Source organism: Salipiger abyssi (assembly GCF_001975705.1).
Taxonomy (GTDB): Bacteria; Pseudomonadota; Alphaproteobacteria; order Rhodobacterales; family Rhodobacteraceae; genus Salipiger; species Salipiger abyssi.
Window position 1 is genome coordinate 834,231 of sequence record NZ_CP015093.1, and the last position, 893,939, is coordinate 1,728,169.

At 65.4% G+C, this 893,939-nt stretch carries 855 protein-coding genes, 8 tRNA genes, 3 rRNA genes, 9 pseudogenes and 2 riboswitches (2 of these 877 cut by a window edge); of the genes and pseudogenes, 383 read left to right on the forward strand and 492 right to left on the reverse strand.

Going from position 1 to position 893,939, the window contains the following annotated elements:
- A protein-coding gene (lgt, locus tag Ga0080574_RS07605; protein ID WP_076696673.1) for a prolipoprotein diacylglyceryl transferase crosses the window boundary here: on the reverse strand, positions 1-829 show its 5' portion. It extends 59 nt beyond the left edge of the window; only the first 829 of its 888 coding nucleotides appear in the window; its start codon is at positions 827-829; its stop codon lies beyond the left edge, outside the window.
- 97 nt (positions 830-926) lie between these two features.
- Here lgt and Ga0080574_RS07610 point away from each other — a divergent pair, with 97 nt between their 5' ends.
- The 5 genes from Ga0080574_RS07610 (at position 927) to Ga0080574_RS07630 (ending at position 4,623) form a co-directional block, all read left to right on the forward strand.
- Positions 927-1,172, forward strand: a complete 246-nt coding sequence (locus Ga0080574_RS07610) for an accessory factor UbiK family protein (RefSeq protein ID WP_076696675.1) — start codon at positions 927-929, stop codon at positions 1,170-1,172.
- A 418-nt stretch (positions 1,173-1,590) separates the two neighbouring features.
- On the forward strand, positions 1,591-2,061 hold the full coding sequence (gene rplO, locus Ga0080574_RS07615) for a 50S ribosomal protein L15 (protein WP_076696677.1): 471 nt from the start codon (positions 1,591-1,593) through the stop codon (positions 2,059-2,061).
- Between the two features lie 111 nt (positions 2,062-2,172).
- Positions 2,173-3,537 (forward strand): preprotein translocase subunit SecY, encoded by a 1,365-nt coding sequence (secY, locus tag Ga0080574_RS07620; protein WP_076696679.1) that lies wholly within the window; start codon positions 2,173-2,175, stop codon positions 3,535-3,537.
- Positions 3,534-4,175, forward strand: coding sequence for an adenylate kinase (locus Ga0080574_RS07625; protein ID WP_076696681.1), 642 nt, complete (start codon positions 3,534-3,536; stop codon positions 4,173-4,175). The genes secY and Ga0080574_RS07625 overlap by 4 nt, the downstream gene beginning before the upstream one ends.
- 115 nt (positions 4,176-4,290) lie before the next feature.
- Positions 4,291-4,623 (forward strand): DUF6693 family protein, encoded by a 333-nt coding sequence (locus Ga0080574_RS07630; protein ID WP_076696683.1) that lies wholly within the window; start codon positions 4,291-4,293, stop codon positions 4,621-4,623.
- 17 nt (positions 4,624-4,640) lie between these two features.
- Here the strand turns inward: Ga0080574_RS07630 and Ga0080574_RS07635 are convergent, their stop codons facing one another.
- The gene (locus Ga0080574_RS07635; protein WP_076696685.1) at positions 4,641-5,039 is read right to left on the reverse strand and encodes a BLUF domain-containing protein; all 399 of its coding nucleotides are present in this window, start codon (positions 5,037-5,039) and stop codon (positions 4,641-4,643) included.
- 291 nt (positions 5,040-5,330) lie between these two features.
- Between Ga0080574_RS07635 and rpsM the strand changes: the two genes are divergently transcribed.
- From rpsM to rplQ, 4 genes are all read left to right on the forward strand, one after another.
- A complete protein-coding gene (gene rpsM / locus Ga0080574_RS07640) occupies positions 5,331-5,699 on the forward strand; it encodes a 30S ribosomal protein S13 (protein ID WP_076696687.1) in 369 nt (122 codons plus the stop codon).
- A gap of 15 nt (positions 5,700-5,714) precedes the next feature.
- Entirely contained in the window at positions 5,715-6,107 is a 393-nt protein-coding gene (gene rpsK, locus Ga0080574_RS07645) for a 30S ribosomal protein S11 (RefSeq protein ID WP_076696689.1), read from the forward strand.
- Between the two features lie 115 nt (positions 6,108-6,222).
- Positions 6,223-7,239, forward strand: a complete 1,017-nt coding sequence (locus Ga0080574_RS07650) for a DNA-directed RNA polymerase subunit alpha (protein ID WP_076696692.1) — start codon at positions 6,223-6,225, stop codon at positions 7,237-7,239.
- A 171-nt stretch (positions 7,240-7,410) separates the two neighbouring features.
- Complete coding sequence (rplQ, locus tag Ga0080574_RS07655; RefSeq protein WP_076696694.1) at positions 7,411-7,830, forward strand: 50S ribosomal protein L17; 420 nt, start codon at positions 7,411-7,413, stop codon at positions 7,828-7,830.
- An 82-nt stretch (positions 7,831-7,912) separates the two neighbouring features.
- On the opposite strand, the gene Ga0080574_RS07660 is transcribed toward rplQ, so the two are convergent.
- Positions 7,913-8,368, reverse strand: coding sequence for a host attachment family protein (locus Ga0080574_RS07660; protein WP_076696696.1), 456 nt, complete (start codon positions 8,366-8,368; stop codon positions 7,913-7,915).
- A gap of 11 nt (positions 8,369-8,379) precedes the next feature.
- A complete protein-coding gene (locus Ga0080574_RS07665; protein WP_076696698.1) occupies positions 8,380-8,580 on the reverse strand; it encodes a hypothetical protein in 201 nt (66 codons plus the stop codon).
- Positions 8,581-8,694: 114 nt separating this feature from the next.
- Between Ga0080574_RS07665 and Ga0080574_RS07670 the strand changes: the two genes are divergently transcribed.
- From Ga0080574_RS07670 to Ga0080574_RS07715, 10 genes and pseudogenes are all read left to right on the forward strand, one after another.
- The gene (locus Ga0080574_RS07670; RefSeq protein WP_076696699.1) at positions 8,695-10,077 is read left to right on the forward strand and encodes a trypsin-like peptidase domain-containing protein; all 1,383 of its coding nucleotides are present in this window, start codon (positions 8,695-8,697) and stop codon (positions 10,075-10,077) included.
- A 4-nt stretch (positions 10,078-10,081) separates the two neighbouring features.
- Positions 10,082-11,395, forward strand: coding sequence for a replication-associated recombination protein A (locus tag Ga0080574_RS07675; RefSeq protein WP_076696701.1), 1,314 nt, complete (start codon positions 10,082-10,084; stop codon positions 11,393-11,395).
- A 235-nt stretch (positions 11,396-11,630) separates the two neighbouring features.
- Positions 11,631-12,007, forward strand: a pseudogene (gene crcB, locus Ga0080574_RS07680) (fluoride efflux transporter CrcB).
- Complete coding sequence (locus Ga0080574_RS07685) at positions 12,004-13,050, forward strand: RluA family pseudouridine synthase (protein ID WP_076696703.1); 1,047 nt, start codon at positions 12,004-12,006, stop codon at positions 13,048-13,050. The pseudogene crcB and the gene Ga0080574_RS07685 overlap by 4 nt, the downstream one beginning before the upstream one ends.
- Before the next feature lies 1 nt (position 13,051).
- The gene (locus Ga0080574_RS07690; RefSeq protein WP_076696706.1) at positions 13,052-13,726 is read left to right on the forward strand and encodes an HAD-IA family hydrolase; all 675 of its coding nucleotides are present in this window, start codon (positions 13,052-13,054) and stop codon (positions 13,724-13,726) included.
- Positions 13,723-14,436, forward strand: coding sequence for an ATP12 family chaperone protein (locus tag Ga0080574_RS07695; RefSeq protein ID WP_076696708.1), 714 nt, complete (start codon positions 13,723-13,725; stop codon positions 14,434-14,436). Before Ga0080574_RS07690 ends, Ga0080574_RS07695 begins: the two co-directional genes overlap by 4 nt.
- A gap of 198 nt (positions 14,437-14,634) precedes the next feature.
- A complete protein-coding gene (locus Ga0080574_RS07700; RefSeq protein ID WP_076696710.1) occupies positions 14,635-15,654 on the forward strand; it encodes an amino acid ABC transporter substrate-binding protein in 1,020 nt (339 codons plus the stop codon).
- 166 nt (positions 15,655-15,820) lie between these two features.
- A complete protein-coding gene (locus Ga0080574_RS07705) occupies positions 15,821-17,053 on the forward strand; it encodes an amino acid ABC transporter permease (RefSeq protein WP_076696712.1) in 1,233 nt (410 codons plus the stop codon).
- A gap of 1 nt (position 17,054) precedes the next feature.
- Complete coding sequence (locus Ga0080574_RS07710) at positions 17,055-18,371, forward strand: amino acid ABC transporter permease (RefSeq protein WP_076696714.1); 1,317 nt, start codon at positions 17,055-17,057, stop codon at positions 18,369-18,371.
- An 11-nt stretch (positions 18,372-18,382) separates the two neighbouring features.
- Positions 18,383-19,171 carry an amino acid ABC transporter ATP-binding protein gene (locus Ga0080574_RS07715; protein WP_076696716.1) on the forward strand — a complete coding sequence of 263 codons (789 nt, stop codon included), beginning with the start codon at positions 18,383-18,385 and terminating at the stop codon, positions 19,169-19,171.
- 181 nt (positions 19,172-19,352) lie between these two features.
- Here Ga0080574_RS07715 and rpmD read toward each other — a convergent pair whose 3' ends face one another.
- The 11 genes from rpmD to rpmC form a co-directional block, all read right to left on the reverse strand.
- On the reverse strand, positions 19,353-19,541 hold the full coding sequence (gene rpmD, locus Ga0080574_RS07720) for a 50S ribosomal protein L30 (protein WP_007255202.1): 189 nt from the start codon (positions 19,539-19,541) through the stop codon (positions 19,353-19,355).
- Between the two features lie 5 nt (positions 19,542-19,546).
- Positions 19,547-20,125, reverse strand: a complete 579-nt coding sequence (gene rpsE / locus Ga0080574_RS07725; RefSeq protein ID WP_076696718.1) for a 30S ribosomal protein S5 — start codon at positions 20,123-20,125, stop codon at positions 19,547-19,549.
- A gap of 187 nt (positions 20,126-20,312) precedes the next feature.
- Positions 20,313-20,672, reverse strand: coding sequence for a 50S ribosomal protein L18 (gene rplR / locus Ga0080574_RS07730; protein ID WP_076696720.1), 360 nt, complete (start codon positions 20,670-20,672; stop codon positions 20,313-20,315).
- Between the two features lie 11 nt (positions 20,673-20,683).
- On the reverse strand, positions 20,684-21,217 hold the full coding sequence (gene rplF, locus Ga0080574_RS07735; protein ID WP_076696722.1) for a 50S ribosomal protein L6: 534 nt from the start codon (positions 21,215-21,217) through the stop codon (positions 20,684-20,686).
- 10 nt (positions 21,218-21,227) lie between these two features.
- Positions 21,228-21,620 (reverse strand): 30S ribosomal protein S8, encoded by a 393-nt coding sequence (gene rpsH / locus Ga0080574_RS07740; RefSeq protein WP_076696724.1) that lies wholly within the window; start codon positions 21,618-21,620, stop codon positions 21,228-21,230.
- A 12-nt stretch (positions 21,621-21,632) separates the two neighbouring features.
- Positions 21,633-21,938 (reverse strand): 30S ribosomal protein S14, encoded by a 306-nt coding sequence (gene rpsN / locus Ga0080574_RS07745; protein WP_076696726.1) that lies wholly within the window; start codon positions 21,936-21,938, stop codon positions 21,633-21,635.
- A gap of 12 nt (positions 21,939-21,950) precedes the next feature.
- Complete coding sequence (rplE, locus tag Ga0080574_RS07750) at positions 21,951-22,511, reverse strand: 50S ribosomal protein L5 (RefSeq protein ID WP_076696728.1); 561 nt, start codon at positions 22,509-22,511, stop codon at positions 21,951-21,953.
- A complete protein-coding gene (gene rplX / locus Ga0080574_RS07755) occupies positions 22,504-22,815 on the reverse strand; it encodes a 50S ribosomal protein L24 (protein ID WP_076696730.1) in 312 nt (103 codons plus the stop codon). Before rplX ends, rplE begins: the two co-directional genes overlap by 8 nt.
- 2 nt (positions 22,816-22,817) lie before the next feature.
- Positions 22,818-23,186 carry a 50S ribosomal protein L14 gene (rplN, locus tag Ga0080574_RS07760; RefSeq protein ID WP_076696732.1) on the reverse strand — a complete coding sequence of 123 codons (369 nt, stop codon included), beginning with the start codon at positions 23,184-23,186 and terminating at the stop codon, positions 22,818-22,820.
- 77 nt (positions 23,187-23,263) lie between these two features.
- Positions 23,264-23,494, reverse strand: coding sequence for a 30S ribosomal protein S17 (gene rpsQ, locus Ga0080574_RS07765; RefSeq protein WP_008885289.1), 231 nt, complete (start codon positions 23,492-23,494; stop codon positions 23,264-23,266).
- A gap of 12 nt (positions 23,495-23,506) precedes the next feature.
- Complete coding sequence (gene rpmC, locus Ga0080574_RS07770) at positions 23,507-23,713, reverse strand: 50S ribosomal protein L29 (RefSeq protein WP_076696734.1); 207 nt, start codon at positions 23,711-23,713, stop codon at positions 23,507-23,509.
- 146 nt (positions 23,714-23,859) lie between these two features.
- On the opposite strand from rpmC, the gene Ga0080574_RS26910 reads away from it, so the two are divergent.
- Positions 23,860-24,348, forward strand: coding sequence for a GIY-YIG nuclease family protein (locus tag Ga0080574_RS26910; RefSeq protein ID WP_076696736.1), 489 nt, complete (start codon positions 23,860-23,862; stop codon positions 24,346-24,348).
- Positions 24,349-24,472: 124 nt separating this feature from the next.
- Here Ga0080574_RS26910 and Ga0080574_RS07780 read toward each other — a convergent pair whose 3' ends face one another.
- The gene (locus Ga0080574_RS07780; RefSeq protein WP_076696738.1) at positions 24,473-25,093 is read right to left on the reverse strand and encodes a TIGR02466 family protein; all 621 of its coding nucleotides are present in this window, start codon (positions 25,091-25,093) and stop codon (positions 24,473-24,475) included.
- 49 nt (positions 25,094-25,142) lie between these two features.
- Between Ga0080574_RS07780 and Ga0080574_RS07785 the strand changes: the two genes are divergently transcribed.
- Positions 25,143-25,742 (forward strand): hypothetical protein, encoded by a 600-nt coding sequence (locus Ga0080574_RS07785; protein WP_076696741.1) that lies wholly within the window; start codon positions 25,143-25,145, stop codon positions 25,740-25,742.
- A gap of 288 nt (positions 25,743-26,030) precedes the next feature.
- Here the strand turns inward: Ga0080574_RS07785 and rplP are convergent, their stop codons facing one another.
- The 14 genes from rplP to rpsL form a co-directional block, all read right to left on the reverse strand.
- Entirely contained in the window at positions 26,031-26,444 is a 414-nt protein-coding gene (gene rplP / locus Ga0080574_RS07790) for a 50S ribosomal protein L16 (protein WP_076696743.1), read from the reverse strand.
- A 13-nt stretch (positions 26,445-26,457) separates the two neighbouring features.
- Entirely contained in the window at positions 26,458-27,168 is a 711-nt protein-coding gene (gene rpsC, locus Ga0080574_RS07795) for a 30S ribosomal protein S3 (RefSeq protein WP_076696745.1), read from the reverse strand.
- The gene (gene rplV, locus Ga0080574_RS07800) at positions 27,168-27,548 is read right to left on the reverse strand and encodes a 50S ribosomal protein L22 (RefSeq protein ID WP_007792768.1); all 381 of its coding nucleotides are present in this window, start codon (positions 27,546-27,548) and stop codon (positions 27,168-27,170) included. Before rplV ends, rpsC begins: the two co-directional genes overlap by 1 nt.
- Positions 27,549-27,551: 3 nt before the next feature.
- Positions 27,552-27,830 (reverse strand): 30S ribosomal protein S19, encoded by a 279-nt coding sequence (rpsS, locus tag Ga0080574_RS07805; protein WP_076696747.1) that lies wholly within the window; start codon positions 27,828-27,830, stop codon positions 27,552-27,554.
- A gap of 3 nt (positions 27,831-27,833) precedes the next feature.
- Positions 27,834-28,676 carry a 50S ribosomal protein L2 gene (gene rplB / locus Ga0080574_RS07810; protein WP_076696749.1) on the reverse strand — a complete coding sequence of 281 codons (843 nt, stop codon included), beginning with the start codon at positions 28,674-28,676 and terminating at the stop codon, positions 27,834-27,836.
- A 291-nt stretch (positions 28,677-28,967) separates the two neighbouring features.
- Entirely contained in the window at positions 28,968-30,131 is a 1,164-nt protein-coding gene (locus tag Ga0080574_RS07815; protein ID WP_076696751.1) for a DUF4236 domain-containing protein, read from the reverse strand.
- Between the two features lie 144 nt (positions 30,132-30,275).
- Entirely contained in the window at positions 30,276-30,572 is a 297-nt protein-coding gene (locus tag Ga0080574_RS07820; protein ID WP_076696753.1) for a 50S ribosomal protein L23, read from the reverse strand.
- Positions 30,569-31,186 (reverse strand): 50S ribosomal protein L4, encoded by a 618-nt coding sequence (rplD, locus tag Ga0080574_RS07825; protein WP_076696755.1) that lies wholly within the window; start codon positions 31,184-31,186, stop codon positions 30,569-30,571. The genes Ga0080574_RS07820 and rplD overlap by 4 nt, the downstream gene beginning before the upstream one ends.
- Positions 31,183-32,022 carry a 50S ribosomal protein L3 gene (gene rplC / locus Ga0080574_RS07830; RefSeq protein ID WP_198039834.1) on the reverse strand — a complete coding sequence of 280 codons (840 nt, stop codon included), beginning with the start codon at positions 32,020-32,022 and terminating at the stop codon, positions 31,183-31,185. The genes rplD and rplC overlap by 4 nt, the downstream gene beginning before the upstream one ends.
- Positions 32,023-32,037: 15 nt before the next feature.
- A complete protein-coding gene (gene rpsJ / locus Ga0080574_RS07835; RefSeq protein ID WP_007792792.1) occupies positions 32,038-32,346 on the reverse strand; it encodes a 30S ribosomal protein S10 in 309 nt (102 codons plus the stop codon).
- 181 nt (positions 32,347-32,527) lie between these two features.
- Entirely contained in the window at positions 32,528-33,703 is a 1,176-nt protein-coding gene (gene tuf / locus Ga0080574_RS07840; protein ID WP_076696759.1) for an elongation factor Tu, read from the reverse strand.
- A gap of 94 nt (positions 33,704-33,797) precedes the next feature.
- Positions 33,798-35,921, reverse strand: a complete 2,124-nt coding sequence (gene fusA / locus Ga0080574_RS07845; RefSeq protein WP_076696761.1) for an elongation factor G — start codon at positions 35,919-35,921, stop codon at positions 33,798-33,800.
- 21 nt (positions 35,922-35,942) lie between these two features.
- The gene (gene rpsG, locus Ga0080574_RS07850) at positions 35,943-36,413 is read right to left on the reverse strand and encodes a 30S ribosomal protein S7 (protein ID WP_076696763.1); all 471 of its coding nucleotides are present in this window, start codon (positions 36,411-36,413) and stop codon (positions 35,943-35,945) included.
- A 12-nt stretch (positions 36,414-36,425) separates the two neighbouring features.
- A complete protein-coding gene (rpsL, locus tag Ga0080574_RS07855) occupies positions 36,426-36,797 on the reverse strand; it encodes a 30S ribosomal protein S12 (protein ID WP_009828243.1) in 372 nt (123 codons plus the stop codon).
- Between the two features lie 369 nt (positions 36,798-37,166).
- Between rpsL and Ga0080574_RS07860 the strand changes: the two genes are divergently transcribed.
- Positions 37,167-37,967 (forward strand): glycosyltransferase, encoded by an 801-nt coding sequence (locus tag Ga0080574_RS07860; protein ID WP_076696766.1) that lies wholly within the window; start codon positions 37,167-37,169, stop codon positions 37,965-37,967.
- A 96-nt stretch (positions 37,968-38,063) separates the two neighbouring features.
- Here the strand turns inward: Ga0080574_RS07860 and Ga0080574_RS07865 are convergent, their stop codons facing one another.
- Positions 38,064-38,939, reverse strand: coding sequence for an AraC family transcriptional regulator (locus Ga0080574_RS07865; RefSeq protein ID WP_237219337.1), 876 nt, complete (start codon positions 38,937-38,939; stop codon positions 38,064-38,066).
- Between the two features lie 87 nt (positions 38,940-39,026).
- On the opposite strand from Ga0080574_RS07865, the gene Ga0080574_RS07870 reads away from it, so the two are divergent.
- The gene (locus tag Ga0080574_RS07870) at positions 39,027-39,383 is read left to right on the forward strand and encodes a cupin domain-containing protein (RefSeq protein ID WP_076696771.1); all 357 of its coding nucleotides are present in this window, start codon (positions 39,027-39,029) and stop codon (positions 39,381-39,383) included.
- A 185-nt stretch (positions 39,384-39,568) separates the two neighbouring features.
- On the opposite strand, the gene rpoC is transcribed toward Ga0080574_RS07870, so the two are convergent.
- The 9 genes from rpoC to secE all read right to left on the reverse strand — a co-directional run bounded on the left by rpoC (position 39,569) and on the right by secE (position 53,220).
- Positions 39,569-43,825 carry a DNA-directed RNA polymerase subunit beta' gene (rpoC, locus tag Ga0080574_RS07875; protein WP_076696773.1) on the reverse strand — a complete coding sequence of 1,419 codons (4,257 nt, stop codon included), beginning with the start codon at positions 43,823-43,825 and terminating at the stop codon, positions 39,569-39,571.
- A gap of 95 nt (positions 43,826-43,920) precedes the next feature.
- Positions 43,921-48,057: a DNA-directed RNA polymerase subunit beta gene (gene rpoB, locus Ga0080574_RS07880; RefSeq protein ID WP_076696774.1), complete on the reverse strand. Its 4,137-nt coding sequence runs from the start codon at positions 48,055-48,057 to the stop codon at positions 43,921-43,923.
- 269 nt (positions 48,058-48,326) lie between these two features.
- A complete protein-coding gene (gene rplL, locus Ga0080574_RS07885) occupies positions 48,327-48,707 on the reverse strand; it encodes a 50S ribosomal protein L7/L12 (RefSeq protein WP_076696776.1) in 381 nt (126 codons plus the stop codon).
- A gap of 74 nt (positions 48,708-48,781) precedes the next feature.
- A complete protein-coding gene (rplJ, locus tag Ga0080574_RS07890; RefSeq protein WP_076696777.1) occupies positions 48,782-49,300 on the reverse strand; it encodes a 50S ribosomal protein L10 in 519 nt (172 codons plus the stop codon).
- Positions 49,301-49,759: 459 nt separating this feature from the next.
- Positions 49,760-50,458: a 50S ribosomal protein L1 gene (gene rplA / locus Ga0080574_RS07895; RefSeq protein ID WP_076696779.1), complete on the reverse strand. Its 699-nt coding sequence runs from the start codon at positions 50,456-50,458 to the stop codon at positions 49,760-49,762.
- A 1-nt stretch (position 50,459) separates the two neighbouring features.
- The gene (gene rplK / locus Ga0080574_RS07900; protein ID WP_076696781.1) at positions 50,460-50,909 is read right to left on the reverse strand and encodes a 50S ribosomal protein L11; all 450 of its coding nucleotides are present in this window, start codon (positions 50,907-50,909) and stop codon (positions 50,460-50,462) included.
- 174 nt (positions 50,910-51,083) lie between these two features.
- Positions 51,084-52,229, reverse strand: a complete 1,146-nt coding sequence (locus tag Ga0080574_RS07905) for a winged helix-turn-helix domain-containing protein (RefSeq protein WP_076696783.1) — start codon at positions 52,227-52,229, stop codon at positions 51,084-51,086.
- Between the two features lie 99 nt (positions 52,230-52,328).
- On the reverse strand, positions 52,329-52,859 hold the full coding sequence (gene nusG, locus Ga0080574_RS07910; protein ID WP_076696785.1) for a transcription termination/antitermination protein NusG: 531 nt from the start codon (positions 52,857-52,859) through the stop codon (positions 52,329-52,331).
- Positions 52,860-53,028: 169 nt separating this feature from the next.
- Positions 53,029-53,220 carry a preprotein translocase subunit SecE gene (secE, locus tag Ga0080574_RS07915; protein WP_076696787.1) on the reverse strand — a complete coding sequence of 64 codons (192 nt, stop codon included), beginning with the start codon at positions 53,218-53,220 and terminating at the stop codon, positions 53,029-53,031.
- Between the two features lie 370 nt (positions 53,221-53,590).
- Here secE and Ga0080574_RS07920 point away from each other — a divergent pair, with 370 nt between their 5' ends.
- Positions 53,591-54,142, forward strand: a complete 552-nt coding sequence (locus Ga0080574_RS07920; RefSeq protein WP_076696789.1) for a hypothetical protein — start codon at positions 53,591-53,593, stop codon at positions 54,140-54,142.
- Positions 54,143-54,227: 85 nt separating this feature from the next.
- Here Ga0080574_RS07920 and Ga0080574_RS07925 read toward each other — a convergent pair.
- A tRNA-Trp gene (locus Ga0080574_RS07925) sits at positions 54,228-54,303 on the reverse strand.
- Positions 54,304-54,359: 56 nt separating this feature from the next.
- Entirely contained in the window at positions 54,360-55,352 is a 993-nt protein-coding gene (locus Ga0080574_RS07930; protein ID WP_076696791.1) for a zinc transporter ZntB, read from the reverse strand.
- A 388-nt stretch (positions 55,353-55,740) separates the two neighbouring features.
- Here Ga0080574_RS07930 and Ga0080574_RS07935 point away from each other — a divergent pair, with 388 nt between their 5' ends.
- Both Ga0080574_RS07935 and Ga0080574_RS07940 read left to right on the forward strand, forming a co-directional pair.
- Positions 55,741-55,989, forward strand: a complete 249-nt coding sequence (locus Ga0080574_RS07935) for a hypothetical protein (RefSeq protein WP_076696793.1) — start codon at positions 55,741-55,743, stop codon at positions 55,987-55,989.
- Positions 55,990-56,634: 645 nt separating this feature from the next.
- Positions 56,635-56,883 carry a hypothetical protein gene (locus Ga0080574_RS07940; RefSeq protein WP_076696796.1) on the forward strand — a complete coding sequence of 83 codons (249 nt, stop codon included), beginning with the start codon at positions 56,635-56,637 and terminating at the stop codon, positions 56,881-56,883.
- A gap of 250 nt (positions 56,884-57,133) precedes the next feature.
- Here the strand turns inward: Ga0080574_RS07940 and tuf (Ga0080574_RS07945) are convergent, their stop codons facing one another.
- Together tuf (Ga0080574_RS07945) and Ga0080574_RS07950 are read right to left on the reverse strand one after the other, a co-directional pair.
- The gene (gene tuf / locus Ga0080574_RS07945; RefSeq protein WP_076696798.1) at positions 57,134-58,309 is read right to left on the reverse strand and encodes an elongation factor Tu; all 1,176 of its coding nucleotides are present in this window, start codon (positions 58,307-58,309) and stop codon (positions 57,134-57,136) included.
- 232 nt (positions 58,310-58,541) lie between these two features.
- Positions 58,542-59,186 (reverse strand): hypothetical protein, encoded by a 645-nt coding sequence (locus Ga0080574_RS07950; RefSeq protein WP_076696800.1) that lies wholly within the window; start codon positions 59,184-59,186, stop codon positions 58,542-58,544.
- A gap of 170 nt (positions 59,187-59,356) precedes the next feature.
- On the opposite strand from Ga0080574_RS07950, the gene Ga0080574_RS07955 reads away from it, so the two are divergent.
- Positions 59,357-59,935 carry a hypothetical protein gene (locus Ga0080574_RS07955; protein WP_076696802.1) on the forward strand — a complete coding sequence of 193 codons (579 nt, stop codon included), beginning with the start codon at positions 59,357-59,359 and terminating at the stop codon, positions 59,933-59,935.
- 19 nt (positions 59,936-59,954) lie between these two features.
- Here Ga0080574_RS07955 and Ga0080574_RS07960 read toward each other — a convergent pair whose 3' ends face one another.
- Positions 59,955-60,362, reverse strand: a complete 408-nt coding sequence (locus tag Ga0080574_RS07960) for a universal stress protein (RefSeq protein ID WP_076696804.1) — start codon at positions 60,360-60,362, stop codon at positions 59,955-59,957.
- A gap of 270 nt (positions 60,363-60,632) precedes the next feature.
- Here Ga0080574_RS07960 and Ga0080574_RS07965 point away from each other — a divergent pair, with 270 nt between their 5' ends.
- Complete coding sequence (locus Ga0080574_RS07965) at positions 60,633-61,328, forward strand: winged helix-turn-helix domain-containing protein (RefSeq protein ID WP_076696806.1); 696 nt, start codon at positions 60,633-60,635, stop codon at positions 61,326-61,328.
- 52 nt (positions 61,329-61,380) lie between these two features.
- Here Ga0080574_RS07965 and Ga0080574_RS07970 read toward each other — a convergent pair whose 3' ends face one another.
- On the reverse strand, positions 61,381-61,701 hold the full coding sequence (locus Ga0080574_RS07970) for an antibiotic biosynthesis monooxygenase family protein (protein ID WP_076696808.1): 321 nt from the start codon (positions 61,699-61,701) through the stop codon (positions 61,381-61,383).
- A gap of 214 nt (positions 61,702-61,915) precedes the next feature.
- Between Ga0080574_RS07970 and Ga0080574_RS07975 the strand changes: the two genes are divergently transcribed.
- The 6 genes from Ga0080574_RS07975 (at position 61,916) to Ga0080574_RS08000 (ending at position 66,084) form a co-directional block, all read left to right on the forward strand.
- Complete coding sequence (locus Ga0080574_RS07975; RefSeq protein WP_076696809.1) at positions 61,916-62,626, forward strand: DUF484 family protein; 711 nt, start codon at positions 61,916-61,918, stop codon at positions 62,624-62,626.
- Positions 62,623-63,549 carry a tyrosine recombinase XerC gene (locus Ga0080574_RS07980; protein ID WP_076696811.1) on the forward strand — a complete coding sequence of 309 codons (927 nt, stop codon included), beginning with the start codon at positions 62,623-62,625 and terminating at the stop codon, positions 63,547-63,549. Before Ga0080574_RS07975 ends, Ga0080574_RS07980 begins: the two co-directional genes overlap by 4 nt.
- Before the next feature lie 102 nt (positions 63,550-63,651).
- Positions 63,652-64,257 carry a glutathione S-transferase gene (locus Ga0080574_RS07985; protein WP_076696813.1) on the forward strand — a complete coding sequence of 202 codons (606 nt, stop codon included), beginning with the start codon at positions 63,652-63,654 and terminating at the stop codon, positions 64,255-64,257.
- 76 nt (positions 64,258-64,333) lie between these two features.
- Positions 64,334-65,014: a phosphatidylserine decarboxylase gene (locus tag Ga0080574_RS07990; protein WP_076696816.1), complete on the forward strand. Its 681-nt coding sequence runs from the start codon at positions 64,334-64,336 to the stop codon at positions 65,012-65,014.
- Complete coding sequence (gene pssA, locus Ga0080574_RS07995) at positions 65,004-65,759, forward strand: CDP-diacylglycerol--serine O-phosphatidyltransferase (RefSeq protein ID WP_076696818.1); 756 nt, start codon at positions 65,004-65,006, stop codon at positions 65,757-65,759. Before Ga0080574_RS07990 ends, pssA begins: the two co-directional genes overlap by 11 nt.
- Before the next feature lie 28 nt (positions 65,760-65,787).
- Complete coding sequence (locus Ga0080574_RS08000) at positions 65,788-66,084, forward strand: alkylphosphonate utilization protein (RefSeq protein WP_076696820.1); 297 nt, start codon at positions 65,788-65,790, stop codon at positions 66,082-66,084.
- Between the two features lie 117 nt (positions 66,085-66,201).
- Here the strand turns inward: Ga0080574_RS08000 and Ga0080574_RS08005 are convergent, their stop codons facing one another.
- The gene (locus Ga0080574_RS08005; RefSeq protein WP_076696822.1) at positions 66,202-66,864 is read right to left on the reverse strand and encodes an outer membrane beta-barrel protein; all 663 of its coding nucleotides are present in this window, start codon (positions 66,862-66,864) and stop codon (positions 66,202-66,204) included.
- Between the two features lie 222 nt (positions 66,865-67,086).
- On the opposite strand from Ga0080574_RS08005, the gene petA reads away from it, so the two are divergent.
- The 3 genes from petA to Ga0080574_RS08020 are packed head-to-tail and all read left to right on the forward strand — an operon-like array spanning position 67,087 to position 69,826.
- Positions 67,087-67,662: a ubiquinol-cytochrome c reductase iron-sulfur subunit gene (petA, locus tag Ga0080574_RS08010; protein ID WP_076696825.1), complete on the forward strand. Its 576-nt coding sequence runs from the start codon at positions 67,087-67,089 to the stop codon at positions 67,660-67,662.
- 11 nt (positions 67,663-67,673) lie between these two features.
- Entirely contained in the window at positions 67,674-69,017 is a 1,344-nt protein-coding gene (gene petB, locus Ga0080574_RS08015) for a cytochrome b (protein WP_076696827.1), read from the forward strand.
- Between the two features lie 20 nt (positions 69,018-69,037).
- On the forward strand, positions 69,038-69,826 hold the full coding sequence (locus Ga0080574_RS08020; protein WP_076705776.1) for a cytochrome c1: 789 nt from the start codon (positions 69,038-69,040) through the stop codon (positions 69,824-69,826).
- A 96-nt stretch (positions 69,827-69,922) separates the two neighbouring features.
- Here Ga0080574_RS08020 and Ga0080574_RS08025 read toward each other — a convergent pair whose 3' ends face one another.
- From Ga0080574_RS08025 to Ga0080574_RS08035, 3 genes and pseudogenes are all read right to left on the reverse strand, one after another.
- Positions 69,923-70,621 (reverse strand): thiamine ABC transporter ATP-binding protein, encoded by a 699-nt coding sequence (locus tag Ga0080574_RS08025; RefSeq protein WP_076696829.1) that lies wholly within the window; start codon positions 70,619-70,621, stop codon positions 69,923-69,925.
- A pseudogene (locus tag Ga0080574_RS08030) lies at positions 70,608-72,148 on the reverse strand (ABC transporter permease family protein). Before Ga0080574_RS08030 ends, Ga0080574_RS08025 begins: the two are co-directional and overlap by 14 nt.
- Positions 72,124-73,107, reverse strand: coding sequence for a thiamine ABC transporter substrate-binding protein (locus Ga0080574_RS08035; protein WP_076696831.1), 984 nt, complete (start codon positions 73,105-73,107; stop codon positions 72,124-72,126). Before Ga0080574_RS08035 ends, Ga0080574_RS08030 begins: the two are co-directional and overlap by 25 nt.
- Before the next feature lie 49 nt (positions 73,108-73,156).
- Positions 73,157-73,256, reverse strand: a riboswitch (TPP riboswitch).
- A gap of 94 nt (positions 73,257-73,350) precedes the next feature.
- Between Ga0080574_RS08035 and aroC the strand changes: the two genes are divergently transcribed.
- Positions 73,351-74,451 carry a chorismate synthase gene (gene aroC / locus Ga0080574_RS08040; RefSeq protein ID WP_076696833.1) on the forward strand — a complete coding sequence of 367 codons (1,101 nt, stop codon included), beginning with the start codon at positions 73,351-73,353 and terminating at the stop codon, positions 74,449-74,451.
- 43 nt (positions 74,452-74,494) lie between these two features.
- Here the strand turns inward: aroC and Ga0080574_RS08045 are convergent, their stop codons facing one another.
- Positions 74,495-76,363, reverse strand: a complete 1,869-nt coding sequence (locus tag Ga0080574_RS08045; protein ID WP_076696835.1) for a methyl-accepting chemotaxis protein — start codon at positions 76,361-76,363, stop codon at positions 74,495-74,497.
- Positions 76,364-76,636: 273 nt separating this feature from the next.
- On the opposite strand from Ga0080574_RS08045, the gene Ga0080574_RS08050 reads away from it, so the two are divergent.
- On the forward strand, positions 76,637-78,415 hold the full coding sequence (locus Ga0080574_RS08050) for a vanadium-dependent haloperoxidase (protein ID WP_076696837.1): 1,779 nt from the start codon (positions 76,637-76,639) through the stop codon (positions 78,413-78,415).
- 288 nt (positions 78,416-78,703) lie between these two features.
- Here the strand turns inward: Ga0080574_RS08050 and Ga0080574_RS08055 are convergent, their stop codons facing one another.
- The 4 genes from Ga0080574_RS08055 to Ga0080574_RS08070 form a co-directional block, all read right to left on the reverse strand.
- On the reverse strand, positions 78,704-79,816 hold the full coding sequence (locus Ga0080574_RS08055; protein ID WP_076696839.1) for a site-specific DNA-methyltransferase: 1,113 nt from the start codon (positions 79,814-79,816) through the stop codon (positions 78,704-78,706).
- Positions 79,817-79,906: 90 nt separating this feature from the next.
- The gene (rnhB, locus tag Ga0080574_RS08060) at positions 79,907-80,518 is read right to left on the reverse strand and encodes a ribonuclease HII (RefSeq protein ID WP_237219338.1); all 612 of its coding nucleotides are present in this window, start codon (positions 80,516-80,518) and stop codon (positions 79,907-79,909) included.
- Positions 80,519-80,757: 239 nt separating this feature from the next.
- Positions 80,758-82,401: a chaperonin GroEL gene (gene groL, locus Ga0080574_RS08065; protein ID WP_076696843.1), complete on the reverse strand. Its 1,644-nt coding sequence runs from the start codon at positions 82,399-82,401 to the stop codon at positions 80,758-80,760.
- A gap of 48 nt (positions 82,402-82,449) precedes the next feature.
- Positions 82,450-82,743 carry a co-chaperone GroES gene (locus Ga0080574_RS08070; RefSeq protein WP_076696845.1) on the reverse strand — a complete coding sequence of 98 codons (294 nt, stop codon included), beginning with the start codon at positions 82,741-82,743 and terminating at the stop codon, positions 82,450-82,452.
- 349 nt (positions 82,744-83,092) lie between these two features.
- Between Ga0080574_RS08070 and Ga0080574_RS08075 the strand changes: the two genes are divergently transcribed.
- On the forward strand, positions 83,093-83,995 hold the full coding sequence (locus Ga0080574_RS08075; RefSeq protein WP_335743520.1) for a DMT family transporter: 903 nt from the start codon (positions 83,093-83,095) through the stop codon (positions 83,993-83,995).
- Position 83,996: 1 nt separating this feature from the next.
- Here the strand turns inward: Ga0080574_RS08075 and Ga0080574_RS08080 are convergent, their stop codons facing one another.
- Positions 83,997-84,656 carry a DUF2161 domain-containing phosphodiesterase gene (locus tag Ga0080574_RS08080; RefSeq protein ID WP_076705780.1) on the reverse strand — a complete coding sequence of 220 codons (660 nt, stop codon included), beginning with the start codon at positions 84,654-84,656 and terminating at the stop codon, positions 83,997-83,999.
- Between the two features lie 83 nt (positions 84,657-84,739).
- On the opposite strand from Ga0080574_RS08080, the gene Ga0080574_RS08085 reads away from it, so the two are divergent.
- Complete coding sequence (locus Ga0080574_RS08085; RefSeq protein ID WP_076696848.1) at positions 84,740-85,732, forward strand: TraB/GumN family protein; 993 nt, start codon at positions 84,740-84,742, stop codon at positions 85,730-85,732.
- Positions 85,733-85,777: 45 nt separating this feature from the next.
- Here Ga0080574_RS08085 and Ga0080574_RS08090 read toward each other — a convergent pair whose 3' ends face one another.
- From Ga0080574_RS08090 to Ga0080574_RS08115, 6 genes are all read right to left on the reverse strand, one after another.
- A complete protein-coding gene (locus Ga0080574_RS08090) occupies positions 85,778-87,799 on the reverse strand; it encodes a M3 family metallopeptidase (protein ID WP_076696850.1) in 2,022 nt (673 codons plus the stop codon).
- Positions 87,800-87,898: 99 nt separating this feature from the next.
- On the reverse strand, positions 87,899-88,936 hold the full coding sequence (locus tag Ga0080574_RS08095) for a HesA/MoeB/ThiF family protein (RefSeq protein WP_076696852.1): 1,038 nt from the start codon (positions 88,934-88,936) through the stop codon (positions 87,899-87,901).
- Positions 88,936-89,373 (reverse strand): dUTP diphosphatase, encoded by a 438-nt coding sequence (dut, locus tag Ga0080574_RS08100; protein WP_076696854.1) that lies wholly within the window; start codon positions 89,371-89,373, stop codon positions 88,936-88,938. The genes Ga0080574_RS08095 and dut overlap by 1 nt, the downstream gene beginning before the upstream one ends.
- A 62-nt stretch (positions 89,374-89,435) precedes the next feature.
- Positions 89,436-90,635 (reverse strand): bifunctional phosphopantothenoylcysteine decarboxylase/phosphopantothenate--cysteine ligase CoaBC, encoded by a 1,200-nt coding sequence (coaBC, locus tag Ga0080574_RS08105; RefSeq protein ID WP_076696856.1) that lies wholly within the window; start codon positions 90,633-90,635, stop codon positions 89,436-89,438.
- A gap of 58 nt (positions 90,636-90,693) precedes the next feature.
- A complete protein-coding gene (locus tag Ga0080574_RS08110) occupies positions 90,694-91,512 on the reverse strand; it encodes a ChaN family lipoprotein (protein WP_076696858.1) in 819 nt (272 codons plus the stop codon).
- The gene (locus Ga0080574_RS08115) at positions 91,509-92,387 is read right to left on the reverse strand and encodes an RNA polymerase factor sigma-32 (RefSeq protein WP_076696860.1); all 879 of its coding nucleotides are present in this window, start codon (positions 92,385-92,387) and stop codon (positions 91,509-91,511) included. The genes Ga0080574_RS08110 and Ga0080574_RS08115 overlap by 4 nt, the downstream gene beginning before the upstream one ends.
- 228 nt (positions 92,388-92,615) lie before the next feature.
- Between Ga0080574_RS08115 and Ga0080574_RS08120 the strand changes: the two genes are divergently transcribed.
- Positions 92,616-93,482, forward strand: coding sequence for a glutathione S-transferase family protein (locus Ga0080574_RS08120; protein ID WP_076696862.1), 867 nt, complete (start codon positions 92,616-92,618; stop codon positions 93,480-93,482).
- A 205-nt stretch (positions 93,483-93,687) separates the two neighbouring features.
- On the forward strand, positions 93,688-95,202 hold the full coding sequence (locus tag Ga0080574_RS08125; RefSeq protein ID WP_076696864.1) for a YifB family Mg chelatase-like AAA ATPase: 1,515 nt from the start codon (positions 93,688-93,690) through the stop codon (positions 95,200-95,202).
- On the opposite strand, the gene Ga0080574_RS08130 is transcribed toward Ga0080574_RS08125, so the two are convergent.
- From Ga0080574_RS08130 to rsmI, 4 genes are all read right to left on the reverse strand, one after another.
- Positions 95,172-96,071: an alpha/beta hydrolase fold domain-containing protein gene (locus Ga0080574_RS08130; protein ID WP_076696866.1), complete on the reverse strand. Its 900-nt coding sequence runs from the start codon at positions 96,069-96,071 to the stop codon at positions 95,172-95,174. The two genes, Ga0080574_RS08125 and Ga0080574_RS08130, sit on opposite strands and share 31 nt — an antisense overlap.
- Positions 96,068-97,003 (reverse strand): glutathione synthase, encoded by a 936-nt coding sequence (gene gshB / locus Ga0080574_RS08135; RefSeq protein ID WP_076696868.1) that lies wholly within the window; start codon positions 97,001-97,003, stop codon positions 96,068-96,070. The genes Ga0080574_RS08130 and gshB overlap by 4 nt, the downstream gene beginning before the upstream one ends.
- A 62-nt stretch (positions 97,004-97,065) precedes the next feature.
- Entirely contained in the window at positions 97,066-97,503 is a 438-nt protein-coding gene (locus Ga0080574_RS08140) for a YraN family protein (protein ID WP_083716791.1), read from the reverse strand.
- A 2-nt stretch (positions 97,504-97,505) separates the two neighbouring features.
- A complete protein-coding gene (gene rsmI, locus Ga0080574_RS08145; protein WP_076696870.1) occupies positions 97,506-98,381 on the reverse strand; it encodes a 16S rRNA (cytidine(1402)-2'-O)-methyltransferase in 876 nt (291 codons plus the stop codon).
- Positions 98,382-98,469: 88 nt separating this feature from the next.
- On the opposite strand from rsmI, the gene Ga0080574_RS08150 reads away from it, so the two are divergent.
- Both Ga0080574_RS08150 and Ga0080574_RS08155 read left to right on the forward strand, forming a co-directional pair.
- Positions 98,470-99,666, forward strand: coding sequence for a penicillin-binding protein activator (locus Ga0080574_RS08150; RefSeq protein ID WP_076696872.1), 1,197 nt, complete (start codon positions 98,470-98,472; stop codon positions 99,664-99,666).
- A gap of 19 nt (positions 99,667-99,685) precedes the next feature.
- Positions 99,686-102,433 (forward strand): [protein-PII] uridylyltransferase, encoded by a 2,748-nt coding sequence (locus tag Ga0080574_RS08155; RefSeq protein WP_198039785.1) that lies wholly within the window; start codon positions 99,686-99,688, stop codon positions 102,431-102,433.
- A gap of 135 nt (positions 102,434-102,568) precedes the next feature.
- Here the strand turns inward: Ga0080574_RS08155 and Ga0080574_RS08160 are convergent, their stop codons facing one another.
- On the reverse strand, positions 102,569-104,377 hold the full coding sequence (locus tag Ga0080574_RS08160; protein ID WP_076696876.1) for a calcium-binding protein: 1,809 nt from the start codon (positions 104,375-104,377) through the stop codon (positions 102,569-102,571).
- A gap of 252 nt (positions 104,378-104,629) precedes the next feature.
- Between Ga0080574_RS08160 and murJ the strand changes: the two genes are divergently transcribed.
- Entirely contained in the window at positions 104,630-106,177 is a 1,548-nt protein-coding gene (gene murJ, locus Ga0080574_RS08165; protein WP_076696878.1) for a murein biosynthesis integral membrane protein MurJ, read from the forward strand.
- Between the two features lie 8 nt (positions 106,178-106,185).
- The gene (locus Ga0080574_RS08170) at positions 106,186-107,673 is read left to right on the forward strand and encodes a phospholipase D family protein (RefSeq protein ID WP_076696879.1); all 1,488 of its coding nucleotides are present in this window, start codon (positions 106,186-106,188) and stop codon (positions 107,671-107,673) included.
- A gap of 249 nt (positions 107,674-107,922) precedes the next feature.
- On the opposite strand, the gene Ga0080574_RS08175 is transcribed toward Ga0080574_RS08170, so the two are convergent.
- Positions 107,923-108,609 carry a rhomboid family intramembrane serine protease gene (locus Ga0080574_RS08175; RefSeq protein ID WP_076696881.1) on the reverse strand — a complete coding sequence of 229 codons (687 nt, stop codon included), beginning with the start codon at positions 108,607-108,609 and terminating at the stop codon, positions 107,923-107,925.
- Between the two features lie 76 nt (positions 108,610-108,685).
- Here Ga0080574_RS08175 and trpS point away from each other — a divergent pair, with 76 nt between their 5' ends.
- Positions 108,686-109,726 carry a tryptophan--tRNA ligase gene (gene trpS / locus Ga0080574_RS08180; RefSeq protein WP_076696883.1) on the forward strand — a complete coding sequence of 347 codons (1,041 nt, stop codon included), beginning with the start codon at positions 108,686-108,688 and terminating at the stop codon, positions 109,724-109,726.
- Between the two features lie 10 nt (positions 109,727-109,736).
- Here trpS and Ga0080574_RS08185 read toward each other — a convergent pair whose 3' ends face one another.
- From Ga0080574_RS08185 to Ga0080574_RS08200, 4 genes are all read right to left on the reverse strand, one after another.
- The gene (locus Ga0080574_RS08185) at positions 109,737-110,717 is read right to left on the reverse strand and encodes a D-alanyl-D-alanine carboxypeptidase family protein (RefSeq protein WP_237219339.1); all 981 of its coding nucleotides are present in this window, start codon (positions 110,715-110,717) and stop codon (positions 109,737-109,739) included.
- Between the two features lie 51 nt (positions 110,718-110,768).
- Positions 110,769-111,395, reverse strand: coding sequence for a hypothetical protein (locus tag Ga0080574_RS08190; protein ID WP_076696888.1), 627 nt, complete (start codon positions 111,393-111,395; stop codon positions 110,769-110,771).
- Between the two features lie 76 nt (positions 111,396-111,471).
- A complete protein-coding gene (locus Ga0080574_RS08195) occupies positions 111,472-112,446 on the reverse strand; it encodes a DMT family transporter (protein WP_076696890.1) in 975 nt (324 codons plus the stop codon).
- 47 nt (positions 112,447-112,493) lie between these two features.
- Positions 112,494-113,555 (reverse strand): YeeE/YedE family protein, encoded by a 1,062-nt coding sequence (locus tag Ga0080574_RS08200; protein WP_076696893.1) that lies wholly within the window; start codon positions 113,553-113,555, stop codon positions 112,494-112,496.
- Positions 113,556-113,718: 163 nt separating this feature from the next.
- Here Ga0080574_RS08200 and Ga0080574_RS08205 point away from each other — a divergent pair, with 163 nt between their 5' ends.
- From Ga0080574_RS08205 to Ga0080574_RS08220, 4 genes are all read left to right on the forward strand, one after another.
- Complete coding sequence (locus Ga0080574_RS08205) at positions 113,719-114,153, forward strand: cupin domain-containing protein (RefSeq protein WP_083716792.1); 435 nt, start codon at positions 113,719-113,721, stop codon at positions 114,151-114,153.
- 72 nt (positions 114,154-114,225) lie between these two features.
- A complete protein-coding gene (locus tag Ga0080574_RS08210) occupies positions 114,226-115,461 on the forward strand; it encodes an MFS transporter (protein ID WP_076696895.1) in 1,236 nt (411 codons plus the stop codon).
- Between the two features lie 122 nt (positions 115,462-115,583).
- On the forward strand, positions 115,584-116,459 hold the full coding sequence (locus tag Ga0080574_RS08215) for a 50S ribosomal protein L11 methyltransferase (RefSeq protein ID WP_076696897.1): 876 nt from the start codon (positions 115,584-115,586) through the stop codon (positions 116,457-116,459).
- A 105-nt stretch (positions 116,460-116,564) separates the two neighbouring features.
- On the forward strand, positions 116,565-116,915 hold the full coding sequence (locus tag Ga0080574_RS08220) for a hypothetical protein (protein ID WP_076705786.1): 351 nt from the start codon (positions 116,565-116,567) through the stop codon (positions 116,913-116,915).
- A gap of 160 nt (positions 116,916-117,075) precedes the next feature.
- Here the strand turns inward: Ga0080574_RS08220 and Ga0080574_RS08225 are convergent, their stop codons facing one another.
- The gene (locus Ga0080574_RS08225) at positions 117,076-117,363 is read right to left on the reverse strand and encodes a DUF1127 domain-containing protein (RefSeq protein ID WP_076696900.1); all 288 of its coding nucleotides are present in this window, start codon (positions 117,361-117,363) and stop codon (positions 117,076-117,078) included.
- 322 nt (positions 117,364-117,685) lie between these two features.
- On the opposite strand from Ga0080574_RS08225, the gene ruvC reads away from it, so the two are divergent.
- From ruvC to ruvB, 3 genes are read left to right on the forward strand one after another with little or no spacing between them, the layout of a single operon-like run.
- A complete protein-coding gene (ruvC, locus tag Ga0080574_RS08230) occupies positions 117,686-118,174 on the forward strand; it encodes a crossover junction endodeoxyribonuclease RuvC (protein ID WP_076696902.1) in 489 nt (162 codons plus the stop codon).
- A complete protein-coding gene (gene ruvA, locus Ga0080574_RS08235; RefSeq protein WP_076696904.1) occupies positions 118,171-118,836 on the forward strand; it encodes a Holliday junction branch migration protein RuvA in 666 nt (221 codons plus the stop codon). Before ruvC ends, ruvA begins: the two co-directional genes overlap by 4 nt.
- Positions 118,837-118,853: 17 nt before the next feature.
- Positions 118,854-119,879 carry a Holliday junction branch migration DNA helicase RuvB gene (gene ruvB / locus Ga0080574_RS08240; RefSeq protein WP_076696907.1) on the forward strand — a complete coding sequence of 342 codons (1,026 nt, stop codon included), beginning with the start codon at positions 118,854-118,856 and terminating at the stop codon, positions 119,877-119,879.
- Between the two features lie 95 nt (positions 119,880-119,974).
- On the opposite strand, the gene Ga0080574_RS08245 is transcribed toward ruvB, so the two are convergent.
- Positions 119,975-121,417: a D-alanyl-D-alanine carboxypeptidase family protein gene (locus tag Ga0080574_RS08245; protein WP_076696909.1), complete on the reverse strand. Its 1,443-nt coding sequence runs from the start codon at positions 121,415-121,417 to the stop codon at positions 119,975-119,977.
- Positions 121,418-121,698: 281 nt separating this feature from the next.
- A complete protein-coding gene (locus tag Ga0080574_RS08250) occupies positions 121,699-122,397 on the reverse strand; it encodes an HAD family hydrolase (protein WP_076696911.1) in 699 nt (232 codons plus the stop codon).
- Positions 122,398-122,493: 96 nt separating this feature from the next.
- Here Ga0080574_RS08250 and clpS point away from each other — a divergent pair, with 96 nt between their 5' ends.
- From clpS to hemF, 4 genes are read left to right on the forward strand one after another with little or no spacing between them, the layout of a single operon-like run.
- Complete coding sequence (clpS, locus tag Ga0080574_RS08255) at positions 122,494-122,856, forward strand: ATP-dependent Clp protease adapter ClpS (protein ID WP_076696913.1); 363 nt, start codon at positions 122,494-122,496, stop codon at positions 122,854-122,856.
- 25 nt (positions 122,857-122,881) lie between these two features.
- Entirely contained in the window at positions 122,882-123,859 is a 978-nt protein-coding gene (locus Ga0080574_RS08260) for a class I SAM-dependent methyltransferase (RefSeq protein WP_076696915.1), read from the forward strand.
- A gap of 46 nt (positions 123,860-123,905) precedes the next feature.
- Positions 123,906-124,706, forward strand: coding sequence for an SDR family NAD(P)-dependent oxidoreductase (locus Ga0080574_RS08265; RefSeq protein ID WP_076696917.1), 801 nt, complete (start codon positions 123,906-123,908; stop codon positions 124,704-124,706).
- A 55-nt stretch (positions 124,707-124,761) separates the two neighbouring features.
- The gene (gene hemF, locus Ga0080574_RS08270; RefSeq protein ID WP_076696919.1) at positions 124,762-125,658 is read left to right on the forward strand and encodes an oxygen-dependent coproporphyrinogen oxidase; all 897 of its coding nucleotides are present in this window, start codon (positions 124,762-124,764) and stop codon (positions 125,656-125,658) included.
- A gap of 80 nt (positions 125,659-125,738) precedes the next feature.
- On the opposite strand, the gene Ga0080574_RS08275 is transcribed toward hemF, so the two are convergent.
- Positions 125,739-126,350 carry a LuxR C-terminal-related transcriptional regulator gene (locus Ga0080574_RS08275; protein ID WP_076705788.1) on the reverse strand — a complete coding sequence of 204 codons (612 nt, stop codon included), beginning with the start codon at positions 126,348-126,350 and terminating at the stop codon, positions 125,739-125,741.
- A 274-nt stretch (positions 126,351-126,624) separates the two neighbouring features.
- On the opposite strand from Ga0080574_RS08275, the gene Ga0080574_RS08280 reads away from it, so the two are divergent.
- Together Ga0080574_RS08280 and Ga0080574_RS08285 are read left to right on the forward strand one after the other, a co-directional pair.
- Positions 126,625-127,137 carry a putative pterin-binding protein gene (locus tag Ga0080574_RS08280; protein WP_076696923.1) on the forward strand — a complete coding sequence of 171 codons (513 nt, stop codon included), beginning with the start codon at positions 126,625-126,627 and terminating at the stop codon, positions 127,135-127,137.
- A 10-nt stretch (positions 127,138-127,147) separates the two neighbouring features.
- Positions 127,148-129,709, forward strand: a complete 2,562-nt coding sequence (locus Ga0080574_RS08285; protein WP_083716793.1) for a hybrid sensor histidine kinase/response regulator — start codon at positions 127,148-127,150, stop codon at positions 129,707-129,709.
- Here the strand turns inward: Ga0080574_RS08285 and choV are convergent.
- The 4 genes from choV to choX all read right to left on the reverse strand — a co-directional run bounded on the left by choV (position 129,690) and on the right by choX (position 134,761).
- Positions 129,690-130,697, reverse strand: a complete 1,008-nt coding sequence (choV, locus tag Ga0080574_RS08290; RefSeq protein ID WP_076696927.1) for a choline ABC transporter ATP-binding protein — start codon at positions 130,695-130,697, stop codon at positions 129,690-129,692. The two genes, Ga0080574_RS08285 and choV, sit on opposite strands and share 20 nt — an antisense overlap.
- On the reverse strand, positions 130,694-131,524 hold the full coding sequence (choW, locus tag Ga0080574_RS08295; RefSeq protein WP_076696931.1) for a choline ABC transporter permease subunit: 831 nt from the start codon (positions 131,522-131,524) through the stop codon (positions 130,694-130,696). Before choW ends, choV begins: the two co-directional genes overlap by 4 nt.
- Before the next feature lie 53 nt (positions 131,525-131,577).
- Positions 131,578-133,689, reverse strand: a complete 2,112-nt coding sequence (locus tag Ga0080574_RS08300) for a methyl-accepting chemotaxis protein (protein WP_076696935.1) — start codon at positions 133,687-133,689, stop codon at positions 131,578-131,580.
- Between the two features lie 151 nt (positions 133,690-133,840).
- The gene (gene choX, locus Ga0080574_RS08305) at positions 133,841-134,761 is read right to left on the reverse strand and encodes a choline ABC transporter substrate-binding protein (protein ID WP_076696939.1); all 921 of its coding nucleotides are present in this window, start codon (positions 134,759-134,761) and stop codon (positions 133,841-133,843) included.
- A 143-nt stretch (positions 134,762-134,904) separates the two neighbouring features.
- On the opposite strand from choX, the gene ade reads away from it, so the two are divergent.
- The gene (gene ade, locus Ga0080574_RS08310) at positions 134,905-136,602 is read left to right on the forward strand and encodes an adenine deaminase (protein WP_076696943.1); all 1,698 of its coding nucleotides are present in this window, start codon (positions 134,905-134,907) and stop codon (positions 136,600-136,602) included.
- A 51-nt stretch (positions 136,603-136,653) separates the two neighbouring features.
- Positions 136,654-137,301 carry a hypothetical protein gene (locus Ga0080574_RS25850; RefSeq protein WP_156876325.1) on the forward strand — a complete coding sequence of 216 codons (648 nt, stop codon included), beginning with the start codon at positions 136,654-136,656 and terminating at the stop codon, positions 137,299-137,301.
- A 120-nt stretch (positions 137,302-137,421) separates the two neighbouring features.
- Here the strand turns inward: Ga0080574_RS25850 and Ga0080574_RS08315 are convergent, their stop codons facing one another.
- Positions 137,422-138,597, reverse strand: coding sequence for a lytic murein transglycosylase (locus Ga0080574_RS08315; protein ID WP_076696948.1), 1,176 nt, complete (start codon positions 138,595-138,597; stop codon positions 137,422-137,424).
- 182 nt (positions 138,598-138,779) lie between these two features.
- Between Ga0080574_RS08315 and Ga0080574_RS08320 the strand changes: the two genes are divergently transcribed.
- A complete protein-coding gene (locus Ga0080574_RS08320; protein ID WP_076696952.1) occupies positions 138,780-139,151 on the forward strand; it encodes a response regulator in 372 nt (123 codons plus the stop codon).
- A 6-nt stretch (positions 139,152-139,157) separates the two neighbouring features.
- Here Ga0080574_RS08320 and Ga0080574_RS08325 read toward each other — a convergent pair whose 3' ends face one another.
- From Ga0080574_RS08325 to Ga0080574_RS08425, 21 genes are all read right to left on the reverse strand, one after another.
- On the reverse strand, positions 139,158-140,144 hold the full coding sequence (locus tag Ga0080574_RS08325) for a glutathione S-transferase family protein (RefSeq protein ID WP_076696956.1): 987 nt from the start codon (positions 140,142-140,144) through the stop codon (positions 139,158-139,160).
- Positions 140,145-140,400: 256 nt separating this feature from the next.
- The gene (locus tag Ga0080574_RS08330) at positions 140,401-140,637 is read right to left on the reverse strand and encodes a GlsB/YeaQ/YmgE family stress response membrane protein (protein ID WP_076696960.1); all 237 of its coding nucleotides are present in this window, start codon (positions 140,635-140,637) and stop codon (positions 140,401-140,403) included.
- 2 nt (positions 140,638-140,639) lie between these two features.
- Positions 140,640-140,882, reverse strand: a complete 243-nt coding sequence (locus Ga0080574_RS08335) for a hypothetical protein (protein ID WP_076696964.1) — start codon at positions 140,880-140,882, stop codon at positions 140,640-140,642.
- Complete coding sequence (fmt, locus tag Ga0080574_RS08340) at positions 140,882-141,796, reverse strand: methionyl-tRNA formyltransferase (protein ID WP_076696967.1); 915 nt, start codon at positions 141,794-141,796, stop codon at positions 140,882-140,884. The genes Ga0080574_RS08335 and fmt overlap by 1 nt, the downstream gene beginning before the upstream one ends.
- A 63-nt stretch (positions 141,797-141,859) precedes the next feature.
- The gene (locus tag Ga0080574_RS08345) at positions 141,860-142,825 is read right to left on the reverse strand and encodes an ABC transporter permease (RefSeq protein WP_076696971.1); all 966 of its coding nucleotides are present in this window, start codon (positions 142,823-142,825) and stop codon (positions 141,860-141,862) included.
- Positions 142,826-142,828: 3 nt separating this feature from the next.
- Positions 142,829-143,464, reverse strand: coding sequence for a LysE family translocator (locus Ga0080574_RS08350; RefSeq protein WP_076696975.1), 636 nt, complete (start codon positions 143,462-143,464; stop codon positions 142,829-142,831).
- Between the two features lie 4 nt (positions 143,465-143,468).
- Complete coding sequence (locus tag Ga0080574_RS08355) at positions 143,469-144,569, reverse strand: ABC transporter permease (protein WP_076696979.1); 1,101 nt, start codon at positions 144,567-144,569, stop codon at positions 143,469-143,471.
- Between the two features lie 83 nt (positions 144,570-144,652).
- A complete protein-coding gene (locus Ga0080574_RS08360) occupies positions 144,653-146,257 on the reverse strand; it encodes an ABC transporter ATP-binding protein (RefSeq protein WP_076696984.1) in 1,605 nt (534 codons plus the stop codon).
- Positions 146,258-146,351: 94 nt separating this feature from the next.
- Complete coding sequence (locus Ga0080574_RS08365) at positions 146,352-147,356, reverse strand: BMP family lipoprotein (protein WP_076696989.1); 1,005 nt, start codon at positions 147,354-147,356, stop codon at positions 146,352-146,354.
- A 148-nt stretch (positions 147,357-147,504) separates the two neighbouring features.
- Complete coding sequence (locus tag Ga0080574_RS08370; protein ID WP_076696993.1) at positions 147,505-147,924, reverse strand: GNAT family N-acetyltransferase; 420 nt, start codon at positions 147,922-147,924, stop codon at positions 147,505-147,507.
- Positions 147,921-148,655, reverse strand: a complete 735-nt coding sequence (tsaB, locus tag Ga0080574_RS08375) for a tRNA (adenosine(37)-N6)-threonylcarbamoyltransferase complex dimerization subunit type 1 TsaB (RefSeq protein WP_076696996.1) — start codon at positions 148,653-148,655, stop codon at positions 147,921-147,923. Before tsaB ends, Ga0080574_RS08370 begins: the two co-directional genes overlap by 4 nt.
- Before the next feature lie 14 nt (positions 148,656-148,669).
- The gene (locus tag Ga0080574_RS08380) at positions 148,670-149,227 is read right to left on the reverse strand and encodes a NifU family protein (RefSeq protein WP_076697000.1); all 558 of its coding nucleotides are present in this window, start codon (positions 149,225-149,227) and stop codon (positions 148,670-148,672) included.
- A gap of 85 nt (positions 149,228-149,312) precedes the next feature.
- Entirely contained in the window at positions 149,313-149,768 is a 456-nt protein-coding gene (locus tag Ga0080574_RS08385; protein ID WP_076697004.1) for a DUF2267 domain-containing protein, read from the reverse strand.
- 61 nt (positions 149,769-149,829) lie between these two features.
- A complete protein-coding gene (locus Ga0080574_RS08390) occupies positions 149,830-150,285 on the reverse strand; it encodes a universal stress protein (protein ID WP_076697008.1) in 456 nt (151 codons plus the stop codon).
- A 67-nt stretch (positions 150,286-150,352) separates the two neighbouring features.
- A complete protein-coding gene (locus Ga0080574_RS08395; RefSeq protein ID WP_076697013.1) occupies positions 150,353-151,216 on the reverse strand; it encodes a branched-chain amino acid aminotransferase in 864 nt (287 codons plus the stop codon).
- 137 nt (positions 151,217-151,353) lie between these two features.
- Complete coding sequence (uvrC, locus tag Ga0080574_RS08400) at positions 151,354-153,231, reverse strand: excinuclease ABC subunit UvrC (RefSeq protein ID WP_076705792.1); 1,878 nt, start codon at positions 153,229-153,231, stop codon at positions 151,354-151,356.
- A gap of 309 nt (positions 153,232-153,540) precedes the next feature.
- The gene (locus Ga0080574_RS08405) at positions 153,541-154,332 is read right to left on the reverse strand and encodes an SDR family oxidoreductase (RefSeq protein WP_076697017.1); all 792 of its coding nucleotides are present in this window, start codon (positions 154,330-154,332) and stop codon (positions 153,541-153,543) included.
- 11 nt (positions 154,333-154,343) lie between these two features.
- Positions 154,344-155,300, reverse strand: coding sequence for a calcium/sodium antiporter (locus Ga0080574_RS08410; RefSeq protein ID WP_076697020.1), 957 nt, complete (start codon positions 155,298-155,300; stop codon positions 154,344-154,346).
- 2 nt (positions 155,301-155,302) lie between these two features.
- Complete coding sequence (locus Ga0080574_RS26200) at positions 155,303-155,470, reverse strand: hypothetical protein (RefSeq protein ID WP_237219340.1); 168 nt, start codon at positions 155,468-155,470, stop codon at positions 155,303-155,305.
- Position 155,471: 1 nt separating this feature from the next.
- Entirely contained in the window at positions 155,472-156,269 is a 798-nt protein-coding gene (locus Ga0080574_RS08420; RefSeq protein ID WP_076697028.1) for a S49 family peptidase, read from the reverse strand.
- 126 nt (positions 156,270-156,395) lie between these two features.
- A complete protein-coding gene (locus Ga0080574_RS08425; RefSeq protein ID WP_076697032.1) occupies positions 156,396-158,585 on the reverse strand; it encodes a primosomal protein N' in 2,190 nt (729 codons plus the stop codon).
- A gap of 105 nt (positions 158,586-158,690) precedes the next feature.
- Between Ga0080574_RS08425 and fsa the strand changes: the two genes are divergently transcribed.
- Both fsa and Ga0080574_RS08435 read left to right on the forward strand, forming a co-directional pair.
- Positions 158,691-159,344 (forward strand): fructose-6-phosphate aldolase, encoded by a 654-nt coding sequence (fsa, locus tag Ga0080574_RS08430; RefSeq protein ID WP_076697036.1) that lies wholly within the window; start codon positions 158,691-158,693, stop codon positions 159,342-159,344.
- 2 nt (positions 159,345-159,346) lie between these two features.
- A complete protein-coding gene (locus tag Ga0080574_RS08435; protein WP_076697040.1) occupies positions 159,347-159,685 on the forward strand; it encodes a hypothetical protein in 339 nt (112 codons plus the stop codon).
- A gap of 45 nt (positions 159,686-159,730) precedes the next feature.
- On the opposite strand, the gene Ga0080574_RS08440 is transcribed toward Ga0080574_RS08435, so the two are convergent.
- Positions 159,731-160,573, reverse strand: a complete 843-nt coding sequence (locus Ga0080574_RS08440) for a DUF6206 family protein (RefSeq protein ID WP_076697044.1) — start codon at positions 160,571-160,573, stop codon at positions 159,731-159,733.
- A gap of 38 nt (positions 160,574-160,611) precedes the next feature.
- Positions 160,612-161,253 carry a ParA family partition ATPase gene (gene parA / locus Ga0080574_RS08445; RefSeq protein WP_076697048.1) on the reverse strand — a complete coding sequence of 214 codons (642 nt, stop codon included), beginning with the start codon at positions 161,251-161,253 and terminating at the stop codon, positions 160,612-160,614.
- 137 nt (positions 161,254-161,390) lie between these two features.
- Here parA (Ga0080574_RS08445) and Ga0080574_RS08450 point away from each other — a divergent pair, with 137 nt between their 5' ends.
- A complete protein-coding gene (locus Ga0080574_RS08450) occupies positions 161,391-162,062 on the forward strand; it encodes a hypothetical protein (protein WP_076697052.1) in 672 nt (223 codons plus the stop codon).
- A gap of 39 nt (positions 162,063-162,101) precedes the next feature.
- Positions 162,102-162,584, forward strand: coding sequence for a HugZ family pyridoxamine 5'-phosphate oxidase (locus tag Ga0080574_RS08455; RefSeq protein ID WP_076697056.1), 483 nt, complete (start codon positions 162,102-162,104; stop codon positions 162,582-162,584).
- A 39-nt stretch (positions 162,585-162,623) separates the two neighbouring features.
- Here the strand turns inward: Ga0080574_RS08455 and Ga0080574_RS08460 are convergent, their stop codons facing one another.
- Positions 162,624-164,912 (reverse strand): right-handed parallel beta-helix repeat-containing protein, encoded by a 2,289-nt coding sequence (locus tag Ga0080574_RS08460; protein WP_076697060.1) that lies wholly within the window; start codon positions 164,910-164,912, stop codon positions 162,624-162,626.
- Positions 164,913-165,065: 153 nt separating this feature from the next.
- Between Ga0080574_RS08460 and Ga0080574_RS08465 the strand changes: the two genes are divergently transcribed.
- On the forward strand, positions 165,066-165,944 hold the full coding sequence (locus Ga0080574_RS08465) for a CHAD domain-containing protein (RefSeq protein ID WP_076697064.1): 879 nt from the start codon (positions 165,066-165,068) through the stop codon (positions 165,942-165,944).
- Here Ga0080574_RS08465 and Ga0080574_RS08470 read toward each other — a convergent pair.
- On the reverse strand, positions 165,941-166,348 hold the full coding sequence (locus Ga0080574_RS08470) for a DUF4864 domain-containing protein (RefSeq protein WP_076697067.1): 408 nt from the start codon (positions 166,346-166,348) through the stop codon (positions 165,941-165,943). The two genes, Ga0080574_RS08465 and Ga0080574_RS08470, sit on opposite strands and share 4 nt — an antisense overlap.
- Before the next feature lie 60 nt (positions 166,349-166,408).
- Entirely contained in the window at positions 166,409-167,986 is a 1,578-nt protein-coding gene (locus tag Ga0080574_RS08475) for a lysine--tRNA ligase (protein ID WP_076697071.1), read from the reverse strand.
- 121 nt (positions 167,987-168,107) lie between these two features.
- On the opposite strand from Ga0080574_RS08475, the gene Ga0080574_RS08480 reads away from it, so the two are divergent.
- Entirely contained in the window at positions 168,108-168,533 is a 426-nt protein-coding gene (locus Ga0080574_RS08480; RefSeq protein ID WP_076697075.1) for a tellurite resistance TerB family protein, read from the forward strand.
- A 7-nt stretch (positions 168,534-168,540) separates the two neighbouring features.
- Here the strand turns inward: Ga0080574_RS08480 and dacB are convergent, their stop codons facing one another.
- The 3 genes from dacB to Ga0080574_RS08495 all read right to left on the reverse strand — a co-directional run bounded on the left by dacB (position 168,541) and on the right by Ga0080574_RS08495 (position 173,254).
- A complete protein-coding gene (gene dacB / locus Ga0080574_RS08485) occupies positions 168,541-170,040 on the reverse strand; it encodes a D-alanyl-D-alanine carboxypeptidase/D-alanyl-D-alanine endopeptidase (protein ID WP_076697079.1) in 1,500 nt (499 codons plus the stop codon).
- A gap of 65 nt (positions 170,041-170,105) precedes the next feature.
- On the reverse strand, positions 170,106-170,720 hold the full coding sequence (locus Ga0080574_RS08490; RefSeq protein ID WP_076697083.1) for a nicotinate-nucleotide adenylyltransferase: 615 nt from the start codon (positions 170,718-170,720) through the stop codon (positions 170,106-170,108).
- A gap of 155 nt (positions 170,721-170,875) precedes the next feature.
- On the reverse strand, positions 170,876-173,254 hold the full coding sequence (locus Ga0080574_RS08495; protein WP_198039786.1) for a methyl-accepting chemotaxis protein: 2,379 nt from the start codon (positions 173,252-173,254) through the stop codon (positions 170,876-170,878).
- Between the two features lie 179 nt (positions 173,255-173,433).
- On the opposite strand from Ga0080574_RS08495, the gene ettA reads away from it, so the two are divergent.
- On the forward strand, positions 173,434-175,089 hold the full coding sequence (gene ettA, locus Ga0080574_RS08500; protein ID WP_076697086.1) for an energy-dependent translational throttle protein EttA: 1,656 nt from the start codon (positions 173,434-173,436) through the stop codon (positions 175,087-175,089).
- A 692-nt stretch (positions 175,090-175,781) separates the two neighbouring features.
- On the forward strand, positions 175,782-175,988 hold the full coding sequence (locus Ga0080574_RS08505; RefSeq protein WP_076697089.1) for a cold-shock protein: 207 nt from the start codon (positions 175,782-175,784) through the stop codon (positions 175,986-175,988).
- A 60-nt stretch (positions 175,989-176,048) separates the two neighbouring features.
- Here the strand turns inward: Ga0080574_RS08505 and Ga0080574_RS08510 are convergent, their stop codons facing one another.
- Entirely contained in the window at positions 176,049-176,252 is a 204-nt protein-coding gene (locus Ga0080574_RS08510) for a YgaP family membrane protein (protein WP_076697093.1), read from the reverse strand.
- Positions 176,253-176,418: 166 nt separating this feature from the next.
- Between Ga0080574_RS08510 and Ga0080574_RS08515 the strand changes: the two genes are divergently transcribed.
- The gene (locus Ga0080574_RS08515; protein WP_076697097.1) at positions 176,419-177,597 is read left to right on the forward strand and encodes a geranylgeranyl reductase family protein; all 1,179 of its coding nucleotides are present in this window, start codon (positions 176,419-176,421) and stop codon (positions 177,595-177,597) included.
- Here Ga0080574_RS08515 and Ga0080574_RS08520 read toward each other — a convergent pair.
- Positions 177,551-178,156, reverse strand: a complete 606-nt coding sequence (locus Ga0080574_RS08520; protein WP_076697101.1) for a CDP-alcohol phosphatidyltransferase family protein — start codon at positions 178,154-178,156, stop codon at positions 177,551-177,553. The two genes, Ga0080574_RS08515 and Ga0080574_RS08520, sit on opposite strands and share 47 nt — an antisense overlap.
- Before the next feature lie 84 nt (positions 178,157-178,240).
- On the opposite strand from Ga0080574_RS08520, the gene Ga0080574_RS08525 reads away from it, so the two are divergent.
- The 8 genes from Ga0080574_RS08525 to Ga0080574_RS08560 all read left to right on the forward strand — a co-directional run bounded on the left by Ga0080574_RS08525 (position 178,241) and on the right by Ga0080574_RS08560 (position 184,645).
- Positions 178,241-178,615, forward strand: a complete 375-nt coding sequence (locus Ga0080574_RS08525; RefSeq protein WP_380658976.1) for a winged helix-turn-helix domain-containing protein — start codon at positions 178,241-178,243, stop codon at positions 178,613-178,615.
- Positions 178,616-178,680: 65 nt separating this feature from the next.
- Positions 178,681-179,466 carry a molybdate ABC transporter substrate-binding protein gene (modA, locus tag Ga0080574_RS08530; protein ID WP_076697109.1) on the forward strand — a complete coding sequence of 262 codons (786 nt, stop codon included), beginning with the start codon at positions 178,681-178,683 and terminating at the stop codon, positions 179,464-179,466.
- Positions 179,467-179,475: 9 nt separating this feature from the next.
- Positions 179,476-180,168 carry a molybdate ABC transporter permease subunit gene (gene modB / locus Ga0080574_RS08535; protein ID WP_076697113.1) on the forward strand — a complete coding sequence of 231 codons (693 nt, stop codon included), beginning with the start codon at positions 179,476-179,478 and terminating at the stop codon, positions 180,166-180,168.
- The gene (gene modC, locus Ga0080574_RS08540) at positions 180,165-181,259 is read left to right on the forward strand and encodes a molybdenum ABC transporter ATP-binding protein (protein WP_076697117.1); all 1,095 of its coding nucleotides are present in this window, start codon (positions 180,165-180,167) and stop codon (positions 181,257-181,259) included. The genes modB and modC overlap by 4 nt, the downstream gene beginning before the upstream one ends.
- Positions 181,260-181,413: 154 nt before the next feature.
- Positions 181,414-182,247, forward strand: coding sequence for a UDP-2,3-diacylglucosamine diphosphatase (locus tag Ga0080574_RS08545; protein ID WP_076697121.1), 834 nt, complete (start codon positions 181,414-181,416; stop codon positions 182,245-182,247).
- Positions 182,244-183,371, forward strand: coding sequence for a ceramide glucosyltransferase (locus tag Ga0080574_RS08550; protein ID WP_076697126.1), 1,128 nt, complete (start codon positions 182,244-182,246; stop codon positions 183,369-183,371). The genes Ga0080574_RS08545 and Ga0080574_RS08550 overlap by 4 nt, the downstream gene beginning before the upstream one ends.
- Before the next feature lie 3 nt (positions 183,372-183,374).
- Positions 183,375-183,947 (forward strand): DedA family protein, encoded by a 573-nt coding sequence (locus Ga0080574_RS08555; RefSeq protein ID WP_076697131.1) that lies wholly within the window; start codon positions 183,375-183,377, stop codon positions 183,945-183,947.
- Positions 183,944-184,645, forward strand: a complete 702-nt coding sequence (locus Ga0080574_RS08560; RefSeq protein WP_076697136.1) for a glycosyltransferase family 2 protein — start codon at positions 183,944-183,946, stop codon at positions 184,643-184,645. Before Ga0080574_RS08555 ends, Ga0080574_RS08560 begins: the two co-directional genes overlap by 4 nt.
- Here the strand turns inward: Ga0080574_RS08560 and Ga0080574_RS08565 are convergent.
- Entirely contained in the window at positions 184,625-185,245 is a 621-nt protein-coding gene (locus Ga0080574_RS08565; RefSeq protein WP_076697141.1) for a TetR/AcrR family transcriptional regulator, read from the reverse strand. The genes Ga0080574_RS08560 and Ga0080574_RS08565 overlap by 21 nt on opposite strands.
- A gap of 104 nt (positions 185,246-185,349) precedes the next feature.
- On the opposite strand from Ga0080574_RS08565, the gene Ga0080574_RS08570 reads away from it, so the two are divergent.
- Genes Ga0080574_RS08570 through Ga0080574_RS08580 form a run of 3 tightly spaced genes read left to right on the forward strand, consistent with a single transcriptional unit; the run spans position 185,350 to position 187,378 of the window.
- Entirely contained in the window at positions 185,350-186,027 is a 678-nt protein-coding gene (locus Ga0080574_RS08570) for a PspA/IM30 family protein (protein WP_076697146.1), read from the forward strand.
- A gap of 40 nt (positions 186,028-186,067) precedes the next feature.
- Positions 186,068-186,346 (forward strand): YiaA/YiaB family inner membrane protein, encoded by a 279-nt coding sequence (locus Ga0080574_RS08575; protein WP_076697151.1) that lies wholly within the window; start codon positions 186,068-186,070, stop codon positions 186,344-186,346.
- Positions 186,347-186,400: 54 nt separating this feature from the next.
- A complete protein-coding gene (locus tag Ga0080574_RS08580) occupies positions 186,401-187,378 on the forward strand; it encodes an Lnb N-terminal periplasmic domain-containing protein (RefSeq protein WP_076697156.1) in 978 nt (325 codons plus the stop codon).
- A 6-nt stretch (positions 187,379-187,384) separates the two neighbouring features.
- On the opposite strand, the gene Ga0080574_RS08585 is transcribed toward Ga0080574_RS08580, so the two are convergent.
- From Ga0080574_RS08585 to Ga0080574_RS08600, 4 genes are read right to left on the reverse strand one after another with little or no spacing between them, the layout of a single operon-like run.
- Positions 187,385-188,509, reverse strand: a complete 1,125-nt coding sequence (locus Ga0080574_RS08585; RefSeq protein ID WP_076697160.1) for an ABC transporter permease — start codon at positions 188,507-188,509, stop codon at positions 187,385-187,387.
- Positions 188,506-189,429 (reverse strand): ABC transporter ATP-binding protein, encoded by a 924-nt coding sequence (locus Ga0080574_RS08590; RefSeq protein ID WP_076697164.1) that lies wholly within the window; start codon positions 189,427-189,429, stop codon positions 188,506-188,508. Before Ga0080574_RS08590 ends, Ga0080574_RS08585 begins: the two co-directional genes overlap by 4 nt.
- A complete protein-coding gene (locus tag Ga0080574_RS08595; protein ID WP_076697169.1) occupies positions 189,426-190,379 on the reverse strand; it encodes an HlyD family secretion protein in 954 nt (317 codons plus the stop codon). The genes Ga0080574_RS08590 and Ga0080574_RS08595 overlap by 4 nt, the downstream gene beginning before the upstream one ends.
- Positions 190,376-191,035, reverse strand: coding sequence for a DUF1956 domain-containing protein (locus Ga0080574_RS08600; protein ID WP_076697174.1), 660 nt, complete (start codon positions 191,033-191,035; stop codon positions 190,376-190,378). Before Ga0080574_RS08600 ends, Ga0080574_RS08595 begins: the two co-directional genes overlap by 4 nt.
- 193 nt (positions 191,036-191,228) lie before the next feature.
- Between Ga0080574_RS08600 and Ga0080574_RS08605 the strand changes: the two genes are divergently transcribed.
- Positions 191,229-192,971 carry a PHA/PHB synthase family protein gene (locus Ga0080574_RS08605; RefSeq protein WP_076697180.1) on the forward strand — a complete coding sequence of 581 codons (1,743 nt, stop codon included), beginning with the start codon at positions 191,229-191,231 and terminating at the stop codon, positions 192,969-192,971.
- On the opposite strand, the gene Ga0080574_RS08610 is transcribed toward Ga0080574_RS08605, so the two are convergent.
- Entirely contained in the window at positions 192,956-193,297 is a 342-nt protein-coding gene (locus tag Ga0080574_RS08610; RefSeq protein WP_076697183.1) for a phasin family protein, read from the reverse strand. The two genes, Ga0080574_RS08605 and Ga0080574_RS08610, sit on opposite strands and share 16 nt — an antisense overlap.
- Positions 193,298-193,416: 119 nt before the next feature.
- Here Ga0080574_RS08610 and Ga0080574_RS08615 point away from each other — a divergent pair, with 119 nt between their 5' ends.
- Entirely contained in the window at positions 193,417-194,937 is a 1,521-nt protein-coding gene (locus tag Ga0080574_RS08615) for a bifunctional aminoglycoside phosphotransferase/ATP-binding protein (protein WP_076697188.1), read from the forward strand.
- 59 nt (positions 194,938-194,996) lie between these two features.
- Here Ga0080574_RS08615 and Ga0080574_RS08620 read toward each other — a convergent pair whose 3' ends face one another.
- Entirely contained in the window at positions 194,997-195,281 is a 285-nt protein-coding gene (locus Ga0080574_RS08620) for a YrhK family protein (RefSeq protein ID WP_076697193.1), read from the reverse strand.
- Positions 195,282-195,395: 114 nt separating this feature from the next.
- On the reverse strand, positions 195,396-196,466 hold the full coding sequence (gene pheS, locus Ga0080574_RS08625) for a phenylalanine--tRNA ligase subunit alpha (protein WP_076697198.1): 1,071 nt from the start codon (positions 196,464-196,466) through the stop codon (positions 195,396-195,398).
- Positions 196,467-196,598: 132 nt separating this feature from the next.
- On the opposite strand from pheS, the gene Ga0080574_RS08630 reads away from it, so the two are divergent.
- A tRNA-Arg gene (locus Ga0080574_RS08630) sits at positions 196,599-196,675 on the forward strand.
- An 86-nt stretch (positions 196,676-196,761) separates the two neighbouring features.
- Here Ga0080574_RS08630 and rplT read toward each other — a convergent pair.
- The 4 genes from rplT to pyk all read right to left on the reverse strand — a co-directional run bounded on the left by rplT (position 196,762) and on the right by pyk (position 199,232).
- A complete protein-coding gene (gene rplT, locus Ga0080574_RS08635) occupies positions 196,762-197,127 on the reverse strand; it encodes a 50S ribosomal protein L20 (RefSeq protein ID WP_076697202.1) in 366 nt (121 codons plus the stop codon).
- A gap of 17 nt (positions 197,128-197,144) precedes the next feature.
- Positions 197,145-197,345, reverse strand: a complete 201-nt coding sequence (gene rpmI, locus Ga0080574_RS08640; protein ID WP_009504408.1) for a 50S ribosomal protein L35 — start codon at positions 197,343-197,345, stop codon at positions 197,145-197,147.
- Positions 197,346-197,480: 135 nt separating this feature from the next.
- Entirely contained in the window at positions 197,481-197,705 is a 225-nt protein-coding gene (locus tag Ga0080574_RS08645) for a hypothetical protein (protein ID WP_076697206.1), read from the reverse strand.
- Between the two features lie 81 nt (positions 197,706-197,786).
- Positions 197,787-199,232 carry a pyruvate kinase gene (gene pyk, locus Ga0080574_RS08650; protein WP_076697211.1) on the reverse strand — a complete coding sequence of 482 codons (1,446 nt, stop codon included), beginning with the start codon at positions 199,230-199,232 and terminating at the stop codon, positions 197,787-197,789.
- A 152-nt stretch (positions 199,233-199,384) separates the two neighbouring features.
- Between pyk and Ga0080574_RS08655 the strand changes: the two genes are divergently transcribed.
- Together Ga0080574_RS08655 and Ga0080574_RS08660 are read left to right on the forward strand one after the other, a co-directional pair.
- Positions 199,385-200,122: an N-formylglutamate amidohydrolase gene (locus Ga0080574_RS08655; RefSeq protein WP_076697216.1), complete on the forward strand. Its 738-nt coding sequence runs from the start codon at positions 199,385-199,387 to the stop codon at positions 200,120-200,122.
- A 14-nt stretch (positions 200,123-200,136) separates the two neighbouring features.
- Positions 200,137-200,451 (forward strand): DUF1244 domain-containing protein, encoded by a 315-nt coding sequence (locus Ga0080574_RS08660; RefSeq protein ID WP_076697219.1) that lies wholly within the window; start codon positions 200,137-200,139, stop codon positions 200,449-200,451.
- 77 nt (positions 200,452-200,528) lie between these two features.
- Here the strand turns inward: Ga0080574_RS08660 and Ga0080574_RS08665 are convergent, their stop codons facing one another.
- Complete coding sequence (locus Ga0080574_RS08665) at positions 200,529-201,050, reverse strand: DUF3576 domain-containing protein (protein ID WP_076705796.1); 522 nt, start codon at positions 201,048-201,050, stop codon at positions 200,529-200,531.
- Between the two features lie 282 nt (positions 201,051-201,332).
- On the opposite strand from Ga0080574_RS08665, the gene Ga0080574_RS08670 reads away from it, so the two are divergent.
- The 6 genes from Ga0080574_RS08670 (at position 201,333) to Ga0080574_RS08695 (ending at position 207,134) form a co-directional block, all read left to right on the forward strand.
- Entirely contained in the window at positions 201,333-202,331 is a 999-nt protein-coding gene (locus Ga0080574_RS08670) for a porin (protein ID WP_076697224.1), read from the forward strand.
- 81 nt (positions 202,332-202,412) lie between these two features.
- Positions 202,413-203,885, forward strand: a complete 1,473-nt coding sequence (locus Ga0080574_RS08675; RefSeq protein ID WP_076697229.1) for a tetratricopeptide repeat-containing sulfotransferase family protein — start codon at positions 202,413-202,415, stop codon at positions 203,883-203,885.
- On the forward strand, positions 203,876-204,529 hold the full coding sequence (locus Ga0080574_RS08680) for a YggS family pyridoxal phosphate-dependent enzyme (RefSeq protein ID WP_076697234.1): 654 nt from the start codon (positions 203,876-203,878) through the stop codon (positions 204,527-204,529). The genes Ga0080574_RS08675 and Ga0080574_RS08680 overlap by 10 nt, the downstream gene beginning before the upstream one ends.
- Before the next feature lie 126 nt (positions 204,530-204,655).
- Positions 204,656-205,588: a bifunctional riboflavin kinase/FAD synthetase gene (locus Ga0080574_RS08685; protein ID WP_076697239.1), complete on the forward strand. Its 933-nt coding sequence runs from the start codon at positions 204,656-204,658 to the stop codon at positions 205,586-205,588.
- Entirely contained in the window at positions 205,585-206,055 is a 471-nt protein-coding gene (locus tag Ga0080574_RS08690) for a YcgN family cysteine cluster protein (protein ID WP_076697242.1), read from the forward strand. The genes Ga0080574_RS08685 and Ga0080574_RS08690 overlap by 4 nt, the downstream gene beginning before the upstream one ends.
- Entirely contained in the window at positions 206,055-207,134 is a 1,080-nt protein-coding gene (locus tag Ga0080574_RS08695) for a threonine aldolase family protein (protein ID WP_076697244.1), read from the forward strand. Before Ga0080574_RS08690 ends, Ga0080574_RS08695 begins: the two co-directional genes overlap by 1 nt.
- Before the next feature lie 2 nt (positions 207,135-207,136).
- Here Ga0080574_RS08695 and Ga0080574_RS08700 read toward each other — a convergent pair whose 3' ends face one another.
- Together Ga0080574_RS08700 and hspQ are read right to left on the reverse strand one after the other, a co-directional pair.
- Positions 207,137-207,742, reverse strand: a complete 606-nt coding sequence (locus Ga0080574_RS08700) for a LysE family translocator (RefSeq protein WP_217621193.1) — start codon at positions 207,740-207,742, stop codon at positions 207,137-207,139.
- A gap of 34 nt (positions 207,743-207,776) precedes the next feature.
- Positions 207,777-208,103, reverse strand: a complete 327-nt coding sequence (gene hspQ / locus Ga0080574_RS08705) for a heat shock protein HspQ (RefSeq protein ID WP_076697253.1) — start codon at positions 208,101-208,103, stop codon at positions 207,777-207,779.
- Between the two features lie 252 nt (positions 208,104-208,355).
- Here hspQ and Ga0080574_RS08710 point away from each other — a divergent pair, with 252 nt between their 5' ends.
- Entirely contained in the window at positions 208,356-208,949 is a 594-nt protein-coding gene (locus Ga0080574_RS08710) for a transglycosylase SLT domain-containing protein (RefSeq protein WP_076705798.1), read from the forward strand.
- A 28-nt stretch (positions 208,950-208,977) separates the two neighbouring features.
- Here the strand turns inward: Ga0080574_RS08710 and Ga0080574_RS08715 are convergent, their stop codons facing one another.
- From Ga0080574_RS08715 to Ga0080574_RS08735, 5 genes are all read right to left on the reverse strand, one after another.
- Entirely contained in the window at positions 208,978-209,562 is a 585-nt protein-coding gene (locus Ga0080574_RS08715) for a LolA family protein (protein WP_076697257.1), read from the reverse strand.
- Between the two features lie 129 nt (positions 209,563-209,691).
- Positions 209,692-210,693 (reverse strand): alpha/beta hydrolase family protein, encoded by a 1,002-nt coding sequence (locus tag Ga0080574_RS08720; RefSeq protein WP_198039787.1) that lies wholly within the window; start codon positions 210,691-210,693, stop codon positions 209,692-209,694.
- Between the two features lie 179 nt (positions 210,694-210,872).
- Complete coding sequence (locus Ga0080574_RS08725) at positions 210,873-214,109, reverse strand: DNA translocase FtsK (RefSeq protein WP_076697262.1); 3,237 nt, start codon at positions 214,107-214,109, stop codon at positions 210,873-210,875.
- A 19-nt stretch (positions 214,110-214,128) separates the two neighbouring features.
- Positions 214,129-215,310: an aminotransferase class I/II-fold pyridoxal phosphate-dependent enzyme gene (locus Ga0080574_RS08730; protein WP_076697267.1), complete on the reverse strand. Its 1,182-nt coding sequence runs from the start codon at positions 215,308-215,310 to the stop codon at positions 214,129-214,131.
- Between the two features lie 272 nt (positions 215,311-215,582).
- Positions 215,583-216,911, reverse strand: a complete 1,329-nt coding sequence (locus Ga0080574_RS08735; protein ID WP_076697271.1) for an amidase — start codon at positions 216,909-216,911, stop codon at positions 215,583-215,585.
- Positions 216,912-216,958: 47 nt separating this feature from the next.
- On the opposite strand from Ga0080574_RS08735, the gene Ga0080574_RS08740 reads away from it, so the two are divergent.
- From Ga0080574_RS08740 to Ga0080574_RS08755, 4 genes are all read left to right on the forward strand, one after another.
- Positions 216,959-218,212, forward strand: coding sequence for a UbiH/UbiF/VisC/COQ6 family ubiquinone biosynthesis hydroxylase (locus tag Ga0080574_RS08740; protein WP_198039788.1), 1,254 nt, complete (start codon positions 216,959-216,961; stop codon positions 218,210-218,212).
- 193 nt (positions 218,213-218,405) lie between these two features.
- Positions 218,406-219,008, forward strand: a complete 603-nt coding sequence (locus Ga0080574_RS08745) for an ester cyclase (RefSeq protein WP_076697276.1) — start codon at positions 218,406-218,408, stop codon at positions 219,006-219,008.
- A gap of 139 nt (positions 219,009-219,147) precedes the next feature.
- Positions 219,148-220,167, forward strand: coding sequence for an LLM class flavin-dependent oxidoreductase (locus Ga0080574_RS08750; RefSeq protein WP_076697280.1), 1,020 nt, complete (start codon positions 219,148-219,150; stop codon positions 220,165-220,167).
- A gap of 173 nt (positions 220,168-220,340) precedes the next feature.
- Positions 220,341-220,715 (forward strand): cupredoxin domain-containing protein, encoded by a 375-nt coding sequence (locus tag Ga0080574_RS08755; protein WP_076697285.1) that lies wholly within the window; start codon positions 220,341-220,343, stop codon positions 220,713-220,715.
- Between the two features lie 7 nt (positions 220,716-220,722).
- Here Ga0080574_RS08755 and Ga0080574_RS08760 read toward each other — a convergent pair whose 3' ends face one another.
- Genes Ga0080574_RS08760 through Ga0080574_RS08770 form a run of 3 tightly spaced genes read right to left on the reverse strand, consistent with a single transcriptional unit; the run spans position 220,723 to position 222,750 of the window.
- Positions 220,723-221,382, reverse strand: coding sequence for an SOS response-associated peptidase (locus tag Ga0080574_RS08760; RefSeq protein ID WP_076697290.1), 660 nt, complete (start codon positions 221,380-221,382; stop codon positions 220,723-220,725).
- Between the two features lie 13 nt (positions 221,383-221,395).
- Positions 221,396-222,004: an enoyl-CoA hydratase/isomerase family protein gene (locus tag Ga0080574_RS08765; RefSeq protein WP_076697293.1), complete on the reverse strand. Its 609-nt coding sequence runs from the start codon at positions 222,002-222,004 to the stop codon at positions 221,396-221,398.
- Positions 222,001-222,750 carry an SDR family oxidoreductase gene (locus tag Ga0080574_RS08770; RefSeq protein ID WP_076697298.1) on the reverse strand — a complete coding sequence of 250 codons (750 nt, stop codon included), beginning with the start codon at positions 222,748-222,750 and terminating at the stop codon, positions 222,001-222,003. The genes Ga0080574_RS08765 and Ga0080574_RS08770 overlap by 4 nt, the downstream gene beginning before the upstream one ends.
- Positions 222,751-222,890: 140 nt before the next feature.
- Here Ga0080574_RS08770 and Ga0080574_RS08775 point away from each other — a divergent pair, with 140 nt between their 5' ends.
- The gene (locus tag Ga0080574_RS08775; RefSeq protein WP_076705804.1) at positions 222,891-224,417 is read left to right on the forward strand and encodes a DUF2125 domain-containing protein; all 1,527 of its coding nucleotides are present in this window, start codon (positions 222,891-222,893) and stop codon (positions 224,415-224,417) included.
- Between the two features lie 57 nt (positions 224,418-224,474).
- Here Ga0080574_RS08775 and Ga0080574_RS08780 read toward each other — a convergent pair whose 3' ends face one another.
- On the reverse strand, positions 224,475-225,518 hold the full coding sequence (locus Ga0080574_RS08780; protein WP_076697302.1) for an aldo/keto reductase: 1,044 nt from the start codon (positions 225,516-225,518) through the stop codon (positions 224,475-224,477).
- A 138-nt stretch (positions 225,519-225,656) separates the two neighbouring features.
- Between Ga0080574_RS08780 and metG the strand changes: the two genes are divergently transcribed.
- The 3 genes from metG to truB all read left to right on the forward strand — a co-directional run bounded on the left by metG (position 225,657) and on the right by truB (position 229,412).
- On the forward strand, positions 225,657-227,369 hold the full coding sequence (metG, locus tag Ga0080574_RS08785) for a methionine--tRNA ligase (protein ID WP_076697307.1): 1,713 nt from the start codon (positions 225,657-225,659) through the stop codon (positions 227,367-227,369).
- A 244-nt stretch (positions 227,370-227,613) separates the two neighbouring features.
- Positions 227,614-228,444: a LysR family transcriptional regulator gene (locus Ga0080574_RS08790; RefSeq protein WP_076697312.1), complete on the forward strand. Its 831-nt coding sequence runs from the start codon at positions 227,614-227,616 to the stop codon at positions 228,442-228,444.
- A 53-nt stretch (positions 228,445-228,497) separates the two neighbouring features.
- Positions 228,498-229,412 carry a tRNA pseudouridine(55) synthase TruB gene (gene truB / locus Ga0080574_RS08795; RefSeq protein ID WP_076697316.1) on the forward strand — a complete coding sequence of 305 codons (915 nt, stop codon included), beginning with the start codon at positions 228,498-228,500 and terminating at the stop codon, positions 229,410-229,412.
- Between the two features lie 63 nt (positions 229,413-229,475).
- Here truB and Ga0080574_RS08800 read toward each other — a convergent pair whose 3' ends face one another.
- Positions 229,476-230,297, reverse strand: coding sequence for an alpha/beta fold hydrolase (locus Ga0080574_RS08800; RefSeq protein WP_076697321.1), 822 nt, complete (start codon positions 230,295-230,297; stop codon positions 229,476-229,478).
- Complete coding sequence (locus Ga0080574_RS08805; protein ID WP_076697326.1) at positions 230,297-230,974, reverse strand: haloacid dehalogenase type II; 678 nt, start codon at positions 230,972-230,974, stop codon at positions 230,297-230,299. The genes Ga0080574_RS08800 and Ga0080574_RS08805 overlap by 1 nt, the downstream gene beginning before the upstream one ends.
- 176 nt (positions 230,975-231,150) lie before the next feature.
- On the opposite strand from Ga0080574_RS08805, the gene Ga0080574_RS08810 reads away from it, so the two are divergent.
- From Ga0080574_RS08810 to Ga0080574_RS08825, 4 genes are all read left to right on the forward strand, one after another.
- Positions 231,151-231,579 carry an FKBP-type peptidyl-prolyl cis-trans isomerase gene (locus Ga0080574_RS08810; protein WP_076697331.1) on the forward strand — a complete coding sequence of 143 codons (429 nt, stop codon included), beginning with the start codon at positions 231,151-231,153 and terminating at the stop codon, positions 231,577-231,579.
- Between the two features lie 149 nt (positions 231,580-231,728).
- Positions 231,729-232,520, forward strand: a complete 792-nt coding sequence (pcaD, locus tag Ga0080574_RS08815) for a 3-oxoadipate enol-lactonase (RefSeq protein ID WP_076697336.1) — start codon at positions 231,729-231,731, stop codon at positions 232,518-232,520.
- Positions 232,520-233,233 carry an alpha/beta fold hydrolase gene (locus tag Ga0080574_RS08820; RefSeq protein WP_076697341.1) on the forward strand — a complete coding sequence of 238 codons (714 nt, stop codon included), beginning with the start codon at positions 232,520-232,522 and terminating at the stop codon, positions 233,231-233,233. Before pcaD (Ga0080574_RS08815) ends, Ga0080574_RS08820 begins: the two co-directional genes overlap by 1 nt.
- A gap of 212 nt (positions 233,234-233,445) precedes the next feature.
- Positions 233,446-233,736 (forward strand): ArsR/SmtB family transcription factor, encoded by a 291-nt coding sequence (locus Ga0080574_RS08825; RefSeq protein ID WP_076705807.1) that lies wholly within the window; start codon positions 233,446-233,448, stop codon positions 233,734-233,736.
- Positions 233,737-233,757: 21 nt separating this feature from the next.
- On the opposite strand, the gene Ga0080574_RS08830 is transcribed toward Ga0080574_RS08825, so the two are convergent.
- The 5 genes from Ga0080574_RS08830 to Ga0080574_RS08850 form a co-directional block, all read right to left on the reverse strand.
- Positions 233,758-235,656, reverse strand: a complete 1,899-nt coding sequence (locus Ga0080574_RS08830; RefSeq protein WP_076697346.1) for an acyl-CoA synthetase — start codon at positions 235,654-235,656, stop codon at positions 233,758-233,760.
- A gap of 112 nt (positions 235,657-235,768) precedes the next feature.
- On the reverse strand, positions 235,769-236,986 hold the full coding sequence (locus tag Ga0080574_RS08835; protein WP_076697351.1) for a class I SAM-dependent methyltransferase: 1,218 nt from the start codon (positions 236,984-236,986) through the stop codon (positions 235,769-235,771).
- 60 nt (positions 236,987-237,046) lie between these two features.
- Positions 237,047-237,349: a DnaJ family domain-containing protein gene (locus Ga0080574_RS08840; RefSeq protein ID WP_076697356.1), complete on the reverse strand. Its 303-nt coding sequence runs from the start codon at positions 237,347-237,349 to the stop codon at positions 237,047-237,049.
- Positions 237,350-237,359: 10 nt separating this feature from the next.
- Positions 237,360-237,845, reverse strand: coding sequence for a GFA family protein (locus Ga0080574_RS08845; RefSeq protein ID WP_076697361.1), 486 nt, complete (start codon positions 237,843-237,845; stop codon positions 237,360-237,362).
- Positions 237,846-237,909: 64 nt separating this feature from the next.
- Positions 237,910-238,341, reverse strand: a complete 432-nt coding sequence (locus Ga0080574_RS08850; protein ID WP_076697366.1) for a MarR family winged helix-turn-helix transcriptional regulator — start codon at positions 238,339-238,341, stop codon at positions 237,910-237,912.
- Between the two features lie 76 nt (positions 238,342-238,417).
- On the opposite strand from Ga0080574_RS08850, the gene Ga0080574_RS08855 reads away from it, so the two are divergent.
- A complete protein-coding gene (locus Ga0080574_RS08855) occupies positions 238,418-238,876 on the forward strand; it encodes a hypothetical protein (protein WP_076697371.1) in 459 nt (152 codons plus the stop codon).
- 103 nt (positions 238,877-238,979) lie between these two features.
- Here the strand turns inward: Ga0080574_RS08855 and Ga0080574_RS08860 are convergent, their stop codons facing one another.
- Positions 238,980-240,539: a bifunctional metallophosphatase/5'-nucleotidase gene (locus Ga0080574_RS08860; RefSeq protein ID WP_076697381.1), complete on the reverse strand. Its 1,560-nt coding sequence runs from the start codon at positions 240,537-240,539 to the stop codon at positions 238,980-238,982.
- Between the two features lie 95 nt (positions 240,540-240,634).
- Positions 240,635-241,291 (reverse strand): TetR/AcrR family transcriptional regulator, encoded by a 657-nt coding sequence (locus Ga0080574_RS08865; protein ID WP_076697386.1) that lies wholly within the window; start codon positions 241,289-241,291, stop codon positions 240,635-240,637.
- 99 nt (positions 241,292-241,390) lie between these two features.
- Here Ga0080574_RS08865 and Ga0080574_RS08870 point away from each other — a divergent pair, with 99 nt between their 5' ends.
- Positions 241,391-242,110 carry a DUF4336 domain-containing protein gene (locus Ga0080574_RS08870; RefSeq protein ID WP_076697391.1) on the forward strand — a complete coding sequence of 240 codons (720 nt, stop codon included), beginning with the start codon at positions 241,391-241,393 and terminating at the stop codon, positions 242,108-242,110.
- A gap of 12 nt (positions 242,111-242,122) precedes the next feature.
- On the opposite strand, the gene Ga0080574_RS08875 is transcribed toward Ga0080574_RS08870, so the two are convergent.
- Entirely contained in the window at positions 242,123-242,698 is a 576-nt protein-coding gene (locus tag Ga0080574_RS08875; RefSeq protein WP_076697394.1) for a TetR/AcrR family transcriptional regulator, read from the reverse strand.
- A gap of 99 nt (positions 242,699-242,797) precedes the next feature.
- Between Ga0080574_RS08875 and Ga0080574_RS08880 the strand changes: the two genes are divergently transcribed.
- Genes Ga0080574_RS08880 through arsC form a run of 4 tightly spaced genes read left to right on the forward strand, consistent with a single transcriptional unit; the run spans position 242,798 to position 244,802 of the window.
- Entirely contained in the window at positions 242,798-243,016 is a 219-nt protein-coding gene (locus Ga0080574_RS08880; RefSeq protein WP_076697397.1) for a putative antibiotic biosynthesis monooxygenase, read from the forward strand.
- 57 nt (positions 243,017-243,073) lie between these two features.
- The gene (locus Ga0080574_RS08885; RefSeq protein WP_076697400.1) at positions 243,074-243,412 is read left to right on the forward strand and encodes a DUF952 domain-containing protein; all 339 of its coding nucleotides are present in this window, start codon (positions 243,074-243,076) and stop codon (positions 243,410-243,412) included.
- Complete coding sequence (locus Ga0080574_RS08890) at positions 243,409-244,467, forward strand: quinone-dependent dihydroorotate dehydrogenase (RefSeq protein ID WP_076697403.1); 1,059 nt, start codon at positions 243,409-243,411, stop codon at positions 244,465-244,467. The genes Ga0080574_RS08885 and Ga0080574_RS08890 overlap by 4 nt, the downstream gene beginning before the upstream one ends.
- Positions 244,464-244,802, forward strand: coding sequence for an arsenate reductase (glutaredoxin) (gene arsC / locus Ga0080574_RS08895; RefSeq protein ID WP_076697406.1), 339 nt, complete (start codon positions 244,464-244,466; stop codon positions 244,800-244,802). The genes Ga0080574_RS08890 and arsC overlap by 4 nt, the downstream gene beginning before the upstream one ends.
- A gap of 118 nt (positions 244,803-244,920) precedes the next feature.
- Here arsC and Ga0080574_RS08900 read toward each other — a convergent pair whose 3' ends face one another.
- The 9 genes from Ga0080574_RS08900 to Ga0080574_RS08940 all read right to left on the reverse strand — a co-directional run bounded on the left by Ga0080574_RS08900 (position 244,921) and on the right by Ga0080574_RS08940 (position 254,473).
- Positions 244,921-246,141: a phenylacetate--CoA ligase family protein gene (locus Ga0080574_RS08900; protein ID WP_076697409.1), complete on the reverse strand. Its 1,221-nt coding sequence runs from the start codon at positions 246,139-246,141 to the stop codon at positions 244,921-244,923.
- Positions 246,142-246,166: 25 nt separating this feature from the next.
- On the reverse strand, positions 246,167-246,712 hold the full coding sequence (gene thpR / locus Ga0080574_RS08905; RefSeq protein ID WP_076697412.1) for an RNA 2',3'-cyclic phosphodiesterase: 546 nt from the start codon (positions 246,710-246,712) through the stop codon (positions 246,167-246,169).
- Between the two features lie 9 nt (positions 246,713-246,721).
- Positions 246,722-247,543 (reverse strand): ABC transporter ATP-binding protein, encoded by an 822-nt coding sequence (locus Ga0080574_RS08910; RefSeq protein WP_076697415.1) that lies wholly within the window; start codon positions 247,541-247,543, stop codon positions 246,722-246,724.
- Positions 247,544-247,610: 67 nt separating this feature from the next.
- Positions 247,611-248,903: an ABC transporter substrate-binding protein gene (locus tag Ga0080574_RS08915; RefSeq protein WP_076697418.1), complete on the reverse strand. Its 1,293-nt coding sequence runs from the start codon at positions 248,901-248,903 to the stop codon at positions 247,611-247,613.
- 50 nt (positions 248,904-248,953) lie between these two features.
- On the reverse strand, positions 248,954-250,030 hold the full coding sequence (locus Ga0080574_RS08920; protein WP_076697421.1) for a branched-chain amino acid ABC transporter permease: 1,077 nt from the start codon (positions 250,028-250,030) through the stop codon (positions 248,954-248,956).
- Positions 250,031-250,128: 98 nt separating this feature from the next.
- Complete coding sequence (locus Ga0080574_RS08925; RefSeq protein ID WP_076697424.1) at positions 250,129-250,380, reverse strand: hypothetical protein; 252 nt, start codon at positions 250,378-250,380, stop codon at positions 250,129-250,131.
- Positions 250,381-250,475: 95 nt separating this feature from the next.
- Complete coding sequence (locus Ga0080574_RS08930; protein WP_076697427.1) at positions 250,476-251,429, reverse strand: branched-chain amino acid ABC transporter permease; 954 nt, start codon at positions 251,427-251,429, stop codon at positions 250,476-250,478.
- A 127-nt stretch (positions 251,430-251,556) separates the two neighbouring features.
- Positions 251,557-252,348, reverse strand: a complete 792-nt coding sequence (locus tag Ga0080574_RS08935) for an ABC transporter ATP-binding protein (RefSeq protein WP_076697430.1) — start codon at positions 252,346-252,348, stop codon at positions 251,557-251,559.
- Positions 252,349-252,499: 151 nt separating this feature from the next.
- Positions 252,500-254,473 (reverse strand): AMP-binding protein, encoded by a 1,974-nt coding sequence (locus Ga0080574_RS08940; RefSeq protein WP_076697433.1) that lies wholly within the window; start codon positions 254,471-254,473, stop codon positions 252,500-252,502.
- 261 nt (positions 254,474-254,734) lie between these two features.
- On the opposite strand from Ga0080574_RS08940, the gene Ga0080574_RS08945 reads away from it, so the two are divergent.
- The gene (locus Ga0080574_RS08945) at positions 254,735-256,618 is read left to right on the forward strand and encodes a PAS-domain containing protein (protein WP_076697436.1); all 1,884 of its coding nucleotides are present in this window, start codon (positions 254,735-254,737) and stop codon (positions 256,616-256,618) included.
- Positions 256,615-257,316, forward strand: coding sequence for a response regulator transcription factor (locus Ga0080574_RS08950; protein ID WP_076697439.1), 702 nt, complete (start codon positions 256,615-256,617; stop codon positions 257,314-257,316). The genes Ga0080574_RS08945 and Ga0080574_RS08950 overlap by 4 nt, the downstream gene beginning before the upstream one ends.
- Before the next feature lie 219 nt (positions 257,317-257,535).
- Here Ga0080574_RS08950 and Ga0080574_RS08955 read toward each other — a convergent pair whose 3' ends face one another.
- The 6 genes from Ga0080574_RS08955 to Ga0080574_RS08980 all read right to left on the reverse strand — a co-directional run bounded on the left by Ga0080574_RS08955 (position 257,536) and on the right by Ga0080574_RS08980 (position 262,352).
- Positions 257,536-258,735: a hydantoinase/carbamoylase family amidase gene (locus tag Ga0080574_RS08955; RefSeq protein WP_076697443.1), complete on the reverse strand. Its 1,200-nt coding sequence runs from the start codon at positions 258,733-258,735 to the stop codon at positions 257,536-257,538.
- Positions 258,736-258,811: 76 nt separating this feature from the next.
- Entirely contained in the window at positions 258,812-259,243 is a 432-nt protein-coding gene (locus Ga0080574_RS08960) for an acyl-CoA thioesterase (RefSeq protein WP_076697446.1), read from the reverse strand.
- Entirely contained in the window at positions 259,240-260,001 is a 762-nt protein-coding gene (locus Ga0080574_RS08965; RefSeq protein ID WP_076697450.1) for a TIGR02186 family protein, read from the reverse strand. The genes Ga0080574_RS08960 and Ga0080574_RS08965 overlap by 4 nt, the downstream gene beginning before the upstream one ends.
- A complete protein-coding gene (locus tag Ga0080574_RS08970; RefSeq protein ID WP_076697453.1) occupies positions 259,998-260,903 on the reverse strand; it encodes a sulfite exporter TauE/SafE family protein in 906 nt (301 codons plus the stop codon). Before Ga0080574_RS08970 ends, Ga0080574_RS08965 begins: the two co-directional genes overlap by 4 nt.
- A gap of 108 nt (positions 260,904-261,011) precedes the next feature.
- Positions 261,012-261,692: a DUF4386 domain-containing protein gene (locus tag Ga0080574_RS08975; RefSeq protein ID WP_076697456.1), complete on the reverse strand. Its 681-nt coding sequence runs from the start codon at positions 261,690-261,692 to the stop codon at positions 261,012-261,014.
- An 81-nt stretch (positions 261,693-261,773) separates the two neighbouring features.
- Positions 261,774-262,352: a TetR/AcrR family transcriptional regulator gene (locus Ga0080574_RS08980; protein ID WP_237219342.1), complete on the reverse strand. Its 579-nt coding sequence runs from the start codon at positions 262,350-262,352 to the stop codon at positions 261,774-261,776.
- A gap of 228 nt (positions 262,353-262,580) precedes the next feature.
- Between Ga0080574_RS08980 and Ga0080574_RS08985 the strand changes: the two genes are divergently transcribed.
- Entirely contained in the window at positions 262,581-263,741 is a 1,161-nt protein-coding gene (locus Ga0080574_RS08985; protein ID WP_076697462.1) for an efflux RND transporter periplasmic adaptor subunit, read from the forward strand.
- Positions 263,742-263,769: 28 nt separating this feature from the next.
- Positions 263,770-266,907 carry an efflux RND transporter permease subunit gene (locus Ga0080574_RS08990; protein ID WP_076697466.1) on the forward strand — a complete coding sequence of 1,046 codons (3,138 nt, stop codon included), beginning with the start codon at positions 263,770-263,772 and terminating at the stop codon, positions 266,905-266,907.
- A gap of 73 nt (positions 266,908-266,980) precedes the next feature.
- Here Ga0080574_RS08990 and Ga0080574_RS08995 read toward each other — a convergent pair whose 3' ends face one another.
- Entirely contained in the window at positions 266,981-267,901 is a 921-nt protein-coding gene (locus Ga0080574_RS08995) for a hydrogen peroxide-inducible genes activator (protein WP_076697470.1), read from the reverse strand.
- A gap of 120 nt (positions 267,902-268,021) precedes the next feature.
- Here Ga0080574_RS08995 and Ga0080574_RS09000 point away from each other — a divergent pair, with 120 nt between their 5' ends.
- From Ga0080574_RS09000 to Ga0080574_RS09010, 3 genes are all read left to right on the forward strand, one after another.
- Positions 268,022-268,666: a peroxiredoxin gene (locus Ga0080574_RS09000; protein WP_076697473.1), complete on the forward strand. Its 645-nt coding sequence runs from the start codon at positions 268,022-268,024 to the stop codon at positions 268,664-268,666.
- 77 nt (positions 268,667-268,743) lie between these two features.
- Positions 268,744-269,181: a Dps family protein gene (locus Ga0080574_RS09005; protein WP_076697476.1), complete on the forward strand. Its 438-nt coding sequence runs from the start codon at positions 268,744-268,746 to the stop codon at positions 269,179-269,181.
- Between the two features lie 124 nt (positions 269,182-269,305).
- Complete coding sequence (locus Ga0080574_RS09010) at positions 269,306-270,181, forward strand: MBL fold metallo-hydrolase (RefSeq protein WP_076697479.1); 876 nt, start codon at positions 269,306-269,308, stop codon at positions 270,179-270,181.
- Between the two features lie 210 nt (positions 270,182-270,391).
- On the opposite strand, the gene Ga0080574_RS09015 is transcribed toward Ga0080574_RS09010, so the two are convergent.
- Genes Ga0080574_RS09015 through Ga0080574_RS09025 form a run of 3 tightly spaced genes read right to left on the reverse strand, consistent with a single transcriptional unit; the run spans position 270,392 to position 273,021 of the window.
- Positions 270,392-271,282, reverse strand: a complete 891-nt coding sequence (locus Ga0080574_RS09015) for an amino acid ABC transporter permease (protein ID WP_076697482.1) — start codon at positions 271,280-271,282, stop codon at positions 270,392-270,394.
- Between the two features lie 37 nt (positions 271,283-271,319).
- Complete coding sequence (locus tag Ga0080574_RS09020; RefSeq protein ID WP_076697485.1) at positions 271,320-272,147, reverse strand: transporter substrate-binding domain-containing protein; 828 nt, start codon at positions 272,145-272,147, stop codon at positions 271,320-271,322.
- A gap of 25 nt (positions 272,148-272,172) precedes the next feature.
- Positions 272,173-273,021: an amino acid ABC transporter permease gene (locus Ga0080574_RS09025; RefSeq protein WP_076697488.1), complete on the reverse strand. Its 849-nt coding sequence runs from the start codon at positions 273,019-273,021 to the stop codon at positions 272,173-272,175.
- Between the two features lie 206 nt (positions 273,022-273,227).
- Here Ga0080574_RS09025 and pheT point away from each other — a divergent pair, with 206 nt between their 5' ends.
- Positions 273,228-275,624: a phenylalanine--tRNA ligase subunit beta gene (gene pheT / locus Ga0080574_RS09030; RefSeq protein WP_076697491.1), complete on the forward strand. Its 2,397-nt coding sequence runs from the start codon at positions 273,228-273,230 to the stop codon at positions 275,622-275,624.
- A 78-nt stretch (positions 275,625-275,702) separates the two neighbouring features.
- Here pheT and Ga0080574_RS09035 read toward each other — a convergent pair whose 3' ends face one another.
- The gene (locus tag Ga0080574_RS09035) at positions 275,703-276,041 is read right to left on the reverse strand and encodes a carboxymuconolactone decarboxylase family protein (protein ID WP_076697495.1); all 339 of its coding nucleotides are present in this window, start codon (positions 276,039-276,041) and stop codon (positions 275,703-275,705) included.
- A 206-nt stretch (positions 276,042-276,247) separates the two neighbouring features.
- Positions 276,248-277,936: an acyl-CoA dehydrogenase family protein gene (locus Ga0080574_RS09040; RefSeq protein ID WP_076697498.1), complete on the reverse strand. Its 1,689-nt coding sequence runs from the start codon at positions 277,934-277,936 to the stop codon at positions 276,248-276,250.
- A gap of 147 nt (positions 277,937-278,083) precedes the next feature.
- Between Ga0080574_RS09040 and Ga0080574_RS09045 the strand changes: the two genes are divergently transcribed.
- Entirely contained in the window at positions 278,084-278,854 is a 771-nt protein-coding gene (locus tag Ga0080574_RS09045) for a sulfite exporter TauE/SafE family protein (protein ID WP_076697501.1), read from the forward strand.
- Between the two features lie 52 nt (positions 278,855-278,906).
- Here the strand turns inward: Ga0080574_RS09045 and glpK are convergent, their stop codons facing one another.
- Both glpK and glpD read right to left on the reverse strand, forming a co-directional pair.
- Positions 278,907-280,391 (reverse strand): glycerol kinase GlpK, encoded by a 1,485-nt coding sequence (gene glpK / locus Ga0080574_RS09050; protein WP_076697504.1) that lies wholly within the window; start codon positions 280,389-280,391, stop codon positions 278,907-278,909.
- Positions 280,392-280,485: 94 nt separating this feature from the next.
- A complete protein-coding gene (glpD, locus tag Ga0080574_RS09055; RefSeq protein WP_076697507.1) occupies positions 280,486-282,090 on the reverse strand; it encodes a glycerol-3-phosphate dehydrogenase in 1,605 nt (534 codons plus the stop codon).
- Between the two features lie 200 nt (positions 282,091-282,290).
- On the opposite strand from glpD, the gene lepB reads away from it, so the two are divergent.
- The 5 genes from lepB to Ga0080574_RS09080 are packed head-to-tail and all read left to right on the forward strand — an operon-like array spanning position 282,291 to position 285,980.
- The gene (gene lepB, locus Ga0080574_RS09060; protein ID WP_076697510.1) at positions 282,291-283,124 is read left to right on the forward strand and encodes a signal peptidase I; all 834 of its coding nucleotides are present in this window, start codon (positions 282,291-282,293) and stop codon (positions 283,122-283,124) included.
- On the forward strand, positions 283,121-283,807 hold the full coding sequence (gene rnc, locus Ga0080574_RS09065; protein WP_076697513.1) for a ribonuclease III: 687 nt from the start codon (positions 283,121-283,123) through the stop codon (positions 283,805-283,807). Before lepB ends, rnc begins: the two co-directional genes overlap by 4 nt.
- Positions 283,800-284,744, forward strand: a complete 945-nt coding sequence (locus tag Ga0080574_RS09070; protein ID WP_380658936.1) for a DMT family transporter — start codon at positions 283,800-283,802, stop codon at positions 284,742-284,744. Before rnc ends, Ga0080574_RS09070 begins: the two co-directional genes overlap by 8 nt.
- Entirely contained in the window at positions 284,741-285,646 is a 906-nt protein-coding gene (gene era / locus Ga0080574_RS09075) for a GTPase Era (RefSeq protein WP_076697516.1), read from the forward strand. The genes Ga0080574_RS09070 and era overlap by 4 nt, the downstream gene beginning before the upstream one ends.
- 4 nt (positions 285,647-285,650) lie before the next feature.
- Positions 285,651-285,980 carry a DUF1491 family protein gene (locus Ga0080574_RS09080; RefSeq protein WP_076697524.1) on the forward strand — a complete coding sequence of 110 codons (330 nt, stop codon included), beginning with the start codon at positions 285,651-285,653 and terminating at the stop codon, positions 285,978-285,980.
- Here Ga0080574_RS09080 and Ga0080574_RS09085 read toward each other — a convergent pair.
- From Ga0080574_RS09085 to ybgC, 11 genes are all read right to left on the reverse strand, one after another.
- Positions 285,977-286,573, reverse strand: a complete 597-nt coding sequence (locus tag Ga0080574_RS09085; protein WP_076705811.1) for an MOSC domain-containing protein — start codon at positions 286,571-286,573, stop codon at positions 285,977-285,979. The genes Ga0080574_RS09080 and Ga0080574_RS09085 overlap by 4 nt on opposite strands.
- Before the next feature lie 118 nt (positions 286,574-286,691).
- Complete coding sequence (locus tag Ga0080574_RS09090; RefSeq protein WP_083716797.1) at positions 286,692-287,468, reverse strand: methyltransferase domain-containing protein; 777 nt, start codon at positions 287,466-287,468, stop codon at positions 286,692-286,694.
- Positions 287,465-289,381 carry an ATP-dependent zinc metalloprotease FtsH gene (gene ftsH, locus Ga0080574_RS09095; protein WP_076697530.1) on the reverse strand — a complete coding sequence of 639 codons (1,917 nt, stop codon included), beginning with the start codon at positions 289,379-289,381 and terminating at the stop codon, positions 287,465-287,467. Before ftsH ends, Ga0080574_RS09090 begins: the two co-directional genes overlap by 4 nt.
- Before the next feature lie 75 nt (positions 289,382-289,456).
- Positions 289,457-290,800: a tRNA lysidine(34) synthetase TilS gene (gene tilS, locus Ga0080574_RS09100; RefSeq protein WP_076697533.1), complete on the reverse strand. Its 1,344-nt coding sequence runs from the start codon at positions 290,798-290,800 to the stop codon at positions 289,457-289,459.
- Positions 290,797-291,627, reverse strand: coding sequence for a tol-pal system protein YbgF (gene ybgF, locus Ga0080574_RS09105; protein ID WP_076697536.1), 831 nt, complete (start codon positions 291,625-291,627; stop codon positions 290,797-290,799). The genes tilS and ybgF overlap by 4 nt, the downstream gene beginning before the upstream one ends.
- A 5-nt stretch (positions 291,628-291,632) precedes the next feature.
- Positions 291,633-292,154 carry a peptidoglycan-associated lipoprotein Pal gene (pal, locus tag Ga0080574_RS09110; RefSeq protein ID WP_076697539.1) on the reverse strand — a complete coding sequence of 174 codons (522 nt, stop codon included), beginning with the start codon at positions 292,152-292,154 and terminating at the stop codon, positions 291,633-291,635.
- A 157-nt stretch (positions 292,155-292,311) separates the two neighbouring features.
- On the reverse strand, positions 292,312-293,634 hold the full coding sequence (gene tolB / locus Ga0080574_RS09115; RefSeq protein WP_156876329.1) for a Tol-Pal system beta propeller repeat protein TolB: 1,323 nt from the start codon (positions 293,632-293,634) through the stop codon (positions 292,312-292,314).
- Positions 293,635-293,759: 125 nt separating this feature from the next.
- Positions 293,760-294,548 (reverse strand): cell envelope integrity protein TolA, encoded by a 789-nt coding sequence (gene tolA / locus Ga0080574_RS09120; protein WP_237219343.1) that lies wholly within the window; start codon positions 294,546-294,548, stop codon positions 293,760-293,762.
- Between the two features lie 429 nt (positions 294,549-294,977).
- The gene (gene tolR / locus Ga0080574_RS09125) at positions 294,978-295,460 is read right to left on the reverse strand and encodes a protein TolR (protein WP_076697542.1); all 483 of its coding nucleotides are present in this window, start codon (positions 295,458-295,460) and stop codon (positions 294,978-294,980) included.
- 3 nt (positions 295,461-295,463) lie between these two features.
- On the reverse strand, positions 295,464-296,159 hold the full coding sequence (gene tolQ / locus Ga0080574_RS09130) for a protein TolQ (RefSeq protein ID WP_076697561.1): 696 nt from the start codon (positions 296,157-296,159) through the stop codon (positions 295,464-295,466).
- Between the two features lie 150 nt (positions 296,160-296,309).
- On the reverse strand, positions 296,310-296,699 hold the full coding sequence (ybgC, locus tag Ga0080574_RS09135) for a tol-pal system-associated acyl-CoA thioesterase (protein ID WP_076697572.1): 390 nt from the start codon (positions 296,697-296,699) through the stop codon (positions 296,310-296,312).
- A gap of 111 nt (positions 296,700-296,810) precedes the next feature.
- Between ybgC and Ga0080574_RS09140 the strand changes: the two genes are divergently transcribed.
- The 6 genes from Ga0080574_RS09140 (at position 296,811) to Ga0080574_RS09165 (ending at position 306,111) form a co-directional block, all read left to right on the forward strand.
- The gene (locus Ga0080574_RS09140; RefSeq protein WP_076697578.1) at positions 296,811-298,001 is read left to right on the forward strand and encodes an Aq_097 family APC-type transporter; all 1,191 of its coding nucleotides are present in this window, start codon (positions 296,811-296,813) and stop codon (positions 297,999-298,001) included.
- A 207-nt stretch (positions 298,002-298,208) separates the two neighbouring features.
- Positions 298,209-300,779, forward strand: a complete 2,571-nt coding sequence (gene leuS, locus Ga0080574_RS09145) for a leucine--tRNA ligase (protein WP_076697587.1) — start codon at positions 298,209-298,211, stop codon at positions 300,777-300,779.
- A complete protein-coding gene (lptE, locus tag Ga0080574_RS09150; RefSeq protein ID WP_076697594.1) occupies positions 300,766-301,251 on the forward strand; it encodes an LPS assembly lipoprotein LptE in 486 nt (161 codons plus the stop codon). The genes leuS and lptE overlap by 14 nt, the downstream gene beginning before the upstream one ends.
- Positions 301,248-302,276, forward strand: coding sequence for a DNA polymerase III subunit delta (gene holA, locus Ga0080574_RS09155; RefSeq protein WP_076697598.1), 1,029 nt, complete (start codon positions 301,248-301,250; stop codon positions 302,274-302,276). Before lptE ends, holA begins: the two co-directional genes overlap by 4 nt.
- Positions 302,277-302,445: 169 nt before the next feature.
- A complete protein-coding gene (locus Ga0080574_RS09160; protein ID WP_076697608.1) occupies positions 302,446-304,119 on the forward strand; it encodes a bifunctional protein tyrosine phosphatase family protein/NAD(P)/FAD-dependent oxidoreductase in 1,674 nt (557 codons plus the stop codon).
- Positions 304,120-304,338: 219 nt separating this feature from the next.
- The gene (locus tag Ga0080574_RS09165) at positions 304,339-306,111 is read left to right on the forward strand and encodes a SulP family inorganic anion transporter (RefSeq protein WP_076697611.1); all 1,773 of its coding nucleotides are present in this window, start codon (positions 304,339-304,341) and stop codon (positions 306,109-306,111) included.
- On the opposite strand, the gene Ga0080574_RS09170 is transcribed toward Ga0080574_RS09165, so the two are convergent.
- The gene (locus tag Ga0080574_RS09170) at positions 306,058-306,777 is read right to left on the reverse strand and encodes a metallophosphoesterase (protein ID WP_076697613.1); all 720 of its coding nucleotides are present in this window, start codon (positions 306,775-306,777) and stop codon (positions 306,058-306,060) included. The genes Ga0080574_RS09165 and Ga0080574_RS09170 overlap by 54 nt on opposite strands.
- Positions 306,778-306,970: 193 nt before the next feature.
- Positions 306,971-308,002, reverse strand: a complete 1,032-nt coding sequence (gene hemE, locus Ga0080574_RS09175; protein ID WP_076697615.1) for a uroporphyrinogen decarboxylase — start codon at positions 308,000-308,002, stop codon at positions 306,971-306,973.
- 89 nt (positions 308,003-308,091) lie between these two features.
- Here hemE and hemC point away from each other — a divergent pair, with 89 nt between their 5' ends.
- Positions 308,092-309,054, forward strand: a complete 963-nt coding sequence (hemC, locus tag Ga0080574_RS09180) for a hydroxymethylbilane synthase (protein WP_076697617.1) — start codon at positions 308,092-308,094, stop codon at positions 309,052-309,054.
- Positions 309,055-309,211: 157 nt separating this feature from the next.
- On the opposite strand, the gene Ga0080574_RS09185 is transcribed toward hemC, so the two are convergent.
- Positions 309,212-310,198, reverse strand: coding sequence for a quinone oxidoreductase family protein (locus Ga0080574_RS09185; protein ID WP_076697619.1), 987 nt, complete (start codon positions 310,196-310,198; stop codon positions 309,212-309,214).
- Between the two features lie 203 nt (positions 310,199-310,401).
- On the opposite strand from Ga0080574_RS09185, the gene Ga0080574_RS09190 reads away from it, so the two are divergent.
- A complete protein-coding gene (locus Ga0080574_RS09190; protein WP_076697621.1) occupies positions 310,402-311,256 on the forward strand; it encodes a DUF2189 domain-containing protein in 855 nt (284 codons plus the stop codon).
- Between the two features lie 32 nt (positions 311,257-311,288).
- Here the strand turns inward: Ga0080574_RS09190 and Ga0080574_RS09195 are convergent, their stop codons facing one another.
- Positions 311,289-312,272: an NAD(P)H-quinone oxidoreductase gene (locus Ga0080574_RS09195; RefSeq protein WP_076697623.1), complete on the reverse strand. Its 984-nt coding sequence runs from the start codon at positions 312,270-312,272 to the stop codon at positions 311,289-311,291.
- A gap of 19 nt (positions 312,273-312,291) precedes the next feature.
- On the reverse strand, positions 312,292-312,978 hold the full coding sequence (locus tag Ga0080574_RS09200) for a COQ9 family protein (RefSeq protein ID WP_076697625.1): 687 nt from the start codon (positions 312,976-312,978) through the stop codon (positions 312,292-312,294).
- A 115-nt stretch (positions 312,979-313,093) separates the two neighbouring features.
- Here Ga0080574_RS09200 and rpsU point away from each other — a divergent pair, with 115 nt between their 5' ends.
- Both rpsU and Ga0080574_RS09210 read left to right on the forward strand, forming a co-directional pair.
- Positions 313,094-313,300: a 30S ribosomal protein S21 gene (gene rpsU / locus Ga0080574_RS09205; protein WP_007818122.1), complete on the forward strand. Its 207-nt coding sequence runs from the start codon at positions 313,094-313,096 to the stop codon at positions 313,298-313,300.
- 215 nt (positions 313,301-313,515) lie between these two features.
- Positions 313,516-314,859: an alpha/beta hydrolase gene (locus Ga0080574_RS09210; protein ID WP_076697627.1), complete on the forward strand. Its 1,344-nt coding sequence runs from the start codon at positions 313,516-313,518 to the stop codon at positions 314,857-314,859.
- 68 nt (positions 314,860-314,927) lie between these two features.
- On the opposite strand, the gene serA is transcribed toward Ga0080574_RS09210, so the two are convergent.
- Positions 314,928-316,523, reverse strand: coding sequence for a phosphoglycerate dehydrogenase (gene serA, locus Ga0080574_RS09215; RefSeq protein ID WP_076697629.1), 1,596 nt, complete (start codon positions 316,521-316,523; stop codon positions 314,928-314,930).
- Between the two features lie 105 nt (positions 316,524-316,628).
- Entirely contained in the window at positions 316,629-317,783 is a 1,155-nt protein-coding gene (locus Ga0080574_RS09220) for a phosphoserine transaminase (RefSeq protein WP_076697631.1), read from the reverse strand.
- A 308-nt stretch (positions 317,784-318,091) separates the two neighbouring features.
- Between Ga0080574_RS09220 and Ga0080574_RS09225 the strand changes: the two genes are divergently transcribed.
- From Ga0080574_RS09225 to Ga0080574_RS09240, 5 genes are all read left to right on the forward strand, one after another.
- The gene (locus Ga0080574_RS09225; protein ID WP_076697633.1) at positions 318,092-318,328 is read left to right on the forward strand and encodes a hypothetical protein; all 237 of its coding nucleotides are present in this window, start codon (positions 318,092-318,094) and stop codon (positions 318,326-318,328) included.
- Positions 318,325-318,555: a hypothetical protein gene (locus Ga0080574_RS09230; protein WP_076697635.1), complete on the forward strand. Its 231-nt coding sequence runs from the start codon at positions 318,325-318,327 to the stop codon at positions 318,553-318,555. Before Ga0080574_RS09225 ends, Ga0080574_RS09230 begins: the two co-directional genes overlap by 4 nt.
- A gap of 363 nt (positions 318,556-318,918) precedes the next feature.
- Positions 318,919-319,131, forward strand: coding sequence for a hypothetical protein (locus Ga0080574_RS25855; RefSeq protein WP_156876331.1), 213 nt, complete (start codon positions 318,919-318,921; stop codon positions 319,129-319,131).
- A gap of 14 nt (positions 319,132-319,145) precedes the next feature.
- Positions 319,146-319,643: a terminase small subunit gene (locus tag Ga0080574_RS09235; protein WP_237219344.1), complete on the forward strand. Its 498-nt coding sequence runs from the start codon at positions 319,146-319,148 to the stop codon at positions 319,641-319,643.
- Positions 319,630-321,408 carry a phage terminase large subunit family protein gene (locus Ga0080574_RS09240; RefSeq protein ID WP_076697637.1) on the forward strand — a complete coding sequence of 593 codons (1,779 nt, stop codon included), beginning with the start codon at positions 319,630-319,632 and terminating at the stop codon, positions 321,406-321,408. The genes Ga0080574_RS09235 and Ga0080574_RS09240 overlap by 14 nt, the downstream gene beginning before the upstream one ends.
- A gap of 107 nt (positions 321,409-321,515) precedes the next feature.
- Here the strand turns inward: Ga0080574_RS09240 and Ga0080574_RS09245 are convergent, their stop codons facing one another.
- Both Ga0080574_RS09245 and Ga0080574_RS26915 read right to left on the reverse strand, forming a co-directional pair.
- On the reverse strand, positions 321,516-322,007 hold the full coding sequence (locus tag Ga0080574_RS09245; protein ID WP_156876333.1) for a hypothetical protein: 492 nt from the start codon (positions 322,005-322,007) through the stop codon (positions 321,516-321,518).
- Positions 322,004-322,234 carry a helix-turn-helix transcriptional regulator gene (locus Ga0080574_RS26915; RefSeq protein ID WP_076697641.1) on the reverse strand — a complete coding sequence of 77 codons (231 nt, stop codon included), beginning with the start codon at positions 322,232-322,234 and terminating at the stop codon, positions 322,004-322,006. Before Ga0080574_RS26915 ends, Ga0080574_RS09245 begins: the two co-directional genes overlap by 4 nt.
- A gap of 92 nt (positions 322,235-322,326) precedes the next feature.
- Between Ga0080574_RS26915 and Ga0080574_RS09255 the strand changes: the two genes are divergently transcribed.
- The 9 genes and pseudogenes from Ga0080574_RS09255 to Ga0080574_RS09290 all read left to right on the forward strand — a co-directional run bounded on the left by Ga0080574_RS09255 (position 322,327) and on the right by Ga0080574_RS09290 (position 328,228).
- A complete protein-coding gene (locus tag Ga0080574_RS09255) occupies positions 322,327-322,515 on the forward strand; it encodes a hypothetical protein (RefSeq protein WP_076697644.1) in 189 nt (62 codons plus the stop codon).
- A 27-nt stretch (positions 322,516-322,542) separates the two neighbouring features.
- Positions 322,543-322,863 carry a hypothetical protein gene (locus Ga0080574_RS09260; RefSeq protein WP_076697651.1) on the forward strand — a complete coding sequence of 107 codons (321 nt, stop codon included), beginning with the start codon at positions 322,543-322,545 and terminating at the stop codon, positions 322,861-322,863.
- Between the two features lie 72 nt (positions 322,864-322,935).
- Positions 322,936-323,370 (forward strand): helix-turn-helix domain-containing protein, encoded by a 435-nt coding sequence (locus Ga0080574_RS09265; RefSeq protein ID WP_076697660.1) that lies wholly within the window; start codon positions 322,936-322,938, stop codon positions 323,368-323,370.
- Positions 323,367-324,710: a phage portal protein gene (locus tag Ga0080574_RS09270; protein WP_076697673.1), complete on the forward strand. Its 1,344-nt coding sequence runs from the start codon at positions 323,367-323,369 to the stop codon at positions 324,708-324,710. The genes Ga0080574_RS09265 and Ga0080574_RS09270 overlap by 4 nt, the downstream gene beginning before the upstream one ends.
- The gene (locus Ga0080574_RS09275) at positions 324,707-326,473 is read left to right on the forward strand and encodes a prohead protease/major capsid protein fusion protein (RefSeq protein ID WP_076697681.1); all 1,767 of its coding nucleotides are present in this window, start codon (positions 324,707-324,709) and stop codon (positions 326,471-326,473) included. Before Ga0080574_RS09270 ends, Ga0080574_RS09275 begins: the two co-directional genes overlap by 4 nt.
- On the forward strand, positions 326,473-326,688 hold the full coding sequence (locus Ga0080574_RS09280; RefSeq protein WP_076697689.1) for a phage head-tail joining protein: 216 nt from the start codon (positions 326,473-326,475) through the stop codon (positions 326,686-326,688). The genes Ga0080574_RS09275 and Ga0080574_RS09280 overlap by 1 nt, the downstream gene beginning before the upstream one ends.
- Before the next feature lies 1 nt (position 326,689).
- Positions 326,690-327,016, forward strand: a complete 327-nt coding sequence (locus Ga0080574_RS09285; protein ID WP_076697702.1) for a DUF2190 family protein — start codon at positions 326,690-326,692, stop codon at positions 327,014-327,016.
- Between the two features lie 183 nt (positions 327,017-327,199).
- Positions 327,200-327,286: pseudogene (locus tag Ga0080574_RS27010) on the forward strand (hypothetical protein); the annotation flags it as partial.
- A 90-nt stretch (positions 327,287-327,376) separates the two neighbouring features.
- Positions 327,377-328,228: a tyrosine-type recombinase/integrase gene (locus Ga0080574_RS09290; protein WP_198039790.1), complete on the forward strand. Its 852-nt coding sequence runs from the start codon at positions 327,377-327,379 to the stop codon at positions 328,226-328,228.
- Between the two features lie 253 nt (positions 328,229-328,481).
- Here Ga0080574_RS09290 and Ga0080574_RS09295 read toward each other — a convergent pair whose 3' ends face one another.
- The 3 genes from Ga0080574_RS09295 to Ga0080574_RS09305 all read right to left on the reverse strand — a co-directional run bounded on the left by Ga0080574_RS09295 (position 328,482) and on the right by Ga0080574_RS09305 (position 331,967).
- A complete protein-coding gene (locus Ga0080574_RS09295) occupies positions 328,482-329,801 on the reverse strand; it encodes an O-antigen ligase family protein (RefSeq protein WP_076697716.1) in 1,320 nt (439 codons plus the stop codon).
- Complete coding sequence (locus Ga0080574_RS09300; protein ID WP_076697717.1) at positions 329,798-331,240, reverse strand: GumC family protein; 1,443 nt, start codon at positions 331,238-331,240, stop codon at positions 329,798-329,800. The genes Ga0080574_RS09295 and Ga0080574_RS09300 overlap by 4 nt, the downstream gene beginning before the upstream one ends.
- Before the next feature lie 112 nt (positions 331,241-331,352).
- Positions 331,353-331,967: a response regulator transcription factor gene (locus Ga0080574_RS09305; RefSeq protein WP_076697718.1), complete on the reverse strand. Its 615-nt coding sequence runs from the start codon at positions 331,965-331,967 to the stop codon at positions 331,353-331,355.
- A 284-nt stretch (positions 331,968-332,251) separates the two neighbouring features.
- Between Ga0080574_RS09305 and Ga0080574_RS09310 the strand changes: the two genes are divergently transcribed.
- The 3 genes from Ga0080574_RS09310 (at position 332,252) to Ga0080574_RS09320 (ending at position 336,756) form a co-directional block, all read left to right on the forward strand.
- Positions 332,252-333,628 (forward strand): WecB/TagA/CpsF family glycosyltransferase, encoded by a 1,377-nt coding sequence (locus Ga0080574_RS09310; RefSeq protein WP_076697719.1) that lies wholly within the window; start codon positions 332,252-332,254, stop codon positions 333,626-333,628.
- A 111-nt stretch (positions 333,629-333,739) separates the two neighbouring features.
- The gene (locus Ga0080574_RS09315) at positions 333,740-334,249 is read left to right on the forward strand and encodes a putative pterin-binding protein (protein ID WP_076697720.1); all 510 of its coding nucleotides are present in this window, start codon (positions 333,740-333,742) and stop codon (positions 334,247-334,249) included.
- Between the two features lie 59 nt (positions 334,250-334,308).
- Positions 334,309-336,756: a PAS domain-containing hybrid sensor histidine kinase/response regulator gene (locus Ga0080574_RS09320; RefSeq protein ID WP_237219345.1), complete on the forward strand. Its 2,448-nt coding sequence runs from the start codon at positions 334,309-334,311 to the stop codon at positions 336,754-336,756.
- Here Ga0080574_RS09320 and Ga0080574_RS09325 read toward each other — a convergent pair whose 3' ends face one another.
- Positions 336,757-337,974 (reverse strand): polysaccharide biosynthesis/export family protein, encoded by a 1,218-nt coding sequence (locus Ga0080574_RS09325; RefSeq protein ID WP_076697721.1) that lies wholly within the window; start codon positions 337,972-337,974, stop codon positions 336,757-336,759.
- A gap of 214 nt (positions 337,975-338,188) precedes the next feature.
- On the opposite strand from Ga0080574_RS09325, the gene Ga0080574_RS09330 reads away from it, so the two are divergent.
- Genes Ga0080574_RS09330 through Ga0080574_RS09345 form a run of 4 tightly spaced genes read left to right on the forward strand, consistent with a single transcriptional unit; the run spans position 338,189 to position 342,393 of the window.
- Positions 338,189-339,397 carry an oligosaccharide flippase family protein gene (locus tag Ga0080574_RS09330; RefSeq protein WP_076697722.1) on the forward strand — a complete coding sequence of 403 codons (1,209 nt, stop codon included), beginning with the start codon at positions 338,189-338,191 and terminating at the stop codon, positions 339,395-339,397.
- A 3-nt stretch (positions 339,398-339,400) separates the two neighbouring features.
- Positions 339,401-340,324: a glycosyltransferase family 2 protein gene (locus Ga0080574_RS09335; RefSeq protein ID WP_076697728.1), complete on the forward strand. Its 924-nt coding sequence runs from the start codon at positions 339,401-339,403 to the stop codon at positions 340,322-340,324.
- An 11-nt stretch (positions 340,325-340,335) separates the two neighbouring features.
- Positions 340,336-341,322, forward strand: coding sequence for a glycosyltransferase family 2 protein (locus Ga0080574_RS09340; RefSeq protein WP_076697736.1), 987 nt, complete (start codon positions 340,336-340,338; stop codon positions 341,320-341,322).
- Positions 341,323-341,346: 24 nt separating this feature from the next.
- Complete coding sequence (locus tag Ga0080574_RS09345) at positions 341,347-342,393, forward strand: glycosyltransferase (protein ID WP_076697746.1); 1,047 nt, start codon at positions 341,347-341,349, stop codon at positions 342,391-342,393.
- 25 nt (positions 342,394-342,418) lie between these two features.
- On the opposite strand, the gene Ga0080574_RS09350 is transcribed toward Ga0080574_RS09345, so the two are convergent.
- Positions 342,419-343,243, reverse strand: coding sequence for a sulfite exporter TauE/SafE family protein (locus Ga0080574_RS09350; RefSeq protein ID WP_076697752.1), 825 nt, complete (start codon positions 343,241-343,243; stop codon positions 342,419-342,421).
- Positions 343,244-343,283: 40 nt separating this feature from the next.
- The gene (locus tag Ga0080574_RS09355; RefSeq protein WP_076697760.1) at positions 343,284-343,925 is read right to left on the reverse strand and encodes a GntR family transcriptional regulator; all 642 of its coding nucleotides are present in this window, start codon (positions 343,923-343,925) and stop codon (positions 343,284-343,286) included.
- 222 nt (positions 343,926-344,147) lie between these two features.
- On the opposite strand from Ga0080574_RS09355, the gene Ga0080574_RS09360 reads away from it, so the two are divergent.
- From Ga0080574_RS09360 to Ga0080574_RS09405, 10 genes are all read left to right on the forward strand, one after another.
- Complete coding sequence (locus Ga0080574_RS09360) at positions 344,148-345,755, forward strand: ABC transporter substrate-binding protein (protein WP_076697768.1); 1,608 nt, start codon at positions 344,148-344,150, stop codon at positions 345,753-345,755.
- A complete protein-coding gene (locus Ga0080574_RS09365; protein WP_076697774.1) occupies positions 345,755-346,705 on the forward strand; it encodes an ABC transporter permease in 951 nt (316 codons plus the stop codon). The genes Ga0080574_RS09360 and Ga0080574_RS09365 overlap by 1 nt, the downstream gene beginning before the upstream one ends.
- A complete protein-coding gene (locus Ga0080574_RS09370; RefSeq protein WP_076697784.1) occupies positions 346,702-347,580 on the forward strand; it encodes an ABC transporter permease in 879 nt (292 codons plus the stop codon). Before Ga0080574_RS09365 ends, Ga0080574_RS09370 begins: the two co-directional genes overlap by 4 nt.
- Complete coding sequence (locus tag Ga0080574_RS09375; protein ID WP_076697793.1) at positions 347,577-348,551, forward strand: ABC transporter ATP-binding protein; 975 nt, start codon at positions 347,577-347,579, stop codon at positions 348,549-348,551. Before Ga0080574_RS09370 ends, Ga0080574_RS09375 begins: the two co-directional genes overlap by 4 nt.
- 2 nt (positions 348,552-348,553) lie before the next feature.
- Positions 348,554-349,579 carry an oligopeptide/dipeptide ABC transporter ATP-binding protein gene (locus Ga0080574_RS09380; RefSeq protein ID WP_076697798.1) on the forward strand — a complete coding sequence of 342 codons (1,026 nt, stop codon included), beginning with the start codon at positions 348,554-348,556 and terminating at the stop codon, positions 349,577-349,579.
- 59 nt (positions 349,580-349,638) lie between these two features.
- Positions 349,639-351,228 carry a gamma-glutamyltransferase family protein gene (locus tag Ga0080574_RS09385; protein ID WP_076697800.1) on the forward strand — a complete coding sequence of 530 codons (1,590 nt, stop codon included), beginning with the start codon at positions 349,639-349,641 and terminating at the stop codon, positions 351,226-351,228.
- Positions 351,229-351,678: 450 nt separating this feature from the next.
- On the forward strand, positions 351,679-353,280 hold the full coding sequence (locus Ga0080574_RS09390; protein ID WP_076697802.1) for an OpgD/OpgG family glucan biosynthesis protein: 1,602 nt from the start codon (positions 351,679-351,681) through the stop codon (positions 353,278-353,280).
- On the forward strand, positions 353,280-353,486 hold the full coding sequence (locus Ga0080574_RS09395) for a hypothetical protein (RefSeq protein WP_198039791.1): 207 nt from the start codon (positions 353,280-353,282) through the stop codon (positions 353,484-353,486). Before Ga0080574_RS09390 ends, Ga0080574_RS09395 begins: the two co-directional genes overlap by 1 nt.
- A gap of 3 nt (positions 353,487-353,489) precedes the next feature.
- Entirely contained in the window at positions 353,490-355,292 is a 1,803-nt protein-coding gene (mdoH, locus tag Ga0080574_RS09400; protein WP_076697807.1) for a glucans biosynthesis glucosyltransferase MdoH, read from the forward strand.
- Between the two features lie 31 nt (positions 355,293-355,323).
- Complete coding sequence (locus Ga0080574_RS09405; RefSeq protein ID WP_076705826.1) at positions 355,324-356,526, forward strand: OpgC family protein; 1,203 nt, start codon at positions 355,324-355,326, stop codon at positions 356,524-356,526.
- On the opposite strand, the gene Ga0080574_RS09410 is transcribed toward Ga0080574_RS09405, so the two are convergent.
- From Ga0080574_RS09410 to Ga0080574_RS09430, 5 genes are all read right to left on the reverse strand, one after another.
- Positions 356,511-357,839 (reverse strand): NAD(P)/FAD-dependent oxidoreductase, encoded by a 1,329-nt coding sequence (locus Ga0080574_RS09410; RefSeq protein ID WP_076697809.1) that lies wholly within the window; start codon positions 357,837-357,839, stop codon positions 356,511-356,513. The genes Ga0080574_RS09405 and Ga0080574_RS09410 overlap by 16 nt on opposite strands.
- A 28-nt stretch (positions 357,840-357,867) precedes the next feature.
- On the reverse strand, positions 357,868-358,746 hold the full coding sequence (locus Ga0080574_RS09415; protein ID WP_076697811.1) for an ABC transporter permease: 879 nt from the start codon (positions 358,744-358,746) through the stop codon (positions 357,868-357,870).
- Positions 358,743-359,747 carry an ABC transporter permease gene (locus Ga0080574_RS09420; RefSeq protein ID WP_083716800.1) on the reverse strand — a complete coding sequence of 335 codons (1,005 nt, stop codon included), beginning with the start codon at positions 359,745-359,747 and terminating at the stop codon, positions 358,743-358,745. The genes Ga0080574_RS09415 and Ga0080574_RS09420 overlap by 4 nt, the downstream gene beginning before the upstream one ends.
- On the reverse strand, positions 359,744-360,820 hold the full coding sequence (locus Ga0080574_RS09425) for an ABC transporter ATP-binding protein (RefSeq protein WP_076697819.1): 1,077 nt from the start codon (positions 360,818-360,820) through the stop codon (positions 359,744-359,746). Before Ga0080574_RS09425 ends, Ga0080574_RS09420 begins: the two co-directional genes overlap by 4 nt.
- 99 nt (positions 360,821-360,919) lie before the next feature.
- A complete protein-coding gene (locus tag Ga0080574_RS09430) occupies positions 360,920-362,068 on the reverse strand; it encodes an extracellular solute-binding protein (protein WP_076697822.1) in 1,149 nt (382 codons plus the stop codon).
- Between the two features lie 195 nt (positions 362,069-362,263).
- On the opposite strand from Ga0080574_RS09430, the gene Ga0080574_RS09435 reads away from it, so the two are divergent.
- The gene (locus Ga0080574_RS09435; protein WP_076697828.1) at positions 362,264-363,004 is read left to right on the forward strand and encodes an IclR family transcriptional regulator; all 741 of its coding nucleotides are present in this window, start codon (positions 362,264-362,266) and stop codon (positions 363,002-363,004) included.
- Here the strand turns inward: Ga0080574_RS09435 and Ga0080574_RS09440 are convergent.
- From Ga0080574_RS09440 to Ga0080574_RS09485, 10 genes are all read right to left on the reverse strand, one after another.
- Complete coding sequence (locus Ga0080574_RS09440) at positions 362,998-363,942, reverse strand: NAD(P)-dependent oxidoreductase (RefSeq protein ID WP_076697839.1); 945 nt, start codon at positions 363,940-363,942, stop codon at positions 362,998-363,000. The two genes, Ga0080574_RS09435 and Ga0080574_RS09440, sit on opposite strands and share 7 nt — an antisense overlap.
- Positions 363,943-363,952: 10 nt before the next feature.
- Positions 363,953-365,434 (reverse strand): aldehyde dehydrogenase, encoded by a 1,482-nt coding sequence (locus Ga0080574_RS09445; protein WP_076697850.1) that lies wholly within the window; start codon positions 365,432-365,434, stop codon positions 363,953-363,955.
- A 15-nt stretch (positions 365,435-365,449) separates the two neighbouring features.
- Entirely contained in the window at positions 365,450-366,577 is a 1,128-nt protein-coding gene (locus Ga0080574_RS09450; RefSeq protein WP_076697856.1) for an AbrB family transcriptional regulator, read from the reverse strand.
- Positions 366,574-367,947, reverse strand: coding sequence for an aminotransferase (locus Ga0080574_RS09455; RefSeq protein WP_076697861.1), 1,374 nt, complete (start codon positions 367,945-367,947; stop codon positions 366,574-366,576). Before Ga0080574_RS09455 ends, Ga0080574_RS09450 begins: the two co-directional genes overlap by 4 nt.
- 223 nt (positions 367,948-368,170) lie before the next feature.
- The gene (locus Ga0080574_RS09460) at positions 368,171-369,256 is read right to left on the reverse strand and encodes a methylglyoxal synthase (protein WP_076697865.1); all 1,086 of its coding nucleotides are present in this window, start codon (positions 369,254-369,256) and stop codon (positions 368,171-368,173) included.
- Between the two features lie 131 nt (positions 369,257-369,387).
- A complete protein-coding gene (locus Ga0080574_RS09465; protein ID WP_076697872.1) occupies positions 369,388-370,671 on the reverse strand; it encodes an NAD(P)/FAD-dependent oxidoreductase in 1,284 nt (427 codons plus the stop codon).
- A gap of 133 nt (positions 370,672-370,804) precedes the next feature.
- Positions 370,805-371,635 carry a metal ABC transporter permease gene (locus tag Ga0080574_RS09470; RefSeq protein ID WP_076697879.1) on the reverse strand — a complete coding sequence of 277 codons (831 nt, stop codon included), beginning with the start codon at positions 371,633-371,635 and terminating at the stop codon, positions 370,805-370,807.
- The gene (locus tag Ga0080574_RS09475) at positions 371,632-372,456 is read right to left on the reverse strand and encodes a metal ABC transporter permease (protein ID WP_269466630.1); all 825 of its coding nucleotides are present in this window, start codon (positions 372,454-372,456) and stop codon (positions 371,632-371,634) included. Before Ga0080574_RS09475 ends, Ga0080574_RS09470 begins: the two co-directional genes overlap by 4 nt.
- Before the next feature lie 32 nt (positions 372,457-372,488).
- Positions 372,489-373,379, reverse strand: coding sequence for a manganese/iron ABC transporter ATP-binding protein (locus tag Ga0080574_RS09480; protein WP_076697891.1), 891 nt, complete (start codon positions 373,377-373,379; stop codon positions 372,489-372,491).
- Positions 373,380-373,413: 34 nt separating this feature from the next.
- Entirely contained in the window at positions 373,414-374,316 is a 903-nt protein-coding gene (locus Ga0080574_RS09485) for a metal ABC transporter substrate-binding protein (protein WP_076697901.1), read from the reverse strand.
- Positions 374,317-374,463: 147 nt separating this feature from the next.
- On the opposite strand from Ga0080574_RS09485, the gene Ga0080574_RS09490 reads away from it, so the two are divergent.
- Together Ga0080574_RS09490 and Ga0080574_RS09495 are read left to right on the forward strand one after the other, a co-directional pair.
- Positions 374,464-374,886, forward strand: a complete 423-nt coding sequence (locus Ga0080574_RS09490) for a Fur family transcriptional regulator (RefSeq protein ID WP_076697903.1) — start codon at positions 374,464-374,466, stop codon at positions 374,884-374,886.
- Positions 374,887-374,906: 20 nt separating this feature from the next.
- Positions 374,907-376,349 carry a cobyric acid synthase gene (locus Ga0080574_RS09495; protein ID WP_076697914.1) on the forward strand — a complete coding sequence of 481 codons (1,443 nt, stop codon included), beginning with the start codon at positions 374,907-374,909 and terminating at the stop codon, positions 376,347-376,349.
- 60 nt (positions 376,350-376,409) lie between these two features.
- On the opposite strand, the gene Ga0080574_RS09500 is transcribed toward Ga0080574_RS09495, so the two are convergent.
- Positions 376,410-376,700, reverse strand: coding sequence for a DUF2218 domain-containing protein (locus Ga0080574_RS09500; protein WP_076697919.1), 291 nt, complete (start codon positions 376,698-376,700; stop codon positions 376,410-376,412).
- A 137-nt stretch (positions 376,701-376,837) separates the two neighbouring features.
- On the opposite strand from Ga0080574_RS09500, the gene Ga0080574_RS09505 reads away from it, so the two are divergent.
- The 6 genes and pseudogenes from Ga0080574_RS09505 (at position 376,838) to Ga0080574_RS09530 (ending at position 383,872) form a co-directional block, all read left to right on the forward strand.
- A complete protein-coding gene (locus tag Ga0080574_RS09505) occupies positions 376,838-377,737 on the forward strand; it encodes a siderophore ABC transporter substrate-binding protein (protein WP_076697922.1) in 900 nt (299 codons plus the stop codon).
- A gap of 6 nt (positions 377,738-377,743) precedes the next feature.
- On the forward strand, positions 377,744-378,679 hold the full coding sequence (locus Ga0080574_RS09510) for an iron chelate uptake ABC transporter family permease subunit (RefSeq protein WP_076697925.1): 936 nt from the start codon (positions 377,744-377,746) through the stop codon (positions 378,677-378,679).
- Positions 378,672-379,616: an iron chelate uptake ABC transporter family permease subunit gene (locus Ga0080574_RS09515; RefSeq protein ID WP_076705830.1), complete on the forward strand. Its 945-nt coding sequence runs from the start codon at positions 378,672-378,674 to the stop codon at positions 379,614-379,616. The genes Ga0080574_RS09510 and Ga0080574_RS09515 overlap by 8 nt, the downstream gene beginning before the upstream one ends.
- A complete protein-coding gene (locus Ga0080574_RS09520; protein WP_076697928.1) occupies positions 379,613-380,368 on the forward strand; it encodes an iron ABC transporter ATP-binding protein in 756 nt (251 codons plus the stop codon). Before Ga0080574_RS09515 ends, Ga0080574_RS09520 begins: the two co-directional genes overlap by 4 nt.
- Positions 380,369-380,429: 61 nt before the next feature.
- A complete protein-coding gene (locus Ga0080574_RS09525) occupies positions 380,430-381,704 on the forward strand; it encodes an acetylornithine deacetylase/succinyl-diaminopimelate desuccinylase family protein (protein WP_076697931.1) in 1,275 nt (424 codons plus the stop codon).
- Between the two features lie 1,058 nt (positions 381,705-382,762).
- Positions 382,763-383,872, forward strand: a pseudogene (locus Ga0080574_RS09530) (IS5 family transposase).
- A gap of 226 nt (positions 383,873-384,098) precedes the next feature.
- On the opposite strand, the gene Ga0080574_RS09535 reads toward Ga0080574_RS09530, so the two are convergent.
- Positions 384,099-384,836 carry an SDR family oxidoreductase gene (locus Ga0080574_RS09535; protein ID WP_076697934.1) on the reverse strand — a complete coding sequence of 246 codons (738 nt, stop codon included), beginning with the start codon at positions 384,834-384,836 and terminating at the stop codon, positions 384,099-384,101.
- A gap of 112 nt (positions 384,837-384,948) precedes the next feature.
- Here Ga0080574_RS09535 and Ga0080574_RS09540 point away from each other — a divergent pair, with 112 nt between their 5' ends.
- Positions 384,949-385,851, forward strand: a complete 903-nt coding sequence (locus tag Ga0080574_RS09540; RefSeq protein WP_076697937.1) for a LysR family transcriptional regulator — start codon at positions 384,949-384,951, stop codon at positions 385,849-385,851.
- A gap of 110 nt (positions 385,852-385,961) precedes the next feature.
- On the opposite strand, the gene Ga0080574_RS09545 is transcribed toward Ga0080574_RS09540, so the two are convergent.
- Positions 385,962-387,047 carry an SDR family oxidoreductase gene (locus Ga0080574_RS09545; protein ID WP_083716801.1) on the reverse strand — a complete coding sequence of 362 codons (1,086 nt, stop codon included), beginning with the start codon at positions 387,045-387,047 and terminating at the stop codon, positions 385,962-385,964.
- A gap of 71 nt (positions 387,048-387,118) precedes the next feature.
- The gene (locus tag Ga0080574_RS09550; protein WP_076697939.1) at positions 387,119-387,913 is read right to left on the reverse strand and encodes a MipA/OmpV family protein; all 795 of its coding nucleotides are present in this window, start codon (positions 387,911-387,913) and stop codon (positions 387,119-387,121) included.
- A 417-nt stretch (positions 387,914-388,330) separates the two neighbouring features.
- Here Ga0080574_RS09550 and tnpA (Ga0080574_RS09555) point away from each other — a divergent pair, with 417 nt between their 5' ends.
- Genes tnpA (Ga0080574_RS09555) through istB form a run of 4 tightly spaced genes read left to right on the forward strand, consistent with a single transcriptional unit; the run spans position 388,331 to position 391,434 of the window.
- The gene (gene tnpA, locus Ga0080574_RS09555) at positions 388,331-388,741 is read left to right on the forward strand and encodes an IS66-like element accessory protein TnpA (RefSeq protein ID WP_156876337.1); all 411 of its coding nucleotides are present in this window, start codon (positions 388,331-388,333) and stop codon (positions 388,739-388,741) included.
- Entirely contained in the window at positions 388,735-389,088 is a 354-nt protein-coding gene (gene tnpB, locus Ga0080574_RS09560; protein ID WP_076697942.1) for an IS66 family insertion sequence element accessory protein TnpB, read from the forward strand. The genes tnpA (Ga0080574_RS09555) and tnpB (Ga0080574_RS09560) overlap by 7 nt, the downstream gene beginning before the upstream one ends.
- Before the next feature lie 54 nt (positions 389,089-389,142).
- Entirely contained in the window at positions 389,143-390,693 is a 1,551-nt protein-coding gene (gene tnpC / locus Ga0080574_RS09565) for an IS66 family transposase (RefSeq protein ID WP_076697945.1), read from the forward strand.
- A 6-nt stretch (positions 390,694-390,699) separates the two neighbouring features.
- Positions 390,700-391,434 carry an IS21-like element helper ATPase IstB gene (istB, locus tag Ga0080574_RS09570; protein ID WP_076697948.1) on the forward strand — a complete coding sequence of 245 codons (735 nt, stop codon included), beginning with the start codon at positions 390,700-390,702 and terminating at the stop codon, positions 391,432-391,434.
- 571 nt (positions 391,435-392,005) lie between these two features.
- On the opposite strand, the gene Ga0080574_RS09575 is transcribed toward istB, so the two are convergent.
- Together Ga0080574_RS09575 and Ga0080574_RS09580 are read right to left on the reverse strand one after the other, a co-directional pair.
- Entirely contained in the window at positions 392,006-392,716 is a 711-nt protein-coding gene (locus Ga0080574_RS09575) for a response regulator transcription factor (protein ID WP_076697951.1), read from the reverse strand.
- Positions 392,713-394,695, reverse strand: a complete 1,983-nt coding sequence (locus tag Ga0080574_RS09580; protein ID WP_076697954.1) for a hybrid sensor histidine kinase/response regulator — start codon at positions 394,693-394,695, stop codon at positions 392,713-392,715. The genes Ga0080574_RS09575 and Ga0080574_RS09580 overlap by 4 nt, the downstream gene beginning before the upstream one ends.
- Positions 394,696-394,866: 171 nt before the next feature.
- Between Ga0080574_RS09580 and Ga0080574_RS09585 the strand changes: the two genes are divergently transcribed.
- The 14 genes and pseudogenes from Ga0080574_RS09585 (at position 394,867) to Ga0080574_RS09650 (ending at position 411,314) form a co-directional block, all read left to right on the forward strand.
- Positions 394,867-396,510, forward strand: a complete 1,644-nt coding sequence (locus Ga0080574_RS09585; protein WP_076697957.1) for an acyl-CoA synthetase — start codon at positions 394,867-394,869, stop codon at positions 396,508-396,510.
- A complete protein-coding gene (locus Ga0080574_RS09590; RefSeq protein WP_076697960.1) occupies positions 396,507-397,262 on the forward strand; it encodes an ABC transporter ATP-binding protein in 756 nt (251 codons plus the stop codon). Before Ga0080574_RS09585 ends, Ga0080574_RS09590 begins: the two co-directional genes overlap by 4 nt.
- A gap of 53 nt (positions 397,263-397,315) precedes the next feature.
- Positions 397,316-398,014 carry an ABC transporter ATP-binding protein gene (locus tag Ga0080574_RS09595; protein ID WP_370342041.1) on the forward strand — a complete coding sequence of 233 codons (699 nt, stop codon included), beginning with the start codon at positions 397,316-397,318 and terminating at the stop codon, positions 398,012-398,014.
- A 19-nt stretch (positions 398,015-398,033) separates the two neighbouring features.
- On the forward strand, positions 398,034-399,239 hold the full coding sequence (locus Ga0080574_RS09600) for an ABC transporter substrate-binding protein (RefSeq protein ID WP_076697966.1): 1,206 nt from the start codon (positions 398,034-398,036) through the stop codon (positions 399,237-399,239).
- A gap of 57 nt (positions 399,240-399,296) precedes the next feature.
- A pseudogene (locus Ga0080574_RS09605) lies at positions 399,297-400,186 on the forward strand (branched-chain amino acid ABC transporter permease).
- Positions 400,187-400,243: 57 nt separating this feature from the next.
- Entirely contained in the window at positions 400,244-401,122 is an 879-nt protein-coding gene (locus Ga0080574_RS09610) for a branched-chain amino acid ABC transporter permease (protein WP_335743521.1), read from the forward strand.
- 10 nt (positions 401,123-401,132) lie between these two features.
- A pseudogene (locus tag Ga0080574_RS09615) lies at positions 401,133-402,016 on the forward strand (3-hydroxybutyryl-CoA dehydrogenase).
- Between the two features lie 22 nt (positions 402,017-402,038).
- A complete protein-coding gene (locus tag Ga0080574_RS09620) occupies positions 402,039-402,791 on the forward strand; it encodes an electron transfer flavoprotein subunit beta/FixA family protein (RefSeq protein ID WP_076697972.1) in 753 nt (250 codons plus the stop codon).
- A complete protein-coding gene (locus tag Ga0080574_RS09625) occupies positions 402,791-403,711 on the forward strand; it encodes an electron transfer flavoprotein subunit alpha/FixB family protein (protein ID WP_076697975.1) in 921 nt (306 codons plus the stop codon). The genes Ga0080574_RS09620 and Ga0080574_RS09625 overlap by 1 nt, the downstream gene beginning before the upstream one ends.
- Positions 403,712-403,729: 18 nt before the next feature.
- Positions 403,730-405,517 carry an acyl-CoA dehydrogenase gene (locus Ga0080574_RS09630; RefSeq protein ID WP_076697978.1) on the forward strand — a complete coding sequence of 596 codons (1,788 nt, stop codon included), beginning with the start codon at positions 403,730-403,732 and terminating at the stop codon, positions 405,515-405,517.
- Positions 405,518-405,574: 57 nt separating this feature from the next.
- Positions 405,575-407,827 (forward strand): 3-hydroxyacyl-CoA dehydrogenase/enoyl-CoA hydratase family protein, encoded by a 2,253-nt coding sequence (locus tag Ga0080574_RS09635; protein ID WP_076697981.1) that lies wholly within the window; start codon positions 405,575-405,577, stop codon positions 407,825-407,827.
- A 57-nt stretch (positions 407,828-407,884) separates the two neighbouring features.
- Complete coding sequence (locus Ga0080574_RS09640; RefSeq protein ID WP_076697983.1) at positions 407,885-409,525, forward strand: acyl-CoA synthetase; 1,641 nt, start codon at positions 407,885-407,887, stop codon at positions 409,523-409,525.
- A gap of 52 nt (positions 409,526-409,577) precedes the next feature.
- Entirely contained in the window at positions 409,578-410,753 is a 1,176-nt protein-coding gene (locus Ga0080574_RS09645; RefSeq protein ID WP_076705842.1) for an acetyl-CoA C-acyltransferase family protein, read from the forward strand.
- An 84-nt stretch (positions 410,754-410,837) separates the two neighbouring features.
- On the forward strand, positions 410,838-411,314 hold the full coding sequence (locus tag Ga0080574_RS09650; RefSeq protein ID WP_076697988.1) for a PaaI family thioesterase: 477 nt from the start codon (positions 410,838-410,840) through the stop codon (positions 411,312-411,314).
- Between the two features lie 194 nt (positions 411,315-411,508).
- Here the strand turns inward: Ga0080574_RS09650 and Ga0080574_RS25860 are convergent, their stop codons facing one another.
- Positions 411,509-411,748, reverse strand: a complete 240-nt coding sequence (locus Ga0080574_RS25860; RefSeq protein ID WP_198039794.1) for a helix-turn-helix domain-containing protein — start codon at positions 411,746-411,748, stop codon at positions 411,509-411,511.
- Positions 411,749-411,882: 134 nt separating this feature from the next.
- Between Ga0080574_RS25860 and tnpA (Ga0080574_RS09660) the strand changes: the two genes are divergently transcribed.
- From tnpA (Ga0080574_RS09660) to Ga0080574_RS09680, 5 genes and pseudogenes are all read left to right on the forward strand, one after another.
- A complete protein-coding gene (gene tnpA / locus Ga0080574_RS09660; RefSeq protein WP_076697993.1) occupies positions 411,883-412,296 on the forward strand; it encodes an IS66-like element accessory protein TnpA in 414 nt (137 codons plus the stop codon).
- A complete protein-coding gene (gene tnpB, locus Ga0080574_RS09665) occupies positions 412,293-412,643 on the forward strand; it encodes an IS66 family insertion sequence element accessory protein TnpB (RefSeq protein WP_009803441.1) in 351 nt (116 codons plus the stop codon). The genes tnpA (Ga0080574_RS09660) and tnpB (Ga0080574_RS09665) overlap by 4 nt, the downstream gene beginning before the upstream one ends.
- Before the next feature lie 60 nt (positions 412,644-412,703).
- Positions 412,704-414,329: an IS66 family transposase gene (gene tnpC, locus Ga0080574_RS09670; RefSeq protein ID WP_076698001.1), complete on the forward strand. Its 1,626-nt coding sequence runs from the start codon at positions 412,704-412,706 to the stop codon at positions 414,327-414,329.
- On the forward strand, positions 414,326-414,919 hold the full coding sequence (locus Ga0080574_RS09675) for a plasmid pRiA4b ORF-3 family protein (protein WP_076698006.1): 594 nt from the start codon (positions 414,326-414,328) through the stop codon (positions 414,917-414,919). The genes tnpC (Ga0080574_RS09670) and Ga0080574_RS09675 overlap by 4 nt, the downstream gene beginning before the upstream one ends.
- 36 nt (positions 414,920-414,955) lie before the next feature.
- Positions 414,956-415,141: pseudogene (locus tag Ga0080574_RS09680) on the forward strand (IS5/IS1182 family transposase); the annotation flags it as partial.
- A 103-nt stretch (positions 415,142-415,244) separates the two neighbouring features.
- Here the strand turns inward: Ga0080574_RS09680 and tnpC (Ga0080574_RS09685) are convergent.
- From tnpC (Ga0080574_RS09685) to Ga0080574_RS09755, 16 genes are all read right to left on the reverse strand, one after another.
- Positions 415,245-416,795, reverse strand: coding sequence for an IS66 family transposase (gene tnpC, locus Ga0080574_RS09685; protein ID WP_076697945.1), 1,551 nt, complete (start codon positions 416,793-416,795; stop codon positions 415,245-415,247).
- A 54-nt stretch (positions 416,796-416,849) separates the two neighbouring features.
- Positions 416,850-417,203, reverse strand: a complete 354-nt coding sequence (tnpB, locus tag Ga0080574_RS09690; RefSeq protein ID WP_076697942.1) for an IS66 family insertion sequence element accessory protein TnpB — start codon at positions 417,201-417,203, stop codon at positions 416,850-416,852.
- A complete protein-coding gene (gene tnpA, locus Ga0080574_RS09695; protein WP_156876337.1) occupies positions 417,197-417,607 on the reverse strand; it encodes an IS66-like element accessory protein TnpA in 411 nt (136 codons plus the stop codon). The genes tnpB (Ga0080574_RS09690) and tnpA (Ga0080574_RS09695) overlap by 7 nt, the downstream gene beginning before the upstream one ends.
- Before the next feature lie 1,122 nt (positions 417,608-418,729).
- Positions 418,730-420,910, reverse strand: coding sequence for a xanthine dehydrogenase family protein molybdopterin-binding subunit (locus Ga0080574_RS09700; protein ID WP_083716804.1), 2,181 nt, complete (start codon positions 420,908-420,910; stop codon positions 418,730-418,732).
- 3 nt (positions 420,911-420,913) lie between these two features.
- Positions 420,914-421,366 (reverse strand): (2Fe-2S)-binding protein, encoded by a 453-nt coding sequence (locus tag Ga0080574_RS09705; protein ID WP_076698016.1) that lies wholly within the window; start codon positions 421,364-421,366, stop codon positions 420,914-420,916.
- Between the two features lie 52 nt (positions 421,367-421,418).
- Entirely contained in the window at positions 421,419-421,982 is a 564-nt protein-coding gene (locus Ga0080574_RS26920) for a c-type cytochrome (RefSeq protein ID WP_380659028.1), read from the reverse strand.
- Between the two features lie 261 nt (positions 421,983-422,243).
- Positions 422,244-422,870 (reverse strand): class I SAM-dependent methyltransferase, encoded by a 627-nt coding sequence (locus Ga0080574_RS09715; RefSeq protein ID WP_076698019.1) that lies wholly within the window; start codon positions 422,868-422,870, stop codon positions 422,244-422,246.
- Positions 422,867-423,556, reverse strand: a complete 690-nt coding sequence (locus Ga0080574_RS09720) for a DedA family protein (RefSeq protein ID WP_076698021.1) — start codon at positions 423,554-423,556, stop codon at positions 422,867-422,869. The genes Ga0080574_RS09715 and Ga0080574_RS09720 overlap by 4 nt, the downstream gene beginning before the upstream one ends.
- A 254-nt stretch (positions 423,557-423,810) precedes the next feature.
- Positions 423,811-424,287 carry a DUF2147 domain-containing protein gene (locus Ga0080574_RS09725; protein ID WP_076698023.1) on the reverse strand — a complete coding sequence of 159 codons (477 nt, stop codon included), beginning with the start codon at positions 424,285-424,287 and terminating at the stop codon, positions 423,811-423,813.
- A 56-nt stretch (positions 424,288-424,343) separates the two neighbouring features.
- Positions 424,344-426,662, reverse strand: coding sequence for a xanthine dehydrogenase family protein molybdopterin-binding subunit (locus Ga0080574_RS09730; protein ID WP_076698026.1), 2,319 nt, complete (start codon positions 426,660-426,662; stop codon positions 424,344-424,346).
- A 10-nt stretch (positions 426,663-426,672) separates the two neighbouring features.
- The gene (locus tag Ga0080574_RS09735) at positions 426,673-427,137 is read right to left on the reverse strand and encodes a (2Fe-2S)-binding protein (RefSeq protein ID WP_076698029.1); all 465 of its coding nucleotides are present in this window, start codon (positions 427,135-427,137) and stop codon (positions 426,673-426,675) included.
- A 284-nt stretch (positions 427,138-427,421) separates the two neighbouring features.
- Positions 427,422-428,144, reverse strand: a complete 723-nt coding sequence (locus Ga0080574_RS26845; RefSeq protein WP_335743522.1) for an efflux RND transporter permease subunit — start codon at positions 428,142-428,144, stop codon at positions 427,422-427,424.
- Positions 428,066-430,471, reverse strand: coding sequence for an efflux RND transporter permease subunit (locus Ga0080574_RS09740; RefSeq protein ID WP_335743523.1), 2,406 nt, complete (start codon positions 430,469-430,471; stop codon positions 428,066-428,068). Before Ga0080574_RS09740 ends, Ga0080574_RS26845 begins: the two co-directional genes overlap by 79 nt.
- Positions 430,468-431,553: an efflux RND transporter periplasmic adaptor subunit gene (locus Ga0080574_RS09745; protein ID WP_076698032.1), complete on the reverse strand. Its 1,086-nt coding sequence runs from the start codon at positions 431,551-431,553 to the stop codon at positions 430,468-430,470. The genes Ga0080574_RS09740 and Ga0080574_RS09745 overlap by 4 nt, the downstream gene beginning before the upstream one ends.
- Positions 431,554-431,819: 266 nt before the next feature.
- Positions 431,820-432,698 (reverse strand): SDR family oxidoreductase, encoded by an 879-nt coding sequence (locus Ga0080574_RS09750; protein WP_076698035.1) that lies wholly within the window; start codon positions 432,696-432,698, stop codon positions 431,820-431,822.
- 70 nt (positions 432,699-432,768) lie between these two features.
- Positions 432,769-434,085: an MFS transporter gene (locus Ga0080574_RS09755; RefSeq protein WP_076698037.1), complete on the reverse strand. Its 1,317-nt coding sequence runs from the start codon at positions 434,083-434,085 to the stop codon at positions 432,769-432,771.
- Between the two features lie 57 nt (positions 434,086-434,142).
- Here Ga0080574_RS09755 and Ga0080574_RS09760 point away from each other — a divergent pair, with 57 nt between their 5' ends.
- From Ga0080574_RS09760 to Ga0080574_RS09775, 4 genes are all read left to right on the forward strand, one after another.
- Positions 434,143-435,177, forward strand: coding sequence for an AraC family transcriptional regulator (locus Ga0080574_RS09760; RefSeq protein ID WP_217621194.1), 1,035 nt, complete (start codon positions 434,143-434,145; stop codon positions 435,175-435,177).
- Positions 435,178-435,585: 408 nt separating this feature from the next.
- Positions 435,586-436,464, forward strand: coding sequence for a DUF2306 domain-containing protein (locus Ga0080574_RS09765; RefSeq protein WP_198039795.1), 879 nt, complete (start codon positions 435,586-435,588; stop codon positions 436,462-436,464).
- A 196-nt stretch (positions 436,465-436,660) separates the two neighbouring features.
- Entirely contained in the window at positions 436,661-437,044 is a 384-nt protein-coding gene (locus Ga0080574_RS26925) for a c-type cytochrome (RefSeq protein ID WP_076705846.1), read from the forward strand.
- Between the two features lie 205 nt (positions 437,045-437,249).
- Positions 437,250-438,230, forward strand: a complete 981-nt coding sequence (locus Ga0080574_RS09775) for an oxidoreductase (RefSeq protein WP_083716806.1) — start codon at positions 437,250-437,252, stop codon at positions 438,228-438,230.
- A 56-nt stretch (positions 438,231-438,286) separates the two neighbouring features.
- Here the strand turns inward: Ga0080574_RS09775 and Ga0080574_RS09780 are convergent, their stop codons facing one another.
- The 3 genes from Ga0080574_RS09780 to Ga0080574_RS09790 form a co-directional block, all read right to left on the reverse strand.
- A complete protein-coding gene (locus tag Ga0080574_RS09780) occupies positions 438,287-438,604 on the reverse strand; it encodes an Atu4866 domain-containing protein (protein ID WP_076698046.1) in 318 nt (105 codons plus the stop codon).
- Positions 438,605-438,672: 68 nt separating this feature from the next.
- The gene (locus Ga0080574_RS09785) at positions 438,673-439,179 is read right to left on the reverse strand and encodes a nuclear transport factor 2 family protein (RefSeq protein ID WP_076698049.1); all 507 of its coding nucleotides are present in this window, start codon (positions 439,177-439,179) and stop codon (positions 438,673-438,675) included.
- A 50-nt stretch (positions 439,180-439,229) separates the two neighbouring features.
- On the reverse strand, positions 439,230-439,952 hold the full coding sequence (locus Ga0080574_RS09790; RefSeq protein WP_076698052.1) for an SDR family oxidoreductase: 723 nt from the start codon (positions 439,950-439,952) through the stop codon (positions 439,230-439,232).
- Positions 439,953-440,066: 114 nt separating this feature from the next.
- Between Ga0080574_RS09790 and Ga0080574_RS09795 the strand changes: the two genes are divergently transcribed.
- Positions 440,067-440,957: a LysR family transcriptional regulator gene (locus Ga0080574_RS09795; protein WP_198039796.1), complete on the forward strand. Its 891-nt coding sequence runs from the start codon at positions 440,067-440,069 to the stop codon at positions 440,955-440,957.
- A 121-nt stretch (positions 440,958-441,078) separates the two neighbouring features.
- Here Ga0080574_RS09795 and Ga0080574_RS09800 read toward each other — a convergent pair whose 3' ends face one another.
- Positions 441,079-442,035 (reverse strand): AraC family transcriptional regulator, encoded by a 957-nt coding sequence (locus Ga0080574_RS09800; protein WP_237219346.1) that lies wholly within the window; start codon positions 442,033-442,035, stop codon positions 441,079-441,081.
- A 57-nt stretch (positions 442,036-442,092) separates the two neighbouring features.
- Between Ga0080574_RS09800 and Ga0080574_RS09805 the strand changes: the two genes are divergently transcribed.
- Positions 442,093-442,983 carry an NAD(P)H-binding protein gene (locus Ga0080574_RS09805; RefSeq protein WP_076698058.1) on the forward strand — a complete coding sequence of 297 codons (891 nt, stop codon included), beginning with the start codon at positions 442,093-442,095 and terminating at the stop codon, positions 442,981-442,983.
- Positions 442,984-443,503: 520 nt separating this feature from the next.
- Here Ga0080574_RS09805 and Ga0080574_RS09810 read toward each other — a convergent pair.
- Entirely contained in the window at positions 443,504-444,082 is a 579-nt protein-coding gene (locus Ga0080574_RS09810; RefSeq protein WP_076698060.1) for a TetR/AcrR family transcriptional regulator, read from the reverse strand.
- An 80-nt stretch (positions 444,083-444,162) separates the two neighbouring features.
- Here Ga0080574_RS09810 and Ga0080574_RS09815 point away from each other — a divergent pair, with 80 nt between their 5' ends.
- Entirely contained in the window at positions 444,163-445,083 is a 921-nt protein-coding gene (locus Ga0080574_RS09815) for an SDR family NAD(P)-dependent oxidoreductase (RefSeq protein ID WP_076698063.1), read from the forward strand.
- Positions 445,084-445,264: 181 nt separating this feature from the next.
- Here Ga0080574_RS09815 and Ga0080574_RS09820 read toward each other — a convergent pair whose 3' ends face one another.
- Positions 445,265-446,461 carry an IS256 family transposase gene (locus Ga0080574_RS09820; protein ID WP_076695235.1) on the reverse strand — a complete coding sequence of 399 codons (1,197 nt, stop codon included), beginning with the start codon at positions 446,459-446,461 and terminating at the stop codon, positions 445,265-445,267.
- Positions 446,462-446,933: 472 nt separating this feature from the next.
- On the opposite strand from Ga0080574_RS09820, the gene Ga0080574_RS09825 reads away from it, so the two are divergent.
- A complete protein-coding gene (locus Ga0080574_RS09825) occupies positions 446,934-447,674 on the forward strand; it encodes a molybdopterin-dependent oxidoreductase (RefSeq protein WP_076698066.1) in 741 nt (246 codons plus the stop codon).
- A gap of 202 nt (positions 447,675-447,876) precedes the next feature.
- Positions 447,877-448,857 (forward strand): LysR family transcriptional regulator, encoded by a 981-nt coding sequence (locus Ga0080574_RS09830; protein WP_198039797.1) that lies wholly within the window; start codon positions 447,877-447,879, stop codon positions 448,855-448,857.
- On the opposite strand, the gene Ga0080574_RS09835 is transcribed toward Ga0080574_RS09830, so the two are convergent.
- From Ga0080574_RS09835 to Ga0080574_RS09900, 14 genes and pseudogenes are all read right to left on the reverse strand, one after another.
- Positions 448,790-449,029 (reverse strand): DUF2274 domain-containing protein, encoded by a 240-nt coding sequence (locus Ga0080574_RS09835; RefSeq protein ID WP_076698072.1) that lies wholly within the window; start codon positions 449,027-449,029, stop codon positions 448,790-448,792. The two genes, Ga0080574_RS09830 and Ga0080574_RS09835, sit on opposite strands and share 68 nt — an antisense overlap.
- Positions 449,030-449,031: 2 nt before the next feature.
- The gene (locus Ga0080574_RS09840; protein ID WP_076698075.1) at positions 449,032-450,153 is read right to left on the reverse strand and encodes a TraB/TrbI/VirB10 family type IV secretion system protein; all 1,122 of its coding nucleotides are present in this window, start codon (positions 450,151-450,153) and stop codon (positions 449,032-449,034) included.
- Positions 450,146-451,177: a P-type conjugative transfer protein TrbG gene (trbG, locus tag Ga0080574_RS09845; protein ID WP_076698078.1), complete on the reverse strand. Its 1,032-nt coding sequence runs from the start codon at positions 451,175-451,177 to the stop codon at positions 450,146-450,148. Before trbG ends, Ga0080574_RS09840 begins: the two co-directional genes overlap by 8 nt.
- Positions 451,174-451,863 (reverse strand): conjugal transfer protein TrbF, encoded by a 690-nt coding sequence (trbF, locus tag Ga0080574_RS09850; protein ID WP_076698081.1) that lies wholly within the window; start codon positions 451,861-451,863, stop codon positions 451,174-451,176. The genes trbG and trbF overlap by 4 nt, the downstream gene beginning before the upstream one ends.
- Positions 451,860-453,209, reverse strand: a complete 1,350-nt coding sequence (gene trbL / locus Ga0080574_RS09855) for a P-type conjugative transfer protein TrbL (RefSeq protein ID WP_076698084.1) — start codon at positions 453,207-453,209, stop codon at positions 451,860-451,862. The genes trbF and trbL overlap by 4 nt, the downstream gene beginning before the upstream one ends.
- 3 nt (positions 453,210-453,212) lie before the next feature.
- Entirely contained in the window at positions 453,213-453,500 is a 288-nt protein-coding gene (gene trbK-alt / locus Ga0080574_RS09860) for a putative entry exclusion protein TrbK-alt (protein WP_076698087.1), read from the reverse strand.
- Positions 453,501-453,518: 18 nt separating this feature from the next.
- Positions 453,519-454,301: a P-type conjugative transfer protein TrbJ gene (gene trbJ, locus Ga0080574_RS09865; RefSeq protein ID WP_076698090.1), complete on the reverse strand. Its 783-nt coding sequence runs from the start codon at positions 454,299-454,301 to the stop codon at positions 453,519-453,521.
- Positions 454,298-456,807, reverse strand: a pseudogene (trbE, locus tag Ga0080574_RS09870) (conjugal transfer protein TrbE). Before trbE ends, trbJ begins: the two are co-directional and overlap by 4 nt.
- Positions 456,808-456,813: 6 nt before the next feature.
- Positions 456,814-457,095: a VirB3 family type IV secretion system protein gene (locus tag Ga0080574_RS09875; RefSeq protein ID WP_076698093.1), complete on the reverse strand. Its 282-nt coding sequence runs from the start codon at positions 457,093-457,095 to the stop codon at positions 456,814-456,816.
- Positions 457,095-457,427 carry a TrbC/VirB2 family type IV secretion system protein gene (locus tag Ga0080574_RS09880; protein WP_076698096.1) on the reverse strand — a complete coding sequence of 111 codons (333 nt, stop codon included), beginning with the start codon at positions 457,425-457,427 and terminating at the stop codon, positions 457,095-457,097. The genes Ga0080574_RS09875 and Ga0080574_RS09880 overlap by 1 nt, the downstream gene beginning before the upstream one ends.
- A complete protein-coding gene (trbB, locus tag Ga0080574_RS09885; RefSeq protein WP_442975576.1) occupies positions 457,424-458,374 on the reverse strand; it encodes a P-type conjugative transfer ATPase TrbB in 951 nt (316 codons plus the stop codon). The genes Ga0080574_RS09880 and trbB overlap by 4 nt, the downstream gene beginning before the upstream one ends.
- Before the next feature lie 609 nt (positions 458,375-458,983).
- Positions 458,984-460,756 carry a hypothetical protein gene (locus Ga0080574_RS09890; RefSeq protein WP_076698100.1) on the reverse strand — a complete coding sequence of 591 codons (1,773 nt, stop codon included), beginning with the start codon at positions 460,754-460,756 and terminating at the stop codon, positions 458,984-458,986.
- 613 nt (positions 460,757-461,369) lie between these two features.
- Positions 461,370-462,377: an HD domain-containing protein gene (locus Ga0080574_RS09895; RefSeq protein ID WP_076698103.1), complete on the reverse strand. Its 1,008-nt coding sequence runs from the start codon at positions 462,375-462,377 to the stop codon at positions 461,370-461,372.
- 129 nt (positions 462,378-462,506) lie between these two features.
- Positions 462,507-463,175: a hypothetical protein gene (locus Ga0080574_RS09900; protein ID WP_156876341.1), complete on the reverse strand. Its 669-nt coding sequence runs from the start codon at positions 463,173-463,175 to the stop codon at positions 462,507-462,509.
- A 410-nt stretch (positions 463,176-463,585) separates the two neighbouring features.
- Between Ga0080574_RS09900 and Ga0080574_RS09905 the strand changes: the two genes are divergently transcribed.
- Entirely contained in the window at positions 463,586-465,718 is a 2,133-nt protein-coding gene (locus Ga0080574_RS09905; protein WP_076698109.1) for a hypothetical protein, read from the forward strand.
- A 225-nt stretch (positions 465,719-465,943) separates the two neighbouring features.
- Here Ga0080574_RS09905 and Ga0080574_RS09910 read toward each other — a convergent pair whose 3' ends face one another.
- The 18 genes from Ga0080574_RS09910 to Ga0080574_RS09995 form a co-directional block, all read right to left on the reverse strand.
- Positions 465,944-466,375, reverse strand: coding sequence for a CopG family transcriptional regulator (locus Ga0080574_RS09910; RefSeq protein WP_076698112.1), 432 nt, complete (start codon positions 466,373-466,375; stop codon positions 465,944-465,946).
- Positions 466,376-466,377: 2 nt separating this feature from the next.
- On the reverse strand, positions 466,378-468,363 hold the full coding sequence (locus Ga0080574_RS09915) for a conjugal transfer protein TraG (RefSeq protein ID WP_076698115.1): 1,986 nt from the start codon (positions 468,361-468,363) through the stop codon (positions 466,378-466,380).
- Between the two features lie 27 nt (positions 468,364-468,390).
- On the reverse strand, positions 468,391-470,145 hold the full coding sequence (locus tag Ga0080574_RS09920; protein WP_076698118.1) for a relaxase/mobilization nuclease domain-containing protein: 1,755 nt from the start codon (positions 470,143-470,145) through the stop codon (positions 468,391-468,393).
- Between the two features lie 243 nt (positions 470,146-470,388).
- Entirely contained in the window at positions 470,389-471,153 is a 765-nt protein-coding gene (locus Ga0080574_RS09925) for a lytic transglycosylase domain-containing protein (protein WP_076698121.1), read from the reverse strand.
- Positions 471,154-471,155: 2 nt separating this feature from the next.
- Complete coding sequence (locus Ga0080574_RS09930; RefSeq protein ID WP_442975566.1) at positions 471,156-471,593, reverse strand: DUF736 domain-containing protein; 438 nt, start codon at positions 471,591-471,593, stop codon at positions 471,156-471,158.
- Positions 471,559-472,101, reverse strand: a complete 543-nt coding sequence (locus Ga0080574_RS09935; RefSeq protein WP_076698126.1) for a S26 family signal peptidase — start codon at positions 472,099-472,101, stop codon at positions 471,559-471,561. Before Ga0080574_RS09935 ends, Ga0080574_RS09930 begins: the two co-directional genes overlap by 35 nt.
- Positions 472,098-472,619: a DUF2840 domain-containing protein gene (locus Ga0080574_RS09940; protein WP_076695264.1), complete on the reverse strand. Its 522-nt coding sequence runs from the start codon at positions 472,617-472,619 to the stop codon at positions 472,098-472,100. Before Ga0080574_RS09940 ends, Ga0080574_RS09935 begins: the two co-directional genes overlap by 4 nt.
- Positions 472,616-472,870 carry a ribbon-helix-helix protein gene (locus tag Ga0080574_RS09945; RefSeq protein WP_076695266.1) on the reverse strand — a complete coding sequence of 85 codons (255 nt, stop codon included), beginning with the start codon at positions 472,868-472,870 and terminating at the stop codon, positions 472,616-472,618. The genes Ga0080574_RS09940 and Ga0080574_RS09945 overlap by 4 nt, the downstream gene beginning before the upstream one ends.
- A complete protein-coding gene (gene parA, locus Ga0080574_RS09950; RefSeq protein WP_076695268.1) occupies positions 472,867-473,520 on the reverse strand; it encodes a ParA family partition ATPase in 654 nt (217 codons plus the stop codon). The genes Ga0080574_RS09945 and parA (Ga0080574_RS09950) overlap by 4 nt, the downstream gene beginning before the upstream one ends.
- Positions 473,517-474,692 carry a replication initiator protein A gene (locus tag Ga0080574_RS09955; protein WP_076695270.1) on the reverse strand — a complete coding sequence of 392 codons (1,176 nt, stop codon included), beginning with the start codon at positions 474,690-474,692 and terminating at the stop codon, positions 473,517-473,519. The genes parA (Ga0080574_RS09950) and Ga0080574_RS09955 overlap by 4 nt, the downstream gene beginning before the upstream one ends.
- 17 nt (positions 474,693-474,709) lie before the next feature.
- Complete coding sequence (locus tag Ga0080574_RS09960) at positions 474,710-474,991, reverse strand: helix-turn-helix transcriptional regulator (RefSeq protein WP_009573772.1); 282 nt, start codon at positions 474,989-474,991, stop codon at positions 474,710-474,712.
- 137 nt (positions 474,992-475,128) lie between these two features.
- A complete protein-coding gene (locus Ga0080574_RS09965; RefSeq protein ID WP_335743524.1) occupies positions 475,129-475,671 on the reverse strand; it encodes a DUF2285 domain-containing protein in 543 nt (180 codons plus the stop codon).
- On the reverse strand, positions 475,583-475,903 hold the full coding sequence (locus Ga0080574_RS26930; RefSeq protein ID WP_076698131.1) for a transcriptional regulator domain-containing protein: 321 nt from the start codon (positions 475,901-475,903) through the stop codon (positions 475,583-475,585). The genes Ga0080574_RS09965 and Ga0080574_RS26930 overlap by 89 nt, the downstream gene beginning before the upstream one ends.
- A 106-nt stretch (positions 475,904-476,009) precedes the next feature.
- Entirely contained in the window at positions 476,010-476,279 is a 270-nt protein-coding gene (locus tag Ga0080574_RS09975; protein WP_076698134.1) for a DNA -binding domain-containing protein, read from the reverse strand.
- 99 nt (positions 476,280-476,378) lie between these two features.
- Positions 476,379-476,627 (reverse strand): helix-turn-helix domain-containing protein, encoded by a 249-nt coding sequence (locus tag Ga0080574_RS09980; RefSeq protein ID WP_009573769.1) that lies wholly within the window; start codon positions 476,625-476,627, stop codon positions 476,379-476,381.
- Positions 476,628-476,822: 195 nt separating this feature from the next.
- On the reverse strand, positions 476,823-477,146 hold the full coding sequence (locus Ga0080574_RS09985) for a DUF736 domain-containing protein (RefSeq protein ID WP_076698137.1): 324 nt from the start codon (positions 477,144-477,146) through the stop codon (positions 476,823-476,825).
- Positions 477,147-477,704: 558 nt separating this feature from the next.
- Positions 477,705-478,142 (reverse strand): hypothetical protein, encoded by a 438-nt coding sequence (locus Ga0080574_RS09990; RefSeq protein ID WP_076698140.1) that lies wholly within the window; start codon positions 478,140-478,142, stop codon positions 477,705-477,707.
- Positions 478,143-478,296: 154 nt separating this feature from the next.
- Positions 478,297-479,496 carry an MFS transporter gene (locus tag Ga0080574_RS09995; protein ID WP_198039798.1) on the reverse strand — a complete coding sequence of 400 codons (1,200 nt, stop codon included), beginning with the start codon at positions 479,494-479,496 and terminating at the stop codon, positions 478,297-478,299.
- 185 nt (positions 479,497-479,681) lie between these two features.
- Here Ga0080574_RS09995 and Ga0080574_RS10000 point away from each other — a divergent pair, with 185 nt between their 5' ends.
- Positions 479,682-480,557, forward strand: coding sequence for a LysR family transcriptional regulator (locus Ga0080574_RS10000; RefSeq protein WP_076698146.1), 876 nt, complete (start codon positions 479,682-479,684; stop codon positions 480,555-480,557).
- 199 nt (positions 480,558-480,756) lie between these two features.
- Here the strand turns inward: Ga0080574_RS10000 and Ga0080574_RS10005 are convergent, their stop codons facing one another.
- Positions 480,757-481,665, reverse strand: a complete 909-nt coding sequence (locus Ga0080574_RS10005) for a LysR family transcriptional regulator (protein WP_076698149.1) — start codon at positions 481,663-481,665, stop codon at positions 480,757-480,759.
- A 98-nt stretch (positions 481,666-481,763) separates the two neighbouring features.
- Here Ga0080574_RS10005 and Ga0080574_RS10010 point away from each other — a divergent pair, with 98 nt between their 5' ends.
- Positions 481,764-482,582 (forward strand): SDR family NAD(P)-dependent oxidoreductase, encoded by an 819-nt coding sequence (locus Ga0080574_RS10010; RefSeq protein WP_076698152.1) that lies wholly within the window; start codon positions 481,764-481,766, stop codon positions 482,580-482,582.
- A gap of 470 nt (positions 482,583-483,052) precedes the next feature.
- Here the strand turns inward: Ga0080574_RS10010 and Ga0080574_RS10015 are convergent, their stop codons facing one another.
- From Ga0080574_RS10015 to Ga0080574_RS10070, 13 genes are all read right to left on the reverse strand, one after another.
- Positions 483,053-483,319, reverse strand: a complete 267-nt coding sequence (locus Ga0080574_RS10015; RefSeq protein WP_076698155.1) for a hypothetical protein — start codon at positions 483,317-483,319, stop codon at positions 483,053-483,055.
- Between the two features lie 203 nt (positions 483,320-483,522).
- Positions 483,523-484,449 (reverse strand): DUF2493 domain-containing protein, encoded by a 927-nt coding sequence (locus Ga0080574_RS10020; protein ID WP_076698158.1) that lies wholly within the window; start codon positions 484,447-484,449, stop codon positions 483,523-483,525.
- A gap of 344 nt (positions 484,450-484,793) precedes the next feature.
- The gene (locus Ga0080574_RS10025) at positions 484,794-485,840 is read right to left on the reverse strand and encodes a DUF7146 domain-containing protein (RefSeq protein WP_076698161.1); all 1,047 of its coding nucleotides are present in this window, start codon (positions 485,838-485,840) and stop codon (positions 484,794-484,796) included.
- Complete coding sequence (locus tag Ga0080574_RS10030; protein ID WP_076698164.1) at positions 485,840-490,162, reverse strand: strawberry notch family protein; 4,323 nt, start codon at positions 490,160-490,162, stop codon at positions 485,840-485,842. The genes Ga0080574_RS10025 and Ga0080574_RS10030 overlap by 1 nt, the downstream gene beginning before the upstream one ends.
- A 149-nt stretch (positions 490,163-490,311) precedes the next feature.
- A complete protein-coding gene (locus Ga0080574_RS10035; RefSeq protein WP_076698167.1) occupies positions 490,312-490,956 on the reverse strand; it encodes a DUF8835 domain-containing pootine in 645 nt (214 codons plus the stop codon).
- Entirely contained in the window at positions 490,949-491,365 is a 417-nt protein-coding gene (locus tag Ga0080574_RS10040; RefSeq protein ID WP_076698170.1) for a hypothetical protein, read from the reverse strand. The genes Ga0080574_RS10035 and Ga0080574_RS10040 overlap by 8 nt, the downstream gene beginning before the upstream one ends.
- Positions 491,366-491,430: 65 nt before the next feature.
- The gene (locus Ga0080574_RS10045; RefSeq protein WP_076698172.1) at positions 491,431-491,979 is read right to left on the reverse strand and encodes a hypothetical protein; all 549 of its coding nucleotides are present in this window, start codon (positions 491,977-491,979) and stop codon (positions 491,431-491,433) included.
- Positions 491,980-492,179: 200 nt separating this feature from the next.
- Positions 492,180-492,344: a hypothetical protein gene (locus Ga0080574_RS25865; protein WP_020042524.1), complete on the reverse strand. Its 165-nt coding sequence runs from the start codon at positions 492,342-492,344 to the stop codon at positions 492,180-492,182.
- Positions 492,345-492,760: 416 nt separating this feature from the next.
- Positions 492,761-493,066, reverse strand: coding sequence for a hypothetical protein (locus tag Ga0080574_RS10050; protein WP_076698174.1), 306 nt, complete (start codon positions 493,064-493,066; stop codon positions 492,761-492,763).
- A gap of 97 nt (positions 493,067-493,163) precedes the next feature.
- Positions 493,164-495,290, reverse strand: coding sequence for a ParB/RepB/Spo0J family partition protein (locus Ga0080574_RS10055; protein WP_076698177.1), 2,127 nt, complete (start codon positions 495,288-495,290; stop codon positions 493,164-493,166).
- Positions 495,291-495,406: 116 nt separating this feature from the next.
- Complete coding sequence (locus Ga0080574_RS10060; RefSeq protein ID WP_076698180.1) at positions 495,407-495,895, reverse strand: JAB domain-containing protein; 489 nt, start codon at positions 495,893-495,895, stop codon at positions 495,407-495,409.
- 114 nt (positions 495,896-496,009) lie between these two features.
- A complete protein-coding gene (locus Ga0080574_RS10065) occupies positions 496,010-496,405 on the reverse strand; it encodes a DUF2958 domain-containing protein (protein ID WP_076698183.1) in 396 nt (131 codons plus the stop codon).
- Positions 496,402-497,364, reverse strand: coding sequence for an ArdC family protein (locus Ga0080574_RS10070; RefSeq protein ID WP_076698186.1), 963 nt, complete (start codon positions 497,362-497,364; stop codon positions 496,402-496,404). Before Ga0080574_RS10070 ends, Ga0080574_RS10065 begins: the two co-directional genes overlap by 4 nt.
- A gap of 266 nt (positions 497,365-497,630) precedes the next feature.
- Between Ga0080574_RS10070 and Ga0080574_RS10075 the strand changes: the two genes are divergently transcribed.
- The 3 genes from Ga0080574_RS10075 to Ga0080574_RS10085 all read left to right on the forward strand — a co-directional run bounded on the left by Ga0080574_RS10075 (position 497,631) and on the right by Ga0080574_RS10085 (position 503,183).
- On the forward strand, positions 497,631-498,851 hold the full coding sequence (locus Ga0080574_RS10075) for an ATP-binding protein (protein ID WP_076698189.1): 1,221 nt from the start codon (positions 497,631-497,633) through the stop codon (positions 498,849-498,851).
- Between the two features lie 62 nt (positions 498,852-498,913).
- Complete coding sequence (locus Ga0080574_RS10080) at positions 498,914-499,696, forward strand: HamA C-terminal domain-containing protein (protein WP_076698191.1); 783 nt, start codon at positions 498,914-498,916, stop codon at positions 499,694-499,696.
- Positions 499,683-503,183, forward strand: coding sequence for a DEAD/DEAH box helicase (locus Ga0080574_RS10085; protein ID WP_076698194.1), 3,501 nt, complete (start codon positions 499,683-499,685; stop codon positions 503,181-503,183). Before Ga0080574_RS10080 ends, Ga0080574_RS10085 begins: the two co-directional genes overlap by 14 nt.
- Before the next feature lie 25 nt (positions 503,184-503,208).
- Here the strand turns inward: Ga0080574_RS10085 and Ga0080574_RS10090 are convergent, their stop codons facing one another.
- From Ga0080574_RS10090 to Ga0080574_RS26455, 6 genes are all read right to left on the reverse strand, one after another.
- The gene (locus Ga0080574_RS10090; protein ID WP_076698197.1) at positions 503,209-504,162 is read right to left on the reverse strand and encodes a restriction endonuclease; all 954 of its coding nucleotides are present in this window, start codon (positions 504,160-504,162) and stop codon (positions 503,209-503,211) included.
- A complete protein-coding gene (locus Ga0080574_RS10095) occupies positions 504,159-505,427 on the reverse strand; it encodes a three-Cys-motif partner protein TcmP (protein WP_076698200.1) in 1,269 nt (422 codons plus the stop codon). Before Ga0080574_RS10095 ends, Ga0080574_RS10090 begins: the two co-directional genes overlap by 4 nt.
- Positions 505,428-505,454: 27 nt before the next feature.
- A complete protein-coding gene (locus tag Ga0080574_RS10100; protein WP_009573744.1) occupies positions 505,455-506,237 on the reverse strand; it encodes a DUF5131 family protein in 783 nt (260 codons plus the stop codon).
- A 36-nt stretch (positions 506,238-506,273) separates the two neighbouring features.
- Positions 506,274-506,705 carry a PIN domain-containing protein gene (locus Ga0080574_RS10105; RefSeq protein WP_076698203.1) on the reverse strand — a complete coding sequence of 144 codons (432 nt, stop codon included), beginning with the start codon at positions 506,703-506,705 and terminating at the stop codon, positions 506,274-506,276.
- Positions 506,702-507,004 (reverse strand): hypothetical protein, encoded by a 303-nt coding sequence (locus Ga0080574_RS10110; RefSeq protein ID WP_076698206.1) that lies wholly within the window; start codon positions 507,002-507,004, stop codon positions 506,702-506,704. Before Ga0080574_RS10110 ends, Ga0080574_RS10105 begins: the two co-directional genes overlap by 4 nt.
- A 290-nt stretch (positions 507,005-507,294) precedes the next feature.
- Complete coding sequence (locus Ga0080574_RS26455) at positions 507,295-507,699, reverse strand: hypothetical protein (protein ID WP_237219347.1); 405 nt, start codon at positions 507,697-507,699, stop codon at positions 507,295-507,297.
- Here Ga0080574_RS26455 and Ga0080574_RS26935 point away from each other — a divergent pair.
- Entirely contained in the window at positions 507,622-509,313 is a 1,692-nt protein-coding gene (locus tag Ga0080574_RS26935) for a recombinase family protein (RefSeq protein ID WP_237219387.1), read from the forward strand. The two genes, Ga0080574_RS26455 and Ga0080574_RS26935, sit on opposite strands and share 78 nt — an antisense overlap.
- Here Ga0080574_RS26935 and Ga0080574_RS10125 read toward each other — a convergent pair.
- Positions 509,270-509,346 (reverse strand) — tRNA-Met (locus tag Ga0080574_RS10125). The genes Ga0080574_RS26935 and Ga0080574_RS10125 overlap by 44 nt on opposite strands.
- A gap of 342 nt (positions 509,347-509,688) precedes the next feature.
- Between Ga0080574_RS10125 and Ga0080574_RS10130 the strand changes: the two genes are divergently transcribed.
- The 3 genes from Ga0080574_RS10130 to Ga0080574_RS25870 are packed head-to-tail and all read left to right on the forward strand — an operon-like array spanning position 509,689 to position 511,858.
- Positions 509,689-510,297 carry a DUF2589 domain-containing protein gene (locus Ga0080574_RS10130; protein ID WP_076698211.1) on the forward strand — a complete coding sequence of 203 codons (609 nt, stop codon included), beginning with the start codon at positions 509,689-509,691 and terminating at the stop codon, positions 510,295-510,297.
- An 11-nt stretch (positions 510,298-510,308) separates the two neighbouring features.
- On the forward strand, positions 510,309-510,953 hold the full coding sequence (locus Ga0080574_RS10135) for a DUF2589 domain-containing protein (protein ID WP_083716812.1): 645 nt from the start codon (positions 510,309-510,311) through the stop codon (positions 510,951-510,953).
- An 8-nt stretch (positions 510,954-510,961) separates the two neighbouring features.
- Complete coding sequence (locus Ga0080574_RS25870) at positions 510,962-511,858, forward strand: hypothetical protein (protein ID WP_156876343.1); 897 nt, start codon at positions 510,962-510,964, stop codon at positions 511,856-511,858.
- A 79-nt stretch (positions 511,859-511,937) separates the two neighbouring features.
- Here Ga0080574_RS25870 and rrf read toward each other — a convergent pair.
- The 8 genes from rrf to Ga0080574_RS10180 all read right to left on the reverse strand — a co-directional run bounded on the left by rrf (position 511,938) and on the right by Ga0080574_RS10180 (position 522,063).
- A 5S ribosomal RNA gene (rrf, locus tag Ga0080574_RS10145) occupies positions 511,938-512,052 on the reverse strand.
- Between the two features lie 190 nt (positions 512,053-512,242).
- A 23S ribosomal RNA gene (locus tag Ga0080574_RS10150) occupies positions 512,243-515,793 on the reverse strand.
- 371 nt (positions 515,794-516,164) lie between these two features.
- Positions 516,165-516,240, reverse strand: a tRNA-Ala gene (locus Ga0080574_RS10155).
- A 21-nt stretch (positions 516,241-516,261) separates the two neighbouring features.
- Positions 516,262-516,338: transfer RNA gene (locus tag Ga0080574_RS10160), tRNA-Ile, on the reverse strand.
- A 238-nt stretch (positions 516,339-516,576) separates the two neighbouring features.
- Positions 516,577-518,040, reverse strand: a 16S ribosomal RNA gene (locus tag Ga0080574_RS10165).
- Together the 16S, 23S and 5S rRNA genes with 2 tRNA genes alongside form the textbook arrangement of a ribosomal RNA operon.
- 951 nt (positions 518,041-518,991) lie before the next feature.
- The gene (msrQ, locus tag Ga0080574_RS10170; protein ID WP_076698217.1) at positions 518,992-519,609 is read right to left on the reverse strand and encodes a protein-methionine-sulfoxide reductase heme-binding subunit MsrQ; all 618 of its coding nucleotides are present in this window, start codon (positions 519,607-519,609) and stop codon (positions 518,992-518,994) included.
- A complete protein-coding gene (gene msrP, locus Ga0080574_RS10175) occupies positions 519,609-520,511 on the reverse strand; it encodes a protein-methionine-sulfoxide reductase catalytic subunit MsrP (RefSeq protein ID WP_076698220.1) in 903 nt (300 codons plus the stop codon). The genes msrQ and msrP overlap by 1 nt, the downstream gene beginning before the upstream one ends.
- 70 nt (positions 520,512-520,581) lie before the next feature.
- Positions 520,582-522,063 (reverse strand): FMN-binding glutamate synthase family protein, encoded by a 1,482-nt coding sequence (locus Ga0080574_RS10180; protein WP_237219348.1) that lies wholly within the window; start codon positions 522,061-522,063, stop codon positions 520,582-520,584.
- A 117-nt stretch (positions 522,064-522,180) separates the two neighbouring features.
- Between Ga0080574_RS10180 and Ga0080574_RS10185 the strand changes: the two genes are divergently transcribed.
- The gene (locus Ga0080574_RS10185) at positions 522,181-522,618 is read left to right on the forward strand and encodes a DUF302 domain-containing protein (RefSeq protein WP_076698226.1); all 438 of its coding nucleotides are present in this window, start codon (positions 522,181-522,183) and stop codon (positions 522,616-522,618) included.
- Positions 522,619-522,764: 146 nt separating this feature from the next.
- Here Ga0080574_RS10185 and clpB read toward each other — a convergent pair whose 3' ends face one another.
- Positions 522,765-525,380, reverse strand: coding sequence for an ATP-dependent chaperone ClpB (gene clpB / locus Ga0080574_RS10190; RefSeq protein WP_076698229.1), 2,616 nt, complete (start codon positions 525,378-525,380; stop codon positions 522,765-522,767).
- A gap of 265 nt (positions 525,381-525,645) precedes the next feature.
- Here clpB and pyrF point away from each other — a divergent pair, with 265 nt between their 5' ends.
- On the forward strand, positions 525,646-526,365 hold the full coding sequence (pyrF, locus tag Ga0080574_RS10195; protein ID WP_076698232.1) for an orotidine-5'-phosphate decarboxylase: 720 nt from the start codon (positions 525,646-525,648) through the stop codon (positions 526,363-526,365).
- A gap of 84 nt (positions 526,366-526,449) precedes the next feature.
- On the forward strand, positions 526,450-526,767 hold the full coding sequence (locus Ga0080574_RS10200) for a hypothetical protein (RefSeq protein WP_076698235.1): 318 nt from the start codon (positions 526,450-526,452) through the stop codon (positions 526,765-526,767).
- Positions 526,768-526,771: 4 nt separating this feature from the next.
- Here the strand turns inward: Ga0080574_RS10200 and Ga0080574_RS10205 are convergent, their stop codons facing one another.
- On the reverse strand, positions 526,772-527,140 hold the full coding sequence (locus Ga0080574_RS10205; protein WP_237219349.1) for an NUDIX domain-containing protein: 369 nt from the start codon (positions 527,138-527,140) through the stop codon (positions 526,772-526,774).
- 91 nt (positions 527,141-527,231) lie between these two features.
- Between Ga0080574_RS10205 and Ga0080574_RS10210 the strand changes: the two genes are divergently transcribed.
- Positions 527,232-528,485 carry a DNA polymerase IV gene (locus Ga0080574_RS10210; protein ID WP_076698241.1) on the forward strand — a complete coding sequence of 418 codons (1,254 nt, stop codon included), beginning with the start codon at positions 527,232-527,234 and terminating at the stop codon, positions 528,483-528,485.
- A gap of 6 nt (positions 528,486-528,491) precedes the next feature.
- On the opposite strand, the gene Ga0080574_RS10215 is transcribed toward Ga0080574_RS10210, so the two are convergent.
- The 4 genes from Ga0080574_RS10215 to Ga0080574_RS10230 all read right to left on the reverse strand — a co-directional run bounded on the left by Ga0080574_RS10215 (position 528,492) and on the right by Ga0080574_RS10230 (position 533,473).
- Positions 528,492-528,821 (reverse strand): DUF3775 domain-containing protein, encoded by a 330-nt coding sequence (locus Ga0080574_RS10215; protein ID WP_076698243.1) that lies wholly within the window; start codon positions 528,819-528,821, stop codon positions 528,492-528,494.
- Between the two features lie 152 nt (positions 528,822-528,973).
- A complete protein-coding gene (locus Ga0080574_RS10220) occupies positions 528,974-530,104 on the reverse strand; it encodes a DNA recombination protein RmuC (protein ID WP_076698247.1) in 1,131 nt (376 codons plus the stop codon).
- Entirely contained in the window at positions 530,101-531,954 is a 1,854-nt protein-coding gene (gene mutL, locus Ga0080574_RS10225; protein ID WP_076698251.1) for a DNA mismatch repair endonuclease MutL, read from the reverse strand. Before mutL ends, Ga0080574_RS10220 begins: the two co-directional genes overlap by 4 nt.
- Positions 531,955-532,246: 292 nt before the next feature.
- Positions 532,247-533,473 (reverse strand): urate hydroxylase PuuD, encoded by a 1,227-nt coding sequence (locus tag Ga0080574_RS10230; RefSeq protein ID WP_076698253.1) that lies wholly within the window; start codon positions 533,471-533,473, stop codon positions 532,247-532,249.
- A gap of 278 nt (positions 533,474-533,751) precedes the next feature.
- Here Ga0080574_RS10230 and Ga0080574_RS10235 point away from each other — a divergent pair, with 278 nt between their 5' ends.
- Positions 533,752-534,126, forward strand: coding sequence for a rhodanese-like domain-containing protein (locus Ga0080574_RS10235; protein ID WP_076698256.1), 375 nt, complete (start codon positions 533,752-533,754; stop codon positions 534,124-534,126).
- Positions 534,127-534,171: 45 nt separating this feature from the next.
- Here Ga0080574_RS10235 and Ga0080574_RS10240 read toward each other — a convergent pair whose 3' ends face one another.
- Together Ga0080574_RS10240 and Ga0080574_RS10245 are read right to left on the reverse strand one after the other, a co-directional pair.
- Positions 534,172-535,572, reverse strand: coding sequence for an aspartate aminotransferase family protein (locus Ga0080574_RS10240; protein WP_076698260.1), 1,401 nt, complete (start codon positions 535,570-535,572; stop codon positions 534,172-534,174).
- Between the two features lie 48 nt (positions 535,573-535,620).
- Entirely contained in the window at positions 535,621-536,295 is a 675-nt protein-coding gene (locus Ga0080574_RS10245) for a GntR family transcriptional regulator (protein WP_076698268.1), read from the reverse strand.
- A 150-nt stretch (positions 536,296-536,445) separates the two neighbouring features.
- Between Ga0080574_RS10245 and Ga0080574_RS10250 the strand changes: the two genes are divergently transcribed.
- The 5 genes from Ga0080574_RS10250 to Ga0080574_RS10270 all read left to right on the forward strand — a co-directional run bounded on the left by Ga0080574_RS10250 (position 536,446) and on the right by Ga0080574_RS10270 (position 541,995).
- Entirely contained in the window at positions 536,446-537,531 is a 1,086-nt protein-coding gene (locus Ga0080574_RS10250; protein WP_076705854.1) for a polyamine ABC transporter substrate-binding protein, read from the forward strand.
- A 70-nt stretch (positions 537,532-537,601) separates the two neighbouring features.
- Complete coding sequence (locus Ga0080574_RS10255; RefSeq protein ID WP_076698273.1) at positions 537,602-538,723, forward strand: ABC transporter ATP-binding protein; 1,122 nt, start codon at positions 537,602-537,604, stop codon at positions 538,721-538,723.
- Positions 538,724-538,864: 141 nt separating this feature from the next.
- On the forward strand, positions 538,865-539,755 hold the full coding sequence (locus Ga0080574_RS10260; protein WP_076698276.1) for an ABC transporter permease subunit: 891 nt from the start codon (positions 538,865-538,867) through the stop codon (positions 539,753-539,755).
- Positions 539,756-539,852: 97 nt separating this feature from the next.
- Positions 539,853-540,674 (forward strand): ABC transporter permease, encoded by an 822-nt coding sequence (locus Ga0080574_RS10265; protein WP_076698279.1) that lies wholly within the window; start codon positions 539,853-539,855, stop codon positions 540,672-540,674.
- A gap of 1 nt (position 540,675) precedes the next feature.
- Positions 540,676-541,995 carry an NAD(P)/FAD-dependent oxidoreductase gene (locus tag Ga0080574_RS10270; RefSeq protein ID WP_076698282.1) on the forward strand — a complete coding sequence of 440 codons (1,320 nt, stop codon included), beginning with the start codon at positions 540,676-540,678 and terminating at the stop codon, positions 541,993-541,995.
- Positions 541,996-541,998: 3 nt separating this feature from the next.
- On the opposite strand, the gene Ga0080574_RS10275 is transcribed toward Ga0080574_RS10270, so the two are convergent.
- On the reverse strand, positions 541,999-543,561 hold the full coding sequence (locus tag Ga0080574_RS10275) for a cryptochrome/photolyase family protein (RefSeq protein WP_076698285.1): 1,563 nt from the start codon (positions 543,559-543,561) through the stop codon (positions 541,999-542,001).
- Between the two features lie 65 nt (positions 543,562-543,626).
- On the opposite strand from Ga0080574_RS10275, the gene Ga0080574_RS10280 reads away from it, so the two are divergent.
- Positions 543,627-544,031 carry a DUF2177 family protein gene (locus tag Ga0080574_RS10280; RefSeq protein WP_076698288.1) on the forward strand — a complete coding sequence of 135 codons (405 nt, stop codon included), beginning with the start codon at positions 543,627-543,629 and terminating at the stop codon, positions 544,029-544,031.
- A gap of 17 nt (positions 544,032-544,048) precedes the next feature.
- On the opposite strand, the gene Ga0080574_RS10285 is transcribed toward Ga0080574_RS10280, so the two are convergent.
- Genes Ga0080574_RS10285 through Ga0080574_RS10305 form a run of 5 tightly spaced genes read right to left on the reverse strand, consistent with a single transcriptional unit; the run spans position 544,049 to position 548,740 of the window.
- On the reverse strand, positions 544,049-544,747 hold the full coding sequence (locus Ga0080574_RS10285; RefSeq protein WP_076698291.1) for a TspO-related membrane protein: 699 nt from the start codon (positions 544,745-544,747) through the stop codon (positions 544,049-544,051).
- Positions 544,744-545,481 (reverse strand): SDR family NAD(P)-dependent oxidoreductase, encoded by a 738-nt coding sequence (locus tag Ga0080574_RS10290; protein ID WP_076698294.1) that lies wholly within the window; start codon positions 545,479-545,481, stop codon positions 544,744-544,746. The genes Ga0080574_RS10285 and Ga0080574_RS10290 overlap by 4 nt, the downstream gene beginning before the upstream one ends.
- Complete coding sequence (locus Ga0080574_RS10295; protein ID WP_076698300.1) at positions 545,474-546,646, reverse strand: SAM-dependent methyltransferase; 1,173 nt, start codon at positions 546,644-546,646, stop codon at positions 545,474-545,476. Before Ga0080574_RS10295 ends, Ga0080574_RS10290 begins: the two co-directional genes overlap by 8 nt.
- Positions 546,639-547,427: a DUF1365 domain-containing protein gene (locus tag Ga0080574_RS10300; RefSeq protein WP_076698306.1), complete on the reverse strand. Its 789-nt coding sequence runs from the start codon at positions 547,425-547,427 to the stop codon at positions 546,639-546,641. Before Ga0080574_RS10300 ends, Ga0080574_RS10295 begins: the two co-directional genes overlap by 8 nt.
- Positions 547,424-548,740: an NAD(P)/FAD-dependent oxidoreductase gene (locus Ga0080574_RS10305; protein ID WP_076698317.1), complete on the reverse strand. Its 1,317-nt coding sequence runs from the start codon at positions 548,738-548,740 to the stop codon at positions 547,424-547,426. Before Ga0080574_RS10305 ends, Ga0080574_RS10300 begins: the two co-directional genes overlap by 4 nt.
- A 102-nt stretch (positions 548,741-548,842) precedes the next feature.
- Between Ga0080574_RS10305 and Ga0080574_RS10310 the strand changes: the two genes are divergently transcribed.
- The gene (locus Ga0080574_RS10310) at positions 548,843-549,385 is read left to right on the forward strand and encodes a sigma-70 family RNA polymerase sigma factor (RefSeq protein ID WP_076698319.1); all 543 of its coding nucleotides are present in this window, start codon (positions 548,843-548,845) and stop codon (positions 549,383-549,385) included.
- A gap of 316 nt (positions 549,386-549,701) precedes the next feature.
- Complete coding sequence (locus Ga0080574_RS25610) at positions 549,702-550,061, forward strand: anti-sigma factor domain-containing protein (protein ID WP_418314525.1); 360 nt, start codon at positions 549,702-549,704, stop codon at positions 550,059-550,061.
- Between the two features lie 3 nt (positions 550,062-550,064).
- On the opposite strand, the gene Ga0080574_RS10320 is transcribed toward Ga0080574_RS25610, so the two are convergent.
- The 5 genes from Ga0080574_RS10320 to Ga0080574_RS10340 all read right to left on the reverse strand — a co-directional run bounded on the left by Ga0080574_RS10320 (position 550,065) and on the right by Ga0080574_RS10340 (position 558,286).
- A complete protein-coding gene (locus tag Ga0080574_RS10320; protein ID WP_076698335.1) occupies positions 550,065-552,773 on the reverse strand; it encodes an HAD-IC family P-type ATPase in 2,709 nt (902 codons plus the stop codon).
- 198 nt (positions 552,774-552,971) lie between these two features.
- Complete coding sequence (locus Ga0080574_RS10325; RefSeq protein WP_076698340.1) at positions 552,972-554,291, reverse strand: hemolysin family protein; 1,320 nt, start codon at positions 554,289-554,291, stop codon at positions 552,972-552,974.
- Between the two features lie 120 nt (positions 554,292-554,411).
- Complete coding sequence (locus tag Ga0080574_RS10330; RefSeq protein ID WP_076698349.1) at positions 554,412-556,463, reverse strand: glycosyltransferase; 2,052 nt, start codon at positions 556,461-556,463, stop codon at positions 554,412-554,414.
- A 1-nt stretch (position 556,464) separates the two neighbouring features.
- On the reverse strand, positions 556,465-557,772 hold the full coding sequence (locus tag Ga0080574_RS10335; RefSeq protein WP_076698357.1) for an HlyD family secretion protein: 1,308 nt from the start codon (positions 557,770-557,772) through the stop codon (positions 556,465-556,467).
- Positions 557,773-558,201: 429 nt separating this feature from the next.
- Positions 558,202-558,286 (reverse strand) — tRNA-Leu (locus tag Ga0080574_RS10340).
- A gap of 136 nt (positions 558,287-558,422) precedes the next feature.
- Here Ga0080574_RS10340 and Ga0080574_RS10345 point away from each other — a divergent pair.
- Positions 558,423-558,926, forward strand: a complete 504-nt coding sequence (locus Ga0080574_RS10345) for a Hint domain-containing protein (protein WP_076698363.1) — start codon at positions 558,423-558,425, stop codon at positions 558,924-558,926.
- 10 nt (positions 558,927-558,936) lie between these two features.
- Here the strand turns inward: Ga0080574_RS10345 and Ga0080574_RS10350 are convergent, their stop codons facing one another.
- The 4 genes from Ga0080574_RS10350 to Ga0080574_RS10365 form a co-directional block, all read right to left on the reverse strand.
- Positions 558,937-559,848: a DMT family transporter gene (locus Ga0080574_RS10350; protein ID WP_076698367.1), complete on the reverse strand. Its 912-nt coding sequence runs from the start codon at positions 559,846-559,848 to the stop codon at positions 558,937-558,939.
- Positions 559,849-559,952: 104 nt separating this feature from the next.
- A complete protein-coding gene (locus tag Ga0080574_RS10355) occupies positions 559,953-560,330 on the reverse strand; it encodes a hypothetical protein (protein ID WP_076698373.1) in 378 nt (125 codons plus the stop codon).
- Positions 560,331-560,342: 12 nt separating this feature from the next.
- Positions 560,343-561,116, reverse strand: a complete 774-nt coding sequence (locus Ga0080574_RS10360) for a DUF6478 family protein (protein ID WP_198039799.1) — start codon at positions 561,114-561,116, stop codon at positions 560,343-560,345.
- 133 nt (positions 561,117-561,249) lie between these two features.
- A complete protein-coding gene (locus Ga0080574_RS10365) occupies positions 561,250-561,936 on the reverse strand; it encodes a dihydroxy-acid dehydratase (RefSeq protein ID WP_237219351.1) in 687 nt (228 codons plus the stop codon).
- 159 nt (positions 561,937-562,095) lie between these two features.
- Between Ga0080574_RS10365 and Ga0080574_RS10370 the strand changes: the two genes are divergently transcribed.
- The 5 genes from Ga0080574_RS10370 (at position 562,096) to Ga0080574_RS26750 (ending at position 566,541) form a co-directional block, all read left to right on the forward strand.
- A complete protein-coding gene (locus tag Ga0080574_RS10370; RefSeq protein WP_076698376.1) occupies positions 562,096-562,983 on the forward strand; it encodes a CPBP family intramembrane glutamic endopeptidase in 888 nt (295 codons plus the stop codon).
- 71 nt (positions 562,984-563,054) lie between these two features.
- Positions 563,055-563,960 carry an acetyl-CoA carboxylase, carboxyltransferase subunit beta gene (accD, locus tag Ga0080574_RS10375; protein WP_076698379.1) on the forward strand — a complete coding sequence of 302 codons (906 nt, stop codon included), beginning with the start codon at positions 563,055-563,057 and terminating at the stop codon, positions 563,958-563,960.
- On the forward strand, positions 563,957-565,231 hold the full coding sequence (locus Ga0080574_RS10380; protein ID WP_076698382.1) for a bifunctional folylpolyglutamate synthase/dihydrofolate synthase: 1,275 nt from the start codon (positions 563,957-563,959) through the stop codon (positions 565,229-565,231). The genes accD and Ga0080574_RS10380 overlap by 4 nt, the downstream gene beginning before the upstream one ends.
- 133 nt (positions 565,232-565,364) lie before the next feature.
- Positions 565,365-565,937 carry a rhodanese-like domain-containing protein gene (locus Ga0080574_RS10385; protein ID WP_076698385.1) on the forward strand — a complete coding sequence of 191 codons (573 nt, stop codon included), beginning with the start codon at positions 565,365-565,367 and terminating at the stop codon, positions 565,935-565,937.
- 22 nt (positions 565,938-565,959) lie between these two features.
- On the forward strand, positions 565,960-566,541 hold the full coding sequence (locus Ga0080574_RS26750; RefSeq protein ID WP_076698388.1) for a LysM peptidoglycan-binding domain-containing protein: 582 nt from the start codon (positions 565,960-565,962) through the stop codon (positions 566,539-566,541).
- A 404-nt stretch (positions 566,542-566,945) separates the two neighbouring features.
- Here Ga0080574_RS26750 and zapE read toward each other — a convergent pair whose 3' ends face one another.
- The gene (zapE, locus tag Ga0080574_RS10395; RefSeq protein ID WP_076698391.1) at positions 566,946-568,010 is read right to left on the reverse strand and encodes a cell division protein ZapE; all 1,065 of its coding nucleotides are present in this window, start codon (positions 568,008-568,010) and stop codon (positions 566,946-566,948) included.
- Positions 568,011-568,145: 135 nt separating this feature from the next.
- Between zapE and Ga0080574_RS10400 the strand changes: the two genes are divergently transcribed.
- Entirely contained in the window at positions 568,146-569,390 is a 1,245-nt protein-coding gene (locus Ga0080574_RS10400) for an MFS transporter (RefSeq protein ID WP_076698399.1), read from the forward strand.
- Positions 569,391-569,433: 43 nt separating this feature from the next.
- Here the strand turns inward: Ga0080574_RS10400 and Ga0080574_RS10405 are convergent, their stop codons facing one another.
- The 5 genes from Ga0080574_RS10405 to Ga0080574_RS10425 are packed head-to-tail and all read right to left on the reverse strand — an operon-like array spanning position 569,434 to position 572,572.
- The gene (locus Ga0080574_RS10405; RefSeq protein ID WP_076698402.1) at positions 569,434-570,345 is read right to left on the reverse strand and encodes an ornithine cyclodeaminase family protein; all 912 of its coding nucleotides are present in this window, start codon (positions 570,343-570,345) and stop codon (positions 569,434-569,436) included.
- Positions 570,342-570,962, reverse strand: a complete 621-nt coding sequence (locus Ga0080574_RS10410; protein WP_076698405.1) for an HAD family hydrolase — start codon at positions 570,960-570,962, stop codon at positions 570,342-570,344. Before Ga0080574_RS10410 ends, Ga0080574_RS10405 begins: the two co-directional genes overlap by 4 nt.
- 3 nt (positions 570,963-570,965) lie before the next feature.
- Positions 570,966-571,418 (reverse strand): YaiI/YqxD family protein, encoded by a 453-nt coding sequence (locus Ga0080574_RS10415; protein WP_076698408.1) that lies wholly within the window; start codon positions 571,416-571,418, stop codon positions 570,966-570,968.
- Positions 571,415-572,341, reverse strand: a complete 927-nt coding sequence (locus tag Ga0080574_RS10420) for an AEC family transporter (RefSeq protein ID WP_076698411.1) — start codon at positions 572,339-572,341, stop codon at positions 571,415-571,417. The genes Ga0080574_RS10415 and Ga0080574_RS10420 overlap by 4 nt, the downstream gene beginning before the upstream one ends.
- Positions 572,342-572,392: 51 nt before the next feature.
- A complete protein-coding gene (locus Ga0080574_RS10425; protein WP_076698413.1) occupies positions 572,393-572,572 on the reverse strand; it encodes a zinc-finger domain-containing protein in 180 nt (59 codons plus the stop codon).
- 75 nt (positions 572,573-572,647) lie between these two features.
- Here Ga0080574_RS10425 and Ga0080574_RS10430 point away from each other — a divergent pair, with 75 nt between their 5' ends.
- Entirely contained in the window at positions 572,648-573,574 is a 927-nt protein-coding gene (locus Ga0080574_RS10430) for an ABC transporter ATP-binding protein (RefSeq protein WP_076698416.1), read from the forward strand.
- Between the two features lie 163 nt (positions 573,575-573,737).
- Here Ga0080574_RS10430 and Ga0080574_RS10435 read toward each other — a convergent pair whose 3' ends face one another.
- Positions 573,738-574,106 (reverse strand): histidine triad nucleotide-binding protein, encoded by a 369-nt coding sequence (locus tag Ga0080574_RS10435; protein ID WP_076698419.1) that lies wholly within the window; start codon positions 574,104-574,106, stop codon positions 573,738-573,740.
- A 7-nt stretch (positions 574,107-574,113) separates the two neighbouring features.
- Positions 574,114-575,691, reverse strand: a complete 1,578-nt coding sequence (locus Ga0080574_RS10440; RefSeq protein WP_076698422.1) for a DUF5928 domain-containing protein — start codon at positions 575,689-575,691, stop codon at positions 574,114-574,116.
- A gap of 141 nt (positions 575,692-575,832) precedes the next feature.
- On the opposite strand from Ga0080574_RS10440, the gene Ga0080574_RS10445 reads away from it, so the two are divergent.
- Positions 575,833-576,651 (forward strand): sulfotransferase family protein, encoded by an 819-nt coding sequence (locus Ga0080574_RS10445; protein ID WP_076698425.1) that lies wholly within the window; start codon positions 575,833-575,835, stop codon positions 576,649-576,651.
- A 132-nt stretch (positions 576,652-576,783) separates the two neighbouring features.
- Here Ga0080574_RS10445 and Ga0080574_RS10450 read toward each other — a convergent pair whose 3' ends face one another.
- Entirely contained in the window at positions 576,784-577,413 is a 630-nt protein-coding gene (locus tag Ga0080574_RS10450) for a TetR/AcrR family transcriptional regulator (RefSeq protein WP_076698428.1), read from the reverse strand.
- 78 nt (positions 577,414-577,491) lie between these two features.
- Here Ga0080574_RS10450 and Ga0080574_RS10455 point away from each other — a divergent pair, with 78 nt between their 5' ends.
- Positions 577,492-578,244 carry an SDR family oxidoreductase gene (locus tag Ga0080574_RS10455; RefSeq protein WP_076698431.1) on the forward strand — a complete coding sequence of 251 codons (753 nt, stop codon included), beginning with the start codon at positions 577,492-577,494 and terminating at the stop codon, positions 578,242-578,244.
- 26 nt (positions 578,245-578,270) lie between these two features.
- Here the strand turns inward: Ga0080574_RS10455 and Ga0080574_RS10460 are convergent, their stop codons facing one another.
- Positions 578,271-578,858 (reverse strand): DUF1285 domain-containing protein, encoded by a 588-nt coding sequence (locus Ga0080574_RS10460; RefSeq protein WP_076698434.1) that lies wholly within the window; start codon positions 578,856-578,858, stop codon positions 578,271-578,273.
- A gap of 68 nt (positions 578,859-578,926) precedes the next feature.
- Between Ga0080574_RS10460 and Ga0080574_RS10465 the strand changes: the two genes are divergently transcribed.
- The 4 genes from Ga0080574_RS10465 to Ga0080574_RS10480 are packed head-to-tail and all read left to right on the forward strand — an operon-like array spanning position 578,927 to position 585,613.
- Positions 578,927-579,928 (forward strand): AAA family ATPase, encoded by a 1,002-nt coding sequence (locus Ga0080574_RS10465; RefSeq protein ID WP_076698437.1) that lies wholly within the window; start codon positions 578,927-578,929, stop codon positions 579,926-579,928.
- Entirely contained in the window at positions 579,925-580,803 is an 879-nt protein-coding gene (locus Ga0080574_RS10470; protein ID WP_076698440.1) for a DUF58 domain-containing protein, read from the forward strand. Before Ga0080574_RS10465 ends, Ga0080574_RS10470 begins: the two co-directional genes overlap by 4 nt.
- The gene (locus Ga0080574_RS10475; RefSeq protein WP_076698442.1) at positions 580,800-583,577 is read left to right on the forward strand and encodes a DUF4159 domain-containing protein; all 2,778 of its coding nucleotides are present in this window, start codon (positions 580,800-580,802) and stop codon (positions 583,575-583,577) included. The genes Ga0080574_RS10470 and Ga0080574_RS10475 overlap by 4 nt, the downstream gene beginning before the upstream one ends.
- The gene (locus Ga0080574_RS10480) at positions 583,574-585,613 is read left to right on the forward strand and encodes a glutamine amidotransferase (RefSeq protein ID WP_076698445.1); all 2,040 of its coding nucleotides are present in this window, start codon (positions 583,574-583,576) and stop codon (positions 585,611-585,613) included. The genes Ga0080574_RS10475 and Ga0080574_RS10480 overlap by 4 nt, the downstream gene beginning before the upstream one ends.
- A 78-nt stretch (positions 585,614-585,691) precedes the next feature.
- Here the strand turns inward: Ga0080574_RS10480 and Ga0080574_RS10485 are convergent, their stop codons facing one another.
- From Ga0080574_RS10485 to Ga0080574_RS10495, 3 genes are all read right to left on the reverse strand, one after another.
- Positions 585,692-586,522 (reverse strand): C40 family peptidase, encoded by an 831-nt coding sequence (locus Ga0080574_RS10485; RefSeq protein ID WP_076698448.1) that lies wholly within the window; start codon positions 586,520-586,522, stop codon positions 585,692-585,694.
- Entirely contained in the window at positions 586,519-587,901 is a 1,383-nt protein-coding gene (locus Ga0080574_RS10490) for a leucyl aminopeptidase family protein (protein ID WP_076698451.1), read from the reverse strand. Before Ga0080574_RS10490 ends, Ga0080574_RS10485 begins: the two co-directional genes overlap by 4 nt.
- A gap of 78 nt (positions 587,902-587,979) precedes the next feature.
- Positions 587,980-588,372: a hypothetical protein gene (locus tag Ga0080574_RS10495; RefSeq protein ID WP_076698453.1), complete on the reverse strand. Its 393-nt coding sequence runs from the start codon at positions 588,370-588,372 to the stop codon at positions 587,980-587,982.
- 139 nt (positions 588,373-588,511) lie between these two features.
- Here Ga0080574_RS10495 and Ga0080574_RS10500 point away from each other — a divergent pair, with 139 nt between their 5' ends.
- Positions 588,512-589,159, forward strand: coding sequence for a carbonic anhydrase (locus Ga0080574_RS10500; RefSeq protein ID WP_076698467.1), 648 nt, complete (start codon positions 588,512-588,514; stop codon positions 589,157-589,159).
- A 10-nt stretch (positions 589,160-589,169) separates the two neighbouring features.
- Here Ga0080574_RS10500 and Ga0080574_RS10505 read toward each other — a convergent pair whose 3' ends face one another.
- Entirely contained in the window at positions 589,170-589,502 is a 333-nt protein-coding gene (locus tag Ga0080574_RS10505) for a hypothetical protein (RefSeq protein WP_076698470.1), read from the reverse strand.
- Between the two features lie 124 nt (positions 589,503-589,626).
- Here Ga0080574_RS10505 and Ga0080574_RS10510 point away from each other — a divergent pair, with 124 nt between their 5' ends.
- Positions 589,627-590,118 (forward strand): relaxase family protein, encoded by a 492-nt coding sequence (locus Ga0080574_RS10510; protein WP_198039800.1) that lies wholly within the window; start codon positions 589,627-589,629, stop codon positions 590,116-590,118.
- 157 nt (positions 590,119-590,275) lie between these two features.
- Here Ga0080574_RS10510 and Ga0080574_RS25875 read toward each other — a convergent pair whose 3' ends face one another.
- Positions 590,276-590,413, reverse strand: coding sequence for a hypothetical protein (locus tag Ga0080574_RS25875; RefSeq protein ID WP_156876344.1), 138 nt, complete (start codon positions 590,411-590,413; stop codon positions 590,276-590,278).
- Positions 590,414-590,653: 240 nt separating this feature from the next.
- Positions 590,654-591,676, reverse strand: a complete 1,023-nt coding sequence (locus Ga0080574_RS10515; RefSeq protein WP_076705860.1) for an aspartate-semialdehyde dehydrogenase — start codon at positions 591,674-591,676, stop codon at positions 590,654-590,656.
- Between the two features lie 440 nt (positions 591,677-592,116).
- Between Ga0080574_RS10515 and Ga0080574_RS10520 the strand changes: the two genes are divergently transcribed.
- Complete coding sequence (locus Ga0080574_RS10520) at positions 592,117-593,994, forward strand: polysaccharide biosynthesis protein (protein ID WP_076698479.1); 1,878 nt, start codon at positions 592,117-592,119, stop codon at positions 593,992-593,994.
- A gap of 70 nt (positions 593,995-594,064) precedes the next feature.
- On the opposite strand, the gene Ga0080574_RS10525 is transcribed toward Ga0080574_RS10520, so the two are convergent.
- Positions 594,065-594,907 (reverse strand): LOG family protein, encoded by an 843-nt coding sequence (locus Ga0080574_RS10525; RefSeq protein ID WP_076698482.1) that lies wholly within the window; start codon positions 594,905-594,907, stop codon positions 594,065-594,067.
- 78 nt (positions 594,908-594,985) lie between these two features.
- Between Ga0080574_RS10525 and Ga0080574_RS10530 the strand changes: the two genes are divergently transcribed.
- Positions 594,986-595,903 carry a threonine/serine dehydratase gene (locus Ga0080574_RS10530; RefSeq protein ID WP_076698485.1) on the forward strand — a complete coding sequence of 306 codons (918 nt, stop codon included), beginning with the start codon at positions 594,986-594,988 and terminating at the stop codon, positions 595,901-595,903.
- Positions 595,904-595,927: 24 nt separating this feature from the next.
- Here Ga0080574_RS10530 and Ga0080574_RS26795 read toward each other — a convergent pair whose 3' ends face one another.
- From Ga0080574_RS26795 to cobU, 6 genes are all read right to left on the reverse strand, one after another.
- Positions 595,928-597,805, reverse strand: coding sequence for a sialate O-acetylesterase (locus Ga0080574_RS26795; RefSeq protein ID WP_076698487.1), 1,878 nt, complete (start codon positions 597,803-597,805; stop codon positions 595,928-595,930).
- A 100-nt stretch (positions 597,806-597,905) separates the two neighbouring features.
- Entirely contained in the window at positions 597,906-598,685 is a 780-nt protein-coding gene (locus tag Ga0080574_RS10540; RefSeq protein WP_198039801.1) for a hypothetical protein, read from the reverse strand.
- A 26-nt stretch (positions 598,686-598,711) separates the two neighbouring features.
- Positions 598,712-599,764 carry a GSCFA domain-containing protein gene (locus Ga0080574_RS10545; protein WP_076698494.1) on the reverse strand — a complete coding sequence of 351 codons (1,053 nt, stop codon included), beginning with the start codon at positions 599,762-599,764 and terminating at the stop codon, positions 598,712-598,714.
- 72 nt (positions 599,765-599,836) lie between these two features.
- Complete coding sequence (gene cobS / locus Ga0080574_RS10550; protein WP_237219352.1) at positions 599,837-600,586, reverse strand: adenosylcobinamide-GDP ribazoletransferase; 750 nt, start codon at positions 600,584-600,586, stop codon at positions 599,837-599,839.
- Entirely contained in the window at positions 600,583-601,593 is a 1,011-nt protein-coding gene (gene cobT / locus Ga0080574_RS10555) for a nicotinate-nucleotide--dimethylbenzimidazole phosphoribosyltransferase (protein ID WP_076698497.1), read from the reverse strand. The genes cobS and cobT overlap by 4 nt, the downstream gene beginning before the upstream one ends.
- A gap of 1 nt (position 601,594) precedes the next feature.
- A complete protein-coding gene (gene cobU, locus Ga0080574_RS10560; RefSeq protein WP_076698500.1) occupies positions 601,595-602,101 on the reverse strand; it encodes a bifunctional adenosylcobinamide kinase/adenosylcobinamide-phosphate guanylyltransferase in 507 nt (168 codons plus the stop codon).
- Between the two features lie 43 nt (positions 602,102-602,144).
- On the opposite strand from cobU, the gene Ga0080574_RS10565 reads away from it, so the two are divergent.
- Positions 602,145-602,735 (forward strand): histidine phosphatase family protein, encoded by a 591-nt coding sequence (locus Ga0080574_RS10565; protein WP_076698503.1) that lies wholly within the window; start codon positions 602,145-602,147, stop codon positions 602,733-602,735.
- Positions 602,732-603,667 (forward strand): adenosylcobinamide-phosphate synthase CbiB, encoded by a 936-nt coding sequence (gene cbiB, locus Ga0080574_RS10570; RefSeq protein ID WP_076698506.1) that lies wholly within the window; start codon positions 602,732-602,734, stop codon positions 603,665-603,667. The genes Ga0080574_RS10565 and cbiB overlap by 4 nt, the downstream gene beginning before the upstream one ends.
- 7 nt (positions 603,668-603,674) lie before the next feature.
- On the opposite strand, the gene Ga0080574_RS10575 is transcribed toward cbiB, so the two are convergent.
- The gene (locus Ga0080574_RS10575) at positions 603,675-604,391 is read right to left on the reverse strand and encodes a response regulator (protein ID WP_076698509.1); all 717 of its coding nucleotides are present in this window, start codon (positions 604,389-604,391) and stop codon (positions 603,675-603,677) included.
- Between the two features lie 129 nt (positions 604,392-604,520).
- On the opposite strand from Ga0080574_RS10575, the gene mce reads away from it, so the two are divergent.
- Positions 604,521-604,925: a methylmalonyl-CoA epimerase gene (gene mce / locus Ga0080574_RS10580; RefSeq protein ID WP_076698512.1), complete on the forward strand. Its 405-nt coding sequence runs from the start codon at positions 604,521-604,523 to the stop codon at positions 604,923-604,925.
- Positions 604,926-604,955: 30 nt separating this feature from the next.
- The gene (locus Ga0080574_RS10585; protein WP_076698515.1) at positions 604,956-605,243 is read left to right on the forward strand and encodes a DUF1467 family protein; all 288 of its coding nucleotides are present in this window, start codon (positions 604,956-604,958) and stop codon (positions 605,241-605,243) included.
- 104 nt (positions 605,244-605,347) lie between these two features.
- Here the strand turns inward: Ga0080574_RS10585 and Ga0080574_RS10590 are convergent.
- Positions 605,348-606,048, reverse strand: a pseudogene (locus Ga0080574_RS10590) (EI24 domain-containing protein).
- Positions 606,045-606,623 (reverse strand): nitroreductase family protein, encoded by a 579-nt coding sequence (locus Ga0080574_RS10595; protein WP_076698518.1) that lies wholly within the window; start codon positions 606,621-606,623, stop codon positions 606,045-606,047. Before Ga0080574_RS10595 ends, Ga0080574_RS10590 begins: the two are co-directional and overlap by 4 nt.
- Positions 606,624-606,897: 274 nt before the next feature.
- Here Ga0080574_RS10595 and Ga0080574_RS10600 point away from each other — a divergent pair, with 274 nt between their 5' ends.
- Entirely contained in the window at positions 606,898-607,248 is a 351-nt protein-coding gene (locus tag Ga0080574_RS10600; RefSeq protein ID WP_156876346.1) for a hypothetical protein, read from the forward strand.
- Between the two features lie 120 nt (positions 607,249-607,368).
- Positions 607,369-607,626, forward strand: coding sequence for a DUF167 domain-containing protein (locus tag Ga0080574_RS10605; RefSeq protein ID WP_076698524.1), 258 nt, complete (start codon positions 607,369-607,371; stop codon positions 607,624-607,626).
- A 17-nt stretch (positions 607,627-607,643) separates the two neighbouring features.
- Here Ga0080574_RS10605 and Ga0080574_RS10610 read toward each other — a convergent pair whose 3' ends face one another.
- Positions 607,644-607,874, reverse strand: coding sequence for a DUF8831 family protein (locus tag Ga0080574_RS10610; protein ID WP_076698527.1), 231 nt, complete (start codon positions 607,872-607,874; stop codon positions 607,644-607,646).
- Positions 607,875-608,018: 144 nt separating this feature from the next.
- On the opposite strand from Ga0080574_RS10610, the gene Ga0080574_RS10615 reads away from it, so the two are divergent.
- The 5 genes from Ga0080574_RS10615 to Ga0080574_RS25615 all read left to right on the forward strand — a co-directional run bounded on the left by Ga0080574_RS10615 (position 608,019) and on the right by Ga0080574_RS25615 (position 610,366).
- Positions 608,019-608,723 (forward strand): M48 family metallopeptidase, encoded by a 705-nt coding sequence (locus Ga0080574_RS10615; RefSeq protein WP_076698530.1) that lies wholly within the window; start codon positions 608,019-608,021, stop codon positions 608,721-608,723.
- 86 nt (positions 608,724-608,809) lie between these two features.
- Entirely contained in the window at positions 608,810-609,067 is a 258-nt protein-coding gene (locus Ga0080574_RS10620; RefSeq protein WP_076705864.1) for a DUF6455 family protein, read from the forward strand.
- Positions 609,068-609,091: 24 nt separating this feature from the next.
- Positions 609,092-609,376, forward strand: a complete 285-nt coding sequence (locus tag Ga0080574_RS10625) for a DUF6455 family protein (RefSeq protein ID WP_076705866.1) — start codon at positions 609,092-609,094, stop codon at positions 609,374-609,376.
- Between the two features lie 5 nt (positions 609,377-609,381).
- On the forward strand, positions 609,382-609,645 hold the full coding sequence (locus tag Ga0080574_RS10630; RefSeq protein WP_076698533.1) for a DUF6455 family protein: 264 nt from the start codon (positions 609,382-609,384) through the stop codon (positions 609,643-609,645).
- A gap of 226 nt (positions 609,646-609,871) precedes the next feature.
- Positions 609,872-610,366: a phosphotransferase gene (locus Ga0080574_RS25615; RefSeq protein ID WP_237219390.1), complete on the forward strand. Its 495-nt coding sequence runs from the start codon at positions 609,872-609,874 to the stop codon at positions 610,364-610,366.
- Here the strand turns inward: Ga0080574_RS25615 and Ga0080574_RS10640 are convergent.
- On the reverse strand, positions 610,332-611,315 hold the full coding sequence (locus tag Ga0080574_RS10640; RefSeq protein ID WP_076698539.1) for a complex I NDUFA9 subunit family protein: 984 nt from the start codon (positions 611,313-611,315) through the stop codon (positions 610,332-610,334). The genes Ga0080574_RS25615 and Ga0080574_RS10640 overlap by 35 nt on opposite strands.
- 153 nt (positions 611,316-611,468) lie before the next feature.
- On the opposite strand from Ga0080574_RS10640, the gene Ga0080574_RS10645 reads away from it, so the two are divergent.
- Positions 611,469-611,555: transfer RNA gene (locus Ga0080574_RS10645), tRNA-Leu, on the forward strand.
- A 299-nt stretch (positions 611,556-611,854) separates the two neighbouring features.
- Here Ga0080574_RS10645 and Ga0080574_RS10650 read toward each other — a convergent pair.
- From Ga0080574_RS10650 to Ga0080574_RS10660, 3 genes are read right to left on the reverse strand one after another with little or no spacing between them, the layout of a single operon-like run.
- A complete protein-coding gene (locus Ga0080574_RS10650) occupies positions 611,855-613,093 on the reverse strand; it encodes an amidohydrolase family protein (protein ID WP_076698542.1) in 1,239 nt (412 codons plus the stop codon).
- Positions 613,094-613,113: 20 nt separating this feature from the next.
- A complete protein-coding gene (locus Ga0080574_RS10655; protein ID WP_237219353.1) occupies positions 613,114-613,395 on the reverse strand; it encodes a hypothetical protein in 282 nt (93 codons plus the stop codon).
- Between the two features lie 4 nt (positions 613,396-613,399).
- Entirely contained in the window at positions 613,400-613,765 is a 366-nt protein-coding gene (locus Ga0080574_RS10660; protein WP_076698548.1) for a Rieske (2Fe-2S) protein, read from the reverse strand.
- A gap of 232 nt (positions 613,766-613,997) precedes the next feature.
- On the opposite strand from Ga0080574_RS10660, the gene Ga0080574_RS10665 reads away from it, so the two are divergent.
- On the forward strand, positions 613,998-614,330 hold the full coding sequence (locus tag Ga0080574_RS10665; RefSeq protein WP_076705868.1) for a MarR family winged helix-turn-helix transcriptional regulator: 333 nt from the start codon (positions 613,998-614,000) through the stop codon (positions 614,328-614,330).
- A gap of 3 nt (positions 614,331-614,333) precedes the next feature.
- Here Ga0080574_RS10665 and Ga0080574_RS10670 read toward each other — a convergent pair whose 3' ends face one another.
- From Ga0080574_RS10670 to Ga0080574_RS10700, 7 genes are all read right to left on the reverse strand, one after another.
- Entirely contained in the window at positions 614,334-615,266 is a 933-nt protein-coding gene (locus Ga0080574_RS10670; protein WP_076698551.1) for an EamA family transporter, read from the reverse strand.
- Between the two features lie 27 nt (positions 615,267-615,293).
- Entirely contained in the window at positions 615,294-615,746 is a 453-nt protein-coding gene (locus Ga0080574_RS10675; RefSeq protein ID WP_076698554.1) for a hypothetical protein, read from the reverse strand.
- Positions 615,747-615,760: 14 nt separating this feature from the next.
- Positions 615,761-616,753, reverse strand: coding sequence for an ABC transporter substrate-binding protein (locus tag Ga0080574_RS10680; protein WP_237219354.1), 993 nt, complete (start codon positions 616,751-616,753; stop codon positions 615,761-615,763).
- A complete protein-coding gene (locus Ga0080574_RS10685; protein ID WP_076698557.1) occupies positions 616,750-617,937 on the reverse strand; it encodes a Gfo/Idh/MocA family protein in 1,188 nt (395 codons plus the stop codon). The genes Ga0080574_RS10680 and Ga0080574_RS10685 overlap by 4 nt, the downstream gene beginning before the upstream one ends.
- On the reverse strand, positions 617,927-618,865 hold the full coding sequence (locus tag Ga0080574_RS10690) for a PDR/VanB family oxidoreductase (protein ID WP_076698560.1): 939 nt from the start codon (positions 618,863-618,865) through the stop codon (positions 617,927-617,929). The genes Ga0080574_RS10685 and Ga0080574_RS10690 overlap by 11 nt, the downstream gene beginning before the upstream one ends.
- Before the next feature lie 107 nt (positions 618,866-618,972).
- Entirely contained in the window at positions 618,973-620,142 is a 1,170-nt protein-coding gene (locus Ga0080574_RS10695; RefSeq protein ID WP_076698563.1) for an alpha-hydroxy acid oxidase, read from the reverse strand.
- Positions 620,143-620,248: 106 nt separating this feature from the next.
- Positions 620,249-621,529 carry a Rieske 2Fe-2S domain-containing protein gene (locus tag Ga0080574_RS10700; protein ID WP_076698566.1) on the reverse strand — a complete coding sequence of 427 codons (1,281 nt, stop codon included), beginning with the start codon at positions 621,527-621,529 and terminating at the stop codon, positions 620,249-620,251.
- Between the two features lie 508 nt (positions 621,530-622,037).
- Here Ga0080574_RS10700 and Ga0080574_RS10705 point away from each other — a divergent pair.
- Together Ga0080574_RS10705 and Ga0080574_RS10710 are read left to right on the forward strand one after the other, a co-directional pair.
- Complete coding sequence (locus tag Ga0080574_RS10705; protein WP_237219355.1) at positions 622,038-623,939, forward strand: TRAP transporter permease; 1,902 nt, start codon at positions 622,038-622,040, stop codon at positions 623,937-623,939.
- Positions 623,940-624,062: 123 nt separating this feature from the next.
- The gene (locus tag Ga0080574_RS10710) at positions 624,063-624,617 is read left to right on the forward strand and encodes a putative antibiotic biosynthesis monooxygenase (RefSeq protein WP_076698572.1); all 555 of its coding nucleotides are present in this window, start codon (positions 624,063-624,065) and stop codon (positions 624,615-624,617) included.
- 64 nt (positions 624,618-624,681) lie between these two features.
- Here Ga0080574_RS10710 and Ga0080574_RS10715 read toward each other — a convergent pair whose 3' ends face one another.
- The 10 genes from Ga0080574_RS10715 to Ga0080574_RS10760 form a co-directional block, all read right to left on the reverse strand.
- Positions 624,682-625,713, reverse strand: a complete 1,032-nt coding sequence (locus tag Ga0080574_RS10715) for a 2-hydroxyacid dehydrogenase (protein ID WP_076698577.1) — start codon at positions 625,711-625,713, stop codon at positions 624,682-624,684.
- A 2-nt stretch (positions 625,714-625,715) separates the two neighbouring features.
- Positions 625,716-627,485, reverse strand: a complete 1,770-nt coding sequence (locus Ga0080574_RS10720) for a thiamine pyrophosphate-binding protein (protein WP_076698580.1) — start codon at positions 627,483-627,485, stop codon at positions 625,716-625,718.
- A gap of 34 nt (positions 627,486-627,519) precedes the next feature.
- On the reverse strand, positions 627,520-628,284 hold the full coding sequence (locus Ga0080574_RS10725) for a maleate cis-trans isomerase family protein (protein ID WP_076698583.1): 765 nt from the start codon (positions 628,282-628,284) through the stop codon (positions 627,520-627,522).
- Positions 628,285-628,424: 140 nt separating this feature from the next.
- Positions 628,425-629,540 (reverse strand): TRAP transporter substrate-binding protein DctP, encoded by a 1,116-nt coding sequence (gene dctP, locus Ga0080574_RS10730; protein ID WP_076698586.1) that lies wholly within the window; start codon positions 629,538-629,540, stop codon positions 628,425-628,427.
- A 44-nt stretch (positions 629,541-629,584) separates the two neighbouring features.
- Positions 629,585-630,895 carry a TRAP transporter large permease gene (locus Ga0080574_RS10735; protein ID WP_076698590.1) on the reverse strand — a complete coding sequence of 437 codons (1,311 nt, stop codon included), beginning with the start codon at positions 630,893-630,895 and terminating at the stop codon, positions 629,585-629,587.
- On the reverse strand, positions 630,892-631,455 hold the full coding sequence (locus Ga0080574_RS10740) for a TRAP transporter small permease (RefSeq protein WP_076698593.1): 564 nt from the start codon (positions 631,453-631,455) through the stop codon (positions 630,892-630,894). Before Ga0080574_RS10740 ends, Ga0080574_RS10735 begins: the two co-directional genes overlap by 4 nt.
- Positions 631,455-633,509, reverse strand: a complete 2,055-nt coding sequence (locus tag Ga0080574_RS10745; protein ID WP_076698596.1) for a hydantoinase B/oxoprolinase family protein — start codon at positions 633,507-633,509, stop codon at positions 631,455-631,457. The genes Ga0080574_RS10740 and Ga0080574_RS10745 overlap by 1 nt, the downstream gene beginning before the upstream one ends.
- The gene (locus Ga0080574_RS10750) at positions 633,506-635,569 is read right to left on the reverse strand and encodes a hydantoinase/oxoprolinase family protein (RefSeq protein WP_198039802.1); all 2,064 of its coding nucleotides are present in this window, start codon (positions 635,567-635,569) and stop codon (positions 633,506-633,508) included. The genes Ga0080574_RS10745 and Ga0080574_RS10750 overlap by 4 nt, the downstream gene beginning before the upstream one ends.
- A 355-nt stretch (positions 635,570-635,924) precedes the next feature.
- Entirely contained in the window at positions 635,925-636,776 is an 852-nt protein-coding gene (gene nadC / locus Ga0080574_RS10755) for a carboxylating nicotinate-nucleotide diphosphorylase (protein ID WP_380658490.1), read from the reverse strand.
- 196 nt (positions 636,777-636,972) lie between these two features.
- Positions 636,973-638,454, reverse strand: a complete 1,482-nt coding sequence (locus Ga0080574_RS10760) for an aldehyde dehydrogenase family protein (RefSeq protein WP_076698602.1) — start codon at positions 638,452-638,454, stop codon at positions 636,973-636,975.
- 264 nt (positions 638,455-638,718) lie between these two features.
- On the opposite strand from Ga0080574_RS10760, the gene Ga0080574_RS10765 reads away from it, so the two are divergent.
- Both Ga0080574_RS10765 and Ga0080574_RS10770 read left to right on the forward strand, forming a co-directional pair.
- Positions 638,719-639,510, forward strand: coding sequence for an IclR family transcriptional regulator (locus Ga0080574_RS10765; RefSeq protein WP_076698605.1), 792 nt, complete (start codon positions 638,719-638,721; stop codon positions 639,508-639,510).
- Between the two features lie 121 nt (positions 639,511-639,631).
- Complete coding sequence (locus Ga0080574_RS10770) at positions 639,632-640,162, forward strand: MarR family winged helix-turn-helix transcriptional regulator (protein ID WP_237219356.1); 531 nt, start codon at positions 639,632-639,634, stop codon at positions 640,160-640,162.
- 66 nt (positions 640,163-640,228) lie between these two features.
- Here Ga0080574_RS10770 and Ga0080574_RS10775 read toward each other — a convergent pair whose 3' ends face one another.
- The 3 genes from Ga0080574_RS10775 to Ga0080574_RS10785 all read right to left on the reverse strand — a co-directional run bounded on the left by Ga0080574_RS10775 (position 640,229) and on the right by Ga0080574_RS10785 (position 643,152).
- Positions 640,229-641,218: a TAXI family TRAP transporter solute-binding subunit gene (locus tag Ga0080574_RS10775; RefSeq protein WP_076698609.1), complete on the reverse strand. Its 990-nt coding sequence runs from the start codon at positions 641,216-641,218 to the stop codon at positions 640,229-640,231.
- A gap of 260 nt (positions 641,219-641,478) precedes the next feature.
- Positions 641,479-642,303 carry a universal stress protein gene (locus Ga0080574_RS26480; protein ID WP_237219357.1) on the reverse strand — a complete coding sequence of 275 codons (825 nt, stop codon included), beginning with the start codon at positions 642,301-642,303 and terminating at the stop codon, positions 641,479-641,481.
- 90 nt (positions 642,304-642,393) lie between these two features.
- On the reverse strand, positions 642,394-643,152 hold the full coding sequence (locus Ga0080574_RS10785; RefSeq protein WP_076698612.1) for an IclR family transcriptional regulator domain-containing protein: 759 nt from the start codon (positions 643,150-643,152) through the stop codon (positions 642,394-642,396).
- Positions 643,153-643,259: 107 nt separating this feature from the next.
- Here Ga0080574_RS10785 and Ga0080574_RS10790 point away from each other — a divergent pair, with 107 nt between their 5' ends.
- From Ga0080574_RS10790 to pcaF, 3 genes are read left to right on the forward strand one after another with little or no spacing between them, the layout of a single operon-like run.
- Entirely contained in the window at positions 643,260-643,979 is a 720-nt protein-coding gene (locus tag Ga0080574_RS10790) for a 3-oxoacid CoA-transferase subunit A (RefSeq protein WP_076698615.1), read from the forward strand.
- Between the two features lie 17 nt (positions 643,980-643,996).
- The gene (locus Ga0080574_RS10795) at positions 643,997-644,671 is read left to right on the forward strand and encodes a 3-oxoacid CoA-transferase subunit B (RefSeq protein ID WP_156876450.1); all 675 of its coding nucleotides are present in this window, start codon (positions 643,997-643,999) and stop codon (positions 644,669-644,671) included.
- Positions 644,671-645,870, forward strand: a complete 1,200-nt coding sequence (gene pcaF, locus Ga0080574_RS10800) for a 3-oxoadipyl-CoA thiolase (RefSeq protein WP_076698621.1) — start codon at positions 644,671-644,673, stop codon at positions 645,868-645,870. Before Ga0080574_RS10795 ends, pcaF begins: the two co-directional genes overlap by 1 nt.
- 5 nt (positions 645,871-645,875) lie before the next feature.
- Here pcaF and Ga0080574_RS10805 read toward each other — a convergent pair whose 3' ends face one another.
- The gene (locus tag Ga0080574_RS10805) at positions 645,876-646,790 is read right to left on the reverse strand and encodes a LysR substrate-binding domain-containing protein (protein WP_076698624.1); all 915 of its coding nucleotides are present in this window, start codon (positions 646,788-646,790) and stop codon (positions 645,876-645,878) included.
- 75 nt (positions 646,791-646,865) lie between these two features.
- Here Ga0080574_RS10805 and pcaD (Ga0080574_RS10810) point away from each other — a divergent pair, with 75 nt between their 5' ends.
- From pcaD (Ga0080574_RS10810) to Ga0080574_RS10830, 5 genes are all read left to right on the forward strand, one after another.
- Positions 646,866-647,648 (forward strand): 3-oxoadipate enol-lactonase, encoded by a 783-nt coding sequence (gene pcaD / locus Ga0080574_RS10810; protein WP_076698627.1) that lies wholly within the window; start codon positions 646,866-646,868, stop codon positions 647,646-647,648.
- The gene (gene pcaC / locus Ga0080574_RS10815; RefSeq protein ID WP_076698630.1) at positions 647,645-648,028 is read left to right on the forward strand and encodes a 4-carboxymuconolactone decarboxylase; all 384 of its coding nucleotides are present in this window, start codon (positions 647,645-647,647) and stop codon (positions 648,026-648,028) included. Before pcaD (Ga0080574_RS10810) ends, pcaC begins: the two co-directional genes overlap by 4 nt.
- Positions 648,025-648,753, forward strand: a complete 729-nt coding sequence (gene pcaH / locus Ga0080574_RS10820; RefSeq protein ID WP_076698633.1) for a protocatechuate 3,4-dioxygenase subunit beta — start codon at positions 648,025-648,027, stop codon at positions 648,751-648,753. Before pcaC ends, pcaH begins: the two co-directional genes overlap by 4 nt.
- 1 nt (position 648,754) lies before the next feature.
- Positions 648,755-649,360, forward strand: coding sequence for a protocatechuate 3,4-dioxygenase subunit alpha (gene pcaG / locus Ga0080574_RS10825; RefSeq protein WP_076698637.1), 606 nt, complete (start codon positions 648,755-648,757; stop codon positions 649,358-649,360).
- A gap of 69 nt (positions 649,361-649,429) precedes the next feature.
- On the forward strand, positions 649,430-650,482 hold the full coding sequence (locus Ga0080574_RS10830) for a 3-carboxy-cis,cis-muconate cycloisomerase (protein ID WP_076698640.1): 1,053 nt from the start codon (positions 649,430-649,432) through the stop codon (positions 650,480-650,482).
- 128 nt (positions 650,483-650,610) lie between these two features.
- On the opposite strand, the gene Ga0080574_RS10835 is transcribed toward Ga0080574_RS10830, so the two are convergent.
- Complete coding sequence (locus Ga0080574_RS10835) at positions 650,611-655,224, reverse strand: choice-of-anchor I family protein (RefSeq protein ID WP_076698643.1); 4,614 nt, start codon at positions 655,222-655,224, stop codon at positions 650,611-650,613.
- A gap of 268 nt (positions 655,225-655,492) precedes the next feature.
- Between Ga0080574_RS10835 and Ga0080574_RS10840 the strand changes: the two genes are divergently transcribed.
- Positions 655,493-655,834, forward strand: a complete 342-nt coding sequence (locus Ga0080574_RS10840) for a DUF2794 domain-containing protein (protein ID WP_076698646.1) — start codon at positions 655,493-655,495, stop codon at positions 655,832-655,834.
- A gap of 15 nt (positions 655,835-655,849) precedes the next feature.
- On the opposite strand, the gene speB is transcribed toward Ga0080574_RS10840, so the two are convergent.
- From speB to Ga0080574_RS10855, 3 genes are all read right to left on the reverse strand, one after another.
- Complete coding sequence (gene speB, locus Ga0080574_RS10845) at positions 655,850-656,818, reverse strand: agmatinase (RefSeq protein ID WP_076698649.1); 969 nt, start codon at positions 656,816-656,818, stop codon at positions 655,850-655,852.
- Between the two features lie 77 nt (positions 656,819-656,895).
- The gene (locus Ga0080574_RS10850; RefSeq protein ID WP_076698652.1) at positions 656,896-657,597 is read right to left on the reverse strand and encodes a DUF599 domain-containing protein; all 702 of its coding nucleotides are present in this window, start codon (positions 657,595-657,597) and stop codon (positions 656,896-656,898) included.
- Positions 657,598-657,601: 4 nt separating this feature from the next.
- Complete coding sequence (locus Ga0080574_RS10855; RefSeq protein ID WP_076698655.1) at positions 657,602-658,012, reverse strand: CopD family protein; 411 nt, start codon at positions 658,010-658,012, stop codon at positions 657,602-657,604.
- Between the two features lie 123 nt (positions 658,013-658,135).
- Here Ga0080574_RS10855 and Ga0080574_RS10860 point away from each other — a divergent pair, with 123 nt between their 5' ends.
- The 7 genes from Ga0080574_RS10860 (at position 658,136) to Ga0080574_RS10890 (ending at position 664,698) form a co-directional block, all read left to right on the forward strand.
- Complete coding sequence (locus tag Ga0080574_RS10860; protein ID WP_076698658.1) at positions 658,136-659,578, forward strand: FAD-linked oxidase C-terminal domain-containing protein; 1,443 nt, start codon at positions 658,136-658,138, stop codon at positions 659,576-659,578.
- A gap of 70 nt (positions 659,579-659,648) precedes the next feature.
- Positions 659,649-660,758, forward strand: a complete 1,110-nt coding sequence (locus Ga0080574_RS10865) for an FAD-binding protein (protein ID WP_076698661.1) — start codon at positions 659,649-659,651, stop codon at positions 660,756-660,758.
- Positions 660,755-661,093 (forward strand): hypothetical protein, encoded by a 339-nt coding sequence (locus tag Ga0080574_RS10870; protein WP_076698664.1) that lies wholly within the window; start codon positions 660,755-660,757, stop codon positions 661,091-661,093. Before Ga0080574_RS10865 ends, Ga0080574_RS10870 begins: the two co-directional genes overlap by 4 nt.
- Positions 661,094-661,101: 8 nt before the next feature.
- The gene (gene glcF, locus Ga0080574_RS10875) at positions 661,102-662,394 is read left to right on the forward strand and encodes a glycolate oxidase subunit GlcF (protein ID WP_076698667.1); all 1,293 of its coding nucleotides are present in this window, start codon (positions 661,102-661,104) and stop codon (positions 662,392-662,394) included.
- An 86-nt stretch (positions 662,395-662,480) separates the two neighbouring features.
- Entirely contained in the window at positions 662,481-663,260 is a 780-nt protein-coding gene (locus tag Ga0080574_RS10880; protein WP_076698670.1) for a trypsin-like serine peptidase, read from the forward strand.
- Positions 663,261-663,340: 80 nt separating this feature from the next.
- Complete coding sequence (locus tag Ga0080574_RS10885) at positions 663,341-664,081, forward strand: trypsin-like serine peptidase (protein WP_076698673.1); 741 nt, start codon at positions 663,341-663,343, stop codon at positions 664,079-664,081.
- A gap of 143 nt (positions 664,082-664,224) precedes the next feature.
- Positions 664,225-664,698: an Hsp20 family protein gene (locus Ga0080574_RS10890; protein WP_076698676.1), complete on the forward strand. Its 474-nt coding sequence runs from the start codon at positions 664,225-664,227 to the stop codon at positions 664,696-664,698.
- Positions 664,699-664,908: 210 nt separating this feature from the next.
- On the opposite strand, the gene Ga0080574_RS10895 is transcribed toward Ga0080574_RS10890, so the two are convergent.
- Both Ga0080574_RS10895 and Ga0080574_RS10900 read right to left on the reverse strand, forming a co-directional pair.
- Positions 664,909-667,068 (reverse strand): esterase-like activity of phytase family protein, encoded by a 2,160-nt coding sequence (locus Ga0080574_RS10895; protein WP_076698683.1) that lies wholly within the window; start codon positions 667,066-667,068, stop codon positions 664,909-664,911.
- Between the two features lie 92 nt (positions 667,069-667,160).
- Complete coding sequence (locus tag Ga0080574_RS10900; protein WP_076698688.1) at positions 667,161-667,949, reverse strand: hormone-sensitive lipase; 789 nt, start codon at positions 667,947-667,949, stop codon at positions 667,161-667,163.
- An 81-nt stretch (positions 667,950-668,030) separates the two neighbouring features.
- Here Ga0080574_RS10900 and Ga0080574_RS10905 point away from each other — a divergent pair, with 81 nt between their 5' ends.
- The 3 genes from Ga0080574_RS10905 (at position 668,031) to Ga0080574_RS10915 (ending at position 671,328) form a co-directional block, all read left to right on the forward strand.
- Entirely contained in the window at positions 668,031-669,512 is a 1,482-nt protein-coding gene (locus Ga0080574_RS10905; RefSeq protein WP_076698691.1) for an NAD-dependent succinate-semialdehyde dehydrogenase, read from the forward strand.
- A complete protein-coding gene (locus Ga0080574_RS10910) occupies positions 669,509-669,877 on the forward strand; it encodes a hypothetical protein (protein ID WP_076698694.1) in 369 nt (122 codons plus the stop codon). Before Ga0080574_RS10905 ends, Ga0080574_RS10910 begins: the two co-directional genes overlap by 4 nt.
- Before the next feature lie 248 nt (positions 669,878-670,125).
- Positions 670,126-671,328, forward strand: coding sequence for an aminopeptidase P family protein (locus tag Ga0080574_RS10915; RefSeq protein ID WP_076698697.1), 1,203 nt, complete (start codon positions 670,126-670,128; stop codon positions 671,326-671,328).
- A gap of 38 nt (positions 671,329-671,366) precedes the next feature.
- On the opposite strand, the gene Ga0080574_RS10920 is transcribed toward Ga0080574_RS10915, so the two are convergent.
- Both Ga0080574_RS10920 and Ga0080574_RS10925 read right to left on the reverse strand, forming a co-directional pair.
- A complete protein-coding gene (locus Ga0080574_RS10920; protein ID WP_076698700.1) occupies positions 671,367-671,984 on the reverse strand; it encodes a DUF1523 family protein in 618 nt (205 codons plus the stop codon).
- Between the two features lie 9 nt (positions 671,985-671,993).
- Positions 671,994-672,260, reverse strand: a complete 267-nt coding sequence (locus Ga0080574_RS10925; protein WP_076698703.1) for a hypothetical protein — start codon at positions 672,258-672,260, stop codon at positions 671,994-671,996.
- 145 nt (positions 672,261-672,405) lie between these two features.
- Between Ga0080574_RS10925 and Ga0080574_RS10930 the strand changes: the two genes are divergently transcribed.
- Complete coding sequence (locus Ga0080574_RS10930) at positions 672,406-672,966, forward strand: hypothetical protein (protein WP_076698706.1); 561 nt, start codon at positions 672,406-672,408, stop codon at positions 672,964-672,966.
- A gap of 18 nt (positions 672,967-672,984) precedes the next feature.
- Here Ga0080574_RS10930 and Ga0080574_RS10935 read toward each other — a convergent pair whose 3' ends face one another.
- From Ga0080574_RS10935 to Ga0080574_RS10955, 5 genes are all read right to left on the reverse strand, one after another.
- Positions 672,985-673,935 carry a nuclear transport factor 2 family protein gene (locus Ga0080574_RS10935; RefSeq protein WP_076698709.1) on the reverse strand — a complete coding sequence of 317 codons (951 nt, stop codon included), beginning with the start codon at positions 673,933-673,935 and terminating at the stop codon, positions 672,985-672,987.
- The gene (locus Ga0080574_RS10940; protein WP_076698712.1) at positions 673,936-674,805 is read right to left on the reverse strand and encodes a dimethyl sulfoxide reductase anchor subunit family protein; all 870 of its coding nucleotides are present in this window, start codon (positions 674,803-674,805) and stop codon (positions 673,936-673,938) included. It lies immediately after the preceding gene.
- Positions 674,806-675,555 (reverse strand): 4Fe-4S dicluster domain-containing protein, encoded by a 750-nt coding sequence (locus tag Ga0080574_RS10945; RefSeq protein WP_076698715.1) that lies wholly within the window; start codon positions 675,553-675,555, stop codon positions 674,806-674,808.
- Positions 675,552-678,404 carry a molybdopterin oxidoreductase family protein gene (locus tag Ga0080574_RS10950; RefSeq protein ID WP_083716819.1) on the reverse strand — a complete coding sequence of 951 codons (2,853 nt, stop codon included), beginning with the start codon at positions 678,402-678,404 and terminating at the stop codon, positions 675,552-675,554. Before Ga0080574_RS10950 ends, Ga0080574_RS10945 begins: the two co-directional genes overlap by 4 nt.
- 111 nt (positions 678,405-678,515) lie before the next feature.
- Positions 678,516-679,709: a glycosyltransferase family 4 protein gene (locus Ga0080574_RS10955; RefSeq protein ID WP_076705878.1), complete on the reverse strand. Its 1,194-nt coding sequence runs from the start codon at positions 679,707-679,709 to the stop codon at positions 678,516-678,518.
- Positions 679,710-679,949: 240 nt separating this feature from the next.
- On the opposite strand from Ga0080574_RS10955, the gene Ga0080574_RS10960 reads away from it, so the two are divergent.
- The 5 genes from Ga0080574_RS10960 to Ga0080574_RS10980 all read left to right on the forward strand — a co-directional run bounded on the left by Ga0080574_RS10960 (position 679,950) and on the right by Ga0080574_RS10980 (position 687,240).
- Positions 679,950-681,350 (forward strand): hypothetical protein, encoded by a 1,401-nt coding sequence (locus Ga0080574_RS10960; RefSeq protein ID WP_076698718.1) that lies wholly within the window; start codon positions 679,950-679,952, stop codon positions 681,348-681,350.
- A 9-nt stretch (positions 681,351-681,359) separates the two neighbouring features.
- Positions 681,360-682,655, forward strand: coding sequence for a glycosyltransferase family 4 protein (locus Ga0080574_RS10965; protein WP_198039803.1), 1,296 nt, complete (start codon positions 681,360-681,362; stop codon positions 682,653-682,655).
- Between the two features lie 189 nt (positions 682,656-682,844).
- Positions 682,845-684,914 carry an acyltransferase family protein gene (locus tag Ga0080574_RS10970; RefSeq protein WP_076698721.1) on the forward strand — a complete coding sequence of 690 codons (2,070 nt, stop codon included), beginning with the start codon at positions 682,845-682,847 and terminating at the stop codon, positions 684,912-684,914.
- A complete protein-coding gene (locus Ga0080574_RS10975; RefSeq protein ID WP_076698724.1) occupies positions 684,911-686,476 on the forward strand; it encodes a GMC oxidoreductase in 1,566 nt (521 codons plus the stop codon). The genes Ga0080574_RS10970 and Ga0080574_RS10975 overlap by 4 nt, the downstream gene beginning before the upstream one ends.
- Positions 686,473-687,240 carry an SDR family oxidoreductase gene (locus Ga0080574_RS10980; RefSeq protein WP_076698727.1) on the forward strand — a complete coding sequence of 256 codons (768 nt, stop codon included), beginning with the start codon at positions 686,473-686,475 and terminating at the stop codon, positions 687,238-687,240. The genes Ga0080574_RS10975 and Ga0080574_RS10980 overlap by 4 nt, the downstream gene beginning before the upstream one ends.
- Positions 687,241-687,251: 11 nt before the next feature.
- Here the strand turns inward: Ga0080574_RS10980 and Ga0080574_RS10985 are convergent, their stop codons facing one another.
- The gene (locus Ga0080574_RS10985) at positions 687,252-688,016 is read right to left on the reverse strand and encodes a WecB/TagA/CpsF family glycosyltransferase (RefSeq protein WP_076698730.1); all 765 of its coding nucleotides are present in this window, start codon (positions 688,014-688,016) and stop codon (positions 687,252-687,254) included.
- 306 nt (positions 688,017-688,322) lie between these two features.
- Here Ga0080574_RS10985 and Ga0080574_RS10990 point away from each other — a divergent pair, with 306 nt between their 5' ends.
- The 6 genes from Ga0080574_RS10990 (at position 688,323) to Ga0080574_RS11015 (ending at position 696,228) form a co-directional block, all read left to right on the forward strand.
- A complete protein-coding gene (locus Ga0080574_RS10990) occupies positions 688,323-689,447 on the forward strand; it encodes a Gfo/Idh/MocA family protein (protein ID WP_076698733.1) in 1,125 nt (374 codons plus the stop codon).
- The gene (locus Ga0080574_RS10995; protein ID WP_076698736.1) at positions 689,435-690,403 is read left to right on the forward strand and encodes an NAD-dependent epimerase/dehydratase family protein; all 969 of its coding nucleotides are present in this window, start codon (positions 689,435-689,437) and stop codon (positions 690,401-690,403) included. The genes Ga0080574_RS10990 and Ga0080574_RS10995 overlap by 13 nt, the downstream gene beginning before the upstream one ends.
- Positions 690,400-691,635 (forward strand): glycosyltransferase family 4 protein, encoded by a 1,236-nt coding sequence (locus Ga0080574_RS11000; protein WP_076698739.1) that lies wholly within the window; start codon positions 690,400-690,402, stop codon positions 691,633-691,635. The genes Ga0080574_RS10995 and Ga0080574_RS11000 overlap by 4 nt, the downstream gene beginning before the upstream one ends.
- Positions 691,632-692,591, forward strand: a complete 960-nt coding sequence (locus Ga0080574_RS11005) for a glycosyltransferase family 2 protein (protein WP_076698742.1) — start codon at positions 691,632-691,634, stop codon at positions 692,589-692,591. The genes Ga0080574_RS11000 and Ga0080574_RS11005 overlap by 4 nt, the downstream gene beginning before the upstream one ends.
- Positions 692,592-692,602: 11 nt before the next feature.
- Entirely contained in the window at positions 692,603-694,702 is a 2,100-nt protein-coding gene (locus Ga0080574_RS11010; protein ID WP_076698745.1) for an NAD-dependent epimerase/dehydratase family protein, read from the forward strand.
- A 233-nt stretch (positions 694,703-694,935) separates the two neighbouring features.
- Entirely contained in the window at positions 694,936-696,228 is a 1,293-nt protein-coding gene (locus tag Ga0080574_RS11015; RefSeq protein ID WP_156876347.1) for a CpsD/CapB family tyrosine-protein kinase, read from the forward strand.
- Positions 696,229-696,285: 57 nt separating this feature from the next.
- Here Ga0080574_RS11015 and Ga0080574_RS11020 read toward each other — a convergent pair whose 3' ends face one another.
- From Ga0080574_RS11020 to Ga0080574_RS11050, 7 genes are all read right to left on the reverse strand, one after another.
- Positions 696,286-697,611 carry a GumC family protein gene (locus Ga0080574_RS11020; RefSeq protein WP_076698748.1) on the reverse strand — a complete coding sequence of 442 codons (1,326 nt, stop codon included), beginning with the start codon at positions 697,609-697,611 and terminating at the stop codon, positions 696,286-696,288.
- Positions 697,612-697,820: 209 nt separating this feature from the next.
- The gene (locus Ga0080574_RS11025) at positions 697,821-698,474 is read right to left on the reverse strand and encodes a 4'-phosphopantetheinyl transferase family protein (protein ID WP_237219358.1); all 654 of its coding nucleotides are present in this window, start codon (positions 698,472-698,474) and stop codon (positions 697,821-697,823) included.
- 7 nt (positions 698,475-698,481) lie between these two features.
- Complete coding sequence (locus Ga0080574_RS11030) at positions 698,482-703,182, reverse strand: MupA/Atu3671 family FMN-dependent luciferase-like monooxygenase (protein WP_076698754.1); 4,701 nt, start codon at positions 703,180-703,182, stop codon at positions 698,482-698,484.
- Positions 703,183-703,187: 5 nt separating this feature from the next.
- Positions 703,188-704,210: a glycosyltransferase family 2 protein gene (locus tag Ga0080574_RS11035; RefSeq protein ID WP_076698757.1), complete on the reverse strand. Its 1,023-nt coding sequence runs from the start codon at positions 704,208-704,210 to the stop codon at positions 703,188-703,190.
- Between the two features lie 5 nt (positions 704,211-704,215).
- Positions 704,216-710,674 (reverse strand): type I polyketide synthase, encoded by a 6,459-nt coding sequence (locus Ga0080574_RS11040; protein ID WP_076698760.1) that lies wholly within the window; start codon positions 710,672-710,674, stop codon positions 704,216-704,218.
- Positions 710,675-710,859: 185 nt separating this feature from the next.
- Positions 710,860-712,227: an oligosaccharide flippase family protein gene (locus tag Ga0080574_RS11045; RefSeq protein ID WP_076698764.1), complete on the reverse strand. Its 1,368-nt coding sequence runs from the start codon at positions 712,225-712,227 to the stop codon at positions 710,860-710,862.
- Positions 712,224-713,081 carry a glycosyltransferase gene (locus Ga0080574_RS11050; RefSeq protein WP_198039804.1) on the reverse strand — a complete coding sequence of 286 codons (858 nt, stop codon included), beginning with the start codon at positions 713,079-713,081 and terminating at the stop codon, positions 712,224-712,226. Before Ga0080574_RS11050 ends, Ga0080574_RS11045 begins: the two co-directional genes overlap by 4 nt.
- Positions 713,082-713,239: 158 nt before the next feature.
- On the opposite strand from Ga0080574_RS11050, the gene epsE reads away from it, so the two are divergent.
- The gene (gene epsE / locus Ga0080574_RS11055; RefSeq protein ID WP_076698767.1) at positions 713,240-714,442 is read left to right on the forward strand and encodes an exopolysaccharide biosynthesis GT4 family glycosyltransferase EpsE; all 1,203 of its coding nucleotides are present in this window, start codon (positions 713,240-713,242) and stop codon (positions 714,440-714,442) included.
- 22 nt (positions 714,443-714,464) lie between these two features.
- Here the strand turns inward: epsE and Ga0080574_RS11060 are convergent, their stop codons facing one another.
- From Ga0080574_RS11060 to Ga0080574_RS11075, 4 genes are all read right to left on the reverse strand, one after another.
- Positions 714,465-715,415 carry an ABC transporter ATP-binding protein gene (locus Ga0080574_RS11060; protein WP_076698770.1) on the reverse strand — a complete coding sequence of 317 codons (951 nt, stop codon included), beginning with the start codon at positions 715,413-715,415 and terminating at the stop codon, positions 714,465-714,467.
- The gene (locus Ga0080574_RS11065; protein WP_076698773.1) at positions 715,412-717,289 is read right to left on the reverse strand and encodes a dipeptide/oligopeptide/nickel ABC transporter permease/ATP-binding protein; all 1,878 of its coding nucleotides are present in this window, start codon (positions 717,287-717,289) and stop codon (positions 715,412-715,414) included. The genes Ga0080574_RS11060 and Ga0080574_RS11065 overlap by 4 nt, the downstream gene beginning before the upstream one ends.
- Positions 717,286-718,233 carry an ABC transporter permease gene (locus Ga0080574_RS11070; protein ID WP_076698776.1) on the reverse strand — a complete coding sequence of 316 codons (948 nt, stop codon included), beginning with the start codon at positions 718,231-718,233 and terminating at the stop codon, positions 717,286-717,288. Before Ga0080574_RS11070 ends, Ga0080574_RS11065 begins: the two co-directional genes overlap by 4 nt.
- A gap of 147 nt (positions 718,234-718,380) precedes the next feature.
- Positions 718,381-719,952: an ABC transporter substrate-binding protein gene (locus Ga0080574_RS11075; RefSeq protein WP_076698779.1), complete on the reverse strand. Its 1,572-nt coding sequence runs from the start codon at positions 719,950-719,952 to the stop codon at positions 718,381-718,383.
- A gap of 105 nt (positions 719,953-720,057) precedes the next feature.
- On the opposite strand from Ga0080574_RS11075, the gene Ga0080574_RS11080 reads away from it, so the two are divergent.
- Positions 720,058-720,735: a DUF1028 domain-containing protein gene (locus tag Ga0080574_RS11080; RefSeq protein ID WP_076705886.1), complete on the forward strand. Its 678-nt coding sequence runs from the start codon at positions 720,058-720,060 to the stop codon at positions 720,733-720,735.
- Positions 720,736-720,748: 13 nt separating this feature from the next.
- Here Ga0080574_RS11080 and Ga0080574_RS26800 read toward each other — a convergent pair whose 3' ends face one another.
- Positions 720,749-723,676: a calcium-binding protein gene (locus tag Ga0080574_RS26800; RefSeq protein ID WP_237219359.1), complete on the reverse strand. Its 2,928-nt coding sequence runs from the start codon at positions 723,674-723,676 to the stop codon at positions 720,749-720,751.
- Between the two features lie 352 nt (positions 723,677-724,028).
- Between Ga0080574_RS26800 and Ga0080574_RS11090 the strand changes: the two genes are divergently transcribed.
- On the forward strand, positions 724,029-725,597 hold the full coding sequence (locus Ga0080574_RS11090) for a 2-isopropylmalate synthase (RefSeq protein ID WP_076698782.1): 1,569 nt from the start codon (positions 724,029-724,031) through the stop codon (positions 725,595-725,597).
- A gap of 50 nt (positions 725,598-725,647) precedes the next feature.
- On the opposite strand, the gene Ga0080574_RS11095 is transcribed toward Ga0080574_RS11090, so the two are convergent.
- Positions 725,648-726,730, reverse strand: coding sequence for a hypothetical protein (locus Ga0080574_RS11095; RefSeq protein WP_076698785.1), 1,083 nt, complete (start codon positions 726,728-726,730; stop codon positions 725,648-725,650).
- Positions 726,731-727,101: 371 nt separating this feature from the next.
- Here Ga0080574_RS11095 and Ga0080574_RS11100 point away from each other — a divergent pair, with 371 nt between their 5' ends.
- Complete coding sequence (locus Ga0080574_RS11100; protein ID WP_076698788.1) at positions 727,102-728,016, forward strand: glycosyltransferase; 915 nt, start codon at positions 727,102-727,104, stop codon at positions 728,014-728,016.
- Positions 728,017-728,028: 12 nt separating this feature from the next.
- Here the strand turns inward: Ga0080574_RS11100 and Ga0080574_RS11105 are convergent, their stop codons facing one another.
- Positions 728,029-729,015 (reverse strand): 2-hydroxyacid dehydrogenase, encoded by a 987-nt coding sequence (locus Ga0080574_RS11105; protein WP_076698791.1) that lies wholly within the window; start codon positions 729,013-729,015, stop codon positions 728,029-728,031.
- Between the two features lie 105 nt (positions 729,016-729,120).
- Here Ga0080574_RS11105 and Ga0080574_RS11110 point away from each other — a divergent pair, with 105 nt between their 5' ends.
- Positions 729,121-729,621 carry an SH3 domain-containing protein gene (locus tag Ga0080574_RS11110; protein WP_076698796.1) on the forward strand — a complete coding sequence of 167 codons (501 nt, stop codon included), beginning with the start codon at positions 729,121-729,123 and terminating at the stop codon, positions 729,619-729,621.
- 64 nt (positions 729,622-729,685) lie between these two features.
- Here the strand turns inward: Ga0080574_RS11110 and Ga0080574_RS11115 are convergent, their stop codons facing one another.
- The gene (locus Ga0080574_RS11115) at positions 729,686-730,750 is read right to left on the reverse strand and encodes a Hint domain-containing protein (RefSeq protein ID WP_076698800.1); all 1,065 of its coding nucleotides are present in this window, start codon (positions 730,748-730,750) and stop codon (positions 729,686-729,688) included.
- 338 nt (positions 730,751-731,088) lie between these two features.
- Here Ga0080574_RS11115 and Ga0080574_RS11120 point away from each other — a divergent pair, with 338 nt between their 5' ends.
- The 3 genes from Ga0080574_RS11120 to kdsA are packed head-to-tail and all read left to right on the forward strand — an operon-like array spanning position 731,089 to position 733,672.
- Entirely contained in the window at positions 731,089-732,042 is a 954-nt protein-coding gene (locus Ga0080574_RS11120; protein ID WP_076698803.1) for a KpsF/GutQ family sugar-phosphate isomerase, read from the forward strand.
- Positions 732,039-732,827: a 3-deoxy-manno-octulosonate cytidylyltransferase gene (locus Ga0080574_RS11125; RefSeq protein ID WP_076698806.1), complete on the forward strand. Its 789-nt coding sequence runs from the start codon at positions 732,039-732,041 to the stop codon at positions 732,825-732,827. The genes Ga0080574_RS11120 and Ga0080574_RS11125 overlap by 4 nt, the downstream gene beginning before the upstream one ends.
- Complete coding sequence (kdsA, locus tag Ga0080574_RS11130) at positions 732,824-733,672, forward strand: 3-deoxy-8-phosphooctulonate synthase (RefSeq protein WP_076698809.1); 849 nt, start codon at positions 732,824-732,826, stop codon at positions 733,670-733,672. Before Ga0080574_RS11125 ends, kdsA begins: the two co-directional genes overlap by 4 nt.
- Here kdsA and Ga0080574_RS11135 read toward each other — a convergent pair.
- The 7 genes from Ga0080574_RS11135 to Ga0080574_RS11165 all read right to left on the reverse strand — a co-directional run bounded on the left by Ga0080574_RS11135 (position 733,649) and on the right by Ga0080574_RS11165 (position 741,247).
- Complete coding sequence (locus tag Ga0080574_RS11135; RefSeq protein ID WP_076698812.1) at positions 733,649-735,040, reverse strand: phosphomannomutase; 1,392 nt, start codon at positions 735,038-735,040, stop codon at positions 733,649-733,651. The genes kdsA and Ga0080574_RS11135 overlap by 24 nt on opposite strands.
- A 163-nt stretch (positions 735,041-735,203) precedes the next feature.
- The gene (locus Ga0080574_RS11140; protein WP_076698815.1) at positions 735,204-736,022 is read right to left on the reverse strand and encodes a sulfotransferase family 2 domain-containing protein; all 819 of its coding nucleotides are present in this window, start codon (positions 736,020-736,022) and stop codon (positions 735,204-735,206) included.
- A gap of 339 nt (positions 736,023-736,361) precedes the next feature.
- Complete coding sequence (locus tag Ga0080574_RS26805) at positions 736,362-736,964, reverse strand: acyltransferase (protein ID WP_076698818.1); 603 nt, start codon at positions 736,962-736,964, stop codon at positions 736,362-736,364.
- A gap of 403 nt (positions 736,965-737,367) precedes the next feature.
- Positions 737,368-737,443, reverse strand: a tRNA-Thr gene (locus Ga0080574_RS11150).
- A gap of 45 nt (positions 737,444-737,488) precedes the next feature.
- Positions 737,489-739,033: a heme biosynthesis protein HemY gene (locus Ga0080574_RS11155; protein WP_076698821.1), complete on the reverse strand. Its 1,545-nt coding sequence runs from the start codon at positions 739,031-739,033 to the stop codon at positions 737,489-737,491.
- Between the two features lie 10 nt (positions 739,034-739,043).
- Entirely contained in the window at positions 739,044-740,456 is a 1,413-nt protein-coding gene (locus Ga0080574_RS11160; RefSeq protein ID WP_076698824.1) for a hypothetical protein, read from the reverse strand.
- A 44-nt stretch (positions 740,457-740,500) separates the two neighbouring features.
- Positions 740,501-741,247, reverse strand: coding sequence for a uroporphyrinogen-III synthase (locus Ga0080574_RS11165; protein WP_076698827.1), 747 nt, complete (start codon positions 741,245-741,247; stop codon positions 740,501-740,503).
- Between the two features lie 72 nt (positions 741,248-741,319).
- Here Ga0080574_RS11165 and tsaD point away from each other — a divergent pair, with 72 nt between their 5' ends.
- Genes tsaD through Ga0080574_RS11185 form a run of 4 tightly spaced genes read left to right on the forward strand, consistent with a single transcriptional unit; the run spans position 741,320 to position 744,049 of the window.
- Complete coding sequence (gene tsaD / locus Ga0080574_RS11170) at positions 741,320-742,399, forward strand: tRNA (adenosine(37)-N6)-threonylcarbamoyltransferase complex transferase subunit TsaD (RefSeq protein ID WP_076698830.1); 1,080 nt, start codon at positions 741,320-741,322, stop codon at positions 742,397-742,399.
- Positions 742,396-743,358 carry an NAD(P)H-dependent glycerol-3-phosphate dehydrogenase gene (locus Ga0080574_RS11175; protein WP_076698833.1) on the forward strand — a complete coding sequence of 321 codons (963 nt, stop codon included), beginning with the start codon at positions 742,396-742,398 and terminating at the stop codon, positions 743,356-743,358. The genes tsaD and Ga0080574_RS11175 overlap by 4 nt, the downstream gene beginning before the upstream one ends.
- Positions 743,359-743,360: 2 nt before the next feature.
- The gene (locus Ga0080574_RS11180; RefSeq protein WP_076698836.1) at positions 743,361-743,630 is read left to right on the forward strand and encodes a YciI family protein; all 270 of its coding nucleotides are present in this window, start codon (positions 743,361-743,363) and stop codon (positions 743,628-743,630) included.
- Positions 743,630-744,049, forward strand: a complete 420-nt coding sequence (locus Ga0080574_RS11185; protein ID WP_076698839.1) for an EVE domain-containing protein — start codon at positions 743,630-743,632, stop codon at positions 744,047-744,049. Before Ga0080574_RS11180 ends, Ga0080574_RS11185 begins: the two co-directional genes overlap by 1 nt.
- A 249-nt stretch (positions 744,050-744,298) precedes the next feature.
- Here the strand turns inward: Ga0080574_RS11185 and Ga0080574_RS11190 are convergent, their stop codons facing one another.
- On the reverse strand, positions 744,299-744,640 hold the full coding sequence (locus tag Ga0080574_RS11190; protein WP_076698842.1) for a DUF2853 family protein: 342 nt from the start codon (positions 744,638-744,640) through the stop codon (positions 744,299-744,301).
- A gap of 288 nt (positions 744,641-744,928) precedes the next feature.
- On the opposite strand from Ga0080574_RS11190, the gene Ga0080574_RS11195 reads away from it, so the two are divergent.
- Positions 744,929-745,366 carry a universal stress protein gene (locus Ga0080574_RS11195; RefSeq protein ID WP_076698845.1) on the forward strand — a complete coding sequence of 146 codons (438 nt, stop codon included), beginning with the start codon at positions 744,929-744,931 and terminating at the stop codon, positions 745,364-745,366.
- 18 nt (positions 745,367-745,384) lie between these two features.
- A complete protein-coding gene (locus tag Ga0080574_RS11200; protein ID WP_076698848.1) occupies positions 745,385-746,926 on the forward strand; it encodes an alanine/glycine:cation symporter family protein in 1,542 nt (513 codons plus the stop codon).
- Positions 746,927-747,026: 100 nt separating this feature from the next.
- Here the strand turns inward: Ga0080574_RS11200 and Ga0080574_RS11205 are convergent, their stop codons facing one another.
- From Ga0080574_RS11205 to ahcY, 3 genes are all read right to left on the reverse strand, one after another.
- Positions 747,027-748,376 carry an esterase-like activity of phytase family protein gene (locus Ga0080574_RS11205; protein ID WP_076698851.1) on the reverse strand — a complete coding sequence of 450 codons (1,350 nt, stop codon included), beginning with the start codon at positions 748,374-748,376 and terminating at the stop codon, positions 747,027-747,029.
- A 184-nt stretch (positions 748,377-748,560) separates the two neighbouring features.
- Positions 748,561-749,529 (reverse strand): ketopantoate reductase family protein, encoded by a 969-nt coding sequence (locus Ga0080574_RS11210; protein ID WP_076705890.1) that lies wholly within the window; start codon positions 749,527-749,529, stop codon positions 748,561-748,563.
- A 147-nt stretch (positions 749,530-749,676) separates the two neighbouring features.
- Positions 749,677-751,065: an adenosylhomocysteinase gene (gene ahcY, locus Ga0080574_RS11215; protein ID WP_076698854.1), complete on the reverse strand. Its 1,389-nt coding sequence runs from the start codon at positions 751,063-751,065 to the stop codon at positions 749,677-749,679.
- 248 nt (positions 751,066-751,313) lie between these two features.
- On the opposite strand from ahcY, the gene Ga0080574_RS11220 reads away from it, so the two are divergent.
- The 4 genes from Ga0080574_RS11220 to Ga0080574_RS11235 all read left to right on the forward strand — a co-directional run bounded on the left by Ga0080574_RS11220 (position 751,314) and on the right by Ga0080574_RS11235 (position 753,525).
- Complete coding sequence (locus Ga0080574_RS11220; RefSeq protein WP_156876349.1) at positions 751,314-751,871, forward strand: FkbM family methyltransferase; 558 nt, start codon at positions 751,314-751,316, stop codon at positions 751,869-751,871.
- 106 nt (positions 751,872-751,977) lie between these two features.
- Complete coding sequence (locus tag Ga0080574_RS11225) at positions 751,978-752,574, forward strand: HD domain-containing protein (protein WP_076698861.1); 597 nt, start codon at positions 751,978-751,980, stop codon at positions 752,572-752,574.
- Positions 752,571-753,056 (forward strand): GNAT family N-acetyltransferase, encoded by a 486-nt coding sequence (locus Ga0080574_RS11230; protein WP_076698864.1) that lies wholly within the window; start codon positions 752,571-752,573, stop codon positions 753,054-753,056. Before Ga0080574_RS11225 ends, Ga0080574_RS11230 begins: the two co-directional genes overlap by 4 nt.
- Positions 753,057-753,105: 49 nt before the next feature.
- Complete coding sequence (locus Ga0080574_RS11235; protein ID WP_237219360.1) at positions 753,106-753,525, forward strand: GNAT family N-acetyltransferase; 420 nt, start codon at positions 753,106-753,108, stop codon at positions 753,523-753,525.
- A gap of 65 nt (positions 753,526-753,590) precedes the next feature.
- Here the strand turns inward: Ga0080574_RS11235 and Ga0080574_RS11240 are convergent, their stop codons facing one another.
- Both Ga0080574_RS11240 and Ga0080574_RS11245 read right to left on the reverse strand, forming a co-directional pair.
- The gene (locus Ga0080574_RS11240) at positions 753,591-754,133 is read right to left on the reverse strand and encodes an ActR/PrrA/RegA family redox response regulator transcription factor (protein WP_198039841.1); all 543 of its coding nucleotides are present in this window, start codon (positions 754,131-754,133) and stop codon (positions 753,591-753,593) included.
- A gap of 91 nt (positions 754,134-754,224) precedes the next feature.
- A complete protein-coding gene (locus Ga0080574_RS11245) occupies positions 754,225-754,848 on the reverse strand; it encodes an SCO family protein (RefSeq protein WP_076698873.1) in 624 nt (207 codons plus the stop codon).
- An 86-nt stretch (positions 754,849-754,934) separates the two neighbouring features.
- Here Ga0080574_RS11245 and regB point away from each other — a divergent pair, with 86 nt between their 5' ends.
- The 8 genes from regB to trxA all read left to right on the forward strand — a co-directional run bounded on the left by regB (position 754,935) and on the right by trxA (position 766,777).
- A complete protein-coding gene (regB, locus tag Ga0080574_RS11250; protein ID WP_076698876.1) occupies positions 754,935-756,329 on the forward strand; it encodes a sensor histidine kinase RegB in 1,395 nt (464 codons plus the stop codon).
- Between the two features lie 211 nt (positions 756,330-756,540).
- Complete coding sequence (locus tag Ga0080574_RS11255; RefSeq protein WP_237219361.1) at positions 756,541-757,923, forward strand: PAS-domain containing protein; 1,383 nt, start codon at positions 756,541-756,543, stop codon at positions 757,921-757,923.
- A 55-nt stretch (positions 757,924-757,978) separates the two neighbouring features.
- The gene (gene tsaE / locus Ga0080574_RS11260; protein WP_076698882.1) at positions 757,979-758,452 is read left to right on the forward strand and encodes a tRNA (adenosine(37)-N6)-threonylcarbamoyltransferase complex ATPase subunit type 1 TsaE; all 474 of its coding nucleotides are present in this window, start codon (positions 757,979-757,981) and stop codon (positions 758,450-758,452) included.
- Positions 758,449-759,426, forward strand: a complete 978-nt coding sequence (locus tag Ga0080574_RS11265; RefSeq protein WP_076698885.1) for an aminoglycoside phosphotransferase family protein — start codon at positions 758,449-758,451, stop codon at positions 759,424-759,426. Before tsaE ends, Ga0080574_RS11265 begins: the two co-directional genes overlap by 4 nt.
- Entirely contained in the window at positions 759,411-760,091 is a 681-nt protein-coding gene (locus Ga0080574_RS11270; RefSeq protein WP_076698888.1) for a nucleotidyltransferase family protein, read from the forward strand. Before Ga0080574_RS11265 ends, Ga0080574_RS11270 begins: the two co-directional genes overlap by 16 nt.
- Complete coding sequence (gene addB / locus Ga0080574_RS11275; protein WP_076698891.1) at positions 760,084-763,014, forward strand: double-strand break repair protein AddB; 2,931 nt, start codon at positions 760,084-760,086, stop codon at positions 763,012-763,014. Before Ga0080574_RS11270 ends, addB begins: the two co-directional genes overlap by 8 nt.
- A complete protein-coding gene (gene addA / locus Ga0080574_RS11280) occupies positions 763,011-766,388 on the forward strand; it encodes a double-strand break repair helicase AddA (RefSeq protein ID WP_076698894.1) in 3,378 nt (1,125 codons plus the stop codon). The genes addB and addA overlap by 4 nt, the downstream gene beginning before the upstream one ends.
- Before the next feature lie 68 nt (positions 766,389-766,456).
- A complete protein-coding gene (gene trxA / locus Ga0080574_RS11285) occupies positions 766,457-766,777 on the forward strand; it encodes a thioredoxin (RefSeq protein WP_076698897.1) in 321 nt (106 codons plus the stop codon).
- A 115-nt stretch (positions 766,778-766,892) separates the two neighbouring features.
- Here trxA and gcvP read toward each other — a convergent pair whose 3' ends face one another.
- The 4 genes from gcvP to Ga0080574_RS11305 form a co-directional block, all read right to left on the reverse strand.
- Positions 766,893-769,742: an aminomethyl-transferring glycine dehydrogenase gene (gene gcvP, locus Ga0080574_RS11290; RefSeq protein WP_076698900.1), complete on the reverse strand. Its 2,850-nt coding sequence runs from the start codon at positions 769,740-769,742 to the stop codon at positions 766,893-766,895.
- Positions 769,743-769,897: 155 nt separating this feature from the next.
- Positions 769,898-770,257 carry a glycine cleavage system protein GcvH gene (gene gcvH / locus Ga0080574_RS11295; protein WP_076698903.1) on the reverse strand — a complete coding sequence of 120 codons (360 nt, stop codon included), beginning with the start codon at positions 770,255-770,257 and terminating at the stop codon, positions 769,898-769,900.
- 19 nt (positions 770,258-770,276) lie between these two features.
- A complete protein-coding gene (gcvT, locus tag Ga0080574_RS11300; RefSeq protein WP_076698906.1) occupies positions 770,277-771,395 on the reverse strand; it encodes a glycine cleavage system aminomethyltransferase GcvT in 1,119 nt (372 codons plus the stop codon).
- Positions 771,396-771,554: 159 nt separating this feature from the next.
- Positions 771,555-771,641: riboswitch (glycine riboswitch) on the reverse strand.
- 6 nt (positions 771,642-771,647) lie between these two features.
- Complete coding sequence (locus Ga0080574_RS11305; RefSeq protein ID WP_076705892.1) at positions 771,648-772,139, reverse strand: RrF2 family transcriptional regulator; 492 nt, start codon at positions 772,137-772,139, stop codon at positions 771,648-771,650.
- 93 nt (positions 772,140-772,232) lie between these two features.
- Between Ga0080574_RS11305 and Ga0080574_RS11310 the strand changes: the two genes are divergently transcribed.
- Together Ga0080574_RS11310 and Ga0080574_RS11315 are read left to right on the forward strand one after the other, a co-directional pair.
- Positions 772,233-772,799, forward strand: coding sequence for a gamma-glutamylcyclotransferase family protein (locus Ga0080574_RS11310; RefSeq protein ID WP_076698910.1), 567 nt, complete (start codon positions 772,233-772,235; stop codon positions 772,797-772,799).
- On the forward strand, positions 772,796-774,031 hold the full coding sequence (locus Ga0080574_RS11315) for a DUF2254 domain-containing protein (RefSeq protein WP_076698913.1): 1,236 nt from the start codon (positions 772,796-772,798) through the stop codon (positions 774,029-774,031). Before Ga0080574_RS11310 ends, Ga0080574_RS11315 begins: the two co-directional genes overlap by 4 nt.
- Before the next feature lie 6 nt (positions 774,032-774,037).
- Here the strand turns inward: Ga0080574_RS11315 and gltX are convergent, their stop codons facing one another.
- Positions 774,038-775,375, reverse strand: coding sequence for a glutamate--tRNA ligase (gene gltX / locus Ga0080574_RS11320; RefSeq protein WP_076698916.1), 1,338 nt, complete (start codon positions 775,373-775,375; stop codon positions 774,038-774,040).
- A 101-nt stretch (positions 775,376-775,476) separates the two neighbouring features.
- Between gltX and Ga0080574_RS11325 the strand changes: the two genes are divergently transcribed.
- Positions 775,477-776,430, forward strand: coding sequence for a 1-phosphofructokinase family hexose kinase (locus Ga0080574_RS11325; RefSeq protein ID WP_076705894.1), 954 nt, complete (start codon positions 775,477-775,479; stop codon positions 776,428-776,430).
- Positions 776,431-776,581: 151 nt separating this feature from the next.
- Positions 776,582-777,511: an MBL fold metallo-hydrolase gene (locus tag Ga0080574_RS11330; protein ID WP_076698919.1), complete on the forward strand. Its 930-nt coding sequence runs from the start codon at positions 776,582-776,584 to the stop codon at positions 777,509-777,511.
- Positions 777,512-777,673: 162 nt separating this feature from the next.
- Here the strand turns inward: Ga0080574_RS11330 and Ga0080574_RS11335 are convergent, their stop codons facing one another.
- Positions 777,674-778,225, reverse strand: coding sequence for a 2OG-Fe(II) oxygenase (locus Ga0080574_RS11335; protein ID WP_076698923.1), 552 nt, complete (start codon positions 778,223-778,225; stop codon positions 777,674-777,676).
- Positions 778,226-778,349: 124 nt separating this feature from the next.
- Between Ga0080574_RS11335 and Ga0080574_RS11340 the strand changes: the two genes are divergently transcribed.
- A complete protein-coding gene (locus Ga0080574_RS11340) occupies positions 778,350-778,739 on the forward strand; it encodes a metallopeptidase family protein (protein WP_076698926.1) in 390 nt (129 codons plus the stop codon).
- Between the two features lie 223 nt (positions 778,740-778,962).
- Here Ga0080574_RS11340 and Ga0080574_RS11345 read toward each other — a convergent pair whose 3' ends face one another.
- Positions 778,963-779,187, reverse strand: a complete 225-nt coding sequence (locus Ga0080574_RS11345) for a DUF1413 domain-containing protein (RefSeq protein ID WP_076698929.1) — start codon at positions 779,185-779,187, stop codon at positions 778,963-778,965.
- A 12-nt stretch (positions 779,188-779,199) separates the two neighbouring features.
- Entirely contained in the window at positions 779,200-780,165 is a 966-nt protein-coding gene (locus Ga0080574_RS11350; protein ID WP_076698932.1) for a phosphotransferase, read from the reverse strand.
- Between the two features lie 96 nt (positions 780,166-780,261).
- Here Ga0080574_RS11350 and hslV point away from each other — a divergent pair, with 96 nt between their 5' ends.
- The gene (gene hslV, locus Ga0080574_RS11355) at positions 780,262-780,822 is read left to right on the forward strand and encodes an ATP-dependent protease subunit HslV (protein ID WP_076698935.1); all 561 of its coding nucleotides are present in this window, start codon (positions 780,262-780,264) and stop codon (positions 780,820-780,822) included.
- Here hslV and Ga0080574_RS11360 read toward each other — a convergent pair.
- Both Ga0080574_RS11360 and Ga0080574_RS11365 read right to left on the reverse strand, forming a co-directional pair.
- Positions 780,777-781,619 (reverse strand): metallophosphoesterase family protein, encoded by an 843-nt coding sequence (locus Ga0080574_RS11360; RefSeq protein ID WP_076698938.1) that lies wholly within the window; start codon positions 781,617-781,619, stop codon positions 780,777-780,779. The two genes, hslV and Ga0080574_RS11360, sit on opposite strands and share 46 nt — an antisense overlap.
- A complete protein-coding gene (locus tag Ga0080574_RS11365; protein WP_083716823.1) occupies positions 781,616-782,566 on the reverse strand; it encodes a diacylglycerol/lipid kinase family protein in 951 nt (316 codons plus the stop codon). The genes Ga0080574_RS11360 and Ga0080574_RS11365 overlap by 4 nt, the downstream gene beginning before the upstream one ends.
- Positions 782,567-782,686: 120 nt before the next feature.
- On the opposite strand from Ga0080574_RS11365, the gene hslU reads away from it, so the two are divergent.
- Positions 782,687-783,994 carry an ATP-dependent protease ATPase subunit HslU gene (gene hslU / locus Ga0080574_RS11370; RefSeq protein ID WP_076698941.1) on the forward strand — a complete coding sequence of 436 codons (1,308 nt, stop codon included), beginning with the start codon at positions 782,687-782,689 and terminating at the stop codon, positions 783,992-783,994.
- A gap of 659 nt (positions 783,995-784,653) precedes the next feature.
- Positions 784,654-785,331 (forward strand): D-lyxose/D-mannose family sugar isomerase, encoded by a 678-nt coding sequence (locus Ga0080574_RS11375; RefSeq protein ID WP_076698944.1) that lies wholly within the window; start codon positions 784,654-784,656, stop codon positions 785,329-785,331.
- A gap of 13 nt (positions 785,332-785,344) precedes the next feature.
- On the opposite strand, the gene Ga0080574_RS11380 is transcribed toward Ga0080574_RS11375, so the two are convergent.
- From Ga0080574_RS11380 to pip, 4 genes are all read right to left on the reverse strand, one after another.
- Positions 785,345-786,721, reverse strand: coding sequence for an ABC transporter substrate-binding protein (locus Ga0080574_RS11380; RefSeq protein WP_237219362.1), 1,377 nt, complete (start codon positions 786,719-786,721; stop codon positions 785,345-785,347).
- Between the two features lie 251 nt (positions 786,722-786,972).
- Positions 786,973-787,350 (reverse strand): hypothetical protein, encoded by a 378-nt coding sequence (locus Ga0080574_RS11385; protein WP_076698947.1) that lies wholly within the window; start codon positions 787,348-787,350, stop codon positions 786,973-786,975.
- Positions 787,351-788,643, reverse strand: a complete 1,293-nt coding sequence (locus tag Ga0080574_RS11390) for a hypothetical protein (RefSeq protein WP_076698953.1) — start codon at positions 788,641-788,643, stop codon at positions 787,351-787,353.
- Positions 788,644-788,684: 41 nt separating this feature from the next.
- Positions 788,685-789,683, reverse strand: a complete 999-nt coding sequence (gene pip / locus Ga0080574_RS11395) for a prolyl aminopeptidase (RefSeq protein ID WP_076698956.1) — start codon at positions 789,681-789,683, stop codon at positions 788,685-788,687.
- 52 nt (positions 789,684-789,735) lie between these two features.
- Here pip and ubiG point away from each other — a divergent pair, with 52 nt between their 5' ends.
- From ubiG to Ga0080574_RS11410, 3 genes are all read left to right on the forward strand, one after another.
- Positions 789,736-790,482, forward strand: coding sequence for a bifunctional 2-polyprenyl-6-hydroxyphenol methylase/3-demethylubiquinol 3-O-methyltransferase UbiG (gene ubiG / locus Ga0080574_RS11400; RefSeq protein WP_076698961.1), 747 nt, complete (start codon positions 789,736-789,738; stop codon positions 790,480-790,482).
- Positions 790,479-790,778: a YciI family protein gene (locus Ga0080574_RS11405; protein ID WP_076698964.1), complete on the forward strand. Its 300-nt coding sequence runs from the start codon at positions 790,479-790,481 to the stop codon at positions 790,776-790,778. Before ubiG ends, Ga0080574_RS11405 begins: the two co-directional genes overlap by 4 nt.
- Positions 790,779-790,979: 201 nt before the next feature.
- Positions 790,980-792,563 (forward strand): ABC-F family ATP-binding cassette domain-containing protein, encoded by a 1,584-nt coding sequence (locus tag Ga0080574_RS11410; protein WP_076698967.1) that lies wholly within the window; start codon positions 790,980-790,982, stop codon positions 792,561-792,563.
- Between the two features lie 79 nt (positions 792,564-792,642).
- Here the strand turns inward: Ga0080574_RS11410 and Ga0080574_RS26210 are convergent, their stop codons facing one another.
- The 5 genes from Ga0080574_RS26210 to Ga0080574_RS11430 all read right to left on the reverse strand — a co-directional run bounded on the left by Ga0080574_RS26210 (position 792,643) and on the right by Ga0080574_RS11430 (position 794,983).
- On the reverse strand, positions 792,643-792,792 hold the full coding sequence (locus Ga0080574_RS26210) for a hypothetical protein (RefSeq protein WP_198039805.1): 150 nt from the start codon (positions 792,790-792,792) through the stop codon (positions 792,643-792,645).
- A 231-nt stretch (positions 792,793-793,023) separates the two neighbouring features.
- On the reverse strand, positions 793,024-793,230 hold the full coding sequence (locus tag Ga0080574_RS11415; RefSeq protein WP_076698970.1) for a cold-shock protein: 207 nt from the start codon (positions 793,228-793,230) through the stop codon (positions 793,024-793,026).
- 174 nt (positions 793,231-793,404) lie between these two features.
- The gene (locus Ga0080574_RS11420; RefSeq protein WP_076698975.1) at positions 793,405-793,845 is read right to left on the reverse strand and encodes a MarR family winged helix-turn-helix transcriptional regulator; all 441 of its coding nucleotides are present in this window, start codon (positions 793,843-793,845) and stop codon (positions 793,405-793,407) included.
- 112 nt (positions 793,846-793,957) lie between these two features.
- Complete coding sequence (gene grxC, locus Ga0080574_RS11425; protein WP_076698978.1) at positions 793,958-794,215, reverse strand: glutaredoxin 3; 258 nt, start codon at positions 794,213-794,215, stop codon at positions 793,958-793,960.
- Between the two features lie 39 nt (positions 794,216-794,254).
- Positions 794,255-794,983, reverse strand: a complete 729-nt coding sequence (locus tag Ga0080574_RS11430; protein ID WP_076698981.1) for a ComF family protein — start codon at positions 794,981-794,983, stop codon at positions 794,255-794,257.
- Between the two features lie 14 nt (positions 794,984-794,997).
- On the opposite strand from Ga0080574_RS11430, the gene Ga0080574_RS11435 reads away from it, so the two are divergent.
- Positions 794,998-795,819, forward strand: a complete 822-nt coding sequence (locus tag Ga0080574_RS11435) for a methyltransferase domain-containing protein (RefSeq protein ID WP_076698984.1) — start codon at positions 794,998-795,000, stop codon at positions 795,817-795,819.
- 60 nt (positions 795,820-795,879) lie between these two features.
- Entirely contained in the window at positions 795,880-796,941 is a 1,062-nt protein-coding gene (gene hemH / locus Ga0080574_RS11440; RefSeq protein ID WP_076698987.1) for a ferrochelatase, read from the forward strand.
- A gap of 121 nt (positions 796,942-797,062) precedes the next feature.
- Here the strand turns inward: hemH and Ga0080574_RS11445 are convergent, their stop codons facing one another.
- Both Ga0080574_RS11445 and Ga0080574_RS11450 read right to left on the reverse strand, forming a co-directional pair.
- Complete coding sequence (locus tag Ga0080574_RS11445) at positions 797,063-797,257, reverse strand: ferrochelatase (protein ID WP_076698990.1); 195 nt, start codon at positions 797,255-797,257, stop codon at positions 797,063-797,065.
- 144 nt (positions 797,258-797,401) lie between these two features.
- Positions 797,402-797,992 (reverse strand): L,D-transpeptidase, encoded by a 591-nt coding sequence (locus Ga0080574_RS11450; RefSeq protein WP_076698993.1) that lies wholly within the window; start codon positions 797,990-797,992, stop codon positions 797,402-797,404.
- 198 nt (positions 797,993-798,190) lie between these two features.
- On the opposite strand from Ga0080574_RS11450, the gene dalA reads away from it, so the two are divergent.
- The gene (gene dalA / locus Ga0080574_RS11455; RefSeq protein ID WP_076698996.1) at positions 798,191-798,745 is read left to right on the forward strand and encodes a divisome-associated lipoprotein DalA; all 555 of its coding nucleotides are present in this window, start codon (positions 798,191-798,193) and stop codon (positions 798,743-798,745) included.
- A gap of 18 nt (positions 798,746-798,763) precedes the next feature.
- Here the strand turns inward: dalA and Ga0080574_RS11460 are convergent, their stop codons facing one another.
- From Ga0080574_RS11460 to hslO, 9 genes are all read right to left on the reverse strand, one after another.
- The gene (locus Ga0080574_RS11460; RefSeq protein WP_076698999.1) at positions 798,764-799,258 is read right to left on the reverse strand and encodes a L,D-transpeptidase family protein; all 495 of its coding nucleotides are present in this window, start codon (positions 799,256-799,258) and stop codon (positions 798,764-798,766) included.
- 81 nt (positions 799,259-799,339) lie between these two features.
- Positions 799,340-800,563, reverse strand: coding sequence for a class I SAM-dependent RNA methyltransferase (locus tag Ga0080574_RS11465; RefSeq protein WP_076699002.1), 1,224 nt, complete (start codon positions 800,561-800,563; stop codon positions 799,340-799,342).
- On the reverse strand, positions 800,523-801,101 hold the full coding sequence (locus Ga0080574_RS11470) for a P-loop NTPase family protein (RefSeq protein ID WP_083716824.1): 579 nt from the start codon (positions 801,099-801,101) through the stop codon (positions 800,523-800,525). The genes Ga0080574_RS11465 and Ga0080574_RS11470 overlap by 41 nt, the downstream gene beginning before the upstream one ends.
- A complete protein-coding gene (locus Ga0080574_RS11475; RefSeq protein ID WP_076699005.1) occupies positions 801,098-802,936 on the reverse strand; it encodes an ABC transporter ATP-binding protein in 1,839 nt (612 codons plus the stop codon). The genes Ga0080574_RS11470 and Ga0080574_RS11475 overlap by 4 nt, the downstream gene beginning before the upstream one ends.
- A 29-nt stretch (positions 802,937-802,965) precedes the next feature.
- Positions 802,966-804,819: an ABC transporter ATP-binding protein gene (locus tag Ga0080574_RS11480; protein WP_076699008.1), complete on the reverse strand. Its 1,854-nt coding sequence runs from the start codon at positions 804,817-804,819 to the stop codon at positions 802,966-802,968.
- Positions 804,820-804,861: 42 nt separating this feature from the next.
- On the reverse strand, positions 804,862-805,446 hold the full coding sequence (locus tag Ga0080574_RS11485) for a LysE family translocator (RefSeq protein ID WP_076699011.1): 585 nt from the start codon (positions 805,444-805,446) through the stop codon (positions 804,862-804,864).
- On the reverse strand, positions 805,443-806,591 hold the full coding sequence (locus Ga0080574_RS11490; protein ID WP_076699014.1) for a CCA tRNA nucleotidyltransferase: 1,149 nt from the start codon (positions 806,589-806,591) through the stop codon (positions 805,443-805,445). Before Ga0080574_RS11490 ends, Ga0080574_RS11485 begins: the two co-directional genes overlap by 4 nt.
- A complete protein-coding gene (locus Ga0080574_RS11495; protein WP_076705901.1) occupies positions 806,588-807,151 on the reverse strand; it encodes a CoA pyrophosphatase in 564 nt (187 codons plus the stop codon). The genes Ga0080574_RS11490 and Ga0080574_RS11495 overlap by 4 nt, the downstream gene beginning before the upstream one ends.
- 38 nt (positions 807,152-807,189) lie before the next feature.
- The gene (gene hslO, locus Ga0080574_RS11500) at positions 807,190-808,167 is read right to left on the reverse strand and encodes an Hsp33 family molecular chaperone HslO (protein WP_076699017.1); all 978 of its coding nucleotides are present in this window, start codon (positions 808,165-808,167) and stop codon (positions 807,190-807,192) included.
- 76 nt (positions 808,168-808,243) lie between these two features.
- Here hslO and Ga0080574_RS11505 point away from each other — a divergent pair, with 76 nt between their 5' ends.
- Positions 808,244-808,681, forward strand: a complete 438-nt coding sequence (locus Ga0080574_RS11505; RefSeq protein ID WP_076699020.1) for an NUDIX hydrolase — start codon at positions 808,244-808,246, stop codon at positions 808,679-808,681.
- 1 nt (position 808,682) lies between these two features.
- On the opposite strand, the gene Ga0080574_RS11510 is transcribed toward Ga0080574_RS11505, so the two are convergent.
- Positions 808,683-809,933: a PP2C family protein-serine/threonine phosphatase gene (locus Ga0080574_RS11510; RefSeq protein WP_076699023.1), complete on the reverse strand. Its 1,251-nt coding sequence runs from the start codon at positions 809,931-809,933 to the stop codon at positions 808,683-808,685.
- Between the two features lie 144 nt (positions 809,934-810,077).
- On the opposite strand from Ga0080574_RS11510, the gene Ga0080574_RS11515 reads away from it, so the two are divergent.
- The gene (locus Ga0080574_RS11515; RefSeq protein ID WP_076699026.1) at positions 810,078-810,413 is read left to right on the forward strand and encodes an Hpt domain-containing protein; all 336 of its coding nucleotides are present in this window, start codon (positions 810,078-810,080) and stop codon (positions 810,411-810,413) included.
- Between the two features lies 1 nt (position 810,414).
- Here Ga0080574_RS11515 and ilvA read toward each other — a convergent pair whose 3' ends face one another.
- Together ilvA and Ga0080574_RS11525 are read right to left on the reverse strand one after the other, a co-directional pair.
- Positions 810,415-811,641, reverse strand: coding sequence for a threonine ammonia-lyase IlvA (ilvA, locus tag Ga0080574_RS11520; protein ID WP_076699029.1), 1,227 nt, complete (start codon positions 811,639-811,641; stop codon positions 810,415-810,417).
- A 37-nt stretch (positions 811,642-811,678) separates the two neighbouring features.
- The gene (locus Ga0080574_RS11525) at positions 811,679-812,419 is read right to left on the reverse strand and encodes a hypothetical protein (protein WP_076699032.1); all 741 of its coding nucleotides are present in this window, start codon (positions 812,417-812,419) and stop codon (positions 811,679-811,681) included.
- Positions 812,420-812,551: 132 nt separating this feature from the next.
- Here Ga0080574_RS11525 and Ga0080574_RS11530 point away from each other — a divergent pair, with 132 nt between their 5' ends.
- Together Ga0080574_RS11530 and Ga0080574_RS11535 are read left to right on the forward strand one after the other, a co-directional pair.
- A complete protein-coding gene (locus Ga0080574_RS11530) occupies positions 812,552-813,772 on the forward strand; it encodes an argininosuccinate synthase (RefSeq protein ID WP_076699035.1) in 1,221 nt (406 codons plus the stop codon).
- 165 nt (positions 813,773-813,937) lie between these two features.
- On the forward strand, positions 813,938-814,351 hold the full coding sequence (locus tag Ga0080574_RS11535) for a DUF1810 domain-containing protein (RefSeq protein ID WP_076699038.1): 414 nt from the start codon (positions 813,938-813,940) through the stop codon (positions 814,349-814,351).
- Positions 814,352-814,463: 112 nt separating this feature from the next.
- Here Ga0080574_RS11535 and Ga0080574_RS11540 read toward each other — a convergent pair whose 3' ends face one another.
- The 3 genes from Ga0080574_RS11540 to Ga0080574_RS11550 form a co-directional block, all read right to left on the reverse strand.
- Positions 814,464-814,874: a DUF7282 domain-containing protein gene (locus Ga0080574_RS11540; RefSeq protein WP_076699041.1), complete on the reverse strand. Its 411-nt coding sequence runs from the start codon at positions 814,872-814,874 to the stop codon at positions 814,464-814,466.
- Positions 814,875-814,978: 104 nt separating this feature from the next.
- On the reverse strand, positions 814,979-815,695 hold the full coding sequence (locus Ga0080574_RS11545) for a sulfotransferase-like domain-containing protein (protein WP_076699044.1): 717 nt from the start codon (positions 815,693-815,695) through the stop codon (positions 814,979-814,981).
- Positions 815,692-816,588 (reverse strand): D-amino acid aminotransferase, encoded by an 897-nt coding sequence (locus Ga0080574_RS11550; protein ID WP_076699047.1) that lies wholly within the window; start codon positions 816,586-816,588, stop codon positions 815,692-815,694. Before Ga0080574_RS11550 ends, Ga0080574_RS11545 begins: the two co-directional genes overlap by 4 nt.
- Positions 816,589-816,719: 131 nt before the next feature.
- Here Ga0080574_RS11550 and msrA point away from each other — a divergent pair, with 131 nt between their 5' ends.
- Positions 816,720-817,367: a peptide-methionine (S)-S-oxide reductase MsrA gene (msrA, locus tag Ga0080574_RS11555; RefSeq protein WP_076699050.1), complete on the forward strand. Its 648-nt coding sequence runs from the start codon at positions 816,720-816,722 to the stop codon at positions 817,365-817,367.
- Between the two features lie 9 nt (positions 817,368-817,376).
- Here the strand turns inward: msrA and Ga0080574_RS11560 are convergent, their stop codons facing one another.
- A complete protein-coding gene (locus tag Ga0080574_RS11560) occupies positions 817,377-818,255 on the reverse strand; it encodes a ribokinase (protein ID WP_076699057.1) in 879 nt (292 codons plus the stop codon).
- Positions 818,256-818,327: 72 nt separating this feature from the next.
- Positions 818,328-820,583, reverse strand: coding sequence for an NADP-dependent malic enzyme (locus Ga0080574_RS11565; RefSeq protein ID WP_076699063.1), 2,256 nt, complete (start codon positions 820,581-820,583; stop codon positions 818,328-818,330).
- 134 nt (positions 820,584-820,717) lie between these two features.
- Between Ga0080574_RS11565 and mutS the strand changes: the two genes are divergently transcribed.
- The gene (mutS, locus tag Ga0080574_RS11570; RefSeq protein WP_076699066.1) at positions 820,718-823,366 is read left to right on the forward strand and encodes a DNA mismatch repair protein MutS; all 2,649 of its coding nucleotides are present in this window, start codon (positions 820,718-820,720) and stop codon (positions 823,364-823,366) included.
- Positions 823,367-823,452: 86 nt separating this feature from the next.
- Here mutS and Ga0080574_RS11575 read toward each other — a convergent pair whose 3' ends face one another.
- Both Ga0080574_RS11575 and hrcA read right to left on the reverse strand, forming a co-directional pair.
- Positions 823,453-824,010: a nucleotide exchange factor GrpE gene (locus Ga0080574_RS11575; protein ID WP_076699068.1), complete on the reverse strand. Its 558-nt coding sequence runs from the start codon at positions 824,008-824,010 to the stop codon at positions 823,453-823,455.
- Between the two features lie 9 nt (positions 824,011-824,019).
- A complete protein-coding gene (gene hrcA / locus Ga0080574_RS11580; protein WP_076699071.1) occupies positions 824,020-825,084 on the reverse strand; it encodes a heat-inducible transcriptional repressor HrcA in 1,065 nt (354 codons plus the stop codon).
- 114 nt (positions 825,085-825,198) lie between these two features.
- On the opposite strand from hrcA, the gene rph reads away from it, so the two are divergent.
- The 3 genes from rph to hemW are packed head-to-tail and all read left to right on the forward strand — an operon-like array spanning position 825,199 to position 827,670.
- On the forward strand, positions 825,199-825,912 hold the full coding sequence (gene rph / locus Ga0080574_RS11585; RefSeq protein WP_076699074.1) for a ribonuclease PH: 714 nt from the start codon (positions 825,199-825,201) through the stop codon (positions 825,910-825,912).
- Positions 825,909-826,520, forward strand: coding sequence for an RdgB/HAM1 family non-canonical purine NTP pyrophosphatase (gene rdgB / locus Ga0080574_RS11590; RefSeq protein WP_076699077.1), 612 nt, complete (start codon positions 825,909-825,911; stop codon positions 826,518-826,520). Before rph ends, rdgB begins: the two co-directional genes overlap by 4 nt.
- On the forward strand, positions 826,513-827,670 hold the full coding sequence (gene hemW, locus Ga0080574_RS11595) for a radical SAM family heme chaperone HemW (protein ID WP_237219364.1): 1,158 nt from the start codon (positions 826,513-826,515) through the stop codon (positions 827,668-827,670). The genes rdgB and hemW overlap by 8 nt, the downstream gene beginning before the upstream one ends.
- 90 nt (positions 827,671-827,760) lie before the next feature.
- Here hemW and Ga0080574_RS11600 read toward each other — a convergent pair whose 3' ends face one another.
- Genes Ga0080574_RS11600 through rho form a run of 6 tightly spaced genes read right to left on the reverse strand, consistent with a single transcriptional unit; the run spans position 827,761 to position 834,567 of the window.
- Complete coding sequence (locus tag Ga0080574_RS11600; protein WP_076699082.1) at positions 827,761-828,666, reverse strand: ParB/RepB/Spo0J family partition protein; 906 nt, start codon at positions 828,664-828,666, stop codon at positions 827,761-827,763.
- A gap of 23 nt (positions 828,667-828,689) precedes the next feature.
- On the reverse strand, positions 828,690-829,499 hold the full coding sequence (locus tag Ga0080574_RS11605) for a ParA family protein (protein ID WP_076699085.1): 810 nt from the start codon (positions 829,497-829,499) through the stop codon (positions 828,690-828,692).
- On the reverse strand, positions 829,492-830,115 hold the full coding sequence (gene rsmG, locus Ga0080574_RS11610) for a 16S rRNA (guanine(527)-N(7))-methyltransferase RsmG (protein ID WP_076699088.1): 624 nt from the start codon (positions 830,113-830,115) through the stop codon (positions 829,492-829,494). Before rsmG ends, Ga0080574_RS11605 begins: the two co-directional genes overlap by 8 nt.
- The gene (gene mnmG / locus Ga0080574_RS11615; RefSeq protein WP_076699090.1) at positions 830,112-831,980 is read right to left on the reverse strand and encodes a tRNA uridine-5-carboxymethylaminomethyl(34) synthesis enzyme MnmG; all 1,869 of its coding nucleotides are present in this window, start codon (positions 831,978-831,980) and stop codon (positions 830,112-830,114) included. Before mnmG ends, rsmG begins: the two co-directional genes overlap by 4 nt.
- A gap of 12 nt (positions 831,981-831,992) precedes the next feature.
- A complete protein-coding gene (gene mnmE, locus Ga0080574_RS11620) occupies positions 831,993-833,276 on the reverse strand; it encodes a tRNA uridine-5-carboxymethylaminomethyl(34) synthesis GTPase MnmE (RefSeq protein ID WP_076699093.1) in 1,284 nt (427 codons plus the stop codon).
- A 19-nt stretch (positions 833,277-833,295) separates the two neighbouring features.
- On the reverse strand, positions 833,296-834,567 hold the full coding sequence (rho, locus tag Ga0080574_RS11625; RefSeq protein WP_076699096.1) for a transcription termination factor Rho: 1,272 nt from the start codon (positions 834,565-834,567) through the stop codon (positions 833,296-833,298).
- 530 nt (positions 834,568-835,097) lie between these two features.
- On the opposite strand from rho, the gene Ga0080574_RS11630 reads away from it, so the two are divergent.
- Genes Ga0080574_RS11630 through dnaQ form a run of 4 tightly spaced genes read left to right on the forward strand, consistent with a single transcriptional unit; the run spans position 835,098 to position 837,796 of the window.
- Positions 835,098-835,697, forward strand: a complete 600-nt coding sequence (locus Ga0080574_RS11630; protein ID WP_076699099.1) for a Maf family protein — start codon at positions 835,098-835,100, stop codon at positions 835,695-835,697.
- Positions 835,694-836,527, forward strand: a complete 834-nt coding sequence (locus Ga0080574_RS11635; RefSeq protein ID WP_076699101.1) for a shikimate dehydrogenase — start codon at positions 835,694-835,696, stop codon at positions 836,525-836,527. Before Ga0080574_RS11630 ends, Ga0080574_RS11635 begins: the two co-directional genes overlap by 4 nt.
- Positions 836,524-837,114 carry a dephospho-CoA kinase gene (coaE, locus tag Ga0080574_RS11640; RefSeq protein ID WP_076699104.1) on the forward strand — a complete coding sequence of 197 codons (591 nt, stop codon included), beginning with the start codon at positions 836,524-836,526 and terminating at the stop codon, positions 837,112-837,114. The genes Ga0080574_RS11635 and coaE overlap by 4 nt, the downstream gene beginning before the upstream one ends.
- Positions 837,107-837,796: a DNA polymerase III subunit epsilon gene (gene dnaQ, locus Ga0080574_RS11645; protein ID WP_076699106.1), complete on the forward strand. Its 690-nt coding sequence runs from the start codon at positions 837,107-837,109 to the stop codon at positions 837,794-837,796. The genes coaE and dnaQ overlap by 8 nt, the downstream gene beginning before the upstream one ends.
- Positions 837,797-837,800: 4 nt before the next feature.
- Here the strand turns inward: dnaQ and secB are convergent, their stop codons facing one another.
- Both secB and Ga0080574_RS11655 read right to left on the reverse strand, forming a co-directional pair.
- On the reverse strand, positions 837,801-838,304 hold the full coding sequence (gene secB / locus Ga0080574_RS11650) for a protein-export chaperone SecB (protein ID WP_076699109.1): 504 nt from the start codon (positions 838,302-838,304) through the stop codon (positions 837,801-837,803).
- Between the two features lie 54 nt (positions 838,305-838,358).
- Positions 838,359-838,868, reverse strand: coding sequence for an FxsA family protein (locus Ga0080574_RS11655; RefSeq protein ID WP_076699112.1), 510 nt, complete (start codon positions 838,866-838,868; stop codon positions 838,359-838,361).
- Between the two features lie 103 nt (positions 838,869-838,971).
- Between Ga0080574_RS11655 and Ga0080574_RS11660 the strand changes: the two genes are divergently transcribed.
- The 3 genes from Ga0080574_RS11660 to Ga0080574_RS11670 are packed head-to-tail and all read left to right on the forward strand — an operon-like array spanning position 838,972 to position 841,273.
- On the forward strand, positions 838,972-839,631 hold the full coding sequence (locus tag Ga0080574_RS11660) for a Tim44/TimA family putative adaptor protein (RefSeq protein ID WP_076699115.1): 660 nt from the start codon (positions 838,972-838,974) through the stop codon (positions 839,629-839,631).
- A complete protein-coding gene (gene mltA / locus Ga0080574_RS11665) occupies positions 839,631-840,674 on the forward strand; it encodes a murein transglycosylase A (RefSeq protein ID WP_076699118.1) in 1,044 nt (347 codons plus the stop codon). Before Ga0080574_RS11660 ends, mltA begins: the two co-directional genes overlap by 1 nt.
- A complete protein-coding gene (locus Ga0080574_RS11670; RefSeq protein WP_076699120.1) occupies positions 840,671-841,273 on the forward strand; it encodes a Smr/MutS family protein in 603 nt (200 codons plus the stop codon). Before mltA ends, Ga0080574_RS11670 begins: the two co-directional genes overlap by 4 nt.
- Positions 841,274-841,314: 41 nt before the next feature.
- On the opposite strand, the gene idi is transcribed toward Ga0080574_RS11670, so the two are convergent.
- Positions 841,315-841,833 carry an isopentenyl-diphosphate Delta-isomerase gene (gene idi, locus Ga0080574_RS11675; RefSeq protein WP_076699123.1) on the reverse strand — a complete coding sequence of 173 codons (519 nt, stop codon included), beginning with the start codon at positions 841,831-841,833 and terminating at the stop codon, positions 841,315-841,317.
- A gap of 137 nt (positions 841,834-841,970) precedes the next feature.
- On the opposite strand from idi, the gene Ga0080574_RS11680 reads away from it, so the two are divergent.
- Positions 841,971-842,393, forward strand: coding sequence for a c-type cytochrome (locus Ga0080574_RS11680; protein ID WP_076699125.1), 423 nt, complete (start codon positions 841,971-841,973; stop codon positions 842,391-842,393).
- Between the two features lie 105 nt (positions 842,394-842,498).
- Here Ga0080574_RS11680 and Ga0080574_RS11685 read toward each other — a convergent pair whose 3' ends face one another.
- A complete protein-coding gene (locus Ga0080574_RS11685) occupies positions 842,499-843,620 on the reverse strand; it encodes a polysaccharide biosynthesis/export family protein (RefSeq protein ID WP_076699128.1) in 1,122 nt (373 codons plus the stop codon).
- Between the two features lie 209 nt (positions 843,621-843,829).
- Here Ga0080574_RS11685 and Ga0080574_RS11690 point away from each other — a divergent pair, with 209 nt between their 5' ends.
- Positions 843,830-844,441 carry a sugar transferase gene (locus tag Ga0080574_RS11690; protein WP_076699131.1) on the forward strand — a complete coding sequence of 204 codons (612 nt, stop codon included), beginning with the start codon at positions 843,830-843,832 and terminating at the stop codon, positions 844,439-844,441.
- A 6-nt stretch (positions 844,442-844,447) separates the two neighbouring features.
- Here Ga0080574_RS11690 and Ga0080574_RS11695 read toward each other — a convergent pair whose 3' ends face one another.
- Positions 844,448-845,164: a YjbF family lipoprotein gene (locus Ga0080574_RS11695; protein ID WP_237219365.1), complete on the reverse strand. Its 717-nt coding sequence runs from the start codon at positions 845,162-845,164 to the stop codon at positions 844,448-844,450.
- Positions 845,116-847,263 (reverse strand): YjbH domain-containing protein, encoded by a 2,148-nt coding sequence (locus Ga0080574_RS11700; RefSeq protein ID WP_076699137.1) that lies wholly within the window; start codon positions 847,261-847,263, stop codon positions 845,116-845,118. Before Ga0080574_RS11700 ends, Ga0080574_RS11695 begins: the two co-directional genes overlap by 49 nt.
- A 208-nt stretch (positions 847,264-847,471) precedes the next feature.
- On the opposite strand from Ga0080574_RS11700, the gene Ga0080574_RS11705 reads away from it, so the two are divergent.
- The 12 genes from Ga0080574_RS11705 (at position 847,472) to Ga0080574_RS11760 (ending at position 861,675) form a co-directional block, all read left to right on the forward strand.
- Entirely contained in the window at positions 847,472-848,299 is an 828-nt protein-coding gene (locus tag Ga0080574_RS11705; RefSeq protein WP_076699140.1) for a flagellar motor protein MotB, read from the forward strand.
- Between the two features lie 100 nt (positions 848,300-848,399).
- Positions 848,400-849,695, forward strand: coding sequence for a flagellar hook protein FlgE (locus Ga0080574_RS11710; protein ID WP_076699143.1), 1,296 nt, complete (start codon positions 848,400-848,402; stop codon positions 849,693-849,695).
- A 37-nt stretch (positions 849,696-849,732) separates the two neighbouring features.
- Positions 849,733-851,193, forward strand: a complete 1,461-nt coding sequence (gene flgK / locus Ga0080574_RS11715; RefSeq protein ID WP_076699145.1) for a flagellar hook-associated protein FlgK — start codon at positions 849,733-849,735, stop codon at positions 851,191-851,193.
- A gap of 10 nt (positions 851,194-851,203) precedes the next feature.
- Positions 851,204-852,208: a flagellin gene (locus Ga0080574_RS11720; RefSeq protein WP_076699148.1), complete on the forward strand. Its 1,005-nt coding sequence runs from the start codon at positions 851,204-851,206 to the stop codon at positions 852,206-852,208.
- The gene (locus Ga0080574_RS11725; RefSeq protein ID WP_076699151.1) at positions 852,205-853,308 is read left to right on the forward strand and encodes a flagellar basal body P-ring protein FlgI; all 1,104 of its coding nucleotides are present in this window, start codon (positions 852,205-852,207) and stop codon (positions 853,306-853,308) included. The genes Ga0080574_RS11720 and Ga0080574_RS11725 overlap by 4 nt, the downstream gene beginning before the upstream one ends.
- A gap of 81 nt (positions 853,309-853,389) precedes the next feature.
- Positions 853,390-854,259 (forward strand): flagellar motor stator protein MotA, encoded by an 870-nt coding sequence (gene motA, locus Ga0080574_RS11730; protein ID WP_076699154.1) that lies wholly within the window; start codon positions 853,390-853,392, stop codon positions 854,257-854,259.
- Positions 854,256-856,478 (forward strand): hypothetical protein, encoded by a 2,223-nt coding sequence (locus Ga0080574_RS11735; protein WP_237219366.1) that lies wholly within the window; start codon positions 854,256-854,258, stop codon positions 856,476-856,478. The genes motA and Ga0080574_RS11735 overlap by 4 nt, the downstream gene beginning before the upstream one ends.
- 76 nt (positions 856,479-856,554) lie before the next feature.
- Positions 856,555-857,304: a lytic transglycosylase domain-containing protein gene (locus Ga0080574_RS11740; RefSeq protein ID WP_237219367.1), complete on the forward strand. Its 750-nt coding sequence runs from the start codon at positions 856,555-856,557 to the stop codon at positions 857,302-857,304.
- Positions 857,305-857,306: 2 nt separating this feature from the next.
- The gene (gene flhA / locus Ga0080574_RS11745) at positions 857,307-859,388 is read left to right on the forward strand and encodes a flagellar biosynthesis protein FlhA (RefSeq protein WP_076699164.1); all 2,082 of its coding nucleotides are present in this window, start codon (positions 857,307-857,309) and stop codon (positions 859,386-859,388) included.
- Positions 859,385-860,152: a flagellar biosynthetic protein FliR gene (locus tag Ga0080574_RS11750; protein ID WP_076699171.1), complete on the forward strand. Its 768-nt coding sequence runs from the start codon at positions 859,385-859,387 to the stop codon at positions 860,150-860,152. Before flhA ends, Ga0080574_RS11750 begins: the two co-directional genes overlap by 4 nt.
- Positions 860,153-860,158: 6 nt before the next feature.
- Positions 860,159-861,253 (forward strand): EscU/YscU/HrcU family type III secretion system export apparatus switch protein, encoded by a 1,095-nt coding sequence (locus Ga0080574_RS11755; protein ID WP_076699173.1) that lies wholly within the window; start codon positions 860,159-860,161, stop codon positions 861,251-861,253.
- Positions 861,250-861,675 carry a hypothetical protein gene (locus Ga0080574_RS11760; protein ID WP_076699176.1) on the forward strand — a complete coding sequence of 142 codons (426 nt, stop codon included), beginning with the start codon at positions 861,250-861,252 and terminating at the stop codon, positions 861,673-861,675. Before Ga0080574_RS11755 ends, Ga0080574_RS11760 begins: the two co-directional genes overlap by 4 nt.
- A gap of 14 nt (positions 861,676-861,689) precedes the next feature.
- On the opposite strand, the gene Ga0080574_RS11765 is transcribed toward Ga0080574_RS11760, so the two are convergent.
- From Ga0080574_RS11765 to Ga0080574_RS11800, 9 genes are read right to left on the reverse strand one after another with little or no spacing between them, the layout of a single operon-like run.
- Complete coding sequence (locus Ga0080574_RS11765) at positions 861,690-862,211, reverse strand: flagellar basal body-associated FliL family protein (protein WP_076699179.1); 522 nt, start codon at positions 862,209-862,211, stop codon at positions 861,690-861,692.
- A gap of 10 nt (positions 862,212-862,221) precedes the next feature.
- Positions 862,222-862,950: a flagellar basal body L-ring protein FlgH gene (flgH, locus tag Ga0080574_RS25885; protein ID WP_156876350.1), complete on the reverse strand. Its 729-nt coding sequence runs from the start codon at positions 862,948-862,950 to the stop codon at positions 862,222-862,224.
- Between the two features lie 3 nt (positions 862,951-862,953).
- Positions 862,954-863,379, reverse strand: a complete 426-nt coding sequence (gene flgA / locus Ga0080574_RS25890; RefSeq protein WP_156876351.1) for a flagellar basal body P-ring formation chaperone FlgA — start codon at positions 863,377-863,379, stop codon at positions 862,954-862,956.
- Positions 863,379-864,164: a flagellar basal-body rod protein FlgG gene (gene flgG / locus Ga0080574_RS11775; protein WP_076699181.1), complete on the reverse strand. Its 786-nt coding sequence runs from the start codon at positions 864,162-864,164 to the stop codon at positions 863,379-863,381. Before flgG ends, flgA begins: the two co-directional genes overlap by 1 nt.
- A gap of 12 nt (positions 864,165-864,176) precedes the next feature.
- Positions 864,177-864,890 carry a flagellar hook-basal body complex protein gene (locus Ga0080574_RS11780; RefSeq protein ID WP_076699184.1) on the reverse strand — a complete coding sequence of 238 codons (714 nt, stop codon included), beginning with the start codon at positions 864,888-864,890 and terminating at the stop codon, positions 864,177-864,179.
- Positions 864,891-864,893: 3 nt separating this feature from the next.
- The gene (locus Ga0080574_RS11785) at positions 864,894-865,163 is read right to left on the reverse strand and encodes a flagellar biosynthetic protein FliQ (protein ID WP_076699186.1); all 270 of its coding nucleotides are present in this window, start codon (positions 865,161-865,163) and stop codon (positions 864,894-864,896) included.
- A 4-nt stretch (positions 865,164-865,167) separates the two neighbouring features.
- The gene (gene fliE / locus Ga0080574_RS11790; protein WP_076699189.1) at positions 865,168-865,458 is read right to left on the reverse strand and encodes a flagellar hook-basal body complex protein FliE; all 291 of its coding nucleotides are present in this window, start codon (positions 865,456-865,458) and stop codon (positions 865,168-865,170) included.
- A 31-nt stretch (positions 865,459-865,489) separates the two neighbouring features.
- On the reverse strand, positions 865,490-865,882 hold the full coding sequence (gene flgC / locus Ga0080574_RS11795) for a flagellar basal body rod protein FlgC (RefSeq protein WP_076699192.1): 393 nt from the start codon (positions 865,880-865,882) through the stop codon (positions 865,490-865,492).
- Between the two features lie 17 nt (positions 865,883-865,899).
- Positions 865,900-866,277, reverse strand: coding sequence for a FlgB family protein (locus tag Ga0080574_RS11800; protein WP_076699195.1), 378 nt, complete (start codon positions 866,275-866,277; stop codon positions 865,900-865,902).
- An 86-nt stretch (positions 866,278-866,363) separates the two neighbouring features.
- On the opposite strand from Ga0080574_RS11800, the gene Ga0080574_RS11805 reads away from it, so the two are divergent.
- Positions 866,364-867,728 (forward strand): FliI/YscN family ATPase, encoded by a 1,365-nt coding sequence (locus Ga0080574_RS11805; RefSeq protein WP_076699198.1) that lies wholly within the window; start codon positions 866,364-866,366, stop codon positions 867,726-867,728.
- A 25-nt stretch (positions 867,729-867,753) separates the two neighbouring features.
- On the opposite strand, the gene Ga0080574_RS11810 is transcribed toward Ga0080574_RS11805, so the two are convergent.
- The 7 genes from Ga0080574_RS11810 to Ga0080574_RS26215 form a co-directional block, all read right to left on the reverse strand.
- The gene (locus Ga0080574_RS11810) at positions 867,754-868,965 is read right to left on the reverse strand and encodes a DUF1217 domain-containing protein (protein WP_237219368.1); all 1,212 of its coding nucleotides are present in this window, start codon (positions 868,963-868,965) and stop codon (positions 867,754-867,756) included.
- Complete coding sequence (gene flbT, locus Ga0080574_RS11815; protein WP_076699201.1) at positions 868,962-869,366, reverse strand: flagellar biosynthesis repressor FlbT; 405 nt, start codon at positions 869,364-869,366, stop codon at positions 868,962-868,964. The genes Ga0080574_RS11810 and flbT overlap by 4 nt, the downstream gene beginning before the upstream one ends.
- Entirely contained in the window at positions 869,363-869,740 is a 378-nt protein-coding gene (flaF, locus tag Ga0080574_RS11820; RefSeq protein WP_076699204.1) for a flagellar biosynthesis regulator FlaF, read from the reverse strand. The genes flbT and flaF overlap by 4 nt, the downstream gene beginning before the upstream one ends.
- A gap of 83 nt (positions 869,741-869,823) precedes the next feature.
- The gene (locus tag Ga0080574_RS11825) at positions 869,824-871,113 is read right to left on the reverse strand and encodes a flagellin N-terminal helical domain-containing protein (RefSeq protein ID WP_076699207.1); all 1,290 of its coding nucleotides are present in this window, start codon (positions 871,111-871,113) and stop codon (positions 869,824-869,826) included.
- Positions 871,114-871,325: 212 nt separating this feature from the next.
- A complete protein-coding gene (locus Ga0080574_RS11830) occupies positions 871,326-871,691 on the reverse strand; it encodes a flagellar protein FlgN (RefSeq protein ID WP_076699210.1) in 366 nt (121 codons plus the stop codon).
- Positions 871,684-871,944: a rod-binding protein gene (locus Ga0080574_RS11835; protein ID WP_076699213.1), complete on the reverse strand. Its 261-nt coding sequence runs from the start codon at positions 871,942-871,944 to the stop codon at positions 871,684-871,686. Before Ga0080574_RS11835 ends, Ga0080574_RS11830 begins: the two co-directional genes overlap by 8 nt.
- Positions 871,945-872,581: 637 nt before the next feature.
- Positions 872,582-872,863: a hypothetical protein gene (locus Ga0080574_RS26215; protein WP_198039806.1), complete on the reverse strand. Its 282-nt coding sequence runs from the start codon at positions 872,861-872,863 to the stop codon at positions 872,582-872,584.
- Between the two features lie 1,714 nt (positions 872,864-874,577).
- Here Ga0080574_RS26215 and Ga0080574_RS26220 point away from each other — a divergent pair.
- Both Ga0080574_RS26220 and Ga0080574_RS11845 read left to right on the forward strand, forming a co-directional pair.
- Positions 874,578-874,970 (forward strand): flagellar hook-length control protein FliK, encoded by a 393-nt coding sequence (locus tag Ga0080574_RS26220; protein WP_076699216.1) that lies wholly within the window; start codon positions 874,578-874,580, stop codon positions 874,968-874,970.
- Between the two features lie 11 nt (positions 874,971-874,981).
- The gene (locus tag Ga0080574_RS11845; protein WP_076699219.1) at positions 874,982-875,662 is read left to right on the forward strand and encodes a flagellar hook capping FlgD N-terminal domain-containing protein; all 681 of its coding nucleotides are present in this window, start codon (positions 874,982-874,984) and stop codon (positions 875,660-875,662) included.
- Positions 875,663-875,671: 9 nt separating this feature from the next.
- On the opposite strand, the gene Ga0080574_RS11850 is transcribed toward Ga0080574_RS11845, so the two are convergent.
- The 3 genes from Ga0080574_RS11850 to ubiE are packed head-to-tail and all read right to left on the reverse strand — an operon-like array spanning position 875,672 to position 879,014.
- A complete protein-coding gene (locus tag Ga0080574_RS11850; RefSeq protein WP_076699222.1) occupies positions 875,672-876,691 on the reverse strand; it encodes an NAD-dependent epimerase/dehydratase family protein in 1,020 nt (339 codons plus the stop codon).
- A 37-nt stretch (positions 876,692-876,728) separates the two neighbouring features.
- Positions 876,729-878,261, reverse strand: coding sequence for a 2-polyprenylphenol 6-hydroxylase (ubiB, locus tag Ga0080574_RS11855; protein WP_076699225.1), 1,533 nt, complete (start codon positions 878,259-878,261; stop codon positions 876,729-876,731).
- The gene (gene ubiE, locus Ga0080574_RS11860; protein WP_076699228.1) at positions 878,262-879,014 is read right to left on the reverse strand and encodes a bifunctional demethylmenaquinone methyltransferase/2-methoxy-6-polyprenyl-1,4-benzoquinol methylase UbiE; all 753 of its coding nucleotides are present in this window, start codon (positions 879,012-879,014) and stop codon (positions 878,262-878,264) included.
- An 80-nt stretch (positions 879,015-879,094) separates the two neighbouring features.
- Between ubiE and mutM the strand changes: the two genes are divergently transcribed.
- Together mutM and Ga0080574_RS11870 are read left to right on the forward strand one after the other, a co-directional pair.
- Positions 879,095-879,946, forward strand: coding sequence for a bifunctional DNA-formamidopyrimidine glycosylase/DNA-(apurinic or apyrimidinic site) lyase (gene mutM, locus Ga0080574_RS11865; RefSeq protein ID WP_076699231.1), 852 nt, complete (start codon positions 879,095-879,097; stop codon positions 879,944-879,946).
- Positions 879,947-880,010: 64 nt separating this feature from the next.
- A complete protein-coding gene (locus tag Ga0080574_RS11870) occupies positions 880,011-880,787 on the forward strand; it encodes an enoyl-CoA hydratase (protein WP_076699234.1) in 777 nt (258 codons plus the stop codon).
- An 81-nt stretch (positions 880,788-880,868) separates the two neighbouring features.
- Here Ga0080574_RS11870 and Ga0080574_RS11875 read toward each other — a convergent pair whose 3' ends face one another.
- Positions 880,869-881,051 carry a hypothetical protein gene (locus Ga0080574_RS11875; RefSeq protein ID WP_076699236.1) on the reverse strand — a complete coding sequence of 61 codons (183 nt, stop codon included), beginning with the start codon at positions 881,049-881,051 and terminating at the stop codon, positions 880,869-880,871.
- A 258-nt stretch (positions 881,052-881,309) separates the two neighbouring features.
- Between Ga0080574_RS11875 and rpsT the strand changes: the two genes are divergently transcribed.
- The 5 genes from rpsT (at position 881,310) to gyrB (ending at position 888,498) form a co-directional block, all read left to right on the forward strand.
- A complete protein-coding gene (gene rpsT / locus Ga0080574_RS11880; protein ID WP_076699239.1) occupies positions 881,310-881,573 on the forward strand; it encodes a 30S ribosomal protein S20 in 264 nt (87 codons plus the stop codon).
- Between the two features lie 538 nt (positions 881,574-882,111).
- Entirely contained in the window at positions 882,112-883,464 is a 1,353-nt protein-coding gene (gene dnaA / locus Ga0080574_RS11885; protein ID WP_076699242.1) for a chromosomal replication initiator protein DnaA, read from the forward strand.
- Positions 883,465-883,618: 154 nt separating this feature from the next.
- Positions 883,619-884,737, forward strand: coding sequence for a DNA polymerase III subunit beta (gene dnaN / locus Ga0080574_RS11890; protein WP_076699244.1), 1,119 nt, complete (start codon positions 883,619-883,621; stop codon positions 884,735-884,737).
- Between the two features lie 157 nt (positions 884,738-884,894).
- The gene (recF, locus tag Ga0080574_RS11895; RefSeq protein ID WP_076699246.1) at positions 884,895-886,001 is read left to right on the forward strand and encodes a DNA replication/repair protein RecF; all 1,107 of its coding nucleotides are present in this window, start codon (positions 884,895-884,897) and stop codon (positions 885,999-886,001) included.
- Positions 886,002-886,080: 79 nt separating this feature from the next.
- Positions 886,081-888,498, forward strand: a complete 2,418-nt coding sequence (gyrB, locus tag Ga0080574_RS11900; RefSeq protein WP_076699249.1) for a DNA topoisomerase (ATP-hydrolyzing) subunit B — start codon at positions 886,081-886,083, stop codon at positions 888,496-888,498.
- A 44-nt stretch (positions 888,499-888,542) separates the two neighbouring features.
- Here gyrB and Ga0080574_RS11905 read toward each other — a convergent pair whose 3' ends face one another.
- The gene (locus tag Ga0080574_RS11905; protein ID WP_076699252.1) at positions 888,543-889,271 is read right to left on the reverse strand and encodes a CbiX/SirB N-terminal domain-containing protein; all 729 of its coding nucleotides are present in this window, start codon (positions 889,269-889,271) and stop codon (positions 888,543-888,545) included.
- Positions 889,272-889,435: 164 nt separating this feature from the next.
- Here Ga0080574_RS11905 and Ga0080574_RS11910 point away from each other — a divergent pair, with 164 nt between their 5' ends.
- Positions 889,436-889,711: a hypothetical protein gene (locus Ga0080574_RS11910; RefSeq protein WP_237219369.1), complete on the forward strand. Its 276-nt coding sequence runs from the start codon at positions 889,436-889,438 to the stop codon at positions 889,709-889,711.
- A gap of 14 nt (positions 889,712-889,725) precedes the next feature.
- On the opposite strand, the gene Ga0080574_RS11915 is transcribed toward Ga0080574_RS11910, so the two are convergent.
- Positions 889,726-890,319 carry an exopolysaccharide biosynthesis protein gene (locus Ga0080574_RS11915; RefSeq protein ID WP_076699257.1) on the reverse strand — a complete coding sequence of 198 codons (594 nt, stop codon included), beginning with the start codon at positions 890,317-890,319 and terminating at the stop codon, positions 889,726-889,728.
- A 217-nt stretch (positions 890,320-890,536) separates the two neighbouring features.
- Between Ga0080574_RS11915 and Ga0080574_RS11920 the strand changes: the two genes are divergently transcribed.
- Both Ga0080574_RS11920 and Ga0080574_RS11925 read left to right on the forward strand, forming a co-directional pair.
- Positions 890,537-891,937, forward strand: coding sequence for a TrkH family potassium uptake protein (locus tag Ga0080574_RS11920; protein WP_083716829.1), 1,401 nt, complete (start codon positions 890,537-890,539; stop codon positions 891,935-891,937).
- Between the two features lie 3 nt (positions 891,938-891,940).
- A complete protein-coding gene (locus tag Ga0080574_RS11925; protein ID WP_076699263.1) occupies positions 891,941-892,627 on the forward strand; it encodes a potassium channel family protein in 687 nt (228 codons plus the stop codon).
- Positions 892,628-892,639: 12 nt separating this feature from the next.
- Here Ga0080574_RS11925 and Ga0080574_RS11930 read toward each other — a convergent pair whose 3' ends face one another.
- Positions 892,640-893,939 carry the 3' portion of a hypothetical protein gene (locus Ga0080574_RS11930; protein WP_076699266.1) on the reverse strand. The gene runs 605 nt beyond the window's last position, so 1,300 of the gene's 1,905 nt are visible here — the last part of the coding sequence; the start codon falls outside the window, past its right edge; it ends in the stop codon at positions 892,640-892,642.

Consider the following 893,939-nt stretch of genomic DNA (forward strand, 5'->3'; position numbering starts at 1 on the left):
ACAGGATCTGCCCCATGGTGAGCCCGTAGCCGTTCACATGCCAGGCCAGCCCCAGCGGGTTGCCCGGCGAGACGAATTGCGCATCGGGCTGGCGCACCAGCTCGACCAGCACCCGGGCGATGCCATAGCCGGCAAAGAAGATGCCGGCGATCCTGCCCGGACGCTTCAGCGTACCACGGAAGAAGGCCAGCCAGATCAGCAGCCCGCCCAGCAGCAGCCCCTCGAGCCCCGCCTCGTAAAGCTGCGAGGGGTGGCGGGCGCATTCCGCGACCAGCGCCTGACCACACTCCTGCGCCGCCGCGCCGGGAAAGATCACCCCCCAGGGCAGATCGGTGGGCCGGCCCCAGAGCTCGGCATTGACGAAATTGGCGATCCGCCCCAGCAGCAGACCGGGCGGCACCGCGAGCGCCATCATGTCGGCGGTGGGCATCAGCGGAATGCGATTCCTGAGGCAGAAGCCCAGCACCGCGAGGATCACGCCCAAGAGCCCGCCATGGAAGGACATGCCGCCATGCCAGACCATCAGGATCTCGGCCGGGTGGGCGAGGTAATAGGCCGGCTGGTAGAACAGCACGAAACCGAGCCGCCCGCCGAGGATGATGCCGAGAATCACCCAGGTCATGAGCTGCTCGACCTGCGCCGCGCTCATCGGCGGGGTGTCGTTGCGCCAGAGCGCGCTGCGCTTCACCGCCGCCGCCGCCAGCTGCCAGCCGATCAGGATGCCGGCGATATAGGCCAGCGCGTACCAGCGCAGGGCAAATTCGAAGCCTCCGATTGAGATCGAGAACAGCTCGGAGGAGAGCGGCGGAAAGGGAATGGCGGCTTTCATGGGCGCATCAGTGCCGTGGCTTTCGCGGGGAAGTCAACCTTGAGGCCGGAGCAGTTGCGGCCCATATAGGAAGGGAGTTCAGGATCAGGAGTCTCCCATGCAGACGCGCAACAAGGTATTCGACGACATCTCGCAGCTGATGACCAACGCGATGGGCGTGGCTCAGGGTGCCAAGGACGAGGCGGAGACGGCGATGAAGTCGATGATCGACCGCTGGCTGGCCGATCGCGATTTCGTCACCCGCGAAGAGTTCGACGCGGTGCGCGCCATGGCGCAGAAGGCCCGCGAGGAAAACGAGGCGCTGAAAGCGCGGCTCGACGCGCTGGAGAAGGGCGCGGAGTAAACGGGCATAAGGGCTCCGGGGGCGGTGGGCAAATTGCCCACCCTACGTCCGAGCGACGCCCTGGCGCGGAATCAAGGCGCGCAGCGCCGCCGCGCCATCGCCGGCCCGCCCCCCGGGCTGGCGATTTGGTGACATTGACACCGCGTGTCGAGGTCTTTCGGACTTGGCCGGGATAAATCGAGAGGTTCGGCCCTCCGGATCGCCATCCCGCGGGCCGGCGATGGCGCGGCTACTCCAAACGTTGCGACCAGAGTGGGCACTCTGCCCACCGCTCCTCCTCACCCCACACCGCCCTTGCGTGACAGGCCCCTCAGCGCTATACGCCCCCGGTGGCTTTGCGCCACCGATTCAAAACACCAAGAAACGCCGTGTTTGGCCCAGTCGCTTCGGGGGCCATATCCGGCAATGGAGAAGCGACATGAAACTCAACGAACTTCGCGACAACGCGGGCGCAACCCGCTCGAAGAAACGCATCGGCCGTGGCCCGGGCTCGGGCAAGGGCAAGATGGGTGGCCGTGGTATCAAAGGTCAGAAATCCCGCTCGGGTGTGGCCATCAACGGCTACGAAGGCGGCCAGATGCCGCTCTACCAGCGTCTGCCCAAGCGCGGCTTCACCAAGCCGAACCGCAAGAGCTACGCTGTGGTCAACCTCGGCCTGATCCAGAAATTCGTCGATGCGGGCAAGCTCGACGCCGGCAGCATCACCGAAGAGACCCTGATCTCCTCGGGTCTCGTGCGCCGCAAGCTCGACGGCATCCGCGTGCTGGCCAAGGGCGAAGTGACCTCGGCCCTGACCATCGAAACCACCGGCGCGTCGAAATCGGCGGTCGAGGCGGTCGAGAAAGCCGGCGGCGCTCTGAAAGTCACGGCAGCGGCAGCCGCCGAATAAGCGGGTTGTGAGCGGCAAGCGTGCCGCTTACATAAGGCCCCACGTTTTCCACGAACGCCGCCGGAGCCGGAAAGCGCTTCCGGCGGCGTTTTCGCCTCAGAGAGGACCCGCATGGCATCCGCTGTGGAACAAATGGCCGCCAACACCAGCTGGGCGGCACTGGGCAAGGCTACCGACCTTCGCAACCGCATTCTCTTTACCCTCGGCCTGCTGATCGTCTACCGGCTGGGAACCTATATTCCCGTCCCCGGCATCGACGGCGCCGCGCTGCGTCAGTTCATGGAACAGGCCGGGCAAGGCATCGGCGGCATGGTCTCGATGTTCACCGGCGGCGCGCTGGGACGGATGGGGATCTTTGCCCTCGGCATCATGCCCTATATCTCCGCCTCGATCATCGTGCAGCTCCTGACGGCCATGGTGCCGTCGCTGGAGCAGCTCAAGAAAGAGGGCGAGCAGGGCCGCAAGAAGATCAACCAGTACACCCGCTACGGCACGGTGGCGCTGGCGCTGTTCCAGGCCTATGGCCTCGCGGTGAGCCTTGAGGCGGGCGATCTTGCCCACGATCCGGGCTGGTATTTCCGCGCCGCCGTGGTGATCACCCTCGTCGGCGGCACCATGTTCCTGATGTGGCTGGGCGAGCAGATCACCGCCCGCGGCATCGGCAACGGCATCTCGCTGATCATCTTTGTCGGCATCGTCGCCGAGATCCCGGCAGCGCTGGCGCAGTTCTTTGCCTCGGGCCGCTCCGGCGCCATCAGCCCGGCGGTGATCCTCGGGGCGATCCTCATGGTGATCGCGGTGATCATGTTCGTGGTCTTCATGGAGCGCGCCCTGCGCAAGATCACCATCCAGTATCCGCGCCGCCAGGTCGGCATGAAGATGACCGAGGCGCAGCAGTCGCACCTGCCGGTCAAGGTGAACCCGGCGGGCGTGATCCCGGCGATCTTCGCCTCCTCGCTGCTGCTGCTGCCCACCACCATCGCGACCTTCAGCCAGGCCGGCTCCACCGGTCCGATCATGTCGACGGTGCTGGCCTATTTCGGGCCTGGGCAGCCGCTCTACCTGCTGTTCTTCGCCTCGATGATCGTGTTCTTCGCCTATTTCTACACGTTCAACGTGTCGTTCAAACCCGATGACGTGGCGGACAACCTGAAGAACCAGAACGGCTTTATCCCCGGCATCCGTCCGGGCAAAAAAACCGCCGATCATCTGGAATACGTGGTCAACCGGGTGCTGGTGCTGGGCTCGGCCTATCTCGCGGCGGTCTGTCTGCTGCCCGAGATCCTGCGCTCGCAATACGCGATCCCGTTCTATTTCGGCGGGACATCGGTGCTGATTGTGGTATCGGTCACCATGGACACCATCCAGCAGGTCCAGAGCCATCTGCTGGCACACCAATACGAAGGTCTTATTCAGAAGTCGCAGCTCCGCGGCAAGAGTAAGACGCGCAAGCGGAGGGGGCCTGCACGGCGATGAACATTATACTTCTTGGACCGCCCGGCGCGGGCAAAGGCACACAGGCACGCATTCTCGTCGACGAGCGGGGGATGACCCAGCTCTCCACCGGCGACATGCTGCGTGAGGCCAAGGACAGCGGCACCGAGATGGGCAAGAAGGTCGCAGAGGTCATGGCCCGCGGCGAGCTCGTCACCGACGAGATCGTCATCGGCCTGATCCGCGAAAAGCTCGAAGCCGGCGGCTCCGGCTTCATCTTCGACGGCTTCCCGCGCACGCTGAAACAGGCCGACGCGCTGGCGGATCTGCTCGACGAGATGGGCCAGACGCTCGACAAGGTGGTCGAGCTGCGGGTCAATGACGAGGCGCTGGTGGAGCGCATCACCGCGCGCTCGACCTGCGGCAATTGCGGTGAGGTCTATAACGACATCACCAAGCCGATCCCGGCGGATGGCAAATGCTCCAACTGCGGCGGCACCGAGTTCAAGCGCCGGGCCGACGACAATGCCGACAGCCTCAAGAAGCGTCTGATGGAATATTACAAGCAGACCTCGCCGCTGATCGGCTATTACTACGCCAAGGGCCAGCATTGCCGTGTCGACGGGCTGGGCGAGATCGGCGACGTCAAGGCGGCAATTGCCGGCAAGCTCGACGGCTGAGAAACCCCGGATTTGATTTCTTCGAAAGGCAATCGTCTTATGACGGTTGCCTTTTTTATTTGCAGAATGTCAGATTATAAAATCGCGTGTTTTTATGAGTTCTGGAGTGCAAAAGATGTTGGGTTCGAAATTCAAATGCGAGTTTTCCGTCGGAGAGGCGATTGGCCAACTGGTCATCTGGATCCTCTTGTCCATTGTCACCCTGGGCCTCGCCCTGTTCGTACTCCCCTATTACTTTGTAAGGGCGCCGCTGAACCGCACCTACCTGCTCGACCGTGACGGCGCAAAGATCGGTCGCGTTTCGGTCGACGTGGACTTCATGGATATTCTTGGCCACGCTCTGGTGTGGCTGCTTTTGTCCATCATCACGTTCGGTCTTGCCTATCTCATCTACTGGCCCGCCGTGATCAAGCGCCTGCTCAATGCGGCGACCATCACCGAGATCTGATCCGGTCCTGCGCGGCCTCATCCCCGTCCGGCGGAGGCCACCTGCCCGATCCGGTTGAAGGCGAGCAGCACCCCGCCCTCCCCTTCCGCGAACTGCGTCGCGAGAAAGGCGCTGTCTTCGGGCGACAGGCTGGCATAGCCCATCGACCAGCCCAGAAAGCCGCGCTCGGCAACGGTGCGGCGCATGCGCAGCACCACATCGAAATGGCGCAGATCCTGCGCGATCCGCAGGAACAGGCGTTCGACGATCTCTCGCGGCCCTTCGAGCACCTGACAGAATCCGTCCTCGTCGCGCAGCAGATACCCCGTCACCCCCTCCCGGGCGTTGTGGGTCATCGCTTCCCGCAGGACGTCGATATCCGAGGTATGCCCGCGCGGATGGCGCGAAGCGCTTGTATATAGAAGCTGAGTGATCATATTGGCCTTACGACGCGCGCGGCGTCCGGGTCGTGTGTCGGTCTGGATACTTGCTGTTCATGAGGGACCAAACGCCAGGGCATTGCAAGCGGTTCCCATAAAGCCCTTGACCCGCGTTCCGAATCCTCATACCCACCCGCATCTCTAACCGAGAATCAGACATGCGGAGCGGGTCGCTCCCCCTCCGCAGACCACCTCATCAGCGGACAGCCCGAAGGCGGAACGGCTTTCGGGCTCATGTTGTGAAAAAAGGTTCTGGCGCTACGGAACCGCAACGAAAGGAACAGAGACTTGGCACGTATTGCCGGCGTCAACATCCCGACCAACAAACGGGTGCCCATCGCCCTCACCTACATCACCGGTATCGGCCACACCTCGGCCAAATCCATCTGTGAAGCCGTGAACATCGAGCCCTCGCGCCGTGTGAACGAGCTGTCCGATGCCGAAGTGCTCGCCATCCGCGAACATATCGACGCCAACTTCACCGTCGAAGGCGACCTGCGCCGTGAGACGCAGATGAACATCAAGCGTCTGATGGACCTCGGCTGCTACCGCGGCCTGCGTCACCGTCGCAACCTCCCCGTGCGCGGTCAGCGCACCCACACCAACGCCCGTACCCGCAAGGGCCCGGCGAAGCCGATTGCCGGCAAGAAGAAGTAAGGGAGGCACTCAGATATGGCACGTGATACCCGTCGCGGAGGCAAGAAGAAGGTCTCCAAGAACATCGCCGCCGGTGTGGCGCATGTGAACTCGTCCTTCAACAACACCAAGATCCTGATCTCGGATGTGCAGGGCAACGCGATCTCCTGGTCGTCCGCCGGCACCATGGGCTTCAAGGGCTCGCGGAAATCGACCCCCTACGCCGCTCAGCTGGCCGCGGAAGACGCGGGCAAGAAGGCGCAGGAACACGGCGTGAAAACGCTGGAAGTCGAAGTTCAGGGCCCCGGCTCGGGCCGTGAATCGGCCCTGCGCGCGCTGGCCGCCGTCGGCTTCAACATCACGTCGATCCGTGACGTGACGCCGATCGCCCATAACGGCTGCCGCCCGCCGAAGCGCCGCCGCGTCTGATCGCATCACTTTTCAAGGTGGGGCCCTGCCATTGCGCGGGGCCCTGCCTTCGTCATTTCAACCTCGGGCGTCTGCGCCTTTTGGACATGGGGCACGGACAGGAATGGAGGGACGTATGATCCACAAGAATTGGGCTGAACTGATCAAGCCGACCCAGCTGGAGGTTCGCCCCGGCGCAGACCCGACCCGCGTGGCCACGGTCGTTGCCGAACCGCTGGAGCGCGGCTTTGGCCTGACGCTGGGCAACGCCCTGCGCCGGGTGCTGCTGTCGAGCCTTCAGGGCGCGGCCATCACCAGCGTGCAGATCGACAACGTGCTGCACGAGTTTTCGTCCGTCGCCGGTGTGCGCGAAGATGTGACGGATATCGTCCTGAACCTCAAGGGCGTTTCGCTGCGTATGGAAGTCGAGGGGCCCAAGCGCCTGTCGATCAACGCAAAAGGCCCCGGCGTCGTGACCGCTGCCGACATCGCGGAAACCGCCGGCATCGATGTTCTGAACAAGGACCACGTGATCTGCCACCTCGACGACGGTGCGGATTTCTACGTGGAACTGACCGTCAACACCGGCAAGGGCTATGTCTCGGCAGACAAGAACAAGCCGGAAGACGCGCCCATCGGCCTGATGCCGATCGACGCGATCTATTCGCCGGTCAAGAAGGTCGCCTATGAGGTGCAGCCGACCCGTGAGGGCCAGGTGCTGGACTATGACAAGCTGACCATGAAGATCGAAACCGACGGCTCGGTCACTCCCGAGGACGCGATCGCCTACGCGGCACGCATCCTTCAGGACCAGCTGTCGATCTTCGTCAACTTCGAAGAGCCCGAAAGCGCCTCGCGTCAGGACGACGACGACGGTCTGGAATTCAACCCGCTCCTCCTCAAGAAGGTGGACGAGCTGGAGCTTTCCGTGCGTTCGGCCAACTGCCTGAAGAACGACAATATCGTTTATATCGGCGACCTGATCCAGAAGACCGAAGCCGAGATGCTCCGCACCCCGAACTTCGGCCGCAAGTCGCTGAACGAGATCAAGGAAGTGCTGTCCTCCATGGGTCTGCACCTCGGCATGGATGTCGAGGACTGGCCGCCGGACAACATCGAGGATCTCGCCAAGAAACTGGAAGACCAGTTTTAAGCCGAATTCCCGTCCCGGGCCTGGCCCGGGACCTCTCGCCCGGAGGCCCCGGATCACGTCCGGGGCGGGTTGGGCAAAAGACAGGGCACCCTGCCCCAAGGAGAGCGGCCCGCACGCATGGGCTGCCGGACAAAGCAAAACCGCCCGTAGAGGGCAAAAGGAGTAAGAAACATGCGTCACGCAAAAGGTTACCGCCGCCTGAACCGTACCCACGAGCACCGCAAGGCGCTGTGGGCGAACATGGCCGGCTCGCTCATCGAGCATGAGCAGATCAAGACCACCCTGCCGAAAGCCAAGGAACTCAAGCGCGTCATCGACAAGCTGATCACCCTCGGCAAGCGCGGCGATGTGCACGCGCGCCGTCAGGCCGCCGCCCAGCTCAAGCAGGACATCCACGTCGCCAAGCTCTTCGACATCCTCGGCCCGCGCTACGCCGAGCGTTCGGGCGGCTATTGCCGCGTGCTGAAAGCCGGCTTCCGCTATGGCGACATGGCGCCGATGGCGATCATCGAGCTGGTCGACCGCGATGTCGACGCCAAGGGCTCCGCCGACAAGGCCCGCCTGGCCGCTCTGGAAGCCGCCGAAGACTGATCTTCGCCCGGTTCGGAACAAGAAAGGCGCCGCAGGGATCGCTCCCGCGGCGCCTTTTTCTTTGCGCAGCCGGCCCGCGCGGTCAGGCGGTTTCCAGTTCCTTCTTCACCAGCGCCTCGATCTTGTCGACCGGATGGTTGGTGAGCGTCTTCGGCACCTCGGCGATCACCCGGTCGGAGACCTCCTTGTGCAGCGCCTCGCGCAGATCGCCCAGCACCTTGGGCGCGGCGACCAGCACCAGCCGTTCGAACGCGCCCTTGTGGGCCTCGTCATAGAGATGCTCCGCCAGATCTGCCGCAAAGCGCTCCTTTTGCAGCTCGTGCCAGTCGGTATCGGCCATGGCGGAGCGCTGCTGCACGCCGCCATCCTGCATCCGGCCCGGGCGGTTGGCGCCCTGCTCTCGATCCGAGGGGTTTTCCTGCACCTCCTCCCCGAACAGGTCCAGATTGGGGTTCTCGTGATCGGTCAGATTGCGCAGGAAAAGCGCCTTTTCGCTGTCGGTCACGACGACCCAGGTGCCTTGCTTCAGTTCGATCATCCTCACTCTCCTTACGATTCGGACTTCTCGTCGGATTTGCGGACCCGCGTCGCACCGGGCCGGTCCTGCTCCGCGCGCTTGAGCAGGTCGCGGGTGCCGACCTTGCGCTCCACCTGGCCGCCGTCGCGGCCCTGCTGCGGGGGCGTGTCCGCCTTGTCGAGATACTCTTCGGTCTCGCGGCGGCCGTCTTCGGATCTGTGTCGCTCTGCCATGGGGTCCTCCTGTTCTGCTCAGGCACAACGCCCCGGATACGATCCGCGTTCCTGCGCCCCGGCTTGAATCCGCCGGGACAGGCGGGCATATGCGAAGGATCAGGAGGTCCAACCATGCTCCGCATCTGCCTTGTCGCCCTCAGCCTCGCCGCCGCGCCGCTCGCCGCCCAGACGCCCGAGCCGCGCGTGCCGGAAAGCCAGGCCGAGATCTCCCTCAGCTTCGCCCCGCTGGTGAAAGAGGCCACCCCGGCGGTGGTCAATATCTACGCCCGCCGCGTCGTGCAGTCGCGCAGCCCGTTCGCCGGCGATCCGCTCTTCGGCAATCTCTTCCGCGATTTCGGCGGGCGCCCCCGGGTGCAGAACTCGCTGGGCTCCGGCGTGATCCTGTCGGAAGACGGGATCGTCGTGTCGAATTACCACGTCGTCGGCCAGGCCACCGATATCCGCGTGGTGCTCAACAACGGTGCAGAATACGAGGCCAGCGTGCTGATCGGCGACGAGGAGGCGGATCTCGCCATCCTCAAGCTGGAGGATGCGGGCGAGATGCCCTTCCTGCCGCTGCGCGACAGCGACACGGTGGAGGTGGGCGAGCTGGTGCTGGCCATCGGCAACCCGTTCGGGGTCGGTCAGACCGTCTCCTCCGGCATCGTCTCGGGGCTGGCGCGCTCGGGCACCGCCACGGGCAATGCGCGCGGCTATTTCATCCAGACCGATGCGCCGATCAACCCGGGCAATTCCGGCGGTGCGCTGATCGACGTCAAGGGCCGGCTGATCGGGGTGAACACCTCGATCCTCACCCGCTCCGGCGGCTCGAACGGCATCGGCTTCGCCATCCCCTCGGCGCTGGTGGCGCAGTTCGTCGATCAGGCCCGCGCCGGCAATGATGATTTCGAGCGGCCCTGGGCCGGGATGACCGGCCAGCCGGTGAACGCCGATATCTCCGAAAGCCTCGGGCTCGGCCTGCCGAACGGCGTGCTGATCGCCGATCTGCACCCTCAAAGCCCCTTTGCCGAGGCCGGGCTGGAGGTGGGCGACGTGGTGCTGGATGTGGACGGCCAGCCGGTCAACACCCCGCCCGAGATGCTGTTCCGCATGTCGGTGCGCGGGCTGGGTCATGTGGCGCGCATACGCTACCTGCATGACGGTGCGCCGCAGGAGGCGAAGGTCGAGATGATCGCCGCCCCCGAGACGCCCCCGCGCGAGGCGGTGACGCTGGATGAGGATGCGGTCCTGCCCGGGCTGGCGCTGGCGCGGATCAACCCGGCGGTCGGCGCGGAGCTGAACCTGCCCCTGCCCGATGACGGTGTGGTGGTGACCGATCCCGGCCCCTATGGCACGCGCATCGGGTTGCGGCCCGGAGACGTGCTGCGCGCCATCAATGGCCGCGCGGTGGAAAAGACCGGCGATGTGGGCCGGCTGCTGAAGCGCGCCGCCCCGCGCGTGCGGATCGACGCGCTGCGCGGCGGCGGTCGGGTCTCGCTGCGGTTCCGGACCTGAGCCTGTGGCCGATCTCTTCGACAAGGATCCCGGCGCAACGCCCGAAAGCACCGCGCCCCGCCCGCTGGCCGACCGCCTGCGCCCCAGGACGCTGGGCGAGGTGATCGGACAGGAGCAGGTACTGGGCCCCGACGCGCCGCTCGGCGTGATGCTGGCCTCGGGCTCGCTGTCGAGCCTGGTGTTCTGGGGACCGCCGGGCGTAGGCAAGACCACCATCGCGCGGCTGCTGGCGGATGCGACCGAGCTGCATTTCGTGCAGATCAGCGCGATCTTCACCGGCGTGCCGGAGCTGCGCAAGGTCTTCGAGGCGGCCAAGCATCGCCGCGCCAACGGTCAGGGCACGCTGCTGTTCGTCGACGAGATCCACCGTTTCAACAAGGCGCAGCAGGACGGCTTTCTGCCGCATATGGAGGACGGCACCATCCTGCTCGTCGGCGCCACCACCGAGAACCCCAGCTTCGAGCTGAACGCGGCGCTTTTGTCGCGGGCACAGGTGCTGGTGCTGGAACGGCTGGCGCTCGCCGATCTGGAACGGCTGGCGCAGCGCGCCGAGAAGGAGCTCGACCGCCCCCTGCCCCTCGACGGCGCGGCGCGCGAGGCGCTGCTGGAGATGGCCGATGGCGACGGGCGCGCGCTTTTGAACCTCATCGAGCAGGTGATGGCCTGGCGGGTGACGGGCAAGCTCGACACCGATGCGCTGACCCACCGGCTGATGCGGCGCGCGGCGCAATACGACAAATCCGGCGACGGCCATTACAACCTGATCTCGGCGCTGCACAAATCCATCCGCGGCTCCGACCCGGATGCGGCGCTCTACTGGTTCTCGCGGATGCTGGAGGCGGGGGAGGATCCGCGCTTTCTCGCCCGCCGGCTGACCCGCATGGCGGTGGAGGATATCGGCCTCGCCGATCCGCAGGCGCAGGTCGCCTGCATCGATAGCTGGCAGACCTACGAGCGGCTGGGCTCGCCCGAGGGCGAGCTGGCGCTGGCCAATGCGGTAATCTATCTGGCGCTGGCGCCGAAATCCAACGCCGCTTATGCCGCCTACAAGGGCGCCCGGGCGGCGGCGAAAAAGACCGGCTCGCTGATGCCGCCGAAACATATCCTCAACGCCCCCACCAGGCTGATGAAGGATCAGGGCTATGGCAGCGGCTATGCCTACGATCACGACGCCGAGGATGCGTTTTCCGGGCAGGATTACTTCCCCGAGGATATGGGCCGAACGCAGTTCTATGCCCCGGTGGAGCGCGGCTTCGAGCGCGACCTGAAAAAGCGGGTGGAGTATTTCGCCCGGCTGCGACGGGAGCGGAACGGGTAGGATCAGCGGTCGGAACAAGGGGCTCTGTCGCAGGGCTGGACACCGCCGCCTTGGTTCCGTGCCGGGACAACCTCCCCCTGTCCTCCCTGAAGGATCCCCGAGAGCATTCGGGGCGGCAATGCCATGACCACTCGACGCCCGAGAACGCCGCCTTCCTCCACGACCGCCTGCTCCTCGCCCCCTTCCCGCGCTGCGCAAGCTTGACAACAGACGCCCCGCAAGACACATCGCCCGCATGAGCTTCACCCTTCTTCAGGTCGCCCTCGGGGCGCATTGGGCGCGTCGTCGCGCTATCTCACCGGCGTCGGCATGACCGCGCTGATGGGGCGGAGCTTTCCCTGGGGCACGCTGACGGTGAACGTCCTCGGATCCTTTGTCATGGGGGTGCTGGTCGTGGTGCTGGCGAATTTCTCCGCCACGCGGTTCGCCCCCTTCCTCACCATCGGTTTTCTCGGCGGCTTCACCACTTTCTCCTCCTTCTCGCTGGATTTCGCCACGCTCTACGAGCGCGGCGAGGTGGCGCTGGCGCTGGGATATGTGGCCGCCTCTGTGCTGGTCTCGCTGGCGGCGCTCTTCGCCGGGCTTCTGGCCGCAAGGAGCGTCTTCGCATGAGCGGCGTACAGACCATCACCGTCGGTCCCGGCGACGGCGACCAGCGCCTCGACCGCTGGCTCAAGCGGCTCTTCCCGCATCTCCAGCAGGGGCGCATCGAAAAGATGTGCCGCAAGGGCGAGCTGCGCATCGACGGCGCCCGCGCCAAGGCCTCGACCCGGCTCGCGACCGGCCAGCAGGTGCGCATCCCGCCGCTGCCGGAGCCCGATGAGAAACCCGCTGCCGCGCCGAAGCCCAGGGTCTCGGAGGCCGACGCCAAACTCATCCAGTCCTGCGTACTGTGGAAGGACGACCACATCATTGCGCTGAACAAGCCGCCGGGCCTGCCGAGCCAGGGCGGCAGCAAGCAGACGCGCCATGTGGACGGGCTCGCCGAGGCGCTGAGATTCGGCTTCGACGAAAAGCCGCGCCTCGTGCACCGGCTCGACAAGGACACCTCGGGCGTGCTGCTGCTGGCGCGCACCCGCGAGATGGCACAGGCGCTCACCGCCGCGATCCGCCACCGCCGCACGCGCAAGATCTACTGGGCGCTGGTCGCCGGCGTGCCGACCCCTTATCTGGGCGAGATCCGTTACGGGCTGGTCAAGGCCGCCGGGCACGGGCGCCATGGCGAGGGCGAAAAGATGATCTGCGTGCATCCGCGCGACATGAACGCGACCCCCGGCGCGCAGCGGGCGCATACGCTCTACGCCACGCTCTACCGCGTCGCCGGGCGCGCTTCCTGGGTGGCGCTGGAACCGATCACCGGGCGCACCCACCAGCTGCGCGCGCATATGGCCGAGATCGGCCACCCGATCATCGGCGACGGCAAATACGGCGGCTCGGGGCAGGAAAATCTCGGCGACGGCTGGGGCGCGCAGCTTGGCGGGATCATCTCGAAAAAGCTGCACCTGCACGCACGCTCGATCAGCTTCGAGCATCCGGTGACAAGGAAGCCCGTCACGATCACCGCCCCCCTGCCCGAGCATATGGCCCATAGCTGGGAAACGCTGGGCTGGGCCGAGGATATCGCCGCCGACGACCCGTTCGAGGAGCTGCACTGACATGGATCTGCGCCTTGTGATCTTCGATGTCGACGGCACGCTGGTGGACAGCCAGGCCGATATCATGGCCTCGATGACTGCCGCCTTCGAAAGCGCCGGCCTGCCGGTGCCCGACCGCGAGGCGGTGCTGTCGCAGGTCGGGCTGGCGCTGCCCATCGCGCTGATGGAGCTGGCGCCCGCCGCCAAGGCGCAGCACGAGAGCATGATCGACGCCTACAAGCAGCGCTATTTCGGTCTGCGCAGCGAGAAGGGCACGCCGCAGAGCTCGCCGCTCTTCCCGCATGTGCGCAGCGTGCTCGATCAGCTCCATGCGGAGAACGAGACGCTGCTTGGCATCGCCACCGGCAAATCGCGTCGCGGGCTCGACGGGCTGCTCGACGGGCACGACATGCGCCCGCTCTTTGTCACCCAGCAATGCGGCGACGATCACCCGTCGAAACCGCACCCGGCGATGCTCGAGGCGGCGCTGTCGGAAACCGGCGTGCCGGCAAAGCGCGCGGTGATGATCGGCGACACCAGTTTCGACATGCAGATGGCGCGCGCGGCGGGGATGCTCGCGGTGGGCGTCAGCTGGGGATATCACGACGCCGCACGGCTGAAGGACGCGCATCTGGTGATCGACGACATCCGCACCCTGCCCGGCCTGCTGGCACAGATCTGGGAGCAGAGCGCATGAGCGAATGGGCCCCCCGCAGGTTCTACAAGGACGCAACCGCCGCGCCCGCCGAGGGCGGCTATGGCGTGTTTCTCGACGGGCGCCGGGTGATGACCCCGGGAAAATCGCCGCTGGTGGTGCCGACCAGGGCGCTGGCCGAGGAGATCGCGGCGGAATGGCAGGCGCAGGAGGAAAAGATCGACCCCGGCGCGATGCCCTTCACCCGCACCGCCAACAGCGCCATCGAAAAGGTCGCGCCGCAGCGGGAGGCGGTGGCGCAGATGCTGGCGGAATACGGCGACGCCGATCTGCTGTGCTACCGCGCCGAAGAACCCGAGGCGCTGGTGCAGCGCCAGGCCGAGCGCTGGGACCCGATGCTCGACTGGGCCGAGACGGCGCTGGGAGCGCGGCTGGAGCCCCGCACCGGGCTGATGCACGCGGCGCAGGAGCCGGGCGCGCTGGAAGTTCTTGCCGCCCGCGCCCACAGGCTCGACCCGTTCGAACTGGCAGCATTTCACGACCTGGTGTCGCTGAGCGGCTCGCTGATCCTGGGATTCGCCGCGACCGGCACCGAGCATGACCCCGAAGATCTCTGGGCGCTCTCGCGGCTCGACGAGAGCTGGCAGGAAGAGCTCTGGGGCGTCGATGAGGAGGCCCGGGAAATGGCATCGCACAAACGTGCGGCATTTCTTCACGCACATCGCTTTTTTGCCCTGTGTCGAGCCGCTTAATCGGGTCTCGCACCGAATTTCATTGCACAATATGCCGGCATCGCGGGATGTTTTTACCGGACGGGTGGCTTGACCTCCCAGAACGTTTCCGAACAAACTCGCGGGCACCAGAGGGGGGGAGCACCCACTCATCGGTATTCACGGCCTTCGGGCCACGGAACCGGCTCATGAGGGGCCGGACAACAGGAAGAGGTTAACATGAAGAAAACCGTAATCCTTGGCGCACTCACGGTTGCCGGCCTGGCAGCGGGTGCCGCCAGTGCGGCGACTCTCGACGACGTCAAGGCGCGTGGCAACCTGAACTGCGGCGTGTCGACCGGCCTGACCGGCTTCTCGGCCCCCGACGCAAACGGTGTCTGGCAGGGCTTTGACGTGGCGGTCTGCCGTGCCGTTGCCGCCGCCGTTCTCGGCGATCCGATGGCTGTCGAGTTCGTCCCGACCACCGGCCAGACCCGCTTTACCGCGCTCGCCTCCGGCGAGATCGACATGCTGGCCCGCAACACCACCTGGACCTTCTCGCGCGACAACGACCTCAAATTCGAGTTCGTCGGCGTGAACTACTATGACGGCCAGGGCTTCATGATTCCGAAAGAGCTGGGCGTGAGCTCCGCCAAGGAACTCGACGGCGCAACCGTCTGCATCCAGACCGGCACCACCACCGAGCTGAACCTCGCGGATTTCTTCCGCGTGAACAACATCAGCTATGAGCCGGTGCCGATCGAGACCAACGCCGAAGCGCAGCAGCAGTATCTGGCCGGCGCCTGCGACGTCTACACCACCGACGCCTCGGGCCTCGCCGCGACCCGCGCCTCCTTCGAAGCGCCGGGCGATCATGTCATCCTGCCGGAAATCATCTCGAAAGAGCCGCTGGGCCCGCTGGTCCGTCACGGCGACAACGAGTGGGGCGACATCGTCCGCTGGACCCTGAACGCGCTGATCGCCGCCGAAGAATACGGCGTGACCTCGGCCAATATCGGCGAGCTGGCGTCGGCTCCGGGCAACAACCCGGAAATCAACCGTCTGCTGGGCACCGAAGGCGAGCTGGGCGCAATGATCGGTCTCGAGGCCGACTGGGCGCAGAAAGCCATCATGGCCAACGGCAACTACGGCGAGATCTTTGAGAAGAATATCGGCGAAAACACCCCGATCGGCCTGTCGCGCGGCCTGAACGCGCAGTGGACCGACGGCGGCCTGATGTACAGCCCGCCGTTCCGCTGATCGGAACCGGGAACAGGGGCGCGGGGGTAACAGCCCGCGCCCTTTTCACCTGAAGACCCAACAACAAAGACAAATCGAAGACCAATACGAGTTTCCGACGAGAGGCAGGAGGCCGGACCAACCGGCACGACGCCCAGGAAGAACGGAAGCCGCCGGGGAGAAGACAATGACGACCATGACAGACCCGCCGGGGCGTGGCTTCCGGCTGTCGCAGCTTATCTACGACACGCGCTACCGATCCATGACCATCCAGGTGGTCGCGATGATCCTGCTGATGCTGTTGTTCTCCTGGCTCGTCTCGAACACGATCCACAACCTTCAGAATCTGGGCAAGGATTTCGATTTCGGCTTTCTGAGCCAGCCATCGGGTTATGACATCAACCAACGCCTGATCGACTATAACAGCCAGAGCACGCACGGGCGCGCGGCGCTTGTCGGCATCATCAACACGGTGCTGGTGGCGTTCCTGGGCTGTGCCCTCGCCACCATCCTGGGCGTGATCGCCGGCGTGCTGCGCCTGTCGAACAACTGGCTCGTCTCACGGCTCATGGCGGTCTATGTCGAGGGCTTCCGCAACGTGCCGCTGCTGCTCTGGATCGTGCTGATCTTTGCGCTGATGACCGAGAGCACCCCTGCACCGAGCGCCTTCCGCGGCGAAAACCCCGATTCCACGATGCTCTTCGACGTGTTCGCGATCACCAACCGGGGGGTCTATATCCCGGCGATCCATTTCGGCACGCCCTTCTTCGACAACGGATTCTTCAACTGGTTGCTGGTGCTGATCGTGCTGGGCGCGTCGATCTTCGGCATCCAGCGCCTGCGCCACTGGGCCACCGAAAAGCAGGAGGCCACCGGCGCCCGCCCCACCACCTGGTATTTCATTCTCGGCCTGCTGGTGATCCCGACCGCGATCCTCATGGTGCTGATGGGCGCGTTCTGGGACATCCCCTCGCTTCAGGGCTTCAATTTCGGCGGCGGCATCCATCTGCGCAACTCGCTGATCGCGCTCTGGCTGGCGCTGTCGCTCTATACCGGTGCCTTCATCGCCGAGATCGTGCGCGGCGGCATTCTCGCCGTCTCCAAGGGCCAGACAGAGGCCGCCTATGCGCTGGGGCTGCGCCCGGGCACCACGATGAACCTGGTGATCCTGCCGCAGGCAATGCGGGTGATCATCCCGCCGCTGATCTCGCAGTTTCTCAACCTGACCAAGAACAGCTCTCTCGCCATCGCGGTGGGCTATATGGACGTCCGCTCGACCCTGGGCGGCATCACCATCAACCAGACCGGCCGCGAACTCGAAGGCATGCTGCTGCTGGGCCTGTTCTACCTGGTGCTGAGCCTGCTGATTTCGGGTGCGATGAACATCTACAACGCCTCCGTGAAGCTGAAGGAGCGCTGACATGAGCGAAGTACACGCACAGACCGTCGCCTATGTCCGCGACAGCATGGTCGAGCAGCGCGAGCCGCCGCTGTCGCAATCCGGCGCCTACAAGTGGATCCACGAGAACCTGCTGTCCTCCTGGGTCAATGTCCTGCTCACCATCGTTTCGCTCTGGGTGATCTGGGTCGCTCTCAGCCACGTCATCCCCTGGGCGGCGCTGGGGATCTGGAGCGCCGACAGCCTGGCGCAATGCCGCGAGATCCGCGACGAGATCTATGGCGCCGGTGCCTCGGTGGCCTGCTGGGCGGTGATCAGCGAGCGCTGGAACCAGCTGCTCTTCGGCTTCTACCCGCCAGAGCTCTACTGGCGCCCGGTGCTGGCCTTTGTGGTCTTCCTCGCAGCCATCGCACCGGTGCTCTTTGCATCGCTGCCGCGCAAGATGCTCTGGGGCTCGGTTGTGGCACCTTTCGCACTGTTCTGGCTGATCTGGGGCGGTTCGATCTGGATGCCCGTCGCGGTCGCTCTGGGCTTTGTGCTGGGCTGGGCGGTGCTGCGCTTTGCCGGGCCGGCCATCGGCGCGCTCGGCGGGGTTGTCCTCGCCATTGTGGTGCCGGTGCTCTACTGGCTGTTCCTCGCCGGACCGCTGGCCGGCGGGCTCGCGGCGGCTCTCCCCATCGGGCTGGAGCCGGTCGGCTCCAACGATATCGGCGGCTTCATGCTGGCCACGATCATCGGCGTCTCCGGCATCATCCTGTCACTGCCGCTGGGCATCGTGCTGGCGCTGGGGCGGCAGTCGGATCTCTTTATCATCAACAAATGCTCGGTGATCTTTATCGAGGTCATCCGTGGCGTGCCGCTGATCGTGTGGCTCTTCACCGCGTCGCTCCTGCTCAACTACTTCCTGCCGCCGGGAACGAATTTCGACCTCATGCTGCGGGTGATCATCATGGTGACGCTGTTCTCCTCGGCCTATATCGCCGAGGTGGTGCGTGGCGGGCTCGCGGCGCTGCCCAAGGGCCAGTACGAGGCCGCCGACGCGCTGGGGCTCGATTACTGGAAGAGCATGCGGCTGATCATCCTGCCGCAGGCGCTGAAGATCTCGATCCCCGGCATCGTCAACACCTTCATCGGGCTCTTCAAGGACACCACGCTGGTGGTCTTCATCGGCTTGCTCGACCCGATCGGCCTGTCGAATGCGATCCGCGCCAGTACCGAGTGGAACGGCATCTACTGGGAGCTCTTCGTCTTCATCGGCCTGTGCTTCTTCGTGTTCTGCTTCAGCATGGGCCGCTATTCCCTGTTTCTCGAGAAAAAGCTCCGCCGTGAGCACCGTTAAGGAGACCTGACATGCAACAACAAGCGACCGAGACCGTCGACCGCAGCCAGATGCAGGTGTCCGACGAGGTGGCGATCCAGATCACCAAGATGAACAAGTGGTACGGCAGCTTCCACGTGCTGCGCGACATCGACCTGACGGTCCATCGCGGCGAGCGGATCGTCGTCGCAGGCCCGTCGGGCTCGGGGAAATCCACGATGATCCGCTGCATCAACCGGCTGGAAGAGCATCAGGCCGGGCAGATCATCGTCGACGGCACCGAACTGGGATCGGATCTCAAGAATATCGACAAGATCCGCTCCGAAGTCGGCATGGTGTTCCAGCATTTCAACCTCTTCCCGCATCTGACCATCCTGGAGAACTGCACGCTGGCGCCGATCTGGGTGCGCAAGATCCCCAAGAAAGAGGCCGAGGCGACGGCCATGCATTTTCTGGAGAAGGTGAAGATCCCCGAGCAGGCCAACAAATATCCCGGCCAGCTCTCGGGCGGTCAGCAGCAGCGCGTGGCCATCGCCCGTTCGCTCTGCATGAAGCCGCGGATCATGCTCTTCGACGAGCCGACCTCGGCGCTCGACCCGGAGATGATCAAGGAGGTGCTCGACACCATGGTTTCGCTCGCCGAAGAAGGCATGACCATGATCTGCGTGACACATGAGATGGGCTTTGCGCAGGCGGTGGCGAACCGGGTGATCTTTATGGATGCGGGCCAGATCGTGGAGCAGAACGAACCGAACGCGTTCTTCAACAACCCGCAGCACGAGCGCACCAAGCTCTTCCTGAGCCAGATCCTCGGCCACTGAGGCTCCTGCCCCGCAAGCAGACAAAGGCCCGCCCTATCCGGGGCGGGTCTTTTTTTTTGCCGTCCCGCGACGGGCAGAATTTTCGTACGAAGAATCTTAGGGCCCTCCATACACCGCTTCAAACGAGAAGGGCCCGGAAGCATATGCTCCCGGGCCCGATCTCTTACCGTATCAAGAGCGCTCAGCCGCGCTCTTCGACGATCTCCACAAGATGCGGGATCTTGGCGACCATGCCGCGCACGGCGGGCGTGTCTTCCAGTTCGCGCGTCTTGTTCATCTTGTTCAGGCCCAGGCCCACCAGCGTCTGGCGCTGGATGGCGGGGCGGCGGATCGGCGAGCCGATCTGCTTCACGACGATTGTCTTAGCCATGGATCTCAGACCTCCTCGGCCACGAGGGTTGCATCAGCCGACGCTTCTTCGCGCTTCGGCAGGATATCGGCGACCTTCTTGCCGCGACGCTGCGCGACGTTGCGCGGCGACTGCTCGCGGGTCAGGCCGTTCAGCGTGGCACGGATCATGTTGTAGGGGTTCTGCGACCCGGTCGATTTGGCGACCACGTCGTGAATACCCAGCATTTCGAACACGGCACGCATCGGACCACCGGCGATGATCCCGGTCCCGGTCGGTGCGGTGCGCATGACGACCTTGCCGGCGCCGTGGCGGCCTTCGATGTCGTGATGCAGCGTGCGGCCTTCTTTCAGCGGCACGCGGATCATCTTGCGCTTGGCCTGCTCGGTGGCCTTGCGGATGGCCTCGGGGACCTCCTTGGCCTTGCCCTTACCAAAGCCGACGCGGCCCTTCTGGTCGCCCACGACAACAAGCGCGGCGAAGCCGAAGCGCTTACCGCCCTTCACGGTCTTGGACACGCGGTTGATCGCAACCAGGCGATCGGCGAATTCCGGGGTCTCGTCGCGGTCGCGACGGTTGCCACGGCGGTTATCACGTTCTGCCATCAGGCATTCCTCTGTTCAGGGTCGGCGCGCATCGGCCAAGGCCGTCTTGCACCGGTTTTCTCCAATCCAGGTGCCGCGCATGTCGCGCTGGCCCGGATCATCGAGGCGTCTCCGCCTACAGGAAACGGGGCGACGACGCCGCCCCGAGGAACGATGCGCAGGGTGGGCAATTTGCCCACCGCCACGATCAGAGTTTCAGGCCCGCCTCACGCGCGGCGTCGGCCAGAGCCTTGACGCGACCGTGATACAGAAAGCCGCCGCGGTCGAAATAGGCTTCTTCCACGCCGGCTGCCTTTGCGCGCTCGGCCAGCAGAGCACCGACCTTCTGGGCCGCCTCCACATTGCCTTTGCCGACGACGCCCAGATCCTTCTCCATCGAGGAGGCGGATGCGAGCGTCACGCCGCGCACGTCGTCGATCAGCTGCACGCTGATATTCTTGTTCGAGCGGTGAACCGACAGCCGCACACGGCCGGCGTTCACCTTGCGAAGCTTGTTCCGGACGCGCAGGCGGCGCTTGAGGAACAGATCCCGTTTGCTGTTTGCCATTTTTCGCGTCCTTACTTCTTCTTGCCTTCCTTGGCAAAGATGTACTCACCCTTGTAGCGAATACCCTTGCCTTTGTACGGCTCCGGACGGCGCCAGTCGCGGATATTGGCCGCGACCTGACCGACCACCTGTGCGTCATGCCCCTCGACGACGATTTCCGTCGGCTTCGGCGTGGTGACCGTGATGCCCTGCGGAATGTCGAAGTTCACATCGTGGCTGTAGCCGAGGTTCAGCTTCAGAGTGGAGCCCTGAACCTGCGCGCGGTAACCCACGCCCTGGATCTCGAGCTCTTTCTTGAAGGTGTTCGAGACACCGTGGACCATGTTGGCCACGATGGTCCGCGACATGCCCCACTGCTGACGGGCGCGCTTGGAATTGCCGCGCGGCGTCACGGTGACGGCGTTGTCCTCGACCGCGATGGTGACATCGTCGGTGGCGTTGAAGATCTGGCTGCCTTTCGGCCCCTTCACTTCCACGGTCTGGCCGCTGACGGATGCGGAAACACCCGAGGGCAGCTCAACCGGCTTTTTCCCAATACGAGACATGCGTCCCTCCTTAGAATACCGTGCAGAGCACCTCGCCGCCGACATTGGCAGCGCGGGCGTTTGCGTCCGACATCACGCCCTTCGGCGTGCTGACAATCGACACACCCAGGCCCTGACGGACCGAGGGGATGTCCTTGACACCCATATAGACGCGGCGACCGGGCTTGGAGACCCGCTGAAGCTCGCGAATGACGGGGGTGCCGTCGAAATATTTCAGGCTGATTTCCAGGGTCGGGTGACCGTTGGAATCGGTGCCGGACTCGTAGCCGCGGATGTAGCCTTCGTCTGCCAGCACGTCGAGCACCCAGGCACGCAGCTTGGAGGCCGGCGTGGTGACGGTGGACTTGCCGCGCATCTGCGAGTTGCGGATCCGGGTGAGCATATCGCCGATAGGATCGTTCATATCATACCCTCCTTACCAGCTCGACTTGACCACACCGGGAAGCTGACCGTTCGAGCCGAGGTCGCGCAGGGCGATCCGGCTGATCTTGAGCTTGCGGTAGTAAGCATGGGGACGACCCGTCAGCTGGCAGCGGTTGTGCAGCCGGGTGGGCGAGGAATTGCGCGGCAGTTTCGCCAGCTTCAGGCGGGCCTTGAAGCGCTCTTCCATAGGTTTGGATTCGTCGGTCGCGATCTCTTTGAGCTCAGCGCGCTTGGCGGCGTATTTCTCCACCAGCGCCTGGCGCTTCTTCTCGCGTTCGATCATGGATTTCTTGGCCATGTGTCTCGCTCCTCAGGCGTTGAAGGGCATGTTGAAATGCTTCAACAGCGCCTTGGCTTCCGCGTCGGTCGCGGCGGTGGTGGTGATGATGATGTCCATGCCCCAGACCTCGTCGACCTTGTCGAACTCGATCTCGGGGAAGACGATGTGTTCCTTGACGCCCATGGCGAAGTTGCCGCGCCCGTCGAAGGACGGCTTCACGCCACGGAAGTCGCGGATGCGGGGCATCGCGATACCGATCAGGCGGTCGAGGAAATCATACATCCGGTCACCGCGGAGCGTGACCTTGGCACCGAGCGGCATCTCTTCACGAACGCGGAAGCCGGCGATCGACTTCTTGGCTTTCGTGGTGACGGCTTTCTGACCGGCGATGGTGGTCAGATCCTCGACGGCCGATTTGGCCTTCTTGGAATCGCGCACCGCCTCGGCACCGCAGCCGATGTTCAGAACGATCTTGTCCAGACGCGGGATCTGCATGTCGTTCTTGTAGCCGAACTCTTCCTTCATCGCGGCCTTGATGCTGTCGCGGAACAGCGTCTTCAGGCGCGGGGTATAGGTCGCGGTATCAAGCATCGATCACGTCCCCCGTGGTCTTGGCAAAACGGACCTTCTTGTCGCCTTCCATGCGGAAGCCCACGCGGGTCGGTTTGCCGTTGGCATCGACGATGGCGAGGTTGCTGAGGTCGATGGGCATCGCCTGCGGCAGACGGCCGCCTTGCGACGTCTGGCTCTGGCGGGTGTGGCGGACGGCCATGTTGACGCCGCCGACAACGGCCTTGCCGGTTTTCGGGCTGACGGACTCGATGGTCCCGGTCTTGCCCTTGTCCTTGCCGGCGAGAACGATGACGTTGTCGCCCTTTTTCAGTTTGGCAGCCATGGTCAGAGCACCTCCGGAGCCAGCGAGATGATCTTCATGAAGTTCTTCGCACGCAGCTCGCGCACCACCGGCCCGAAGATACGGGTGCCGACGGGCTCATTCGAGTTGTTCAGAATGACGGCGGCGTTGCGGTCGAAGCGGATGGTGGTGCCGTCTTCACGGCGGACTTCCTTGGCGGTGCGCACGACGACGGCCTTGCGGACGTCACCCTTCTTCACGCGACCGCGCGGAATGGCCTCTTTCACCGATACGACGATGATGTCGCCGACCGATGCATAGCGGCGATGCGAGCCGCCGAGGACCTTGATGCACTGAACTTTCCGGGCACCGGAATTGTCAGCGACATCCAGATTGGTCTGCATCTGGATCATGTGGTTTCTCCCGACCTTTGGGGGTTGTTCTTGGTCTACCCCCCAGGGTTTCGATCAAACCGGAATGTGGTCGTGGATTACTCCGCGATCACCTCCCAGCGTTTCGTTTTCGACTTGGGCGCGCATTCGATGATGCGGACCATATCGCCGACAGCGAATTTTTCCGCCTCGTCATGAGCGCGGTATTTCTTCGACTTCTTGATGGTCTTCTGCAGCACGGGGTGCTTGAAGCGGCGGACCACCTGAACCGTGACGGTCTGGGCGTTGGCGGTGGAGGTCACGGTGCCTTGCAGGATACGCTTGGGCATGATTGGAACTCCTTATTCCGCAGACGCCGCAGCAGCGGCTTTCTGGTTGAGCACGGTGTTGACCCGCGCCACGTCGCGGCGCACCTGACGGATGCGTGCGGTGTTTTCGATCTGGCCGGTGGCTTTCTGGAAGCGGAGGTTGAAGGCCTCCTTCTTCAGCGCCACAAGCTCGTCCCGGAGCTGGTCCGGGGTCTTCGAGCTGAGCTCTTTGGCGTCCATGTCGGTCGCTCCTTCGTTGCAACATCACCGGAGGGCCCCGTCGTTACGCGGGTCACCCTGATTCCCGGTGGAGGTGGATGAGCGGGCTCTATAGGCTGGTTAGGGGACGTTGGCAAGGGTATTGAAGCTGCTTCGCAACGCAGCGAATGTTCGTTAACTTTCCATTCGGGAAACCAGAGGATCAACCACTGACAAATTTTCATCCTAGCGCCAGTCTTAAGATCTTTGGTGTTACACCAAGAGACCCAGGCTACGTCTATCTTTGTGAAGATCGAGGAAGATACAAAATCGGCAGATCTAGGAATCCTTGGAAGCGTCTCCGGGAGGCTTTCACTTGGTCGCCTTCAATTCAAATTCTCGCGCAAAAGCCGTTCTGGAACCATTGTGAAGTCGAAGATGCCCTACACACAGGGCTCGCAGCTTTTTGGTCCGTCCGCGAATGGTTCGATTTTCAAGCCGATCCGTTTTGTGAATGCTTTGTGGAGGGTTTCTGTGCTTTTGACAATCAAGACATCAACAAAAACTCCATTGATTTCATATACTTCATGAATGGAAATGGCATGTCAGAGTTCACTCTAGAGCGTTCGAGGACGAGAATCTCAAAGGCAGCATTTCTCAAGAACCCATACAAATAGTCCTATCATCTTACCGTCGGAGTCCGGCAGCGTTGGGAACTTGCACTCGAAGCTTCCGCGCTCCGCCCGTTCACGCCTCAAACGCTCCCCCGGAGCGTTTGCCGGGCAAAGCCCGGACCGGCACTCACTCCCACTTATAGTTGAAGCTCACCGAAATCCGCTCTTCTGCGGCCGGGTTCGGCGGCACCTCGTGGCGTAGCCAGCTTTCCCAGAGCAGGATGTCCCCGACCTCGGGCGTCTCATACACAAACGCCTTCAGCTCCTCGCGGCATCCCTTCCGGCGCGCAGGCGCGGCCATCATGAAGCCCAGGCGCGGGTCTTCCAGCTTCAGCGCCGAGGTGCCGCCGGGCATCGCCACATAGGTCGTGCCCGAGATCACCGAATGCGGGTGGATATGCGAGGCGTGGGTGCCACCCTCGGGCAGAATGTTGATCCAGATGTCCTCGAGCACCAGCGCCTTGTCGCCCAGATCGAATTCCAGATCCTCGGCGAAGGCCGCCACATGCTTGTCGAGCGCCGCGACCAGATCGGCGAAGACCGGGAAGCGCCAGGGCAGATCGGTCAGCGAGGCATAAGAGGTGTAGCCGGGATAGTTGTTCTCGTCGCACCATGCCTGCCCCGCCTCGTCGTCCTCGGCGATGGACCAGCAGGAGGCTTCCAGCTCGGCGGTGTCGATGGCGGGCGCATGCTCGGAGAGAGGGGCGCGGTAGAGGCGGGTCGCGAAGAGGGATCGGATCTGGGTCATGCCGCCTCATAGCGCGAGTCGCGGGGGCTGGCGAGGGGATTGAAGAGCGGTGGAAGCACCCGCCCCGGACCTGATCCGGGGCCTCGTGGTTTCCGGTGAGGCCATCACGATCCGCCAACGCATCACGTACAAAGACCGATCTTTGTCCATCAGAGGAATGTGTCGCCGCACCTTTCCAAATGTCATAAAAAACCTTTGTTGGCAGGTCTTCAATGGGCATACAGAGATTATGAAACACCGTTTTCTCGATGCAGTCTACATTGGCTCTCTTGCAGCCATGAGCTTGGTTGGACTGGGCTACGATTCTCTTTCACTTGACTTAGCAGCGCCCGGTCCGGATGGACCGTTCTTTTGTCGGGAGTTGCAGAGCTCCGGCGGAGACGACAGTTTAATGGTATTGGTGTTCGGGACCTTCACCATTCCGCTTTTACTCAGGGTGATCAGGTTCGGTCGCCAATTCTCTTCTATTGAAACCGCGACATTCTCTATTTGTCTTGGCCTCACATTGGTGTCGCTCTGGATTGCCAGCCTGGACTGCGCATCGCTCCTATATACGGCAATTTTTGTCCCGGATCCGCTGCTGGCCATCGCATTGATTGCGATACCGGTCGCAACAACTACGCTCTTAGCGCTACGCGTAGTGCGCTGATCGCAATCGCCACCGTTGCCGGTATGTCACCCTTTCACAATTCGACGGCATCGCGCTGTATCCGAGAGGTGCCCGCGAAATGACGCCATTCGAACGAGCTTTCTCACGAGCGCGAAAGGCTCCAAGCCCCGAAAACCTCGAATCAGGCGCGGGACTGAGACGCCAACGGGAGACCCACAAAGAAGAACCCCCGCCGGTCTCCCGGCGGGGGTCAAAATTTTCAGCGGTGCGCGACCCGGACGGTTTCTGTGAAACCGCCTCCATCGCGCCCGGCGGCAAAGCCGCCGGTTACCAGTCCTCGCGGACCACCACGCGGGTCTTGATCGGCAGCTTCATCGCGGCCAGACGCAGCGCCTCGCGGGCGATGTCTTCGGCGACGCCGTCGATCTCGAACATCACGCGGCCCGGCTTGACCTTGCAGGCCCAGTAATCGACCGAGCCCTTACCCTTACCCATCCGAACCTCGGTGGGTTTCGAGGTCACCGGGGTATCCGGGAAGATCCGGATCCAGACGCGGCCCTGACGCTTCATGTGACGCGTCATGGCACGACGAGCGGCCTCGATCTGGCGCGCGGTGACGCGCTCGGGTTGCAGAGCCTTCAGGCCGTAATGGCCGAAGTTCAGGTCGGAACCGCCCTTGGCCTCACCTTTGATGCGGCCCTTGAACATCTTCCGGAACTTGGTGCGTTTCGGTTGCAGCATGTCTCAAACTCCCTCAGCGACGGCCGCCCATGGCGCCGCGCGGAGCCGGACCGTCCTGGATTTCCTGCGACTTGCGGTCGCGGGCAGCCGGGTCGTGCTCCATGATTTCGCCTTTGAAGATCCAGACCTTGATCCCGATGATACCATAGGGGGTCGTGGCTTCGACGTGCGCGTAGTCGATATCCGCGCGCAGGGTGTGCAGGGGCACACGGCCTTCGCGATACCATTCGGTCCGTGCGATCTCGGCACCGCCGAGACGGCCCGCGACGTTCACCCGGATCCCCAGCGCGCCCATGCGCATGGCGTTCTGCACCGCGCGCTTCATGGCACGGCGGAACGACACACGGCGCTCGAGCTGCTGCGCGATGCTCTCACCCACAAGACGGGCATCGAGCTCGGGCTTGCGGACCTCGACGATGTTGAGGTGCAGCTCGCTGTCGGTCATCTTCGCCAGCTTCTTGCGCAGGGTTTCGATGTCTGCGCCTTTCTTGCCGATGATGACGCCCGGACGGGCGGTGTGAATGGTCACGCGGCACTTCTTGTGCGGACGCTCGATGATGACGCGCGCCACACCGGCCTGCTTGCACTCTTCGTGGATGAACTCGCGGATGGCGATGTCTTCCAGAAGCAGGTCACCATAGTCCTTGGTGTCGGCGTACCAGCGGCTGTCCCAGGTGCGGTTGACCTGAAGGCGCATGCCGATCGGATTGGTCTTGTTACCCATTAGGCTTGCTCCTCGATCTGACGCACCTTGATGGTGAGTTCCGAGAACGGCTTGTTGATGCGGCCGAAACGGCCACGCGCCCGGGGACGGCCACGCTTCATCACAAGGTTCTTGCCCACATAGGCCTCGGCGACGACGAGCTCGTCAACGTCCAGACCGTGGTTGTTCTCGGCATTCGCGATAGCGGACTGAAGGCATTTCTTCACGTCCACGGCGATCCGCTTTTTCGAGAAGGTCAGGTCCGTGAGGGCCTTTTCCACCTTCTTGCCGCGGATCAGCGCGGCCACCAGGTTCAGCTTCTGCGGCGAGGTGCGCAGCATGCGGAGCTTTGCCATCGCCTCGTTGTCCGCCACGCGGCGGGGATTCTTATCCTTGCCCATGGCTTACTTCCTCTTGGCTTTCTTGTCGGCCGCATGCCCGTAGTAGGTACGGGTCGGTGCGTATTCGCCGAATTTCTGGCCGATCATGTCTTCGGAGACGTTCACGGGAACATGCTTGTGGCCGTTATAGACGCCAAACGTCAGACCCACGAACTGGGGCAGGATCGTCGAGCGGCGCGACCAGATCTTGATGACTTCGTTCTTGCCGCTTTCGCGTACCTTCTCGGCCTTCTTCAGGACGTAGGCATCGACGAAAGGGCCTTTCCAAACAGAGCGCGACATATGTTAGCGACCCTTCTTCTTGGCGTGACGCGAGCGGATGATAAGCTTCTGCGACGCCTTGTTGGTGTCGCGGGTCCGCTTGCCCTTGGTCGGCTTGCCCCAGGGCGTGACCGGGTGACGGCCACCGGAGGTCCGGCCTTCACCACCGCCATGGGGGTGGTCGATCGGGTTCATCACGACGCCGCGGACGCTCGGACGTTTGCCCATGTGGCGGGTACGACCGGCTTTACCGAGGTTCTGGTTGCTGTTGTCGGGGTTCGACACGGCACCGACAGTGGCCATGCATTCCTGACGCACCATGCGCAGCTCGCCCGAGCTCAGACGGATCTGGGCGTAGCCGCCGTCGCGACCGACGAACTGGGCATAGGTGCCCGCGGCGCGTGCGATCTGGCCGCCCTTGCCGGGCTTCAGCTCGATATTGTGAACGATCGTGCCGATCGGCATGCCGGAGAAGGGCATTGCGTTGCCGGGCTTGATGTCGGCCTTGGCGCTGGCGACGATCTTGTCGCCGATGGCCAGACGCTGGGGCGCGAGGATATAGGCCTGCTCGCCATCGTCATACTGGACGAGCGCGATGAAGGCGGTGCGGTTGGGATCGTATTCGATGCGAACGACGATGCCGTTGATATCGAACTTGTTCCGCTTGAAATCGACGATCCGGTAGAGACGCTTTGCGCCACCGCCGCGGCGGCGTGCAGTGATCCGTCCGGTGTTGTTCCGGCCGCCCGATTTCGTCAGGCCCTCGGTGAGGGATTTGACGGGACGTCCTTTATACAGCTCCGAACGGTCGATCAGCACCAGCCCGCGCTGGCCCGGCGTCGTCGGCTTGTACGACTTGAGTGCCATGCTTTCTGTCTTCCGTTTACAGACGGGCGGAAGGCTCCGCCCTATGTGATAGCCCCCTCGACTGGTGGTCCGCAGGTGGCCGGTTTGTAGGCCCCCGAAGGTGCCCGGTTCGTGGGTCTCTCGATCCCCTGCCCCGGACATGTTCCGGGGCCTCTACGGTGGAGGTCCCGGGTCAGGCCCGGGACGGGTGTCGCAAGACAAACGCGAAGCCCCGGACGAATCCGGGGCTGTTGCGGATGGGGTCGTATAGTAGCCCACATTGATCCCGTCAAGGTATCGAGCGGAGCCGTCTCATCTATCCTCAAAAAGCAGTGTTTGCCCAACCGGCTTAACCTCCTTCGAGGTTTTGATGAGGGCTCCTAAAGCCGTTTCGGTCTCACTCACAGCACTCCTTGCCGAAGCCATGATCAGAGCCTTTAGCCCGGACACGCTGATCATTCCCAACTCCTCAAAAAGACAAATCGGAAGCTGCCTATTATCCCTAAAGCGCCGATCTGGCCCCCCGTTTTTATTTGGATGTTTCCAAGTTGAACCAACAACTTTGCAGTCGCTAGGGACCGCGTCCTCTACGATGAAACGGCTTGGGCGCGTCGCCAAACGAAGATCGGGGTACGCGACCGCTCCGTACTGCCTTCCTTCGCGAACGAGCACGCAATCCGGTAAGAAGTAGAGAACCTTGCCGTCGATAGCAATTGACGGCGGCGTAATGTTCGACTGCACGCCGGGAGGCGCCTCGTACTTCACCGCCGTCGGGTGTTTACTTACAAGTTGGCTAGCGCCAGCATTCCGCTTCCACGCAGTTAAATTCGTCACATCACCGGCAGCATCGACATACCAAAGGCCGCGCGCAGCTCCGAGGTGATCAAAAGCCTTAGTGGTTGCCTCATAGGCACTTTTCGAAAACTCATCCAATTCATAGGCCAACACAACATTGCGCCGAGACAGGTCGGCTCTTGACGCAAAGAAGGTTAGAACAGCGATCATCGCGCCGACTGCGAATAGTAGTTCGCCTCTTGCGTCACTCAACACAATGAGCAGAAGCAGCAATCCGCCGAATAGGAGCGATAGCATTACGAAGCTGGCCCGCGCGCGCGCTTCGTTGAGGCTATCAACCGCAGCCTTCATGCTGCTATCAACCATTCGCTCCACGCCCGACGATAGCACTCGGCGTATTGTGACACCGTCAGGCGTCAGGTATGTCGGAGCAAGATCAGCACGGGCCTCCGGTAGTGTTGGCTCCGGCGTCTCTGCTTCAAGGCTCTGTGCCTTCTTTCGACCAATTCCACCGAGGCTCTGTCGATAGTAAATGCCATTCATTCCTGCATGAATAAAGTGGCCTCTGGGGCCTGTGCCGAAGCGAAAACCCTTCATACCAGCAGAAACGCCGACCCCGGACTTTGAAAGAGTCACCCGAAACGGGCCAAAAGATATAGAATTACGATAGTAAAATGGCATGAGACAGCGTCCGGATTTCTTCCAGCTCCACCCGCGTCAACTCGATGAAGCATACTCGGCAAGCGGGTTCTCCGCAAAGCGATAAAATAGAAATGCCCGGCCTACTCATAGGCCGGGCATTCGCATTAGTAGTTTGTGCTCAGATCAAAGACCGGTCGACACGTCGATCGTGTTGCCCTCTTCGAGGGTCACATAGGCCTTCTTGACGTCGTTCCGGCGACCGATCTGGCCGCGGAAGCGCTTGACCTTGCCCTTGGTGATGGTGGTGTTCACGGCCTTGACCTTGACACCGAAGAGCGCCTCGATGGCCTCTTTCACCTGGGGTTTCGTCGCGTCGATTGCCACCTCGAACACCACTGCGCCGTTCTCGGACGCCATGGTGGATTTCTCGGTGATGATCGGCTTGCGGATCACGTCGTAATGTTCGGGCTTCGCACTCATTTCAGTCGAGCCTCCAGAGCTTCGACACCCGCTTTCGTGAGCACCAGGGTGTCACGCTTGAGGATGTCATACACGTTGGCACCAACGCTCGGCAGCACGTCCAGACCGTCGATATTGGCCGCGGCACGAGCGAAGTTCTCGTTCACTGCGGCACCGTCGATGATCAGCGCGCGCTTCCAGCCCAGGCTCTTGACCTGTGCTGCCAGCGTCTTGGTCTTGCCGTCGGAATCCGCCGTGTCGATGATCACGAGCGCACCGGTCTTGGCTTTGGCGGAGAGCGCCAGCTTCAGACCGAGGGCACGGACCTTTTTCGGCAGCTCGTGGGCGTGCGACCGCGGGGTCGGGCCCTTGTAGATGCCACCCTTGCGGAAGATCGGCGCCTTGCGGGAGCCGTGGCGTGCGCCGCCGGTACCCTTCTGGCGATAGATCTTCTTGGTCGAGTAAGACACTTCCGAGCGGGTCTTGACCTTGTGCGTACCGGCCTGCGCCTTGTTGCGCTGCCAGCGGACGACCCGGTGCAGGATGTCGGCGCGCGGCTCGAGATCGAAGATCTCGTCCGTCAGCTCGACTTCGCCCGCGGCGGAGCCGTCCAGGTTGATCACGTCGAGTTTCATTCGTCGCCTTCCTTCTTCTCGGCCTGAATTTCAGCTTCCGCTGCTTTCAGGGCCTCTGCTTCGGCGGCTGCCTGTTCCTTGGCGGCGGCTTCAGCGGCTGCGGCTTCCTCGGCGGCGGCTTGAGCGGCGGCTTCCTCGGCGGCTTTCGCGGCTTCCTCGGCGGCGGACTTCAGAGCGGCGGGCAGGATCGCGTTCTCGGGGAACGGTTTCTTGACCGCGTCCTTGATCGTCACCCAGCCACCTTTCGAGCCCGGAACCGCGCCCTTGATCATGATCAGGCCACGGTCGGCATCGGTCTTGACGACCTGAAGGTTCTGCGTGGTGACACGGACGGCGCCCATGTGACCGGCCATCTTCTTGCCTTTGAAGACCTTGCCCGGATCCTGACACTGACCGGTCGAGCCGTGCGAACGGTGCGAGATCGAGACGCCGTGGGACGCGCGCAGACCGCCGAAATTGTGCCGCTTCATGGCACCGGCAAAGCCCTTACCGATGGTGGTGCCGGCAACGTCGACGAACTGGCCTTCGAAATAATGGTCGGCGGTGATTTCCTCACCCACGCCGATCAGGTTTTCCGGGGCCACGCGGAATTCCGCGATCTTCCGTTTCGGTTCCACCTTGGCAACGGCGAAATGGCCGCGCATGGCTTTGGTCACGTTCTTGGCCTTCACCGAACCGGAACCGAGCTGAACGGCGGTGTAGCCGTCTTTCTCGGCGGTCCGCTGCGCGACCACCTGGCAACCTTCGAGCTGGAGAACGGTCACAGGGATCTGCTTGCCGTCTTCCATGAACAGCCGGGTCATGCCGACTTTTTTTGCGATGACTCCAGAGCGCATAAGCATCTGCCCTCCTTACACCTTGATCTCGACATCCACGCCGGCGGCGAGGTCGAGCTTCATCAGCGCGTCCACCGTCTGCGGGGTCGGGTCCACGATGTCGAGCAGCCGCTTGTGGGTGCGGATCTCGAACTGGTCGCGGGATTTCTTGTTCACGTGGGGGCCACGCAGAACGGTGAATTTCTCGATCTTGTTCGGCAGCGGAATCGGCCCGCGCACCTGCGCGCCCGTCCGTTTGGCGGTGTTCACGATCTCCTGCGTCGATGCATCGAGGACGCGGTAATCGAACGCCTTGAGCCGGATGCGAATGTTCTGGCTTTGCATGTTCGGTATGCCTTTTCATAGGCGTGAGAGTTGAGAGGAGGAAGCAGGACCACCCTGCCCCCTCATCGAACCCGTTCAGGCATGGCCGAAGCCCCTGCCCTAAGAGACGATGGGTGCCGAAGCACCCATCACAATATCAGGCTGGCGGGCCGGATAGGGCCCGCCGCGCCATCTGTCAAGATCACTCGAGGATCTTGGAGACGACGCCGGAGCCGACGGTGCGGCCACCTTCGCGGATGGCGAAGCGCAGGCCGTCTTCCATGGCGATCGGCGCGATCAGCTCAACCGTGAACTTCAGGTTGTCGCCCGGCATCACCATCTCGGTGCCCTCGGGCAGCGTCACGGTGCCGGTCACGTCCGTCGTGCGGAAGTAGAACTGCGGACGGTAGTTCGCAAAGAACGGCGTGTGACGGCCACCCTCGTCCTTGGTCAGGATGTAGACCTCGCACTCGAACTTGGTGTGCGGTTTCACCGAGCCCGGCTTGCAGAGAACCTGGCCACGCTCGACGCCGTCACGGTCGATGCCGCGCAGCAGCGCGCCGATGTTGTCGCCGGCTTCACCGCGGTCGAGCAGCTTGCGGAACATTTCCACACCGGTGCAGGTGGTCTTGCGGGTGTCGCGGATGCCGACGATTTCCAGTTCGTCGCCGACGTTCACAACGCCACGCTCCACACGGCCGGTGACCACGGTGCCGCGGCCCGAGATCGAGAACACGTCTTCGATCGGCATCAGGAACGGCTGGTCGACAGCGCGCTCGGGCTGCGGGATGTACTCGTCCACAGCGGCCATCAGTTCGCGGATCTTGTTCTCGCCGATTTCCGGATCGCGGCCTTCCATCGCCGCAAGCGCCGAGCCCGCGATGATCGGAACGTCGTCGCCCGGGAAGTCGTATTCGGAGAGCAGCTCGCGCACTTCCATCTCGACCAGCTCGAGCAGTTCCTCATCGTCCACCTGGTCGACCTTGTTGAGGAACACCACCATCGCGGGGATGCCCACCTGACGGCCGAGCAGGATGTGCTCGCGGGTCTGCGGCATCGGGCCGTCGGCGGCGTTCACCACCAGGATCGCGCCGTCCATCTGCGCGGCGCCGGTGATCATGTTCTTCACATAGTCGGCGTGGCCGGGGCAGTCGACGTGGGCGTAGTGACGGTTCTCGGTCTCGTATTCCACGTGAGCGGTCGAGATCGTGATGCCGCGGGCTTTCTCTTCCGGCGCGCCGTCGATCTGGTCGTAGGCGCGGAAGTCACCGAAATACTTCGTGATCGCCGCCGTCAGCGTCGTCTTGCCGTGGTCAACGTGACCGATCGTGCCGATGTTGCAGTGCGGTTTGCCGCGCTCAAACTTTTCCTTTGCCATGGTATTGGCTCCTCTTTTTGTCGGATGGTGGGGCGAGGCCCCAGCCTACGGTGGTGGGTAGGGCCCCCGGATCGGGTCCGGGGCGCCACCCGGCTTATGCGTATTTCGCCTGGATCTCGTCGGAGATGTTCTGCGGCACCGGATCGTAATGGTCGAACTGCATCGTGAACTGCGCGCGGCCCGAGGACATGGAGCGCAGGGTGTTGATGTAGCCGAACATGTTGGCCAGCGGCACGAAGGCGGCGATTGCCACGGCGTTGCCGCGCGGCTCCTGCCCCGACACCTGCCCGCGACGGGAGGTGAGATCGCCGATGATCGAACCGGTATATTCTTCCGGCGTGATCACCTCGACCTTCATCATCGGCTCGAGCAGCTTGGCGCCGGCCTTGCGCAGACCTTCGCGCATGCACATCCGCGAGGCGATCTCGAAGGCCAGGACCGAGGAGTCCACGTCGTGGAACTTGCCGTCGATCAGCGCGACTTTGAAGTCGATCACCGGGAAGCCCGCGAGCGGACCGGAATCCATCACCGACTTGATGCCTTTTTCCACGCCCGGGATGTATTCCTTGGGCACGGCACCGCCGACGATCTTGCTCTCGAACGAGTAGCCTTCGCCCGGCTCTGTGGGGCTGATGACCAGCTTGACCTCGGCGAACTGACCCGAGCCACCCGACTGTTTCTTGTGGGTGTAGGTGTGCTCGATCTCGTGACCGATGGTCTCGCGATAGGCCACCTGCGGCGCACCGATGTTCGCCTCGACCTTGAACTCGCGCTTCAGGCGGTCGACCAGAATGTCGAGGTGAAGTTCGCCCATGCCCTTCATGATGGTCTGACCGGACTCGAGGTCGGTCTCGACGCGGAAGGACGGGTCTTCGGCGGCCAGACGGGCCAGACCCTGGGACATCTTCTCCTGGTCGTTCTTGGTCTTCGGCTCGACCGCGATCTCGATCACCGGATCCGGGAAGGTCATGGTTTCCAGAACCACCGGCGAGTTGGCCGCGCAGAGCGTGTCACCGGTGGTGGTCTCTTTCAGACCGGCCAGCGCGATGATGTCGCCTGCAAAGGCTTCTTCGATCTCTTCGCGGTTGTTCGAGTGCATCATCATCATACGACCGATGCGCTCTTTCTTGCCCTTGGTCGAGTTCAGGATCGAGTCGCCCTTGTTCATCTTGCCCGAATAGATCCGGGTGAAGGTGAGCGAGCCCACGAACGGGTCGTTCATGATCTTGAAGGCGAGGCCCGAGAACGGCTCGTCGTCATTCGCATGACGCTCGATGTTCCGGGTTTCGGTCTCGTCGTCCGGCGAGAAGCCCATATAGGGCGGCACGTCGAGCGGACCGGGCAGGAAGTCGACCACGGCGTTGAGCAGCGGCTGGACGCCCTTGTTCTTGAAGGCGGAGCCACCCAGAACCGGAACGAAGGACAGCGACAGCGTGCCCTTGCGGATCAGGTTCCGCAGGGTGGGGATGTCGGGCTCTTCGCCTTCCAGATAGGCTTCCATCGCGTCGTCGTCTTGCTCGACGGCGTGCTCGATCAGGTGCGAACGCCATTCGTCGGCGGTGGCCTTGAGGTCGTCACGGATCGGACCGCGCACCCAGGAGGCGCCCAGATCTTCGCCCTTCCAGACCCATTCTTCCATGGTCACGAGGTCGACGATGCCTTCGAGCTGGTCTTCGGCGCCGATCGGGAAGTTGACCGGAACCGGGATCGCGCCGGTGCGGTCCTTGATCATCTTCACGCAGTTGAAGAAGTCGGCACCGATCTTGTCCATCTTGTTGACGAACACCAGACGCGGAACCTTGTAGCGGTCGGCCTGACGCCACACGGTCTCGGTCTGCGGCTCGACGCCGGCGTTACCGTCCAGCAGCGCGATGGCACCGTCGAGCACGGCCAGCGAACGCTCGACTTCGATGGTGAAGTCAACGTGGCCGGGAGTGTCGATGATGTTGTAGCGGAACTTGGTGTCCGAGGTGCCCTCGGCGGTCGGATCTTCCTGCCACTGCCAGAAGGTGGTGGTGGCGGCCGAGGTGATGGTGATCCCGCGTTCCTGCTCCTGCTCCATCCAGTCCATGGTGGCGGCGCCATCGTGAACTTCACCGATCTTGTGGGACCGGCCGGTGTAGAAGAGGATGCGCTCGGTCGTCGTGGTCTTGCCCGCGTCGATGTGGGCCATGATCCCGAAGTTGCGGTAGCGCTCCAGCGGATATTCGCGTGCCATGATGGACTGCCTTTCCCGGGTTTACCAGCGGTAGTGGCTGAACGCTTTGTTGGCGTCGGCCATCTTGTGAGTGTCTTCGCGCTTCTTCACGGCGGAGCCGCGGGATTGCACAGCGTCCAGAAGCTCGCCCGCCAGGCGCTCTTCCATGGTGTTCTCGTTGCGCGAGCGCGATGCGGTGATCAGCCAGCGGATGGCGAGAGCTTCGCGGCGCTCGGGGCGCACTTCGACGGGCACCTGATAGGTGGCACCGCCCACACGGCGCGAGCGAACCTCGACGGCCGGCTTGATGTTGTCCAGCGCCTCGTGGAACACTTCCACCGGCGCGCGCTTGACCTTGGTTTCGACCCGGTCGAGCGCGTTGTAGACGATTTTCTCCGCGACCGACTTTTTGCCGTCGATCATCAGGTTGTTCATGAACTTGGTCAGCACGACATCGCCATACTTGGCGTCGGGCAGGACTTCGCGCTTCTCTGCGGCGTGACGACGAGACATCTGTTTTTCCTCTTATTTCGGACGCTTCGCGCCGTACTTGGAGCGACGCTGCTTCCGGTCTTTGACGCCCTGGGTATCCAGCACACCGCGCAGGATGTGGTAACGCACACCGGGAAGGTCTTTCACACGGCCGCCACGGATGAGCACAACCGAGTGCTCTTGCAGGTTGTGGCTTTCGCCCGGGATGTAGCTGATCACCTCGAAGCCGTTGGTCAGGCGCACCTTGGCGACCTTCCGCATTGCGGAGTTCGGCTTTTTCGGCGTCGTGGTGTAGACGCGGGTGCAGACGCCGCGCTTCTGCGGGCATTGCTCCAGGTGCTGCGACTTCGAGCGTTTGATTTTCGGCTGCCGCGGCTTGCGGATCAGCTGCTGGATCGTGGGCATATGGGTCTCTTCCCCGTGTTTCTCACATATGTGCTGCACGGGGCGTCCCGTGCGGGTTCATCATTCAAGGCGCCCTGCGCGTCCGCAGGTCACCAGCGACGCGCCCTCCCCGGATAGTCAGGGACGACGCAAAGCACCGCATGCGTTCCCGGCAAGGAACGACGCGGTGGGTGTCCAGAGGATCGGGGCATCTTTCGGCCCGGATCGTGACCGCTTCAGTGCTGTAAAATGCGCCGGAGACACAAAGCCCCCTGCGAATTGAGGCGCGTATAGGGGGAGTCGCGGGGCTTGTCAACATAAGCCGCGTCTTGTCAGGGCAAAGCGGCAATGCGATGCAGATACTGTGCTTGTTTCAGAGGAGACGCGGCAATGCAAGTGATCGGGTTCTGCCGGTTTTCCTATCCCGCCGAGGGCGGCTTCCAGGTCGAACATGACGATACCGGCAGCCGCGAGGCCTATCTCTACGCGCCGGCACGCATGGAAGAGCGGTTCCGGCATTTCGAGGCGATCTGCCTGCCGGGGCTGAAAGCGCAGACCGATCCGGACTTCACCTTTCTCATCCTGGTCGGGACCTCCCTGCCCGACGACTACCGCGCCCGGCTGGAGGCGCTGATTGCCGATTTCCCGCAGGCCCGCATCGTCGCACGCCCCCCCGGCCCGCATCGCGCCGTCTGTCAGGAGGCGATCAACGCCGCCCGCGACATGGCGCAGCCCTGCCTGCAATTCCGCCATGACGACGACGACGCGGTGGCGGTGGATTTCGTCGACACGCTGCGCGAGGCGGCGCTGGATGTCTCTGCCCTGCGCGCCAAGCACCGGCTGGTGGGGCTCGACTGGAACCGCGGCTATGTCGCGCGCCCGGATGCGGAGGGCATTTGCGGCGAGGAGACCGTGACGCCGTTCTGGGGGGTGGCGCAGGCCATGGCGGTGAAACCGGGCGTGAAACAGAGCATCATGAATTTCGGCCACAACAAGATTCTGCGCTTCATGCCGACGGTGAGCTTCACCGACAGCCTCATGTATGTGCGCGGCCATAACGACCACAACGACTCGCGCCAGAAGAAACATGTAAAGCCGGTCGCCCTGCCCCGGCTCGATGCCGCGGGCGAGGCACTGTTCCGCGACCGCTTTGCCATCGACGCGGATCGGGTGCGCGAGGTCTTTGACTGAGAGGCCGTTCTCTACGGCATGGCCTGACGTCCCCTTCAGCAACGGCCGCTGTGCGGGACAAAGCAGATGCTGGAAGCAAACAAGCCGAGGTCAGCTTTAGGCGCTTTCTAGCATACGTCGCCAGCGCCCGGGCGCGATGCCAAAAGTTGCCTTGAAGCGACGTGTCATATGGGCTTGATCACTGAAACCGGCATTGAGTGCTGCTTCGGCCAAGCCCGAGCCAGCCGAGATTTCTGCGCGGACACGATCAAGGCGGCGCATTGTCAGATAGCGATACGGACTCGTTCCATAGGCTTTGCGAAACTGGCGAGTAAGCGTGTATCGGTCCAGGTCGGTCACGGCTTCCAGTTCATCCGATCCCACCGTAAGAGCGAAATTCGCATCGAGATATTCGCGCGCTGAGCGAACAGCTGGAAGGTCGGGCAAGAATTTCACAGGCCGGCTAATTGAGGCGTCATTGGACGTCAGGCCATCTGCCAAAAGCGTCACGATTTCGGCGAGGGCAACCGGCTCCAGCACTGAATCCATAAATGAAAATGCAGTGTGGATGGCGTGCAGCAGGCTCGGGTCACTGAGCACAGCGTCCTTTACGAAAGGCAGCGCTCTTACTGCCGGATCGAGGGCCTCTCGCAGTAGAGACGGCTCGATATAGAGCATCTGGTAGTGAAAGCCCTCGCTTGTACCAGCTTCTCCGTCATGAACCTCGTCAGGATGCAAGACAATGATTTGCCCCGACACGCTGTCCGATCGAACACCGCGATAATCGAAGCTCTGAACCCCGTGGATCGTATGGCCTATCGAGTAGGTGTCATGCCGATGTGGCGCATATGCTTCGCCGGAGAAGAAGGCTTCGATGCGTTGGATGCCCGTCTGCCACGGGGCAGTCCGCACCCAGTCGGACGCGCACGAACGTTCAAGACCGGGCGTCAGGTTTCGTGCTCTGTCAGCTGAGGCTCCGGGTTTAGCTGACACGAACATCTCCTTTCAGCTCGCTCGCGCCCGAACTGAAACGCGAACCAGTCACTCGGCTGGCTTCCATACACAACAGGCCATCGCAAAATGAAATCGGTAAACCTCGACGAAAAACTCGGTCAGTTCACCAGCCACTGGGACCCTCATGTGGTCGCAGAGTACAACAATAACGAGATCATGGTTGTCAAGTTCGTGGGTGAATACCCATTCCACAAGCACGATACGACGGACGACTTTTTCTATGTGCTGGAAGGTGAACTGAAGATGGACATCGAGGGCGAGACAGCGCGCACCGTGAGAGCCGGCGAGCTATTTGTCGTCCCTAAGGGGGTGGTGCATCGGCCGCGGGCCGAGAAAGAGGTGAAGGTTCTTCTTATCGAACCCAAAGGAGAACCGAACTCTGGCGATTCTGATCGGGAGCCGTCCCCGAAACCACGAATTTGATGGGCGGCTGCCGGCAATGAGCGGACGTCGGACGTTGCCGCAGCATCCAACAAAATGGGCTCGGAGCGGTCGTTCAGGAACAAACCGGATAGCCGCAGTCCACCGCACACCGCTGATCAAATGCCTCACACGAAAAAACCCCCGCATTTCTGCGGGGGTTTTCTGTTTTCGCTTGCCGGAAACGCTTATTCGCGGCTTTCCGGCGTATCCACCACGAGGTTGTCGAACTCGTCGCCCCCGATCACGTCGTTGCCCGACGTGTCCGCATCGGGCGCGGCCAGCGCTGCTGCGGCTTCCGCCTCGGCGCGCTTGACCTCGATCACCTTGCCGTCGCGCTCGGTGGCGATGCGGCGCACCCGCTGGGTCGCGCCACCGGTGCCCGCCGGGATCAGGCGGCCCACGATGACGTTCTCCTTGAGGCCGACCAGCTTGTCCTTCTTGCCCTGCACCGAGGCTTCGGTGAGCACCCGCGTGGTCTCCTGGAAGGAGGCCGCCGAGATGAAGGAGCGGGTCTGGAGCGACGCCTTGGTGATGCCGAGCAGGATCGGCTCACCTTCGGCGGGACGACCGTTCTTGGAGATCGCCTTGGCATTCGCCGCGTCGAACTCGGCCTTGTCCACATGCTCGCCCTTGAGCAGGGTCGTGTCGCCGCTGTCGGTGATTTCCCACTTCTGCAGCATCTGCCGGACGATGACCTCAACGTGCTTGTCGTTGATCTTCACGCCTTGCAGACGGTACACGTCCTGCACCTCGTCGATCATGTAGTTGGCCAGCGCCTCGATCCCCATAATGGCGAGGATGTCGTGCGGCGCCGGGTTGCCGTCCATGATGTAGTCGCCCTTCTGGACATAATCGCCTTCGACGACCGGAATGTGTTTCCCTTTCGGGATCATGTATTCCTTGGTCTCCAGCGTGTCGTCGGCAGGCTCGATGGCGATGCGGCGCTTGTTCTTGTAGTCCTTGCCAAAGCGCACATAACCGTCGATCTCGGCGATGATGGCGTGGTCCTTGGGACGGCGCGCCTCGAAGAGTTCGGCCACACGCGGCAGACCGCCGGTGATGTCCTTGGTCTTCGCACCTTCGCGCGGGATCCGCGCCACGACGTCACCGGCCTTGATCTCCTGCCCGTCTTCACAGGAGAGGATCGCGTCCACCGACATCGGGTAGGTGATCGGGTTGCCCGCCGCGTTGCGCACCGGCTCGCCATCGGCATCCATCAGGATGATCTCCGGCTTGAGCTCGTTGCCCTTGGGCGCCGCCCGCCAGTCGACCACGATCTTCTGGGTCATGCCGGTGGCTTCGTCGGTCTCGTCGCGCACGGCAAGCCCGTTCACCAGGTCGACATGCCGGGCGATACCATCCGCCTCGGCGATGATCGGCAGCGTGTAGGGATCCCACTCGAAGAGCTTGCCGCCGCGCTGGACGGTCTCGCCCTCCTTGACGAAGAGCTTGGTGCCGTAGCCCAGCTTGTGGCTGGCGCGCTCGGCCCCGTCCTCGCCCATGATCCGCAGCTTCATGTTGCGGCCCATGACCAGGGTCTCGCCGATGGCGTTCTCGAGCGTCGAGGCGTTCTCGAACTCGATGATGCCCTCTTGCGAGGCTTCGAGGAAGGACTGCTGACCACCCTGCGCCACGCCGCCGATGTGGAAGGTCCGCATCGTCAGCTGTGTGCCGGGCTCGCCGATGGACTGCGCCGCGATGATGCCGACCGCCTCGCCGGTGTTGACCATCGTGCCGCGCGCCAGGTCGCGACCGTAGCACATGGCGCAGACGCCCTCTTCGGCCTCACAGGTCAGCGGCGAGCGGATGCGCGCGGTCTGCACCGCGGCCTCCTCGATGGCGTCGGACATGCGCTCGTCGATGAGCTGACCCTCGCGGATCAGCACCTCGTCGGTGCCCGGGCGCATGATGTCCTCGGCCGCGACACGGCCCAGAACGCGCTCGCCGAGGCTCGCCACCACTTCGCCGTCGTTGACCGCTGCTTCGGCGGTGATCGCGCGGTCGGTGCCGCAGTCGCGCATGCGCACGATGCAGTCCTGCGCCACGTCCACCAGACGGCGGGTCAGGTAACCCGAGTTCGCCGTCTTCAGAGCGGTGTCCGACAGACCTTTCCGCGCGCCGTGGGTCGAGTTGAAGTATTCAAGAACGGTCAGGCCTTCCTTGAAGTTCGAGATGATCGGCGTCTCGATGATGTCGCCGTTCGGCTTCGCCATCAGGCCGCGCATCCCGCCCAGCTGCTTCATCTGCGTGACCGAGCCACGGGCACCGGAGTGCGCCATCATGTAGACCGAGTTGGGTTCCATCTCGGAGCCATCCTCGGCGCGCTTGTTCGCCGAGATGGTGTTCATCATGGCGTCGGTGACCTTGTCGTTACATTTCGACCAGGCGTCCACGACCTTGTTGTACTTTTCGCCCTGGGTGATCAGGCCGTCCATGTACTGCTGTTCGAAGTCCTTGACCTGCTCGCGCGTCTCTTCGACCAGATCCCACTTGGTTTCGGGAATGACCATGTCGTCCTTGCCGAAGGAGATGCCCGCCTTGAACGCCTCCTTGAAGCCCATGGACATGATCTGGTCACAGAAGATGACCGACTCCTTCTGACCGCAATAGCGGTAGACGGTGTCGATGACCCGCTGCACGTCCTTCTTACGCAGCAGCGTGTTGACCAGCTCGAACGGCGCCTTGGCGTTCATCGGCAGCAGCGCGCCCAGACGCACGCGGCCCGGCGTGGTCTCGTAACGCTTGACGATCTCCTGGCCGGTCTCGTCGATCTGCTTGACCCGGCAGGTGATCTTGGCGTGCAGATGCACCTCGCCCGCGGTCAGCGCGTGCTCGACCTCCTCGATGGAGGAGAAGGCCATGCCCTCGCCCTTCATGCCTTCGCGCATGATGGTGGTGTAGTACAGGCCCAGGATCATATCCTGCGACGGCACGATGATCGGCGCACCGTTGGCCGGCGACAGCACGTTGTTCGTGGACATCATCAGGACGCGCGCTTCGAGCTGCGCTTCCAGCGAAAGCGGCACGTGCACGGCCATCTGGTCGCCGTCGAAGTCGGCGTTGAACGCCGAACAGACGAGCGGGTGCAGCTGGATCGCCTTGCCCTCGATGAGCTGAGGCTCGAAGGCCTGGATGCCGAGACGGTGCAGCGTGGGCGCGCGGTTCAGCAGAACCGGGTGCTCGCGGATGACCTCGTCAAGGATATCCCAGACCTCGGGACGCTCTTTCTCCACCAGCTTCTTCGCCTGTTTCACGGTGCTGGAAAGGCCCTTGGCCTCAAGCCGCGAATAGATGAAGGGCTTGAAGAGTTCGAGCGCCATCTTCTTCGGCAGGCCGCACTGGTGCAGCTTCAGTTCCGGGCCCGTCACGATGACCGACCGGCCCGAGAAGTCGACCCGCTTGCCGAGAAGGTTCTGACGGAAACGGCCCTGCTTGCCTTTCAGCATGTCGCTGAGCGATTTCAGCGGACGCTTGTTGGCACCGGTGATCACGCGGCCACGACGACCGTTGTCGAAGAGCGCGTCGACGGCTTCCTGAAGCATCCGCTTTTCGTTGCGGACGATGATGTCCGGCGCGCGCAGCTCGATCAGCCGCTTGAGGCGGTTGTTCCGGTTGATCACCCGGCGGTACAGGTCGTTGAGGTCGGAGGTCGCGAAGCGGCCACCGTCCAGCGGCACCAGCGGGCGCAGCTCCGGCGGAATGACCGGGATCACGGTGAGGATCATCCATTCCGGACGGTTGCCCGACTCGAGGAAGCTCTCCACCACTTTCAGGCGCTTGATGATCTTCTTGGGCTTCAGCTCGCCGGTGGCCTCCTTGAGGTCCATGCGCAGCTGCTCGGCCTCGGCTTCGAGGTCGATGGCCGCCAGCATTTCACGGATCGCCTCGGCGCCGATATTGGCGGTGAAGGCATCCATGCCGTACTGGTCCTGCGCGTCGAGGAACTCGTCCTCGGTGAGCATCTGGCCATAGGTCAGGTCGGTCAGGCCCGGCTCGATCACCACGTAGTTTTCGAAATAGAGCACACGCTCCAGATCGCGCAGCGTCATGTCCAGCATCAGACCGATGCGCGAGGGCAGCGACTTGAGGAACCAGATATGGGCGCAGGGCGCGGCCAGCTCGATATGGCCCATGCGCTCGCGGCGGACCTTTTGCAGCGTGACTTCCACGCCGCATTTCTCGCAGACGACGCCGCGATATTTCATGCGCTTGTACTTGCCGCAGAGGCATTCGTAATCCTTGATCGGGCCAAAGATCCGCGCGCAGAAGAGGCCGTCACGCTCGGGTTTGAACGTGCGGTAGTTGATCGTCTCGGGCTTTTTGATCTCGCCGTAGGACCAGCTGAGGATCCGCTCGGGCGAGGCCAGCGAGACCTTGATCTCGTCGAACACCTTGGGCGGGGTCAGCGGGTTGAACGGGTTGTTCGTCAGTTCCTGGTTCATGTCAAAACCTTTGCGTCATGGCTGCGTTGGGGGGAGCGCCCAGGATTTTTCGTACGAAAATCCTGGGCCGAAGAATTTTCGACGAAAATTCTTCGTTACTCGTCCTCCTCCGCGTCCAGGAGTTCCATGTTCAGGCCGAGGCCGCGGACTTCCTTCACGAGCACGTTGAAGCTCTCGGGAACGCCCGCCTCGTAATTGTCCTCGCCCTTGACGATGCTTTCATAGACCTTGGTCCGGCCCGCCACGTCATCCGACTTCACGGTCAGCATTTCCTGCAGGGTATAGGCGGCGCCATAGGCTTCCAGAGCCCAGACCTCCATCTCCCCGAACCGCTGACCGCCGAACTGCGCCTTGCCGCCCAGCGGCTGCTGGGTGACGAGCGAGTACGGGCCGGTGGAGCGTGCGTGGATCTTGTCGTCGACCAGGTGGTGCAGCTTCAGCAGGTATTTCACACCCACCGTCACCTTCCGTGCGAATTCCTCGCCGGTGCGCCCATCGAAGAGGCGCGACTGGGCCGAGGAGTCGAACCCTGCCCGCGTCAGTGCGTCGTCGATATCGGCTTCCTTGGCACCATCGAAGACCGGCGTGGCGATCGGCACGCCGCGCACCACGTTGCCCGCGGCTTCCACCAACTGGCCTTCGTCCATCTCGGCGATGCCTTCTTCATAGACCTCGTCGCCATAGGCGATGCGCATGGCTTCGCGTACCGGCGTCAGATCGCCGGAGCGGCGATAGTCCTGAAGCGCCTCGTCGATCTTGATGCCCAGGCCGCGCGACGCCCAGCCCATGTGGGTTTCAAGGATCTGACCGACATTCATCCGCGAGGGCACACCCAGCGGGTTGAGGCAGAAGTCGACCGGCGTGCCGTCCTCGAGGAAGGGCATGTCCTCCATCGGAACGACGCGGGAGATCACCCCCTTGTTGCCGTGGCGACCGGCCATCTTGTCGCCCGGCTGAAGCTTGCGCTTCACCGCGACAAAGACCTTGACCATCTTCATCACGCCCGGCGGCAGGTCGTCGCCGCGGCGGACCTTCTCGACCTTGTCCTCGAACCGCGCGTCGAGCTGGCGCTTCTGCGCCTCGTACTGCTCGTGCAGCGCCTCGATGATCTGCGCGTCGGACTCTTCCTCCAGCGCCAGCTGCCACCACTGGCCGCGCGACAGCGTGCCGAGCAGCTCTTCGGTGATCTCGCTGTTCGGGCGCACGCCCTTCGGCCCCTTCACCGCGGTCTTGCCGAGGATCAGGTCGTGCAGGCGGGCATAGATGTTGCGGTCGAGGATCGCCAGCTCGTCGTCCCGGTCACGGGCCAGACGTTCGACTTCCTCGCGCTCGATCTGCAACGCACGCTCGTCTTTCTCGACGCCGTGCCGGTTGAAGACCCGCACTTCCACAACGGTGCCGTAATCGCCCGGCTTGACCCGCAGCGAGGTGTCGCGCACGTCGGAGGCTTTCTCGCCGAAGATGGCGCGCAGAAGCTTTTCTTCCGGCGTCATCGGGCTTTCGCCCTTCGGCGTGATCTTGCCCACAAGAATGTCGCCCGGCTCCACATCGGCACCGATATAGACGATGCCCGCCTCGTCGAGGTTGCGCAGCGCTTCCTCGCCGACGTTCGGGATGTCGCGGGTGATCTCTTCCGGCCCGAGCTTGGTGTCGCGAGCGGCAACTTCGAATTCCTCGATATGGATCGAGGTGAACACGTCGTCACGCGCGATGCGCTCGGAGATCAGGATCGAGTCCTCGTAGTTGTAACCGTTCCAGGGCATGAAGGCGACGATGACGTTCTTACCGAGCGCCAGTTCCCCCATATCCGTCGACGGGCCGTCCGCGATGACCTCGCCCTTGCCGACCGTGTCGCCCACCTTCACCAGCGGACGCTGGTTGATACAGGTGTTCTGGTTCGAGCGCTGGAACTTGCGCATCCGGTAGATATCCACACCGGCATCGCCCAGTTCCAGATCGGCGGTGGCGCGGATCACGATCCGCTGCGCATCGACCTGGTCGACGATGCCCGCGCGATGCGCCTGGATCGCGGCGCCGGAGTCGATGGCGACCTTGCCCTCGATCCCGGTGCCCACCAGCGGCGCCTCGGAGCGCAGCGTCGGCACGGCCTGACGTTGCATGTTGGCGCCCATCAGCGCGCGGTTGGCGTCGTCGTTTTCGAGGAACGGAATCAGCGAGGCCCCGACCGAGACCAGCTGTTTCGGCGACACGTCGATCAGGTCCACCGACTCGCGCGGGGCGAGGGTGTAATCGCCCGACTGGCGGGTGTTGACCATCTCGTTGATGAATTCGCCGTTCTCGTCCAGCGTCGCGTTTGCCTGGGCGACCGTGTGGCGCATCTCCTCGGTGGCGGACATGTAATGCACTTCGTCCGTCACCTGGCTTTCCTTGACCACGCGATACGGGGTTTCGATGAACCCGTATTTGTTCACGCGCGCAAAGGTCGCCAGCGAGTTGATGAGACCGATGTTCGGGCCTTCCGGCGTCTCGATCGGGCACATGCGGCCATAGTGGGTCGGGTGCACGTCGCGCACCTCGAAGCCGGCACGCTCGCGGGTCAGACCGCCCGGCCCAAGCGCCGAGAGGCGGCGCTTGTGGGTCACTTCCGACAGCGGGTTGGTCTGGTCCATGAACTGCGACAGCTGCGAGGAACCGAAGAACTCACGCACGGCGGCAGCCGCGGGCTTGGCGTTGATCAGATCCTGCGGCATCACCGTGTCGATCTCGACCGAGGACATACGCTCCTTGATCGCGCGCTCCATGCGCAGCAGGCCGACGCGGTACTGGTTTTCCATCAGCTCGCCGACGGAACGGACACGACGGTTGCCGAGGTGGTCGATGTCGTCCACCTCACCCTTGCCGTCGCGCAGCTCCACCAGCGCCTTGATGCAGGCCACGATATCCTCGCGGTCCAGCGTGCGCTGGGTGTCGGGCTTTTCGAGCGCCAGACGCATGTTCATCTTCACCCGGCCCACGGCCGAGAGGTCGTAACGCTCGCTGTCGAAGAACAGCGTGTCGAAGAGCGACGAGGCGGCCTCGACGGTGGGCGGCTCGCCCGGACGCATGACGCGGTAGATATCCATGAGCGCGCTGTTGCGGTCCATGTTCTTGTCCTGCGCCATGGTGTTCCGCATGTACGGGCCCACGGTGATGTTGTCGATGTCGAGCACCGGGATATCGGTGATGCCCGCGTCCAGCAGCTCTTTCAGCGAACCGCCGGTCACCTCACCATCCTTGTCAACGGTCCAGGTCAGCTCGTCACCGGCTTCCACATAGATGGCGCCGGTCTCTTCGTTGATGATGTCCTTGGCGACGAACTTGCCGACGATCTGGTCGAAGGGCACCAGCAGGTTCTCGACCTTGCCCTCGTCGATCAGCTTCTTGACCGCGCGCGGGGTGACCTTCTTGGTGGCCTCGGCGATGATCTCGCCGGTATCCGCATCCACGAGATCGTGGGTCGGACGCGTGCCGCGCACCCGCTCGGGGAAGAACTTGGTGACCCAGCCCTCGCCGCGGCGCAGGGTGTAATCGACCGTCTTGTAATAGGCGTCCATGATCGCTTCCTGGTCGAGACCAAGAGCGTAGAGCAGCGTCGTCACCGGCAGCTTGCGGCGGCGGTCGATGCGCGCGAAGACGATATCCTTGGCGTCGAATTCGAAATCGAGCCACGAGCCGCGATAGGGAATGATGCGGCAGGCGAAGAGCAGCTTGCCCGAGCTGTGCGTCTTGCCCTTGTCATGGTCGAAAAACACGCCCGGCGAACGGTGCATCTGGGAAACGATGACCCGCTCGGTGCCGTTCACGATGAACGTGCCGTTCGGCGTCATGAGCGGCATGTCGCCCATGAACACGTCCTGTTCCTTGATGTCCTTCACCGATTTGGCGCCGGTATCCTCGTCGATATCGAACACGATGAGGCGCAGGGTGACCTTCAGCGGGGCGCTGTAGGTCATGTCGCGCTGCATGCATTCCTCGACGTCGTATTTCGGCTTTTCAAGCTCGTAATCGACGAATTCCAGAACAGCGGTCTCGTTGAAATCCTTGATCGGAAAGACCGACTGGAACACGCCCTTGATGCCCTCGCCATCCATGGGCTCGAGCTGGTCGCCGGATTTCAGGAAGAGTTCGTAGGAGGATTTCTGAACCTCGATGAGGTTCGGCATCTCCAGAACCTCACGAATTTTGCCGTAATATTTGCGAAGACGTTTCTGGCCAAGGAAACTTTGCGCCATAGGTCTGTTCACCTTTTCAGCTTCTCACCGGACGCGCATGCTGTCGGGCACCAGCGGCACATCCATCCGAGACGACAATTGTTCCGATCCATTCCTGGCCCCTGTCCCACCAAGGGCCTCCCGATCCTGGAACCTGCCTTAGAAAAGCCCTTGCGCGAAGGGCCTCTCTGAGACGGGTTCGGCTGGGCCCGGGAGAGCCCGGACCCAGCCTTGTAAGGTCAGCGCGCCGGGGCGATCCCGGCGCCGTGACAGTTCCGGGGGAACCGCACTTACTTGAGCTCGATTTCCGCGCCTGCTTCTTCGAGCTTTTTCTTGATCTCTTCGGCTTCGTCCTTGGAGACGCCTTCTTTGACAGCCTTGCCGCCGGCTTCCACCAGCTCTTTGGCTTCTTTCAGGCCCAGGCCGGTGATGCCGCGGACTTCCTTGATCACGTTGATCTTCTTGTCGCCAGCCGACTTGAGGATCACGTCGAATTCGGTTTTTTCCTCTTCAGCGGCGGCTTCGCCACCGGCTGCCGGGCCAGCCATCATGACCGCGCCGCCAGCGGCGGGCTCGATGCCGTACTCGTCTTTGAGGATGGTTTTCAGTTCCTGGGCTTCGAGCAGCGTCAGACCGACGATTTGCTCTGCAAGTGCTTTAAGATCAGCCATTTTGCGTTTTCCGTTTCTCTAGATGTGTTCCAACGTGCGGGTTTGCAACCCCACGAGTGTCTCTTGACTGCGCGTTACGCCGCCTCGGCCTTTTCCTCGATGGTGGAAAGGATGGAGGCGATGTTCGAAGCAGGGGCGCCAATCGCACCGGCGATGTTCGAAGCGGGTGCGCCGATACAGCCGGCGATGGAAGCGATGAGCTCCTCGCGCGACGGCATTTTCGACACGGCCTCGACACCGGCCCGGTCCAGAGCCGCACCACCCATCGTCCCGCCAAGGATTTCGAACTTCTTGTTGTCCTTGGCGAAATCCTCGACCACCTTGGCGGCTGCCACGGGGTCTTCGGAGAAGGTGAGAACGGTCATGCCCTCGAGATATTGCGCGATGCTCTCGCTCGGCGTTCCCTCAAGGGCGATCTTGGCGAGCCTGTTCTTGGCGACGCGAACCGAAGTCTCGGCCGCGCTCGCGCGCGCCCGCAGGTCCGTCATCTCGGCAACCGTGAGACCCTCGTAGCGGGATACCACCACGACGCCAGAGCTTTCGAAGATCTGGCCGAGTTCCTCGACCACTTTCTCTTTCTGGGCTCTATCCACAGTTTCACTCCAGTTGTGGAGGGGCGACCCCTCCGGCTCGGTTCTGTCCGGGCAAGCCCGGACGACAAGGTCCGATCGGGTCGTCGCATCGCGTCGCCGGAACACATAGGTCCGGAACGTATGTCTCTTCCCGTCTCGGGCAGGAATTACAGGATTGCTCCAACCCACCGTCTCGGACGAATGAGAGGGTCGCCACGAATCACGCGGAAACCCTCAGGGGGTCCGGATACCGGCTTTTGGGCGCTGTGCCAAGCCCGGATACGATCACGGGCGCGGGCACCGGCTGGAAATACCTCGCACGAGTGTCGCAGATCGCGGCGAGTCCGTCCACTTGCATCGCCAGGGCTGTCACAAAACCGCTCATACCGGCGAGGCAAACACGCCGCTCAATGCAAAAAGCCAATGCAAAAAGGGCGGACCCGCAGGCCCGCCCTTCCCAAAATCACTGATCGCAGAGGATCACTCGGTCGCGGCGTTGGCCACGTCGACAGTCACGCCCGGGCCCATGGTGGAGCTGAGCGAGATCTTCTGCATATAGGTGCCCTTGGCGCCAGCCGGCTTGGCCTTGGCAACCGCGCTGACGAAGGCGCGGACGTTCTCGACCAGCTTGGCTTCGTCGAAGGAGGCTTTGCCGACGCCGGCATGGACCACACCGCCCTTTTCAGCGCGGAACTGGACCTGACCGCCCTTGGCGTCCTTGACGGCCTGAGCGACATCCATGGTCACCGTGCCGACCTTGGGGTTCGGCATCAGGTTGCGCGGGCCGAGCACTTTGCCCAGACGACCGACGATCGGCATCATGTCCGGGGTCGCGATGCAGCGGTCGAACTCGATGGTGCCGCCCTGGATGGTTTCCATCAGGTCTTCGGCGCCCACGATGTCGGCCCCTGCGGCCTGAGCTTCCTCGGCCTTCGGGCCACGGGCGAACACGGCGACGCGCATGGTCTTGCCGGTGCCGTTCGGCAGGCCGATCACGCCACGGACCATCTGGTCGGCGTGACGGGTGTCGACACCCAGGTTCATCGCGATCTCTACGGTTTCGTCGAACTTGGCGCTGGCCGACGACTTGACGAGCGCAACGGCTTCCTCGACGGTCAGGTTTTCCTTGCCGACAAAGGCTTCGCGGACGGCGCGGGTACGTTTTCCGAGCTTTGCCATCTTACTTCACCTCGATGCCCATGGACTTGGCGGAGCCAAGGATGATCTGCATTGCCGCTTCGACGTCGTTCGCGCTGAGGTCCTTCATCTTGGCCTCGGCGATCTCGCGCACCTGCTTGGTGGTCACGGTGGCAACGGTCTCGCGACCGGGGTTCTCAGCACCGCGCGGGCGGTTCCGCTTGCCCACGGGCTTCAGACCGGCAGCCTTCTTCAGGTAGTAAGACGCGGGCGGCGTCTTGATGTCCATGGTGAAGGACTTGTCCTGATAGTAGGTGATCACGGTCGGGCACGGCGCGCCGGGCTCCATTTCCTGCGTCTTGGCGTTGAACGCCTTGCAGAATTCCATGATGTTGATGCCGCGCTGACCCAGGGCGGGGCCCACGGGCGGCGAGGGGTTGGCTTTGCCTGCAGGGATCTGCAGCTTCATCTTGCCGGCGAGCTTCTTGGCCATCGGCGAATCTCCTGTTCCATCTTCCCTGACGACGCGTCGCCGGGATGTTCATGTGGCGTGGTCTGGTCCGGACATCGCGATGCCCTCGCCTCCCACGAACGCGACACCCCCGACTCGCATCGGAAGGCCACGAGCGCGCCCTTTACCGCGCATGGCGCAACTTGGCAAGGCGCGTCAGCCCCGGCGCACCTCTGCCAGACAGGCAAGCCTTGCGAACCGCGCCAGCTCGGCATCGAGCCGCGCCTCGCGCGCCTTGGAGGGGCGCACCCCCGCCTCCCACCAGAGATTGGTCACGCTCAGCAGCCCGGTCTTGCGGTCGCCCTTGGCCTCGATCCGCCCGACGAAACGATCCCCTTCGAGCAGCGGATAGATGTAATAGCCCCATTGCCGCTTCGCCTCCGGCACGAACATCTCGACCGTGTAGTCGAAGCCGAACAGGCGTTTCAAACGCACCCGATCGCGGATCGCCGGATCGAACGGGTTCAGCAGGCGCAGCCGCCCGCCGGGCGCGGGCGCAGCCTCCAGACGCTCTTCGATGTCGGGGCAGGCCACAGCCTTGGTCCAGCGGCCATCGGCGCCCTCGATCTCGACCGGCAGCGGCTGGCGGCGCTCAGACCAGGCCGCCACCTCGGCAACCTCGGTGGCATCCCAGAACTTGCGCAGCTCGCCCAGCGTGCCAAAGCCCAGGCGATCCAGCGCCGCGTCGCACAGCCCGTCGATCTGCGCCTCGTCGGACAGCAGCTCGACCTCGGGAAAGATCCGCTCCGCAAGGTCGTAATACTTGACGACCCCCTCGCGATGACAGGTCGCAAGCACCCCGGCATACCAGAGATAGTCGAGCGCCTTCTTGTGCGGCGGGCGCTGCCACATGGCGCGCTTTTCCACCACCGTGTCGAAATCGCGGGTGCAGAGCGGCCCCTCCTCGCGGATGCGGGTCAGGATCTCCTGCGTCAGCTCCTCCGAGGCGATGCCCACATACCACGACCCGCCGACCTTTTGCTTCATCCGGTCGAATTGCCGGCGCCAGAGCGGCAGCATCTCCATCGGCAGGACGGAGGCATCATGGGTGAAATGCTCGAAGACCTGCCGCTTGCGCAGCAGCCTGTCGAGCATCGGCTCGCGATAGGACTGCGCCCGCGACCACAGGATATGATGATGCGCGCGCGAGACCACCTGGATCGTGTCGAGCTGCACGAAGCCCAGATCGCGAATGACCCGCAGCGCATCGGCGCCGGAGGGCGCGGCGCTCAGCCCGTGAGAGGCGAGCCAGAGCCGGCGGGCATCAACATTGGCGATACGGAGGGGAGCGGGGGCAGCCATGCCGCAGCTTTCGCCAATCGCGGCGGAATTGGCAACCGGCCAAACAAAAGCCCCGCCGGATGGCTCCGACGGGGCACGTTCGCGCACACGGCAGGTCTCTTACTCTTTCGAGACCTGTGTGTATTCCAGCTCGACCGGGGTTTCCCGGCCGAAGATCGACACCGCCACACGCAGGCGCTGATTGTCGTCGTCGACGCTCTCGATCATGCCGTCGAAGCCCTCGAACGGGCCGTCGTTGACCTTGACCTTCTCGCCCACCTCGAAATGGATGAGCGTGCGCGGCGCCTCGTCGCTTTCCTGCACACGGCCCAGAATCGCCTCGACCTCGGCATCGCGCATCGGCATCGGGCGCCCCTGCGGACCGAGGAACCCGGTCACCCGGTTGATCGAGTTGACCAGGTGATAGCCCTGATCCGACATCTCCATATGGACCAGCACATAACCGGGCATGAAGCGGCGCTCGGTGGCGACCTTCTTGCCACGGCGCACCTCGATCACTTCCTCGGTGGGCACCAGAACCTCGTCGATCTGGTCTTCCAGCCCCTGCTCTTCGACAGACTGCCGGATCTGTTCCGCGATCTTCTTCTCGAAGTTCGACAGAACGCTGACCGAGTACCACCGCTTTGCCATCTGGCCCCTCTTCCAATCTCTCAGCCGGTCTCTGCCGGCATCGTCCTGCCCCAAACGAAAACCGGCGTGCAACTCGAATCGCTGCACGCCCGTCTGAGGAAAGTGTGTCGCTCACTACCCCCCTGCCCCTGCGATTTCAAGAGGCAGACCGGGCTTCAGGCCGTTACGCCTAGCCGAACATCGACAGCAGCCCCTGAAGGCCGCCGCGGATCAGGATATCGACCAGCGCAAAGAAGGCCGCGGTGAGCGCCGCCATGATAAAGACGGTGACCGTGGTGAGCATCACTTCGCGGCGCGTGGGCCAGACGATCTTGCCGATCTCGGCCCGGGTCTGCTGGATGAACTGGATGGGATTGGCCATTGCCGCCTGCTTTCCGTTTCCGTGCGGGTTTCGGGCGATATACGCAGAGAGCCCTCCGCTGGCAAGTCTTGCACCCGGCTTGCGTCCCTCCCGCGCGCGCGATCACCGCAACGTCACGCGCGCCTCACCCTGCTGCGAGCGGATTTCACGAAACTCTGACGCCAGGGCGCAATTTTCCCGGCAACCTTTCGCGGCCTTCGGCGTTTGCGGGCGCGTTGGAGGAAAACTCATCCATGGCAATGGGTTAAAACATCGAAATTGGCCGTTTTCGGGTCGGAACCAAGCCGCCGCGATCGCTGTTGTGTCGCCAGGAAGCACGAGGCACCCGACGCCTCGGCGAGAGGAACCGAAGAAAGAAAGGAACGTCATTATGAAACGCCTTCTGACCGCAACCGCCCTGAGCACCATCGTCGCAACCAGCGCCTTCGCCGCAAGCGAAGCCGAAATGAATGCGATCACCACCTATTATCCGGATGCCAATTTCGAAGCGCTGACCGACGATCAGGTCACCGAGATGTTCGCCGTCGCCAACAGCGGCGTGAGCGACACCGAGAAGCGTTCGCAGATCGAGGACATCGCACAGGCGGACAACCCGTCGGCATCCGTTGCCGTCGAGGAAGAGCTTCAGGTCTACATCCCGGAGTGGCGCCTGGACGAGATGTCGAGCGCAGAGCGTGAGCGCGTCGTGGCCCTGGTAAGCGAAAGCGAAGATCCGGCCGAGACCCGCGTGCAGATCGTCGACTCGATGAAGGACGCAGCTCCGAACCTGACCACCGGCGAGGTGAGCGCACTTGAAGAGCTCGTCCCGGAAGCCGACTACAGCGTGCTGACGACCGGTCAGGTCGATGACCTCCGCGCCGCGCTCTACGGCGACTCGAGCGACAGCGAGAAGAAGAGCGACATCGAGCGGATCATGTCGTAAATCTTGACCATTCAAGGCAAGGGCCGCGGTTCGCCGCGGCCCTTTTGCGTGCCTTATCGCCGCATTTTTGCTTATGGCAGGATGATGGCAGGGGCAGCAGGGTTCGAACCCGCGACCTACGGTTTTGGAGACCGTCGCTCTACCAGCTGAGCTATACCCCTAAGGCCGGGCTCCCGTGTACGAAAGGGCGCGCGCCATTGCAAGCGGGAAAACGGCCTCAAATCCAGCGCAATCGCCGCAGGATCGCGAGTTGCAGTGTGACCACCACCGCAAGACCGCCAACAAAGATCCAGAACGCCCCGGGATGCGCCGCGCCGGGCATGCCGGCCAGGTTGATTCCGAACAAACCAGTGAGGAAGCCCAGCGGCAGAAACAGCGCCGAGAGAATCGAGATCATGTACATATTGCGGTTCAGCCGCTCCGATTGCTGGCCCGTCAGCTCGTCGCGTACCAGCGCCATGCGCTCGCGCATCGCGTCGGCATCCTCCACCACCCGTTCCAGCGCATCCAGCTCCTCGGCGAGATGGCGCAGGTCGTCCGGCTCCAGCCAGCCCGGGTGCGCCGCCTGAAGACCGCGCAGCGCATCGCGCTGGGGTTGCAGATAGCGCCGCAGGATGATCGCCCGGCGGCGGAGTTCGACAAGCTGGCCGCGCAGCTCTTTCTCCGCACCGTCAAGAACCGCCTCCTCCAGGTCGTCGGCCTCGTCGTCGATGCCCGTCCAGAAAGACTCGATCCGATAGGTCAGCCGCTCCACCAGCGCGACCAGGAAGCCCGCGCAATCGTCCGGCCCATGGCCCGCCGCCAGTTCCGCCGCGATATCCTCGATCGCGCGCACCGGGCGGCGCGACAGGCTGACGATGCGGCGCGGGTCGATCCAGAGCCGCACCGAGACCATGTCCTCGGGATCCTCGCCCGCCACCGTGTTGATGCCGCGCAGGATCACGATCAGCCCTTCGCCCACCCGGGTGACGCGCGGGCGGGTTTCCTCGGCAACCAGAGCGTCGATGATCGTGGGATCGAGATAGGACAGGTTTTCCACGATCCAGGCCGGCGTGTCCGGATGGTGGGCGCGCAGATGCACCCAACCCAGCTCTTCGCCGCGCAGCAGCGCCGGCGCCTCACCCGGGCTCAGCGCCTTGCCGCGCCCGTCGCCGTTCAGCGCGAAACCGGTCTGAATCACATCGTCGAAACGGGGGGCCAGCTCCTGCATAGCCGGAGAATATCCGCACCCCGCCGGCGCGCAAGCGGCTTTCGCACGGTCCATACCCAGCCTTTATTGGCTTGTGCATCACTGCACACTCAATCTGCACTAAACAGTTTAGGGTGATTAGATACCTCTCGCTCACGCGGAATACGCTCATCCCTGCGACACGCGGCCCCGGCAGTCTGTCATTTTTCTGTTATTTTCGACGTTTCCGACGGCCCATAGGAAGTCTTCCGATCACAGTCAAATACACGTTTTCGCGATCCGCTGTGAGCGCCCGCGTGATTTGCTAATCCCCTGATCCGAAACGATATCACGGGTGTCCCGCCACGAAACGGACGGGATGGACACGCACCGCAAAGGTGCTTTGATCAGTTTAAGGAAGGAAAGAAACATGAAACGCTTTATCGCACTCACCGCCGCTGCCGTGACCGCAGCCTCCGCCGTTGCAGGCGCTGCCTCCGCTCAGACCTACAGCACCGGCGACGCAGCCCGTGCCGCTCTGTCGCGCATCGTTCCCGAGGCCAATGTCTCGGCCCTCAGCAATGCCGAAGCCGTTGCCGTGTACCAGGTGGTGCAGGAAGAAACCGGCGCAGGTAATGCCAAAGCCACTGCCGAAGCCATGATCCGCAACTACCAATGAGTGCGGAACCCCGCAGGGAGCCCGGCCAGCGCCAGCTCCCTGCGGATAGGCCCGACAGCCTGACACGATAAGGGGCGCCGACGAGGCGCCCCTTGAATTTTGTCCGCAGCCGTTTTCGTTCAGCGGTGCTGCCGCCCTTGCGCCGCCCAATCTTGGCCGAAGCTGCACAATGCCCCCCCCAAGCCCTTGTCAGTCCTTCTCACGCCCGGCGTCTCCGGGCGCATGTCTGCGTGCGCCAACGGCGTCGGCGCGCCTGTAGCCGCCTGCCAAACGCACCGGCGCTCCGCTCTCGAGGGGCGTCGCTGGGGCGTTTCCGGCGAAAACCGCCATGTTCAAAACTGCACAACAGGCCTGCGACACCCCTCATAGCGTTCGGAAACGCCCTGATCTCACATCCTCCTCGCGCCAGTGCGCCCGACCGGCCCTCGCTGAAACCCTTTATTTCGTGGGGTTTCGGCAGCGGCCAGCAGGCTTTGGGCAGGTCTCACTCACGTTCCAGTGCACAAAGTCGCGACCCGCCGTGACCGCTCGCGTGATTTGCTAATCGCCTGATGCATAACGATATCTCTGTCATCCCGAGACGAAACGGACGGGACACAAAGCGCTCCGAAACGGAGCTTCAGACATGTAATGGAAGGAAAGAAAATGAACCGCTTTATCGCACTCACCGCCGCCGCTGTCACCGCCGCCTCCGCCTTTGCCGGCGCCGCTTCGGCCCAGACCTACAGCACCGGCGACGCAGCCCGTGCCGCTCTGACGCGCATCGCACCCGAGGCCAATGTCTCGGCCCTCAGCAACGCCGAAGCCGTTGCCGTGTACCAGGCGGTGCAGGAAGAAAACGGCGCAGGCAACACGAAGGCCGCTGCCGAAGCTCTGATCCACAACTACCAATGAGCGCAGTGCGCCGCAGGGAGCCCGGCCAAGGCCAGCTCCCTGCGGACAGGCCCGACAGCCTGACACGATAAGGGGCGCCGACGAGGCGCCCCTTATCTTTTGTCCAACGCCCCGGCAGCGTCCCCCGCCCCGGGCACGGTCCGGGGCCTCAGCGCGCCCCGACAGTGCAAAAGAAAAGGCCGGGTGGAACGGATCCACCCGGCCTTTCGATGTCTCTGGAACCGCGCCCCAAAAGGGCGGGAGACCCGCCTTACTCGAGGATCTTGGAGACGACGCCGGAGCCGACGGTGCGGCCGCCTTCGCGGATGGCGAAGCGCAGGCCGTCTTCCATGGCGATCGGCGCGATCAGCTCAACCGTGAACTTAAGGTTGTCGCCCGGCATCACCATCTCGGTGCCCTCGGGCAGCGTCACGGTGCCGGTCACGTCCGTCGTGCGGAAGTAGAACTGCGGACGGTAGTTCGCAAAGAACGGCGTGTGACGGCCACCCTCGTCCTTGGTCAGGATGTAGACCTCGCACTCGAACTTGGTGTGCGGCTTCACCGAGCCCGGCTTGCAGAGAACCTGGCCACGCTCGACGCCGTCACGGTCGATGCCGCGCAGCAGCGCGCCAATGTTGTCGCCGGCTTCACCGCGGTCGAGCAGCTTGCGGAACATTTCCACACCGGTGCAGGTGGTCTTCCGGGTGTCGCGGATGCCGACGATTTCCAGTTCGTCGCCGACGTTCACAACGCCACGCTCCACACGGCCGGTGACCACGGTGCCGCGGCCCGAGATCGAGAACACGTCTTCGATCGGCATCAGGAACGGCTGGTCGACAGCGCGCTCGGGCTGCGGGATGTACTCATCCACAGCGGCCATCAGTTCCTTGATCTTGTTCTCGCCGATTTCCGGATCGCGGCCTTCCATCGCCGCAAGCGCCGAGCCCGCGATGATCGGAACGTCGTCGCCCGGGAAGTCGTATTCGGAGAGCAGCTCGCGCACTTCCATCTCGACCAGCTCGAGCAGTTCCTCGTCGTCCACCTGGTCGACCTTGTTGAGGAACACCACCATGGCGGGGATGCCCACCTGACGGCCGAGCAGGATGTGCTCGCGGGTCTGCGGCATCGGGCCGTCGGCGGCGTTCACCACCAGGATCGCGCCGTCCATCTGCGCGGCGCCGGTGATCATGTTCTTCACATAGTCGGCGTGGCCGGGGCAGTCGACGTGGGCGTAGTGACGGTTTTCGGTCTCGTACTCCACGTGAGCGGTCGAGATCGTGATGCCGCGGGCTTTCTCTTCCGGCGCGCCGTCGATCTGGTCGTAGGCGCGGAAGTCACCGAAATACTTCGTGATCGCCGCCGTCAGCGTCGTCTTGCCGTGGTCAACGTGACCGATCGTGCCGATGTTGCAGTGCGGTTTGCCGCGCTCAAACTTTTCCTTTGCCATCTTGTAAAGACGCCTCGCCTTTTCAGGGGCCCCAACTGACCCGGTTTCGCATCGCGGGCCGTTTAGTGTCTTGCAACGGGAAAATCAAGCGATTGATGCGCCTGACGGCGCGAGAGGCCGGGCGTGGCGACCGGCACACAACAGAGGCCCGGCAAGAAAGGCAAAACCCTGATGACAGGGGCTTATTGCCGTATTGCCGCCCGAATCCCCGGCGCGGGCCGGGGCGCCGATATCAGGCCGCGTCTTCGGCCTCTGCCTCTGGGGGCGAATCCTCTACCGCGTCCCCGGCGGGCGTTTCCGCAGCAGCCTCCGGCGCGGCGGGCGGATTGGCCTCGAGCCCGCCGAACCAGCCTTCTTCCTTCTGCATGCGGCGCATCCATTTCTCGATCTGCAACGCCACATTGGCCGAGAGATTGCGCATCTGCTCCGCCTTCGACTGGGTCACACCCGAGCCCACCACGGTCTCGGCGGAGAAGCTTTCAAGCGCGGTGATCTGCTCGGGTTCGGCGTTGAGCTTCTTGCCCGCCGCGTCGTCCCAGACCGTGACCCGCACGATCAGCGCCGATTTCGGGCTGAAGACCAGCGGGATGCCCGGCTGCGCCAGGACATAGCCCTCGACGCTCACGCCCAGATGATAATATTTGTCGCCCTCATGCCGGCGAAAGCGCTCTTCCAGCGCCTTGTCGACCTCGGCGATCCATTCCTCGGCACTCGCCTCGCGCGAGACCGGCCCCTTGACGATATTCGGCGCCACCACCTCGGCATGGCCGAGCTTGAAATTCCCCAGCGGCTCGACAGGCTTTTGCAGGTTGGTCTGGCCATTGGCGCAGGCGGCAAGGCCCAGGACAAGGCCGAGCGCGGGGATCAGACGGGGCATGGGGCCTCTCTCGGGTCGTGGCGGATCCGCACCGGGATAGCCCAGCATGGGCGCCGGCGCAATCGCACGCCCTCGCTCACGGTGGCGCGAGCGGCCCGCTGCCCGGGCTTGCCATCCCCCGCCGCTTTGCGGAAAGTCCGGCGACAGACCGAAACAGAGCGCAACCGCCCGTGACCCTTCCGAGATTTTTCGCAGCCCTCCTCCTGCTTGTCGCCACGCTGGCCGTCGGCGGCTGCGCCGGCACCCCGGCGCATGAGCTGCAACCGCCCAGCGAGACAGAGATCGCCGCGCTGGCGCAGGAGATCCGCTCGCTCGGCCCGGAGATCGCCCCCGAAGAGGCCAGCCGCGCCGCGCGCGTGTCGCTGGAATACCCGCTCCGGCTGGCGCAGGCCTACGAGATCGAGGACGCGCCCTATATTCACAATATCAAGGTGAATCAGGGGCTCAAGCCGCGCGGGCTCTGCTATCAATGGGCCGACGATCTGGAGGCGCGGCTGCGGCAGGAAGGCTTTACGACGCTGAAGCTGCACCGTGCCATCGCCAATTCCGAGAGCGCGCTGCGCATCGAACACAGCACCGTCATCGTCAGCGCACCCGGCGACGGCATGTATGAGGGGATCGTGCTCGACCCCTGGCGCAATGGCGGCAAGCTTTACTGGGGGCCGGTGCGGGAGGATACGCGCTATCCCTGGCTGCCGCGACAGGAGGTCTTTGCCCGCAAGCGGCTGCAACGGCAGGCGGCGCGCTGACGCGCCGCCCGGCGGTTTGTCATCTCAGCACATGCACCGCGCATTTGGCGTGACGGACCACCTGCGTGGCGGTCGAGCCCATGAGCAGGTCGCCCATCCCCGGACGATGCGAGGCGATGACGATCAGGTCGGTGCCGTTATCCTCGGCGTAATCTAGAATCGTGCGACCGGAATGGCCTTCGACCACGATCCCGGTGGCATGGCCCAGCTTGGATGCCATGGCATCGAGTTCCGACTGCACAGCGGCGCGCGACTGCGCCAGGTAATCCGGCGGCATGTAGCTGATCGCGTATCCGGGGATATGCTCCATCACATGCAGCAAGGTGATGGTCGCATCGTCATCCGCCAATTCGCGGGCAACGGCCACAGCCGCCTCCGCCTTGGCGTCGCTGTCGAATGCAATGGGCACCAGTATCTTTTTGTACATGGGCGGCCTCCTTTCCTCTCCTTCCGGCAGTTTGCGCTATCCGAACGGGTCGCGCTTTGATTCATATCACCCGGCACGCGCCCGGTTTCCATCACAATTCAGGCACAATCCGCCACTAATTTCGAACTCAGGCCGCAGAACGCGCCGCATCCGCCCCGACACGCCCCTGCGGCGCAACGTCTCTCACGGATGCCGAGGCAAGGCGGCCCGCATTCCCGGCCGCGCCCCGTCCCGAACCATACCGGAACAACAAGAGCGAGGAGCGAGCCCATGCGCTATCTGATTGCCGAAACGAGCTGGAAACTGGTGAGCCTGTCGAAGGCCGTGGCCGACAGCGGCACCCTGAAAACCCGCTGCGAGAGCGGCGAGGAGATCGAGGATTTCCACAGCACCGGCGCACAGGATCTGACGGTGATCGACGCCGGGCTGCTGCAACGGCACAGTTCGCTGAGCCGCCTGCGCGAGCTTCAGCCCGCCATCCCCATCTGCGTGATCGCGCGCAAGCCCCGCCCCGAGCAGATCGCCGCCTGGCTGACCTCCGGCGCCGATATGGTGATCGACGAGGCCACGCCGCTGCCCGAGATGGTGGCGCGGCTCGCCTCGGTCGCCCGCCGCGCGCACGGCATCGCACATCCGCTGCTGGAATGCGGCCCGCTCAGCCTCGATCTGGAGGCACGGCGCGTGCATATGGGCACGGTGACGCTGTCGCTCTCGCCGAAGCTTTACGAGATCCTCGAATTCCTCGCGCTGCGCTCGGGCCGGCTGGCCTCGCGCGAGGCGCTGCTCAACCATGTCTACGGGTTCGAGAACGAGCCGGCGCCCCGGGTCTTCGACGTCTATATGTGCAACCTGCGCACCCATCTGAACGGCGTCGCCGAGGCGCTGCGCATCGACACGGTGCGCGGCTCGGGCTACCGGCTCGAAGTCACCGAGCGGCGCAAGGCGCTTCGGGCGCTGGCCGCGTAAGGCTCAGACAGGAGTGGTGGGCAGGATTGCCCACCCTACAGGCGGTTCGGTTCTAACCGAAGACCGCCTCCACATCATACATCACCGGCTCGAAGCTGCGGCACAGCTCGTTGATGTCGCGGTTGCGCTTGCGCATCTCGGCGCTGCGCAGCATCGCCTGGAAATCCTCGCGCCGGGTCCATTGCGAATAATTGGCGATGCGCGTCTGCGCATCGTTCACATGCAGCCCCGCGGCGATGAAACCGGGCTGTTTCGAGATAAAGCTCTCATAGGCGTCGTGCAGCGCATCGAGCAGGTCCTGGCAGGTGCCGGGCGTGGTCTCGAATGTGGTGATGACGGTCTGACAGGCGCTCGGGCTGGTGATCTCTGGCATGGCTCTCCTCCGTTCCCGCAAACACTCTGGCACGGAACGCCGGCTCCGCCAAACCTTTCCAAATATGCGGGAAATCCGCGCCTTTCCGCCGCGCGCCGGCGGCGCGCTTGACACAAGCGCAACAGCCCGGCGAAACAGGCCGGCAAACGGAAAAAACCGGCGCATTCGCGCCCGCGACCTGCTAGGATCGCGCAAAAGAACAGACGAGACAGGCATGAGCAGCACACCTGAGACGATCACCGATACCCTGCGCGAGGAGATCATCTCGCGCCCGGACATGATCCTGGACGACCGCGACCTGATGCAGGCGCTCATTGCCGCGAACGAGCGGTCAATGGGCGGCAATATCGTCGATCTGCGCGGCATCGCGATGGAGCGGCTGGAATCCCGGCTCGACCGGCTGGAGGACACCCACCGCAGCGTCATCGCCGCCGCCTACGAGAACCTCGCCGGCACCAACCAGATCCACCGCGCCATCCTGCGCATGCTCGATCCCATCGCCTTCGAGCCTTTCCTCCACGATCTCGGCGGGGAAGTGGCCGATATCCTGAGGGTCGACATGGTGCGGCTGGTGCTGGAATCGGCGCAGAACGACAGCGACCCGGCGATCCGGCGGCTGGGCGATGTGCTCTCGGTGGCCGAGCCCGGCTTTATCGAGGAGTATCTCTCGGGCGGCAGCGGCGCGCCGCAGCGCCAGGTCACGCTGCGCCAGCTTCACGAGGGCGACGCGCGGATCTATGGCGACAAAGCCGGCTGGATGCGCTCGGAGGCCTGCCTGAAGCTCGATTTCGGCGCCGGTCGCCTGCCCGGCCTGCTGGTCATGGGCTCGGAGGATCCGCATATGTTCACGCCGCAACAGGGCACCGACCTGCTGGCCTTCTTCGCCGGGGTGTTCGAGCGCGCCATGCGGCGCTGGCTGTCATGAGCCTGGAGATCTCGCCCGCCGCGCGCGACGCGCTGGAGGGCTGGATCGCTGCCGCGCGGGCGCTGAAGGGCGCCGCCGAGAACACCGTCACCGCCTATCGCGCCGATGTGGCGGAGTTCATCGCCTTCCTCACCGCGCATCACGCCGAGCCGCAGGGGCTGGCGCCGCTGGCGCGGGTGACCACCTCCGACATGCGCGCCTTCATGGCGCATCTGCGCGGCAGCGGCGCCGCGCCGCGCTCGATGGCGCGCAAGCTTTCGGCGGTGAAGAGCTTCTACCGCTGGCTGGCCGAGCGCGAGGGGTTCGAGCCCACCGCCGTGCTTTCCGCCCGCGCCCCCAAGTTCCAGAAGAAACTGCCCCGCCCGCTGGCCGAGGATGCCGCCCGCGCGATGATCGACAGCGTGAGCATGCAGGCCACAGACGGCTGGATCGGCGCCCGCGACGCGGCGGTGGTGACGCTGCTCTATGGCTGCGGGCTGCGGATCTCCGAGGCGCTGGGGCTCATGGGGCGCGACTGGCCCATGGGCGACACGCTGCGCATTGTCGGCAAGGGCGGCAAGGAGCGCATCGTGCCGGTACTGCCGGTGGCGCGCGCGGCCGTCGCGACCTATCTCCAGCTCTGCCCCCATGAGATGGCGCCCGACGCGCCGCTCTTTCGCGGCAAGCGCGGCGGCGCGCTGAACCCGCGCCTCATCCAGAAAGTGACCGAGAAGGCCCGGATGCAGCTCGGCCTGCCCGCCACCGCCACGCCGCATGCGATGCGCCACAGCTTTGCCACCCATTTGCTGGCGGCGGGCGGCGATCTGCGGGCGATTCAGGAGCTTCTGGGCCATGCCTCGCTGTCGACGACCCAGGCCTATACCTCGGTCGACACGGTGCATCTGATGAAGGTCTACGAGGCCACGCACCCCAAGGCAGGCTGAGGCGGACAACGCCCTTCCAAGGGCGTTGCAAATCTTTTCGAAAAGATTTGCCGACCCCGACCGCCGCGCCTAGGTTGGCGCCGAATTGAAAGGACAGGTGCCATGAAACTCCTGACATCCGCGGCCTCCCCCTTCGTCCGCAAGGTGCTCGTCACGCTGCACGAAACCGGCCAGATCGACGAGGTCGAGACCATCGACGTGCACAACACGCCGCTCGCACCGCATCCGGCTGTCGCCGCGGCCAATCCGACCGGCAAGATCCCGGCGCTGATCCGCTCCGACGCGCCGGCGCTCTATGACAGCCGCGTCATCTGCCGCTATCTCGATCACCGCGCCGAGGCCGGGCTCTATCCCGAAAACCGCATCTGGGACACGCTGACGCTGGAGGCCACCGCCGACGGTATCCTCGACGCCGCCGTACTCATCATCTACGAAGAGCGTTTCCGCCCGACGGAAAAGGTCTCGATGGAGTGGATCGAAGGCCAATGGACCAAGGTCTCCCGCGCCCTCGACGCGCTCAACACCCGCTGGATGAGCCACCTGAACGGTCGCATGGATATGGGTCATATCGCCATCGGCTGCGCGCTCGGCTATCTCGACTTCCGCCACGACGCCCGCCAGTGGCGCACCGGGCGCGACGCGCTGGCCGGCTGGTACGCAGGCTTTGCCGAGCGTCCCTCGATGCTGGCCACCGCGCCCAAGGCCTGAGCCGGCGGGGCTTGCAAGACAGGGCCCTGCGCCTGTAAGCCCCGGCCACCCGCCCCAATGAAAAAGGACGCCGCCCATGCGGATGCGCGACACCTTCCTCAAACCGATGCACCCCGAGGGGCGCAAATTCGTCGGCGCCTTCGCCGTGGCCACGCTGGTGCTGTTCCTGATCTGGGAACCGCTGGGCTGGATCGGCACCGGGCTCACGATCTGGTGCTATTATTTCTTCCGCGATCCCGAGCGCGTCACCCCCAACCGCCAGGGTCTTGTCATCAGCCCCGCCGACGGGGTGGTGTCGCTGATCGAGCCCGCCGTGCCGCCGGCCGAGCTGGGCATGGGGCCCGAGCCGCTGACCCGGGTCTCGGTCTTCATGTCGGTCTTCAACTGCCATGTGAACCGCGCGCCCGTCGCCGGCGAGCTCATCCGCCTCGCCTATCGCCCCGGCAAGTTCCTCAACGCCTCGCTCGACAAGGCGTCGGAAGACAATGAGCGCAACGCGCTGCGCATCCGCATGCAGGACGGGCGCGAGATCGCCGTGGTGCAGATCGCCGGGCTCGTGGCGCGCCGCATCATGTGGTGGAAGAAGGAAGGCGACTGGCTCGACCGGGGCGAACGCTTTGGCCTCATCCGCTTCGGTTCGCGGCTCGATGTCTACCTGCCGCGCGGTGTGGCCCCGCAGGTCTCGCTGGGGCAGACCATGGTCGCCGGCGAGACGGTGATCGCCGATCTGACGGAAGGCGACGGCCATGGCGGATGAGCCGAAACCGGATCGCGGCACGGAAAAGCTGACCCTGATCCAGCTGCTGCCCAATATGCTGACGGTGATCGCGATCTGCGCCGGGCTGACCGCGATCCGGCTGGGGCTTCAGGGCTCCTACGAATATGCGGTGCAGCTCATCCTGCTGGCGGCGGTGCTCGACGGCATGGACGGAAGGCTCGCCCGCGCGCTGAAATCGGAAAGCGGCATGGGCGCGGAGCTCGACAGCCTCGCGGATTTCCTGAATTTCGGCGTGGCGCCGGGCTTTCTGCTCTATACCTGGGCGCTGGAGGACAGCCGCAGCTTTGGCTGGCTGGCAGTGCTGACCTTTGCGGTCTGCGCGGTGGTGCGTCTGGCGCGGTTCAACGTGCAGCGCAAATCCGAGGACAAGGCGCATGACAACGCCTATTTCACCGGCGTGCCCTCCCCCGCCGGCGCGCTGCTGGTGATGCTGCCGATGTTCCTCAGCTTCGCTTTCGCCTCGGGGCCGTTCCTGCCGGATATGGTGCTGGCGCTGTGGATGGTGGCGATCGGCCTGTCGATGATCAGCCGCATCCCCACCTGGTCGTTCAAGACCACCCGCATCCCGCGCAAGAACGCCAAGTTTTTCCTCGTCGCCGTGGCCTTTGCCCTGGCCGCCGCCGTGACCTATGCCTGGATCACGCTGGTGCTCTTCTGCCTGGCCTATGTGGCCACGGTGATCGTGATGCTGCCGCGCCGGCGGCGAGCGAAGACGGACGACTGACAGCGGCGCAAATCGAAAGGAGGCCGTCATGGCCGATCAGGACGAAGACTGGGTCTATGACGAGGCCAGCGGCGAATGGCGCCCCGCCTCGGAGATCGCGGCAGAGCAGAGCGTCGAGGTGCGCGACGCGGCGGGCAACCTGCTTGCCGACGGCGATTCCGTGGTGCTGACCAAGGATCTCAAGGTCAAGGGCGCGGGGCAGACGCTGAAACAAGGCACGGTGATCCGCTCGATCCGGCTCACGGACAACCCCGAAGAGGTCGATTGCCGGCACGACACGATCAAGGGCCTGGTGCTGCGCACCGAGTTCGTCAAGAAACGCTGAGCCGTACTGAGTGGATTGGTCGGCTGCCCCCCACCACCCAACAAGCCACCACACAACCGGACAACGAAAAAGCGCCCGCAAAGCGGGCGCTTTTCACGACGGACACTCCGCCGATTTTCAGAACTTCATCGAAATGCCGAAATTCAGCGCATTGGTCTTGATGTCGGTCTCCAGCGAGCCGCCGCCGTCGAGATCGGCCTCGTTGCTGGAATAGGTGAACTGGTATTCGCCAAAGACCGAGAACCGGTCGCTCACCGGATAGCTGATCCCCGCCAGCAGCTTCGCCGCCGGGCCGGTCAGCTGGTAGCCATAGGTCTTGTCGCCCGCAGTGGTCTTGACGTCCACATGCGGCACCGCGATGCCGAGGCCGGCGCCGACATAGGGCGTGGCACTGCCCCACTGGTCGGGCCAGCGTTTCATCGCGTTCACCGTCAGGATGTTGTGGCCGTCGGTGAATTCCATCCGGTCGAAGCCCAGATCCTTGCGCTCGTCATCGGGCGCATAGACCTTCGAGTGGGTCATCTCGACGGCCAGACCGAAGGTTTCGGTCCGCCACCAGGTGCCACGGATGCCGTAATAAGGCGGCATCTCAAAGCTCTTGCCGTCCCAGCCGATGAGCGCATCGTAATCGGCGCCGGTCCCGGGATACTCTCCCGAGACACGGCTGTGCGGCGCGGTCTGCCAGCCGGTATAGACCGAGATTTCGAAATCCTGCGCCGCCACCTGCGATGCGGCGAGGGTTGCGACCGTGACGGTCGCTGAGAGAATCAGTGTTTTCATAGGGTCGCTCCAAGCGCCTTCGGGGCTTTTGGACGCTACATAAGCACTCCACCAACCGGGTTTCAATTGCGACAGATCCGCACTTCTTGCGCTAGCGCCGCTTTTGATTGCTTTACGGGCAGATGACAGACCGCTAAATACCCGAACGGAAACGCCGTGCCGGGCCGCGGCTTTTTATTGCCATCGGCCCCCTCAACGGCCCCGAGGAATGGAGTACACCCCGTGACACAAGCAGAAGATCACGAAGGCACCCGGAGGGATTTCCTCTACTACGCCACCGCCGGTGCCGGCGTCGTCACCGCCGGCGCTGCCATCTGGCCGCTGGTAAACCAAATGAACCCCTCGGCGGATGTGCGCGCACTCAGCACAATCCGCGTTGACGTCTCCGGCGTTTCGACCGGCACGCAGCTCACCGTGAAGTGGCTGGGCAAGCCGGTCTTCATCCGCCGCCGCACCGAGGCCGAGATCGAGAATGCCCGTGAGGTCACGGTCGATCAGCTCGTCGACCCGATGGCGCGCAACGCCAATGTCGACGGCGCTGCCGATGCCTCGGACACGAACCGCACGCTGGACGAAGCCGGCGAGTGGCTGGTGATGATGGGCGTCTGCACCCATCTCGGCTGCGTGCCGCTGGGCAACGCGGGCGAATTCACCGCCGGCGGCGTCGGCGGCTGGTTCTGCCCCTGCCACGGCTCGCATTACGACACGGCCGGCCGCATCCGCAAAGGCCCCGCACCCGAGAACCTGCCGGTTCCCACAGCGGAATTCGTCGAAGAAACCACGATCCTGCTGGGATAAGGAACGCACACATGGCCGGAATTCCGCACGACCATTACGAACCCAAGACCGCACCCGAGACCTGGCTGCACAAGCGCCTGCCGATCGTCGGTCTTCTCTATGACACCATCATGATCCCCACACCCAAGAACCTGAACTGGATGTGGATCTGGGGCATCGTGCTCACCTTCTGCCTGGCGCTGCAAATCGTCACCGGCATCGTGCTGGTGATGCATTACACGCCGCATGTGGACCAGGCCTTCGCCTCGGTCGAGCACATCATGCGCGACGTGAACGGCGGCTTCATGCTGCGCTATCTGCACGCAAACGGCGCCTCGCTGTTCTTCGTCGCGGTCTACCTGCACATCTTCCGCGGCCTCTATTACGGCTCCTACAAAGCCCCGCGCGAGGTGACCTGGATCATCGGCATGCTGATCTACCTGTGCATGATGGGCACCGCCTTCATGGGCTACGTGCTGCCCTGGGGTCAGATGTCGTTCTGGGGCGCCACGGTGATCACCGGCCTCTTCGGCGCGATCCCCTTCATCGGCGAGCCGATCCAGACCTGGCTGCTGGGCGGACCGGCGGTGGACAACGCCACGCTGAACCGCTTCTTCTCGCTGCACTACCTGCTGCCCTTCGTGATCGCCGCCCTCGTGGCCGTGCACATCTGGGCCTTCCACACCACGGGCAACAACAACCCCACCGGTGTCGAAGTGCGCCGCACCTCCAAGGCGGAGGCCGAGAAGGACACCCTGCCCTTCTGGCCGTATTTCGTGATCAAGGACATCTTCGCCCTGGCGGTTGTCCTGGCGGTGTTCTGGGCGATCGTCGGCTTCATGCCGAACTATCTCGGCCACCCCGACAACTATGTCGAAGCCAACCCGCTCTCGACGCCCGCGCATATCGTTCCGGAATGGTACTTCCTGCCCTTCTACGCGATCCTGCGCGCCTTCACCTCCGAGGTCTGGGTGGTGCAGATCGCATCGTTCCTCACGGGCGGCATCGTCGACGCCAAGTTCTTCGGCGTGCTGGCCATGTTCGGCGCCATCATCGCCATGGCCCTGGCGCCCTGGCTCGACACTTCCTCGGTGCGCTCGGGCAAGTACCGCCCGCAGTTCAAGTGGTGGTTCTGGCTGCTGGTGATCGACTTCATCGCGCTGATGTGGCTCGGCGCCATGCCGGCCGAAGAGCCCTATGCCAGCTTCTCGCTGATCGGGGCGGCCTACTGGTTCGGCTATTTCTTCGTGATCCTGCCGCTGCTGGGCGTGTTCGAAAAGCCGCTGCCGCAGCCCGCGACCATCGAGGAAGACTTCGACGCCCATTACGGCAAGTCCTCGGAAACCGGCGCCACCTCGGCGACCCCGGCCGAGTGACAGAGAAAGGACAAATGAAAATGTTCAAGAAACTTGCCCTTTCGACCGCGATGGCCCTCGGCCTGGCCACCGGCGGCGCCTATGCCGCCGGCGAGGGTGGCCATGTGGAGGATTTCAGCTTCTCCTTCGAGGGGCCCTTCGGCACCTATGACCAGGCGCAGCTGCAACGCGGGCTCCAGATCTACACCGAGGTCTGCTCGGCCTGCCACGGCATGAAATTCGTCCCGCTGCGCACGCTGGGGGATGAGGGCGGCCCGCACCTCCCCGAGGATCAGGTCCGCGCCTATGCCGAGCAGAATTTCGAGGTCTTCGATGAAGAGCTCGACGATTTCCGCCCGGCCCGTCCGACCGACCATTTCCCGGCGAACACCTCGATGGGCGCGCCCGACCTGTCGCTGATGGCCAAGGCGCGCGCGGGCTTTCACGGCCCCTACGGCACCGGCCTGAGCCAGCTCTTCAACGGCATGGGCGGCGCGGAATACATCGCCTCGATCCTCACCGGCTATACCGGCGAGGAGAAAGAAGAGGCCGGCACGCTGTTCTACGAGAACCACGCCTTCTCCACCGGCTGGATCTCGATGGCGCCGCCGCTGATGGGCGAGGACGTGGAATATGCCGACGGCCACCCGAACTCGCTGGAGCACGAGGCGCAGGACGTCGCCGCCTTCCTGATGTGGGCAGCCGAGCCGAAGATGATGGCGCGCAAGCATGCGGGCTTTGTCGGAGTGATCTTCCTCACCGTGCTCTCGGTGCTGCTCTACCTCACCAACAAGCGCATCTGGCGCCCGGTCAAGCACAAGGAAAGCTGACCCGGCCCCTGCCGCGAAACGAAAAGCCCCGCCAATCGGCGGGGCTTTTTGCTTAGGGGCGAAGAAAGCCCGCAAGGGCTTGATGAGCGCGCCCGCCTAACCACCCAGATAGGCCCGCAGCGCCTCCGGCGGATCGGCAAAGAGCACCCCCGTCTCCACCGGCGCCTGCGCCACCCCCTCCGACACCAGCACCACCTCCTCGGCAAAGCGCCGCGCGTCCTGCGGATCGTGCGTCACCAGCAGCACAAGCGCGCCCAGCTCCTCGGCCACCTCGCGCAAGAGTTCCAGCATCTCGGTCTTGAGCGCCGGCCCCAGCGCCGCAAAGGGCTCGTCCAGCGCCAGCACCGGGCGCCGCTGCAACAGCACCCGCGCCAGCGCCGCGCGGCTCTGCTGCCCACCCGAAAGCGCCCCGGGCCGGCGCCCGCCAAGCCCCTCCAGCCCGACCCGCGCCAGCACCGCCTCGACCGCCGCCCTGTCCGACGCCCGCAGCCGCCCGCCATCCGGGCGCAGCGCCAGCCCGAGATTGCGCAGCAGGTCGAGATGCGGAAAGAGGTTGTTCTCCTGAAACAGCATCGCCACCGGGCGCCGGTCGGGCGGCACATCGGTGATGTCCCGCCCCTGCCAGAGCACCCTTCCCCGCCCCGGCCTGCGGAACCCGGCGATGAGGTCGAGCAGCGTGGATTTGCCCGCACCAGACGGCCCGATCACCGCCACGCGCTGTCCCGGCGCCAGCGCCAGATCCGCGGAGAGCGCAAAGGCGCCCTGGCCAAACCCCACATCCTCAAGTCTCAGCATGGATCCGCCCTCCCCGGTCGAACAGCCAGAACGCGCCAAAGCTCAGGCACAGCAGGAGCAATGCAGCCCCCGCCGCCGCCTCCATCTGGTAAGACCCCATCAGCCGGTAGACCTGCAAGGGCAGCGTCGCCCGGTCGGGATCGGCAAAGAGCGCGATCACCCCCAGATCGCCGATCGACAGCGCCGCCGTCAGCCCGGCGGCAAAGCCCAGCGGCCGGCGCAGGCGCGGCAGCAGCACCAGCCGCAGCCAGGCCAGCGGCGTCAGCCCCAAAGCCTGCGCCAGCCGCCGATAATCGGCGCGCACCGCCTCGGCCTCGGGGCGCAGGATGCGCAGCGCGAAGGGCAGCGAGACCAGCGCATTGATCAGCGTCGTCACCGGCAGCGCCAGCACGAACGGGTTCACATAGGGGCGCAGGATCAGGAACAGCCCGGTACCCAGCACCAGCGGCGACAGCGCGATCCCCGCCAGCCCCACCAGTTCGCCGCCCCGCGTCGAGAGCGGCAGCGCCCAGAGCAGGCAGAGCGCCGTCGAGGCCAGTGCCACGCTCACCGAATGCCCCGCCGCCTCCCAGGTGCCCGGCCCGAGCAGCGCCAGACCGCCAAGCCCGCGCAGCACCACCATCATGAGCGGCGCCAGCAGAAATAGCGCCGCCAGTCCGATCCAGAGCATATCCGTGATCCGCGCCGCCAGCCCCTGCCCGTCCCAGCGCGGCAGCGCCCGGTCGAGCCCGGCGCCAAACCCCGCGCCAGCGCCCAGCCACAGCGCCACCAGCCCCGCCGTCAGCGCCAGCCCGAGCTGGATCACCGAAAGCAGCGCCGCGCGGCCCAGATCGAACTCGAAACGCACCGCCTGATAGATCGCCAGCTCCACCGTCGTGGCGCGCGGCCCCCGCCCAGCGTCAGCGCCACCGCAAAGCTCGACAGGCAGATGACAAAGATCACCGCAAAGGCCCCCGGCGCGATGCGCAGCAGCATCGGCGCCTCCAGCACCCGGAACAGCGCCCAGGGCCGCAGCCCCAGCGACGCGGCAAGGCGGAAGCGCTCGGCGGGGATCGCCAGCCATCCCTGAAGCAATAGCCGCACCGCCAGCGGCAGGTTGAAGAACACATGCGCCAGCACGACGCCATGGATGCCGTAGATCGTCATGCCGGGCAGGCCGAGCACGCGCAGCGCCGCATTCACCAGCCCGTTCTGCCCGAAGACCGCAATGAGCCCCAGCACCGCCACGATCACCGGCAGGATGAAAGGCGCCCCCATCAGCGCCACCAGCACCCCGCGCCCGGGAAAGCGCCGCCGCGCCAGCGCGCGCGCCACCGGCACCGCCAGCGCCACGCTCAGCCCCGCCGAAAGCAGCGCCTGCACCAGCGTAAAGCGCAGCGCCTGGACCTCGCCGGGGCCAAGCGCGCCCCAGCCGCCGGCGCGGACCAGCACCGCCGCGACAGGGCCCAGGGTGAGCCCCGCCACCGCCAGTGCGGCAAGCAGCGCGGAGAAACGCCCCACGCTCAGCGCGACAGCGCCCGGCGCCAGGCCTCGATGGCCGGCTCACGCAGCGCGGCGGCCTCGTCCTCGGAATAGAACAGCACCTTTTCCGGCAGCTCCAGCTCCCGGAACCCCTCGGGCCATTTTTCGCGTGGCAGCGCCGCCGGGATCGACCAGTTGCCGGTCGCGATCATCTCCTGAAATGGCTCGCTCAGCAGGAAGGCCATGAACTGATCCGCCAGTTCCGGCTGATCGGTGCCCGCCACCTTGGCGGCCAGCTCGACCATGAAATAATGCCCCTCGGGGAAGATCGCCGCCTTCTTGGTGCGGTCCTCCTCGGCGATGATGTGATAGGCGGGCGAGGTGGTGTAGCTCATCACCATATCCGCTTCGCCATCGGTGAAGAGCCCATAGCTCTCCGACCAACCCTTGGTCACCGTCAGGATCTTGGGCGCGAGCTTTTCCCAGGCCGCTTCGGCCCCGTCGCCATAGACCGCCTGCACCCAGAGCACCGTCGCCAGCCCCGAGATCGAGCTGCGCGGATCCTGAATGACGATCTTGAGATCGTCCGGCGCGTCGAGCAGCGCCTCGAAGCTTGCGGGCGGCTCGGCCAGCCGCTCGGTGTTGTAGACAAAGGCGGTGTGGCCGTAATTATAGGGCAGGAAAATCTCGTCCGTCCACTCGATGGGCAGGGTCAGCGGCGCGAGATCCACATTATGCGGCGCAAAGAGCCCGCTTTCGCGCGCTTTCTTGGTCACATCGGTGTTGAGGCCGAAAACGATATCGGCCTCGGTGCGGTCGCCTTCCAGCAGCAGCCGGGGCAGCAGATCGCCGGGCTTGAATTGCAGATCGCAGTCGCATTCCGCCTCGAACATCGCTTCGATCTTCGGGCCGGGGCCCCATTCCGAGGCGACGTAATCGCCCGCATAAACGGTCAGGACGGGGGTCTCCGCCAGCGCGGCGCCGGCCGTGAACAGTCCCGCTGCAAATATCGTGGTGGCCTTCATGGCATCCTCCAGACTTGCGGCGAGAGGGCAAGACTGGGCAGATCGCTCGGTGCGGTGCCGTCACCTTCCCTCCGCCGGTGTTAACCGGGTCAGGTTCAACGGGTTCGCATCGTGCATCTCAGCCCTGCCGGGCACCCCGAGGTGGGGCGAGTCGTAGCGGGCGCGCAGGCCTCTGGCAAGGCGAAATCCCTTGAGACGCCGCCCGCCCTGCCCTAGGAGAAACCCGGACAAGGAGACCCGCGCATGAGCATGAACACTTTCGGCCATTTGTTCCGCGTCACCACCTGGGGCGAAAGCCACGGCCCCGCGCTCGGGGCCACGGTCGACGGCTGCCCGCCGGGCGTGCCGGTGGACGAGGCGACGCTTCAGAGCTGGCTCGACAAGCGCAAGCCGGGGCAGAACAAGTTCACCACGCAGCGGCGCGAGCCCGACGCGGTGCGAATCCTGTCGGGTGTGTTCGAGGGCCAGACCACCGGCACGCCGGTGCAGCTGATGATCGAGAACACCGACCAGCGGTCGAAGGATTACGGCGAGATTGCCGAGAAATTCCGCCCCGGCCATGCGGATATCACCTATTGGCAGAAATACGGCATCCGTGATTATCGCGGCGGCGGGCGCTCCTCGGCGCGGGAGACGGCGGCGCGGGTCGCCGCCGGTGGGCTGGCGCGGGCGGCGCTGGCGGAGCTGGCGCCGGGGATCGAGATCACCGGCTACATGGTGCAGATGGGGCCGCACGGCATCGACCGCGCGCGGGTGGATCTGGCGGAGGTTGGGCGCAACCCGTTCTGGTGCCCCGATGCCGAGGCTGCGGAGAGCTGGGCGGATTATCTCGACGGGCTGCGCAAATCCGGCGACAGCGTCGGCGCGGTGATCGAGGTGACGGCGCGCGGCGTGCCCGCAGGCCTTGGCGCGCCGATCTATGGCAAGCTCGACACCGATCTGGCGGCGGCGGCGATGTCGATCAACGCGGTCAAGGCGGTGGAGATCGGCGAGGGCATGGCGGCGGCGGCGCTGCGCGGCTCGGAGAATGCCGACGAGATCCGCATGGGTCCGGACGGGCCGGTCTACAGCTCGAACCATGCCGGCGGCATTCTCGGCGGGATCTCCACCGGGCAGGAGATCGTGTTGCGCTTCGCGGTCAAGCCGACCTCCTCGATTCTGACGCCCCGGCATACGATCACCAAAACCGGAGAAGACACCGAGATCGTCACCAAGGGACGCCACGACCCCTGTGTCGGTATCCGCGCGGTGCCGGTCGGCGAGGCGATGGTGGCCTGCGTGCTGCTCGACCACCTGCTGCTGCATCGCGGGCAGACCGGCGGCAATCGCGGCGTGATCGGCTAAGGCCTCAGTGTCCCGCGCGGAGAGCGGTGCGCCACAAACCCGGTCAGAAATCCTCCCAGAGTGTGGTATTCTCACCCACGGCCCGTTTCATCGGCGCCGGCTCGGGCGCGGGCGCCACGGCCAGCTCCTCGATGGGTGCGGAGACCGGTGTGACCTCGTCCAGCTCGGCGCCATCGGCGGACATGAAACGATTGAGCTGGGCGGTCAGCCGGTCGGCCTCGCTGCTGAGCTGCTGACTGGCAGAGCTTGTCTCGCCCACCATGGCGGCGTTCTGCTGAGTGACCTTGTCGAGTTCGGCCACACCGACATTGATCTCCTGCAAGCCGGCGGCCTGCTCCTTGGCGGCAGAGGCGATCTCGGCCACCATGTCGGAGACCTCGGTAACATGGCGCACGATGTCCGACAGCGTTTCGCCGGTCTGCTCCACGAGCTGGCCGCCATCCTTGACCTGCTGCGAGCTGTTGGAGACCAGCGCCTTGATCTCGCGCGCCGATTCCGAGGCCCGCTGCGCCAGCGAGCGCACCTCCGAAGCGACCACCGAGAAGCCCTTGCCGCTTTCGCCGGCCCGCGCCGCCTCGACCCCGGCATTGAGCGCCAGAAGGTTGGTCTGAAAGGCGATGTCGTCGATCACGCCGATGATCTGGGTGATCTGATCCGACGACGCGGCAATGGAGCTCATCGCCGCCAGCGCCCGGTCCATCACCGCGCCGCCCTCTTCGGCACGGCGCCGGCCGTCGCCCACGCGCTTGTCGGCTTCGTCCGCCCGCGCTGCGGCGGCCTGGACACTGCCCGACATCTGTTCGAGCGCGGCGGCGGATTCCTCCAGCGTCGCTGCCTGCACTTCGGAGCGCCGCGACATTTCCGTCGACATATTGGACAGCTCCTGCGAGTTGCGCTGCACCATCTGGGCGGAGTCGCGCAGCGAGGAGATCAGATCGCCGATCTGCTCTGACAGGTCGTTGAAATCCTGGCAGATTTCCTCATAGCTTGCGCCCAGCTCATGCCATTCGGAAGGATCGAGCCGTTCGTCCACGCGGCCCTGTGCCAGTGCGCCCATGGCGCTTCCCAGCGCCTCGAACAGCGCGATTCGACGGTCGTTGGCGATGCGTTCCTTGCCCTCCGCCTGTTCGGCGCGCAGGAGCTTCGCACTCAGATCCTGGAGGCTCTGAGAGATGATCCCAGCCTCGTCGCCGTATTCCGTCCCGGGAATCTCACTCTCGTAATCGGCACTTGCGATACGCTGCACAACCTGGGCCACTGTCTGGAACGGACGCGACAGAACACGCCCGAAGACCAGCACCAACCCAAAAGAGATGGCCGTCACCACACCAAGCGACACGGTAAGCATCGTCATGCTATCCGTTACCGAGGTTTCCGCGATGGCTTCGATCTTCACCGTCTCGCTGCGCAGGCTTTCCTGCATGATGTCGATACGCCCGATTTGCGCATTCAATTGCTCGTAGAGAGCGGAAAGCGCGATGTGCATCTGGAACGGCGTCACGCTATCCGCCTCTGGCAGCGCCCGCGTGTCGTCTTTCACCAGATCGACGAAGGCAGAAATATCCTGCAACTCCTCGTGAAACTCGGGCCGGTAGGCCCGGGGGCTTTCGGTTTCGATAAAGAGCTGCGCCCGCTCGGCGACATCGCGGGTCACCTCATCGAGATTGCCCAGCAAACTGTCGCGCGCGTCTTTGTCACCGTCGCCGATGCGCAGCAGATCGACCCTCGCCTGCTCCAGATCCTCCCGGATCATTGAGATCAGCTGGTTCTGCTTGAACATGTCGAAAGCATAACGAACATCGCGCGCCAGCCCGTTCTGTACGTTCCAGGACAACACGCCGCTGACCAGCAGCAATGAGACGAACACCATTCCCAGGGCCAGAACCTGAATCCTGATCGAAAACCTTCGCATTTCTGACACGCGCTCCTAATTTCCCCGGGAAGCTGCCCGGCTCGCTGGATCGCTATCAGAGAGATGTAAACAAACTCTTCGAACCGGACGACGACCGCCGCCGTCTCAGCCCGCAAACGCCATAGCGCCAAGAGCCCCCAGCCGGTGCGGCGGCTTCATGTCTGCACGCCGCGACGACAAGGGGATTGACAATCTATAGGCGAGTCGCGGATGATTTTTTCGCCGACTTATTTCCGGCGCCAAGACGTTTTTTGTCACAAAAGGAATTGAAGCATGACCCAGGATCGCGCCGAAAGCGCGTTGCGTATTCGTATCGAAGCCGCAAAGCAGGCCCACAACCATACGCATCCCCGACACAAGGCCAATGGCGACGAAGAGCGCTACTCTGCCGCCAATTACGCCATGAGCTTTACCAAGGGGCTCGATCACGACCCAAATCTCGGGGTGGTCGCCAAAAAGCACCATTTCGAAGCCTTCCGCGACGCGATCGACGAAGGCCGGATCGAGCGCTTTACCGCACGGGTTCCGGTGCCGCTCGCGCCGGAGGCTTGCAAGCGCCGGCAATGGGAAGCTCCCACGGCAGGCACCGCCTTCGATCTTCAGGGCCCCGATGCCCAGGCCGTGACCATGCCGCCGGCACCGGCGCTGTGCAGCGACGAGCTCGCCTTCGAGATGGCCGAGGTCTATGAACTGGCGCTGCTGCGCGACGTGCCGCTGCTGAGTTTCGACCAGGATGGCGGACCCGGTTCGGCGGCGCTGAACGCGGCGATCTCACGGCTGAACGGGCTCGGCTATGCCCAGTCGGGCTTTCCGGGCCGGCCACGCAAGACCGACAGCGCCGGCGCCCTGACCCGGCAGACCGCGTTTCGCGGCTCCAGCCCCGGTGTCGAGACCGGCCCCTACCTGTCGCAATTCATGTGGATCGGCAATGACGACCCGGCCAGCATCCATTCGGTCGCCGACGGCTATGTCAGATACGGCGCCCAGTTCATCGACCAGCGCGTCTTTTACCCCGAAGACGGCAAAGACTACATGCAGCTCTGGGAGGACTGGCTGACCGTACAGCAAGGCGTCGATGTGAACGAATGCGGGCAATGCAGCGAGGGTCAGTCTTTTACCGGCCAGCAGCGCTTTATCTGCACGCCGCGCGATTTGGCCACCTATGTGCATTTCGACGCGCTCTATCAGGCCTATCTGAATGCCTGCGTGATCCTGCTGGGCATGAAGACACCGTTCGACGCGGGCATCGCCAAGCTCTCGGGCATGCGCGACATGTACGATCTGCATGCGCCGGGCACTCGGCTCAACACCGGCGGTTTCGCGCTTTACGGCGGGCCGCATATCCTCACGCTGGTGACCGAGGTAGCGACCCGCGCGCTCAAGGCCGTGCGCTATCAGAAGTTCAACACCCATCTGCGGCTGCGTCCCGAGGCGCTGGCCGCGCGCATCGAAAAGGCGGAGGATCTGGACAAGGCCTTTCCGGTGCTCTGCGGCGCCTTCGGAAAGACCAGCAAGCAGCTCGCCGACACCGTCAAGGCGGTGCGCGATTTCAACCAGGCGCGCGCCGGCGATGCGACGGCACTGCTGCCGATGGCCTTTGCCGAGGGCTCGCCCATGCACCCGTCTTACGGCGCGGGACATGCCACGGTCGCCGGCGCCTGCGTGACCATCCTCAAGGCGTTCTTCGACACCGGCACCGTGCTCGGGATCAGCGATGAGGACGATTGCACCAGGGGCAAACCCGGCTTCTACCACAAGATCAGCGAGCCGCTCTATTTCATGCCGGTTGAAAAGGGTGAAAAGCTCGACACCCGCAGGCCGGAATGCCCGCTGACGCTGGAGGGTGAGCTGAACAAGCTGGCGGCAAATATCTCGATCGGGCGCAACATGGCCGGGGTGCACTATTTCTCGGATTACTACGACAGCCTGAGGATGGGCGAACAGGTCGCCATCGGCATGCTCGAGGAACAGGCCCTGTGCTATCCGACCGACAAGGCGGTGTTCTCGCTGCCCACCTTCGACGGCGATCTGATCCGGATCGGCGCAAGATAGACCGACCGCCGCGGCGCATGGGGTGTGCCGCGGCCTTTGCCGGGTCCGCGGGCGACCGGCGAGCGGCAAGGCCCGTTAGCGGCACCGTTGCCCGCCGAGATCGCCTCCTCCGGCGGAAACGGACCATGCAATTGGTCCGGAAAGCCATAGGCACCAAGGATCCTGCGCGTATGCACCGTCTCGCCCCTGACGAAACGAAAATGCCCCGCCTGCACAGGGCAGACGGGGCCAGTTTGTGCCTGTTATAAAACAGGCACCGGCGGTGTCGTTAACATCGGGATCCCAGGATCAGTGCGGGCGCGCGGCCATCTCGGAGCGGATCTGCTGGCGCAGCACGTCGATGGGCACGGTCTTGCCATCCTTGCGGAACTGCCAGTAGGTCCAGCCGTTGCAGGAGGGCGCGCCCTCGAGATGCGCGCCAACCTGGTGGATCGAGCCCTTCACCCCGTCGCCGACCAGCGTACCGTCGGCCCGCACCTTGGCGACCTTGCCCGAGGGCGAGACCAGCATTTCGCCCGGGCGCAGCAGCCCGCGCTCGACCAGCTGGCCGAAGGGGATGCGCGGCTCCGCGCGTTTCGCGCGGGTCACTTCCAGCGCCGAACGGTCGAAGGGGCGGATATCGGCGATGCGGCGCTCGGCCACCTCGCGATAGGCCGCCTCGCGCTCGATCCCGATCCAGTCGCGGCCCAGCATCTTGGCCACGGCGCCGGTGGTGCCGGTGCCGAAGAACGGGTCGAGCACCACATCGCCCGGGTTGGTCGAACCGACCAGCACCCGGTGCAGCAGGCTCATGGGTTTCTGCGTCGGATGCGCCTTGTCGCCATTGGCATCCTTCAGCCGCTCGCCGCCATTGCAGATCGGCAGCACCCAGTCCGAACGCATCTGCACCCCCTCGTTCAGCGCTTTCAGCGCCTCGTAATTGAAGGTGTATTTGGCGCCCTCGCCCTTCGAGGCCCAGATCATCGTCTCATGGGCATTGGTGAAGCGCTTGCCGCGGAAATTCGGCATCGGGTTCGACTTGCGCCAGACGACGTCGTTCAGGATCCAGTAGCCTTCGTCCTGAAGCGCCGCGCCAACGCGGAAAATGTTGTGGTAGGAGCCAATGACCCAGATTGCACCGTTGGGCTTGAGCAGCCGGCGCGCGGCCTTGAGCCAGGCGCGGGTGAACTGGTCGTAGACCGAAAAGGAAGAAAACTGGTCCCAGTGATCGTCGACCGCATCGACGCGGGAATTGTCGGGGCGGTGCAGCTCGCCCTTGAGCTGGAGGTTATAGGGCGGATCGGCAAAGATCAGATCGACGGACTCCGCCGGAAGACTGTTCATCATCTCGATGCAGTCGCCGGACAGGATCGTGTTGAGAGGGAGCGCTTGCGCGCTCGTCGTCTTGGTCATCGCGTTCATTCTCTGCCTCTGTCCCTGGTGCGTTTTCGCACTCGCTGGTTGACGACAAAGATGAGTCAAAGGCGATTCGCGGTCAATTTCTTTTTTGAATCAGTGACTTGCGGATTTCTCTTGCCACAAGATATTGTGTACAGGCTTGAAGGATCGCCTATGGTGAGGGGTTACACCGAGATTTCGAAGCGCCTCTCTGTGGCTTTTCGATCCGTAGCCTGCATTGGTCTCCCAGCCGTATCCGGGATGGTGTTGCGCCAAATCCCGCATGTGTCTGTCGCGCCACGTTTTGGCGACGATAGAGGCCGCCGCGATGCTCACCGAGCGGCCATCGCCGCCGATCAGCGGGGTGGCGGGACAGGTGAGCTGCGGCGGCAAAAAGCGCCCGTCGACCAGCACATGGCCGGGCGGGCGTGGCAGGTCTGTGAGCGCCCGGTGCATGGCGAGCAGGCTGGCCTGGAGGATGTTGATCTCGTCGATCTCCTCGACGCTGGCCCAGCCGAGACCCACCTCGGCGCATTCCCAGAGCCAGCCCGCCAGCCGCGCCCGGCGCTTGGCCGAGAGCTTCTTGGAATCGTTCAGCCCCGGCGGGATGCACTCCGGGTCCAGCACCACGGCCGCCGCCACCACGGGGCCGGCCAGCGGGCCGCGCCCGACCTCGTCGACCCCGGCGACCAGTCGGCCATGCTGCCAGTGCTCTGTCTCATGCATTGTGTCCGGCCCGTCCATGTCGTCTTTGAAAGCGCAAAGCCTTCATGCCTGCAAGCACCCGGCCCGCCGCCACAACGAATTTGTTGTCTCAAGCCGGCAAACGGCAGGCGCCGCAAGATTTTTCGTACGAAAAATCTTGCGGCCGGGCGGGGAAACGCCGGCGAAAAAGACAAAGGCGCCCGAAGGCGCCTTTGCTTTATCAGCTGTGACAGCATCACATGTCGCGGTGCGACAGGTGATTACATCATGCCGCCCATGCCGCCCATGTCGGGCATGCCGCCGGCCGGCGCTGCGCCTTCTTTCTGCGGCTTGTCGGCCACCATCGCTTCGGTGGTGATCAGCAGGCCCGCGATCGAAGCGGCGTCTTCCAGTGCGGTCCGCACGACTTTCGCCGGGTCGATCACGCCGAACTTGAACATGTCGCCATATTCGTCGGTCTGAGCGTTGTAGCCGAACTTCAGATCGTCGGATTCGCGGATCTTGCCTGCGACGACGGAGCCGTCGACACCGGCGTTCTCGGCGATCTGACGCAGCGGGGATTCCAGTGCCTTGCGCACGATGGTGATCCCGGCGTTCTGGTCGCTGTTGACACCCGTCAGGCCCTCGAGCGCCTTGGCGCCCTGCACCAGCGCGACGCCGCCGCCGACCACGATGCCTTCCTGAACGGCCGCGCGGGTCGCGTTCAGCGCGTCATCGACACGGTCCTTGCGCTCTTTCACTTCCACTTCGGTCATGCCGCCGACGCGGATCACGGCAACACCGCCGGCCAGCTTGGCCACGCGCTCTTGCAGCTTCTCACGGTCGTAATCGGAGGTGGTTTCCTCGATCTGCGTGCGGATCTGCGAAACGCGCGCTTCGATCTCGGCTTTCTCGCCATGGCCGTCGACGATGGTGGTCTCGTCCTTGGTCAGGGTGACGGTCTTGGCGGTGCCCAGCATGTCCATGGTGACATTCTCGAGCTTCATGCCCAGATCTTCCGAGATCACCTGGCCGCCGGTCAGGATCGCGATGTCCTGCAGCATGGCCTTGCGGCGGTCGCCGAAGCCCGGTGCTTTCACGGCTGCGATCTTCAGGCCGCCGCGCAGCTTGTTGACCACGAGGGTCGCCAGCGCTTCGCCTTCGACGTCTTCCGCGATGATCAGCAGCGGTTTCTGCGACTGGATCACCTGCTCGAGCAGCGGCACCAGCGGTTGCAGCGAGGAGAGTTTCTTCTCGTGCAGCAGGATCATGCAGTCGTCGAGCTCTGCAATCATCTTGTCGGCGTTGGTCACGAAGTAGGGCGACAGGTAGCCGCGGTCGAACTGCATGCCTTCGACAACGTCGGTCTCGGTTTCGAGGCCCTTGTTCTCTTCGACGGTGATCACACCCTCGTTGCCGACCTTCTGCATCGCGTCGGCGATCTGCTTGCCGATCTCGGCTTCGCCGTTGGCGGAGATGGTGCCGACCTGAGCGACTTCGTTGGAGTCGTTCACCGGGCGGGCAGCGGCCTTGATGGCTTCGACGACCTTGGCGGTGGCCAGGTCGATGCCGCGCTTGAGGTCCATCGGGTTCATGCCCGCTGCGACCGACTTCATGCCTTCCTTGACGATGGCCTGGGCCAGAACCGTCGCGGTGGTGGTGCCGTCGCCGGCCTCGTCATTGGTGCGGGAAGCGACTTCCTTCACCATCTGCGCGCCCATGTTCTCGAACTTGTCTTCCAGTTCGATCTCCTTGGCCACCGACACACCGTCCTTGGTGATGCGGGGGGCGCCGAAGGATTTGTCGAGCACCACGTTGCGGCCTTTCGGGCCGAGGGTCACCTTCACCGCGTCGGCGAGGATGTTCACGCCCTTGAGCATGCGCGAGCGGGCGTCGGTATCGAACTTCACATCTTTAGCAGCCATGTGCGTTCTCCTGATTCTGAATTACGGTTGAGGACGTCGGAGCGGCGCTTACGCGGCCTCGGTCACGCCGAGGATGTCCGATTCCTTCATGATGAGCAGCTCTTCGCCGTCGATGCTGACTTCGGTGCCCGACCACTTGCCGAACAGAACCTTGTCGCCTTCCTTGACGGCCATCGCGATCAGCTCACCGCTGTCCTTGCGCGCGCCTTCGCCACATGCGACCACGAGGCCCTCGGCGGGCTTTTCCTTGGCGCTGTCGGGGATGATCAGACCGCCTTTGGTCTTTTCGTCGCTTTCCACGCGGCGAACCAGCACGCGGTCATGAAGCGGTTTGAATGCCATCTTCGAGTCTCCTAGCTCAAAGGTTGTCCTTTATGGCCCCCTGCGGGACCATTAGCACTCATGCGGAGCGAGTGCTAACGGCGCATAGCTAGGCAGCGTCGCGAGTCGTGTCAACCGGACAGATCACGAAAAAATGCGCCGCAGGAGAGGCGCCTGACCTGCCGGTCAGGAGCGCTGGCCCGCGCATTGCGGGGCGGGCATGGTAACTTGCCCTTATCCATGCTTTGCTGTGCGCCATCCGCGCGCCGCGCCCCAGACCGAGATCTCTTCGATGCCCGTCCATCCCACCACACCGGTCCCGGTGTCTCACCGCCATGGCAGATCCGCGCCCGACAACCTCCGGGGCATCGTGTTGATAACAATCGGATTTGTCTGCTTCGGCGCCACCGATGCGCTGGCCAAGCTGCTCACCTCCGATCTGCCCTCGCTGGAGGTCGCCTGGTTCCGGCAGATCGGCCTCTTCACCGGCGTTATGGTCATGCTGGGGATGCGCGGGCCGCGCCTGCTGAAGACAAACCACCGCACGATACAGATCCTGCGCGGCGTGCTGGCCGCCACCTCGGCGACACTGTTCATCCTGGCGCTGCGCTATGTGCCCTTGGCCGATGCCACGGCGGTGACCTTCATCGCGCCCTTCATCGTCACCGCCATCGGCGGGCTGCTGCTGCGCGAACCGGTGGGCATGCGGCGCTGGATCGCGGTTCTGGTGGGCTTTGTCGGCATGCTCATCGTCATCCGCCCGGGCATGGGCGTGCTGCACCCGGCGATCTTCATCACCATCGGCGCCGCCACCGCCTTTGCCACGCGACAGGTGCTGTCGCGCATGCTCAGCGGCGATGACAGCATCGCGACGACGGTGGCCTATACCTCGATCACCTCCACCGCGCTGCTGACCATCCCGCTCCTCTTCCTCTGGGAGACCCCCTCGGCACTCTGGGTCTGGCTCGTGGCGCTGGCGATGACGGCCTGCGCCGGCCTCGGCGAGATCTTCATCATCCGCGCGCTCGACATCGCCCAGGCGGTCGTGGTCGCGCCGTTGCAATATTCCATGATCCTCTGGAGCACGCTCTACGGCTTCCTGCTCTTCTCCGACCTGCCCGATGGCTGGACGCTCCTCGGCTGCACCATCATCGTGGCCTCCGGGCTCTATACGCTGAACCGCGAACGGCTGGTGGCCAAGCGGCAAAAGGACCGCGCCCGCGCCGAGGCCGCCAACGCGGCAGAGGCGGCGGCGCGCACCGAGGAAATCTGAGCTACCAGCTATAGGCCCAGTGTTTCAGCCCGGCGCGCCCGGTCCCGGTCAGCTCATAGACCCCGGTGCCGATACGCGCGAACCAGCCATAGTGATTGTCGCGCATGATCCGCGTGGCCACGGCCACACCGGTCGCTTCGGCCACGTCGCGGCCCCGGCAGGCGCCGTGTTCGGCCAGATACGCGGCGCAGCGCAGCGCATCCTGCCGGTAGCCGGTAACGATGCCGTGCCGGGTGGCGCCGCCGGCATTCGGATCGCCCTCGATGCGCTGGAACTCGCGCAAGAGCCGCGCCCGCTTGGCCTTGTTGCGGCGCGGCGCATAGGGCCCCGGATCGCAGAGCACCTCGGCGCGCGCGCCCTTCACCACGATAAAGCCCAGCCCCAGCCGCCGGCAGAGCGAAAGATTGTCCTTCAGCGCCCGCCGCGCGGTGCGGCCCGAGGGTTTCGGTACGGCGATATAGACCGCGTCGCTCACCGCCAGCCGCGCCACCGCCTGATGGAACAGCGCCAGCGACAGCCGCAGCTTCAGCTCGACGATCACCGGCTCCTCGTCGCCGCGCAGCGCCACGAGATCGGCCGCGCCGACCTCGCCCTTGACCTCGTATCCCTGCCCCTCAAGCAGCGCCTTGACCGGCGCGTAGAGCTCGCTTTCCCGTTCCATGCCCGGAGCTTGGCCGGAGCGGTTGCCGCTGTCCATCCCTTGCCCTAGCCTGCGCGACGACACGCCCCCCGAAAGGTCTGCCCATGCGCCGCACCCCGCTTGCCATCTGCCTCTGGCTCGCCCTCGCCCCCGCCGCCATCGCGCAATGTCAGGGCGAGGATCTGCGCGAGACGATGAGCGCCGGGGAGCGCGCCCGGCTCGACGCGCGGGTCGCCGCCATGCCCTATGCCACCGGCAACCGCTGGCGGGCCGAGCGCAATGGCGAGGTGATCCATCTCGTCGGCACCATGCATCTCAGCGACCCGCGGCTCGACGCGCCGCTCGAGCGGCTGCGCCCGGTGATCGACGGCGCCGGCGCTGTGCTGCTGGAGATGCCCCAGGAAGAGCAGGCCGAGCTCATGCAATCGCTCTCCAGCCGCCCGGAACTGCTCCTGCTGACCGAGAACACGCTGCCCGAGCTGATGGAGGAATCCGACTGGCAGGCGCTTTCCGCTGCCGCCCGGGATCAGGGCATCCCGCCCTTCATGGCGGCCAAGTTCCGCCCCTGGTATCTGTCGATGATGCTCTCCCTGCCCGCCTGCGCGAAATCGGCGATGGAGGCGCGCGACGGGCTCGACATGCGCATCGAGGCGATGGCCGAGGCCGCCGGCGTGCCGACGCTGGCGCTCGAACCCTTCGACACGACCTTCAACATCTTCAACGCCGAGCCGCTGGACGAGCAGATCGAGATGATGACCGTCTCGCTGGCCACGCAGGACAGCGGCGAAGACGGGTTCGCCACCACCATCGCCGCCTATTTCGACGAGGCGGTGGGCGAGATGTGGGCATTCTCCGAGATCCTCGTCGCGCGCAGCGGGCTGCTGCCGCCGGACGAGGCGGAGGCGCTGGTCGAAGAGTCCGGCGCGGCGGTGCTCGACCAGCGCAACCGCGCCTGGATCCCGGTGATCCTGCACGCGGCAGAGACCTACGACGCCCCGATCGTCGCCGCCTTTGGCGCGGCGCATCTGCCCGGCGAAGAGGGGGTTTTGCACATGCTCGAAGAGGCCGGGTTCAGCGTGACGCGCGAGCCGTTCTGAGGCGGGGTTTGCGCGGTGGTGGGTTTGCAACCCACCACTCCAGACCTACGCCACGAGCCCGCGCCCCTTGAGCAGCGCCTCGACCCCCGGCATCCGGCCCCGGAACGCGGTATAAAGCTCCTCGGCCTCGCGCGAGCCGCCTTTCGACAGGATGAACTCCTCGAGCTTATGCGCGGTCTCGGGATCGAAGGCCCCGCCCGCCTCCTCGAAGGCGGCGAAGGCATCGGCATCCATCACCTCGGACCACATGTAGCTGTAATAGCCGCTGGAATAGCCGTCGCCGGCAAAGACATGGGCGAAATGCGGCGTCGCGTGGCGCATGGTGATCGCCTGCGGCATGCCGATCCCCTGCAAGACCTCCGCCTGCTTCGCCATCGGATCGGCGGGCGCTGCGCCGGAATGGAACTCCAGATCCACCAGCGCCGAGGCCACATATTCCACCGTCTGGAACCCCATGTCGAAGGTCGCCGCCGCCAGCACCTTGTCGAGCAGCGCTTTCGGCATCGCCGCGCCGGTCTCCGCATGGGTGGCGAATTCCTCCAGCACCTCGGGCACTTCCAGCCAGTGCTCGTAAAGCTGGCTCGGCAGCTCCACGAAATCGCGCGCCACCGAGGTGCCCGAGACCGAGCCGAACTCCACATCAGACAGCATCTGGTGCAGCGCGTGACCGAACTCGTGGAACAGCGTGCGCGCATCGTCATAAGAGAGCAGCGCCGGCTTGCCCTGCGACGGTTTCGAGAAATTGCAGACATTGATCACGACGGGCGTCTCGACGCGGGGCCGCTTGGCCTGGCTGCGCATCGCCGAACACCAGGCGCCGGAACGCTTGGAGGCGCGGGCGAAGTAATCGCCGATGAACACCGCCAGATGTTCGCCGTTCCGCTTGACCTCCCAGGCGCGGCAATCGGGATGATAAAGCGGCACGTCGAGCGGCGCGAAGTCCAGCCCGAACAGCCGGTTGGCGCAGGTAAAGGCCGCCTCGATCATCCTGTCGAGCTGGAGATAGGGCTTCAGCTCGGATTCATCGAGATCGTAGCTCGCGCGCCGCCGCTTCTCGGCGTAATAGCGCCAGTCCCAGGGTTGCAGCGCGTCGTTCACGCCGTCGTCGCGCAGCATCTCTTCCATCTCGGCCTGATCGCGCAGCGCCTGCGCCTTTGCCGGCTGCCAGACCTGCATGAGCAGCTCGCGCACCCGCTCGGGCGTGCCGGCCATCTCGGTCTCCAGCTTGAAATGTGCGAAATCCGGATAGCCCAGCAGCTTTGCCCGCTCCTCGCGCAGCGCCAGCACCTCGGCGGCAATCTCGCGATTGTCGGTCTCGCCGCCATTCTCGCCCCGCGCCGCCCAGGCGCGGAAGGCCTTTTCGCGCAGATCGCGGCGCGGCGAGAATTGCAGGAAGGGCACGATCAGCGAGCGCGACAGCGTCACCACCGGCCCGTCCTGCTCCAGTGCCTCTCCGGCGGCGCGCGCCGCGTCCACGACAAAGCCCGGCAGCCCCTCAAGATCCGCCTCGGCAAGCGGCATGAACCAGTCCGCCTCGTCCTTCAGCAGGTTCTGGGTAAAGGAGGTGCCCAGCACCGCCAGCCGCGACTTGACCGCTTTCATGCGCTCGGCCTCGGCGCCCTCCAGCGCGGCGCCGGCGCGTACGAAACCGCGATGGGTCAGGTACAACACCCGCGCCTCTTCCTCGCTCAGCCCCAGCCTATCGCGCCGCGCCCAGAGATCGGCGATGCGCGCAAAGAGCGTCTCATTGGCATAGATCGCCGAGCTGTGCGCTGCGAGCTTCGGCGAGAAGTCCCGTTGCAGCGCCTGGCGCTCCGGGTTGCTGTCGGCCCCGGCCACCGAGAAGAACACCGACAGCACCTTGTCCAGCGCCTCGCCCGCGCCCTCCATCGCCTCGATGGTGTTGGCAAAGCTCGGCGGCTCGGGATTGTTCGCGATGGCGTCGATTTCCCTGAGATGCGCGCTCAGCGCCTCCTCGAAGGCGGGCGCGAAATCATCGTCGGAAATGCGGTCGAAGGGCGCGATGTGGAACGGCGTGTCCCAGTCGGCGAGCAGCGGGTTGGTCATTGGCAAGGCTCCTTTTCCACAGAAGCTATGCAAGGCCCCGGGCCGCTGCAATGGCGATGCGGCGAGGAACGCCCGCAAGGGCTTGACGAGCGCGCCGCCTCAGCCGCCGCAGACCGGACAATCCTCGCGCCGTTTCAGCGCGATCTTGCGCGTCTCGCCCCAGAGCGCATCGTAGATCAGCATCTCGCCCAAAAGCGGCTGCCCGGCGCCCGCGATCAGCTTCACCGCCTCCACCGCCATCATCGCGCCGATCACCCCGGGCAGCGGCCCCAGCACCCCGGCCTCGGCGCAGGACGGCGCCAGACCCGGCGCCGGCGCCTCGGGAAAGATGCACTGATAACAGGGCGCGCCCTTCGTCGGGTCGAAGACAGAGATCTGCCCTTCCCATTGCGACAGCGCCCCCGAAATCAACGGTTTGCCCGCCGCCACGGCGGCCCGGTTCGCCAGATAGCGCGTCTCGAAATTGTCGGTGCCGTCGAGGATCAGATCGTATTCGGCAAAGAGTGCCTCCGCGCCCTCCGCATCCAGCCGCCGGTGATAGGGCCGGATTTCGACATAAGGGTTCTGCGCCTGCATCGCCGCCTTGGCGGAAAACACCTTGGGCATGCCGATGCGCGCATCCGTATGGATCACCTGGCGCTGGAGATTGGCATTCTCCACCACGTCATCGTCGATCATGCCGATCGTCCCCACCCCGGCGGCGGCGAGGTATTGCAGCGCCGGCGCACCAAGCCCGCCGGCTCCGATCACCAGAACCCTGGCCTGTTTCAGCGCCTTCTGCCCCGGCCCGCCCAGCTCGCGCAGCACGATATGGCGGGCATAGCGTTCGAGCTCTGCCCCGGAAAACGCGCCCGGCTGCGCCGCAGGCGCCGGCACCTTGGCATCGGCCCGGGCCTTTACCCGCCGCAGCACAAAGGCATAGGCCAGCCCCAGCGCCACAAAGCCGCCGAAGATCAGCCAGAACGCCTCGCTGCCGCCGGTGGCCTGCCGCAGCGGATGCCCATCGGGCAGCACGAGCTGCAAGGCCAGCACCGCGACATAGAGCAGCCCCAGCATATAGCCGCGCGCCGCCCGCGATGCGCCCATGAGATGCCCGAGCCCCCAGATCGCCGCCGCGAGCGCCAGCACCAGAAGCATCAGCGCACCCCGGTCGAGCCGAAGCCGCCCGCGCCGCGCGCCGTTTCCGGCAGGGTCTCGACCAGATCGAACCCGGCCTGCACCACCGGCGCCGCCACCATCTGCGCGATGCGGTCGCCATGGGCGATCACGAAGGGCTCGCTGCCCGCGTTCATCACGATCACTCCCAGCGGGCCGCGATAATCGCTGTCGATGGTGCCGGGGCTGTTGGGCAGGGTGATCCCGTGTTTCAGCGCCAGGCCGGAGCGTGGCCGGATCTGCACCTCCCAGCCCTCGGGGATCGCCAGCCGCAGCCCGGTCGGCACCAGCGCGCGCGCGCCCGGCGCCAGCGCGATCTCGCCGCGATCGACAAAATTAGCGCGCAGATCGGCCCCCGCCGCGCCCCCGGTCGCATAGGAGGGCAGCCCCAAAGACCTGTCCGCCCCATCGTCCCACATCATCGCTATCGTGACCACGCCCTGCCCTTCTTCTCTTTCCAAATACGCAAATTCCAGGCGTCTCAACCCGCGCCCAGCGCCTCGGCAATGCGCGCCGCCAGCCTCCGGGCGACCTCGCGCTTGCCCATGCGCGGCCAGTCCTCGGCGCCATCGTCCGAGATCAGCACCACCGCGTTCTCGCTGCCGCCCATGATGCCGGTCGCCGGGCTGACATCGTTGGCGACGATCCAGTCGCAGCCCTTGCGTGCCCGCTTCGCCGTCGCATGGGCCACCACATCGTCGGTCTCGGCGGCAAAGCCCACCACCAGCCCGGGGCGATCTTCGGCCAGCCCCGACACCTCCGCCAGAATATCCGGGTTCTCGGTGAAGCTCAGGCTCGGCAACCGGCCCGCCTGCTTCTTGATCTTCGAGCCCGAGGCGCTCTCCACCCGCCAGTCGGCCACCGCCGCGGCGAACACGCCCGCATCCACCGGCAGCGCCCCCAGCACCGCCGCGCGCATTTCCAGCGCGCTTTCCACCTCGATCACCTCGACACCTTCGGGCCGCGCCACCTCCGCCGGGCCGGTGACAAACACCACCTCTGCGCCGAGATCGCGCAGTGCCTCGGCAATCGCCGTGCCCTGCGCGCCCGAGGAGCGGTTGGCGATGTAGCGCACCGGGTCGATGGGCTCATGGGTCGGCCCCGAGGTCACCAGCACCCGGCGCCCCTTGAGCGGCCCGTCGCTGAGCGCCGCTTCCACCGCCACCACGATCTCCAGCGGCTCGGCCAGCCGTCCGGGGCCGAACTCGCCGCAGGCCATGTCGCCCTCGCCCGGGCCGATCACGGCAACGCCATCGCCCTTCAGCAGCGCCAGATTGCGCTGCGTCGCCGGATGCTCCCACATGCGCACATTCATCGCCGGCGCGATCATCACCGGCGTGTCGGTGGCCAGGAGCAGCGTCGAGGCGAGATCGCCCGCCAGCCCCTGCGCCATCTTCGCCATGAGATCCGCCGTCGCCGGCACCACCAGCACCAGATCCGCCACGCGGGAGAGCTGGATATGGCCCATTTCGGCCTCGTCGGTCAGATCGAAGAGATCGGTATAGACCTTCTCCCCCGCCAGCGCGCCAACCGAGAGCGGCGTGACGAATTCCGCCGCCGCCGGGGTCAGCACCGGGGTCACCGCCGCGCCGCGTTCGCGCAGGCGCCGGATCGTCTCCAGCGCCTTGTAGGCGGCGATGCCACCGCCGATGATCAGAAGGATGCGTTTGCCGGCCAGCATGTCGCGCGCCTTTCCCAGAGCCCCGTCCGCCCCGTGTTACGGCGCGGGCGGCGAAAACTCAATTGGCCGGCGCGTCCTGAAAGGCCTCGCAGGGATCGTCGCGCTCGACGCTCTCGGTCTCTTCCACCAGATCGAACGTGCCCTCCGGCGCGCCCTTGCCGGTCTCGCCCTGCCCCAGCGAGGCCACGGTGACCTCGGGCGCGGCGCGGGCGATCAGCGCCGGCGCGCCCCAGTCGGTGCGGGCATGGCCATTGCCGGTGATCACCACCACCGGCCCGCCATGCATCGACAGCGCCTCGAGCGCGGTTTCCGCCAGCCGCGCATCACGCAGCCGCTGGATCCCCACCATCGTGGGCAGCATCTCGGCGGGCAGTGCGTCGCAATGCGCCGCCATCTGCATCGCCTCGCGGATCTCCTGCTGCTCCGCCGGCAGCGGTTCGTCGAGCCCGTAGAACCCTGCGCTGGGGCCGAACACCGTATCGAGCGGCTCGCCCGAGACCCGCCGCGCCTCCTCGCGCGGCAGCGCCGCGCCAAAGATCGCCGCCTCGCCCGCCGCCTCGAAGATCGGGTAATACATCGCGAAATCCGGCCAGCCGGAGTTTTCCCAGTCGAGCAGCTCCGAGAGCGCCGCCTCGTCTTCCAGATGTTCGGGATGGATCAGCGCCGACTGGTCCGTGGTCAGCATCTCGAAGACCAGCGCCACCGGCTGCAGCTCGGCCACCAGCTCTGCCTGGCGGGCGTGATGGGCCGGGTTGTCATGGGACTCGCCCAGAAACACAACCTGCGCCTCATCGAAAACGCCCCCGTCGGCGAAAGCGGCGGGAGCGGTCAGGGACAGGGCGATCAGCGGGGCGGCAAGCGGAAGGGTTCGCATCATGCGAGGAACTGTTGCACCTCTCCCGACTGGGCTTCAAGCGACTTCCGCATCTTGGCGAAGGCGGCGGCTTCCAATTGCCGCACGCGCTCCTTCGAGAGCCCCAGCTCCTGGCCGAGACTTTCCAGCGTGCGGGTCTCGTCGCGCAGCTTGCGCTCGCGCACGATGAACTGCTCGCGGTCGTTGAGCCCGGTCAGCGCGGTCAACAGCCATTCGCGCAGCTGGGCATTGTCGAGACGGCCCTCGACCAGCGACGAGCTCTGCTCGCCCTCGTCCTCCAGCGTGTCGATCCATTCGCGGCCATCTTCATCGGTGGATTGCGTCGCATTCAGCGAGAAATCCGAGCCCGAAAGCCGGCCCTCCATCATCTGCACATCATGCAGCGGCACGCCGATCTCCTCGGCGATGGCGGCGTGCAGCTTGTGACGCTCCCATTGCCGGCCCTCGGCGGAGGCCTCGCGCTCCAGCCGCGCCTGCACCCGGCGCATATTGAAGAACAGCGATTTCTGCGAAGAGGTCGAGCCGGTGCGCACCATCGACCAGTTGCGCATCACGTAATCCTGAATGCTCGCCTTGATCCACCAGACCGCATAGGTGGAAAACCGCACGCCCCGGTCCGGGTCGAACTTGTCGGCGGCCTTCATCAGGCCGAGGCCGGCCTCCTGAATGAGATCGCCCATCGGCGCTCCGTAGCGCTTGAATTTCGCCGCCATCGAGATGGCCAGCCGCATATAGGCAGTGATCAGCCGGTGCAGCGCCGCCTCGTCGCGGCGGTCGCGCCAGGCATAGGCAAGCTGCAACTCGGTTTCCGCATCCAGAAGCTCGGCCTTCATGGCCTGGCGGGAGATCGTCTGGTCGTTGAAGGACTCGGGTGTCATGCGCGTTCCCCATCGGTTTGGCGGACGGGCGGACCCCGCCTTCTTACACACTACTATGCCGGAGGAACGCACAGCGATCACAATTGGTTTCCCACAGATACGGATTTTTTTCGGAAAAATGCGCGCCCCATCATGACGCCCGGTGATGCGCGGACGCACAAAACGGAATTTCCCCGCCCCGAGAAATCGCGCTAGCAAGTTGAAACCCTTGGCTTTGCGGAGAGTGTCATGGAAGACCGGCTGTTTATCGGAGACTATACCTATTCCAGCTGGTCGCTGCGCGGCTGGCTTCTGCTGGAGCGGTTCGGCCTGCCCTTCTCGGTCAGGCGGATCACCTTTCTCGACGGGCCGGTGGCCGAACAGCTCACAGAGATCGCGCCGGCGCGCACCGTGCCGAGCCTGGTGACCGGCGAGGGCGCGGTGATCTGGGACAGTCTCGCGCTCGCCGAGGAGCTGGCCAGCCGCCACCCCGACGCCGGCCACTGGCCCGCCGACCCGTCTGCACGCGCCATGGCCCGCAGCATGACCGCCGAGATGCATTCCAGCTTTATGGCGCTGCGCGAGCAATGCCCGATGAACCTTCAGGCCGCCTATCAGGGGGTCGAGCCGTCCGAGGGCACGCGTGTCGATCTCGCCCGGATCGAGGCGCTCTGGACGCGGGCGCGCGAGGCCTATGGCAGCGCGGGCCCCTGGCTCTTTGGCGCCTACAGCGCGGCGGATGCGTTCTATGCCCCGGTCGCGGCGCGGATCGCGGGCTATGGCCTGCCCGTGGGCGCGCTTGCCGGCGCCTATGTGGCCGCGCATCTCGCCGATCCGGCCTTTCGTCGCTGGCGCGCCATGGGCATCGCGCTTGGCGAACACCTGCCGTGGTACGACCGCGACCATCCCAGAACAGACTGGCCCGGCCCCGCGCCCCGCATGGCCCATGCCCTCGAGAGCGGCACGCCGGAAAACGAGACCTGCCCCTATTCCGGCACACCTGCCACCCATCTCATGGAAATGGAAGGCCGCGTCTTCGGCTTCTGCAATGCCTTCTGCCGCGACAAGACCGTGGCCGACCCGACCGCCTGGCCGGCCTTCGCAGCGCTGCTGTGATTTGAACGGCGCGGTGGGCAGATTGCCCACCCTACATTTTCCGGTCGCGAGAGCCGCACAAGGGCAACGCACCACCATATGGTGGGCAATCAAACCCACCGTCCCCCCGACCTACCCCACGCCAGGTTAATCTTCCCACCCCGCATTAACCAATCCCTAACCACCCCCACCGCAATCTCGCCGGGAAACGGCAGAGAGGTGAGACGTGGTCGCGCATGCCTATACGGTGGCGTTCGAAGGGGTCGAGGCGCGCCCGGTGGAGGTGCAATGCGCCGTCACCGCCGGGGTGCCGGGCTTTGCCATCGTCGGCCTGCCCGACAAGGCGGTGTCGGAGGCGCGCGAGCGGGTGCGCGCGGCACTCACCACCATGGCCATCGCGATGCCGTCCAAGCGGATCACCGTCAATCTCTCCCCCGCCGACATGCCCAAGGAGGGCTCGCATTTCGATCTGCCCATCGCGCTCGGCCTGCTGGCGGCGCTCGACATCCTGCCGCGCGACGAGATCGCCCAGACCATGGCGCTTGGCGAACTGGCGCTCGATGGCACCCTCGTGCCCGTGCCCGGCGCCCTGCCCGCCGCGATGACCGCCGCCGAGGAGGAGCGCACCCTGCTCTGCCCCCGCGCCTCGGGCGCCGAGGCCGCCTGGGTCGGCAATTGCCGGGTGCTCGGCGCCCAGAGCCTCGTCGAGCTGGTGCGGCACTATACCGGCGACGCCACGATCCCGCCTGCCGAGCCCGGCGAGCTCACCCCGGACCCGGCGCGGCGCGACCTGCGCGACGTGAAGGGGCAGGAGCGCGCCAAGCGGGCGCTGGAAATCGCCGCCGCCGGGCGTCACCACCTGATCCTCGTCGGCACGCCCGGCTCCGGCAAATCCATGCTGGCGGCACGGCTGCCCGGCCTGCTGCCGCCGCTCTCGGCGCAGGAGGCGCTGGAAACCTCGATGATCCATTCGCTGGCCGGGCTGCTGGACGAGGGCGGCATCTCGCGCAGCCGGCCCTTTCGCGAACCGCATCACACCGCTTCCATGGCGGCGATCATCGGCGGCGGGCGCAGCGCCAAGCCGGGCGAGGTCAGCCTCGCGCATAACGGCGTGCTCTTCATGGACGAGTTCCCGGAATTCCCCCGCACCGTGCTCGAAACCCTGCGCCAGCCCATCGAGAGCGGCGAGGTCATGGTGTCGCGCGCCAACGCTCATATCACCTATCCCTGCCGCTTCATGCTGGTCGCCGCCGCCAACCCCTGCAAATGCGGCTATCTCACCGATGCCGGCCGCGCCTGCTCCCGCGCGCCCAATTGCGGCGAGGACTATCTCGGGCGCATCTCCGGCCCGCTGATGGACCGGTTCGACCTGCGCGTCGAGGTGCCGCCGGTGGCCTTCACCGATCTCGACCTGCCCGCCTCGGGCGACGCCTCCGCCACGGTCGCCGCCCGGGTCGGCGCCGCGCGCGACCGGCAGGCGGCGCGCTTTTCCGGGCAGGCGGGGCTGCGCACCAATGCCGATGCCGAGGGCCAGCTGCTGGAAGAAATCGCCGCGCCCGATGCCGAGGGGCGCGACCTGCTGCTGCGCGCCGCCGACCGGTTCGGCCTCTCGGCGCGGGGCTATCACCGCATCCTGCGGGTCGCCCGTACCATCGCCGATCTCGCCGGCGAAGACGCGGTGCGCCGCCCGCATGTGGCCGAGGCGCTGAGCTACCGGCTGGTGGCCGCGAAAGAGTCCTGAAGAAAGCGCGCGCCCTGCCGCAGCGTCTGCCGCGCCTCGGGGATCCAGCCGTCGAAGACCGGCCAGGCATGTGGCGCGTCCGGATGCGGGCAAAGCCCGACGCTTGCGCCTTGCGCCCTCAGGCGCGCGGCCATGCGCCTTGCATCGTCGGCCAGAATTTCGGTTTCGGAATGGTGAATCATCACCGGCGGGCAGCCCGGAAACTCCGCATAGAGCGGCGATAGGCGCGGATCGTCACGCGGCAGCGCGCCCCGCACGAGATCCACCAGCTCGCCGATCCGCGCCACCGGCAGGAACGGGTCGGCTTGCGCGTTGCGTATGAGGCTCTCGCCGGTCATCGTCAGATCGGTCCAGGGCGAGAAGACCAGCGCCGCCGCCGGTGCCTCGCCCTGCCCGCAACACCAGCCGAGCAGCGCCAGCGCCAGCCCGCCGCCGGCGGAATCGCCGGCCAGCGCGATCTGCTCGGGCCGATAGCCCAGCGCCCGGCAGCGGCGCCATGCCGCCACCGCCGCATCGAAGGCCGCTGGAAACGGCGCGTCCTGCGCCAACGGATAGGCCGGGGCACAGACCTCCACCCGCGCCAGTTTCGACAGCCGCGCCATCACCCCTTCATGGGTGTAAGGGCTGCCCGTGATATAACCGCCACCGTGAAAATAGAGGATCACCCTGCGCGGCACGCAAGCGCCGGCGCTGATCCAGTGCAGCCCGCCGGGCCGTTCCAGATGCCGCAGATAAGGTGGGCGGCGCAGGATCAGCGCCGCCGTCCTCGCAAACTCGCGCGCCGCCTCTTCCGGGCCGCGCGTACGCGCCAGCCTCGGCTTGACGGCAAAGCGCAGCAACAGGTTCAGCGCGGCGAGCCGCTGGCTCATCCGCGGCGGGCTTCGACCGCATGCCAGATCTTTTCGGCGACATTGATCCCGTCGAAGCGCTCCAGTTCCTGGATGCCGGTGGGCGAGGTCACGTTGATCTCGGTCAGCCAATCGCCGATCACGTCGATGCCGACGAAAACCTGCCCCTTCTCGCGCAGCACCGGGCCGATCTTCGCGCAGATCTCGCGGTCGCGCTCGGTCATCTCCACCTTTTCGGGCCGCCCGCCCACATGCATGTTCGAACGCACCTCATTGGCCGCCGGCACGCGGTTGATCGCGCCCACCGGCTCGCCATCCACAAGAATGACGCGTTTGTCGCCCTTGGTCACCGCCGGCAGGTATTTCTGCACGATCAGCGGCTCGCGCGAAAAGCCGGTGAAAAGCTCATAGAGCGAGCTGAGATTGCGGTCGTTCTCGTCGAGCCGGAACACCCCGGCGCCGCCATTGCCGTAGAGCGGCTTGAGGATGATATCGCCATGCTTGGCTTTGAAATCGCGGATGGTCTGGAGATCGCGGGCGACGGTCGTGGGCGGCGTCAGCTCGGGGAAATTCAGCACCAGCAGTTTCTCCGGGGAATTGCGCACCCAGAACGGGTCGTTCACCACCAGCGTGCCGGGGGCGAGCCGGTCGAGCAGATGGGTGGTGGTGATGTAATGCATGTCAAAGGGCGGATCCTGACGCAGCCAGACCACGTCAAAGCCCGACAGATCGACCAGCTCCAGCTCTCCAAGCTGCGCGTGATCGCCTTCGACCCGCTGTACCCGCAGCGACCGGCCCCGCGCCATAATGCGGCCCTCCTGATAGGAGAGCTGATCGGGCAGGTAATAAAAGAGCTCATGCCCCCGCGCCTGAGCCTCTTCCGCAAGCCGGAAGGTGCTGTCGGCATTGATGTCGATCGGACCGATCGGGTCCATCTGAAACGCGATTTTCATGGGGTCTCCCGCACTGGCTTTCGCCATACATGGCGCAGAGACCCGCCAAGGGCAATGCCCGCTCAGGCGGTCAGGGCGTTCTCGATCACCCGGATCATGCCCTGCCCGTCCATCAGCGCCACATCGAACCGCATCTCGGTGAGCGAACCCCGGGGCTGGGTGCCGGCGAATTCCTCCGCCGCAGAGAGCAGCCGCGCGATCTGGCGCTGCGAGAGCCGTTCAAGTGCACGGTCAAAGCTGCGGCTCTTCTTGACCTCGACAAAGATCAGCCCCTCGCCATCATGCAGGATCAGGTCGATCTCTCCGCCCTGCCCGCGCCAGCGGCGCCGCGCGACCCGATAGCCGCGGCGCTCGTAATCCTGCGCGATCCGCGCCTCGGCAGAGAGCCCCGCGTGATAGCCAATCGACCCGCGCACCGCCCGTGCCCGCCGGCCATCCTCATGCGGCTGCACCGGCGCCGCAGGCGGTGCCTGAAAATCGAATGCCAGCTGCTGCGCCATCGCTATTCCCCATTCTCCGAGCGCATTTTGGCAAGTGCCATAGCACGCTGATACACCGGGCGCCGCTTGACCCCGTACATGCCCGAAACCGCATCGGCGGCGTCGCGCACCGACATCGTCTTCAGCGCCTCGGTCAGGGACAGGTCTAAATCAGATTCGCTAATTTTCTCCGAATCCCCTTTGCCGATCAGCACCACGATCTCGCCTTTCGTCGCGGTGCCCGCATAAGCCTCGGCCAGCTCCGAGAGCGTACCGCGGCGGCATTCCTCGAAGCGTTTGGTCAGTTCGCGGCACACCGCCGCCGGGCGCTCGCCACCCAGTGCCGTGACCGCATCCGCCAGCATCGCCCCCAGCCGCTTGGGCGATTCGTAAAATGCCAGCGTCGCGGGCACCGCGCGCAGCTCTTCGAGCGCCTTGCGCCGCGCGGCACCGGCATTGGGCAGGAAGCCCCCGAACAGAAACCGGTCGGTGGGCAGCCCCGCGACGGTCAGCGCCGCGACCACCGCCGAGGCGCCGGGCGCCGTGGTGACCGGATGGCCCTCCTCGCGCGCCGCGCGCACCAGATCGAAGCCCGGATCCGAGATCATCGGCGTGCCGGCTTCGGAGGCATAGGCCACCGACCGGCCCTCGGCCAGCGCCTGAAGCAGCCGGGGGCGCATCCTTTCACCATTATGGTCGTGATAGGCAAGGCAGGGCCGGTCGCCCAGCGCCACGCCATGGATTTCCAGCAGACGACGCAGGCTGCGCGTGTCTTCGGCGGCCAGAATCTCGGCATCGCGCAGAATGTCGAGCGCGCGCAATGTGATGTCGCGCGCGTTGCCGATCGGCACCGCCACCATGTAGAGACCCGGCGCCAATCCGCCCCTTTGCCGATTCATCGCTGGACCCGTCTCCCTGCTCGTTTATGATTGCCCGCAAACCGGCGCGTGACACATTCCGCGCCCGACACCGAGGGAGTTTCACCACATGTTCGCCGTTTTGTCCCGCGCCCGCAAGGCGCTCCGCACCGCTGCCATCGTGGCGACCGCCGGCTGGCTCGCCGCCTGCGACGCCTCGATGATCCCCGACATGGGCGGCAGCTCTGCCGGTCGTGGCGGACCGCAGATCGACCCGGGCGCACCGGTCAAGGTCGCGCTGCTGGTGCCGCAGAGCGATTCGGGCGCCGGGATCATCGCGCGCGATCTGGAAAACGCCGCGCGGCTCGCCATCGCCGATCTCGACGGGGTCAGCATCGACCTCGCGGTCTATGACACCGCCGGCTCGCCGGCCACCGCCGCCGCACAGGCACAGCGCGCCGTCGACGAGGGCGCGCGCATCATCCTCGGCCCGCTGCGCGGCGAGGCCGCCGTCGAGGCCAGCAAGGTGGTCGCCGACGAGGGGGTCAACGTGATGGCCTTCTCCAACAACGCCTCGATCGCCGGCGGCAATCTCTTCATCCTCGGGCCGACCTACGAGAACACCGCCAGCCGGCTGCTCGCCTATGGCAAACGCCAGGGCCGCAGCAGCGTCGCGATCCTGCATTCCGACGACGTGCCGGGCCAGGTCGGCAAGGCCGCGATCCAGCAGGCCGCCGCGCAGAACGGCGTGCAGGTGGCCGCCGTGCAGCCCTATCCGCTCAGCATCGAGGGTGTGACCACCGCCGCGCAGGGCATGTCCCGCGTCGCCGCGACCTCCGGCGCCGATTCCGTCTTCATCACCACCGATGCCACCAATGCCGCGATGCCGCTGCTGCTTCAGGTGATGCCCGAGAACGGGCTGAACCCGGCGCAGACCCAGTATATCGGCCTCACCCGCTGGGACGTGAAGCCCGAGCTCTTCTCCTATCCCGGTGCCCAGGGTGCGTGGTTCGCCCTGCCGAACCAGGCGATGCAGCGCAATTTCTCGTCGCGCTACAGCACCGCCTACGGCGCAACGCCTCACCCGCTCGCCGGGCTCGCCTTCGACGGCATTGCCGCCATCGGTGCGCTGGTCGAACAGGGCCGTCGCGACGCGCTGACGGGCAAGGCCCTGACGCAATCGGCTGGTTTCCAGGGCACGGGCGGTGTATTCCGCCTGAAACCCGACGGCACGAACGAGCGCGGCCTGGCCGTCGCCACCGTGCAAAACAACCAGATGGTGATCCTTGACCCTGCCCCCTCAAGCTTCTCCGGCGCAGGCTTCTGAGCGACCGACGCAAGGCACGATGCCGGACGACCTGATCGCACCGGCATCGGAGATTTTCGACGTTCCCGCCCTGCGCGCGGCCCTGTTCGAGGCCACCGCAGTGGCGGAGTCCGAAACCCAGGTGCGCGCCGCCGCGGTGCGCATCCTGACCGAGGCCAGCGCCAAGGGCCGCGAGGTCATCGCCCGCGCCTTCGCCGCGCAGCCCCGCGCCGCCTTTCCCACCACCGAGGCTTATGCCTGGCTCACCGACTGCGTGGTGCGGCTGGTCTTCGAGCTGGTGACCGAACGCCTGCACAAGCTCAACAACCCGACCGAGGGCGAACGGCTGACCGTGATGGCCGTCGGCGGCTACGGGCGCGGCGAGATGGCGCCGTTTTCCGATGTCGACCTGCTGTTCCTGACGCCGTGGAAGATCACCCCCTGGGCCGAGAGCGTCATCGAGTCGATGCTCTACATCTTCTGGGATCTGAAGCTGAAGGTCGGCCATTCCTCGCGCACGGTGAAGGATTGCCTGCGGCTCGGCGGCGAGGACTACACGATCCGCACCGCGATGCTGGAAACCCGCTTTATCATCGGCCACGAGCCGCTGGCGCGCGAGCTGGAAAGCCGGCTGTGGTCCGATCTCTTCAAGGGCTCCGAACGCGCCTTCGTCGCCGCCAAGCTCGAAGAGCGCGACCAGCGCCACCGCAAGCAGGGGCTGCGCTATGTGGTCGAGCCCAATGTGAAGGAGGGCAAGGGCGGTCTGCGCGACCTGCAATCGCTCTACTGGATCACGAAGTATATCCACCAGACCGAGGATGCCGAGGAGCTGGTGCGCCTCGGCGTGTTCCGCCGGGAGGAATACAGCACCTTCATGCGCGCCGAGGAGTTCCTCTGGGCGGTGCGCTGCCATCTGCATCTGGCCGCCGGCCGCGCGGTGGAGCAACTCACCTTCGACATGCAGGTCGAGGTGGCCGAGCGCATGGGCTATGCCGACAAGGGCGGCCGGCGCGCGGTGGAATGGTTCATGCAGGATTACTTCCTGCACGCCACGGCGGTGGGCGACCTGACGCGCATCTTCCTGACCTCGCTGGAAGCCGAGCACCAGAAGGACGCGCCGCTGATCATGCGCATGTTCAAGCGCAGCCCGCAGGTCAAGGAGGGCTACGAGATCGTGCATAACCGGCTCTCCATCGTTGATGACGAGAGCTTTCTGGCCGACAAGCTGAACCTCCTGCGCTTCTTCGAAGAAGGGCTGCGCTCCGGCCTGCTGCTGCATCCGGACGGGATGCGGCTGATCAAGGCCAATCTGAAGCTCATCGACGAGGACATGCGCAACAACAAGGAAGCGCGGCGCATCTTCCTCGACCTGCTGCTCAAGCACGGCAATCCCGAGCGCTCACTGCGGCGGATGAACGAGCTCGGCGTGCTGGGCGCCTTCATCCCGGAATTCCAGACCATCGTGGCGATGATGCAGTTCAACATGTATCACAGCTACACGGTGGACGAGCACACCATCCAGTGCATCCGCAACCTGTCGGAGATCGAACAGGGCGAGCTGGTCGAGGAGCTGCCCGTCGCGTCGACGATCCTCAAGGAGGGCGTCAACCGCAAGGTGCTCTACGTGGCGCTGCTGCTGCACGATATCGGCAAGGGCCGGCAGGAGGATCACGCGGTGCTGGGCGCCCGCATCGCCCGCAAGGTGGCGCCGCGCCTGGGGCTGACCAAGGCGGAATGCGCCACGGTGGAATGGCTGGTGCGCTATCACCTGCTGATGTCCGACATGGCACAGAAACGCGACATCGCCGATCCGCGCACCGTGCGCGATTTCGCCAAGGCGGTGCAGAGCGTCGAACGGCTCGACCTGCTCACCGTGCTGACGGTCTGCGACATTCGTGGCGTCGGGCCGGGCGTCTGGAACAACTGGAAGGCCGCTTTACTGCGGGCGCTCTACCGCCAGACGCGGCGGGCCCTGGAAGACGGCATGGAAGCGCTCAACCGCGAGAATCGCGGCGCCGAGGCCAAGAAGGCCCTGCGCGAGGCGCTCTCGGACTGGGATGCCAAGGATCTGCGCGCCGAGACGGGGCGGCATTACGATCCCTACTGGCAGGGCCTGCATGTCACCGCGCAGGTGGTCTTTGCCGAGCTGCTGCGCGACATCCAGGATGACGAGATCAAGATCGACATCCATCCAGACGAGGACCGCGACGCCACGCGCGTCTGTTTCGCGCTGGCCGATCATCCCGGCATCTTCTCGCGCCTCGCCGGCGCGCTGTCGCTGGTCGGCGCAAATGTGGTCGATGCCCGCACCTTCACCTCCAAGGACGGCTACGCCACCGCCGCCTTCTGGATCCAGGATGCGGACGGCTCGCCCTATGAGAACGCCCGCATCCCGCGCCTGCGCGAGATGATCGGCAAGACGCTGCGCGGCGAGATCCAGCCGCGCGAGGCGATCTTCTCGCGCCAGAAGCTCAAGAAGCGCGAGCGCGCCTTCACCGTGCCGACCTCCATCGCCTTCGACAACGAGGGATCGGAGATCTACACGATCATCGAGGTCGACACCCGCGACCGCCCCGGCCTGCTCTACGACCTGACGCGCACCCTGGCCGAGAGCAATGTCTACATCGCCTCGGCGGTCATCGCGACCTATGGCGAGCAGGTGGTGGACACGTTCTATGTGAAGGACATGTTCGGGCTGAAATTCTACACGCCGTCCAAGCAGAAAACGCTTGAGAAGCGCCTGCGGGCGGCGATTGCCGAGGGGACAGCTCGGGCAACACAGGGGTGATCCGCTGAGCTCACCCAACCACACCGCAAGGCGCGCACCCGATCATCCCCGGGCGCCGCGACAGGGCCGGCACGGCTTGTCAGGAAAGCTTCGGGCAACGCCCGAAGCTTTCCATTGCCAGGCAGGTGATGTCCTTCAGGCCAGCAGGTCGTAATCTGTCTCGCCGATCTGCAAGGTCAGTTCGGTCAGCGCCGCGCCATCGACCAGCGCCCAGAGGATCTGCCCGGTCGGCACATAGCTGACGAAGAGTTCGTCCACTGCGGCGTCCCCGGCTCCGGCGGTGTTGGCCTGCTGAACGATGAAATCCGCCGCATCTACCCCAAAGGCCGTGACGAGGGCATCTTCCTCCTCAAAGCCCCGGATCCAGTCTGTTCCGTGACCCGCCACACCGGCATGGAAAATGCTGTCGGCGCCACCGTCCTCCAGCAGCTCGATACGGTCATAACCATAGCCACCATTGATGAAGTCCATTCCGTCGCCGTCATAGAGCACATCCGCAAGTCCGCCGCCCGACAGCACGTCGTCGCCCGAGCCGCCTTGCAGGGAATCGGCGCCATCGCCGCCAAGGATGGTGTCATTGCCATCCCTGCCGATGACGAAATCGTTCCCGGCGCCGGTCTCGATATAGTTGTCCCCCGATCCGCCATCGACGGTATCGGAGCCATCGGCCTCGCTGCCCCAGGTCACGATCACATCGGAGCCGCCGCCGCCAAACACCCGGTCGTTTCCGTCTCCGGAGCGGAGCGTGTCGTTTCCGTCGAAGCTCCGGAGCGTATCGTGCCCCACCCCGGTCTCGAAGGTATCTCCGGCATCGCCGCCGGTGATCGCGATCCGGGCCCAGTGATCGGTCAGCGAAAAGCTGTTGGGACCGAGCAGGGACGCTCCGGCATAGCGGACTTCAAGTGTATAAGAGATGATTTCGCCGGTGCTCAGATCGTAATCCGGCGCAACGCTTTCGAGCCGCCCGGTCAGATCGAGCGTGCCGGGCGTGGTGATGGTCAGCCCCTCGATCATTTGCAGCGTCTCGAACCCGTCGAGCCCTGCCCGTGTAAAGATCCCGCCGCCTTCAAGCACCTCGAAGCCGTCGATCACCGTGCGCGAGTGGTCCTGAAGGCTCCAATTGCGGCTGGGATTGCCGGCGCCCGCATTGTAGGACACAGCCCCCACAAACACGTCTGTACCGTCACCGCCCGAAACCACGCTATACGGTCGCAATCTCGTGAAGCCATTATCCCCCATCGGGATAATGCGGTCATCGCCGCCGCCGCCGTCGATCGTGTCGCCCTGCATGCCGGTGAGCGTGTCTTCCCCATTTCCTCCCAGCATCTCGATGTAGTGGGCGTCGAATGCGACATCATGCTCCATCCACCAGCGCCCGGTCGAACCGGTCGCATCCCATGTCATATGGACGAAGGGAAAGGTTGCCGGGTCACTGCCGTGGGCAAGGTAGTGGGCAGTGATACGACCGACCGCATTGTTATTCTCGCCCAACGTGATGTCGCCCAGATAGGCGGTGCCGCCGCCTCTTATCCTGATCTCCCCGTAATATCCAAAACCGGTGATCTGCGTGATGCCGTCGAGCTGCTCGGGGCGTATACGAAAGACGCTGCCATTCAAGTCGACCCGCTCGAACCCATCGATAATGGCCTGGTCGTATCCATATGTCACACCGACGCTCTGTTGCAGGATCAGGCGGTCGAACCCATCGCCGCCATAGAGCGCAGAGCCGTTCCCCACCGTGTGCACAAGAATAACCCGGTCATCGCCCGCGCCAGCTTCCACCGTATCCTGCCCGACACCGGGATTGAGAAAGTCGCTTCCCCCCAAACCCTGAAGCAGGTCAGCGCCAGAAAGTCCGCTGATTGTGTCGTCTGCGTCAGTACCGATGAGCGCCGGATTGTCCACGCCATCGTCGTTTCCAACTGTACCGATGATATCGACCATGTTCCCACTCCTTTAGAGATCGCGCCTTGCATGCAAAACATCGCCGTTCCGCAAGCGCATCAAAATTATAGTGGGATATAGCGGGTCGCGCTTTGCGCAAGGACAACTCAGAGACCATTGCGCGACAATGTGCCTACGTCGTCTCCGTCCGCATCCGGAAGGCCGTCATCGCCCGATCTCGCCCCTTCCTCAGATCCCCGCGATAAGCTACGTCTGCCTCCAGCCCGCAGGGCATAAAGGGGCCGAGCAGACATGAAACCCATACGCCTGATTTCCGGTGTCCTCACCGTCGGCTTCTGGACGCTGGCAAGCCGCGTTCTCGGGCTGGTCCGCGACACCGTCATCCTCGCCTATATCGGCCCCGGCCCGGTGATGGATGCTTTCGTGGCCGCCTTCCGGCTGCCCAACATGTTCCGCCGCTTTTTCGCCGAAGGCGCGTTTAACGCCGCTTTCGTGCCGATCTTTTCCAAGAAATACGAGGGTGGCGAAGATCCGCAGGTCTTTGCCCGCGATGCGCTGAGCGGGCTCGGCTTCGTGCTGCTGATCATCGTCGCGCTGGCGCTGATCTTCATGCCGGCGCTGGTCTGGGCCACCGCCGAGGGCTTTACCGAGGACGCCCGGTTCGACCTCACCGTGGGCTATGGCCGCGTGGTCTTTCCCTATATTCTGTTCATCTCGCTGGCCGCGCTGTTTTCCGGCGCGTTGAACGCCACCGGCCATTTCGCCGCCGCCGCCGCGGCGCCGGTGTTGCTGAACATCCTCGTCATCCTCGCCATGACGATGGGGGCCTGGCTCGGCGGCGAGGTCATCCTCTGGCTGATCTGGACGGTGCCGCTGGCCGGCGTGGCGCAGTTGGCGCTGGTCTGGGTGGCCGTGGAGCGCGCGGGCATCAAGGTGCGCCCGGGGCGGCCCCGCCTGACACCGGATATGCGCCGGCTGGTGCGCGTCGCGGTGCCGGCGGCGCTGGCTGGCGGCGTGATGCAGGTGAACCTGCTGGTGGGCCAGCAGGTCGCCTCGCAATTCGACAACGCGGTGAGCTTTCTCTACGCCGCCGACCGGCTCTATCAGTTGCCCCTTGGCGTGGTCGGCATCGCCGTGGGCATCGTGCTGCTGCCGGATCTCTCGCGCCGGCTCAAGGCGCATGACGACGACGGCGCCCGCCACGCCTTTTCCCGCGCCGGAGAGATGGCGCTGGCACTGACCATCCCCGCCGCCGTGGCGCTGGTGGTGATCCCGCTGCCCATGGTCTCGGTGCTCTACGAGCGCGGCGCCACCGGGGCCGAGCACAGCGCCGCCATTGCCTTCGCGGTGGCGCTCTACGGGCTGGGCCTGCCGGCATTTGTGCTGCAAAAGGTGCTGCAACCGCTGTTCTTCGCCCGCGAGGACACCCGCAGCCCCTTCCGCTACGCGGTATGGTCGATGATCGTCAACGCGGTGCTGGCGGTGGGGCTGGCCCCGGTGATCGGCTGGATCGCCCCCGCCGTCGCGACCTCGGTCGCCGGCTGGGTGATGGCGGCGATGCTGATGATCGGCGGGCGCCGCATCGGCGATGTGGCCCGGTTCGACGCAAGGTTCCGCCGCCGGATCTGGCGCATCTGCTTCGCCTCGGCGCTCATGGGTGCGGTGCTCTGGGGAACCTATCTGGCCCTCGCACCGTTCTTGGGCATGGACTACTGGCGCTACCCCGCTCTGCTGCTCCTGCTGCTCTCCGGCCTCGTCTCCTATGGCGCGGCGGGTCAGTTGCTGGGCGCGTTCCGCCTGTCGGAATTCAGCGCGGCCCTGCGCCGCAGACGGAGCTGAGCCCGCGCATGTCGCTCACCTCGCTCATCACCGCCGCCGAGGGCTTTCCCGCGCTCGAACGCCTCGCCGACACGGCGCGCGAGGAGCTTGTGCTCTCCTTCCGGATCTTCGATCCGCGCACCCGGCTGCGCAGCCCCGAGCTCATCGAGCGGGGCCTGCACACATGGGCGGACCTGCTGGCGCAGGTGGCGCGGCGCGGGGTGAGGCTGCGGCTGATCCTGGCGGATTTCGATCCGGTCTTCACCTCGGATCTGCACCGGCTGGCCTGGACCTCGGCCAGCGGCTTTGCCGAGGTGCTTCAGGGCGATGCGCAGGTGCTCTGCGCGCCACACGGGCAAAAGGCCGGACCGCTCTGGCACCTGGCGATGCGCGGGCGCATCGGCGCCAGCCTGCGCGCCCTGCGATCCGAAGACCCGGCACGGCTCACCCCGGTGCAGCGGGCGCTGATCAAGGGGCCGGTGCGGCTGCGCCCGGTGACCATCCACCAGAAATTCGCCGTGGCCGACGGCACGCGCTGCATCATCGGCGGGCTCGACATCAACGAGCGCCGCTACGACACCCCCGATCACGACCGCCCGCCGGCAGAGACCTGGCACGATGTCTCGATGCAGGTCGAGGACGCGGATTTCTCCGCCGCGCTGCGGTTGCATTTCGCCGAGACCTGGAACGCCGCGCTCGCCTGCGGCACGCCGAGCCTCAGCGGCGCGGCAGAGCCGCTCGACACCAGCATCCGCCCGCAGCCGCCTGCCGATCTGCGTCTGGTGCGCACCGTCTCCGCCCCCTGCGGCGGCGCGGCCCGGCTGGCGCCCCGCGCCCGCGTGCAGGACCACGAGAAGGCGCTGATCGCGATGATCGGCGAGGCACAGCGGCATATCTATATCGAGACCCAGTTTCTGCGTCACCGCCCCATCGTCGAGGCGCTGGCCCGCGCCGCGCGGCGCCATCCGGATCTGCAACTGGTGATCGTGCTGCCGCCCGCCGCCGAGCGGGTGCTGTTCAGCAGCGATATCGGCTGGGATGCGCGCCACGGCCATGCGCTCCAGACCGAGGCGGTGGCGCGGCTCTCCCATGTCTTTGGCGATCGTCTGGCGCTGATCTCGCCCGGGCAGGACCGCCCCGCCCAGGACGAGGTGGCGCAAGTGCTGGGCGCCGGGCCGGTCTATGTGCATTCCAAGGTCACCTTGATCGACGACCGGGTGGGCATGGTGGGCTCGGCCAATCTCAACGGCCGCTCGCTGCGCTGGGACACCGAGGCCTCGGTGCTGTTCCGCCGTCCCGACGATGTGAAGGCGCTGCGCGAGCGGCTGGCGGAGAAATGGCTCGGGCCCCGGCTCGGCGCGCAGAGCACGGTGCAGGCACGGACATGGCGGCAGGCGGCGCTGGCCAATGCCGCGAAACCGCCGGAAGAGCGCGAGGGCTTTGCCCTGCCCTACCCGATGGCGCAGAGCAAGAAGCTCTCGCGCCTGTTGCCGCTGCTGCCGGCGGATATGTTCTGAAGGGAGTACGGCGGAACCCTGCCCCGGCGCGGGACAAGGCCGCAGGCCGCCGCGACATCGCCGGCCCGTCCGGGCGGGCTGGCGATTTGGTGACGACAGCGCGATGTGTTGAGGTCTTTCGGACTTGGCCGGGATAAATCGAGAGATTCTCAAGGCAGATCGCCACCCCACGGGCCGACGATGTCGCGGCTCACGAAAGGCTCGAGGCGTAGGGTGGGTTTCCAACCACCACGCGCCCCGCGAACCTGCTCAATCCCGCCGGAACCGCGCCAGTAGCCGCGCCCAGCCGCCCGGGATCAGTACCGTGGCCAGCAGGAACCCGGTGGCAAACCCGCCCAGATCGGCCACCCAATCCTGGCTGCCGCCGAAGATCAGGCCGAAGAGCAGCTGGATCGCCAGCAGCATCCCGATCAGCGAAAACGCCCGGATCTGCTGCGCGCCCATCTGCCCCAGCCGCAGCCAGAGCAGATAGGTGAACGCTCCGATCAGCCCGTAAACTGGCGGAAACGCCCCGATCAGCGGCACCCGCGTGTCGAGCAGCAGCCCGTAGGCCAGCGCACCGCCCAGCGTCGAGGCAAAAAACAGCACCGCCGTGCGCAGCGAGCCCAGCGCCTCGGCCACCATCTTGCCCATGGCGAGCAGCATCACCCCGGCAAAGAGCGCATGGGTGAAATTGCCATGCACGAACGGGTAGCTGAACAGCCGGATCACATGCTCCGCCGGGAACTGCCCGGTCTGAAGCATCCATTGCAGCACCGGCGCCAGAAAGGCGAAGCGCTCCATCGCGTCGAGGCGCCAGCCCACCGCCGCCGGGCCGCCGACAATCCCGTAGCTGCCGAGCGAAAACACCGCCTCCACGCCGACGATGACGATGAACAGCGCCATCACCACGGGCGGCATCGGGTTCAGGGGCGGTTCGTTATGCGGATGCACCATGGCGGGCTCTTTCTTGACGGCATGTCGGGGCATGGGTAAGCCAGCGCCACCCGAATATCCAGACGGAGTATGGCCCATGTCCGAGGCGGCCCAGAACAATCCCGCCTTCACCCCGCGCGTCTTTTCCGGCATCCAGCCGTCCGGAGGCCTGACGCTCGGCAATTATCTCGGCGCGATCAAGCGCTTCGTGGACATGCAGGGAAGCGGTGTCGAGACGATCTATTGCGTCGTCGACATGCATGCGATCACCGTCTGGCAAGACCCCGAGGCGCTGACCCGGCAGACCCGCGAGCTGACCGCCGGCTACCTTGCCGCCGGGCTCGATCCGACGCAGTCGATCCTCTTCAACCAGTCCCAGGTGGCCGAGCATGCGCAGCTCGCCTGGATCTTCAACTGTGTCGCCCGGATGGGCTGGATGAACCGGATGACGCAGTGGAAGGACAAGGCCGGCAAACATGCCGAGAAAGCCTCGCTGGGGCTCTTCGCCTATCCCGCGCTGATGGCGGCCGACATCCTGATCTACCACGCCACCCATGTGCCGGTGGGCGAGGACCAGAAACAGCATGTGGAGCTGACCCGCGACATCGCGATCAAGTTCAATCATGACTTCAAGACCGAGTTCTTCCCGATCACCCAGCCGGTGATCGAGGGGGCTGCCACGCGGGTCATGTCGCTGCGCGACGGCTCCAAGAAGATGTCGAAATCCGATCCTTCGGACGCCTCGCGGATCAATATGACCGACGATGCGGATGCGATCGCCAAGAAGATCCGCAAGGCCAAGACCGACCCGGAGCCCCTGCCCTCCGATCTCGACGGGCTGGAGGGGCGGCCCGAGGCGCGCAACCTCGTCAATATCTATGCTGCCCTGGCCGAGATGCCGGCGGCGCAGGTGATGGCAGATATGGGCGGCAAGCCGTTTTCCGAGTTCAAGCCGCTGCTGGCGGATCTGGCGGTGGCCAAGCTGGCGCCGATCTCGTCGGAAATGGCCCGCTATATGCAAGACCCGGCAGAGATCGACCGCATCCTCAGCGGCGGCGCCGACCGCGCCCGCGCCATCGCGGCACCGATCCTGAAAAAGACATACGAGATCGTCGGCATGGTGGGCGCCGGGGCCTGATCCCTGACGCTCAGCGCAAGGCAAAGACACCGACCGAGCCCGCCCCCCGTGGCGGGCTCGCGTCTGTAACGGCATCGTTTGCCGCAGCGGTGAAGAGCGGCGCCCGATCCGCCAGCAGCGGGCGCGGTGCGGAGCGCGGAGGCATCGGCTTCGCCCGTTCCGGCGCTTTGGCAAACCCCGCATCCATCAGCCGTGACACCCGCGCGCTGCGCTCCGCAGACGAGCCCGCCCCCATCACCGTCACGATCAGCCATTTGCGGCCGCGCCGGGCGGAGGCGGTCAGGTTGTAGCCCGCGGCACTGGTGTAGCCGGTCTTGATCCCGTCCGCGCCCGCATAGGCGCCCAGAAAGCGGCGGTTGGTATGCAGGATCTCGCGCCCCGCCGCCTGAGCCTTTCGCTGGCGGAACAGCTCGAAGAATTGCGGGAAATCGAGGGCAAGCTGCCGTCCGAGCAGGCTCATGTCGCGGGCGGTGGAATAATGCCCCTCTGCCGTCAGCCCGTGCGCGTTGCGAAACCGCGTGTTGCGCAGGCCCATCCGCCGCGCCGCGTCGTTCATCCGCGTCACGAATGCGGTCTCGCTGCCCGCCACCGCCTCGGCAAGCGCTGTGGCCGCGTCATTGGCCGAGCGCACCGCCGTGGCGGTGATCAGATCGCGCACGGTCACCCGCTCCCCCGCGCGCAGCCCAAGGCGCGAGCCCGGCTCCAGCGCGGCCCTGGCGGAGATGCGCACCACATCCTCCATCGCCAGCCTGCCGCGCTCCACCGCCGCAAAGGCCAGATAGAGCGTCATCATCTTGGTGAGCGAGGCCGGGTGCCGCCGGGCATCGGCGTTCTCCGCCGCATAGACCTGCCCGGTGCGGGCATCCATGACGAAGCTCGCCCCCGGCGCCGCCCAGCCGCCGCCGGCTGCACACACCAGCCACAGCGCAAGCGCGCAAATCCAGATCCTGTCGCGAAATCGCCCCATGAGGCCGCCGGTTTCTCCTGCCATCGCATTCTGCGACACCAGCCATAGCCCGGCAGGCCTTTCAAAAGCGTGAACTCAAGCCCCCTGCCCGGCCCGTGCCGCCAGCCGCAGCGCATGGCTCGGATCCTGAGCCATGGCCGGCATCACCGGATCGTAGGCCGCGCGCAGCACGCCGGCGATGTCCGGGCGCAGCACCACGCGCCCATCCTCCAGCCGGCCCAGCGGCGAGCGCTCGGCAAAGGCGGTCTCGGACCAGACCAGCATCACCTGCACCACCTGCGCCAGCGCCAGCTCCTCGGCGGGCTGCGCCGCCAGCGCCTTGTCCATGCGCAGAAAGACGAACGCCGCCTTGATCGCGCCGTCGCGGTCGAAACGGAAAACGCGGTACTGGTTGGCCCCGCCCGCCTGCAACCGCGCCACCATCTCGTCGAGCCCGTCGATCATCCGGCCCAGATCGGGCAGTTCCAGCAGCTCCCCCCAGTCGCGGAAGAAAAACACCATGACATTGGCGCCGAATTCCGGATCGGTCTCGGCCATCTTGTGGCCCGCCATGGCGCAGATCGCCTCGAAGGCGCCTTTCACCACGCTCAGCGTCGCATCCTCGACCCCGAAGACAATGGGCACGATGGGCCGCCCCCAGCGGGCGCAGAAATAGCTGCCGTCCCTGCGGGTGAACAGCGGCTCGATGTCCTGAGGCTGCATGGCGCCCTCCTTCGCTTGCGACGGGGCGCTTATAATGGGCGGCAGCAGGCGGTTTGAAGCGGAAACTTTGCGCCGCTCAGCGCCGCCCCCAGAGCCGCCGCCGTCCGGGGGCGAGGCTGTCCTTCTGCCGCTCGCGCAGGAAGACGAAGAGCCCGGCGCCCACGATCAGCGCACAGCCGGCCCAGACGCTGGCGCCCGGCCATTCGCCGAAGATCAGCCAGCCCCAGAGAATCGCGAGCGGCAGACCGATATATTCGAAGGGCGCAATCACCGCCGCCGCAGCAAGCCGGTAAGCAGCGCTCAGAGCGTAACCGACAAAGCCCGAGAGCGTGCCCAGCGCCAGAAAGACCAGAATGTCGCGCCCCTCCGGCAAGACCCAGGGGCGCAGCAGAAAGCGCAGCGCCTCGCTCTCGACCCTCTCGGCATAGCGGCCATCGCCCGCCACGAGCCAGAAGCCGAAGGCCACCACCAGAAAGGTCGCCTGAAGATAGACCGCCAGCGCAGAGGCCCGCGTCGTCAGCCCCAGCCGCCGCGTCAGCACCTGCAAGAGCGCATAGAAAAACGCGGCGATCACCGGCAAAAGCAGCACGATGCGCGAGGTGTCCAGCGAGGCTTTCCACGGCTGCTGCATGATCAGCACCCCGGCAAAGCCCACCACCACCGCGCCGAGGCGCAGCGGACCGACCTTTTCGCCCAGAAACGGGATCGAGAGCAGCGTGATGAAGAGCGGTGCGACAAAGAACAGCGCCGTGACCTGCGCCAGCGGCAGTACGGAGAAGGCCGCGTAAAAGGTCATATTGGCGAGCACCACCAAGAGCCCGCGCGCCATATGCAGAAAGGGCGTGCTGGTGCGCAGCAGCCGCCAGCCGCCTTCGAGCTGCAAGAGGCTCAGCGTGATGATCAGCCCGAGGCCCGCGCGCACCGCCACCAGCTCGTGCAGCGGATAGCCGCCCGAGAGCAGCTTGATCAGCATGTCGTTCACCGAAATCGCGGCGACGCCGAGACAGATGAACAGGATGCCCAGCGCCGGGCGGTCGGAGATCGTTGCCATGCAAACGGTTTAGCCCGCCACGCAAGCCCGCGCCATGGGCAAAGCGCTCAGGCGGGGGCGCATTGCCGCCGGCCGCCCATCAGCACATCCATGGTCATGCCGCCGATCCACATGCAAAAGAGCGCCAGCCAGGCGGTGCCGGCAAAGATCGAGCCGCCGGTGACCCCCGCGCCAATGGCGCAGCCGCCCGCCAGCATGCCGCCGAAGCCCATGAGCGCCGCGCCGATCATCGCGTTGCGCAGTGGCGTCGGGCCGTCGAAGCCCTGGAACTTCAGCTCCCGCCCCCAGGCGGCGGCGAGGAAGGCGCCGATGAAGACGCCGGGCACCAGCCCCACGTCGAATTCCAGCACGGCGCCCCGGTCGAGAAAGAACATCAGCGTATGCGCCGAAGGGCCGGTGAAAGTGGCGCTTTCGATCTGTACCGGATCGAAAGCCACGTTCGACAGCGCATAGGTGAGCCCCCAGCCCAACGCCACGGCAAAGCCCACACCCGAGGCAAAGACCAGCCGGGAAAAGCCGATGCGGTTGCGCCGCGACAGCTCAAGCGCGATCGCTGCGATGATCAGGCCGATCACCAGCCCCGCCTCTTGCGGCAAATGCGCCGCCGCCAGCAGATCCATGTTGCGCCCGCCCGAGGTGACCCAGAGCGCCGCCAGCTTGTCGCGCCAGGGCGACAGGATGCCCGAAAGGCTCATCTGCGCCACAACGGCAAAGATCATGCCGGAGATCACCGAGCGCAGGTTGCCCGTCGCCGCCAGCACCAGCAGCCGGCCCGAGCAGCCATTGGCCAGCACCATGCCCGCGCCGAACAGCAGCCCGCCAATGATCGCCCCCGACCAGCTGCCCGGCACCGCCATCATGCGCGCGTTGGAGGCATCGAAAAAGCCCAGAAGCTGCGCGCCCTGCACCCAGACCAGCGCGGTGGAGAAGGTCAGCAGCCAGACCGCCACCTTGTCCTTCATCGCGCCCCGGGCGAATTCCACCGTCGCCGCGCGCAGGCAGAAGCGCGAGCGCTGCGCCGCGATGCCAAAGACCGTGCCGGTGAGCAGACCGAAGAGCGCGGCGGTCGGGTTTTCTCCGAGTCGTTCGACGAGAGCGATAAGATCCATGGCGCGGGCTCCTTTTGGCGGGGACTCATGCCCGCATGCGAATATGTGCGCCTTGATTCAGATCATGGGCGCCACTTCGCGACATCGAGGTCGGAATCCAGCGCGACCCGGCCCGCGCGAAACGGCATCTCTGGCGAAACCCCACGCCAGGGAGAGGACCGCCATGTCCCAGCCGGAGCTCGACGCCACCACCATGCCGCAGCTCGCCGCGCTGATGTCTCTTGCGGTGATGGCGGATGCCGCGAGCGCGCCGCTCGAGGGGGGCGAGGATCCGGCTTTCGGCAGTGTCTTCTGGCGGACGCTCTTCTGTGCCGACCGCACCCCCACCAGGGGGATGGTTCTGGGCATTGCCGAGTTCGGCCCCATGGGCACGCTGCTGCCCCATCGCCACGGTCCGGCGGAGATCTATTTCGGTCTCTCCGGCGCCGGCATCGTGACCATCGACGGCATGCCGCATCCGCTCGGCCCCGAGACAGCGCTCTATATTCCCGAGGATGCCGAGCACGGCACGGTTGCCGGGCCGGAGGGGCTGCGCTTTCTCTATATCTTCCCGCGCGACCGTTTTGCGGATGTGGAATACCGGTTTTCGCAAGCCTGACGCAGCACTCTGCGCGCTGACGCACAGACTATCGGCTCGCCTCCGGGTAAATTCGGGCGTAAAGCACAGAACATGACTCGTATTGTGCCTCTCGCCGCTGCGGGAACCCTGCCGATCTGGCGGCGCCCCGTGACCCTGCTGTTCCTCATGGCCATTGCCATGCCGCTGAGCTTTGCCACATGGTCGGCGCTGCTGAATAATTTCGTCATCGAGGCGGCGCAGTTCGATGGCTCGGATATCGGCTGGCTGCACACGGTGCGCGAGATCCCGGGCTTTCTCGCCATCGGCGTGATCCTGGTGCTGCTGGTGATGCGCGAGCAGGTCCTGGCGCTCTCGGCGCTCGCCCTGCTGGGGGCGGCCACGGCGGTCACCGCCTGGTTCCCCTCCATGGCCGGGCTGCTGATCGTCACCATGCTCAGCTCCATCGGGTTCCACTATTACGAGACGGTGAACCAGAGCCTTCAGCTGCAATGGCTGCCCAAGGACCGCGCGCCGCAGATGCTGGGCTGGCTGCTCTCGGCGGCGAGCGCCGCGACCTTCGTCGCCTATGTCGCCATCGTCATGACCTGGGAGTCGCTGGGCCTGTCCTACAACACGGTCTATCTCGCCTCCGGCGGGCTGACGCTGGTGATCGTGGCCTATTGCGCACTGGTCTTTCCGCAATTCGAAAGCCCCAATCCGCAGCGCAAGAGCTTTGTGCTGCGCAAGCGCTACTGGCTCTACTATGCACTGCAATTCATGGCCGGCGCGCGGCGGCAGATCTTTATCGTCTTCGCGGGGTTCATGATGGTCGAGCGCTTCGGCTTCTCGGTGCATGAGGTGACCGCGCTGTTCTTGATCAACCTCGTGGTGAACCTCGTGGCGGCGCCGCTGCTGGGCAAGATGGTGCACCGCTACGGCGAGCGCCCGGTGCTGATCTTTGAATATGTCGGGCTGACGATTGTGTTCGTGCTCTATGGCGGCATCTACTGGTTCGGCTGGGGCGTGGTGCTGGCCTCGGTGCTCTATGTGATCGACCATGTGTTCTTTGCGCTGCGTCTGGCGCTGAAGACCTATTTCCAGAAGATCGCCGATCCCGGCGATATGGCGCCCACCGCCGCCGTGGCCTTCACCATCAACCATATCGCGGCGGTGTTCCTACCCTTCCTGCTGGGCTATCTCTGGCTGGTCTCGCCGGGCGCCGTGTTCGGCCTCGCCGCCGCCATGGCGCTGGCCTCGCTGGGGCTGGCACTGATGATCCCGCGCCACCCCGAGCCGGGCAACGAGACGATCTTTTCCCAGCTCACCGCCCCGGCCCCGGCGGAATAGCCCGGCCGCGAGGGCGGATGCCTCCGGCGGGAGTGTATCTGGAAAGATGAAGGCCGGGGCCTGCCTCTTTCCAAGCCGCGCCAAACGCGCTATCGGGCCGCGACCCACCCGGAGACATTCCCATGCCCAAGACCTGGACCGCCTTCACCAAGCTTTCCGCCAAGGAGCCCGCCGAGGCGCTCGGCGAGGCGATGGAAGAGCTCGACCCGATGCCCACCGGCGTCGGCGTCTTCGAGATCGAGGACGGCTCGGGCACCTGGGAGGTCGGCGGCTATTTCACCGAAGAGCCCGACGGGATCGAGCTGGCGCTGCTGGCGGCGGCTTTCGGCGCGCAGGACTTCGTGGTCTCCGAGGTGCCCGACACCGACTGGGTCGACAAGGTGCGCCGCGAGCTGACCCCGGTCGAGGCGGGCCGGTTCTTTGTCTATGGCAGCCACGATGCCGACAAGGTGCCCGCGGACTCCGAGCCGCTGCTGATCGAGGCCGCCATGGCCTTTGGCACCGGCCACCACGGCACCACGCTGGGCTGCCTCAGGGCACTCGACCGGCTGGCCAATGACGGCTTCACCGGCAAGCGCGTCGCCGATATCGGCTGCGGCACCGCCGTGCTGGCCATGGCCGCCGCGCGGATCTGGCCGGACCCGGTGATCGCGTCAGATATCGACGAGGTCGCCGTCGAGGTGGCCGAGGCCAATGTCCGTGCCAACGATCTGACCGGCAAGGTGACCTGCGTCGAGGCCGCCGGCTTCGGCAACCCCGAGCTCGCGGCCCGCGCGCCCTTCGATCTGGTCTTTGCCAATATCCTGAAACAGCCGCTGATCGACCTCGCCCCCTCGATGGCAGAGCATCTCGATACGAACGGATATGCGATTCTGTCCGGAATACTCACCCGGCAGGCGGATGAGGTCGTCGAGGTTTATGCACGGAACGGCATCAATCTCATCCAACGGGACGAGATTGGCGACTGGGTAACCTTAACACTTCGTAAATCCGCTTGAGAATCGCCGGATTTGAGGAGAACCCAAGGCAATTGCCGCAAATTTGCCGCAATTCTCTCACATAACCTCGGACATCCGGTGGGGGCCGGGTTTTACGAGGTTGCCATGGACAGGGCGTTACGCAATTTCGACAAGCGTCAGCGCGAAGTGACGGCGAGACACCGCCGGCTCGCGCAGGGCTATGTGACGAAAGTAAATCGCAACGGTACGATCGAGCACAAGCCGATCCGCCGGGTTCGGGCTTCCGGCATCTCGATACGCCTCGCGCTTCTGGCCGGCCTCTGCTTTTTCGTGTTCAAGGCATTTCTGCTCGCCGGGCTCGGCGCCGAAGAATATGCGCTTCGCATCGGGCATCTGGCGAACGGCACCCTGATCGAGCGCGCCGGTGCCTGGCTGATGGGCGCCGACCCGGTGACCACCGCGCTCACCACCCTTATCCTGCCTTACCTGTCCTGAGTTTTCGCAGCCGGATCCACTCCGGACCGTTTCTCTCTCCGACTGTCTCTGTTGGACTTAGGTAAAACGTAACAGGGCCGCGTCTTCATCCGAAAGACGCGGCCCTTTTTTCTGGCCTTCTGGCACGGCTGCGCCGATCCGGCGCGATGAGGTACATGCCTCAGCGTCCGCGTGCCACCATATCGATCTCGGCGCGGGTCAGCCCGATATCATCGAGTTCACGGTCGCTCAGAGCTTCGAGGCTCTTGCGGGTCAGGCGCATCTCGTTCCATGCGATGAGCGCGTCGGAGATAGCCGAAGCGAAACGGCTGATCTGCGCCGCAATCGCGACGGATGCGGATGCGCTGCGCTCCGGAGCGGCGCCAAAGCCAGAAACAAAAACGGTGCCGATGCGGCCGGCGAGGCCGGCGGCGCCGTCTTGCGCGCGGAAGGTGTCATATGCCGACATAGGTCAGTGTCCTTGTCCTGAAGTTTTCAGAGTGCGTAATTTATATGCGGCAAATAGGCGGCTCTGCTCGATCCAGCAACACCCTGAAAACGCATGGGCCCTATGCGATTCCGGCATAGCTCGCATCGCCCTTAAGCCGTTGGAAATGAATTGCATAAATCGACTCGCGCGCTGTCGCCCAAAAGCGGCGTCATGTCGGTTTCCGGCGCCGCCCACGGCATTTTTGCATGGCTCGGGCGGAAATGAGCCGCTGCGGGGGCTTGGCGGATGTTCGCGTTTCGTGCTAATTCGAGGTATAAAAGCAACACAAAGGCGGGCAGGTATGAGGGTTCTGGGCATCGATCCGGGCTTGCGGCATCTCGGATGGGGAATCATCGACGCCGAAGGCAGCCGCCTTCGCCATGTCGCCAACGGAATTTGCGAATCGGGCACCGGCGCCTTGGCCGGCAGGCTGCTGTCGCTGCACTCTCAGCTCACCGACGTACTGAGCCGCTGGCAGCCAGAGATCGCGGCGGTGGAGCAGACCTTCGTCAACCGCGACGGCGCCGGCACGCTGAAGCTCGGCCAGGCGCGCGGCATCGCGCTGCTGGTGCCGGCGCAGTTCGGGCTCGAGGTCGGCGAATACGCCCCCAACAGCGTCAAGAAGACCGTGGTGGGCGTCGGCCATGCGGACAAGCGGCAGATCGACCATATGGTGAAGATGCAGCTCCCCGGGGTGGAGATCGTCGGGCCCGACGCCGCCGACGCGCTGGCCATCGCCATTTGTCACGCGCATCATCTGGGCGCGCAGCGGATGAGGGTAAAGGCATGATCGGACGGGTTGCCGGACGGATCGAATACAAGGGTGAGGATCACGTCCTCATCGACGTGCGCGGCGTGGGCTATGTGGTCTATTGCTCCGACCGGGTGCTGGCCGCGCTGCCCGGCGCGGGCGAGGCGGCGGCGCTCTATACCGACCTGCTGGTGCGCGAGGATCTGTTGCAGCTCTTCGGCTTTCCCACGCTGGTGGAGAAGGAATGGCACCGGCTGCTGATGTCGGTGCAGGGCGTGGGTGCCAAGGCTTCGCTGGCGATCCTCGGCACGCTTGGCCCCGACGGGGTGAGCCGGGCTATCGCGCTCGGCGACTGGAACGCTATCAAGGCCGCCAAGGGTATCGGGCCCAAGACCGCGCAGCGCGTGGTGAACGAGTTGAAGGACAAGGCGCCGACGGTCATGGCGATGGGCGTGGGCCCTGTGGCCAGCGCCGGCCCCGAGGTGCTCGACGACGCGGCGCCCGCCACGCCGGCGCCGGCCGCTCCCCGCCCCGCCCCTGCCGCCCCCGCGCAGTCCGAGGCGCTTTCGGCGCTGAGCAATCTCGGCTATGCCCCGGGAGAGGCGGCAGCAGCGGTGGCGCAGGCGGCGGGCGAGGCGCCCGAGGCGAATACCGCCGAGCTGATCCGCGCCGCGCTGCGGCTGCTCGCCCCCAAGGGATGACGCGAAAGGGCTGACCCATGACCGGACCGGATCCGACCCTGCGCCCCGAGCCGATGGCCGAGGACCGCGACCGCGCGCTCAGGCCGCAGATGCTCGACGATTTTGTCGGTCAGGCGGAGGCGCGGGCCAATCTGCGCGTCTTCATCCAGTCGGCCCGCGCGCGCGGCGAGGCGATGGACCACACGCTGTTCCACGGCCCGCCCGGGCTCGGCAAGACGACGCTGGCGCAGATCATGGCGCGCGAGCTGGGCGTGGGGTTCCGCATGACCTCCGGCCCGGTGCTGGCCAAGGCCGGCGATCTGGCGGCGATTCTCACCAATCTCGAACGCAATGACGTGCTCTTCATCGACGAGATCCACCGTCTGAACCCGGCGGTCGAAGAGGTGCTCTATCCGGCGATGGAGGATTACGAGCTCGATCTGGTGATCGGCGAAGGCCCCGCCGCGCGCACCGTGCGGATCGAGCTGCAACCCTTCACGCTGGTCGGCGCGACCACCCGTCTGGGGCTGCTGACCACGCCGCTGCGCGACCGGTTCGGCATTCCGACGCGGCTGCAATTCTACACGGTGGAGGAGCTCAACAGCATCGTCACCCGCAACGCCGAAAAGCTCGGCGTGCGGGCCGAGCCCGATGGCGCCCGCGAGATCGCGCGGCGCGCGCGCGGCACACCCCGGATCGCCGGGCGACTGCTGCGCCGGGTGGTGGATTTCGCCGTGGTCGAGGGCAATGGCGTGGTGACCCAGGCGCTGGCCGACCGCTCGCTGACCCGGCTGGGCGTCGACGGGCTGGGGCTCGACGGCGCCGACCGGCGCTATCTGACGCTGATCGCCGAGCATTACGCCGGCGGGCCGGTGGGGATCGAGACGATCTCGGCGGCGCTGTCGGAAAGCCGAGACGCCATCGAGGAGGTGATCGAGCCCTATCTGCTGCAACAGGGGCTCATCCAGCGCACCCCGCGCGGGCGGATGCTGGCGCAGCGCGCCTGGACCCATCTCGGCATGGCGGCGCCGAAACCGCCCGGGCAGGCGACACTCTTCGACTGAAGAACACCCCGCAAAAGAAAACCCCCGGCAAAGTGGCCGGGGGCAGGGCTCTGGAGGTCCGCCCGGCGTTTTCGCCGATGCGGTCTTGGTCTCGCTCAGCTCGGGCCGATCATGAAGCAGGTCACCTGACGGGCCTGAAGGCGGCGGCAGGCGAGATCGGCGGTCTCGCGGCTCAGCCCCATGAAGTTGGCGTCGAAGCCGCTGCTGCGGTTCACCACCTTGCGCAGCGAGCCATCGAGCGTGCTGGTCTCCATCAGCGCGGTCTTCAGCAGCACCTTTTCGGCGGAGTAGCGGCTGGGATAGCGGCCCACATTGATGCCCCAGTGGCGCCCGCCGGAGGTGGAAAGCCGGGTGACGACCTCCTGCTCCTCGACCGGCTCGGCGATGGGCTCTGCGGCCGCCGCCGCGGCGGCGCTGGCCAGCACGATGCCCTTGGGTCGGCGCATCGGCTTGACCGAGGCGCCCGGCGCCACGTCCGAGGCATCCGCCACCTGCACCGGCGCAGGTTCCGCCGCGACCTTGGCGGTCTGCACCGCCGCCAGCACGGTTTCGATATCGCCCTCGACGCTGGCCACCAGCGGCGCCACATCGGTGCCCGAGGCACCCGGGCGGGATTGCGGACGCAGGCTGCGGGTCACCGCCGCGCTCACCACGCGGATCGTCTTGCCACGCGCCCCGTCCGGCGAAGGATCGGCGCTCCGCGCCACCAGCACATCGCCCAGCCCCTTGTTGCCGAGATAGGGCGGTTTGCCCGGCCGGCGCAGCGCCACGCGGGTATTGGCGCGCTTGAAGCCCAAATCCATCAGCTCGGCCACCTTGGCATTGCGCGACGCGGTCGAGCGACCGCCGAAGACAGTGGTGATGATCCGCTCCTGCCCGCGCTCGGCGGAGGCCACGAGGTTGAAGCCAGCGGCGCGTGTATAGCCGGTCTTGATGCCGTCGGCACCCCGATACTGCCCCAGGAAGCGGCGGTTGGTATTGGCCACCTCGCGCATCCCCGCATGGGTCGTGACCCGCGAGAACAGGTTATAATATTGCGGATAATCATAGATCATGTGCCGGCCCAGCATCGACATGTCGCGGGCGGTCGACATATGCCCGCTCTCGGTCAGGCCGTTGGCATTCTTGAAATTGGTCCGGGTCATGCCCATCGCCTTGGCGGTGCGGTTCATCCGGCGGGCAAAGGCGGCCTCGGACCCGGCAATCGCCTCGCCGATGGCGGTGGCGGCATCGTTGGCCGATTTCACCGCCGCGGCGCGCACCAGATAGCGCAGCTTGATCTTCTGCCCCTGCCGAAGCCCCAGCTTCGACGGCGGCTCTGCGGCCGCGTTGCGCGACACGGTCACCATCGTGTCCATGGTCAGTTCGCCATGCTCGACCGCCTCGAAGGCGATATAGAGCGTCATCATCTTGGTGAGCGATGCCGGATGCAGCGGCGTATCCGCATTCTCCGCATGCAGGACTTCGCCCGATCGCGCGTCCATCACCATGGCGGCATATGGCGCCGCCATCACGCTCACCGGTACAGCGATGAGCATCCAAATCAATGTGAAAACATACAGGCCTGCTCGGCCCGGCCGTTGCCTACGCCGTCCCGTCACGGTATCCGCCTTTTGCTGCCTCTCGCCCCCGGATTTTTCCGGTGAGCATTCTTGTCATTGCTTTTGAGCGTAGCACGGGATCCACATCAAAGAAACCCTGCAATTTATTGGTTTTCTGGCCTTTTCCCGAGGCTAAAATCCACATTTAGGGTCACCCCGGTGCGCATGCCCAAGAAAAGCGATTGCGGCAAAAATGTGGCAGGCGCCTTGCCGCCGACTCAACCGATGCGGGCAACCAGCCCGGGCAACGCCCCCAGATCGGGCAACTCGACAAAGCGCGGATGCACCGGTTTCTCGGCCATCTCCAGCGTCCACATCAGCTCTTGCGGGACGTAGACACCCCAGCCGCCCGCCTCGATGGCGGGCCGGACATCCGATTTCAGCGAGTTGCCCACCATCATCGCCGCCTCGGCGCCGCCCGGGGTCTGCGCAAAGATCCTTGCATAGGTCTCGGGCTGCTTGTCCGAGACGATCTCGACCGCGTCAAAGAGCTCGCCCAGCCCCGATTGCGCCAGCTTGCGCTCCTGATGCAGCAGGTCGCCCTTGGTGATCAGCACCAGGTGATGGCCCTCCGCCAGCTCTTCGACAGCTTCCCGCGCATGCGGCAAGAGCTCGATCGGATGCGCCAGCATGTCCTGCCCGGCGGTGAGAATCTCGCCGATCACCGCGCCCGGCACCCGCCCCTCGGTCACCTCGATGGCGGTTTCGATCATCGACAGGACAAAGCCCTTCACGCCGAATCCGTAATGGCCGATATTGCGCCGTTCCGCCTCCAGCAGCCTGGCATCCAGGTGTTCGGCATCTGCATGATCCGCGAGCAGATCCGCGAATCGCTGCTGCGTCAGCTGGAAAAACCGCTCGTTATGCCAGAGCGTATCGTCCGCATCGAAACCGATTGTTTGCAATTTCCGCGTCATATAAGCGAGACTCCGTCGTGCAACCCTTTCCTCGCGGGCTGCGCCGTTTTATATAGACGCTTCGAACCTTGAACCGCAAAGCGCCTTGAGCCCGAGATGACATTCACCATCACGGAAAACACCGTCCGCCTCGCCAACCGGCCCTCGTCCACCGACGATGGCCAGGGCGATGCCGATGTGGTCCTTCAGACCAAGCCCAAGACCAAGCGCCCGCCGCTCTACAAGGTGCTGCTGCTGAACGACGATTACACACCGATGGAATTCGTCGTGCATGTGCTCGAACGGTTTTTCGGCATGTCGCACGCGCAGGCGTTTGAGATCATGCTGACCGTCCACAAAAAGGGCGTTGCCGTTGTCGGGGTCTTCAGCCACGAAATTGCCGAGACCAAGGTGGGCCAGGTGATGGATTTCGCCCGGCGCCACCAGCACCCGCTGCAATGCACCATGGAAAAGGAGTGAGCCGCGCGCCCGCGCCGGCCCTGCCATGACAGCCGACAGACTGAGTTTTGCGACAGAGGCAGGCCTGACCCTGCCCGCTGACGGGCCGATCCTGCTGATCGGCGCGCCGGGGGATCTCTATTCCGATGCCCTGCCGCTCGACCGTTGCACCGTGGTGCAGGGGGTCAAGCCCGATCACGATACCTGGACGGCGCGCGGCGTGCCGGTGACGCTGGCGCCCGAGGGCAATTTTGCCGCCGCCATCGTCTTCCTACCGCGCGCCCGCGATCTCGCCGAGGCGCGCGTCGCCATGGCCTGCAACGCCGCGCCCGGCGGGCTGATCGTGATCGACGGGCAGAAAACCGATGGCATCGAACCGCTTGCCAAGGCTGTGAAAGCCCGGGGGGCGTTGCTGGGCCAGGTCTCCAAGGCGCATGGCAAGACCGTCTGGTTCACAGCCTCCGACGCCTTTGCCGACTGGGCGCGCGGCCCGGCGCAGAACAGCTACGGTCTCTGGACCGCGCCGGGCGTGTTCTCCGCCGACGCGCCCGATCCGGGCTCCGAGGCACTGCTCGCCGCCCTGCCCGCCAAGCTCGGCGCAAACGTCGCCGATCTCGGCGCCGGCTGGGGCGGGCTCGCCACCGGGCTGCTGGCGCGCGACACTCTCGCCGAGCTGCATCTTGTCGAGGCCGATCACAGCGCGCTCGACTGCGCGCAGCGCAACGTCACCGACCCGCGCGCACGGTTTCACTGGGCCGACGCCACCGCCTGGACACCGCCCGAGCCGCTCGACGCCGTGGTGATGAATCCGCCTTTCCACAGCGGGCGCAAATCCGATCCGGCGCTCGGCCAGGCCTTTATCGCCGCCGCCAAGCGCATCCTGAAACCCTCGGGCCATCTCTGGCTGGTGGCCAACCGCCACCTGCCCTACGAGACCGCTCTTGAGGCACAGTTCCGCGACAGCGCGGAAATCGCCGGCGACAACCGGTTCAAGATCCTCCACGCCTCTCGCCCGAACCGATGATCTTCGCTAACGTCCCGCCCAGGGGACAAACCGCAGGGACCGCTGCATGAGCTATTCCATCGAAGGCAAGACCGCCATCGTCACCGGCGCCGCCAATGGCGTGGGTCTCGCCATCGCCCGCCATTTCGCCAACAAGGGCGCGAATGTCATGTTCGCCGATATGGACGAGAACCGCCTTGCCAAGGAATGCGGGCAGGAAACCAATGGCGGCAACATGTGTTACTTTGCCGGCGACCTGCGCGAGCGGCTGACGCTTGCCAACCTGCTTTCAGCCACGCTCGACGCCTTCGACCGGGTCGATATCCTGGTGAACGGCGCGCGCCAGATGATGCCTTCCGATCCGCTCGATCTCGAAGACGATACAGTAGAGACTCTGCTGGGGCAGAACCTCATGCCGGCGCTGCGGCTGAGCCAGATCGTCGCCAACCGCATGATCAAGCAGACCAATGGCGACAATGAGCGTCAGGCCGGCGCAATCATCAACCTCTCCTCCATCGCCTCTCGGCGCACCCAGCAGAAGCTCATGGCCTATTCGATCTCCTGCGCCGCGCTCGACCAGATGACCCGCTCGCTGGCGGTGTCGCTGGCGCCCAACAGGATCCGGGTGAACGGCGTGGGCTTCGGCTCCGTGATGTCCGCCAGCCTCAAGGACAAGCTGAAGGCAAACCCCGATTACCGCCGCGAGATCGAGGAACACACGCCGCTGGGCCGCATCGCCGGGCCCGGCGCATTGGCCGAGGCGGTGCAGTTCCTTGCCTCCGAGGGCTCGGGCTTCATGACCGGGCAGATCCTGACCGTCGATGGCGGTCGCACCCTGCTCGACCCGGTGGCCGCCCCCGCGCATTGATTGCCCCGCGCGGCGCTTGCCGCTACCACGGGCCGGTGGATGCGAGGAGACACCGATGACCGATACCGACGCTTTCGCCGGGCGCAAGGCCCGCGCCTCGGACTGGTTCCGCACGCTGCGCGACGAGATCGTCGCGGCCTTCGAGGCGCTGGAGGTCAGCCATGTCACCGGACCGTTCTCGGAGGCGCCAGCGGGCCGGTTCGAGGTCACGCCCACCTCGCGGCAGGCGGATGACGGGTCCGATGCCGGCGGCGGGCTGATGAGCGTGATGCGCGGCGGACGGGTCTTCGAAAAGGTCGGCGTGAATGTCTCGACCGTCTACGGCACATTGGGGGCGGCGGCGCAAAAGGCGATGGCGGCGCGCGGCGTGCCCGGCATCGAAGAGGATCCGCGCTTCTGGGCCTCGGGGATCAGCCTTGTCGCGCATATGCAGAATCCGCATGTGCCGGCGGTGCATATGAACACGCGGATGTTCTGGACGCCCGGCGCCTGGTGGTTCGGCGGTGGCTCCGATCTCAACCCCTGCCTCGAATACGATGAGGACACGGCGCATTTCCACGCCACGCAACAGGCGCATCTCGCCCCGCATGGCGCCACGCTCTACCCCGAGCTCAAGGCCTGGGCGGACGAATACTTCTATATACCGCATCGCAAGCGGGCGCGCGGCGTCGGCGGCATCTTCATGGACGACCGCAATACCGGCGACTGGGAGGCGGATTTCGCCCTGACCCAGGATATCGGCCGCGCCTTCCTCCCGGCCTATCTGCCGCTGGTGGAGAAGCGCCGGGCAATGCCCTTTGGTGAGACCGAAAAAGATGCGCAGCTTGTGCATCGCGGCCTCTATGCCGAATACAATCTGGTCTATGACCGGGGCACGAAATTCGGTCTGGCGACCGGGCACGATGCCAACGCGGTGCTGATGAGCCTGCCACCCATGGCGAAATGGGTGTGAGAAACTCCGCATAACCCACCGGTTTAGCGAAGACATAAGGCGGCGACACTTGCGCCCCACGCCCCCTTCCAGCCGCACCATCAGAACAACCCTGCCTCGCGCGCCAATAGCGCCGCCTGAGTGCGGTTCCCCGCACCGATCTTGCGGTAGAGCGTCTTGACATGCAGCTTGACCGTCGGCTCACGGATTTCGAGATGGCGCGCGATCTCCTTGTTCGACTTGCCCTGCGTCAGCCCCTCCAGCACCTCCAGTTCGCGCCGCGACAGCCGCTCCGCCATCGGGTTCGGCGCGCGCTCCTCCCCGCGCATGAATTCCAGCGGCGCGTATTGCTCGCCCATCGCCATGAAACGCACCGCATTAACCAGAGATTTCGCCGAGAGCGTCTTGGGCACGAACCCCGCCGCGCCGGCCTCAAGCACCTTTTCCGCAACCTCCCGGCTGGCGGTGCCCGAGATGACCGCCACGCGCCGCGCGCCCTCCAGCGCGCTCATTCGGTAGAGCCCATCGAGCGCGTTCATCCCCGGCATGGAGTAGTCGAGCAGCACCAGATCGAAATACTCTCCGGCCTTCACCAGTTTTTCGGCCTCGTAAAAGCTCGCCACGCTGACCGTCTCGAAATCGCCCTCGCTTTCCAGAAACAGCTCCAGCGTGTCGCGTAGCAGATCGTGATCATCGGCGATCAGAACGCGCAGCACGGGCGCGGTTTGCGTTTCTTGGGTCGCGTGCACAAAGCATCTCCCTGAGGGTCACAGCGAATCACGAGGCTGGCGATCACAGTCTGCCGGCGAAAATGCGGGCAAACCGTTAACGCCCGACTAGTTGCGGCAGCGGTCACCGCGACCCGCAAAAACCGCACTCCTGTGGCGAGTTTCTTAACGAACATGGCCTAGGCCTCGAATGAGTGCAGGACCGCGATGCCCGCGCCGGCGACGGTGGTCCTGCCATCCTGAAAAACGGAGCCGTGACATGTCCTTCCTTTCGCTTCTCTGCCGCAGCCTGCTTGCGATTCTGAGCCTCACGCTACCGCTCTGCGCCGCCGAACTGCCGGCCCCCGAGGGGCCCGCGCTTCTGACGGTGACCGGCCAGATCACCCAGACGAATGACGGCGATTCGGCGCGTTTCGACCGCGCGATGCTGGAAGCGATGCCACAGACCAGCTTTACCACCCGCACGATCTGGACCGATGGCGAACAGCGCTTCACCGGTGTCACGCTGCACGATCTACTGGCTGCCCTGGGCGCCACCGGCAGCGTCATCCGCGCCACCGCGATCAACGATTACGCCGTGGATATCCCCTACGCGGACTGGGAGGGCGGCGGGCCGATGATCGCCTACAGCAACAATGGCGCGCCAATGTCCCTGCGCGACAAGGGCCCGCTCTGGATTGTCTATCCCTACGATTCCGACCCCGCCTATCAGAGCGAGCAGGTTTACGCCCGAAGCATCTGGCAGCTTGAGCGCATCGAAGTGATGGAGTGACGGGCGGAGCATGCAGCAGGCCCTGCCCGACAAGCCTTTCTCCCGCGGATGGACGGTTCTTCAGACCGGCCTCGCGCTCCTGCTCTGGGGCACTCTGGTGGTCTGGCTCGGCTGGCTGATCCTGCGCGAGATCGACGACTATTCGACGGCCAATTCCGACAATCTGCAATGGAGCCTGTCGCAGGCCGATGTCGAATTCCTGCAATTCCGGCTGGCACTGGAAAAACTCGACACAGAACGGGACGGGCTCGCAGAGCTGCGCGAGCGCTTCGATATCTTTTACAGCCGCATGGACACGATGAGCAGCGGCCGGCTGTTCCGCTCACTGCCGCATACCGATCGGTTCACCGCCCCCCGCCAGCAGATTCAGAGCTTTCTCGACGAGACCGTGCCACTGATCGATGGCCCAGATGCGGCTCTGGTCACGGCGCTGCCGCGCCTCGCTGCACGCGCCGATTCCGTCGAAAAGGACGTCCGCGCCTTTTCCCTGGCTGCCTTGGCCGCCTTTGCCGAGGTCTCCGACAGCCGGCGCGACGGCATCGCTCGCCTGATGATCTATATGGCCGCCGGGCTCATGGTGCTGTTTCTCGGGCTCACCTTCCTTGCCTTGACACTGTTCCGCCTGTTTCGGCTCGCCCGCATTCGTGCGGACGAGGTGCAGGTCGCCGGCGCGCGGATGCAAACCATTGTTGAAACCTCGCCCAATGCCATCATCGTGACTGACGAAACCGGCACAATCCGCCAGTTCAACGCTGCTGCCGAGCGTATCTTCGGCTACTCCCGCGAAGAGGCCTGCGGACAGATCGCGCGCAACTTCCTGATCCCTCAGGAAGATCGCGACTCGGTTGATCGCGGCGTTTTCGCCTTTGCCGAGGAGCGCCGCCGCCCGCTGCCCGAGGAACGTCATTTCGAAACCGTGCTTCAGGCACGGGGCGGCCGGCGCTTTCCGGCAGACCTTTCGGTGGACCGGGCAGAGGCGGAAGATCCGCTCTATGTCGCCTATATCCGCGACATCACGAAATGGAAGGAGGTCGAGGCGCAGCTCACCCTGGCGCGCGATCGGGCTCTGGCCGGCGAGCGGGCGAAATCGGAATTTCTCGCGGTAATGAGTCACGAGATGCGCACGCCTCTGAACGGGCTGCTCGGCACCATGCAGCTGATGCGCGATCACAGCCTGACCGAGCGCCAGACCGATCTGCTCGACCGGATGCAGGCCTCGGGCAAGATGCTGCTAGATCTGGTCAATGATGTGCTCGATCTCGCGAAGTTCGAGGCGGGCAAGATGGAGGCCACCTCGGCGCCCTTCTCGCTGCCCCGGCTGCTCGACGGCGTCGTGCAAACCGCACAGCCGCTTGCAGAAACCCATGGCAACGATCTGCGCTGGCGCTGGGTCGGACCGCCGGGCGAGGGTGTGATCGGCGATGCGCGCCGGCTGCGCCAGGTGCTGTTGAATCTCGTCGGCAACGCATTGAAATTCACCCGCGACGGAACGGTCGAGATCGAGGTGGAATATCTCGACCCCGACAGCTCCGAACTCGAATTGCGGGTGATCGACAGCGGCATCGGCATCGCCGAAGCGGACCTGCCACGCATCTTCAAGGATTTCGAAACGCTCGATTCTTCCTATGCGCGCGAGACCAGCGGCACCGGGTTGGGGCTCGGCATCGCCAAGCGCTTCACCCGTCTTATGGGCGGCGAAATCGGCGTCGAGAGCGAGCCGGGAGAGGGCACCCTTTTCTGGATCCGCCTGCCGCTGCCACCCGCGCCGGAGTTTTCGGAGCCCGTCGTGCAAAGAGCTGAACAAAGCGCCGGTCCCGCCGACCCGCTGGAGGTGCTGGTGGTCGAGGACAATGAGATCAATCGCTTCATACTGCGCGAGATGCTCACCGCCGCAGGACACCGGGTAACGCTCGCCGAAAACGGTCACGCCGGGGTGGAACAGGCGGCGGCGCATCGGTTCGACATGATCCTGATGGATATCTCGATGCCGGTGATGGACGGTCGTACGGCCACGAGGCAGATCCGCCAGGGCGGTTGCGCCTCCGCCGAGGCACCGATCGTCGCGCTGACCGCCCATGCCTTTCCCGAGGAATGGGCACGGTTCCGCGAGGACGGCATGACCGCCTGCCTCACCAAACCTGTCGAGCGGACGCTACTGATGCGCACCATGGCTGATGAGGTCGCCGTCGCCAACGCGCCTACCGGCCCGTCCGCCATCGCGCCGGGCGAAGACGCGCTCATCGACGAAACGCTGCTCACGCAGTTGCTGACCGACCTGCCCAGGAGCGCGGTCGACGCGCTGCTGGCGCGGTTTCTAGACGAGATGGAGCGCGATATCGCGCTGCTGGCACAGTCGGCGCCCGACGCCCCCGGGCTCGCGCCGCTCGCGCATCGCTGCGCGGGTTCCAGCGGCACCTTCGGCGCCGAAGCGCTGCGCCTGGCGCTGCTGCGGATCGAAGCCGCGCTCAAATCCGGCGGACAGCCGGAGCGTCAGCATCTGCAAGGCCTTCGCGACCTCTGGCAACGCAGCCGCGCGGCGCTGATGGCGCGGCTCAGCCCGCCAACCGGTTGACGATGCTGGCAGCCGTGACCCTGCCCAGCGCTGCGTGGCCCTCCGTCACCGTCAGCGCCGGGCTCTGACGCAGAAGCGACATCAAATCGCGCACCGGCAGCTCCGCCGCCACCTCGGGCCCGCCGCTTCCGGGCTCCATCACATCCCGCGCGGTCAGCACGCCGAGCGGGTTCATATTGGCCACGAAATCCGCCACATAGTCGTTGACCGGTGCCGAAAAGATCTCTCGCGGGGTGCCGCATTGCACGATCCGCCCCCCCTCCATGATGGCGATCCGCCCCCCCAGCTTGAACGCCTCGTCGAGATCGTGGCTGACAAAGATGATGGTGCGCCGGAGCGTGCGTTGCAGATCAAGCAGCTCGTCCTGCAACCGCGCGCGGATCAGCGGATCGAGCGCCGAAAACGGCTCGTCCATCAGCAGGATCGGCGCGTCGGTGGCAAAGGCCCGGGCCAGTCCGACGCGCTGCTGCATACCGCCCGACAGCTCGCTCACCCTGCGCTCACCCCAGTCCGAGAGACCCACAAGCGCGAGTTGACGCGCCACGACCTCACGCCGCGTCTCGGGCGCCATGCCCGCGAGCTCGAGCCCGAAGCCGACATTCTCGGCGACGCTGCGCCAGGGCAACAGGCCGAAATGCTGGAAAACCATGGCGATGCGGCTCTGACGCAGCTGCCGCAGCCTGTCGGGCCGGCAGCTTGTAACATCCACCATCGCGCTGCCATCATGCACTTCGACCGCGCCGCGCGCCACCGGGTTGAGCCCGTTCACCGCGCGCAGCAGGGTCGACTTGCCCGAGCCCGACAGCCCCATCAGCACGACAATCTCACCCTCGGCCACATCCAGGCTGGCGTCGTGCACACCTAGCACCTGCCCGGTCTCTGCCTGGATCTCGGCACGCGACAGGCCCTTGTCGGCCAGCGGCAGCGCCGCACCGGGCCGGTCGCCGAACAGGATCGAGACATTGCGGAAACGGACGACGGCGCTCACCCGCGCACCCTCAGCGCACGGTCTAGCATGATCGCGACCACCACGATGATCAGGCCGGATTCGAAGCCGAGCCCGGTATCCACCCGGTTCAGCGCGCGCAGCACCGGCACGCCCAGCCCGTCGGCGCCGACCAGCGCCGCGATCACCACCATCGACAGCGACAGCATGATCGTCTGGTTCAGCCCGGCCATGATCTGCGGTGCCGCAAAAGGCAGTTCGACCTTCCAGAGCGTCTGACGCGGCGTCGCGCCAAAGGCCTGCGCCGCCTCGGTCAGGGCCTGCGGCGTGGTGGAAATGCCCAGATGGGTGAGCCGGATCGGCGCCGGCAGCACAAAGATCACCGTGGCGATCAGCCCGGGCACCATGCCGATGCCGAAGAACACGATGGAAGGAATGAGGTAGACGAAGGTCGGCAGCGTCTGCATCAGGTCGAGCACCGGGCGCAGCGTGCGGTAGAGGTGCGGCCGGTGCGCGGCGGCGATGCCGATGGGCACGCCGATGCCCATGCAGACCAGACAGGCCGAGAGCACAAGCGTCAGGCTTTCGGTGGTCTCCTCCCAGTAGCCCTGGTTCAGGATGAAGAGGAACCCGAGCGCGACGAAGGCCGGCACCTTCCAGTTGCGGTGCAGCGCCCAGACCAGCGCCACGAACACGGCGATCACCAGGAGCTCCGGCGGGGTCTGCAAGACCCAAAGAATGCCCTCGATCAGCCGCTCCATCGCCCAGGCCAGCGCGTCGAAGGCCCAGGTCGCATTGCGTTGCAACCAGCCGAACAGCGCTTCGGCCGCGTCGCCGACCGGTATCTTGTGCTCTGTCAGCCAGTCCATCGCCCGAAACTGGCCGAGCCGGGCGCGGCGGTCAAGCGCCGATACCGTGCCGGTCAGGCGGCACGGTCTGCCCGCACCGACGCATCGGTCTCGCTGCAGCGGCCCAGATCGAACTCCGCAACCAGCCGCGCGAGATGCTGGGCGCGGTCCGCGAGCTCGGTCGAGCTGTCGCGGCTGGCATCGGCCACAGCGGTGTTCTGGTCGGTCAGCGCGCTGAGGCTGCGCATCGCGGCGTTGACCCCCTGCAATTCGTGGCTCTGACTCTCGGCGGCGGTGCTGACGCCCGAGAGCACCTCATCCACACGGCGGATCTGGTCGAGAATCGCCTCCAGCGACTCGCCGGTCTCGCCCACCAGATCGACACCGCCCTTTACCTCGCGCGCGCTCTCCTCGATCAGCGCCTTGATCTCGAGCGCCGCATCGGCGGAGCGGCTGGCGAGCCCCTGCACCTCCATCGCGACCACCGCAAAGCCCTTGCCGCTTTCGCCGGCCCGCGCTGCCTCGACCCCGGCATTCAGCGCCAAAAGGTTGGTCTGGAAAGAGATATCCTCGATCACCGTGGTGATCTGCGCGATCCGGCCCGAGGATTCGGCGATCCGGTCCATCGCCGCCACAGCGCTGCGCACCACCTGGCCGGAGCGGTCGGCGCGGCCCTTGGCCTCGTCGGCCAGCAGTTTGGCATCTTTCAGCGAGCTGGTGGTCTCCTCCAGGGTTTCGGTGAGGCCGGAAACGGTGTCGGCGGTGCGCGCGATGGTCTCGACCTGGGTATTGGTGCGTTCCGCCAGATCCGAGGCCGAGCTGCGCATGTCGCCGGAGCGCTCCTGCAATTCGGCCACCGTGGAGGCAAGCGTCAGCATCACGTCGCGCAGCCGCGCCGTGGCGGTGTTGAAATCCGTGCGGATCGAATCGTATTCCGGCGCCAGCTCATCATGAAAGGAGCGGGTCAGGTCGGAATGGGCCAGCGCGTTGAGCCCCTCGGTCACCAGATCCACCACCTGCTGGTGCTTGGCGTTCAGCCTCGCCTCGTCCGCCTCCTTTTTCTCGGTGGCGGCGCGGGTCAGCTGCTTGAACCGGTAGACCGAATTCGCCATGGCCCCGATCTCGCCACGCCCCTTGATATAGGGCACCCAGGAATCGAAACGCCCCTGGATGAAGTCGTTCATCACCCCGGTCAGCTTGCGCAGGCGCCGGGTGATCAGCTCGGTCTGGGTGATGGCAAAACCCGCCACAGCCAGTATGATTGTCGCCGCAAGTGCGACCCGCAGCCAGAGCGCGCCCTGCGCATGGGTGGCGGCATCGCCGGTCAGCGCCGCAAGCTCCTCAGTCAATTCGGTCTCGACCGCGCGCAGATCGTCGATCCAGTCGGTGGAGGCGGCGAACCAGTCCGGCGCGGTCATATCGGGCGCCGGACCGCCATAGGGCAGCGCCGCAATTGCCGCCCGCATCGGCTCCACCGCCTGCGCGGCGGGGCGGGCGGCCAGCTCCTCGACAAATCCGGGCCGGTTGAGCGTGGCCCCGGCCTGTGCCAGAAACGCCCGCTGCCGCGCGCCGAGCTCGGCAAAGCGCCGGTGCACCGCATCGGGGAACCGCTCTGCCCCAAGCCCGGTCGCGCCCATCGCGCGTTCCAGCCCGGCGCTCTCCTTGGCCAGCGCCACAAGCTCCACCGCTTCCATCAGCATCGCGGCCCGGTCGGCACTCGCACCGATACGGATATGGCTCGACGCGGACATAAGATGGTCGATAATGCCGGTGTAATAGCCCGCAAGCTCCGGCACGGTCAGGCGCAGCGCGTCGATCGATGCACGCCGCTCCGCGAGCATCGCCAGCCCGTCGCTGGCGGCGGCGATCTCGTTCGGCGCCACAAGGACGATTTCCGGGGTGTGATCGAGAAACGCCGCAAAGGCCGCATCGGTGGCCTGCCGCTGTTTCCCCAAAACATCGCTGAAATTGCCGCCGCGCGACGCGGTGAACCCAGCGGAATAGCCCCGCTCCTTCTGCAACTCGTGCACGAGATCCGAAACCCGCTCGGATTCCTCTGCCACGCGCGAGGCCCGCGCCTCCCGCTCCGACAGCGTGGCCAGCGAGAAAATCTCTGCCCCTGCAAAATAAAGCGCGAGTGCCAACAGCGGTGCGATGGCGCTCAGCATCATCAGGCGCAGACTCATGTCACAGATCCCCGTTCGCGAAATGTTACGGGAAGAGGTTTGCACCGGGAGGGATGAATGAGACCTAAAGAAGAGAATGCTAGCAGCTAAAATTTTCCCGAACCCGGCGCGGTGAGCCGCCGGATCCGGGCATGTCAGAGCGCAGACAGCGTTATTTCAGCGCCGCCGTTACCGCGGCCTTGGCATCGCCGCCATCCTTGGTCGTCACGCCGTCGAGCCAGGCCTCCGCCACCTCCGGGTGCGCCGCGAGCCAGGCGGTTGCGGCATCCTCGGGCTCTTCGCCATCGTCCAGGATCGCGCCCATGATCTCGTTTTCCATGGCGAGCGAAAACTCCAGGTTCTCCAGCAGCTTGCCGACATTCGGGCAGGAATCGACATAGCCTTCGGACGTGTTGGTATAGACCGTCGCCCCGCCAAGATCCGGGCCGAAATAGTCGTCGCCGCCGGTCAGATAGGTGAGGTCGTAATTGGCGTTCATCGGGTGCGGCTCCCAGGCCAGGAAGACGATGGGCTCGCCCCGGTTCGAAGCACGCCCAACCTGCGCCAGCATCCCCTGTTCCGAGCTTTCCTTGACCTCGAATTCCTTGAGCCCGAAAGCGTCGGCCTCGATCATGTCGATGATCAGCCGGTTGCCGTCATTGCCCGGCTCGATGCCATAGATCGTCTCGTCCAGCGCCTCGGCCTGCCCGGCGATATCGGCGAAATCGGCGATGCCCAGATCGGCACCGGCCTTGTTGGTGGCCAGGGTGTATTTCGCGCCTTCGAGATTGGCGCGCACGGTGTCGACGGTGCCGGCCTCGCGATAGGGCGCGATATCGGCCTCCATCGTCGGCATCCAGTTGCCGAGGAACACGTCGATATCCTTGTTGGCGAGCGAGGTGTAGGTGACCGGCACCGACAACACCTTGATATCGGTCTCATATCCCAGCGCCTCCAGCACCACGGAGGTCGCGGCGGTTGTGGCGGTGATATCGGTCCAGCCCACATCGGAAAAGGTCACGGTGTCGCAATCGGCATGCGCGGCGCCGGCCGAAAGCAGCGCCGCCACCGCGGCAAGGCGGAGGGTGGTCATGGTCTCTCTCCCTGAGGTTTTTGGCATATGCCCCAATAAGCGCGCATTCGCCCCGCATTGCAACCGGATGCGGCGCTGCCGCCCCTCGCCTGCCGCCGCGCGCTGTGCCAAAGTTGCGGCAAGCAGCGAACAGGAGGCGGCCCATGGCAGATCTGGAAACCCGTATCGCGCAGGGGCGCGGCGACGCCCCGGCGGATCTGGTGCTGAGGGGCGGCCGGCTGCTCGACCTGATGACCGGCGCGCTGCTGGAGGGCGATGTGGCGATCTGCGGCGACACCATCGTCGGCACCTGTGACAGCTACGAGGGGCGCGAGGTGATCGACGTCAGCGGCACGATCCTCGTGCCCGGCTTCATCGACACGCATCTGCATATCGAAAGCTCGCTGGTCACGCCCTTCGAGTTCGACCGCTGCGTTACCCCGCGCGGCGTCACCACCGCGATCTGCGACCCGCATGAGATCGCCAATGTGATCGGCGCCGAGGGCATCCGCTATTTCCAGGAGGCCTCCGCCCATACGCTGATGGACATCCGCGTGCAGCTCTCCTCCTGCGTGCCCTCGACCCATATGGAAACGGCGGGGGCCGAGCTGCTGGCCGAAGACCTGGCGCCGCTCATGGGGCACCCCTCGGGCATCGGGCTGGCGGAGTTCATGAACTATCCCGGCGTGATCTTTCGCGACCCCGAAGCAATGAAAAAGCTGAGGCTCTTCGAGGGCGGCCATATCGACGGCCATTGCCCGCTGCTCTCGGGGCGCGATCTCAACGCCTATATCGCCGCAGGCATCCGCACCGAACACGAGGCGACCAATGCCGAGGAGGCGCTGGAAAAGCTGCGCAAGGGCATGCGGGTGCTGATCCGCGAGGGCTCGGTCTCCAAGGATCTGCACGCGCTGCAACCGCTGCTGAGCGAGCGCACGGCGCCTTATATGTGCCTGTGCACCGACGACCGGAACCCGCTGGATATCGCCGAGCACGGGCATCTCGATTACATGATCCGCACGCTGATCGCTCTGGGCACGCCGGTGCTGGCCGCCTATCGCGCCGCGACGCTCTCGGCGGCGGAGGCCTTCGGGCTGAAGGATCGCGGCATGATCGCGCCGGGCAAGCGCGCCGATATCGTGGCGCTGGACTCGCTGGAGGGCTGCCACGCGCAGCTTGTGCTGGCGGGCGGCGTGCGCGCCGACGATGCGGCTTTTGCGTCGCGCGGCACGGTGGCGCCAGTCGGTCGGCACTCGGTCAAGGCGCCGCGCCTGACGCCTGCGCAATTCCGCGCCACCGGCAACCGCGAAGAGACCGACGTGATCGGCATCCGCGAGGGGCAGATCCTCACCGATCACCTGCACGAGACCATCGCGATTGCCGACGGCGACAAGCACCCCGATGTCGCCCGCGATCTGGTGCGCATCGCGGTGTGCGAGCGGCACGGCAAGAACGGCAATGTGGCGACAGGGTTCGTGAAGGGCTTCGGGCTGCAGGCCGGCGCCATCGCCTCGACGGTCTGCCACGACCACCACAATATCGCCTGCGTGGGGGTCGATTACGCCGACATGGCGCTGGCGGCGAACCGGCTCTCGGAAATCGAGGGCGGCTTTGTCGTGGTGCGGGACGGCGCGGTGCTGGCCGAGCTGGCGCTGCCGGTGGCGGGGCTGATGAGCCTTGCGCCCTTCGAGGAGGTGCGCGACCGGCTGGTGGACCTGCGTGCGGCGGCGCGCGGGCTGGGCGTGACGCTGGAAGAGCCCTTCCTGCAACTCGCCTTCCTCGCCCTGCCGGTGATCCCGGCGCTGAAGATCACCGACCGGGGCATGGTGGATGTGGTGAAGTTCGAGATTATTCCGGGGTGAGGGATTGGGCGACCTTGCGGGACAAAACTGCCTTTCATAGAGAGACGCGCCATGGCAGCTTTTGATAGGTTCCCTTATACTCACTTCAATCTAGTTGCGATTTGTGAGGGAAGCATGGAGGATATTGGGTGGAAGCTATTTTTTGTACAGCTTATTGTGGCCGTGGCTTGGCCAACGGCTTTTATAATAGTTGCATTCGGATTCAGGAAAGAAGTGAAGGCTCTTCTTTCTCGCCTAAAGGCTTTGAAAGTGTCTGGTGCCGAGGTCGGGTTCTCAGAACTGTTGGATGAAGCATCTCGAGAAGCCTCAGTTATCCCGGCAATGCAAACGCCTTCTGCGATGATCGATATCGATGAGGAGGTAGTTTCGAAGCATCCTCACTTCGCCGTAATTGAAGCCTGGAGGGCCATTGAGGCGGAGATTTCGAGTTTGATGCAGGTTATTGATCCAAGCCTTCCGAGGCATGAGCTCAACGGCTTTCGTTCACTCCGAATGCTACGCAATACCCAATTGGTCTCCTCGGATATTATCGAACTTTTGGAATATTTACGTCGTATTCGGAACGCTGCTGTTCACGATGAAGAGCCAAATATTACCAAGGGTCAGGCACTAGAATTCTTATCGATTGCATCCAGGGTCGAAGAAGCGCTGAAGAGCGCAAAAGGAGGTATGCCGACTAGCAATTCGACAGCGAACTGATTTTTGCTGCATGACTAGAGGCGCAACCAAGAGCCGACGTTCGTCGGAAGCGCAGCATCAATAACTCAGGACTCACAACGGACCTTCCGCTACCGTCGCTGAACTCCAAGAGTACCCCCCTCACAACCGCTCCAACAACCCCACCGTCGGCCAGCCATCCGCCGGCAGGCCCAGCTTGGCCTGCATGTCGCGCACAGCCGCCCGCGTGCCCGCGCCCAGGATACCGTCGATCCCGCCCACGTCATAGCCCTTCGCCGCCAGCGCCTGTTGCAGCGCCTTCATCTGCGCGCCCGAAAGCCCCGGATCGGGGTTGCCCGCGTCATAGACCGGCGCGCCCTCCAGGCGGGTGGCGAAATAGGCGGCCGTCATCACGTAGACAAAGCTCTGGTTCCACTCGAAATAGACCCGGAAATTCGGATAGGCGATGAAGGCCGGGCCGCCGCGCCCCTGTGGCAGCAGGATCGAGGCCGGCAGCCGGGCGTCGTCGAGCCGGCCCTCGCGGGCCTGCACGCCCAGACGCTCCCACTCCGCCACGCTCAGCTCGGTCTCGAGCCCGGTCAGCGACCAGTCCATGCCCTCGGGCAGCACCACCTCCTGCAACCACGGCTCGCCCGGGCGCCAGCCCAGCGCGGCCAGCATCTTGGCGCCCGAGAGCAGCGCATCGGGCGCCGAGCTCTTGAGCAGCACATGGCCGTCGCCATCGCCATCCATCCCGTTTTCGAGGATGTCGCGCGGCAGCATCTGCACCTGGCCAATCTCGCCGGCCCAGGCGCCGGTGGTGCCGGCGGGGTCGAAATCGCCATGGCCGTAAAGCTTCAGCGCGGCAAAGATCTGCGGGCGGAAGATCTCCGGGCGGCGGCAGTCATGCGCCAGCGTCACCAGCGCGTTCAGCGTGTTGAAATCGCCCTGGAAGGCGCCGTAATCGGTCTCGAAGGCCCAGAAGGCCAGCAGCACGCCGCGCGCGATGCCGTAATCATGCTCGATCCGGTCGAACACCTCGTCCCAGCGCTCGGCCAGCTCGCGCCCCTTGTCGAGCCGGTACTGGCTGATGAGCTTGCGCGAGAACTCGACGAAGGGCGTCTGGAAGATGCCCTGCCCGCGGTCGCGCTCCAGTACCTTGGGATCCTGCCGCACCGGGGCAAAGAACCGCTCGACCTGCGCCGGATCGTGGCCCTGCGAGATGGCCTCCTCGCGCAGATCCGCCACGAAACCGGAAAAGCTGCCGCCGCAGGGCACCTCCTGCGCCATTGCCGCCGCCGGCAGGCACAGAGCCATCAACAGGGAAAGAGCGCGCATCGAAACCTCGCCTTCACGTTTTGCGGCACAGTAGCAGCCCGCAAAAACGGCGCAAGCAGCGGGATCGCGCTCGTGTTTGCCGTTTGTTCACATTCTTTACGGTTTCGTTAAAGATTTGTTTAGAAGTCGATCCGAAAAGAGCCCTAGCCTTGCGGAAGATCCGCAGGCAACCGGAGGCTTCAATGAACGTGCTCATCGTCGAAAGCAGCAGGGAGTTGTCCGTGCTCTGGCAACGACCTCTCGCCAATATGGGCGCGCGCGTCTGTATCGCGCGCGACGAGGAGGCGGCGGCGGCGCTTTTGCGCGAGATCGAGTTTCAGGTGATCCTGCTCGATCTGATGCTGGAACAGGGCAGCGCGCTTTCCGTGGCGGATTTCGCCAGCTACCGCCAGCCCGAGGCGCCGGTGATCTTTGTCACCGACACGACGTTCTTCTCGGACGGCTCCATCTTTCAGCTCTGCGCCAATGCCCGTGCCTTCCTGCCGAGCAGCACCCCGCCGGAGGATCTGGTGGCGATGGTCGCGCATTACGGCGGCGCGCTCTGCCCCGGCTGAGCCGGCTCAGGCGACTTTCAGCGCCTCCCGCCCATGCGGCGCCGTGAGATCGAGATCCGGGCCCACCGGCACGATGCGGCTCGGGTTGATCATGTCGTGGCTGTAATAATAATGCCGCCGGATATGGTCGAAATGCACCGTCTCTGCCACGCCCGGCCATTGATAGAGCTCGCGCGTATAGGCCCAGAGATTGGGGTAATCGACAATGCGGCGCCGGTTGCACTTGAAGTGGCAGGCATAGACCTGATCGAAGCGGATCAGCGTGGTGAAGAGCCGCCAGTCGGCCTCGGTGAGCCGTTCGCCCATGAGGTAGCGATTGGACGCAAGCCGGCCCTCGATCCAGTCGAGCGTGTCGAAGAGCGGCCCGACCGCCTCGTCATAGGCCTCTTGCGAGGTGGCGAAACCGGCCCTGTAGACGCCGTTATTCACCGTGTCGTAGATCCGCGCGTTGACCGGCTCGATATCGTCGCGCAGCGCCTCCGGCCAGTAATCGTCGCGGTTGCCGGTGACCGCGTCGAAAGCCGAATTGAACATGCGGATGATCTCGGCGCTTTCATTCGACACGATGGTCTCGCGCTGTGTGTCCCAGAGCACGGGCACGGTGACGCGGCCCGAGATCTTTGGATCGGCGCGCAGGTAGATGTCGCGCAGGAAGGGCAGGCCGTGGAGCTTGTCTCCGGTGGCGCCGGGGAAGTCGTCGGAGAGCGTCCAGCCGTCCGAAAGCATGTCGGGATGCACCACGCTGACGCCGATATGCGGCGCGAGCCCCTTCAGCGCGCGGAAGATCAGCGTGCGATGCGCCCAGGGGCAGGCGTAGCTGACATAGAGATGATAGCGCCCGGACTCGGCGGCGAACCCGCCCTCGCCGCTCGGACCGGCCGAGCCGTCCGGTGTGATCCAGTTGCGAAACGCCGTATCACCGCGGACGAAATGGCCGCTGTCATCGTTGTAATCCCAGCTGTCGCGCCAGGTGCCGTCGACGAGAAAACCCATGGGGTGCCTCCTTTCCCTATCTGGGAAAGTAGGGGGTTCGGCGCTGCGGGCAACTCGGCGGGGGCGCGCAGGGTCTCCCACAGGGGCGCACACTGGCGCGCGCTGAGGGCCTTGTCTGCGCGCCTGCGGCGCGTGGTTCGGGGCGCTGCCCCGCCGGCCTGCGGCCGACTCCCCGGGATATTTGGGGCCAATGGAAACACCGGGGGAGGTTTGAGGGCGGAGGCGACGCGAAGGGTGGGACGGCCTTTTCGTGCGCCTAGCGGCGCATGTAGGTCTGCCACAGCCAGATCAGCAGCATCGCGCCCAGCACCGCGCCGACCAGCCCGGCGAGCGCCCCGGTCATGGCAATGAGAAAGCGCAGCACCAGGCCGCCGATCACCGCGCCGGCGATGCCGATGGCCACGGTCTCGACCACGCCGAGCCGGATCTGCATGAAGCGTGTGGCGAGAAACCCCGCCGCCGCGCCGATGACGATGAGCCAGACCACGGGCATCGCTATCTCCTTCTGCGCCAGTGGGTCGGCACGATGATCAGCGCGCCGATGGAGGAGGCCAGCGCGTTCAGCCCGGGCGAGCCGAAGCCGATGCCGAACATCAGCCGGACGAAATAGGCCAGGAAAGCGCCGCCGATGCAGATAATGATGCTTTGCAGGAGGCCGTTGCGGGTAAAGCCCGTGCGTTCCGAGGCATAGCCCACGATCCCCGCGATCACCACGGTGCCGATCAGGACCGGGAACATCAGCCCTCTCCCAGCTTTGTGCCGCGCGGGATGGCCATGCCGCGCAGGAAGCTCTCGGCCTCCTGCGCGCCCTTGCCGGCGCGCTGCGCCCGCGTCACCTCTACCGCCGCCTCGCCGCAGGCGATGGTGAAGCCGTCATCCAGCGCCACGCCCGGCGCGCCGGAGCCCGGCACCACCCGCGCGCCGAGCAGCTTGATGCGGTCGCCGCCCAGACTCGTCCAGGCGCCGGGGAACGGTGCCAGCCCGCGGATCTGGCGCGAGATCGCCTCTGCGGGCTGCGACCAGTCCACCGCCGCCTCGGCCTTGTCGATCTTGGCGGCATAGGTCACGCCGGTCTCGGGCTGCGGCTCGGGGGTCAGTTCCTCCAGCCGGGACAGCGCGTCGACAATCAGCCGCGCGCCCATCACGCTCAGCCGGTCATGCAGCGCGCCGGTGGTCTCTTCCGAGCCAATCGCCGTGGCCTCGCGCAGCAGCACCGGGCCGGTGTCGAGCCCGGCCTCCATCTGCATGATGCAGATGCCGGTTTCCGCATCGCCGGACATGATGGCACGATGGATCGGTGCCGCGCCGCGCCAGCGCGGCAGCAGCGAGGCGTGGATGTTCAGACAACCGTGGGTCGGCGCATCCAGAACGGGTTGCGGCAGGATCAGCCCATAGGCCACGACCACCGCCACATCCGCCTGAAGCGCGGCAAAGCGCGCCTGCTCCTCGTCGGATTTCAGGCTGACCGGGTGGCGCACCTCCAGCCCGAGCGCCTCGGCGCGGGCATGGACCGGGGTGGGCCGGTCCTTCTTGCCGCGCCCGGCGGGGCGGGGCGGCTGACAGTAAACGGCGGCGATCTCGTGCCCGGCCTTGACCAGCGCGTCCAGCACCGGCACCGAGAAGTCCGGCGTTCCCATGAAGATCACGCGCATGGCCCTGCTCCTTCCGCTCATCTGCCCCTGAGATAGAGGCTGGCGGCGCAAGATACCAGAGCGTCAGCGCTCCTTGACATAGGGCTCACCGCCGGCGCGCGGCGGGATCGCCTTGCCGACAAAGCCCGCGAGGATCACCACGGTCAGAATATAGGGCAGCGCGTCCATCACCTGCACCGGGATGGTGATGCCGCCGAGGTCGATATTCTGATAGCGCAGCGCCACCGCCTGAAGCAGACCGAAGAGCAGGCAGGCCGAGAGCGCGTACCAGGGCCGCCATTTGGCAAAGATCAGCGCCGCCAGCGCGATATAGCCGCGCCCCGCCGTCATCTCGCGCACGAACCCTGCCTGGAGACCGGTGGCCAGATAGGCCCCCGCCAGCCCGCAGAGCAGCCCGCAGATCATCACCGCCGCATAGCGCAGACCGATCACCGAGACCCCGGCGGTGTCCACCGCCTCGGGCGCCTCGCCCACCGCGCGCAGGCGCAGGCCGAAGCGGGTGCGGAACAGGACGAACCAGCTCAGCGGCACCATGAGAAAGGCGACATAGACGAGGATCGAATGGCCCGAGATCAGTTCGGCATAGACCGGGCCCAGCACCGGCACACCGCTCAGCGCCTCGGCAAAGGGCAGCGTGATCGGCTCGAACCGTCCGCCGCCCATCAGCGAAGGGGTGCGCCCGCCCTGCCCGAACCAGTCCTGCGCGATCAGCACCGTGAGGCCCGAGGCGAGGAAGTTGATCGCCACGCCGGAAATGAGCTGGTTGCCCCGGAAGGTGATCGAGGCCAGCCCGTGGATGCCGCTCATCAGCAGCGACGCCACGATGCCCGCGAGCAGCCCCAGCCAGACCGATCCGGTCACTGCCGCGATGGCGGCGGAGGCAAAGGCGGCGGCGAGCATCTTGCCCTCGAGCCCGATGTCGAAGATGCCGGAGCGCTCGGAGAACAGCCCGGCAAGGCAGGCGAGCAGCAGCGGCGTGGCCAGCCGCACGGTGGAATCGAGCACCTGAAGAACCGTCACGAGATCCATCACTCAGCCTTTCGAGGTTGCGATCTTGAAGGCGGCAAAGGCGAAGAACGCGCCGAGCGCCCCTTCGACCCAGCGCCGCGCCCGGGCATAGCCCGCCCGTACCGGCGCCGAGGACAGCAGCAGCGCCCAGGCGCCGTGGCAGCCAAAGGAGATCAGGAAGGCGCCGAGCACGAAGAGCGCCACGATGCCCGCGTCGCCGCCATGGGTGGCACCGACCGAGGCGATGGCGAGCCAGAACACGATGGCCTTGGGGTTGGTCACCTGAAGCAGATAGCCCATCGCCAGGAGTCGCCCCGGCGAGGCCGGCACATCGCGCATGGCGGTGAGCGGCGGCGGGTTCAGCGCCTTGCGGAAGGCGCCGATGGCGAGCCAGGCGAGATAGGCGGCGCCGATCATCCGCATGATCGTCATCGCCCAGGCGATCTGGCTCAGCAGCAACCCGAGCCCGACCAGCGTCAGCAGGTTGATGGTGACGCTGCCGGCGGCGATTCCGGTCGTCACGGTCAGCGCGGCGCGGCGCCCGCGCGAGCTGGCCACGCCCAGCAGCATGGCGACGGCGGGGCCGGGCGAGCTCGCCGCGACCAGCAGGATCGCGTAGGCGGCGGCGAATTTCGGCAGGAAAGGCAGCAGGGTGTCCATCGCGTCAGCCGTTCTGCCCGTTGCGGCGCATGCCGAGGAAGAGCTTTTCCAGCGGCATCCGCACCATATTGTCGAGCGCCCCGGTGAAGAGGATCACCAGCGCCTGGATCACCGTGATCAGCTCGCGCGGGATATTGGTCCAGAGCGCCAGCTCGGCCCCGCCCTGATAGAGGAACCCGAAGAGCAGCGCCGCGAGGAACACCCCTACCGGGTGCGAACGGCCCATCAGCGCCACGGCGATGCCGATGAAGCCCGCGCCCTCGGTGGCGTTCAGCACCAGCCGTTCGGCCTCGCCCATGGTGGTGTTGAGCGCCATCAGCCCCGCCAGCCCGCCGGAAATCAGCATCGACACGATGGTGATGCGCACCGGCGAGATGCCTGCGTATTTCGCGGCGCTTTCTGAATGGCCAAAAGCGCGGATCTCATAGCCGAGCTTGGTGCGCCAGATCAGGAACCAGAAGCCGATACAGGCCAGAACGGCGAGGAAGAAGGTGACATTGGCGGGTGAGCCCCGGAACATCCGGCTGCCCTCGGGGGCGAACATGTCCTGAAAGGTCGGCAGATGCGTCGCCGCCGGAAAGGTCGCGGTGGCCGGGTCCATGGCGCCGGTGGGGCGCAGCAGGTTGACCAGAACGTAGTTCAGCACGGCGGCGGCGATGAAGTTGAACATGATCGTGGTGATCACGATATGGCTGCCGCGCTTGGCCTGAAGGTAGGACGGGATCAGCGCCCAGGCGGCGCCAAAGGCCCCGCCCGCCAGCATCGCCACGAAGAGCGCCACCGACCAGTGCGGGAAGGGGATGAAGAGACAGGCCAGCGCGACGCCCAGGCCCCCGATCATCGCCTGCCCCTCGCCGCCGATATTGAACATCTTGGCGTGGAAGGCGACCGCGACGCAGAGCCCGGTGAAGATGAAATTGGTGGTGTAATAAAGCGTATAGCCCCAGCCCGAGCTGCGCATCAGCGCGCCGTCGACCATGAGCTTGAACGCATCCACCGGGTTCTCGCCGATGGCCAGGATCACGATGGCCGACAGGATCGCCGCCAGCAGGATCGAGATCAGGGGCACGAGCACCGCATCGGCCCAGGCGGGCATCTTATCCATTCCGGGCCTCATTGCTGGGTTGCGCGCCCTGCGGGCGCGGGTGCCTCCGGCGGGAGTATTTCGAGAAAGATGAAATGGCGGGCTCAGTCATGCTGTTCGGCCTCCCGCGCCTCTTTCGCGTCGAGCTGGGCGTCCACCGCCTCGATCAGCGGTTTGTCGGGGCGCTCGGTCACGCCCGCCATGAGCAGGCCGAGCTCGGTCTGGTCGGTCTCGGACGGCAGGCGCTCGCCCATGATCCGGCCGTCGAACATCACCGCGATGCGGTCGGAGAGCGACAGGATCTCGTCGAGCTCGACCGAGACCAGAAGGATCGCCTTGCCCTGATCGCGCAGGCGGACGATTTCCTGATGGATGAATTCGATGGCGCCGATATCGACGCCGCGCGTCGGCTGGCCGATGAGCAGGATATCGGGGTCGCGCTCGATCTCGCGGGCGAGCACGATCTTTTGCTGGTTGCCGCCGGAGAAGTTGCGCGCCGCGAGGTTGGGGTTGGGCGGGCGCACGTCGTAGCGGGTCATCTTGTCCTGCGCCTCGTCCCTGATAAGCGCATTGTTCATCAAGAGGCCCGACTGGTAGCGCGGGTCGCGGTGATAGCCGAAGACGATGTTCTCCCAGGCGGTGTAGGGCATGATCAGCCCTTCGGTCTGGCGGTCCTCGGGCACATGGGCGATGCCGCGCGCGCGCCGCGACTGGCCGTCGGAATGCCGCCCGGTGAGGTCGATCTCGGTGCCGTTCACCCGCACGGTGCCACTTGCGTCGGCATAGCCGCCCAGCACCTCCAGCAGCTCGGACTGGCCATTGCCGGCCACCCCCGCGATGCCGAGGATCTCGCCCGCCTTCACCTCCAGCGACACGCCCTTGAGCCGCTCGACCCCGTGCCGGTCGGTGTGGCGCAGGGTGTCGACCTGAAGGATCGGCGCGCCGGGCTTCGCGGGCGCTTTGTCGACCCGCAGCAGCACCTTGCGGCCCACCATCAGCTCGGCGAGCTGTTCCGGCGAGGTCTCGACGGTTTTCACGGTCGCCGTCATCTCGCCGCGCCGCATGACCGAGACGGTGTCGGTGATCTCCATGATCTCGCGCAGCTTGTGGGTGATGAGGACGATGGTCTTGCCCTCGGAACGCAGGTTGTCGAGGATGCGGAACAGGTGATCGGCCTCGGCGGGGGTCAGCACACCGGTGGGCTCGTCGAGGATGAGGATATCGGCCTGACGGTAGAGCGCCTTGAGGATCTCGACCCGCTGCTGGTGGCCGACGGAGAGGTTTTCGATGAGCTGATCGGGATCGACATTCAGCTCATATTCCTCGGCCAGCGATTTCAGCACGCCGCGGGCGCGCGCCAGCGAGGGGCGCAGCATCGGCCCGTCCTCGGCGCCGAGGATGACGTTTTCCAGCACGGTAAAGTTCTGCACCAGCTTGAAATGCTGGAACACCATGCCGATGCCGGCGGCGATGGCGGCCTGGCTGTCGGGGATCTCGGTCTTTTTGCCCTGGATCCAGACCTCGCCCGCATCGGCCTTGTAGAAGCCGTAGAGGATCGACATCAGCGTCGATTTCCCGGCGCCGTTCTCGCCGATGATGCCGTGGATCGTGCCCGGCATGACGCGGATCGAGATATCCTTGTTGGCCTGAACCGGTCCGAAGGCCTTGGAGATGCCTTTCAGCTCGATGGCGGGGGCGGTGTCGGTCATGGCGTCGGTGGCTCCTGCCGGACAGGGCAGAGGCCGCGCGCCACGCGGCCCCTTGGATCACGGGGCGGATCGCGCCGCCCCGCAGGTCGGAAAATCAGAAGCTCAGCACAGGGCAGCTGTCATCCGAGGAATAATCGTGGACCTCGATCTCGCCCGCGATGATCTGCTCGCGCGCCGCGTCGACGGCGGCTTTCATCTCGTCGCTGACAAGCGGGGCGTTGTCGTCGTCGAGCGCATAGCCCACGCCGTTCTCGGCCAGGCCCAGCACCATGACGCCGGTTTCCAGGTCCTCGCCCGCTTCCATCGCCTCTTTCACGGCGACATCCACGCGCTTGAGCATTGAGGTCAGCACCTTGCCCGGGTGCAGGTAGTTCTGGTTGCTGTCCACGCCGATCGACAGGATGTCCTCGTCGGCGGCGGTTTGCAGCACGCCGAGCCCGGTGCCGCCGGCGGCGGCATAGATCACATCCGCGCCCTGCGAGATCTGCGCCTTGGTCAGCTCAGAGCCTTTCACCGGGTCGTTCCAGGCCGCGGGCGTGGTACCGGTCATATTGGAGATCACATTGGCGTCGGGGTTCACGGCCAGCGCGCCCTGGGCATAGCCGCAGGCGAATTTGCGGATCAGCGGAATGTCCATGCCGCCGATGAAGCCGACGGTGCCGGTCTCCGAAGCCATCGCCGCCATCATGCCGACAAGATACGAACCCTCATGTTCCGAGAACAGGATCGACAGCACGTTGGGATGCTCTTCGGGGTTCACGAAGCCGTCGATGGTGACGAATTTGGTCTCCGGGTAATCCGCCGCGACCGAGGCGATGGGCGAGGACATCGAGAAGCCGGTGGTCACCACCGGGTTGAAGCCGGCCTCGGCGAAGCGGCGCAGCGCCTGCTCGCGCTGCGCTTCGGATTGCAGCTCGATATCGCGGTAGGAGCCGCCGGTTTCCGCCACATAGGCCTCGGCACCGTTATAGGCCGCCTCGTTGAAACTCTTGTCGAATTTGCCGCCCAGGTCGTAAATCAGCGCCGGATCGGCCAGCGCGGCGCCCGCGCTCAGTGCCAGCGTCGCGGCGGCGCCGAGGAAATGTTTCATCAAGCTCATGTCGTGCTCCCAGGTGTTGGATGGCTGCGGGCGTTGCCCCGCGCTCGGTACCCCGATCCATGAAGATCATGCCCGATTAAGGCGTTGACGCGAAGGAGGGTCAACTGCTTTTTGCGTGAGAGGCCGAAGGGTTGCGCAGGGTCAAAGCCTAATTTTCGGGCAGCGCCTTGCGCATGAGCAGCGCATCGTCGCGGCTTCCGTCGGGGCAGGTATAATAGGCTTTGCGCAGGCCCGCGCGGGCGTAGCCACAGGCCTCGTAGAAGGACCGCGCGGGTGTGTTGGCAGCGGCCACCTCGAGAAAGATTTCCTCCGCCCCGCGCGCCATGGCCGCGTGCTCGAACGCCACCAGAACGGCGCGGGCAGCCCCCTGCCGCTGGCGTTCGGGATCGGTCGCCAGCGCCAGAATTTCCGCCTCGCCCGCCACCACGCGACCCAGCACAAAGGCGCCCTCCCCCGCGCTGAGCACCGTGGTGGGATGGCCGAGCGTGGCGGCGAAATCGGCCTCGCGCCATGGGGTCATGTGACGATAGGCGCGGGCGGCGATGCCCGCCAGTTCTGCGGCTGTCATGGCAGAATCACCGGCGGTGGCTCTTTCGAGGGCGCCGCATCGGCGGGACGGATATAGAGCGGTGCCGGGCGCGGGCCGGGCTGGCCCATGCGCAGCTTTTCCGCCGCCACGCGGGCGATGGCGGCCGCAGGCCCGCCCATGCAATCCATGCAATAGGCCGCAAAGGGCACATCCGCCGCATCGCGCCCTTCGTTAAGCACCGTGTTGAGCGCGCCGGCCTCGGCGCCCACCACCGGCACGCCCGCCGGCACATGCGCCACCCGCGCGCGCAGCGCCTCCGCATCGTCATAGATCGCCAGCTCCACCGGCTTGCCCGCGGGCGCCGCGCCGTCGAACATCTGCACCACCACATCGGCGCCGCGCCGGGACGAGCGCAGGCTGACCAGCTCGGGGCGGCTGTCATGCAGACCGCCGGGGCCGCGCAGGGCTTCGAATTCCGACACGCCGATGGCCGGGATGCCCAGCGACAGAGCCAGCCCGCGCGCCGCCGCGACGGAAATCCGGATGCCGGTGAAATTGCCCGGCCCGATGCCCACCGCCACCGCGTCGAGCTCTTCCCAGACCGCGCCGGCCTCGTCGAGCAGCGCGCCCAGCATCGGCATCAGCCGCTCCGCCTGGCCGCGCCCCATCTCCTCGCGGTTCTCGGCGACGATCTGCCCGCCCAACAGCAGAGCGGCCGCGCAATGCGCGGCCGATGTGTCGAAGGCGAGAACCGTGGGCTCTGAAGTCATATCCGCCGGCCCGGTCAGGCGACCGGACGCACCTCGGTGACTTCGGGGATATAGTGGCGCAGCAAGTTCTCGATGCCCATCTTCAGCGTCAGGGTCGAGGAGGGGCAACCGGCACAGGCGCCCTGCATGTGCAGATAGACCACGCCGCGCTCGAAGCCGTGGAAGGTGATGTCGCCGCCATCCTGAGCCACTGCCGGACGCACCCGGCTGTCGAGCAGCTCCTTGATCTGGCCGACGATCTCCTCGTCTTCCCCTTCAAAGGTGGCATGTCCTGAGGCACCGCCCTCGCCCGCCATCACCGGGTCGCCGGACTGGAAATGCTCCATGATCGCGCCGAGCACCGCCGGTTTGACGTGATCCCAATCCGCGGTGTCGTCCTTGGTCACGGTGACGAAATCGCTGCCGAAGAACACGCCGGCGACGCCCTTCACACCGAAGAGGCGCTTGGCGAGCGGCGAGGCCTCGGCGCCCTCGGCACTGGGGAAATCCGCGGTGCCGCTGCCCAGAACGGACTGTCCGGGCAGGAACTTCAGCGTCGCGGGGTTCGGGGTGGATTCGGTCTGAATAAACATCTGGGCGGTACCTTTCTCCGGGCCCCCTGTATATGCGCCTCCCGCCGGCAGGCGTCAAGGTTTAGAACCGTTCTAAGATATCTCTTCAGCGGATTCCCGGGGTCAAATCCGCCTCGGAATAGCCCGTGAGCCGCCAGAACGCCTCGGCCTCGGGCCCGATACGCGCCAGTGCCTTCGCCAGCACATCCGGGCGCAGCGCCCGGTTCAGCGCATACGACACCGCCTCCACCGCGGTATCGGCAATGAAATTGTGATCGGCGCGCAGCGCTTTCGCCTCGGCAAGGTAGGTGCGGCGATCCGCCCAGGGCACCGGCGGCGCCGGCTCCCAGCCCTGCACGAAGAGCGCCCTCGGCACGGCAGGCAAGACCTGCGCAAAACCAAGCGCCTGCACCACGTCCAGCCGCGACCGGAACGCGCCAAAGACCCCTTCCGCCGCCGTATAGGCTACATTGGACGAAGGCGTGCCCATCACCTCGCGAATATCGTCGAGAAACAGCCGCCACTCCTTTTCCGGGTGGCGGTAGGTCCAGGGCATCGGCATGGCGTCCCCCTGTCTTCTTCTCTTTCCAAATACGCAAGCTGCGCCCACCGCACGCGCGGCGTCAGGTGATCGATTCCAGCCGTTCCTTCGACAGATCCCCCGGCACGATGGTCACCGGGATCGGCAGGCTGCCCGAGCCCTTGCTGAGCTGGCTGACCAGCGGCCCCGGCCCCTTCTTGCCCGAGGCGGCACCCAGCACCAGCACGCCGATATCCTCGTCCTCGCGTACCTGCGCCAGGATCTCGCTCACAACATCGCCCTCGCGGATCACCAGGACGGGATCGACCCCTTGCCGGTCGCGCATCCATTTCGCGAAAACCTCGAAATGCGCGTGGATGCGCTCGCGGGCCTCCTCGCGCATCAGGTCGCCGACGCCGATCCAGTGGTTGAATTCATCCGGCGGAATCACCGAAAGGATGGTCACGCCGCCCTTGGTGCGCGCCGCCCGCATGGCGGCAAAGCGCATGGCGTTCAGGCATTCGCGGCTGTCGTCGAGCACGACAAGAAACTTGCGCATGGTATCACTCCCTCGGCGGGATCATGGCGCAGGGGCGCGGCACTGGCAACGGGGCATCTGAGCGCGCTCAGCCCTCGCTGGCAGCCCAGTCCCAGTAGAGCTCGCGCACGCGCTGGGTGACGGGGCCGATCTGATAGCTGCTCTCCTCGAAGCCCACCACCGGGGTGACCTTGTGCAGGTTGCCCGACAGGAACACCTCATCGGCGTCTTCGAAATCCTGAAACCCCAGCACCGTCTCATGCACCTCGATGCCGTCGGCGCGCATGTTCTCGATGTGGCGCGCCCGGGTGATGCCCGACAGGAAGGTGCCGTTGGCGATGGGGGTAAAGGCGACCCCGTCCTTCACCATGAAGACATTGGCGGTGGCGCTTTCGGCGACATTGCCCATGGCATCCGCCACCAGCGCATTGCCGAAACCACGGCCCCGCACCTCGGCCAGCATGCGCGCATTGTTGGGGTAGAGACAGCCCGCCTTGGCGTTGACCACCGCGTCCTCCATGACGGGGCGGCGAAAGCGCGTGCGCCCGAGCGTGGTGGTGGCACTGGGCGGCGCGACGGGGATCTCTTCGAGGCCGATGGCGAAACCGGTCTGGTCGGGGGCGGGCACGATCGCGGTGGGGTCGCCATGGATGCCCCAGTACATCGGGCGGATATAGACGGCAGCGTCCTTGGGATAGGCCGATAGCCCCTCCCAGACGATCTGCACCATCTCCTCGGTCGAAACCGTGGGCACCAGCATCAGCGCCTCGGCAGAGCGGTTCACCCGCGCGCAATGGGCATAGAGATCCGGCGCCAGCCCGTTCACATAGCGCGCGCCGTCGAATACGGTGCTGCCCAGCCAGGAACCGTGGTCGGAGGCCTTCATCACCGGGATATCGCCATCGTGCCAGGTGCCTTGGAAATAGGTGCGGATGTTCTTTCCCACTGCCATGAATTGCGTCCTCCGAAGATTTGCGGCCACGGTAGGCGGCACCGCGAGGAAGGTCCAGTGCACGGACCGTCACAGGCGCTGCGGCAAATTCCTTCGAAGGAATTTGCAAATCTTTTGATAAAAGATTTGCCCCCGGCTCAGCCGTTTTCGTGGAAAAACGCGTAGATCCGCTCCGCCAGCGCCGCGCTGACCCCGTCCACCGCCTTGAGATCGGCGAGATTGGCGCGCGACACCGCCTTGGCCGAGCCGAAATGCGCCAGCAGCGCCCGCTTGCGCGAGGCCCCCACGCCGGGCACCTCGTCGAGCGGGTTGGCCATCTGGCTCTTGGCGCGCTTCGCCCGGTGCGTGCCGATGGCAAAGCGGTGCGCCTCGTCGCGCAGGCGCTGGATGAAATAGAGCACCGGATCGTTGTGGCGCAGCGCAAAGGGGCGCTGGCCGATGCGATGGAATTCTTCCTTGCCGGCGTCGCGGTCGATGCCCTTGGCCACCCCCACCATCGGAATGTCCTCGACCCCGTATTCGCGCATGATCTCGGCCACGGCGCTGACCTGCCCGGCGCCACCGTCGATCAGCAGCAGATCCGGCCAGAGCCCCTTGTCGCGCTCGGGATCGTCTTTAAGCAGCCGGGTGAAGCGCCGCGTCAGCACCTCCTTCATCATGCCGAAATCGTCGCCCGGCGTCAGATCATCGCCGCGAATGTTGAACTTGCGGTACTGGTTCTTCAGGAACCCCTCCGGCCCGGCGACGATCATCGCGCCCACCGCATTGGTGCCCATGATATGCGAGTTGTCATAGACCTCGATCCGCTGCGGCGGCGCCTCCAGCCCGAAGGCCTCCGCCACCCCGCGCAGCAGCTTCGCCTGGGTCGCGGTCTCGGCCATGCGCCGGGCGAGGCTCTCGCGGGCATTGCGCGCCGCCCCCTCCACCAGCTCGGCCTTTTCGCCCCGCTGCGGCACCGCGATCTCGACCTTGCGGCCAAGCTTGCCCGAAAGCGCATCGGCCATCAGGTCCGCATTCTCGATTCCGTGGCTCAGCAGCAGCAGGCGCGGCGGCTCTTTGGTGTCGTAGAACTGGCCGAGGAACGCCTCCAGCACCTCGGCGGCCTCCACATCCTCGCCGACGCGGGGATAGTAATCCTTGTTGCCCCAGTTCTGATGCGCCCGGATGAAGAACACCTGAACACAGGCCTGCCCGCCCTCCATATGCAGCGCGATCACATCCGCCTCGGCCACGCCGCGCGGGTTGATCCCCTGCACCGTCTGCACCTGGGTCAGCGCGCGGATGCGGTCGCGCAGGGCGGCAGCACGCTCGAACTCCATCGCCTCGGACGCCTCCATCATCTGCGCCGCCAGCGCCTCCTGCACACCGGTCGACTTGCCCGAGAGAAAGCGCTGCGCATCTTTTACCGACCGCGCGTAATCCGCCTCGGAGATATAGCCGACGCAGGGCGCCGAGCAGCGCTTGATCTGGTAGAGCAGGCAGGGCCGCGTGCGGCTCTCGAACATGGAATCCGAGCAGTTGCGCAGCAGGAACACTTTTTGCAGCTGGTTCAGCGTGCGGTTCACCGCACCGGCGCTGGCGAAGGGGCCGTAATAGGCCGCCTTCTCGGTCTTGGCGCCGCGATGCTTGCGGATCTGCGGAAAGGCATGCTCGGTCGTGACCTGGATATTCGGAAACGACTTGTCGTCGCGCAGCAGCACGTTGAACTTGGGCTTGAGCTGCTTGATCAGGTTCTGTTCGAGCAGCAGCGCCTCGGTCTCGGTGCGGGTCGTGAGAAACATCATCGACGCGGTTTCCGAGATCATCCGGAAGATGCGCCGCGAATGCCCCGAGGGACGCGCATAGTTCGACACCCGCGCCCGCAGATTGCGCGCCTTGCCCACATAGAGCACACGGCTCTGCTCATCCAACATCCGGTAAACGCCCGGGCTCGAATCCAGCGTCTTCAGGTAGGATTGAATCACCTCAAAGCCGTGCGGCACGTCGGCATTTTCCGTCTGGGGTGTATCGCTCATGTCGTTGGCACTCAAATCGTCACGAAGCCGTGATTCTCCTGCTCGGGCTGCAATGCCGGACCGACAAGATCAAGGAATTTTCCATCCACCAAAGCTGTGGATAAACCTGCGGGCAAAATCCCGTCAGCGCGAAATTTTCCTTGTTTTCTTACCGGTTCCTTACAACGCCTGTTTTTTGGGCAAAAATATAACACACTGATTAGGCTTGATATTTTTTCAAGCATCTTGCCAAGCCATTGACCTCACGACGATTTTGTAACGTTCTTCTAACGATTCCAAGACCGGTGCAAAACTTGACCCGGGGACAGATCATTCCACGCCCAGCACATCCGGCGTGCGCCAGCCCAGATGCTGCCCGCCATCGACGCAGATCAGCTGGCCCGTGACCGCCGGCGCGTCGAGCAGATAGCCCAGCGCCGCGGTGATATCGCCGGGATTGGCGCCGCGTTCCAGGATCGTCGCGGCGCGCTGGCGGGCGAAGTGCTGCTCGCTCTGCCGGCCGCCGCGCAGGGTCGGCCCCGGGCCGATCGCATTGACCCGCACCCGCGGCGCCAGCGCCATGGCGGCGGTCTGGGTCAGCGTCCAGAGCGCCGATTTCGCCAGCGTGTAGCTCATGAATTCCGGCGTCAGCTTGCGCACCCGCTGGTCGATCATATTGACCACCAGCCCCTGCGCCAGCGGCTCGCCCATCTCGTCCTCGCGCGGCTCCGGCACCTGCGCCGCCAGCGCCTGGATCAGCACGAAGGGCGCGCGCAGGTTCGAGTCGAAATGCCGGTCCCAGCCCTCGCGGGTGGTGCTGGCGAGATTGTCGTATTCGAAAATCGAGGCGTTGTTGACCAGCACCGTGACCGGCCCGCCCAGCGCCTCCGCCGCGCGCGGCAGCAGCGCCTCGGCGGGGGCTTCGTGCAGCAGATCTGCCTGCAAGGCGACGGCCTTACAACCCATCGCCCGGATCTCGCCCACCAGCTCCTCCGCCGGCCCCTCGGAGCCCGCGTAATGCACCGCTACGTCAAAGCCGCGCCCGGCCAGATGCAGCGCCATCGCGCGCCCAAGCCGGCGGCCCGCACCGGTCACCAATGCGCGTTTTTCCGCAATCGCCATCGTTTCCCCCGTCAGATCAGTACGACGACAATGTAGCCCACGTAGAGCGCCGACAAGATCACACCCCAGACCCGGCCCAGATCGCGCCCCCAGAACACGAAGGGCATAAGCAGCAGCGAGGCGCCCAGCATCACCCAGAGATCGAAGCGCAGGAATTCCGGATCCACCGGCATCGGCTTGATCAGCGCCGCCACCCCGATGATGGCCAGCAGGTTGAACAGGTTCGAGCCGATGACATTGCCCAGCGCCACATCCGCCTGACGCCGGATCGCCGCCATCACCGTGGTCGCAAGCTCTGGCAGCGAGGTGCCGAGCGCCACCAGCGTGAGCCCGATCACCGTGTCGGGCACGCCGAACATGTGCGCGATCTCGGTGGCGCTGTCGACCAGCAGATCGGCGCCCAGCGGCAGACCGACAAGGCCCAGCCCCAGAAACAGAGCAATCTTCCAGCCAGGCATGTCCGGGTCGGCGCCCTCGGGCTCTTCAAGATCTTCCAACTCCGGATCATGTTTGCCCTCGCGCCGGTGGCGCAGCGCGTCTCTCACGGAATCGCTCAGGATCACCGCCAGCACCGCCAGCAGCACAAAGCCCGACAGCCGGTCGAACACGCCGCGAAAGGCCATGGCGATGAACAACACCGAGGCTGCCAGCATGATCACATAGCTTTTGCGCGTATCATGGGTGGAGGTCTGCATCACCGCGATCAGCGCCGGGATGCCCAGCACCAGCAGCACATTGGCGGTGTTCGAGCCCACAACATTGCCAAGCGCGATCCCCGGCACGCCTTCGAGCGCCGCCTGGATCGAGATCAGCAATTCGGGGGCGGAGGTGCCGAAGGCGACGATGGTCAGGCTCACGATCAGCGCCGGGATACCCACCCTGAGCGACAGATTCACCGCCCCCTTGACCAGCGCGTCCCCTGCCAGAAGCAGGATGACCAGCCCGAGAGCCGCGTAGACAAAGACCATGATCAGCCCTTCTTTTCCCCGCAGCCGCAGGGGCCCTTACCGATCCGGTAACGGCCGCAGCGCGGGCATTTCTTTTCGGCCAGACGGCGGGCGCCGGGCATCCGGAGCTTTCCGAAGATGCCGAGCACAGCCATCACAATCAGGAATATCGCAACGATCTTGGCCAGCACGTCAGAGCCCGAACCGCGCATAGGCGGCGCGTTCCTCGATGACCTCCAGCGCGTCCTCGGCCATGGCCACGCCAAGGCGCGGCAGCAGCCGGCGGCGCATGTCGTAGCGGCGGAACCGCACCTTGTCGCCGAATTTCTGCTTCATCACCGGCACCAGATGGCCGACCCCGTCGGCGAGCCCGACGTCACAGGCCGCCTTGCCGATCCAGATCTCGCCTGTGAAGAGCTCGGGATCGGCGGCGAGCTTGTCGCCGCGCCGCGTCTTAACCTGCGCGATAAAGGTGTCGTGCAGCTGGCCCAGCGCCTTTTCGAGCCGCGCCACATCCTCTTCCTTTTCCGGGCGGAACGGGTCGAGCAGGCTTTTCGACTTGCCCGCCGTGTGCACCCGGCGCTCGATCCCCTGCCGTTGCAGGAAGACATGCGCGCCGAACCCCGCCGAGATCACCCCGATGGAGCCGAGGATCGAGCTTTCATCCGCATAGATCTCGTCCGCGGCGCTGGCGATCCAGTAACCGCCGGAGGCCGCCACATCCTCGGCAAAGGCATAGACCGGCACGCCGGTTTCCTCCGACAGGCGGCGGATGCGCGCGCCGATCAGCGAGCTTTGCACCGGCGAGCCGCCGGGCGAGTTGATCTCCAGCGCCACCGCGTCGGGCTTGCCCCGGCGGAAGGCCTTTTCGAGCAGCGGACGCAGCCCGGCATCGTTGAGCGCGCTGCGGCCCGAGGCACCGATGGTGCCCTGAAGCCGCACGATGGCGACGCTCGGGCGCGACTTTAGAAAAGGGATCCAGCGTTTCATGCGATGTGATGTAGACGCGCCCATGGGGACAAACAAGGCAAGCGGGCAAAGAAGCGCGGCAGGTTACGGGCAATGCCCGAAGACATGCATTTTCCGGCGGCATCCGGGGCTGGCAATGCCCGGCGGTCAGAAGAAATTCTGCGGGTCGATGTCGATGGCCATGCGCAGCTCGCCCTTGAGCCGGAACTGCCCGGCCCATTCCGCCAGCGCCGGTTGCAGCGCCACGCCCTTGGGCGCCTTGACCAGCAGCCGCACCCGGTGCCGCCCCCGCACCCGCGCAATCGGCGCCGGGGCCGGGCCATAGACCTGCGCGCCCACCCGACGCAGCGCCGCATCCTGCCGCGCCATGGCGTTGCCGAGATCGAACACCTCCTGCACATCGGTCGAGGAGAGGATCACCCCCGCGAGCCGCCCGTAAGGCGGCATGCCGGCGGCGCGGCGCTCCTCGGCCTCGGCCTTCCAGAACCCCTCTTCGTCACCCGAGAGGATCGCCCGGATCACCGGGTGCTCGGGCTGATAGGTCTGCAACAGCGCCACGCCGGGCTTTTCCGCCCGCCCGGCACGCCCCGCCACCTGCCGCATGAGCTGAAAGGTGCGCTCGGCGGCGCGCAGGTCGGAGCCCTGAAGCCCCAGATCCGCGTCGATCACCCCCACCAGCGTCAGCAGCGGAAAGTTATGCCCCTTGGCCACGAGCTGGGTGCCGATGACGATATCGGCGCCGCCCTCGGCGATGCGCACGATCTCTTCCTTCAGCGCCCGGGCGGAGCCGAAGAGATCCGAGGACAGCACCGCCAGCCGCGCCTCGGGAAAGAGCGCCGCCGCCTCTTCGGCGAGCCGCTCCACCCCCGGCCCGACGGCAGCGAGCTTGTCCTCGGCGCCGCAGCTCGGGCAGGTCTCGGGCTTGGGGATCGTCTCGCCGCATTGATGGCAGACCAGCCGCTGAAGGAACCGGTGCTCGACCATGCGCGCATCGCAATGCGGGCAGCCGATCTGATGGCCGCAGGCCCGGCAGATCGTCACTGGCGCATAGCCGCGCCGGTTGAGGAACAACATCGCCTGCTCGCCCTTCGCGATCCGCGCCCGCACCGCCGCCTGCAATGTGGGCGAGACCCAGCGGTTCGAGGGCAGATCCTCGCCGCGCATGTCGAGGCTGCGCATCTCGGGCAGCACCGCCGCGCCGAAGCGCGAGGTCAGGTCGAGCCTTGTGTATTTGCCCGCGTCCGCGTTGGCCCAGCTTTCCAGCGAAGGCGTGGCCGAGGCCAGCACCACCTGCGCCGAACAGATCGAGGCGCGCAGCACCGCCATGTCGCGGGCGTTGTAGAGCACGCCCTCGTCCTGCTTGTAGGAGGTGTCGTGCTCCTCATCGACGACGATCAGCCCGAGATCGCGGAACGGCAGGAACAGCGACGAGCGCGCGCCCACCACGAGTTGCGCGCCGCCCTGCGCCACCTGTTTCCAGACGCGGCGGCGCTCGGTCACGGTGACGCCGGAATGCCACTCGGCGGGTTTTGCGCCGAACCGCGCCTCGACCCGGGTGAGGAATTCGGCGGTGAGCGCGATCTCCGGCAGCAGCACCAGCGCCTGCCGGCCCTGCCGCAGCGCTTCGGCCACCGCTTCGAGATAGACCTCGGTCTTGCCCGAGCCGGTCACACCCTTGAGCAGCACCGTACCGTAGCGCCCCGACGCGGCGCCGGCGCGCAGCACCTCCGCCGCCTTCGCCTGATCCTCCGCCAGATCCTTGCCGCCGTAGTCCGCATCGAGCCGGGGAAAGGGCGTGTCGCGCGGGGCGTCCTCCTCGCGCACGGCGCCGGTCTTGGCCAGCCCCTTGATCACCGAGGGTGTCACCCCCGCCGCCTCGGCCAGCTCGCCCTGGGTGAGCGCCAGCCCGCCCATGTCGCGCAGCACGTCGAGCACCCGGCGGCGGGCATCGGTCAGACGCGAGGGCTCGCCCTCGCCCAGCCGGTAGATGCGTCGCATGGAGGGCGCCTCGCCCAGCCCCGGCGCGCGGGTGGCAAGCCGCAGCATGGCGGGCATCGGCGTCAGGGTGTAATCGCCCGCGCGCTCCAGAAAGCTCCGCAGCTCGTCGCGCATCGGCACCGCGTCCAGCACCCGGATCACCGAGCGCACCTTGGCATAGTCGAAATCGCCCTTGCCCGGCCCCCAGACCACGCCCAGCACCTTGCGCGGCCCCAGCGGCACCTCGACAAAGGCGCCCTGGAAACAGCCGCCCTCGGGCGCGCGGTAATCCAGCAGCCGGTCGAGCGGCTGCGTGGTCAGAACCGCGACCAGCGTGCCTTGGTCGTAGAACGCATCCATGTTGAGTTTCCGTTAGCGCATGGCATGAGGGGCTTTCGGCCCATCCTGCCATGGGGTATGACACGCGCGGACGAATGCCAAGCAAAGCCGGGAGGGCTGACGCAAATGAAATTCTTCGTAGACACCGCCGATGTGGACGCGATCCGCGAGCTGAACGACCTGGGCTTTGTCGACGGGGTGACCACCAACCCCTCGCTCATCGCCAAATCCGGCCGCGACATTCTCGAAGTGACCAAGGAAATCTGCGACATGGTCGAAGGCCCGGTCTCGGCAGAGGTCGTGGCCACCGAGTATGAGGACATGATCGCCGAGGGCCGCAAGCTGGCCGAGATCGCGCCGAACATCGCCGTCAAGGTGCCGCTGACGCTCGACGGGCTGCGCGCCTGCAAGACGCTGACCGGCGAGGGCAAGATGGTCAACGTGACGCTCTGCTTCTCGGCGAACCAGGCGCTGCTGGCGGCCAAGGCCGGCGCGACCTTCATCTCGCCCTTTATCGGGCGGCTCGACGACATCAATCTGGACGGGCTGGAGCTGATCGCCGATATTCGCCAGATCTATGACAATTACGGCTACGAGACGCAGATCCTCGCCGCCTCGATCCGCGGCGCCAACCACATGTCGGATTGCGCCAAGATCGGCGCCGACGTGGCCACCGCCCCGCCCGCCGTCATCAAGGCCATGGCCAACCATGTGCTGACCGACAAGGGCCTTGCCGCCTTTCTCGCCGACGCGGAAAAGGCCGGGATCAAGATCGTCTGATCATGGGACGGAGGACACCGCTCTCGGTCCGGCAGGTCGAGGCCGCGCTGAGCCTGCTCGACAAGCGGGCGGTGATCCTCGCCTATCAGGCCTATCAGCTCGAAATGCATGGCGTGCCGGCGGAGCTCTTCGGCGACACGTTCGACGACTATCTCGACGCGTCGCTGAAAAACGGCGACCGGCTGGACGTATTGGCGCACGGGACACGCGACGTGCTCTCGGCGCTGCGCGATGTGGCGCAGGACAATGGCGAGGAATGGCCGATCCTGCGCGACAGCTTTGCCGCCGCCCTGCCCGGCGACGTGTTCGCCGCGGTGATGGAGATCTTTGCGCAGGACTGAGGCGCCGCGCCCAAGATTTTTCGTACGAAAAATCTCTGCCCCGCGTCAGAGATTGGGTTCGCCCTGAAGCCCCAGCAGCTTGCGGAACCCGGTCCAGTATCCCGGCAGGCGCGGCGCGGCCTGCATCCCGGCCACCGCCTCTTCGGCCCAGCGCGGCATCGCGCGTTCGGCGAAGTCGCGCCCCCAGTCGAGATAGGCCTGCGCATGTTTCGGGCGCAGCCGGCAGGCCGAGCCCACCAGCCCGACCAGCGTTTCGGGCGCCGAATACCATTCGTCCTGGATGCCCGTCACCCGCGCCCGCATCAGCGGGCCAATCAGCCGCATCAGCCGCTTGTCGGAGAACAGCAACAGCATGCGGCCCATCTCCTCGCGGGAATAGTGGATGAGCGGCGGAAAGGTGTCGTAGAACACCGCCTGCCCGTCGAGCACCGCGAAATTGCGGATCGAGGGGTGAAAGCCGATGCGCGTCTCGAAACGGTCGGCGGCGTTCCAGAAGCGCGCGATGACCTGGCCGGCGGCCTCCATCATCTCCAGCGTGGACTCCAGCCCCTCCGCCTGCATGCGCGGGCGCATCAGCGCGGTTTCGGGCAGCGCTTCCTGAACGATCACCGGCACGCGCGGGCCGTCGCCCTCCAGCAGATGAAACGCGGTCTCGGGCAGCGGCACGCCGGTCTCGCGCAGCGCGGCGACATAGTCGTCATGCGCCGCCGCCAGCCGGTCGAGCGCCGCGTCGTCGCGCAGCCCGCGATAGACCTTGATCACCCGATCCGAAAACGGCCCCTCTCCGGGGCGGAACGGCGCACAGAAATATCCCAGCCGCGAGATCGGCTGGCCCTGCGCGGCCTCGTGGCGGCGGATCGTCTCTGCGAGGGCGGCGAGATCGGTCATGGGCACTCCTCTCCCGCGTCGGGCGGGTCGTGCCCCCTTTACCCGTTCGCCAGCACCAGCGCCACCTCTGCCGACAGCGCCTCGACCTCGGCGCGCGCCGGGGTCTTACGGCCCTCGGCGGCGCTCCGCCCGTGGCCGAAGGCCTCGGCATAGCCGACGCGGTTGGCGAACTGCGCCTCGGCGATCCGCGCCTCCATCTTCTGCGCCGCCGCCGTGATCTCGCCCGAGAGCCGCGTGCCCGGGCGGGTGCGGTTCATCACCATCAGCACCTCGCGGTTTTCGCGGCGCGCCAGATCCAACACGCTTTCCGTGGCCCAGAGATCGAGATGACTCATCGAGACCGGCACGATCACCAGATCCGCCGCGCGCAGCGCCGGGCGCAGATCGCTGTCGGCCTTGGGCGGCGTGTCCACGATCACCACGTCGAAGCGCTCGGCAAGTTTGCGACACTCATAGGTGATCCCCCAGGCCGAGGAGGTGGCGAATTCGATGCCCTCTGCCGCCTCGGGATCGCGGTCGATCCGCGTCATGAACCAGCGCCCGAGACTGCCCTGCGGGTCGGTGTCGATCAGCGCCACCGAGCGCCCCATCGTGCGAAACCCGACGGCCAGATTCGCCGACAACGTGGTCTTGCCCGACCCGCCCTTTTGCTGTGCCACAGTGATGACCGATCCGGCCATGTCATTCCCCCGATTCCCAGAGTTCCACAATACACTTTTTGCAGATGCAGCATAGGCTTTCCCGGATCGGCATTCAGCGGGCTTAACGCCGCATTAACCAAGCTGCCGGCAAGATCTCCGTAAGCGAGGAAACCCCGATGCGGATTGCGCCGGTATTGTTATTCATATTTTATTTGGTTTTTAACGGACCGCCGCTTCAGGCCGGTGCCTGGCCGCGGGAACAAGGCCGCGCCTTTGTCAGCACCTCGGTCCGCCTGTTCTGGCCGCAGGACATCACAAGCTGGACATCGCGGCAACCGACCGGTCAATATTACACATTCTATGGCGAATACGGGCTGACTAACCGCCTCACCCTCGGCGCGGATCTGGGACGTTCGGTCTCTGGCCAGGGGAAAAGCGTGCTGTTTCTCCGCGTACCTCTCCATATGCGCAACGCCCGCCTCAAGATCGCGACGGAGCTGGGGCTCGGCGTAATCGACGGGCAATCGGTTCTGCGCCCCGGACTGTCCGTCGGGCTGGGGCTGCGAAACGGCTGGCTGTCCGCCGAAGGGCTGGCCGAAATATCGCCGCGCAAAAGCGCGGCGGATTTCAAGCTCGACCTCACCTGGGGCTGGAACCTCGGCAGGGACCGGAAACTCATGCTTCAGATGCAAACCGGCCAACCTTACGGGAAAGAAGCCTTTGCGCGTTTCGCCTCCTCCATCGTGCTGCCCCTCACCACAGCCTTCAGCGCCGAAATCGGCGGCTCCTGGGATCTCGCTGGGGCTGATACGTTCGGCGTGCTGCTCGGCGTCTGGAGCGAATTCTGACCCCTTCACGGCCAGTGCTGTCATGACTAAAGTGCCGCCATGACCAGCCCGATCCGCCCCACTGACGACGATGCCCGCGCACTGGCCCGGCAGCTTGTCCAAACCGCCCGCTTCGGCGCGCTGGCCGTGACCGACCCCGAAACCGGCGCCCCGATGGTCAGCCGCATCGCGGTGGTTCCGGACCCTGATGGTATGCCGCTGAGCCTCGTCTCGGATCTGGCGTTTCACACAAAGGCGCTGATGGCCAATCCCGCTTGTTCGCTGCTGGTCGGCGAACCCGGCCCGAAGGGCGACCCGCTGACGCATCCGCGCCTCAGCCTTCGGGCCGAGGCGCGTTTTGTGCGTCATGGAGATCCGGATCACGCGGCGCTCGCCGCGCATTACCTGCGCATGCAGCCCAAGGCGAAGCTCTATATCGGATTCGCCGATTTCTCGCTGCTGCGCCTGGACATTCTCGGCGCGCATCTCAATGGCGGTTTCGGCAAGGCCTTTGTGCTGAGCGCCGGAGATCTCGGCGCCTGAGCCGCGCTGCAACGCGGTCGGTCCCCGGCGGGACGCGGGCTAGTAGTCCATGCGCACCAGCATCGTCAGGTCGCCACGGATCGGCTCTGGCCAAATAGCATGCACCTGATCCTGCCCGCTGCCCTCGCGCGTCGAGGTGTAGGGCATGACATACTGGCTGATATTGCTGCTGTTTCGTGGCCGCGAGCGCAGGGCGAGGCCCGGCACATCGATCGCGTAACCGCCAAAGGGCAGCCGCCCCGCTGTCTCGACCACCCAGGTTTGAGCATGCGTCGTCTGATCATGCTTGACCATCAGCGGATTCTCGGCGCCGTACGACACGTTGAGATAGGTGTTGCCCGACACGGCAATGCTGCGCATCGACGACAAATCCAGCGGCGCAAACGAGGTATCGACCCGTTCGGCACGATTGATCGTCCCCCCCACCGACCGGAACAGATTGCCGGTGATCGTCAGCCCATTGACGCGATGATTCTGGCCGTAGGGCTTGACCACCACGAACGAGAACCACTCGGCCACGTTCGAACACAGACAGACATTGTTGGTCACCGACAGCCCTGCAAACCCGAACCCGGCAATGAAATCTGGCTCCGGCTCACGCTCGTTGGTCCACTCCACAAAACAGTTGTCGATGTAGTTGCCCGTCACCACCGTGTTGCACGCCTTCAGGCACAGCACGATCCCGGCGCTGCGCGTGCCGTTGCCGCTGTCGTCGCCCTGAAAAAAGTGATTGTTGGCGATTATCCCGTTGGCGCCGGAAACGACGGCGAAATGCCGGAACTGCGAGGCACGGTTGTTGCGGATCTTCACATCGTTGGCGTTGGTGTTGATTGCCACCGAGCTGCGGTTCTGCGTCGCGAGCCCACCCTCGGCGCTGATGAACTGGTTGTGATCCACCAGAAGACCTTGACAGCCTTCGCCGATCGAGGTGATGCCGCGATCCGCAGGCCGATTGAAGACGCAGTTGCGGATCACGTTCACCGGCCCCGAGGGCGCCAGCATCACGCCGCTCGCGAGCTCGGAACACTGAAACTCCACATCCTCGATCTCGAATTTCTGAAGCTGGGTAAAGCCGCTGAAATCGAGCAGATACTTGAACCGCGTAAAGGTATAGGTCTGAGTACCCACCGCGTCGGAAAGCGGCTGCGACAGGGTCAGCGTCTGGGCGCCGATATTGACCGATTTCACATAGATCTCGCGCCCGACCCCAGCAGCTTCGACAAGGCTGCCGACCTCGATATTCGCGATATTGGCGACATTGGTCAGCTGCCAGTGGTTGCTCGTGGAATAGGTTGCGACGCTGGTCACGCTCTCGCTGCTCCAGTTTCCGCCGCTCAGGGCGCGCAGCTGCCCGTTGCGCAACACCCTGCGCTGCGCGTAGGTGTCGCGGTTGTTGACTGCCGCTTGCACATCGAGCGGTTCGTTCAGCGACACGCGCCGCCCGGCGAGATCGAAGCTCTCGTGATCGGCATTGTTCATGAGCGACTGAAGACCCTTCTTCAGCGCCTGCTCCTCGTCGCCGCCGAACGCATCCACATAGGTCGGCAGCCCGAAATCCTTGGTCAGCGACAGGATCGCGCTGTCCGGCATCACAAGGCTGCCCTCGAACTCCACATGATGTTCGAGCGTCACCGAACTCGCCAGCCGGTAGCTCCCCGCCGAAACCAGGATCTTGCGTCCATCTGCCGCCGCATCCGCCGCTTCGAACGCCGCGCTGTCATCGGTCGTGCCGTCGCCGAGCGCGCCGTAATCGCGCACATCGACCCAGTTCATCATGTCGCGCAGGAAAACGCTTGTGATGTCCTCGATGACGATATCGTCGATCCGCACCACACCGCCATTTGGTCCGGTCAGGTCGAGCCCGAAATGCCCGTAGCTCGGCTCGGTGCCCCAGATCATGTCGACGCCATTGCGCGAGCCGCCGCCGACAATCGCGGTCACCTCGACCACCTCGCCATAGGAGGTAAGCTGCACCGTGTCGCCGGTGGTATCGAGCCCGGTCACCTGGCTGCCATTGTCGCGCCCCGCCCAGCCGGCGATGCGCACCGCCGGCATCACGCCAGAGATTGCCTTGACCCGCGCCGTCACCCGCAGATAGCAGCCCGGCAGGATCGGCGTGTCACCCATATAGCGCAGCTTCTGCGTGCCCTCTGTCTTCTGGATCTCCAGACAGCCGGCAAAATCCGCATCCGCCGGAACATAGGCAGCCGTGGCCAGACCGTCATAGGTGTCCGAACCGGGCGTCCCGTCCCCGCGCGACCATACGTCCAACCCCTCAGAAAAAGGTGTGGGCATGAATACCACACCATCCGTCACCGCCTTGTTCATCCGTTCGATCCTTTGCTGCTGCATCGATTCCGGAGTCGCGGCAGATTGCCGGTGTTTGACCCCGCGCAAACAGCAAGTATCAACGATGTGTTAAGAGGAACTGGGGCCACCGTGACGGTCCCCACTGCACCAACGCAACAGCCGGAGCGTGCCATGGCCTACCGGATTCTGACCTCCGACCCGTCCCTCACCGCCGCCCTGCGCCGGATCGCGGGCGAGCAGTTGAGCGCCGCCATCGCCGAGACCAAACGCCCGGTGGCCGAGGCCGACGAGGCGATCCACAACATCCGCAAGCATTGCAAGAAACTGCGCGGCCTCTACCGGCTGATGCGCTCGGGCTTCCCGGATTATGCCGCGGAAAACGCCGCCGCGCGGGATGCCGCGCGCATGTCTTCCTCGCTGCGCGATGCGGGCGTGTTGCTGAAGACCTTCGACGCGCTGCTCGCCGATACCGACCCCGGGCCTTACGCCCCGCTGCGCGCGGCGCTTGGCGGGCAGACACGGGAGACGCTGGCGCCGGAAGAGATAGAGATGGCGCTCAAACAACAGCGCAAGGCGTTGAAAGCCATCCGCAAACGCAGCCGCCACTGGTCCCTGAAAGGCGACACCAACGACATCCTCATGACCGGTCTGTCAAAGACCTGGCGCCGCGCCGCCGAAGACATGGAGGCGGCGCGTGTCGGCGCCGATGCCGAGGCGTTTCACGACTGGCGCAAACGCGTAAAATATCACTGGTATCATAGCCGTCTGCTGCAAGGTTTCTGGCCCCGCCCGATCCGCGCCCACAGAGATCAGATCAAGGCACTCTCCGAGCTCCTGGGCAAATATCAGGATCTCTCGGTTTTTCTCGACCGGCTCGACCGCGAAGATCTGCCCGACACCGCCGAAGACCTGCGCCGCCGCGCCCTCGCCCGCCGCGACACGCTGGCCTATGAAAGCCGCACACTTGCCGCCCCGCTCTTCGAAGGGGGTGCAGAAACCCTCCCGAAAGAGTGGTCAAAACACTGGAAACGCTGGGCAAAGAAACACTAGACCGCCGGGTCTGGCGCCGGCGCCATCTTCACGCCCGAGATGCGCCAGAAGCCCTCGATCTGCTCCATACGGTAATCCAGCGCGTGCGTGGCGCCCGCTGCGTCCCGCACATAGACGCGCTGCCAGATCTCGCCGTTCTCATCCTCCGACAGCGCCCCAAAGCGCACATCCTCCGGATGCCAGACCATCGGATAGCCCTCTTCGACCATCCGCCCGAAAGTCTCCGGCGTCTCAAACAGCTGCTGGATGCCCGGGCTGGCGAACGTGTAGGCCGTACTCACGTCACCGGACAGGAAGGCATCCATCTGCCGCCGGATCACAGTCTCGATCTCGGCCCCGTCGCGCGCCGCCGCGGGCAAGGCAAAGACCAGTCCCATCACAATGCCAATGACAGCGTTCCGCATGGCGCCACCTCCTGATTATTCACGGAGATAGCGCCCGCGTTTACCCGGTCAAACCGGTGCTCAGCCCAGCTCGCCCGCGAGGCCCTTTTCGATCAGCGTCACGGTCTCGGCAACGCCGTAAAGCGCGATGAACCCGCCGAAACGCGGCCCCTGGCTCTGGCCCAGCAGCACCTCGTAAAGCGCCTTGAACCAATCGCGCAGGTTTTCGAACCCGTGATCCTTGCCCACGGAGAACACCAGCGTCTGAAGCTCCTCATCCGCGACCGCGCCGTCGTAGTCACGCAGCCGCTGCGCCAGATCCTCCATCGCCGCGCGCTCCTGCTCTGCCGGCGCCCGGTAGGATTTCGTCGGCTTCACGAAGTCGTTGTAATAGCGCACCGCATAGCCGGCGGCGGCGTCCATGTCGGGGTGGCTCGCCGGGGTCGCGTCGGGCGCGTAGCGGCGGATAAAGCCCCACATCGCATCCTTGTGCTCGGCCCCCGCCGCCGAGGCCAGGTTCAGCAGCATCGAGAAGGACACCACCATCTTCGATTCCGGCACGTCTCCGCCATGGATGTGCCAGACCGGGTTGTTCAGTTGCCCCTTGGCATCCTGCCCGGGGAAGGCGCGCAACTGCTGGTGATATTCGTCCATCGCCTTGGGGATGACGTCCCACCACAGGCGCTTGGCGGTCTTGGGCTTCTGATACATGAAATAGGACAGCGACTCGGTGCTGGCATAGGTCAGCCACTCGTCGATCGACAGCCCGTTGCCCTTCGATTTCGAGATCTTCTGCCCCTGATCGTCAAGGAAGAGCTCATAGGTGAAATGCTCCGGCGGGCGCACACCCAGCGTCCGGCAGATGCCGTCATAGATCGGCGTGTTGGTCGAGTGATCCTTGCCGTACATCTCGAAATCGACGCCCAGCGCCGCCCAGCGCGCGCCGAAATCGGGCTTCCATTGCAGCTTCACATTGCCGCCGGTGACCGGCAGCGTGTACTCGACACCGTCATCGTCGTCGAAGGTGATCGTGCCGTTCGCCGCATCCACATGCTTCACCGGCACATAGAGCACACGGCCCGTTTCGGGATGGATCGGCAGAAAGATCGAATAGGTCTGCTGACGCTCTTCTCGCAGCGATTTCAGCATGATCTTCATCAGATCGTCGTATTTCTCGACGCAGCGCAGCAGGATCTCGTCGAACTGCCCGGTCTTGTAGAACTCCGTCGCCGAATAGAATTCGTACTCGAACCCGAAGGTGTCGAGGAACCGCCGCAGCATGGCGTTGTTGTGGTGGCCGAAGCTCTCGAACTCCTCGAACGGGTCGGGCACGCTGGTCAGCGGCCGTTGCAGATTGGCCTGCAACAGGTTCTGGTTCGGCACGTTTTCCGGCACCTTGCGCATGCCGTCCATGTCGTCGGAGAAACAGATGAGCCGCGTCGGGATATCCGAGATCAACTCGAAGGCGCGGCGGATCATCGTCGTGCGCGCGACCTCGCCAAAGGTGCCGATATGCGGCAGGCCCGAGGGACCGTAACCGGTCTCGAACAGCACATAGCCCTTCTCTGGCGGTTTCTTTTCGTAGCGTTTCAGGACGCGGCGCGCCTCTTCAAAGGGCCAGGCCTTCGAGCTCATCGCAGCTTCGCGCAGATCGGACATTCCGAAACACTCCATGGGGTAACGCCCCTTCACAGCCGGGGCAGATGCGCCCGCGTCCTATTGCAGACGGGGTGCGGGGTCAATAAATTGCCGGCAACCCGAGGATTTAGAAAGAGCCACCGTGACCCAAGCCTCTCCGCATCCGCTGACGTCGCAAGATTGCCTCGTGGCGCTCATGATCGCCGTATCAGCGTCCGACCAGAACCTGCGCACCGCCGAGTTGGTCAAGATCGAATCCTCGGTCAATATGCTGCCGATCTTTGCCGATTACGATATCGACCGGATCCGCACCATGTCGCAGATGGTGTTCGAACTGTTCGAGCAGGAAGACGGGCTCGACGCGCTGTTCGGCCTCATTCGCGACAACCTGCCGGAGCGGCTGTTCGAAACCGCTTATGCGCTGGCCTGCGACGTGGCCGCCGCCGATGGCACGCTGCGCGAAGAGGAGCTGCGGCTGCTCGAGGAAATCCGCTACGAGCTGGATATCGACCGGCTGCACGCCGCGGCGATCGAGCGTGGCGCCCGCGCCCGGCACCTCTCGGCCTGAGCCGCCCTCACGCCTCCGACAGCACCGCCCAGCGCTCGATCAGCCCCTGCTGGAGCGTCTTGGCGCGCACGTTCCACGACCGCGCACCCTCGGGACGCTCGCGCTGCGCCCGGGTGAGCGAGGCGCGGCGGTCCAGATCGCCGCAAAAGATCGCAAAGACCAGCTCCGAGCCGTCCGGCAGATCGGCAAAGCCCGCCAACCCGCTGACGAAATTCAGCGTGCCGGTCTTGGCATGAACCTTGACCGGGTGGTTCTCGATGATCCGGCGCTTGTTGTCGCGCATCGGAAAGCTCTTGAGCAGCGGCTTCAGCCCGATGCGCTGCCGGATCTCCAGCAGCGCCTTGGCCATGTCCGCCGAGGCGATGCGGCTCTGGTCTCCCAGGCCGGAGTGATCGACCAGCGCCACATGGGTGAGCCCCAGCGTTTCGCGCGCCCAGAGGTTCATCGCCTCCGCCGACTCGCGCAACGATGCCACCTGCCCCAGCCGGGCCCGGGTCGCCGTCTGGCCCACCGACTCGGCGGTCAGGTTGGTCGACCATTTCAGCATGTCGCGCAGCACCACTCTCAGCGGCGCACTCTCGCGGCTGGCCAGCACCGCGCCCTCCGGGCAGTTCTCCACCACCTGCGGCGCCGGTAGCTTGATCCCTTTGGACGCGCTCAGCGCCTGCAGCACCTCGCCGGCGTAGAGTTCGGGCTTGCGCACCGGCAGCCAGCGTGCGCCGCCATTGCCCAGCGCGCCGCGCGCCACCGTCCATTCGTCGCGCGCGCCGGCGTCATGATATGTATAAACGGGCATGTCGCGCGCCACCACGCCCATGCTTGCCATGCGCACCGTCGGGCGCAGGGAGGCGGATCGCGCATCCATGCTGACCTGATAGCTGTCACCGCCGCGATGCCATTCGAAATGCACACGGTTGAAATTCAGGTTCAGCCCCGACACCGCAGGGCTGTAGCCCACATGTTCGGGCTGCGCCGGGTCGATTGAGCGCGTGTAGGGCAAGGCGCTGCCGCAGACCAGGAACTTGCCGCGCAGACCCTTGATGCCCTTTTCCGCCAGCATCGCGACCAACTCGCCAAGACCGTCGGTGTCGAGTGTCGGGTCGCCGCCGCCGAGCAGGATCAGATCGCCCTGCACCATCCCTTCCGATACGCCGCCGGTCGCGACGATCTCGGTTTTGAACCTGTAGGCGGGCCCGAGCGTGTCCAGCGCATAGGAGGCGGTCAGCGCCTTGGCGACGCTGGCCGGCGGCAGTCCGGTATCCGCCGCATGCGCCTCCAGCAGTGCGCCGGTCTTGAGATCGATCGCCGAAAAGCTCACCTGCCCGTCGAGCCGGGCGGCGGCGATCAGCTCCTCCGCTGTCTTGAGGTTGCGCAGGCTCAGATCTTCGCCGCGCGCCACCGGTCTCAGCGACTGCGTGGGCGCATTGGCCAGGGCGGGCGATGCCGCCGTGAAGCCCGCCGCCGCGACCGAAGTCAGAAATCCACGCCTTGAAATCCGTTGCGTCATGGCGCCGATCTAACCGAAGCGCCACGCTCTCGACAAGCGGCAGGATGCCACCTGACGATCACATTTCATCCGCGCCCCGCGCGGACGCGGCGCAGCTCGGTGGAGCTGAGATCGACCATCGGCACATTCACAAAGCACCAGGCCGGCGGCGCCGAACGCGCCAGCAACGGCGCGGCACGGGCCGGCAGGCGCGCGTGCCGGTAGACATCCGCCGCGACCGAACCTCGCGCCGCCATCCGGCTGCCCGGGCGCGCCAGAACACCCACGGGCATCTGCCCCATGATCTGATGCCAGTCGTCCCAGCGGTGAAGCTGCGCCAGATTGTCGGCGCCCATCAGCCAGACGAAGCGCACACCGGGAAAGCCCTGGCGCAGCGATTTCAGCGTGCGGGCGGTGTGGCGGGTGCCGGCGAGACGCTCGAAATCGCTGACGATCACCCTGGGGTGTCGCATGATCCGCCTCGCCGCCGCCATGCGCTCGGGCAAGGGCGCGGGGCCGCGCGGCTTCAGCGGATTTCCCGGGCTGACAAGCCAGATCACCCGGTCGAGCCGAAAACGCCGCAGCGCCTCAAGCGTGATATGCACATGGCCGGCATGGGGCGGATCGAAGGATCCCCCCAACAGCCCGACTGTCTGCCCGGCCACCAGCCGGAACCCCGTCTCATGCGCATTCCAAAGCATCGCGCGCCTTCCCGTTCGAACGGAAGCCACCAGACACCGGAACGACCTCTGAGTTCAACTGAAAAGGCGAGCACCGCCAGCCGGTTATCGAGACCCTGGCTGCAATGCCGGTCACGCCGGACAGGGGGTGGGCCCCGCGACCGCCCGCAGACGTTTCAGAAATCCTCCCACATCGCGTCGCCTCCACCGCCAGCGGCGGCGGCGCGGGCGGGCGGCGGCAGAGCGGCCGGCTCGGCTTCCTCTGGCACTGTCCATGCCGCTTCGTCCATCGCCACCGGCAGGGCCTCCGGAACCCGCAATGCCTGGAAATCGCCGGTCTCGAACCGCGCAACCACCCTCCGCAGCTCCGCTGCCTTTTGCAAAAGCGCCCGGCCTGCATCGGCGCTTTCCCCGACCATCGCCGCATTTTTCTGGGTGACATCGTCCAGGATGGACATGCCCGAGCTGATCTCCGTCAGGCCAGTCGCCTGCTCCGAGGCGCCGGCGGCAATATCCTGCACCTGGGTCGAGATGCCGGTGATTTCGCCCAGAATGGTCTCGATCGAGCGACCGAGCTCGGAGACCAGCTTGACCCCGTTGCTCACATTGTCGTTCGACCGCTTGATCAGATCGCGGATCTCGGCGGCACTGTCGGAGGAGCGCTGCGCCAGCGCCCGCACCTCCGAGGCGACCACGGCAAAGCCGCGCCCGACCTCGCCCGCCCGCGCCGCCTCGACCCCGGCATTCAGCGCCAAGAGGTTGGTCTGGAAAGCGATATCCTCCATCACGCGGATGATCTGGCCGATCTGTTTGGAGGATTCCTCAAGGCTCGACATGGCGGCAACGGCATCGCCGCGCACCACTTCGCCACGCTCCGCTTCGGTGCGCGCCGAATGCACCGCGTGGACGATGGCATTGGCGCCTTCCGAGGTCGATTTCACATTGCCGGTGATCTCTTCCACGGCGGCGGCCGTCTGCTCCAGCGTCGCCGCCTGGTTCTCCGTGCGCCGCGATAGCTGGTCGATATTCTCGCTCAGCCCGTCTACGTCCTCGCCGATCTGCTCGGCACTGTCATGCAGCTCCTGAACGATGCCGGTCAGCGAATCGACCGTCGCGTTGAAATCGGCACGCAGCTGCTCGTATTCCGGGTCCATCGGATCATCGATCCGGCAGCGCAGGCTGCCCGATGCGAGGCTGGACAGCGCATGGCTCAAACGCTCGACCACCTCGCGCTGGGTTTTCTGCACCTCGTTCTGCCTTGATGAGGCTGCCCGACCGGCGGCAAGCTCGGCCTTGAACCGGTCGAGCGCGCGCGCGATGTCGCCCAGCTCGTCACCGGTCTTGGTCTGGTTCACAAGCGTGTCGAAATCGCCTCCGGACATGCTCTCTACGCTTTTGGACAGGAGCGAGATACGCTTGGTCAGCAGCCGCGCCACGAAGAAGGACAACCCCGACACCATCACCGCAACCGCCGCCAGTTGCAGCAGCGTGAGCACCAGCAGGTGGCGCTCCGGCGCCAGCGCCTCGGCCCGATCCTGCTCGACGACGAACCCCCAGTCAGAACCGGCGAACCGCCCCGTACTCGTCAGGGCGATGACCTTCGTCCCGCCAATGCCGGTGACGTTGTTGAATACCGCCTCTTCCGCAGAGCTCGCCGCCTGGATCTGCGGCAGCGCCGGCAACGGGTCGAGGACTTCGTACGACGTGTCCCCGCTCACATCGCTCAGCGCATGTCCGCTGGCATTGACCGCATAGACTTTTCCGGTCTCGCCGAGCAGCTCCGAGCCCGCCAGCGTTCGCACGATCTGCCCGATGGGGATTTGCAGCACGACCACACCGATACGTGTGCCGCTGTCGTCAAACACCGGCGTCGCGGCGAATTTCGCCGCTGCACCCGCGCTCGGGGCATAGCTGCCGAATGCGGTGAAGCTCACCTCTCCCTCGGGCGCGGCGGCGGCGGCGCGAAATGCCTCGCCAAGCCCGCTTTCCGCATAGGGGCCATCGAGCAGGTTCGTGGCGAAATCCGCTTCCTTGAAGACGGTATAGACGAGGTTGCCCTGGAGATCGAAAAGGAACAGATCGTAGTAATCGCGCTGCCGCTGAAAGTTGCGGAACCCGCGGTGGTAAATTCCATGGACCTGCGACCATGCCGATCCGTCGCCAGCCTGAAGCAGCTCGTCCTTCTCTCCCACCGGATGCGGGTTGTCGTCGATATAGGCCGCCGAAAGATAACCACTTGGATCCGCCCCGAGCAGCAGCCAGTTGCGCGCGAAAAGCGGCAGCGCGTTGCGCACCGCCTCACTGCCGGCGAGATCGCGCAGGTCGGTCTCCGCGCGGGACAACCACTCCTCCAGCGCGTTTTCACGATCCTCCAGCATGTTGCGGAACGCCTTCTCGCGCTGCGCACCCAGCTCGATCCGTGCCTCGATATAGCTGACACCGACCACCGCCACCATCAGCAGGATCGTCGGCACACCGATCAGGATCGGCATTTTCCACTTCAGCTGCATCCGTTTCCAGCGGCTGCGGCGAAACTTGCGCTTGGGCTCGGTCAAAGCGGCACTCCTGACAGCAGGCCCGGGCGGACCATGAAACCTTTGGACAGCACATGACCCGCAAAGCTTTACGATCCGCTTAAGACACCTGGAGCTTCCTGCGCCGTCCGGCCCGGCAGACCTTTGCATTCCCCCGCCGTGGTGCGATACAGACCCCGAAGATTTCGCCGGAGGACCGCATGGCCAGCTATCAATACGTCTATCACATGGATGGGGTGTCTAAGACCTATCCCGGCGGCAAGAAGTGCTTTGAAAACATCCGCCTGAGCTTTCTGCCCGGGGTGAAGATCGGTGTCGTCGGCGTCAACGGCGCCGGTAAGTCGACGCTGATGCGAATCATGGCCGGAATCGACAAGGATTTCACCGGCGAGGCCTGGGCCGCCGAGGGCGCCAAGGTCGGCTATCTGCCGCAGGAGCCGCATCTCGACCCGGATCTCACGGTGCGCGAGAACGTCATGCTGGGCGTTGCCGAGAAGAAGGGCAAGCTCGACCGGTTCAACGAGCTGGCGATGAATTACAGCGACGAGACCGCCGAGGAGATGGCGCAGCTTCAGGACGAGATCGACAGTCAGGATCTCTGGGATCTCGACAGCCAGATCGACGTCGCCATGGAGGCGCTGCGCTGCCCGGCGGACGATGCCGACGTGACCACGCTTTCGGGGGGCGAACGCCGCCGGGTGGCGCTCTGCAAGCTGCTGCTCGAAGCGCCCGACATGCTGCTGCTCGACGAACCGACCAACCACCTCGACGCCGAGACCATCGCCTGGCTTCAGAACCACCTGATCGAGTACAAGGGCACGATCCTGATCGTCACCCACGACCGCTATTTCCTCGACGCGATCACCGGCTGGATCCTGGAGCTCGACCGCGGCCGCGGCATCCCCTACGAGGGCAACTATTCCTCCTGGCTGGAGCAGAAGGCCAAGCGGCTGGAGCAGGAGGCCCGCGAGGACAAGGCCAAGCAGAAGACGCTGGAGCGCGAACTGGAATGGATGCGGCAGGGCGCCAAGGCGCGTCAGGCGAAATCCAAGGCGCGGATTCAGGCCTATGAGAAACTCGCCGACCAGTCCGAGCGCGAAAAGATCGGCAAGGCGCAGATCATCATCCCCAACGGTCAGCGGCTGGGCAGCAAGGTGATCGAGGTCGAGCACCTGTCGAAACATATGGGCGACAAGCAGCTCATCGAGGATCTGAGCTTCTCGCTGCCGCCGGGTGGCATCGTCGGCGTCATCGGCCCCAACGGTGCGGGCAAATCGACTCTGTTCAAGATGTTGACCGGGCAGGAAAAACCCGATGCCGGCGAGATTTCGCTCGGCGACACGGTGCAGCTCGCCTATGTCGACCAGGCGCGCGACGATCTCGACGCGGACGCGAATGTCTGGGAAGCGATCTCGGGCGGCGCCGAGATCATCCAGCTGGGCGACGCGCAGATGAACTCCCGTGCCTATTGCGGCGCGTTCAATTTCAAGGGCGGCGACCAGCAGAAGAAGGTGGGGCTGCTCTCGGGCGGCGAGCGCAACCGCGTGCATATGGCACGGCTGCTCAAGGAAGGCGGCAACGTCATCCTGCTCGACGAACCGACCAACGATCTCGACGTGGAAACGCTGCGCGCGCTCGAAGACGCGCTCGTGGATTTCGCCGGCTGTGCGGTGGTGATCTCGCACGACCGCTTCTTCCTCGACCGGATCTGCACGCATATCCTCGCCTTCGAGGGCGACGCGCATGTGGAATGGTTCGAAGGCAACTTCGAGGATTACGAGGAAGACAAGAAACGCCGCCTCGGCGCCGACGCGCTGGAGCCGAAACGGGTGAAGTTCAAGAAATTCACCCGGTGACAAGGGTCTCGTAGGGTGGGCTCCCAACCCACCCTACGGCCAGCGCCCCTGACGGATATCGCGATGTACCGAGGAATAGGGCCAGGCTTCGGGCGGCGCGCATTTGCGCAACATCGTCTGCCAGGGCATTTCGACGCACGCACGCTACTGCGTTCCTCTCGTCAGTCTGCACCGCTTTCAGCCGCACGAATTCCGAAAACCGCGCCTTGATCGCGCCCCAACGGTCGGAACAGTTCGAGTCTCCCTCAGGTCGTGTCCAGACCGCGTGCGTATGGTCCGGCAGCACCACCCAGGCGTCGCTCCCAAACGGGCGCCTTGCCCGCGTCCCCTTCACCGCGTCGCACAGACCTCGATCTCGTCGATCAGCAACGCGCCCCCGCGCTGCGCCAGGCAGACGGTGAAAAGACGGTCGCGCCGGCGATATTCGGACGTCTGTACAAGGACATGGCAACAGCATCGGAACGAATGGTTAGGGAAGGCAGGATGACCCGAAAGAAGGCAAGGGAATGCCAACGTTCCCAAAACCCCTTGCCGGAATCAGCCCTCTCTGCCATACATTTCGCCGCAGACGTTACCACTATCGACCTACCTGTCTCCTTCACCGGCAGCAGCGCAACCGATACTGCACTGACGACATGCCGGGCCGCAGCACTCACGCGTGCGGCAAGACAGACAGAGAAGGGTTATTACCCATGGCAACTGGTACCGTGAAGTGGTTCAACACCACCAAAGGTTACGGCTTCATCGCTCCCGAGGGCGGCTCCAAGGACGTGTTCGTGCACATCTCCGCCGTCGAGCGTTCGGGCCTCACCGGCCTCCAGGACAACCAGAAGGTGTCCTACGAGCTTCAGGCCGGCCGTGACGGCCGCGAAAGCGCCGTGAATATCGAACTGCTCTGATCCGCAGCGGTCAGACCAGCGAAAGGCGCGCCCGCAAGAGCGCGCCTTTTTTCTTGCGCCTCAATGAAAGGCGCAGCCAGCTTTCACCCCAAGCGCGCGAAAAATCATCGCCGCCGGACAGAACCCGGTGAAGGCCGCCTGAAGCATGTTCAGGCCGATGAACACCGTGAACCAGATCCAGTAGGGCGAGACCCAGGCGGTCAGCACCACGCTCAGCAGGATCATCACCCCCGCAAACGCCATCACCGCACGATCGAGCGTCATTTCTCTTCTCCTGTAGAGATCCGCAGGCAGACCCGTTCCGCCGCGTTCCATGCGGGAAAATACCCCTAGGTCAAAACAAGTTCAATGTTTGGAATATTTATTCCGCATTGCCGGAAGCCCCGCTTCGCCACATGATCATTGTGTAAGAGTGTGACGCGGAGCCCGGATGCAGACCCGTTTCGACCTGATCGTGCTCGGCGCCGGCCCCGCCGGTGCCACCGCCGCGCTTGTGGCCGCACGAGCCGGACTGCGCGTCGCTTTGATCGACAGGGCAGTCTTTCCCCGCGACAAGCTCTGCGGCGGGCTGATCACCGGGCGCTGTCTGAGCCATCTGGCGGCACTCTCCGCCCTGCCCCCGCCCGACATGCTCACCCGTCACGACCGGCTGGTCTTCTACCGGGACGGCGCGCCGCTGGGCGAGATGACCGACAGCCCGACGCTGCACCTGACCACGCGGCTCTCGCTCGACCATCACCTGCTGGCGCTCGCGTTGGAGGCCGGGGCGGCGGATCTCACCGGCACGCGGCTGCGCGAGATCGGCGCGGGACAGGTCACGCTGGAAAACGGCACGCTGCTGACGTTCTCCGCGCTGATCGGCGCGGACGGGGTGCAAAGCATCGTCGCCCGGCATCTCTTCGGCGCGGCCTTCGACAAGGCGAAGATCGGCTTCGCGCTCGAGACCGAGGCCCCGCCGGCACCGCACGATCCGATCCGCATTGATTTCGGCGCCGCGCACTGGGGCTATGGCTGGCGCTTTCCGAAACCGGGAAGCACCACGATCGGCATCGGCGGGCTGCATGCGCGCAATCCGCAGATGCGCGCCGATATGATGCGCTATCTTTCCGAGCTCGGCGCCCCAAAGGCGCTCCGTATCAAGGGCCATTTCCTGCCCTTCGGCGATTTCCGCCGGATACCCGGGTGCGGCGCAATCCTGCTGGCCGGCGATGCGGCGGGGCTGGTGGATCCGATCACCGGAGAGGGCATCGGCCACGCGATCCTCAGCGGTCGCCTTGCCGCCAAAGCGGTCACGGAGGCCCTCGCCGCCGGCGCGCCCGAGAGTGCCCTGCGCCGCTACCGCCACGCGCTTGGCCCGCTGCACCGGGGGCTACATCATGCCAACCTCTTGCGGCCTCTGATCTTTTCCGACCAAACGAGCCCGTATTTCGCCCGGCTTTTTCATGACTCCACCACCGCACGACAGCGCTACATGGCGCTTCTGGCCGGCGAGATCGAGTATCCGGAGCTCCTCCTGCTCACCCTGCGCCGCCTGCCCCTGCGCCTGCTGCGCGGCGTCCGGATCAGCCGAAGAGCCGCCAGCCCGCCAGCCAGCGGGTCAGGGTCGTGACGAAACAGGCTGCCGCAAAGACCAGCGCCAGCGCCGGAAAGGCGCCGGGAAACAGACACATGACCACAAAGAGCGCGATGGTCTCGCCGCCCTCGGTCAGCCCGCCGAGATAATAGATGCCCTTGGTGGGATAAGCTTCGGCCCGGATGCCGCGCCGCTCGGCGATCACCGAAAAGGCGAGAAAGGACGAGCCGGTGCCGACAAAGCTCGCCACGAGGATCAGCGCCGGCACCGCGTTGGCCGCCGGATCGGCCAGCCCAAACCCCACCGGGAAAAGCGCGTAAAAGACGAAATCCAGCGCGATATCGAGAAAGGCGCCCCGGTCGGTCGGCCCCGCCAGCCGCGCCACCTCGCCGTCGAGCCCGTCGGCCAGCCGGTTCGCCGCCAGCCCGGCCAGCGCCAGCCCGAAGAGCCCGAACGCGCCCGCCAGCACCGCCAGCAGCCCGCAGGCAAAGCCCGCCAGCGTGATCGCATCGGCCCCGATGCCAAGCCTGTGCAGCGCCCGCGCCGGCCCGTGCAGCAGACGCCGCTGAAGCGGCAGCAGTTTCGCGTCGAACATCTCCGGCCCTCCCGTTCCGGCAACTCAAACCTCCCGCGCTTGCAAGCGCAAGCGCGATCCCCGACACTCCGCGCCATGAGCGCCATGTCCCAGCCCCCCGACCCCGAAATCCGCCTGCGCCTGCGCATCCTGTTCGGCGACAGCGCCATGCTCGGCCCCGGCAAGGCGGATCTGCTGGAACTGATCCAGCAGACCGGCTCCATCGCAGCGGCAGGGCGGGCCATGTCGATGAGCTACAAGCGCGCCTGGAGCCTCGTCGAGGAAATGAACCGTGCCTTCCGTGCGCCCCTGGTGGAACGGACGCGCGGCGGCAGCAAAGGCGGCGGGGCGCATCTTTCCGAGACCGGGTTGCAGGTGCTCGACCATTACCGCCGCTTCGAGACCGCCGCCGCCACGGCGGGCGCCGAGGAGATCGCGGCACTGCAATCGCTGCTCGCCGATATTCCCGACGGGAAATAACGCTTGCCATCGCGATGTTGGCACGCGATATGTTTCGTAAAACATATCAAACCGGAGGGTTATCCATGTCCGCTGTTTTCCCCGCTCCCGTTCTGCGCGGCGCCACCGCCGCCATCGCCCTCACCACTCTGATCGCCGGTGCTGCCCAGGCCGATGACGTCACCGTCTTCGCCGCGGCGAGCATGAAGAACGCCATGGACGAGGTCGCGGAATGCTACGGCGAAGAGACCGGCAACAATGCCGTGGTCTCGCTGGCCGGCTCCTCGTCGCTGGCGCGGCAGATCCAGGCGGGCGCACCGGCGGATGTGTTCATCTCCGCCAATGTCGGCTGGATGGACACCCTGGAAGAAGAGGGCCTGATCGACGCCGAAAGCCGCACCGACCTGCTGGGCAATGCCATCGTGCTAATCGCCCATGATGCCGGCGCCACGCCGGTCGAGATCGCCCCCGACCTGCCGCTTGCCGACATGCTGGGCGAGGACAGGCTGGCCATGGCGCTGGTCGACGCGGTGCCCGCCGGCATCTACGGCAAGGCGGCGCTCGAGTCGCTGGAGCTCTGGGACAGTGTCGCGCCGAAGGTGGCGCAGGCCGACAATGTGCGCGCCGCGCTGGCGCTGGTGGCCACCGGCGAGGCGCCCATGGGCATCGTCTATGCCACCGACGCGGCGGCAGAACCCGATGTCACCGTGCTGGGCACCTTTCCCGAAGACAGCCACCCGCCCATCGTCTACCCGGCGGCCGTGCTTGCCGAGAGCGACAACCCCGTCGCGGCGGAGTTTCTCGATTACCTTCAGGGGCCGGTTGCGCGCGCCGCGTTTGAGCGGCAGGGTTTCACCGTCCTGACGGAGTAACCGCCCGCAATGTTTCAGCTCAGCCCGGAGGAATGGCAGGCCGTTGCGCTGTCGCTGCGCGTGGCGCTCTGGGCGACGCTGGCGGCGCTGCCCCTCGGCATCTTCATCGCCTTCGCGCTGGCGCGCTGGGAGTTTCCCGGCAAACAGCTCCTCAACGGGCTGGTGCATCTGCCGCTGATCCTGCCGCCGGTGGTCACCGGCTACATGCTGCTGCTGACCTTCGGCACGCGCGGCCCGATCGGCGCGCCGCTGAAGGAGATCGGCATCGTCTTCGCCTTTCGCTGGTCCGGCGCGGCGCTGGCGGCGGGGATCATGGCCTTTCCGCTCATGGTCCGCGCCATCCGCCTCTCGATCGAGGCGGTGGACCCCAAACTGGAACAGGCCGGCGCCACGCTCGGCGCCTCGCGGCTCTGGGTCTTTGCCACGGTGACGCTGCCGCTGATCCTGCCCGGCATCCTCGCCGGCGCCATCCTCGCCTTTGCCAAGGCCATGGGCGAATTCGGCGCCACCATCACCTTTGTCTCCAACATCCCCGGCCAGACCCAGACCCTGCCCTCGGCGATCTACGCCTTCCTCCAGGTGCCCGGCGGCGAGGCCTCGGCGCTGCGGCTGGTCGTCGTCTCGGTGGCCATCGCCATGACGGCGCTCATGCTGTCCGAGATCCTGTCGCGCAAGATCGCCAAACGGGTGGCCGGCACATGAGCCTCGACGTCGCCATCCGGCACAGCTTCGGTACCTTCTCGCTCGACATCGCCTTCGAGGCGCCGCCCGGGCTGACGGTGCTCTTCGGGCGCTCGGGCTCGGGCAAGACCACCATCATCAACGCGGTGGCCGGGCTCTTCCGCCCCGATGTCGGACGCATCGCCATCGGCGAGCGGGCGCTTTTCGACAGCGCGCAGCGGATCTGGCTGCCGCCGCACAAGCGCAGGCTCGGCTATATCTTTCAGGATGCCCGCCTCTTTCCGCATCTGACGGTGCGGCAAAACCTGCTCTACGGGCGCTGGTTCGCCCCGAAATCAGGCCCGCAGGAGCCGCTCGACAACGTGGTCGAGATGCTGGGCATCGGGCCGCTGCTGGCGCGCCGCCCCGGTGGCCTGTCGGGCGGCGAGCGGCAGCGCGTCGCCATCGGTCGCGCGCTGCTTGCCAATCCCCGCCTGATCCTCGCCGACGAGCCGCTGGCGGCGCTCGACGAGGCGCGCAAGGCAGAGATCCTGCCCTATTTCGAGCGACTGCGCGACGAGACCTCGGTGCCCATCCTCTATGTCAGCCACGCCCCCGCCGAGGTGGCGCGGCTCGCGACCTCGGTCGTGGCCCTCCAGAATGGCACCGTCGCGCGGCAGGGCCCGGCCACCGAAGTGCTGGGCGACCCTGCGGTCACGCCGCTGGGCGCCGGCGCGGCAGGCGCGGTGCTGGAGGCACGGGTCGCCGCGCATCACCCCGACGGTCTTAGCGAGCTTGCGGCGGGAGATCTGCGCCTGCTGGTCCCGCATGTGGAACGCGCGCCGGGCACGCCGCTGCGGGTGCATGTGGAGGCGCAGGACGTGATGCTCGCCACCCGGCGGCCCGAGGGGATCTCGGCGCTCAACGTGCTGCCGGCCACCGTCACCGCCCTGCGGCTGGGCGAAGGTCCGGGCGCGCTGGTGCAGCTCGACGCGGGCGGCAATGTGGTCCTCTCGCGGGTGACGCGCCGATCGGTGGCGGCGCTGGATCTGCGCGAGGGGCAGCAGCTTTACGCGGTGCTGAAAGCGGTCTCGGTTGCCAAGGACGGGATCGCCGGAACCGGCCCGGGCTAACCCCGCGCAACCCCGCCACCGGCAACAAGACGCCGCACTGCGGCATTCGGTCTTGCACGCGGAACCTGAAGAGCTTTCATTGCGTTAAGTCTCGTCACATTCCCGATACATCCTACCGCCATAAGGCGGGCGAGCGAAGAAGGAAGATGCCCGAATGCCGTCCTCTCCTGCCGGCACCGACGCCCGCCAGACCCTGCGAAGCCTGTTCCTCTCCGACCTGCATCTCGGGGCCCGCGCCAGCCGCCCGGCGCAGGTTCTGGAGTTCCTCCGCGACATCGAAGCCGAGACGATCTATCTCGTCGGCGACATCTTCGACATCTGGCATGGCGGCCGCATCCACTGGAGCGACAGCCACGAGGCGGTGCTCGCCGATCTTCGCGCCCGCGCGACCGATGGCGCACGGATCGTCTACCTGCCCGGCAACCACGATTCCGCCATGCGCGCGCCCGACGCCAGGGTCGAAGGCTGGGAGCTGCGCGAGGCCGTGGTCCACAAGGCCGCCGACGGGCGCCGCTATCTGGTGATGCATGGCGACCAGTGCGACCCGCGTTTCCTGCGCTGGCATTTCATGACTCGGCTCGGCAGCCGGCTCGACGCGATGCTGCGCCAGATCGACGACTGGCACCGCCGCAACGCCACGCTCGACCGCCACAGCCGCAGCCCGGCACAGCGGGTGATCGACCGCGCCAACCGCGTCATGGCCATGGGCGACCGGTTCGAGAACCGGCTGACCACACTGGCCCGCGCCGCAGGCGTGGCAGGCGTGATCTGCGGCCATTCGCACAAACCCGCACTGCGCCAGCGCGACGGCATCATGTACGCCAATTGCGGCGACTGGATCGACAGCCTGACCGCCCTCGGCGAAGATCGGCAGGGCCGCATGCGGCTGATCGAATACAGCCCCGAGCGCGCCCGCACCCCGGCACGCCCGCTGCCGCCGCAGCAGGCTCCCAACGAGGGCGGCGCGCTCGCCGGAGGCATCGCATGACCGAGTTTCTGCTGTTCTGCGCCCTTGCCGTACCGCTCGCCGCGCATCTGCTCAGCGCCGGCCTCACCGCGCGCCGTTACCACCGGCCGGCACCACCCAAGGCGGATGACAGCGCCCTGCCCTATATTTCGCTGGTGCGCCCGGTCTGCGGGCTCGACACGTTCGACGCCGAAACGCTGGCCTCCTCCTTCATGCAGGATTACCCGCGCTACGAGGTGATCTTTTGCGCGCCCTCGCAAAACGACCCCGCCGTGCCGCTGGTGCAGCGGCTCATCGCCGACAATCCGCAGATCGAGGCGACGCTGCTCTTCGGTGAGACGCCCATCAGCGGCAATCCCAAGCTCAACAATCTGCACAAAGGCTATCTCGCGGCGCGCAGCGAATGGGTCGCGATGACCGACAGCAACCTGCTCTTGCCGTGCGACTATCTGCGCACCCTCGTCGCAAGCTGGCGCGAGAATACCGGGCTCGTCTCCTCGCCGCCCGCCGGCATCCGGCCCGGCAATTTCTGGGGCGCGCTTGAATGCGCCTTCCTGAACAGCTCGCAGGGGCGCTGGCAGCTCGCGGCGGATTCGCTCGGCTTCGGCTTTGCCCAGGGCAAGACCCTGTTCTGGAACCGCAACGTGCTCGAAGCCGGCGGCGGCCTGCCGGCGCTGGGGCGCAACCTCGCCGAGGATGTCGCCTCGACCAAGCTGGTGCGCGATCAGGGCCGGTATGTGCGCCTGACGCCGAGGCTCTTTCCGCAGCCCATCGGCAAGCGCAGCGCCCGCGCCGTCTGGGACCGGCAGCTGCGCTGGAGCCGCGTGCGCCGCGACGGCTTTCCGATGATCTTCAGCGCCGAAATCGCTCAGGGCCCGCTGATCCCGCTGGCCGCCCTCGCTACGCTGGTGGCCATGGGCGCGCTGCCCGCATCCACGCTGATCGCGCTGCCGCTGGTCTGGTACGGTGCCGAACTGGCACTGGCCCGCAGCGCCGGCTGGCCCGCCTCCCCGCGCGATCTGATGGCGATGCTGCTGCGCGATCTCTTGCTTCCGGCGCTCTGGCTTGCCACATGGACAGGGCGCGGCTTTACATGGCGCGGAACGGATATGGCGCCCGAGTCCCCGGCGGGCCCGGCGGAGTAGCACTTGTTGGGATTGGAGACAGTTGCAGCCCTGATCGCCAAGAACGGGCTGGCCATCCTGGCGCCCATCGCGGTGCTGGAAGGCCCCATCGTGACGGTCATCGCCGCATGGCTCGCCAGCCGCGGGCTGCTCGATGTCTGGAGCGTCAGCATCGTGGTGATCCTCGCCGACATGGTGGGCGACATGGGGTTCTACGCGCTCGGGCGATGGGGGCTGCACAGGCTGCCCCTGCGCTGGCGCTACCGCATGGGGCTGAGCCGCGCGCGGCTCGCCCAGGTCGCCGGCCATTTCCAGAAAAATGGCAGCCGCACGCTGGTGATCGGCAAGCTCACCCATTCCGCCGGCGCCGCCGTGCTGGTGGCGGCGGGGCTCGCCAAGATGCCGATGTTCCGCTTCTTCTGGGTCAACCTGCTGGCCACCATCCCGAAAAGCCTGTTCTTCGTGGCGCTCGGCTATGCCTTCGGCGCGGCCTACAGCAAGATCGACGACTGGATCGCGCGGATCTCTTTGCTGCTGCTCGGCGTTCTGGTCATGGCCGGGATCGTCTGGCTGCTGAAAAGGACGACGCGCAAATGACCGACACGCCCCGGCTCTCCTGCATCATCCCCGCCTATAACGAGGCGCCCCGCATCGGCGCCGTTCTGGCGGCCGTGCTGGATCACCCGCTGATCTGCGAGGTGATCGTGGTCGATGACGGCTCCTCCGACGGCACCGCAGACTGTGCCGAGGCGCTGGCGACAGACGCGCCCACGCTGCGGGTGATCCGGCAGCCGCAGAACGGCGGCAAGAGCCGCGCCGTGGCCACCGGGATCGAGGCGGCGCGGGGCGAGCATCTGCTGCTGCTCGACAGCGATCTTCTGGGGCTCGACGCGGATCATCTGAGCGACCTCATCGCGCCGGTGCTAGAGCGCCGCGCCGATGCCGCGATCAGCCTGCGCCGCAATGCGCCGCTGCTCTGGCGCGCGCTGGGGATCGACTACATCTCGGGCGAACGGGTGATGCCGCGCGCGCTGCTCGCCGCCCATACCGGCACGCTGCGCGGCCTGCCCCGCTTCGGGCTGGAGGTGTTCATAAACCGGCTCTGGCTGAGCGACGGGCTGCGGCTGGCCATCGTGCGCTGGCCCGGCGTCGACAGCCCGCTCAAGCACACCAAGCGCGGCGGCTGGATCGACGGGCTGCGCGCCGATGCAGCCATGCTGCGCGACATCTTCCGCACGGTGCCGCCCGCAGAAACCCTGCGCCAGATCCTCGCGCTACGCGCCCGCCGGATCTGAATCGGACCGGCTGCCCCGGGTCATCGTCGCCACCAGCGCCGCCACCTCGTCCACCAGGCATTCCTGCGGAACGCCGACGAATCGCCCCTGAAGCGAAAGCTGCACCACCCCGTGCACGGCGGCAAAGGTGGTCTGCGCGCGCAGCCGAAGCGCCTCGGGATCGAGATCGGGACGCAGGGCGCCCAGCGGCGCGATGATCTCGGCGATCAGCACCGCATGGTCGTCGCGGTGCCAGTCGGGCATCGTCACGCCATCGGGCAACCGATGTTCGAACAGCGCCGACCAGAGCCGCTGGTTGTCGCAGGCAAAATCCACATAGGCCCGCGCCAGCGCCTGCAATTCGGTCGCGGCATCGGCGCCGTCGCGGCGCGCCGCATGCAACGCCGCGCCCAGCCGTGCCAGCGTGCGCGAGTTCACATGCAGCACCAGCATGTCGAGATCCTCGAAGGCATTATACAGCGCGCCCAGCGCGCAGCCCGCCTGCGCGGTCACCTCGCGCGCCTTCAGCCCGGCCAGCCCCTTCTCCAGGATCTGTGCCTCGGCGGCCTCGATCAGCCGGCGCTTCAGATCGGCGCGTTTCTCTTCCCGGGTCGTCGCCATACGGCCTCCAAATTACTTTGAACAGCGTTCAAAGTAACTCTTGAACGACGTTCATTCTTCTGGCATCAAGTCCATGAACACGGTTCATAGAGTTGGAGGCCCTGATGTTCAAGACATTGATCACCCTGGTCCGCGGCCAGAGCGCCGATACCGCCCAGGCAATCACCGATGCCAATGCGCTCACCATCCTGCGCCAGCAGCTGCGCGATGCCGCACATGGCGTGGAAAGCGCCAAACGCTCGGTGGCGGTGGTGATCGCCTATGGCGAGCGCGAGAAAAAGGCGCTGCACCGGATCGCCCAGCAGATCGAGGATCTGGAGGCGCGGGCGCTGGATGCGCTCGACAAGGGCCGCGAGGATCTGGCCACCGAAGCCGCCGCCGCCATCGCAGAGCTGGAGGCCGAGCGCGGCAATACCGAAAAGGCCATCGCCACCTACGATGCCGAAACCCGCCGGCTGCGCGAAGAAGTCAGCCTCGCCGAACAGCGCCTGCGCGTGCTTCAGCGCGGCAAGCAGCTGGCCGATGCCACGGCGAAATCACAGCGCGTGCGCGGCACCATGCCCGATGGCGTGATCAACAGCCTGCGCGAAGCCGAGGCGACACTCGAACGCCTGCAAGACCGGCAGGGCCTGTCCGAAGCGACCGCCGTTGCCATGGCCGATCTCTCCGCCACCGGCAGCGCCGAGGCCACCAGCGCAAGGCTGGCCGCCGCCGGATGCGGCGCACCGCTGCGTCCCGACGCCGCCGCCGTGCTCGACCGGCTCAAACAGACCCGCACCTGAACTCCTCCTTCCCCTTCCCGAAAACACAGGAACCAGACCGATGACCCAGTACACCCCGAAAGTCTCCAAAGCCTGGAACATCTTCACCTATGCAAACTTCTCCATCGCCGCTCTGATGATGGCCGGCGGCATCTATTCGCTCGAAGCCAGCTTTTCGGCCAAGGGCTATTATGCCATGGCCGCGCTGATGCTGGTCTATTCCACCGCTGCCATCACCAAAGCCTTGCGCGACAAGGAAGAATCGGACCGGATCTATAACAAGCTCGAAGATGCGCGCACCGAGCGCCTGCTTGCCGAAGTCAGCGGCGAAAACGAATGACCCTGTCCCGGGCGGCCCCGCGCCGCCCGCAGGCTGCCCGATAAGGAAAAGACCATGACCCGCCCGTTCCGTTTCCTCGCCCATCTGCTCTTTGCCCTGACAGTGCTTGCCGGCGCCGGCTGGAGCGGCATGGCGCTCTGGCTGCACCTTGAAGGGCCTGCCCGCATCGCGGCGCTCGCGGCTCTGGCGGTGGCGCTCTGCCTCGCCTTTGCCGCCCGGCTGCGCCAGAGGCGCCTCGGCTGGGCGGTGCTGGCCGCCTCGGCGCTGGCGGTGGCGGGCTGGTACATGACCATCACCCCGAGCCAGGACCGCGACTGGGCCGTCGATGTCTCGCGTGGGGTCAAGGCGCGGGTCGCCGGCGATCTCGTCACGCTCACCGATCTGCGCGATTTCGACTGGCGCAGCCCCGACGACGCCACCCATCGCTGGACCGAGCGCACCGTCGATCTCGCGCAGCTCGAAACCGTCGACATGATCACCTCTGTCTGGGACAACCCCGACATCGCCCATCTGCTGGTGAGCTTCGGCTTTGCGGATGGTGAGCATGTGGTGTTCTCGGTCGAGATCCGCCGCGAGGCCGACGAGGCCTTCAACGAGATCGGCGGGTTCTTCCGCCAGTTCGAGCTGGTGCTGATCGGCGCGACCGAGGAGGATATCGTCAAGCTGCGCACCAATTACCGCAAGGAGCAGGTCAGGCTCTTCCCGGTGGCGCTTTCGGCCGAGCACCGGCGGGCGCTGTTCATGGCCTATGTCGAGCTGGCACAGCAACTGGAGGCGCAGCCGCGTTTCTACAACACGCTGCTCGCCAATTGCACGACGGTGGTCTACGGGCTGGCGCAGGCGCTCAAGGCGGATCTGCCGATCGACCGCCGGCTGATCCTCTCGGCGCGGCTGCCGGAATATCTCGACTCGCTGGGCGTGCTCGGGGGAAATGGCAGCCTTGAGGAGCGCCGCGCCGCCGCCCTGATCACCGACAAGGCGCAGGCCGCCGGCGACGACGCGGATTATTCCGCCGCGATCCGCGCCGACTGAGCCCGCTCAGTCGAGCGTCCGGCGGAAGCGCATGAGGGCGGCCAGCGACAGCAGCAGCACAAAGAGCAGCAGCGCCGCCATCGACTGCGCCACGGTCTGCACATCCGCGCCCTTCAGCATGACCGAGCGGATGAGCCGCAGGAAATGGGTGAGCGGAAAGATCTCGCCCAGCGCCTGCGCCCAGCCCGGCATGCCGCGATAGGGGAACATGAAGCCCGAAAGCATCAGCGAGGGCAGAAAGAAGAAAAAGGTCAGCTGCATCGCCTGCATCTGCGTCCGCGCCACGGTCGAGATCAGATAGCCGAGGATCACCAGCGACAGCACGAAGACGAAGATCCCGATCAGGATCACCGACAGATGCCCGACCATCGGAATGCCGAAGATCGCCTTCGACGCCACCAGCACCACCACGACCTGCACCGCCCCCACGCCAAGATAGGGTACCACCTTGCCCAGCATGATCTCCAGCGGCGTGGCGGGCATCGACAGCAGGTTCTCCATCGTGCCGCGCTCGGTCTCGCGCGTGAGCGCCATGGCGGTCATCATCACCATGGTCAGTTGCAAGATCACCCCCAGCAGCCCCGGCACGATATTGTACTGCGTGATCCCTTCCGGGTTGTAGCGCTTGTGCACCACCACCGAGAGCGCCGGCCCGCTGCCCTGCGGCAGTCCCGCCTCGCGCTCCAGCGCCTCGGTCGCCACCGTGCCAAGGGTCGAGATCGCGCCGGAGGCCGCCGCCGGGTCGGTGGCGTCGGCCTCGATCAGGATCGACGGATCGTCGCCGCGCTCAACCCGACGCCCGAAATCCGAGGGCACCGTGACGACAAAGACCACATCGCCACGGGTGATCATCTCCTCCGCCTCCGCAGCCGTCGCGCCGGGTGCGATGAAGCGGTAATAACCGGTCAGTTCCAGCGCGCTGACCATGGCGCGGGTGAACCTGTCCTGCGTCGGCGCCACCAGCGCGGCGGGCAGCTCCTTGGGGTCGTTGTTGATGGCGAAACCAAAGAGCATCAGCTGCACCAGCGGAATGCCGATCATCATCGCAAAGGTCAGCCGGTCGCGGCGCATCTGGATGGTTTCCTTGACCAGCAGCGCCCAGAGCCGCGCGAGCGAGAGAACCCGGGTCATGACATATTGTCCTGCGCATCGCCCATGAGCTGGATGAACACATCCTCAAGGCTGGTCTCGGCGGGCGCCGCCTCGGTGCCGGTCTCCTCCGCCACCCGCGCCACCGTCTCGCGCAGAGCCGCGCCGTCGCGGCCCACCACATGCAGCGTGGTGCCGAAGGGCGCGATCTGATCGACCCCCGCCGCGCCCTCCAGGCGCCGCGCCGCCTCGCCCGCGCGGGTGCCCGAGATCACCATCGTGGTGAGCCCCGCATCGCGCACCACCTCGGCCACCGTGCCGCGCGCCACCAGCGTGCCGTAAGAGATGTAGTTGATCCGGTGGCAACGCTCTGCCTCATCCATGTAATGGGTCGAGACCAGAACGGTCAGACCGTCGGCGGCCAGCCGGTGGATCTCGTCCCAGAAATCGCGCCGCGCCTTGGGATCGACCCCGGCGGTGGGCTCGTCGAGCATCAGGAGCTTCGGGCGGTGCATGACACAGGCCGCGAGCGCCAGCCGCTGTTTCCAGCCGCCCGAGAGCGACCCGGCAAGCTGATCCCGGCGCGAGTACAGCCCCAGATCCTGAAGCGTCTCGCGCACCACGCGGCGGCGCCCGGCCATGCGGTAGAGCCCCGCGACGAAATTCAGGTTCTCCTCGATGGTCAGGTCTTCGTAGAAGGAAAAGCGCTGGGTCATATAGCCCACCTCGCGCTTGATCGCGCCGCGCTCTGTCTGGATGTCGTGGCCCAGCACTCGCCCGCTGCCGCCATCGGGCTGCAACAGCCCGCACATCAGCCGGATCGTGGTGGTCTTGCCCGAGCCGTTGGGCCCGAGAAACCCGGCGATCTCGCCTCTCTCGACGCTGAGCGAGACCCGGTCGACCACCGTCTTGTCGCCGAACCGCTTGGTGAGATCGGTGACCGTTATGGCGGGCTCGCTCACCGCGCGTCCTCCGCCAGCGACACGTCGACGATCTGGCCGGGTTTCAGCGTACTCTCCCCGACGGGCCGCGCCTCGATGAGATAGACCAGCTTTTGCCGGTTCTCGAGCGAGTAGATCACCGGCGGGGTGAATTCCGATTCGTCGGAGATATAGGTCACCCGCGCGCGCAGCCCCGCCCCGCAGCCATCGCAGTTGATCGCCAGCGGCGTGCCCACGGCAACCCGGGAAAACTCGGTCTCCGGCACGTAGAGACGCAGCTTTACCGCGCCATCGGCCAGCATCGACAGCACCGGCGAGGACGGGCCGGCAATCTCGCCCTCGTGGCGGATCACGTCGAACACGGTGCCAGTGGCCGGCGCGGTGAGGCTGCGCTGGTCGAGATCCCAGCGCGCCTGATCGCGCGCCGCCGCAGCCCCCTTCACCGCCGCCTCGGCGGCGGCGATCTCCTGCGCGCGGGCGGGCAACCGCGCCACCGCAAGCTCCGCCTCGATCTGCGCCACCTGCGCATCGGCCACCTTTGCGGCGGTCACCGCATCGTCGCGCTGGCTCTCGGTCACCGCCCCGCGCGCGGCGAGGCTCACCATCCGCTCCTCGGTGCGTGCCGCATCCTCGGCCTGTGCCTGCGCCGAGGCGAGGGAGGCCTCGATGGCGCGGATCTCTGCCGGGCGCTTGCCCTCCTGAAGATCCTGCAACTGGCTTTGCGCCTGCGCCAAGGCCGCCTCGGCCCGGGCCAGCGCGATCTCGGCATCGCGATGCTCCATCGCCACCAGCCTCTGGCCGGCCTCGACCCGGTCACCGCTGGCCACCTCCAGCCCGCGGATCTGCGCCGTGGCAACCGGTGCGATCAGGGTGAAATCCCCCTCCACATAGCCCGTCGCCAGCGGGCCGGGCGCCGCGCAGGCGGAAAACAGCGCGGCGGCGAAGGGCAGCGCACAGAGCAATCCGGTCATATCCGGCTCCTTTCCAGCGCGGCGTGAAGCTGCGCCACGAGATGATCGGCGATGCGCCCGGCCTCATCCGGCCCAAGCGTCTCCCAGCCCATGCCACGCAGCACCACCGGCTGGCCGATGCGGAAGTAAAGCGCCTGGCCGATCATCGCGAAGACCGACAGGCGCACAGCCTCGCTGTCGGCGGGCTGGCCGGTGGCGGCGCCCCAGAGCGCGCAAAGCTCGCGATGCTTGGGGCCGAGAAAACGCTGAAACATCAGCTCGACGATTTCCGGCGATTCGTTCAGCTCGCGCACCATGAAGCCGACAAAGCCCTGCGCGCCCTCGCCGACCAGCAGCAGCCCGACGAGCCCGCGCAGCGCCTTTTCCAGCGCCGCCGTGGCCGCCTCGGGGGTGATCGCGCCATGGGTGCGCGGCAGGCCGACCGCTTCGGCGATGCGCTCCGCCGCCGCCTCGGCACAGGCCCGGCGCAGACCTGCCTTGCCACCGAAATGATAAGCGATGGAGGCGACATTGGTGTCGGCGCGCGCCGCAAGCTTGCGGATGCTGGTCGCCGCATAGCCCGCCTCGCCGAACAGCGCGAACCCTGCCGCGATCAGGTTGCTGCGGGTGCTTTCCGCCGGCGCGGCGGTGCTGGACAACTCGGAAGAACGGCTCATGGGGCATGCATTAATCAATCATTTGATTGAATTCAATTCACGTTTCCGTCTCCCACCTTGTGAGTCGCCATAAAAAAGTTACGCTAACACGCCAGACACGATGCGAATTCACGGAATTTTCTTGCGCTTGATCAAGACATTCCAAAGCAGATCGTGGCAAAGAATTTCCACAAACACCGTTCGGAGAGAGGCCATGAAACACGCCGGAAACATCCCTCCAGCCGACGCCGTCCCGACGCGCGATGCCGAGCGTCACAACGCCATCGACCGCGCCTTTCACGCCACCATCGGCAGCCTGACCGGCGGGCTCTCGCCCATGGGGCTGGCCACCGCCTGGTTCGACTGGGGCGTGCATCTCGCCGGATCGCCGGCCAAGCAGGCGGAACTTCAGGAGCGCGCCGTCGCCAACGGTGCTCGCGCCCTGCAATCGGCGGTCAGCTGTCCGCTCTCGCCCGCCGGCGAGGGATGCGCCGAGATGGAGGCCGACAAGCGGTTTCGCGACGAGGAATGGCAGCGTTACCCGTTCAACATGCTGGCGCAGTGGTTCCTGCTGACCGAAGACTGGTGGCACGCGGCCACCACCGGTGTGCAGGGCATCGCGCCGCGCCACGCGCAGATGACCAATTTCCTCGCGCGGCAGGCGCTCGACATGATGGCGCCCTCGAACTACGCGCTGACAAACCCGGTGGTGCTCGACCGTACCCAACAGGAACAGGGCGCCAATCTGGTGCGCGGCTTCCGCAACTGGCTGGAGGATTTCGCCAACTATGCCGAAAACGCCCCGCCGGACACCGGCGATTTCAAGGTCGGCGAGAATGTCGCGATCACACCCGGCGAGGTGGTCTATCGCAACCGGCTGATCGAGCTGATCCGCTACCGCCCCACCACCAAGGAGGTGAAGGCCGAGCCGCTGCTGATCGTACCCGCCTGGATCATGAAATACTACATCCTCGATCTCTCGGCGCATAACTCGATGGTGCGTTTCCTCGTCGATCAGGGGATCGAGGTCTACATGATCTCGTGGCTGAACCCCGGCGAGGCGGATTCCGAGCTGTCGATGGAGGATTACGTCCGCCTCGGCATCTTCGAAGCGCTCGACACCATCGGCAAGGCGGTGCCCGATCAGAAGATCCACGCCGCCGGCTACTGCCTCGGCGGAACGCTGCTGTCGATCGCCGCCGCCGCCATGGCACGCGAAAAGGACGACCGGCTGGCCTCGCTGACGCTGCTCGCCGCGCAGGTCGATTTCACCGAAGCCGGCGAGATCACGCTCTTTACCGATGACAGCCAGGTGGCCTTTCTCGAGGATATCATGGCCGAGCAGGGCTATCTGAAATCCGACCAGATGGCCGGCGCCTTCCAGATGCTGCGCTCCAACGACCTGATCTGGTCGCGCACCATCCGCGATTACCTGCTGGGCGAGCGCGGCGGCATGAACGACCTGATGGCCTGGAATGCCGACGCTACCCGCATGCCCGCCACGATGCATTCGGAATATCTGCGCAAACTGTTTCTCGAAAACCGGCTGGCGCTTGGCCAGTACAAGGTCGGCGGGCGGCTTGTTTCGGTCGAGGATATCGAGACGCCGCTCTTTGCGGTGGGCACCGAGAAAGACCATGTGGCGCCGTGGAAATCGGTCTGGAAAATCACCCGCTTCGCCGATGGCAGCAATACCTTCCTGCTGACCAGCGGCGGGCATAATGCGGGCATCGTCTCCGAGCCCGGCCACCCGCGCCGGCATTACCGCATCGGAGAGGTGCCGGGACACGCTCTGGCCGCAGAGACATGGAAAGGCGCTCACGCCCCGATCGAAGGATCCTGGTGGCCCGCCTGGGCCGAGTGGCTAACCGCGCACTCCACCGGCACACGCGCGGCGGCCGAGAAACCGGCGCTGCCCTCGCTCGGGGCAGCACCTGGAACTTACGTCTTCGGCTGATCCGCCGCCGGCTGCGGGAAGAACAGGCGCTGTGTCAACTCGGACACGCGCCCCGCATGCATCCGGTAGTCGGCCACCGCCTTGCGGAAGAAGCCGGCCTGGATCTGGAGCATCTCCACCGGGCTCTTGCAATGCAGCAGCTGATGCTGGGTTGCCACATCCTCGCGGATCCGGTCCGCATAGAAGGACTGCATCTCGTCGCCGTAATCGAGCCATGCATCCAACATGGCCGTCGCGGCGAACGGCTCAAGCGTCCAGCGAATGTGGAAGTCGCGGTCAGTCGTACCGTCGGTTTCGAGACGGTCTTTGGTAGCGATCATGTTCATGACAAACCTCCGCCCTTTGATGACGGTCGTATTTTATCACAGGTTGGGCGTAACGCCATTGATTCCGGTCATAGCCAACCCTTCGGGGCCTGTAACAAACTATCGCGCGGGAGGCACCTATGCCCGACGACCAATCAGAAGCGATCACCTATCTCTCGGACCCGGCCAGCCATGGCGGCGCGGACGTGAAGCATCTGCAAACCCATGGCGCGCATGTATTTCTCGCGGGCGAGACCGCCTATAAAATCAAGCGCGCCGTCGCCTACGACTATATGGACTTCTCCACCCTGTCGCTGCGCGAGGCGATGCTGCGCCGCGAATTTGATCTCAATCGCCCGACCGCGCCGCAGATCTATCGCGACGTCTGCCCGCTGACCCGCAGTCCGGAGGGCGGGCTGGAGCTGGGCGGCACCGGCGAACCGGTGGAATGGGTGCTGCGCATGACCCGCTTTCCACAGGAAAACGAGCTCTCCGCCATCGCCGAGCGCGGCGAACTGGACGATGCGCTGGCACAGGATCTGGGCCAGGCGGTGCATGACTATCACGCGCAATCGCCCCGGCGCGAGGCGGACGGCGCGCAGCTCATGGCCGATATCGTCACCGAGCTGGAGACGGCCTTTGCCGGCATGAGTGACGAGCTCGGCGCCGACCGCGCCGACAGGTTCCGCATCCTGGCACGCGAGCGACAGGCGGCGCTGGCACCGCTCATGCAGGCGCGCGGGGTGCGCGGACATATACGGCGCTGTCACGGCGATCTGCATCTAAACAATATCGTGCTGCTCGACAAGCGGCCCGTGCTCTTCGACGCGCTGGAATTCGACGAGGTGCTCGGCACCTGCGACGTGCTCTACGACCTCGCCTTCCTGATCATGGACCTGCGTCACCGCGACCTCGGTCGCTCCGCCTGCCTCGCGCTCGACGCCTGGCTGTTTGCCGCCGCCGGAGAGGAGGATGCCGGGCTCGCCGCCCTGCCCTACTTCCTTGGCATCCGCGGCGCCATCCGCGCCATGGTCGAGGTTCAGACCGGCCGCGCCACCGGCGAGATCTCCGGCCACGCGGAGCGCGCGCGCGGCTTTCTCGACGACGCGCTGGAGAGCTTCGCCGCTGGCCCGCCCACGCTGCTGGCCGTGGGCGGCATGTCCGGCACCGGCAAGACCACCCTCGCCCGCGATCTGCTGCCGCTCATCGGCCCGCCGCCCGGCGCCGTACATCTGCGCAGCGATCTGGAACGCAAGCAGCTCGCCGGCGCGGATCCGCTCGACCGGCTGCCGGCGGATGCCTATGGCGCCGAAGCGTCGGGGGCAGTCTATTGCCGGCTGCTGTCGCGCGCCGAGACCCTGCTGCAAGCGGGCCGCAGCGTGGTGATCGACGCCACATGGCTCGCCCCGGGCGAGCGCAAAGACCTCGCGGCGCTGGCCCGGCGCACCGGGGTCGCCTTCTCGGCGCTCTGGCTGGAGGCCGGGACCGCCGCGCTCCAGGCCCGTGTCAGCGCCCGGCATGGCGATGCCTCCGACGCCGATGCGACGGTGGTGGCCCGGCAGGCTCGGGATGCAAAAACGCCCGAGCACTGGCATCACGTCGATGCCACCGGGTCGGCGGAGGAGACCTTGAGACGCGCCCGCGCGGCACTGGAGCTTTAGGCTACTCGACTTCGGCACCGGAGTTTTAGGCTACTCGCCTTCCGCGCGATGGCTCTAGTCTACTCGCCTTCGGCGCGATGCGCGAGCCGGTCGAGCTTGCCCATGCGGTAAAGCTTGATCTCGCGGATCAGGCGGATGGTCGGCTTGGCCATGAAGAACACCGAACCCACGGTGAAGAGCCAGACCGCCGGGATCTCGTAGACCGGAAAGAAGAACAGCACCGAGCCCACGGTGAAACACAGCGCGGCGGCGAAATCGACCGCGGTATAGACGATCTCGAACAGCGCATAGACCCGGCGCGTATCGGCGTTGCGTTCGCGGTTGGCGTGGTGAAAGAGCTTCATGCCGGTTGGCCTCGCGACAGATTGGAGCCTTACGTTACACGCGTTGCGCCGGGATTCGCGCGGGTGGGTATCGTAGGGTGGGTTTCAAACCACCGCCCCGCCAAACCCGCGATCTTACCGCGACAGCCCGCCCCGGATCGTCGGCACGTCCAGCGCCGCAAAGCCGTAGTGCCGCAGCCAGCGCAGATCGCTGTCGAAGAAGGCGCGCAGGTCGGGGATGCCGTATTTCAGCATCGCGATCCGGTCGATCCCCATGCCGAAGGCAAAGCCCTGCCACTCTTTCGGGTCGATCCCGCCGGCCTCCAGAACCTTAGGGTGCACCATGCCGGAACCCAGCACCTCCAGCCAGTCGTCGCCCTCGCCCACCACGACCGAGCCGTCTTTCCACTGGCACTGGATGTCGACCTCCGCCGAAGGCTCGGTGAAGGGGAAATGCGAGGCGCGGAAGCGGGTCTTTACCGTGGTGCCGAAAAAGGCCGAGAAGAACTCCTCCAGAACCCATTTCAGATTGGCCATGGAGATATCGCGGTCGATCGCCAGCCCCTCGATCTGATGGAACATCGGCGTGTGGGTCTGGTCGTAATCGGCGCGATAGACGCGGCCCGGCGCCACGATGCGGATCGGCGCGCCATTCTTCTGCATGGAGCGGATCTGCACCGGCGAGGTATGGGTGCGCAGCACATGCGGCGGGCGCTCGTCGCCCTCGGCGCGGTGCATGTAGAACGTGTCCATCTCGGCGCGCGCCGGGTGGTGGCCGGGAATGTTCAGCGCGTCGAAATTGTACCAGTCTTCCTCGATCTGCGGGCCCTCGGCCACGGCAAAGCCCATATCGGCAAAGATCGCGGTGGCTTCCTCCCAGACCTGGCTGACCGGGTGGATGGTCCCGGTGCGGCGGGCGCGGCCCGGCAGGGTCACGTCGAGCCATTCGGCGGCCAGCCGTTCGTCGAGCGCGGCATCGGCCAGCGCAACCTTCTTGGCGGCGAGCGCGGAATTGATCTCGTCCTTGAGCGCGTTGAGCTTCGGCCCCATGACCTGCCGCTCCTCGGGGCTCATCTTGCCGAGGCTCCGCATCTGGAGGCTGATTTCGCCCTTCTTGCCCACCGCCTGCACGCGCAGCTCTTCGAGCGTCGCCTCGTCGGCGGCGGCGGCGATCAGGTCGATATATTTGTCGCGCAGGTCATCCATCCCGGTACCCTCGGATTGTCTGTGCGCTTCACCTACCGGGGGCGGTGCAAAGACGCAAGCCGGCAGGGGCAAAAGCGCCCTCGCGGGCAATTGCACAGGTCGTGGCAAGGGGCTAGAACGGGCGGGCGCAAAGGCCCGTTAGCTCAACTGGATAGAGCAGCTGACTTCTAATCAGCAGGTTGAGGGTTCGAGTCCTTCACGGGTCGCCAGCGCGCCTCATGTTCGTAAGACAGGCAACAAAAAACCGCGCCCGGGACGACCGGACGCGGTTCTTTTGTCAGCGAAACGCGGTGGCTCAGGCGGCCAGCGCGCCCTTGGCCTGCTCGACGATAGCACCGAAAGCTTCGGGCTCGTGCACGGCGAGATCGGCGAGCACCTTGCGGTCCACCTCGATCCCGGCCTTGGTCAGGCCGTTGATGAATTTCGAATAGGTCAGCGCCTCGTCATGCGAACGCACAGCCGCGTTGATCCGCTGGATCCACAGCGCGCGGAAATTGCGCTTGCGGTTCTTGCGGTCGCGGGTCGCGTACTGGTTGGCCTTGTCGACGGCCTGGGCTGCAACCTTGAAGGTGTTCTTGCGGCGGCCGTAATAGCCTTTTGCCTGGCTGATGACCTTCTTGTGACGGGCGTGGGTGACGGTACCACCTTTGACTCGTGCCATGTGTCAGATCTCCTCTATCAGCGGTCGTAGGGCATGTAGCCCTTGACGATTTTTGCGTCGGGAGCCGACAGCGTGGTGGTGCCGCGCGCATCGCGGATGAACTTGGTGGTGCGTTTGATCATGCCGTGGCGCTTGCCGGCCTGACCTGCGACGACCTTGCCGGTCGCGGTTACCTTGAAGCGCTTCTTGGCGCTCGATTTTGTCTTCATCTTGGGCATTTCCGTCTCCTTGACGTTTGGCGTTGACGCGCGACTCGGCATGCCACTCCGGGCCGGCCACGCGGGTAGAGGCGCCCCTATAGGACCGGGCGCCCTGCGATGCAAGCGGGAATCCCTGCCCGGCGTGGCGCCGCGCTAGCGGATCATGTCGCCGATCACGCCGTACACGGCGTCGGGAATATCCGCCAGCCGGTAGCCATCCGGCTGCCTGGTATTGCCATGCAGAAGCACCGCGACGGCGGCCAGCGCGACCGCCGCCCCGACAAGGGGCCGGCGCCCGTCCGAATAGGCCGAGATCATCGCCGGAACGGCGATCACCGCGAGGAACAGGCCGAGGACAAGAAGGTGGTCGGGGCTCATATGTGCCTTTCCGCGGCGGAGAAAGACCGCCACGGAAACAAGCCTAGCAGAGGACCCGCTATTGGCGAACCGCGAAGCGCCCTATTCCGGATCGGTGGAATAGATCAGCCGCTCATCGCAGGGCGCCACGCGCAGGATGTTGGTCGTGCCCGGGATGTTGAAGGGCACGCCGGCGGTCACCACGATCTGGTCCTCGGTGCCGGCATAGCCCTGCGCCCGCGCCGCCCGCGCGGCATTCACCACCGCCTGCTTGAAGCGCTCCAGCTCGCCGGTCATCACGCAGTTCACCCCCCAGGTCAGCGACAGCCGCCGGGCGGTGCCGCGCAGCGAGGTCATGGCGATGATCGGCACGCGCGGGCGCTCGCGCGCCACCTTGGCCACGGTGGTGCCCGAGGAGGTGAAACAGCAGATCACCTTGATATTCGCCGTCTCGGCGATCTCGCGCGCGGCGGCAACGATGCCGTCGGCGACGCTGGTGCGGTCGATATTGCGCGAGGCCTCGATGATCTCGGTATAGGTCGGGTCTTTCTCGACGCCCACGGCGACATTGTTCATCGTGGTCACCGCCTCGACCGGGTACTGGCCGGCGGCCGATTCCGCCGAGAGCATGATCGCGTCGGAGCCCTCGTAAATCGCGGTGGCCACGTCCGAGACCTCGGCGCGGGTGGGCATCGGGCTCTCGATCATCGATTCCAGCATCTGGGTCGCCACGATCACCGGCTTGCCGACCTTGCGGCAGGCGCGGATCAGGCGCTTCTGGATCGGCGGCACCGCCTGCACCGGCAGCTCCACCCCGAGATCGCCGCGCGCCACCATGATGCCGTCGGACACTTCGAGGATCTTGTCGAAGGCCTTCACCGCCGAGGGTTTCTCGATCTTCGACAGGATCGCCGCGCGGCCCTCGCAGAGCTTGCGCGCCTCTTCCACATCCTCAGGCCGCTGCACAAAGCTCAGCGCCAGCCAGTCGACGCCGAGGGCTGCGGCGAATTCCAGATCGCTGCGGTCCTTCTCCGACAGCGCCGCCAGCGGCAGCACCACATCGGGCACGTTGACGCCCTTGCGGTTGGAGATCGTACCGCCCGCCTCGACCACGCAATTGGCGAAATCCTCGCCGCATTCCTCGACCCGTAGGCGGATCTTGCCGTCATTGACCAGCAGATGCGCACCCACGCCGAGCGCCTGGAAGATCTCGGGATGCGGCAGGCAGACGCGTTTCTTGGTGCCCGGCGTCTCGTCGAGATCGAGCCGGAACGTATCGCCCCAGTCGAGCTCTTCCTCGCCGTTCTCGAATGTCCCGACCCGCAGTTTGGGCCCCTGAAGGTCCGCGAGAATCGCGATCGGGCTGTCGAGATCCTTTTCCACCTGACGGATCAGCCGGTGCAGCTTGGTGATGTCCTCGTGGCTGCCGTGGCTCATATTGAGGCGGAACACATCGGCCCCGGCCTCGTGCAGCGTCCGGATCATTTCATATGTATTGCTGGACGGGCCCAGCGTGGCCACGATCTTCACTTTGCGCAAACGTCTCATTTCCGTCTCCCTGCTCCGGCGCATCCCATGCGCCGGCCCCGAATTGTTTAACCTTAAACCAGTTATCGCTAACACCTTCATGAAGGTATTGCGCAATTCCCTTCCCGGCACAACTGCTCTAAGTGGAGCGGGCAGGATTTCAGACAAGAGCCATGACCTACACGCCATATCACACAGAGGGAGAGGGCCGGAACGGACGGTTTCTGGTCACCTGCGATCATGCGAGCAATACCGTGCCACCCGATCTCGGGGGAACCCTTGGTCTGCCCGAAGCGGACATGGCGCGGCATATTGCCTATGATGTAGGCGCTCTGGGGGTGGCCCGCGCCCTGGCGGCAGCGCTCGACTCGCCGCTGATCTGGGCGGATTTCTCGCGGCTGGTGATCGACCCCAACCGCGGCGAGGACGATCCGACGCTGCTGATGCGGCTCTATGACGGCTCGGTCATCCCCGGCAACCGCCACGCGGATGCGGCAGAGCGCGAGCGCCGGCTCAACGCCTATCACCGCCCCTATCACACGGCGCTGGAATCGCTGGCGGCGGCGCGCGAGAATGTCGCCATCGTCTCGGTGCATTCCTTCACACGGCAACTGCGCGGACGCCCGACGCGGCCCTGGCATGTGGGCATCCTGCACGCCTGGGACGCGCGGCTGTCGGATCCGCTGATCGCCCGGCTCGAGGCCGAGCCGGATCTGACCGTGGGCCGCAACCAGCCCTATCCCGGCCACCTGCCCGGCGATGCCATCGACCGGCACGCGCTGCGGCATGGCCGGGTGAACACGCTGATCGAACTGCGCAACGACCTCATTGCCACGGAAACGACCCAGGAACACTGGGGCACGCGACTGGCGTCGCTGCTGAAGGCGGCGCTGGACGACGTGCCGGACTGACGGAGGAGAAAGACATGGACGACCAGACCCGCATCGAGATCGAGGCCGCCGCCTTTCGCCGGCTGCGGAAACATCTGATGGAAGATCGCAAGGACGTGCAGAATATCGACCTGATGAATCTGGCCGGATTCTGCCGCAACTGCCTGTCGCGCTGGTATCAGGAGGCAGCCGCCGAGCGCGGTATCGAGATCGGCAAGGACGAGGCGCGCGAGATCTATTACGGCATGCCCTATGACGACTGGAAGGCGCAGCACCAGACCGAAGCGGACGACGCCAAGAAAGCCGCCTTCGACACCGCGTTCCGCGAGAATGTCAGCAAGGACGGCTGAGCCCGGGGCAACTTCCTTCGAAGGAAGTTGCAACTCTTTTCGAAAAGAGTTGCGCGACCCCGGCGGTCAGCGCTGTCTCAGAGGTTGCCGTCGCGGGCGCGCAGCTGCCGGGCCCGGGTGAGGATCGCATCCTCGACCGCGCGCACCGTGGCCCCGTCCACCGGACCGGAGCGCGTCATCAGCGCGACATTGAGCGAACGCGCGTCGAGCGCAGGATCGGAGACATAGATCGTCGCGCGATAGGCGCGGCCACTGCCCGGCGGGGTGCCATAGCCGGTGGTGATCACACCGGTGAACGGATCGACCGACTCGACGGGCAGGAAATCCAGCACGTCGAGCGAGGCGTTCCAGATATAGCGGTTCACCGCGCCGACCTTGCCGGCATCCTCGCGGGCCCGGAAAATATCCCAGATCGTCGAGTCGGGCCGGCCTTCGCGACCGTAGATTTCCTTCTCGATGATCTTCTCGGATGTCTCGGCATTGCCGGGCGGCACATTCTGCGTGTCGGAGCCGCGCCCGTCGAACAAGCCCCGGACAGAGCCGCAGCCGGCCAGAGCCATCATCCCGCCGAACAGAGCGACTCTCACAGCGTTCCGCATCATTTTCATCGGCAAAAGCTCCTGCCCGTCCCGTCTCTTTCGCCCCCTGCATACTCGGCACACCCGCGCGCGACAAGCCGTCAATCTCCCAGAACCAAGGCGCTTTCCCGCGCGCCTCCCGAGGCAGCGGGCAATTTTGTGGCAATTGCGCATCACTGATTGGCTTGTTCCGCGGCGCCCTCAGCGACCGGTTGCAAACGCGGGGGGTGAAGGCGCATAGAAGCCGCATCAAGGCCGGGCTACCCGGATTGGTACGTGCCTTACGAACACATGAGGGAAACAATGAAAAAGATTCTGTTTGCTACCACTGCGCTGGTTGCAACCGCAGGCGTCGCCTCGGCTGAAGTCGCCCTGACCGGTACCGCCGAAATGGGTATCTACAACCCGAACAGCGAAACCGCTGAAACCCAGTTCTTCACCGATTTCGACATCCGTTTCACCCTGTCGGGCGAAGCTGACAACGGTCTGACCTTCGGTGCCACCATCGACCTGGACGAAGCAGCCGACTACTCCGACGACGTTGGCGGCAACGACACCGGCGTTTTCGAACTGCCGAGCCGTCAGGGCGGTGAAGCGATCTTCATCTCCTACGGTGGCGCAACCCTGACCATGGGTGACACCGACGGTGCATACGACGCTCGCATCCCGGAAATGGCTCTGGCAGGCGGCACCCTGAACGACGACGAAACCGTTCACCTCGGCTTCAACCACGGTGACGGCGACGCGTTCGGCCTGACCGGCCTCGACGGCTTCGGCGACGGCCAGATCGCTCGTTTCGACTACGCCTACAACAGCTTCACCTTCTCGCTGTCGGCTGAGCAGGTTGCTGACGGCGCAGACGTGTCCGGCATCGGCGACACCGTTTGGGGCCTCGGCGTGTCCTGGAGCGGCCAAGTCAGCGCCATCGACCTGACCGTCGGCCTCGGCTACCAGACCCTGGAAGATGTTGCTGACGTGACCGGCCTCGCCGTCACCGGCGGCTTCGCCAACGGCATCTCCGCCGGCCTGACCTACTCGGTCACCGACATCGACGGCCTGTCCGACGACGTGACCCACGTTGGTCTCGGCTTCGGCTACGAAATGAACGCAATCGCAGTCGGCGTGAACTGGGGTCAGTTCGAGTACGACGGCGACAACCAGTCGGGCTGGGGCCTCGCGGCATCCTACGACCTCGGCGGTGGCCTGGAAGCCCGTCTCGGCTACGGCTACTCCGACATGGAAGGCGTTTGGGGCTCGGGCGACTACAACACCTGGTCGCTGGGTCTGAACATGAGCTTCTAATCTCCCCGGAGATTAAGCTAAGGGAAGAGCGGGCATTCGCCCGCTCTTTTCTTTTTTGTCAACCGCTGAGGTGCCCGCCCAATGCTGCCGCTTTCCGCCGCGATGAAAACCCGGCTCTTCCAGCAGGCGACCGGCCTCATGGCCAAGGGCCAGTTCGCACAGGCCAAGGCCGCGCTGACGCAACTGGCGCAGGCCGATCCGGCCCGCCCGGAAATCCCCTTTCATCTGTCGAGAATCGCCTTCGAGGAAGGCGACCGCGACGCTTGTCTGGCACAGCTGCGCAAAGCCGTCGCCCTCGCGCCCGGCAATCCCAAGCTCACTCAGCACGCCGCCGAGCGGTTCCGCTATTTCGGCTGCGCCGAGGAGGCGCTCGCCGCCTATGATCGGCTGATTGCCGCGGGTGGCCAGGCGGTGAAGGCCCGCGCCGACAAGGCGCATTACCTGCAACTGCTCGGTCGGTTCGACGAGGCGGAGAAGATCTTTCGCAAGCTGATCCGTCAGCATCCGAACGAAGCCCAGCTCTACCGCATCTTCCTCGCCACGAAAAAGCTCTCCGCCGGCGATCCGCTGCTTCAGGCGATGGAGCGGCTCTGGGCCCGCAAGGAGCTGAAGGACGAGCCGCGAATCCATCTCGGCTACGCGCTCGGCAAGGCGCTGGAGGAGGCCGGACAGCCGCAGCGCGCCTTTGCCTGCTTCGCCCGCGCCAATGCCTTGCAGCGAAAGGCCGCGCCTTTCGAAAACGCCGCGCAGGATCGCGAGTTCGCTGCCGTGCAGGCGGCGCAGGCCGGGCTTCTCCCCGACCCCGCCCTCAGCGAACCGCTCTCCCCCCGCCCGGTCTTTGTCACCGGCATGCCGCGCTCGGGCACGACGCTGGTCGAGCGCATCCTCGCCGCCCATAGCGACGTGTCGGCGGGCAACGAGCTGAGCCTCGCGCTGAAGCTCGCCTATGGCATGTTCGGCGCCGGCGAAGCCATGCGCCCGCTGGCCGACACTGCTCCGGAAAAGCTGCGCGCCTTCGCCGAACGCTACACTACGCTGGCGCGCCGCGACGTGCCCGGCGACAGCCCGGTGATCACCGACAAGTCGATTCTTTCCTACCTGATCGTCGGGTTGCTGCATCACACGCTGCCCGGCGCGCGCTTTATCGTCGTGCAGCGCGACCCGCGCGACATCGCCCTGTCGATCCACAAGAATTTCTTTGCCACCGGCAGCCATCGCTACGCCAACGACCTCGCGGATATCGCCCATGCGATCAAACGCTTCCGCCGGCATGTCGCGCACTGGAAGGCCACGCTGCCCGGTGTCATCCACGAGATCCGCTATGAGGCGCTGGTGGCGGACCCCGAACCGCATTCGCGCGCGCTGATCGCGGCGGCGGGGCTTGACTGGCAGGACGCCTGCCTCGATTTCCACAAGAACAGCGACGCCGTGAAGACGCTCAGCGTCAGCCAGGTGCGCCAGCCGATCTATACCGGCTCGGCGCAGGCCTGGAAGAAATACGAGCGCGAGCTGCAACCGTTCATAGAAGCCTGGGGAGACGAGCCATGGGACTGACCGATATCCGCGACCGTGTCGCCAAAGCCGAAGCCCGGGCCGGGCGCGACCCCGGCTCGGTGCAGCTGATCGCGGTCAGCAAGGTGCAGCCGCTGGAGCGGGTCGAGGCGGTGCTGGAGCAGGGGCACAAGCTTTTCGGCGAGAACAAGGTGCAGGAGGCGCGCGGCAAATGGCCCGAGTTCATGGAGCGCTACGAGGGCGTCTCCGTGCATCTCATCGGGCCGTTGCAGACCAACAAGGCGCGGCAGGCGATGGAGCTGTTCTCCGCCATCCACTCGGTGGACCGGCCGAAGCTCGCCAACACGCTGGCACGGCTGGCGCAGGAGACGGGCGCCTGCCCCGATCTCTTCATTCAGGTGAACACCGGCGAGGAAGAGCAGAAGGCCGGCATCCTGCCCGACGACGCGGATGCCTTCATCGCCGAATGCCGTGGGCTCGATCTGCCGATCAAGGGGCTGATGTGCATCCCGCCGGTCGAGGAGACGCCGTCGCTGCATTTCGCGCTGCTGGGCAAGATCGCCGAACGCAACGGGCTGGAAGAGCTCTCCATGGGCATGAGCTCCGATTTCGAGGAGGCCATCGCGCTCGGCGCCACCCATGTGCGCGTCGGCTCGGCGATCTTCGGCGAGCGCGATTACGGCTGACACACGGCCCCGGGCAGGCGCGCCCTGCCCGCTCCGTAGCACTGAAATCACCACCCGACCGGCCTTTTCCGGTCCCCGCCCCGAGCCGCCTTGCGCATGCTGGCCGCTGGGGCTAGGCCTGCGGTCATGCGGATCATCCGAGATTACCAATATGTCGAGCCCCAGGACCGGGGGGCCAGTGTCGCCATCGGAAATTTCGACGGCGTGCATCTCGGCCATCAGGCCGTGATAGACCTCGCCCGCGCGGCAGGCGGCGGCGCGCCCTTCGGCGTGCTCACCTTCGAGCCGCATCCGCGCGAGTATTTCGCTCCCGACACCCCGCCCTTCCGGCTGATGTCCTCCAAGGCGCGGGCCTCGCGTCTGGAAAAGCTGGGGGTGGAGCGGCTCTATGAGCTCAATTTCAACAGCGCCCTGGCCGAGCTCACGCCGGAGCAATTCTGCCGCCGGGTGATCGCCGACGGGCTCGGGCTCAACCATGTGGTGGTGGGCGCCGATTTCTGCTTCGGCAAGAACCGCAAGGGCACCGTCAGCGATCTCCAGCGCTTTGGCGACGAGCTGGGATTCGGCGTCACAATCGCGGAGATTCTGGAATATTCCGGCGGGCAGGTCAGCTCCACCGCGATCCGGCAGGCGCTGAGCGACGGCAAACCGCGCGAGGCGGCGGCGCAGCTCGGTCACTGGCACCGCATCGAGGGCCCGGTGATCGGCGGCGAACAGCGCGGTCGCGAGCTGGGCTATCCCACTGCCAACATGTCCATCGAAGGGCTGCACCCGCCCAAGCTCGGCGTCTATGCGGTGCTGGTGCAGGTCCTGGATGGCGAGCACAAGGGCAGCTATCACGGCGCTGCCTCCATCGGCGTGCGCCCGATGTTCGGTGAGAACAAGCCCAATCTCGAAACCTTCATCTTCGACTTCCAGGGCGACCTCTACGGCGCGACCCTGTCGGTGGCGCTGGTCGAGTATCTTCGCCCCGAGGTGAAATTCGACGGGCTCGACGCGCTCATCCAGCAGATGGATGCCGATTGCGCCAGGGCGCGCGAGATCCTCTCGGCGCCATGAGCGATCCGATCGACCGCAGCGGGCTGGCGCCCCGGTTCTGGGAGAAGAAACCGCTCTCGAAACTTTCCAAAGCCGAATGGGAGGCGCTTTGCGACGGCTGCGGCAAATGCTGCCTCAACAAGCTCGAAGACGAGGAGACCGGCGAGGTCGCGCTGACCCGCGTCGCCTGCCGCCTCTTCGACGACAGCACCTGCCGCTGCGCGCAATACCCGATCCGCCACCAGTTCGTGCCGGAATGCATCGTGCTGAAACCCACCAATATCGACGAGCACGCTTACTGGATGCCGCAGACCTGCGCGTACCGGCTGCTCTGGGAGGGCAAGCCGCTCTTCGACTGGCACCCGCTGATCTCGGGCGACCCGGAAACGGTGCATGAGGCCGGCGTCTCCATACGGGACCGCACCGTTCCGGAATTCGAGATCGACGAGGACGATTGGGAAGACCACATCATCGAGGAGCCGATCTGATGTTCTTTGCCTCCGACAATTCCGGCCCCGTGGCGCCGCAGGTTCTCGACGCGCTGGCCCGCGCCAATGAGGGCCACGCCATGGGCTATGGCGACGATCCGCTGTCGCAACAGGTGGCCGAGGATCTGCGGGCATTGTTCGAGGCGCCGGAGGCGGCGGTCTATCTGGTGCCCACCGGCACGGCGGCCAATGCGCTGTCGCTCGCCTGTCTCTGCCCGCCCTATGCCACGGTGTTCTGCTCGCCCGCCGCGCATATCCACGAGGATGAGTGCAACGCGCCGGAATTCTACACCGGCGGCGCCAAGCTGACCCTGGTGGGCGACAGCGACCGGATGACCCCCGAGGCCCTGCGTGCCTCCATCGCCGGCGAGGAGACACGCGGCGTGCACGGGCCGCTGCGCGGGCCGGTCTCGATCACCCAGCTTACCGAGCGCGGCAATGTCTACTCCATGGAGGAGCTGCGCGCGCTGACCGGCGTGGCGAAGGAATTCGGCCTGCCGGTGCATCTCGACGGCGCGCGTTTTGCCAATGCCGCCGTCAAGCTTGGCGTCACCCCCGCCGAGATGAGCTGGAAGGCCGGGGTCGATATCTGCGTCTTCGGTGGCACCAAGAACGGGCTGATGGGCGTCGAGGCGGTGCTGATTTTCGATCCGGCAGCGCGCTCAAGCAGCGGAGCGGTCGCGCAAAACAGACTGGCTGCGGAATTCGAGCTGCGCCGCAAGCGCGGGGCGCTGCTGTTCTCCAAGCATCGCTATCTCGCGGCACAGATGGCGGCCTATCTCGAAGGCGATCTCTGGCGCGATCTCGCGGGCCGCGCCAATGCGCGCTGCGATCAGCTCGTGCAGGGGCTGAAGGGGCTGGATGTGACCCTGCGCACCGAGCAGCACGCCAATCTGCTGTTCTTCGACCTGCCCCGCCGCGTACACCGCGAGCTGCACGCCGCCGGCGCCGTCTACAGCATGTGGGACAGTCTCGACGGCCCCGACGACAGCATCGCCACCGCAAGGCTGGTCTGCGACTGGTCGCTGCCGCCCGAGGCGGTCTCGGAATTCACCGATCTGCTCGCCCGGTCGCTCTGATATCAGCGCGGCAGCCGTGCCAGCGCCAGCCCCGCGCCCGCCAGCAGATAGAGCCCGCCGGTCAGCCGGTGCCGTAACCGTCCCGCATGGCGCAGCCAGCCGCGCGCCCGCCGCGCGGCCAGCGCCCAGAGAAGATCGCCCGCGAAAAGCACCGTAAGATAAAGCACAGCCACCCCGGCCAGTGCGCCGGCACCGCCGCCCGGCGCCACGAATTGCGGCAGGAAGGCCGCGTTGAAGATCAGCGTCTTGGGATTGACCGCCGCCACCAGCAGCCCCTGCACCAGCAGAGCAACAACGCTCCGGCGGGGCGGTATCTCCGTCTCCAGCGCCTGCGCCCCGCGCCGCCAGGTACGGACCCCGAGCCAGATCAGATAGGCCACCCCGGCCCAGCGCAGCAGCTGAAAGCCCCAGGCGGCCAGTTCCAGCAGCGCCGCGAGCCCTGCCACCACCAGCGCGACCTGCGCGGCCACGCCCAGCGTCGTCCCCGCCACGGTCGCCACGCCGAGGCGCAGCCCGTGCGCCAGCGTGTTGCCGACGATCAGCGCCACGTTCGGCCCGGGAATCGCCACCAGCAGCGCGGTGGACGTCACGAGAGAGAGGGCCGCCACGATCTCCACCGGCGCGCCCTCCCCTGCGGTTCTGTCAGTTCAGCTGGAAATGCAGCTCGTAGCTGCCATCGTTGAAGGCCCCGAACAGATCGGGGATATCCGGGTGATCCACCGGCTCGCCGGAATAATCGGCAACGAGGTTCTGCTCGGACACATAGGCCACGTAAAAGCTCTGCTCGTTTTCGGCGAGCAGGTGATAAAAGGGCTGGTCCTTGATCGGGCGCGACTCCTCGGGAATCGCCTCATACCATTCCTCGGTATTGCTGAATTCCGGATCGACATCGAACACCACACCGCGAAACGGGTGCTTCTTGTGGCGGACAACCTGGCCCAGATGATATTTCGCGCGCTGTGTGTGCATATCGACCTCTAGGGACAAGTCATGGCATTTTCGCGGCAGAAAGTCCAACTTTGGGACATATTTTAGAGGAAACAGACTGTGAACTCTCGTCCAACAGTTGCGCCGTCAACTGGCTTCCACCGCATCTTGGCCCATTAGCATAAAGACGCTGACGGCAGGTTCCAGCGGAAATGTGATTCCCTCTCCATCTACATTCGGGTATTCTGGAACGTAGGCAAGAAACTTAGAAAAACAATGAAAAGCGAGAGGCAGATGAGCAGATGGCTTCGCGCGTTGGTGATTGTGTTACTGGCTGCGTCCTGCGGGGGCGGCGGCGGAAGCGGGCGCTCGCCCAGCAATCTCGATGACGCCTGTTCGATCCTGAACCAGCGCCCACAGTACTTCCGCGCCTTCCGGGCGGCGGAACGCAGATGGGGCGTGCCGGTGCATGTGCAGATGGCGACGATCTATCAGGAAAGCAAATTCAAATCCGACGCCCGCACACCGTTCCGCTACGCGCTCGGCGTGATTCCCTATGGCCGGCAGAGCTCGGCTTTCGGCTACAGTCAGGCGCTGGACGGCACCTGGGACGAATACCTGGTTGCCACCGGCAAACGCCGGGCGCAGCGCGACGATATCCGCGATGCCACCGATTTCATGGGCTGGTACATGGCCGGCAGCCGCGACCGGCTTGGCATCAGCCTGCGCGACGCGCGCAACCAGTATCTGGCGTATCACGAGGGCCGCACCGGGTTTTCGCGCGGCAGCTACAACTCCAAGGCCTGGCTGCTGCGCGTCGCCGACGAGGTCGGCAACCGCGCCATCATCTACGAGGTGCAGCTGGCCAATTGCCGCGCGGCACGCTGAGCGCCGCGCAAAGTGCTCAAGGGTGGGGTCAGTTCCCCACCCGCTTCACATCAAAGACACTGTTCGACAGGCTGGTCTGCTCCAGCCCGCCCAGCACCACGGTGGTCTTGCTGCCGCTGCCGTCGTCGATCACCCATTGCCGCAGCTCCACCGGGTTGCCGGTGAACTTGAGCTGGATCGAGCCGTATTCCGGGCGTTTCGGATCCTGCGCGGTGACCGTGGTGGCGGTGCCGTCATAGCTGTGCCCGGTCACCATGCCCGCCTGCCCCAGATTGACATTGCGCGCCAGGATGATCGACAGCGGCGTCTGGTTCAGCGGATAGGTCTCGGGCTGGCCGCTCACCTTCTTGTCGAAGATATAGACCGCCCCCGACCAGGCCAGCACCAGCGCCTGCTCGGGCGGGTTGTATTCGAACCGCGCCTTGCCGGGCCGCTTGAGGAAAATCGTCCCCGTCGAGATCGAGCCATCCGCATTGATCTGCGTGAACGGGCTCTTGGCCGACTGGATCGTGTTGAGATAGTTCGAGATCTCGCCCAGCGAGAGCTTTTGCGCCGCCGCCGGCAGCGCGGTCAGCATCACGGCCGCCAGCGTGGCGGAGATGAGTCGGAGCATGTGTGGTCCTTCCTGCTCGATAGAGTGCCCAGGCTGCCAGAGCGCGCGCGGTTATGCGATAGCAAGGCGACCCGGCAAAGATAGGCGCGCAGGGGCAACGTTCCAACCGGGCGGCGCGTTCCCGCCATGTCACTCCGCAGGCAGGGCCGCCGCGAAGAACGCGGCCATCTCCGCCGCCAGCTCCGCCTGAAACGCCACGCGGTCGAGCTCCGGCGCATCGACGCAGGCCATCTCCCAGATCTCGGGCGCCTGCGCCTCGAAGCGCGGGTCGCAGGGCGCGAGGAAGAAGAAATGCCCGGCCCCGGCGACCTCGTGCAGCTCTGCATCCGGCAGGGCGTCGGCAAGCGGTGCCGCGTTGCTCGCGGTCGGCACCCGTTCATCGGCGCTGCCCGACCAGATCTGCACCGGCAGCTCCAGTGCCGCCAGCGTCTCGGGATCGAAGGCAAAGGCCAGCCCCGGCGCCGCCAGCACCAGCGCGCCGATCCGCCCGTCCGCCGCCGCCGGGCGCAGCTGCGCCTCCAGATCGTCGGGCAGCCCGTCGAAGAGGCCGAGCTTACAGACGAATTCCTCCGGCTCCGCGCCGCAGAATGCGCGCCCCCGCGCGATGTCCGGCACCGCACCGCCGGCGACCAGCGCGGTATAGCCGCCCGCCGAAAAGCCGAACATGCCGATGCGGTTGGTATCCACCTGGCCGGCGCCGCGCCACTCACCGGTGACGAAATCCAGGGTCGCCACGATATCCTGCGGGCGCGAAACCATCCATTTCGCCGCCACCGGCTCTCCGATCCGCATCGAATCCTGTGAATGGGTCGGCGCCGCGACGACAAATCCCGCCTCGGCAAGCGCATAGGCAATCGGGGCATGACCGCCCATCCAGCCGCTGTTGCCATGCGAGATCACCACCAGCGGCAGCGCCTCGCCCGCGGGCATCGCCCCCCGCGCCAGCGCCTGGCCAAACGGCGTGTTGGGCACCTCGGGCATTGCCGCCTCGCTGGGATACCACAACCCGATCGACAGCCCGTTCTCGATCAGCGCGCGCTGGAACCCCACCCCGGCCAGCGCCGGGCCCGCAAGCATCAGCCCCAGCACCGCGCCGGCCAGCCCCTCACTGGCTTTCGAAAAAACAGACATGCCCCGCTCCCGATCCAGAAAGTCCTGCGCGACCATCGCAGATCCGACCCGGTCCGCAAGGCGCCAAAACAGAGATCCTGCGCCACCCCGCCCTTTCATCTTTCTAAAAATACTCAAAAAAAAGCCGCCCGCGCCAACAGCGCGAACGGCGGGATGTCTCACGACAGTGCCAGACCGGCTCAGGCCTGTTCCGGCACCAGGATCTCACGCTTGCCGACATGGTTGGCCGCCGAAACGACACCCTCGTCCTCCATCTGCTCCACCAGACGCGCGGCCTTGTTATAGCCGATGCCCAGCTTGCGCTGAATATAGGAGGTCGAGCATTTGCGGTCCTTGATGACGATGGCCACCGCCTGATCGTAAAGCGCATCCTCGCCGCCGGTATTGCCGCCGGTGTTGAGCCCCAGCACCGCGTCGATATTGTCGGCCTTCTCCTCGTCCGGCCCCTGCACCACGCCCGAGACGTATTCCGGCGGACCGAAGGCCTTGAGGTGGTTCACCACCTCCTCGACTTCCTCGTCGCTCACGAAGGGACCGTGACAGCGGGTGATCCGCGCGCCGCCGGCCATGTAGAGCATGTCGCCCATGCCCAGAAGCTGCTCGGCGCCCATCTCGCCCAGGATGGTCCGGCTGTCGATCTTCGAGGTCACCTGGAAGGAGATCCGCGTGGGGAAGTTCGCCTTGATCGTGCCGGTGATCACGTCGACCGAGGGGCGCTGGGTGGCCATGATCAGGTGGATGCCCGAGGCCCGCGCCATCTGCGCCAGACGCTGGATACAGGCCTCGATCTCCTTGCCGGCGACCATCATCAGGTCGGCCATCTCGTCGACGATGACGACGATATAGGGCATCTTCTTGGGTTCGAACTCTTCGGTCTCGAACACCGGTTCGCCGGTCTCGTCGTCAAAGCCCGTCTGCACCGTGCGCGAGAACATCTCGCCCTTGCCCAGCGCCTCGGCGACGCGGCCATTGTAGCCGTCGATGTTCCGCACGCCCATCTTGGACATCTTGCGGTAACGGTCTTCCATCTCGCCCACGACCCATTTCAGCGCCACAACGGCCTTTTTCGGGTCGGTCACAACCGGCGAAAGCAGATGCGGGATGCCGTCATAAACGGAAAGTTCCAGCATCTTGGGGTCGATCATCACCAGCCGCAGATCGTCCGGCGTCAGCTTGTAGAGCAGCGACAGGATCATGGTGTTGATCGCCACCGACTTACCGGACCCGGTGGTCCCCGCGATCAGCAGGTGGGGCATCTTGGCGAGGTTGGCGACCATTGAATCGCCACCGATATCCTTGCCCAGCGCCAGCGGCAGCTTCTGGTTGCCGTCGCCGTAATCGCGCGACGAGAGGATCTCGCGGAAGGACACCATCTCGCGGTTCTCGTTGGGCAGTTCGATCCCGATCACCGAGCGGCCCGGTACGGTCGAAACCCGCGCCGAGAGCGCCGACATCGAGCGGGCGATATCGTCGGCGAGCCCGATCACGCGCGACGCCTTGAGGCCCGGCGCCGGTTCCAGCTCGTACATGGTGACGACCGGGCCGGGGCGGACCGAGACGATCTCGCCTTTGACGCCGTAATCGTCGAGCACGGTTTCCAGCATCCGCGCATTCTCTTCCAGCGCCTCGTCCGAGAGGTGGTGCCGCTCGATCATGTCGGGGCTGGCCAGCAGGCTCAGCGGCGGCAGATCGTATTCGCTGTGGCTGTCGTCAAAGCCCAGCTGCGGCTGCGCCTCGGCCTGCGCGCGGCGCGAGGGCTGCACCGGCTTGCGCTGCGGCTGCTGTACCACCTTTTTCGGCTGCGCGACCGGGATCGGCGCACGCTCGGCTTCCGGCGGCATGGCGGGGATGTAATCATCCTCGTCACCGTAATCGTCGCCATAATCGTCAAAATCGCGGTAATCGGCGAAATCGTCCTGATCGTCGGTCAGCGCCTCCCCGGGCGCTTCGTACGGTGCCGGCGGCTCGGCGGGTTGCGGAGCGGCCACACGGGCGGGCGCCGGCTGCGGCGCGGCGGCCTCGGGTGCCGCGACAGCCTCGGCTGCTGCCTCGGGAGCGCCTTCCTCCGGCATGATCTCGGGTGCGGGCGCGGTCACGCGCGGCGGCGCCGAGAGCGGCGGCTCGGGCGGCAGCGCGTGGGTCTGCGGCGCATGCGCGGCGCTCACCGGCGGCTCGCGGCGGGTCGCCGGCGCGGCCTGATAGATCAGCGGCGCGGGGCCGCGGCCACGGCCCTTGGTCAGCGGCTTGCTGGGGTCGGGGATGAATTCGGGTTCCGGCGCCGGCTCGTTGCGGCGGGCGCGGATGACATCGGCGATCTTGGCGCGGATGCGGTCCTCGCCCGGCTCGTCGACATCGTGATCCAGCACATCGGTCTCGACCAGCTCCGGCTCGGGCAGCGGGTCGGCGCGCTTGATCAGCGCCGGAACCCGCGCGAGCAGGCCGGTCTTGCGCGGCTCCGGCGCCGGGGCGGGCGCAGGCACCGGGGCGGGAGCCGGGGCGTGGGCGACAGTGGGTTCGACCCAGTCGACGCTGTCCTCGAAGGCGGCGGGCGCAGGGTCATAGGCCGGCTCGGGCGCGGGGCGGTGCACCGGCACCGGACGATGATGCTCGGGCGCAGCGGGGGCCGGGGCGCGGCGCACCAGGCCCGGTGCCGGCACCGCCTCCTGCGCGGCGGCCCAGGCGGCGGCCTCGGCCTGTTCCTGACGGCGGCGCTCGCGGCGGTCGGCCTGGGCGGCCTGCATGCGCTGCGCGGCCACCACCGAGGCGCTGGCACCACGGCCCAGCAGGTTCAGCAGCGTGGCATAGACCATGACCACACCAACCACGAGGAAACGCGCAATGGCGTTCAGCTCGACCCGGGTGAAGCCCAGCACAAAGGCGCCCATGGCGACGATGCCGACGCCCAGCACCATCATCACCAGCTTGAGCCCGAGCCCGGCGCCCAGCGGCAGGATGCCCAGCACCGAGCCCATCATCATGTCGCCGAAGAGACCGCCGAGACCGAAGCTGTGGGTCCACTCCGCGCCCACCGGCTGGCCGGCGGCATATATCGCCGAGAGCGCGATCCAGATCGGGGCAAAGACGACCCGCGAGAGCGCACGCTCTTCGCCGCGGTGGAGAGCGAGGCGAGCCCCCCAGACCAGCAGCACGAGCGCGAGCCCCCAGCTTCCCCAGCCGACGATCATGAAGAGCGGCGCGGCGATGGAGGCGCCGATCCGGCCCATCCAGTTCTGCACCGGCGCATCGGTGGCCGAGAGCCAGGAGGGATCGTCGGGCGTATAGGATCCGATCATCGCGGCAGCCATCAGCCCCAGCGCCACCAGCGCCAGCCCGGCCAGCTCCTTGCCGCGCTTCTCGATCGCGGCCTGCATGTTGCTGTCGAATAGGGGGTCACGCCCCCGCGCCTGGTATGCCATCGCTCGCCTCGTCTTTTTCTTATTGCCCGAAGAGACAGTCACGGATCCGCGTCAGCCCCTGTTCGGTTTCGTCTTTGGGGGCCACGAGGGCCACCCTGATATATCCCTTGCCCGGATTTCCCTCGGCCGTCTCCCGCGAGAGATAGGCCCCCGGCAGCACCCGCACCCCGGTCTCCTGCCAGAGCTTCAGCGCCGCCGCCTCGCCATCCTCGACCGGCAGCCAGAGGAAAAACCCCGCCTGCGGCGGCTCATAACCCGGCACGTTGCCGAAGATGCGGTCGGCCATGGCGAATTTCTCGGCGTAAAGCGCGCGGTTCTCGACCACATGCGCCTCGTCCGCCCAGACCTTTTCGCTGACCCGCTGGATCGGCAGCGGCAGCGGCGCGCCGGCATAGCTGCGCAGCAGCTTGATCCGCGCCAGGCTCTCCGGCCCGCCGGCGACAAAGCCCGAGCGCAGCCCGGGCAGGTTCGACCGCTTGGAGAGCGAGTGAAAGATCACCACACGCTCGGGGTCGGCGCCCATCTCGCGCGCGACCTGAAGCGCGCCGGGGGGCGGCGTGTCGCGGTGGATCTCGGAATAGCACTCATCCGCGAGGATCTGGAAATCGTGCTTTTCGGCCAGCGCGATCAGCCGTTCCCAATAATCGCGATCCGCCACCGCGCCCTGCGGATTGGCGGGCGAACAGATATAGGCCAGCGCCGCGCGGTCGAGCACCTCGGCGGGCAGCGATTCATAGTCGGGCAGATGGCCGGTCTCTTTCGTCGCGTTCACGAACACCGGCTCGGCAGTCACCGAGACGGTGGCCACCGCATAGACCTGATAAAACGGATTGGGGATCAGCACCGTCGGCTGCCTGCCGGACTTGGTCTCGGGGCAAAGCGCCATGGCGGCGTTATAGAGCCCCTCGCGCGTGCCGTTGAGCGGCATCACCTGCGTGTCAGGATCCACCGTCACGCCATAGCGGCGCGCGATCCAACCGGAGATGGCGCTGCGCAGCTCCGGCGTGCCGTCATTGGGCGGGTATTTCGCGAATTCCGAAACATTGGCGGCCAGCACCTCCCCGACCCAGGCGGGAAAGGCATGTTTCGGCTCGCCGATCGACATATGCGTGACCGGCCCGCCCGGCGCATGCGAGTCGAGCAGCGCCCGCAAACGCGGGAACGCATAGGGCGGCAGGTTCGAAAACCGCTCGGGAAACATGGCTTTGGTGCCTTTTGACTGCCTGCAATACTGCTTTATTCTCGGGATCGTTCACGCCCCGTTTTGCCGGCAGGATAAGGGAAGAGCCGGCGTTTCGTCCAGCGCTGTGGTGAGTCCGCCGGGGGATGTGGCGCGAAAGCCGCAACCCGCCCCGATTGCGGCCAAGCCCCCTTGGCCGTTGTATTTCTTGAGACTCCCGGAAAACGCCGGGGGCGCTGCCCCCGCCGCCCTGCGGGCGCCTCCCCCGGGATATTTCCGGCCAGTGGAAACGCCTAGGCGAGCGCCCGCTCTGCCGCCGCGCCCAGGCGCAGCAGCCGGTCCTCCTGCATCGGCGGGCACATGATCGAGAGCCCGCAGGAGGGCACGCCGGTGGGCAGGGTCAGGGTACAGGTGCCCATGACATTGCCGACGCGGGTGTTGCGCAGGGTGAGCAGGTTTTCGGTGACGTAATACTCGCCCTGCTCCATCAGCTTGTCGATTTTCGGCGGCAGGTTCGGCGCCGTCGGGCAAAGCACCGCATCGAATCCGGCGCTGGCGGCGTAATAGACATCGCGCGCCGCCATCATCCGCTCCCAGGCGCGCAGGTAATCGGCACCGCTGAACTGCCGCCCCGCCTCGAAGCGTTCGCGGATCGGCGCGAACATGACCTCCGGATCGGCCTCGATGGTCTCGCCCCATTCGGCCCAGGCCTCGGCGGTATAGAGCACGCCCGCATCCGCCATCGGGATGCCGATCTCCGGCACGTCGAGATCGACGATCTCGGCCCCGGCGGCGGCGAGCTTGTCGAGCGCTTCGGCATGGGCGCGGGCAGGTTCCGGGCGCAGATCGTCGAGCACGATGGTGGTCAGCCGCGCGAAGCGCTTGCCCACGAGCGAGGCGCCGCGCAGATCCGGACCTTTGCGGCCCTCGAGCGCCGCAAAGGTCTGCGCTGCGTCCTCGACCGTGCGACAGAGCGGACCCACCGTGTCGAACCCCTTGGCCAGCGGCACCACACCGTCGAGCGAAATCCGCCCGGAACTGGTTTTGAGCCCGACGAGATCGTTCCAGCAGGACGGGATGCGTACCGAGCCGCCGGTGTCCGAACCGATGGCCGCCGCTGCCAGACCGAAGGCCACCGAGGTCGCGGCGCCCGAGGAGGAGCCGCCCGCCACCGCCTCCGGGTCGTTGACCGAGGGCGGCGTCGCGGTGACCGGGTTCAGCCCCAGCCCGGAAAAGGCCAGCTCCGACATATGGGTCTTGCCCAGACAGACGAGCCCCATGGCGGTGGCGGTCTGCAAGACCGGCGCGTCCGCATCCGGCACCCGGCCCTCCAGCAGCTTGCTGCCGGCTTCGGTCGCAACGCCCGCCGTGTCGAACAGGTCCTTCCAGCTTACCGGCACCCCGTCGAGCGGCGAGCGGCGCTGACCGGCGGCGGCGCGGTCGCGCGCGGCCTCGGCCTCGGCCAGCGCGCGCTCCGGCGTCACCCGGGCATAGATTCGCGATCCCAGCGGATGCACGGCGATCTTGTCGAGGAACGCCTGCGCCAGCGCGACCGGGTCGATCTCGCCCTTGCCGATCCCCTGCCCCAGCTCGACCGCGCTCATTTCCGTCCAGTCGCTCATCTGCATCCCTTTCCTAGTCGGGCGCGACGGTAGCGGCAGCGCGGCGCATGGACAATCCCGCGAAGCAGCGCATATTTGCGGCCATGGAACATGATTGCGACATCCTGATTGTGGGCGGCGGGCTGAACGGCCCGGCGCTGGCGCTGGCGGCGGCCCGGGCCGGCCTGAAAAGCATCGTCATCGACGCGTTGCCGCAGGCGGCGCGGGCGGAGGCGGATTTCGACGGGCGCGGCTATGCGCTGGCGCTGTCCTCGGTGCGGCTGCTGGCAAATCTCGGGCTCTGGCAGGCGCTGGCGCCGAATGCCCAACCGATGTGCGAAATCAAGGTCACCGACGGGCGCGTCGGCGAGGCGCAGGTGTTCCTCGGGCTGCATTTCGATTCGGCGGAGATCGAGGAAGGCCCGATGGGCCAGATGATCGAAGACCGCTATCTGCGCCGTGCCCTGATGGAGGCGATGGAGTCCGAGCCGCTGGTCGATCAGCGTGCCGGCGAGACGGTGGTGGCGCAGGAGACCACGCCCGAGAGCGTCACGGTGACGCTGGCCAGCGGCGAAACGCTGCGTGCGCGGCTGCTGGTGGGGGCCGACGGGCGGCGCAGCGGCACGGCGGCGCGCGCCGGCATCAAGCGCACCGGCTGGGGCTATGGCCAGACCGCGCTGGTCTGCGCCATCGCGCACGAGCTGCCGCATCACGGCATCGCGCATCAGTTCTTCATGCCGCCGGGGCCGCTGGCGATTCTGCCGCTGCCGGGCAACCGCAGCTCCATCGTCTGGGCCGAGCGCGACGAGCGGGCCCGTGCCATCAACGCGCTCTCGGACGCCGAGTATCTCGACGTGCTGCGCCCGCGCTTCGGCGATTTCCTGGGCGAGATCTCGCTGGCCGGAAAGCGCTTTCTCTATCCGCTGAACCTGACGCTGGCGAACAGCTTCATCGCTGACCGGTTGGCGCTGGTGGGCGATGCCGCGCATGGCATGCACCCGATTGCCGGGCAGGGGCTGAACGCGGGCCTGCGCGACGTGGCGGCGCTGGCACATGTCATGACCCATGCCCAGCGACGCGGCGAAGACATGGCCTCGCCCATGGTGCTGGCGCGCTATCAGCAATGGCGGCGCTTCGACACCGCGTCGCTGGCGGCGGCGACCGACCTCTTCAACCGACTGTTCTCGAACGACAATCCGCTCCTGCGGTTTGGCCGCGATCTGGGCATGGCGGCGATCAACGCCGCGCCGGGCCTGCGGCGCGGCTTCATCCGCGAAGCCGCCGGCATCACCGGGGATCTGCCCGAACTCATGCGCGCCTGAGCCTTCCCAGCCATCGTAGCACGCTCCTGCATACCCTCTCACGGGAGGCCTGCTGTCGCGCTGCGCATCCGCATATTGAGAACATTTCAGAGAAATTCATTCAACAAAACCTCCATATCGTTGAAAATAATCCGGGCTTAGGGTCGCCTCATCGCATCAAGGGGATGCGCCAGAGACCCCAAAGGACCCCGCCATGAAACCGCGTCACACCCTCACCGCCGTGCTGCTGTCTGCCGGCCTTTCCGCCACCGCCGTCGCCGCACAATCCGTCAGCGCAGAGGCCGCCAGCGCCGCCGTCGTCAAACAACCGCCGCTCGTCACTGCCGCGCTGGCCGAACTGGCGCAGCGCCAGGCCGAGGAGGACCGTATCGCGAAGAACCTCGAAACCTTCGACACGCTCGATTTCGAGGTCTTCTCGGGCCAGCAATGGGACCGCCTGCATGAAAGCCATGCCGACGATATCCTCGTGCACTGGCCCGACGGCCGCACCGTTCGGGGCATCGACGCGCATATCGACGATCTGAAAGCCTTCTTCGTCTTTGCCCCCGATACCGTCATCGACAAGCATCCGATCCGCATCGGCCAGGGCGAATGGACCGGCGTCGTCGGCGAGATCTCGGGCACCTTCACCGAACCGATGCCGATCGGAGACGGTCAGGTCATCGAGCCCACCGGCAAGCGCTATGCGCTGACCATGGCCACCATCGGCCACTGGACAGACGACGGCGTGATGGACGAAGAATACCTGTTCTGGGACAACAACGCCTTTTACCGCCAGATCGGCCTGATCGACTGATCCGGCGCGCCCGCTGGGCAGATCCGCACAGACCCTGCGCCCAGGCGAACCGCGCGGCGGCTTGCCTGGGGCATACCGGGGTTCCTATCTCCGGGACAAGGCGGCAAAGGCCGCGCAAACGGATCAAGGAACCGTCATCATGAAAAATATCGGATTTCTGTCTTTCGGACACTGGTCGCCGACCCACGGCTCGCAGGTGAAAACAGCCGCCGATGTGCTGACCCAGTCCATCGAGCTGGCGGTCGCCGCCGAGGAGCTGGGCGTCGACGGCGCCTATTTCCGCGTACACCACTTCGCCCGCCAGCTCGCCTCGCCCTTCCCGCTGCTGGCGGCGGTCGGCGCGCGCACCTCGAAGATCGAGATCGGCACCGGCGTGATCGACATGCGCTATGAAAACCCGTTTTACATGGCCGAGGACGCGGGCGCGGCGGATCTCATCGCCGGCGGGCGGTTGCAGTTGGGAATCTCGCGCGGCTCGCCCGAGCAGGTGATCGACGGCTGGAAGCACTTCGGCTACCGGCCCGACGAGGGCGAAAGCGCCGCCGACATGGCGCGGCGTCACGCGCTGGTGTTTCTCGACCTGCTGGAGGGCGAGGGCTTTGCCGAGCCGAACCCGCGCCCGATGTTCCCCAACCCGCCGGGCAAGCTGCGGCTGGAGCCGCATTCCGAGGGGCTGCGCAACCGCATCTGGTGGGGCGCCGGATCGAATGCCACCGCAGTCTGGGCGGCGCAGCACGGCATGCATCTGCAAAGCTCGACGCTCAAGGACGACGAGACCGGCGAGCCGTTCCACATCCAGCAGGCCGACCAGATCCGTGCCTATCGCGCCGCCTGGAAAGAGGCGGGCCATGCGCATGAGCCGCGCGTCTCGGTCAGCCGCTCGATCTTTGCGCTGACCAGTGACATGGACCGGCGCTATTTCGGGCGTGGCGGCAAGGAGAGCGATCAGGTCGGTTTCATCGACCAGCAACGCGCGATCTTCGGGCGCGGCTATGCCGACGAGCCCGACCGGCTGATCGAGCAGCTCCGCCGCGACGAGGCCATTGCCGAGGCCGATACGCTGTTGCTCACCGTGCCGAACATGCTGGGTGTCGAGTATAACGCCCATGTGCTGGAGACGATCCTGACAGAGGTCGCACCCGCGCTCGGGTGGCGCTAAGCCCCCTCCTTCCCTCCCCCGGACAAGCCCGGGGGAGGCACCGCTTTGCACTGCCGGATTGCGAAAAGACCCCGGCCGACCGCCGAATTGGTCAAATTTTCGCCTTAGTCATCCCTTAATGATGCCCGCAGCCAAAAGGTGGGGGCCATTTGTGCTGTTCTAAGGAGCGAACCATGCTGCGCAAGACCGGTCTGCTTGCCCTCACCTTGGGCGTTCTCGCCGCCCCGCTGCACGCCAGCGAGCATTATGTGCTACTGATGGGCGACGGCTATTTCCCCGATTACGTCTACCCGGTCGTCGGCGACACGATCCGCTTCGTGAACCAGTCCGATGTGACCATGTCCGCCACCGCCAGCGACGAAAGCTGGGACACCGGCCCGATGGCCCCGGGCGACGTGGTGATCCTGGAGGTGGTCGACGGCATGGTGCAGACCTTTGGCGACAGCGTGAACGGCGACAATCTCGCCGCCGGCGTCATTGATTATGTGAACGCGGCGCCGCTCGAACTGGAGCGCAATTACGAGCGCAACCACGTCGAAGGCAACTGACCCGCCGTCAGAGCGGCGCGACAAGCTGCGCGCCGCTGGCCCGGCTGGCATTGACCTCCGGCCCGACCCGGTGACAGCGCAGAGCGCCCTCCGGCGCGGCCCGCATCAGCACGGCGGCGCCATGGCCGCGCTCGCCGAGCCAGAGCGGCCAGTCCTGCGCCCCCAATAGCACCGGAACCCGGTGATGGATCTCGCGCATCCTGCCCTCGGCAGCGGCGGTGACGATGGCGCAGCTGCGGATCGTCTCGCCCTCGCGCTGCCAGTCCTGCCAGACCCCGGCAAAGGCCAGAGCGCCGTCGCCTGCGGGCCGGATATACCAGGGCTGCCGCGTGCCGTCGGCGTCCGTCGTCCATTCGTAAAAGCCGCTCATCGGGATGAGACAACGCCGCTTGCGGCAGGCCTCGCGAAAGGCGGGCTTCTCCGCCAGGCTCTCGGCGCGGGCGTTGAAGAGCAGCGGGCCGTCACCCGGGCTCTTGTACCAGTGCGGCAGGAACCCCCAGCGCATCGGAGACAACCTGCGCACCCCGCCTTCGCTGCGCACCGTGTGCACCGGCATGGTCGGGCAGATATTGTAATTCGGCGTCTCCGGCAGGTCGTTGTCGGGCAGCGCCTCGAACAGCGCCGCTATGGTATCCTGCGGGATCGAGACCGCGTAGCGTCCGCACATCGGCGCTCGGGGCTCAGCGGATCAGCGTCTTGATCGCCCGGGCATGCGCGGGATCGGCGGCCAGCGTGTGCTCGGAGAGCGCCCGCACGGCGGGCAAAAGCTGAGCGGGCTCGACGATGCGATCGACCAGCCCCCAGGTCAGCGCCTCCTCGACCGGGATCTTCTGCCCCGCCATCAGGATCATCTTGGCCCGCGACGGCCCGACCAGCGCGGTGAGCCGCTCCGGGTCCGAAGGCTGCGGCAGAAAGCCCAGCTTCATCACCGGATAGAAGATCTTGGCATCGGGCACCGAGATGCGCAGGTCGCAGGCCAGCGTCATACCCATGGCACCGCCCGCCACCGTGCCGTTCATCGCGCAGACCGTCAGCCCCGGCAGCCGTGCGATGGCGCCCGAGAGCCGTTCCCAGAGCGGCGAATGGGCGAGCCCGGCGCGCGCGGCCTCAAGGTCTGCGCCGGCCGAGAACACCTTGCCCACCCCGGTCAGCACCAGCACCTGCGCGTGATGCGCCGCCTCGGCGATCTCGCAGAGCTTTTCCAGCATCTCCGAGGTCAGCGAATTGGCTTTGTCCGGTCGGTCGATCACCGCCAGCCAGTAGCTGCCGTCCTTCTCCAGCGAAATCATGCCACGCCCACCTTTCTGCGGATCTCTTCGTCGCGCAGCGACACTTCGCCGCCGAGGAACCCGTCAGCCTCGGCGCCACACATCCAGAGCAGCGCCTGCGCCACCCATTCCGGCGGGATGTGATCCTCCCAGTCGAGCTGGCTCACCGCGTTGATGCCGCTGGCCTTGATGGTGCGCTGCATCTGCGTCGCCACCGTGCCGGGCGAGAGCGAGATCGCACGGATGCCTTTGTCGCGATATTCCTCGTCCGCCGCGCGGGTCAGCATCAGCGCCCCGGCCTTGGAGGTGCAATAGGCCGACCAGCCTTCGAGCGGGCGCTGCGCCGCGCCCGAGCCGATGGTCAGGATGGTGCCGCCGCCGGCCCGCGTCATCACCGGAAGCGCCGCGCGCATGCCGTGGTAGACGCCCTTGATATTGACGTCGATCAGCGCGCCCCAGTCCTCGGGATCGCCGATAGCCAGCGGCGCGATGGGGTCGATCACGCCGGCGTTGTTCACCAGAATGTCGAGCGTATCGAAGGCGGTCAGGCAGTTCTGCACCGCCTGCTCGACCTCCCAGTAGCGCGAAATCTCGCAGGGGATTGCGACGGCAGCCGGTCCGATCTCGCCGGCCAGCTCGGCGATGGCGTCACCGCTGCGGGCGAGCAGCGCGACCTTTGCGCCAGCGTCGGCGAAAGCCCGCGCAGCGGCGGCGCCGATGCCCCGGCTCGCTCCGGTGATCAGCGCGGTTTTCCCTGTCAGATCCATGGGATGCCTCGTTTTTGCGATTCCTCTCTTTGGTAAAGGCTGGAATACCACCGGTCCAGCCTCTTGACCCGGGAAGCCATGGGGCAGACATTCCCGGGCATCAAATTTTCGCACACCGAAGAAAAAGAAAAGGGGTGATCATGCGGGTTTCGAACTATGCCATCGCGGCGGGGGCCTCGGCTTTCCTGACGGCCTCGCCGGCGCTGGCCGACGTAACGCCCGAGCAGGTCTGGGAAAGCTTCAGCGGCTATCTGCAAAGCTTCGGCTACACGGTCGATGCGACCGAAACGCGCTCGGGCGACAGCCTTGAGCTGGCCGACCTGGTCTTTACCATGGAGCTGCCCGACGACGAGGGCCGCGTCGCCGTCGGTTTCGGCGAGATGACGCTGGAGGATCAGGGCGACGGCACGGTGCGTGTGATCCTGCCCGCCGACACGCAGATCTCGGTCGATGCCGCCGCCGAGGACGAGGGTGAGCTCGGGATGGTGATCGACTACGGCACCGAGGCGCTCGACATGGTGGTTTCGGGCGATCCCGACGCGATGCTCTACGCCTTCAGCGCCCAAGCCATGACCGCCGTGCTGTCGGAGCTGGTGGTCGATGGCGAGACGGTGCCGCGCGACGAGCTGCGCGCCGAACTGACCGCATCGGAGCTCGAAGGCGAGACGCAGGTCGTGCTCGCAGACGGCATGCGCCGGATCGACCAGACCGTCTCGATCGGCAGCGTCTCCTATGATGGCGGCGGGCAGGACCCGGAGGGCGACGGCGCCGGATCGTTTACCGGGTCGCTGTCGTCGCTGGTCTCCGAATCGCAGGCGGAGATTCCGCTCGACATGCGGTTCACCGACATGGCCGCCCTGCTCGAGGCCGGCATGTCCATGACCGGCCGCATCACCTATGGCGCCGGGCAGTCGCAGTTCTCCTTTACCGAGGACGGCTCCGTCACCAACGGCAGCTCCGCCAGCGAGTCCGGCAGCTTCGATCTCGCCATGTCGGAGGACATGCTCCGCTACGGCATCGCCGCAGAGGGCATCGCCTACAATGTCGAGGGCGGCGAGATCCCCTTCCCCCTCAGCGCCGAGATGGATGAGCTTGCCCTGACCATCGAGGCCCCGATCAGCGCGTCTGAAGAGCCGCAGGACATGGCGCTGGCCATGACGCTGGGCGGGCTCACCCTGTCGGACATGATCTGGAATATCTTCGACAGCGGCAACGTGCTGCCGCGCGATCCGGCGACGGTCGCTTTCGACATCACCGGCCAGGTCACGCCCTTTGTCGATTTCCTCGACCCCGCGCAGATGGAGGCGCTGGAGGATGGCGAGCGCAAGCCCGGAGAGCTGAACGCGCTGACGCTGAACAACCTCACCGTCGAGGCGGCGGGCGCGCAGCTCACCGGCAGCGGCGACTTCACCTTCGACAATTCCGATCTGGAGAGCTTTGACGGCATGCCGAAACCGACCGGCGCGGTCGATCTGCGGCTCGCCGGCGCGAACGGGCTCATCGACAACCTCATCGCGATGGGGCTGATCTCCGATCAGGACGCGATGGGCGCCCGGATGATGATGAACATGTTCGGTGTACCCGCCTCGGATCCCGACACGCTGACCTCCAAGATCGAGATCAACGAACAGGGCCAGATCCTCGCCAACGGGCAGCGGATCAAGTAAGCGCCGCTCTGGCCGCGCCGGGCATCCCCGGCGCGGCCAAAACACCCAGGCCCGGTATCAGTAGGGCATCGGATGCTGGCGATGCACAGCCTCCAGCGCCGCCAGCAGGTCATCGGAGAGCGCAACATCCGCCGCGCCGAGCGCGCGTTCGAGTTGCTCCATGGTCGTCGCCCCGAAGATCGCCGAGGCCACGAAGGGCCGCCGCGCCGCCCAGGCCAGCGACATGTGCACCGGGTCGATCCCGAACTCTCGCGCCACCTCCAGATAGGCATCCACCGCCGCGAAGGCGCGCGGAACCTTGCGCCCGCCGAGATCGCCATTGAGCGCCATGCGCGACCCCTCGGGCACCGCCCCGCCCTGATACTTTCCGGTCAGCATCCCTGCGGCCAGCGGCGAAAAGGGCAGCAGGCCCACCTCCTCGTTCACCATGAGCTCGGCCAGGTCGGTATCCGCGAGCCGGCACATCAGCGAATATTCGTTCTGGATCGAGGCGACGCGCGGCCCGCCCTGCTCCTCGGCGATGCGCAGCCACATGGCAGTGCCCCAGGTGCTCTCGTTCGACAGGCCGAAAGCGCGGATCGTGCCGCGCTCGACCTCGCGGCTGAGCGCGCCGAGGGCGTCCTGCATGTGCTGCACCGTCTCGGCGCGGTTCTGTTTTTCCCAGGGCGCGAAGGACCAGCATTGCCGGAAGTGATAGCTGCCCCGGTTCGGCCAGTGGAACTGATAGAGGTCGATCACGTCGGTCTTGAGCCGCTTCAGCGAGCTTTCGATCGTGCCCGGGATGGTCGCCGAGGAAATCGGCGCGCCGTCGCGCACATAGCGGGAATCGCCGGAATGCTTGGTCGCAAGGATCAGCTCCTCGCGGCGCCCGGTCTTTTCGAACCACTCGCCGATGATCTCCTCGGTCCGGCCGATGGTCTCGGCCCGCACCGGGTTCACCGGGTACATCTCGGCGGTGTCGATGAAGTTGATCCCCGCCGACAGCGCCCGGTCGATCTGGGCATGGGCCTCCTCGACCCCGGTCTGGTTGCCAAAGGTCATCGTGCCCAGGCAGAGTTCGGAAACCATCATGCCCGTGCGGCCCAGCGGTTTCATTTGCATGGCGTCATTCTCCTGCGTCGCGTTCGGGGACAAACTACGCCGCGACGCGGCGAAGCCAAGCCCGCAAATGCCGGACCTTTCCACGCCCGGCCACATCCGCTAAAGCGGCAGCGAACCGGAGCACAAGGCAGGCATCAGATGGCGCGTCATCTCATCACCTCGGCAATCCCCTATATCAACGGGATCAAGCATCTGGGCAATCTCGTGGGCAGCCAGCTGCCCGCCGATCTGTTTGCCCGTTATCAGCGCGCCCGGGGCAACGAGGTGCTGTTCCTTTGCGCGACCGACGAACACGGCACCCCCGCCGAGCTCGCCGCCGCCAAGGCCGGCAAGCCGGTGGCGGAGTACTGCACAGAGATGCACGAGGTTCAGGCGCAGATCGCCGAAGGCTTCCGCCTCAGCTTCGACCATTTCGGCCGCTCGTCGAGCCCGCAGAACCACAAGCTCACCCAGCATTTCGCCGGGGTGCTCGCGGATCGCGGGCTGATCCGCGAAGTCGTCGAGACGCAGATGTATTCGCCCACCGACGGGCGCTTCCTGCCCGACCGCTATATCGAGGGCACCTGCCCCAATTGCGGTTTCGAGGATGCGCGCGGCGACCAGTGCGACAACTGCACCAAGCAGCTCGACCCGGTCGACCTGATCAATCCGCGCTCGGTGATCTCGGGCGCCACCGATCTGGAGATGCGCGAGACCAAGCATCTCTACCTGCGCCAGTCGACCATGAAGGACGAGCTGGAAAAATGGATCGACACCCGCGAGGGCTGGCCGGTGCTGACCACCTCCATCGCCAAGAAATGGCTGAACGACGGCGACGGCTTGCAGGATCGCGGCATCACCCGCGATCTCGACTGGGGCATCCCCGTGAAGAGGGGCGAGGAAGACTGGCCCGGCATGGAGGGCAAGGTCTTCTATGTCTGGTTCGACGCGCCCATCGAATATATCGCCTGCGCGCAGGAATGGGTCGATGCCGGCAAGGGCAGCGACTGGCAGCGCTGGTGGCGCACCGACAAGGGCGCAGAGGACGTCACCTATACCCAGTTCATGGGCAAGGATAACGTGCCCTTCCACACGCTCAGCTTCCCGGCCACCATTCTGGGCTCGGGCGAGCCGTGGAAGCTCGTCGATTACATCAAGTCGTTCAACTACCTGAACTACGACGGCGGGCAGTTTAGCACCTCGCGCGGACGCGGCGTGTTCATGGATCAGGCGCTGGAGATCCTGCCGGCGGATTACTGGCGCTGGTGGCTGCTGAGCCACGCGCCGGAAAGCTCGGACGCGGAATTCACCTGGGAGAATTTCCAGAGCTCGGTGAACAAGGATCTGGCCGATGTGCTGGGCAATTTCGCCAGCCGCGTCACCAAGTTCTGCCGCTCGAAATTCGGAGAGGTCGTGCCCGAGGGCGGCAGCTATGGCCCGCGCGAAGAGCAGCTCATCGCCGATCTGACCGCAAAGATCCGCGAATACGAAGGCTTCATGGCCCATGCGGAGGTGCGCAAATCCGCCACCGCGCTGCGCGCCGCCTGGGTGCTGGGCAATGAATACCTGCAGGAGGCGGCGCCCTGGTCGACCTTCAAGACCGATCCCGAGACGGCGGCGGCGCAGATCCGCCTCGCGCTGAACGTGATCCGGCTCTACGCGGTGATTTCCGCCCCCTTCGTCCCCGACGCCTCGGCGCAGCTTCTGACCGCGCTCAATACGCAGGACGACAGCTGGCCCGACGATGTGCCGGCGGCGCTGGAGAGCCTGCCGGCAGGGCATGGCTTTGCCGTGCCGAAGGTGACCTTCCGCAAGATCACCGATGCCGAGCGCGAGGAGTGGCAGGCACGGTTCGCGGGCAAGCGCGACTGAGTTTTGCGCGCCCGAAAAATCGGGCGCGGATCCGTAGCCAGAACCGGCGACGGCGCCATTTGCGTTGGCTTTCCAGCCGGCGGCGAAAGATTTCCTGTTCGCATATGTAAAGCGTGGGTCGCGGCGGCCAGCCGCGCGAATCCAGGTCGCACATATTTCACCTGTGAAAGTATGAATGGGATGAGCAAAACTCTCCCACGTTATTTTCATTGAAAATACTGACGCCTTTCGCAAACTGACTTGCATGAATGAAAGTCGGATCAGCCTCGACGACCTGTCGCTCTTTCTCGAAATCGCCGCGACCGGCTCTCTGACGGGCGCGGCCGAGCGCTGCGGCGTGCCGCTTCCCACCCTGTCGCGGCGCATGGCGCGGTTCGAGCGCAGCACCGGGCGCACGCTGTTCCTGCGCGGCAAGGCAGGCTATGCGCTCACCGCCGAGGGTCGCGCGTTGGCGTCCGAGGCATCCGAGCTTCACGAGATTCGCGCGCGGCTGTCGCGCTGGGTGGATGCCGGACTCGGCCCGGCGCCGGTGCGCATCACCGCCGGATTCTGGACCTCGCGCTTTTTGGCCATGGCGCTCAGTCCGGCGCCCCACCCACTCTGGCTGCCCGCCTTCGTGCCGTCGAATGCGGTGCTCGATCTGGCACGGCGCGAGGCGGATATCGGCATCCGCAACCGCCCGCCGGACTCACCCCGCCTCGCGCGCCGCAGGCTGCGGCGGGTCGAACACGCGATCTACGGCACGGGACCTCAGGTCACAGGTTATGTCACGCTGCCCAAAGGGCCGGGCCTCGCCGCCTCGCAACGCTGGCTGCACGAAACGCATGGCGACGAGATCGCCACCACAGCCAGCGATCCGCGGCTCTGTCTCGATCTGGCGCTCGCGGGCTTCGGGCGGGTGGTGCTGCCCTGTTTCATCGGCGAAGCAGAGCCGCACCTTGCCCGGCTGTCGGAGCCGATCGCGGCGCTGGCGCATGACGAATGGCTGGTCAGCCACCACGAAGCGCGTCACGATCCGCCGATCCGTGCCGCGCTCGACGCCATCGCCGCCGCCCTTGCTGCGCCCGGCGATTGACAAGCCATGCCCCGCCTCGCTATCAGGCGCGCCTTACCAGACAGAGGGCAGACATGGCACGCAAGAAGGGTCGCGATATTTCCGGCTGGCTGATCGTCGACAAACCGGCGGGGATGACCTCGACCTCGGTGGTCAACAAGGTCCGCTGGGCGCTGGCGGCAAAGAAGGCCGGCCATGCGGGCACTCTGGACCCGGAAGCGACCGGCGTACTGGCCGTGGCGCTGGGAGAGGCGACCAAAACCGTGCCCTATATCACCGACGCGCTGAAAGCCTACCGCTTCACCGTGCGGCTGGGCCAGCGCACCAATACCGACGATGCCGAAGGCGAGATCACCGCAGAAAGCGCCGCGCGCCCCTCGGATGACGAGATCAAGGAAGCGCTGCACGGCTTTGTGGGCGAGATCATGCAGGTGCCGCCGCAATTCTCGGCGGTGAAGATCGACGGCGAACGCGCCTATAAGCGCGCCCGCGACGGCGAGACCATGGAGATCGAGGCGCGCCCGCTCTGGGTCGAGGAGCTGGTGATGACCGGGCGCCCCGATGCCGATCACGTCGAGCTGGAAATGACCTGCGGCAAGGGCGGTTACGTCCGCGCCATCGCCCGCGATCTGGGCGAGAAACTGGGCTGTCACGGCCATGTGCTGCGGCTGCGGCGGATCTGGTCGGGCCCGTTCGAGGCCGAGGACGGCATCGGTATCGAAGAGATCGACGCGCTGGCCAAGACGCCGGAGCTGGACGAAAAGCTGCTGCCGCTGGAGGTCGGGCTGGCGGAATTGCCCGAGCTGAAATGCACCGCCGAGGGCGCGGCACGGCTGCGCAATGGCAATCCCGGCATGGTGATCCCCGGGGATGTCGATTATGGCGACGAGGCTTGGGCGTCCTTCGACGGTCAGGCGGTTGCCGTGGGTGTGTTCAAGGGCGGAGAACTGCACCCGACGCGGGTCTTCGTGCGGGGCGAGCGCGACTAGGACCGGCGCGGGCCCAAGATTTTTCGTACGAAAAATCTCGGGCGGGTCGCGGAGATGCCGCGCCTAGCCCAGCATTTTCAGCCAGCGGCGCAGCGCATCGAGCGATTCCGGTTCATCGAGAAACGGGATATGGCCGCGCCCTGGCACCAGCGCCGCGATCATGTCGGGGCGGCGCTTTTGCATCTCGGCAAAGGTGGCCGCGGTCAGCAGATCCGAATTCGCCCCCCGGATGCAGCAGAGCGGCAGGCCCTTCAGCGCATCGAAAAGCGGCCAGAGATCCGGGGCCGGCTGCGCGCCATCGCTCAGCACCACGTCACGCAGCTTGGGGTCGTAGGTGATCACCAGCCCGCCGGACGTTTCGCGGTAATGCCGTTCGACCTCCTCGCGCCAGCGACTCTCGGGCACATTCTCGAAAGCGGGCATTGCGGCAGCAAGCTTTGCCACCGCCTCGTCATAGCTCTTCCAGGGCGGGTTGCGACCGAGATAGTCCTTGATCACGTCGAGCCCCGCCGCGCCGATCTCGGGGCCGATATCGTTGAGCGCCACGCCGCTCAGCCGGTCCTTTGCCGTCGCCGCCAGCACCATGGCAATCAGCCCGCCACGCGAAGTGCCCAAAATCGCCGCCTTTTCCAGCCCCAGATGGTCGAGCAGCTCCAGCGCGTCGCGCCCCTCGACCGGGATCGCATAGGTGGCCGGGTCGCCCCACTCCGACTGGCCGCGTCCGCGATAATCGAGCCGGATCAACCGCACGCCGTCGAGATGCGGCGCGACATAGTCGAAATCGCGCCCATCACGGGTGAGCCCGGCGAGGCACAGCAGCGGCAGCCCCGCGCCCTCGTCGGTATAGGAGAGCGACAGCCCGTCGGAGGTGGTGAAATGCGGCATCAGAGAAGCTCCGGTATCGGTGAGAGCTCACTCAGAACATGCTGCGGGCGCGCCGGCAAGCGGTCCAGCGGCAGGCCGGCGCGGTTCACCCAGACGGTGCGGAATCCATAGGCGGCGGCCCCCGCCGCGTCCCAGCCGTTCGACGAGACGAAGAGCACCTCGAAGGGCGCGGTGCCAAAGCGCTCGCCGACCATATCGTAGACCGCGCGCGCCGGCTTGAAGACACCCACCTCCTCGACTGACAGCACCGCGTCGAGATAGGCGCCGATGCCGGCACTCTCCACCGCGCCCGAGAGCATGTCGGGCGATCCGTTCGACAGGATCGCGCAGCGCTTGCCCGCCTCGGTCAGCCGCGCCAGCAGCGCCGGCACCTCGGGATAGGCGGCAAGCTCCCAGTAAAGCGCCAGCAGCGCCTCGCGAAGCGCCGGGTCGTCCAGCCCGTGACGCTCCATCGCCCAGTCGAGCCCGTCCTGCGTGACCTGCCAGAACGAGACATGCTCGCCGGTGATGGCGCGCAGCCAGGAATATTCCAGCTGCTTGCGCCGCCAATCCTCGGCCAGCGCCTGCCAGACCGCCGCCAGCGTCTCGCGGCCCGGGGTCTCGGCAGCCCCGCGCGCGGCGGCGGCGACATCGAACAATGTTCCGTAAGCGTCGAAGACGCAGGTTGTGATCGCCATGCCGCGTTCCTCCCGCGCGCGAGCCTTGCACGGCAGCGGCGGCAGAGCAAAGGCCAAAACGGGCGGTATTTGCAATCCAGAGCATGGATGCTTAGAATAAAGGGGAGCGAAACGAGCACCCGTGACAGGCGGCCTCGTCCATTCACGCAGACTTTCCCCAACGAACGGAGTTCTTCATGACGCAGGTCAAGACCGGCGACACCGTACGCATTCATTACACCGGCACGCTTGCCGACGGCACCACCTTCGATTCCAGCGCCGGCCGCGACCCGCTGGAATTCACCGTGGGCTCGGGCCAGATCATTCCCGGTCTCGACAAGGCCATCCCGGGCATGACCATCGGCGACAAGAAAACCGTCGAGATCCCCTCGGAAGAGGCCTATGGCCCGGCCCATGCCGAAGCCCGCCAGGCGGTGCCGCGGCAGGAAATTCCCGATCATATTCCGCTGGATCTGGGCACGCAGCTGCAAGTGCAGACCCCCGACGGCCAGACCATGCAGGTGGTCGTCGCCGAGGTCACCGAGACCGAGGTCACGCTCGATGCCAACCACCCGCTGGCCGGCAAGGATCTGACCTTCGCCATCGAGCTGGTCGAGATCGCCTGAGCACGGCGCCCGGCACCGGGGGCGGGACGCCTCCGGCGGGAGTATTTGAAGAAAGATGAAGACCCCGGGGCGGCGCTGGCCGGTCCGGGGTCTCTTTCGTCCGGCGGCGGGCGACGCTAGGCTGGCGCCGGACAAGAGGGAGCGCGCGCATGCAGATGGCCGATCTGGGCGATATCCGCCTGCATTACCGAATCGATGGCCCGGAGGACGGCGCGCCGCTGGTCTTTGCCAATTCTCTGGGCACGGATCTGCGGGTCTGGGACAAGGTGGTGGCGCGGCTGCCCGCCGGTCTGCGCATCCTGCGCTACGACAAGCGCGGTCACGGGCTCTCGGATGCGCCGGAGGGGCCCTATTCCATGGGCACTCTGGTGCGCGACGCCGAGCGGTTGATGGAGCTTACGGGCTTTCGCGAGGCAATGTTCGTCGGGCTCTCCATCGGCGGCATGATCGCGCAGGGGCTGGCGGCGAAGCGGCTCGATCTGGTGCGGGCGCTGGTGCTGTCGAACACCGCCTGCAAGATCGGCACGCGCGAGATCTGGGCCGACCGGGTGGCGCAGGTGAAAGAGGGCGGCGTGGCGGCGCTGGCCGAGGGCACGATGCAGCGCTGGTTCGCGCCGGGCTTTCGCGGCACGGCGGAGGCCGCGGGGTGGCGGCATATGCTCGAACGCACGCCGAAAGCCGGCTATATCGGCTGCTGCGAGGCCATTGCCGGGACGGATTTCATGACGCCCACCTCAGGCCTGCGGCTGCCGGCGCTGGGGATCGCGGGCTCCGAGGACGGCTCGACGCCGCCGGACATGGTGCGCGAGACGCTGGAGCTGATCCCGGGCTCGGATTTCAAGCTGATCCGCAATGCCGGGCACATTCCCTGCGTCGAGAAGCCCGACGAATATGCGGCGGCGCTGAGCGCCTTTCTCGCAGCGCAGGGGCATGGGCTCTGATGGCGCGGTTTCTTCTGGTGCATGGCTCCTCGCACGGCGCCTGGTGCTGGCGCGATGTGCTGCCGGCGCTGGCGGCGCGGGGCCATGAGGCAACGGCCATCGACCTGCCCGGGCATGGCGCCGACGACACGCCGCCCGAGGGGATCACGCTCGGCTCCTATGTGCAGGCGATTCTGGAGGCGCTGCCGGAGCCTGCCATTCTCGTCGGGCATTCCATGGCGGGGGTGCCGATCACCCAGACCGCCGAGGAGGCGCCCGAGCGCGTGCGCCGGCTGGTCTATCTCTGCGCCTACCGCCCCGGCGGCACCGGCGACAGCGTCGCGACGCTGCGGCGGCGGCAGAGCGAGCAGCCGCTGCTTCCGGCGATCCGCCGCGATCCGGGCCGCGCGAGCTTTCACTTTGCGCCCGACATGTCGCGCGATCTCTTCTATCACGACTGCTCCGACGCCGCTGTCGAGTTTGCCATGGCAAATCTCTGCTCGCAGGCGATCCCGCCGCAGGCCGAGGGGGTGCGCCTCGCGGGCCGGGCGGAAACCGTGCCGCAGAGCTATATCGTCTGCGGCGAGGACCACGCGATCCCGCCCGCCTATCAGCGCGAGATGGCGGCGGCACTGCCGCCCGAAGACGTGTACGAGCGACCCTGGTCGCACTCCCCCTTCCTGTCGGACCCGGAGGGGCTGGCGGCGCTGCTCGACCGCATCGCGCAGGGTTGAGCGCATGCCCGGGTCGCCGTAAAGAGCGGCCACCGGGTCGATTCGTGTAAGTAACGCCGTAATTGCGGACAATTTGATCTGTTTGACACGGGGCGGAACGCGCCGCCGTTAGCCTCTGGCTCGCATTTCGGCGCGAACATGCTATATCAGCGCCAGAGAATAAGAGGTCCTGAGACGTGAACGATCAGACGATACCCGCCCCGCCCGACGAGATGGCCAGCAATGCGCGCAGCGCCGCTTCCTTCCTGAAAACCCTGGCCCACGAGGGCCGGCTGATGATCCTGTGCCACCTCGGATCGGGCGAGAAATCGGTCGGCGAGCTGGAGGAGCTGCTCGGCATCCGGCAGGCGGCGGTGAGCCAGATGCTGGCGCGGCTGCGCGAAGAGGGGCTGGTGAGCACGCGGCGCGACGGCAAGACGATCTATTACAGCCTCGCCACCGAGGATACCGGGCGCGTCATCGGGCTGCTCTACGAGATCTTCTGCGCCAAGAATCCCTGCTGAACCGCCCGCGCGGGCCGTGCCTCAGGCCCGGTCCGGCGCCGTTTCCACCCAGTCCCATGGCCGCGTGAAGGCACCGAGACAGCGCGTCACCGCCGCCTCGTCGGCGCCATTGCGCTCCAGCCGCGCCACCAGCCCGCGCTTGCGGTCGTCCACCACCGCCACCACCCGCGCCGGCAGCTCCGCCGCGGCGAGCGCGTCGTTATAGACCCGGCGGATCGCGTGCATGCGCAGCTCGGGCTTGAAGATCTTGCCGACGGCGGTCTTGGGCAGCGCCGGCAGGATGGTCATGTGCTTGGGATAAGCGGCGCGTTCGTGGATATGCACGCGCGCGTGGCGCATGAGCTCGTCCTCGGTGACCTCCGCCCCCTCCACCAGTTCGACAAAGGCGCAGGGCAGCTCGCCCGCATGGGCGTCGGGCTGGCCGATGGCGCCCGCAAAGGCCACCGCCGGATGCGCCAGCAGCGCCTCCTCGATATCGGCGGGGTCGATATTGTGACCGCCGCGAATGATCAGATCCTTGGCGCGCCCGGTGATCCAGAGGTACCCGTCCGGGTCCATCCGCCCGAGATCGCCGGTGCGCAGATAGAGCCCCTCGTGGAACAGGTCGCGGTTCCTGTCCTCTTCGGTGTAGGTCGAGCCCACATAGACCCCGGGATTGGCGACGCAGATCTCGCCCACCTCGTCCTCCGGGCATTCGCGCGGGCCGTCGGGGGTCTGCTGCACGATCTTCACACGGGTATAGGGGAAGGGAATGCCGATGGAGCCCACCTTCTTGACCCCGTCGGGCGGGTTCACCGAAACCAGACAGGTCGCCTCGGTGAGCCCGTAGCCCTCGCAGATCATCACGCCGCAAGAGGATTCGAAGCGCTTGAACAGCTCCAGCGGCATCGGTGCCGAGCCGGAAAACGCCACCTTCACCGAAGAGATATCCGCGTCCACCTTGCGCTGCATCAGCGCCGAGACGGCGGTGGGCACGGTGATGACAAAGGTGATCTTCCAGCGCTCGCAGAGCTTCCAGAAATTGTCGAAGACGCCATCGCCGCGATAGCCCGCCGGTGTCGGGAACACCACATGCGCCCCCGAGCAGAGCGCCGACATCAGGATCACATCCGTGGCAAAGACGTGAAAGAGCGGCAGCGGGCAGATGATATTGTCGGTCTCGGTGAAGAGCAGCCGTGATCCCAGCCAGCCGTTATAGAGCATGCCGGAATAGAGATGCTGCGCCACCTTGGGCATGCCGGTGGTGCCGCCGGTGTGGAAATTCGCCGCCACGCGGTCGCCGGAGGCGTCGGGAAAGCTCAGCTCGGTGGGCTGCTGGCGCAGCGCCTTGTTGAAACAGAGCACATCCGCATGCCGGTTGGCGGTGACCTTGGGGCGCAGGAACGGCACCAGCCAGGATTTCGGCGGGCTGAGATAGCGGTTGAGATCGACCTCGAGCACGGTGTTCACGCGCGGCGCATGCTGGCAGGCCTGCGCCACCTTTTGCGCGATGTCGGATTTCGGGAAAGGCTTGAGCGTGACCACGACCCTGGCGCCGGTCTCGCGCAGGATGGCGGCGATCTGTTCGGGTTCGAGCAGCGGGTTGATCGGCGCCACAATCCCCGCCACGGCCCCGCCGAGCAGGGCAAACACCGTCTCCGAGCAGTTCGGCAGCACGCAGGCGACCACATCGGTTTCACCCACACCGAGGCTGCGGAAAAGGTTGGCGGCCTGGGAGGTGCGCTGGCGGAGCTCTGACCAGCTCAGCGTTTCGGCCTTGTCGGTCGGCCCGGAGAGCAGCTGAAAGCTGATGGCGGGGCGGTCGGGAAAGGCGGCGGCGGTCCTGCTCAGCTGGGCATAGAGCGTTTTCGGCAGATCGCGCGCCTCCCACGGCATCTCCGCCTCGATCGCGTTCCGGTCGGCCACGGACGCAAAGGTCATGGTCGGCGCTCCTCCCCTATGATCCGGCAGGCTCCGGACCTTGTTTTTCCTTGGACGCCAGTCTGGAAAGGAATGCGTCGCAGTGCAAGGGTCGGAAATGTGGCTGCAAGCCTCAGGCGCGCGGCGCGGCTCCGGTCTGGCGCAGCAGGCCGGAATAGAGCAGCAGCCCCCAGGGCGCGAGCGCCGCATCGACGCGGCCCCAGAGCGTGCCGAACCCCAGCGGATCGAGATGCGCGGCGCGGGCAATCTCGTCGAGGCTGCGGCGCCCGTCGATCCCGGCGATCAGCGCGGCGGCCTCCTTCGGCAGGTTCACCTCCGCCGTCAGTTGGCCGAGTCGCAGCGGCAGCATCTTTCCCTTCGCCACCGCCTTGGCCAGCGCCTGGCGCTGCACGCCGCGCAGATGCGGGACCAGTTTGCGGTTGCGCCCGGTCGCCACTGGCGGCTCGGCAGCGGCGGCCACCGCATAGGCGGTGTGCATGCGGATGGTGCCGCGCAGCTTCTCCGCCACCGCCATCTGCACCGCCTTGTCCATGCCATCGGGCACTTCGGCGATGCGCGCCAGATCGTACATTGCGGGGGTGGTGAACCCGGCGAGATCCCAGCCGGTCTCGCCCAGCACGTCGAGCAGATCGGGGACGGAGAACGCCCGGTCCTGCCCGTGCAGCAGCAGGTCGTAGAACCCGGCGTCGCTCTTGTGATGATCGCCGAGATTGGGATTGCAGGCGAAAGGATGCCCCTCGGGCAGCGCCGCCACGATCCGCTTCGCACGCTCCAGCCGCTCCTGCGGCGGCACGCCGTCGAAAAGCGCGGCAAAGGCCTCTTGCAGCGGATAGACGCCGGAGCGGCCATAGGGCGCATAGACCATGAACCCCATGCCGCCGCCGGGCGCCAGCGCCGCGCGCAGGGCGCGAAAGCCCTCCGCCGGGTCGGGCAGGTGATGCAGCACGCCGCAGCAGTCGATGTAATCGAACGTGCCGTAGTCCGGCGCATCCAGCAAGCTGGCGGTGTGAAAGGCGATCGTGTCGAGCCCGCGCGTGGCGGCGCGCGCCTCGGCCACCGCACGCGAGGCTTCGGAGAGGTCTAGATAGGTGATCTCGGCAGGCGCGCCGGCCTTCTGCATCAGCGTGGCGAGCTGAATGAGCCCGTCACCGGTGCCGCCGCCCGCCACCAGCACACGCAGCGGCTGCGACCAGTCCCGGGCACCGTTCCAGAGGAAATGATCCATCTCCAGCGGGTGCGAGGGGGAGCCGGTGATCAGCCTTGTCTTTTCGTCTTCGGGGTCGCGCTCGGGATAGGGGAAGGCTTCGTATTGTTCCTTGACCGTGACCATGCCTGCGCGCCTCCTGTTCCGCGCGCGACACTGGCACGCGCGGCGCGGGATGTCCAAGCCTCAGCGGCTCTTGCGGGCGATCTCGATCCGGGCTTCGAGCAGCGACATGTCCTGAATGATCCGCTTCCGCGCGCTGCGGTCGCCGGTCTCGCGCAGCTCTTCGCGCAGTTTCGCCAGCTCGCGCGAGAGCGAGACGACTTCCGGCACCGCGCCGTTGTCCTTCATGATCCGGTTGAGCACGGCGTTTTCCGGATCGTCGCAGTCCGGCAGGGGCTTGCCGCTGCCGGGCAGGTTGTCGAAAGCGCCCTCCTCCTCGGCCTTGCGGATACGGGCGTTGATGAGGTCGATCAGCGGGTGATCCATCGCGCGCGCCCTATTGCTGCTGTTGCTGCTGCGCCTGCCGCGCACGCTCGGCCTCGCCCCGCGCCAGCGCCTCCGGGCGCCAGGTTTCCGAGCGGCGGTAGAAGGCGGGAAAAACCTTTGCGCCCTCGGGAAAGGTGATCCAGGGATGGGCGCTGTCGGTGAAGATATGCACATCCGGCGCGACACTGGCGGCGGCGTCGAGCGTGCCCACCCGGACAAAGGCAAAGGCCCGCCCCGCCCCGGCATAATGCGACCAGAGCGCCACCTGGCAGCGCGGGCAGCGCGCCACGATCTGCCCCTTGCCGCTGGCCGAGGGCAGCGCGAGCTCCTCGGGCCTGCCGCCGTCCAGCGCCACATATCGGGTTTCGATCATCGCGTTCAGCGCAAAGGCAGAACCGCTTTCACGCTGGCACCAGGTGCAGTGGCAGCAATGGGTGATGAGCGGCGTGTCGGTCAGGTGAAAGCGGATCTCTCCGCAGGTGCAGCGGCCCTTCATGGCACTCTCCGGTTGGCTGCCCGCAGAATGGCGCGGATCGCCCGGTTTGGCCAGCCGCCGCGCCTCAGTCCTTCAGCGCGGCAATAACCTTGTGCATCGCGGCGACGAATGCGACGCGCTCCTCCTCGCTCAGATCCTTCACCGCCTGCGCATTGACCGAGGCCGCTGCCGCTTCGGCGGCGGGCTGAAGGTCGCGGGCGCGGTCTGTCAGGTGGATGGTGCGGGCGCGGGCATCGCCTTCATGGGCGCGGCGGGTAATCAGCCCGTCGCGCTCCATGCGTTTGAGCGTATTGGCCATGGTCGCCTGTTCCACATCCAGCCGCGCCACGAGGTCGCGCTGGGTGATGCCGTCCTCGCGCCACAGCTCGAGCAGCGTCATGAACTGCGCCGGCGCCAGGCCCAGCGGGCGGATACGCTCGGCCAGACCATGCGCAAAGAGCCGTGCCATGTGGTTGGCCAGATAGCCCGCGGAACGGGTCTTTTCGAAATCGCTCATGGCGCTTGCCTAGCCTTGTATAGTTCGCTATTCAATCCCATATATACATAGCTTGCTATTAAAAAGGAGATTCCCCATGTCCCGCTCCTCTCTCGTCATGATCCACGGCGCCTCGGGCGCCACCGCGCTGCTGGTGATCGCGAGCTTCTGGTCGCTGGCCTTTGTCAGCGAGTTTTTCGCCGCGCCCGACACGGTGATCCTGCTGCGCCAGATCATCCTTTATGCGCTGCCGCTTCTGGTTCTGGCGCTGGCCTCGGCGGGCGCCAGCGGCGCGCGGCTGGCCGGGCGCTCCAAGGCACCGCAAATCGTCGCCAAGATGGCGCGGATGCGGGTGGCGGCGCTGAACGGCCTGCTCGTGCTGATCCCGTCGGCGGTGTTTCTCGGGCTGCGGGCGCAGGCCGGCGACCTCTCCGGCGCCTTCGGCTATGTGCAGCTGCTGGAGCTCTGCGCCGGGGCGCTGAACATCGTGCTGCTGGGGCTGAACATGCGCGCCGGCATGGCGATGAAAGCGCGCAAACGGACGCGCACGGCATAAGCCCATGGTGGGCAGATTGCCCACCCTACGAAACGGCCTACCGGCAACGAAAAACGCGCGGGGAAAGCCCCGCGCGCTCTCGTTCACAACGATGGAAGACCGCTTATTCCTTCACGGTGATCCGGCCATCGGTATAGGGCGTGTAGGGCGCATTGGCGGCGATGTATTCCGCCGTCACATCCGCCAGATCGGGGCCGAAATCATAGGCGTTCTGGGCATCGACGAACATCTTGTAGCCGTCGCCGCCATTACGCACGTAGTTGTTCGACACCAGACCGTAGAGCTTTTCCGGGTCGATGGGCGTGCCGCCCACCATCACGTCGGAAATACGGCTTCCCGGCTCGGCGGAGGGATCGACGGTGAAGGACATGCCAGCCACCTGCGGGAAGCGACCGCCGCCGTCTTCCATCTGGCTCACGCCGTTTTCCAGCGCCTCGATCACGGTGGCACCGGTCACCTGGAAGGTGGAGAGCGTGTTCTGGAACGGCAGCACCGTCAGGACCTCGCCCATGGTCACTTCGCCAGCGTCGATGGAGGCGCGCAGCCCGCCGCCATTGGCAATGGCGATCTCGATGCCCTGATCCTTCACCCGGTCGAGCATCGCGTCAGCCACGAGGTTGCCCATCGGGCATTCCATGGCGCGGCAGACATCGCGCGAGCCGACGATCTCTTCGGAGGTCTCGGCCACCACCTCGTTGCGGATCTCGTCGAGCGGTTCGGCGGCCTCGGCAATGCGGGCCTTGGTGCCCTCGTCCTCGCTCACGGCGGCGTCCATGATGATCGGCGCACCGGAGGCCTCGACGATATTGCCGTCGTCGTCGAAGGTGACGTTCAGCTCGCCCAGGAACTTGCCATAGGCATAGGCCGAGACGATGGCGGTATCGTTCACCATGGTCGGGTACGGGCCTTCGGCGCCGTCCATCTCGCCCAGTAGCGTGTTGGTATGGCCGCCGACGATCACGTCGACCCCGGTTGTGTTATTGGCGACGTCGATATCGACCTTGTAGCCCGAGTGGCTGAGCACGATGATCTTGTTGACGCCCTCTTCGGACAGCCTGTCGACCTCACCCTGCACCGCGTCGACCGGATCGGTGAAGATCACGTTCGGCCCCGGCGAGGCCAGCTCGTCGGTATCGTGCGGGGTCAGGCCGATCAGACCCAGCTTTTCGCCGCCACGCTCGATCACCGTGGATTTCAGGATCGAATCGGCCAGCAGCGCCTCGCCCGAGATGTCGGCGTTCGACATCAGCACAGGGAATTCCACCGAATCGACAAAGCCGCGCAGCACCTCGGGGCCGTCGTCGAATTCGTGGTTGCCCACGGTCATCGCGTCATAGCCCATCTGGTTCATCATCTCGGCGGCGAGCTTGCCCTTGTAATAGGTGTAGAACAGCGTGCCCTGGAACTGGTCGCCGCCATCCACCAGGATGTAGTTGTTGCTGCGCGCCTTGGCCTCGCCGATGGCGGTCATCAGACGCGCCGAGCCGCCAAAGCATTCGCCGGCATCGTTGTCCTCGGCGGCGCAAGTCGAGTCGTATTTGCTGATCGGCTCGAAGCGCGAATGGAAATCGTTGGTGTGCAGGATGGTCAGCGCATAATCGGCGCTGGCCGCACCCGCGCTCAGAGCGAGGGCCGCGACACTCGTCATCAGGCGGAAAGACATTGGGGAAACCTCTCTGTGGGCGTCTATGAGAGAAATGTTGCAACGCTTCGGGTTGAGTGTCAAAGCACTGCTTCGCTTGACGTAGCGCCCGCAGATCACAATCCCAAGGCACTGCCCGGATCGCGCTCGCCGGCCCGGCGCTCCAGCAGATCGCGGAAGAGCCCGATATGCTGCTCAGGCAGCCGCGTCTTTTCCTCTTCGGACAGGCTGCTCCAGTGATCCAGGATCCAGCGGTCGAGCGTTTCCAGCAACCCCATGGTCGCCTCGACCAGCAGCGATTGCGGCAGATCCCGCCGCACGACGCCCAATGCCTGCCCGCGCGCAATCGCCGCCTCGACCCAGCACCGCGCCGCCTCGAACAGCCGCCCCGTGGCGGCGCCGGTGCCGGGAACCGCGCGGAGCTGATAGAAAATACCCCCCAGACGCACCAGCGCGGGATTGCTCTCGACCGCCGCAAGCCCCTCGCGATAGCGCGTCTCGAATGTCGGCCAATAGGTTTCCGCCGTCAGCGTTTCCGGGTCCAGCCCGCCGATCTCGTCGAACAGCGCGGCCAGGGAGCGCTCGATCATCGTGGCAAAGAGATCGGCCTTGTCGTCGAAATAGTAATAGAGCGAGCTTTTGCCCATGCCCGACTGCGCCAGGATCCGGTTCAGCGAGGCACCGTCGAAGCCGTTCGCGGCGAATTCCTGCGCGGCCACGTCGAACAGGCGGCGCTGGCGGTCGGGGTCGAGGTTTTCAAGACGTCGGCTCATGGCGTTGACAGTTAGCAGGTCGCGGCGCTACACACCACTTATGTACCACTGGTACATACCACCAGTACAACCCTGAATACCGCAACGCCCGAGGCCCCCATGACACAGCTTCAGCCCATCGGAGACCGGATCTGGCTCGCCGACGGCCCGATTGTCGATTTCTACAGCTTCCCCTACCCGACCCGCATGGTGATCGCCCGGCTTGCAGGCGATGAACTGTGGGTCTGGTCGCCCATCGCCCTGACCGATGCGCTGCGCGCCGAGGTCGAGGCGCTTGGCCGCGTCACGCATCTGGTCAGCCCGAACAAGATCCACCACCTGTTCCTGAGCGACTGGCACGCCGCCTTTCCCGAGGCGCGCCTCTGGGGACCGGCCAGCACCATCGCCAAGCGCGACGAGCTGCCGTTTCAGGCCGCGCTCGAAGACACCCCGCCGCCCGAATGGGGGCCGGATCTCGATCAGGCGTGGGTCCGCGGCTCCTTTGCGATGGACGAGGTGGTGTTCTTTCACCGCCCCTCGCGCACCGCGATCTTTGCCGATCTCATCGAGGCGTTCAGCGAGGATTTCCTGCACAAGCACTGGAGCTGGTGGCAACGCCCGCTGGCGCATATCGACGGGGTGACGGCGAAATCGCCGCATGCGCCGGGGGAATGGCGGCTGTCCTTTCTCGACCGCGCGCCGGCGCGGGCGGCCCGCGACAAGATCCTGGGCTGGCGGCCCGAACAGGTCACGGTGGCACATGGCGAATGGTGTCGGTCCGGCGGGCTGGCCTTTGTCGAGCGCGCGCTGCAATGGGTCGGGGAGACCGCCGAAGATTGACGCCGCGCCGCGTTACGAAGGCCGCACCCAGCCCCGCACGAGGGTGCGGGCGATGCCCGCGGCGTCGGCATCCAGCCGTCCCACCAGCAGGTGCAGCCAAGCCATCCCCATCACCGCGCGAGCCATTTCCTGCGCGGGCACATCATCGGACAGCGTGCCGCGCTGCGCGGCGCGCTCAAAGATCTCGCCCAGATGCGCCAGACGCTCGAGCCGGTAATCCTCCAGCGCCTCGCGCAGATCGTCATCGCTCTGCGACGCGGCGATGATGTGCCGGAACACCCGGCCTTCCGGACGGCTCCAGTGATCGAAGAGCGACTCGAGCACCGCTTTCACATCGCCCTCCAGCGTGCCGGTATCGGGGTGGCAGATCTCCTGCTTGCGGCGCCGGTAAACGGCCATCAGCAGTGCGCCGCGCGTCGGCCACCAGCGATAAAGCGTGGCCTTGCCCGCCCGGGCACGCTTTGCCACCGCCTCCATGGTAACGCCCGAGATGCCCTTCTCCGCAAGAATCTCCGTTGCGGCGTCGAGCACGGCGGCCTCGGTCTCGGGGTTGCGGCGGGCGCCGATGGATGCGCGTTTTTCGGTCATTCGCTGGCTCTTTCAGGATTTTCTTCTTGATACGCCTTTACACGCGCGAATACCAGAACTAATAGAACGATACGTTTCGTTCCATGCAAGGAGACGCGCATGACCTCCCCCTCCCGTCCGCCCTCGCGCCCGCGTCTGGCGATCTTTGTCTTTATCGCGGTTTATCCGATCGTCACCCTCGCGCTTTACGCGCTGACCCCCTTCACCGAAGGCTGGACCATCTGGCAGCGCAACCTGCTGATGGTGCCGCTCATCGTCGCCTCGATGATCTGGGTCGTGATTCCCCGTATCCACCGGCATTTCGGACACCTGTTGTGACCCCCTATCGCTCCGCCGGGGATTGACCGGCGGAGCGTTCCCCGGCATCTCAATGCCATGCTGATCTATAAAATCCTGAGGTCCGGGGAATGGGCCGCGCTGCAAGCCGAGACCGAGACCGCCGGAGCACCGGTGGACGAGGCTGACGGCTTTGTGCATTTTTCGACCCTGGAACAGGTGCGCGAAACCGTGGCCAAGCATTTCAGCGAGGAAGAGGGGCTCTATATCCTCGCCTTCGAAGCCGATGACCTCGGCGAGGCGCTGAAATGGGAGCCCTCTCGCGGCGGCGCGCTGTTCCCGCATCTCTACGGCCCGCTGCGGCTGGCCGATGTGCGCTGGTCGCGCCCGCTGCCGCTGGGGCTTGGCGGGCATGTGTTTCCGGATGACATGACATGAGCCTGCTGGAACGCGCGGGGCTTGCGCTGCTGCACCGGATAGATCCCGAAACCGGGCACGGGCTGGCGCTGAAAGCGCTGCAATCGGGGCTGGCGCCCTCGCCGGGGCCGATCACCTCCGACCGGCTGCGCTGTGCGGTCGCCGGGCTCGATCTGGCCAATCCGCTGGGCCTCGCCGCCGGGTTCGACAAGAATGCCGAGGCGCTGTCCGCGCTGGCCCAAAGCGGGTTCGGCTTTGTCGAGGTCGGCGCCGCGACGCCGCGCCCGCAGCCCGGCAACCCCAGGCCCCGCCTCTTCCGCCTGAGCGAGGACCGCGCCGCGATCAACCGTTTCGGCTTCAATAATGACGGCATGGACGCCATCGCCGGCCGGCTGATGCACCGCCCCGCCGATATGGTGCTGGGGCTCAATCTCGGCGCCAACAAGGACAGCGAAGACCGCGCGGCGGATTTCGCAAAGGTGCTGGCGCGCTGCGGCGCCTATCTCGATTTCGCCACCGTCAATGTCAGCTCGCCCAACACCGAAAAGCTGCGCGACCTGCAAGGCAAGGCGGCGCTCTCGGCGCTGCTCGCCGGCGTGATGGAGGCCCGCGCCGGGCTCGACCGCCCGATCCCGGTCTTCCTCAAGATCGCGCCGGATCTCGATGCGCAGGGGCTGGAGGACGTGGCCGAGGTCGCGCTGAGCTCGGGTGTGGCGGGGGTGATCGCCACCAACACCACCCTGTCGCGCGACGGGCTGCGCTCGGCCCAGAAAGGCGAGACGGGCGGGCTCTCCGGCCAGCCGCTTTTCGAGAAATCCACCCGCGTACTGGCGCGGCTGTCGCAACTGACCGATAGCAGCCTGCCGCTGATCGGGGTCGGCGGCGTCGGCTCGGCGGAGCAGGCCTATGCCAAGATCCGCGCCGGCGCCTCGGCGGTGCAGCTCTACACCGCGCTGATTTATGGCGGCATGAGCCTGGTGAACGAGATCCTGACCGGGCTCGACGCGCTGCTGGCGCGCGACGGGTTTGACAATGTCGCCGAGGCCGTCGGCACGGGACGAGAGGAGTGGCTATGATACTCTGGCACAATCCGCGCTGTTCGAAATCGCGCCAGGCGCTGGCACTGTTGCAGGAGAAGGGCGTCGAGCCCGAGATCCGCAAATATCTCGAAGACGCGCCAGGCTATGACGAGCTGAAAGCGGCGCAGACGGCGCTTGGCCTGCCCGCGCTCGACATGATGCGCACCAAGGAGGCCGCTTTTCGCGAGATGGGCCTGTCGAAAGACGCCGATGACGAAACGCTGCTGCGCGCCATGGCCCGTGAGCCGAAGCTGATCGAGCGCCCGGTGCTGTTTGTGGGCGACCGCGCGGTGATCGGCCGGCCGCCGGAAAAGGTGCTGGAGCTGCTCTGAGCGTTGTCGGTGGGCTTTCAACCCACCGCCCCCTGAGCCGGAGCGTCGGACATCGAACTGTCCTTTCTGCGTGGGCGCGGAATACGCGCCCACGGGGCCGGGTCAGGCAGCTCCGCGCTCAGTCGTATTCCCGGACATCCTCGATGACCACACCGTCGCGCGGCAGTCCGCCGGGCTTGACCAGCTCGACAATGCCCTTGAGCTTCAGCACCTCGGCCACGCTGCCGGCATAGGCGCCGGGATCCTCCGCCTCGGTCTCGATCCGCACCGTCATCACGTCCATCTCGCCCTCTCGGCTGGCCACCACCCGGGCGCGGTCGATCTCGGCATGTTTCGCCACCAGCGCCGCCACCTGCTCGGGGCGCACGAACATGCCCTTGATCTTGGCAGTCTGATCGGCGCGGCCCATCCAGCCCTTGATGCGCAGATTGGTCCGCCCGCAGGGGCTTTCTCCGGGCAGCACCGCACTCAGGTCGCCGGTGGCAAAGCGGATCAGCGGGTAATCGGGATTGAGCGTGGTCACCACCACCTCGCCGACCTCGCCCGGCGCCACCGGATCGCCGGTGCCCGGCGTGACGATCTCGACGATCACCTGCTCGTCGGCGATCATCCCCTCCATCGCCTCGCTCTCATAGGCCACCATGCCGAGATCAGCGGTGGCATAGCATTGCCGGCAGGCGATGCCGCGATCGGCGTAATACTGGCGCAGCGACGGGAACAGCGCCCCGCCCGACACAGCCGCCCGCGCGATGCCGAGACCCAGACCCATCTCGTCGGCCTTTTCGAGGATCAGCTTGAGATAATCCGGCGTGCCCGCATAGGCGGTGACGCCCACGTCATGCGCCGCCCGCGCCTGCAATTCGGTCTGCCCGGTGCCCGCCGGCAGCACCGCCGCGCCCACCGCGCGCGCGCCGTTCTCAAAGATCATCCCCGCAGGCGTCAGGTGATAGCCGAAACAGTTCTGCACAACGTCGCCCGGCCCGATGCCGCAGGCATAAAGGAACCGGCCCAGCCGCCACCAGTCATGGTCGCTCCCGCCCGGCTCATAGATCGGGCCGGGCGACTGGAACACATGCGCAAAGCCATGCGCCGGTTTCGCCGCATAGCCGCCAAAGGGCGCCGCCGCCCCCTGCGCCGAGACCAGCGCCGCCTTGCGCAGCACCGGCAGCTTGGCCAGCGCCGCGCGGTCGGTCACCCGCGCCGCATCCACCCCGGCCAGCGATTGCGCATAGCCCGGCAGCCCCTGCGCCCGGGCGATCTGCCCGGGCAGCGCCTCGGCCAGCGCGGCAGCGCGCGCATCGGCGCTGCGCGTCTCCAGATCGTCGTAATAGCTGCTCATCCGAGCCTCCCTTTCCTGTCCCGGATCACCCCGCCAGCGGATAGACCGCCAACGTCTCGTACACCGCGCCCTCCGGCGTGAGCTGCGAGCTTACCAGCCGCAGCTCCGCCACAGGCTCCGGCGCCGAGCGCAGCGCCGCGAACCGTGCCACGCCCTGCTCGAAGCGCGCCCGGTCGGCCTCGCGCAGACCGTTGCCAAAGCGCCTCAGCGTCACATGCGGGCGAAAGCGCTCGCGCGGCAGCGCGATCCCGGCGGCGCGCAGGGCGCCCTGCACCCGCTCGCGCAGCGCCACCAGCTCCGGCGCGCGTGTCACCCCTGCCGCCAGCAGCTTGACCCGCCGCCCGCCGAAACTCTCCAGCCCCTCCAGCGCCAGCGTGCAGCCCGGCAGCGGCGCGGCCATCAGCGCCGCATCCAGCTCGGCCAGCGCGAAATCCGGCTGTTCGCCCAGAAAGGCCAGCGTCAGGTGCAGGTTCTCCTCGGGCACCGCGCGGCCCACGGCCACCGCCTCCTGCGCATCCAGCAGGGCGGGTAGCAACGGCTCGGGAACGGGAAGGGCCAGAAAACATCGCATCCATGCGCGTCATGCCAGCCAGCGCTTGCGACGGCGATAGGACCGCACGTCGCGGAAGCTCTTGCGGCCCTCGTCTGACACGCCGAGATAGAATTCCTTCACATCCGGGTTCTCGCGCAGATCCGCCGCCGGCCCGTCCATCACGACGCGACCGTTCTCCAGAATATAGCCGTAATGCGCATAGCGCAGCGCCACATTGGTGTTCTGCTCGGCCAGCAGGAAGGACACGCCCTCGCCCTCATTCACCGCCTTCACGATCTGAAAGATCTGCTCCACGAGCTGCGGCGCCAGCCCCATGCTGGGCTCGTCCAGCAGGATCGTCTCGGGGCGGCTCATCAGCGCCCGCCCGATGGCGCACATCTGCTGCTCGCCACCCGAGGTATAGCCGGCCTGGCTCTTCCGCCGCTCCTTCAGCCGCGGGAAATACTCATAGACCATCTCCAGATCGGCGGCGACCGCGCCCTTGCCGTCGCGCCGGGTGAAGGCGCCGGTCATCAGGTTTTCCTCGATGGTCAGGTGCTCGAAGCAATGCCGCCCCTCCATCACCTGGATGACGCCCTTCTTCACCAGCGCCGCCGGGTCCAGATCCTGCACCCGCTCGCCGCGATAGACGATGGAGCCCTTGGTCACCTCGCCGCGCTCGGAATGCAGCAGGTTCGAGATCGCCTTAAGCGTCGTGGTCTTGCCCGCGCCATTGCCGCCCAGAAGCGCGGTGATCCCGCCCTGGGGCACCGACAGCGACACGCCTTTCAGCACGAGGATGACGTGGTTGTAGATCACCTCGATATTGTTGACCTCGAGAAGGGTCTCGGTGCGCCCTGCGTCCAGCATCTTTCATCTTTCTCCAAATACTCACCGATCCGGCGGCGACACCCGCGCCGCCGCCGGAGGGGTCAGATCACATCTCGCAATCTTCGTTCACCGGCCAGGGCGCGTTGGCCTCGGCGTATTCCATCGCCCGCGACACCTCGAGCTCGGAAATCGCCTCGCTGTCCGGCATGATCAGATCCGACGCCTTGACGAATTTCGCCCCGTCCCATTCCAGGATCCAGCCGCCGGAATGGCCGGCATGGTTGGAACAGGAGGTCGAGAAGGGCGGCACCATGCCGGTCAGACCCAGCTCTTCCAGCCGGGCCTCGCTCATGTCGAGGTTTTCCAGCCCCCAGCGCAGATCGGACGGGGAGATCTCCGCCTTGTCGAAATGCTCCTGCGCCACATGGATGCCCTCGGCGAGGATCGCCGAGATCACCAGACCGCGGGAGTAGAACACCCCGTCCAGCTCCTCGGCACTGGCCTGGCTCTTGCCGGCGTCGATCACATGCTGCTTCACATCCGCCATCACCGGTGCATCCGGGTTGGGGAAAGACCAGCTCACCGACTTATAGCCTTTGCCTTCCTCGCCGACGATGTCGAGATCGGCGTCATGACCCGACCACCAGACGCCCAGCATGTTCTCCATCGGGAACTTGGTCTTCACCGCTTCGGTGATGGCCCCGGCGTTCATCGCGCCCCAGCCCCACATGATCACGTAGTCCGGCCGTTCGCGGCGGATCTGCAACCATTGCGCCGACTGGTTCTGCATTTCCTTCAGCCCCACCGGGATCGGCAGCAGCTCGAAGCCGAGCGCCTCGGCCTTGGTCTCCAGATACGGCAGCGGCTCCTTGCCGAACGGATGGTCGAGATGCAGGAAGGCCACTTTCTTGCCGCTCAGGTCGCCCTGATCCTGAAGGAATTTCAGGATGATCGACGCACCGTCCCAGTAGCTGAGCGGTGCGTTGAAGGCCCATTGGAACACTTTGCCGTCGGCCATGGGCGAAAAGCCGTAGCCCGGCGCCAGAATCGGGATCTCATCGACATTGGTCTTGGGCAGAACCTGAAGCGTGATGCCGGTGGACCAGGGCTGTGTGACGATCGCCTTGCCCTTGGTCTTCTCATAGCATTCCACGCCTTTTTCCGTGGAATACCCGGTCTCGCATTCCTCGAAATCGACCGGAACGCCGCCGATGCCGCCATCGCGGGCATTCAGCATGGCCATGTAATCGGCCTGCCCGTTCATCAGCGGGATGCCGGTGGCCGCAAAGGGCCCGGTACGGTAGGCGAGGTTCGGGGTATACAGCCCCTCGGCCAGCGCGGTGCTGCCCATCAGCGCGCCCAGAGCGGCGGCCGCGGCCAGTTTGGCGACATGTTTCATCGGTAAAGTCTCCTCCCTTTTACGATGACGTGTCTTCGGTCCCGTCCCGGTCAGTGCGGGAAGGGCCAGATGATGAGTTTCTCCCGGATCAGCGCCCAGAGCCGCGCGAGCCCGTGCGGCTCGATGATCAGGAAGAAGACGATGAGGCTGCCCACGATCATGATATTGAGATGCTCGACCGTGGCCGAGCTGATCGGCAGGCCCAGCGCCTCGGGCAGCGTGTTGAGCAGCACCGGCAGGCCGACGATCAGGATCGCGCCCAGATAGTTGCCGAGGATCGAGCCCAGCCCGCCGATGATCGCGATAAAGAGGATGCGGAACGACAGCGGGATGTCGAAAAGGTTGGGCTCCGCCGCCCCGCGCCACATGAAGACAAAAAGCGCGCCCGCCACGCCGACCATGTAGGACGAGATGGCAAAGGCGGTGAGCTTGGAGCGCATCAGGTTGATGCCGATGAGCTCGGCGGCGATATCCATGTCCCGCGTCGCCTTCCAGCTGCGCCCGAGATTGCCCCGCGTGAGGTTGATGCAGACCAGGGTGAGCAGCGTCACCACTGCCAGCACCACGAAATACTGGACGACGGAGGCGGCCTGCGGCCCGGCCACATAGACCCCGAACATTTCGAGATTGGGCACCTGGATCGCGCCCGAGGCGTTGTAATTGTAAAGCCAGCCCCATTTCTCGAAGAGCCAGACGAGAAAGAACTGCGCCGCCAGCGTCGCGATGGCGAGGTAGAACCCCTTGATCCGGAGCGACGGGATGCCGAAGGCCACGCCGACCCCGGCGCTGAACGCGCCCGAGAACAGGATCGCCACCACCGGGTTCAGCCAGGGCATCAGCGTCACCAGCTTGTAGCAGGCATAGGCGCCCACCCCCATGAAGGCTGCGGTGCCGAGGCTGAGCTGGCCGGCATATCCCGTCAGCAGGTTCAGCCCGAGGGCTGCGAGCGAATAGATCAGGATCGGGATGAGCAGCGTCTGAAAGGCGAACTCGCTCGCCGTCAGCGGAAAGATCACCCAGGCGAAAAGCAGCACCACCCCCAGCAGCACCGCGTCCTGCCGGACGGGAAACAGCGCCTGATCCGCCTGATAGCTGGTCTTGAATTGTCCGGCCGTGCGATAGAGCATGCCGCCTCCTCTCCCTTGTTCATCGGCGCGCAGGGCACCCGTGCGGTCGGGATATCCCGCCGCGAAATCCGTCGTTCAGAGCCGCCGCGAAAGCGGTGTCAGATATGGCCTTCGCGCTCCCGGAACTCGTCCGGGAAGGCGCGCTTGGGCGCATCCGCATAGCCCGTGCGCTCGCTGTGGCTCACCAGCCAGAACCAGGCCCAGAGCCCCAGCGCACCGCCCAGCGCCGCCAGGATGAGCGCCGTCACCACCTGCCCGCCCGCCGCACTGTTGGCGGTCAGCGCGAGATAGCCGAAGGCCCAGAAGCCGGCCCAGGCCACCACGTTCAGGATCGCAATCAGCTTTGCCATATTGCTCGTCTCCCTTCTCTCAAAGCCCGGCCGGCTCCTCTTTCCGCCCGCGCCTTTCATCTTTCCGGAAAATACTCCCGCCGGAGGCTCCCGGTCTACACACGCTCGATGATGCGCTCTCCAAAGAGCCCCTGCGGGCGGAACAGCAGCACGATCAGGGCGAGGACAAAGGCGAACCAGGTCTCGGTATTGCCGCCCAGCAGCGGCTGCCCCCAGTAGATCTCAAAGAGTTTCTCCAGCATGCCGATCATCAGCCCGCCCACGATGGCGCCGGTGATCGATTCGAGTCCACCCAGCATCAGCACCGGCAGCGCCTTGTAGGCGATCACCTCCAGCGCAAAGCTCACCCCGGCGCGTGCCCCCCAGGCGATACCGGTGACCAGCGCGATGATCCCCGCGATGAACCACACCAGCACCCAGATCGTCTGGAGCGAGATCCCCACCGACAACGCCGCCTGATGGTCGTCGCCCAGCGCCCGGATCGCCCGGCCCATGCGGGTCTTGTTGAGAAAGACCAGCAGCGCCACCACCAGCAGCGCCGCCACCGCAACCGCCGTGATATCCTTCTGCTCGAGGATCAGCAGCCCGCCCCAGGGCTCCAGCAGCACCGAGTCGGTGGGGATGCCCAGCTCCTCGGTGATCATCACCTTGTTCTCGCCGCCAAAGATGATCTCGCCAAATCCGATCAGGAACAGCGTGATGCCGATGGTCGCCATAAAGAGGATGATGTCGGGCTGCCCGACCAGCGGCCGCAGCACCACCCGCTCGATGGTCACCGCCAGCACGAACATCACGCCCAGCGTCAGCACCACGCAGATCCAGGCGGGCACGCCCATCGCATGCAGCCCCACCAGCGTCAGCGCCGCAAACACCACCATGATGCCCTGGGCAAAGTTGAAGATCCGGCTCGAGCGGTAGATCAGCACGAAGCCCAGCGCGATCAGCGCATAGAGGATCCCCGAAACCAGCCCCTCCCAGAGCACCTGCAACAGGAAATCCGGCGCCTCCACCATATCCACGAAGGGTTTGATGAAAATCTCGTTCAGCATGTCTTCTGCCCCTTCTCACTGCCACCCCGGACCCGGTCCGAAAGCCCGCCCCGGACTTGATCCGGGGCCTCACCGCCCGAGGTCCCGGGACACGCCCGGGACGGGGGTCTCCGTTCCACCCGGCCCGTCAATGCGCCACCCCCAGATAGGCGTCGATCACGTCCTGATTGCTGCGCACCTCCTCGGGTGGCCCGTCGCCGATCTTCTTGCCGTAATCCATCACCACCACCCGGTCGCTGAGATCCATCACCACCCCCATATCGTGCTCGATCAGCACGATGGTGGTGCCGAACTCGTCGTTCACGTCGAGAATGAAGCGGCTCATGTCCTCCTTCTCCTCCACGTTCATCCCCGCCATCGGCTCGTCGAGCAGCAGCACCGAAGGGTCCGCCGCCAACGCGCGCGCCAGCTCCACCCGCTTCTTGAGCCCGTAGGGCAGCCGCCCCACCGGGGTCTTGCGAATAGCCTGGATCTCGAGAAAGTCGATCACCTTCTCCACCACCTCGCGATTGGCGATCTCCTCGTCGCGCGCCTTGCCCCACCACAGCGCCTGGCTGGCGATGCCGGCCTTCATATGGGTGAGCCGCCCGGTCATGACATTGTCGAGCACCGACATGCCCTCGAAGAGCGCGATGTTCTGAAAGGTCCGCGCCACCCCCATGCGGGCGACCTCATAAGGCTTCATCGGCGGGCGTTTCGCGCCCTTGTACCAGAGTTCGCCCTCCGACGGCGTGTAGAACCCGCTGATGATGTTCAGCATCGAGCTCTTGCCCGCCCCGTTCGGCCCGATGATGGCGCGGATCTCGCCCTCGCGGATGTCAAAGGAGATGTCCTTGATCGCCACCACGCCGCCAAAGCGCAGGGTGATATTGCGCAGCTCCATCAGAACCCCGCCGATCTGTCGCCCGTCGGCGGTCATGTAGCCTTGCGTGTCCGTCACGGCCCCCTGCCTTTCATCTTTCCGCCAAATACTCCGGTCCGCCCCGTCCATCATGCGTGCCCTCCCCGTTCCGGGCGCCCCGCGGGACGGCGGGCGGGGCGAATGCGCAGCAGAGCGCCGCTCCGCCGGCTCATTCCGCCGCCATCGCGGGCGGCGCCACCGGCACCACCTGCGCGTCCATGATCGTCAGCGTCGCCTTGATCCTGCCCTTGCGACCGTCCTCATAGGTGACCTCGGTCTCGGTATAGATGCTCTCGGAGCCGTCATAGAGCGCGGTCACCAGATCGTGGAACTTCTCGGCGATGATCTTGCGCCGCACCTTGCGGGTCCGCGTCAGCTCGCCATCGTCGGCGTCGAGCTCCTTGTGCAGCACCAGGAAGCGGTGGATCTGGCAGCCCGACAGCATCTCGTCCTCCGCCACGCTGGCATTCACCTCCTCCACGTGCTCGCGGATCGTCTCCAGCACCTGCGGATGCCCGGCCAGCTCCTGATAGGAGGCATAGGCGATATTGTTGCGCTCGGCCCAGTTGCCCACCGCCGTCAGGTCGATATTGATGAAGGCGGTGCAGCGGTCGCGACCGGCGCCGAACACCACCGCCTCGAGAATATTCGGATAGAACTTGAGCTTGTTCTCCACATATTTCGGCGCAAACAGCGCGCCGTCGGCCATCTTGCCCACATCCTTGGCACGGTCGATGATCCGCAGATGTCCGGTGCCCTCCTCGAAGAAACCGGCATCGCCGGTGGCCACCCAGCCCTCCGGATCCTTGGTATCCGCCGTGCTCTCGGGGTTCTGGTAATATTCCACGAAGACCCCGGGCGAGCGGTAGAACACCTCGCCGCTCTCGGTGATCCTGATCTCCACCCCGGGGCTCGGCACCCCCACCGTGTCGGGTCGCACCTCGTGATCGGGCTGCTGGGTGATGAAGACGCTGGCCTCGGTCTGGCCGTAGAGCTGCTTCAGGTTGATGCCCAGCGCGCGGTAGAAATCGAAGATCTCCGGCCCGATCGCCTCGCCCGCGGTATAGCCCACCCGCACCCGGGAAAAGCCCAGCGCGTTCTTCAGCGGACCGTAGACGAAAACCGACCCAAGCGCGTATTTCAGCCGGTCGAACGCGCCCACCGGCTTGCCGTCGAGGATCTTCGGCCCGACACGGCGCGCATGATCCATGAAATAGTGAAACATCCGCCGCTTCAGCGCGCCGGCATCCTCCATCCGGATCATGATCTGGGTGAGCTGCGTCTCGAACACACGCGGCGGCGCGAAATAATAGCTGGGCGCGATCTCGCGCAGATCGGTCAGCATGGTCTCGGGGCTTTCCGGGCAGTTCACGCAGAACCCGGTCCAATAGGCCTGACCGATGGAAAAGATGAAATCGCCGACCCAGGCCATGGGCAGCCAGGCCAGAACCTCCTCGCCCGGGCCAAGCTTGTCGAACTCCGACGAGTTCTTGGCGGTCTCGATGATATTGCGGTTCGACAGCACCACGCCCTTGGGCTTGCCGGTGGTGCCCGAGGTGTAGAGCATCACGCAGGTGTCGTCGTAATCCAGCGCCTCGCGCCGCGCGGTCAGCTCGCCGATCAGCTCGTCATGGGCAGCGCGGCCCTGGTCCTGCACATGGGCGTAATCGTGCAACTGGCGATGGTCGTATTTCCGCATGCCGCGCGGATCGACATAGATCATGTGCTCGAACTGGTGCAGATCGTCCTGGATCTCGATGACCTTGTCGACCTGCTCCTGATCGGCGGCAATGACGAAACGCGCGCCGCAATGCTGGAGCACATATTCCATCTCTTCGGCGACCGCGTCCTGATAGAGCGGCACCGGCACCGCGCCGCACATCTGCGCCGCCACCATCGCCCAGTAGAGCGTCGGACGGTTGCGCCCGATCACCGCCACATGATCGCCGGGCGCCACGCCGAGATTGAGCAGGCCCAGCGCGAAGGCTTCGATCTCCTTCTCGGTTTCCGACCAGCTCCAGCTCTGCCAGATGCCGTATTCTTTCTCGCGATAGGCCGGACGGGCGGCGAAACGGCTCGCGTTCCGCTGCAACAGCCCCGGAATCGACCGCGGCGAAGCCGCGCCCTCGGACGTGTCAGCCAATGATTTTCCTCCCTTGCCACCCGGTCGCCCGGGCGTTGGCCCCCTCCTCCAGAGGGCCGCCGCGTCTGCTGCGCGACTCTGACTCTATTAAGCGTCGGATCCATGCTGTCGGTCAATGTTTTCGTGAAGTTTTCCCAATCCTTACGAATTGTAACAAGCGCCGCGCGAGCGGCGCCGGCGCGGGAGTATTTGCAGAAAGATGAAAGCCCGCGGCGCTTCCCAGAACCCCGGGGCGGTGCTAGCCATAAGGCAGGAGGAGCGATGACCAAGACCGCGATGACCCAGGCCGGGCTGAACCTGATCCAGCAGGCGCTGTCGATCTATGACAGCGATCTGCGGCTGGCGGTCTTCAACCGGCGCTTCGGAGAGATGTTCGACCTGCCCGAGCGGCTGATGACCGAGGGCGCCGGCTTTGAGGAGACCATCCGCCACCTTGTGGCCTGCGGCGAATACGGCCCGGTGGACGATCCGGAAACCTTCATCCGCGCCCGCGTCGATCAGGCCCGCGCCTTCGAACCGCATTACATGGAGCGCACCCGCGCCAATGGCCGCACGATCAGCGTCGAGGGCGCACCGCTGCCGCAGGGCGGCTGGGTGACCGTCTATACCGATATCACCGCGGTCAAGCGGCAGGAGGCGCTGCTGCGTACCCGGTCGGAGCTGCTCTCGGAAGAGGTGCTGAAACGCTCCGAGGAGCTGGCCGCCGCCAACCGCAAGCTCGCTGCCACCAATGCCGCGCTGGAAGAGGCCCAGCGCGAGCTGCGCGAGAGCGAGGCGCGCACGCGGCTCACCACCGAGATGATGCCGGCCCATATCGCCCGGGTCGATGCCAGCGGGCATTACAGCTTTTCCAACCGACGGCTCTCGTCGGTGATGCCCGGGCGGCCCTCCGAGATTGTCGGGCTGCATATCTCCGAGGCGCTGGGGGCGGCCTACTGCAAGGTACAGCCCTATCTCGAGCGCGCGCTGCGCGGCGAGGAGAGCATTTTCGAATTTACCGACGAAGGCTCGTCGCGCCGCATCCGCGCGATGTTCACCCCCGACCCGGTGGAGCCCGGGGTCTATATCCTCAGCCATGACGTCACCGAGGAGACGCAGGCGCGGGCAGCCCTGCAACAGACCCGGCGCCGCGAGCTGGCGGTGCAGCTCACCTCGGGCATGGCGCATGATTTCTCCAACCTGCTGACCATCATCCTCGGCATGCAGTCGAAACTGGCAAGGCTGGTTTCCGATCCGCAGGCCGAGGCGCTGGTCACCGCGACCTTGCAGGCGGCGCGGCGCGGCGGCGATTTGCTGAACCGCATCGCCGATATCACCAGCCACCGTGCCTGGCGGCCCGAACCGCTGGAGCTGGCCGGTTTCCTGCGCGATCTGGAAACATTGGCGACACCATCGCTGCCAAGCGGGCTGACGCTCGAGATCGAAGCCGGCGCGGAGGGCGCCTATCTGCTCGATCCGGGCCTTTTGCAGGACGCGGCGCTGAACCTCGTGCTGAACGCCGCCGATGCCTGCGCCGGGCCGGGGACGATCCACATCGCCCTGCGCCGGCTCAAGGACACCTGGCTGGAGCTGGAAGTGCGCGATTCCGGGCCGGGCTTCAGCGAACAGGCGCTGAAACACGGGCTCGATCCGTTCTTTACGACCAAGGGTGGCGAGGGCACCGGGCTGGGACTGGCGATGGTTTATGACATGGCCAAGCTCGCGGGCGGCGATGTGAAGCTGGCAAATGACGCGCAGGGCGGCGCCTGCGTGACCCTGCGCCTGCCGCTGCGCCCGGCGGAGGCGCTGGCAAAGGGCGGGCTGGTGCTGCTGGTCGAGGACAATCCCGAGCTGCGCGCGCAGCTGCGCGAAACGCTCACCGGGCTCGGGCACAGCGTCGCCGAGGCGGCCTCGGTGGCGGAGGCCTGCGCGCTGGCCGAGGGGCTGGAGGTCGATCTGGTGCTGTCGGATATCTCGCTGGAGGGCGAAGCGCCGGGCTCCGAGCTGCCGCTGCTGCTGCCGCATCTGCCGGTGCATCTGATGACCTCGCTGCCCCCCGACCATCCGCTGCACGAAGAGGCGCGGCGGCGCGCGCCGGTGCTGGCCAAGCCCTTCACCGATGCCGAGCTCGCCGCCTTTCTCGGCCATCGCAGGATTGCCGCATGAGCGCGCCGCTGGTCTCCATCCTCGACGACGAGCCGGAAATCCGCGCGATCCTCTCCGACGCGCTGACCGAGGCCGGGTTCCGCACCATGAGCTTTTCCCGCGCCACGGAATTCGAGGCGGCGCTGAAACGCGCGACGCCGGATGTCTGCCTGGTGGATCTCGGCCTGCCCGACCGCGACGGGCTGACGCTGGTGCACCGGCTGGCGCTGGAACAGGGCGCGGCGGTGATCATCATCTCGGGCCGCGCGCAGGTGCAGGACCGGGTGACCGGGCTGGAGCTGGGCGCCGACGATTACATCATCAAACCCTTCGATCCGGCCGAGGTGGTCGCCCGCATCCGCGCCCGGCTGCGCGGCCCGCGCAGCGCGCCACAACGGGGCGAGACTGCGCGCTTCGCCGGCTGGACCGCGCATTTCGACCGCTACGCGCTTGAGGATACCGAAGGCGCCGAGACGCCGTTTTCCCATGCCGAGGGCGAGGTCTTGCGGCTGTTTCTGGAGAGCCCGAAACGGCTGATCACCCGGGCGCAGATGCAGGAATCGCTTGGCGGCGCGGCGGGGGAAAGCTTTGACCGGGCGATGGATGTACGGATCTCGCGGCTGCGCACCAAGCTGCGGGAGGATCCCAAGAACCCGCGGCTGATCAAGACGATCTATGGGGCGGGGTATATCTTTCTGGGGGATGTGGAGTGGGTGTGAGATGCCGGATGGGGCGGTGGGTCGGAACCCCACCCTACGGCGTCTCGCATTGCCGAGGGGACGGAGCCGGGATGCGGGAATGCATCCTAATCGGAGAACGTCCTCACGTTGAGCCCGGTTAGACCGTCTTCAATGAAACAAACGGCGAGGCCCCGGATCACGTCCGGGGCGGGCGCACCGTAGGGTGGGCAATCTGCCCACCGCTCGCCCCGTCCCACATCACCCCAACGCCGTCACCGTCCGCGCCAGCGTGTTGAGCCCGGTCACCAGATCGGCCTCGTCGGTGTCTTCCGCGAAATCGTGGCTGATGCCGCCGATGGAGGGCACGAAGAGCATCGACACCGGCATCAGCCGCGCCACATTGGTCGCGTCGTGCAGCGCCCCCGAGGGCATCACCCGCCAGCGCCCCGGCGCCTCGGCCTCCGCCGCCGCCTCCAGCGCGCTGCGCAGGCCTGCATCCATCGCCACCGGGTCGAGCCCCAGCATCGGGCCGAAGCCCAGCTCCATGCAATGCGCCGTGGCGATCTCGGCAAGCGTGTCGCGGATGATCGTCTCCATCCGGTCTAGCCGCTCCGCATCGCCGTCGCGCCACTGCACCGAGAACCGCGCGCGGCCCGGCACGATGGACGGCGCGTTGGGATGCAGCGCCACATGGCCGATCGTCCAGACCGTCTGCGGCGTCACCACATTGGCGAAACGCTCGGCCAGCGCCGTGTTGAACGCCGAAAGCGCCTGAAACGCATCGCGGCGCAGATGCATCGGCGTGGTGCCGGCGTGGTTCTGCTGGCCGGTCAGGGTGACATGCATGTCGCGAATGCCGACGATGGCCTCGACCACCCCCAGTTTCTCACCGGTGGTGTCCAGAACCGGCCCCTGCTCGATATGCATCTCGACATAGCCCGAGAACCGCGTCGGATCGACAAAGCCCTGACGCCGTGCGCCGAACCGCGCCCGCGCCTCGGCAAAGCTCAGGCCCTGCGGATCGTGCAGCGCGTCGGCGCCCTCCAGCGTCTGGTTGCCGGCCCAGACCGAGCTGCCGGTGGTGACGCCGAACCGGCCCTCCTCGTCCTCGAAGGACACCACCGAGACCGGCGGCCCGCCCGCCTCCTGCGCCGCCCGTGCCACTTCCAGCGCCGCGATCACCCCCAGCGCGCCGTCGAGCCAGCCGCCCTCGGGCTGGCTGTCGGAATGCGAGCCCATGAGCAGAGAGCGGCCCTCGGCGAGGCCGAACAGCGAGCCGACCGGATCGAAATGCGGCCTGAGCCCCGCCTCGGAAATGCGCGTCGCCAGCCAGTCGCGCGCGGCGATATCGGCCTCGGAGAAGCCGGGGCGCGACACGCCCTTGCCGACACCCGCCGCGCCGAACCGGCGCAGCGCGTGCAGATCTTCGAGGAAACGGGCGGGATCGACGGGCAGCATGCGGACACTCCTTTGGCGCGGAGCCTGCGCCCCGCGCGATGGAAAGTCAATTTATCATGATAAACCGCGCCGCCACTCAGGCGAGGATCGTCTCCAGCAGCGCGCGCTCGCGGTCTGGCACCGGCGTGGGCACCGAGTCCGGATCGACGGCCACCAGCACGAAATGCCCCTCGACACAGGCGGTGTCTTCGCCCTCGCGGAACAGGCCGATCTCGAAACGCAGCGAGCTGTTTCCGAGCTTTCCGAGCCGCAGCCCGGCGGTCAGCGCATCGGGAAACCGCGCCTCGGCATGGTAGCGGCAGCCGCTTTCCACGGTGAGGTAGCGCACGGCGCTTTCGCCGCTCATGTCCATGCCCTGCTCGATCTGCCACTGGCAGACGACGGTATCCATGTATTCGAGATAGGTGACGTTGTTGATATGGCCGTACTGATCGTTGTCCTGCCAGCGGGTCTGCACCGGGTAGAAGCTGCGATAGTCGGAGCGGGACGCGGGTGGTTGTCGGGTCATCCTGATTTCATTGCTCTGAAGGCGGCCGAAGCGCCCCAGCCCGCGGCGATGGCGATCGCCAGCGACAGGAGGCCGTAAAGCGGCGCCTGGTTGCGTGACAGGTTGAAGAGCCAGCGTTCCAGCCCCACCTTCCGCACCTCTATCACCGAAGCGTGCTGAGAAACCACCCGCCCGTCCCGGGTGAGGAAGACGCGCGTGCTGTAGAGCCCCTCGACGATATTGGCCGGCATGGAAATGGCGGTGTCGAACAGGGTGGAGTCGCGCAGCTCGACACTGTTGGCGCGCAGCTGATAAAGCCCCTCGCTTTCCCGGAGGCGGATGAGCGCGTCGGTGAAGCTCTGGGAATCGAGGATGTTCATCGGCGCGCCGACCGAGCGGATGGCGCGCGGCACCGAGACCTTGTGGCGCAGATCCTCCACATCGGTGATCACCTCGTCCCAGGGCGCCGAGGTGGCGACCGCATAGAAGGAGGGGGCCGCGTCGATCTCGACCGCGTCGGTATTCACCCAGATCCCCAGCCGCCGCGCCTTGCGCCAGACGGTCACCGGCTCGACCGGGCCGGCCACCGTCACGATGACCTGCAAGGGAGGATCCGTGCGGATCGGCGCCTCGCGCTTGACGGCGCCGAAAATCAGGATCTCGGACCCGTCGAAGTCGGTGGTGATTGAAACGCTGTCCTTGCTCATGCCCATCACCACCTCTTCGGCGCGCGCGGGCAGAGTAAACAGAGCAAGGAGAAGGAGCGCCAGACGGATCATTGCGCCCCCAGTTCGAACAGATCATGCGGTGTCAGGAAGAGATCCAGCGCCAGCTTGCCGCAGACCAGCAGCACCAGCGAGGCCAGCGCGATGCGCAGCTGCTCGGCCTTGAGCCGCGTACCGATGGCGGTGCCGAGCTGCGCGCCGATCACGCCGCCGATCAGCAGCACCAGCGCCAGCAGGATATCGACGGTCTGGTTGGTCACCGCGTGCAGCATGGTGGTGAAGGCGGTCACGAAGATGATCTGAAAGAGCGACGTGCCGACCACCACCTTGGTGGGCATGCCCAGCAGATAGATCATCGCCGGCACCATGATGAAGCCGCCGCCCACCCCCATGATCGCCGCCAGCACGCCGACCGAGAGCCCGACCAGCAGCGGCGGGATCGCCGAGATATAGAGCCCCGAGGTGCGGAACCGCATCTTGAAGGGCAGCCCGTGCACCCAGCCGTGATGCCGCCGCTTCGGCGGGCCGCCGCGTTTCGAGCGGCGCAGCGCGTTCAGGCTCTCGACGAACATCAGCGCGCCGATGATGCCGAGAAAGACGACGTAACAAAGCCGCACCAGCAGATCGACCTGGCCCAGCTCCTTGAGCATGTTGAACACCCAGACACCCAGCGCCGCGCCGAACAGGCCACCCACCAGCAGCACCGTGCCCATGCGCAGATCGACCGTCCGGCGTTTGAGATGCGCCAGCACGCCCGAGACCGAACTGGCGACGATCTGGTTGGCACCGGTGGCGACGGCAACCGCCGGCGGAATGCCGAGGAAAAACAGCAGCGGCGTGATCAGGAACCCGCCGCCGACGCCGAACATGCCCGACAGGATCCCCACCAGCCCGCCCAGCCCGAAGAGCAGGAAGACATTGACCGAAACCTCGGCGATGGGGAGGTAGATTTGCATGCGGCGACTTTGCGAGCGCAGCACCGGTTTGGCAAGCGGCGGAACCGGTCAAACGCCGCTCTCACCGCGCGGTGTGATCCTCTTGCCAAATCTTGGACCAGCGGCGGCTTATGCCGCGCGCGGGCCGAGCCCGCGGATCAGCAACCAGAGGCAGAACGCCGTCTCGGCAATCACCGGCAGCAGATAGGCCGGCGCGAAGGCCTCTGACAGCGCGGGCGCCAGGAATCGCAGCGCGCTGCCGCTGACATAAACCAAACCCGCCAGCCCGAGGAGCACCCCCAATGCGCGCGGCACATAGCCCGAGCGCAGCAGCAGCCAGCCGGTCAGCAGGCTGTTGATTCCGAAAAACACCAGCCCGAGATCGTAGCCATGCGCATGCAGCTCTGTCGCCAGCAGCGCAGTCTCTGCCGCCGCATCACCCGCGCGGTCCAGCGCCAGCAGTGCACCATGGAGGAACAGCAGCGACAGGGCGATCAGCGCCGCCTGCACCAGCCGGAAGACCATCGCCATCAGCGCCACAGCTCCGTTCACCGGGCGCAGCAGCAGGTAGAGCAGCACCGCCAGCGCCACGTCGGCCAGCGCCATCAGGGTATCGGCGGCGACGCTCAGCCGGAGCAGGCCGGGCGCGGCAAGAATCCGCTCCGCCGTCGCAAGCGCGTCGCCGGGCACCAGCAACGGGCCGCGCAGGGCAAGCTCGCCGCTCAGCCCCAGCAGGATGATGAGGAGGTAAAGCAGCCCGGCGAAACGGGCCGTCGCTCGGGGCCTGGCAATCGTGACGGGCTCGACCATGTTGCTGATCCGCTGATGACGGTGAAAAACCGGAACCGCCCGGTTCTAGCGCGGTTCGGTCTCCGCGCAAAGCGCCCGGCCTCAGCGCGGCCGCAACCCGTCGAGAAACAGCGATATGGCACGGTCGCGCCGCAGGTTTCGGGCTTTTATCGAGGTGCAGGCATCCTCGGGAATCAACAGCCGGTGCAGCGTGTCGCCCAGTACCATATCCACCAGCAGCTCCGCCGCGAGGTCGGCGTCGATCTCTTCCAGCACGATCTCGTCTCGCGCCACCGCAAGCGACAACTCGTCGCTGACATAGCGGATCAGCGCCCCGCGACCGCCCGAATCGAGCTGCCGGGCGATGCCGGGATAGACCGGCGCCTCTGTCACCACCGCGCGCAGCAGCTCGAGCGGCATCTTTTCGAAACAGGGTGCGTGATCGAGCGTCAGCAGCGTTTGTAAACGCACGGATAGCGGCCCACGACGCTCCTCGTCGGTCAGAGGCCGGAACAGGGTGCGGCCGATGCGCGCGAAACTGGCGCCCAGCAGCGCCTCGCGGCTGGAAAAAATCGTGTAAAGCGTGCGCTTTGACATGCCCGCTTCGCGCGCGATGGCGGACATGCTCACCTCCTCCAGCCGGCAGGAGGCAAGCAGCGCCGCCGCCGCATCGAGCACCATGCACTCGCGCGTTTCCTGGTCGATCTGGACCGGGCGGCCCCGCCGGCGCGGCAAAACGTCCGAAGCGGTTGATGAAGGCTTTTGCAATTGATGTCCCCGCATGTTGCACTGCGGAAGAAAATCTCTCCCGCTGGCGTTGTGCGCTTTACAAAACCTGCCGGTTTCCTTATCGCAATGCAAGCAAGTTCCGCAAAATCAGCGGCCAAACGCCTTTCTCGGAGTGAAGATATGCTCATAGGTTTCCCCCGAATCCTGCGCCGTACCCTTGCGGCCGCCGGCCTGGCCGCGGCCTCGGCCGCACTCCCCGCAACCGCGCAGGAGGGCGGCGGCGAGCAGCCGCCGCAGCCCGTCACCGTTGTAACCCTCGACTCTTCGGACGTGACCCTGACCTCGACCCTGCCGGGCCGTGTCGCCGCGTCCGGTGTTGCCGAGGTCCGTCCGCAGGTCAGCGGCATCGTCACCGAACGCCTGTTCGAAGAGGGCCGCCCCGTGGAAGAGGGCGACGCGCTCTACCGGATCGACGCTGCCTCCTACGAGGCCTCGAAAGCCGCCGCCGAAGCCTCGCTGGCCCAGGCCCGCGCACAGCTGGCCTCCGCCGAGCGCGAAGAAGCCCGGCAGGCCGAGCTGCGTCAGCGCAATGTCACCAGCCAGCAGAACCTCGACGATGCCATCGCCGCGCGCGATGTCGCCGCAGCTGCGGTGAAAGTCGCCGAAGCCAACCTTCTGGCCGCCGAGATTGACCTCGAACGCACCACGATCCGCGCGCCCCTGTCCGGTGTCGCCGGCCTCAGCGACACCACGCAGGGCGCGCTTGTGACCGCCGGGCAGGCCAGCGCCCTGACCACGATCCGCATGCTTGATCCGGTGAATGTCGACGTGACCCAGTCGGCGGCGGAAATCCTCCGCTGGCGCCGCTCCGGCCAGGCCGTGGCCGAAGAGAGCGATCAGGTCGTGACGCTGCGCCTCGCGGATGGGTCGACATACGAGCATACCGGGCGCCTCGCCGCTGCCGAGCCGCATGTGAACGAGCAGACCGGCGTCGTGGTGCTGCGGCTGGAATTCCCCAACCCCGAACAGTTCCTCCTGCCCGGCATGTATGTGCAGGTCGAGCTGCCGCAGGGCGTGGTTCAGGACGCCGTCCTGGTCCCGCAAGAGGGCGTGACCCGCGACCGTCGCGGCCGTCCGATGGCCATGGTGGTGAATGGCGAGAACGTCGTGGAGACCCGCGAGCTGGAGGTCCAGCGCGATCAGGGTGCCAACTGGGTGGTGACCGAAGGTCTTGCTCCCGGTGACCGCATCATCGTCGCGGGCCTACAGAAAGTCTCTCCCGGCATGACCGTTTCCCCGCAGGAACGTCCCGCCGAAACCGCGCAGCCCGCCACCGAATAACCCGCGCCACAGGCGCCAGGAGTCCGTCATGGCCCGTTTTTTCATCGACCGCCCGGTCTTTGCCTGGGTGATCTCAATCCTCATCATGGGGATCGGCGTGCTGTCGATCCTGACCCTGCCGATCGCGCAGTATCCGCAGATCGCGCCGCCCTCGGTGCGCATCAGCGCGCAATATCCCGGTGCCTCGGCGCAGACGGTGGCGAATACCGTAACCCAGCTCATCGAACAGCAGATGACCGGGCTCGACGGGATGCGCTACATGTCGTCCTCCTCGACCTCGGCGGGCACGGCCTCGATCACCCTGACGTTTGAATCGGGCACCGACCCGGACGTGGCGCAGGTGCAGGTGCAGAACAAGCTCAGCCAGGCCACCGCGCTGCTGCCCGAAACAGTGCAGCGGCAGGGGGTCACGGTCGAGAAATCCTCCTCCTCCTTCATGATGGTGATCGCCCTGATTTCCGAGGACGGGTCGCTCGACCAGGCGGACCTCTCGGACTACATGAACTCAAATCTGGTGGACGAGTTCAGCCGGATCGAAGGTGTCGGCGGCGCGCAGGTTTTCGGCGCGCAATACGCCATGCGGATCTGGCTCGACCCCTCCAAGCTCGCCGCATTCGAGATGACGCCGGACGACGTGGTCAACGCCGTTTCGGCGCAGAACGCGCAGATCTCGGCGGGCTCCTTCGGCGCGCTGCCCGCGCCAGAGGGCCAGCAGCTCAACGCCACGATCACCGCGCAGTCGCTGCTCTCCACGCCCGAGGATTTCCGCAACATCGTGCTGCGCTCGGAAACCGATGGCGGTCTGGTGCTGCTTCAGGACGTGGCCGAGGTCGAGATCGGGGCCGAGAACTACGCGACCATCGGGCGCTATAATGGCCAGCCCGCCGCGGGCATGGCGCTTCAGCTCGCCTCTGGCGCCAACGCGCTGGACACCGCCGAGATGGTCAAGGAACGGCTCGAGGAATACTCGCAGTACTTCCCCGACGGGGTGAGCTATGTGATCCCCTACGACACCACGCCTTTCATCGAGATCTCGATCCACGAGGTGCAGAAGACGCTGATCGAGGCCATCATCCTGGTGTTCTTCGTGATGCTGCTCTTCCTGCAAAACCTGCGGGCGACGCTGATCCCGACGCTGGCCGTGCCGGTCGTGATCCTCGGCACTTTCGGCATTCTCGCCGCCGCCGGTTTCACCATCAACACGCTGACCATGCTCGCCATGGTGCTGGCCATCGGCCTGCTGGTGGACGACGCGATCGTGGTGGTGGAGAACGTCGAGCGGATCATGGAGGAGGAGGGGCTTTCGCCGCGCGATGCGACCCGCAAATCCATGGGCCAGATCACCGGCGCCCTCGTTGGCATCGCGCTGGTGCTGTCGGCGGTGTTCGTGCCCATGGCCTTCTTCCCGGGCTCGACCGGGGTGATCTACCGACAGTTCTCGATCACCATCGTCTCGGCCATGGCGCTATCGGTGCTGGTGGCACTGACCCTGACGCCGGCGCTCTGCGCCACGATCCTGCGCGGCAAGGATGCGCATCACACGCATCGCGGCCCGGTCGGCTGGTTCAACACCGGCTTCGACAAATTGACGGGCGGCTATGGCGGCACCGTGGGCTGGCTGATCCGCCGCCCGCTGCGCATCATCGCGGTTTATGCGGCGCTTGGCTACGGCATGGTGTTCCTGTTCAACAACACGCCCACCGGCTTCCTGCCGGCGGAGGACCAGGGCATCCTGATCACGCTGATCCAGGCCCCCACCGGCGCCACGGCAGAGCGCACCAGCGATGTGGTCCAGCAGGTCGAAGACCACTTCACCCAGAACGAAGGCGACAACATCGTCTCGACATTCGGGGTGGTTGGCTTCTCGTTCTCCGGTCAGGGCCAGAACATGGGGATCGTCTTTGTCAGGATGAAGGACTGGGAGGAACGCCAGAGCCCCGGACAAAGCGTGCAGGCCGTCGCCGGACGTGCCTTCCCCGCCTTCATGGGCATCCAGGACGCCATGGTCTTCCCCATCGTGCCGCCGTCGGTGATCGAACTGGGCAACGTCTCGGGCTTCGACTTCTATCTTCAGGCACAGGGCGGCCAGACGCATGAACAGCTTCTGGAAGCGCGCAACCAGCTGCTCGGCATGGCGGCGCAAAGCCCGCTGATCGCGTCCGCCCGTCCTTCGGGGCTGGAAGACGCGGCGCAATTCGCGCTGGATATCGACTGGCGCGCCGCCGGGGCCGTGGGTGTCACGCCCACCGATGTCGGCAACGTGCTGTCGATCGCCTGGGCCGGGTCCTACGTGAACGACTTCAACGACAATGGACGGATCAAGCGCGTCTATGTGCAGGGCTCGCCCGAAAGCCGCGCCACGCCCTCCGATCTCCAGAAGTGGCGGGTGCGCAATGCGACCGGAGAACTCGTGCCCTTCGCCAACTTCACCACCGAACGCTGGACCTACGGCCCGCAGGGCCTGTCCCGCTACAACGGCGTGCCGTCGATGCAGATTCAGGGTGAACCGGTCCCCGGTGTGACAACTGGTGAGGCCATGGCCGAGATCGAGCGCATGGTCGAACAGCTGCCGCCGGGTTACGCGGTGGCCTGGACCGGCCTGTCGCTGGAGGAACGCGAATCCGGCGGCCAGGCGCCGCTGCTCTACGCGCTGTCGCTCGCGGCGATCTTCCTCTGCCTCGCGGCGCTCTACGAAAGCTGGACGGTGCCCTTCTCGGTGATGCTGGCCATGCCCATCGGCGTGCTCGGCACCATGGGGGCAGCCTACTGGTTCGGCTTCGAGAACGGCGTGTTCTTCCAGGTTGGCCTGCTGACCGTGATCGGTCTGACCGGCAAGAACGCCATCCTCATCGTGGAGTTCGCACGCGACCGCTACGACGGGGGCGAGGATCTCTATACCGCCGTGAAGGAGGCCGCGCGCCAGCGTTTCCGCCCGATCGTCATGACCTCTCTGGCCTTCTCACTGGGGGTGGTGCCGCTGGTGCTCTCCTCCGGCGCGGGCGCCGGCGGGCGCACGGCGGTCGGCTCGGCGGTGCTGGGCGGGACGATCACCGGCACGGTGCTGGGCGTGATCTTCGTGCCGCTGTTCTTCGTCATCGTGCAGCGGATCTTCGGCCGCAAACGCGCGACCGAGACCCCGGCGGAGAAAGACCCCAAGACCGCCTGACCGGTCACCCGGTTATGACCTGCGCCGCGCCGTCCGGGAGCCACCCGGGCGGCGCGCTGCGTTTCTGGGGGCCTCACCCCGCCCCGGCCAGCATCGCCTCATGGGTGGCGCGCAGCATGTCGCCCAGCGCCCGGAACACCTCGGCGCGCGGGCTGCCGGGACGCCAGCCCAGCATGACCCGGCGCGGGCAGGCATCGCTCAGCGGCGACAGCGCGATCTCCTGCCCGGTCAGCACGCCTGCATGAATCGCCAGATCCGGCAGCAGGGTGATCCCCAGCCCCTCGCTCACCATGGAAATCAGCGTCGCGAGGCTGGTGGCGGAAAAACTCTCGTCCTGCTCGATATCGCGATCCGGAAAGGCCTTGAGCGCGTGCCGTTGCAGACAATGCCCGCGTTCCAGCAGCATCAGCCGCGCGCCTTCCAGCGCCTGCCCACTCACCGGCCCTCCGCCAAACCGCGACACGCCCGGCGGCATCGCGAGGTGATAGCCGTCATCGAAGAGATGCAGCGCCTCGATCCCCTCGATATCGAAGGGCTGCGCAAAGAGGATCAGGTCGAGCCGCCCGGCCAGCAGCCCCTCGGCCAGCGATTCCGTCATCTCTTCGCGCAGGAACAGCCGCAGCTCGGGAAAGCCCGCGCGGATCCGCGGCAGCGCCCTTGGGATGAGAAACGGCCCGATCGTGGGGATCGCGCCCAGCCGCAGATCGCCCCGGTCGGGCCGGCCCTGCGTCGCCGCCAGCACCTCGATATCCTCCGCCGCAAGCAGCAGCGCCCGCGCCCGCTCGGCGATCTCCGCGCCGAGCGGCGTCATGATGACCGAGCGCTTCGTGCGCTCGGCGAGCTGTATGCCCAGCCGCTCCTCCAGTTCGCGCAGCCCGGCGCTCAGCGTCGGCTGGGTGACATGGCAGATCTCGGCGGCGCGCGAGAAATTCAGCTCTTCGGAGAGGGCCAGCAGAAAGCGGAGCTGGCGCAGGGTGATCTGAGGATTCATCATAGAGTAAATCTATCATATATGTAGATAAAATCAATTTCATTAATTTATCGGCATCCCCTAAATCAGGGTCATCGCAAGACGATGCCTCACGAAAGACCCTGAAAGAAAAGGACCAGATCCATGACCGAAGACACCCAACCGCAGATGCCGCGCCTCAACGAACCGGCCCCGGCCTTCGACGCGCCCACCACCGACGGCCGCAAGACCAATGCCGACTACAAGGGCAAGTGGCTGATCCTGTTCTCGCACCCGGCGGATTTCACCCCGGTCTGCACCACCGAATTCATCGCCTTCGCCAAGAAGCAGGATGAATTCGCCGCGATGAACACCGCGCTGCTCGGCCTCTCCATCGACAGCCATTACAGCCACATCGCCTGGATGCTGAACATCAAGGAGAAGTTCGGGGTCGAGATCAACTTCCCGATCATCGCCGACCTGAACATGAAGGTGGCGCAGAGCTACGGCATGATCCAGCCCGGCGCCTCGGATACGGCGGCGGTGCGCGCGACCTTCATCATCGACCCCGAGGGCGTGCTGCGCGCCATGGTCTATTACCCGATGAACGCGGGCCGTTCGGTGGACGAGATCCATCGCCTGCTCGTGGCGCTGCAAACCGCTGACGAGAACAAATGCGCGATGCCCGAGAACTGGAAGCCCGGCGATCCGGTGATCGTGCCCACCCCCGCCACGCCCGAGGCCGCCATGGCCCGCGCCGGCGAAGGCTACGACACGGTCGACTGGTATTTCTCCACCCGCCAGCTCTGACCGCTCCCCTGGCGCGCCGCCCGCGCGCCGGGGCTTCCCGAAACACCGCTTGCCCCCTGCCCGAAAGGACCGATCCGATGACCGCAACCGCCCATACAGACAGCCTGACCCGCATCCTCGCCCGGACCTTCCGGCTCTATGTCCAGACCCATGGCTATCACTGGAATGTAGAGGGGCCGGAGTTCCGCCAGCTTCACGGCTTTTTCGAAGAGCAGTATCAGGAGCTCTGGAACAGCCTCGACGAGATCGCCGAACGCCTCCGCAGCCTCGGCGCCTATGCGCCCGCCAGCCTCGCCGAGTTCCTGACGCTCGGCGGCGAAGAGGCCGCACCGGCGCAATCCGCCGCCGCCATGGTGGACGCGCTGATCGCCGGACACGATGCGCTGGCAGCCGAGCTGCGCGCCGCCATCGCCACCGCGCAGGAGGCCGGCGACGAGCCCTCCGCCGGGCTGCTCACCGACCGTCTGGCCTGGCACGAGCAGCAGCTCTGGATGATGAAAGCCAGCCGCAAATGACCCGGGCGGCGCGACATTTGCGCCGCCCCCACGCCGATGCGGAACACATTCGCATTTTCGAACATTACTCTTGCAACAGGTACCCGTGCGGGTGCAGCAAGAGCCGACAAGAGATGAGGAGACCATGACCCACCATCCGACCGTCAAATCCTTCTGGGACGAAGCCACCGGCAGCTGGCAATACGTCTTCCACGACCCCGCCACCATGAAAGGCGCCATTGTCGATCCCGTCTGGGATTACGACCCGCAGGCCGGCGCCACCACCACCGCCAATGCGCAGCAGATCCTCGACTATGTGCGCGAGGCCGGGATCGAGATCGTCTGGATCCTCGACACCCACCCGCATGCGGACCATTTCTCCGCCGCCCCCTGGCTGAAAGAGCAGCTCGGCGCCCCCACCGCCATCGGCGAGAAGGTGACCGGCGTGCAGAAACTCTGGACCGGCATCTACAACCTGCCCGGCGATTTTCCGCAGGACGGCAGCCAGTGGGACAGGCTCTTTGCCGATGGCGACGAGTTCATGGTGGGCGAGATCCCGGTCAGGGTGATGTTCTCGCCGGGCCATACGCTGGCCTCGGTCACCTATGTGGCGGGCGACGCGGCCTTTGTGCACGACACGTTCATGATGCCCGACAGCGGCACCTCGCGCGCGGATTTCCCAGGCGGCTCGTCGAAAGAGCTCTACGAGTCGATCCAGCGCATCCTGGCGCTGCCCGACGACACGCGGCTCTTTGTCGGTCACGACTACGCGCCCGAGGGCCGCGAGGCGCAATGCGTGGCCACGGTGGCCGAGCACAAGGCGGCGAATATCCACCTCAAGGACGCGCCTTCCGAGGCAGAGTACCGCTCGGTGCGCGATGCCCGCGACGCCACCCTGCCGCTGCCCAAGCTGATGCTGGCGGCGCTTCAGATCAACATTCGCGGCGGCCGCAAACCCGCGCCCGAGGACAATGGCCGCAGCTATCTGAAGATCCCGCTCGATTATTTCGAGCCGCGCTGACCCGGCGCCGGAGGGTGGGCAGAATTGCCCACCCTACCCCTCTTGTCCGGACGGTGTTTTGTTCCGGAGGCCGCAGGGATGACCATGCCGGACGCCTTCGGCGGGCGTCTTTTTCAAGGAGAAGAAGATGCAGGGAGACGCCCTTGTGCGTCTTCTCTTTCCAAATACGCCAAAGCCGCCCGTGCCAGCGGCGCAGCGCATGGCAGAAGCTCAGCCCTGACCAAGCGCCTGCCGCCGCTCCAGCCGCGCGAACCAGCGCGACAGCCCGTAGCAGAGAATGAAATAGAGCGCCGCGACGACGATATAGGTCTCGAACCGGCGCTGCGAGGAGACGGCGATTTCGGTGCCCGCAAAGGTCAGCTCCTGCACCGAGATCAGCGACACGATGGAGCTGTCCTTGACCAGCATGATGAACTGGTTGGCCAGCGGCGGCGTCACCTTGCGCAATGCCTGCGGGAACACCACCAGGCGGAACGCCTGCCAGGACGACAGACCGAGGCTGCGCGCCGCCTCGACCTGCGTCTCGGGCACCGCCTCGATGCCAGCGCGCACGATCACCGCGATATAGGCCGCCTCGAACATCGCGAGGCTCAGCACGCCGGCGAGGAAGTTCTCGAGCAGGTTGGGCGGCCCGGCGAAAAGCGCGACCACCCGCTCGGCGCCGGGGCCCAGATTGCGCGCCCAGACATCCACGCCCAGCGCCGGAATGACCTGCGACGAGACGAAGAAATAGAACACGAAGACAAAGACCAGCGGCGGCACATTGCGGATCAGACCGACATAGGCGGTGGTGGTCAGCCGGGGCAGCAGCCGCCTGCGGCTCGCCATGATGCCCAGCGCCAGACCGAGCAGGCTGGCCAGCAGCATCGCCCAAAGCGACAGCCGGATCGTCGTCAGGAAGCCTTCGAGCAGCAGGTTGGGCTCCCACCAGCCACTCTCGCCCGGCCGGAACAGCGCGCGCGGCAGGTAGGACCAGCTCCATTTATAGGCCAGAACGTCCGAGACGCGGTGCCAGAGATAGGCCACCGCGCCCAGCACGCCCGCGATCAGGATCAGATCGGTCAGGCCGAAACGGCGTTTTCGGTCGGGATCGGGATACATGCCAAGGTGGGGCGGCGCAGGGGCCGCCCCGACTGCCTTATTCCGGCACCTGGTCCGCCCAGGGGCGGCCGCCGAACCAGTAATCGTGACGCTCCTTCAGCCAGCCGTCCTGCGTGCGCACGAGGATCCAGTTGTTGAAGAAGTTCAGCGCGTCAGGATCCCCCTTGCGCACGGCAAAACCCTCCGAAGAGGCCTCGATCAGCTCGTCGGTGGGCGCAAAGACCACCTCGGGGTTGTCGTAGATGATGAAACTCGGCAGCGGCTGCGACGAGACCATGGCGTTGGCGTTGCCGTTCAGCACCTCCTGGATCACCTGGTTCTGGTCGTCGAACTGGCGCAGGGTCGCCTTGGGGAAGGTCTCCTTCAGGTATTCGCAGGGCGAGCCGCCGCGCCGGCAGGCAAAGGTCACATCGGTGGAATTGTAGCCCTCGGGCCAGGCGATATCCTCGCTTTCACCGATATGCGCCATGACGCCCAGCGAGCTGCGCGCGTAAGGCTGGGTGAAATTGACCGTCAGGTTGCGCTGCGGCGTGATCGACATGCCGCCGATGATCACATCGAACTTGCCCGCGATCAGCGCGGGAATGATGCCGTCCCAGGCGGTGGGTACGAATTCCACCTCGACGCCCATATCCTCGGCCAGTTTCGTGGCCACGTCGATCTCGAAGCCGATCAGCTCGCCATCGGTGTTGCGCATCGCCCAGGGCACAAAGGTGGACATGCCGACCTTGAGCACACCGGCGCGCTTGATCTGCTCGATCACGCTGTCCTGCGACAGCGCCGACTGGGTGTCCTGCGCGACGGCGCCACTTCCCAGCGCAAGCGCGGTGGTGGCGGCCAGGGCGAGGGTTCGGAAAAATCTCATCTGGGTTGCTCCCCTTTGAAACGAGTCAATTCTGGTCTGCGAAACGGCGCGCCCGGCGTTCCAGCCAGGCGGCGACGGAAGACAGGCCGATCGTCAGCACGAGATAGATCGCCGCGACGGTCAGCCAGATCTCGAAGGTCATGAAGGTATCGGCGATGACGGTGCGGCCCTCGTTCGTCAAGTCGAATACAGCGATGGTCGAGACGATGGCCGAGCTTTTCGTCAGGTTCACCAGCGACGAGGTCAGCGGCGGCAGCATCAGCGGCACCGCCTGCGGCAGCACCACCTTACGATAGGTGGCATAGGGGCGCATCCCCAGCGAGGCCGCCGCCTCCCACTGGCTGCGCGGCACCGACAGGATGCCGCTGCGCAGGATCTCGGAGATGAACGAGGCCTCGAACACCGCAAGGCAGAGCACCCCGGTCCAGAAGCGCTCGATCCCGAGGATGGGCGAGAGCACGAAATAGAAGAGATACATCTGCACCAGCAGCGGCGTGTTGCGGATGATCTCGAGATAGGCGGTGGCCAGCGCGTGCCCGGCGTAAGAGCGCGAGAGCCGCAAAAGCGCCACGGCGAGGCCGATGGCAAAGGCCAGCAGCGCGCCCCAGAGGGTGATCTCCAGCGTCACGAAGAGGCCGCGCATCAGCGGGCCCCAGATCAGCTCGCCGTCGATCTCGCGCCAGAAATAGCGCGGCACGCGATACCATTGCCAGTTGTAGCGCATCGCCTGCGCGCCGGCGACGATGCCCCAGAGGATCAGCCCGGCGCCGGCGAGGAACAGCAGCCAGTCCGACGCGTTGCGCCGCCAGAGCCCCAGCCGGGTGCGGCGCCGGCTTTGCGCAAGCAGGCTGTCGAGATCCGGATTGGTGGTCATCAGGTCTGAAACCCTCGGCTGCGGTCCGCGCTTGCCCCGGAGGGCCGTCCTGGGGCGAGAGTAAGGCTATTTTCCGCGATGGCAAACCGCCCAATCCGACGCGGGACGGGGTTTTCGCGCCGCCGCCCGGGCGCGCGCCCCTTTCCCCTTCCGCCGCGATCCGGTAAGAGCCACGCGACACGGAAACCAACCCGGGCGCCCCTGCGATGAAATTCACGCTTTCCTGGCTGAAAGACCACCTCGACACCACCGCCTCGGTCGATGAGATCACCGAGGCGCTGACCGATCTCGGACTGGAAGTGGAAGGGGTCGAGAACCCCGCCGACCGTCTGGCGGCCTTTACCATCGGCAAGGTGCTGAAAGCCGAAAAGCACCCGGACGCGGACAAGCTCAGGGTCTGCACCGTGATGACCGACGAGGGCGAGAGCCAGATCATCTGCGGCGCCCCCAATGCGCGCGAGGGCATCACCGTGGTGGTGGCCAAGCCCGGCACCTATGTGCCCGGCATCGACACCACGATCCAGGTCGGCAAGATCCGCGGCATCGAGAGCTTTGGCATGATGTGCTCGGAGCGCGAGATGGAGCTCTCGGACGAGCATAACGGCATCATCGAGCTGGAGACCGGCGAGGTCGGCGAAAAATTCACCGACTGGCTGGCGAAGAACGATCCCGCCAAGGTCGATCCGGTGATCGAGATCGCCATCACCCCCAACCGCCCCGACGCGCTGGGGGTGCATGGCATCGCCCGCGATCTGGCGGCGCGCGGGCTCGGCACGCTGAAGCCGATCCCCGAGGTGAGCGTGCCCGGCGCCTTCCCCTGCCCGGTTTCGGTGAGCATCGACGAGAGCGCCAGCGAGGGCTGCCCGGTCTTCTACGGGCGGCTCATCAGGGGCGTGAAGAACGGCCCCTCGCCGCAATGGCTTCAGGACCGGCTGAAGGCCATCGGCCTGCGCCCGATCTCCTTCCTGGTCGACGTGACCAACTTCTTCACCTTCGACCGCAACCGCCCGCTGCACGTCTTCGACGCCGACAAGATGTCGGGCGGGCTGCGCGTGCATGCGGCGGCGGGCGGCGAGACGCTGGAGGCGCTCGACGAGCGCACCTATACGATGCAGCCGGGGATGATACTGATCTCCGATGAGACCGGGCCGGAAAGCCTTGGCGGCGTGATGGGCGGCGAGCCCACCGGCGTCAGCGACGAGACGGTGAACGTGTTCCTCGAGGCCGCCTGGTTCGATCCGATCCGCACCGCCTATACCGGTCGCGCGCTCAAGATCAATTCCGACGCGCGCTACCGTTTCGAGCGCGGCATCGACCCGGAATCGGCGGCGCCCGGCATCGAGGCGGCGACGCAGATGATCCTCGATATCGCCGGCGGCGAGGCCTCCGAGGTGGTGATTGCCGGCAAGACCCCGGACACGACGCGCGCCTACAGGCTCGACACCGACCGCGTGGTCTCGCTGGTGGGCATGGAGATCCCGGCCGACGAGCAGCGCGCGACGCTGACCGCGCTCGGTTTCACGCTCGACGGCGACATGGCGCAGGTGCCCTCGTGGCGCCCCGACGTGATGGGCGAGGCCGATCTGGTGGAAGAGGTCGCCCGCGTCGCCTCGCTCACCAAGCTTCAGGGCAAGCCGATGCCGCGCCCGCAGAGCGGCGTGCCGGCGCCGATCCTGTCGCCGATGCAAAAGCGCGAGCAGATCGCGCGGCGCACCGTGGCGGAGCTCGGCTATAACGAATGCGTCACCTACAGCTTCATCGACAAGGCTTCGGCGGAGCTCTTCGGCGGCGGCAGCGATGCGACGATGCTGGCCAACCCGATCAGCTCGGAGATGAGCCATATGCGCCCCGCGCTGCTGCCCGGCCTGTTGCAGGCGGCGGCGCGCAACCAGGCGCGCGGCTTTGCCGATGTCGCGCTGTTCGAGGTCGGCGCGGCCTTCCACGGCGGCGAACCGGGCGAGCAGCACATGCTGGTGACCGGCCTGCTGGTCGGGCGCACCGGACCGAAGGATGTGCATGGCGCCGCCCGCCCCGTCGATCTCTACGACGCCAAGGCCGATGCCGAGGCGGTGCTTGCGGCGATGGGCGCGCCGGCAAAAATGCAGATCCTGCGCGGCGCCCGCGAATGGTGGCATCCGGGCCGTCACGGCAAGCTCTGCCTCGGCCCCAAGAAGGTGCTGGGCATCTTCGGCGAGATCCATCCCAAGGTGCTGCACGAGATGGGCGTCAAGGGGCCGGCGGTGGGCTTTACCCTCTGGCCGGAAGAGATCCCGCTGCCGCGCAAATCGGGCGCCGGCCGTCCGGCGCTGGTGCTGAACGATCTTCAGGCGGTCGAGCGCGATTTCGCCTTCGTGGTCGATGCCGATGTGGCGGCTCTGGATCTGGTCAACGCCGCGGCCGGCGCCGACAAGACGCTGATTTCAGAGGTGCGGGTCTTCGACGAATTCGTCGGCGGCAGCCTCGGCGAGGGCCGCAAATCGCTGGCCATCACCGTGCGCCTGCAACCCAGCGACGCGACGCTCACCGAAAAGGACATCGAGGCGGTGGCCGGCAAGATCGTCGAGAAGGTGCGGAAAGCCACCGGCGGCACGCTGCGCGGCTGACGCCCCCGCACGATACGCAACGCAAGAAAAAACGGCGGCGCCTCGCAGGCACCGCCGTTTTGCTTTTTTCGCGAACGCTCAGGCCGCCGACAGCTCGTCAAACGCGGCGAGTGCCTTGGAGCCGTACATCACGCCCGGTCCGCCGCCCATTTCGACACTGACCGCCAGCGTCTCGGCGATTTCCTCGCGGGTGGCGCCCAGGCGGATCAGCGCTTCGGTGTGGAACAGGATGCAGGGCTCGCAGCGGATCGCCACGGCAATGCCCAGCGCGACCAGCTCTTTCTGCTTGTGGCTCAGCGCGCCGTCGCCATGCAGGCTCTTGGCGATCATGCCAAAGCCCTGAGCGGTGTCGCCGATGGCGCCGTTGAAGCTTTTGACCTGCGGTTTGAGACCGGACAGCGTTTCCTTGTAGCTCATGGCTCCCTCCATTCAAAAATTGGAATTCGATATACAGAAACCATGTATGCGGCAGCGCGGCAATGATCGAAGTCATACACAAGAGTGAAAGCAGGATTGCCGCTTTCACATATCTGGATGGGCCTGCGCCGAACCGCCGGGCGAACCCAAGAATTTTCGTACGAAAATTCTTGGGCCCCGGCCTCACCGACGGCGATCTGACCTGCTCAGCCGAGCAGGCGCCGCGCGATCACCTGTGCCTGGATCTCGGCAGCCCCTTCGAAGATATTCAGGATACGGGCATCGCAGAGGATGCGGCTCACCGTGTATTCCAGCGCAAAGCCGTTGCCGCCATGGATCTGCAAGGCATTGTCCGCATTGGCCCAGGCCACGCGGGCGCCCAGCAGCTTGGCCATGCCCGCCTCGAGGTCGCACCGGATGCCCTCGTCCTTCTCGCGCGCCGAGAAATAGGTGAGCTGGCGGGCGATCATGATCTCCACCGCCATCATCGCCAGCTTGCCCGAGACGCGCGGGAAGGCGATCAGCGATTTGCCGAACTGCTTGCGATCCTCCGCATAACGCATCCCCACATCGAGCGCCGCCTGCGCCACGCCGATCGCCCGCGCCGCCGTCTGGATCCGGGCGCTTTCAAAGGTCGCCATGAGCTGCTTGAAGCCTTTGCCCTCTTCGCCGCCCAGCAGGTTCTCGCCCTTGACCTTGAAGCCGTCGAACCCGAGCTCGTATTCCTTCATCCCGCGATAGCCCAGCACCTCGATCTCGCCACCGGTCATGCCCTCGGTCGGGAAGGGGTCGTCATCGGTGCCCGGGGTCTTTTCCGCCAGGAACATCGACAGGCCCTTGTAATCCGACGTGCCCGGGTCGGTGCGCGCCAGCAGCGTCATCACATGGGTGCGCGCGGCATGGGTGATCCAGGTCTTGTTGCCGGTCACCGTGTAATCGCCATCCTCGCCCTTGACCGCGCGGGTGCGCAGCGACCCGAGATCGGAGCCGGTATTGGGCTCGGTAAAGACCGCCGTGGGCAGCTTTTCCCCGCTGGCCAGCGCCGGCAGCCATTTTTCCTTCTGTTCCTCGGTGCCACCCGCGAGGATCAACTCGGCGGCGATCTCCGAGCGCGTGCCCAGCGAGCCCACGCCGATATAGCCGCGCGACAGCTCTTCGGAGACCACGCACATGGAGGCTTTCGACAGGCCGAACCCGCCATATTCCTCGGGGATGGTCAGGCCGAAGACGCCCATCTCGGAGAGATCCTCGATCACCTCCATCGGGATCAGCTCGTCCTTAAGGTGCCACTCATGGGCAAAGGGCTCGACCTTGTCGACCGCATAGCGGCGGAACTGCTCACGGATCATCTCGAGCTCGTCGTCGAGCCCGGTCTTGCCGACGGTGATCTCGGCGGCGCGCTCCTGCATCAGCTCGACCAGACGGGTGCGGGCGGCCTGACCGTTGCCGCGTGCCATCAGAATCTCGACCTCGGGTGTGCGGAAGGCGGTCAGCACGTCGGTGCCGAGGCCGAGATCGCCCAGACGCACCATCTCGCCCTGGTTCATCTGGATGCCGCCGGCGATCTGGCTGAGATATTCGCCGAATGCGATCTGGTGAATGAGCTGCTCGACCTCGCCGAACGTGCCCTCTCCGGTCAGCTTGTCGGCCCAGTACTGCATCTGGCGCAGCGACTCGACATAGGTGGCCAGCCAGGCCAGCCCATGCGCGGCGAACTGGTGCGCCTCGATCAGCGTGCCGGAGACGCGGCCGTCCTCCTCGACCATGGCGCGCACCGATTGCCGCGCCGCTTCGAACACCGCCTCCGCCGGGGCGATGGCCGATTTGGTCAGCGCCAGCAGATCGTCGAGCAGGAGGCTTTCGCCAAGGCTTACGTCTTGTCCGTCATGTGCCATGAATCACTTCCTTCTCCTGGGTCGTGTGGGGGATATCTATTTTGCAGGTGCAGCGCAACAAAAATACACAGAAAGGCATACATAGGTTCTATTGTTACGCGATCAAATGCTGCTGCGCAGGGCAAAAACCCGTGTTATGCCCGTAACATGGACGTGATTTTCTCCCTCGTGTCGCCCGGCGGTCTGGTCATCGCTTTCTGCATCGCCACGCTGGCCGGGCTGGTCAAGGGAATGGTCGGTTTCGCGATGCCGATGATCCTGATTTCGGGGCTGGGCAGCTTCCTGCCGCCCGAGCTCGCGCTGGCCGGGCTGATCCTGCCGACGCTCTTCACCAACGCGATCCAGGCGCTGCGCCAGGGGCTGCGCCCGGCGCTGGACTCGATCCGGCGGTTCCGGGTGTTCATGGGCGTGGCGCTGGTCTTTCTACTGCTGTCTTCGCAGCTCGTGCGGGTGATGCCCGTGCCGGTGCTGCTGGCGATGATCGGCGGGCCGGTGGCGCTGTTCTGCGTGATGCAGCTTGCCGGCTGGCGCCCGCATCTGCGCGGCGGCGCGAATACGGCGCTGGAGGCGCTCGTGGCCTCCGTCGCCGGGTTCATCGGCGGCATGTCCGGCGTCTGGGGGCCGCCGATGGTGGCCTATCTCACCGCCATCGACACCGAGAAGCGCGAGCAGATCCGCGTGCAGGGCGTGGCCTACGGGCTCGGCGCCGTGGCGCTGGCCGGGGCACACACGGTTTCGGGCGTATTGAACGCCGAAACGGTGCGGTTTTCCGCGCTGCTGCTGATCCCGGCGCTGGCGGGCATGTGGCTGGGCATGCGGGCGCATGACCGCATCGACCAGGAAGCGTTTCGCAAGATCACGCTCTGGGTGCTGCTTGTCGCGGCGCTGAACCTGCTGCGGCGGGCCTTCTTCGGCTAATCCGCCCTGGCGCGCATGGCGTAGGGTGGGCAATCTTGCCCACCGCCCACCGTCAGAACGCCTGCGCCGCCGCCACCGCGCGTTTCCAGGCGGCGTATTTCTCCTCGCGCGCCGCATCCTCCATCGCCGGATCGAACTGACGTTCCAGCGCCCAGGTCTCGGCAAACCCCGCCATGTCGGGATAGATCCCCGCGCGCTGCCCGGCGAGCCAGGCCGCGCCCATCGCCGTGGTCTCCAGCACCTGCGGCCGATCCACCGGCGCACCGGTGATATCGGCAAGGAACTGCATCGCCCAGTCGCTGGCGCTCATGCCGCCATCGACACGCAGCGCCGCCTCGCCGGCGCCGGACCAGTCCGCATGCATCGCCTCCAGCAGGTCGCGGGTCTGATAGCCGACGCTCTCCAGCGCCGCGCGGGCGAATTCCTGCGGCCCGCTGTTGCGCGTGAGGCCAAAGACCGCGCCCCGGCATTCGGCGTTCCAGTAGGGCGCGCCGAGCCCGGTGAAGGCCGGCACCAACACCAGCCCCTGCGAGGCATCCGCCGCCTCGGCCAGCGCCTGCGTCTCCTTGGCATCGCGGATGATGCGCAGCCCGTCGCGCAGCCATTGCACCACCGCGCCGGCGATGAAGATCGAGCCTTCGAGCGCATAGGTGCGCTTGCCGTCGAGCTGGTAGGCGATGGTCGAGAGCAGCCGGTTCTGCGAGGTCACCAGCTCCTCGCCGGTGTTGAGCAGCGCGAAACAGCCCGTGCCGTATGTGGATTTCAGCATGCCGGGGCTGAAACAGGCCTGCCCGATGGTCGCCGCCTGCTGGTCGCCGGCAACGCCCAGGATCGGGATCTCGGCGCCGAAAAGATCCGCCCGTGCCATGCCGAAATCGGCGGCGCAATCCTTGACCTCGGGCAGCATCGACATCGGGATACCCAGCATCTCGCACATGGTCGAGGACCAGCGCCCCTTGCGGATATCGTAGAGCATCGTCCGCGCCGCGTTGGTGGCGTCGGTCACATGGGTGTGGCCTTCGGTGAGGTTCCAGATCAGCCAGCTATCGACGGTACCAAAGGCAAGCTCGCCGGCCTCGGCGCGGGCGCGGGCACCCTCCACATGGTCGAGGATCCACGCCACCTTGGTGGCGGAGAAATAGGGATCGAGCAGCAGCCCGGTCTTTTCCGTCACCGTGGGCTCGTGCCCGGCATCCTTCAGCTCGTGGCAGAAGGCCGAGGTCCGCCGGTCCTGCCAGACGATGGCATTGTGGATCGGTTTGCCGGTCTTGCGGTCCCAGACCAGCGTCGTCTCGCGCTGGTTGGTGATGCCGATCCCAGCGATATCGGTCGCCCGCACGCCGGCCTTTTCCATCACCCCGCGGCAGGTGGCGGCGGTGGTGGTCCAGAGATCCGAACACTCGTGTTCGACCCAGCCCGACTCGGGGTAATGCTGCGTGAATTCCTCCTGCGAGACCGCGACGATCTTCAGCGCCTCGTCGAACAGGATCGCCCGGCTGGACGTCGTGCCCTGGTCGATTGCAAGAATATGGCTCATCGCGGTCCTCCCATTGGTCCTGCGCCCCCGCGATCGCGTCACGGGGGACCGCCCGCTTTGTCACACCGGCGCGCGGACAGGCGCCTCCCGCGCCTCAGACGCTGCTGTCGACGGTTTTTCCGGCACCACGCGCCTGCATGTAGCTTTGCAGCGCGGCGACCTGCGGTTCCGAGAAATGCAGCCCCAGCTTGGTACGGCGCCAGAGCACATCCTCGGCGCTGCGGGCGTATTCGCGGTCCATCAGCCAGTCGACCTCGGCGGCGGTCAGCGTGGCGCCGAAATCGCGCCCCAGTGCCTCGGCACTCTCCGCATCGCCCAAGAGCGCGCGCGTCTCGGTGCCGTAGGTGCGTACCAGACGGCGCGCCCAGTGCTCGTTGAGGAACGGATAGGCCGAGCGCAGGCTGACCACGAGGCGCGGCCCGCCATTCACCGGGAAATCGCCGCCCGGCAGCGGCACACCCGCCGTCCAGGCATCCGGCACGTCGCCGAGCTGCTCGGCGATCTTGTCCAGCGCGCTTTCCGCCAGCCGGCGGTAGGTGGTGATCTTGCCGCCGAAGACATTGAGCAACGGCGCGCCGCCCCCCTCGACCTTCAGCGTATAATCGCGCGTCGCCGCCGTGGCGCTGGAGGCACCGTCGTCATAGAGCGGGCGCACGCCGGAATAGGTCCAGACCACATCCTCGGCGCTGATATCGCGCTTGAAATAGCGGTTGGCGAAGTCGATCAGATATTGCTGCTCTTCGGGGGTGCAGACCGGGCGCGCATCGGGGTCGTGATGCTCGGCATCGGTGGTGCCGATGAGGGTGAAGTCCTCCTCATAGGGAATCGCAAAGATGATCCGCCCGTCGGTGCCCTGGAAGAAATAGCACTTGTCGTGATCGTAGAGCTTGCGCGTCACGATATGGCTGCCGCGCACCAGCCGCACGCCCTCGCGCACGTTCAGATGCACGGTGGTCTGGATGATCTCGCCCACCCAGGGCCCACCGGCATTGACCAGCATCCGGGCGAAATGCACCGAGCGCTCGCCGGTCTCGGTGTTCTCCACCTCGACCCGCCAGAGATCGCCCTCGCGCTTGGCCGACAACGCCTTGGTCCGGGTCATGATCTTTGCGCCGCGCGCCTCGGCGTCGCGGGCGTTCAGCACCACCAGCCTGGAATCCTGCACCCAGCAATCGGAATATTCATAGGCCTTCTCGAACCGGTCATCGAGCGGTTCGCCCTCGGGCGTGCCGCGCAGGCTGAGCGCGCTGGTGCCGGGCAGCAGCTTGCGCCGGCCGAAATCCAGATGGTCGTACATGAAGAGCCCCAGCCGGATCAGCCAGGCCGGGCGGCGGCCCTTCATCCAGGGCATGACCAGCGTCAGGATTTTCGAGGTGGGCGTCTCGCTCTCGAACCGCATCGAGGGGTGATAGGGCAGCACGAAGCGCATCGGCCAGCTGATATGCGGCATGGCGCGCAGCAGCACCTCGCGCTCGGCCAGCGCCTCATGCACCAGCCGGAATTCGAAATACTCCAGATAGCGCAGCCCGCCATGAAAGAGCTTCGTCGAGGCCGAGGAGGTGGCCGAGGCCAGATCCCCCATTTCGGCCAGGCTCACCGACAGGCCCCGGCCCGCCGCGTCGCGGGCGATGCCGCAGCCGTTGATGCCGCCGCCGATGATGAAAAGGTCGGTTGGCTTACTCTCGTGCTGATCCGTCACGCATCTCGTCCTTTGGTTCCGTTCTGCGTTTCCCAAGGTATGACAAAGCCCGCCGCATATCGCAACGCGCGGGGGCGGTTATCGCCAGACAGCGGCCTCACAATGCCGGGACAGGCAGCATCGGTGCCGGGCCGCCGGCTTGACAGTCTCCGACCGCCCGCCCATGAAGCCTGGGGCAAAGGGAGCGAAAGGCAAGTCTTATGGCGAAAGAGAAAGAGGCGGGCGGGTTTCTGGAAACCGTCAAGACGGTGGTCTATGCGCTGCTGATCGCGGGCGTGTTCCGGACCCTGTTCTTCCAGCCGTTCTGGATCCCCTCGGGCTCGATGAAGGACACGCTGCTCATCGGCGATTTCCTCTTCGTCAACAAGATGAGCTACGGCTATTCCTACGCCTCCTGCCCCTCGATCCGCCTGCCCGCCATCGGCATCGACATCGACGCAAAGGATGTCTGCGGCTGGCTCGGCGGTGACAACGAGCGCCTGTTCGGCTCCGAGCCCGAGCGCGGCGATATCGTCGTGTTCCGCCACCCGGTCACGGGCCGCGATTTCATCAAGCGGCTGATCGGCCTGCCGGGCGACCGCATTCAGGTGAAGAACGGGCTGCTCTACATCAATGACGAGCCGGTCGAGGTCGAGCGCAACGGCACCTTCACCGAGGTCGCCGAGCCGCAGGGCCCGCAACAGCTGCGCCCGCGCTGCGAAAACGGCCCCGTGGGCACTGGCGGCGTCTGCGAAAAGTCGCGCTGGACCGAGACGCTGCCGAACGGCAAGACCCATGACATCCTGAACATCGCGATGCAGGGCTCGGACAACACCCGCGTCTATACCGTGCCTGCCGGCAACTATTTCATGATGGGCGACAACCGCGACAACTCGTCCGACAGCCGCGTGCCCAATGCCGCCGGCGGCGTCGGCTTCGTGCCCTTCGAAAACCTCATCGGCCGCGCGAACCGCGTGGTCTTCTCCTCCGCCGGACGCTCCATGCTGTTCTTCTGGACCTGGCGCGCCGACCGTTTCTTCCACAAGCTGCAATGAAGCGCTCTGCCGAGATAGAAGCGCTCGAGGCGCGTCTCGGCCTGCGTTTCGAGCGGCCAGACCTGCTGCGCCGGGCGCTGACGCATTCCTCGATGTCCGGGCCCGGGCGCGAGGACAACCAGCGGCTGGAATTCCTCGGCGACCGGGTGCTCGGGCTGGTGATGGCCGAGGCGCTGCTGGCCGGTGACCGCAAGGCCTCCGAAGGCCAGCTCGCGCCGCGCTACAACGCGCTGGTGCGCAAGGAGGCCTGCGCCGAAGTGGCGCGCGAGGTCGATCTGGGCGCGGCGCTGAAACTCGGGCGGTCCGAGATGATGTCGGGCGGGCGGCGCAAGATGGCGCTGCTCGGCGACGCGATGGAGGCGGTGATCGCCGCAGTCTATCTCGATGCCGGGTTCGACGCGGCCAAGGAGATGATCCTGCGGCTCTGGGGCGATCGGGTTGCGCAGGTCGAGGCCGATGCGCGCGACGCCAAGACCTCGCTTCAGGAATGGGCGCAGGCGCGCGGCATGGCGCCGCCCGCCTATGTCGAAACCGGGCGCTCCGGCCCGGATCACGCCCCGGTCTTCACCATCGAAGCGCGGCTGGACAACGGCGCAACGGCACAGGCCACCGCCGGCTCCAAGCGCAAGGCCGAGCAGCAGGCCGCGGCGGCACTGCTCGACAAGGTGGGCAAGGGTGACTGACCGCAGCGCGGCCTCCGGCAGCAACGCGCTGGGTGCCCTGTTCATGGTCGTCGCCATGACGCTCTTTGCCGTCGAGGACGCGCTGTTCAAATCCGTCGCTCCGGGCCTGCCCCCCGGCGAGGCGACGCTGATCTTCGGCCTCACCGGCACCTGTCTCTATGTCTGCATGACGCTTTTCGCGCGCGAGCCGGTGCTGCACCCGGCGATTCTGCGCCGCCCGCTGCTGATCCGCACCGGGTTCGAGATCGTCGGGCGGCTGTTCTTTGCCCTGTCGCTGGCCTACACGCCGCTTTCGGTCACCTCCTCGATCCTTCAGGCGGCGCCGCTTGTGGTGACGGCGGGCGCGGCCCTCATCCTGCAAGAACATGTGGGCGCGCGGCGCTGGATCGCCATGGCGGTGGGCTTTCTCGGCGTGCTGATGATCCTGCGCCCCACGCCCGAGGCGTTCCGCGCCGACGCGCTGCTGGCGGTGGCGGGGATGATCGGCTTTGCCATGCGCGATCTCTACACCCGCGCCAGCCCGCCCGCCGTATCCACAAATCAGCTCGGCGTGCTGGGCTTTGCGGTGATCATCGTCGCGGGGCTGGTCATGCTGCCCTTCGACCCGGCACCGCCACGCCTGCCCGCGGGCACCGAGCTGGGGCGGCTGCTGCTGACCGGGGCTGTCGGGGTCACCGCCTATACCGCGCTCACCCGCGCCATGCGCACCGGCGAGGTCTCGGTGGTGGCGCCGTTCCGCTATTCGCGGCTGCTGGTGGCGCTGGTCTTTGCCTTCCTGTTCTTCGGCGAGCGCCCGGATCTCTGGACGCTGGCGGGCGGTGCGCTGATCGTTTGCAGCGGCATCTACACGCTGATCCGCAGCGGACGCATGCCCTCTGGTCCGGAGGGGCGCAATGGGGTAAAGCGCTCGGATCACCGCAGCGGGAAACGCAAATGACCACACGCGCCGGATTCGTCGCCCTGATCGGAGAGCCCAACGCGGGCAAATCCACCCTCACCAACCGCATGGTGGGGGCCAAGGTGAGCATCGTCACCCACAAGGTGCAGACCACCCGCACCCGCATTCGCGGCGTGGCGATGGAGGGCGAGAGCCAGCTGGTCTTTGTCGACACGCCCGGCCTCTTCAAACCGCGCCGCCGGCTCGACCGCGCCATGGTGGCGGCGGCCTGGGGGGGCGCGGCGGATGCCGATATCATCGTGCTGCTGGTCGAGGCGCATCGCGGCGTGACGGAAGGCGTGGAGCGCATTCTGGAAGGGCTCGCCGATCTGCCCAAGGGCCGCAAGGTGGCGCTGGCGATCAACAAGATCGACCGGGTCGAGGCCCCGGCGCTGCTGGCGCTGACCAAGGAGCTCAACGACCGCTACGCCTTTGCCCAGACCTTCATGATTTCGGCCGAGCGCGGCCACGGGGTCGAGGCGCTGCGCAAATGGCTGGCCGAAGAGCTTCCCGAAGGCCCCTGGCTCTATCCCGAGGACCAGATCGCCGATCTGCCCATGCGGATGATCGCCGCCGAGATGACACGCGAAAAGCTGACCCTGCGGCTGCATCAGGAGCTGCCCTATCAGCTCACCGTCGAGACCGAGAACTGGGAAGAGCGCAAGGACGGCTCGGCCCGGATCGACCAGATGATCTATGTCGCCCGCGACGGCCACAAGGGCATCGTGCTGGGCAAGAAGGGCGAGACCATCAAGGCGGTGAGCCAGGCGGCCCGCGCCGAGATCGAGGAATTCCTCGGTCGCAAGGTGCATCTCTTCCTTCAGGTAAAGGTCCGCGAGAACTGGCTCGAAGAGGCCGAGCGCTATTCCGAGATGGGGCTCGATTTCAAGGACGGCAACTGAGCCCATGGCCCGGCTGACCACGCGGTTCTGGGTCGATGCCTATCTGGCGCGGCTGTCTTTCCAGAACATCCCCGCCTATGTGACCGCCCATGGCGACGACACCGCCGGCGCGGTGCTGGTGAAACTCGCCACGCTCGACGGCAAGGCCCGCGCCTTCACGCGCGGTTTCGACCTGATGTCGGGCGAACGGAAATGGACCGAGCTCGCCGCCGGAGACGAGCGCGAGGTCGATGCCTCGGTTGCCAAACAGCGCGGTTTCGACCCGGATCTCTGGGTGATCGAGGTTGAGGACCGGCAGGGCCGGCATCTGCTCGACGAGGACGGGCTGAGCTAACGCAGCACCGCCTCGATATGCGCCCAGACCGGCTGGTCGGGGATGTGCAGGCGCAGCGCGTCGCCCAGATGCAGCGCGCCGGGGCGCTCGACCCAGGCCACCACCCCGCGCCGGCCCGCCGCCGCCGGCTTGAACCGCGCCCCGATGCCCGCATGCTCCTGCTCGATCTCGCGCCCGGGCAGCACGCAGGGGCGGTTTTCCATATCCACCGCCAGCGTCACCCCGTCCGGCCCCTGCAAGCGCGAGGAGGGCGGGATATGCGAGAGATCCGGCAGCCCCTCGACCACCACCGTGGCGCCCAGCCATTCCGGCTCCAGCGTGGCCAGCCCCATGCGTTCGGCGATGGCGGCGATCTCCTCGACCGACATCATCGAGATCTGCCGGCTGTTGCGGATCGTGGTGCCGCGCGGATGCTGCTTGAGCACGCGGCTGCACGAGGCGCGGGTGAGGCCCGAATGCCGCTCGCCAACGGGCCCCTCAAAGCCCAGTTCCAGCCGCTCGACCGCCTCCGAACGCAGCCCCTTTCCGGCCTCGGGCACGCGGCCCAGCCAGCGGATCGTGGCGTGAAAATCGGTGGGTTTCAGCGCGGGCATGGGCGGCACCTCCTCATCGTTCTGCGAACTCTGCGCAAAGCGCCGCGCGGCGCCAACCCGCATCGCGCGCATTAACGATTAAATTGCGGTGATCTCTGGAAAATCCGGGCGGCGCGCCTCAGCGCGTGACGGTAAAGAACATCCGCCGGAACGGGAAGAGCACATGCCCGTTCGGCTGCACCGGATAGGCGCTGCCGATCACGTCCTCATAAGCCATATCCAGCCGCGCCTGTTCCTCGGCAGAGAGCGGCGCCTTGATCGGGCGGGTGAAGGTCGCATCGGTAAAGCGCCGCACCGGATGCCCGGTGCCGTCGGGCGCCAGCTCCTGGTAATATTCCGTCTCCCAGAGCGAGACCTGCCCCAGCGGGCTCAGGATGCGGTGATATTCGGCAGGCAGCAGCACACCGGGCAGCTTGCCGGGATCGACGCGCCCGGGAAAGAACTCCTCGGCCAGCGACAGCCAGAGCCTGTGCGAGGGCGCGTTGTTCTGATGCGGCACCTGCACCGCCAGCGTGCCGCCGGGCGCCAGCAGCCGGACGAGCTGCGGCAGCAGCGTCTCGTGACCGCGCAGCCATTGCAGCGTCGCATTGGAAAAGATCAGCGCCGGCGGCGTCTCGGGGCGCCAGGTGGCGACATCCGCCTCGACAAGAGCGTCATAGGCGCCGGTCGCGCGCGCCTCCTCCAGCATGGCGGGGCTCAGATCGACCCCGGTCAGTCTGCGCCCGAGCTGTTTCAGCGCCGGGCCGACCGCGCCATTGCCGCAGCCCAGATCCACCACCTCGCCCTCGGGCAGCGGGCCGACGCTGCGCAGCAGGTCGATGGCGGGGCGCAAACGAAGACCCCGGAATCTGCCATAGAGTCCGGGGTCCCAGTCGTTCTGCGATGTGCCGCTCATGCGGAGGGCTCAGGCTCCAGCCCGCCTTCACCAGCGGGTTTCGCCTTGGGCTTGGTCTTGGGAATGGCGGTGACGCTCGGCGTGTCGTCATCGGATTCCGTATCGGTGTCGTCGCCGGAATGCGGCGGCTCGCCGCGCATCACGCGCTTGATCTCTTCGCCGGTCAGGGTCTCGTATTCGAGCAGCCCCTTGGCCAGACGCTCCCAGTCTTCCTGACGCTCGGTCAGGATCTGGTAGGCGCGCTCATAGGCTTCCTGGATGAAGCGGCGCACCTCATCCTCGATCAGCTCTTTGGTATGCGCCGAAACCGAGAGGCCGGCGGTGTTGCCCTGATAGCCCTCATGCGCTTCGGAATAGTCGATATTGCCGATCTTGTCCGACATGCCCCAGCGCAGCACCATGGCGCGCGCCAGCGCGCTGGCCTGCTGGATGTCGCCCGCCGGGCCGTTCGAGACGTTGGGCTCGCCGTATTTGATGATCTCGGCGGCCTTGCCGGCCATGGTCATGGCAAGCTTTTCCTCACACTCGGATTTGTGCCAGTTCAGCCGGTCGATCTCGGGCAGCGAGACCACCATACCCAGTGCCCCGCCGCGCGGAATGATCGTCGCCTTGTAGACCGGATCGCATTGCGGAAGGGTCAGCCCCACCACCGCGTGGCCGGCCTCGTGATAGGCGGTCTTTTCCTTCTGCTCGGGGGTCAGCACCATGGAGCGGCGTTCCGCGCCCATCATGACCTTGTCCTTGGCGTTCTCGAAATCTTCCATCGTGACAAAGCGGCGGCCCACACGCGCGGCCATCAGCGCCGCCTCATTCACCAGGTTGGCGAGATCCGCGCCCGAGAAACCGGGGGTGCCGCGCGCGATGATGCGCAGGTCGACATCGGGGCCCAGAGGAGTCTTGCGCGCATGCACGCCGAGGATCTTTTCGCGACCCTTGATATCGGGGTTCGGCACGGTGACCTGACGGTCGAACCGGCCGGGGCGCAGCAGCGCCGGGTCGAGCACATCGCGGCGGTTGGTGGCCGCGACGATGATCACGCCTTCATTGGCCTCGAACCCGTCCATCTCGACCAGAAGCTGGTTGAGGGTCTGTTCGCGCTCGTCATTGCCGCCGCCATAGCCCGAGCCACGGTTGCGGCCCACGGCGTCGATCTCGTCGATGAAGACGATACAGGGGGCGTTCTTCTTGGCCTGCTCGAACATGTCGCGCACGCGGCTGGCGCCGACACCGACGAACATCTCGACGAAATCGGAGCCCGAAATGGTGAAGAAAGGCACGCCGGCCTCGCCCGCGATGGCGCGTGCGAGCAGCGTCTTACCGGTGCCCGGAGGGCCCACCAGCAGCGCCCCCTTGGGGATCTTGCCGCCGAGGCGGGAGAATTTCTGCGGGTTGCGGAGGAATTCGACGATCTCCTCCAGCTCTTCCTTGGCCTCGTCGATGCCCGCGACATCGTCGAAGGTCACACGCCCGTGCTTTTCGGTCAGCAGCTTGGCCTTGGATTTGCCAAAGCCCATTGCGCCGCCTTTGCCGCCGCCCTGCATCCGGTTCATGAAGTAGATCCAGACGCCGATCAGCAGCAGGAAGGGCAGCAGGCTCAGCAGGAAGGCCTGAAAGCCCGATTGCTCCTGCTGCTCGGCGCGCACGACCACGCCTTTGTCGATCAGCATGTCGGTGACCTGCGCGTCCTCGGGTTTGACCGTGACGTAATCGGTGCCGTCATTGCTGCGGTAGCGGATCTGTTCACCGTCTATCGTGACCGAACTGACGTTCTGGTCATCCACCGCCTGCACAAAATCGGAATAGCTGATTTCGCGGCTTTGCAGCGTGCTGCCACCACCCGAGAACAGGTTGAACAGCGCCAGGATCAGAAGGAACAGGACCACCCAGAAGGCGATATTGCGTGCGTTGCCCAAGGAATGCCTCCAAACATGCGTCGCGCGCCCGGGCCCGGACGCGATGGTCCTAACATAAGGATCGGACGCGCCGGTTCAATGCGAAAGAAGGAAGGATGGGAAACCCAACCCTTCCCGTCCCATGGGCCAGAGCGCCGTTGTGCCCCCCGGTCCGAGCCCCAGCGCGTCACAGGCGAGGAGCTGGTCGCCGTCCCAGATTGCGGGCAGCGCCCGCGCCACCGCATGGGCCGGGCCGGGTTCGCGCGCGCGACCTGCCTGACGCCAGCCCTCCTCGCCGAGGGCCCGGATCTCGAAGCCGGCGAGATCCTCGTGGAAAACCCGCCACTTGCCGTCCCAGAGCGCCTGCGGCGACACCGGCACGCGCAGCTCGGCAACGACGGCATATTCCCGGTAAAGGCGGATCTCCTCGCGCCCGGTGCGCGCTTCGCAGCCCAGCAGAGTGCCGGCCCCGCCAGAGAGCAGCCGGTCGATCAGCGCCTCCAGCGGCGCGGCGCGCGGGCGATATTCCGCTGAGGCGATGAATTGCAGCGACGCGGCAAGCAGCCGCAGCTGGGTGTCGCGGTCGAGCGTTTCGAAACCGGCGCGTGTCAGGACCATCTCACCTGTCGTGACGTCAAGACGCCCGCAGCGCGCCCAGGCCTCCGCCGCGCGCGCCTTCAGCGTATCGCGCGCCCGCGCCATCCGGCCCGCCGTAGCCGCCAGCCCCTCCGCATCGAGGCCATGGGGCGCAAGCTCTGCCAGCAGCCGGCGGATCCGGGCGCGGTCGTAGCGCGGATCCTCGTTGCTGGGGTCCTCCACCCAGCGGCCGTTGAGAACGCGCAGGTAATGGCGCAGCTCTTCCCGCCCCATGTCGAGGCAGGGCCGGACGATCTCGAACCGCTGCGGATCGCCGCCTGCGGGCGGTCTTGCGCCGACAACCTCCTCCGGCGCAAGCGCGCGCTGCGGTGCGGGCTGGTGGATCTGTCGCATCGGCGCCATGGCGGAAAGACCGTCGACGCCGGAGCCGCGCGCCAGCCGCATCAGGAAGGTCTCGGCCACGTCGTCGCGCGTATGCGCCAGCAGCACATGCCCGATCCCGCCGCGCCAGCGCCCGATCATGTCGAGCCGCCCGCGCCGCGCGGCATCCATCAGATTGCCCTGCCCGTCCCAGCGCCAGTGCAGCACCGCATGCGGATGGCCGAGCTCTTCGCAGGTCTCGCGCACCAGCGCGGCCTCACTGGCGGCCTCGGGACGCAGCCCGTGATCCACGGTGACCACCCAGAGCCGCACGCCCCAGGTATGGGTCCAGTTATGCGCGAGCGTCAGCATCGCCATGCTGTCGCCGCCGCCCGAGACGGCGAGTGCGATATCGGTTGGAAAATCGGGGCCCAGCGCCGCGCCCATGGCATCGGCAAAGCGCTGGTCGAGGCTGGGCGTCACGGGCAGTTGAGGCGGCTCCGCTCGGCTTGCGCCTCTGCCACCGCGTCGCTGCCGGGATAGCGCGCCGAAACCTCGGCCAGCGTGACGCAGGCCTCGTCGGTGCTGCCGAGCGCGCCCAGCGAGGCGCCCAGACGCCAGAGCGCCTCGGGGCCGGCCTCACTTTCGGGATAGCTGGCATAGGCGTCGAGAAAGCGCCGCGCGGCCTCGCGGGTGTTGCCCATCTCGCTCAGGGCGCGGCCCTCCCCGACCAGCGCCGCAGGCTCTAGCGGGCTGCCGGGAAAGGTCTCGCGGAAGGCCGCAAACTGGTTCGCGGCGCCTTGAAAGTCACCGGAGGCGAGCGCCTCCTGCGCCCGCCGGTAGTCTGTCTGTTCGCCGATGGCGAGTTCCGCGCCGCCCGAGGGCAGCGTTTCAGGGGCCGGGCTCGGCGCGGGCGCCGGCACGGACGAAGCGCTTTCGCCCCCCAGCAGCGGCGTGTCGCCCAGCGAGCCGATGTCGCAGGAGGGCTCCAGCTCGCAGAGGCGGAAGTTCAGATCGCCGATCCGGTTGCTGCCGTCGCTGACGACCCGGTCGATGCGGTGCTGCAATTCCTCGGCACGGGCGGTGAGGCGCTGAAGCTCGGCCTCGATGGTATTGACCCGGTCGAGCGTGCCGCCGCTGACCTGCACGTCGCGCAGGCCGGTGGTGTTGAGCTCCTGCTTGAGCCGCAGCAGTTCCGTCGTCAGGACCGAAAGGTCCTGACGGATATCGGCCAGCGTCTCGGTACTCTGGGCCTCGGCGCCACTGACGGCGGCGAGACTCAGGCTCAGCGCGAGGGCGGCGAGGCGCATGCGCGTCAGCTCCCGAGACCCATCGAGATCACGGTGACCGCGCGCCGGTTCTTGGCGTAGCAGGCCTCTTCCGAGCAGATCTCGACCGGGCGCTCCTTGCCGTAGCTGACGAAGCGCAGGCGGTTCGCGGCGATGCCCTTGGAGATCAGGTATTCCATCGTCGCATTGGCGCGGCGGGCGCCCAGCGCGATGTTGTATTCCCGCGTGCCCTGTTCGTCGGCATGCCCCTCGATCACCGCGAGGTAATCGTTATTGGCCATCAGCCATTGCGCCTGCGCATCGAGCGTGGCGCGCGCCTCGGGGCTCAGCGTCGACTGGTCGACGGCAAAGAACACCCGATCGCCGACGGTCTGGCTGAAATAGGCCGGCGAGGCGGGATCGTTGGCGCTGCCGGGCACGATGCCGCCATTGGCACCGGCGCCGGCACCGTAGCCCGCGCCGGCCTCGCCGCCAAAGCGGTCGCCATTGGTACAGGCCGCGAGGCCAAGGGCGGCGGCGATGATCAGGGCCTTGGAGAGATATGTCATGAAGCTGTCCTGCTCGAAGATTGCCCGCAGGCTACCATAGGCTGCGGGACTTGAAAATGCGGCGGAGCGGCAGAGATTTTTCGGACGAAAAATCTCTCTGCCCCAGGTCCGGGGTGCCGAAAAATCTTCGTACGAAGATTTTTCCGGGCACCGCGTGTCATTGCAGCGGCCCCCAGCTCGGATCCGAGGCCCCGTCGGGGGTGCGCACGCGGGTGAGTTTGCGCCCAGCCACATCCACCGTGTAGAGCGAGGAGGTGCCCTGCGCGCCCTGGGTTTCGCGCGAGAACATGATCACCCGCCCGTTCGGCGCCCATGTCGGCCCCTCATCCAGCCGCGAGGCGGTCAGCAGCCGTTCCTCGCTGCCATCGGTGCGCATCACGCCGATGTGGAACCGACCCTGGTTCTGCTTGGTGAAGGCGATGAGATCGCCGCGCGGCGACCAGACCGGCGTGCCGTAACGGCCTTGCCCGAAGCTGATCCGCGTCGCCTCGCCGCCGCCGGTGGGCATCACATAAAGCTGCTGCGTGCCCGAGCGGTCGCTTTCAAAGACGATGCGGCTGCCATCCGGCGAAAAGCTCGGCGCCGTCTCGATGGCCGGCGTAAACGTCAGCTGCTGGGTCGCGCCACTGGCGATGTCGCGCATGTAGATATCGGTGTTCGACCCGGAGGTCACCGAATAGACCACCCGGCTGCCATCCGGCGAGAAGCGCGGCGCAAAGCTCATGACACCGCCGCCCGATTGCAGGATCTGGCTCTGCACCGAGCCCACGTTCAGCACATGCACGCGCGGTTCGCCGGTCTCGTAGCTGGTATAGAGCACCCGGTCGCCATTGGGCGAGAAACGCGGCGCCAGAACGATGGAGCGGCTGTCGGTCAGGTACTGCACATTGGCGCCGTCGTAATCCATGATCGCCAAACGCTTGGCACGCTCGTCCTTGGGGCCGCTTTCCGACACGAAAACCACCCGGCTGTCGAAATAGCCGGTCTCCCCGGTCAGCCGCGAATAGACCTGATCGGCCACCTTATGCGCCAGCCGGCGCCAGCCATCGGAGGTGGCGGCAAACTGCATGCCCTGCCCCAGCTCGGTGCCGGCGAACACGTCCCAGACGCGGAACTTCACCGTCACCCGTCCGCCCTCTTCGGACACCGCCCCGGTCAGCAGCACCAATGCGTTGATCGCCTTCCAGTCGGCGAACTGCACCGGGCTCTGGAACGAGGTGATGCGGCTGATATGCGCCTCGCGCGGGATCTCGCGAAAGAGCCCGGTGCCGGTGAGATCGTCGGCCACCACGCGGGCGATCTGCTGCGCGTATTCCGAAGCGCCCGGCGTCTCGGCGACGAAATCGGGCACCGCATAGGCCATGGGCTCGATCGTGCCCTCGGTGATCTCGATCCGAAGCGGGCCGTTCTGGGCCTGGGCCGGGGCGGCGAGCGCAAGCGCCGTCACCACCGCCAGACACAGTGCGAGGATATGTTTCATGCCAGAGCTCTCCTTGCCGATCCTGCCTGCGCGTGTCGCGTCTTTGATCCGATGATAGCGCCCGGACAGGGCCCGGACAAAGATTTGCCCCGGATGCAATGGGCGGTTCCTTGCCGGTTGCGGGGTCATCGCAGCCTCATCTGCTCGGGGTTGAAGGTCATCTCGATCTGCTTCCATTGCTGGTATTTCTCCTGCGGAAGATCGTAGCCATTGCCCTGACAGCGCAGGATCGCCCGGCGGGCGGCCTGGAAGGCGGTTTCCGCCGCGGCACCGCTGCCGCCTTCGGACCCGAGCAGCCGCAGGCTGGAGGCCACGACCTGGCCGGTGGGCTCCATATCCATGCCGATCGTCACGGTCACACCCGCCGCCTCGCTGCCGACATCCACGAGCCAGCAGCGCTGCACGGCGACGCGCAGCGCCTCCTGCTCGCCACGGGTCAGCGGCGGCCCGGAGGGCGCATCCGACGGCGCGTCGGCACTACCGCCGCCCGCCAGCGCCTGGGCGATGGCGTCGGCCACGGCGTCCTCCGTCGTGTCCGGCGTCTCGGGGGCCGACGCGGTGTCAGAAGGCTGCGATTGTGTCGTCTCCTCGGGCTCCTCCGGCTCCGGTTCGGAGCGCGCGGCGAGATCGCTCGGGCGGGTGCGCGGGCGCACCGAGCCCGGTGGCGCCGCCGCCGGGGTCTCGGCCTCGGTGACGATCTCGGTCGCGGTCTCTTCGGGCGCGGTGGCCTCCTGCTCTTCCTCGGCGACATCCGGGCTTTCGGCATCGGGCGTCGCGGCCTGTTGGGTCTCTTCCGCCTCGGTCACGTCGGGCTCGGGCGGCGCGACCGGTTCGGCAGCCACGCGCGGCGCCGGACGCGGCACCGGGCGCGGCGCGGTTTCCGGCGCCAGCACCTGCGGCACCGGTTCCGCCACCGGCGGCGCGGGGTCGGGTACGGGCTCCGGTTCCGGCGCGGGGGCCGGTGCCGGGGTCGGTTCGGGTTCTGGTGCGGGCTCGGGCGCCGGTGGTTCCGGCTGCGGCTCCGGCGCAGGCTCGGGTGCGGGCGGTTCGGGCGCGGGTTCCGGGGCCGGTTCTGGCTGCGGTTCCGGTTCCGGCTCGGGCTGCGGCGCGGGGCTGGCTCTGCCGTGGGTTCCGGCGCGGGCGGCGCGTCTGGTTCCGGCGACACCTCGGGCGCCTGCGCGGCACGGGTCATCGCGGCGAATTCCGCCTCCGAGATCACCGAGACATCGGCCACCTCGAATTCCGGCGGGTCCGGACGGAAGACGTTTCCGACCAGCAGCCACAGGATCACCAGGGCATGCACCCCGGCGGATATGAGAAAGCTCTTGCGCAATCAGGCCCCCTCAGCCGCCGTCCGCGCCGTCCATCGCCGGGCCGCCGCTGTCGGTCACGAGCCCGATCGAGGAAAACCCGCCGCGATTGAGCGCGCCCATCACCTGCGCCACCGTCTGATAGGGCACCGCCCCGTCAGCGCGCAGGAAGATACGGTCGTCGGCGCGTTCCACGGCGATGGCGCGCAGCCGGTTGATCAGCTCGTCCATCGGCACTTCGGTGGTCTGGATCATCACCGTGCCCTCGGCGGTGATCGTCACCGCCAGCGGCTCCTCGGCCTCCGACGGCAGCGAGCTGGCCGCCGTCTTGGGCAGCTCGACCGGAACGCCGACCGTGAGCAGCGGCGCCGCCACCATGAAGATGATCAGCAGCACCAGCATCACGTCGACCATCGGCGTGACGTTGATCTCGGCCATGGGCTGGCTTCTCGCTCCGCCCCTGCGGCGTCTGCGACCGCCGCCGCCTCCGCCCGATTTCACAACCCCGGCGCCCATGGATCAGGAATCCAGCTGGCGCGACAGGATGGTCGAGAACTCGTCGGCAAAGGCCTCGTAACCCGCGATGATGCGGTCGGCATCCGCCGAGAGCTTGTTGTAGAAGATCACCGCCGGGATCGCCGCCACCAGACCCAGCGCCGTCGCAAAGAGCGCCTCGGCGATGCCGGGCGCCACCACGACCAGCGAGGTGTCCTGCTGCTGGGCGATCTCGATAAAGGCATGCATGATGCCCCAGACCGTGCCGAAGAGCCCGACGAAGGGCGCGGTCGAGCCGACCGTCGCCAGCACCGGCAGACCGCGCTGAAGCTCTTCGCTCTCCTTCTGGATCGCCACGTCCATCGAGCGGTCGATCCGCGCATGGGCGCCGGCGATCAGCCCGCCATCGTCGCGATGCGAGCGCCGCCATTCGGTCATGCCGGCGGCAAAGACGCGCTGTGCTCGGCCTTTCGGGTCGGAGCCGATCTGGTCGTAAAGCTCGTCCAGCGGGTCGCCGGACCAGAAGGCGCGGTCGAACTTGGCGGCCTCGCGCCGGGCGCGGCGATAGCTGACGATCTTTTCGAAAATGATCGCCCAGCCCCAGACCGAAGCCAGAACCAGCAACAGCATGACCAGCTTGACGGTGAGTGTGGCGCGCGCAAAGAGCCCCCACATGGAGAAATCGATCTCCTGCGCGAGCGCAAGGGTTTGTGGATCCATTAGCCTGCTCTTCCTCTCGGGCCTCTGTTATCGAGGCTCTCGTTAGCGGCGAATCTATCCCATTTGCAGGGGAAACGCCAACACATTGGCGTCATCGCGCCGCAGAGCACGGCTTTGGGCGGTGTTTTGCCTGCGCAGCGCCCGAAAGCGTCAGTGAACCCGCCGGCGCAGCTGCTCCGGCAACCGCGTCGGCTGACCGTCGAGATGCATCGCCACCAGCGTAACCTCGGCGGAGAACAGCACCTCGCCGTCGCGCAGCACCGTCTGCGACAGCACCAGCCGCACACCGCCGACCGAGCGCACCTCGGTCTGCACGCTCAGCGTGTCCTCGAACTGCGCCGGGGCGCGGAAGTCCGCCTCGATCCGGCGCAGGACAAAGACCACGCCCTCGTGCTCGCGCATCGCGTTCTGGTCGATGCCGAGGCTGCGGACCCAGTCGGAGCGGGCGCGCTCGATGAATTTGAGGTAATTGGCGTGATAGACGATCCCCGCCATGTCGGTGTCTTCGTAATACACCTGTACCGGAAACTCATGCACCATGGGACGCGCTCCGCTTGCCTCGCGCCGCGACCCTAGGCGGCGCGCGAGCGGCATGCAACCCGGCCCCGGCGCCCTTTCCGCCGGCGGCGAAAGCGCTTAAGCCTCGGCGCCATGATGACCGCCCTGATCCTCGCCGCGACGCTCGCCACCGGCGCGCTGCTGCTCTGGCCGCGCCTCGCGGGCGCGCCACTCTGGCGCGCGGCGGTCACGCCGCTGGCCTCGATCATCGGCAGCGGCTTTCTCGTGCTGGGGCCGATCCTCGACACCTCCTACGGCGCCTGGGCGCCGCTGGTCATGGCGGCGCTCTGCCTCGTGGCCTACGGGTTCGGCGCCGCGATCCGCTTCAACATCGCCCGCCGCGCGGCAGAGGCGCCCCGGACGCAGACAGAGGAGCGGCTGGAGGCCCTTGCCTCCTGGGCGCTGGCCTTCGCCTATTTCATCTCGGTCGCCTATTACCTCAACCTCTTCGGCGCCTTCGGCATGCGGCTGACGCCGTGGAACGACGCGCTGCATGCTCGGCTGCTGACCAGCGCCATGCTGCTGGCCATCCTCGTGATCGGCTGGACAAAGGGTTTTTCGGCGCTGGAGCGGCTGGAGCAGGTGAGCGTCGGGCTGAAGCTGGCGATCATCGCCGGGCTGCTGGCGGGGCTGATCTGGTTCTTTGCCGGCAAGGCGCAGGCCGGGGAGCTTCTGCTCAACCCCGCGACGCAGACCGGCTGGGCCGGGCTGGCGCTGGCCTTCGGCCTCATCGTCACGGTGCAGGGCTTTGAGACCGCACGCTATCTGGGCGCCGAATACGACCCGCCAACGCGGATCCGCGCGATGAAGATCGCGCAGGGGCTCTCGACGGCGATCTACATGATCTATGTGCTGCTCATCGCCTATGTCTTTGCGCCGGGCACCGAGGATCTGAGCGAGACCGCGATCATCGGGCTGATGGCGCTGGTGGCGCCGGTTCTGCCGCTGATGCTGACGGCGGCGGCGCTGGCGGCGCAGTTCAGCGCGGCGGTGGCCGATACCGGCGGCGCCGGAGGTCTGATCTCCGAGCTGACCGGCGGGCGGCTGCCGCAGCGGCTCTCCTATGCGCTGCTGGTGGGGTTCGGGCTGGCGCTGACCTGGGGGTTCGACGTGTTCGAGATCATCTCGCATGCCTCGCGCGCCTTTGCCGCCTATTACGCGGTGCAGGCGGGGATCGCCTGCCGGGGCGCCTATGCGCAGGGGCGCCCGGCGCTGGCGGCGGGGTTCGCGGCAATGGCGGCGCTGGGGCTGGCGATCACGGTGTTCGGCACACCGGTGGAGTGAGGCGGTTTCGAGCAGACGCCGGGCGCTTGAGCATTGTCCGGCACGGCTCACCCGAACCTCAGCGCAGGCCCGATGAGCCCGTAACGAGGACCACTTCTCTTCCGAACCCGCGCCAAACCGGCCTCCCGCAGGACACTGGCACTGGACGCCACGCCCCCATGCGCCTATCACCCCGCCCCGAGACCCGTCCGTTCCGAGGGAAACCAGATGTCGCGTTACGACCCCGCTTCGATCGAGCCGAAATGGCAGGCCGCCTGGGACAAGGCCCTGACCTTCAAGGCCACCCGCACCGCCGGCAAGCCGAAATACTACGTGCTCGAGATGTTCCCCTACCCGTCCGGGCGCATCCATATCGGCCATGTGCGCAACTACACGATGGGCGACGTGATCGCGCGTTATAAAAAGCAGAACGGCTTCAACGTGCTGCACCCGATGGGGTTCGACGCCTTCGGCATGCCCGCCGAAAACGCCGCCATGGCCTCGGGCGGTCACCCCAAGGACTGGACCTATTCCAATATCGACACCATGGTCGAGCAGATGAAGCCGCTGGGCTTCGGGCTCGACTGGTCGCGCATGTTCGCCACCTGCGACCCGGAGTATTACGGTCAGCAGCAGGCGCTGTTCCTCGATTTCCTGCATGCCGGGCTGGTCTACCGCAAGAACGCCGTGGTGAACTGGGATCCGGTCGATATGACCGTGCTGGCCAACGAACAGGTCGAGAACGGGCGCGGCTGGCGCTCGGGCGCGCTGGTCGAGCGCAAGGAACTCACCCAGTGGTTCTTCAAGATCTCGGATTTCTCGGGCGAGCTGCTCGATGCGCTCGACGGGCTCGACGACTGGCCGGCCAAGGTCAAGCTGATGCAGGCCAACTGGATCGGCCGCTCGCGCGGGCTGCAATTCGCCTTCTCCACCGTCGACGCGCCGGACGGGTTCGACCGGATCGAGGTCTACACCACCCGCCCCGACACGCTGATGGGCGCGAGCTTTGTCGGCATCTCGCCCGACCATCCGCTGGCGAAACATCTTGAGCGCGACAACGCGGAAGTGGCGGAGTTCGTCGCCGAATGCCGCCGTATGGGCACGTCGGAGGAAGAGCTGGAGAAGGCCGAGAAGCGCGGTCTCAACACCGGCATCACCGTGCGCCACCCGTTCGACACGGCGGTCGAGCTGCCGGTCTATATCGCGAACTTCATCCTGATGGATTACGGCACCGGTGCGATTTTCGGCTGCCCCGGCCACGATGCGCGCGACCATGAATTCGCGACGAAATACGGCCTGCCCATCGTCGACACCTTCCTGCCGCTCGACGGCGATCACGACATCCAGGCCGCGCCCTTCGTGCCGGCCAAGACCGAAGCGGTGCGCTATACCCGCCTGATCGCCGGCGAGGTCGAGCAGACCGGTGAGGACGCAGTTAATGCGGCGGTGGATTTCTGCGAAGCCAATGGCGTCGGTCACGGCGTCACCAAATACCGCCTGCGCGACTGGGGCCTGTCGCGGCAGCGCTACTGGGGCTGCCCGATCCCGGTGGTGCATTGCGAAAGCTGCGGCGTGGTGCCGGAGAAGAAAGAAAACCTCCCCATCCAGCTCCCCTATGACGAGGGCGGCAAGCCCATCGACTTCTCGGTGCCCGGTAACCCGCTCGACCGGCACCCGAGCTGGCGCGACTGCGCCTGCCCGCAATGCGGCGCGCCGGCCAAGCGCGAGACCGACACGATGGACACCTTCGTGGACTCGAGCTGGTATTTCGCCCGCTTCACCGCGCCGGACGCCGAGACGCCCACCGTCATGGAAGAGGCCGAATACTGGATGAATGTCGACCAGTATATCGGCGGCATCGAACACGCGATCTTGCACCTGCTCTATTCGCGCTTCTTCGCACGCGCCATGTACATCACCGGCCACCTGCCGGAGAAATGCAAGGAGCCGTTCAACGCGCTCTTCACCCAGGGCATGGTGACCCACGCGATCTACCAGACCAAGGATGCCAAGGGCCGCCCGGTCTATCACTATCCCGAGGCGGTCGAGCTGCGGGACGGCAAGGGCTATCTGGAGGACGGCACCGAGGTGGAGATCGTCCCCTCGGCCAAGATGTCGAAATCCAAGAACAACGTGGTCGATCCGGTGGCGATCATCGGCCAGTACGGCGCCGATACCGCGCGCTGGTTCGTGCTGAGCGACAGCCCGCCCGAGCGCGACGTGGAATGGACCGCCGCCGGCGCCGAGGCCGCCAGCAAGCACCTCTCGCGCGTCTATCGCGCCTGCGCCGAGATCGCCGAGGCCGATGTGCCCGCGACGCAAGAGGACGAGGCGATGCTGCGGGAGATGCACAAGAGCATCCACGACGTGACGCTGGGCATCGAAAGCTTCGGCTTCAACGCTGCCATCGCGCGGCTCTACGCCTTCACCAACGCGCTGACCAAATCGCGCGCCGGTACGGCGGTGAAGCGCGAGGCGGCAAAGGTTCTGGCGCAACTCATGTCGCCGATGACGCCGCACCTCTCCGAAGAGATCTGGCAGTTGCTGGGCGGCGAGGGGCTGATTGCCGATGCGCCCTGGCCGGTGGCCGACGAGGCCATGCTCGTCGAGGATACGGTGACCCTGCCGATCCAGGTCAATGGCAAGCGGCGCGGCGAACTGACCGTGCCCAAGGACATGCCCAAGGAAGAGGTTGAAAAACTGGTGCTGGCGCATGAAGCTGTGGAGCGGACCCTGAACGGGGCCGCACCGAAAAAGCTGATCGTCGTACCGGGCCGGATCGTCAATGTGGTTGCCTGATCGCAGAACCCTGCTTCTCTCGCTCGCAGCCCTCGCCGGCTGCGGCTTCACCCCGGTCTACGGGCCGCAGGGCGGTGGCGGCGCGTTGCTGAACGCGGTGGCACTGTCCGAGCCCGACGACCGCTACGACTATGATTTCAACGCCCGCTTCGAAGAGCGGCTGGGCCGTGGTGCCGGGCCCTATGCGCTGGATGTGACCATTTCCACCGGGGTGACCGGGCTCGGCTCGCTCGCCGACGGGCAGACAACGCGCTACCGGCTGACCGGCCGCGCCGATTACGTGCTGAGCCCCGCAGGCAGCGAAGAGGCGCTGATTGCCGGGCGCACCGATGCCTTCACCTCCTACTCCGCCACCGGCTCCACCGCCGCCACCCAGGCCGCCGAGCGCGACGCCAAGCGGCGGCTGATGGTGATTCTCGCCGATCAGGTGATCGACCGGCTGCTGCTCGACGCGGATGCGCTGCCGCAATGAAGCTGACGGGCCGCGACGCACAGGCCTTTTTCCGCAAGCCGGATCCGACGCGCGCCGGCGTGCTGCTCTATGGCGAGGACGCGATGCGCGTGGCGCATCGCCGGCAGGAGGTCATCGCCGCGCTGGTCGGCCCCGAGGGCGAGGCCGAGATGCGGCTCACCCGGATTTCCGGCGCCGAGCTGCGCCGCGATCCGGCCATGCTGCTCGACGCGATCAAGGCGCAGGGGTTTTTCCCCGGCCCGCGCGTGGCCTTTGTCGAGGAGGCGGGCGACGGGCTCGCCGATATCGTCTCGCGCGCGCTGGAGGACTGGCGCGAGGGCGATGCGCAGGTGATCGTGACCGCCGGGCAGCTTGCGGCGAGATCGAAGCTGCGCAAGCTCTTCGAGGGGCATCGCAACGCGCTCGCCATCGGCATCTATTCCGACCCGCCGGGCCGCGAGGAGATCGAGGCGGCGCTGAGCAAGGCCGGGCTGGAACAGGTCGACCGCGCCGCCTTCGACGCGCTGGAGGCGCTGGGAAGGGCGCTGGAGCCGGGCGATTTCCGGCAGGTTCTGGAAAAGCTGGCGCTCTACAAGCTCGACGACCCGGCGCCGCTGACGCCCGAAGAGGTCGCCGCCTGCGCCCCAGCCTCCATCGAGGCCGAGCTCGACGACGTTCTGAACGTGGTGGCCGAGGGCCGCAGCGCCGAGATCGGTCCGCTGGTGCAGCGCCTCGAAGGTCAGGGCGTCACGCCAGTCACGCTGCTGATCATGGCGATGCGGCACTTCCGGGTGCTTTACGCGTTGGCCTCGTCTCCGGGCGGGCCGCAGGCGGGGCTGCAAAAGCTGCGTCCGCCGCTTTTCGGTCCGCGCCGCGACCGCATGCTGCGACAGGCGCAAGGCTGGTCCGCCGACCGGTTGGAGGCGGCGCTGGGAATGCTCATGGACACCGACCTGTCGATCCGCTCGGCGGGGCAGCGGGCGCCGGCCATGGCGCTGGTCGAGCGCGGTTTCGTCCGGCTGGCCTGGCTGCGCAACCGGCGATAGCGGCGGGACGCATCGCCGGGGCCCCGCGCCGACGCCAGAGACAAAAATACCGGTCGCGCCGCTGCAATCAGCCGCGCCCCATACGCTGCGACCCTCTGGCGCGTGACAAATTCTATATTGCGAATATATAAAACGCCAATCCCGATTCCCGCCCTGGAGGAGACGCGCTTTGGAATTCCGCAAGATCAACGACGACCTCACGGTCTCACCGCAGATCGCCACAGACGACATGGCCGAGATCGCCGCCGCCGGCTATCGCTCGATCATCTGCAACCGCCCCGATGGCGAGGGCTCGGACCAGCAGAGTTTCGAGGAGATCGAAGCCGCCGCCAGGCAGCACGGGCTGGAGGCGCGCTATCTGCCGGTGGTTTCGGGCAAGGTGCAGGACGGCGATGCCGAGGATTTCGGACGCGCCCTGCGCGAGCTGCCCGGCCCGGTCTTTGCCTATTGCCGCACCGGCACACGCTCGACCACGCTGTGGTCGCTGGCGCAGGCCAAAACCATGTCCACCGCCGAGATCCTGATGGCCGCCAAGAACGCGGGCTATGACATGGCCGGCGTGGTGCGCCGCATCGTCAATGGCGGCAAGACCCCCACCGATACCGGCGATGCCAGCTTCGACGTGGTCGTGGTGGGCGGCGGCGCGGCGGGGATCGCTGTTGCGGCAAGCCTCAAGGCGCGCCTGCCCAGCCTGGAGATCGCGCTGCTCGATCCGGCGGATGTGCATTACTACCAGCCCGGCTGGACCATGGTGGGCGGCGGCATCTTCGAGCCGGAAACCACCGCCAAGACCATGGGCAGCCTGATCCCCAAAGGCGTGCACTGGATCAAATCCGCGGTCGCCGCCTTTGAGCCCGGCAACAACGCCGTCGTGCTCGATGGCTGCCGGGTGGTGAAATACGACCGGCTCATCGTCTGCCCGGGGCTCAAGCTCGACTGGGGCAAGGTCGACGGGCTGGTGGAGACGCTGGGCAAGAACGGCGTGACCTCGAACTACCGCTACGACCTCGCGCCCTATACCTGGGAGCTGGTGAAGGGGCTGAAGACCGGGCGCGCACTCTTCACCCAGCCGCCGATGCCGATCAAATGCGCCGGCGCGCCGCAGAAGGCCATGTATCTCTCGGGCGATCACTGGTTCCGCGAGGGCGTGCTGCCCGATATCGACATCCAGTTCATGAACGCGGGCGGCGTGCTCTTCGGGGTGAAGGATTACGTCCCCGCGCTGGAGCAATACGTGAAGAAATACGGCGCCACGCTCAACTTCTTCCACAACCTCGTCGCGGTGGACGGGCCGGCGAAGAAAGCCACCTTCGCGGTGAACAAGCCCGAGACAGAGCCGGAAACGGTCGAGCTGGAATTCGACATAATGCATGTCTGCCCGCCGCAGACCGCGCCGGATTTCATCCGCGTCTCGCCGCTGGCCGATGCCGCCGGCTGGGTCGATGTCGACCAGAACACCCTGCGCCACAAGAGCTATGACAATATCTGGAGCCTCGGCGACGTGATGAACGCGCCCAACGCCAAGACCGCCGCGGCGGCCCGCATGCAGGCGCCCATCGTCGCCGAGAACGTCGCCGCCGATATCGAGGGCGCCAGCCCGCGCGCGATGTATAACGGCTATGGCTCCTGCCCGCTGACGGTGGAGCGCGGCAAGATCGTGCTGGCGGAGTTCGGCTATGGCGGCACGCTGCTGCCCAGCTTTCCGAAATGGGTCATCGACGGCACCAAGCCGACCCGCGCCGCCTGGCTGCTGAAAGAGCAGATCCTGCCGCCGATCTACTGGAAGGCGATGCTGCGCGGCAAGGAATGGATGGCCAAGCCGGAGAAGGTCTCGGCGAGCTAACGCGGTTGCCCGGCCATGAGGCCCCGGAACAGGTCCGGGGCGGGTGGTTCAGAGCTCCCCGCCCCGGGCTTGACCCCGGGGCCTCCACCTCTCCCGTCCCGCGACATTCTGGAGCATCGCGCATTCTTCCCTTCAAAAATTCTGTGTTTTGAATATATCTACGCCGCAAAGGGCGACTCCCCCGTTGCCCGTCTCTGACCGAATTGCAGGACAGCCCTCATGAATGTGCCCCGCCCCTCCCGCGATCTGCTCACCCGCTACCTGCCGATCCTGACCTGGGCCAAAACCTACAACCGCGACACCGCGACCTCGGACCTCGTCGCGGCGGTGATCGTGACGATCATGCTGATCCCGCAATCGCTGGCCTACGCCCTGCTCGCCGGCCTGCCCGCCGAGATGGGGCTCTACGCCTCGATCCTGCCGCTGGTGGCCTATGCGATCTTCGGCACTTCGCGGGCGCTGGCCGTCGGGCCGGTGGCGGTGGTGTCGCTGATGACGGCGGCGGCGATCGGCCAGCTCGGGCTGACCTCACCGGCGGAGATCGCGCTGGCCGCGATCACGCTGGCCTTCATCTCCGGCGTGTTCCTGACGCTGCTCGGGGTGCTGAAACTGGGCTTTCTGGCGAATTTCCTCTCCCACCCGGTCATCGCCGGCTTCATCACCGCCTCGGGCATCCTGATCGCCGCCTCCCAGCTCAAGCATATCTTCGGCATCGACGCGGGCGGCCACACGCTGGTGGAACTGGTCCGCTCGATCTTCGAACATCTGGGCGAGACCAATCTCATTACGCTGGTCATCGGCGTGGCGGCCACCGCCTTCCTGTTCTGGGTCCGCAAGGGGCTCAAGCCGCTGCTGATCAAGGCCGGCCTGTCGAAGCGCATGGCCGATATCTTTGCCAAGGCCGGACCGGTCGCCGCCGTCGTCGTGACGACGCTCGTCGCGTGGATCTTTGCCCTGGGCGACAAGGGCGTCCGGCTGGTGGGCGAGGTGCCCATGGGGCTGCCGCCGCTCTCCGCCCCCTCCTTCGATCCGGGCATGTGGCAGACGCTGCTGCTGCCCGCCGTGCTGATCTCGATCATCGGCTTTGTCGAGTCGGTCTCGGTGGCGCAGACCCTCGCCGCCAAGCGCCGCCAGCGCATCGACCCCGACCAGGAGCTGATCGGCCTCGGCACCTCCAATATCGCCTCGGCGGTCACCGGCGGCTTTCCGGTGACCGGGGGCTTTTCCCGCTCGGTGGTGAATTTCGACGCCGGCGCCGAGACCCCTGCGGCGGGCGCCTATACCGCCGTGGGCATCGGCATCGCCACGCTGGTGCTGACGCCCCTGCTCTATTTCCTGCCCAAGGCGACGCTGGCCGCAACGATCATCGTGGCGGTGCTGAGCCTGGTGGATTTCTCGATCCTGAAAAAGACCTGGCGCTACTCCAAGGTGGATTTCACCGCCGTCTCCGCCACCATCGTGCTGACCCTGCTGGTCGGCGTCGAGATGGGCGTCTCGGCGGGCGTGCTGCTGTCGATCTTCCTGCATCTCTACAAGACCTCGAAGCCGCATGTGGCCGAGGTCGGGCTGGTGCCCGGCACCCATCACTTCCGCAATGTAAAGCGCCACACGGTCGATACCCTGCCCGGCGTGCTGACCCTGCGGGTGGACGAGAGCCTCTATTTCGTCAACGCGCGCTTCCTGGAGGATTACGTGCTGGAACGGGTCGCGGAATGCGAGAACCTCAACCATGTGGTGCTGATGTTCCCCGCCGTGAACGAGGTCGACATGAGCGCGCTAGAGACGCTGGAAGAGCTCAACCGCCGGCTCTCGGAACAGGGCATCAGGATGCACCTGACCGAAATCAAGGGCCCGGTGATGGACCGCCTGCAACGCTCGCATTTCCTGCAAGATCTGTCGGGCGAGGTCTTCCTGTCGCAATACGACGCGTGGTGCGCGCTAAAGCCGGACGCGCCCGTGGGATCCCAGCAGAAAGACGTCGCGGCCCAGTAGCAGCGCCGGGTAGAGCGGACGGCCATAGCCCGCGCCCCCGTCCATGTTGAGCCGGTTGGGATAAAGCTGCGGCACGTCGATGGCGGTGTGCCCGTGCACCACCAGCCTGCCATGGTCGCGGGTGTCGTTCAGAAAGGCACCGCGAATCCAGATCAGATCGTCCTCGCTCTGCTGGTGCAGCGGAATGCCGGGCCGGATGCCGGCATGCACAAAGATCTGCTGCTCGGTCTCGTGGAACCGCGGCAGCGCCGCCAGCCAGTCGCGATGCGCCTGCGGAACGGCGGCCACCGCCTCGGCATGGATCTCGCGCGGGTCGCGGCGCGGATCGGCATCCACCCCGTAGGATTCGAGCGTCTTGTCGCCACCGATGGGCCGGTCGGTATAGAAATGCGGATTGCGCGTCTGCGGATCCTCATAGAACGGATCGTCGAGATAGCGCAGGAAAAACCGGTCGTGATTGCCCATCAGGCAGATCCAGTTCCGCCCCTCCGCCTGCCCCTGCATCAGCGCCTCGATCACCGCGCGGCTGTCTGGCCCCCGGTCGACGAAATCGCCGAGGAACACGACGGGTGCGCCCGCCTCCGGGTCGCCCGCGATACGATCGAGCGCATGATGGAACTGGGCGAGCTGGCCGTGAATATCGCCTACGGCAAAAATCGGGTGCATGGGAGGCGTCCTTTCCTGTGCCGGAGTGATGCCGCGCGCCGCAGCGCAGCGCAACCCGCGCGGCACGGAAATCCCGCCGGCGCATGTCAGCAATGCGTGATCCCAAGGGCCCTCACGCCGATGCACAACCCTGATGCTGCAAACTCGCGTGACGCAGTCGCGTAAAGGCTGCCCCGGTCAGCACAGCCCCGACTCAGGCGCCTTCGCGCACCGTGTCCACCATCAGCCGCACATTCTCCGGGTCGGCATCCGGCGTGATCCCGTGGCCGAGATTGAAGATATGCGGCCCCTTGGAAAACGCCTTCACCACCCGCCTTGTCTCGTCCACCAGCGCCTGCCCGCCGGTCACCATATGCGACGAGGCGAGATTGCCCTGCACGCAGCCATCCACCTGCACATGCTCCGCCGCCCATTCCGGCGTCACACTGTCATCGACCGCAACGCAATCGGCCCCGGTGGCCTGATGGAAGCCGACATAGCCCTGCCCCGCCTGACGCGGAAAGACGATGACCGGCAGGCCGGGATGCCGCGCCTTCAACTCCTGCGTGATGATCCGCGCGGGCTCCAGCGCGTAGCGGGTGAAATCCTCGCCCTCCAGCGAGCCCGCCCAGCTGTCGAAGAGCTTGACCACCTCGGCCCCGGCCTCGACCTGCGCCGACAGATAGTCGATCGTCGCCTCGGTCAGCCGGTCGATGATCTTCTCGAAGAGCGCCCGGTTCTCCGCCTTCAGCGCATGCGCCGGCCCCTGATCGGGGGTGCCGCGCCCGGCGATCATATAGGTGGCCACCGTCCAGGGCGCCCCGGCGAAACCGATAAGCGTGGTCTCCTCCGGCAGCTCGCGGCTCAGGATCCGCACCGTCTCGTAGATCGGGTTCAGCGTGTCGTGGATCATCTCGCCGCGCCCGAGCCTGTCGAACTCCGCGTCGCTGGTGATGGTCGAGAGCCGCGGCCCCTCGCCGGTCACGAACCACAGATCGGCGCCCAGCGCCTGCGGCAGCAGCAGGATATCGGCAAAGAGGATCGCCGCATCGAACCCATAGCGCCGGATCGGCTGAAGCGTCACCTCGGCGGCCAGTTCCGGATTGTAGCACAGCGACAGGAAATCGCCGGCCTGCGCCCGTGTCGCGCGGTATTCCGGCAGATAGCGCCCGGCCTGCCGCATCATCCAGATCGGCGGCGTGGGCAGGGTTTCTCCGGCCAGCGCCCGCAGGATCGTCTTGGTCATCTCGCAGCCTCCCAATCGCGTCGCAGGCGGCAATATGTCAATTCGCGCCCCATTGCCACAGCCATTCCCGCGACATAAAGCTTCGCCCCATGACGATGACCCTGCCCACCCCCGCCCAGCCGCTGAAGATCGGCACCCGCGGTTCGCCGCTGGCGCTGGCCCAGGCCCACGAGACCCGCGACCGCCTCGCCGCCGCCTTCGGGCTGGCAGCGGAGGCCTTCGAGATCGTGGTGATCAAGACCACCGGCGACGACCGCAGCATGATCGCCGCCGACCGTCCGCTGAAGGAGATCGGCAACAAGGGCCTCTTCACCAAGGAGATCGAAGAGCAGCTTCTGGCCGGCGGCATCGACATCGCGGTGCATTCGATGAAGGACATGCCGGTGGAACAGCCCGCCGGTCTGGTGCTCGATTGCTACCTGCCGCGCGAGGATGTGCGCGACGCCTTCATCTCTCCCGGCCATGCCGGGCTCGCCGCGCTGCCCGCGGGCACCGTGGTCGGCACCTCCTCGCTGCGCCGCCGCGCCCAGCTGCTGAGCCGCCGCCCCGATCTCACGGTGGTGGAATTCCGCGGCAACCTGCAAACCCGGCTGAAAAAGCTCGAAAACGGCACCGCCGCCGCCACATTCCTCGCCATGGCCGGGCTGAACCGCATGGGCATGGCGGGCAAGGTGCCGATGACCGCGATGTCTCCCGACGAGATGCTGCCGGCGGTGGCGCAGGGCGCCATCGGCATCGAGCGCCGCGAAAACGATCCCCGCGCCCGCGACATGCTGGCGCGGATCCATGACAGCGAGACCGCCACCCGCCTCGCCGCCGAACGCGCCTTCCTGGCCGAGCTCGACGGCTCCTGCGAAACCCCGATCGCCGGGCTCGCCGAGCTCGACGGCACCAGCCTGCGGCTGCGCGGCGAGATCCTCTCACCCGACGGCAGCGCCGCCTATTCGGGCGAGCTCACAGGCCCCGCGACCGACGGCGCCGATCTCGGCCGCCAGCTCGCCCGCGATCTGCTGACCCAAGCCGGCCCCGGCTTCTTCGCCTGGCGCGACTGACCCCGCTCCGCCAGACCCCGGCGTTTCCATTGGCCTGAAATATCCCGGGGGAAAGCGCGCCCCGGCGCGCGAGGGAGCAGCGCCCCCACCCCGCCCGGGGCCGCCAAAGGCGGCGCCGGGCTCAGACAGGCGCGCCCGGCACGGGCGCACATCGCGCTCAGCTCAGCGTCAGGATCGTCTGGCCGGTGGTGCGCCGCGCCTCCAGCACCCGATGCGCCTCCGCCACATCCTCCAAGGGGAAACGCTGGTCGATGCGGATCTTCACCTCCCCCGCCAGCACCTTGGAAAACAGCGTCGCCGCCATCTCCTGGCAGGCGTCGTGATCGGCGATATGGGTAAAGAGCGTCGGCCGGGTCACCTTGAGCGAGCCCTTCTGCGCCAGCAGCCCCAGATTGAACGCCTCCACAGCACCCGAGGCGTTGCCGAAGGACATCATCATCCCCAGCGGCTTCAGGCAGTCGAGCGAGCCCTCGAAGGTCGCCTTGCCCACCGAATCCATCACCGCGTCCACGCCCTTGCCGCCGGTCAGATCGCGCACCTGCGCCACCCAGTCCTCGGTGGCATAGTTGATACAGGCATCCGCGCCATGCTCCAGCGCCAGCGCGCATTTCTCGTCCGAGCCGGCGGTGCCGATCAGCCGGATGCCCTCGGATTTCGCCCATTGGCAGGCGATCAGCCCCACCCCCCCGGCGGCGGCGTGAAACAGCACCGTATCCCCGGCCTTCAGCGGCGTGGTGCGGTGAAAGAGATACTGCACGGTCATGCCCTTCAGCATCATCGCCGCGCCCTCCTCGAAGGGGATCCCCTCCGGCAGCTTGCAGACCTGCGCCGCCGGCATCACCCGCGCCTCGGTATAGGCGCCGGGCGGCATCGCAGCATAGGCGGCGCGATCACCCGCCGCGAGATGGCTCACCCCCTCGCCCACCGCCTCGACAATGCCCGCCGCCTCCATGCCCAGCGCATGCGGCAGCGTCATCGGATAGAGCCCCGAGCGCTGGTAGCAGTCGATGAAGTTCAGCCCGCAGGCGGCGTGGCGGATGCGGATCTCGCCCGGCCCCGGCTCGCCCACCGGCAGATCGGCGAGCTTGAGCTTTTCCGGCCCGCCATGTTCCTCGATGATCACCGTTCTCGCCGTTGCGGCCATGGTCCTCTCCTCTGTCTCAGGCATCTGTTACCGCGAACCCTGCGCTGCCCTGCGCAGGGGCACAAGAGGGCACAAGACGTCGTGAACGCGCCGCCGCCCGATCCGTGCTACCCTGAACGGCACGCGGCGCCGGTCGGTCCGGCCCGCCAGCGTGCCGGCCGGACCCGCCTGGCGCCTCCCGCAACGCCAGAGGGAGGAGACTCATGGCCCAAACGATCGGAAACCCGCTATCCTGGACCGCGCAGCGCCTGAGCGGCGCCGGCGGTCATCTCGCCGCCGCCTCGCGCGAGCTGGGCAGCCAGGACGCTGCCGAACCGCAGGTCCGGCAGATGGACATGTCGGATATCGGCGCGTCCCTGCGCGCCGGCTGGGAGGATTTCCAGGCCTGCCGCAGCGACGTGATGTTCCTCGTCCTCGTCTACCCGGTGGTCGGCCTGCTGCTGATCGCCCTCGGCTTCCGGATGGAGCTGCTGCCGCTGCTCTTCCCGCTGATCTCCGGCTTTGCCATTCTCGGTCCGGTGGCGGCGGTGGGGCTCTACGAGATGAGCCGCCAGCGCGAGATGGGCGAGCAACCCCGCTGGGGCCATGCCTTTGCCGTGCTGCGCGCGCCCGGCTTCGGTGCGGTTCTGGTGATGGGGATCTATCTCGCGGCGCTCTTCACCGCCTGGATGCTCACCGCCGCCGAGATCCACCGCGCCACCATGGGCACCGCCACGCCCGACAGCCTGAGTGCCTTCGCGGCGCAGGTCACCTCCACACCGGGCGGCTGGGCGCTGATCGTGATCGGTTGCGCGGTGGGCTTTCTCTTCGCGCTGGCGGCGCTGGCCACCTCGGTGGTGTCCTTCCCGCTGGTGCTCGACCGCCCGGTCGGCGCGCCGGTGGCGGTGGCCACCTCGATCCGCGTGCTGAAGCAAAACCCGCGCGTGGTGCTGAGCTGGGGCGCGCTGATCGCCGTGCTGATGGTGCTCGCCGCGATCCCGCTGCTGCTTGGCCTGATCGTGGTGCTGCCGGTGCTCGGCCATGCGAGCTGGCATTTCTACCGCCGTGCCGTGGCGTAGGGCGGGTTTCACCCCGCCTGTCGCCCGCCGCTTTAGGCGACCTTCAACACGATCTTGCCCACATGCGCGGAGCTTTCCATCCGCGCATGTGCCTGCGCGGCATCCTCCAGCGCAAACTCCGAATCCATCACCGGCGCCACCTTCCCCGCGTCGAGCAGCGGCCAGACCTCCTTGCGCAGCGCCGCCGCGATGCGCGCCTTGGCCAGATCGCTCTGCGGGCGCAGGGTCGAGCCGGTGATCGTCAGCCGGCGCATCATGACATGGGCAAAGTTCAGCTCGACCTTCGGCCCCTGAAGGAAGGCGATCTGCACCAGCCGCCCCTCATCGGCCAGCGCCTTGACGTTGCGCGGCAGGTAATCGCCGCCCACCATGTCGAGGATCAGGTTCGCCCCGCCCTCGCCGCGCAGGATCTCGACGAAATCCTCCTCGCGGTAGTTGATCGCCCGCTCGGCGCCGAGCGCGGTGCAGGCGGCGCATTTCTCCGCCGAGCCGGCAGTGGCAAAGACCCGCGCGCCAAAGGCCGAGGCGAGCTGGATCGCCGTGGTGCCGATGCCGGAGGAGCCGCCATGCACCAGAAAGCGCTCGCCGGCCTGCAAGCCGCCGCGCTGGAAGACGTTGGACCAGACGGTAAAGAAGGTCTCGGGCAGGCAGGCCGCCTCGCGCAGCGCCATGCCCTCGGGCACCGGCAGGCAATGGGCGGCCGGCGTCGCGACGTATTCCGCATAACCGCCCCCCGGCAGCAGCGCGCAGACGCTGTCGCCAATGGCGGGCCAGCTCACCCCCGGCCCCACCGACACCACCTCGCCCGACGCTTCGAGCCCCGGCAGATCGCTGGCGCCCTTGGGTGGCGCATAGCTGCCCGCACGCTGGAGCGCGTCGGGCCGGTTCACCCCGGCCCAGGCGACGCGGATCACCACCTCGCCATGCCCGGCGACGGGCACGGGCCGGTCCGTCAGGCGCAGCACCTCGGGGCCGCCGGGTTCGGAAATCTCGACGGCGCGCATGCTGTCAGTCATGTAGTTTTCCCAAATGCTCTTATCTCGGGGCGGTCCAGCCGCCCGGCAAATCGTTCTCTCGCACCGATCGCGGCGCGCGGATGCTGCTTAGCACCCGTTCGGGGCCTGCGAAAACCCGTTTCAGCAGCCGGTTGTCGCGCATCCGGGCCTTTGTCTGCTCGATTCGCATCACGTCCTCGATACGGCGGTCGAGAAACTCCCAGGTCGCGTGATGATCGGGCGAATCGTCGCCCAGCCAGTAGAGCACCGTCGAGGAATAGACCCCGCTCAGCGTCGCGCGCTTGGTGTACCAGTTGAAATCGCGGGCGGTGTCGCCGAGCGCGCCCCAGATCCGGTCGGATGTGCACCAGATCAGCTTGGCGCCGTCGGGCGCATAGATCGGCAGCGCAAAGAGCGTCGTGCCGCGCCGCACCGCCTCGCGGTCCTTGACCACCTCGATCCGCGTGCGCACGGCACGCGTGACCTTGTCGCGATATCGGAGCCCGTCATCGTCAAGTTCCTGAAGCCGCGTGATCATGGCGTCGTCGCCGCGCTTGTGAAACGCAACCGCCATGTCCACCGCGCCCCGCGGATAGAGCCCCCGGGCTACCACCGGGTCAATATCCGCATCCGTCACCGCCGCGCGGAAGGTCGTTTCCGACCAGCCATCGAAGGCGACATGGTTCAGCGCCGCATCCAGCAGGCGCCCAGCTATGTCATCTGTCATGGGGCCTCTCCTTCGACTCAATACATAGGAGTCTAGACAATTCTGCCAAGGCGCGCTATACGGGCGCTTCCTGCAATTCCTTGCAACTCAAACTTAGAAAGGTGGTGAAAACCACATGCAGGTTAGTGTTCGCGACAACAACGTCGATCAGGCGCTCCGCGCCCTGAAGAAGAAGCTGCAGCGCGAAGGCGTGTTCCGTGAAATGAAGCTTCGGCAGCATTTCGAGAAACCGTCCGAGAAAAAAGCACGCGAAAAGGCCGAGGCGATCCGCCGTGCCCGCAAGCTGGCACGCAAGAAAGCCCAGCGCGAAGGTCTCCTCTGAGATCTCGCCGCCTAAGGTCACGCAGCTGACCTTCCGACACAGAAGACGACCCCCGGGGCTGCCGCCTTTCGGGGGTTTGTCATTTCCTGGGGTTCCCATTTCAGGGAAAAGACCCCGCAAAGCCCCTATAGGCTGCAGAAATCCGTGATAGGCTCGCGCCGGACTGCCGCAGGATTTTGCGGTGGCCGCGATATTGTCCTGACAGGATTTCCGACATGACCGATGGCATTTCCATTCTGATCCTCGTGCTGCTGGCGGCGGTGGTCGCCGTGGCGCTGATCCGACGCAAGCCGCCCCGCCCGAAAACCGACAAGCCGCCCAAGCCCCCGGAGGCCCAGGCGCCGAAACCGTCCGAGACAGGGGATGATGCGGAAGAGATGGCCCCGCCCCCCTTCGAACCAGAGTGGGAACGCGAGGAAACGCCGCCCGAAGACGCCCTCAGCTGGGAGCGGGAAACCGCCGCGCCCGAGCCCGAACTCGCGCCCCCCATGCCGGCGCCGATGCCGGAAATGGCCGCTCCGGTGGACAACCGTTACTGGGTGCAGCGGCTGTTCTTCGGCACCGACCGCAATGTCGAGCGCCAGGAGGAGACCGGCCCGGTCTTTGGCCACAGGCGCGCCAACGCGCTGAAGCTCGGCCATACCGACATCACCATTCCGCGCGAGGCGCACCGGCTGGGCAAGGTCGAGCGCCCCAAGGAGATCACGCTCTTCAAGGTCACCCTGTGGAAGCAGGCAGAGGATCCCGCCAAGCACTTCACCGTGCACAAGACCGAGATCCTGAGCGAGACCGCCTTTACCGGCATGGCCGCCGAGGCCGCTCAGAGCGCCGCGACCTATGCCAATACCGCCTTTGTCTTCATCCACGGTTTCAACACCACCTTTGCCGAGGCGATGTTCCGCGCCGCGCAGCTTGCCCACGATCTCGGATTTGACGGGCCGGCCTTTGCCTATAGCTGGCCTTCGGTGGGCGAGACGCTGGATTATGTGACCGACATGGACAGCGCCGACAACGCGGTCACCTTCATCGACCGGTTCCTGGAGATCGTCTTCAACGTGCCCGGCGTCGAGAAGGTCCACCTCGTCGCGCATTCCATGGGCAACGCGGCGCTGGCGCAGCTCCTGACCCATGCGGGCACCAGCCTCAGCCAGCGGGGCCGCGCCATCGAGCAGCTTGTGCTCGCCGCGCCGGATCTGGATGCCGGCGAGTTCGGCAATATCCACAGCCACTTCACCGCCGCGGCCAAGGGCGTCACGCTCTATGCCTGCGCCTCCGACCGCGCCCTGCTGGCGGCGCAGAAGATCCGTGGCGACTACATAAGGCTCGGCGATGTAGGGCCGGAGGGGCCGATGGTGGTGCCCGGGGTCGATTCCATCGACGTCAGCGCGGTGGGCACCGATCTGTTTTCGCTCAACCACAATGTCTATGCGCAGGATCGCGGCGTGCTCGACGATCTCGGCGCGCTGTTCCTGACCGGGCAGCGCCCGCCCCGGCTGCGCATGCCGACGCTGGAAGAGATCGCCGGGCAGAGGGGCATCTACTGGCGCATGCCGCGCTGACCCCAGCCACGACACGAAAAAAGGGGCGCCGAAACCGGCGCCCCTTCGCATGTCCGACCGGTGCGGCCTCAGGCCACGTCGAATTGCAGCGGCTTGACCTGCTTGAAGAGACCGGTCGCCTTCAGCGCGTCGACAACGCTCGGATCCAGCGCCTCGTCGAGATAGGAGATGGCGATGGCCTGGCCGCCCTGCTTCGACCGGCCAAGGGTGAAGTTGGCAAGGTTCACCTTGTGCTCGCCCAGCATCGTACCCAGCGTACCGATGATCCCCGGCATGTCCTCGTTGGTGGTGTAGAGCATGTGCTCGCCCACCTCGGCGTCGATATTGATGCCCTTGATCTGGATGAAGCGCGGCTTGCCGTCCGAGAACACGGTGCCGGCAATCGAGCGCTCGCGCTTCGCGGTCACCATGGTCACCTTGATATAGCCCTCGAACACGCCCGACTGCTCCTGACGGGTGGTCGAGATCTGGATGCCGCGCTCCTTGGCGATCACCGGGGCGGAGACCATGTTCACTTCGGGCGAGATCGACTTCATGATGCCGGCGATGGTGGCGCAGTTCAGCGCCTCCAGGTTCATCGTCGCGGCCTCGCCGTCATAGAGGATGTTGATCGCCTTGATCGGCTCGTCGGTCATCTGGCCGATGAAACCGCCGAGATGGCCGGCGACCTTGATCCACGGCCCCATGACCTTGGCTTCCTCGGCGGTCACCGAGGGCATGTTGAGCGCGTTCTGCACGGCGCCGGTCAGCAGGTAATCCGACATCTGCTCGGCCACCTGAAGCGCCACGTTCTCCTGCGCCTCGGTGGTCGAGGCGCCAAGGTGCGGGGTGCAGACCACATTGGGCAGGCCGAAGAGCGGGTTCTCGGTGGCGGGCTCTTCCTTGAACACGTCAAAGGCCGCACCGGCCACATGGCCCGACTTGATCAGCTCGGCCAGCGCCGCCTCGTCGACCAGACCGCCACGGGCACAGTTGATGATGCGCACGCCCTTCTTGGTCTTGGCGAGGTTCTCCGCCGAGAGGATATTGCGGGTGCCGTCGGTCAGCGGCACATGCAGGGTGATGAAATCGGCGCGCTTGAGCAGCTCGTCGAGCTCGACCTTTTCCACCTGCATCTGCTGCGCCTTCTCTTCCGACAGGAAGGGATCGTAGGCCACGACCTTCATCTTGAGGCCACGGGCGCGGTCGCAGACGATACCGCCGATATTGCCGGCACCGATCACGCCGAGAGTCTTGGCGGTCAGCTCGGTGCCCATGAACTTGGATTTCTCCCACTTGCCGGCCTGGGTCGAGGCATCGGCGGCGGGGATTTGGCGCGCCACGGCGAACATCAGCGCGATGGCGTGTTCGGCGGTGGTGATCATGTTGCCGAAGGGCGTGTTCATAACGATCACGCCTTTCTTGGAGGCCGCTTCCTTGTCGACATTGTCGGTGCCGATGCCGGCGCGGCCCACGACCTTGAGCTTGGTGGCGTGCTCGAGGATGGTCGGCGTCACCTTGGTGGCCGAGCGGATGGCAAGGCCGTCATACTCGCCGATGATCTCGGCGAGCTTTTCCTTGTCCTTGCCCACATCGGGCAGGAAATCCACATCGATGCCGCGATCACGGAAGATCTGGACGGCGGTTTCCGAGAGCTTGTCGGAGACGAGAACTTTGGGAGCCATGGGTCTGGTCCTTTGGATATGGGGAGGGAGCGGTGGGCAAAAATTGCCCACCCTACGCTGTCATTCGAAGGGAAGAGTAGGGTGGGCAATCTGCCCACCTCTGGCTCACGCGGTCGCGGTCTGCTCTTCGAGCACTTCCTCGAAGGCCCATTTGATCCAGAGCGTCAGCTTCTCGACATCCGCGGCCTCGATGGTGGCACCGCACCAGACGCGCAGACCCGCCGGGGCATCGCGATAGGCGCCGATGTCATAGGCGGCGTTGTAATCGTCGAGCTTCTTGGCCACCGCCTTGGCGAAGGCCGCACCATCCTTGATCCGCTCGTCGGTGAACTTCAGGCAGACGGAGGTGTTCGAGCGCGTCGCCGGATCCTCGGCGAGGTTGGCCAGCCAGTCGTTGCGATCGCAGAAATCCCACAGCACCTTGGCGTTGGTATCCGCGCGCTTCATCAGCGCGGGCAGGCCGCCGATCTTGCGCGCCCAGTCCAGCGCCACGAGGTAATCCTCGACCGCCAGCATGGAGGGCGTGTTGATCGTCTCGCCCCGGAACACGCCTTCGATCAGCTTGCCGCCCTTGGTCAGGCGGAAGATCTTCGGCAGCGGCCAGGCCGGGGTGTAGCTTTCCAGGCGCTCGACGGCGCGCGGGCTCAGGATCAGCATGCCGTGGGCCGCTTCACCGCCCATGACCTTCTGCCAGGAGAAGGTGGTCACATCGAGCTTGTCCCAGGGCAGATCCTGCGCAAAGGCGGCGCTGGTCGCGTCGCAGATGGTCAGGCCCTCGCGGTCGGCGGGGATCGCGTCGCCATTGGGCACGCGCACGCCGGAGGTGGTGCCGTTCCAGGTGAACACGACATCATTGTTGAAATCGACCGTGGCGAAATCGACGATCTCGCCATACTCGGCGGTCTTCACCTCGGCATCGATCTTGAGCTGCTTGACCACATCGGTCACCCAGCCGGCACCGAAGCTTTCCCAGGCCAGCATCTCGGCCTTGCGGGCGCCGAGCAGAGACCAGAGCGCCATCTCGACGGCGCCGGTATCGGAGGCGGGAACGATGCCGATCTTGTAGTCGGCGGGAATGCCCAGGATCTCGCGCGTGCCCTCAATGGCGGCGGCGAGCTTTTCCTTGCCGATCTTGGCGCGGTGCGACCGACCGAGCGCCGCATCGGCGAGCATGTCCACGGAAAAATGGGGGATCTTGGCACAGGGGCCAGAAGAAAAACGCGGATTGGCCGGCCGCGTAGCCGGGTGCTTGGTAGCCATGATGTACCTAACCTTCCAGATAGATGCCCCTCGTTGGGGAGGGGTGTCCCGCCGCCGGGCATACGCTTCCCCAGGAAAAACAGCAAGTATCAAAAGAGGCTGCCGAGCAGATTCCTACGGCGCGCCGCAGAACGATACAAGAACACACACCGACTGCACGTGCAAAATCGGTGCAGTTTGTTCCCCTTACGTCCCGCCCCCAGGCAAAGGAAAACCCCGGCGCGCTGGCGGGCGCGACCGGGGTCAAAAGCATTCGTGACGTATCTCTGCTTCAGCAAGATAATACCTCGCACAAACCGCGAAACGCAATGTCGAAGTTCGCCAAGCTCGCGCACAAGCGGGTGGCAAAAGCACTAGGCTTCGCGCTGACACTCGCCAGAGAATCGGGTTGGCATGGTTTTTCCACCGTGCTGCGGACGCGCCTCACGACCGAGGAACGCGCCGCGCTGGCCTTTGCCGCCCTGCGCAGTCTGGACGATCACACCGCTTACCTCACGGCCTCTGCGGCACTCTTCGAAGTGGTCAACGGGGAGGCGCAGGCATGACGGATCGTGAGCTTGACGAAATCCTGACCTACCGCTGGCCGATTGTGGTGCGCCGCGTGATGGCTGACAGCTCGGACGATTGGGTCAAGGGCTTTGTCCGGTCCATCGCCAGACACGGCAAACGCGCCTCTTGGCGGCCCTCTCTGAAGCAAGCGCAGATCATGCGGCGGCTGGTGTCCGAACTCGGCACCGCGCCGGAAACGTCTTTCAACCCCATCGAGGACTGAGGAGCAGCGCCCCCGCGCGCTCTCGCGGGGCCTGCTGGTGTTACGGGGAAACGACGGTGCGCCAGCAGGAGCAAGGGTGAACACGGGCAGGGATCACATCGCCCAGGGCAGTCCGAAAGGTTGAAGCCCGATCCCCGGCACCGCGCTCAGGTGTCGCAAGTAGCAACCAATCGTCCGGCAGGAGCGCATGACCGGACGAGCCTGAAGCGATGGCCCGGCTCCGTTGAGCAGGACTTCACGCGGAGGGCATAGGGACTGCCACGGCCTCGCGCTGTGGGCAGTCGTCCTATGCCTTCCGCTCAGACCCTCACCATTGAGCAGGTGGGAACAGAGCAACGTTCGAACGTAGAGAGAGGCAGGACGATGAAGACAACAGACTGGCAGCACGTTTCACAGGCCCTCGGGGATCTGGCGTATCGCGTGCGCCGCCTCGGCCCCGATCATCGCAGGCCCGAGCACTTCCACGAAGAGAAGAGCGAGATCGCGCACGAGCTGCGCCGCCTTCAGCGGGTCCTTCCCGGCCGAAACGTATACGGGTCGGCTCAGCCCAACACTTCAGCCTATGAAAACAAATAGTTAGGGGGTGAAAGATGGTGCGCATCCTTGATGACCTGCAATTGGGCGGCGAAACGATCCACCGCATCAGCGGCGCCGACCTGTGCGAGCTTCTGGCGCTGTCGCCGGCTGCCCTCTCGGATTTGAAGAAACGCGGCATCGCCTGTCATCGCGGGCACAACAGTTATGATCTGGTGCAGACTGTCAACGCCTACATCCTGCACCTGCGCGGCATTGCCAGCGGGCGCGGCGGGGAAGACCTGACAGCACAGCTCAGCACCGAACGCGCCCGTCTCGCGAAAGAACAGGCCGATGCTCAGGCATTGAAAAACGCCAGGGCGCGGGGCGAGCTGGTCGAAGCCGCAGAAGTTGAACGCACATGGTCGGACGTGCTGCGCCAGGTGCGCGCTCGCATCCTCGCCGTGCCCTCACGTTTGCGCTCGGAACTTCCCCAGCTCGACACGGCCACCGTCGCCGCGCTCGACCGGGGTCTGCGCGACGCACTTTCGGAGCTGGGCAATGCCGACGATTGAAGACGTAGCCGCCAACGCCCTGCGCGCCCTGATCCCGCCGCCTCGCATTCGCCTGTCCGATTGGATCGAGGCCAATGTCTCCCTCCCCGAAGGCGTCAGCGCCCAGCCCGGCCCGGTGCAGCTCTGGCCATTCCAGCGCGAGATTTCCGACGCCATCGGAGATCCGCTCATTGAGCGTGTGACGCTGGTCAAGCCGGTGCGCGTGGGCTTCACAACCCTGCTGACCTCGGCGCTCGCGTCCTTCGTCGCCAACGAACCGGCGCCGATCCTCTGCCTTCTCCCGGCAGAATCGGATTGCCGCGACTACATGGTGAGCGACGTGGAGCCGATCTTTGCCGCCTCCCGTGCCGTGGCCGACGCTCTGGGAGACGACCGCGACGAAGGCGAGCGCAACACCCTCCTGTCGCGCCGCTTCCCCGGTGGGTCGCTCAAAGTGGTTGCGGCCAAGGCCCCGCGCAACCTGCGGCGCCACAATGTTCGCATCCTCTTCATTGACGAGGCGGACGGCATGGCCGCAACCGCCGAAGGCTCGCCGATCCTGTTGGCCGAGCGCCGCACCCTGTCTTTCCCGGATCGCAAGATTGTCCTGGGCTCGACCCCGGTTCACGAAGAGACAAGCCACGTCCTGCGCGCCTTCGCGCAATCCGACGCACGGATTTTCGAAGTGCCGTGCCCGAGCTGCGGCGCCTTCGCGGAAATCCTCTGGCAACACATCGTCTGGGACGAAGGCCTGCCCGACACGGCCCGCTGGAAATGCCCACATTGCCGCGCCGAGATCGCGGAACGGCACAAGCCCGCCATGGTCGCCGCCGGGCAATGGCGGGCCACCCGGCCCGAGGTGCAGGGGCACGCGGGCTTTCGCCTCAACGCGCTGGTGTCGCTGCACGCCAACGCCTCATGGGCGCGGCTCGCCACCGAATTTGTCGGGGCAAAGGATGACCCCTCGACCCTGCAAACCTTCGTCAACACGATCCTCGGCCAAGGCTGGCGCGCCGATGGTGAGGAGCTGGACGACGAAGCGCTGGCCGCGCGAGGCGAGGCGTTCGGCCTCTCTGCCGTGCCCGCCGAGGTGCTGGCGCTGACCGTGGGCTGCGATGTGCAACACGACCGGCTGGAGCTGACCTTTGTCGGCTGGACCGAAGACGGCGCCGCGCTGGTGCTGGGGCACCGTGTCATCTGGGGCCAATGGGACGAGCCCGAGACCTGGGCAGAGCTGGACACGCTGCTGAAACAGAGCTTCCCGCACGCTCTGGGCGGGCGCCTCGGCATCGACGCGGCGGCAATCGACGCCGGCGACGGCACCACCATGCACACGGTCACCGCCTTCTGTCAGCCGCGCACCCGCCGCAAGGTGCTGGCAATCAAGGGCGCGCCGGGCAACCGCCCGATGATCGAGCGCGCTGGATCGAAGACCAAGACCGGCGCGCGGCTCTGGATCGTGGGCGTGGACACGCTGAAGACCATGATCTTCGGGCGGCTCGGGCGCGGCGCCTCGGTGCGTCTCTCGGCCGATCTGCCGCGCGTCTGGTTCGAACAGCTTGCCAGCGAACGGGCGGTAACCCGCTATCAGCGGGGCCAGCCGGTGCGCAGCTTCGAGCGGATACCGGGGCGTCGCGCCGAGGCGCTGGATTGCACCGTCTACGCCTTTGCTGCGCGGCAGATCGTCAACCCGGATTGGGAGGCCCGGCGCGCCGCACTGGCGCTACGCAGTCCCGCGACGACATCAAAGGCCCCTGTGCTGCAATCGTCATGGATGAGGCGTTGATATAGGGCAGGATGCGCCCGCGTTTTCGGTCGCAAAGCATCCCCGTAAGTCGTGAGTGGGCAAACCGCGACAGCGCGCGGCCTTCGGGGTGAAGGCGTGGCGCGCTTTTAACTGATATGGCTCAGCAATATCTCTAGAAATTCTGCCAAATAGGGGGCTGCGGTATCAAAAAGCGCCACTGCTGCAGATATTATAGCTGCCCAAAGTGCCAAGCGAGTAGTAGAGTCCGCTTTCTTCTGACGGCGCTCAGATTTGAGCACCTCTCGTGCCTCCTCGATAGCTAAGGGTGTCAGCTTGCAGAAGCCGTCTTCGTACGCATCCCACTTGCTCGGATATGCTTCCCGATCTGGCAAGCTGCGCTCGAACTCTTCGAAATCTAGGGCTAGCTGCTGCGTCACCAGATAGTCTCTGTGATCCTTTAAAGCGACAATTTCGTCATTGTAGTGTAAATCCATAGCTGAAGTATCTGGCTTTTCGAACGGTCCGCGCTTCTCAGCAGCTCGTTCGGCTAGAGTGCTGTCTGCCAACCAGCTTTCTTCTAGAGCATGAATTTTCTCGTTATAGTCTCTGATCATTTTTTTCAGATCAGGCTTGCTCATTTTCTTAGCCTCACACCAGCGCCACTACCGTTCTCGGGTATGAACTCAACACCTGCTGCTTCAAGCGATACCTGAATAGCCTCAATATTGTTTCCAATCGGCGTGCGTTTCTCCGCTTCAAAACTCGTAACCGTGGCGCGTGAGACACCCGCTTCTTCTGCTAGACGGGTTTGCGACCAGTTCACAAGGCCACGGGCCGCGCGACATTGTGCAGGTGTAAGCGGCATTTTGATCGACCTTATACATTTTGCTTGACTTATTGGGCGATGTTATCCAATTTGTATCACATAAACCATTTTGCACGCAACGGACCACCGTCATGCCGAACCCTGTTCCGGCAGCCGCCCCCGGCTTGCCCTCTGCCCGTCTGAACGAAATCCACGACTGTCTGGCGCTGGCCCTCGACGCGACCGAACGCGCCTCGGGTTACAGCCAGTCCGAACGCGAGGCCCGCAGCTACCTGCGCACAGCCCTGCGCCACACCCAGCGCCTGCTCGGCACGCGCTGACCCACCCCACCAAGGAAGGACCAAAAAATGACCCACAAAGACCCCGCCTGCGGGACCGGCAACCTTTTGCCCCGCCGCACCCTCCTGAAAGGGCTTCCTGCCGCTGGAGTGGCGATGATGCTGCCGCAAGCCGTCGTTTCGGACCAACCGTGGAACGAAAACATGCTGGAAGAGATCATGAGCAGCGCAAATGACCTGTGCAATTCCTTAACCCCTCACTTGGGTTACCACGAGTATGTCGTGGTCAAGGACGCAAAGGTCCAACGCTTGCTCGACGCGCTGCGCGCGATACCCATAGACGATTACGGTGACGCCTGCACCGGACGCGAGGGGTATCCCGAGACCTAACCGCTGACGGATTGACAGCGGTTGTGTTATCTGGCACTGTCAATTTGTCAGAAGCCAGCAAGGAACGTTCCAATGATTACCACCGCTGAATTGTGCAAGGGACTGGGCATCAGTCGCACCCGCCTCGACCAATGGGTTTCGCGCGGCTTTCTCAAGCCGATGCATACTCCGGCGCCCGGTGTTGGTCGCACTTGGGACTTGCCCGACGCCATGCGCGCAGCGATCACCCACCGGCTCTTCAGTCACGGCATTAAGCTGACTGCTTGGGGCAACTCATCTGATGAAAAGCTTCTGGCGTCGAAGCTGGCCCATCTGAAAGGCTTCAAGAACGATGCCGCCATCTTGGCTTTGTACTCGGAGTTCGCTGGTGGACCGATCCGCAAAGGCACGATGCGCCCGAGCGAAGTGGCTGCTTTCATCATGGATCACAAGCTTGACTTCCTGCTGCTCATCAACCTCGACCAGCTCGAAGATGAGCTGGTCGAGAAGTTCCCGGCGCTCGCATGACCAAGCCCTCCCGCCAAGTCTTCCGCGCCGCGCAACGCGGCCTCGCCAAGCTCTTCCGGCGCTCCGGCATCGAGGCCGCAGGCGGTGGGCGGCGGTGGGACGGTGCGTCCGTCCTGACCTCTCCCCAGACCGCGACGCTCGCCGCGCGCGGCCCGGCGCAGATCCGGGCGGCGGGGCAATATCTCAACACACCCTTCGGGCAGAAGATCGTGGAAGCATGGGTCTCGGCGCTGGCGGGCAAGGGCTGGCAGGTCCGGTCGCAGCATCCCGACACGGCCACCGCGCGGGGGCTCAATGAGGCCTTCGAGGCGCTGGTGACCCCGCTCCTGCCGCTGCTGGTGCGGGCGCTGGTGCGCGATGGTGAGGGCTTTCTGCGGATCCAGATCACCGCCGGCGGCGACATCCGGCTGAGGCCGATCCCTGCCGAGCAGGTGGACCCCTCGCTGTCGCGCGATCTGGGCAACGGGGCGCGGATCGTGGCGGGCATCGAATTCGACGCCGAGGACGAGGTGACCGCCTATCACATCCTGCCGGAAGCCCCCGGCGCGCCGTTTGTGACCTACAAAGACGCGGTGCGCGTCCCGGCCCGCGACGTGCTGCACATCTTCGATCCGCTCTTTCCCGGTCAGGTGCGCGGGCTGTCGTGGCTGACGCCGGTGCTGCTGAAAATGCGCGACCGCGACGACGCGTCGGACGCCCTGCTGATGCAGATGAAGACCGCGAGCCTGATCACCGGCTTTGTACGCGATCTGGACGGCAGCCTTGCGGGCTTCGATGGCACGACCGAGGGCAATGCGCTGAACGTGGCTCTGGAGCCCGGCGCCATGCGCATCCTGCCGCAAGGCGCGGACGTGACCTTTTCCAACCCTGGTGCGGGCATCGACAAGGCGGCGGATTTCCTGCGCGCGCAGGACCGCGAGATTGCCGCCGGGGTCGGGCTGACCTTCGAGGCGCTGACCGGCGATCTGACACAGACCAACTACAGCTCGGCCCGCGTCGGGCTGCTGGATTTCCGCCGCCGCGCCGAGATGCTGCAACGCCAGCTCATCGAGGGCCAGTTCCTGCGCCCGCTCTGGCGCCGCTGGATCGAGCTGCGCGCACTGGCGGGCGAGATCGACGCGAGCGGCGCGGCTCTGGCCGATTTCCTCGCTGTCCGCTTCGTCCCGCCCGGCTGGCAATGGGTCGATCCGAAGAATGAAGTCGAAGCCGATGCGCGCGCGATCGAGGCCGGTTTGAAAAGCCGCGAAGAGGTTGTCGCGGGCCGTGGCCGCGACATTGACGACCTGAACGACGAGATTGCCCGCGACACGGTGCGCGGCGCAGGGAGTGCCGCCGCATGACGATCCATATCCGCAACCTGACCCCCAGCCCGACCACGGTGAACACCGAGGCGCGCACGGTGGAGGCCATTGTCTCCACCGGCGCGGATACGCCTCGCGCGGGTTTTGTCGAGCGTCTGCCGCTCGGCCGCGCCAATCTGTCCCGCCTGCCCGGCGCGCCGGTTCTGGATGCCCACCGCGCGGCCTCGACCCGCGACCAGCTCGGGGTGATCGAGGCGGCGGAGCTGCGCCCCGAGGGCATCTGGGTCCGCATGAAGTTCCGCAGCAATGCCGCCGCCGTATCGGTTCTGTCCGACCTCGAGGACGGCACCCTGCGCGGCCTGTCCATCGGCTATCAGGTGGCCGAGTGGGAAGAGACGCGGGAAGGCAATATCCGCGTCCGCACCCCCAAAGAATGGACGCCCATTGAGGCGTCCGTTGTCCCCGTCCCGGCTGATCCGGGCGCACATTTCCGAAATGGAGAGAGAGTCATGGACCCCGAAGAGCAGACGGTTGAAACGACCACCACGACCGCGACCACCACCCGGGCGCAGCACAACGCGGAGATCCGCACCATTGCCGAAACGGCGGGCCTCACCCGCGCCTGGGCGGACGAACAGATTGACGCCGAGGCAACGCCCGATACCGCCCGCCGCGCCGCCTTCGAGGCGATGCAGACCCGCAGCGCACAGACGGCCACCCGCAGCACCGGCGCCACCATCGGGACGGATCACACCGACCCGGCGGTTATCGCGACCCGTGCCGGCGAGGCGCTGTATGCCCGTTCGCACCCCGACCATGAGCTGAGTGCGCAGGCGCGGCCCTATCAGGCAATGACCACGGTGGACCTCGCCCGCGACTGCCTGCACCGTTCCGGCATCGGCATCACCGGCCTGTCGGCCGCGACGATCATCACCCGCGCCCTTAACACGACCTCGGACTTCCCGCTGATCCTCGGCGACACCGCGGGCCGCGAGTTGCGCCGCGCTTATGAGGCCGCGCCGTCCGGCGTGCGGGCGCTGGCGCGCCAGACCACCGCGCGCGACTTCCGCGCCAAGCGTGCCCTTCAATTCGGCGACGGCCCCGAGCTGAAAAGGGTGCGTGAGTCCGGGGAATTCCAGCACGGCACCATCGAGGAAGCCGCCGAAACCTACAGCGTCGAGACCTTCGGGCGCATCTTCGGGATTTCCCGGCAGGCGCTCATCAACGACGATCTAGGCGCCTTTACCCAGATCCCGGCGAAGCTCGGCAACGCGGCCCGTTCCTTCGAAGCGGCGCAACTGGTGGCAAAACTGATCGACAACCCGGCGATGAGCGACGGCACCGCCGTTTTCCACGCGGACCATGGCAATCTGGCCGCATCCGGCGGCGCCCTGTCGATGACGACGCTCACCGCCGCCCGCACCGCCATGCGCCGCCAGACCGGCCTCGGCGGTCAGCTCATCAACGCGACACCCTACGCTCTGGTTGTGCCGCCCGAGCTGGAAACGGTGGCGGAGCAGCTTCTGACCGAAATCAACGCGACCACCACCGATGACGTGAACCCGTTCGCCAAGCTCACGCTCGCCGTGGAACCCCGCCTGACGAACGTCACAGCGTGGTATGTGGCCGCGAACCCGGCCACCATTGACGGGCTGGAATACGCCTATCTGGAAGGCGCGCCCGGCCCGCAGATCGAGACCCGGCAGGGCTTCGAAGTGGACGGGGTGCAGATCAAGGTCCGCCTGGATTTCGGCTGTGGCTGGATCGACCACCGCGGCTGGTACATGAACGCAGGCGCGTAATGGCGATCCCCGCAACAGAGCTGGAAACCCTGCGCGACGAGCTGGTCAGGTCGCGCGCGCAGGGCCTGCGGGTGGTCATGTACGAAGGCCACCGCACCGAATACGCCACCGACGCCGAGATGGCTGCGGCAATCGCAGACCTCGACCGGCGCATTGCAGCGGCGGGCAGCGCCCGCCCCCGCACCATCGCTTTCACATCGTCGAAAGGTCTCTGAGATGAAGAACTATATTCAAGCGGGCAACGTGATCACCTTCACCGCTGCCGCGACCACCGCCGCCGGGCAGGGCGTCCTGCAAGGCGCGCTCTTCGGGGTCGCCGCCACCGACGCGGCATCGGGTGAAGAGTTCGAGGCCGCAGTGACCGGTGTCTTCGAGCTGCCCAAAGCCGCAGGCGCGCTGACCAAGGGCCAGAAGGTCTATTGGAGCAGCGCAAATGCCAACGTCACGGCCACCGCGACCGGCAACACGCTGATCGGCGCCGTCATCGAGGCGGCGGCAGACGCCGCATCGCTGGCCAAAGTCCGGCTGAACGGGACCGTCTGACGACATGACCACCCGCCCCGCGCTTCTCCCCGACTACACCACCCCCGCAAAACTTGCGGAGCATTTTGGTGTGTCAGAGAGAACGCTGCGGGAAAAGCTGCGCGAGATCGGCGCATTTGCCATGCTGGGCCGGACTGTGGTGCTCTTCCCTGAGCACGTCGAAGCTCTCAAGGAGGCAATGAAATGTCGCTCAAACTATTCCGGAGAAACGGCGTCTGGTATTTCCGAGGGACCGTTGCCGGAAGGAAGTTTTACCAGTCTGCAAAAACGACTGACCGAAAAATCGCGGAACGGATCAAAGCGGAAACCGAAGCCAAAGCGTGGCAACGTCGTTTCGATGGACCCGGGGCGGGGTTGACCATGGCCCAGGTATTCACGGCCTATCTGGATGCGGACAAGCCCGAGCGGTTCCTCCTCAAGCTGGCGGAACACTGGAAAGATACACTGGTGGAAGACGTGACGCCCGAGCTGATCCGGCAGGCAGCGAAAAGGATCTATCCTCACGCCAACGAGCCGACATGGAACCGGCAGGTTATCAAACCGACGCAGGCAGCAATCAACCATGCGGCGGGGCTCGGCTGGTGCCAACGCATTTCGGTGAAACGCTATGCCGAAAACCCCGAGGTGAAGACGCCAGCGACCGTGAAATGGGTCCGCGCCTTCGCGTCACAGGCCGAGACGGATGGATTGCCGCATCTGGGAGCGCTCTGCCTCTTCATGTTTGGCACGGCGGCACGAGTCGGCGAGGCCTGCAACCTGACCTGGCGCCATGTCGATCTGGGCGCGGCCAAGGCGGAGCTGCATCTGTTCAAGCCGACTCCGTGGAAGCGTGTCGCACATCTGCCTCCCGAGGTCGTGGCTGCGCTGGCGAACATTCCCAGCAATCGCAATCCGGATGAGCTGGTATTCGGCTATGCCGGAAGGGGCAGCGTCCGGGGGCCGTGGAACAACGTGTGCAAGCGCGCCGAGATCGAGCGCTTGACCCCGCATTGCTGCCGGCATGGGTTCGCCACATCGATGCTGCAAGCGGGTGTCGATGTGAAAACCGTTGCCGAGCGTGGCGGCTGGAAGGACGCAACCACGGTGCTGCGCACATACGCTCATGCGATGAAAGACCCGAGCGTCACCAATGTGCTTTTTGGCGCAAAATCGGTGCAAAGCGAAAGCAAATCCACCTTAACCATCAGAAACAAAAGGATAAAACAGAAATGACAGCGCCCCTCGTTGGGAGGGGTGTCCCACCGACGGAGGTACGCCCAGCCCGGAGAAAAAGCAAGCCTCCTGTACGCCAAGGCCGTGGCGCCACGTTTCGCAGGGCAGCAAAAGGCCGGAACTCGCAATCATGACGGCGCGATGGGCGCAGGGTTGGCCCTATGAAAACAAGGGAAAGATCGCCCGGAATGGCGCAAGCGACGCACGCCCAGCGGGACGCAATCGGCCCTGCCCGATCCGGGGCACGCGGGCCTCAGGCGGGGCCGGCGCTCGGCATTTTCGCCGATTCGGTGGAGGTCCGGGGCTGTTTCTCACCACTGCGCGCGCATTCGCGGGCATGGATGCCGAGCATCATCAGCGCCGGCCAGAGCAGATAGGCCTCGATCTCGATATTCTCGCCGAAGGACAGCAGCACCAGCACCATGCAGAGCCCCAGCGGCAGCCGTCCGCGCGCGCTCTGAGCCGCGTCCTTCATCGCGAGCCCGATCTGCCAGATCAGCGGCACGGCAAAGGCCAGCAGCCCCACCAGCCCCTTGACGAAGAGCAGGCCGAACCAGGTGTGGTGGCTGCCGATGGGCATGTATTCCACCAGATGCGGGCCGGGTTGCACGGTGCCGTGGCCGAACCAGACCGCCTCTTCCTGCCAGCGCTCATGGGCGATGCGTTGCAGCGTGGCGCGCACGCGGGTGCTGTCGGCACGGGCGGATTTGAAGCCGTCAATGCCGGCGCCGATGGTCCGGGCCAGCCACGGCCCGGTGATCGCCAGCGAGGCGGTGAGCCCGGCCAGCACCGCCCAGGCCCAGCTGCGCAGCACCAGCGGCATCATCCGCGGCCCGATCGTGCAGGCAACGAGCCCCACGAGCCCCATCCGCGATTTCGACGCGAGGATCATCAGCGTGCCGGCGGCGATGCCCGCCGCGCGCCAGCGGTTTTCCTTCTCCTCCAGCGCGAACAGCACCATCGTCACCCCCAGCAGTGCCGCAAAGGGCGACCAGGGCGCATAGAACTGCCAGCGCGGTGTCCAGGAGGCGGGATCGTAGGTGAAGAAATACACCGAGAAATATTCCGGCCCCGGCCCGCCCACCGCCTTGAGCGGCGAGGTCCAGATGCGCTCGGGCAGGCCGATATAGGGCGCGATGAGCAGCGCGGGGGCGATGCAGAGGGTCCAGAACCCCAGCCGGCATTGCGCCCGGATCAGCACCTCTCGCCGCACCGGCAGGATCGCCCCCGCCAGCGGGAAGAGCGCCAGCAGCGCCCAGCCCTTGGCCCAGCCGATGGAGGATTTGATCGTCTGCTTGAGCCCGAGATCCCAGTTCAGATGACCGGCCCAGAGCGCCACCAGCATGACCAGCATGCCGAGCATCCAGGCCCAGATCACCGGCGGCACCGTCCCGGTGGCGCGCAGATCGTCGCGGATCGCCGGCCCGAGATAGAGCGACAGCACCACCAGCCCCGCCAGCAGCCAGGCCAGCACCGGCCCGACCACGTAAAGCGCGCCGATGCCGTAGAAGGGCCAGGTCCAGAGGATCGTCTTCCAGACCATGGATTCGGCCGGGCTCTGCGGCGCGATCATGCCATACGCCCTTTCTCGGAGAGCAGACGCTCGATCAGCGCGCGGCGGATCCAGCCCAGCGACAGGGCGAAGAACAGCAGGAAACTGGCGGCGCCACCGGCGGCAATGGCGAGCTTCTTGCGCGGAGAGGTCGGGCTGTCGGGCAGGGTCGGGTCTTCGAGCACCTGTACCAGCGGATAGGAGGCGTAGATATCGGCCTTGCTCGACTGCGCCCGCGCGATGGCGGAGGCAAAGACCGCTTCGGCGACGTTGAAATCCCGTTGCAGGTCTTCCAGCCGCGCTGCGAGCGGCGCCAGACGCTCCAGCCGCCCGGTCTGAATGCTGAGCAGCGCGCGTAGCTCCGCCAGTTCGGCCTCAAGCCCCGCACGTTCCGATTCCTGGCGCACCAGCTCGGTCAGCAGCGCCGCGCGGGCCCCGTCGGAGGAGCGTTCCAGCGCGCCGGACAGGCCGGTCAGCGCCGTGGCTCGGGCCTCGGCCTTGTCGCGGGCGGAGGCCATGGCAGAGGACGCCTTGACCACCTCCGGGTGACGCGCGCCATAGCTCGCGCGCGCCTCGGCCAGATCGCTGGCGGCCAGCGCCATCGCCTCGATCAGCGCGATATAGGCGGTGTCGCCATTGAGCCGCAGGATGCGGGCGGCGGTCTCGGAATCGGTCCCGAGCCGCGCCTCCAGCCCACGCACGGTGGCGAGCTTGCGCTCGTATTCGGCGGCGGCGGTGTCGATGCGACCGCGCAGGTCGTCGGCCTCGTCGAGCTGGCGGTTGTATTGCGCGACCGAATGCAGCCCGCTCTCGTCGCGCAGCCGCGAGATCTCGCTCCGCGTCGCGGCGACCGAGTCGCGATACTCCCGGATCGCATCCAGGCCGCCGGTCTGGCGGCTCTCCAGCTCGTCGCCGCGCAGCCGGTCGATCTCGACGAAAAATGCTTCGAGCAGCGCGGCGTTGCGCGCCTGCGCGGCATCGGGATCGGGCCCGGTGATCTTCACATGCATGAAGGCGGTCTGGTCCACGAGCTGGACCTGCGGCTTGCCGAAGGCCTTGGCGTCGATGTCCAGACGCCGCGCCGCATCCTTCAGCACGCGGTCGGCGGCGAGCAAGCGCTTGTAGGTCTCGGTCGGGCTGATGGAATTGCTGGAAAAGGCCGAGTTGGCATGGCTCGACGCCTGCCCGATCTCGGCGAGGTTCACCGAAGAGGCAGAGCCAGAGCCCGGCAGGATCAGCGACATATGGCTGGCAAAGACCGGCGCGGCGGTCTTGAGATAGCCGGTGATCGGCGCCCAGATCCCGGCCAGGCCCAGCGCGCAGATCCAGACATAGCGCGGCAGGCGGCGGCGGTCGGTCACCGACCCGCCGATCAGCGCACGCCGCAGAAAGCGGCGGCGTTTCCCGGGCGTTGCCTTGGCGGCGGGCAGCTCTGTGGTGGCGGTGTCTTGCAGGGTCATCGGCGGGTCTCCTTCGCCGCCGAAACTACCCTGCCTTGTGGTCGCGCGCTCTCGCGCAACAGTGGGGAGAAAGGAGGCGTTTACCCCGCCGCCTATCCTTTTGGGTATGCGCTCAGAACAGCCCCGCGTCGCGCGCCACGATGGCCGCCTGGGTGCGGTTGTTGACCTCGAGCTTGCGATAGAGCGTCTTCATATGCAGCTTGATCGTCGGCTCGGTGAGATCGAGATCGCGGGCGATCTCCTTGTTCGATTTGCCCTCGGTGAGCCCCTCCAGCACCTCCATCTCGCGCTTGGTCAGGCGCTCTGCCATGGGGTGGGTCCTGGTCTCTTCCGGAGCGGTCATAAAGCCGATGGGAGCGTATTGCTCGCCCATGGCCATGAACTTCACCGCGTTGACCAGCGATTTCGCCGGCAGGGTCTTGGGGATGAAGCCGGCGGCACCCAGGCTCAGCGCCTGCTCCGCCACTTCGCGCGTGGCCTGGCCTGAGATCAGCGCCACGCGCTGGCCGCCCTTCATGCCGATCGCCTCGGTGAGACTGTCCAGACCGTTCATGCCGGGCATCTTGTAATCCAGCAACACCAGGTTGTACGCCTCGTCCTCGCGGATGCGCTCGCAGGCCTCGTCAAAGCTTGCCGCGCTGCCCAGCTCGATATCGTCCTCGGCGCCCAGAAACGCGATCAGCGTGTCCCGCAGCAGGTCGTGGTCGTCGGCAATCAGCACTCTCATCTGGCGCGATCCTTTCTTGAACTGGTCGGCAAGGCTACCGCCGGTCTCTGACCATTTTAAGGCATTGCTAACCAAGTGTAACCGAGAACCCGGCTAGGGCCTATATCCCTTCGGATAGGCGCTGCGCCGCCCGCATGGTTAACCGCAGCTTTCGGAGCGCGCGGGGCGCCGCCGCGTCCGGGCGGTCGCGAATGCGTGCCGCGCCCATCCCGGCGCGAAATTGCGGGAATCGGGGGCGGCGGCGCACGGATAGGGCGAGTTCAACACCTGCCCTGGAGCCCCCGATGAAACATCAGCCGACCCTCGCCTTCCGTGACGCAACCCTTGCCGCCGATCTGCCGAAACGCCCGATCCTCGGGCTGCCCGTGGTCAATGCCACCACCGAAGCGACCGTAAACGCCCTGCTCTCGGGCGCGGCGCGCAGCGTGTTTTTCCTCAATGCCCATTGCGCCAATCTGCGTGCCGGCAACCGCGAGTATGCCGATGCCCTCACCCGCGCCGATATGGTGCTGCCCGACGGCATCGGGGTCGAGCTGGCCGCGCGCATGACCGGCGGCGGGCTCACCGAGAATCTCAACGGCACCGATTTCACCCCCGCCCTTCTGACAGAGGCGGCGCGGCGCGGTCTGTCGGTCTTTCTCTTCGGCGCGCAGCCCGGCACCGCCGAAAAGGCCGCACTGACGCTCGCCGCAAAGATCCCCGGCCTGCGCATCACCGGCACGCTCGACGGCTATGACGGCGCCGCCGACCCCGAAGCGGCCATCGCGCGAATCAACACCTCCGGCGCCGATATCCTGCTGGTCGCCATGGGCGTGCCGATGCAGGAGCTGTGGATCGACCGCCACCTGCCCGAGCTGCGCCCCCGGCTGGTGCTGGGCGTCGGCGCGCTCTTCGATTTCCTCGCCGGCAATGTCCGCCGCGCGCCCGTCGCCGTGCGCAAGGCAAAGCTGGAGTGGGGCTGGCGACTGATGCAGGAGCCGCGCCGGCTGGCCAAGCGCTACCTGATCGGCAACGGCACCTTCCTCGCCCGCGCCTCGCTCCATGCGCTGCACGTCGCCGGGCGCGAGGCGGTGGCGAAACGCGCGCTCGACATGGCGCTGAGCGCCACGCTGCTCGTTGTCCTGGCACCGGTTCTGCTGCTTGTGGCGGCGCTGATCCGGCTGGAAAGCAAGGGCCCCGCGCTCTTCCATCAGCAGCGCGTCGGGCGCGACGGGCGCCCCTTCACCATCCTCAAGTTCCGCACCATGCATACCGATGCCGAGGCACGGCTGGCGGCGATCCGGGCGCAATCCGACCGGCAGGGTATCTGCTTCAAGTCGCGCCACGATCCGCGCGTGACGCGGGTGGGCCGGTTCCTGCGCCGCTATTCGGTGGATGAGCTGCCGCAGATCCTCAACGTCTTCAAGGGCGACATGTCGCTGGTCGGCCCGCGCCCGGCGCTGCCCTCCGAGGTCGCGGCCTATCCCGCCGCCGCGCTGGAGCGGCTGAAGGCGCGGCCCGGCATCACCGGGCTCTGGCAGGTCTCCGGGCGCGCCGATATCGGCTTCGACAAGATGGTCGACATGGATGTGGCCTATGTCCGCTCGCGCAGCGTGCTGCTCGACCTGATGCTGCTGGCGCTGACCGCGCGGGCGGTGCTGTCGGGGCGCGGCGCCTACTAGCGCGACGGGACAGGCACCTATCCCAACGGATAGGTGCCCGATCCTGATGTCCGGCTGCTTTTTGCCCCGCAACGTGGCAGTTTATCCCTAACACAATATGAGGCCCGACCCATGCTCTTCCCCCGCCTTGCGACCGCCGCTCTTGCGACCGCGCTTTTCGCGCTGCCCGCCGGGGCCGAAACTCTGCCCATGCCCACCGGGCCGGTGATCCTGACGATCTCCGGCGAGATCGAGAACACCAATGGCGACGGCACCGCCGCCTTCGACCTAGACATGCTGCGCGCCCTGGGCGAGAGCGAGATCGTCACCGAAACCATCTGGACGCCCGCCACCCACACCTTCACCGGCGTCCGGCTCAAGACCCTGCTCGACCATGTCGGCGCCGAGGGCGACGAGATCACCGCCATGGCGATCAACGATTACGGCGTGACGATCCCCGTGGAGGATGCGACCGAGACCGGCCCCATCGTCGCATACGAGATGGACGGTGCGCAGATGTCGCGGCGCGACAAGGGCCCGCTCTGGGTGATCTACCCGTTCTCCTCTTCGAGTGACTACCGCACCGAAGTGATCTATTCCCGGAGCATATGGCAACTCGACCGGATGACGATCGAAGAATGACCGAAGCCTTTTCGAATCGTCGAAAAGGTGATGCTTCCCTGTGGCGCCGCGGCCGGCTCTTGCTGGCTGCGGTCGGTCTGCTTTGCGTGCTCGCGATCACCTTTCTGGTGTCCGAGATCGTGCAGGAGATGCGCTTTCTCAATTCCGCCAGCTCCGACAATGTGCACTGGGTGCTGTCGCAGGCCGAGGTGGAGTTTCTGGAGTTTCACAACGCCATCGACCTCGCGCGGCAGAGCGACGATCCGCAGGCGCTGGAACATGTCGTCGTCGAGTTCGACGTGTTCTACAGCCGCATGATGACGCTCGGCACCGGCTCGCTCTATGCCGATCTGCGCGCCATCGGGAATTTCGGCTATCCGGTCTCGGTCATCCGCGAAAAGCTCGACGCGATGATCCCGCTCATCGACGGCAGTAGGGCCGATCTGCGCGCCGGGCTCGGCACGCTGGCGGCGGAGGCCGACGAAATCCGCCCGCTGCTGCGGCGGGTGGCGACGACCGGGCTCCAGTTCTTTGCCGAACGCTCGGACGAAAGCCGCAGCTCGGTGGCGGTCACCATGCTGCGGCTGGCGCTGATCACCGTGGCGCTGGTGCTGGCGCTGGTCGTGCTGCTGAGCCACACGCGGCGCGTCAGCAACCAGACCGAGCGGCGCGGCCAGGAGCTGGCGGATGCCTATGCGCGGCTGAACACGATCCTGCAAACCTCGCTGGATGCGGTGGTGGTGTCGGACCTTCAGGGCAAGATCCTCAATTTCAACGCCGCTGCCGAGCGGATCTTTCAGTACAGCCGCGACGAGGTGATCGGCCGCAACATCGCCGAGGTTCTCATCCCCGACGATTACCGCGCCGCCCATGCGGCGGGCATGGCGCGGATGCGAGACACCGGCGAGCACCGGGTTGTCGGGCATGGCCGCATCCGCCTCGAATCGAAACGGCGCAACGGTCAGATCTTCCCGGTCGAGCTGGCCATCGAAAAGGCACAGGCGGGCGAGGAAGAGGTAATGGTCGCCTTCCTGCGCGACATCTCGCACCGCGTCGCCTCGGAAAAGGAGCTGGTCGAGGCGCGTGACAAGGCGCTGGCCGGGGAAAAGGCCAAGGCCGAGTTCCTTGCCATGATGACCCACGAGATCCGCACGCCGCTGAACGGGCTGCTGGGCAATCTCGCGCTGCTGGACAAGACCGCTCTCTCCCCCGCGCAGGGCCGCTATGTCCGCAATATGCAGATCTCGGGCGGCGTGCTGATGCACCATGTCGATACCGTGCTGGATGTGGCGCGATTCGAATCCGGCGTCTCCGTCGCACGGGAGGAAGTCGTGCATCTCGGCGAGCTGTTCCAGAACATCGTGGATTCGCAGGCCAGCGCCGCCGAGGCCAATGGCAACCAGATGCTCTGGGGCTGGGTTGGCGAACCGGCGGAGTGGGTGCGGATCGACGCCTCGCGGCTGCGGCAGGTGCTGCTCAACCTCGTGGGCAACGCCACCAAGTTCACCCGCGACGGGCGTATCCTGATCGAGGCGGAGCGCTCTGCCGAGGCGACGGGAGAGATGCTGGAGATCCGGGTGATCGATTCCGGCATCGGCATTTCCGAAGAGGATCAGGAGCGGGTCTTCAACGATTTCCAGACGGTGGGCGACGCGAATTTCGCCGGGCAGGCCGGCACTGGGCTGGGGCTTGGCATCGCGCGGCGCTTTGTCGAGGCGATGGGCGGCGAGATCGGGGTGGAAAGCACCCCCGGCGAGGGCAGCGTATTCTGGCTGCGCGTGCCGCTGGTTCTTGCCGACGGTTCCGGACAGCCGGAGCAACACTCCGCACCCGCGCCTGAAACGCCCGGTCGCGACATCCTTCTGGTCGAGGATAACGAGATCAATCTGGAGCTGGCGCGCGAGATGCTGACGGGCCTCGGCCACCGGGTGACCGAAGCCCGCGACGGCGAGCAGGCGGTGGCCGCCGCGAGCGGGCACCGGTTCGACCTCATACTGATGGATATCCGCATGCCCCGGCTCGACGGGCTCGGCGCCACCCGCGCCATCCGTTCGGGTGCCGGTGCCAGCCGCGACGTGCCCATCGTGGCACTCTCGGCGAATGTGCTGCCCGAAGCGCGAGACAGCTTTACCGAGGCCGGCATGTCGGGCTTCCTGCCGAAACCGCTGACCGAGGACGGGCTGCTCCAGGTCATCGCCCGCTTCTGCTCCAGCGCAAAGCCGGCGCCCGAACCCGCGCCTCAGCCGCCTGAACCAGAAATCAGCCCGATGGACAGGCTGCGCCGCCGCTACGAGGACGAAACCCGCACGCTCTTCGACTGGCTCGCCACCGGTCCTGCCGACCGGGCAGAGATCGCCCATCGGGCGCATCAGGTGGCGGGCAGCGCGGCGGCCTTCGGGCAATCGGAGCTGCGCGAGGCGCTGGTGGCGGTCGAAATGGCGGCGGATCGCAATGCACCGGAACTGGGAGCCACCATCGCGGCGGCCCGCGCCGCCTGGGAAAACGCGCCCGCGCCGACGCTTTCCTGACTACTGCCCGAGCACCGTCCCCGCGGCGGCCACCGCCCCCACCACACCGGCGGCTTCGGCCAGGTTGGTGACGCTGCTGTCATAGCAGGCGATGGAATCGCCGGGCAGCAGGTAAGGGTCGTAATCGTCGCGGTCGGCGCGGCGCAGCATGTCCTCGATATTGCGCTCGATCACCGTCGAAACGCCGGTCATCGGGTTGCGCGTGAACAGGATCGCCGAGCGGTGCGCGCTGGTCGCCCGCGTGCCGCCCACACAATTGGTGTCGATCACCGCCTGCATGAATCGCGTGCCATAGGGCACCTCGCGCACCTCGCGCCCGATGGCCGAGGGGGCGTTGCCGGTGGCGGGTTGTGTCAGGTTGGAGAGGAACAGCGACACGCCCGGCGGGCTCACCGGGCCGGGGCGCATGAGATCGTCCTGAAAGCACTGGCGCGAGGGCACGGTGATCTCGTCGCCGGTGAGCAGCATCACATCGACCGCGTGCTGCCCCTCGAACACGCCGCGCATGTCGAGATGATAGCTTTTACCGCCGCGCCGCAGTTCGACCGCCGAGAGATCCGCATCGGGCCGCACGCCGCCGACCGAGCGCAGCGCCGCCGAGAGGTTGCGCGCCTCGGTGGAGGCGCCGAGCGCATTCTGGCGCAGCGTGTCGCGGTCGTCGGCGCCTCTGTTGCCGATCTCGACCGCATGCGGCTCGAACACCGCGCCGGAGACGGCAACACTGATGCTGGCGAAATCCGCCAGCCGCACGGAAATGCGCGGCGCCTCGTCATAGAACCCCTCGCTCACCAGCAGCCGGGCCAGCGCGGCCTCGACATCCTCGGGGCGCTGCCCCTGCGCGGGGATCGGCGGCAGGAAGGGCAGCTTGAGGCTGCCATCACGCGACACGACGTAATCGCCGTTGAAGGTCTCGTCGTCGCTGACGCGGATATCCACCAGATCGTTGCGCGAGAGCCGCTCGCCGCGCAGCGCCGTGGCGACAAGCCCGCCACCCTTGCCGCCGGCGCGGTCCCACGGGCGGCATTTCTCGGCATTCATCCGCTCCGAGAGCAGCAGCGGCTCGGATTGGGTGGAAGTCACCGGGTCGCGATACTGCGCCTGATAGCCACCGCCCGCGCGGATCTGGCCGATATTCTCGGGCGAGGGCGCGGGGCCGCAGCCGGCGGTGAGGCCGAGGCTCAGACAGGTGCCGAGCAGAATGGTTCGAGCAGACGCCATGGAGATCCCTTGCAAACTCTCCTCATGGTTTAGCGCGATCCGGAGCCCGTGACTATTCGCGAGCGCGGTTGAGCCCCCTACCCGAAGGGATAGGTCGCAATTCCTTCGCGGCCTGTTGCCCTCCTGCCGCGTCCGGGACAGCGGCGGCCGCTGCGGAATATTGGTTAGCGGAACCTTTAGAGGACGATGCCCCGTGCCCAGACCCGCCACCTCCATGCTGAGCCACCTGCTGGCCTACGGCGCCTCCGAGATCGCGACAAAGCTGTCGCGCCTGGGCGTGGTCATCGCCGTGGCGCGCACCCTCGACGCCGCCGAGATCGGCGTGGCCGCCGCCGCGCTCGCCACCGGCGACCTGCTGAAATCGCTGACCGAAAACGGTGTCGGACAGCGCATCATCGCGGCCTCGCAAGCCGAGCTCTCGGCCACCTGCAACCGCGCGCACGGGCTGTTCTGGGTCTGGTGCCTTGGGCTCTTCGCCGTGCAGGCGCTGATCGCCGGGGCGGTCTGGATGCTCACCGGCAATCCCGCGCTCGCCGCGCTGATCCTGGTGCTGGCCGGCGAATACCTCTTCATGCCGGGCGGGCTGGTGCAGACCGGGCTGGCGCTGCGTGCCGGCAAGCTGAAACAGACCGCCGCCATCGCCGGCGGTCAGGCGGTCATGGCCAACCTGATGTCGGTGGCGCTGGCGCTGGTCTGGCCCTCGGCGCTGGCGCTGGTGCTGCCGCGCCTGCTCACCGCGCCGTTCTGGCTGCTCTCGATGCGCCGCCTGCACCCCTGGTCGCACGACCCCGAGGCCGGCAAGGCGCCGATCCGCCCCTTCATCGGCTTCGGCGCCCCGATCCTCGGCACCGAGATCGTCAAGACCGCGCGTCTGCATGCCGACAAGCTGATCGTCGGCGCGCTGCTCGGACCGGAGATCCTCGGGCTCTATTTCATGGCCTTCAACGCCGGCCTCAGCCTCGCCACCTCCTTCTCCGCCGCCTTCGCCGCCGTGCTCTTCCCGCATCTCTGCACCGGGGCCGACCGCGCCGCCGCCATGCGTCAGGGGCTCGCCGTCTCCATCGGCCTCGTCGCCCCGGCGGTCGTCCTTCAGGCGGTGCTGGCGCCCTGGTACGTGCCGCTGCTGCTGGGCGAGGGCTGGGACGGGCTGGCCGAGCCGGTGTCGATCCTCTGCCTCGTCGCCATCCCGACCATGCTCTGGACCGCCACCGCCGGCTGGCTGCGCGCCGAGAACCGCCCGCTGGCCGAGCTGCGAGGCACCGCCATCCTCACCGCCGCGATGATCGCGAACACGGTGATCGCCGCGCCCTACGGCCTGACCGCCCTCGCCTGGGGTTACCTCGCGACCGCCTGCGTCACCATGCTGATGCTGTCGCGCCCTGCCCTGTCCCTCGCCCTTTTCCCCGCAAACCGGAGTGCCTGAGCCATGCCGCTGATTTCCGTGATCATCCCCGTCTACAACGCCGCAGAGACCCTGGAGCTGACAATCGCCGCGCTGCAAGCCCAGAGCTTCACCGACTGGGAGGCGATCCTCGTCGAAGACCGCTCCAGCGACGAGAGCTTGCAGGTGGCCGAAATGCTCCGGGACGAAGATCCCCGCCTGACGCTGCTGCATAACCCCGGCAAGGGGCCGAGCACCGCCCGCAACTTCGGCGCGCTGGGTTGCGCCAGGGGCGAGATCCTTGCCTTCTGCGACGCCGACGACCTCTGGGAGCCGGGCAAGCTGGCCGATGTGGCCGAGGCGCTGACCGAAGGGTCCGCCGATGCGGTCTTCGGTGTGACCGGGTTCTTTCGCGACGACCCGGCGGAGATTCGCAGCCGCTCCACCATGCCTGCCGGGCCGGTCACCGTCTCGATGCTGATGGGCGAAAACCCGGTCTGCACGCTGTCGAACCTGTCGCTGCGCCGCTCGGTCTTTGCCGCGCTCGGCGGGTTCCGCGAGGACATGGTGCATAACGAGGATCTGGAATTCCTGATCCGTCTGGTGGGCCGGGGCCGCCGGCTCGAAGGGATCGACGCCGATCATGTCCGCTATCGCCTCAGCCCCAGCGGCCTTTCCGCCGATCTCGACGCGATGCGCGCCGGGCGGGAAGAGGCGCTGCGCACGGCGGCGGCCTTCGGCCATCCGACCGAGCCGCGCGCCGAGGCGATCCACCTGCGCTACCTTGCCCGCCGCGCGCTGCGGCTGGGCGCACCGACGGCGCTCGTGCGCCGGCTGGTGATCGAGGGCTGCCGCGCCAATGCCCGCGCCTTCCTGCTGCCCGCCCGGCGCGGCGCGCTCGTCGCGCTCGCCGCCACCCTCCTGCCCGTCCTGCCGCGCCCCCTGCGCCGCGCCCTGTTCTCGAACTGAGGAAACCTCCGATGCCCTACGCCTCCATCGTCGTCCCCGCCTACAACGCCGCCCGCACCCTTTCGGAAACGCTGCGCTCGCTCAGCGCGCAGAGCTTCCGCGATCTGGAAATCGTGGTGGTCGATGACGGCTCGACCGACAGCACCGCCGGGATCGCCCGCCTGCATGCGGCGCAGGACCCGCGCATCCGGCTGGTGCGCCAGTTCAACCGGGGCCTCGCCGGCGCGCGCAACAGCGGCATCGCCGCCAGCACCGGCGCGCTGATCGGGTTTTGCGACGCCGACGATCTCTGGCTGCCGGGCAAGCTTGCCGCCCATGTGATGCATCTCGACGGCGCGCCGGATGTCGGGCTGAGCTATTCCGGCTCGGCGCTGATCGACGAGCACTCCCACCGCATGGGCCATGCGCAGCGCCCGCGCCTGCGCGACGTGAGCTCCGCGCATGTGTTCAAGCGCAACCCGGTGGGCAACGGCTCGGCCCCGGTGATCCGGCGCGAGATGCTCGACGCCGTCGCCTGGCGCCCGGCGGTCGAGATCCAGCGCGACTGGGTCTTTGACGAGACCTTCCGCCAGTCCGAGGATATCGAGTGCTGGCTGCGGCTCTGCCTGCGCACCGACTGGATGATCGAGGGCGTGCCCGGCCTGCTTACAGAATACCGGGTCAGCGGCAACGGCCTCTCGGCCAATGTCGAGGCGCAGCTTGCCTCCTGGGAGCGGATGGTGACCAAGCTGCGCCCGCTCGCGCCGGAATTCTTTGCCAGGCACGAGCCCGCCGCCCGCGCCTATCAACTGCGCTATCTGGCGCGGCGCGCGGTGAGCAGCGGCGACGGTGCCGCCGCCTGCGATCTGATCGCCCGCGCCTTCGCGCACTCCCGCACACCCATCGCCGAGGAGCCCCTGCGCAGCCTCACCACCTGGGCCGCGGCCCATGCCACCGCCCGTTTCGGCAATGCGCCGATGCGGCTCGCCCGCGCGGTCCTGTCCGCCGCCCGTACCTGATTGCCCTCCGAGGAGACCCAAGCCATGACCGACATGCCCCGCATCCTGCACCTCGTCGATGATGCCACCCCGGGCGGCATCACCCGCGTGCTCGACCATATCCGCAGCTGCCCGCTGATGGCGCAGACCGCCCGGCACGAGCTCTGGACCGTCGCCCGCAACGCCGCGCTGCCGCGTTGCGATGCGGACATGATCGTCTCGCATCTGAGCCTGAGCTGGCGCGGCCTGCCGGCGCTGATCTCGCTGCGCGCGCGTCACCCGGGCACCCCGCTGGTGCATGTGGAGCACAGCTATACCGAGGCCTTCACCGCGCTCAACGTCCGTGCCAAGCTGCGGTTCTTCACCATGCTGCGCACCGCCTATGCGCTTTTCGACCGGGTTGTCGCGGTGAGTGAGGCGCAGGGCGCATGGCTCACCCGTCGCCGTCTCGTGCCCGCCGGTGCGTTGCGGGTGATCCCGCCGGTGGTGGATCTCGCGGGGTTCCGCGCGCTGCCCGCGCCGCAGGGCGCGCCGCGCGTCATCGGCGCCATCGGGCGGCTGCACCGTCAGAAGGGCTTCGACATTCTCATCCAGGCCTTCCGCCAGCTGCCCGATGCCGGGCTGGCGCTGCATATCCACGGCTCCGGCCCGGAAGAGGCGGCGCTGCGCGCGCTGGCCGAGGGCGATCCGCGCATCCGGTTCTTTGGCCATTCGGGCCAGCCCGAAAAGGTGATGGCCTCGGTCGATCTGGTGGCCATGCCGTCGCGCTGGGAAGCCTTCGGTCTGGTGGCGCTCGAGGCGCGCTCCGCCGGGCGGCCTGTGCTCTGCCCGCGCCTGGACGGGCTCGCCACGAGCGCCGGAGCGGACGGGCTCTTTGTGACGGGCCACGGTATCGACGCCTGGGCTCGCGCCTTGCAGCGCGCCCTTGCCGCGACCGACAGCACCCCCGACCGCGCCGCCGGTTGCGAGGCGGTCTTTGCCGAGGGTTGGGCGGAGCTCATCGCCTCCTGCTGCGGTCACGCGAAACGCGCGCCGCAAAGCGCCGGTGCCGGTGCCGCGCCGGGCACGCTGATCGCAGCCGGCCTGTCCTGATGCGCCCGGGCTGAGCGCCCCCGGCTCAGCCCATCAGCGCCTTGCGCAGCATATTGAGCGCCACGAGGATGAGGAACGCGCCGAAGAGGCGCTTCAGCGGCGCCGGATTCATCGCATGCGCGATCTTCACCCCCAGCGGCGCGGTCAGCAGCGTCATCGCGATGACCACCAGAAAGCCCGGTATGTTCACCGCGCCCAGCGTGAAGGGAGGCCGCGAGCCGGGCTCGATGGTCAGCAGCAGAAAGCCCACCGCCGAGGGCACCGCGATCAGCACGCCGAACCCCGCCGCCGTCGCGACCGCGCGGTGAATCGGCACATTGTGCAGGCTCATCAGCGGCACGCCGAAACTGCCGCCGCCGATGCCCATGAGCACCGAGAGAAAGCCCACAACCGGCGAATAGAGATACTGCTTGCCGCCGCTCGGCATCGCCTCGGCGATGCGCCAGCTGCTCCGCCCGAGCAGCATGTAGAGCCCGATGATCAGCCCCAGGCAGCCGAAAATCACCTGAAGGCTGGTGGAGCGCAGCGCCGAGGCCGCAAGCACGCCCACGATGGCGCCGATGACGATGCCCGGCGCCCAGCCGCGCAGGATGTCCCAGTCGACCGCGCCCTTGCGGTTGTGGCTGATGACAGAGCGCAACGAGGTCACGATGATCGTGGCGAGCGAGGTGGCGAGGCAGACCTGCATGGTCTGCACCCCGTCATAACCGAGCGCCTGGAAGGTGAAGAAGAAGGCCGGCACCAGCACGATGCCGCCGCCCACGCCCAGCAGCCCCGCCAGCACACCGGCCACGCCCCCGATCACGATCATGAAAACCAGCAATTCGAGCGTGAGGGTCATATCGGGCATGAAATACTCCTGAAATCATTGGTCCGCAGCGGCGGGCTATTTATGTGGTGCGCTTTGCCAGCACGTCGGCAAGAACGATGTAGGACGACGCCACATGGCTGCGCATCAGACGCCGCGTCGCCTCGGCATCCTGCGCCCTGATCGCCTCGGCGATGGCGTGGTGTTCGGCGCGCGAAGAGGCCAGCCGGCTGCTGTCCTCGTGGAAATTCGCCGCGCGCCAGGCCAGCGTGCGCAGGTTCAGCTCGTCGAGCGTGGCGGCGAGAATGCCGTTGCGCGCACCCGATTTGATGCTCTCGTGAAACCGCGCGTTGATCTCGCCATAGGCCTGCGGATCGTCACAGGTATCACCCTCTTCGACGATCGCCCCGAGCTGGCGCCGCTCGATCTCGCTCATGCGGTGCGCGGCAAGCGCCGCCAGCGCGCTCTCGACCTCGCCCGCCGCCTCGAACAGCTCGGCGAGATCCTCGGGGGCCATGCGGCGCACGACAAAGGCGCGCCGCGCGCCGCGCTCGGCAAGCCGGGCCTGCTCGAGCCGGTGCAGCGCCTCGCGCACCGGGGTGCGCGACACGCCGAACTGCTCCGCGAGCGACTGCTCGACCAGAGGCTCTCCGGGCGGCATCCGCCCCGCGACGATCCCGTCGACCAGCGTCTCGAAGATGTTCTCTGCCGTGCGAACACTCATATGTCGCCCGCCTTCGCTGTTAGGTGCACTTTTATCTTGCATATGTATACATGTTCTTTCAAGCTGAATTCGCAACGACGTCGAAGATGGAGGAGACATCGGCTGACAGCGCCCCGGAACCAGCCGGGACGCAGCGAGATCCGGACCCAACCGATCCGCTGAAAGGCACTGGCCTCATTGAAGAAAAAAGGGAGGAGACCATGCCAACAGGAGAGACAAGACATGACAGAGATCGACCACAAGAAGGTCCTTGCCGAGCGCCTCTCGGCGCGATTCGGACGCCGGGCGGTTCTCAAGGGGATGGGCGCCGGTATCCTCGCCGCAAGCACCGCCGGAACCATGCCCTCGATTGCCCGCGCCCAGCAAAGCGGCCATCTCAGGATCGCCTCGATCAAGGTGATCGACACGCTCGACCCGCATTTCACCGGGTTCCTGTCTGCAATCCAGATCATCAACAATATCCATAACGGCCTGCTCAAGATCACCTATGACGGCTCAGAAGTGAAGTTTGAGCCCGATCTGGCCGAAAGCTGGGATCTCGAAGACGACAAGACCCATGTCTTCAAGCTGCGCGAGGGCGTGAAATTCCACGACGGCACCCCCTGCGATGCCGAGGCGGTGAAATTCTCGCTGCTGCGCGTGAAGGAAGGCGAGCCGAAATCGCCGCATGCGTGGAAGCTGGCGCTGCTCGAAAATATCGAGATCCTCGATCCGCTCACCATCAAGCTGAGCTTCTCGCAGCCCTATGCCTTCCTGCCGGTGGCGCTCAACGGCTCCACGGGCCGCGCGGGCACCATCGTCAGCCCCGCCGCCGTGCAGAAATACGGCGCCGATTACGGTCGCAACCCGGTGGGTACCGGGCCGTTCAAATTCGTCTCGTGGCGCGAAAACGACGCCATCGAGCTGGAAGCCAACACCGAGTATTTCGAGCCCGGCCTGCCGAAGCTCGAAAAGGTCACCTTCGTGCTGATGAACGAGGCCTCCACCGCGCTGGCGGCGCTGATGGCGGGCCAGATCGACGGCATGACCGACTGCCCGATGCAGCTTGTCGATCAGGTCGATGCCTTCCCCAATGCCACGCTCTATGGCGAGATCGAGGGCAATTACACCTTTGTCGGCATGAACTGCCAGCGCAGTCCGTTCGACGATATCAACCTGCGCCGCGCGGTGGCCTGGGCGCTCGACCGCGAAACCATCGTCAAGCAGGCCTATTTCGGGCGCGCGCGTCAGGCCTACACGCCGATCTCGCCGCCGATGACCAGCTTCTACGACCCCGATATCGCAACCAGCGGCCGCGGCCAGTGGTTCGATCTGGAGAAAGCCAAGGAATACCGCGCCAAGGCGGCCAATCAGGGTGAGGTCGAGGCCACATATATGATGGCAGAGCGCGGCCCGGTCGGCACGCGGATCGCCCAGACCGTGGCGCCGATGCTGGCGCAGATCGGCATCAAGGCCAATCTCGAACTGATCGAACCGGCGGCCTGGATCAAGCGCCGCAATGCCGGCGATTTCGACCTCTACGATTTCGAATGGGTGGCCGATCTCGACCCCGACGAAACGCTCTATCCCGAGTTCCGCTCGGACGGTGCGTGGAATTTCGGCGGCTGGGTCAATACCGAGTTCGACGATCTCTGCGCCCAGGCGCAGGTGCTGCTCGACCCCGAGGCCCGCAAGGAGCTCTACTACAAGGCCGAAGACCTGCTCATGGATGAGGCCGGCATCGCCGTGATGGCGCATATGCCGATCTACAAGGTGTTCTCGAACAAGGTGCAGGGCTTCCAGTACATCCCCGCCGACCTCGTGAACCTGCATACGGTGAGCCTCGGCTGATGCTACGACAGGCAATAGGAAAGATCGCGCAGACGCTGGTCGTCCTGTTCGTCGTCTCGGTGGCCAGCTTCGGACTTCTGAAGCTGGCGCCGGGCGACCCGATCCAGATCATGCTGGGCTCGGAATTCTCGCAGGAGGCCTATGATTCGCTCACCGCCGAGCTGGGGCTGGATCAGCCCTTTCTCGTGCAATACGGAGACTGGGCCATGCGCTTCGTCACCGGAGACTGGGGCACCTCCTATGTCGCCCGGACCGATATCTTCACCTATGCCTTCAAGGAGGCGCTGCCCGTCACGCTGACGCTCGCCTCCTTCTCCCTCGCCTTCGCGATCCTGATCGGCGTGCCGCTGGGCGTGCTCTCGGCGGTCAAGAAGGACACCGCGTTCGACGCGGGCTCTGCGGTGCTGGCGCTGACCGGCACCGCCTTCCCCTCCTTTCTGCTGGGCATCCTGCTTATCTGGTTCTTTGCGGTGAAGCTCGGGCTCTTTCCGGTAATGGGCTACGTCTCGCCCTGGCAGGATTTCTGGACCGGCATCTATCACATGATCCTGCCCGGCCTGACGCTCTCGACCTATTTCATCGCGATGATCACCCGCCTGACCCGCGCCACGCTGATCGAGGTGATGGAGCAGCCCTATATCGCCGCCGCCCGCGCGCGCGGCGAGCCCGCCTGGCGGGTGATCTGGGTGCATGGGGTGCGCAATATCGCCATGCCGCTGGTCACCATACTCGGGCTGCAACTGGGCGTGCTGCTGCAAGGCACGGTGCTGACCGAAACGGTCTTCAACCTGCCGGGCATCGGGCAGATGCTGACCTCCGCCGTGCTGGGGCGCGAATATATGGTCGTGCAGGCCGGCGTGATGATGACGGCCACACTCTTCATCGGGGTGAACCTGCTGGTGGATCTCTCCTACCCCGTCCTCGATCCGCGTCTGAGAGGCCGCAAATGAGCGTCCAGAGCACCGCAGCCCCCGCCGCCGCCCCCGTCCGCAAGGCGCGCCGCGCGATCTTTCTGCGCCGCCCCTTCTTCACCATCGCGCTGATCGTGGCACTGGGCTACGTGCTGGCGGCGATCTTTGCGCCCCATGTCGCGCCCTACGATCCGGTGGCGCAGGATATCAACGCGATGATGCAACCGCCCTCGCTGGCGCATCTTCTGGGCACCGACAGCTATGGGCAGGACATCCTCTCCCGCGTCATCTACGGCGCCCGCTACGCGCTGATCATCGGCATCTTCTCGGTGATGATCGGCGCCGCGGGCGGGCTGGTGATCGGGCTCGCCGCCGGGCTCTCGGGCGGCTGGCTGGAATGGGTGCTGATGCGGCTCATCGATTCGATCCTCGCGCTGCCCTCGCTGATCCTCGCCGTGGCCTTCATCGCGATCCTCGGACAAGGGGTCGACAAGGTGGTCATCGCGGTCGGGCTCTCGATGATCGGCCCGTTCTCGCGCACGGTGCGTGCCGACGTGATGCAGGTGCGCGTGCAGCTCTTCGTCGAGGCCGCGACGCTGATGTCGATCCCCTATCTCAGGGTGATCTGGCGCCACATCCTGCCCAACGTGATCTTTCCGCTGGCGGTGCAGGTCACCATCCGGATCTCCGAGGCGATCCTCGTCTCCTCCTCGCTCTCCTTCCTCGGCATCGGCGTCACGCCACCCACCCCCGACTGGGGCCTGATGATCGCCGAGGGCCGCGCCTTTGTGAGCTTTGCCGCCTGGATGTCGGCGATGCCCGGCTTTGCCCTGGCGCTGCTGCTCATCGCGCTTTCCATCGTCGGCGACGGCATCCGCGAGGAATTCGACCCGAAACTCAGGAGGGGCGCATGAAGGATATGGCCCCGTCACCCATTCTCACGCTCACGGATCTGACCGTGGATCGCGGCGCCGCCAGGATCCTCGACCGGGTGAGCCTGTCGCTCGCCGAGGGCGAGACGCTGGCGCTGGTCGGCGAAAGCGGCGCCGGCAAATCCACCATCGCAACGGCGATCATGCGGCTGCTCGACGGCGCGAAGGTCGCGGGCAAGGCAGAGCTCGACGGCGCGGGCGATCTGCTGGCGCTGTCCGAAAAGCAGATGGTCAGGCTGCGCGGCCGCCGCCTGTCGATGATCTTTCAGGACGCTGGCGCGGCGCTGAACCCGGCCTATACCGTGGGCCGTCAGCTCGTCACCGTGCTGCGGCGCAATCTCGGGCTGTCGAAAACCGAGGCGCGGGCGCGGGCCGTCGAGCTGTTCACCTCGGTCGGCATCAACGACCCCGAGGGGCGGCTGAGCGCCTATCCGCACCAGCTTTCCGGCGGGATGCAGCAACGGGTGATGGTGGCCATCGCGCTGGCATGCAACCCCGACCTGCTGCTCGCCGACGAGCCGACCTCGGCGCTCGACGTGACGATTCAGGCGCAGATCGTGCGGCTGATCCTGTCGCAGACCCGTGCGCGCGGCGCGAGCTGCATCTTCGTGCTGCACGATCTGGCGCTGGCCAGCCAGGCCTGCGACCGGATCGTGGTGCTTTATGCCGGGCAGGTGGTCGAGGCGGGGCCGGCCCGCGACATTCTCGAGAACCACCGCCACCCCTATACGCAGCAGCTCAAATCCTGTGTGCTGGAGATCGGCACGCGCGAGCTGCATGCGCCCGAGGGCACCGTGCCGCCGCATGACCGCATGCCCAAAGGCTGCCGTTTTGCCACGCGCTGCCCGCGCGCCCTGCCCCGCTGCACGGGAGAGGCCCCGCCTCTGACCCCCGCGCGGGACGGCGACGGCGGCCCGCTCGCCCATCACTTTGCCTGCTGGAACCCGGAATAATCATGGAGCAGATCCAAACGCAAACCACCGCGCCTGCCGCTCCGGTCTTTGAGCTGATCGAGGTCGAGCAGGTGTTTCAGGTGCCCAAGCCGAACCGGGGCCTCAGCCGCGAGACGGTCGGGCTGCGCGCGCTAGACGGCGTGCGCCTGCGCATCGCGCAGGGCGCTTCGCTGGCGCTGGTCGGCGAAAGCGGCTCGGGCAAATCCACGCTGCTGCGGGTGCTGCTGGGGCTCGACGCCCCCAGCGGCGGGCGCGCGCTCTATCGCGGCAAGCCGATCCGCGAGGCCCGCGCACATGGCACCGGTTTCGCCCGTGACGTGGCCATGGTCTATCAGGACGCGCGCGGCTCGCTCGATCCGCGCATGACGGTGGGCGCGCTCGTCGCCGAGCCGCTGCGCCATTTCGGCATCGTGCCCAAAGGCGAAGAGGCCGCCCGCGTGGCGCAGCTCCTCGACCGCGTCGGCCTGCCCGCCGATGCCGCATCGCGCTATCCGTCGGGGCTGTCCGGCGGGCAGATCCGCCGCGTCGCCATCGCCCGGGCGCTGGCCAGCGAGCCCTCGGTACTGGTGGCGGACGAGGCGGTCTCGGGGCTCGACGTCTCGACCCAGGCGCAGCTTCTGACGCTGCTGCGCGGCTTGCAGCGCGACATGGGGCTGACGCTGGTCTTCATCACCCACGACCTCGGCGTCGCCTCCTATCTCTGCGAAGAGATCGCCATCATGTATCTGGGCCGCATCGTCGAGACCGGCCCGACCGACGCGGTGCTCTCCGGCCCCGCGCATCCCTATGCCGCCGCGCTGCGCGCCGCCGCGCCGCGCTTTTTCGAACCGATCCCCGAGCCGCTGCCCGGCGAGATTCCCAGCCCGCTGGACCTCCCCAAGGGCTGCCGCTTTTCCAGCCGCTGCCCCGCGGCACGGGAGGATTGCCGTCTGCGCGACCCGCAGCTCGGCCGACACGGCGCCGGGCGGGCCGTGGCTTGTCTGCACCCGCTCACCGAAACGGGGGCGCAAGCCTCTGAAATCCGCTAAGGGTTACAAACCACCACTCACGGACCCAAGGCCCTTACTGACTGACAGGACGACCCATTATGTTCGACTTCTTCTCCGCCCGGCGCCCCAGCACGCTTGCCTCGCAGGCGATGATCGCCACCTCGCACCCGCTGTCCACGGCGGCGGGGCTGGATGTGCTTTCCACCGGCGGCAATGCGGTGGATGCCGCCATCGCCGCCGTGGCGGTGCAATGCGTGGTCGATCCGCTGATGACCGGCATCGGCGGTGACTGCTTCGCGCTCTATGCGCCCAAGGGCGGCAAGGTGCAGGCGCTGAACGGCTCGGGCCGCGCCCCCGCTGCCGCCACGGTGGAGGCGCTGAAAGCCGCGGGCCTCACCGACGAGATCCCGCAGACCAGCCCCCACGCCGTCACCATCCCCGGCGCGATTTCCGCCTGGTGCCGGCTGCACGCGGATCATGGCTCCCTGCCGTTCGACCGGCTCTTTGCCCGCGCGATCCACTATGCCGAGACCGGCTTTCCGGTGACCCCGCGCGTGGCGGCGGACTGGGCCGGCGCCACCGCGCTGGTGGGCCAGGACGAACACGCCGCCAAGCTGTTCCTGCCCGGTGGTGCGGCCCCCAAGGTCGGCGAGATGCGCAGCCAGCCGCTGGTCGGCGCGCGCCTGCGCGAAATCGCCGCAAAGGGCGCGGCGGGGTTCTACGAGGGGGAGACGGCGGCGAAGATGGCCGCGCATCTGAAATCGCTGGGCGGGCTGCACAGCGAAGAGGATTTCCACGAGGCGAAGGATCAGGCCCATTGGGTCGATCCGATCTCCACCGCCTATGGCGGGCACGACGTGATGGAATGCCCGCCCAACGGTCAGGGGCTCGCGGCGCTGCTGATGCTGCGCATCCTGTCGAAATTCGACATGGGCGAAGGGCTGTCCGAGGCCGACCGCATCCACCTGCATGCCGAAGTGGCGAAGCTCGCCTATCACCACCGCGACGCACTGATCGCCGACCCCGCCGCCTGCCCCGGCGTGACCGAGACGCTGCTCTCGGATGCCGTGGTCGACACGCTTGCCGGGCGCATCGACATGGCCCGCGCCGGCACCCCCGCGCTCTGGGACGAGCCCGAGCACAAGGATACGATCTATCTCTGCGTGGTGGACCGCGACGGCAATGCGCTGAGCTTCATCAACTCGATCTTCCACGGTTTCGGCTCTACCCGGCTCGATCCGCAGACCGGCGTGCTGTTTCACTCGCGCGGCGCGAGCTTCCGGCTGATCGAGGGGCACCCCAACGCCATCGGCCCGAAAAAACGCCCGATGCACACGATCATTCCGGGGATGCTCTGCAAGGACGGCGCGGCGGTCATGCCCTTTGGCGTGATGGGCGGGCAGTATCAGGCGGCGGGGCATGCGGCCTTCCTCTCCGGCCTGCTGGATCGCGAAATGGACCTTCAGGCGGCGATGGACGCGCCGCGCAGCTTTGCCCATGGCGGCGTGTTGCAGATCGAGCCCGGTGTCTCCGAGGCGGCGCGCGCCGATCTGGCCGCGCGCGGTCACGCGCTCGAGGTGCAGACCAGCCCCATCGGCGGCAGCCAGGCCATCCGTATCTGCCCGGAGACCGGCCTGCTGACCGGCGGCAGCGACACCCGCAAGGACGGCATGGCGCTGGGATTCTGAGCCCCGCTCAATGACAAAACCAAGCGCGGCGCCGGAGGCCATCCGGCGCCGCGCGGCGTTTCCGGCCCCGCTGCGGCGCGGCGGTCGCATTCTGCCGGAAATCGTCGCGACAACGCTCGACCGACGCAAGAAACGCTTGCGACTCATTTCGGAGTAGAGACATATTCTGCTGCGATGAGCGGAATTTAGCCGCTTTTCACCTCTACCAACGCATCGTTCAGCTCAACTCTGCCGTGCATTTTCGGCGGCATCCCGCCATCTAGGCCGGATCCATTGGCAGGTTTGCGCTCCTCAGGCAGGAAATCGCCGCATGCTGCGCGTGCAGTATCAACATTTATGTTGTAAATTCAGAAAGATAACGCCAAACCGGCACATCGGCATGCCCGCCCTTGATGTCTTCGCAAACGAACACATCATTGGTTTCGCTCTGAGATACGGATGACATTCTGGATGAAATCACACCGCTCCGCCCTTACGCGCCGCGCTCTGCTTGGCACGCTGTCTTCGAACGCGCTTCTGATCTGTGCCGCCAGCCAAGGCTGGGCCCAGTCCGCGACCGGCGAGGAGCCCGCGCCCGCGCCGCAGCCCACGCCCTTCAGCTTCGAGGCGCTCGTCGAGGAGATGCGCGCAGCCACCGCCGAACCCTACACGCCCTTTGTCATCGAGGAAGGGTTTCTGAACGAGCTGACCTATGACCATTACCGCCTGATCCGCTTCGATCCCGAGCGCGCGCGGTTTTCCGATATCGACAACACCCGGTTCGAGTTGCAGGCCTTTCACATGGGCTGGCTCTTCAAGGAGCCGGTGCAGCTTTTCGAGGTGCGCGACGGGCAGGCGATGCCGATGGGCTTCGACACCGACGATTTCATCTATGAGCGCGAGGCGCGCGAGCGCGTGCCGGAACACACGCCGCTGCCCGGCGTCGCCGGCTTCCGCCTGCACGCGCCGCTGAACCGTCCCGACATCATGGACGAGCTGGTCGCCTTTCAGGGCGCCTCCTATTTCCGGGCGCTGGGGCGCGGCTCGGCCTATGGGCTTTCGGCGCGCGGGCTGGCGGTGAATACCGGCCTCAAGGTGGCGGAGGAATTCCCCCGCTTCACCCGCTTCTGGATCGAGCGCCCGGCCTCGGGCGACGGCACGATCCGCGTCTGGGCGGCGATGGAAAGCCCCTCGCTGACCGGCGCCTATGAATTCCTGATCGATCCCGGCAAAGACACGCAGATGGAGATCACCGCGCAGCTCTTCTTCCGGCAGGATGTGGAGCAGCTCGGTGTGGCGCCGCTGACCTCGATGTTCCTCTACGGCGACCGCAACCGCGCGCGGTTCGACGATTTCCGCCCCGCCGTGCATGACAGCGACGGGCTCGGCATCATCCGCGCCGATGGCGACCGGATCTGGCGTTCGCTGGCCAACCCGCCGCGCCTCGCATCGAGCTATTTTCAGGAAGAGAACCCCCGCGCCTTCGGGCTCTACCAGCGCAACCGAGATTTCGACCACTACCAGGACGCCGCCGCGATCTACGAGCGCCGCCCGTCCTGCGTGGTCGAACCGATCGGCGACTGGGGCAAGGGCGCGCTGCGGCTGGTCGAGATCCCCTCGGATCTGGAGGTGAACGACAATATCGTCGCCTTCTGGATCCCGCAGACGCCGGCGCGCGCGGGCGAGGAAATGACCCTGCGCTACCGGCTGCACTGGGGAGACATGCCGCCCGAAGAGGATGGCGATCTCGCCTATGTCAAAGCCTCGCGCGCGGGCGTCGGCGGGGTCTCGGGCGTGGAGAACGAGGACGGATCTCGCAAGTTCGTGATCGACTTCGCCGGCGGCCCTCTGGAACATCTCCCGGCCAGCGCGGTTGAAGATCTGTCTGTGGTGACAACCGCGGCACGCGGCAACATCACGACGCAAGTCCTTCACTACGTTCCGGAGAGCAAGGTCTGGCGCCTGATCCTGGATGTCGTCGCAGAAGCTGAAATTGTCGAACTGTCCGCCCATGTGGCGGGCTACGGCCAGAAACTGACGGAAACCTGGCTCTTTCAATGGGTGAATGCATGATGAGCAAGACTGACGTCCCCGCGGCGGACCAGCCGCAAGCCGAACCTTCCCGGATGACCGCCGCCGACCTGGCGGCCGGCCCCTGTGCCCTGCCCGCCGCCCCGATGGCGATGCCGTCGCAGGTGATCGAGCCGAAGCGCGGCGTCCGCCACGGCATCGCGGCCCTGATGCGCCGCGCGCTGCCGTCGCAGAACGTGCCGACCTAAACAATGACCGGTCTCGTCAGCTCCCGCCCTGCGCTCTACGCGCTGCGCATCGCGATGGTGTCGCTGTGCCTGCTGGCAGGGCTCGGCGCCTTCGTGCTCTTCCTGCAATTCGGCGAGGCGGACGGGCTGACCACGCTCGATGTGCTGCGCGCGGTGCTGATCCTGATCTCGACGCTCTGGCTGGCCTGGGGCTCGGTGCAGGCGCTGACCGGGCTGACAAGCCGCCCCCGCGCGCCCGATTACGACCGCGACGCGCCGATCCGGGGCCGGACCTGCGTCCTGATGCCGGTCTATAACGAGGATCCGCTCGAAACCTTCGCCCGCGTCGCCGCCATCGAGGCCTCGCTGCGCGCCACCGGCGACCCTGCGCAGATCCATTTCGCCATTCTCTCCGACACCCGCGACGAGGATGTCGCCGCGCGCGAGATCGAGGTATTCGAAAAGCTCGTTGCCGAATGCGACGGGGTTGGCCGGTTCTTCTATCGCCGGCGCGAGGACAATGTCGGGCGCAAGGCCGGCAATATCGAGGATTTCATCGCCCGCTCCGGCGGCGCCTATGATTACGCGGTGATCCTGGATGCGGATTCGCTGATGGAGGGCGAGACCATCCTCCAGATGATCCGCCGGATGGAGGCGGAGCCGGCGCTCGGCCTGCTCCAGACCCTGCCGCAGATCATCCGCGCGCAGTCGCGCTTTGGCCGCGCCATGCAGTTCTCCGCGGCGTTCTTCTCGCCGGTCTTTGCACGCGGCCTTGCCATGGCGCAGGGCGAGACCGGGCCGTTCTGGGGCCATAACGCCATCATCCGCGTGCGCGCCTTCGCACAATCCTGCGGCCTGCCGGCGCTGCGCGGCACGCCGCCCTTTGGCGGCCATGTGCTGAGCCACGACTATGTCGAAGCAGCGCTGCTGGCGCGTCAGGGCTGGGTGGTGCGGCTCGACGACGATCTCGGCGGCTCCTATGAGGAAGGACCGGAAAACATCGTCGATCACGCCAAGCGCGACCGCCGCTGGTGCCAGGGCAACCTGCAACATATGCGCATCATCGGCGCGCCGGGGCTGAAGCCGTGGTCGCGCTTCGTTTTTGCCCAGGGCATCATGGCCTATGTGGCGCCGCTCTTCTGGCTGGGTTTCATCGTCGCCTCCATCGCCTCGCCGCTGTTTACCCCGATGCCGGATTACTTCCCCACACCCGGCTGGCCTTTCCCGCATTTCCCGCCCTCGGCGGCGGCCAAGGCCATCGGACTGGCCATCGGCATCTTCGGCCTGCTGCTGCTGCCGAAACTGCTGATCGCGCTGCGCGCCGCGCTCAGCGAGCGGGCGGAGGCGTTCGGCGGGCCGTCACGCGTGCTCCTGTCGACGCTGGCCGAGCTGCTGCTGTCCTCGCTGACCGCGCCGGTGCTGCTGCTTTTCACCACCCGCTCGGTGCTTCAGGTCTTTGGCCGCAGCGATGGCGGCTGGCCGCAGAACAACCGCGGCGACGGCACGCTGAGCTGGGCGGTCGCGCTGGCTGCCTCGTGGTGGATCATGCTCATCGGCCTCGCCGGCATGGCCTCGTCCTGGCTCTTTGCCCCGGCGCTGTTCCTGTGGCTGCTGCCGGTGGGCGCGCCGATGATCGCCGCGCCGATGCTGCTGCGCTGGACCTCGCTGCCGTCGCAATCGCCGCTGATGACCGTACCGGTCGAGCTGCGCCCGGCACCGGTGATGCAGATCCACGACCGCATCGTGACGCGCTGGGGCATGACGCCCAAGGGCGTGTCGCCATCGACCCCCGCCGTGCCGCCGATGCAGCAGAGTGCGCGCGCATGAGACGCGCGACCCCCAGCGAGGAGCCAAAGAGCTGACCCAGCCACACGCCCCTGCCAGCGCCGCGAAAGCGCGCCAGCCACGGGACCCGCGACTTGATTTCTTCCGGGGCCTGAGCCTCGTGATGATCTATATAAACCACGTCCCGGGCACGATCTTCGAACATATCACCTCGCGCAATTTCGGGCTCTCGGACGCCGCCGAGGGCTTTGTCTTTATGTCCGGTTGCGCGGTGGCGCTGGCCTATGGGCCGCGCCTCGCCGGGGGCATATCGCGCGGCGCGCTGCGGCTGGCCTGGATGCGCGCCTGGACGCTCTACCGCGTGCACATCCTGACCACGCTGCTGGCGATCGTGATCGTCGGCGCGGGCGTGCTGTGGAGCGGCGAGACCGAGCTGCTGCGGCCCAACTCCTTCTACATGCTCTGGGAGGATCCGCTGACCGTGGGTGTCGGCCTCGTCACGCTGGGCCATCAGTTCGGCTATATCAACATCCTGCCGATGTATGGCGCGCTGATGCTTGCCGCGCCGTTTCTGGTGCGGCTGGGGCAGCGCCGCCCGCTGGGGCTGCTGGCGCTGAGCGTGGCGATCTGGGTGCTGAGCGCGCTCTTTCGTATCGACCTGCCGAATTACCCGCTGCCCGGCGGCTGGTTCTTCAACCCGTTTTCCTGGCAGCTTCTGTTCTCGCTCGGCATCCTGACCGGGCTGGCGCTGCGCGACGGGCGGCGCTTTGTGCCGGCTTCGCGCTGGCTGCTCGCCCTCACGCTCTTCGCGCTGCTCTACGCCCTCGTCTGGGTCAAGCACCCGCCGCTGATGTCGACGATGAACCAGAGCCTTTCCTGGCTCTACCACCAGGGCGCCTCTTTCCTGTTCGTCGCCTTTGACAAGACCTATGTCTCGGCGCCGCGTCTGCTGCATTTCCTCGCGCTCGCCTATGCGCTGTCCTGGCCCGGGCTGATCCGGGCGCTCACCGCCTCGCGCCTCGCCGCGCCGGTGCGGCTGCTGGGCCGCTATGCGCTCTGGGTCTTTGCCACCGGCACGGTGCTTTCCATCGCGGCACAGGTGATCAAGGCGCTGCACCCGGCGGGGATGGTGCAGGACATGGTGCTGATCCTCGGCGGGCTGGCGCTGCAATATGCGGTGGCGCACTGGCAGAGCCAGCGCGCGAAACCGCGCGGCAGCGCACCCGTCGCGATGCCCGTGCTCCCCGAAAAGCCGCGGCTTCAGACCCAGCGGTGAATCGCATGCGCCCTGCCCTCGGCAAAGCGGCTGAGCGCAAAGGGCGCGGGATCGACCTGCGGCGCGGTTCCGGTCAGCAGATCCGCCGCCAGCTCGCCGGCGGCGGGGCCCAGCGCAAAGCCGTGACCGCTGAAGCCGCTGGCCAGCACGCAGCCCGGCTCTCCGGCGACCGGCGCGATGGCCGGCACCATGTCCGGCGTGGCGTCGATCAGCCCGCCCCAGCTCTCGGCGACACCGAGCTCGCCCAGCACCGGATAGGCCGCGCGAAAGGCGGCGATGCCGTCGCGCACGATGGCCGCGTCGGGCGCAGGGTCATAGCGCCGGTGCCGCTCGAAAGGTGAAGGCCGCGACAGCTTCCAGCGGTGCAGCGCAAACGGCCCGTCGAAGAAGCTGCGCCCGATGCGCAGCGTGAGATCGCCCCGGCGGCTGAGAAACAGCGGCAGCATGGCGCGCGCGCTCATCAGCCCGGCGGGCGTCAGCTCCACCCGCCCGCGCCCGCGCAGCCCGATGGTGTAGCCGCCATCGGCCCGGCGCCGGTAGGAAAAGAACGGGCTGCCGACCCCGCCGGCAAACACTTCCGGCCCGGCCTCGGTGCGGAAGGCGGTGGCATAGACGCCCGATTGCGCGAATTTGAGCCCCTGATTGCGCAGCAGCAGCGACGACCAGGCGCCCCCCGCGACCAGCACGCGGGAACAGCGCACCCGGCCCTTTTCGGTCACCACATGCGAGATCGCACCGCCCGAGCGCTCCCATCCGCGCAGCGCGCAGTTCTGAAAGATGAGCGCCCCCTTGCGCTGCGCCGCCCGTGCCATCGCCGGGGCGGCGGTTGCCGGTTCGGCCCAGCCATCCACCGGGGAATGGATCGCGCCGATCCAGTCCTCGCTGGTCTCGGGCAGCATGGCGCGGGTCTCCTGCGCCGAGAGCAGACCGCCTTCCATGCCGTAATGCGCGGTGTCGTCGAGCCATTGCTGCCAGCGCGCGACCTCTTCGCGGTCCTTGCTGACCACCATCATCCCGGTCTGGCGAAAGCCCGCATCCTCGCCGATCCGCTCCGCCATGCCGCGCCAGAGCGCCATGCTGCGCATCGCCAGCGGCACCTCGGGCAGCGAGCGCAGCTGTTCGCGGCACCAGCCCCAGTTGCGCCCCGACTGCTCGCCCGCGACGATACCCTTCTCGAAGAGCGCCACCGAGATTCCGCGCTCGGCGAGCGTCAGCGCCGCCGCGACACCGATGATGCCGCCGCCGACGATTGCCACATCCACGGCCTCGGGCAGCACCCTGTCCGAAACCACCTTGTCCACCTTCGGGGCCATGCTTTGCTCTCCGTCTCTTGCCTGCCTGTTACGATGTCTGGCCGGCGAGCTCTGCCGCCTCTTCGGCCCGCGCCGCCCTCTGGCGCTGCGCCAGCTTCCGGTCGCCGCGTCGCTTGATCACCTCGAAGATCAGCGCTCCGACGATGGTCAGCGCCACGATCACCGTAGCCAGCGCCGAGATCTCGGGCGAGGAGCCGAGCCGCACCTGCCCGGCCAGCACCGTGGTCATGGTCTTGTCGGCGAGGATCGCAAAGGTGGTGGCGTTGTAGTTCTCGAAGGAGGTCAGGAAGGCCAGCATCGCCGAGGACAGCAGCGCCGGACGCAGGAAGGGCAGAAGCACGTCGCGGAACACCTGCGGATAGCTGGCGCCGAGATCAAGCGCCGCCTCTTCCTGGGTGAGATCGAAGCGCTGGAGCCGCGCCATGATGATCAGCATGCAATAGGAGGCGATGAAGCTCGACTGCGCGATGACCGTCAGCACGGTGCCGGAATAGACCCAGCTCCGGATGCCCGCAAAGCCGCTGAAATCGCGCCAGAACACCACCGTGGCGATGCCGATGACGATGCCCGGCGTCAGCACCGGCGCCACCACGATAAAGTAATAGAACGAGCGCGCGTGGCGATAGACCTGCGTCATCACGATGGCCCCGGCGAGCCCCATCGGCACCGCGAGGCAGACCACGGCAACACCGATGATCACGCTGGTGCGCAGCCCCTCCAGCATTTCCCGGTCGGCAAAGAGCTCTCCGAACCATCTCAGGGTGACGCCCTCGATCGGCCAGACCTGCGGATAGGGCGGCGTGTTGAAGGCCGAGATCCCCATCACCGCAAGCGGCCCCAGCAGGAACAGGAAGAACGACACCATGTAGACCGCCACGGTGAAACGGGTGAACAGCTCGGGCCTCATTTCGTGATCTCCCCGAGCTTGAGCCCGGCGAGCCGGAGCGTACCCAGCACCAGCGTGATGCAGGCCACAAGCAGGATCAGCGCATAGGCGGCGCCCTGCGGCCAGTCGAAGAGCTGGTAGAACCGGTCATAGACGATGGGAGTGAACCACAGCGAGTTCGGCCCGCCCAGCACCAGCGGCGTCGCCACCGCGCCCGCCGTCAGCATGAAGCAAAGCGTCATCCCCGAGGCAATGCCCGGCTTGGCATGCGGCATGACGATAAAGAGGTGGATATGCCACCAGGGCGCGCCGAGATCGCGCGCCGCCTCGATCTGGTTGTGATCGAGACTGTCGATGGCGTTGTAGAGCGGAAAGATCATGATCAGCAGATGCGAATAGGACAGCGCCATGTAGAGCGCGGTATTGGCGGCGATGAAATCGACGGGCTGGTCGATCACCCCCATCCAGATCAGCAGGTTGTTGATGAACCCCGCATCCGACAGCAGGATGCGGAAAGCAAAGGCGCGCAGGATGTCGTTCACCCAGTAGGGAATGATGAGCAGCAGCAGCACCAGCCGCAGTTTCCGCGCCGTGGCCGATTGCGCCATGTAATAGGCGATGGGGTAGCACAGCGCGAAATTCAGCAGCGTCAGCAGCACCGAGGCCCAGATCGTCACCAGAAAGGCGCGGATATGGATCCAGTTCCACGCATCGCCGCTCGTCGGGCTGCCGAAGAGGAAATAGCGGTAGTTCTTGAGCGTATAGACGTCTTCGGGCCCGCCCTGTTTCGAGGGCGGCAGCTTCATGTGAAAGGACAGGTCCACCATGAAGGTCATCGGCATGATGACGGTAAAGATCGTCCAGAACCCGACGCCCAGCAGCAGGTAGGCGCCGACCAGCGCGCCGTTGCGCTGGAAAAAGCCCAGCCGCCGCTCGTCGGGCGAGGGGTTGAGCTTGGTCAGCAGAAAGAAGCCCGCGACGATCACGGCCGTCACGGCAAAGGTCAGGCCGAGATTGCTCATGCCACCGCCCCGCCGGCGAGGATGACCGCATGCTCGGGGCGAAAGCCCGCCTGCACCGGCTGGCCGATCTGCGGCAGCGCGCCGGGATCGGCGGCGACCAGCGTCACCGCAAAGCGCGCCTTGCCGGCATCTAGATGCATGTGGCTGAGATTGCCCTCATAGGAGAGATCGTGCAGCGCCGAGGCGAAATGGCAGTCCTCCGCGCCCGGTGTCAGAGTCATCAGCTCGGGCCGGATGAACAGCGTTGCGGTATCGCCCGGCGTCAGCGCCTTGGGATTGCGCCCGGCGAAGAGGCCCAGATCGGTCCGGATCTGCGCCATGCCGCCCTCTGCGGTCGTCACCTGGCCGGGGATGGCGTTGCTCTCGCCCACGAAGGAGGCGACGAAGGGTGTTTCGGGGTGGTTGTAGATGCTGCGCGCATCGCCCACCTGCTCGATACGACCGGCGCTCATCACCGCCACCCGGTCGGACATGGTCAGCGCCTCGCCCTGATCGTGGGTTATGTAGACAAAGGTGATGCCGACGCGCTGCTGGATCTCGCGCAGCTCGCGCCGCATGTGCTGGCGCAGCTTGAGATCCAGCGCCGAGAGCGGCTCGTCGAGCAGCAGCACCTTGGGCTCGACCGCCAGCGCGCGGGCGATGGCAACCCGCTGCTTCTGGCCGCCCGACAGCTCGCCGATCTTCTTCTGCGCATGCGGTCCGAGCGCCACCTGGTCGAGCAGCTTCAGCGCCTTTTCCTCGCGCACGCCCCTCGCCATGCCGCGCACCCGCAGCCCGTAGGCCACGTTTTCCGCCACCGACATCATCGGAAACAGCGCGAGATTCTGAAAGATCAGCGCCGTGGGCCGCTTGTTCGGCCCGACCTGCGTCATGTCGGCGCCGCCGATCCGGACATGACCCGCGCTCGGCTCGGTAAAGCCCGAGATGGTGCGCAGGATCGTCGTCTTGCCGCAGCCCGACGGGCCGAGAAAGCTGAAGAACTCGCCGCTTTTGACTTCGAGATCGGTTTCATGGACGGCGGTGAAGGTGCCGAAGGTCACCCTCACCTTTTCTAGCTCGATGGCTGCGGTCATGGTCGTCGCCTGCACATGGGTCGGTTGCTGCCGCGGTCTTGGCGCCGCGGACGAAAGGGAGAGGGCGGGGCCGGATCGCCCCGCCGCCGGAAGCAAAGGTCAGGCGACCTTGAACTTCTCGGCATATTCGTTGCGCACGGTGTTGAACCAGGACGGGCTGGCCGGATAGCGCCAGAGCTTGTCCAGCGCATCCTCGGGATAAGCCGCGCGGAACAGCTCCTTGTCGGCCTCGGGCACATAGGCATCCGCGCCCTTGACCGAGGAGTTGTAGCTCGACCCCGAGGCGACACGCCCGGCGATCTCGGGCTTCAGCAGGTAGTCGAAGAAGGCATAGACCTCATCGACATTCCGCGCCGCCTTGGGCAGCGCAAACCCGTCGATCCAGGCCAGCGCGCCCTCCTGCGGCGCCATGTAGCTGACCGGTTCACCGGCCTTGGCCAGCCCCAGCGCCGGACCGTCCCAGGTCTGCCCGATGGTGCAGCCGTTCTGCATGAAGCCCGAGCGCGTGGTGTCGGTGGAATCCCAGAACTGCTTGATACGCTCCTTGTGGGCGACCGCATAGGCGAGCAGCTCGTCATAGATCTTGCGCATCGTCGCCTCGTCCTTGTAGGCGTCGAGCATACGGTTGCTGGGCAGCTTGCCGGTGGCGTCGAGCCAGAGCCCCAGCCCCAGCAGGCCCGAGGTCGGGCGCATCTGCACCGCGCCGGCGAAATCGCCCTCCCAGAGCAGGCCATAGCTCATGTCGGCATAGCTGAGATCGGCCTGATCGTTGCGCCAGGCAATCGCTTCCGACCCCCAGACATGCGGCACATGGTAGAGCTCGCCGCCCCAGGTCCAGAGCTCTTCCGAAGCGTCGAGCAGCGAGGGCACGTAATTGTCCATTGCCAGCCGGGTGGTGTCGAACGGGGCGAGCAGTTCGAGGAATTCGAACTCCGGCGCGCGGTTGAAAGAGGGCATGCAGAGATCGAAGCCTTCGCCGAAGGTCGCCTGCATCTTGTTGATCAGCTCTTCGTTGGAGGAGAACGGCGTCAGATTGACGGTGATGCCGGTCTCTGCCTGAAAATCGCTCAGCACGTCGTCGGGCAGCTCGGCGCTCCAGCTCAGAATATTCAGCTCGGACGAGGCGGCATTGGCACGGCGCACGTAAAGCGGTGCCGCAGCGACAAAGGCGCCGGCGGCGGCACTGTTGAGAAAGCCGCGCCGGGTCACGCCCGCCGGTTTCGGCGTCTTGTTGGTGGTTCTGGTCATCTTCTGTCTCCTTGTTGGTCCCATCCCTCTTTGCGGACGTCTCTTTCCGCACTGCCGGGGAATTTTACGATTGACGTCATTTCACAGGATAGAATACTTTTATGATAGATAGAATGATTGAGAGAAAGACCGCACAGGTCAAGCTGCGGATGCAGCATTTGCGGTATCGGCGTGGCATATTTTCGGGAGTGGCCCATGAACTCAGCACCGAAGCTCAAGACCAAGGGGGTCGAGGCGGTCGACAAGGCCCTGCGCATCCTGTCGCTCTTCGACAGCCGCAGCCCGACCCTGTCGCTCGGCGAGATCTCCGAACGCAGCGGCCTGGTCAAGAGCTCGGCGCTGCGGCTTCTGATCTCGCTTCAGAACGCGGGCTATATCACCATGACCACGGACAAGCGCTATGCGGTCGGGGTCGAGGCATTCCGCATCGGGCAGGTCTATCAGCACAGCCTGCGGCTCGAAGAGGTGATCCGACCGGTGCTGGAGGATCTGGTGCGCAAGACCGGCGAAAGCGGCTCTTTCTTCCGGCGCGAGGGCAATATGCGGGTCTGCCTGTTCCGCGCCGACACGCATCAGCCGCTGCGCGAACATGTGGCCGAGGGCGACGCGGTCGAGATCGGCAAGGGCGCGGCGGGGCATGTCTTCATGACCTATGGCGCGCTCGCCGGCGATGTGCCCGCCGGCGCGGACGATCTCGCGCGGCTGCCCGATGTGTCGATCGGCGAGCGCGGCCCGGGCATCGCCGGCATGTCGGCCCCGATCTTTGCGGTTGGTCAGGGGATGATCGGCGCGCTCAGCCTGTCGGGCCCGTCGCTGCGTCTGACCGAAGAGCGCATCACCGAGATGAAGCCGCATGTGCTGGCCGCCGCCGCGACGATCTGCACCCGTCTCGGCTCGCCCTTCTACGATGCCGCCGGCGGCGGCGAGGCTCAGTAGCCGCGCCCGGGCTCGACCACATCGCGCAGCGGTGTGCCGGCGAGATAGGCGTCGAGATTGGCCAGCAGCTTTTCGATGAACCGCGCCCGCGCGGCGCCACCGGTATAGGAAATATGCGGGGTGACCAGCACGTCGTCGCGCGCCAGGAGCGGATGGCCATCCGGCAGCGGCTCGGGCGTGGTCACATCCAGCGTCGCACCGGAGAGCGTACCGGCGTCGAGCGCCGCGAGCAGCGCCTCCTGATCGACGATCCGTCCGCGCGAGATATTGATGAGATGCAGACCCGGGCGCGCCTGCGACAGCAGCGCTGCGTTCACCATGCCCTCGGTCTGCGGCGTCAGCGGTGCCGCCACCACCAGGTAATCCACCGCCCCGATCAGCGCACCGGCAGAAGCGGCGGGGCGGGCATGCGGCTCGCTCTCGTCCCAGCCGCCGCGCCGCAGCGCCAGCACCTCCATGCCGAAGGCGGCAGCGCGGCGGGCAATCGCCTGTCCGATGGAGCCGTAACCGAGCAGACCCAGCCGCTTGCCGTCGAGACCGCCGAGCGGCACGTCGCGCCAGTCGTCGCGGCACCGCACACGCCGCGTATCGAGCGGCTTTTCCACCCGCAGCATCGCCGCCATGACATATTCCGCGATGGCCCCCGAGGTGAGCCCCCGCCCGCAGCTCACGAGCCGCCCCTGCTTCAGCCAGTCGGGATACCCCTCGACCCCGGCGGAAAAGGTCTGGACCCAGCGCAGGTTGGGCAGATCCGGGCCGGTGTCCGGCGCCTGTTTCCACGCCTCGAAGGCACCGGTGAGCAGGATCTCCGCCTCCTGTGGAATCTCCCAGGGGCGCTCGGCACCGGGCCGGGCGATCACCGTCGGCCCGCTGGGATGCTGGCTGAGCGCCTCGCCGACCTCGGCGGAAAGATGGTTGACGATGACGGGGCCGGGCATGGTCGGTCTCCTAGAGCGGGAACCCGTAGGGCACCTCGCCGGTCAGGTTGAGCCAGACCGATTTGGTCTGGAGGTAATCGGCGATCATCTCGACCCCGCCCTCGCGGCCGAGGCCCGAGGCCTTGTAGCCGCCGAAGGGTGCGATCTGGGATGTCGCCTTGTAGGTATTGACCCAGACCGAGCCGGCCTGCAACCGGGCCGCCACCCGATGCACCCGCGCCACGTCGCGGGTCCAGAGACCGGCGCCCAATCCAAAGGGGCTGTCATTGGCGATCGCCACCGCCTCCGCTTCGCCGTCAAAGGGGATGACGCTCAGCACCGGGCCGAACACCTCTTCGCGGGCGATGCGCATGTCGTTGGACACGCCGGTGAAAACCGTGGGCGCCACGAACAGGCCGGGGCCGCCTTCGGGGTCTTGCACCTGCGTGCCGCCGGTCACGCAGGTGGCGCCGTCCTCCAGCGCCCAGCCGATGCAGGTCATGATCCGATCGAATTGCGGGCGGTTGGCGACCGGGCCGATATCGGTCTCGGGCGACATCGGATCGCCCAGCCGGATCTTTTCGGTCAGCTCCACCACCCGCGCGACAAAGGCGTCATGCAGGTCGCGCTGCACCAGCAGCCGCGAGCCCGCGACGCAGCTCTGCCCGCCGGAGCCGAAGATGCCCGAGACGACGCCGCGCGCGGCAAGCTCAAGATCGGCATCGCCAAAGACGATATTGGGCGATTTACCTCCGAGCTCCAGGCTCACCGGCTTCAGATCCTGCGCGGCGGCGGCATAGACCGCGCGCCCGCCGGAGACCCCGCCGGTAAAGGCCACCTTGGCCACGTCCGGATGCCCGGTGAGCGCCGCGCCCACCTCGGCGCCGAGCCCGCCCACCACGTTGAGCACACCCGCGGGCAGCCCCGCCTCGCCCACCAGCCCGGCAAAGCGCAGCGCCGAGGCGGTGGTGAATTCCGAGGGTTTCACGACGGCGGTGTTGCCTGCCGCGAGCGCCGGCGCCAGTTTCCACGCGAGCAGCATCAGCGGCGAGTTCCACGGCGTGATCATGGCGATCACGCCCAGCGGCTCGTGACGCACATAGGTCATGTGACCGGGCCGCGCCTCGGGCAGCAGCTCGCCGCCGATCTTGTCGGCAAGCCCGGCATAGAAATTGTACCAGTCGGGAATGCGCTGCACCTGCGCATGCATCTCGGCAAAGGTCTTGCCGTTGTCGCGCACCTCGATCCGGGCGAGCTCTTCGGCATTCTCGGCCACGACCGCTGCGATCCGGCGCAGCATGCCCGCCCGCGCGGTGGGGCTGGCCTCGGCCCAGGGGCCGCTCTCGAAGGCCTGCTTGGCGGCGGCAACGGCGGCGCTCGCATCCTCGGCGCCCGAGCGCGGGATCAGCCCCCAGGCGGCGGCGCTATAGGGGTTTTCGGTTTCCATCCAGGCATCGCTAAGGGGCGGTTGGAAGGCGCCGCCGATATAGTTCTGCAATCGGTCGAGGGTCATGTACGGTCTCCGGGATTAGCGGTCGGGCCCGGCATCCCGACGCGCGGATGGCGCCCATCCGAGGCGGCAGGCCAGCCACCAGATCGGCTCGATCAGCAGGTTGCCGATCAGGATGCGGACGAGGTGAAAGCTCAGCACCAGCGGCACGGCAATACCGAGCGACTGGGCGGTGATGGTCATTTCCGGCATACCGCCCGGCGCCATGCCGAGCAGCGTCGCGCCGATATCGAGCCCGCCGAGCCTGGCGACGAGCAACGCCAGCGGCACCATGATCAGCGTCAGCAGCAGCGCCGACAGCACCGAGGCGATCACCAGCCGGTGGGCGCGCATCACGAAGTCCTGCGTCATCTGCGTGCCGAGCGAGACGCCGAGGATCACCTGGCAGACCGTCACCACCACATGCGGCAGCACCACGGGCTGCGCGCCGAAGGCGGAGAGGCAGATCGACATCAGGCAGGGCGCCAGCATCCAGGGATTGGGAATATAGAGCCGCTGCCCGATCCGCGCCACGACCAGCCCCGCCGCCGCGTAGAGCCCGATGCGCAGCAGCGTCGCGGGCTCGGCGCTGGCGGGCATCGCCTCGGCCACGGCGCGGGACAGCTCGGCGTGATGCGGCACGAAAAAGGTGATCATCGTGGGATAGATCAGCACCACGGCGATCAGCCGGATGGTCTGCGCCAGCACCACCTGCGGCTCGGAGGCGCCGGCGCGCTGCGCATGCACCGCCATCAACACCACCCCGCCCGGCACCGAGCAGAAAAACGCCGTCTTGGCATCGGTGCCGGCAATGGCGGTAAAGATCCGCGCGCCCAGTAGACCGGTGCCGAGGGTGAGGAACCCGCAGACGGTGATCAGCGGCAGGCTGCCGGCGATGGCGCGCAGGATCTCGGGCGTGAAGCTCTGCCCGAGCGACAGGCCCAGCACCACCAGCCCGTAGGGCCGCAACCGGCCAACCCCGGCCCTGACGCCGAAAAACGTAAAAGCCGCGCTGACGAACAGCGCCCCGGTCAGCCAGGCCAGCGGCAGCCCCAGCCGGTGCGCGCCCCAGCCGCCCAGCGCCGCCGCGGCCAGCACCGTGGCGCTGACGGCCAGAGCCTTCAGCCGCTGCGGCCCGGAACGGGCCGCTGGATCGGCAGGGCTCATCCGGCGATGGCCTGCGCGGTCTCGTCCAGGGCGCGGCGCAGCCGGGCGAACATCTCCTCCACCTCGGCGGCGGTGATGATCTGCGGCGGCGACAGCGCGATGCGGTTGCCGATGATCCGGGTGATGAGCCCGTTGCGCGACGCGCGCTCCTCAAAGATCTGCATGACCTTCAGCTCGGGCGGGTGCATCGCCCTGGTTTCCTTGTCGGCGACGATCTCGACCGCGCCGATCAGGCCCACGCCGCCGCTGTCGCCCACCAGCGGGTGGTCCTTCAGCGCCTCGAACCCGGCGAGAAAACCCGGCTCCAGCGCCTTTACATGGCCGACGAGATCCATTTCCTCGTAGATCTTCAGCACCTCCAGCGCCACCGCCGCCGCGACAGGGTGGCCGGCATAGGTGTAGCCATGGGTAAAGCTGCCGAACCGGTCGCTCTGCACCTTCATCTGCTCGAACACCCGCTCGCCGATCAGCACCGCCGAGATCGGCTGCATCGCCGCCGAGAGCGCCTTGGCGCAGGTGATCATGTCGGGGCGCATGCCGTAGGTCTGGCTGCCCCACATCTCGCCGGTGCGGGCAAAGCCGCAGATGACCTCATCGGCCACGAAGAGGATGTCGTATTTGGCCAGAACCGCCTGGATCTTTTCGTAATAGCCGTCCGGCGGCACAATCGCCCCGCCCGAGCCCAGCAGCGGCTCGGCCCAGAAGGCGGCGATGGTCTCGGGGCCCTCGGCGAGGATCATCTCCTCGAGCTCGTCGGCCAGCCGGGTGGAATAGTCCTGCTCGCTCTCGCCGGGTCTGGCGTTGCGGTAGTAATAGGGCATCGCGGTGTAGAGGAACCCGTCGAAGGGCAGCCCGTAGCCGGTGTGGAATTTCGGCTTGCCGGTCAGACAGGAGGTGATGGTCGAAGTGCCGTGATAGCTCTGCTCGCGCGAGATGATCTTGCGCCGCTGCGGCGCGCCCTTCGCATCCCAGTAATACCAGACGAGCTTGATCGCGGTGTCGTTGGCCTCCGATCCCGAACATTGCAGCAGCACATGGTCGAACCCCTCGGGCGCGATGGCGGAAAGCTTCGCCGAAAGCTCGGCGGCGGGGGCGTTCGCGGCGCCCCGGAAGATGTGGTAATAGCCGATCTCGGTCAGCATCTTCGCGGCCACCTCGGCGATGCGCGCATTGCCGAAGCCGAGCGAGGCGCACCACAGCCCCGCCGCCGCCTCCAGATAGCGGTTCCCCGCATCGTCGATCACATAGATGCCCTCGCCCCGCGTGATCACCAGCGGCTCGGCCTCCGGCTGGGTGCGCAGATTGGTATGGGGATGGACGACATGTTTCGCATCCTGCGCGCGGATGCTGTTGGAGAGAGGCAGGGTCATGAGAGGTTCCGCAATTTGTGTTATTCTACTCAGTAGAACTTACTTTTATAGAATAGAACTCGGTGCGCGCGAGCTTCAAGGTGAAATCCGCGCGGCGCGGGATAAACCTGCCGGGCTGCTGCAAGATCGGGCATATTTGCACGAGATCGAAGACGGTGCTGCATCCGCGCAGCCGCCATCCGCGCTGTCCGATATGTGAGTCTTCCCGCATCGCGGGCGTCGGTCAGACGCGCCCGGAGCCCGGCGCCATCAGCAGCGCTGTGGCGATCATATCGGCGGCGGAGGGGCCCAGCGCCAGCGGCGTGTCATGCAGCACCGAAAGCCGGGTCAGTGCCTGAAGATCCGCCTCGCCGCCATGCGGGACGGTGGGGTCGGCAAAGAAGATCACCGCATCGAGCTCGCCGGTGGCGATCAGCGCGCCGAGCTGCTGGTCGCCGCCATGCGAGCCGCGCTGCAGGCGGCGCAGGCTGAGCTGCGGCGCGGCCTCGGCGATCATCCGGCCTGTGCCGCCGGTGCAGACAAGCCGGTGCCCCGTCAGCGCCGCGGCGTGGCGGGTGACCCAGGCGCGCAGATGCGCCTTGCGTGTGTCATGCGCCGCCAGCGCGATCCGGCGCGGCGCGGTCGAGTGCGTCCGGGCACGCGCCGTCATGCCGAGGATCGCCCGCACCTGCGCGGCAAAGCCCGGCCCCTCGGCGGGAAAGGCCCCGGCCAGCGCGGCGGTGCCCACGGTAAAGCCCGCCGCCCCGGCCTCGGCGGCGGCGAGAATGCGCGCCTCGCTGTCGATGCTGCCCGCCATGATCACCGGCTTGCCCAGCGCCGCGCAGACATCGCGCATCAGCGCCGGCACGTCGCCGGAGAACCGGTAGGCCAGCAGGTCGAGCCCGTGCACATGTTCGAGATCGGCAAGCCGGCGGGCGGAGTCCACCACCGCGCTGCCCGGCCCTTCGAGCACGCTGGGATGGCCGGTGATCTGGCCGGCAAAGGGGTAATAGCGCAGCGGATGGTCCCGGGTGACCTGCGTCACCGCCTGCGGACGCGTGCCGCCCAGCAGACAATCCACATCCAGTTCCACCGCTGCGCGGGCGGAGGCCAGCTCGCTGGACTCGTCGAGGCTCACCACTTCCAGATAGGAGCGCCCGCCGGCGGCGCGGATGGCATCGGCGAGCCCTTTCAGATCGGCAAAGGGCAGCCCGACATCCTTGAAACCGATATGGCGCACGCCGCCCTCCAGCGCCTCGTCGATCCGCGCCCGCGCGTCGGGAATCGTCCGGTCGTTCTCGGTGAGCATCAGGATGAAGTCGAAAGCCATCGGCGGGATCTTTGCTGTGAAAGGCGGGACCGGCGGGCCGCGAGCGCATGGGCCGGTGTCTCGCATGAGAGCGTAGCGCCGTGCGACGGGGAGACGAAGAAAAACTTTCCGTCCGGGCGGCGGCGCGTCAGTCAGGAGGCGAAGCCCAGCCTGTCCTTCATCCAGTAATACCGCACGCCGATATCCATCACCGGCCCGCGCAGCGCATGCCAGCCGATGGGCCGGATCGGGGTTTCCGGCAGCGGCAACGGCGTGCCCTCGGCGAGCCGGTCTGCCAGTGCCGCGCCCATGGCGGTGGCCATGGCCACCCCGCGCCCGTTATAGGCGGCAACCGCCCAGAGCCCCGGCTCGGGCTCGTGGATATGCGGCAGGTGATCCATGGTCAGCGCGAGATGCCCCGACCATGCCATATCGACCCTTGCGTCCGCGATCTGCGGAAAGAGCCGGCGCATCCCCTGCTCCAGCGCGTCCTGCAAGCCGGTGGAATAGACCGGCCCGGTGGCGCCGCGCCCGCCGATCACAAGGCGGCGGTCTTGCGTCAGGCGGTAGTAGAAGGCCAGCTTGCGGGTCTCGGAACAGCAGGCGCCCTGCGGCAGGATCGTCGCGGCGACCGCCTCGGGCAGCGGTTCTGTCGCGACGATGGAGGATTGCACCGGCAGGATCGAGCGCGCCATGCGCGGCATGAGCCTGTCGTTATAGGCGTTGGTCGCCATCACCACGGTCTGGCCGCGCAGGCTACTGCCGCCGAGATCCACCCGCCAGCCCGCCCCCTCGCGCAGCACCGCCATGGCGCGCGCGCCGGTGACGATCCGGACGCCCGCCGCCCGCGCCGCACGCGCAAGCCCCCGCGCATAGGAGAGCGGATTGACCAGCCCGGCGCGCAGATCGCGCCAGCCGCCGTGATAGATCCGCGTGCCGGTGGCCTCCGCCATGGCGTCGGCGTCGTAGATCTCGACCGGCGCGCCCTCGCGCTCCCATTCCCGTGCCCTGCCATGCACCGCGCGCAGCGCCTTGGCCGAATGTGCGCCCTGGATCCAGCCCTGCCGCGTCGCGGCGCAGGCGATGCCATGCCGCTCGATCAGGTCGAACACCCGGTCCGCCGCGCCGCCGGCGAACTCCACCAGCCTACCGCCCGCCTCCGCCCCCCAGCGGGCGCGCATCTCTGCCGGGTCGATCTTGAGCCCCGGGATCACCTGCCCGCCATTGCGACCCGAGGCGCCGAAACCGATCTTTTCCGCCTCGATCAGCGTCACCGCGACGCCGCGCTCGGCCAGATGCAGCGCGGTGGAGAGCCCGGTAAAGCCGCCGCCGATCACCAGCACCTGCGCATCCTCGGGCGCGTCGCTGCCCGGGTCCGGCTCCTTTGCGGTGGCGTACCAGAGCGAACGGTCCCAGAGATCGGCGGAAAGGGTCATGAGCGCATCTCCATCCGGGCGCGCCGCGCGCCGCCCGGAGCATTGAACGATAGCGCGATTGGTTTCACCGCCGCCGGGGCTTTGCAAGGCAGGGCACAGGCAAAGGCGCGGAAATCGCGCCCTTGCCGCCGGTTCAGCCCATTTGCGTGGCGCGCCGCGTCAGCCAGAGCCGCCGGGCAAAGGCCAGCCCGAAAAGCGCCGTCAGGATCAGCACGATGGTGGGCGCGGGCGCGCTGTCGAGGAACACGCTCAGATAGGTGCCGCTCAGCATCGAGACCAGGCAGGCGAAGCAGGCGACCACCAGCATGTGGCCGAAGCTGCGGGTCACCAGAAACCCGATGGCCCCCGGCGCGATCAGCAGCCCGACCGCCAGGATCAGCCCGGTCGCCGTCAGCGTCGCGACGATGGTCAGCGACAAGAGCGCCAGCAGCCCGTAATGCAGCAGCCCCACCGGCAGGCCCGAGACCCGCGCCTGCGCCGGATCGAAGGCGTGCAGCAGCAGATCCTTCCAGCTCAGCAGCAGCGCCGCGGTGACGAAGAGCGAGATGATACCGGCGGTCCAGAGATCCTGCGCGCCCACCCCCAGCATATTGCCGAAAAGGATGTGGTCGAGATGCATGGCGGTGTCGATCTGGGTGTAGATGACGATGCCGAGCCCGAACATGCCGGAAAACACGATGCCCATCACCGTATCCTGCTTGACCCGGCTGTTGCGCGACAGGAACCCGGTGGCGAGCGCCGTGAACATGCCCGCCGCAAAGGCGCCCAGCACCAGCGGCAGCCCGGCCACATAGGCCAGCACCACGCCGGGCAGGATGGCATGGCTCACCGCGTCGCCCATCAGCGCCCAGCCCTTGAGCACCAGAAAGCACGACAGCAGCGCCGTCGGGATCGCCACGATGGCGCAGATCAGGAAGGCGTTCTGCATGAAGGCGAACTGGAAGGGCATCAGAAGCTCGCTCATGCCACGTCCTCCCGCAGCGCCTCGGCGGCCCGGCGTCGCGCCGCCAGCATCCCGTGCCGTGGCGCAAAGACAAAGGCCGCGAGGAAGAGCAGCGTTTGCAGCACCACGATCACCCCGCCGGTCGCGCCGTCGAGGAAAAAGCTGAGATAAGCGCCGAAAAAGGCGGTCAGCGCGCCGATAGCGACGGAGGTCACGATCAGCCGGGGAAAGCGGTCGCAGAGCAGATAGGCGGTGGCGCCGGGCGTCACCACCATGGCGACCACCAGAAATGCCCCCACCGTCTGCATCGCCGCCACAACCGAGGCCGAGAGCAGCGTGAAGAACACCGCCTTGAGCAGCCCGGGCCGCAGCCCGATGCTCTGCGCGTGCGCCTCGTCGAAGAACACCGCCATCAGGTCGCGCCACTTGGCCAGCAGCACCATCAGCGACACCACCCCGATGATCGCCAGTTGCAGCGTGTCCCCCGGCGAGATCGCCAGGATATTGCCCATGGTGATGGTCTGCACCGAGACCGCCATCGGGTTGACCGAGACCATGAACAGCCCCAGCCCGAAAAAGCTGGTAAAGATGATGCCGATGATCACGTCGACCTTGAGCCCGGACCGTTCGGACAGCATCAGCATCGCCGCCGCGGCGAGACCGCCCGAGAGGAACGCGCCCAGCGCAAAGGGCAGGCCCAGCATATAGGCGCCGGCCACCCCGGGCACCACGGAATGCGAAAGCGCGTCGCCGATCAGCGACCAGCCCTTGAGCATCAGATAGGCGGAGAGAAAGGCGCAGACCGCGCCCACCAGCGCCGAGACCCACATGGCGTTGGACATGTAGCCATAGGCAAAGGGTTCCAGCAGCACGCTCACTGCTCCTCTCCCCGCACGCGGGTCTCGTCGCCATATTGCACCAGCGGGCGCTCGTCATCGGTGAGGATCGTAACGTGCCGCGCATCGTCGTCCTCGTGCAGATCGCCACCGCCCAGGGTGAAATGCCGCAACACCCCGCCAAAGGCGCGTTCGAGGTTCTCGCGGTTGAACACCCGCGCGGTCGGGCCGTGGTCGAGCACCGTGCCCTTTACCAGAACCGTGCGGTCGCAGAACTCCGGCACCGAACCGAGATTGTGGGTCGAGACCAGCATCACCCGCCCCTCCTCGCGCAGCTCGCGCAACAGCGCGATGATCTGCTCCTCGGTGGTCACGTCGACGCCGGTAAAGGGCTCGTCGAGCAGGATGATCTGCCCGTCCTGCGCCAGCGCCCGCGCCAGGAAGACGCGCTTTTTCTGACCGCCCGACAGCTCGCCGATCTGGCGGTGACGGAACTCCAGCATATTGACCCGGCGCAGCGCGGTCTCGACGGCGTCGCGGTCGGTCCGGCTGGGGCGGCGCAGAAAGCCCATATGGCCGTAGCGCCCCATCATCACCACATCCTCGACCAGCACCGGAAAGGACCAGTCGACCTCTTCGGCCTGCGGCACATAGGCGACGAGGTTGCGCTTCAGCGCCTGTTTGACGGTGTGGCCCAGCAGCCGGATCTCGCCCTGCGCGACGGGCACAAACCCCATGATCGCCTTGAAGAGCGTCGATTTCCCGGCGCCGTTCACCCCTACCAGCGCGGTCACGCTGCCGCGCGGCACCGCAAAGCTGGCGCGGCGCAGCGCGGTGTGGCCGTTGCGGTAGGTCACCGTCACGTCGCGGGCCCATAGCCCCTCGTCCGGCGCCTGCGCAGGCTCGGCGGGATCGGATCGCTGGATCATCTCTGGCATCCTTCCGGCAAGGGTCATGGCGCGCTCACTCGCCGGTTCCGGTCAGGCCGCGCGCGATGGTCTCGGAGGTCACCCGCAGCAGGTCGAGATAGCTGGGCACCGGGCCGCCGGGCTCCGACAGGGAGTCGACATAGAGCACCCCGCCATAGGCTGCACCGGTCTCGCGGGCGACCTGCTCGGCGGGCGCCGTATTGACCGTGCTTTCGCAGAAAACCGCCGGAATGTCATGCGCCTCGACGCTGTCGATCACGGTCTGCACCTGCCGGGGCGTGCCCATCTGGTCGGCGTTCATCGGCCAGAGGTAAAGCTCCTGCATGCCGAAATCCCGCGCCAGATAGCTAAAGGCGCCCTCGCAGGTCACCAGCCAGCGCTGCGGCTCGGGGATCTGTGCGATCTCGTCGCGTAGCGGCTCCAGCGTGTCGCGCAGGGCCTGTTTGTAGTCCTCGGCGTTCTGCGCGTAGGTCGCGGCATTCTCCGGATCGTGCTCGGCAAAGGCAGCCGCGATATTGTCGATATAGATCAGCGCATTATCCAGCCCCATCCAGGCATGCGGGTTGGGCTTGCCCTCATAGCTGCCGGCGCCGATGGCGATCGGGTCGATGCCCTCGGAAAGCGTCACCGAGGGGATATCGCCGAGATTGTCGAGAAACTGCGCGAACCAGAGCTCCAGATTGAGCCCATTCCACAGGATCAGATCGGCGCCATGGGCGCGGAACAGATCGCGCGGCGTCGGCTCGTAGCCGTGGATCTCGGCCCCCGGCTTGGTGATCGAAACCACCTCCGCCGCGTCGCCCGCCACGTTCTGCGCCATGTCGGCAAGCACGGTGAAGGTGGTCACGACCTTCATCTTCTCCGCCGCCAGTGCAGCCTGCGCGGAGCAAAGGCCGACAAGGGCGGCGACAGCAAGGCGCTTCGGGATGGTGGGCATGGGCTCTCCTTTCAGAATTGCCTCATGTAAATGCGACCCATTCTCATCTGTCAAGTACGTAAATGCGACGCAGTCGCAGCTTCAAATTGTTGCAAGCCTCCCCCGCCGACGATACCAAGGGGCTCACTTCACGGATGGGCGGATCGGATGAACGCGGAAACGACGGAATTTGCCGACGCGCTGCGCGCGGCGGGGCTGCGGGTCACCCAGCAACGCATGAGCGTTCTGTCGATTCTGATGGAGGCGCAGGACCATCCCAATGCCGACGAGGTCTTTACCCGCGCCAAGGAGATCGACGGCTCGGTCTCCTTCGCCACGGTCTACCGCACGCTCGCGGCGCTGGAAGAGGCCGGGCTGATCCGGCGGCTGAGCTTCGAGAACGAGCCGGCGCGGTTCGAGATCATGCCGGTTTCCGAGCACGACCACATGGTCGATATCGACACCGGCGAGGTGATCGAGATCGACAGCGCAGAGATCAACCGGCTGCGTCAGGAGCTGGTGGCGCGGCTGGGCTACGAGATCGTCCACCAGCACACGCTGATCCGCGCCCGCAAGAAGCCGGTGAGCTGAGCCGCGGCGGAGGGCATGCCATGACCGCGCTGATGATTCAGGGCACCGGCTCGAACGTGGGAAAGTCGATGCTGGTGGCCGGGCTCTGCCGCGCGGCACGGCGGCGCGGGCTGTCGGTGGCGCCGTTCAAGCCGCAGAACATGTCCAACAACGCCGCCGTCACCGCCGATGGCGGCGAGATCGGTCGCGCCCAGGCCTTGCAGGCGCTGGCCTGCGAGCTGCCGCCGCACACGGATATGAACCCGGTGCTGCTGAAACCCGAAACCGATACCGGCGCGCAGGTCGTGGTGCAGGGCAAACGCCTGACCTCGACCCGGGCGCGCGACTATCCGCACCTGAAACCGCGTCTGATGGCGGCGGTGCAGGAGAGCTTTGCCCGGCTGCGCGCCGCCCATGATCTGGTGATCGTCGAGGGCGCCGGCAGCCCCGCCGAGGTCAATCTGCGCCGCAATGATATCGCCAATATGGGCTTTGCCTGCGCCGCGGATGTGCCGGTGGTGCTGGCCGGCGATATCGACCGGGGCGGTGTGATCGCGCAAATCGTGGGCACGCAGGCGGTACTCTCCGAGGAAGATAACGCGATGATCGCCGGGTTCCTGATCAACCGGTTCCGGGGCGATCCCAGCCTCTTTGACGACGGTTATGCGCTGATCGCCGACCGCACCGGCTGGCCCGGCTTCGGCGTGCTGCCATGGTTTCCCGATGCCTGGAAACTGCCCGCCGAGGACGCGCTCGACATCGGCGCGCCGGAGCGCAGCGGCGGGCTGCATGTGGTCTGCCTCGCCCTGTCGCGGATCGCGAATTTCGACGATCTCGACCCGCTGGCGCAGGAAGAGGGCGTTAGGCTCACCATGCTCGGCCCGGGCCGCGCGATCCCGGGCGATGCGGATGTGGTGATCCTGCCCGGCAGCAAATCCACCCGGGGCGATCTGGCGTTTCTGCGCGCGCAGGGCTGGGATGTGGACCTTGCGGCGCATATCCGGCGCGGCGGTCATGCGCTGGGGATCTGCGGCGGCTATCAGATGCTCGGGCGCAGCGTTGCCGATCCCGACGGGATCGAAGGCGCGCCGGGCACCGATCCCGGGCTCGGCCTGCTGGAGATCGACACGGTGATGACCGGCGACAAGCGGCTGACGGAAACCCGGGCGGTGCATGCCGCCACCGGTACAGGGTTTCACGGCTACGAGATTCATATCGGTCGCAGCGACGGGCCGGACCGGGCGCGGCCCTTTGCCACGGTCGGGCCCCGCCCCGAAGGCGCCGTCAGCGCGAACGGGCGGGTCTGCGGCAGCTACCTGCACGGCATGTTCCGCGACGACGCGTTCCGCGCCGCCTGGCTGGCCGGGTTCGGCGTGCAGGCGGCGGGGCGCTATGACGCGAGCGTCGAGACGGTGCTCGACGCGCTTGCCCGCCACATGGAAACCCATCTCGATATCGGCGGGCTGCTCGGGCTCGCGCGCTGAGTCGTTACGGTCCCGTTGCGCAGAGAGCAGTAGGCTGGAAACCCGCCCTACGCCGCCTAATCAGGCGGCGCTCCAAGCCATTTTCTCGAACCCCTCGCGGAAAGCGAAACGCTCCAGATGCTTGTCGATGATGCCACGGGCGCGCTCCAGCCCTTCATCGCTCTCGGCACTGATCTCGGCCCGCAGCGCCTCGCCGGAAGCGCTCAGTGTCGCCGGCCCGGTGGGCAACGCCATGCGGGCCGAGGTTTCATCATACTCCACGTCGATCTTGTGGGCGAAATGCTTGCAGAGCTGCTGAAGGTATTTCGATGCGTTGGACGTCTGGAAAGTGCCGGTCTCGTGCAGGGGCATGGCTGCGCTCCAAAAGTTGATTGTTTATGTCAGATTATGCATTGCGGCGCAGAAGCACAATCCTGTATCCAGCTCACATCCTTGCGAAGCCGGCGACCCGCCATGCCACGCGCCCATTTCCGACCGGGATCTTACAGATGCGTACCCTCCTGATCGCGGGGCTGCTGGCCTGCGCCACTGCCGCCTCCGCCGACACCGTCAGTGTCGAAACCGCCACCGGAACCGCCGAGGTGCCCGCCTCCCCCGAGACCGTCGCCGTGTTCGACGTTGCCGCCATCGACACGATCTCGGCGCTCGGTCAGCCGATCGCCGGGGTGCCGCAGCCGCTCTATATGGACCGGCTGGAGGCCGCGACCGAGGGCGCGGAGCCCGTCGGCACCCTGTTCGAGCCGGATTTCGAGACGCTGGCGGTGATGCAGCCCGACCTGATCGTCGTGGGTGGGCGCTCCTCCGCCCAGGCCGAGGCGCTGGGGCAGATCGCGCCGGTGATCGACATGACGATCTGGGGCGACGGCATGGTCGAACAGGCGAAGGCCCGCATCGATGCCTATGGCGAGATCTTCGGGCGGCAGGACGCCGCCACCGAACTCAGCGCCGCGCTCGACGACAAGCTCGCCGAGGCGCGCGAGACCGTCGCCGGCAAGGGCAATGCGCTGATCCTGCTGACCAATGGCGGCAAGATCTCGGCCTTTGGCGCCGACAGCCGGTTTGGCTGGCTGCATGGCGCGCTGGATCTGCCCGAGGCGCATCCGGGGCTCAGCTCTGAATCGCACGGTCAGGCGGTCTCCTTCGAGTTCCTCGCCGAGACCGATCCCGACTGGCTGCTGGTGATCGACCGCGGCGCCGCCATCGGCGCCGAGGGCGAAGCCGCCGCCGCGACGCTCGACAACCCGCTTGTCGCCCGCACCAAGGCGGCGCAGCAGGGCCATATCGTCTATCTCGACGCGGCACCGCTCTATATCGCCGGCGGCGGGGCGGGCGCGATGATGCACACGCTCGACGAAATCGTCGCCGCCTTCACCCCGGACGAAGGCTGACGCCCTTTGCGCCGCTGGCTCTTCCCCCTTGCCGCGCTTGCCGGCCTCATCGCGCTCAGCCTGTCGCTGGGCGCGGCGAGTTTTGGCGAGGACGCGGGCTGGCTGCTGATGGTGAGCCGCCTGCCCCGCACCGCAGCGGCGCTGCTGGCGGGCGCCGGGCTGGCGCTGGCCGGGGTGGTGGTGCAGCAGGTGGTGCAGAACCGGCTGGTCGAGCCCTCGCTCACCGGCGCACCCGAGGCGGCGATGCTGGGGCTGCTGGCGGTGACGCTGCTGGCGCCGGGCCTTGCGGTGGCGGGCAAGATGCTGATCGCCGCCGGCTGCGCGCTGGCCGGCATGGCGGGCTATCTGGCGCTGGCCGCGCGGCTGCCGCGCGAAGACCCGATGCTGCTGCCCATCGTCGGCATGGTCTATGGCGGCATTCTCGGCGCCATCGGCGTCTGGGCCGCGTGGTCCGCCGATCTCATGCAATATCTCGGTGCCTGGCGGCTGGGCGAGTTCTCCGGCGTGATGCAGGGGCGCTATGAATGGCTCTGGGCCATCGCGGCGCTGGCCGGGCTGCTCTATGTCATCGCCGACCGCATCACCATTCTGGGGCTGGGCGAGGCGCAGGCCCGCAGCCTCGGGCTCGACTACGCGCAGACCCGCGCGCTGGGGCTGGTGGTGGTCTCGGTGATCACCGCGCTGGTGCTGGTCACCGTCGGCGCCTTTCCCTTTGTCGGGCTCGTGGCCCCCAACCTCGTGGCGCGCTGGCGCGGCGACAATTTGCGCGCCAACCTGCCGCTGATCGCTTTGGGCGGCGGCGCGCTGCTGCTCGCCGCCGATGTCATCGGGCGGCTGATCCGCTACCCGTTCGAGATCCCCGCCGCCACCGTGATCGCGGTGTTCGGTGCCGGCGTCTTCCTCTGGCTGCTGCATGCCGCCCCGGGGCGCCGGCATGGCTGAGCGGCGCGTACTCTGGCTGGCGCTGGCGCTGCTGGCGCTCTGCGCCGCGTTCCTCGCCTGGCAATTGCGGGCGCCGATGGGCTTCATCCTCGGGCTGCGCGCCGCCAAGCTCGGCGCGCTAGTCTGCGTCGGGGCCGCCACCGGAGCCGCCACGATCCTGTTCCAGACCGTCGCCTCGAACCGGCTGCTGACGCCGGGGCTCGTGGGGTTCGACGCGCTGTTCATCCTGCTGCAAACGCTGCTGGTGCTGGCGCTTGGCGGCGTCGGGCTGGCGCAACTGCCCGCCAGCCTGCGTTTCGGCATGGAGGTGATCGCGCTCGCCGCCGCCTCCACCGCGCTTTTCGGCCTGCTGCTGCGCCGCGACGCGCGCGACGTGACGCGAATGATCCTGACCGGCATCATCCTTGGCGTGATGCTGCGCGGGCTGGCCGAGATGGTGCAGCGGCTGATGGACCCGTCGGATTTCGCGGTGGTCCAGCAGGCGATGTTCGCGAGCTTCGGGCGGGTCGAGCCGCAGCAGCTCGCGGTCTCCGCCGTGGTGCTGCTTGCCGCGCTGGCCGCCGCGCTGCGCATGGCGCCGGCGCTCGACGTGGCAGCGCTCGGGCGCAGCACCGCGCGCGGGCTCGGGCTCGATCACGACCGGCTGGTGCTGGTGACGCTGTTGCTCATGGCGGCGATGGTGTCGGTCTCGACCGCGCTGGTGGGGCCGATCACCTTTCTCGGCCTGCTCACCGCCTCGCTCGCCCGCCAGCTCACCGGCAGTCACCGCCACGCGATCCTGCTGCCCGCCGCCGCGATGATCGGCGCGCTGATCCTCGTCGCGGGGCAATTCGTCTTCGAGCGGCTCATGGGCAGCCAGTCGGCGCTGGCGGTGATCGTCGAGCTCTTTGGCGGGCTGCTCTTCCTCGCCCTCGTCCTGAAACGGAGACGCCGATGATCGAGATCGCCGATCTGCACTATTCCGCGGGCCACACCCCGATCCTGCACGGCATCACCACCACGCTGGAGCGCGGCGGGATCACCGCGCTGATCGGGCCGAACGGCGCCGGGAAATCGACGCTGCTGCACTGCATCTCGGGGCTGGAAAAACCGTCCTCGGGCAGCGTCCGCATCGACGGCATCGACCCGTTCACCGTGCCGCACCGGCAGCGCGCCAGGACGGTCGCGCTGCTGCAACAATCGCCGGCGCTGGTCAGCCGGCTGACGGTGCGCGAGCTGGTGGGCTTTGGACGCTGGCCGCATCACCAGGGCCGCCCCGGGCCGGAGGACGCCGCCCAGATCGACCGCGCGCTCACCGCCTTTGCGCTGGACGATCTCGCCGGGCGCAGCATCGACACGCTGTCCGGCGGGCAGCGGCAGCGCGCCTTTATCGCGATGACCTATGCGCAGGATACGCCGTGGATGCTGCTCGACGAGCCGCTCAACGCGCTCGACCCGCGCCACGCCCGCGATCTGATGGCGCGGCTGCACGCGCTGTCGCGGGGCGACAAACGCAGCATCGTCATCGTGCTGCACGACATCAACGCCGCCGCCGGCTGGGCCGACCATATCGTCGCGATGAAGGACGGGCGCATCCTGGCGCAGGACAGCAGCGCCGCGCTGCTCACACCGGAAGTGCTGCGCGAGGTGTTCGACACGCCTTTCGACCTGCTGCATCACAAGGGCCGGCCCGTGGTGGTGGCGCGCTGAGACCCGCGCGCGGCTTGATGGCGTCTTGCACCGCCCCGCGATCCCGTGAACAGTGGCGCCCATGAGCGACACCCTCTCCCAAAGGATCGAGGCGCGGCGCGACGAGCTGATCGCGCTGACCCAGGATCTGATCCGCATCCCAACGCTGAACCCGCCCGGCGAGAATTACCGCGCGGTCTGCGACTATCTCCGGCAGCGGCTGGAGGCGCGCGGCTTTGCCTGTCAGATGATCCGCGCCGAGGGCGCCCCCGGCGACAGCGATCGCTATCCGCGATGGAACCTCGTTGCCCGGCATGAAGGGGCGCAGAGCGGCGACTGCGTGCATTTCAACTCGCATCACGACGTGGTCGAGGTCGGCCATGGCTGGACCCGCGATCCCTTTGGCGGCGAGCTCGACGGCGACCGGATCTATGGGCGCGGCGCCTGCGACATGAAGGGCGGTCTCGCCGCCTCCATCATCGCCGCCGAGGCCTTTATCGACGCGCATCCCGGCTACGCCGGCGCCATCGAGATCAGCGCCACGGCCGACGAGGAATCCGGCGGCTATGGCGGTGTCGCCTATCTGGCGGAGCAGGGGTTATTCGCGCCCGAGCGGGTGCAGCATGTGATCATCCCCGAACCGCTCAACAAGGATCGCATCTGCCTCGGCCATCGCGGCGGCTGGTGGGCGGAGATCGAGACCAAGGGCGAGATCGCCCATGGCTCCATGCCCTTCCTCGGCGATTGCGCGGTGCGCCACATGGGCGCGGTGCTGGCGGCCTTCGAAGAACGGCTGTTCCCCGCCATGGCGGCGCGGCACACCGATATGCCGGTGGTGCCCGAAGGCGCGCGCCAATCGACCATGAACATCAACTCGATCCATGGCGGCCAGCCCGAGAACCCGCCGGATTTCAACGGCCTGCCCGCCCATTGCGTCCCCGACAGCTGCCGTATCGTGATCGACCGGCGTTTTCTGATCGAAGAGACCGTCGAGGGCGTGCGCGACGAGGTGATCGGGCTGCTCGACGATCTCAAGGCCCGGCGCGCCAATTTCGACTACGAGATCCGCGAGCTGAACCGGGTGATCCCGTCGATGACCGACCGCGAGGCCCCGGTGGTGCGCACGGTGACCGAGGCGATCCGCGAGGAGCTGGGGGCGGAGGCGACCTATGTCGCCTCGCCGGGCAGCTACGACCAGAAACATATCGACCGCATCGGCAAGCTGAAGAACTGCATCGCCTACGGGCCGGGCGTGCTGGAGCTGGCGCACAAGCCCGACGAATGGGTCGGCGTGACCGATATGCTCGGCAGCGCGCGGGTGATGGGCCGCAGTCTGGAACATCTGCTGGTCGGCTGAAAGCCGGCACGCGCGCGTGAGCGGCACCTCAGTTCAATGGATGCGCCCTCTGCCCCAGAGAAGAGAAGTTGGGTCCAACGTGCACAATTTGGTTGCGAGGGAGTCGCCCCCGATTTGACCCTGCGGCTGTAAGTGGTTGATTTTACGAGAAGCAGGAAATCCGGTCAAAATAAAACCCTGCTGCCGGATTGGCTTAGCAGGGTTTCTATGCCTGGATTGGTTGCGGGGGCGTGCAGCCAACGATACTTGCGATTGGTCGAACGCCAAATCCCCAAACTCGCCGCTTAATATAACTTACTGACATCGTTTGGGAAACCCTGCTTTTGAGGTATTCATGCCTCGCATTTAGCAGCAGAGACCGGTCAGTCCCCGACCGAAGCGACAGCCGCACTAGTGACTCCCGCTGGCGCATCAATTGCTGCCTGATATCGTCGATAGTCAGTCGAGCTGCCGACGATGGCATTCCGGACCCAGTCAAGGATCTGCGTCTGTTCGCTTCGGGGCTTCCGGTTGAAGTCATCTGGCAAATGCCAGACGAGCCGGCGCTCGTTTCGCCGCTGATTTCGGTTCAGAGCGCAGCCGATACTCGGCAACCGCCCTAACGACAGCATCGAAGACGGGCTGAAGACTGGAGCGGACATGCGCCAGACGCGAAGCATCCATCCCCAGTCGCTCCGCCAGTGTTTTAATATCCAGACCACTGCCCCAGTAGGGCGGATTCGTTTCGTTCGAGCAGGTCCGCGTGGCATTCTCGCAGCGTGCGCACTTCGTCCAGAGTGAGCAGCGGGGCGAGCCTCAGGTCGCAATATTCTGCAATCCTGCGCGGCGTGATAGTTGAACGTGTTGATTTCATAATGTGTTTTCGGATAGTCGTGGGGCGGCGGGATTATCGGAAGAGAGCAAAGCGTAAAAGTGTGCTAGGGGCCTAGCAGGCCGCTGAAGAAGTCGGTCCTGGCCCTCGCTCGGAGAACATGGTTCTTCCTTCTCCACATTGGCCAAGGGAGAACATCATGCGCGGATCGGATGAGGTGAGCGGATCGCTGTTCAGCTAGGTTGATCTGGAGTCCCGCATCCCGGCGCGCCATCCGCTGCGCCTGATCCGCCGGATCGTCAATGAGGCGCTGGTCAGCCTCGATGCCGATTTCGCCGCGCTCTACACCGATTTCGGCCGTCCCTCGATCGCGCCCAAGAAACTGATCCGAGTCAGTCCGATTCAGATCCTGTTTTCGATCCGCTCGGAGCGGCAGTTGATGGAGCAGATGGATTACAACCTGATGTTCCGCTGGTTTGTCGGGCTTGGCATCGATGATGCTATTTGGGTCCCTACGGTGTTCACGATGAACCGCGATCGGCTGCTGAACACCGAAATGTCGCGCAAGGTCATGGCCGCGATCCTCGAGCACGTGCAGGTGGCGCCGCTCTTGTCGGAGGATCACTTCTCGGTCGACGGCACCCTCATCAAGGCCTGGGCTTCGATGAAGAGCTTCCAGCCGAGAGATCATGGCTCTGATGATCCCGGCGATCCGCCCGGCCCGAACGATACCCCGACCTCCAGCAGCACGCCACCTTCCGAGACGCCCCCGATGCCCCGCCCGACCCACCGCAGCCGCAATGACGAAGTCGATTTCCGCGGCGAGAAACGCTCGAACGCCACCCATGCCTCGACCACCGCCCCCGACGCGCGGCTCTATCGCAAGTCACCCGGCACCGGTGCGATGCTCAGCTTCATCGGTCATGCGTTGATGGAGAACCGGGCCGGTCTGATCGTTCAGGCCGATCTCACCTAGGCGGATGGCACCGCCGAAAGACGCGCGGCGCTGGACATGATCCACCGGCATTCACCGGGCTCGACGCGGCGCCCGACACTCGGGGCGGATCGCGGCTTCGATGTGGCAAGCTTCGTCGCCGACTTGCGCCAGGCCTGCGTCACACCCCATGTCGCCCAGAAGCGCCGACATTCCGCCATCGATCGCCGCACCACACGACATCCCGGCTATGCCGTCTCGCTCAAGCACCGCAAACGCATAGAAGAGACTTTCGGATGGGCCAAGACCACCGGCGGCATGGCGCAGACGATGCTGCGCGGCATCGAACGCGTGCGCGCCCGCTTCATCATGACGATGGCCACCGGCAACCTCGCCAGATTGCCGAAACTGCTCCCCGCATGAAGGCGACAGCCGTCTGCTAGCAGAAATCATGCGCTGGAAAGCCAGAACATCCCCACGGGCAACCAAGAAAGTGTTCCGCAGAAACGACTAATTCAGCGGCCTGCTAGAGAGCCGATCCCAGCGAAGCATATCTGCCTTTCGCTTTTGTTTTCGGCAGCTTATCACCGTACGCCATCATCACGTATTTCTAGTTAAATCTAGGTTGCGTATGAGCGAGGGCATCGAGTTAGCACATTCCGCCGTTTGCGCGCAGCGTCTGACCACTTACCCACCCACCATCAGGACCGGCCAGGAAGGAAACCACGCTTGCGATATCCTCTGGTTGGCCTAGGCGTTCGAGCGGGCTCATCTTGGACATCCGGTCGATCAGCTCAGGGCTCTTGCCTTCCAAGAAGAGATCGGTGGCAGTCGGCCCTGGAGCGACAGCATTCACAGTAATGTTGCGACCGCGCATCTCCTGCGCCAGCACCTGCGTCAGTCCTTCCACCGCAGCCTTCGTCGCGATGTAGACACCATACGTCGGAAGGCGCATGCCGATGACGCTCGTGGACAGGTTGATGATGCGCCCACCAGAACGCAGCCGCTTGCCGGCTTCGCGGGTGACATTAAACGTTCCCTTGAGGTTGATCGCGATGGACTGATCGAAGGCGTCGTCTGCAAAGTCGACGATCGGTGCTAGCCGCATGATGCCGGCGTTGTTCACCACGACATCGATGCCGCCGAAGGATTGCTCGGCCGCATCGAACATGGCCGCCACAGCCGCGGGGTCGGCGACGTCTGCCTGAACGACGATGGCCTCGCCGCCTTCGGCCGCGATCGTGTCGGCGACTTCCTGTGCAGATCCCGCGCCATTGGAATAGTTCACAACGACTTTGAAGCCATCACATGCGAGCCGCTGGACCACGACCGCGCCGATTCCGCGGGAAGAGCCTGTAACCAGAGCCACTTTGCTATTTTCGTGCATGATTTCCGCCTTTCTTGATTGGCCGCACCGCGGCCCTTCAAAGATTTAGTAGTTTCGGTAGACCAAAAAAAATGCATACGTGTCATGCCAAGAATGACTCAAAGTATGAATCATGAGTTTCGATAGTCGCCTTCTGAGCGGAATAGGGGTGGTCGTCGCCGTTGTTGAGGCCGGTAGCTTCGCACGAGCCGGCGAGGCAATGGGACTGACCCAACCCGCAGTGAGCCGGGCGGTTGCCCGGCTAGAAGAGCGTGTGGGAATTCGGATCTTCAATCGCACCGCCAGGGCGATCTCGCTCACCGACGAGGGGCGCCGATTTTACGAAACCGTGGCGCCGTTGCTTGCTGGCATCGAGGACGCAGCGGTGAGCGCCGGAAACAGCAAGGCGTTTGTGCGTGGACGATTGCGGGTCAATGTCGACGGGACCTTCGGACATTATGTGCTCGCACCCCGGCTCGGTGCATTTCTCGACCGCCATCCGGAGCTTGCGGTCGAAATAGTCGTCCGAGACACTGTCGGTGATCTGGTCGCCGAGGGCGTCGATGTCGCCGTCCGGTTCGGCGTGCCCGAACCTTCCTCGCTCACGAAAATCTTATTGCGGGAGACGCGTGTTCTGACCTGTGCGGCACCGACCTATGTGGCGACCCACGGCCTCCCGGAGCATCCCGACGCGCTAGCCAAGGGCCATCAGTGCTTACTCATCCGCGACCCTGCGACTGGCCGTCCCTTCCAATGGGAGTTCCAGCGCGGCGAGGAGGTGATACCTTTCGCCACGTCCAGCCGGCTGATGGTCAACGACACCGGTTCCCTGCTCGGAACTTGCCTGAGCGGTGCCGGCGTTGCCCAGCTTCTCGAAATCTATGCGAGGGATCTTATCGCGCAGGAAAGACTGGTTCACCTCCTGCCGGACTGGGCCGACGAAACCTTTCCCCTCTATGCCTTTCATCACAGCTCGAACCTGATCTCGGCCAAGGTGCGCGTTTTTCTCGAATACGTTCGCGACCTGGTGTCCTAACCATGTCAGCTGGATCATAAAACCAAGGATCGTTTGCTTTTCCTGCTCAGCGCCATCCCACAATCAACCGCAAGTCACATTGAGAGCAGGTTCTGGATCCTAGCTCCCCGCTACATGAAGGAAACGCGTCCCAGCCGTTCCAATGTTGCCCACAGGTTCGCCGCTACGGCTTCATCCTGTGAAGCAACTGGCGGGGTTGCGACACCGGGTAGGCCCCTCAAGTGTTGAAATCCCTTTGGCCCGTAGTAGGCGCCGCCTTCGGCTTGCAGCGATGTGCCAGCATACAGAGCAGGAAGTGCCCCTTGTGCCGGGTCTTGCCACATGAAGCGGATATTCCTGAACCGCCATCCTTCCATGCTATCCGGCCCCGGTCCATCCAAGACTAGGTTTGTCCGAGCAACACCCGGATGTGCGACGACACTGGTCACTCCCCAGCCGGAGGCTCTACTGCGGCGCTCGCACTCGAAGGCCAAGAGGAGATTGGCGAGTTTTGTATCGTCATACGCGCGTTGATAGTCGTAAACCCGTTCTTGCTGCAAATCGTCGAATTTGAGCTCGGCCGCATGCCCGCGCAAACTGGATGTCCATACAACCCGAGCGTCGCGGCCATTCCGCAAAAGCGGCAGCAACTGAGCCGTTAGCGCAAAAGGCCCGAGTGCGTTAGTCGCAAAGACCCTCTCGTAGCCATCGACACTTTCCTCGCGGTTCAACCGCCCCATCACCCCCGCATTGTTGATCAGAAGATCGATACGATTGCCCGAAGCGCGCATACGCGCCGCAAAAGAACTGACAGATTCTAGATTTGCGAGATCCAAGGTCTCGAAGCGCACCGTAGCGTCTGGGAACTCAGTTCGCATCTGTCTTACAGCTTCTTCTCCCCTTACTCGATTTCGCGAAGCGATCGTGACATCAGCTCCCGCGCGCGCCAAGCCGAGAGCCTGATGATAACCCAACCCGCTCCGGTCTTCTTGAGGATAGCCGTTGGCACCCGTTACGATGACACGACGGCCGCGCTGCGATGGGATATTCTCATAGGTCCAGTCAGGAATCTCTTGGGCGTCTTGGCGGACTGAGCCGGTACTTGCGCAGCCCGGGATCAATCCGATCGTTACGCCTCCTGCTGTCAATCCAAGGAATGCACGACGGGAATGGGTCGAGCTGTCCGTATATTTGCATTTTTCCTGTTGTGATTGCATGAAAAGCCTACATTTCATTCTTCAAAAGCGACCCAAGCACAGTCGGACTCACAAATCGGGTTCAAGTTTCATCAGAACCGATAGGCGACCGACACGCCGCTGGTGAATTGCCAACGGCTCCCATCCTCGGTGATCGGACTGTCTGCGATATCACCCACAAGATAGCTCGCTCCGACACGCCCGATGACCCCGAGCTGATCGGTGAACCAGTAACCAGCGGTCAATCCGATACCGACATCCCGGAAACCCGAGCCCGGCTGATACTCCGAGAGGCCACTGGAGGCCGCACCTGCGCGGTCGACGCCAAAATATGTGCGAGCATAGTCTTCATCGACCCAAGTGGTATGCATGTCGAAGGCAAGGGAAAAGTCAGGCTGGCGGATCGCGACATATCCTACGCTCGCCCTTGCGAGCATACCGTCGTGCGCGTCCGAGACATCTTGCAGGAGAGACAGCTCCATCTCCACAGCCCCCTGCCCGTACTGGTCACCACCAAAGCGATATCCAACGAATGCACCTACTTCGATTGCGGTGTCGATTTCGGGCAGTCGACCAACCGGTCCGTCCGCGTCTTCGCGACCTAGGCGGACGCCAATCGCGGGGCCAAATGACAGATTGCTGTCCTGGGAGAGATCAATCCGTGCCTGAAGACCGCGGAACTCGAGCTCGACGTTGCCCAAGCTGACGTTGCCCAGAACAAACGGCACGGGCTCGTGATCTTCTGCACCCTCATATGCGGGCGCTGCGCCGATGCCGACTGCGATCATTCCGCGCGGCGCGTCATCCGCTGAGACGGCCTGAGCATAACTGAAAGCCGGGGCAAGAATCATGCTACAGACGAGTGAACCTGAAAGAATTCTTTTCATTGACAGTTTTCCTTGTTCGCAGCCCTGCGATCAGGAAAGTCTCCTTCAGAGACCTTCCTGGACTGATCGAGGCTGAATTCTATTTTTGCGGGGAATCGGCCTCACAGCTCGGACATTGCGGCTGTGAGCAACTACCGATCAGTCACTCGGCGCAGAACCTAGCCAGGAGATCATTCCGAGTTTCATCGCGGGAGTGCTACGTCGTACCGTAGCCCTCGACGAATTGAATCGTGCAGACATGATGGCAAAATCGGTCGGCGTCCTCGGGGACGGAATTGACCGGAGGAGACCACAGTTGACGAACTTGGAGACTGCAGCATTCCGTGCCATTTGTAAGCGGTGTCGCCGCCCCACATTGCCGACGGGATCAGGCATTGCGAGTTGATACGCATCCGAAGAGAAGGAGTGCGTTTCGCAATGTTCGCAAAGAGTTCGTTCCTCACGGCGCTGGGTGTTGAAGTCTTCGCCTCCGGCCAGAGGCGTTGGCCGGATCATGTGAAGGCGCAGGCCGTGTCCGAGACCCTGGAGCCCGGGGCGACGGTGTCGGGTGTCGCGGCGCGCTATGAGATCATGCCGAGCCAGCTGACGGCGTGGCGACGGCTGGCCAAGGAGGGTAAGCTCGTGTTGCCCGCAGTCGAGATCGACGAACCGGTTTTCGCTCCTCTGGTCGTCCGGGATGAGACCACGGCTGCTTCTGAGCCGGAGCGGCCCCGTGCCGAGGCACCAGTCAGGATTGTCCGGGGCTCGATCATCATTGAACTCGGCCAGGATGTGCCAGCCGCCCGCATTGCGGAGATCGTCCACGCGCTGGAGGCGCATCCATGCTGATGCCCTCGCAGGGTATGCGGATCTTGGTGGCGACGAAGCCGGTCGACTTCCGCAAAGGCCATGACGGCCTTGCGGCGCTGGTCCAGTCTACTCTGGCGGAAGATCCGTTCACTGGAACGGTCTTCGTCTTTCGCTCGAAGCGGGCCGACCGGCTGAAGATCCTGTTCTGGGACGGCAGCGGACTCGTGATGGCCTACAAGCGGCTGGAAGAAAGCAGCTTCACCTGGCCCGCGATCCGCGACGGGGCCATGACGCTGAACAGGGCACAGTTCGAGGCCCTGTTTGCCGGTCTGGACTGGCGTCGCGTGCGCTCGCTGGAGGTGCGCCGACCGGCTGTGGCAGAGTGACTCGGCCCCGGGAATGTTTGGGCATTGGCGCATTGGCCGCGGTATAATCCGCGCATGTCCAGCGCCCCGCCCATCGACCTGTCCGCGATCCCCGAAAGCCAGCGCGCCGCCGTTCTGGCGCTGTTGCAGGAGAACGGTGCGCTGAAGGAAGCCAACCAGCGGCTCGAGCATCTCGTGGCCGAGTTGAACCATGTCGTGCATGGCAAACGGTCAGAGAAGCTGAGCGATGACGACCGGCAGCTGGCCTTCGAAGACCTGGAAACGGCCGTCGCAGAGGTCGAGACCCGCAAGGAGCAGGCCGCGCCCTCCACCAGGACCCCGCGCCGGACACGGCAGCGCAACCTCGGCCATCTGCCTGCGGACCTGCCGCGCATCGAGCGTGTCATCGAACCCACCAGTCTCGATTGCCCATGTGGCTGCGGCCAGATGCACCGGATCGGCGAGGACCGCACCGAGCGCCTCGACATCATCCCGGCGCAGCTTCGTGTGCTGGTCGACATCCGCCCGAAGTACGCCTGCCGCATCTGCTCGGACGGGGTCATTCAGGCGCCTGCGGCGCCCTGGCTGGTCGAAGGCGGGCTGCCGACCGAGGGCGCCGTCGCGCACGTGCTGGTGTCCAAGTTCGCGGACCACCTGCCATTCTACCGACAAAGCCAGATCCTGGCGCGCTCCGGCATCCAGGTCGACCGCAGCACCCTGGCGGACTGGGCTGGCACTGCGGCCTTCCACCTCGGCCCCGTGGTCGATCGGCTAACCGAGCATCTCAAATCATCCGGCAAACTCTTTATGGACGAGACCACGGCCCCGGTCCTGGATCCGGGGCGAGGACGAACAAAGACCGGCTACCTCTGGGCGCTTGCCCGGGATGATCGTGGATGGGGCGGCGATGCCCCGCCAGGTGTGGTCTTCACCTACCGGCCCAGCCGCTCAGGCGCGCATGCTGAGCAGATCCTGCAGGGCTTCGACGGCATCCTGCAGCTCGACGGTTACACCGGTTACGACCGGCTGACGCGGCCGTCCCGCAAGAGCGGCGCGCCGATCACGGTGGCACACTGCTGGGCGCATGCGCGGCGCAAACTGAAGGAGGTCTTCGACCGCGATGCCTCGGAAATCGCCGCTGAGGGCCTGCGCCGGATCGCTGAGCTCTACCGCATCGAGGCCGAGATCCGGGGCATGGGCCCGGGCCAACGTCTGTCGGCCCGTCAGGCCCGCAGCGCACCCCTCGTGGCCGAGTTCGGTAATTGGCTGCAGGCACAGCGTCTGCGTATCTCGGCCAAGTCGCGCCTGGGCGAGAAGCTGACCTACATCCATCGCCAGTGGGCCGGCCTGCAGACCTTCCTGCATGACGGGCGCGTCGAGATCGACTCCAACGCCGTCGAAAACCTGATCCGCCCCATTGCCCTGACGAGAAAGAACGCACTCTTCGCCGGCCACGACGAAGGCGGTCGCACCTGGGCCCGTATCGCCTCCCTGATCGCCACCGCGAAGATCAACGGGGTGGAGCCCTTCGCCTATCTTAAGGCGACCATCGAAGCGATCGCCGCCGGTCACCCGGCCAGCAGGATCGACGAGCTGCTTCCCTGGAACTTCACCCCGTCAAGCTGAACGGGCGTGGGGCGGCGACAGCGCTTACCGACATTCCTGCGGGAATACGAAAAGGTTGCGCGCCAATGCGCTGCCGAGGGGTTGGATCATGTCCAGTTCCTGACGCGTCTGGTCGAGCAGGAACTGATCGATCGCGAGCGGCGGATGTTCGACCGGCGGATCAAGGCTGCGAAGTTCCCGACGGCCAAGAGCCTGGACAGCTTCGACTTCAAGGCGATCCCGAAGCTGAACAAGATGCAGGTGCTCGAACTGGCACGTTGCGAGTGGATCGACCGGCGCGAGAACGTCATCGCTCTCGGCCCCAGCGGAACTGGGAAAACCCATGTCGCCCTCGGGTTGGGGCTGGCTGCATGCCAGAAAGGCATGCCAGTTGCCTTCACCACGGCGGCGGCGCTGGTCAATGAAATGCTGGAGGCCCGCGATGAACGACGGCTGCTGCGTCGGCAAAAGCAACTGGCCGCCGTCAAGCTGCTCATCATCGATGAACTGGGCTTCGTGCCGCTCTCCAAGACCGGCGCCGAACTCCTGTTCGAACTGATCTCACAGCGCTACGAGCGCGGATCCACGATGATCACGAGCAACTTGCCGTTCGACGAGTGGACATCGACATTCGGCACGGAGCGGCTGACCGGCGCCCTGCTCGACCGGCTGACCCACCACGTCAACATCCTCGAGATGAACGGCGACAGCTACCGCCTGAACCAAAGCCGGGCCCGCAAAGCTCAACCAAAAACGCCCTGACGGCCTGTCACCCAAACCCGAAGATTACCTACAGTCCGCACCGTGCAACTTCGGGCGAGATTTTGGGGGCAGCTACGGCCGGGCTACGCCCGACCTCCGCTGCCCCCAAAATCATGGTTTCCACAAGCCGCGAGCGCCTACATGACTGGCCTGGTTTTGCGCCGCCACGTGGCCGGATTTTACTCCGGCGTTGACAGCGGTCCTTACCGGCCGGTTACGGCGGATCACGTCTTTGCCCTGCGGACAATATTCTCTCCTCTGAGTAACGCCTTCTTTTCGCTTGATCCGGGGCGATTCTAATAGCAGTAGATAGAAGCCGACGTGGTCAATGCGCATCACCCCGTTCTTTTCACGGCGACCGTCACTGTTACTTTGCATTGGCGCTTGGCACCACCAGCCAAGCGTTTGGTGTTGCGAACGCCGCTCAATTCAGCGCCCGCGCGACCACTTTTGTCACTCTGAACATTGGGGGTGATAGGGTGCTTCGACGCCCTGATCGTGCCGATGACCCCAAGATTTTCCATGCCTAAAACGCAAATGGGTGCGCCGGAGCGGGTCTTATAAGGGATGTTTAGCCCTCGCTTGCAGATGGAGAAAACACGTATCCAGCGCCATAGACTGTGCGAATGATCTTTGGTGATCGTGGGTCGTCGCGCAATTTGCGGCGCAACCGGCTGATGCGTGCGTCCATGCTTCGGTCAAAGGGGTCTTCGGACCGTCCGGTTGTGGCATCGAGAAGCTGGTTACGGGTCAGGACACGTCCGGGAGCATTGACGAACACCTGTAACAGGTCTCTCTCAGCAGAGCTGAGTTCGACGATCTCTCCGCCTTTATGATGCAAGAGGCAGGCATCAAAATCGACGATCCAGTCTCCGAAAAAGCCTTTTGCATCCTTTTGACAGGAGGGTCCCTGGCCTATGCTTTCGCTGCGACGCAGGACGGCCCGGATGCGGGCGATCAGTTCGCGCGGCTCAAAGGGTTTGACGATGTAGTCGTCGGCGCCGATTTCCAGACCCAGAATGCGGTCCGAGATACTTCCACGTCCACTGACGATGATGCGGGGAAGCCCCTCAGGAAGGACTCCGTCACGCAATAGGCTTAGGCCGTCTCCGTCGGGAAGGCTCAAGTCGATCAGACATAAATCCGGCGGGTTGCGATCAACGGCGCGCAGAAATTCTGCCTGAAGCTGAGAGCATTCTATGGTGACATGGTAGCTTTCGAGTGACCGTGAGATCAGGCGGCAGATATCGATATCGTCTTCAAGGAGAAAAATGCGTGTCATTTGGCAAACAAATCCTCTGAGGGCGTGTGCGATGTGGCCGGTGTCGATGTGAGCGGCGCAAATGTTTCGATCAACTCTTCTTTTGAAAAGGGTTTCTTCAGAAACGGTACGTCCGCAGGCCATATGTCTTGGTGAAGATGCGCGGGTTTACCGCTCATCAGAACGACATGAAGGTCGGGATGCGCGTTTTTCAGATAGTGAGCGAGAGCAATGCCGTTCATGTCGCCGGGCATGTCTAGGTCCGAGATGACGGCCGTGATGCCCTGAACCAAACCTAACACGTCAAGTGCATCCTGAGCATTGGCGGCTTCCAGAACATTCAGGCCGAAGGAGGTTATTTTTCGGCAAAGTGCGCGCCGAACGTCGGCGTCATCTTCAACCAGCAACGCGAGACCCAGAGCGGTGCCGTTTTGCGGAGGCTCCATGGGTAAAGGTTCTGAAATGTCGGGAAGGAGAGGCGCTGAATAGGCCTCCGGGGCAAGATCGACGCTTGGCAGGAGAATGGTGAATTCGCTGCCTTGTCCCAATCTGCTGTTCACATGGATTGTTCCGTTCGACTGTTCGACAAAACCGTAGACCATGGATAGGCCAAGTCCCGAACCGGCCCCTTTCTTCGAGGTGAAAAACGGTTCGAAAATCTTTTCCGTCAGGTCTTCTGACATGCCACATCCGTTATCGCGAATGGAGAGGCTGATGTAATTGCCTGCGGGAAGGCGCGAGACTTCAGCCTCTGCCGGAGGCAGTGTGTAGGTCCCGAGCGTGATGTCGATCTGGCCGCGACCATCGGTGGCATCACGGGCATTCAGCACGAGGTTCAGGATGGCCATTTCGAATTGCGCCCGGTCGATGACTGCACTGGGCAAGGCCGCAGTCTGGCGCAGGTTGATGGTCAATGTGCTGGGCACCGAGGATTGCAGAAGGCTATAGATTTCCCGGATCGCCTCCCCGATGTCCGTGGGTCTGGCATCGAATTGTTCACGCCGGGCCAGAGAGACCAATCGTTTGGTCAAGGCAGAGCCGCGTCGGGCGGCGGAGATAGCGGGCATGAGGAAATCTTCTGTGATGCCATCGCAATCGGGGCGTTCGGTGAGCGGTAGAAGATTGCCGAGAATGATGGTCAGAAGATTGTTGAAGTCGTGGGAGATGCCGCTGGCCATCCGTCCGAGCGCATCCATTTTCTGAGATTGCATGAGGGCGCGCATGGTGGCTTTGCGGCGCGTGACGTCAATGGACACGAGGTAGAATCCGATCACATCGCCGACGGAGGGTTTTTCCGGGCGAAGCAGGGTGCGGACGTCCTTGAATTTCTGTTCAGGCAGTTCGACCCGCATTTCGAAATCCACAACCATGCCGCGTCGGGCCTGTTCGAAAAAGCGTGAGGATTGCTCCATCGTGTGCGGGTGCAGAATGTCGTAGGCGTTTTTGCCGATCATCTGCGCGGGCGTGATGCCATAGGCGCGGGCAAACCGAGTATTGGCATAGAGAATTGTGAAATCCTTATCGATATGGGCGATGCCCGCAGGAACTTCGTTGGCGATGAGGCTGAGGCGTTCTTCGCTTGCGATGAGCTGTTGTGTGCGTGTGGCGATCAGATCACGAAGGCGGGCGCGATCAGCGGCCTCTTCTGAGGCGTCACTCAATGTGACGATACTGTCGCCGTTCTCCATGGTCCTGAGTTGCAGATCGACATTCTGCCCGTCAGGGGACGAGATGAGATAGCTACAGGAGACAGAACCCGGCCCGCATCCACTCAGGAGAAGGACTGGGGCGTGCCAGACCTCGGAGGACACGAAGTGTGAGACCGTCATGTCCGGATGGCAGACGATATGGCGCGTTTCCAGAAGGGCTTTGAAGGCCGCATTGGTTTCAACCAATCGTCCGTCTGCGTCAAAAATGGCCATTGCCTGCGGGCTAGCCATGAAAATATCTCTGTAAACCGTCGTCCGGTCCTGCATCGTTCCATACCTCACCAGGACCATACCCGGCTCAGAGCGCGATCATCGGCCCGATGCTGACGGTTTCCAAGCTCTGAATCAGACTTGTTACAATTCGATACAATTCAGGCAAATTTGAGAAAGACTGTTTGGGCAGTCTACTCCGGTCTCATGTGCACCAGAGGAGGTGGTGCGCCTGCGACATCGGAGGAAAAAATGCCAAATCAGAACATTTACACCATCGGGCTTGACCCGAATGCGGCGAATTATGACGCTTTGACACCTTTGTCATTCGTCGAACGCAGCGCACAGATTTATCCTGACTCCCCCGCCGTGATCTACGGCGAGATTCGCCGAAACTGGGGGGAGACCTACGACCGCATTCGCCGGGCAGCTTCGGCGTTGCAAAAACGAGGCCTCCGAAAGGGCGACACCGTGTCGATCATCGCGGCCAACATTCCGGAAATGTTCGAAGCGCATTTTGCCGTGCCGATGACCGGCGCTGTGCTCAACACGATCAACACCCGGCTCAATACCGAAGCGATGGCTTTCATCCTCGCCCATGCCGAAGCCAAGGTGATCCTTGTCGACCCGGAGTTTTCCGACGTTCTGGATCGCGCCGTCCACATGAGCGGGATGAGCGATGTTCTGGTCATCGACATCGAAGACGCCTCTTTCGAAGGCGGTCGCTGCGTCGGAGCCTTGACCTATGAGGAACTGATCGCCGAAGGCGACCCGGAGTTCCAATGGCAGCCGCCGGAAAACGAATGGGACGCGATTTCGCTCAACTACACCTCGGGCACGACGGGCAACCCGAAAGGCGTCGTCTACCATCACCGCGGGGCACATCTCAATGCGATGTCGAATGTGGTCACATGGGGCATGGCGCATCATTCGCGCTATCTCTGGACCTTGCCGATGTTCCATTGCAACGGCTGGTGTTTTCCGTGGACCATTGCGGCGAATGCGGGGGTCTGCGTCTGTCTGCGCGCTGTGCGGGCGGAGCCGATTTTCGAGCTGATCCGCGAAGAGAAAGTGACGCATTTCTGCGGCGCGCCGATCGTGTTGAACATGCTGGCCAATGCGCCCGATGCGCTCAAAGATTTCTCGCATGAGGTCAAAGTCATGACCGCAGGCGCCTCGCCGCCCGCCGCCGTGATTGCCAAGATGGAAGCCATGGGCATCGAGGTCACTCATGTTTACGGGCTGACCGAAACCTATGGGCCCTCTGTGGTCTGTGCCTGGAAATCCGAATGGGATGGGCTGAGCAGCAACGACAAGGCCGTCAAAAAGGCGCGTCAAGGTGTGCGCAACGTCGCGCTAAGCGGGCTGATGGTGGCCGACCCGGGGACCTTGGAGCCGATGCCGTCCGATGGCGAGAGCATGGGCGAGATCTTTATGCGCGGCAACAATGTGATGAAGGGCTATCTCAAAAACCCGTCCGCGACGCAAAAGTCGTTCAAGGGCGGCTGGTTTGCCTCCGGCGATCTCGGCGTGATGCACCCCGACGGCTACGTCGAACTCAAGGATCGCTCCAAGGACATCATCATCTCTGGCGGGGAAAACATTTCCTCCATCGAGGTGGAGGATGTGCTCTACAAACACCCCGCGATCATGGAAGCGGCTGTGGTCGCAAAGCCGGACGAAAAGTGGGGCGAGACGCCCTGTGCCTTTGTCGATCTGAAACCCGGCGAAAACATGACACAGGCCGAGATCATCGCCTTTTGTCGTCAAAACATGGCGCATTTCAAAGCACCCAAAACGGTCATCTTCGGCCCGCTTCCCAAAACTTCAACCGGCAAGATTCAGAAATTCATCCTGCGCGATCAGGCGCGCAACATGGTGGAGGAAACGCAATGAGCGAGACCCCTTACATCCTTGAAACCGAAGGTCTGACCAAGGGCTTTCGCGGTTTCACCGCCGTCGATCATGTCGATCTCAAAGTGAAGCGCCATGAGATTCACGCGCTGATCGGGCCGAATGGCGCGGGCAAGACCACGGTGTTCAACCTCTTGACCAAATTCCTGACGCCCACCAGCGGCACGATCCGGTTCAACGGGCGTGACATTACCGCTGCCAAACCCGCCGAGATCGCCCGCATGGGAGTGATCCGGTCGTTCCAGATTTCGGCTGTATTCCCGCATATGACAGCGCGCGAAAATGTGCGCGTGGCGCTTCAGCGCAAGGTGGGAACCTCGTTTCAGTTCTGGCGCTCGGTCAAGACGCTCAACCGGCTCAATGAGCGGGCGGACGAGTTGCTCGATATGGTCGGTCTGTCACGCTTTGCCGATGCGATGGTGGCGGACATGTCTTACGGGCGCAAACGTGCGCTTGAGATTGCGACAACGCTGGCGACAGAACCGGAGATGATGCTTCTCGACGAACCGACCCAAGGCATGGGGCGCGAGGACGTGGAATTGGTGACCCAACTCATTCGCAAGGTCTCGGCCGGACGCACGATCCTGATGGTCGAACACAACCTCGGCGTGGTCTCGACGCTTTGCGACACGATCACGGTTTTGCAACGTGGCGCGATCCTGACCGAGGGCAACTATGCCGAAGTCTCCGCCGATCCGCGCGTCAAGGAAGCCTATATGGGGAAAGCGGCATGAGCACGGCAGTTTTGGAAAATCACGAGCTTGGCGGCCAGCATCTCTCCGAGAAGATCGAAGAACTGCGCCTGACGGATGTGCACGCCTATTATGGCGAGAGCCACGCACTTCATGGCATCGACATGACGGTGTATCGGGGCGAACTGGTGACGCTTTTGGGTCGCAACGGATCGGGTCGGACGACGACGCTGCGCGCGATCATGGGGCTCATCGGACACCGCACCGGATCGATCCATATCAAGGGCGAAGAGGTCATTGGCATGGCCTCCCACAAGATCGCTCATCTGGGCGTCGGCTATTGCCCCGAAGAACGTGGCATTTTCGCAAGTCTCAACGTCGAGGAAAACCTCATGCTGCCGCCACAGGTCTGTGCGGGGGGCATGTCCGTCGAAGAGATTTACGAGATGTTCCCCAATCTGGCGGAACGGCGCAAAAGCCAGGGCACGCTGTTGTCGGGCGGCGAACAACAGATGCTTGCCATGGCGCGAATCCTGCGCACCGGGGCGAACATTCTTTTGCTCGACGAAATCACCGAAGGTCTTGCGCCGGTGATCGTCGACACTTTGGGCGAGGTTCTGATCGCGCTCAAGAAACGTGGCTATACGGTGGTTCTGGTCGAACAGAACTTTCGCTTTGCGGCCCCGTTGGCGGATCGTCACCTGATCATGGATCACGGTCACATCGCCACAACCATTCTCAAGGACGAGCTGGAGGAGAAAGCGCACGTCTTTGAGGAATATCTCAGCGTTTAACGATAATTGGGAGGAAACCATGACCCTTAAAAACACCCTCATTGCGGGCGTCTCCGCAGCGTCTCTGATGTGCGGCGCAGCCTCGGCAGAGATCAGCGACGGCGTCGTCAAGATCGGCCTGATGTCCGACATGTCCGGCACCTATTCCGATGTGGCCGGCGAAGGTGCAGCGGTGGCCGCGCAGATGGCGATCGAAGAATTCGGCGGCACGGTCGCAGGCGCGCCGATCGAAATTGTCACCGCAGACCACCAGAACAAGGCCGACATCGCTGCCAACAAGGCGCGCGAATGGGGCGACACAGGGCAGGTCGATGCCTTCGCCGAACTGGTGACGACCTCGGTCGCACTGGCCGTGTTCGAAGTGGCCAAGCAGCAAAACAAGATCGCGCTGGTCTCCGGCTCCGCGTCGTCTCCGCTGACGGGGGACGCCTGTATTCCGACCGGTCTGCACTGGACCTACAACACCCGCGCGCTGGCAGTGGGCACCGGGTCCGCCATTGTGAAAGAAGGCGGCGACAGCTGGTATTTCCTGACCGCGGACTATGCCTTTGGCGAGGCGCTTGAGCGTGACGTTTCGGCTGTGGTCGAGGCGGCGGGCGGTACGGTTGTCGGTTCGGCGAAACACCCGTTCCCGGCGTCTGATTTCTCGTCCTTCATCCTTCAGGCTCAGGCCTCCGGCGCGAAGGTGATCGGTCTGGCCAACGCAGGCGCCGACACGGTGAATGCGATCAAGGCCGCCAATGAATTCGGCGTCGTCGCCGCCGGTCAGAAGATCGCGGGCCTCCTGGTGTTCATGACGAACGTCAAATCCATCGGTCAGGATGTGGCGCAGGGACTTCAGATGACCGTGTCCTTCTATTGGGACATGGACGACGAGACCCGCGCCTGGTCGCAGAAATTCTATGAGCGGACCGGCAAGATGCCGACAGGCATTCAGGCGGGCACCTATTCCTCCGTGCTGCATTACCTGAAGGCCATCGAGGCGACCGGTTCGGACGATACCGACACGGTTCTGGCCAAGATGCGTGAAATGCCGGTAGAGGACATGTTTGCCAAGGGCGGCGTTCTGCGCACCGACGGGCGCATGGTGCATGACATGTATCTGGCCGAGGTCAAGAAACCCTCCGAGTCCGAGGGCGAATGGGACCTGTTGAAAATCGTCCGCACGATCCCCGGCGAAGAGGCCTATGGCCCGCTGTCCGAGAGCACCTGTCCGACGAAGTAACCCGAGACCGTCCCACCGGGGTCACCCGGTGGGATCAACCACGCAGGAAACATGACCATGCTGACAGATCTCCTAGGCTTTCCGCCACAGGTCCTCTTTGGCCAATTGCTCCTCGGTTTGATCAACGGGGCATTCTACGCAGTGCTTTCGCTCGGTCTCGCGGTGATTTTTGGCCTTTTGAATATCGTGAACTTCGCCCATGGGGCGCTCTACATGCTCGGCGCTTTCGCCACGGTCGGGCTGACCACCTATTTCGGCATCGGCTATTGGGGCGCGCTGATCCTTGCACCTCTGATCGTGGGCGCCGTGGGGATGCTGATCGAACGCTTTCTCCTGCGCCGTCTGAGCGGGGTGGATCACCTCTACGGCCTGTTGCTGACCTTTGGCATGGCTCTGGTCATCGAGGGGACGTTCGTCAAACTTTTCGGCTCCTCCGGCCTGCCTTATGCACCGCCGGCCCAGCTCCGGGGCGGGGTGAACCTCGGGTTCATGTTCCTGCCGTGGTATCGCGGCTGGGTCGTTTTGGCCGCTGTCGTGATGTGCCTCGTGACCTGGTATATCTTTGAGAAAACCAAGATCGGCGCTATCTGCGTGCGGGGACGGAAAACCCGAAACTCTTGCAGGCCTTCGGGGTGAACGTGCCGCTTTTGACCACGCTGGCCTATGGCTACGGGGTTGCTCTGGCGGCCTTCGCAGGTGTGCTGGCCGCTCCGATCACACAGGTCAGCCCGCTGATGGGGTCGAACCTGATCATCGTCGTCTTCGCCGTCGTCGTCATCGGGGGGATGGGCTCGATCATGGGCTCCATCGTCACCGGCCTGTCCATGGGCGTGATCGAAGGCCTGACCAAGGTATTCTGGCCCGAGGCCTCCGCCACGGTGATTTTCGCCGTCATGGCCATCGTTCTTGTCCTGCGTCCTGCGGGTCTTTTCGGCAATGCGACGTAAGGGGGCAGACAGATGAACACCAAAATCGCATATCTCATCGCCTTCGCGCTTCTGCTGGTGGCGCCGCTCGTGCTCTATCCCGTCTTTTTGATGAAGCTCTTGTGCTTTGCGCTCTTCGCCTCTGCCTTCAACCTCATTCTGGGGTTTGGCGGGTTGCTGAGCTTTGGCCACGCGGCCTTTTTCGGGGGCGCGGCCTACATCACCGGACACGCGCTCAAGGTCTGGGGACTTCCGACCGAATTGGGCATCCTCATCGGCGCTTTGGCCGCTGGTGTCCTTGGCCTCGCGATCGGCCTGCTCGCCATCCGGCGGCAGGGCATCTATTTCGCGATGATTACCCTCGCCATGGCGCAGATGGTCTATTTCTTCTTCATCAGTGCCGATTTCAGCGGCGGTGAGAACGGACTTCAGGGCGTGCCGCGCGGCAGTTTCCTTCGCCTTGTGGATCTCCAGAACAATATGGCGATGTATTACTTTGTCCTGGGCGTCTTCGTGCTCGGCTATTTCATCATCGCACGCGCCGTGCATTCGCCCTTCGGGCAGGTGCTGTCGGCCATTCGCGACAATGAAGCGCGGGCAAAGTCTTTGGGCTACGACGTGGAGCGCTACAAGCTTTTGGCCTTTGTCCTCTCCGCCACCATGGCGGGGCTGGCGGGTGCCACGAAAACCGTGGTGTTTCAACTGGCCTCCCTCACCGATGCGCATTGGCACATGTCGGGTGAGGTGGTGCTCATGACACTTTTGGGGGGGCTTGGCACCATCGCGGGTCCGGCCATCGGCTCTGGCATCATCATCACTCTGCAAAACACGCTGGCGTCCGGGCCGCTGTCATCCTGGGTGCCTGTCGTTTTGGGCCTGATCTTTGTCCTCTGCGTGCTGGCCTTCCGGCGCGGTGTGGTGGGCGAAATCCAGGCGCTTATCCGTAAATCGTTTTGAAAGGAACACCATGACCGTCATCCAAACTGTAGGTGTCATTGGCGCAGGTCAGATGGGACGGGGCATCGCCCAGGTCTTTGCTCAATCCGGCTATGACGTGATGCTTCAGGACGTCTCCTCCGACGCCTTGGGCATTGCCGAAGGATTTATCAAGGATCGTCTCGACCGCAATGTCACCTCGGGAAAGATGACGGCAGGTGAGCGGGCGGCTACTCTCGAGCGGCTCTCTTATGGCTCCTCCATTGAGCCGCTCGGGGCCCGCGACCTCATCGTTGAAAGCGCGACGGAAAAGGAGGCGGTCAAGGTGGGATCTTCGAAACCCTCCTGCCGCATCTGTCCGATCATACGCTTTTGACCACGAACACCTCGTCGCTGTCGATCACCCGGCTGGCGGCGCATACCGACCGGCCCGAACGCTTTATGGGTCTGCATTTCATGAACCCGGTTCCGGTGATGAAACTCGTGGAACTGATCCGCGGCATCGCCACTGATGAAACCACCTTTGCCACGCTGCAGGGGGTCGTCGCCCGCCTCGACAAGACCGGCACCGTTTCCGAAGATTACCCGGCCTTCATCGTCAATCGCATCCTCGTGCCGATGATCAACGAGGCGGTCTACACCCTTTTCGAGGGTGTCGGAAATGTCGCCTCCATCGACGCCTCGATGAAGCTCGGCGCGAACCAGCCGATGGGGCCTTTGGAGCTTGCGGATTTCATCGGGCTCGACACCTGCCTGTCGATCATGGGGGTGCTCAACGACGGGCTTGCCGACAGCAAATACCGGCCCTGCCCCCTGTTGCTGAAATACGTCGAGGCCGGTTGGCTCGGGCGCAAGACCGGGCGCGGATTTTACGATTATCGCGGCGAGGACGGCATCCCCGTCCCGACCCGCTGAACATGGAAGAAAGGAGAAACCTATGAAGGTTTTGGTACCTGTCAAACGGGTGATTGACTACAACGTGAAGGTCAAGGTTAAGGCCGACGGCACGGGTGTTGATCTTGCCAATGTGAAAATGTCGATGAACCCGTTCGACGAGATTTCGGTCGAAGCGGCCATTCGTCTCAAAGAGGCCGGTGTGGCCTCTGAGGTGGTGATCGTCTCCATCGGCGAGAAGAAATCCGTCGACACGATCCGCAACGCTTTGGCCATGGGTGCCGATCGCGGCATTCTGATCGAAGAGGATCAGGGCGTCGACATCGAGCCGCTCGCGGTTGCGAAAATCCTCGCCAAAGTGGTCGAAGAGGAATCCCCCGAGCTGGTGATCCTCGGCAAGCAGGCCATCGACAACGACATGAATGCGACGGGTCAGATGCTGGCCGCGCTCTTGGGTTGGGGTCAGGCGACCTTTGCCTCCGAGATGGAGATTGCGGACGGCAAAGCCGTGGTGACCCGCGAAGTGGACGGCGGTCTTCAGACCATTTCCACCGCTCTGCCGGCCATCGTGACGACCGATCTGCGCCTCAACGAGCCGCGCTACGCTTCGCTGCCGAACATCATGAAGGCGAAGAAAAAGCCTTTGGATGAGAAAACCGCCGCCGATTATGGCGTCGACACCTCCCCGCGTCTCACGGTGGTCACCACCGAAGAGCCCGCCGCGCGCGAAGCCGGGATCAAGGTCGGCTCCGTCGATGAACTTGTCGCGAAACTCAAAGAGGGAGGTCTGGTCTGATGGCTGTTCTGCTTCTCGCCGAAGTCGCGGGCGGTGCGCTCGCTGTTGATGCCACCGCCAAGGCGGCCACTGCTGGCGCCAAACTGGGCGATGTGACCGTGCTCGTCTGTGGCCCCGCCGCCGCAGGGGACGAGGCCGCCAAACTCGATGGCGTGTCCAAGGTTTTGGTCGCCGATGACGCGGCTTACGCCAACGGGCTGGCCGAAAACCTCGCCGATCTGATCGTATCCCTCGCGGGCGATTACTCCCACATCATCGCGCCTGCGACCACCACCGGCAAAAACGTTCTGCCGCGTGTGGCCGCGCTTTTGGACGTGATGGTGATCTCGGATGTGACCGAGGTTGTCGACGCCGACACGTTCAAACGTCCGGTCTATGCGGGCAACGCGGTGCAGACCGTGAAATCCGCGGATGCGACGAAAGTCATCTCCTTCCGCACCTCGACCTTCGACGCCGCAGGCACCTCCGGGTCCGCCGCTGTCGAGGCTGTGTCGGGTGCGGGCGACAAAGGTCTCTCGGCCTTCGTCGAGGACAAGGTGGTCGAAAGCGACCGTCCGGAACTGACGTCGGCCAAGGTGATCGTCTCGGGCGGTCGTGGTGTCGGCTCCGAGGAGAGCTTTGGCATCATCGAAGCGCTGGCGGACAAGCTTGGCGCCGCTGTCGGCGCGTCGCGGGCGGCTGTGGATTCGGGCTATGCGCCCAACGACATGCAGGTCGGCCAGACCGGCAAGGTCGTCGCACCCGAGCTCTACATCGCCTGCGGCATCTCGGGGGCGATCCAGCACCTCGCCGGCATGAAGGACTCGAAAGTGATCGTCGCGATCAACAAGGACGAAGAAGCCCCGATCTTCAAGGTCGCCGACTTCGGCCTCGTCGCGGACCTCTTCGACGCCGTCCCGGAACTGACCGAGAAATTGTAATACGAAGGATTTAAAACAATGACTTATGTTGCGCCGACAGAAGACATGATGTTCGTCCTCGAAGAGCTTTGCGGGCTGGACGACATTTCGCAACTTCCGGGGCTTGAGGACGCGACGGCCGATATGGTGGGCGCGATCCTCGAAGAGGCGGGGAAATTTGCGGGCGATGTGCTCGCGCCGCTCAACGCCGTGGGCGATCAGTCTGGTCTCGGGTTTTCCGAGGGGCAGGTCACCACGCCGGAAGGCTGGAGTGCCGCCTATGACACGCTGGTCGAAATGGGATGGAACGCGCCTACGGCCTCGCCGGATCATGGTGGCATGGGGCTGCCGGCGGTGGTGAATGCGGCCATTCTCGAAATGTTCAACGGCGCGAACACGGCGTTTCAGCTTTGTCCGCTTTTGACTCAGGGCGCGATCGAGGCGATCAACGGCTACGCCTCCGACGATCTCAAGGCGCTCTACCTGCCGAAACTCGTGACCGGGGAATGGACCGGGACGATGAACCTGACCGAACCGCAGGCCGGGTCCGATCTGGCCGCGATCCGATCCAAGGCGGTGCCGGAGGGGGATCACTACCGGATCAGCGGCCAGAAGATTTATATCACCTATGGCGAACATGACATGGCGGAGAATATCGTCCATCTCGTGCTTGCGCGTCTGCCGGATGCGCCGGCGGGGGTGAAAGGTATTTCGCTCTTCATCGTGCCGAAATTTATCCCGGATGCCGAGGGCGCACCGGGGACGCGCAACGATCTGCGCTGTGTGTCGATCGAGCACAAGCTGGGCATCCATGCCAGCCCGACCTGCACTATGTCCTATGGCGATGAGGGCGGTGCCATCGGCTATCTGGTGGGTGAGCCCAACACAGGGCTTGCTTATATGTTCACCATGATGAACAACGCGCGTCTGGGCGTGGGCCTTCAGGGTGTCGGCATTTCCGAAGCCGCGACCCAGCACGCGGTGCGCTATGCGATGGACCGGGTACAGGGCGGCACACCCGAGGGTGCGGAAGCCACGATCATGGGACATCCGGACATTCGCCGTATGCTGGGCCTGATGAAGGCGCGGACCGAGGCGGCGCGGGCCTTGGCGTTCCGGGCGGCGAGGTCTCTGGATTTCGCGCATCGTTCGGAGGACGAGGAAACCCGCGCCCATCACCAGCGCCGCGTGGATCTTTTGATCCCGGTGGCGAAAGCCTGGTCGACGGAGCTTTCCGTGCAGGCGGCCTCTCTGGGGGTCCAAATTCACGGTGGCATGGGCTACATCGAAGAAACGGGTGCGGCGCAGCATCTGCGCGATGCGCGGATCACCACGATCTACGAGGGCACGACCGGCATTCAGGCGCTCGATCTCGTCGGACGTAAGATCAAACGCGACAATGGCACCGCCGCGCGGGAGTTAATCGTCGATATGAAAGCGACCGCCGAGGCGCTCAAGGTGCAGAGTGGCGGCGATGCCGATTGGGCGGGGCTGAGCGCGATGGTCGAAGAGGCGGCAGGCATCGTCAGCGACCTGACCGACTGGCTGGTGGAACAAAACGGCACGGAGCCTTTGTCGGCGGCGGTCAATATCCTCGAAACCTTCGGGATTTGCCTCGGGGCCTGGGTGATGGGCGATGCGGCGATGGCGGCGTCCAAGCGTCTCGCGGACGGGCGCAACACGACCCATGCCAAGGCCAAGCTGAGCATGGTGCGCTTCTACGCCAGCAACGTCTTCCCGATGGCGGCGGCCCTGCATGCGATTTCCAAGGCTGGCAATGGTGCGACGCTTGCGCTCACGGCGGCGGATTTCGATCTCGCGATCTGAGACCTTCGGCGCGGGCGACACCGCCCGCGCCAGAATAGAGTGAAGTCTGGACATATCATGAGCACAATCAGAACGGCCTTTGGGGTCGCGGATTTGGGATGCAGGCGCGTTGCGGTGATCGGCGCGGGCAATATGGGCGGCGGCATCGCGGCGCAGTTTGCGAACGCGGGGATTGCGGTTGACCTTTTGGACCGTGCGGGACCGGATGAGGCGCGCAATGCGCACGCCGAAAAGGGCCTCGCGCAACAGATCGCGCGGCAGGCCTTCATGGGAGAGACGCCCATCAGCCTGGTGCGGGTCGGCAATACAGAGGACCATCTGGACCGTGTGGCTGAGGCGGATTGGATCGTAGAAGTCATCCTCGAAGACCTCGACCTCAAACGCGCGCTTTACGAACGGATCGAATCTTTGGGCAAACCCGGCGCGATTGTGTCGTCGAACACCTCGACCATTCTGCGGGAGCGGTTGATCGAGGGGCGCAGCGCAGCGTTTCAGGATCATTTCCTGATCAGCCATTTCTTCAACCCGCCGCGGCGTATGGCGCTTTTGGAACTGATCGGGGGCGACGACCGGGCGGCGTTTGAGCGTGCCGCGCAGATCGGGCGCAAGGCGCTTGGCAAAACGGTGATCGAATGTCGCGACACGCCCGGGTTCATCGCCAACCGACTGGGCTGCACCTGGCTCTCGGTGGCGGTGGTCGAGGCGCTCCGGCTTGGCCTCACGGTCGAGGAGGCGGATGCGGTGCATATGGCGTTTGGCGTGCCGCGCACGGGCGTCTTCGGCCTGCTCGATCTGATCGGGCTCGATGTGGTGAAGCCGATCTGGGGGTCGTTGATGGCCGCGTTGCCGGAGACGGACGCGATCAATGCGTTCGATTTGCCGGGGCAGGGGGTGATCACGGACCTCGTGGCCGCCGGACGGTTCGGACGCAAAAGCCGCGCGGGGTTCTATCGCAAATCCGAAAGCGGCGGGATGGAAGCGCTCGATCTCGTCACAGGGGACTACCGCGCCCATAGCGGGTTCGCGCAGAAAGACCTGCCGGGTGGGGGGCGTGATCTCGATCTCTTGTTGAAAGATGACTCGGATCTTGGGGCCTATGCGCGCGCGGTTCTGGCACAGGTGGTAGGCTATGCTCTGACCCATGCCGGGGAGATTGCGCCCTCTCTGAAAGAGACCGATCTGGGAATGGAGTTGGGCTATGCTTGGCGCGCGGGCCCGGTGGCACTGTGGCGGGGCCTGAGCCCCGAGGCGCAGGCACGTTTGCGGGCCGAGATGCCCCAAGGCGTGCCGTTCGAGGCGCTGGCGGCCCCGGTCATGCAGAGTGGCGGGGCGGACCGGCTGAGCCGGGCGCAAGCCTCTGGCACACCATTGGCACAGAACGCTTCCGCCGCGCTTTGGGATCTGGGCGACGATGTGATCTGTCTCGATATTCAGAGCAAAATGCATGCGCTTGGCCCAGAGGTTTTCGACATTCTCGAAGAGGGCGTGACCCGGTTGAACGGCGCGGCGCGCGGGATGATTGTTGGCAATCACAATCCGCGTGTGTTCTCCGTCGGCGCCGATCTGTCGCAGATGGTGGCATGGATCGAGGGCGGAAAATGGGAGGCGATCGAGGCCTTCATCACGCGCGGGCAATCGGTTCTCGCGGCCCTGCGCGCGGCCGATGCCCCGAGTGTCGCCGCGATGCGCGGGCTGGCGCTTGGCGGTGGCTGCGAGTTGGCCATGCATTGCACCGGAACGGTGGCCCATGCCGAGACCCGGATCGGCCTGCCCGAGCATCTTGTCGGGCTGGTGCCGGGCTGGGGCGGGTGTCGGCGTTTGCTGGATCGCGCCCGCGAAGAGGCGGCGGGCGAAGCCGACCTGTCGGAACGGATCGTAACGGCCTTTCACGCGGCCACACTTGAGGCCCCCGCAGGATCGGCGCGTGAGGCGGGAGATTTGGCTCTGTTGGATCCGCCCCAACCGGTGGTCATGCATGAGGGCGATGTCTTTGACGCAGCGCTGGCGCATCTCGACACTTTGACGCCGGGGCACGCGCAAGGGCCGGTGACGTTGCGTCTGGACCGGCAGGCGATGCTGGACCGGTTGGTGTCAGAGCGCGAAACTGCCCGTGCCGAAGGACGGATCACGCCGAATGCTTTTGCGCTTCAGTCCCGCATTGCCGAGATTTTCGCCGCAGGAGGGGCCGGGATGTCGGACGACGATCTGGCCACTTTCGAATGCGAGGCGTTCATGGCCCTGGCCGCGACGCCGGAAACGCTTGCGCGGATCGGCCACATGCTTCGGACCAGCAAACCGTTACGGATATGAGGAGGGACCGGCTCAGACCGGCCAAACCAAGAGATTTCTCAGGAGGAGGACACAACAATGAAAGAGACGATTTACGATCTGGGGCTCGACCAGACGCCCGCGAATTACGTCCCGATGACGCCCGTGAGTTTCATGCAACGCACGGCGCATATCTATCCCGACCGCACGGCGGTGGTCTATGGCGACCTGCGCCGGAGCTGGGCAGAGACCTATGACCGGTGTCGCCGTTTTGCCAGCGCGCTGGTCAAGCGTGGTTACGGGCGCGGCGATACGATTTCCATCCTCGCGACAAATATCCCCGAGATGTACGAGGCGCATTTTGCCGTGCCGATGGCAGGGGCCGTGCTCAACGCGATCAACACGCGTCTCGATGCCGAAGCCGTGGCCTTTATCCTCAACCACGCGGAAACGAAGCTGTTTATCGTCGATCCCGAATTGTCCGAGGTAGCGGCAAAAGCCGTCAAAATGACAGGGCGCGACGACATTGTGGTTGTGGATATTCTGGACGATCAGTTCGACGGCGCTGCAAGGATCAGTGCGCTGAGCTATGATGGGGTGCTCGCAGAGGGGGACGCGGATTTCGACTGGCAGCCGCCGGAAAACGAATGGGACGCGATCTCTCTCAACTACACCTCCGGCACGACCGGCAACCCGAAGGGTGTGGTCTACCACTATCGTGGCGCGCATCTCAACGCGCTCTCAAACATCGTGATGTGGGAAATGGGAAATGCGCCGGTCTATCTCTGGACCCTGCCGATGTTCCATTGCAACGGTTGGTGTTTTCCGTGGACGATTGCGGCGGCGGCGGGCACGGCGGTCTGTCTGCGCGCAGTGCGCGAGGAGCCGATTTTCGAATTGATGAAATCCGAGAATGTCACGCATTTCTGTGGCGCGAGTGTTGTTCTTGCGATGTTGGTTCATGCGCCGGAAGAGTTGAAAAAGGGACTTCAGGCCGGGATCAAGGTGTTGACCGGCGGCGCGCCGCCGCCTGCGATCATCATCGAGAAAATGGAAGCGCTCGGCTTCGATGTGACCCATGGCTACGGTCTGACCGAAACCTATGGCGCCGCCGTGATCTGTGCCTGGCACGACGAATGGGACGTGCGCTCTGCCTCTGAGCGCGCCGCTCTGAAAGCGCGTCAGGGTGTGCGCAATCTGGCCGCCGAAGGCCTCATGGTGGCCGATCCCAAGACGCTCGCGCCGGTGCCATGGGACGGTGAGACCATGGGCGAGATCTTCATGCGCGGCAACAATGTGATGAAGGGCTATCTCAAGAACCCGTCGGCCACGGACAAGGCGTTCCGCGGTGGCTGGTTCGCCAGTGGCGATATCGGGGTGATGCACCCGGACGGCTATGTCCAGCTCAAGGACCGCTCCAAGGACATCATCATTTCGGGCGGAGAGAACATCAGCTCGGTCGAGGTCGAGGACGTGCTGTTCAAACACCCCGAGATCATGGAGGCCGCCGTGGTTGCGCGCCCGCATGAGAAATGGGGCGAAACCCCCTGTGCCTTTGTCACGCTCAAGGCCGGGGCCACGGTGACGGAGGCCGAGGTCATCGCCTATTGCCGCCAGAATATGGCGCATTTCAAGGCACCGAAAACTGTTATTTTTGGCCCGCTGCCGAAAACCTCGACCGGCAAGGTGCAGAAATTCGTGCTGCGCGAACAGGCGCGTGAGCTGGAATTACAAAGCTGAACAGGGCGCATGGCGGGCCGGATCGTGCCCGCCGCAATCAATGGAGATGACAATGACAGATATCGTGGTGCTGGACGGGGCGCGGACAGCAATCGGAACCTTTGGCGGATCGCTCGCGGGCACCTCGCCGATCGACATGGGAACCATTGTGGCGAAAGAGGCACTGGCCCGTTCCGGTGTCGAGGGCAGCCAGATCGAAACCGTGGTCTTCGGCCATGTGATCAACACCGAACCGCGCGACATGTATGTGAGCCGGGCGGCCTCTGTGGGCGCGGGCGTGCCGAACGAGGCGCCTGCGATGAACGTCAACCGGCTCTGTGGCTCGGGGCTCCAGGCCATCGTCTCGGCGGCGCAATCGCTGATGCTGGGGGATGCCAGTTTCGCGCTTGCGGGTGGCAGCGAAAACATGAGCCGTGCGCCTTATATTTTGCCGGCGCTGCGTTGGGGCCAGAAAATGGGTGACACGGGCGCGACCGATATGATGGTCGGGGCTCTGACCTGTCCGTTCGGCACCGGCCATATGGGGATCACGGCGGAAAATGTCGCCTCCGAATATGGCATCACCCGTGAGGCGCAGGACGCCTTTGCGGTGCAAAGTCAGGAACGCGCGCTCAAGGCCATCGAGGCAGGGTATTTCAAATCGCAGATCGTGCCGGTCGAGGTCCGTGTGAAACGCGACATGGTGGCTTTCGACACCGATGAACACCCCAAGGCCAGCACGCTTGAGAGTCTCGCCAAACTGCGTCCGGCCTTCCAGAAGGACGGTTCGGTGACGGCGGGCAACGCCTCCGGGCTTAACGACGGCGCGGCGGCAGTTGTACTGGCGACGGCAGAGGCCGCGTCCAAGGCCGGGCTGAAACCGCGCGCGCGCATCCTCGGCTATCACGTGGCCGGCGTGCGTCCGGACATCATGGGCACGGGCCCGATCCCGGCAGTTGAGGGGCTTTTGACCCGCACAGGGCTGGCGTTGTCGGATTTTGATGTGATCGAGTCGAATGAGGCCTTCGCGGCGCAGGCCTTGGCGGTCAGCAACACGCTTGGCATGGACCCGGCCAAGGTGAACCCGAACGGTGGCGCGATTGCTTTGGGCCACCCGATTGGGGCCTCCGGTGCAATCCTGTTCATCAAGGCGCTCTATGAGTTGGAGCGCACCGGCCAGAAACGCGCGCTGATCACCATGTGCATCGGCGGGGGTCAGGGGATCGCGGTGGCGATCGAAGCTCTGTGACGGCGACGTGAGATAAAACGGGGCGCGCGTGGCGGGCCCCGTTTGCCACATCTGCGGCTGTGGCCAACACCAAAGGAAAACTACATGCACACAATCGACACCAACCTTTTGGCGCCCATTCCGATTGACCAACTGAGAACCCTGTCCGGGGTCGAGCTGTTCAAACGTGTCATCGCCGGGGACTTGCCCGCGCCGCAGGTTTGCGGTGTCGCCAATGAATGGATGCTTGAAATCGAAGAGGGCCGTGCGCTTTGGGAAGCCAGCCCGCCTGCGAATTTCGTCAACCCGATGGGCGGCGTGCATGGCGGTTGGGCGATGACCGTGCTGGATACGGCCTTGGGCTGTGCTGTGCATTCGATGCTCCCGGCGGGCATCGGATACACCACGATGGAGGTCAAAACCAATCTGACGCGCGCGCCAAAAGTGGGAGAGCGATATTTGTGCGAGGGCAAAATTCTCACCGCAGGTCGGCGCACGGCCACCGCTGAGGCGAAGCTAATCGATGCGCAGAACCGTGTTGTGGCTTTTGGCACGACCACCTGTCTGATTCTAGAGTTTTGAATGTAGTGTTCAGCAACTGCACTGACGCGGGGGCGCTTCCTAACCACCGGAATCGTATCTGAAATCTGGTGTTTGATAATGGCTTTAAAGCTGCGCTGCGCCTTTCGCTTGGGTGGATAAATTTTTCCTGATTGGCTGTGCGAGCGTTATCTTGAGGTCGAAAAGAGGCGCGCTTCAGGAGGCAGCCACAATTTTTATTTTAGCCGTGCGATCAGTTCCGCGATGCTTCTGACGCCGACTTTTTCCCGCAACATGGCGACCTGGTTTCGCACAGTGTGATAGGAAACACCCCTGAAAGCCGCTATCTCGGCAATCGTCATTCCCTTAAGCAGCAACCGCGCCACTTGCTTTTCCGTCAAAGTGAATTCGTTTTCGACAAGGGTGCCGCCGTCTGGAAGATTGACACGCACCAGATAGGCGCGCCGATGGGACAAAAGCGTTTCGATCCCAAGAGGCACGATGCTCAGGACCGTTCCATCGTCAAATGTTTGCCTGACTATCGCTGATCTGTATCCCTCCGGCGGGGGCCGTCTGACGGGGTTTCTGCGTCGGTGCTAAGTCCGACCTTATGGCCGACCGTAAGTTCAGACCCGAGATCGAAATCCTCTCTGCCGCGGACGTGCCGCGTCGGCGATACTGGGACGATGCGGACAAGATCCGGATCGTAGAAGAGAGCTTTCTGGGCCATCGTCAGGCCTCGGCGACTGCGCGGCGGCATGGCGTGTCGCGCTCGTTGCTGACGACATGGCGGCGGCAGTATCGCGACGGTGAGCTTGGCGACGAGACGCCGCCGTCATTCATCCCTCTGGCGGTTTCGCCCATGGCGCCTGCGGCAGTGCCCGCGACCGCCCAGGAGGCGCCGCGCGACACCTCGGACGTTCAGCTCGAGATCGTGCTGAGGAACGGGCGGCGGCTTCTCGTCCCCTCGTCGGTGGACCCGGAGGTTTTGGCGCGGCTGCTTCCCGCCTTGGAGGGCCGATGATCGCCTTCCCGGCGGGGGTGCGCGTGTGGATCGCGGGCGGGGTCACCGACATGCGGCGCGGCATGAACACCCTGGCGCTGACGGTGCAGCAGGGGCTCGGGCGCGACCCGCATGCCGGCGAGATCTTCTGCTTCCGCGGACGCAAGGGCGATCTTGTCAAACTGCTGTGGCACGACGGGGTCGGCATGTCGCTCTACACGAAGCGGTTGGAGGCGGGGAAGTTCATCTGGCCGACGAGCGGGAGCGGCGAGGCCGTGCAGATCTCCGCAGCCCAGCTCGGCTATCTTCTGGAGGGGATCGACTGGCGCAATCCGCGTTGGACCCAACGCCCTGCAAAGGCGGGGTAAATCAGCCTCATCAGCCCTATTTGCATGGGCTTTCCGATGTCTGCATGCTAGGTCTCGGCCATGTCAGATGCCGCTTCCGAGATCGCCAGATTGCGCGCCGCACTCGCGGCCTCGGAGGCCCGTGCCGAGGCCGCAGAGAGCAAGCTGGCGCAGACCCGGGCGGTGGTCTCGACCTCGGAAGCGATGATCAAGCATCTCCGGCTTGAGATCGCCAAGCTCCGGCGCGAGCAATACGGCCACAGCTCCGAGCGCCGCGCCCGCCTGATCGACCAGATGGAATTGCAGCTCGAGGAACTCGAGGCCGCAGCCACCGAAGACGAGATCGCAGCCGAGAAGGTAGTGAAGACCACGTCCGTCGCGGGTTTCGAGCGTCGCCGCCCGGCCCGCAAACCCTTCCCGGAGCATTTGCCGCGCGAGCGCGTGGTGATCTCGGCGCCCACGGCCTGTTCCTGCTGTGGCTCGGATCGCATCGTGAAGATGGGCGAGGACGTCACCGAGACGCTCGAGGTCATTCCCCGGCAGTGGAAGGTGATCCAGACGGTCCGCGAGAAGTTCACCTGCCGGGCATGCGAGAAGATCAGCCAGCCGCCAGCGCCGTTCCATCCCACGCCCCGTGGCTGGGCTGGGCCCAACCTGCTGGCGATGATCCTGTTCGAGAAGTTCGGACAGCACCAACCCTTGAACCGTCAGGCCGAGCGCTATGCGAAGGAAGGCGTCGAGATCAGCCTCTCGACGCTGGCCGATCAGGTCGGGACCTGCGCCGTCGCGCTCGCGCCGATCCATGCGCTGATCAGGGCCCATGTTCTTGAGGCCGAACGGCTGCACGGCGACGACACGACGGTGCCGCTGCTGGCGAAGGGCGGCACCCAAACTGCGCGGCTCTGGACCTATGTCCGGGACGACCGCCCCTTCGGCGGCGGTAGCCCACCTGCCGCGCTGTTCCACTTCTCTCGCGACCGCGGCATGGCCAATCCGAACCGCCATCTCGCCGGATGGCAGGGCATCCTGCAAGCCGATGCCTATGGCGGCTACAATGGCCTCCACCGCGCCGACCGCGATCCGGGGCCCGTCGAGTCTGCGCTGTGCTGGAGCCATGCCCGGCGCAAGTTCTTCGAACTCGCCGACATCAAGGGGAACGCCCGGAATGGCAAGCCCGCCCATGACATCTCCCCCGTCGCGCTGGAGGCAGTGGCCCGGATCGACGCGATCTTCGACATAGAGCGAGGCATCAATGGGCTGATCGTCACAGAACGGCAGGCAGCCAGGCACCAGCTGTCCCGGCCTCTGGTCGAGGAGCTTCATGACTGGCTGCGCACCGAGCGCGACCGGCTCTCCAAGCACAACCCGGTCGCCAAGGCGATCGACTACATGTTCAAGGCCGAGCGCTGGCTCGCCTTCACCCGGTTCCTCGACGATGGCAGGATCTGCCTGACGAACAATGCCGCGGAGCGGGCGCTGCGTGGTGTCGCGCTTGGCCGCAGGTCCTGGCTCTTCGCCGGCTCCGAGCGCGGCGGCGACCGGGCCTCCTTCATGTATTCCTTGATCGTCACCGCGAAGATGAACGATGTCGATCCTCAGGCTTGGCTCGCCGATGTCCTTGCCCGGCTGCCTGGCACGACGGCCTCCCGGGTGCCAGACCTGCTGCCTTGGAATTGGTCTCGAACTCCGCAAAGGATGGCCGCATGACCCTGATCGCCCGACTCCGGATCATCCTGAACGATGTCGACCCGCAGCCGATGCGCCATATCGAGGCGCCGCTCAAGGTCAGGCTCGACCGGCTGCATGATATCATTCAGGCGGCCATGGGCTGGACCGATACCCATCTCTACGAGTTCCGGGTGGGGGATGCCGGTTGGGGCGTGCCCGACCCGGACGGGTTCTACGACGGCCCCATGGACGCGAAGAAGATGACCCTGGAAAAGCTGATCGACCAGACCGGCACCAGGACGATCCAGTATATCTACGACTTCGGCGATGACTGGGACCACAGCATCCGGATCGAGCGGGTCAACGAGGCCGCCCCAGGCATGACCTATCCACGGCTGCTGAAGGCCACCGGGGCCTGCCCGCCCGAGGACGTCGGCGGCGCCTGGGGCTACGAGGAGTTCCTCGAAGCGCTCGCCGATCCCGATCACGAGCAGCACGAAGACATGGTCCGCTGGTCGGGCGGGGACTTCGATGCCGAAGATGCCGGGATCGACAGCATTATCGAACGCTTCGACAGGCTTGCCAGGAAATGGGCGCCGCGGGCCCGCAAACCCAAACCTACGATCTGAGAGACGCCAGCAACCGCGACCTACGCCGGATGGTTACTCCCCGACCGCAAGCAGCACAAGATAAAGGTCAGTTATGACGAGCGTCGATACGAGCGGCGGAATCGCATCGAGATCAGTTTCAAGAGACCGGAGAACTGGAGGCGTGTGGCCACCCGGTACAACCGGTGCCCCAAGGCCTTCCTCTCAAACATCGCGTTGGCGGCAACCATCATATGGTGGCTTCGAGACGAAAACAGTCCTGCCCCGGGGTTTCGACGCCCTCGGAGGCATTTCTATCCCCCTCTCTTCAACTCTTGGGTAAGCGCTGTCGCCGCCCCACGCCCGTTCAGCTTGACGGGGTGAAGTTCCAGGGAAGCAGCTCGTCGATCCTGCTGGCCGGGTGACCGGCGGCGATCGCTTCGATGGTCGCCTTAAGATAGGCGAAGGGCTCCACCCCGTTGATCTTCGCGGTGGCGATCAGGGAAGCGATACGGGCCCAGGTGCGACCGCCTTCGTCGTGGCCGGCGAAGAGTGCGTTCTTTCTCGTCAGGGCAATGGGGCGGATCAGGTTTTCGACGGCGTTGGAGTCGATCTCGACGCGCCCGTCATGCAGGAAGGTCTGCAGGCCGGCCCACTGGCGATGGATGTAGGTCAGCTTCTCGCCCAGGCGCGACTTGGCCGAGATACGCAGACGCTGTGCCTGCAGCCAATTACCGAACTCGGCCACGAGGGGTGCGCTGCGGGCCTGACGGGCCGACAGACGTTGGCCCGGGCCCATGCCCCGGATCTCGGCCTCGATGCGGTAGAGCTCAGCGATCCGGCGCAGGCCCTCAGCGGCGATTTCCGAGGCATCGCGGTCGAAGACCTCCTTCAGTTTGCGCCGCGCATGCGCCCAGCAGTGTGCCACCGTGATCGGCGCGCCGCTCTTGCGGGACGGCCGCGTCAGCCGGTCGTAACCGGTGTAACCGTCGAGCTGCAGGATGCCGTCGAAGCCCTGCAGGATCTGCTCAGCATGCGCGCCTGAGCGGCTGGGCCGGTAGGTGAAGACCACACCTGGCGGGGCATCGCCGCCCCATCCACGATCATCCCGGGCAAGCGCCCAGAGGTAGCCGGTCTTTGTTCGTCCTCGCCCCGGATCCAGGACCGGGGCCGTGGTCTCGTCCATAAAGAGTTTGCCGGATGATTTGAGATGCTCGGTTAGCCGATCGACCACGGGGCCGAGGTGGAAGGCCGCAGTGCCAGCCCAGTCCGCCAGGGTGCTGCGGTCGACCTGGATGCCGGAGCGCGCCAGGATCTGGCTTTGTCGGTAGAATGGCAGGTGGTCCGCGAACTTGGACACCAGCACGTGCGCGACGGCGCCCTCGGTCGGCAGCCCGCCTTCGACCAGCCAGGGCGCCGCAGGCGCCTGAATGACCCCGTCCGAGCAGATGCGGCAGGCGTACTTCGGGCGGATGTCGACCAGCACACGAAGCTGCGCCGGGATGATGTCGAGGCGCTCGGTGCGGTCCTCGCCGATCCGGTGCATCTGGCCGCAGCCACATGGGCAATCGAGACTGGTGGGTTCGATGACACGCTCGATGCGCGGCAGGTCCGCAGGCAGATGGCCGAGGTTGCGCTGCCGTGTCCGGCGCGGGGTCCTGGTGGAGGGCGCGGCCTGCTCCTTGCGGGTCTCGACCTCTGCGACGGCCGTTTCCAGGTCTTCGAAGGCCAGCTGCCGGTCGTCATCGCTCAGCTTCTCTGACCGTTTGCCATGCACGACATGGTTCAACTCGGCCACGAGATGCTCGAGCCGCTGGTTGGCTTCCTTCAGCGCACCGTTCTCCTGCAACAGCGCCAGAACGGCGGCGCGCTGGCTTTCGGGGATCGCGGACAGGTCGATGGGCGGGGCGCTGGACATGCGCGGATTATACCGCGGCCAATGCGCCAATGCCCAAACATTCCCGGGGCCGAGTCACTCTGCCACAGCCGGTCGGCGCACCTCCAGCGAGCGCACGCGACGCCAGTCCAGACCGGCAAACAGGGCCTCGAACTGTGCCCTGTTCAGCGTCATGGCCCCGTCGCGGATCGCGGGCCAGGTGAAGCTGCTTTCTTCCAGCCGCTTGTAGGCCATCACGAGTCCGCTGCCGTCCCAGAACAGGATCTTCAGCCGGTCGGCCCGCTTCGAGCGGAAGACGAAGACCGTTCCAGTGAACGGATCTTCCGCCAGAGTAGACTGGACCAGCGCCGCAAGGCCGTCATGGCCTTTGCGGAAGTCGACCGGCTTCGTCGCCACCAAGATCCGCATACCCTGCGAGGGCATCAGCATGGATGCGCCTCCAGCGCGTGGACGATCTCCGCAATGCGGGCGGCTGGCACATCCTGGCCGAGTTCAATGATGATCGAGCCCCGGACAATCCTGACTGGTGCCTCGGCACGGGGCCGCTCCGGCTCAGAAGCAGCCGTGGTCTCATCCCGGACGACCAGAGGAGCGAAAACCGGTTCGTCGATCTCGACTGCGGGCAACACGAGCTTACCCTCCTTGGCCAGCCGTCGCCACGCCGTCAGCTGGCTCGGCATGATCTCATAGCGCGCCGCGACACCCGACACCGTCGCCCCGGGCTCCAGGGTCTCGGACACGGCCTGCGCCTTCACATGATCCGGCCAACGCCTCTGGCCGGAGGCGAAGACTTCAACACCCAGCGCCGTGAGGAACGAACTCTTTGCGAACATTGCGAAACGCACTCCTTCTCTTCGGATGCGTATCAACTCGCAATGCCTGATCCCGTCGGCAATGTGGGGCGGCGACACCGCTTACTGCCATTTTGAGCGAGCTCCTCACATTAGCGACGGGTTGAGGTTAGAGGATGATGGCTATCGCAAGAATGCCGGAACCCGCGAGAAATCTGCCTATTCCTTCACGCTAAAAAATAGCCATCACAGAGCGCGATATTATTTCTGGTGAGATGAGATGGTTTCAATCCGCTTTCGCACCCGAGAGCTCGGGAATGGACAATAACGCAATCTCCGCCGCTCTTAGCTGGAACACAGAGAGGTCGGTCCGAGATTTCAGGCCGCCGACATCTTTCGCGCACGCGCGGCCAATTCGTTGCGCCGCACAGCATCGTCCGGGCACATAGTCACCAGTGCATCCCATCGGTGGGCTGATCGCTTGCGAGGTTCCGAGGCCCGAACGCTGGACCAGTAAAGCGCCCGCTATCCGCGTCAGCTAGTCCTCGCCGCTCGTGCTCCACAGTGAATTGGCCGCCAGAATGGCGGTGGTGGCGTTCGTCACGATATGCCATGACCGGGCGGGCGCCGCATTACCGTTACTGGTTGCCGGATATCGCACGTACAACTCCCATTCCCCTATTAAATTTTTATGGAGGATGGGACGTACCTCGGCAAAGATTGCGATCTGCGTGTTCACCGAGTATGGAAGAACTGTCAGGGTAGTGGACGTGGACAGCGAACCGGTGCCGTTGATCAACTTACCCCAGGGCCTCAAGGTCGCCGTTGAAGCTGTCAGACTCAAGGCTCTTCTTAAAATGGCTGCAATCCTTGGGGCCGTGCGTCGCTAGTTCGATATTGGCTAGCCCCGCCCCGGGCAACTAAGCCGCCCGGAGCGGGTTTGCGATTCCCGACCGTCAACACCCCGACAAGAGAGACGAGGATCATCCCCTTAATGGAACGGCGGCGATAGCTCGAGCATTCATCCCCGCTGTCCGTGCCCTGCCAGAAGTCTCTAAATCGTCCGAAGATCTGCTGCACCCTTCGGCTCAGCAAGCAGGATAGTAGACGAAATGACAGCGTCTGGCCATAAGCTGGCGTTACCGTTCAAGGATGCGAACCAAGTCACGCACCGCTGGAAAACGGTAGATGGCTCGGAGCGCTCCCTGTCAGCGCCCGCAGCGCATTTGCGACCGCCGGCGCGGCCATCGGAACACCGATCTCGCCCCCGCCACTCGGCGGATTGCCTGAGTCAATGAGCCGTATCTCAATATCCGGTACGTCATACATTCGGATGGGCTCGTAGTCGTAAAAGTTGCTCTGATCGATCTGTCCGCCGGTGAAGGAAGACCTTTCGGACAGGACTGTGGAGATGCCGAACAGAATCCCGCCCTCGACCTGCGAACGGTAGGATTGGGGATGAACGACAAGGCCCGGATCGACAGCCGCCCAGAAGCGATGGACACGGATGCGCCCGCCTTCGTGGGACACCTCCGCCACGCCTGAGGCGAAACCTGTCTTATAGCCGGCAAAAGCAATGCCGTGTGCTTTGCCTTCCGGCGCGTTGCCGAAGTCAGACATTGCCACAACAGCGTCGAAGACGCTCAGGCCGCGCGGTGAGTTCGCCAGCAGCTTGCGCCGGAAACTCACAGGGTCCGATCCGGCCTGTGCCGCGAGTTCATCGATAAAGCATTCACGGGCGAAACATACCGGCCCCCAGCCTATTCCGCGCCACGCCGAGAGCCGGGACGCGCGCGGGATCAGCAGATGTTCCGCGCGAAAGGCGGGAATGTCGTAGTCCCTGGTTTCGCTTCCCTCCATGATCAACGGATCCCGACCGACATCGGGGTCCCACCTGTCAGGCTGAACGAACTGGAAGGTCGAAGGCGCGGCGATGCGGTGCCGCATGGCGCTCAGTGTTCCTTCGTTGTCGAGGATCGCGTCGAACCGATGGACTGTCGCTGCTCGCAGCCAGCCCTGCTTGACGTCGTCCTCACGGGTCCAGACCAGTTTGACCGGTCGACCACTGGAACGGGACAGGATCAGAGCATCGCGCAGCAATTCTCGGGCGAACCACGTCCGCCGTCCGAAGCCTCCGCCCATTTGCATGGCGTTCAGTCGGATACGGTCGGGCGTGGTTCCCAAGACAGCGGCCGCCACGGCGACCGATACGGTCTGACTCTGCGTGCCCAACCAGATTTCAGCACCCGAGCCGTCTGCGTCGACCGAGGCAACGGCGTTCAGGGGCTCCATCTGGGCGTGGTAGACGTGCTCCGTCGTGTAATGCCGGGTGATGACGCCATCCGCCGAATAGTCCGAAATCTCCTCTCCACGGGCCTCCCAGACGACCGAGTCGGCGTCCAAGTCGTCCACGACGGCAGCAAGATTCTCGAGTTCCGTTTCGCTATCGGCGCTACGGAACAGCGAGGTCTCGGACCAGGTGACATCCAGGACATCGCGACCGGCGAGGGCCGCCCAGAACGAACGTGCCAGAACATTGACGGAATTCGGCAGGGCGATGACGTCGATGACGCCGTCGACGGCGCGGGCCGCTTCATCCGAATTGATCGTCGGCGTCTCGCCCTCGACCGGGGCCAGAAGCTGGACGGCGTAGACCATGTCCGGCAGATTGACATCAATGGAATACTGCGTCGCCCCGGTGGTCTTGTCCGGGATGTCGAGACGGTCCACATCGGTGCCGATGATTGACCATTCGGAACGCGACTTGAGGCTATCCTCAGCGATTTCTCCGGCTGTCGTCGCGAGCACGGGAAGAGAAGCGACTTCGCCGTAGCGCATCGATTGTCCGCTGGCTTCGTGCAGAACCGTGCCCTGTCGGGTCGTAACTTCTTCCGCGGAAACGCCCCAGTGCGCAGCAGCCATTTGCCTCAGGATCTGCCGGGCTTGGGCGCCGGCGCGACGCAAACCGGTGAAATACCCTCCCACCGTATAGCTCCCGGCCGTATAAAGAATGCCGCCGATGGCAGGGTTTCCGTAGACTCCGGCAAGGTCGTTCCCGACCTGTTCGGTGGAAACAGTGCTCCAGTCCGCATCCAGTTCTTCAGCGACGATCATAGGAAGCGATGTGTTGACACCCTGACCCATTTCGGCACCGCCGAACATGATTTTGGTACGGTCATCAGGCGTGATGGTAACCCAGGCGTTAATCTGCCCGTCGGGCATCGGTTGTGCCCCGGACTGACGGCCCAGGACAGCAACGCCGCCACTGCTCAGGAGCGCGAACGTCAATGCCCCCGTGCCTCCGAGAAATCCGCGCCTTGTCGGGCTGAGGAGTGATCTTTCCATGATTCAACCCTCCTGTGCGGCGCGTTCAACCGCTCGAACAATCCGGGAATAGGTGGCGCAGCGGCAGAGGTTGGCCGACATTTCATCCACGATCTCATCGTGGCTGGGCTGGGGCGAGCGGGCCAGCAGCGCGGCCGCGCGCATGATCTGGCCGGATTGGCAGTAGCCGCATTGCGGAACCTGTTCGGCGACCCAAGCCCGCTGCAAGGGGTGATCCCCCTCGGCCGACAAGCCCTCGATCGTGGTGATCGCGCTCCCCTCGGCACCCTTGACCGAGATCTGGCAGGAGAACATGGCTTCTCCGTCCAGATGTACGGTGCAGGCGCCACACATTCCCGCACCACAACCATAGCGCGTCCCGGTTAGCTTCAGTTCGTCCCGAAGCGCCCAGAGCAGCGGCATGTCGGGAGCGACGTCGATCTCTACCGTTCGACCATTCACGTTCAGACTAACCATATTGGATCCCTTTGTTTTGTTTTTGCGTTGAAGCACTTCCGATTCAGCGTCTTCACTCGGACTTCTCGGCGGTCTCGTGGTCTCGGAGAAGGTCGATGATTGCTTCCCGTTGCGCAGGGTCCGTGACGCGGACGGCCATTACTGTGCCCGGAACGGTGCCTCGAGGGTTTTCAAGAAATGCATCGAGCGTCGGCGCGTCCCAGACGAGGTTTGACTCTTCCAGAGCGCGAGAATATCGGGCACCTTCGACGCTCCCGGCGGGTCGCCCGAACACGCCGGAAAGCGAGGGACCGGCCCCGCGACCCCCTTCGTCTAGACTGTGGCAAGATGCACAGCGTTGTTGGAAGAGGCGCTCGCCATCGGCAGTCTGCGCCCGCGCCGGCAGCACCACTAGGCCGGAGGACAATACGAGGAGCATTGTACCGACCCAAATCGCAGGTCGGCGGGCCAGTCCAGCAGAACGCGACCCCCCAACGAACCATTCGGCGCGCGCCGCACCGGCGCGATTCTGGATGTGGGTGGAACCGGAGACCTCGAACGCGAACGACCTCCAACCGGGACATATCGCTCGGGCCCTGGGGGACACACGCTCGCGCAGCGGTGGCTGGTTTTTCATGGGCAGGGTTCCCTTTCCGTTGCCGTGATCGTTAGCTGTACATTCCGTTCGCGATCTGCGTGCCCAAAGCTGGCAAAGAGTTGCCCGAAACTACGAAGATGAAATGTCGAGCTCCTGACCGAGGCGCTTCGGGCCGCATAGTTCAAGTCTCCGACGGTGGGCACGACCAGCTCAGCCGAATAGCCGTCCACAATCCGCAACAGCTTGTCCTCGCCCCCATTCGCGTCGAAGCGCCAGCGGCAGCAATGACGGTGGTGGCATTCATCGCGAGCCCAATGCGATGGAAGAAATCTGCTTGACCGGGCTCCGGGAGCCGCGGCGTGTGATCCGATAAACGGAGGCGGGCGGGACGTTGAACATTGTTCCGCCAATGCGGCGGGCTTTGAGCCCAAGTCGATCCAGGATGGGCCGCGGTACGGGACAACGGGGGCCGTAGGTGAACTGATAGAAGGCCCCTTGCGGTCGAAGATACGCAAAACCGCCTTGAAGGATCGCAATCACCATACGCGGCGACATGGATAGAAGCCCCAGGCCGCTGACAATCGCACCGACCGAAGCATGCGGAAACAACTGAAGTTTGGAAAGACTCGCAGCATTTGCTTGCACGACACGCGCAGTTGGGAACCTCTGCTCCAAAAGTATCGCGAACTCTTGCCCAAACTCGATGAGCGTCAGATCCTTCTGGGCGAGCCCACGATCCAACAGCGCTCGAGTGAAGACTCCGGTTCCGGGCCCGAGTTCTAGTACCGGCGCGTGGACGACATCGATTTCACTCGTAATGAGTTTGGCGAGAGATCTGCCTGACGGCGCAACGGCAGCGACGCGCAAAGGGTCCTTGAACCACGCCTGAAAGAAGCCGAATGCATCGGCCACGCGTTCTTGTTTCATAGGAGTTGATCTCGAACACTGTTTGCACCGGAGCGGCGGCACGACCGACAGCGCAGTACGGAAAGCGGTCGCCAAGTCCCGCGTGACAGAGCATTCAAGTTCGGGCGGGCTCGGACCCGTCGAGCGATGCAGAATAACACAGCCTCCAGCACGAACAGGCAGCTGAGCGTAATCAGTGCGAGAACAGTCGTATTCGACGTCTCAATCGAATACGAAGCATAGAATCCGATGCCGATGAAGAGACCGTTCCAGACCGCAACACCTGCCCCTGTGGCGACCAAGACGATACGCGAGTTCCCGCGCAGAAAGGCCGCGAATGCCGGCGCGAACAGCCTTATCGTTGGCACAAGCTGTAAAACGAAGGCGAGCGCGATCTGATTTCGGCGGAAGGAGACGATCCAGAGATCAATGCGATCAGCCGGCATTCCGAAAAGACCGCTCGCCCTAGTGAGGAGGCGCGTCGATTGTGCATCGCCAAGTCTCCGGACGGTGTGAAACCAGACGGCGCAACCTAATACGCTGCCCGCGACCGTCGCGAGGAACGCGGCTGGCAGCGACCAAGACTCGCTCGCTGCGCCAATACCTACCGCCATCAGCACTCCGTAGGACGGCATCACCGGCACGAAGCGCTCCGCCAAACCGATGGCAAAAAGGCCGAAAAGGCCGTAGGCGCTGATCCACGCCATAGCTGTACCTACTGGGTCTAGATCCATAGGCAGATCCTCTTGCATCGGCGGCCGGGGTCGCATTCGCCGGCATGTATGGGGACGCTTCCGCCGTCACTGCGAAGTTCGGAAGTCTTCCGAATTGTGGCGGCAAGTGCTCTCTATGTCGTGGCGGAACGCTCCGTATGCGCCGCTCCGCAGTTGTTTCAGTGGTGATCGAGAGGTACCGCTGGCGTCGCCTCGAAACGGCGTGAATACTCAGTCGGTCAGGTGCGTCATTCCGCGCGCCGTTTGAAAACGATCGTAGCGCCTGCCATCGGCACACCACGATATGCCCTTAAACGAAGAGTATCGCCTTCAACTGTTGCGCGCGCTGAACCTGTTCGACCCGCATTGGCCTGATAGATCACACCATCCTCCCAGCGCTGCTCACCAGCGTTCCAGACAAGGCCAGATACAAAGTCGACATCCGCTAAGGACCGGGACCTGAGCGAAGGATCGGGATTCATCTCGTCCTTCTTCAACGTCGTCCCATCGGCCTCAACCACAAGGGCGCCGTAGATGAACCGGGCCGCATAGGTATCACCGGCGTCGTACATTCTGATGATCAGATTGCCGTTCTCGCTGGCCCAGGTTCCGATGATCGCGTCCTCCGGTACGCCTTGTGCATGGACTTTAAGGGACGGCCAAAATGGAGACATCCCCGATGAAAGAATGACAACAGTGACCAAGATTCTAAGTCGATTTGACATATTGATAAGTCCAGCTGGGGTTGGGAGTTAGTTGCTATTACTTGTGCTGGCGAGCATCAGGTGCTGCCGGGGCGGAGAACGGTGCGTATGCGCTGCTCGCCAATGGATTCAGTATTGGCAAACGGCAGCGACCGCAGGCGCCGGCCGGTCGCATCGAAGATCGCGTTCCCAATTGCCCCGGCTACCGGCACGACACCGGGCTCGCCAACGCCGCCCGGCGGCAGACCGCTATCCACGATCGAGACCTCGACCGCAGGTGCGTTGGCCATGCGCTGCATCGGATAATCGTGGAAGTTCGATTCCATGACCGAGCCGCCGTCCAAGGTGATGCGGCCCATCAATGCGGCCGTCACGCCGAAGATGATGCCGCCCTCCATCTGAGCCACTACGGCGTCAGGGTTGAAGACCAAGCCCACGTCAAGTGCACAGAATACGCGATCCACGGTGAGCTCACCATCTTCGGCCACAGTAACCTCGACAACCTGCGCCACTACACTGCGATAGCATTCCTCGATGGCGATGCCGCGGCCGCGTCCTGGAGTCATAGGCGTACCCCAACCGGAGAGCTCTGCCACGCGATCGAGGACGGCGAGATGGCGAGGGCTCTCGCGGAGAAGCGCGCGGCGATAGGCTAGCGGGTCAGCACTTGCGGCCAGCGCGCACTCATCGACAAAGCTCTCGGTGAAGAACGTGTTGAACGAAAAGCCGTTTGATCGCCAAAAGCCAATCGGCATATGGCTGGGTACGTTCTGACTACGCATCCGCCGGTTCGGGATGGCGTAATAGAGCTTGTCCAACCCTTCGACGGAAAGACGATCGCCATCGGGACCTGGGTTGAAGGGCAAGTTTCGCTCCGCAACTGAGGCAATGATCGACTGCGCTGCGACCATGGCATCATAGGCGACTGGCAAACCATCATCACCCAGAACCGCCCGCAAGCGCGCCGCCGCATGGCTTCGGTAGAGTCCACGACCAACATCCTCTTCGCGCGGCCAGATCAGCTTGACCGGTCGCCCCCGGTGGCGGCTCGCCAGATACGCCGCCTGCGCGGTCACATCCTGGTCGCTACGCCGCCCGAAGCCGCCACCATTCATGGTGATATTACAGATGATCTTGTCGGGTTCTATTCCGGCCCAGCCGGTTCCGGTACGCACCCCTGTCCGCACGCCCATGGGCGACTGGGACGGCACCCAGGCCTCCGCCGAACCATCATCGCGGATGACAACAGTCGCATTCATCGACTCCATGCAAGCATGGGTTAGAAACGGTACTCCATATTCTGCCTCGATCAGCGGTCCCGATCGGCCCGCAGCGACCGCATCGAAATCGCCATCATCTATGTTCTCATAGGGTTCTGGACTGCCCAACGCATCCTGCAACCGTGCCGACATCTCCGCGCTGGAGACGCCGTCGGCGCCCGTTGCCGTCCAAGTGACATCCAGAAGTGTCGCCGCCTGTTCAGCCTGCCACCAGGAGTCCGCGACCACGGCAACATGGCGTCCACCGACTATGGCAACATCGCGCACACCGGGTTCTGCGCGCACCTCCGCTTCATTCTCGATGCGCAGAACTTCCGCTCCAAAAACAGGGGCTTGGCGAATAGAGGCTTGTAGCATATCGGGCAGAACGACATCCATGCCAAACACAGGGGCACCGCGAACCTTTGCAGGCAAATCGACCCGCGGCTGCGACCGACCGATCAATCGCCATTCGGAAGCCGGTCTCAATGGAGGGTCGCTCGGCGGCGGTAGAACCGCGGCCTCTCGGGCGAGCTCGCCGTACGAAAAGCTTTGACCAGTAGCTTCATGTCGGACAAACCCATCGGCGGTCGTCAGCTGTCTGACCGGCACATCAAACCGCGTCGCAGCGGCGCTGAGTAGCATTTGGCGAGCTGCAGCGCCGGCCACGCGCATTGGATGCCACAGCCCCATCGTTGAGGCCGATGCCCCAGTTGCGATAAAGCCCATCTGTCCCAGCACCCGCCGGCCCAGCCAAACCGCCGGTCCACTGGCTTCCTCGGGTCGCACCTGCAGCACGTTGAACCAATTGGAGTAGGCCGGCAGCGGCTCGGTCGGAAATTCGACGCTGATCCTGTCGTCGAACGGGATGTCGAGTTCCTCGGCAACGACTATCGCAAGGCCTGTATGGATGCCCTGACCCATCTCCGTACGCGGCACGCTGACAACGACCCGCCCATCAGGATGGATCACGACAAAGGCGTTCAAAACAGCGCGGTCGCCGTCAAGGTGGCCCTCTAGCCCGTCCACATCGACAGTCGAGAGATAACCGACTCCGCCAATGGCGGCGACTAAAGCGGTGCCGCCAAGGGCCGCGCCGGTTAGCAAAAAGCTGCGTCTCGAAAGCAATTTCGGCATGACGGTCTCCTCAGCCTTCCGCCATCATGTCGGCGGCGCGGTGAATCGCGCGCCGGATGCGTGGATAGGTGCCGCATCGACAGATGTTGGTGATCGTTTCGTCGATCTCGGCGTCCGTCGGGCGAGGCGTGGTGGCCAACAGCGCCGTTACCGCAATAATGAACCCAGGCTGACAGAAGCCGCACTGCGGGACTTGTTCTTCAAGCCAGGCTCGCTGCACGATGGAAAGCGCATCCTCCGGTCCTGTCAGCCCCTCGACGGTTACGACACTTGCCCCTTCGAGATCGCCCAGAAAGGTCACGCAGGATGGAGTCGACACTCCGTCAATCAGAACACGGCAGGCACCGCACTGCGCAATGCCGCAGCCGTATTTCGGCCCCAATAGATCAAGGTCTTCGCGCAGAACCCAAAGCAGAGGCTTGTCGTCCAGACCGGTCAATTCGACAGGCGTTCCGTTCACCATCAGGGCAACCATTCAAATACTCCGGCTCTACGGATTGCCGTCCTGTAGATCCCCATTGTCGCGCTCCCGCTTTTGGTGTTTTCGTCGGCACGGCTCTCCACCGTGTCTTTTCGGTTCCAATATACGAACTCCCGATCAAGACCGTTTGCCCGAAACCGGGAAAAACTTGCCTGATCCTATGATGTCGTAGAAGGCCACCTACTCCCATGAGCGGCCACGCATCAGGGATCCAGCCCACATCTAGCCATGGCCGCGTACACGCGCTCGGCCTCAATTGCGCCCGCAAAAGCCTCGACTTACTGGCTACGGTGTTCTTCTTTCGCTGGCGCGCGCCCGCGGAAGAGCACGCAGTAGAGAACCGGGGCGGCCACCAGTGTCAGGACGGTAGCGAATGCCAATCCACCCATGATCGTTACAGACATGGAAGCAAAGAACGGGTCAGACAGGAGCGGTGCCATCCCCAGTATGGTTGTCACCGCAGCCAGGACAACGGGTCGGAGGCGCGAGGTGGAGGCTTCGACCACAGCACTTTTCAGGGGCATGCCTTCGTCCCGCATGAGGTCGATCTCTTCGATCAGCACGATCCCGTTCTTGATCAGCATTCCTGATAGCGACAAAAGGCCCAGAAGCGCCGTGAAGGAAAAAGGTAGCCCGGTGCCAAGCAATCCGATCGTGACACCATTCACTGCCATGGGCACCAAGAGCCAAATGATCAGCGGTTGTCGCAATGCACCGAAAAGCAATATCGAAATCAGCAGCATGGCTAGAAACGATAAAGGTAAACGCTGGCCAAGACTCGACTGCGCCTGTTGGCTGTTTTCGTATTCGCCGCCCCAAGCGAGTTCGTATCCGTGCGGCAGAGGAATAGCTTCAACAGCACTTCGCACCTGACCGAATACCTCGCTGGCGTTCATCCCAGGCGGGACGTCTGCTGCCACCGTTAAGGTCGGAATGCGGTCGCGGCGATAGACGAGCGTGTTGCGTGGTTCGACCGCGATCCCGTCGATAACCTGCCCCATCGGAAGATACCCCCCGCCGCATCTGACCAGACGATCTGATTTAGGACATTGATCGCATCGCTGGCGTGCCGCCCGCGTATTACAATGGGGATCTGGCGGTCCCTTTCGCGATAGACGGCGATGGCAACACCCTCCGATCCCATTAGGATTGCCTCGGCGACATCTGCCCGTGTCAAACCGGCGGCCTGTGCCCGCCTCGTAGCATATTGGGGCACCAGCACCGGCTCCCATTCGCGCCAATCGGTGCGCAGGTCCACTACATCCGAGCTGGACGTAGCCATAGCGGCATCGACCTTATGTGCGAGCCCGCGCAACACAGCGGGGTCCGGCCCGGAAAGCCTCGCCTCAATCGCGGCGCCGCCACCGGGGCCAAACGCGGGACGTTCTGTCCGCAATTCGCCCTCGGGCATAACCTCCGCCGCGTATTCTCGGAGTTCCACACGCAGTGTTGGGATCTGGGAGACATCCCGTGTGCGAATGATGAAATGGCCATAATTCGGCATCGGTTCGTGCGCCGAATAGGTCAGCATGAAGCGTGTGGCCCCACTGCCGAGAAACGTCGAAACAGAGGCGACGTCATCGCGCGCAAGCAGCCATTGCTCTGCACGTTCCATGTGTTCGGCGACCGTTGCAATATCTGTGCCCCGCGGGAGCGTGTAGTGGGCGTAGAATTGGGGTGTGTTGGAGTAGGGGAAAAACTGGCTTTCGACTTGCCCAAATGCCCAGAAACAAAAAATCGTTGTCCCGAGCAAGCCAGCAACCACGACCCATCTCGCACGGATCGCAAGGCGCAACATTCTGGCATAGCCCCGGAATATTGGACCGCTATACTGCTCACTGCCATCCCCGTCGCCGCGACGAAAGAAATAGTGGGCGAGCAACGGCGTCACCGTCAAGGCAAGTACCCAGGACAGCAGCAGCGAGATGCCAACAACGGCAAAGAGCGAGAATAAGAACTCGCCAGTCGAGTCGGGCGATAGTCCGATGCCGGAGAACGCCATGATACCGATCACTGTCGCGCCCAGCAGTGGGATCTGAACGCGCCCTACGGCTTCGTCGGCCGCGTCTCGAGAGCTTCGACCGGCAAGCATCTTAACCTGCATGCCTTCGGCGACAACGATCGCGTTGTCTACGAGCATGCCCATGGCAATAATAAGCGCACCAAGCGAAATGCGCTCCATCTCGATCGCGAAGATCCCCATGAAGAAGAATGTGCCAACGACTGTCAGTAGAAGGGTCGCGCCGACGACGATTGCGGCACGAAGTCCCATGAAGATTGCCAGAACGACCACCACGATCGCGACGGAAGCGGCAAGATTCCACACGAAATCGGTCGAGGCACGGTCGACGATTTCGTGCTGCCGATAGATCGGGTGAACATCTACACCATGAGGAAGTTCCTCAACCAGTTCGGCCAGGCGCATGTCGACACGCTCGCCGGTCGTCACAATATTCTGTGACGAAATTCCCGCAACGCCGAGGGTAAAGGCCTCCTCACCATTGAATCGGATAATCTGGCGCGGAGCCTCGACCCGGCCGCGGGATACATCTGCGATATCTGTTAGATGGAGGACCTGATCGCCAATTGTGACGGTCAGTTCGGCCAGCGCGGCGAGGCTGTCCGTGCCTTCCGGCATGTCGAATGGAAGCCTACCGTCTCCGCTCCGGAGCGAGCCAGTTTCCACGACCCGGGTAGCGCTTTGAACCTGACCGACGATCGCGTCCGGCGATATGCCGAGGTTAGACACGATGGGCATATCAGGCTGGATAAAGATCGCTTCTTCGGGAAGTCCGGCCAGCAGGACATCGGCCACACCGTCGATGGTCAGAAGCTCACGACGCAAGAAAGTTCCGATTTCATGAATCTCAGCATCGCTGAACCCGGGCGCGGTGACAGCGAAATAAAGACCGTAGACATCGCCGAAGCCATCATTGACTACGGGCGCATTTGCTCCTTCCGGGAGGTCGCCGGACGCATCACTCACCCGCCTGCGCAGAACATCCCAAAGCTGCGACAACTCGGATCCGGGGTAACTGGACACGATGTCGACTGAAATACGAGAGTATCCGGGCATGTTGGTGGATGTCAGCGTATCAACTTCCGCCATCTGCTGGATCGCAGACTCCAGCGGCTCAGTCACTTCCTGGGCGACTTGGGCAGCTGAGGCACCCGGATAGGTCGTGGTCACCACCGCCGCCTTGATCGTGAAAGAAGGATCCTCCAGCCGACCGATATTGGCATAGCCCCACCATCCGCCGAAGATACAGGAGAGGATCAATAGCCAGATCAGAAGGGCCGAGTCTATGGAACGCCTGGCGATGTTCATTCGCTCGCACCGTCGCGTAGCAAACCGACGTAACGGCGCACCGTCTCTCCGCCTTTCAGTCGCGCGGCGCCTGCCGCCACAATCTCGACACCTGAATCTGGCCCTTCGTTCAGGCGGAAGCGCCCGTCTCCAAGGCTCATTAGCGCCACCGGCCTTGCTTCAAGGCGCCCGATCTCACTGCCCTCAAATGCCTCGAAAACAAGAACCTGAGGGGCACCCGCTGCTGTATAAGTGATGGCGCTGGCAGGGACGACTGGACCAAGAAAACCCTCTGGTGGGTATAGGGTTATCGTTACTGCCACAGAGGCACCGGGCAGCAGATTTTCGGGCACGCCGCCCACGACTACAAAAGAAATTGCGTAGGTCTGTCCAAACTCCGAAGCTTCGGCCGTGATTTCGCGAAACGCCAGTTGCATCTCTTCATTTCGACCTAACCGATTGGCAGTGGCGACGTAGTGTGGGTCTGCTCCGACCTCGCGGAACAGAACCTCTGGCACTGCGATATTGACCCTCAGCTCGCTCATATCGTGAAGTCGCAAAACCGGTGTTCCGGCGGAGACGTTGCTGAATGGTTCGACATGGCGCTGCGCCACCAATGCATCGAATGGTGCGACCAGCGAAGCCCAAGTTAGCTGATCTTCTGCTTCATCGAGAGCAATTTGTGCCAGCCGCGCTGAAGTGCGAACGGTATCAATCTGGGATTGCGAAACGACGTTTGGGCCGAGCGACTCGGCGCGTCTCAGATCGGCATTCGCTTGCTCGAGTTCGGTACGCGCCTCGGCGACATCGCGGTCGAACGGTACCAACTCTAGCTGCCCAAGGAGTGTACCCGACGGAACAGTTTGGCCTTCGAGGACAATAAGCCGCTCAATCTGACCGCCGACCTGAAATGCAAGATCGACTGTGCTCCGCGCCGCAACGCGACCATAAAAGACACGGCTAATCGCCGTGTCGGTCTGCTCCAGCGTCATCAGCCGGACCGGCCGTGCGAGTTCTTCGGAAAGCCCTGTCTGCTGAGCGGCAGCTGTTCCGACTCCGACGCCAAACAGGATACCGGCAAGAGAAGCAAAGATTCGTTTCATCGGAAAATCCAGTCTGAAGTGATCGTGGCCCCGCGCCGACGCGCGTTCCCTCTCCCAGCGCCACTCTTATTCAAGCGGGCCGATCGTGATTTTTGATTGCCTGTGACAACCGTCTTTCCCTCAAACCTGCCCGGTGCGGGATCACACATCGTCGATGGGAGAATCTTGGTGGGAGTTGCCAAACCCCCAACGTTAGATTGGACGTCTGGCAACTGGCCATGGAGGAAGAAACTGCCGTTGGATGGCGGTCCTGCGGTGTCTCGCCGTCAGAAGAACCCTCCGTTCGCGAAGACGAGCTGGCCATTGACCCATTCACCTTCGGCAGCGCAGAGACCGGCAATGGCATTGGCAATATCTTCGGGCTCTCCAATACGGCCGTAGGGTGTCATCTGCGCGGCCTGTGCCCGTAGCGGCGGCGGAACGTCGAGCAAATCGGTGTTCGTCGGCCCCGGGGCAAGCGCATTGACCGAAATCCGGCGGCCCGCCAACTCCTTTGCCAGGCAACCGGCATAGATTTCTTGCACTGCCTTCGTTGCGGCATAACCGCCATGGGTGGCCCGCCGTGCCCGGATCGAAGTCGAGGCAATGGTGATGATGCGGCCGCCGTCACGTGTCCTTCGCGCGGCCTCACGCAGGACATTGAAACTCCCCTTGGCATTGGTAGCGAACATCCGATCAAAAGCCTCATCGGTGAACTCGGCAAAGGTGGCCGTGTTCATGATGCCGGCATTGCTGATGACAACATCGATCCCACCAAATGTCTCCTCGGTCAGATCGAATAGCGCGCGCACAGCAGCCGGATCGGCAACATCAGCCTGCAGCCAGGTCGCCTGGCCGCCCGCCGCCTTGATATCGCTGACAACCTGCGCGGCCAGGTCAGTGTTGACCAGGCAATTCACTGTCACGGCATAGCCGTCGCGAGCCAGACGACGTGCAGTGGCAGCGCCGATGCCGCGCGACGATCCGGTCACAATGGCGGTCCGACCCGATCCTGGCAGGACGCATACACCGGCATCGGAAGTCTGGCCAAACGCGGCCCCGCCGAGCGCCAAAGCCGCTGGCGCGGCCGCAGACAGCGTGAGTAAGTTGCGACGCGTGGTATTGGCCGTTTCGGCGGATTGACCGCCTTGGGTGACATCGGACATGTTTACAGTTTCCTTTGTTCCGATTGATGAATTTCTGATGAGACGCGGCCATTGCCACTTCTCTGCGTGTTCAATACCGCCGGAGTGCGCTTACGACGCGTCGGTCGCCGACAAACAAGGCGAGGCCCGTCAAAAGGCTCGCGACGGGTACTGTCAGGAGTCCGAGAGCTATGCCGTTCTCGAATTTCATGGCCGTCGCGGCATCACTGAGAACTCCGACGAGAAGCGGCCCGAAGGCAGGTCCCAGAAGGCCCGAGCCAATCATGACGAGACTTGTCGCCATGGCCTCGTTTCCCCTCCCGGCCAGCAAATGTGCCGCCCCAAATCCCCAAGGCATCATGAAGGCGAACGCGAACATGCTGGGCACAAGTAGCAGTATCGAAAGCCAGCTCACTGGCACGAACAGCGCCGCGCTCATCGACGCACTCGCAATCAGGAAAGCAATACCGGGCTGTCTCAGCATCCGCCTGGCCCCCATCCCGACCGCCGCGTCGAACAGCCGACCGCCGAGAAGCATGCCCGCGACTCCCGTCAATCCTTGCAGGAGGCCGAAGGCCAATCCCGCTTCGCTGGTGCTCAACCCATGGCTTCGCATCAGAAAAGGCGCGGTGAACGCATAGAATGGCGCTGCGGCGAAGCTGCCTAAGATCGCTACTATGAACACCCAACGAAATCCGGGTGAGGAGAGCAAAAAAAGACTTGTCCGCCAGAACGAGCTTCGCGTTTCGTTTGGCAAGATGTGTGGTGGGGTCGCACCCACGACGACAAGCGCCATCAGCATGATGGGAACACCAATGACCCCTGCGCCGATCAGGGTGACCCTCCAGCCCAACATGTCGCTAACAGCCCCGCCGGCCGCGAAGCCCAGCATGGTTCCGAGCGGCGTGCCCATTGCAAAGAGACCAATAGCCAAACCACGGCTTTTAGGCCCCAGTTTGCGGGCGATAATTGCGTGCCCAGCCGGATTTGCACCGGCCTCACCGAAGGCGACGCCGAACCTTGTGAGAGCAAGAAACAAGAAACTGGTCGCCAACCCGCCTAGAGCAGTCATCGCGCTCCAGCCGAGGATGCACAGCGCGAGAACGCGGGCAGGAGATCCGCGGTCCGCCGCCCGGGCAAGCGGCAAGGAGAGCAACGCGTAACAAAGTGCGAAGGCGATCCCATTGATCAAACCGACCTGCGTGTCACTGAGCAGAAGCTCTGCCTTGATGGCCTCGGCGAGAATGAAGGGCAGCATCCTGTCGACTTGCGACATCGTGCTGACCAGAAGGAGTGTGGCGAGGATTGCAGCGACACGCCATCCCCGCACGGGATCACCACTGCTTCCATGCGGAGGCGCCATCAATGCATGAGATTTTTTTGTTGACGAAACAGTGACTTCTGTCATGCTTGATGGGCACTTTCCAAGCTTTGGTTGGCCCTATCAAGCTAAAGGAAATGCCCAATGAGCCGAATGCCCGAAACCCTAAGAAATTTGCCTATTCCTTCAAATGGCGATATGTTGCCATTCGAAGGTCGCGTCTTCCGCTGGCCTCGCATTCCACCGGAGGATCGTGTGTCATCATCATTGCTTGCGGCGGTATCCGCCTATATCGAGTCCCAAGGTGGCGGAGAGGGTCTGTTTCCGACACAGATTGGAAGCGTCAACATCCTCCGTTCCTTTGAAGCGCGGATGCCGATGCGACAGGTTTACAAGCCTTCTGTCTGTGTCGTGCTCCAAGGCGCAAAGGAAATTATCTTTGGGGATGACACGCTTCGTTATGGTTCGATGGAGTGCCTCGTCGTCAGCCTGGACCTGCCTGCGAGTGGTCGCGTTGTCGAAGCGTCTCCGGGCGCGCCTTATGTCGGGATCACGATCGATCTGGATCTTGTCGTGATGAAGGAGGTATTGGAGCAGTTCGAAGCGCCGCCTGCACCGACATCCGATTCCGGTCCGTGTCTGTTCGTGGCACAGGTCGAGGATCAACTGGCCGATTGCGTCCTCCGTCTGATCCGGATGAACGAAACGCCCAAGGCAATCCCGGTTCTCTATCCGTCCGTCATGCGTGAGATCTGGTACTGGCTGCTAAGTGGTCCGCATGGGGGGGAGTTGTGCAAGCTGGCGTTGCCAGAATCCAACAGCGATCGTGTCGCCAAGGCAGTCTATCTTCTGCACTCTGACTTTGCCAGGACGCTGCGGGTAGAACAACTGGCAGAGGCCGCGCATATGAGTCCGTCTTCATTCCATCAGCATTTCAAGGCGCTGACCTCAATGACGCCCCTTCAGTACCAGAAGCAATTGCGCCTTCTCGAGGCTAGGCGTCTGATGGTTACTGAGGCGGTGAACGTGGCGGAGGCGGCCTACCAGGTCGGTTACGAAAGCGCGTCGCAATTCAGCCGCGAGTACGCCCGAATGTTTGGCGCGGCCCCCAAGGGCGACGTAACGAATTTACGTCGCCTCTATGCCCAATACACCAGCCGCCAGGCCCAGAGCGTCTAACTGGGAAATAGCGGTCGACCGCCTCCACGCGGCGGTCGGCCGGCTGACTGCGATCAGGTACTTGTTCCGGCATCCGCTTGTCCACCATGCTTTGTCGATCTGGAGAGCATTCCTTGAGACGCTTGTATTGACGGTCACCACCGTGCTTGGAGAATCGAGCGAGAAAATTCCAGAATCTGACATTCGAGTTCGGGAAGGCTCGCGGTAGCATCAGTGGATACTGCCTGAAGATGCAATCAGCCGGTCTTGCTTTCTCTCTCCTCGAAGAAAATCGGCCAATGGGTTGGATGGCAGCGCCATTCTGACGAGGAATGATGCCGCCACGCGGGTTCAGGTGACGCTACGAAAATGCGTGGACGGAACACAGCTCTCCGGTCGCTAAGAGTTTTCCATTACTGGACATACTTAATGAAACCACAACACGTTGAAATCTCTGGAACCGATGGCTCGGAGATTTTCCACCGTATGCAATCCAAGCAGTCGAATGCGGTCCCTCAAATCCTGCTGAAACGCAGCGCGTTGCTACTGCTTGTAACAAGTTGGATCAGCGGCGCCATATTCGGAGCCTATATCATAGCTTTTTTTGGCGGCGTCTTGGTGAACGGTAGTCCCGAGCGGTGGAATGAAGCGCTGCCTGGCCTCCACAACCCAAACTCGTTGCCGACAACTTTTGCAGTCGGCGCACACTTTCTGGCCGGCAGTGTACTGCTTCTTCTAGGACCAATCCAGTTCATCGGATATCTGCGCCGTTCCGTCCCAGCAATTCACCGATGGCTGGGGCGCGCCTATGCAATTTCTGCAGGGGTCGCTGGTATGGGTGGTATCGTCTTCATTATAGTATCAGGTACGATCGGGGGCGCGGTGATGGATATCGGCTTCGGGATCTACGGAGCACTGATGGTGCTTTGTGCAACAATGACGTATCACTGCGCCCGAACCCACGACATCTCGCGCCATCGCGCATGGGCAATCCGGCTGTTTGCGCTGACAATCGGCTCTTGGCTCTATCGTATGGAGTATGGCCTTTGGTACATGGCATTCGGTTTTCTTGGCCGAAGCTATACCTTCGACGGTTGGTTTGATGCGGCGATGGCCTTTCTGTTTTACGCCCCGAACCTCCTGATCGCCGAATTCTTCATTCGTGCCAGCGGTCAGGATCGCGGCGCCATCCTAGGCTACGGCGCCGCCGCGGTGGTCTTTACCGCAAGTGCTTTTATTACCCTCGTAACGATCAGCTTCACTCTTGGGGTATGGGGGCCGAGGATGGCTTCCGTCCTCCTAGGTTAACACGTCGCCGTTTCACCCAATAGCACTGTGAACCAAGCTCATGGAAGGATCAGGCAAGTTTCTCGTAGATTGCGGCATGGTGCCAACGATTGATTGATGCAACGCATGAAATCACACGGAATGTCTCTCTAGTGACCAAAGCTGGGCCCCGGATGCGCCGAGCTTTCCAGCACTTCAGGGAAGGATAATGATCAAGATGGCCCCTCGACTGCCGGCCCTCGGCGGCATTGCTTTCGTTATATGTCTCTCGGCATTAGGGTATCCCAACAGAATACATGCCCAAGACGCTGCAACGGGAGAACGCCTTTTCAGGCAGCGCTGTGCTGGCTGCCACCCCACCGAATCTGGAAGAACTGGAGCAGGGCCATCGCTTGCAGGATTGATGGGCCGACGCGCTGGCAGCGTCGAAGGGGCCCGCTATTCCCCGGCCATGAGGAGACTGGAAATTGTCTGGAATAGAGGCTCACTCGACAGCTATCTCGCGGACCCGAGCGGCTTCGTCGTCGGTACGACTAAGAGGACTCCTATCCGAAACGCTGAAGACCGGGCCAATCTGATCGCCTTTCTAGGTGGCCTATAGGCCACAAGCATTTGCCGCTCACGGAACCGGCCGGCCACCCTTGCCAACTTCACTAATATTCCCCGCTTTAGGCAAGTTTTTTGAGTCTTCAGACATGGTTACCTGAAGATCTTTCAACAAGATTTAGATCGCCGGCGCACGGCGTAAGGCCACGGCCAGGCATCAGACTGAACCAGATACAGGGTCGAAGGACATAGAACGTACAATGGAAAAATGGACCGCAGAGAATATTCCATCCCAAACCGGGCGCTCCGCAGTCGTGACTGGTACAGGTGGGCTGGGCTACGAGGACGCCCTCGCCTTAGCACGCGCTGGTGCACGCGTCGTGATCGCCGGACGCAATCCCCAAAAGGGAGCGGAAGCTGTGGCGTCGATCAAAGAATCCGTCCCCGGCGCGCAGGTTCGGTTCGGCGAAGTGGATCTTGCAGATCTCACCTCGATCGCCAACTTCGCTTCGAAACTCGCGCAAGAGCAGAAGAGCCTCGATCTCCTGATCAACAATGCCGGGGTGATGACGCCGCCGGATCGTCGCAATACGAGAGATGGTTTCGAATTGCAATTCGGCACCAACTTTCTGGGCCATTTTGCGCTCACCGGGCATCTGTTGCCACTGCTGGAGAATGGATCGCGTTCGCGTGTTGTGACCCTTAGCAGCATTGCGGCCCAGCAAGGCGTAATCGACTTCGATGACCTGCAAGCCGAGCGCGACTACACTCCGATGCCGGTCTATGCTCAATCGAAACTTGCCTGCCTAATGTTTGCGTTTGAGTTAAGTCGGCGCAGCAAAGCAGCGGGCTGGAGCATCGAGAGCATCGCCGCGCATCCTGGCATCACACGCACCGATTTAATCGTTAACGGATCGGGCCGAGCCAGTGCGGCCGGCCTCATGCGGCGCTTCCTTCCGTTCCTGTTCCAGCCAGCTTGGCAGGGCGCACTACCCACTCTCTTTGCGGCGACCGATCCGGCGGCGCGAGACGGCAACTATTACGGCCCTGACAAACTGGGCGGAACCCGCGGCTATCCCACCGTAGAGACGCCTCCCAAGCAGGCACGGGATGAAGTGATAGCTGCCCGCCTGTGGGAAATCTCGGCGGAACTGACAGGTGTGACATTCATACCGAAACATTCGGGAGCAAGAACCGTTGAGCCGGGCAGCATATTCCGGCAGTCATCTCCGAAATCATAGCATCCACTTTGGCAAGGCGGCGATAAGAAGAGTATCCGCCGCCTGCCCTGAAGGCGCTACTGCCGCCGCCGTAGGATCATACCTCCGTGATGCAGTGTGTTCTCGTCGACGAAAGTGCCGTCGGCGGTGAAGCCGGTGTCATCCCAATACTGGATATAGTTCCCTTCTACCTCATAGCGCCCCTGATAGGCGCTTTCTCGTGTTCCGCGCGCTTCGTCGTAGCGCCCATTGGGCAGGAGCTGGTGGCGAACCCTGTTATCATCGGTCTGCCACATGCCGACATAAGGGTGGTCGGCCGGCGCGCCTTCGGCGGATGGACTCGACGGGTGCCCAAGAAGTGCCAGTGCAACGGCAGATGCAAGTGTTCTCTGCATTACTTGATCTCTTTTTCGATGTTAGGGTGGACAGGGTCGCCGACTTCCGAGGGCGTCACTAAATCAGATCACTCTGCGACCGGTTCGTTATTCTCGACCACTTCCTGATAGGCGACGAGATCGAGAAATGCCTCGGCCTCCACGACCAATCCGTCTTCCAACTGGAATATCCAGACGAACCGGTTTTCGTAGGGAGCTCCGGACGTCGTGGTTGCGGAGCCGTCGAAGCGGACGATGACGGTCTCACCCACAGCCCAGATCGCATGGACTTCCGGCATGATTGGCGTGGTAAGGCGACTGACCAGAGGTTGGGAGGCTTCCTCGACGAAACTCTGGCGACTTTCGTAAGTGCCCGCCACCGGGCCCGAGCCATGGATGGTCCAGCGTATATCTGGCGCAAGCAACGCGTCAAAGACATTGCCGCCTGCCGCCCAACTTTCAAAAGCCTGGCGCACGACAGCCTCGTTCTGGGCAGCCGTTTCGGATTGATTGGCCTGAGCTTGCGCCACCGAGGCCACGAAGACACCGGCTCCCAGGACAGACCGAATAGAGCGTTTGAAGTTGGATTTTCTCAAGTTGTTTCTCCTTCTGGTGGGGACGTCATCTGACGAAAGTCAGTCGGTACTCATCCTTGCTGTCCCTGCGGGCGCACGGTGACCTCATTCACGCCAACGTTCTCCGGGCTCTCGATGATGTGGCGCACCAAGCGACCAATATCGGCGGGCTGCAGGGCGATGGCGCGATAGTCATCCATGAGCGTTCTGGTCTCTTCATGGGTGATCGTCCTGGCCAACTCGCTCTCGACGACGCCCGGATTGACGCAAGTGACCCGGATATGGGGGTTTTCTTGCCGTAACCCGTCCGAGATCGCCCGCACCGCGAATTTCGTCCCGCAATAGACCGCCGCTGTCGGCACCGCATTCAGCGCGCCAATTGAGGCGATATTGATGATCTGCCCGGAGTTCTGGCGGTCCATGGCCGGAAGCACAGATGCGATTCCCCAAAGAACACCCTTGATGTTCACATCCACCATACGCTCCCACTCATCATGCTTGCCCGCAGACATCGGCGAAAGTGGCATCACCCCGGCGTTATTCACGAGCACATCGATCCGGCCCCAGAGGTCGAGAGCAATCGCGGCAAAGGCCGCCATCTCCTCACGGTTGGTCACATCGAGCGCGCCGGTCTCGGCATAACCTCCTGCGGCCCTGATATCCGCGGCGATAGTGGCAAGCCGGTCGATACGCCGCGCGCCTAGCAACAGCTTGGCACCAGCCGTTCCAAGGGCGCGCGCAATGCCTTCCCCGATGCCGCTCGAAGCTCCGGTAATGAGAATGACTTTGTCCATCTGCACCTCCTAGGTCCCAGCCTCGTTGCAACTGGTCGAAAGTTGGCGCAGTTTCACTGTCTCATGAAGACGGCGATTTCTTTACATTCTGGTTAGCGAGTTTGGACAATCTGCATGGACCTCAACCTACTCACAATCCTTCTGGCAGTCGCAAAGGAACAGAATTTTCGTGCAGCTGCCGACCGGATGGGGGTAACCCGCTCGGCGATCAGCCAGGCGATCCGGCGACTCGAGGACCAGCTCGGCACGGCACTCGTCGTCCGAACAACTCGCTCGGTTCGCCTCACTGAAGCGGGTGCTACGTTGGTCAACTCGTTGGAGGGTCCGTTGACCGAAATCGACGGCGCCCTGGAGGCGACCGGGGCGCGTGATGCACCACGTGGCCACCTGCGGCTGACGGCGACCTCGATTGCCGAACCGTTCCTCTCGGGGCCGCTTTTGGCGGATTTCGTGGAGCGCTATCCGCATGTGACGGTCGACGTGACGGTGACAGATGACGAATTCGACATCGTCGCCCATGGCTTTGATGCCGGAGTGCGGCTGGGCGAGGTGATCGAGAAGGACATGATCGCCGTGCCTCTCGGGGGAGATCAGCAGGAACGTGCCGCCGCTTCGCCGGCCTATCTGGCGCGACATGGCATCCCGGCCCATCCGCGCGAATTGGTCGACCACCGCTGCGTCGGCTGGCGCCGCGCTCCTGAGCTAGCCCCGCATCGCTGGGAGTTCGTCGAGAACGGCCACCCTTTTGATGTAGCAGTGGATCCCCAATTCACTACCAACGACCTTCGTCTCATGCTCAGGATGGCCCTGGCAGGAACCGGAATCACCTTTGCCCCAGAAGACTGTCTGAGAGATCGCTTCAATGACGGCACCCTCGTTCCCTTGCTGGAAGAATTCCTACCGCCCTTTCCAGGGTTCTTTATTTACTTCCCCCAAAGGCGCAACATGGCGCCCAAACTACGCGTGCTAATCGATCATATTCGGCGCTTCAAACAATCGGATTGAGGCCGACAAAGGGCTTCCACAGAGGGAACCTAGCCGGTGGATCATGTCCGGATCGACATGGGCCCAAACGATGCTGCTTCGGATGCCAGCAGTGGCATGACGATCCAGATGTCAAAGGCGGTCAGGCTCTCGATTCCTTTGCGAACTGTCTGGGTGATTTTCCCGTCTCGCGCTTGAACGCAACCGAGAAGGCGCTCTCGGAGCCATACCCCATTTCGTGCGCGATCTGTCCCAGTGACAAATCGGTGTGGCACAGGCGATGGCTGGCAATCAGAATGCGCCAGCGCGTAAGGTAGCCGATCGGAGAGATCCCCATCCTGCTCTTGAACCGCGTCGCGAAACTGGTGCGTGACATGCCGGCCTTGCCGGCGAGTTCGGTAACAGACCAGTTCCGTGCAGGGTCTTCGTGAAGGGCCGCCACTGCCGCGTAGATTTGGGGATCGGCGAAAGCCGCAAGCCAACCAGCGGGCTCGATCCGTCCTTCCGACAGGTGAGCGCGCATGAGTTGCGCCAGTACGAAATGCGACAGGTATTCGATCGAAGCGGCACTACCCGGCTGCGGGTTCCGCAGTTCTTCCGCGATCCGCTCGACCGACCAGCGTACCGCTTCTCTTTCCTTGTCCGACCGGACCAGAACGACCGGAGGGATGGTGCTGAGCAACGTCTCGGCAACCGTCCCTGAAATTAGGAACCGGCTGCTGGTCATGAAGAAGTCGCCGCCACCATTGAAGACTGCGGTGTGACCGTGGCCAACAGGAGCATAGATTTCCGCAGCATCGGCAGCAGAGCCCCCCTGACGCGCGGACAGAAGAAACGCGCGTCCGCGCGGAAGGATGACGCAGTCTCCAGTACCCAGCCAAAGCGGCGCCTCGACACCCTCGACAGCGAGCCAGCACCCTCCCTTCAGGACAGCATTGCACTTCAGCCCGGCATGGCGCTCGAACCGAATGGACCAGTCACCCCCCGCATCCAGCCCTGCGGCAAGACAATCGTGTGGCCTAAGGAACGAAATGACATTTGAAAGCGGATCAAGAGCCATTTTTGAACGCTCGAAAAGAAAGTGCGGCGCTTCAATCATAGACAGTTCGGCGACGATAGATAGATCCTTGTGGCTCCCCCAATGAGGAGACTGACCATGATGCTGATAACAACGCCGACCGGTGACATCGGAACTCGGGTCCTTGCGCACGTGCTCGACGCCGGAAAAGAGGCACGTGTGATTGCCAGAAACCCGGCGCGGCTGCCTGAAGCAGTGCGCAGCCGCGTCGACATATTCGAAGGGTCCCATGCCGATCCCGCGGTGATCGTACCTGCGCTGAGCGGCGTGGATGCAGTGTTTTGGCTCCCGCCCGGCAACCTCGACGCTCAGGACGCCGAGACGGCCTACTGCGAGTTTTCCCGCGCGTTCTGCGATGCGCTACGAGGCTCTCCGGTGCGCCGCGTCGTAGGAATATCTGCGCTTGGCCGGGGCTGGCCGAAACCCGCAGGCCAGGTGTCGGCGACAATTCAGGTGGACGACATGATCGCCGGTACGGGTGTCCACTATCGAGCTCTGACCTGCGCTTCACTGATGGACAACCTGTTGAGACAGGTGGACCTGATCCGAACCGAAGGTGTCTTCTACCAACCTGTGCCACAGGATCTGAAACTGCCGCATGTGGCGAAATCGGACGTCGCCAGAACTGCCGCCCGGCTACTCGAACATACCGAGTGGACTGGTGTCGACGAGGTACCGCTCCACGGTCCGGAAAACCTGACATACGATCAAATGGCGGAGATCCTTTCGGAAGCCCTAAAGCGTCCAATTCGCTTTAGGGAGATCTCAATGGAGGCTTTCGGCGACCTCCTGCGATCGACAGGTTGCACCGAAGGCATGGCGCGCGCGGCAATGGAAATGATGATCGCGAAGAGCGAAGGCATGGATACGATGACAAGACCAGAATCCCGATCTGCCACACCAACATCGTTTCAGACATGGTGCGAAAACGAACTCCGCCCGGTCATCGAATATCAAGAAAATAGTTAGATTCTCGGTCTGTGTGCAGCAAAGAAGGGTGCGATTTTAAGACCTCCCGTCTGCGCCCTTGGACGCATCACTGAGTCTCTCTCCCCGCCGAAAGCCCGGAGCATTGGGCAATTTTTTTCCGGCTTTCGGCATGGCATTCAAACGCGCAACCGTCATTCTGAAGGCGCCGCGGAGCGCTCTAACCAATAAGCCATGCGCCATTACTCACGGACAAGCTGGCGTCGGCGCTCCGCGGCGCAAACTTGGAGCAAGGGGTCAAGTAAGGATCTGCCATCCCAGCTCATGGTACACCAGACGTATAGGTAAGGACCCTGCTGGAAAGTATCGGAACCGGTTAAAAGAGCTATATCTCCTTGACGGCTCTCCGTGTGTGCCTCGATGCGCGACTCACGCAGTCGAGAATGAGCCTGCTAGAGAGAGATTTCAGAACGTCAAGGCGAGCGGTGCCTTCGGGAAATTGAAGCGTATCAGGCCGGTCGCAGAGAGACACCGATCCGTCTTTGAACGGTATTTTGAGTTGTTAACCACGCGTTGCAAGACCCCGGATGACGGCTTGATAGGCGTAATCTGTGATGTCCTCCGGCTTCTTTCCACCCAGGACATTAGCTTGGCGAAGCGCCCATATGCCATGGAGAAGGCTCCACAACGTCACAGTCGCAGCGGGGGCGTCTTCCACTCCCACGAGAGGCTCAACGACTGCCAGCACCTGCGGCCACATCAGGGTATGATAATGCGGTTCCGGTAATCGCGATGCAGCTGCCGGCTTTGCATCGAGGAAGATGCGGTAGAGGTCCGGATTGTTCTCAGCGAAACTCGAATAGATCTCCAGAAGGCGGTGTAGCCGGGACACAGGCGCCGTCCCCTCCGGCAGCGCAGCCATGCCCTCGTCGATCGCAGCATAGAGTTCTTGAGCAACTGCATCCGCCGCCGCAGCACGCAGCACATCGAGGCTGTCATAATACTTGTAGAGCGCATTAGCGGTCACCCCCAACTCTTTGGCCAGACGACGAAGTGTTAACGCACCTTCGCCTTCCCGTCGGAGAAGGGAAAGAGCGGACGCGGTGATGATTTGCGGATCAATCTTGCTCGGATAAACCATGGTTCACACCATACATCTTGAATCTCGCATCGTCACAAAATATACGATGTATATCTTCGAGGATTCGCTGAGAGGCAAGCATGTCACTGACCCGGTCCATCATTGTCACTGGAGGCAATTCCGGCCTCGGCTTGCAGACCGCGAGACATTTCGCTCGCGACCCCGCGACCGAGGTAATCATCGGCTGCCGCAGCGCGGAACACGGGCTCAGCAGTGTTGCAGAGATCAAGGCCGATGGTGGCCATGCGACTTGGCTACAGCTGGATCTTGCCAGCCAGGCTTCGGTCCGTACTTTCGTCGAGGCTTTTCACAAGGCTGAACTGCCGCAGCTCTACGCTCTGATCTGCAATGCAGGCAGCCAGAATGTGGGCGTACCTGCCAAAACCAAGGAAGGCTATGAGACAACCTTTGCGGTGAATCATCTGGGCCACTATCTGCTTTCGCGCTTGTTGCTGCCCGACATCGTTGAAGGAGGTAGGATCACCATCATCGCGAGTGGTGTCCATGATCCAGCCGTGAGGACTGGTATGCCACATCCGAGTTATTCGACCGCTCAGGCAGTTGCGCATGACTTCTCCCTTGGCCGGACAGCAGGCTTGCGGCGCTATACGACATCGAAACTCTGCAATGTCATGTACGGCTATGAACTGGCTCGCCGTCTGGCGGCATCAGACAACGCGCGCCTCAACTCAATTCGTGTTAACATCTTAGATCCCGGCCTGATGCCAGCGACAGGTCTTGCACGCTCGTTTCCGCCGCACCTTCAATGGGTATCGCGAAATCTCCTCCCACTTCTGCGGTTTGTAATGGACAACGTCCATCGCCCGGAGGTGTCGGCGCAACGCGTTGCGGACATCACCACTGGTCCAATGGCAGAACCGGGTAACCGCTATTTCTCCGACGGCAAAGTGGCGCGTTCATCCGTCGAATCTTACGACGAGAGAAAATGGCTCGAATTGTGGGAGAGTAGCGCTGCTATGACAGGCTTGCCCGACTGTTAGCTCTCTCCGGAAGGCTTGCACGGCGTCGAAGCGGCGGACAAATTTTCAAGCCCACATTAAGCAGATCAGAAAGACTGGTTGGCAGAAATACTGTGGCACATTTGGAGTATTTGCGGCGCTCGAGGGTAGTGCCCCGAGAGATGGTGTAAGAGCGCCGACCTTCGGAGAGGTTCAAGGCTGATCAGGTCGCCACGGCGGACAGCCTGACGGTTGTAGTGTCGGTGACACGCGCCAGGCTTTCAAGCGACATGTATCTCCGCGCAACCGTCCATTCGTCATTGGTCTCGAGCATCAGCGCGCCGACGAGACGGACGATGGCCTCGTCGTTCGGGAAGATGCCGATGACGTCAGACCTGCGCTTGATCTCCCGGTTCACCCGCTCCAGTGGGTTCGTCGACGCGATCTGGGCCCAATGCTCACGTGGAAAATCCATGTAGGCGAGGACGTCGTCGCGCGAGGCGTCCATGAGGGCGCCGAGCCGCGCCTGCTTCTCGCGCAGCGCGTCAGCCACGACCTCCCACTGGGCTTCGGCATCCGCCTTGTTTTCCTGGGCGAAGATCGTCTTCAGCATTGCCGCCACGGCCGTGCGCTGCTTGGTCGGAGCATGGGCAAGCGCGTTTCTCATCCAGTGAACGCGACAGCGCTGGTGCGTCGCGTCGAACACCCGCCGCGCGGCAGCCCGCAGCCCCTTGTGGTCATCGGAGACCACCAGCTTCACGCCGCGCAGGCCACGGTCGGCGAGAGAGCGCAGGAAGTCGGTCCAGAACGTTTCTGCTTCGGATGGACCGGTGGCGACGCCGAGAACTTCGCGCTTGCCGTCCTCGTTCACAGCTACCGCTATTATCACGGCGCGGCTGATGATCCGCCCGCTCTCGCGCACTTTCACGTAGGTCGCGTCGAGCCAGAGATAGGGCCAGGCGCCTTCGAGCGGCCGGGAGAGGAATGCATTCACCCGCTCGTCGATTTCGACACAAAGGCGACTGACTTGGCTCTTCGACATGCCGCCAGCGCCCATCGCCTTCACCAGATCGTCTACGGAGCGCGTCGAGACCCCGTGGACGTAAGCCTCCTGGATCACCGCCACCAGCGCCTTCTCAGCAGTCCGTCGCGGCTCCAGGAAGCTGGGCAGGTAGCTCCCCTTTCTCAGCCGCGGGATTTCCAGCGCGATCCGACCGGCACGAGTGTCCCAGTCGCGGTCCCGGTAACCGTTTCGCTGAACCTCCCGCAGGGGAGAGCGAGCGCCCTTCGCGGCACCGGTTCGCGCCTCGACCTCCACTTCCATGATCCGCTCGGCCGCGAAGGCCAGCATCTCGCGCACGAGATCGCCATCGGCCTGCTTCGCAACCAGCTCAATCAGCGTCATTCTGTCATCGGTCATCGTCATCTCCGTTCTTGGTTCAAGGTCTCGCAACCCGAACCTTCTCGAAGATCGGCGGTGGCCGCCAGCGTCACACCCGGCCGCGCGCTGCGCTACGCTGGGGGCTCCGCGCGCGGCCTCCTACACCAAGCGTTGGGACACTACCGCGCTCGAGCATGTAGATTGCAGAATAGCGACACTGCCCCTCTATCCGTTACGAATGCGAGATTGCCTGCTGCCGACAAAATGTCGCGACGCATCAAGTGTTGTTGGAGCAATCCAGTCTCGAACGAATTCTTGTCGTTCCGAAGCTGAAGCCCAACACTGGTTAGCATTGCTAACCAGTGTGGTTAAATGACATGATCTTAACTTTTTGAGTTCTAGCTCCAACTCTTGATTGACTGGGAAGCCCCCCTAATCAGACGAGGCGCACGGGCAAAACATGCCACAGAGCAAAGCCACAATCCTCAGAGGAGAACCGGAGGCGCGCACCATGAGCTCCGATATTGCCACGCAGAGGATTGTCGGGATCGTCGACGTCGTTCCCATGGCTATCTCCCTGGCTGAGTTCGCCGAGACATCCACGGCGGCGACTGCAGGGTACGATGCGCTGGACGTGACCCGGAGCGCGACTTCCCCTCTCCGATCTGCCGACAGCGCCAGCAAACTTGAGGCACTGATAGTTGCCGACGACGACATGCTGGCCGGTCACTTCGGCTTGACCGAAATCGGCGACCTCGAGGCAGTTTTCACCGACGACAATGTTGTCGCCTCGCGCTGCACGACAGAGCATGTCGACCACGCACAGATGGAGCCGCTGAACACTGTTGCTTCGTTTAGCGCAGACGAGCTCGGCGCAAAAGTCTGGTTGGGAAGCCAGTGGGAGACCGTTTCGATAGGCCTGACGGCTTGGGTTCTGGGCACGATTCCCGATTGCATCCAGTTCTACGCGGTTCAGACAGGAGCGACGCCCGAACAAAGTAAGAACCTCATCCGCAACCTATTGCGTGATGCATTACCCCTGTTACGAGCCTCAGTGCGTCCGGTGATGTTGGTCCTGTGCTCGTGGGCGTCGTCAACTACGATTGGCTACGACCGACGACGATCCGTCACCCCGACGCACTGCAGAACAATGACCGCAGCTTTGCAGCGTCGCATCATTAGATCGCCGCACGATCGATTTTGGCGTTCGCCTTCATGGAACGCAGTAACTCGATTTCTCACAGCGACCTGATGGTGATGGAGGAGCTGAAAAGCCGATTATGGGGTCACCGCCTTCCGGACCGAACAGGTCGTGGGACCGCAGCAGCCAGAGCTTTCGACTCGAAGATCGGTGTGAAGACATCGAACATGCCCCAGGAGTCAGTTCGCCGATCATAGACCTGGAAAAATCAAAAATGCCTAAACTCACCCGAGAACACAGGAGGCCGAGAAGGGTGGCGAAAGGCCCAGAGTGCATAGAGATCCGCCATCTGAGATATTTTCTGGCCGCGGCCGAGTATGGCAGTTTCCGAAAAGCAGCAGCCGTGCTCGACATTCAACCCTCGGCCATCAGCCGTCGTATTCGTGACCTCGAAGATCGACTCGGCGCATCGTTATTCCACCGCCAAAGTGGTGGCGTTTTGCTCACCCATGTCGGCCACCGATACCAGTATCGTGTCCGTAAGATTCTTCGTAACTTTGGAGAAGGCTCACAGGAAATCGCGGCCGCGGGCCGGTCAGAGTATGGACGTGTAAGGATAGGGATCTGTTCATCTATTGCATCGGGTTTTTTGGCTGAGCTTCTCTCGAAGTATGGGTCCCAATTTGGAGACGTCCGACTCGAACTCATCGATGGATATCCCAATGAACATACCTCCGAAATACGCAAACTTAATCTCGACATCGCCTTTCTGACCGGAACCAGACCTTGGCCGGGTTGCGAAAGGGCAATGATGTGGTCAGAGGGTGTTTTCGCAGTTCTACCAGAATACCATGTTTTAGCTAATCGAGCAGCAGTGAGGTGGCACGATCTTGGCGACGAGATCTTTATCGTCAGTGAAGCAGCACCAGGCCAGGAGATCTATGATTATTTGGTGAAGAACCTGGCGGAGCTCGGCTGGCATCCTGAAATACAGGTGCAGTCCGTCAGTCGCGACACTCTGCTACCTTTGGTGGCCCTTGGACGCGGTTTGACGCTCATCAGCGAGGCAATGACCGTGGCAACATATCCCGGTGTTGTCTATCGCCCGATTAGGGGCGAATGCCTTCCGTTCTCAGCTGTATGGTCACAGAACAACGACAACCCCGCCTTCAGACGTCTTTTGAGCATGGCAAGGACAAAGTCAGCATCCGAGACTGGCGGTGCCGTCAGTGGGTATTCCCCGGCAATTGCGCAGCACGCCGCGCCTTCGCAAACCCCCGATCCGTCGCCATGAACCGTTCGAGCATGGGAACGATCAGCCGGACAGGATCGGCAACAGGCTGCCCCGTCTCCCGTCCCAGCACCTCGGCATAGACGACCAGATCGCGATGAACGGACGCGGGCAACTCCACCGTCACCTTCACCGGCTTGTCATCGGGCAACGGCCCAAGCTTCAGTTTCGACATGATCAGCCTCCTGTGGGTTCGAATACCAGATCGCGAGTGACGATGATCCTGACCGGGAACCCTGGCCGGATGGTCAGTGTCGGCGCGACCTGCAGCTGACGCTGGACAATCTGCTGACCGGCCTGGTTGACCGTGTCCACCGCGCCATCGCGGATCGCCTGGACCAGGCGGTCTTCGTCATCGGTGGCGAGGTCCGCGCCGATCGCGAGCAGCGTGGACAGACCCGCCGCGCGCATCAGATCCCACCAGTGATAGTCAACGCCATCTTCGAGGCCGGCATAGCCGCTCGCATCCGCTCCTGGCAGACGTTCGAGAGTGATGGACCGGCCTCCGGGCAGGATCAGGCGGTTCCAGACCAGCAGGACGCGGCGTTGGCCGAACGTCACCCCGTCATCGTATTGGCCGATGATGCGGGTTCCCTGCGGGATCAGCAGCAGCGATCCGGTCGGGCTGTCATAGACGTTCTCGGTGACCTGCGCGGTGATCTGGCCCGGGAGATCGGAGCGAATGCCGGTGATCAGCGCGGCCGGGATCACCGCTCCGGCCTGAAGGATGTACGGCGAGGCTGGCGGCTGAATGCGATCCGATGCGACGGTTTGCCGGTCCACCGGACCGTTGAGGAAAGCCGTATGCCGGCTGCCCTCGGGTTGTTCGGTGACACCCAGGCCCGGAAGGTTCACGCCGACCCCGGCCGTCGTCGCTCTGCCAGACGCCGTCTGAAAGAAGACACCGCTCAGACGCGCGGTTTCCTCCTCTGCCCTGCGGCGCTCCGCGTCCGGATCGACGGTCGGGCCCGCAATCGGCGGAGGACCCACGGGCACTCCCCGCTCCTGCGCATCGAGGATCGGTCGCCCTAGGTCACCGGGCAGTGCGGGTCCCAGAACCGGTCCGGTATAGTCGGACGGCAACCCTTCCAAGCCGTCCGCGGCCGGTCGATTGTCGATGGAGTAGAGTTCTCCACCTCCCGACCCTGCCTCACGGGTCTGGAGCGCATAGATCAGCGCACCCCCGATGCCGAACAGCGCGACCGCTCCGACACCGGCCAGAACCTTGCGCGACAGCCTGGTCACGCGGGGCGGATCGGGACGCAGACGCATCGGAGCTGCAGGATCGGTGTCACTCATGACGCCCCTCCCCTTCGCGCATCCCCTCCGCCCGCGCATCCGCCTCGCGCTCCTCCATGCGCACGATCCGGACCACCTGCTGGCGGTCTCCTGCGCCCAGCCGGAGCTCCGCCGCACCGAAGAGGCGGTCCACGATCAGCACGTTCCGGTGAATGCGGCTGTTGACGATCTGCGGCTCGCCGTCCGCGCCGAGCACGAAGAGCGGCGGCATCTCACCCTGGGCGATGCCCGCCGGGAAGACCACATAGACACGACGGCCATCGTCGAACACAGAAACCGGACGCCAGGGCGGGCTCTCCCCCTGAATCTGCAAGCCGTAGCGATGATTGCGGGCAGAGGGCGCAGGAATGGTCGGCGCGGTTGCCACGGCCTGTTGCCCACCACGCGGCGCTGCCGGATAGGCCCAGGCGACCGAAGGCATGTAGAGCGCCTCGCGTGCACGCAGCTCGATCATGTACACCCGCCTGTCAGTGCTGACCACCAGATTGGTCGAGATGTCGTCCCGCGTCGGTTTGACGAGGATGTGGACGCGGGCGGTGGATCCGGTCCCGCTCTCTGTGTCGCCAATGATCCAGCGCGTGGTATCCCCCGCGGCGATCGGGCCTGCGCCGGTCAGACGCTCGCCCGGCTCGAGTGCGATGTTGGTGATCTGACCCGGCGCGGCATAGACCTGATAGAGGGCTCCTTCCGACCAGGGATAGATCTGGATCGCATTGTAATAGCCTTCGCGGCGCGGTTCGACCCGGGCGGCGGCATTGGCGTTTTCGACACGACCGGTTGGTGTGCCCGCCGCCGCTCCGCCGTGCGCCACCGTCCAAACGGGTGGCGTGTGCAGTGGCCGAGGGTGTTCCCCGGCCGTTGAGGCGGGCGGAGTGGGCAGCGGCGGCACGGACTCGTCGTAGCTGAATTCCGGCACCCTGTTACTGGCACACCCCGCGAGCAAGGACGCGGAAAGCAGCAAGGCCACCAAGGTGAGCTTGTTGACGCCCGGAGACCTGGTTGCATGCAGATGCTGTTCAATCATTGGCTCATCTCCCGCGACCAGGAGATCGCATTGACATAGATTCCGAGGGGGTTGGCGCGCAGGCGCTCGGCGCTACGCGGGGTCTGGATCACGACGGTCAGGATCGCGGTCCAGCGCTCGGTCGCGGAAAGCTGGCCGTTCTCGTAGTGGCGCTCGGTCCAGGCGACGCGGAACGATCCCGGCGAGGCCCGGATGACAGAGGACACCTCGACAGCGATCTGTTGGCGACCGACGCGTGTGAACGGGTCGTTGGCGCGAGCGAAGTCGTTAAGCGCGGCCGCGCCGCGATCCGTGGTGAACTCATAGGCGCGCAACCAGTTCTGCCGCACGATAATCGGATCGGCGGGGATCGACCGGACCTGTTCGATGAAACGGCCGAGATGGAAGGCGATCTGCGGATCGGTCGGCTCGTAGTCGGCGGAAGCCGGGGCGACAGCCTGGGCCTCGCCGAGCGAGTCGACCTGAACGACCCAGGGCACGACGGTGCCACGCGCGGATTGCCAGACCAGGGCGCCGGCAAAACCCGCCGCGAGGATCAGGCTGCCGAAGGCCATGTAGCGCCAGTTGCGGGCCTGAACACGGGCGGAGCCGATACGCTCATCCCAGACCTGCGCAGCCCTCTGGTAAGGCGTTTCTGGTTGAGGTGTCTTGCCATAGTGCGTGGCGGAACGCCTGAAGAGGTTCATGAGCGATCCCTTTCGGAGAGATTGACGGAGGTGCCCGAGCCGTGGCTGTCGCCCGACCGGACGGCATGGGCGGCAGCGCGCACACCATGGCTCATCGCCTGGCTATGGCGCATGCGCTTGGCCCAGGCTGGCGGGCCATCGGAGGCGGACGGACCGGAAGAAGGCTCGGGCGCCCCTCCGCCGACCGTGCCCATCGAGGTGGTTCCGCCCGTCGCCGCAACACCGCCCTTGACGCCCTCGGCGTAGCTGGACTGAATCCCGCCAGCCGCGCGAGAGGACGCTTTCTTGAGCGGTGATGCCGCGGCAGCGGCCCCGGCGCGCGCTACACCAGCCGTCCCGCCGGCGAGACCTCCTCCGCCCATCGAGCCGAGCGTGTAGGCGCTCGAGGCAGCGCCCGCCGCGGCCGCGCCGCCGCGTGCGAGGGCGGCGCCTCCGGAGAGTGCAGATCCGGCTCCGCGTGCTGCGAGCATGCTCGCCCCTCCGGCCCCGATCGCAGCACCACCAACGGCAAGGCCGGTGCCTATGGCGGCACCCGCGCTGAGTTGCGGCCCGCCGGACACCAGACCTGAGGCGATGCCCGGGCCGAATATTCCGAGGCCCAGCAGAGACAGGGCAGCCAGAACAATCGCCATGGCGTCATCGATGGTCGGCGTCACGCCTCCGAAGCCCGCGGTGAACTGGCCGAAGAGCGTCGATCCGATGCCGATGATCACGGCCAGCACCAAAACCTTGATGCCGGAGGAAATCACGTTGCCCAGCACGCGCTCGGCCATGAAGGCGGTCTTGCCGAAGAGGCCGAAGGGGATCAGCACGAAGCCCGCGAGGGTCGTGAGCTTGAACTCGATCAGGGTGACGAAGAGCTGCACCGCGAGGATGAAGAAGGCGAGGATCACCAGCGCCCAGGCAAAGAACAGGCAGAGGATCTGGACGAGATTCTCGAAGACCGCGACCCAGCCCATCAGATCGGAAATGCTTTCGAGCAGCGGTCGTCCGGCCTCGAGCCCGGTCTGGGCGACACGGCCGGGGCGCAGAAGATCGGCGGCGGAAAACCCGGTGCCCGAGGCCATCAGACCAAGGCCCGCGAAGCTCTCGAAGACGATCCGGGCGAGGTTGTTCCAGTTGGAAATGATATAGGCGAAGACCCCGACGAAGAGTGTCTTCTTCACCAGCCGGGCGATGATGTCGTCATCGGCGCCCCAGGCCCAGAACAAGGCCGCCAGCGTCACGTCGATCACGATCAGCGTGGTAGCGATGAAGGCCACCTCACCCCCGAGCAGCCCAAACCCGCTGTCGATATAGCTGGTGAAGATGCCCAGGAAGTTGTCGATGACGCCGGTTCCACCCATGGCTCACTGATCTCCCGGACGCTGCGGCGCGTCGGGTGCAGGCGTCCGACCGAGGAACCAGTCACGGCTCTCGGCCCATGCGGCGAGGCAATCGGCATCGCTGGAAGCGGCCTCGCCAAGCTGCTGGCACCGGCGCAGCGTAGCGCGGAGAGGATCGGCAGACGGCTGGAGCGCGGGCGCGGTGCTGGCCGGCACGGGAGCCTCCTTGCGTGTCATCTCGATCACCGTGGCTGCGATCGCGATCGCCACGAACACGATGGCCGCGATCCGGGCCAGCACCTTCCCCTCCATCGTCTCCCCCTCCCGGCCTCAGTTGAACATCTGCGCGTTACCGGGCTGGTAGCCCGAACCCGGCGTCAGGAAGCGCTCGCGCTGGATGCGGCCCTGTTCCGCAGCAGTGGCGCGCTCGGCCTCGGTCAGCGCATTGGCGCGGCCGTTTGCCGAGATCACCGCGATCACGTCCGAGAGCTGCTGCGATTGCAGTGCGAGGAGCTGGTTGCCCGCCTGTGTGGCCTGAAGAGCACCGACCGCGTTCTGGCTCTGCCCTACAAGTGCAGACATCTCTGCGCGGTTGGCATCGATATTGCCGACGACACCTGCCTGCACGCGCATCGCATCCTGGAGGCCACCGACGGTGTTCTCCCAACGGGACCGGGCCTCGGCGATCAGTTGCTGGTCGGTCGCCGCCAGGGAAAGGTTGCCATAATCCTGCTGGAACATCTGGTCGATGCTCTGCACGTCGAAGGCGATGTTCTGCGCCTGCGCCAGGAGTTGCTGTGTGCGGCTGACGTTCTGCTGGATCTGCTGGAGCGCGGAATACGGCAGGTTGGCGAGATTGCGCGCCTGGTTGATCAGCATCTGCGCTTCGTTCTGGAGCTGTGCGATCTGGTTGTTGATCTGCTCCAGAGCGCGCGCCGCGGTCAGGAGATTTTCGGCGTGGTTGGTCGGATCGTAGACGATGAAAGGCCCCCCGCCGATGCCGAAGAGCGCCTGCGCAGGCGGCGCTGCGATGGGCGACATGGCCATGGGCATCGCCAGCGCGAGGGCGAGCAGCGAAGTGCCCGCGGACCGAAACGTAATCTTGCGTGTCATGGTGTGACTTCCTTTTCTTCAAGGTCGATGTCGGCGTCCTCAACAACAGCGGAGGCCGGAGATGCCCCCTCTGCGTCGATGGCGAGATTGGTGAGGTCGGGGATCAGGTCGGCGGCCCAATCGAGGCCATGCGCCTTCAGCCAGGCGGCGAGGAAGCCGTCTTGGCCGTGCCCGGCGCAGATCTCGGCAATCAGCGCCTGATCCGATTTGGACGATGCCGCGCAGAGTGCCAGTCCGACATCGCTGAGACCCAGCTCGAACAGCCGGTTGCCGCGCCGCGACTGGCAGTAGTAGTCGCGTTTGGGCGTGGCCCGCGCGAGGATCTCGATCTGCCGGTCATTTAGGCCGAAGCGGCGATAGATGGCCGTAATCTGCGGCTCGATGGCCCGCTCGTTGGGCAACAGGAGCCGTGTCGGGCAGCTTTCGATGATCGCAGGCGCGATGGTACTGCCATCAATGTCGCTAAGGCTCTGCGTCGCGAAGATCACCGAGGCGTTCTTCTTCCTCAGCGTCTTCAGCCATTCGCGGAGCTGCTCCGCGAAGGCATCGTCATCGAGCGCGAGCCAGCCCTCGTCGATGATGAGCAGCGTGGGGCGTCCATCGAGCTGATCGCCGATCCGGTGGAACAGGTATGAGAGGACGGCGGGCGCCGCGCCGGTTCCCACCAGCCCCTCGATCTCGAAGGCCTGCACATCCGCCGATCCCAGTTGTTCGGTCTCGGCATCGAGCAGCCGGCCATAGGGCCCCCGACGCAATATGCGCGCAGCGCCTGCTTCAGATTGTTGGACTGCAGCAGGACCGCGAGGCCGGTCATGGTCCGCTCCGCGACAGGGGCCGAGGCCAGCGAGGTCAGTGCCGTCCAGATATGTTCCTTCACATCGGGGGTAATCTGGATGTTCTCACGCGTCAGGATGGCGACGATCCAGTCGGCCGCCCAGGCGCGCTCCGACGTCTCGTGAATGCGGGCCAGCGGCTGTAGTGAGACGGAACTCTCGGCCGCGTCGGTCAGTTCTCCGCCGAGGTCATGCCAGTCGCCGCCCATCGCGAGCGAAGCGGCGCGGATCGAGCCGCCGAAGTCGAAGGCGAAGATCTGGCTGCGCGAGTACCGCCGGAACTGAAGCGCCATCAGCGCCAGCAACACGGACTTGCCGGCGCCGGTCGGGCCGACGACGAGCGTGTGACCGACATCCCCGACATGCAGAGAAAACCGGAACGGAGTGGAGCCTTCGGTCCTGGCGTAGAGCAACGGAGCGTCGCCGAAATGCTCATCCTGCGCCTCGCCCGCCCAGACCGCCGAGAGCGGGATCATATGGGCGAGATTCAATGTGCTGATCGGAGGCTGCCGGACATTGGCATAGGCATGCCCGGGCAGACTTCCGAGCCAGGCATCGACGGCGTTGACCGTCTCGGCCATGACGCTGAAATCGCGGGACTGGACGATCTTCTCGACCAGCCGCAGCTTCTCGTCGGCGCGGCGAACGTCCTCGTCCCAGACCGTGATCGTGGCCGAGACATAGGCCATGCCAGCCAGATCAGCGCCGAGTTCCTGCAGGGCGATATCTGCGTCAGCGGCCTTGTTCGCGGCATCGGTATCGACCAGCGCGGATTGCTCGTTGGTCATCACCTCCTTGAGGATCGCGGCGATGCTCTTACGCTTGGCAAACCACTGACGGCGTATCCGGGTCAGCAGCTTCGTCGCATCCAGCTTGTCCATGAGGATGGCCCGGGTCGACCAGCGATAGGGAAAGGCCAGCCGGTTCAACTCGTCGAGCAGGCCCGGGGTCGTGGCGCCGGGAAAGCCGGTGATCGTCAGGACACGGAGATGATGATCGCCCAGACGCGGCTCCAGCCCACCGGCCAGCGGCTGGTCGGGCAAGAGCGCGTCGAGATAGACCGGCACCTCGGGCACGCGCACGCGATGCCGGTTGGTCGAAATCGTCGAATGCAGGTAAGTCAGCGTAGCGGCGTCATCGAGCCAGTGGCAGTCCGGCATGAAGCCGTCGAGCAGCGCCAGCACGCGGTCCGTTCGGTCGATGAAGCCGCGCACCTGTTCCCAGGGGTTCACGCAGGAGGTATCGCGGCCCTCGTAGAGCCAGGATTCTGAGCGTGCCGCGTCCTCCGCCGGTGGAAGCCAGAGGAGCGTCAGGAAATAGCCGGATACGAAATGGCACCCCTCCTCCTCGAAATCGGCCTTGCGCTCGGCATCGACCAGCGCCGATGCTGCATCTGGGAAGGTGCTTGCAGGATAAGTGGCGGCCTCAGAGCGCTGGGCTTCCACGAAGATCGCCCACCCGGAACCGAGGCGGCGGAAGGCGTTGTTCAGCCGTCCTGCCACCGCGACCAGTTCGGCCGCGACGGCGCTATCGAGATCGGGGCCCCGAAACTTCGCCGTCCTCTGGAGCGAGCCGTCCTTGTTGAGGACCACGCCCTCCCCGACCAGCGCCACCCAGGGCAGGTAGTCGGCGAGGCGCGAGGCGGTGCGACGGTATTCTGCAAGATTCATCATGGGAGTTCACACCGAGAGATGACCGGGAATGCGCAGATGGCGGCGGGCGACCTCGACGAAGAGCGGATCGCGCCTGGCCGCCCAGACAGCAGCGATGTGGCCAACGGCCCAGATCAGGATCCCGACCAGCCAGAGCTGAAGTCCGAGGCCGACCGCACCCGCGAGTGTGCCATTCAGAATGGCGACTGAGCGCGGGGCTCCGCCGAGGAGGATCGGCTCGGTCAGCGCGCGGTGAACCGGCACGCTGAACCCCGGCACCGCGTCGAGGGCCTCGAAGCTCACCGACATCAGAGCAACGCCCCGCCACCGAAGCTGAAGAAGCTCAGGAAGAAGGACGAGGCCGCAAAGGCGATGGAAATCCCGAAGACGATCTGGATCAGCCGCCGGAAGCCGCCGCCGGTATCGCCGAAGGCCAGCGTCAGACCTGTGACGATGATGATGATCACCGCCACGATCTTGGCAACCGGCCCCTCAACGGAGTCGAGGATGGATTGCAGAGGCGCTTCCCAGGGCATGGAAGAGCCGGAGGCGTGGGCAGCCGGAGCGATGAACAGGCTGACATAGGCGGCGGCGGCGGCGGTAGCGATGTGCTGGCGGATGCGCAGGGCGTGACGGATCATTCGGGGTCTCCTGGTTTGTGAGTGGTGATGGGGTCTGAAATGACGGATGAAATCCGGTAGTCGCCGTCCGGCCCGAGGCCTCCGACACGAGCGAGTTCGACCAGACGACGCGCGGACCCTCGCCCGGCTAGAACCGCCACGAGATCGATGGTCTCCGCGATCATGGCGCGAGGCACGGTAACGACGGCTTCCTGGATGAGCTGTTCGAGACGGCGCAACGCGCCGATCCCGGATCCGGCATGGATGGTGCCGATGCCGCCGGGATGGCCGGTGCCCCAGGCCTTGAGAAGGTCCAGCGCCTCGGCGCCACGCACCTCGCCGATCGGAATACGATCGGGGCGTAGACGCAGCGAGGATCGAACCAGATCGGACAGGCTTGCAACACCGTCCTTGGTGCGCATCGCCACGAGGTTCGGCGCTGAGCATTGCAGCTCTCGGGTGTCCTCGATGATCACGACACGATCGGAGGTCTTGGCCACTTCGGCGAGCAGCGCATTGGTCAGCGTGGTCTTGCCGGTCGAGGTGCCCCCCGCCACCAGGATATTGGCACGTGCCGCAACCGCCTGCCGCAGCGCCTCGGCCTGCGCAGGGGTCATGATCCCGGCGGCGGAGTAATCGTCGAGCGTGAAGACGGCTACGGCTGGCTTACGAATGGCAAAGGCCGGGGCTGAGACCACGGGAGGCAGCAGTCCCTCGAAGCGCTCGCCGGTTTCCGGGAGCTCCGCAGAGACGCGTGGGGACAGGCCATGAACTTCGACGCCAACATGGTGGGCGACGAGGCGAACAATACGCTCGCCGTCCGCTGCGCTCAGCGTCTTGCCGCTGTCGGCCAGCCCCTCGGAAAGTCGGTCGACCCAGAGCCGCCCATCGGGGTTGAGCATCACCTCGACGGTCATGGGGTCGTCCAGAAACCCGGCGATCGCCGGCCCGAGCGCGGTGCGCAGCATCCGCGCGCCTCTCCGGATCACTTCTGGTCTCTGATCGGTCTTCGCCATGCCGGCCCCGTTCCCTTACGGGCACCTCCAACAGGCCACCCTGGATCGGGGTCGATTAAGAAAGCCGTAAATGCCTACGGCTCAACAGGTTTCCGAGGGGCATAGTAGCGTGGCGTGCAAAGGCAGGTAATCGGCGAAACATGCCTCGCCCTATCTCTCAGCAGAAGGCGTTGTGGGACCCGCAGATCACCTGAAGAGTAGAATCATCGGCGGTCAAAATGGGAATTGCTGCGCGCATCATGGTCTACCATGCCATACGCACATGGTGGCCATATGCAGACACTGGCCCTTCCCTGCGCCCGCCACCAGTATCCGCATGCGGCAGCGAACGGCTTAACCGGCTAATACACCGCACATCAGGCTAAGAGGAGACACACAGAATCGTCGCGCGGTCGAACACCTGCCTCTGCTCGAAATGAAGCATAGAAGCAGCGTCGCGTATCGAGCCCACCCCCGCCGATGAATCGGGACCAACGCGCTATCTCCTCAAAAAGGCGACCTCGGAGACCCGTGCTGCTTCTAATTTGCCTTACCGTCGAACTGTGCAGAACTGCGAGAAGATCAACATGGGGGCTGCATGGCAGCAATCGCATCGAGCAGCCCATCCAGTGGATAGAGAAACGCCTCACTCGGTTCGCTAAGGTTCGTGATGCGTAAGGTGGAACCTTGCAGGATCATCGAACCGAAGCGATCGCGACCCTCATCCATGTGTGCCATTCCATAGCGATCCACGTAGAAGACGCTTTCTATGGTTCTGGACGGGTCACTATCAATCTGTAGGCGGAGATGCGGCTCTGGCCCGGATGGGCCGGATGTGAAATTTCCGACAATGCTCGGCGCACCGCGACAGGTGAGAAACAGCGTTGGAGCCCCCTGAGCCTCGAAAATCGCCAGATGATAGGGCTCTTCGCCGGGGCGGGACATGTCGAGAACCGCCCATTCTCCCGCGCCGGTCAGGTCGTGTCCGCCGTCCGAGAGGGCTGCCCCTGGCGGTGCCGAGCAAGTGAGTTGAGGCAAGCCTTCGGCAAAACCTGCCATCGTGGTAACAATCGTCGTGAACGTGCCGGGCTCGGCGTTCACATCGAAGGTCAACGACATGGTGTCGGCGCGCGCCATGGCGTCAAGAAGGTCCTGATCGAGCACCGGGGACTGTGCCGAATAGCCTTGGGTCTCGAAATGGACCGGAAACCTGACATCCTCTGCGCCGCTGGTCGAGAGCACCATCTCGCCGGTGAGGGTTCCGTCATAAGGAGACACTCGGCTTTGCGAAATCAACCGCCGGCCGCAGGTCAGCGCCAGATGCGGAGCCATTCCCTGAACCATTGGCAGAAACAGAGCATCGACAATCGTCCCATTGCGAAGCTGCGCCTGCCCGACCCGCCACGGATCGTGGCGGGTGGTTTCCCATCCTATAGGGTAAAGCCCGGCAGTTGAGCGCACGACGTTGCAACCGCTGTCCTCAATGGCTCTCGATGAGCCGCGTAATCCAAAAGACTCTGTCCCGTTTTCGTCCAGATTTAGCTCAACCGCGTTTCCGCGCCGCAAAGCCTCAAGGAATTGCTGATTGGAAACGCCGACCGCCAGAAAGTTGCGGTTGAACCCCATCAATTGTGTGCCTTGCTGGAACAGCCGGCCATCGATGCCACCGTTGCCCAGAACAACGATCTGTGCGCCTTGACCCGGCACGCCGTCTTCGAACGGACCCAGTATCAGGATCGGCGGTGTGCCGGGTTCGCAACGCAGGGCCAGATGTCTCCCCGTCTCGTTGCGCACGGCGTGGACCAAAGTACTGCCGTATGGGGTGGTCAGCGTGCTGCTGGCCCAAGTGCCGGGAGCCGCATCCAAGGCGATCTGATAACCGGCCGGAACACCAAGGGGCCGACCATCGCCCGATGCGGCGGTGGCGGAAGGGGTGGGCAGGGCAATATCGGGCGTAATGTTCCCGTCCACCGTTTCGGCCAATTCCGGTGCGACGGCAGGCGGCACATCGTCCGTCGTTGCGATCTGTTGTGACGGAACCGGCGGGACGGGGGCTACGAAGCCGCCACCCACCACGGCGGCTTGAGTACACTCTATGAAAATCTGGCCGTACCGGTTCGCCACGTCCATCGGCACACCGTCCCACCTGTTGACCAGAAGTCGGTCAAGATCAGGCCCCGCGATGCCCTCGGTCTGTACCCGCTCGACGACGCACTCGCAAAGCTGTGGAAATTGCGGATTACCAGTTCGACAGAGTTCAAGCTCATCAGCATAGGCCATCGCGGACCAGCCAAAGATTCCAGCGGACCAGCCAAAGATTCCAAACGCGACTGAAACAAACCATTGCCGGATCACAAAATGCTCCTTTCTGAGATGCGGAAGCTAATTCCGCAACGCTCACAGGGAACGCCTTTTTCTCGGTTCCTTCTGGCCCCGGACTAGGCGACCGGCCGCCAACGGAGAAACGGCTCCGATGAGATGCCCGAAATGACAGAGCGGGATGTAGGCAAAACCTCTCACACTCCCTGCGATAGGTCCACGTCTTGCGACGAGGTCGCCTACAGTTAGATCGCAGGCAAGCCTTCAATGACGCTCGATACGAATACAGATGAAGGTCGGATAGGACCAGACTGCAACATCCAGATGACGTGAAACAGGGGAAATGTGGCTTCGGTGCCGTTTCTGATCACAACGGTTCGCAGGCGGCCTATTTTTCATCGGATCAGGGGCCGAACACCTGATCGCTGCCAAGCCTGGCAATGTCGATTGATGAAGCCTCTTGAAAGCGATCATTTGTCTGGTTTGCCTGCTTCCGGACGCTCGGGATCAACCTCGTTTTTGTGCAGCCTCCGGCGAAAGCCAGTGCAGCGCCCGCCGACGGTCCACGCCTGCTACCGCGATCAAAGCGGATAGGGAATTTCGTTAGCGGCTCGCACCGATGGCGAGACGCTACATCACATCCATCAGATCAGTCAGTTGCGTCGCCGTCGGCATCGAACTGGCGCATTTGGTCGATGAGCTTTTCGTTTCGTGCCCGCCTGTCCCGTGCGAGCTCGACATGGTGGATAGAGCCTGTCGCGACAATCCAATGAGCCAGTCCCGTGGACTCTTCCAGAACGAACGCCTCAACGGACCGGTCCGCCATCGCCGCAGCCTCACACAGAACTCCGAAATCCACCGGCTCGACAAGCAAGGTCAGCGGGATCCTCTCCGAGGATCCGGGGTCTTCCGCGTCAAAGTTTTCGGGGCGGTCCTTCAGCGCCCGCCGCAGGCGATCGAGCGCACCGAGATATCTCTGCCCAAATGACCGGGCCCGGGATACGGGGAGCAGGGCCAGCCGTTGTGGATCTGCGTTGTCTGTCAGATCCGCGATCTTGACGCGAAGCGCGCCCTGGGGGGCGTCCCTTGCGATCTGTTCAATCCAATCTGCGTAGGACTGACTGCCGTCGGCCGGTCGGCAAACCGCCCTCACGATAGCGATCACCTCGGGTGCATAGCCAAGCCTCGCAAGCTGTTCGGCAGCGACTTCCGTATCCTCCAGCACGTCATGGAGCCAGGCCGCATGGCGCTCGGCAAGCGAAGCGTCGGGGAAAAGGTGGATCAGATTCCTGACGGTCCGCATCAGATGGCCGACATAAGGCAGGCCGGCCTTGTCGCGTTGGCCCGCATGCCAGTTTGCGGCGTGAGCGGCCGTTTCTTCCAACGAGGGATGAACCGGCGCGGTCGCGGATGGGTTGAACGGATCGCCCCTGCCCAGGGTCGTCATCGTCTCCATCGAAGCCGTTCTGGCCATCCAGTCAATGGTCAGTACGCCGGGCGCGGCGCGGCGCAGATCCTCGAAGGACAGGTTCATGAAGCTCTGACCTTCACGCACCGCGGCCAGCGGGTGCATGCTCATCTCCGGATCGGGCTCGACATCGCACATGATGCTGATGACGGCCCTGTCCGGGTAATACTTGAAGCTCGCGGAATTCATTGCAGAGGAGTCCCCCCGGGACGGCGACATGCGGTGGCCCGCGCAGATTTAACGAAGAATGCGCATCTGACCATGGCGGAGCGTCCTCTGTCCCGGCCCGGGCCCCGCGCGCCCGAACCCTCATCGCCTCTAGGAGTCGCCCAGCACGAAGTAGCCCGCCAGCAGGCAGAGCACGTAAACGGTCGCCATGAGCCAGCGGCGGCCCGGCCAGAGCAGCACGAGAACGAGCCCCGTGATCCCGGCAAAGACGATTTCGAAGGCGACTGGCCCGCCGGTGTTCGGCCGGCCCGCCGCCTCGCTTGCCAGGAGCCCCGCAAATGCCAGACAGCCGCCGCCCAGCACTCCGGCGAGCAATCGCCCCGGCCAGCGCAGCAGCGCTGGAAGCGCACTCTCCCGACGCCGGCTGGCCACATCGACCGTCGCAAAGATGACACCGGCTGCCAGGGCTATTGTCAGCGCATGCCGTCCTGATTCAGAAAGCTGCGCTGCTTCGATCAGCGCATAGACCGCGCCGAACAGGGGCAGAAGCCAGAATATGAGCTTCCATGCGCCCAGCATTCCACCGGGCAAGACAGAATAGGCGGGCTGGTTCCACCATTTCGACATGTCCCTTCGGGCCCGCGCGGCATTCTTGCCGGCGACATAGCCGCTCATGATACCTGTAGCCGCATCCTGCACACCGGCAGCCCGGTTGTAGGCCGCATGGGCGCCCGGCACCCCTTTCAAATGACCGGGAAGGCCGGTTCCCACGGAACCGGCGCGTCGGGCTTCGGCAATGGCCTTGGTGTGGTCAGTCATGTCGTGCTTCTCCGCGCTCCAGAAATCACTGTCGGGACGGTTGAGTCAAAATTCTCGGGCGCCGTTCAACTCAAGTTTGGATAGACGGCATTAATTTACTAATTGGCGCTGAACCAATCGGCCACGAAATTGCGGTAGTGAGCGCGCCAACGGTATTCGGCAGGCACAAGTTGTCAAGGTTCGCCGCGACAATCCTCTTCCAGCGAATTTCGCAGTGGCAGCTTCAACCTTCGATGCGCCGGCAAAGGAACAGTCCGCACCACCAACAAGCGGAGGTTTATGATGGTCCTGTCAGCATCGACCGTGCACGAACGCTCGATCGGGTCATTCGGTCGCGAACCTGTAGACATCGAGCGCCTTTCCCCCATACTCAGCTCATATTGGTCGACAAAATAAGTTGGGATTTGCTGATGCGCGCGTTCTTCTCCTGTGCCTTTTGCCTTTGCGTTGGCGTATCCGCAGCAAATCCGCTCCGGGCAGAAGTGACCCTGACCACAACGGACAATGCGATCGTGTTCGTCGCCTCAGGTTCTCCTCGGGAGAGCTTTGGCACCGCCTACATCTCGGACGGCGGAGCGGACCGGGCGCGGCTTGAGACCGAGCTGGGGTATGCAGGGGTCAGCTATGACCGCTACGTGACCCTTTCCAACGCGAATGCCCGCGACATGCTCACCGATACGGACATGGTGACGGCGCTGCCGCTGCGCCTGCTGTCCGAACCGTTCGCCGCGCAGTTCTTTGCCGGGACATACTTTGCGTTCGTCGCCACGCCTTCGGGCTTGGAAGCTGCCACGATCACGCGGCCCGACGGCGCGACCATCGACGCGCAGGACATCAGCGCGGTCGTGGCCTCGGCTCCGGCGATCCTGCGGGTCAGCGACGGGCAGACGACCATTCTGTCAACGACGACCCCGCTGGACCCGGGCGCCCTGGATGTTCGAATGTATGGAATGACGATGCCACGCGACTGGCTTGCCGACAGGCTGGCTGGCTCCGGTATCGAGCTGGGGGAGCTTTCCGGGATCGGGGCCGAGCAGCTGACCAATACGGTTTCCACACCCGGTGAAGCCGTGATCTTTCTGTCGCAAAACCAGGAGCACCCCACCATCGCGCCGATCTTCGACGAGGCCCTGAGCGCACGGTTTTACGTCGTGACGAATTTCGGTATCCTGCCTGCCCAGCCAGAGGCCGCCTCACCACCGCCCGCCGAGGAGGCGACGGTGGAGGCGGTCGACGAAGACGCGCAGCCCGAAACCGAGGCGGTGGCTGCCGCAGGGGACCCTGCGCCTTCGCCGCAAGACGACCCCGTAGCGACGCCACCCGCGGCTGCAAGTGACGCGCCCTATTTCGACCTCACCTCTTCCGAGGTCTATATCCTCGTCGCCGCGGACCAGGCAGCGCTGGACGGGCTGACCTCCGTGTACGTACCACGTCTCGTAACCAGGTTCACCAACGGCGGGGCCGAGCGCAGTCAGGTGGAGGTGATCCCCTTCGTCGACCACGATTGGCGCCAGCAAGCGGTCCATCGCTACCTGCAATGGATCGCGGCGGACCGGGGCGGCTATATTCCGGCTTTCAGCAGACATAACGAGTTCCGGATCCTCGATGGCGTCCCGATGGAAGACCGCCAGACGCTGAATTCGGTCCCGGCAATCCTGTCGTCAGAGCTTGCGCGGGACGAGCTCTCCGTTGCACGCGATATCCCGGGGGCAGCTTTTGCGATCCTGGATCGCCGCGGGATCACGCAGATACGGCCCGTCATCGGCGTACCGCCAGACGGCCCCGTTCTCACCATCGCTCATGGCCAGGACGAAGGCTTCGCGGATGCCCATCGACGGATGCGCAGCCAGCCAAACCAGTATGTAATTCTGCCAGCGGATGGTGGCCCGATCCGGGTGGTCTATATGTTTTCGGCTGCCAGGTCTCTGACACGGCAGGTCGATCTGTCGGCGATCCCCGAGGACCTCCGCGGGCCGCAATCGACTTTCGTGCCGACGAGTATCACGCCGATCAGCGACCTGCCTCCGGTCGATCAGGTGAGGTTGCTCAACGAGCCGGGGACGGCATTTGTATACGGTCGCAACTGGATCGTGGATTTCATTGGCGATCCAGTATTCGACCGGCTGTTTGCAGGGGACCGCCCGATCCTGGGCATCGACGGACAGCCGCTGGATCTGGAGCCCTTCCCAGTGGCCGCACTCAGGGCGTCCGACCAACAAGGCATCTTCCCCGGAGAGACGAACGCGTCTTTCTGCGGGATCGCTTCCGGGCCGTTCCTTTTGGCCAACGAGCCGCGCACACCTGTAGATGAGCAGGGCCAGCGTTTTATGATCGCAACGGGTGACACCCGGGCTATCGACCTTGCGACGACGGCCGGGTACGGTCGGGCAAGGCAGTACTACATAGCCACGGACGACGAGCTTCGCGGACTGGTCGGCAGCCTGCGCATTAACAGGGCCATGGTGTTTTCCGGCCCCGAGGTCGCGAACAGGGTGTTCGGAGCGGGGTTCGATTGCAATGCGGGCGTAGTCACACCCTTCTGAGGGCCGGGGCGGGAAATGCCGGAAAGCGAAAGACATGCCAGCACGTCGACATTTGTTTTGGTGTTGTTGCTGCCGCGATGTGTCAACATCCGGTGTCGCGATGCTTCACGCACGATGGAGAGGGCAAACCCAATGACGTCTGAGCGCCGTTCAGGCCAACGATGATGGGGGCGCGTCCGGCCAAATGCGTTGCGACGGTACACTACACCTCGCCGTCGTGCCTATCTATGATCTGCCACCCCCATCCACATCCTCCGACACCTCATGCCGCAGCTTCGGCCCTTGGGCCAGGCGCCGACCGAGTGCCGAGATAAATGCCTCGTAGCGGTCCCCAGCCTTTGCCCGCGCCGCCTTGGCTGCGGGTTCCGGCAAAGCCGGCGTCGTCGCAAGCCAGAAACGGATGAACACGGCCAGGCTTTCAACAGAAATCCCGACATCGCGCTCCAGCCGGGTAATGCGCCTGTCGATCTGATCCAGGCGCCGGGCCAGAACCGCCTCGCGGCGCTCTGCGTCATCCGGGGAGAGGAAGGATGCGATCGCGGCCTCGGCCACCATAGATTGGGATCGATCACGCCGGGCGGCGAAGTCTGCCAGCATCTTCATGACCTCAGGATCGAGGTAGACCGAAATCTTCGTCTTTTTGCGGCTGGTGGTCATAATCAAAGTTCCATGCCGTCATCGGGGTTGAGGGAGACCTGGCGCGCGACACCGCGCATCTGCTGCATGATGCGGCGATTGCGGATGGCGCCATCTTCGTCATCCTCGGGCGGGTCGAATTCAAACTCGTTCTCGAGAGGTGTCTGCCTGTCGACCGGTTGAGGCTGCGCCAGCTCCGGCTGAAGACGGCGTTCCGACGCTGTCGGGTCCTCATCCTCCGATCCCGTCTCGGATACTGGCTCCAACTCGTCGTTCTGCGTTGGGACGGCCAGACTGCTCCAGTCATCCTTCCCGGTCGCGCCTACATCCCCCAAATCGGGTGGCGGCAAGACCCGCTCGGTGAACCGCTCATCTTCGTAATACCGTGCTTTTGTCGCCCGGATCGGTGGTGTGCCAGCCACCATGACGATCTCTTCTGAAGGCGGCAGTTGCATGATTTCTCCGGGGGTAAGCAACGCCCGCGCGGTCTCCGATCGGGACACCATGAGATGGCTGAGCCAGGGGGCCAGACGGTGCCCGGCATAGTTCTTCATCGCCTTCATCTCGGTGGCGGTGCCGAGAGCGTCGGACACCCGCTTGGCCGTACGCTCATCATTGGTCGCGAAGCTCACCCGGACATGGCAGTTGTCGAGGATCGAGTTGTTTGGACCATAGGCCTTCTCGATCTGGTTCAGCGACTGGGCGATGAGGAAGCTCTTCAGGCCGTAGCCCGCCATGAAGGCCAGCGCGCTCTCGAAGAAATCCAACCGGCCAAGCGCCGGGAACTCATCGAGCATCAGAAGCAGCCGATGACGGTCATCCTTGCCCTGCAAATCCTCGGTCAGGCGTCGGCCGACCTGGTTGAGGATCAGACGGATGAGCGGCTTGGTGCGATTGATGTCAGAGGGCGGCACCACGAGGTAGAGCGTGACTGGTCGCGTGCCCCCGACAATATCGCCGATCCGCCAGTCGCAGCGGCGCGTGACCTGTGCGACCACGGGGTCTCGATAGAGGCCAAGGAAAGACATCGCCGTCGAAAGCACACCGGAGCGTTCATTCTCGGACTTATTGAGCAATTCACGGGCGGCACTGGCGACCACGGGATGCGGCCCCGCCTCCCCCAGGTGCGACGTACGCATCATCGCGCGTAGCGTCGACTCCACGGGACGCCGCGGGTCGGATAGGAAGTTGGCGACACCGGCCAGCGTCTTGTCCTTCTCGGCATAGAGGACGTGCAGGATCGCACCGACGAGCAAGCTGTGGCTGGTCTTCTCCCAGTGGTTCCGCCGCTCCAGACTTCCCTCGGGGTCAACGAGGATGTCGGCGATGTTCTGGACATCGCGAACTTCCCACTCCCCGCGGCGCACTTCGAGCAGGGGGTTGTAGGCCGAAGAGTTCGGATTGGTTGGATCGAAGAGGAGGACCCGACCGTGCCGGGCCCGGAACCCGGCGGTCAACTGCCAGTTCTCCCCCTTGATGTCATGAACGATGGCCGAGCCGGGCCAGGTGAGAAGAGAGGGAATGACGAGCCCGACCCCCTTGCCGGATCGCGTCGGCGCGAAGCAAAGCACATGCTCCGGCCCATCGTGGCGCAGATATTCCCGGTCATAGCGACCCAGGACCACGCCATCCGGGTCAAGAAGTCCGGCCGCCTTCACCTCGCCCTTCTCGGCCCATCGGGCAGATCCATAGGTCGCAACGTTGCGGGCCTCGCGCGCGCGCCAGACCGACATGGCGATGGCCACACCGATGGCGATGAATCCACCCGAGGCGGCGATGATCCCGCCCGTCGCGAAGACCGGTGGCGCGTAGGCCTCGTAGAAATACCACCACCAGAAGATGGCCGGTGGATAGTAGACGGGCGTCCCGAACAGCACGAACCAGGGCGGGCCCAGCTGTGCCTGATAGCCGAGGCTCGCGGCCACGTATTGCGTCGCTCCCCAGGTGGTGGCCAGAATGATGAGGAAGACGATGGAGATCTGGCCCCAGAGGATCTTGGTCGCGGACATGACTGTCGCTCCTTTCCGGTGTGTTGATCAGAGGCCGAGGCCGCGCTTACGGCCAAAGTCCCAGTCCACTCCGCCGTCCCCGCGCGCGACGCCGGTGACATCCCGGCCGAGATGCTTTTCGAGAGACGGAGACCAGGGCACCAGCTGGAAGCCGAGAGCGCCGTCGGCACCGTAGCCTTCGATCATGGCAAAACGGCCCGAAGCCAGCGCGAGACGCTGGCGATAGAGGCCGCTGACGTAGTCGCCAGCATCCGCCTTGTTGAACTGCAACCCGGTCTCCCCCGAGAGCTGCGTGCCAACCGCCTGCAACTCCCGGTCGCGCAAGGTTCCAAGCAGGCGCCGGGCAAAGACCACCCTGCCGCCCCGCCGCTCTCCTAGCCCTTCCGTGACCAGGTGCTCGGCCCGGGCTTCAAGGGCCTCCCGGACCTCGGCACCGAAGCCCTGGTCCGACAAGGCGAGCGGCTCGCGCGCGATGGCCTGCCGGTCGAGCCAGGTGGCCCCCGACGCGGAGACCTGCGCAGCAAGGTCCAGGTCGGACCGCACCGCCAGTGCGACGCGACGCTGGCCGCGTGCATCGTCGTAGGTGCGGAGTTCCACGATCGAGCCCGGAGCACTGTCGCGGGTGGCGTCGAGATGGGGCAGACGAATATGGTGGCTCCGGCCATCGACACCATCGACGACGGCATAGGCTGTCCCCTTCAGCTCGTCATCGAGACCCCGCTGGACCAGTCGACCGATGACGGGAACATCGAGCCTCTCCGCGGCAAGCACAAAGCTCGAAGACCCGCGCTCGATCCCCCGGTCCGTCAGGGCACGATGCATCCGCTTGATGATATCGCCACGCTCCCCGATCTCGCGCAGGACTGCCTCGGCATCGTCCCTGATGTGCCATTGCGACTGTCCGATCTGGTCGGCGACGCCGAGCACTTCCAGCCGGCGCAACCGCCCGACCTTCAGCGCGTGAAACGCATCCGGCTGCCGATCCGCATCCGGCGCCATGTCGAGGATGCGCGAACGCCCGGCATCCCGGAGTAACTGACGATCAAGCTGCGTCCATCGCTCGGCCCCGATCTGACGTTCAAGAGTCTGGCGGATGTCGAGATCACTGCGCGGGCCCAGTTCCCGGGTGATGAGATCGCGTGCCCTGTCCCGCATCCCCTCCTTGATGTAGTCCCGCGAGATCACGAGATCCTGGCCGTCGTCGCGCGTACCCCGAACGATCAGATGGACATGCGGATGGGCGGTGTTCCAGTGATCGACGCCGACCCAGTCAAGAGGTGTGCCGAGATCCTGCTCCATCCGCCCGACAAGATCGCGGGTGAAGGATTGCAGGTCGGACATGTCCGGCGCGTCGTCGGGCGAGACGATGAAGCGGAAATGATGACGGTCATCGCGACACCGCCCGGCAAAGGCCCGGCCATCGGCATCCTCCGTTCCCGGCCCGAAGAGCCTGGCCTTCTCCCCGTCCCGGGTCACGCCGTCCCGGCGCAGGTAATCGAGGTGGGCTCCGAGAGGCGCGGACGTCCCGCTGTGCCGCACCACACGCGCCTTGACCACCGCGCCGCGCGTGCGGGCGGTGATGAGGCGGTTGGCCTGAATACTGGCGCGCTGACCACGCCCGAAGCGGGACCGATTGCCCGGGGTGACGCGCCCGGCCCGCGAGACGCCACCCCCGGCCTTTTTCGCGGCAGCCAGGGCCTGTGCGACAAAGTGCCGGGCCTGCTGCGCCCGTGTCGAACGGATACGTCCCGGACGGATACGGAACTCGCGATCATCGGGCATGTGAGTTCCCCGCGCAGTGCGTAACAGCACTGAATATCAGAGCGTTAGGCACATCTCGCACGGTGCGAGAACGCGCCACACGGTGCGGAGCGCAGCAAAAATATGAACAAAAACAACCGCCCAACCGTCGCGCACCGTGCGCCCTTTTATCCTGCCATCCTTCGGTCGTGGTGCCCGCCGCCACCCCTTGCGCCCTCCAAGACACGCCAGAGCACGATAGAATGCGAAGTGTCGTCGCGCGGATCATGGCCGGGCCTCACCAGTTTCTCGCCTGATGAAGAGGCCCTCGGCCTGCGGGGTGAGGCCCGCCTGCGGCACCGCCGGGACGGGGGGAGAAGCGCGGCCGACCGTCCGGCGAGGCAACACAGGAGCAGTCGCAGACGCGCCGTCTTCGCGGCTGATGAAGAGCGCCGCCTCACGCCAATCGAGCCGCCTGGCTGCAGTGATAGCGGTGCCCGATGGCCGCCCGCCAAACAGAACGGGCGCAAGGGCAGCGACATAGGCACGCGTCTCGGCCGGCAGCGGACGATCCGCCAGTCGGTATTCGTCGTAGCGGGCGGGACCGGCGTTATAGGCCGCCAGCATCGCCGCGACATTGCCATAGCGGTCCCACATCTCGCGCAGATAGGCCGTCCCCGCGAGGATGTTGTCACGCGGCTCGAAAGGGTCTTGGCCGAGGCCATAACGGATGCGCAGCCCGGCCCAGGTGTCGGGCATGACCTGCATCAGCCCCATCGCGCCAGCGGGTGAAACCGCACGCAGATCGCCCGCGCTCTCTACCCGCATCACAGCCATGATCCAGGTCGTCGGAATGCCGAAGCGCTGCGACGCCTCGGTGACCTGGGCGGCGTAGGGATGCGCGGCGATTGCGTGATCGGACACATCGGTTTGCGCCAACAGCGGCTGCGTGGCGGTGACCGGGATGAGGAGGCCGGAAAGAAGAAGGAGGAGAATGCGGTGGCAGATGCCACCGCACCCCGAGGCGGGACGGGTGCAGGACATGATCATGGTCAGTCCTGCTCGTCGCGCTTCTTCGGGCGGGTCCAGTGCAGCCCCCATGCCCTGCCCTCCTCATCCGACTGGAACAGGCGGGCGCGGATCGGATGCTGAAAAACCGGATCATCGAGCAGGACCGAAACGAAAGCCCCTGCGGTTTCGCCGGTGTGTTTCCAGCCCGCACCAACCTCCGGGCCCTCCTCGTCACCGAGATGGATGCGATAGGCGGGAGCTTTCTCGGAATCGACGTTATCGGTTGGAACAAAGGTCAGTTCCAGGTCCAGAGAGAGCGTGCGAAGCTGTCCGGAATAGCCGGACGGGGTGCGTGTGAATTGACCGATCTGTGGCATTGGAGGTTCCTTCTTCATGCTGTGAGTGGGATGCGGGCCGCTTGCACGTCCCGCCATGAACGCGCCGTCACCGCTCCGGCGCGCGCCAGACGAGGCGGCCATCGCCACCCTCGTCGGTGAACAGTGGGCTGGCCCGGCCGATCACTGCCGAGGTGGGGAACGGACCGAAGTAGCGGCCATCGAAGCTGTCAGAGACCGCCGGGTTCATCAGGAAGACCTCGCCCTCCGCGATGGTGCGGCAGCCCTGCCAGACGGGAAGATCGCGGCCCTGGCTGTCGCGCTCTCGCGCCTCCCCCAGGTGTCTGCCATCGACGGTGATCGCGGCGCCGTCACGGCAGACCCGTTGTCCCGGCAGCCCGATGACGTGTTTCAGGATCGGCACATCGCGACCGACATAGCCGCGCGCGACCATGAAGCCTGCAAAGGGTTCGGGTGGCATGACCGCGACCAGATCTGGCACCGCGAGCCGATCCGTCGGCGCGATGGTGTAGAAACCAATCGGCACGCTGGCCGAGGCGTTCCAGACCAGCCGTGGCGCAGCCGGAATGCTGCCGGCAACGACGGTGGTGAGCGCCGCGACCGTCGCCATGATGTAGCGGGCACGGGTCATTTTCCGATCTCCCGACGCCGGAGCCATGCGGCATGGCGTTCCGCCGTATAGGGTCGCGGCGCTTCGCCCGCCTTCATCCAGTGCCCGACATGACGCCAGTGGTCGGGATCGACCTCGGCAGGGTCGATGCCAAGACCCTCGGTCGCATCGACATGACGCAGAACCTCTTCGACCTTGGGCCAACCTTCGATCTTCAATAAAATCTCGCCACCGGGGCGTACGAAGGGCAGCGTCTGGTAGGAGTTGCCAGCCGCGATCGCGCGAACAATGTCGATGCGCGAGACAACGGTGCCGTAGTCATTCGCCGCCCAACGGACGAAGCCAAACACGGCGCCGGGACGGAAGAAGACGATGCGGCGGCTGCGGTCGAGGATCTGTTCCCCGGCTGCCTGACCGAACCGGATCCAGAACTCGATCCGCTTCTCCACCCAGGTCAGTTCAACGCGCGTGAGCTCGCCGCGGGAATGGGCGTCTAAAGGTCCGTCTCCGGTCACGCCAAGGATCACAAAGCCGGTCATTGAGGTTCTCCTTCGGGTTCCGGATATTCGCGCCCGAGCAACTCGCGCAGCATGTCAGCGACAGTGACGCCGCGGCTGAAAGCTGCGACCTTGATGCGACCGCGCAGGTCCGGGGTGACGTCGATGGTGAGCCGGGCCGTGTAGGTCGCCGCCGCGCGACCGCGTGCGGATGGCGCCTCGCCAGCCTTGATCCAGGTCTCGGCATCGACTGGCTGCGCGGCGAAACCAGGCTTGTCATTGCGCCCGCTCATACCGCCACCTTCCCAAGACCGAGGCGCCCGATCTCAGACGTCAGCGCCGCGATCTCTCGGGCAGCATGCGATTGACGGTCGATGTCACTGGCGAGGCGACCGGTTTGCGCCGCATCTGCAAAGACGACGCGCTGACCAATCGTGCTGGCAAGCACAGGAGGATTGTGATCCGCCAGCGCCTCGGCGGTGTCCCGGGCGATGACGGTGCGCGCGCCGCAGCGGTTGAGCAGGAAGCGGGCGACAAGTTCCGGCCGATAAATGCGGGCCTCCCCAAGGAGGGACAGCATCTCGGCAGAGGCCCAGCCATCGAATGGCGAGGGCTGTACCGGGATCAGCACCAGATCGGCGGAGAGCAGCGCTGAGCGCATGAGCCCCGCAACACGCGGTGGGCCATCAATAACGACATGATCGACTGTGCGGGCAAGTTCGGGGACTTCGCGGTGCAGGGTGTCACGGGCCAGGCCGAGGGTGCCGAAGAGCCGCGGCAGACCTTCGCGGGCGCGTTGCTGCGACCAGTCCAGGGCGGAGCCTTGCGGGTCGGCATCGATCAGGGTGACACGCTTGCCCTGTATCGCCAATTCACCAGCAATATGGAGCGCCAGCGTCGTCTTGCCGACGCCACCCTTCTGATTGAGCAGAGCGATGATCATTCGCCACCTCCCGGAAATTCGAGAGGAAGGCGGGGCGTATCTGGATGATCGGAGGCTGCTGCGACGCCCTGATCGGAAGCCGTTCGCGGCACCGATGGGGCGACGGCTGCCTTCGTCTTGCCAGCCTGGCTCAGGCTTTTTGCGGTGGCACGGATGAGGTTTTCCACATCAGGCGCGCGCTCTTCAAAGTTAGACTCTTTGTTAGACTCTAAGTTAAGGGCGCGATTTTCGCTTTTGCCGCCGTGCGTTACCCCCTGTTTGGGTTCCTGATAGCACGAGCCTTCGGTTCCTGATGGCACGATAGTCCGGGTTCCCGATAGCACGAGCCCATTCACAGGTTTTCCACAGCCCGGAGTAGGCTCGAAAGCCAGCAGCTTGCGGCCACCAACCTCAGTCTCGAGAAAGAGCGTGTAGCCCGGCAGCGGCTGCCGCCGGATGATGTCGCGAAGCTCGAAGGCGAAACGCTTGAAGGGGGACAGCGCCCCGGACTTCTGGTGAAGATGATGGAAGTCGAAACGCCAACCGTCCCGTTGCCTGCCACCATGCTTGCGCACCAGGCGATAGAGCCAACGGTCGAGCCCGCCGGTCAGGTCGAAATACGCCCGATCAATGGTGAGGACGAGCGCATTGTCGAGCACGGCCTGGTAGAACCAGTCGGGCACGATCAGCTCGATGCCGTCCGGGCGCCCCTCCCTGTCGCTGCGCTCCTGCCATTCGTTGATCCAGGAAAAGCGATGGCGACGCCCTTCCGCCGGCTGCCGGATCGAGGTGGAGATCGTCGTCGACTGCAGACGATCCAGCGCCGCCTTCAGGCGCTGATAGTCCCGCGCACTGGTTCCGCGACCGACATAGGTGAGGATCTCGTAAGGGGTGGCGGCCATCAGCCGGGAGGTGCGCAGCCCCGCGTCACGCGCCTCGACGATCTGGCTCGCCGCCCAGATCAGGATGTCGGCATCCCAGATTGTGGCCATACCGTGATCGGGAACCGCCTCGACCCGGATGCTGACGCTACCAGCGGCAAAGTCGATCGGTGCGACCCGTTTGGATTTGGCGAGGGAGAAAAAGGGATAGGCCATGAGGTCTTGCGCATCTCTTGGGGCGAAATCCCCGGGCAGCGCGCGGAACAGATCGAGCTGTCCACGCTCGGAACGGGGTCTGCGTCCATCGGTCATGAAAGTGTCGCCCCAGGTCAGCGCACGAAGCGACCGGGCTGCGGGAGGTTCGGGAGCGTGTGGCGTTTCGCCGGCAGCACCTGCCCGCGCGGGTCGGAAGTCGAGGTGACAGCGCCGCGTCCGACCCAGGCCTGCAGGTCCTCGATCGCATAGACCACGCGTCCGCCCAGCTTGTGGTAGGCGGGACCGGTGCCATAGGTCCGGTGCTTCTCCAGCGTCCGAGCCGACAGGCTCAGGAACTGGGCGGCTTCCTTGGTGCGCAGATAGCGCGGGGGAAGTTCGGTTGAGATAGCGGACATCGGGCGTCTCCCTACTGTGTGTGACCAGTGCCGCGAAACAGCGGCTGATGACGGTCACGATGGCGAAGCGCGTCCGGTCAGATGCAGTGGGAAGGTAGCAGGGGTAAATCCGCACACCGCGACGCGGGATCGCCGACCTAGAGGCGGCGCTGATGGCGAAGGAGCTTGCGATAGCCACCGGCGATCAGGTCACGCCCCTCGCGAAGGAGGCTGGAGACGGCAAAGCGGGCCGAGGAGACCTGCCATTCATCGCGGTCCAGATGACCGGTCCGGAACAGGACCTCGGCGATCTGCTTCTGGGTCGCGCCATGGAAGGCGGCGTCGGAGGCTTGAAGGACACGCCGCAGGCGCGCTTTCTGCTGCGCGGTCAGACGGGTGTCGCGGGGGATGGATCGACGGCGGTGCTGGTCCGCCAACAGCCGCTGGATCGCCTCGATGCGATCAAGGCCCTCGGGACCGAGAGGAACAGTGGCAACAAGCCGACCACGGTCTTTAAGGGGAGCGACGAGATGCAGGTATGTCCCGTCCGGCAGCCTGTGGCGCAGGTGCTTGCCAATGGGGGACGCCCTGCCCGTCGGGGCGACTATTTCACTACCGGGGGCGTCTGACTCTTCGGCCAGTGCCTCGGGGGCGGCAACGAGCACCACGACACCTGTGTCGACCGCCGGACACCAGAACACCTCCGCAACGGAAGCGGGCAGCCCGGGTCGGATCGGGAAAGCACAACCCCCATCGACGGCCGACCTGATCCATCAGATCAACCCTCTCCGGGGGTTCTCCTGCGAGCTTCGCGTAGTCATGCTGATATTCGGGATTGCGGCGCAGGCATTCCCAGCCGAGGTCCGGCGCAGCCAGATCATCAAGATAATCGTAGGCGGCCTGGTCACGCCAATTCGAGCGATCAGGTTGCATGGCATCGCCTCTCCCCTGGGTTGATCACAAGAAAGGATTCCAAGAGATCAATCGCTTGGGAAGCCCGCCGCAAGGCATCAGGTGATGCGCGCGGCGCATCGCCTTCTCAGCCGGTTCGCCCCGCCGCCAACTGCCGATACCCTTCCGAGCTCAACCAACGCGCACGTTCAAGATGAGCGTCATGGACCATGCGCGCCCGCTCCGGCTCTTTCTGCGCATCGAGACCCAGGATGATCTGCGCCGCCTCCTGCCAGCTCGCACCCTCGCCTGCAGCATCGAGCAAACGCATATACTGCGCCATGTGATGACGGTCATACTCCGTCACCACGTCCCCCTGCGGCGGTACATCCTGCAAGCTGCTGATCGTCACGCGCATCCCCACGGCGTTTGCTGCACATCCTTAGCACAGCCAGTTGACAGTTTTGTGAGCACGGCAATAGCGCAATTCGGCTCTCTGCAAAACCTGCCGGAAAGGTCAGGCCTTCGAGGCAGCCTTCGCCTGAACATGCATCACTCCTATCCCCTGGTCGGAGTTCAGGAGCAGAATGCCATTCGCCTCGAAAGCCCGTCGGACCTGATCGCGCGTGGTCTCATAGACCTCGAGCCCGCTTTCGGACTCGAGGCGCTTGAGCGCGGTCAAAGATACCCGGGCCTCATCCGCCAGCTGCTCCTGTGTCCAGCCAAGAAGCGCCCGCGCGGCCCGTGATTGTCGGGCGGTGATCATGCAGATCACCTCCCATCCGGCTCGGCGCAAACGCCAGAACTACGACTATTATAGTCGCTCTCAGAAGAATCTCTACCGGAATTCTTCTGCGTTTCTATCGCGTTTTCGTCTTGGCACTGCCGAACGGGAAAACTGATTCGGTTGCCCGGCTTGGCGGGCAGGCCCCGGCCTGTCGGCCGGGGCCTCACGGCGCCGCTACTCGCTGCGGCGACCGTTGGGGCGGGACCAGATCAGCGCGTAGCTCTCGCCGTCCTCGTCGTCGAAGAGGTTGGCGTAGATCGGGGCGGTGAAGCTCGGATCGTCGAGCTTGAGGCCCAGATAGTCGCGGCCCTCGCCCGAGCGCTTGGACCAGGCGGCGCCGATCTCGGCGCGGCCCACCAGGACCCGGTGGCTGGGGGCGTTCTCGCCGGTGGCGCGGGTGTCGGGAACGATGCGCACGCCCTGGACCTGGACGCTGAGGGTGACGATTTCGCCGGTGAATTCGTTGCCGGTCTTCTTGAAGGTGCCGATGGTTGCCATTTTAAGTCTCCGTTTTCCATTTCCGGGTCCGCACCATTGCGGCCCGATGGCGATCGACAGGTCGGAGACGACCGGCGGCGCACCCCCGGCCTGCCGGGGGCTGGACAGCAAAGGCAGAATTTTCTTGTTCCGCGCGGAATGGCGGCTTTGCCGGCAGGGGAAGAAAGTTATGGCGGCGCTGTTGCGCCAAGCCGGTCGAGGCGTAGCTGATCTTCGGCCAGATCACGCCATTGAAAGGGCCGTATGGAGCGGACATGGGACGGGTCAGAACGGAGACGCTGGCAACCGTGGATGCCCCTCAACCTGACCGGCCTTTCCATCGGCGGGTTTGCTCACCCGCGACAGGCCATGCGCGTCGTTCTCCAGGCGCCCCGTCCGACGTGCCCCCCGCAATCGCAGGTGCAGTCTGCCGCTCGAATGGTCCGCCATTCCCTCCGCACGGCCACGGGCAGCGACCTGGGCCCATGCCGATCCGCACACCGCCCATACCGGCAATCTGACGATTAGGATGACAGTCCAGCACTGATCAGGCCCCGCCTCATCGCATCGCCCGCAGTGTCAGGCGCCGACGGCCGATCCGTCCGAAGAGTCGGCGGCCATGCCGGCAATGCGGAGGAAGGCGGAAACGCCAACGGCGCCAGCGCCGATGACGGCGAAGATCATCTGCCATGTCTCCGAGGGCATCATGGTCCTGGTGGTCCCGAGGGTCGCGTAGAACCCAGCCAAGACTGTGGGTACCACAAAGATCAGTGCGATGACAAACCGCGCCCAGAGCGGGCGCTCGATCATGATCAGCGCCTGACCGATGGCAAGCGTCAACCCTGCGGCGAAGCCGCCGTTGAGGATTGCACCGAACCAGCCTACGCCGGCTCCATTGGCCCAAATGCCAGGATGAAGTCCGACGAGGAACGAAAGGGCGAAGACCGCGAGGTTGAACACCAACCAGCACAGGCCCGCAATGGCCGCGAAAGATGTAAAGAATCCGAGAACGATCATGGTGGAGTCTCCCGTTTGACTTGGAACGGTCGCGCCTCCCACCACCATGGCGCAGACCAAACGATAGCGAATTTCTCGCCTTCGGGCGAGAGGCAAAGTAAACGGGAGGTCCGCAGTGCGGGACAAACCTGCCGCTCGCGTGCCCCGGGATGTCTTAGGTACCAGTGGTCGCTTCGGTCTCGGGGCCGTATCCCGTAGTTCCACGGCGACCGCCCAGCACCATCCATATTAAAGCGCCAACTTGGAGCATCACGAGTGCAGCCATTGCGATCTGATGACCTGACCACTGCGCGCCATCGGCAGGCCACGCGGTCACGAGAAGCCCCACCACGCCTTGGAACAGCGCACCGCACAGAACCGCGAAGAAGTTCAGCAAACTGATGGCGCTTCCCGACGCCGAGGACGGCACGAGGCGAGTGAGAAGCGCATAGCCGAAGATCGGCCCTGCTGTAAGAACGCCGTAAGCAGCCCAAACAAAGCCGTGAAAGCCTTCAGGGCGGAAGAGCAATGCTGCCTGCGTCACCACGAACAGACCTGAGAGAGTCGCCGTCATCGCGAAGAAAGCCTTTTCGCTTCGGGCAATCCGGTCGGCAAGAAGCCCGAGCCCGAGCTGACCGACCACTACCCCAATAGCCAGCCCGGTCAGGATGGCAGCGGCGGTCGCGTCGGACTTTCCGCCAACCTCACGCAGCCATTCGCCGGCCCAAATTCCTTGATAGGCGATCCAGGCGCCCTGGGTGAGAAACGACAGGGGCGCGACCCTCCAGAATATGCGACCTCGCGCGACGTCCATGAGGCCCGTGATCTGATCCCGAACAGATGTCTGTCCCTCCTGCGCCTCCTGCGGGTGTCTCGGCACAAGGAGTGCGAAGACCACGACGAGAGCGGCGATGAGGGCTGCCACGCCGATAAATATCCATCTCCAGGAGACGAGTTGCAGCATGGCTTCCGTTGGCCAAGTGGCTGCCAACGATCCAAGGCTCGCGAAGCTGATCGTCACGGCATTGACAAGCGGAAGACGGTCTCCACGCCACCAGAGCGCGTTCGCCTTGTAGGCGCCAGTCCAGCATGCACAAAGGCCGAGCCCGATGAAAAAACGCGTGGCGAGAAGTTGGGCAAAGCCATCGGCCATCGCGAAGCCCGCAGCCGCGAGGGCGGCGAGGCCCATGGTCCATGCCACCACCCGCTTGGGGCCATAGCGATCGAGCGCAACGCCGACGACAACCTGCGATCCAGCCAGTGCGGCGAGGAATGCCGCTGTCAGCGTACCGAGTTGAAGGGCGGACAGAGAAAAGTCGTGCCGCAGATACGGGGCTAGGACGCCGTTCACATTGCGCACCAGCTCGGACAGCAAGTAGGCAGCCGTGAACGGAACCAAAACTTGAACTATCCGGCGGGCTCCACCCCCACCTGAAGACGCTACTTTCCTCATAAATATCACCACCTTTTTGCAGAGGGTTAGATGGGCGAGGTCCGCCTATATGTCGCGTGATGATTTTGCGGGTGATTGCAAGGATATGTTCAACTAAGGTCAGTCCTATGACGCGTTCTCTTCCGCCGTTCCCCGCCCTCCAGGCCTTCCTAGCGGTGGCCCGAACAGGGGGCATTCGCTCCGCCGGGCGGGAGCTGAATGTCACGGATTCTGCGGTGAGCCATCAGTTGCGCAAACTTGAGGATCACCTGGGCGCGCCCGTCCTTGAGCGATCCGGCCGAGGGGTTCGCCTGACGGCGATCGGCCGGCAGTATGCGGCGGCTCTTGAGGCTCCCCTGAGGCAGATTGCCGACGCAACGGATCAGCTATTCGGGCTCCGCAACGAGACCGATGTCACGCTAACCACGGCTCCGGTTGTCGCCTCGCTGGCGCTGATCCCCAATTTGCCGCAGCTAGAGGCGGCACATCCGAAGCTGATCTTGCATCTTGTTACAACGCCTCGCCAGCTTGACCTCGACGCGAACGGGATCGACCTTGCACTTCGCTACGAAGCCAGCACTCCAGCAGCGTCGGATGATCCCCTCATCTTCCCTGAGTATGCCTTTCCCGTTTGCGCGCCGTCTATCGTGGGCCAGAAACCGTATGACGCCTTGAGGAAAAGGCGATTACTGAACGCGGCGCATCCGGAAGACTGGGAGAAATGGGAGCGCGAGGCGGGGCAGAACCATGCCTCGACCGAACCGTCGATGAGGTTCGATAGCTCGGAAATGACACTCGGCGCTGCCGCTCAGGGCATGGGCATCGCCATCGGACGAACACCTCTGGTTAACGAACACCTTGCTTCCGGGAGGCTCGTCGCGCCGTTCGGTACGGGGGCCTTCGGAGAAGGAAGTTACAGGATTATCCCTTCTCCAAGAGTAGGCAATCGAGGCTCCCGCGCCGCCGTTATCGACTGGCTGAGGGACATTCTGAGTCAACCCTGAGCCGACCGTGGCCCACTGCGGGAATGTCTTGGAAGGGCTCCTTCCGGACATTTTCCGCAACGTTCAATGTCCCAAAACTCAGGCGTTTCTGCCACCGGGGCAAACGACGCTCATAACCATACAGTTCTGGTGAGGATTTTCTATCCGACACGGGCCACTCATTCACTCTGCGACAAACGGCGGGAAGGAGGCAGTTGCGCTACTTGCTGGTCCTAGGGCTGGTCTCCTGCCGCAAAGTCTCCAGAAAGAGGGTGAAAGCACGGGTCGGATGACGCCGGCTCGAATAGAAGGCGTGATAGCCCGGAAACGGCGGACACCAATCATTGAGGACCTGGACGACCTTCCCGTCGTTCAGGGCGGGCGCGGCGAGGACTTCGAGCATGTAGGCCAAGCCCATTCCCGCGCAAGCTGCTCCTATGAGCGCGTCGCCGTCATTGACGATGAGGGACGGCGACACCTTTACCGTCTCCGCATGTCCGTCTTTCTCGAACGACCAAGGCGACAGGTTGCCACCCGCGTTCCTGAAGCCGATGCAGCGATGGGTAGACAAGTCACGCGGCGTGACCGGTGGGTCGCAGCTGTCGAGGTACCACGGTGCCCCCACCACGGCGACGCTCAAGGGTGGTCCCACTGGCACGGAGACCATGTCCATCTCCAGATCATCGCGCAGCCGTATCCCGACATCGAACCGTTCGGCAACGACGTCGACATAGCGGTTCTCCACGCTCAGTTCGCCCTCAATTTCGGGATGGGCAGCGATCAGCCGCGAGAAGGCCGGCCACACGAGCGTATCTGCGGCGTGTTTGCCGCAGGTCACCCGCAGGCGTCCGCCCGGCTCCTCACGCAGTTGTTCCAGATCTTCGATTTCTGCATCGATCTCCGCGATGACCGGCGCGAGTGTGGCCAGAAGCCGCTCGCCCGCCGCGGTCGGGGCAAGGCTGCGTGTCGAGCGTGACAGCAACCTAAGTCCCAGATCGGCCTCGAGCCGCTTGACCGTCTGGCTGACGGCGGATTGGGTCACGCCCAGGCTGCGCGCCGCGGCGGTGAAGCTGCGCTCGGCCGAAACCCGGTGGAAGATGACGAGGTCAGAGAACTTTCGCGGGTCCATTCAGTAGCCATACTACTTTACCCTACAAATTTCGAGGCACTAATTTCTCATTGCATAGATGCCCTAATATCCAGTCAGCAAAACAAGAGGAGCTGATAATGACGGAGAAGGTATGGTTCATCACCGGCGCGGGCGGCGGCCTGGGGTATCTGCTCGCCCGAGACGCACTGTGCGCCGGCGACAAGGTCGTGGCGACCAGCCGAACCGTTGACGGGCTTGCCGAACGCCTCTCCGCTCCGGACGGAAGCCTGCTCATGCTGCCCCTCGACGTGACCGATGCCCAGGCGGCTTCGGCTGCGCATGACGCGGCCATGGAGGCGTTTGGCCGGATCGATGTCCTGGTCAACAACGCCGGCCGCGCCCAGCTTGGGTGGTTCGAAACGATCCCGGAGGAAGACGTGCGCCGACAGTTCGAGATCAACCTCTTCGGGGCGATGACCATGGCGCGCGTGGTGCTGCCTACGATGCGCCGACAGCGCTCGGGCCTTGTGATTACCATATCGTCGGTAAACGGCCTCGTCTCGAACCCGGGGGGATCAATCTACTCGGCGTCGAAGTTCGCTCTCGAAGGCTGGATGGAGGGCCTTGCCGAAGAGATCGCACCGCTTGGCATCCGCTCTCTCATTGTGGAACCTGGCATGATGCGCACGAACTTCCTTGACCCCTCCACTGCACGACAGGGTCATATCGAGATCGCGGATTATGCCGAGGCGGTAGACGGCTTTCGCACATTCATTGCGGCAGCGAATGGCGCGCAACAGAACGATCCGGAGGCGCTTGCCGCCCTGATCGTCGCCGAAGCGTCCTCTTCCGGCCCCGCCCGACGGCTCCTGTTCGGCGCCGATGCGCATGAATGGGCGAGCGCAAAATGCCGGCAGCTTGCAGCCGAGATCGACGCTTCGAGCGCCCGTGCGTGAGGGTCCGGCGAAACGGGGGCAAAACCACAACCATCACTGCCTTGCGGTGGAAAACGGGGTATGCCCAGCGGCAGGTTGATAACTTGGTCTCCGGTGCTTCCTCTCGGCACAATGCTGCAATGCAGGAACAATCTCCGGAAAGGCATTGTGCAGATGCAGCATTTCACCTAAGTTAGAGTTGGGTTGGTTCTTTCCTCCTCCCTGAATCAATCCGGAACAAGCGGCGGCATCCACCTCCTCCCGGGTGCCGCCTTTTTCTTGTAGTCCGGCTCAAGCACCCATTGGTACTATCGATTAGATGCTGATCGACTGTCGAAAAACGATGGAATTCTGAGCATGACAGCGATTGGCCAACAACACATCGCCGAGGTGGGTATTTTACACAATTTCATCCCCAGATTCTGGGGATAACTTTCAGCGCATCGCGCGACAGGCGGATCAATCCGCAACGCACCCTCAGATTCTGAGAGTCACGTATCCGGCTTGTCATCGAACAGGACCACGCGCCCGTCGCCCTCGTCGGGATCGTTGACCAGCACGAAGGGCACTTCTGCCCCGTCTTTCTCGTAGAGACAGCGATATTTCATCTTGCCGTCGAGCGGATCACGTACCTGATCGTAGCGATAACTGTGCTTCACGCCTTTCGCGATCCAATTCTCGACACCATATGGTGTGATCAGCGACAGCGGCTCGCCGTCCAGCAGGATCGTCTCCCCCACGTTGAATACCTCATACACCAAGCCAGTCTCCTCTGTTGCTCTATCAGTCGTTTTTTATCATGCCCCGACAGAAACTTTGAAAAACTTGCTCAACAATCTCTTGGCAAAACCGCGTCTGATTTTGTCACCTTTTGGGCTACCCTTTAAGTGCGAACGTCCGTGCGATGCGCAGCATCGTTCGAAGTAGGCTCCAAGCGGACCTTGTGAAACGAAGGCAGCGCTCACGCGCTGCCCTCCGCCAGGCGGTAGACCGGGATGCCCATCTTGCGAGCCTTGTCGGCAAGGTTCTCCTGAATGCCGGTGCCGGGGAAGATGATGACCCCGATCGGCATGGTATCGAGCATCCGGTCGTTGCGCTTGAAGGGCGCAGCCTTGGCGTGTCTCGTCCAGTCCGGTTTGAAGGCGACCTGCGACACCTTGCGGTTGTCGGCCCAAGTGGCCGCGATGCGTTCCGCCCCTCTCGGCGAACCTCCGTGCAGGAGCACCATGTCGGGGTGTTTGGCATGGACCTGATCGAGCCTGGCCCAGATCGTGCGGTGATCGGTGGTGTCGCCGCCCGAGAAGGCGATCTTCGGCCCGGAGGGCACTAGCACCTCATTGTCGGCCCTGCGCTTTGCGGCGATGAAGTCACGGCTGTCGATCATGGCCGAGGTCATCTGGCGATGGTTAACCCGTGATCCGGAGCGCGGCGACCAGGGCGTGCCGGTGGTACGCAGGAAGAGGTCGGCGGCAGTATCGCGGAAAGTTTCCATGCTGTCGCGGCGCTCGATCAGGTTTTGTCCGATGCCGATCAGGCTCTCCAACTGGACGGATTTGACTTCGCTACCGTCCTGTTCGCGCTGAAGGCGCTTCTGGGCCTGCTCGTTATCGTCGAGTTTACGTTCGATCCGCTCGACCGCGCGGTGGAAGGTATTGACGGTGGACCACATGATCTCGTCGAGGTCGAAATCAAGGCTGGTATCGGCCATGGTGGAGATCAGGGCGTCGAAGATGTCGGCAACCGCGCCCTGGATGGCGGTGTCCTCGGGGGTGATCCGGGGATCAGCCTCGCCCTCGGCTGGACGGTAGCCATAGAGTTCGAGCTCTTCGATGACGTGGCCGGTGGAAGACGTGCTGTGATCGGGTTCGAATTCGTCATGGGCATACATGGGATGTATCCTTCGGCTGGACCGCGACCGTCGCGGCCTTCATGGCGACGACAAGCCCACGGGCGCTCCGGTCTGGCAGTCCGAGCCCTTTGCGAGGGCCTTGATGGCAAAGCCCGGCTGATTTGTTTCGCGCTGTAAAGGCGGGGGAGACGGGGTCCCCACGCGACCTGTCGCGTGGGGTGGCGGGCCGCCGACGGAAATCAGTCGGGCGCCGCCATTGCCGGGCCGGAGCGTTTGTGGGCCGCTCGCCCTCTCAAGAAGGCCAAGGCGCGGGTCTCTTGCCGAGGTGCTACTATCCTTTGCCCATGGCGGGATCAGTCATCCCCGCTCACGGCCCTCTCTGGCTATGACGCAAGCGACATGAAACGGCTGACGTCCTCAGGGGCAATCTGCACCCGGATCTGCGCCCGAAGCGCCTCCAGTCCGAAGCTGACGAGATCGTCGTTGAAATCTCCCAGCATGGGCGAAAGCGTGATGGCCTCGATCCCGGCCTCGATGGCCCGGTCCACCAGACTGTCCCGTGCGGCGTCGCCTGCCGGATCGTTGTCGCGGACGATATAGAGCCTGCGCAGATGCGGCGGGAACAGGACAGCAGCGAGATGTCCGGCCGAGAGTGCAGAGACCATCGGCATGATCGGCAATGCCTGGCGCAGCGAAAGGATGGTTTCGATCCCCTCGCCTGCCGCCATGACATCCTCCGCCTCGCCAAACCGGATGGCGTTTCCGAGCAGGTCTCCCATTGCCTTTCTCGGCGGATCAAGAGGCGCCTTGCCAGAGCCGTCACGTTGGAGCCAGGTGCGATGCGCGCCGGTGATCTTGCCATCGAGGTCGGTCACCGCGGCAATCATGGCGGGCCATGCCTCTGTCGGCCCATCGCCCTCGGGTCGCCAGTAGCAGGTCGGATGGAACCGCAGGTTCGCGGTTCCGCGTAAATCCGTAATGCCGCGTCCGCGTAAATACGTCTCCGCGAGGCTGCCGATCAATGGCCGGGTCATGCGCCAGAGCCGGCGGGCCGCTTCGTACGATCCCGATGGTACTGGCAGTGTTTGGGCCCTGCGGGACTTTGGCTCCAGTTCGGGATGCGGCAGGCTTAGGAAGCGGCGGGCTTCTTCGGCGACATCCGCGAAATCGATGAGGCCGAGGCTTTCGCCGATCACGTCGAGCAGATCGCCATGTTCCCCGCTCTGCGCATCGGTCCATTTGCCGGCAGCCCCTTTCCCGGATTCCCTCCCGGTCAGGCGAACGAACATGGAGCGGCCGGGAGTGTTCCGTACATCCCCGACCTGCCAGTAATTGCCCTGCTTGCGCCCGTTCGAGAGATAGTAGCGGCACACCGCCTCGGCCTCTCGGCCGAGACGCTGCGCCAGTTCGGAAGCGTTGAGACCTGCCATCACGCGGCCTCCCGCTCGGAAATGCGCTCGATCGGGAAACGGTCGAGCAGTTTGCCGATGATCGCCGACCCCGATGCGTCCACCGGCACGAAGAAGCGGAGTTTCCATGAGATGATCTCGCTGAAGAGACCATAGGTTCGCAACCGATCGCGCATGGTATCAGTGAAGCCGGTGAGTTCGATACGGTTCGCGCCCATGACGCGGACGCGGCGCAGTTGCAGCCCCTCGGTGAGATCAAGGATCGTTCGGCCTTCGATCAGTGCGGCATAGGCCTCGTCCGGGGTGATGCTGGTCGCAACCCCGCTGGTGGCGGCATTGGCCGCCCAAGCAGGCGAGACCCGGCGACCGATAATGCGCTCGCCCTCGTCGGTCTGGAGTCGATAGACGCGGGAGGAGTCTTGCGGCAAGCGTTTCCAGATCGGCAGCAGGAGCCCGGTCACCATATGCAGGATGCTGTCGGTGAACTCCGGCACTTCGTCCAACTCGGCCTGCCATGCCGAGGCGAAGGCAGCGCGCTCGGCCTCTACCCAGTGGGTCTCGCCCATCGCCCGCATGGGCAGGTTCATTGCTTCCATCGGCCGGATCAGCCGGACGCGGCGCTCGATCTCGCCATCGTCCAGCATCACGCTGGTGGTGGGGATCTGCACGGCGGCACGACCGGACCGCTCGTTCACGAGCAGCTTCGCCCGCGGATCATCCAGCTCCGCCAGCGCTGCATCCAGCGTGACCGGCTGATTGCGCTTGCGCTCGGTGAGCGTCAGGAGCCGGGTTTCTGCCCCTGTGCCCGGATGCGTGTGAATCACCTGCCGGTCTGTGACGATGAAGCTTTCGGCTTTCAGCGTTTCCAGCCCCATGTCATAGGTGCCGGATGCGATAGCCCCGTCGATCCGCGCCTGCAGAAGCTGTTCGAAGGCCGAGAACAGGATGCCCTGCAACTCAATGGTCAGCGCCAGCAGGCGGTTGAGGAAGGTGGTGATCGGCGGCAGTTCGTCCTTGATGCCGTTCGCATCCATCAGCTTCAGCCCGGTGGCGGACTCAAACCGTTCAAGCGAGCAGCCCTCGACCTTGCCGCGCACGATCAACAAGTAGAGCTGGCGCAGCGCATCGCGGGCATAGGCGGATTCCAGATTGTCCTCGGGCCGAAACAGGCCTTGACCACCGGTCTGGCGCTGCCCGCGGGTGATCGCGCCCAGCGTGTCGAGGCGACGGGCAATCGTGCTAAGGAAACGCTTCTCAGCCTTCACATCCGTGGCGATGGGTCGGAACAGCGGCGGCTGCGCCTGATTGGTGCGGTTGGTGCGCCCGAGCCCCTGAATGGCGGCATCCGCCTTCCAGCCCGGCTCCAGCAGGTAGTGCACCCGCAGCCGCTGGTTCCGCGCCGAGAGGTCCGCGTGATAGCTGCGCCCGGTGCCCCCGGCATCAGAAAAGACAAGAATGCGCTTCTGGTCATCCATGAAGGCCGAGGTCTCTGCCAGGTTTGCGGACGGTGCACGGTTCTCGACCGCCAGACGCGCCGATGCGCCATCGCCCTTGCGCACGATGCGCCGGGACCGCCCCGTAACCTCGGCCACCAGGTCGGTGCCGAAGCGCTGGACGATCTGATCGAGTGCTCCCGGCACGGGCGGAAGCGACCCGAGCTGCTCCAGCATCTCATCGCGCCGGACGACGGCTTCTCGGCTCTCGACCGGCTGACCATCCCGGAACACCGGCCGCGAGGAGAGATTGCCTTCGCTGTCGGTGAAGGGCTCGTAGAGCTGGACCGGGAAGGAATGCTGCAAATACGAGCCGACATATTCCCGCGGCGTGACATCGACGGAAATGTCATTCCATTCCTCGGTGGGGATTTCTGCCAGCCGCCGTTCCATCAGCGCCTCGCCGGTGGAGACGATCTGGATGACGGCGGCATGGCCCGCCTCCAGATCGGCCTCGATCGAGCGGATCAGCGTCGGCGTCTTCATCGAGGTCAGCAGATGGCCGAAGAAACGCTGCTTGGTGCTCTCGAAGGCCGACCGCGCGGCCGATTTGGCCTGCCGGTTCAGCGTGCCTTCACTGCCGGTGATGTTGGCCGCCTCCATCGCCGCGTCCAGGTTTCCATGGATCACGGCGAATGCGGCCGCGTAAGCATCGTAGATGCGGCGCTGCTCGTCGGTGAGCTTGTGCTCGACCAGTTCATATTCGACGCCGTCATAGGAGAGCGAGCGGGCGGTGTAGAGGCCGAGAGAACGCAAATCCCGGGCCAGCACCTCCATCGCCGCCACACCGCCAGCCTCGATCGCCTCGACGAACTCGGCGCGGGTCTGAAACGGGAAATCCTCGCCACCCCAGAGACCGAGACGCTGCGCATAGGCGAGGTTGTGAACGGTCGTGGCTCCTGTCGCCGAGACATAGACCACGCGCGCATCCGGCAGTGCATGCTGGAGCCGCAGGCCTGCGCGTCCCTGCTGCGAGGCGGCGATATCACCGCGGTCTCCCTTGCCGCCACCGGCATTCTGCATCGCATGGCTCTCGTCGAAGATGATGACCCCATCGAAATCCGAGCCCAACCATTCGACGATCTGCTTCACGCGCGAAACCTTCTCTCCGCGGTCATCGGAGCGTAGCGTGGCATAGGTGGTGAACAGGATGCCTTCCGACAGCGTGATCTTTGCGCCTTGAGGGAAGCGCGACAGAGGCGTGACCAGCAAGCGTTCCATGCCGAGCGCCGACCAGTCGCGCTGCGCGTCTTCGATCAGCTTGTCGGATTTGGAGATCCAGACCGCCTTGCGCCGACTGCGAAGCCAGTTGTCGAGAATGATGGCGGCCGACTGGCGGCCCTTGCCAGCGCCGGTTCCATCACCGAGCATGAAGCCCCGGCGGAAGCGGACAGCACCGGCGGCATCCTCGGCGGCGGCGCGCACGCTGTCGAAATGTTCGTCCACGGTCCATGCGCCGGCGAGGTGATCGGCATGGGCTTCCCCTGCATAGATCACCGTTTCCAACTGCGCGTCCGACAGACGCGCGCAGATGTCAGCGGGCAGCATGGGCCGGTAGGACGGTTTTGGCGGCGCGACCGAGGCCATGGCAGCGGATTGCACCAGCCTGGTCGGGTGCGGCTTGGCGCCGGGGATGCGCAGCGATTGCAGCGCATATTCCTCATAGATCGCGTCCGACAAGCGCGCGCCCTCGGGCGGCGCCCAGTCCACGGTCTCATACTCGAGCTCCACCCCCTCGGGATCGGACGCTGGTGCAGCGGCGGGTCGGGACGCTGTGGCGCGAGCAAGATAACCGCGCACGGTCTTCGGGGCAGCCGCCGGCACGGGAGAAGCGACTTTCGGCAGCGACACCGGCAAACGCAGCGGAAGCTGGCTTTCGATCCAGCCGAGCAGCGTGACAACGTCGGGTGCGGTTCCTGCCGAGGCCGGGAAGACTGACGGATCGTCGGCGGGCAGCTTGTCGATCACCGTCAGCCGCGTGTCGATGCGGGTGCCATGCCTGGAAAAGACCGCGCCATCGATGGCCGCGGTGAAGACCACGCGGCCACGGTCCTGCAAGCGCATGAAGGCATCGCGCCAGGCCTGTGCTTTCGGTCCGAAGTTCGCGCCGGTGATCGTCACCAGCCGGCCGCCCGGAGCAAGCCGGGCCAGCGCCGAGGCAATATGGCGAAGGGAAGCATCCGCCATCCGTCCCTCGACATTGGCCATGACCGAGAAAGGCGGGTTCATCAGCACCACGGACGGCACAGCCTTCGGGGTCAGATGATCGTCGATCTGGGCGGCGTCGAACCGGGTGACGGGAAAGGCCGGAAAGAGGGAAGAGAGAAGATCGGCGCGGGTCTCGGCGAGTTCGTTGAGGATCAGCGAACCGCCGAAGCTCTGAGCGAGGATCGCCATCAGGCCGGTGCCAGCCGAGGGCTCCAGTACCACATCGTCCGGCGTGATCGCGGCCGCCGCCAACGCGGCAAGGCCGAGTGGCAGAGGCGTGCTGAACTGCTGGAAGCTCTGACTTGCTTCGGAGCGGCGGGTCTGCGTCGGCAGCAACCCCGCGATCTTCGCCAGCGGCGCGAGCCGGGAAACCGGAGACACGGCTTTGCGGAAAAGCGCCTTTCCGTATTTGCGCAGGAACAGCACCGAGGCCACCTCGCCTGCCTCATAGGCGAGCTTCCAGTCCCAGGCGCCACTGGCGTCCGACGCACCGAAAGCGGTTTCCATCGCACCGCGCAGGACCGCGGCATCGACACGCTGACCGCGTTCGAGATGGGGAAGAAGCAGATTGGCGGCAGCCAGGATCGCGGGCGCGGCCGCCAGCGGCGTGACCGGATCGGTCACGGGAGACGAGATGTTCATGTCGGGGATCCTCGGGAGAGCGGGAGGGACAAGCCCGGACGGCGCTCTCTCTCAACCGCCGGGGCTCAACCCGTCCCGGCCCCTCTCTGACTCTGGAAACGGTGACATAAAAGAAGCGCCCCGACCGGATGGTGGGGCGCTTGTCAGGATCAGCCAAAGCGGCGTCCGGCCTCGGTGAAGGTATAGTCGTTGGCGATGATGGTCTCATCGACGACTTCATCCGAGGACAGATAGTCGTATTCGCGCTCGAGCTGGCGGTAGAGCCATCGAGCCAGATCACGCAGCGCCTCGACGAGCGTCTCCTCGGCATCGGCGGTCATGTCCTGCCTGGTCGGACTGTCTCGCTCCACCGAGATCGCCATGCAGTATTCGTGATAATAATGGCCGCGATGGGTGGCTTCGGCGCGAAGCTGGTGAAAATTGCGTCGCTGGACCGCCTGCAGGGCATCGGCGATGCGGTGCAGTTCGGTGTCCTTAGGCGCATATTCCCGGATCAGGCGCGGCGCGCCCTTGCGGTAGGCATAGAAAGTTTCGAAGCACGCGCCATCGCCCTGGCTCCAGAAGCCCCGGAACCAGATGCAGGGGTCTTGCCGTGTGCCGCCGCCCATCAACCGGACGGTTCGGGTCTTGAGGTTCAGCCCTAGGATTTCCGCGATGCGCTGGAAATCCTCATAGACCGCATCGTACCAGTCATAGTCGAAGCCGCCCTCACGATACCAGGCGCGGGCCTTGTCCCTGGCTGCATCGGAAAGCTCTTCGAGGCGATAGACAGTGTTCTCGATGACCTCACTCATAGGGATTGCCTCCCTCCAGAACGATGGCAAGCCAGCCATCGGTATTGATCCAGTCCACCGTCTCTCCGGTGGCGAGGTCGAGCACATGGGCGCCTCCACCGAACCCGTCCACACGCGGCTTCGAGCAGGTAGTGGCGTATTGCATCCCCCAAAGGCCGGTCAGCCCGAACTCCTTCGCGCAGCGTTTGACGAATTGGACGACATGCTCAGGATCGCCGGTGCCATCATCGCGCATCCAGAGCTGGGTTCCGCCATGCTCGGGTTGAATGGAAAGCTGAAACCCGTCCGAAGGCGGATCCCCAGCGGCATTCTCATCCGAGAGCGCATTGTAGAGATCGAGCGCACGGGCGGCCTGCTCGGGGGTGCCCACATCGAGCAGGCAGGAGAAATGGGTGAAATAGTCGGCCATAATGGTCTCCGGGGATGACATGGCCCGGAGTGACACCGGGCCGAATGGGATGGAAAGGGTGAAGCTCAGGCGGCCTGTGGCAGGCGGAGCAGATCGGCCGCGGTCTCGCGCCAGAAGGGATCAACCAACCGTGCCTCCAGCGCAGCGGCGCGGTAACGCAGCCGTCGCGCATCACCGGGCTCCGAGGCTAGGAATGCCATACCGCGCAGTCGGCTGGCCTCGGTCACAACCCTGCGTGCCTCGGCATCGGATGCGGCCGGCCGCTGCCAGAGGATAATGCCGGCGCGGATTGCGCCGGCGAGGACCAGGCGCTGATCGCGGTCCTGAATGAGCATGATGCACGGCTGGAAATACGGAAAGCTATTCGGCCCCGTGCAAATATCACCGCGCGACAGGCGCAAGGCTGCGGCCTGGATGGCCTGTTCCGGTGACGGGCATTCCCCAAGCGGGATCACGCGGTCAAAGCTATTCGCCGCGTCACTTGCGTCATAGCTGGCGACGCCGAGGCAAGAGATGCGCAGCGGCAGCTTTTGCGACCGATAAAGCGCGGACAGAACATCGTCCGCCAGAGTCTGGCCGATGGAACGGAAGGTTTCGGAACGGGTAAAGGTCATCGGGATCACTCCATGACGGGCGCCGGAGAGCCTCTCTCTCCAGCCCTCAACCCGTCACGGCCGAAAGGCCCGCACTCTTCCTCTCTGACCGGGCTTGTTCCCGGTTCCACTGCCGACGATGGGGGACCATCGTGAGGCACTGAAGGCCCGAAACGCGGGTCTCCGCGCTCGGGCCGTTTGGGGTGAGGCGCTTTCGCGCCTTACTCCCATGGATCCAGTTCCAGCTTCACCATGTCCTCATCGCCGTCGAATTCGTCGGCCGGCATGGCACCGTGGGTTCCGTCCCCGGCCTGGAACACGACGATTACGACCATCAGCGAGGTGGCGAGGCTGGCGGCGAAGGCGGTGGCATCTGCATAGGACATCGGGATTGGCTCCTGTCACTGGAGGCGGGGGACCATCCCCCGCGCGACAGGCGCCCGACGTGTCTGACCGGATCTGCACTCACCCTCGGGCGTTCGGACGTTTTCCGAAGCCCCGAGGGCGGCACGTATGCGTAAGCCGACCCCTCAGGGGTTGAATGTCAAAGAGACGGATCGGACCAAGGTTTGCGAATGGAAGCGGGGGTGGTTCTTCGCATCTGACAGGCGCCCGATCTCCCCATTGCAGATGCTTCGCCCGGCCAGCCTTGCCGCCGCGCTGGCATCAGGAGCGTGTTCGAGGACGGGGGCGGACACCGATGTCGAACATGATGACCGGCACCGTGGTGATGCTGGAACTGGAACCATGGAGGCCCATGACAGGAAGACGGTGGCGACTATCGTAAGACGTGGACGGGCCTTCAGTCCCAGAGTCCATCGGCAATCTCGGGGGCGATCATCGCGCGCGCTCTCATCATCACCTCATCGCCGCTGGTATCGATATGACCGTAGAACCGGACATGACCGCCGTTCGCGGTCCAGTCGGCGTAGCGGCAATATGCACGGGCTTCGAGACGGAAGGCGCGCATGTCGTCCGCCCAATGCGGCTTCGGCTCCACCACTACGGTGATGCCGTCGCAGGTTTCCTCCCAGGGCAGCGTGCGCTCCGAAGGCGGGTTGGCGCTGTCCTCGCGGAAGATCTGGTCAATATCGATAGGTGCGGACATCGGATTTCTCCAAAGGAAAAGCCCGGTCACGAGGACCGGGCGAGTTGCGGAAACGGAACGGATGAGACGGGGCAGCGGACGCCGCTCCGTCTGAGGATCATTCGGCAGCGACCACCGACTGCTCCTCGTCTTCCGTGGCGTCTTCATCCTCGCCGTCGCCGGCAAGGAACTCAGGCAGATCGTCCGCCTCGGTGTCGACATCGGCATCCACCGCGATATCGGCATCGCGGTCCACCATGCGCAGAGGCTCCGGCAGCCAGCCGGTTTCGGCCAGCAGGCGCTCGGCCTCCTTCGCCATATCCCCTTTCTTCAGATGGTCGATGAGTTGCGCCGCACGGTCGCCGGCGCCTTCACGCACCGCCTCGATGATCCGCGGCTTGGTCACGCGACCGAGATAGTTGCCGACGGTCGGCCGCCAACCCACGGCCAACATGTCGAGGCCCGTTGCCCGCGCCAGCCGGTCGGCCTGGGACAGGCGCACGTCGAGCCCGTGCTGGCTGACGCCCATACCGCCATAGGGGTTGGGCTTCTCGTGCAGGGCGTTGACGCCGAAACTGACGCAATGGGCGAGCAACTCCATCCGGGTGTCGTCGTCCTGATCGGCCAGCCAGTCCCAGAGCGCCGCATCGTCCGCCGGGATATGATCACCCCAGCGTTCGTGCCGCTCGGCGATGGCGCGCGCCGAGACGCTTTCGCCGAGGTCGTCGGCTTGCGCCGGGAAATGAACCTCCCGGACATGAGCCTCCAGGCAGCCCCTGGTGGAATGCGGCAGAAAGCAATCGGTGACCAACCGATGCAGCAGCGCCGTCATCGCGACATGTGGGTTCGCCGCCACGGCATCGCGAAGCGCCAGCGTGCGATGCGCGGTCAGCTCGCTGACGAGGCGATCGGGCAGAGGCCGGATGATCTCAAGCTCATCCTCCTCCTCGGGTTCTGCCGCCCTACCGCCCACCGTGATGACAGCGCGCTGCATACCAGCAGACTCGCCGCCCTCGGGAGAACAACCATCGGCACCCTCCCCTTCCTGACCTTCCACAGCCTCGTCGTCGGCACGGACATAGCCGCGCTCGACGGCGAGCTGGCCGTCATGGCAGATGCTGACAAAGACACCGGCGCGGGCCATCTGATCGGCGTCGTAGCGCATCGGTCGGGTCTCGAAGGCTTCCAGCGCCTCCTCGATCTCGCCGAGCCGCGCGTCCACCTCGTCGGGCAGTTCGTCGGCCTCGGCATATTGCGCCTCCAACGCGTCGAACTCGTCGCGGAGCTTTTCGCGCTCGGCGCGTTCCTCGTCGGTCAGGTCGACCGTGGTGCCGGCCATGCGACGCATGCCGCTGGTATGACCATAGGGGAAATCCACCGCGACCTCGATCCACTTCCAGCCTTCGGCGGCGATGGTCTCCGCTTCGGCCTTCAGCTTCTCGCCGGCCAGCCGGTCGAGCAGCACCGGGTCTTGAAGCCAGCCGCCATCGTCCTGCTGGAAGAGATCGCGCAGCACATAACCGCCCGCCGCCTCATAGGCCTCGATGCCGACGAAGAGCACCCGCTTGTCGGAAGCGCGCACCGTGGTCTCGGTCAGCATGCGCCGGATGGTATAGGGCTCCTTCTGCCAGCCATCCTTGATCGCCTCCCAGACCTGTTCCTGGCGGGCATGGTTGTCGGAGATTGTGAAGGCCATGAGCTGTTCCAGCGTCATGCCGTCCTCGGCATAGATCTCGAGCAGCGCCGGCGAGACCGAGACCAGGCGCAGACGCTGCTTCACCACCTTGGCGTCGACAAAAAAGGCGGCGGCGATTTCCTCCTCGCTCATGCCCTTCTCACGAAGGACCTGGAAGGCGCGAAACTGATCGAGCGGATGCAGCGGCGCGCGCTCGATATTCTCGGCCAGCGACACCTCGTCGATCAGGATATCGTCTCCGGCCTCCGAGACGACGCAGGGCACCGGCGCGGTCTTGTTGAGGCGCTTCTGCTTCACCAGCAATTCCAGCGCACGATAGCGGCGGCCGCCAGCCGGCACTTCGAAGAGGCCGGTTTCCTGCCCTTCGGCGTCGAGCTCGGGCCGGACATGCAGGGACTGGATCAGCCCGCGGCGGGCGATGGACTCGGCCAGTTCCTCGACCGAGATGCCGGCCTTCACCCGCCGGACGTTGGACTGGCTGAGCAGCAGCTTGTTGAAGGGGATGTCGCGCGAGGACGACAGGGTGATTTTCTGCGTGGCAGTGGCCATGTCAGGGTCTCCATGACGGACGCCGGGGAGCCTCTCTCTCCGGCAACCAGCCCGTCACGAAACCCCCACCCTCCTTTCCCTCTCGTGGCCGAGCCGCGGATGGACGCGCGGCCTCATCAGAGGTCGCCGCGGGCGCGCAGACTGGTCTCCCGGCCAGCCCCGGTGATGATGTGGTCGTGCAGCACTACCCCCAGAGACGCACAGGCGTTCCCGATTTCTTTCGTCATTGCGAGGTCGGCGGCCGAGGGCTCGGGATCACCGGCCGGATGATTGTGCACGATGATCAGCGCCGAGGCATTGAGCGCCAGGCAGCGCCGCAGCACCTCCCGGGGGTAGACCGGGACATGATCGACCGTGCCGATGGCGAGGCACTCGTCGGAGATCAGCCGGTTCCTCTGGTCGAGATAAAGGACATGGAAGCGCTCCACTTCGCCCCTGATGGTGAGCGCGCAATAGTCGAGCACCGCCTGCCAGGACGTCAGGACAGGGTTCTGATTGAGGTGGCGCAGCAGGAGCTGCCGGGCCTCGTAGACTACGGCCTGCTCCTGGGCGGAGAACCGGAGCGGCTGTGCTTCGATGGCGGATGTTCTCGTGCTTCGTGTCATGGTGCTGTTCTCCGACGGGCAGCCGGCCGGGCGCCGAACTTTCACCGCGTCACGAGGAGAAGCGCCGCCCTCTTCCAGCGAAGAGAGCGGCGCCGAAGCTGAAGAGCGTGGATCTCAGGAACGCCGGGGCTCCGCATCGGGACGTGTCCCGCCTGGCAGACGGCCCGAGCGATAAAGCAGCCGCTCAGCATCGCGAATGCTGCTGGCCTCGCGGGCGGCCTCGGCCCAGACCGAGATCGGGAAATCCCCCGTGAACAGCAGATCCCGCTCGATACCCATGCCGAAGGGCAGCCGAATGGAGCGCAGTTCGTTGAGGCTCCATGAGCCAAGTTCGGGGTAGCCAATATCGGCCAGGCCAAACATGATGTCGCAGTCCTCGTCGAGCTCGGTCGCGAGCCAGACACCGGCGCCGAAGGGATTGAAGAACTTCACGACCGGAATGTGATCCTGATCGCGATCGCGGCCATTCGCCAGCAAACGGTCACGCTGTGTGTCGGTCAGGAGGATCATGCCGCGGCCCTCCCTTCCGTCGGGGTCTGCCGCTCAACATCGGTGCTGTCGTCGGGCAGATGGGCCAGCAGCCAGTCGGCCGCCTTGCTGGCCTGCGAGGCGGCGCGGACGATCGCGCGGGAATCCTCGCGCATCACCTCCAGCCAGGAGCCGATGTAATCGGCGTGGCGCACAGTCGGGACGATCCCGAGCGAGGCGCAACAGAACGCGCTCGAAATCTCGGCGATCAGCTCCTCGAAGGCGTATTTCTTCGTACCGAAACCGCCCGAGAAGTCCCGCCCCAACCGTGAGGTATGGCCCGTTGCGTGCCCCATCTCGTGCAGGGCAGTCCGGTGCCAATTGATCGGCTCGAAATAAGCCTGCGGCGGCGGCACCTGCACGTAGTCCAGCGCGGGAACGTAATAGGCACGGTTCCCGCCGATCCGGAAATCGATGCCGGTCGCTTCAATCAATGCTTCGACCCGCGGTTCGATCATGCCGGGCGGCGGTGGCGGCGCCTCGACCGCGATGTCATCAGGCAGCCCCTCGCATTGCGCGGCATTGAACACGGTGAAGCGCTTGAGGAAAGGGATGCTGCCGGGTTCTTCGCCAGTTTCCTGCGCCCGCCGTTTCTCGTCCTCCGGCGTGAACCGGTCGGCATAGACGACTGTCGTCCCGCGCTCACCCTTGCGGACATTGCCTCCGAGTGACAGTGCCTGTCGAAACGTCAGCCAGTGCTGGGTTGGATAGCCCTGCTGGATCACGGCGCCCCAGAGGATCAGGACATTGATCCCGGAATATTGCCGACCCGTGCTGGCGTTGCGCGGCATGGCGAGCGGCGCCTGCACCGCCGCCGTCCCCCAGGGCTGGACCCAGGGCAGCCGGCCGTCCTCCAGCTCGGCGATGATCTTGTCGGTGATGTCGTCATAAAAGTTGGTGCGCGGGCCGCTTTTGCGGGCCGCGTGATGCTCACTGGTCATCGGGATGATCTCCGCGACGGGCGCCGGAGGCCTCTCCTCCAGCTCTCAACCCGTCACGGAAAACCCGCCCGCACTTTCACTCTCAGGGGGCGTTGCGGGGTCTCCCCGCTGATGGGGGTGTGTCGGTAACGCCAGTGCCGACCAGGGGGAAGACTTTCCCCTCCCATCCCCTTCCAGATCGCGACCTTCTTGGTTCCAATTAGCGACCCATTGACTCCCAATCAGCCGAGGCAGATAGTTCCAAATGTCGGAGACTAGAGGACGGGATGTTCAAGCGGTTTATAGAGCGCAGGGCGGAGGAAGCCCTTTCGGATACGCCCGTGGTTCTCATTGTAGGGCCACGGCGGGCTGGCAAAACCACGCTCGTCAAGAAGATGGGGGAAGCCGGCCGCACCTATATCACGCTGGACGACCAGACCGTGCTGGAGGCTGCGCGGTCCGATCCGGCCGGGTTCATCCGGGGACTGGATCGGGCCATCATCGACGAGATTCAACGCGCGCCCGACCTGCTGCTGGCGATCAAGAAGACGGTTGACGAGGACTATCGTCCGGGCCGATTTCTCCTCACGGGCTCAGCCAATGTGCTGACCTTGCCACGGGTCGCCGATAGTCTCGCCGGCCGCATGGAAACGCTCGAGATGCTGCCGCTGGCACGGGCCGAGATCGAGGGCAGGACGCCGACCTTTCTGGAGCGTCTCTTCGGGGGAAAGCTGCAAAAGCCAAGCAAAGCGATCGTTGGCGACGATCTCGTCCACTCCGTCCTGCTCGGCGGCTTTCCCGAGGCGATCGCCCGTGAGAGCGAGCGGCGCCGGCAGGACTGGGCGCGATCCTATCTCACCTCGGTTCTCACCCGCGATCTCAGGGACATCGCAGAGGTCGAGAAGCTGACCGAGCTCCCGAAATTCGTGCGGTTGCTGGCCGAGCATTCCAGCCAATTGGTCAACTATTCGCAATTCGGAGCCAGCATCAATGTCAGCCACAAGACGGGACAGCGCTACGTCGGGCTGCTCGAACAGGTCTTTCTGATCGCGACGCTGCAGCCCTGGTTCACCAACGCGCTGAAGCGCATCGTCAAGACACCGAAGCTACATTTCCTCGATTCCGGCCTGCTGGCGAGCACGCGGGGCCTGACCTTCGACAGGGTGAAGGCGGATCGCGGGACGTTCGGCGCCCTGCTGGAAAGCTTCGTGTTCTCGGAAGTGCTCAAGCTGACGACAGCCTCGGACCTGCGACTGACACCCTATCACTTCCGCGATCGCGACATGCGCGAGGTCGACATCGTGCTGGAGCGTGACGACGGCATGATCGCCGGCATCGAGGTGAAAGCGAGCGCCACGGTCAAGTCCGGCGATTTCGCTGGGCTGCGCGCCTTGGCCGAAGCCTGCGGAGACCGCTTTGCTTTTGGCACCGTGCTGTATGACAGCACGGATATTGTGCCATTTGGTGACCGACTGGCTGCGGCGCCATTGTCCTGTCTGTGGAGTTGAGCGGATGTGCAAAGATTGCCGACTGATCAACCTTCGCGATGCAATGATCGTGGGAGGCCTCCGTGAGCCTGTATGAGAGGTGGTGCGACGCCACGAGAGAAAAAGACAAACGCAAGTACTACTGGACCTATGTCGAGAAGCATGGTGGCCGCGATGAAATCCAGGGGGACTTGGCTGAAACGATCCGTTCGCATTACGACCGACTGGAACGCATTGCGGAGGACGTGGACCGGCTCGGATACAAGGTCGCCGCCGAGATCCTCAGCGAGGCGATGCCTCAGACGTCCAAGGGTCGTTCGGGCGATCTCGGCGAAATTCTCGCGACTGAGCTCGTCGAGGAGGAGATTGGCCTGCGTGTCCCTGTGCGTCGTCTCCGCTACAAGGACGGGCGCAACATGGCCATGCGCGGAGATGATTTCATCGGTGCCGGGTATGACAGTAAAGGCGAGAAGCTCTGGCTCCTGAAAGGCGAAGCCAAAAGCAACAAGGTGCTCGGTAAGGCCACGGTCACGAGCGCACGCAAGGTGCTCAACCGCGATAGCGGTCGGTGTACGCCGGACTCGCTGCTGTTCGTTGCAAACCGCCTGCTGGAAAGCAACGACCCGGACGACAACGCACTGGGCCGCAGCCTTCGCGACGAGGTGGGCCTGAAGTCTCTCCGGGCGGATCGCATCGATCACATGCTTTTCACTATATCGGGCAACGGTCCACACGCTTCGTTGAAACAGGATCTCGAGGCGACCGGCACCAATCGAGACCATTATGTCGTGAACATACACGTCAAAGACCACCAGGACTTCATCGCGGCCATGTACCAGGAGGCGGAAGATCTTGGAGACGATTGACGAGCTGACAACTTTCCTGACGGATGCGACCGTCGATGGCATCCTCGGACGCCTGCTATATCGCGGCGCGGCATGGTCGCTGATGCGCGAAAACGGTGTACTGCCGCCGAATGCGCCGCCGCTCGGCGCGACGATCGAAACGGATCTTGCGGAACACGGCTTTGCTTTGCTTCGGGGCGCAATGGCGCTTCGTGCTCAGGCCGGCACCTCGGACCTGACCAGCAAGGCGTTCGAGCGCTCCGCCAATGCCTTCGAAGCTCTTGTTCGCAATGGTGATCCGGAATCGCATGATCGAGGCTTCCGCCGCACCATCGCTACCGCAGCCTATCATCTCGCCGGATTTTCAGCCGTTGCCTATTCGCTCTTCAACGAGACCGCGGGCGACCTCAACACCTCACCCGGCGAAACAGCGATCCAACATCTGATCCTGCGCGATCTCGGCCAATTGCGCGGCTTCGTTCGCGATTGGCTGGACAACGACGATCACAACGATGAGCAGATCGCGGAGGTTCTGCGGGGTGAAGAGCCCGATGTCGATGAAGCTCTGTCGACCATCCTCAACACGACGATCTGCCGGGCGCTGGCGTATTTTGATTTCGCGCTTGAGACGGGCGAAACCGAGCCGATCGAGACAGCAAGGGCATTGCTCGACGTCGCGGTCAGTCTTGCAGACAATGCGGAGAATGTCCCCCTGTGGTGGATCTCGAACCTATGTCGTCACCTTATCGATGACCTGTGGCAGCATTCCCTGCACGAAAATCTGCCGACCGAGCCACCGGAAGGAACGGAGGAAAAATACCCGGACCTGCGCAGGCTATTCATCTCATCGCTCTATGCTCGCAAAACTTCCGAGGTGGAGTTGTGGCCATCGCAGCGCGAAGCAGCCCGGCGCTCCACCGACGTCACGGACGATCTGGTTGTCGCCTTACCAACCAGCGCAGGTAAAACGCGAGTGGCCGAGATTGCAGCGTTGATGACCCTTTCGTCGGCGCGCCGGGTACTGATTGTCACGCCGCTGCGCGCGCTGTCCGCACAAACCGAGCGATCCTTCAGAAAAACCTTCGCGCCTCTCGGCTTCAGCGTCTCCTCACTTTACGGTGCCAGCGGCCTTTCGGCAGGCGATGAAGACGCATTGCGCACTCGCGAAATCATCATCGCGACACCTGAGAAGCTCGACTTCGCACTGCGAAGCGACCCATCTCTGATAGACGATGTCGGTCTCATCGTCCTCGACGAAGGCCACATGATTGGTCCGAGCGAGCGTGAAATCCGTTATGAGACGCTGGTCCAACGCCTGCTTCGGCGCACGGACGCGGAGAGCCGTAGGATTGTCTGTCTGTCCGCCATCCTGCCCAGCGGCGAAGAGCTAGACGATCTTACGGCATGGATACGCTCCGACGAACCCGGCGCGCCGGTGCTCTCAGACTGGCGTCCGACCCGACAACGATTTGGCACGCTCACTTGGCGGGGCCAAGACGCATTGCTTCGCCTCGATCTGAATCGCAATGGTCCGTTCATCGATAAATTTGTCGTGCAGAAACCGGCTAGAGGCAAAGAAAAATTACCCTACCCACGCAAGACGTCGCATCTCACCTTGTTCGCTGCATGGGAGTTCGCCGGCCAAGGAAAGAGGACGCTGATCTTTTCAACCCAAGCCAATTGGGTCGAAGGCTTCGGCAAACAAGTCGTGGACCTCTGCAAGCGTGGATATTTGGGCTCACTGCTGGAGGATGAGGCACCGATTGCCCGCGCTCTTGAGGTCGGCAAGGAGTGGTTGGGAGAAGACCACCCCGCCGTTGCCAGTCTGAAGGTAGGCGTCGCGATCCATCACGGTCGGCTTCCGAGCCCATTCCTGCGCGAATTGGAAACGCTGCTGTCCGAGGGCGTCTTGAAGGTCATCGTTGCATCGCCGACGCTCTCCCAAGGCCTCAATCTCAACGCTGCAGTTATGCTGGTGCCGTATCTGGTCCGCAGAGGCGAGAAGATCAAAGGCGAGGAGTTCGCAAATGTCGCCGGGCGAGCCGGCCGCGCTTTCGTGGACGTCGAAGGCCTCATCGTTCACGTGATGTTCGACAAGATCAGATGGCGAGAAAGAGAGTGGCGTGAGTTGGTTGCCTCCGCCAAGGCCCGCACACTGAAGAGCGGCCTCATCCAAATCGTCGCAGAGATCCTTGAGCGCCTGGCTCGTGAAGGCGTTCTGGAGCGCGATGACGCATGGGAATATCTCGCCAACGCCCGCGAAGCCTGGAGATCGCCAGCGGAGGAAGCCGCAGTCGCCGAGCGCTTGGCAGCCGGCGCGGAATATGACGCAGATGGCGGTGAAGATGAAGGCGGTGATGACGAGGGGGAGACCATCGACGAGGAACCGCTTTCGCAAATCGTTGAACGCCTCGATGCGACTGTTTTCGGATTGATCGAAGCGCTGGACGCCGACCGGGCGGATCTGCCAACGCTCTTGGACGAGGCGCTCAAAGGGTCGCTCTGGGCCCGCCAGATAGCCCGAGAGGACGAGGACATCGCGCCATTGCACAAGAAGGTGTTCGAGGCGCGCGCTGAACTCATATGGAAGTCCACTACAACGGATGCGCGGCGTGGACATTTCGCGATGGGTGTCGGGCTCGAGGCTGGGCTCGCCATTGATGCCATGGCAGACGAATTGGCCGATCTCCTCGATCAAGCCGACGCTGCTGCGCTGAGTGGCGATGTCGACGAACTTGTCGACGCCCTCTGTGGTCTCGGGGAACGCTTGTTGTTCATGCGGCCTTTCATTCCCGACAAGACGAACGCGCTACCGGGCAATTGGAAGGACATCCTGCGCCGTTGGGTGTCTGGCGACGATGTCGCCAATATTGGGCCTCAGAATATGCGGGCTGTCGAAGAGGCCTTCACCTATCGTTTGGTCTGGGCCTTGGAAGCTGTTCGTACCCGCCGCATGTCCCTCGGCTGGTCTCCAGAAACAGTGGTGGGGGGCGCCGCAGCAGCGGTCGAAACCGGCGTTCCACAATTCATGATGTCGATGCTGATCCGCGCGGGCCTTCCATCACGGCGCGCAGCCATGGCGGCAATCGAGGATGCCGAGCCAGCCTTCGTCACGCCCGCGGAGATGAGGGCCTGGCTCGAATCCGACGAGATCACAGCTTACACCGATGCTGGTGATTGGCCGACCCCCGACACGGCAGCGCTATGGGCGCGGTTCCGAACGGAGGCCCTGAGTGGCGGCATTCAGAAATGGTCGGTCGAACACTACAAGCGCCTGCTCGACACCGCGACCGCCCCACCTGCCGGCCTCTATCGGATTGTCACAGACGATGGAGATGGGCGGACCTGGATGGCGACGCCTGACTATCAGCGGGTGGCGGCATTCAAGAAATCGGCACTTGATCCGAAGCCCAGCCTGTTCTCGGGGCGGCTGCCGGGCAATACTAGGTTGGTGGAAGCGTTGCGCGTCGGCCGTGGGAAACTGCGCTGGCCACGGGCCAACACGTAGAGGAGAACCTACGAGATAATTTCCGCTATTTTTCGTTGGAAGGCTGAAAATATCCTGCTCTTAGGTCACTAATACTTTCAGAGTGCTTAGGCAGCTGCAAGGAGATGCGCTGATTCTTTCCCATCCGCCGCTGCGAAGAAAATTCTACGCGCTGGATGGCATCGATATCGCCGGATGAATACTCGACCCTGTTGGCCTCATCGAAAGGAATGTGTTCTGCCTCTACCCAGAGAGCAACGGTGAGTATCACGTCTCCCAACCGAACGGGTCCGTCGGGAGTCGTGACGGTCACCTCGCCGGGATAGGGAAAGCACACCGTTCGGAAAACGGGTGACTGGGCCCTTTCTATGCCTTCAAACGGATCAGTTGCCTCCTGAAGCTGGAGCCAAAGATCGTTCAAAGACCAGGCCGCGCCGGTCTCCTCGTTACGAAAGATGGATGCGAAAGGGTCCGTGTCCTCGGGTAGCGTACAGTCAACATCCGACGGCTCTGGCATCTTCCAATCGAGCGAGTGAAATTTTCGAATACCGACTCGTGTGATGGCGCACGCTTTGTGCCAGAAGAGCACGAAGTCTACCTGCAGCAATGAATTGACATCCTCAATCCCGATTTCCGAGAGCTTTCGAAGAGAAACACCACTTTGCTCGGCGACCTTCTGGGCACTGTCGGTAAAGCCTGACGCACTAACCGCGATTGTACGATCTGCACCAATCGCCTTTTTCTTTGCGGCCAGTTGCTCGATCCAGGTGACATCCTGAATTGCAGTCCTTCGCCGACACTCGATCGTCAAAAGGACTCCGGCGGAGCCAATCCGCGTACGGATACTTGCATCGACCTCTCGCAGCTGACCTGTAATCTTGCATCTGATACGATCAGGAGAGGTAACAGTCACATTTCCGGGGTCTGCATCAGCCTCTATTCGCGCAACCAGACGCTCGAATTCACGCCATTCAGGATCTTGGCCTTCGCTGGCGCTCATCTTTTGCGACGCTTTCCGTCCGCACCGGCATCGAAGAACATCGGGAAGAAGCTGCGCTGTGTCTTCACCTTGATGACGTCATTGATCCCAATCGTGTTTGCTTTCCGTCGCTCACCGCCTGCAGGTGTAATGACTTCAAGATCCGGGTTCTCGATAATCGCCGTATGAATGTCATCGGCGTGAGCGGGTGTGACGTTGTAGATGCTCTCGTAGAAATCCATGACGGGCATCGCATCACCAGTCTCAGTCACAAGACGCGGAATATCTCCCAGGAGTTGGCTCTTCGCGGACGCCCGGGCATCACTGTCGAACAGATAGAGCATGCCTTCGTCATGCCGCGGATCATAAGACAGCATGTTGAGGCCGGACCGACCGAAATGTGCCTGCATCGTTGCATTGTCATGCAGGATGTTGTTGTAGACCTGCCGCGCACGGCAAGCGTTGGCGAAGTGAATGAGCCAATACCGCCAGCCACCAGGGTTATTAATCGAGAACGGGCTTACATAGGGAGCGCATCTCCGGAAGACGTCAAAAACGATTTTTTCAGCCGTGCCGAGCCAGTCATTCTTGCTCATGACCCCGTTCAGTTCACCAATATCGGCGGTCTTGAGCCCAAGATAGTCCAGTCGGGCAGTGAGTTGATCTGGTTGGTCCTTTTTCAAAAAGGCCAACAGAGAACTGATCATGAACGTGTAGAAGATCTCAGCCGCTGGATAGGTCCGCATGATGTCGACGATCGTGTCACGCTCGACGTGGCTATCCCCGCACTGGTCTAAGTTGAACAATACGCTTCGATAACGGCCCTGCTCCAGCAACGCCCTGGTTTTCGGGTAAGCTTTCTCGAAGAACTCATTCAGGTACTCCACGCGAAGATGCAGCTTCGGGCATGTTTCCGCGATATCTGCCTGCAGTGGCGCGACATGGGTCTTCAATAGTTCGATCGCATCCCGGCTGGCATCATTAAAAATGAGAAGACACTCGACCTCAATAGCGCCCAAACCTTGCGCCACCCGCTGTGTGTTGACCGCTTCAGTCGCGCGCCTGAGTTCTTCAATGAAAATCAGCGGGGACCCGGGCGTTCCGCACTGGTAACGCCCCCCACCAGCAAAACCATCGACTATTGCAAGCCTGAAACGTTCCTGTTGGGGTAATTTGCAGCGAACGGTAAGATAATCAAAGACGTACTCACGAAGAATCTTGTGTTTGCGCCGCGAATGCTCTTCGAGCTTCGCACCATCTGCCCATTCGTATCTTTTTTCGACCATGTTGCCTCCCCGCCTATCTCTAAACTCTTACACAACCGCTTGCGGGGCGGCAGGCATTTCGTCCCAGGTGCGTCCACGATATTCTCGCCCGTTGGCCTTCTTCGAGCGCTTCTTGTTGTCCTTGCCCCAAGTTCCCCACTGTTTGAAGAAAAATGCCGTCCCTGCCGTAAGGCATTGGGCATGTATTTCATCAATCCATTCTTCGCGAATTGGACGGGCGGACTTTCCGCTTTCGCCGCCCACAATCGCCCAGTGAATATCCTGAAGATCAATTGCGCCAACGGCACCAATCAGCGGCTCAAAAGAAATGAAGCGGATCGCTGCAGGTGACCGGCGGAGGTCATCGATGCGATCAACGACTTCAGCGTTTTCGATGCTCGTACCAAGCCAAACGTTGGGCAGGACCTCTCCGATGCGGTCGCTGACCAGCTCTGCCATACGCTCGGGACGCTTGGTCAGAATCTGGTAGTTATGGCGTGGCGTTTCACGCATGACTTGCCAAACGTCCAATATGAATTCATCAGTCACCTGGTCATGGAAGAGGTCACTCATCGAGTTAACGAAGATCTTTCGGGGCTTGCGCCATCTGTGGGGAATCGTCAGTGCCTGCCGATCCTCACGCACGACTCCATTCCAAACGGTCCTCCGACCCGTCTTGCGAGTTAGTCCTGCATATTTCTGGACACCCATCGCTTCGAGCCGCTTGGCCATTTCCATCGCATAACAATGGGTGCAGCCGGCTGTAACGATCGAACACCCCGCTACCGGATTCCACGTGGCATCTGTCCATTCAATCTGTGTTTCAGCCATGTCGGCCTCCCGCGCATTCATCGTTCCGGCAGCACATCAGTCAGTACCGCGTAACGGGTTGATGAACTGGATATCGGAGAAATCTTTTTCGTTTTCTGTTACCACCACGCAATCGTTGGCTCCCGCGACGGCGGCGATAATCACATCCAACGTGCTCCGCGGACGACCCGTAGACGTCCCATCCGCCATAAGTCGTGCCCATATCAAGGCAGCCTTGTCGTCAAAGTCCAAGATTCGGTCCATGAACAATTCCTGCGGGCCTTCCGGCCCTGAAAACCAAGCATCAAGTGCATCGCGCTTCTTGCCACGTGGTTTTTCCAGAATGCCGCGTCGGATTTCGGCTATGGTCAGCGATGCGATGAAGAGGTCCTCATCCCGCTGAGCTTCCATCCATTTCATTAGAGGTTCAGATGGCTTCGGCTTGACGATATTGCTGATGATGTTGGTGTCTAGAAGGTAACGGCTCACAGATCGACCCTTCGCCCTTCATCGCGCGAGCGCGAGAACTCGACTTCGGCTCCAACCAGGGGCGAACGGCGCAAGGCGGACAGAATACTACCGGACTTCGGCGGCTCATCCGCCACGACAGCCTTCACCGCGGCGCGCGCCTCTTCCGCTTCTGGCCCCTCTTCGGCCAAACGGCGAGCAAGCGAGCGGATCAGTTCGCGGTCGGTTTCGAGAGCCATGACTTCGAAACGTTTGAAGCCGCGCTGTGTCAGGCGCGCGCGGTAATTCTTGATCGCTCGTTTCTGTGCAGCGTTGCTCATCGCCGATCTCCATGCTATATCAGGATATATATACCAAGAAACACTGGCTTTTCAACTGCCGTGCCGAAGAGCAAGCAGTCACGCCAAGTTGGACGCGAGCCCGGAATGTGCCACAGGGTCCGACGTCAAGGCAGCATGGGTTAGATGTACATCGCGATCAAACAGACAATAGAGATTTTGCCCGCCGTTATTCACGACGAGGCTATATCCGTTTCTACGATCCGGCACGACGTAATGCGCCAGAAACGCCGACAACACGCTGTTTTTACATACTATTTTTCCTTGAGCAATCACTTCGAAATGTCATTCTTTGTCTTGCGCACCTCAACGCGCGAGAAACGGATGGCGACCTCTTGGCACGACAGCGACAAACCAAAGCGGAGACACTGCATCTCTCCGTCGAAGCTGCGGACACCGACGCCGCGTGTCTCTCGGGCGCCGAGCCGGATGCCCGCCTCCGCGATCTGGTCCGCCTCTTGGCCCGTCAGGCCGCCCGCGACTTTGTCAGCGCCGAGACGGCCCATCATGAACAGGACCGCCTCCCCAAGTAAGGAGGCCGCCGTATGAAGGTTGCGCTCTACGCTCGCTATTCGTCCGACAATCAGCGCGATGCCTCGATTGCAGATCAGTTCCGGATGTGTCGGCTCTACGCCGAGAAGCAGGGCTGGCAGATCGTCGAGGAATACTCGGACCATGCAATCTCGGGCGCCTCACTGCTCCGACCAGGCATTCAGGCCCTAATCTCCGATGCCGCACACGGCCGCTTCAACGTGATCCTCGCAGAGGCGATGGACCGACTCTCCCGGGACCAAGAAGATATCGCCGGCATCTTCAAGCGCATGTCCTATGCTGATGTGAAGCTCGTTACCCTTTCCGAAGGCGAGGTCACGCATCTGCATGTCGGCCTTAAGGGTACAATGAACGCGCTGTTCCTCAAGGATCTCGCCGACAAGACTCGCCGTGGCCTGCGCGGCCGGGTTGAGAGCGGAAAATCCGGAGGCGGTCTCTGCTACGGATATAACGTCGTACGCACCGCCGATCCGGACGAGCGCGGTCACCGGGAGATCAACACCGCCGAGGCAGGCATCATCCAGCGCATCTTCAAGGATTATCTTGAAGGCAAGTCCTCCCGCACCATTGCCATGACGCTGAATCGTGAGGGCGTCCCTGGGCCGCAAGGCAAAGAATGGGGGCCCTCCACAATCCACGGAAACCCCAAGCGTGGCACAGGCATCCTGAACAATGAGCTCTATATCGGCAAGCTGGTCTGGAATCGCCTGCGCTACATGAAGGATCCGGATACCGGCAAGCGCGTCTCGCGCCCCAACCCGGAGAGCGAATGGGTCGTTCAGGAGGTGCCGGAGCTCGCATTCATTGACCAGTCCCTATGGGATGCCGTGAAGGCGCGGCAAGCCAGCCTTGCCTTTGACAAATCCGAGAAGAGTTCAAACCCTATGAACAACCGGCGTCGCCCAAAGCACCTTTTCGGGGGGCTTATAAAGTGCGGCTGCTGCGGAGGGGGATACTCGATGATCTCGAAAGACCTCATGGGGTGCTCAACGGCCCGCAACAAGGGCACTTGTGACAACCGAGTGAACATCCGACGCGATGCACTGGAGGCTTCGATTCTGAACGGCCTCAGGAAGCATCTGATGGAACCTGAACTGTTCAAGGAATTCTGTGCCGAGTTCACAAAGGAGGTAAACCGCCTTCGCATGGAACGCGGAGCTGATCTGGAAGTATGGAAGAGTGAGCTGGAGCGCACTGATAGGGAGCTGGACAAAATGGTAGATGCCATTTTGCAGGGATTTCCGCCAGCCAAGCTGAAGGACAAGGCCGAGAAGCTTGAGACGCGCAAAGCCGAACTAACCGAACTCTTGGCCAATGCCGACGAGCCTCCGCCCTTGCTGCACCCGAACATGGCGCAGATCTACCAGGATCGGATCGGCCAGCTCTATGAGAATCTCCAGCGCGAAGAAGAGCGAGCACAAGCTGCCGAGGTGTTTCGTTCCCTTGTGGATCAAGTGACCCTTATCCCGGAGGACGGCGAACTTGCCATTGTGCTGCGTGGAGATCTGGGTGCCATCCTGCGCTTTGCTGCAGGAAAGAAAAACCCCGACTTCCTTTCGGAGACCGAGGCTTTTGACAACCTGCTATCGCAGGGATCGTTGGTTGCGGGAGGGCGCAACAGACGATCACTGCGGAATGGGGGTATGAATGCAAAAACCCCCGCGACGGTGTCAACGGAGGTTTCGCAAGTATCGTTGGTTGCGGGGGTAGGATTTGAACCTACGACCTTCAGGTTATGAGCCTGACGAGCTACCGGGCTGCTCCACCCCGCGCCAATGCGGGGTAACTATCCAGCTTTGCGGCGGGTTGCAAGGGGGTGAAGCGACCTTTGTAACCGTTATTTAAAATCGACAGAAAATTAGCGCCAGAAAGCGATAACGCCAAACTTTCCTGCCCGACGGAAGGGCAGATTAATCTTTTATTACCGGAGGCTTACGCCCCCTCTGTCGCCTGCATCACAGCGCGGTCGGCCACATGGCACGCAGCGTGATCGGATCGGCCCGCCCCCTTTCGCTGACGCCTGCTCAACGGCATTTCTTCTGCGCGGCGCAATCATGGCTTGGAGATGCACGTTTTGCGTGCTTAAACTTCTTGAAATTTTTACGGAGATTGCGTTGAGCCATTCGCTTCAGACCTTGCTGGAAGGGATTTACGCCTCTGTGCTCGAAGCACGGCGCTTCGTGAACCTCCAGCATCTCCAGCTCTTCCAGTCCTATTTCGAGACAAAGATCGTCAAGGATCCCGCCACGGGAGAGGAGGTCGAAGTCTATGTGCCCCGGTTGCTGGCGATGGCGACCAGCCGGGGTGTCGGGGCAGACGAACGCTATGACATCATCGAGGCCCCGGCGATCACGCTTGTGCCCATGTCGACGTTGAATATCGACACGCTGGAGATCGAGTTCGAAGCAAAACTTGCCAGTTTCGAAATCAAGCCGCGCGAGGACGACACCGAAAAAGAGGCGCCGGAAGAGAACACAGAGGACAAGCCGGAAGAGCCTGAACAGGCCGAAGCGGAGGAGGAGGACACCTTCACGGTCATCCGCCGCACGATCGACGATCTCTTCGATACCGCCAGCGAAATCACCGTGATGACCAAGGGCGACAGCTTTGAATCCAGCGCATCGCCCGCCAAGGTGAAGGTCACCTTCAAGATGACCAACCCGCCGGAAGGCGTCGAACTCATTCAGGAACAACTGCTCGATTATTTAAGATCATCATCATAAGGGGGACACCCATGGCGAAGGCACCTGCAACCAATGGCGACGGCAATGGCTCGGGCGGAGGCGGCGGCACCGAAATCGGCAACGAGCTGAGCGGGGTTCCCTTGGAATATCTCATCGGTGCGCCGCTGGCCGCCGCGATCAAGGCGCAGAAGCAGCTGGGCCACGAGATGATCAATTTCATCAATATGCTGGCCTATGGCAAGGAAGGCGCCACAGGCAATGCCGGCAACAAGACGGTGATGACCCTGCCGCTGGAGCTGGAGCGCCCGGTGACCGAAGCGGACGGGTCGATTTCGACCCACAAGGTCACGGTGGCGCCGCCGGTGCTGGGGCTGGTGCCGATCCCGTCCCTGCTGATCGAGTCGGTGGATATTAATTTCACCATGGAAATCAATTCGGTGACCGGGTCTAAGGAAAACCAGGACACGGAAACCAATGTGAATGCGAAAGCCGAGGCAAACGGGCTGTTCTACAGCGGCAGCCTCGAGGTCAGCGGCAAGGTGGCGACCCAGCGCGAGAATACGCGCTCGACGGACAAGTCGGCGAAATACGACATCACAGTTCATGCCAGTCAGCAGCCGCCGACGGAAGGCATGGCACGGTTGATGGATCTGCTGGCGAGTGCGGTCGAGCCGATCAGCACGACCAAGGCCTAAATCAGCCAATGCGGGGGCCGAAACCCGAACAGCATGCAGCTTTTTACCAGAGGGCTGTCGGACAGGTTTATTTCGTCCGGAGTGAAAATGGAAAATGCTATGAGTATCGGATTTCGAAACATGGCAAACTTTCCGGGAAGGTTTTGACGAAAAAGCTCGTTCCAACGCACAATATGGTCCAGTTCGGACATGTTAACCGCAAAGAAAGTCTGAGGTTCAGCAATTCCGTCGCGCATCTGAGCGAGCTCCAAAGCAATTTCGATGCGACCTGGGCATTGCCGCATCGTGGCATCGGTTCTGCAGGCTGGCATGCATTGCCTCCAGGTCGGAACAAGAGCGACCGCGTCCCCAATCAAGGCATGAAAGGCGCGATGCAGACGCTTAATCCGGCTTCGAGTACATTCTCCGCTGGTGAATATGCGAAGTTTCTCGAAGATCCACCGCGCAACTATCCGCTGGTTCATGGCGCGACCTGGCATTGGTGCCATCTGATCTCACATGGGCTTGGCGGGGGGAACGGACCGGGGAATGTTGTCGCAGGCACGAAGCAGAACAATGGCGAACAAATGGCCATTGAAAATGCCTTGGCATTATACAGAAGCGAGCAACTCGCGGAATTTTCCTTCAGGGTTCGCGCAATCAACACCGATATCGGGCCCGGACGGCATATGGGGAAAGTCATATGCTACGAGATAAGATGCGAAACGGTCGCACCGGCATATGGGCTTCTAAGCTTTTTTCTGGATTGCCAGCCAAAGCGACACACGCTCACACCCGTTCATTTTTACACCGTTTATAGAGATGTCGTCAGGTGGATGAACCGCAGCCTCGAACGCTCCTATAAATATCTGGAAGTCTCCCCTTCGATGCGGCGACGGATTCGAGCGTATGATATGAAGAGATAAAACACGCAAAAAGCGCCCTATGGGCGCTTTTGTTGGGTTCTCGTTTTCATCGATTAGAGAGACATTTGGTATTTACTAGGTTTGGCGGTGACCTACTCTCCCACGACTTGAGTCGCAGTACCATTGGCGCAACGGCACTTAACGGCCGGGTTCGGAATGGGACCGGGTGTTTTGCTCGCGCTATGACCACCAAACCGAGGAAATACCAAATCGCTACGCGATTTGGTATTTGCGGGAGGCAGCGTTTCGTCGCAGACGATAACGCGTTCCCGCACCTATCCATTTCAGGCGCAGCGATCAAATCACGTTGTCCAAGTCACACTTTATTGGTGTGTATGCTTCTGACCAGTTTTCAGATAGGTGTGAGCCTGTCTGTTACTGGATCAAATCAAGCCTATCGGGCCATTAGTACCGGTCAACTGAACATGTTACCATGCTTACATCTCCGGCCTATCGACGTGGTGGTCTACCACGGCCCTCAGGGATACCTTGTTTTGAGGGGGGCTTCCCGCTTAGATGCCTTCAGCGGTTATCCTGTCCGATCATAGCTACCCAGCACTGCCGTTGGCACGACAACTGGTCCACCAGTGGATCGTTCACCCCGGTCCTCTCGTACTAGGGGCAACTCCTCTCAAGTATCCTACACCCACGGCAGATAGGGACCGAACTGTCTCACGACGTTCTAAACCCAGCTCACGTACCTCTTTAAACGGCGAACAGCCGTACCCTTGGGACCTGCTCCAGCCCCAGGATGAGATGAGCCGACATCGAGGTGCCAAACACTGCCGTCGATATGGACTCTTGGGCAGTATCAGCCTGTTATCCCCGGCGTACCTTTTATCCGTTGAGCGATGGCCCTCCCACTTGGGACCACCGGATCACTATGGCCGTCTTTCGACTCTGCTCGACTTGTCAGTCTTGCAGTCAGGCTGGCTTCTGCCATTGCACTCAACGAGCGATTTCCGACCGCTCTGAGCCAACCTTCGCGCGCCTCCGTTACGCTTTAGGAGGCGACCGCCCCAGTCAAACTACCCGCCACGCAGGGTCCCGGATCCCGATGAGGGACCGCGGTTAGACATCAAGAGTGCGAAGGGTGGTATCTCATCTTTCGGCTCCACAGAGACTGGCGTCCCTGCTTCGAAGCCTACCACCTATCCTGCACATCACAATCCTGATGCCAGTGCGAAGCTGTAGTAAAGGTGCACGGGGTCTTTCCGTCTAACCGCGGGAAGCCTGCATCTTGACAGGCAATTCAATTTCGCTGAGTCGATGTTGGAGACAGCGGGGAAGTCGTTACGCCATTCGTGCAGGTCGGAACTTACCCGACAAGGAATTTCGCTACCTTAGGACCGTTATAGTTACGGCCGCCGTTTACCCGGGCTTCAATTCAGAGCTCTCACTCCTCCTTTTAACCTTCAGGCACCGGGCAGGCGTCAGACCCTATACGTCGTCTTGCGACTTCGCAGAGCCCTGTGTTTTTAGTAAACAGTCGCCACCCCCTGGTTTGTGCCCCCAGCCACTAGTTGCCTAGAAACTGGGCCTCCTTCTCGCGAACTTACGGAGGTATTTTGCCGAGTTCCTTCAACATCGTTCTCTCAAGCGCCTTGGTATTCTCTACCAGTCCACCTGTGTCGGTTTAGGGTACGGTCTCATGGAGGGCTATTTCCAGGGACTGCTGAACGGCCCGACCAATCCGATAAGGTCGAACAATCTTCGCAATCCGTCACCATCTCCTGGCCCAGGAATATTAACCTGGTTCCCATCGACTACGCCTTTCGGCCTCGCCTTAGGGGCCGGCTTACCCTGCTCAGATTAGCTTTAAGCAGGAACCCTTGGACTTTCGGCGGGAGTGTCTCTCACACTCCTTGTCGCTACTCATGTCATCATTCTCGCTAGTGATCTCTCCACCGGATGCCTTACAGCCCGGCTTCACAGAAAGCACTTTGTCTTGTGCTACCGCCTATCGGCTACTTGAGCACACGTGCTCAACGACCGAAGGGCGATAATAAAGACAAGTGCTATGTCACACTACGCTCCGCTACCATGCCTTACGGCATCCTAAGCTTCGGCTCATGGCTTGAGCCCCGTTACATCTTCGCCGCAGGACAACTTGATTAGACCAGTGAGCTGTTACGCTATCTTTAAAGGATGGCTGCTTCTAAGCCAACCTCCTGGTTGTTTTGGTCGTCCCACCTGCTTTCCCACTTAGCCATGAATTGGGGGCCTTAGCTGTAGGTCAGGGTTGTTTCCCTCTCCACAACGGACGTTAGCATCCGCTGTGTGTCTGCCATCTAGTACTCCCGGGTATTCGGAGTTTGGTTAGGATCAGTAAGCCTGTGGGGCCCCATTACCCATCCAGTGCTCTACCCCCCGGGGTATTCGGATGACGCTCTACCTAAATAGATTTCGCGGAGAACCAGCTATCTCCGAGTTTGATTGGCCTTTCACCCCTAGGCACAACTCATCCCGACCTTTTTCAACAGGTGTGGGTTCGGACCTCCAGTAAGTGTTACCTTACCTTCATCCTGGTCATGCCTAGATCACTCGGTTTCGGGTCTGATCCATCTAACTCGACGCCCTATTAAGACTCGCTTTCGCTGCGCCTACACCTACCGGCTTAAGCTTGCTAGATAGACCAAGTCGATGACCCATTATACAAAAGGTACGCCGTCACAAGACTGGACACTGATGACAACCCGACACTCCGTGTCGGAGTGTCATCGTTTTTATGTTTGGCCTACCGCCTATCGGCTACTTGAGGCCGTTTTGGTGCGTCGTTCCGACCGCGGCACTTACCGCAGCGGCACGCTCACCTTGAACTGCACCGTCTCGATCCCCGGGTTGTCGTCGTAGATCCCGGCATTCGACCGATGGTCGTAACCGAGAGCGTAACGCCAGCCGTTTCGGGCCTCGTAGCCGAACTCGATCCCGGAGCGGAACTCGATCGGTCCGCCGAGGTCGAAGTCGTCACCGGCGGCGTAAAGCCCCGGCATCGCGTGCAGTTCTGTGTAGAACGGGCTGTTGCCGAAAGACGTGCCCCAGGTCCAGCCGTAGCCGATCCAGGAACCGCTTTCGTCGCCGTAGCTCAGGCCGATGGCCTGGCCGAACGGCCCCAGCGTGGTGCCGAGATCGTAGCGGAGATAGATCTCCGCGCCGCTGTCGGCCCTGCGTTCGATCACGGAACCGGCCGAGAATGCGACACGCGGCTGCGTGTCTCCCGGTGCGAGGCAGCCTGCCCCGTCTCCGCAGTGGTTCATGCCCATATCGGTCAGACCCGCGATGAGCATCAGCGCTGCAAAGGTTCCGTCTGCCATGTTTGCCTCCAGTTTTTCACTGGCGACTGCATGGCTCAGATTGTCATTAGAGTCCAGTCAAGCTCCGACTGATTGTAGGCGCTCGGTTTCAGGTACTGTTTCACTCCCCTCGTCGGGGTGCTTTTCACCTTTCCCTCACGGTACTGGTTCGCTATCGGTCAGTAAGGAGTACTTAGCCTTCGGAGGTGGTCCTCCGATCTTCAGACAGGATTTCACGTGTCCCGCCCTACTTGATACGTCTCATCGAGCTTCCTGTACGGGACTGTCACCCGCTGTGGTTGGCCTTTCCAGACCATTCCAGTCACTCTCAGAGTTCGGCTGGTCCCCGTTCGCTCGCCGCTACTAGGGGAGTCTCTATTGATGTCCTTTCCTCCGGGTACTTAGATGTTTCAGTTCCCCGGGTTTGCTCTTAAAACCCTATGTATTCAGGTTAAAAGTACCTGTTTAAGAACATTATTGATTGCCGAAGCAACAATAATGAACTTTCAGGTGGGTTGCCCCATTCGGAAATCCATGGATCAAAGCTTATTCTCAGCTCCTCATGGCTTATCGCAGAGTATCACGTCCTTCATCGCCTCTTACTGCCAAGGCATCCACCAAACGCCCTTCTCGCGCTTGATTTGATCCAGTAAAAGACAGGCTTTCGCGTGTCGCGCCACTGCGCTGGTTCGTGCAATGGCTTTGATACCGGATCAAAAGCATACTTTCCCGCCCACGCCTGAGCGTGGACTTGGTTCGACTTGCGTCGAACCGGGTTAGTGTACTTGACTTGGACAACGATTGCTCGTTTCGGCAGGGATATGGTTTTCCGGTCGGCTAGACCGTCAACCACCTCTCCTTGCGGAGACCTGCAGAGGTTCTTCCGTTACTCCGGAGAACCAAGCAATGTTGATTTGTATCTCTCTATACGATGTTAAAACCGTCGAACGAGTTCGACGATGTCCGATTGGACGGATAAACACTCGAAAGCGCTTATCGATCTAATCGGAAAGTGGTGGAGCCTAGGAGGATCGAACTCCTGACCTCCTGAATGCAAATCAGGCGCTCTCCCAGCTGAGCTAAGGCCCCATCTTGTCCCCCGAGGGGATCTGGTGGGTCGAGGAGGACTTGAACCTCCGACCTCACGCTTATCAGGCGTGCGCTCTAACCACCTGAGCTACCGACCCAGCTGATTTTGCTCCGCAAAATCGGCGTTGCCCGGCAGGCGATTTTGCGGAGCAAAATCTGCCGAAAGGGCCAGTTTGCCTTGAGCAAAACCGCGACGCATGAGCCGCTGCCCACACGTGTTTATGTTCTGAAGAGATATGAGGACGGCCTGGTCCGTGATGTATGTCTCGGCGACTAACCGAGACTTGCTAAGTGATCCACGTTGAAGGCAAGCCTTCAATCTAGGATCATCCTTAGAAAGGAGGTGATCCAGCCGCAGGTTCCCCTACGGCTACCTTGTTACGACTTCACCCCAGTCGCTGAGCTCACCGTGGTCCGCTGCCCCCTGTAAAGGTTGGCGCACGGCCTTCGGGTGAACCCAACTCCCATGGTGTGACGGGCGGTGTGTACAAGGCCCGGGAACGTATTCACCGCGTCATGCTGTTACGCGATTACTAGCGATTCCGACTTCATGCCGTCGAGTTGCAGACGACAATCCGAACTGAGATGTCTTTTGGGGATTAACCCACTGTAGACACCATTGTAGCACGTGTGTAGCCCAACCCGTAAGGGCCATGAGGACTTGACGTCATCCACACCTTCCTCCCGCTTATCACGGGCAGTTTCTCCAGAGTGCCCAGCCGAACTGCTGGCAACTGAAGATGTGGGTTGCGCTCGTTGCCGGACTTAACCGAACATCTCACGACACGAGCTGACGACAGCCATGCAGCACCTGTCACTCAGTCCCCGAAGGGAACCATCCATCTCTGGATGTAGCTGAGGATGTCAAGGGTTGGTAAGGTTCTGCGCGTTGCTTCGAATTAAACCACATGCTCCACCGCTTGTGCGGGCCCCCGTCAATTCCTTTGAGTTTTAATCTTGCGACCGTACTCCCCAGGCGGAATGCTTAATCCGTTAGGTGTGTCACCGAATAGCATGCTACCCGACGACTGGCATTCATCGTTTACGGTGTGGACTACCAGGGTATCTAATCCTGTTTGCTCCCCACACTTTCGCACCTCAGCGTCAGTATCGAGCCAGTGAGCCGCCTTCGCCACTGGTGTTCTTCCGAATATCTACGAATTTCACCTCTACACTCGGAGTTCCACTCACCTCTCTCGAACTCAAGACCAGGAGTTTTGGAGGCAGTTCCGAGGTTGAGCCCCGGGATTTCACCCCCAACTTTCTGATCCGCCTACGCGCGCTTTACGCCCAGTAATTCCGAACAACGCTAACCCCCTCCGTATTACCGCGGCTGCTGGCACGGAGTTAGCCGGGGTTTCTTTACTGGGTACAGTCATTATCTTCCCCAGCGAAAGAGCTTTACGACCCTAAGGCCTTCATCACTCACGCGGCATGGCTAGATCAGGCTTGCGCCCATTGTCTAAGATTCCCCACTGCTGCCTCCCGTAGGAGTCTGGGCCGTGTCTCAGTCCCAGTGTTGCTGATCATCCTCTCAAACCAGCTATAGATCGTAGGCTTGGTAGGCCATTACCCCACCAACTACCTAATCTAACGCGGGCCGATCCTTCTCCGATAAATCTTTCCCCCGAAGGGCGTATGCGGTATTACTCACCGTTTCCAGTGGCTATTCCGCAGAGAAGGGCACGTTCCCACGCGTTACTAACCCGTCCGCCGCTCCCTCCGAAGAGGGCGCTCGACTTGCATGTGTTAGGCCTGCCGCCAGCGTTCGTTCTGAGCCAGGATCAAACTCTCAAGTTGAAAGCGACTTGCGTCGCTATCCTTGACGTTCGAACCTCTGCACATCCTTAATGCGCTACCGCTGCGCTACTTGAGCGCCCCGGCATGGACCCACCCGGCTAGGATAGGATCCGCATTAAGAGTCATCTGTTTGTTGTGCTTCAGGTTTCATCAGAAACCGAAAGCCGTACAAACAGTGAAGCTGACACTTCATAATCGGCGCTATCGCCTCGCTACTTGAGCGCTGCAACTTTGCCTAGAAGCGCGACATACAGACGTTTGATCCATCGAATGAACCAGAGCCGCCCGCATATCTCTTCAGATATCTGCGATGTCAAAGAGCGTGAGAGACAAAAACCAGACCAGTGCGCCCTAACTTCTTCGGCGCGCCCGCCCGTCAAGCCTCTCGATGTTATCCCCGCCTCGTCTGCGTCAGCGCCTCGTTTCCTCGTCGCCGCCGCCCCGTCTGGCGTCCCGTTGTGCGCCTCAGCGCCGCCGGTGAGGGGGTGTTTACGGATTGATGCCGGGAGCCGCAAGCGGTTTTTGAAGAAACCGTCATCTTTTTTTTAATTTCTTGGATTATCATTTTAAAACAGCATCTTATGGAGAATATTTTTTCAAAGATCTCGGGTTTTCGCAGTGTCGGCCCGTCGAACACCCGCGCTCTGCCACCAGATTTTGGGTTACTCACAGGGTTATCCCCAAGAAGACCCGACGCACCCCGATTTGCGAGGCCGAGTCAGACCTCAGATCGGCCCGAAAACCGCGTCACACCCCTCCCGACTCGTGCGATAAAATCCGAAGGCCGGCCTCAGCGCGCAGGATTTTCCACCTCCGAACAGCAAAAATCGCCGATTCCGGCGGAATCGGCGATTCATCTTCTGCTCCGCGGCGCATCATCGGTCCCGTGATTCCGCTGAAGCCCTGTGCACTTTGGAAAGAACGCTACGAAAAGACGGGCCTGCGCGCCGCTCAGCCGCGCTGACGCGCTCGCCCCGGGCTGCCGAGCGTCGGCAGCCGCAACGCCAAGAGCCCCAGGATCGCCGCCAGATAGATCAGGGGTTCTATCTGAAAGCCCTTCGCCAGCATCACATAGTGCAGCCCGCCCAACAGCACCGCGCCATAGGTCAGCTTGTGCAACTGCCGCCAGCGCTTGCCGCCCAGCCGCCGCAGCGACAGGTTGTTGGAGGTCAGCGCCAGCGGGATCAGCAGCACAAAGGCCGCCATGCCCACGGTGATATAGGGGCGTTTGACGATATCCGCCCAGATCTGCGCCGGGATCTGCACATCGAGCAGCAGCCAGACCAGCAGATGCAGCGTGACATAGAGAAAGGCGATGAGCCCGAGCGCGCGGCGGAACTTCAGCAGGTTCACCCCGGCATGTTTGCGCAGCGGCGAGATGCAGAGCACCGCGATCAGGAGCTGCAAGGCCAGCTCGCCCAGGGCGTGCTCCAGCGCCTTGATCGGCTCGACGCCAAGCCCTCCGGTCAGCCCCAGCCAGAGATACCAGAGCGCCGGGAGCGGACACAGTATATATAGGGTCCAGTTCGGCACCCGCCGCGCCAGCCTGTTGATCCTGTCGGCGATCATCAGAAGAACTTGCCCAGATCCATGCCGGCGTAGAGGCTCGCCACCTCCTCCTCATAGCCGTTGAACATCAGCGTCGGCTCACGCTTGGCAAAGAGACCGCCGCCGATCCGGCGCTCGGTGGCCTGGCTCCAGCGCGGGTGATCCACCTCCGGGTTCACATTGGAATAGAAGCCATATTCGCGGGCATTGGCCTTGTTCCAGCTCGTCGGCGGCTCATCCTCGGTGAGCGTGATGCGCACCACCGACTTGATCGACTTGAAGCCGTATTTCCACGGCACCACCAGCCGCAGCGGCGCGCCGTTCTGCTTGGGGATGTCGCGCCCGTAGACGCCGGTCGCCATGATGGTCAGCGGATGCGTCGCCTCGTCGAGTCGCAGCCCCTCTACATAGGGCCAGTCGAGCACCCGGTACGCGGTGCCCGGCATCTCGTCGCGATTGAGCACGGTTTCGAAGGCCACATACTTCGCCGAGGATTGCACCCCCGCCAGATCCAGCAGATCGGCCAGCTCGAACCCGGTCCAGGGCACCACCATCGACCAGGCCTCGACACAGCGGAAACGGTAGATGCGTTCCTCCAGCGTCATCTGCGCAAGGATGTCTTCGAAGGCATATTCGCCGGGGCGGTCGACAAGCCCGTCGATCTTCACGCTCCAGGGAGAGATGGTCAGCGCGCCGGCGTGGCGGGCCGGGTCGTCCTTGCCGGTGCCGAACTCATAGTAGTTGTTGTAGCTGGTGATCTCTTCCCAGCTATTGGGCTCCAGCGCGGTGTCGGCGCGCACGCCGCCGGCAAGCCCCGCGAGCGCCAGACCGGCAGAGCCGCCCAGCAGTTGGCGGCGGTTCAGCCAGATTGCCTCGTCGGTAACGTCACGGTCCTTCAGACCGCCTTTCCAGCGCAGTGCCATTGGGCCCTCCTAAACTCCTGTCCTCGGGGGAAGGTAGCTGCGGAGGGCCATGCCACAAACAAACAAAGACTCACGTTGCGGTGTCTGCGCTGTAACTCGGGCGGATCTTGTTGAACGGGATCGAGCTGCCATCGGCCTGCACGATGCGCACATGCCGCCGCCGCATCTGGCGCGGCTCCGAGACGCCCACCGAATGGGCGATGGTCTCGACTTCCTTGATGATGCCCTTGGCGTAATTGGCGACCTTGACATATTTGTCCTCGACCACGAGCCCCTTTTGCAGGCGCGGGTCGTGGGTCGTGATGCCGGTCGGGCAGGTATTCCGGTTGCATTTCAGCGCCTGGATGCAGCCCATCGAGAACATGAAGCCGCGCGCCGAGGTGATGAAATCGGCGCCGAGACAGATCGCCCAGGCCACATCCGCCGGGTTCACCAGCTTGGCCGAGGCGACGATGCGGATGCGGTCCTTGAGCCCGTAGCGGTCGCGCAGGTCGACGATGCGCGGCAGCGCCTCGCGGATCGGCATGCCGACGAGGTCGATCAGCGGCATGGGCGCGGCCCCGGTGCCGCCCTCGCCGCCGTCGATGGTGATGAAATCCGGCGCGCTCTCGGCGCCACGCTCGATAATGAGCTCGAAGAGATTCTCCCATTCGTCCGATGAGCCAATCACCGTCTTGAACCCCACCGGCTTGCCCGAGACCTCGCGGATATGGCCGATCATGTTCAGCAGATCGCCGAAATCGTCGATCTCCCTGTGCCGGTTGGGCGAGATCCCCGCCTGCCCGACCTTGAGCCCGCGAATGGCCGCGACCTCCTCGTTGACCTTCTCGCCGGGCAGGATGCCGCCCTTACCGGGCTTGGCGCCCTGCGCCAGCTTCAGCTCGAACATCTTCACCTGCGGATCGGCGGCCACCGCGCGCAGCTTGTCGTCGCTCAGCCCGCCATGCTCGTCGCGCAGCCCGAACTTGGCGGTGCCGATCTGGAACACCAGATCGCAGGGTGCCGCCTTGTGATAGGGCGAGAGCCCGCCTTCGCCGGTGTTGAGCCAGACGCCCGCCTTGAAGGCGCCCTTGCTCAGCGCCTCGACCGCCGGGCGCGAGATCGCGCCATAGCTCATGCCCGAGATATTGAAGATCGACCTGGCCACGTAAGGGACGCGCGCATGCGGGCCGATCACCATGGGCTCGGTGGTGGCGAACTGATCGTCGAGCGGCGGGAAGACCGCGTTCACAAAGATCGGCGTGCCGGGAATGTTGAGATTGCGGGTCGAGCCGAAGGCCACGGTATTGTCGCCGCCCTTGGTGGCATTATAGACCCAGTCGCGCTGCGCACGGTTGAACGGCATCTCCTCGCGGTCCATGGCAAAGAAATACTGGCGAAAGAACTCGCCCAGCTTGGTGAACAGCCCCCGGAACCGTCCGATCACGGGATAGTTGCGGCGGATCGCGTCGCCCGCCTGGGTGCGGTCGATGACAAACAGCGCCACCGCCAGAAGCATGGCGGCACCGATGACCGCGATAAAGACCAGCGCAAGAATTTGCAGGGCATACATAGCCGGGCCCATCCTATCCCCTCATATATTCATTGATTTGCATGATTAGCGGTTTGCAGGTATCACCGGCACAGTGACAATCGCCGCCGGGTTCGGCAACCACTGGGGAGGAGAGAGATGAAAAAACTGCTCGCAATGCTGGCCTTGGCCGCCGGCCCCGCGCTCGCGGAGGAGGTCGTGACCTACGACACCGACCAGAGTTTCGACGATGTGACCTTCGGCCTGGAGAGCGCGATCATCGATGCCGGGCTGGTCATCGACCACGTCAGCCACACCGGCGACATGCTGGAGCGCACCCGCGCCGATGTCGGCTCGGATGTGGTGATCTTCGATCACGCGGATATCTACAGCTTCTGCTCGGCGCAGCTTTCGCGCGAGGTGATGGAGGCGGATCCGATGAACGTGATGTTCTGCCCCTACGATATCTTCGTCATGGTCCGCCACGATGCGCCCGAGGTCACCACCATCGGCTTCCGCGCCTATCCCGAGGGCGAGATGCAGAAGATCCACGATCTGCTCGACGGGCTCGCCCGCACCGCGATCGGACTCGACTGAGCGCAGCGGACGGTGGGCAAATTGCCCACCCTACGGGGTCTGCGCCATATAAGTAGGGTGGGCAATCTGCCCACCGCCCCGTCACCCCACCGCAACGAAAAAGGCCCGCCAACCGGCGGGCCTTTTCCTGTTTCCAGGCGCAATACTCAGTGCACGACCGCATCGTCCGGGCGCGGGCGGTTCGACGCACCGATACGCTCGCCGATCAGCAACCCGTCGGCCCCGGCGCTCACCGGCACCGTATCGCCGTCGTGGATATCGCCGCCGAGGATCATCTCGGCCAGCGGATCCTGCAAGGCGCGCTGGATCACCCGTTTCAGCGGACGCGCGCCGAAAACCGGGTCGTAGCCTTCCTCGGCCAGCCATTTCTTGGCCGGCTCGTCCAGCTCCAGCCGCACCTTGCGCTGCGCCAGACGTTTGAGCAGACGCGCCAGCTGGATCTCGACGATGCCATCCATATCGTCCCGCTTCAGCCGGTCGAAGATGATCGTCTCGTCGAGACGGTTGAGGAACTCGGGGCGGAAATGCGCCCGCACCGCGTCCATCACGTCGCGCCGTGCCTGCGAACTGTCCGCGCCTTCCGGCAACTGCGACAGCGCCTGCGAGCCGAGGTTCGAGGTCAGCACGATCATCGTCTGCTTGAAATCGACCGTGCGGCCCTGACCGTCGGTCAGCACCCCGTCGTCGAGCACCTGCAACAGCACGTTGAACACGTCCGGATGCGCCTTTTCGACCTCGTCGAACAGCACCACCTGATACGGGCGCCGGCGTACGGCCTCGGTCAGCACACCGCCCTCGTCATAGCCGACATAGCCCGGAGGCGCACCGATCAGACGGGCCACGGAGTGTTTCTCCATGAATTCCGACATGTCGATCCGCACCATGGCGTTGTCGTCGTCGAAGAGGAACTCCGCCACCGCCTTGGTCAGCTCGGTTTTCCCCACGCCGGTCGGCCCGAGGAAGAGGAACGAGCCCAGCGGACGGTTCTCGTCGTTCAGCCCGGCACGGGCCCGGCGCACGGCATTCGCCACCGCCTTCACCGCCTGGTTCTGACCGACAACCCGCTTGTGCAGCCCGTCTTCCATGCGCAGGAGCTTCTCGCGCTCGCCCTCCAGCATCTTGGAGGTCGGGATACCCGTCCAGCGCTCGACCACCTCGGCGATCTGCTCGGGACGCACAGCCTCTTCGACCATGACATCGTCCTCGGCATTCTCGGCCTCGGTGAGCTTTTTCTCCAGCTCCGGGATGCGCCCGTATTGCAGCTCGCCCGCCTTGGCGTAATTGCCTTCGCGCTTGGCGATCTCCAGCTCGGCGCGCAGACGGTCGAGCTCTTCCTTGATGTCGCGGGCCGAAGCCAGCTTGTCACGCTCGGCCTGCCACTGGGCGGTCATCTCGGCGGATTTCTCCTCGAGTTCAGCCAGTTCCTTTTCCAGCGTCTCCAGCCGGTCCTTCGACGCCTGGTCGTCCTCGAGCTTCAGCGCCTCGACCTCGATCTGCATTTGCAGGATGTTGCGATCGAGCTGGTCGAGCTCTTCGGGCTTGCTGTCAACTTCCATGCGCAGACGGCTGGCCGCCTCGTCCATCAGGTCGATGGCCTTGTCGGGCAGGAACCGGTCGGTGATGTAGCGATGCGAGAGCGTTGCCGCCGACACCAGGGCAGAGTCCGAGATCCGCACGCCGTGGTGCAGCTCGTATTTCTCCTTGATGCCGCGCAGGATCGAGATCGTGTCCTCGACCGTCGGCTCCTGCACCATCACCGGCTGGAAACGCCGGGCGAGGGCCGGGTCTTTCTCCACATGCTTGCGGTACTCGTCGAGCGTGGTGGCGCCGACGCAGTGCAGCTCACCGCGAGCCAGCGCCGGTTTCAGCAGGTTGGAGGCGTCCATCGCCCCGTCCGCCTTGCCCGCGCCCACAAGCGTGTGCATCTCGTCGATGAAGAGGATGATCTCGCCCGCGGCGCTCTCGATCTCCTTCAGGATGGATTTCAGACGCTCCTCGAACTCGCCGCGATATTTCGCACCGGCGATGAGCGCCCCCATGTCGAGCGCCAAGAGCCGCTTGTTGCGCAGGCTTTCGGGCACGTCGCCATTGACGATGCGCAGCGCCAGGCCTTCGGCGATGGCGGTCTTACCGACACCGGGCTCACCGATCAGCACCGGGTTGTTCTTGGTCCGGCGGGACAGCACCTGCATCGAGCGGCGGATTTCCTCGTCACGGCCGATGATCGGGTCGATCTTGCCCTGTTCGGCACGCTCCGTCAGATCCAGCGCGTATTTCTTCAGCGCGTCATAGCCTTCCTCGGCATTGGCGCTGTCGGCGGTACGGCCCTTGCGGATGTCGTTGATCGCCTCGTTGAGCTTTTGCGGCGTCACGGCGCCCGCCTCCAGCGCGTCCTTGGCGCCGGATTTCTCGATGGCCAGCGCCATGAGAATGCGCTCGACGGGGACAAAGCTGTCGCCGGCTTTCTTGGCGACGTTTTCGGCCTCGTCCAGCACCTTGGCGGTGGCGCTGTCGAGATAGGTCTGCCCGGCATCGCCGCCGACTTTCGGGATCTTGGCGAGCTTTTGCTCCAGCGCCTCAACCACGCGCGCGGGCTGGCCGCCGGCACGGGTGATAAGATTGGAGGCGAGCCCCTGCTCGTCATCCATCAGCGCCTTCAGAATATGCTCGGGCGAGAGCCGCTGGTGGCTTTCCCGCATCGCAATGGTCTGCGCCGCCTGAATGAAACCGCGCGACCGTTCCGTGAACTTCTCCAAGTTCATCTGTCTCTCCTTCCATAAGCGCCCGAACGGGAATTTGGCGCCTGCTTGGCAGCACGCCGGGTCTCGGGCCTCATCACAGAAGATGGTCGGCCAAGCGCGGCGCTTCAAGCCCCGTGATCACAAAATCCGGCGCGGCGGGGAGGCAAATTTCTTCGAAGAAATTTGCAAATCCTTTCGAAAGGATTTGTCCGCCCCTGCCCGAGGCTTGACCTCGCGGGGCCGGCACCGCATGACACCTCCGTCCCCAGACCGCAGGAGCGCCCCCATGTCCGACGACCGCCTGATCGTTGCCCTCGACGTGCCCAACGCCATCGAGGCGCTGCACCTGACCCAATCCATCGGCGATGCGGTCTCCTTCTACAAGATCGGGCTGGGCATGCTCACGGGGGGCGGACTGGCGCTGGCCAACGAGCTCAAGCAGGAGCACGGCAAGCGCATCTTTCTCGACATGAAGCTCTTCGATATCGGCCAGACGGTGGAGAACGCGGTGCGCGGGCTGGCGCAGTTCGATCTCGATTTCCTCACCGTGCATGGCGACCCGCATGTGGTGCGCGCGGCCAAGGAAGGCGCCGCCGGCAAGGACCTCAAGATCCTCGCGGTGACGATCCTCACCTCGCTCGACCGCGCCGATCTCGACAACAGCCTGATCCGCGACGGCGATATCGCCGACCTGGTCGTCGAGCGCGCCGCCCGCGCCTTCGAGGCCGGTGCCGACGGCATTATCGCCTCGCCCAACGAAGCCGCCCGCATCCGCGCCCTGCCTCAGGCCGAGGGCCGGCTCATCGTCACCCCCGGCGTGCGCCCCTACGGCACCGCGGATGACGACCAGAAGCGCATCGCGACGCCGGCCAGCGCCGTCGCCGCCGGGGCCGACCATATCGTCGTCGGCCGTCCGGTCTGGCGCGCGCCCAGCCCGCGCGACGCGGCGCTGTCGATCCAGCAGGAACTGCGTTCGCCGCAGGCCCAGCGTCCCAACCGCGGCTGACACTCCGGCGGGCGCGACAGCGGTCTCGGGAACCCAGCACGGCACTCTGCGTTTTCTATCCACAGAGACCGCAGGAGCAGGACGATGACACAGACCCCCGCCCAGATCGGCAACCTGACCTACAACGCCGCCGAAGAACGCTTCGAAGCGCTGGTGACCTTTTACACGGATGCGGGACGTCTGCGCGTGCCCAGCCGTTATCCGGCGCCGCTGAATGCGGAGTTTCCCGAGATTTCGCGCGGGCTCATGTCCGACGCGATGCGCGCACGCCAGATGCCGGACAGGTTGCGCTCCCGTCTGCGCCCCTCCGCAGCCGAGCCGCAGCGACAGCCGCGCAAGGAAGAGCCGCGCCCGCGTCGCGCCTTCGACTGGCTGCGTCTCTGGCACGGCGACGCCGCGTGACCCTTCAGGGCCGTCCCGAAAGATAGGCGCTCAGCAATGCTCGGAAATGCGGAATCGCATCCTCGCGCGCCGCATATTCCTGCGGCGGCATGAGCTGCCACCCATAGCCCTCATCGCCGAAGCTCACATCTCCGACGCGCTCCGCCGGCAGGTGCGCGGCAAAAAACCAGGCCTGCCCGTGGCGGTGGCGCCAAATCAGCGCATCTTCCGGCAGATCTAACCCCACCTCTTCGCGGGTTTCGCGCAGGGCGCAAGCCTCGGGCGACTCGCCCGCCTCGCGCCCGCCGCCGGGAAAATCGAGATAGCCCGGCCAGGGGATCCCCGCGGTATGATCGCGCCGGATCACGAGAAGGTCCTCCCCGAGAAACAGCATCACTTTCGCTCCAGCAAAGCTCACAGCGTGGCCCTGACCTCTGTTCGTGCCTATAGTGAAGAGGTAACCATTCGCTTCGGAATTACCAGCCATGCCAGCGCTGTGCCGCGATTGCCTGACAGAGTTCGAAACCGGACCCCGCTGCCCGGCCTGCGGGCGCCCGCGCATCGTCTCGCATGACGAGCTGTGGTCGCTCTCCATCGCGCATATGGATTGCGATGCCTTCTATGCCAGCGTCGAGAAACGCGAAAATCCCGAACTGGCCGACAAACCGCTGATCATCGGCGGCGGCAAGCGCGGCGTCGTCTCGACCGCTTGCTATGTCGCCCGCATCCGGGGCGTGCGTTCGGCCATGCCGATGTTCAAGGCGCTCCAGCTTTGCCCGGACGCGGTGGTGCTGAAACCGCGCATGTCGCTTTATGCCGAGGTCTCGCGGCAGATTCGCGGCTTCATGGAAGAGCTGACGCCGGCGATCGAACCGCTGTCGCTGGACGAGGCGTTTCTGGATCTGACCGGCACCGCGCGGCTGCACGGGCACCCGCCGGCGGTGATGCTGGCACGGCTGGTAAAGCGCATGCGCGACGAGTTGGGGCTGACCGGCTCCATCGGGCTCTCGCATAACAAGTTTCTCGCCAAGATCGCCTCGGATCTCGACAAGCCGCACGGGTTTTCGGTGATCGGAAAGGCCGAGACGCAGGCGTTCCTGCGCCCGCAGCCGGTGCGGATGATCTGGGGCGTGGGCCAGGCGGGGCAGGACGCGCTGGACCGCTCGGGCATCCGCACCTTCGAGGATCTGCTGCGCTGGCAGCGCGAGGATCTGATCGCGCGGTTCGGGTCGATGGGCGACCGGCTCTGGCACCTGGCGCGCGGCGAGGACAAGCGCCGCGTCACCCGCGATGCGCCGGTCAAGTCGATCTCGAACGAGACCACCTTTCACGAGGACACCGCCGATCCGGATATTCTCGACGGCCATCTCTGGCGGATGTGCGAAAAGGTCGCCGACCGCGCCAAGGCCAAGGGGCTTGCGGGACGGGTGGTGACGCTCAAGGCGAAGCGCGCCGACTTCAAGCTGATCACCCGGCGCCACGCGCTGGAGGACGCGACGCAGATGGCCGACCGGATCTATCGCGAGGCGCGGGCGCTGTTCGACCAGATGGGACCGCGCGGGCCCTACCGGCTGCTGGGGGCCGGGATCTCGCAGCTGGTGCCCGCCGATCAGGCCGACCGGCTGGGCGATCTGCTCGACCCGCAGGCTTCGAAACGCGCCAGCGCCGAGCGGGCGACGGATGCGATCCGTGCCCGCTTTGGCGGCGATGCCATCGTCAAGGGGCGTGCGCTGCGCTGAGCCGGCTCAGGCGCCGCGGCGCAAGAGCTCGTCTTCCTCGTCGGAGGAATCGTATCCCAGCGCTTCGAGACCGGCTTCGAGATGGTCGGCCACATGCGGCGTGCCGATCAGGTAATCGGCGGTCGGCGTCGAGGCTTCGGACACGGCGGTCGCATAGGCCTCGGCCCATTCGTCGGCATCGAACGCGTCGCGCCCGATCCACATGATCGCGACCAGCGCGGCCTGTTCCTCTTCGGTCATCTGGTCGATGACCCCGCGCAACTCGCCTTCGCCCCGGTCGATCTCGCGCGCCAGCAGGATCACATGGGCGACCTTACGGACACTGATCTCTTCCATTTCCCGTCTCCTCTATCTGGTCCGGCAGCATGGGCCGGGGCCGGCCTCCCGTCCTTGATCTTGCGCAAGAATACGGCAGGACGGTCGGTCTGGCAAAACATCTGCGATGCGCCATACGTAAGTTTGATGCCGGTGGGAAGGGCGGCGCGCGGTCAGGAGTTGCGCGGCAGCGGCACGACGGTGTCGCCGCGCCGGTCCTCGAAATCGAAATTGTCGAGCCGGCGAGCGCGCTGGCCGGCCTTGTCGGCGCTGATGCGGATCTCGGCCACGTCCTTGGCGGCCTGCCCGAAATGCCGGTCGAGATTCTCCACCCGCGTGCCCAGCCGCTCGACATCGGTGTTGAGCAGCGCCAGCTCGCGCCTGATCGCGCCGGCCTGCTCGCGCATCCGCGCATCCTTGAGCACCGCGCGCAGGGTGTTGAGCGTGGCCATGCAGGTGGTGGGCGAAACGATCCAGACCCGCAGGTTGAAGCCCTCGCGCACCACTTCGGGGTGGTTGGCGTGCAGCTCGGCATAGACGGCCTCGGAGGGCAGGAACATCAGCGCCGAATCGGCGGTCTCTCCCTCGATGATATAGCGGCTGGCGATGTCGCGCAGATGCTTGCGCACCGAGAGGCGAAAGGCCTGCGCGGCGCGGGTGCGGCTGTCGCCCATCTCGGATTTTTGCAGCGCCTCATAGGCTTCGAGCGGGAATTTCGCGTCGATGACGATGGGGCCAGGAGGCTCGGGCATGTGGATGAGGCAATCGGCGCGGCGCCCGTTCGACAGGGTCGCCTGAAGTGTGAAACTGTCGGCGGGCAACGCTTTCGTCACGATATCGGTGAGCTGGATCTCGCCAAAGGCGCCACGCGTCTGCTTGTTCGACAGGATGTCCTGAAGCGACAGCACATCGCCCGAGAGCCGCGAGATATTCTCCTGCGCGCGGTCGATGGCCTTGAGCCGTTCCTGCAACTCGCCGAGGCTGTGGGCGGTGCGCCGGGCGGTGCCGTGCAGGCTTTCCGACATATGGCCCTGCACCTCGGCGAGCCGGCGCTCCATCAGCTCCAGCATGGCGGTCTGGCTTTGCAGCTGCGCCTCGGTGACGTGATGCAGCCCGCCGGACAGTCGCTCCTGCCCCTCGCCCAGCGCCTGCACGCGCGCGTTGAGCTGGGCCAGCGGCTGCGCCAGACGCGCCGCGCGGTTGGCGGCGCGGATCGCCAGCACCATGACCAGCAGCAGCGCCCCCAGCGCCAGCGCGACCCAGAGGCGCGGATCGTCCAGCGCGAGCGTCAGCGGGTCGGTCATGTGCGCCCGAAAAGCCGCTCGATATCGGAGAGTTTCAGCTCCACATAGGTGGGCCGGCCATGGTTGCACTGGCCGGAATGCGGCGTCGCCTCCATCTCGCGCAGGAGCGCGTTCATCTCCTCGGCGCGCATGCGGCGGCCCGAGCGGATCGAGCCGTGACAGGCGACGCGGGAGAGGATCGCCTCGATTTTCTCCTGAACCAGTTGCGAGCTGCCGTAATCCGCCAGCTCGTCGAGAATGTCGGAAAGCAGCGCCTTGGCGTTGACCTCGCCCAGAATCGCCGGGGTTTCGCGCACGGCGACAGCGCTGCCGCCGAAGGGCTCGATGCTGAGCCCCATGCGGGCGAGATCCCCGGAGATCGACAGCAGCCGCGACAGGTCGTCGGCGGAGAACTCGACAATCTCGGGGATCAGCAGCGCCTGGGCGGCGACGCCGCGCTCGGCCATCTGGTGTTTCAGCTTTTCATAGACGAGCCGTTCATGCGCGGCGTGCTGGTCGACGATGACGATGCCGTCGCCGGTCTGGGCGATGATGTAATTCTCGTGCACCTGGCCGCGCGCGGCGCCCAGCGGGTGGCTCTCATCGGCCCCTTGCGGCGCCTCTTCGACCGGGTCGACGCGGCCGGAATAGTCCTGCGCCATCTCGGCAAACCCCGCCTCGGGCGGCTGCGGCGCGGGCATCGGCGCCTGTGCTTTCCACGCGGTGGAGAGCGCGCCCTGCGAGGGCCGATCCATCTGGTAGACACGCGGCGGGCCGGAGGGCTCGGGGCGCATCGCCCCAAGCGTGGCGCCCGCCACGGTGCTCGACGCGCGGTGCCCGGCCTCGGCCAGCGCATGGCGCAGCGCCGAGACGATCAGCCCGCGCACCACGCCGGGATCGCGGAACCGCACCTCGGATTTCGCCGGGTGCACGTTCACATCCACCTTGTGCGGATCACAATCCACAAACAGCGCCACCGCCGGGTGCCGCTCGCGGCTGAGGAAATCCGCATAGGCGCCGCGCAGCGCGCCATGCAGCAGCTTGTCCTGCACCGGGCGCCCGTTGACGAAGAGATATTGCGCCACCGAGGTGCCGCGCGAATAGGTCGGCAGCGCCGCGAGACCGGTCAGCCGAATCTCCTCGCGCTCCGCGTCGATGGACAGCGCATTGTCGGTGAACTCCGCCCCCATCACCTGCGCCAGCCGCCCGCGCAGCGCATCGAAAAGATCGCCCGAGCAGGGATCGGCGCGGAAGGTGGTGCGATCCTTGCCCTCGCTCACATCGCGCAGGGTAAAGCCCACCGAGGGCTCGGCCATGGCCAGCCGCTTGATCACCTCGGAAATCGCCATCATCTCGGCGCGGTCGCTGCGCAGGAATTTCAGCCGCGCCGGCGTGGCGAAGAACAGATCGCGCAGCGTGACCACCGTGCCGCCGTTCAGCGCGCAGGGTTTGACGGCGGAGATCTGCCCGCCGGAGACCGAGAGCTCTGCCCCCTCCTCGCCCGCGGCGCGGCTCTGGATCATCAGCCGCCCGACGGCGCCCAGAGACGGCAGCGCCTCGCCACGAAAGCCGAAGCTGTGGATGTTGAGCAGATCGCTGCCGTCGATCTTGGAGGTGGCATGGCGCGCCAGCGCCAGCGGCAGCTCCTGGGGCGACATACCGCAGCCGTCGTCGCTGACCCGGATCAGGGTCTTGCCACCGTCCGCCACCTCGACCGTGATCCGCCGCGCGCCCGCGTCGATGGCGTTCTCGACCAGCTCCTTGACCGCCGAGGAAGGCCGCTCCACCACCTCGCCCGCCGCGATCCGGTTGATCGCGGCCTCGTCGAGCTGGCGGATGACAGGGCGGATATTGGGGCTAAACGTATTCATCCCACAAAACTTAGCAGCTTCACCGCGATTCTGAAACGGGCGAATGCGACGGCCCGGGACCGGTGTTGCGCATGGAACCAAAGTCGCAATCGACCCGTTAGAGAAATATCTGCAAACTGTGTGCGAGGATGGCGCAGGAATATTTCAAGACCATTCGAGCAGAGCGAGGAGACAGACCATGCCCGTGACCCGTTTCACCTATGAGACCATCGCAGCCCTTTACGGCCAGAGCTTTGCCCAGGCCTGGTTCCGCCCGGTCTCGGCGGTCTTCAAGGACGCGCAGTAACCCGGCTCAGCCCTCGCCCGCCGCTTCGAACCAGCGGCGGATGACCGCGCGTTCGCTGTCCTCCATGAAGGACAGGTTGGCGGGCGGCATGGCACGGCTCAGACCGGCCTGAAGATAGATCGCCCTGGCATTGGCCGCGATGCCCTGCGCACTGTCCAGATGCACGCCCTTGGGCGCCCAGGCCAGCCCGTCCCAACCCGGCTCGGCGCTGTGGCACATGGAGCAGCGGCCCAGCACGATATCCTGCACATCCTCGAACCCTTCGGCCTGCGCATAGCGCAGCGTAGCGCCCTGCGCCTCGGCCTCCCAATCCGCCTCGCCCGGCAGGTTCGCCGTCGACAGCCACATGATCGCGATGAAAAGCAGCGCCGTGACCAGCCAGGTCCAGTAGGGCGTGCCCTTGCGCGCATGCATGGTGTTGAAGAAATGCCGGATGGTGACGCCCATCAGGAAAACCAGGCTGGCGATGATCCAGTTATATTCGCTGGCAAAGGCCAGCGGGTAGTGGTTCGACAGCATCAGAAACAGCACCGGCAGCGTCAGGTAGTTGTTATGGGTCGAGCGCTGCTTGGCGATCTTGCCGTATTTCGGATCGGGCGTGCGCCCGTTGATCAGATCGTCCACCACCACCTTCTGGTTCGGAATGATGATGAAGAACACGTTGGCGGTCATGATCGAGGCGGTGAAGGCGCCAAGATGCAAGAGCGCCGCGCGTCCGGAGAATATCTGCGTATAGCCCCAGGCCATGGCCACCAGGATCACGAAGAGCAGCAGCATCAGCCGCGTGTTGTCGTCGCCAAATTTCGATTTGCACAGCAGGTCGTAGCAGATCCAGCCAACCGAGAGCGACAGCAGCGAGATGACGATGCCGAGCCAGATCGGAATGTCGAGCACCTCAGGGTCGACCAGATAGAACTCCGCGCCGAGGTAATAGACCAGCACCAGCATGGCGAAGCCCGACAGCCAGGTGACGTAGCTTTCCCATTTGAACCAGACCAGATCGCCGGGCATTTGGTCGGGCGCCACGAGATATTTCTGGATGTGGTAGAAGCCGCCGCCATGCACCTGCCATTCCTCGCCATCGGCGCCGGAGGCGAGGTTGCGGTCGCGATGCAGCCCGAGATCCAGCGCGATGAAATAGAAGGACGAGCCGATCCAGGCGATGCCGGTGATCACATGCAGCCAGCGCACGGCGAATTCGATCCACGATTCGATTGCCAGAAAATTGATCATGTCCCGTCTCCGTCCCGTTCCCGGCGCGCCGGCCTGCCGCCGCCAAACGCCCTCTTTCCCTCTAGAAAACCGAAACTGCAAAAAATTGCATCACGAAAACCGCATACCAGTGCAGCGCAGCGGGATTTGCCCAGGTCTCTGCCCGCGCGGTGACCAATCCGGCGCGCATACCCTCGCGGCGGGATGCCGCGGCGCGGCACCGCCCCCTTGCGGAACGGGAAGCGGAGCCGCACTTATCGAACAGAGAGTTTCTCATAACCTCCGAAAGGATAGACGCCATGAAAACCGAACAGGTCGGCGACGGCATTCTGGAAACCTGGACCGTCGACGAGGTCGCCGAGGCCTTCGACAAGAACGAGATCGTTCTGGTCGACGTACGCACCCCGCAGGAATTCATGTTCGAACATGTGGAAGGCGCGCTGCTGATGCCGCTGGCCTTCTTCAAGGCCGAAAAGCTGCCCGGGCAGAGCGACAAGCGCATCGTGTTCCATTGCGGCTCGGGCGTGCGCTCCGAGCGCGTGGCGCGCGCCGCGCTCGATGCCGGCTTTGGCCGCGTCGCCCATATGGAAGGCGGGTTCGGCGCGTGGAAAGGCGCCAAGAAGCCCTATATCGGCACCAATATGGCCACCGGCGCACCGCATCTGGTGAGCTAAGTCACCCTTGGCCCCGCCCCGGACTTGATCCGGGGCGGGATGCGCTTAACCGCGCGTCCCCGCGACCATCAGCCCGTCGGACTTGAGCGCCGCGTGGCATTCGTCGAGCGATCTCCAGGCGCGCTCGATCAGCGTGTCGATCTCGCTTTTGCTCAGCACCAGCGGCGGCGAGATGATCATGCGGTCGCCCACATGGCGCATCACCAGATTGTTGGCAAAGCAGCGCTCGCGGCAGATATAGCCGACGGTGCCGGCATCCGAGGCGAAGGGCGCGCGCGCCGCCTTGTCCGGGGTGAGCGCGAGGGAGCCCATGAAGCCCACGATCTTTGCCTCGCCCACCAGCGGGTGCTCGGCCAGCGATTCGAACTTTTCCTTCAGATAGGGGCCGGTTTCGTCGCGCACCCGGGCCACGATACCCTCCTCGTCGAGAATGCGCAGGTTCTCCAGCGCCACGGCGCAGGCCACCGGGTGGCCGGAATAGGTATAGCCGTGGTTGAATTCGGTGCCCGAGATCACCGAGGCCACCTCGTCCGAGAGGACCGAGCCGCCGATGGGCTGATAGCCGGAGCTCAACCCCTTGGCGATGGTCATGATGTCCGGCGTGATGCCCATGGTCTGCGACCCGAACCAGTTGCCGGTGCGTCCGAAACCGCAGATCACCTCGTCGGCTATCAGCAGGATGCCGTATTTCTTCACGATGCGCTGGATTTCCGGCCAGTAGGTCTCGGGCGGCACGATCACGCCGCCGGCGCCCTGCACCGGCTCGGCGATAAAGGCCGCGACCTTCTCTGGCCCGATCTCCTCGATCGCCGCCTCGAGCTGGCGGGCGCGTTCCAAGCCGAACTCCTCGGGGCTCAAGTCGCCGCCCTCGGCCCACCAGTCCGGCTGGTCGATATGATGCACATCGGGAATCACCCCGCCCTGCCCGTGCATGCCCTTCATGCCGCCGAGGCTCGCCGAGCCCACCGAGGAGCCGTGATAGGCGTTCCAGCGCGAGATGATCACCTTGCGCTCGGGCTGGCCCTTTTCGGCACAGTAGGTGCGCACCAGACGGATATTGGTGTCGTTCGCCTCGGACCCGGAGGAGGCATAGAAGACATGGTTGAGATCGCCCGGCGCCAGCTCTGCCAGCCGCGCCGAGAGCTGGATCGCCGGCACATGGGTGGTCTGGAAGAAGGTGTTGTAATAGGGCAGCTCTTCCATCTGGCGCGCGGCGGCGGCGGCCAGTTCCTTGCGCCCGTAGCCGATATTCACGCACCAGAGCCCGGCCATGCCGTCGAGGATACGCTCACCCTCGCTGTCGGTGAGCCAGCAGCCTTCGGCACGGGTGATCACCCGCGCGCCCTTTTTCGCAAGATCGGCACCGGTGGTGAAGGGGTGCATGTGGTGGGCGGCGTCCAGCGCCTGCAATTCGGCGGTGGGCGCGTTGGGAGAAATGAGCGTCATGGCCGCGACTCCTGAATTCTGGGGTTTGCCGCGCAGAATATGATCAAATTATTTACTGTCAATCGAATCAGGCAAACCGGCGGCGATCTGCGTCATTCCCTGCGCGACATCCGCCTGCATCGCCTGCGCGGCGGCGTCGGGGTCTTGGGCGGCGAGCGCGGCGAGAATGGCCTTGTGCTGATCGGGCAGGTTGCGCGTGCCGAACTGACCGCAGACCACCCGCAGCGACGGCCCGAAGCGCAGCCAGAGCCCCTCGACCAGATCGGTGAGGATCGGCGCCTCGGCCACCGCGTTGAGCTCGGCATGGAATTGATGATTCTCGACCAGATAGCCGGTGACATCGCCCTTGGCGATGGCCGCGTCGAGCCGCGCATCGGTGGCGGTCAGCCGCGCCAGCGCAGCCTCGTCGCAGCGCAGCGCGGCGCGTCTGGCAAGCTGCGGTTCGAGCGCCTCGCGCGCCAGAGACAGCTCTTCGATGGCCGCACGGTCGAGCACGGGCACGGTGATCCGCCGGTTGCCCTGAAACACCAGCGCACCTTCGGCGATCAGCCGGCGCAGCGCCTCGCGCACCGGGGTCATGCCGGTCTCCAGCCGCTCCACCAGCCCCTGGATCGTCACCGGCTGACCCGGCGCCAGCTCACCAAACAGAATCATGTCGCGCAGCCGGCGATAGACGATCTCATGCGCCGGAAGGCCCGCGGTCTCTGCCCGTATGTTCACCATCTGCCTCCCGCTTAATCAAAACGCCCGCGAAGCCATCTTGCACGCTATCGCAGCCCGTGGAAACATCTCTCATGTTGCCATAGACGGCAACATTTGATCAAATCCAAAGGCCACGGGGCGCCAAGACCCCCTGTCCAACGGGAGCACATGATGAAGAAACCCCTTCTGAGTTTCACCGCCACCCTCGCCCTGGTCGCCGGCATGGCCCAGGCCGAAGAGGTGCGCGTCTATAACTGGTCGGACTATATCGACGAGGATCTGCTGACCAAGTTCGAGGAGGAAACCGGCCTCGACCTGATCTACGACGTGTTCGACAGCAACGAGGTGCTCGAGACCAAGATGCTCGCCGGCGGCTCGGGCTACGATGTCGTGGTACCCACCGGCACCTTCCTGCAACGCCAGATCATGGCCGGCGCCTTCCAGAAGCTCGACAAGTCGCAGCTGCCCAATCTGGAAAACATGTGGGACGTGATCGCCGACCGGACGTCGAAATACGACCCCGGCAACGAATACTCGATCAACTACATGTGGGGCACCACCGGGCTCGGCGTGAACGAGGCCAAGGTCAAGGAACTGCTGGGCGAGGATGCGCCGGTGACCTCCTGGGATCTGGTCTTCAAGCCCGAGAACATGGAGAAGCTCGCCGAATGCGGCGTGATGTTCCTTGACGCGCCGGCCGAGATGATCCCCGCCGCGCTGAACTATATCGGCGAAGACCCCGACAGCCACGACCCCGACGTGATCGCCAAGGCCGAAGACGTCTATATGCCGATCCGGCCCTATATCCAGAAGTTCCACAGCTCGGAATACATCAACGCGCTGGCCAATGGCGATATCTGCGTCGCGGTGGGCTGGTCGGGCGACGTGCTTCAGGCCCGCGACCGTGCCGCCGAGGCCGACAACGGCGTCGAGATCTCCTATTACGCGCCGGACGAGGGTGCGCAGATGTGGTTCGACCAGATGGCGATTCCGGTCGACGCCCCGAACCCCGAGGGTGCCCACACCTTCCTGAACTTCATCATGGACGCGCAGAACATGGCCGCCGCGTCGAACTATGTCTACTACGCCAACGGCAACCTCGCCTCGCAGGAATATCTGGAAGAGGACGTGATCGGCGATCCGGCGATCTATCCGACGCCGGCGGCGATGGAGAACACCTTCACCACCACGCCCTATGAGCCGAAGGTGCAGCGTGTGGTGACGCGCCTCTGGACCAAGATCAAGTCGGGCACCTGACGCTCCGACGGACCGGCCCGCGCCCGCAAGGCGCGGGCTTTTTCTTGACCCGGACAGGACAGTTCCCCGCATGGCCCAGACCGTATTCGCCCCGTGGACCGATCCCCAGCAGACCCCGCTGATCGAGTTCCGCAACGTGACCAAGCGCTTTGGCGATTTCACCGCCATCGACAGCCTGTCGCTCGATATCTACGAACGCGAGTTCTTCGCGCTGCTCGGCCCCTCGGGCTGTGGCAAGACCACGATGATGCGGATGCTTGCCGGGTTCGAGACGATCTCGGACGGCGAGATCACCCTCGGCGGCCAGAACATCAGCGCCACCCCGCCCAACAAGCGCCCGGTGAACATGATGTTCCAGAGCTATGCGCTCTTCCCGCATCTGTCGATCTGGGAGAATATCGCCTTCGGCCTAAAGCGCGAGAGCCGCGACAAGGACGCCATTGCCGCCCGCGTGGAGGAGATGCTGCGCCTCACCCGGCTGACCAAGTTCGCCAAGCGCAAGCCGCACCAGATTTCCGGCGGCCAGCGCCAGCGCGTGGCGCTGGCCCGCTCGCTCGCCAAGGCGCCCAAGCTCTTGCTGCTCGACGAGCCGCTGGGCGCGCTCGACAAGAAGCTGCGCGAAGAGACGCAGTTCGAGCTCATGGACATTCAGGAAAAGACCGGCACCACCTTCGTGATCGTCACCCACGATCAGGAGGAGGCAATGACCGTCGCCTCCCGCATCGCGGTGATGGACGAGGGGCGGCTGGTGCAGGTCGCCACCCCGCCGGTGATCTACGAACAGCCGAATTCGGTCTATGTGGCGGGCTTTCTCGGCGATGTGACCGTGCTCGAAGGCAAGGCGCGCAAGGCCGGCGATGTCTACGAGCTCGACTGGGCCGAGGGCCAGCCGCCGCTGCGCTGCGCCTCGCCGCTGACCCTGTCGAACGGCCAGACCGGTTATGTGGCGGTGCGGCCCGAAAAGGTCGAGATTCACCGCAACAGGCCCGAGGACGACAATGTCCTGCGCGGCAAGGTGATCGACATCGGCTATCTCGGCAACCTCTCGACCTACCATGTGGAGCTCGGCAACGGGCAGATCATCAAGGCGCAGAATTTCAACACCGAACGCGACACGCGGCGCAGCTTCACGTGGGAAGACGATGTCTGGGTGAACTGGACGGACCGCTGCGGCGTGCTGCTGGAGGGCTGAGCCGATGCCATGCCCCCTCCGCCCCGCCCGCCCGTCCCGGCCCCGCGCCGGGACCTCACCGCTGGACCACGCGACAACCGCAGAGGCCCCGGACCAGGTCCGGGGCGGATGATCCCAGCCCAACGGCAGGGAGGGAAGTAGATGCGCCGCTTCGCCCTCATCGCCGTGCCCTATCTCTGGCTGCTGGTGCTGTTCCTCGTCCCCTTCGTGATCGTACTCAAGATCTCGCTCTCGGACGTGGCGCTGGCGCGGCCGCCCTATATGCCGCAGCTCGACCTCTCCACCGGCTGGGAGGGCCTCAAGGCGTTCTTCGCCGAGCTGGATTTCGAGAATTTCACCTTCCTGACCACCGACGATCTCTACTGGAAGGCCTATCTCAGCTCGCTCAAGATCGCCGCCATTTCGACCCTGCTGACCCTCGCGGTGGGCTATCCCATCGCCTACGGCATGGCCCGCGCCGCGCCCGAATGGCGCCCGACCCTGCTGATGCTGGTGATCCTGCCGTTCTGGACCTCCTTCCTGATCCGCGTCTATTCCTGGATGGGCATCCTCTCCACCGAGGGCGTGCTGAACACGGTGCTGCTCAAGATCGGGATCATCTCGGAACCGCTGATGATCATGAACACGCCCACGGCGGTCTATATCGGCATCGTCTACACCTACCTGCCCTTCATGGTGCTGCCGATCTATTCGGCGCTGGAAAAGATGGACGAGAGCCTGATCGAGGCCGCCGAGGATCTCGGCTGCTCCAAACTCGCGGCCTTCTGGCTGGTCACCTGGCCGCTGTCGAAAAACGGCATCGTCGCCGGCAGTTTTCTGGTCTTCATCCCGGCGCTCGGCGAATTCGTCATCCCCTCGCTGCTCGGCGGCTCCGGCACGCTGATGATCGGCAAGGTGCTCTGGGAAGAGTTCTTCAACAACCGTGACTGGCCGGTGGCCTCGGCGGTTGCGGTGATCCTGCTGCTGATCCTGATCGTCCCCATCGTGCTGTTCCAGCGCAACGAGCAGAAGGCACGGGAGGCGGAAGGATGACCGTTCACGCCAGCGCCCCCCGTCCCGGCCCCTCACGCTCGACATGCGTGGCAAGCCATGAGGCCCCGGAACAAGTCCGGGGCGGGGAGGTCACACAATGAGACGCTTCTCCTGGTTCAACGCCACCTCACTCACGCTGGGCTTTGCCTTCCTCTACCTGCCGATGATCCTGCTGGTCATCTACAGCTTCAACGAAAGCCGTCTGGTGACTGTCTGGGCGGGGTTCTCGACCAAATGGTATGGCGAGCTGTTCCGCGATCAGGAATTCCTCGATGCCGCATGGGTCACGGTCAAGGTCGCGGTGTTCTCCTCGACCCTCGCGACGATCCTCGGCACCATGGCCGCCTATGTGCTGGTGCGCGCGGGCCGTTTCCTGGGCCGCACCCTGTTTTCCGGCATGATCTATGCGCCGCTGGTCATGCCCGAGGTGATCACCGGCCTGTCGCTGCTGCTGCTCTTCATCGGCATCGGGCTCGACCGGGGCGTCTTTACCATCGTGCTGGCCCACACCACCTTTTCCATGTGCTACGTCTCGGTGGTGGTCTCCTCGCGGCTCAGCAGTTTCGACCGCTCGCTGGAGGAGGCGGCGCTGGATCTCGGCTGCTCGGCTTTCGAGGCGTTCCGGCTGGTCACCCTGCCGATCATCGCCCCCGCCGTGATCTCCGGCTGGCTGCTGGCCTTCACCCTGTCGCTCGACGATCTGGTCATCGCCAGCTTCACCACCGGCCCCTCGGCCACCACCCTGCCGATCAAGATCTTCTCGGCGGTGCGGCTGGGTGTCAGCCCGCAGATCAACGCGCTCTCGACCATCCTGATCGCCATCGTCACCATCGGCGTCATCACCACCTCGATCATCACCAAGCGTGCCTCGCAGGCGCAGGCGCGCGACGAACAGGCCGCGATCCGCGCCGAAGACTGATATGAAACGCATCTACGAAGCCGCGGCCTACGGGCCGCAGGGGGCCTGTTTCTGGGCCGATACCGTCAGCGGCGACGACTGGCCCGCCCTGCCCGGCCCGCGCCACACCGAGGTCGCCGTGATCGGCGGCGGCTTTACCGGCCTCTCCACCGCGCTGCATCTGGCGCAGGACGGGGTGGAGGTCACCCTGCTGGAAGCGGGTCACGCGGGCTATGGCGCCTCGGGGCGCAATGGCGGGTTCTGCTGCCTCGGCGGCTCCAAGGCCAGCGACGCGCAGCTTCGCCGGCACTATGGCCCGCGTGGGCTCGCTGCCTGGCGGCAGACCGAGAAAGACGCCGTCGCCACGGCGGCGCGGCTGATCGAGGCGCACGGGATCGAGGCCGACATCCATTCCGAGGGCGAGACCATCATCGCCCATTCCCCCCGCGCCTTCGGCAAGCTGAAGGCCGGGCTCGACGGCATGGCTGAGGCCTACGGCACCCGCCTGCGCCTGACCGAGATGGAAGAGATGGCGGCGGAGGGACTCGGCGGGCCGTTCTTCGGCGCGCTCACCATCCCGCTGGGCTTTGCGCTGAACCCGCGCAAATATCTCGCCGGGCTCGCCCGCGCCGCGCAATCCGCCGGCGCCACGCTGCATGCGCACAGCCCGGTCACGGCGCTGTCCCGGCAAACCCGCTGGCAGCTCGACACGCCGCAGGGCAGACTTACCGCCGACCGGGTGATCCTCGCCACCAATGGCTATTCGTCAGAGGATCTGCCCGACTGGCTGCGCGCCCGCTACCTGCCGGTGCAATCCAGCGTCATCGTCACCGAGCCGATTTCGTCCGAGCTGCAAGCGGCGCAGGGCTGGAGCTCGCACCAGATGGCCTATGACAACCGGTTCCTGCTGCATTACTTCCGCCTGATGCCGGACAACCGCTTTCTCTTCGGCATGCGCGGCGGGCTTACCGCGACGCCGCGCGCGCAGACGGCGATTTCGCGCAAGATCCGCGCCGATTTCGCCGCCATGTTCCCGGCCTGGCGCGATGTGACCGTAAGCCACGAATGGGCCGGGCTGGTCTGCATCATGGCGAGCCTCACACCCTTTGCCGGTGCGGTGCCGGATCACCCGGGCCTCTTCGCCGGGATGGGCTATCACGGCAACGGCGTGGCGATGGGCACCCATACGGGCATGCTGCTGGCCGATCTGGTGCAGGGCAAGACACCGCGCGCACCGATCCCCGAGGCGATGCGCCACCCGCCGCGCCGCTTTCCGCTGGGCCGCTTCCGCCGCGCGCTGCTGGCGCCGGCCTATGCCACGGCGGGTCTGCTGGATCTCTGAGCGCTACCAGCCGGCATCGAGCCGCTTCTGCGCCGGGGCATCTTCGGGCGCATCGAGAAAGGCGCGCGCGGCGCGGGCCATGGCGTCGCGCTCCTCGGGATCGAAGCGCGACAGGGTCTTGTAGACCAGCGCCATGCGCGGGTTGTCGGCAAAGCGCTCTTCGTTCTCCATCAGGAAATTCCAGTAGAGATAGTTGAACGGGCAGGCCCCCTCGCCGGTGCGTTTCTTGTGGTCGTAATCGCAGCCCCGGCAGTAATCCGACATTCGGTTGATGTAAGAACCCGAGGCGGCATAGGGCTTGGAGCCCAGCAGCCCGCCATCGGCATGTATCGCCATGCCATGGGTGTTGGGCAGCTCGACCCAGTCGAACGCATCGGCATAGACCGCCAGATACCATTCCTCGATCTGCGCCGGCGCCACGCCCGCCAGCAGCGCGAAATTCCCCGTCACCATCAGCCGCTGGATGTGATGCGCATAGGCGTTGCGCCGCGTGGTGCCGATGACCTCGGACATGCAGCGCATCGCGGTCTCGCCGCTCCAATAGACCCAGGGCAGATCGCGGGTCGCGTTCAGGTGGTTGGTCTCGGCATATTCGGGCATCTCCGTCCAGTAGACGCCGCGCACGAATTCGCGCCAGCCGAGGATCTGTCGGATGAATCCCTCGGCGGCATTCAGCGGCACATCGCCCTTGCGCCAGGCATCCTCGGCACGCTCGCAGACCTCCGCCGCCTCCAGCAGGCCGAGATTGAGATAGGGCGAGATCAGCCCGTGAAACAGGAAATCCTCACCCGCCTTCATCGCATCCTGATAATCGCCGAAACAGGGCAGCGCGTCGGCGATGAAGTGATCGAGCGCGGCCAGCGCGTCCTCGCGCGTCACCGCCCAGCCAAAGCGGTCGAGATCGCCGAAATGATCGTCAAAGCGCTCGGCCACCAGATCCAGCACCTGCCGCGTGACCTTGTCCGGCGCGAACCGGTCGCGCCTGGGCGGGCGCAGATCGCGGGGCAGCGATTTGCGGTTCTCCTTGTCGAAATTCCACTGCCCGCCCTCGGGCTCGCCATCAGCCATCAGGATGCCGGTGCGCCGCCGCATCTCGCGGTAAAACGTCTCCATCCGCAGGCTCTTGCGGCCCTTCGCAAACGCGGCAAAGCCGTCGCGGCTGCAATAGAACCGCGTGTCCTCGCGGATCTCGACCGGAAGGCCAAGCGCCTCCTCCCAGCCCGACATCATCTCCCAGACCCGCCACTCGCCGGGCTCGGTCACCACCACCCTGTCGGGGTCGTGGCGTTTCACCGCGCGGGCCAGCTCATCGGAAAAGCTCTGGCTGTTGTCGGCATCGTCCAGCGTCACGTAGTCGACGCTGATGCCCTCGCCGCGCAGCGCCTCGGCAAAATGGCGCATGGCCGAGAGGATAAGCGCGATCTTCTGCTTGTGGTGGCGCACATAGCGCGCCTCCTCTCTCACCTCGACCATCAGAACCACGTCGTTTTCCGGGTCGAGATCCTCCAGCGAAGACAGCCCCCGCGTCAGCTGATCGCCGAGGACGAAGCATAAATTTCCGCTCATTTCCGCCCCCCCTGCAACTTGTTGCGCCCGGGCCCCGTCTCTCCCTCAAACCAGGGAGAATACGGATGCAACTTATCGTGCTCTACATCGCCACGCTGGTGGTGTTTCTCGCCGTCGACATGGAAGGCATCAGGCGGCTGATCAAACCGGTCTTCGAGCGCCATGTGGGCGACATGCTCGCCGATCCGCCGCGCCTTGGCCCGGCGGCGGTGTTCTATCTGTTCTATATCGCGGGCGTTTTGTGGTTCGTCTCGGTGCCGGCGCTGAACGCGGGCCGCCCGGTGCAGGCGCTGCTCGCCGGGGCGCTGCTGGGGCTGATGTGCTACGGCACCTACGAGTTCACCAACTACGCCACGCTGCGCGGCTGGTCCTTTCAGCAGGTGGTCATCGACACGCTGTGGGGCGGCGCGCTGACCGGCGGTTCGGCCTGGGCGGGCGTGATGATCGCACGGCTGCTGCCGTCGGGCTAAGATTGGTGCGGGCATGCTCATGCCCCCCGGCGCAGCGCGACCAGCGCCAGCAATCCCGCAATCCCGGTGCCCGCAAGCGCGATCACCGGGGTGTTCTGCGTGTCGAGATTGGCGACGATCACCCCCATCAGCGCCCAGCCGACGCCAAAGGCGTAGCCCAGCGCGTCGGGGCGGCACCACAGCACCGCCAGCGCCAGCGCAATCACCGCAACCAGCAATAGCAGCGCCGAGACCTGCGCCGAAAGCACGCCGAACCCGCTCAGCACCACCGCCATGGCCACGCCGGTGGCGGCGGTGAGCCAGCCGGCATAGAGCCCCACCGCCCCCAGCGCGAACGCCCCCCGCGGGGCGCGCAAGGTTGCGGCGATGGCGCCCGCCGCCATGAAGATGATCATCACCGTGGCCGCGACCGGCTGGAGATTGGCCACCGGGATCCAGAACGCCCCCACCGCCAGGCTGAGCGCCAGCGGCAGGCGCATTTCCTGCCAGGCGATCTCCCTGCGCGCCCGCAAGAGGCCGTAGACCGCGCTTGCCAGTAGCCCCAGATAGATCACCCCCCAGATCGAGAACGCCCAGCCCACCGGCTGCACCGGCCAGCGCGACTGCACCACGGGGAACTGCGTCGGCGTGAAGCCCGCAAAGCCGTCGCTCAGCAGCGGCGAGGCGGCAAAGCCCAGCGTCAGAAGCAGCACAAGCGGGGCCAGCGCGCGGCTCATTGCACCAGCCTTTTTGTAAGCGGCAGCGCGAGCCCATAGGGCAAGGCGCGCAGCAGTTTCAGCGGCCAGGTCAGGCGGCGCGGGAAATGCACCTCGAACGCCTTGCCGTCGAGCCCCCTGGCAATGCGCCTTGCCGCCTGCTCGGGCTGCATGAGCCCCGGCATGGTGAAGCTGTTGCGCTGGGTGAGCCTTGTGTCGACGAACCCGGGGCTGATGAGCCGCACGGCGATGCGCGGCGCCAGCTCGGCCCGCAGCGTCTCGGCGAGGTTGATCACCCCGGCCTTGCTGGCGGAATAGATCTGGCCCTGCGGCAGCCCGACATAGCCCGCCACCGAGCCGGTCAGCACCAGATCGCCGCCATCGCGCAGGAGCGGCGCTGCCGCGCGGGCAAAATGGAAACTGCCCGCGAGGTTCACCGTGACGATCTGCGTGGCACGGTCGGGGTCGATCTCCAGCACCTTGCCGGGATCGTAGAGCGCCGCCAGCGTGATCGCCCGGTCGAGCCTGCCGCCCTCGGCAATACGCGCGGCGGCGGCGGAGAGGCTCTCGCGGTCGGCCACATCCGCCGTCACCACCTCGGCGCCGCCGATCTCTTCGGCGAGCTTCTGCAATGCATCCCCGGAGCGCGCCGACAGCACCAGCCGCGCGCCGCGCGCCGCGTATTCGCGTGCCAGCGCCGCGCCGATCCCGTCCGAGGCGCCCATGATCCAGATGCGCGGCGACGTCTCAGGCATGGGCAAGCCGGTACTGCACGACATCGGTGCGCCCGACCTCGAAAGCGGCGGCACAGGCGGCGAGATAAAAGCGCCAGACCCGGATGAACGACTCGTCAAAACCCAGCTGGCGCACCTCGTCCACACGGCTGTCGAACCGCGCCAGCCAGTCGCGCAGCGTGCGCGCATAGTCCTGACCGAACCCGTGCGCATCCTCGATCCGCAGCCCGGCGCGCGACGCCTCTTCCTGAAAGCGCTGCGGCGAGGGCAGCATGCCGCCCGGGAACACGAAGCTCCGGATCATGTCGCCGCCGACGCGGTAACGGTCGAAATAGCGGTCGCTCATGGTGATGGTCTGGATCATCGCCCGGCCCTTCTCGGCCATCACCTCGCGCAGCTTGCCGAAATAGACCGGCCAGAACCGCTCGCCCACCGCCTCGAACATCTCGATGGAGACGATGTGATCAAAGCGCCCGCGCTCGTCGCGATAATCCTGCAAGGCGATCTCGGCGCCGGGGCCGAGCCGGTCGCGGGCAAAGGCCGCCTGCTCGGTCGAAAGCGTCAGCCCCTTGGCCTGAAAATCGCCCTTCGTGAGCGCCCGCTCGGCAAAGCCGCCCCAGCCGCAGCCGATCTCCAGAAGACGACCCGAGCCATCGCCCAGCCCGTCGAGAATACGGTCGTATTTGCGCTGCTGCCCGGAGACCAGCGGGTCCGGCGCGGCGTCATCCTCGGGCGCGAACAGCGCCGAGGAATAGGTCATCGTCTCGTCCAGCCAGAGCCTGTAAAAGGCGTTGCCCAGATCGTAATGCGCCGAGATATTGCGGCGCGACCCGCGCCTTGTGTTGCGATTGAAAAGATAAAGCGCCCGCACCACCAGCGACTGCACCGGGTGGCCGTAGAGGAACGGCTCCAGCGCCTGCTCGTTGCGCAGGGCGAACACGATGAAGGCATCCAGATCGCGGCTGTCGCACCAGCCGTCGCGATAGGCCTCGGTCAGGCCGATATCGCCCCGCGCCGCCGCCGCCGGGACGGTGCGCCAGTCGTGAATGGTGAAGTCTGCCGCCGGGCCGGGCTGGCGCCCTTCGAAATGGCGGGTCTTGCCGTCGGGCGTGGTCAGCGCGAGGCTGCCAACCTCGATCCCGTCCAGGCATTTCAGCAGTCTCGTTTCGATCTGGCGTTCAAGCATCTCGTTCCACCCTGTCCGTTGCCTCGGAATGCGTCCGGGCAAGTTGATCAGGTTTTGAGATAAATCGCACCCCGCGCAGAGCAAGCAATGCCGCCTGCCAATGGATAAGCGCCATGGTTTTCTGCGCCTGAAACGGGTGCCGCCACTTTGCGCGGCGCAGCGAGGCGCGGGTGAGGGCGCGGGCGGGACCGGCCATGGAGGTGCGAAACAGCAGCGCACCGTCGCTGTCGATCCAGTCGACCCAGGCGCCGAACCGGCCCGGCCCGGGATCGAAGCGGAACATATAGCGCCCTTCGCGCGGCAGAAAGGGCGAGACGTGAAAGATCTTCTCGCCGGAAATCCGGTCGGAGCGCGCGATAGGGCGGTTGTCGTCGTGGCGGCACAGATAGTGATGCCGCTCGCCAAAGGTGTTCGAGACCTCGGCCAGCACCGCCCGCAGCCCCCCGGCATCGCGCGCCAGCCAGAAGCTCACCGGGTTGAACCCGTAGCCCGTGCTGCGCGGCATGGTGATCACCGTCACCTCGCAATGCCCCAGCCCCACGGGGCGCAGGTGGCTGTCGATGAAAGCGCTCATCCCGGTGCCGTCGCGCGGGCCGTAATCGCGGGTGCGCAGCGACCAGAGCCCGGCGCGGTCGGGCCGGATCGGCAGGGTGCCGGCCTCGAGCGCCGCGACGGGCAGCGCCAGAAACTGCGTGCGGTAGCGAAAGCTGCGCTCGGCATCGCCCGAGCGGGCGTGCCAGATCGCGCAATCCACCAGCGCCCCCTGCCAGAGATCGCTCATGCCGCCACCTCGGGCGCGGCAACCTCGGGCGCCGGTTTGGCGGGCGCCTCCTCGGCCCAGGGATCGGCGCCCAGCGGCCAGTCATGCCCCAGCGCCTGCGCCACGCGCAGCGCCGACAGCAGCCCGTCCTCGTGAAAGCCGTGCCGTGTCCAGGCGCCGGCGTAATGGATACCGCCGCGCCCCTGAATCTCCGGCAGTCGCGCCTGCGCGGCAAGCGCGGCGCTGTCATATTGCGGATGATGCAGTATCGCCTCGTCATGGATGTGCTGCGGCTCGGTCTCGGGATTGAGCGTGACGATGAGCGGGCGCTCGGTTTTCAGGTTCTGCAAGCGGTTCATCCAGTAGGACAGGCTGATCGGCCGGTCGCTCAGCGCATGCGACTGCGCCGTGACATAGTTCCACGACGACCACAGCGCCCGCCGGCGCGGCATGAAGCGCGGATCGGAATGCAGCACCATGCGGTTCGGCTCGGTACGCATGGCACCCAGCACCGCACGTTCGTCCGGATCGGGACGCGAGAGCAGCGACAGCGCCTGCGGCGCGTGGGTGGCAAAGATCACCCGGTCAAAACGCTCGGCACCGCGCGCGCTCATCACCTGCACACCGTCCGGCCCGCGTGCCACCGCCTGCACCGGGCAACCGAGCCGCAGCTCTGCCGGCGTGTCATCGAGCAGCGCCTGCACATAGCGGGCCGAACCGCCCGCCACGGTCAGCCATTTCGGCTGGGCATTCACCGTCAGCAGGCCATGGTGATCGAAGAAGCGGATGAAGCTCGCGGCGGGGAAATCGAGCATGTCGCGGGTGGGGGTCGACCAGATCGCGCCGGAAATCGGCATCAGGAAGCGGTCGCGAAACTCGGTTCCCAGCCCCAGCCGGTCGATCAGGTCGCCGATGCTGCCGCGCGTCGCCGCATGCGCCGGAGCCACGCGGAAGAACCGCAGGATATCGCCGATCATCCGCCAGTGCGACGGATCGGCAAAGCGGCGTTTCTGCGCGAACATGTCGAGCGCGGCGGTGGTGCCGTATTCATAGGCCCCGCCGCCAAAGCTCGCGGCAAAGCTCATGTCGCTGGGGGCGAGATCGACGCCGAGATGCTCCATCAGCGGAATGAACAGCGGATAGGTGCGCCGGTTGCAGACGATGAAACCGGTATCGACATCGACCCCCTCGGCCCGCGCCGTGCGGGCATGCCCGCCTGGGCGCTCCTCCGCCTCGAACAGAACCACGTTGTGATGCGGTGCGAGCAGCCAGGCGGCACCCAGCCCCGAGATACCGCTCCCTATGATCGCGACGTTCAATCCCCTGGTTGTCACCTTTGCCTCGCTTTGCCATTGTCTCGGGGATAGGGACGGAGCGACTTACGAAAAGGTTGCAGCCCGGGCGCGAAAACCGCGCAAAAAGAACGGCAGAGGCGGATGACGGACCAGACCGAAGAGCTTGCGGCCCTGCTGGCGCGCGTGGCGCTGCGCGACCGTGCCGCCTTTGAAAGGCTGTATTCTGTCGCCTCCCCGAAACTTTTTGCGATCTGTCTTCGTCTCCTCAAGGACCGCCGTGAGGCGGAGGATGCCCTTCAGGACGTGTTCATGAAGATCTGGAACAATGCCGACCGTTACCTGCCCGATATCGGCAGCCCAGCCGCCTGGCTGAACACGGTCGCGCGCAATCACGCCATCGACCGGCTGCGCGCCCGCAAGAGCGCGGTGGGGATCGAGGCCGCCGAGACGCTGCCCGATCCCTCTCCCGGGCCGGAGGCGGCGGCGATCACCCGCTCCGAAGGCCGGCGCATCGACGATTGCCTCGCCGCCCTGCTGCCCGACCGCGCCGAGGCGGTGCGCCGCGCCTATGTCGAGGGCGAGAGCTATCGCGAGCTGTCGGACCGTTTCAGCGTGCCGCTCAACACGATGCGTAGCTGGCTGCGCCGCAGCCTGATCCAGTTGCGGGAGTGTCTCACGCCATGACCGACGCAGCCTCCCCTCTTGGCGAAGACGATATCGCGCTGGCCGGCGAATACGTGCTCGGCACGCTGGAGCTCGACGAGCGCCGCGCCGTTGCGCGCCGCATAGCAAAAGACAGCGCCTTTGCGGTCGAGGTCGCCCGCTGGGAGGCGCGGCTCGACCCGCTGGCCGACGAGGTCCGCCCCATCGCACCGCCCGCCCATGTCTGGAAAGGCGTCGAGCGCGGGCTTTTCGGCGCGCCGCGCACCCGTTCCGGGCTCTGGGGCTGGTTCGCCGGGCCTCCGGCCTCGCGGCGGCGCTGCTGGCGGCGGTGCTGTGGTTGGGCGAGCCGCTGCCGACCCAACAGGGGCCGCTCTGGATCTCCGACATGGTGTCCGAGGATGGCGAAGTGCGGCTGGCGGCGCTTTATGATGAGGGGCGCGGCGAGATGCGCGTCTCCATGGGCGGCGACGGCCCGGGCGACGGGCGCGATTTCGAGCTGTGGCTTATACAGGGCGATGAGGTGATCTCGCTCGGCGTGATGCCGCATGAGGGCCAGGCGGCGATGCCGATCCCCGAAAACCTGCGCGATCTCGTCGCCAATGCCACGCTCGCGATCACCGACGAGCCGACCGGCGGCTCGCCCACAGGCGTGGCCACCGGCCCCATCGTCGCCGCAGCGCCGCTGCGCCGGATCTGACGCTCAGCGCTCCGCAGCAGCGTTGCGGCGGAAGGCCAGGCGCATCTGCTTTTCGGTCTCGACCAGCGCAAAGAACACCACGCCCACGCCGACGATCAGCACCCCGTCGTGGAACGGCACCGGCTGCGTACCGAACACCGCCTGAAGCGGCGGCAGGTAGGTGACGGCGAACTGCGCGGCGGTCACCGTGATCACGCAGAGCCAGACCACCGGCGTGCCGCGCACCGCCGCGAAGGTCAGCGAGGTGCCATAGATGTTGCGGATGAAGAACAGGTGGAAGATCTCCAGCGCCACCAGCATGTTCATCGCCATGGTCTGCGCCAGTTCCGGCGGGTGCCCCTCGTCGATGGCATAGGCATAGATGCCGAACACCGCGACGACAAAGAGCAGCGAGACCAGCACCACATGCCAGACCAGCCCGCCGGTGAGCAGCGACTCGCCGCGCGGCCGGGGCGGCCGGCGCATGGTGCCGCTCTCCGACGGCTCGAAAGCCAGCGCGAGGCCGAGCGTGACGGCGGTGATGAGATTCACCCAGAGGATCTGCACCGCGGTGATCGGCAGGGTCATGCCGAGGAACAGCGCCACGATGATGGTCATCGCCTCGCCGGCGCTGGTGGGCAGGTTCCAGCTGATCACCTTCTTGATGTTGTCATAGACCGTGCGCCCCTCGCGCACCGCCGCCGCGATGGTGGCGAAATTGTCGTCCGCCAGCACCAGCTCGGCGGCCTCCTTGGCGGCCTCGCTGCCCTTGCGGCCCATGGCGATGCCGGCATCGGCACGTTTCAGCGCCGGCGCGTCGTTCACCCCGTCGCCGGTCATCGCCACGGTGAGACCGCGCGATTGCAGCGCCGCCACCAGCCGCAGCTTATGCGCCGGCGAGGTGCGGGCAAAGATATCGGTGGCGAGCGCCGCGTCGGCCAGTTCGGTGTCGTCCAGCAGCTCGATCTCGGCACCGGTCAGCACGCGGTCATGGTTCTTCAGCCCGATCTGGGCGCCGATGGCGCGGGCGGTGGCGGCGTGGTCGCCGGTGATCATCTTGACCGCGATCCCCGCCGCCTGGCACTCGGCCACCGCCGCGACCGCCTCGTCGCGCGGCGGATCGACCAGACCGACCAGCCCGATCAGCGTCAGCTTGCCCTTGAGCGCCTCCATCCCGAATCCGGCCTCGCCCTCGCCGATCTCGCCCACTGCGACGGCAATCACCCGCTGCCCCTCGGACGCCAGCCTCTCCACCGTCTCGTGCCAGTGCCCGGGATCGAGCGGCACTGTGCCGCCGCCGGGCATGCGCTGATCGGCGCAGAGCCGCAGCACCGCCTCGGGCGCGCCCTTGGCATGGATGCGGCGGCGGCCATCGGGGTCGCGGTGCAGCACCGCCATATAGCGATGCGCCGCATCGAAGGGGATCGCGTCGAGCCGCTCCCAGTCGGGGAACGGGTCCGCCCCCTGCCCGGAGATCTTGCCCGCCAGCGCCACCAGCGCGCCCTCCATCGGGTCGCCCTCGACCCGCCAGCCCTGCTCGCCCTCATGCAGTACCGCGTCGTTGCAGAGCCCCGCCGCAAGCGCGAATTCGCCCAGCACCGCATGCTCGGCGGGGTGCGCATCGGCATCGCGCCAGCGCACCGCACCCTGCGGCGCGTAGCCGTCGCTGTCGACCGCATAGACGTGTTCCGCCGCCGCCAGAGAGGACACCGCCATCTCGTTGCGCGTCAGCGTGCCGGTCTTGTCCGAGCAGATCACCGAGACCGCGCCCAGCGTCTCGATGGCCGGCAGGCGGCGGACGATGGCATTGCGGTTGGCCATGGCGCGCACACCGACCGCAAGCGTGATGGTCAGCACGGCGGGGAGGCCCTCGGGGATCGCCGCCACCGAGAGGCCGACCACCGCCATGAACAGCCCGCCGAACTCCAGATGCCAGACATAGTAGCCATAGGCGAGCACGCTGGCGGCGACGATCAGGATAAACACCGTCAGCCAGCGCGCAAAGATATCCATCTGATGCACCAGCGGCGTGGTCAGGGTCTCGACCCCCGCCAGCATGCCGCTGATATGGCCGATCTCGGTCTGCGCGCCGGTGGCGGTCACCACGCCGCGCCCGGTGCCCGCCGCGATCAGCGTGCCGCTGTAGAGCATCGAGGCGCGGTCGCCCAGCGCGGCATCGGCGGCGACGGGCTCGGTGCCCTTGTCCACCGGCACGGATTCGCCCGTGAGCACCGCCTCCTCGGCCTTGAGCCCGCGCGCCTGCAACAGCCGCAGATCGGCGGGCACGCGGTCACCCGCCTCCAGCAGCACGATATCGCCGGGCACCAGATCGGCGGCGTCGAGGCTCACCCGCTGACCGCCGCGCAACGCTGCGCTGTGCGGTGCCAGCATGCCCCGGATCGCGCCCATGGCCTGCTCGGCGCGGCCCTCCTGGATGAAACCGATCACCGCGTTGACCACCACCACGGCGACGATCACGCTGGTATCCACCCAGTGCTGGAGCAGACCGGTCACCACCGCCGCGCCGATCAGCACATAGATCAGCACATTGTTGAACTGCTGTAGAAAGCGCCAAAGCAGGCCGGGCTGCGGCGGCTCGGGCAGGCGGTTGGCGCCATGCGTCTCGCGCCGCGCCGCCGCCTCCTCCGGCGTCAGCCCGCCGGCATCGGCCTCAAGCGCCGCCAGCGCCTCGGACACGGTTGCCGCGTGAAGATCCTTCGCATCGCCTGTCATCGTCTCACCCTGTTCCGCCGCTGCTGGAACGGCTCTTGCGGTTCGGGCGGGCCACCCGTGCAAGGCGGCTCCGGGCCCATGAGTCTCTCGGAGGTTTGCTACCGGAAGGGGTATCAGCACGCCTGTCGCGTGCAATGCTTCCGGAGAGCTTTTTGCAGCGCAGCATAGCCCGGGGGCATGCCGCGAATATGATGCAGATCAACTATTAAGCGAACTGTCGCCGGTCTCGCCCGGATCCGCCGGAGGCAGCGGCTCGGCCCGCACCAGCAGCCGGTCGATCCGGTTGCCGTCCATATCGACGACCTCGAACAGCCAGTCGCCGATGCGCACGGTCTGGCCCGTCGCCGGCAGGCCGGGCACCCGGTCGAGCACCAGCCCGGCTACGGTCTGGTAGTCCGGCGCCGGCTCGGCGGGCATGCCGGTACGGGCGGTGAATTCGTCCACCGGCATGCCGCCCGCGACAAGGAAAGACCCGTCCTCCCGCGTCACCAGCTCGGGCTCGTCCGGGTCGGGCTCGTCGAACCCGCCGGCAATCGCGCCGAGAATGTCCATCGGGGTGATGATGCCGTCGAAATGGCCGTATTCGTCATAGACCAGCAGCATGTGGCCGGGCGACGCGCGGAGCTGCTCGACCGCCTCCAGCGCCGGCAGCGCATCCTGAATCACGATCGCCGGGCGCAGCAGCGTGCGCGCATCCACCCCGTCATCGGGCACGGTGAGCAGATCGCGGCTGTGCAGCACGCCGACGATGTCATCGGCGCCGCCATCGCGGAACGGCAGCCGGGAATGGCCCGAATCGCGAAACCGCTCGCGCAGCACCGCCACCGACTCGCCGGCCTCGGCAATGGCCACCTCGTGGCGCGGCGTCATCAGACCGCGCGCGCGGCGGTCGGCCAGCCGCATGACCCCGCCGATCAGTTCGGTCTCCTGCTGCTCGATCACGCCGGCATCGGCGGCCTCGGTGATCAACAGGTGAATGTCCTCGTCGCTGACACCGGTGTCGCGCTCGCCGGACTGGCCCAGCAGTTTCAGCAGCACCCGGCCCGAGCGGTCGAGCAGCCAGACCAGCGGGGCCGCGACGCGCGACAGCACCAGCATCGCCGGCGCCACACGCCGCGCCACAACCTCGGGCGCGGCCAGCGCAATCTGCTTCGGCACCAGCTCGCCCACCACCAGCGACAGGTAGGTGATCGCCACCACCACCAGCCCGACGCCCAGCTCCTGTGCCATCTCGGGCGGCACGCCCAGCGCCGGCAGCCGCTCTGCCAAGCGCCCGCCCAGCGTCGCGCCCGAGACCGCGCCGGCCACCACACCCACCAGCGTGATGCCGATCTGCACCGTCGAGAGGAACGTGCCCGGCGCCTCGGTCAGCCGCAGCGCGGCACCGGCGCCGGGCAGACCCTGCTCTGCCTGCGCCCGCAGCCGCCCCGGATTCGACGAGACGACCGCCAGCTCGGACATGGCGAGCAGACCGTTGAGGGAGATCAGGGCGAGAAGCGCGAGGATTTCGAGGAACATGGATCGGGGCGATGCGTCTTCGACAGGGCGGGGCGCCGGCAGCATGGGCCGGATCGGCGGCGAAGTCCAACCGCCTTCGCCCTCGCCCGGCAACCGCCCGCCGGGGCGGTCGGGCCGGCTCTACTCGCCGGCCGCTTGCAGCCAGGCCGGCGGTGGCGTGCCAGCCTTGCCGGTCTCGCCTCCGCGCAGCGCACCGCCGCCCTTGGTCAGGATCCGCCCCAGCATCGAGAGGCTGACCTTGAACGCGCTTTTCGTCGGCGGGCTGTTCTCGTACCCGCTGGTAAAGAGCAGGGCGACCAGCGCATCCCGGCGCGCGCCTTCACCGAGATCGAAGGACACCCAGAGCCGGTCGCCGCGCTGACCGGTGATGCGCGCCGCCACCGGCCCGACGCCGGGAATCTCCAGCCGAAGCCAACGCTTGTTGAAGCCGATCTCGTCCATATCGAGCGCCTTGATGCGTGCGTCCGACAGCGAAAGCCAGTCGATCCGCGCCGGCACCAGCTTGCCCGGACGGGCGCCGATCCGGCATTTTTGCAGCAACCGGAACCGCTCGTCGCGGTTGGGCGCCTCGGGCGAGACGGCGACAACCTGCACGCAGAGCAGGACCAGAACGCTGGCACAGGCCCAGAACGCCAGGATGGGCAACTGCTCGAACGACGTGATGATGCGCGAATTGAAGCTCGCATTGGTGGCAAAGCCCAGTGCGGTCAGGAAGATCAGCACCGCCGGCAGCATGATCATGATGTGATCGACAGCACGCCCACCGGCGTCGCGGCCCTTGGGCGTGACCTTGAAGGCATGGCCATGCGGGCGGATCAGCGTCGTCACCACCGTGGGCAGGATGCGCGGCGCCTGGATCGCGGCGTGTACGGTCGCGGCAAGCGGGAAGAACGCGTTCGGCGCAATCAGGCGCAGCGTGCCCAGCGTCGCCAGGAGAACCGGGATCTGGAACTCCACCAGCTCGACCACGCGGGTGGCCGGCAGCGGCGCCCAGCCCGTCCAAAGACAGATCGCCGGCACCGTCAGCGTGGCGATCACCATGAGCGGCTGGATCATCCAGTGCAGCGGCAGGAACATCAGCCGCTGATAGAGCTTCAGCCCCGGCCCGAACGGCCCTTCGCGCAGGAACAGGATCTGGATTGCGCCGCGGGCCCAGCGCGCGCGCTGCACATACATCGCGCTCAGCGATTCCGGCGCCAGCCCGATGGCCAGCCGCTCGTTGAGATAGCGGGTGACATAGCCTTTGCGCAGCATCACCATGGTCAGCAGCATATCCTCGGTGATCGATCCGGTGGGCAGGCCGCCGCCGACCGCCTCGATGGCGGTGCGCCTCGTGATCGAGTTCGAGCCGCAGCAGAAGGCGGTATCCCAGCCGTCGCGCCCGGGCATGATCGAGCCGAAGAACAGCCGCTGGTCGTCGGGCATGCGGTGGCGCATGTCGAGATTCGACTGCATCGGATCGGAATTGTAAAAGCAATGCGGCGCCTGCACGATGCCGACCTTGGGGTCTTCGAAGAGACCGATGGCACGGTAGAGGAAATGCCGCTGCGGGATGAAATCCGCGTCGAGCACCATGAAGAATTCGCCGTCGGTGCGGGCGATGGCGGCGTTGATATTGCCGGCCTTGGCATGGGCGTTGTCCGGGCGCGTAAAGTAATCGGCGCCCTTGCGCTCGCAGAACTCGCGCAGCCAGTCGCGTTTGCCGTCGTCCAGCACACAGACCCGCAGCTTGTCGGCGGGCCAGTCGATGGCGAGCGCGCCGATGATGGTCTTTTCGAGAACGTCGAGCCCCTCGTTGTAGGTCGCGATGAACACGTCGACCGTGGGAAGCTCGGCGGGATCGCTGGCGCGCAGCCGCGCCTCGCCCTCATCGGCGGCGGGCGAGTTGTCGCGCCGCCGGACCAGCGTCGAGAACAGGATCGTGGTGTCGAAGAGCACCATCATCTCGATCACGAAGAGCGTCCAGGCAAACACCGTCTCGCCGGTGCTGCTCTCGGGGCCGGGCAGCGTCTCGGTCACCCGCCAGTAAAGATAGCGCAGCGTGATCGCGCCAAGCGCCACCAGCAGCGCGACGGCGTGCGAGGGGCGCATGCTCGACCCGTTCAGCGCCTTGCGCGGCACCACAAGCAGCGCGAGCATCACCACCGCCAAGGGAACGAGATATTCAGGCATGTCAGTTCGTCCGGGAGCGCGGGGTCATGTCGTCTTCGTTGGCGGCGAGATCCTCATCCAGGGCGGTGTCGGTCTCCTGTCCGTCACGTCCGAAGACGGCGCGGGCCACCTCGCGTGCGCGCTCCATCCACTCCGAGGCGACAGAGCCCGAGGGGATGTTCATGCGCACCTCGGCAGAGCGCCCCACATCGCAGAACGCCCGCGCCACGTTTTCGTCCTCCAGATCCGGCTTCGGAATGGTGACGATGACCCGCAGGCCGTTCGGCGTGGTGATCCGCGGCTGGGCCGCCTGCATATTTCGGTTCGGTCGCGAGCCGCCGCCATAGGCCGCAAAGATCTTTCCGGTAAAGGGCTTCTCCGCACCTTTCAGACGCACACTCACCTCGGTGCCCGGGACGATCTTTTCGAAATGCCGCTCAGGCAGTTCGAATTCCAGGAAGCGGCGGGTGCAGTCGAGGATCTTCAGCACCTGCTCGCCGGTCGTCACATTGGCGCCGGCGCGCGGCGAGGATTCCCAGACGATGCCGTCGGTGGCGGATGTGGGCCGGAACTCCTCGTTCTTCGTCTGCTCGATCTGCATGCCGGAAATCTCGTGCAGCAGCGCTTCGCGGCGGGTGCTGCGGCCCATGAGCTGGGTGGCGAGCTCGGCATCGCGCACGGCGATCTCGTCGAGCCGGTAGGCGATGGCGTCGATATCGTTGGTCGAGGTGTCGATCACATCGCCCTCGGCGAGAAAGTCGCGCTCGACCTCGAGCCGCTTCAGCGTCGCCTCGCGGCCCGCCACAACGGCCTTTGCCTCGGCGAGTTCGCCCTGCGCCTCGATCAGATCGCTCTCCGACAGCCGGTCGCGCGCGGCGAGCCGCTCGGCACGGTCGCTCGACGCGATGACCCGGTGCAGCGCGCCCTCTGCACGATCGAGCTCGGCGCGCGCTTCGAGCAGCCGGGTCTCGTACCAGGCGCTGCGCGCGGCGATCTGCTGATCGCGGCGTTCGAGCAGCTCCTGCTTCAGCTGCTCCAGCCGCTCGCGTTGCATTTCAAGACCTTCGATTTCCCCCGACAGGGAGGACAGCTCGCTCTTGAGCGAGCGCAAGCCGGCGCTTTCCTTGCTCATCTTGCGCAGTTCAAAGGCGAGTTCACCCGCGCGGATAAAACGCGCCGGACCCGGGCTCGGCGTTTCGACGATCCCCTCGAACGGGGACGAGATCGGCACCAGCGGGGCGTTTACCACTGCGGATGTCGAGATATAGTTCGTTGCGTGCGGCGCCACGGCGGTCGCAACCGCCCCCACGAGAACGGCAGCCGCGGACATTCTGACCAATCGCATCGGCATTTTAAGCCCTCCGACCCTAATTAAAACTGAACGGCGATTCCTGTCTCGCTGCCCCGGCCGCGCCCTTTCCCCGACACGATCAGACCAACCACGGGACACACCCGCGACCCGTCCTTTTTTGTTCATGATCTGGGCGAAATTATGGTTACCCGGACCTTAATGTTCACTTTTCATGACAGGCTGCCGGTCAGATTGTCGCAGGCAGCGCGACGGAGCCCGCGTGTCACTGCGATGGCCACCGGCAAAGAGGCCAGCGCCTTGTGAGACGCCCCAATGCACCGGAGGGCCGAAGGCGAAGCGGCGAATTGGAATTGAGCCGCGAGGACGCGCTCGAATGTCAAGATGCACCGGCAGGGGAAGCGGATGGTCCCGACGGCAGGGTGCCAGGGAAACAATGTCGGACAAACATGGTGCGGGTGGAGGGACTTGAACCCCCACGCCTTGCGGCGCCAGAACCTAAATCTGGTGCGTCTACCAATTTCGCCACACCCGCTTATTGCCGCGAAGTCCTAGCAAAGCGCCGCAGCCAAGGCGAGGGGAAAATAGCTCCCAGAAAACGCGCGACATTCACGGAATCTTGCCGTACTCTGCCCAACAATAAAGAGGCAGAACACAGCAGGAATGCGCCTATGGAACCGAAAACGGTCCGGCGCGGCGATACCCAGGGCAGCGCCACCGCGCGCCATATCGAGTCGTCGCATCCCCTCAACGCGCTTGTCGCCGGCACCGTGGTGCTGACGCTCGACGGTGCGATCCCGGTGGAATTTCTTTCTCCCGGCGACCGTGTGATCACACGCGACAGTGGCACCGCGATCCTGCGCGCGCTGCATCGCTCCCGGATCCGAACCAAGCTTGTCGCGATTCGCGCCGGTACGCTCGGCAATTCCCGCCCCGGCAGCGACGCGATCCTGCCCGCGCAGCAGGAGATCCTGGTGCGCGACTGGCGGGCAAAAGCCCTGTTCGGCGCAAGCTGCGCACTGGTCCCGGCAGAGCGTCTGGCCGATGGCGAATTCATCCGGGAGATCGGCACGCGCGAGGTGGATCTTGTCGAACTGCGCTTTGATGCGCCGCATATCCTCTACGCGGACGGGCTCGAACTCGCCGCGGCGGCAGCCGAAAGCATCAGCGCCTGACCCCGATGGCTCAGCCCTGCGGGGTCATCGTCGGGCGGGCCTTGTTGCGTTTCAGCCCCAGATAGCGCTCGCGCAGGATGATCGCCACGCCGGAGGCGATCACCACAGCCGACCCGAGCAGCATCAGCGGCGTCGGCACCTCGGCAAAGACCAGGTAGCCGATCAGGATGGCAAACAGGATCGAGGCGTAGTCGAACGGCGCCAGCAGCGCCGCCTCGGCCCCGCGATAGGCGGAGGTGAGGCAGATCTGCGCCACGCCCCCGATGAGTCCGGCGCCCACCAGCAAAGCCGCCTCGCGCATGTCGGGCATCACCCAGCCGAAGGGCAGCGTCAGCAGCGACAGAACCGTCGAGGTCAGCGAGAAATAGAACACGATGGCGGAGGTCTGCTCGCTCTGCACCATGCGACGGATATGGATCTGTACCAGCGCCCGCAGCACCGCAGAGCCCATGACGCAGAGAATGCCCAGCAGCACCATGTCGCTGACCTCGGACACGGTAAGCAGCGGCCACATCACCAGCCCGACGCCGAAAATCCCAGTACCGACGGCGGAGAGGCGAAAGAGCCGCACCTTTTCGCCCAGCAGGAACGCCGCAAAGACCACCGTCAGCAGCGGCGCCGCATAGCCGAGGGCTGTAACCTCGGGCAGCGGCAGATATCCCAGCGCCGCAAAGTTCAGCCCCATGGCCGACACGCCGACGATGCCGCGCAGGAAATGCAGCGACGGGCGCTGCACGCGCAGTCCCGCCGACAGATCGCCGCGCCACAGCAGCCAGACCAGGATCACCGGCAGCGCAAAGAACGAGCGGAAGAACACCGCCTCCCCGGTCGGTATCTCCGAGGCCGCCTTGATCAGCGCCGACATGATCACGAAGAGAACGACCGACACGATTTTCAGCGCAATGCCGCGCAGAGGGGTCATGGAAACTCCGGGTTGCAACCGCGCCACCTTGAACCGCGCCAACTGGGAGCGCAATCACCGCGCGCCGCATACCCGCTATCGGCCCCGGGAACGGAACATCGCTCTCACATGGTTTCGAGGCAGTGGCGGCGGAAGGCACGCTTGAGCATGTCAAGCTCGGCGCGTAGCAGCACCATCTCGGCACGGATATCGTCATCCACCGCCGCGCCTGCGATCAGCGTGAAGCTGTCGAGCTTTTCGTCGGTTGCGGCATCGAGAATGAGAAAGGTCTGCACGCCGTCGCCCAGCGCCTCGACCGGCACCGGCACCTCGACCGCCCAGCGCCCCTCTTCGTCGGTCTGCACCACGCTCACGCCGCGCACCGGGCCGTCATTCAGCGTAACGGTGATCTCGGGCGGCGGCGCAGCCCTGTCCTCGGCCACCAGCAGCCCTTCCCAGAGCCCCTGTCGGAACCGCGTCTTGGTCAGCGAATAGGCGCTCATGGCATCCCTCCGTTACAGCTCGGCCCGATGGCGGCGGCTGAAGGTCAGATCCCGCAGGATCACCTGGTTCATTTCCGGCCCCTCGAAGATCAGGTCGAGCCACATGCGCTCGACCCGCTTTTCGTTGAGCCGCGTATAGGCCAGATCGAACTCGACCCGGATCTCGTCCTCGGTCACCGGCAGCTCGCGCACGATCTGCTCGGTGTTCGGCCCGTGCTTGATATTGAGCCGCGCAAAGATCTCCAGGGGCTTCTCCATCTCGACGATGGTCTCGATCCGTAGCAGATGCTTGCGCAGGAGACCGTCGCTCGCCGCCTCGGGCAGGTCGATGGCCAGCGACAGGTAGGAGCCGTCGAAGCGGAACACGTCGAGCCGCAGCCCGTAGGCGGCGAGATCGGCCTCGCGCAGGTTGCGCAGCTGGCGCAGAGTAATCTCCGACTGCGCGCAATCGTGGAACAGGGTGACCTCGTCACCGAGCGTGGCCTTCGAGGGCACCGCCGCCAGCCCGGGAACCGGCAGCGGGCCGCACCAGAGTTCGGGCCGCCACGACCAGTCCACGCCCTGCGGGCGCGGAAAGGTCTGGTTTCCGACAAGTGGCAGCGACAGCCGCGCATCGGCCACATGCAGCAATTTGTCGAGACGGCGCCTGAGCCTGCGCGCGGCGGTGCGCTGGCGGCGCAGAATACGCAGATCGGTGGTGTCGGCCTGCTCCGCCGCGGCGCTCCAGCGCCGCAGCACAGCCGCGGAAAGCGCGCGGCTCATCCATCCCTCGCCGATGCCTGCCATTCGTTACGCCCGTTGTCCTTTTACCCGCGCCGCTCTGCCCGAAACGACGCTTTGCACCGTTATCGCAAATCCTTCATGGCGAATAAACGGTCAAATCCCTTTTGGCCTCGGGCTGACAGCATGACGCCGCAGATCAGGGCTCGACCGGCGCCTCTTCGTCCTCCGCCGCAGCCGGGCTGAGCGAGACGATGCGTTGCTGCACGGCGCGCAGCATGCCGGCACCATCCGGGCCCGCGAGGAAGCTGCCCTGCGGCGCATAGAGCGCCAGCCCGATCAGATGCCCGTTCTGCACGAAGGCCCCGCGCCAGTAGCGCGGATCGCCATCGTCCAGCACATCGGTACCGCCACCGCCAAGCTGCGCCATGACGAGCCCGTCGCGGACCTCGCCGCCGACCAGTTCCTGCCCCGCCTGCACCGCGAGGACCGACGGCGCCGGCGGAACCACCGTCTGCTGACGCGGCCCGACGGTCACGGTCATCATCATCGGTTCGACGAAATTGCCGGTCTTGCCGCCCGAGAGGATGTGACACGAGGCGATCACCGCAAAGCCGCGCCCGGGGCGGTTGCCAAGCGTCACCGGATCGACGCAATAGCCCTCGGGGCCGGCAACCACCACCTCGCCGCGCGCCATCTCGGTCTGCGCCAGTGGCGTGGGCCGCTCTGGCGCGGCAGCGGCGCCGGTGGGAAACAGCGTGGCGAAAAAGCCGCCGGTCGCCGGCTCGCCGGCCTCGTCCGGCGTGTCGGCACCGGAGGGGGCTTGCACACAGCCGGCCAGAGACACCAACGCGATCAGTCCGGCCAGCCCTGTTCCCCGCTTCATCCGCCCCTGCCCTCGAATTTTCTCAAATACAGACCCGGGATAGCGAAGCCTCTGGGGTGAAACAAGAATGGATTGCCAAAGCGGCCCGGCTTGCGGCGCGGCGCGTCCCGGCCTAAGTCCGAAAGGCGTCTGCCACGCAACCGCCGCCGGGACCGCCTCATGTCTTATCGCGCCTTCACCCTCCTGACCCGGCCCGCCAGACGCACCGAGCTCTGGCGGCTGGCGCTGGGTCTCGGGCTGGTGTTGCTGGTGATGTTCGGCTTGCAGCAGGGGCTGCTCGCGCTGGCCGCCATGGCACTCCCGCGCGAAGGCTACTGGGCGCTGATCGAGCAGATGCGCGAGGGCGAAACCCCCGCCGGGCTGCTGGCGCTGCTGCTGAGCGTCGGCACCATGGGGGTGGGCGCCGTCGTCGCCACACATCTGGTACACCGTCGCGCGACGGTGAGCTTGATCGGCCCGCTGCCGCTGGCGCTGCGGCAGTTCCTGCGCAGCGGCATCGCGGTGGCACTGCTCTATATCGCCGTGGCGCTGCTGCCGCCCTGGCCGCTGGCGGGCGGGCTGATCCCGGCAATGCCACTGGGCCGGTGGCTGGCGCTGCTGCCGCTGACCCTCGTCGCGCTTCTGATCCAGACCGGCAGCGAAGAGCTGCTGTTTCGCGGCTATCTGCAATCGCAGCTCGCCGCGCGGCTGCCGCATCCGGGCGTCTGGCTGATCGCGCCCTCGGCGCTCTTTGCGCTGGGACACTGGGCGCCGGGCACCTATGGCGGCAATGCCGGGTTGGTGGCGCTCTGGGCCTTCGGCTTCGGCATCGCCGCCGCCGACCTCACCGCCCGGGCTGGCACGCTGGGGCCGGCCATCGCGCTGCATCTGGTCAATAATATCTCGGCCATCGCCCTGGTCTCGCCGCAGGGCGCCATGTCCGGGCTGGCGCTTTACCTGTTGCCCTTCGGCGCCGGCGACGAGGCGGCGGTGCTGGCGATCCTGCCGCTCGACCTGGCGGCGATCTTTCTCAGCTGGCTGACGGTACGGATCGCGCTGCGGGTCTGAGCCTGTGATTGCATTTCGCCGCAACCGCGCATAAGTCACGCGCAAACACGGAGCCGCGAAGGGCGCAAGCCATGAACTGGATCACCAACTACGTCCGCCCCCGGATCAACTCGATCTTCTCGCGCCGCGAGATGCCCGAGAATCTCTGGATGAAATGCGACAGCTGCGGGACGATGCTGTTCCACCGCGAGGTGACGGACAATCTCGGCGTCTGCACCAATTGCAACCATCACATGCCGATCACCCCGCGCGTGCGGTTCGAGTCGCTGTTCGACGGCGGCGTGTTCTCCGAGATCAAGGTGCCCGAGCCGCTGGCCGACCCGCTGCATTTCCGCGATCAGAAGAAATATCCCGACCGCATGCGCGCGGCGCAGAAATCCACCGGCGAGAAAGAGGCAATGCTCGTCGCCACCGGCGAGATCGGCCGTACCCCGGTGGTCTGCGCGGCGCAGGATTTCTCCTTCATGGGCGGCTCCATGGGGATGTATGTGGGCAACGCGATCATCAAGGCGGCGGAAGAGGCGAAAAAGCTCAAACGCCCGCTGATCCTGTTCTCCGCCGCCGGCGGCGCGCGCATGCAGGAAGGCATCCTGTCGCTGATGCAGATGCCGCGCACCACCGTCGCCGTGCAGATGCTGCGCGAGGCCGGCCTGCCCTATATCGTCGTGCTGACCCATCCGACCACCGGCGGGGTGACCGCCTCCTACGCGATGCTGGGCGACGTGCAGATCGCCGAGCCCAACGCGCTGATCTGCTTTGCCGGCCCGCGCGTCATCGAACAGACGATCCGTGAAAAGCTGCCCGAGGGCTTCCAGCGCGCCGAATACCTGCTCGAGCACGGCATGCTCGACCGGGTGACCGACCGCCGCAAGATGCGCGAAGAGCTTGTCACCATTGTCCGGATGCTGACCGGGATGCCCCCCGCCGTGGCGGGCGACCTGCCGGCGCCCGCCGAAGAGGCCTCTGCCCCGGAATGAGCGCGCAGGGCTCGGATGTCATCCTGCAACGGATGCTGTCGCTTCACCCCAAGATCATCGACCTGACGCTGGACCGCGTCTGGCGGCTGCTCGACGCGCTCGGCCATCCCGAGCGCGACCTGCCGCCGGTGATCCATGCGGCGGGCACCAATGGCAAGGGCTCGACGCTGGCGATGATCCGCGCCGGTTATGAGGGCGCGGGCAAGACCGTGCATGCCTATACCTCGCCGCATCTGGCGCGCTTTCACGAGCGCATCCGGCTGGCGGGCAGGCTGATCTCCGAAGAGGCGCTGACAGAGGTTCTCGATGAATGCTGGGAGGCCAATGGCGGCGACAGCATCACCTATTTCGAGATCACCACCTGCGCCGCCTTCCTCGCCTTTGCCCGGACCCCGGCGGATGTGACGCTGATGGAGACCGGGCTCGGCGGGCGGCTCGACGCCACCAATGTGTTCGAAAAACCGGCGCTGACGGTGATCACGCCGATCTCGCTCGATCACCAGCAATTCCTCGGCGAGACGCTGGCGGCCATCGCAGGCGAAAAGGCCGGGATCCTCAAGCACGGTGTGCCCTGCGTGGTCGGCCCGCAGCCCGAAGAGGTCATGGAGGTGATCGAGGCGCAGGCGGCAAAGCTCGGCGCGCCGCTCATCGCCCATGGCCAGCACTGGCATGTCTGGGAAGAGCGCGGGCGGCTGGTGTTTCAGGACGAGCACGGGCTGCTCGACCTGCCGCTGCCGACCCTGCCCGGCGCGCATCAGATCGAGAACGCCGGGGCCGCGCTGGCGGCGCTGCGTCATCTGGGGCTCGGCGAGGCCGCCTATGAGGCGGCTGTCACCCGCGCCGAATGGCCCGCCCGGATGCAGCGCCTGCGCGAGGGGCCGCTGGCGGCGGCGGCGCCCGGGGTCGAGCTCTGGCTCGATGGCGGCCACAACCCGGCGGCGGGCGAGGCGCTGGCGCGGCATCTGGCAACCCTTCCCGAGCGGCCCACGCATCTGATCTGCGGGATGCTCAACACCAAGGACATCAGCGGCTATCTGCGCCCGCTCGCCACGCAGGCGCAGGGCCTCACCGCCGTGTCGATCCCCGGAGAGGCCAACACGCTGCCCGCCGAAGAGACCGCGCGGATCGCCACCTCAGTCGGGATGCAGGTCGATACCGCCGAAACGGTGGCCGAGGCGCTGGCGCGGATCGCGGGCGCGGATCCCTCAGCGCGAGTTCTGATCTGCGGATCGCTCTACCTTGCCGGGAACATCCTGCGCGAAAACGGCTGAGCCCCTGACGCTGCGGCGAAATTGCCGTGCCAGAGGCACCCCCGGATATTGACGCTTTCCCCAACGAAAATCTATATGTTGCGGCGTTGGGGCGCTGTCTGTCCCGGTGGTCTGGCGTAACGAGGGGGAGCAGATGTTACAGGGTGTTTGCCTGACCGGGCTTGCCGCATGCCTCGCCGCCGGTGTCGCCTCGGCTGATCAAAGCCGCATCACCCCCGACATGGCGGGCTTTGCCGTGTCGCTCAACGGCGAGACGCTGACCGTCACCCGCGAGGGCGACGCCTGCCCACCGGCCTGCGTGCAACCGATGCGTGCCGCGCCGGGCATCGCCACCATCGGCGAGCTGGAGCTGCTGGCCTTTCTAGAACACAGCGCCGCTGCCGGAACCGGGCTGCTGATCGACGCGCGGTTGCCCGAGGGCTTCGCCTCGGCCACCCTACCCGGCGCGGTGAACGTGCCCGCCGCGACGCTCGCCGCCGACAACCCTTATCGCAGCGATCTCCTGGCAGCGCTCGGCGTGCAGGGCGGCGATTTCTCCGCAGCCTTCGATCTGGTGATCTTTGCGGCAGGCCCCGCCGCACCGGAGGCGCCGGAGGCATTGCGCAGCCTGCGCGACGCGGGCTACCCGGCGGAGAAGCTGAGCTATTATCGTGGCGGCGTACAAGGCTGGACGGCGCTTGGCCTCAGCGCCGCGACGGCGCCGTGAGCGGCAGGACGGGAGGCAGCGCATGATCCGGATGGTTCTGCTCGCCTTGGGCTTTCTCGCGATCACCATCGCGTTGATCGCCTTTCAGCCCGGCATGCGCCAAAGCGCGGTCCCCGAGCCGCCGGAGTTCACGGTCAGCCGCGCCGAGCCGGCGCCGCTCGACACGCTGCTCCCCGCTGAACCGGATCCGGCGCCCGTCTCTGCCTCCGAGCCACGCCCGCCGACCCCGCCCGCACCGGCGGCTGCCCCTGCGCCGCAGCCCGCAGACGACGCCGACGCGCTGCGTCGGATGACATGGCAGGCGCTGGCCGGACTGCAAGCCGCCACCGGCCAAAGCGCGGCACCAGGCAAACCCGGCAGCCTGCTCGCAACCATCGTGACCCGCTCGCTCACCGATCTCGGCCTCATGCCGACCGCGGCGCCCGAGGGGCCGTCAGACCCGGATCTCTATGTTGTTCAGCCAGGCGACAGCCTCGCGAGCATCGCCCTAGCCGTCTATGGCGACGTCAACATGACCGGCCCGCTCTTTGCCGCAAATCAGTCGCAACTGGCACATCCGGACGATTTGCGCCCCGGTCAGCGGCTGATCTTGCCCGAAAGCTAGGCGAAAACGGACCGCAAGGTCTTGGGTACGCTTGGAAAGCCAAACATAGTGTTAGCGATCTTCACTAAATGTTGACGGTTCGGCCTGATTTGCCCTAATCTGCCTCAAAGACCAGTGCGCGACCGGACACCGGCGCGCCGGCCAGGGGGACGGATATGGGGACGGTAACCGCTCGTCAGAGCTCATGCGCCGCAATGACGGCGCCGGATCGGACGACACACGCGGCCACAGGCGTGCCTGCCCCTCTCTCACGCGACATCATGGCTCATTCCGCAAAAAGACCGGCGCAAACTCGTGCCGGTCTTTGCGTTTCGGGCACCGGCATAAGGTAAACAGGCAACAACAAACGTCGAGCAACCCTGAGGGTCCTTCGGGACCCTTCTTTTTTGCCCGACACCGCCGGCTTACAGCGGGTGATGCCCCCAGTCCGCGCTCTGCATCTCGCGCAGGCGGCTGGCGGTGCGCTCGAATTCGAAGGCGCCCGGCCCCTCGATATAGAGGCTCTCGGGTTCGTCCACGGCGCTGGCGATCAGCTTGACCTTGGCCTCGTAAAGCGCGTCGATCAGGGTGACGAAGCGCTTGGCTTCGTTGAAATTGCTGCGCCCGAGGCGGGGCACGTTCTCGATCACCAGCAGCCGCAGCGCATCGGCAATAGCGAGGTAATCCGCCGGACCAAGCGCCTGGCCGCAAAGCTCGTAGAACGAGGCCCGCGCGACGCCGTTCCAGTAACGCGGCAGCTCGACCTTGCGGCCCTTCACATGCAGCACCAGCGCCTCTTCGCGGCCATGGGTCAGCTCGCCCCAGACGCGGTTGATCTCGGCCCGCGCCTCGGCATCGACGGGCGTGAAATAGACCCGCGCGCCCTGAAGCCGGTCCTGCCGGTGATCGCGCTCCGAGGCCAGCTCGCGCACCACCAGCCGCTCCTTGATGAGCGCGATGAAAGGCAGAAAGAGCTGCCGGTTGAGCCCGTTTTTATAGAGATCGTCGGGCACCCGGTTGGAGGTGGTCACCACCACCGTGCCGGCCTGGAAAAGCTGCTCGAAGAGCCGCCCCACCAGCATCGCGTCGGCGATATCGGTGATCTGCATCTCGTCGAAGGCCAGCACCTTCACCGCATCGCTCACCGCCTTGGCCATCGGCTTGACCGGATCCTCGACGCCCTCACCGCGCAGCCGGTGCAGCTCCGACTGCATCTCCTGCATGAAGGCGTGGAAATGCACCCGGCGCACCGGTACGGCGAGGCTCTCGACAAAGAGATCCATCAGCATCGACTTGCCGCGCCCGACACCGCCCCAGAGATAGAGCCCCTTGGGCGGCTCCGGCGCCTTGCGGAACAGCCCCTTCTTCACCGGCTGGGCCAGCGCGGCGCGGATGCGTTCGAGCTCGGGCAGCGCCTCTTCCTGTGCGGGATCGCGCAGGAGAAGCCCTTCGGCGACGCGCTCGTCATATAGGTCAGTCAGCGTGGTCATACCCGCCGCATAGCGCGGCTGCGGGGGATTGTGTAGAGGGTCCGACCGCACCCCTTCGCGATTGTATCGGTGACATTTCTTAAATTGACGCCGCGCGCCCGACCCCGCAGTTTGCACGCGGAACAGGAGACACCCATGGAAAAACAACCCAGCCTCTTTACCCCGGTCCTGCTGGTGGGGTGCTTTATCATCCTGGTGTCCTTCGCCATCCGCGCGAGCTTTGGCGTGTTCCAGATCCCCGTCGCCGAGGAATTCGGCTGGCTGCGCACGGAGTTTTCGCTGGCCATCGCCATCCAGAACCTCGCCTGGGGCATTGGCCAGCCGATCTTTGGCGCCATGGCGGAAAAGATCGGCGACCGCAAAGCCATCATCTTCGGCGCGATCGTCTATGCCGCGGGGCTGGTGCTGTCGAGCACGGCGGTCACGCCCGGAGCGATCCAGCTTTACGAGGTACTGGTGGGCTTCGGCATCGCCGGCACCGGCTTCGGCGTGATCCTCGCCGTCGTGGGCCGCGCCGCCAGCGACGAGAACCGCTCGATGTCGCTGGCCATCGCGACGGCGGCGGGCAGCGCCGGGCAGGTGGTCGGCGCGCCGGTGGCGGAATGGCTGCTGGGGCTCTTCCCCTGGCAGAGCGTCTTTCTCATATTCGCCGCGGCGATCCTCGGCACGCTCCTGACGCTGCCTCTGATGCGCGCACCGACGCCACCGGCAAGCCGCGCCGAGCTCGAGGAAAGCCTTGGCGGCATCCTGCTGCGGGCGCTGCGCGACCCGTCCTTCGTGCTGATCTTTATCGGCTTTTTCTCCTGCGGCTATCAGCTCGCCTTCATCACCGCGCACTTTCCGGCCTTCGTGACCGAGATGTGCGGGCCGATCCTGCCCGGCGGGGTGCTGCACGATATCGGCATCACCTCCACCTCGGCGCTGGGGGCGGTCTCCATCGGGGTGATCGGGCTGGCCAATATCGGCGGCACGCTGGCGGCGGGCTGGGCGGGCAAGCACTGGCCCCGGAAATACCTGCTGGCGGGGATCTATGTCGCGCGCACCGTCGCGGCGGGGGCGTTCATCATGCTGCCGATCACGCCGGCCTCGGTGCTGATTTTCTCGGTGGTCATGGGCGCGCTGTGGCTCGCCACGGTGCCGCTGACCTCGGGTCTGGTCGCGCATATCTACGGGCTGCGCTACATGGGCACGCTCTACGGCATCGTGTTCTTTTCGCACCAGCTCGGCGGCTTCCTCGGCGTCTGGCTGGGCGGGCGGATGTATGACATCCACGGCGATTACACGCTGGTGTGGTGGATCGGCGTGGGCGTCGGTGCACTGAGCGCCATCGTGCACCTGCCGGTGAAGGAAAACCGCGCGCCGGTCGTGGCGCCGGCATAAGCGATCCGGCGGGTTTGGGTGGAGTGCCCCCCGCCCCCGGGGCTCAGCCTTCCGTCCAGCGCGAATGCACGTAGCGGCTGGTCATCAGGTCGAGATGCGCGCCGCCGCCATTCTTGAAGAGCGTGATCTCGGCCTCGCTCTCGCGCCGCATCCGCTCGGGCGCGTAGTAATCCGCCAGCACGTCCCCGCGCGCAATGGCACCGGTCTCCAGCGGTATCTTCAGCTCGCCGATATGATCGAGCGTGGTGTCGTAGCTGTCGACAAAGACCCGCGCCCGTTGCAGCGCGATATCGTCGGCCTCGCGCATATCCGGGCGATAGGCGCCGATCAGGTCGAGATGCTGGCCCGGTTGCAGCCACTCGCCCCGGATCACCGGCTGTGTGGACATGGTGGCGCAGGTCACGATATCGGCCCGCGACACCGCCGCCTCAAGATCCTCGGCGACCGCGATGCCCAGCTCTTCGGCCATCGCCTCGGCTTTCGCAATCGTCCGGTTCCAGACCGAAAACCGTGCCCCCGGAAAGCCCGCGCTATAGGCCTCGAACAGCGAATGGCCGACATGACCGGCGCCGACGATCAGGATCTCGCGCGAGTCGGGCCGCGCCAGTTTCAGCGCGCCGAGCAGGCTGTCGCCGGCGGTCTTCCACTTGGTGATCAGATGGAAATCCACCACCGCCTCCAAGAGCCCGTCGGCATCGCCGTAAAGCGACACGCCACCGTTGACCATGCCCAGCCCCTTCGCCGGGTTGCCGGGAAACACCGTGGCGGATTTCACCGCGAGCCCCAGCCCGTCGATCCAGGCGGCGCGGTTCAGCAGCGTGTCCTCGCCACGATAGAGAAAACTGTCGGCGATCTCGGCCTTGGGCAGCCGGTGCCCCTCTTCGAAGGCGCGGGTCAGCCCCAGCCAGTCGAGCTTTGCCTGCGCCTCGAACGGGATGAAATCGGGCGCGCTCATGCCGCGACCCCCTCGGGCAGAAGCCCGTGCGATACCAGGCACTCGCCCCAGCCCCGCGGGGTTTCAAAGAGATGCACCTGCCAGCCCCGCGCCTCCGCCGCCGCGATATTCTCCGCCCGGTCATCGGCAAAGAGCAGGGTTTCCGGCGCCAACCCGCAATCCTCCTCGACCATCTGGTAGATCTGCGGATCGGGTTTGACCACCTTCATCGCGCCCGAGATATAGGCACGGTCGTATTCGCCGAGAAACGGATAGATCTCCTGCCCCTGCTCCAGTGGCCCCTCGCCGATATTGCTCAGGAAGAACACCGGCACGCCGCGCGCGCGCAGCGCCCGCAGCAGCGTCACCGAGCCGTCGATCGCCGGCGACGCCAGCTTGACCCAGTTGTCATGCCAGTGGCGGATCTCGTCGCGCCATTCCGGGTGACGCTCGGCGGTGTCGTAGACCATGGTGCGGAAATCCTCGCCCGCATCGACCCGCTCGTTCATGGCGTGCAGATCGACCTCGGCAAACATGGCGCGGCGGCGCTCCTCGCCCATCAGTGCATCGAAATAGAGCTCCGGCTGCCACCGTATCAGCACATTGCCGATGTCGAAAACCACTGCCTCGATTGCCATGACCTATCCCTTTGCCTGCCGCATTTCCCGTTCGAGCGCGTTCAAAAAACGGGACCGGTCGGCCTTTGTAAAGGCCTTGCCGCCGCCGCCCTGCCCCAGCGGATTGGCCGCGCGCAGATCCGCCATCAGATCGCGCATTGCCAGTTGCTGGCCGATATTGGCCTCGGTAAAGCGCTCGCCATTGTGGCGCAGCACCCGCGCGCCGGTGGCCACGCATTTCGCCGCCAGCGGGATATCCCCGGTCACAACCACATCGCCCGGGCCGGCGCGCTCGGCGATCCACATATCGGCCACATCCGGCCCCTCGGGCACGATCACCGTCTCGACCAGCGGGTTTGGCGAGGGCCGCAGCCCGCCATTCGACACGACAAAGATCCGCACCCCGTGGCGGGTGGCCACCCGCTCCGCCTCACCCTTCACCGGGCAGGCATCGGCGTCGATGTAAAGCGCGGTCATGGGCTCACCAGCGCGATCACCGTGCTGACGGTAAAGATGCTGGCGGCGGTGGAGATCAGGATCGCCGCCGACACCCGCTGCGGCGCCACCCCGTAATGCTGCGCCAGCATGAAGACATTGCCCGCCACCGGCAGCGCCGCCGCCGAGACCGCCACCGCCGCCTGGAACGGCGTGACCGGGAAGAACAGATAAAGCCCGGCGGCCACGAAGAGCGGGTGCAGCACCAGCTTGGCAAAGCTCAGCCAGCCCGCCACCGCCATGCGCTCGGCGGATTTCGACGCGAGCGAGGCGCCGATGGCAAAGAGCGCGCAGGGCGTGGCGGCATTGCCGAGCATGGTCAGGAACTCGGTCGCCACCCCGGGCAGCGGCAGCTCCGAGGCCGAAACCAGCAGCCCCGCGACGATGGAAACGATCATCGGATTCTTCAGCAGGCCCACGCCGACGGTACGGAAGACGCGCAGCGACATCCGCCCCTCGCGCGCCCCGGTCACCAGGATCACCAGCAGCGAGGAGAACACGATCAGGTCGATGGAGAGGATCAGGATGATCGGCGCCACCGCCTCGGGGCCAAAGAGCAACGCCAGCATCGGCACGCCGAGAAAGCCGGTATTGCCAGTGCAGACGCATTGCGCCTCGATGGCGGCGGTCTGCACGTCGAGCCGGCGCGCAAAGGCCACGGCGCTGCCGACCGCATAAACCGCCAGCGAGCCCCAGAGATAGCCCGAGGCCAGCCGCGCGTCGAAGATCTCCGAGATCGACAGCGTCGCGGAAAACCGGAACAGCATGGCCGAGAGCGCGAAATAGAACACGAATTTCGTCAGCGCCGCGGTCGCCGCCTCGGAAAAGAACCGTGTCCGCCCGGCACCATACCCAAGCCCGATCAGGGCGAAGAACGGAACCGTCTTGAGGAAGATGGCGAGCATGTCACCCTGAAAACTGGGGGCGGGCCCGCGCCGACCGGCCCGGAAACGGGCTCAGACCTTGCCCTCGAAATCGCGATGGATGTATTTCGCATCGCAATAGGGGCATTCGACAAACCCCTCGGTCTGCGGGATCAGCAGCCAGACCCTCGGGTGTCCCAGCGCGCCTTCGCCGCCGTCGCAGGCGATGCGGTAGCTGTCGACGATCTTGATCTCCGGGGCCTCGGTGGTCATCGCTGCGGTTCCCTTTTGGTCACGTATGCACTACCTGCGTTATGAGCGAAACATGGCAAAGGGGCAAGGCTCGGCATGACAGGCGACGCGATCCGCATCGAGGGGCTGCGCAAGACCTATGCAGGCGGCAAACAGGCACTGGCGGGGATCGACCTCACCGTGCCCACCGGCTCGATCTTCGGCCTTCTGGGCCCCAACGGCGCCGGCAAGTCGACGCTGATCAATATCCTCGCCGGGCTGGTGATCAAGAGCGCCGGCAAGGTGTCGATCGCGGGCTGGGACCAGGACCGCAACCCGCGCCAATCCCGCGCCGCCATCGGCGTCATGCCGCAGGAGCTCAACCTCGACCCGTTCTTCACCCCGCGCGAGGCGCTGGAGGTGCAGGCCGGGCTCTACGGCGTGCCCAGGCGCGACCGCCGCAGCGACGAGATTCTCGAGATGATCGGCCTCACCGACAAGGCCGAGGCCTATGCCCGCACGCTGAGCGGCGGCATGCGCCGGCGGCTGCTTCTGGGCAAGGCGCTGGTGCATCACCCGCATATCCTGGTGCTCGACGAACCCACCGCCGGGGTCGATATCGAACTGCGCCAGATGCTCTGGGAGAATGTCCGCAGGCTCAACCGCGAGCGCGGCATGACCATTATCCTCACCACCCATTACCTCGAAGAGGCCGAAGAGATGTGCGACGAGATCGCCATCATCAACCAGGGCGCGGTGGTGGCGCGCGACAGCACCCGCAACCTGCTAGGCCAGCTCGACGCCAAGACCATGGTGATCGAACCGCAGACCATGCCCGAAACGCTGCCCGAGGCGCCGGGCATCAGCGCAGAGCGCCGCGAGGGCGGGCTCATCGCGCTCAGCTACCGCGCCTCGCAGACCAGCGCGGAGGATGTGCTGGGCTTGCTGCACGGCGCCGGCATCCGCATTCGCGACGTGCGCACCGAACAGGCCGATCTCGAGGACGTCTTCCTCGATCTCACCCGCTCGCGCCCCGCCGCCTGAGCGCGCCCGGCTCTTCCATTGGCCCGAAATATCCCCGCTGGAGGCCGGCGGGACAGCGCCACCGGCACGCCCCCGTCAAAGGCGTCACCGCGACACAGGCGCCGAGCCGCCGCCCCGGGGCGGCGGCGAGATATCCCGTGCGGCCGCAGGCCGCGCCGCGCGGTCAGGCCGGGTTGAGCATCCGGCCCAGGTCGCGCCCGCCGAGGATATGCACATGCAGATGCGGCACTTCCTGCACCCCGTCGCGCCCGGCGTTGGAGATCATCCGGAACCCGTCGGCCGCCACGCCCTTCATCGCGCAGACCTTCGAAATCGCCCGCGTGTAATCGAGGATCTCCGCGTCCGACGCGTTGCTGGCGAAATCGTCGTAATTGACGTATTTCCCCTTGGGGATCACCAGCACATGCAACGGCGCCTGCGGCCGGATATCGTTGAAGGCGAGGCTGTGCTCGGTCTCCAGCACCGTGTCGTTGGGGATCTCTCCGCGCAGGATCTTCGCGAAGATGTTCTCGTTGTCATATGTATAGGCCATTCTATCCTCAGTCGGCGAACAGGTGTTCGGTCTCGGCAATCGCCCGCGCCTTGTCTTCCTCGAGCCCGAGGAACGCGGCGAGCGCCATTGCATTGATCTCCGGCGGATCGGTCTCCCGCACCCGCAGATGGTTGTCGAAGTTCGCATCCCGGATGCGGTCGCTCTCATGCACCATGTCGTTGCGGATCGTCGGGAGCAAGCGCGACAGCGTTTCCTTCGGCGTCCGATCGCCCGCCAGCCCGACCCGCATCGCGTGCCCGACCAGGTAGGCGTCGGAGAACTGGCATTCGATCTCCAGCAGCCGCGTCACGGCGCGGTCGCCGCAGAAATCCTCCAGCAGGTCGAGATTCGCCGGGTCCAGGCAAACGATCAGGCGGTCGCTCTCGAAATAGTCGAACAGCATCCGCATCAGCGCGCGCCGGTGCCGGTGCCGCTTGCCCATGGTCGACTGGATCCCGCCGAGATCCGGCAGGGCACAGCTTTCCTCGTTGAAAAGATAGTCGATGCAGGGGATATCCGTTAGCTGACGGATACGGCCCAGCAGCCGTTTCGCCACATGCCATTTCTTGCAGACCACGATCAGCAGTTCGCGCTCGCGCCCAAGCGTGCTCTCAGTCTCCCAGAACCGCGGCGCGAACCGCCGCCCGATCCGCCCCTTGCCGGTGAGAAACTTGAACAGAGACCGCCCCTCGTTGGAAATCTGGAACCGCACGCCCTCAGACGCGTAGAGCACGCCGAGACGGCGTTTCAGCTCACGCGCCTCGGGGCTGATTTTCCGCGCGAAGAGGAAATCCTGTCCCAGCAGCAGATCGTAGTGGTCGTTGTAGAAGACCACCGGCATGCCGTAATCGGTGAACATCAGGAAGGTCAGCGTGCGGCTTTCGATCTCGTGCTCGGGCACCAGATGCCGCACCAGCGTCTGGAAAAAGGTCTCGTCGGGAATCCAGGTGGTGCGGAAGAAGCGCAGCACATCCGGTCGCCGCTTGCAGAAATCCATGATCCACTCGACCGTGCGCCGCCGCAGGCACCACCATTGCGAGCCGATCATCACCTCGATATCCTCGGGGATCCTGCGGGTGAGACCGAGACGTTTCTGAAGGTTGAACGCCGCGTAGAAGCGTTTCTTCTGGGTGCGCTCGTTGAACCAGTGACGGTAGATCAGCCGTTCTTCCTTCCAGCCGGTCTTGATCCAGTCGGATTTGAAATAATCGAAGCTCTCGATGTAATCGACCTCGCGCCGGTCGAGGAACTCATGCGCGTATTCCGCCGATTTGATCGCCATGCAATCGCCCGACAGCATGTAGAAATGCGTCGCGCGCGGAAACGCCTCCACCGCCGCCTCGACCGCGTTCAGCGTCGCCTGCACCAGGCTCCACTCGCCCCAGCCGCAGCGCAGGCGGCGCTTGGGAAAGGTCACGTTGGGATTGTCAGCCAGGCCTTTGCGGATCTTGTCATAGGCCGCCTGCGGGGCGCTCGCGTCGAAATGGATCGACATGTAGTCGCCCACGGCGGTCAGGCTCTGCGCCTGCTTGATGACGGCGTCAGGATCCTTGTGACACAGAAGGATGAAGGCAATCTTTGCCATTCAGGAAACGATACGCCCCATTTTCGCCCGACAGTTTGTGTTGATAGCGGTGAACGGGCGTTGAAGAAACCGGTTGGTTCTGCTTTTTTGCACTTGCAAGCGCCCGGGACAAGACAGGGGCGCAACAGGAGGCTATGGCAGATGGGTTTTCCCGGCACGTGGATGACCGAAAGCGAGAGCATGGTGTATCGGGTGGTGCCGAAATGTGCCTGCTCGACCATCGGCCAGATCATGTATTATTCCGATCACGGCGTGTTCTTTGACGGCGACATTCACGACGCGGAGCGGGGCCTGCACAAATGGGCCCGCGAGGACAGCCAGAGCGCGATCAAGGCCAACGTCAAGACCCGCAGCTCCTATGCCTTCACCTGCGTGCGCAACCCCTATACCCGCGTGTTGTCGAGCTTTTTCGACAAGATCTGCGGCATCCAGCGCAATGGCAACCGCTACCGCGGCAATCTTGTGCCGCTGCTGATCCAGAAATACGGCATCGAGGTCGGCGGCGAGGACGGCAAGCAGGAATTCGACCAGATCCGCAGCTTCCGCCGCTTCCTGCTCTTCGTGCGCGACACCATCCGCTGGCGCCGCCCGATGGAGCCCGATATCCACTGGTCTGCGATGTCGGGTCATGTCTCGACCTTCATCGTCAATGGCGGGCGCTACAACAACATCTTCTGGACCGAGAGGTTCAACGAGGGGATGCAATCGGTGCTGGATCATGTCCAGACCCCGCATAGTGTGGATCTCTCGGCGATCCCGCGTTTCAATGAATCCGAGGGCCACGGCCCCAAGCGCGCGCATCCGGTCGAAGACTATTTCGACGACCTGTCGATGCATCTGATCTACGAGATCTACAAACGCGATTTCGATCTCTTCCGCTACGATTTCGAAGACCCGTCGAACAAGATGCCGATCGGCGAGATCGACCTCGACGAGGTGCATGCCAAGCTGGGCGACTGAGCGCCGGCTTGAGGGGCGGTGGGCAGATTGCCCACCCTACGGTGCCACCCGCGCCATCGCCGGCTTTCGGCCTCGTTCCTCGCGTGGGGCATCGCCCAATCGTAGGGTGGGCAATCTGCCCACCGTGTGGCGTCACCCTCTCCGCGCGCACCGCTCCCCGGGATCGAGCCCGAGATACCCAAGAACCGCCGGCAGCAGCCGCGCCTCGATCCGCGCCAGATCGGTCTCGCCCGCGAACAGCGCCGCATGCACCATGCCCTTGCTGAGCGCGGTCAGATCCCGCGCCGCGACCGCCGGCTCCGCCACGCCGTAGCCCGCCAGCAGCGCGCCCAGCGCCGCATGAATATTCGCCGCCACCGCCTCGGTTTCGGGGTCGAGCGGCAGCAGCTCCTCGATCCGCTCCAGCTCGCGCGAAAGCTCAGGCGCCCGGGCATGGTGGCGGATCGACGCGGCGAGCATGATTTCCGCCGCCTCGCGCATCGAGAGGCCGCGCGCCTCCTCCAAGGCCTGCGACAGATCCGCCAGAAGCTGCGCCTTGATCCGGCGCACCAGCTCCGCCGTGATGGCCTCCTTGCCGGGGAAATACTGATAGAGCGTGCCGATGCTCACCCCTGCCCGCTCGGCCACCGTGTTGGTGCTGAGACCCGCCGCCCCCTGACGCTCCAGAATCTGAGCCGCCGCCGTCAGGATCGCCTCGTAAGACGCGCGCGAACGGCCCTGACGCGGTGTTTTTCTTGGCTGAATCTGGCTGGCTGAGGGCATGGCGGGAATGCGAGTAGAAAACCTGAGAGTTCGCTCACATTCTTGACCGGAACGCAAACCGGATCAAGAGGACAGGCGATGGCGCATTTCTGGAACGGCAAGACGGTGCTGCTCACCGGCGCGACGCGGGGCATCGGGCGCGAGATGGCGCTGCAACTAAGCGCCGCCGGCGCGCTTGTGCTGGCGGTGGCGCGCAATCCGGCGGCGCTTGCCGAGCTGCACAATGCCGGCGGCTGCGCCGATTATCTGGAGGCCGATCTCGCCGATCCCGAGATCCCGCTCGGCGTCGCGAACTGGGTGCGCGACGCGCATCCCGGTTGCGCGGCGCTGATCAACAATGCCGCGGTGATGCGCTATCCGCTGCTGACCGATGGCGGCGCGCATGCGGAGGGGATCGAGGAAGAGATGCGCATCAACGCGATTGCTCCGATGCAGATCGCTGTGGGGCTGCTGCCGGTGCTGGCGGCGCAGCCCGGGGCGCGGCTGGTCAACGTGACCTCCGGCCTCGCGGTGGCGCCCAAGACCGATGCGCCGGTCTATTGCGCCAGCAAGGCGGCGATGCGCAGCTTTACCCGGGCGCTGCGCTATCAGGCGGAGGATGCGGGCTTCGAGATCGGCATCTGCGAGGCGCTGCTGCCGCTGGTCGACACCACGCTGTCGCGTGGCGCGCCCGAGGGCAAGATGACGCCCAACGCCGCGGCAAGCGCGATTCTCGACGGCGCGGCACGCGGCACGCCGGAGATCTGGATCGGCAAGGCCCGCCTGCTGCGGCGGATCATGCGGCTCTCGCCCGGGCTGGGCCACGGCATCATGCGGCGCATGACCGCGTAGGGTGGGCAATCCTGCCCACCGCTCACTCAGGGCAACTCTGCCGAAGGGATGATCGGAAAGAACGCCCCCGAGGACCAGACGCCGAACCAGCTTTGGCCCTCGACCTCGTGATGCGCGCCAACCTCGACCAGCCGGTAAAAGCTCTTGCGGTCGATCAGCGCCTCGAGATTGGCGCGGATCAGCACATAAGGCGACGGCTCCCCGGTCTCGGCGTCGCGCTCCACCCGGATCGGATGATCCGGCCCCGCCACCGCCATGTCGCCGACATGGGTGTGAAAGGTCAGCACCTGCGACTCGCCCGCGCCTTCAGCCTCGAAATCGGTGGCGACAAAGGGCGCGTCGTCGACGGTGATGCCCACCTTCTCCACCGGGGTGACAAGGAAATAATCGTCGCCATCCTTGCGCAGGATCGACGAGAACAGCTTTACCAGCTCGAACCGGCCGATGGGCGTGCCGAGATAGAACCATGTTCCGTCCCGGGCGATGCGCATGTCGAGATCGCCGCAGAACGGCGGGTTCCATTTGTGGACCGGCGGCAATCCGCGCCCTTTTGCGGCGCGTGCAGAGGCAGCCAGCCCCTCGGCGGAGGGTGTAACGGAATTTTGTGTGCTCATTGCTTTTGCCATTTTCGAACCTCGCGATACAGTCGAACCGTAAAGAAGAGATTGCAAGGAGTCAGGACATGGCCGAGGACCTGGTCGCCGAAATCGAGGCGCTGGAAGAAAAGCTGGCCGAGGCCAAGCGCGCGATCACCAGCCGCTTCATCGGCCAGGAGCGGGTCGTCGAGCTGACCCTCTCGGCCCTGCTCTGCGGTGGCCACGGGCTGCTGATCGGCCTGCCCGGGCTGGGCAAGACCCGGCTGGTGGAAACCCTCTCGACGGTGATGGGCCTCAATGGCAACCGCATCCAGTTCACCCCCGATCTGATGCCCGCCGACATCCTCGGCTCCGAGGTGCTGGAAACCGGCGCCGATGGCTCGCGCGCCTTCAAGTTCATCCATGGTCCCATTTTTTGCCAGCTCCTGATGGCCGACGAGATCAACCGCGCCTCGCCGCGCACGCAATCGGCGCTGCTTCAGGCGATGCAGGAGAAATCCGTCACCGTCGCCGGGGAAACCCGCAAGCTCGAGCTGCCGTTCCATGTGCTGGCGACGCAGAACCCGATCGAGCAGGAGGGCACCTATCCGCTGCCCGAGGCACAGCTCGACCGGTTCCTGGTGCAGATCGACGTTCAATATCCCGACCGCAAGACGGAAAAGGACATCCTGCTCGCCACCACCGGCACCGAAGAGGCCGAGGCGCATGCGGTTTTCGATCCCGCCTCGCTGATCGCGGCGCAGCACCTGCTGCGGCGGATGCCGGTGGGCGACGCGGTGGTGGAGATGATTCTCGATCTCGTGCGCGCCTTCCGCCCCGACGATCCCTCCGCCTCCGACCGGGTGCGCGACACCGTCGCCTGGGGCCCCGGCCCGCGTGCGGCGCAGGCGCTGATGATGACCGTGCGCGCCCGCGCTCTGCTGGAGGGGCGTCTGGCGCCCTCGCCGGCGGATGTGATCAATATGGCGCGCCCCGTGCTCGTTCACCGCATGGCGCTGACCTTCTCGGCCCGCGCCCGTGGCGAGGATCTGGGCGCGATCATCGACGATGTGGCCGGCGGGCTGGTGCCCAGCGAGGCCGCCGCTTGAACGAGCGCATCGCCCTACTTCGCCGCGACGCGCAGGAGGAAGCCAGCCGCTTCCCCGCGCTACTCGCCCGCGCCGAGCATCTCGCCGGCACCGTGCTTCTGGGTGAGCACGGGCGGCGGCGTGCCGGCATGGGCGACGATTTCTGGCAATACCGCCCGCTGCGCCCCGGCGACACCTATCGCAGCATCGACTGGCGCCGCTCGGGCCGGGGCGACGAGCAGTTCGTGCGCGAACGCGAATGGCAGATCGCGCAGAGCGTGCAGCTCTGGGTCGATGGCGGCGCGTCGATGCGCTTTGCCTCGGACAAGGATCTGCCCAGCAAGGCCGAGCGCGCCCGGCTGGTGGCGCTGGCGACCGCGATCCTGCTGATCCGGGGCGGCGAACGCGTGGGCTTTACCGGCTGGTCGCTGCCGCCGCGCAATGGCGATGTGCAGGTTCTGCGGCTGGCCGAGGCGCTGTCGGAGGATGGGGGCGAGGAGTATTCCGAACCCGAGGCGCGCGGCATGATTCCGCATGCGCGGGCGCTCTTCGTGTCGGATTTCCTCGGCGATCTCGATCCGGTCGAGGCGGCGCTGACCAAGGCGGCCGACCGGGGCGTGCGCGGCGTGCTCTGCCAGGTGCTCGACCCGAGCGAGGAGAGCTTTCCCTTCAAGGGCCGCACGGTGTTCGAAAGCGTCGGCGGCACGCTGGCGCATGAAACGCTCAAGGCCAGCGACCTGCGCGACCGCTATCTCGACCGGCTGCACGCGCGCAAGGATCGCCTCGCCCAGTTGTCGCGGTTAACCGGCTGGCAATACCTGTGTCACCATACCTCTGACAGCGCGCAATCGGCGCTGCTCTGGGTCTATCGTGCGATGGATGGAGGCCACGGATGACCGTGCTCGGCCCTCTCGGCTTTACCGCGCCCTGGCTGTTGCTGGGGCTGATCGCGCTGCCGGTACTCTGGGTGATCCTGCGCGCGGTGCCGCCGGCGCCGATCCGGCGGATGTTTCCCGGCGTGGTGCTGCTGCTCGGCCTCAAGGACGAGGAGCAGGTCACCGACCGCACGCCCTGGTGGCTGCTGCTGATGCGCATGCTGGCGGTGGCGGCGGTGATCATCGGCCTTGCCGGCCCGGTGCTGAACCCGCAGGACGAGGCCGGCGACAGCGCCGGCTCCGGCCCGTTGCTGGTCGTGATGGATGCCAGCTGGTCGAGCGCGTCGGACTGGCGCGCCCGGCTCGAAGCGCTCGACACGCTGCTGACCCGCGCCGAGCGCGACGGTCGGCCCGTGGCACTGATGCGGCTCACCGATCCGCAAGAACCGCAATTCCAGGCGGCGGGCGTGCTGAAAAGCCGCCTCACCGGCATTCAGCCCGAGCCCTGGCAGCCCGACGAGGACCGCATGGCGCGTGCGCTGTCGCTGCTGCCCGAGGAGGATTTCGACAGCTACTGGATGTCCGACGGGCTCGCCCGCGACAGCCGTGCGGCGCTGCTCTCGGCGCTGGAATCGCGCGGTACCGTCACCGTGTTCGAAAGCCCGCGCGCGCATTACGCCCTGACCCCGCCGCGGTTCGAGGACGGCCATGTGGCGCTGGCCCTGCGGCGGCTGCGCCCGGGGCCGGAGACCGAGCTGTCGGTCGCGGCGCATGGGCTCGATCCGGCGGGCAACCCGGCGGTGCTGGCGCGCAATCCGGTGATCTTTGAGCAATCCGCCACCGAGGCCGAGCTGGTGCTGAACCTGCCCGCCGAGCTGCGCGCGCGCATCACCCGCTTCGAGATCGAGGGCGCCCGCAGCGCCGGCGCCGTGGCGCTGCCCGATGACAGCCTGCGCCGCCGCGAGGTCGCGCTGATCGCCGGCAACGAAAACCGCGAGGGGCTGGAGCTGCTCTCGCCGCTGCACTTCCTGCACAAGGCGCTGGTGCCCACCGCCGAGCTGCTCGACGGCACGCTGGAGGCGGTGCTGCCCGCCAACCCGGATGTGATCGTGCTGGCCGATGTGGCGACGCTGGCGCCGGGCGAAGAGGCGGGCATCCTGGAGTGGCTGGAGGCCGGCGGCACGCTCTTGCGCTTTGCCGGGCCGCGTCTGGCGGCGAGCGATGTGAGCCGCAGCGAAGAGGATGCGCTGATGCCGGTGCGGCTGCGCGCGGGCGGGCGCTCGGTCGGCGGCGCGATGAGCTGGGGCGAGCCTAAATCGCTGGCGCCCTTCCCCGAGGACAGCCCGTTCTACGGGCTCGACATCCCCGAGGACGTGACCGTCAGTTCTCAGGTCATGGCACAGCCCGACCCGACGCTGGCGTCGCGGGTGATCGCGCAGCTCACCGACGGCACGCCGCTGGTGACGCGCAAGCGCGTGGGCCAGGGGCAGGTCGTGCTGTTCCACGTCACCGCCAATGCGGAATGGTCCTCCTTGCCGTTGTCGGGGCTCTTTGTGCAGATGCTGGAACGGCTGGCGGTCTCGACCATGCCCGCCGCGCCCGAGGCGGAGGATCTCGAAGGCACGATCTGGCAACCGATCCGGGTGCTCGACGCCTATGGGCGGGTCGGCGATGCCGGCACCCTGCCCGGCGTTGCGGGCGAGGATCTGCTGAGCACGCCTCTGGGACCGGAGCTGATGCCGGGGCTCTATCAGGGCGAGGAACGCAGCCTGGCGCGCAACACGGTGACGGCGGAGACGGTGCTGGAACCGGCACTCTGGCCGGAGCGGATTTCGGTCGAGGGATTGTCACGGCCGCAGGAGACGCCGCTGGCGGGCTGGCTGCTGGCCGGCGCCATCGCACTGCTGCTGGCCGACGTGATCGCCTCCTTGGCCCTGTCGGGCCGCCTCGGCGGGCCAAGGGCGCGCGGCGCGGCGGCGGCGCTCCTCGCGGCGCTGCTGATCCTTCCGGCCCAGAGCCGCGCGCAGGAGGAAGAGAGCGACGCCGCCGCGATCCTCGCCGCCTCCGAGGTGACGCTGGCGCATGTGCTGACCGGCGACCGGCAGCTCGACGATCTGGCGCAGGCCGGGCTGCGCGGGTTGTCGGACACGCTGTTCTTCCGCACCTCCGTCGAGCCCGCCGAGCCGGTGGGCGTCGATCTCGAAACCGACGAGCTGGCGTTTTTCCCGATGCTCTACTGGCCGGTCACCGCCGGCCAGCCGACACCATCCGCCGAGGCCTATGCCAAGCTCAACGAATATCTCCGCTCGGGCGGCATGATCCTCTTTGACACCCGCGATGCGGATGTGGCGGGCTTTGGCGCCGCCAGTCCGGAGGGGCGCAAGCTGCAACAGCTCGCCGCGCCGCTCGACATCCCGCCGCTGGAACCGGTGCCGCAGGACCACGTCCTGACGCGCACCTTCTACCTGCTTCAGGACTTCCCGGGCCGCTATGCCAGCCGCGATGTCTGGGTCGAGGCGGCGCCCCCCGATGCGGAGCTGATCGAGGGCATGCCCTTCCGCAATCTCAACGACAATGTGACCCCCGTGGTGATCGGCGGCAATGACTGGGCCGCCGCCTGGGCCACCGACGAGCGCGGCAATCCGCTGGTGCGCATGGGCTCGGGCTTTGCCGGCGAGCGCCAGCGCGAGATCGCCTATCGCTTCGGGGTCAATCTGGTGATGCATGTGCTGACAGGCAATTACAAATCCGACCAGGTCCATGTGCCGGCGCTGCTCGACAGGCTGGGCCAATGACCGGGCAGATCGTTTTCGACCCGCTGCTGCCCTGGCCGCTGATCTGGGCATTCGCTGCCGTGGCGCTGGCCGGAGTCGTGCTGGCGCTCTGGCGCGGGCTGACCGGCTGGCCGCTGCGGTTCTTTGCCGGCTTCGTGCTGGTCGCGGCGCTGGCCCAGCCCAGCTTTCAGGAAGAGGATCGCGCGCCGCTCTCGGATATCGTGCTGATGGTGGTGGACAAGAGCGCCTCGCAGCGCCTCGCCGACCGGCTGGAGGTGACCGAGGACGCGGCGGCGACGCTTGAAGCGCGCATCGCCGCCCGCCCCAATACCGAACTGCGCCGGATCGAGGTCGGCGACGGCGAGGGCGACACCGGCACCCAGCTGATGACGGCGCTGTCCTCGGCCATGGCCGAGGAACCGCGTGGTCGCATCGCCGGGGTGTTCCTGCTCTCGGACGGGCGGCTGCACGATCTCGACCGCGCGCCGACCCTGCCCGCGCCGATGCATCTGCTGATGACCGGACGGGATGAGGACTGGGACCGTCGGCTGATTGTGAAAAACGCGCCCGCCTTTGCCATTCTCGGCGAGCCGGTCACCCTGACCCTGCGGATCGAGGACGATGGCGCCGCGCCCGAGGCCGCGAATACCGCGCTCGACATCTCCGTCGATGGCGGCGAGCCGCAGAGCTTTACCGTGCCCATCGGCGAGGATGTGGATCTGCCGATCGAGCTGCCGCATGGCGGGCTGAACGTGATCCGCTTTTCCACCCCCGAGGGCGAGGGCGAGCTCACCGACCGCAACAACGCGGCGCTGGTGCAGATCAACGGCGTGCGCGACCGGCTGCGCGTGCTCCTGGTCTCGGGCGAGCCGCATGCGGGCGGGCGCACCTGGCGCAACCTGCTGAAATCCGACAGCTCGGTCGATCTGGTGCATTTCACCATCCTGCGCCCGCCCGAGAAACAGGACGGCGTGCCGGTGACGGAACTGTCGCTCATCGCCTTCCCGACGCGCGAGCTGTTTCTGGAGAAGATCGAGGATTTCGACCTGATCATCTTCGACCGCTACAAGCGGCGCGGCATCCTGCCGGCGATCTATCTCGACAATGTGCGCAACTATGTCGAACAGGGCGGTGCCGTGCTGGTCGCCGCCGGGCCGGATTTCGCCAGCGCCGATTCCATCTATCGCTCGCCCCTGTCAGAGATCCTGCCCGCCGAGCCCACCGCCCGGGTGATCGACCAGGGCTATCGGCCCAAGGTCACCGATCTGGGCCAGCGCCACCCGGTCACCGCCGGGCTGACCGGTGCCGAGACCTGGGGCCGCTGGCTGCGCCAGATCGAGCTGGAACCGCTGGAGGGCGATGTGGTCATGTCCGGCGTCGACGACAGGCCGCTCCTGATCCTCGACCGGGTCGGCGAGGGTCGCGTGGCGCTGCTCGCCTCGGATCAGGCCTGGCTCTGGTCGCGCGGCTACGAGGGCGGCGGGCCGCAGCTCGACCTGCTGCGGCGGCTGGCGCATTGGATGATGAAGGAGCCGGAGCTGGAGGAAGAGGCGCTCTGGGCCGAGGCCACCGGGCAGAGCATGCGCATCATCCGCCGCACCTTGGGCGAAAGCGTCGGCAGCGTGACGGTGACGCGGCCCGATGGCGAGACCGAGGAGGTGACGCTGGAAGAGGTGTCGCCGGGCCGCTACGAAGCGCTCTATGAGGGCCCCGAGATCGGGCTTTACCGGCTGCAAAACGATGAGGAAGAGGCGGTGATCGGCCTCGGCCCCGCCGCCCCGCGCGAATTCGAGCAGACCATCGCCAGCGGCGAAGCGCTGGAGCCGGTGATCGATACGATGCGCGGCGGGGTGATGCGGCTGGAAGAGGGGCTACCCAGCATCCGCCCGGTCGGCGCGGGCCGGCCCGCCGCCGGGCGCGGCTGGATCGGGATCACCCCGCGCGAAGCCTATGAGACCATGGATGTGCGGAACATTCCGCTGCTGCCGGCCTGGCTGACCCTGCTGCTTGCGTCGGGCTTCATCATCGGCGCCTGGCTGCGCGAGGGGCGGCGTTAGAGGCGCGCGGTTCCGGCACGATCCGGAGCCGCCAAATCTCTTCGAAGAGATTTGCAAGTTTCTTCGAAGAAACTTGTCCTAACCCAGCCGCGCGTGCCGTGTGACCGGCCCGTCGCCCTGCTCGGCGATCCGCGCAATCGCGGCACCGAGCGGCTCATAGGCCACCGCCATGTGAAACACATTGGCGTGCAGCAGCGTCTGTGGATCCGAGACAAGGGCGACATGGCCCTTCCAGAACAGCAGATCGCCGCGCCGGGGCTCAGTTCCGGCGGGCAGCGTCTCTCCCAGCTCCGCCTCCTGAAGATCGCTGTCGCCGGGACAGGCAATGCCGCAGGCGGCAAGACCCGCCTGCACCAGCCCAGAGCAGTCGATGCCAAAGCCGGAATTCCCGCCCCAGAGATAGGGCGTGCCGAGATAGCGCGCCGCCACCGCAACCGGGTCACTCTCGGTCTGCGACGAGAGATGTACAGTCGGCACCCAGCCCAGTTCGGTCTCGGTGAAGCGCCCCTCGCAGCGTCCGGCGGCGAGAGCGGAGAGATGGCTCAGCGCCCGCCGCTCCGGGGATTTGAAATCCGGCGCGCTATAGGCGTGGGTCTGGCGCACACAGACCTTGTGGCTCGGCGCGCCCCGCGCGGTGGCGGGCTCCAGCGCCTCTGCCGGCACCCAGCCCGCATAATCCGCCCCCGGCGCATGACCGAAGGCATGGCCCTCGCGGCGCTCCAGAAGATCGAACGCATCGCCATAGCGCAGCTGCCGGTCGCGACGGCCACCGGGCGAGAGGCTGAGATCAACCACCGGCTGAGCGATGTAACAGGGCTCGGGCTCGACCGGTGTCAGCTCCGGGAAGGCGGTGGCATGCGCGCGCGCCACGACCCGGTCATTGGCCGGTCTGCGACGGCGGTCGGTCACAGCCCCAGCGCCTGCGGCAGCGCGCCGAGAATGGCGCGCGGGCCCTGCCCCAGCCCGCCCTTGGGCCGCGCGGGCGCCGGGCTCGGCTGCCAGGCGTAAATGTCGAAATGCGCGTAGCGCGGCGTCTCCGTCACGAAGCGGCGCAGGAAGAGCGCGGCGGTGATCGAGCCCGCCATGCCCCCCGCCGGGGCATTGTCGAGATCAGCGATCCCCGGCTCGATCCGGGCCTCGTAAGGCTCCCAGAACGGCATCCGCCAGAGCGGATCCGCCGCCGCGGTGCCCGCCGCCGAGAGCGCCGCCGCGAGCGGCTCGTCATCGGTGTAGAACGGCGCCAGATCCGGGCCCACGGCCACCCGCGCGGCGCCGGTGAGCGTCGCCATGGAGACGATCAGGTCGGGCGTCTCCTCATCGGCCAGCGCCAGCGCGTCGGCCAGCACCAGCCGGCCCTCGGCATCGGTGTTGTTGATCTCCACCGTCAGCCCCTTGCGCGAGGTGAGAATATCCTGCGGGCGGAAGGCATTGCCTGACACGCTGTTCTCCACCGCCGGGATCAGCACGCGCAGCCGCAGCTTCAACCCCAGCGCCATGATGGCGCGAGCGAGGCCCAGCACATTGGCCGCGCCGCCCATATCCTTCTTCATCAGCCCCATGGAGCTGCCCGGCTTGAGGTTGAGCCCGCCTGTGTCGAAACAGACCCCCTTGCCGACCAGCGTGAGGCTCGGCCCCGCGCTGCCCCAGCGCAGGTCTATCAGCCGCGGCGCGCGCGGGCTGGCGCGACCCACCGCGTGGATCATCGGAAAGCCCTCTTCCAGCGCCGCGCCGGACACCACCTCGATCCCGGCGGAGAACTCTTTGGCCAGCGCGCGCGCCGCGTCCTCCAGTTCCTGCGGACCCATGTCGGAGGCGGGCGTGTTGACCAGATCGCGGGTCAGCGCCTCGGCGGCGGCGAGGATCTCGACCTTTTCCGCGTCAATGCCATCCGGCGCGACGAGCCGGGCGGTCTTGCCCTCGCTGCCGGCGTAGCGGGTGAAGCGGTAACCCGCGAGCAGCCAGCCCAGCGCCTCTTCTTCGGCCTTGCCTACGGGCAGGCCCGAGGCGATGCGGAACGTGCCGCCGCCCAGCTTTGCCACGGCGGCGGCGAGCGCGAAGCGGGTGCGGCGGCGGGCAGCGGCGCTGCCATAGCCGGCAAGCGCCGCGACCGGCTGCCCGGCCTCGCCCGGCAGCAGCAGCGCCTCGCCTATGGCGCCGGCAAAACCGCTGGTCTCGACCCAGCCGCGGACGGAGTCCGGCTGGCCGGCAAGCCAGCCCTCCAGCCCATCCGTTTCGACGAGATGCAGCGGCAGCGCCTGCGCGTCGGGTGCGGCGAAACGGAATGACATGAGCGGGCCCCTTCTGGCAAATGATCGTGCCGGGAGCCTAGCGATGCGGGCGGCGCCTGCAAGGGGCAGCGAGGCGCGCTAGACGGAGAGATCCTGAAGATCCCAGACCGCGTAGAGCGAGCCCTCGCCGATGCGGGCCAGACGCGCCAGCGTCGCGGCCAGCGCCACCGCATCGCCATCGTCGATGCATTGCACCACGTCGATGGCGATCCGGCTGAGCCCGGTCATGCCGATTTCCCCGGCAATGGCACCGAGCGCGCGCGTGCATTTGCGCATCTGCGCCAGATCGCCCTCTTCGTAGAAGCGATCCGCCTGTCCGAGCCGGCAGGCCAGCTCTTCCATGGCGCGGCACACCATGTTCTCGCCGTCGCGCGCGCCGAGCCGGGCGTAGAGCTCCGCAAGCCGTTCCGGATCGAGCCCCGGCGTCTCGCTCGGGGACAGTATTGCGACCTGTTCCACCACCTCGTCCATCCTCGATCACGTCCCCACAGCCGTGTTGAGTAACGCTCCGAAGTTCCCAAAAGGTTAGACCGGCCGCATTTCTTCTCTCGAATTCCACTTGAATACAGCGTATTTCCTTGTCGGATTGTGATGCGAGCAGGAGACCGTGATGCAGGCCGCAAAACCGCTACCGCAATATCTCGTCCAGCGTTTTCAGGGCTGGAAGGCCACGAGCTATAGCTCAAACCATGCCTGGTTCAGGCGGCTGGCATCGGAGGGGCAGCATCCCCGCGCGATGGTGATTTCCTGCTGCGACAGCCGGGTGCACGTGACCTCGATTTTCGGCGCGGATACCGGCGAGTTCTTCATCCACCGCAATATCGCCAACCTTGTGCCGCCCTACGAGCCCGATGGCGATCACCACGGCACCTCGGCGGCGGTGGAATACGCGGTCACCGCGCTGAAGGTCGCGCATATCATCGTCATGGGCCACTCCAGCTGTGGCGGCGTACAGGGCTGCCTCGACATGTGCTCCGGCAAGGCGCCGGCGCTGGAAGAGAAATCGAGCTTTGTCGGGCGCTGGATGGATATTCTCCGGCCAGGCTACGAGAAGGTCAAGGATCTGCCGGAGGACAAGGTCTCGAAGGCGCTCGAGCATCAGGCGGTGCTGACCTCGCTGGGCAATCTGATGAGCTTTCCCTTCGTGCGCGAGGCCGTCGAAGCCGAAGAGATGAGCCTGCACGGCGTCTGGCATGAGATCGGCAAGGGCGAGCTCGAGGTCTACGACCCCAAGGCCGGGGGCTTCGTCGCGGTCTGAGCGCGCGCGTTCAGCAATCGAGCTCGGCGGTGCAGCCGTCGGGGTTGAGCTTCACTGCGGGGCGCCCGAGCCGGGCGCTGAGCGTACCGAGCGGCGCACCGATGGCGCCGCCGGTGCAGAGCGCGATGCCGGTTTCGGCGTTCAGAATGACCATGTGGCCCATGCGGAAGGTGAGCCCATAGCCCCGCCGCGCCAGCGCGGCGGCGAGGATCGCCCATTCCGACGCGGACTCGAAGATCGGCAGCAGCACCTGGCGCAACAGCGCGGCGGTTTCGCAATCGAGCGGATCGGGAAGCGCGGCAGGATGGGGCTGGGCCTCGGCAGCGCGTGTCTGGACTTGCATCTCTCACCTCCTGGGCTGGGTGATTAGAGAGGCTGCGACTCAAATTTGACGAAAATTGGGCGCAGCCCTTGCCTCAATGGCACTAATCGAATGTTAACCTTGCACCGGCACGCGGCGGCGCATGATGGAACGGGATGTGACGGTGCGTCTGCCCGGCCCGCTTTACGAGGCGGCGCTGCGGCTGGCGCGACAGAGAGACGAGACGCTGGGGCGGGTGATCCGGGAGGCGCTGGCCGCCGAGATCGGGCGCCAGCGCAACGGCGCGAAGTCGCCCAATCGGGCGGATGAGCAGCTCCTCGGCCCCTTGCGGGTCCTCCTCGCCGCGGATCTGGCCGAGGCCCGCAGTTGGGACGATCTTCGGACACGCCTGCGCGACAAGGGTTTCGCGCTTCATCCGGCGGGCGGCGGCCTCGCGCTGCATTCCCATCCCGATGGCACGCGCCTCTGCAAGGCCTCGGAACTCGGTCAGAGCTATGTCACCCTGATGCGCCGTTTCGGTCGTCCCTTTCCCGGACATCCGCATCGCCGCTTGGCTGAACCTATCCTTCCGCCGGTGCCCCGACAGGAAGAAGACGACTTCGACGTCATAGACCGCGAGCCTTTTCGCGAGCGATGACCCCCTGATGCACGGATCGAAATCCACATAGCCGGTCTTGCGCCATCCCGGACCCGGAGAGAGAGCGGGCGAGAGAGAGAGATGGGTCCGCGAGGCAAGGCGCAAGAACCGGCACCGGCGCGACGGCCGTCCTCCGGCGGCAACCGCATGAAACGGATCAGAGCCCGAGGTAGCGCAGGACGCGGTCCACGGTTCCCATAACCGGGCGCTCGTGACGTTCGCAGAGCATCAGGCTGCGGGCGGTGAGAGCGGCGTTGCGGCGGCCGCGGGCGATTTCGATCAGGTCGGCGGTCATGTCTGGGCTCCTGGAAGTCTCTGGGTCTGCCCTTCTGGACCTTTCTGGGCGCGCCGTCCTGCGGCCCTTGCAATTGAAATACCGCAGTGCACGCCCCGCAGCCAGCCGTCCGAGGGGTAGATTGCAGGCAACAAAGGCGCAGGTGTCCTATCCCTCGGAATAGGTCGCATTTGAAACAAAACGAAAAACGGCGCCCCGCAGGACGCCGTTCCATTCCGTTTCACTGGCGGAAAACCGTGCTCAGCCCTTTTTCAGCACTTTCTGCCCGAGCGCTTCGGCGATCTGCACCGCGTTCAGCGCTGCCCCCTTGCGCAGGTTGTCGGAGACGCACCACAGGTTGAGACCGTTTTCGATGGTCGAATCCTGGCGGATCCGGCTGACGAAGGTGGCGTAGTCGCCCACGCATTCCACCGGCGTCGCGTAGCCGCCGGCTTCGCGCTTGTCGATCACCATGATACCCGGCGCCTCGCGCAGGATGTCGCGGGCCTCGTCCTCGTCGAGGAAATCCTCGGTCTCGATATTGATCGACTCCGCATGGCCGACAAAGACCGGCACCCGCACGCAGGTTGCCGTGACCTTGATCGAGGGATCGACGATCTTCTTGGTCTCGGCGACCATCTTCCATTCTTCCTTGGTCGAACCGTCTTCCATGAAGACGTCGATATGCGGAATGACGTTGAAGGCGATCTGCTTCTGGAACTTCTTCGGCGGCACTTCAGAGACCGGGTTATAGACCGCCTTGGTCTGATCCCAGAGCTCGTCCATGCCTTCTTTGCCGGCGCCGGAGACGGACTGATAGGTCGAGACGACGACGCGCTTGATCTTGGCACGATCATGCAGCGGTTTCAGCGCCACGACCATCTGCGCGGTCGAGCAGTTGGGGTTGGCGATGATGTTCTTCTTCGAATAGCCCAGAACCGCGTCGGCATTCACCTCGGGCACCACCAGCGGCACATCGGGATCGTAGCGGTAGAGCGACGAGTTGTCGATCACCACGCAGCCGGCAGCCGCCGCCTTGGGCGCATATTTCTTCGTCGGCTCGGAGCCCACCGCAAACAGTGCCATGTCCCAGCCGGTGAAATCGAACGTGTCGAGATCCTGGGTCTTGAGTGTCTTGTCACCAAAGCTCACTTCGGTGCCGAGCGATTTTCGCGATGCCAGCACCGCGATCTCATCCACCGGAAACTCGCGCTCGGCGAGGATGTTCAGCATTTCTCGGCCCACGTTTCCCGTGGCACCGGCGACAACGACCTTATAGCCCATCTGGGTCTCCTTCGGTTTGCGGTCCGCGCGGGCGCCGGTTTGCGCCGCGCCGGACTGGCGCGCCTCATATCGCATGCCCCCGCGCAGTGAAAGGGGGGTTTATTTTTGCGCTGACGCCATGCAGGCTCGAATCGAGCCCCACCCGAGCCCGGGAATCCGCCGGCGGCGCAGATCTGTGCTAATTTTCAGCGAGCCTGCCGTGATGCCGAAAATCCCGGCAAATTGAAACGGCTATCGGTGAAATCCCGCCAATTTTCGCAGGTGCAGAAATTCCATACTTGTCTAACGTTTGTGCAGTCGCGTAGATAACACTTGAATTTGATCACTGGTTAGGCAGATGAATCGCGTTTCGCATTAGCGCTCTGGTTGATCGTATAAGGGCTGCGTCACGCTATTGTAAATCTCGTTGAGCGAACTGCGTTCGTGGAGGACGGAATATCATGTTCTACAGGTTCGTCACATCTTTGACGCGAGCGCAGAAGCAGATTCTTTTCATGCTGATGGATGCCGGCATGATCGGGATCGCAATGTTCTCGGCGCTCGCCCTGAATGCCGCCGTCAATCCGAACCTGCCGCTCATCCTGACCCTTCTGCCGCTGATCGGCGCGCTGGTCGTCGTGGGCGGCTATGCATCATGGAAACTCGGCCTCCCGCAAATAAAGCTCAATGCCTATGACACGCGCGGGATCACCCGGACCGCCGCTTTTGCCGCGACTTGTGGCATCGTGGGCGTGGCGCTCGACGGGATTCTGGCACCGCCGCTGTCGCTCGCGGTCTATTTCAACTTTACCCTGCTGCTTCTGGTCATTTGCGCAAGCTGGCGTATCCTGCTGCGCTACGTCACCTTCGAAATCTATCGGCGCGGCCAGAACCGTATGCGGGTGCTGATCTATGGCGCCGGACAGACCGGACAGCAGCTCGCCGCTGCGCTGCGCCAGGACAACGCCATCGAACCTGTCGCTTTCGTAGACGACAATCCCACCCTGCAAAGCCAGCTGATCTCAGGGCTCCGGGTACATGCGCCCTCGGCCATCAAAGATCTCATTGCCCGCAAAGGCATCGACCGCGTCGTACTCGCGATGCCCTCGATCAGCCAGCCGCAACTGGCACGAATCGCGCACCGGCTGCGCGCCATCGGCTGCGAGGTTCACGCGCTGCCCTCCTTCGCGGAACTGGTTGGCGAAGGCGAGCTGCGCAAGCGCGTCTCGCCGGTCTCGCTCGACGATCTGCTCGGGCGCAACCGTCTGGAATCCGAGCTGCCGGGCGTCAGCCATGCCTATTCCGGGCGCCGCATCATGATCACCGGCGCCGGCGGCTCCATCGGATCCGAGCTGTGCCGTCAGCTCATCGCCTGCAAGCCCGACTGCGTCGTCCTGGTCGATCACTCCGAACTCGGTCTCTACAGCATCGACAAGGAATTGCGCGACCTCTCCGAAGGGCTGACCATCGTCCCGGTTCTGGGCTCCGTGCTCGACGAAAAGAAGATGTCCGACCTGATGGCGGAACACCGGATCGAGGTGGTTCTGCACGCCGCCGCCTACAAGCACCTGCCGCTGGTCGAATGCAATGTGCTCTCCGGCCTCAACAACAACGTCATCGGCACCAAGATCCTGGCGGAAGCGGCGCGCGAGGCCGGGGTCGAGCGGTTCATCCTGGTGTCGTCCGACAAGGCCGTGCGCCCGACCAATGTCATGGGCGCCTCCAAGCGCCTCGCCGAGCTGATCGTGCAGGATCTCGCGACGCGCAGCACCAGCACCCGCTTTTCCATGGTGCGCTTTGGCAATGTGCTCGGCTCGTCCGGCTCGGTGATCCCGCTCTTCGAAGAGCAGATCGCCCGCGGCGGGCCGGTCACCCTGACCGACCGGAAGGTCACGCGCTATTTCATGACCATCTCCGAAGCCGCCCGTCTGGTGCTGCTGGCCGGCTCCTTCGCGCGCGGCGGCGATGTCTTCGTTCTCGACATGGGCGACCCGGTGCCGATCGAGAAGCTTGCCCGCCAGATGATCGAGGGCGCCGGTTATTCGGTCAAGAACGCCGCCAATCCCGAGGGCGATATCGAGATAGAGGTCACCGGGCTGCGCAAGGGCGAGAAACTCCATGAAGAGCTGCTGATCTCCTCCGACATGCTGACCACGCCGCATCACAAGATCATGCGGGCGCAGGAAAGCTACCTGTCGGAGTTCGAGATCGCCACCGCCCTGAAGGATCTGCGCAACGCGATCACCGGGCTCGACGAGGACATGGCCCGCGCGGTCATTGCGCGCTGGGTCGAGCGCGGCGAGAAAGTGCCGCAGAGCGAGGAAATGCAAAGCGTCTGAGGCGACGCATGCCGGGGTTTCCCGGGCGGGTATCAGGAGGCCAGGCGGCCTCCTTTTTTGCATCCGCTGCTCAGCGTCCGGGGATATCGTCGCGCGCCGGGGCCGGGCCCCATTCCTCGATGATCGCCGCCGCGTCCTCTGCGCTTTCGACAAAGCGGAAGAGGTCGAGATCCTCGGGGCTGATCGTGCCCGCATCCTCCAGCGCCGCCCAGTCGATGATCTTTTCCCAGAAGGCGCGGCCGAAGAGCAGGAAGGGCACGCGGTTCATGCGGCCGGTCTGAATCAGCGTCAGCGCCTCGAACAGCTCGTCCAGCGTACCGAACCCGCCGGGAAAGACGCAGATCGCCCGCGCCCGCATCAGGAAATGCATCTTGCGGATCGCGAAATAGTGGAAGTTGAAGCACAGGTCCGGCGTTACATAGGTGTTGGGCGCCTGTTCGTGCGGCAGCACGATATTGAGCCCGATGGAGACGCCCCCCGCCTCTTCCGCACCGAGGTTGCCCGCCTCCATCACACCGGGGCCGCCGCCTGTGGCGACGACAAATTCGCGATTGCCCGAGGCAACGGATTTCTCGGTCATCCTGCGGGCAAAAAGCCGCGCCTCATCGTAGAAATGCGACAGATCAGCCAGTGTCTGCGTGCGCGCCTTGTGCTTTTCCGCCGGAGACGGGATGCGCGCGCCGCCGAACAGCACGACGGTGGAATCGATCTGCCGCTCGTCCAGGATCATCTGCGGTTTGAGCAGTTCAAGCTGCAACCGCACCGGGCGCAGCTCGTCACGGCACAGGAACGACTCGTCGGCAAAGGCCAGCCGGTAAGAGGGCGCGCGGGTCTGCGGCGTGTCGGGAATCTGTTCGGCGGTTTCGCGGTCGCGCCCGGCATCGCGAAAGATGGAATGGCGGTCGTCGTTCATGCGGCTGGGATCCTTGTGCTGCGCTGTCCCTGACTATAGCGTCCGCCCTCGTCGCGCCAGCCACAAGGGACTATGCAAATGAACTGGAAACCCGAGATCGACGCCGCCGCCGCCCGGATCGACGGCCATGCACAGGTGACCCCCGTCATGACCAGCGCGACGCTCTGGAGCCAGCCCGTCGCGCTGAAGCTGGAGCAGCTCCAGCATACCGGCAGTTTCAAGACGCGCGGGGCATTCAACACGCTGCTGTCCTCGGAGGTGCCCGCGGCGGGCGTGGTCGCGGCATCGGGCGGCAATCACGGCGCGGCAGTGGCCTATGCGGCGACCCGGCTGGGCCACAAGGCGCAGATCTTCGTGCCCGAGATCGCCGGCCCGGCAAAGATCGCGCTGATCGAGCAGACCGGCGCGGCGCTGACCGTGGTGCCCGGAGAATACGCCAATGCCGCCGAGGCGGCGGAGGCCCATGAGGCCGAGACCGGCGCCATGCAGATCCACCCCTATGACCGGCCTGCGACGGTTGCCGGACAGGGCACTTTGATGCGCGAATGGGAGGCCCAGGGGCTCGAGGCGGATACGGTGCTGATCGCCGTGGGCGGCGGCGGGCTGATCGCCGGCGCGCTGGCCTGGCTTCAGGGCGCGCGCAAGGTCGTGGGTGTCGAGCCGGAGCGCTCGCGGGCGCTGAACGCGGCGCTGGAGGCCGGCAAGCCGGTGGATGTTGAGGTCGCCGGCGTGGCGGCCAACGCGCTGGGGGCGCGGCGGATCGGATCGATCTGCTTCGATCTCGCGCAGGATCATCTCGGCGGCTCCGTGCTGGTCAGCGACGAGGCGATCACCGAGGCCCAGCACGCGCTCTGGCGGGCGCACAGGCTGCTCGTGGAACCCTCCGGCGCCTGTGCGCTGGCGGCGCTGCGCTCCGGCGCCTATGTGCCAGCGCCCGGCGAGCGCGTGGCGGTGCTGGTCTGCGGCGGCAATATCGCTCCCGATCCGCTCGCCTGAGCCGCATCGGCCCGCGCCGCGGCGTCAGAACAGAAAGTCGTTCGCGCTCAGATCGCTGACCTCGATGCCCTGCAAGACGATCATATTGCCGGCGCCGTCTTCGATCACCGCATTGCCGCCAAAGCTGCGGAGATGGCTGGCAAGCAGGTCGTCGAACCCTGTGATCGCCGAGACGGCGCGCAGGTCGATGACCTCGCCCCGCCGGTCGGGCTCGAAATCGGTGACGAGGTCGACCCCGAAACCGTCATAGAAAACGAAGACATCCTGCCCCGGTCCGCCCTGGAAGAGATCGTTCCCGCGGCTGTCGCTGAGCCGGTCATTGCCGGCGCCGCCGACCAGCGTATCGTTGCCCCAGGCGCCGTGCAGGCGATTGTTGCCGTCGTTGCCGTAGATCGCATTGTCGAGCGCGTTGCCGGTGCCGGAAATATCCGCCGACCCGGCCAGCGTCAGCGTTTCGAGATGCTGGCTATGCTGGCGCAGATCCGTATCGACCAGCGCGACGACAAGATCGTCACCTTCGCCCGCAAGTTCGACGATGCGATCTCCCCGGTCGTCGATGTGGTAGACATCGTTGCCCCGCCCGCCCATCAGCAGATCGGCCCCGTTGCTATCGCGCAGTGTGTCGTCGCCAGCCCCGGCGACGAGCGTATCGTCGCCCCAAGCACCATTGAGAAAGTTGCTGCCGGAATTACCGATGATCGTGTTGGCCTGGCCGTTGCCGATCCCGTTGATATCGGCGTCGCCCTGAAGCGTGAGCGCCTCCAGATGCTGGCTGTGCTGACGCAGTTCGAAGCTCACCCGCGAAAACACCCGGTCATAGCCTTCGCCCGCCAGTTCGACGATTTGGTCGCCGTGGTCATCGACGAAATAGGCGTCGTTTCCGGCCCCGCCCAGCATGCGGTCGGCGCCAGCGTTGTCGCGAAAGCTGTCATTGCCGGCGCCGCCAATCAGCGTGTCGTCGCCCCAGGCGCCGTTCAGCTGGTTTCCGCCGGAATTGCCGATAATCAAGTTGTTGCGACCGTTTCCAGTGGCGTCGATATCGGCCGCCCCCCGCAGCGTCAGCGCCTCCAGATGCTGACTGTGATCGCGTAGCGAAAAGCTGACCCAGGAATAGACAAGGTCATACCCCTCGCCGGCCTCTTCGGCGATGCTGTCGCGCCGGTGATCGACATCGTACCTGTCATCGCCGGTATGACCCGCCATCCGGGTCGCGATCCCGTCGCGCCGGAAATGATCGTCGCGCGCTGCGTCCTGCACATACATATCGTCCAGCGCCCCGATGAGCGCACTCGCGAGATCACGGCTGAACGCATCGGAATAATGCAGCCCATCGCTGAACATGGTCCCCTGCTCAAACCCCGAACGCTGCGCGATATCGTCGGGATCGACACTGACGACCAGCGGGTCGACCGCAGCAAGTTGCTGTTGCGCGTGAGTGATCGCCTCCCAGAATTCGCGGCCACCCGCCGAGGGCGCCCGCGCCGACAGTTCCGAGATGACCACCGGCGCACCCTCTGCCCCGGTGACGCCGGCGCCGAATTCCGCCACCAGACCCTGCCGGAACCCGTCGAACAGCGCGTTGAAGGCGCCGGCATAGGCACCGGGCCGGCTCGACCCGAAAGTATCGCCCTCGCCCTGCACCCAGATCGTGCCCACGATCTGCCCGCCGGGCGTGCTGCGCAACGCCTCGATACTGCGCTGCAACAGCATGTCGGGCAACTCGCCCTGCGTCGCCCAGTCGGGATTGCCGCCCCGGTCGCGGGTCAGCGGCGCGCCGCCGGCATAGACCTCGACCAGACGATACTGCCCGGCGCCATAGGTTCGATCCAGCGCCGAGACGATCTCGTCCGAGAGGCGCGAGGCGTTGCTCTGCCCCGCAAGGATAATGATAGGTGTCGGCATAACAGACCATCGGATTGCGATGGCCCGAGTCATGCCGCGCGGGGCCTAAGAAAATCTTAGGCCCGAAGCGCGTCTTTTCTCATATTTTGCAGGTAGTTATCTAAATTTCTAACGTCTCGACCGCCGCGCGGATCCGCGCGAGATACAGCGCCCCCAGCGCCGGCCCCGCATGCAGCACATCGTCCCGCGGCATGGCGCCGGCGGTCAATCGCACCGCATCGCGGGTATAGGCGCGCGCCGTCAGAAAGCCCTGCGCGATCGACTCCTCCGGCTGGCGGAACACCGTGACGCCGGACAGGCCGGCAAAGGCGCGCTCATGCGCCGCGATCAGGCTGGCGGCCACGGCGGGGCCATCGCCATGCCGGGCCACGCGCTTGAAAACAGGGTATTTCTTTTCGGTCTCCAGGATCGCCTCGGACGGCAGCGGCTGCGGCACGACGCAGACCGGCACCGCACTCGCCTCGCGCAGCCCGGTCACCAGCCGATGGGTCACGCTCTCACGGATCACGCCCTCCAGCGCCGCAAGATAGGCCCGTTCCGAGATCAGCGGCTGTTTCAGCGGCGCGGCAGAGGGCGTGTCGGCGGCGGCGATCAGCGCCCGGGCCGACGGCCAGCCCGACACCCGGTGCCCCTGAAGCAGCCGCACCGCGCCAAAGGCCGAGACCGTGCCACCGACAAAAACCACCGCGTCGACCCCGTCGAGATCGACCTCGGGAGGCGTGCCCAGCGACTCGAGCCGTGTCACCAGATCCGGGTCGCGCGCGCAAAGCCGGCTGCCCTCCAGCGCCGCCTCTCCCTCCGCCAGGCCGGGCTTGGCGAACCAGATGACCTCCGGCGCGCCGGGACCGGCGTCGCGCAGCGCGGCCATCAGCATCGCCACATGCGAATCTCCGATAACGCACAGCTTCATTTCGGGGCCAGCGCCTCCAGCATCGCCTCTTCGCAGATCAGCGCATCCGCCTCGTCCGGGTCGGCGCCGCCACGCGCCGTGGCCATCGCCGGGCGCTCGACAGGCGCCAGTGCCGGATGCGCGCCGAAAAAGGTCGACATGACGGCCTGCACGCCGGCTGTCGTGACGTTGCGCAGATTGTCCTGATAGAAGGCGCCAGCATAGGGCGCCCCGGTGATGATCTCGTAGGAGGGGAAATAGTCGATGTTGTCGTCGAGCGCCGCCATCTCGCCCGCCACCGCGCGCAGCACCGATTTCGAATAGGTGGTCGCGCTCAGCACATGTTCACCGCTCGCCGTGGCCGTGAGCGGCACCGGCGACACGGTCAGCAGGATCTTCAGCCCCGGCGACAGCTCGCGCATCAGCGTGACCGCCGTCGAGAGATCCTCGAAGGTCTCCGCCATGCCGAGATTCAGAAAGGCGTGGCGCCCCGGGTCGAACGCCCCCGCGATCACTCCCGGCGCGGTGGGAAACACCACGCCGGTCTCAATGTCCTGCCAGGTCTCGGTGAGCCCGAGGGTGAAGACGAAGACATCCGCCTCGTCAAAAATCGCCCGCACCCGGCGCAAATGGTCGCGGCGATGCGCGCGCAGCTCGGCCTCCGAGCCCAGCCCCTCCGGTTCGGTATTGGGCCGCAGCCCGTCATAAAAGCGCCCGTCGCGCTGCCAGAGCGCGCAATCGTGCAGCCGGTCGGCCACCGCATCCTCAAGCAGCTGGCGCAGCTGCCGGGCGGTGTAGACATTGCCGTAGCGCGCCGAGAACAGCCCGTAGCCAAAGCGCTGAGCGGTCTCGGCGGGCATGCGCGCGGGGGCGGGTTCGGTATCGACCAGCTCCAGCTCGGACGCGCGCACATAGCGCCCGATATTCTGCGCGAAACAACTCCCGGCGGTGGCGATGCGCATGCCGGGGGTGAGGGCGAATTTCGGTTGGTAGAGATCGGAGAGGCGGAAATCATCCGTCTGCCGGCAGAGTTTCCAGAAGGCGGAGGGGGGTAAATCGGAATAGGGCATCAAGACACTGGCTCACTCGGTTGGCCCGAGCCTAGGGGAAAGCCCGCCGTGCCGCCAGAAAAATGCCCGTACTCAGAGCGCTGCGGCCAGCACCACCCAGCCCGCCGTCTCGGCACAGAGCTGCACGGCGCCCAGCACGTCGCCGGTCTGCCCTCCGAGCCGCCGGCTGGCCCGCCGCGCCACCAGCGCCGCGACAAGCGCCATGGCGAGCAGCGCCATGACCCCCGCCAGACCCAGCACCGCGCAGAGCAGCAACGCCAGCGCGACACCGGGCAGCCAGGCGCTGCGGCCCCTCGCCCCGGCGGCGCCGTGGCCGAGCCCGTCGGCGCGGGCGGGGCGCAGCGTGTCGAGCACCACCAGCATCGCCAGCCGGCTCGCCACCGCCACCAGCATCAGCGCGGCGCCGGCTTTCGAGCCCTCCGGCAGCTCCGCCAGCGAGGCGGCGCCCAGCCCGACCGCGAGGATCAGCGCCAGCACACCATAGCTGCCGATGCGGCTGTCGCGCATGATCTCCAGCCGCCGCGCCCGATCGCGCCCGCCCATGCCGTCGGCGAAATCCGCCAGCCCGTCATGGTGCAGCCCGCCGGTCGCCAGCACCATGGCGCCCAGCGCCGCGAACGCCGCCACCAGCGGCGCCGCGCCCAGTGCCCCGACACCCGCCAGCACGGCCCAGCCGATCACCGCCACCGGCAGCCCGGCCAACGGATAGGCCCAGCGCGCGGCGCTCATTTCCGGTGCCGCGCCCTCGAACCGGCCCGCCGGCAGGCGTGTCAGCAACATCAGCGCCAGCCGCGCCTCGGCGCATCGCCGCGCGACGCTCACCCGTCCGACACTCCCGCCTCGGCAAAGGTCGCCATGCCGTTATGACAGGCCAGCGCGCCGCGCAGCACGCCCAGCGCCAGCGCCGCGCCCGAACCCTCGCCCAGCGCCATGCCGAGATAGAGCAGCGGGCGCTTGCCCATCGCCTCGGTCATGCCCTGATGGCCGGGCTCGGCGCTGGCATGGCCGATCAGGCAGTGTTCGAGCAGCGCCGGGCGCGCGCCGTGCAGCGGCGCCACAGAGGCGGTGCAGATGAACCCGTCGAGCAAGACGGGGATGCGCGCCAGCCGCGCCGCAAGTACCGCGCCGCAGATCGCCGCCTGTTCGCGCCCGCCCAGCGCCGCAAGCTGCATCATCGGGCTGAGGCTGCCATGCCGCGCCACGCCGCGCGCCACCACCTCGGCCTTGTGCGCGATGGCCGGCGTATCCGATCCGGTGCCGCGTCCGACCCAATCCGCCGCAGCACCACCGAACACCGCATGCGCCAGCGCCGCGGCCACGGTGGAATTGCCGATGCCCATTTCGCCGAGAATCAGCACATCCGCCTCCGGGTCGACCGAGGCAGCGCCCTCCTGCATCGCAGCCAGCGTCTCTGCCTCGTCCATCGCGGGGCCTTCGGTGAAATCGCGCGTCGGGCGCTCCAGCTCCAGCGGCACCACCGAAAGCGCGGCACCCGCCAGCGCGCAAAGCTGGTTGATCGCCGCGCCGCCGGCCTGGAAATTCGCCACCATCTGCGCGGTGACCTCCTGCGGGAACGGGTTCACCCCCTGCGCGCAGACCCCGTGATTGCCGGCAAAGACCAGCGCCTGGGCATTGGCAATCACCGGCCGTTCGCGCTGCTGCCAGCCTGCGAGGAAGACCGCCAGATCCTCCAGACGTCCGAGCGAGCCCGGCGGTTTGGTCAGTTGCAACTGACGTGCCCGCGCCGCCTCGGCGCTGGTCTCGTCAACCTCCGGCAGCACCAGATCCGCCACCGCGTCGAGCCGGTCGAGAGGGAGCCTGTCGGTCATGTCACTTCACCTTTATCGGATGGCCCGCGACGCAGAGCCAAAGCTCGTCGCAGGCCGCGGCGATCTTTTGATTCACCAGCCCCGCCGCGTCGCGATAGGCGCGGGCCAGCGCGTTTTCGGGCACGATGCCGGCACCCACCTCATTGGTCACGAACACCACCGGCGCGCTCAACTCGGGGATCGCCGCCGCCAGCGCGTCGCTCGCCGTCTGCCAGTCGTGATCACCCAGCATCAGGTTGCTGAGCCAGAGCGTCAGGCAATCCACCAGACGCGGCGCGCCGCTGTCGCTGTTGCGCAGCGCGCCGACAAGATCGAGCGGCTCGGCCAGCGTGTGCCATTCCGGCCCGCGCCGGGCCTGATGCTGCGCGATGCGTTCGGCCATCTCGTCGTCATGCGCCTCGGCGGTCGCGATATAGACCGCCGGTTGCCCGAGGCCCAGCGTCATCCGCTCGGCCAGACGACTCTTGCCCGAGCGCACGCCGCCGGTGATGAGGATCGACTTTCCCATGGCGCCGTGACAAAGCAGGTTCCGCGCGATTTGGAAAGACCGGATGACACCTCCCGACCGCAATGAGCTGCTGCTGATCCGCCACGCTCCCGCCGATCATGGCGGACGGCTTTGCGGGCGCCGCGATGTGGCCGCGATTTTGCCGGAGGCGGAGGCGCTGGCGCCACTGCGCGACTGGCTGGCGGAGTGCCGTGAGGTGGTCACCAGCCCCGCCCTGCGCTGCCGGCAGACCGCCGGGGCGCTGTTTCCGGACCGCGAGCTGCCCGAGGATCCCGCGCTCTGGGAGCAGGATTTCGGCGCGCATGACGGGCTGCGCTTTGATGAAATTCCCGATCTCGGGAGACTTTCCCGCACTGATCTGGCTGATCACCGCCCACCCGGCGGCGAGAGCTTTGCCGATATGGCCGCGCGGCTGCGCCCGGCCTTTGCGATGCTCTCCGAGCGGGCGCGGCAAGGCGGCCCGCTGGCGGTGGTCGCCCATGCCGGCACCGTGCGCGCCGCGCTGGGGCTGGTGCTGGGAGAGCTGCCGGTGGGGCTCGGCTTCGAGGTGGCGCCGCTCTCGGTGACGCGGCTGCGCTGTTTCGAGGGCGGCGTTTCGGTCGTGGCGACCAACTGGGCGGGACCGGGCGCATGAGCTTTGCCGGCATGATGGCGCTTGCCTTCCTCATCGACGGCCTGCTGGGCTGGCCCGCCTGGCTCTTTGCCCGGATCGGTCATCCCGTGGTCTGGCTCGGGCGGCTGATCTCGGCGCTTGAGACGCGGCTCAACGGCGGCGCAACGCCGCGCCGCCGGGCGCTGGGGGCGCTGACGGTGCTGATCGTGCTCGCGGCGGCGGTGCTGCCGGCGCTGGCGCTGCACCTCCTGCTTCCGGACGGCTGGCCGGGGCTGTTGCTGGGCGCGGTGCTCGCCTGGCCGCTGATCGCGGTGCGCTCGATGCACGATCATGTGGCGGCGGTCGCAAAGCCGCTGGCGGCGGGCGATCTGGCCGGCGCGCGGCAGGCGGTCTCGATGATCGTGGGGCGCGATCCGCAGCGGCTCGACACCGGCGGCGTCGCCCGCGCGGCGCTGGAGAGCCTCGCCGAGAACAGTTCCGACGGGATTGTCGCGCCGGTGTTCTGGGGGGTGCTGCTCGGCCTGCCGGGGATCGCGGCCTACAAGGCGATCAATACGATGGATTCGATGATCGGCCACCGCAACGCGCGCTACGAAGATTTCGGCAAGGCGGCGGCGCGGCTCGACGATCTGGTCAACCTGATCCCGGCAAGGCTGACCGGGCTGCTGTTCGCGCTGGCCTCCGGCCGGCCGCGCCCGGCGCTGCGTGTGATGGCGCGGGACGCGCGCCACCACCGCTCACCCAATGCCGGCTGGCCCGAGGCGGCGCTGGCCGGCGCGCTGCGCGTGCGGCTGTCCGGCCCGCGTGTCTATGGTGACACCATCGCCGATGAGCCCTGGGTCAATGAGCCCGCCCCCGATGCCGAGGCTGCGGCGCTGACGCGCGGGCTGCGGCTCTACCGGCGGACCATGGCGCTCTGCGCCGGGCTGCTGCTGGCGCTCGCCCTGCTCTGAGCCCGGCTCAGATCGCCAAGCGGTCGGCCAGCCTGTCCTGCACCAGCCCCGTCAGCCGAGCGATATCGGCCTTGACCGGACGGCCACCGGCGCGCGCCTCCGCGAGATCTTCGGCGGCGGCCTGCAACAGGTGATCGCCGGCACTGTGAGCCACGCCGCTCAGAAAGCGGGTCACGTAATCGAGCATCCGCCCGTCGCCATCGTCGCTCAGCACATCGGCCGCATGCGCCATGTCGTCGCGATAGGCCAGCGGGTCGGGGCGGATCGGATCGTCAGCGACCATGCGCAGCCCCTTGGGCTGCCGCTCCTCCGGAAGATGCGCGATGATCTCGTTCTGGAACAGCGCCACGCTCTCGACCGGCTTGGCGAGGAACCCGTCCGCCCCGGCGGCAAAAGCCACATCCTCGGCGAAACTGTCGCCGCTGGTGCCGAGCACGACCGAGACCCGCGGCAGCGCCTTGACCAGTTCGGAAATCAGCTCGGCCCCCGAGCCGTCGGGCAGGCCGAGATCGACGATGGCCACCGTCGGGCGATAGACCATCAGGTGCCGGCGCGCCGATTGCAGGCAATCCGCCCGGCGGATCCGCGCACCGCTGCGCAGACACAGAAGACGCATGGCATCGCAGGCAAAGCGGCTGTCCTCGACCACCAGCACGGTCATGCCCAGCAAGGGGCGTGTGGCGGTCGGGCGCGGCTGCGGGGAAAGTCCATCCGAGTCGGTCATCTTGTCCTCCTTAGGGCTGTCCCCGCATCCTTGCCCGTTGTCCCTAACGAGCGGTTAACGCTCGCAGCATCTTGCGAAGCGCCGCCCCCGCGGGCGATAAGCGGGGGAACCTATGCAAGGGAGAGAGTAATGATCGGCCGCCTGAACCATGTCGCCATCGCCGTGCCCGACCTCGACGCCGCCGCCGCCCAGTACCGCAACACGCTGGGCGCCAAGGTCGGCGCGCCGCAGGACGAGCCCGACCACGGCGTGACCGTGATCTTCATCGAGCTGCCCAACACCAAGATCGAGCTGCTCTATCCGCTGGGCGAGAACTCTCCGATTCAGGGCTTTCTCGACAAGAACCCCTCGGGCGGCATCCACCATGTGTGCTACGAGGTCGACGACATCCTCGCCGCGCGCGACCATCTGAAAGAATCCGGCGCACGGGTGCTGGGCAATGGCGAACCCAAGATCGGCGCCCATGGCAAGCCGGTGCTGTTCCTGCATCCGAAGGATTTCCAGGGCACGCTGGTGGAACTGGAACAGGTCTGAGCCGGTCTCGGGCCGCAAGGGAGGCAAACCATGGGGATCACATCCGCACTCGTGCTCTTTGCCGTGATCTGGTTCATGACCTTTCTGGTCGTGATCCCGTTCCGGCTGGAGACCCAGGGCGACCGGGGCGATGTCGTCGAGGGCACCCACGCCAGCAGCCCGGAGGTGCATAACCTCAAGCGCAAGGCATGGATCACCACCGGGATTTCTCTGGTGCTCTGGGCGATCATCGCCGGGATCATCCTTTCCGGCGTGATCTCGGTGCGCGACATCGACGGCTGGATGTTCAACCGGATGGGGCCGCCGTCGGGGCAGTGAGGCGCGGTTCGGGTGACGGTGGGCATATTGCCCACCCTACGATAGGTCGCGGGATCACCTGTAGGGTGGGCAATCGGCCCACCGCTCCACATCCATACTCCGTCTCAGGCCGGAACGCGCCGCGCTTCGAGCCTGTGGAAGAGATGGGTGAAGGTCGCCGCCCCGAGGATCGGCACCAGCAGGTTGACCAGCGGCACGGTGAGCGGCACCGCCATCAGCACCCCCGCTGCCCAAATCGTCACGAAATGGCGCTTGCGCAGCTGCGCGGCGCCTTCGCGCCCGACCCGGCGCATCGCCGCGAGGGTGAAATATTCCCGCCCGAGCAGGAAGCCGTTCAGCCCCAGAAAATGAACGGCGCGAAGGGCGCCAGGAAAATATAGAGGATCAGCGCCAGGATGTTGGCGAGGATCAGCACCCCGAGAAAGCTCAGCGAATCCCGGAAGTTGTCGGCAAGCGACGGCTCCGAGGCAGCGCCGAGCCCGGGATAGTGCCGGTCTTCCACCGCCTGCGCCACATCGTCGAGAAAGATGCCGGTGATCGCCGAGGCCACCGGCACCATCAGGAACACCGACAACAGCAGCATCAGCGGGATCGCGCCCCAGCTGATCGCATCGTCGACCCAGGTGACCGAGCCGATCCAGGGCAGCGTCACGCTGTCGCCGAGAAACCAGCCGACGACAGTGACGAAGACGAAATAGACCGCGACAAAGATCGCCACGGTGATGCCCAGCCCCTTCAGCAGCACCGCCTGAAAACGGCGGTCGCCGAGCTGGCCGATCGCCGCGAGGAAGGAGGCCGGGATCATTCCGACACCCATTCGGTGATCGCCTCGATATCCGGGCGCGGCCGGTCGGGCGGTGTGAGGGTTTCGGTGCCGATATGCATAAAGCCCGCGATGCGCTCATGCGGCGCCAGCCCCAGCTCGCCCTCGACCAGCGCACGGTCTTCGGCCACCCAGCCGGTCAGCCAGTTCGCGCCCCAGCCGCTGGCCAGCGCGGCGTTGAGCAGCGCCAGACAGACAGCGCCGGCGGAATAGGTCTGTTCGATCGCGGGCACCTTGGGGCTCTCCTTGGGCGATTCCACCACCACCACGCAGAGCGGGCTCTCGGCGAACTGACGCCGGCCCTTTTCGGCCACCTCGGGCGCCGAGCCCAGCACCTCGGCGCGGGCAACGGCGGCGTTGGCCAGCCGGTCCAGCGCCGCACGTTCCAGCACGATGAAGCGCCAGGGCTCCAGCTTGCCGTGATCGGGGCTGCGGGCGGCGGCGGTCAGCAGCGGCATGAGCGCCGCGCGATCCGGCGCCGGGCCGGTCAGCGTCTTGGACGGGCGCGAGCGCCGGGACAGCAGAAACGCCATCGCGTCTGGGTTGGGGGTGGGCATGGGCGTCTCCTTGGATCGTCTGCCCCTATGTCAGGCTTTGTGCCACGGGTTTCAACCGGCTGGTGCGATTGCCGGCGTCAGGAGGGTTTTACAGGCCGCAAGACGCAGGGTTTCGCCGGCGTGGGGAGCCTTGTCAGACGCGGTTCACCGGATTACGCATCCTGCATCCATTTCGGAATTCTTTATGCGCACCGTCCATACAGATTTTTTCTATGCGGTTTCGCCGGAACGTCTTTGGACTCTGGCGACAAGCTATGACGCGTTGAGCCGCGTCATGGCCGGGCTGGTCGAATTCGACGGGCTCCCCGAGGGCCGGACCCGCACCGGCCAGAAGATCCATGTGGAGATTTCGCTCTTCGGAAAACTGCCGAAACAGCCATACGATATGGACGTTCTGGAATGCGACGACAGCCGCATGATCCTGCGCTCGAGCGAGCAGGGCGCCGGTGTGAAAAGCTGGAAACATACGATGGTGGTGACCCCTGCGCCCGGAGGAAGCCGCCTGTGCGATACCATCGAGATCGACGCCGGCCTGCTAACGCCGGCCTTCGCGCTCTGGGCGAAATATCTCTACGGCGCGCGCCACAAACCGCGCCAGAGGCTCCTGGAGGAAGGGAGCTATTAGACCCTTCAGCGCCGGAGCAAACCGAGCTATCGCGGTTAACCCGATAGGATCGCCAGGCCCCCGATGCTTGACCTCCCAGCCGCGTCCGATACCGCCGCCCTCACCACAGGAAAGACCCCCATGGCCAAGGCCGAACTCGCCCATCTCGCCACGCCCGGCGCCACGCTGGAGCTGCGCGTCACCCCCAAGGCCTCGCGCAACGAGATCCGTGAGGAGGCCGGTACGCTGCGGGTCTATGTCACCACGGCGCCCGAGGACGGCAAGGCGAATGCCGCCGTGCAGAAACTGCTGGCCAAGGCGCTGGGAGTGCCGAAATCGCGGCTAACCCTGATCCGTGGCGCCACCGCGCGCGACAAGGTCTTTCGGGTCGAGCCCTGAGCCCTGAGCCCTGAGCCCTACTCGTCGCGGATATAGACGCCCTCGGGCAAAGAGATCGCGGCGGCGAGATCGCGCATCTGGGTCATGGACAGGGTGATCTTGTTCACCCGGTCGGTGCGCGGATCGTATTGCTCGACGGTGACGCAATCCTCGAAGGTGGAGACGATCACATCCTCCTGGAGATGCGTGCTGCCCTCGTCGACAAGCGTGACGACCGTGGCGTCGAATTCGTGCTCGATGCTGAACATGGAGCTAGCCTAGCCCAGCGCCCGGGCGCTGCCTATCCCGAAAACGCACAGACCCCGCCCTGTGACAGTCCGGCTCTGGCGCCGCGCCTGCGAGGCGCCTATGGTGAGAACGATTTTCCTCCCGACCGGATGCCAGACCCAGTGATGCGCCGCCTTCTGCCCTGCCTTCTCTTCCTGCTCGCCGCCTGCGAGGTGGCACCGGTGAGTTCCGTTCCGCCGGACAGCCCCGCCCGGCAGGAGGCTGCGCGCGCCACGCGGCAGTTCGTCGAGGTCGCCAGCACCATCGAGCCGGTGGCTGAGGCCGAGTGCCGGCGCCTGACGCGCGGTCTCAACTGCGATTACCTGATCGTTATCGACGACCGGCTCGATCAGGAGCCAAACGCCTTCCAGACGCTCGACCGTCATGGCCGGCCCATCGTCGCCTTCAACCTCGCGCTGATCGCCTCGGTGGAGAATGCCGACGAGCTGGCCTTTGTCATGGGCCACGAATCCGCCCATCATATTCTCGGCCATCTCGCCCGGGTCGAGGAGGACGCGGCGATGGGCGCGCTGATCTTTTCCGGCATCGCGGCGATGTCGGGCGCCAATGCCGACGAGGTCCGCTCGGCGGAGGAATATGGCGCCAGCATCGGCGCGCGCACCTTCTCCAAGGAATACGAACTCGAGGCCGACGAGCTGGGCACGATCATCACGATTCAGGCCGGCTACGACCCGGTGAAAGGGGCTGCCTATTTCATGCGGATCCCCGATCCGGGCGACCGCTTCCTCGGCACCCACCCGCCCAACGCGGCGCGAATCGCCATCGTCCGGCGCACCGCCGCCGCCTATCGCTCCGGCAGCGGCACTTGACGTTGCGTTGACTTGCATCAAGGCGGATTTGCCCGCCCCTGCTAGGCTTCCCTCAGTCTGACAAGGAAACCGGCGGAGGGATGAAGATGCCAGGACGTACCGATTTCAAGAGACACGCCACGCTGGTCGATCATATGGCCAACACGCTGGGGCTCGACCTCGAAGAGCAGATGCTGCGCGGCAAGCTGACCTTCTCGCAGCTCGACGACGCGGTTCTCAGCTGCACCGGCTGTACCCAGCCCTGCGCCTGCGAGACATGGCTGGCGACGCGCGCGGAGACCGCGGAGGCGCCGCCGTTCTATTGCCGCAACACGCAGCTCTTCGACGAGCTGCGCAAGACCTGACACCCGATGGCGGAGGAGAAACCGATGTTCGACGCACGGCCCAATCAGCCGCTCGGAGACGAGACCGATCACTACTGGCTTGTCCAGCGCATGGCGCAGGCCAATGGCACCGATCTGGTGGCCGCCGCCGATGCCGGCGTCCTGACACAGCACGACTGGGCCGGGATGGTGCAGCGCTGCCGCGGCTGCCAATGGGCCGCCGGCTGCCAGCGCTGGCTGGACCAGCCCGAGACCGCGCTGCGCGACACGCCCGAAAGCTGCGTGAACCGCGCCCATTTCGCGGCGCTACAGGCGAGACTGCAAGAGTAAGAAAGATGCGAGAGACGCTAGGAGATCCCGTCCGGCATTTCTGGATGACCCGAAGCGTGGCCCGTGTGATGGGCCTGAACCTGTCCGAGGAAATGCTGTCGGGGCATCTGGGCCCCGACGAATACGCCCATATGGTGACCTGCTGTCGCGGCTGCGCGCTGGTCGAGGCCTGTGAAAGCTGGCTCGGCGCGCAAACCGGCGTGACCGCCACGCCACCGCCGGGCTGCTGCAACGCGGCCCTGCTGTCGCGGCTGCGGAAACTGCACTGACCGCCCGCCCCGATCCGACGGCCTGGGGCCTCTCGGCCCCGCTGGAGCCGATCGGCGCTGGTGCCCGCAACGTCGTCTTCCGCTGTGGCGATGTCGTGCTGAAATCCACCGGGCGAAGCGAGGCGGCTCTACGCTGGCTGGTGACCGTGCAGGCGGCGGCACGTCAGGTGGGCTTTGTCACTGCCGATCCGGTGCCGGCGCGCAACGGGCGCCTGATCGCCGGAGGCTGGACCGCAGAGCGCTTCCTGCCGGGACGCATCGCCGACCCCCGAGATCTCTCCGCGCTCGCCCCCGCATCGCCGCGTTTCATCGCGCCGCCCGGCGGTTTCCGCCGCGCCCCGGCGTTCCCGGCATGGCGGTGCTGCTGCGCCTCGGTCGGGGCGGAGGTGTTGTGCTTCCTGCCATGCCCCGAAAGCTCGCCAAGGCGATCCGTGCGGCATTTGCCGATGTCGCCGATACGCCGCAAGGGGTGGTGCATGGCGATCTGAATCCGGGAAATGTGATCGTGACCAACGAGGGTCCGGCACTGGTCGACTGGGACGAATCGCGCCACGACGCGCTCTGTCTCGACCGGGTGGCGCTTGGCCTGCCGGCCACGCGGGCGGAACGCCGCGCGGCTCTGGCTTGGGAAATCGCCTGCTGCTGGGCGCCGGAACCCGAACGCGCGCGCAGTCTGGCGCGCGGCTTTATTCGGTCCGCAGGTGCTGCGCCGATTCCTTGATCGCGTCGTACTGGCCCGACGGGCGGAAGCGCCAGAGATACTCCGGCAGCACCGCCTCCAGCGAGGTCGGGGTGATGCCGAGATCGGCGAAACCTTTCGCGTCTTCAGCCACCACATTGTCATGGCGCAAAGACTTCACCTGATCGCGGGTGATCTGCGCCGGGAAAAGCCCGCCGGTGAGCGTCTGAAGCAGCTCGAATCCCCAGCCCATCACGGACGCGATGCCGAAGGGGATATTGACCAGAAGCTTGCGACGGCGGATCACGCCCAGCATCTGCGTCATCAGCTCGCGGAAGCTGTCCACATCGGGTCCGCCCAGCTCGTAGACGCCCGGCGCCGCCTCTCCGGTCACGCCCATGACGGCGGCATGGGCCACGTCGTCCACATAAACTGGCTGGAATTTCGTCTCGGCACCCACCAGCGGCAGCACCGGCCCCATGCGCGACATCGAGGCGAAGCGGTTGAAGAAGCCGTCCTCCGGCCCGAAGATCACCGAAGGCCGCAGGATCACCGCGTCGGGCATGTGCGACAGCACTGCCGACTCGCCCAGAGCCTTGGTGCGGGCGTAGTCGCTGGCGCTCTCGGCATCGGCGCCGATGGCCGAGATCTGCACCATGCGCGCGACGCCCATCTCGGCGGCGATTCGCGCGACGCGCTCGGCGCCCTCAGACTGGACCGCGTCGAAATTGTTCTTGCCCTTGGCATCGAAGGTGCCGACGCAGTTCACCACCGCATCCGCGCCATGCATCACTGCGCGCACCGACTCGTCATCGCGGATATTGCAGAGCACCGGCTCCACCTGGCCGACAACGCCGTAGGGCTTGACGAAAAGCGCCTCGTTCGGGCGCCGCACCGCGACACGGACGCGCCAGCCCAGCTTGGCCATGCGGCGCGCGATATAGCGCCCGACAAAACCGGATCCCCCGTAGATGGTGACGAGTTTGCTCATTGACCTAGCTCCGTGATGCGCGGTTTGCCGCCCCTGAATACCGGTCACGGGCAAGCGCGGCAAGGTGCCGTGGCGCGAGATGGAAAACAAAGCGAAAAAACGGCGTTGACACCGGATTGCGAGCCGCGTAAACGCCTGCCTCACACCACCTGTGCCCAGGTGGCGGAATTGGTAGACGCGCTGGTTTCAGGTACCAGTGGCTTAACGGCCGTGGAGGTTCGAGTCCTCTCCTGGGCACCACTATCCCCCTAAAATCATTATTGGCCTTGCTGTTGTGATCTCGGGCTGTCCGGGGTCGTGCCGCTGTTTCGGACAATACCGAAATTACCCGCCGCAGCCTTTCACGGCTGCCGCCAGCGGTCATGCCAGTCGTCGGCATTCAGATCCGAAACGTCATGAGATGAGGCGCGCGTCCGGCGCAGATGCGCACGCGCAAGCCACGCCTCCGCAATCCGCAGAGGCGTGGCGTTTTCAGGTTACGTCTGGCGACCCTGAGCAGCTGTGACCCGGCATTGCGCCGGATCACGGCAGGGCCATCGTCAACCGGCCTTTTGCGCCTCGAGCTTCCACTCGGACATCGTCGGCTCCAGATTGAAGAGCTTCTGCGCGTTGCCGCCCAGAATGTCCCGCTTGGCCTGCTCGCCGAGGAAGGGCAGATCGTAGATCGTGCTCGGCAGGTCCATGTCCCAATGCGGGTAGTCGGAGGAATAGAGAAGCTGGGTCTCGGCGTTGATCATCTTGAAGGTGACCTCCAGCGCCTCCTTGTTGTCCACCAGTTCCATCGGCTGCGAAGAATAGAACATCTCGCGCATGTAATCGCTGGGCTTCTTCTTCAGCAGCGGCGCGTCCGAGGTGCGCATCATGTATTCGTTGTCGAGCCGCTGCATCAGGAAGGGGATCCACGCGAGGCCGCTTTCGATCCACATGGTGCGGAGCTTGGGGAAACGCTCCGGCATGCCGTTCATCACCCAGTTTGTCATGTGGATGATGTTGCAGAAGCTGAACCCGAGCGCGTGCACCGAGATGAACTTGTTGAGCTGCGACAACGAGGAATCCGACCAGTTATAGACCGCGTGGAAACCCAGCGGCATGCCGTGCTCTTCGAGCTTGGAAAAGATCCGCATATTGGCATTGTCGTGGATCGGGCGCTTGAGATAGCCGGTCGAGAGGAAGCCCACGACTCCCTTGCGCTCGGCGAACTCGTCAATAATGCGCTCCGCCTCGTGCGGCTCGTTGATAGGCAGATAGACCATCGAGCACATGCGCTTGTCTTCTTCCAGAATGCGCTCGCACAGCCAGCGGTTATAGGCGCGTGCCATGGCGACCTCGACCTCGGGCTGCGGATGCGTGGCAAGCAGCAGCATCGGCGTCGGGAAGAGGCAGGCCATGTCCACGCCGAGCGCGTCCATCCAGCGCCGGGTCAGCGTGATGTCGCGATGGGGCGTCGGCGGCACCGTCTCCTTGCTCCGGCCGGGATAGCGCGTCACGCGGCCCGCCATGTCCTGCGAGCCGATGGCCTGCGGGATGAGCCCCGCGCGCCCGACATTGCCCGCCGAGAGGCCGAGATGGCGCAGCACCGGGTCGTCCATGTATTGCAGGATCTCCGGCAGCGCCTCGGTCTCGTAATGGTGGCTGTCGACGTCGCAGATGAAGAAGTCTTTGTAGTTCCGCTCCAGTGCCTGTTTCCTGGCGTTCTTGAGAAGCTTGGTGGTGTCGAATTCCTTGATCGCCGGATCGGCGTCGGAACTGTAATTCAGTGGGTTCTGGGGCATTGTCATTTGGCGTTCCTCCCGCGTGTTCAGTGTTTCAGCGTCTGCCACATGCCGAGCTCGAAGGCGGCCATGTCGGCAGCCTCCAGAATGCCGGTGGCGGCAATGGCAACCTCGGTCGCAGAAATGTCGTTGCCCCTGGGGAAGGTCTCGACCGCCTCATCCTCCTCGTGCAGCCGGGCATAGACGCGCACGACCTCGGCAAAGAGCGCCTGCACCTGCTCCAGGCTCAGCCCGCCAGCCTCGGGGGCGCGAAGGGCACGCAGGACATCGTCGAAAGCGGCGTCGACGGGGCGCTTGTCCGCGCTCATTTTCTCAAACCTCGACATAGATCTGCGCGTCCCGTTCGATGACCTTGTAGCGGCTCAGGCGGATTTTCGGATCGCCGATGGCCTCGCCGGTCTCGATCTTGAATTCCCAGCCGTGCCACGGGCAGACGAAATGCATTTCGGTGGTGTCGAAACTCTGGCGGACGGAGCGTTTCTGCTCGTCCAGTTCGTCGCAGACCCGGGGCATCTTCAGCCCTTCGCAGACCGGGCCGCCCTGATGTGGGCAGATGTTCCTGTAGGCCACGACGGTGTCGTTGTGCCGGATGACGCCGATCTCGACCCCTTCGACCTCGAAGATCCTGGCAGTCGTATCGCTGAGATCCGCCGCCGCGCAGAGCAGTTTTTCAGGCATGGGTTCCCTCCCAATTTAGTACGCTCATCTTACCGTTTAAATTAGTAAGATTGCCTTACTATATGGGTTGAACTATCCTCTGTCAAGCTGACGAGGATCCGGGATCGTGATGGAAAACAAAGACATACCGATCCCCATGTCGCAGCGGCGCGGCCTCGGGGCCTCGCTGCGACTCGCGCATCACCTTTATGGGAAGCGTTTGCAGAAGCGCCTGATTTCCTCAGAACTCAGCATGGCGCAGTACATTCATCTGCGGACGCTGAAGGAAGAGGTGCGGATCTCGCAATCGGAGCTCTCCGCCCAGCTCGGCATCGAAAAGGCCTCCTCGACCCGGGTGCTGGACGAGCTCGCGCAGCGCGGGCTGATCCGGCGCGACCGGCACAAGCAGGACAAGCGCATGCTGGTGGTCAGCCTCACAGAGGCGGGGCATGCCAAGATCGACGAGGCGATGGATACCGCCCGCGTCATCGCCGATATCGCCTCGCAGGATTTCGACGAGGGCGAGCTGCTTCAGCTCTTCCGGGCGCTCGACAAGATGATCGACAACCTGTCGGCAGAGAGCTGAGCCTCAGCGCAGCATCGGCGAGACGGCGAGCAGGATCACACCGGCGCCTGCCAGCACCGAGGCGATGTAGAAACGGCGCCCGGGTGGTTTTTCGGTCTTGAAGATGTGTCCGGCGAGCCAGGCGGCAAAGAACATCTCGACGGAAGAGATGATCGCGACCGTCGTGACATTCGACAGTTGCAGCGCAAAGAACTGCACAATCTGCCCGATGCTCATCGACGCCGCCGCGAGCAATTGCCAGCGGCTCGGCATTTGCATCGCCTTGAACCCGCCACGCAGTCGCCCGGGGCGCAGCGCTGAGGCTCCGAACCATACCAGCCCGGTCAGCGCGCCGATGAACACGCCGAGCAGCGGATCGGGCACCGTCTGCATGGCAAGCTTGCGCGCGACGAACGACCCGCCATAACTCGCTGCCGACCCCAGCGCGAGCGCCCTGCCCTTGCGCTGGTCGGGATTGGTGCTTTGCGAGAATGTGCTGAGCAGACCGCTGCGCCCAAGGGCACGCACCATCATGATGATGACCCCCGCTGTCACCAGCAGAAAGGCAAGCACCGTGACCGGGGTAATGATCTCGCCCAGGAGCAGCACCGCGAAGACCGCGGCGAAGACCGGGATCAGCCGGCGGATCAGCCCGGTTTCGATCGCGCCGTTCAGCTCGACCGAGCGGAACAGCGACAGCCGGCCCAGCACATTGCCCAGCAGACCGGCGCAGACGAAGTAGGCGACGCCGATCAATATGGCGAGATCGGCGCCGGGCAATGGCGGGCCGATGATCAGCCAGAGCCCCCCCGACATCGCGGCGGTCATCAGCACCGAGACCAGCACGTCATTGCCGCGCCCCTCGGCGGAGCGTGCGCTCTTGACGATGGCGACCGAACTCAGCGCGTAGCAGAAGGCCCCGAAGGTCGCGAGGAGCCCCCCGATCAGCGCCGTCATCGTGGCCGGTCTGTCATTGCCCGGCGATCATCCGGCATCGGCGAGCAGCTGTTCGAGGAAGCGCCCGGAGGACATGACCTCGCGCGTCGGCATCTTCTGCTGCTCGTCGGTCAGTTCGGACTCGGGCGAATAGGTCAGCCCCTGCCCGTCCCAGAACCACCAATAGATGATTTCGCCCTGCTTACCCCGGATCGGCATCCGGAAGGTGGGGAATTGCCGCTGCGCGCGCGGGATCTCGATCTCGCCGGCCTTGGAATGGCTGAGCCCGAGCTTTTTCAGCACGCCGCCGAGCGGCACCATGGCCATCTTGCCCTCACGGATCTCGGCGAGCGAGGTCACATTGTCCGGGCGCGTCGCGCTCGGCCCCTTGAGGAACTTGACCACGGGCGGATAGCTGGGGTGGACATGGGTGACCTGAACATAGGCCAGCCCCTTGTCCGTGGCGATTTCGACGATATCGCCGGGTGCGTATTCTTCCACGTTGGGACTCCTTTTCAGAGACTGTAGGCTTCCAGAGTGGACGGGTGAAACAGCTCCTCGACCTTGACGCGGCGCGGCGACAGGCCCTGGCTCGCGTGATAGTCGAGAAACTTGTCCAGCGTCGCGACGTTATCGGCGACGCCATAGCTCCACGGGTCATTGCCCATCAGGGTCTGCACCCGCTTCAGGTTGTCCTCGACAAAGGGCATGGTGACCTTGGTAGCCGAGGTGTCGAAGAGCGCCTCTTCGGCCAGCCGCTTGGACGCGGTGAAGGCCTTGAGCAGCGCGGCGGGGAGGAACGGGTATTCCTCCACCAGGCTGCGGCGCACGCCGAGAACATGCATGATCGGAAAGATCCTGGTGCGGCGATAGTAATCCTCGGCGGCCGAGATGCTGTCGGCGAACAGCCGGCCCACATGCGGGTGGCCTTCGGCATAGCAGCGCGGCCAGCGCGGGCCGACAAAACCGTCGATCTCGCCATCGGCCAGCATCTGGTTCAGCGTGCTGCCCACCGGGGCCTCTTCCATGGTGATGTCGTCGGGGAGCTGCACCTTGATCTTTTCCGGACGGCCGGCGGTGTCCATCCCGCCACGCACCCAGGTGATATCGGAGGGTTTCACGCCGTATTCGTCTTCCAGGATGCCGCGCACCCAGACGTTCGCCGAGAGCTGATACTCGGCGATGCCAATGCGCTTGCCCTTCAGATCCTCGGGCTTTTCAATGCCCTTGTCGGTGCGGATATAGACCGAGGTATGACGGAAGGCGCGGCTCAGGAAGACCGGGATGGCGACGTAATGCGGCTCGCCCCGCGCGACCGAGATCGAATAGGAGGACAGCGACAGCTCGCTGATATCGAAGGCCTGATGCCGGAAGGCGCGGAAGAACATCTCTTCCGGCGAGAGCAGCATCGGGATCGGATCGACACCGTCGATCTGCACCCGCCCGTCCACGATGGCCCGCGTCCGGTCGTAGTTTCCCATCGCGAGGGAAAGCTTGAGATTCGTCATCGTGGAAACTCCTGGTGTTGTGCCTTGCATTGGTGCCGCAGCGCGACGGTCTGACCCGAGGCCGCGGATGTCAGGATGGCGTGGCAAACCTCGAGGCTCGCCCGCCCCCATTCGCCGGACTGGACCGGCGAGCTATCCTCGCGCACGGCGCCGACCAGCGCGTCGAGCACCGTCTTGCGCGGCGCGGGGCCAAAAGGCGCCTCGATAAAGCTGCGCTCGGTATCGCCGAACACCTCGATCCCGTCGGGCGTGAGGCGCAGGTCGGCGCGGTCGCACATGGCGATCACCGGGCCGAAATGTTCGTTATGTTCGGCCTCGATGGTCTTGCCGCTGCCAAAGGTGCGGGTGGTCTTGAGCCGCGCCTCGTCCTCGGGGCTGAGATCGGCCAGCGCACGCCGCGCGCCGCCATAGGCGTCGGGGGTCTTGGTCTGGCCGAGCTCGCCGACATTGTTCATCCAGATATCGCTGTCGAAATGCGCGTAGCCGGAATAGGTCAGGTTGGCGATGCAACCGGTCTCGAAGGTCATGAGCGCGGTAAAGGCGCCCTCGGTGGGCCGCTTCGGATCCCAGGCGCCGGTCATGGCGACGATCTTGTCCGCCATGCCGCCGGCGAGCCGGCGTACCACGTCGATCTGGTGGATCGCCTGGCTGAAAAGGACGCCGCCGCCCTCTTCGGTGCGCAGCTCTTCGGGCCGCCGTGGACGATAGAGGAAATCGGTGTAGTTCAGCGCCTGGATCATCCGCAGCGTACCGAACTCGCCGCTGGCGATGCGGCGGGCGGCGATATCGACCGGCAGGTCGAAGCTGTGGCTCGGCCCGACGATCAGGTGAACCCCCGCCTCGCGCACGGCATTCACCATGATATCGGCATCCTCCATCGAGATCGCCAGCGGCTTTTCGACGAGAATATGCTTGCCGGCCTTCGCGGCGGCGAGAACATGGTCAACATGCATCTGGTGCGGCGTGGCGATATACACGGCCTCGACCGACGGATCGGCACAAAGCGCCTCGACGGACTCGTAACCGGTGCCGCCGTAATCGCGTTCGAACGCGTCGCGGCTTTCGGCGCGGGGCGCCGCGGCGGCGACCAGCTTCACGCGCGGGTCGGCGTCGAATGTCGGCACCATGAGCATGAACGCACGCCCCAACCCCACGACACCGAGGCGGACGGGATCAGAGGTCAAGAACCAGCCTCCCGGATTTGGCCCGCGACACACAGATCATGATGTAATCGTCTTTTTCCTCGTCCATCAGGACCATATCCCGATGATCGACGTCGCCGCTCAGCAGGCGGGTCTTGCAGGTGCCGCAGGTGCCGCTCTCGCAGGAGCTGGAGGTTTGCAGCCCGGCATCGCGCAGGGTTTCCAGGATCGAGCGGTCGTCGGGCACGGTCAGGGTCTTGCCGGTCTTCTTAAGCTCGACCTCGAAGGGCTCGTCATCGTCGCGCACCACATCGACGGGTTTGAAGTCCTCGAAATGGATGCGCCCCTCTGGCCAGTGGCCGGAGACCGCCTTGATCTCTTCCATGAAGGGCTTGGGGCCGCAGCAGAACACATGCGTCGCGCGCGGCGTCAGGAAATCATCCCAGAAATCATAGGAGTTCTCGGGGTTGCCATCGTCGTGATGCACGATGATCCGGCCATCGAAAGCCTCGTTCAGCTCTTCGAGATAGGCCGACTCCTCGGCGCTGCGGCTGCAATAGATGATCCGCAGTTCCTTTCCCTTGCTCGCAAGCTGGCGCGCCATCGCGTAGATCGGCGTGATGCCGATGCCGCCGGCAATCAGCAGGTATTTCGACACGTCGGTCAGCGGGAAATCGTTCTCGGGCGGCTCGACCGTCAGCTCGTAACCTTCGGTCGCCTCTTCATGCATCGAGACCGAGCCGCCGCGCGATTCCGGCTCGCGCTTCACGGCGATGACATAGGTGTCGGGATCGCTACCATCGTTCACGAGCGAATAACGCCGCATCGCGCCCGAGGGCGTCTCGACGGTGATATGGGCACCGGCGTCGAAGCTGGGCAGATCGACGTCATCGACCGGCGCAAGGGTGAATTCCGTAATGCCTGGAGTCAAAGCGCGCCGCTTTTCGACACGCATCTTAAACTGCTCCATAAGGTCCTCCCAGTCTGTTCGCGGCTGCTATAAGTTAGATAGCTAAGTTATTACTGTCAACGATCCCCGGGGGTTCAAGACGCGGAAAACAGATATTTTTTATCTATCTATCCGAGAGCCTTGCCGGAAAGCGCCCGTTCGACCCCGGCAAGATGCTGTCGACCCAGCTCCCGGGGCCGCTCGCAGCCGATCAGGATCATGGTGCGCTCCATCTCGTCGGCGAGAATCGCAAGCGCCCGGTCGACTCCCTCGCGCCCGCCGGCGGCCAGCCCATAAAGCGGCGCCCGTCCGAGCAGCACGCCATGCGCGCCGAGCGCCATCGCCTTGACCACATCGCTGCCGCGCCGGATGCCGCCGTCGAGCAGCAGCGTGGCGCCATCTTCGAGCTGATCCGCGATCCGTTCCAGCACCGAAACCGTCGCCGGCGCACCGTCGAGCTGCCGCCCACCATGGTTCGACACGACAATCCCGTCGGCCCCGGCCTGACGCGCAAGCCGCGCGTCTTCGGGGCAAATGATCCCCTTGATCAGTAGCGGCCCGGACCATTGTTTGCGGATGCGGCGCACGTCGTCCCAGGAAAACTGCGGATTGCGCTGCGAACGGGTGAAATCGGCAAGTTCGGCATTGCTGGCGCCTTTGCCGAGGAACCGCTCCAGATTCTCGAACCGGGGCCGCTTGCCGCCGAGCCACACGGAGGCGAGCCAGCGCGGATGCAGCAGCCCGTCGAGCACCACCTGCGCGCTCATCCGGATCTCATGCGAGAAGCCGTGGCGCAGATCGCGCTCGCGCTTGCCGCCCACCAGCGAGTCGAGCGTCAGGATCAGCGCCGAATAGCCGGCGACCTCGGCGCGCTCGATCAGCGCCTGTGAAAAATCGGGTTTGCCCCAGGGGTAGAGCTGAAACCAGCGCGGCGCGGCGACCCGCTCGGCGATGGTCTCCATAGACGTGTTCGACGCGGTGGAGAGCGTGAAACCGATCCCGGCCTCTGCCGCCGCAGCGGCAATATGCAGATCGCCATCCGGCCAGTAGATCCCGTTGAGCCCGGTCGGCCCGATCAGGAAGGGCGCGGCATAGCGCTGGCCGAAAATCTCGGTCGAGAGATCGACATGCCCGCCGCCGAGCAGCCGGGGCGTCAGGCGCAGATCGTCCAGCGCCTGACGGTTGGCGCGCAGCGTCGTCTCGTCCTCCGCCCCGCCATCGAGATAGTCGAAGACGACGCGCGGCAGCCGGGCGCGAGCCAGGCGGCGGAGGTCGTCGATATTCACAGCATGCTTCATCTGTCGATGGTCAACCCGTCACTGCCCCCGCCCTGCCAGTGCCGGGCGCAAAAAATCCGCCCGGGCCACGTGGCGCCGGGCGGATCCGGGAGCAAGCGAGAAAGGGTTATTCCGCGGCCTGGGTGGCGCCCGTGGGCTTCACAAGCGTGCGCCAGTCCACCTCTTTCGGATAGACACCCTCATGCGAGGCGATATTCGCCTGCGGCACGTCGGAATCTGTGCCGATCGCGGTACCGCCCTCGGCGACCTTCTTGGCGGCATCGGCCATCAGGCGGCGGAACTCGACAATGGCAAGGTCCGAGGCGCCCAGCGTGTCGGTGTGACGCTGCACGCGGCTGCCCATCGACACCCACATCACGATATCCTCGTTCGGGATGCCGTCGACGCCGGTGAAGTGACCTTCCTTCATGCGCTCGCGATCCTGCATGAAGTCGTTTTCCAGAGTCCGCACGGTGCGCCACTTGTGGTCGACATCGACCCCCGGCACCGCATGGGCGAACTTGCGCCATTCCTCGGTGGAGGGCACGTTCGGGCCACCAAAGGCGATGAAGTGGAACGCGGTCTCGTCGTCGTTGATCGGCACGATAACGCTGGCCACCTTGTAGTTGTTGTTCGGCGGGATCAGCGAGTAGTACGGCGCGACGAATTCGGTGATGCGCAGATAATTATGCGTGGCCGAATTCTTGATCGGCTTGCGGATCGCCGCGTAGTGGAACCCGTAGCTGGTGGTTTCCGTCTGCATGCGCGGCGACTTGTCGGTCGACGGGCGATACCAGGATTTATCGTCGGCGGAGGCGCCTTCGACACGCGCCGGCACCATGTTGGAGGAGTGCAGCGACGAGGAGTGCGCGCTGTCGATCTGGCCCTCGTGGATCTGTGCCCAGTTCGCCGGCACGCGGATCTTGAGGATCGAGACCGGCGTGTCCTCTTCGGGGGCGAAGGCCGGCGCCTGAAACTCGGGCATTTCGTCCTTGTCGCCAAGCCAGGCCCAGACGAAGCCGCCCCACTCGCGCACGGGGTAGGAGCGCGCCTTGACCTTGTCCATCAGCGGGCTGCCCTCGGGCTCCGACGACATGGCCACGACATTGCCGTCCACGTCCATCTTCCAGCCGTGATAGAGGCAGCGCAGGCCGCATTCCTCGTTGCGGCCGTAAACCAGCGACGCCTTACGATGCGGGCAAAGCTCGTCGAGCATGCCGAGACGGCCCTTGGTGTCGCGGAAGGCGACATAGCTCTCGCCCAGCACCTCGACGCGCAGCGGCTTGCCGTCGGGTTCGGCGACTTCTTCCATCAGACAAACCGGGGTCCAGTGTTGACGCATCAGTTTCGCCATCGGCGCATCGCCGGTCACACGGGTCAGCAGTTCGTTCTCTTCAGGCGTAAGCATTAAGGCCTCCCTCCAGCAATCAACTCTGCCGACGACAACGCCGGCTCTTTGGGTTTTGCGTTTCGATTATTCTTAGCTATCTAAGTAAAAGCTGTCAATAGCGCTTGCGGATGGATCTTGCGGACGGCCCGCCAGCTCCCTGCCGAAAAGATACAAAGTTGACATACGAAAACCCGCCATTAAACATAGATCTCTAAGAATCTAGATTTCCGGGGGAGGATTCCGTGACTTCGCAAGGGTCGCCTCCTCATCCGGTCAGGGGAACGCGCGACGCCGGACAGCCCGGCCTGCGCAGGAAAACAGGGAGGTAATACATGGTATTAGAGACCGCCAGCTTACGATTCGCGAGCGTCTCCGACGTCATCTCATATATGAGGTCCGTGGTGCGCAACGCGGCACCGGCCCATGGATGCGGCCGGCTCAACCCGTCGCGCCAGAGCGCGACCGACGGAACCATGCCGGCATGCGAATCACCCGCGATGCGCCGCCGTGAAATGGGACAGGCAGAATGATTCCCTCGCTAACGGAAACCGGCCGCCGCCGGAGCCTCGGCCCCCGGATGCGCAAGGCCGTGGTGATCCTCGCCGCCGCCTTCGCCCTCTGGGTGATCTATGCAAACCTCTTCGTCATCTCCGACCCGCTGATCCTCGGGATCCTGTTCATCTCGGGCATCTTCACCATCCTCTTCCTCGCCGTCGGCGCGACGTCGCGGGCGCCTGACGAGATCCCGTTCTACGACTGGGTTCTCTCGGCGCTGAGCCTCGCCTGCGGCATCTACTTCTTCATGAGCACCGACGCGATCGCGGATCGTATCAGCCTGCTCGACGCCTTCACGCCCGACCAGCTGTTCTTTGGCTCGGCGCTGCTGTTCCTCACGCTCGAAGCGACCCGCCGCACAACCGGCCTGGGGTTGACCGGCGTCGTCATGCTGTTCCTGATCTACAACCTCTTCGGTTACCTCCTGCCCCCGCCCTTCGGGCACCGGGTCAGCGAGTTCAGCTATCTGCTCGACATCCTGGTCTTTACCACCGACGGGCTGTTCGGCGTGCCGATCCAGGTTGTGGCAAGCTATGTCTTCCTCTTCGTGATGTTCGGCACCTTCCTGTCGAAAGCCGGCGGCGGCGACTTCTTCTTCAACGTCGCCTCGCTGGTCACCGGCCGTTCGCGCGGCGGTCCGGCCAAGATCGCCGTCATTTCCTCCGGCCTTTACGGCACGATGTCGGGCAGCCCGACCTCGGACGTGGTGGCCACCGGCTCGATCACCATCCCGGTGATGAAGCGACTGGGCTACAGCGCGCGCTTTGCCGGCGCCGTCGAGGTCGCCGCCTCCACCGGCGGCAGCGCGATGCCGCCGATCATGGGCTCCGCCGCCTTCATCATGGCCGAGTATTCGGGGATTTCGTATAACGAGATCGTTCTGGCCGCATTGCTGCCGGCACTCTTCTACTATGCCGGCGTCTTTGCGCAGGTTCACCTGCGTGCCGTAAGGCTCGATCTGCGCCCTTCCGAGGGCGAGATCCCGACCGTGGCCGAGACCTTCAAGACCGGCTGGGTGTTCCTGATCCCCATCGTGGGCATCGTTGTCGCGCTGATGCTCGGCTATTCGCCGACCTTCACCGCCGGTGTGGGCGTCGCGGCGACCATTGTGGCGTCGATGATCCTCAAGGAAACCCGGATGACACCCTGGCAGATCGTCGAGGGGCTGGGCACCACGACGCTCCAGATCCTGCCCGTGGCCGGCGCCTGCGCCGCCGCCGGGCTGGTGATCGGCGGGCTCTCGATGACCGGTCTCGGGATGAAGTCGGCCAATGTGATCCTGGAGCTCAGCAACGCGCAGCCGATCCTGACGCTGGTGATTTCCGCCATCGTGACGATCATCCTCGGTCTCGGGATGCCGACACCGAGCGCCTATATCCTCGCCGCCGTTCTGGTCGGGCCGGCGCTGGCCAAGCTCGGCTTCCCGACGCTGCCGAGCCAGATGTTCCTGCTCTACTATGCGATCCTCTCGGCTCTGACCCCGCCGATTGCCGTGGCCGCCATCGCCGCCTCGGCCATCGCCGACGAAGACCCGTTCAAGATCGCCTTCTCGGCGGTGCGGCTTGCGGTTGTGGGCTTTCTGCTGCCCTTCGCCTTCGTCTGGAACCCCGGCATCCTGCTGACGCTGGATCCGCTGTCGAACACGCTTGCCGTGGTCGGCGCGGCGATGGCGACGGGGGCCATCGCGATCTCGGTCGAAGGCTCCATGGGGCGCAACCTGAGCACGCTCGAAAGGCTGCTGCTGACGCTCGCGGCGGTGGGAGCGGTCTGCCCTTACCCGGTCATCGCGCTGGTCAGCATGCTGCTGATCGCCGCGCTGGTCGGGCGGCACCTGCTGCGGCTGCCAAAGGCGGCGGAAAAGAAAAGTGCCTAGAGGCGCTTATCCGCCCTTTTAGACAAACTCACATGTGGCCATCCTGACCGGTGGCCACATGGCCGTTCCGGGGGGCGCATTCGGCGCATCCCGCGAACCAGACGACAACAGGATGTTCTGCGGATGCCAGACAGTTCGAATACCCTCGGCAAGGCCCCGGATGCAGAGGCCCGCCGCGTTTCCCTTTCCCTATCGGTCGATGAGGCGCATGCCGCCCGCATCGCCGCGACGCTCACCGAGGCAATGGCCGAGCTCCGGCAGCAGCCCGGCGTCGAGACATTCGAGTTCAGCGAGAAGCCGGACGGCGCGACGCGGCGGTTCCGCATCGCGCTCGGCGTCCGCGACATGGCCGAGAGCGATGCCAACCCGCTCGACAGGCTGGCCGCAGAGATGGGCGCTGATCCGCATGTGACCGCCTCGACCGCACAATGCCGCGCCAAGCCGGCAAACCCCGCACCGCCCGCGCAGAAGGTGCCGGCCTTCTGGAAACGCTGGACGGTGAGCATGATCGCCGTCTATCCGGCGCTGATCGGGCTGGTCTACGGGCTGAGCCCGGTGACGGCCAATATGCCGAAACCGATCTCGCTCTTCATCGTCGCGCTGCTTCTGACGGGGCTGAACGCGCGTTATCTGGTGCCGTTCCTGAACCGGCATCTGCAAGGCTGGCTGTTCAAATAGGATGCCCGCTCAGGCGCGAATGTGACAGGGGCCCGCGATGTCGTCGCGGGCCCCTGTTCTTTCGTCATCCGATACTGTCGAGACGTTTTCGCCAGTCGGGCTCGACCCCGGGGTTTCTGGTGTAGAGCGGCAGGTCGCCCGCCATCAGGCGGGTGGCGTTTTCCACGAGAACCTCGGGCATGACCGTGTAAAGGTCGATCGTGTGGCCGAGGATATGCGGCGTCAGGATCACCCGGTCGAGCGAGCGCAGCGGGTGGTCCATCGGCAGCGGCTCGGTCTCGGTCACGTCGAGACCCGCCCCCGCCAGATGGCCGTCGCGCATCACCCGCACCAGCGCGTCCTCGTCGATGAGCCCGCCGCGCGAGGTGTTCACCAGGATCGCGTCGGGCTTCATCTGCCGCAGCTCCGCCTCGCCCAGCATGCCCCTGGTCTCGTCGTTCAGCGGCACATGCAGGCTGATCACATCCGCCTTTTCCAGCAGCTCGTCGCGGCCCACCAGACGCACGCCCGCCGGCGCCGTCTCCGGCGGCAGGAACGGGTCGTGCACCAGGATCTCCGCCGGCTCCCACGCCGCCAGGCGCGCGATCACCCCGCCGCCGATCCGGCCCGAGCCGATGAGCCCCACCGTCCGGCCGCGCAGCATCCGCCCGTACATCACCTGCGGACGCGGCGCGTTCTCGCGCAGCAGACGCTCGGATTCATGCAGCCGGTAAAGCAGCACCAGCATCAGCATCACCGTCGCCTCGGACATCGCCAGAAAGTTCTCCGGCGTGGCGCCATTGGCCACCAGAAGCCCGCGCGACGCGCAGGCCTCCAGATCGACCGCATCCACCCCGATGGTCGGAAAGACCAGCGCGCGCAGCCGGGGCGAGGCGTCGAGATCCGCCTCGCTCAGCCGCGAGCGCGAGCTTGCCACGATCAGGTCGACATCGGTGAGGAGCGCCGCGCGCTCCTCCTCCGACAGCCTGCGCGGCACCCCGGGCACCACCTCCGGCCCCCGGATCACCTCCCAGCCCTTTTCCGCGAGCTTGGCGGAGGCGCTGTCGAGCACCTCCTCCAGCACCGGATCGCGGGCGATATAGATCTTCGGCGCCATGATCACTCGCTCCGCGTCAGGCCGGCGACCATGTTGGGGTTGTAGCCGGGCTGGACACGGGCGTCGATCACCACGCTCTTACCCTCCTGCACCATGGCGATGCCCTTGCGCACCGCCTCGACCAGCTCGCCCGCCGTGGTGACCGGCCCGATGCCCTCGCAGCCCTGCGCACGCGCCACGCCGGCGATGTCGATATCCGGATCGCCGATGCGCTGGCCGATCCACTTGTTCTCGACCGGGCGGTTGCGCGCCACGGCGACGCGCTCCTGATGCACCTCGTCATTGTAGAAGGAGCGGTTGTTCGACACCACCGCCAGGAACGGCGTGCCGTAATGCGCCGCCGTCCAGAAGGCCGAGGCCGCCATCATGAAATCGCCGTCGCCGAGCACCGCCACCGGCAGCCGGTCGCTGTCCTTCAGCGCCAGCGCGGCGCCGATCAGCATGCCCGGACCCGAGCCGATCCCGGCGCCGCCATCGGAGCCCAGGAAGTCGAGCGGGTGACGGAAATGCCAGCTCTCGCCGGCCCAGCCCAGCGGCAGCCGCACCATCGAGGCGCAGACCCCGTCCAGCCCCTCGCCGAGCGCGCCGGCCAGCGTCATGATATCGAGCGGCGTGTCGGCGGGCGGCGCGTCGAGCGCCGGCTTCACCGGCAGATCCTCGGGCAGCGTGCCCGCGCCCACGCCGAGCGCGTCGGCAAGCGCATGCACCGCCGCGTCCGGCGTGCTGGCAAGGTGCAGGTCGAGCGCCGGCAGCGCCTGATGCTCCATGCCCCAGCCATTGTGCAGCTGATAGTCGACGGAGGCCTGAATGACCTTGGCCTTGATCTCGCCGCCGAGCTTCAGCGTGCCGGCCACGTCGAGCCAGTCGAGGCTGAGGATCACGTCGGCGCGGCGCAGCACCTCGCCCGCCGCGTCGTCGATGAAGAAGGCCGGCTTGCCGCGATGTTGCGGGTGATCGGTCGGGAAGGAGGCGCCGATACGGATATCGGTCAGCACCTCGGCCCCCAGCGCCTCGGCCAGCGCCACGCGCCGCGCCCAGTCCGCCGGATCGCGCGACACGCGGCCCGCCAGGATCACCGGGCTCCTGGCACCCTTCAGCAGCGCGGCGGCCTGCGCCACGCCCGTGGCTGAGGGATCGGCGGGCATCGGCGGCTGGTAGCGGGCGTAATCGGGCAGCGCCGGCACGCTCTCATGCTGCTTTTCCTGGATCGACACGTCGAAATTCACATAGGTCGGCCCGAAGGGCGCGGTGCGCGCGATCACATCGGCGCGCAGCATGGATTCGATGGCCGCGCCCATCGAGGCGGGCTGATCGTCCCATTTCACGTAATTGCGGATCATCGAGGCCTGGTCGCGGCAGGTGTGCAGCCAGTCGATCCACGGCCGCCGCATCGCCGCGTCCACCGGGCCGGTCGCGCCATAGATCAGCACCGGCACCCGGTCGCACCAGGCGTTGAAGATCGCCATGGTGCCGTGCATCAGCCCGACATTGCTGTGCAGGATCACCGCCAGCGGCTCGCCGGTCACCTTGGCATAGCCGTGGGCGATGGCCACCGCATGTTCCTCGTGCAGGCAGAGCAGCATCTGCGGATCGTGGTTGCCGAGCTTGTTGACGAGGCTGTCATGCAGCCCGCGAAAGCTCGACCCCGGGTTCAGCGCAACGTATTTCACGCCAAGCCCACGCAGCACTTCCGCAAAGATATCGCTCCCCCAGACCCCGGTCTCCTCGGACGGCAGCGGCGTTTCCACGCGCGATGGTGTCAGATCGTTCATACTGTCTTCTCCTTCATATGTTCCGGTTGGTGTTTCAATGTTGGCTCAGCAGGCAGCCGAAGCCCTCGGGCCGGTCGGACAGACCGGCGCGGCGCAGCAGATGCCACGCCATGACCTGATTGCTGGTGATCACGGGTTTGCCGAGGATCGCCTCCAGCGGCGCCACGGTCTCAAGCGAGCGGATCGCGGTGCAGCTGAGGAAATACGCCTCTGCCTCGGGGGTCTGCCGCTGGTGGGTCAGATCGTACCAGAGCGCCGGATCGGCCTCGGCCATCTCGGCGGTGGTGTTGAGACCCTGGCCAAAGGCATCGGCAACGGCGATCCCGTGGCGGTTGAGGAAAGCGACCTCGCTTTCGACGATGTGGTCGAGATAGGGCGTGACGAGCACGATTTTGCGCGCCGAAAGCGCCTCCAGCGCCGCGACCACCGCCTCTGACGTCGCCACCACATCGCTGCCCGACGCCGCGCGCGCCCGCGCGAGGATATCCGCCTCACGTGCGGCGCTCTGGGTCGAGACGGCGGTGCAGTGGAACCCCACCAGCGCGGGCGCCACATCGCCGACCAGCGCCGCGGCACCGTCGATATCCCGCGTCATCGCGTCGAGCTCTTCGGGCGAGCTGCCGGTGAGCCGCAGCCGCGTGACATGCAGCGAGATATCCCATGGCATCATCGCCGCGAGCTCGCCCTCCGCAACGCGGTTGCCCGAGGGCATGATGATGCCGAACCGGGCGCGCGCGCCAAACCGGACCCGGCCCGAGGCCAGATCCGGTGCAGCGCTGTCTGTCGTTTCTGTCGCCATGTGGCTTTCCATCCAAAGTTGACGGAGCCCCCGCCCGCGCAATGGGAGAAAGGCGCGGACGGGGGCGTTTCGGGCCCGGGTTGCGGCGCGGAGGAGGCGCCCGCCCTGAGAGGGTGGGAGAGACCCCGGGCCCGTTTTGGTTATTGACCGAGCTTCGAGAACACCTCGCGCTCAAGCAGTTCGGCAAAGGCCTCCGGGTCGCCCTCGACATCCGCGACGAGCCCCTTCCAGCGCTCCAGCGTCTCGATATGCTGGCGCACGATCGCCTCTGCATCGGCCGATCCGCCAAGCTTAACGATATCGGCGGCCACCGCGTCGAGTTCGCGCGAGCGGAAATCCTCCATCGCCTCGTTGTAGGCGTCATCGGGTTGCCAGAAGACGATGCCCTTCTCCTTACCGGCAGTGCGGGCCGAGGCCTCCTGATCGGCATAGGTCTTGGTGATCTGCGCGATCCGGCCCGGGATCTTCGACAGCAGCGCCTCGCGGTTCGCCGGGTCGAGCCTGTCGACCGAGCCCTTGTTGAAGACGAATTCGCCAAGCCCGTGATAGCTGCCGATGGGCTGGTCGACGATGCTGCTGACGGAGTCGATCAGCCCCAGCGTCTCAAGCCAGGCGAGGTTGCCGACGGCGCAATCGACCTGCCCCTGTTGCAGCGCCGGACCGACCTCGCTCGCCGGGAGCGACACCGGCACGGCACCCAGCGCGTTGATCAGCCGGACCGCAAAACCGCCGGTGACGCGGATCTTGCGCCCGGACAGATCGGAGAACTGTTCGATGGGCTCGGCGCACATGAGATACCAGGGCGAGGCCGCGTGCCCGCCCAGCCAGACCGCGTTCTGATGCTCCAGATCGGCGATGCATTCGGCGCAGTTCAGCATCATGGTTTCGTTCGTCGCGCCGGCGGCGGCCCAGAAATCATCGGCGAAGGGCAGCAGCTCGGGCAGCATCGCCACATGCGGGATCTCGCTGGAATTCAGCGTCGGCACGATGAAACCGCCATCGACCACCCCGTCGCGGATGCCGCCCAGCGTGGCATTGCCGCCAAGCATCTGGCCGCCGACAAAGACCTGCGCCGAAAGATCGCCGCCGGTGGTCTCCGACAGATCCTCGAAGAATGCCTGCGCCTCGACCGCCTCGATGGCCAGCGGCGGCATGAAGGTGTTGTACATCAGCCGGTCCGCGCTGGCGGCGCTGGCCATGCCGACAATTGCGGTGCCGGCGAAAAGCCCTATCAGTTTGTGCAGTCTCTTCTGCATTTTCGTTTCTCCTCCCGAATTCCGGCCGTTCGTTCCGACCGCTCCTAAAGTCCCATAACTCTTGGCAAAAACAGCGTTATCTCGGGGAATGCGATCAGCAGACCGATCACCGCGAGATCCACCACCAGGAACCACAACACCCCCCTGAAGATCGTCGTGAGCGGCACGTCCGAGCCCACGAGCGATTTCACGGCAAACACGTTCAGCCCGACCGGCGGCGACATCAGGCCGATCTCGACGAATTTCACGATCAGCACGCCCATCAGCGTCAGGTCGAGCCCGACCGTCTTGAAGATCGGCAGCATGATCGGCAGCGTCAGGAACAGCAGGCCGAGCGGGTCGAGGAACATCCCCAGCACCAGAAAGCAGGCGCCTGAGATCAGGATCACCGCAAGCGGCGAGATGTTCGACTCCGCCATGAACTGCGCCAGGAACATCGGCAGGCCCGAGAAGGCCAGGAACCGCGTCAGTAACACCGCGCCGAGCACGATGAAGAACAGCGTCGCGGTGCCGACAAGCGCGTCCCAGAAGCTGGCCTTGATCACGGGCCAGGAGAGCGTGCCATTGGCGAGCGCAATCACGAAGGTCAGCGCCGCGCCGAACGCGCCTGCCTCGGTGGCGGTGACGATGCCGCTATAGATGCCGCCGATCACCCCAAGCACCAGCACCGGCAGCGGCCAGATGCCCGCCATGGCACGGAACTTGGCGCGCCAGCTTGTGCGCTCGCTGTCGCGCGGGGCGACATGCGGTTGCAGCTTGGCGCGCAGGATGATCATCAGCGCAAAGGCCAGCGCCGAGATCAGGCCGGGAATGATGCCGGCCACAAAGAGCTTGATGATCGAGGTTTGTGCGAAAACGCCGATCAGGATCATCAGCACGCTCGGTGGAATGAGCGAGCCCAGCGTGCCCGCCGAGGCGACCACCCCGGTGGCGAGCCCCATGTCGTAGCCGGTCTTTTTCATTTCGGGCAGCGCGATGCGGCCCATGGTCAGCGTGGTGGCGAGGCTCGACCCCGACGCCGCCGCAAAGCCGGCGCAGGCAAAGTTCGTCGCCACCGCCACGCCGCCGGGCAGCCAGCCCAGCCAGAGCCGCGCCGCATCGAAGAGCGCCGTGGTCAGGCCCGAGCGGAAGGCCAGCGCACCCATCAGCAGGAACATCGGGATGGCCGAAAGCTCCCAGCTGGCGGCGGTCTCGAAGGGGATGAGGCCGAGGATGCTGAAGGCGGCGTTCCAGCTCGTCAGGATCGCGATGCCGACAAAGGCCACGAGCCCGAGCGCCAGCCCGATGGGCACCCGCAGGGCGATGAGGAACAGCGCGATCCCCATGCCCCAGAAACCGATGGCGAGGGGACTCATGGCAGCGCCCCCGTCTCGGTTTCTTCATGGGCGGCTTGGTCGTGGCGGACAAAGCGCATGATCTGCACGGCAAGCCCGAGCAGCGACACGATCACCACCAGCGCCATCGCCAGCACCGGAATCCAGCGCGAGGGCCAGGTCGGCAGGAAGAAGGCCGAGGTCTGGATCTGCTCGGACACGGCGGTGGCGCGCATCGCCTCCACCCCGATGCGCCAGGCGAGCAACCCGCCATAGATCGCCATCAGCACAGAGGTCAGGCAATCGAGCAGGATGCGCCAGCGCGAGGACAGCAGATCGCTGACGAGGCTCGCACTGATGTTCTGATCGGTGATCTGCACATAGGCGATGGGCAGAAAGATCAGCGTCACCATGTAATAGCGCGAGACGATCTCGGTCGTGCCGGAGAGCGGCACGCCGACCACGTAACGAAGCCCGACATCGGTGACCACATGCAGCACCATGAGCGCCATCACCACGCCCGACAGCGCGACGGCGATCTCGCTGATGCGGATCACGCCCCGGGGCATCCGGCGCAGCGGGATATGCGAAGAGGCTGTCATTACGATGCCTTCGACATATCCGCCGCGCCGCCCTGCGCCGTGTGGCGCTGCGCGATGCCGGCGGGGATCGCTTCGGTCCAGCAGCGGTCGATATCCGCCGCCGTCAGGGCCGTGCCGCGCTCGTCCGCAAGACGCTGCGCCGCGTTCCAGAGCCGCCCGCGCATCGAGGCGCGCAACGGCACTGGCAGGGTAAAGACATGCGCGATCAGCCGCGCCCAGGCCTCTTCGGTCCAGACCGCCTCATAGGCATCGCGTTCAGGGCCGAAGTTGAACATCGCCGGCTGCCCCTGCCCGCCCCGCTCGCGCCGCAGCGCCTCGGTGGCGGCGCCATCCACGGCACCCTCGCTCAGCACGACACCATAGGCATCGCGCGCCGCCTGCTCCGAGATCAGCCCGTTGCGCAGATCGTGCAGTACCATTTCCGGGTCGCGCTCGAAGGGCGAGCCATAGCCGCCACCGCCGGGGGTGAGCACGCGCAGCACATCGCCGCAATCGACCTGAAGCGAGTCGATCTTGTCGAGCGGCTCGAAGTCTTCCGCGCCAGAGCGCCGGATATAGACCGCGGCCTTTTCGCCGCACTGCCCGCCCAGAACGCCCCAGGGCCGGAACCGGTGCCGCTCCTGACCGCGTGCGGTCACCAGACAGTCATGCTCCAGCACCTCGAACTCGAAGACGATGCCAAGCCCGCCGCGATGCCTGCCAGCCCCGCCCGAGTCCGGGCGCAGCGCGTATTTCAGGATGCGCACGCCCGAGACGCTCTCGACGATCTCGATGGGGCTGTTGCGCAGGTTGGCGATATCCACCACGTCGCGCGCGTTCAGCCCGTCGCCATCCTCATGCCCGCCGGTGCCGCCCACCATGGGCTCCAGCACATTGACCTTGAGCCCGCCCTTGGCGAGATCCGGCTCGGTAAAGACGATGGGGGCGATGTAGCCGGCGCCGGCGGCGGGGATCTCGCGCGGGAGTGCCTGCGCCAGCGCGCCGCGAATGGCGTCCTGCACCCGCACGCCTGTGGTGGTGCGCAGCCCGACCGCCGCCGGCGCCTTGCAGTTCACCACAGAGCCCGGCTGGGTCACCACGCTGACCGAGCGCATCAGCCCGGCATTCACCGGAATGTCGCGGTCGATGGTCAGCAGCACGAACATGATCGTGTAGACCAGCCAGGGATGCGCCTGCCCGTCCGAAAAGATGTTGAACGCGGTGCGAAGCTGCGAGTCGGTGCCGGTGAAATCCACCTCCATCTCGTCGCCCTTCACGGTGAGCGCGACACAGAACTTGATCGGAATGTCCGAAACCACGTCGTCGTCGAGATAATCGGCAAAGCGGTAGGTGCCGTCGGGAATGCCCGCGATCACCGCGCGGGCACGCATCTCGCTGTAGTTCAGCACGTCGCCCATGGCGTCGGTGACACCGGCGAGCCCGTATTTCTCGACGCATTCGCCGACCCGCCGGTCGGCCACGCGCAACGCGGTCACCATGGCTTTCAGGTCGCCCCAGTTGTCATGCGGCACCCGGCAGTTGCAGAGGATGAGGTTGATCAGCTCGTCATTCAGCTCGCCCGCGCGGTAGAGATGCGAGGGCGGAATGCGGATGCCTTCCTGATAGATCTCGTAGCTCGACGGCGAGAGGCTGCCCGCGACGCGCCCGCCGACATCGGTCGAATGCACATAGGCATAGGCGAAACAGACCAGCGTGCCGTCGTGAAAGATCGGCGCCAGCAGGCTGATATCGGGCAGGTGCGAGGAGAGCCCTGCACTGCGATAGGGGTCGTTGCAGATCAGCACGTCGCCCGGCGCGTAGCTGTCGAACTCACCGATCATCGACGTGAAGTCGAGATTGGCGAACATGGTGATGCCGATGCTGTGCGGATAACCGAAGATCTCGCCCTCGGGGGTGACGAGCGCCACGCCAAGATCGGCGGTCTCGTTCACAAAGGCGGTGTGGCCGGTGCGTTGCAGCGCATAGCCCATCTCTTCGGCGATGGAGCGGAAGCGCTGCACGAAGATATCGAGCTGGGCGGAGTCGGTGCGCAGGGCAGAAAGTTTCCGGGTCATTGGTCTTGCCCCCGCTTGGTGTTGGTCAGGAGGAGGTTTCCGGCGGCATCGCAGCGGGCGGTAAAGCCCGGCGTCACGACCGTGGTCGTGTCGAACTGCTCGACCACGGCAGGGCCGGCGACGCTGTCGCCGGCGCAGAAATCCTCGCGGCGATAGACCGAGGCCTCATGCGCCTGCCCGCCGTGATAGATCGGGCGGCTGCCGATGGCGGCAATTGTCCCGGCGTCATCGCGCTGCCTTGCCGGCGGCAGCGACGGTTTCGCGCGGCGCCCGAAGACCCGCACCCGCAGCGACACCAGATCCACCGCCGCGTCGCGCTCGCTGTTGTGATAGAGCGCCTCGTAAGTGTCGTGAAACGCCTCGGCCAGCCGCTCCGGCGTCAGCGCGCCGATCTCGAGATCGGCGGGAAGCGTCACGTCCACGTCAAAGGCCTGGCCGGCATAGCGCATATTGGCCGAGCGCACGATTTCGATCCGCTCGATCATCGGGTTCTCGGCGGCGAGCGCGTCGCGGCCCTCCTGCTCCAGCTCGCCGTAAATCGCGCGCATGGTGTCTGCGTCGATCCCGGTCAGCGGTTTGCGCAGGCTGCGGATGTAATTGTACTGGTAATCGGCGATGGTGGCACCGAGCGCGCACATGGTGCCCGGCGATGGCGGCACGAGGATCTGCCCGATCCCCACCTCCTCGGCCAGCAGACAGGCATGGGTCGGCCCCGCGCCGCCAAAGGCGATGAGCGTGAAGTCGCGGGGATCGAGCCCGCGCTTGGTCATCATCGGAAGGATGGCGCTGGTCATCGTCGCCGTGCCAAGGCGCAGGATCGCCTCCGAGGCATCTTCTGCGGAGCAGCCCAGCCGCTCCGCGATCCGCCCCACCGCCGCAAAGGCATTCTCTGCCTTGAGGCTCAGCGAGCCTCCGGCGAACTTCCCGGCGTCGATGTAGCCCGCCACCAGATAGGCATCGGTCACCGTCGCCTCGGTGCCGCCCCGGTTATAGCAGGCCGGCCCCGGCTCGGCACCGGCGCTTTGCGGTCCGAGCTTGAGGATGCCGAAGGGATCGAACCAGGCGATGGAGCCACCGCCCGCGCCGACGGCGAACACATCCACTGTCGGCATGACGATGGGAAAATCGCCGATCTCGGCATCGGTGGAATAGACCGGCTCCTCATCGCGGATGATCGAGAAATCGGCGCTGGTGCCGCCGATATCCAGCGTCACCGCATCGCCGACACCGCTCAGCCCGGCGACATAGGCCGCCGCCACCACACCCGAGGCCGGCCCCGAGAGCATGGTGTTCACCGGCTTGGCCTTGGCGCTCGACGCGCTCAGCACGCCGCCGTTCGACTGGGTGATCTGCAACGCGGTGTCGAGCCCGACCTCCTGCGTGTCGATCACCAGATTGTCGACATAGCGGCTCATGATCGGCTGCACATAGGCGTTGAGCGAGGCGACGCTGGCGCGCTCGTATTCGCGGATCTCGGACCAGAGATCGGAGGAGCAGGAGAGGTAGAGATCGGGGCGCGTTTCGCGGATGCGCTCGGCGAGCTGCCGCTCCACCGCGTCGCTGTTATAGGCGCCAAGCAGGCAGATCGCGACGCTCTCGATCTCGGGCGCAAGCTGCGCGATCACCGCGTCGATGGCGGCGAGCCCGGCGGAGGCATCCGCGTCGTCGCCGCGCACCGGGATCTCATAGACGTCCTGACGCGCCACGATGGTCGAGGGCAGCGACGCCTTGAGGTTGAAGATGTCCTTCTTCCGAAGCCGCGCGATTTCGAGGATGTCGCCATTGCCCTCGCTGACGATCAGCGCCGAGCGGGCGCCGCGGCGTTCCAGCACGGCGTTCAGCGCGATGGTCTGGCCATGCACGAAATACGAAATCGCGTCGGGCGTGCTACCGACCGAGGACATCAGCTCGCTGATACCGCGCGCCACCGCGCGGGAGGGCGCGGAGGGCGTGCTGGCCACCTTGTGGGTATGCGAAGCCCCTCCGTCCAGCGCCAACAGGCTGAGATCCGTAAAGGTCCCCCCGATGTCGATGCCAAGCTGAAAACTTACGTCGCTCACATTGTCCTCCCCGAACGTCTGCATTCCCTATTTCGTAATTTGATTCCATATTTCATAATTTCGGTCAACCGGAGTCGCCGGGGAGGGACGCAGAAAACATGTACCGAGGATGCGGCGAAAGCCGCGCCAGAGAGGATCGGGGAGGCTATAACACCCTGGAAAATAGTGACTTTATCAAAAGGTGAAGGCCACAGACACGCGAGGGCGACACCGCCGCCCGCCGCGACCGCAGCTCCCGCCATGGCGGTTACGCTCTTGTTCGATTTTCGCGTAACGTGTGGGAGGGCGGCGGTGCCGCCCCCTTGCAGGGATGTGTGCCGGAATGCCTCCATGCCCGTCTCCCCGCCCCGGTGCCTCAGAAATCCAGCCCGAGATCGACGGTGCCCGCCGAATGTGTGAGCGCGCCGGAGGAGATGTAATCGACCCCCGTCGCGGCGATCTCGGCCAGCCGGTCGAGTCGGACATTGCCGCTCGCTTCGGTCTTCATGCGACCGCCGATCCGGCGCACCGCCTCGGCCATGTCCTCGGTGGTCATATTGTCGAACAGCACCGCTGCCGCGCCGCCGACCTCCAGCACCGCGTCGAGCTGCTCCAGACCGTCGATTTCGATCTCGACCACCACCATATGGCCGACATTGCGCTGGACGGCCTCCAGCACCGGGCGCACACCGCCCGCCGCCGCGATGTGGTTGTCCTTGATCAGGATCGCGTCCGAGAGCGAGAAGCGGTGATTGAAGCCGCCGCCATGCAGCACCGCGAGCTTTTCCAGGATCTTCAGGCCCGGCGTGGTCTTGCGGGTGCAGGTGATCCGCGTGCCGGTGCCCTCGACGGCGCGCACGTAGGACTGCGTCAGCGTCGCGGTGCCGGAAAGACGCCCGGCGAAATTCAGCGCGACCCGCTCCGCCGCGAGGATGGAGGCAGCGTTGCCGTTGATGCTCATCAGTCGGTCGCCGGGTTTGCCGGCGGTGCCGTCGGGGATCTCGATCTCGACCTCAAGGCTCGGGTCGATCAGCCGGAACGCCAAAGCTGCGGCCTGCATGCCGGAGACCACCGCCTCCTGCCGCGCATTGAGACTGGCGCGGTATTGCCGACCCGCCGGCAGCACCGAGCGCGTGGTCACATCGCCGCCGGCACCGAGATCTTCCATGATCGCGTTGCGGATCGCGGGTTCGAGAATGATGTCAGGGACGGGTTCGAAATTCGGCACGGAATGGTCCTCTTGGTTGGGTAGCTGCGGATCCGCGCACCGGACCTTCGGAACCTCAGTCGCAAGACGGGGTCGTTCGATGGTGCGCCTGCCATCCGGCAGGAAGGGGACACCGTTTCGGGACCGCACAACGCTCCCGATCCCCGCGCCTGCCGGATATTGCAGGGCGGAGCCGCTTCGCCCCGCCCTGCCAATGTCACTGACCGGCCAGGTTGATGTGGACGTTCTTCTCGTGGGTGAAGGAGATCAGCTCGCCGATGCCCTCCTCGCGCCCGATGCCCGATTGCTTGACGCCGCCGAAGGGCGCGCCGAGGAAATGCCGCCCGACCTCGTTGATCCAGACAAAGCCCGCCTCGACCCGCGACGCGGCGCGGTGCGCGGTGGCCAGATCGCGCGTCCAGATCGCGCAGGTGAGGCCAAGCTCCAGCCCGTTGACCTCCTCGAGCATGGCGCTCTCCTCGCGCCATTTGCGGACGGCGAGCACCGGGCCGAAGATCTCTTCGCGGGCGATGGTCATCTCGGGGGTCACATCGGCAAAGATCGTCGGCGCGATGAAGCACCCATCGGCAAGGTCGCCATCGGTGACCGCATGGCCGCCGGTGACAGCGCGGGCGCCTTCGCTTTTGGCGCTTTCGATATAGCCCATCACCCGGTCGAACTGGGTGCGGCTGACGATGGCGCCCATGGTGGTCTCGGGATCGGTGGGAATGCCCGGCTTGTAGCGCGCGATCTTGTCAGCCACGTAGGACAGCACTTCGTCGTGGATGTCCTCGTGCAGGAAGGCGCGGCTGGTCGAGCCGCAGGACTGGCCGCACCAGCCGAAATTCATCCCCGCGACAAGCGCGTCGGCGATCTTTTCGGGCTTGCTGTCGGGATAGGCGATCAGGGCGTTCTTGCCGCCAAGCTCCAGCAGCACCGGCTTGACCGTGGCGCTGGCGCTTTTCATCACCGCGCGCCCGGCGGGAACCGAGCCGATCAGCGTGACCTTGGCCACGTCCGGATGCTCCGCCAGCCCGGCGCCGGCCTCGACACCGCCGGGCAACACGCTGAACACGCCCTTGGGCAGCAGCCCGTCGACGATTTCGGCCAGACGCAGCGCCGAGAGCGGCGCCTGCACCGGCGGCTTGATGATGACCGCATTGCCCGCCGCAAGCGGCGCCGCCATCTTGCCGCCGCAGAACATGAACGGGTGGTTGAAGGCCAGGATCCGCGCCACCACACCCAGCGGCTCGCGCAGGGTCATGTTCACCCGCTCGGCGCCCATCGGAATGGTGTCGCCCTTCATCTCGGTAACGAGACCGGCAAAGAGATCCATCTGCGCGGCGGCAATGGCGGCGTCGCCGCGCATCTCGGTATAGGGGTTGCCGCAATTGGCCGAGTCGATCATCGCCAGCTCGTCGCCATGCTTGCGCAGCAGCGCGGCGATTTCCTTGAGGATGCGGGCACGCTCCAGCGGCGGCACGTCGCGCCATTCCAGAAAGCCCTTGCGCGCGGCGGCAACCGCGGCGTCGACATCGTCGCGCCCGGCTGTGGCCACCGGAGTCAGCACACGGCCCGTCGCCGGGTTCAGCGTGTCGTCATAAACTCCGCCCAACGGCTTGTGCCAGACGCCGCCGAAATAGAGATCGGCGTGCTGTGGCAGCACCTGTTCGATATCGAAATTCAAACTGTCCGGCACGATAGCTTCCTCCCATCCGTCGTTGACTTCGAAATAACTTAGATCTCTAATAGATGTCAAGCAGCCGCATCTTTTCTCTGCGGTGGCAGCCAGCTTCGCATCGCCGGCAAATCGCGCTCTGATGCGCCGGGCCGCAGGCTTGACCGCGCGGGCCGATCAAGTGCAGGACTCGATATCGGACCGGAGGCGACCATCGCGGCGACGCGCTCCAAAGCGGGCGAAACGATCAGACGCTGGCAAGAACGAAGAACAAAGGAAGACAGTGTGGAAGCAAAAGGCAGCCCCCGCCAGCATGTGCAATCGGTCGTCGTCGGTGCGCGGCTTCTGGAGGCGCTCGCCCGGCAGAACGACGCCATGTCGCTCTCGGCAATCGCCAAGGTCGCTGACATGGCGCCGGCAAAGGCCCACCGCTACCTCGCGGGCTTCATCGAAACAGGGCTGATCACGCAGAGCGAAACCACCGGGCTTTACGATCTCGGGCCGCTCTCCCTCGATCTCGGGCTTGCGGCGATCCGGCGGCTCGACGTGGTGGAGCTGGCCTATCCGCTGATGGTCGCGCTGCGCGAAGAGACCGGCGAGACCACTTCGCTCTCGGTCTGGGGCAATTTCGGCGCCACGCTGGTGCGCTGGGTGCCGAGCAACGCGCCGGTGAACATCACGGTGAATGTGGGCTCTGTTCTGCCCCTGCTGACCTCATCGAACGGCCGCGCCTTTGCAGCGCATCTGCCGGCGGAGATGGTCGAGCCGCTGATCGAAAAGGAACTGGCCGAGAATGCGCCCGCGCTGGCGGCGGCGGGCATAGAGACGCGCGCGGATGTCGAGCACATCCTGCAACCGGTGCGCGAGACCGGCATCGCCGCCGCAGTCGGGCTGGTGGTGCCCGCCATCGCCTCGCTGAGCTGCCCGATCTTCGACCGCACCAATTCGGTGGTCGCCGTGGTCACGATTGTCGGCATCACCGGCATGATCTCGACCGAGGCGGACAGCCCGGTCTCAATGAAACTCCGCGACACAGCACAGCGGATTTCGGAAATGCTCGGCGCCCGGACGGGCTGAGGGCCGCACGGGCCGTTTATCATCACCCACAACCTCAGATAGCAGGAAAGTGCCATCGCAAGGTGCTGAGAGGGTGTCGCAAGCTCTTGGCAAGATCGTTCTTTATTGATTTAGTCACCTAATGAACGAACAGTCGACATGCTCCGGCCCATCCCTCGAGTCGTCCCGCGGCGAAGAACGCCTGGCGCGGCTCGTTCGCCTTGCCGCGCGCGGCTTCAACCGCTCGCTTCAGATCCGCCTGAACACCCAGAACGTGACCTTTGGGCAGTGGATCTTTCTGCGCATCCTGTGGAACGAGGACGGGCTGTCGCAGCGCGAGCTGAGCGAACGTGCACACCTAACCGAGCCGACCGCGCATACCGCCCTGCTCCGCATGGAAGAGCTCGGCTATATCGTGCGCCGGAACATCGAGGGCAACAAACGCCGTCAGCACGCCTTTCTGACCGAGCGCGGCTGGGAGCTGCGCGACCAGCTGGAGCCGCTCGCGGTCGAGGCCAATGATCTGGCCGTCGCGGGGCTGACCGAGGATGAGCAGCGTATCCTGCGCAAGGCGCTGGCGACGATGATCCGCAATCTCGAACAGGACGAGCTGGACGCGGCGCAGCGCGGCATGCGCATGCCACCGACCAAGGGGAAGAGCGCGCCGGAATAGACCGGACAAACGCAAACCGGCGCCCGGTTGTCCCGCGCGCCGGCTCTTGTTTTCAGGGAAAAGCCCTTATTCCAGAAGGCCCAGTTCCTCATAGGCCCGCTTTGCGCCGGGATGGAACGGCAGCGTCTTTTGCGAGACTAGGAGCTCGGGCGTAAGCTGTTTCATCGCACTGTGCACCGAGCGGATCTCGTCGATATTCGTGGCGATATCCTTGGCCAGCGTATAGGCGGTTTCCTCGGGCATCGTGTCGGTGGTGACCAGCAGCGCGCCAAGGGCGAGCGTGTCGATGGGCTCGGCCTGGTTGGTATAGCTGCCGCCCGGGATCTCGTAAGATACGGTGCCGAATTTATCATTGGTCTTCTCGATGATCTCCTGCGGGATATCGAGCAGCACCACATCGGCGTTCTTGTCGACGCTCAGGAAGGACGAGTGACCGACAAAGATGCCGTTGATCACCATGTCGATCCGGCCATCGGTCATCAGGTCGGCCTGCTGCGCAGAGCCGCCACGCACCATGACGCCGCCATTCCCCTCGATGGTCTCTTCGTCAAAGCCCGCCTCGTCGAGAATATAGGTGGTGATATTGGCGACGATATTGCCGGCGTTGTTGTTGCCGACGCGGATCGCGGCGCCGGATTTCGCCAGATCGTCGAGGCTGTCGATATCGTATTCGTCGGCGATGGATTTCCGCAGGAAGAAATGCATCGGCGCCCAGTTGTACATATAGCCGATTGCCTGAAGCCCGGTGATCGGGCCCTTGAACGGGTCTTCGCCGTCAAGCGCCAGCTTGACCTCGGCATCATGGGCCAGGCCCAGATCGGTGCGGTTGCCCGAAAGCAGGGCGATATTCGCAAATCCGCCGCCGGTCGCCTGATAGGTGACGACCCCGTCGGAATCGGATGTTTTCACCGCCCGGTCGATCCCCGCGCCCAGCAGCGACCAGAGCCCCGACGGGTTCCCCCCGGACAGCGTGACATTGAGGCTTTCCGCAGTGGCTCCGCTGCCCATGACACAGATGCCGATGGCAGCAAGAAACGTTGCTACTTTGGTTTTCATATAGTCCTCCCTCTCAAACGCAGCACAGACACCAAATGATGAGATCTCTAACATTAGATATCTATGTTACATCCTTTTTATATCTTCGCCTCCGCGCTCCGTCAACGACCAAGTTTTCGCATCATTATCAAATAATTTCAGATAGATAACATGAAAAAATGCAGCAAGAGCGCGCCGTCGCTCCGCCGGCGCGCTCTTGCGTTCAAGCACGATACAGCCGGCTCTCGCAGCGTCGAAGCGCCCCGCCCGCCGGCAGTGACTCAGTGAGACATGAAAACCGGGATCTTGATGCCCCGCAGAACGTGATGGGTGACACCGCCGAACATGTCCTGCGAGAACTTGCTGTGCTCGTAGGCGCCCATCACCACCAGCTTCGCGCCGATCTCGTCGGCGGTGGACTGGATGATCTCAGCGATGCTGCGCTCGGGGCGGGCAAGCGGGATATGCTCGGCATCGACGCCGTGCCGTTCGAGATGCGACATGATCCACTTGGCGGAGGGGAGATCCTCAAGCACGTTGCCCACCGTCAGGATGGAGACCTTTCGCGGCTTGCGTTCAAGCACCGCCATCGCGTCGTTGATCGCGCGCGCCGCCGAGCGTTTCCCGTCCCAGGCAACCAGCGCGTGGCTGGCCATGCTGTCGGCCTCGTAGCCATCGGGCACGACAAGCACCGGACGCCCGCTGCGCAGCGCGATGATATCCGGGCTGACCGCGCGATATTCGTCGGTCGGCAACTTCGGGTGGAACCCGGTCACCACAAAATCGAAGTTCCGCGCGATCTCGGACGGCGCGGCGCGGCCGATCACATCCGGCATGACGAACTCACAGCGCTCGCCGATACCGGCGGCGGCGGCTTCCTTGTTGAACGTATCGCGCAGATCCGTGATCTTTTCGCGCTCGGCATCCTTCAGCTTCAGGCGCAGATCTTCGCTCAGCCTCAGGATCTGATCGAAATAAGACGTGGAACCGCTATACATCCCGGTCAGCCAGGCGTCGTGACGCTTGGCGATCTGCACCGCGTGACGGAGGCTTCCGGGGAAGGCGGCGCTTCCCGTATGTGCCAGCAGGATATTCTTGATGCTCATGGTTCGCTCGCGTTGCACAGGGCTTCGATATTGGGTAACGCGAATATTATTAGATGTCTATTATTATTTGGGCGCTCTGCGAAAATGCCTCTATATCAACCGCTTGAGCCCGGCCTGCACCTTCAGCAACCGTGGCAGATAGGTCTCCACCATCTGCCCCGCCTCCCCGGCGCTGGCCGCCATGCCCGTGTTTAGCGCCGCGACGACGCGGTCGTGCCGGTCGATCAGCGGCACGGCAATCGAGCGCAGCCCGATCTCGATTTCCTGGTCGATGATCGCATAGCCCTGGCTGCGCGCGGCATCGATCCGCGCCATAATCTCCTCGGGATCGGAGATGGCAAAGGCGGTGCGCGGCGACAGGTCCGAGGCCTCGACCCGCGCCCGCGCCTCATCGCGCGGCAGCGCCGCCAGCAGCACCCGGCCCATCGAGGTGCTGCATGCCGGCAGCCGCGAGCCGGGCATCAGCCCGATGGACATCACCCGCTTTTGCGCGGCGCGGGCGATATAGACGATCTCGGCCTCGTCCAGCAGCGCCACCGAACAGCTTTGCCCGATCTGCTCCGAGAGCTGGTCGAGCCAGGGCTGCACGATCTGCGACAGCGGCAGCGAGGCCAGCGCCGCCACGCCCAGACGCAGAACACGCGGCGTCAGCGTAAAGAACTTGCCGTCGTAATCCGCATAGCCCTCGCGGTGCAGGGTCAGCAGCACCCGCCGCGCGGTGGCACGGTCCAGCCCGCTCGCGGCAGAGGCTTCGGAGATGGAAAGGCGCGGCGTGTCGCTGCCAAAGGCCTCGATCACCCGGAGCCCCTTCGCCAGCGAGGCGATGTAATCGGTGGGTTTGTTCGACATGCGAACAGAATTAGCCACGATGTGAACAAATCTCAATATATGAACAATTGGACTCGCCCCCCTGCCCGCAGCGGCAGTATCCCGACGGCAGAAATGGAGGACCTTATATGAACAAAGTCACGTCCACCACGGCCGAGGCGGTCGCGTCGATCCCCGACGGCGCCCGGGTGATGATCGGCGGTTTCGGCGGCTCCGGCGCGCCGATCGAGCTGATCCACGCGCTGATCGACCGCTTTCGCGCCACCGGCAGCCCGAAGAACCTCACCGTCATCAACAACAATGCCGGCAACGGATCCATCGGCATCGCCGCGATGATCAAGGCGGGCATGGTGGCCAAGATGGTCTGCTCCTTCCCGCGCTCGTCCAATGCCGAAGCGTTCAACGAGAAATACCTCGCCGGCGAGATCGAGCTGGAGCTGGTGCCGCAGGGCACGCTGGCCGAACGCATCCGCGCCGCCGGCGCCGGCATCCCGGCCTTCTACACGCCGTCGAGCTACGGCACCGAGCTGGCCGAGGGCAAACCGACCGAGGAATTCGACGGCAAGATGTATGTGCGCGAGCGCTGGCTCAAGGCCGATGTCGCGCTGATCAAGGGCCAGAAGGGCGACCCGATGGGCAACCTCACCTACCGGCTGGCCGGGCGCAACTTCAACCCGCTCATGGCGATGGCCGCCGACCGGACCGTCGCGCAGGTGGCCGAGCTTGGCGAACCCGGCAGCATCGACCCCGAGCAGGTCATCACCCCCGGCATCTTTGTCGACACCGTCGTCGAGGTGCCCGAACCGCAACAGGAAGAAGTGCTCGTGCGCACGGGAGTGGTCTACTGATGTCCGATTTCAACCTGATGGAAGACAAGCTCTCGAACGCCCAGATCGCCTGGCGCGCGGCACAGGATATCGAGGACGGCTCCTATGTGAATCTCGGCATCGGCTTTCCCGAGCTGATCGCCAAGTTCCAGCCCGAGGGCCGCGACGTGACCTATCACACCGAGAACGGCGTGCTGGGCTTTGGTGCCGCCCCCGAGCCGGGGCAGGAAGACTGGGATCTGATCAATGCCGGCAAGAAGGCGATCACGCTGAAACCCGGCGCGTCGTTCTTTCACCACGCCGACAGCTTTTCGATGGTGCGCGGCGGGCATCTCGATCTGGCGGTGCTGGGCGCCTATCAGGTCGCGCAGAACGGCGATCTGGCCAACTGGCGCGTCGGCTCCAAGGGCGTGCCCGCTGTCGGCGGCGCGATGGATCTGGTGCATGGCGCCAGGCGCGTGGCAGTGATCACCGATCATGTCACCAAGGATGGCGGCGCCAAGCTGGTCGAGACCTGCACCTTCCCGCTGACCGGCGTCGGCTGCGTCACCCGCGTCTATACCTCGCTCGCGGTGGTGGATGTGCAGGACGGCCATTTCGTGCTGCGCGAAAAGCTGCCCGCCATCTCGATGGAGGCGCTTCAGGCGGTGACCGGCGCCACGCTGCATACCGACGGCCCCGTCGGCGACCTGATCGTACCGGAGGATCTGTGATGACCGACGTCTATATCTGCGACTATATCCGCACCCCCGTGGGCCGCTACGGCGGCGCGCTCTCCTCGGTGCGGGCCGACGATCTGGCGGCGATCCCGCTGCGCACGCTGGCCGAGCGCAACCCGGGGCTGGACCTCGCCGCCATCGACGAGGTGATCATGGGCTGCGCCAACCAGGCCGGCGAGGACAACCGCAACGTGGCGCGCATGGCGCTGCTGCTCGCGGGCTATCCCGAAACCGTGCCCGGCACGACCATGAACCGGCTCTGCGGCTCGGGCATGGATGCGGTGATCACCGCCGCCCGCGCCATCAAGGCCGGCGAGGCCGAGCTGATCGTCGCCGGCGGCGCCGAAAGCATGAGCCGCGCGCCCTTCGTCATGCCCAAGGCCACCGCCGCCTTCACCCGCGCCAACAGCGTCGAGGACACCACCATCGGCTGGCGCTTCGTCAACCCGCTGATGAAGGCGCAATACGGCGTCGACAGCATGCCCGAGACGGCGGAGAACGTGGCCGAGGATTTCGACATCTCGCGCGCCGATCAGGATGCCTTTGCCCTGCGCTCGCAGCAAAAGGCCGGCGCGGCGATGGAGAATGGTCGCCTCGCACGGGAGATCGTCGCGGTGACCATCCCGCGCCGCAAGGGCGACCCGCTGGTGGTGGATCGCGACGAGCATCCGCGCCCCGAAACCACGCTCGAAGCGCTGCAAAAGCTCAAGACCTTCGTGAAGGCCGACGGCACGGTGACGGCGGGCAATTCCTCGGGCGTCAATGACGGCGCGGCGGCGCTTGTGCTGGCCAGCAAGGCGGCGGCGGAACAGCACGGGCTGCGCCCCATTGCCCGCGTTCTGGGCGGCGCCACCGCCGGCGTCGCGCCGCGCATCATGGGCTTTGGCCCCGCCCCCGCCTCGAAAAAGCTGATGGCGCGGCTCGGGCTTAAACAGGAGGATTTCGCGGTGATCGAGCTCAACGAGGCCTTTGCCTCGCAAGGGCTCGCCACGCTGCGCGATCTGGGCATTGCCGATGACGACCCGCGCGTGAACCGCAATGGCGGCGCGATCTCCATCGGCCACCCGCTCGGCATGTCGGGCGCCCGCATCACCGGCACCGCCATGCTCGACCTGAAGCCGGGCGAGAAATCGCTCTCGACCATGTGCATCGGCGTCGGCCAGGGCATCGCCATCGCGCTCGAAGCGCTCTGAACCGCTCACCGGCGGGCGACATCCTCTTTCGCCCGCCGGTGCAGCAGCCGCGCCAGAAGATCGGCTGGGCTGTTCTCGTCGAAGGTGAACTTGCGGGTGAGCCCCACCGCCCCCGCCATGTACTCCGATCTGAGATCGAGCGCGGCGAGGCTGCCGCGCGCCAGCTCCCGCTCCACCACCCCGCGCGAGATGAACCAGAGCATCTCTGAACGCTCCAGGAGCGTCAGCGCCGCCGGCAACGCCACCGTCTCGAAGACCGGCGCGACGTCCGACAGCCCCATCGCCGCGAGATACTGGTTGACGTTCTGCCGGATGATCGCGCCGGGATTGGGCAGGATGAGCGGATAGCGCAGCAGCGCCTCCTCCACCGGCAGATCCAGCGCCGGGTGGCCTGCCCGCGCCACCAGCAGGATCGGCTCGTCATAGAGATATTCGAAGGACAGGCCCGGCATGTCGGCGGCCTGCGGCATGCGCCCGACCATCAGGTCGATCTTGCCGCCGCGCAGCCGGTCGAGCAGATAGCGGTTCGGCCCGGTGACGATACCGATCCGCGCATCCGGGCGGGCCTGCGAAAACGCCAGCGCCACCAAGGGGAAGAAGCCGCCCGCCACGGTCGGCAGCACCCCCACCTTGACCAGCCCCGCCGCCTGCCCCGAGAGATCGCGCACGCCGGCCTCAAGGCTTTGCAGCGACGCGCGGGCATGGGCGCGGAAATTCTCGCCCGCCGGCGTCAGCACCGCGCGCCGTCCCGTGCGCTCGAAAAGCTGCGCGCCGAGCAGCGCCTCCAGCTCGGAAATGGTTTTCGACAGCGCCGGCTGCGACACGTTGCGCAGCCGCGCCGCGGCCGAGATCGTGCCCGCCTGGGCGACGGTCAGAAACGCCTCCAGATGGCGCAGCTTCAATCCGCTCGGTATATTCATTTGGTTATGGTTTTGCCGCCAAATTGTATTTTTGTAAAGCCGTGACTTATGCCAGATTGCCGTCAGGAGGATCTCATGCAGGCATTGAAACGCGACTGGGGCAGCATGCATCTGCGTATCACCGAAGGTGACGGCACGGCGCTGGTCTTCATCAACTCGCTCGGCACCGATCTGCGGATGTGGGACGATGTCGTCGCCCGTCTGCCCGAGGGCTGGTCGAGCCTGCGCATGGACAAGCGCGGACACGGGCTGAGCGGCACCGCGCCGCAGGGCTACGGCATCCCCGATCTGGCCGAGGACGTGCTGGCCGCGATGGACCATGCCGGGCTGAGCAAGGCGGTGATCGTCGGCTGTTCCATCGGCGGGCTCATCGCGCAGCATATCGCGCTGATGGCACCGGAGCGGGTGATCTGCCTGGTGCTGTCGAACACCGCGCCGATGCTGGGGCCGGCGGATGGCTGGCTGAGCCGCATCGACGGCGTGCGCGCCAACGGCATGGCGGCGATGGCCGACGGCATCCTGCCGCGCTGGTTCGGCCCCGACATGCTGGCCGCGCCCGAGGCCGCCCTGTGGCGCACCATGCTCGCCCGGACCGATCCGGAGGGCTATATCGCCACCTGCGCCGCCATTGCCGGAACCGACATCACCGACCGGCTGGGCGAGATCACCCAGCCCGCGCTGGTGATCGGCGGGCAGCACGATCAGGCGACACCGCCGGAGGTGGTGGAAAAGCTCGCCGCCGCCCTGCCCCGCGCCGATCTCACCATGTTCGACCGCGCCGGCCACCTGCCGGCAATCGAGCAGCCCGAGCTTTTCACCCGCACCCTGACGAAATTCGTGGAAAGGACCATCCAGTGAGCGAGAGCTTCGACAAAGGCATGCAGGTGCGCCGCGAGGTGCTGGGCAATGCCCATGTGGACCGCGCCGAGGCCGGCAAGACCGAATTCGACCTGCCGTTTCAGACCCTGATCACCGAAAGCGCCTGGGGCACCGTATGGGCCTCCGACCGCATCACCCGGCGCGAGCGCTCGATGCTGACCCTCGCGCTGCTGGCGGCGACCGGCAATTTCGAGGAAATCCCGATGCATATCCGGGCCACCGCCAATACCGGCGCCTCCAAGGGGGATGTCGCCGAGGCGCTGCAACATGTGGCGATCTATGCCGGCGTGCCGAAAGCCAACCACGCGCTCAAGCTGGCAAAGCAAACCTATGCGGAAATGGAGGAGAGTGAGAAATGACTGACCTGGGACCGCTGATTCCGCGCAACCGCGCGATCCACCCCGAGCCCTATGACCCGGGCTACAAGACGAGCGTCGCGCGCTCGCCCTTCCTGCCGCTGCTCTCGATGGAGAGTACCCCGTCGGAAGAGACCGGCCCGACCTTCGGTCACGGCATGATCGGCGCGCTCGACAACAACCTGATCCTGAACTGGACCAAGGGTGCCGCCCCCGCCGTGGGCGAGCGTATCCTGGTGCATGGCCGCGTGCTCGACGAGATGGGCCGTCCGGTTCCGAACACACTGATCGAGATCTGGCAGGCCAATGCCGGCGGCCGCTACCGGCACAAGAAAGACACCTATTTCGCCCCGCTCGACCCGAATTTCGGTGGCTGCGGGCGCACCATCACCGACGACAACGGCTATTACGAGTTCCTCACGGTGCGTCCCGGCGCCTATCCCTGGCCCAACCGCGCCAATGACTGGCGCCCGATGCACATCCACGTCTCGGTTTACGGTCACAGCTTTGGCCAGCGGCTTATCACGCAGCTCTATTTCGAGGGCGACCCGCTGATCGACCACTGCCCGATCGCGGCAACCATCAAGGACCGCAGCCAGCTCGACCGGCTGGTCGCGCCGCTGGATTTCTCGAAGTCGCGCCCGCTCGACTTCCTCGCCTACAAATTCGACATCGTGCTGCGCGGCCGCCGCCAGACCATGTTCGAGAACAAGCTGGAGGGTATGTAAGATGGTCCAGAAACTCGACGTTCTTCAGGAAACCGCGTCGCAGACCGCAGGCCCCTATGTGCATATCGGCCTGATGCCGACCTATGCCGGAAATGGCGGCTATTACGACGAGGAAATCGGCACCACGCCCTTCGTCGACGAGAGCAAGGCCGAGGGCGAGATCATCGAGATCGTCGGCTCGGTCTTCGACGGCACCGGCTGGGCGATGCGCGACGCGCTGATCGAATCCTGGCAATGCGATGCCAGCGGCATCTTTCCGGGGCAGGACGGCGCCGATCCCAGCTTTACCGGGCATTGCCGCTTCGCCGCCGATGCGGAGAGCGGGGAATTCACCCTGCGCACGGTCAAGCCCGGGGCCTATACGGGTCGCGGCGGCGTGGCGAGCGCCCCGCATATCTCGCTCTGGATCGTGGCGCGGGGCATCAATATCGGCCTCAACACCCGGATCTATTTCGAGGACGAGGACAACAGTGCCGACCCGCTGCTGGCCCGGATCGAACAGCGTCCGCGGGTGAACACGCTGATCGCCAAGAAGACCGGCGATGGCACTTACCGCTTCGACATCCGGCTGCAAGGTCAGGACGAGACGGTTTTCCTCGACCTGTGAGCAGGCAAAACGGATAAGGAAAGGGGCGGCGCGGACCGCCCCTTTTGCCATGCGAAGGAAAGATCTGCGATGAGCGTTTCGGTTTTCGATCACCCCTGGCTCGGCGGCCTCTTCGGCGATGCCGACATGGCCGCCATCCTCGCGCCCGAGCGGCAGATGACGCATATGCTGGCCTTCGAGGCGGCCTGGTCGCGCGCCTGCGGCAAGGCCGGGCTGTTCGAGCCCGCCGCGGCGGAAACGGCGGCGCGAGCTATCGAGAGCGCCGATATCGACCTCGCCGATATCGCGGCAGGGATGGGACAGGACGGCGTGCCGGTGCCGCGCCTCGTCAAGCAGCTCAAATCCATCGCCCCGCCCGAGGCGGTACACAAGGGCGCCACCTCTCAGGACGTGGTCGACACCGCCATGGTGCTGATGCTGCGCGAGGCCTCCGACCTCATCGCCGCGCGGCTCGGCGCGCTCGACGCGGCCTTCGGAGAGCTCGACGCACGCTTCGGGGACACGCCGCTCATGGGGCGCACAAGGATGCAGGCCGCGACCGAGATGACAGTACGAGACCGGCTGCTGGCCTGGCGCCTGCCGCTGAGCGAGCATCTCGCCCGGCTCGACCAGATTCGCGAGCGGACCGAACGGGTGCAGATCGGTGGCGCCTCCGGCGACCGAAAGGCACTCGGCGACAGCGCGGAAGCGGTGGTGGCGGATGCCGCGGCGGCGCTGGGGCTCGCCCCCACGGGCAAGGCCTGGCACGCGATGCGCGACGGGGTGGCGGAATATGCGGGCCTGCTGTCGCTCGTCACCGGCACGCTCGGCAAGTTCGGGCAGGACGTGGCACTTATGGCGCAGCAGGGGATCGAAGAGGTCGCGCTCTCGGGCGGCGGCGGCTCTTCGGCGATGCCGCACAAGCAAAACCCGGTTTCCGCCGAGCTGCTGATCACACTGGCGCGGTTCAACGCGGTGCAGGTCTCGGCGATGCATCACGCGCTGGTACATGAACAGGAGCGCTCCGGCACATCCTGGGCGCTGGAATGGATGGTGCTGCCCCAGATGCTGATGACGACGGGGCGTGCCCTGGCGGTCGCGCTCGACATGTCGCAGCGGATCACGCGCATCGGCAGCGCCTGACCGGGCAGCGCCGCCGCTCGCGAACATCGTCCCGCCAGCCAATGGCGATGACATCGAAAAGAGACGTTAGGGAAAAGAAACGGGCGCGTGCGGTCCCCCACACGCGCCCGTTTTTGTTGTTTGGACGATCAGGCCAGCAGATCGAAGGTTTCGCCAGTGGCCGCGATGGTCAGGCTGATCTCGTCGAGCGCCGCGCCATCGACCAGCGCAAACAGGATCTGACCTGTCGGCACATGGGTCACGAAAGCTTCGTCGATCCCGTCGTTTCCGGCCCCGGCCGTCGCGGCGGTCTGGACCAGGAAATCAGCCGCCGAGGTCGCCGCCCCGCCAAAGATCAGCGTGTCCTCGGTGCTGAAATCGGCGATCCAGTCGGTGCCGTGCCCGGCATGGCCCGAATGGTACACACGGTCCTGGCCCGCGCCGGTGTGGATCTGGTCGTTGCCGAACCCGCCGTTGAGGAAGTCGTTACCCGCATTGCCGTAAAGCGTGTCGCCAAGCGCCCCGCCCGACACCACGTCGTTGCCGCTCTGACCGGCAAGGAAATCGGCACCGGCATCGCCCGAAAGCTGGTCGTCGCCCTCCATGCCAAAGATCCGGTCGTTGCCCGCGCCGCCCGACACCGAGTCGTCGCCTGCGCCGGCATAGACCACGTCGGACAGATCCGCCTCGCTGCTGCCGCCAAAGATCAGATCGTCGCCCTCGCCGCCGTTCAGCGTATCGGCGCCATCCAGGCCACTGAGACGATCGTTCTCAGAGGTACCCAGAAGACGGTCGGCCCCGGCGGTGCCCGTCTGGACGGTGATGTCGTCCAGCTCGTAGATCGCCGTGTTGCCGTCACCCTCATAGGCGACGAGGATCTGCGCGCTTCCCGTCAGGCTTTCTTCGGCCGGGATGAAGGCGATGGTTTCGGGGCTGATATTTCCCGATGCCTCGCTGTCGATATAGTTGACATAGTCCGGCGCCGAAGGGTCCGAGATATCGAAGACGAACACGCCGTTGTCGCGCTCGAGCCCGACGAAGAGCATCATGCGCCCTTCGACCTCGCCCACCGCGACCGCCTCGGGCTCGACGCCCTTGTCATCGGAGCGGTCGTCGAAATCGCCTTCGTCCTGATTGAACAGGTCGGGGCGGATTTCGGCGATCAGGCGCGACAGCATCGAGGCGCTGTCGAACACGATGGTGCCATCGGCGCTGTAGATGGTGAAGCTGCGGCTGCCGTAGTGATAAAGCTCGTCGTAATCGCCATCACCATCGGTGTCGCCCAGATCCGTCCGCACATGCAGGCGCCCCAGAACCTCGTTGTCCTGAAGCAGCTCGGCATTCGGGAAGGCGCTCGGGTCGAGATCGAGATCGTTGACACGGGCCTCGGTATCGTCGCGCGCGTCGCCTTCGTTGGCGGTGACGAAATAAAGCGCGCCGCCGGTCTCGAAGGAGGCAATGGCGTCGGGTTGGCGCATGCCGTAGAGGTTGTCATAGTTCTGAAGGTTGATCGCGCCGTCCCGGTTCGACGCGTCGAGCGCGTTCTCGGGCAGGCTGCGGTCGATCACGCCAAAGCTGCGGATCTCGGTGATCGCGTTGGTCGCCATGTCGATCACCGCATAGGCGTTGGCTTCCTGAAGGGTCACCCAGGCGACGCTGCCATCGGGGCTGACAGCGATGTATTCCGGCTCCACATCGGCGCTGACGCTCACCCCTGGCTCGAGCAGGATGCCCTGCGCCCGCAGCGCCTCTTCGCTGCCGTCGAACGCGTCGAAGCCCAGCGTCGTGGCGCTGGCCGTCGCCGGATCGGCGAGCCCGCGAATGATCGACACCGATCCGGCGGGGTTGCTGCCGCCTGTGGGTTCGCCCTCGTTGGCCACGAGAATGGCGCTGCCGTCGGGGGTAAAGGTCACCATGTCGGGCAGGTTGCCGACCTCGACAGTGTTGAGCAGCGTACCGTCGGTGTCGAAAAGCGCGATGACCCCGTTCATGGCCGATCCGTCACCGGCCTCGCGCGCCACTGCGGCAGCGATCAGGCCGTTCGACACGGCAACCGACTGGACCCCGTCGAAATCGGCGATGACGCTGAGGTCGAAACTGGTGACGAGCGCTTGCGTGCTCAGGTCGAAGACGTCGATACGATCCTGCGCACCGTTGGTGACATAGGCCATGCCGTTGTCGGTGCTGACCACCTCGGAACCGCCGGTGAAAAGCTCGGTTTCGCCGCTCTCCAGCTGGCCCAGGCGGGTGATCTCGACGGTGCTGTCCGGCACGTCCAGGGTGATCGCGTCGATGCCGCCGTTCTGCGCCAGCTGCACGATGCGGGTATCGTTCGCGATATCCAGCTCGGGCGTGCCGAACGCGGTGTCCTCGGTACCGTGATGGGACTGGAAATACTCAGCGAAGGCCTGCTGTTCGCCCAGAAGGTTACCGGCCTCTCCGTCCGCCGTGGTAGACCCGTTGTCCGTCACATAGGCGATGTCGGTGGCGAGTTCCTGGAACGGATAGCCATCGCCATTGTTGTCGACCAGGAAGTTCAGCGTCACCATCCGCACCGTGGCGGGCGCCGCTGCGGTGAGTTCACCGTCTTCGACGATGATGATGTCGGCGCCGGTTGCGGGATCGACAAGCGCGACGGTCTGCACCCGGCTTCCGACCACCTCGACCTGCGGCATGCCGGTTGCGGGATCCATGATGTAGTTGCCCTCCGCGTCGGTGGCGAGCACCTGCGCGGGCTGGGTTTCGTCGAAGGAGAAGCGCATGCCACTGATCTGCGGGAACCGGCCCGGAGTGTTGCCCGCCGCGGTGTCGGTGTCGGCCACCCCATGCTCCAGCAGCATCAGCAGCGCCTGCGGGGTCAGCGTGACCAGCGCCAGGCTGTTGTCAAAGCGCAGCGAGTTCTCGACATCGAGCTGCGAGAGCACGCCATCGCCCTCATTCAGGCCGGCATTGTCCGACCCGCCGATTTCAGCGCGGATACCGCCGCCGTTGCGCATCGAGATATCGACGCTCGCATCGGCATTGCGGGCCGCCTCGAGCGCCGCATCGGCAGCGAGGTTGCCAAGGTTGCTTTCCTCGGTGCGCACCGTGCCGCGGCGCCCATCCAGAAAGACCTCGTGATAGCCGTAGACGATGGCATCGCGCGCCTCGACGATGTCGGTCACCGCCTGGGTCAGATCCGACACGATGTCGGCGGCGGTCGAGAGGCCGATTGCGGCGCTGGCGGTCGGGGCCACGTCGCCCAGCGCGTCGGCGCCCGGGAGCTGCCCGCGCAGCAGGCCGGCGGGCTGATCGCTGGTATGAATGTTGAGATAGACGTTGCCGGCCTCCAGGTCGGCCAGCTCTGCATCGGTCAGCAGGAAGCGGCCTTCATAGCTGCCCGATCCGTCGCCGTTGTCGCTCACGGTCAGCGCGCGCAGCACACCGCCATTGGTGCCGGCGGCGCCGGTATGCAGATGGATCGCGTCGATCGGATTGCCCTCGGCGTCGACGCCCTCGGGGCTGACATCCTGAAGGGTGCCGACATCCTCGAAGCTGCCCTCGACCACCAGGACATTGCCGTCGACGAACATGCTGAAGGCGCCGTTCGCCGCGCCATCGGCGACGTCATGCACCTGCTGGGCCTCGCTGGTCGCGACATTCAGCGCCCCGGTCACGGTGCCGACCGTTTCCAGCAACACCTCGTCATTGGCGGCATAGGCGCCAGAGACTGTCGCGTCGATGCTGTCCGGGTCGATGACACCGTTGTCGTCGAACTCGACGACCAGCCGGCCCAGATAGCTGTATTCGCCATCGGTGGACACGATCACCACCGGGTTGCCGTCGGCATCGGTGCCCATGACCGGGTATCCGCGATCCGCGGTGTCGCCGTCGAGCAGCGTGTCGGTTTCATCGGCCTGAAGGGTGTTCGAGCCACCGGCGATGATGATGTCCACGCCGTGCAGCAACGTCGCCAGCTCTTCCTCCAGCGCGATCTGCTGAAGGTGCGAGGTGAGAATGATCTTGTTGACGCCCTCGGCGATCAGTGTGTCGATCACCGGCTGCAAGACAGCCGCCAGGGCCGCCATGTCGTTCACGCCGCCGGTGGTTTCCTGCGCGCCGCCGGTCGAGGAGATGGTCTCGATCAGCTGCGTGGTGGCACCCACCACGCCGATGCGCTCGCCGTTCTCGACGATGATCGTCGAGGGCGCGATATCTGCCGTGGCGACACCTGCGGCCAGATCCGCCGCGCTTTCGTTATAGCTGTCCGAGGTCAGGATCTCCGAGGTGAAGGCCCCGCCCAGCGCACCGTCAGCGCTGAAATCAATATTCGAGGTGAGATAGGGGAAGGTCGCGCCGATCCATTCGATCACGCCGTCGCCGCCCTCGGACTGGATGATCTCGGAAAATGCCGTGGTACCCGGATCGAACTCGTGGTTGCCGACAGCGGAGGCATCGAAGCCGATCACGTTCATGATCGAGATATCGACCCGCCCGGCACCGCGCCCGGCATCAATGGTCAGACCCTGCGCCGCGAGATCCTCGCCCAGCAGCTCCTGATAATAACGCCCGAGGGCCGCGCTCAGCGTCCCGCCCATCGAGAAATCCGCAGCCGTGGAAAAGAACGGACCCGGAATGTAGTTGTCGCCCGCCGAAATGGTGATCGAGTTGGCAAAGGTTCCGTCCAGTGCGTCTTCGATCGCGGCAAAGGTCGCGGCGCGGCCCAGGGCCTCGACACCGCCCTCGAGATCGTTGGCGTGGAGCAGCTGCAAAGTATAGGTCATTCTAGAGGTCCTCGGAGAAAACAGTCGCGCGAACCGCTAGCAACCGGATGTAAACGTTTCTTAACTTCCGGATGCGACCTTTGTGACATGACGCGGGGCACCCGCCATGCCGGCCCGGCCCGCGCGGGGATCGCCCTACGCAAGCACGGGTGCCACAGCCGCCGCGATCCGCTGCACAGGCATGCAGGCGGCGCCTGAGAGCCGAGAAAGCGCTCCGTTTCGTGCCAGACTCTTGATTTGCGGCGGCAACGAGCGCAGCTTATCCAGTATGAACAGCCTTACTCCTTTTCCGGGGCGCGGGGGCGCGAGCGACGTCGTTGCCTTTCACCGGACTGAGCTGAACGTCATCCTGTCGCTCTACGGCCGCATGGTCGCGGCCGGGGAATGGCGCGATTACGGAATTTCCTCGCTGCGCGACGTGGCGGTGTTCTCTGTCTTCCGGCGCACCGCCGAAAACCCGCTCTACCGTATCGAGAAACGCCCCAAGCTGCGCAGCAGGCAGGGCGAATACGCGGTGATCGGCATGGACGGGCAGGTGCTGAAACGCGGCCACGATCTGCGCACCGTGCTGCGCGTGCTGGAACGCAAGCTGATCCGCCCCGTCGACTGAACCTTCCGCGCGGGCTCAGGCCGCTGCTTTAGATCCGATCATCGCGCAAAGCAGCTCGAACATGATCGAGACCCCCAGAAAGGCGGTGCCGCCGCTGGCGTCGAATGGCGGCGAGACCTCGACCAGATCGGCGCCGGCGATGTCGAGCCCGTCGAGCTCGCGCACCACCTGCAACGCCTGATAGCTGTTCGGCCCGCCAACCTCGGGCGTGCCGGTGCCGGGCGCAAAGGTCGGGTCGACAAAGTCGATATCGTAGCTGACGTAACAGGGCTCGGATCCGACGATATCGCGCGCCTCGGCCATCACATCGGCCACGCCGCGGGCGTGGAATTCCTCGATCGGCACGATGCGGATGCCGTTGGCGGCGGCGAAATCGCGGTCCTCGCGGTCGTACATACTGCCCCGGATGCCGATCTGCACCACCCGCTTGGGATCCAGCAGCCCCTCCTCCACCGCGCGGCGGAACGGCGTGCCGTGGGTATACATCGTGCCGCCGAAATAGGAGTTGTAGAGATCGGTATGGCTGTCGAAATGCACCATGCCCAGCGGCTCCTCGCGCGCCAGAGCACGCAGCACCGGCAGCGAGGTTAGGTGATCTCCGCCCGCTGTCAGGGGCCGCGTGCCGTTGCGCACCAGCTTGCCGTAGAACGCGGTGATCCGCTCCATGCTGTCGAGAATATCCGCCGGGTTCGGCCCGACATCGCCGAGATCGGCGCAGGCCTTCGTCTCGAAGGGGCGCAGCCCGGTCACCGGATGCTCGGCACGAATCATTGTCGAGGCATCGCGGAGCTGGCGCGGTCCGTGACGCGGACCGGGGCGGTTGGTGGTGCCGCTGTCCCAGGGCACGCCGGCGATGCCGATCTCCACCTCCTTGAAGCGCTCATGCTCGGGCGGCAGCAGCGGCAGCCGCATGAAGCTCGGCACCCCCGCATAGCGCGGCAGCTCAAAGCCGGAGATCGGGTGAAAGAAGGGATCGGTGGTCATGGCGGGCATCCTTGCAAGGCGGCTCCTGACGAGAGCAAAGCTTTTGCCACGGATTTGCAAGCGCTTTGCCCGGGCGTTCAGCCCTCTGCGTCGGTTTCCATCAGCACCGCACGCGACTGCGATGCGAATTCGCGGCGCAGAATCACCACCAGCGTGACCAGCGTCGCCGCGATCAGCGCCTCGGCGCCGACCAGCCAGGCCGCCGAGGCGATGCCGAAATAGACCACCCGCAACCCGCGATTGTAGCTGCGCGCGGCAAAGATATTGAGCTCGGCAGCCTTGGCGGCGCGGGCATAGGCGGTCTCGGTCGGCTCGTTGGGCACCGCCCCCATCATCACCGAGCAATAGCCGAAAAGCCGGTTCGACCAGACGAATTTCAGAAAGGCGTTGGCGGCGAAGAGCAGCGTCAGCATGAGCTTGACCTCCCAGACCACCACCGGCGCATCGCCCGCCGCCAGATCCCCCGCCACGCCGCGCAGCTGATCGGCATTGCCCAGCAGCGCAAAGATGCCGCCGATGGCGATCATCGAGGCGGAGGCGAAGAAGGCGGTGCTCTGGCGCAGCGAGGCGACGATCTGCGCATCGAAGATGCACGGCTGGCGGGTGACGAATTCGCGCATCCAGGCGCGCCGATAATTCGCCATCAGCCGCGAGACCGAGGGTCGTTTCGCCAGCGGATTCTCGACCACGAAGGAGCAGCCAAGCCAGCTTATCGCCAGCAGCACCGTCGCCACTAGGTCGAGTGGCGTGAAATAGCCCAGCTGATCGAGCCAGACCATCGGCTCAGAACGGCTTGACCACCACGACCCAGAGGACCGCGATGACGCCGAGCACGCTGATTTCGTTGAAGATGCGCAGGAAGAGCTCGGATTCCCGGAAGATCCCGCGCCGGGCCCGCATCACCATCCGGCCGGTCCAGACGTAATGCACAGCCAGAAGCGCCACCAGCGCGATCTTGAGATGCACCCAGCCGGCCCAATCCCAGAACCAGCCGAGCCACAGCCCGGTGATCACCGCGATCACCGCCAGCCCGGCGGAGAACCGATAAAGCCGGATCGTCAGGTCGCCCAGCGGGCCGAACTCGTCCAGCCGCGTGTATTCGCGCTTCCAGTAGATCAGCGCGCGCGGCACGGCGAAGATGGAGGTCATCCAGCCCATGACGCAGAGAATATGAATGATCTTAACCCAGTCCATGCGCCAGTAGTGCTATCTTTTCGCGGCAAGACGCAAGGCGGCGCGGGCGCGCAGGGGAAAAGCTCTGGCATCCGGGCATAATTGGTTATATGATTTTACCAATTTCGCAGGGAGGGCCATCCGATGCAGATGCCGGAACCGGATACGCGTGTGCTGTCGCGCAAGGCGCAGATCGTGGCGCGGCTGCGCGCCGTGCTGCCGGATGACGCGGTGATCGAAGACCCCGCCGAGACCCGCGCCTATGAATGCGACGCGCTCACCGCCTATCGCTGCCCGCCGCTCTGCGCCGTGCTGCCTGCCAGCACCGAAGAGGTCTCGGCGGTGCTGACGATCTGCCATGAAGAGGGCGTGCCGGTGGTGCCGCGCGGCTCGGGCACCTCTCTGGCCGGCGGCGCGCTGCCGACGGCGGATTCGGTGATCCTGGGCGTGGCGCGGATGAACGAGGTGCTGGAGACCGATTACGCCAACCGCTTCATCCGGGTGCAGACCGGGCGCACGAATCTCTCGGTCAGCGGCGCCGTCGAGGAGGAGGAATTCTTCTACGCCCCCGACCCTTCGTCGCAGCTTGCCTGTGCCATCGCCGGCAATATCGCGATGAATTCCGGCGGTGCGCATTGCCTGAAATACGGCGTCACGACCAACAACCTGCTGGGCGTCACCATGGTGCTGATGGACGGCACGGTGATCGAGCTGGGCGGCGCGCATCTGGATGCCGGCGGGCTCGACCTGCTGGGCGTGGTCTGCGGCTCCGAAGGCCAGCTCGGCGTGGTGACCGAGGCGACCCTGCGCATCCTGCGCAAGCCCGAGGGCGCGCGCCCGGTGCTGATGGGCTTCGGCTCGAACGAAGTGGCCGGCGAATGCGTGTCGGACATCATCAAGGCCGGCGTGCTGCCGGTGGCGATCGAATTCATGGACCGCCCCTGTATCGAGGCCTGCGAGGCCTTTGCCCATGCCGGCTATCCAGATTGCGAAGCGCTGCTGATCGTCGAGGTCGAGGGCTCGGAGGCCGAGATCGCCGAGCAGCTCGGGCTGATCCTGCAAATCGCCCGCCGCCACGATCCGGTGGAGCTGCGCGAGGCGCAGGATGCCGACGAGGCGGCGCGGATCTGGCTCGGCCGCAAGAGCGCCTTTGGCGCCATGGGGCAGATCAACGATTACATGTGCCTCGACGGCACGATCCCGGTCTCGGCGCTGCCGCTTGTGCTGCGGCGCATCGGCGAGATGTCGGCGGAATTCGGGCTGGGCGTGGCCAATGTGTTCCACGCCGGCGACGGCAATATGCACCCGCTGATCCTCTTTGACGCCAACAAACCCGGCGATCTCGAGCTCTGCGAGCGCTTCGGTGCCGAAATCCTCAAGCTTTGTGTCGAGGTCGGCGGCTGCCTGACCGGCGAGCACGGGGTGGGGATCGAAAAGCGCGACCTGATGACCGTGCAATACGGCGCGGCGGATCTGGAGGTGCAGATGGCGGTCAAGGACGTGTTCGACCCCGAATGGCTGCTGAACCCCGCCAAGGTGTTTCCGCTGGACGTGTCGGCGGCGCGGCGCGTGGTGGCGGCGGAGTGAGATTTGGGGCGCTGCCCCGTCCCGGCCGGGGGCCGGGACTCCCCGGGATATTTAGAGCCAATGGAAACACATGAGACCTGAGACAGAGGCAGAGCTGGCCGAGACGATCAAGGCGGCATCGGGGCCGTTGCGGCTGCGCGGCGGCGGCACGCGGGCCGTCGGGCGGAGCACCGGCGAGGTGCTGGAAACCGGCGGGCTGTCGGGCATCGTGCTTTACGAGCCGGGCGCGCTGACGCTGGTTGCCAGGGCCGGCACGCCGCTGGCCGAGATCGAGGCGGCGCTGGAGGCCGAGGGCCAGCGCCTGCCCTTCGAGCCGATGGATCACCGCGGGCTGCTTGGCACGACAGGCGCGCCGACCGTGGGCGGCATGGCGGCGGCGAATGCATCGGGGCCCCGCCGAGTGCAGGCCGGCGCCTGCCGGGATTACATGCTGGGCGTGCGCTTTGTCGACGGCGCAGGCCAGATCCTGCGCAATGGCGGGCGGGTGATGAAGAACGTCACCGGCTACGATCTGGTCAAGCTCATGGCCGGAAGCTGGGGCACGCTGGGGGTGCTGACGGAGGTCGCCTTCAAGGTGCTGCCGAAGCCCGAGGCGGTGGCGAGCGTGCTGCTGGACGGGCTGACGCAAGAGGCGGCCCCCGACGCGATGGCGCGGGCACTGGGATCGCCCTTCGACATTTCCGGCGCGGCGCATCTGCCCGAGGGCCCGGAGGGCACGCCGTTGACGCTGCTGCGGGTCGAGGGCTTTGCCGAGTCGGTTGCCTATCGCGCCGAGCGGCTGCGCGATCTCTTCGCCGGCAGCGCGGTGCGGATCGAGACCGACCCGAAGCGCAACGCCGCGCTCTGGCGCGATATCCGCGACGTGGCGCCGTTTCATACCCGCGCCGGCGATGTCTGGCGGATCTCCTGCAAACCTTCGGACGGGCCGGAACTGGCGGCGCGGCTCGGGGCGGAGGCCACGCTCTTCGACTGGGGCGGCGGGCTGATCTGGGCGCTGCTGCCCGAGGGCAGCGATGCCCGAGCCCGGCTGGGCACCTTCGGCGGCCATGCCACAAGGGTGCGCGGCGAGGGCGAAAGCCCGGTCTTCCAGCCCGAACCGGCACCGGTGGCGGCGCTGAGCCGGGGCCTGCGCGCACGGTTCGACCCGCGGGGCGTTCTGAACCCGGGGCTCATGGCATGACGCCGGAAACCCTCACCGTCTTCACCCTGTGTTTCGTCGCCGGGCCGCTGCTCTTTGCGCTGATTCTCCAGCTCGGCCAGTCGCTCGCCCTGCTGCTGTCGCTGGCGCTGGGGGTCGTGGCCGCGGCACTGGCGGCGATCTGGTTGCAGGCGGGCGGCATGCTCTTTGCCGCGCTCGCGCTGCTCTGGTTCGCCTGGGTGCTCGCCATCGCCATGCTGGCGCTGACCCTGCACCGCCGCGCGCCCCAGCTGCGGCGCGGCGTCACCATCATCGGCCTGCTGGCCACCACCCTTCCCTGGTTCGGGCTCGCCACCGCCCGGATGCTGATGTCCTGAGAGCCGAGATGCAGACCAATTTCACCGAAGAGCAACTGCAAGAGCCCGGCATCGCGCGCGCCAACGAAATCCTGCGCGCCTGCGTGCATTGCGGCTTTTGCACCGCCACCTGCCCGACCTACCAGGTGCTGGGCGACGAGCTGGATTCCCCGCGCGGGCGCATCTACCTGATCAAGGACATGCTGGAGAACGACCGCGATCCGGACGGGAAGACGGTCAAACATATCGACCGCTGCCTGAGCTGCCTCGCCTGCATGACCACCTGCCCCTCGGGCGTGCATTACATGCATCTGGTCGATCACGCCCGCGCCTATATCGAGAAACGCTATCAGCGCCCGTGGAGCGACCGCGCCCTGCGCTGGCTGCTCGCGCGGATCATCCCCTATCCCGGGCGGTTCCGGCTGGCGCTGCTGGGCGCCAAGCTCGGCCAGCCATTCAGGCGGCTGATGCCCGATGCGCGGCTGCGCGCCATGCTCGACATGGCGCCAAAGACCATCCCGCCGGTCAGCCGCAATGACGCCCCGCAGAGCTTTGCGCCCAGTGCGCCGCGCAAGAAGCGCGTGGCGCTGATGACCGGCTGCGCGCAGAAGGCGCTCAACACCGATATCAACGACGCCACGATCCGGCTGCTCACCCGGCTCGGCTGCGAGGTGGTGGTGGCCAAGGGCGCCGGCTGCTGCGGCGCGCTGACCCATCACATGGGCAAGGAAGACGACAGCCACGCCTCCGCCGCGAGCAATATCCGCGCCTGGTGTGACGAGATCGACGGCGAGGGGCTTGACGCCATCGTCATCAACACCAGCGGCTGTGGCACCACGGTGAAGGATTACGGCCATATGTTCCGCAACGAGCCGCTCGCCGCCGACGCGGCGCGGGTGTCCGGGCGCGCCATGGATATCAGCGAGCTGCTGATGACGCTGGAGCTGCCGGAGGGAGCCACCAAGAACACGCGCGTCGCCTATCACGCCGCCTGCTCGCTGCAACACGGGCAGAAGATCAAGACCCACCCCAAGACCCTGCTGAAACGTGCGGGGTTCGAGGTGGTGGAGCCCGCCGACAGCCATCTCTGCTGCGGCAGCGCCGGCACCTACAACCTGTTGCAGCCCGAGATCTCGGGGCAGCTCAAGACGCGCAAGATCCGCACGCTGGAGGCCAAGGCGCCGGACATCATCGCGGCCGGCAATATCGGCTGCATGATGCAGATCGGCTCTGGCACCGACGTGCCCGTGGTGCACACGGTCGAGCTGCTCGACTGGGCGACGGGCGGGCCGAAGCCGCGCGCGCTCGACGCGGCGGGATAACGCCGCGTCAGACCCGAAAGCGGCGTATCTGCCCAATTTTTGACAAATCTCGCCTTTATCCCCGTCGCACGACAGAGGGGAAGACGGTGCGGGTATTTCTGGCAATTCTGGCGATTTGCCTGTCGTCGGCGGCGCATGCCGATGGCGGGCTGTTCTCGATGCAGAGCCGTGAGGACGGTCGCATGTGGGAGGCGGTGGGCCGGCTGGAACTGGCGGGAAACGCCTTTTGCACCGGCGCGCTGATCGCGCCCGATCTGGTGCTGACCGCCGCGCATTGCCTCTATGACAGCGCCAGCGGCGCGCCGGTCGCGGTGGAAGACATCCAGTTTCTCGCCGGCTGGCGCAGCGGTCGCGCCTCGGCCTATCGCCGCGTGCGCCGCGCCATGGCGCATCCCGATTACGATTTCGACGCGCCCGCCAGCGCCGACCGGGTCGGCAGGGATATCGCGCTGATCGAGCTGCAACTGCCGATCCGCAACACCACGATCACACCGTTCCAGACCGGCCCGCATCCGCGGCGCGGCGCCGAGGTGAGTGTGGTCTCCTACGCGCATGACCGTTCAGAGGCACCTTCGCTCCAGGGTCTCTGCAATGTGCTCGACCGGCAGAAACGTGCCTTCGTGCTCTCCTGTCAGGTCGATTTCGGCAGCTCCGGCTCGCCGGTCTTTTCCTTCGAGGGCGGCACGCCGCGCATCGTCTCCGTGATCTCGGCCAAGGCCGATGCCAAGGGCATGCCGGTCTCGCTGGGGGCCGAGCTCGACACCTCTCTCGCCACGCTGCGCGCCGCCATGTCGGTGGATTCGGTGCGCGAGACAGTCAGCGCCGGAATGCGGCGGGAAACGGGGGCAAAATTCATCCGACCCTGAGATATCTCGCCGCGTTCGGCCTCGCGCTCTGCGCCGCCCTGCCCGCCGCCCAGGCGCAGCAGCGCACGGTTTTCGACGTCATGGACAACCCGGGCGAGCTGCTCGGCTGGGAGGCGGTCGGGCGGCTCGACCTGCCCGGCGGCTTCTGCACCGGCGCGCTGATCGGGCGCGATCTGGTGCTGACGGCGGCGCATTGCGTCTTCGATGCCAAAACCGGCGCGCCACGGCCCGCCCGTGGCATTGTGTTTCGCGCCGGCTACCATCGCGGCTCCGAGATCACCGCCCGGCGCGTGCTGCGCTGGGTGGTGCCGGAGCGCTATGAGGTGGCGCATCTCGGAAAGGACGCGGCAAGCCGCGCCGAGGCGATCGCAAGCGATGTGGCGCTGCTCAGGCTGGAGGCGCCGGTGTCGAGCGCCGAGGCCGATCCGTTCCGGGTGCATGAGGTCCCCGCCGGGGGCACCGATGTCAGCGTGGTATCCTATGGAAAAGGGCGCTCGGAAGTGCTGTCGCGGGAACCGAGCTGTCAGATGACCCGGCGCTATCGCGGCGATATCCTCGGCTTTGATTGCGACGTGACCTTCGGCTCGTCCGGCGCCCCGGTTTTCGTGCGCGAAAACGGGCGGCTGCGCATCCTGTCGGTGATCTCTTCCATCACCGACAGCGGCGAAGCCTATGGATCGAGCATTCAGGCCTTTGTTCCCGAACTCTCCGCACGGCTGAGCCGCGAAGATGCCCGCCCCAAGGTCACTGCCGGGGCGCGGCGCATCACCGTGGGCGGCGGCGTGCGGCAGGATATCGGCGCACGCTTTGTCCGGCCCTGACCGGGCGGACTTGAAACCGCTGAAAGACCTCCCCACCTAATTCGCACCCGGGGTGCCTCAGCAGGGCTCCGGGCAAGGCAAAGCCGCCTGTCCCATGCCGGGAAGGCGCATCACATATGGTATCGCTCAATGGAGGATGACCCATGCGTCACTTTGATTTCGCACCGCTTTACCGCGCAACCGTCGGCTTCGACCAGATCGCCGACCTGATGGACCGGGCCCTGTCCAGCGACGTGGCCCAGCCCAGCTACCCGCCCTACAATATCGAAAAGACCGCCGACGATGCCTGGCGCATCTCGATCGCCGTGGCCGGTTTCTCGGACGCCGACCTGTCGGTGGAGCTGAAGGAGCATCAGCTCGTCGTCTCCGCCCGCAAGGCGGAAGAAGACGAGGCCAAGACCTATCTGCATCGCGGCATCGCCACCCGCGCCTTCGAGCGCCGGTTCACGCTGGCCGATCATGTGCGCGTCACCGGCGCCACGCATGAGAACGGCATGCTGCATATCGACCTCAAGCGCGAGATCCCCGAAGCGCTGAAGCCGCGCCGCATCGCCATCGCGCGGGGCGAGGAGCCCCGTGTCGAAAAGGATGTGGTGGACGCCAAGACGGTGAACTGAGCCCGTACCGGCCAACCGCGAAGCCCCGGCGCGCTGCCGGGGCTTTTTCGTTTGTGCGGGGCGGATTGCGGTGAGGCCCCGGATCAGGTCCGGGGCGGCGGGCGCTCCCCGTCTCGGGCTTGACCCGGGACCTCGCGCTCTGCTCATGCGCAAACGCAAAACGCCCCGCGTGATCCCGCGGGGCGTTTCGGTGTCATGGCTCCAAGACGATCAGTCCAGCTTGAACGACCAGAAGAAGGTCTCGCCCGAGCTGTCGTCGACGCCATCGTTGTCGGTCGACACATAGGCGGTGCCGTCCCCGGTGATCGCCAGACCCTCGACCTTGTCGACCACAAAGCCGTTCCAGCCTTGCAGGTCGGGGATCAGGTCGCGAACCTCTTCCTTCGACACGACCGGCAGTTCGCCACCCAGTGCGGCGGGGGTCATCTCGGCGGCGGGGATGCGGTAGATCTTCTTGGTCACCGCCTCGGCACCGATCTGGTTGTCGCGCTCGACCACATAGACGTAATCGCCATGCGCGACGATCTCGGAGAGACCGACCCAGCCCTTGGCCGGCGCCGCCTTGGGATAGAGCACAGCACCCCATTCCTTGCTGGCCGGGTTGTAGGAGACGAGCTTGACGTGATCCTTCGGATCGTCGCCCCATTCACGCTGCACCGCCATCCAGAGCGTGCCGTCGATCATGGTCACACCCTCGAAGCCAAAGCGCTTTTCCACCGCCATGAGCTCGGCGGGCAGGCCCACCTCTTCCTGGATCTCGCCCTCGGCAGTCACATGGTAGAGCGCATGCGGGATCACCCGGTCGGTGCGGCCTTCGGAGGCCAGCCAGAACCCGCCCTCGCCATCGGTGGTGATGCCTTCGAGATCGAGCTTCTGCGCCGGATAGCCCGCGCGGGTGACGCGGGTGGCGGCGGTGATGCGCGCCGGAGTCGCCGAGGGATCGATGGTGAAGATCGTCGGCTGATAGCCGTAAAAGCTGTCATTGACCGCATAGAGCATGCCGTCATCGCCCGCGACCATGCCCGAGATCGCGCCCCAGCCGATCAGCTCGTCGGCGCCCTCGGAGGTCAGCGTCGGGTATTGCGCCGGGCCTTCGGCATAGTCGTAGAGCATGACATGGGCGCGCACGCCGCCATCCTCGACCAGATCCTCCTCATTGGCCGTGGCCAGCAGGTTGCGCTGCGGAATGGCAATGATACCTTCGGGCGCGATGCCCGAGGGCAGCATCTGGGTCAGCACCGGGCTGGCCGGATCGGTCACGTCATAGACGCCGACAACCGAACCGCGCTCGGACATCACGAAGAGATAGGGCGTATCGCCGAAGGTGGCGAACTCCATGCCTTCGGGCTCGGCGCCCTTGGCGTCGGAGCGCTTGTCCGGATAGTGGCCGGTCTGGATCACCGCGTGTTCGAAGCTGTTGCCGCTCTCATAGACCTCGGTGCCGTCCTTGGCGAAGATGGTGAAGCCGCGCGAGCCGCCATCCATGTCGCCCTCGTTGGCGATGGCAAAATGCGCGTCGTCGATCCACTGCACCGAATCGGGCTCGCGCAGGCGGTCGTCCTGGCGCTCGGTAAAGAGCAGCGCGCCGCGCTCGTCGGTGGCGTCGATCCCGGTCAGATCCACGCTGCCGGCAGAGAAATGCGACAGCACTTCGCCCGCCTTGTTCAGTACCACCATGTGGTTGTTTTCCTGCATCGTCACGACGATCTCGCCCAGACCGTTCACATCGACGAATTCCGGCTCGGGATCTTCCGGCGCGATCTCGGCGAGGCCGGTCACGTCGGCTTTGACCAGGCTGTCGCATTGCGCCATGCCGTCGGCCAGATCGAGGATCGCCACATAGCCGGCGGGCATCTGCGGCACGCGGCCGTCGCCCAGATCCTCGTCGCGCTCGTTCTCGATGGCGATGGTGACAAAGCTGCCGTCCTGCGCAAGCGCCACCGAATCCGGCTGCCCGCCGAGATCGCATTCGCCCGCGACCTCACCCGACAGCGCGTCGAGCACAACCAGCTTGCCCGAGGGCGCGGTGTAGCTTTCCGAGGTGTTCACGCCGACAAAGGCGGTGGTGCCGGAGATCGCGACCGAGGTCGGCTCGCCGCCCATGTCGATATTGCCCAGCGGCTGCGGATTGGCGGCATCGGTGATGTCGATGCGGCCGATCACCCCCAGCGGGCTGTCGGTATAAACCAGCGTATTGCCGTCTTCGGTGGCATAGATGATCTCGGCAGAGGTCACGCGGGCGGTGTCTTCGCCTTCGGCCATGTTGCGCGGCGTGGCAAAGCTTGCGATGCGGTTGAAGCTCATCTCGGCGGCGGCGGCGTGCGCCGACAGCGCCAGCACCGAGGTGAGGCAGATCGTGCGGAATGTCATGAGGTCCCCCTGTTGGTTCCGGGATCGCCTTGAGCCCGGAGGGTAACGCCCGCGTGACAGACCGGTTACAGATTTGCGAAAGCGCGCCGCGCCTATGCCAGCAAAGCGCCGGTCATGGCGCTTTCGGGGTCGGTCAGCCCGTCGATGACGTCGAAATGATGCCGCCCCGGCGCGTCCACCAGCCCGCATCCCCAGGCCTCGGCCAGCCAGCGCGCCTGATCGAGAAAGGCCGGGCGCTCCTCCGAGCCGACCCAGACCGTCACTGGCAGCTCCGGCGCCGGCATCGCTATCGGGCTCTCGGCCCAGGCCTCCGCCGCGTCGAGGCCGAATTTTTCGTTCATGCCCGTCTGCATCAGCGGTCGCAGATCCGACAGCGGCGAGATCGGCATGACATGGGCGAGCCGCGCCGCCACCGCCTCGGGCAGCATCCCCGGCGCCAGCATGCGCGCCACCAGATGCCCGCCCGCCGAATGCCCGGTCAGCCGGATCGGTCCGGGCACCTCCGCCGCTGCCGCCGTCACTGCCCGCGCGACCTGCGTGGTGATCTGCGAGATCCGCACCGCCGGGCAGAGATCGTAGGAGGGCAGCGCCACCGCCCAGCCCCGCGCCACCGGCCCCGCCGCCAGATGCGACCAGTCCTCGCGCCCGAAGGCCAGCCAGAACCCGCCATGCACAAACATCGCAAGCCCCTTTGCCCGCCCCTCGGGCAGGAACAGATCGAAGGCCTCGCGCGTTCCCTCCCCATAGGGCAGCCCCGCGCGCAACCGTCCGCGCGCGGTCATCTCGTCACGATAGGCAGCGGCCGACGCTGCCCAGCGCGGCGGGTATTGCTCCGCATCGAGTATATACGGAGCGTTGGCATAGGTATCGCTGAGGTCCATGGCTTTTCTCCCCTCTTGCGCTAGACTCTCGCCTCATCCGATGGTCTGCCCTGTACCACAGAGAAATTCTAGGAGGATCTCATGCTGGATCACACCGCCACAAACCTTGCCACCCTTCTCGACGATCCGAGCCTCCTCAAGACCCAGGGCTACGTGAACGGCGCCTGGATCGACGGCGACACCGGCACGTTCGAGGTGACCAACCCCGCCCGTGGCGACGTGATCGCCGAGGTCGCCGACCTGTCGCGCGCCCAGGTGGGGACCGCGATCGACGCCGCCTATGCCGCGCAAAAGGAATGGGCCTCCTGGACCGGCAAGGAACGCGCGCAGGCGCTGCGCAAATGGTTCGATCTGATGATGGCGAACCAGAAGGATCTGGGCACCATCCTGACCGCCGAACAGGGCAAGCCGCTCAACGAGGCCGTGGGCGAGATCGCCTATGGCGCCAGCTTCATCGAGTTCTTCGGCGAAGAGGCCAAGCGCGTCTATGGCGAGACCATCCCCGGCCACCAGCGCGACAAGCGCATCACCGTGATGAAGCAGCCCATCGGCGTCGCCGCCTCGATCACGCCGTGGAACTTCCCGAACGCGATGATCACCCGCAAGGCCGCCCCGGCGCTGGCCGCCGGCTGCGCCTTTGTCGCGCGCCCGGCCTCGGAAACGCCGCTCTCGGCCATCGCGCTGGCAGTTCTCGCCGAGCGCGCCGGCATTCCGGCGGGGGTGTTCAACGTGGTGCCCTCGTCGAGCGCCTCCGAGGTCGGCAAGGAATTCTGCGAGAACCCCAAGGTGCGCAAGATCACCTTCACCGGCTCGACCGAGGTGGGCCGCATCCTGCTGCGCCAGGCCGCCGATCAGGTGATGAAATGCTCGATGGAGCTGGGCGGCAACGCGCCCTTCATCGTGTTCGACGACGCCGATCTGGATGCCGCCGTGGAAGGCGCCATCATGTGTAAGTTCCGCAACAACGGCCAGACCTGCGTCTGCGCCAACCGCATCTATGTGCAGGCCGGGGTCTATGACGCCTTTGCCGAGAAACTGAAGGCGGCGGTCGCCAGGATGAAGGTCGGCGACGGGCTGGAAGAGGGCACAGACCTTGGCCCGCTGATCACCACCGAGGCGATCGAGAAGGTGCAGCAGCATATCGCAGACGCCAAATCCAAGGGCGCCGAGGTGATCCTGGGCGGCGGCGACGTGCTTCAGGGCGCGGGCAATTTCATCGAGCCGACCATCGTGACCGGCGCCACCAGGGACATGCTGTTCTCCACCGACGAGACCTTCGGCCCGCTGGCGCCGCTCTTCAAGTTCGAGACCGAAGACGACGTGATCGAGCTCGCCAATGACACGATCTTCGGCCTGGCCTCGTATTTCTATGCCAAGGATCTGAGCCGGGTCTACAAGGTCGCCGAGGCGCTGGAATACGGCATCGTCGGCGTCAACACCGGCATCATCTCGACCGAGGTGGCCCCCTTCGGCGGCGTCAAGCAGTCGGGTCTCGGCCGCGAAGGCAGCCATCACGGCATCGAGGATTTCCTTGAAATGAAATACGTCTGCATGAGCGTATGAGTCCGGCGCGCGAGGATTTTCTCGCGCCCGACCCAACCCCGGGCGAGGAGCAGCTCCTCGCCTGGCTTGCGGCGGCGCGGACCGGTGGCGGCACGCCCTGGCTGCGCCCCGAACAGGCCGAAGCACTGGCGCGCTTTGCACTCACGCAGGGCGAAGGCGTCCGGCTGATGGAGGCCGCGGCCCTCACCATGCACGAGCCGCCCCGCGATATTTCCTGGGAAATCCTCGGCGCCGATGCGCCCGGCGAGAACTGGGACGATCACCGCGACCCGCATAAGGCGTTTATCCTGTTCCAGAGCAAGCTGCGCCTCGCCGCGCGCGAGGGCGCCCGACTGCAATACAAGCTCTGGCTCGGGCGTCCCTGACACGCCTTCATCTTTCCGGAAAATACTCCCGCCGGAGGCGTCCGGTCCCGCCACGCGGCACATTGCCGGGCCGCAGGCACCCCCTTGCCAAATCGCGCGCGACACAGCATCGTCTGCTCCGGGCAGGCGATGGCGTCGCCGGTGCCGCGCAAGGCACGCCCGTTCCATCCGTCCTGAACGCCGGGACCTTGCTTTGCCACTGCGGCAGGGTCGGGTCCGGCCCTCCGCGATTTCAAAGGAGGGCCGATATGGACCGTCCCGCATTCTACCGCTTTCATCAGGGCCAGCGCGTGCTGCCCTTTGCGCCCGAGGAATACGACACCCGCCTCGCCGGGCTGCGCGCGCTCATGGACGAGGCCGGCGTTGCCGCCTGCGTGCTGACCTCGATGCACAATATCGCCTATTACTCGGGCTTTCTCTATTGCAGCTTCGGCCGCCCCTATGCGCTGGTGGTGACCGAGACCGAGAGCGTCACGATCTCGGCGGGGATCGACGCGGCGCAGCCCTGGCGGCGCTGCCATGGCGACAACATCACCTATACCGACTGGGCGCGGCACAATTACTGGCGCGCCATCCTCTCGGTCACCGGCGAGGGCAAATCCATCGGCTACGAGGCCGATCACCTGACGCTGGCGCAGCGCGAGCTGCTGGAGGATTTCCTGTCGCCAGCGGTCACCGTCGATATCGCCGCCGCGACCATGCGCCAGCGGATGCACAAATCTCCCGCCGAGATCGCGCTGATCCGCGCGGGCGCGCAGGTCGCCGATGTCGGCGGCTACGCGATCCGCGACGCGGTGCGCGCCGGCGTGCGCGAGATCGACGTGGCCATGGCGGGCCGAGACGCGATGGAGCTGGAAATCGCCAGGCGCTTTCCCGACGCTGAATATCGCGACACATGGGTGTGGTTCCAGTCCGGCATCAACACCGATGGCGCCCATAACCCGGTCACGGCCCGGAAGCTGGAGCGCGGCGACATCCTGTCGCTCAACGCCTTCCCGATGATCTCGGGCTATTACACGGCGCTGGAGCGCACCATGTTCGTGGAAGAAGTCGATGCCGCCTCGCTGAAGATCTGGGAGGCCAATGTCGCGGCGCATGAATATGGCATGAGCCTGCTGAAGCCGGGGGTGAGCTGCGCCGCCGTCACCGAGCAGATCAACGCCTTCTTCGCCGAGCGCGACCTGCTGCAATACCGCACTTTCGGATATGGCCACAGCTTCGGCCTGCTGTCGCATTACTACGGGCGCGAGGCCGGGCTGGAGCTGCGCGAGGATATCGACACGGTGCTTGAGCCGGGCATGGTGATCTCGATGGAGCCGATGCTGACGATCCCCGAGGGCACCCCGGGCGCCGGCGGCTATCGCGAGCACGACATTCTGGTGATCACCGAGGACGGCAACGAGAATATCACCGGCTATCCTTACGGACCGAACTTCAACGTGGTCGGCTGAGCCCGAAGGGTGGGCAGCCTGCCCACCCTTGCCCGCGCTTAGCGCTTGCGCCCGAAGAGGCCCTTCAGCCAGCCGCCGGCATCGTCGAGATTGTCGCCCATCTCCTCGAAAACCGGGTCGATGCGTGCCTCGCGGAACCGGCGCCAGCGCACATAGATCGCCCAGCAGATCGCCACCAGCAGCGTCAGGAAGATGATGTTGAACCACGGGATGATGCGCACATCCGGCCCCTCGACCGGACGCAGCCCGATGGCGTTGGGATAGATCGACAGAAATTCGTTGCGCCAGCCGTAGTGGGTGATCACCACCCATTGCGGGCTGCCCGAGGTCGAGCGCAGATCGGCGGCCTCGGCTTGCAGGTTCGAGGTGTCGAACTTGAAATAGGGCGGCCAGCCCCAGCCGGTATCCTCGTTGCGATAGACCATCACCTTGTCGTTGTTCAGCCGCGTCTGGATGAAGAATACATCGCGCCCGGTGACCGACATGCTTTCGCCGCTCGCCGATTGCGACCAGAACCAGCGGTTCTCGCCCGGGTCGATGCGTTTCTCGTAGGTGTCCGAGATCCGCGCGATATCGTGCTGCGGCAGGGTGTAATGCAGGAACGCCGCGACCAGCGCCCAGAACAGCAGGATGATGACCCATTTCACATAGCGCATGTCGGTTCCCTAGTAAAAATTCGTCAGATAGATGATCAGCGCCATAAGGCAAAGCGGCAGGATATACACGCCCAGGATGAGCTTGCGCCGCAGGGAGTGATCATAGTCCTTCAGGCCCTCTTCGACAAAGCGGTCGCGCGTGCCGGGCCCCTGTGCCTCGTCCCATTCCTGTTCCAGCTTGCGCCGCCGCACCGAGCGCGACCAGAGCGACAGCGCCACATAGACCACCGTCAGCAGGACGAACCCGATCCCCAGCAATCGTAGAAGCGCCAGCATATGCGCTTTCCTCTGCAAACCCGCATCTCACCTGACCGGTCGCGCGGTGAAAATCAAGCGCCGGGTGAGGATTTCCGCACCTTGCCGCAAATGGCACGCTCCGGCATGCTCCTGCCCGTTCACGCATTTCAGGCAGAGGTTTTCCATGCACCGCTCCTTCATCTTCGCCCTTCCCTTCGCCGCGCTGAGTGCCGCGCCGGCGCTGGCCGACGAGATCACCGACACGCTGCAATCGGCCATCGAGGCCTATGAGGACGGCGATGTGCAATACGCGCTGGAAGAGCTGGATTTCGCCCGCTCCAAGCTGATCGAGATGAAGACCGACGCGCTGGGGGCGTTTCTGCCCGAGGCACCGGAGGGCTGGAGCCGCGAGGTCGACAGCGAGGCCAATGCCGCCATGGCGATGATGGGCGGCGGCGTTTCGGCGCAGGCGGATTACACCGACCCCGACGGCGCGATCTACAGCATCCAGATGTTTGCCGACAATCCGATGGTGGCCAGCATGTCGGCGATGATCACCAATGCCGGCGCCATGGGGCTCAAGACCGACCGCATCGGACGGCAGAAATTCGCGCTTCAGGACGACCAGACCATGGGGCTGATCGCCAACCGCATCCTGATCCAGGTCGACGGCCCGGAGGCCGACACCCGCAAGATGCTGCTCGAAGCGATGGATTTCGACGCCATGGCGAGCTTCGGCCAATAAACAGCCACAGGCGCGCGGTCAGCCGCGCGCCCGCAGGATCTGCGCCAGAACGCCCGGCGCGTCGTAAAGCGTCCATTCCCGCCGCAGGCCGTCCGGCCCGAATTCCGCCTGCGTCATCCCCAGCACCGTGACCTCGGCGCCGCTCGGGCTGCCGAAAACGCCGTGGCCGTCATGTGTGCCGGTCAGCGCCCAGCGGATCGCGGCGCGCGGCGGCGACAGGTGCTCTTCGGCGCCAAGCAGATGCTGCACCTCGAACCGTGCCGAGGGCAGCGCCGCGCGCAGCCCCAGCCAGAAGGCTTCGGCCTCTGCCGGGCCATGACCGATGACGGCGCCGGGCTGGAACAGCTCTGCCGCCGGATCGTAGTGCCGCGCGATCACCGAGAGATCGCCGCTCATGATGCGATTCACCAGATCGCCCAGCGTATGGCCCCAGGCATCGTCATTGCCCGGCCCCGGATCGGGCATGTCGGGCGGTTCCTCCGGCCCTGCCATCTGCGAAAGACGCCAGCGCGCGCCCTCCTCCGGGGGCACGCCGATCTGTGCCAGGATCGCCAGCTCGTCACGCAGCACCCAGTGCGCCCGCAACGCGCCAGACACGCACCAGCTCTCGCTCATCTCCAGATAGCTCAGCGCCCTGCCGCCCGGCGCACCGTAGAGCCCCGGCCCGCCATGCCGCGCCCGGCACTGGAAGCGCTGCGCCGCGACAAAGGCGTTCGGCGCCGAGGCCGACCAGAGCGTCTCCTCTGCGCAGAGAGAGAGACCCGGCAGCGCCGCCCGCCGCGCCGCGAGCGCGGTGCCCACGGCCTCGGGACCGGACAGCACAGCCGCGCCGTCCTGCACCACCACATCCGGGGCGAGATACTCGGGAACCAGATCCAGCCGCTGCCCCTCGCCCAGATCATGGCGCAGCGCATCGAGATAGGATGCGGCATCCTGCCAGCGGTCATCGAACCCGGCGAGAAAACCCACTCAGCGTCTCCCGTAATACAGGCCGACGACGTGCTCCGCCTCGGCAAAAAACAACCATCGCGAGACAAGCACGCCCGCCGCGTGCGAGACAAGAGCCAGCAGCCCGAAAACATGCGGCAGCGGCAGTTGCAGCAGTATCAAGGGCAGCAGCGCCATGAGCAGCAGGGCAATGACCCTCAGCTTTTGCGCATGGCGGCGCCCGACCACATAGACCATCTCGTCGAGCAGGTAATTGCTGCCGGTATGCGGCGGAAACAGCGCCCGCGGCGTGCCACGCTCGCCCAGCCCCGTGGCGCTGGAGAGCGTCGTGCCGGCGCGGGCAAAGCGTTTGTCGCCGTCCCACCAGACCCAGACTTGCAGCGCGCCCGAGATGATCAGCAGCAGGCTCGCCGCCAGCACACGCCCCGAAAGCAGCGCGCCGCCGGTCAGCGCGAGGGACAGGAACAGCGCCGGCGTCGACCAGTGATGCCAGCGCGGCACGGTCTTGAGCTGCGCATAGATCATCGCCGTGGCCCCCACCGTGGCCAGCGACAGCGCCGCGCCCAGCCAGCCCAGCGGCAATACCGGAATGCCGAAGAGCAACAGCAGCGCGTAAAGCCCCATGACGCTGAGCGCCAGAAGCGCGCCCCAGGCCTCGCGCGAGAGCCAGCTGCTGCGCCATTGCGTGAAGGCCTTGAGCGCGCGTTCCGGGCGCCGCAGATGGCGGCTCGACGCGGCGAGCCCGCCCAGCGCCAGCGCATAGGCGATGGCGAAAAAGACAAAGGCGACCCAGCCGGTGGGCGGGGTCGGGTCGAGACCCAGCCAGACCAGCAGCCCGAAGCCGAGCCCCGAGAGCGTGGTGAAGAGAATGATCGACCTTGCCGGATGCATTCAGAGCTTCCCCAGCGTGCGGTCGAGCCAGCCGAGAAAGCCCTGCGGCTCCTCCGCCACCGGCTCCAGATAGGGCGCCAGCACATCCGTGTCCCCGCCCCAACCGTCGCGCGGGCGCGGTGGCAGGTATTTGTTCACCGGTCTGGTGCCCTGCTCGGGCATCAGGTCGATGCCGCCGCGCTCCGCCACAAGCTGTGACACCGCGCTCTCCGGATCGCCGAGATCGCCGAAATGCCGGGCGTTGGCCGGGCAGGTGCGCACGCAGGCGGGCTCGCGGTCTTCCTCCGGGAGCGCGTCGTTATAGATCCGGTCGACGCAGAGCGTGCATTTCTTCATCACCCCCGCCGACGGGTCCATTTCCCGCGCGCCATAGGGGCAGGCCCATGCGCAGAGGCCGCAGCCGATGCAGGCGTCTTCATTGACCAGCACGATGCCGTCCTCGACACGCTTGTAGCTGGCGCCGGTGGGGCAGACCGGGACGCAAGGCGCGTCCTCGCAATGCAGGCAGGATTTGGGGAAATGCACATGCTGGGCGGGGCCGGTTTCGGGCAGCACCTCGTAGCTGTGCACGCGGTTGAGGAAGGCGCCGGAGGGATCGGCGCCGTAAGGTTCACTGTCCGACAGCGGCGCGCCATAGGCCTGATCGTTCCAGCCCTTGCAGGCCACGACACAGGCGTGACAGCCGACACAGGTGTCGAGGTCGATCACCAGACCGAGCTTTTTCTCGCTGTGTTGGGGCAGGTCGGTCATGGCGTGCCCTCATTGTCCGGGGGCTGCGCCTTCGGAGAGGGTGTTTTTTGAGTATTTGCAGAAAGATGAAAGCCCGGGATCACCGGGAAGACCGGTTGCGCCTCGTCGGGGGCGGCGGATTTTTCCAGTTTCACCCGCAGATCGAACCAGGCGGCCTGCCCGGTGACCGGATCGGAATTGCTCCAGCGCATGCCGTCGCCGCGCGCGGGCAGCAGCTCGTGGATGAGGTGGTTGAGCAGAAAGCCTTTGGTGGCCTCGGGGGCCTTGGGGTCGAGTGCCCAGGCGCCCTTGCGCTTGCCGATGGCGTTCCAGGTCCAGACCGTATTTCTGTTGAGCGCCGCCATATGCGCGGCGGGCACGCTGATCTCGCCATGCGAAGAGGTCACCCGTACCCAGTCGCCCTCGGAAAGCGCCAGCTTGTCCCACCAATAGGTCGGAAGGTAGAGCGGATTGACCCCGTGGATCTGCCGCAGCCAGGCGTTCTGGCTGCCCCAGGAATGATACATCGCCATGGGTCGCTGGGTCAGCGCATGCACCGGGTATTCCGCCGGATCCTCGAACGCGTCCGACATCGGCGCGTACCAGAGCGGCAGCGGGTCGAGCGTGGTGCGGATGCGGCCGCGCAGCGCGTCGGGCGGCTGCGGCGCGCGCTTGCCCTCGGCGGCGAGCTGGAAGCGGCGCAGCGGCTCGCACCAGAGCTGGATCAACGCGGGCTGCGGTTTGTCGATGAGCCCGAACGAGACGGCCCAGTCCTGATAGGCGCGGTTCCAGGGTTTGTAATAGGCGGCCTCCTCGGGCAACGGCGCGGTGAAGAACCCGCCATTGCCGATATAGCTGTCGATCTGCGCCGCGTTCGGGTCGCCCTTTCCATGCGTGAGACCGTGCGGCCCCATGCGCCAGCCCGCCAGCGGGCCGATGCCCGGCTTGCGCTCGTGATTGGTGATGTAATCGGCGTAATCGGTGTATTTCGGCGCGCCGTCCTCCGTCACCATGCCCGGCAGGCCCAGCCGCGCGCCGAGATCGAGCAGCACCGACTGGAAGGGCCGCACATCGCGGTCGGGCGCGATCACCGGCCAGCGGATCGCATCCGCCGCCGCGTCAGGCTCGGAGATCGGGCGGTCGAGCAGCGAGATGCAGTCGTGACGCTCCAGATAGGTGGTGTCGGGCAGGATCAGATCGGCATAGGCGACGGTTTCCGAGCGATAGGCATCGGCATAGATCACATGCGGGATCAGGTACTCGCCAGCCTCGTCGGTGGCGGTCAGCATCTCCATCGTGCCGCGCGTGTTCATCGACGAGTTCCAGGCCATGTTGGCCATGTAGAGGAACAGCGTGTCGATGCGGTAGGGATCGCCCGCCGCCGCGTTCGAGATCACCATATGCATGAGCCCGTGCGGCGAGAGCGGGTTTTCCCAGCTGAACGCCTTGTCGATGCGGGCCGGGGCGCCGTCCTCGGTCAGCGCCAAATCCTCCGGCCCATGCGGATAGCCCAGCGCCGGGCCGTCGAGCGGCTGACCGGGCGCGGTGCGGAAATGCGGTTTCGGATGCGCGGTGGCGGGTTTCGGATAGGGCGGTTTGAAGCGGAAGCTGCCGGGGGTCTCGACGGCGCCCAGAAGGGTTTGCAGCAGATGCAGCGCCCGGCAGGTCTGGAAACCGTTGGCATGGGCCGAGATGCCGCGCATGGCGTGCACGGCGACCGGGCGGCCCGGCATGGTCTTGTGCGCGATGCCGCGAAAATCGGTCCAGGGCTGATCCAGCGTGACATCGCTGTCGAAGGCGGCGCGGGCGAGCTCCGCCGCCACCCGGCGGATCTGTTCCGGTGCGATGCCGCAGCGCTCGGCCACCTTTTCCGGCGCGTAATCCGGCGCGAGGTAGCGCTCGGCGATGTCGTACATCACCGCGCGATGGGTGACGCCGGCGCGGCGCAGCTTGCCGCGCAGATCGGGCTCCACGCCTTCGCCGTCCCAGGGGGCGGGCTTGCCGGTGCGGCGGTCGATGACCAGCGGGCGGCCCGCGTCGTCGCGCAGGAACAGGCCATGATCGGGAGATTTCGGGTCGCAATCCAGCAGCACCGGCGCGTTGCTGAACCGGGCGAGGAAGTCGAGGTCGATCTTGCCGGCGCGCAGCAGCTCATGCACCAGCGACAGGATGAAGAGCCCGTCCGTCCCGGGGGTGATGCTGATCCATTCGTCGGCGATGGCGTTATACCCCGAGCGGATCGGGTTCACCCCGACGATCCTGGCGCCGCGCGCCTTGAGCTTGGCCAGACCCATCTTGATCGGATTGCTGTCGTGATCCTCGGCCACGCCGAAGAGCAGCAGAAGCTGCGCGTGCTCCCAGTCCGGTGATCCGAATTCCCAGAACGACCCGCCCAGCGTGTAGATCCCCGCCGCCGCCATATTGACCGAGCAGAAACCGCCATGCGCCGCATAGTTCGGCGTGCCGAATTGCTGCGCCCACCAGCCGGTGAGGCTTTGCGACTGGTCGCGCCCGGTGAAAAAGGCGAGCTCTTCCGGCGCCGTCTCGCGCAGGGGTTTCAGCCAGGAGGTCGCGAGCTCCAGCGCCTCCTCCCAGCTGATTTCCTCGAATTCGCCGGAGCCGCGCGGACCGACCCGGCGCAGCGGCGCGCGCAACCGGGCGGGGGAGGTGACCTGCTTGATGCCGGCGGCCCCCTTTGCGCAGAGCACGCCGCGATTGATCGGGTGGTCGCGGTTGCCTTCGATATAGCTGACCTTGCCCTCTTTCAGATGCACATTGATGCCGCAGCGGCAGGCGCACATGTAGCAGGTCGTCTTGCGGATCTCGTCCGAGACGCGCGGGGACAGGTCGATCTTGGGCTGGTCGGTCATGCCGTGGCTCGGTCTCCTCGGAGCTGAAGCTAGGACAGCCGCGCGGCGCTGACCAGTGGCATTGCCGTCACGCCGGCAACGCCCCGCCCCTAAGCCGGACCCTGTGCGGTCTCAGCCAGCAGCCCTGGCACGGGAGGCGGAATGCAGCTCTGCGACCCGCGCGCGCAGATGCCCGGCCACCGTGCGGCCCCAGGCATCCCAGTTCAGATGCTCCTCGTATTCGCGCCGCGCCGAGCGCGACAGCGAGGCGTAGGCATCCGGCGTGTCGAGATAGGTTTCGATCAGGCCGGCGAAATCCTCCGGCGTGCTGCCCTGCGGCAACGCATGGCCGTTGACCCCGTCGCGCACCGGTACGCCGCCGACCGCGAGGCAGAGCGCCGGCAGCCCGTGCGCCGAGGCCTCGCAGAAGGCAAAGCCGTAGCTCTCATAGGAGGGCTGCACGAGGAAATGCGCCCCGGCAAAGGCACGGGCAAAGATCGCCGCCTGCTCCGGCACGGATTTGTCGAGCTGCGGATGCACGGTGACAAACGCGTTGCGGTGAAACTCCGGCGGCACGCAGCCGATCACCGTCAGCCGCGCGTCGATGCCGCGCGCGCGCAACGCCTGCATGCTGTCGAAGGCGACGGGGCCGCCCTTGGCGAACCAGTCGCGCCCGACCAGCAACAGCTCGACCGGGCGGTCGCGCCCGATCAGCGTGGGCTCGGGCGGAGGCGGCGGCGCGATCCCGGCGCCCCAGGGCACCAGCAGCGATTTCGACGGCGAGAGACCATAGCGCGCATCCGCCGCGTCTTTCAGCCAACGCGATGGCCAGAACAGCAGGTCGGTGCCGCGGAACACATGCCCCTCGCAGCGCTCCACCCTGTCGTCGAAGAGCCGCCCGCCGGGGAATTTGGACGGGTGCGCCTGACCGATCTCGGAATTGCGGTAGATCGTCTGAGTGGCATCCGAAGTGAAGGCGGTGACCATCGGATAGGGCGGCACCAGATGGCACATGGAGTGAAAGGAATAGGTGCCGAAAAGCACGTCGTATTCTCCGCGCATCAGCTCGTCGCGGACCTTGCGCGCGACCACCGGCGCCAGCGCCAGATGCGCGCGCCAGCGCAGGCGCAGCGCAACCGATTCAGGCGTGTGGCCAATTGCCCGCCGCAGCGGCTCTGCCAGCCCCCAGGCGTTCGACAGGATCGTCACGTCTCCCGCATGTTTGCGCAATGCCTCGTAGATGCGCGCGTTTCCGCCCGAATACATGTTTCGGTCGAGCGGAGAAAAGTCGCACAAATAGGCAATGTTCAGCCGGGGCTCTGTCACCACGAACACCCTGTAAATGTTTTCTGTCCCGCGCCAGTGCCTGACAAGGCAATGGGGCGACATCATGGCCCGGACGGGGCGTGTATGGTCAATCCCCTCAATTGTGCCATATCTGCCAGCCCCGCCGGGTTTCCGCATCCCGCGCGCGACAAACCGTGCCACGCCTGCTATGGTCGCGCCTGAGATCCGGGGCGCGTGGGGGGCCTGCGGAGCGCCGCGAGTGAAGCTTCGAAGACGAGTATGCCCAACCCTCTCGCCTATTTCATGCTGGCCATCTGGCCGCTGGTGACCATCGCCCTGTTCCGCCGCCTGCCGGTCGAGCGGGCGCTGATCCTGTCGCTGATGGTGGGCTATCTCTTCCTGCCCGAGCCGCCCGCCGCCTTCGACCTGCCGCTGATGCCGCCGCTGATGAAGCACAATATTCCGGCGCTCACGGCCTTTGCCTTCTGCATCTGGAAATACGGGCCGCAGGGCTCGATCCTGCCGCAGTCTCTGGTGGGCAAGCTGCTGCTGCTGACCTTCATCCTGTCGCCGGTGATGACGGCGATCAACAACACCGAGCCGGTCTTCTACGGTCGCATCGGGCTGCCCGGGCTCAGCGCCAAGGACGCGCTGGCGCTGATGGTCCAGCAATTCCTGCTGGTCCTTCCCTTCCTGCTGGCGCGCCAGTATCTCGTCAGCGGCGGGGCGCAGCGCTATTTCCTGCTCGCGCTGATGGTCAGCGGGCTGGTCTATTCGCTGCTGATGCTGATCGAGATCCGGCTCTCGCCGCAGCTCAACAACTGGATCTACGGCTATTACCAGCACCTGTTCGGCCAGTCGATCCGCGCCGGCGGCTATCGCCCGGTGGTGTTCCTCTATCACGGGCTCTGGGTCGCGTTCTTCATCATGACCGCCGCCGCCGGTGCCTTTGCGCTCTGGCGGCAGGACGAGCGGCTGCACAATATCAAGGTGCTGGCCGCGGCCGTCTATCTGCTGCTCATCCTGCTGATCTCGAAGTCGCTGGGCTCGCTGATCCTCGGTGCTGCACTGATCCCCTCCATCCTGTTCCTGACAAGGCTCATGCAGATCAAGGTGGCGATCCTGATCGGCATTCTGGCCATCGGTTACCCGATCATGAAGGGCGCGCATCTGGTACCCGAAGAGCGACTGCTGAGCGAGATCTCCAGCATCGACCCGGAGCGCGCCAATTCGCTGGATTTCCGCTTTACCAACGAGAACATCCTGCTCGAACGCGCCTATGAAAAGCCGGTATTCGGCTGGGGAAGCTGGGGGCGGAACCACATCCTCAACCCGGTGACGGGCGAGATCGAGACGGTAACCGACGGCCGCTGGATCATCGTCATCGGCATCTATGGCTGGGTCGGCTTCCTCGCCGAATTCGGCCTGCTGGTGCTGCCGCTGGTGCTGCTCTGGCGCGAGTCCGTCATGGCGGGACGCGACGCCATATCGCCCTTTATCGGACCCCTGTCGCTGATGCTGGCGATCAATGTGTTCGACATGCTGCCCAACGCCACGCTGACCCCGCTCACCTGGCTGCTGGCGGGCACCCTCACCGGCTATGCCGAGGCGCTCAAGGCGGCGCGGCTGAAACGGGGTCCGGCGGACGGCCGGGCGCTCAAATGGCAATCCATCATGTGAAGGCGGGTCATGAGTGAGTTGAAACGGCCCCGTGTCCTCGCGATTGCCGAGGCGGCCAATCCCGAATGGGTGAGCGTACCTCTGGTCGGCTGGTCGCTGGCAAGCGCGCTGCGCGAGGTGGCGGATGTGCATATCGTCACCCAGATCCGCAACCGCGAGGCATTCCTGCGCGCCGGGCTCGCCGAGGGCGCGGATTTCACCGCCATCGATTCCGAGACCTATGCCCGCCCGATGTGGAAGCTTGCCGAAAAGCTGCGCATGGGCGAGGGCAAGGGCTGGACCATGGTGCAGGCGATCAACGCGCTGAGCTATCCGCATTTCGAGCGGCTGGTCTGGCAGCGCTTCGGCGACGGGATCCGCAACGGCGACTGGGATGTCGTCCACCGCATCACGCCGCTGTCGCCGACGATCTCCTCTTCGCTTGCCGGGCACTGCGCCAGCGCCGGCGTGCCCTTCGTTCTGGGGCCGCTGAACGGCGGCGTGCCCTGGCCCAAGGGCTTTGACGCCGAGCGGCGTCGCGAAAAGGAATGGCTGAGCTATCTGCGGTCGGCCTACAAGCTGATGCCCGGGCGCGGCGCCACGCTGGCGCAGGCCTCGGCGATCCTCGTGGGCTCGCGCCACACCGAGAGCGAGATCCCCGCGCGGCATCGCGACAAGACGCTCTATCTGCCGGAAAACGGCATCGACCCGGCGCGGTTCAACCGCGTCGCCGCCCCCGCGCCGGGCGTGCTGCGCGCCTGCTTCGTGGGCCGGCTGGTGCCCTATAAGGGGCCGGACATGCTGCTGGAGGCCGCCGCCCCGCTGCTGCGCGACGGGCGCATGACGCTCGACATGATCGGCGACGGGCCGATGATGGCGGATCTGGTGGCGCAGGCCGAGGCTTTGGGAGCCGCGAAGGCCGTCACCTTCCACGGCTGGAAAGAGCATCGCGACGTGCAGGACATCATGGCAGGCTGCCACCTGCTTTCCTTCCCGTCGATCCGCGAATTCGGCGGCGGCGTGGTGCTGGAGGCGATGGCGCTGGGGGTGGTGCCGCTGATCGTCGATTACGCCGGTCCGGGCGAGCTGGTGGTGCCCGGAACCGGGCTCAAGGTGCCCTGCGGCACGCGCGCCGAGATCGTGCGCGGCTTTGCCGGGGCGCTGGAGGCGCTTGCCGACGACCCCTCGAGCCTGCCCGCCATGGCAGAGACCGCCCGGGCGCGGGTGCAGAGCCATTTCACCTGGCCCCGCAAGGCGGAGCAGGTGGCACGGGTCTATGACTGGCTGATCGCGGGCAAACCGGCCCCGAAACCGGCATTCTTCTGAGCGCCCGGGGCAAGGCGCGCCCCATTTGCCTCCCGCCCGGATTGACGATCCGGCAACACTTGGCGAATAGCCTTTGCCGCGACGCCCCATTGCCTTTGAATCGCCTCACTCGACGGGCTAGAAAGGCCCGAGGCACGCCTAGGGGGGCTTATGGCGTGGAATTGTCCCGGAGAATCCGGATTGCGAGTGATGACACAGGCCCCGAATACCGATTCCGACCACGCGCCCGGCCAAGCGGGCCTCACCTCCCTGCCCTATCGCAGCGATATCGACGGGCTGCGCGCCATCGCCGTGCTGGCGGTGGTGTTCTACCATTTCGGCCTGCCCGGCTTCGAGGGCGGCTTTGTCGGCGTCGACATCTTCTTCGTGATCTCGGGGTTCCTGATCGGCGGCATCCTCTGGCGCGAATACGACCGCACCGGGCGGATCTGGCTGCGGCATTTCTATATCCGCCGCTTCCGCCGGCTGGCGCCGGCCTTCTTCACCATGGCGATGGTCACCGCGCTGTTCTCATGGGCGCTGCTGCTGCCCTTCGAATTCCGCGAATTCGGCAAGCAGCTCATCGCCGCGACGGTCTATCTCTCCAACGTGCTGTTCTTTCGTCAGGCGGGCTATTTCGACACCGCGTCAGAGGAAAAGCCGCTGCTGCACACCTGGTCGCTGGCGGTGGAGGAGCAGTTCTATATCTTCCTGCCGCTCTTCATCCTGCTGCTGTCGCGCAACCGCCGCGCGCTGATCGTCGCGCTGGTGGGCTGCTGGGCAGCCTCGCTCGCCGCCTGCATCACGTTCACGCCCACCCACCAGACCGCCACCTTCTATCTCTTCCCTTTCCGCGCCTGGGAAATGCTGAGCGGCGTGCTGCTGGCGATCTGGGGCTGCGAAAGCGGGCGCCGCTGGCAGGGCTATGCGGCGCTGAGCTGGCTAGGGCTGCTGCTGGTGCTGGCCTCGCTGCTGCTGATCCCGGCGGGCCCGCATTTCCCCGGAGTCCTCGCGGTCTTTCCCGTGCTGGGCACGGTCCTGCTGCTGGCGAACGGCTGCGGGCGGGGCACGGTCAACCGGATGCTCTCGGCGCGCGAGCCGGTGTTCTTCGGCAAGATCTCCTATTCGCTCTATCTTTGGCACTGGCCGGTGATGACGCTCTCGGTCTATCTGCGCGGCGGCTATGCCAATATGGCCGAGGCGGTGGGCTGGATGGCGCTGTCGGTGGCGCTGGCCTGGCTGTCCTGGCGTTTCGTGGAAAATCCGGTGCGGCGGCTGCGCGTGCCGGGCACCGCGATCTTTGGCGGCACCGTGGCGGCCTCCGCCTGCCTTCTGGCGATCGGAAGCTGGCTCTACCTCAAGGACGGGCTGCCCGAGCGCTTCGGCCCGGAGGTGCGCCCGCATATCGCCGCCTCCGCCGATTTCCTGCAAGACTGGAGCCGCTGCGAAACCGCCTCCGACGGGCCGCTCATGGGGCTCGAGATCTGCCCCATCGGTCCCGAGGGCGCGCCGCAGGTGCTGGTCTGGGGCGACAGCCATGTGCGCGCCTTCAAGGAGGGGCTCGACCTCGCCGCACATGAGGCGGGCACCCCGGGCATGATCATCTGGCGCGCAGGCTGCCCGCCGCTCTTCGATATCCGCAAGGTCGAGAGCGCGGCCACGTTGGCGCAGGACACCGCCTGCACCAATGCCAATCTCCAGATCCGGCAGGCGCTCGGTCTGCTGCCGTCGCTGAAAAAGGTCATGCTGATCGGGCGCTGGACCTATTACGCCAGCGGCACCGGCATCGGGCTCGACGCGCATAACACCATCGCCATCCACCCCACCGACGCGCCCGCCCGCGTCGGCGCACCGCAGGACGGCATCGTCGCCGAGGCCGCCCGCGCCACCGTCAACACCCTGCTCGACCGGTTCGAAGAGGTGATCGTGCTGCGCCAGCCGCCCGAGATCGCGCAATATGACAGCCGCATCGCCGCGCGCGAGGCAGCCCATACGGGCTGGCCGCTGGCCAAGCCGCCGGTCATCCAGAGCAGCATGCCCCGCGCCGCCCTCGCCCAGCGCATCGACGCCGCCGAGGCGCCATGGCGCGCCATGGCAGAGGCCGGCGTCATCACCTGGATCGACCCCTGGCCGCGAATCTGCGACGACACGACCTGTCACGCGCTGGTGGACGGCACGGGCTATTATTTCGACAACAACCACATGACCAACAGCGCCGCGCTGGCGCTGCGCGGGCTCTTCGCCCCGATCTTCGCGCCGGGCGAGGGCGCCGAATCGTGAGCCATCCGGCCAGCGCGGTGGAGTGGGATGTCATCGTGATCGGCACCGGCATCGGTGGCGGCACCGCCGGGCGCGCATTGGCCGAGGCCGGGCGCCGTGTTCTGTTTCTCGAACAGGGCACGGCTGGCCGCCGCAGCGAGCGCAACGGTTTGTCCGAGATATTCGTGCCCGAGGCGCGGCTGGCGCGCGGGCTCTGGCCGACGCCGCTGCATGCGGAGGTGAACGGGCAGGAGAGCACGTTCTACGCACCGCTCGGCGCCGGGGTCGGCGGCTCTTCGGTGTTCTATGCCGCAACGCTGGAACGGCCGGAACGCCACGATCTCGACGATCTGCCCGACCGGCCCCACCCCACCGGCGGCTGGCCCGTCGGGTTCGACACGATGCGCCCGTGGTACGACCGCGCGGCAGAACTCTACCGCATCCACGGCACCCAGGATCCGCTCTCGCCCGAGCCGCCCATGACGATGGCCGCGCCACCGCCGCTCAACCCCACCGAAACCGCGCTGATGACGGCGCTGGAACGGCGCGGGCTGCATCCCTATCACGCCCATACCGCCATCGACCGGGTCGAGAGCTGCCTGAACTGCCTCGGCACGAAATGCCCGAAGCGCTGCAAGATGGACGGGCGCTCCGCCGGGGTGGAGCCGGCGCTGGCCACCGGCAAAGCCACGCTGATCGACCGGGCCGAGGTGACAAGGCTGCTGGGCGCGGGCGACCGGGTCGAAGGGGTCGAGACGCGGATCGGCGGCGAACTCCAGGTGTTTCGCGCGGGCCAGGTGGTGCTCGCCGGCGGCGCGCTCGGCTCGCCGAAACTGCTGCTGGCCTCCGCCTGCGAGGCCTGGCCGGAGGGCGCCGCGAACAGCTCCGGCATGGCCGGGCGCAATCTGATGTTCCATCTCAACGAGATGTTCGCGCTCTGGCCGCCGCGCGGCACGCCGGATGCGGGGGCGACGAAATCCATCGCCCTGCGCGACCTCTACCTGCGCGAGGGCGCGCGGCTCGGCATGATCCAGGCCATGGGCATCCGCGCCTCCTATGGCGAGATCGTGCATTACCTCAACCTGATGCTCGCCCGCTCTTCCCTGCGCCGCGTGCGGGGGCTGAGCCAGCTTACCCGCATTCCGGCAGCGATTGCGGCAAAGCTCTTCGGACAGGCGCAGATTTTCGTCGGGTTGATGGAGGATCTGCCCTATCCGGAAAACCGCGTCACCTACGACCCTGCGCAGCCCGAGCGTCTCTCGGTCAGCTACCGCTATCAGCCGGAGCTTCTGGCGCGGCGCAAGGCCTTTCGCCGGGCCATCTCGCGCGCCTTCCGGGGGCAGCGGCATGTGTTCCTCGGCATGGCGCCGGAGCTGAATTTCGGCCACCCGAGCGGCACGCTGCGCTTTGGCACCGATCCCGCGAGCTCGGTGCTGAACGCCGATTGCCGCGCCCATGAGCTGCGCAATCTCTGGGTGACGGATGCGTCCTTCATGCCGACCTCGATGGGGGTGAACCCCAGCCTGACCATCGCCGCCAACGCCCTGCGCGTGGCGGGCATCATCGCAAAGGAGCCGGCATGACCCGCCTCACCCCGCAAGACGGCATCGCCATCGTCACCGGCGCCGGGTCCGGCCTCGGCCGCGCGCTGGCGCTGGAGCTGGGGCGGCAGGGCGTCACCGTGATCGGCACCGGGCGCCGCGCCGACGCGCTGGAAAAGACCCGCGCGCTGGCCTCGGGTGCCTTTCACCCGCTGCCGCTGGATGTCAGCGACGCGCAGGCGGTCAGCGAGACATTTGCAGAGATCCGCGCGCAGCATGGCCGCATCGCCTTGCTGATCAACAACGCCGCCGTGTATCCGCGCCGCGATATCCTCGACGAAAGCGGCGAGAGCTTCATGCGGACCGTGGCGATCAATCTCGGCGGGGTCGTCGCCTGTTCCCGCGCCGCGCTCGAAGATATGTGTGAGACCGGACGAGGCCGCATCCTGAACGTGGCGACCTTTGCCGATCTCACCCCCCTGCCCGCCTCCTCCGCCTATTCGGTCTCGAAAGGTGCGGCGCGGATCTTTACCCGCGCGCTCATCGCAGATCTGGGCGACCGCTTTCCCGGCATCGTCATCGGCGACTGGATGCCCGGCATGCTGAAGACCGCGATGGGCATCCCCGACGGCGTGGCGCCGGAGGTCTCGGCAAAATGGGGGGTAGAGCTGGCGCTGCGGATGGATCCGGCGCTGACCGGCGCGGTGTTCGAGATGGATCGCGAGATCCTGCCGCCGCGCGGGCTCAAGGGCAGGCTGAAGGATCTGATCCTGATGCGCCGGCGACGGCCCCGGACGCTGGGTTAGGGCCGATCCGCTCAGTGCTGCGGCGAGCGAAACCGCATCATCATCGCGCGCAGCATCTGCCCGGGCAGGATCGCGAGGCATTTCGCATAGCGCGGCAGCAGGCGCCGGGGGCTGTAGGAGGCGCGCCAGAGCCATTCCACCGCAAAGCGCCGCGCCCATCCCGGCGCGCGGCGCTGCGTGCCGGCAAAGAAATCGAGCCCCGCGCCGATACAGGCAAAGCCGATCTGCGGCGCCTTGCGGCGCCCGGCGGCGGCAAAGATCTCCTGCTTGGGGGCGCCCAGCGCCACGAAACACAGCCCCGCACCGGAGGAGGTCAGCCGGGCAAAGATCGCATCCGCCGCCTCGCCCGCAGGCTCGAATCCCATCGGCGGGGCGATGATCAGCGTGACCTCAAGATCGCGCACCTCGCGTTCCAGATAGCTCTTGGCGGCGGCAAGCGCCGGCTCGGTACTGCCCACGAGCGCCACGCCGACCCCGTGTTTGGCCGCCAGCCGCGCCAGCGGCAGAATGGCGTCGGAGCCGGGGATCAGCTCGACCGGACGGCCCGCGAGCCGCGACATCCAGACGATGGGATTGCCATCGGCCACGACGAAATCCTGCGCCGCATAGGCGCGGCGAAACACCTGCGAGGCACGCAGCTTGACCAGATGATCGAGATTGATCGTCGCCAGCGCGAAACCCTGCCGCTGCGCCAGACGCTCGGCCACGCGAGCCTGAAGCGCGGCCCAGGTCGGAACATTCACCGAGATCCGCTCACCGGCTATGCTGAAATCCATTACTCGTTGCATCCCTCCAGCGCCCCGCGCGATCTTCATAGCGCAAATTCATGGCAAACGGAGGAGCGCCCGGATACGATTTCCCGCAAACCGTGTCCCCCGGGCCTCAATTTCGCACGATTTCCGCCAAGTTAGGGCCAAGCGGGGACTACGAGGGCGGTCTGCCGAATTCTCGTCAAATTTGCATGATGAAGCAATTCTTACCGGCAGGTTCAGATTCGCGAGTAGGAACGTCATGTCCACCCCTCCGCTCTCCCGCTCGAACGGGCACCTTACCAGTTTGCGCTGCGCGCGGAAGCGGGGCTGATGCGCAGGATCTCGATACTGGGCTGCGGCTTTGTCGCCGATCTCTACCTGCGGTCGCTTCAGGCCATGGAGGGGATCGAGGTCGCCGGGGTCTATGACCGCGACGCGGCGCGGCTCGACCGGTTCTGCACCCATTGGGGCCTGCCAGCCAAGGATTCGCTGACCCGCTTTCTCGACGAGGCCCCGCCGGGCGGGGTGATCCTGAACCTCACCAACCCCGCGGCGCATTACGAGCTGAACCGCGCCTGTCTTGAGGCCGGGCATCACGTCTATTGCGAAAAGCCGCTGGCGATGGAGGTCGCGCAGGCCAGGGAACTGCATGCGCTGGCCGCTGCGCGCGGGCTGCTGCTGGCATCGGCGCCCTGTTCGGTGCTGGGCGAGACCGCGCAGACCCTCGGCCACGCGCTGCGCAAGGGCATCGCCGGCACGCCCCGCGCGATCTATGCCGAGCTCGACGACGGGTTCGTACCGCAGGCCGCCTATGAGAAATGGCTGAGCGAAACCGGCGCGCCCTGGCCCTATGAGGACGAATTCCGCGTCGGCTGCACGCTGGAACATGCGGGTTATTACCTGGGCTGGCTGATTTCCTGGTTCGGCTCGGTCCGCACCGTGGTCGCCGCCAGCGCCGAGACCGTGCCCGACAAGACCGGCAACGGGCCGATGGCGCCGGACCTGTCGGTCGCCACGCTGTTTTTCGAGAACGGCCCGGTGACGCGGCTGACCTGCTCGATCGTGGCGCCGCACGACCATTCCATCCGCATCGTCGGCGACAGGGGCGTGCTGAGCTGCGATGCCGCCTGGGTCAACAGCGCCAGAGTGCGCTTTGCCAAGCGCATGACGATCCGCCGGCGGCTGATGGAAAACCCGTTCCCGCGCCGCATCCGGCTGCCGCAGCCGACCCATCCCAAGGTGAAGCGCTGGGGCGCGGCGGCGATGAATTTCATGCTCGGCCCCGCCGAGATGCTGGAGGCGCTGGAACAGGCCCGCCCCTGCCGCCTCTCGGCGGATTTCGCGCTGCACATGACCGAGGTCACACTGGCGATCCAGAATGCCGGCGAGACCACCGGCGCGCAGGCCATGACCACACGCTGCGATCCGATGGAGCCGATGCCGTGGGCGAAGTGAAGCGCATCCTGATCACCGGCGCCGGCGGGTTCATCGGGCGCGCCTGCGTGGCCGTGGCCCGCGCGCGCGGGATCGAGGTGGTGGCCGTGGTGCGCAGGACCGTTCCGGCGGAATGGTCCCGGGATGCCGGCATCGCGCTGGTGACGGCGGATCTCTCCGACCCGGCCTCGGTCGCGGTTCTCGCGCAGGCGCTGCAAGGCTGCGGCGCGGCAATCCATGCCGCCGCGCATCTCGGCGGAGACGCGGAAAAGATCGCCGCCGATACGCTCTCGGGCACGCGCCATCTGCTCGCGGCGCTACCCGAGGGCCTGCGGCTGGTGCTGGTAAGCTCCATCGTGGTCTACGACACGATGTCCGTGGCCCCCGGCGCGGTTCTGGACGAGCGTTCGGCGCTGGCCGCACCCGGCCACGCGCCGGATGCCTATGCCGAGGCCAAGCTGGCGCAGGAGGCTCTGGCCCGCGCCGCCGGGCATCCGCTCTGGCTGATCCGGCCCGGCGCGGTCTGGGGGCCGGGCCGCACGTGGCATGCGCTGAACGGCGTCGATGCCGGGCCGCTGCACATCACCCTGACCTCGGACGGCGTGCTGCCAATCGTCCATGTCACGCAGCTTGCCAAAGCGCTGATCGCCGCCGCCCTGACCGATCCCGGGGGCATCAGGGCACTGAACGCGGTCGATGACGACCTGCCGACGCGCAGTCGCTATGTCGCCGCGCACCGCAGGGCGACCGGCAGGCCAAAACTGTCGATGGCGCTGCCCTGGACGGTCTGGCTGGGCCTCGCGAAACTGCTCCGCCCGCTGGCCCCGCGCCTGCCGGGCCTCCTGCGCGAGCCGGTCCTGCGCGCCCGCATCATGCCGCTGCGCTGGCCGAACACCGCGCTGCGGGCAGCCCTTGGCGGCAATGATGCGGCAGGCTACGAGCAGATGCTCGAACGCAGCACGAGGGGTGCCGAATGAGCCTGCCGAAACTCGCCTATCTGACCGGAGAATATCCCCGCGCCTCCGATACCTTCATCCAGCGCGAGGTGGCGGCGCTGCGCGCGCTCGGCCACGAGGTGCTGACCTGCTCGATCCGCACCACCGGGGACGAGCATCTGGTCGGCCCGGAGCAGCGCGAGGAGCATGCCCGTACCTTCAGGGTGCTGGATGCGGCGAAGAACCCGTTCCGGCTGATCAAGGCGCATCTGCGCTTCATGCTGCGGCCCGGGCGCTATCTCTCGGCGCTGAAACTGGCGTGGAAGACGGCGCCGAAGGGGATCAAGGGCCGGCTCTACAACCTGATCTATTTTGCCGAGGCCGCGGTTCTGGCCGACCGGATGAAATCGCAGGGCGTGCAGCATCTGCACAACCATATCGCCAAGGCCTCCTGCACCGTGGCGATGCTGGCGAGCGAGCTTTCGGGCATTCCCTACAGCTTCACCATCCACGGGCCGGATATCTTTTTCGAACCCGGTCACTGGCGCATCGACGAAAAGACCGCACGCGCCACATTCGTCGCCTGCATCAGCGATTACTGCCGCTCGCAGCTCATGTGTTTCGCCGCGACCGAGCATTGGGACAAGCTGCATATCGTACATTGCGGCATCGAGCCCGAGCGCTACGCGACCGCGCAGCACAAGGGCCAGACGCTGCTGTTCGTGGGCCGACTTGCGGGGGTGAAGGGCGTGCCGGTGCTGCTCGACGCGGTGGCGGCGCTCAGGGAGCGCTTCCCGCATCTGCGGCTGGCACTGATCGGCGACGGGCCGGAGCGCGCGGCGCTGGAGGCGCGGGCCGAACCGCTGGGCGAGACGGTGGTGTTTCTCGGCTACCAGAGCCAGGCCGAGGTGGCCGAGGCGCTGTCGCAGAGCGATCTCTTCGTGTTGCCGAGCTTTGCCGAGGGCGTGCCGGTGGTGCTGATGGAGGCGATGGCGGCGGGTGTGCCGGTGATCGCCACGCAGATCGCCGGCATCCCCGAGCTGGTGGCACAATGGGAAAGCGGCGTGCTGGTGCCGCCGGGCGATGTCGCGGCGCTTGCCGAGGCGATCGAGCAGATGCTGGCCAGCGCCGACCAGCGCCGGGTGATGGGCGCGGTGGGCCGCGCCACCGTCGAGGCGGAATTCAACATCCATACCGAGGCGGCGCGGCTCTCGTCGCTTTTCACCGCCTATGCCAATGGCGAGACGCCGCCGAAACGCGAGGTGCTGGAATGAGGGCCGTCGATGTCGTGCTGATCGGCCGCAACGAGGGCGCCCGTCTGGTCGCGGCGCTGGCCTCTGTCGCCGGTGTCGCGCGGCAGGTGGTCTATGTGGACAGCGGCTCCACCGATGACAGCATCGCCGAGGCGCAAAGGGCCGGCGCCACGGTGGTGGAGCTCGACCTTTCGGTGCCCTTCACCGCCGCGCGGGCCCGCAATGCCGGGTTCGAGGCGCTGGAGGCACCCGAGCTGGTGCAGTTCATCGACGGCGATTGCGCGCTGGTGCCGGGCTTTCTCGACGCCGCGCGGGCGCATCTTGAAGCGCATCCGAAACTCGGCATGGTCACCGGCTGGCGCTCCGAGATCCACCGCGATGCGAGCCTCTACAACCAGCTCGCCGATTTCGAATGGCGGCGGCCGGCTGGCGAGATCCTTGCCTGCGGTGGCGACATGATGGTGCGGGCCGAGGCGTTCCAGGGCGTTGGCGGCTTCGATCCGACGGTGATCGCCGCCGAGGATGACGAGTTCTGCACGCGGCTGCGCAAGGCCGGCTGGGTGCTGGAGCGCATCCCGCAGGAGATGACCCGCCACGACGCCGATACCCACCGGTTCGGGCAATGGTGGACACGCGCCGTGCGCACCGGCCACGGCTTTGCGCAGGTGGGCCATCTGCACCCGGAATATTTCGTCAAGGAACGCCGCCGCGTGCTGGTCTACGGGCTGGCGCTGCCGCTTGTCATCCTGATCGGCGCGTTTCTATGGTGGGGCCTGCCGCTGCTGGGGCTGGCCGCCTATGCGCTGAACTTCCTCCGTACCGCGCAGGGGCTGATGCGCGAGGGGCTGCCGCGCGCAGAGGCGCTCCGGCATGCCATCCTGCTGACGCTGTCGAAATTTCCCAATCTCATCGGCATGGCGACCTTTCACTGGCGCCAGCTCCGGAACGCGCAGATGCGCATCATCGAGTACAAGTGAGGGACTGATCTATGTCCGAACCCATCCGTGTCGGCCTGATCGGGGCCGGATATATCGCCACCTGGCACGCCGACGCACTGAAAGCGACGCCCGGCGTCTCGGTCGCCGCTATCTGCGATGTTTCCGAAACCGCCGCGAAGGGCATGGCCGAGGCTTATGGCGCGCAGCCCTTCACATCGGTCGAGGCGCTGATCGAAAGCGGCATCTGCGATGCGGTGCATATCCTGACGCCGCCGCATCTGCACAAGCCGCTGGCGATCCAGTGCCTTGAGGCCGGGCTGCATGTGCTGGTGGAAAAGCCGGTCGCGGAAAGCACTGAGGACACGCGCGAGATCCTCGCCGCCGCCGAGGCGGCGGGCCGGCGCTTTCACGCCGGGCACAACTTCCTCGGCCTGCCGTCCTATGAACGGCTGAAGGAGATGGTTCGCTCCGGCGCGCTGGGCCGCGTCTCCACCGCCGAGATCACCTATGCGCTGCCGCTCTCGCCGCTGCGCTCGGGGCCGTTCAACCTCTGGCTGCTGCGCGAGCCGAAAAACCTGCTGCTCGAGGTCGGGCCGCATCTGATGAGCTTTGCCGTCGATCTGTTCGGCACGCCCGAGATCGTCTTTGCCGAAGCGAGCAAGCCGGTGGATCTGCCCGGCGGCGATCCGCGCCCGCAGGGCTTCCGCATCCTCGCCCGCGCCGGCGATGTGGAGATCGCCTTTACCGTCTCGCTGGTGGAAACGCAGGACGACCGCTCGGTGACGCTGCGCGGCTCCTCGGCCCGGGCGCGGCTTGATTTCGCCTCGGATGTGCTGATCGTGGAGCGTGAGAATACCTCGGATCTGATCGTGAACCCGCTGCGCAAGCAGCTCGACCTCAGCGGTCAGCACCTGCGCGAGGGGGTTCGCAACGCCTGGGCTCAGGCCAGCTCGCTGAACCAGAAAGGCCCCTATGCGCTGAGCTTCCGGGGCATGGACCGCGCGCTTTACGGCAATATGAGCGCGCCGCAGGATGCGCGGTTCAGTGGCGAAAGTGCTGTCACCGTGATGCAGGCGCTCGACGATGCGCTGGCGCTGCTGCCCGCCGACAAGCTGGCGGTGAAGGCGCCCGCCGTGCAGACCAGGCAGCCGAAGCCCACCGCCATGGTGATCGGCGGCACCGGTTTCATCGGCCGGGCGCTGACCCGGCGCCTGGTGGCCGACGGGCACGATGTGCGCGTGCTGTCGCGCGGCAAGACCGGCCCCTTCCCCGACCTGCCCGATCAGGTGGAGACCGTGGGCGTGTCGCTGCACGATCTCGACGGGCTGACCGAGGCGATGCATGGCATCGACGTGGTCTTCAACCTCGCCAAGTCGATGGACAAGACCTGGGCGGATGCGCTGATCAACGATGTCGGCGTGGCCACCCGCGTCGGCATGGCCTGCGAAAAGGCCGGGGTGAAGCGGCTGGTCTATACCGGCACCATCGCCAGCTACGACATGTCGGACCCGGGCCGGACCATCACCGAGGACACGCCGTTCCCCGACGACATGACCGACCGCAACCTCTATGCCCGGTCCAAGGCGGAATGCGAGCGCCAGCTCATGCGGCTGCACCGCGAGCGCGGGCTGCCGCTGACCATCGCGCGGCCCGGCATCGTGGTGGGCCATGGCGGGCCGTTGCAACACTGGGGCATCGGGCGCTGGCACGGCGCCGGCGCGGTGCGCATCTGGGGGCCGGGCGAGAATATCCTGCCCTTCGTGCTGATCGACGACGTGGCGGACGGGCTGGTGCGCATGGCGACCCGCACCGCGGCCATCGGCGAGAGCTTCAACCTGATCGGCGAGCCGATGATGTCGGCGCGCGGCTATTTCGAGGCCATCCACGATGCGCTCGGGGCCAAGATCCGCGTCACCAGCGGCAATCTCACGGCCTTCTACCTGTCGGACGCGGTGAAATACGGGCTCAAGAAATACGCCCTGCGCAAGCGCGGCGTGATCCGCCCGTCGCTGGCCGACTGGAAGAGCCGCGCGCATTTCTCGCCCTTCGCCAATACCAAGCCCAAGGAGCTGCTGGGCTGGGCCCCCGAAACCGACCGCGCCGCCTTTGTCGAAGAGGCCATCACCCGCGCCAATCTACTGGGCTTCTGAGCGGGTGACGCGGCCCGGCGGCAGGGTAAACAATGCCCCCAAATGGACCTTATTCTCGACAAATTCCTCTGGTCTAACCGGGTAAAGGTTAACAAACTCCCGCGCCTCCAGGTGCCCGGGCATCGTAATTCGAGCAGGCAGATGCAGATGATCGCGTTTATGATACTCTACGCTCCGCAAGCGTGCCGCGCGTGCCGGCACGGATCCGCGCTGACCGCTCGGAGTTCGGGGGCATGAACATGGTCGACCGCCGCAAATTCCGCCGCAAATTCGGACGCACGGAAGCGCCAGCGCCCGAGACGCAGCCCGAAGATCCGCCCATCGAACCGCTGGAAAGCCGCGAAACCCGGCTCGCCCGCCGCAAGGCGGAGACCGAAGCCGCCGCCGCGGCGGAAGAGGCCGCGCGCAAGGCGCAGGAAGACGATGCCCGCCGCAAGGCAGAGGCCAAGCGCAAGGCCGAGGATGCCCGCCGCGCGGCGGAGCGGCTCGAAGCGGTGCAGCGGCAACGGGCCGAGGCGGCGCGCCGCAAGCGCGAGGCGGAAGAGCAGGCCCGCAAGCAGGCCGAGGACGCGGCCCGCGAGGCGGAGCTTCGCGCGCAGCAGGAGGCCGCACGGGAGGCAGAATCAGCGCGAGCTGCTGAAAAGGCCCGTCAGGAAGACGAGACCCGCCGCGCCGCGATTGCAGAGCGCCGCGAGGAACGCCGCAAGGCCCGCGAAGACGCTCTTCGCCGTGCGCAGGAAGACACCGAAACCGTGCCCGCTGCGGCTGCCGCGCCGGAGCCGAAACCCGCACCGCAGGCCACGCCGCTCTGGGACGCGCTGCCGACCTTTGCCGTCGATGCCCGCCATCTCGAACGCAACCGCATCGTCACCGCCGGGCGCCAGGATCCGGCGCATGCCGCCTTTGACGTGCTGCGCACGCGGCTGTTGCAGGCGCTGGCCGATAATGGCTGGAAACGGGTCGCGATCACCTCGCCGACCAAGGATTGCGGCAAGACCTTCACCGCCGCGAACCTCGCCATCAGCCTCTCGCGTCAGGAAACCTGCCGGACCCTGCTGCTCGATTGCGACCTGCGTCGCCCGACGCTGCACAAGGTGATGGGGCTGCGCAATCCCGGCTCCATGGGCGACATGCTGCGCGGCCTCGTGCCGCCGGAGCGGCAGCTTGCACGGCTTGGCCCGAACGACATCCATGCCGGGCAGAACATCGCCTTCGGCTTCAACGGCACGGTCGAACCCTACGCGTCGGAACTGCTTCAGGATCCGCGCACCGAAGAGACGCTGAACGCCATCGAAAAGAGCCTGGCCCCCGATGTGATCCTCTTCGATCTGCCGCCGGCGCTCTATTTCGACGATGTCATGGCCTTCCGCCCGCAATTCGACGGCGTGCTTCTGGTGATCGGCGGTGGTCTGACCACCGACAAGGAAGTGCGCGAGGTCGAGCGCCGTCTCGGGGACAACACCCCGCTTCTGGGCACGGTCCTGAACAAGGCCGAAGGCACCAACCTGCGCAAGTACAGTTACTGAAAACGGCATTGCCCGGCACAAGGGCCGGGCAATGAACTCCGCTCAGTATAGATCGCGTCAGGGCTGCGCCGCGCGCGGCAGCAGCTTTTCCACCAGCATCTGCCACGGGATCCGGTCGCCCAGCAGCCGGAATGCCGCCGTCCCGACCGCCGCCAGAGACGCCACCAGCGCCAGCAGCCTGAGGCCCCGCCCGCGCCTTTCGCGGCGGGTCTTGATCGTCGGGATCGCCACCACCGGCTGCATGCCCAGCGCCCGCTCCATCTGCACCGCGCTGCGAATCGCCGGGTTCATCAGCTCGACCACGAAGGCCAGCCCGACAGCGGCGATCACGCTGCCCACACCGCCCAGCATCGCAAGCTTCTTGCGGCTGCCCGAGGCGGGCACTTCCGGCACAAGCGCGGTTTCCAGCACCTCGAAACGGTCCATCTGCTGGCGATCCTCCAGCATCTGGCCCATCTCGGCCTCGGCCTTGCGGCGGGTGATCACGCCATACTGTTCCTGAAGCTCGTCGAGCCGGCGCTCAAGTCCGCTCAGCTCGCGCTCGACCTCGGGCGCTTCGAGAATGGTCTGTTCGATCTCGGCGATGCGGCTCTGCACCAGCGCCTTCTGCTCGCGCATCAGCGCGACCTGGCGGGCCAGCACTTCCTCGCGCTGACGGCTGGAATTCGCCTCGAGCGCCACGATATCGCGGTCGAGTTGCAGCAGGTTGTCCTGGAGCGTCGCAAGCTGGTCGCGCAGCGAGGCCAGCCCGCCCGGCAGCGCCGCTGCGTTCTCGCGCTTGTAGCTGGCGATCTGCGCCTCCATGGCATTGATCTCTTCCGAGACGCGCTCCGCCTCGCCCTCGAAGAAGGTCAGCGTCTCGCGCGCCCGGCCGGCGCTGCGGCTGCGCGACTGCTCGATCACCGTATACATCAGCTCGTTGGCCAGATCGGCGGCCTTCTGCGGATCGTCCAGCGTCACGCTGATCAGCAGGCCCGAGGGCGCTTCCTGCTGCGCCTGGAAGGCGTTGGCGTTGGAGCGGATTTCCTCGATCCGCACTGATTCCCGCATCAGGGACACGCGCTCGTTGAGGGGCATATGCGGATCGGCGGCGAACAGGCTGTGCTCCTGCATGATCCGCAGGAGATTGTCGCGCGACATCAGGCGCTGTTCGATCAGGCGCACGCGCCGCGCCGCATCCTCGGATTGCGCGGTGGCGCCGGCCAGCGAATCCGGCACCTGCGCATCCTCGATCTGTACCACAGCGGTGGTCTCGTAGATCTTGGTCTGATTGAGCGCGAGCCACACGGACAGAGCGCAGCCGAGAGCGGTCACACAAAAAATCAGAAAGGCACGGCGCCGCAGTGCTGCGAACACTTCGCCCATCGACTGAAACTGGTTCATCTCGTTACTCCCGCAACGTGTGGCCCCCACCCTGCGTTCGGAAAGAGCCCACACACGTTCTGCAAACGTCGCCGCAGATGAACTAGGAAAGAGGCGCTTTCTTGACGTAATTTAACCAAATTGCCTCTTTTCCGCCATCCTTTTTGCCCGGATTCAGGGAAACAATCCGTCTCTGATACGGAATTTCAGGACACATTTTAGACATATTGTCAGGCGTTTGCCGGCATCAGGCACAGCGACAGGATCAGCCCGGGCAGCAGGTGCTGCCGCATGGGCAGAACCGCGCCCAGACCGGGGCCGGTGTCGCGAACCATGCGCATTTCTCCGGCGGGCAGATTCGCCTGCATGGCGTCGAAGCCGAAGAGGCTCAGGGTCTGCGGGTATTGCGCCTTGTAGGCCGCTTCCTTGGCGCTGAAGATCCGCGCCGCGGCCTCCCGCGCGGGCAGTGGCGCGAGGCCCGCCAGTTCCTGCGGCGTGGCAACTTCCGCGACGATCTCGGCGGGCAGCGCCGCGTCGCGTTCCAGATCGGCCCCGAGGGCAGACCAGTCCGAGCTGTGGCCGACCACAGCGAAACAGAGACCGGCGGCATGGGTGATGCTGCCGACGACGCCGTCGGGCCAGCGCGGCGCGCGGTCGGGATCCATCGCAACCGGCGCCGGCGCGAGGCCAAGCTGCGCCATCGCCCGCCGCGCCGCGACACGCCCGCCGGTGAACTCCGCCAGCCGCGCGGGCACCGCCTTTTGCATGGCGGCGCGCTCTTCGGGAAAGAGCGCGCCGGGGTCGGTTTGAGGAAGGGTGATGGCCCAGCCCAGCGTGTCGGGCAGGCCCGACCGGGACAGCGCCGCCGAAAGGGCCTCGGGCATCATCCGCTCAGGCGCTGCGCCGCGCCCGCATCGCACGGCGGCGGGCCATCGCGTCGGACCGGGCCTGCGCGCGGTCGTTGACGGCCGGGGCCGGCGTTGCGGCTGCGGCGGGAGCGGCAACCGGTTCCGGAGCGGCAACTGCCGGCGCAGCAACCGGCGCCGGCGCCTTGCTGCGCACGGGCGGCGTTGCGGCAGCGGCGGCGGGATCGGTCAGCGCGGCGACACGCGCGGTCAGGTCCTCCAGCACCGGGAAGCGGAAGATGTCGGTGATCGACAGCCCCTTCGCGCCCAGCTCATCGCGGATCGAGCGATGCGCCTGCACTGCGAGCAGCGAATGCCCGCCGAGGTCGAAGAAGCTGTCACGCCCGGAAATATCGGCCACGCCCAGCACCGTCGACCAGATCTCGGCGATCTGCGCCTGAAGCCTGCCGCTGTCCTGCGCCGTGCCCGCCGCAACAGCGGGCGCGGCCTGCACCACCGGCGCCGCCGCCGGTTTCGGCGCCGCCACCTTTTTCGCCACCGGCGCCGGCAGCGCCTTGCGGTCGACCTTCTTGTTCGGCGTCAGCGGGAAGGTCTCGAGCCGCACCAGATGCGTCGGCACCATGAAGGCCGGAAGATCGGCGCCCATCGCCGCCTTGACCGTCGCCTCGTTCAGCGGCGCCTCGGAGGTGTAATAGCCCACCAGCCGGATGTCGCCCGGCTGATCCTCGCGCGCGACAACCACCGCCTGGGTGACGCCCGTCTGATCCTCCAGCACCGCCTCGATCTCGCCCAGCTCGATGCGGAAGCCGCGCAGCTTCACCTGATGATCGACCCGGCCGATGAAGTCGATCCTGCCGTCGATGCGGCGCCGCACCAGATCGCCGGTGCGATACATCCGCCCGCCATGGAACGGGTTTTCGACAAAGCGCTCGGCGGTCATCTCCTCGCGGCCCGAATAGCCGCGCGTCACGCCCTCGCCGCCGATCCACAGCTCGCCCGGCATGCCCACGCCCACCGGCTGCTGCGCCTCATCCAGCACATAGAGCTGCTGGTTGGCCAGCGGCAGGCCGATATTGACCACACCATCCGCAACGCCGGCGGCTTCGGTCGAGGACCAGATCGTCGTCTCGGTCGGCCCGTACATATTGGTGACCGACGCCTCGGTGATCTTGGCGAATTCCTGCACCAGCGCACCCGGCAGCGGCTCGCCGCCGAGGAACAGGTGCTGCACTTTCGACAGCGCATAGCGCGCCTCGTCGTTCATCGCGATCATCCGGGCCATGGAGGGCGTGCATTGCATATGCGTCACGCCATGGCGCAGGATCTGCGCGGCAATCGAGAAATCGTCCGCATCCAGCTCCGGCGCCACATTGGCCGCCTTCACCACTTTCGCCAGCGGGCGCAGCCCTTCCAGCACCTGCTCGCGCGCGATGCCGTAGTCGATCAGGCAGGCGATCTCGGTCACACCGATGCGCTTGAGCTGTTCGGTCCGCGCCAGCGCATCCTCGACGGTGCCAAAGAGGCCGCTTTCGTTGAAATAGCGCTCGAAGGCGAAATCGAGAATGGCCTCCAGATCCTCGGGGGTGAGGATTTCCAGATCCAGCTCGAACGGGTTGTTGAGCCCCTTCGGCCGTTTGAAGGCCGGGAAGGTCCAGGCGTATTGCTTGATGAGCCCCGCCGCCGAGCGCAGATATTCGCGCATCGGGCCGCGCGCCGTCTCGCGCGCCTCCTCGCGGGTCTCGGCGATATAGGTGTGCAGCATCAGCGAGACGCTGAAATCCGCCGGGTCATGGCCGGCCTCGCGCAGCGCCGCGTGATAGATGCGGATCTTGTCGGCGACCTCGTCGATGGACTGGCCCAGCAGGTGGGTGAGCACATTGCAGCCCAGCCGCCCCGCCTCCTTCCAGGTGTCGGGATTGCCCGCCGTGGTCACCCAGATCGGCAGCTCGGAAGAGACCGGGCGCGGCTGGGTCACCACGTCGAAAGGCGTGCCGTCCTGACGCGGAAAGGGCACCGCCTCGCCGCGCCACAGCCGGCGGATCTGGTCGATATTCTCGATCATCGCGGGCTTGTTGTTCGGCGGGGTGTTTTCCGGGCGCAGCACGAAATCGTCGGGCTGCCAGCCGGAGGCGATGGCCAGCCCCGCGCGCCCGTTGGTCAGGTTGTCGATCACCGCCCATTCCTCGGCGATGCGCGCCGGGTGGTGCAGCGGCGCCACGACCGAGCCCGAGCGCACGGCGATATTGCGGGTGACGGCAGCCACGGCGGCGCCGGTCACCGAGGGGTTCGGATAGGGGCCGCCGAAAGCGTGGAAGTGGCGCTCCGGCGTCCAGACGGCGCTAAACCCGTTCTCATCGGCGAATTTCGCACCTTCCAGCAGCATCGCATATTTGTCGCGACCGACGCCGTCATCATTGCCCCAGTAATAGAGCGAGAAGGCCATGTCGTGATCCGACAGCGGCATCGGCCCCTTGGAGATCAGCCCGCGATCCTCGTCCGAGGTCAGCACGACGGTAAAGCCGCGCGCGGTGGTGTAGAAGAGCTCCAGCACCGAGATGTCGAAGCTGAGCGAGGTCACCGCAAGCCAGGTGCCCGCGGGATCGTGCGGCACATTGGCATCCATACCGAGATAGAAGTTCAGCACGTTGCGATGCTCGATCATCACGCCCTTGGGCGTGCCGGTCGAGCCGCTGGTATAGATCACATAGGCCAGATCCTCGGGCGTGCTGGTGGCACCCACCGGCGTGGACGGTGCCTGCGCCAGGCGCGGGTCGGCGTCGATGACCAGCAGCTCGGCCTTGTGCTCGGGCAGATCGGCTTTCAGCGCCGCTTGCGTGACGATCACCGGCGCGCCGCTATCGGCGATGTAGTGCTTCAGGCGGTCGGCGGGATAGGACGGGTCGAGCGGCAGATAGGCGCCGCCGGCCTTGAGGATCCCCAGCGCGCCGACCATCAGGTCGACCGAGCGGCGGGTGAAGAGCCCCACAACGGTGCCCGCCTGCACCCCCATGCCGCGCAGCACCTGCGCCGCCTGATTGGCGCGCGCGTCGAGCTGGGCATAGGTCAGCGACTGGTCCTCAAAGACCAGCGCGACGGCGTCGGGGGTCTTGGCGACCTGTGCCTCGAAGGCCGCCTGCATGGTCAGGCTGCGGTCATGGTCCTGAGTGGTGGCGTTCCAGGCGTTAAGCACCAGATCCCGTTCGGCCTCGGGCAGCGCGGGCAGGGAGGCGAGCAGAGCCTCTCCTTGCGCCGCGCCTGCCAGAAGCTCCAGCCGCGCCGCCAGAAGCTCACCCTGCGCCTGCGGCATGCGGCCCGTATCGGTGTAGAGCGTGGCGCCGTCTGCACCCAGCTCGACAGTGACGGCGGTGCCGGGGATGTGGCCCGCACCAAAGCTGAGGCCCACATGCGGCACCTGCGGCGCGCCGGAGAGCGCGGGCTCGCGGGCGGGCAGATCGGTGGCAAAGCCCTTGTGTTTCTGGACCTTGGCCAGCTCTGCCTCAACGGCCTCGGAGAGCGCCTGAACCGTGCCCGTCGCCTCGACCCGCAGCGGCGCCCAGGGAGCGATGAAGCCGCCTTCGGAGAGATCTTTCAGCGTCGCGTCGGCATAGGCCAGATCGCAGATCTCGTGCCCGTCGAGCCGCGCCGCCCAGGCGGCGACCAGCGCCGGCGCGTTCGGACCCAGCGACAGCGGGCGCGACAACACCTCACCGCCGCTCTTGCCGAGCCCCTGAAGCTCGACCGGGGCCAGAGACGTCAGGCGCTTGCGCCAATAGCCTTCGCTGGGCGCGACTTGCGTGATCTTTGCATCGACCGCCGCGCGCTCCTCGGCAGAGAGCAGCTCCAGCATATCCCCCGGCTTGCCGACCTGCGCCACCAGCGCCAGCGCGCCGCAGAGATGGGTGAAATGCGCTATCTTGAGCGCGCCGCTGCCGCAAGCGACGGTCAGGTGATCGTCGGTCGCTTCCAGCACCGCGCCGGGCGTGCCGAAGCCTTCAACGGCAACCGCCTTGCCCACAAGCCAAAGCTTGCCATGCGCGCGCAGCTTGGGGGCGGAAAGCGGGTTGGCATAGCCGCCGTGATCCAGCGCGCGCACCAGCCGCGCCAGCTCGGGCGCGGGCCGCGTGAAGTCCAGCAGACCATGCGCCGAGGGCCGGTCGGCCAGCGCGTGATAGCTGCGGAAGCTCAGATCCTGCGGCACCCGACGCAGCCCGTGTTCGAGCTGCTCCATCAGGTCGCCGAAACTGTCGATGGCGGCCTCATAGGCCTTGGTGTTCAGCGTCAGCGCCGTGTCGCTGGCCGAGACGTCGAAGCCGCGCGAGACGAGAATATCGCCCTCGTCCACGCCGCCCTCGATCATGTGCCAGGTGATGCCGTGACGGCTCTCGCCCGCGATCAGCGCCCAGACCGGCGCGTTGAGCCCGGCATGGCGCGGCAGCGGGCCGTCATGGAAGTTGACCGCGCCCCTGGCGGGCATCGCCAGCACAGAGGCGGGGATGATGTCGAGATTGGAGATCGACAGCAGCCAGTCGAATTCCAGCCCCTCCAGTCGCTCGGCCAGCCCCTTGCCCGGCGCGATCACGCGCAGCCCGCGCCCCTCGGCCCACTCGGCAATATCCGCGTTGCGGGTCACCACCGCGCGGATGGGATGCCCCGCCGCCAGCAGCTTTTCGCTGCACTGCACGAGGAGGGATTCGTTGCCGATCACCACACTGGAAAACTGGGCCATATCACTTACTCCGCTGGGGTCTCAAACGCGGTGCCGTCCTTTGGGGAGATCACCGCCGCGCGCTTTCCCGGCAGGGGCCGGACCAGCGCCTTGAGGTCATGAAAAACCAGATCGCGCAGGAAATGCGGCGGATCGGCGGGGGGCTTGTTCTGCACCAGACGGCGCAGACGCCACAGCCCCCCGCCCGCCACATGCGCAAGCGTCGCCAAAGCCGCATAGAAACGGCCATGGTTTTTCGAATAGTAATGCCAGCGGCTGTCGAGCCAGAAGCCCGGCACGCGCTGCCATGTCTTCATCCCGGTCGAGACCGAGCCGATATGCGTCACCTCGCTGTCGCGGATGTAATGCACTTCATGCCCGGCGCGGGCGGCGCGCAGACACAGGTCGGTTTCCTCGAAATAGAGAAAGAAGGTCTCGTCAAAGAGCCCGATCTCGTCCAGCACCGATTGCCGCATCATCATCGAGGCGCCGGCGAGCCAGTCGACCCGCTCGCGGGTCTGCGGGATGCCGATGGGCACGATCTTGTGCTTGAGCAGACGCGAGAACGGCCCGAACCGCGCGGCGCCCTCGAATTCCGACGCCACCGAGGGGAAGCGGAAGGCGGTCATATGCGCCTCGCCATCCTCGCCATGGATATAGCTGCCGGCAAACCCCGTCGCCGGGTGGCTTTCGAGATGGTCGTAAAGCGCCTGGATGCTGCCCGGATCGGGGAAGGCATCGGAATTCAGGATATAGACGTAATCGGGCCGGCTGCCATCGGACCAGCCGGCGCGGATGCCGACATTGTTGCCCGCGCCAAAGCCACCGTTATGGCCCGACTGGATCAGCCGCACCGGCGCGCCCTGCGCCCAGGGCTCGGAGGCCAGCGCCGCCTGCATCGTCTCGAAAGACCCGTCGCCGCTATCGTTGTCGACGATCACCAGCTCGGCGTTCAACCCCGTCATTTCGCGCAACGCGAACTGCACCGAGCGCAGCGTCATCTCTGCCGTGCGATAGTTCAGCGATATGACCAAAAGCTTCGGTTGCATGTCTCTCACTCCGCCGCCCGGTGGCCAGGAAATTCCACCACTTCGGCGCCGCGCCGCTGCGCCTCGGCGCCGGTGATCGCCTCGCGCATGAGACCCGCAAGCACCCGCACATTGGGCTCCAGCACCATGGAATCGTGGTCGCCCGGCACCTCATGCACCTCCACATGCGGCACGAACTGTCCCCAGTCGTTGTCATGCATCACATAGGCGCGTTCGGAATTTACCATGCGGCCCTGCGATACCTGCCACTTGCCCACCAGCGGCGGACGGTAGAGCACCAGCCGCCCATCCCAGGCACGCACGCGGTACTGTGCCACGGCGGTCAGGAAAGCCGCCTCGATCTCGGCATTGTGGAAGCTGTGCTCTGCCTCGGTGCTGTCTTTGGTCTGTCGCTTTGCAATCTCCCAGCGGATCCGGTTGCGGGCCCAGATCAGCGGGTAGAACAGGCCCTTGGCCCTCGCCTCCTGCCACTGGATCATCATCCGGTCGCGGCGTTCCAGCGGGCGGCGCATGGGCAGCGGCGTGTCGAGCAGCACGCAGAGCGACACCTCCTCGCCCATCTGTTCCAACTGCCGCGCGATCTCGAAAGCGGTGATGCCGCCGCCGGAGAAACCGCCGACCATATAGGGGCCTTGCGCCTGCACCTGCCGCATCTCGGCGATGTAGTCGCGCGCCGCCTCCTCGATGCTGCGATGCGGCTCTTCGCCACCGTAAAGCCCGCGCGCCTGAAGGCCATAGAACGGCCGGTCGGCGCCCAGCAGATGCGCGAGGTGGCGCAGGTTCAGGACGTTGCCGAACATGCCCGCCACCAGGAAGAACGGCGTGCGCGGCCCGCCCTCGCCATCATGCATCGGCACGATATGGGTAAAGCGGCGCTCGGGGGCCTTGGGCGTGCCCTCGGCGGTCTCCTCATCCGCGACGATGCCCGCCTGCTCGGCGATGAGTGCGGCGCATTTGCGGATCGTCGGTGCCTCGAACAGCACCGAAATCGGGAAGTCGATGCGATAGGCTTTCTTGACCATCGCAAACAGCCGCACGGCAATCAGCGAGTGCCCGCCGAGATCGAAGAAACTGTCCTCGACGCCCACATTCTGCACGCCCAGCAGATCCTCCCAGAACCCCACAAGCGTGCGCTCGATATCGTTCTCGGGGGCGACATAATCGCCTTCGAGCTGCGGACGGTCGAATTTCTGCACCTCGCCCTTCTCAGCGGTGGAGGCGGCGGTCTGCGCGGTGAGCTGATCGAGATCCATCGAGGAAATCACCAGTTGCGGCGCGCCGAGCGACAGGGCGCGGGCAAAGGCGCTGACGCCCTCTTCCGGAAGGATGCCCTGGCTGAGATTGTGTGCCAGACGCTCCTCGGCGGGCGAGAGCGGCTGTGCCGCGTCCTGCGGCCCGTCAAGCTCCAGCTCGGCGGCGGTGAGGCGCGGGGCGGCGTGCAGGATGTCGGCCTGCGCCAGCTTGTGGATGGTAAAGCCCGAGATCTCGACCAGCACCGTGCCATCGGGGGCGCAAAGCGTGATGTCAAAGCTGGCGGTGGCGGCATCGGCGCGGTTTTCGGCGGCGTTGCGCACCCAGCTCACGATCTGCTCGGTCAGCGGCGCGTGCACGCGGACGCGGGTGTAGGAGAGCGGCACCCAGAGATGCGTGGGCTGATAGCCCTCGATCAGCTCCATCGCCCAGCCGGTGGCGATGTCCATGAGCGCGGGATGCAGCAGGCAGCCATCGGCGCGGGCGCTGTCCGCCAGCGACAGCTCGGCGATGCCCTCGCCCTTGCCCAGCGCGCGGCTGTCCAGAACCTTCCAGCGCGGACCGAATTGCAGCTGCACCTCCTGCGCGGCGGCGAGCCTCGCGCCCGGCTCGGCCAGCAGCGGCTTGCCGCAGCGGGCGCGGATCGCGGAGAGGTCGAGCGGGTCGGGGCGCTGCATTGGCATGAGCGCCAGCGTGCCCTGAGCGGTCAGCGCAAAGCCGCGCTTGCCGGCCAGCGTGGCGTCGGCCAGCACGTCGAAACCGTAACCTTCGTCGCGGCGCGACAGCCGCAGCCGCATCTCGCGCGCGCCGCCATCAGCGACCCGCAGCGGGCGCAGGAAGGTCAGGTCGCGGATCTCGAACCCGCCGGTCTCGTGCTGGGCACGCAGCGCCTCGGCGGCGAGCGCCAGATAGCCGGTGCCGGGCAGCAGCGCGTCGCCCGCCTTGGTGCGGTGCTCGTCGATGAACCAGTCCTTGGCGGAATAGCTGGCGGTGAAGAGCCGGTTGCCCTGCGCGTCAAAGGTCTTTTCATCGAGCATCGGCACACCGGCAGGCTCGACCGGCGCCTTCGGCACCTCGCCCCGGCGCGCGGCGACCGCTTCGGCGGCCATGCCGACCTCGTTCCAGATTCCCCAGTTGATCGCCACGACGCGGGTCTTGCCGCCGGCGCGGGCCTGGGCAAAGGCGTTGAGATATTCGTTGGCGGCGACGTAATCCACCTGCCCCGCCGGCGCGGTGACAGTGGAGGAGGACGCAAACAGCACCATCCAGTCGACCGAGCCATCGGGGAAGAGTTCGCCCAGCACCTGGGTGCCGTGGATCTTGGGGGTGAAGACATCCTCAACGCTGGCTGGACTTTTGGTCAGCAGCGGGCCGTCGTCGATGACACCTGCGCCGTGGATCACGCCCGTGATCGTGCCAAACTTGGCCTCGGCGGCCTCTTTCACCCGCTGCATCTGCGTCAGGTTGCAGACATCGGCGGCGGCGATCCTGACCTCGGCGCCGGCCTCTTCGAGTGCCATCACAGCGCGGATGCGTCGGGCGGTGCTGTCCTGCGGCGCGTGGCGCGAGAGATAATCGGGCCAGTGCGACCGCTCGGGCAGGTCGTTGCGGGCGACCAGCACCAGATTGGCGCCCTTGGAGGCAAACTCCTGCGCCAGCGTGAGGCCGATGCCACCAAAGCCGCCGGTGATCAGATAGGTGCCACCGTCCACCGCGACCGGTGCTGCGTCAGGCAGCGCCACCGGCTTCATCGCGCATTCGAACCGCCGCGCGCCGCGCAGGGCGGTGATGGCATCGGCGGGCTCGGACAGCAGCTCTTCGAGAATCTGAAGGCTCAGCGCGTCAAGCGCGGCCTCGTGTTTGGCCTCGGCGGATTTGCGGGTAAAGAGCCCGCCCTGCACAGGCGCGGGCAGGGTCAGATCGAGCGTCGAGACCGACACGCCCGGCAGCTCGCGCGGTATCACCCGCGCAGGCCCGGCGATGGTGGCTTTCGACGGGTAGGGCAGCGCCTCGTCGCGCAGCCTTGCGGCGCCGCTGGTGACCACGCTCAGATGCAGCGGGCGCGGCAGGTTTTCCTCGGCCACGGCCTGGGCAAGGAAGAGCAGCGAATAGAAGCCCTGCTCCTGCACCCGGTGGAAAAAGCTCGACCCGGGGCGGTGGCTCTCGCCCTCGGTCACCAGCCAGAAATGCGCGATCCGCGTCGGCACATGGCCGCGCAGCGCCAGATCCTGCACCAGCAGGTCATAGCCCTCGCGCCCGCGTTCCGGGGCAAGGAGATAGGAGGTATCCGAGAGCCGGGTAAAGCTGTCGCCGGTCCGGACCTCGACCACGGTGTGACCGGCGGCTTTCAGTTTCGCCGCCGCGCGGGCGGCGAGCCCCGCTTCGTCCATGAAGATCAGCCAGCATTGCGGCTCGGCATCGGCGAGCCCCTCGGCCACGTCGACCTCAACCTCCGCCGCGCGCGGGCGCCAGACCGGTTTCCAGCCCCAGCCCGACACATCGTCGGTCCGCATGAGATATTGCGGCGCGGTCTCGGCCTGCCGCTGGCCGGGCGCGATGAAATAGGGCGCGCGCTGAAAGGCATAGGAGGGCAGGACCACGCGGTTGCGCCGCGCATCGCCCCAGATCTGATCCCAGTCGATCTGCGCGCCCAGCGCCCAGAGACGGCCCAGCACCTCGAACATGTGCTTGTCGTCGGCAATCACATCGTCGCGGTGACGCAGCGAGGAGAGAACCTGCTGGCCCGGCGCATCCGGGTGCTGGCGGGCGAGTGCGGAAAGCGCCTTGCCGGGGCCGACCTCAAGGAAGATGCGGTTGGGCTTTGCCAGCGTGCCGATGCAGTCGGCGAAATGCACGGTGCCGCGCAGATGCTCGACCCAGTAATCCGGCGAGGTCGCCTGCTCTGCGGTCATCAGCGCGCCGGTGCGGTTCGAGGTCAGCGGGATCTGCGGCGCGAAAAGGTCGATGGAGCGCAGATAGGCGCGGAACTGGTCGAGGATCGGCTCCAGCATGCGGCTATGGGCGGCGATGTCGATCTGGATGCGCTGGCAGTCGATGCCCTCGGATTTGAGGCGGGCTTCCAGCGCGTCGAGCGCCGCCTGCGGCCCGGAGGCGACGGTCAGCTCGGGCGCGTTGACGGCGCCGAGGTCGAGCTCTTCGCCCAGATAGGGCTGAAGCGCCTCGGCGGTGAGGTTGACCGAGAGCATGCCGCCGGCGGGCACGCTGTCGAAGAGCCGGCCGCGCAGATGCACGAGGCCGATGCAATCCTCGAAACTCATGACGCCGGCGAGACAGGCGGCGGTGTTCTCGCCCATGGAATGGCCGGCCAGCGCGACGGGCTGAACGCCCCAGCTCATCCAGAGCTGGGCCAGCGCGTATTCGGTGATCATGATCAGCGGCAGTTGCAGCGAGGGGCGGGTCAGCGCCGCGTCCGCGTCTTCGCGGGCGCCCTCTTCCGGCAGCCACAGCGCGCGGATGTCATGGTCGGAGATCTCGGCCAGCGTATCGAGCCCGCGATCCATCCACTCGGCAAAGACCGGCTCGGTCTCGTAGAGATCGCGCGCCATGCCGGCATATTGCGCGCCGCCGCCGGGGAACATGAAGGCCACGTCCGGCCGGTCCAGCGCGGAATGCGAATGCACCCGGCGCGGGGCGTCCTCTTCCAGCAGGCGGGCGGCCTCTTCGTGGCTTTCGGCCACCACGATCCGGCGCTTCTCGAAGGCGCGGCGGCCTTCCTTCAGCGTCCAGGCAATATCGGCGAGCGGCTGCTCGGGATGGGCGCGCAGATGCGCCGCCAGCCGCCTTGCGCCTTCGTCGAGCGCCCCCTTGCTGCGCGCCGAGAGCGTCAGGATCTGGAACGGCCAGTCGCTGTCTTCGGAGGGCGCCTGCGCGGGCGCCTCTTCCAGCACCGCATGCGCGTTGGTGCCGCCGACGCCCAGCGCGTTCACCCCGGCGCGGCGCGGATGAGCGCTTGTCGGCCAGGGGGTGAGCGTGTCGTTAACCATAAACGGCGACGTCTCGAACTCGATCGCCGGGTTTGGCGCCTCATAGCCCAGCGAGGGCGGGATCTCGCCCTCATGCAGCGCCAGCGAGGTCTTGATCAGCCCTGCGACACCCGCCGCCGTATCGAGATGGCCGATATTGGTCTTCACCGAGCCGATGCGGCAATGGCCCGTGGCATCCGAGCTCTCGCGGAAGGCCTGGGTCATGGCGGCGACCTCGATGGGATCGCCCAGATAGGTGCCGGTGCCGTGGCATTCCACGTAATCCACCGTGTCGGAGGTGATCCCCGCCACCGCCTGCGCCTCGGCCACCGCCTGTGCCTGCCCATCGACGGAGGGCGCCAGATAGCCGGCCTTTTGCGCGCCGTCATTGTTCACGGCGGTGCCCTTGATCACCGCCCAGATGTGATCGCCGTCGGCAATGGCATCCGCCAGCCGCCGCAGCACCACGACCCCCACGCCGGAACCGAACACCGTGCCCTGCGCGCGATGGTCGAAGGCGTGGCATTGCCCGTCGGGCGAGAGGATCTCGTTTTCCTTGTAGAGATAGCCCCGGCCCTGCGGCAGCTCGATGGTCACGCCCCCGGCGAGCGCCATGTCGCATTCGCCGTTGAGCAGCGCCTGCGCGGCGTAATGGGTGGCCACCAGCGAAGTCGAGCAGGCGGTTTGCAGGTTGATCGACGGCCCGTGCAGATCGAGCACATGGCTCAGCCGGGTGGTCATGAAATCCTTGTCGTTGCCGGTATGGCGCAGCAGGAACATGCCGGTATTCTCGACCAGATCCGGGTTCGCGCAGACGTTGAAATAGAAATAGCTGCCCATGCCGCAGCCCGCGAAGACGCCGACCTGACCGTCGAAGCTCTCGGGCACATGGCCGGCGTTTTCCAGCGCCTCCCAGGCGGTTTCGAGGAACTGCCGGTGCTGCGGATCCATGATCGCCGCCTCTTTCGGAGAGAACCCGAAGAATTCGGCATCGAACATCTCGAAATCATCAAGCGGCGCGGCGAAGGGCACGTAATCCTTGTGGCGGATGAGGCCCGGATCCTCGCCCGCCTCCAGCAGCTCCTCTTCGGAAAGCCGGCGGATGGCGCTGCGCCCGGAGCGCAGATTGTCCCAGTAGCGCTGGATGTTCTCGGCACCGGGAAGATGCGCGGCCATGCCGACGATAGCGATGTCGTTTTCGCCGGTTTGGTGCTGCGTTTCTGCGCTCATGACCTGGTACCCCGTCACATCAGACTTTGCCCCGCGTAAAGGAGGAATGGGGAGAAAATGCGGCGCTTTTTAGGTATCCACCCAGCCTTCGCCATCTTTCAGGCTGCGCCGACCGGGTATTGTTATGCCATGCAATACAGTGTCGCAGACAGGGGGAATTGTCGCCGAATGGGAACCGTTGGCGCTTATCCGCCCAGCCGCGCCAGGGCCACAATCTCCGACCAGTTGACGGCCACCGCGATGGCCGCGAGCGCGATTCCGGCCAGCGCAAAAATCGCGTCGTGCAGCGGATCCCAGGCACCCATGCGCCGCGCCAGCCAGACCACCACCGGATAGGCAAGCAGGAAGGCCGCGCCCATGCCCAGAAGCGCGCCCAGCAGACCCGCGATTTCCAGTCCGAGCAGAATGCAGACCACCATCAGCACCGCGCGCGCCAGCGCCAGCACGAAAAAGGTGCGGCTGTCGCCGGCGGCCAGCGCGGCCTGATCGTAGGTCTGCACGATGATTTGCGGCATCTGCACACAGGCCACGATCACCGTGACCGCGCCGGCAGCCATGTAGCGCGGGTCATACATCAGATCGACCAGCCAGGCGCCGATCATCGCAAAGACCCCGACCATGCCGATCAGCAGGCCGGTGACGATAAAGCGCATCTTGCGCAGACGCAGGAAATTCTCGCGGCTCTCGGTGGGCGGCGTCTCGCGGTAGATCGGGATCAACACCTTGCGCGTCACCATGCCCCCGAGCAGCATCGGGAAGGAGGCAAGGAAATAGCCGATATTGTAGATGCCGAAATGATCGAGCGTGAGATATTTGCCGATCAGGATCTTGTCGCTCTGGCTGAAGAAGAACCCGCAAACGGTAGAGAGAAAGATCCACTTGCCGAAATTCACCAGCTCATGGGCGGCGGATTTGTCCCAGCGGAAGCGGTTGCGCGCGCCCGGCAGGAAAAGCGAGTTGATCACCACCTCGGTGGCGCAGCTTATGAGCCCGCTCAGCACCAGCGCCCAGACCGATCCGGTGAGCCAGGCCAAGAGGATCGCGCTCAGCACGCCGACCACCTGGGTGACGAATTCCAGCAGCGTGACCCGGCCCAGCAGCAGGTGCCGGTTGGCGGTGTCCATGCGGGTGGGGCGGAAGGCGAGGATCAGCAGGCTGAGGCTTGCCACCGGCAGGATCTGCAAGAGCTGTGGCTCGTCGTAGAACCAGGCCATCGGCCAGGCGAGCCCACAGGCCACCAGCCACAGCCCGCCGCCGCGCAGCACCTGGATCGTCCAGGCGGTATCGAGGAAATCGCGCTCGTCGCCGCGCTTGCTCTGCATGATCGCCGGGGTCACGCCGACATCGGAGAACTGCTGGAGCCCCATCATGAAGACCGAGACCAGCGCCATGAGACCGAAGGCCTCGGGAAAGAGCAGCCGGGTAAGGATCAGGTTCGAGGCCAGCCGCAGGACCTGGCCGGTGCCGAAACCGCCAACGGTAAGCAGCGAGGAACGCACCGCGCGGGCGGTGAGCGAGCTGCCGTGAAAACGCTCGATAAACGCCATGCTCATCGTCCGCGACTCCAGCCCTCGGCGGCGGGGCGCAGGCGGACCGCCAGCGCGACACCGGAATAGACCGCGAATCCCAGCGGGTCGCGCAGGGCCATCACCAGTTTCCGGCTCGCCGGAAAGGGCATCTTGTCGTCATTTGCCAGAAGATCGGGATAGCGTGCCGCGATTTCGGCCACGCCGGCATCCTGCCGCCGCCGGACCCTGACCAGATTGCCGAAGCCCTCGGCAATCGGCCAGTCATAGGGCGCGGGCACGCCGGCGCGCTCCTCCGGCGCAAAACTGAGCCGAACGAAGGTGTCGTCCGAGATGATGTCGGGAAAGGCGCCCCAGCGGGCGCGGCCCGCCGCATTCACCGCGAACACGCCACAGCCCGGAACGCCTCGCGCCATGAAGGGCACCCGGCGCCAGATCCGCGCATAGGCCCGCGAGACCCAGCTCTTGGCGGTGATCCGCACCCGCCCGCTGGCATAACCCGGCGTCTCCTTGGAAAGCGCGGCGTGGATCTGGTCCATCAGCTCGGGGCTCACCGTCACATCGGCGTCGAGATAGACGCGCACGCAGGCGCGGGCCGCCTCGTCGCCCGCATTCAGCGCGCCGAGCTTGCCGCCCTCGGCCCGCTCGATCACCCGCAGCTCCCAGCCGCGCGCGGCAAAACCGGGCGCCTCGGCGCGAGCACGCTCGGCAGTGTCGTCGCGGCAGCCATTGGCGATCACGATCACCTCGATCGGGCCCGCATCGGACCAGTGCGAGGCGCTAAGCGCGCGCAGGCAGCCGCCGATCAGCGCCGCCTCGTTGCTTGCCGGAAGGATCACCGACATGGCAGGCACATTGGCAAAGTTGCGCTTACCCGTCATGATCCGTACCAAACCCGCCACACATGAGTGTTTTCCCGACTGTGAATGCGATGGCCCTGCCATCAAACTGTGGCCAAAAAAAGAAATCGCATAGAAGTTGTCATAAATTCCGGACGAACTGTCCGAAGAGCCGAAGCGAGGAACGCGTGTCGCAGCGATTGCGGATCGGGTATCTAGTGCCCCAATTTCCGGGACAGACCCATATCTTCTTCTGGCGCGAGGTCAAAGTGCTGGAGGAGATGGGCCATGAGGTGCATCTGCTCTCGACGCGGATGCCACCCTCGCGCCTCATTTCGCATGACTGGTCGCAGGATGCGATTGCCCGCACCACCTATCTGGGCCGAATCGAGCCGGTCGCGGCGCTGCGCGCGCTGGCGGCGCTCTTGCCCAAGGGGCTGGCGGGCTGGATCGCCCGCGAAGGTGTGGGCTTTGGCAAGGACGTGGCGGTGACGCTCTCGGCGGCGCAGGCGCTTGTCGCCTATGCCGCAGAGCATGAGCTGGACCATGTGCATGTGCATTCCTGCGGCCGCGCGGCGCTGATCGCGGCGCTGGCGGAAAAGATGGGCGGCCCGTGCTATTCGCTGACGCTGCACGGGCCGCTGTCCGACTACGGCCCCGGCCAGCGCTTCAAATGGCGCAACGCCGCCTTTGCGACGATCATCACCCAGAAGCTCATGCAGGAGATGCAGGAGGAGATGTCCGACGCCCTGCCCGAGCGCGTCGCGATCCGCCCGATGGGCGTGGATACCAGCGTGCTCTGCCGCGACACGCCTTACGATCCGCCCCAGAAGGGCCGTCCGATCCGGCTGTTCTCCTGCGGGCGGCTGAACGTGGTGAAGGGTCATCAGGATCTGATGTCGGCGGTGCGCCAGTTGCTCGACCAGGGGGTCGATGTGCGGCTTGAGATCGCCGGCGAGGACGATGCCGGCGGCGAGGGCTTCCGCAAGGAGCTCGAGGCGCATCTGCGCAAGCTGCGGCTTCAGGATCATGTGAAACTGCTCGGCGCCATCGACGCGGGCGCGGTGAAACAGAAGCTGATCGAGAGCCATGTCTTCGTGCTGGCCTCGTGGCACGAGCCGCTGGGCGTGGCCTATATGGAGGCGATGTCCTGCGGCGTGCCGACCATCGGCACCGATGCCGGCGGCGTGCGCGAGCTGATCGACGACGGGGTGAACGGCAAGCTGGTGCCGCCCAAAGATCCCACCGCGCTGGCGCGGGCGATCCGCGATCTGGCGCAACACCCCGAGAACGCACAGCGGCTGAGCGAGGCCGGACGCGCCCATGTGGAGGCGCATTTCCGCGCCAGCCTCGGGGCGGAAACGCTGGTCGAGGAGATCCTCGCGACAAAGGCCCGCACCTGATCGCACGGGCCGGCCCGAAACGTCAGCGCAGCGGGTGAAAGCACGCCGCCTGATGCCCCTCCCCCGTGAGCTGCGGCACCTCCTCGGCGCAGCGCTCGCCCGCATAAGGGCAACGCGCGCGAAAGGCGCAGCCCTTCGGCGGGTTGAGCGGGTCGGGCAGCTCGGTCTCGCGCCCCTCCGGCGCGGTGAGCGCGCGGCCCACCACCGGAGCGCTCTCGGCCAGCAGCTTGGTATAGGGGTGGTGCGGGTTCGAGAACACGTCCTCGGCCTTTCCGACCTCCACCACCGAGCCGAAATAGAGCACCGCCACCCGGTCGCTCACCGCCTCGACCACGGCGAGGTCGTGGCTGATGAAGAGATAGGTCAGACCCAGCCGCTGTTTCAGCTCTGCCAGCAGATTCAGCACCTGTGCCTGCACCGAGACGTCCAGCGCCGAAACCGGCTCGTCGAGGATCAGGATCTTCGCCTCCGCCGCCAGCGCCCGGGCGATGCCGATGCGCTGCGCCTGCCCGCCGGAAAACTCGTGCGGGTAGCGGTCGAGAAACTCCTCGCGCAGGTTCACCTGGGCGAAAATCTCGGAAATCCGCCTGTCCCGCTGCGCCTTGTCCATCCCGTGCAGGCGTTTCAGCGGCGTCTCCATGATCTGCCGGACGGTCTTGCGCGGGTTCAGAGACGAAATCGGATCCTGAAACACATATTGGATGCGCTTGCCGAACACCGCCGGGTCGGCATTGTCGAGCGGCTTTCCGGCGATCTCGATACTGCCGCCCGTGGGCTCCAGCAGCCCCACCAGCATCCGCGCAAGCGTGGACTTGCCGCAGCCCGACTCCCCCACGATACCCAGCGTCTCGCCCTCGGGCACCTCCAGCGTCACCGGATGCACCGCATGCACCCGCCCCTTCGGCGGCCCGAAAAGCTGCTTGCCCACGACAAAGGTCTTCGACAGCGCGTCGAGTTTCAGAGCGATGCTCATTGCGCGGCCTCCAGCTCGGTTTCCGGAAAGAGGCAGCGCAGCTTGCGCGGCCCGTGCGCCTCCAGCGCGATCTCGCCCTGACGGCAGGCCTCCGTCGCCTTGTCGCAGCGCGGGGCAAAGGCACAGCCCGGCGGCAGGTCGTTCACCGCCGGTGGCAGGCCGGGAATGGCGTGCAGCTCGCGCTTGCCCTCGCCCAGCTCCGGCACACAGGCGATGAGCCGCCGCGTATAGGGATGCGCCGGCGCGTCGAGCACCATCTGCGTCGGGCCTTCTTCGACGATGCGGCCCGCATACATCACCGCCACCCGGTCGCAGAGCTGCGCCACCACGCCGAAATCATGGGTGATGAAGACGATGGCCAGCCCCTTTTCCCGCCGCAGCGTATCGAGCAGCGACAGGATCTGCGCCTGCACGGTCACGTCGAGCGCGGTGGTCGGCTCGTCGGCGATGATCACCTCCGGATCGTTGGCAAGCGCCATGGCGATGCCCACCCGCTGGCGCATGCCGCCCGACATCTCGTGCGGGTAATTCTCCAGCCGGCTCTCGGCATTGGGGATGCGCACATCCTTCAGGAGCCCCAGCGCCTTGGCCCGTGCCTCCTTGTCCGAGACGTGGTGATGCACCCGGATCGCCTCCACGAGCTGATCGCCGACCTTGTAGAGCGGGTGCAGCGTCGCCAGCGGATCCTGGAAGATATAAGCCACCTCTCGGCCCCTCAGCGAGCGCAGCCGCTCATAAGGCGCGCCGACCAGATCCTCGCCCTTGTAATGCACCGCCCCGCCGGTGATCATGCCGGGCGGCGAGGCCACCAGCCCCATTACGCTCAGCGCTGTCACCGATTTGCCAGACCCGCTCTCGCCGATGATGCCGAGGCATTCGCCGGGCTTCACCCCCCAGCTCACCCCGCCCACGGCGCGATAGATGCGGTCCTTCACATGGAACTGCGTTTCCAGCCCGCGCAGGTTCAGCACATTCTCGCCCTCAGGCTCCGGCACCGGCCCCTTGCGCCGCACCGTCGTGGCCGCCATCGGCCGGGTCAGCGCGCCCGAGCGCAGGCGCGGATCGAGCGCGTCGCGCACCCCGTCGCCCAGCAGGTTGATCGCCATGACGATGATCAGGATCATCACACCGGGCACCACCGAGGTATGCGGATTGGTGATCAGCGCCGAGCGCGCCTCGCCCAGCATCGAGCCCAGATCCGCCTGCGGCGGCTGCGAGCCAAGCCCCAGGAAGGACAGCCCGGCGGTTTCGAGGATCATCCAGCCCACGGTGGTGGACATGGCGATCACGATGACCGGGATCACATTGGGCAGCACTTCGCTGACGATGATCCGCGCATCGCCCATGCCCGCCAGCTTCGCCGCATCGACAAATTCCTTATGCGCGATGCCCACGGTGATGCCCCGGATATTGCGCGCAAAGAACGGGATATTGACGGCGGCCACCGCAATCAGCGCATTGAGCAGCCCCGGCCCCAGCGCCGCGACAATGGCCAGCGCCAGCAGGATATAGGGAAAGGCCATGAGCATATCGACGCCGCGCATGATCAGATTGTCCACCCGCCCGCCGTAATAGCCCGCGATGATCCCCACGGCGGCCCCCAGCACGGCGGCAATCACCGCTGCGGCGAACCCCACCGCGAGGCTCAGCCGCGTGCCCCACAGGAGCCGCGACAGCAGATCGCGCCCCAGATGGTCGGTGCCCAGCAGCGCGCCCTCGGAAAACGGTTTCAGGAAGCGGTTGCCGGTATTGGTCACATCCGGATCGGCCAGCGGCAAAAGCGGCGTGACCAGCGCCAGCAGCACAACCAGGGCCATGACGATCAGCCCGGCCAGCGCCAGACGGTTGCGGGCGAGAAGCGAGAGAAAGCTCATGTCTTGATCCTCGGGTCCAGCAGGCTCTGCGCCACGTCCACGACGATGTTGAAGAGCACGTAGCAGGCCGCGACAAAGACCACGCCGCCCTGCACCAGCAGGATGTCGCGCTTGAGGATCGCATCCACCAGCATCCGCCCCACGCCGGGCCACTGGAACACCATCTCGATATAGACCGCGCCCGACAGCACAAAGCCCGCCTGAATGCCCAGCACCGGGATGATGCTCACCATGGCGGCGCGCAGCGCGTGGCGCCAGATCACCCCGCGCTCGGGCACGCCCTTGGCCCGCGCGGTGCGGATATAGTCCTGCCGCAGCACCTCCAGCATGGCCGAGCGCGACAGCCGCGCCACCACGCCGGTCGCCACCACCGCCAGCGCCAGCGCCGGCATCAACAGGTGATCCAGCAGCACCAGCAGGTTACGGTCGCCATAGATCGGCCACATGCCCGAGGCGGGAAACCAGCGCAGCTGCACCGCAAAGATCAGGATCATCATCATGCCGAGGAAAAACGACGGGATCGAGATCCCCAGCAGCACCACGAAGGTGATCGCCTTGTCGGCAAAGCCGTACTGACGTGCCGCCGACACGACCCCCGCCGCCACCCCGATCAGCGAACACAGCACAAAGGAGGTGCCCGCGAGCACCAGTGTCGCGCCGAACCGGTCCAGCACCTCGTCCAGAACGGGTCGGTTCAATGAAAACGACCGCCCGAAATCCCCCTGCACCATATTGAAAAGCCAGATGAAATAGCGCTGCACCGCCGGCTTATCGAGCCCAAGGTCGCGGTTCAGCTTCTCGACATTCTCCGGCGTCGCATAGGAGCCGAGGATCGCCGTCGCCGGATCGCCGGGGATCAGCGCCATGATGGCAAAGACGATCACCGTGATGCCCAGAAGCACCGGGATCGCCGAAACCAGCCGTTTCAGAATATAGCTACCCAAGGGCACCCCCTGTCGGTTGCAAGGATCCCGTCAAATCCGCCCCAGCACTTTCATCTTTCCAGAAATACTCATCTTGGGGGGCCGGGGGGCGCAGCCCCCGCCGGTCGGGCCGGGCGCAGCCCGGTCCGAAACCGCTCGTCACAGGGATCAGTTCTTCACCACATCGTCGAGCAGCAGGAAGAAGGAGGGTTGCAGCTCGAACCCTTCCACCCGGTCGCTGGTCACCGCGTTCTGCTTCCAGTTCGCGACAAAGACCCAGGGCGCATCCTCCTGCACGATGCTCTGCATCTCCTTGTAGAGCTCGGCGCGCTTGTCCTGATCGGTGGCGACGCGGGCCTCTTCCAGCAGCGTGTCGACCTCCGGATTGGAATAGTAGCCCGAGTTGAACCCGCCCTTGTCCGGCCAGGCATCGGTGCGCAGCGCGAGGAAGGGCAGCGTGTCGGGGTCGTTGGTCATCCAGGCCATCTCGGCCATGTCCGCCTTGCCCTCCAGCCCCGGATTCACTTGGCCCAGGAAGGTGTTCCATTCATAGGTCTCGATCCTGGTGTCAAAGCCCACCGCGTTCAGATCCGCCTGAATCGCCGTGCCCATGGCAATGGGGTCGAGCATGCCTGATCCGCCTTCGGTCACGTAAAAGGTCAGCTCCGCCCCCTCGGCGCCCGCCTCGGCGATCAGTTCCTTCGCCTTGTCGGGGTCGTAGGGATAAGGCTCCAGCGCCTCGTTATAGGCCCATGCAAAGGCCGGCGGGGTCGGGCCTGCGGCAACCTCGGCCGTGCCTTCCAGCACGTCATCCACCAGCGCGGATTTGTTGATCGCGTAATTCGCCGCCTGCCGCACGCGCTTGTCGGCAAAGGGGCCTTCCTTGGCGTTCAGGATCAGGAACCAGACATGCGGCCCCGCCTGCTCGAAGATCTGAAAGGTATCGCCCTGGAATTCCGACAGCGCCACCGGGGGCACCTCGACCATCATGTCGATGCCGCCCGCCAGCATCTCGGCGGTGCGGGTGTTGGCGTCGGTGATCGGGCGGAACACCACCGCCTGAAGCCCCGGCGCGCCGTCCCAGTACTCGGGGTTCGCCTCGACCACCACCGCCTCGTTCGACCGCCATTCGGCAAAGGTGAACGGCCCGGTGCCCGACGGGTTGCGCCCGAAATCGGCGCCGTATTGCTCCACCGCCGCCGGCGAAACGATCAGCCCGGTGGGATAGGCGAGGTTCGACAGGAAGGGTGCGTAGGGCGCATTCAGGGTGAATTTCACCGTCAGATCGTCCACCGCCTCGACGGTCTCGACCGCCGAGAAGAAGAAGGCCAGCGGGAACGGGCCGGTGTCGTGATAGGGGTGATCCTCGTTCAGCATGCGCTCGAAATTGAACACCACCGCCTCGGCGTTAAAAGGCGCACCGTCATGGAAGGACACGCCCTCGCGCAGGGTAAAGGTGTATTCGGTGCCGTCCTCCGAGATCTCCCAATCCGTGGCCAGCGCCGGCTCCACCTCGAGCGTGCCGGATTTGTAACGCACCAGCCCGTCATAGACATTCATCAGGATGCGGAAATCGTTCACCGCCGTCACCGCCGCCGGGTCGAGCGCCTTGGGCTCGGCGATCTGTCCGACGATCAGCACGCCGGGCGGCGTCTGCGCCTCGGCCTGCATGCCCATACTCAGCGCCAGCGCGGTGCCCGCGGCAAGAACGCCCCTCCGGGTCCAGTTCAGAACTCCCATTTTTTCATCCTCTCTGTTGATCCGGGGACGGAATTTTTCATGATGAATTGAATGGAGGCAAATTATCGTGATAAATTCAATGGAAATCTTTCATCGGAGACGCCCGTGACCTTCTCGCTTCTCGTCCATGACCGCGAAACCGGCACTTACGGCGGTGCCGCCGCCACCGGCAGCCTTTGCGTCGGCGGCTGGGTGCTGCGCGGGCGTGTCGATTCGGGCCTCTCGGCCAGCCAGGGCACCGCGCCCTCGACGATCTGGGGCGAGGAAGTGCTCGACGCCATGCGCGATGGCGAGCCCGCTGCGGATGCGGTGGCGCGGCTGACCGGCGCCGATCCCGGTCGGGCGCATCGCCAGCTCGCGGCGCTCGATCTCACCGGCGGCACCGGCGCCTTTACCGGGGCCGAGAGCCTGCCGGTGGCGCATCACATGGCCGAGCCGGGGCTCGTGGTGGCCGGTAATATGCTGGGCGGGGACGGTGTGCTGCCGGCGCTGCGCCAGGGCTATCTCGACGCGCGGGGCGATATGGCGGCGCGGCTGCTGGCAGGTCTGCGGGCGGCGGATGCGGATGCCTCCGACTATCGCGGGCTGCAATCGGCGGCGCTGCTGGTGCTGCACCCGGATCACCCGCCGCTGACCCTGCGCATCGACTATGCCGAGGCGCCGCTCGATGCGCTGGAGACGCTGCTGACCCGTGCGCAGGGCGCGCCCTATGCGGATTGGCTGGATGTGGTGCCGGTCGCCTCCGACCGCAGCCGTGCGCCGAAAAAGGCGCCCGCGCGCTGACCGCATCCGCCCCTCAGAGCCCCGCCGTCGGAACGGTGTCTTGCGGCGCGCCGGTGAAATTCAGAGCCTCGATCGACACAAGCGTCACCGCGCCCTCCGGCCCGGTGGCGACCAGCCGGTCGCCCTCGCGCGCAAAGCGGTAGTCCTCGCGCGCACCGGGCAGAACCGCCCGGTCCTGCCCCGGCCCGCCATGCAGCCGGTCGCCGCCACCGCCGGTCAACACGTCGTCACCGGCACCGCCCAGCAGGATATCCTCCTCCGGCGTGCCCTCCAGCGTATCGGCACCGCTGCCGCCGCGCCGCAGCACGCCATTGGCAAAACCCGCCGCGTCGCGCGCCTCCCATCCCGAGGGGGCGGTGGCATTGTAGGTCATCAGCATGTCCCAGCGCGGGTTGGCATCGTCCAGATGCCGCAGCGCGCCCCAGCTGCCCCATTTGCTCGCCGGGGCGACATCGACAAAGGCGTTGAAGAGCGTGCCGCCGGCATCGACCCAGCCGGTCAGCAGCTCTTCATAGAGCTTGGCCATCTCTGGCGTGTAGTTGAAATAACGGAAGAACCCGGTGAGCCGTTCGTCCTCGACCCGGGCGGCCTGCGCGGTGACATGGGTGCCGCCCTCGTACATCACCAGCCGCAGCCCCGCCGCCTCCGCCGCTGCGGCGTGATAAGGCAGCACCTCGCCGATCAGCTCCTTGAGCGAACCCTCCTGAAGCGCCAGGGCCACCGGTGCCACCGCCGCCTCATAGCGCCGTACCCTGACGAATTCGCGCAGCGCCACCCGTTGCAGCCCCTGCGCCTCGCCCTCGGCGCGGGCCTGATCCTCGGCACGGGACAGCCAGCCGTCGATCTGCGGCGCCATCTCCTCGCCGCCGAGCTCATAGCCGAAATAGCCAGCAACGGCGTAGGCGTCGAAATCCTCCTGCGGGAAATGGCCGAGTCGGAGATAGGCCAGCGGCGCCATCAGGATGTTTTCCTCAAGCCCCGGCCAGCCGGTATGGGTGGCCACGACGCGGACAAGCCGGTCTTGCGCCTGATCGCCGAACACGTCGGACCAGATCCGCATGGTCTGGGCGGCGCGCAGCCCGTAGAACTGCATCCAGCCGGCCTCCGACCGGCCCCAGAGCACATCGGCCTGCGCCTCGGCCCAGCCCGCCTGCGGAAAGATGTGGTTCCAGACCTCGTTGGAATATTCCACATAGGCCCTGAGGCGCGGGTCGAGCCCGTCGCGCACGGCCTCGGCAAAGCGGCGGATATAGTCGTCATCGGCCATATGCGGCATGTTGAACCACGGATCGGCGCCGGTCTCGTTGGCGAGCGCGATCATCACCTCCAGCGGCACGCCCCAGGCGGTCCAGGTGTAATCGCTCATCCGGGGCCGGTCGTCCCAACTTTGCACCGGAGAGCCGTTGGTCAGCATCCAGTCCATGAAGCGCAGGCTGCGCAGATCCCGGATGCGCTCGATCCAGAGCGGGTTGAAGAGCGCGCCCAGCTCGTAGAGATCGCGCTGATCCTCGCGGATCACCCGGATATTGCGGATCGGATCGTCCGGATCGGTGGCGGAGATCGAGATGCCGACCGCGCCCTCGCCGGGGCTGTAGGCGAATTCCGCCTCGCCCTCGCCATGGCGCACCCGCCGCGCGCGCCCGGTCAGATCGAGATCGCCCTTGCCGTCCCAGAGCACGAGGTAAGTGCCGCGCAGGTAATCGGCGTCTTCGGGCTGATCGGTGAGCAGCAGCGCCTCGAGCCGCTCGACCCGTTCGGGGATGCGCAGCGGCCAGCCGTTTTCGTCGAGCACACCCTCGGCGCGCAGTTCCTCGGCGCTGACGCCGCCCCATTGGCCGGGCAGGTGACCTGTCCATTCGCGCGCGGTCTTCATCACGTCGATAAAGGGCTGCTGGGTCGACCAGTCGCTGATGCCGTTCAGCCCCATGCCGAGCGCCGGCAGCGCCTGAACCGGCGCCCCGGGCTCGGGCAACGCCACCTGCCCGCGCGGCGGCAGCGGCGTATCGTCGACAGCGTCAGCGGTTTGCACCGGGGCGGGGGCGGCGGCCTCCTGAAAGATGTCCGACTTAGAGATTTCCTCCCATATCAGGGAAGACAGCTCGGGATAGGCTGCAACGACCTCGCTGTTCAGCGTATCGGGCGGGCGGTAACCCTCGGGCGGCGGCGCCTCGTAGATCGCCGCATAGGTGATCATCGCGGCGAGGAAATAGAGCGTCGGCGTGCCATGCGGCGAGGAATCCACATAGAGCGCCTCGACCGGCAGCTCCGCCAGCGGGCCGTCCTCGCCGAGCATCTGCGACAGCAGCCGTGCCACCGGGATCAGCCGCAGATCGGCCGCAGGGCTGGCTTCGCGCAGATCGCCGAGCAGGGTCTCGTACCAATCGTGATACTCGCCGCGATTGAAATCGTGATAGCGCCGCAGCGCGCGGTTCGACGGCGGAAAGCGGTTCGAGACCCCCGCCATATCGGCCCAGCCCTCGTAGAGATAGACCGGCGTACCCGGCGCCCGGCTCTGAACCCAGTCGACCAGTGTCCGGGTGGCGCCGAGAGGGCTTTCTCCGCTGGGGTTGTCGCCTTCATAGGCGGCGTCGGGCGGCTGGTACTGGATGAAGTTCGCGGGCGTGATCAGCACCGCGTCGATGCCGGCATCGCCGAAGGCGCCGCGCCCGGGATCCCAGGCGCTCGTCACCCCGGGGAAGGACCAGTTGGGCCGGGGCGGCAGGCTTTCGGCGAATCCGCGCAGAAAGCCCCATTGCCCGTCCAGCGCCAGGCGCCGCCCGTCGGCTTGCGCCATCTCGGCCATCCAGTGCGGCACATTGGAATGCGCCTCATCGCCCAGATAATGCACCAAGCTGTTGCCGAAGACATAGAGGCTGGCCTCGTCCCGCCCCTGCGCCACCGCCATCAGCGGCACCACGATCGCCAGACACGCAGCGCGCAATACCCGTCCAAACAAACCCTGCTCTCCCCTTGTCATATGCCCCGCGTTCAATATGGACCAGCCGCCCCGGCGCTCAAGCCCCGTCTCGGGCGCGCTGCGCTGCGGCATGATTTTCCGCGGGAAATCGCGCATTTTGCGGGTTTTCATTTACCTTTTTGCGCGTATAGTCCGCCGCATGATGACCCGTGGCCATATCGCTTTCGCTGCCCGCGCCCTTGGCGCGCTGCTTGCGCTTGGCCTGTCTCTTCTCCTAACCCGCCTCTGAGCGCGCAGACCCGGCGCGACCGCTCAGAGGAGGACCGTTTCGCGCCGGCGAAACCTCAGGACGAAGACCTTACAGAGATTCAGAGACATGACCGACCAAGCCCAAGACCGCGTGTATATTTTCGACACGACGCTTCGCGACGGCGAACAATCGCCCGGCGCCACCATGACCCATGACGAAAAGCTCGAAATCGCCGAGCTGCTCGAGGATATGGGCGTCGATATCATCGAGGCGGGCTTCCCCATCGCCTCCGAGGGTGACTTCAAGGCGGTGAAGGACATCGCCGAGCGCAGCAAGGAGACGGTGATCTGCGGCCTCGCCCGCGCCCAGATCCCCGATATCGACCGCTGCTGGGAGGCAGTGAAACACGCGCCGCGCCCGCGCATCCACACCTTTATCGGCACCTCGCCGCTGCACCGCGCCATTCCCAACCTCACCATGGACGAGATGGCCGACCGCATCCACGAGACGGTGTCCCACGCCCGCAACCTTTGCGACAATGTGCAATGGTCGCCGATGGACGCGACGCGGACCGAATGGGATTACCTCTGCCGCGTGGTCGAGATCGCCATCAAGGCCGGCGCCACGACGATCAACATCCCCGATACGGTGGGCTATACCGCGCCGCGCGAAAGCGCCGATCTCATCAAGCGGCTGATCGAGGCGGTGCCCGGCGCCGACGAGATCATCTTTGCGACGCACTGCCACAACGACCTCGGCATGGCGACGGCGAACGCGCTGGCCGCCGTCGAGGGCGGCGCGCGGCAGATCGAATGCACGATCAACGGGCTCGGCGAGCGGGCGGGCAACACCGCGCTCGAAGAGGTCGTCATGGCGCTCAAGACGCGCGGCGACATCATGCCGTTCTTTACCGAGATCGACACGAAAAAGATCATGCATATCTCGCGCCGCGTCTCGACCGTGTCGGGCTTCCCGGTGCAGTTCAACAAGGCCATCGTCGGCAAGAACGCATTCGCGCATGAGAGCGGCATCCACCAGGACGGCATGCTCAAGAACGCCGAAACCTTCGAGATCATGCGCCCCGAGGATGTGGGTCTCTCGGCCACCAACCTCGTGATGGGCAAGCATTCGGGCCGCGCCGCGCTGCGCGCCAAGCTCAAGGATCTCGGCGTCGATGTGGGCGACAACCAGCTCAAGGACATCTTCGTGCGGTTCAAGGAGCTCGCCGACCGCAAGAAGGAAGTCTATGACGAGGACATCCTCGCGCTGGTCACCGCCACCATGGCGGGCGAGCAGGCCAACCATCTCGAAATCGTCTCGCTCAAGGTGATCTGCGGCACCGGCGGCCCCGCCGAGGCGGTGCTGGAGATGGAAGTGGGCGGCCAGGAGATGAGCGCCGACGAATTCGGCGATGGCCCGGTGGACGCGACCTTCAAGGCGGTGCGCAAGCTCTACCCGAACAAGGCGCGGCTCCAGCTGTATCAGGTGAACGCGGTGACCGAGGGCACCGACGCGCAGGCCACGGTGTCGGTGCGTCTGGAAGAGGACGGCAAGATCGCCACCGGCCAGTCGGCGGATACCGACACGGTGGTCGCTTCGGCCCGCGCCTATGTGAATGCGCTCAACCGCCTGCATGTGCGCCGCAGCAAAACCGGCGGCGACGTGAAGGAAATCAGCTACAAGGATGTCAGCTGAACCCGGATTCCTGCGCGCGCCGTAATCGCGGCGCGCGCAGGGTATTGCGCTCAGGCGGGCAGATCGCCCGCATCCGGCTGTATGACCTGATAGTCGAGGTCGAGTGACGCGGCTTCCAGGGCGGCTACATCATCGGCATGATGTGGAGCGTGTGCGAGAGCGTGACCATCCATCGGGTTGCCGTTCGGCATCTCGTCCAGCAGGTCGGCCGATGCTGCGATTCCCACCATCGGCGCGCGGTCTTCAACGGATCGGAAGTGAAAGCTGTCCGAGGCCTCGTCTTCGAAAATACCCAGGGTCTGCATGGCCATATGCACTGTATCCGGCTGGATTGCCTCGCTTTCCGCAGCTTGGGCTTGCAAGGACGGCGCGCCACCATAGGCCATGTCCTGCGTATCGACGCCGGTGTCTATTCCATGCAAAAGGCGATCGGTCGCGCTAAGCGGATGCGGTCCACCGGAGGACAGGGTCGCAAAGGCATTGCCCGCCGTATCTCCGCCGACCACAAAGGGCACGCCCTTGACCACGGTCACCATCATCGGACCATAAAGATCCACCCCGAGCGCACCGCCGCCCGTGTCGAACAGTCCCGCCTCGGCGGGCAGGCGCCAGACCGGGAGATCAATGCCGTTTGGACCGGGGTTTTCGAGAAAATCCTCCTCGAAATCCTCGGCAATCTCCAACTCGACGAAATGACCGAGGCTGACCGCCGCATTGCGCAGGTTGCGAACGCTGCCGTCGCCTTCCCATTTCATCGAGGAGAGGCCCGCCATCCGGCGCCCGGTAAAGAGCATATCGCCGAAAGACGCCTCCGCGACCGCGTCGCGAAGATCGGAACCATCCATCGTGGACCAGCCGGCGACACCCATGGGCGTCGCCGCAATACCCGCATCCGACGCGACCATATCGCCATATTGCGCGGCCATCCATCTGGCCTGCGCTTGCATATCGACAAAGGAAAGATCGAGCTCTGGCGCCATGCTCTCGGAGGAAATTCCCGCGACGGAAAAGCCCGACGCCTGGATCGAACCGGTCTCGGAGACGGAAAACCCGTCAGTCTTCGTATCTGCGGCACCGAATGCCGCCTCGTTGGCGTGCTGGTCTGCACGCGCCTCATCATTATTGTCGTCCACAGTGACACACCCACATTTTCAGCCCAAAAGACAGTACGTTGCCGCAGGGTGCGGCGGCGAAGTGTCGGGCTGGCGGATGCAAAAGCGGCGCTTCCGGGGCATCTCCGTAGGCTTTTCGGAAAAACCGCCGGGCGCGTCGCGCAAAGGCCGGACGCAAGAACAGGCTTGCCGAAACGCGGCACCGGGAGGATGATGCCGCATACGGAGCGCGCGGCGCTGAACGGGCGCGTTTCCGCCAAGGATTGAATGACGAACGGGCACGTCATGATTTACGTCGCCGGCAAAGAGGTATTTACAGGGCGCTGCGCAAGCCCGTCCGGATCCCGGGCGGCGCGGAGAAAGCGGCACGCCAGTCTTTGGCCGGGGCAATCATGACGCAGATCACGATCTTGATGGGAACGCGCAATGGCGAGGCGCATCTGGGCGAACAGCTCGCGTCAATCGCCCGGCAGAGCCATCGCGATTGGCAGCTCTGGGTCGGCGACGATGGCTCGACCGATCGTACCCGCGATATCCTCGCCGCCTTCGCCCGGTCTGTTCCGCAGACGGTGCGGGTGTTCGACGGGCCGCGCCGGGGCGTCGCCGCGAATTTCCTGTCGCTGCTCTGTCATCCGGAATTGCCCGACGGGACGGTCGCCTTCTGCGACCAGGACGATATCTGGTTTCCGCACCGGCTGCGCCGCGCCATCGACCAGCTCGAAACGGTCGGCCCGCGCGCCGCGCTCTATTGCTCACGCACCGAGGTCGGCGCGGAGCCGGAGAAACCGCTGGGCACCTCGCCGCTCTGGCCGCGCCCGCCCTCATTCCGCAACGCGCTTATCCAGACGGTGGCCGGCGGCAACACCATGGTGATGTCACCTGCCGCCGCCGCCCTGACCCGCGCCGCCGGCACCGATCCGCTGCCGGCCTTTCACGACTGGTGGTTCTACCAGCTCATCGCCGGGGCGGGCGGCGCGATCCTCTATGACCGGCAACCGACGCTATTCTACCGCCAGCACCACGAGAACCAGCTTGGCCGCAATCGCGGACTGGTCGCCCGCTATGCCAGGCTCGGGACGATCTGGGAGGGGAAATATCATCACTGGATCACCCGCAACCTCGTCGCGCTCCAGCGCAATCAGCATCTGCTGACCGAGGAGAACCGCGCGATCCTGAAGGATTTCGCGGCGCTGCGCCGGCGCAAGGGGGTGGGTGTGCTCGCCGGGTGGCAAAAGCTCGGTCTGCACCGGCAGGGGCGGCTGGAGACCGCGCTCATGGCCGGGGCCGCGGCGCTCGGGCGGATCTGACCGCCCGCGCGCTTACAGCATCGCCGGCAGAACCTGATCCGGCGGGCGGTGACCGTCGGCAAAGGTCTTGACGTTCAACAGCACCTTTTCGCCCATCTCGATCCGGCCCTCGATCGTGGCCGAGCCCATATGCGGCAGCATCACCACATTGGGCATGTTCACCAGATCCGGATTGCCCTTGATGCCGTGCTGATAGACGTCGAGCCCCGCCCCGGCGATCTCGCCCGCCTTCAGCATCCGCGTCAGCGCGCTCTCGTCGATCACCTCGCCGCGCGAGGTGTTGACGATCACGGCGGAGGGCTTCAGCAGCCGCAGCCGCCGCGCGTTGAGCAGATGGAAGGTCGAGGGCGTGTGCGGGCAGTTGACCGAGATCACGTCCATTCGCGCGACCATCTGGTCGAGGCTTTCCCACCAGGTCGCCTCAAGCGAGTCCTCAATCTCCGGACGCAGGCGGCGGCGGTTGTGGTAATGGATCTGCATGCCGAAGGCTTGGGCGCGTTTCGCCACCGCCTGACCGATGCGGCCCATGCCGAGGATGCCCAGCCGCTTGCCGCCCAGCCGGGTGCCGAGAAAGGCGGTCGGCGCCCAGCCCTGCCATTCGCCGGCCTGCATCACCAGCAGGCCTTCCTGAATCCGCCGGGTCACGCCGAGCATCAGCGCCATCACCATGTCAGCGGTGTCGTCGGTCATCACGCCGGGCGTGTTCGAGACGAGGATGCCGCGCCGCCGGGCGGTTTCGACATCGATATGGTCGATCCCGGCACCGTAATTCGCGATGAGCTTGAGCCGCTCGCCCGCCTGGCCGATCAGGCCGGCGTCGATCTGGTCGGTGATCGTCGGCACCAGCACATCGGCCTCCGCCATGGCCTCGGCCAGCTGGGCACGGGTCATCGGCGTGTCGTCCTCGCGCAGGGTCACGTCGAACAGCTCGCTGAGCCGGGTTTCGACCGCTTCCGGCAAGCGTCGCGTCACGACAACACTCAGGCGTTTCTGAGGCATGGCGCGCCTTCCCTCCCTTTCCATCGCTCGTCCTGAATGGCACAGTGTCTTATGAGCGTGCGGGGCACAAGAACCCTGCGGAAAAAACGCGGGCAGGACATCGAAATGAGCAAATCCGCTTTGATCGCGGGGCTGGTTGCGGCCCTTCTGGCGGGCGGCGCCGCGGGCGCCACCGACGAGCGCGGGCCGGTCACCAACCTTCCGCTTCCACGCTATGTTTCGCTCAAGGCCAGCGAGGGCAATGTACGCCGCGGCCCCTCTCTCACCCACCGCATCGACTGGATCTACAAGCGTCGCGACATGCCGCTGGAGATCATCGCCGAGCATGGCCACTGGCGCCGTGTGCGCGATGCCGACGGCGCCGGCGGCTGGGTGCATTACTCGCTGCTGTCGGGGGTGCGCACGGTGCTGGTCGAGCAGGACATGCTGGAGCTGCACAGCCGCGCCGGCGACGGCATGCCGGTGACCGCCAAGCTGGCGCTGGGCGTGATCGCGCGACTTGGCGACTGTATCGAGGACTGGTGCGAGCTGAGCGCCGGTGGCTATGACGGCTGGGCCCGGAAAACCGCGCTCTGGGGTGTGGCCCCCGACGAGATTCGCGAATAACGCGACGTCCTGTGCCCGCGTAGGGTGGGCAATTCTGCCCACCACCTCACGCGTTTTGGCCGCCTCAGGCCGCCTCGTGCATCAGGATCGCTGCCTCCGAGGTCGACAGGTTGCGACGGGCATAGGCGCCATAGCTGTGCGGATCGTCCTTGATCCGCGGCATCATGTGAAGCAGCCGCGCCCGGTCATGCTCGCTGATCGTGGAAAGCGCCGTGTTCGAGGGGTGGAAGCTCTCGGTGCCGACGCCATTGGCGAACAGCACCTCGTGGCGCGGCAGCATCAGGTGGATATAGGTCACCTCGCGCACCGCCAGATCGCGCTGCACCGTCTCGCCATTGACCAGATCCCTGGCGGCGACCAACACCTCCGGCGTGTTGAACAGCGCCTGCGCCACCGGCCCGGTCAGCAGCATGCGATGTTCGGGTGAGACGAGGAAGTCGGCATGGGGATGCTCCAGCCCCAGCGCACCCGCGCGGAACCGGATCGGTCGCAGCATCGGCATCGCAAAGAGCCGCGCGCCGCTCATCCGGCGGCTGCCGATCCACTGCACCTCCTGCGCGCCATTGTCGCGCGTCTGCACTCTGTCGCCCTCGCGCAGGGTTTCCACCGGGACCGGTCCGCCCGGGGTGAGAATGCTGGTGCCCGGCGTAAAACAGATCACACCACCCGTCTGTTCCGCATTCGCATGCTTGACCGAAGGCGACAGGGTGGCATGCACAACCCAGAGATCGACGCCCGCGGGAGGGATCTCATCGAGGAACATCAGCAGCGGTCGCGCCGCCCCATCGACCTCGATAACCGTGACCGTATAGCTCTGTGTGCCGTCGGTCGCCACGAAGGTGGTGTCCGACATCGGATGCGCCGCATCGACCTCGTCGAGCTGCGTCGTGTTCTTGACCGCCGCGCCTATCAAGCGCCGCACCATATGCGCCGCCCGCAGGCGGACATTCGTGTCGCCATCGGCCTGTTGCAGTTCCAGGAGCCCTGAAGGGCCGTCCACCCGAACGACCTCGCCGCGCCACGACCACGCCACCCCCGGATGAAGGGATGACAGAGGCGCGGCCTCAAGCCCATCTATACTCGTCTGCAACCAGGAAATGACGAACGTGCCCCGAAAGCCCGTTCCCATGTGCCCGAATACCCTACTCGTTTTTTATTATGAAAGAAGCTTTACCAGACGGCACGGAAACTGCCTAGCGCAGGTGGCACGATTCTGCCGCCACAAGGTATCGATGATGAAAATGTTGCAGTGATAGCACAAGGTTAACAGATCGTGTACTTTTTGAGAGGCCGAGGTTCAACTCTGCGAGGATGGGCTAAGCAAGAGGTGCAATCATAAGCTGTCAGCTATGTCGCCCACAGCAGCGAAGCGCCCCTCACAGGCGATCATCCCGGTCGTCAGGAGAGCCCGTTGGACAGCGCCGCTCTGGCGGGGTAACAGGCAATACGTTCAGAACGGTAGCCCCGATGACCCAGACGCCTTCCGACATTGCCCGCACCGTGCTCGCGACAGAGTCCTCCGCGCTGACCCGGCTTGCCGACGAGCTGCCGGTCGCCTTCGACGATGTCATCACGCTGCTGCTGCATATCAACGGACGTATCATCGTCTCGGGCATGGGAAAGTCCGGCCATGTGGCGGGCAAGATCGCCGCGACGCTGGCCTCGACCGGCGCGCCGGCGCAGGTGGTGCATCCGGGCGAGGCGAGCCATGGCGATCTCGGCATGATCACCACCGAGGATGTGGTGATACTGATCTCCAATTCCGGCGAGACCCGCGAGCTGGCCGACATGATCGCCCATTGCGCGCGCTTTGCGATCCCGATGATCGCCATGACGCGCCGCGCCGAAAGCACGCTGGCACGCTCGGCCGATCATGTGCTGCTGATGCCCGACGCGCCCGAGGCCTGCGCCATCGGCATGGCGCCCACCACCTCGACCACCATGGCCATGGCGCTGGGGGATGCGCTGGCCGTGGCGCTGATGCAGAAGCGCGGCTTCGACCGCGAGAACTTCCTCGCCTTCCACCCCGGCGGCACGCTCGGCGCGCAGCTTCTGCGGGTCTCGGCGGTCATGCACCGGGGCGAAGAGCTGCCCGTCGTCGCCCCCGATACGCCGATGGGCGAGACGCTGGTGGTGATGTCGCAGAAAGGCTTTGGCGTCGCCGCGCTGGTCGAGGACGGCAAGCTTATCGGCGTGATCACCGACGGCGACCTTCGCCGCAACCTGGAGGGGCTCATGACCCGCACCGCCGGCGCTGTCGCCACCCGCAACCCGCGCAGCGTCTCGCCCGACGCGCTGCTGACCGAAGCGCTCGGCGTGATGAATGCCGGCAAGATCTCCTCGCTCTTCGCGGTCGAGGACGACGGCACGCTGGTCGGCCTCGTGCATATCCACGACGCGCTGCGGGCAGGTGTGGCATGAGCGCGGTCGTCTTCATCCCCGCCCGCTACGCCTCGAGCCGCTATCCCGGCAAGCCGCTGGTCGCGCTGACCGGCGCCACGGGCGAGAAAAAGACCCTGATCCAGCGCGCCTGGGAGGCGGCCAAGACCGTCAAGGGCGCCGATGCGGTCTATGTGCTCACCGATGACGACCGCATCGCCGAGGCGGCGCGCGGTTTCGGCGCCGAGGTTCTGATGACCTCGTCCGAGGCGCGCAACGGCACCGAGCGCTGCGCCGAGGGTGTGGCGCAGCTTGCCTCCCCGCCCGAAACGGTGATCAACCTTCAGGGCGACGCGCCGCTGACCCCGCCCTGGTTCGTCGAGGCGCTGATCGAGCGCATGCGCGACCCGGCGGTCGAGATGGCGACACCGGTGCTGCGCACCGACCGCGAGACGCTGGTGCATTTCGTCACCGACCGCCAGCAGGGCCGCGTCGGCGGCACCACCGCTGTGATGCGCGGCGATGGCAGCGCGCTCTATTTCTCCAAGGAAGTGCTGCCCTATGTGGGCGATCTCGAATCCCCGCCCGAGGTCTGGCACCATGTCGGCGTCTACGGCTATCGCCCGGAGGCGCTGCGCCGCTATGCCGGCTGGGCCGAGGGGCCGCTGGAAAAGGCCGAGGGGCTGGAGCAGCTTCGCTTTCTCGAAAACGGCGTACCGGTGACCTGCGTGCCGGTTGAGGCGCGCGGCCGGGTGTTCTGGGAACTCAACAACCCCGTGGATGTCGCCCGCATCGAGTCGGTATTGCAAAAGGAGGGCATCGCATGACCGAGGTTCAGGTTCGCGACATCACCATTTCCAACGACGCGCCCTTTGCGCTGATTGCCGGGCCCTGCCAGCTCGAAAGCCTCGATCATGCGCGGATGCTGGCGGAAAAGATCGCCGCCGCCGCCGAGCTGGCCGAGACGCCCTGGATCTTCAAGGGCAGCTTCGACAAGGCCAACCGCTCGTCGCTCTCGGGCAAGCGCGGTCTCGGGATGGAGGCCGGGCTTGAGATCCTGTCGCGCATCGGCAGCGAATTCTCGGTGCCGGTGCTGACCGATGTGCACGAGGCCGCGCAATGCGCGACCGTGGCCGAGGCGGTGGACATCCTGCAAATCCCCGCCTTCCTGTCGCGCCAGACCGATCTGCTGCTTGCAGCGGGCGAGACCGGCGCCGCGATCAACGTCAAGAAGGGCCAGTTCCTCGCCCCGTGGGACATGAGCAATGTCGCCGACAAGATCGCCTCGACCGGAAACCGGCGCCTCCTGCTCTGCGAACGCGGCGCGAGCTTTGGCTACAATATGCTGGTGAGCGACATGCGCTCGCTGCCGATCATGGCCGAGACCGGCTACCCGGTGGTGTTCGACGCCACCCATTCGGTGCAGCTTCCCGGCGGACAGGGCACCTCGACCGGCGGGCAGCGTCAGTTTGTCGAGCCGCTGGCACGCGCGGCCGTCGCGGTGGGCTGTGCGGCGGTCTTCATCGAAACCCATGAAGACCCGGACAACGCGCCCTCCGACGGGCCCAACATGGTGCCGATCGACCGGCTGGCGCCGCTGCTGCACGGGCTGCGCGGCATCGACGATCTGACCAAGGGCCGGACCGACCTACTCGATGAGCTCTTTGCCTAGCCGTTCCAGGTGCCCGCGCATCAGCGCCTCGGCGCGCGCGGCACTGTCGGCCTCGGCATAGCAGCGGAATTCCGGCGCGTTGCCGGAGGGGCGCAGATGCACCACATCGCCGCTCTCGAAATTCACACGCAACCCGTCGGTCACGTCGATACCGGTCTCTGGGCCGGTATCCTCGAAAAACGCGCTCCGCGCCTCTGCCGACTCCGTCAGCTTCGCAAGGAAGGCCCGCGCCACCTCGGGCTCGATGCCCTGGATGCGGTCGGCGGCGGTGAAGCGCTGCGGCAGGCTCGCCACCAGTTCGGCCAGCGACACGCCCGCCGCCCGCGCGGCGGCGAGCGGCGCGAGGATCGGCAGCAGGCAGTCCCGTGTCATCAGCGGCGCCAGCATGCCCGCCGGCGCGGAGGCGGTGAAGCCCAGCAGGAACCCGCCATTGGCCTCATAGCCGACGACCCGCGCAGCGCTGTCCGACGCAAGCGCCTCTTCCATCGCCGCGATCACGAAGGGCGAGCCGATGCGCGTGGAGCGGACGGCACCAAAGCCCAGCTCATGCACCATCGTGTTCGAATTAACCGGGGTACAGACCACCGCCGCGCCCAGTTCGCGCGCGGTGAGCGCCCCCAGCACATCGCCCGGCACCACCGCGCCGCTGGCATCCGCCACCATCGGCCGGTCGGCATCGCCATCGGTGGAGATCACCGCATCGAGACCGTTATCGCTGCACCAGCCACCCAGCATGGCGCGGGTTTCCGGGTCGAGCGCCTCGGTGTCCACCGGAATGAAGGTCTCGGACCGGGCAAGCGCCACGGTCTCGGCCCCCAGCGCCTCGATTACCTGCACCATCACGTCGCGCGCGACGGAGCTGTGCTGATAGACCCCGATGCGCAGCCCCGCGAGCGCCGCGCTGCCATAAGCATCGACATAGCGCTGCGCATAGGCCCCGACCGCCCCGGGCGTGTCGTTGCGCGGCGCCGAGGCGCCAGCGGAGCCCTGCCCCAGCGCGGAGAGGATCCGCGCCTCGTCCTCCTTGGAGATCTCGCCTTCGGGCACATAGAATTTCAGCCCGTTGCGGTCGGCGGGGATGTGGCTCCCGGTGATCATGATCGCCGCGTGTCCGGCTTGCATCGCGGCCAGCGCCAGCGCCGGGGTGGGCAGCGCGCCGCAGCAATGGACCGGCAGACCCTGCGCCTGCGCGGTCTCCATCACCACCTCGGCGATCTCCGGCGACGAGGGCCGCAGATCCCAGCCCACATGCACCGCGCCGCCATGCGGACAGGCGCTCAGAAAGGCGCGCGTGTAATCCGCGACCAGATCGGGGGTCAGCTCGGTGACAAGGCCACGCAGACCGCTGGTGCCGAATTTGGGAGCCATGGGCGTCTCTCCTGAACAGAATTGGTATCGAAATCAGCCTTTGCGCCCCGTTGTCGCCGCAACGCGGAAAACGCGCAACCCCCCGGGCGATGCGGCGCGCAACAATCGGGCGATCTCTACCTCCCCGCCGGTGCGACGCACCCGGGATCGCGGCCTGCGTGCCTCAGTGAAAAAGCTTCAGATCCGGCGCGAAATGCGCGTCGTACAGATCGAGATCGTCTTTGTAGATCCCGTCGATCAGCGCCTTTGTCTCATCGTCGAACAGCGATTCGTAGCTCGGCAGACTTCCGCCGGCCTTCATCTCGCGGATCTCGCCCACATTCGTCTCCGAAAACGCCCCGCCCGCCTTCTCGTAATGCGACGTATCGTGCTTGAGGTGCTTTCTCGTGTCATGAACGGCAAATCCGACCTCGGCCAGCTTGACCACCGCCGTGCCAAGGTCTTCGACGCAGAAATAGTCGTCATAGTCCTCGTAGAGCAGGAAATAGGTCTGCGGACGCCAGTGCTTCTCGAACTCCGCGTGCTCCAGGCCCTTCAGGATCTTGCAGAACTCCTTGAAGCTCAGATCCTTGTAATACTCGTCCTTGACGACCTTCCGCTTCACCCGCCCGGCAAAGGAGATCGGCAGCGTGTATTTCGGACCAATCTCGGTATCGACGACCTTGTTCAGGAAGGCGGAGGCGATCCGGCGGTAGGGGCAGCGCAGCACGGTGAAGGTGTAGGCCGCCGTCACCAGATATTCCAGCGTCGGATTGAATGTCTCGTTGTTCTTGTGAATCCAGTTCGGATCGTCGCCTTCCCTCAATACGCCGTTCGAAATCGCCGCGCTGTAGCGAAATGTCGAGCAGACGTTTTTCGGGATGTAGGTATATACGCTTGCGATGTTGAACAGACCGATGGCGTGCTTGGCCGCAAACTTGTGCAGGGCGTTCTTGGAAAGTGGTGCATGTGTTGATTTTGCGTATTTAAATTGTCTTACCATAATGACCTCCAGCGACCTTCTCGTTTCGAAAGATCCGGCATGGGCTGTGTCTATAAACGGGAGCAGAGCTGATGCGTCGGCCTCGGATCACAGAATAGGCTCCGCCATCGTGGAGGTTTCAAGGGCAGATCCGGCTGCCGTCATCCAGAAAGACCCTTCCTTCGCCGCAGCGCCGAAAAAATCAACGTTGCTCCCTGCTGCCGTCCGCTCCGGACTGCTTGCCAAGCCTGAACGGACGGGCCGATCATACGCAAGCGCGAAGACGGTTTTGTTGCAATCCCCCCGGCCATCGGGAAAAGCGCAGGGCGCAATCTGCCCGCGCCGATGAGCGTGACCGCATCAGGCCGGCGCCGCCGCTGGCCCCTCATCTTGCGAAAGGCGGGATCCGATCCGGCGCGCCGGGACGCCGCCAACGATGTCGTAGTCGCCGACATCGCGGTTCACCACCGCGCCCGCCGCGACGATGGCCCCCTTGCCGATGGTGACGCCCTTGAGGATCACCGCGCCATGACCGAGCCAGACATCGTCTCCGATCACCACCGCAGCGGTCGAGATTCCCTGCTTGTTGATCGGAATGTCAGTCCTTTCAAAGCTGTGGTCCGTGTCCCGGATGGTCACATGCTGCGCCACCAGAACATCGCGACCGATATCGATCCGCTCGTTGCAGCCGATAACGCAGCGCTCGCCAAAGAAGGAATTCGCGCCCAGAGTGATCGCTCCGCTGCCCTGTAGGACCGTCCCCGCGCCGATCCAGTTCCCGCCATGGGCAATCAACCTGAGCTCTTTGCCCTCCCGGCCCGCCAGCCCGATGAACGACTTGAACGCGACGCCCGGCCCGATCCTGAGCGATCCGTGCTTTTCCAGATATCTTCCGTAACGAAGATCGGCCAGTTTTCCGGATATCCTCCGCAAGGCGCCGGAATATATACGCATGAAATTCATTTTGATGCCCCTATTGCCGGAGGGAACTGGAACGCGTCCAAAGTCGTCGCTCGATGCCATATGGATTTGCGCAGATGTTTGTTCCCGAGCGACCGGCGATAAATTCTGAGTTTCGAGGGATTTGCACTGAAAGCGTGAAATCGCGCTCATATAATGTCAAGCGCTCCGGGCCCGCGTCTCGGCGCGCCGGCGTTGCCATCCCCTCCGCGCGGTCAATTTACGCAACTGCCATCAAATTCGACACAGTGCCGCAGCAAGGTCCGGCAAGGTTCGGTTGCACAGCAGCAATATCCGGAGATGCGTTTTTTGGCGCGGGGTCTCTGGCATAAACCCCGTTCTGTCCACCCACGCGGCAATCGCCCCGCATGGGTGCTGCCGCATGGCCACTTGCTTTCAAGGTGGGTGGTGCCGGTGATAGGACTCGAACCTACGACCCCATCATTACGAATGACGTGCTCTACCAGCTGAGCTACACCGGCACTGGTGGGCGGCCTCTTAGCACCGGGGCCGCCCGTAGGAAAGGGCTATTTTGCCCCCTCTTTCGCAGGCTCGTCCGCGACCTCCTCGGCATCTTCCACCGGCGGCTGCGTGGCTTCGGCGGCGACCTCTCCCGCCTCGGTCGGCGGGTTGGGGTCGAGCACCTCGGGGGCGGCTTCGGCTTCTTGTGCCGCGGCTTCCTCCTCGGATTTGTCCTCGATGGCGCCGACGATCAGCGGCAGCATCTCGGCGCCCGGAGGGGCGGCATCCGATTGCGGCGGCACGGTCCAGCTCAGCGTGTCGAAGCCGCCGCAATTGTCGCAGACCGGCATCCACTCGCCGTGGATCTGATGACAGTTGTCACAAACCCATTGCGGGCCGCGCGGCGCCACCAGCGCCTTGGCCAGCCAGCCGCGCACCTCGGCCTCGCCGGCACCCTCGCCGCGGGCAATCGCCGCCATGACGGTCAACACCCGCGCATCGGGCTCCTTCTCGACCAGATCGCCCACCGCGCGGCGCGCCTCGGGGAAATCCTCCGCCGCCAGCGCCAGCTCGGCGCGCAGCAGCCGGGTTTCGCGGTGCTCGGGCTTGATCGAGGTCAGCGTGCGGAAACGCTTGAGCCGCTCCACCGGGGTTTCCTCCGGCGCGATCTCGGCAAAGGCGGCGGCGAGATCGGGATGCGGCTGTACGCTCCAGGCCTTTTTCAGAAGGCGCACCGCCAGCTTGGGCCGCTGCTGCGCGATATAGGAGCGCGCCGCCATCGACGCCGCCGGGATCAGATCCGGCGAGCCCTTGGCCGAGGCGATGGCCGCCTCGCGGGCCTCGATGGGCTTGTCCTCGGCGAGGATGTCCTTGGCCTGGCTCAGCGCCAGCACCGCGTCGCGCCGCTTGTAGACATCGCGCGGCAGGGCCCCATGCTTGAGCTTGGCGGAAAGCGTCTGACGCGCGCCGCGCCAGTCGTGTTTCTCTGCCTGGAGCCGCAGCAGCGTGTCCTGGATCTCTGGGTGTTTGGGCTTCAGCGCAAAGGCCCGCTCGGCGAGTTTCAGCGCCGTCTCGGTGTCGCCCTTGGCGAGCTTCTGCTTCATCATGCCCCGGATGCCGACAAAGCGCGTCTCGTCATTGGTGATGAGCCGCTTGTAGACCTCTTCCGCCTTGCGGGTGTCGCCGGTCATCTCGGCAGCCTGCGCGGTCAGCAGGTTGGTGAGCGCGGGCTTGTGCAGATAGCGGTCAGCCTTCTGCGCCTTGGCCATGGCCAGCTTGCCCTCGCCCGAGGCCAGCGCCAGCAGCCCCTCGGAGAGCGCCTGATAGCCCTTGCGCTCACGGTTGCGGTCGAAATAGCGCGACAGCGCCGTGTCGTCGCCATTGATGAATTTCAGCACCGCGATCAGCAGCGAGACCAGCTTGAACACCACATAGAGCAGGACGATCAGCACGATCACGCCGATCACCGATTGCAGCGGCCCGAGGTTGAACTCGTAGCCGCCGGCGGTGATCTGGATGCCGCCGGAGCTTTCCATGATGTAGCCGGCGCCAAGGGTCAGGGCCGCCACCACGGCGACGAAGAGAGTGATCTTCAGAAGTGACCAAAGCATGTTGCGACCCTTATTCCTTGTTCAAATCCTGCGCCACGGTCTCGGCCGCGGCAACAGCGTCGCGCCGGGCCGTGGCCGCGGCGATCCAGTCCGAAAGCGGCGCCCTGGCCTCTTCCGGCAGGGCCTCCAGCTCGGTCAGGGTCTGACCGAGATCGCCGCCGCGCAGCGCCGCCTCGGCCCGCGACAGCACCGCGTCGGGGCTGTCGCCCTCGCGCGCGGTGACCGAGCGCGCGCCAAGCTGGTCGGCGAGGAAGGTGGCGAAACGGCCCGTGCCGCTCTCCTCCTGCGCCTCGCTCCGCCGGGCCGCCGAAAGCGCCTCGCGGGCGGCGGGCGGATAGGCTTCGGTCAGCGCGGCGAGCGTCGGCACACCATCGGCGGCGGGGGCGCTCAGCGCCTCGGGGATCGCCGTGCCGTTCGCCTCGATCTCGGCCAGCGCATCGGCATAGGGCGCGCCGTCGGTCAGCGCCGACATAACGGTGGAGAGCGCCGCGCGGGCCTGCGACAGCGCCGCCTGATCCTCGGCATTGGACTCGGCCTCCAGCGCCTGACGGGTCATCTCCTCGACCTCCTGACGCTGCGTGGCAATGGCCTCGCGGACGCTTTCCAGCTCGCGCTCATAGGCGGCGATGGCCTCGGGCGGCACGGTCTCGGCCACCGGGCGCTTTTCCATCTCTTCGAGCCGGGTGTCGAGCGTACCGATCCGGCCAGACAGCCCCTCGATGTCGCCCGCGACGCTGTCGAGCCGCGCGCCAAGATCGGAGACCGAGCTTTCCAGCCCCGACAGGTCGACGCCGGCGACCGCGTCATTCGCCGCCTGGACGGAGCCCTTCAGCGCCTCGATCTCGCTGGCCTGACTGTCGAGCGCGGCCTGGGTGTCGGCCTCAAACGTGTCCTCCTCGGCAGGGCTCAGGAACGGCAGCGTGCCGCTCTGATAGGCGGAGACGCCATAGCCCAGCGCAGCGGCGACCACGCCGCCCAGCAGCATCGGGAAAAAGCCGCCCTTGCGCTCGACCACCTTCTCCTGAACCACAGGCGCAGGGGGTGGCGCCGATTCCGCCGCAGCGGGTTCCGGTTCCGGATCGGGCCGGGCCTCTTCGGTCTCTTCGTCGAGCACCACCGCCTCGCCAACCGAATGGATCTGGTCGTCCTCGTCGACGGTCTCGTCTGTCGTCCCGTCGCCTTCGGCCTTTTCCGCCTCGCCGGCGTCATCCGGCGTTTCCGCCGTCTCGTCGGTCTGACCGTCCGCGACCGTATCCTCATCCTCGCCGGGCGCGTCGCTGGTGTCCCGGGCGTCGCTCTCGCCCTCTTCGGTCACCACCGCGTCCGGCACCGTCTCCGGTGTCAGCTCGGTTTCGGGGCTCTTCGCCGCGTCCGTCTCGGCGTTGTCCTCGGTGCCGTCCACTGGCTTTTTCTCGTCGGCCACGCTCCACCCTTTCAAATTCTTGCCCGGCACGTTGCCGTGCCTGTCTAACCTTTCACAGACCCGTGAGGCTGCACAAGCGCCCCGCCGTCTCTGAGTAAACCAATCACGACCGCGCGCATATGCGCCGCGTCCGGTCGCGCCGGAATTTCCAATCGAGTCACATATAGCGCCTCTAGCGCCGCTGACACATCCCCGCTCATCGCTGCGACGATAAGCGGCGCGCGGCCCGGCGGTGCCTTGGCAAACTGGGCTGCGCTGCGCGTGGAGAAAAGGGGAAGAATCACCGGGCTCTCGCCATCGAGGGCCGCGCGGGCCTCTGCGCTCAATTCCTGTGCAGGCTGATCGTAGATCACCGCCTCGCGCGTTGCCACACCCGTCTGGCACAGCCGCTCGGCCACCTGCCCGCGCGAATGGGTCCCGCGCAGATGCAGCAGCGGGCCCTCCGGCGCCTCCGCCGCGATCATCGCGACCAGATCGCCGGCATTGCCGCCGGCGCTTTTCGGCGCAAACCCGGCCTCCGCCGCCGCGCGCGCCGTGGTCTCGCCCACGGTGTAACAGAGCGGCAGCACCGGCCCGCCAAGCGCACGATAGGCGCGCACGCCATTGGCCGAGGTAAAGATCGCGCCCCGGATGCCGGCCATCTCCGGCAGCGGCCCGGTGGTCTCGATCCCGATGAGCGGGCTGATCACCGTCTCGAAGCCCGTGACCCCCTTCGCCTCGATCTCCGCCAGAAACCGCCGCGACGCCGGCTCGGGGCGGGTCAGCAGCAGGATCGGCGGGGGCGGGGCCATGGACGCTCCGGGATTGTGGGGTGATTGCGCAGGTGGTAGCTGCATGGGGAACGCTTTGCAACGGACGTGCCGATGCCGGATCCCCTCATCCTCGGGCTGGAAAGCAGCTGCGACGACACCGCCGCCGCGGTGCTGCGCGGGCGCGAGATCCTGTCCTCGGTGGTCATGGGCCAGACCGAGCTGCACGCGGCGTTCGGCGGCGTGGTGCCCGAGATCGCCGCCCGCGCCCATGCGGAAAAGCTCGACCTCGCGGTGGAGGAGGCCGTGTCGCGCGCCGGCGTCGCGCTGGCCGATCTCGACGCGGTGGCGGTGACCGCCGGGCCGGGGCTGATCGGCGGGGTGCTGTCGGGCGTGATGCTGGCCAAGGGGCTGGCGACGGGGCTGGGCAAGCCGCTGCTGGGGGTGAACCACCTTGCCGGCCACGCGCTGACGCCGCGCCTCACCGACGGGCTGGCCTATCCCTATCTCATGCTGCTGGTCTCCGGCGGGCATTGCCAGTTCCTGATCGCGCGCGGGCCGCAGGAGTTCACCCGGCTCGGCGGCACCATCGACGACGCGCCGGGCGAGGCCTTCGACAAGACCGCGCGGCTCCTGGGCCTGCCGCAGCCGGGCGGGCCATCGGTCGAAGAGGCCTCGAAAGAGGCCGATGAGAAACGCTTTGCCTTCCCCCGCCCGCTGCTCGACCGGCCCGGCTGCGACCTGAGCTTTTCCGGCCTGAAGACCGCGCTTCTGCGCACCCGCGACAAGCTGGTGGCCGAACAGGGCGGGCTGCACGAGACCGACCGCGCCGATCTCTGCGCCGGGTTCCAGGCCGCCGTGCGTGACGTGTTGCGCGAGAAAACCCGCCGCGCGCTGGCGCTCTATCTCGCCGAAAGCCCCGCCGCACCCGCCTTTGCCATTGCCGGCGGCGTCGCCGCGAACAAGGCGATCCGGGCGGTGTTAGAGACACTTTGCGCCGAAGACGGCGTGCGCTTCACCGCCCCGCCGCTGGCGCTCTGCACCGACAATGCCGCGATGATCGCCTATGCCGGATCCGAGCTTCTGGCGGCGGGCGAGACCGCCGACATGACGCTCGCCGCCCGCCCGCGCTGGCCGCTCGACCGCGCCGCCGCCCCTTTGCTCGGGTCGGGCAAGAAGGGGGCCAAGGCATGAGCGTCGCCATCCTCGGCGCCGGCGCCTTCGGCACCGCGCTGGCCGTCGCGCTGGCCTCTGCCGGGCAGGCCGTGACGCTCTGGGGCCGCAATGCCGGGACCATGGCGCGGATGCGCGACACCCGCGAGGCGCCACGCCTGCCGGGCATCGCTTTGCCGCGCGAAATCACGATCTCCGCCGAAATAGAGACGGTTTCGCAGGCGCAGACCCTGCTGCTCGCGGTCCCCATGCAAACGCTCTCCGCACTGCTGCACGACATCTCCGCCCCGCTGAACGGGCAGCGCCTTGTCGCCTGCTGCAAGGGCATCGACCTCGGCACTGGCACCGGCCCCTCGCGTGTGATCGCTGAGGCGAAACCGCAGGCGGTGCCCGCCGTGCTCACCGGTCCCAGCTTTGCCGCCGATATCGCGCGCGGCCTGCCCACCGCGCTGACGCTCGCTTGCGCCGATGCCGAGATCGGGCACGCGTTGCAGCATCAGCTTTCCACGCCATCCCTGCGGCTTTACCGCAGCACCGATGTCGCCGGGGCCGAGCTTGGCGGCGCGCTGAAAAACGTCATGGCCATCGCCTGCGGCGCCTGCATCGGCGCGGGTCTTGGCGACAGTGCCCGCGCCGCGCTGATGACGCGCGGCTTTGCCGAGATGACCCGCTTTGCGGTGCATTACGGCGCGCAGCCGGAAACGCTGGCCGGGCTCTCGGGACTCGGCGATCTGGCGCTGACCTGCACGTCGGAACTCTCGCGCAACTACCGCTTCGGCCAGGCGCTGGGGCGGGGCGAAAGCTTTGACGCCAATGTCACCGTCGAAGGCGCCGCCACCGCCCGCGCGGTCACCGCGATTGCGCAAAAACGCTCTCTCTCCCTGCCCATTTCCACCGCCGTCGCCGCGCTGGTCGAACAGCGCGCCACGGTGGCGGAGGTGTTGCAGGATCTGCTTTCACGACCGCTCAAGGAGGAATAACCATGCTCGTCGCTCTTATCGCCAAGGACAAACCCGGCGCGCTTCAGATCCGCAAGGACACCCGCGAAGAACATCTTGCCTATATCAAGGCGACCGGCGTCGTGTCGCAGGCCGGCCCGCTTCTGGACGATGCCGGCGAAATGGCCGGCAGCCTGGTGATCCTCGACGTGGCCGATATGGACGCGGCACAGGGCTGGGCCGAAAACGATCCCTATGCCAAGGCCGGGCTCTTTGAGAGCGTCGAGCTGGCGGCGTGGAAAAAGGTCGTCTGATGGCCTATTGGCTGTTCAAATCCGAACCCTCGGCCTGGTCCTGGCAGGACCAGGTGGCCAAAGGCGATGCGGGCGAGGAATGGGACGGCGTCCGCAACTACCAGGCGCGGAACTTCATGCGTCAGATGGCGGTGGGCGACCGGGGGTTCTTTTATCACTCGCAAACCGAAAAATCGGTGGTCGGCATCGTCGAGGTGATCGCCGAGGCGCATCCCGACAGCAAGGCCGACGATGCGCGCTGGGAATGCGTGGACATCAAGGCGGTGATGCCGGTGAAAACCCCGGTGACGCTGGACCGGATCAAATCCGAGCCGCGCCTGTCGGAGATGGCGCTGGTGCGCAGCGCGCGCCTTTCGGTGCAGCCGGTGACCGAAGAGGAATGGCGCATCGTCTGCGAAATGGCGGGGGTCGATCCCTGACGCAGCTTGGCAGAGCCGGCGGAGCACTGCGCTTTAAGGTTGGAGGGGCCCGGCCTGTGCCGGACCCCATTCTCACCCCATCGCTGCTCCCACACAGCACGCGGTTCGATCCGGTTCCGGCCGTTCTGGCCATTCACCCTTTATAGTCCCGCGATGCGCCCCGCGCAAAAGGGAAATCCCTAAAAGGCGGTGCCAAAAAAGAAACGCCCGGTTAATCCCGGGCGTTTTCAATCGTTTCGGCAATTCCGTTCAGGCGTAGACCGACTCTTTTCCGAAATGCTTCACCAGCATGTAATACACCACGGCGCGGTATTTATTGCGCTCGGAGCGGCCATAGGTTTCGATCACCGAATTGATCGCGTCCATCAGCTCCGGCCCATCCGCGAGGCCCAGCTTTTTCATCAGGAAGTTGGTCTTGACCGTTTCGAGCTCGCCTTCCTGCGTGGCGGCGACGGTGGAGGCGTCGTCATTGTAGATCGCCGGACCGCAGCCGATGGTCACCTTGGTCAGCAGGTCCATATCCGGCTCCATGCCGCACTTGCCGCGCAGATCCTCGGCGTATTTCGCGATCAGCTCGTCTCTCTTGCCCATTTGTCCGTTCTCCCAATTCCCGCGGGCAGCCGCCCGCACCGTTGCCACGCAGGCGTCCATCCCCCGCGATCACAGGCACTTTACCGCCGCGGTTCAGGATAAAAAGAGCTAATTCTCGCCATTTTTTCGCCGACCAGAGCAAAACCCGCAGCCAAAACCGCCAATTTCAGCCGAATTTGCAAAATTTTCGTGACAGCCCCGCAGGGCATCGCGGAGCATTGATTCATTCTTCGGGCATCAATCGCGCCCGAGGAATGCCTGGGAACAATAAAAACGGGGACAGTCCAGATGAGTTCAGAGACATTCGTCGTTGCGTATGAAGGCGACCCGGAAGATCCCGGTGTGCTCGATTACGCGATCGCGCGCGCCAAGGCGGAGGGGGCGAGATTGCTGCTCGTCCATATCCTCGAATGGTCGCCATACTCCTTTCTCACACCGCAGGAGCTGGAAGAACGGCACGGTCGCCGGAAACAGGAACTGGCGCGCGCCAACGAGACGGTCATGGCCCCCGCGCTCGCCAAATGCGAGGCGGCGGGCGTCACCGCCGACGGGCTCATCCGCTACGGCCAGGTGGTCGAGCTGATCGTGGAAGAGACCAAGAAGGCCGGGGCCTCGGTGATCTTCGTGGGCCGTTCCGGCGCCAATGCCATGGCGGCGCGGGTGTTCGGCTCGGTGCCGCTGGGGCTTGCCCAGATCGCCCCCGTCCCCACCGTCATCGTCCCCTGAGCGTAGGAGAGTACCGGAATGTTTGATCGAAAAACCCTGGCCCTGGCGTCCGGCTTTGCGCTTTCGGGCGCCGCCGCGCAGGCGCAATCCATCGACGAGACCATCAACAATGTCGTCGGCGCCGTCACCGGCCCCTTCGTGAGCTTCATCTTCTCACCTTTCCCCGGCACCTCCTTTCCATGGATCGTGCTCTGGCTGGTGATCGCAGCGACGATCTTCACCCTCTATTTCGCCTTCGTGCAGTTCCGCGCCTTCCCGCATTCCATCGCGCTGGTCTCGGGCAAGTATTCCGACCCGGAAGATGCCGGCGAGGTCAGCCATTTCCAGGCGCTGGCCACGGCGCTTTCGGGCACGGTGGGGCTCGGCAATATCGCGGGCGTCGCGGTGGCCGTCTCCATCGGCGGGCCCGGCGCCACCTTCTGGATGATCCTCGCGGGTCTGATGGGTATGGCGTCGAAATTCACCGAATGCACGCTCGGCGTGAAGTTCCGCAACGAATACGAAGACGGCTCGGTCTCGGGCGGGCCGATGTATTACCTCAACAAGGGCATGGAACAGCGCGGCTTTGCCGGGCTTGGCAAGGTGCTGGCGATCATCTTTTCGATCTTCTGCGTCTTTGGTGCGCTCGGCGGCGGCAACATGTTCCAGGCCAATCAGGCGCATGCGCAGATCACCAATATCACCGGCGACTATCCCGGCTGGATCACCGGTGTGATCTTTGCCGCCATCGTCTTTGCGGTGATCATCGGCGGGCTGAAGAGCATCGCGCAGGTGACGGAAAAGATCGTGCCCTTCATGGGCGTGCTCTATGTCGGCACGGCGCTGATCGTGATCCTGATGAATGCCGACCAGATCGGCTGGGCCTTCGGTCAGATCTTTGACGGTGCCTTCACCGGCGCGGGCGTGGCCGGCGGGCTGGTCGGGGCGCTGATCCAGGGCTTCAAGCGGGCGGCCTTCTCGAACGAGGCGGGCGTCGGCTCGGCGGCCATCGCGCATTCGGCGGTCAAGACCAAGGAGCCGATCACCGAAGGCTTCGTGTCGCTGCTGGAGCCCCTTATCGACACGGTGGTGATCTGCACCATGACAGCGCTGGTGATCATCATCACCGGGGTGATGCAGATCGACCCGGAGACCGGCAATTACATCTGGAACGCCGAACTGGGCCGGGTGGAAACCGTGGGCGACGTGTCGGGCGTGGCACTGACCTCGGCGGCCTTTGGTTCGGCGCTGTCCTGGTTCCCTTACATGCTGGCCATCGCGGTGATCCTCTTCGCCTTCTCGACGATGATCTCGTGGAGCTATTACGGGCTCAAGGCCTGGACCTACATGTTCGGCGAGGGCAAGGCGCAGGAGCTGAGCTTCAAGGTGCTGTTCTGCATCTTCGTGATCATCGGGGCGGCGATGAATCTCGGGCCTGTCATCGACTTCTCGGATGCCTCGATCTTCGCCATGGCGCTGATCAATATCATCGGGCTCTACTTCCTGATGCCGATCGTGAAGGACGAGCTGACGAGCTACAGTTCGCGGCTGAAATCCGGTGAGATCAAGCGCTACGCCTGATCTCTCCATGAGCGACGGGTGGGCAGATTGCCCACCCTACTTCGCGCCAGAGCACTGTTCAAACCCGGCAGGGTGGGCAATCTGCCCACCCCTTTCGGTCTCATTCCGCCGCCAGCAGCTCCGGTACCGAGAGCAGGATGAACTCGTTATGTGCGGCCTTGCCGATCTCGCGCCCGCCCGAGAAGGGCAGGTTGTTGTCATTGGCGACCAGAATGTGAGTCTCGTCCACCCGCACCACATCCTCGATGGTGAAGAACGGGAAGGTGAACGGGCCCTCTTCCGGTGCCAGACCGGCGATGGCCTTGCCGTCCGGATCGGCGATGTCGAGCAGGTCGATATGACCGATGCGGCGCATATAGCCGTCCGAATCCACATCCGAAGTATCCACCAGCACAATGTTCTTCACCAGCGCCGGGCGCGGATAGCAGGCGGAGGTATCCGCCGCCCCCTCGGCACAGGCCAGCGCCGCGTAGCCTTCGCCATTGTCACGCTCGATCACCAGCGCGCGGGTCTCATCAATGAAGTTGAAATCACCGATGGCGGTGGCGCCTTCGGCAAGCGCGAATTTCACGCTATCGCCGGTCCAGTCGCCCGCGTTCGGATCGAACTGGATCACGCGCAGGAACGGTCCCTCGGTCTCGCCTCCGTCGAGTAGGATGGGCTTTTCCAGCATCGCCCAGAGCAGATCCGTGCCGGGTTGAAGCGCCATGCCCTCGTAGCCGCCCGAGCGCTGCACCTGGAAATCGCTGCCGGCGCTGGCGGGCACATAGACGCTGTAGGTGTCGGGCCCATGCAGTTCCTGCCCGTCGAGCATGGTGGCGTAGACCTCCTTCACCACCCCGTCGAGGCCGGCGCGGATGAGATAGGGGCCGAACTCGTCGCCGATGAAAACCTCTTCACCCAGCACCTGGATCGACTCGGTGTCGAAATCGGCGCCGGTCAGATAGCGGCTCTCGGTGCCTTCATAGGCGATGCGGAACGGCACTTTGCGGTCCGGGTCACGCAGAAACACCGTCTCGCGGCGCTCCACGGTGCCGGCCTCGAAATCCGGTGCCATACGGTGGAAGAACAGCAGCGCGTCGGGCGAGTTGCGCTTGTTGCCGAAACCGTTGTCGGTGAGCGTGTACCAGCTGCCGTCCGCGGCAGGCGTCATGGCGAACCCCGACATGCCCTGCACCGGCTGACCGATAAAGGGCAGCGCGATGCCGGTCTCGTGGCCACCGTAATTTTTGCCCACATTGCCCATGACGCTCATCGGCATGTCGTTTCGGGCACCGCCGGTGAACTTGCCCGACACCCAGGCGTCGCGCGGCGCATCGGCGGGCGGCTCGACCAGCGACAGCGCCGGAAGATAGGCGTGGCCGGCGAGCGTGGCGGGAAAGACCTCTTCGGCCAGCGCGGGCGCGGCGACACCACTAGCGATTGTGAGAAGACAGAGCGAAAGACGCATCGGATCATCCTTTTCCGTATGTGGGATGCGCCGCTGCTACCCCACACCGGTAACGGAGAGATGGCGCCCGCGTGTCGCTCGCGTAAAGCGCTCGCCTGCTTTCATCTTTCTCACAAATACTCCCGCCGGAGGCACCTACGCGCGCGGCGGCAGGGTGGGCAATGCTGCCCAGCGTATTGCGGTCTCAGGCCACCAGCGCCGCTTCGAGCTCCTCCACGCTCATGCCGCCAGCGCCCTTGCCTGCGGCCACCAGCTCCGCCGCCAGCACCGCCATGCGCGCGTTGAGCGGCGCGGGCACGCCGTGCAGCCGGCCCAGCAGAGCGATCTCGCCATTGAGGTAATCGGTCTCGACGCTGCCCGCCCCGCGCGCCAGGCTCTGCCGGGTCGAGCTGCCGGCGCGCGCAGCGCCTTCCAGCGGCACCACCCGCATGAATTCGTTGCGGCGGGGATCGTCCATGCCGACATCGCGCCAGACGATCCCCGCCGCGCGCAGCACCGTCTTGGCCTCGGCGACCAGCCGCTTAGTAAACGGCGCCTGCTCGGCGCCCTGCGGCAGCAGCGCATCGACCGTATTGCCGAGATTCAACAGCAGCTTGCCGTATTTGCTCTCCATCACCGCCTCGGACGGGAAACAGGCGATATTGGCCCGCTCCAGCGCCTGCTTCAGCGCAAGATCCGCCGCATCGGTGCCGCCCGGCACGCGCCCGGTCTCGAACATGCCGTAGCAGGGGGCGCCATGGGTGATCACCTCGCCGGGCTCGATATAGGTGCCGGGCAGCATCACCGTCACGCCATGCACATTGGGGAAATAGCGCAGCGCCACACGCTCGTTCACCACGCCGTTCTGACAGCAGAACAGCGCCTGATCGCGCAGCCCCGCGGCGCGCAGCGCTTCGAGCGCGGCGACACTGTCCTGCCCCTTGACGCAGAGCAGCACGATATCGTCGGGCCGGAAGTCGATCTCTGACGGGTGTGCCACGCAGGGAAAGCTGGTCTCCTGGCGCCCGTTAACGCTGACGAGCGCAATGCCCTTGTCCCGGATCGCGTCGAGCATCCGCCCGCGCGCGATGCCCAGCACCTCCTGCCCCGACAGTGCCAGCGCTGCGCCCACGACGCCACCGATGGCGCCAACCCCGTGAATGATGATCCGCATCTCGGTCCCTCCGTTCGCGCGCATGCTGGGCCGCAGAAAAACCGGCTGCAAGGCGAAAGCGGTCCTTACGGGACGGCAAAACGCCCCGCGCGGGGCACGGGGCGTTTCGGAATGCCTGCCGGGTGGGCAATCCGCCCACCGCAGGGATCAATAACGGTAATGCTCGGGCTTGAACGGGCCTTCCGGCGTGACACCGATATAGGCGGCCTGCTCGGGCGAGAGCTGGGTCAGCTTCACGCCGATGCGGTCCAGATGCAGGCGCGCGACCTTTTCATCGAGATGCTTGGGCAGGATATAGACCTTGTTCTCGTAATTCTCGCCGTTCTTCCACAGCTCGATCTGAGCGAGCGTCTGGTTGGTGAACGACGCCGACATCACAAAGGACGGGTGGCCCGTGGCGTTGCCGAGGTTCAGCAGGCGGCCTTCGGAGAGCAGGATCAGACGCGAACCCGAGGGCATCTCGATCATGTCCACCTGGTCCTTGATATTGGTCCATTTGTGGTTCTTCAGCGCCGCGACCTGAATTTCGTTGTCGAAATGGCCGATATTGCCGACGATGGCCATGTCCTTCATCTCGCGCATATGCTCGATGCGGATCACGTCCTTGTTGCCGGTGGTGGTGATGAAAATATCGGCGCTGCCGACCACGTCTTCCAGACGCACCACCTCGAACCCGTCCATCGCCGCCTGAAGCGCGCAGATCGGGTCGGCCTCGGTCACCTTGACGCGCGCGCCGGCGCCCGCCAGCGACGCGGCCGAGCCCTTGCCCACATCGCCATAACCGCAGACCACGGCGACCTTGCCTGCCATCATCACGTCGGTGGCGCGGCGGATACCGTCGACCAGCGATTCCTTGCAGCCGTATTTATTGTCGAATTTCGACTTGGTGACAGAGTCGTTCACATTGATCGCCGGGAACGGCAGCTGGCCGCTCTTGTGCAGATCGTAGAGACGATGCACGCCGGTGGTGGTTTCCTCGGAGACGCCCTTGATCTGGTCGCGCACCTTGGTGAACCAGCCCGGGCTCGCCTCCATCCGCTTCTTGATCTGCGCCTTGATGACCTCTTCTTCCTCCGATTGCGGCACCGGGATGATGTCTTCGCCGGCCTCGGCGCGGGCGCCCAGCAGCACGTAGAGCGTGGCGTCGCCGCCATCGTCGAGGATCATGTTGGGCCCGTCCTCGAACTGGAAGGACTTGTCGAGATAATCCCAGTGCTCCTCAAGGCTCTGGCCCTTGATCGCGAAAACCGGTGTGCCGCCCGCAGCGATGGCCGCCGCCGCGTGGTCCTGAGTGGAGAAGACGTTGCAGGAGGCCCAGCGCACATCGGCGCCCAGCGCCACCAGCGTCTCGATCAGGCAGGCCGTCTGGATGGTCATGTGAAGCGAGCCGACAATGCGCGCGCCCTTCAGCGGCTGGTCTTCGCCGAACTCGGCGCGGCAGGCCATCAGGCCCGGCATCTCGGTTTCAGCGATATCCAGCTCTTTGCGGCCGAACTCGGCCAGCGCGATGTCTTTGACAATATAGTCCTGTGCCATGTGCGGCGCTCCGTTCTTCCTTTTTTCGGGTTGGCTTCGGGGTAGCATCCCTTGATTTGGCAAGCAACGTGCATCAAAATATTGAGCAAATAGAACGCTAATTCGGGGTTGGAGCGGTGAATAATGTGGATCCGGTCGCTCCTGAAAACGAATTTGGCCGGTATTATGTGCCCCCCGGGCTCGAAGCACGGCCAGCTGCCCGCGCCGTGCTGGCTGGCGGAGTGTACGAGCCCGACACGATCCGCTTCATGCGCCAACACGCCGGCGATGGCGACATCATCCACGCGGGCACCTTCTTTGGCGATTTCCTGCCGGCACTGTCCGCCGCGATGGCCCCGGAGCGCAGGATCTGGGCCTTCGAGCCCAATCCCGGCAACTACGAAGCCGCCTGCAAGACCATCGCCCTGAACGCTCTGGCGAACGTGACGCTGACCAATGCCGCGCTGTCCAACCGCGAGGAAACCGTGCTGTTCCGCACCCGCGACGAGGACGGCAAGAGCCTGGGCGGCCTGACGCATTTCGTCACCGAAGAGGGGCCGGGCGTCGAGCCGGTAGAGGCGGTCATGCTGGATTTCACCGTTCCGCTTGGCCGCAGGGTGACGATCCTGCAACTTGACGTGGAGGGACACGAAAAGCAGGCGCTGCGTGGCGCCTGGCATCTGATCCATCGCTGGCAGCCGATCCTGATCCTGGAAAATCTCGGACAGGAGCGCTGGATCCAGCGCACGTTCCGTGGCCTGGGGTATCAACAGATCGGCAAGCTGCATGGCAATTTCGTCTATGCCTGCATGCCGATGACGCTCTGACCCATCTCCGCGCGGCAGACGATCCGGGGATGCCCCGTGACGCTTGCTTCGCCCGGCGATCAAGGCGTACTCCATCGGGACACGCATTGACACTCAAGGACCTCGCATGCCCCGCCAACCCCGCGCCTGGCAACGGATGCTCTCGGGCCGCCGGCTCGACCTGCTCGACCCGACCCCGGTGGATATCGAGATCGAGGATATCGCCCACGGGCTTGCATTTGTCGCCCGCTGGAACGGCCAAACCGAGGGCGATTTCCCCTATTCCGTGGCCGAGCATTCGCTGCTGGTCGAGGCGCTGTTCTCGCGGCTTTGCCCCTCGGCGACACCCGCGGCCCGGCTCACCGCGCTGCTGCACGATGCACCGGAATACGTGATCGGCGACATGATCTCGCCGGTGAAGGCGGCGGTGGGCCCCAGCTATGGCGAGCTCGACAAGCGGCTCTCGGCGGCGATCCATATCCGCTTCGGCCTGCCCGCGCTGACGCCGGCGCGGCTGAAGAAACAGATCAAGAAGGCGGATCTGGTCTCGGCCTGGATGGAAGCCACGCAGATCGCGGGCTTTACCGAGGCCGAGGCGACGCGGTTCTTCGGCCGGCCCGCGCCGGAAATGATCGAGGGGCTCGACATCCATCTGCGCCCGCCGGTCGAGGTGCGCCGCGATTTCACCGCCCGCCACGCCGCCCTGCTGGAGTGCCTGCCATGACCATAACAACCCGCCGCGCCGGCCCGCTCGACGCCCGCCCGATGGCCGAACTGCTCAACGAGATCATCGAGATCGGCGGCACCACCGCGATCACCGATCCGGTCAGCCGCGAGGATCTGCTGAGCTGGATGGAGGCCGATCCGCGCTCGATCTGGCATGTGGCCGAGGATGCGGGTGGCCAGCTCATGGGGTTCCAATGGATCGAGCCGCACCGCGACCACGGCGCGACGGTCGGACAGATCGCCACCTTCGCGCGGACCGGCAAGACCGGGCTCGGCATCGGCTCGAAGCTTTTCGAGGCAACCAAGGCGGCGGCGCGCGCGGCAGGCTATGCCTGGATCAATGCCGAGATCCGCGCCGACAACGAGGGCGGGCTGATCTATTACCAGTCGCGCGGCTTCGAGGATTACGGGGTCATCAGGGGCTATGTGATGAGCAACGGCCAGGTCGTGGACAAGGTGCTGAAACGCTATGACCTGTGAAACGGCCCCGCTCCGCATCCGCCCGGCGACACCGGAAGACGCAACCGGCATGAGCCGTCTGCTCACCGCGATCCTGAAGGCGAAAAACAGCCCTCGCCCCTCCGCTCCCGAGGATGTGCTGGCCCGCTACATCGAAGATCCCGACCGCATCGCCTGCACCCTGGCCGAAGCCGGCGGCGAGGTGATCGGCTTCCAGTCCCTGAAACGCGCCCGCGCTGGCAATCCTTACGGTGTGACCCCGGGATGGGGAATCATCGGCACCTATGTGGATGCAAACCACAACGGGCGCGGCATAGGCCGCCGTCTCTTCGATGTCAGCCATCGCGCCGCAATCGAGGCGGGATTGCCCGCCATCGACGCCAGTATCGGCCACGCGAATACAGGCGGGCAGGCCTATTACGAAGCGATGGGGTTCCGGAATTACGGAGAAACGCCCAGCGCCGTGATGAAGAAATTCACCCTGTCCTGAGACCGGTCTTCATCTTTCGATGAAATACTCCCGTCGGAGACAGGCCGCTCAGGCATGGCCCGGCCTTACCTCGGCGAGCGTTTCGCCAGGATGCGTTGCAGCGTGCGCCGGTGCATGTTCAGCCGCCGTGCCGTCTCCGACACGTTGCGGTCGCAGAGTTCATAAACCCGCTGGATGTGCTCCCAGCGCACGCGATCGGCGCTCATCGGGTTTTCCGGCGGCGGCGGAAGCTCGTCGCCGCGCGACAGCAGCGCGTTGGTGATGTCGGTGGCGTCGGCGGGTTTCGACAGGTAATCGGTGGCGCCGATCTTGACCGCGGCCACCGCCGTGGCGATGGCGCCATAGCCGGTCAGCACGACGATGCGGGAATCCGGCCGCCGCTCGCGCAGCACCTCGACCACGTCGAGCCCGTTGCCGTCCTCGAGCCGCAGGTCGACCACCGCATAGGCCGGCGGGCGTGCCGTGGCGATGGCGCTACCCCCGGCCACGGAGCCGGCGGTCTCGACCTCGAAACCGCGCTTTTCCATGGCCTTGGCGAGACGCCGCAGAAACGGCTCGTCATCGTCGACAAGAAGCAGCGAGCGGTCGTCTCCCAGATCTTCGATCATCCGTTCCGACACGACTGTCCCCCCAACTGCTGTTCGACGCTTGGATTTCGGTAATATCCTGCGGCGCGCTAGGGGTCAAATGCGCATGCGATTACATGCGATCAATGAAACAGGCGGCGCGTTCGGCGAGGTCTTCGGGCGGCAGCTCGCGGCGGAAATACTCGACAAAGCCGTATTCGGGCAGCACCAGATAGGTGAAGGTCGAGTGATCGACGAGATAGAATTCGTCATCCGACGGCTGCTTCTTGTAATAGGTCCGGTAGGCCTGGCTCGCCGCCTTGACCTGCTCGGGCGAGCCGGTCAGGCCGATCATCCGCTCGTGGATATTATGGGCGAAATCGCCCACCGCCTCCGGCGTGTCACGCTCCGGATCGATGGAGATGAAGACCGGCGTCACGCTCTTGCCCTGCGCGTCGAGAATATCGACGGCATCGGCGTTGCGCACGGTATCGAGCGGGCAGACATCCGGGCAGAAGGTATAGCCGAAATAAAGCAGCGTCGGCTCGGTGATCACATCCTTGTCGGTCACCGTCTCGCCGGCGGAATTGACCAGCTCGAACGGGCCGCCGATCTGATCGGAGCCGCCGGCGATCACCGCCGTGCGGCAGGGCGCGAAGGGATCGCTCGCCTGATCGCCGGGGCGTGTATAGAACCAGATGCCCCCGATAAGAGCGGCAAGCACGAGGGCGGAGACGGCGGCGATGGTCCAGCGCATGCGGCGTTTTTCCCGGAGCTGATTGCGAAAGCGGTGACGGAGACCTAACAATTGGGCCGGCAGGATCAAGTGACGAAAGCGCGCAGATGAGCCAGACCGACCTGGGATTGCTGGACGAGGACCAGCGCAGCAACTTCATCCGCCTGCGCACCATGATCCTGCTGCGCTGGGTCGCCATCGGCGGCCAGATCATCGCGATCTCGGTGGCGCAGCAGCTCTATGATCTGCGGCTGGAGCTGGGGCTGTGCTATCTCGCCGTGGGCGTGTCGATCATCGGCAACCTCGTGGCGATGTTCATCTTCCCCGAGAACAAGCGCCTGACCGAGAACGAAAACCTGCTCATGGTCATGTTCGACCTGTTGCAGCTCTGCTTTCTGCTGTTCCTCACCGGCGGGCTGAACAATCCGTTCACGCTGCTGGTTCTGGGGCCGGTCACCGTTTCGGCGGCGGCGCTGTCGCTGCGCTCGACCATCCTGCTCAACGTCACCGCCTTTGTGCTGATCACGGTCATGGTGTTCTTTCACCTGCCGCTGCGCACGCTCGACGGCATCACCCTGCAACTGCCGCAGGTCTTCGTCTTTGGCCAGTGGACGGCGATCACCATCGCGCTTGTCTTCATCTCGGTCTATGCGCGCCGCATCACCCGCGAGATGAACGCCATGTCCGACGCGCTCACCGCGACGCAGATGGCACTGTCGCGGGCGCAGAAGCTCAACGATCTCGGCGGCGTGGTGGCGGCGGCGGCGCATGAGCTGGGCACGCCGCTGGCGACGATCAAGCTCACCTCCGCCGAGCTGATCGAGGATCTCGACGACCACCCGGAGCTTCAGGAAGACGCGCGGCTGATCCGCGATCAGGCCGACCGTTGCCGCGATATCCTGCGCGGTATGGGACGCGCCGGAAAGGACGATCTGCATCTGCGCCAGGCGCCGCTGACCGAGGTGATCCGCGAGGCCGCAGAACCGCATGAGAACCGCGGCAAGGAAATCCATGTGGAGGCCGGGCCGGGCCCGGAGGGCGCGCCGCTGCCGCCGCAGATCCTGCGCCGGCCCGAGATCATCCACGGGCTGCGCAACCTGATCCAGAACGCGGTGGATTTCGCCCGCAGCCAGGTCTGGGTCGAGGCGATCTGGGATGCCGGCAGCATCACCGTGCGCATCATCGACGACGGCCAGGGCTTTCCGCCGCATCTCATCGGGCGGCTCGGCGATCCGCTGATGCGCCGCCGCCGCAGCGAGAGCGACCGCCGCACACGCCCGGAATACGAGGGCATGGGGCTGGGGCTGTTCATCGCCAAGACGCTGCTGGAGCGCAGCGGCGCCGAGCTGAGCTTTGCCAATGGGGCCGACCCCTTTATCGGATCTGAAAAGGGCGCGCCCCGCGGCGCCATCGTCGAGGTCGTCTGGCCCAGCAGCAGGATCATCGCGCCCCGCCATGCGCCCGGCACGCCGCTCGGCGAAAACCGTCCGATCGAGATCTGATCCCGTCCGCACAGAGACCTTAACGAGAAATTAACCTTCTCCGTTCAATCATGACGGACGGGGAGAGGTAAACGGAACGGGTTATTTTGTGGATTTTTTAATTGCACTGGCAACCGGGATTGGGGCCGGAGGGGCGGCTTTCATCGGAGGGATGCTGATCGGGCGGGCGCCAAACGCCGCGTCACAAGCGAAACCTCCAGACACACCGCATATGGAACGTACAGAGATACTCGTCTCGGATGGCATGCTGACCGATGCGACCTTGCAGGCCCGGCACCTGCTGGAATGCGGCCCGGCGGAACAGCTCACATGGTCCGAAATCGCCACCGCGCTGCGCCCCTTCTTCGGCCCGCTTCCCGAGGTCCAGCCAACCGAGGCGGCGGTACTGCCGGCCATAGGCGACCCCGAAACGCTACTGACACTCACGCCTGACGGAAACAGGCTGCGCCTGACCTTTATCGGCCCGCCGGCGGGTGTCGGCGAATGCCTGCGCCTGCGTGCCGATCTGCGCGAGCTGTCGCAACTCCGCCATGTGATGGCCCGCACACCCACCCCGATCTGGCAAACCGATTCCACGCGGCAGGTGGTCTGGGGCAACGCCAGTTTCGACGATCTCTGCGCGCGGGCGGAGCTGCCCGACCGCAGCACGCAACCGCTCGATATCCTTCCCGACGACAGCGAGGACATCCATGTCAGCCGCGCCAGCGCAGGTAAGCCCGGCGACGGCAGCCAGTCCTGGTACGAGGTACAATCCTATCGCGTTCCAGAGGGGCGGCTGCATTTCGCGCAGAATATCGACGCGGTGATCCATGCCGAGGCGGCGCAGCGCAATTTCCTGCAAACCCTCACCCGTATCTTCGCGCATCTGCCCATCGCGCTTGCCGTTTTCGACAAGGATCTGCGACTGGTCCTGTTCAACCCGGCGCTGCTCGACCTGACGACGCTGCCGGCGGAATTCCTCAGCGGCCGGCCCAACCTGCTCAGCTTCTTCGATATGCTGCGCGAAAAGCAGATGATGCCCGAGCCCAAGAATTACCGCAGCTGGCGCGACAAGCTGAGCGAGGTCATCGCCGCCGCCAGCAGCGACCTTTATGTCGAAACCTGGAGTCTGCCCTCGGGGCTCACCTACAAGATCACCGGGCGCCCGCATCCCGATGGCGGCGTGGCCTTCCTGTTCGAGGATATCAGCGCCGAGATCTCGCTCACCCGCCGCTTCCGGCAGGAGATCGAGGTCACACAGGCGGTGCTCGACTGTCTCGACGACGCGGTGGCGGTGTTCTCGCAGCTCGGCGTCCTGTCCTTTTGCAACGACCCCTATCGCCAGCTCTGGGACAACGACCCCGACAGCAGCATCGCCGAAATCGGCATCGCCGAGGCCACCCGCGACTGGCAGGCGCGCTGCCGGCCCAGCCCGATCTGGGCGGAGCTGCGCGATTTCACCCTGACCCTGGGCGACCGCGCCGGCTGGGATGCCGAGCTGCAAACGCTCGACGGCCAGCGCCTGCTCTGCCGGGCCGAGCCGCTCAGCGGCGGGGCGACGCTGATCCGGTTCAGCCCCTGCCTCTGCCCGGCGAAAATCCCCGCCGAGGTGTAGGGCGCCGACGCCTGATCCCGCTTGCGCCGCAGCGCGCGCAGGGTATTTTCGCGCCATGACATCACCCCGCGCCGCGCTGACCCTCGCCTCACCCGAAGCGACCTGCTCCCTCGCCACCCGGCTTGCCGACAGGCTGCGACCGGGCGACGTGCTGTTGCTCTCCGGCGGTATCGGCGCCGGCAAGACACATTTCGCCCGCTGCCTGATCCAGGCGCTTCAGGACGCGCCCGAGGATGTGCCCTCGCCCACCTTCACGCTGGTTCAGGTCTACGAGACACGCGCCGGGGAGCTCTGGCATGCGGATCTCTACCGGCTCTCCGATCCCGACCAATGCGCCGAGCTCGGTCTCACCGACGCGTTCGAGACCGCGATCTGCCTGATCGAATGGCCCGACCGGCTGGAGGATCTCGCCCCGCAAGGCGCGCTGTCGCTGGGCTTCGCCATGGACGAGGGTGAGGATGTCAGGCAGCTTGCGCTCGACTGGACCGATCCGCGCTGGGACGAAGTGCTCGCGGGGCTGACCGCATGAGCGCCACCTTTCTCTCAGAGGCCGGCTGGGCAGAGGCCGTGGCTAAACCGCTGGCGGGCGACGCCTCGGCGCGGCGTTACAGCCGCCTGACGCGCGGCGGCGAAACGGCGATCCTCATGGAAGACCCCGAGGGCGACACCGCGCTCTTTGCCCGGCTCGCGCGGCATCTATTGTCTCTGGGGCTCAGCGCGCCGCGCATCCTCGCCGAAGCGCCGAGCCTGCTGCTGATCGAGGATCTGGGCGACGGGCTGGTTGCCCGGCTCGCAACTGATCCGGAGACCGAAAAGCGGCTCTATCTCGCCGCAACTGACGCATTGATCGCCCTGCACCGGCACCCCGCGCCGCCCGATTTGCCGCGCGCCGATCCCGCGCGCCTTGCCGCGATGACTGACCTTGCCTTTGACTGTTATGCGGAAGGTGCCGGCCAGCCCGCCCCTTCCGGCACAAAAGAGGCCTGCGCCGCCGCGTTCGAGGCCGCGCTGGCCACCCACGCGCCCGAGACCGATGTGATGATCCTGCGCGACTACCACGCCGAGAATATCCTCTGGCTGCCCGACCGCGAGGGCGCCGCCCGCGCCGGTCTGCTGGATTTCCAGGATGCGCTTCAGGGGCATCGTGCCTACGATCTCGTCTCCCTGATCGAGGATGCCCGCCGCGATGTGGCCCCTGCCACCGCGGAGGCGGCAATTCGTCACTATCTCACCGCAACCGGCCTTCCCGAACAGCCCTTCCGCGCCGCGCTGGCGGTGCTGGGCGCGCAGCGTAACCTGCGTATCCTCGGTGTCTTCGCCCGGCTTGCGGCAACGCGCGGCAAGCCGCATTACATCGACCTTATCCCCCGGGTCTGGGGGCACCTGCAAACCGACCTGCGCCACCCGGCGCTGGCCAACATCGCAGCATTGCTGCGCGACGCGCTGCCCGCCCCGACCCCGGACATCCTGCAAAGGCTGAAATCCACATGCCCGACGCCCTGATGCTCTTTGCCGCCGGGTTCGGCACCCGCATGGGCGCGCTGACCGCCGACCGCCCGAAGCCGCTGATCGAGGTGGCGGGCAAGCCGCTCATCGACCACGCGCTGGATCTGGCCGAAGGCTATGGCAAGCTGCGCCGGGTGGTCAACGCGCATTACCGCGCCGACCAGCTCGAAGCGCATCTCGCCGGGCGCGACATCGTCGTCGTGCGTGAAGAGCCGGAGATTCTCGACACCGGCGGCGGTCTGCGCGCCGCCCTGCCGTTGCTGGGGCAGGATCCGCTCTTTACGCTCAACACCGATGCGGTCTGGTCCGGCCCCAACCCGCTGCGCCTGCTGGGCAAGGCCTGGGATCCCGCGCGCATGGACGCGCTGCTGCTCTGCGTGCCCATGGCGCGCGCCGTGGGCCGCAAGACCGCCGGCGATTTCAGCATGGACGGCGCCGGCCGGCTGCTGCGCCAGGGCGATCTCGTTTATACCGGCGCGCAGATCCTCACGACCGGCGGGCTGGCCAATATCCCCGATCGCGTGTTTTCGCTGAACCGCCTCTGGAACGTCATGCACGAAGAGGGCCGGCTTTTTGGCCTGCCCTATCCCGGCTACTGGTGCGATGTCGGCCATCCCGAGGGCATCCGGCTCGCCGAAGAGATGCTGGGCGCCGATGTTTGAGCGCTCTGCCACCCCGCGCGTCTTCGCGCTCGCCCCCGGTGTCGATTTCCCGGCGGCGCTGGTCGCCGGCCTGCGCGCCCGCATGGAAGGGCAGCCGCCCGAGGCCATGGCGCGGGCCGAGCTGATCGTGAACACCACCCGCATGGCGCGGCGCATCCGGCAGATCTTTGACCAGGGGCCGGCCACGCTGCTGCCGCGCATCCGGCTCTTGGGCAATGTCGCCGACCCGATCGCGCTGGCGCATCTGCCGGCGCCGGTCTCGCCGCTGCGGCGGCGGCTGGAGCTGACCGGGCTGGTGTCGAAACTGCTCGACGCGCAGCCCGATCTCGCGCCGCGCAGCACGCTGTTCGACCTCGCCGACAGCCTCGCCACGCTGATGGACGAGATGCAGGACGAGGGCGTCTCGCCCGACGATATCGCGGCGCTGGATGTGAGCGATGAATCCGGCCACTGGCAGCGGGCGCTCAGCTTTTTCAACATCGTGCAGCGTTATTTCGAGGACGGGGACGAGGCGCCGGACACCGTCGCCTTTCGCCGTTTTGCGCTGGAACAGAGACTGAAAGACTGGGAAACGCAGCCGCCGCAGCACCCGGTGATCCTGGCCGGCTCCACCGGCTCGCGCGGGATGACCAACCGGCTGATGCAGGCGGTGGCACGGCTGCCGCAGGGCGCACTGGTGCTGCCCGGCTTCGATTTCGACACGCCCGAGGCGGTCTGGGACGGGCTCACCGATGCGCTCTCGGGCGAGGATCACCCGCAGTTCCGTTTTGCCCGGCTGATGCGCGAGCTGGATCTGCGCCCGGGCGACATTGCCCACTGGACCGAACAGGCAGCGCCCAGCCCCGGGCGCAACCGGCTGATCTCGCTGGCGCTGCGGCCCGCGCCGGTCACCGATCAATGGCGGGACGAGGGGCCGGGCCTGCCCGATCTGACCGAGGCCACCACCGAGCTGACGCTGGTCGAGGCACCCACCCAGCGCGACGAGGCCACCGCCATCGCGCTGCGCCTGCGTCAGGCTGCCGAGGACGGCGTGACCGCCGCGCTGATCACCCCCGACCGGATGCTGACCCGGCAGGTGACGGCGGCGCTCGACCGCTGGGGCATCCTGCCCGACGACAGCGCCGGCACGCCGCTACAACTGACCCCGCCGGGCCGGTTCCTGCGCCATGTTTCGACCCTGTTCCAGCAGGATCTGACCGCCGAGACGCTGCTCACCCTGCTCAAGCATCCGCTCACCCATAGCGGCCACGCGCGCGGCGAGCACCTCCGCGCCACCCGCGAGCTGGAGCTGCATATCCGCCGCAAATCCTGGCCCTATCCGCAGCCCGAGCAGCTGCGCGCCTGGGGCGTGGCGGCGAAACAGGAGGCCTGGGCGGAATGGGTTGCCGCCTGTTTCTGCCATCCACCGCAACACGGCACCCGCCCACTTGCCGACTGGATCGAAGACCATCTGTCCCGCGCCGAGAGCATCGCCGCCGGGCCGCAGGGTACGGATTCCGAGCTCTGGAAAGAGGCCGCCGGGCGCAAGACCCGCGCGGTGATCGAAGATCTGCGCGACGAGGCCGGGTACGGCACCGATCTGGACGCGCGCGACTATGCCGACCTCTTTGGCGCGGTGCTTTCGGGACACGAGCTGCGCGACCGTGATGCGCCGCATCCGCGCATCCTGATCTGGGGCACGCTGGAGGCGCGGGTGATGGGCGCCGATCTGCTGATCCTCGGCGGGCTGAACGAAGGCAGCTGGCCCGAGCTGCCCGGCGCCGACCCCTGGCTGAACCGGCGGATGCGGCACCGCGCGGGCCTTTTGGTGCCGGAACGGCGCATCGGGCTGGCCGCGCATGACTTTCAGCAGGCGGTGGCCGCGCCGCAGGTCTGGCTGACCCGCGCGCTGAAATCCGACGATGCGGAAACCGTGCCCTCGCGCTGGCTGAACCGGCTGATGAACCTGATGAACGGGCTGCCCGACCGGGACGGGCCGCAGGCGCTGAAGGACATGCGCGCGCGCGGCGGCCATTGGCTGGCGCTGGCCCGCGCGCTGGAAAAGCCCGTGCCCTGTGCCCCGGCGCCGCGCCCTTCGCCGGCCCCACCGCTGGCGGCGCGGCCGCGCACGCTCTCGGTCACCGAGATCAAGCATCTGATCCGTGACCCCTTCCACATCTATGCCAAGCGGGTGCTGCGGCTCACGCCGCTCAATCCTCTGCAACGTGCCCCAGACGCGCTGCTGCGTGGCACGCTGATCCACCGCGTGCTGGAGGAGTTCGTCAAGGAAAGCGTCTCTGATCCGGTGCAACTCAGTGTCGAGGCGCTGCTGCGCAAGACCGACGCCATCATCTGCGATCCGCAGATCGTGCCCTATCCGACAACGCGCCATCTCTGGCGCGCGCGGCTGGCCAAGATCGCGCTCTGGTTCACCGAGACCGAGCGCGCGAGACAGGCGGTGGCCACGCCCGCGCATTACGAGATCATGGGTCATGGCGAGATTCCGCAGCTCGGTTTTACCCTGCGCGGCAAGGCCGACCGGATCGACATCGACGCGCGCGGCGGTGCGCATCTTTACGATTACAAGACCGGCGCCGCCCCCAGCCCCAAGGAGCAGCGCTATTTCGACAAGCAGCTGCTGCTCGAAGCCGCCATGGTCGAGCGCGGTGCCTTCCGCGAGCTTCAGCCGCGCCACACCGAACGCGCGGTGTTCGTCTCGGTCGCGGCCAGTCCCAAGGAGGTGCCGGCGCCGCTCGACGAAATGCCAGCCGCGCAGGTCTGGGCCGAGTTCGAGACGCTCATGACCCGCTGGGCGGAACCGGAGCGCGGCTATACCGCCCGCGCCGCGCTGCTCAAGGAAAAGGATGTGTCCGAATACGATCACCTCGCCCGCTTCGGCGAATGGGACGTGATCGACGAGGCGCAGCGCGAGGTGCTGGAATGAAGCGCGACGAGGCCACCGAAGCGCAGGTACGCGCCGCGCGCCCCGACTGTTCGACCTGGCTCTCGGCCAATGCCGGCTCGGGCAAGACCCGGGTGCTGACCGACCGGGTGGCGCGGCTGCTGCTCGACGGGGTGCTGCCGGAACACATCCTGTGCCTGACCTACACCAAGGCCGCCGCGACCGAGATGCAGAACCGGCTGTTCCGCCGGCTCGGCGCCTGGGCGATGCTGGAGGACGAGGCGCTGCGCGACGAGCTGCGCCAGCTCGGGCTCGACGGGCCGCTGCCGCCCGACCGGCTGGCTGGCGCCCGAACGCTCTTTGCCCGCGCCATCGAGACGCCGGGCGGGCTGCGCATCCAGACCATTCACTCCTTCTGCGCCTCTCTGCTGCGGCGCTTTCCGCTGGAGGCCGGCGTCTCGCCGCAGTTCCACGAGATGGAGGACCGCGCCGCGCAGATCCTGCGTGCCGATGTGCTCGACCGGCTGTCCGAGGGCGCCCACGGTCATCTGGTCGCCGATCTGGCCGGCTGGCTGAGCGACGAGCCGGAGAAGCTTCTGGCCGAAATCTGCGGAAACAGAGACGCATTTCTGCCCGCCCGCTCACGCGAGGCGCTGTTTGCGCTCTACGATCTCGCCCCCGACGACAGCCGCGAGGCGCTGCTGGCGCGGGTGTTCCTCGGCGGCGAAATGGCGCTGCTGGAGGCGATGGTGCCGGCGCTCTCCGGATCGGGCGCCAACGACCAGAAAGCCGCCGCGCAGTTGGCGCGTATCACCGCGCCCGATCTCGACGCGCTGGAGATCCTCGAGTCGGTACTGCTGACCGGCAAGGGCGCCAAGGAGCCGTTCACTGCCAAGCTCGGAAAATTCCCCACCAAGGGGCTGCAAAACGGCGCGCTGGCGCCGCATATGGGCGCGCTCGAAGACCTCATGCGCCGGGTGGAATCCGCCCGCGAGACCCGGCTCGCGCTGGCCGCCGCCGAGCGCGAGCTGGCGCTGCACCGCTTCGCGCAGGCGTTTCTGCCCGCCTATGAGGCCGAGAAACAGCGGCGCGGCTGGCTCGATTTCGACGATCTGGTGACCCGCGCGCGCGATCTGCTGTCCGATGACCGGGTGGCGGAATGGGTGCTTTACCGGCTCGATGGCGGCATCGACCACATTCTGGTGGACGAGGCGCAGGACACCAGCCCGGTGCAATGGCAGGTGATCGAGCGGCTGGCGCATGAGTTCACCAGCGGCGAGGGCGCGCGCGCCGATGTGCGGCGCACGATCTTTGTGGTGGGCGACAAGAAACAGTCGATCTACAGCTTTCAGGGCGCCGATCCACGCGAATTCGACCGCATGTGCGACGAGTTCGCCGAGCGGCTGAAACGCACCGACGCGCCGCTGAGCCGGATGATGCTGGAATACAGCTTTCGCTCGGCCGAGCCGATCCTGCGGCTGGTCGACAACACCTTTGACGGGCGCGAGGCGGCGGGGTTTTCGCAGGACCAGAAACACCGCGCCTTCAAATCCGAGATGCCCGGACGGGTGGATCTCTGGCCGCATGTTGAGCCCGGCAAGGAGGAGGAAGACGAGACCGACTGGTTCGAGCCGGTCGACCGGGTGGGCGAGCGTCATCACGCGGTGATCCTCGCCAACCGCGTCGCGGGGTTCATCGAAAAGACCCTCGGCACGCCGCTGCCCGAAGAGATCGGCTTCAGCGGCCAGTACCGCACCCGTCCCGCCCATGCCGGCGATTTCCTGATCCTGGTGCGCGGGCGCGGCACGCTCTTTACCGAGATCATCCGCGCCTGCAAGCAGCGCGCCCTGCCCATCGCCGGCGCCGACCGGCTCAAGGTGATGTCCGAGCTGGCGGTGAAGGATATCGGTGCGCTGCTGAGCTTTCTCGCCACGCCCGAGGACGACCTGTCGCTCGCCACCGCGCTGCGCTCGCCGCTCTTCGGTCTGGGCGAGCAGGATCTGTTCACCCTGGCGCAGCCGCGCGACGGCTATCTCTGGGCCGCTTTGCGCGGAAACAGAGACGCATATCCTCAGGTGATGGCGGTGCTCGACGATCTGCGGAGCAAGGCGGATTTCCTGCGCCCCTTCGATCTGATCGAGCGCATCCTGACCCGGCACGAGGGCCGGCAGAAGCTGCTCGGACGGCTGGGAGAAGAGGCCGAGGACGGCATCAATGCGCTGATCGGGCAGGCGCTGGCCTATGAGCAGACCGAGGTGCCCTCGCTCACCGGGTTCCTGGAATGGATGCAGACCGACGATCTGGAGATCAAGCGCGCGCCCGACAGCGCCGGGGCACGGATCAGGGTGATGACGGTGCATGGCGCCAAGGGGCTGGAAGCGCCCATCGTCATCCTGCCGGACTGCGCCGAGCCCAATGCTCAGATCCGCGACAGCCTGCTCGATGGCGACACCGGCACCGTGTGGAAGGCCAGCGCCGAGGCGCAGCCACGGGTGCAGGCCGAGGCGCTGGAGCGGGCGAAAGACGCCAATCAGCGCGAACGCGACCGGCTGCTTTACGTGGCGCTGACCCGGGCGGAGAAATGGCTGGTGGTCGCCGCCGCCGGCAGGCTGGGGGCGCAGGGCAATGCCTGGTACGATCAGGTTCGGCTGGGCATGGAGCGCTCCGGCGCGGAGCCTGCCACCTTCGATTTCGGCGCCTGGGGCGCGGATGAGGGGCTGCGGCTGGGGCAGGCCGACTGGAGCGCGCTGCCGCACGAACCCGCGCCGGAGATCCTGCGGCAGGAGGCGGCCCTGCCGGATCTTTTCCGCCAGCCCGCGCCGCTGCCGGGCGCTCTGTTGGAATCCGTCTCGCCCTCGGCGCTCGGCGGCGCCAAGGCGCTGGCCGGGGAAGACGGCGAGGATGTCGAGGCCGCCATGCTGCGCGGCACCGTGCTGCACCTGCTGCTGGAACACCTCTCGGCCCTGCCCCCCGATGCCCGGCCCGCCGCCGTGCCGCATGTGCTGGCCATCGCCGAGGAGCTGCCCGAGGACACCGAAACGCTTGCGAGCGAAGCGCTGGCGGTGCTGGCCGCAGACACGCTGACGCCGTTCTTTGCCCCCGACAGCCTCGCCGAAGTGCCGCTCACCGCCGAGATCGCGCCGGTCGGGCGCATTCACGGCATCATCGACCGGCTGATCGTCACCCCGGACAAGGTGATCGCGGTGGATTTCAAATCCAACCGCACCGTGCCGGCCACCGCAGCGGACACGCCCGAGGGGCTGCTGCGCCAGATGGGCGCCTATGCGGCGGCGCTGGCCCAGCTCTATCCGGGGCGCGAGATCGAAACCGGGCTGATCTGGACGGCGACGCAGAACTATATGTCACTGCCACACGATCTTGTGTCTGCGGCACTGGCGCGCGCTACGACCGCTTGACGACTCCCCGGCCCCTACCTACCTTCGCCTCCCAAGATACTGGCTGCCAAACCCGCAAGGAGATTCCAATGGCCACCGTTCCCGTCACCGACGCGACTTTCGATGAGGAAGTGAAAGGCTCCGACATTCCCGTCGTGGTCGATTTCTGGGCCGAATGGTGCGGCCCCTGCAAGCAGATCGGCCCGGCGCTCGAAGAGCTGGCCGAACAGTATGAAGGCAAGATCAAGGTTGCCAAGGTCGATGTCGACAACAACCACGGCGTGGCGGCTGCGCTCGGCGTGCGCGGCATCCCGGCGCTGTTCATCTTCAAGGATGGCGAAGTGATCTCGAACCGCACCGGCGCCGCGCCCAAGGCCTCGCTGGAAAGCTGGATCAAAGAGTCGATCTGAGCCTCTCTCACCGCAAAAAGACAAAATGCGCCTCCATCCGGGGGCGCATTTCTTATGTGACGCGGGCAAAAGAAGGACGGGCAAGCCTGCCCGCCCCGGTATGTGCTGCGGCAGACTACTCCGCCGCGTCGGCGTAATCCGACATCGGCGGGCAGGTGCAGACCAGGTGCCGGTCGCCATAGACATTGTCCACCCGGTTGACCGGCGGCCAGTATTTGTCGACCCGGAAGGCGCCCGGCGGGAAACAGCCCTGCTCGCGCGAATAGGGCCTGTCCCAGTCGCGCACGAGGTCTTCCATCGTGTGGGGGGCGTGTTTCAGCGGGTTGTTCTCCGCATCGACCCTGCCCTCTTCGATGGCGCGGATCTCCTCGCGGATCGCCAGCATCGCGTCGCAGAAGCGGTCGAGCTCCGCCTTGGTCTCAGATTCCGTCGGCTCCACCATCAGCGTGCCCGCCACCGGCCAGCTCATGGTCGGCGCGTGAAAGCCGCAATCGACCAGCCGCTTGGCGATATCCTCCACCGTGACGCCCGCCGATTTCTCGAAGGGGCGCACATCGAGGATGCACTCATGCGCCACCCGCCCCTTGGGGCCGGTATAGAGGATCTCGTAGGCGCCGGAGAGCCGCGCCGCGATGTAATTGGCGTTGAGGATCGCCGCCCGCGTCGCCTGGGTCAGCCCCTCGCCGCCCATCATCAGGATATAGCCCCAGGAGATCGGCAGCAGCGAGGGCGAGCCGAAGGCCGCCGCCGAAACCGGCCCGGCCACGCCGCCGGTCAGCGGATCGGCGGGCAGATGCGGCACCAGATGCTCCTTGACGCCGATCGGACCCATGCCGGGGCCGCCGCCGCCATGCGGAATGCAGAAGGTCTTGTGCAGGTTGAGGTGGCTCACATCGCCGCCCAGATCGCCGGGCCGCGACAGGCCGACCATGGCGTTCATATTGGCGCCGTCGATATAGACCTGCCCGCCATGCTCATGGGTGATGGCGCAGACCTCCTTCACGGTCTCCTCGAACACGCCATGGGTCGAGGGGTAGGTGATCATGCAGGCCGCCAGCCTGTCGGAATGCTGCTCGGCCTTGGCGCGGAAATCGTCGAGGTCGATGGAGCCCTGATCGTCGCATTTCACCGCGACGACAGTCCAGCCCACCATATGCGCCGAGGCCGGGTTGGTGCCATGGGCATTGACCGGAATCAGGCAGACATCGCGCTGGCCTTCGCCCCGCGCCCGCTGCCAGGAGGCGATGGTCAGAAGACCCGCGTATTCCCCCTGCGCGCCGGAATTGGGCTGCATGGAAAACGCATCGTAGCCGGTGATCGCGCAGAGCTTCTCCGACAGATCGCCGATCATCTCGGCATAGCCGCGCGCCTGATCGGCGGGGGCATAGGGGTGCAGATTGGCGAATTCGCGCCAGCTCACCGGCATCATCTCGGCGGCGGCGTTGAGCTTCATCGTGCAGGAGCCGAGCGGGATCATCGCCCGGTCGAGCGCCAGATCGCGGTCGGCGAGACGGCGCATGTAGCGCATCATCTCGGTCTCGGCACGGTTCATCTGAAAGATCTCGTGGCCGAGATACCCGCTCTCGCGCAGCAGCGCGTCGGGCAGCCGGTATTCCGCGGCCCCGTCCTCGTCCTTGCGCACGAGACCAAAGGCGCGCCACACCGCTTCGATGGTGGCGGGCCGCGTGGCCTCGTCCAGCGTGATGCCCACCTTGGTCTTGCCGACCCGGCGCAGGTTCACGCCCTCCTTGACCGCGGCCTGCAATACGCCGCGCTGCAACAGCCCGACTTCCACGGTGATCGTGTCGAAAAACGCCTCCGGCTCGACGGCAAACCCCGCCTCCTCCAGCCCCTTGGCCAGCCGCGCGGTCTTGAGATGGATGCGCTGCGCAATGGCCTTGAGCCCCTCGGGGCCGTGGAACACCGCATAAAAGCCCGCCATCACCGCCAGCAGCGCCTGCGCGGTGCAGACGTTGGAGGTGGCTTTCTCGCGGCGGATATGCTGCTCGCGGGTTTGCAGCGCCAGCCGGTAGGCGCGGTTGCCGTGGCTGTCCACCGAGACACCGACGATGCGCCCGGGCATGGCGCGCTTATAGGCGTCCTTCGTCGCCATATAGGCCGCGTGCGGGCCGCCATAGCCCAGCGGCACGCCGAAACGCTGGGTCGAGCCCACGGCGATATCGGCGCCCATCGCGCCCGGCTCCTTCACCAGACACAGCGCCATGATATCGGCGGCCACGATGCCCACCGCCTTGGCCGCATGCAGCGCCTCCATCTCGGCGGAGACATCGCGCAGCCCGCCGAACGTGCCGGGATACTGGAAGATCGCGCCGAACACGGTGTCGGCCTCCAGCGTCTCCGGCGCGCCGACGATCACCTCGATCCCCAGCGGCGCGGCGCGGGTCTGCATCACCGCGATGTTCTGCGGATGACAGTTCTCGTCCACGAAAAACGCCTTGGCCTTGGATTTCGCCACGCGCATGGCCATGGTCATCGCCTCGGCGCAGGCGGTGGCCTCGTCGAGCAGCGACGCATTGGCGATCTCCAGCCCGGTCAGGTCGCTGACCATGGTCTGGTAGTTCAGCAGCGCCTCGAGCCGACCCTGCGAGATCTCCGGCTGATAGGGCGTATAGGCGGTGTACCAGGCCGGGTTCTCGAAGATATTACGCTGGATCGCCGGCGGCGTGATCGTGCCGTGATAGCCCTGGCCGATCAGCGAGGTCAGCACCTTGTTGCGGCCAGCCACCTCTTCGAGCCGCCACAGCATCTCGCGTTCCGAAAGCGGCGCGCCGAAATCGAGCGCCGCCGCCTGGCGGATGCCCTGCGGCACGGTCTCGGCGATCAGCGCGTCGAGATCGGCGACCCCGAGCGCGGCGAACATCGCCTCCATCTCGGCGGGCGACGGCCCGATATGGCGCCGGTTGGCGAAATCGTAGGGGAGATAGTCGGTCGGGGTGAAAGCCATGTCTGTCCGTCCAGAATGTCCAGCATCGGGGCGGAGGGACTCCCCCGCCCTTTCATCTTTCTAAAAATACTCGAATGCCGCCCTCTCCGCCGGTGTATCGGCGCGGGCAAGAGCAGCGCAGGCCGGGCCTTCGGCCCAACGCCTGCCGGATACTGTCAGCCGATGAAGGCCTTGTAGGCGGCATCGTCCATCAGCTCGTCCATCGCCGAGATGTCCTCGATCTTCATCTTGAAGAACCAGGCCTCGCCCTCGGGATCCTCGTTGACCTTGCCCGGATCCTCGACAATCGCCTCGTTGACCTCGACGATTTCGCCATCGAGCGGCGCGAGGATGTCCGAGGCCGCCTTGACGGACTCGATCACCACGACCTCGTCGTCCTTGCTCACCGTGGTGCCCGGCTCGGGCAGCTCGACAAAGACCACGTCGCCCAGCTGCTCGGCGGCATGGGTGGTGATCCCCACCACCACCAGGTCGTCCTCGATTTCGAGCCATTCATGTTGTTCGGTGAATTTCATGTCGCTGGTCCCTTCCCTGTCAGCGCTTGTAGGTTTGTTTCACAAAAGGCAGCGGCACAACCTCGACCGGCAGCCGCTTGCCGCGCACCTCGCCGTAATAGCGCGTGCCCGGCATGGCGCCCTGCGCGGGGACATAGCCCATCGCCACCGGTCCGCCCACACTCGGGCCGAATCCGCCCGAGGTGATGTGGCCCAGAGGCTCGCCACCCTCTTCGACTTCAAAAAGCGGCACACCTTCGCGCATCGGCGCGCGGCCTTCGGGTTTCAGCCCGACCCTTGCGGTGGCCGCCCCCGTGGCGATCTCCGGCAGGATCTTTTCCGCTCCGGGAAAGCCCCCGGCCCGGTCGCCATCGGCGCGGCGCACCTTCTGGATGGCCCAGAGCAGACCCGCCGCCGCCGGCGTTGTGGTGCTGTCGATATCGTGGCCGTAAAGGCAGAGCCCCGCCTCCAGCCGCAGCGAATCGCGGGCGCCGAGCCCGATGGGCTCCACCGCGTCCTGCGCCAGCAGCGCCTCGGCCAGATCCACGGCGGCGCTTTCGGGGATCGAGATCTCGAACCCGTCCTCGCCGGTATAGCCCGAGCGCAAGACCCAGGCCTCGGCACCGCAAAGCTCGACCGTCGCCACATCCATGAAGCGCATCTCCGACACCGCCGGGTTCAGCGCCGCAAGCGCCGCCTCGGCCTCGGGCCCCTGAAGCGCCAACAGCGCGCGGTCCTCGATATACGCGACCGTGATCCCCTGCGGCTCCAACGCCTTGCGCAGCCGCGCCACGTCGGCCTCCTTGCAGGCCGCGTTGACCACCAGGAACAGGTGATCGCCGCGATTGGCAATCATCAGATCGTCTTCGATGCCGCCGTCCTCGTTGGTGAAGAGCCCGTAGCGCTGCCGCCCCTCGGCCAGCCCCGCGACCGAGACCGGCACCAGCGACTCCAGCGCCAGCGCGGCGCCGTCGCCGCGCAGGATCACCTGGCCCATATGGCTTACGTCGAAAAGCCCCGCACGCGACCGCGTGTGCAGATGCTCTTTCATAACACCGAGTTTGTATTGCACCGGCATTTCGTAGCCGGCAAACGGCACCATCTTCGCGCCAAGCGACAGGTGCAGATCGTAAAGCGGCGTGCGTTTCAGCTCGTCCATGCGCGTCTCACATCCTTTTGGCCCGGATGTGGCGCGTGGCGGCCGGTTCCGGGCATTTCCGCGCGGTCCATCCGCGCCTGAAATGCCCCCTCTGTCCCGTCAGCCTGAGATCGCTATCCCTTCGGCGGGCGCGATTGCCGCGCCACTCTCCAGAGTCTGTCTTTCGCAAAGGTCCCTGTGGCCTGAGAGTTTCCGGGGCGGTTGCTCCTTCGGCACCGGCAGAGCCGGTTCTCCCTTCGCGATGGCCGGACGCTACGACGATTGCGGCTGAGCTGCAAGATTGCTCTGACGCATTCCGAGCGTACAGGGATGCCCGGGCGCGAGAATGTCGATCAAAGGAGCATTGTCGCAGACAAGCGCATCCAAAGTGATCGGATCCAGTGTCGCGTAAAAGGCGCTGGCGGCGTCGGTGAGCGCGATGCGCAGCCGGCAGGCATCGGTCAGCGGGCAGGTATTGTCGACATCGGCAAAGCATTCGGCCAGCGGCACCGGCGCCTCGAGCGCGCGGAACACGTCGCCGATGCGGATCTGTTCCGCCGGGCGCGCCAGCTCCAGCCCGCCATTGCGGCCGCGCTGGGTGTGCAGATAGCCGAGCTGCGCAAGCTGGTTGATCACCTGCGCGAGATGGTTCTCGGACGCATTGCACCTTTGGGCAATCTCGGCTTTGGTCACGAGGCGACCGGTATTGGCCGCGCAATGCATCAGCACCCGGATGGCAATATTGGTTCTCTTGGTCACGCGCACAGGCCGGCCCTCATCATCAATGGTTGCGGCCTTCATACACGATCCGGGAAAAGGTAGTTTGACATATATCAATCGGCGAAGGGCAATGGCATCTTGAGCAGCGCTTTTTTCTTCGGATACGGGTCTCTGGTGAACCGTCTGACCCATGGTTTCACCCCGGCGCATCGCGCAAGCGCGCGCGGCTGGCGCCGGGCGTGGCGCGCGACAGAGATTCGCGAGGTCGCTTATCTCACCGCGATTCCCGATCCCGACTGCGAAATCGAGGGGCTGATCGCGCCGGTGCCGCCCGATGGCTGGGCAGCGCTCGACCAGCGCGAACACGCCTATGAGCGCCGCGACGCGCTGAGCTGCGTGGCGCACGAGGCGCCGGAGGTGGCGCAGCTCGCGATCTATGCCATCGCGCCGGAAAAGCTGTCGCTGCCGAGCGAGGCGCACCCGGTGCTGCTCAGCTATCTCGACGTGGTGATCCAGGGCTATCTCGCCGAATACGGCCCGGCGGGGGCGGAGCGCTTCTTTGCGACCACCACCGGCTGGGAGGCGCCGATCCTCGACGACCGCGCCGCGCCCCGCTATCCGCGCGCCCAGCGCCTCGCCGACGAGGAGCGCGCCTTTGTCGACGCAAGGCTGGCTGCGCTCGGCTGCCGAAAGGTTGCGGCATGACCGCGTCCAAGGCGCTGTTGCTGCTGCTGCGACTGGCGCGCAGTCTGGCGGCGCGGGTGATGCTGGGGGCGGTGGTGGCGCTGGCGGTGGCCTTCCTGTCGCCGCTGGTCGAGCCACTGATCCCCGAAAGCTGGGCCGAGCGCTTCGGCCCGGATACGGTGGTGCCGATCCTGACGATCCTCGCCACCACCATGCTGACCGTGACCACCTTCTCGCTGTCGGTCATGGTGCAGGCCTTCCAGTCCGCCGCGAGCCAGGCGACGCCGCGCGCCTACCGGCTGCATCTGGCGGACACCACCACGCAGACCGTTCTGGCCACCTTCACCGGCGCCTTTCTCTATGCGCTGACCGCGCTGGTGATGTTCCGCACCGGGTTCTATTCGGATGCGGTTTCGGTGGTGATCCTCGGGGTCACGGTGCTGGTGATCGGCGCCATCGTGCTGGCCATCCTGCGCTGGATCGATCATCTCAGCACGCTGGGCAGCATGGACAACACGCTCGATATCGTCGAGCAGCACGCCCGCGGCCCGCTGCGCCGCGCCATGGCGCAGCCCGCGCTGGGCGGCCTGCCATTGCCACCGGATGCGCAGATCCCGGATTCGGCCCGCCCGCTGCCCGCGCCGCAGAGCGGCTATGTGCAATTCGTCGACATGCGCTCGCTGCACGAACGGCTCGCCGCCGCCAATGCGCGGCTGACGCTGAGCGCCGCGCCGGGGCAGCATGTGATCGCGGGCGCGCCGCTGGGCTGGCTGCTGGGCGACGGGGCCGAACCGGACGGGCTCTCAGGCTGCTTCACCATCGGCAAGACCCGCACCGCCGAGCAGGACGCGCGCTTTGGCATCGTGGTGCTGAGCGAGATCGCCCTGCGCGCGCTGTCGCCCGGCATCAACGACCCGGGCACCGCCATCGACGTCAGCCACCGGGTGACCCGGCTTCTCGCCGGGATCGAGGCGCCGGGCACGACGCCGCCGGACTATCCGAGGATCGAAGTGCCCGTCGTCGCGGCGCCGGATCTGATCGAAGACGGCTATCACCCGCTGATCCGCGCCGGCGCCGCGCATCCCGAGGTGATCGGCGTGGTGCTGGACTCGCTCGCGACGCTGGAAGCCTCGGACTGGCCGGAACTGGCGCGGGCGGCGCGGCAGGCACAGGGCTATGCCCTGCGCCACGCCAAATCCGCGCTCACGGTCGCCGACGACCGCGATGCGCTGGCACGGAAATACGGCGGCTGAGCCGGGTCAGTTCCCGGCCAGATCGCGCGCCGGCACTTTCTGGAGCAGCGGCATCACATCGGCCATTTCCGGCCCGCGCTCGCGCCCGGTCAGCGCCTTGCGCAGAGGCATGAAGAGGCCCTTGCCCTTGCGGCCGGTCTGTTCCTTCACCGCCTTGGTCCATTCGCCCCAGGTCTCGCGGGTGAACGGGCCCTCGGGCAGCATCGCCATCGCCTCGGCGATGAAGTCCTTGTCCTCGTCTGCGACCAGCGGCTCGGCGCCCTCGCTGAAGAGCCGCCACCAGCCGGCGAGATCCTTGCGGGTGGTGATGTTTTCGCGCGTGACGCTCCAGAACAGCTCTGCCTTGTCGGCGGGCACGCCCAGCGCGGCAATCTCGTCGGCAACGGCGGACAGCGGCAGCTCGTGCAGCTTGCGCGCGGTCAGCGGGTAGAGGTCGTTGACGTCGAATTTCGTGGGTGCCGCGCCGAACTGGCTCAGCTCGAACCCCTCGGCGATCTCGTCCAGCGACAGGCGCAGCTCCACCGGCTGGCTCGATCCCAGACGCGCCATCAGCGACAAGAGCGCCTCCGGCTCGACCCCCGATTCGCGCAGGTCGCGGATCGACAGCACGCCGAGCCGCTTCGACAGCGATTCGCCCTGCGGGCCGGTGAGCAGCGAATGGTGCGCGAAACTCGGCACCGAGCCGCCCAGCGCCTCGATGATCTGGATCTGCGTCGCGGTGTTGGTGACGTGGTCCGAGCCGCGTACCACATGGGTGACGCCCATCTCGGTATCGTCCACCACCGAGGCCAGCGTATAGAGGATCTGCCCGTCGCCGCGGATCAGCACCGGGTCCGAAACCGAGGCCGCGTCGATCGAGATGTCGCCGAGGATGCCGTCGGTCCAGTCGATGCGCTGCTGATCGAGCTTGAAGCGCCAGACGCCATCGCCGCGCTCTTCGCGCAGCGCGGCCTTTTCCGCATCGCTCAGAGCCAGCGCCGCGCGGTCATAGACCGGCGGCTTGCCCATGTTGAGCTGCTTCTTGCGCTTGAGGTCGAGCTCGGTCGGCGTCTCCCACGCCTCGTAGAACCGGCCGATCCCGCGCAGCTTGTCCGCCGCCTCGTGATAGCGGTCGAGCCGGGCGCTCTGTCGCTCCGTCTTGTCCCAGGTCAGGCCCAGCCATTCCAGATCGCGCTTGATGCCGTCGACATATTCTTCCTTGCTGCGCTCGGGATCGGTGTCGTCGATGCGCAGAATGAAGGTGCCGCCGGCCTTGCGGGCGATCAGGTAATTGAACAGCGCCGTGCGCAGGTTGCCCACATGGATGTGGCCGGTGGGGGACGGCGCGAAACGGGTGACGGTCATGACAAGCTCCTGCTTATGCGCAGGGCACTTCCCACAAGCGCGTGCAATTGTCCAGTTCAGCCCTCTTGGCGAAGCCTCTCCACCCTGCCATGCTGCGGCGCATGAACGATATTCTCACCGTCACGCTGAACCCCGCGCTGGATCTCTCGACAACCGCCGACCAGGTGGTCCCCGGCCCCAAGCTGCGCTGCGATCCGGTCACCGTCGATCCCGGCGGCGGCGGCATCAATGTCGCCCGCGTGGTGGCCGAGCTCGGCGGGCATGCCCGCGCCTTCGTGGCGCTGGCCGGTCCCAACGGTATGCGGCTCGAGATGGCGCTGGCCGAACACAATATCCCGCTGGTGCGCATGAAGGCGCCCGACGAAACCCGCGAGAGCCTCGCCGTGCACGACCGCAAGACCGGCGCGCAGTACCGTTTCGTCATGCCCGGCCCGCAATGGGCGGAGCAGGATGTGGCCGAGGCGCTGCACGCCATCGCGACCGCTGTCCCCAAGGGCGGCATCGTGGTGCTGAGCGGCAGCCAGCCGCCGGGGGTTTCGGTGGAATTCACCACCCAACTCTGCGCCGCTCTGGCCGAACGCGAGGCGCAGGTCATCGCCGACACATCCGGCGCGGCGCTGGCCTATCTCGCGGCAGGCACCGATCCGGCGCCGGCAGTGTTGCGCATGGACAGCGCCGAGGCCGAGGAGCTGGCCGGCCGGCCGCTGGTCACGCGGCTCGAATCGGCGCAATTCGCCGCCGAGCTCGTGGCGCGCGGCGCGGCGGAGCGGGTGATCGTGGCGCGCGGCGCCGACGGCTCTGTCATGGCCGGGCCGGAGGGGCTCTGGCAGGTCAGCGCCGCCAGCGTCTCGGTGCTCTCGGCGGTGGGGGCGGGCGACAGCTTTGTCGGCGCCTTCGCTTTCGGCCTCGCGGGCGGCATGAGCGCCCCCGACGCGCTGGCGCTTGGCGCCGCCGCCGCCAGCGCCACGGTGACCACGCCGGGCACCTCGCTTTGCACCCGGCAGATGGTCTCTGATCTCCTGACTCAATGCGGCGCGAGCGAGATCGCGGCGTAGCCCGGCGCGATCATATTCCTTCACGAGAATTTTTGTAGGCGAAGCGCCAGTCAGCAGCCACCCTCCGGGTTGTGACCGTGAACCGGCGCGCCGCTCTGGCCGCCGGTCACGGGCGGCCTATGTCTCGCAGGATCAACAGGAGGGAATTTTCATGACGGACCAACCCAGGATCACCCGCCGCGCCGCGCTCGCCGGCGCCGCGACGCTGCCGCTGGCCACCGGCCTTGCCGGGCGCGCCCGGGCGCAAACAGCGATGCAGGGGGCGCAGGTGCCCAAGGTGAACCGCGTGATGCTCGGCGATTTCGAGGTTTCGGCGCTGATGGCCGGGACCCGCACAGTCGAGGAGCCGCATGGCATCTTTGGGATGAATGTCGGCGAAGAGGAGTTCGCCAGCGCCTCGGAGGCGGCGATGATCCCCACTGACAAGGCTCAGTTCTTTTTCCACCCGACGCTGGTCAATACCGGCTCCGAGCTGATCCTTTTCGACACCGGCCTGTCCCCCGAGGGCATCGTCGCGGCGGTCGAGGCGGCGGGCTATGGCGCCGACGAGGTGACCCATGTGGTGATCACCCATATGCATGGCGACCATGTGGGCGGGCTCACGGGCGGTGATGGCCCGACCTTCGCCAATGCCCAGCATGTCACAGGCCAGGCGGAGTTCGACCACTGGTCGAACGCTGGCGGCGACGCTTTCACCGGCAAGGTGCAGCCCCTGGCCGAGCGCTTCAGCTTCATCGGCGATGGCGACAGCGTCGCCTCGGGCGTGACCTCGGTACTGGCGCCGGGGCACACGCCGGGCCATATGGGCTTCATGCTGGAAAGCGGCGGGCAGCAGCTGATGCTGATCGCGGATCTCGCCAACCATTATGTCTGGTCGCTGGCCTATCCCGACTGGGAGGTGCGCTTCGACACCGACAAGGCCATGGCCGCCGCCTCGCGCCGCAAAGTCCTGGACATGCTCGCCGCCGACAAGCTGCCCTTCATCGGCTATCACATGCCATTCCCCGCCCTGGGCTATGCCGAGACGCGCGGCGATGGGTTCCATTACGTGCCGCACAGCTATCAGCTGATGCTGGGCTGAGGGCTTTGCACGGCGTGCGGTGGGCAGAATTGCCCACCCTACGCGCCAACGCGGGCGTCGAAGGCGTGCCCCCCGGCTTTCATCTTTCTGGAAATACTCCAAAAACACCGCCTGTTGCCGGGGGCGTAAAGGAGTATTTGGAGAAAGATGAAAGGGCTTCGGTCAGCGAAAAGCGGGGCCGTGCGCCCAGATGGTGAGCGAATGACGTTCGCCCTCCTCGACCGGGGTGACCCGGTGCAGCAGGAAGGAGGGAAAGAGCGTCGCGCTGCCGCGTTCGGGTGCGGCTTCGGCGCTGTGGGCGGAGGGCATGATCTCGAGCGTGCCGCCGCGATAGCTCGCCGGGTCGGAGAGCTGCACCACCATGGTCAGCTTGCGCCGCGCGGCGAGGCGACCGTCGCCGATATCGGAATGCCAGCCGAAATGCCCCTGCCGCTCGGCACCGTAGCGCGCCACCTGGGCGCTCTCGTCGAACGCGTCGAGATCGAAACCGAAGGCCTCGCGGTTGGCGCTGCGGACGATCTCGATGATCCGCGCCATGATCCATTCGGTGCCCGGCACGTCGTCGAGCCAGACCAGATCGGCGCGGCGCAGATTGTGGTCGCGATTGCGGCCGACGAGCCGCGCGTCGGCGCTGGGGGCGGCGCGGGCGAGGTCGATGATGCGGTCGCAATCGGCATCGGCGAAGGCGCCCGGGATCTTGTGAACGGTCAGCATTTTGGGTCTCGGAGAACAGGATCGCGGTTGCTTAGCGCCAAACCCGCGCTTCGCTGGCCGGAACGCGACGGGGCGGACGGAAAACGACCTTTTCCTTGCGTCGTTTCACGCCCATATCCACGGGATGAGCGATCCCGATCTGTCCGCCTTCTACAAGATGGCCCGCGCCGCCGTTGCGCAGTTTCCCGAGCCCTTCCGCCAGAGCGCGGCGGAGGTGGTGCTACAAGTGGTCGACTGGCCGCCCGAGGAGATCCTGCGCGAGATGGAGATCGGCGATCCGCTGGAGCTGACCGGGCTATACGAAGGCATCCCGATGACCGAACGCTCGCTGACCTGGCCTTCGCCCTATCCCGACCGCGTCTGGCTCTTCCGGCAACCGATCCTGGCGGAATGGCGCGAGCGCGGCGACATCGCGCTCGAAGATCTGGTCACCCATGTCACCGTGCACGAATTCGCGCATCATTTCGGCTGGTCGGACAGTGACATCGCCACAATCGACCGGTGGTGGGAGTAGGTCGCCCGCGTCCCAGCGCGGGCGACCCGTGGGCAGGGTCAGGTCGCGCAGCGATCCTGACTGCATCACTCGGCAGCAATGCCGGGCGCCCCGCGTCCCAGCGCGGGCGACCCGCGGGCAAGGTCAGGTCGCGCAGCGATCCTGACCGCATCACCCGGTAGCCATGCCAGGCGCCCCGCGTCCCGGCGCGGGCGAGGCGCGCATACCGGCACGCGCCGCGCCATCACCTCTTGCGATAGATCCGCCCGCCGCCGGCCTTCCGACCCGTATCCTTGACATCGGGCAGCCTGCCCGCCCTCACCGCGTTCAGAAATTCGCGCCCGATGCGCACCTTGTCACCGATCCAGAGCCTGTCCCAGCCCTCGCCGTAGAGCTCCGGGAAGTGGAATTCCCCCGGCGACAGCGCCGCGGCGCGATCGTGCAAGCGGTTCAGCAAAGCCTCATCCATCCTGTCCTCCTTTCAGCCAAACACCCGCTCCGCCAGCGGCATCAGCTGGACAAAGCGCCGCGCCTGCGCGGCGCTGCGGGCCTCGGCGCGGGCCGGCAGCCCCCACCACTCCGCGAGCACCCGGTTGCGCAGCAGCAGCCCCACCGAAGGATCGTCCGGCCCGACCAGAGTGTACCCCTCGAAAAACGCCTTCCGCGCAAAATCCGGCAGCACCTCGCCCCGTGCGATCCTCTCCTGCGGGGCGTGCAGGATGGCGTAATCTGCCAGCAGCCGCGCGATATCGTGTCCTACTGGCACAACACGACCGGCAGCGAAATCGATCCCGAGACAGCCCGCCCTGTCCAGCAGCAGATTGCGCAGATGCAGATCGCCATGGGTGCGCGCGGTCATCGTCTGCCGCCCCTCATAGCGCGCGGCGGCGGAAAAAATCGTCTCTATACAGGCCAGAAACCGCTCTTTCTGCGCAATCTCGCGCGCCCCCTCCAGCACCTCGCCCCGCACCGTGTCGAGATAGCGCAGGGTGAATTTCGGCTGAAACACCCGCGCCTCGCCCAGAGTCGCCCGGTGATAGCCATCGAGCCAGGCGCCCGCCCGCCGCAGCAGCCACGCCTGCGCCTCCGGCGGCGCGCCCTCCAGCATCACCGATAGCGGCTGGCCCGGCGCCAGATCCATCGCGCAGGCGCGGGCCTCGATATCCAGCGCATGCAGTGCCGGCACGCCCTGCGGATAGACCTCCATCGCCTCCAGATGCGCCGACATCGCCTCGGCGAAACCCTCCTCCGGGCGCCGCTGATGCTTCAGCACCAGCACCCGCCCGTCCGGCCCGTCGAGCCGCAGCAGCACCGTGGCCACCCGCGCATCCTCGCGCCGGGCGAGCGGCACCGCGCGCCACGCGCCGGGATCCTCGCCCATCTGCGCCGCGAGCGCCGGCCACAGCGCCCATGCGGCGCGGCCAAGATCGGCCTCTTGCATTTCCATCCGCGCGTCCCTGCTCTATGTCCCCGGAGGGCAACGCCTTGTGGCGGCAATGTCCAGCCCCCATATGGCGGCAAGCACGAAAAGGAGACGACGACCATGGCCGATCAGGAGTTCCCCGGCTGGCACGGCACCACGATCATCGGCGTCCGCAAGGGCGGGCAGGTGGTGGTTGCAGGCGACGGACAGGTGAGTCTGGGCCAGACCGTGATCAAGGGCAGCGCGCGCAAGGTGCGGCGGCTGTCGCCCGGCGGCTCGGACGTGGTCTGCGGCTTTGCCGGCTCCACCGCCGACGCATTTACCCTGCTGGAGCGGCTGGAAGCCAAGCTGGAAAAGACCCCCGGCCAGTTGCAACGCGCCTGCGTCGAGCTCGCCAAGGACTGGCGCACCGACAAGTATCTGCAAAAGCTCGAAGCCATGCTGATCGTCACCGACGGGCACGAGCTTTACGTGATCACCGGCGCCGGCGACGTGCTCGAACCCGAGCATGACATCGCCGCCATCGGCTCGGGCGGCAATTTCGCACTGGCCGCCGCGCGCGGCATGATGGACACCGACCGCTCGGCCGAAGAGATCGCCCGCCGCGCCATGGCCATCGCCGCCGATATCTGCGTCTACACCAACGGAAACCTGACGGTGGAGACCATCTCGGGCGCCTGAGCCTCGGCGTCCGGCAGCCGCTCCCAGCGGTCCCCGTCGCGCAGATAGCGCTTTGTCCCGATAAGGTTGAAACCCTCGCCCTCCAGCCCCCAGGTCTCGACCGAGACCCGGGGGCCCGAGAGCGTCAGCAGGTTGAAAGTGTTGCGCTCGCCGCCGCGCAGCCTGTCCGACAGCCCGGTGCCCGCCTGCACGAATAACAGACCCGGATGCGCCCGGAACGGCGCCACGACGGTCTGGTGCAGGTGGCCCGAGAGCACGATCTGCGCGCCGCAATCGGCAAAGCGCCGCAGCGCCGCGCCCGCGCCGCGCATCAGCCGCTTCTCGACCTCCGGCCCGTGCTGAAGCGGGTGGTGCAGCACGACGATCCGCGCCCTCTCGCCAGCCTCGGCAAAGCCGGCGCAGGCACGCTCGATCCGCCGCTCGGAAAGCCGTCCGCGCTGCCAGGCAAAGCGATTCACCGTGTTCACGCCGACCACCACCATGCTTTCGGTCTCGTGACGCGGCTCAAGCTCGGGCGAGATCGCGCTGCGATAGCGTTTCCAGGGCGCGAACATACGGACCCAGAGATTGTCGAGCGGCGTGTCGTGGTTGCCCGGCACCGCCAGCCAGGGCTGCGTCAGCCGGTCGAGAAAGCCGCGGGCGCGGGCAAATTGCGACACCCGGGCGCGCTGGGTGAAATCACCGGAGATCGCGACGAGATCGGGATCGAGCCGGTCGATGGCCGATAACAGAGCCTCTTCCAGCCCTGCACGCTCCCGGCCGTAATGCAGATCGGACAGGTGCAGGACGCGGGTCACGCTTCAGGGTCTCCCGGCAGCATCAGGGTCAGTGGCGCCTCCGACATCTCGAAACGCAGCGGCCCGGCCATCATGCGCTTTTCACCGTCGAAGGCCACCAGCGAGCGGCGCCCCTTGGGCCGCTCGACGGTCAGCCGGTCGCAGCGGTAGAGGTCGTAATCCTCACCCTCCGCCGCCACCCGCGTGGCAAGCCGCGCGCTCATGCGGAAGAGATCGCGCCGCGTCTCGCCCCGCACCACAAGCACCGCAAAACCGCCCTGCTCGATGGCGTCACCGCCCGCCAGCCCGAAGCGTTCGAGCTGAAAGGCCGACCGGCCGACAAAGACCAGCGGCGTGCGCCGGGTCTCCTGCACCTCGCCCATATCCAGCGTCACCCGCATCGGCTTGCGAAAGCGCAGAAAGCTGCGCACCACCGACCAATGCGCCATCAGGCGGCGGCGGCCCCAGCGCGCATAAACCGTCTCGCGTTCCTTCAGAATCGCCGGGTAGATCCCGAGGCTGGCATTGTTGAGAAAGACCTGCCCATTCACCGTGGCGACCCGCTGCTCGACCGCATGCCCCGCGAGGATCTGCCTGGCGGCGGTCAGCGGATCTTCGTCAAAGCCGAGCCCGCGAACGAAATAGTTGAAGGTGCCCATGGGCAGCACGCCCAGCGGAATGCCCGTGCCGAGCAGCGCCGAGGCCGTCGCCATGGCGGTGCCGTCGCCGCCGGCGGAGACCACCATCTCGGGGCTCGCCCGGCGCAGCGTCTCGCTGAGCTGTTCAGGCGAGCGGAACGGGCATAGCGTCGCGCCCAGCGCCTCCTGCACCGCGTCGATGGCGGCGCGGTCGCGGGCATTGCGCCCGGAGCCGGGATTGACCACAAGCAGCACGCCGCCGGTCTCATCGGAGGAGGCGGCTTCTGCATCGGAAACGGGCCCGGCATCGGGGAGAGCGGCGGCTTGCATGACGGATGGGCAACGCCGCAACCGTATCGCCGGTTCCGCGTTGAGGCTTGGATTCCGGGCTGCGATGTATATGTGACCCGCAACGGCAGGCCGCCCCGGCCGCGCAAGGACAGGACCGAAATGACAGATCTGACCCCCCGCGAAATCGTCTCGGAACTCGACCGATTCATCATCGGCCAGAAGGACGCCAAGCGCGCCGTCGCCGTCGCCCTGCGCAACCGCTGGCGGCGCAAGCAGCTCTCCGAGGATCTGCGCGACGAGGTCTATCCCAAGAACATCCTGATGATCGGCCCCACCGGCGTCGGCAAGACCGAGATCTCGCGCCGGCTCGCCAAGCTGGCGAAGGCGCCCTTCATCAAGGTCGAGGCCACCAAGTTCACCGAGGTCGGCTATGTCGGGCGCGACGTGGAGCAGATTATCCGCGATCTGGTCGACGGTGCCATCGCCATGGTCCGCGAGCAGATGCGCGAAGAGGTCAAGGCCGCCGCCCACAAGGCCGCCGAGGACCGGGTGATCGAGGCCATCGCCGGCACCGACGCGCGCGACGCCACCCGCGAGATGTTCCGCAAGAAACTGCGGGACGGCGAGCTCGACGACACCGAGATCGAGCTCGACGTGGCCGAGACCGCCAGCCCCTTCCCGATGATGGAGGTCCCCGGCCAGCCAGGCCAGAACATGGGGATGATGAACCTCTCCGATCTCTTCGGAAAGGCCTTTGGCGGGCGTACCGCGCGCAAGAAGATGACCGTGGCGCAGAGCTATGAGGTGCTGATTCAGGAAGAGGCCGACAAGCTCCTGGACGACGAGGCGGTGAAGGCGGCGGCGCTCGAAGCGGTGGAGCAGAACGGCATCGTGTTTCTCGACGAGATCGACAAGGTCGCGGCGCGGCAGGAAACCCGGGGCGGCGACGTCTCGCGCGAGGGCGTGCAGCGCGACCTGCTGCCGCTGATCGAGGGCACCACCGTCTCGACCAAGCACGGGCCGGTGAAGACCGACCACATCCTCTTTATCGCCTCGGGCGCCTTCCACATCGCCAAACCGTCGGATCTGCTGCCCGAGCTTCAGGGCCGGCTGCCGATCCGGGTGAATCTGCGGGCGCTGACCGAAGAGGATTTCGTCCGCATCCTGACCGAGACCGACAACGCGCTGACCCGGCAATACACCGCGCTGATGCAGACAGAGGAGGTCACCGTCACCTTCACCGAGGAAGGCATCCACGCGCTGGCGAAGATCGCCGCACAGGTCAACGAGAGCATCGAGAATATCGGCGCGCGCCGGCTCTACACGGTCATGGAGCGGGTCTTCGAAGAGCTCTCCTTCACCGCGCCCGACCGTGGCGGCGAGACCATCACCGTCGACGAGGATTTCGTGGAAACCTATCTCGGCGAACTCACCCGCAGCGCCGATCTGAGCCGCTACGTGCTCTAGAATTTCTTTTGGATAGAATCCCTTAAGGACTCCAGTGCGTTACTGGTGTTCCATGTGATAATTTTTTTGTATTTAACCGTTGTAAATGTCGCTATCAGCGAACATAGTTACAGGTACTTACCTCTCACTAAGGGTAAGTACCAATAAAGGGTGAGGCCGCCCGACTGGGCGACCTCTGTTAGACACACATCTAACTTTTAAAGCAGTTTCAACTGCTTCGGCCTCGGCCAATGGCGGTAATGCGCGGACACGCATTCCCGCCTGCCGAAGCGCCAACGATAATATTCGCGAACGAAAACCATCGCTGCACCTCCTTTCAGAAGCGCCGATCATTAAGGATCAGCTCTCATTGGGGCCGAATGCTCCCAATTCAGCGGGTTCCTCCCTCATAAGGGGATCATCCGGCTCTGGAGGTGCGCTTATCTTGGGTAGCAATTATCTCCGAGACAACTGGTTTTTCCTCAAAACTGACCAATATTTGGTATTGACGGATACCGATTCCACCATTTGTGCTCCTGATCATTGACTCGTACTTGATGAAATCCGCGAACTCATAGCCCTTCTTCTCTTTCCAAATACCGCCCGCCGGAGGCGTCCGGCCCCTACCGCCAAAGCTGGGGCCGGGATAGACTCGCAGCGGTCACGCAAGGGAGGCGCCGGTGAAACGCTCACGCATCAACGAGATCCTGCGCGAAGGCGATGCCTTCATCCGCAGCCACGGGGTCAGCCTGCCGCCCTTCGCCTACCTGACACCGGAGGAGCTGCGCTCGACCGATCATGCTGAGATCAAGCGCCGGCGCATGGGCTGGGACATCACTGATTACGGCGGCGGCGATTTCGACCGGATGGGGCTGTTTCTCTTCACGCTGCGCAACGGGCTCAGCCACGATCTCGGCAAGCATAGCGCCATGCTCTACGCCGAAAAGATCATGATCTCGCGCCGCGATCAGCTCAGCCCCAACCACCGGCACGATCTCAAGGTCGAGGACATCATCAATCGCGGCGGCGGCACGCTGGTGCTGGAGCTGCACGCGGCCACGCCGGAGGGCGGCATCGACCGGCACGCGCCGGTGACGGTGATGTGCGACGGCATCGACCGCACCCTGCCGCCCGGCGGGCATCTGAAGCTCGATCCCGGTGAATCGGTGACGCTTTTTCCCACCACCTGGCATGCGTTCTGGGGCGAGGGCAGCGACGTGCTGGTGGGCGAGGTCTCGACGGTGAATGACGATCTCACCGACAATATCTTCGAGATGGAGATCGGCCGCTTTTCCACCGTCGAAGAAGACGCGCCGCCGCTGCACCTGCTGGTCTCGGATTACGACGACAGGCTCTGAGGCACCGGGCGCCTTACGCCAGCCACCACCGTTCGGCAAAGCGCGCATTGTCCATCGCCCAGAGATTGCCCAGCGCCGCCGGCGTGGCGATACGCTCGCTGACCGCCTGAAGGTGATTGGCAAAGACCGGCACCAGAAGCCCGCCCTCATCGCGCAGGATCTGCTGCATCTCGCCGTAAAGCGCCCGACGCCGCGTGCCGTCGAGCTCCGAACGCGCCTCGCCCAGCAGGGCCTGAAAGCGCGGGCTCTGCTCCATGCCCCATTGCGTCTCGTTCCAGGGCGCGCCGTGCTGGAGCGCGGTGGAGAACATCCAGTCTTCGGTCACCCGCCCGGACCAGGCGCAGGCGCAAAAGGGCCGCTGGCGCCAGACCTGCGACCAGTAGCCCTCGGCGGGCTCTGCCGTCACCGCGATCTCGATCCCCGCCGCGCGGGCCGCATCGCGAAAAAGCGCGGCGGCCTCGGGCGCGCCCTCAAAGGCAGCCTCGGAGACCGACAGGGGCAGCGTCAGCGACGAGAGCCCGGCCTTGCGCAGATGATGGCGGGCGCGGTCCGGATCGTAGGGCGGCGGGGTGAGATCGGCTGTGTAGTGATTGGCGGGGCCAAGCGGGCTGTCGGCGCCGATGCGCCCGTGACCCAGCAACACCCGATCGAGGATCGCCTGCCGGTCGATGGCGTGTTTCAGCGCCTGCCGGAGGTGCAGCGCATCGAAAGGCGCGGTCGCGCTCTGCATGGCGAAACCGTAATAGGCATTGCCCGGCACGTCCTGCAAACGCAGCCCCGGCGCGCCGTGCAGCCGCGCCGCGCGCTGCGGTGCCACGCGGTTGATCGCATCCACCTGACCCGAGCGCAGTGCCGCCACCCGCGCGGCGCCGTCGTTCATCGCGTGGAATTCCAGGGTGTCGAACCAGCCCGCCTGCCCGTCCTTGTAATGCCCGGCCACCCGCTTGCCGAGAAACCGCACGCCCGGCTCGAAATGCTCGACGCGGTAGAGCCCGGTGCCGATGCCGCGCGCCATTGCCTCCTCGATCTGCCCGGCGGGGTAGATCAGCAGGTGAAAATCGGCGAGCAGATAGGGAAAATCGGCGTTGCCCGCCGACAGCGTGAACCGGATACGATGATCCGAGAGCCGCTCCATCTGCGCGATGGAGGCCACAAGCGGGCGCGCGCCCGAGGCGGCTTTCGGGTCGAGATGCAGGCGCAGCGAGGCGATCACGTCCTCGGCCACGAAGGGTTTGCCGTTGTGGAACCGCACGCCCTCGCGCAGCGTCACCGTCCAGATCCGCGCATCGGCGCTGGCCTGCCAGCCGGTCGCCAGCTCGCCACGCAGCGAACCATCTGCGGCGACCTCGGTCAGCGTGTCGAACACCGCGCCCTGCCCGGCGGCGATCATGAAGAAATCCGCGTGCTGCCGCGCGTCCCAGCTGTCGGAGCGATGCGCCCCGCCCAGCCCCGCGCGCAGCGTGCCCCCGCCCGCGCCGGAGCGGCGGCAAGACCCGACCCGCCCAGCACCGCGGCGGCGAGAGCGGATTGGATCAGTCGGCGGCGGTGAAAGGCCGTCATGGCAGTTGCTTACCCGTCACGTTGCGGCGGACTCGCCGCCGGTGTCTCTCTGTCCTGCCCAGTATCGCCGGCAAAGCGACGTCAGGCAATGAGGCGATGCTCCGCCTCGGCGTCCAGGCATTCTATGTGCAGATGCGTGCATCCCAAAGCAAACCGTCTGTTGACCTCGCGGCAGGTCTCCTCCAGCAGATCCAGCGCCGCCTCCCTGAGCTCTGGCATCACCAGAAGATCCAGACGCAGCACCCGCTCCTTCATCAGACCGTCGACATCGTAGGGGCCTTCTTCCTTCTGCCCGTCCGGCGCCCAATACCCTGTGGCAAAGCTCACCGTCAGCCCGCCGAAATCCCGCGATATCGGCAGGGCGATGGCATCCGCCGCCTCGCCCAGCCTATCAGAGCCGCTGCCCATAAGGACGACGATCCGGCAGCGCCGCGCATCGGGGATCTGTTCTGCTGTCATCTATTTCTCGCTCAGATAGGTGATCAGCATGAGCAAGAGCAGGATGCCGACCGCAAAGTAAAGCACCATGTCCGGCGACCGGTCCTGAAACATGTCGAGCAGCCCCACGACATCGTCCGGCCCCTGTGTGCGGGCCTCATTGACCATCACCAGCGCCAGATCGAACAGCGAGAGGCCACCGATCACCGCGACAAAGCTTTTCAGAATGCGGGTCTGAGCCAGTTGGCGCGCCCGGTAATAGCGGTCGATCTGCTTGCGCAGGAGCGCCGCCCAGCCGCGCACATTCTCAAATTGCAGCTCGCTCTCCCACGATTTGTGGATATAGCGCGCAAGCTGCCGCCGGACCCCCTGAAGACCGTAAAGCGCCCGCTCGTGCTGGAGCCGGACAAAATCCAGATGGTCGAGCTTGCGCTCCAGCGTGCCGAGAATCTGCCGCCGGATATCGCGCTCGCCGGCATGTTCCAGCACCCGGACCTCGGCAAGCAGGATGGTCTGGTAGCGCGACAGCAGCGTCGCGTAGAACTGGCAGAGGCTCATGCTCCGCATCCAGTCCTCGGTAAAGCGCTCCATGGCGGAGCCGGCGACCGAAAACAGGCTGTTGCCGGATCCGACCCAGGCGCGGGCACCGTCGAGATCCTCGGCCTCCGGCGGCAACCCGCCGAGCTTCGAGACCAGCGGATCGCCGGGCGCCGCGTCGTCTGCCACGATCACCGAGCGTGCCGTCCAGACCGGGCTGTCGGGCAACTCCGATACCGGCGTGTAGACCGAATACTCGTCGGGCGCGCGCAGCACCTTCATCGCGCCGCCGTCATTGGCCAGCTCGCGCTGAAGCGTGTCGAGACAGTGGTGAATATGCCTGCGAAAGAGCCGCTTCGTCGCGCCGGTCAGCGCATCGTCGAATTCGGAGCTCGGGCAATCGAGCCGGTCGGTCGCCCATTCGACGAACAGCACCCCGATGCAGTCGTCGTAGAAATGCAGCTCGGCGGAGAGCGCGCGAAACACCTGATCGCCGCGCGTGACCTCGACCCCGTCGCCGGTTTTCAGCCGCAGGATCACCGTGGGCTGAAAGAACACCGGCAACGCGTCGTGCCGTACCGTGCCATAGCCGAAGGGCCAGTCGGGAAAATCCACCTCGAACCACTCCGTCACCGGCGCGATCTTGCGGATCGCGGTGACCAGCCGCGCGCTTTCCTCGCGCGTGCGTCCCAGACTGTAGAAGTTCAGAGAGCTTTCGAAGGGCGACACCGTAAAGAGCCGCGCCCGTCGCATCCCGCATCCGGTTTCGGCCGTCATGTCGCTGCGTCCCCTCCAGATCCGGCGCCGTCCGCGACAGACTAGATGCCGGAATTCTCCTGTAAACCCTCCTGCCCGGCGATCCTGTCCATGGCGCGCACCAGTTCGGCGCTGATGCCCGGTTCCGACAGGGCATGCCCGGCATTGCGGATCATCCGCAGATCCGCCTCGGGCCAGGCCTGCGCCAGCTCCCAGGCGCGCTGCGGCGGGCAGATCATGTCGTAGCGACCCTGCACGATCACCCCGGGGATGCCGTGCAGCCGGTCGACATTCTTGAGGATCCAGCCATCCTCTTCGAGAAAGCCGTCATTGACGAAATAATGGTTCTCAAGCCGCGCAAAGGCGCGCGCGTAATCTCCCGGCGCCTCGCCGCCCGAACCGCTGGAATAGACCGACGCGAGCGCGTTTTCCCAAGCAGACCAGGCGCGGGCAAAGCGCGTCTCGTCCTGGAGATCGCCGGAAAACAGCCGCCGGTGATAGGCGCCGATCAGATCGCCGTGTTCCTCCGCCGGAATGAGATCGGTGAAGCGCGCCCAGGGCTCGGGCCAGAATTGCCCGGCGCCGCCGCCATAGAACCAGTCGAGCTCGGTCCGGGTCATCATGAAGACCCCGCGCAGCACCAACTGGCGCACGCGCTCGGGGTGGCTGATGGCATAGACCAGCGCCAGCGTCGCACCCCAACTGCCACCGAAGACGATGAACTGCTCGATGCCCAGCGTCTCGCGGATGCGCTCGATATCGGCCACCAGATGCCAGGTGGTGTTGTCGGTGACGCTGGCATGGGGCCGCGAGCGCCCGCAGCCGCGCTGATCGAAGAGCACCACGCGGAACACGCGCGGATCGAAATAGCGCCGCATCGCCGGCGAGCAGCCGCCCCCCGGCCCGCCATGCAGCACCACGACGGGGATGCCCTGCGGGTTGCCGCATTGTTCCATATAGATCTTGTGCCCGTCGCCCATGTCGATCATGCGTTGATCGAACGGGTCGATGGGCGGGTAGAGATACTGCACTGCGCGCTTTTGGCCCGGGAATTTGTCCATGATCCATCTATATTGGCATGGAAACCCAAATGACCATGGGGAAAAGTGACAGATGACCGTGACAATCGACCCCTCCGAAATCGCCAAGTTCGAGGCCATGGCCGCCGAATGGTGGGATCCGAACGGCAAGTTCAAGCCGCTGCACATGATGAATCCGGTGCGGCTCGACTATCTCACCACCCAGATCGCCGGCGAATACGGGCGCGACCTGTCGCAGCCCGAACCCTTTGCCGGTTTGCGCATTCTCGATATCGGCTGCGGCGGCGGGCTGCTTTGCGAACCGATGGCGCGGCTCGGGGCCGAGGTGGTGGGCGTGGATGCCGCCGAGCGCAATATTCCGGTGGCGATGACCCATGCGGCGCAGTCGGGGCTCGAGATCGACTATCGCCACACCACCGCCGAGGCGCTGGCAGAGAGCGGCGAGCGCTTCGACGTGGTGATCAATATGGAGGTGGTCGAGCATGTGGCCGATCCGCTGGCCTATCTCACCGCCTGCCGGCAGCTTTTGAAACCGGGCGGGCTGCACCTGTGTTCAACGCTCAACCGCAACCCCAAGAGCTTTGCCATGGCCATCGTCGGCGCGGAATACGTCATGCGCTGGCTGCCCAAGGGCACGCATGACTGGTCGAAATTCATCACCCCGGACGAGCTTTACAAGCTGCTGAGCGAGGCCGGGCTGGAGCCGGTGGACCGCAAGGGCTTTGTCTTCAACCCGGTGAGCTGGTCGTGGAAGATCTCCGACCGCGACCTGTCGGTGAACTATGTGACGGCGGCGCTGAACCCGGAGGTCTCCGCATGAGTCTGATTCCCGAGGGGCATAGCCTCTTCGTCATCGACATCACCTATGCGGTGCCGTTCGAGCAGATCGAGCCGGTGCTGGCGCCGCATATGGACTTCGTGAAGAAAGGCTATGCCGAGGGGCATTTCCTGATGTCGGGCCCGAAAAACCCGCGCAGCGGCGGGGTGGTGATCGCCATGGGCACCTCGAAGGCCGAAATCGAGGCGCTGATGGCGCAGGATCCCTTTGCCCTGGAGGGCGTGGTGACGATGGAAATCACCGAGTTTTCGGCGTCGAACCGGGGGCCGGGGCTGTAAGCCGCGCCCAGACTTTTACCGGCACAGGCAGGCTTTGCCGCAAGGATCTGACGAAAACGCCCGCGCGATATGTCACCGATATCTTGCGGGCGGGCTGCACGACACCTATCTCCGTTGCAGCCAAGTACAGGGATGCACTGAACATGGACAAGATTCTCGCCGCCTTCACCCTTCCGGTCCCGCTGCGAGAAGTCCTGCCCCATGCCTGCATCCGTTTCCCTGTCCAACCTGAGCTACTCCACGCCTGACGGCACATCGCTTTTCTCCGATCTCAACCTGACATTCGGCCCCGAACGCACCGGCGTCGTCGGGCTGAACGGCGCCGGAAAAAGCACGCTTCTGCGTCTGATCGCCGGCGAGCTGCAACCCGCGTCAGGGCAGCTCAGCCTGCGCGGCGCCGTTGCCCTGATGCGCCAGGACGCGATGGAGACCGCGGGCGAAACCGTTGCCGATCTCTTCGGCGTCGGTCCCGCCCTCGATTTGCTTGACCGCGCCGAGGCCGGCGAGGCAACCGCCGGAGAGCTGGCCGGGGCCGACTGGACCCTGCCTGCCCGGATCGAGTCGGCGCTTGCGCGCTGCGGCCTCGTGGCCAGGCCGCAGACCGCGCTTGCAACCCTGTCCGGAGGCCAGCGCAGCCGGGCGGCGCTGGCAGCGCTGATCCTGGCGGAACCCGATATCCTGCTGCTGGACGAACCCACCAACAATCTCGACCGCGAGGGGCGCCGGGCGGTGATCGACCTTCTGCGCGGCTGGAACGGAACGGTGATCGTCGCCAGCCACGATCGCGAGGTTCTCGAAGAGATGCATGCGATCGTCGAGCTCACCTCGCTCGGCGCGACCCGCTATGGCGGCAACTACACCGCGTACCGGCAACAGAAGGCCATCGAACGCGACGCCGCCGCGCATAGCCTCGCCCATGCCGAAAAGGCCCGGAACGAGGCGGCGCGCCGGGCGCAACAGGCGGCGGAGCGCAAGGCCCGCAAGGATGGTGCGGGGCACAGGGCCCGGGCGGAGGGCAGTCAGGCGAAAGCGCTTCTGGATTTCGCCAAGGGCCGGGCCGAGGCATCGGGGGGCGCCGGCGCGCGTCTTCGCGAAGCGCGGCGCGATGCGGCGGAGCTTGCGCTCTTCGCCGCCCGCGAACAGGTCGAGGTGCTGACTCCGCTCCACATGGAGCTTGCCCCGACCGGCCTGCCCGCCGGCAGGACCGTGCTGCGGCTGGACCATGTGACCGGCGGATACGACCCGGAGCGGCCCGCCATCCGCGACAGGTCGCTTACGGTCACCGGACCGGAGCGCATCGTCATCGAAGGGCCGAACGGCAGCGGAAAGACCACCCTGCTCAAGCTGATCACCGGCCAGCTCCGCCCCCTCAGCGGACAGGTGGACCTGCCGGTCTCCTGGGCGTTTCTGGATCAGCATGTCGGATTGCTCGAGCCCGGATTAACCCTGCGCGAAAACTTCCTGCGCATAACCCCTGCCGCGAATGAACATATGGCACATGCGGCCCTTGCCCGCTTCGGGTTCCGCGCCGGCGATGCGCTGCGCCGCGTGGCCGCGCTGAGCGGAGGGGAACGCCTGCGCGGCGGTCTTGCCTGCGCACTGGGCGGCACGCCGCCGCCAAGCCTGCTGATCCTCGACGAACCGACCAATCACCTCGATCTCGATGGCATAGACGCGCTGGAATCGGCGCTGGCGGCCTATGACGGCGCCGTGCTGGTGGTCAGCCACGATCAGGCGTTTCTGAGCGCCATCGCGCCCGAACGGGTCATCCAGATGCAGGTCTGATCCGCTGCCCGGCGCCAGCTCTCAAATCACCGCTGCCGGCAACGATCCGGAATTGACCGCAAGAGCGGCAGGGCGTCGGTCACTTGCCGCCGTCTCGTTCGATCCGGGCCTTGCGCAGCTGCTCGGTCTTGGCGTCGCGCTTGTGCTTTTCGTCGTCGAGAATTTGCCGGGCGGCGCGGGAGGTCTTGTCCATCACCGTTTCCGCGCGCGGCGCGGCGGGCTTGAACAAGGTATCTTTTGTGAGTTTCGCCATCTCAGAATCTCCATTTCAGGTTGATCTTCAAGACTGCGCAACACTCGGGTCGCATGCGATCTTGCGAGCGCTCGCGTCCGATATGGGGCAACCGGTGCCCCATCGGTTGCAGATATGACCGTTTCCCGGAAGACGGCGTCACATCTTGCAGAAAGGCGGGAGCAGTCCTCAGACAGCCCCCGCCCCGGTAGTCGGCTCGTCGCGGGCTTATGCCAGCGCGATATTGGTCGCCGATTCGCGACCGTCACGACCGCTTTCGAGGTCGAAGGTCACGGCCTGGCCGTCATCGAGCTGATGCAGACCGGCGCGCTCAAGCGCGGAAATGTGGACGAAAACGTCTTTCGAACCTTGCTCGGGGGCGATGAATCCGAAGCCTTTTTGGGCGTTGAACCATTTCACGGTGCCATTGGCCATCGTGAGATCTCCTAGTTTTTTGCCGTCCGCAGGATGCGACGACCGGGCTCAGTGTCGTCAAAGATCAACTGAGGCCGCTAGGAAACAGAAGTCGTAAGAAGAAGCTTAGCCCCTTCTGCGTAAAGTGAAAACGCCGTCAGCGCAAGGGCTAACGGTCAGGCGGTGCAAGACGGGCTATTCCGCCTCCAGCTTCAGCCGCAGCTCGCGCAGCACCGGCAGCGCGGCGCGGACCTTTTCTGCACCCAGCTCGCCCACCATTTCCGAGATCACCGGCGTCATCGCCGCCAGCGCCGCCTCGCGGGCGCGTTTGCCGGCCGGGCTGATCGAGACCATCTTGCGCCGCGCATCGTCCCAGTCGGGGCGGATATGCACGTAGCCGGCGATCTCCAGCTTGGCCAGAGTGTTGGTCATCGCGCCCCGGGTGACGTGAAAGCTGCGCGCAAGCTGCGCGGGAGAGCGTTCGTCCTGCACCCGGGCGAGATGGTTCAGCACCGAGAAATGCGAAATCTCCATGCGGTCCGGCAGCACCCGCGTCAGCCGGTTCCGCAATAGCTGATCCGCCGTCAGCAGCTCGCTGAAGAGCGAGATCGCAAGCGCATTCTCAGGATTCGTCATGCCGGGCCGGTCGATGCCAAAGGGGTTTCACGGGGATGGGATCGGCACTTTCTGGACGCGGCGTCGCGCAAGGTCAACAAAAACCCTTGCCCGACCGCCGCTTGCCCCGGGCTCAGCCCGCCAGCAGCGCGTCGAGCTTGCCGGCGCGTTCCAGCGCATAGAGCTCGTCGCAGCCGCCCACATGGGTGGGGCCGACAAAGATCTGCGGCACGGTGCGACCGCCATTCGCGCGCTGCACCATCTCGGGCCGGCGCGAGGGGTCTTCCATCACGTCGATCTCGGTGAACTCGGCGCCCTTGGACGTGAGCAGGCGTTTGGCGGCGTGGCAAAAGCCGCAATAGGGCGTGGTGTAGATTTCGATCGGTTGCATCTTGGGTCCCTTCGGGAAGTTCGGGGCATTTGAAGGGATTTAGGGTCGCTTTGCAACGCGTGCCAGCACGCAGACACAGACCCGCCGTGCGCCGCCCGCAAGGCAGGCCTCTGCCGCCGCCGAAAGCGTCGCGCCCGAGGTCATCACATCGTCGACCAGCAGCACCGGCCTGTCGCGGATCAGCGCGGCGCGGTTCGGCGCCACCCGGATCGCCGCGCCCAGCGTCTCGAATCGCGCCTCGCGGCTCTTGCCGTCCAGCACCGGCGTGTGGCGGGCGCGCTCCAGCGCGTCGGGGCTCCAGGCGATGCCCAGCGCCCGCGCCAGCGACTGGGCCAGCAGCGCCGACTGGTTGAAACGCCGGCGCAGGTGGCGGCGCGGATGCAGCGGCACCGGCACCGCGATCATGCCGTCCTCCAGCAGCGGGCGCGCCTGCCGGGCCATCCAGCCGCCCGCCACCGCCGCAATGTCATGCCGGTCGCCATGTTTCAGCATCAGCACCAGCTTGCGCCCGTTGTCGCGATAAAGCAGCGCCGCGCAACCGGCCTCCCAGGGCCGGGGCACGCTCAGGCATTCGTCGCAGAACTCCGCCCGATCCGACGCGCCGGGCAGCGGCACGCCGCAGGCGCTACAGGACAGCCCGGCGAGAAACGGCGTGTCCCGCCAGCACGCACCGCAGAGGCCGAAATCGGTCTCCACCAGCCCGCCGCAGATCAGGCAGCGCGGCGGGTAGATCACGCGCAGCACGGTTTGCAACGCCGCCCCGAACATTCTAATCAGCCTCCATGTCGAACCCCGCCCCCCTCACCGACCGAACCGCGCTGTTGCGCCACCGCGCCCGCGCCGCGCGCGACCCTGCGCTCTTCCTGCAAGAGGCCGCGCGGGAGGAGGTGCAGGATCGGCTCTTCGTGGTTAACAGGACGTTTACGGCACCCGCCGTGGTAACCGGGTTCCCGCAGATCTGGGAAAGCGCCCTGCCCGGTGCGAAGATCGTCGCCGATGACGAGGTGCTGGCGCTCGACGAGGGGGCACACGATCTGGTGGTGCATGCCATGGCGCTGCACTGGGCCAACGACCCGGTTGGCCAGCTTGTGCAATGCCGCCGCGCGCTCAGGGCCGACGGGTTGCTGCTGGCGCTCTGTTTCGGCGGCGAGACCCTGCACGAGCTGCGCGCGGCACTGGGACAGGCCGAGGTCGAGGTGACCGGCGGGCTGTCGCCCCGGATCGCGCCGATGGGCGAGATCCGCGATCTCGGCGCGCTGCTGCAACGCGCCGGGCTGGCGCTGCCGGTGGCGGATTCCTTTACCCTGACAGCAAGCTACGATTCCGCCCTGCATCTCATGCGCGACCTGCGCGCCATGGGCGAGACCAACGCTCTGACCGGTCGGCTGCGTCACCCGACGCGGCGCGCGGTGATGCTGCGTGCGACCGAGCTCTATGCCGATGCCTTTGCCGGGTCCGATGGCCGCGTGCCCGCCTCCTTCGAGATCGTCACCCTGACCGGCTGGGCCCCGGACGAGAGCCAGCAGAAGCCGCTGCGCCCGGGATCTGCGGCGCAACGTCTCGCCGACGCGCTGAACACCTCGGAAACGCCTCTGAAAGATTGAACTCTTTCCAGGAAGCGATACCTAACATCTTCAGTCAGGGAAGCAGATCAGGACAGGACCATGCTTGACGCCACCAGAACCGCCGCGCGCCCGGCACATGCCCAGCCCGATCACCCCGAGATCGCCCAGCCGAAGGTCGGCGTGCTGCTCGCCAATCTCGGCACGCCCGATCATTACTCCTACTGGCCGATGCGGCGCTATCTGAGCGAATTTCTGTCGGACCGGCGCGTCATCGACTATCCGAAATGGAAATGGCAGCCGATCCTCCAGGGGATCATCCTCTCGAAGCGCCCCTTCAGCTCGGGCGAGGCCTATAAGTCGATCTGGAACGAGGAGCTGAACGAAAGCCCGCTGATGACCATCACCAAGCGGCAGACCGCCGCCATCGCCGACAGCATGCGCGCGCGCTACGGCGAGCAGGTCATGGTGGATTTCTGCATGCGCTACGGCAATCCCTCGACGCAGTCGAAGGTCCGGGCGATGACCGAGGCCGGCTGCCGCAAGATCCTGTTCCTGCCGCTCTATCCGCAATATGCCGGTGCCACCTCCGCCACCGCCAACGACCAGTTCTTCCGCGCGCTGATGGAGGAGGCCTGGCAGCCCACCGCCCGCGTCGTCGATCCCTATTTCGAACATCCGAAATATATCGAGGCGCTCGCCGCGTCGGTTGAGCGGGGATATGCCGATCTTGCCGAGAAACCCGACATTCTGGTGGTCAGCTATCACGGCATGCCCAAGCGCTACCTGATGCAGGGCGATCCCTATCACTGCCAGTGCCAGAAAACGACTCGGCTGCTGCGCGAGCGACTGGGCTGGGACAAGACCCAGATCACCACGACCTTCCAGTCCGTCTTTGGCCCCGAGGAATGGCTGCGCCCTTATACGGTCGAGCATGTGGCCGAGCTGGCGAAGCAGGGCAAGAAGAAGATCGCGGTGATCGCGCCGGCCTTTTCCGCCGACTGCATCGAGACGCTGGAAGAGATCAACGAAGAGATCCGCGAGAGCTTTGAGCATGCGGGGGGCGAGCAGTTCACCTATATCCCCTGCCTCAACGACGACCCGGCCCATATCGACGCGCTGAGCACCGTGATCGAGGAGAACATGGGCGGCTGGCTGAAATAGATGCGCTTAGGTGGGTTTCCAGCCCACCATGCCAAGCAAGCTTATACCCAAACCCATGAGACAAAAGAAAAAGGCGGTGCCGAAGCACCGCCTTTTCCATGTTCTGTTCGCGATCCGACGATCAGTCGGAAGTCGCAGCAGCGGCAACCACGGCGATCAGGATCAGCGGGATCAGGATGCCAGCGGACGACGAGCTTTGCTGAGCTTCTTCCACAACCACGACGGGCTCCATGACCACATCGTCTTTTGCGTAGGAGCCGGCCATCGCGGTCGAAGCGGTAGCGGCGAGCACGGCGGCGAGAGCGAGTTTCTTCATGTTATCCTCCAGATAATCGCCTGACGTGGCCAGAGTTTTCCACGACAAGCACCCAAGACTTACCTCGTAAATCTGTCTAAGCAGCAATTTACGGGGAATGCAAATCCAACTTAGCGTTCGGTTTTCCCGGTCAACCCTCTGTCGTCAAATAAGCAACACCTGCGTGCCGACCTGCGCCATGCCGTAAAGCTGCTCGATATGCTCGTTATAAAGCCCGATGCAGCCATTGGACGAGCGGCGCCCGATCTTGCGCGTGTCGTGGGTGCCGTGGATGCGGTAATAGGTCCAGCTCAGATGCATGGCGCGGGTGCCGAGCGGATTGTCGGGACCGGGGCCGACATAGTCCGGCCACTCCGGATTGCGCTGCTTCATCGAGGGCGTCGGACGCCAGTCGGGCGCCGGATCCTTGAGCGTCACCCGGGTGCGACCACGCCGCGTCAGATCCTCGCTCAGCGGCACCGAGCAGGGATAGAGATGATACGTGCCATCCTCTTCCCAGTAATGCAGCGCGCGCGAGGTGATATCCACAAGGATCGCGCCATTGTTGAGCGACGAGAAATGCGGCTGCCAGTCGAGCGTGCGAAAGCTCGAGATATTGCGGCGCACCGCCTGCGAAAGATCGCGCTCGATCTCGACGGTTCCCGCTCCGTTCACATTCTGTGCCAGCGCCGGCGTTCCGATCACGGCTGCACCCGCGGCCAGAAAGGCCCGGCGGTCAAAACGTTTCTGTGTCATCTTGGTCCGATCCTCGTTGCACAGCTATAAAAATGCCCCAAGGGGCTTTCGGCGCTATACTACGGCTTCGGTGATATGGCCGTAAAGCCTCAGTCGCACATCAAACGACGCTGAGACCTCGCGGTCACGGTGATGTGCGTTTGATTAGCGGCTCTGCGCAGGCTAAGCCGAAAAAAACGAAACGAATAAGGCAGGACAATGCAAAGACGATCGTTCCTCGTGATCTCCGCAGCGCTGGTCACCGCCGCATGTGGCGCGACGACCACCGCCCCGACTCTGGGACCAGATGGCAAACCCCTGCCGCGCGCTTACCGGATCGCACCGGGATCCGGCGCGAAAATCGAATACAGAATGCTCGACTCGGTGAATGCCCTGCGTCAGGCGCGCGGCGTGCCGCCGCTGTCGCTCAATGCCAAACTCAACGCCGCGGCAGCCACGCACTCGCGCGATATGTCGGTGCAGAACCGGCCCTGGCATTTCGGCTCCGACGGCTCCTCGCCCATCGACCGGGTGCAGCGCGTCGGCTACACGGGCCGCCTCGTGGGTGAGAACATCTCGGAAACCTACGAGACCGAGCTGGAAACCCTCGCCGCATGGATGGAAGACGCGCCCACGCGCAATGTCATCCTCGATGAATCCGCGCGCGATCTGGGATTTGCCTGGTATCAGGAAGACAACGGCAAGATCTGGTGGACGCTGGTCACCGGCGCGCCGAGCCTCGCGCCCACCCCGGGTGAAGGGCTGCCCTCCTGAGGCAGCCCCATCCCCCGATCACGGGGTGATCACGATGGGCGTGCCGTTGCGCACCATGGCATAGATGTCTTCCATCTCTCGGTCGGTCACGGCGATGCAGCCCGCCGTCCAGTCGCGCCCGCCCTTGCGATCCTTCCACGGACGCCCGTGAATGAAGATGTCGCCGCCCGGGCTCTTGCCCAGCGTCTCGGCAAAGGCGCGATCCGCCGGGTTGGGATAGGAAATCCCGATGCTGAGATGGTAATTCGAGTTCGGGTTGCGCCGGTCGATGAAATACATCCCTTCCGGCGTCCGGCCGTCGCCCTCGACCTGCTTGTGTCCCTCGGGCGAGAAACCAAGCCCGATATCATAGGCCTTCAGAACCTCCTGATTGTGCAGGAGGAACATGCGCCGCTGGCTTTTCTGCACGACGATCTGGGTCACTTCCGGACCGTTATAGGTTCTGAATTTGCTGGAACACGCCGTGACTGTCGTCGCCAGGGCGAGGATGAGGACTAGCCTGAGAAACCGCATTTATCCGCTCGTTGTTTTTTGCCTCTTATAGCGCAAAAAACCCGTCCGGAACAGCCGCGCCAAACCGCCGGCGGCACGATTTCACCGATCCGTGAGCGTCAGGCAGGCGACCAGCTCGATATGGGTCGACCAGCGGAACTGATCGACCACGCGCAGCCAGTCGAGCGTATAGCCCGCGTAATCCAGCGCCGCCGCATCGCGGGCAAAGGTGACCGGGTTGCACGAGACATAGGCGATGCGCGGTACGCGGGCGCGGGCCAGTTCGGCCACCTGCGCCTCGGCACCGGCGCGCGGCGGGTCGATCACCGCCGCGTCGAAGCGCGCCAGCTCGTCCGGCAGCAGCGGGTTGCGGAACAGATCGCGCGCCTCGGCGGTGACATGGCGCAGCCCCTGCGCCATGCGCCACCCCTTGTCGAGCGCCGCGGTCATCGCCTTGTCGCCCTCGACCGCATGCACCCGCGCGGTCTCCGCCAGCGGCAGCGCGAAGGTGCCGCAACCGGCGAAAAGATCGACCACATGCGCCGCGTCGCCGACGATTTCGCGCACACCGTCCAGCAACGCCGCCTCGCCCCCGGGCGTGGCCTGAAGGAAGGCGCCGGGCGGGGGCACCACCTCGGCGACGCCCATGCGCTGGATCGCAGGCCGCCGGGTCAGCGCCACTTCGTCGCCCCAGGCGATGCGTGCCACATCATGAGCGCGGGCCAGCTCCGCCAGTTCGGATTGCAGCACCGCGTCCAGCGGCTTGCCGCCGCTCACCGCGATGTCGAGCCCGGTGAGGCTCACCGTCGCCAGCACCGAAAGCTCGCCCTTGCGGCTGGCGCCCAGCACCGCCAGCGCCTCGACCAATGGCAGCGCGGCGGCGAGCCTGGGATCGACCAGCAGGCAGTCGGGCACCGAAACGATCACGTCCGAGCCCTTCATGTGGAACCCGGCCAGCGCGCCTTTCTTGGTGCGCCGCGCGGAAAAGGCGGCGCGGCGGCGGCTTTGCGGTTTCGAAGTGAGACAGCGCCGGATCTCGGTCTCCAGCGCATGCGCCGCCAGCGCCTGACGCACCACGCCGGTCTTCCAGTCTTCGACAAAATCGTCGCGCGCATGCTGCAACTGGCAACCGCCGCAGCTTTTCGCATGGCGACAGGGTGCGCGCACCCGCATCTCCGACGGTGTGAGAATGCGCGGCGACGCCATCACGCCATCGGCGATCTCGCCTTCCACCAATTCACCGGGCAATGCGCCGGGCACAAAGACAGGGCCCGGCGCGATGCCGTCACCCTGATGCCCCAGCCGTTCGATCGTGACCTGTTCCATGGCCCGCCTCATGCCCCGAAACGCGCCCCGCGTCGAGACCTGCCAGAAAGCGCCGCACCGCGCGGGGCGAGCGCAGGTGATATACCGTCACCTCCGGCCCTGCCCTGGCAATCATTTCGCGGTTCTTCTCGGCATTGAGCCGGCGCGTATCCCAGATCCATTTCAGGAACTCGGGATCAATACGTTCCGGACAATTCTCCGGCAGATCCGGGCGGGTCTGGCCGCCCGCATATTCGAACCGCCGCTTCAACACCCGCCATAACCGCAGCCAGACCGGCAAATCCAGCACGATCAGCGTATCGGCCCGCGCAAGGCGCGTGTCATAGGTGGCCGACAGACCGCCTTCGATGATCCAGCTTTCCTGCGCTTCGGCGCTGCGGATCAGCGGCAGCTTCTGCGGCATGGCGCGCTCGACCCAGCCCGGGCTCCAGTGGATGCGGTCGATATGCACCACCGGCAGCCCGGTGCGGGCCCCCAGCCGCCGTGCGAGGGTGGATTTCCCCGCGCCGGGCTGGCCGAGGATCATCACACGTTTCACTCGGCGGCCTCCTCGGCCTCGGGGTTCACGAACCCGCCCGACTGCCGGTTCCAGTAGCGCGCATAGAGCCCGTCCTGCGCCAGCAGCGCGTCATGGGTGCCCTGTTCGACAATATGACCGTGATCGAGCACGATGATCCGGTCCATCTCGGAGAGAGTCGACAGCCGGTGCGCCACGGCCAGCACCGTCTTGCCCGCCATCACCCGCTCCAGCGCCGACTGGATCGACGCCTCGACCTCGGAATCGAGCGCGCTGGTGGCCTCGTCCAGCACCAGGATCGGCGCGTCCTTGAGGATGGCGCGGGCCAGCGCGATGCGCTGGCGTTGCCCCCCGGAGAGTTTCACGCCGCGCTCGCCCAGATGCGCCTCATAGCCCTCGCGGCCCATATGGTCCTGAAGGCCCAGAATGAACTCATGCGCCTCGGCCTTCTCCGCCGCTGCGATCACGTCCTCCATGGTCGCGTCAGGCCGGCCATAGCGGATATTGTCGAGCGCCGAGCGGTTGAACATCGCGGTTTCCTGCGTGACCATGCCGATCTGCCGCCGCAGGCTCTCCTGCGTCACCTCGGAGACTTTCTGCCCGTCGATGAAAATCCCGCCCTTTTCGGCGTCATAGAGCCGCAAGAGCAGCGCCACCATGGTGGATTTCCCCGCCCCGGAGGCACCGACGATGCCGACCTTTTCGCCGGGCCGGATATCCAGTGCGATATGCTCCACCCCGCCGGATTCGCGGCCATAGGCAAAACCCACATCGCGGAACTCGATGCGGCCCTCGCTGACCTCCAGCGGCGCCGCGCCCGGCGCATCGAGCAGCGTATGGGCGGGGGTGATGGTGCGGATCCCGTCCTCGATCTCGCCGACATTGGCGTAGATCCCCATCAGCGTGAAACTGACCCAGCCGGTCATCTGGCTCAGCCGGATTGCCACGGCACCGGTGGCGGCGATGTCGCCGGCGCTGACGAACCCCTGGCTCCAGAACGCCAGCGCGGTGCCGATCAGCACCACGGGAAGCGTGCCGGCCAGCGTCATCAGCCAGAAGCGGAAGGCCGAGGCGACATGGCCGAAGGAAATGAACCGGTCGCGATAGGTCGACATCGCCTCGAGCGCGGCGCGGTCCTCGAACTCGTCATGGGCAAAGAGCTTGACAGTCTTGATATTGGTCACCGTATCCACAAGCTGCCCGGTCACCATGGCCCGGGCCGAGGCGCGTGCCTGCGACCGTTTGCGGATACGCGGCATGAAATAGCGCAGCAGCAGCGCATAGGCGCCGACCCAGAGCACCAGCCCGATGGCGATACGCCAGTCGATGGAGCCCACCAGCAGCAGCGAGCCGGCGACCGAGGCCAGCGCGAAGAGGATCGCCTGCACCACCTCGGAAATCACGTCGTTCAGCGCCCGCGCCGTCTGCATCTCCTTTTGCGAGATGCGCCCGGCGAAATCGTTGTCGAAGAAGGTGACGGAATGGCCCAGCGTGTAGCGGTGCACCCGGCTCAGGATCAGGTTGAACACATTGGGCTGCATGATGACCGACTGCACAAAGGCCGACAGCCCCGCCGTCACCGGGCGCACCAGCACAAAGAACGCCGCCGCGAAAAGCAGGAACGGCCAGTGATCGGCAAAGACACTCTGCGCGTCGCTGGACAGCGCTTTGTCGATGACATCGCCAAGAAGTTTGGCGGTGATCACCTCGAAGGCGCCGCCCAATGTGGATAGCAGAGCCGCCGGGATCAGCACCGGCCAGGCGCCCTTGAGCGCCCAGAGCACGAAACGGCCGAGGGTACGGGGCGGCGGTGTCTGCGCGCGGGAAAACGGGTCGATAATGTCGGAGAGAGTCATTCCGATGCCTTGTCGTCTGGCCTGTGGTTTCAGGTATCTTCCGGATCGGCAGGCAGGTCGGGGTCGAGAAACCCTCCCGATTGCCGGGCCCAGAATTTTGCATATAGGCCGGCTTGCGACAAAAGCACGTCGTGGCTGCCCTCTTCGACGATGCGGCCACCGTCGAGCACGAGAATACGGTCCATCTGCGCAATGGTCGAGAGGCGGTGTGCGATGGCGATCACCGTCTTGCCCTGCATCATGCCGTAAAGCGTATCCTGAATCGCCGCCTCGACCTCGGAATCGAGCGCGCTGGTAGCCTCGTCGAGCAGAAGGATCGGTGCATCCTTGAGGATCACCCGCGCCAGCGCGATCCGCTGCCGCTGCCCGCCGGAAAGCTTCACGCCGCGCTCGCCCACATGGGCGTCATAGCCGGTGCGGCCTTCGGGGTCTTGCAGGCTGAGGATGAATTCATGCGCCTGCGCCTGTTTGGCGGCGGCGATCACCTGCGCCTCGCTGGCATCCGGGCGCCCGTAGAGCAGGTTTTCGCGCACCGAGCGGTGCAGCAAGGCGCTGTCCTGCTGAACCATGCCGATCTGCCGGCGCAGGCTGTCTTGGGTGACCTTTGAAATATCCTGACCGTCGATCAGAATGCGGCCCTTCTCGGCGTCATAGAACCGCAAAAGCAGCTTTACGAGGGTCGATTTCCCCGCGCCCGAGCGCCCCACCAGCCCGATCTTTTCCCCCGGTTCGATGGTCAGCGTAATATCGTCGAGCCCGCCGCTTTCGCGCCCGTAATGATGGCTGAGACAGTCGAGCACGATCTCGCCCTTCTCAAAGCGCAGCGGTTTCGCATTTGGCGCATCGACCAGCGCGATGGGCTGGGCGATGGTCTCCATCCCCTCGGCCACCACGCCGAGCTGGCGGAAAAACGTCGTCAGCGCCCACATGATCCAGCCGGTCATGGCGTTGAGCCGCAGCGTCAGCGCCGTCGCTGCGGCCACCACGCCGACACTCGCCGCGCCCTGCATCCAGAGCAGCAGCGCCCAGCCCACGACGCCGACGATCAGCAGCCCGTTGAGCGCGACCAGAGCCACATCCATGATGGTATAGAGCCGCATTTCCGCCTGGAATGTCTCGCGCGAACGGTCGATTGCCACCTTGGCGTAATCCAGCTCCTGCGCGTCCTGCGCGAACATCTTGACCGAATGGATATTGGTATAGGCATCCACCACGCGCCCGTTGACAAAGCTGCGCGCATCCGACGCCGCCTTGGACGCCGCACCCACGCGCTTGACCGTCCAGCGCATCAGCCAGGCATAAAGCCCCAGCCACAGGATCAGCGGCAGCATCAGCCTCGGGTCGGCTTCGCCCAGCAGCACCGCCGCGCCCAGCACATAGGCCAGCGAAAAGGTGATCGCGTCGAAGACGTGAAACACCGCCTCGCCCGCCGCCGGGGGCGTCTGCATGATGCGGTTGGCGATGCGCCCGGCGAAATCGTTCTCGAACCAGCCGACCGACTGGCGCAGCACCTGCGCATGCGAGCGCCAGCGGATCAGCGTGCCGAAATTCGGCATGATGCCGTTGTTCAGCACCAGCACGTCCAATGCCTGCAAGAGCGGGCGCAGGAACAGGATGAAGAGCCCCAGCGCGATCAGCTTGCCGCCATGCGCCTCCCAGACCTCCGCCGGATCGCCGACGAGGATGTCGACCACCCAGCCCATGGCCCAGATCAGCCCGATCTCGACCGCCGCCACCGCCACCGAGAGCAGCGCCGCCCAGACGAAGACACGCCGGAACGGGCGCGCGTAGTCCATCAGGAACGCAAACAGCCGCGTCGGCGGGTGATCCGTCGGCGGGTAGGGGGTGTAAGGGTCTACAAGGTTTTCGAAAAACCGGAACATGTCGGACGTCCTGTCGCTCGGGCGCGCAGTCTCTCCGATTCCTTACAGGAAGACCATGACGGAAAAACTGCCCAGCGCGATCGCCATGATCCGGGTGAAAATTCGCCAGGCGGCGGGGGTGGTGAGCAGGTAGGTGAGCAGCGCGCCGGCGCTGGTCCAGAAAAGGCAGACGCCGAGGTTCAGGCCGGAAAACGCCGATCCCAGCCGCAGCGCCTCGGACCAGGGGCCGCCGGGGCCGGGATAGGCGGAGGCCGCGGCCAGTGCCACCGCCCAGACCTTGGGGTTCACCCATTGGAACAGCGCCGCCTCGATCAGCGTCATCGGCCGCTCGCGCTCGGCCTTGCGCTTGCGCCGGTCGGCGGTCCAGAGCCCCCAGGCCATGTAGAGCATCCAGAGGCTCGCGGCGATCTTGAGCGCCAGCTCCAGCATCGGGGCGCGGGCCAGCAGCGTGGCGATGCCGAGGCCGGTGAGCCCGGCAGTCACCCCGACCCCCAGCACCACACCGAAGAGATGCGGCAGGGTCGGACGAAAGCCGAACCGCGCGCCGGAGGCGGTGAGCAGGATGACGTTCGGCCCGGGCGAGAACAGGCCAAAGAAGACAAAACCGTAAAGCGGATCGAGCGTCATGCAAGCAGCTCGGCGCGGCTGAGCGCAAAGCCCGAGGCGATCCACCGCGCCTCGAGCCGGCGCAGCGCCGCGCCCAGCGCCGGACCCTGAAGATCCGGCATCAGATCGCGGGGTTTCACGGGAAACACCGCCCCCAGCCCCTTGGCGATCTCGGCGCCGGTATCGGGCGCGACCGGCATATAGAGGCTCGCGGCGCGCAGGGCGGCAATGTCCCAGGCCATGTCTCTGCCATGGCGATAAGCGATCTCCGCCGGGCCCGCATCGGCGGAAATCAGGCTCTGATACAGCTCAAGTTGCCGTTGACGCGCCCGCGACAGGCGCAGCGCCTTGCCGTCGAAATAGCCCAGAACCGCCAGCCGCCGCATCGGATCGGCGGCAAGGCCCAGCGCCTCCTCGACGGTGATCAGCGGCGCCAGCGCCTGGGTCGTGGCATTGGGCAGCACCCGGGTCAGAACGCCCACCTGCTCCATCACGCCAACCGAGGGCGCCGGATCGGCCGCGGAGAGCAGCCGCGTCACCTCCTGCCCCACCCGCTCGCGCGAGAGGGTTTCGAGACCGTCGAGATTGGCGGCAATCCCTGCCAGCGCCTCGGCATCGACCCCGGCCTCGGGGTCGCCATACCAGGCGCTGAAACGGAAAAAGCGCAGGATGCGCAGGTAGTCCTCGCGGATGCGCTCGCCGGCATCGCGGATGAAACGCACGCGCCGCGCCTCCAGATCCGGCAGCCCGCCCAGCGGATCGAACAGCGTGCCGCGCGCATCGGCGTAAAGCGCGTTCATGGTGAAATCCCGCCGCGCCGCGTCCTCGGCGATATCGTCGGAATAGCGCACCACCGCGCGGCGCCCGTCAGTCTCGACATCGGCGCGAAAGGTGGTGACCTCGTGCCCGATCCCTTCGGACACCACGGTCACCGTGCCATGGTCGATCCCGGTCGGAACCGGTTTCAGCCCTGCCGCCTGCGCCAGCTGCACCACCCGCTCGGGCCGGGCATCGGTGGCGATATCGACATCGGCCACCGGCACCCCCATCAGCGCGTTGCGCACGCAGCCGCCGACCGCATAGGCGACGTGGCCGCCGGCTTCGAGCATCGCCAGCACTTCCTGCGTGGAGTCGCAGGTCAGCCAGTCTCCGCCCACCCGTGTCACGCCGCCATCCGTTTGCTCAGCGCCCACAGGATCCGCGCGGTGGCGCCCCAGATGTAGTAAGGCCCGAACGGCACGGTGTAATAGCGCCGCCACTGCCCGCGCCAGCGCCGCTGCTGCACGATGAAGCGCGCCGGATCGGTGACATGGGCAAAGGGCACGCGAAAGATCTCGGCCACTTCGCCGGGCTCGGGAATTTCGGTGAAATCGTCTCTGACAAGGCCCAGAACCGGCGTCATCTCGAAGCCGGTCACCGTCTCATGCGGCGGCAGGGTGCCCAGAAGCTCGACGCTCTCCGGCGGCAGCCCGACCTCTTCGCGCGCCTCGCGCAGCGACGCGCCGACCGGGCCGTCATCGCCCGGATCGACCTTGCCGCCGGGAAAGGCGATCTGGCCGGGATGGTGCTTGAGCCGCGGCGAGCGTTTGGTCAGCAGCAGCTCGAGCCCGTTCTCACCGGGCAGAAAGGCCACAAGCACCCCCGCCGGGCGCAGAATGCGGCCGGCGGGCAGCAGCGTTTCCGGGTTCAGATCGAAATCGGACGACGCCGCGCCGTCCCAGGCCATCGCCCGGCGCAGCGCTGCGATCTGATCCCCGGTTACGCTCACTTTCTGGCCTCGAACCCCACGGTCTCGGGGTCGAGCACGTAATGCGCGCCGCAGAACTGGCAATCGGCGGTAACCGTGCCCTCTTCGGTGGTCATCTTCTCGATATCCCGCGCCGAATAGATCGACAGCGAATTGCGCACGCGCTCCTCGGAGCAGGTGCAGCCGAAACGCACCGGCTGGGCGTCGAAGACCCGCGGCTGTTCCTCGTGAAATAACCGGACCAGAAGATCGGTCGGCGGCAGATCGGGGCCGATCAGCTCCAGCTCGTCCACCGTGTCGACGTGGAAATTCACCCGCCGCCAGTTCTCTTCCTCGTCGCCCTGCACCAGATCCTCGGGCCGCAGCAGCCCGTCCTCACCCGAGCCGCCGCCCTGTGCAAAAGGCGAGGCCTTGGGCATGGTCTGGATCATCAGCCCGCCGGCGCGCCATTCGCCCTGGCCGTCCGCCCCGATCACCTTGCCGAAATTCAGCGCGAAACGGGTGGGCAGCTGCTCGGACTGGGCGAAATAGGCCTCGGCACAGGCCGCGAGCGAACCGCCGGCCAGCGGCGTGATGCCCTGATAGGGGGTCGTGCCCTTGCCCTGGTCGATCAGGATCGCGAAATAGCCCTCTTCGAGCTGGTCGAAGGCCGGGTCGCTGGTCACCTTCTCGGCATCGAAACTGGCATAGGCGCGGATGCGCGCCGGCTGCCCGTCTTTCTCGGGGCCGAAATAATCGGTGGCGATCATCCGCACCGCGCCGCGCGTCTGAACCTGAAGCGAGAGCTTCCAGCGCAGCTTAACCGTCTGCCCGATCAGCGCCGTGAGCAGCGCCATCTCGGCCACCAGCGCCTCGACCGGTTCGGGGTAGTCGTGCTGGCTCAGGACGCCGTTGAGCACCCCGTCGAGCCGCGCAATGCGGCCACGGATGTCCGAAACGTCGAGTTGGAACGGGAGGACGGTGTCGTCCCAGGCGAGTTTGCTGCCGATGGTCATGGGGTTTCCTTATCTGCCGCGCATTGGCATACCGGCGCATATAAGGCAGGACGGCGCAGGAACCAAGGGGAACCGCATGATCGCTCGTTACGGAGAACCGCCCGAAGCCGGGCGCCGCTACACGCTGCGGCCCGGCGCCTATGCGATCCTGCCGCGCGGTGGTGCCCTGCTGGTGACCCATCAGGAAGAGCCCTGGCCGGAATTCCAGCTGCCCGGAGGCGGTATCGACGCGGGCGAATCACCCCTCGCCGCGCTGCATCGCGAGGTGTTCGAAGAGACTGGCTGGCGCATCGCCCGGCCGCTGCGGCTGGGGGTGTTCCGGCGCTTTACCTATATGCCGGAATACGACCTCTGGGCGGAAAAGCTCTGCATCATCTACCGCGCCGATCCGGTCTATCCGCTGGGCGCGCCCTCGGAGGCCGGGCACAGCGCGCACTGGATGGCGCCGGATCTGGCGGCGGAGCTGCTGGGCAACCCCGGCGACCGGGATTTCGTGCGGCGCCACATACTCTGACCTAGCCGACACCCCGGTATTCGACCAGCGCGGCGGAGACGTCATCCTCCAGGCTGGTGCCCGTCCGGGTGATCTGGCTGAGACGCCAATAGAGATCGTCGAGAAACTCCGTCCCCCGCGCGGCACGGCAGAGGCCCGCGAGCTGCTGCAAGCCGTCCTGATCCAGCATCTGCCCGTCCTTCAGCAGCGCCTCGGTGAAGCCGTCGGAATAGAGCAGCAGCCGATCCCCCGGCTCCAGCTCCAGCGTGATCCGGTCATAGTGCACATCGCTGATCAGGCCGATGGGCAGCCCGCCCTCGCCGACAAAGCGCATGCTCCCATCGGCGCGGATGAGCAGCGGCGGCGGATGACCGGCCTGCACGATCCGGGCGACGCCGCTGGCCAGATCCACCGTCACATAGGCCATGGTGAGATAATCCAGCACCCCGGGATCGGCGGAGAGCCGGTTGTTGAGCCGCGCCGCCACCTCCTCCGGCGGGCGGAAGACGGGGTCGGCGCCGCGCCGCTCCAACGCGATGTTCTGATCGGGGAAATCCCCGCCGAGATAACCCGACACCCGCGCCGTCATCAGCGCCGAGGTGATGCCGTGCCCCGAAACGTCGATGCTGTAGACGCCGAGCCCCGCGGCATCGGGGCTGAACATGCCGACCAGATCGCCGCCGACATGGCCGCAGGGTTTCAGCAGCAGGCTGACCGCAGCCGCGCCGTAATCGCGGCTGCGCTCGGGCACCAGCGCCTCCTGGATGGTGCGGGCCTGGCGCAGATCGCGGTCAATGGCATCGGCGGCGGCGCGCAGCTGGTCCAGCGTGTCGCTCAGCTGCCGCTGCATCGACAGGATGCGGGCGCCGGCATTGATGCGGGCGCGCAACTCATCGGCATTGACCGGCTTGGTCAGGAAATCATCGGCACCGGCATCGAGGCCGCGCGCAATCTCTCCCTTCTCGCTCTTCGAGGTGAGCAGGATGAAATAGCCGTAGCTGTAGCTGTCATGCTCCAGCGCGCGGAACCGCCGGCAGAATTCCAGCCCATCCATCCCCGGCATCATCCAGTCCGACAGCACCGCATCGGGCGCCGCCGTCTCGCACAGCGCCAGCGCCTCCTCGCCGCTTTGCGCCTGCCAGACCTCGAACCCCCAGCGCGTGAGCATGGCGCTCAGGATCTTGAGCTGCACAAGGCTGTCATCCACCACGAGCACGCGCTGGACCAGCGCCGCTGCGGAGGCGGCAGAGATATCGACGCTTTCGGGATGCAAGCGGGCTCCTACAGGCGGACAGTTACGCCGGGTTTACCGAGCCTGCGTTAACGGAGCCTTTAGCCTAAAATTGTCGGTAGCCTGCGGAGACAGAAAGGGAATTTTCACTTTTCCGACCTAGCTCTGAAGATCAGGAGGTGCCCGATGATCGACTGGAGTCAGGTGTCAGAACTGCATGACGAAATCGGCGCGGAGGATTTCGACGAGGTCGTGGCGCTGTTTCTGAAAGAGGTCGAGGGCGCGCTGGCCGATCTGCCCGACGAGGCGACAGAGCCCGCCGCGCTTGAGGCGGCGCTGCATTTCCTCAAGGGCAGTGCCCTAAATCTCGGCTTCGACTCGCTCGCCCGCGCCTGTCAGGAGGGCGAATATGCCGCCCGCGCCGGCACGCCGGAGGCGGTGGATCTCGGCGCCATTGTCCGGCTTTACGAAGACAGCCGCGCCGCTTTCCTGCGCGAGCTGCCGGAGCGGCTGGCCGCCTGACTCAGATCAGGAACTGCGCCAGCAACTCGTCATCGGTGATGTCGCGCAGCGTGTAGCCATGGCTGTGCAGCCGGGCGAGCAGCGTTTCGAAATTCGCCGGATCCACCGTTTCGATCCCGAGCAGCACGGACCCGAAATTGCGCGCCGATTTCTTCAGATATTCGAACCGGGTGATATCGTCCTCGGGGCCGAGGAAGTTCAGGAAATCCTTCAGCGCGCCGGGGCGCTGCGGCAGGCGCAGGATGAAATACTTCTTCACCCCGGAATAGCGCTGCGCCCGTTCCTTGACCTCGGGCAGCCGCTCGAAATCGAAATTGCCGCCAGAGGTGACGCACACCACCGTACGACCGCGAATCGACTGGCCGAGATCCTTGAGCGCATCCACCGAAAGCGCCCCCGCCGGCTCCAGCACCACACCCTCGACATTCAGCATCTCCAGCATGGTGGTGCAGAGCCGGTCCTCGCTCACCGTCAGCGTATTGGCGAGGCCCACGCCCTTCAGCCGCTCGAAGGTGCGCGCGCCGATCCGCGCCACCGCCGCGCCATCGGCAAAGGTGTTGACCGTGTCGAGCGTCACCGGCCGCCCCGCCGCCAGCGCGGCGCGCAGGCAGGCGCCGCCCGTGGGCTCGACAAAAGTATATTGGCAGTCATTTCCGAAATAGCTCAGCACACCGGAACCGAGCCCGCCGCCGCCCACCGGGATCACCATGTGATCAGGGGCGTGACCGAGCTGCTGTTCGATCTCCACCGCGACGCTGGCCTGCCCCTCGATCACGTCCTCGTCGTCGAAGGGCGACAGGAAATGCCCTCCCTTCTCGGCGCAGAACGCCTGCGCGGCAGCCAGCGTGTCGTCGAAATAATCGCCGGTCATCACGATCTCGACCGCGTCGCCGCCGAACATCCGGGTCTTCTGGATCTTCTGATCCGGCGTGGTCACCGGCATGAAGATCACGCCCTTCTTGCCGAACTCGCGGCACATATAGGCGACGCCCTGCGCGTGGTTGCCGGCGCTCGCCGCAACAAAAAGCTCCGCCTCCGGACGCTTGCGCATGGCATTGAAGGCGCCTCGCAGCTTGTAGCTGCGCACCGGGCTGAGATCCTCGCGCTTGAGCCAGACATCGGCGCCGAAGCGGTCGCTCAGATGGGCGTTGCGCAAAAGCGGTGTCTCGGGAAAGACACCGCGCATCGCCACCGCTGCGGCGCGGGCCTTGTCGTGAAAGCTGTCCATCCGCGACAGTTGGCGCATCGCTCCGGACAAGGCAAGCCTAGTCGATGCGCCGGCGCTCGATGAAATGGCCGTAAAGCGTGGTCAGCAGCGAGATTCCGAACATCATAACGAACCAGTCGACGACGATGCGGTAGATCAGGCTGATGAAGGAGCTGGTGTCGCCGTCGATCATTGCTGGCAGCCCGATCACGATCTGCGCCGCCATCGAGATCAGCGCCAGCACCAGGATCGCCTTGTCATCCTGTTTCGTCGCCTCCCAGGCGTCGCGCATGCGCAGCGTCTGGCCCAGCGCCGCCGCCGGCAGGATCAGGCCGGTGCGGAAAAACACATAGGACACCAGCCCCGCCATGCCGAAGATCAGCAATCCGGCCAGGCTCGGGATCCCCATGACCATTATCCCGAGGACAGCACCGATCGTCACCAGTGCCAGTCCGATCACCAGCCCGATCATGATCGAGCGCCAAAGATAGGCGCCGAGCTCGGCACCGTGCCAGCGCGGCAGCCAGCCGGCGGGCATCTCTCCGGTCAGCACGTAGCGGTGCCAGCCGACCGCGATCCAGAGGCTTGCCAGTACCGCAAACACCAGCAATATCAGGAGATTGCCGGCGGCTGCCGGGGTCGCCGCGATCTCCTGCGGATCGACCGTACCGCCGCCCCCGGAAAAGATCATGACCTGCAATGCAACCTGAACCAGATAGAGCAGAAGCGAGATCCGCAGCGCCGCCTGGAGATTGTCCAGCACCATCCGCACCGAGTGCATAAAGATCTTCCAGCCCATCGTCCCGCCCGTCTTTTCAGCAATGCTTTCGGCAGGGCTAGCACACAGCGCCCGGCGGTCAACGGGCGATCCTTGCTCCTGACGCCAAAACGCTATAACCCGCCTGCCAGATTTCACGTGAGGAAATGCCCGATGTCCGCGCCCAAGAAAGTTGTCCTGGCCTATTCCGGTGGCCTCGATACCTCGATCATCCTGAAATGGCTGCAAACGGAATATGGCTGCGAGGTGGTGACCTTCACCGCCGATCTCGGCCAGGGGGAGGAGCTCGAGCCCGCCCGCAAGAAGGCCGAGATGCTGGGCGTGTCGGAGATCTATATCGAGGATCTGCGCGAGGAATTCGTGCGCGATTTCGTCTTCCCGATGTTCCGCGCCAACGCGCTTTACGAGGGGCTCTATCTGCTCGGCACCTCCATCGCCCGCCCGCTGATCTCCAAACGGCTGGTCGAGATCGCCGCCGCGACCGGCGCCGACGCGGTGGCCCATGGCGCGACGGGCAAGGGCAACGACCAGGTACGGTTCGAACTGGCGGCCTATGCGCTCAACCCCGACATCAAGGTGATCGCGCCCTGGCGGCTCTGGGATCTGACCTCGCGCACCAAGCTCATCGACTTCGCCGAGAAAAACCAGATCCCCATCGCCAAGGACAAGCGCGGCGAGGCGCCCTTCTCGGTCGACGCCAACCTGCTGCACACCTCGTCTGAGGGCAAGGTCTTGGAAAACCCCGCCGAGCAGGCCCCAGATTACGTGCTGCAACGCACCGTGCCGGTGGAGCAGGCGCCGAACGAGCCCGAATTCATCGAGATCGGGTTCGAGAAAGGCGACGCGGTGTCGATCAACGGCGAGGCCATGTCGCCCGCAACGATCCTCACCAAGCTCAACGAGCTCGGCGGCAAGCACGGCATCGGCGTGCTGGATCTGGTGGAGAACCGCTTCGTCGGCATGAAATCCCGCGGCATCTACGAGACGCCCGGCGGCACCGTCCTGCTCGAAGCGCATCGCGGCATCGAACAGATCACGCTCGACAGCGGCGCCGGCCACCTCAAGGATTCGATCATGCCGCGCTATGCGGAGCTGATCTATAATGGCTTCTGGTTCTCGCCCGAGCGCGAGATGCTCCAGGCGCTGATCGACAAATCGCAGGAACACGTCACCGGCACCGTGCGGCTGAAGCTCTACAAGGGCTCCGCCCGCACCGTCGCCCGCTGGTCGGATCACTCGCTCTATTCCGAGGCACATGTGACCTTCGAGGAAGACGCCGGCGCCTACGATCAGCAGGACGCCAAGGGCTTCATCCAGCTCAACGCACTGCGTCTGAAGCTGCTGGCCGCGCGGAACCGTCGCCTGAAGGGCTGAACCTCCAGCCTTGCGAATGCGTCCCCGTCGGATTTGCCTCCGGCGGGGATATTTTTTGCCAATGGAAGAGCCGGGCGCTTTCCCCTGTTTCCATTGGCTCCAAATATCCCGGGGAGTCCGCGCAACGCGCGGGCGGGGCAGAGCCCCAAACTTCCGGAGGCAGATATGGCAGAGCTACAGGATTTCATCGACGCGCAGAACCAGCACTGGCCCCAGATCCTCGCCGAGCTGCGCGACGGGCGGAAGGTCACCCACTGGATCTGGTATGTCTTCCCGCAACTGAAGATCCTCGGCCGATCGGGCATGGCGCGACATTTCGGCATCTCCGATCTGGAGGAGGCCAGCCGCTATCTCGCCAATCCGGTGCTTGGGGCGCGGTTGCGGGAAACGGCGCGTCTCCTGCTCGACCATGCGGGCGCCGATCCGGAGGATATTCTGGGGCCCGTCGATGCGCTGAAAGTCCGGTCCTGCATGACATTGTTCGAGGCGGTGCCCGATGCGCCAAGTGTGTTCTCGGAGGTTCTTGACAGTCTCTATGCCGGCGCAAGATGTCCCGTCACCCGCGACACGCTGGCATGAATGTGCCGCCCCCCGCGCAAGACACGAGGGGCGGCGCGGAGACCGCGGTAAGGGTTGGAAAGACGGTCTCCGATACCGCTTACGCGAAACGAGATACTCGCTACGGTAAAGCTTATTGCGCGGTGATCGTCGCCATGACGAGATTGCCATCGACGCGGATCGGGCCGTCTTCCTTGGCGCCCAGCGTATATTCGAAACCGCCGGTGGTCATGCCGCCCTCTTCGCCGTGGATCATCAGCATGAGCATGTCACCCGGCGCGACCTCTTCGGTCAGGATCGCGGCCACATCCATGGTTTCACCGGCGCGCAGCGGCGCATAGCCCACCACGGGGCCGGGCTTCATCTCGGCATCGGTGCGGTGCACGACCAGCCAGCCATTCGCAGTCGTGGTCACCTTCTCGGCGCTGACCACGCCATTGGCGACGCTCTGGTCCATGGCCTCGACCATCGGTGCCATGTGGTCGTCGGCGAAAGCAGCGCTGCCGGTGAGTGCGGCAGCGGTGGCGAGAATAAGGGTCTTCATAAGGTCTCTCCTGTTGCTCGGTATGCAAGCGGGCAGCCCCTTGCCACCCGCGATACTTGAAGTCACGCAGACCGGAGAAAAAGAGTTTCAGAAAAAATTTCTTTTTAGATCAATGCACTGTCGCGCATCTTCTCGTAATGCGGCAGCGCTTCGTTTGCCAGGTCCGCCGCCGCGCCGCTCAACTCCGGCAAATCGCCCTCGGGCCCGGCAAAGCCGGTGGAGCGATGCACGGAGCCATACCAATGCGGCGCCCAGGCCCCATCCTGCGCGTGCCCGCCGGCGGGCCAGGACAGCATCGCCGGATCGAAATCCAGCCCGATCGCCTCGCAAAGCGCGCGCAGCTTGCTCTCCGGATCGCGGCGGATATCGGCGCTGTCGATCACATAAGGCGTCAGACCCAGCGACAGCACGTAATCGTAAAGCTCCGCCTGCGCTGCAAAACCGATATCGGCTGCGGTGGGATTCTCGTAGCCCTTGGAAAAGCTCGCCACGACCCGTGCGGGATGGCGCAGCAAGAAAACATGCACGCAGTCTTTCATGAACGCGCGCGGCATGCCGTCGATCATGTGCTGACACATATGCTTGTGATAGACGTGCGGCCTGCCCTTCGGCATCGGGCCGAGCAGTTGGGCCTGCACCGTCTCGGCGCTTTCGGGACGGCTGGCCATAATCTCCACGGCCATCGGATGCGGCAGGCCGGTCATGCGCAGATAGGGGCCATAGAACGGCTCATCCACCACATGGAAATCCGCCCGGTTGCCAAAGGCATACATCATCGCGGTGGAGAGATTCCGCGGCCCCGACCACATGGCGATCCTCATGGGCTCACCAACTCTTTATAGAGCGTGCGAAGCCGCTGCGTCACCGGTCCCATCTCCCCCGTGCCGATCACGCGCCCGTCGATCTCGCCCACCGGGGTCTGCGCGCCGAAAGTGCCGGTGAGAAAGGCTTCGTCGGCGCCATAGGTATCGACCAGCGAATAGTTGCGCTCATAAACCGGGATGTCGTTGGCGCGGCAAAGGTCGATCACCTTCTGCCGGGTGATGCCGTTCATGCAGTAATCGCCGGTCGAGGTCCAAACCTCGCCCTTGCGCACGATGAAGAAATTGCAGGCATTGGTGGTGTTCACGAAACCATGCACATCCAGCATCAGCGCCTCGTCCGCGCCCGCCTTTTCGGCGGCGATACAGGCGAGGATGCAGTTCAGCTTGGAATGCGAATTGAGCTTCGGATCCTGCGTCATCGGCAGCCCGCGCTGATGTGGCACGGTGGCAAGCCGGATCGGGCGCGGGATCGACGGGCTGGAATGCTCCATCAGAATGACCACGGTCGGCCCCTGCACCGAGAGACCCGGATGCTGGAACGGCCGGGTCTTCACCCCGCGCGTCACCATCAGCCGGCAATGGGCATCGGTGACCATGCCATTGGCCTCTTGCGTCTCTGTTATGGCGGAGATGAGCTCTTCGCGGCTCATGCCGATGTCGAGGTCGATGGCCAGCGCGGCCTCGAACAGCCGGTCGAAATGTTCGTCGATGAAGGACCAGCGCCCGTTATAGAGCCGCAGCCCCTCCCAAATCCCGTCGCCCAGCATGAAGCCGGAATCGTAGACCGAAACCAGCGCCTTCGCCTTGGGCTTCAGCGCGCCATTGACCCAGATGAGGATCTCTTCGTTGCGGGCATCTTCCGCCGCCTGATGTGTCGTGACCTTGTCCATGCCCGGCAGGCTAGGAATGTTTCACGGGAAACGGAAGGGGTCACGCAGGCTCACCATGCGGTGACATCGCGTTGCAGCGGATTGATCGGACAGCCGCCTGGGCGCACCCTCGGTCAAAAGGGAGGTGCGCCATGATCCGCAGCGTTTTTCTATCCGTTCTGATCCTCATCGGCCTGGCCGTGCAGGCCCACCGCGCCGAGGCTGGCGAGCGCCGCGATATCGTGGTCGCCGGCGGCTGTTTCTGGTGCGTCGAGGCCGATTTCGAGAAAGTGCCCGGGGTGATCTCGGCGGTCTCGGGCTATACCGGCGGCGCGCTGAAAAACCCCAGCTACAAGCAGGTGAGCCGCGGCGGCACCGGCCATTACGAGGCGGTCAAGATTACCTATGACAGCGCCCGTGTGAACCGCGACCAGCTTTATGCGATGTTCTTCCGTTCGGTCGACCCGACCGATGCCGGCGGGCAGTTCTGCGACCGGGGCGAGAGCTATCGCACCGCGATTTTCGTCTCTGATCCGGCGGAAAAGGCCGCTGCCGACAAAGCAAAAGCCGAGGCGGAGGCGGCGCTGGGGCAAAGGATCGTCACCCCGATCCTGAAGGCGGGCGCGTTCTGGAACGCCGAGGACGATCACCAGGATTACTACAAGGGCGACAATATCGTGCTGACCCGCTTCGGCCCGATCAAACAGGCGAAAGCCTACAAGCGCTATCGCGACGCCTGCGGCCGGGACCAGCGGGTGCGTCAGCTCTGGGGCGGCGCGGCGCCCTTTGCCGGCGGCTGAGGCTGAGCCTCAGCCGAACCGCGCGGCCTGTACCTCTTTCAGATCGGGGATCACATCGGCGGTGCCGTGGCGGGTGACCATCAGCGCGCCCGCGCGGCTCGCCAGCTCCACCGCCTGGCGCAGCGGCATGCCCCGGTCGAGCCCCGCCAGAAGATAACCGGTAAAGGTATCCCCCGCCCCGGTCGTGTCCACCGGGGTGACCTTCGGCGTCTCGAACCGCTCCGCCTCCCAGTCATTCGCGGCCAGATGCAACCGCCCGCCGCGTCCGCCTTCGGTCACGATGACGGTCTCCACCCCCATCCCGGCCAGCCCCAGCCCGGAAGCGGCCTGAAGCTGCTCCATCTCGATGGCGTTCAGCACCAGAATATCGCAAAGCCCGAGAACCGCGCGCGCCGCCTCCGCCTCGAAGGGTGCGGCCGCATAGGCCACGCGCAGCCCAAGCTCGCGCGCCATCCGCGCCGCCTCGGGCTGCAACAGGGTCTCGTTCTGTATCAGCAGCAGATCGCCGGTCTCCGCCTCGGACAGCGCCCGGCCCAGCAGGTCTTGGGGAATGGCATGGTTGGCGCCGTGATGGATGACGATGGAATTCTCGCCCTGCCCGTCCACGAGAATGATGGCATGGCCCGTCGCCTCATCGACCTCGACGATATGCCGCGTATCCACCCCGTATTCCATGAGCCGCCCGACAGCCCAGGCGCCATCCGCGCCAACAGCCCCCAGATGCACCACCCGCGCCGCCGCCCGCGCGGCGGCCACGGACATGTTCGCCCCCTTGCCGCCCAAGCCCCGACTCATCGACGCCGCCGCCAGCGTCTCGCCCGGCACGGGCAGATGCGGCACGGAATAGGACAGGTCGGCATTGATGGACCCGAGATTCCAGATCGTCATGCGCCCTGCCCTTTCATCTTTCCGAAAATACCTCCCGCCGGAGGCATCCGCCCCCGGCCCGAGGCGCCACCGTCAGCCCACTTTGCAGGCCGCCAGCACCGCCATATTGAGGATATCGTTCGCGGTCATATTGGTCGAGCAGATCTGGATCGACTTGTCGACGCCCGCGAGGATCGGACCAATCACCGTGGCGCCCGCCATCTCCTGCATCAGCTTGACCGAGATCGAGGCCGAGTGCCGCGCCGGCACCACGAGGATATTCGCCGGTCCGGAGAGGCGCTGGAACGGATAGGCCTCCTGCGCCTTCGGGTTCAGCGCCACATCGACGGTCATCTCGCCTTCGTATTCGAAATCCACCCCGCGCGCGTCCAGCACCTGCGGCGCCAGATGCATCTTCTGCGCCCGTTCCGACACCGGATAGCCGAAGGTCGAGAAGGAGACGAAGGCCACGCGCGGCTCCATCCCCAGATGCCGCGCCACACCCGCCGCGCGTTCGGCGATATTGGCAAGGTCGTTCTCCACCGGCCATTCATGCACCAGCGTGTCGGAGATCAGCACGATCCGCCCGTTGAGCAGCAGCGCCGTGACCCCCACCGCGCCGTGATGCGCGTCGGCGTCGAAGACATGGTTGATCAGCTCCATCACATGCGCCGATTTCCGCGTTGCGCCGGTGATCAGCCCGTCGCCATGGCCATGCGCCAGCATCAGCGAGGCAAAGACATGCCGGTCGCGGGCCGCCAGCCGGTGGATGTCCTGCCGGTCGTGACCCTTGCGCTGCAACCGCTCGTAGAGGAACCCCTTATAGGTCTCCAGATGCCGCGTATTGGCGGCGTTCACCACCTCCAGCTCGCGCACCGCATCGCCAAGACCCGATTCCTCGAGCTTCTTGCGCACATCGTCCTCGCGCCCGACCACCAGCGCCTTGCCCAGCCCGTTGCGCTGATACATGACGGCGGCACGCAGCACGCGCGGGTCGTCGCCCTCGGCAAAGATCATCCTTGCCTGCGCCTGACGCGCCCGGTTGTTGATGCTGCGCAGGATCGGCGCGGTGGAATCCATCCGGCCCTTGAGCGTTTCGCGATAGGCCTCCATGTCGACGATGGGCCGCCGCGCGGCGCCGGTCGCCATCCCCGCCTTGGCCACGGCGGGCGGGATGCGGTGGATCAGGCGCGGATCGAAGGGCGTGGGGATGATGTAATCGCGCCCGAAGCTGAGCTGCTTGCCATAGGCCAGCCCCACCTCGTCGGGCACGTCCTCGCGTGCGATCTCGGCCAGTGCCTCGGCACAGGCGATCTTCATCTCGTCATTGATCGCGCGGGCGTGGATATCGAGGGCACCCCGGAACAGATAGGGAAAGCCCAGAACGTTGTTGACCTGGTTGGGGTAGTCCGAACGGCCGGTGGCGACGATCGCGTCGGGGCGCACCTGATGGGCCTCTTCCGGCGTGATCTCGGGATCGGGGTTCGCCATGGCAAAGATCACCGGGTTCTCGGCCATGCTGGCCACCATGTCCTGGGTCACCGCGCCCTTGGCCGAAACGCCGAGGAATACATCCGCGCCCTTCATCGCCTCTTCCAGCGTGCGCAAGTCGGTGGCGGCGGCATGGGCCGATTTCCACTGGTTCATGCCCTCGGTGCGACCCTGATAGATCACGCCCTTGGTGTCGCACATGATGCAATTGTCGTGCTTGGCGCCCATCGCCTTGACCAGCTCAAGGCAAGCGATCCCCGCCGCGCCGGCACCGTTCAGCACGATGCGGCAATCCTCGATCTTCTTGTCCGAGAGATGCAGCGCGTTGATCAGACCGGCGGCACAGATCACCGCCGTGCCGTGCTGGTCGTCATGGAAGACCGGAATATCCATCTCTTCCTTCAGGCGCTGCTCGATGATGAAGCATTCCGGCGCCTTGATGTCCTCAAGGTTGATGCCGCCGAAGGTCGGCCCCATCAGCCGCACGGCCTGGATGAATTCTTCCGGATCCTCGGTGTCGAGCTCGATGTCGATGGAGTTCACATCGGCGAAACGCTTGAAGAGCACGGATTTGCCCTCCATCACCGGTTTGCTCCCGAGCGCGCCGAGATTGCCGAGCCCCAGCACCGCCGTGCCGTTGGAGATCACCGCGACGAGGTTGCCCTTGTTGGTGTAATCATAAGCCAGCTCGGGGTTTTCGGCGATTTCCTCGCAGGGCACGGCAACGCCGGGCGAATAGGCCAGCGACAGGTCGCGCTGCGTGGTCATCGGAACCGTGGCCTGCACTTCCCACTTGCCTGGGACGGGTTCGAGATGGAAGGCCAGCGCCTCCTCCCGGGTGATTTTCATCTTGGCCATGGCGCAACACTCCTCCGCTTCGGCGAAGTTGCTCTTAGCGCAGCGGAAAGCCCGGCTCAACCGCGCGGTTTTCGCCTTTCGCCCCGGGCGCGGGCTTTGTTATGTCAGACCGAACAGGCATTCCGGGGGCAAGCATGACGGCAGTCACGCCAATGATGGCGCAATATCTGGAGATCAAGGCGGATCACCCCGATGCGCTGCTGTTCTACCGGATGGGCGATTTCTACGAGCTGTTCTTCGACGACGCGGCGGCGGCGGCCGAGGCGCTGGACATCGCGCTGACCAAGCGCGGCAAGCATGCGGGCGAGGATATCCCGATGTGCGGCGTGCCGGTGCATGCCGCCGAGGGCTATCTGCTGACGCTGATCCGCAAGGGGTTCCGGGTGGCTGTCTGCGAGCAGCTCGAGAGCCCGGCGGAGGCCAAGAAACGCGGCGGCAAATCCGTGGTCAAGCGCGGCGTTGTGCGACTGGTCACCCCGGGCACGCTGATCGAGGATTCGCTGCTGGAGGCGCGGCGGCACAACTACCTGGCCGCTTTGGCACGGGTTCGGGACGAATGGGCGCTGGCCTGGGCCGATATCTCCACCGGCGCGTTTCACGTGATGCCGCTGGGACAGGCGCGGATCGGCGCGGAGCTGGCGCGGCTGGCGCCGTCGGAACTGCTGGTCTCCGAAGATGTCGGCGAGACGCTGCGCGAGGTGCTGGGCGATCTCGGTGTGTTTCCGACGGTGCTGGGCCGGGCCTCCTTCGATTCCAGCGGTGCCGAGGCGCGGCTCTGCACGCTTTACGGGGTGCAGACGTTGGCCGGCTTCGGCAGTTTCGCGCGCTGCGAGCTGGCGGCGATGGGCGCCTTGGTCGATTATCTCGACATCACCCAGAAAGGCCGGCTGCCGCTGCTGCGCGCACCGCAGCGCGACGCGGTCTCGCGCATGTTGCAGATCGACGCGGCGACGCGGCGCAATCTGGAACTGACCCAGTCGATGAATGGCGGACGGCAGGGCTCGCTGCTCTCGGTGATCGACCGCACGGTGACCCCGGGCGGCGCGCGGCTGCTGGAGCGGCGCGTGTCGTCGCCCTCGCGCGAGCTGGACGTGATCGCGCGGCGGCTGGCAGCGCTGGACTGGGCGATCGAGAGCCCGCAGGGCTCGGCGCTGCGCGACGCGCTGCGCAAGGTGCCCGATCTCGACCGGGCCCTGTCGCGCCTCGGGCTCGACCGTGGCGGCCCCCGCGATCTGGCAGCGGTGCGCAACGCGCTGGAACAGGCCGAGGAGATCGCGCAAGCGCTCGACGAGGCCACCCTGCCCGAGCTGCTGGCAGAGGCGCGCGCGGCCCTGCGTGGGCATGACGACCTGCTCGCCCTGCTCGACGCGGCACTGGTCGCCGAACCGCCGCTTCTGGCGCGCGATGGCGGCTTCATCGCGCCGGGCTACGATGCCGATCTCGACGAGGCCCGCACTCTGCGCGACGAAGGCCGCAGCGTGATCGCCCGCATGCAGGGCGAGTATGCCGAGCGTGCCGGGGTTTCCTCGCTGAAGATCAAGCACAACAACGTGCTGGGCTATTTCATCGAAACCACCGCGACCCATGCGGAAAAGATGATGTCGCCGCCGCTGAACGAGACCTTCATCCACCGCCAGACCACCGCCAATCAGGTGCGCTTTACCACGGTCGAACTGACCGAGCTGGAAACCCGCATCCTGAATGCGGGAAACGAGGCGCTGGAGATCGAGAAGCGCCTCTTCGCCCGGCTGCGCGAGGCCATTCTCGACGAGGCACCGGCGCTTTCGGAGACCGGGCTGGCGCTTTCGGAATTCGACCTGGCGCTGGGGCTGGCGGATCTCTCCAGCGCGCAGGGCTGGGCGCGGCCGCAGGTCGATGACAGCCGCGCCTTCGAGATCGAGGCCGGACGCCACCCGGTGGTGGAGCGCGCCTTGCAGGCCCAGGGCGCGGGGCCTTTCATCGCCAACGATTGCGGGCTCAACGCCGAAGGCGAAAGCGCCGCGGTGACACTGCTCACAGGTCCGAACATGGCCGGTAAATCCACCTATCTGCGGCAGAACGCGCTGATCGCGCTGCTGGCGCAGATGGGCTGCTACGTGCCCGCGCAGCGCGCCCATATCGGGCTGGTGAGCCAGATCTTCAGCCGCGTCGGCGCCTCCGACGATCTGGCGCGCGGGCGCTCGACCTTCATGGTCGAGATGGTCGAGACCGCCGCGATCCTCAACCTCGCCGACGACCGGGCGCTGGTGATCCTCGACGAGATCGGGCGCGGCACCGCCACCTATGACGGGCTCTCCATCGCCTGGGCAACGCTGGAGCATCTGCACGGCGTCAACCGGGTGCGCGGGCTTTTCGCCACCCATTACCACGAGCTGACGGTGCTGGCGGGCAAGCTTGACGGCGTGACCAATGCCACGGTGGCGGTGAAGGAATGGGACGGCGAGGTGATCTTCCTGCACGAGGTGCGCGAGGGCGCGGCGGATCGCTCCTATGGCGTGCAGGTGGCGCAGCTTGCCGGGTTGCCGAAAGCGGTGATCGACCGCGCGCGGACGGTGCTGGATGCGCTGGAACAGGGCGAACGCGAGCGGGCCGCGCCCAAGGCGCTGATCGACGATCTGCCGCTGTTCTCTGCCGCCGCCGTGGCGCCACCGCCGCAGGCCGGCCCCGCTGGGCCCTCGCCTGTCGAGGAGAAGCTCTCCACGATACGGCCTGACGACATGTCGCCGCGCGAGGCCTTGCAGGCGATCTATGAGCTGAAGGGGCTGCTGGACAGCGCCGGCTGAGCCAGCGGGTGCGTTTCACATGAAACGGAAGGCGGTGAGGCCCCGGATCAAGTCCGGGGCGTGTGTTTTCGACCTCTGTCCGGGTCTCAGCTTGCGGGCATCGAGCTGACGCCGACCTGCGCCGGGCGCAGCAGCCGGTCGTAGAGCATGAAGCCCTCGGCGGAGACCTGGATGATTTCGCCCGCCTTGGTGCCGGGCACCGGCGCTTCGAACATCGCCTCGTGATGCTGCGGGTCGAACTTGTCACCAACCTCGGGGGTGATCGCACTCATGCCGTGCTTGGAGAACGTGTTGAGCAGCTCGCGCAGCGTCAGCTCGACCCCTTCGATCAGCGCGGCAGCGGCGTTTTCCTCGCGCGCGGCGTTCAGCGCCCGTTGCAGGTTGTCATAGACCGGCAGCAGATCGCGGGCGAGGCGCGAGCCGCCATATTGCTGCGCTTCGCGACGATCCTTGTCGGCGCGCTTGCGGGCGTTTTCCGCATCGGCCAGCGCGCGCATGAAGCGGTCCTTCAGCTCGTCGCGTTCGGCACGCAGCGCGTCCAGCTCGACCGCTTCGGGATCCAGCTCATCCGCATCCTCTGCGTAGGCCTCGGCCTCGGCGGCTTCGATGTCATCGAGAAACTCGTCGTTCTTCGGGTCTGCCATTCTTCACCTCTAGCTCCGCTCGGCAATCAGCTTGCCGACCAGCTGTGCCGTGTAATCCACGATCGGGACGATCCGGCCATAGTTGAGACGCGTGGGGCCGATGACGCCCACCGCGCCGATGATCTTACGATCCGCGTTCATATAGGGAGAGACCACCAGAGAGGAACCCGAAAGTGAGAAAAGTTTGTTCTCGGAGCCGATAAAAATGCGCACACCGTCGCCGGTTTCGGCCAGTTCCAGGAACTCGGCGATGTCGCGCTTGCGCTCGAGATCGTCGAAGAGGTTGCGGATGCGGTCGAGCTCTTCGGTTTCCGCCTCGGTGCCGAGGAGATTCGCGCGCCCGCGCACGATCAGCCGCGCCGAGGTGTCGCCCTGATCCTCCCAGCTCGCCAGCCCCGCCTCGATCAGATCGGCGGCGAGCGTGTCGATCTCCTGCCGGCGCCGGGCGATTTCCTCGGCCATGATGTTGCGCAGCTCGGCAAGCGTGCGGCCTCCGATCAGCGCGTTGAGGAAATTCGCCGCCTCGCGCATCGAGCTCGGGGTCTGGCCGGGCGGCGGCGTGAACAGGCGGTTTTCCACATGGCCGTCGGCAAAGACCAGCACCACCAGCGCGCGGTCATGACCGAGGCTGACGAATTCGATATGCTTGATCGGCGCCTCGTGTTTCGGGGTCAGCACCAGCGAGGCGCCATGGGTGACACCGGAAAGCGCCGCGCCCACCCGGTCGAGCACGCCGCCGACATCGTCGGCGCCCGAACCCAGCGTGGCGTCGAGCTTTTCGCGGTCGGTGTGATCGAGATCGCGCACCTCCAGCAGACCGTCGACGAACATGCGCAGGCCGAGTTGCGTGGGGATGCGCCCGGCGCTCACATGCGGGCTATCGAGCAGGCCGAGGAATTCGAGATCCTGCATCACATTGCGGATCGTCGCAGCGGAGACCTTTTCGCTGAGCGTACGCGTGAGGGTACGCGAGCCCACCGGCTCGCCCAGTTCGAGATAGGTTTCCACGACCTTGCGAAACACTTCGCGCGAGCGGTCGTTCATTTCGTCGAACAGTCGGTTTCGCTCTTTCATCCCGTCTCTCTCCGCCTCTTGCGGTCATTAAAGGCCGGTATCCGGCGCCGTCAATCGGGGTTGCGGGGATTGCAAGGCATCAGTATCCCGGTCGCAATCGAGAAAGGGGCGCCGATGAGACCGTCAGGACGAGATTTAAGCGAAATGCGGACCGTTTCAATCGAAACGGGTGTGACAAAACACGCGGAGGGGTCCTGCCTGATCAAGGTCGGCGACACCCATGTGATCTGCACCGCCTCGATCGAGGAGCGGGTGCCGCCCTTCATCAAGGGGTCCGGCCTGGGCTGGGTCACGGCGGAATACGGCATGCTGCCGCGCTCGACCGGGTCGCGCATGCGGCGCGAGGCGGCGAGCGGCAAACAGGGTGGCCGCACGGTGGAGATCCAGCGTCTGATCGGGCGCTCGCTGCGCGCGGGCGTCGACCGGGTGGCGCTCGGGGAGCGGCAGATCACCGTGGATTGCGACGTTATCCAGGCCGATGGCGGCACGCGCTGCGCGGCGATCACCGGCGGCTGGGTCGCCCTGAAACTGGCGGTGAACAAGCTGATGAAAGCCGGGCTCGTGGTCAGCGATCCGCTGGTCTCGCCGGTGGCGGCGGTGAGCTGCGGCATCTATGCCGGGCAGCCGGTGCTGGATCTGGATTACCCCGAGGACAGCGAGGCCGGCGTCGACGGGAATTTCATCCTGCGCGGTGACGGGCAGCTGATCGAAGTGCAGATGTCTGCGGAGGGCGCGACCTTTTCGCGTGCGCAGATGGGCCAGCTCATGGATCTGGCGGAAGCCGGGGTTTCGGAACTGGTGGCGGCGCAGAAGGCAGCCGTGGCATGACCCGGCGCTTTGAGGGTGAGCGGCTGCTGGTCGCCACCCACAACAAGGGAAAGCTGGTGGAGATCGCCGATCTTCTGACGCCATATAGCGTCAATGTCGTCGGCGCCGCCGAGATGGGTCTGCCCGAGCCGGACGAGACCGGCACCACATTTGTGGAAAATGCGCGGATCAAGGCGCATGCCGCGGCCAAGGCGACGGGACTGCCGGCGCTCTCGGATGATAGCGGTATCGAGATCGACGCTCTGGACGGCGCGCCGGGCGTCTATACGGCGGATTGGGCCGAAACAGAGACGGGCCGCGATTTTGTCATGGCGATGGAGCGCGCGCATCGGGAGCTGCTGGCCTCCGGCGCAGCGCAGCCCTGGACTGCGCGCTTCTGCTGCACGCTGGTTCTGGCTTGGCCCGATGGCCATGACGAAGTGTTCCCCGGTGTGATGGAGGGACAGGTGGTCTGGCCGATGCGTGGTGATCAGGGGCACGGCTACGATCCCGTGTTCCAACCACACGGCTACGACATCACCTTCGGCGAGATGGACCGCTGGGAAAAGAACCGCATCAGCCATCGCGCCGATGCGTTCAAGAAATTCGTGTCGGGCTGTTTTGGCTGAGACCTGGCGCCCGGGCGGTTTCGCTCTCTATGTGCATTGGCCGTTCTGCGAGACCAAATGCCCTTATTGCGATTTCAATAGTCATGTCGTGCGCCATGTGGACCAGACTCGCTGGGCCGAGGCGCTGGTGCGCGAGTTGGCGCGCTATGGGCGGCAGACCGAAGGGCGCGTACTCTCCTCGATCTATTTCGGCGGCGGCACACCGTCTCTGATGCTGCCTGAAACCGTGGGTGCGGTGCTGCGTGCGTCGCGCGATCACTGGGCCTGGGCCAACGATATCGAGATCACGCTGGAGGCGAATCCGCGCTCGGTGGAAGCGGAGAAATTCGACGGCTTTGCCGCTGCCGGCGTGAATCGTGTGTCGCTCGGTGTGCAAGCATTGCGGCCGGACGATCTGCGCAAGCTCGGGCGGCTGCACAATGTGGATGAGGCGCTTGCGGCGCTGGATATCGCAAAGTCGGTATTTTCGCGCGTGAGTTTCGATCTCATCTATGCGCGGCAGGGTCAGAGCCTTGCCGACTGGGAGCAGGAGCTGCGCGAGGCGCTGGATCTGGCCGGCGATCACCTGTCGCTCTACCAGCTCACAATCGAGGAAGGCACCGCCTTCTGGGACCGCGCGCAGGCGGGGAAACTGCGCGGCTTGCCCGGCGAGGATCTGGGCGCGGATCTATATATCGCGACGCAGGAAATTTGCGAGGCAGCGGGGTTTCCGGCTTATGAAGTCTCGAACCATGCCGCACCGGACGCGATGTCGCGGCACAATCTGGTTTACTGGCGCGGCGGTGATTACGTCGGGATCGGACCCGGGGCCCATGGGCGTGTCGGCTTGAACGGGCAACGATTTGCAACCGTGGCGCGGCGGGCGCCTGGCGACTGGCTTTCAGCTGCGGAAAGCGGCAATGGCGATCTTGAGGCCGAGCCGCTGAGCGATGCGGATATCTGGAACGAATATCTGATGATGGGGCTGCGGCTTTCCGAAGGGATTTGCCGCGAGAGAGCGTCATCGCTTGGGCCTTCGCAAATTTCCGAGGAGACGCTGGTGCGTTTTGAAGAACTCGGGCTGATCTGGCGAACGGACGAGCGCTTTGGTGCGACGCGCGAAGGACGGATGGTTCTGAATGCGCTGACGGCCGAGTTGCTGACGGACTGAGATTTTCTGAATTTTGGAAATCCGACCGGGTGCGCGAGCGCGAACCATCATGGGAAAGGCGCGTCGAAACCGCCTTTCCCGGATCTTAGCTCAACGCGTGGCGCTGAGGATCATGCAGAGAGAATCCAGCTCTTCGAAAGACTCATAGGAGATCGTCAGCTTGCCCGACTCCTTGCCCGGGGCATGCGCAATCGAAACTTTCATCCCGAGCGCCGCAGAGATATCGCCTTCGAGTGCCTTGGTGTCGGCATCCTTGTCCATCTCGTAGGACGCCGCTGGCGCCTTGCGTTGCGGTGGCTGGGTTTCGGCGCGCAGCAACGCTTCGGCCTGGCGGACCGAAAGCTTTTTGCGCATGATCTCTTCGGCCATCCGGTCGGGATCGCGAGCAGTGACGAGAGTCCGCGCGTGACCGGCGCTCAGCTCGCCATTGCGCACATGTTCCTGAACGCCGTCAGGCAGATTGAGCAGTCGCAGAAGGTTGGCGATATGGCTGCGGCTTTTGCCCAGGGCCTCGGCGATCTTTTCCTGAGTATGGCCGAAGCGGTACATGAGTTGCTTGTAGCCGGCCGCCTCTTCGATGGCATTGAGATCGGCGCGCTGGATGTTCTCGATGATCGCGATCTCGAGCGTCTCCTGATCGCTGAGCTCGCGGATCAAAACCGGCACTTCATGCAGCTGGGCAAGCTGCGCGGCGCGCCAGCGGCGTTCACCGGCGACGATTTCGTATTGGCCATCCTCTGCCGGTGCCGGGCGGACGATGATCGGCTGAATGATACCCTTGGTACGAATGGAATCGGACAGCTCCTGAAGCTGTTCCGGCGTAAAGCTGCGGCGCGGCTGATCCTTGTTCGGCACCAGCTTTTCGATGGGAACAAGACGATCCGGCGTCTTCGGCGTGGTCTCCTCAGCACTTTGCGTGGGCTGGATGTCAACATCGGACATCAGCGCCGAGAGGCCGCGACCCAATCCGCGGCGGGGTTCCTTTTTATCTGACATGTCTGCTCTTTCTGTTCTGTAGGTCAGGCGGCAAGGCGGGCATTCTTGCGCAGCAATTCATCGGCCAGGGCGCGATACGCGGTCGCGCCCTTGGACTGGCCATCGTAAGACAGCACCGGCATGGCAAAGGACGGTGCTTCGCTGACGCGGACATTGCGCGGAATCACGGTGGCGAAGACGAGATCCCCGAGATTTTCGCGCGCATCATCCTCGACCTGACGGGACAGGTTGTTGCGTGCGTCGTACATCGTCAGGAGGACGCCCTCAATCCGCAGATCGGGATTGGCGGTCTGTCTGACTTCACGGATCGTCAGCATCAATTGCGACAGGCCTTCCAGCGCGAAGAACTCGCTTTGCAGAGGTACCAGAACGGAATGCGCTGCGACCATCGCATTGACCGTGAGGAGGTTGAGCGAAGGTGGGCAATCGATCAGCACGTAGTCGTAGCCGAAGCGGTCCATTCCCGTCTGGCGAAGCGCGTCGTGCAGAAGAAAGCTGCGCTTTTCATTCGCCACCAGTTCAATATCCGCAGAGCTGAGGTCGACCGTGGCAGGAATCAGATCGAGCTGCGGCTGGTCCGTCTTCTGAATGACCTGCTCAAGCTCGATATCCTCGAGCAGAAGCTCGTAAGTTGTGTATTCGCGCTCATCCGGCTCAATGCCAAGTCCGGTGGAGGAGTTGCCTTGCGGATCGAGATCGACCACCAAAATCCGCATGCCGCGTTCGGCCAGCGCCGCACCCAGATTGATCGTGGTCGTGGTCTTCCCCACCCCGCCTTTTTGGTTTGCGATGGCAATGATTTTGGGGCCGCTAGGCCGCGACGGATCAGACATGTGTCAGAGCTCCGATGGTCAGGACGACTGCGTTGGGATCGGTGATACTTGTACGACGCTCGCAGGAAAACTTCCACGATTCCTCTGCTGCGGCGATCTCTTTTTTCCAATTGGCACCCTTGAGGAAAAGCGCCTGCCCGATCGGGTTCAGATGCCGATCTGCAAAGGATAGCAAGGTCGACAGATCGGCAAGCGCGCGGGCGCTCAGGATATCGGCGCGCAACGGCGGGATTTCTTCGATCCGCTCAACGATAACTTGGCCCGCCGTTTCGGTTTCGCGAAGCGCAGTGCGCAAGAAAACCGCCTTACGCTGATCGCTCTCCACCAACTTCACTTCGAGATCCGGCGCAAGCTCGCTCGCCAGGATTGCGACGACCAGCCCAGGAAAGCCACCACCGGAGCCCAGATCCACCCAGAGGCCCCTGCGATGCCGAGGACACTGAAAGATCTGCGCGGAGTCAACGATGTGGCGGGTCCAGCGATCCTCCAGAGTGGCACGGGAGACGAGGTTGATCTTGGGAGACCATTTTTCCAGAAGCGTGGCGAGATGGCTCAGACGATCCAGTGTTTCACGTGAAACATCCAGGTCCGGAAGCCGAGGATCCAAAAGCGTCATGCGGATTTCGCTTCGCTGTAACGCCGCAGCCGGAGAAGCAGCAACGAAAGCGCCGCCGGCGTCATTCCATCAACCTTGGCAGCTTGCGCAAGGTTTTCCGGCCGCGCGAGCGAAAGCTTGTGCTTCAATTCGTTCGAAAGACCTTCAACAGCAGCGAAATCGAACCCGTTGGGTATCGTCATCGATTCATCGCGGCGCAAGGCCTCGACGTCGCGCTGCTGACGTGCGATATAATTCGCATAAAGCGCATCCCGCTCCAACTGCTCCGCGATCTCGAATTCAATGGCAGCAAAGGCCGGTTCGCCCGATTTCAGCAGAGCCATCGTCACGTCCGGAAAAGCCAAAAGCTGGAACCCATTCCGCTTCTGACCATCCGGCGCCACAGCGATGCCCATTTCGCCGAGAGCTTTCGGAGCAAAAGTATGCCCCTCCAAAAGCCCCCTGCCCCGCTCAAGTTTCGCCCGCTTATCCTCAAAGGCTATACGGCGCACCTCTGATATGCATCCGAGCGCAATAGCCTTGGGAGTCAGCCGCTGATCCGCGTTGTCGGCGCGCAATGACAGACGGAACTCCGCTCGCGAGGTGAACATGCGATACGGTTCACTGACCCCGCGCGAGGTCAGATCGTCCACCATCACACCGACATAGGATTCCGAGCGTCCGAACTGCACTGGTTCCTCGCCCATGGCGTCTCTTGCCGCGTTCAAACCTGCGACAAGACCTTGCGCCGCGGCTTCCTCATAGCCCGTCGTCCCGTTGATCTGTCCCGCCAGATACAAACCGCTGACGGCTCGGACAGCCAAACGGAGATCCAGAGAGCGGGGATCGACGAAGTCATATTCGATCGCATAGCCAGGCTGAAAAATCTCTGCTTTCTCAAGCCCGGCAATAGACCGCACGTAGTCGGTTTGAACCTCTTGGGGCAGAGACGTGGAAATCCCATTGGGATATATGGTGGGATCGTCCAGCCCCTCGGGCTCCAGAAAGATCTGATGCGAGGTCTTGTCGGCAAACCGGACAACCTTGTCCTCAATGGACGGGCAGTATCGCGGGCCGACCCCCTCGATACGTCCCCCATACATTGCGGAACGGTCAAGATTCTCGCGAATGATTTCGTGAGTACGCTCATTGGTGTGGGTGATCCCGCAACTCACCTGACGCACCGCCGGCTCCTTCGAGAGGAACGAAAACATCACGGGCACTTCATCTCCCGGCTGATCTTCGAGCTGAGACCAGTCAATGGTCCGTCCATCCAGACGCGGTGGCGTCCCCGTCTTCAAACGCCCAAGCTCAAGCCCGAGATCGTCAATCCGCTCCGCCAGCCGCACTGAGGGCCGGTCTCCCATACGTCCGCCCGGGCGCGATTGATCGCCGATATGAATCACACCGCGAAGAAATGTCCCCGTCGTCAGCACAACCGCCCCTGCGATCAGCCGCGTACCATCCCCAAGAACAACGCCTTGTACGATCTCGCCGGACTGAATCAGGTCAATGACCTCGCCCTCGACAATGCTCAGGTTTGGCGTGTTGTGCATTTCCCGCTGCATCGCCTGACGATAGAGCTTGCGATCTGCCTGCGCGCGCGGCCCCTGAACAGCAGGCCCTTTGCGCCGGTTCAGCAGTCGGAACTGAATCCCGGCCTGATCCGCAACGCGCCCCATCACCCCGTCCATCGCATCGATCTCGCGCACGAGATGACCTTTGCCCAGGCCGCCAATCGCCGGATTACAGGACATCACGCCAATGCCCGCCTCGGTCAATGTCACCAAAGCCGTGCGCGCACCCTGGCGCGCCGCCGCTGCTGCCGCCTCTGCGCCGGCATGACCACCGCCGACGACAACCACATCGAAGTCGCGTTGTTTCACGTGAAACACTCCTTACTTCCCGAGGCAGAAACTCGAAAAGATCTCGTCCAAAAGATTTTCCACATCAACCCGGCCAATAAGCAGCTCAAGGCTTCGAATCGCCGTCCGAATTTCTTCCGCCGCCAGATCATACCAGTCCGGCCCGCGCATGAGCATCTCCTGTGCGGCCCCCAGCGCGGATTTCCCCTGAAGGAAGGCAACACGATGCCGTTCCCGCGTCGCCAACCCCGCCGCCTGAACCTTGTCGAAAAGGCGCGCACCGATCTCCGCGATCAGAAGATCTATCCCCTGTCCCGTCAGCGCGGAAATTCCATCCGCATCCCCTGACAGATCGGCCTTTGACCGCAGCACGATATCCTCGTCCCCCAACTCCATATCCGGCATGCCGCGATCATCCAATAGCAGCACCCGCAGATCCGCCGTTTTTGCCCGCGCCCGCGCCCGCGTAATCCCGATCTTTTCCACCGGATCCTGCGCTTCCCGCAACCCTGCCGTATCGAGCAGCGTCACCGGCAACCCGGCGATATCCATCCTGACCTCGATCACATCACGCGTTGTCCCGGCGATCTCGGACGTAATAGCTGCTTCTCGCCCCGCCAGCGCGTTCAGAAGACTGGATTTGCCGACATTCGGCGCACCCAGAATGGCGACCTCAAATCCCGTTCGGATCCGCTCCGCTGCGTCGATGCCGGCGAGTTCCCGATCCAGCGACCCGGAGACCAGAGTGATCAACTCCGCAACCCGGTCCGACACATCGACGGGAACCTCTTCGTCAGCGAAATCAATCGTGACCTCCAGCAGAGACGCCGCTTCGATGAGATCCCGCCGCCAGATCTCCACGGTTTTTCCCAGTGCACCGCCAAAGACGCGCAACGCCTGTCGCCTTTGGCTCTCCGTTTCAGATTCGATGAGATCTGCCAAGGCCTCGACCTGCGTCAGATCCAGACGGTCGTTCTCCAGGGCCCGGCGGGTAAACTCACCCGGCTCTGCAAGGCGAAGCCCCGCCATCTTCTCCAGCGCTCGCAAAACAGCACGCTGGATGGCAACGCTGCCATGCAGATGAAATTCCGCGACCGTCTCGCCGGTAAAACTTGCGCCGTCCTCGAACAGCAGCAGCAACGCCTCGTCGAGAACCTGCCCCTCCGCATCCCGCAACCGCCGCAGCACAGCCTGGCGCGGCGCCGGCAAAGTTCCGGCAAGACGCGACGCCGCGTCCCAGGCTTTCGTCCCGGAAACGCGGATCACTGTCACGCCGGCCTTTCCCGGCGCGCTCGCAAGGGCAAAGATGGTGTCCAAACCTGCCTCCCGGCCGGTCCTAGCTGTTCATCGAGTCGAAGAATTCCGAGTTCGTCTTGGTCTGCTTGAGCTTCGACAGCAGGAATTCGATGGCATCCGTGGTGCCCATCGGATTCAGGATCCGCCGCAGCACAAAGGTCTTTTGCAGATCAATCTTGTCGACCAGAAGGTCTTCCTTCCGCGTACCCGACTTCAGAATGTCGATCGCCGGGAAGACCCGCTTGTCCGCAACCTTCCGATCCAGCACGATCTCGGAGTTGCCGGTGCCCTTGAATTCCTCAAAGATCACCTCATCCATGCGCGATCCGGTGTCGATCAGCGCCGTTGCGATGATCGTCAGAGATCCGCCCTCTTCGATATTCCGCGCCGCGCCGAAGAACCGCTTCGGTCGTTGCAAGGCGTTGGCATCCACACCACCGGTCAGCACCTTCCCCGAGGACGGCACAACTGTGTTGAATGCTCTACCAAGTCTGGTGATCGAGTCCAGAAGGATCACAACATCTCGCTTGTGTTCCACCAGACGTTTGGCTTTCTCGATGACCATTTCCGAAACCGCAACATGCCGCGTCGCCGGTTCGTCAAAGGTAGAGGAAATCACCTCCCCCTTCACCGAGCGCTGCATATCCGTCACCTCTTCCGGCCGCTCGTCGATCAGCAGCACGATCAGATAGCACTCCGGATGGTTCTTTTCGATGCTCGTCGCGATATTCTGGAGCAGCACCGTCTTACCGGTCCGCGGCGGCGCCACGATGAGCGAGCGCTGGCCCTTGCCGATGGGCGAGACCAGGTCGATGATCCGGGCCGAGCGGTCCTTGATCGTCGGATCCTCGATCTCCATCGTCAGCCGTTCGTCCGGATAGAGCGGCGTCAGGTTGTCGAAGGCGATCTTGTGCCGCGCGCGCTCCGGATCCTCGAAATTGATCTTGGTGACATCCACCAGCGCGAAATAGCGCTCCTCGCCATCGGGCGCGCGGATCTCGCCCTCCACCGTGTCGCCGGTGCGCAGCGAGTATTTCCGGATCATGTCCGGCGAGACATAGATATCGTCGGGACCGGGCAGATAGTTCGCTTCCGGCGAGCGCAGGAAACCGAACCCGTCCTGAAGCACCTCGAGCACACCATCGCCAAAGATCTGCCAGTCCTCATCCGCGCGTTCGCGCAGGATCTGGAACATCATCTCGCCCTTGCGCATGGTCGAGGCGTTCTCGATCTCGAGCTCCTCGGCCATGGCGAGCAGATCTTTGGGGCTCTTCGCCTTCAGGTCGGAGAGGTTGAGCTTCTCGATGCTCATCATGAATCCTTCCGGGCCGGTCATACGGCCCCGTATCTGTCGGTCTCTGGGAAAATCACACCCGGACGGGTATCGCAAAGGGAGGTAATGCGCTCCGTCTCCCGAGTCAATCTTTCTCGCACATGGCCGCCCGTGGGGGTTCGAAACCAATCTTTAAGAGAAAAGAGAAAAGATGATTTTGAGATTAGGAACCCATGCCACCGGTGGATTATTCGCTTATGCGCGTCTTGTCCCAAGGACACAGAGCTGTGGGCAATTCTGTGCGTAGCGACGCCTTGTTCTTAACATTCTCTAAAATTAATAATTTAATTTCAGTGGATTGACGCGTATTCTTATCCCCTGAATAACCCTTGGACAGTTGGCGTCTGCGAAAGCTCATCCTCAGCACAAAGTTATCCTTCCCCACAACCGAACGACTCGGTCCGGCGCGTCGTGAACTGTGCCGGTTTTCCCCCGGCTTGCATGTCGGAGCGATTTTCCCCAGAACGCTCCCCTGACAAGGCCCCTTAGATTTCGACAGGTTTTTCCACATGGCCCCGCCGTTCATTTTGGCGTCCGGCTCGCAGATCCGGGCAGAGATGCTGCAAAACGCCGCCGTGCCCTTCCGAATCGAGAGGCCGCGCGTCGACGAAGCTGCGCTGCGCGACTCGCTCGCCCAGGAAGGTGCCGGGCCGCGCGACATGGCCGATGCCCTGGCCGAATTCAAAGCCCGCCGCGTTTCGCAGCGCCATCCCGAGGCGTTCGTTCTGGGCTGTGACCAGATCCTCGCGCTCGGTACCGAGATCTTTACCAAACCCGAAACCCCGGAGGACGCACGCGCTCAGCTCGTGCGTCTGCGCGGTCAGCGGCATCAGTTGTTTTCCGGCGCGGTGATCTATCAGGCCGGCGAACCGCTCTGGCGCCATGTCGGTACCGCGCGGCTGGTCATGCGGGACTTCTCGGAGGCCTATCTCGACGATTATCTCGCGCGGAACTGGGAGAGCGTCCGTCACTCCGTCGGCGGTTACAAGCTCGAGGAAGAGGGGGTTCGCCTCTTTGCGCGTATAGAGGGCGATCACTTCACAATTCTCGGATTGCCGCTGCTCGAACTGCTTGCCTTTCTTTCGGTCCGGGGGATCATCGCCGCATGACTGTCGCACGTATACCGCTCGCCGGCGTGATTGGATCGCCGGTTGCACATTCCCGCTCGCCGCTGCTGCATGGCCATTGGCTGCGCCGATACGGGCTGCCCGGCCACTACATTCCCATGGAAATCGCGCCGGACAGGCTCGAAGCCGCCATGCGCATGCTCCCCGATCTTGGCTTTGTCGGGGTCAATGTAACCATTCCCTATAAGGAAAAGATGATGGAGATCGCCGATCTGGTCTCCGACCGGGCCACGCTGATCGGTGCGGCAAATACCATCATCTTCCGCCAGGACGGGCGCATTCACGCCGACAACACCGATGGCTACGGCTTCATCGAAAACCTGCGCCAGGGCGCGCCCGACTGGGATCCGAAAGCCGGCCCCGCCATGCTCTTCGGTGCCGGTGGCGCCGCGCGGGCGGTGGTCGCTTCGCTGCTCGAGGTCGGTGTGCCGGAAATCCGCGTCAGCAACCGCACACGTCTGCGCGCGGAGAAGCTGCGCGAGGATTTCGGCTCGCGGATCACCGTGGTGGAATGGGTGCAGGCAGGCAACGCGCTGGAAGAGGCGGCGCTGGTGGTGAACTCGACCTCGCTTGGCATGACCGGCAAGCCCGAACTGCGGGTTCCGCTCGACGGGTTGCGGTCGGGCACAGTTGTGAGTGATCTCGTTTATGTGCCGCTGCAAACCCGGCTGTTGCGCGTCGCGGAGGAAAAGGGCTGCACCTGCGTGGATGGTCTGGGCATGCTGATCCATCAGGCTGTGCCCGGCTTCGAACGCTGGTTCGGCCAGCGCCCCGAGGTCGATGACGAGACCCGCGCCGCGGTCATGCCATGAGTTTTCGTCTCGGCCTCACCGGCTCCATCGGTATGGGCAAATCCACCACCGCCGCGATGTTTGCAGAACGGGGATGCGCGCTCTGGGATGCGGATGCGGCAGTGCATCGGCTTTATGCCAAGGGCGGTGCGGCGGTTGCCCCGTTGCAGGAGACGTTTCCGAAGGCCATCGAGGACGGCGCGGTCTCGCGCGATCGGCTGCGCGAGATCATCGCCGCCGATCCCGACGCCCTGCCCCGGATCGAGGCCATCGTGCACCCGCTGGTGCGTCAGGACCGCGAGATATTTGCCGCCAACCATACCGACAGGATCGTCGTCTTCGACATTCCGTTGCTGTTCGAAACCGGTGGAGAGGCGGAGATGGACGCTGTCGCATGTGTCACGATTCCAGCCCAATTGCAGCGCGAGCGGGTGCTTGCGCGCGGCACGATGAGCGCGGAGGATCTTGATCGTATCCTGGCGCGGCAGATGCCGAGTGACGAAAAATGCGCCCGCGCCGATTATGTGATCGTCACCGATACGCTTGAGCATGCCGGCGCGCAGGTGCAGTCTGTTCTGGAAGATATCGAAAGGCGGCGCCATGCGTGAGATCGTGCTCGACACCGAAACCACCGGCTTCGAACCGGAACAGGGTGATCGCATCGTTGAGATCGGTGCGGTCGAGCTTTTTAATCACGTCCCCACCGGCAACACCTATCACCAATATATCAATCCCGAACGCTCGATGCCGCAGGAGGCATTTCAGGTGCACGGGCTGGGCGATGATTTCCTGCGCGACAAGCCGGTCTTTGCCAAGATCGTCGATGAGTTCCGCAGCTTCATCGGCGACGCCAAGCTGGTGATCCACAACGCCGCTTTCGACGTGAAATTCCTCAATGCCGAGCTGCGCTGGTCGGGCCGCCCGCTCCTGCCGCGCGACTGCGCCATCGACACGCTGGACATCGCCCGGCGCAAATTCCCAGGCTCTCCCGCCTCGCTGGATGCGCTTTGCCGCCGCTTCGGTATCGACAACTCGTCGCGGACATTGCACGGCGCGCTTCTCGATAGTGAAATCCTGGCGGAAGTCTATCTTGAGCTGATCGGCGGCAAGCAGCCCGATCTCGTGCTGACGCCGCAGCGGCAGAATAGCAGCGGTGCGGATATGTCGGAGGACTGGCGCCCGACCCGTCGTCCGGTGCCGCTGCCGCCCCGGATCACGGAAGAAGAAAAGGCGGCTCACGCCGCCTTTGTCGAAAAGCTCGGGGAAAACGCGCTCTGGACGCGCGGCTGAGCGCTCAGGCGTCGAGCTTCTGCTCGCCGCTTGCTGCGGCCTGCTGCCGACGTGCCAGCTCGTTGCGGTAGAGCGCGACGAAGTCGATCATTTCGAGGTTCAGCGGCGGGAAGCCACCGTCACGAGTGATGTCGGAGATGATGCGGCGCGCGAAGGGGAAAATCATACGCGGGCATTCGATCAGCAAGAAGGGATGCATCTGCTCGTCCGGCACGTTTTCGATGTGGAACACCCCGGCGTAATCCATTTCGAGCAGGAACAGCGTGGTGTCGGTGTCTTTGCCCTTGGATTCGACCTTGAGCTTCATGACCACTTCATACTGGTGTTCGGTGCTGCGCTTCTTGGCGTCGAGATTGACCTGAACCTGTACGTCGGGCTGAACCTCGCCCGCGCTGCCCTTCTGGGCGAGGATGTTCTCAAAGGACAGATCCCGCACGAACTGTGCGAGAACGTTCATCTTGACGGGCGCCGGCGCCTCGTTCGCGCCGTTCTGAGGGGTTTCTGCCATGGTGTCTCTCCTGAAACGAGGTTTGCCCTGCAATAGCAGGCAGGGCTGCGCGCCTCAATGCCTCGTCCAGCCGGAACCGGGATGGTTGGGCCGTTTGTCCTGGGGAATTTCGGTATATTCCCCTTCGATCACGTCGCCGGGTCCGGCTCCGCGCGGATCGCGCCGCATGTCGTCGGGCCGCGGCTGCGGGCCGCGGCTGCCCATCTCAAACCGCGCCACGGTGACGCGGCGCGACAAATAGCGCATCAGGGCGACGCGCACCGGCGGCGAGAGCAAGGCAAAGCCGACCGCATCGGTGAAAAACCCCGGCGTCAGCAGCAGCGCGCCCGCCAGAAGGATCATCGCGCCATGCGCAAGCGGTGCGCTCGGGTCTTCCAGACGGGAAAAAGAGCCCTGCAAATCGCTCATTGCCCGCAATCCCTGCGACCGCACCAGCCAGGTGCCGAGCATCGCCGTCAGCACCACGATGGCCAGTGTCGGCCAAAGCCCGATCAGCCCACCGACCTGGATGAACAGCGCGATTTCAACGATTGGCACCAGCAGGAATGCCAGAAAAAGCCACATGATGGGTCTCCCTTGCGTCCGGGCGCCGGTAGACTTGCCGGAACCCAGCACTTACATAGGGATGCAACAAGAGAACTTCCACGTTTCTGCGCATGAGGTGCCGATGAACACGCCGATCGTCCAGCTGCTGGTCCTTGCCGGGATCGCGATTTTCCTGATCCTGCGGTTGCGCAGCGTGCTGGGAACGCGCGACGGGTTCGAAAAACCGCCGGTTCCCGCACCGGGCAAGCGCGAGGAGGCCAAGCGTGAATTCGAGGTCATCGAGGGCGGCCCGGATCGCGACATCATTGACCACGTGCCCGAGGGCAGCGATGCCGCCGAAGCGCTGGCCAAGATGAAGCGGGCCGAGCCCTCTTTCAATGTCGGGGAGTTCCTCTCCGGCGCGCGCGGCGCCTATGAAATGATCCTCATGGGGTTCGACAATGGCGAGATCGAGGATCTCAAACCCTTCCTGTCGGATGAAATCTACGAGACCTTCGCGCAGGTCATCCAGGCCCGCGCCGATCAAGGTCTGACCATCGAGGCGGAATTTGTCGGCGTGCGCGAGATGACCTTGGCCGATGCAAGCTTTGACGATGACAGCAAGCTGGCCGAGATCACGGTGAAATATGTCGGCGAGCTGACCTCGGTGGTGAAAAATGCCGAGGGCGAGATCGTCGAGGGCAGCGCCACTGCGGTCAAGCGCCAGAAGGACGTCTGGACCTATGCCCGCAACATGGGCAGCGACGATCCGAACTGGCAGCTGGTCGCGACCGACGAATAATGCGGCGGGCCATCCGTGCCGCGCTTGTGGCGGGCATGACACTGGCAGGCACCATGAGCGCGGCGGACACCGAAACCACCTACGAGATCCTCGACTTCGCCGATCTGGACGGCTGGGCCGAGGACGATCACGCCGCCGCGCTTTCGGTGTTTCTCGAGACCTGCGGCGATCTGCGCGAACCGGATTGGGTCAGCCTCTGCGCTGTTGCACGTGAAACATCGGATGCCCGCGATTTCTTTGAGCTTTTCTTTCGCCCCGTGCAGATCGGAGATGGCGGCGAAGGCCTGTTCACCGGCTATTTCGAGCCCGAGCTCGACGGCGCGCTGAGCCCCGGGCCACGCTACCGTTATCCGATCTACCGTATGCCGCCCGAAGCGCAGGGCACCGGCCCCTGGCTCAGCCGGCGTGATATTCTGAACTCCGGGGTGATGTCGGGGCGCGGTCTGGAAATTGCCTGGGTCGACGATCCGGTAGAACTGTTCTTTCTGCAAATCCAGGGTTCGGGGCGTATCCGCCTGCCTGACGGGCGGCATATCCGCGTCGGCTATGGCGGTGCCAACGGCCATCCCTATCGCTCCGTCGGGCAGGAGCTGGTGCGGCGCGGCACCTTCAACGCGCATCAGGTGTCGGCGCAGCGCATCAAGTCCTGGGTCCGGAGCAACCCGTTCGACGGGCAGGAGCTGCTCTATCACAATCCGTCCTACGTGTTCTTTCGCGAAGTAAGCGAGGTGCCCGCTGAAAAAGGCCCGCTCGGCGCGATGAACCGCTCGATCACCGCCATGCGGTCCATTGCCGTCGATCCGTCTTTCACCCCGCTCGGGGCGCCGGTCTGGATCGAGAAGGACGGCGCCTCGCCTCTGCGGCGGCTGATGATCGCGCAGGATACCGGCTCGGCGATCAAGGGGGCGCAGCGTGCCGATATCTTCTTTGGCACCGGCGATGAGGCCGGGCGCTTGGCGGGGCAGCTGAAGGATCCCGGCCGGCTGGTGGTGTTCCTGCCGATCCAGCGCGCCTATGCACTACTGCCGGAATCGGTGTTATGAGCCGGCGCCGTCTGCGGCCCGAAGAGCTGGAGCTGTGGCAGCAGGTGGCGAAAACCGCCGAGCGTCTGCCGGGCCAAGCTGCCAAACGGCCCGCGCCTGTGGCACCGAAAGCGTCAGAAACCAGCCCGGGTAAACCTCCTCCTGTCCCGTCCGATCCGTTTCCAACGTTCGGTCTTGGCAGCGGCGCCAAAGCACCGCCGGAATCGCATGATTTCCTCGGCACCACCTCCGACCGGCTGTCGCGAGATCCTGTGCGCATGGATTCCAAGGCGTTTACCCGGATGAAACGCGGCAAGCTGGTGCCCGAGGCGCGGCTCGACCTGCACGGGATGACGCTGGACCAGGCGCATCCCGAGCTGGTCCGCTTCGTACTTACGTCGCAGACGCGCGGGCTGCGTCTGGTGCTGGTGATCACCGGCAAGGGCCTGCGCGAAGATCCGCACGATCCGATGCCGCGCCGACGGGGCGTGCTCAAGACGCAGGTGCCGCAATGGCTGCGCATGCCGCCGGTGGCGCAGGCGGTGCTCCAGATTTCCGAGGCGCATGGCAAGCATGGCGGGTCCGGCGCCTATTACGTTTATCTCCGCCGCCGCCGCTGAAATGCCGTAGGGTGGGCAATTTGCCCACCGCTTGTCCAGCATTACCGCGACAGGATCTGGTTCGCATAATCGCGCAGATAAATCCGTAACCAGGGGGTGAAGCGCTTGGGGGACTCCTCGGTCTGCCGCGCCAGCGTCTCCAGATCGACCCAGGCAAACTCCATGACTTCCGCGGGATTAGGGTCGATTTTCATTCCTTCCGGCGCCTCGCCGACAAACAGGTCCACAAGCTCGTGCTCAATCATGCCGCCGCCCACGCCGGCACGATATTCCACCTGCCCGCGCGGGGTGAGCGCGAGGCCGGTAATCCCCAGCTCCTCCGCCAGCCGCCGCGTGGCGCAATCGGCGGGGCTCTCGTCCCAATGCGGATGCGTGCAGCAGGTATTCGCCCAGAGCCCGGGCGTGTGATACTTGCCGAGCGCCCGGCGCTGGATCAGCAGCCGGTTGCCGCGCAGCACAAAAACCGACACGGCCTTGTGGCGCAGGCCGCGCAGATGCACCTCGATCTTGTCGACCGGTGTCAGGGATCCATCGACCCAGGCGGGAATGGTGTTGTCCATGGCGCCTGTTTCCTCTTGCGGCGCGCAAGGGTCAAGCACCCTTGGCATATGGTCGCATATGCAGCCCGGGACTATTGTTGATTTCATCACCGTTGGGCTAGGTTCCGCATCGGATACGCGTCACGGGAGACAAAATCATGAAATTCAAGATAGCCACGGCAATCGCTGCAGTGACTCTTGCCACCTCGGGCTATGCGCAGGACGCCGCCGAGGGGGAGGAGATCTTCAAGAAACGCTGCCGATCCTGCCACACGATCACCGACGATGCGGGCGAAACCATCGTCAGGGGCGGTCGCACAGGTCCGAACCTTTATGGCGTTATCGGCCGGCCCGCCGGCTCCGTCGAGGATTTTCGCTATCGTGACTCCATCGAGGCGGCGAACGCAAAGGGCCTGGTGTGGGACGAGGCCACGTTTGAGGAATACGTTCAGGATCCGACGGCCTTCCTGAAATCCTATCTCGACGATGCCGGCGCGCGCTCGGGCATGACCTTCAAGCTTCGGGAAGGTGCCGCCGATGTTTACGCTTATCTCGCGTCGATGAGCCCGGCTGCCGAATGACACGCGGCGTGTCGCGATGACGGCGCGACATCGTCGCGATTGTCGAAGATAAATAAGGGGGGGCGTCTCGACGAGACGCCCCCCATTTTTTGCCGGATCGCGACGCTACAGGTTGGACAGCGTCGATGCCTGACGGGTCAGGCCAAAGACTGTACCGACCAGGCCAAAGACCGTCTGGGTGCTGGTGATCGGCGATTCCGTAGCAAGGACCGTGTCGCCGGGATTGATCAGGAATTTCTTCGCTGCGAACAGCCCGTCGGCCGAGGTCAGATCGAAGCTGAACACCACTTGCTGCATGCGCGGCGCGCTGCCATCCGACCGCAGATGCTTCACACGATACTCCCGCAGAACCAGAACGCCCTTGGGATCGGCACGGAAATCTGTAAGCCCGCCCATCAGGGAGATTGCCTCCATCGCCGCGAGATCGTCTTTGGGGAAGTAGATCAAATCTTCCTTGCCCGAGGCGCCGAGCGCGGTGAAGCTGTGGTCGTCCTGCTCGACGATCACGGTATCGCCGGGCCGCAACAGCGTGTTGCGGGCACCGCTTTCTAGCAGTTGCGAGGCGGAAATTTCGTAGGTCGCACCGCCACGAATCAGCCGCACGCGGGGGTTTCGCAGGCTGGGCTGAATGCCGCCGCCATCGGCGATCAGGCTCAGCACCTTGTAGTTGCGCGAGGGCATCTGATAGGCGCCCGGCGCCGCAACGCCGCCAACAAGTTCGACCGAATTCGTGCGGCCCTGCGTGAGCTTGAGCTGAACCTGCGCGGAGGGCGCGATCTGGATCAGCTGCTCCTGCACCCGCGTCCGGGCGGCCGCCGGGGTCAGGCCGCGGATGTAGACCTTGTTGACATAGGGCACGAAGATCGCGCCATCAGGGCCGACCTCGACGCCCGACATCAGCGTCGATTTTTCCGCCTCGCTGGTAAGGAGCGAGTTTTCCTGACTGTCCCAGATGACGATATCGACCTGGTCACCGGTACTGATCACGTTGGAGCTCGGCCCACTGGACGTGCCCGGCCACTCATGTTCGTTTTCCCAGCCGGTTCGTGGCCAGCTCGCGATCGCGGGCATGTTCGCCCGGGTCACGGAAACCACTTGGAAGCTTGGGTTTTCAGCCGAGGATTCGTTCAGAACCTCGGATTGCAGAGCCGCGCCGCGCGGCAAGCTACAGCTGGCAATCAGCAACAATGCAGCGCAGGCGGCAAAGAAATTGCGTAGTACGGGCAATGCAGTTCCCCCCAAGGAAAAATCGTCCGGCGTATCTTGGGCTTTCTTAGCGGTTGTGGCTGGTGATAGACAGCCTCTTGTCGTCGTAAAAATCATATGGACGATTCCGCGTGGCGGTTACACCTCGTCAAGTGGACAATAAGCGGGAAATGGCCGCCGGCTCGACGCGACATTTGCGGGTCAGGCGGGGAAACAGCGGAGACGAGGCGATGACAAGGGGCAAACGGGCGTTCGATATCGTCGCCTCTCTCCTTCTGATCGTCGTTCTGGCTCCGCTCATCGCGATCATAGCGCTGGCGATCCTGATCCGCGACGGCAGGCCGGTTCTGTACCTTTCGGAACGGATGAAAACACCGCAAGAGGGCTTCCTGCTTTGGAAATTCCGCACGATGCGCCCGGACGGAAATGACCGTGGCGTATCCGGTGGCGATAAGGCGGATCGGGTCACCGCAACCGGCAGGGTGTTGCGCCGCTACCGGCTCGACGAGTTGCCGCAGCTCTGGAACATCCTGCGCGGCGATGTCAGCTTTGTCGGGCCGCGCCCGCCGCTGCGCCGTTACACAGACATGTTCCCCGATCTCTATGCCGAGGTGCTTAAGGCCCGGCCCGGCGTGACGGGGCTTGCGACGCTGGCGTTTCACCGCACCGAAGAGCGTCTTCTGGTCGGCTGCCGCAGCAAGGACGAGACCGAGGCGGTCTATTGCCGCCGCTGCGTTCCGCGCAAGGCGCGGCTCGATCTGATCTACGCCCGCAACCGAAGTTTCTGCTACGACATCAGGCTGATGGTTGCGACTGTGCTGCGCCGGATATCGCTGCACTGAGCGCAATCAGCGCCGCAGCATGTGCATGGCGGCATATCCGGTGACCTCTCCCAGCCACTGTCGTGAGGCGAGGATCTCGCCGGAGGCATCCACCACGTAGTAATCGACGAAAGACGGGCCGTCGGGGCTTTCGCAGGCGGCGACCATTTCCTGACCGCTGGCCTGGACCAGTCCCATGTTCACATCGACGGCTTTGTCCGGCTCGACACCGCAGCGATAGGTGATCGTCTTGGTGATGTCCTCGGCGGTCAGGAAGCGCTGCACATAGGTGACCTGTCCGGTCTGACGCCCGCGCACCAGCTCGAGAACTGCGCTTTCGTCGGTGGACATCAGGTCGCCGCCCAGGCCGCGCGTGCCGGTGATCATTCCGTGATTCATCACGACCGCCTGGCGGGTTGCCGTGGCGAAGGTCCGGTAAGGGGCGTTCTGTTCGATCTGGATAAGCAGGGTCTGCGAGTTGCGCGAGGCGACGTTGAAAAACGCCACCGGCAGATCGGTTGCGGTCAGTGTTTGAACGATCTGCTGTTGGGTCACGTCGGACGGGGCCTGATCGCCGCCGAACACCACCGAGTAGATATTCGTCACCGGGTTGCTGAAATACGGATCGTTGCTGCATCCGGCCAGTGCCAGCCCCAGGCCAAGCAGGGCAGCAAATCGCTGCATCGCGCGGGTCTTCATCGCCAGAACCTTCCCCAGGATTTCGCCACATCGGGTTCGTGCCATGTGCGCACCTGTTCATAAAGTCGGCTCGACACATTCAGCCGGGCGCCGCCGTCCCGCTGGACAGAGCGGATGACCGTGGTGTTGGTTTCGCGCGAGGGCGTGCCGAGGCCGACCGAGAGCGGAATCGTCAGCATGATGCCCTTGTCGAAGGAGCCTTCGCCGAAATCGTCTTCGGAAACGTCGGTAAAGGTGGCAAAGGCGCCGATCCGCCAGCCATTGGCAAATTCACGATGCAGGGTGAAGGTCGCCCCGTAGTCGCCCGCGAGATAACGCCCGACATCGACCTGACCGTGGAAACCGTTGCCAAAGGCGTAATAGGCGGAGAGATGACCGTTCACATCGGGGATCTCGCGCTCGACGCCCGAGACCGGATCGACCGTCACGTTTTCCTGAAGCCCGAACATCACATCGTAATCGCGCCGCCGCACGTAGTTGAGCTCGGCGCCCAGTGCCAGGCGGCTGTCTACAGGTTTCCAGAGCAGTTCGGCGGAAACGCCGGCATACATCTGTTCGAGATACCCCAGCGACACACGGCTGTAGAGATTGCGCCCGGGCCGACCGTATAGGTCGAGCGTGAGCGTATCGATCGCCGGGTCGCCTTCGCGGGCGTAATTGCCGTAATCGGTGCGCACCCGTGGCAGCTTCGATTCGTCCTCGCGGCTGATATCGTTCAGGTTGCCGAAGAGCTTCTTCTTGATCGACCCGGAGAGCACGACGTTGGGCGTGATCTCGAACGATCCGGCAAGCCGTGCGCCAAGGTCGATGCGCAGCGGGTTCTGCGGGTCGAAGGTCGAGTAGGAATAATAGGGGGTCAGCGACCAGATGAACTTGGGATAGTCGCCAAGATCGGGCCGCGGCGCCCGCCCGAAGGCGTCGGTGATTTCCGTGCGCGCCAGCATCTCGACCGCGGCATCGTTTTCAAGCGCTTCCAGGTCGGATCGGCGCAGGGTGATCGCCGACATCGCCATGCCGTTTTCCGTCGGGACGATGACGAACTCCTCGACCGAGGCGGGCAGAACCCGGGTCATCACCCGTGCGGCGCGGCCAATGGCCTGCGCCGGGGCGCCGTAGGTGGGATTGCGCAGGCGCAGCGTCGCGGTGCGCGGTTGCAGATCGAACCCTTCGACTGCCAGTTTTTCCCGCTCCAGACTTGTGATGAGCCGCTGCTTTGTACTGGTTTCCGCCTCGTCGAGCGCCACCGCCCAGCCCAGATCCCGGGCATCGCCGGGCGCCCGCACCTTCACCGGAAGGCCCGCGGTTTCGTTGCCGCCGGGAACGCCCTGGGTTTTGGGGTTGAGCGGATAGGTGATCTGCGCGCCGAAGGTCGAGCCATAGGCATAATAGAGCGACAGCTGCATGTCGTTCTTGAGCCGGTAATCGACGCCCAGGTTGATCGGCGAGCTGTGCTCGAATCCGCCGGAGGCGCGCTCCTCGTCATAGGCGTCGGAGGAATATTCGAGCTTGAAGGTCAGGCGGTCGTTGGGTGAATAGCTGATGCCGCCGAAGGGCGAGACGTCGCCGCGGAACCAGCGGTCATAGGTGGGCACACCGCCGGTGCCCAGGATCGTGTCCGACCGCGCGCTGATCGTGGCCACCGGGTTGTAGCTGCCCAGCCGCCCCCAGCCGAGACCGCCTGTGACCTTCAGCCCGGGCATCAGGGTCTTGGTCGCGACGACATATTCGCCGCTATAAATCCCGGTCCCGATGAAATCCTGAAGCCCCACGGCCACCGCAGGGCGGATATTCGTCTCGGTGAAGATCAGATAGCGCAGGTCGAAGCTGCGGTCGTAATAGACGCCATCGACGCTGGCCGGGTTGTCGAAGTTCTGAATGCCGGTATAGCGGAATGTGCCGATAAGGCGCGGCGTGATCTGAAAAATCAGCGAACCGCGGTTGCTGTCATGCACGCGACCATAGGTCAGACCCAGCGTCGCGTCCGGCGCCATCTCCGCGCTCGGCATGTCGATCAGGCCGGGCTGCCCATAGAGGTTGAAGCTCGGCAGGGTTTCCGCGCCGGCGGCGCCGGACAGGGTGGCAAACCCCAGGATCGCGGCGCCGAACCCGATCTTTCTCGCGCGCAATGCTGCCCCCACTTTCATCAACCTGCCTCGTGATCAGAAAAGCTCTTTGGCCTAGAGCTAGTCGGATTTTGCGCCCCTGTCTATTCGTGCGGTGCCGCCTCTGAAGGTCTGTGGGATAATCGGCACGACTTCGCCACCACGTTAAGTCGACAGTTTGAAATGTTAAGCGGGCCGTAACGGGTTTGCCCGTAGAACCCTGTCCGGGGTGTAACAAGAGGTGGTGGAAATGGCGGTCGACAGCAATGTCGCGCCGGTCATCATCAAGAGGAAAAAGGTCTCGGGCGGGGACGGGCACCATGGTGGTGCCTGGAAGGTCGCCTATGCCGACTTCGTGACGGCGATGATGGCCTTTTTCATGTTGATGTGGCTGCTGAACGCGACGACCGAAAAGCAGCGCAAGGGTCTTGCGGATTATTTCAGCCCGACCGTGGCGATCAGCCGGGTGTCCGGCGGTGGCGACGGCAGCCTGGGCGGCGACAGCGTGTTTTCCGAAAACACGCTGCCCCGAGTCGGCACCGGCGCCACCAGCTTGCGCCCGACATCCGAAGCGTCCGAGAGCCGATCCATGCAGCCCGATATGGCGCAGGCGGGGGCCGAAGAGCTCAGGCAGGTCGAGGATCTGCTCATGGGCCGGACCGGCGAAAGCATGGTCGATGACGGGCTTTTGCGCCATATCGTGACCCGCGTCACCGATGAGGGGCTGGTGGTCGAGCTGTTCGAGACAGCCGATGCGCGGCTTTTCGACGAGGACGGGCAGCCGACCGAGCTGCTGCGTGCATTATCGGGCGTGATCGTGCGGGTCTCGGCCATGGTGACGAACCCGGTCGCGGTCGAGGGCCATGTCAGCGCCTATCCCGTGGTGCTTGCGCACGATCCCTCCTGGGACGTGTCCAGCGGCCATGCCGACCGGTTCCGGGAATTGTTGATCTCCGGCGGGCTGAACAAGCGCCGGGTCGACCGCGTGACCGCCCATGCCGACCGCGAGCCGACAGAGCGCAACCCGATGGATCCGCGTAACAACCGGATCGAGGTCATCTTCCTGCGCGGCTCCTGAAGCCACGAATGACTCGTATTTTAGCTGTTAGCGCGGCGTTAAGCCCGGACCCGTAACTGTGGTCCCGAGCTTCTGACAGAGACAGCAGAAAGGCGTGTCCATGACCATTTCCTCGTCCCTCAATGCCGGGGTTTCCGGGCTCTCCGCGAATGCGAGCCGCCTCGCCGCGATTTCCGACAATATCGCCAACTCCTCGACCTATGGCTATCGTCGGGTCGAGACCGATTTCAATTCGCTGGTGATGACCAATGGCGGTCGGACCTATACCGCCGGTGGCGTGCAATCTTCCAATATCCGCCTCGTCGATGAGGGCGGATCGATTGTATCGAGCAACAACGCCACCGATCTCGCGGTGCGTGGCCGGGGCATGCTGCCGGTGGCCTCCGTCTCGCAATATCAGGCGACGGGCGAGCCCGAGCTGCTGCTGACCTCGACAGGGTCGTTCCGCCTCAACGAGGAGGGGTACCTCGCCAATGAGGCGGGATATTACCTTCTGGGCTGGCCCGCCGATCTCGACGGGACGATTCCGTCTTTTCCCCGTGACACCACTGCCGGGCTCGAACCGGTGCAGTTCAGCCTCAGCCTGACGGGCGATCCGACCACCTCTGTCTCGATGGCGCTGAACCTGCCGGCCACCGAAACCGAGACCGGATCGTCGGGGGATTCGCACAACCTTTCGGTGGAATATTTCGACAATCTCGGCGTGTCGCAGAGTATCTCGGTGACCTTTACGCCGACGGTGCCGGCCACGGGCATGTCCAATGAATGGACCATGGTGATGACCGATTCCGCGCAGGACGACGCGGTGATCGGCGAATACACCATCGTTTTCGATGATAGCCGCACGGGCGGTGGCCGCATCGCCTCGGTCACGCCGGTCTCCGGTGGCCCCTATGACGATGTGACGGGGTTGCTCACGGTCGATGTGGCCGGTGGGCCGATCGAGTTCGATATCGGCGCGGTCGGCGCCAATAGCGGCCTGTCGCAGCTTTCCGACAGCTTCGCGCCGATCTCGATCACCAAGGACGGGTCTCCCGTCGGCAATATGGTTTCGGTCGAAATCGACGAAAACGGATATGTCAGCGCGAATTACGACACCGGCGTCAGCAGCGTGCTTTACCAGGTTCCGCTGGCCGATCTGCCCAACCCCAACGGCATGATCGCCATGGACAGCCAGACCTTCCGGCCCTCGCCCGAAAGCGGCGCCTATTTCCTGTGGAATGCCGGGGACGGCCCGACCGGCGATATCAAGTCCTTTGCGCGGGAGGAATCGGCGACCGATGTCGCCAAGGAGCTGACGGATATGATCCAGACCCAGCGCGCCTATTCCTCGAACGCCAAGGTCATCCAGACCGTGGACGAGATGCTCCAGGAAACCACCAATATCAAGCGCTGATCCCTTTCGGGATCGGCCCCTGACGGGAGGCCGCTGAATGTCACTGACCGGAGCCCTTTCCAACGCCTTGAGCGGCCTCACCGCCAACAGTCGCGCTGCCGCGCTGGTCGCCTCGAACATCGCCAACGCCACGACGGAAAGCTATGGGCGCCGGTCGCTCGATCTCTCCTCACGCCCCGCCGGCACGTTGGGCGGCGTGGCGATCGACGGGGTGCGGCGCAATGTCGATGTGGCGGTACTGTCCGACCGGCGGCTCTCCGATGCGCAATCCGGCTTTGCAGACAACATGCAGAGTTTTGCCAGCGGCATTGAGACCCTGCTTGGGGCAAGCGACGAGGCGGGCTCACTCACAAGCCTTTATTCCGCCTTTGAAAACGCCTTGCTGTCGGCGGCCTCAGATCCTTCCTCTGATCAGAGGCTGGCCTCCGTGGCGCTCGCGGCGGAGGATTTCACCGAGAAGCTGAACGGCATCTCCGACGAGATCCAGCTGCAACGCACCGCGGCGGACCGCGCCATCGCCGCCGATGTCGAGTCGCTGAATACGGCGCTGGGCCGGGTCAAGGCGCTGAACACAGCGATCTCGGAGAGCCTTATCAGCGACGGTGATCCGTCCGCGCTGATGGACGAACGGCAGCGGGTGATCGACGAGGTCTCCGCTATCCTGCCCCTGCGCAGCGTAGCGCGTGAAAATGGCACCGTGGCGCTTTACGCGGCCTCGGGCACCGTGTTGCTCGATCAGACGATCCACAGCGATCCGGTGACGATCGGCTTCACGCCACAGAATCCGGTCACCGCGCATATGACGCTCGATAACGGGCTGCTTTCTGGGCTGGAGATCGACGGCTTTGCCATCGATAGCAGCAATGACGGCCCGCTGGGCGGCGGCAGGCTCGGCGCGCAATTGCAGATCCGCGATACAGTCGCGGTCGACATGCAGGCGGTGCTCGACGGCATCGCCCGCGATCTGATCGAACGGTTTGCGCCAGGTGGGCCAGATACGACACTTGCAAGCGGCGATCCGGGGCTCTTCACAGATGGCGGCGCGGCTTTCGACGCGCTGGACGAAACCGGCCTTGCCGGTCGGATTTCGCTCAACCCGCTTGTCTCCCCCGATGGCAATGGCGTCTGGCGCCTGCGCGACGGGCTCGGCGCCGCAACCCGCGGCGATGTCGGCGATGCGCGCCTGCTTCAGGCCTATTCCGGCGCGCTCGACGCCTTGCAGCTGCCCGGCTCGGCCAGCCTTGGCAGCGGCACCAGCAGCTTCAGCCAGCATGTCGCCGATTTTCACTCCGCCATCGCCGCCGCCCGCGTGCGCGCCGACGGCGAACAGAGCTTCAGCAGCGCCCAGAATACGGCGCTGAAGGAGCTGGAACTCTCCAAGAGCGTGGACACCGATGCCGAGCTTCAAGACCTGCTCCGCATCGAGCAGCACTACGCCGCAAATGCCAGGGTGATCAGCACGGTGGACGAGCTGATGCAGACCCTGCTGAACATGTAAGGAGCCCACCATGGACACTGTCGGCGATCTTGCCCGGACGCTGGTGCTGCGCACGCATCAGACCCGGCTCAACCGCGAACTCGACACGCTGGGAACCGAAATCGCCACGGGGTTCGTCAGAGACCCGGCAGCGCATCTGGGTGGCGATGTCACCGGCCTCCTCGCCATCGACCGCACACTCTCGCAGCTCGAAACCTATCGCGTCAACACCGCCGAAGCGGCGCTGCTGGCCGACACGATGCAGACCACGCTGGAGGAGATCCAGGACCGCACCGAGTCACTTTCGCAGGTGCTGCTCTCGGTCGAGCTGACGCCCAATGACGAAATGTTCCAGACCCTCTCCGGCGATGCGGAGGATGCGCTGCAACAGATGCTCAATGGGCTCAACCGTTCGGTCGGCGGTCGGTTTCTGTTTTCCGGCGCCGCCACTGACAGCCCCTCGGTGATCGACAGCGACACCATGCTGGCGGAGCTGCGCGGCGCACTTGCCGGCGAAACCACCGTTGCGGGCATCGAGGCACAGCTCGACAACTGGTTCGACAGCGCCGGCGGCGGATTCGAAACCGACGGCTATACCGGATCGGATACCGCGCTGGCGCCGCTGCGGCTCAGCCGGACAGAGAGCGTGACGCTCGACATCCGTGCCGATGAGACCGTGTTCCGCGACATGATGAAGGCTGTGGCTGGCGCTGCGCTTGCCAGTGACGAAACGCTGAGCTTGTCCACGGAGGTGAAGACGGAACTGATTTCCACCTCGGCGCTGGCGCTTCAAAGCGCTCAGGCCAGCATGGTCGAGCTGCGCGCCGGTCTGGGCGGCGTCGAGGAACGGATCGAGCGGACCACGGCGCGTAACTCTGCCGAGCGCACCGCGACCAGCTTGGCGCGGCTGGAGCTTGTCGGGACCGACGAATACGAAACGGCGACACGCTACGAAAACACCCGTGTCCAGCTGGAAAGCCTCTACGCGATCACCGCCCGCTCGTCACGCCTGTCGCTGACGGCGTTCCTGTCATGATCCGTTTTGCGGTTTCTCTCTGCCTTGCGCTGATGCTCGCCGGTGCGGCACAGGCGCAGGCGGTTCGGATCAAGGATCTGGTCGAGGTCGACGGCGTTCGCGCCAACGATCTTGTTGGGTATGGCCTTGTGGTCGGGCTCAATGGCACCGGCGACGGCCTGCGCAACGCGCCCTTCACCGAAGAGATCATGCAAAACATCCTCGAACGGCTCGGGGTGAATGTCACCGGTGAGCAGTTTCGTCCGCGCAACGTGGCGGCGGTGTTCGTCACCGGTCGCCTGCCGCCCTTCGCCCGCTCGGGCAGTCAGATAGACGTCACCGTCTCGGCGATCGGCGATGCCAACAGCCTGCTGGGCGGTACGCTGATCATGACACCGCTCAATGCTGCCGATGGGCAGATCTATGCAGTGGCCCAGGGTACGGTCATCGCCGGCGGTGTCGATGCGGCGGGCGATGCGGCGCGAGTGGTCCAGGGGGTGCCAACCTCCGGTGTGATCCCGGCAGGAGCGCGCATCGAACGCGAGGTCGAGTTCGATTTCACCCAGCTTTCGACTCTGCGCCTGGCGCTGCGCGAGCCGGATTTTACCACCGCCGCACGTATCGAAAACGCGATTAACCGGCGTGTCGGGCAGCCTGCGGCCCGGATGCTCGACGCTGGCACGATATCGGTCGATCTGCGCCGCACCGGCGCGGGCTCGCCTGCCCGTGCCGTCGTGGCCATCGAGAACCTGCCGGTGGAGCCGGAGCGGCGCGCCCGGGTCGTGGTCGATCAGCGGTCGGGCACCATCGTGATGGGGGAGGACGTGCGCATCTCGCGCGTCGCGGTATCGCAGGGCAACCTGACCCTGCGGATCGAGGAAAACCCGATCACAGTGCAGCCCAATCCCTTCGCCGAGGGCGAGACGGTGGTTGTACCGCGCACCAATGCGGGGATCTTCGAGGAGCCTGGGATCGGCCTGGCGGAAATCCCGAGCGGAACCTCCCTGTCGGAGGTCATCGCCGGGCTGAACGCGCTGGGCGTGTCTCCGCGCGACATGATCGACATTCTCAAGAGCATCAAGGCCGCAGGCGCGCTGCATGCGGAATTCGTGGTGATGTAGCGGCATATCCGGCGGGCGCAGACCCTTTATTAACGGCTGCCGGCCTACTCTCTCCTCAACGCTGACAAAGGAGCCGTCCCAATGCTGGGAATCATCGGGATCGTTGTGATTTTTGCCATGGTGTTCGGCGGTTACATCCTCGCCGGCGGCAAGATGGCGATCATTCTCAAGGCGCTGCCTTTCGAGATGATGATGATCGGTGGCGCCGCAGTTGGATCGTTCCTGATCGGCAACGATTCCGGTGTGGTGAAACACACGCTCAAGGATGTCGGCAAGGTTTTCAAAGGTGCGAAGTGGAAGCCGGCCGATTACCGCGATTTGCTTTGCCTGCTGTTCGAACTGATCCGGCTGGCGCGACAAAGCCCCGTCGCAATCGAGGAACATGTGGAATCGCCGGGCGAGTCGGCGATCTTTACCAAATATCCAAAGATCCAGGGCGACAAGATCGCGGTGGAGCTGATCTGCGACACGATGCGCTCCATGTCGATGAACTACGATGATCCGCATCAGGTGGAGGAGGTGCTCGACAAGCGCATCGAGGCGCTGGAGCATCACCGCCTGCATTCCAGCCACGCACTGCAAAGCCTGGCGGACGGTCTGCCGGCGCTGGGCATCGTCGCCGCGGTGCTCGGAGTGATCAAGACCATGGGCTCGATCGACCAGCCGCCCGAGGTTCTGGGCAAGCTCATCGGCGGTGCGCTTGTTGGCACGTTTTTGGGCGTTTTCCTGGCTTATGGCTTTGCCGGGCCCTTCGCGGTGAAGGTCAAGGCGGTGGTGGAGGACGACCTGCATTTCTATCAGCTGATCCGCGAAGTTCTGGTCGCCAACCTGCACAATCATGCCACGAATATCTGCATCGAGGTCGGCCGCCAGAATACCCCGGCGCATTTCCGGCCGAGCTTCGTGGATCTCGAGGAGGCGCTGAAATCGGTCAAGCAGGCAGCGGCATGATCCGGGCCGCTGTACTCATGGCTGCGTTGCTGCTCGGGAGTTTGCCGGCATTCGCTCAGGAGATCCGCGTGCGATCCGGCGAACATGGCGATTTCACCCGTCTGGTGCTCGATCTTCCGCGAGACATGCAATGGCGGCTGTCGCAGCCGGAGGCGCGGCAGGCAGAGATTCGTTTCGAAACGGGCGGGTATGTGTTCGATTTTTCCGATGTGTTTGCTCGCATCGATCGCGCGCGTGTCGCCGACCTTTCGGTCCTGGCGGAAGGGAGCGGCATCCGGATCGACCTCGCCTGCGCCTGCGCAGCCTCGGCTTTTCTGCTGCGCGAGCGCATGCTCGTTGTCGACATTCGCGCAGGCACGCCGCCGCTGCCAGAACCTTCGCCACCGTCCCCGGCCTCAAAAGCGCTTTCGGAACTGCGGGTCGGGCCGGACGTCGGTATTGGCCCGCCGCCGGCTGAAAATGCGTTGCTGCCTGCCTTCAGCCTGCCGACCATCGCCGATACCGGTTCCGTGCCAGCGGAGGCGCCAGCCATCGACCCGGGGGCCTTTGAGCGCATGCTCTCCGAGCAGCTCGCCACCGCAGCCACCGAAGGGCTGCTCAATCCCGCGTTGCGGGATCTGCTTCGCCCCAACGCCGCGCGGGACGCGTCTCCGGAGGTTTACGAGGATAGCGTTTCCGGTACGGGCGATGCGGCTTCGACGGCGCGCACCGCTATCGAAGCGGCGATTGCCGGGCAGGACCCTTATGACCTGCAATCGCGCATTCGGATTGGTGGCACCGCTTGCGTGCGCGATGACAGGCTGGACCTTGCGTCCTGGGGCGGAGATGAAACGCTCGAGACGATCATTCCTGAACTGCGCGCGCGGCTTTACGGCGAATTCGACCGGCTTGATCCCGAGGTGCTGATCGCACTGGCCAGGGCCTATCTCCATATCGGATTCGGCGCTGAAGCTCGGGCACTGCTCGAATTGGATCCGGAGCTGCGCGATCCGGTTCTTGTTGCGCTGGCCGGCATTGTCGATGGTGAGGCTGATGGGGCCGGCGTATTCGCCGGCCAGACCGATTGCGACGGGTTTGCTGCGCTCTGGGCGCTGGCGGGGGCGCCCGCCCTGCCTGAGGGCGCTGAAATCGACGGCGACGCGATCCGGCGGGCCTTTGAAAAATTGCCGCTGAATCTGCGCTCCCTGCTTGGGCCGCGCCTCGCGACAAGGCTCGCAGAGGAGGGTCAGCCCGGCGTCGCGCGCAACCTGCTCTTGCAGCTTGCGCGCGCCACGGGCGAGACCAGCGAAGATATGGTTTACAGCGCGGCAAAGATCGACCGGCTCGAAGGCGCGGTAGATGAGGCGCGTGACGTTCTCGAAGCCTTTGCTGCGCGCGCGGGAGAGCATGCGCCCGACGCGGTCGCCGCCGCGATCGAGATTGCGACGGAGCGGCGTGAACCGGTCGGCGCGCGCATGACGGAGCTGTCTGCCGCCTATGCGACAGAGCTGCGCGAGACGGAAAAGGGTCCGGAACTTTGGCGGGCGCATCTGCGGGCGATGATCGCCAATGGCGAGTACGAGGAAGGCTTCGCCAGCTTTTGGAACGCTGACGATATCCCGGAATCGATACGTGTCGCCGCCGCCGGTGAGGCGCTGATCCTGCTCACCGAGCAGGCACCCGATACGGCGTTTCTGAAACAGACGGTGTCACGCGCGGCCGCGTTCGATGGGCTGGTCGAGCCAAAGGCCACGCTTGCCGTGGCAGAGCGCCTGCTCAATCTCGGCCTTAGTGATGAGGCGGCAAGCTGGGCCGATCTGACCGGGGCAGACCGCGCAGCCCGGCGCACGCGCCTACTCACCGCCCGCATTCACCTTGCCCGCTCCGAGCCGGAGGCAGCCGAGATCGCGCTGATCGGATTGCAGGGCGAGGACGTGCTGCGGCTCCGGGCGGAGGCGCGGCGTATGATGGGCGATTTCGACTATGCCAGAACGGCTTATGACAAGCTTGGCGAGCCGCAGCGGGCACGTTCCGCTGCCTGGCTGGCGGGTGACTGGCCTGCACTCGATGACGCGCAGGACACGCTGGGCGCGACCGCTGCGCTCGTCCGTGCCGATCTTCCTAATGCAGATGAAACTTTGCCGAGCCTTGCGCTCGCCGAACAGCTCGCCGGCACCGGCGCCGAAACGCGTGCCGCCCTGCGCGCCCTGCTGGAGGACACCCGACTGCCGAGCGACTAACCCGGCGCGGGCTTACGGAAAATAAACCTTGCCGCGATAGCGGTTGAAAACGAACTCGGAACCCCGGTGGATCAGAATGGTCTTTCCCGACAGTGACAGGACAGGCAGCGTCAGATTTCGCAGAGGGTCACGGCGCGGCGCGCGGTGGCTGGCAAGGTTGATCTATCTGTTTCTGACGCTCGGCACGATCTGCATGTTTTCCCTCCCGGTGCTTGCGGCGCCCTCGGCAATTTGCGACCGCGCCGCGCGGGAGGCATCGCGCCAGACGGGTGTTCCGGTCGAGGTGTTGATGGCGATCGCCCGGACTGAGACGGGACGGGCGCGGGGCGGCAAAACGCGCCCCTGGCCCTGGACGATCAATGTGCAGGGTGAGGGGCGTTGGTTCGGCACGCGGCATGCGGCCCGGCAGCATGCGGCCGCAACACTTGAAAAGCGGATCCGTAGCTTCGATCTGGGCTGTTTCCAGATAAATTACCGCTGGCATGGCACCGCCTTCCGGTCGCTGGACGAGATGCTCGACCCGGTGGCGAATGCGCTCTACGCGGCGCGGTTCCTGCGCAGGCTCCACGCGGAAACCGGCAGCTGGATCGAGGCGGCAGGGGCCTATCACAGCCGCACCCCCAAATATGCCGAGCGCTACAAGCGCCGCTACCGCGCTATGCGTGCCGGCCTGTCTCCGGGATTCACAGAAGATAAAGAGCCTGTCAGGCATGCTGCGCGGGTCAATCGCTTCCCGCTGCTGCGCCGCGAGGGCGTTGCCGCCCGCGCCTCGCTCGCGCCGCTGTCCGACGGCGCCGCCGCCTTTGTTCCCGGTCTGGGGGGCTGAGCATGCCGGAGGCCCCTGCCCCGCTCTTCAAACCAACAGTGCTGCTCGCGGTCGCGCTGATGGCGGTCATCGTGATGATGATCCTGCCGGTGCCGGCCTGGGTGCTGGATGTCGGGCTTGCCGCTTCCTTCGGCCTGGCGATCCTTATCTTCACGGTCACGCTCTTCATCGAACGCCCGCTCGATTTCTCCGCCTTCCCGACCATCCTGCTCGCCTCGCTCATGCTGCGCCTCTCGCTCAATGTCAGCTCGACCAAGCTGATCATCGGCGAGGGCCATACCGGCACCTCCGCCGCCGGCGACGTGATCGAGGGGTTTGCAAATTTTGTCATGGGCGGCAGCGTTTTCCTCGGTCTCGTTGTCTTTGGCGTGCTGATGATCGTGAATTTCGCGGTGATCACCAAGGGCGCTGCCCGCATGGCCGAGGTCGGGGCGCGGTTCGCGCTCGACGGCATGCCGGGCAAGCAGCTCGCCATCGACAGCGACATGTCCGCTGGCGCCATCGACCACGCCGAGGCCAAGGCCCGCCGCGAACGCGAACAGCAGGAGACGACGTTTTTCGGCTCGCTCGACGGCGCGTCGAAATTCGTCAAGGGCGACGCGGTCGCCGGGCTGCTCATCACCCTGCTCAATCTCGTGATGGGCATGGTGATGGGGATTTTCGGCCATGGAATGGCGCTTTCCCACGCATTCGAGACCTATGCGATCCTGACGGTGGGCGACGGGCTGGTGACGCAGATCCCCGCGGTGATCATCTCCATCGCCTCGGGGCTGCTGCTGGCACGCGGCGGCGCCACCGGGGCCACCGATGTCGCCATGGCGGGGCAGCTCGCGCGCCACCCGGCGGCGCTCGGCACGGTCGGCGTGCTGATGGCGCTCTTTGCGCTGGTTCCGGGCCTACCCTTCCTGCCCTTCATCCTCGGCGCCGGTGTCCTGGGTGGGCTCGCCGTCTATATGGCGCGCAAACAGGCGGAACCGCCGGCGCCGCCCGAACCCGAAGCGGAGGAAGAGGCGCCGCGCGAGCGTCCGCTCGGCGATGTGCTGGATGTGGACGAGATCCATGTCGAATTCGCGCCGGATCTGGTGAACATGGTGCTCGATCCCGGCACCGGTCTCGATGTGCGGATCGACAATATGCGCCGCCATATCGCCTCGGGGTTCGGGCTCATCCTGCCCGAGATCCGGCTGACCGATGCCGCCGCGCTGGAAACCGGCGCCTATGTCATTCGCATCCATGGGGTAGAGATCGCGCGGGGCGAGCTGAACCCGGATCTGGTGCTGGCGCTGATGCCCGAAGAGCATGGCCGCCTGCCCGACGGGCGCGATGTGACAGAGCCGGTCTATGGCGCACCTGCACGCTGGATCCGCCCCGAGGATCAGGATCGCGCGGCGATCACCGGCGCCACCATTGTCACTCCGACCGAGGTGCTGGCCACTCACCTGCTGGAGGTGATCAAGCGCAATTTCGGCCGGTTGCTGACGCTGAAAGCCCTGCGCCGGCTGCTCGACGAGATGGTTTCTCTCTCAAACCCCGCCCGGGCCGAAGCGAACCGGCGGCTGCTCGACGAGTTGATCCCCGACAAGGTGCCAATCGACACGCTGCACCAGGTGCTGCGGCTGTTGCTGGAAGAGCAGGTCAGCATCCGCAACCTGCCGCTGATCCTCGAGTCGATTTCGGAGATGCGCGGCCAGCAGATCGGCCCCGAGGCGATCTGCGAACATGTGCGCCAGCGCCTCGGCTTCCAGCTCGTCGCAGGCATGCGCCGCAAGGACGGGACGATCCCGCTGATCCAGCTGGCGCCGGAATGGGAGGATACCTTCTCCACCTATCAGGTCGAGGGTGCGCGCGGCGGGCTCGACGTGGCGCTGCCGCCCGAGATGTTCGACACGCTCACCGCCGGCGTCGCCGACGAGATCAGCGCGGCGGGCAATCGCGGCATCTTTCCAGCGCTGGTCACCAGCGCCCGCCGTCGCCGTTTCCTGCGCACGATCCTGTCTGCCAAAGGCATCGGCAACCCGGTGCTCTCCTTCGAGGAAATCGGGGTGGAGGCACGGCCCTCGCTGGTCGGCGTGGTGGCGGCATGACCCTGCCCGAGGGCTTGTTGACGCTGCTTTCGGGCTGGCTCTGGGTCGGGCTCATCGTGTTCCTGCGCGTCGGCGCCGCGATGGCGGCGCTGCCCGTGCTCGGCGAGCAGACCGTTTCGGTGCGGGTGCGGCTGATGCTGAGCCTGACGCTCACCGTGGTGATCCTCCCGGCGGCTTCGGCACAGATCGCGGCACCTCCGCCTGGCCTGCCGGCACTGACCGTCGCGATCCTGAGCGAGAGCGTCAACGGGCTGCTGCTGGGTCTCTGGCTGCGGCTCTTTATCCACGCGCTCCAGACCGCCGGCAGCATCGCCGCGCAATCGACCTCGCTGGCGCAGCTGCTCGGCAACAGCGCCGCCGATCCGATGCCCGCCATCGGCCATATCCTGACCGTCGCGGGACTGGCGCTGCTGATGACCACCGGCTTTCACGTCAAGGCGGCGGCGTTCTTCGTCCTCTCCTATGAGCTGCTGCCGGCGCTGCATTTCCCGGATCCCGCGACTGTGGCCGAGGCCGGGCGCGACCGCGTCGCGCAGTGCTTTGCCCTGGCCTTCACCCTCGCCGCGCCCTTCGTGATCCTCTCGGCGCTCTACAACCTGACGCTCGGCTTCATCAACAAGGCGATGCCGCAGCTCATGGTCGCCTTTGTCGGCGCCCCGGTGATCACCTTCGGCTCTATTGCGCTGCTGCTGCTCACCGCGCCGATGATGCTGTCGGTCTGGCTCTCGGCGGTCGATGCGTTTCTCTCCAGCCCGTTCCGGTAGGTGCCCATGGCCGAAGAAGACGGAGGTGACAAATCGCACGAGGCCTCGCAGCGCAAGCTCGACGAGGCACGGAAGAAGGGCGAGATTCCGCGCTCGCCCGACCTGCTGACCGCCGCCGCCTATCTCGGGATGCTGTTGACCGGGTTGGCGCTGGGCGGCGATGCCGTCATCCGGTTCGGCGACGCGCTGCTGCCGATGGTGGCGCAGCCCGACCGTCTGGCACCGCTGTTTTTTGACGGCATGGCGAGCGCGCCCACCGGCGGGCTGCTGGCGGCGGTGCTGAAACCGGTGCTGCCCTGGCTGGCGGTGCCGGCGCTGATGGTGCTGCTGACTTTGTTCGCCAGCCGGTCGCTTCTCTTCACCCCGTCGAAACTGGCGTTCAAGTTCAACCGGCTGTCGCCCATCGAGAACGCCAAGAACAAGTTCGGGCGGCGCGGGCTGTTCGAATTCGCCAAGAGCTTTGCCAAGCTGGTGCTCTATTCCGTGCTGCTCAGCCTCTTCCTGGCCTCAAGGCTCGACGAGATCGCCGGGATCGGTCGCGCTTCGGCGCGTGAGGCGGCGGCGCTGATGGGCACGCTGATGCTGCGGTTGCTGGGGATCGCCGCGCTGGTGGCCATCGCGCTCGGCGCCATCGATTACCTGTGGCAGCGGGCCGAGCATCTGCGCCGCAACCGCATGTCGCAGAAGGAACTGCGCGACGAATACAAGGAGGCGGAGGGCGATCCGATGTTCAAGCAACACCGCCGTGCCCGCGCGCAGGAGATCGCGATGACCCAGATGATGGCCGATGTGCCCGAGGCGGATGTGGTGATCGTCAACCCGACCCATTACGCGGTCGCCCTGCGCTGGAGCCGCCTGCCCGGCGAGGCGCCGGTCTGTGTTGCCAAAGGGGTGGACGAGATCGCCCGCCGGATCCGCGAGATCGCCGAGGAGGCCGGGGTGCCGGTGCATTCCGATCCGCCCACCGCGCGGGCGCTGCACGCCACCACCGAGATCGGCGATCAGATCGCGCCGGAGCATTTCCGCCCGGTCGCCGCCGCGATCCGCTTTGCCGAAGAGATGCGCCGCAAGATGCGTGACCAGAAGGGGCTGTTTTCGTGACGCAGGACATGGACGAATTGTTGCGTGTGACGGCGCTCTTGCGGGAACGCGCGCTCGAGAGCTATCGCCGCGATCTGGCGGAAGAGTCGCGTTTGCAGGCGGAACAGGCTCGAATCGACGGGTTGCGTCAGGCGACCTTTGCCGAGTCGGATTCGCTGGATGCGCGCAGGTTGCTCGGGGCGGATACGCTCTGGCAGGGCTGGCTGGCGCAGCGCCGGGGTGAGATCAATCAGGGCATCGCCATGGCGCGCGCGCGCCAGGCCCATAGCGCCGCTGCGGCCCGGCTGGCCTTTGCCCGCGACGAGGCGGCGAAAGAGGTCGCCCGACGCGAGGCAGCCGAGCGTCGCGACGCCCGGCTGGCCGAGGACGATATCCGGCTCGATGCGCTGTCGCGGCTTGCGACCTACGATCCGGACCGCTGACGGGTCGGAAAGGCTCAGTTGTCCTGTCGCGCGATCTCGGTGATCAGAACGTCGAGCACGCTGGCGCCCAGGACATTGCGCGCCGCATCCATGAGCGCGCGCCGCAGCACCTCGAGCCGCTGGATGTCGGTGAAATTGCCCTCGAACCCGCCGATATTGGCATGATCGAACAGCACGCGGAGAAAGGCGTCGCGCAGCTTGGGCTCACGGTCAAAGACCAGCTCGGTGCCGCCGGCGGTCACCTCCAGGCTGAGCGACATCACCACCAGCGAGTCCACCCGGTCCTGCCCGATGACGGGCACGACGAACTGGTTGCTCATCTTGGCGTATTCGTTGCCGCCGTCGTGCCCGTCATCGTGGCTCTCTTTTGGCGCCGCATGCGCATCGCCGCCGGTATCGTGGGCGTCCGCCGTCTCGCCGTGATCCGACGCGGCCTCGTGTTCGGCGGGCTCTTGAGGCGCGGCGAGGAAGATCCCCGCGCCGGTGCCGGCGGCGGTGCCGATCAGGGCGAGCAGGATGGGGAGCAGTTTCTTCATGGCGGCCTCGTCAGAACGGCAGGATCACGTCGAGCACCTGCTGCCCGAGCCGCGGCTGCTGCACATCGGTGATCTGCCCGCGCCCGCCATAGGAGATGCGTGCCGAGGCGATCTTGTCATAGGTGATTTCGTTATTGCGTGTGATGTCCTCGGGCCGGACATAGCCCGAGACCAGCAATTCGCGCAGTTCGAAATTCACCCGCACCTCCTGCGCGCCCTGGATGGCAAGCACGCCGTTCGGCATGACATCGAGGATGGTCGCGGCGACACGCAGGGTCAGCTGTTCCTGCCGGCTCACTTGGCCGTCGCCGCCCGAGGCCGCCTGGCTGTTGAGATCCACCGCATTGGCCATGCTGGCGCCCGCCGGCAGCCGTTCGTCCTGCCGCTGGGGGATGCCGAAAAGCTGCGGAATGGCGAGGTTTTCCGACCCCGAGCGCGAGCGCGACGTGCTGTTGGAGATATTCGCCTCCTCGTCGATCTCGATCACAACGGTGAGGATATCGCCCTTTTTCATCGCCCGGCGGTCGCCCAGGAGCGAGCTCTTCTCGCGGCTCCAGAGCGAGGCGTGATCGGTGGGCCTTTCGGGCAGGATCGGGACCGGCGTGCCGGTATAGGCCATGGCGACGCGCTCGGCGCTGTCGGCCTGCGGGGTAAAACTCGGCGGTTTGCCGATATGGTCCAACCGGCTGCACGCGATGGCGGGAAGCAGGCAGAGAAGGCAGAGAAATCGTGCTGTCATGGGTCACTCATTCGTCATGATCACCGTCCCCTGCGCGGTGACGGTACCGAAAAGCGTGGTGCGCGAGGAGAGGTTCATCACGCGAATCCGTTCGCCCGCGCCGGCCCGGTCGAGCGCCCTTCCCTCAGTGGCGATGCGCAGCCCGCCACGGGCAAAGATCAGCTCGACGATCTGGTTGCGCTCGATCAGCGCCGGCGCGCCCACCGCGCCGCGCATCACCGGCCGGCCGGGATAGAGCGTTACCCGCGCCTCTTGTCCGACGACCTGCCCGAGCGCCGCATGCGCGCCGGGGATCTGCGCGGGATCGAGCCGCACCGCGTCGGGCGCGACGATCTCCTGCGCGCGAATCGTGCGGGTGGCGACCACCGTCTCCGCCGATGCGGGCCAGGCGCCGAACAGCGCGAGCAGGAGAAGGGCCGCCAGCCGCATCAGCGCACCTGCACCGTTGCGCCCAGCATCTGGTCGGCGGCGGAGATCACCTTGGAGTTCAGCTCGTAGCCGCGCTGTGCCTCGATCAGTTCGGTGATCTCATAGACCGGATCAACGGAGCTGTCCTCGAGATAGCCCTGCCGGAAGGTGCCCAGCCCCTCCTGCCCCGCGGTGGTCTGCACCGGCGGGCCGGAGGCCTCGGTCTCGGTGAAGAGGTTGCTGCCGATCGCCTCCAGCCCCTTGGGATTGGTAAAGCCGACCATGGTGAACTGCCCCAGAAGCTGCGCCTCGACCGTGTCGTCGAAATAGGCATAGACCTCGCCCTCGCGGTTGATCGAGATGCTGGTGGCGTCCTCGGGGATGGTGATGTCGGGCGCCACCGCCAGCCCGTCCGAGGTGACGATCAGCCCGTCGCCGTCGCGTTTCAACGCGCCGTCGCGGGTATATCCGGCCTCGCCCGTCGGCAGCGTCACCTCGAGATAGCCGCGCCCCTCGATGGCGATGTCGAGATCGCCGCCGGTCTGCGACAGCGCCCCCTGCGCCAGTTTCATCGTCACCGCGGCGGGCCGGGTGCCGAGCCCGAGCTGCACGCCCGTGGGCAGCATCGTGCCGTCGGAGGCATTGATCGTGCCGGCGCGGGCGAATTGCTGGTAATGCAGATCCGAGAACTCCGCGCGGCGGGCGTTGTAGCCGGTGGTGCTCATGTTCGACAGGTTGTTCGAGATCACCTCGACCCGCATCTGCTGGGCGCTCATCCCGGTGGCTGCGATTTTCAGGGCACGCATGCTCTGCTCTCCTTACTTGATAAAGGCCTTGATGGCGGCGCGGACGCGCTCGTCCTCGCGTTGCAGGAAGTTCTGGCCCATCTCATAGGCGCGCTGGACCTCGATCATCCGGGCGATCTGAAGGATGGGATCGACATTGGAGCTCTCGACAAAGCCTTGCATCACCCTGGGGTTTTCCGCCGGACCGACGCCGTCATCGGCACGGAACATCACGCCGCCCTCGCGCACCAGGCCGAGCGGGTCGAGAGGCTGCACGATCCCCACCTGCCCCAGCGGTCGTCCATTGCTGCTGAGCGTTCCGTCCTGCGCCACCGCGAGGTCGCTGGCATCGGGCGGGATGAAGACCGGCGCGCCGCCCGCATCCAGCACCGGATAACCGTCCTGCGTGACCAGATCGCCCGCCGCGCTGACGCTGAAGGCGCCGTCGCGGGTCAGCCGTTCGCCCTGCGGCGACTGGATCAGGAAGAACCCATCCCCCTCGATGGCCAGATCGAACTGTCCGCCGGTGCGGGTCAGCGTGCCTTGCGCGAACGAACTGTTGCGCACATGCGCCGCCGACATCGAGACGCTGCCGGCGAGATCAGTGCTGCGCACATATTCCGAGAAGATCAGCCCCTGTTGGCGGTATCCGGTGGTTGCGCTGTTGGCGATATTGTTGGCGATCATCCGCATCTCGCGCATCAGCCCCTGCTGACGCGAGAGCGTGGTGTAATCGGTGATGCCCATCTCTCAGCCTCCGGTGGTCATGGGAAGGATGTGGTCCTGAAAGAACCCCACCAGCGTCTCGGTCATGAAGCTCATCGACATCCAGAACACGACGACGATGGCCAGCAGTTTGGGCACGAAGGTGAGCGTCATCTCCTGGATCGAGGTCAGCGCCTGGAACAGCCCCACGCTCACGCCGGCGACCAGCGCGGCGCTGAGGATCGGCACCGAGGTGATGGTGGCGATCCAGAGTCCCTGGCGCAGCGTGTCGTAGAAGATCGCCTCGCTCAGCATCGCGTCAGACCGGCATCCGCAGGATTTCCTGATAGGCCTCGACAACCTTGTTGCGCACCGCGACCACGGTTTCGACGGCGAGCTCGGATTGCGCCAGCGCCTGCACCAGCGCGTGCGGATCGGCATCGCCGGTCATCGCCGCCTTGGCCGTGGTCTCGGCCTCTGTCAGGGTTGCGGCGAAATCCTGTGCCGCTTCGGTGAATTTTTCCTGAATGCCGCCGGCGCCGGGCTGCGGCTCGGTGGCGGGGCGCTGGGCCGCGTATTTCTGCGCGGCGAAAAGCGATCGGACGTCCATTCTGGTCTCCATTCCGCTGAATTAGGGTCTGTTATCTGCGCAGCAGCTCCATAAGGCTGCTGGACATCTGCCGGGTCTGTTCGAACATTTTCAGGTTGGCTTCGTAGCTGCGCTGCGCCTCGCGGGCGTCGGCCAGCTCGATGATGAGATCGACATTGGTGCCGTCGTAAAAGCCGCCGCCATCGGCCATCGGATGGTCGGGATCGTAAATCCGCTCCAGATCGCTGCGGTCCAGGGTCACATCGCCGGCGCGCACCTGCGGCATCTCCGACCCGCGGCTTTGCGATAGCTCGAACGGAATGGTCTTGCGCCGGTAGCCGGGCGTATCGACATTGGCGATATTCTCGGACAGCACGCGCAGCCGCGTGGCCTGGGCGCGCAGCCCGCTCGAAGTGACGGCAAGGGCGTCGGAAAAGGCACTCATTTTCGGTCCTCCTTTCGTCAGCGGCCGAGGCTGGCGCGCAAGAGGGTGAGGTTCGACCGGTAGATCGAGAGCGCACGATCATGCGCGCGCATGGCATCCACCGCCGTGACCATTTCGGCCTCGATCGAGACGGTATTGCCGTTCGGGTCGACGGTGTCGCGCCGCTCTATCGGTGCGGGTGGCGCATTGCTTGCCGCCCCGTTGAGGTGGCGCGCACGGGTCGCGCGCTGTGTCAGCATCGTGCTGCGCAACGTCTCGCTGAAATCGGGCAAATCCTGCGCGCGGTAACGCGGCGTGTCGGCGTTTGCGATATTCTGCGCGCTCACCGCCTGCTGCGTCCCTGCATGGCGCGCCATTGCCATGGCGGTTTTGAAAACGTCCAGATTCTGGAACATCGGGGCTTCTCCCTCGATTGGCTTCAATCAAGGCTTAACGGTGATTCCTTTAGAAATGGTTTGAACCGGATAAAGGATACGCACGCATGGATGAGGGAGAGATTGCCGGGCTGCGCGCGCGCATTTCCCAGATACAGCCGATCCGCGCCGTGGGCCGCGTGCGCTCCGTCGATGGCACGGTGATCTGGGTGCGCGGGCTGGCGCATGTGGCCTGTATCGGTGACCGGATGCGGCTCTATCGTGGCGCAGATCCGCTCGATGGCGAGGTTTTGCGCATCCGCGAGGATCTGGTGGCCATGCTGCCCGACGAGGGCGCCGACGGCGTGTCGCAGGGCGACCGCGTGGCGGTGCTGGGCGCGCCGACACTGGCGCCGTCGGATGGCTGGATCGGACGGGTGATCGACCCGTACGGGCTGCCGCTGGATGAAATTCCCCTCAGCCCCGGCGCCCGCCGCCGCCCGTTCCGCGCCAGCCCGCCGCCGGCGGCGCAGCGGCGCGGGCTGGGGACGCGGCTGCCGACTGGGTTGGCGTCGTTTGATACTTTGCTGCCGGTTGTGCGCGGCCAGCGTGTGGGGCTGTTCGCCGGCTCGGGGGTGGGCAAGTCGCGCCTGCTGGCCGCGCTCGCCCGGGGCATGTCGGCGGATGTGGTGGTGCTGGCGCTGGTCGGCGAGCGCGGGCGCGAGGTGCATGATTTCGTGCATACGGTGCTGGGCGAGGAGGGCATGGCGCGCTCTGTGGTGGTGGCTGCCACCTCCGACCGCTCGCCGCTGGAACGCCGTCGCTGCCCGCTCGCCGCCATGACGATTGCCGAACATTTTCGCGATCAGGGGCTGCATGTGCTTTATCTCGCCGATTCCATCACGCGTTTTGCCGAAGCGCATCGCGAGGTGGCGGTCGCGGCCGGGGAAATGCCGGCGCTGCGGGGCTTTCCGCCCTCAACGGCAAATCAGATTATGCGGCTGGCAGAGCGCGCCGGTCCCGGCCTGCCCGGCACGGGAGATATCACCGCCGTCTTCAGTGTTCTGGTTGCGGGTTCGGACATGGATGAGCCGGTGGCGGATATCCTGCGCGGGGTGCTCGACGGTCATGTGGTGCTGAGCCGCGAGATCGCCGAGCGTGGGCGGTTCCCGGCCATCGACGTGCTGCGCTCGGTCTCGCGCAGCCTGCCCGAAGCGGCGACGGAGGAGGAAAACGCGGTGCTTCTCCAGGCGCGGCATCTGCTGGGTGCCTATTCCAGGTCTGAGACGATGATCCGCGCGGGGCTCTATCGCGAGGGTGAGGATCCGGTGCTGGATCAGGCGATCCGGGCCTGGCCGGATCTCGATGCTTTCGTGGGAGAGGCCTCCCCGCACGGGGTGACTGCGGCCTTCAACCGGCTGCGGCTGATTCTGCGGCGCTCCGGCATGAAGCCGCCCTCGGTGCCGAAGGCAAAGGCCGCACGGGCAAGGTAAGTTTAGCTATCGCGACAGGCCGTCCTTATTCGCGATTGTATCGGATCGTGCTGAGCAGCGTCAAAGCGATCTGCTGCGAGCCAAAGCCGCTGGTCTGTGCGATCTGCTCCTGAAGAAGGTAGCCGTGGATCACCTTGTTCAGCACCGCCTCGTCCTGGAGATCGCTGAAGGACTGAATGCCAAAGCGGCTTTCGGCCTTTTCCGTCAACATTTCCACCTGCTTGTCGAGATCGATCTGGCTGAATCCGTCTGGCAGGTTGAGCGCGGTTTCGAAAACCTCGCGCATCATCCTGCTGCCCAGCACATTGTACCATTTGGCATTGTCGCTGATGTCGTTCGCAGACAATTCGGGGACCGAGCGCTGAAACTGCAAGGCACGACCGATCGCCTCGTCGACCTCACCGACCGCATCCTCAAACCGCTGCCAGCGATATTGTTCGACGATATTCTCGGTAAAAGCCTCGGTCTGGAGGACCGTTTTGCTTTCCACCTGATCGAAACCGAACGCCTCGGCCAGGGCCATCAGATTCTCATCGCCCAGGACATTGGCCAGCGCCGAGGGGCCGCTGGTGCCCTCTTCGAGCACGCGACGCAGCACTGTGTGGCTGTTGCGCCGGTCCTGGATATCGAAGGCGGTGAGCACGACCTGCATCAGCTCCGGATCGGCGAGCAGGTCCTCGGCGGAGGTGATATCCGGGATCTTTTCCTCGAAATAGGCGCGGGAGATTTCAAGATTCTCCTCCACCTGCGCCTCGAACAGCGCGGCATATTCGGGATCGTTGACATATTCAGGCGCTTCGAGGGTCGCGGCGAGGTCGGCACGCTGCTTTTCTTCATAGGCGGCGAGGATCGGGTCTGCAAAGCCCTCCTGCTGGGTTTTGTAGGTGGTGACCACTTCGAAATCAAAGGCCTCGGCCAGCGCGGAATAGCGGCTGTCGCTCAGTTTGTTGGCGAGCGCATCATCGTCTTCGATGCCTTCCTCGATGATGCGGCGGATCAGGTATTTGCTGTCGATCTCGTCATCCATGCCAAAGGCTGACAGGGCGACGCTCAGGAGGCGGCGGTCGTCGACAAGCTCTTCGGCGGAGGCGACGGAACCGATGGTCTCGCGGAAATAGGCCGACTCACGACTGATCTCGGCGCTGCTGACGAAGGCCTTGCGCTGGGTATCCAGCGTCGATTGCAGCATCTGCCAGCCGACAAGCCCATTGCCGGCGATCATCGGGGTAAAGCTCATTGGCGTGTCGCGGCGAAAAGCCGGTCCTCCCTTGGGATCAGCGCGCGCAGAGCCTTGAGGCATTGATAGAACTGGCCGTCGATCAGGGCCTCTGTCGCGGTGGTGAGAAGTTTGCGGCTGTCCGGATCGGTAAGTATCCGGCTTAGCTCTTCGACATTTCGCAGAAGCTGTGGCTGCGCCTCTTCGGCATTTGCGTCGCCGGTCAGCACAAGCTGCGCCGCGTAGCAGAGCCGTCGAACGGGCGTGCGCGCCTCGTCGGGATGAATGGCATCGCGCAGGCGCAGGATATTGGCGTTCGGACTGACGATGGAGAGGCGGCTGCGGCGGTCGCCGTTTTCGATCACCGCGCCGTTGATCAGCACTCGCTCCCGGGGGCCGAGTTTCAGGACCAGGCCGCTCATCGCTTTGCCCTCCGGCCGCTGAGGCCGCGCATGATTGCGGCATTCACTTCGAGGATCGGGGCCAGCCGCGCCTTGCGCGCCAGCACCTTGCCGGTATGAACCTGTACGAATTCCGAAAGATAGAAGATCTGCGCCCGCAGTTCCTGCGGCAGCTTGTTCTTGGGATCGGCCACATCGACGGCCAGCGCGGTCCACAGATTGCGGTTGTCGTAAAGCGCTTCGACGAGTTTCGGATAGGCTTTGGGGCCGGTCTCGGCGGCGGATTTGATGCGATGGGTGACGCGGGCGAACAGGTCGTATTCGATGGCCCTGTCGGTGCGCGTGCTGGTGGCGGTCTGGGCGTAGGCGCGATGCGCCATTGTCTGGGCGTTCACGGCAGAACCTTCTGACTCTGTTTCAGGAAACAGTCCGGTTTAAAGGATCGGAGGCCGGAAATCCGGCCTCCGGGAGGTGCGTTTTACTGGAAGAGCGACAGCAGCGACTGCGGCGCCTGGTTGGCGATCGACAGAGCCTGAACGCCCAGCTGCTGCTGCACCTGAAGCGCCTGCAAGCGGGCCGAAGCCTCTTCCATATCGGCATCAACCAGCGTGCCGATACCGGATTTCAGGGAGTCGGTCAGGCTCGCGATGAAATCGGTCTGGGTCTCGATGCGGCCCTGGACCGAGCCGAAGGCCGAGGCGGAGTCGATGGCCGTCTGGAGCAGACCCTCGATGCCATCGAGAGCTGCGTCGGTCCCGTCGTCGGTTGTGACGTCAAAGCTAGACAGCAGTTCCAGACCGCCACCGATGGTGCCGTCGGCTTCGGACTCCAGCGTTGCAATATCGGCGATGTCGGATTGCTCCACCACGCTGTTGTCGTCAGAGATCGCTTCGTCGTAGTTGTTGGTGAAGTCGATCTGACCGGCATTGGTCCCGTTGACCGAGAAGGTGATATCGAGACCATCCGAAGCGGCCTGGAAGTTCAGGCGCTCGACCATTGCCGAGGTGACGTCGGCAAGGGTGTCGCCGTCCCGGGCCACGTATTCGACATCTGCCGAGAAATCGAGCGCATCGCCGGAGGTATCGCCTGCGAAGTTGCCGCTGCCGGTCACCTTGAAGTTTGCGCCAGCGACCAGCTCGTCGTCCGTGCCGACGCCATCGAAGGTGACGAACTCGGCCGTGGCACCGCTTGCCACACCGGTCGTGTTCACCGAAACGTCCAGGTTCACGGTGCCGGTGGAGGCTGCGCCGGTACCCAGGTCCTGCTTCGCGACAGAGATGTCGGAGGCGGCGACGCCGGTGCCTGATCGGTCGAGCGACGCAAGGACGTTGATGTTGCCGGAGTCGGCGGTCGAATCGGTGTTCGAGAGCAGGTTCAGACCGTTGAACTGGGCCGCGCCCACCACCGCATCGATCTGGTCGCGCAGTGCGTCGATATCCGTCTGGATCTTGGCCCGGTCGACGTTCTCCTCTTGAGCGGCGACGATTTTGCCCTTGATGTCGGTCAGCAGGTCGGTGACCGTTTCCGAGGCGGAGCGTGCCACGGCGACGGTGGACTCGCCCAGGTTGAGGCTGTCGGAGATACCCTTGAAGCCCTTCACGTCGGCTTCCATCACCTTGGAAATCGCCCAGACGGCGGCGTTGTCCTTGGCGTCCGCGACACGCTTGCCGGTGGAGATTTCGCTCTGGGTCGTGGCGAGGCTCGAGTTGATGGATTTCAGGGTCTGGAGCGCCACCATGGCGCCATTGTTCGTCAGAATGCTAGACATGGATGTTTCGTCCTTACAGTCATGCGGCGCTTTACGCCGATTGTTGGGATGCGCCGGAACCGGCGCTCTCGACGTCTTTCTGACGGAGGCAGACCGGGCGTTGCGCCCGCTGCGTCACCCCTTTTGGGGATGCGGGGCACACCATCGCCGCAGAGTCCTAACGGAGCGCTAAGGCGCCTGCGCCTGTTGCCCGGCATTTGATGAAAATCCCCTCAAGCACGCCGTTCCATGCGACTTTTCTCTTCGCCGCCGATGCTCGCACGCCGTCCCTGCGCGTCGTAAACCTCCATCGAGTCGCGAATTTCGCGCAGTGCGCCCAGCCGCTTGGCGACGTTACGGATTCCGTCGAGCGCGTGGTCGAAGAGCTGCTGATTGCGGCGCAGCTTCAGATGCAGCGGCTGCATCGCGTCGGCCTCCTCCGGCGGCGCCTCGGCCAGCCGGGCGACCAGAGCCGCCTTTTCCTCCATCAGCGGGCCGATCTCGTCGAGCGCGCCGTCGAGCAGAGCATTGCGCTCGCGCTCAAGCAGCGAGTCGAGCGCGGTCACAAGGGTGTCGGGTGTGTGGTCGTCGTCAGTCATCCATCCGGTCCTTCAAAGCATGGTAAAGCGATTCCGCCAGGCCGATTCCACCTGTCTCTGCAAGAGTCTGCGCATGTTCACGGCGCAGGAAGGAAGCGAACTGTTCCTCTCCGGCGCCGCCGCCGAAGGCATCGCGGCTTTCACCGAAACCAGCGGCTTTCAACATCTCGGTCAGAAACGACGCTTCGAGCGCGACGGCTGCGCTGCGCAACGGGTCGGGCCGGGTCGGCGGCGGTGGTCCGTTGATCTCCATCATCTTTCTCCAATTCGACTCAACTGACCACATTGGACCCGCTGGCGGTAAAGAAGCGGTAAGGATCTTTCGCCTAGGATGATCGCGACGGAAGAATTCCCGGAGCGGATATGCTGAGCCAGATGACAGGTCTTCTAAATGCGTTGCAGGTACTTGCAGGCAGCGAAAAATCCGGTGACGGTCGTACGGAGGGCACCGGTTTCGAAGAGGTGTTCCTGTCTCTCGAGGCAGAAAGCGCTGCCACGGATGCGGAGGCAGGCGAGGACGGGGCACAGGACGGTGATCCGATGGTGGAGGTAGAGGCCACCTCCGACACTGACGAGACCGTTCCGAAACGCGATACGGTTGAGGATGACGTCCGCCAGCGCCCGGAGCCCATTTTCACAGAAGACGATACTGCACCTCGGAATCTGGCCGAGTCCGCTAGGCCGAGTCCGCCTGGGGCATCGGTGGATGACGGGGTGGATGGCAGGGAGGCCAACCCGACAACGGTTCAGTCGGCTGCTAAGTCTGCTCCGGAGACGGCACCTGCTTCAGATACCTGGGACGCTGGCGTCGCCGCCGCAATACCGCAAGCGTTTCAAGACGAGACCAGCCAGCTCTTAGGACAGGAACGGAAACAGCAGATGCCGGCGCATTACTCCGGCCCTTCCAAGTCGGCGCTCGGAACTCGTGAGCGCGAAGGTGCGCAAAACGGCCGACCGGTGAGTATCAAGCCGGAGAAAACTTCTTCCGAACCTTCAGCGGCGGGCAATGCGCGCGCGCAATATGCGGCGGCCAAGAACATTTCGCACAGGCTGGCAGATAACGCGGTTGCCGAGCCGACATCGGAAAACAGGGTGATTGCGCGCGGAGAGCGGGTGATGCTCCCGGCCTCATCAGACACGCCACGCGACGTCTCTTTGCCGATGTCGTCCACCTTGGGGTCTTCCGGGCGGTCCGACAGGATGACACCCGCCAAAGACCGGGTGAAGAATGACCCGATATCGCCCGGGCGAACTGCGTCAGCGCATGAAGATTTGCAGGCTGCCGGGGCTTTGCCGAATGCGACGGGCTCCGGCAGGTCGGAACTGTCAGCGCCTGTTCGCAAGACTGCCCCGTCATCAGAAGGCGCCGCATTGCGGGATAGGACCGTATCAACGCCAGCCGTGCCCGAGAGCGCGTCGCTTCAAAGACCCGGGCCCGGAAACCACGCTGCCAGCCCTGAACATATCCCGCCCGAGACAGGAAAAACGGTCTTGCCGGTGAGAGAGCCTGGCAGCGCCCGGGCTGAGAACTCGGGAGATGACGGGTTGGGGGGTCCTATCGTCGCGCGCGAGGCTCGGCGTTCGCGTGGTCAGGGTTCGTTCAAGGCGACAGGGCAACGAACTCCTGATGCGACCGAGTCCACGGTGCCTCCAAGGACTTTCGCCAGGGCGCCAGCCCCGCAGGAAACAGGTCGCAGCGGACAGGAAGGGCCGGCCGTGTCTCGGCACGCACCGGAGACGCCGGGGTCCTCGCGGTTGAATGTGAAAAGGCCGACAGAGCCGCCGCAAGCCGAACGTGCCCGGACCCGCGGCGAGGTTGCGAACACCATATCGGTGCGAGACGCCACAGCGGCCAGCGCATCCGAGAGGGCCAGGGAGGTTTTCCGCTTGTCGGAAGGCCGCGGCGCCGAGCCGGTGTTGTTTGAGCCGGCGCTACGCAGCCTCCCAGCGGCCCGGCAACACAGCGCCGACGCGCAGCGGCCTGCGGTGGCCAGAGAGGTTCGTCCGCCCGTCGATGGAGCGGGCAGGAACGCTATCGACATCGCCGCGAACTCCGTGCCGAATAGCGCGCCCCAAGCCGTGAGCGCAAAGCAGCCCGCTACGATCATAGATGGGCGGTTCGTCGTCACCGATCCCGAAACCCCGGTTTCCGATGGCGAGTCCTTAGAGGCACCGGGCCAAGGGCCGGCGGTGCCGCGCAGGGTGTTTCACGGCCCCGGCAAGGGCGCTTCGCGGATGACCGGATCGGGCGCTGGGGTTCTGGAAGAGACAGCAGCACGGGCGGAGCGCGCTATCGCGACCGGTCGATCGGAGCCAATCATGGCCGATCGTCGCGTGGGCGGAATCTCTGAGACGAGGGTCGAGTCAATGTCCCTTGCACCTGCTTCAGCGGTATCTCCGATATCCGATGTCCCATCATATGTGACGCAGGCGAGTGTCCGGCCCGCTCCGCGCCATGAGCTGCTGGAGCAGCGGTCCAACCACCCTGATGGCCCGTCTGTGCGGCTGGAACCGGTGCCCGAGCATCGCACCGAGCGCATCGGCGCTGTGGAAAGCCGCGCTGCAACCCTGCCGAAAGCAGCCGATAATCTGCAATCGAAGGTCGAGCCTCGGGAGCGCGCGGAATTCTCGACGCCCGCGCCGGAGAAATCCTCGCGCCGGCAGGCCGAGGCGGCGGAGCCACGACCTGTGCAGACGGTGGAGCCACGTCCGCTCCCGCAGCGTACAGCTTCGGAGAGTGCCAACGCGCAAACGAGTGTTCCCGTAGCTTCAGTCCTATCCCCGGTTCTGGATGAAAACGCACCCCTGCGGGGCGAGAGTCCGCTGGGCGCGTCGATAGCGGATGTCCAATTGTCCGCGCCATCGGTTGCCGCTCAGACAACGGCAGTGCCGCCGCGACAGGAGAACGCGCTGCCGATTGTCCGGCAGCTTGTCGAGGCGATGTCGGGCAACACGGGCGACGAGACGATCGAGTTGAAACTCAACCCCGAAGAGCTCGGGCACCTGCGCTTTCGCATGGTGCAGGGCGAGCAGGGGCTGGCGCTGACGATCAGCGCGGAGCGACCGGAAACGCTCGATCTGCTCCGGCGTCATGTCGATCAGCTTGCCCGCCACCTGTCCGAGCTGGGCTACGATTCCGCCAGCTTCAACTTTGGCGAGGAACAGAGCGGCCACCATGGTCGTGGCACCACCCCTGGCGGCCAAGCTGCCATGGCCGAGCCCGCCACCGTGTCACCGCCCCCGCCTGCCGCCTCCGGCGGCCTGGATATTCGACTCTGAGGACCCAGCCCATGGAAACGACCGGCACGACGACCAGCACCGGAACGAACAGCAGCACCGCCAGCACCGGCTCGGGAGCCACGCCGGGCAATGCGATGCTCAGTTCGGATTTCGAGACCTTTTTGCGCATGCTGACCGCGCAGATGCAGAACCAGGATCCGCTGAATCCGGTGGAGGCGACCGATTACGCCACGCAGCTGGCCACGTTCTCGTCGGTGGAGCAACAGGTATTGACCAACGATCTGCTCAAGGAGTTGACCGACAAGCTGGCCGGCGGTGGCTTGCAGCAGCTTTCCTCCTGGATCGGCATGAAGGCTCTGGCCGATGCGCCAGTTCTGTTCGACGGTGTGCCTGTGACGTTGCGGCCAGAGATCGCGCCGGGCGCCGACAGCGCCTGGCTCGTCGTGACCGATGCGGCGGGCGACACCGTACAGCGGCTCAGGCTCGACCCGTCCGAACCGGTGGTGACCTGGGCGGGCGTCGCGACCGACGGTACCGGATTCGCCAGAGGGCGCTATGATTTCGAGGTGGAAAGCTATCTCGACGATGACTTGATCGGAAGCGCTGGCGCGCCGGCCTTCAACCCGATTGTCGAAGTCCGGCAAGAAGGGGCTTCCGTGCGGCTGACCCTTTCGGGTGGAACCGAGGTCGATGCGGCGCAGGTGACGGCACTGCGTCCGGGCGACGGATGACAGGGACGATCAGCCCGGGATATTGTAATAGGATCGGTACCAGGCGACGAATTGCGCCACGCCCTCTGCAAGCGCCGTTCGGGGCAGCGGGCCGGTGAGCTGGGTCAAAAGCGCGGTATCGGCCCAGGTCGCGGGCACATCGCCGGGTTGCATATCCATGTAATTGCGCTTGGCCTTGCGCCCCAGCGCCGTCTCGATGGCGGTGACGAAATCCTCCAGCACCTCGGGGGCGCCATGGCCGATATTCAGCACCCGCCACGGCGCCACCGGCGACAGGCTGTCGCCCTCCAGCGGCGCGCCCATCACCGGGGGTGTGTCGATCAGCCGGACCAGCCCTTCGACGAGATCTTCCACATAGGTGAAATCGCGTTTCATGCGACCGTGGTTGTAGATGTCGATGGGGCGGTCCTCGAGGATCGCCTTGACGAACTTGAACAGCGCCATGTCCGGGCGGCCCCAGGGGCCGTAGACCGTGAAAAAGCGGAACATGGTGATCGGAATGCCGAAGAGATGCGAATAGGAATGCGCCATCGCCTCGTTGGCCTTCTTGGTGGCCGCGTAGAACGACATCTGGTGATCCGTCCGCATGGTTTCGCGGTAAGGCATCTCGGTATTGGCGCCGTAGACCGAGGAGGTCGAGGCCATGAGCAGATGCCGCGGCGGCACCGCGCGCGCCGCCTCCAGCAGTTCGGCGGTGCCGAGCAGATTGGATTTCACATAGGTGCGGGGAACTTCGATCGAATGACGAACCCCGGCCTGCGCCGCGAGATGCACCACGGTTTCGGGCCGTTCCTCGGAAAAGATCGCGGTCAGCAGCTCGTCGTCTTCGGTGCGCGCGATGATCGGCTTGAAGCCCGGGTTGTTGCCGAGGATCGCGTGCCGGCGCTCTTTCAGCGCGACATCGTAATAGTCGGTCAGCGCGTCCAGGCCGATCACGCGATAGCCCTGATCGAGCAGCCGCTTGGCAAGGTGGAACCCGATGAACCCGGCGGATCCGGTCACAAGCGCGGTGCGCGAAGCCTCTGTCACGGTCAGCCCGTCCTTTTTTGCTATGGCGCGCCGGGTATCAGGCCCAGAGATGCCAGGCAAGCGTCAGCGCCGCGCCGAGCGCCAGCCCGCCGGCGCCCCAGCCCAGCCGCGCGGGCCAGGGATTGCGTTTGGGAGCGGTGTCGCCCTCGGCCTGGCGGATCAGCACCGCCTCGACCAGACCGGGCAGCCGCGGACCGAACCGGCCCAGAACCTTGGCGGTCAGCATCAGGTCGCGCGCCACCGCGCGCGGGCCGATGGAGGTCTTGATGTAGTCCTCGACCACCGGTTTCGCGGTATCCCAGATGTTCATATGCGGGTTGAGCGAGCGCGCGACGCCCTCGACCACCACCATGGTGCGTTGCAGCAGGATGAGCTCCGTCCGCGTCTCCATCCCAAAGCGCTCGGTCACCTCGAAAAGATAGGAGAGCAGCCGCGCCATCGAGATCCGTGTGGCATCCATGCCGAAAATCGGTTCGCCCACCGCCCTGAGCGCCCGGGCGAAAGCGTCGACATCGCGGTCGGCGGGCACATAGCCCGCCTCGAAATGCACCTCGGCGACGCGCTTGTAGTCGCGGCGAATGAATCCATAGAGGATCTCCGCATAAACCCGGCGGGTGTATTCGTCGATATGGCCCATGATGCCGAAATCATAGGCGATGATATCGCCGTTCGGCGCCACCTTGAGATTGCCCTGATGCATGTCGGCGTGGAAGAACCCGTCGCGCAGGGCGTGGTTGAGGAAGAGCTGAAGCACCCGTTCGCTGAGCAGCGCGCGGTCATGGCCCGCCGCGTCGATGGCGGCATTGTCGCCCAGCGACACGCCCTCGGCCCAGCTCATGGTCATCACCCGGCGACCCGACAGACCCCAGTTCACTTCCGGTAGCTGAAACCCCGCATCGCCCTTGGTATTGGCGGCGAACTCGCTGGCGGCGGCGGATTCGAGCCGCAGGTCGAGCTCGCCCATCACCACGCTTTCGAAATGCGCGATCACGTCGCGCGGCCGCAGCCGGCGCGAGGCGGGCGACAGGGTCTCGATCACATCGGCGGAGAAATAGAAGGCGTCGATATCGGTGCGGAAGGCGCGCTCGATCCCCGGGCGCAGCACCTTGACCGCCACGGTCTGACCGGTATCGGCGCGGCGCGCCTTGTGGACCTGCGCGATGGAGGCGGCGGCGACCGGTTCGCTGAACTCCGAGAACAGCTCGGAGACCGGCATGCCCAGCTCGTCCTCGATCTGCTTCTCGGCCTGCGCCACCGGGAAGGGCGGCAGTTTGTCCTGCAACACCCGAAGCTGATTGGCGAGATCCTCGCCCACCACGTCAGGCCGGGTCGAGAGGATCTGGCCGAACTTGATATAGGCCGGACCCAGCGCCGTGAGCGCGCGGGTGACGGGCGGCATCGACGGATCGCCCTCGATCCCCAGCCATTTGAACGGCCAGACGAGGGCGCGGTAGGCGATGCGCAGCGGGCGCGGCGCGTCGAGCGCGTCGAGAATGACCCCCATCGCGCCGGTGCGTTCCAGCGTGGCGCCGGTGCGGATCAGCCTCCAGATATTGTGCGGTCCGCGCATTCAGATCTTCCAGCCGGAATGCAGGCAGGCGATGCCCATGCTCAGGTTGCGATATTTCGCGTTCTCGAAGCCGGCGGCACGCACCATGCCGAGAAAGGTCTCCTGATCGGGGAACTTGCGGATCGATTCCACCAGATACTGATAGCTGTCGCGGTCGTTGGCGATGGCCTGGCCCATGCGTGGAATGATGTTGAAGGAATAGAGGTCATAGACCTTCTGCATCATGTCGTTGGGGATCTGGCTGAACTCCAGCACCATCAGCCGCCCGCCGGGTTTCAGCACGCGGAACGCCTCGTTCAGCGCCTCCTGCGGGCGGGTGACGTTCCGGATGCCGAAAGAGATCGTGTAGACGTCGAATGTGTTGTCGGCAAAGGGCAGGGCCATCGCGTCGCCGACCACCCAGTCGAGCTGATCGGCCATAGCGGCGGCTTCGGCGCGTTTGCGGCCCTCGACCAGCATCGGCTCGGTCAGGTCGAGCACGGTGGCATGGCCATGGCCCGCGCGTTTCAGGAAGCGGAAGGAGATATCCCCGGTGCCGCCCGCCACGTCGAGCAGGCGCTGGCCCGGGCGCGGCGCCAGCCAGTCCATCATCGCATCCTTCCAGATCCGGTGGATGCCAAAGGACATGGCGTCGTTCATCACGTCGTATTTCGATGCCACCGATCCAAAGACGCCCTGAACACGGCCCGCCTTTTCGCTCTCGGGGATATCGGCAAAGCCGAAATGCGTGGTTTTCTGAGTCTCGTCGCTCATGGATCTTGCCGTTTTGCTGCTGCACCTCCTTATAGAGCGCACAGGCCGCGCTGCAATGCGGCCCTTTGGAAGGAGAGCTCATGCCCGAACTGCCCGAGGTGGAAACCGTGCGCCGCGGACTGGCCCCGGTGATGGAAGGCCAGCGGATCGCGCTGGCGCGGGTGAACCGGCCCGATCTGCGCTGGCCCTTCCCCGAGCGCATGGCCGAGCGGCTCACCGGCGCGCGGGTGGAGCGGCTGCGGCGGCGCTCGAAATACATCCTGGCGGATCTCGACACCGGCGAAACCTTGCTGATTCACCTCGGTATGTCCGGGCGGATGCTGGTCTCGGGCGATGCGTTGGGCCGCTTCGTGCACGATCACCCGGCGCCGGAGAAGCACGATCACGTCGTCTTTGACATGGCGGACGGGGCGCGGGTGACCTTCAACGACCCGCGCCGCTTCGGGGCGATGGATCTGATGGGGACCGAGACCGCCGAGGCGCATCCGCTACTGGCGGCGCTGGGGCCGGAGCCGCTGGGCAACGCGTTCAGCGAATCCCATCTGGTCGCGGCGCTGAAAGGGCGCAACATGCCGGTGAAATCGGCGCTGCTCGATCAGAAAATCGTCGCCGGGCTGGGCAATATCTATGTCTGCGAGGCACTGTTTCGCGCCGGCATCCATCCGGGACGCCGCGTCAGCCGGATCTCGGAAAAGCGCCTGGCGGCGCTGGTTCCGGTCATCCGGCAGGTGCTGGCGGAGGCCATCGAGGCGGGCGGATCGAGCCTGCGCGACTTCCGCCAAGCCGATGGCGAGCTTGGATATTTCCAGCACAGCTTCGATGTTTACGGGCGCGAGGGGCAACCCTGCCGGACACCGGGATGCACAAATTCCGTGCATAGAATCGTGCAATCCGGGCGCTCGTCCTTCTACTGTCCGGGCTGTCAAAGATAGCTTGATTGCCCGTGACAAGGTGGTAAGGCTGCCCTTTGACGCTAACGGACGGGAGCCCGAAGTCATGGCCTATGAGACGATCATCGTCGAAATAGATGACCACGTCGCAACCATCACCCTCAATCGCCCGGACGCCCTGAATGCGCTCAACAGCCATCTGCTGGGTGAGCTGGCAAAGGCGCTGCCCGAGCTGGATGCGAACGACAAGGTGCGCTGCATCATCATCACGGGCTCGGCCAAGGCCTTTGCCGCTGGTGCCGATATCAAGGAGATGGCCGAGAAGAGCTTTGTCGATATGTATCTCGGCGATTTCTTCGAACCGGCCATGGATGCGGCGGTGCGCACCCGCAAGCCGGTGATCGCGGCGGTGTCGGGCTATGCGCTGGGCGGCGGCTGCGAGCTTGCGATGATGTGCGATTTCATCATTGCCACCGAGACCGCCAAGTTCGGCCAGCCCGAGATCAATCTGGGCGTGATCGCCGGTATGGGCGGCACCCAGCGGCTGACGCGCTATGTGGGCAAGGCCAAATCCATGGATATGCACCTGACCGGGCGCTTCATGGATGCCGAAGAGGCCGAACGCGCCGGGCTGGTGAGCCGCGTGGTTCCGGCCAAGCAGCTCATGGAAGAGACGCGCAAGGCCGCCGAGAAGATCGCCGAGAAATCGCTGCTTGCCAGCATTGCGGCGAAGCAGGCGGTCAACCGCGCCTATGAGACGACGCTCACCGAGGGCCTGCTCTTTGAGCGCCGGCTGTTCCAGTCGCTGTTCTCGACCGAGGACCAGAAAGAGGGCATGGCCGCCTTTCAGGAAAAACGCACCGCGCAGTTCCGCGACCGCTGAGCGGCCCTGCCCGGCAAGAGAGAAAAAGAAAACGGCCCGCCGGTACTGGCGGGCCGTTGGCGTTTTCGGAGATGCCGGAGTTCAGGCTTGCAGCGGCCCGCGCTTGGCGCGGATCGACGCCTGAATCGCCCGCCAGTCGCGGGCCTCGTCAACCTGACCGGCCTCTTCCTTTTCCCGCGCGCGCTGGGCCGCTTCGGCCTCGGCCCGTCCGCCGAGGCTGCGATACAGCGCCTGCGCATAGTGAGAAACCTGCATGGCGTTCATGTCTGAATCCTCCCTTTCAGTCAGAAACGATCTCCCGGAGCGACGCGCCGGGAGAGTCGCAGTCTAGCGCAAATGGGCGTATTTTCCCACCGCCGGGCGGAAAGACTTTGCATTTCCGTGAAATCCGGCTATGAAGCGCGCCGATATGCGCGTGATGCCCGCTCAGGCAAGATTCGGTCCGGCGACAACAGCCCGGGTCTGAGCTGTATTGCGCAAACCGATACCACAGACCCGAAACACAGACAGGACTGACTCATCATGGCAAATTCGCCCCAGGCCAAAAAACGCGCCACGCAGAACGCAACCCGCTTTGCGATCAACAAGGCGCGCCGGTCGCGCATCCGCACGCATCTCCGCAAAGTCGAAGAGGCCATCGCCTCGGGCGACAAGGAGGCCGCACAGGCCGCTCTGCGTGCCGCTCAGCCCGAGCTGATGCGCGGCGTGACCAAGGGCGTTTTCCACAAGAATACCGCTTCGCGCAAAATGTCCCGCCTGGCGTCGCGCGTGAAAGCGCTTGGCTGAAAAGCCACAACTTTCGAAAATCGAATAAGAGAAAGGCACCGCAATTTGTGGTGCCTTTTTCTTTTGCTGACACCGTATTTTGAGGTCTGCCTGTCCGGAGAGATTCTTTTGCCGGATTCCATGGAGTCAAGTTTGAAGTTCAGTTGCCGGGCTTCACACGGACTTGCTAACTTCACCCAGCGAGTCACATTGCTTGGGGGGACAGGCAAGCGGAGCTGGCCACATATTTTGTGGGATGTTTCCGCGGCTTCGGTGGTCTGCTGCATCAGCTGCCGAAACAGGGCGTCTGCCCTGCCAGTCCATAGTTCGAAATGCGCGGGTCGCGTCAGGTAGCTCCTTTGGAACGGGATGTCCGAAGGCTGTCCTGGCTGTTGCCTGTACGGAGTGCGCGGGATCTCCCGCCGCCCTCACTCATGCCGCTGCGGCATGAGGCGCGTTTCCTGTTCCCGGGCGCTGTGCCTCGACCGGGCTCCGGATCTTCCGGTGCCCTGGGACGATGACGAAAGAACATGGCAGATAGGCTTCGGAGCGGGGACAAATGACGAAGGAACAATGGGGCGCGTTGCAGGATCAGCTGAGCAGCACGATCGGGGAAAACAACTACAAGACCTGGATCAAACCCATAGAATTTAGCGGAATCGAGCCGGGAGGCGTGGCTGTCTTCAACGTGCCGACCAACTTCATCGGCAGCTACGTGTCGCAGAACTATGGCGATCTGCTGCTGGCAAAGCTCTCGATGCTGGATGCCGATGTGCGCCGGCTGAAATTCCAGGTCGCCAATATGGATGCCCGCCCGGCACAGCCGCGCCCCGCGCCGGCCGCGGCCCCGACGCCCCCGACGAACGACCTGCTGCCCGGCGCCCCGCTGGATGCCCGCTTCACCTTTGACAGCTTCGTCGTCGGCAAACCCAACGAGCTCGCCCACGCCGCGGCCAAGCGCGTCGGCGAGGGCGGTCAGGTCACCTTCAACCCGCTCTTCCTCTATGGCGGCGTCGGCCTCGGCAAGACCCACCTGATGCACGCCATCGCCTGGGAGCTGCGCACGCACCGCCCCGACCTGAACGTGCTCTACCTCTCCGCCGAGCAGTTCATGTACCGCTTCGTCCAGGCCCTGCGCGAACGCCGCATGATGGATTTCAAGGAGCTGTTCCGCTCGGTCGACGTGCTCATGGTCGACGACGTCCAGTTCATCGCCGGCAAGGACAGCACGCAGGAAGAGTTCTTCCACACGTTCAACGCGCTGGTCGACCAGAACAAGCAGATCATCATCTCGGCCGACCGCGCCCCCGACGAGATCAAGGATCTGGAAAACCGCATCCGCAGCCGTCTGCAATCGGGCCTCGTGGTCGATCTGCACCCGACCGATTACGAGCTGCGCCTCGGCATCCTGCAATCCAAGGTGCAGAACTACCGCGAGCAATACCCCTCGCTGCAACTCGATGACGGCATCCTGGAATTCCTCGCGCACCGCATCTCGACCAATGTCCGCGTGCTCGAAGGCGCGCTGACCCGGCTTTTCGCCTTTGCCTCGCTGGTCGGCCAGCCGATCACCATGGAGCTGACGCAGGACTGCCTCTCCGACGTGCTGCGCGCCTCGGACCGCAAGATCTCCATCGAGGAGATACAGCGCAAGGTGGCCGAGCACTACCATATCCGCCTCTCGGATCTCATCGGCCCCAAGCGGGTGCGCAACTTTGCCCGTCCGCGCCAGGTGGCGATGTATCTCTGCAAGCAGCTCACCGCGCGCTCGCTGCCCGAGATCGGCCGCCGCTTCGGCGGGCGCGACCACACCACCGTGATGCACGGGGTGAAGCGCATCGAGGAGCTGCGCAGCCAGGACAGCCAGATCGCCGACGACATCGAGTTGCTGCGCCGGGCGCTCGAAGCCTGAGTCTCTCTCACAACAATTCCGGTCGGGGCCGCCGCTGTGTGGCCCCATGGCCTTGACGCTGCCGGAAAACCGTCGGATCAATCGCTGAAACAGGGTTGGAGCAGCCGGGCCGAGGCGCTACGGTGCGCCTCCGGCATGTCGGAGGGATAGGGTGATGAAAGTCAGTATCGAACGGGCGACGCTGCTGAAAGCGGTCAGTCAGGCACAATCTGTTGTGGAGCGCCGCAACACCATTCCGATCCTCGCCAATGTGCTGATCGAGGCGGAGGGCGACACGGTGACTTTCCGCGCCACCGATCTCGATATCGAGGTGCTGGACAAGGCGCCCGCCATGGTGGAGCGCGCCGGCGCCACCACCGTCTCGGCGGTCACCCTGCACGAGATCGTCCGCAAACTGCCCGACGGCGCCATGGTCCAGCTCGCCGATGACGGCGCGGCGGGCCGGCTGACCGTCACCGCGGGCCGGTCGAATTTCAACCTCGCCACGTTGCCGAAGGAAGACTTTCCAGTGATGGCCTCGTCGGAATACAGCTCGAATTTCACTGCCAAGGCAGAGATGCTGCGCAAGCTCTTCGACAAGTCGAAATTCGCCATCTCGACGGAAGAGACCCGCTATTACCTCAATGGCGTCTACATGCATGTGGCCGACAGCGAAGACGGGCGCATGCTGCGCTGTGTCGCCACCGACGGCCACCGCCTCGCCCGCATCGACGCGCCCCTGCCCGCCGGCGCCGAGGAGATGCCCGGCGTGATCGTGCCGCGCAAGACGGTGGGCGAGCTGCGCAAGCTGCTCGACGAGGACGACATGGACATTGCCGTCTCGGTCTCGGAAACCAAGGTGCGCTTTGCCACGCCCGACATCACCCTGACCTCCAAGGTGATCGACGGCACCTTCCCGGATTATTCCCGCGTCATCCCCGCCGGCAACACCCGCCGGCTCGAGGTCGATGCCAGCGAATTCGCCAAGGCGGTGGACCGTGTCGCCACCGTCTCCTCTGAACGCTCGCGCGCGGTCAAGCTGCAACTCGACGAGGACCGGCTGGTGCTCTCGGTCAACGCCCCCGACAGCGGCGCCGCCGAGGAGGAGCTGGCGGTGGCCTATGGCGACGAGCCGCTGGAGATCGGCTTCAACGCGAAATACCTGCTGGAGATCGCCAGCCAGGTCGACCGAGAGAACGCCGTCTTCATGTTCAACTCCTCGGGCGACCCCACCCTGATGCGCGAAGGCAACGACACCAGCGCCGTCTATGTCGTGATGCCGATGCGGGTGTGACGCCGGCGCAAGCAGCATCAGGCGTTTGCCCGGGCGGCCATGCCGCATTGGAGTATTTGGAAAAAGATGAAGCTCAGGCGCGCGCTTTGTCTTTCATCTTTCTGAAAGTACTCCCCGACTCCCTTTGCGGCCAGTGCAACGCCGGAAGGCCTGGCGCATGAGCCTGTATCTCTCCCGTCTCACCCTCTCGCATTTCCGCTCGCACAAGCGCGCGGCGGTCGATGTGGATGCGCGGCCCGTGGCGATTTACGGGCCGAACGGCGCGGGCAAGACCAATCTCATCGAAGCCGTGTCGCTGCTTTCGCCCGGGCGCGGCATGCGGCGGGCCTCGGCGCAGGAGATGGCGCGGCGGCCGGAGGCGCTGGGCTGGAAGATCGGGGCGCTGCTGCACGGGCCCGAGGGCACGCATGAGATCGCCATTCGGTCGGAGGGCGGCGCCGCGCGACAGGTGGAGATCGACGGCAAGCCTGCGCCGCAGACCGCGCTGGGGCGGATTGCACGCGTGCTCTGGCTGATCCCGTCCATGGACCGGCTGTGGATCGAGGCGCCGGAGGGGCGGCGGCGCTTTCTCGACCGCATGACGCTGAGTTTCTTTCCCGACCACGCTGAGGCGTCGCTGGCCTATGAAAAGGCCATGCGCGAGCGCAACCGGCTGCTCAAGGAGCAGATCCGCGATGCGCATTGGTATGCCGCGCTCGAAGGGCAGATGGCCGCGAGCGGCGCCGCGATCCAGCGCAACCGGCAGGCGGCGCTCGACCGGCTGGCGCGGGCGCAGGAGGGGGCGGAGACCTCCTTTCCCACAGCCGAGCTGGCGCTGGTCTCGACCGAGGCGGATATCCCCGCGACCGAGGCGGATCTGCGCGCGGCGCTGGCCGAAAGCCGGTTTCGCGACATGGCTGCCGGACGCACGCTGATCGGGCCGCATCGCGCCGATCTCTACGGGGTCTTTGCCGCCAAGGGCGTGCCGGCCTCCGACTGTTCCACCGGCGAGCAGAAGGCGCTGCTCATTTCGCTGATCCTCGCCAATGCGCGGGCGCTTTCCGCCGAGGTCGGTGCGCCCCCCATTCTGCTGCTCGACGAGGTGGCGGCGCATCTCGATGCGAACCGCCGCGCGGCGCTTTACGACGAGATCTGCGCGCTGGGGGCGCAGGCCTGGATGACCGGAACGGGACCGGAACTTTTTGCCGAGCTGGGGCCGCGCGCGCAGCTTTTGCCGGTCTCGGAGGAGGATGGGCAATCCGTCGTTGAAAACCCCGTCGAATGACACCAAATCTTGTGTCATCGGCGTGACAAAGCCCCCGTTTCCCCTTATAAAACCAACAAAAATCGCAAAGGAAGGTCGCATGGCCGAGCCCGCAGGCGCTCCGCAGGAATACGGCGCGGATTCAATCAAGGTTCTCAAAGGCTTGGAGGCGGTGCGCAAACGCCCCGGCATGTATATCGGTGACACCGATGACGGCTCGGGCCTGCACCACATGGTCTATGAGGTCGTGGATAACGGCATCGACGAGGCCCTGGCGGGTCACGCCGATTTCGTGCGCGTGAAAATCCACGCCGACAACAGCGTTTCCGTGCGCGACAACGGCCGGGGCATCCCGGTCGACATGCATGCCGAAGAGGGCGTCTCGGCGGCCGAGGTCATCATGACCCAGCTGCACGCGGGCGGGAAGTTCGACCAGAACTCCTACAAGGTCTCGGGCGGTCTGCACGGCGTCGGCGTGTCGGTGGTGAACGCGCTCTCGGTCTGGCTGGAGCTGCGCATCTGGCGCAATGGCAAGGAGCACTACGCCAAGTTCTCCCATGGCGAGACGGTCGAGCATCTGCGTGTGATCGGCGATGCGCCCGGCGAGAGCGGCACTGAGGTGCGCTTTCTCGCCTCTACCGAGACGTTCAGCAATCTCGATTACGATTTCGCGACGCTGGAAAAGCGCCTGCGCGAGCTGGCCTTCCTGAATTCCGGCGTACGCATCATCCTCGAAGACGAGCGCCCCGCCGAGCCGCTCAGCACAGAGCTGTACTATGATGGCGGCGTGAAGGAATTCGTCAAATATCTCGACCGCTCCAAGCAGGCGATGATGCCGGAGCCGATCCACATGGTCGGCGAAAAGGACGGCATCGGGGTCGAGGTCGCCATGTGGTGGAACGACAGCTACCACGAGAACGTGCTGCCCTTCACCAACAACATCCCGCAGCGCGACGGCGGCACCCATATGGCGGGCTTTCGCGGCGCGCTGACCCGCACGCTCACGCGCTATGCCACCGATAGCGGCATCGCCAAGAAGGAGAAGGTCAGCTTCACCGGCGACGATGCCCGCGAGGGTCTGACCTGCGTGCTGTCGGTCAAGGTGCCCGATCCGAAATTCTCCAGCCAGACCAAGGACAAGCTGGTCAGTTCCGAGGTGCGGCCCGCGGTCGAGAACCTGGTGAATGAAAAGCTGAGCGAGTGGTTCGAGGAACACCCCGGCGAGGCGAAGATCATCGTCGGCAAGATCGTCGAGGCGGCGCTCGCCCGCGAGGCCGCGCGCAAGGCGCGCGAGCTGACGCGGCGCAAGAACCCGATGGATGTGAACTTCCTCGCGGGCAAGCTCAAGGACTGCTCGGAAAAGGATCCGTCCAAGACCGAGCTCTTCATCGTCGAGGGCGACTCCGCCGGCGGTTCGGCGCAGACCGGGCGCGACCGGGGCACGCAGGCGATCCTGCCGCTCAAGGGCAAGATCCTGAACGTGGAGCGCGCGCGGTTCGACCGGATGCTCGGCAGCCAGGAAATCGGTAACCTGGTGATGGCGCTCGGCACCGGCATCGGCCGCGACGAGTTCAATATCGACAAGCTGCGCTATCACAAGATCATCCTGATGACCGACGCCGATGTCGACGGCGCGCATATCCGGACGCTGCTGCTGACCTTCTTCTACCGGCAGATGCCGGAGCTGATCGAGGGCGGCTATCTCTATATCGCGCAGCCGCCGCTCTACAAGGTCGCGCGCGGCAAGTCCGAGGTCTATGTGAAGGACCAGGGGGCGCTGGACGATTATCTCATCCAGCAGGGTGTGGAGGGCGCGCATCTGACGCTGGGCACCGGCGAGGTGATCGCCGGGCAGGATCTGGTGCGGGTGATCGACGAGGCGCGGCAGCTCAAGCGCGTGCTCGATGCCTTCCCCACCCATTACCCGCGCCACATTCTGGAACAGGCGGCGGTGGCCGGGGCCTTTGTGCCCGGCGCGGTGGATTCCGATCTTCAGGGCGTCGCCGACCGGGTGGCGCAGCGGCTCGATCTGATCGCGGTGGAATACGAAAAGGGCTGGCAGGGCCGCATCACCCAGGATCGCGGCATCCGTCTGGCCCGCATCCTGCGCGGTGTCGAAGAGGTCCGCACGCTGGACGGGTCGATGCTGCGCTCGGGCGAGGCGCGCAAGACCGGCAGCTTCACGCAGGCGCTGCAAGCGGTCTATGCGACCCCCGCGACGCTGGAACGCAAGGAGCGCCGGCAGGGCATCTATGGCCCGCTCGGTCTGTTGCAGGCGATCCTCGAAGAGGGCGAAAAAGGCCTGAGCCTTCAGCGCTACAAGGGGCTGGGCGAGATGAACCCGGGCCAGCTCTGGGAAACCACGCTCGATCCGGACGCGCGGACGCTGCTTCAGGTGCGCATCGACGACATGGCCGAGGCGGACGACATCTTTACCAAGCTGATGGGCGACGTGGTCGAGCCGCGCCGCGACTTCATCCAGCAGAACGCGCTGAGCGTGGAGAATCTCGACTTCTGAGATAGCGGTGGGCAGGATTGCCCACCCTACACCCGCCCCGCCGGTCAGGGCGCCGGCAGATCGGCCTCGGCGCTTTGACGCGCGATGCTGTCGGCGATCAGGGCCGGCGTATCGGCCCAGGAGATGAAGGGCGGCAGCACCGGCCCTTCAAATCCGGCGGCGGCCAGTGCGACCGGCACGTCATGCGCCATATGCCCGGATTCCTGCGCGAAATAGGGCAGGCAGATTGCCTGCCCCAGCCCCTGCGCCACATCCTTGAGAAAGGGTGGCTCTTCGATAAAGCCGGTGCGCGTGGTAACGAAGCCGAGCCGGGAATGCAGCGCGCGGGTGAAAGCATAGGCGCTGTCGGCGCTGGTGCGCGAGACCGCGCTGCCATGCGCTGCGACCACCAGCGCGGTGTCTTCCGCACGCCAGGAGCGCATTGCCAGCATCGCCTGCAATTCCCGCTGGGCGCAGGTCACAAGATCGGGCTCGACACCAAACGGATCGAGCATGCGCAGACCCATGGCGCGCGCCTTCTTGGCCAGAACCTGCCCGGTAAACCATCCCCGCGCCATGAAAAACGGGTAGATCAACGGCTTGCCAAGTTCGGCAATCGCCGCCTCAAGCCGACCCTTGGCCGCCAGCGTCGCCCCCTGAACGCGCCAGTCGGTCATGCGGGCGCCGACCCGCGCCGCCAGCGCGCGCAGCGCGGCCTCCTGCGACTCCGGGTCGGAGGGACTGCCATGGGCGACGATCAGGGCGGAATGCGAAAATTCCGAAGAGTGAGTCATGATGGGTGACCCCTTGGTGAGCTTGCAGCGCGAATGGAAAAACTGACGTTCCTCAGCGTCAGGTCGATGCTAGACGATTCGTCCGGGCGCGTCGCCCCGCCGAAGATCATTTTCCCGAGGGTTTCCGCCGGCAGGCTTGTGACGCCCGCGCGATGAGCGGTCATATGGAACCGCGCGGGGGATTGATGCGTTTTAAACCGCGGACCACTTTGGAGGAGTCCGATATGGCACATCATCAGAAATCTACCGAACATGATTCCGCACATCCGCATGATGTGCGCGCGGGTCCGGGCGATGCCGGCGCGATGGACCGGCCCGAACACCTTCCCGAAAGCAAGGAGGATCGCCGCGAGGGCCGGAGTGCAACCACTCTGTTTCTTTGGCTGCTCGCCGCCGGCGTGCTTCTCGTCCTTCTGCTGAACTGGGCGGCGCTGATCTGAGGTAGAATGCAGGATCAGACGATCCCCAGTACGCTCAGCGGCACGAAAACCGCCAGACAGATCGCCATGCTGCCCAACAGCGCAAAAAGCCCGTCCCGCGCCAGCAGGGCCGTGGCCATCAGCAGTACCGCGCCGCCGAGCAGCGATGATGAGAACGGCACCAGTTCGAGAAAGGGCATCACCGCGCCGCAAAGAAAACAGAGAAGCTGGAGCCATTTGCGAAACGGTGCCGAGGTCAGCATACGAAACCGGCGTTTGGAATGCGCATCGATCCAGTCGCTCACATAGCGCAACTTGCCAAGCGCAGTTTGCGCCGTCGCACCATCCATCTGTTGCCGCAACAATATATCGGGCAACCAGAGATGGTTGCGTGAAAACAGCATCTGCGCCGAGATGAACGCGATGCTGAGTCCGCAGATCGTTGAAAACAGGGGAATTCCCGAGAGTGGTGAGACCACCAGCAGCGCCGGGACCATCAGCGCGGGCAGAAAAGAGCTTTCGCCGAACACTTCCAGAAGCGCGCGCAGGGGAACGCGGTCGCGGTCGACGGCCAACTGTAGCCGGTCGACGATCTCTCCCACCGGGCGCGGCCGGTCCTGCGCTGTCATCTGGAAGGCCCCTTTCTGCCTGCTCTTCTGAGAACGCCGGGACGGCTGCGGCGGTTCCCGTGCCCGCCTCGCTGCGCGTGCGAAAAAGCGCGGGCGCAGCGATTTTCTTGGTGCTAGGGTCTGCCGGGTGGCCGGCGCGAATCCGGTGCAACCCAAGGGGGTCCGCTTGGCCAAAAGCCGGGGACAGAACAGCGTAACCTGGAGAGCCCGGCCGGGCGTGGTGACCCGCGCCGTGCTGAGCCACGGGCTCATCCTTTCCGCGATTTTCCTGCCGCCTACAGCGCTTGCGCTGATCGAGGGGGAGCTGGAGCTGGCCGCGATGACTGGCGCCGCTGCGGCGCTCTGCATCGGTGCCGGGCTCGCGGGGCGGCGCCTGAAGCCGCCGCATGATCTGCGCGCCATCGAGGCGGTCTGCACCCTCGTGATCCTGTTTCTCTGTGCCGCCGTGCTGCCTGTACCGGCCTTTCAGGTGCTGGGGCTCGGCCCGCTCGATGCGCTCTTCGAGTCGGTCTCGGGCATCACGTCCACCGGGCTTTCGGTGGCCGGCGATATCTATGACTGGCCGCTGGCGGGCCATCTGCTGCGCGGCTGGCTGCTCTGGTGCGGCGGCTTTGCCATCGCGGTGGCGGGCAGCGCGCTGATCCTCGGGCCGGGCAATGTGGCGCAGGCCATGGGCGAGGCGGGGATCGAGGAGCGCGACATTCTTTCCTCCACCCGTACCCAGGCCCGGGCGCTGCTCTGGGTCTATTCGATCATCACCCTGGTCTCGATCCTGGCGCTGCGCCCGGTGATGCCGAACTGGTGGGAATCGGCGATGATCGCGCTCTCGGCGGTCTCCACCGGCGGGTTCTCGCCGCGCGCGGATTCGCTTGCTTCCTATTCCACCGCGGCGCAGGTGGTGACCATGATTGCCTGTCTCGCCACCTCCGTCTCGCTGCTCTTCTATGTCTATACCAAGCGGCACGGGCTGCGCGCCGCCTGGACCAAGAGCAACGCGCGCGCGGTGCTGGGCACGGCGCTTGCCGGCAGCCTGCTGGTCGTGGCGCTGCTCTTGATCGACGGGGTCTATCAGCCGCTGACGCTGTTGCAGACCGCGCTGAATTTCGTCTCGGGCATGACCACCGCCGGGTTTTCGGTGGCGCCGGTGATCGACTATCCGCCGCTGGTGGCGCTGGTGCTGGCGGGGATGTTCGTGGGCGGGGGCATCGGCTCGACCGCCGGCGGCATCAAGATCGACCGCGCGCTTCTATTGGCGAAAAGCGTGCGGCTGACGCTGACCCGTCTGCGCGCGCCGGCCCGCGCGGTGACCAATCTCACCGAGCGCGGCCGCGAGATCGCGCAGGACCGCATCGTCGCCATCGCGGCGGTGCTGTTCTGCTATGTGGCCTTTGCCTTCGTCTTCTGGCTGATCTTCATCGCCTCGGGGATCGACGCGCTGCATGCCAGCTTCGAGATCATCTCGGCGCAATCCACCGCCGGGCTGTCGGTGGGTGTGTCGGAGCCGGCGTTGGCGCCACATCTCAAGGCGACGCTGATCGCCGCAATGCTGCTTGGGCGGCTGGAATTCGTCGCGCTGATCGCGGCGCTGTCGCCCGCAACCTGGAGAAAAAGGAGCTGAACCATGCGTGTGGTGATCGTGGGAGCCTCCCGTTTCGGCACCTCCACGGCGCAGGAGCTGCTGGAGAACGGGCACGAGGTCGTGCTGGTCGACGAAAACCCCGAGCGGCTCAAGGCGGCGCGGGAATATCTCGATTGCGGCATGGTCGAGGGCGACGGCTCGCTGCCGACGGTGCAGCGCGACGCCTTTGGCGACCATGCGGATGCGCTGGTGCTGCTGACCAATATGGACGATGTGAACATCCTCTCGGCGGTGGTGGGCCGGTCGGTCGGCTTCCCCCGCGTGGTGCCGCAGATCGTGCGGCCGGAGCTAGTCAGCGTCTGCGAAGAGCTGGGGCTGACCGATCTCATCACTCCGCATGCGACTGTGGCGCGCTCGATCGTGCGCGTGGTCGAGGGCGGCGCCGAGGCGGCGCTGGACCTGCGCCACTACAAGGGCGTGCAGGTGCTGGGCTACAAGATCGGCAATCGCTGCCATGGCTGGACCGCGTCAGATTTCGAGCTGCCCGAGCAGGCGCGCATCATCGGATTGGCGCGCGGCAAGGACGAGGCGGATTTCGTCTTCGATATCGAAGAGCTGCGCGAGGGTGACAAGCTGATCCTCGTTGCCTCGCCCAAGGCGCATGCCAAGCTCGATGCGATCTTCGCCGAACCTGACCTGCCTGGTGACGAGGCCAACGGGGCGGCATAGCGCTGAGCGGATTCAGAGCCCGAGGAACGACAGAAGCAGCGGCAGGAGCGACCAGAGCAAGCCGGAAAAACCCGGCTCCGGGATCTCGATTTCCTCCTCCTTGTCGCCGCTTTCGTCCGCGTCTGCATCCCTACCGGCGTCGAGCATCGGCACGCCGGCGAGCGAGGTCGGTGCGTCGGTGGTGCCATTGTCCTCATGGTCGAAAAGGTCGGGGCGAAAATCCAGCCCGGGAGCGCTTCCCTCGGTTTTCGATTCGAGGTCCCTCGCGCTTGCAGCCTCTTCCGTCGAGGTTTCGCGCTCGGCGGCGGGCCTTTCGGAGATGCCGTCGGTATCGACGATTGGGTCTGGGACAAGGTCCGGTACGGTGTCGTCGCGCGTCTCCAGTACTGAAAGAGCGTCGGAAAAGGCAGCGGTCGGCTTGAAATCCGAGATCGTCACTTCAAGGATTTCGCCCCTGTCCAGTTCCGCATTGATGTAGCCATCTATAAAGACCTCTTCGGGATCGAGCTCTTCCAGAACGGCGGTGGCGCTGTTGGATCCGGGCGCGTCGCCCTGCTCGACCCCCAGCCGCCGGGCGCCGACGGTTTCGGCGCCGTGGAACAGCTGCGCCGTGTCGATCAGCGTTTCCGAGGGCACTTGCGCGGTGGACGCGATATAGAAGGTCACCTCGCCGTCGCCGTAAAAGCCGTGCAGATCCACATTGGGCAGTTCCGCCTCGGTTTCCCTGGGATCGGCGGCGTTGAAATCGAGCATGGTCTTGCCGGGCAGTTCCTGCGACATCATCGCGAAAAACCGCCCCGCCGGAGAGAGCGCATCGTGGCTGTGGCCGGTGCTGAGCGCATTGTCGGAGTTTTGCAGCATCGGCCAGACATGCGCCTGATCGACCCCGGCACGGGCGAACTCCTCGGTCATGTTCAGCATCTCTTGTGCCTGGAACAGGCCGTAATCCTCGTCACGGTCGAAATGGCCGGTATGTCCGGACTGGTTCCATTCGGTCACATAGGTCTCGAGCTCGGCAAAGCGCGGATCTTCGCCCCAGGTCTCTGAAATCGCATCGAGCATCAGGCTACGCTGGCCGTCGACCGCCGGTTCCTTGGAATAGACATGGCCCGCGATGGCATCGACCGCCTCGGTTTCCGGCGGCTCGTCGAAATAGGACATGACGATGTGGTTGTTGACCTCGATCCAGTTCACATCGCCATTGCCGCGGATCACCTCGCCGTCGAGCTCCAGATCGTAGCGCGTGTTGAGATCGTCGAGGATCTCGGTCGCGCTTGCCGCGGTCTGATAGTCCTCATCCAGCGAGGACACC

Coding starts and splice junctions, on each gene's coding strand:
- Ga0080574_RS07610 (WP_076696675.1), top strand. CDS start 927: ATGCAGACGCGCAACAAGGTATTCGACGACATCTCGCAGCTGATGACC.
- rplO (WP_076696677.1), top strand. CDS start 1,591: ATGAAACTCAACGAACTTCGCGACAACGCGGGCGCAACCCGCTCGAAG.
- secY (WP_076696679.1), top strand. CDS start 2,173: ATGGCATCCGCTGTGGAACAAATGGCCGCCAACACCAGCTGGGCGGCA.
- Ga0080574_RS07625 (WP_076696681.1), top strand. CDS start 3,534: ATGAACATTATACTTCTTGGACCGCCCGGCGCGGGCAAAGGCACACAG.
- Ga0080574_RS07630 (WP_076696683.1), top strand. CDS start 4,291: ATGTTGGGTTCGAAATTCAAATGCGAGTTTTCCGTCGGAGAGGCGATT.
- Ga0080574_RS07635 (WP_076696685.1), bottom strand. CDS start 5,039: ATGATCACTCAGCTTCTATATACAAGCGCTTCGCGCCATCCGCGCGGG.
- rpsK (WP_076696689.1), top strand. CDS start 5,715: ATGGCACGTGATACCCGTCGCGGAGGCAAGAAGAAGGTCTCCAAGAAC.
- Ga0080574_RS07650 (WP_076696692.1), top strand. CDS start 6,223: ATGATCCACAAGAATTGGGCTGAACTGATCAAGCCGACCCAGCTGGAG.
- rplQ (WP_076696694.1), top strand. CDS start 7,411: ATGCGTCACGCAAAAGGTTACCGCCGCCTGAACCGTACCCACGAGCAC.
- Ga0080574_RS07660 (WP_076696696.1), bottom strand. CDS start 8,368: ATGATCGAACTGAAGCAAGGCACCTGGGTCGTCGTGACCGACAGCGAA.
- Ga0080574_RS07665 (WP_076696698.1), bottom strand. CDS start 8,580: ATGGCAGAGCGACACAGATCCGAAGACGGCCGCCGCGAGACCGAAGAG.
- Ga0080574_RS07670 (WP_076696699.1), top strand. CDS start 8,695: ATGCTCCGCATCTGCCTTGTCGCCCTCAGCCTCGCCGCCGCGCCGCTC.
- Ga0080574_RS07685 (WP_076696703.1), top strand. CDS start 12,004: ATGAGCGGCGTACAGACCATCACCGTCGGTCCCGGCGACGGCGACCAG.
- Ga0080574_RS07690 (WP_076696706.1), top strand. CDS start 13,052: ATGGATCTGCGCCTTGTGATCTTCGATGTCGACGGCACGCTGGTGGAC.
- Ga0080574_RS07695 (WP_076696708.1), top strand. CDS start 13,723: ATGAGCGAATGGGCCCCCCGCAGGTTCTACAAGGACGCAACCGCCGCG.
- Ga0080574_RS07700 (WP_076696710.1), top strand. CDS start 14,635: ATGAAGAAAACCGTAATCCTTGGCGCACTCACGGTTGCCGGCCTGGCA.
- Ga0080574_RS07705 (WP_076696712.1), top strand. CDS start 15,821: ATGACGACCATGACAGACCCGCCGGGGCGTGGCTTCCGGCTGTCGCAG.
- Ga0080574_RS07710 (WP_076696714.1), top strand. CDS start 17,055: ATGAGCGAAGTACACGCACAGACCGTCGCCTATGTCCGCGACAGCATG.
- Ga0080574_RS07715 (WP_076696716.1), top strand. CDS start 18,383: ATGCAACAACAAGCGACCGAGACCGTCGACCGCAGCCAGATGCAGGTG.
- rpmD (WP_007255202.1), bottom strand. CDS start 19,541: ATGGCTAAGACAATCGTCGTGAAGCAGATCGGCTCGCCGATCCGCCGC.
- rpsE (WP_076696718.1), bottom strand. CDS start 20,125: ATGGCAGAACGTGATAACCGCCGTGGCAACCGTCGCGACCGCGACGAG.
- rplR (WP_076696720.1), bottom strand. CDS start 20,672: ATGGCAAACAGCAAACGGGATCTGTTCCTCAAGCGCCGCCTGCGCGTC.
- rplF (WP_076696722.1), bottom strand. CDS start 21,217: ATGTCTCGTATTGGGAAAAAGCCGGTTGAGCTGCCCTCGGGTGTTTCC.
- rpsH (WP_076696724.1), bottom strand. CDS start 21,620: ATGAACGATCCTATCGGCGATATGCTCACCCGGATCCGCAACTCGCAG.
- rpsN (WP_076696726.1), bottom strand. CDS start 21,938: ATGGCCAAGAAATCCATGATCGAACGCGAGAAGAAGCGCCAGGCGCTG.
- rplE (WP_076696728.1), bottom strand. CDS start 22,511: ATGCTTGATACCGCGACCTATACCCCGCGCCTGAAGACGCTGTTCCGC.
- rplX (WP_076696730.1), bottom strand. CDS start 22,815: ATGGCTGCCAAACTGAAAAAGGGCGACAACGTCATCGTTCTCGCCGGC.
- rplN (WP_076696732.1), bottom strand. CDS start 23,186: ATGATCCAGATGCAGACCAATCTGGATGTCGCTGACAATTCCGGTGCC.
- rpsQ (WP_008885289.1), bottom strand. CDS start 23,494: ATGCCCAAGCGTATCCTGCAAGGCACCGTGACCTCCACCGCCAACGCC.
- rpmC (WP_076696734.1), bottom strand. CDS start 23,713: ATGGACGCCAAAGAGCTCAGCTCGAAGACCCCGGACCAGCTCCGGGAC.
- Ga0080574_RS26910 (WP_076696736.1), top strand. CDS start 23,860: ATGTTCGTTAACTTTCCATTCGGGAAACCAGAGGATCAACCACTGACA.
- Ga0080574_RS07780 (WP_076696738.1), bottom strand. CDS start 25,093: ATGACCCAGATCCGATCCCTCTTCGCGACCCGCCTCTACCGCGCCCCT.
- rplP (WP_076696743.1), bottom strand. CDS start 26,444: ATGCTGCAACCGAAACGCACCAAGTTCCGGAAGATGTTCAAGGGCCGC.
- rpsC (WP_076696745.1), bottom strand. CDS start 27,168: ATGGGTAACAAGACCAATCCGATCGGCATGCGCCTTCAGGTCAACCGC.
- rplV (WP_007792768.1), bottom strand. CDS start 27,548: ATGGGCAAGGATAAGAATCCCCGCCGCGTGGCGGACAACGAGGCGATG.
- rpsS (WP_076696747.1), bottom strand. CDS start 27,830: ATGTCGCGCTCTGTTTGGAAAGGCCCTTTCGTCGATGCCTACGTCCTG.
- rplB (WP_076696749.1), bottom strand. CDS start 28,676: ATGGCACTCAAGTCGTACAAGCCGACGACGCCGGGCCAGCGCGGGCTG.
- Ga0080574_RS07815 (WP_076696751.1), bottom strand. CDS start 30,131: ATGCCATTTTACTATCGTAATTCTATATCTTTTGGCCCGTTTCGGGTG.
- Ga0080574_RS07820 (WP_076696753.1), bottom strand. CDS start 30,572: ATGAGTGCGAAGCCCGAACATTACGACGTGATCCGCAAGCCGATCATC.
- rplD (WP_076696755.1), bottom strand. CDS start 31,186: ATGAAACTCGACGTGATCAACCTGGACGGCTCCGCCGCGGGCGAAGTC.
- rplC (WP_198039834.1), bottom strand. CDS start 32,022: ATGCGCTCTGGAGTCATCGCAAAAAAAGTCGGCATGACCCGGCTGTTC.
- rpsJ (WP_007792792.1), bottom strand. CDS start 32,346: ATGCAAAGCCAGAACATTCGCATCCGGCTCAAGGCGTTCGATTACCGC.
- tuf (WP_076696759.1), bottom strand. CDS start 33,703: ATGGCAAAGGAAAAGTTTGAGCGCGGCAAACCGCACTGCAACATCGGC.
- fusA (WP_076696761.1), bottom strand. CDS start 35,921: ATGGCACGCGAATATCCGCTGGAGCGCTACCGCAACTTCGGGATCATG.
- rpsG (WP_076696763.1), bottom strand. CDS start 36,413: ATGTCTCGTCGTCACGCCGCAGAGAAGCGCGAAGTCCTGCCCGACGCC.
- rpsL (WP_009828243.1), bottom strand. CDS start 36,797: ATGCCCACGATCCAGCAGCTGATCCGCAAGCCGCGGCAGCCGAAAATC.
- Ga0080574_RS07860 (WP_076696766.1), top strand. CDS start 37,167: ATGCAAGTGATCGGGTTCTGCCGGTTTTCCTATCCCGCCGAGGGCGGC.
- Ga0080574_RS07870 (WP_076696771.1), top strand. CDS start 39,027: ATGAAATCGGTAAACCTCGACGAAAAACTCGGTCAGTTCACCAGCCAC.
- rpoC (WP_076696773.1), bottom strand. CDS start 43,825: ATGAACCAGGAACTGACGAACAACCCGTTCAACCCGCTGACCCCGCCC.
- rpoB (WP_076696774.1), bottom strand. CDS start 48,057: ATGGCGCAAAGTTTCCTTGGCCAGAAACGTCTTCGCAAATATTACGGC.
- rplL (WP_076696776.1), bottom strand. CDS start 48,707: ATGGCTGATCTTAAAGCACTTGCAGAGCAAATCGTCGGTCTGACGCTG.
- rplA (WP_076696779.1), bottom strand. CDS start 50,458: ATGGCAAAGCTCGGAAAACGTACCCGCGCCGTCCGCGAAGCCTTTGTC.
- rplK (WP_076696781.1), bottom strand. CDS start 50,909: ATGGCCAAGAAGCTCGCCGGCAAGATGAAGCTGCAGATCCCTGCAGGC.
- Ga0080574_RS07905 (WP_076696783.1), bottom strand. CDS start 52,229: ATGGCTGCCCCCGCTCCCCTCCGTATCGCCAATGTTGATGCCCGCCGG.
- nusG (WP_076696785.1), bottom strand. CDS start 52,859: ATGGCAAAGCGGTGGTACTCGGTCAGCGTTCTGTCGAACTTCGAGAAG.
- secE (WP_076696787.1), bottom strand. CDS start 53,220: ATGGCCAATCCCATCCAGTTCATCCAGCAGACCCGGGCCGAGATCGGC.
- Ga0080574_RS07920 (WP_076696789.1), top strand. CDS start 53,591: ATGAAACGCCTTCTGACCGCAACCGCCCTGAGCACCATCGTCGCAACC.
- Ga0080574_RS07930 (WP_076696791.1), bottom strand. CDS start 55,352: ATGCAGGAGCTGGCCCCCCGTTTCGACGATGTGATTCAGACCGGTTTC.
- Ga0080574_RS07935 (WP_076696793.1), top strand. CDS start 55,741: ATGAAACGCTTTATCGCACTCACCGCCGCTGCCGTGACCGCAGCCTCC.
- Ga0080574_RS07940 (WP_076696796.1), top strand. CDS start 56,635: ATGAACCGCTTTATCGCACTCACCGCCGCCGCTGTCACCGCCGCCTCC.
- tuf (WP_076696798.1), bottom strand. CDS start 58,309: ATGGCAAAGGAAAAGTTTGAGCGCGGCAAACCGCACTGCAACATCGGC.
- Ga0080574_RS07950 (WP_076696800.1), bottom strand. CDS start 59,186: ATGCCCCGTCTGATCCCCGCGCTCGGCCTTGTCCTGGGCCTTGCCGCC.
- Ga0080574_RS07960 (WP_076696804.1), bottom strand. CDS start 60,362: ATGTACAAAAAGATACTGGTGCCCATTGCATTCGACAGCGACGCCAAG.
- Ga0080574_RS07965 (WP_076696806.1), top strand. CDS start 60,633: ATGCGCTATCTGATTGCCGAAACGAGCTGGAAACTGGTGAGCCTGTCG.
- Ga0080574_RS07970 (WP_076696808.1), bottom strand. CDS start 61,701: ATGCCAGAGATCACCAGCCCGAGCGCCTGTCAGACCGTCATCACCACA.
- Ga0080574_RS07975 (WP_076696809.1), top strand. CDS start 61,916: ATGAGCAGCACACCTGAGACGATCACCGATACCCTGCGCGAGGAGATC.
- Ga0080574_RS07980 (WP_076696811.1), top strand. CDS start 62,623: ATGAGCCTGGAGATCTCGCCCGCCGCGCGCGACGCGCTGGAGGGCTGG.
- Ga0080574_RS07985 (WP_076696813.1), top strand. CDS start 63,652: ATGAAACTCCTGACATCCGCGGCCTCCCCCTTCGTCCGCAAGGTGCTC.
- Ga0080574_RS07990 (WP_076696816.1), top strand. CDS start 64,334: ATGCGGATGCGCGACACCTTCCTCAAACCGATGCACCCCGAGGGGCGC.
- pssA (WP_076696818.1), top strand. CDS start 65,004: ATGGCGGATGAGCCGAAACCGGATCGCGGCACGGAAAAGCTGACCCTG.
- Ga0080574_RS08000 (WP_076696820.1), top strand. CDS start 65,788: ATGGCCGATCAGGACGAAGACTGGGTCTATGACGAGGCCAGCGGCGAA.
- Ga0080574_RS08005 (WP_076696822.1), bottom strand. CDS start 66,864: ATGAAAACACTGATTCTCTCAGCGACCGTCACGGTCGCAACCCTCGCC.
- petB (WP_076696827.1), top strand. CDS start 67,674: ATGGCCGGAATTCCGCACGACCATTACGAACCCAAGACCGCACCCGAG.
- Ga0080574_RS08020 (WP_076705776.1), top strand. CDS start 69,038: ATGTTCAAGAAACTTGCCCTTTCGACCGCGATGGCCCTCGGCCTGGCC.
- Ga0080574_RS08025 (WP_076696829.1), bottom strand. CDS start 70,621: ATGCTGAGACTTGAGGATGTGGGGTTTGGCCAGGGCGCCTTTGCGCTC.
- Ga0080574_RS08035 (WP_076696831.1), bottom strand. CDS start 73,107: ATGAAGGCCACCACGATATTTGCAGCGGGACTGTTCACGGCCGGCGCC.
- aroC (WP_076696833.1), top strand. CDS start 73,351: ATGAGCATGAACACTTTCGGCCATTTGTTCCGCGTCACCACCTGGGGC.
- Ga0080574_RS08045 (WP_076696835.1), bottom strand. CDS start 76,363: ATGCGAAGGTTTTCGATCAGGATTCAGGTTCTGGCCCTGGGAATGGTG.
- Ga0080574_RS08050 (WP_076696837.1), top strand. CDS start 76,637: ATGACCCAGGATCGCGCCGAAAGCGCGTTGCGTATTCGTATCGAAGCC.
- Ga0080574_RS08055 (WP_076696839.1), bottom strand. CDS start 79,816: ATGAACGCGATGACCAAGACGACGAGCGCGCAAGCGCTCCCTCTCAAC.
- rnhB (WP_237219338.1), bottom strand. CDS start 80,518: ATGCATGAGACAGAGCACTGGCAGCATGGCCGACTGGTCGCCGGGGTC.
- groL (WP_076696843.1), bottom strand. CDS start 82,401: ATGGCTGCTAAAGATGTGAAGTTCGATACCGACGCCCGCTCGCGCATG.
- Ga0080574_RS08070 (WP_076696845.1), bottom strand. CDS start 82,743: ATGGCATTCAAACCGCTTCATGACCGCGTGCTGGTTCGCCGCGTGGAA.
- Ga0080574_RS08080 (WP_076705780.1), bottom strand. CDS start 84,656: ATGGAACGGGAAAGCGAGCTCTACGCGCCGGTCAAGGCGCTGCTTGAG.
- Ga0080574_RS08085 (WP_076696848.1), top strand. CDS start 84,740: ATGCGCCGCACCCCGCTTGCCATCTGCCTCTGGCTCGCCCTCGCCCCC.
- Ga0080574_RS08090 (WP_076696850.1), bottom strand. CDS start 87,799: ATGACCAACCCGCTGCTCGCCGACTGGGACACGCCGTTCCACATCGCG.
- Ga0080574_RS08095 (WP_076696852.1), bottom strand. CDS start 88,936: ATGCTTCTGGTGCTGGCGCTCGCGGCGGCGATCTGGGGGCTCGGGCAT.
- dut (WP_076696854.1), bottom strand. CDS start 89,373: ATGTGGGACGATGGGGCGGACAGGTCTTTGGGGCTGCCCTCCTATGCG.
- coaBC (WP_076696856.1), bottom strand. CDS start 90,635: ATGCTGGCCGGCAAACGCATCCTTCTGATCATCGGCGGTGGCATCGCC.
- Ga0080574_RS08110 (WP_076696858.1), bottom strand. CDS start 91,512: ATGATGCGAACCCTTCCGCTTGCCGCCCCGCTGATCGCCCTGTCCCTG.
- Ga0080574_RS08115 (WP_076696860.1), bottom strand. CDS start 92,387: ATGACACCCGAGTCCTTCAACGACCAGACGATCTCCCGCCAGGCCATG.
- Ga0080574_RS08120 (WP_076696862.1), top strand. CDS start 92,616: ATGGAAGACCGGCTGTTTATCGGAGACTATACCTATTCCAGCTGGTCG.
- Ga0080574_RS08130 (WP_076696866.1), bottom strand. CDS start 96,071: ATGAGCCAGCGGCTCGCCGCGCTGAACCTGTTGCTGCGCTTTGCCGTC.
- gshB (WP_076696868.1), bottom strand. CDS start 97,003: ATGAAAATCGCGTTTCAGATGGACCCGATCGGTCCGATCGACATCAAT.
- Ga0080574_RS08140 (WP_083716791.1), bottom strand. CDS start 97,503: ATGGCGCAGCAGCTGGCATTCGATTTTCAGGCACCGCCTGCGGCGCCG.
- rsmI (WP_076696870.1), bottom strand. CDS start 98,381: ATGAATCGGCAAAGGGGCGGATTGGCGCCGGGTCTCTACATGGTGGCG.
- Ga0080574_RS08150 (WP_076696872.1), top strand. CDS start 98,470: ATGTTCGCCGTTTTGTCCCGCGCCCGCAAGGCGCTCCGCACCGCTGCC.
- Ga0080574_RS08155 (WP_198039785.1), top strand. CDS start 99,686: ATGCCGGACGACCTGATCGCACCGGCATCGGAGATTTTCGACGTTCCC.
- Ga0080574_RS08160 (WP_076696876.1), bottom strand. CDS start 104,377: ATGGTCGATATCATCGGTACAGTTGGAAACGACGATGGCGTGGACAAT.
- murJ (WP_076696878.1), top strand. CDS start 104,630: ATGAAACCCATACGCCTGATTTCCGGTGTCCTCACCGTCGGCTTCTGG.
- Ga0080574_RS08170 (WP_076696879.1), top strand. CDS start 106,186: ATGTCGCTCACCTCGCTCATCACCGCCGCCGAGGGCTTTCCCGCGCTC.
- Ga0080574_RS08175 (WP_076696881.1), bottom strand. CDS start 108,609: ATGGTGCATCCGCATAACGAACCGCCCCTGAACCCGATGCCGCCCGTG.
- trpS (WP_076696883.1), top strand. CDS start 108,686: ATGTCCGAGGCGGCCCAGAACAATCCCGCCTTCACCCCGCGCGTCTTT.
- Ga0080574_RS08185 (WP_237219339.1), bottom strand. CDS start 110,717: ATGGCAGGAGAAACCGGCGGCCTCATGGGGCGATTTCGCGACAGGATC.
- Ga0080574_RS08190 (WP_076696888.1), bottom strand. CDS start 111,395: ATGCAGCCTCAGGACATCGAGCCGCTGTTCACCCGCAGGGACGGCAGC.
- Ga0080574_RS08195 (WP_076696890.1), bottom strand. CDS start 112,446: ATGGCAACGATCTCCGACCGCCCGGCGCTGGGCATCCTGTTCATCTGT.
- Ga0080574_RS08200 (WP_076696893.1), bottom strand. CDS start 113,555: ATGGATCTTATCGCTCTCGTCGAACGACTCGGAGAAAACCCGACCGCC.
- Ga0080574_RS08205 (WP_083716792.1), top strand. CDS start 113,719: ATGTCCCAGCCGGAGCTCGACGCCACCACCATGCCGCAGCTCGCCGCG.
- Ga0080574_RS08210 (WP_076696895.1), top strand. CDS start 114,226: ATGACTCGTATTGTGCCTCTCGCCGCTGCGGGAACCCTGCCGATCTGG.
- Ga0080574_RS08215 (WP_076696897.1), top strand. CDS start 115,584: ATGCCCAAGACCTGGACCGCCTTCACCAAGCTTTCCGCCAAGGAGCCC.
- Ga0080574_RS08220 (WP_076705786.1), top strand. CDS start 116,565: ATGGACAGGGCGTTACGCAATTTCGACAAGCGTCAGCGCGAAGTGACG.
- Ga0080574_RS08225 (WP_076696900.1), bottom strand. CDS start 117,363: ATGTCGGCATATGACACCTTCCGCGCGCAAGACGGCGCCGCCGGCCTC.
- ruvC (WP_076696902.1), top strand. CDS start 117,686: ATGAGGGTTCTGGGCATCGATCCGGGCTTGCGGCATCTCGGATGGGGA.
- ruvA (WP_076696904.1), top strand. CDS start 118,171: ATGATCGGACGGGTTGCCGGACGGATCGAATACAAGGGTGAGGATCAC.
- ruvB (WP_076696907.1), top strand. CDS start 118,854: ATGACCGGACCGGATCCGACCCTGCGCCCCGAGCCGATGGCCGAGGAC.
- Ga0080574_RS08245 (WP_076696909.1), bottom strand. CDS start 121,417: ATGCTCATCGCTGTACCGGTGAGCGTGATGGCGGCGCCATATGCCGCC.
- Ga0080574_RS08250 (WP_076696911.1), bottom strand. CDS start 122,397: ATGACGCGGAAATTGCAAACAATCGGTTTCGATGCGGACGATACGCTC.
- clpS (WP_076696913.1), top strand. CDS start 122,494: ATGACATTCACCATCACGGAAAACACCGTCCGCCTCGCCAACCGGCCC.
- Ga0080574_RS08260 (WP_076696915.1), top strand. CDS start 122,882: ATGACAGCCGACAGACTGAGTTTTGCGACAGAGGCAGGCCTGACCCTG.
- Ga0080574_RS08265 (WP_076696917.1), top strand. CDS start 123,906: ATGAGCTATTCCATCGAAGGCAAGACCGCCATCGTCACCGGCGCCGCC.
- hemF (WP_076696919.1), top strand. CDS start 124,762: ATGACCGATACCGACGCTTTCGCCGGGCGCAAGGCCCGCGCCTCGGAC.
- Ga0080574_RS08280 (WP_076696923.1), top strand. CDS start 126,625: ATGTCCTTCCTTTCGCTTCTCTGCCGCAGCCTGCTTGCGATTCTGAGC.
- Ga0080574_RS08285 (WP_083716793.1), top strand. CDS start 127,148: ATGCAGCAGGCCCTGCCCGACAAGCCTTTCTCCCGCGGATGGACGGTT.
- choW (WP_076696931.1), bottom strand. CDS start 131,524: ATGGACTGGCTGACAGAGCACAAGATACCGGTCGGCGACGCGGCCGAA.
- Ga0080574_RS08300 (WP_076696935.1), bottom strand. CDS start 133,689: ATGAGTCTGCGCCTGATGATGCTGAGCGCCATCGCACCGCTGTTGGCA.
- choX (WP_076696939.1), bottom strand. CDS start 134,761: ATGACCACCCTCCGCCTTGCCGCGGTGGCGGCGCTGCTTTCGGCCGGC.
- ade (WP_076696943.1), top strand. CDS start 134,905: ATGGCAGATCTGGAAACCCGTATCGCGCAGGGGCGCGGCGACGCCCCG.
- Ga0080574_RS25850 (WP_156876325.1), top strand. CDS start 136,654: ATGGCAGCTTTTGATAGGTTCCCTTATACTCACTTCAATCTAGTTGCG.
- Ga0080574_RS08315 (WP_076696948.1), bottom strand. CDS start 138,597: ATGCGCGCTCTTTCCCTGTTGATGGCTCTGTGCCTGCCGGCGGCGGCA.
- Ga0080574_RS08320 (WP_076696952.1), top strand. CDS start 138,780: ATGAACGTGCTCATCGTCGAAAGCAGCAGGGAGTTGTCCGTGCTCTGG.
- Ga0080574_RS08325 (WP_076696956.1), bottom strand. CDS start 140,144: ATGGGTTTTCTCGTCGACGGCACCTGGCGCGACAGCTGGGATTACAAC.
- Ga0080574_RS08330 (WP_076696960.1), bottom strand. CDS start 140,637: ATGCCCGTGGTCTGGCTCATCGTCATCGGCGCGGCGGCGGGGTTTCTC.
- Ga0080574_RS08335 (WP_076696964.1), bottom strand. CDS start 140,882: ATGTTCCCGGTCCTGATCGGCACCGTGGTGATCGCGGGGATCGTGGGC.
- fmt (WP_076696967.1), bottom strand. CDS start 141,796: ATGCGCGTGATCTTCATGGGAACGCCGGACTTCTCGGTGCCGGTGCTG.
- Ga0080574_RS08345 (WP_076696971.1), bottom strand. CDS start 142,825: ATGGATCTCGTGACGGTTCTTCAGGTGCTCGATTCCACCGTGCGGCTG.
- Ga0080574_RS08350 (WP_076696975.1), bottom strand. CDS start 143,464: ATGGACACCCTGCTGCCTTTCCTGCCGAAATTCGCCGCCGCCTACGCG.
- Ga0080574_RS08355 (WP_076696979.1), bottom strand. CDS start 144,569: ATGGATAAGATGCCCGCCTGGGCCGATGCGGTGCTCGTGCCCCTGATC.
- Ga0080574_RS08360 (WP_076696984.1), bottom strand. CDS start 146,257: ATGACCGACACCGCCCCCGCCATCGAGCTGAAAGGCATCTCCAAGGCC.
- Ga0080574_RS08365 (WP_076696989.1), bottom strand. CDS start 147,356: ATGAGCTTGATGAAACATTTCCTCGGCGCCGCCGCGACGCTGGCACTG.
- Ga0080574_RS08370 (WP_076696993.1), bottom strand. CDS start 147,924: ATGACAGCCGCAGAACTGGCGGGCATCGCCGCCCGCGCCTATCGTCAC.
- tsaB (WP_076696996.1), bottom strand. CDS start 148,655: ATGACTTCAGAGCCCACGGTTCTCGCCTTCGACACATCGGCCGCGCAT.
- Ga0080574_RS08380 (WP_076697000.1), bottom strand. CDS start 149,227: ATGTTTATTCAGACCGAATCCACCCCGAACCCCGCGACGCTGAAGTTC.
- Ga0080574_RS08385 (WP_076697004.1), bottom strand. CDS start 149,768: ATGCCGATGCCCTGGACCTACCGCCACCCGGAAAAGGAGTGGCGGCTG.
- Ga0080574_RS08390 (WP_076697008.1), bottom strand. CDS start 150,285: ATGCGCAAGTTTCTTGTCGTGCTCGACGACAGCCGCGAATGCCTGAAC.
- Ga0080574_RS08395 (WP_076697013.1), bottom strand. CDS start 151,216: ATGGCAGTGGGAAAGAACATCCGCACCTATTTCCAAGGCACCTGGCAC.
- uvrC (WP_076705792.1), bottom strand. CDS start 153,231: ATGAGCGATACACCCCAGACGGAAAATGCCGACGTGCCGCACGGCTTT.
- Ga0080574_RS08405 (WP_076697017.1), bottom strand. CDS start 154,332: ATGGCGATTGCGGAAAAACGCGCATTGGTGACCGGTGCGGGCCGCCGG.
- Ga0080574_RS08410 (WP_076697020.1), bottom strand. CDS start 155,300: ATGGTCTTTGTCTACGCGGCTCTCGGGCTGGTCATCCTGCTTCTGGCA.
- Ga0080574_RS08420 (WP_076697028.1), bottom strand. CDS start 156,269: ATGAAACGCTGGATCCCTTTTCTAAAGTCGCGCCCGAGCGTCGCCATC.
- Ga0080574_RS08425 (WP_076697032.1), bottom strand. CDS start 158,585: ATGGATGCGTTCTACGACCAAGGCACGCTGGTCGCGGTTCTGACCACG.
- fsa (WP_076697036.1), top strand. CDS start 158,691: ATGAAATTCTTCGTAGACACCGCCGATGTGGACGCGATCCGCGAGCTG.
- Ga0080574_RS08435 (WP_076697040.1), top strand. CDS start 159,347: ATGGGACGGAGGACACCGCTCTCGGTCCGGCAGGTCGAGGCCGCGCTG.
- Ga0080574_RS08440 (WP_076697044.1), bottom strand. CDS start 160,573: ATGACCGATCTCGCCGCCCTCGCAGAGACGATCCGCCGCCACGAGGCC.
- parA (WP_076697048.1), bottom strand. CDS start 161,253: ATGGCCGGATCGGTCATCACTGTGGCACAGCAAAAGGGCGGGTCGGGC.
- Ga0080574_RS08450 (WP_076697052.1), top strand. CDS start 161,391: ATGCGGATTGCGCCGGTATTGTTATTCATATTTTATTTGGTTTTTAAC.
- Ga0080574_RS08455 (WP_076697056.1), top strand. CDS start 162,102: ATGACCAGCCCGATCCGCCCCACTGACGACGATGCCCGCGCACTGGCC.
- Ga0080574_RS08460 (WP_076697060.1), bottom strand. CDS start 164,912: ATGAACAAGGCGGTGACGGATGGTGTGGTATTCATGCCCACACCTTTT.
- Ga0080574_RS08465 (WP_076697064.1), top strand. CDS start 165,066: ATGGCCTACCGGATTCTGACCTCCGACCCGTCCCTCACCGCCGCCCTG.
- Ga0080574_RS08470 (WP_076697067.1), bottom strand. CDS start 166,348: ATGCGGAACGCTGTCATTGGCATTGTGATGGGACTGGTCTTTGCCTTG.
- Ga0080574_RS08475 (WP_076697071.1), bottom strand. CDS start 167,986: ATGTCCGATCTGCGCGAAGCTGCGATGAGCTCGAAGGCCTGGCCCTTT.
- dacB (WP_076697079.1), bottom strand. CDS start 170,040: ATGACGCAACGGATTTCAAGGCGTGGATTTCTGACTTCGGTCGCGGCG.
- Ga0080574_RS08490 (WP_076697083.1), bottom strand. CDS start 170,720: ATGCTTTGGAATGCGCATGAGACGGGGTTCCGGCTGGTGGCCGGGCAG.
- ettA (WP_076697086.1), top strand. CDS start 173,434: ATGGCCAGCTATCAATACGTCTATCACATGGATGGGGTGTCTAAGACC.
- Ga0080574_RS08505 (WP_076697089.1), top strand. CDS start 175,782: ATGGCAACTGGTACCGTGAAGTGGTTCAACACCACCAAAGGTTACGGC.
- Ga0080574_RS08510 (WP_076697093.1), bottom strand. CDS start 176,252: ATGACGCTCGATCGTGCGGTGATGGCGTTTGCGGGGGTGATGATCCTG.
- Ga0080574_RS08515 (WP_076697097.1), top strand. CDS start 176,419: ATGCAGACCCGTTTCGACCTGATCGTGCTCGGCGCCGGCCCCGCCGGT.
- Ga0080574_RS08520 (WP_076697101.1), bottom strand. CDS start 178,156: ATGTTCGACGCGAAACTGCTGCCGCTTCAGCGGCGTCTGCTGCACGGG.
- Ga0080574_RS08525 (WP_380658976.1), top strand. CDS start 178,241: ATGTCCCAGCCCCCCGACCCCGAAATCCGCCTGCGCCTGCGCATCCTG.
- modA (WP_076697109.1), top strand. CDS start 178,681: ATGTCCGCTGTTTTCCCCGCTCCCGTTCTGCGCGGCGCCACCGCCGCC.
- modB (WP_076697113.1), top strand. CDS start 179,476: ATGTTTCAGCTCAGCCCGGAGGAATGGCAGGCCGTTGCGCTGTCGCTG.
- modC (WP_076697117.1), top strand. CDS start 180,165: ATGAGCCTCGACGTCGCCATCCGGCACAGCTTCGGTACCTTCTCGCTC.
- Ga0080574_RS08545 (WP_076697121.1), top strand. CDS start 181,414: ATGCCGTCCTCTCCTGCCGGCACCGACGCCCGCCAGACCCTGCGAAGC.
- Ga0080574_RS08550 (WP_076697126.1), top strand. CDS start 182,244: ATGACCGAGTTTCTGCTGTTCTGCGCCCTTGCCGTACCGCTCGCCGCG.
- Ga0080574_RS08560 (WP_076697136.1), top strand. CDS start 183,944: ATGACCGACACGCCCCGGCTCTCCTGCATCATCCCCGCCTATAACGAG.
- Ga0080574_RS08565 (WP_076697141.1), bottom strand. CDS start 185,245: ATGGCGACGACCCGGGAAGAGAAACGCGCCGATCTGAAGCGCCGGCTG.
- Ga0080574_RS08570 (WP_076697146.1), top strand. CDS start 185,350: ATGTTCAAGACATTGATCACCCTGGTCCGCGGCCAGAGCGCCGATACC.
- Ga0080574_RS08575 (WP_076697151.1), top strand. CDS start 186,068: ATGACCCAGTACACCCCGAAAGTCTCCAAAGCCTGGAACATCTTCACC.
- Ga0080574_RS08580 (WP_076697156.1), top strand. CDS start 186,401: ATGACCCGCCCGTTCCGTTTCCTCGCCCATCTGCTCTTTGCCCTGACA.
- Ga0080574_RS08585 (WP_076697160.1), bottom strand. CDS start 188,509: ATGACCCGGGTTCTCTCGCTCGCGCGGCTCTGGGCGCTGCTGGTCAAG.
- Ga0080574_RS08595 (WP_076697169.1), bottom strand. CDS start 190,379: ATGACCGGATTGCTCTGTGCGCTGCCCTTCGCCGCCGCGCTGTTTTCC.
- Ga0080574_RS08600 (WP_076697174.1), bottom strand. CDS start 191,035: ATGAGCCGTTCTTCCGAGTTGTCCAGCACCGCCGCGCCGGCGGAAAGC.
- Ga0080574_RS08605 (WP_076697180.1), top strand. CDS start 191,229: ATGAAACACGCCGGAAACATCCCTCCAGCCGACGCCGTCCCGACGCGC.
- Ga0080574_RS08610 (WP_076697183.1), bottom strand. CDS start 193,297: ATGAACATGATCGCTACCAAAGACCGTCTCGAAACCGACGGTACGACT.
- Ga0080574_RS08615 (WP_076697188.1), top strand. CDS start 193,417: ATGCCCGACGACCAATCAGAAGCGATCACCTATCTCTCGGACCCGGCC.
- Ga0080574_RS08620 (WP_076697193.1), bottom strand. CDS start 195,281: ATGAAGCTCTTTCACCACGCCAACCGCGAACGCAACGCCGATACGCGC.
- pheS (WP_076697198.1), bottom strand. CDS start 196,466: ATGGATGACCTGCGCGACAAATATATCGACCTGATCGCCGCCGCCGCC.
- rplT (WP_076697202.1), bottom strand. CDS start 197,127: ATGGCACGAGTCAAAGGTGGTACCGTCACCCACGCCCGTCACAAGAAG.
- rpmI (WP_009504408.1), bottom strand. CDS start 197,345: ATGCCCAAGATGAAGACAAAATCGAGCGCCAAGAAGCGCTTCAAGGTA.
- Ga0080574_RS08645 (WP_076697206.1), bottom strand. CDS start 197,705: ATGAGCCCCGACCACCTTCTTGTCCTCGGCCTGTTCCTCGCGGTGATC.
- pyk (WP_076697211.1), bottom strand. CDS start 199,232: ATGAGACGTTTGCGCAAAGTGAAGATCGTGGCCACGCTGGGCCCGTCC.
- Ga0080574_RS08655 (WP_076697216.1), top strand. CDS start 199,385: ATGACCTACACGCCATATCACACAGAGGGAGAGGGCCGGAACGGACGG.
- Ga0080574_RS08660 (WP_076697219.1), top strand. CDS start 200,137: ATGGACGACCAGACCCGCATCGAGATCGAGGCCGCCGCCTTTCGCCGG.
- Ga0080574_RS08665 (WP_076705796.1), bottom strand. CDS start 201,050: ATGCGGAACGCTGTGAGAGTCGCTCTGTTCGGCGGGATGATGGCTCTG.
- Ga0080574_RS08670 (WP_076697224.1), top strand. CDS start 201,333: ATGAAAAAGATTCTGTTTGCTACCACTGCGCTGGTTGCAACCGCAGGC.
- Ga0080574_RS08675 (WP_076697229.1), top strand. CDS start 202,413: ATGCTGCCGCTTTCCGCCGCGATGAAAACCCGGCTCTTCCAGCAGGCG.
- Ga0080574_RS08680 (WP_076697234.1), top strand. CDS start 203,876: ATGGGACTGACCGATATCCGCGACCGTGTCGCCAAAGCCGAAGCCCGG.
- Ga0080574_RS08685 (WP_076697239.1), top strand. CDS start 204,656: ATGCGGATCATCCGAGATTACCAATATGTCGAGCCCCAGGACCGGGGG.
- Ga0080574_RS08690 (WP_076697242.1), top strand. CDS start 205,585: ATGAGCGATCCGATCGACCGCAGCGGGCTGGCGCCCCGGTTCTGGGAG.
- Ga0080574_RS08695 (WP_076697244.1), top strand. CDS start 206,055: ATGTTCTTTGCCTCCGACAATTCCGGCCCCGTGGCGCCGCAGGTTCTC.
- hspQ (WP_076697253.1), bottom strand. CDS start 208,103: ATGCACACACAGCGCGCGAAATATCATCTGGGCCAGGTTGTCCGCCAC.
- Ga0080574_RS08710 (WP_076705798.1), top strand. CDS start 208,356: ATGAGCAGATGGCTTCGCGCGTTGGTGATTGTGTTACTGGCTGCGTCC.
- Ga0080574_RS08715 (WP_076697257.1), bottom strand. CDS start 209,562: ATGCTCCGACTCATCTCCGCCACGCTGGCGGCCGTGATGCTGACCGCG.
- Ga0080574_RS08720 (WP_198039787.1), bottom strand. CDS start 210,693: ATGTCTGTTTTTTCGAAAGCCAGTGAGGGGCTGGCCGGCGCGGTGCTG.
- Ga0080574_RS08725 (WP_076697262.1), bottom strand. CDS start 214,109: ATGGCATACCAGGCGCGGGGGCGTGACCCCCTATTCGACAGCAACATG.
- Ga0080574_RS08730 (WP_076697267.1), bottom strand. CDS start 215,310: ATGTTTCCCGAGCGGTTTTCGAACCTGCCGCCCTATGCGTTCCCGCGT.
- Ga0080574_RS08735 (WP_076697271.1), bottom strand. CDS start 216,911: ATGAGCGACTGGACGGAAATGAGCGCGGTCGAGCTGGGGCAGGGGATC.
- Ga0080574_RS08740 (WP_198039788.1), top strand. CDS start 216,959: ATGGACAATCCCGCGAAGCAGCGCATATTTGCGGCCATGGAACATGAT.
- Ga0080574_RS08745 (WP_076697276.1), top strand. CDS start 218,406: ATGAAACCGCGTCACACCCTCACCGCCGTGCTGCTGTCTGCCGGCCTT.
- Ga0080574_RS08750 (WP_076697280.1), top strand. CDS start 219,148: ATGAAAAATATCGGATTTCTGTCTTTCGGACACTGGTCGCCGACCCAC.
- Ga0080574_RS08755 (WP_076697285.1), top strand. CDS start 220,341: ATGCTGCGCAAGACCGGTCTGCTTGCCCTCACCTTGGGCGTTCTCGCC.
- Ga0080574_RS08760 (WP_076697290.1), bottom strand. CDS start 221,382: ATGTGCGGACGCTACGCGGTCTCGATCCCGCAGGATACCATAGCGGCG.
- Ga0080574_RS08765 (WP_076697293.1), bottom strand. CDS start 222,004: ATGATTTCGCTGGAGAAGGACGGCAGCTACTGGCTGGCGGTGATCGAC.
- Ga0080574_RS08770 (WP_076697298.1), bottom strand. CDS start 222,750: ATGGATCTGACAGGGAAAACCGCGCTGATCACCGGAGCGAGCCGGGGC.
- Ga0080574_RS08775 (WP_076705804.1), top strand. CDS start 222,891: ATGCGGGTTTCGAACTATGCCATCGCGGCGGGGGCCTCGGCTTTCCTG.
- Ga0080574_RS08780 (WP_076697302.1), bottom strand. CDS start 225,518: ATGCAAATGAAACCGCTGGGCCGCACGGGCATGATGGTTTCCGAACTC.
- metG (WP_076697307.1), top strand. CDS start 225,657: ATGGCGCGTCATCTCATCACCTCGGCAATCCCCTATATCAACGGGATC.
- Ga0080574_RS08790 (WP_076697312.1), top strand. CDS start 227,614: ATGAATGAAAGTCGGATCAGCCTCGACGACCTGTCGCTCTTTCTCGAA.
- truB (WP_076697316.1), top strand. CDS start 228,498: ATGGCACGCAAGAAGGGTCGCGATATTTCCGGCTGGCTGATCGTCGAC.
- Ga0080574_RS08800 (WP_076697321.1), bottom strand. CDS start 230,297: ATGCCGCATTTCACCACCTCCGACGGGCTGTCGCTCTCCTATACCGAC.
- Ga0080574_RS08805 (WP_076697326.1), bottom strand. CDS start 230,974: ATGGCGATCACAACCTGCGTCTTCGACGCTTACGGAACATTGTTCGAT.
- Ga0080574_RS08810 (WP_076697331.1), top strand. CDS start 231,151: ATGACGCAGGTCAAGACCGGCGACACCGTACGCATTCATTACACCGGC.
- pcaD (WP_076697336.1), top strand. CDS start 231,729: ATGCAGATGGCCGATCTGGGCGATATCCGCCTGCATTACCGAATCGAT.
- Ga0080574_RS08820 (WP_076697341.1), top strand. CDS start 232,520: ATGGCGCGGTTTCTTCTGGTGCATGGCTCCTCGCACGGCGCCTGGTGC.
- Ga0080574_RS08825 (WP_076705807.1), top strand. CDS start 233,446: ATGGCCAGCAATGCGCGCAGCGCCGCTTCCTTCCTGAAAACCCTGGCC.
- Ga0080574_RS08830 (WP_076697346.1), bottom strand. CDS start 235,656: ATGACCTTTGCGTCCGTGGCCGACCGGAACGCGATCGAGGCGGAGATG.
- Ga0080574_RS08835 (WP_076697351.1), bottom strand. CDS start 236,986: ATGGTCACGGTCAAGGAACAATACGAAGCCTTCCCCTATCCCGAGCGC.
- Ga0080574_RS08840 (WP_076697356.1), bottom strand. CDS start 237,349: ATGGATCACCCGCTGATCGACCTCATCAACGCCCGTATCCGCAAGGCC.
- Ga0080574_RS08845 (WP_076697361.1), bottom strand. CDS start 237,845: ATGAAGGGCCGCTGCACCTGCGGAGAGATCCGCTTTCACCTGACCGAC.
- Ga0080574_RS08850 (WP_076697366.1), bottom strand. CDS start 238,341: ATGAGCGATTTCGAAAAGACCCGTTCCGCGGGCTATCTGGCCAACCAC.
- Ga0080574_RS08855 (WP_076697371.1), top strand. CDS start 238,418: ATGTCCCGCTCCTCTCTCGTCATGATCCACGGCGCCTCGGGCGCCACC.
- Ga0080574_RS08860 (WP_076697381.1), bottom strand. CDS start 240,539: ATGTCTTTCCGCCTGATGACGAGTGTCGCGGCCCTCGCTCTGAGCGCG.
- Ga0080574_RS08865 (WP_076697386.1), bottom strand. CDS start 241,291: ATGAGCCGACGTCTTGAAAACCTCGACCCCGACCGCCAGCGCCGCCTG.
- Ga0080574_RS08870 (WP_076697391.1), top strand. CDS start 241,391: ATGACACAGCTTCAGCCCATCGGAGACCGGATCTGGCTCGCCGACGGC.
- Ga0080574_RS08875 (WP_076697394.1), bottom strand. CDS start 242,698: ATGACCGAAAAACGCGCATCCATCGGCGCCCGCCGCAACCCCGAGACC.
- Ga0080574_RS08880 (WP_076697397.1), top strand. CDS start 242,798: ATGACCTCCCCCTCCCGTCCGCCCTCGCGCCCGCGTCTGGCGATCTTT.
- Ga0080574_RS08885 (WP_076697400.1), top strand. CDS start 243,074: ATGCTGATCTATAAAATCCTGAGGTCCGGGGAATGGGCCGCGCTGCAA.
- Ga0080574_RS08890 (WP_076697403.1), top strand. CDS start 243,409: ATGAGCCTGCTGGAACGCGCGGGGCTTGCGCTGCTGCACCGGATAGAT.
- arsC (WP_076697406.1), top strand. CDS start 244,464: ATGATACTCTGGCACAATCCGCGCTGTTCGAAATCGCGCCAGGCGCTG.
- Ga0080574_RS08900 (WP_076697409.1), bottom strand. CDS start 246,141: ATGAGCAGCTATTACGACGATCTGGAGACGCGCAGCGCCGATGCGCGC.
- thpR (WP_076697412.1), bottom strand. CDS start 246,712: ATGCGATGTTTTCTGGCCCTTCCCGTTCCCGAGCCGTTGCTACCCGCC.
- Ga0080574_RS08910 (WP_076697415.1), bottom strand. CDS start 247,543: ATGCTGGACGCAGGGCGCACCGAGACCCTTCTCGAGGTCAACAATATC.
- Ga0080574_RS08915 (WP_076697418.1), bottom strand. CDS start 248,903: ATGAAACATGTCGCCAAACTGGCCGCGGCCGCCGCTCTGGGCGCGCTG.
- Ga0080574_RS08920 (WP_076697421.1), bottom strand. CDS start 250,030: ATGCTCTATCGCACGGCCGGACAATTCAAGACCAGCTATCAGGCGGAT.
- Ga0080574_RS08925 (WP_076697424.1), bottom strand. CDS start 250,380: ATGGCAAAGCTGATTGCGATCCTGAACGTGGTGGCCTGGGCCGGCTTC.
- Ga0080574_RS08930 (WP_076697427.1), bottom strand. CDS start 251,429: ATGCTGAACGAGATTTTCATCAAACCCTTCGTGGATATGGTGGAGGCG.
- Ga0080574_RS08935 (WP_076697430.1), bottom strand. CDS start 252,348: ATGACCGCCGACGGGCGACAGATCGGCGGGGTTCTGATGGAGCTGCGC.
- Ga0080574_RS08945 (WP_076697436.1), top strand. CDS start 254,735: ATGACCAAGACCGCGATGACCCAGGCCGGGCTGAACCTGATCCAGCAG.
- Ga0080574_RS08950 (WP_076697439.1), top strand. CDS start 256,615: ATGAGCGCGCCGCTGGTCTCCATCCTCGACGACGAGCCGGAAATCCGC.
- Ga0080574_RS08955 (WP_076697443.1), bottom strand. CDS start 258,735: ATGCTGCCCGTCGATCCCGCCCGTTTCCTCGAAGATCTGCACGCGCTG.
- Ga0080574_RS08960 (WP_076697446.1), bottom strand. CDS start 259,243: ATGACCCGACAACCACCCGCGTCCCGCTCCGACTATCGCAGCTTCTAC.
- Ga0080574_RS08965 (WP_076697450.1), bottom strand. CDS start 260,001: ATGATCCGTCTGGCGCTCCTTCTCCTTGCTCTGTTTACTCTGCCCGCG.
- Ga0080574_RS08970 (WP_076697453.1), bottom strand. CDS start 260,903: ATGCAAATCTACCTCCCCATCGCCGAGGTTTCGGTCAATGTCTTCCTG.
- Ga0080574_RS08975 (WP_076697456.1), bottom strand. CDS start 261,692: ATGGTCGAGCCCGTCACGATTGCCAGGCCCCGAGCGACGGCCCGTTTC.
- Ga0080574_RS08980 (WP_237219342.1), bottom strand. CDS start 262,352: ATGGTGCTCGATGCGGCGGCGGCGCTGCTTGCCTCCTGCCGGCTGGAG.
- Ga0080574_RS08985 (WP_076697462.1), top strand. CDS start 262,581: ATGCTCATAGGTTTCCCCCGAATCCTGCGCCGTACCCTTGCGGCCGCC.
- Ga0080574_RS08990 (WP_076697466.1), top strand. CDS start 263,770: ATGGCCCGTTTTTTCATCGACCGCCCGGTCTTTGCCTGGGTGATCTCA.
- Ga0080574_RS08995 (WP_076697470.1), bottom strand. CDS start 267,901: ATGATGAATCCTCAGATCACCCTGCGCCAGCTCCGCTTTCTGCTGGCC.
- Ga0080574_RS09000 (WP_076697473.1), top strand. CDS start 268,022: ATGACCGAAGACACCCAACCGCAGATGCCGCGCCTCAACGAACCGGCC.
- Ga0080574_RS09005 (WP_076697476.1), top strand. CDS start 268,744: ATGACCGCAACCGCCCATACAGACAGCCTGACCCGCATCCTCGCCCGG.
- Ga0080574_RS09010 (WP_076697479.1), top strand. CDS start 269,306: ATGACCCACCATCCGACCGTCAAATCCTTCTGGGACGAAGCCACCGGC.
- Ga0080574_RS09015 (WP_076697482.1), bottom strand. CDS start 271,282: ATGTATCCCGATCCCGACCGAAAACGCCGTTTCGGCCTGACCGATCTG.
- Ga0080574_RS09020 (WP_076697485.1), bottom strand. CDS start 272,147: ATGAGATTTTTCCGAACCCTCGCCCTGGCCGCCACCACCGCGCTTGCG.
- Ga0080574_RS09025 (WP_076697488.1), bottom strand. CDS start 273,021: ATGACCACCAATCCGGATCTCGACAGCCTGCTTGCGCAAAGCCGGCGC.
- pheT (WP_076697491.1), top strand. CDS start 273,228: ATGAAATTCACGCTTTCCTGGCTGAAAGACCACCTCGACACCACCGCC.
- Ga0080574_RS09035 (WP_076697495.1), bottom strand. CDS start 276,041: ATGAGCTACAAGGAAACGCTGTCCGGTCTCAAACCGCAGGTCAAAAGC.
- Ga0080574_RS09040 (WP_076697498.1), bottom strand. CDS start 277,936: ATGGCACATGACGGACAAGACGTAAGCCTTGGCGAAAGCCTCCTGCTC.
- Ga0080574_RS09045 (WP_076697501.1), top strand. CDS start 278,084: ATGGACGTGATTTTCTCCCTCGTGTCGCCCGGCGGTCTGGTCATCGCT.
- glpK (WP_076697504.1), bottom strand. CDS start 280,391: ATGAGCCATATTCTTGCAATCGACCAGGGCACGACGTCCAGCCGGGCG.
- lepB (WP_076697510.1), top strand. CDS start 282,291: ATGGCGAAAGAGAAAGAGGCGGGCGGGTTTCTGGAAACCGTCAAGACG.
- rnc (WP_076697513.1), top strand. CDS start 283,121: ATGAAGCGCTCTGCCGAGATAGAAGCGCTCGAGGCGCGTCTCGGCCTG.
- era (WP_076697516.1), top strand. CDS start 284,741: ATGACCACACGCGCCGGATTCGTCGCCCTGATCGGAGAGCCCAACGCG.
- Ga0080574_RS09080 (WP_076697524.1), top strand. CDS start 285,651: ATGGCCCGGCTGACCACGCGGTTCTGGGTCGATGCCTATCTGGCGCGG.
- Ga0080574_RS09085 (WP_076705811.1), bottom strand. CDS start 286,573: ATGCCCGCGCTGAAACCCACCGATTTTCACGCCACGATCCGCTGGCTG.
- Ga0080574_RS09090 (WP_083716797.1), bottom strand. CDS start 287,468: ATGAGCGGCACATCGCAGAACGACTGGGACCCCGGACTCTATGGCAGA.
- ybgF (WP_076697536.1), bottom strand. CDS start 291,627: ATGCGCCTCGCCGCCCTCGCGCTGAGCCTGAGTCTCGCCGCCGTCAGT.
- pal (WP_076697539.1), bottom strand. CDS start 292,154: ATGACATATCTCTCCAAGGCCCTGATCATCGCCGCCGCCCTTGGCCTC.
- tolB (WP_156876329.1), bottom strand. CDS start 293,634: ATGAAACATATCCTCGCACTGTGTCTGGCGGTGGTGACGGCGCTTGCG.
- tolR (WP_076697542.1), bottom strand. CDS start 295,460: ATGGGCGCCGGGGTTGTGAAATCGGGCGGAGGCGGCGGCGGTCGCAGA.
- tolQ (WP_076697561.1), bottom strand. CDS start 296,159: ATGGATCCACAAACCCTTGCGCTCGCGCAGGAGATCGATTTCTCCATG.
- ybgC (WP_076697572.1), bottom strand. CDS start 296,699: ATGGTGCATGAGTTTCCGGTACAGGTGTATTACGAAGACACCGACATG.
- Ga0080574_RS09140 (WP_076697578.1), top strand. CDS start 296,811: ATGATGACCGCCCTGATCCTCGCCGCGACGCTCGCCACCGGCGCGCTG.
- leuS (WP_076697587.1), top strand. CDS start 298,209: ATGTCGCGTTACGACCCCGCTTCGATCGAGCCGAAATGGCAGGCCGCC.
- lptE (WP_076697594.1), top strand. CDS start 300,766: ATGTGGTTGCCTGATCGCAGAACCCTGCTTCTCTCGCTCGCAGCCCTC.
- holA (WP_076697598.1), top strand. CDS start 301,248: ATGAAGCTGACGGGCCGCGACGCACAGGCCTTTTTCCGCAAGCCGGAT.
- Ga0080574_RS09165 (WP_076697611.1), top strand. CDS start 304,339: ATGAATGTGCCCCGCCCCTCCCGCGATCTGCTCACCCGCTACCTGCCG.
- Ga0080574_RS09170 (WP_076697613.1), bottom strand. CDS start 306,777: ATGCACCCGATTTTTGCCGTAGGCGATATTCACGGCCAGCTCGCCCAG.
- hemE (WP_076697615.1), bottom strand. CDS start 308,002: ATGACCAAGACGATCCTGCGGGCGCTGGCCGGAGAAACCCTGCCCACG.
- hemC (WP_076697617.1), top strand. CDS start 308,092: ATGACGATGACCCTGCCCACCCCCGCCCAGCCGCTGAAGATCGGCACC.
- Ga0080574_RS09185 (WP_076697619.1), bottom strand. CDS start 310,198: ATGGCCGCAACGGCGAGAACGGTGATCATCGAGGAACATGGCGGGCCG.
- Ga0080574_RS09190 (WP_076697621.1), top strand. CDS start 310,402: ATGGCCCAAACGATCGGAAACCCGCTATCCTGGACCGCGCAGCGCCTG.
- Ga0080574_RS09195 (WP_076697623.1), bottom strand. CDS start 312,272: ATGACTGACAGCATGCGCGCCGTCGAGATTTCCGAACCCGGCGGCCCC.
- Ga0080574_RS09200 (WP_076697625.1), bottom strand. CDS start 312,978: ATGACAGATGACATAGCTGGGCGCCTGCTGGATGCGGCGCTGAACCAT.
- rpsU (WP_007818122.1), top strand. CDS start 313,094: ATGCAGGTTAGTGTTCGCGACAACAACGTCGATCAGGCGCTCCGCGCC.
- Ga0080574_RS09210 (WP_076697627.1), top strand. CDS start 313,516: ATGACCGATGGCATTTCCATTCTGATCCTCGTGCTGCTGGCGGCGGTG.
- serA (WP_076697629.1), bottom strand. CDS start 316,523: ATGGCTCCCAAAGTTCTCGTCTCCGACAAGCTCTCGGAAACCGCCGTC.
- Ga0080574_RS09220 (WP_076697631.1), bottom strand. CDS start 317,783: ATGGCTACCAAGCACCCGGCTACGCGGCCGGCCAATCCGCGTTTTTCT.
- Ga0080574_RS09225 (WP_076697633.1), top strand. CDS start 318,092: ATGTCGAAGTTCGCCAAGCTCGCGCACAAGCGGGTGGCAAAAGCACTA.
- Ga0080574_RS09230 (WP_076697635.1), top strand. CDS start 318,325: ATGACGGATCGTGAGCTTGACGAAATCCTGACCTACCGCTGGCCGATT.
- Ga0080574_RS25855 (WP_156876331.1), top strand. CDS start 318,919: ATGAAGACAACAGACTGGCAGCACGTTTCACAGGCCCTCGGGGATCTG.
- Ga0080574_RS09235 (WP_237219344.1), top strand. CDS start 319,146: ATGGTGCGCATCCTTGATGACCTGCAATTGGGCGGCGAAACGATCCAC.
- Ga0080574_RS09240 (WP_076697637.1), top strand. CDS start 319,630: ATGCCGACGATTGAAGACGTAGCCGCCAACGCCCTGCGCGCCCTGATC.
- Ga0080574_RS09245 (WP_156876333.1), bottom strand. CDS start 322,007: ATGAGCAAGCCTGATCTGAAAAAAATGATCAGAGACTATAACGAGAAA.
- Ga0080574_RS26915 (WP_076697641.1), bottom strand. CDS start 322,234: ATGCCGCTTACACCTGCACAATGTCGCGCGGCCCGTGGCCTTGTGAAC.
- Ga0080574_RS09255 (WP_076697644.1), top strand. CDS start 322,327: ATGCCGAACCCTGTTCCGGCAGCCGCCCCCGGCTTGCCCTCTGCCCGT.
- Ga0080574_RS09260 (WP_076697651.1), top strand. CDS start 322,543: ATGACCCACAAAGACCCCGCCTGCGGGACCGGCAACCTTTTGCCCCGC.
- Ga0080574_RS09265 (WP_076697660.1), top strand. CDS start 322,936: ATGATTACCACCGCTGAATTGTGCAAGGGACTGGGCATCAGTCGCACC.
- Ga0080574_RS09270 (WP_076697673.1), top strand. CDS start 323,367: ATGACCAAGCCCTCCCGCCAAGTCTTCCGCGCCGCGCAACGCGGCCTC.
- Ga0080574_RS09275 (WP_076697681.1), top strand. CDS start 324,707: ATGACGATCCATATCCGCAACCTGACCCCCAGCCCGACCACGGTGAAC.
- Ga0080574_RS09280 (WP_076697689.1), top strand. CDS start 326,473: ATGGCGATCCCCGCAACAGAGCTGGAAACCCTGCGCGACGAGCTGGTC.
- Ga0080574_RS09285 (WP_076697702.1), top strand. CDS start 326,690: ATGAAGAACTATATTCAAGCGGGCAACGTGATCACCTTCACCGCTGCC.
- Ga0080574_RS09290 (WP_198039790.1), top strand. CDS start 327,377: ATGGCCCAGGTATTCACGGCCTATCTGGATGCGGACAAGCCCGAGCGG.
- Ga0080574_RS09295 (WP_076697716.1), bottom strand. CDS start 329,801: ATGATCGCGCCGCAGAGCCCGGCCGAATCCATGGTCTGGAAGACGATC.
- Ga0080574_RS09300 (WP_076697717.1), bottom strand. CDS start 331,240: ATGACCCTGCAAGACACCGCCACCACAGAGCTGCCCGCCGCCAAGGCA.
- Ga0080574_RS09305 (WP_076697718.1), bottom strand. CDS start 331,967: ATGAGAGTGCTGATTGCCGACGACCACGACCTGCTGCGGGACACGCTG.
- Ga0080574_RS09310 (WP_076697719.1), top strand. CDS start 332,252: ATGAAACATCAGCCGACCCTCGCCTTCCGTGACGCAACCCTTGCCGCC.
- Ga0080574_RS09315 (WP_076697720.1), top strand. CDS start 333,740: ATGCTCTTCCCCCGCCTTGCGACCGCCGCTCTTGCGACCGCGCTTTTC.
- Ga0080574_RS09325 (WP_076697721.1), bottom strand. CDS start 337,974: ATGGCGTCTGCTCGAACCATTCTGCTCGGCACCTGTCTGAGCCTCGGC.
- Ga0080574_RS09330 (WP_076697722.1), top strand. CDS start 338,189: ATGCTGAGCCACCTGCTGGCCTACGGCGCCTCCGAGATCGCGACAAAG.
- Ga0080574_RS09335 (WP_076697728.1), top strand. CDS start 339,401: ATGCCGCTGATTTCCGTGATCATCCCCGTCTACAACGCCGCAGAGACC.
- Ga0080574_RS09340 (WP_076697736.1), top strand. CDS start 340,336: ATGCCCTACGCCTCCATCGTCGTCCCCGCCTACAACGCCGCCCGCACC.
- Ga0080574_RS09345 (WP_076697746.1), top strand. CDS start 341,347: ATGACCGACATGCCCCGCATCCTGCACCTCGTCGATGATGCCACCCCG.
- Ga0080574_RS09350 (WP_076697752.1), bottom strand. CDS start 343,243: ATGCCCGATATGACCCTCACGCTCGAATTGCTGGTTTTCATGATCGTG.
- Ga0080574_RS09355 (WP_076697760.1), bottom strand. CDS start 343,925: ATGAGTGTTCGCACGGCAGAGAACATCTTCGAGACGCTGGTCGACGGG.
- Ga0080574_RS09360 (WP_076697768.1), top strand. CDS start 344,148: ATGACAGAGATCGACCACAAGAAGGTCCTTGCCGAGCGCCTCTCGGCG.
- Ga0080574_RS09365 (WP_076697774.1), top strand. CDS start 345,755: ATGCTACGACAGGCAATAGGAAAGATCGCGCAGACGCTGGTCGTCCTG.
- Ga0080574_RS09370 (WP_076697784.1), top strand. CDS start 346,702: ATGAGCGTCCAGAGCACCGCAGCCCCCGCCGCCGCCCCCGTCCGCAAG.
- Ga0080574_RS09375 (WP_076697793.1), top strand. CDS start 347,577: ATGAAGGATATGGCCCCGTCACCCATTCTCACGCTCACGGATCTGACC.
- Ga0080574_RS09380 (WP_076697798.1), top strand. CDS start 348,554: ATGGAGCAGATCCAAACGCAAACCACCGCGCCTGCCGCTCCGGTCTTT.
- Ga0080574_RS09385 (WP_076697800.1), top strand. CDS start 349,639: ATGTTCGACTTCTTCTCCGCCCGGCGCCCCAGCACGCTTGCCTCGCAG.
- Ga0080574_RS09390 (WP_076697802.1), top strand. CDS start 351,679: ATGAAATCACACCGCTCCGCCCTTACGCGCCGCGCTCTGCTTGGCACG.
- Ga0080574_RS09395 (WP_198039791.1), top strand. CDS start 353,280: ATGAGCAAGACTGACGTCCCCGCGGCGGACCAGCCGCAAGCCGAACCT.
- mdoH (WP_076697807.1), top strand. CDS start 353,490: ATGACCGGTCTCGTCAGCTCCCGCCCTGCGCTCTACGCGCTGCGCATC.
- Ga0080574_RS09410 (WP_076697809.1), bottom strand. CDS start 357,839: ATGGCCCCGAAGGTGGACAAGGTGGTTTCGGACAGGGTGCTGCCCGAG.
- Ga0080574_RS09415 (WP_076697811.1), bottom strand. CDS start 358,746: ATGAGGCCCGAGCTGTTCACCCGTTTCACCGTGGCGGTCTACATGGTG.
- Ga0080574_RS09420 (WP_083716800.1), bottom strand. CDS start 359,747: ATGAGCAATCTCGGCCTGACCTTTGCCGTGACGGCCGTGATCGTCGCG.
- Ga0080574_RS09425 (WP_076697819.1), bottom strand. CDS start 360,820: ATGACCGCAGCCATCGAGCTAGAAAAGGTGAGGGTGACCTTCGGCACC.
- Ga0080574_RS09430 (WP_076697822.1), bottom strand. CDS start 362,068: ATGACCAGAACCACCAACAAGACGCCGAAACCGGCGGGCGTGACCCGG.
- Ga0080574_RS09435 (WP_076697828.1), top strand. CDS start 362,264: ATGAACTCAGCACCGAAGCTCAAGACCAAGGGGGTCGAGGCGGTCGAC.
- Ga0080574_RS09440 (WP_076697839.1), bottom strand. CDS start 363,942: ATGCCCGGCCCCGTCATCGTCAACCATCTTTCCGCCGAGGTCGGCGAG.
- Ga0080574_RS09445 (WP_076697850.1), bottom strand. CDS start 365,434: ATGACCCTCGACCGATTGCAGAACTATATCGGCGGCGCCTTCCAACCG.
- Ga0080574_RS09450 (WP_076697856.1), bottom strand. CDS start 366,577: ATGAGCCCTGCCGATCCAGCGGCCCGTTCCGGGCCGCAGCGGCTGAAG.
- Ga0080574_RS09455 (WP_076697861.1), bottom strand. CDS start 367,947: ATGACCCTGCCTCTCTCCAACAGCATCCGCGCGCAGGATGCGAAACAT.
- Ga0080574_RS09460 (WP_076697865.1), bottom strand. CDS start 369,256: ATGGCTTTCGACTTCATCCTGATGCTCACCGAGAACGACCGGACGATT.
- Ga0080574_RS09465 (WP_076697872.1), bottom strand. CDS start 370,671: ATGACCCTTTCCGCCGATCTCTGGGACCGTTCGCTCTGGTACGCCACC.
- Ga0080574_RS09470 (WP_076697879.1), bottom strand. CDS start 371,635: ATGAGCGAGCTTCTGATGCCCTTCCAGTTCGCCTTCATGCAGAACGCC.
- Ga0080574_RS09475 (WP_269466630.1), bottom strand. CDS start 372,456: ATGTCCAACGCCATGTGGGTCTCGGCGCTGGTGGGCGCGGTCTGCGCC.
- Ga0080574_RS09480 (WP_076697891.1), bottom strand. CDS start 373,379: ATGATCCAGCGATCCGATCCCGCCGAGCCTGCGCAGGCGCCGGACGAG.
- Ga0080574_RS09485 (WP_076697901.1), bottom strand. CDS start 374,316: ATGCCCACCATCCCGAAGCGCCTTGCTGTCGCCGCCCTTGTCGGCCTT.
- Ga0080574_RS09490 (WP_076697903.1), top strand. CDS start 374,464: ATGAACGCGGAAACGACGGAATTTGCCGACGCGCTGCGCGCGGCGGGG.
- Ga0080574_RS09495 (WP_076697914.1), top strand. CDS start 374,907: ATGACCGCGCTGATGATTCAGGGCACCGGCTCGAACGTGGGAAAGTCG.
- Ga0080574_RS09500 (WP_076697919.1), bottom strand. CDS start 376,700: ATGCCCCTGCACGAGACCGGCACTTTCCAGACGTCCAACGCATCGAAA.
- Ga0080574_RS09505 (WP_076697922.1), top strand. CDS start 376,838: ATGCGTACCCTCCTGATCGCGGGGCTGCTGGCCTGCGCCACTGCCGCC.
- Ga0080574_RS09515 (WP_076705830.1), top strand. CDS start 378,672: ATGGCTGAGCGGCGCGTACTCTGGCTGGCGCTGGCGCTGCTGGCGCTC.
- Ga0080574_RS09520 (WP_076697928.1), top strand. CDS start 379,613: ATGATCGAGATCGCCGATCTGCACTATTCCGCGGGCCACACCCCGATC.
- Ga0080574_RS09525 (WP_076697931.1), top strand. CDS start 380,430: ATGAGCGACACCCTCTCCCAAAGGATCGAGGCGCGGCGCGACGAGCTG.
- Ga0080574_RS09535 (WP_076697934.1), bottom strand. CDS start 384,836: ATGCACGAAAATAGCAAAGTGGCTCTGGTTACAGGCTCTTCCCGCGGA.
- Ga0080574_RS09540 (WP_076697937.1), top strand. CDS start 384,949: ATGAGTTTCGATAGTCGCCTTCTGAGCGGAATAGGGGTGGTCGTCGCC.
- Ga0080574_RS09545 (WP_083716801.1), bottom strand. CDS start 387,047: ATGCAATCACAACAGGAAAAATGCAAATATACGGACAGCTCGACCCAT.
- Ga0080574_RS09550 (WP_076697939.1), bottom strand. CDS start 387,913: ATGAAAAGAATTCTTTCAGGTTCACTCGTCTGTAGCATGATTCTTGCC.
- tnpA (WP_156876337.1), top strand. CDS start 388,331: ATGTTCGCAAAGAGTTCGTTCCTCACGGCGCTGGGTGTTGAAGTCTTC.
- tnpB (WP_076697942.1), top strand. CDS start 388,735: ATGCTGATGCCCTCGCAGGGTATGCGGATCTTGGTGGCGACGAAGCCG.
- tnpC (WP_076697945.1), top strand. CDS start 389,143: ATGTCCAGCGCCCCGCCCATCGACCTGTCCGCGATCCCCGAAAGCCAG.
- Ga0080574_RS09575 (WP_076697951.1), bottom strand. CDS start 392,716: ATGACACGCATTTTTCTCCTTGAAGACGATATCGATATCTGCCGCCTG.
- Ga0080574_RS09580 (WP_076697954.1), bottom strand. CDS start 394,695: ATGGTCCTGGTGAGGTATGGAACGATGCAGGACCGGACGACGGTTTAC.
- Ga0080574_RS09585 (WP_076697957.1), top strand. CDS start 394,867: ATGCCAAATCAGAACATTTACACCATCGGGCTTGACCCGAATGCGGCG.
- Ga0080574_RS09590 (WP_076697960.1), top strand. CDS start 396,507: ATGAGCGAGACCCCTTACATCCTTGAAACCGAAGGTCTGACCAAGGGC.
- Ga0080574_RS09600 (WP_076697966.1), top strand. CDS start 398,034: ATGACCCTTAAAAACACCCTCATTGCGGGCGTCTCCGCAGCGTCTCTG.
- Ga0080574_RS09620 (WP_076697972.1), top strand. CDS start 402,039: ATGAAGGTTTTGGTACCTGTCAAACGGGTGATTGACTACAACGTGAAG.
- Ga0080574_RS09625 (WP_076697975.1), top strand. CDS start 402,791: ATGGCTGTTCTGCTTCTCGCCGAAGTCGCGGGCGGTGCGCTCGCTGTT.
- Ga0080574_RS09630 (WP_076697978.1), top strand. CDS start 403,730: ATGACTTATGTTGCGCCGACAGAAGACATGATGTTCGTCCTCGAAGAG.
- Ga0080574_RS09635 (WP_076697981.1), top strand. CDS start 405,575: ATGAGCACAATCAGAACGGCCTTTGGGGTCGCGGATTTGGGATGCAGG.
- Ga0080574_RS09640 (WP_076697983.1), top strand. CDS start 407,885: ATGAAAGAGACGATTTACGATCTGGGGCTCGACCAGACGCCCGCGAAT.
- Ga0080574_RS09645 (WP_076705842.1), top strand. CDS start 409,578: ATGACAGATATCGTGGTGCTGGACGGGGCGCGGACAGCAATCGGAACC.
- Ga0080574_RS09650 (WP_076697988.1), top strand. CDS start 410,838: ATGCACACAATCGACACCAACCTTTTGGCGCCCATTCCGATTGACCAA.
- tnpA (WP_076697993.1), top strand. CDS start 411,883: ATGGCCGACCGTAAGTTCAGACCCGAGATCGAAATCCTCTCTGCCGCG.
- tnpB (WP_009803441.1), top strand. CDS start 412,293: ATGATCGCCTTCCCGGCGGGGGTGCGCGTGTGGATCGCGGGCGGGGTC.
- tnpC (WP_076698001.1), top strand. CDS start 412,704: ATGTCAGATGCCGCTTCCGAGATCGCCAGATTGCGCGCCGCACTCGCG.
- Ga0080574_RS09675 (WP_076698006.1), top strand. CDS start 414,326: ATGACCCTGATCGCCCGACTCCGGATCATCCTGAACGATGTCGACCCG.
- tnpC (WP_076697945.1), bottom strand. CDS start 416,795: ATGTCCAGCGCCCCGCCCATCGACCTGTCCGCGATCCCCGAAAGCCAG.
- tnpB (WP_076697942.1), bottom strand. CDS start 417,203: ATGCTGATGCCCTCGCAGGGTATGCGGATCTTGGTGGCGACGAAGCCG.
- tnpA (WP_156876337.1), bottom strand. CDS start 417,607: ATGTTCGCAAAGAGTTCGTTCCTCACGGCGCTGGGTGTTGAAGTCTTC.
- Ga0080574_RS09700 (WP_083716804.1), bottom strand. CDS start 420,910: ATGGAAAGATCACTCCTCAGCCCGACAAGGCGCGGATTTCTCGGAGGC.
- Ga0080574_RS09705 (WP_076698016.1), bottom strand. CDS start 421,366: ATGGTTAGTCTGAACGTGAATGGTCGAACGGTAGAGATCGACGTCGCT.
- Ga0080574_RS26920 (WP_380659028.1), bottom strand. CDS start 421,982: ATGAAAAACCAGCCACCGCTGCGCGAGCGTGTGTCCCCCAGGGCCCGA.
- Ga0080574_RS09715 (WP_076698019.1), bottom strand. CDS start 422,870: ATGAAACAAGAACGCGTGGCCGATGCATTCGGCTTCTTTCAGGCGTGG.
- Ga0080574_RS09720 (WP_076698021.1), bottom strand. CDS start 423,556: ATGGCGTGGATCAGCGCCTACGGCCTTTTCGGCCTTTTTGCCATCGGT.
- Ga0080574_RS09725 (WP_076698023.1), bottom strand. CDS start 424,287: ATGTCAAATCGACTTAGAATCTTGGTCACTGTTGTCATTCTTTCATCG.
- Ga0080574_RS09730 (WP_076698026.1), bottom strand. CDS start 426,662: ATGCCGAAATTGCTTTCGAGACGCAGCTTTTTGCTAACCGGCGCGGCC.
- Ga0080574_RS09735 (WP_076698029.1), bottom strand. CDS start 427,137: ATGGTTGCCCTGATGGTGAACGGAACGCCTGTCGAATTGACCGGTCTG.
- Ga0080574_RS26845 (WP_335743522.1), bottom strand. CDS start 428,144: ATGGGGCAGGTTATCGACGGGATCGCGGTCGAACCACGCAACACGCTC.
- Ga0080574_RS09740 (WP_335743523.1), bottom strand. CDS start 430,471: ATGAACATCGCCAGGCGTTCCATAGACTCGGCCCTTCTGATCTGGCTA.
- Ga0080574_RS09745 (WP_076698032.1), bottom strand. CDS start 431,553: ATGAAACGAATCTTTGCTTCTCTTGCCGGTATCCTGTTTGGCGTCGGA.
- Ga0080574_RS09750 (WP_076698035.1), bottom strand. CDS start 432,698: ATGTCCGATGTCACCCAAGGCGGTCAATCCGCCGAAACGGCCAATACC.
- Ga0080574_RS09755 (WP_076698037.1), bottom strand. CDS start 434,085: ATGACAGAAGTCACTGTTTCGTCAACAAAAAAATCTCATGCATTGATG.
- Ga0080574_RS09760 (WP_217621194.1), top strand. CDS start 434,143: ATGAGCCGAATGCCCGAAACCCTAAGAAATTTGCCTATTCCTTCAAAT.
- Ga0080574_RS09765 (WP_198039795.1), top strand. CDS start 435,586: ATGAAACCACAACACGTTGAAATCTCTGGAACCGATGGCTCGGAGATT.
- Ga0080574_RS26925 (WP_076705846.1), top strand. CDS start 436,661: ATGGCCCCTCGACTGCCGGCCCTCGGCGGCATTGCTTTCGTTATATGT.
- Ga0080574_RS09775 (WP_083716806.1), top strand. CDS start 437,250: ATGGAAAAATGGACCGCAGAGAATATTCCATCCCAAACCGGGCGCTCC.
- Ga0080574_RS09780 (WP_076698046.1), bottom strand. CDS start 438,604: ATGCAGAGAACACTTGCATCTGCCGTTGCACTGGCACTTCTTGGGCAC.
- Ga0080574_RS09790 (WP_076698052.1), bottom strand. CDS start 439,952: ATGGACAAAGTCATTCTCATTACCGGAGCTTCGAGCGGCATCGGGGAA.
- Ga0080574_RS09795 (WP_198039796.1), top strand. CDS start 440,067: ATGGACCTCAACCTACTCACAATCCTTCTGGCAGTCGCAAAGGAACAG.
- Ga0080574_RS09800 (WP_237219346.1), bottom strand. CDS start 442,035: ATGATTGAAGCGCCGCACTTTCTTTTCGAGCGTTCAAAAATGGCTCTT.
- Ga0080574_RS09805 (WP_076698058.1), top strand. CDS start 442,093: ATGATGCTGATAACAACGCCGACCGGTGACATCGGAACTCGGGTCCTT.
- Ga0080574_RS09810 (WP_076698060.1), bottom strand. CDS start 444,082: ATGGTTTATCCGAGCAAGATTGATCCGCAAATCATCACCGCGTCCGCT.
- Ga0080574_RS09815 (WP_076698063.1), top strand. CDS start 444,163: ATGTCACTGACCCGGTCCATCATTGTCACTGGAGGCAATTCCGGCCTC.
- Ga0080574_RS09820 (WP_076695235.1), bottom strand. CDS start 446,461: ATGACCGATGACAGAATGACGCTGATTGAGCTGGTTGCGAAGCAGGCC.
- Ga0080574_RS09825 (WP_076698066.1), top strand. CDS start 446,934: ATGAGCTCCGATATTGCCACGCAGAGGATTGTCGGGATCGTCGACGTC.
- Ga0080574_RS09835 (WP_076698072.1), bottom strand. CDS start 449,029: ATGTCGAAACTGAAGCTTGGGCCGTTGCCCGATGACAAGCCGGTGAAG.
- Ga0080574_RS09840 (WP_076698075.1), bottom strand. CDS start 450,153: ATGAGTGACACCGATCCTGCAGCTCCGATGCGTCTGCGTCCCGATCCG.
- trbG (WP_076698078.1), bottom strand. CDS start 451,177: ATGATTGAACAGCATCTGCATGCAACCAGGTCTCCGGGCGTCAACAAG.
- trbF (WP_076698081.1), bottom strand. CDS start 451,863: ATGAACCTCTTCAGGCGTTCCGCCACGCACTATGGCAAGACACCTCAA.
- trbL (WP_076698084.1), bottom strand. CDS start 453,209: ATGGGTGGAACCGGCGTCATCGACAACTTCCTGGGCATCTTCACCAGC.
- trbK-alt (WP_076698087.1), bottom strand. CDS start 453,500: ATGGAGGGGAAGGTGCTGGCCCGGATCGCGGCCATCGTGTTCGTGGCG.
- trbJ (WP_076698090.1), bottom strand. CDS start 454,301: ATGACACGCAAGATTACGTTTCGGTCCGCGGGCACTTCGCTGCTCGCC.
- Ga0080574_RS09875 (WP_076698093.1), bottom strand. CDS start 457,095: ATGTCGGTGAGCTTCGAGGCCCTCGACGCGGTGCCGGGGTTCAGCGTG.
- Ga0080574_RS09880 (WP_076698096.1), bottom strand. CDS start 457,427: ATGATCCGTCACGCCCTGCGCATCCGCCAGCACATCGCTACCGCCGCC.
- trbB (WP_442975576.1), bottom strand. CDS start 458,374: ATGCTGCGCACCGCGCTCGGGCCGGCGATCGCCGGGTTTCTGGACGAC.
- Ga0080574_RS09895 (WP_076698103.1), bottom strand. CDS start 462,377: ATGAATTCCGCGAGCTTCAAGTATTACCCGGACAGGGCCGTCATCAGC.
- Ga0080574_RS09900 (WP_156876341.1), bottom strand. CDS start 463,175: ATGACTGACCACACCAAGGCCATTGCCGAAGCCCGACGCGCCGGTTCC.
- Ga0080574_RS09905 (WP_076698109.1), top strand. CDS start 463,586: ATGCGCGCGTTCTTCTCCTGTGCCTTTTGCCTTTGCGTTGGCGTATCC.
- Ga0080574_RS09910 (WP_076698112.1), bottom strand. CDS start 466,375: ATGACCACCAGCCGCAAAAAGACGAAGATTTCGGTCTACCTCGATCCT.
- Ga0080574_RS09915 (WP_076698115.1), bottom strand. CDS start 468,363: ATGTCCGCGACCAAGATCCTCTGGGGCCAGATCTCCATCGTCTTCCTC.
- Ga0080574_RS09920 (WP_076698118.1), bottom strand. CDS start 470,145: ATGCCCGATGATCGCGAGTTCCGTATCCGTCCGGGACGTATCCGTTCG.
- Ga0080574_RS09925 (WP_076698121.1), bottom strand. CDS start 471,153: ATGATCATGTCCTGCACCCGTCCCGCCTCGGGGTGCGGTGGCATCTGC.
- Ga0080574_RS09930 (WP_442975566.1), bottom strand. CDS start 471,593: ATGGCCGCCTCGTCTGGCGCGCGCCGGAGCGGTGACGGCGCGTTCATG.
- Ga0080574_RS09935 (WP_076698126.1), bottom strand. CDS start 472,101: ATGACCCGTGCCCGCTACATCATGGCGACGGTCGCGGCGCTCACCACC.
- Ga0080574_RS09940 (WP_076695264.1), bottom strand. CDS start 472,619: ATGACCGGCTTTGTGATCCTTGGCGTGACCGGAGACGGACCTTTAGAC.
- Ga0080574_RS09945 (WP_076695266.1), bottom strand. CDS start 472,870: ATGAGCGGGCGCAATGACAAGCCTGGTTTCGCCGCGCAGCCAGTCGAT.
- parA (WP_076695268.1), bottom strand. CDS start 473,520: ATGATCATCGCTCTGCTCAATCAGAAGGGTGGCGTCGGCAAGACGACG.
- Ga0080574_RS09955 (WP_076695270.1), bottom strand. CDS start 474,692: ATGACCGATGGACGCAGACCCCGTTCCGAGCGTGGACAGCTCGATCTG.
- Ga0080574_RS09960 (WP_009573772.1), bottom strand. CDS start 474,991: ATGTCCGCTATCTCAACCGAACTTCCCCCGCGCTATCTGCGCACCAAG.
- Ga0080574_RS26930 (WP_076698131.1), bottom strand. CDS start 475,903: ATGCAACCTGATCGCTCGAATTGGCGTGACCAGGCCGCCTACGATTAT.
- Ga0080574_RS09975 (WP_076698134.1), bottom strand. CDS start 476,279: ATGCGCGTGACGATCAGCAGCTTGCAGGATGTACCGCCGCAGGGGGAC.
- Ga0080574_RS09980 (WP_009573769.1), bottom strand. CDS start 476,627: ATGATCACCGCCCGACAATCACGGGCCGCGCGGGCGCTTCTTGGCTGG.
- Ga0080574_RS09985 (WP_076698137.1), bottom strand. CDS start 477,146: ATGGCAACCATCGGCACCTTCAAGAAGACCGGCAACGAATTCACCGGC.
- Ga0080574_RS09990 (WP_076698140.1), bottom strand. CDS start 478,142: ATGATCGTTCTCGGATTCTTTACATCTTTCGCGGCCATTGCGGGCCTG.
- Ga0080574_RS10000 (WP_076698146.1), top strand. CDS start 479,682: ATGACGCGTTCTCTTCCGCCGTTCCCCGCCCTCCAGGCCTTCCTAGCG.
- Ga0080574_RS10005 (WP_076698149.1), bottom strand. CDS start 481,665: ATGGACCCGCGAAAGTTCTCTGACCTCGTCATCTTCCACCGGGTTTCG.
- Ga0080574_RS10010 (WP_076698152.1), top strand. CDS start 481,764: ATGACGGAGAAGGTATGGTTCATCACCGGCGCGGGCGGCGGCCTGGGG.
- Ga0080574_RS10020 (WP_076698158.1), bottom strand. CDS start 484,449: ATGTATGCCCATGACGAATTCGAACCCGATCACAGCACGTCTTCCACC.
- Ga0080574_RS10025 (WP_076698161.1), bottom strand. CDS start 485,840: ATGGCAGGTCTCAACGCTTCCGAACTGGCGCAGCGTCTCGGCCGAGAG.
- Ga0080574_RS10030 (WP_076698164.1), bottom strand. CDS start 490,162: ATGAACATCTCGTCTCCCGTGACCGATCCGGTCACGCCGCTGGCGGCC.
- Ga0080574_RS10035 (WP_076698167.1), bottom strand. CDS start 490,956: ATGAGTGAGGTCATCGAGAACACTGTCTATCGCCTCGAAGAGCTTTCC.
- Ga0080574_RS10040 (WP_076698170.1), bottom strand. CDS start 491,365: ATGGCCGACTATTTCACCCATTTCTCCTGCCTGCTCGATGTGGGCACC.
- Ga0080574_RS10045 (WP_076698172.1), bottom strand. CDS start 491,979: ATGACCTTTACCCGTTCCGAAACCTTCCGTTCCATCGGCCAGACTCTG.
- Ga0080574_RS25865 (WP_020042524.1), bottom strand. CDS start 492,344: ATGTCCTATGCAGATGCCACCGCCTTCGCCGCCAGCCTCGCCACCTCG.
- Ga0080574_RS10050 (WP_076698174.1), bottom strand. CDS start 493,066: ATGTCCGCACCTATCGATATTGACCAGATCTTCCGCGAGGACAGCGCC.
- Ga0080574_RS10055 (WP_076698177.1), bottom strand. CDS start 495,290: ATGGCCACTGCCACGCAGAAAATCACCCTGTCGTCCTCGCGCGACATC.
- Ga0080574_RS10060 (WP_076698180.1), bottom strand. CDS start 495,895: ATGACACGAAGCACGAGAACATCCGCCATCGAAGCACAGCCGCTCCGG.
- Ga0080574_RS10065 (WP_076698183.1), bottom strand. CDS start 496,405: ATGATCCTCCTGACCGACACACAGCGTGACCGTTTGCTGGCGAATGGC.
- Ga0080574_RS10070 (WP_076698186.1), bottom strand. CDS start 497,364: ATGACCAGTGAGCATCACGCGGCCCGCAAAAGCGGCCCGCGCACCAAC.
- Ga0080574_RS10075 (WP_076698189.1), top strand. CDS start 497,631: ATGTTCAAGCGGTTTATAGAGCGCAGGGCGGAGGAAGCCCTTTCGGAT.
- Ga0080574_RS10090 (WP_076698197.1), bottom strand. CDS start 504,162: ATGAGCGCCAGCGAAGGCCAAGATCCTGAATGGCGTGAATTCGAGCGT.
- Ga0080574_RS10095 (WP_076698200.1), bottom strand. CDS start 505,427: ATGGTCGAAAAAAGATACGAATGGGCAGATGGTGCGAAGCTCGAAGAG.
- Ga0080574_RS10100 (WP_009573744.1), bottom strand. CDS start 506,237: ATGGCTGAAACACAGATTGAATGGACAGATGCCACGTGGAATCCGGTA.
- Ga0080574_RS10110 (WP_076698206.1), bottom strand. CDS start 507,004: ATGAGCAACGCTGCACAGAAACGAGCGATCAAGAATTACCGCGCGCGC.
- Ga0080574_RS26455 (WP_237219347.1), bottom strand. CDS start 507,699: ATGGTCCGAGTATTCCTCGACGATCTGCCAGCCCTGCTTCTCGGCGTA.
- Ga0080574_RS10135 (WP_083716812.1), top strand. CDS start 510,309: ATGGCGAAGGCACCTGCAACCAATGGCGACGGCAATGGCTCGGGCGGA.
- Ga0080574_RS25870 (WP_156876343.1), top strand. CDS start 510,962: ATGCGGGGGCCGAAACCCGAACAGCATGCAGCTTTTTACCAGAGGGCT.
- msrQ (WP_076698217.1), bottom strand. CDS start 519,609: ATGATCGCCGACAGGATCAACAGGCTGGCGCGGCGGGTGCCGAACTGG.
- msrP (WP_076698220.1), bottom strand. CDS start 520,511: ATGGCACTGCGCTGGAAAGGCGGTCTGAAGGACCGTGACGTTACCGAC.
- Ga0080574_RS10180 (WP_237219348.1), bottom strand. CDS start 522,063: ATGTATGCCCTGCAAATTCTTGCGCTGGTCTTTATCGCGGTCATCGGT.
- Ga0080574_RS10185 (WP_076698226.1), top strand. CDS start 522,181: ATGAAAAAACTGCTCGCAATGCTGGCCTTGGCCGCCGGCCCCGCGCTC.
- clpB (WP_076698229.1), bottom strand. CDS start 525,380: ATGAACTTGGAGAAGTTCACGGAACGGTCGCGCGGTTTCATTCAGGCG.
- pyrF (WP_076698232.1), top strand. CDS start 525,646: ATGTCCGACGACCGCCTGATCGTTGCCCTCGACGTGCCCAACGCCATC.
- Ga0080574_RS10200 (WP_076698235.1), top strand. CDS start 526,450: ATGACACAGACCCCCGCCCAGATCGGCAACCTGACCTACAACGCCGCC.
- Ga0080574_RS10205 (WP_237219349.1), bottom strand. CDS start 527,140: ATGCTGTTTCTCGGGGAGGACCTTCTCGTGATCCGGCGCGATCATACC.
- Ga0080574_RS10210 (WP_076698241.1), top strand. CDS start 527,232: ATGCCAGCGCTGTGCCGCGATTGCCTGACAGAGTTCGAAACCGGACCC.
- Ga0080574_RS10215 (WP_076698243.1), bottom strand. CDS start 528,821: ATGGAAGAGATCAGTGTCCGTAAGGTCGCCCATGTGATCCTGCTGGCG.
- Ga0080574_RS10220 (WP_076698247.1), bottom strand. CDS start 530,104: ATGACCGACCCGCTGACGCTCGCGCTGGACGATCCGCGCCTCTGGGTC.
- mutL (WP_076698251.1), bottom strand. CDS start 531,954: ATGAATACGTTTAGCCCCAATATCCGCCCTGTCATCCGCCAGCTCGAC.
- Ga0080574_RS10230 (WP_076698253.1), bottom strand. CDS start 533,473: ATGATCAATTTTCTGGCAATCGAATCGTGGATCGAATTCGCCGTGCGC.
- Ga0080574_RS10235 (WP_076698256.1), top strand. CDS start 533,752: ATGAAAACCGAACAGGTCGGCGACGGCATTCTGGAAACCTGGACCGTC.
- Ga0080574_RS10240 (WP_076698260.1), bottom strand. CDS start 535,572: ATGACGCTCATTTCTCCCAACGCGCCCACCGCCGAATTGCAGGCGCTG.
- Ga0080574_RS10245 (WP_076698268.1), bottom strand. CDS start 536,295: ATGGTGAACATACGGGCAGAGACCGCGGGCCTTCCGGCGCATGAGATC.
- Ga0080574_RS10250 (WP_076705854.1), top strand. CDS start 536,446: ATGAAGAAACCCCTTCTGAGTTTCACCGCCACCCTCGCCCTGGTCGCC.
- Ga0080574_RS10255 (WP_076698273.1), top strand. CDS start 537,602: ATGGCCCAGACCGTATTCGCCCCGTGGACCGATCCCCAGCAGACCCCG.
- Ga0080574_RS10260 (WP_076698276.1), top strand. CDS start 538,865: ATGCGCCGCTTCGCCCTCATCGCCGTGCCCTATCTCTGGCTGCTGGTG.
- Ga0080574_RS10265 (WP_076698279.1), top strand. CDS start 539,853: ATGAGACGCTTCTCCTGGTTCAACGCCACCTCACTCACGCTGGGCTTT.
- Ga0080574_RS10270 (WP_076698282.1), top strand. CDS start 540,676: ATGAAACGCATCTACGAAGCCGCGGCCTACGGGCCGCAGGGGGCCTGT.
- Ga0080574_RS10275 (WP_076698285.1), bottom strand. CDS start 543,561: ATGAGCGGAAATTTATGCTTCGTCCTCGGCGATCAGCTGACGCGGGGG.
- Ga0080574_RS10280 (WP_076698288.1), top strand. CDS start 543,627: ATGCAACTTATCGTGCTCTACATCGCCACGCTGGTGGTGTTTCTCGCC.
- Ga0080574_RS10285 (WP_076698291.1), bottom strand. CDS start 544,747: ATGAGCCGCGCGCTGGCCCCGCTTGTGCTGCTTCTGACGCTGGGCTTT.
- Ga0080574_RS10290 (WP_076698294.1), bottom strand. CDS start 545,481: ATGCCTGAGACGTCGCCGCGCATCTGGATCATGGGCGCCTCGGACGGG.
- Ga0080574_RS10295 (WP_076698300.1), bottom strand. CDS start 546,646: ATGCTTGAACGCCAGATCGAAACGAGACTGCTGAAATGCCTGGACGGG.
- Ga0080574_RS10300 (WP_076698306.1), bottom strand. CDS start 547,427: ATGAGCGATCTCTGGCAGGGGGCGCTGGTGGATTGCGCGATCTGGCAC.
- Ga0080574_RS10310 (WP_076698319.1), top strand. CDS start 548,843: ATGACGGACCAGACCGAAGAGCTTGCGGCCCTGCTGGCGCGCGTGGCG.
- Ga0080574_RS10320 (WP_076698335.1), bottom strand. CDS start 552,773: ATGACAGGCGATGCGAAGGATCTTCACGCGGCAACCGTGTCCGAGGCG.
- Ga0080574_RS10325 (WP_076698340.1), bottom strand. CDS start 554,291: ATGTTCCTCGAAATCCTCGCGCTTCTCGCCCTGATCTCCCTCAACGGT.
- Ga0080574_RS10330 (WP_076698349.1), bottom strand. CDS start 556,463: ATGCCTGAATATCTCGTTCCCTTGGCGGTGGTGATGCTCGCGCTGCTT.
- Ga0080574_RS10335 (WP_076698357.1), bottom strand. CDS start 557,772: ATGTCCGCGGCTGCCGTTCTCGTGGGGGCGGTTGCGACCGCCGTGGCG.
- Ga0080574_RS10345 (WP_076698363.1), top strand. CDS start 558,423: ATGGAACCGAAAACGGTCCGGCGCGGCGATACCCAGGGCAGCGCCACC.
- Ga0080574_RS10350 (WP_076698367.1), bottom strand. CDS start 559,848: ATGACCCCTCTGCGCGGCATTGCGCTGAAAATCGTGTCGGTCGTTCTC.
- Ga0080574_RS10355 (WP_076698373.1), bottom strand. CDS start 560,330: ATGAGCGCCTATTCGCTGACCAAGACGCGGTTCCGACAGGGGCTCTGG.
- Ga0080574_RS10360 (WP_198039799.1), bottom strand. CDS start 561,116: ATGGCAGGCATCGGCGAGGGATGGATGAGCCGCGCGCTTTCCGCGGCT.
- Ga0080574_RS10365 (WP_237219351.1), bottom strand. CDS start 561,936: ATGAAGCGGGGAACAGGGCTGGCCGGACTGATCGCGTTGGTGTCTCTG.
- Ga0080574_RS10370 (WP_076698376.1), top strand. CDS start 562,096: ATGTCTTATCGCGCCTTCACCCTCCTGACCCGGCCCGCCAGACGCACC.
- accD (WP_076698379.1), top strand. CDS start 563,055: ATGAACTGGATCACCAACTACGTCCGCCCCCGGATCAACTCGATCTTC.
- Ga0080574_RS10380 (WP_076698382.1), top strand. CDS start 563,957: ATGAGCGCGCAGGGCTCGGATGTCATCCTGCAACGGATGCTGTCGCTT.
- Ga0080574_RS10385 (WP_076698385.1), top strand. CDS start 565,365: ATGTTACAGGGTGTTTGCCTGACCGGGCTTGCCGCATGCCTCGCCGCC.
- Ga0080574_RS26750 (WP_076698388.1), top strand. CDS start 565,960: ATGATCCGGATGGTTCTGCTCGCCTTGGGCTTTCTCGCGATCACCATC.
- zapE (WP_076698391.1), bottom strand. CDS start 568,010: ATGACCACGCTGACTGACCTATATGACGAGCGCGTCGCCGAAGGGCTT.
- Ga0080574_RS10400 (WP_076698399.1), top strand. CDS start 568,146: ATGGAAAAACAACCCAGCCTCTTTACCCCGGTCCTGCTGGTGGGGTGC.
- Ga0080574_RS10405 (WP_076698402.1), bottom strand. CDS start 570,345: ATGAGCGCGCCCGATTTCATCCCGTTCGAGGCGCAGGCAAAGCTCGAC.
- Ga0080574_RS10410 (WP_076698405.1), bottom strand. CDS start 570,962: ATGGCAATCGAGGCAGTGGTTTTCGACATCGGCAATGTGCTGATACGG.
- Ga0080574_RS10415 (WP_076698408.1), bottom strand. CDS start 571,418: ATGACCGCGCTTTACATCGACGCCGATGCCTGCCCGGTGAAGGGTGAG.
- Ga0080574_RS10420 (WP_076698411.1), bottom strand. CDS start 572,341: ATGCTCGCCATCTTCCTCAAGACGGTTCCGTTCTTCGCCCTGATCGGG.
- Ga0080574_RS10425 (WP_076698413.1), bottom strand. CDS start 572,572: ATGACCACCGAGGCCCCGGAGATCAAGATCGTCGACAGCTACCGCATC.
- Ga0080574_RS10430 (WP_076698416.1), top strand. CDS start 572,648: ATGACAGGCGACGCGATCCGCATCGAGGGGCTGCGCAAGACCTATGCA.
- Ga0080574_RS10435 (WP_076698419.1), bottom strand. CDS start 574,106: ATGGCCTATACATATGACAACGAGAACATCTTCGCGAAGATCCTGCGC.
- Ga0080574_RS10440 (WP_076698422.1), bottom strand. CDS start 575,691: ATGGCAAAGATTGCCTTCATCCTTCTGTGTCACAAGGATCCTGACGCC.
- Ga0080574_RS10445 (WP_076698425.1), top strand. CDS start 575,833: ATGGGTTTTCCCGGCACGTGGATGACCGAAAGCGAGAGCATGGTGTAT.
- Ga0080574_RS10450 (WP_076698428.1), bottom strand. CDS start 577,413: ATGCCCTCAGCCAGCCAGATTCAGCCAAGAAAAACACCGCGTCAGGGC.
- Ga0080574_RS10455 (WP_076698431.1), top strand. CDS start 577,492: ATGGCGCATTTCTGGAACGGCAAGACGGTGCTGCTCACCGGCGCGACG.
- Ga0080574_RS10460 (WP_076698434.1), bottom strand. CDS start 578,858: ATGAGCACACAAAATTCCGTTACACCCTCCGCCGAGGGGCTGGCTGCC.
- Ga0080574_RS10465 (WP_076698437.1), top strand. CDS start 578,927: ATGGCCGAGGACCTGGTCGCCGAAATCGAGGCGCTGGAAGAAAAGCTG.
- Ga0080574_RS10475 (WP_076698442.1), top strand. CDS start 580,800: ATGACCGTGCTCGGCCCTCTCGGCTTTACCGCGCCCTGGCTGTTGCTG.
- Ga0080574_RS10480 (WP_076698445.1), top strand. CDS start 583,574: ATGACCGGGCAGATCGTTTTCGACCCGCTGCTGCCCTGGCCGCTGATC.
- Ga0080574_RS10490 (WP_076698451.1), bottom strand. CDS start 587,901: ATGTCATTCCGTTTCGCCGCACCCGACGCGCAGGCGCTGCCGCTGCAT.
- Ga0080574_RS10495 (WP_076698453.1), bottom strand. CDS start 588,372: ATGGACGAGGTGGTGGAACAGGTCGCAATACTGTCCCCGAGCGAGACG.
- Ga0080574_RS10500 (WP_076698467.1), top strand. CDS start 588,512: ATGCAGGCCGCAAAACCGCTACCGCAATATCTCGTCCAGCGTTTTCAG.
- Ga0080574_RS10505 (WP_076698470.1), bottom strand. CDS start 589,502: ATGCAAGTCCAGACACGCGCTGCCGAGGCCCAGCCCCATCCTGCCGCG.
- Ga0080574_RS10510 (WP_198039800.1), top strand. CDS start 589,627: ATGGAACGGGATGTGACGGTGCGTCTGCCCGGCCCGCTTTACGAGGCG.
- Ga0080574_RS25875 (WP_156876344.1), bottom strand. CDS start 590,413: ATGACCGCCGACCTGATCGAAATCGCCCGCGGCCGCCGCAACGCCGCT.
- Ga0080574_RS10515 (WP_076705860.1), bottom strand. CDS start 591,676: ATGGGCTATAAGGTCGTTGTCGCCGGTGCCACGGGAAACGTGGGCCGA.
- Ga0080574_RS10520 (WP_076698479.1), top strand. CDS start 592,117: ATGTTCTACAGGTTCGTCACATCTTTGACGCGAGCGCAGAAGCAGATT.
- Ga0080574_RS10525 (WP_076698482.1), bottom strand. CDS start 594,907: ATGAACGACGACCGCCATTCCATCTTTCGCGATGCCGGGCGCGACCGC.
- Ga0080574_RS10530 (WP_076698485.1), top strand. CDS start 594,986: ATGAACTGGAAACCCGAGATCGACGCCGCCGCCGCCCGGATCGACGGC.
- Ga0080574_RS26795 (WP_076698487.1), bottom strand. CDS start 597,805: ATGCCGACACCTATCATTATCCTTGCGGGGCAGAGCAACGCCTCGCGC.
- Ga0080574_RS10545 (WP_076698494.1), bottom strand. CDS start 599,764: ATGCCCTATTCCGATTTACCCCCCTCCGCCTTCTGGAAACTCTGCCGG.
- cobT (WP_076698497.1), bottom strand. CDS start 601,593: ATGACCGACAGGCTCCCTCTCGACCGGCTCGACGCGGTGGCGGATCTG.
- cobU (WP_076698500.1), bottom strand. CDS start 602,101: ATGGGAAAGTCGATCCTCATCACCGGCGGCGTGCGCTCGGGCAAGAGT.
- Ga0080574_RS10565 (WP_076698503.1), top strand. CDS start 602,145: ATGACACCTCCCGACCGCAATGAGCTGCTGCTGATCCGCCACGCTCCC.
- cbiB (WP_076698506.1), top strand. CDS start 602,732: ATGAGCTTTGCCGGCATGATGGCGCTTGCCTTCCTCATCGACGGCCTG.
- Ga0080574_RS10575 (WP_076698509.1), bottom strand. CDS start 604,391: ATGACCGACTCGGATGGACTTTCCCCGCAGCCGCGCCCGACCGCCACA.
- mce (WP_076698512.1), top strand. CDS start 604,521: ATGATCGGCCGCCTGAACCATGTCGCCATCGCCGTGCCCGACCTCGAC.
- Ga0080574_RS10585 (WP_076698515.1), top strand. CDS start 604,956: ATGGGGATCACATCCGCACTCGTGCTCTTTGCCGTGATCTGGTTCATG.
- Ga0080574_RS10595 (WP_076698518.1), bottom strand. CDS start 606,623: ATGCCCACCCCCAACCCAGACGCGATGGCGTTTCTGCTGTCCCGGCGC.
- Ga0080574_RS10600 (WP_156876346.1), top strand. CDS start 606,898: ATGGCCGGGCTGGTCGAATTCGACGGGCTCCCCGAGGGCCGGACCCGC.
- Ga0080574_RS10605 (WP_076698524.1), top strand. CDS start 607,369: ATGGCCAAGGCCGAACTCGCCCATCTCGCCACGCCCGGCGCCACGCTG.
- Ga0080574_RS10610 (WP_076698527.1), bottom strand. CDS start 607,874: ATGTTCAGCATCGAGCACGAATTCGACGCCACGGTCGTCACGCTTGTC.
- Ga0080574_RS10615 (WP_076698530.1), top strand. CDS start 608,019: ATGCGCCGCCTTCTGCCCTGCCTTCTCTTCCTGCTCGCCGCCTGCGAG.
- Ga0080574_RS10620 (WP_076705864.1), top strand. CDS start 608,810: ATGCCAGGACGTACCGATTTCAAGAGACACGCCACGCTGGTCGATCAT.
- Ga0080574_RS10625 (WP_076705866.1), top strand. CDS start 609,092: ATGTTCGACGCACGGCCCAATCAGCCGCTCGGAGACGAGACCGATCAC.
- Ga0080574_RS10630 (WP_076698533.1), top strand. CDS start 609,382: ATGCGAGAGACGCTAGGAGATCCCGTCCGGCATTTCTGGATGACCCGA.
- Ga0080574_RS10640 (WP_076698539.1), bottom strand. CDS start 611,315: ATGAGCAAACTCGTCACCATCTACGGGGGATCCGGTTTTGTCGGGCGC.
- Ga0080574_RS10650 (WP_076698542.1), bottom strand. CDS start 613,093: ATGACAATGCCCCAGAACCCACTGAATTACAGTTCCGACGCCGATCCG.
- Ga0080574_RS10655 (WP_237219353.1), bottom strand. CDS start 613,395: ATGAGCGCGGACAAGCGCCCCGTCGACGCCGCTTTCGACGATGTCCTG.
- Ga0080574_RS10660 (WP_076698548.1), bottom strand. CDS start 613,765: ATGCCTGAAAAACTGCTCTGCGCGGCGGCGGATCTCAGCGATACGACT.
- Ga0080574_RS10665 (WP_076705868.1), top strand. CDS start 613,998: ATGGCGCAGTACATTCATCTGCGGACGCTGAAGGAAGAGGTGCGGATC.
- Ga0080574_RS10670 (WP_076698551.1), bottom strand. CDS start 615,266: ATGACGGCGCTGATCGGGGGGCTCCTCGCGACCTTCGGGGCCTTCTGC.
- Ga0080574_RS10680 (WP_237219354.1), bottom strand. CDS start 616,753: ATGACGAATCTCAAGCTTTCCCTCGCGATGGGAAACTACGACCGGACG.
- Ga0080574_RS10690 (WP_076698560.1), bottom strand. CDS start 618,865: ATGGAGCAGTTTAAGATGCGTGTCGAAAAGCGGCGCGCTTTGACTCCA.
- Ga0080574_RS10695 (WP_076698563.1), bottom strand. CDS start 620,142: ATGAAGCATGCTGTGAATATCGACGACCTCCGCCGCCTGGCTCGCGCC.
- Ga0080574_RS10700 (WP_076698566.1), bottom strand. CDS start 621,529: ATGCTTACGCCTGAAGAGAACGAACTGCTGACCCGTGTGACCGGCGAT.
- Ga0080574_RS10705 (WP_237219355.1), top strand. CDS start 622,038: ATGATTCCCTCGCTAACGGAAACCGGCCGCCGCCGGAGCCTCGGCCCC.
- Ga0080574_RS10710 (WP_076698572.1), top strand. CDS start 624,063: ATGCCAGACAGTTCGAATACCCTCGGCAAGGCCCCGGATGCAGAGGCC.
- Ga0080574_RS10715 (WP_076698577.1), bottom strand. CDS start 625,713: ATGGCGCCGAAGATCTATATCGCCCGCGATCCGGTGCTGGAGGAGGTG.
- Ga0080574_RS10720 (WP_076698580.1), bottom strand. CDS start 627,485: ATGAACGATCTGACACCATCGCGCGTGGAAACGCCGCTGCCGTCCGAG.
- Ga0080574_RS10725 (WP_076698583.1), bottom strand. CDS start 628,284: ATGGCGACAGAAACGACAGACAGCGCTGCACCGGATCTGGCCTCGGGC.
- dctP (WP_076698586.1), bottom strand. CDS start 629,540: ATGCAGAAGAGACTGCACAAACTGATAGGGCTTTTCGCCGGCACCGCA.
- Ga0080574_RS10735 (WP_076698590.1), bottom strand. CDS start 630,895: ATGAGTCCCCTCGCCATCGGTTTCTGGGGCATGGGGATCGCGCTGTTC.
- Ga0080574_RS10740 (WP_076698593.1), bottom strand. CDS start 631,455: ATGACAGCCTCTTCGCATATCCCGCTGCGCCGGATGCCCCGGGGCGTG.
- Ga0080574_RS10745 (WP_076698596.1), bottom strand. CDS start 633,509: ATGACCCGGAAACTTTCTGCCCTGCGCACCGACTCCGCCCAGCTCGAT.
- Ga0080574_RS10770 (WP_237219356.1), top strand. CDS start 639,632: ATGAACGAACAGTCGACATGCTCCGGCCCATCCCTCGAGTCGTCCCGC.
- Ga0080574_RS10775 (WP_076698609.1), bottom strand. CDS start 641,218: ATGAAAACCAAAGTAGCAACGTTTCTTGCTGCCATCGGCATCTGTGTC.
- Ga0080574_RS26480 (WP_237219357.1), bottom strand. CDS start 642,303: ATGAGCATCAAGAATATCCTGCTGGCACATACGGGAAGCGCCGCCTTC.
- Ga0080574_RS10785 (WP_076698612.1), bottom strand. CDS start 643,152: ATGTCGAACAAACCCACCGATTACATCGCCTCGCTGGCGAAGGGGCTC.
- Ga0080574_RS10790 (WP_076698615.1), top strand. CDS start 643,260: ATGAACAAAGTCACGTCCACCACGGCCGAGGCGGTCGCGTCGATCCCC.
- Ga0080574_RS10795 (WP_156876450.1), top strand. CDS start 643,997: ATGGAAGACAAGCTCTCGAACGCCCAGATCGCCTGGCGCGCGGCACAG.
- pcaF (WP_076698621.1), top strand. CDS start 644,671: ATGACCGACGTCTATATCTGCGACTATATCCGCACCCCCGTGGGCCGC.
- Ga0080574_RS10805 (WP_076698624.1), bottom strand. CDS start 646,790: ATGAATATACCGAGCGGATTGAAGCTGCGCCATCTGGAGGCGTTTCTG.
- pcaD (WP_076698627.1), top strand. CDS start 646,866: ATGCAGGCATTGAAACGCGACTGGGGCAGCATGCATCTGCGTATCACC.
- pcaH (WP_076698633.1), top strand. CDS start 648,025: ATGACTGACCTGGGACCGCTGATTCCGCGCAACCGCGCGATCCACCCC.
- pcaG (WP_076698637.1), top strand. CDS start 648,755: ATGGTCCAGAAACTCGACGTTCTTCAGGAAACCGCGTCGCAGACCGCA.
- Ga0080574_RS10830 (WP_076698640.1), top strand. CDS start 649,430: ATGAGCGTTTCGGTTTTCGATCACCCCTGGCTCGGCGGCCTCTTCGGC.
- Ga0080574_RS10835 (WP_076698643.1), bottom strand. CDS start 655,224: ATGACCTATACTTTGCAGCTGCTCCACGCCAACGATCTCGAGGGCGGT.
- Ga0080574_RS10840 (WP_076698646.1), top strand. CDS start 655,493: ATGAACAGCCTTACTCCTTTTCCGGGGCGCGGGGGCGCGAGCGACGTC.
- speB (WP_076698649.1), bottom strand. CDS start 656,818: ATGACCACCGATCCCTTCTTTCACCCGATCTCCGGCTTTGAGCTGCCG.
- Ga0080574_RS10850 (WP_076698652.1), bottom strand. CDS start 657,597: ATGGTCTGGCTCGATCAGCTGGGCTATTTCACGCCACTCGACCTAGTG.
- Ga0080574_RS10855 (WP_076698655.1), bottom strand. CDS start 658,012: ATGGACTGGGTTAAGATCATTCATATTCTCTGCGTCATGGGCTGGATG.
- Ga0080574_RS10860 (WP_076698658.1), top strand. CDS start 658,136: ATGCAGATGCCGGAACCGGATACGCGTGTGCTGTCGCGCAAGGCGCAG.
- Ga0080574_RS10865 (WP_076698661.1), top strand. CDS start 659,649: ATGAGACCTGAGACAGAGGCAGAGCTGGCCGAGACGATCAAGGCGGCA.
- Ga0080574_RS10870 (WP_076698664.1), top strand. CDS start 660,755: ATGACGCCGGAAACCCTCACCGTCTTCACCCTGTGTTTCGTCGCCGGG.
- glcF (WP_076698667.1), top strand. CDS start 661,102: ATGCAGACCAATTTCACCGAAGAGCAACTGCAAGAGCCCGGCATCGCG.
- Ga0080574_RS10885 (WP_076698673.1), top strand. CDS start 663,341: ATGGACAACCCGGGCGAGCTGCTCGGCTGGGAGGCGGTCGGGCGGCTC.
- Ga0080574_RS10890 (WP_076698676.1), top strand. CDS start 664,225: ATGCGTCACTTTGATTTCGCACCGCTTTACCGCGCAACCGTCGGCTTC.
- Ga0080574_RS10895 (WP_076698683.1), bottom strand. CDS start 667,068: ATGACATTCCGCACGATCTGCCTCACCTCGGTGCTGGCGCTGTCGGCG.
- Ga0080574_RS10900 (WP_076698688.1), bottom strand. CDS start 667,949: ATGGACCTCAGCGATACCTATGCCAACGCTCCGTATATACTCGATGCG.
- Ga0080574_RS10905 (WP_076698691.1), top strand. CDS start 668,031: ATGCTGGATCACACCGCCACAAACCTTGCCACCCTTCTCGACGATCCG.
- Ga0080574_RS10910 (WP_076698694.1), top strand. CDS start 669,509: ATGAGTCCGGCGCGCGAGGATTTTCTCGCGCCCGACCCAACCCCGGGC.
- Ga0080574_RS10915 (WP_076698697.1), top strand. CDS start 670,126: ATGGACCGTCCCGCATTCTACCGCTTTCATCAGGGCCAGCGCGTGCTG.
- Ga0080574_RS10920 (WP_076698700.1), bottom strand. CDS start 671,984: ATGCGCTATGTGAAATGGGTCATCATCCTGCTGTTCTGGGCGCTGGTC.
- Ga0080574_RS10925 (WP_076698703.1), bottom strand. CDS start 672,260: ATGCTGGCGCTTCTACGATTGCTGGGGATCGGGTTCGTCCTGCTGACG.
- Ga0080574_RS10930 (WP_076698706.1), top strand. CDS start 672,406: ATGCACCGCTCCTTCATCTTCGCCCTTCCCTTCGCCGCGCTGAGTGCC.
- Ga0080574_RS10940 (WP_076698712.1), bottom strand. CDS start 674,805: ATGCATCCGGCAAGGTCGATCATTCTCTTCACCACGCTCTCGGGGCTC.
- Ga0080574_RS10945 (WP_076698715.1), bottom strand. CDS start 675,555: ATGACCGACCTGCCCCAACACAGCGAGAAAAAGCTCGGTCTGGTGATC.
- Ga0080574_RS10950 (WP_083716819.1), bottom strand. CDS start 678,404: ATGACCGACCAGCCCAAGATCGACCTGTCCCCGCGCGTCTCGGACGAG.
- Ga0080574_RS10960 (WP_076698718.1), top strand. CDS start 679,950: ATGCCCAACCCTCTCGCCTATTTCATGCTGGCCATCTGGCCGCTGGTG.
- Ga0080574_RS10965 (WP_198039803.1), top strand. CDS start 681,360: ATGAGTGAGTTGAAACGGCCCCGTGTCCTCGCGATTGCCGAGGCGGCC.
- Ga0080574_RS10970 (WP_076698721.1), top strand. CDS start 682,845: ATGACACAGGCCCCGAATACCGATTCCGACCACGCGCCCGGCCAAGCG.
- Ga0080574_RS10980 (WP_076698727.1), top strand. CDS start 686,473: ATGACCCGCCTCACCCCGCAAGACGGCATCGCCATCGTCACCGGCGCC.
- Ga0080574_RS10985 (WP_076698730.1), bottom strand. CDS start 688,016: ATGGATTTCAGCATAGCCGGTGAGCGGATCTCGGTGAATGTTCCGACC.
- Ga0080574_RS10990 (WP_076698733.1), top strand. CDS start 688,323: ATGCGCAGGATCTCGATACTGGGCTGCGGCTTTGTCGCCGATCTCTAC.
- Ga0080574_RS11000 (WP_076698739.1), top strand. CDS start 690,400: ATGAGCCTGCCGAAACTCGCCTATCTGACCGGAGAATATCCCCGCGCC.
- Ga0080574_RS11005 (WP_076698742.1), top strand. CDS start 691,632: ATGAGGGCCGTCGATGTCGTGCTGATCGGCCGCAACGAGGGCGCCCGT.
- Ga0080574_RS11010 (WP_076698745.1), top strand. CDS start 692,603: ATGTCCGAACCCATCCGTGTCGGCCTGATCGGGGCCGGATATATCGCC.
- Ga0080574_RS11015 (WP_156876347.1), top strand. CDS start 694,936: ATGAACATGGTCGACCGCCGCAAATTCCGCCGCAAATTCGGACGCACG.
- Ga0080574_RS11020 (WP_076698748.1), bottom strand. CDS start 697,611: ATGAACCAGTTTCAGTCGATGGGCGAAGTGTTCGCAGCACTGCGGCGC.
- Ga0080574_RS11025 (WP_237219358.1), bottom strand. CDS start 698,474: ATGCCCGAGGCCCTTTCGGCGGCGCTGTCCCGGTCGGGCCTGCCCGAC.
- Ga0080574_RS11030 (WP_076698754.1), bottom strand. CDS start 703,182: ATGGCCCAGTTTTCCAGTGTGGTGATCGGCAACGAATCCCTCCTCGTG.
- Ga0080574_RS11035 (WP_076698757.1), bottom strand. CDS start 704,210: ATGCAACCGAAGCTTTTGGTCATATCGCTGAACTATCGCACGGCAGAG.
- Ga0080574_RS11040 (WP_076698760.1), bottom strand. CDS start 710,674: ATGAGCGCAGAAACGCAGCACCAAACCGGCGAAAACGACATCGCTATC.
- Ga0080574_RS11045 (WP_076698764.1), bottom strand. CDS start 712,227: ATGAGCATGGCGTTTATCGAGCGTTTTCACGGCAGCTCGCTCACCGCC.
- Ga0080574_RS11050 (WP_198039804.1), bottom strand. CDS start 713,081: ATGACGGGTAAGCGCAACTTTGCCAATGTGCCTGCCATGTCGGTGATC.
- Ga0080574_RS11060 (WP_076698770.1), bottom strand. CDS start 715,415: ATGAGCATCGCTCTGAAACTCGACGCGCTGTCGAAGACCTTTGTCGTG.
- Ga0080574_RS11065 (WP_076698773.1), bottom strand. CDS start 717,289: ATGAGCTTTCTCTCGCTTCTCGCCCGCAACCGTCTGGCGCTGGCCGGG.
- Ga0080574_RS11075 (WP_076698779.1), bottom strand. CDS start 719,952: ATGGGAGTTCTGAACTGGACCCGGAGGGGCGTTCTTGCCGCGGGCACC.
- Ga0080574_RS11090 (WP_076698782.1), top strand. CDS start 724,029: ATGACCGACCAAGCCCAAGACCGCGTGTATATTTTCGACACGACGCTT.
- Ga0080574_RS11100 (WP_076698788.1), top strand. CDS start 727,102: ATGACGCAGATCACGATCTTGATGGGAACGCGCAATGGCGAGGCGCAT.
- Ga0080574_RS11105 (WP_076698791.1), bottom strand. CDS start 729,015: ATGCCTCAGAAACGCCTGAGTGTTGTCGTGACGCGACGCTTGCCGGAA.
- Ga0080574_RS11110 (WP_076698796.1), top strand. CDS start 729,121: ATGAGCAAATCCGCTTTGATCGCGGGGCTGGTTGCGGCCCTTCTGGCG.
- Ga0080574_RS11115 (WP_076698800.1), bottom strand. CDS start 730,750: ATGGGAACGGGCTTTCGGGGCACGTTCGTCATTTCCTGGTTGCAGACG.
- Ga0080574_RS11120 (WP_076698803.1), top strand. CDS start 731,089: ATGACCCAGACGCCTTCCGACATTGCCCGCACCGTGCTCGCGACAGAG.
- Ga0080574_RS11125 (WP_076698806.1), top strand. CDS start 732,039: ATGAGCGCGGTCGTCTTCATCCCCGCCCGCTACGCCTCGAGCCGCTAT.
- kdsA (WP_076698809.1), top strand. CDS start 732,824: ATGACCGAGGTTCAGGTTCGCGACATCACCATTTCCAACGACGCGCCC.
- Ga0080574_RS11135 (WP_076698812.1), bottom strand. CDS start 735,040: ATGGCTCCCAAATTCGGCACCAGCGGTCTGCGTGGCCTTGTCACCGAG.
- Ga0080574_RS11140 (WP_076698815.1), bottom strand. CDS start 736,022: ATGGTAAGACAATTTAAATACGCAAAATCAACACATGCACCACTTTCC.
- Ga0080574_RS26805 (WP_076698818.1), bottom strand. CDS start 736,964: ATGAATTTCATGCGTATATATTCCGGCGCCTTGCGGAGGATATCCGGA.
- Ga0080574_RS11155 (WP_076698821.1), bottom strand. CDS start 739,033: ATGCTTTGGTCACTTCTGAAGATCACTCTCTTCGTCGCCGTGGTGGCG.
- Ga0080574_RS11165 (WP_076698827.1), bottom strand. CDS start 741,247: ATGGCCCCGCCCCCGCCGATCCTGCTGCTGACCCGCCCCGAGCCGGCG.
- tsaD (WP_076698830.1), top strand. CDS start 741,320: ATGCCGGATCCCCTCATCCTCGGGCTGGAAAGCAGCTGCGACGACACC.
- Ga0080574_RS11175 (WP_076698833.1), top strand. CDS start 742,396: ATGAGCGTCGCCATCCTCGGCGCCGGCGCCTTCGGCACCGCGCTGGCC.
- Ga0080574_RS11180 (WP_076698836.1), top strand. CDS start 743,361: ATGCTCGTCGCTCTTATCGCCAAGGACAAACCCGGCGCGCTTCAGATC.
- Ga0080574_RS11185 (WP_076698839.1), top strand. CDS start 743,630: ATGGCCTATTGGCTGTTCAAATCCGAACCCTCGGCCTGGTCCTGGCAG.
- Ga0080574_RS11190 (WP_076698842.1), bottom strand. CDS start 744,640: ATGGGCAAGAGAGACGAGCTGATCGCGAAATACGCCGAGGATCTGCGC.
- Ga0080574_RS11195 (WP_076698845.1), top strand. CDS start 744,929: ATGAGTTCAGAGACATTCGTCGTTGCGTATGAAGGCGACCCGGAAGAT.
- Ga0080574_RS11200 (WP_076698848.1), top strand. CDS start 745,385: ATGTTTGATCGAAAAACCCTGGCCCTGGCGTCCGGCTTTGCGCTTTCG.
- Ga0080574_RS11205 (WP_076698851.1), bottom strand. CDS start 748,376: ATGCGTCTTTCGCTCTGTCTTCTCACAATCGCTAGTGGTGTCGCCGCG.
- Ga0080574_RS11210 (WP_076705890.1), bottom strand. CDS start 749,529: ATGCGGATCATCATTCACGGGGTTGGCGCCATCGGTGGCGTCGTGGGC.
- ahcY (WP_076698854.1), bottom strand. CDS start 751,065: ATGGCACAGGACTATATTGTCAAAGACATCGCGCTGGCCGAGTTCGGC.
- Ga0080574_RS11220 (WP_156876349.1), top strand. CDS start 751,314: ATGCGCCAACACGCCGGCGATGGCGACATCATCCACGCGGGCACCTTC.
- Ga0080574_RS11225 (WP_076698861.1), top strand. CDS start 751,978: ATGCCCCGCCAACCCCGCGCCTGGCAACGGATGCTCTCGGGCCGCCGG.
- Ga0080574_RS11230 (WP_076698864.1), top strand. CDS start 752,571: ATGACCATAACAACCCGCCGCGCCGGCCCGCTCGACGCCCGCCCGATG.
- Ga0080574_RS11235 (WP_237219360.1), top strand. CDS start 753,106: ATGAGCCGTCTGCTCACCGCGATCCTGAAGGCGAAAAACAGCCCTCGC.
- Ga0080574_RS11240 (WP_198039841.1), bottom strand. CDS start 754,133: ATGATCGAAGATCTGGGAGACGACCGCTCGCTGCTTCTTGTCGACGAT.
- Ga0080574_RS11245 (WP_076698873.1), bottom strand. CDS start 754,848: ATGCGCTGGACCATCGCCGCCGTCTCCGCCCTCGTGCTTGCCGCTCTT.
- regB (WP_076698876.1), top strand. CDS start 754,935: ATGAGCCAGACCGACCTGGGATTGCTGGACGAGGACCAGCGCAGCAAC.
- Ga0080574_RS11255 (WP_237219361.1), top strand. CDS start 756,541: ATGGAACGTACAGAGATACTCGTCTCGGATGGCATGCTGACCGATGCG.
- tsaE (WP_076698882.1), top strand. CDS start 757,979: ATGACATCACCCCGCGCCGCGCTGACCCTCGCCTCACCCGAAGCGACC.
- Ga0080574_RS11265 (WP_076698885.1), top strand. CDS start 758,449: ATGAGCGCCACCTTTCTCTCAGAGGCCGGCTGGGCAGAGGCCGTGGCT.
- Ga0080574_RS11270 (WP_076698888.1), top strand. CDS start 759,411: ATGCCCGACGCCCTGATGCTCTTTGCCGCCGGGTTCGGCACCCGCATG.
- addB (WP_076698891.1), top strand. CDS start 760,084: ATGTTTGAGCGCTCTGCCACCCCGCGCGTCTTCGCGCTCGCCCCCGGT.
- addA (WP_076698894.1), top strand. CDS start 763,011: ATGAAGCGCGACGAGGCCACCGAAGCGCAGGTACGCGCCGCGCGCCCC.
- trxA (WP_076698897.1), top strand. CDS start 766,457: ATGGCCACCGTTCCCGTCACCGACGCGACTTTCGATGAGGAAGTGAAA.
- gcvP (WP_076698900.1), bottom strand. CDS start 769,742: ATGGCTTTCACCCCGACCGACTATCTCCCCTACGATTTCGCCAACCGG.
- gcvH (WP_076698903.1), bottom strand. CDS start 770,257: ATGAAATTCACCGAACAACATGAATGGCTCGAAATCGAGGACGACCTG.
- gcvT (WP_076698906.1), bottom strand. CDS start 771,395: ATGGACGAGCTGAAACGCACGCCGCTTTACGATCTGCACCTGTCGCTT.
- Ga0080574_RS11315 (WP_076698913.1), top strand. CDS start 772,796: ATGACCGCGTCCAAGGCGCTGTTGCTGCTGCTGCGACTGGCGCGCAGT.
- gltX (WP_076698916.1), bottom strand. CDS start 775,375: ATGACCGTCACCCGTTTCGCGCCGTCCCCCACCGGCCACATCCATGTG.
- Ga0080574_RS11325 (WP_076705894.1), top strand. CDS start 775,477: ATGAACGATATTCTCACCGTCACGCTGAACCCCGCGCTGGATCTCTCG.
- Ga0080574_RS11330 (WP_076698919.1), top strand. CDS start 776,582: ATGACGGACCAACCCAGGATCACCCGCCGCGCCGCGCTCGCCGGCGCC.
- Ga0080574_RS11335 (WP_076698923.1), bottom strand. CDS start 778,225: ATGCTGACCGTTCACAAGATCCCGGGCGCCTTCGCCGATGCCGATTGC.
- Ga0080574_RS11340 (WP_076698926.1), top strand. CDS start 778,350: ATGAGCGATCCCGATCTGTCCGCCTTCTACAAGATGGCCCGCGCCGCC.
- Ga0080574_RS11345 (WP_076698929.1), bottom strand. CDS start 779,187: ATGGATGAGGCTTTGCTGAACCGCTTGCACGATCGCGCCGCGGCGCTG.
- Ga0080574_RS11350 (WP_076698932.1), bottom strand. CDS start 780,165: ATGGAAATGCAAGAGGCCGATCTTGGCCGCGCCGCATGGGCGCTGTGG.
- hslV (WP_076698935.1), top strand. CDS start 780,262: ATGGCCGATCAGGAGTTCCCCGGCTGGCACGGCACCACGATCATCGGC.
- Ga0080574_RS11365 (WP_083716823.1), bottom strand. CDS start 782,566: ATGCAAGCCGCCGCTCTCCCCGATGCCGGGCCCGTTTCCGATGCAGAA.
- hslU (WP_076698941.1), top strand. CDS start 782,687: ATGACAGATCTGACCCCCCGCGAAATCGTCTCGGAACTCGACCGATTC.
- Ga0080574_RS11380 (WP_237219362.1), bottom strand. CDS start 786,721: ATGATCGCCGCCGGGCAGGGCGCGGTGTTCGACACGCTGACCGAGGTC.
- Ga0080574_RS11385 (WP_076698947.1), bottom strand. CDS start 787,350: ATGACAGCAGAACAGATCCCCGATGCGCGGCGCTGCCGGATCGTCGTC.
- Ga0080574_RS11390 (WP_076698953.1), bottom strand. CDS start 788,643: ATGACGGCCGAAACCGGATGCGGGATGCGACGGGCGCGGCTCTTTACG.
- pip (WP_076698956.1), bottom strand. CDS start 789,683: ATGGACAAATTCCCGGGCCAAAAGCGCGCAGTGCAGTATCTCTACCCG.
- ubiG (WP_076698961.1), top strand. CDS start 789,736: ATGACCGTGACAATCGACCCCTCCGAAATCGCCAAGTTCGAGGCCATG.
- Ga0080574_RS11405 (WP_076698964.1), top strand. CDS start 790,479: ATGAGTCTGATTCCCGAGGGGCATAGCCTCTTCGTCATCGACATCACC.
- Ga0080574_RS11410 (WP_076698967.1), top strand. CDS start 790,980: ATGCCTGCATCCGTTTCCCTGTCCAACCTGAGCTACTCCACGCCTGAC.
- Ga0080574_RS11415 (WP_076698970.1), bottom strand. CDS start 793,230: ATGGCCAATGGCACCGTGAAATGGTTCAACGCCCAAAAAGGCTTCGGA.
- Ga0080574_RS11420 (WP_076698975.1), bottom strand. CDS start 793,845: ATGACGAATCCTGAGAATGCGCTTGCGATCTCGCTCTTCAGCGAGCTG.
- grxC (WP_076698978.1), bottom strand. CDS start 794,215: ATGCAACCGATCGAAATCTACACCACGCCCTATTGCGGCTTTTGCCAC.
- Ga0080574_RS11430 (WP_076698981.1), bottom strand. CDS start 794,983: ATGTTCGGGGCGGCGTTGCAAACCGTGCTGCGCGTGATCTACCCGCCG.
- Ga0080574_RS11435 (WP_076698984.1), top strand. CDS start 794,998: ATGTCGAACCCCGCCCCCCTCACCGACCGAACCGCGCTGTTGCGCCAC.
- hemH (WP_076698987.1), top strand. CDS start 795,880: ATGCTTGACGCCACCAGAACCGCCGCGCGCCCGGCACATGCCCAGCCC.
- Ga0080574_RS11445 (WP_076698990.1), bottom strand. CDS start 797,257: ATGAAGAAACTCGCTCTCGCCGCCGTGCTCGCCGCTACCGCTTCGACC.
- Ga0080574_RS11450 (WP_076698993.1), bottom strand. CDS start 797,992: ATGACACAGAAACGTTTTGACCGCCGGGCCTTTCTGGCCGCGGGTGCA.
- dalA (WP_076698996.1), top strand. CDS start 798,191: ATGCAAAGACGATCGTTCCTCGTGATCTCCGCAGCGCTGGTCACCGCC.
- Ga0080574_RS11460 (WP_076698999.1), bottom strand. CDS start 799,258: ATGCGGTTTCTCAGGCTAGTCCTCATCCTCGCCCTGGCGACGACAGTC.
- Ga0080574_RS11465 (WP_076699002.1), bottom strand. CDS start 800,563: ATGGAACAGGTCACGATCGAACGGCTGGGGCATCAGGGTGACGGCATC.
- Ga0080574_RS11475 (WP_076699005.1), bottom strand. CDS start 802,936: ATGACTCTCTCCGACATTATCGACCCGTTTTCCCGCGCGCAGACACCG.
- Ga0080574_RS11480 (WP_076699008.1), bottom strand. CDS start 804,819: ATGTTCCGGTTTTTCGAAAACCTTGTAGACCCTTACACCCCCTACCCG.
- Ga0080574_RS11485 (WP_076699011.1), bottom strand. CDS start 805,446: ATGACGCTCGATCCGCTTTACGGTTTTGTCTTCTTTGGCCTGTTCTCG.
- Ga0080574_RS11495 (WP_076705901.1), bottom strand. CDS start 807,151: ATGGCCTGGGACGGCGCGGCGTCGTCCGATTTCGATCTGAACCCGGAA.
- hslO (WP_076699017.1), bottom strand. CDS start 808,167: ATGACCATCGGCAGCAAACTCGCCTGGGACGACACCGTCCTCCCGTTC.
- Ga0080574_RS11505 (WP_076699020.1), top strand. CDS start 808,244: ATGATCGCTCGTTACGGAGAACCGCCCGAAGCCGGGCGCCGCTACACG.
- Ga0080574_RS11515 (WP_076699026.1), top strand. CDS start 810,078: ATGATCGACTGGAGTCAGGTGTCAGAACTGCATGACGAAATCGGCGCG.
- ilvA (WP_076699029.1), bottom strand. CDS start 811,641: ATGGACAGCTTTCACGACAAGGCCCGCGCCGCAGCGGTGGCGATGCGC.
- Ga0080574_RS11525 (WP_076699032.1), bottom strand. CDS start 812,419: ATGGGCTGGAAGATCTTTATGCACTCGGTGCGGATGGTGCTGGACAAT.
- Ga0080574_RS11530 (WP_076699035.1), top strand. CDS start 812,552: ATGTCCGCGCCCAAGAAAGTTGTCCTGGCCTATTCCGGTGGCCTCGAT.
- Ga0080574_RS11535 (WP_076699038.1), top strand. CDS start 813,938: ATGGCAGAGCTACAGGATTTCATCGACGCGCAGAACCAGCACTGGCCC.
- Ga0080574_RS11540 (WP_076699041.1), bottom strand. CDS start 814,874: ATGAAGACCCTTATTCTCGCCACCGCTGCCGCACTCACCGGCAGCGCT.
- Ga0080574_RS11545 (WP_076699044.1), bottom strand. CDS start 815,695: ATGAGGATCGCCATGTGGTCGGGGCCGCGGAATCTCTCCACCGCGATG.
- Ga0080574_RS11550 (WP_076699047.1), bottom strand. CDS start 816,588: ATGGACAAGGTCACGACACATCAGGCGGCGGAAGATGCCCGCAACGAA.
- msrA (WP_076699050.1), top strand. CDS start 816,720: ATGATCCGCAGCGTTTTTCTATCCGTTCTGATCCTCATCGGCCTGGCC.
- Ga0080574_RS11560 (WP_076699057.1), bottom strand. CDS start 818,255: ATGACGATCTGGAATCTCGGGTCCATCAATGCCGACCTGTCCTATTCC.
- Ga0080574_RS11565 (WP_076699063.1), bottom strand. CDS start 820,583: ATGGCCAAGATGAAAATCACCCGGGAGGAGGCGCTGGCCTTCCATCTC.
- mutS (WP_076699066.1), top strand. CDS start 820,718: ATGACGGCAGTCACGCCAATGATGGCGCAATATCTGGAGATCAAGGCG.
- Ga0080574_RS11575 (WP_076699068.1), bottom strand. CDS start 824,010: ATGGCAGACCCGAAGAACGACGAGTTTCTCGATGACATCGAAGCCGCC.
- hrcA (WP_076699071.1), bottom strand. CDS start 825,084: ATGAAAGAGCGAAACCGACTGTTCGACGAAATGAACGACCGCTCGCGC.
- rph (WP_076699074.1), top strand. CDS start 825,199: ATGAGACCGTCAGGACGAGATTTAAGCGAAATGCGGACCGTTTCAATC.
- rdgB (WP_076699077.1), top strand. CDS start 825,909: ATGACCCGGCGCTTTGAGGGTGAGCGGCTGCTGGTCGCCACCCACAAC.
- Ga0080574_RS11600 (WP_076699082.1), bottom strand. CDS start 828,666: ATGTCAGATAAAAAGGAACCCCGCCGCGGATTGGGTCGCGGCCTCTCG.
- Ga0080574_RS11605 (WP_076699085.1), bottom strand. CDS start 829,499: ATGTCTGATCCGTCGCGGCCTAGCGGCCCCAAAATCATTGCCATCGCA.
- rsmG (WP_076699088.1), bottom strand. CDS start 830,115: ATGACGCTTTTGGATCCTCGGCTTCCGGACCTGGATGTTTCACGTGAA.
- rho (WP_076699096.1), bottom strand. CDS start 834,567: ATGAGCATCGAGAAGCTCAACCTCTCCGACCTGAAGGCGAAGAGCCCC.
- Ga0080574_RS11630 (WP_076699099.1), top strand. CDS start 835,098: ATGGCCCCGCCGTTCATTTTGGCGTCCGGCTCGCAGATCCGGGCAGAG.
- Ga0080574_RS11635 (WP_076699101.1), top strand. CDS start 835,694: ATGACTGTCGCACGTATACCGCTCGCCGGCGTGATTGGATCGCCGGTT.
- coaE (WP_076699104.1), top strand. CDS start 836,524: ATGAGTTTTCGTCTCGGCCTCACCGGCTCCATCGGTATGGGCAAATCC.
- dnaQ (WP_076699106.1), top strand. CDS start 837,107: ATGCGTGAGATCGTGCTCGACACCGAAACCACCGGCTTCGAACCGGAA.
- secB (WP_076699109.1), bottom strand. CDS start 838,304: ATGGCAGAAACCCCTCAGAACGGCGCGAACGAGGCGCCGGCGCCCGTC.
- Ga0080574_RS11655 (WP_076699112.1), bottom strand. CDS start 838,868: ATGTGGCTTTTTCTGGCATTCCTGCTGGTGCCAATCGTTGAAATCGCG.
- Ga0080574_RS11660 (WP_076699115.1), top strand. CDS start 838,972: ATGAACACGCCGATCGTCCAGCTGCTGGTCCTTGCCGGGATCGCGATT.
- mltA (WP_076699118.1), top strand. CDS start 839,631: ATGCGGCGGGCCATCCGTGCCGCGCTTGTGGCGGGCATGACACTGGCA.
- Ga0080574_RS11670 (WP_076699120.1), top strand. CDS start 840,671: ATGAGCCGGCGCCGTCTGCGGCCCGAAGAGCTGGAGCTGTGGCAGCAG.
- idi (WP_076699123.1), bottom strand. CDS start 841,833: ATGGACAACACCATTCCCGCCTGGGTCGATGGATCCCTGACACCGGTC.
- Ga0080574_RS11680 (WP_076699125.1), top strand. CDS start 841,971: ATGAAATTCAAGATAGCCACGGCAATCGCTGCAGTGACTCTTGCCACC.
- Ga0080574_RS11690 (WP_076699131.1), top strand. CDS start 843,830: ATGACAAGGGGCAAACGGGCGTTCGATATCGTCGCCTCTCTCCTTCTG.
- Ga0080574_RS11695 (WP_237219365.1), bottom strand. CDS start 845,164: ATGGCACGAACCCGATGTGGCGAAATCCTGGGGAAGGTTCTGGCGATG.
- Ga0080574_RS11700 (WP_076699137.1), bottom strand. CDS start 847,263: ATGAAAGTGGGGGCAGCATTGCGCGCGAGAAAGATCGGGTTCGGCGCC.
- Ga0080574_RS11705 (WP_076699140.1), top strand. CDS start 847,472: ATGGCGGTCGACAGCAATGTCGCGCCGGTCATCATCAAGAGGAAAAAG.
- Ga0080574_RS11710 (WP_076699143.1), top strand. CDS start 848,400: ATGACCATTTCCTCGTCCCTCAATGCCGGGGTTTCCGGGCTCTCCGCG.
- flgK (WP_076699145.1), top strand. CDS start 849,733: ATGTCACTGACCGGAGCCCTTTCCAACGCCTTGAGCGGCCTCACCGCC.
- Ga0080574_RS11720 (WP_076699148.1), top strand. CDS start 851,204: ATGGACACTGTCGGCGATCTTGCCCGGACGCTGGTGCTGCGCACGCAT.
- Ga0080574_RS11725 (WP_076699151.1), top strand. CDS start 852,205: ATGATCCGTTTTGCGGTTTCTCTCTGCCTTGCGCTGATGCTCGCCGGT.
- motA (WP_076699154.1), top strand. CDS start 853,390: ATGCTGGGAATCATCGGGATCGTTGTGATTTTTGCCATGGTGTTCGGC.
- Ga0080574_RS11735 (WP_237219366.1), top strand. CDS start 854,256: ATGATCCGGGCCGCTGTACTCATGGCTGCGTTGCTGCTCGGGAGTTTG.
- Ga0080574_RS11740 (WP_237219367.1), top strand. CDS start 856,555: ATGGTCTTTCCCGACAGTGACAGGACAGGCAGCGTCAGATTTCGCAGA.
- flhA (WP_076699164.1), top strand. CDS start 857,307: ATGCCGGAGGCCCCTGCCCCGCTCTTCAAACCAACAGTGCTGCTCGCG.
- Ga0080574_RS11750 (WP_076699171.1), top strand. CDS start 859,385: ATGACCCTGCCCGAGGGCTTGTTGACGCTGCTTTCGGGCTGGCTCTGG.
- Ga0080574_RS11755 (WP_076699173.1), top strand. CDS start 860,159: ATGGCCGAAGAAGACGGAGGTGACAAATCGCACGAGGCCTCGCAGCGC.
- Ga0080574_RS11765 (WP_076699179.1), bottom strand. CDS start 862,211: ATGAAGAAACTGCTCCCCATCCTGCTCGCCCTGATCGGCACCGCCGCC.
- flgH (WP_156876350.1), bottom strand. CDS start 862,950: ATGACAGCACGATTTCTCTGCCTTCTCTGCCTGCTTCCCGCCATCGCG.
- flgA (WP_156876351.1), bottom strand. CDS start 863,379: ATGCGGCTGGCGGCCCTTCTCCTGCTCGCGCTGTTCGGCGCCTGGCCC.
- flgG (WP_076699181.1), bottom strand. CDS start 864,164: ATGCGTGCCCTGAAAATCGCAGCCACCGGGATGAGCGCCCAGCAGATG.
- Ga0080574_RS11780 (WP_076699184.1), bottom strand. CDS start 864,890: ATGGGCATCACCGATTACACCACGCTCTCGCGTCAGCAGGGGCTGATG.
- Ga0080574_RS11785 (WP_076699186.1), bottom strand. CDS start 865,163: ATGCTGAGCGAGGCGATCTTCTACGACACGCTGCGCCAGGGACTCTGG.
- fliE (WP_076699189.1), bottom strand. CDS start 865,458: ATGGACGTCCGATCGCTTTTCGCCGCGCAGAAATACGCGGCCCAGCGC.
- flgC (WP_076699192.1), bottom strand. CDS start 865,882: ATGAGTGCCTTTTCCGACGCCCTTGCCGTCACTTCGAGCGGGCTGCGC.
- Ga0080574_RS11800 (WP_076699195.1), bottom strand. CDS start 866,277: ATGTTCCAGAATCTGGACGTTTTCAAAACCGCCATGGCAATGGCGCGC.
- Ga0080574_RS11805 (WP_076699198.1), top strand. CDS start 866,364: ATGGATGAGGGAGAGATTGCCGGGCTGCGCGCGCGCATTTCCCAGATA.
- Ga0080574_RS11810 (WP_237219368.1), bottom strand. CDS start 868,965: ATGAGCTTTACCCCGATGATCGCCGGCAATGGGCTTGTCGGCTGGCAG.
- flbT (WP_076699201.1), bottom strand. CDS start 869,366: ATGAGCGGCCTGGTCCTGAAACTCGGCCCCCGGGAGCGAGTGCTGATC.
- Ga0080574_RS11825 (WP_076699207.1), bottom strand. CDS start 871,113: ATGTCTAGCATTCTGACGAACAATGGCGCCATGGTGGCGCTCCAGACC.
- Ga0080574_RS11830 (WP_076699210.1), bottom strand. CDS start 871,691: ATGACTGACGACGACCACACACCCGACACCCTTGTGACCGCGCTCGAC.
- Ga0080574_RS11835 (WP_076699213.1), bottom strand. CDS start 871,944: ATGGAGATCAACGGACCACCGCCGCCGACCCGGCCCGACCCGTTGCGC.
- Ga0080574_RS11845 (WP_076699219.1), top strand. CDS start 874,982: ATGGAAACGACCGGCACGACGACCAGCACCGGAACGAACAGCAGCACC.
- ubiB (WP_076699225.1), bottom strand. CDS start 878,261: ATGCGCGGACCGCACAATATCTGGAGGCTGATCCGCACCGGCGCCACG.
- ubiE (WP_076699228.1), bottom strand. CDS start 879,014: ATGAGCGACGAGACTCAGAAAACCACGCATTTCGGCTTTGCCGATATC.
- mutM (WP_076699231.1), top strand. CDS start 879,095: ATGCCCGAACTGCCCGAGGTGGAAACCGTGCGCCGCGGACTGGCCCCG.
- Ga0080574_RS11870 (WP_076699234.1), top strand. CDS start 880,011: ATGGCCTATGAGACGATCATCGTCGAAATAGATGACCACGTCGCAACC.
- Ga0080574_RS11875 (WP_076699236.1), bottom strand. CDS start 881,051: ATGAACGCCATGCAGGTTTCTCACTATGCGCAGGCGCTGTATCGCAGC.
- rpsT (WP_076699239.1), top strand. CDS start 881,310: ATGGCAAATTCGCCCCAGGCCAAAAAACGCGCCACGCAGAACGCAACC.
- dnaA (WP_076699242.1), top strand. CDS start 882,112: ATGACGAAGGAACAATGGGGCGCGTTGCAGGATCAGCTGAGCAGCACG.
- dnaN (WP_076699244.1), top strand. CDS start 883,619: ATGAAAGTCAGTATCGAACGGGCGACGCTGCTGAAAGCGGTCAGTCAG.
- recF (WP_076699246.1), top strand. CDS start 884,895: ATGAGCCTGTATCTCTCCCGTCTCACCCTCTCGCATTTCCGCTCGCAC.
- gyrB (WP_076699249.1), top strand. CDS start 886,081: ATGGCCGAGCCCGCAGGCGCTCCGCAGGAATACGGCGCGGATTCAATC.
- Ga0080574_RS11905 (WP_076699252.1), bottom strand. CDS start 889,271: ATGACTCACTCTTCGGAATTTTCGCATTCCGCCCTGATCGTCGCCCAT.
- Ga0080574_RS11910 (WP_237219369.1), top strand. CDS start 889,436: ATGGAACCGCGCGGGGGATTGATGCGTTTTAAACCGCGGACCACTTTG.
- Ga0080574_RS11915 (WP_076699257.1), bottom strand. CDS start 890,319: ATGACAGCGCAGGACCGGCCGCGCCCGGTGGGAGAGATCGTCGACCGG.
- Ga0080574_RS11925 (WP_076699263.1), top strand. CDS start 891,941: ATGCGTGTGGTGATCGTGGGAGCCTCCCGTTTCGGCACCTCCACGGCG.